This window comes from Pseudoalteromonas sp. Xi13, from assembly GCF_003952205.1.
Lineage (GTDB): Bacteria > Pseudomonadota > Gammaproteobacteria > Enterobacterales > Alteromonadaceae > Pseudoalteromonas > Pseudoalteromonas atlantica.
In genome coordinates this window covers 95,172-1,017,917 of sequence record NZ_CP034439.1, presented here as the reverse complement: position 1 = coordinate 1,017,917, position 922,746 = coordinate 95,172, and the positions used below count along the sequence as shown (strand labels likewise).

792 protein-coding genes, 20 tRNA genes, 7 rRNA genes, 1 other RNA gene, 2 pseudogenes and 4 riboswitches (2 of these 826 running past the window's edge) are annotated in these 922,746 nt (G+C 41.2%); of the genes and pseudogenes, 278 read left to right on the top strand and 544 right to left on the bottom strand.

Annotation, left to right across the window (positions count from 1 at the left end):
• From EJ103_RS04565 to EJ103_RS04555, 3 genes are all read left to right on the top strand, one after another.
• Nucleotides 1-616, top strand: the 3' end of a protein-coding gene (locus tag EJ103_RS04565; RefSeq protein ID WP_126006278.1) for a deoxyribodipyrimidine photo-lyase. Its footprint begins 887 nt before the window's first position; 616 of the gene's 1,503 nt are visible here — the last part of the coding sequence; its start codon lies off the left edge, out of view; its stop codon occupies nt 614-616.
• A gap of 1 nt (nt 617) precedes the next feature.
• Nucleotides 618-755 carry a DUF2256 domain-containing protein gene (locus EJ103_RS04560; RefSeq protein WP_126006276.1) on the top strand — a complete coding sequence of 46 codons (138 nt, stop codon included), beginning with the start codon at nt 618-620 and terminating at the stop codon, nt 753-755.
• A gap of 147 nt (nt 756-902) precedes the next feature.
• Nucleotides 903-1,340 (top strand): OsmC family protein, encoded by a 438-nt coding sequence (locus tag EJ103_RS04555; RefSeq protein WP_126008718.1) that lies wholly within the window; start codon nt 903-905, stop codon nt 1,338-1,340.
• Nucleotides 1,341-1,398: 58 nt separating this feature from the next.
• On the opposite strand, the gene EJ103_RS04550 is transcribed toward EJ103_RS04555, so the two are convergent.
• Nucleotides 1,399-1,587: a 2TM domain-containing protein gene (locus EJ103_RS04550; RefSeq protein WP_126006274.1), complete on the bottom strand. Its 189-nt coding sequence runs from the start codon at nt 1,585-1,587 to the stop codon at nt 1,399-1,401.
• A 238-nt stretch (nt 1,588-1,825) separates the two neighbouring features.
• On the opposite strand from EJ103_RS04550, the gene EJ103_RS04545 reads away from it, so the two are divergent.
• Nucleotides 1,826-2,611, top strand: coding sequence for a putative porin (locus EJ103_RS04545; protein WP_126006272.1), 786 nt, complete (start codon nt 1,826-1,828; stop codon nt 2,609-2,611).
• Nucleotides 2,612-2,685: 74 nt separating this feature from the next.
• Here the strand turns inward: EJ103_RS04545 and EJ103_RS04540 are convergent, their stop codons facing one another.
• Nucleotides 2,686-4,173: a dipeptidase gene (locus EJ103_RS04540; protein WP_126006270.1), complete on the bottom strand. Its 1,488-nt coding sequence runs from the start codon at nt 4,171-4,173 to the stop codon at nt 2,686-2,688.
• A gap of 215 nt (nt 4,174-4,388) precedes the next feature.
• Here EJ103_RS04540 and EJ103_RS04535 point away from each other — a divergent pair, with 215 nt between their 5' ends.
• Nucleotides 4,389-4,562, top strand: coding sequence for a DUF2986 domain-containing protein (locus tag EJ103_RS04535; protein ID WP_004587415.1), 174 nt, complete (start codon nt 4,389-4,391; stop codon nt 4,560-4,562).
• Nucleotides 4,563-4,604: 42 nt separating this feature from the next.
• Here the strand turns inward: EJ103_RS04535 and EJ103_RS04530 are convergent, their stop codons facing one another.
• Together EJ103_RS04530 and EJ103_RS20325 are read right to left on the bottom strand one after the other, a co-directional pair.
• Complete coding sequence (locus EJ103_RS04530; RefSeq protein WP_126006268.1) at nt 4,605-6,734, bottom strand: TonB-dependent receptor; 2,130 nt, start codon at nt 6,732-6,734, stop codon at nt 4,605-4,607.
• Between the two features lie 98 nt (nt 6,735-6,832).
• Nucleotides 6,833-8,134, bottom strand: coding sequence for a PAS domain-containing methyl-accepting chemotaxis protein (locus EJ103_RS20325; protein WP_126006266.1), 1,302 nt, complete (start codon nt 8,132-8,134; stop codon nt 6,833-6,835).
• Between the two features lie 370 nt (nt 8,135-8,504).
• Here EJ103_RS20325 and EJ103_RS04520 point away from each other — a divergent pair, with 370 nt between their 5' ends.
• Nucleotides 8,505-9,707, top strand: a complete 1,203-nt coding sequence (locus EJ103_RS04520) for an MFS transporter (RefSeq protein ID WP_004587418.1) — start codon at nt 8,505-8,507, stop codon at nt 9,705-9,707.
• Nucleotides 9,708-9,776: 69 nt separating this feature from the next.
• Here EJ103_RS04520 and EJ103_RS04515 read toward each other — a convergent pair whose 3' ends face one another.
• From EJ103_RS04515 to EJ103_RS04480, 8 genes are all read right to left on the bottom strand, one after another.
• Complete coding sequence (locus EJ103_RS04515) at nt 9,777-10,826, bottom strand: NAD(P)-dependent alcohol dehydrogenase (RefSeq protein WP_004587419.1); 1,050 nt, start codon at nt 10,824-10,826, stop codon at nt 9,777-9,779.
• 203 nt (nt 10,827-11,029) lie between these two features.
• Complete coding sequence (locus tag EJ103_RS04510; protein WP_126006264.1) at nt 11,030-11,743, bottom strand: DUF1499 domain-containing protein; 714 nt, start codon at nt 11,741-11,743, stop codon at nt 11,030-11,032.
• 256 nt (nt 11,744-11,999) lie between these two features.
• Nucleotides 12,000-13,340, bottom strand: a complete 1,341-nt coding sequence (locus EJ103_RS04505) for a DUF1501 domain-containing protein (RefSeq protein ID WP_126006262.1) — start codon at nt 13,338-13,340, stop codon at nt 12,000-12,002.
• A gap of 9 nt (nt 13,341-13,349) precedes the next feature.
• Nucleotides 13,350-15,257, bottom strand: a complete 1,908-nt coding sequence (locus tag EJ103_RS04500) for a DUF1800 domain-containing protein (protein WP_126006260.1) — start codon at nt 15,255-15,257, stop codon at nt 13,350-13,352.
• Between the two features lie 110 nt (nt 15,258-15,367).
• On the bottom strand, nt 15,368-16,408 hold the full coding sequence (locus EJ103_RS04495; RefSeq protein WP_126006258.1) for a sterol desaturase family protein: 1,041 nt from the start codon (nt 16,406-16,408) through the stop codon (nt 15,368-15,370).
• 10 nt (nt 16,409-16,418) lie between these two features.
• Nucleotides 16,419-18,653: a TonB-dependent receptor gene (locus EJ103_RS04490; RefSeq protein WP_126006256.1), complete on the bottom strand. Its 2,235-nt coding sequence runs from the start codon at nt 18,651-18,653 to the stop codon at nt 16,419-16,421.
• A gap of 8 nt (nt 18,654-18,661) precedes the next feature.
• Entirely contained in the window at nt 18,662-19,936 is a 1,275-nt protein-coding gene (locus EJ103_RS04485; protein ID WP_126006253.1) for an imelysin family protein, read from the bottom strand.
• 85 nt (nt 19,937-20,021) lie between these two features.
• The gene (locus tag EJ103_RS04480; RefSeq protein WP_126006251.1) at nt 20,022-21,749 is read right to left on the bottom strand and encodes a DUF4856 domain-containing protein; all 1,728 of its coding nucleotides are present in this window, start codon (nt 21,747-21,749) and stop codon (nt 20,022-20,024) included.
• A gap of 874 nt (nt 21,750-22,623) precedes the next feature.
• Here EJ103_RS04480 and EJ103_RS04475 point away from each other — a divergent pair.
• On the top strand, nt 22,624-22,839 hold the full coding sequence (locus tag EJ103_RS04475; RefSeq protein ID WP_004587424.1) for a hypothetical protein: 216 nt from the start codon (nt 22,624-22,626) through the stop codon (nt 22,837-22,839).
• An 82-nt stretch (nt 22,840-22,921) separates the two neighbouring features.
• Here the strand turns inward: EJ103_RS04475 and EJ103_RS04470 are convergent, their stop codons facing one another.
• Both EJ103_RS04470 and hrpB read right to left on the bottom strand, forming a co-directional pair.
• Nucleotides 22,922-23,386: a nuclear transport factor 2 family protein gene (locus EJ103_RS04470; RefSeq protein WP_126006249.1), complete on the bottom strand. Its 465-nt coding sequence runs from the start codon at nt 23,384-23,386 to the stop codon at nt 22,922-22,924.
• Between the two features lie 94 nt (nt 23,387-23,480).
• The gene (gene hrpB / locus EJ103_RS04465) at nt 23,481-25,907 is read right to left on the bottom strand and encodes an ATP-dependent helicase HrpB (protein ID WP_126006247.1); all 2,427 of its coding nucleotides are present in this window, start codon (nt 25,905-25,907) and stop codon (nt 23,481-23,483) included.
• Between the two features lie 272 nt (nt 25,908-26,179).
• Here hrpB and EJ103_RS04460 point away from each other — a divergent pair, with 272 nt between their 5' ends.
• Nucleotides 26,180-26,377 carry a CsbD family protein gene (locus EJ103_RS04460; RefSeq protein ID WP_002958133.1) on the top strand — a complete coding sequence of 66 codons (198 nt, stop codon included), beginning with the start codon at nt 26,180-26,182 and terminating at the stop codon, nt 26,375-26,377.
• Nucleotides 26,378-26,446: 69 nt separating this feature from the next.
• On the opposite strand, the gene EJ103_RS04455 is transcribed toward EJ103_RS04460, so the two are convergent.
• The 6 genes from EJ103_RS04455 to metA form a co-directional block, all read right to left on the bottom strand.
• Nucleotides 26,447-28,708, bottom strand: coding sequence for a molybdopterin cofactor-binding domain-containing protein (locus EJ103_RS04455; RefSeq protein WP_126006245.1), 2,262 nt, complete (start codon nt 28,706-28,708; stop codon nt 26,447-26,449).
• Complete coding sequence (locus EJ103_RS04450) at nt 28,705-29,202, bottom strand: (2Fe-2S)-binding protein (RefSeq protein ID WP_024034278.1); 498 nt, start codon at nt 29,200-29,202, stop codon at nt 28,705-28,707. The genes EJ103_RS04455 and EJ103_RS04450 overlap by 4 nt, the downstream gene beginning before the upstream one ends.
• 185 nt (nt 29,203-29,387) lie before the next feature.
• Nucleotides 29,388-30,143 (bottom strand): hypothetical protein, encoded by a 756-nt coding sequence (locus EJ103_RS04445; RefSeq protein ID WP_126006243.1) that lies wholly within the window; start codon nt 30,141-30,143, stop codon nt 29,388-29,390.
• Between the two features lie 520 nt (nt 30,144-30,663).
• The gene (gene metH / locus EJ103_RS04440) at nt 30,664-33,294 is read right to left on the bottom strand and encodes a methionine synthase (protein ID WP_126006241.1); all 2,631 of its coding nucleotides are present in this window, start codon (nt 33,292-33,294) and stop codon (nt 30,664-30,666) included.
• 8 nt (nt 33,295-33,302) lie between these two features.
• Nucleotides 33,303-34,376, bottom strand: a complete 1,074-nt coding sequence (locus EJ103_RS04435) for a homocysteine S-methyltransferase family protein (protein WP_126006239.1) — start codon at nt 34,374-34,376, stop codon at nt 33,303-33,305.
• Entirely contained in the window at nt 34,366-35,313 is a 948-nt protein-coding gene (gene metA, locus EJ103_RS04430) for a homoserine O-succinyltransferase (protein WP_004587433.1), read from the bottom strand. Before metA ends, EJ103_RS04435 begins: the two co-directional genes overlap by 11 nt.
• A 234-nt stretch (nt 35,314-35,547) precedes the next feature.
• On the opposite strand from metA, the gene ettA reads away from it, so the two are divergent.
• The 3 genes from ettA to EJ103_RS04415 all read left to right on the top strand — a co-directional run bounded on the left by ettA (nt 35,548) and on the right by EJ103_RS04415 (nt 38,668).
• Nucleotides 35,548-37,221: an energy-dependent translational throttle protein EttA gene (ettA, locus tag EJ103_RS04425; protein WP_029773845.1), complete on the top strand. Its 1,674-nt coding sequence runs from the start codon at nt 35,548-35,550 to the stop codon at nt 37,219-37,221.
• Nucleotides 37,222-37,340: 119 nt separating this feature from the next.
• On the top strand, nt 37,341-37,697 hold the full coding sequence (locus tag EJ103_RS04420) for a PilZ domain-containing protein (RefSeq protein ID WP_029773844.1): 357 nt from the start codon (nt 37,341-37,343) through the stop codon (nt 37,695-37,697).
• 62 nt (nt 37,698-37,759) lie between these two features.
• Nucleotides 37,760-38,668: a histone deacetylase gene (locus EJ103_RS04415; protein WP_054983213.1), complete on the top strand. Its 909-nt coding sequence runs from the start codon at nt 37,760-37,762 to the stop codon at nt 38,666-38,668.
• 22 nt (nt 38,669-38,690) lie between these two features.
• Here EJ103_RS04415 and EJ103_RS04410 read toward each other — a convergent pair whose 3' ends face one another.
• A complete protein-coding gene (locus EJ103_RS04410) occupies nt 38,691-39,689 on the bottom strand; it encodes an AraC family transcriptional regulator (RefSeq protein ID WP_126006237.1) in 999 nt (332 codons plus the stop codon).
• A complete protein-coding gene (locus EJ103_RS04405) occupies nt 39,673-40,536 on the bottom strand; it encodes a GGDEF domain-containing protein (protein ID WP_241232295.1) in 864 nt (287 codons plus the stop codon). Before EJ103_RS04405 ends, EJ103_RS04410 begins: the two co-directional genes overlap by 17 nt.
• Before the next feature lie 339 nt (nt 40,537-40,875).
• Here EJ103_RS04405 and EJ103_RS04400 point away from each other — a divergent pair, with 339 nt between their 5' ends.
• From EJ103_RS04400 to EJ103_RS04385, 4 genes are all read left to right on the top strand, one after another.
• Complete coding sequence (locus tag EJ103_RS04400) at nt 40,876-43,170, top strand: TonB-dependent receptor (protein WP_126006233.1); 2,295 nt, start codon at nt 40,876-40,878, stop codon at nt 43,168-43,170.
• Between the two features lie 64 nt (nt 43,171-43,234).
• Nucleotides 43,235-44,209 carry a metallophosphoesterase gene (locus tag EJ103_RS04395; RefSeq protein ID WP_126006231.1) on the top strand — a complete coding sequence of 325 codons (975 nt, stop codon included), beginning with the start codon at nt 43,235-43,237 and terminating at the stop codon, nt 44,207-44,209.
• An 11-nt stretch (nt 44,210-44,220) separates the two neighbouring features.
• Nucleotides 44,221-46,188 carry a phytase gene (locus tag EJ103_RS04390; protein WP_126006229.1) on the top strand — a complete coding sequence of 656 codons (1,968 nt, stop codon included), beginning with the start codon at nt 44,221-44,223 and terminating at the stop codon, nt 46,186-46,188.
• A 133-nt stretch (nt 46,189-46,321) separates the two neighbouring features.
• Nucleotides 46,322-46,987: a hypothetical protein gene (locus EJ103_RS04385; protein ID WP_126006228.1), complete on the top strand. Its 666-nt coding sequence runs from the start codon at nt 46,322-46,324 to the stop codon at nt 46,985-46,987.
• 67 nt (nt 46,988-47,054) lie between these two features.
• On the opposite strand, the gene cyoE is transcribed toward EJ103_RS04385, so the two are convergent.
• The 17 genes from cyoE to EJ103_RS04300 form a co-directional block, all read right to left on the bottom strand.
• Nucleotides 47,055-47,939 carry a heme o synthase gene (cyoE, locus tag EJ103_RS04380; protein ID WP_055016849.1) on the bottom strand — a complete coding sequence of 295 codons (885 nt, stop codon included), beginning with the start codon at nt 47,937-47,939 and terminating at the stop codon, nt 47,055-47,057.
• 9 nt (nt 47,940-47,948) lie between these two features.
• Nucleotides 47,949-48,305 (bottom strand): cytochrome o ubiquinol oxidase subunit IV, encoded by a 357-nt coding sequence (gene cyoD, locus EJ103_RS04375; protein ID WP_004587444.1) that lies wholly within the window; start codon nt 48,303-48,305, stop codon nt 47,949-47,951.
• Entirely contained in the window at nt 48,305-48,940 is a 636-nt protein-coding gene (cyoC, locus tag EJ103_RS04370) for a cytochrome o ubiquinol oxidase subunit III (protein WP_126006226.1), read from the bottom strand. Before cyoC ends, cyoD begins: the two co-directional genes overlap by 1 nt.
• Nucleotides 48,937-50,925, bottom strand: a complete 1,989-nt coding sequence (gene cyoB / locus EJ103_RS04365; RefSeq protein ID WP_004587446.1) for a cytochrome o ubiquinol oxidase subunit I — start codon at nt 50,923-50,925, stop codon at nt 48,937-48,939. Before cyoB ends, cyoC begins: the two co-directional genes overlap by 4 nt.
• Nucleotides 50,926-50,927: 2 nt before the next feature.
• On the bottom strand, nt 50,928-51,881 hold the full coding sequence (cyoA, locus tag EJ103_RS04360; protein WP_054983207.1) for a ubiquinol oxidase subunit II: 954 nt from the start codon (nt 51,879-51,881) through the stop codon (nt 50,928-50,930).
• A 310-nt stretch (nt 51,882-52,191) separates the two neighbouring features.
• Complete coding sequence (locus EJ103_RS04355; protein WP_004587448.1) at nt 52,192-52,611, bottom strand: hypothetical protein; 420 nt, start codon at nt 52,609-52,611, stop codon at nt 52,192-52,194.
• A 1,159-nt stretch (nt 52,612-53,770) separates the two neighbouring features.
• Nucleotides 53,771-53,983, bottom strand: a complete 213-nt coding sequence (gene nqrM / locus EJ103_RS04350) for a (Na+)-NQR maturation NqrM (protein ID WP_004587136.1) — start codon at nt 53,981-53,983, stop codon at nt 53,771-53,773.
• A 162-nt stretch (nt 53,984-54,145) separates the two neighbouring features.
• The gene (locus EJ103_RS04345) at nt 54,146-55,177 is read right to left on the bottom strand and encodes an FAD:protein FMN transferase (protein WP_126006224.1); all 1,032 of its coding nucleotides are present in this window, start codon (nt 55,175-55,177) and stop codon (nt 54,146-54,148) included.
• Between the two features lie 98 nt (nt 55,178-55,275).
• Nucleotides 55,276-56,505: an NADH:ubiquinone reductase (Na(+)-transporting) subunit F gene (gene nqrF / locus EJ103_RS04340; protein WP_004587138.1), complete on the bottom strand. Its 1,230-nt coding sequence runs from the start codon at nt 56,503-56,505 to the stop codon at nt 55,276-55,278.
• Nucleotides 56,506-56,523: 18 nt separating this feature from the next.
• The gene (nqrE, locus tag EJ103_RS04335; RefSeq protein ID WP_004587139.1) at nt 56,524-57,132 is read right to left on the bottom strand and encodes an NADH:ubiquinone reductase (Na(+)-transporting) subunit E; all 609 of its coding nucleotides are present in this window, start codon (nt 57,130-57,132) and stop codon (nt 56,524-56,526) included.
• 10 nt (nt 57,133-57,142) lie between these two features.
• The gene (locus EJ103_RS04330) at nt 57,143-57,775 is read right to left on the bottom strand and encodes an NADH:ubiquinone reductase (Na(+)-transporting) subunit D (RefSeq protein WP_004587140.1); all 633 of its coding nucleotides are present in this window, start codon (nt 57,773-57,775) and stop codon (nt 57,143-57,145) included.
• On the bottom strand, nt 57,775-58,527 hold the full coding sequence (locus EJ103_RS04325) for a Na(+)-translocating NADH-quinone reductase subunit C (RefSeq protein ID WP_004587141.1): 753 nt from the start codon (nt 58,525-58,527) through the stop codon (nt 57,775-57,777). The genes EJ103_RS04330 and EJ103_RS04325 overlap by 1 nt, the downstream gene beginning before the upstream one ends.
• Nucleotides 58,520-59,722, bottom strand: coding sequence for an NADH:ubiquinone reductase (Na(+)-transporting) subunit B (locus EJ103_RS04320; RefSeq protein ID WP_004587142.1), 1,203 nt, complete (start codon nt 59,720-59,722; stop codon nt 58,520-58,522). The genes EJ103_RS04325 and EJ103_RS04320 overlap by 8 nt, the downstream gene beginning before the upstream one ends.
• A gap of 3 nt (nt 59,723-59,725) precedes the next feature.
• Nucleotides 59,726-61,069 carry a Na(+)-translocating NADH-quinone reductase subunit A gene (locus EJ103_RS04315; protein WP_004587143.1) on the bottom strand — a complete coding sequence of 448 codons (1,344 nt, stop codon included), beginning with the start codon at nt 61,067-61,069 and terminating at the stop codon, nt 59,726-59,728.
• Nucleotides 61,070-61,423: 354 nt separating this feature from the next.
• Nucleotides 61,424-62,617, bottom strand: a complete 1,194-nt coding sequence (gene fabV / locus EJ103_RS04310) for an enoyl-ACP reductase FabV (protein WP_024034299.1) — start codon at nt 62,615-62,617, stop codon at nt 61,424-61,426.
• Nucleotides 62,618-62,741: 124 nt separating this feature from the next.
• Entirely contained in the window at nt 62,742-63,053 is a 312-nt protein-coding gene (locus EJ103_RS04305; RefSeq protein WP_004587145.1) for a BolA/IbaG family iron-sulfur metabolism protein, read from the bottom strand.
• A gap of 55 nt (nt 63,054-63,108) precedes the next feature.
• A complete protein-coding gene (locus EJ103_RS04300; RefSeq protein ID WP_126006222.1) occupies nt 63,109-63,720 on the bottom strand; it encodes an alpha-ketoglutarate-dependent dioxygenase AlkB in 612 nt (203 codons plus the stop codon).
• Nucleotides 63,721-63,762: 42 nt separating this feature from the next.
• On the opposite strand from EJ103_RS04300, the gene EJ103_RS04295 reads away from it, so the two are divergent.
• Genes EJ103_RS04295 through EJ103_RS04280 form a run of 4 tightly spaced genes read left to right on the top strand, consistent with a single transcriptional unit; the run spans nt 63,763 to nt 67,513 of the window.
• Entirely contained in the window at nt 63,763-64,905 is a 1,143-nt protein-coding gene (locus EJ103_RS04295; protein WP_024034301.1) for a methyltransferase, read from the top strand.
• Nucleotide 64,906: 1 nt separating this feature from the next.
• The gene (locus tag EJ103_RS04290; RefSeq protein WP_096042114.1) at nt 64,907-65,467 is read left to right on the top strand and encodes a YajG family lipoprotein; all 561 of its coding nucleotides are present in this window, start codon (nt 64,907-64,909) and stop codon (nt 65,465-65,467) included.
• 2 nt (nt 65,468-65,469) lie between these two features.
• Nucleotides 65,470-66,087: a peptidylprolyl isomerase gene (locus EJ103_RS04285; protein WP_004587149.1), complete on the top strand. Its 618-nt coding sequence runs from the start codon at nt 65,470-65,472 to the stop codon at nt 66,085-66,087.
• A gap of 46 nt (nt 66,088-66,133) precedes the next feature.
• The gene (locus tag EJ103_RS04280; protein WP_004587150.1) at nt 66,134-67,513 is read left to right on the top strand and encodes an MFS transporter; all 1,380 of its coding nucleotides are present in this window, start codon (nt 66,134-66,136) and stop codon (nt 67,511-67,513) included.
• A gap of 71 nt (nt 67,514-67,584) precedes the next feature.
• Here the strand turns inward: EJ103_RS04280 and EJ103_RS04275 are convergent, their stop codons facing one another.
• On the bottom strand, nt 67,585-67,824 hold the full coding sequence (locus EJ103_RS04275) for a helix-turn-helix transcriptional regulator (protein ID WP_004587151.1): 240 nt from the start codon (nt 67,822-67,824) through the stop codon (nt 67,585-67,587).
• A 499-nt stretch (nt 67,825-68,323) separates the two neighbouring features.
• Between EJ103_RS04275 and EJ103_RS04270 the strand changes: the two genes are divergently transcribed.
• The gene (locus EJ103_RS04270) at nt 68,324-68,512 is read left to right on the top strand and encodes a hypothetical protein (protein WP_004587152.1); all 189 of its coding nucleotides are present in this window, start codon (nt 68,324-68,326) and stop codon (nt 68,510-68,512) included.
• Nucleotides 68,513-68,560: 48 nt separating this feature from the next.
• Here the strand turns inward: EJ103_RS04270 and erpA are convergent, their stop codons facing one another.
• The gene (gene erpA / locus EJ103_RS04265; protein WP_002958911.1) at nt 68,561-68,899 is read right to left on the bottom strand and encodes an iron-sulfur cluster insertion protein ErpA; all 339 of its coding nucleotides are present in this window, start codon (nt 68,897-68,899) and stop codon (nt 68,561-68,563) included.
• Nucleotides 68,900-69,147: 248 nt separating this feature from the next.
• Here erpA and EJ103_RS04260 point away from each other — a divergent pair, with 248 nt between their 5' ends.
• The 5 genes from EJ103_RS04260 to EJ103_RS04240 all read left to right on the top strand — a co-directional run bounded on the left by EJ103_RS04260 (nt 69,148) and on the right by EJ103_RS04240 (nt 75,720).
• Nucleotides 69,148-70,830, top strand: coding sequence for a chloride channel protein (locus EJ103_RS04260; RefSeq protein ID WP_055252948.1), 1,683 nt, complete (start codon nt 69,148-69,150; stop codon nt 70,828-70,830).
• A 7-nt stretch (nt 70,831-70,837) separates the two neighbouring features.
• Complete coding sequence (locus tag EJ103_RS04255; RefSeq protein WP_024034304.1) at nt 70,838-71,272, top strand: CopD family protein; 435 nt, start codon at nt 70,838-70,840, stop codon at nt 71,270-71,272.
• 116 nt (nt 71,273-71,388) lie between these two features.
• Complete coding sequence (locus tag EJ103_RS04250) at nt 71,389-72,405, top strand: aspartate carbamoyltransferase (protein ID WP_004587156.1); 1,017 nt, start codon at nt 71,389-71,391, stop codon at nt 72,403-72,405.
• A gap of 35 nt (nt 72,406-72,440) precedes the next feature.
• A complete protein-coding gene (gene hemL, locus EJ103_RS04245; protein WP_126006220.1) occupies nt 72,441-73,721 on the top strand; it encodes a glutamate-1-semialdehyde 2,1-aminomutase in 1,281 nt (426 codons plus the stop codon).
• A gap of 157 nt (nt 73,722-73,878) precedes the next feature.
• Nucleotides 73,879-75,720 carry a methyl-accepting chemotaxis protein gene (locus EJ103_RS04240; protein ID WP_126006218.1) on the top strand — a complete coding sequence of 614 codons (1,842 nt, stop codon included), beginning with the start codon at nt 73,879-73,881 and terminating at the stop codon, nt 75,718-75,720.
• Nucleotides 75,721-75,782: 62 nt separating this feature from the next.
• On the opposite strand, the gene mrcB is transcribed toward EJ103_RS04240, so the two are convergent.
• The 4 genes from mrcB to EJ103_RS04220 all read right to left on the bottom strand — a co-directional run bounded on the left by mrcB (nt 75,783) and on the right by EJ103_RS04220 (nt 81,297).
• Nucleotides 75,783-78,125 (bottom strand): penicillin-binding protein 1B, encoded by a 2,343-nt coding sequence (mrcB, locus tag EJ103_RS04235; protein WP_004587160.1) that lies wholly within the window; start codon nt 78,123-78,125, stop codon nt 75,783-75,785.
• A gap of 149 nt (nt 78,126-78,274) precedes the next feature.
• On the bottom strand, nt 78,275-79,504 hold the full coding sequence (locus tag EJ103_RS04230) for an ammonium transporter (protein WP_004587161.1): 1,230 nt from the start codon (nt 79,502-79,504) through the stop codon (nt 78,275-78,277).
• 12 nt (nt 79,505-79,516) lie between these two features.
• Nucleotides 79,517-79,855, bottom strand: coding sequence for a P-II family nitrogen regulator (locus EJ103_RS04225; protein ID WP_004587162.1), 339 nt, complete (start codon nt 79,853-79,855; stop codon nt 79,517-79,519).
• A 221-nt stretch (nt 79,856-80,076) separates the two neighbouring features.
• Complete coding sequence (locus EJ103_RS04220; RefSeq protein WP_096042119.1) at nt 80,077-81,297, bottom strand: response regulator; 1,221 nt, start codon at nt 81,295-81,297, stop codon at nt 80,077-80,079.
• Nucleotides 81,298-81,634: 337 nt separating this feature from the next.
• Between EJ103_RS04220 and EJ103_RS04215 the strand changes: the two genes are divergently transcribed.
• Nucleotides 81,635-83,152 (top strand): carboxypeptidase, encoded by a 1,518-nt coding sequence (locus EJ103_RS04215; protein ID WP_126006216.1) that lies wholly within the window; start codon nt 81,635-81,637, stop codon nt 83,150-83,152.
• 24 nt (nt 83,153-83,176) lie between these two features.
• On the opposite strand, the gene EJ103_RS04210 is transcribed toward EJ103_RS04215, so the two are convergent.
• The 3 genes from EJ103_RS04210 to EJ103_RS04200 all read right to left on the bottom strand — a co-directional run bounded on the left by EJ103_RS04210 (nt 83,177) and on the right by EJ103_RS04200 (nt 87,903).
• On the bottom strand, nt 83,177-85,423 hold the full coding sequence (locus tag EJ103_RS04210) for an ATP-binding protein (protein WP_126006214.1): 2,247 nt from the start codon (nt 85,421-85,423) through the stop codon (nt 83,177-83,179).
• Nucleotides 85,410-86,180, bottom strand: coding sequence for a phosphate/phosphite/phosphonate ABC transporter substrate-binding protein (locus EJ103_RS04205; RefSeq protein WP_241232294.1), 771 nt, complete (start codon nt 86,178-86,180; stop codon nt 85,410-85,412). The genes EJ103_RS04210 and EJ103_RS04205 overlap by 14 nt, the downstream gene beginning before the upstream one ends.
• A gap of 202 nt (nt 86,181-86,382) precedes the next feature.
• Nucleotides 86,383-87,903 carry a CYTH and CHAD domain-containing protein gene (locus EJ103_RS04200; protein WP_024034312.1) on the bottom strand — a complete coding sequence of 507 codons (1,521 nt, stop codon included), beginning with the start codon at nt 87,901-87,903 and terminating at the stop codon, nt 86,383-86,385.
• Between the two features lie 215 nt (nt 87,904-88,118).
• On the opposite strand from EJ103_RS04200, the gene EJ103_RS04195 reads away from it, so the two are divergent.
• Entirely contained in the window at nt 88,119-88,724 is a 606-nt protein-coding gene (locus tag EJ103_RS04195) for a TIGR04211 family SH3 domain-containing protein (RefSeq protein WP_024034313.1), read from the top strand.
• A 112-nt stretch (nt 88,725-88,836) separates the two neighbouring features.
• Here the strand turns inward: EJ103_RS04195 and EJ103_RS04190 are convergent, their stop codons facing one another.
• Complete coding sequence (locus EJ103_RS04190) at nt 88,837-89,319, bottom strand: winged helix-turn-helix transcriptional regulator (protein WP_004587169.1); 483 nt, start codon at nt 89,317-89,319, stop codon at nt 88,837-88,839.
• Between the two features lie 207 nt (nt 89,320-89,526).
• On the opposite strand from EJ103_RS04190, the gene putA reads away from it, so the two are divergent.
• Both putA and EJ103_RS04180 read left to right on the top strand, forming a co-directional pair.
• The gene (putA, locus tag EJ103_RS04185; RefSeq protein ID WP_126006210.1) at nt 89,527-93,330 is read left to right on the top strand and encodes a bifunctional proline dehydrogenase/L-glutamate gamma-semialdehyde dehydrogenase PutA; all 3,804 of its coding nucleotides are present in this window, start codon (nt 89,527-89,529) and stop codon (nt 93,328-93,330) included.
• A 119-nt stretch (nt 93,331-93,449) separates the two neighbouring features.
• Nucleotides 93,450-94,643, top strand: a complete 1,194-nt coding sequence (locus EJ103_RS04180) for an HD-GYP domain-containing protein (RefSeq protein WP_126006208.1) — start codon at nt 93,450-93,452, stop codon at nt 94,641-94,643.
• 49 nt (nt 94,644-94,692) lie between these two features.
• Here EJ103_RS04180 and EJ103_RS04175 read toward each other — a convergent pair whose 3' ends face one another.
• The 6 genes from EJ103_RS04175 to EJ103_RS04150 form a co-directional block, all read right to left on the bottom strand.
• A complete protein-coding gene (locus EJ103_RS04175; protein WP_126006205.1) occupies nt 94,693-95,775 on the bottom strand; it encodes a general secretion pathway protein GspB in 1,083 nt (360 codons plus the stop codon).
• A gap of 11 nt (nt 95,776-95,786) precedes the next feature.
• The gene (locus EJ103_RS04170; protein ID WP_024034318.1) at nt 95,787-96,704 is read right to left on the bottom strand and encodes an AAA family ATPase; all 918 of its coding nucleotides are present in this window, start codon (nt 96,702-96,704) and stop codon (nt 95,787-95,789) included.
• A 175-nt stretch (nt 96,705-96,879) separates the two neighbouring features.
• Nucleotides 96,880-97,398 carry a DUF1566 domain-containing protein gene (locus EJ103_RS04165; RefSeq protein ID WP_054983192.1) on the bottom strand — a complete coding sequence of 173 codons (519 nt, stop codon included), beginning with the start codon at nt 97,396-97,398 and terminating at the stop codon, nt 96,880-96,882.
• A gap of 9 nt (nt 97,399-97,407) precedes the next feature.
• Nucleotides 97,408-99,063, bottom strand: coding sequence for a DUF1566 domain-containing protein (locus EJ103_RS04160; RefSeq protein ID WP_126006203.1), 1,656 nt, complete (start codon nt 99,061-99,063; stop codon nt 97,408-97,410).
• A 151-nt stretch (nt 99,064-99,214) separates the two neighbouring features.
• Nucleotides 99,215-99,547 (bottom strand): hypothetical protein, encoded by a 333-nt coding sequence (locus tag EJ103_RS04155; protein ID WP_024034321.1) that lies wholly within the window; start codon nt 99,545-99,547, stop codon nt 99,215-99,217.
• 20 nt (nt 99,548-99,567) lie between these two features.
• Complete coding sequence (locus EJ103_RS04150; protein ID WP_004587177.1) at nt 99,568-100,272, bottom strand: DUF2982 domain-containing protein; 705 nt, start codon at nt 100,270-100,272, stop codon at nt 99,568-99,570.
• Between the two features lie 246 nt (nt 100,273-100,518).
• Here EJ103_RS04150 and EJ103_RS04145 point away from each other — a divergent pair, with 246 nt between their 5' ends.
• The 3 genes from EJ103_RS04145 to msrA all read left to right on the top strand — a co-directional run bounded on the left by EJ103_RS04145 (nt 100,519) and on the right by msrA (nt 105,308).
• Nucleotides 100,519-101,571: an efflux RND transporter periplasmic adaptor subunit gene (locus tag EJ103_RS04145; protein WP_126006201.1), complete on the top strand. Its 1,053-nt coding sequence runs from the start codon at nt 100,519-100,521 to the stop codon at nt 101,569-101,571.
• Nucleotides 101,572-101,574: 3 nt separating this feature from the next.
• Nucleotides 101,575-104,682, top strand: coding sequence for an efflux RND transporter permease subunit (locus EJ103_RS04140; protein ID WP_004587179.1), 3,108 nt, complete (start codon nt 101,575-101,577; stop codon nt 104,680-104,682).
• A gap of 89 nt (nt 104,683-104,771) precedes the next feature.
• Nucleotides 104,772-105,308, top strand: a complete 537-nt coding sequence (msrA, locus tag EJ103_RS04135; RefSeq protein WP_126006199.1) for a peptide-methionine (S)-S-oxide reductase MsrA — start codon at nt 104,772-104,774, stop codon at nt 105,306-105,308.
• A gap of 244 nt (nt 105,309-105,552) precedes the next feature.
• On the opposite strand, the gene EJ103_RS04125 is transcribed toward msrA, so the two are convergent.
• The 3 genes from EJ103_RS04125 to EJ103_RS04110 all read right to left on the bottom strand — a co-directional run bounded on the left by EJ103_RS04125 (nt 105,553) and on the right by EJ103_RS04110 (nt 109,201).
• A complete protein-coding gene (locus EJ103_RS04125) occupies nt 105,553-107,382 on the bottom strand; it encodes a TonB-dependent receptor (RefSeq protein ID WP_126006195.1) in 1,830 nt (609 codons plus the stop codon).
• 36 nt (nt 107,383-107,418) lie between these two features.
• A riboswitch (cobalamin riboswitch) is annotated at nt 107,419-107,582 on the bottom strand.
• An 86-nt stretch (nt 107,583-107,668) separates the two neighbouring features.
• Nucleotides 107,669-108,451 (bottom strand): ABC transporter substrate-binding protein, encoded by a 783-nt coding sequence (locus tag EJ103_RS04115; RefSeq protein ID WP_126006193.1) that lies wholly within the window; start codon nt 108,449-108,451, stop codon nt 107,669-107,671.
• 267 nt (nt 108,452-108,718) lie between these two features.
• Nucleotides 108,719-109,201 carry a YajQ family cyclic di-GMP-binding protein gene (locus EJ103_RS04110; RefSeq protein WP_004588518.1) on the bottom strand — a complete coding sequence of 161 codons (483 nt, stop codon included), beginning with the start codon at nt 109,199-109,201 and terminating at the stop codon, nt 108,719-108,721.
• A gap of 150 nt (nt 109,202-109,351) precedes the next feature.
• Here EJ103_RS04110 and EJ103_RS04105 point away from each other — a divergent pair, with 150 nt between their 5' ends.
• Nucleotides 109,352-109,705, top strand: a complete 354-nt coding sequence (locus tag EJ103_RS04105) for a VanZ family protein (RefSeq protein ID WP_004588519.1) — start codon at nt 109,352-109,354, stop codon at nt 109,703-109,705.
• Entirely contained in the window at nt 109,698-110,600 is a 903-nt protein-coding gene (locus EJ103_RS04100; protein WP_126006191.1) for a ketopantoate reductase family protein, read from the top strand. The genes EJ103_RS04105 and EJ103_RS04100 overlap by 8 nt, the downstream gene beginning before the upstream one ends.
• Before the next feature lie 26 nt (nt 110,601-110,626).
• Here EJ103_RS04100 and thiI read toward each other — a convergent pair whose 3' ends face one another.
• Both thiI and EJ103_RS04090 read right to left on the bottom strand, forming a co-directional pair.
• Nucleotides 110,627-112,084 carry a tRNA uracil 4-sulfurtransferase ThiI gene (gene thiI, locus EJ103_RS04095; RefSeq protein WP_126006189.1) on the bottom strand — a complete coding sequence of 486 codons (1,458 nt, stop codon included), beginning with the start codon at nt 112,082-112,084 and terminating at the stop codon, nt 110,627-110,629.
• 97 nt (nt 112,085-112,181) lie between these two features.
• The gene (locus EJ103_RS04090; RefSeq protein ID WP_004588522.1) at nt 112,182-112,835 is read right to left on the bottom strand and encodes a TetR/AcrR family transcriptional regulator; all 654 of its coding nucleotides are present in this window, start codon (nt 112,833-112,835) and stop codon (nt 112,182-112,184) included.
• Between the two features lie 325 nt (nt 112,836-113,160).
• On the opposite strand from EJ103_RS04090, the gene coaD reads away from it, so the two are divergent.
• A complete protein-coding gene (gene coaD / locus EJ103_RS04085; protein ID WP_126006187.1) occupies nt 113,161-113,652 on the top strand; it encodes a pantetheine-phosphate adenylyltransferase in 492 nt (163 codons plus the stop codon).
• A gap of 42 nt (nt 113,653-113,694) precedes the next feature.
• On the opposite strand, the gene EJ103_RS04080 is transcribed toward coaD, so the two are convergent.
• The 13 genes from EJ103_RS04080 to argC all read right to left on the bottom strand — a co-directional run bounded on the left by EJ103_RS04080 (nt 113,695) and on the right by argC (nt 123,826).
• Nucleotides 113,695-114,237 (bottom strand): hypothetical protein, encoded by a 543-nt coding sequence (locus EJ103_RS04080; protein ID WP_126006185.1) that lies wholly within the window; start codon nt 114,235-114,237, stop codon nt 113,695-113,697.
• Nucleotides 114,237-114,749 (bottom strand): hypothetical protein, encoded by a 513-nt coding sequence (locus tag EJ103_RS04075; protein ID WP_096042134.1) that lies wholly within the window; start codon nt 114,747-114,749, stop codon nt 114,237-114,239. The genes EJ103_RS04080 and EJ103_RS04075 overlap by 1 nt, the downstream gene beginning before the upstream one ends.
• Nucleotides 114,742-115,263: a hypothetical protein gene (locus EJ103_RS04070; protein WP_126006183.1), complete on the bottom strand. Its 522-nt coding sequence runs from the start codon at nt 115,261-115,263 to the stop codon at nt 114,742-114,744. Before EJ103_RS04070 ends, EJ103_RS04075 begins: the two co-directional genes overlap by 8 nt.
• A complete protein-coding gene (locus tag EJ103_RS04065) occupies nt 115,256-115,768 on the bottom strand; it encodes a hypothetical protein (RefSeq protein ID WP_206435491.1) in 513 nt (170 codons plus the stop codon). The genes EJ103_RS04070 and EJ103_RS04065 overlap by 8 nt, the downstream gene beginning before the upstream one ends.
• Nucleotides 115,768-116,211, bottom strand: a complete 444-nt coding sequence (locus tag EJ103_RS04060) for a hypothetical protein (RefSeq protein ID WP_126006181.1) — start codon at nt 116,209-116,211, stop codon at nt 115,768-115,770. The genes EJ103_RS04065 and EJ103_RS04060 overlap by 1 nt, the downstream gene beginning before the upstream one ends.
• A gap of 204 nt (nt 116,212-116,415) precedes the next feature.
• Entirely contained in the window at nt 116,416-116,847 is a 432-nt protein-coding gene (locus EJ103_RS04055; protein ID WP_096042579.1) for a hypothetical protein, read from the bottom strand.
• Between the two features lie 112 nt (nt 116,848-116,959).
• Nucleotides 116,960-117,484, bottom strand: a complete 525-nt coding sequence (locus EJ103_RS04050) for a hypothetical protein (RefSeq protein ID WP_126006179.1) — start codon at nt 117,482-117,484, stop codon at nt 116,960-116,962.
• A 17-nt stretch (nt 117,485-117,501) separates the two neighbouring features.
• Nucleotides 117,502-117,702 (bottom strand): hypothetical protein, encoded by a 201-nt coding sequence (locus tag EJ103_RS04045; RefSeq protein ID WP_126006177.1) that lies wholly within the window; start codon nt 117,700-117,702, stop codon nt 117,502-117,504.
• Between the two features lie 290 nt (nt 117,703-117,992).
• Complete coding sequence (argH, locus tag EJ103_RS04040; protein ID WP_126006175.1) at nt 117,993-119,858, bottom strand: argininosuccinate lyase; 1,866 nt, start codon at nt 119,856-119,858, stop codon at nt 117,993-117,995.
• 51 nt (nt 119,859-119,909) lie between these two features.
• Nucleotides 119,910-121,112 (bottom strand): argininosuccinate synthase, encoded by a 1,203-nt coding sequence (locus EJ103_RS04035; RefSeq protein WP_004588532.1) that lies wholly within the window; start codon nt 121,110-121,112, stop codon nt 119,910-119,912.
• Complete coding sequence (locus tag EJ103_RS04030) at nt 121,109-122,041, bottom strand: ornithine carbamoyltransferase (RefSeq protein ID WP_126006173.1); 933 nt, start codon at nt 122,039-122,041, stop codon at nt 121,109-121,111. Before EJ103_RS04030 ends, EJ103_RS04035 begins: the two co-directional genes overlap by 4 nt.
• 7 nt (nt 122,042-122,048) lie before the next feature.
• Entirely contained in the window at nt 122,049-122,816 is a 768-nt protein-coding gene (argB, locus tag EJ103_RS04025) for an acetylglutamate kinase (RefSeq protein ID WP_126006171.1), read from the bottom strand.
• Nucleotides 122,816-123,826 (bottom strand): N-acetyl-gamma-glutamyl-phosphate reductase, encoded by a 1,011-nt coding sequence (gene argC / locus EJ103_RS04020; RefSeq protein ID WP_126006169.1) that lies wholly within the window; start codon nt 123,824-123,826, stop codon nt 122,816-122,818. Before argC ends, argB begins: the two co-directional genes overlap by 1 nt.
• A gap of 218 nt (nt 123,827-124,044) precedes the next feature.
• Here argC and argE point away from each other — a divergent pair, with 218 nt between their 5' ends.
• Nucleotides 124,045-125,196 (top strand): acetylornithine deacetylase, encoded by a 1,152-nt coding sequence (gene argE / locus EJ103_RS04015; protein WP_126006167.1) that lies wholly within the window; start codon nt 124,045-124,047, stop codon nt 125,194-125,196.
• 96 nt (nt 125,197-125,292) lie between these two features.
• Here the strand turns inward: argE and panP are convergent, their stop codons facing one another.
• Nucleotides 125,293-126,921: a pyridoxal-dependent aspartate 1-decarboxylase PanP gene (panP, locus tag EJ103_RS04010; RefSeq protein ID WP_004588537.1), complete on the bottom strand. Its 1,629-nt coding sequence runs from the start codon at nt 126,919-126,921 to the stop codon at nt 125,293-125,295.
• Nucleotides 126,922-127,197: 276 nt separating this feature from the next.
• Here panP and EJ103_RS04005 point away from each other — a divergent pair.
• Nucleotides 127,198-129,073, top strand: a pseudogene (locus EJ103_RS04005) (GGDEF domain-containing protein); the annotation flags it as partial.
• Here EJ103_RS04005 and EJ103_RS04000 read toward each other — a convergent pair.
• The 8 genes from EJ103_RS04000 to folB form a co-directional block, all read right to left on the bottom strand.
• Entirely contained in the window at nt 129,073-129,738 is a 666-nt protein-coding gene (locus EJ103_RS04000; protein WP_126006165.1) for an SAM-dependent methyltransferase, read from the bottom strand. The pseudogene EJ103_RS04005 and the gene EJ103_RS04000 sit on opposite strands and share 1 nt — an antisense overlap.
• Nucleotides 129,738-130,505, bottom strand: a complete 768-nt coding sequence (locus EJ103_RS03995) for an ABC transporter permease (RefSeq protein WP_004588540.1) — start codon at nt 130,503-130,505, stop codon at nt 129,738-129,740. The genes EJ103_RS04000 and EJ103_RS03995 overlap by 1 nt, the downstream gene beginning before the upstream one ends.
• Complete coding sequence (locus tag EJ103_RS03990) at nt 130,506-131,435, bottom strand: ABC transporter ATP-binding protein (RefSeq protein WP_004588541.1); 930 nt, start codon at nt 131,433-131,435, stop codon at nt 130,506-130,508. It lies immediately after the preceding gene.
• Nucleotides 131,435-132,055: a flavin prenyltransferase UbiX gene (locus EJ103_RS03985; RefSeq protein WP_004588542.1), complete on the bottom strand. Its 621-nt coding sequence runs from the start codon at nt 132,053-132,055 to the stop codon at nt 131,435-131,437. The genes EJ103_RS03990 and EJ103_RS03985 overlap by 1 nt, the downstream gene beginning before the upstream one ends.
• A 1-nt stretch (nt 132,056) precedes the next feature.
• Nucleotides 132,057-133,412 carry a UDP-N-acetylmuramate:L-alanyl-gamma-D-glutamyl-meso-diaminopimelate ligase gene (mpl, locus tag EJ103_RS03980; RefSeq protein WP_126006163.1) on the bottom strand — a complete coding sequence of 452 codons (1,356 nt, stop codon included), beginning with the start codon at nt 133,410-133,412 and terminating at the stop codon, nt 132,057-132,059.
• A gap of 174 nt (nt 133,413-133,586) precedes the next feature.
• Nucleotides 133,587-134,387 (bottom strand): undecaprenyl-diphosphate phosphatase, encoded by an 801-nt coding sequence (locus EJ103_RS03975; protein WP_004588544.1) that lies wholly within the window; start codon nt 134,385-134,387, stop codon nt 133,587-133,589.
• Nucleotides 134,384-134,872 carry a 2-amino-4-hydroxy-6-hydroxymethyldihydropteridine diphosphokinase gene (gene folK / locus EJ103_RS03970; protein WP_121637082.1) on the bottom strand — a complete coding sequence of 163 codons (489 nt, stop codon included), beginning with the start codon at nt 134,870-134,872 and terminating at the stop codon, nt 134,384-134,386. The genes EJ103_RS03975 and folK overlap by 4 nt, the downstream gene beginning before the upstream one ends.
• A complete protein-coding gene (gene folB, locus EJ103_RS03965; protein WP_004588546.1) occupies nt 134,873-135,232 on the bottom strand; it encodes a dihydroneopterin aldolase in 360 nt (119 codons plus the stop codon). It lies immediately after the preceding gene.
• Nucleotides 135,233-135,462: 230 nt separating this feature from the next.
• On the opposite strand from folB, the gene plsY reads away from it, so the two are divergent.
• Nucleotides 135,463-136,071 (top strand): glycerol-3-phosphate 1-O-acyltransferase PlsY, encoded by a 609-nt coding sequence (gene plsY / locus EJ103_RS03960; RefSeq protein WP_024034349.1) that lies wholly within the window; start codon nt 135,463-135,465, stop codon nt 136,069-136,071.
• 9 nt (nt 136,072-136,080) lie between these two features.
• On the opposite strand, the gene tsaD is transcribed toward plsY, so the two are convergent.
• The 3 genes from tsaD to EJ103_RS03945 all read right to left on the bottom strand — a co-directional run bounded on the left by tsaD (nt 136,081) and on the right by EJ103_RS03945 (nt 138,199).
• Nucleotides 136,081-137,094 (bottom strand): tRNA (adenosine(37)-N6)-threonylcarbamoyltransferase complex transferase subunit TsaD, encoded by a 1,014-nt coding sequence (gene tsaD, locus EJ103_RS03955; protein ID WP_054983164.1) that lies wholly within the window; start codon nt 137,092-137,094, stop codon nt 136,081-136,083.
• A 171-nt stretch (nt 137,095-137,265) separates the two neighbouring features.
• On the bottom strand, nt 137,266-137,856 hold the full coding sequence (locus EJ103_RS03950; RefSeq protein ID WP_004588549.1) for a YjaG family protein: 591 nt from the start codon (nt 137,854-137,856) through the stop codon (nt 137,266-137,268).
• Complete coding sequence (locus EJ103_RS03945; RefSeq protein WP_024034351.1) at nt 137,840-138,199, bottom strand: DUF2007 domain-containing protein; 360 nt, start codon at nt 138,197-138,199, stop codon at nt 137,840-137,842. The genes EJ103_RS03950 and EJ103_RS03945 overlap by 17 nt, the downstream gene beginning before the upstream one ends.
• Before the next feature lie 83 nt (nt 138,200-138,282).
• Between EJ103_RS03945 and EJ103_RS03940 the strand changes: the two genes are divergently transcribed.
• From EJ103_RS03940 to EJ103_RS03930, 3 genes are all read left to right on the top strand, one after another.
• The gene (locus tag EJ103_RS03940) at nt 138,283-138,720 is read left to right on the top strand and encodes a DUF2721 domain-containing protein (RefSeq protein WP_029773572.1); all 438 of its coding nucleotides are present in this window, start codon (nt 138,283-138,285) and stop codon (nt 138,718-138,720) included.
• A 446-nt stretch (nt 138,721-139,166) separates the two neighbouring features.
• On the top strand, nt 139,167-140,051 hold the full coding sequence (locus EJ103_RS03935) for a LysR family transcriptional regulator (RefSeq protein WP_121637081.1): 885 nt from the start codon (nt 139,167-139,169) through the stop codon (nt 140,049-140,051).
• 244 nt (nt 140,052-140,295) lie between these two features.
• Complete coding sequence (locus EJ103_RS03930; RefSeq protein WP_126006161.1) at nt 140,296-140,916, top strand: 2OG-Fe(II) oxygenase; 621 nt, start codon at nt 140,296-140,298, stop codon at nt 140,914-140,916.
• Nucleotides 140,917-140,979: 63 nt separating this feature from the next.
• On the opposite strand, the gene ubiA is transcribed toward EJ103_RS03930, so the two are convergent.
• Both ubiA and EJ103_RS03920 read right to left on the bottom strand, forming a co-directional pair.
• Nucleotides 140,980-141,858, bottom strand: coding sequence for a 4-hydroxybenzoate octaprenyltransferase (gene ubiA, locus EJ103_RS03925; protein ID WP_126006159.1), 879 nt, complete (start codon nt 141,856-141,858; stop codon nt 140,980-140,982).
• Nucleotides 141,855-142,394: a chorismate lyase gene (locus EJ103_RS03920; protein WP_029773569.1), complete on the bottom strand. Its 540-nt coding sequence runs from the start codon at nt 142,392-142,394 to the stop codon at nt 141,855-141,857. Before EJ103_RS03920 ends, ubiA begins: the two co-directional genes overlap by 4 nt.
• A 154-nt stretch (nt 142,395-142,548) precedes the next feature.
• Between EJ103_RS03920 and EJ103_RS03915 the strand changes: the two genes are divergently transcribed.
• The gene (locus EJ103_RS03915; protein ID WP_024034357.1) at nt 142,549-142,947 is read left to right on the top strand and encodes a flagellar basal body-associated protein FliL; all 399 of its coding nucleotides are present in this window, start codon (nt 142,549-142,551) and stop codon (nt 142,945-142,947) included.
• Between the two features lie 2 nt (nt 142,948-142,949).
• On the opposite strand, the gene glpG is transcribed toward EJ103_RS03915, so the two are convergent.
• The 6 genes from glpG to EJ103_RS03885 all read right to left on the bottom strand — a co-directional run bounded on the left by glpG (nt 142,950) and on the right by EJ103_RS03885 (nt 148,211).
• Entirely contained in the window at nt 142,950-143,771 is an 822-nt protein-coding gene (glpG, locus tag EJ103_RS03910) for a rhomboid family intramembrane serine protease GlpG (RefSeq protein ID WP_126006156.1), read from the bottom strand.
• The gene (gene glpE / locus EJ103_RS03905) at nt 143,768-144,085 is read right to left on the bottom strand and encodes a thiosulfate sulfurtransferase GlpE (RefSeq protein ID WP_004588558.1); all 318 of its coding nucleotides are present in this window, start codon (nt 144,083-144,085) and stop codon (nt 143,768-143,770) included. The genes glpG and glpE overlap by 4 nt, the downstream gene beginning before the upstream one ends.
• Before the next feature lie 64 nt (nt 144,086-144,149).
• Nucleotides 144,150-145,175: an L-threonine 3-dehydrogenase gene (tdh, locus tag EJ103_RS03900; protein WP_004588559.1), complete on the bottom strand. Its 1,026-nt coding sequence runs from the start codon at nt 145,173-145,175 to the stop codon at nt 144,150-144,152.
• Nucleotides 145,176-145,224: 49 nt separating this feature from the next.
• Nucleotides 145,225-146,421, bottom strand: a complete 1,197-nt coding sequence (locus EJ103_RS03895; protein ID WP_126006154.1) for a glycine C-acetyltransferase — start codon at nt 146,419-146,421, stop codon at nt 145,225-145,227.
• 168 nt (nt 146,422-146,589) lie between these two features.
• On the bottom strand, nt 146,590-147,153 hold the full coding sequence (gene gmhB / locus EJ103_RS03890; RefSeq protein WP_126006152.1) for a D-glycero-beta-D-manno-heptose 1,7-bisphosphate 7-phosphatase: 564 nt from the start codon (nt 147,151-147,153) through the stop codon (nt 146,590-146,592).
• Complete coding sequence (locus EJ103_RS03885) at nt 147,150-148,211, bottom strand: glycosyltransferase family 9 protein (RefSeq protein WP_126006150.1); 1,062 nt, start codon at nt 148,209-148,211, stop codon at nt 147,150-147,152. Before EJ103_RS03885 ends, gmhB begins: the two co-directional genes overlap by 4 nt.
• A 124-nt stretch (nt 148,212-148,335) precedes the next feature.
• On the opposite strand from EJ103_RS03885, the gene EJ103_RS03880 reads away from it, so the two are divergent.
• On the top strand, nt 148,336-149,064 hold the full coding sequence (locus tag EJ103_RS03880; protein ID WP_126006148.1) for a 3-deoxy-D-manno-octulosonic acid kinase: 729 nt from the start codon (nt 148,336-148,338) through the stop codon (nt 149,062-149,064).
• Here the strand turns inward: EJ103_RS03880 and EJ103_RS03875 are convergent.
• Together EJ103_RS03875 and EJ103_RS03870 are read right to left on the bottom strand one after the other, a co-directional pair.
• The gene (locus EJ103_RS03875) at nt 149,047-150,129 is read right to left on the bottom strand and encodes a glycosyltransferase (protein ID WP_126006146.1); all 1,083 of its coding nucleotides are present in this window, start codon (nt 150,127-150,129) and stop codon (nt 149,047-149,049) included. The two genes, EJ103_RS03880 and EJ103_RS03875, sit on opposite strands and share 18 nt — an antisense overlap.
• Nucleotides 150,126-151,199 carry a glycosyltransferase family 1 protein gene (locus EJ103_RS03870; protein WP_126006144.1) on the bottom strand — a complete coding sequence of 358 codons (1,074 nt, stop codon included), beginning with the start codon at nt 151,197-151,199 and terminating at the stop codon, nt 150,126-150,128. Before EJ103_RS03870 ends, EJ103_RS03875 begins: the two co-directional genes overlap by 4 nt.
• A gap of 211 nt (nt 151,200-151,410) precedes the next feature.
• Between EJ103_RS03870 and EJ103_RS03865 the strand changes: the two genes are divergently transcribed.
• Nucleotides 151,411-152,916 carry a capsule assembly Wzi family protein gene (locus EJ103_RS03865; protein ID WP_126008714.1) on the top strand — a complete coding sequence of 502 codons (1,506 nt, stop codon included), beginning with the start codon at nt 151,411-151,413 and terminating at the stop codon, nt 152,914-152,916.
• A gap of 97 nt (nt 152,917-153,013) precedes the next feature.
• Here EJ103_RS03865 and hldE read toward each other — a convergent pair whose 3' ends face one another.
• Nucleotides 153,014-154,453, bottom strand: a complete 1,440-nt coding sequence (gene hldE / locus EJ103_RS03860; RefSeq protein ID WP_029773562.1) for a bifunctional D-glycero-beta-D-manno-heptose-7-phosphate kinase/D-glycero-beta-D-manno-heptose 1-phosphate adenylyltransferase HldE — start codon at nt 154,451-154,453, stop codon at nt 153,014-153,016.
• Nucleotides 154,453-155,043, bottom strand: a complete 591-nt coding sequence (locus EJ103_RS03855) for an SIS domain-containing protein (protein ID WP_004588568.1) — start codon at nt 155,041-155,043, stop codon at nt 154,453-154,455. Before EJ103_RS03855 ends, hldE begins: the two co-directional genes overlap by 1 nt.
• Nucleotides 155,044-155,225: 182 nt before the next feature.
• Here EJ103_RS03855 and waaA point away from each other — a divergent pair, with 182 nt between their 5' ends.
• Nucleotides 155,226-156,509, top strand: coding sequence for a lipid IV(A) 3-deoxy-D-manno-octulosonic acid transferase (waaA, locus tag EJ103_RS03850; protein WP_126006142.1), 1,284 nt, complete (start codon nt 155,226-155,228; stop codon nt 156,507-156,509).
• Complete coding sequence (locus EJ103_RS03845; RefSeq protein WP_126006140.1) at nt 156,506-157,054, top strand: DUF1415 domain-containing protein; 549 nt, start codon at nt 156,506-156,508, stop codon at nt 157,052-157,054. Before waaA ends, EJ103_RS03845 begins: the two co-directional genes overlap by 4 nt.
• A gap of 37 nt (nt 157,055-157,091) precedes the next feature.
• Here EJ103_RS03845 and EJ103_RS03840 read toward each other — a convergent pair whose 3' ends face one another.
• The 4 genes from EJ103_RS03840 to purL all read right to left on the bottom strand — a co-directional run bounded on the left by EJ103_RS03840 (nt 157,092) and on the right by purL (nt 164,112).
• Nucleotides 157,092-157,421 (bottom strand): YdbL family protein, encoded by a 330-nt coding sequence (locus EJ103_RS03840; RefSeq protein WP_126008712.1) that lies wholly within the window; start codon nt 157,419-157,421, stop codon nt 157,092-157,094.
• Nucleotides 157,422-157,431: 10 nt separating this feature from the next.
• Nucleotides 157,432-157,629 carry a YnbE family lipoprotein gene (locus EJ103_RS03835; protein ID WP_004588572.1) on the bottom strand — a complete coding sequence of 66 codons (198 nt, stop codon included), beginning with the start codon at nt 157,627-157,629 and terminating at the stop codon, nt 157,432-157,434.
• Between the two features lie 2 nt (nt 157,630-157,631).
• Nucleotides 157,632-160,088 carry a YdbH domain-containing protein gene (locus EJ103_RS03830; RefSeq protein ID WP_126006138.1) on the bottom strand — a complete coding sequence of 819 codons (2,457 nt, stop codon included), beginning with the start codon at nt 160,086-160,088 and terminating at the stop codon, nt 157,632-157,634.
• Between the two features lie 133 nt (nt 160,089-160,221).
• On the bottom strand, nt 160,222-164,112 hold the full coding sequence (gene purL, locus EJ103_RS03825; RefSeq protein ID WP_126006136.1) for a phosphoribosylformylglycinamidine synthase: 3,891 nt from the start codon (nt 164,110-164,112) through the stop codon (nt 160,222-160,224).
• Nucleotides 164,113-164,323: 211 nt separating this feature from the next.
• On the opposite strand from purL, the gene mltF reads away from it, so the two are divergent.
• Together mltF and EJ103_RS20135 are read left to right on the top strand one after the other, a co-directional pair.
• Complete coding sequence (gene mltF / locus EJ103_RS03820; protein WP_126006134.1) at nt 164,324-165,829, top strand: membrane-bound lytic murein transglycosylase MltF; 1,506 nt, start codon at nt 164,324-164,326, stop codon at nt 165,827-165,829.
• A 246-nt stretch (nt 165,830-166,075) separates the two neighbouring features.
• Nucleotides 166,076-166,240 carry a hypothetical protein gene (locus EJ103_RS20135; RefSeq protein ID WP_004588576.1) on the top strand — a complete coding sequence of 55 codons (165 nt, stop codon included), beginning with the start codon at nt 166,076-166,078 and terminating at the stop codon, nt 166,238-166,240.
• Here the strand turns inward: EJ103_RS20135 and tadA are convergent.
• A complete protein-coding gene (gene tadA, locus EJ103_RS03815) occupies nt 166,237-166,740 on the bottom strand; it encodes a tRNA adenosine(34) deaminase TadA (RefSeq protein WP_126006132.1) in 504 nt (167 codons plus the stop codon). The two genes, EJ103_RS20135 and tadA, sit on opposite strands and share 4 nt — an antisense overlap.
• 178 nt (nt 166,741-166,918) lie before the next feature.
• Here tadA and EJ103_RS03810 point away from each other — a divergent pair, with 178 nt between their 5' ends.
• Nucleotides 166,919-168,223, top strand: coding sequence for an inosine/guanosine kinase (locus EJ103_RS03810; protein ID WP_004588578.1), 1,305 nt, complete (start codon nt 166,919-166,921; stop codon nt 168,221-168,223).
• A 34-nt stretch (nt 168,224-168,257) separates the two neighbouring features.
• On the opposite strand, the gene glsB is transcribed toward EJ103_RS03810, so the two are convergent.
• From glsB to EJ103_RS03780, 6 genes are all read right to left on the bottom strand, one after another.
• The gene (glsB, locus tag EJ103_RS03805; RefSeq protein ID WP_004588579.1) at nt 168,258-169,181 is read right to left on the bottom strand and encodes a glutaminase B; all 924 of its coding nucleotides are present in this window, start codon (nt 169,179-169,181) and stop codon (nt 168,258-168,260) included.
• A 583-nt stretch (nt 169,182-169,764) separates the two neighbouring features.
• Nucleotides 169,765-169,879: ribosomal RNA gene (gene rrf / locus EJ103_RS03800) — 5S ribosomal RNA — on the bottom strand.
• Between the two features lie 63 nt (nt 169,880-169,942).
• A 5S ribosomal RNA gene (gene rrf / locus EJ103_RS03795) occupies nt 169,943-170,057 on the bottom strand.
• A gap of 139 nt (nt 170,058-170,196) precedes the next feature.
• A 23S ribosomal RNA gene (locus EJ103_RS03790) occupies nt 170,197-173,083 on the bottom strand.
• Between the two features lie 289 nt (nt 173,084-173,372).
• Nucleotides 173,373-174,908, bottom strand: a 16S ribosomal RNA gene (locus EJ103_RS03785).
• The 16S, 23S and 5S rRNA genes sit together here, the layout of an rRNA operon.
• A gap of 628 nt (nt 174,909-175,536) precedes the next feature.
• Nucleotides 175,537-176,394 (bottom strand): tetratricopeptide repeat protein, encoded by an 858-nt coding sequence (locus tag EJ103_RS03780; protein ID WP_126006130.1) that lies wholly within the window; start codon nt 176,392-176,394, stop codon nt 175,537-175,539.
• A gap of 94 nt (nt 176,395-176,488) precedes the next feature.
• On the opposite strand from EJ103_RS03780, the gene EJ103_RS03775 reads away from it, so the two are divergent.
• Entirely contained in the window at nt 176,489-177,802 is a 1,314-nt protein-coding gene (locus tag EJ103_RS03775) for an amidohydrolase (RefSeq protein WP_126006129.1), read from the top strand.
• Between the two features lie 21 nt (nt 177,803-177,823).
• Here the strand turns inward: EJ103_RS03775 and EJ103_RS03770 are convergent, their stop codons facing one another.
• The 4 genes from EJ103_RS03770 to pomA all read right to left on the bottom strand — a co-directional run bounded on the left by EJ103_RS03770 (nt 177,824) and on the right by pomA (nt 182,218).
• A complete protein-coding gene (locus EJ103_RS03770) occupies nt 177,824-179,764 on the bottom strand; it encodes a DNA topoisomerase III (protein WP_126006127.1) in 1,941 nt (646 codons plus the stop codon).
• A gap of 45 nt (nt 179,765-179,809) precedes the next feature.
• On the bottom strand, nt 179,810-180,316 hold the full coding sequence (locus EJ103_RS03765; protein WP_126006125.1) for a hypothetical protein: 507 nt from the start codon (nt 180,314-180,316) through the stop codon (nt 179,810-179,812).
• Nucleotides 180,317-180,527: 211 nt separating this feature from the next.
• Nucleotides 180,528-181,448 (bottom strand): flagellar motor protein MotB, encoded by a 921-nt coding sequence (locus EJ103_RS03760; RefSeq protein WP_004586875.1) that lies wholly within the window; start codon nt 181,446-181,448, stop codon nt 180,528-180,530.
• 2 nt (nt 181,449-181,450) lie between these two features.
• The gene (gene pomA, locus EJ103_RS03755) at nt 181,451-182,218 is read right to left on the bottom strand and encodes a flagellar motor protein PomA (RefSeq protein ID WP_126006123.1); all 768 of its coding nucleotides are present in this window, start codon (nt 182,216-182,218) and stop codon (nt 181,451-181,453) included.
• 315 nt (nt 182,219-182,533) lie between these two features.
• Between pomA and EJ103_RS03750 the strand changes: the two genes are divergently transcribed.
• From EJ103_RS03750 to EJ103_RS03735, 4 genes are all read left to right on the top strand, one after another.
• Nucleotides 182,534-182,776, top strand: coding sequence for an exodeoxyribonuclease VII small subunit (locus tag EJ103_RS03750; RefSeq protein ID WP_004586873.1), 243 nt, complete (start codon nt 182,534-182,536; stop codon nt 182,774-182,776).
• A 2-nt stretch (nt 182,777-182,778) separates the two neighbouring features.
• Nucleotides 182,779-183,666, top strand: coding sequence for a (2E,6E)-farnesyl diphosphate synthase (gene ispA, locus EJ103_RS03745; protein ID WP_126006121.1), 888 nt, complete (start codon nt 182,779-182,781; stop codon nt 183,664-183,666).
• Between the two features lie 102 nt (nt 183,667-183,768).
• Complete coding sequence (gene dxs / locus EJ103_RS03740) at nt 183,769-185,631, top strand: 1-deoxy-D-xylulose-5-phosphate synthase (RefSeq protein ID WP_029773765.1); 1,863 nt, start codon at nt 183,769-183,771, stop codon at nt 185,629-185,631.
• A gap of 192 nt (nt 185,632-185,823) precedes the next feature.
• Nucleotides 185,824-187,935 carry a hypothetical protein gene (locus tag EJ103_RS03735; protein WP_126008710.1) on the top strand — a complete coding sequence of 704 codons (2,112 nt, stop codon included), beginning with the start codon at nt 185,824-185,826 and terminating at the stop codon, nt 187,933-187,935.
• 50 nt (nt 187,936-187,985) lie between these two features.
• Here EJ103_RS03735 and EJ103_RS03730 read toward each other — a convergent pair whose 3' ends face one another.
• From EJ103_RS03730 to EJ103_RS03665, 14 genes are all read right to left on the bottom strand, one after another.
• Nucleotides 187,986-191,072, bottom strand: coding sequence for a ligand-binding sensor domain-containing diguanylate cyclase (locus tag EJ103_RS03730; RefSeq protein ID WP_126006119.1), 3,087 nt, complete (start codon nt 191,070-191,072; stop codon nt 187,986-187,988).
• Nucleotides 191,073-191,109: 37 nt separating this feature from the next.
• Entirely contained in the window at nt 191,110-191,595 is a 486-nt protein-coding gene (locus EJ103_RS03725) for a phosphatidylglycerophosphatase A (protein WP_024031690.1), read from the bottom strand.
• Nucleotides 191,592-192,566: a thiamine-phosphate kinase gene (gene thiL, locus EJ103_RS03720; RefSeq protein WP_054983488.1), complete on the bottom strand. Its 975-nt coding sequence runs from the start codon at nt 192,564-192,566 to the stop codon at nt 191,592-191,594. Before thiL ends, EJ103_RS03725 begins: the two co-directional genes overlap by 4 nt.
• Nucleotides 192,567-192,660: 94 nt before the next feature.
• Nucleotides 192,661-193,071 (bottom strand): transcription antitermination factor NusB, encoded by a 411-nt coding sequence (nusB, locus tag EJ103_RS03715; protein WP_004586866.1) that lies wholly within the window; start codon nt 193,069-193,071, stop codon nt 192,661-192,663.
• Between the two features lie 15 nt (nt 193,072-193,086).
• Nucleotides 193,087-193,551 (bottom strand): 6,7-dimethyl-8-ribityllumazine synthase, encoded by a 465-nt coding sequence (ribE, locus tag EJ103_RS03710; RefSeq protein WP_004586865.1) that lies wholly within the window; start codon nt 193,549-193,551, stop codon nt 193,087-193,089.
• A 101-nt stretch (nt 193,552-193,652) separates the two neighbouring features.
• Nucleotides 193,653-194,765, bottom strand: a complete 1,113-nt coding sequence (ribBA, locus tag EJ103_RS03705) for a bifunctional 3,4-dihydroxy-2-butanone-4-phosphate synthase/GTP cyclohydrolase II (RefSeq protein WP_004586864.1) — start codon at nt 194,763-194,765, stop codon at nt 193,653-193,655.
• 29 nt (nt 194,766-194,794) lie between these two features.
• Nucleotides 194,795-195,448 (bottom strand): riboflavin synthase, encoded by a 654-nt coding sequence (locus EJ103_RS03700; RefSeq protein WP_054983490.1) that lies wholly within the window; start codon nt 195,446-195,448, stop codon nt 194,795-194,797.
• A gap of 16 nt (nt 195,449-195,464) precedes the next feature.
• Nucleotides 195,465-196,598: a bifunctional diaminohydroxyphosphoribosylaminopyrimidine deaminase/5-amino-6-(5-phosphoribosylamino)uracil reductase RibD gene (gene ribD / locus EJ103_RS03695; RefSeq protein ID WP_126006117.1), complete on the bottom strand. Its 1,134-nt coding sequence runs from the start codon at nt 196,596-196,598 to the stop codon at nt 195,465-195,467.
• A 2-nt stretch (nt 196,599-196,600) separates the two neighbouring features.
• Nucleotides 196,601-197,050 carry a transcriptional regulator NrdR gene (nrdR, locus tag EJ103_RS03690; RefSeq protein WP_004586861.1) on the bottom strand — a complete coding sequence of 150 codons (450 nt, stop codon included), beginning with the start codon at nt 197,048-197,050 and terminating at the stop codon, nt 196,601-196,603.
• Between the two features lie 365 nt (nt 197,051-197,415).
• Nucleotides 197,416-198,672, bottom strand: coding sequence for a serine hydroxymethyltransferase (gene glyA / locus EJ103_RS03685; protein ID WP_024031685.1), 1,257 nt, complete (start codon nt 198,670-198,672; stop codon nt 197,416-197,418).
• A 270-nt stretch (nt 198,673-198,942) separates the two neighbouring features.
• Entirely contained in the window at nt 198,943-200,226 is a 1,284-nt protein-coding gene (gene thrC / locus EJ103_RS03680) for a threonine synthase (protein ID WP_126006115.1), read from the bottom strand.
• Nucleotides 200,227-200,237: 11 nt separating this feature from the next.
• On the bottom strand, nt 200,238-201,173 hold the full coding sequence (gene thrB, locus EJ103_RS03675; protein ID WP_126006113.1) for a homoserine kinase: 936 nt from the start codon (nt 201,171-201,173) through the stop codon (nt 200,238-200,240).
• 9 nt (nt 201,174-201,182) lie between these two features.
• Nucleotides 201,183-203,600 (bottom strand): bifunctional aspartate kinase/homoserine dehydrogenase I, encoded by a 2,418-nt coding sequence (gene thrA / locus EJ103_RS03670; RefSeq protein ID WP_055254712.1) that lies wholly within the window; start codon nt 203,598-203,600, stop codon nt 201,183-201,185.
• Nucleotides 203,601-203,829: 229 nt separating this feature from the next.
• A complete protein-coding gene (locus EJ103_RS03665) occupies nt 203,830-204,198 on the bottom strand; it encodes a response regulator (protein WP_024031682.1) in 369 nt (122 codons plus the stop codon).
• Nucleotides 204,199-204,570: 372 nt separating this feature from the next.
• On the opposite strand from EJ103_RS03665, the gene EJ103_RS03660 reads away from it, so the two are divergent.
• Nucleotides 204,571-206,328 (top strand): ATP-binding protein, encoded by a 1,758-nt coding sequence (locus EJ103_RS03660; RefSeq protein ID WP_126006111.1) that lies wholly within the window; start codon nt 204,571-204,573, stop codon nt 206,326-206,328.
• Nucleotides 206,329-206,411: 83 nt separating this feature from the next.
• Nucleotides 206,412-207,320 carry a recombination-associated protein RdgC gene (gene rdgC, locus EJ103_RS03655; RefSeq protein WP_004586854.1) on the top strand — a complete coding sequence of 303 codons (909 nt, stop codon included), beginning with the start codon at nt 206,412-206,414 and terminating at the stop codon, nt 207,318-207,320.
• Nucleotides 207,321-207,402: 82 nt separating this feature from the next.
• Here the strand turns inward: rdgC and EJ103_RS03650 are convergent, their stop codons facing one another.
• On the bottom strand, nt 207,403-208,242 hold the full coding sequence (locus tag EJ103_RS03650) for an HDOD domain-containing protein (RefSeq protein ID WP_054983495.1): 840 nt from the start codon (nt 208,240-208,242) through the stop codon (nt 207,403-207,405).
• Nucleotides 208,243-208,517: 275 nt separating this feature from the next.
• Between EJ103_RS03650 and EJ103_RS03645 the strand changes: the two genes are divergently transcribed.
• A complete protein-coding gene (locus tag EJ103_RS03645) occupies nt 208,518-210,218 on the top strand; it encodes a Zn-dependent hydrolase (protein WP_126006109.1) in 1,701 nt (566 codons plus the stop codon).
• Between the two features lie 44 nt (nt 210,219-210,262).
• On the opposite strand, the gene EJ103_RS03640 is transcribed toward EJ103_RS03645, so the two are convergent.
• The gene (locus tag EJ103_RS03640) at nt 210,263-210,667 is read right to left on the bottom strand and encodes an HIT family protein (RefSeq protein WP_004586851.1); all 405 of its coding nucleotides are present in this window, start codon (nt 210,665-210,667) and stop codon (nt 210,263-210,265) included.
• A 112-nt stretch (nt 210,668-210,779) separates the two neighbouring features.
• On the opposite strand from EJ103_RS03640, the gene EJ103_RS03635 reads away from it, so the two are divergent.
• Together EJ103_RS03635 and EJ103_RS03630 are read left to right on the top strand one after the other, a co-directional pair.
• Nucleotides 210,780-213,005 carry a S9 family peptidase gene (locus tag EJ103_RS03635; RefSeq protein ID WP_004586850.1) on the top strand — a complete coding sequence of 742 codons (2,226 nt, stop codon included), beginning with the start codon at nt 210,780-210,782 and terminating at the stop codon, nt 213,003-213,005.
• A gap of 143 nt (nt 213,006-213,148) precedes the next feature.
• Nucleotides 213,149-214,786 (top strand): methyl-accepting chemotaxis protein, encoded by a 1,638-nt coding sequence (locus tag EJ103_RS03630; RefSeq protein ID WP_126006107.1) that lies wholly within the window; start codon nt 213,149-213,151, stop codon nt 214,784-214,786.
• 215 nt (nt 214,787-215,001) lie between these two features.
• On the opposite strand, the gene EJ103_RS03625 is transcribed toward EJ103_RS03630, so the two are convergent.
• Together EJ103_RS03625 and dinB are read right to left on the bottom strand one after the other, a co-directional pair.
• Nucleotides 215,002-216,537, bottom strand: a complete 1,536-nt coding sequence (locus EJ103_RS03625) for a leucyl aminopeptidase family protein (protein WP_004588515.1) — start codon at nt 216,535-216,537, stop codon at nt 215,002-215,004.
• Nucleotides 216,538-216,776: 239 nt separating this feature from the next.
• Nucleotides 216,777-217,829 carry a DNA polymerase IV gene (gene dinB / locus EJ103_RS03620; RefSeq protein WP_024031675.1) on the bottom strand — a complete coding sequence of 351 codons (1,053 nt, stop codon included), beginning with the start codon at nt 217,827-217,829 and terminating at the stop codon, nt 216,777-216,779.
• A gap of 475 nt (nt 217,830-218,304) precedes the next feature.
• Here dinB and EJ103_RS03615 point away from each other — a divergent pair, with 475 nt between their 5' ends.
• The 3 genes from EJ103_RS03615 (at nt 218,305) to EJ103_RS03605 (ending at nt 220,878) form a co-directional block, all read left to right on the top strand.
• Nucleotides 218,305-218,727, top strand: a complete 423-nt coding sequence (locus EJ103_RS03615) for a thioesterase family protein (protein WP_004588512.1) — start codon at nt 218,305-218,307, stop codon at nt 218,725-218,727.
• Between the two features lie 66 nt (nt 218,728-218,793).
• Nucleotides 218,794-219,846: an aldo/keto reductase gene (locus EJ103_RS03610; RefSeq protein ID WP_126006105.1), complete on the top strand. Its 1,053-nt coding sequence runs from the start codon at nt 218,794-218,796 to the stop codon at nt 219,844-219,846.
• A gap of 153 nt (nt 219,847-219,999) precedes the next feature.
• Nucleotides 220,000-220,878, top strand: coding sequence for a hypothetical protein (locus EJ103_RS03605; RefSeq protein WP_054983502.1), 879 nt, complete (start codon nt 220,000-220,002; stop codon nt 220,876-220,878).
• Here the strand turns inward: EJ103_RS03605 and EJ103_RS03600 are convergent.
• From EJ103_RS03600 to EJ103_RS03575, 6 genes are all read right to left on the bottom strand, one after another.
• Nucleotides 220,835-221,449, bottom strand: a complete 615-nt coding sequence (locus tag EJ103_RS03600; RefSeq protein ID WP_126006103.1) for a fumarylacetoacetate hydrolase family protein — start codon at nt 221,447-221,449, stop codon at nt 220,835-220,837. The two genes, EJ103_RS03605 and EJ103_RS03600, sit on opposite strands and share 44 nt — an antisense overlap.
• Before the next feature lie 15 nt (nt 221,450-221,464).
• A complete protein-coding gene (locus tag EJ103_RS03595) occupies nt 221,465-223,435 on the bottom strand; it encodes a hybrid sensor histidine kinase/response regulator (protein ID WP_126008708.1) in 1,971 nt (656 codons plus the stop codon).
• 61 nt (nt 223,436-223,496) lie between these two features.
• Nucleotides 223,497-223,958, bottom strand: a complete 462-nt coding sequence (locus tag EJ103_RS03590) for a response regulator (RefSeq protein ID WP_024031669.1) — start codon at nt 223,956-223,958, stop codon at nt 223,497-223,499.
• Entirely contained in the window at nt 223,959-225,443 is a 1,485-nt protein-coding gene (locus tag EJ103_RS03585; protein ID WP_126006102.1) for a sensor histidine kinase, read from the bottom strand.
• Between the two features lie 27 nt (nt 225,444-225,470).
• The gene (locus tag EJ103_RS03580) at nt 225,471-225,686 is read right to left on the bottom strand and encodes a hypothetical protein (protein ID WP_004588505.1); all 216 of its coding nucleotides are present in this window, start codon (nt 225,684-225,686) and stop codon (nt 225,471-225,473) included.
• Nucleotides 225,687-225,898: 212 nt separating this feature from the next.
• A complete protein-coding gene (locus EJ103_RS03575) occupies nt 225,899-227,239 on the bottom strand; it encodes a sigma-54 dependent transcriptional regulator (protein WP_126006100.1) in 1,341 nt (446 codons plus the stop codon).
• Nucleotides 227,240-227,477: 238 nt separating this feature from the next.
• Here EJ103_RS03575 and EJ103_RS03570 point away from each other — a divergent pair, with 238 nt between their 5' ends.
• Nucleotides 227,478-227,996: an NUDIX hydrolase gene (locus tag EJ103_RS03570; RefSeq protein WP_126006098.1), complete on the top strand. Its 519-nt coding sequence runs from the start codon at nt 227,478-227,480 to the stop codon at nt 227,994-227,996.
• A gap of 182 nt (nt 227,997-228,178) precedes the next feature.
• A complete protein-coding gene (locus EJ103_RS03565) occupies nt 228,179-229,555 on the top strand; it encodes an NAD-dependent succinate-semialdehyde dehydrogenase (protein ID WP_004588502.1) in 1,377 nt (458 codons plus the stop codon).
• Nucleotides 229,556-229,917: 362 nt separating this feature from the next.
• Here EJ103_RS03565 and EJ103_RS03560 read toward each other — a convergent pair whose 3' ends face one another.
• The 5 genes from EJ103_RS03560 to EJ103_RS03540 form a co-directional block, all read right to left on the bottom strand.
• Nucleotides 229,918-230,388 (bottom strand): hypothetical protein, encoded by a 471-nt coding sequence (locus EJ103_RS03560; protein WP_126006096.1) that lies wholly within the window; start codon nt 230,386-230,388, stop codon nt 229,918-229,920.
• A gap of 161 nt (nt 230,389-230,549) precedes the next feature.
• Nucleotides 230,550-230,963, bottom strand: coding sequence for a helix-turn-helix transcriptional regulator (locus EJ103_RS03555; RefSeq protein WP_126006094.1), 414 nt, complete (start codon nt 230,961-230,963; stop codon nt 230,550-230,552).
• Nucleotides 230,964-231,472: 509 nt separating this feature from the next.
• Entirely contained in the window at nt 231,473-232,555 is a 1,083-nt protein-coding gene (locus tag EJ103_RS03550; RefSeq protein ID WP_126006092.1) for an endonuclease/exonuclease/phosphatase family protein, read from the bottom strand.
• 23 nt (nt 232,556-232,578) lie between these two features.
• Nucleotides 232,579-232,941: a hypothetical protein gene (locus tag EJ103_RS03545; protein WP_126006090.1), complete on the bottom strand. Its 363-nt coding sequence runs from the start codon at nt 232,939-232,941 to the stop codon at nt 232,579-232,581.
• 76 nt (nt 232,942-233,017) lie between these two features.
• Nucleotides 233,018-233,266, bottom strand: coding sequence for a TIGR03643 family protein (locus EJ103_RS03540; protein ID WP_126006088.1), 249 nt, complete (start codon nt 233,264-233,266; stop codon nt 233,018-233,020).
• A gap of 118 nt (nt 233,267-233,384) precedes the next feature.
• Here EJ103_RS03540 and EJ103_RS03535 point away from each other — a divergent pair, with 118 nt between their 5' ends.
• The 3 genes from EJ103_RS03535 (at nt 233,385) to EJ103_RS03525 (ending at nt 236,868) form a co-directional block, all read left to right on the top strand.
• A complete protein-coding gene (locus tag EJ103_RS03535) occupies nt 233,385-234,077 on the top strand; it encodes a transporter substrate-binding domain-containing protein (RefSeq protein ID WP_126006085.1) in 693 nt (230 codons plus the stop codon).
• 62 nt (nt 234,078-234,139) lie between these two features.
• The gene (locus EJ103_RS03530; RefSeq protein WP_241232306.1) at nt 234,140-234,733 is read left to right on the top strand and encodes a YoaK family protein; all 594 of its coding nucleotides are present in this window, start codon (nt 234,140-234,142) and stop codon (nt 234,731-234,733) included.
• 74 nt (nt 234,734-234,807) lie between these two features.
• Complete coding sequence (locus EJ103_RS03525; protein ID WP_126006083.1) at nt 234,808-236,868, top strand: TonB-dependent receptor; 2,061 nt, start codon at nt 234,808-234,810, stop codon at nt 236,866-236,868.
• Nucleotides 236,869-236,883: 15 nt separating this feature from the next.
• On the opposite strand, the gene EJ103_RS03520 is transcribed toward EJ103_RS03525, so the two are convergent.
• Nucleotides 236,884-237,666, bottom strand: coding sequence for a helix-turn-helix transcriptional regulator (locus EJ103_RS03520; RefSeq protein ID WP_126006081.1), 783 nt, complete (start codon nt 237,664-237,666; stop codon nt 236,884-236,886).
• A 101-nt stretch (nt 237,667-237,767) separates the two neighbouring features.
• Here EJ103_RS03520 and EJ103_RS03515 point away from each other — a divergent pair, with 101 nt between their 5' ends.
• A complete protein-coding gene (locus tag EJ103_RS03515) occupies nt 237,768-238,970 on the top strand; it encodes an MFS transporter (protein ID WP_241232293.1) in 1,203 nt (400 codons plus the stop codon).
• Here the strand turns inward: EJ103_RS03515 and EJ103_RS03510 are convergent.
• The 10 genes from EJ103_RS03510 to EJ103_RS03470 all read right to left on the bottom strand — a co-directional run bounded on the left by EJ103_RS03510 (nt 238,967) and on the right by EJ103_RS03470 (nt 246,883).
• Nucleotides 238,967-239,191: a hypothetical protein gene (locus EJ103_RS03510; RefSeq protein ID WP_126006079.1), complete on the bottom strand. Its 225-nt coding sequence runs from the start codon at nt 239,189-239,191 to the stop codon at nt 238,967-238,969. The genes EJ103_RS03515 and EJ103_RS03510 overlap by 4 nt on opposite strands.
• Nucleotides 239,192-239,308: 117 nt before the next feature.
• A complete protein-coding gene (locus tag EJ103_RS03505; RefSeq protein WP_164521609.1) occupies nt 239,309-240,151 on the bottom strand; it encodes a galactosyltransferase-related protein in 843 nt (280 codons plus the stop codon).
• A complete protein-coding gene (locus EJ103_RS03500) occupies nt 240,141-241,211 on the bottom strand; it encodes a glycosyltransferase (protein ID WP_164521608.1) in 1,071 nt (356 codons plus the stop codon). The genes EJ103_RS03505 and EJ103_RS03500 overlap by 11 nt, the downstream gene beginning before the upstream one ends.
• Nucleotides 241,195-242,229: a glycosyltransferase gene (locus EJ103_RS03495; protein ID WP_126006073.1), complete on the bottom strand. Its 1,035-nt coding sequence runs from the start codon at nt 242,227-242,229 to the stop codon at nt 241,195-241,197. Before EJ103_RS03495 ends, EJ103_RS03500 begins: the two co-directional genes overlap by 17 nt.
• Nucleotides 242,226-243,245 carry a glycosyltransferase gene (locus EJ103_RS03490; protein ID WP_126006071.1) on the bottom strand — a complete coding sequence of 340 codons (1,020 nt, stop codon included), beginning with the start codon at nt 243,243-243,245 and terminating at the stop codon, nt 242,226-242,228. The genes EJ103_RS03495 and EJ103_RS03490 overlap by 4 nt, the downstream gene beginning before the upstream one ends.
• Nucleotides 243,242-243,826, bottom strand: coding sequence for a glycosyltransferase (locus EJ103_RS03485; protein ID WP_126006069.1), 585 nt, complete (start codon nt 243,824-243,826; stop codon nt 243,242-243,244). The genes EJ103_RS03490 and EJ103_RS03485 overlap by 4 nt, the downstream gene beginning before the upstream one ends.
• 85 nt (nt 243,827-243,911) lie before the next feature.
• Nucleotides 243,912-244,064 carry a hypothetical protein gene (locus tag EJ103_RS20130; protein WP_024031649.1) on the bottom strand — a complete coding sequence of 51 codons (153 nt, stop codon included), beginning with the start codon at nt 244,062-244,064 and terminating at the stop codon, nt 243,912-243,914.
• Between the two features lie 370 nt (nt 244,065-244,434).
• Nucleotides 244,435-244,848: a GFA family protein gene (locus tag EJ103_RS03480; RefSeq protein ID WP_004588484.1), complete on the bottom strand. Its 414-nt coding sequence runs from the start codon at nt 244,846-244,848 to the stop codon at nt 244,435-244,437.
• A 30-nt stretch (nt 244,849-244,878) separates the two neighbouring features.
• Nucleotides 244,879-245,520, bottom strand: coding sequence for a TetR/AcrR family transcriptional regulator (locus EJ103_RS03475; protein WP_126006067.1), 642 nt, complete (start codon nt 245,518-245,520; stop codon nt 244,879-244,881).
• A 73-nt stretch (nt 245,521-245,593) separates the two neighbouring features.
• Nucleotides 245,594-246,883, bottom strand: a complete 1,290-nt coding sequence (locus EJ103_RS03470) for a M20 family metallopeptidase (protein ID WP_054983526.1) — start codon at nt 246,881-246,883, stop codon at nt 245,594-245,596.
• 259 nt (nt 246,884-247,142) lie between these two features.
• Between EJ103_RS03470 and EJ103_RS03465 the strand changes: the two genes are divergently transcribed.
• The 7 genes from EJ103_RS03465 to EJ103_RS03435 all read left to right on the top strand — a co-directional run bounded on the left by EJ103_RS03465 (nt 247,143) and on the right by EJ103_RS03435 (nt 255,003).
• The gene (locus EJ103_RS03465; RefSeq protein WP_126006065.1) at nt 247,143-249,212 is read left to right on the top strand and encodes a bifunctional 2',3'-cyclic-nucleotide 2'-phosphodiesterase/3'-nucleotidase; all 2,070 of its coding nucleotides are present in this window, start codon (nt 247,143-247,145) and stop codon (nt 249,210-249,212) included.
• 161 nt (nt 249,213-249,373) lie between these two features.
• Entirely contained in the window at nt 249,374-250,288 is a 915-nt protein-coding gene (locus EJ103_RS03460; RefSeq protein WP_024031645.1) for a LysR family transcriptional regulator, read from the top strand.
• Between the two features lie 108 nt (nt 250,289-250,396).
• On the top strand, nt 250,397-252,352 hold the full coding sequence (locus EJ103_RS03455; protein ID WP_055254759.1) for a TonB-dependent receptor: 1,956 nt from the start codon (nt 250,397-250,399) through the stop codon (nt 252,350-252,352).
• A gap of 322 nt (nt 252,353-252,674) precedes the next feature.
• The gene (locus tag EJ103_RS03450) at nt 252,675-253,142 is read left to right on the top strand and encodes a DUF4405 domain-containing protein (protein WP_126006063.1); all 468 of its coding nucleotides are present in this window, start codon (nt 252,675-252,677) and stop codon (nt 253,140-253,142) included.
• A complete protein-coding gene (locus EJ103_RS03445) occupies nt 253,142-253,435 on the top strand; it encodes a hypothetical protein (RefSeq protein ID WP_126006061.1) in 294 nt (97 codons plus the stop codon). Before EJ103_RS03450 ends, EJ103_RS03445 begins: the two co-directional genes overlap by 1 nt.
• Before the next feature lie 78 nt (nt 253,436-253,513).
• Complete coding sequence (locus EJ103_RS03440) at nt 253,514-254,230, top strand: GDSL-type esterase/lipase family protein (RefSeq protein ID WP_126006059.1); 717 nt, start codon at nt 253,514-253,516, stop codon at nt 254,228-254,230.
• Entirely contained in the window at nt 254,230-255,003 is a 774-nt protein-coding gene (locus EJ103_RS03435) for a polysaccharide deacetylase family protein (RefSeq protein WP_126006057.1), read from the top strand. Before EJ103_RS03440 ends, EJ103_RS03435 begins: the two co-directional genes overlap by 1 nt.
• Nucleotides 255,004-255,083: 80 nt before the next feature.
• Here EJ103_RS03435 and EJ103_RS03430 read toward each other — a convergent pair whose 3' ends face one another.
• Nucleotides 255,084-255,446 (bottom strand): hypothetical protein, encoded by a 363-nt coding sequence (locus EJ103_RS03430; RefSeq protein ID WP_126006055.1) that lies wholly within the window; start codon nt 255,444-255,446, stop codon nt 255,084-255,086.
• Nucleotides 255,447-255,604: 158 nt separating this feature from the next.
• A tRNA-Leu gene (locus EJ103_RS03425) sits at nt 255,605-255,689 on the bottom strand.
• Between the two features lie 306 nt (nt 255,690-255,995).
• Here EJ103_RS03425 and EJ103_RS03420 point away from each other — a divergent pair.
• Nucleotides 255,996-256,496 (top strand): RDD family protein, encoded by a 501-nt coding sequence (locus EJ103_RS03420; RefSeq protein ID WP_126006053.1) that lies wholly within the window; start codon nt 255,996-255,998, stop codon nt 256,494-256,496.
• Between the two features lie 298 nt (nt 256,497-256,794).
• Here EJ103_RS03420 and lptG read toward each other — a convergent pair whose 3' ends face one another.
• The gene (gene lptG, locus EJ103_RS03415; RefSeq protein WP_031289389.1) at nt 256,795-257,862 is read right to left on the bottom strand and encodes an LPS export ABC transporter permease LptG; all 1,068 of its coding nucleotides are present in this window, start codon (nt 257,860-257,862) and stop codon (nt 256,795-256,797) included.
• Nucleotides 257,859-258,971, bottom strand: a complete 1,113-nt coding sequence (gene lptF / locus EJ103_RS03410) for an LPS export ABC transporter permease LptF (protein WP_024031637.1) — start codon at nt 258,969-258,971, stop codon at nt 257,859-257,861. Before lptF ends, lptG begins: the two co-directional genes overlap by 4 nt.
• A 308-nt stretch (nt 258,972-259,279) precedes the next feature.
• On the opposite strand from lptF, the gene pepA reads away from it, so the two are divergent.
• The 3 genes from pepA to EJ103_RS03395 all read left to right on the top strand — a co-directional run bounded on the left by pepA (nt 259,280) and on the right by EJ103_RS03395 (nt 264,415).
• Nucleotides 259,280-260,791, top strand: a complete 1,512-nt coding sequence (pepA, locus tag EJ103_RS03405) for a leucyl aminopeptidase (RefSeq protein WP_029772475.1) — start codon at nt 259,280-259,282, stop codon at nt 260,789-260,791.
• 269 nt (nt 260,792-261,060) lie between these two features.
• Entirely contained in the window at nt 261,061-261,507 is a 447-nt protein-coding gene (locus EJ103_RS03400; RefSeq protein ID WP_004588472.1) for a DNA polymerase III subunit chi, read from the top strand.
• 55 nt (nt 261,508-261,562) lie between these two features.
• On the top strand, nt 261,563-264,415 hold the full coding sequence (locus EJ103_RS03395) for a valine--tRNA ligase (RefSeq protein ID WP_126006051.1): 2,853 nt from the start codon (nt 261,563-261,565) through the stop codon (nt 264,413-264,415).
• A 105-nt stretch (nt 264,416-264,520) separates the two neighbouring features.
• On the opposite strand, the gene EJ103_RS03390 is transcribed toward EJ103_RS03395, so the two are convergent.
• On the bottom strand, nt 264,521-265,789 hold the full coding sequence (locus EJ103_RS03390) for an outer membrane protein transport protein (RefSeq protein WP_126006049.1): 1,269 nt from the start codon (nt 265,787-265,789) through the stop codon (nt 264,521-264,523).
• 281 nt (nt 265,790-266,070) lie between these two features.
• Here EJ103_RS03390 and EJ103_RS03385 point away from each other — a divergent pair, with 281 nt between their 5' ends.
• Complete coding sequence (locus EJ103_RS03385; RefSeq protein WP_029772472.1) at nt 266,071-266,394, top strand: hypothetical protein; 324 nt, start codon at nt 266,071-266,073, stop codon at nt 266,392-266,394.
• Here the strand turns inward: EJ103_RS03385 and EJ103_RS03380 are convergent.
• The 6 genes from EJ103_RS03380 to EJ103_RS03355 form a co-directional block, all read right to left on the bottom strand.
• Nucleotides 266,354-267,580, bottom strand: coding sequence for an HD domain-containing phosphohydrolase (locus EJ103_RS03380; protein WP_126006047.1), 1,227 nt, complete (start codon nt 267,578-267,580; stop codon nt 266,354-266,356). The two genes, EJ103_RS03385 and EJ103_RS03380, sit on opposite strands and share 41 nt — an antisense overlap.
• Before the next feature lie 140 nt (nt 267,581-267,720).
• The gene (locus EJ103_RS03375; RefSeq protein ID WP_126006045.1) at nt 267,721-270,327 is read right to left on the bottom strand and encodes an EAL domain-containing protein; all 2,607 of its coding nucleotides are present in this window, start codon (nt 270,325-270,327) and stop codon (nt 267,721-267,723) included.
• Between the two features lie 19 nt (nt 270,328-270,346).
• A complete protein-coding gene (locus EJ103_RS03370; RefSeq protein WP_126006043.1) occupies nt 270,347-271,981 on the bottom strand; it encodes a HAMP domain-containing methyl-accepting chemotaxis protein in 1,635 nt (544 codons plus the stop codon).
• Between the two features lie 166 nt (nt 271,982-272,147).
• Nucleotides 272,148-272,753 carry a response regulator gene (locus tag EJ103_RS03365; protein WP_206435490.1) on the bottom strand — a complete coding sequence of 202 codons (606 nt, stop codon included), beginning with the start codon at nt 272,751-272,753 and terminating at the stop codon, nt 272,148-272,150.
• Nucleotides 272,746-274,206: an ATP-binding protein gene (locus EJ103_RS03360; protein ID WP_126006039.1), complete on the bottom strand. Its 1,461-nt coding sequence runs from the start codon at nt 274,204-274,206 to the stop codon at nt 272,746-272,748. Before EJ103_RS03360 ends, EJ103_RS03365 begins: the two co-directional genes overlap by 8 nt.
• A gap of 264 nt (nt 274,207-274,470) precedes the next feature.
• Nucleotides 274,471-274,547, bottom strand: a tRNA-Arg gene (locus EJ103_RS03355).
• 386 nt (nt 274,548-274,933) lie between these two features.
• Here EJ103_RS03355 and EJ103_RS03350 point away from each other — a divergent pair.
• Nucleotides 274,934-275,116 carry a hypothetical protein gene (locus tag EJ103_RS03350; protein ID WP_024031630.1) on the top strand — a complete coding sequence of 61 codons (183 nt, stop codon included), beginning with the start codon at nt 274,934-274,936 and terminating at the stop codon, nt 275,114-275,116.
• On the opposite strand, the gene EJ103_RS03345 is transcribed toward EJ103_RS03350, so the two are convergent.
• Genes EJ103_RS03345 through EJ103_RS03335 form a run of 3 tightly spaced genes read right to left on the bottom strand, consistent with a single transcriptional unit; the run spans nt 275,113 to nt 276,833 of the window.
• On the bottom strand, nt 275,113-275,919 hold the full coding sequence (locus tag EJ103_RS03345) for a phosphotransferase (RefSeq protein WP_126006037.1): 807 nt from the start codon (nt 275,917-275,919) through the stop codon (nt 275,113-275,115). The two genes, EJ103_RS03350 and EJ103_RS03345, sit on opposite strands and share 4 nt — an antisense overlap.
• 3 nt (nt 275,920-275,922) lie before the next feature.
• Nucleotides 275,923-276,540 (bottom strand): nicotinamide riboside transporter PnuC, encoded by a 618-nt coding sequence (gene pnuC, locus EJ103_RS03340; RefSeq protein ID WP_004588465.1) that lies wholly within the window; start codon nt 276,538-276,540, stop codon nt 275,923-275,925.
• A gap of 41 nt (nt 276,541-276,581) precedes the next feature.
• Nucleotides 276,582-276,833 carry a hypothetical protein gene (locus tag EJ103_RS03335; RefSeq protein WP_004588464.1) on the bottom strand — a complete coding sequence of 84 codons (252 nt, stop codon included), beginning with the start codon at nt 276,831-276,833 and terminating at the stop codon, nt 276,582-276,584.
• A gap of 98 nt (nt 276,834-276,931) precedes the next feature.
• Here EJ103_RS03335 and EJ103_RS03330 point away from each other — a divergent pair, with 98 nt between their 5' ends.
• On the top strand, nt 276,932-277,171 hold the full coding sequence (locus EJ103_RS03330) for a DUF2960 domain-containing protein (protein ID WP_004588463.1): 240 nt from the start codon (nt 276,932-276,934) through the stop codon (nt 277,169-277,171).
• Nucleotides 277,172-277,185: 14 nt separating this feature from the next.
• Here the strand turns inward: EJ103_RS03330 and alr are convergent, their stop codons facing one another.
• From alr to rpsF, 9 genes are all read right to left on the bottom strand, one after another.
• The gene (gene alr, locus EJ103_RS03325) at nt 277,186-278,265 is read right to left on the bottom strand and encodes an alanine racemase (RefSeq protein ID WP_126006035.1); all 1,080 of its coding nucleotides are present in this window, start codon (nt 278,263-278,265) and stop codon (nt 277,186-277,188) included.
• On the bottom strand, nt 278,265-279,644 hold the full coding sequence (dnaB, locus tag EJ103_RS03320) for a replicative DNA helicase (protein ID WP_126006033.1): 1,380 nt from the start codon (nt 279,642-279,644) through the stop codon (nt 278,265-278,267). The genes alr and dnaB overlap by 1 nt, the downstream gene beginning before the upstream one ends.
• A gap of 113 nt (nt 279,645-279,757) precedes the next feature.
• A complete protein-coding gene (locus EJ103_RS03315) occupies nt 279,758-280,696 on the bottom strand; it encodes a DUF4097 family beta strand repeat-containing protein (protein ID WP_126006031.1) in 939 nt (312 codons plus the stop codon).
• A gap of 9 nt (nt 280,697-280,705) precedes the next feature.
• Nucleotides 280,706-281,182 carry a hypothetical protein gene (locus EJ103_RS03310; RefSeq protein ID WP_126006029.1) on the bottom strand — a complete coding sequence of 159 codons (477 nt, stop codon included), beginning with the start codon at nt 281,180-281,182 and terminating at the stop codon, nt 280,706-280,708.
• Nucleotides 281,175-281,723 carry an RNA polymerase sigma factor gene (locus tag EJ103_RS03305; RefSeq protein ID WP_004588458.1) on the bottom strand — a complete coding sequence of 183 codons (549 nt, stop codon included), beginning with the start codon at nt 281,721-281,723 and terminating at the stop codon, nt 281,175-281,177. The genes EJ103_RS03310 and EJ103_RS03305 overlap by 8 nt, the downstream gene beginning before the upstream one ends.
• A gap of 210 nt (nt 281,724-281,933) precedes the next feature.
• A complete protein-coding gene (gene rplI, locus EJ103_RS03300; protein ID WP_004588457.1) occupies nt 281,934-282,386 on the bottom strand; it encodes a 50S ribosomal protein L9 in 453 nt (150 codons plus the stop codon).
• A gap of 35 nt (nt 282,387-282,421) precedes the next feature.
• Entirely contained in the window at nt 282,422-282,649 is a 228-nt protein-coding gene (rpsR, locus tag EJ103_RS03295) for a 30S ribosomal protein S18 (RefSeq protein ID WP_002962753.1), read from the bottom strand.
• A 12-nt stretch (nt 282,650-282,661) separates the two neighbouring features.
• Entirely contained in the window at nt 282,662-282,979 is a 318-nt protein-coding gene (gene priB / locus EJ103_RS03290) for a primosomal replication protein N (protein ID WP_004588456.1), read from the bottom strand.
• Nucleotides 282,980-283,022: 43 nt separating this feature from the next.
• The gene (gene rpsF / locus EJ103_RS03285; RefSeq protein WP_004588455.1) at nt 283,023-283,364 is read right to left on the bottom strand and encodes a 30S ribosomal protein S6; all 342 of its coding nucleotides are present in this window, start codon (nt 283,362-283,364) and stop codon (nt 283,023-283,025) included.
• Nucleotides 283,365-283,730: 366 nt separating this feature from the next.
• Between rpsF and EJ103_RS03280 the strand changes: the two genes are divergently transcribed.
• On the top strand, nt 283,731-284,930 hold the full coding sequence (locus EJ103_RS03280; RefSeq protein ID WP_126006027.1) for an alpha/beta hydrolase-fold protein: 1,200 nt from the start codon (nt 283,731-283,733) through the stop codon (nt 284,928-284,930).
• Between the two features lie 303 nt (nt 284,931-285,233).
• Here the strand turns inward: EJ103_RS03280 and EJ103_RS03275 are convergent, their stop codons facing one another.
• From EJ103_RS03275 to EJ103_RS03260, 4 genes are read right to left on the bottom strand one after another with little or no spacing between them, the layout of a single operon-like run.
• Nucleotides 285,234-286,400 (bottom strand): FAD-dependent monooxygenase, encoded by a 1,167-nt coding sequence (locus EJ103_RS03275; protein ID WP_126006025.1) that lies wholly within the window; start codon nt 286,398-286,400, stop codon nt 285,234-285,236.
• Nucleotides 286,397-287,584, bottom strand: a complete 1,188-nt coding sequence (ubiH, locus tag EJ103_RS03270) for a 2-octaprenyl-6-methoxyphenyl hydroxylase (RefSeq protein WP_126006023.1) — start codon at nt 287,582-287,584, stop codon at nt 286,397-286,399. Before ubiH ends, EJ103_RS03275 begins: the two co-directional genes overlap by 4 nt.
• Before the next feature lie 15 nt (nt 287,585-287,599).
• Nucleotides 287,600-288,922, bottom strand: coding sequence for a Xaa-Pro aminopeptidase (gene pepP, locus EJ103_RS03265; protein WP_004589600.1), 1,323 nt, complete (start codon nt 288,920-288,922; stop codon nt 287,600-287,602).
• Between the two features lie 25 nt (nt 288,923-288,947).
• The gene (locus EJ103_RS03260; RefSeq protein ID WP_004589599.1) at nt 288,948-289,502 is read right to left on the bottom strand and encodes a UPF0149 family protein; all 555 of its coding nucleotides are present in this window, start codon (nt 289,500-289,502) and stop codon (nt 288,948-288,950) included.
• Between the two features lie 193 nt (nt 289,503-289,695).
• On the opposite strand from EJ103_RS03260, the gene ssrS reads away from it, so the two are divergent.
• A non-coding RNA gene (gene ssrS, locus EJ103_RS03255) (6S RNA) lies at nt 289,696-289,879 on the top strand.
• 141 nt (nt 289,880-290,020) lie between these two features.
• Here the strand turns inward: ssrS and EJ103_RS03250 are convergent.
• The 9 genes from EJ103_RS03250 to EJ103_RS03210 form a co-directional block, all read right to left on the bottom strand.
• Nucleotides 290,021-293,104: an efflux RND transporter permease subunit gene (locus tag EJ103_RS03250; RefSeq protein ID WP_004589597.1), complete on the bottom strand. Its 3,084-nt coding sequence runs from the start codon at nt 293,102-293,104 to the stop codon at nt 290,021-290,023.
• On the bottom strand, nt 293,101-294,417 hold the full coding sequence (locus EJ103_RS03245; protein WP_126006021.1) for an efflux RND transporter periplasmic adaptor subunit: 1,317 nt from the start codon (nt 294,415-294,417) through the stop codon (nt 293,101-293,103). Before EJ103_RS03245 ends, EJ103_RS03250 begins: the two co-directional genes overlap by 4 nt.
• Complete coding sequence (locus EJ103_RS03240; RefSeq protein ID WP_126006019.1) at nt 294,407-295,822, bottom strand: TolC family protein; 1,416 nt, start codon at nt 295,820-295,822, stop codon at nt 294,407-294,409. The genes EJ103_RS03245 and EJ103_RS03240 overlap by 11 nt, the downstream gene beginning before the upstream one ends.
• A 222-nt stretch (nt 295,823-296,044) precedes the next feature.
• Nucleotides 296,045-296,677: an antibiotic biosynthesis monooxygenase gene (locus EJ103_RS03235; RefSeq protein WP_055254966.1), complete on the bottom strand. Its 633-nt coding sequence runs from the start codon at nt 296,675-296,677 to the stop codon at nt 296,045-296,047.
• A gap of 412 nt (nt 296,678-297,089) precedes the next feature.
• Nucleotides 297,090-297,165: transfer RNA gene (locus EJ103_RS03230), tRNA-Phe, on the bottom strand.
• Between the two features lie 46 nt (nt 297,166-297,211).
• Nucleotides 297,212-297,287, bottom strand: a tRNA-Thr gene (locus EJ103_RS03225).
• 57 nt (nt 297,288-297,344) lie between these two features.
• A tRNA-Phe gene (locus EJ103_RS03220) sits at nt 297,345-297,420 on the bottom strand.
• A gap of 124 nt (nt 297,421-297,544) precedes the next feature.
• A tRNA-Thr gene (locus EJ103_RS03215) sits at nt 297,545-297,620 on the bottom strand.
• A 71-nt stretch (nt 297,621-297,691) separates the two neighbouring features.
• Nucleotides 297,692-297,767: transfer RNA gene (locus EJ103_RS03210), tRNA-Phe, on the bottom strand.
• A gap of 338 nt (nt 297,768-298,105) precedes the next feature.
• On the opposite strand from EJ103_RS03210, the gene EJ103_RS03205 reads away from it, so the two are divergent.
• Nucleotides 298,106-300,880: a hybrid sensor histidine kinase/response regulator gene (locus EJ103_RS03205; protein WP_126006017.1), complete on the top strand. Its 2,775-nt coding sequence runs from the start codon at nt 298,106-298,108 to the stop codon at nt 300,878-300,880.
• Nucleotides 300,881-300,930: 50 nt separating this feature from the next.
• On the opposite strand, the gene EJ103_RS03200 is transcribed toward EJ103_RS03205, so the two are convergent.
• Together EJ103_RS03200 and mutY are read right to left on the bottom strand one after the other, a co-directional pair.
• Nucleotides 300,931-301,203, bottom strand: a complete 273-nt coding sequence (locus EJ103_RS03200) for an oxidative damage protection protein (RefSeq protein ID WP_004587535.1) — start codon at nt 301,201-301,203, stop codon at nt 300,931-300,933.
• 33 nt (nt 301,204-301,236) lie between these two features.
• The gene (gene mutY, locus EJ103_RS03195; protein WP_031289382.1) at nt 301,237-302,298 is read right to left on the bottom strand and encodes an A/G-specific adenine glycosylase; all 1,062 of its coding nucleotides are present in this window, start codon (nt 302,296-302,298) and stop codon (nt 301,237-301,239) included.
• A 161-nt stretch (nt 302,299-302,459) separates the two neighbouring features.
• Between mutY and trmB the strand changes: the two genes are divergently transcribed.
• The 4 genes from trmB (at nt 302,460) to arcA (ending at nt 307,221) form a co-directional block, all read left to right on the top strand.
• Entirely contained in the window at nt 302,460-303,185 is a 726-nt protein-coding gene (trmB, locus tag EJ103_RS03190) for a tRNA (guanosine(46)-N7)-methyltransferase TrmB (protein ID WP_126006015.1), read from the top strand.
• 44 nt (nt 303,186-303,229) lie between these two features.
• On the top strand, nt 303,230-304,255 hold the full coding sequence (locus EJ103_RS03185) for a methyltransferase (protein ID WP_126006013.1): 1,026 nt from the start codon (nt 303,230-303,232) through the stop codon (nt 304,253-304,255).
• 154 nt (nt 304,256-304,409) lie between these two features.
• Nucleotides 304,410-306,014 carry a HAMP domain-containing sensor histidine kinase gene (locus EJ103_RS03180; RefSeq protein WP_126006011.1) on the top strand — a complete coding sequence of 535 codons (1,605 nt, stop codon included), beginning with the start codon at nt 304,410-304,412 and terminating at the stop codon, nt 306,012-306,014.
• 490 nt (nt 306,015-306,504) lie between these two features.
• Nucleotides 306,505-307,221, top strand: a complete 717-nt coding sequence (arcA, locus tag EJ103_RS03175; RefSeq protein ID WP_004587530.1) for a two-component system response regulator ArcA — start codon at nt 306,505-306,507, stop codon at nt 307,219-307,221.
• Nucleotides 307,222-307,235: 14 nt separating this feature from the next.
• Here arcA and arcB read toward each other — a convergent pair whose 3' ends face one another.
• Complete coding sequence (gene arcB / locus EJ103_RS03170) at nt 307,236-309,554, bottom strand: aerobic respiration two-component sensor histidine kinase ArcB (RefSeq protein WP_126006009.1); 2,319 nt, start codon at nt 309,552-309,554, stop codon at nt 307,236-307,238.
• A gap of 226 nt (nt 309,555-309,780) precedes the next feature.
• Between arcB and folE2 the strand changes: the two genes are divergently transcribed.
• From folE2 to ampE, 4 genes are all read left to right on the top strand, one after another.
• Nucleotides 309,781-310,701 carry a GTP cyclohydrolase FolE2 gene (gene folE2 / locus EJ103_RS03165; protein WP_126006007.1) on the top strand — a complete coding sequence of 307 codons (921 nt, stop codon included), beginning with the start codon at nt 309,781-309,783 and terminating at the stop codon, nt 310,699-310,701.
• Nucleotides 310,702-310,815: 114 nt separating this feature from the next.
• Nucleotides 310,816-311,412: a DUF2726 domain-containing protein gene (locus EJ103_RS03160; RefSeq protein WP_024031608.1), complete on the top strand. Its 597-nt coding sequence runs from the start codon at nt 310,816-310,818 to the stop codon at nt 311,410-311,412.
• A gap of 119 nt (nt 311,413-311,531) precedes the next feature.
• Nucleotides 311,532-312,239 (top strand): 5'-methylthioadenosine/S-adenosylhomocysteine nucleosidase, encoded by a 708-nt coding sequence (gene mtnN / locus EJ103_RS03155; protein WP_004587526.1) that lies wholly within the window; start codon nt 311,532-311,534, stop codon nt 312,237-312,239.
• A complete protein-coding gene (gene ampE, locus EJ103_RS03150; RefSeq protein WP_126006005.1) occupies nt 312,240-313,184 on the top strand; it encodes a regulatory signaling modulator protein AmpE in 945 nt (314 codons plus the stop codon).
• 70 nt (nt 313,185-313,254) lie between these two features.
• Here ampE and tyrS read toward each other — a convergent pair whose 3' ends face one another.
• Complete coding sequence (tyrS, locus tag EJ103_RS03145; RefSeq protein ID WP_126006003.1) at nt 313,255-314,454, bottom strand: tyrosine--tRNA ligase; 1,200 nt, start codon at nt 314,452-314,454, stop codon at nt 313,255-313,257.
• Nucleotides 314,455-314,833: 379 nt separating this feature from the next.
• Between tyrS and EJ103_RS03140 the strand changes: the two genes are divergently transcribed.
• A complete protein-coding gene (locus EJ103_RS03140) occupies nt 314,834-316,147 on the top strand; it encodes a peptidoglycan DD-metalloendopeptidase family protein (RefSeq protein WP_126006001.1) in 1,314 nt (437 codons plus the stop codon).
• 341 nt (nt 316,148-316,488) lie between these two features.
• Here the strand turns inward: EJ103_RS03140 and EJ103_RS20125 are convergent, their stop codons facing one another.
• The 5 genes from EJ103_RS20125 to EJ103_RS03120 form a co-directional block, all read right to left on the bottom strand.
• Nucleotides 316,489-316,665, bottom strand: a complete 177-nt coding sequence (locus EJ103_RS20125; RefSeq protein ID WP_004587522.1) for a hypothetical protein — start codon at nt 316,663-316,665, stop codon at nt 316,489-316,491.
• Nucleotides 316,666-316,678: 13 nt separating this feature from the next.
• The gene (locus tag EJ103_RS03135) at nt 316,679-317,650 is read right to left on the bottom strand and encodes an aldo/keto reductase (RefSeq protein ID WP_126005999.1); all 972 of its coding nucleotides are present in this window, start codon (nt 317,648-317,650) and stop codon (nt 316,679-316,681) included.
• Between the two features lie 138 nt (nt 317,651-317,788).
• A complete protein-coding gene (locus tag EJ103_RS03130) occupies nt 317,789-318,919 on the bottom strand; it encodes a sodium ion-translocating decarboxylase subunit beta (RefSeq protein WP_004587520.1) in 1,131 nt (376 codons plus the stop codon).
• An 11-nt stretch (nt 318,920-318,930) separates the two neighbouring features.
• Nucleotides 318,931-320,709, bottom strand: coding sequence for a sodium-extruding oxaloacetate decarboxylase subunit alpha (gene oadA, locus EJ103_RS03125; RefSeq protein WP_126005997.1), 1,779 nt, complete (start codon nt 320,707-320,709; stop codon nt 318,931-318,933).
• A 9-nt stretch (nt 320,710-320,718) separates the two neighbouring features.
• On the bottom strand, nt 320,719-320,964 hold the full coding sequence (locus tag EJ103_RS03120; RefSeq protein ID WP_024031602.1) for an OadG family transporter subunit: 246 nt from the start codon (nt 320,962-320,964) through the stop codon (nt 320,719-320,721).
• 528 nt (nt 320,965-321,492) lie between these two features.
• Between EJ103_RS03120 and EJ103_RS03115 the strand changes: the two genes are divergently transcribed.
• The 3 genes from EJ103_RS03115 (at nt 321,493) to EJ103_RS03105 (ending at nt 322,534) form a co-directional block, all read left to right on the top strand.
• On the top strand, nt 321,493-321,666 hold the full coding sequence (locus EJ103_RS03115) for a DUF1328 family protein (RefSeq protein WP_002961939.1): 174 nt from the start codon (nt 321,493-321,495) through the stop codon (nt 321,664-321,666).
• A gap of 52 nt (nt 321,667-321,718) precedes the next feature.
• A complete protein-coding gene (locus tag EJ103_RS03110) occupies nt 321,719-321,910 on the top strand; it encodes a hypothetical protein (protein ID WP_004587517.1) in 192 nt (63 codons plus the stop codon).
• Between the two features lie 156 nt (nt 321,911-322,066).
• Nucleotides 322,067-322,534 carry a YcxB family protein gene (locus EJ103_RS03105; protein ID WP_126005995.1) on the top strand — a complete coding sequence of 156 codons (468 nt, stop codon included), beginning with the start codon at nt 322,067-322,069 and terminating at the stop codon, nt 322,532-322,534.
• Between the two features lie 50 nt (nt 322,535-322,584).
• Here EJ103_RS03105 and csrA read toward each other — a convergent pair whose 3' ends face one another.
• The 6 genes from csrA to ribA all read right to left on the bottom strand — a co-directional run bounded on the left by csrA (nt 322,585) and on the right by ribA (nt 328,654).
• On the bottom strand, nt 322,585-322,776 hold the full coding sequence (gene csrA / locus EJ103_RS03100) for a carbon storage regulator CsrA (protein ID WP_004587515.1): 192 nt from the start codon (nt 322,774-322,776) through the stop codon (nt 322,585-322,587).
• Nucleotides 322,777-322,865: 89 nt separating this feature from the next.
• Nucleotides 322,866-324,083, bottom strand: coding sequence for an aspartate kinase (locus EJ103_RS03095; RefSeq protein WP_024031600.1), 1,218 nt, complete (start codon nt 324,081-324,083; stop codon nt 322,866-322,868).
• Between the two features lie 6 nt (nt 324,084-324,089).
• A complete protein-coding gene (alaS, locus tag EJ103_RS03090) occupies nt 324,090-326,690 on the bottom strand; it encodes an alanine--tRNA ligase (RefSeq protein WP_055254821.1) in 2,601 nt (866 codons plus the stop codon).
• A 19-nt stretch (nt 326,691-326,709) separates the two neighbouring features.
• Nucleotides 326,710-327,162 (bottom strand): regulatory protein RecX, encoded by a 453-nt coding sequence (locus EJ103_RS03085; protein ID WP_126005993.1) that lies wholly within the window; start codon nt 327,160-327,162, stop codon nt 326,710-326,712.
• Nucleotides 327,162-327,950, bottom strand: coding sequence for a BPSS1780 family membrane protein (locus tag EJ103_RS03080; protein ID WP_004587511.1), 789 nt, complete (start codon nt 327,948-327,950; stop codon nt 327,162-327,164). Before EJ103_RS03080 ends, EJ103_RS03085 begins: the two co-directional genes overlap by 1 nt.
• Before the next feature lie 80 nt (nt 327,951-328,030).
• Entirely contained in the window at nt 328,031-328,654 is a 624-nt protein-coding gene (gene ribA / locus EJ103_RS03075; RefSeq protein WP_024031598.1) for a GTP cyclohydrolase II, read from the bottom strand.
• A 456-nt stretch (nt 328,655-329,110) separates the two neighbouring features.
• Between ribA and EJ103_RS03070 the strand changes: the two genes are divergently transcribed.
• Complete coding sequence (locus EJ103_RS03070) at nt 329,111-330,223, top strand: energy transducer TonB (RefSeq protein ID WP_126005991.1); 1,113 nt, start codon at nt 329,111-329,113, stop codon at nt 330,221-330,223.
• Nucleotides 330,224-330,267: 44 nt separating this feature from the next.
• On the opposite strand, the gene EJ103_RS03065 is transcribed toward EJ103_RS03070, so the two are convergent.
• Together EJ103_RS03065 and EJ103_RS03060 are read right to left on the bottom strand one after the other, a co-directional pair.
• Nucleotides 330,268-330,717 carry a low molecular weight protein-tyrosine-phosphatase gene (locus tag EJ103_RS03065; RefSeq protein ID WP_126005989.1) on the bottom strand — a complete coding sequence of 150 codons (450 nt, stop codon included), beginning with the start codon at nt 330,715-330,717 and terminating at the stop codon, nt 330,268-330,270.
• A gap of 34 nt (nt 330,718-330,751) precedes the next feature.
• Nucleotides 330,752-331,258, bottom strand: a complete 507-nt coding sequence (locus tag EJ103_RS03060; RefSeq protein ID WP_004587507.1) for a DUF3087 domain-containing protein — start codon at nt 331,256-331,258, stop codon at nt 330,752-330,754.
• A 145-nt stretch (nt 331,259-331,403) separates the two neighbouring features.
• Here EJ103_RS03060 and EJ103_RS03055 point away from each other — a divergent pair, with 145 nt between their 5' ends.
• The 3 genes from EJ103_RS03055 to EJ103_RS03045 are packed head-to-tail and all read left to right on the top strand — an operon-like array spanning nt 331,404 to nt 333,236.
• Nucleotides 331,404-332,039 carry an energy transducer TonB gene (locus EJ103_RS03055; protein ID WP_126005987.1) on the top strand — a complete coding sequence of 212 codons (636 nt, stop codon included), beginning with the start codon at nt 331,404-331,406 and terminating at the stop codon, nt 332,037-332,039.
• Between the two features lie 14 nt (nt 332,040-332,053).
• The gene (locus EJ103_RS03050) at nt 332,054-332,626 is read left to right on the top strand and encodes a sigma-70 family RNA polymerase sigma factor (protein WP_126005985.1); all 573 of its coding nucleotides are present in this window, start codon (nt 332,054-332,056) and stop codon (nt 332,624-332,626) included.
• On the top strand, nt 332,613-333,236 hold the full coding sequence (locus tag EJ103_RS03045; RefSeq protein ID WP_126005983.1) for a hypothetical protein: 624 nt from the start codon (nt 332,613-332,615) through the stop codon (nt 333,234-333,236). Before EJ103_RS03050 ends, EJ103_RS03045 begins: the two co-directional genes overlap by 14 nt.
• Nucleotides 333,237-333,328: 92 nt before the next feature.
• On the opposite strand, the gene EJ103_RS03040 is transcribed toward EJ103_RS03045, so the two are convergent.
• From EJ103_RS03040 to xerD, 16 genes are all read right to left on the bottom strand, one after another.
• The gene (locus EJ103_RS03040; RefSeq protein ID WP_126005981.1) at nt 333,329-334,990 is read right to left on the bottom strand and encodes a P-loop NTPase fold protein; all 1,662 of its coding nucleotides are present in this window, start codon (nt 334,988-334,990) and stop codon (nt 333,329-333,331) included.
• 215 nt (nt 334,991-335,205) lie between these two features.
• Nucleotides 335,206-336,948: a potassium/proton antiporter gene (locus EJ103_RS03035; RefSeq protein WP_126005979.1), complete on the bottom strand. Its 1,743-nt coding sequence runs from the start codon at nt 336,946-336,948 to the stop codon at nt 335,206-335,208.
• Between the two features lie 174 nt (nt 336,949-337,122).
• Nucleotides 337,123-338,499: a Na+/H+ antiporter NhaC family protein gene (locus tag EJ103_RS03030; RefSeq protein ID WP_126005977.1), complete on the bottom strand. Its 1,377-nt coding sequence runs from the start codon at nt 338,497-338,499 to the stop codon at nt 337,123-337,125.
• 187 nt (nt 338,500-338,686) lie between these two features.
• Entirely contained in the window at nt 338,687-340,351 is a 1,665-nt protein-coding gene (gene pbp4b, locus EJ103_RS03025) for a penicillin binding protein PBP4B (RefSeq protein ID WP_126005975.1), read from the bottom strand.
• 9 nt (nt 340,352-340,360) lie between these two features.
• A complete protein-coding gene (locus tag EJ103_RS03020; protein ID WP_126005973.1) occupies nt 340,361-341,539 on the bottom strand; it encodes a DUF1343 domain-containing protein in 1,179 nt (392 codons plus the stop codon).
• Between the two features lie 538 nt (nt 341,540-342,077).
• A tRNA-Arg gene (locus EJ103_RS03015) sits at nt 342,078-342,154 on the bottom strand.
• A gap of 138 nt (nt 342,155-342,292) precedes the next feature.
• A tRNA-Arg gene (locus EJ103_RS03010) sits at nt 342,293-342,369 on the bottom strand.
• Nucleotides 342,370-342,516: 147 nt separating this feature from the next.
• Nucleotides 342,517-342,593, bottom strand: a tRNA-Arg gene (locus EJ103_RS03005).
• 149 nt (nt 342,594-342,742) lie between these two features.
• Nucleotides 342,743-342,819: transfer RNA gene (locus EJ103_RS03000), tRNA-Arg, on the bottom strand.
• Between the two features lie 34 nt (nt 342,820-342,853).
• Nucleotides 342,854-342,946 (bottom strand) — tRNA-Ser (locus EJ103_RS02995).
• 128 nt (nt 342,947-343,074) lie between these two features.
• Complete coding sequence (locus EJ103_RS02990; protein WP_024031585.1) at nt 343,075-343,257, bottom strand: hypothetical protein; 183 nt, start codon at nt 343,255-343,257, stop codon at nt 343,075-343,077.
• Between the two features lie 396 nt (nt 343,258-343,653).
• Nucleotides 343,654-345,189, bottom strand: coding sequence for a lysine--tRNA ligase (lysS, locus tag EJ103_RS02985; RefSeq protein ID WP_004588007.1), 1,536 nt, complete (start codon nt 345,187-345,189; stop codon nt 343,654-343,656).
• A gap of 26 nt (nt 345,190-345,215) precedes the next feature.
• Nucleotides 345,216-346,314, bottom strand: a protein-coding gene (gene prfB / locus EJ103_RS02980) for a peptide chain release factor 2 (protein ID WP_096041210.1) whose coding sequence is annotated in 2 segments (ribosomal slippage) — nt 345,216-346,238 and nt 346,240-346,314 — 1,098 coding nt in all. Because the reading frame shifts where the segments join, the coding sequence is not laid out codon by codon here.
• Between the two features lie 144 nt (nt 346,315-346,458).
• Nucleotides 346,459-348,180: a single-stranded-DNA-specific exonuclease RecJ gene (recJ, locus tag EJ103_RS02975; protein WP_054983767.1), complete on the bottom strand. Its 1,722-nt coding sequence runs from the start codon at nt 348,178-348,180 to the stop codon at nt 346,459-346,461.
• Between the two features lie 291 nt (nt 348,181-348,471).
• Nucleotides 348,472-349,200, bottom strand: coding sequence for a bifunctional protein-disulfide isomerase/oxidoreductase DsbC (dsbC, locus tag EJ103_RS02970; protein WP_004588004.1), 729 nt, complete (start codon nt 349,198-349,200; stop codon nt 348,472-348,474).
• A 60-nt stretch (nt 349,201-349,260) separates the two neighbouring features.
• Nucleotides 349,261-350,187: a site-specific tyrosine recombinase XerD gene (gene xerD / locus EJ103_RS02965; RefSeq protein ID WP_126005971.1), complete on the bottom strand. Its 927-nt coding sequence runs from the start codon at nt 350,185-350,187 to the stop codon at nt 349,261-349,263.
• A gap of 106 nt (nt 350,188-350,293) precedes the next feature.
• Here xerD and fldB point away from each other — a divergent pair, with 106 nt between their 5' ends.
• Entirely contained in the window at nt 350,294-350,815 is a 522-nt protein-coding gene (gene fldB, locus EJ103_RS02960) for a flavodoxin FldB (RefSeq protein ID WP_004588002.1), read from the top strand.
• 34 nt (nt 350,816-350,849) lie between these two features.
• Here the strand turns inward: fldB and EJ103_RS02955 are convergent, their stop codons facing one another.
• A complete protein-coding gene (locus EJ103_RS02955; protein ID WP_126005969.1) occupies nt 350,850-351,797 on the bottom strand; it encodes a DMT family transporter in 948 nt (315 codons plus the stop codon).
• A 192-nt stretch (nt 351,798-351,989) separates the two neighbouring features.
• Here EJ103_RS02955 and EJ103_RS02950 point away from each other — a divergent pair, with 192 nt between their 5' ends.
• The gene (locus EJ103_RS02950; protein WP_054983746.1) at nt 351,990-352,904 is read left to right on the top strand and encodes a LysR substrate-binding domain-containing protein; all 915 of its coding nucleotides are present in this window, start codon (nt 351,990-351,992) and stop codon (nt 352,902-352,904) included.
• Nucleotides 352,905-352,906: 2 nt separating this feature from the next.
• Here EJ103_RS02950 and EJ103_RS02945 read toward each other — a convergent pair whose 3' ends face one another.
• From EJ103_RS02945 to EJ103_RS02935, 3 genes are all read right to left on the bottom strand, one after another.
• Complete coding sequence (locus tag EJ103_RS02945) at nt 352,907-353,353, bottom strand: DUF2147 domain-containing protein (protein WP_055254841.1); 447 nt, start codon at nt 353,351-353,353, stop codon at nt 352,907-352,909.
• 178 nt (nt 353,354-353,531) lie between these two features.
• Complete coding sequence (locus tag EJ103_RS02940; protein ID WP_126005967.1) at nt 353,532-355,538, bottom strand: alpha-amylase family protein; 2,007 nt, start codon at nt 355,536-355,538, stop codon at nt 353,532-353,534.
• Nucleotides 355,539-355,693: 155 nt separating this feature from the next.
• Nucleotides 355,694-356,392, bottom strand: coding sequence for a methyltransferase (locus EJ103_RS02935; protein ID WP_126005965.1), 699 nt, complete (start codon nt 356,390-356,392; stop codon nt 355,694-355,696).
• A 76-nt stretch (nt 356,393-356,468) separates the two neighbouring features.
• Here EJ103_RS02935 and srmB point away from each other — a divergent pair, with 76 nt between their 5' ends.
• The 3 genes from srmB (at nt 356,469) to EJ103_RS20120 (ending at nt 358,859) form a co-directional block, all read left to right on the top strand.
• Nucleotides 356,469-357,698, top strand: coding sequence for an ATP-dependent RNA helicase SrmB (gene srmB / locus EJ103_RS02930; protein WP_004587997.1), 1,230 nt, complete (start codon nt 356,469-356,471; stop codon nt 357,696-357,698).
• Nucleotides 357,699-357,927: 229 nt separating this feature from the next.
• Nucleotides 357,928-358,248 carry a BON domain-containing protein gene (locus tag EJ103_RS02925; protein ID WP_004587996.1) on the top strand — a complete coding sequence of 107 codons (321 nt, stop codon included), beginning with the start codon at nt 357,928-357,930 and terminating at the stop codon, nt 358,246-358,248.
• Between the two features lie 437 nt (nt 358,249-358,685).
• Nucleotides 358,686-358,859 carry a hypothetical protein gene (locus tag EJ103_RS20120; protein ID WP_164521607.1) on the top strand — a complete coding sequence of 58 codons (174 nt, stop codon included), beginning with the start codon at nt 358,686-358,688 and terminating at the stop codon, nt 358,857-358,859.
• A gap of 195 nt (nt 358,860-359,054) precedes the next feature.
• Here the strand turns inward: EJ103_RS20120 and EJ103_RS02920 are convergent, their stop codons facing one another.
• Both EJ103_RS02920 and yaaA read right to left on the bottom strand, forming a co-directional pair.
• Complete coding sequence (locus EJ103_RS02920) at nt 359,055-360,011, bottom strand: mechanosensitive ion channel family protein (RefSeq protein WP_126005963.1); 957 nt, start codon at nt 360,009-360,011, stop codon at nt 359,055-359,057.
• Between the two features lie 122 nt (nt 360,012-360,133).
• Nucleotides 360,134-360,913 (bottom strand): peroxide stress protein YaaA, encoded by a 780-nt coding sequence (yaaA, locus tag EJ103_RS02915; protein WP_004587994.1) that lies wholly within the window; start codon nt 360,911-360,913, stop codon nt 360,134-360,136.
• A gap of 254 nt (nt 360,914-361,167) precedes the next feature.
• Between yaaA and tal the strand changes: the two genes are divergently transcribed.
• Both tal and EJ103_RS02905 read left to right on the top strand, forming a co-directional pair.
• Complete coding sequence (gene tal, locus EJ103_RS02910; RefSeq protein ID WP_004587993.1) at nt 361,168-362,118, top strand: transaldolase; 951 nt, start codon at nt 361,168-361,170, stop codon at nt 362,116-362,118.
• Between the two features lie 303 nt (nt 362,119-362,421).
• Nucleotides 362,422-362,610: a DUF3545 family protein gene (locus tag EJ103_RS02905; RefSeq protein ID WP_004587992.1), complete on the top strand. Its 189-nt coding sequence runs from the start codon at nt 362,422-362,424 to the stop codon at nt 362,608-362,610.
• Nucleotides 362,611-362,790: 180 nt separating this feature from the next.
• Here the strand turns inward: EJ103_RS02905 and ung are convergent, their stop codons facing one another.
• From ung to EJ103_RS02865, 8 genes are all read right to left on the bottom strand, one after another.
• Entirely contained in the window at nt 362,791-363,453 is a 663-nt protein-coding gene (gene ung, locus EJ103_RS02900) for a uracil-DNA glycosylase (RefSeq protein ID WP_126005961.1), read from the bottom strand.
• Nucleotides 363,450-364,310, bottom strand: a complete 861-nt coding sequence (locus tag EJ103_RS02895) for a cobalamin-binding protein (RefSeq protein ID WP_126005960.1) — start codon at nt 364,308-364,310, stop codon at nt 363,450-363,452. Before EJ103_RS02895 ends, ung begins: the two co-directional genes overlap by 4 nt.
• Nucleotides 364,310-364,909 carry a cob(I)yrinic acid a,c-diamide adenosyltransferase gene (gene cobO / locus EJ103_RS02890; RefSeq protein WP_126005958.1) on the bottom strand — a complete coding sequence of 200 codons (600 nt, stop codon included), beginning with the start codon at nt 364,907-364,909 and terminating at the stop codon, nt 364,310-364,312. Before cobO ends, EJ103_RS02895 begins: the two co-directional genes overlap by 1 nt.
• Complete coding sequence (locus EJ103_RS02885; RefSeq protein WP_126005956.1) at nt 364,893-366,383, bottom strand: cobyric acid synthase; 1,491 nt, start codon at nt 366,381-366,383, stop codon at nt 364,893-364,895. The genes cobO and EJ103_RS02885 overlap by 17 nt, the downstream gene beginning before the upstream one ends.
• A 5-nt stretch (nt 366,384-366,388) precedes the next feature.
• Nucleotides 366,389-367,393 carry an iron ABC transporter permease gene (locus EJ103_RS02880; RefSeq protein WP_126005954.1) on the bottom strand — a complete coding sequence of 335 codons (1,005 nt, stop codon included), beginning with the start codon at nt 367,391-367,393 and terminating at the stop codon, nt 366,389-366,391.
• A gap of 4 nt (nt 367,394-367,397) precedes the next feature.
• Nucleotides 367,398-368,207 carry an ABC transporter ATP-binding protein gene (locus tag EJ103_RS02875; protein WP_126005952.1) on the bottom strand — a complete coding sequence of 270 codons (810 nt, stop codon included), beginning with the start codon at nt 368,205-368,207 and terminating at the stop codon, nt 367,398-367,400.
• A 134-nt stretch (nt 368,208-368,341) separates the two neighbouring features.
• A riboswitch (cobalamin riboswitch) is annotated at nt 368,342-368,407 on the bottom strand.
• A 98-nt stretch (nt 368,408-368,505) separates the two neighbouring features.
• The gene (locus EJ103_RS02870; protein WP_126005950.1) at nt 368,506-369,438 is read right to left on the bottom strand and encodes a porin; all 933 of its coding nucleotides are present in this window, start codon (nt 369,436-369,438) and stop codon (nt 368,506-368,508) included.
• A 198-nt stretch (nt 369,439-369,636) separates the two neighbouring features.
• A complete protein-coding gene (locus EJ103_RS02865; protein WP_004587984.1) occupies nt 369,637-370,506 on the bottom strand; it encodes a LysR family transcriptional regulator in 870 nt (289 codons plus the stop codon).
• Between the two features lie 90 nt (nt 370,507-370,596).
• On the opposite strand from EJ103_RS02865, the gene EJ103_RS02860 reads away from it, so the two are divergent.
• Nucleotides 370,597-370,971, top strand: coding sequence for a DUF413 domain-containing protein (locus EJ103_RS02860; protein ID WP_004587983.1), 375 nt, complete (start codon nt 370,597-370,599; stop codon nt 370,969-370,971).
• An 87-nt stretch (nt 370,972-371,058) separates the two neighbouring features.
• Nucleotides 371,059-372,294: a response regulator gene (locus EJ103_RS02855; RefSeq protein WP_126005948.1), complete on the top strand. Its 1,236-nt coding sequence runs from the start codon at nt 371,059-371,061 to the stop codon at nt 372,292-372,294.
• A 52-nt stretch (nt 372,295-372,346) separates the two neighbouring features.
• On the opposite strand, the gene rarD is transcribed toward EJ103_RS02855, so the two are convergent.
• Nucleotides 372,347-373,264, bottom strand: coding sequence for an EamA family transporter RarD (gene rarD / locus EJ103_RS02850; RefSeq protein ID WP_126005946.1), 918 nt, complete (start codon nt 373,262-373,264; stop codon nt 372,347-372,349).
• A gap of 130 nt (nt 373,265-373,394) precedes the next feature.
• Entirely contained in the window at nt 373,395-373,850 is a 456-nt protein-coding gene (locus EJ103_RS02845; protein WP_004587980.1) for a thioesterase family protein, read from the bottom strand.
• Nucleotides 373,851-373,984: 134 nt separating this feature from the next.
• Between EJ103_RS02845 and recQ the strand changes: the two genes are divergently transcribed.
• The 4 genes from recQ (at nt 373,985) to EJ103_RS02825 (ending at nt 378,599) form a co-directional block, all read left to right on the top strand.
• The gene (recQ, locus tag EJ103_RS02840; protein WP_004587979.1) at nt 373,985-375,808 is read left to right on the top strand and encodes a DNA helicase RecQ; all 1,824 of its coding nucleotides are present in this window, start codon (nt 373,985-373,987) and stop codon (nt 375,806-375,808) included.
• 7 nt (nt 375,809-375,815) lie between these two features.
• On the top strand, nt 375,816-376,100 hold the full coding sequence (locus tag EJ103_RS02835; RefSeq protein WP_126005944.1) for a DUF3630 family protein: 285 nt from the start codon (nt 375,816-375,818) through the stop codon (nt 376,098-376,100).
• A gap of 146 nt (nt 376,101-376,246) precedes the next feature.
• Nucleotides 376,247-377,956, top strand: coding sequence for a POTRA domain-containing protein (locus EJ103_RS02830; protein WP_126005942.1), 1,710 nt, complete (start codon nt 376,247-376,249; stop codon nt 377,954-377,956).
• Between the two features lie 70 nt (nt 377,957-378,026).
• Nucleotides 378,027-378,599 (top strand): mechanosensitive ion channel domain-containing protein, encoded by a 573-nt coding sequence (locus tag EJ103_RS02825; RefSeq protein ID WP_029772372.1) that lies wholly within the window; start codon nt 378,027-378,029, stop codon nt 378,597-378,599.
• A gap of 74 nt (nt 378,600-378,673) precedes the next feature.
• On the opposite strand, the gene EJ103_RS02820 is transcribed toward EJ103_RS02825, so the two are convergent.
• The 3 genes from EJ103_RS02820 to EJ103_RS02810 are packed head-to-tail and all read right to left on the bottom strand — an operon-like array spanning nt 378,674 to nt 381,063.
• Nucleotides 378,674-379,732: a succinylglutamate desuccinylase/aspartoacylase family protein gene (locus tag EJ103_RS02820; RefSeq protein WP_024031557.1), complete on the bottom strand. Its 1,059-nt coding sequence runs from the start codon at nt 379,730-379,732 to the stop codon at nt 378,674-378,676.
• Nucleotides 379,719-380,624: a 30S ribosomal protein S6--L-glutamate ligase gene (gene rimK / locus EJ103_RS02815; RefSeq protein ID WP_004587974.1), complete on the bottom strand. Its 906-nt coding sequence runs from the start codon at nt 380,622-380,624 to the stop codon at nt 379,719-379,721. The genes EJ103_RS02820 and rimK overlap by 14 nt, the downstream gene beginning before the upstream one ends.
• A 10-nt stretch (nt 380,625-380,634) precedes the next feature.
• Nucleotides 380,635-381,063 (bottom strand): ATP-dependent zinc protease, encoded by a 429-nt coding sequence (locus tag EJ103_RS02810; RefSeq protein ID WP_024031556.1) that lies wholly within the window; start codon nt 381,061-381,063, stop codon nt 380,635-380,637.
• A 278-nt stretch (nt 381,064-381,341) separates the two neighbouring features.
• Here EJ103_RS02810 and EJ103_RS02805 point away from each other — a divergent pair, with 278 nt between their 5' ends.
• Nucleotides 381,342-382,313, top strand: a complete 972-nt coding sequence (locus EJ103_RS02805; protein ID WP_029772374.1) for a zinc transporter ZntB — start codon at nt 381,342-381,344, stop codon at nt 382,311-382,313.
• Nucleotides 382,314-382,367: 54 nt separating this feature from the next.
• Here EJ103_RS02805 and EJ103_RS02800 read toward each other — a convergent pair whose 3' ends face one another.
• The 10 genes from EJ103_RS02800 to EJ103_RS02755 form a co-directional block, all read right to left on the bottom strand.
• A complete protein-coding gene (locus EJ103_RS02800; RefSeq protein WP_126005940.1) occupies nt 382,368-383,543 on the bottom strand; it encodes a polysaccharide lyase family 7 protein in 1,176 nt (391 codons plus the stop codon).
• A gap of 681 nt (nt 383,544-384,224) precedes the next feature.
• The gene (gene rraB / locus EJ103_RS02795; protein ID WP_004587970.1) at nt 384,225-384,560 is read right to left on the bottom strand and encodes a ribonuclease E inhibitor RraB; all 336 of its coding nucleotides are present in this window, start codon (nt 384,558-384,560) and stop codon (nt 384,225-384,227) included.
• A complete protein-coding gene (locus EJ103_RS02790) occupies nt 384,560-385,273 on the bottom strand; it encodes a 1-acylglycerol-3-phosphate O-acyltransferase (protein ID WP_096739122.1) in 714 nt (237 codons plus the stop codon). The genes rraB and EJ103_RS02790 overlap by 1 nt, the downstream gene beginning before the upstream one ends.
• 169 nt (nt 385,274-385,442) lie before the next feature.
• A complete protein-coding gene (gene parC / locus EJ103_RS02785; protein ID WP_126005938.1) occupies nt 385,443-387,737 on the bottom strand; it encodes a DNA topoisomerase IV subunit A in 2,295 nt (764 codons plus the stop codon).
• A 10-nt stretch (nt 387,738-387,747) separates the two neighbouring features.
• Nucleotides 387,748-388,842 (bottom strand): PQQ-dependent sugar dehydrogenase, encoded by a 1,095-nt coding sequence (locus tag EJ103_RS02780; RefSeq protein WP_004587967.1) that lies wholly within the window; start codon nt 388,840-388,842, stop codon nt 387,748-387,750.
• A gap of 30 nt (nt 388,843-388,872) precedes the next feature.
• Nucleotides 388,873-390,762: a DNA topoisomerase IV subunit B gene (parE, locus tag EJ103_RS02775; RefSeq protein WP_055254871.1), complete on the bottom strand. Its 1,890-nt coding sequence runs from the start codon at nt 390,760-390,762 to the stop codon at nt 388,873-388,875.
• A gap of 26 nt (nt 390,763-390,788) precedes the next feature.
• Nucleotides 390,789-391,358 carry a YqiA/YcfP family alpha/beta fold hydrolase gene (locus EJ103_RS02770; protein WP_004587965.1) on the bottom strand — a complete coding sequence of 190 codons (570 nt, stop codon included), beginning with the start codon at nt 391,356-391,358 and terminating at the stop codon, nt 390,789-390,791.
• Nucleotides 391,343-392,128 (bottom strand): metallophosphoesterase, encoded by a 786-nt coding sequence (locus EJ103_RS02765; protein WP_126005936.1) that lies wholly within the window; start codon nt 392,126-392,128, stop codon nt 391,343-391,345. The genes EJ103_RS02770 and EJ103_RS02765 overlap by 16 nt, the downstream gene beginning before the upstream one ends.
• The gene (locus EJ103_RS02760; protein ID WP_024031550.1) at nt 392,115-392,573 is read right to left on the bottom strand and encodes a DUF1249 domain-containing protein; all 459 of its coding nucleotides are present in this window, start codon (nt 392,571-392,573) and stop codon (nt 392,115-392,117) included. The genes EJ103_RS02765 and EJ103_RS02760 overlap by 14 nt, the downstream gene beginning before the upstream one ends.
• 20 nt (nt 392,574-392,593) lie before the next feature.
• A complete protein-coding gene (locus EJ103_RS02755) occupies nt 392,594-393,226 on the bottom strand; it encodes an NUDIX domain-containing protein (RefSeq protein ID WP_126005934.1) in 633 nt (210 codons plus the stop codon).
• Between the two features lie 150 nt (nt 393,227-393,376).
• Between EJ103_RS02755 and tolC the strand changes: the two genes are divergently transcribed.
• The 3 genes from tolC to EJ103_RS02740 all read left to right on the top strand — a co-directional run bounded on the left by tolC (nt 393,377) and on the right by EJ103_RS02740 (nt 396,370).
• Nucleotides 393,377-394,732: an outer membrane channel protein TolC gene (gene tolC / locus EJ103_RS02750; RefSeq protein ID WP_029772380.1), complete on the top strand. Its 1,356-nt coding sequence runs from the start codon at nt 393,377-393,379 to the stop codon at nt 394,730-394,732.
• 97 nt (nt 394,733-394,829) lie between these two features.
• The gene (lpxL, locus tag EJ103_RS02745) at nt 394,830-395,759 is read left to right on the top strand and encodes an LpxL/LpxP family Kdo(2)-lipid IV(A) lauroyl/palmitoleoyl acyltransferase (protein ID WP_054983765.1); all 930 of its coding nucleotides are present in this window, start codon (nt 394,830-394,832) and stop codon (nt 395,757-395,759) included.
• Nucleotides 395,760-395,797: 38 nt separating this feature from the next.
• Complete coding sequence (locus EJ103_RS02740) at nt 395,798-396,370, top strand: toxin co-regulated pilus biosynthesis Q family protein (RefSeq protein ID WP_024031547.1); 573 nt, start codon at nt 395,798-395,800, stop codon at nt 396,368-396,370.
• A 63-nt stretch (nt 396,371-396,433) separates the two neighbouring features.
• Here the strand turns inward: EJ103_RS02740 and glnE are convergent, their stop codons facing one another.
• Nucleotides 396,434-399,232, bottom strand: a complete 2,799-nt coding sequence (gene glnE, locus EJ103_RS02735; protein ID WP_126005932.1) for a bifunctional [glutamate--ammonia ligase]-adenylyl-L-tyrosine phosphorylase/[glutamate--ammonia-ligase] adenylyltransferase — start codon at nt 399,230-399,232, stop codon at nt 396,434-396,436.
• Between the two features lie 78 nt (nt 399,233-399,310).
• Between glnE and EJ103_RS02730 the strand changes: the two genes are divergently transcribed.
• The 6 genes from EJ103_RS02730 to ruvX all read left to right on the top strand — a co-directional run bounded on the left by EJ103_RS02730 (nt 399,311) and on the right by ruvX (nt 403,736).
• Nucleotides 399,311-400,204 carry a hypothetical protein gene (locus EJ103_RS02730; RefSeq protein WP_024031545.1) on the top strand — a complete coding sequence of 298 codons (894 nt, stop codon included), beginning with the start codon at nt 399,311-399,313 and terminating at the stop codon, nt 400,202-400,204.
• Between the two features lie 81 nt (nt 400,205-400,285).
• On the top strand, nt 400,286-400,762 hold the full coding sequence (locus EJ103_RS02725; protein WP_126005930.1) for a hypothetical protein: 477 nt from the start codon (nt 400,286-400,288) through the stop codon (nt 400,760-400,762).
• 72 nt (nt 400,763-400,834) lie between these two features.
• The gene (gene rsmE / locus EJ103_RS02720; RefSeq protein ID WP_126005928.1) at nt 400,835-401,569 is read left to right on the top strand and encodes a 16S rRNA (uracil(1498)-N(3))-methyltransferase; all 735 of its coding nucleotides are present in this window, start codon (nt 400,835-400,837) and stop codon (nt 401,567-401,569) included.
• 75 nt (nt 401,570-401,644) lie between these two features.
• Nucleotides 401,645-402,595, top strand: coding sequence for a glutathione synthase (gene gshB, locus EJ103_RS02715; RefSeq protein ID WP_126005926.1), 951 nt, complete (start codon nt 401,645-401,647; stop codon nt 402,593-402,595).
• A gap of 124 nt (nt 402,596-402,719) precedes the next feature.
• Nucleotides 402,720-403,277 carry a YqgE/AlgH family protein gene (locus EJ103_RS02710; RefSeq protein WP_004586843.1) on the top strand — a complete coding sequence of 186 codons (558 nt, stop codon included), beginning with the start codon at nt 402,720-402,722 and terminating at the stop codon, nt 403,275-403,277.
• 9 nt (nt 403,278-403,286) lie between these two features.
• Nucleotides 403,287-403,736, top strand: coding sequence for a Holliday junction resolvase RuvX (gene ruvX / locus EJ103_RS02705; RefSeq protein ID WP_004586842.1), 450 nt, complete (start codon nt 403,287-403,289; stop codon nt 403,734-403,736).
• A 133-nt stretch (nt 403,737-403,869) separates the two neighbouring features.
• On the opposite strand, the gene EJ103_RS02700 is transcribed toward ruvX, so the two are convergent.
• Together EJ103_RS02700 and EJ103_RS02695 are read right to left on the bottom strand one after the other, a co-directional pair.
• Nucleotides 403,870-405,003 (bottom strand): PilT/PilU family type 4a pilus ATPase, encoded by a 1,134-nt coding sequence (locus EJ103_RS02700; RefSeq protein WP_126005924.1) that lies wholly within the window; start codon nt 405,001-405,003, stop codon nt 403,870-403,872.
• A 9-nt stretch (nt 405,004-405,012) separates the two neighbouring features.
• Nucleotides 405,013-406,053, bottom strand: a complete 1,041-nt coding sequence (locus EJ103_RS02695; protein WP_004586840.1) for a type IV pilus twitching motility protein PilT — start codon at nt 406,051-406,053, stop codon at nt 405,013-405,015.
• 2 nt (nt 406,054-406,055) lie between these two features.
• On the opposite strand from EJ103_RS02695, the gene EJ103_RS02690 reads away from it, so the two are divergent.
• From EJ103_RS02690 to EJ103_RS02655, 8 genes are all read left to right on the top strand, one after another.
• Nucleotides 406,056-406,769, top strand: a complete 714-nt coding sequence (locus EJ103_RS02690; RefSeq protein ID WP_126005922.1) for a YggS family pyridoxal phosphate-dependent enzyme — start codon at nt 406,056-406,058, stop codon at nt 406,767-406,769.
• 17 nt (nt 406,770-406,786) lie between these two features.
• Nucleotides 406,787-407,608 carry a pyrroline-5-carboxylate reductase gene (gene proC / locus EJ103_RS02685; RefSeq protein WP_004586838.1) on the top strand — a complete coding sequence of 274 codons (822 nt, stop codon included), beginning with the start codon at nt 406,787-406,789 and terminating at the stop codon, nt 407,606-407,608.
• A gap of 26 nt (nt 407,609-407,634) precedes the next feature.
• A complete protein-coding gene (locus EJ103_RS02680; RefSeq protein ID WP_126005920.1) occupies nt 407,635-408,168 on the top strand; it encodes a YggT family protein in 534 nt (177 codons plus the stop codon).
• Nucleotides 408,169-408,225: 57 nt separating this feature from the next.
• Nucleotides 408,226-408,669 carry a DUF4426 domain-containing protein gene (locus EJ103_RS02675; RefSeq protein WP_126005918.1) on the top strand — a complete coding sequence of 148 codons (444 nt, stop codon included), beginning with the start codon at nt 408,226-408,228 and terminating at the stop codon, nt 408,667-408,669.
• Between the two features lie 4 nt (nt 408,670-408,673).
• Nucleotides 408,674-409,273: an XTP/dITP diphosphatase gene (locus tag EJ103_RS02670; RefSeq protein WP_126005916.1), complete on the top strand. Its 600-nt coding sequence runs from the start codon at nt 408,674-408,676 to the stop codon at nt 409,271-409,273.
• The gene (gene hemW / locus EJ103_RS02665) at nt 409,270-410,406 is read left to right on the top strand and encodes a radical SAM family heme chaperone HemW (RefSeq protein ID WP_126005914.1); all 1,137 of its coding nucleotides are present in this window, start codon (nt 409,270-409,272) and stop codon (nt 410,404-410,406) included. Before EJ103_RS02670 ends, hemW begins: the two co-directional genes overlap by 4 nt.
• Nucleotides 410,407-410,492: 86 nt before the next feature.
• A complete protein-coding gene (locus EJ103_RS02660; RefSeq protein WP_126005912.1) occupies nt 410,493-412,325 on the top strand; it encodes a DUF885 domain-containing protein in 1,833 nt (610 codons plus the stop codon).
• Nucleotides 412,326-412,408: 83 nt separating this feature from the next.
• Nucleotides 412,409-413,077: a hypothetical protein gene (locus EJ103_RS02655; protein WP_126005910.1), complete on the top strand. Its 669-nt coding sequence runs from the start codon at nt 412,409-412,411 to the stop codon at nt 413,075-413,077.
• Here EJ103_RS02655 and EJ103_RS02650 read toward each other — a convergent pair.
• Complete coding sequence (locus EJ103_RS02650) at nt 413,074-413,790, bottom strand: SIMPL domain-containing protein (RefSeq protein WP_126005908.1); 717 nt, start codon at nt 413,788-413,790, stop codon at nt 413,074-413,076. The two genes, EJ103_RS02655 and EJ103_RS02650, sit on opposite strands and share 4 nt — an antisense overlap.
• 114 nt (nt 413,791-413,904) lie before the next feature.
• Between EJ103_RS02650 and EJ103_RS02645 the strand changes: the two genes are divergently transcribed.
• Entirely contained in the window at nt 413,905-416,577 is a 2,673-nt protein-coding gene (locus EJ103_RS02645) for a bifunctional acetate--CoA ligase family protein/GNAT family N-acetyltransferase (protein ID WP_126005906.1), read from the top strand.
• The gene (locus EJ103_RS02640; RefSeq protein ID WP_004586829.1) at nt 416,574-417,521 is read left to right on the top strand and encodes an ion transporter; all 948 of its coding nucleotides are present in this window, start codon (nt 416,574-416,576) and stop codon (nt 417,519-417,521) included. The genes EJ103_RS02645 and EJ103_RS02640 overlap by 4 nt, the downstream gene beginning before the upstream one ends.
• A gap of 8 nt (nt 417,522-417,529) precedes the next feature.
• Here EJ103_RS02640 and EJ103_RS02635 read toward each other — a convergent pair whose 3' ends face one another.
• The 3 genes from EJ103_RS02635 to EJ103_RS02625 are packed head-to-tail and all read right to left on the bottom strand — an operon-like array spanning nt 417,530 to nt 422,664.
• A complete protein-coding gene (locus EJ103_RS02635) occupies nt 417,530-422,035 on the bottom strand; it encodes an EAL domain-containing protein (RefSeq protein WP_126005904.1) in 4,506 nt (1,501 codons plus the stop codon).
• A gap of 20 nt (nt 422,036-422,055) precedes the next feature.
• Nucleotides 422,056-422,457, bottom strand: coding sequence for a GNAT family N-acetyltransferase (locus EJ103_RS02630; protein WP_004586827.1), 402 nt, complete (start codon nt 422,455-422,457; stop codon nt 422,056-422,058).
• A gap of 3 nt (nt 422,458-422,460) precedes the next feature.
• Nucleotides 422,461-422,664 (bottom strand): DUF3283 family protein, encoded by a 204-nt coding sequence (locus tag EJ103_RS02625; RefSeq protein WP_004586826.1) that lies wholly within the window; start codon nt 422,662-422,664, stop codon nt 422,461-422,463.
• Nucleotides 422,665-422,820: 156 nt separating this feature from the next.
• Between EJ103_RS02625 and EJ103_RS02620 the strand changes: the two genes are divergently transcribed.
• On the top strand, nt 422,821-423,519 hold the full coding sequence (locus EJ103_RS02620) for a transporter substrate-binding domain-containing protein (RefSeq protein ID WP_024031530.1): 699 nt from the start codon (nt 422,821-422,823) through the stop codon (nt 423,517-423,519).
• A gap of 15 nt (nt 423,520-423,534) precedes the next feature.
• On the opposite strand, the gene EJ103_RS02615 is transcribed toward EJ103_RS02620, so the two are convergent.
• Together EJ103_RS02615 and EJ103_RS02610 are read right to left on the bottom strand one after the other, a co-directional pair.
• Nucleotides 423,535-423,780, bottom strand: a complete 246-nt coding sequence (locus EJ103_RS02615; protein WP_004586824.1) for a DUF1289 domain-containing protein — start codon at nt 423,778-423,780, stop codon at nt 423,535-423,537.
• Nucleotides 423,781-423,888: 108 nt separating this feature from the next.
• Entirely contained in the window at nt 423,889-425,028 is a 1,140-nt protein-coding gene (locus tag EJ103_RS02610; RefSeq protein WP_029774392.1) for a 1-acyl-sn-glycerol-3-phosphate acyltransferase, read from the bottom strand.
• Between the two features lie 430 nt (nt 425,029-425,458).
• Between EJ103_RS02610 and EJ103_RS02605 the strand changes: the two genes are divergently transcribed.
• On the top strand, nt 425,459-426,403 hold the full coding sequence (locus tag EJ103_RS02605; RefSeq protein WP_024031528.1) for a D-2-hydroxyacid dehydrogenase: 945 nt from the start codon (nt 425,459-425,461) through the stop codon (nt 426,401-426,403).
• 295 nt (nt 426,404-426,698) lie between these two features.
• Nucleotides 426,699-427,079, top strand: a complete 381-nt coding sequence (locus EJ103_RS02600) for a DUF3192 domain-containing protein (protein WP_004585870.1) — start codon at nt 426,699-426,701, stop codon at nt 427,077-427,079.
• A gap of 92 nt (nt 427,080-427,171) precedes the next feature.
• Here EJ103_RS02600 and EJ103_RS02595 read toward each other — a convergent pair whose 3' ends face one another.
• The 3 genes from EJ103_RS02595 to EJ103_RS02585 form a co-directional block, all read right to left on the bottom strand.
• The gene (locus EJ103_RS02595) at nt 427,172-428,077 is read right to left on the bottom strand and encodes a diguanylate cyclase (RefSeq protein ID WP_024031527.1); all 906 of its coding nucleotides are present in this window, start codon (nt 428,075-428,077) and stop codon (nt 427,172-427,174) included.
• The gene (locus tag EJ103_RS02590) at nt 428,061-431,852 is read right to left on the bottom strand and encodes an ATP-binding protein (protein WP_126005902.1); all 3,792 of its coding nucleotides are present in this window, start codon (nt 431,850-431,852) and stop codon (nt 428,061-428,063) included. Before EJ103_RS02590 ends, EJ103_RS02595 begins: the two co-directional genes overlap by 17 nt.
• Before the next feature lie 66 nt (nt 431,853-431,918).
• Nucleotides 431,919-433,316, bottom strand: coding sequence for a PhoH family protein (locus EJ103_RS02585; protein ID WP_004585867.1), 1,398 nt, complete (start codon nt 433,314-433,316; stop codon nt 431,919-431,921).
• Between the two features lie 306 nt (nt 433,317-433,622).
• Between EJ103_RS02585 and rapA the strand changes: the two genes are divergently transcribed.
• The 3 genes from rapA to EJ103_RS02565 all read left to right on the top strand — a co-directional run bounded on the left by rapA (nt 433,623) and on the right by EJ103_RS02565 (nt 438,743).
• Nucleotides 433,623-436,517 carry an RNA polymerase-associated protein RapA gene (gene rapA, locus EJ103_RS02580; RefSeq protein WP_126005900.1) on the top strand — a complete coding sequence of 965 codons (2,895 nt, stop codon included), beginning with the start codon at nt 433,623-433,625 and terminating at the stop codon, nt 436,515-436,517.
• A gap of 534 nt (nt 436,518-437,051) precedes the next feature.
• Nucleotides 437,052-437,705 (top strand): bifunctional tRNA pseudouridine(32) synthase/23S rRNA pseudouridine(746) synthase RluA, encoded by a 654-nt coding sequence (rluA, locus tag EJ103_RS02570; protein ID WP_024031523.1) that lies wholly within the window; start codon nt 437,052-437,054, stop codon nt 437,703-437,705.
• Nucleotides 437,706-437,786: 81 nt separating this feature from the next.
• Entirely contained in the window at nt 437,787-438,743 is a 957-nt protein-coding gene (locus EJ103_RS02565; RefSeq protein ID WP_126005898.1) for a DUF3530 family protein, read from the top strand.
• Here the strand turns inward: EJ103_RS02565 and djlA are convergent.
• Genes djlA through EJ103_RS02550 form a run of 3 tightly spaced genes read right to left on the bottom strand, consistent with a single transcriptional unit; the run spans nt 438,726 to nt 441,264 of the window.
• Nucleotides 438,726-439,586 carry a co-chaperone DjlA gene (gene djlA / locus EJ103_RS02560; RefSeq protein WP_029773301.1) on the bottom strand — a complete coding sequence of 287 codons (861 nt, stop codon included), beginning with the start codon at nt 439,584-439,586 and terminating at the stop codon, nt 438,726-438,728. The two genes, EJ103_RS02565 and djlA, sit on opposite strands and share 18 nt — an antisense overlap.
• 17 nt (nt 439,587-439,603) lie before the next feature.
• Nucleotides 439,604-440,266 carry an N-acetylmuramate alpha-1-phosphate uridylyltransferase MurU gene (gene murU, locus EJ103_RS02555; protein ID WP_004585861.1) on the bottom strand — a complete coding sequence of 221 codons (663 nt, stop codon included), beginning with the start codon at nt 440,264-440,266 and terminating at the stop codon, nt 439,604-439,606.
• The gene (locus tag EJ103_RS02550) at nt 440,263-441,264 is read right to left on the bottom strand and encodes a phosphotransferase (RefSeq protein ID WP_126005896.1); all 1,002 of its coding nucleotides are present in this window, start codon (nt 441,262-441,264) and stop codon (nt 440,263-440,265) included. Before EJ103_RS02550 ends, murU begins: the two co-directional genes overlap by 4 nt.
• Before the next feature lie 101 nt (nt 441,265-441,365).
• Between EJ103_RS02550 and lptD the strand changes: the two genes are divergently transcribed.
• The 7 genes from lptD to EJ103_RS02515 all read left to right on the top strand — a co-directional run bounded on the left by lptD (nt 441,366) and on the right by EJ103_RS02515 (nt 450,135).
• Complete coding sequence (lptD, locus tag EJ103_RS02545) at nt 441,366-443,618, top strand: LPS assembly protein LptD (protein ID WP_055254919.1); 2,253 nt, start codon at nt 441,366-441,368, stop codon at nt 443,616-443,618.
• Between the two features lie 92 nt (nt 443,619-443,710).
• The gene (gene surA, locus EJ103_RS02540) at nt 443,711-445,006 is read left to right on the top strand and encodes a peptidylprolyl isomerase SurA (RefSeq protein WP_126005894.1); all 1,296 of its coding nucleotides are present in this window, start codon (nt 443,711-443,713) and stop codon (nt 445,004-445,006) included.
• A gap of 2 nt (nt 445,007-445,008) precedes the next feature.
• Nucleotides 445,009-446,001, top strand: coding sequence for a 4-hydroxythreonine-4-phosphate dehydrogenase PdxA (gene pdxA, locus EJ103_RS02535; RefSeq protein ID WP_024031517.1), 993 nt, complete (start codon nt 445,009-445,011; stop codon nt 445,999-446,001).
• Nucleotides 445,998-446,804: a 16S rRNA (adenine(1518)-N(6)/adenine(1519)-N(6))-dimethyltransferase RsmA gene (gene rsmA / locus EJ103_RS02530; RefSeq protein WP_004585856.1), complete on the top strand. Its 807-nt coding sequence runs from the start codon at nt 445,998-446,000 to the stop codon at nt 446,802-446,804. The genes pdxA and rsmA overlap by 4 nt, the downstream gene beginning before the upstream one ends.
• The gene (apaG, locus tag EJ103_RS02525; protein WP_004585855.1) at nt 446,788-447,177 is read left to right on the top strand and encodes a Co2+/Mg2+ efflux protein ApaG; all 390 of its coding nucleotides are present in this window, start codon (nt 446,788-446,790) and stop codon (nt 447,175-447,177) included. The genes rsmA and apaG overlap by 17 nt, the downstream gene beginning before the upstream one ends.
• Before the next feature lie 11 nt (nt 447,178-447,188).
• Nucleotides 447,189-448,007, top strand: a complete 819-nt coding sequence (locus EJ103_RS02520) for a symmetrical bis(5'-nucleosyl)-tetraphosphatase (protein WP_054983554.1) — start codon at nt 447,189-447,191, stop codon at nt 448,005-448,007.
• Nucleotides 448,008-448,119: 112 nt separating this feature from the next.
• On the top strand, nt 448,120-450,135 hold the full coding sequence (locus EJ103_RS02515) for a methyl-accepting chemotaxis protein (protein ID WP_126005891.1): 2,016 nt from the start codon (nt 448,120-448,122) through the stop codon (nt 450,133-450,135).
• Between the two features lie 86 nt (nt 450,136-450,221).
• Here the strand turns inward: EJ103_RS02515 and EJ103_RS02510 are convergent, their stop codons facing one another.
• Together EJ103_RS02510 and EJ103_RS02505 are read right to left on the bottom strand one after the other, a co-directional pair.
• Nucleotides 450,222-452,408: a YgiQ family radical SAM protein gene (locus EJ103_RS02510; RefSeq protein ID WP_024031514.1), complete on the bottom strand. Its 2,187-nt coding sequence runs from the start codon at nt 452,406-452,408 to the stop codon at nt 450,222-450,224.
• A gap of 105 nt (nt 452,409-452,513) precedes the next feature.
• A complete protein-coding gene (locus tag EJ103_RS02505; RefSeq protein ID WP_126005889.1) occupies nt 452,514-454,715 on the bottom strand; it encodes an EAL domain-containing protein in 2,202 nt (733 codons plus the stop codon).
• A gap of 141 nt (nt 454,716-454,856) precedes the next feature.
• On the opposite strand from EJ103_RS02505, the gene EJ103_RS02500 reads away from it, so the two are divergent.
• Both EJ103_RS02500 and EJ103_RS02495 read left to right on the top strand, forming a co-directional pair.
• On the top strand, nt 454,857-455,438 hold the full coding sequence (locus tag EJ103_RS02500) for an SRPBCC family protein (protein WP_126005887.1): 582 nt from the start codon (nt 454,857-454,859) through the stop codon (nt 455,436-455,438).
• A complete protein-coding gene (locus EJ103_RS02495; protein WP_126005885.1) occupies nt 455,407-456,294 on the top strand; it encodes a TIGR03899 family protein in 888 nt (295 codons plus the stop codon). Before EJ103_RS02500 ends, EJ103_RS02495 begins: the two co-directional genes overlap by 32 nt.
• 24 nt (nt 456,295-456,318) lie before the next feature.
• Here the strand turns inward: EJ103_RS02495 and EJ103_RS02490 are convergent, their stop codons facing one another.
• The 8 genes from EJ103_RS02490 to EJ103_RS02455 form a co-directional block, all read right to left on the bottom strand.
• Nucleotides 456,319-457,089: a TIGR04219 family outer membrane beta-barrel protein gene (locus EJ103_RS02490; RefSeq protein WP_126005883.1), complete on the bottom strand. Its 771-nt coding sequence runs from the start codon at nt 457,087-457,089 to the stop codon at nt 456,319-456,321.
• A gap of 3 nt (nt 457,090-457,092) precedes the next feature.
• Nucleotides 457,093-458,079, bottom strand: coding sequence for a DUF2333 family protein (locus EJ103_RS02485; RefSeq protein WP_004585847.1), 987 nt, complete (start codon nt 458,077-458,079; stop codon nt 457,093-457,095).
• An 8-nt stretch (nt 458,080-458,087) separates the two neighbouring features.
• On the bottom strand, nt 458,088-458,600 hold the full coding sequence (locus EJ103_RS02480) for a copper chaperone PCu(A)C (protein ID WP_029773289.1): 513 nt from the start codon (nt 458,598-458,600) through the stop codon (nt 458,088-458,090).
• Between the two features lie 79 nt (nt 458,601-458,679).
• Complete coding sequence (locus EJ103_RS02475) at nt 458,680-459,006, bottom strand: hypothetical protein (protein ID WP_024031509.1); 327 nt, start codon at nt 459,004-459,006, stop codon at nt 458,680-458,682.
• 9 nt (nt 459,007-459,015) lie between these two features.
• Nucleotides 459,016-459,222: a PspC domain-containing protein gene (locus EJ103_RS02470; protein ID WP_024031508.1), complete on the bottom strand. Its 207-nt coding sequence runs from the start codon at nt 459,220-459,222 to the stop codon at nt 459,016-459,018.
• A 10-nt stretch (nt 459,223-459,232) separates the two neighbouring features.
• Nucleotides 459,233-459,925, bottom strand: a complete 693-nt coding sequence (locus tag EJ103_RS02465; protein ID WP_126005881.1) for a PspA/IM30 family protein — start codon at nt 459,923-459,925, stop codon at nt 459,233-459,235.
• Between the two features lie 240 nt (nt 459,926-460,165).
• A complete protein-coding gene (gene dusA, locus EJ103_RS02460; RefSeq protein ID WP_054983627.1) occupies nt 460,166-461,098 on the bottom strand; it encodes a tRNA dihydrouridine(20/20a) synthase DusA in 933 nt (310 codons plus the stop codon).
• Between the two features lie 138 nt (nt 461,099-461,236).
• Nucleotides 461,237-461,857 carry a MarC family protein gene (locus tag EJ103_RS02455; RefSeq protein ID WP_004589061.1) on the bottom strand — a complete coding sequence of 207 codons (621 nt, stop codon included), beginning with the start codon at nt 461,855-461,857 and terminating at the stop codon, nt 461,237-461,239.
• A 94-nt stretch (nt 461,858-461,951) separates the two neighbouring features.
• On the opposite strand from EJ103_RS02455, the gene EJ103_RS02450 reads away from it, so the two are divergent.
• The 3 genes from EJ103_RS02450 (at nt 461,952) to EJ103_RS02440 (ending at nt 463,351) form a co-directional block, all read left to right on the top strand.
• A complete protein-coding gene (locus tag EJ103_RS02450) occupies nt 461,952-462,386 on the top strand; it encodes a transcriptional repressor (protein WP_029773280.1) in 435 nt (144 codons plus the stop codon).
• 72 nt (nt 462,387-462,458) lie between these two features.
• Nucleotides 462,459-462,926 carry a chemotaxis protein CheX gene (locus tag EJ103_RS02445; protein ID WP_029773279.1) on the top strand — a complete coding sequence of 156 codons (468 nt, stop codon included), beginning with the start codon at nt 462,459-462,461 and terminating at the stop codon, nt 462,924-462,926.
• Nucleotides 462,923-463,351: a secondary thiamine-phosphate synthase enzyme YjbQ gene (locus EJ103_RS02440; RefSeq protein ID WP_126005876.1), complete on the top strand. Its 429-nt coding sequence runs from the start codon at nt 462,923-462,925 to the stop codon at nt 463,349-463,351. Before EJ103_RS02445 ends, EJ103_RS02440 begins: the two co-directional genes overlap by 4 nt.
• 183 nt (nt 463,352-463,534) lie before the next feature.
• Here the strand turns inward: EJ103_RS02440 and EJ103_RS02435 are convergent.
• The 4 genes from EJ103_RS02435 to orn all read right to left on the bottom strand — a co-directional run bounded on the left by EJ103_RS02435 (nt 463,535) and on the right by orn (nt 465,034).
• Nucleotides 463,535-463,610: transfer RNA gene (locus EJ103_RS02435), tRNA-Gly, on the bottom strand.
• A gap of 273 nt (nt 463,611-463,883) precedes the next feature.
• Nucleotides 463,884-463,959, bottom strand: a tRNA-Gly gene (locus tag EJ103_RS02430).
• Nucleotides 463,960-464,077: 118 nt separating this feature from the next.
• Nucleotides 464,078-464,153, bottom strand: a tRNA-Gly gene (locus EJ103_RS02425).
• A gap of 335 nt (nt 464,154-464,488) precedes the next feature.
• Entirely contained in the window at nt 464,489-465,034 is a 546-nt protein-coding gene (orn, locus tag EJ103_RS02420) for an oligoribonuclease (protein WP_004589057.1), read from the bottom strand.
• Nucleotides 465,035-465,159: 125 nt separating this feature from the next.
• Between orn and rsgA the strand changes: the two genes are divergently transcribed.
• Both rsgA and asd read left to right on the top strand, forming a co-directional pair.
• A complete protein-coding gene (gene rsgA / locus EJ103_RS02415; RefSeq protein ID WP_126005874.1) occupies nt 465,160-466,218 on the top strand; it encodes a small ribosomal subunit biogenesis GTPase RsgA in 1,059 nt (352 codons plus the stop codon).
• Between the two features lie 15 nt (nt 466,219-466,233).
• Nucleotides 466,234-467,112, top strand: coding sequence for an archaetidylserine decarboxylase (gene asd, locus EJ103_RS02410; RefSeq protein ID WP_004589055.1), 879 nt, complete (start codon nt 466,234-466,236; stop codon nt 467,110-467,112).
• A gap of 270 nt (nt 467,113-467,382) precedes the next feature.
• Here the strand turns inward: asd and EJ103_RS02405 are convergent, their stop codons facing one another.
• The 8 genes from EJ103_RS02405 to EJ103_RS02370 all read right to left on the bottom strand — a co-directional run bounded on the left by EJ103_RS02405 (nt 467,383) and on the right by EJ103_RS02370 (nt 475,129).
• Complete coding sequence (locus EJ103_RS02405; protein ID WP_126005872.1) at nt 467,383-468,132, bottom strand: HesA/MoeB/ThiF family protein; 750 nt, start codon at nt 468,130-468,132, stop codon at nt 467,383-467,385.
• Nucleotides 468,125-469,651 (bottom strand): thiamine phosphate synthase, encoded by a 1,527-nt coding sequence (gene thiE / locus EJ103_RS02400; RefSeq protein WP_126005870.1) that lies wholly within the window; start codon nt 469,649-469,651, stop codon nt 468,125-468,127. Before thiE ends, EJ103_RS02405 begins: the two co-directional genes overlap by 8 nt.
• Before the next feature lie 13 nt (nt 469,652-469,664).
• Nucleotides 469,665-470,456, bottom strand: a complete 792-nt coding sequence (locus EJ103_RS02395; RefSeq protein WP_126005868.1) for a thiazole synthase — start codon at nt 470,454-470,456, stop codon at nt 469,665-469,667.
• A 4-nt stretch (nt 470,457-470,460) separates the two neighbouring features.
• Nucleotides 470,461-470,655 (bottom strand): sulfur carrier protein ThiS, encoded by a 195-nt coding sequence (thiS, locus tag EJ103_RS02390; RefSeq protein WP_126005866.1) that lies wholly within the window; start codon nt 470,653-470,655, stop codon nt 470,461-470,463.
• Between the two features lie 7 nt (nt 470,656-470,662).
• Complete coding sequence (locus EJ103_RS02385; protein WP_126005864.1) at nt 470,663-471,664, bottom strand: FAD-dependent oxidoreductase; 1,002 nt, start codon at nt 471,662-471,664, stop codon at nt 470,663-470,665.
• Nucleotides 471,665-471,719: 55 nt separating this feature from the next.
• The gene (gene thiC, locus EJ103_RS02380) at nt 471,720-473,672 is read right to left on the bottom strand and encodes a phosphomethylpyrimidine synthase ThiC (RefSeq protein ID WP_126005862.1); all 1,953 of its coding nucleotides are present in this window, start codon (nt 473,670-473,672) and stop codon (nt 471,720-471,722) included.
• A 142-nt stretch (nt 473,673-473,814) separates the two neighbouring features.
• A riboswitch (TPP riboswitch) is annotated at nt 473,815-473,920 on the bottom strand.
• Between the two features lie 94 nt (nt 473,921-474,014).
• The gene (locus tag EJ103_RS02375; protein ID WP_004589048.1) at nt 474,015-474,413 is read right to left on the bottom strand and encodes an META domain-containing protein; all 399 of its coding nucleotides are present in this window, start codon (nt 474,411-474,413) and stop codon (nt 474,015-474,017) included.
• A 311-nt stretch (nt 474,414-474,724) separates the two neighbouring features.
• On the bottom strand, nt 474,725-475,129 hold the full coding sequence (locus EJ103_RS02370) for an acyl-CoA thioesterase (RefSeq protein WP_126005860.1): 405 nt from the start codon (nt 475,127-475,129) through the stop codon (nt 474,725-474,727).
• A gap of 83 nt (nt 475,130-475,212) precedes the next feature.
• Between EJ103_RS02370 and EJ103_RS02365 the strand changes: the two genes are divergently transcribed.
• Nucleotides 475,213-477,330 (top strand): TonB-dependent receptor, encoded by a 2,118-nt coding sequence (locus tag EJ103_RS02365; protein ID WP_171038594.1) that lies wholly within the window; start codon nt 475,213-475,215, stop codon nt 477,328-477,330.
• 172 nt (nt 477,331-477,502) lie between these two features.
• Here EJ103_RS02365 and epmA read toward each other — a convergent pair whose 3' ends face one another.
• Together epmA and efp are read right to left on the bottom strand one after the other, a co-directional pair.
• Nucleotides 477,503-478,477: an elongation factor P--(R)-beta-lysine ligase gene (gene epmA, locus EJ103_RS02360; protein ID WP_126005858.1), complete on the bottom strand. Its 975-nt coding sequence runs from the start codon at nt 478,475-478,477 to the stop codon at nt 477,503-477,505.
• Between the two features lie 56 nt (nt 478,478-478,533).
• Nucleotides 478,534-479,100 carry an elongation factor P gene (gene efp, locus EJ103_RS02355; protein WP_004587956.1) on the bottom strand — a complete coding sequence of 189 codons (567 nt, stop codon included), beginning with the start codon at nt 479,098-479,100 and terminating at the stop codon, nt 478,534-478,536.
• Between the two features lie 41 nt (nt 479,101-479,141).
• On the opposite strand from efp, the gene epmB reads away from it, so the two are divergent.
• Complete coding sequence (gene epmB, locus EJ103_RS02350; protein WP_126005856.1) at nt 479,142-480,167, top strand: EF-P beta-lysylation protein EpmB; 1,026 nt, start codon at nt 479,142-479,144, stop codon at nt 480,165-480,167.
• Between the two features lie 297 nt (nt 480,168-480,464).
• On the opposite strand, the gene EJ103_RS02345 is transcribed toward epmB, so the two are convergent.
• The gene (locus EJ103_RS02345) at nt 480,465-480,674 is read right to left on the bottom strand and encodes a hypothetical protein (RefSeq protein ID WP_024031488.1); all 210 of its coding nucleotides are present in this window, start codon (nt 480,672-480,674) and stop codon (nt 480,465-480,467) included.
• A gap of 82 nt (nt 480,675-480,756) precedes the next feature.
• Between EJ103_RS02345 and EJ103_RS02340 the strand changes: the two genes are divergently transcribed.
• Nucleotides 480,757-481,047 carry a hypothetical protein gene (locus EJ103_RS02340; RefSeq protein WP_004587953.1) on the top strand — a complete coding sequence of 97 codons (291 nt, stop codon included), beginning with the start codon at nt 480,757-480,759 and terminating at the stop codon, nt 481,045-481,047.
• Between the two features lie 89 nt (nt 481,048-481,136).
• Here the strand turns inward: EJ103_RS02340 and EJ103_RS02335 are convergent, their stop codons facing one another.
• Together EJ103_RS02335 and EJ103_RS02330 are read right to left on the bottom strand one after the other, a co-directional pair.
• Complete coding sequence (locus EJ103_RS02335; protein WP_126005854.1) at nt 481,137-481,628, bottom strand: DUF3016 domain-containing protein; 492 nt, start codon at nt 481,626-481,628, stop codon at nt 481,137-481,139.
• Between the two features lie 394 nt (nt 481,629-482,022).
• The gene (locus EJ103_RS02330; RefSeq protein ID WP_004587951.1) at nt 482,023-482,514 is read right to left on the bottom strand and encodes a DUF3016 domain-containing protein; all 492 of its coding nucleotides are present in this window, start codon (nt 482,512-482,514) and stop codon (nt 482,023-482,025) included.
• A 188-nt stretch (nt 482,515-482,702) separates the two neighbouring features.
• Here EJ103_RS02330 and galE (EJ103_RS02325) point away from each other — a divergent pair, with 188 nt between their 5' ends.
• Nucleotides 482,703-483,719 carry a UDP-glucose 4-epimerase GalE gene (gene galE / locus EJ103_RS02325; RefSeq protein ID WP_126005852.1) on the top strand — a complete coding sequence of 339 codons (1,017 nt, stop codon included), beginning with the start codon at nt 482,703-482,705 and terminating at the stop codon, nt 483,717-483,719.
• A 324-nt stretch (nt 483,720-484,043) separates the two neighbouring features.
• On the opposite strand, the gene zapE is transcribed toward galE (EJ103_RS02325), so the two are convergent.
• Nucleotides 484,044-485,153, bottom strand: coding sequence for a cell division protein ZapE (gene zapE, locus EJ103_RS02320; protein WP_126005850.1), 1,110 nt, complete (start codon nt 485,151-485,153; stop codon nt 484,044-484,046).
• Between the two features lie 59 nt (nt 485,154-485,212).
• Between zapE and rsuA the strand changes: the two genes are divergently transcribed.
• Nucleotides 485,213-485,911, top strand: coding sequence for a 16S rRNA pseudouridine(516) synthase RsuA (rsuA, locus tag EJ103_RS02315; protein ID WP_126005848.1), 699 nt, complete (start codon nt 485,213-485,215; stop codon nt 485,909-485,911).
• A 127-nt stretch (nt 485,912-486,038) separates the two neighbouring features.
• The gene (locus tag EJ103_RS02310) at nt 486,039-486,383 is read left to right on the top strand and encodes a four helix bundle protein (RefSeq protein WP_126005846.1); all 345 of its coding nucleotides are present in this window, start codon (nt 486,039-486,041) and stop codon (nt 486,381-486,383) included.
• Nucleotides 486,384-486,454: 71 nt separating this feature from the next.
• Here EJ103_RS02310 and EJ103_RS02305 read toward each other — a convergent pair whose 3' ends face one another.
• Complete coding sequence (locus EJ103_RS02305) at nt 486,455-487,228, bottom strand: YggN family protein (RefSeq protein ID WP_064386118.1); 774 nt, start codon at nt 487,226-487,228, stop codon at nt 486,455-486,457.
• Nucleotides 487,229-488,415: 1,187 nt separating this feature from the next.
• On the opposite strand from EJ103_RS02305, the gene EJ103_RS02300 reads away from it, so the two are divergent.
• Entirely contained in the window at nt 488,416-489,867 is a 1,452-nt protein-coding gene (locus EJ103_RS02300; RefSeq protein ID WP_126005844.1) for a capsule assembly Wzi family protein, read from the top strand.
• Nucleotides 489,868-489,924: 57 nt separating this feature from the next.
• Here the strand turns inward: EJ103_RS02300 and EJ103_RS02295 are convergent, their stop codons facing one another.
• The 38 genes from EJ103_RS02295 to wecA form a co-directional block, all read right to left on the bottom strand.
• A complete protein-coding gene (locus tag EJ103_RS02295) occupies nt 489,925-491,091 on the bottom strand; it encodes a nucleotide sugar dehydrogenase (RefSeq protein WP_064386122.1) in 1,167 nt (388 codons plus the stop codon).
• A 253-nt stretch (nt 491,092-491,344) separates the two neighbouring features.
• Nucleotides 491,345-492,265 carry a UTP--glucose-1-phosphate uridylyltransferase GalU gene (galU, locus tag EJ103_RS02290; protein WP_126005842.1) on the bottom strand — a complete coding sequence of 307 codons (921 nt, stop codon included), beginning with the start codon at nt 492,263-492,265 and terminating at the stop codon, nt 491,345-491,347.
• 560 nt (nt 492,266-492,825) lie between these two features.
• Nucleotides 492,826-493,782, bottom strand: a complete 957-nt coding sequence (locus tag EJ103_RS02285) for a DHHA1 domain-containing protein (protein WP_126005840.1) — start codon at nt 493,780-493,782, stop codon at nt 492,826-492,828.
• Between the two features lie 102 nt (nt 493,783-493,884).
• Nucleotides 493,885-494,496 carry an adenylyl-sulfate kinase gene (cysC, locus tag EJ103_RS02280; protein ID WP_029773235.1) on the bottom strand — a complete coding sequence of 204 codons (612 nt, stop codon included), beginning with the start codon at nt 494,494-494,496 and terminating at the stop codon, nt 493,885-493,887.
• Between the two features lie 896 nt (nt 494,497-495,392).
• Entirely contained in the window at nt 495,393-497,129 is a 1,737-nt protein-coding gene (locus tag EJ103_RS02275; RefSeq protein ID WP_126005838.1) for an SLC13 family permease, read from the bottom strand.
• Between the two features lie 265 nt (nt 497,130-497,394).
• The gene (cysN, locus tag EJ103_RS02270) at nt 497,395-498,807 is read right to left on the bottom strand and encodes a sulfate adenylyltransferase subunit CysN (RefSeq protein ID WP_126005836.1); all 1,413 of its coding nucleotides are present in this window, start codon (nt 498,805-498,807) and stop codon (nt 497,395-497,397) included.
• 117 nt (nt 498,808-498,924) lie between these two features.
• Nucleotides 498,925-499,269 (bottom strand): four helix bundle protein, encoded by a 345-nt coding sequence (locus EJ103_RS02265; RefSeq protein WP_126005834.1) that lies wholly within the window; start codon nt 499,267-499,269, stop codon nt 498,925-498,927.
• Between the two features lie 96 nt (nt 499,270-499,365).
• Entirely contained in the window at nt 499,366-500,274 is a 909-nt protein-coding gene (gene cysD, locus EJ103_RS02260; RefSeq protein ID WP_029773230.1) for a sulfate adenylyltransferase subunit CysD, read from the bottom strand.
• A 1,407-nt stretch (nt 500,275-501,681) separates the two neighbouring features.
• A complete protein-coding gene (locus EJ103_RS02255; protein ID WP_064386129.1) occupies nt 501,682-502,551 on the bottom strand; it encodes a glycosyltransferase family 2 protein in 870 nt (289 codons plus the stop codon).
• A 2-nt stretch (nt 502,552-502,553) separates the two neighbouring features.
• On the bottom strand, nt 502,554-503,459 hold the full coding sequence (locus EJ103_RS02250; RefSeq protein ID WP_064386131.1) for a glycosyltransferase: 906 nt from the start codon (nt 503,457-503,459) through the stop codon (nt 502,554-502,556).
• A gap of 128 nt (nt 503,460-503,587) precedes the next feature.
• Entirely contained in the window at nt 503,588-505,360 is a 1,773-nt protein-coding gene (locus EJ103_RS02245) for a glycosyltransferase (RefSeq protein ID WP_126005832.1), read from the bottom strand.
• A gap of 5 nt (nt 505,361-505,365) precedes the next feature.
• The gene (locus EJ103_RS02240; protein ID WP_241232292.1) at nt 505,366-506,613 is read right to left on the bottom strand and encodes a hypothetical protein; all 1,248 of its coding nucleotides are present in this window, start codon (nt 506,611-506,613) and stop codon (nt 505,366-505,368) included.
• Between the two features lie 134 nt (nt 506,614-506,747).
• Nucleotides 506,748-507,833 carry a glycosyltransferase family 2 protein gene (locus EJ103_RS02235; protein WP_126005827.1) on the bottom strand — a complete coding sequence of 362 codons (1,086 nt, stop codon included), beginning with the start codon at nt 507,831-507,833 and terminating at the stop codon, nt 506,748-506,750.
• Between the two features lie 15 nt (nt 507,834-507,848).
• Nucleotides 507,849-508,733 (bottom strand): hypothetical protein, encoded by an 885-nt coding sequence (locus EJ103_RS02230; RefSeq protein WP_126005825.1) that lies wholly within the window; start codon nt 508,731-508,733, stop codon nt 507,849-507,851.
• Nucleotides 508,734-508,738: 5 nt separating this feature from the next.
• Nucleotides 508,739-510,757 (bottom strand): rhamnan synthesis F family protein, encoded by a 2,019-nt coding sequence (locus EJ103_RS02225; protein ID WP_126005823.1) that lies wholly within the window; start codon nt 510,755-510,757, stop codon nt 508,739-508,741.
• Nucleotides 510,754-511,725, bottom strand: coding sequence for an HAD family hydrolase (locus EJ103_RS02220; RefSeq protein ID WP_241232291.1), 972 nt, complete (start codon nt 511,723-511,725; stop codon nt 510,754-510,756). The genes EJ103_RS02225 and EJ103_RS02220 overlap by 4 nt, the downstream gene beginning before the upstream one ends.
• Nucleotides 511,726-511,850: 125 nt before the next feature.
• Entirely contained in the window at nt 511,851-513,683 is a 1,833-nt protein-coding gene (locus EJ103_RS02215) for a hypothetical protein (RefSeq protein WP_126005819.1), read from the bottom strand.
• Nucleotides 513,684-513,783: 100 nt separating this feature from the next.
• On the bottom strand, nt 513,784-515,085 hold the full coding sequence (locus EJ103_RS02210; RefSeq protein WP_126005817.1) for a tetratricopeptide repeat protein: 1,302 nt from the start codon (nt 515,083-515,085) through the stop codon (nt 513,784-513,786).
• Between the two features lie 22 nt (nt 515,086-515,107).
• Nucleotides 515,108-516,025: an alpha/beta hydrolase-fold protein gene (locus EJ103_RS02205; RefSeq protein WP_126005815.1), complete on the bottom strand. Its 918-nt coding sequence runs from the start codon at nt 516,023-516,025 to the stop codon at nt 515,108-515,110.
• Nucleotides 516,026-516,038: 13 nt separating this feature from the next.
• Entirely contained in the window at nt 516,039-517,169 is a 1,131-nt protein-coding gene (locus EJ103_RS02200; RefSeq protein WP_126005813.1) for a hypothetical protein, read from the bottom strand.
• A 60-nt stretch (nt 517,170-517,229) separates the two neighbouring features.
• Nucleotides 517,230-517,970, bottom strand: coding sequence for a sulfotransferase (locus EJ103_RS02195; protein ID WP_126005811.1), 741 nt, complete (start codon nt 517,968-517,970; stop codon nt 517,230-517,232).
• Nucleotides 517,971-517,978: 8 nt separating this feature from the next.
• Nucleotides 517,979-519,037, bottom strand: a complete 1,059-nt coding sequence (locus EJ103_RS02190) for a glycosyltransferase (RefSeq protein ID WP_004585816.1) — start codon at nt 519,035-519,037, stop codon at nt 517,979-517,981.
• A gap of 14 nt (nt 519,038-519,051) precedes the next feature.
• Nucleotides 519,052-521,535 (bottom strand): glycosyltransferase family 2 protein, encoded by a 2,484-nt coding sequence (locus EJ103_RS02185; RefSeq protein WP_126005809.1) that lies wholly within the window; start codon nt 521,533-521,535, stop codon nt 519,052-519,054.
• A 102-nt stretch (nt 521,536-521,637) separates the two neighbouring features.
• Nucleotides 521,638-521,958 (bottom strand): hypothetical protein, encoded by a 321-nt coding sequence (locus EJ103_RS02180; protein ID WP_126005807.1) that lies wholly within the window; start codon nt 521,956-521,958, stop codon nt 521,638-521,640.
• Nucleotides 521,959-522,047: 89 nt separating this feature from the next.
• Complete coding sequence (locus tag EJ103_RS02175) at nt 522,048-522,755, bottom strand: hypothetical protein (RefSeq protein ID WP_126005805.1); 708 nt, start codon at nt 522,753-522,755, stop codon at nt 522,048-522,050.
• Entirely contained in the window at nt 522,752-523,906 is a 1,155-nt protein-coding gene (locus EJ103_RS02170) for a glycosyltransferase family 2 protein (RefSeq protein WP_126005803.1), read from the bottom strand. The genes EJ103_RS02175 and EJ103_RS02170 overlap by 4 nt, the downstream gene beginning before the upstream one ends.
• A gap of 15 nt (nt 523,907-523,921) precedes the next feature.
• Nucleotides 523,922-524,992 (bottom strand): hypothetical protein, encoded by a 1,071-nt coding sequence (locus EJ103_RS02165; protein WP_126005801.1) that lies wholly within the window; start codon nt 524,990-524,992, stop codon nt 523,922-523,924.
• The gene (locus tag EJ103_RS02160) at nt 524,985-527,804 is read right to left on the bottom strand and encodes a glycosyltransferase family 2 protein (RefSeq protein WP_126005799.1); all 2,820 of its coding nucleotides are present in this window, start codon (nt 527,802-527,804) and stop codon (nt 524,985-524,987) included. Before EJ103_RS02160 ends, EJ103_RS02165 begins: the two co-directional genes overlap by 8 nt.
• Before the next feature lie 9 nt (nt 527,805-527,813).
• Nucleotides 527,814-528,899, bottom strand: a complete 1,086-nt coding sequence (gene rfbB, locus EJ103_RS02155) for a dTDP-glucose 4,6-dehydratase (protein ID WP_126005797.1) — start codon at nt 528,897-528,899, stop codon at nt 527,814-527,816.
• A 292-nt stretch (nt 528,900-529,191) separates the two neighbouring features.
• Nucleotides 529,192-530,088: a dTDP-4-dehydrorhamnose reductase gene (gene rfbD, locus EJ103_RS02150; protein WP_126005795.1), complete on the bottom strand. Its 897-nt coding sequence runs from the start codon at nt 530,086-530,088 to the stop codon at nt 529,192-529,194.
• Nucleotides 530,089-530,111: 23 nt separating this feature from the next.
• Nucleotides 530,112-530,657: a dTDP-4-dehydrorhamnose 3,5-epimerase gene (gene rfbC, locus EJ103_RS02145; protein WP_126005793.1), complete on the bottom strand. Its 546-nt coding sequence runs from the start codon at nt 530,655-530,657 to the stop codon at nt 530,112-530,114.
• Nucleotides 530,658-530,669: 12 nt separating this feature from the next.
• The gene (gene rfbA, locus EJ103_RS02140; protein WP_126005791.1) at nt 530,670-531,581 is read right to left on the bottom strand and encodes a glucose-1-phosphate thymidylyltransferase RfbA; all 912 of its coding nucleotides are present in this window, start codon (nt 531,579-531,581) and stop codon (nt 530,670-530,672) included.
• 54 nt (nt 531,582-531,635) lie between these two features.
• On the bottom strand, nt 531,636-533,069 hold the full coding sequence (locus tag EJ103_RS02135; protein WP_126005789.1) for a lipopolysaccharide biosynthesis protein: 1,434 nt from the start codon (nt 533,067-533,069) through the stop codon (nt 531,636-531,638).
• Between the two features lie 2 nt (nt 533,070-533,071).
• The gene (locus tag EJ103_RS02130; RefSeq protein ID WP_126005787.1) at nt 533,072-533,722 is read right to left on the bottom strand and encodes an ABC transporter ATP-binding protein; all 651 of its coding nucleotides are present in this window, start codon (nt 533,720-533,722) and stop codon (nt 533,072-533,074) included.
• Nucleotides 533,723-533,743: 21 nt separating this feature from the next.
• A complete protein-coding gene (locus EJ103_RS02125) occupies nt 533,744-534,529 on the bottom strand; it encodes an ABC transporter permease (RefSeq protein WP_126005785.1) in 786 nt (261 codons plus the stop codon).
• The gene (locus tag EJ103_RS02120; RefSeq protein ID WP_126005783.1) at nt 534,530-536,257 is read right to left on the bottom strand and encodes a polysaccharide biosynthesis/export family protein; all 1,728 of its coding nucleotides are present in this window, start codon (nt 536,255-536,257) and stop codon (nt 534,530-534,532) included.
• Nucleotides 536,258-536,265: 8 nt separating this feature from the next.
• On the bottom strand, nt 536,266-536,655 hold the full coding sequence (locus EJ103_RS02115) for a DVU3141 family protein (RefSeq protein WP_126005781.1): 390 nt from the start codon (nt 536,653-536,655) through the stop codon (nt 536,266-536,268).
• A 47-nt stretch (nt 536,656-536,702) separates the two neighbouring features.
• Nucleotides 536,703-537,740, bottom strand: coding sequence for a UDP-N-acetylglucosamine--undecaprenyl-phosphate N-acetylglucosaminephosphotransferase (gene wecA / locus EJ103_RS02110; protein WP_126005779.1), 1,038 nt, complete (start codon nt 537,738-537,740; stop codon nt 536,703-536,705).
• 324 nt (nt 537,741-538,064) lie between these two features.
• Between wecA and EJ103_RS02105 the strand changes: the two genes are divergently transcribed.
• Nucleotides 538,065-539,441 (top strand): MBL fold metallo-hydrolase, encoded by a 1,377-nt coding sequence (locus EJ103_RS02105; protein ID WP_126005777.1) that lies wholly within the window; start codon nt 538,065-538,067, stop codon nt 539,439-539,441.
• A gap of 284 nt (nt 539,442-539,725) precedes the next feature.
• Nucleotides 539,726-540,178, top strand: coding sequence for a transposase (locus tag EJ103_RS02100; RefSeq protein ID WP_126005775.1), 453 nt, complete (start codon nt 539,726-539,728; stop codon nt 540,176-540,178).
• 205 nt (nt 540,179-540,383) lie between these two features.
• On the opposite strand, the gene EJ103_RS02095 is transcribed toward EJ103_RS02100, so the two are convergent.
• The 19 genes and pseudogenes from EJ103_RS02095 to EJ103_RS02005 all read right to left on the bottom strand — a co-directional run bounded on the left by EJ103_RS02095 (nt 540,384) and on the right by EJ103_RS02005 (nt 562,453).
• A complete protein-coding gene (locus EJ103_RS02095; RefSeq protein ID WP_126005773.1) occupies nt 540,384-541,313 on the bottom strand; it encodes a KpsF/GutQ family sugar-phosphate isomerase in 930 nt (309 codons plus the stop codon).
• A 2-nt stretch (nt 541,314-541,315) separates the two neighbouring features.
• Complete coding sequence (kdsB, locus tag EJ103_RS02090) at nt 541,316-542,068, bottom strand: 3-deoxy-manno-octulosonate cytidylyltransferase (RefSeq protein ID WP_126005771.1); 753 nt, start codon at nt 542,066-542,068, stop codon at nt 541,316-541,318.
• Between the two features lies 1 nt (nt 542,069).
• Nucleotides 542,070-542,612 carry an HAD-IIIA family hydrolase gene (locus tag EJ103_RS02085; protein WP_126005769.1) on the bottom strand — a complete coding sequence of 181 codons (543 nt, stop codon included), beginning with the start codon at nt 542,610-542,612 and terminating at the stop codon, nt 542,070-542,072.
• A 53-nt stretch (nt 542,613-542,665) separates the two neighbouring features.
• The gene (locus EJ103_RS02080; protein WP_126005767.1) at nt 542,666-543,568 is read right to left on the bottom strand and encodes a glycosyl transferase; all 903 of its coding nucleotides are present in this window, start codon (nt 543,566-543,568) and stop codon (nt 542,666-542,668) included.
• Nucleotides 543,569-543,613: 45 nt separating this feature from the next.
• Nucleotides 543,614-544,750, bottom strand: coding sequence for a polysaccharide pyruvyl transferase family protein (locus EJ103_RS02075; RefSeq protein WP_126005765.1), 1,137 nt, complete (start codon nt 544,748-544,750; stop codon nt 543,614-543,616).
• A complete protein-coding gene (locus EJ103_RS02070) occupies nt 544,750-546,150 on the bottom strand; it encodes a Coenzyme F420 hydrogenase/dehydrogenase, beta subunit C-terminal domain (RefSeq protein WP_126005763.1) in 1,401 nt (466 codons plus the stop codon). Before EJ103_RS02070 ends, EJ103_RS02075 begins: the two co-directional genes overlap by 1 nt.
• Before the next feature lie 64 nt (nt 546,151-546,214).
• On the bottom strand, nt 546,215-547,756 hold the full coding sequence (locus EJ103_RS02065) for a lipopolysaccharide biosynthesis protein (RefSeq protein WP_126005761.1): 1,542 nt from the start codon (nt 547,754-547,756) through the stop codon (nt 546,215-546,217).
• A 63-nt stretch (nt 547,757-547,819) separates the two neighbouring features.
• Nucleotides 547,820-548,665, bottom strand: coding sequence for a glycosyltransferase (locus EJ103_RS02060; RefSeq protein WP_164521606.1), 846 nt, complete (start codon nt 548,663-548,665; stop codon nt 547,820-547,822).
• A 328-nt stretch (nt 548,666-548,993) separates the two neighbouring features.
• Nucleotides 548,994-550,928, bottom strand: coding sequence for a nucleoside-diphosphate sugar epimerase/dehydratase (locus EJ103_RS02055; RefSeq protein ID WP_126005757.1), 1,935 nt, complete (start codon nt 550,926-550,928; stop codon nt 548,994-548,996).
• Between the two features lie 163 nt (nt 550,929-551,091).
• Complete coding sequence (locus EJ103_RS02050) at nt 551,092-551,640, bottom strand: sugar transferase (RefSeq protein WP_126005755.1); 549 nt, start codon at nt 551,638-551,640, stop codon at nt 551,092-551,094.
• On the bottom strand, nt 551,633-552,544 hold the full coding sequence (locus tag EJ103_RS02045; protein ID WP_126005753.1) for an NAD-dependent epimerase/dehydratase family protein: 912 nt from the start codon (nt 552,542-552,544) through the stop codon (nt 551,633-551,635). The genes EJ103_RS02050 and EJ103_RS02045 overlap by 8 nt, the downstream gene beginning before the upstream one ends.
• A gap of 31 nt (nt 552,545-552,575) precedes the next feature.
• Nucleotides 552,576-553,391, bottom strand: a complete 816-nt coding sequence (locus tag EJ103_RS02040; protein ID WP_126005751.1) for a glycosyltransferase — start codon at nt 553,389-553,391, stop codon at nt 552,576-552,578.
• A gap of 56 nt (nt 553,392-553,447) precedes the next feature.
• A complete protein-coding gene (locus EJ103_RS02035) occupies nt 553,448-554,656 on the bottom strand; it encodes a hypothetical protein (RefSeq protein ID WP_126005749.1) in 1,209 nt (402 codons plus the stop codon).
• Nucleotides 554,657-554,667: 11 nt separating this feature from the next.
• Complete coding sequence (locus tag EJ103_RS02030) at nt 554,668-555,750, bottom strand: hypothetical protein (protein WP_126005747.1); 1,083 nt, start codon at nt 555,748-555,750, stop codon at nt 554,668-554,670.
• A 159-nt stretch (nt 555,751-555,909) separates the two neighbouring features.
• The gene (locus EJ103_RS02025; RefSeq protein WP_164521605.1) at nt 555,910-556,761 is read right to left on the bottom strand and encodes a glycosyltransferase family 2 protein; all 852 of its coding nucleotides are present in this window, start codon (nt 556,759-556,761) and stop codon (nt 555,910-555,912) included.
• Between the two features lie 81 nt (nt 556,762-556,842).
• Nucleotides 556,843-557,796: a Wzz/FepE/Etk N-terminal domain-containing protein gene (locus EJ103_RS02020; RefSeq protein ID WP_126005743.1), complete on the bottom strand. Its 954-nt coding sequence runs from the start codon at nt 557,794-557,796 to the stop codon at nt 556,843-556,845.
• Nucleotides 557,797-557,853: 57 nt separating this feature from the next.
• Entirely contained in the window at nt 557,854-560,475 is a 2,622-nt protein-coding gene (locus tag EJ103_RS02015) for an SLBB domain-containing protein (protein WP_241232290.1), read from the bottom strand.
• A gap of 178 nt (nt 560,476-560,653) precedes the next feature.
• Nucleotides 560,654-561,444 (bottom strand): annotated as a pseudogene (locus EJ103_RS02010) (DUF481 domain-containing protein).
• 190 nt (nt 561,445-561,634) lie between these two features.
• Complete coding sequence (locus tag EJ103_RS02005) at nt 561,635-562,453, bottom strand: mechanosensitive ion channel domain-containing protein (RefSeq protein ID WP_024032471.1); 819 nt, start codon at nt 562,451-562,453, stop codon at nt 561,635-561,637.
• A gap of 265 nt (nt 562,454-562,718) precedes the next feature.
• Here EJ103_RS02005 and EJ103_RS02000 point away from each other — a divergent pair.
• The 8 genes from EJ103_RS02000 (at nt 562,719) to EJ103_RS01965 (ending at nt 578,367) form a co-directional block, all read left to right on the top strand.
• A tRNA-His gene (locus EJ103_RS02000) sits at nt 562,719-562,794 on the top strand.
• A gap of 234 nt (nt 562,795-563,028) precedes the next feature.
• On the top strand, nt 563,029-564,357 hold the full coding sequence (locus EJ103_RS01995) for a hypothetical protein (protein ID WP_126005739.1): 1,329 nt from the start codon (nt 563,029-563,031) through the stop codon (nt 564,355-564,357).
• 11 nt (nt 564,358-564,368) lie between these two features.
• Entirely contained in the window at nt 564,369-565,499 is a 1,131-nt protein-coding gene (locus EJ103_RS01990) for a FecR family protein (RefSeq protein ID WP_126005737.1), read from the top strand.
• 86 nt (nt 565,500-565,585) lie between these two features.
• Nucleotides 565,586-573,115: an Ig-like domain-containing protein gene (locus EJ103_RS01985; RefSeq protein WP_126005735.1), complete on the top strand. Its 7,530-nt coding sequence runs from the start codon at nt 565,586-565,588 to the stop codon at nt 573,113-573,115.
• A gap of 2 nt (nt 573,116-573,117) precedes the next feature.
• Complete coding sequence (locus EJ103_RS01980) at nt 573,118-573,654, top strand: hypothetical protein (protein WP_126005733.1); 537 nt, start codon at nt 573,118-573,120, stop codon at nt 573,652-573,654.
• 3 nt (nt 573,655-573,657) lie between these two features.
• Complete coding sequence (locus EJ103_RS01975; RefSeq protein ID WP_126005731.1) at nt 573,658-574,506, top strand: MBL fold metallo-hydrolase; 849 nt, start codon at nt 573,658-573,660, stop codon at nt 574,504-574,506.
• An 80-nt stretch (nt 574,507-574,586) separates the two neighbouring features.
• The gene (locus tag EJ103_RS01970) at nt 574,587-576,734 is read left to right on the top strand and encodes an adenylate/guanylate cyclase domain-containing protein (RefSeq protein ID WP_241232289.1); all 2,148 of its coding nucleotides are present in this window, start codon (nt 574,587-574,589) and stop codon (nt 576,732-576,734) included.
• Nucleotides 576,706-578,367, top strand: a complete 1,662-nt coding sequence (locus EJ103_RS01965) for an HD family phosphohydrolase (RefSeq protein WP_126005727.1) — start codon at nt 576,706-576,708, stop codon at nt 578,365-578,367. Before EJ103_RS01970 ends, EJ103_RS01965 begins: the two co-directional genes overlap by 29 nt.
• A gap of 447 nt (nt 578,368-578,814) precedes the next feature.
• On the opposite strand, the gene EJ103_RS01960 is transcribed toward EJ103_RS01965, so the two are convergent.
• From EJ103_RS01960 to prlC, 12 genes are all read right to left on the bottom strand, one after another.
• Entirely contained in the window at nt 578,815-580,242 is a 1,428-nt protein-coding gene (locus EJ103_RS01960; protein WP_126005725.1) for an NAD-dependent succinate-semialdehyde dehydrogenase, read from the bottom strand.
• A 313-nt stretch (nt 580,243-580,555) separates the two neighbouring features.
• Nucleotides 580,556-580,894: an ISC system 2Fe-2S type ferredoxin gene (gene fdx, locus EJ103_RS01955; protein WP_004585776.1), complete on the bottom strand. Its 339-nt coding sequence runs from the start codon at nt 580,892-580,894 to the stop codon at nt 580,556-580,558.
• A gap of 10 nt (nt 580,895-580,904) precedes the next feature.
• Nucleotides 580,905-582,767 carry a Fe-S protein assembly chaperone HscA gene (gene hscA / locus EJ103_RS01950; RefSeq protein ID WP_126005723.1) on the bottom strand — a complete coding sequence of 621 codons (1,863 nt, stop codon included), beginning with the start codon at nt 582,765-582,767 and terminating at the stop codon, nt 580,905-580,907.
• 41 nt (nt 582,768-582,808) lie between these two features.
• On the bottom strand, nt 582,809-583,336 hold the full coding sequence (hscB, locus tag EJ103_RS01945; RefSeq protein WP_004585774.1) for a co-chaperone HscB: 528 nt from the start codon (nt 583,334-583,336) through the stop codon (nt 582,809-582,811).
• A 96-nt stretch (nt 583,337-583,432) separates the two neighbouring features.
• Nucleotides 583,433-583,756, bottom strand: a complete 324-nt coding sequence (gene iscA / locus EJ103_RS01940; RefSeq protein ID WP_004585773.1) for an iron-sulfur cluster assembly protein IscA — start codon at nt 583,754-583,756, stop codon at nt 583,433-583,435.
• A gap of 9 nt (nt 583,757-583,765) precedes the next feature.
• A complete protein-coding gene (gene iscU, locus EJ103_RS01935) occupies nt 583,766-584,149 on the bottom strand; it encodes a Fe-S cluster assembly scaffold IscU (protein WP_004585772.1) in 384 nt (127 codons plus the stop codon).
• Between the two features lie 42 nt (nt 584,150-584,191).
• The gene (locus tag EJ103_RS01930) at nt 584,192-585,409 is read right to left on the bottom strand and encodes an IscS subfamily cysteine desulfurase (RefSeq protein ID WP_004585771.1); all 1,218 of its coding nucleotides are present in this window, start codon (nt 585,407-585,409) and stop codon (nt 584,192-584,194) included.
• Nucleotides 585,410-585,434: 25 nt separating this feature from the next.
• Nucleotides 585,435-585,926, bottom strand: a complete 492-nt coding sequence (iscR, locus tag EJ103_RS01925) for a Fe-S cluster assembly transcriptional regulator IscR (protein ID WP_004585770.1) — start codon at nt 585,924-585,926, stop codon at nt 585,435-585,437.
• A gap of 220 nt (nt 585,927-586,146) precedes the next feature.
• Complete coding sequence (gene trmJ / locus EJ103_RS01920; RefSeq protein ID WP_054982876.1) at nt 586,147-586,875, bottom strand: tRNA (cytosine(32)/uridine(32)-2'-O)-methyltransferase TrmJ; 729 nt, start codon at nt 586,873-586,875, stop codon at nt 586,147-586,149.
• Nucleotides 586,876-586,974: 99 nt separating this feature from the next.
• Complete coding sequence (locus EJ103_RS01915) at nt 586,975-587,730, bottom strand: class I SAM-dependent methyltransferase (RefSeq protein ID WP_126005721.1); 756 nt, start codon at nt 587,728-587,730, stop codon at nt 586,975-586,977.
• A gap of 50 nt (nt 587,731-587,780) precedes the next feature.
• Nucleotides 587,781-588,962 carry a response regulator gene (locus EJ103_RS01910; protein WP_126005719.1) on the bottom strand — a complete coding sequence of 394 codons (1,182 nt, stop codon included), beginning with the start codon at nt 588,960-588,962 and terminating at the stop codon, nt 587,781-587,783.
• Between the two features lie 131 nt (nt 588,963-589,093).
• Nucleotides 589,094-591,145 (bottom strand): oligopeptidase A, encoded by a 2,052-nt coding sequence (prlC, locus tag EJ103_RS01905; protein WP_126005717.1) that lies wholly within the window; start codon nt 591,143-591,145, stop codon nt 589,094-589,096.
• A 226-nt stretch (nt 591,146-591,371) separates the two neighbouring features.
• Between prlC and gorA the strand changes: the two genes are divergently transcribed.
• The 3 genes from gorA (at nt 591,372) to EJ103_RS01890 (ending at nt 594,677) form a co-directional block, all read left to right on the top strand.
• Entirely contained in the window at nt 591,372-592,733 is a 1,362-nt protein-coding gene (gorA, locus tag EJ103_RS01900; protein ID WP_055254577.1) for a glutathione-disulfide reductase, read from the top strand.
• Nucleotides 592,734-593,046: 313 nt separating this feature from the next.
• Complete coding sequence (locus EJ103_RS01895; protein WP_241232288.1) at nt 593,047-593,631, top strand: hypothetical protein; 585 nt, start codon at nt 593,047-593,049, stop codon at nt 593,629-593,631.
• 209 nt (nt 593,632-593,840) lie between these two features.
• Nucleotides 593,841-594,677 carry a mechanosensitive ion channel family protein gene (locus EJ103_RS01890; RefSeq protein WP_055254579.1) on the top strand — a complete coding sequence of 279 codons (837 nt, stop codon included), beginning with the start codon at nt 593,841-593,843 and terminating at the stop codon, nt 594,675-594,677.
• Nucleotides 594,678-594,727: 50 nt separating this feature from the next.
• Here EJ103_RS01890 and tldD read toward each other — a convergent pair whose 3' ends face one another.
• The 25 genes from tldD to EJ103_RS01765 all read right to left on the bottom strand — a co-directional run bounded on the left by tldD (nt 594,728) and on the right by EJ103_RS01765 (nt 623,987).
• Nucleotides 594,728-596,167 carry a metalloprotease TldD gene (tldD, locus tag EJ103_RS01885; protein ID WP_024032486.1) on the bottom strand — a complete coding sequence of 480 codons (1,440 nt, stop codon included), beginning with the start codon at nt 596,165-596,167 and terminating at the stop codon, nt 594,728-594,730.
• Nucleotides 596,164-596,991, bottom strand: a complete 828-nt coding sequence (locus EJ103_RS01880) for a carbon-nitrogen hydrolase family protein (protein WP_126005713.1) — start codon at nt 596,989-596,991, stop codon at nt 596,164-596,166. Before EJ103_RS01880 ends, tldD begins: the two co-directional genes overlap by 4 nt.
• Nucleotides 596,988-600,845, bottom strand: coding sequence for a YhdP family protein (locus EJ103_RS01875; protein ID WP_126005711.1), 3,858 nt, complete (start codon nt 600,843-600,845; stop codon nt 596,988-596,990). The genes EJ103_RS01880 and EJ103_RS01875 overlap by 4 nt, the downstream gene beginning before the upstream one ends.
• Nucleotides 600,845-602,317 carry a ribonuclease G gene (gene rng / locus EJ103_RS01870; RefSeq protein ID WP_004585759.1) on the bottom strand — a complete coding sequence of 491 codons (1,473 nt, stop codon included), beginning with the start codon at nt 602,315-602,317 and terminating at the stop codon, nt 600,845-600,847. Before rng ends, EJ103_RS01875 begins: the two co-directional genes overlap by 1 nt.
• A gap of 1 nt (nt 602,318) precedes the next feature.
• Nucleotides 602,319-602,888: a Maf family protein gene (locus EJ103_RS01865; protein WP_126005710.1), complete on the bottom strand. Its 570-nt coding sequence runs from the start codon at nt 602,886-602,888 to the stop codon at nt 602,319-602,321.
• Complete coding sequence (mreD, locus tag EJ103_RS01860; RefSeq protein ID WP_004585757.1) at nt 602,888-603,367, bottom strand: rod shape-determining protein MreD; 480 nt, start codon at nt 603,365-603,367, stop codon at nt 602,888-602,890. Before mreD ends, EJ103_RS01865 begins: the two co-directional genes overlap by 1 nt.
• Nucleotides 603,360-604,202 carry a rod shape-determining protein MreC gene (gene mreC, locus EJ103_RS01855; protein WP_024032490.1) on the bottom strand — a complete coding sequence of 281 codons (843 nt, stop codon included), beginning with the start codon at nt 604,200-604,202 and terminating at the stop codon, nt 603,360-603,362. Before mreC ends, mreD begins: the two co-directional genes overlap by 8 nt.
• On the bottom strand, nt 604,202-605,245 hold the full coding sequence (locus EJ103_RS01850; RefSeq protein WP_002958401.1) for a rod shape-determining protein: 1,044 nt from the start codon (nt 605,243-605,245) through the stop codon (nt 604,202-604,204). Before EJ103_RS01850 ends, mreC begins: the two co-directional genes overlap by 1 nt.
• A gap of 136 nt (nt 605,246-605,381) precedes the next feature.
• On the bottom strand, nt 605,382-607,421 hold the full coding sequence (locus tag EJ103_RS01845) for a formylglycine-generating enzyme family protein (RefSeq protein WP_004585755.1): 2,040 nt from the start codon (nt 607,419-607,421) through the stop codon (nt 605,382-605,384).
• A 176-nt stretch (nt 607,422-607,597) separates the two neighbouring features.
• Entirely contained in the window at nt 607,598-611,278 is a 3,681-nt protein-coding gene (locus EJ103_RS01840; protein ID WP_241232287.1) for an H-type lectin domain-containing protein, read from the bottom strand.
• A 56-nt stretch (nt 611,279-611,334) separates the two neighbouring features.
• A complete protein-coding gene (locus tag EJ103_RS01835) occupies nt 611,335-611,820 on the bottom strand; it encodes an agglutinin biogenesis protein MshP (RefSeq protein WP_126005706.1) in 486 nt (161 codons plus the stop codon).
• Nucleotides 611,810-612,649: a type II secretion system protein gene (locus tag EJ103_RS01830; RefSeq protein WP_126005704.1), complete on the bottom strand. Its 840-nt coding sequence runs from the start codon at nt 612,647-612,649 to the stop codon at nt 611,810-611,812. Before EJ103_RS01830 ends, EJ103_RS01835 begins: the two co-directional genes overlap by 11 nt.
• Entirely contained in the window at nt 612,649-613,191 is a 543-nt protein-coding gene (locus EJ103_RS01825) for a prepilin-type N-terminal cleavage/methylation domain-containing protein (protein ID WP_126005702.1), read from the bottom strand. The genes EJ103_RS01830 and EJ103_RS01825 overlap by 1 nt, the downstream gene beginning before the upstream one ends.
• Nucleotides 613,178-613,669 carry a prepilin-type N-terminal cleavage/methylation domain-containing protein gene (locus EJ103_RS01820; RefSeq protein ID WP_121636902.1) on the bottom strand — a complete coding sequence of 164 codons (492 nt, stop codon included), beginning with the start codon at nt 613,667-613,669 and terminating at the stop codon, nt 613,178-613,180. The genes EJ103_RS01825 and EJ103_RS01820 overlap by 14 nt, the downstream gene beginning before the upstream one ends.
• 9 nt (nt 613,670-613,678) lie before the next feature.
• A complete protein-coding gene (locus EJ103_RS01815) occupies nt 613,679-614,206 on the bottom strand; it encodes a prepilin-type N-terminal cleavage/methylation domain-containing protein (RefSeq protein ID WP_126005700.1) in 528 nt (175 codons plus the stop codon).
• A 22-nt stretch (nt 614,207-614,228) separates the two neighbouring features.
• Nucleotides 614,229-614,813 carry an agglutinin biogenesis protein MshB gene (locus tag EJ103_RS01810; RefSeq protein WP_126005698.1) on the bottom strand — a complete coding sequence of 195 codons (585 nt, stop codon included), beginning with the start codon at nt 614,811-614,813 and terminating at the stop codon, nt 614,229-614,231.
• A gap of 5 nt (nt 614,814-614,818) precedes the next feature.
• Entirely contained in the window at nt 614,819-616,036 is a 1,218-nt protein-coding gene (locus tag EJ103_RS01805; protein ID WP_126005696.1) for a type II secretion system F family protein, read from the bottom strand.
• Nucleotides 616,023-617,750, bottom strand: a complete 1,728-nt coding sequence (locus EJ103_RS01800) for a GspE/PulE family protein (RefSeq protein ID WP_096738997.1) — start codon at nt 617,748-617,750, stop codon at nt 616,023-616,025. Before EJ103_RS01800 ends, EJ103_RS01805 begins: the two co-directional genes overlap by 14 nt.
• The gene (locus EJ103_RS01795) at nt 617,747-618,937 is read right to left on the bottom strand and encodes a tetratricopeptide repeat protein (RefSeq protein ID WP_126005694.1); all 1,191 of its coding nucleotides are present in this window, start codon (nt 618,935-618,937) and stop codon (nt 617,747-617,749) included. The genes EJ103_RS01800 and EJ103_RS01795 overlap by 4 nt, the downstream gene beginning before the upstream one ends.
• A complete protein-coding gene (locus EJ103_RS01790; protein WP_126005692.1) occupies nt 618,934-619,836 on the bottom strand; it encodes an AAA family ATPase in 903 nt (300 codons plus the stop codon). The genes EJ103_RS01795 and EJ103_RS01790 overlap by 4 nt, the downstream gene beginning before the upstream one ends.
• 2 nt (nt 619,837-619,838) lie before the next feature.
• Nucleotides 619,839-621,497, bottom strand: a complete 1,659-nt coding sequence (gene mshL / locus EJ103_RS01785) for a pilus (MSHA type) biogenesis protein MshL (RefSeq protein WP_126005690.1) — start codon at nt 621,495-621,497, stop codon at nt 619,839-619,841.
• A complete protein-coding gene (locus tag EJ103_RS01780; RefSeq protein ID WP_064386227.1) occupies nt 621,481-621,804 on the bottom strand; it encodes a hypothetical protein in 324 nt (107 codons plus the stop codon). Before EJ103_RS01780 ends, mshL begins: the two co-directional genes overlap by 17 nt.
• On the bottom strand, nt 621,782-622,462 hold the full coding sequence (locus EJ103_RS01775) for an agglutinin biogenesis protein MshJ (protein ID WP_126005688.1): 681 nt from the start codon (nt 622,460-622,462) through the stop codon (nt 621,782-621,784). The genes EJ103_RS01780 and EJ103_RS01775 overlap by 23 nt, the downstream gene beginning before the upstream one ends.
• Nucleotides 622,459-623,058 carry a PilN domain-containing protein gene (locus EJ103_RS01770; protein WP_126005686.1) on the bottom strand — a complete coding sequence of 200 codons (600 nt, stop codon included), beginning with the start codon at nt 623,056-623,058 and terminating at the stop codon, nt 622,459-622,461. Before EJ103_RS01770 ends, EJ103_RS01775 begins: the two co-directional genes overlap by 4 nt.
• Nucleotides 623,055-623,987: a hypothetical protein gene (locus tag EJ103_RS01765; RefSeq protein WP_054982911.1), complete on the bottom strand. Its 933-nt coding sequence runs from the start codon at nt 623,985-623,987 to the stop codon at nt 623,055-623,057. The genes EJ103_RS01770 and EJ103_RS01765 overlap by 4 nt, the downstream gene beginning before the upstream one ends.
• A 77-nt stretch (nt 623,988-624,064) precedes the next feature.
• Here EJ103_RS01765 and EJ103_RS01760 point away from each other — a divergent pair, with 77 nt between their 5' ends.
• Nucleotides 624,065-624,973 (top strand): pyridoxal-phosphate dependent enzyme, encoded by a 909-nt coding sequence (locus EJ103_RS01760; RefSeq protein ID WP_126005684.1) that lies wholly within the window; start codon nt 624,065-624,067, stop codon nt 624,971-624,973.
• 138 nt (nt 624,974-625,111) lie between these two features.
• Here the strand turns inward: EJ103_RS01760 and EJ103_RS01755 are convergent, their stop codons facing one another.
• The 6 genes from EJ103_RS01755 to EJ103_RS01730 all read right to left on the bottom strand — a co-directional run bounded on the left by EJ103_RS01755 (nt 625,112) and on the right by EJ103_RS01730 (nt 633,085).
• Nucleotides 625,112-626,785, bottom strand: a complete 1,674-nt coding sequence (locus tag EJ103_RS01755) for an EAL domain-containing protein (RefSeq protein ID WP_126005682.1) — start codon at nt 626,783-626,785, stop codon at nt 625,112-625,114.
• A gap of 145 nt (nt 626,786-626,930) precedes the next feature.
• Nucleotides 626,931-627,347, bottom strand: coding sequence for an arsenate reductase (glutaredoxin) (arsC, locus tag EJ103_RS01750; protein ID WP_126005680.1), 417 nt, complete (start codon nt 627,345-627,347; stop codon nt 626,931-626,933).
• Nucleotides 627,348-627,356: 9 nt separating this feature from the next.
• Nucleotides 627,357-628,373, bottom strand: coding sequence for an ACR3 family arsenite efflux transporter (gene arsB, locus EJ103_RS01745; RefSeq protein WP_029773089.1), 1,017 nt, complete (start codon nt 628,371-628,373; stop codon nt 627,357-627,359).
• 9 nt (nt 628,374-628,382) lie between these two features.
• Complete coding sequence (arsH, locus tag EJ103_RS01740; protein ID WP_126005678.1) at nt 628,383-629,105, bottom strand: arsenical resistance protein ArsH; 723 nt, start codon at nt 629,103-629,105, stop codon at nt 628,383-628,385.
• 171 nt (nt 629,106-629,276) lie between these two features.
• Nucleotides 629,277-632,003, bottom strand: a complete 2,727-nt coding sequence (locus EJ103_RS01735; protein WP_126005676.1) for a response regulator — start codon at nt 632,001-632,003, stop codon at nt 629,277-629,279.
• Between the two features lie 170 nt (nt 632,004-632,173).
• Nucleotides 632,174-633,085: a LysR family transcriptional regulator gene (locus tag EJ103_RS01730; protein ID WP_126005674.1), complete on the bottom strand. Its 912-nt coding sequence runs from the start codon at nt 633,083-633,085 to the stop codon at nt 632,174-632,176.
• 138 nt (nt 633,086-633,223) lie between these two features.
• Between EJ103_RS01730 and EJ103_RS01725 the strand changes: the two genes are divergently transcribed.
• From EJ103_RS01725 to EJ103_RS01710, 4 genes are all read left to right on the top strand, one after another.
• On the top strand, nt 633,224-634,396 hold the full coding sequence (locus tag EJ103_RS01725; RefSeq protein ID WP_126005673.1) for an MFS transporter: 1,173 nt from the start codon (nt 633,224-633,226) through the stop codon (nt 634,394-634,396).
• Between the two features lie 69 nt (nt 634,397-634,465).
• Nucleotides 634,466-635,605 carry an MFS transporter gene (locus tag EJ103_RS01720; RefSeq protein ID WP_126005671.1) on the top strand — a complete coding sequence of 380 codons (1,140 nt, stop codon included), beginning with the start codon at nt 634,466-634,468 and terminating at the stop codon, nt 635,603-635,605.
• An 11-nt stretch (nt 635,606-635,616) separates the two neighbouring features.
• Nucleotides 635,617-636,015, top strand: a complete 399-nt coding sequence (locus tag EJ103_RS01715) for a redoxin domain-containing protein (RefSeq protein ID WP_346773399.1) — start codon at nt 635,617-635,619, stop codon at nt 636,013-636,015.
• Between the two features lie 197 nt (nt 636,016-636,212).
• Nucleotides 636,213-636,623 carry a hypothetical protein gene (locus EJ103_RS01710; protein WP_126005669.1) on the top strand — a complete coding sequence of 137 codons (411 nt, stop codon included), beginning with the start codon at nt 636,213-636,215 and terminating at the stop codon, nt 636,621-636,623.
• A 121-nt stretch (nt 636,624-636,744) separates the two neighbouring features.
• On the opposite strand, the gene ssb is transcribed toward EJ103_RS01710, so the two are convergent.
• On the bottom strand, nt 636,745-637,449 hold the full coding sequence (gene ssb / locus EJ103_RS01705; RefSeq protein ID WP_024032519.1) for a single-stranded DNA-binding protein: 705 nt from the start codon (nt 637,447-637,449) through the stop codon (nt 636,745-636,747).
• Nucleotides 637,450-637,469: 20 nt separating this feature from the next.
• The gene (locus tag EJ103_RS01700; protein WP_126005667.1) at nt 637,470-638,837 is read right to left on the bottom strand and encodes an MFS transporter; all 1,368 of its coding nucleotides are present in this window, start codon (nt 638,835-638,837) and stop codon (nt 637,470-637,472) included.
• A 163-nt stretch (nt 638,838-639,000) separates the two neighbouring features.
• On the opposite strand from EJ103_RS01700, the gene uvrA reads away from it, so the two are divergent.
• A complete protein-coding gene (uvrA, locus tag EJ103_RS01695) occupies nt 639,001-641,820 on the top strand; it encodes an excinuclease ABC subunit UvrA (RefSeq protein ID WP_126008706.1) in 2,820 nt (939 codons plus the stop codon).
• Nucleotides 641,821-641,907: 87 nt separating this feature from the next.
• Here the strand turns inward: uvrA and trpS are convergent, their stop codons facing one another.
• Genes trpS through rpe form a run of 3 tightly spaced genes read right to left on the bottom strand, consistent with a single transcriptional unit; the run spans nt 641,908 to nt 644,294 of the window.
• On the bottom strand, nt 641,908-642,912 hold the full coding sequence (gene trpS, locus EJ103_RS01690; RefSeq protein WP_029771853.1) for a tryptophan--tRNA ligase: 1,005 nt from the start codon (nt 642,910-642,912) through the stop codon (nt 641,908-641,910).
• A 33-nt stretch (nt 642,913-642,945) separates the two neighbouring features.
• Entirely contained in the window at nt 642,946-643,611 is a 666-nt protein-coding gene (locus tag EJ103_RS01685) for a phosphoglycolate phosphatase (RefSeq protein WP_055254629.1), read from the bottom strand.
• Complete coding sequence (gene rpe, locus EJ103_RS01680; protein WP_029771856.1) at nt 643,611-644,294, bottom strand: ribulose-phosphate 3-epimerase; 684 nt, start codon at nt 644,292-644,294, stop codon at nt 643,611-643,613. The genes EJ103_RS01685 and rpe overlap by 1 nt, the downstream gene beginning before the upstream one ends.
• Nucleotides 644,295-644,720: 426 nt before the next feature.
• On the opposite strand from rpe, the gene EJ103_RS01675 reads away from it, so the two are divergent.
• Complete coding sequence (locus tag EJ103_RS01675; protein WP_029771857.1) at nt 644,721-645,017, top strand: hypothetical protein; 297 nt, start codon at nt 644,721-644,723, stop codon at nt 645,015-645,017.
• A gap of 3 nt (nt 645,018-645,020) precedes the next feature.
• A complete protein-coding gene (locus EJ103_RS01670; protein WP_024032525.1) occupies nt 645,021-645,206 on the top strand; it encodes a DUF2970 domain-containing protein in 186 nt (61 codons plus the stop codon).
• Here the strand turns inward: EJ103_RS01670 and EJ103_RS01665 are convergent.
• From EJ103_RS01665 to EJ103_RS01625, 9 genes are all read right to left on the bottom strand, one after another.
• Nucleotides 645,154-646,020, bottom strand: a complete 867-nt coding sequence (locus tag EJ103_RS01665) for a Dam family site-specific DNA-(adenine-N6)-methyltransferase (RefSeq protein ID WP_004589353.1) — start codon at nt 646,018-646,020, stop codon at nt 645,154-645,156. The two genes, EJ103_RS01670 and EJ103_RS01665, sit on opposite strands and share 53 nt — an antisense overlap.
• Nucleotides 646,021-646,073: 53 nt before the next feature.
• Complete coding sequence (locus EJ103_RS01660; protein ID WP_126005665.1) at nt 646,074-647,453, bottom strand: AAA family ATPase; 1,380 nt, start codon at nt 647,451-647,453, stop codon at nt 646,074-646,076.
• Nucleotides 647,453-648,523, bottom strand: a complete 1,071-nt coding sequence (gene aroB / locus EJ103_RS01655; RefSeq protein ID WP_126005663.1) for a 3-dehydroquinate synthase — start codon at nt 648,521-648,523, stop codon at nt 647,453-647,455. The genes EJ103_RS01660 and aroB overlap by 1 nt, the downstream gene beginning before the upstream one ends.
• A gap of 28 nt (nt 648,524-648,551) precedes the next feature.
• Nucleotides 648,552-649,070 (bottom strand): shikimate kinase AroK, encoded by a 519-nt coding sequence (gene aroK, locus EJ103_RS01650; RefSeq protein ID WP_004589350.1) that lies wholly within the window; start codon nt 649,068-649,070, stop codon nt 648,552-648,554.
• A gap of 184 nt (nt 649,071-649,254) precedes the next feature.
• Nucleotides 649,255-651,345: a type IV pilus secretin PilQ family protein gene (locus EJ103_RS01645; RefSeq protein WP_126005661.1), complete on the bottom strand. Its 2,091-nt coding sequence runs from the start codon at nt 651,343-651,345 to the stop codon at nt 649,255-649,257.
• Nucleotides 651,332-651,868, bottom strand: coding sequence for a pilus assembly protein PilP (locus tag EJ103_RS01640; protein WP_024032530.1), 537 nt, complete (start codon nt 651,866-651,868; stop codon nt 651,332-651,334). The genes EJ103_RS01645 and EJ103_RS01640 overlap by 14 nt, the downstream gene beginning before the upstream one ends.
• Nucleotides 651,865-652,470, bottom strand: coding sequence for a type 4a pilus biogenesis protein PilO (locus EJ103_RS01635; protein WP_004589347.1), 606 nt, complete (start codon nt 652,468-652,470; stop codon nt 651,865-651,867). The genes EJ103_RS01640 and EJ103_RS01635 overlap by 4 nt, the downstream gene beginning before the upstream one ends.
• Nucleotides 652,460-653,032 (bottom strand): PilN domain-containing protein, encoded by a 573-nt coding sequence (locus tag EJ103_RS01630; RefSeq protein ID WP_024032531.1) that lies wholly within the window; start codon nt 653,030-653,032, stop codon nt 652,460-652,462. Before EJ103_RS01630 ends, EJ103_RS01635 begins: the two co-directional genes overlap by 11 nt.
• Nucleotides 653,020-654,099, bottom strand: a complete 1,080-nt coding sequence (locus EJ103_RS01625) for a pilus assembly protein PilM (RefSeq protein ID WP_004589345.1) — start codon at nt 654,097-654,099, stop codon at nt 653,020-653,022. The genes EJ103_RS01630 and EJ103_RS01625 overlap by 13 nt, the downstream gene beginning before the upstream one ends.
• Nucleotides 654,100-654,230: 131 nt before the next feature.
• On the opposite strand from EJ103_RS01625, the gene EJ103_RS01620 reads away from it, so the two are divergent.
• A complete protein-coding gene (locus EJ103_RS01620; RefSeq protein WP_126005659.1) occupies nt 654,231-656,747 on the top strand; it encodes a PBP1A family penicillin-binding protein in 2,517 nt (838 codons plus the stop codon).
• Nucleotides 656,748-656,801: 54 nt separating this feature from the next.
• Here the strand turns inward: EJ103_RS01620 and metL are convergent, their stop codons facing one another.
• Nucleotides 656,802-659,147 carry a bifunctional aspartate kinase/homoserine dehydrogenase II gene (gene metL / locus EJ103_RS01615; protein WP_126005657.1) on the bottom strand — a complete coding sequence of 782 codons (2,346 nt, stop codon included), beginning with the start codon at nt 659,145-659,147 and terminating at the stop codon, nt 656,802-656,804.
• Between the two features lie 6 nt (nt 659,148-659,153).
• The gene (gene metB, locus EJ103_RS01610; RefSeq protein WP_126005655.1) at nt 659,154-660,401 is read right to left on the bottom strand and encodes a cystathionine gamma-synthase; all 1,248 of its coding nucleotides are present in this window, start codon (nt 660,399-660,401) and stop codon (nt 659,154-659,156) included.
• 268 nt (nt 660,402-660,669) lie between these two features.
• Here metB and metJ point away from each other — a divergent pair, with 268 nt between their 5' ends.
• The gene (metJ, locus tag EJ103_RS01605; protein WP_004589341.1) at nt 660,670-660,990 is read left to right on the top strand and encodes a met regulon transcriptional regulator MetJ; all 321 of its coding nucleotides are present in this window, start codon (nt 660,670-660,672) and stop codon (nt 660,988-660,990) included.
• Nucleotides 660,991-661,051: 61 nt separating this feature from the next.
• On the opposite strand, the gene EJ103_RS01600 is transcribed toward metJ, so the two are convergent.
• Both EJ103_RS01600 and rpmE read right to left on the bottom strand, forming a co-directional pair.
• Nucleotides 661,052-662,293: a malic enzyme-like NAD(P)-binding protein gene (locus tag EJ103_RS01600; protein WP_029771819.1), complete on the bottom strand. Its 1,242-nt coding sequence runs from the start codon at nt 662,291-662,293 to the stop codon at nt 661,052-661,054.
• A 520-nt stretch (nt 662,294-662,813) separates the two neighbouring features.
• The gene (gene rpmE / locus EJ103_RS01595) at nt 662,814-663,029 is read right to left on the bottom strand and encodes a 50S ribosomal protein L31 (protein ID WP_004589339.1); all 216 of its coding nucleotides are present in this window, start codon (nt 663,027-663,029) and stop codon (nt 662,814-662,816) included.
• Nucleotides 663,030-663,261: 232 nt separating this feature from the next.
• On the opposite strand from rpmE, the gene priA reads away from it, so the two are divergent.
• From priA to EJ103_RS01570, 5 genes are all read left to right on the top strand, one after another.
• Complete coding sequence (gene priA, locus EJ103_RS01590; RefSeq protein ID WP_126005653.1) at nt 663,262-665,448, top strand: primosomal protein N'; 2,187 nt, start codon at nt 663,262-663,264, stop codon at nt 665,446-665,448.
• 11 nt (nt 665,449-665,459) lie between these two features.
• On the top strand, nt 665,460-665,987 hold the full coding sequence (locus tag EJ103_RS01585; RefSeq protein ID WP_004589337.1) for an SPOR domain-containing protein: 528 nt from the start codon (nt 665,460-665,462) through the stop codon (nt 665,985-665,987).
• A 79-nt stretch (nt 665,988-666,066) separates the two neighbouring features.
• Nucleotides 666,067-666,585 (top strand): ATP-dependent protease subunit HslV, encoded by a 519-nt coding sequence (gene hslV, locus EJ103_RS01580; RefSeq protein WP_004589336.1) that lies wholly within the window; start codon nt 666,067-666,069, stop codon nt 666,583-666,585.
• Between the two features lie 11 nt (nt 666,586-666,596).
• The gene (hslU, locus tag EJ103_RS01575; protein ID WP_004589335.1) at nt 666,597-667,925 is read left to right on the top strand and encodes an HslU--HslV peptidase ATPase subunit; all 1,329 of its coding nucleotides are present in this window, start codon (nt 666,597-666,599) and stop codon (nt 667,923-667,925) included.
• A gap of 62 nt (nt 667,926-667,987) precedes the next feature.
• Complete coding sequence (locus EJ103_RS01570; RefSeq protein ID WP_126005651.1) at nt 667,988-668,362, top strand: gamma-butyrobetaine hydroxylase-like domain-containing protein; 375 nt, start codon at nt 667,988-667,990, stop codon at nt 668,360-668,362.
• A 31-nt stretch (nt 668,363-668,393) separates the two neighbouring features.
• On the opposite strand, the gene EJ103_RS01565 is transcribed toward EJ103_RS01570, so the two are convergent.
• From EJ103_RS01565 to EJ103_RS01555, 3 genes are all read right to left on the bottom strand, one after another.
• A complete protein-coding gene (locus EJ103_RS01565; protein ID WP_126005650.1) occupies nt 668,394-670,274 on the bottom strand; it encodes a methyl-accepting chemotaxis protein in 1,881 nt (626 codons plus the stop codon).
• Between the two features lie 89 nt (nt 670,275-670,363).
• The gene (locus tag EJ103_RS01560; protein ID WP_126005648.1) at nt 670,364-671,401 is read right to left on the bottom strand and encodes an MJ1255/VC2487 family glycosyltransferase; all 1,038 of its coding nucleotides are present in this window, start codon (nt 671,399-671,401) and stop codon (nt 670,364-670,366) included.
• Nucleotides 671,398-671,937 carry a phosphatase PAP2 family protein gene (locus tag EJ103_RS01555; RefSeq protein ID WP_024031314.1) on the bottom strand — a complete coding sequence of 180 codons (540 nt, stop codon included), beginning with the start codon at nt 671,935-671,937 and terminating at the stop codon, nt 671,398-671,400. Before EJ103_RS01555 ends, EJ103_RS01560 begins: the two co-directional genes overlap by 4 nt.
• Before the next feature lie 202 nt (nt 671,938-672,139).
• On the opposite strand from EJ103_RS01555, the gene rraA reads away from it, so the two are divergent.
• On the top strand, nt 672,140-672,637 hold the full coding sequence (rraA, locus tag EJ103_RS01550; RefSeq protein ID WP_004589330.1) for a ribonuclease E activity regulator RraA: 498 nt from the start codon (nt 672,140-672,142) through the stop codon (nt 672,635-672,637).
• Nucleotides 672,638-672,713: 76 nt separating this feature from the next.
• The gene (locus EJ103_RS01545; protein WP_126005645.1) at nt 672,714-673,760 is read left to right on the top strand and encodes a formimidoylglutamase; all 1,047 of its coding nucleotides are present in this window, start codon (nt 672,714-672,716) and stop codon (nt 673,758-673,760) included.
• A 202-nt stretch (nt 673,761-673,962) separates the two neighbouring features.
• Here EJ103_RS01545 and EJ103_RS01540 read toward each other — a convergent pair whose 3' ends face one another.
• Both EJ103_RS01540 and hutI read right to left on the bottom strand, forming a co-directional pair.
• On the bottom strand, nt 673,963-675,627 hold the full coding sequence (locus EJ103_RS01540; protein WP_126008704.1) for a GGDEF domain-containing phosphodiesterase: 1,665 nt from the start codon (nt 675,625-675,627) through the stop codon (nt 673,963-673,965).
• A gap of 122 nt (nt 675,628-675,749) precedes the next feature.
• Entirely contained in the window at nt 675,750-676,997 is a 1,248-nt protein-coding gene (gene hutI / locus EJ103_RS01535) for an imidazolonepropionase (protein ID WP_126005643.1), read from the bottom strand.
• A gap of 111 nt (nt 676,998-677,108) precedes the next feature.
• Between hutI and hutC the strand changes: the two genes are divergently transcribed.
• The 3 genes from hutC (at nt 677,109) to hutH (ending at nt 681,113) form a co-directional block, all read left to right on the top strand.
• Nucleotides 677,109-677,816 carry a histidine utilization repressor gene (gene hutC / locus EJ103_RS01530; RefSeq protein WP_054982938.1) on the top strand — a complete coding sequence of 236 codons (708 nt, stop codon included), beginning with the start codon at nt 677,109-677,111 and terminating at the stop codon, nt 677,814-677,816.
• 67 nt (nt 677,817-677,883) lie between these two features.
• The gene (gene hutU, locus EJ103_RS01525; protein ID WP_126005641.1) at nt 677,884-679,557 is read left to right on the top strand and encodes a urocanate hydratase; all 1,674 of its coding nucleotides are present in this window, start codon (nt 677,884-677,886) and stop codon (nt 679,555-679,557) included.
• A 2-nt stretch (nt 679,558-679,559) separates the two neighbouring features.
• Entirely contained in the window at nt 679,560-681,113 is a 1,554-nt protein-coding gene (hutH, locus tag EJ103_RS01520) for a histidine ammonia-lyase (RefSeq protein ID WP_126005639.1), read from the top strand.
• On the opposite strand, the gene EJ103_RS01515 is transcribed toward hutH, so the two are convergent.
• Entirely contained in the window at nt 681,091-681,861 is a 771-nt protein-coding gene (locus EJ103_RS01515; protein WP_126005638.1) for an NADP-binding protein, read from the bottom strand. The two genes, hutH and EJ103_RS01515, sit on opposite strands and share 23 nt — an antisense overlap.
• Nucleotides 681,862-681,977: 116 nt before the next feature.
• Here EJ103_RS01515 and EJ103_RS01510 point away from each other — a divergent pair, with 116 nt between their 5' ends.
• From EJ103_RS01510 to EJ103_RS01495, 4 genes are all read left to right on the top strand, one after another.
• Complete coding sequence (locus EJ103_RS01510; protein ID WP_126005635.1) at nt 681,978-684,005, top strand: methyl-accepting chemotaxis protein; 2,028 nt, start codon at nt 681,978-681,980, stop codon at nt 684,003-684,005.
• 431 nt (nt 684,006-684,436) lie between these two features.
• Nucleotides 684,437-687,145, top strand: coding sequence for a preprotein translocase subunit SecA (gene secA / locus EJ103_RS01505; RefSeq protein WP_064386276.1), 2,709 nt, complete (start codon nt 684,437-684,439; stop codon nt 687,143-687,145).
• A 60-nt stretch (nt 687,146-687,205) separates the two neighbouring features.
• The gene (mutT, locus tag EJ103_RS01500; protein ID WP_126005633.1) at nt 687,206-687,604 is read left to right on the top strand and encodes an 8-oxo-dGTP diphosphatase MutT; all 399 of its coding nucleotides are present in this window, start codon (nt 687,206-687,208) and stop codon (nt 687,602-687,604) included.
• A gap of 5 nt (nt 687,605-687,609) precedes the next feature.
• Nucleotides 687,610-688,677 carry a phosphotransferase gene (locus EJ103_RS01495; RefSeq protein WP_126005632.1) on the top strand — a complete coding sequence of 356 codons (1,068 nt, stop codon included), beginning with the start codon at nt 687,610-687,612 and terminating at the stop codon, nt 688,675-688,677.
• A gap of 154 nt (nt 688,678-688,831) precedes the next feature.
• Here the strand turns inward: EJ103_RS01495 and EJ103_RS01490 are convergent, their stop codons facing one another.
• The 3 genes from EJ103_RS01490 to pmbA all read right to left on the bottom strand — a co-directional run bounded on the left by EJ103_RS01490 (nt 688,832) and on the right by pmbA (nt 693,107).
• Nucleotides 688,832-690,907, bottom strand: a complete 2,076-nt coding sequence (locus EJ103_RS01490) for a M13-type metalloendopeptidase (protein ID WP_126005630.1) — start codon at nt 690,905-690,907, stop codon at nt 688,832-688,834.
• 250 nt (nt 690,908-691,157) lie between these two features.
• Nucleotides 691,158-691,640, bottom strand: coding sequence for a DUF721 domain-containing protein (locus EJ103_RS01485; protein ID WP_126005628.1), 483 nt, complete (start codon nt 691,638-691,640; stop codon nt 691,158-691,160).
• 117 nt (nt 691,641-691,757) lie between these two features.
• Nucleotides 691,758-693,107, bottom strand: a complete 1,350-nt coding sequence (gene pmbA, locus EJ103_RS01480; RefSeq protein WP_126005626.1) for a metalloprotease PmbA — start codon at nt 693,105-693,107, stop codon at nt 691,758-691,760.
• Nucleotides 693,108-693,251: 144 nt separating this feature from the next.
• On the opposite strand from pmbA, the gene yjgA reads away from it, so the two are divergent.
• Together yjgA and hemN are read left to right on the top strand one after the other, a co-directional pair.
• Nucleotides 693,252-693,785: a ribosome biogenesis factor YjgA gene (yjgA, locus tag EJ103_RS01475; protein ID WP_004589315.1), complete on the top strand. Its 534-nt coding sequence runs from the start codon at nt 693,252-693,254 to the stop codon at nt 693,783-693,785.
• A gap of 112 nt (nt 693,786-693,897) precedes the next feature.
• A complete protein-coding gene (gene hemN, locus EJ103_RS01470; protein WP_126005624.1) occupies nt 693,898-695,271 on the top strand; it encodes an oxygen-independent coproporphyrinogen III oxidase in 1,374 nt (457 codons plus the stop codon).
• Nucleotides 695,272-695,379: 108 nt separating this feature from the next.
• On the opposite strand, the gene EJ103_RS01465 is transcribed toward hemN, so the two are convergent.
• The 3 genes from EJ103_RS01465 to EJ103_RS01455 all read right to left on the bottom strand — a co-directional run bounded on the left by EJ103_RS01465 (nt 695,380) and on the right by EJ103_RS01455 (nt 697,871).
• Complete coding sequence (locus EJ103_RS01465; RefSeq protein ID WP_004589313.1) at nt 695,380-695,895, bottom strand: DUF2489 domain-containing protein; 516 nt, start codon at nt 695,893-695,895, stop codon at nt 695,380-695,382.
• A gap of 12 nt (nt 695,896-695,907) precedes the next feature.
• The gene (gene yihI / locus EJ103_RS01460) at nt 695,908-696,507 is read right to left on the bottom strand and encodes a Der GTPase-activating protein YihI (RefSeq protein ID WP_004589312.1); all 600 of its coding nucleotides are present in this window, start codon (nt 696,505-696,507) and stop codon (nt 695,908-695,910) included.
• A 731-nt stretch (nt 696,508-697,238) separates the two neighbouring features.
• A complete protein-coding gene (locus EJ103_RS01455; RefSeq protein ID WP_004589311.1) occupies nt 697,239-697,871 on the bottom strand; it encodes a c-type cytochrome in 633 nt (210 codons plus the stop codon).
• Between the two features lie 280 nt (nt 697,872-698,151).
• Here EJ103_RS01455 and yihA point away from each other — a divergent pair, with 280 nt between their 5' ends.
• Nucleotides 698,152-698,808, top strand: a complete 657-nt coding sequence (gene yihA / locus EJ103_RS01450; protein WP_054982948.1) for a ribosome biogenesis GTP-binding protein YihA/YsxC — start codon at nt 698,152-698,154, stop codon at nt 698,806-698,808.
• Between the two features lie 10 nt (nt 698,809-698,818).
• On the opposite strand, the gene EJ103_RS01445 is transcribed toward yihA, so the two are convergent.
• The 3 genes from EJ103_RS01445 to polA all read right to left on the bottom strand — a co-directional run bounded on the left by EJ103_RS01445 (nt 698,819) and on the right by polA (nt 703,359).
• Entirely contained in the window at nt 698,819-699,337 is a 519-nt protein-coding gene (locus EJ103_RS01445; RefSeq protein WP_024032162.1) for a DUF1285 domain-containing protein, read from the bottom strand.
• Nucleotides 699,334-699,921, bottom strand: a complete 588-nt coding sequence (locus EJ103_RS01440; protein ID WP_126005622.1) for a YceI family protein — start codon at nt 699,919-699,921, stop codon at nt 699,334-699,336. The genes EJ103_RS01445 and EJ103_RS01440 overlap by 4 nt, the downstream gene beginning before the upstream one ends.
• Nucleotides 699,922-700,629: 708 nt before the next feature.
• A complete protein-coding gene (gene polA, locus EJ103_RS01435) occupies nt 700,630-703,359 on the bottom strand; it encodes a DNA polymerase I (protein WP_126005620.1) in 2,730 nt (909 codons plus the stop codon).
• Nucleotides 703,360-703,883: 524 nt separating this feature from the next.
• Here polA and elbB point away from each other — a divergent pair.
• The 3 genes from elbB (at nt 703,884) to EJ103_RS01420 (ending at nt 707,886) form a co-directional block, all read left to right on the top strand.
• Nucleotides 703,884-704,531, top strand: a complete 648-nt coding sequence (gene elbB, locus EJ103_RS01430; RefSeq protein WP_126005618.1) for an isoprenoid biosynthesis glyoxalase ElbB — start codon at nt 703,884-703,886, stop codon at nt 704,529-704,531.
• A 203-nt stretch (nt 704,532-704,734) separates the two neighbouring features.
• A complete protein-coding gene (locus EJ103_RS01425; protein WP_126005616.1) occupies nt 704,735-705,130 on the top strand; it encodes a cytochrome c5 family protein in 396 nt (131 codons plus the stop codon).
• Between the two features lie 182 nt (nt 705,131-705,312).
• On the top strand, nt 705,313-707,886 hold the full coding sequence (locus EJ103_RS01420) for a diguanylate cyclase (RefSeq protein ID WP_126005614.1): 2,574 nt from the start codon (nt 705,313-705,315) through the stop codon (nt 707,884-707,886).
• On the opposite strand, the gene rep is transcribed toward EJ103_RS01420, so the two are convergent.
• Nucleotides 707,879-709,897 carry a DNA helicase Rep gene (gene rep / locus EJ103_RS01415; protein WP_004589303.1) on the bottom strand — a complete coding sequence of 673 codons (2,019 nt, stop codon included), beginning with the start codon at nt 709,895-709,897 and terminating at the stop codon, nt 707,879-707,881. The two genes, EJ103_RS01420 and rep, sit on opposite strands and share 8 nt — an antisense overlap.
• Before the next feature lie 161 nt (nt 709,898-710,058).
• Between rep and EJ103_RS01410 the strand changes: the two genes are divergently transcribed.
• Nucleotides 710,059-710,322, top strand: coding sequence for an accessory factor UbiK family protein (locus EJ103_RS01410; RefSeq protein WP_004589302.1), 264 nt, complete (start codon nt 710,059-710,061; stop codon nt 710,320-710,322).
• Between the two features lie 81 nt (nt 710,323-710,403).
• Here the strand turns inward: EJ103_RS01410 and EJ103_RS01405 are convergent, their stop codons facing one another.
• The 8 genes from EJ103_RS01405 to ilvG form a co-directional block, all read right to left on the bottom strand.
• The gene (locus EJ103_RS01405; protein WP_126005612.1) at nt 710,404-711,051 is read right to left on the bottom strand and encodes an NAD(P)H-binding protein; all 648 of its coding nucleotides are present in this window, start codon (nt 711,049-711,051) and stop codon (nt 710,404-710,406) included.
• Nucleotides 711,052-711,059: 8 nt separating this feature from the next.
• Nucleotides 711,060-711,719, bottom strand: a complete 660-nt coding sequence (gene can, locus EJ103_RS01400) for a carbonate dehydratase (RefSeq protein WP_126005610.1) — start codon at nt 711,717-711,719, stop codon at nt 711,060-711,062.
• A gap of 64 nt (nt 711,720-711,783) precedes the next feature.
• Complete coding sequence (locus EJ103_RS01395; protein ID WP_126005609.1) at nt 711,784-712,959, bottom strand: methyltransferase; 1,176 nt, start codon at nt 712,957-712,959, stop codon at nt 711,784-711,786.
• A 62-nt stretch (nt 712,960-713,021) separates the two neighbouring features.
• Entirely contained in the window at nt 713,022-714,008 is a 987-nt protein-coding gene (locus tag EJ103_RS01390; protein WP_126005607.1) for an ABC transporter substrate-binding protein, read from the bottom strand.
• A 144-nt stretch (nt 714,009-714,152) separates the two neighbouring features.
• Nucleotides 714,153-715,706, bottom strand: coding sequence for a threonine ammonia-lyase, biosynthetic (ilvA, locus tag EJ103_RS01385; RefSeq protein ID WP_126005605.1), 1,554 nt, complete (start codon nt 715,704-715,706; stop codon nt 714,153-714,155).
• 2 nt (nt 715,707-715,708) lie between these two features.
• Nucleotides 715,709-717,565, bottom strand: coding sequence for a dihydroxy-acid dehydratase (ilvD, locus tag EJ103_RS01380; protein ID WP_024032149.1), 1,857 nt, complete (start codon nt 717,563-717,565; stop codon nt 715,709-715,711).
• A gap of 105 nt (nt 717,566-717,670) precedes the next feature.
• A complete protein-coding gene (gene ilvM / locus EJ103_RS01375) occupies nt 717,671-717,913 on the bottom strand; it encodes an acetolactate synthase 2 small subunit (protein WP_004589295.1) in 243 nt (80 codons plus the stop codon).
• Nucleotides 717,910-719,559, bottom strand: coding sequence for an acetolactate synthase 2 catalytic subunit (gene ilvG, locus EJ103_RS01370; protein ID WP_126005603.1), 1,650 nt, complete (start codon nt 719,557-719,559; stop codon nt 717,910-717,912). The genes ilvM and ilvG overlap by 4 nt, the downstream gene beginning before the upstream one ends.
• 702 nt (nt 719,560-720,261) lie before the next feature.
• Between ilvG and EJ103_RS01365 the strand changes: the two genes are divergently transcribed.
• Nucleotides 720,262-721,140: a TraB/GumN family protein gene (locus EJ103_RS01365; RefSeq protein WP_126005601.1), complete on the top strand. Its 879-nt coding sequence runs from the start codon at nt 720,262-720,264 to the stop codon at nt 721,138-721,140.
• A 36-nt stretch (nt 721,141-721,176) separates the two neighbouring features.
• On the opposite strand, the gene EJ103_RS01360 is transcribed toward EJ103_RS01365, so the two are convergent.
• The 19 genes from EJ103_RS01360 to deoC all read right to left on the bottom strand — a co-directional run bounded on the left by EJ103_RS01360 (nt 721,177) and on the right by deoC (nt 746,309).
• On the bottom strand, nt 721,177-722,589 hold the full coding sequence (locus tag EJ103_RS01360) for an ATP-binding cassette domain-containing protein (RefSeq protein ID WP_126005599.1): 1,413 nt from the start codon (nt 722,587-722,589) through the stop codon (nt 721,177-721,179).
• A 77-nt stretch (nt 722,590-722,666) separates the two neighbouring features.
• The gene (locus tag EJ103_RS01355; RefSeq protein ID WP_126005597.1) at nt 722,667-724,391 is read right to left on the bottom strand and encodes a response regulator; all 1,725 of its coding nucleotides are present in this window, start codon (nt 724,389-724,391) and stop codon (nt 722,667-722,669) included.
• 158 nt (nt 724,392-724,549) lie between these two features.
• Nucleotides 724,550-726,883 (bottom strand): fatty acid cis/trans isomerase, encoded by a 2,334-nt coding sequence (locus EJ103_RS01350; protein ID WP_126005595.1) that lies wholly within the window; start codon nt 726,881-726,883, stop codon nt 724,550-724,552.
• Complete coding sequence (locus EJ103_RS01345; RefSeq protein WP_029774302.1) at nt 726,880-727,245, bottom strand: hypothetical protein; 366 nt, start codon at nt 727,243-727,245, stop codon at nt 726,880-726,882. The genes EJ103_RS01350 and EJ103_RS01345 overlap by 4 nt, the downstream gene beginning before the upstream one ends.
• Before the next feature lie 118 nt (nt 727,246-727,363).
• Nucleotides 727,364-728,161, bottom strand: a complete 798-nt coding sequence (locus EJ103_RS01340) for a VOC family protein (protein ID WP_126005593.1) — start codon at nt 728,159-728,161, stop codon at nt 727,364-727,366.
• A gap of 400 nt (nt 728,162-728,561) precedes the next feature.
• Nucleotides 728,562-729,746, bottom strand: a complete 1,185-nt coding sequence (tuf, locus tag EJ103_RS01335; protein ID WP_004589660.1) for an elongation factor Tu — start codon at nt 729,744-729,746, stop codon at nt 728,562-728,564.
• A gap of 62 nt (nt 729,747-729,808) precedes the next feature.
• The gene (gene fusA / locus EJ103_RS01330; protein WP_126005591.1) at nt 729,809-731,923 is read right to left on the bottom strand and encodes an elongation factor G; all 2,115 of its coding nucleotides are present in this window, start codon (nt 731,921-731,923) and stop codon (nt 729,809-729,811) included.
• 27 nt (nt 731,924-731,950) lie between these two features.
• The gene (rpsG, locus tag EJ103_RS01325) at nt 731,951-732,421 is read right to left on the bottom strand and encodes a 30S ribosomal protein S7 (protein ID WP_004588211.1); all 471 of its coding nucleotides are present in this window, start codon (nt 732,419-732,421) and stop codon (nt 731,951-731,953) included.
• 97 nt (nt 732,422-732,518) lie between these two features.
• Nucleotides 732,519-732,893, bottom strand: a complete 375-nt coding sequence (gene rpsL / locus EJ103_RS01320; protein ID WP_002958885.1) for a 30S ribosomal protein S12 — start codon at nt 732,891-732,893, stop codon at nt 732,519-732,521.
• 193 nt (nt 732,894-733,086) lie between these two features.
• Nucleotides 733,087-737,259, bottom strand: a complete 4,173-nt coding sequence (gene rpoC, locus EJ103_RS01315; protein ID WP_004588210.1) for a DNA-directed RNA polymerase subunit beta' — start codon at nt 737,257-737,259, stop codon at nt 733,087-733,089.
• Between the two features lie 104 nt (nt 737,260-737,363).
• Entirely contained in the window at nt 737,364-741,389 is a 4,026-nt protein-coding gene (gene rpoB / locus EJ103_RS01310) for a DNA-directed RNA polymerase subunit beta (protein ID WP_004588209.1), read from the bottom strand.
• A 272-nt stretch (nt 741,390-741,661) separates the two neighbouring features.
• Nucleotides 741,662-742,024 carry a 50S ribosomal protein L7/L12 gene (gene rplL / locus EJ103_RS01305; RefSeq protein WP_004588208.1) on the bottom strand — a complete coding sequence of 121 codons (363 nt, stop codon included), beginning with the start codon at nt 742,022-742,024 and terminating at the stop codon, nt 741,662-741,664.
• A gap of 75 nt (nt 742,025-742,099) precedes the next feature.
• Complete coding sequence (gene rplJ, locus EJ103_RS01300) at nt 742,100-742,594, bottom strand: 50S ribosomal protein L10 (RefSeq protein ID WP_004588207.1); 495 nt, start codon at nt 742,592-742,594, stop codon at nt 742,100-742,102.
• Between the two features lie 323 nt (nt 742,595-742,917).
• Nucleotides 742,918-743,622: a 50S ribosomal protein L1 gene (rplA, locus tag EJ103_RS01295; RefSeq protein WP_004588206.1), complete on the bottom strand. Its 705-nt coding sequence runs from the start codon at nt 743,620-743,622 to the stop codon at nt 742,918-742,920.
• Nucleotides 743,623-743,625: 3 nt separating this feature from the next.
• Nucleotides 743,626-744,054 (bottom strand): 50S ribosomal protein L11, encoded by a 429-nt coding sequence (gene rplK, locus EJ103_RS01290; protein ID WP_004588205.1) that lies wholly within the window; start codon nt 744,052-744,054, stop codon nt 743,626-743,628.
• Nucleotides 744,055-744,267: 213 nt separating this feature from the next.
• Nucleotides 744,268-744,825 carry a transcription termination/antitermination protein NusG gene (nusG, locus tag EJ103_RS01285; RefSeq protein ID WP_024032045.1) on the bottom strand — a complete coding sequence of 186 codons (558 nt, stop codon included), beginning with the start codon at nt 744,823-744,825 and terminating at the stop codon, nt 744,268-744,270.
• A gap of 4 nt (nt 744,826-744,829) precedes the next feature.
• Complete coding sequence (gene secE, locus EJ103_RS01280) at nt 744,830-745,207, bottom strand: preprotein translocase subunit SecE (protein ID WP_004588203.1); 378 nt, start codon at nt 745,205-745,207, stop codon at nt 744,830-744,832.
• A 132-nt stretch (nt 745,208-745,339) separates the two neighbouring features.
• Nucleotides 745,340-745,416 (bottom strand) — tRNA-Trp (locus EJ103_RS01275).
• A 149-nt stretch (nt 745,417-745,565) separates the two neighbouring features.
• Entirely contained in the window at nt 745,566-746,309 is a 744-nt protein-coding gene (gene deoC / locus EJ103_RS01270; protein ID WP_126005589.1) for a deoxyribose-phosphate aldolase, read from the bottom strand.
• A 281-nt stretch (nt 746,310-746,590) separates the two neighbouring features.
• Between deoC and cysG the strand changes: the two genes are divergently transcribed.
• From cysG to EJ103_RS01235, 7 genes are all read left to right on the top strand, one after another.
• Nucleotides 746,591-748,018 (top strand): siroheme synthase CysG, encoded by a 1,428-nt coding sequence (gene cysG / locus EJ103_RS01265; protein ID WP_126005587.1) that lies wholly within the window; start codon nt 746,591-746,593, stop codon nt 748,016-748,018.
• 48 nt (nt 748,019-748,066) lie between these two features.
• A complete protein-coding gene (gene cysD / locus EJ103_RS01260; protein WP_004588199.1) occupies nt 748,067-748,966 on the top strand; it encodes a sulfate adenylyltransferase subunit CysD in 900 nt (299 codons plus the stop codon).
• The gene (gene cysN / locus EJ103_RS01255; RefSeq protein WP_024032042.1) at nt 748,966-750,390 is read left to right on the top strand and encodes a sulfate adenylyltransferase subunit CysN; all 1,425 of its coding nucleotides are present in this window, start codon (nt 748,966-748,968) and stop codon (nt 750,388-750,390) included. The genes cysD (EJ103_RS01260) and cysN (EJ103_RS01255) overlap by 1 nt, the downstream gene beginning before the upstream one ends.
• A gap of 31 nt (nt 750,391-750,421) precedes the next feature.
• Nucleotides 750,422-752,146 carry an SLC13 family permease gene (locus tag EJ103_RS01250; RefSeq protein WP_004588197.1) on the top strand — a complete coding sequence of 575 codons (1,725 nt, stop codon included), beginning with the start codon at nt 750,422-750,424 and terminating at the stop codon, nt 752,144-752,146.
• Nucleotides 752,147-752,179: 33 nt separating this feature from the next.
• On the top strand, nt 752,180-752,776 hold the full coding sequence (gene cysC / locus EJ103_RS01245; protein ID WP_024032040.1) for an adenylyl-sulfate kinase: 597 nt from the start codon (nt 752,180-752,182) through the stop codon (nt 752,774-752,776).
• 5 nt (nt 752,777-752,781) lie between these two features.
• A complete protein-coding gene (gene cysQ, locus EJ103_RS01240) occupies nt 752,782-753,552 on the top strand; it encodes a 3'(2'),5'-bisphosphate nucleotidase CysQ (protein WP_126005585.1) in 771 nt (256 codons plus the stop codon).
• A gap of 156 nt (nt 753,553-753,708) precedes the next feature.
• Complete coding sequence (locus EJ103_RS01235) at nt 753,709-753,990, top strand: hypothetical protein (protein WP_029774141.1); 282 nt, start codon at nt 753,709-753,711, stop codon at nt 753,988-753,990.
• A gap of 199 nt (nt 753,991-754,189) precedes the next feature.
• Here the strand turns inward: EJ103_RS01235 and EJ103_RS01230 are convergent, their stop codons facing one another.
• A complete protein-coding gene (locus EJ103_RS01230; protein ID WP_126005583.1) occupies nt 754,190-754,675 on the bottom strand; it encodes a hypothetical protein in 486 nt (161 codons plus the stop codon).
• Nucleotides 754,676-755,150: 475 nt separating this feature from the next.
• Here EJ103_RS01230 and EJ103_RS01225 point away from each other — a divergent pair, with 475 nt between their 5' ends.
• Complete coding sequence (locus EJ103_RS01225) at nt 755,151-756,422, top strand: aromatic amino acid transport family protein (protein WP_126005581.1); 1,272 nt, start codon at nt 755,151-755,153, stop codon at nt 756,420-756,422.
• Nucleotides 756,423-756,504: 82 nt separating this feature from the next.
• Here the strand turns inward: EJ103_RS01225 and speD are convergent, their stop codons facing one another.
• The 10 genes from speD to EJ103_RS01175 all read right to left on the bottom strand — a co-directional run bounded on the left by speD (nt 756,505) and on the right by EJ103_RS01175 (nt 768,208).
• Entirely contained in the window at nt 756,505-757,317 is an 813-nt protein-coding gene (gene speD, locus EJ103_RS01220) for an adenosylmethionine decarboxylase (protein WP_004588193.1), read from the bottom strand.
• Nucleotides 757,318-757,405: 88 nt separating this feature from the next.
• Complete coding sequence (locus EJ103_RS01215) at nt 757,406-757,819, bottom strand: OsmC family protein (RefSeq protein WP_004588192.1); 414 nt, start codon at nt 757,817-757,819, stop codon at nt 757,406-757,408.
• A gap of 151 nt (nt 757,820-757,970) precedes the next feature.
• Nucleotides 757,971-758,318: a DUF3802 family protein gene (locus tag EJ103_RS01210; protein ID WP_004588191.1), complete on the bottom strand. Its 348-nt coding sequence runs from the start codon at nt 758,316-758,318 to the stop codon at nt 757,971-757,973.
• A gap of 140 nt (nt 758,319-758,458) precedes the next feature.
• Nucleotides 758,459-759,928 carry a succinylglutamate-semialdehyde dehydrogenase gene (gene astD, locus EJ103_RS01205; protein ID WP_126005579.1) on the bottom strand — a complete coding sequence of 490 codons (1,470 nt, stop codon included), beginning with the start codon at nt 759,926-759,928 and terminating at the stop codon, nt 758,459-758,461.
• Between the two features lie 16 nt (nt 759,929-759,944).
• A complete protein-coding gene (gene astA / locus EJ103_RS01200) occupies nt 759,945-760,961 on the bottom strand; it encodes an arginine N-succinyltransferase (protein WP_126005577.1) in 1,017 nt (338 codons plus the stop codon).
• Nucleotides 760,962-761,045: 84 nt separating this feature from the next.
• Nucleotides 761,046-762,251 (bottom strand): aspartate aminotransferase family protein, encoded by a 1,206-nt coding sequence (locus EJ103_RS01195; RefSeq protein ID WP_004588188.1) that lies wholly within the window; start codon nt 762,249-762,251, stop codon nt 761,046-761,048.
• 444 nt (nt 762,252-762,695) lie between these two features.
• A complete protein-coding gene (locus tag EJ103_RS01190) occupies nt 762,696-763,856 on the bottom strand; it encodes an HDOD domain-containing protein (RefSeq protein ID WP_126005575.1) in 1,161 nt (386 codons plus the stop codon).
• Nucleotides 763,857-763,902: 46 nt separating this feature from the next.
• Nucleotides 763,903-764,484, bottom strand: a complete 582-nt coding sequence (locus EJ103_RS01185; protein WP_126005573.1) for an aminodeoxychorismate/anthranilate synthase component II — start codon at nt 764,482-764,484, stop codon at nt 763,903-763,905.
• A gap of 128 nt (nt 764,485-764,612) precedes the next feature.
• Complete coding sequence (locus EJ103_RS01180; protein WP_126005571.1) at nt 764,613-766,886, bottom strand: bifunctional diguanylate cyclase/phosphodiesterase; 2,274 nt, start codon at nt 766,884-766,886, stop codon at nt 764,613-764,615.
• A 332-nt stretch (nt 766,887-767,218) separates the two neighbouring features.
• Nucleotides 767,219-768,208 carry a zinc-dependent alcohol dehydrogenase family protein gene (locus EJ103_RS01175; protein WP_054983394.1) on the bottom strand — a complete coding sequence of 330 codons (990 nt, stop codon included), beginning with the start codon at nt 768,206-768,208 and terminating at the stop codon, nt 767,219-767,221.
• Nucleotides 768,209-768,508: 300 nt separating this feature from the next.
• Here EJ103_RS01175 and EJ103_RS01170 point away from each other — a divergent pair, with 300 nt between their 5' ends.
• On the top strand, nt 768,509-768,748 hold the full coding sequence (locus tag EJ103_RS01170; protein ID WP_004588182.1) for a YdcH family protein: 240 nt from the start codon (nt 768,509-768,511) through the stop codon (nt 768,746-768,748).
• Nucleotides 768,749-768,893: 145 nt separating this feature from the next.
• Here the strand turns inward: EJ103_RS01170 and EJ103_RS01165 are convergent, their stop codons facing one another.
• The gene (locus EJ103_RS01165; RefSeq protein WP_064386552.1) at nt 768,894-769,721 is read right to left on the bottom strand and encodes an SDR family NAD(P)-dependent oxidoreductase; all 828 of its coding nucleotides are present in this window, start codon (nt 769,719-769,721) and stop codon (nt 768,894-768,896) included.
• A gap of 306 nt (nt 769,722-770,027) precedes the next feature.
• Between EJ103_RS01165 and galE (EJ103_RS01160) the strand changes: the two genes are divergently transcribed.
• The 7 genes from galE (EJ103_RS01160) (at nt 770,028) to glpD (ending at nt 779,041) form a co-directional block, all read left to right on the top strand.
• Nucleotides 770,028-771,041: a UDP-glucose 4-epimerase GalE gene (gene galE, locus EJ103_RS01160; protein ID WP_126005569.1), complete on the top strand. Its 1,014-nt coding sequence runs from the start codon at nt 770,028-770,030 to the stop codon at nt 771,039-771,041.
• A gap of 1 nt (nt 771,042) precedes the next feature.
• Entirely contained in the window at nt 771,043-772,107 is a 1,065-nt protein-coding gene (locus EJ103_RS01155) for a UDP-glucose--hexose-1-phosphate uridylyltransferase (protein WP_126005567.1), read from the top strand.
• On the top strand, nt 772,097-773,245 hold the full coding sequence (galK, locus tag EJ103_RS01150; protein WP_024032028.1) for a galactokinase: 1,149 nt from the start codon (nt 772,097-772,099) through the stop codon (nt 773,243-773,245). The genes EJ103_RS01155 and galK overlap by 11 nt, the downstream gene beginning before the upstream one ends.
• Before the next feature lie 19 nt (nt 773,246-773,264).
• Nucleotides 773,265-774,266 carry a Gfo/Idh/MocA family oxidoreductase gene (locus tag EJ103_RS01145; RefSeq protein ID WP_126005565.1) on the top strand — a complete coding sequence of 334 codons (1,002 nt, stop codon included), beginning with the start codon at nt 773,265-773,267 and terminating at the stop codon, nt 774,264-774,266.
• Nucleotides 774,267-774,297: 31 nt separating this feature from the next.
• Nucleotides 774,298-775,626, top strand: a complete 1,329-nt coding sequence (locus EJ103_RS01140; protein WP_126005563.1) for a dienelactone hydrolase family protein — start codon at nt 774,298-774,300, stop codon at nt 775,624-775,626.
• Between the two features lie 205 nt (nt 775,627-775,831).
• The gene (glpK, locus tag EJ103_RS01135; protein WP_126005561.1) at nt 775,832-777,334 is read left to right on the top strand and encodes a glycerol kinase GlpK; all 1,503 of its coding nucleotides are present in this window, start codon (nt 775,832-775,834) and stop codon (nt 777,332-777,334) included.
• A 201-nt stretch (nt 777,335-777,535) separates the two neighbouring features.
• Nucleotides 777,536-779,041: a glycerol-3-phosphate dehydrogenase gene (gene glpD / locus EJ103_RS01130; RefSeq protein WP_096041020.1), complete on the top strand. Its 1,506-nt coding sequence runs from the start codon at nt 777,536-777,538 to the stop codon at nt 779,039-779,041.
• Between the two features lie 76 nt (nt 779,042-779,117).
• On the opposite strand, the gene EJ103_RS01125 is transcribed toward glpD, so the two are convergent.
• Together EJ103_RS01125 and EJ103_RS01120 are read right to left on the bottom strand one after the other, a co-directional pair.
• On the bottom strand, nt 779,118-780,068 hold the full coding sequence (locus EJ103_RS01125) for a 2-dehydro-3-deoxygalactonokinase (RefSeq protein WP_126005559.1): 951 nt from the start codon (nt 780,066-780,068) through the stop codon (nt 779,118-779,120).
• Nucleotide 780,069: 1 nt separating this feature from the next.
• Nucleotides 780,070-780,828 (bottom strand): SDR family NAD(P)-dependent oxidoreductase, encoded by a 759-nt coding sequence (locus EJ103_RS01120; RefSeq protein ID WP_054983386.1) that lies wholly within the window; start codon nt 780,826-780,828, stop codon nt 780,070-780,072.
• A gap of 178 nt (nt 780,829-781,006) precedes the next feature.
• Here EJ103_RS01120 and EJ103_RS01115 point away from each other — a divergent pair, with 178 nt between their 5' ends.
• Nucleotides 781,007-781,708, top strand: a complete 702-nt coding sequence (locus EJ103_RS01115) for a FadR/GntR family transcriptional regulator (RefSeq protein WP_126005557.1) — start codon at nt 781,007-781,009, stop codon at nt 781,706-781,708.
• 63 nt (nt 781,709-781,771) lie between these two features.
• Here the strand turns inward: EJ103_RS01115 and EJ103_RS01110 are convergent, their stop codons facing one another.
• The 7 genes from EJ103_RS01110 to EJ103_RS01080 form a co-directional block, all read right to left on the bottom strand.
• Entirely contained in the window at nt 781,772-783,904 is a 2,133-nt protein-coding gene (locus tag EJ103_RS01110) for an alpha-galactosidase (protein WP_126005555.1), read from the bottom strand.
• 443 nt (nt 783,905-784,347) lie between these two features.
• On the bottom strand, nt 784,348-785,826 hold the full coding sequence (locus EJ103_RS01105; RefSeq protein WP_024032020.1) for an SLC5 family protein: 1,479 nt from the start codon (nt 785,824-785,826) through the stop codon (nt 784,348-784,350).
• Between the two features lie 81 nt (nt 785,827-785,907).
• On the bottom strand, nt 785,908-786,669 hold the full coding sequence (locus EJ103_RS01100) for a SapC family protein (RefSeq protein ID WP_029774126.1): 762 nt from the start codon (nt 786,667-786,669) through the stop codon (nt 785,908-785,910).
• Between the two features lie 12 nt (nt 786,670-786,681).
• On the bottom strand, nt 786,682-788,208 hold the full coding sequence (locus EJ103_RS01095; protein ID WP_126005553.1) for a tryptophan halogenase family protein: 1,527 nt from the start codon (nt 788,206-788,208) through the stop codon (nt 786,682-786,684).
• A gap of 173 nt (nt 788,209-788,381) precedes the next feature.
• Entirely contained in the window at nt 788,382-791,129 is a 2,748-nt protein-coding gene (locus EJ103_RS01090) for a TonB-dependent receptor (RefSeq protein ID WP_024032017.1), read from the bottom strand.
• Between the two features lie 186 nt (nt 791,130-791,315).
• Nucleotides 791,316-792,296, bottom strand: coding sequence for an aldose epimerase family protein (locus EJ103_RS01085; protein ID WP_126005551.1), 981 nt, complete (start codon nt 792,294-792,296; stop codon nt 791,316-791,318).
• Nucleotides 792,297-792,477: 181 nt separating this feature from the next.
• Nucleotides 792,478-792,867 carry a thioesterase family protein gene (locus EJ103_RS01080; protein WP_004588166.1) on the bottom strand — a complete coding sequence of 130 codons (390 nt, stop codon included), beginning with the start codon at nt 792,865-792,867 and terminating at the stop codon, nt 792,478-792,480.
• 36 nt (nt 792,868-792,903) lie between these two features.
• Between EJ103_RS01080 and EJ103_RS01075 the strand changes: the two genes are divergently transcribed.
• Nucleotides 792,904-793,608 (top strand): 2OG-Fe(II) oxygenase, encoded by a 705-nt coding sequence (locus EJ103_RS01075; RefSeq protein WP_004588165.1) that lies wholly within the window; start codon nt 792,904-792,906, stop codon nt 793,606-793,608.
• A gap of 103 nt (nt 793,609-793,711) precedes the next feature.
• Here the strand turns inward: EJ103_RS01075 and EJ103_RS01070 are convergent, their stop codons facing one another.
• From EJ103_RS01070 to EJ103_RS01045, 6 genes are all read right to left on the bottom strand, one after another.
• Nucleotides 793,712-794,944, bottom strand: coding sequence for a cysteine desulfurase-like protein (locus tag EJ103_RS01070; RefSeq protein WP_126005549.1), 1,233 nt, complete (start codon nt 794,942-794,944; stop codon nt 793,712-793,714).
• A gap of 9 nt (nt 794,945-794,953) precedes the next feature.
• Entirely contained in the window at nt 794,954-795,586 is a 633-nt protein-coding gene (locus EJ103_RS01065; protein WP_004588163.1) for a 2OG-Fe dioxygenase family protein, read from the bottom strand.
• Between the two features lie 198 nt (nt 795,587-795,784).
• Nucleotides 795,785-798,382, bottom strand: coding sequence for a bifunctional aconitate hydratase 2/2-methylisocitrate dehydratase (acnB, locus tag EJ103_RS01060; RefSeq protein WP_126005547.1), 2,598 nt, complete (start codon nt 798,380-798,382; stop codon nt 795,785-795,787).
• A 308-nt stretch (nt 798,383-798,690) separates the two neighbouring features.
• Entirely contained in the window at nt 798,691-799,749 is a 1,059-nt protein-coding gene (locus EJ103_RS01055; protein ID WP_004588161.1) for an OmpA family protein, read from the bottom strand.
• Between the two features lie 334 nt (nt 799,750-800,083).
• A complete protein-coding gene (locus EJ103_RS01050) occupies nt 800,084-801,490 on the bottom strand; it encodes a protein adenylyltransferase SelO family protein (RefSeq protein WP_126005545.1) in 1,407 nt (468 codons plus the stop codon).
• A gap of 2 nt (nt 801,491-801,492) precedes the next feature.
• Nucleotides 801,493-802,197 carry a DNA-3-methyladenine glycosylase I gene (locus tag EJ103_RS01045; RefSeq protein ID WP_126005543.1) on the bottom strand — a complete coding sequence of 235 codons (705 nt, stop codon included), beginning with the start codon at nt 802,195-802,197 and terminating at the stop codon, nt 801,493-801,495.
• Between the two features lie 194 nt (nt 802,198-802,391).
• Nucleotides 802,392-802,588, top strand: a riboswitch (Lysine riboswitch).
• Between the two features lie 128 nt (nt 802,589-802,716).
• Here EJ103_RS01045 and dapA point away from each other — a divergent pair.
• The 5 genes from dapA to EJ103_RS01020 all read left to right on the top strand — a co-directional run bounded on the left by dapA (nt 802,717) and on the right by EJ103_RS01020 (nt 807,933).
• Nucleotides 802,717-803,601, top strand: a complete 885-nt coding sequence (dapA, locus tag EJ103_RS01040; RefSeq protein WP_029773500.1) for a 4-hydroxy-tetrahydrodipicolinate synthase — start codon at nt 802,717-802,719, stop codon at nt 803,599-803,601.
• A 15-nt stretch (nt 803,602-803,616) separates the two neighbouring features.
• Nucleotides 803,617-804,357 (top strand): 2,3,4,5-tetrahydropyridine-2,6-dicarboxylate N-succinyltransferase, encoded by a 741-nt coding sequence (locus EJ103_RS01035; RefSeq protein ID WP_029773501.1) that lies wholly within the window; start codon nt 803,617-803,619, stop codon nt 804,355-804,357.
• Entirely contained in the window at nt 804,357-805,562 is a 1,206-nt protein-coding gene (locus EJ103_RS01030; protein WP_126005541.1) for a PLP-dependent decarboxylase, read from the top strand. Before EJ103_RS01035 ends, EJ103_RS01030 begins: the two co-directional genes overlap by 1 nt.
• Nucleotides 805,563-805,567: 5 nt before the next feature.
• Entirely contained in the window at nt 805,568-806,689 is a 1,122-nt protein-coding gene (locus tag EJ103_RS01025) for a succinylglutamate desuccinylase/aspartoacylase family protein (protein WP_126005539.1), read from the top strand.
• Nucleotides 806,690-806,898: 209 nt separating this feature from the next.
• Nucleotides 806,899-807,933 carry a phospholipase A gene (locus EJ103_RS01020; protein WP_004588421.1) on the top strand — a complete coding sequence of 345 codons (1,035 nt, stop codon included), beginning with the start codon at nt 806,899-806,901 and terminating at the stop codon, nt 807,931-807,933.
• A 72-nt stretch (nt 807,934-808,005) separates the two neighbouring features.
• On the opposite strand, the gene EJ103_RS01015 is transcribed toward EJ103_RS01020, so the two are convergent.
• Entirely contained in the window at nt 808,006-808,899 is an 894-nt protein-coding gene (locus EJ103_RS01015; protein WP_024032005.1) for a bifunctional GNAT family N-acetyltransferase/hotdog fold thioesterase, read from the bottom strand.
• A gap of 431 nt (nt 808,900-809,330) precedes the next feature.
• Here EJ103_RS01015 and EJ103_RS01010 point away from each other — a divergent pair, with 431 nt between their 5' ends.
• On the top strand, nt 809,331-810,032 hold the full coding sequence (locus tag EJ103_RS01010) for a fused MFS/spermidine synthase (RefSeq protein ID WP_126005538.1): 702 nt from the start codon (nt 809,331-809,333) through the stop codon (nt 810,030-810,032).
• Here EJ103_RS01010 and dtd read toward each other — a convergent pair.
• Nucleotides 810,029-810,466 (bottom strand): D-aminoacyl-tRNA deacylase, encoded by a 438-nt coding sequence (gene dtd, locus EJ103_RS01005; RefSeq protein WP_054983371.1) that lies wholly within the window; start codon nt 810,464-810,466, stop codon nt 810,029-810,031. The genes EJ103_RS01010 and dtd overlap by 4 nt on opposite strands.
• Nucleotides 810,467-811,369 carry a virulence factor BrkB family protein gene (locus EJ103_RS01000; protein ID WP_024032002.1) on the bottom strand — a complete coding sequence of 301 codons (903 nt, stop codon included), beginning with the start codon at nt 811,367-811,369 and terminating at the stop codon, nt 810,467-810,469.
• Between the two features lie 85 nt (nt 811,370-811,454).
• Here EJ103_RS01000 and EJ103_RS00995 point away from each other — a divergent pair, with 85 nt between their 5' ends.
• The 3 genes from EJ103_RS00995 to EJ103_RS00985 all read left to right on the top strand — a co-directional run bounded on the left by EJ103_RS00995 (nt 811,455) and on the right by EJ103_RS00985 (nt 814,131).
• Nucleotides 811,455-812,111, top strand: a complete 657-nt coding sequence (locus EJ103_RS00995; RefSeq protein ID WP_126005536.1) for a DUF2959 domain-containing protein — start codon at nt 811,455-811,457, stop codon at nt 812,109-812,111.
• Between the two features lie 130 nt (nt 812,112-812,241).
• A complete protein-coding gene (locus tag EJ103_RS00990) occupies nt 812,242-813,333 on the top strand; it encodes an MBL fold metallo-hydrolase (RefSeq protein ID WP_126005534.1) in 1,092 nt (363 codons plus the stop codon).
• Nucleotides 813,334-813,396: 63 nt separating this feature from the next.
• Nucleotides 813,397-814,131 (top strand): CBM9 family sugar-binding protein, encoded by a 735-nt coding sequence (locus EJ103_RS00985; RefSeq protein WP_126005532.1) that lies wholly within the window; start codon nt 813,397-813,399, stop codon nt 814,129-814,131.
• Nucleotides 814,132-814,658: 527 nt separating this feature from the next.
• On the opposite strand, the gene typA is transcribed toward EJ103_RS00985, so the two are convergent.
• Entirely contained in the window at nt 814,659-816,482 is a 1,824-nt protein-coding gene (gene typA, locus EJ103_RS00980) for a translational GTPase TypA (RefSeq protein WP_004589455.1), read from the bottom strand.
• Between the two features lie 507 nt (nt 816,483-816,989).
• On the opposite strand from typA, the gene glnA reads away from it, so the two are divergent.
• From glnA to EJ103_RS00955, 5 genes are all read left to right on the top strand, one after another.
• Complete coding sequence (glnA, locus tag EJ103_RS00975) at nt 816,990-818,396, top strand: glutamate--ammonia ligase (protein WP_024031998.1); 1,407 nt, start codon at nt 816,990-816,992, stop codon at nt 818,394-818,396.
• Between the two features lie 132 nt (nt 818,397-818,528).
• Nucleotides 818,529-819,041, top strand: a complete 513-nt coding sequence (locus tag EJ103_RS00970; protein WP_126005530.1) for a DUF4124 domain-containing protein — start codon at nt 818,529-818,531, stop codon at nt 819,039-819,041.
• An 89-nt stretch (nt 819,042-819,130) separates the two neighbouring features.
• Entirely contained in the window at nt 819,131-820,201 is a 1,071-nt protein-coding gene (glnL, locus tag EJ103_RS00965) for a nitrogen regulation protein NR(II) (protein WP_004589452.1), read from the top strand.
• A 15-nt stretch (nt 820,202-820,216) separates the two neighbouring features.
• The gene (gene glnG / locus EJ103_RS00960; RefSeq protein ID WP_126005528.1) at nt 820,217-821,602 is read left to right on the top strand and encodes a nitrogen regulation protein NR(I); all 1,386 of its coding nucleotides are present in this window, start codon (nt 820,217-820,219) and stop codon (nt 821,600-821,602) included.
• Between the two features lie 28 nt (nt 821,603-821,630).
• On the top strand, nt 821,631-822,089 hold the full coding sequence (locus EJ103_RS00955) for a cyclic nucleotide-binding domain-containing protein (RefSeq protein ID WP_004589450.1): 459 nt from the start codon (nt 821,631-821,633) through the stop codon (nt 822,087-822,089).
• Nucleotides 822,090-822,098: 9 nt separating this feature from the next.
• On the opposite strand, the gene EJ103_RS00950 is transcribed toward EJ103_RS00955, so the two are convergent.
• Together EJ103_RS00950 and EJ103_RS00945 are read right to left on the bottom strand one after the other, a co-directional pair.
• Nucleotides 822,099-822,764, bottom strand: a complete 666-nt coding sequence (locus tag EJ103_RS00950; RefSeq protein WP_126005526.1) for a hypothetical protein — start codon at nt 822,762-822,764, stop codon at nt 822,099-822,101.
• 81 nt (nt 822,765-822,845) lie between these two features.
• Nucleotides 822,846-823,148, bottom strand: a complete 303-nt coding sequence (locus tag EJ103_RS00945) for a hypothetical protein (RefSeq protein ID WP_126005524.1) — start codon at nt 823,146-823,148, stop codon at nt 822,846-822,848.
• Between the two features lie 270 nt (nt 823,149-823,418).
• Between EJ103_RS00945 and EJ103_RS00940 the strand changes: the two genes are divergently transcribed.
• The 3 genes from EJ103_RS00940 to acnA all read left to right on the top strand — a co-directional run bounded on the left by EJ103_RS00940 (nt 823,419) and on the right by acnA (nt 827,298).
• Nucleotides 823,419-823,802, top strand: coding sequence for an RNA-binding S4 domain-containing protein (locus EJ103_RS00940; protein ID WP_055255192.1), 384 nt, complete (start codon nt 823,419-823,421; stop codon nt 823,800-823,802).
• Nucleotides 823,803-823,909: 107 nt separating this feature from the next.
• On the top strand, nt 823,910-824,338 hold the full coding sequence (locus tag EJ103_RS00935; RefSeq protein ID WP_126005522.1) for a hypothetical protein: 429 nt from the start codon (nt 823,910-823,912) through the stop codon (nt 824,336-824,338).
• A 218-nt stretch (nt 824,339-824,556) separates the two neighbouring features.
• Nucleotides 824,557-827,298, top strand: coding sequence for an aconitate hydratase AcnA (gene acnA / locus EJ103_RS00930; RefSeq protein ID WP_024031992.1), 2,742 nt, complete (start codon nt 824,557-824,559; stop codon nt 827,296-827,298).
• Between the two features lie 208 nt (nt 827,299-827,506).
• On the opposite strand, the gene EJ103_RS00925 is transcribed toward acnA, so the two are convergent.
• From EJ103_RS00925 to EJ103_RS00910, 4 genes are all read right to left on the bottom strand, one after another.
• On the bottom strand, nt 827,507-828,049 hold the full coding sequence (locus tag EJ103_RS00925; RefSeq protein WP_126005520.1) for a DUF4124 domain-containing protein: 543 nt from the start codon (nt 828,047-828,049) through the stop codon (nt 827,507-827,509).
• Between the two features lie 127 nt (nt 828,050-828,176).
• Nucleotides 828,177-828,917, bottom strand: a complete 741-nt coding sequence (locus EJ103_RS00920) for a phosphoadenylyl-sulfate reductase (protein ID WP_004589442.1) — start codon at nt 828,915-828,917, stop codon at nt 828,177-828,179.
• A 42-nt stretch (nt 828,918-828,959) separates the two neighbouring features.
• Nucleotides 828,960-830,657 (bottom strand): assimilatory sulfite reductase (NADPH) hemoprotein subunit, encoded by a 1,698-nt coding sequence (cysI, locus tag EJ103_RS00915; protein ID WP_024031990.1) that lies wholly within the window; start codon nt 830,655-830,657, stop codon nt 828,960-828,962.
• Nucleotides 830,658-830,717: 60 nt separating this feature from the next.
• Nucleotides 830,718-832,529 carry an assimilatory sulfite reductase (NADPH) flavoprotein subunit gene (locus EJ103_RS00910; protein ID WP_126005518.1) on the bottom strand — a complete coding sequence of 604 codons (1,812 nt, stop codon included), beginning with the start codon at nt 832,527-832,529 and terminating at the stop codon, nt 830,718-830,720.
• Nucleotides 832,530-832,835: 306 nt separating this feature from the next.
• Here EJ103_RS00910 and EJ103_RS00905 point away from each other — a divergent pair, with 306 nt between their 5' ends.
• On the top strand, nt 832,836-834,467 hold the full coding sequence (locus tag EJ103_RS00905; RefSeq protein ID WP_126005516.1) for an endonuclease: 1,632 nt from the start codon (nt 832,836-832,838) through the stop codon (nt 834,465-834,467).
• A 30-nt stretch (nt 834,468-834,497) separates the two neighbouring features.
• On the opposite strand, the gene EJ103_RS00900 is transcribed toward EJ103_RS00905, so the two are convergent.
• Nucleotides 834,498-835,094, bottom strand: a complete 597-nt coding sequence (locus tag EJ103_RS00900; protein ID WP_126005514.1) for a hypothetical protein — start codon at nt 835,092-835,094, stop codon at nt 834,498-834,500.
• 113 nt (nt 835,095-835,207) lie between these two features.
• Nucleotides 835,208-835,681: a hypothetical protein gene (locus EJ103_RS00895; protein WP_126005512.1), complete on the bottom strand. Its 474-nt coding sequence runs from the start codon at nt 835,679-835,681 to the stop codon at nt 835,208-835,210.
• Nucleotides 835,682-835,862: 181 nt separating this feature from the next.
• Between EJ103_RS00895 and EJ103_RS00890 the strand changes: the two genes are divergently transcribed.
• Entirely contained in the window at nt 835,863-836,399 is a 537-nt protein-coding gene (locus EJ103_RS00890) for a helix-turn-helix transcriptional regulator (protein ID WP_096738922.1), read from the top strand.
• Between the two features lie 328 nt (nt 836,400-836,727).
• Here EJ103_RS00890 and rpsQ read toward each other — a convergent pair whose 3' ends face one another.
• From rpsQ to rpsJ, 11 genes are read right to left on the bottom strand one after another with little or no spacing between them, the layout of a single operon-like run.
• Complete coding sequence (gene rpsQ / locus EJ103_RS00885) at nt 836,728-836,985, bottom strand: 30S ribosomal protein S17 (protein WP_004588693.1); 258 nt, start codon at nt 836,983-836,985, stop codon at nt 836,728-836,730.
• Nucleotides 836,985-837,176: a 50S ribosomal protein L29 gene (rpmC, locus tag EJ103_RS00880; protein ID WP_004588692.1), complete on the bottom strand. Its 192-nt coding sequence runs from the start codon at nt 837,174-837,176 to the stop codon at nt 836,985-836,987. Before rpmC ends, rpsQ begins: the two co-directional genes overlap by 1 nt.
• Entirely contained in the window at nt 837,176-837,589 is a 414-nt protein-coding gene (gene rplP / locus EJ103_RS00875) for a 50S ribosomal protein L16 (protein ID WP_002957890.1), read from the bottom strand. Before rplP ends, rpmC begins: the two co-directional genes overlap by 1 nt.
• A gap of 12 nt (nt 837,590-837,601) precedes the next feature.
• Nucleotides 837,602-838,303 carry a 30S ribosomal protein S3 gene (gene rpsC, locus EJ103_RS00870; RefSeq protein ID WP_004588691.1) on the bottom strand — a complete coding sequence of 234 codons (702 nt, stop codon included), beginning with the start codon at nt 838,301-838,303 and terminating at the stop codon, nt 837,602-837,604.
• Nucleotides 838,304-838,314: 11 nt separating this feature from the next.
• Nucleotides 838,315-838,647, bottom strand: a complete 333-nt coding sequence (gene rplV, locus EJ103_RS00865; protein ID WP_004588690.1) for a 50S ribosomal protein L22 — start codon at nt 838,645-838,647, stop codon at nt 838,315-838,317.
• A 14-nt stretch (nt 838,648-838,661) separates the two neighbouring features.
• The gene (rpsS, locus tag EJ103_RS00860) at nt 838,662-838,940 is read right to left on the bottom strand and encodes a 30S ribosomal protein S19 (protein WP_004588689.1); all 279 of its coding nucleotides are present in this window, start codon (nt 838,938-838,940) and stop codon (nt 838,662-838,664) included.
• A gap of 15 nt (nt 838,941-838,955) precedes the next feature.
• Nucleotides 838,956-839,780: a 50S ribosomal protein L2 gene (gene rplB / locus EJ103_RS00855; RefSeq protein ID WP_004588688.1), complete on the bottom strand. Its 825-nt coding sequence runs from the start codon at nt 839,778-839,780 to the stop codon at nt 838,956-838,958.
• Between the two features lie 17 nt (nt 839,781-839,797).
• The gene (rplW, locus tag EJ103_RS00850; RefSeq protein ID WP_004588687.1) at nt 839,798-840,100 is read right to left on the bottom strand and encodes a 50S ribosomal protein L23; all 303 of its coding nucleotides are present in this window, start codon (nt 840,098-840,100) and stop codon (nt 839,798-839,800) included.
• Complete coding sequence (rplD, locus tag EJ103_RS00845; RefSeq protein ID WP_004588686.1) at nt 840,097-840,702, bottom strand: 50S ribosomal protein L4; 606 nt, start codon at nt 840,700-840,702, stop codon at nt 840,097-840,099. Before rplD ends, rplW begins: the two co-directional genes overlap by 4 nt.
• A 17-nt stretch (nt 840,703-840,719) precedes the next feature.
• The gene (gene rplC, locus EJ103_RS00840; RefSeq protein ID WP_004588685.1) at nt 840,720-841,355 is read right to left on the bottom strand and encodes a 50S ribosomal protein L3; all 636 of its coding nucleotides are present in this window, start codon (nt 841,353-841,355) and stop codon (nt 840,720-840,722) included.
• A gap of 27 nt (nt 841,356-841,382) precedes the next feature.
• Nucleotides 841,383-841,694, bottom strand: coding sequence for a 30S ribosomal protein S10 (gene rpsJ / locus EJ103_RS00835; RefSeq protein ID WP_002957900.1), 312 nt, complete (start codon nt 841,692-841,694; stop codon nt 841,383-841,385).
• Between the two features lie 413 nt (nt 841,695-842,107).
• On the opposite strand from rpsJ, the gene plsB reads away from it, so the two are divergent.
• Entirely contained in the window at nt 842,108-844,546 is a 2,439-nt protein-coding gene (gene plsB, locus EJ103_RS00830) for a glycerol-3-phosphate 1-O-acyltransferase PlsB (protein WP_029773518.1), read from the top strand.
• A 195-nt stretch (nt 844,547-844,741) separates the two neighbouring features.
• On the opposite strand, the gene tesB is transcribed toward plsB, so the two are convergent.
• A complete protein-coding gene (gene tesB / locus EJ103_RS00825) occupies nt 844,742-845,599 on the bottom strand; it encodes an acyl-CoA thioesterase II (protein ID WP_004588683.1) in 858 nt (285 codons plus the stop codon).
• Between the two features lie 79 nt (nt 845,600-845,678).
• On the opposite strand from tesB, the gene EJ103_RS00820 reads away from it, so the two are divergent.
• Both EJ103_RS00820 and EJ103_RS00815 read left to right on the top strand, forming a co-directional pair.
• A complete protein-coding gene (locus EJ103_RS00820) occupies nt 845,679-846,137 on the top strand; it encodes an EVE domain-containing protein (protein WP_064386703.1) in 459 nt (152 codons plus the stop codon).
• A gap of 122 nt (nt 846,138-846,259) precedes the next feature.
• On the top strand, nt 846,260-847,291 hold the full coding sequence (locus EJ103_RS00815) for a hypothetical protein (RefSeq protein ID WP_004588681.1): 1,032 nt from the start codon (nt 846,260-846,262) through the stop codon (nt 847,289-847,291).
• A 41-nt stretch (nt 847,292-847,332) separates the two neighbouring features.
• On the opposite strand, the gene EJ103_RS00810 is transcribed toward EJ103_RS00815, so the two are convergent.
• Genes EJ103_RS00810 through EJ103_RS00800 form a run of 3 tightly spaced genes read right to left on the bottom strand, consistent with a single transcriptional unit; the run spans nt 847,333 to nt 849,230 of the window.
• Nucleotides 847,333-847,941: a hypothetical protein gene (locus EJ103_RS00810; RefSeq protein WP_126005510.1), complete on the bottom strand. Its 609-nt coding sequence runs from the start codon at nt 847,939-847,941 to the stop codon at nt 847,333-847,335.
• Nucleotides 847,942-847,945: 4 nt separating this feature from the next.
• Nucleotides 847,946-848,143, bottom strand: coding sequence for a hypothetical protein (locus EJ103_RS00805; RefSeq protein WP_126005508.1), 198 nt, complete (start codon nt 848,141-848,143; stop codon nt 847,946-847,948).
• A gap of 19 nt (nt 848,144-848,162) precedes the next feature.
• Entirely contained in the window at nt 848,163-849,230 is a 1,068-nt protein-coding gene (locus tag EJ103_RS00800; RefSeq protein WP_126005506.1) for a potassium channel family protein, read from the bottom strand.
• A gap of 225 nt (nt 849,231-849,455) precedes the next feature.
• Between EJ103_RS00800 and EJ103_RS00795 the strand changes: the two genes are divergently transcribed.
• Nucleotides 849,456-850,766, top strand: a complete 1,311-nt coding sequence (locus EJ103_RS00795; RefSeq protein ID WP_126005504.1) for a TIGR00366 family protein — start codon at nt 849,456-849,458, stop codon at nt 850,764-850,766.
• 44 nt (nt 850,767-850,810) lie between these two features.
• Here EJ103_RS00795 and EJ103_RS00790 read toward each other — a convergent pair whose 3' ends face one another.
• Nucleotides 850,811-851,827, bottom strand: coding sequence for a site-2 protease family protein (locus EJ103_RS00790; protein WP_126005502.1), 1,017 nt, complete (start codon nt 851,825-851,827; stop codon nt 850,811-850,813).
• A gap of 182 nt (nt 851,828-852,009) precedes the next feature.
• Here EJ103_RS00790 and EJ103_RS00785 point away from each other — a divergent pair, with 182 nt between their 5' ends.
• Nucleotides 852,010-853,227: an EAL domain-containing response regulator gene (locus EJ103_RS00785; RefSeq protein WP_004588676.1), complete on the top strand. Its 1,218-nt coding sequence runs from the start codon at nt 852,010-852,012 to the stop codon at nt 853,225-853,227.
• An 18-nt stretch (nt 853,228-853,245) separates the two neighbouring features.
• Here EJ103_RS00785 and EJ103_RS00780 read toward each other — a convergent pair whose 3' ends face one another.
• Entirely contained in the window at nt 853,246-854,322 is a 1,077-nt protein-coding gene (locus EJ103_RS00780) for a hemolysin family protein (RefSeq protein ID WP_004588675.1), read from the bottom strand.
• 84 nt (nt 854,323-854,406) lie between these two features.
• Between EJ103_RS00780 and EJ103_RS00775 the strand changes: the two genes are divergently transcribed.
• Together EJ103_RS00775 and EJ103_RS00770 are read left to right on the top strand one after the other, a co-directional pair.
• The gene (locus tag EJ103_RS00775) at nt 854,407-856,902 is read left to right on the top strand and encodes a S9 family peptidase (RefSeq protein ID WP_126005500.1); all 2,496 of its coding nucleotides are present in this window, start codon (nt 854,407-854,409) and stop codon (nt 856,900-856,902) included.
• Between the two features lie 179 nt (nt 856,903-857,081).
• Nucleotides 857,082-857,786: a response regulator transcription factor gene (locus tag EJ103_RS00770; protein WP_004588673.1), complete on the top strand. Its 705-nt coding sequence runs from the start codon at nt 857,082-857,084 to the stop codon at nt 857,784-857,786.
• A 105-nt stretch (nt 857,787-857,891) separates the two neighbouring features.
• On the opposite strand, the gene EJ103_RS00765 is transcribed toward EJ103_RS00770, so the two are convergent.
• The 7 genes from EJ103_RS00765 to nudE all read right to left on the bottom strand — a co-directional run bounded on the left by EJ103_RS00765 (nt 857,892) and on the right by nudE (nt 862,513).
• Nucleotides 857,892-859,400: a YifB family Mg chelatase-like AAA ATPase gene (locus tag EJ103_RS00765; RefSeq protein WP_004588672.1), complete on the bottom strand. Its 1,509-nt coding sequence runs from the start codon at nt 859,398-859,400 to the stop codon at nt 857,892-857,894.
• 33 nt (nt 859,401-859,433) lie between these two features.
• On the bottom strand, nt 859,434-860,048 hold the full coding sequence (locus tag EJ103_RS00760; RefSeq protein ID WP_126005498.1) for a trimeric intracellular cation channel family protein: 615 nt from the start codon (nt 860,046-860,048) through the stop codon (nt 859,434-859,436).
• Nucleotides 860,049-860,402: 354 nt separating this feature from the next.
• A tRNA-Met gene (locus EJ103_RS00755) sits at nt 860,403-860,479 on the bottom strand.
• Between the two features lie 296 nt (nt 860,480-860,775).
• Nucleotides 860,776-860,852: transfer RNA gene (locus tag EJ103_RS00750), tRNA-Met, on the bottom strand.
• Nucleotides 860,853-860,931: 79 nt separating this feature from the next.
• Nucleotides 860,932-861,008 (bottom strand) — tRNA-Met (locus EJ103_RS00745).
• Between the two features lie 148 nt (nt 861,009-861,156).
• On the bottom strand, nt 861,157-861,948 hold the full coding sequence (gene cysQ / locus EJ103_RS00740; protein ID WP_004588670.1) for a 3'(2'),5'-bisphosphate nucleotidase CysQ: 792 nt from the start codon (nt 861,946-861,948) through the stop codon (nt 861,157-861,159).
• The gene (gene nudE / locus EJ103_RS00735) at nt 861,941-862,513 is read right to left on the bottom strand and encodes an ADP compounds hydrolase NudE (RefSeq protein ID WP_029772216.1); all 573 of its coding nucleotides are present in this window, start codon (nt 862,511-862,513) and stop codon (nt 861,941-861,943) included. The genes cysQ (EJ103_RS00740) and nudE overlap by 8 nt, the downstream gene beginning before the upstream one ends.
• Before the next feature lie 62 nt (nt 862,514-862,575).
• On the opposite strand from nudE, the gene yrfG reads away from it, so the two are divergent.
• Nucleotides 862,576-863,223, top strand: coding sequence for a GMP/IMP nucleotidase (yrfG, locus tag EJ103_RS00730; protein WP_004588668.1), 648 nt, complete (start codon nt 862,576-862,578; stop codon nt 863,221-863,223).
• An 8-nt stretch (nt 863,224-863,231) separates the two neighbouring features.
• Here the strand turns inward: yrfG and EJ103_RS00725 are convergent, their stop codons facing one another.
• Nucleotides 863,232-863,855, bottom strand: a complete 624-nt coding sequence (locus EJ103_RS00725; protein WP_004588667.1) for a dUTP diphosphatase — start codon at nt 863,853-863,855, stop codon at nt 863,232-863,234.
• Nucleotides 863,856-863,960: 105 nt separating this feature from the next.
• On the opposite strand from EJ103_RS00725, the gene EJ103_RS00720 reads away from it, so the two are divergent.
• Nucleotides 863,961-864,605 carry a peroxiredoxin-like family protein gene (locus tag EJ103_RS00720; protein WP_241232286.1) on the top strand — a complete coding sequence of 215 codons (645 nt, stop codon included), beginning with the start codon at nt 863,961-863,963 and terminating at the stop codon, nt 864,603-864,605.
• A gap of 128 nt (nt 864,606-864,733) precedes the next feature.
• Here the strand turns inward: EJ103_RS00720 and EJ103_RS00715 are convergent, their stop codons facing one another.
• Nucleotides 864,734-865,102 (bottom strand): YacL family protein, encoded by a 369-nt coding sequence (locus tag EJ103_RS00715; RefSeq protein ID WP_126005497.1) that lies wholly within the window; start codon nt 865,100-865,102, stop codon nt 864,734-864,736.
• 113 nt (nt 865,103-865,215) lie between these two features.
• Nucleotides 865,216-865,440 (bottom strand): hypothetical protein, encoded by a 225-nt coding sequence (locus EJ103_RS00710; RefSeq protein WP_004588664.1) that lies wholly within the window; start codon nt 865,438-865,440, stop codon nt 865,216-865,218.
• A gap of 311 nt (nt 865,441-865,751) precedes the next feature.
• Between EJ103_RS00710 and uvrD the strand changes: the two genes are divergently transcribed.
• The 3 genes from uvrD to EJ103_RS00695 are packed head-to-tail and all read left to right on the top strand — an operon-like array spanning nt 865,752 to nt 870,862.
• Nucleotides 865,752-867,917 carry a DNA helicase II gene (uvrD, locus tag EJ103_RS00705; RefSeq protein ID WP_054983970.1) on the top strand — a complete coding sequence of 722 codons (2,166 nt, stop codon included), beginning with the start codon at nt 865,752-865,754 and terminating at the stop codon, nt 867,915-867,917.
• Nucleotides 867,895-869,955 (top strand): GNAT family N-acetyltransferase, encoded by a 2,061-nt coding sequence (locus tag EJ103_RS00700; protein ID WP_126005495.1) that lies wholly within the window; start codon nt 867,895-867,897, stop codon nt 869,953-869,955. Before uvrD ends, EJ103_RS00700 begins: the two co-directional genes overlap by 23 nt.
• Before the next feature lie 58 nt (nt 869,956-870,013).
• Entirely contained in the window at nt 870,014-870,862 is an 849-nt protein-coding gene (locus EJ103_RS00695; protein WP_126005493.1) for a chemotaxis protein, read from the top strand.
• Between the two features lie 49 nt (nt 870,863-870,911).
• Here the strand turns inward: EJ103_RS00695 and EJ103_RS00690 are convergent, their stop codons facing one another.
• The 6 genes from EJ103_RS00690 to rhlB all read right to left on the bottom strand — a co-directional run bounded on the left by EJ103_RS00690 (nt 870,912) and on the right by rhlB (nt 880,351).
• A complete protein-coding gene (locus EJ103_RS00690) occupies nt 870,912-871,568 on the bottom strand; it encodes an NAD(P)H-dependent oxidoreductase (protein WP_126005491.1) in 657 nt (218 codons plus the stop codon).
• A gap of 392 nt (nt 871,569-871,960) precedes the next feature.
• Nucleotides 871,961-872,075 (bottom strand): 5S ribosomal RNA (gene rrf, locus EJ103_RS00680).
• 203 nt (nt 872,076-872,278) lie between these two features.
• Nucleotides 872,279-875,165, bottom strand: a 23S ribosomal RNA gene (locus EJ103_RS00675).
• A 288-nt stretch (nt 875,166-875,453) separates the two neighbouring features.
• Nucleotides 875,454-876,989: ribosomal RNA gene (locus EJ103_RS00670) — 16S ribosomal RNA — on the bottom strand.
• Between the two features lie 546 nt (nt 876,990-877,535).
• A complete protein-coding gene (gppA, locus tag EJ103_RS00665) occupies nt 877,536-879,029 on the bottom strand; it encodes a guanosine-5'-triphosphate,3'-diphosphate diphosphatase (RefSeq protein WP_126005489.1) in 1,494 nt (497 codons plus the stop codon).
• Nucleotides 879,030-879,073: 44 nt separating this feature from the next.
• On the bottom strand, nt 879,074-880,351 hold the full coding sequence (gene rhlB / locus EJ103_RS00660; RefSeq protein ID WP_024032051.1) for an ATP-dependent RNA helicase RhlB: 1,278 nt from the start codon (nt 880,349-880,351) through the stop codon (nt 879,074-879,076).
• Nucleotides 880,352-880,442: 91 nt separating this feature from the next.
• Here rhlB and trxA point away from each other — a divergent pair, with 91 nt between their 5' ends.
• Nucleotides 880,443-880,769: a thioredoxin TrxA gene (gene trxA / locus EJ103_RS00655; RefSeq protein ID WP_004588957.1), complete on the top strand. Its 327-nt coding sequence runs from the start codon at nt 880,443-880,445 to the stop codon at nt 880,767-880,769.
• A 182-nt stretch (nt 880,770-880,951) separates the two neighbouring features.
• Nucleotides 880,952-882,211 (top strand): transcription termination factor Rho, encoded by a 1,260-nt coding sequence (gene rho, locus EJ103_RS00650; protein WP_004588958.1) that lies wholly within the window; start codon nt 880,952-880,954, stop codon nt 882,209-882,211.
• A 223-nt stretch (nt 882,212-882,434) separates the two neighbouring features.
• Here the strand turns inward: rho and EJ103_RS00645 are convergent, their stop codons facing one another.
• The gene (locus EJ103_RS00645; protein ID WP_126005487.1) at nt 882,435-885,248 is read right to left on the bottom strand and encodes a tetratricopeptide repeat protein; all 2,814 of its coding nucleotides are present in this window, start codon (nt 885,246-885,248) and stop codon (nt 882,435-882,437) included.
• 75 nt (nt 885,249-885,323) lie between these two features.
• Here EJ103_RS00645 and EJ103_RS00640 point away from each other — a divergent pair, with 75 nt between their 5' ends.
• Entirely contained in the window at nt 885,324-885,887 is a 564-nt protein-coding gene (locus tag EJ103_RS00640) for a DNA-J related domain-containing protein (protein ID WP_126005485.1), read from the top strand.
• Here the strand turns inward: EJ103_RS00640 and dbpA are convergent, their stop codons facing one another.
• A complete protein-coding gene (dbpA, locus tag EJ103_RS00635; RefSeq protein ID WP_055019977.1) occupies nt 885,888-887,276 on the bottom strand; it encodes an ATP-dependent RNA helicase DbpA in 1,389 nt (462 codons plus the stop codon).
• 206 nt (nt 887,277-887,482) lie between these two features.
• Between dbpA and EJ103_RS00630 the strand changes: the two genes are divergently transcribed.
• The 3 genes from EJ103_RS00630 (at nt 887,483) to EJ103_RS00620 (ending at nt 892,148) form a co-directional block, all read left to right on the top strand.
• Complete coding sequence (locus tag EJ103_RS00630) at nt 887,483-889,561, top strand: TonB-dependent receptor (RefSeq protein ID WP_126005484.1); 2,079 nt, start codon at nt 887,483-887,485, stop codon at nt 889,559-889,561.
• A gap of 151 nt (nt 889,562-889,712) precedes the next feature.
• Nucleotides 889,713-891,113 carry a M20/M25/M40 family metallo-hydrolase gene (locus tag EJ103_RS00625; RefSeq protein ID WP_126005482.1) on the top strand — a complete coding sequence of 467 codons (1,401 nt, stop codon included), beginning with the start codon at nt 889,713-889,715 and terminating at the stop codon, nt 891,111-891,113.
• A 93-nt stretch (nt 891,114-891,206) separates the two neighbouring features.
• A complete protein-coding gene (locus tag EJ103_RS00620; protein WP_126005481.1) occupies nt 891,207-892,148 on the top strand; it encodes a tetratricopeptide repeat protein in 942 nt (313 codons plus the stop codon).
• 49 nt (nt 892,149-892,197) lie between these two features.
• On the opposite strand, the gene EJ103_RS00615 is transcribed toward EJ103_RS00620, so the two are convergent.
• Together EJ103_RS00615 and EJ103_RS00610 are read right to left on the bottom strand one after the other, a co-directional pair.
• Nucleotides 892,198-894,156, bottom strand: a complete 1,959-nt coding sequence (locus tag EJ103_RS00615; RefSeq protein WP_126005479.1) for a S9 family peptidase — start codon at nt 894,154-894,156, stop codon at nt 892,198-892,200.
• Nucleotides 894,157-894,270: 114 nt separating this feature from the next.
• Nucleotides 894,271-895,182, bottom strand: coding sequence for a DUF808 domain-containing protein (locus EJ103_RS00610; protein ID WP_024032059.1), 912 nt, complete (start codon nt 895,180-895,182; stop codon nt 894,271-894,273).
• Nucleotides 895,183-895,315: 133 nt separating this feature from the next.
• Between EJ103_RS00610 and EJ103_RS00605 the strand changes: the two genes are divergently transcribed.
• From EJ103_RS00605 to EJ103_RS00590, 4 genes are all read left to right on the top strand, one after another.
• Complete coding sequence (locus tag EJ103_RS00605; protein ID WP_024032060.1) at nt 895,316-895,609, top strand: MliC family protein; 294 nt, start codon at nt 895,316-895,318, stop codon at nt 895,607-895,609.
• Between the two features lie 145 nt (nt 895,610-895,754).
• On the top strand, nt 895,755-897,221 hold the full coding sequence (ubiD, locus tag EJ103_RS00600; protein ID WP_024032061.1) for a 4-hydroxy-3-polyprenylbenzoate decarboxylase: 1,467 nt from the start codon (nt 895,755-895,757) through the stop codon (nt 897,219-897,221).
• Between the two features lie 103 nt (nt 897,222-897,324).
• On the top strand, nt 897,325-898,038 hold the full coding sequence (fre, locus tag EJ103_RS00595; protein ID WP_004588968.1) for an NAD(P)H-flavin reductase: 714 nt from the start codon (nt 897,325-897,327) through the stop codon (nt 898,036-898,038).
• Nucleotides 898,039-898,200: 162 nt separating this feature from the next.
• A complete protein-coding gene (locus EJ103_RS00590; protein ID WP_004588969.1) occupies nt 898,201-898,617 on the top strand; it encodes a CBS domain-containing protein in 417 nt (138 codons plus the stop codon).
• A 46-nt stretch (nt 898,618-898,663) separates the two neighbouring features.
• On the opposite strand, the gene add is transcribed toward EJ103_RS00590, so the two are convergent.
• From add to cyaY, 8 genes are all read right to left on the bottom strand, one after another.
• Nucleotides 898,664-899,665 (bottom strand): adenosine deaminase, encoded by a 1,002-nt coding sequence (add, locus tag EJ103_RS00585; RefSeq protein ID WP_096040964.1) that lies wholly within the window; start codon nt 899,663-899,665, stop codon nt 898,664-898,666.
• 138 nt (nt 899,666-899,803) lie between these two features.
• Nucleotides 899,804-902,494 carry a CHASE domain-containing protein gene (locus EJ103_RS00580; protein WP_126005477.1) on the bottom strand — a complete coding sequence of 897 codons (2,691 nt, stop codon included), beginning with the start codon at nt 902,492-902,494 and terminating at the stop codon, nt 899,804-899,806.
• A 46-nt stretch (nt 902,495-902,540) separates the two neighbouring features.
• Nucleotides 902,541-903,650, bottom strand: a complete 1,110-nt coding sequence (locus EJ103_RS00575) for a heme biosynthesis HemY N-terminal domain-containing protein (protein WP_126005475.1) — start codon at nt 903,648-903,650, stop codon at nt 902,541-902,543.
• Nucleotides 903,647-905,479: a uroporphyrinogen-III synthase gene (locus EJ103_RS00570; protein WP_126005473.1), complete on the bottom strand. Its 1,833-nt coding sequence runs from the start codon at nt 905,477-905,479 to the stop codon at nt 903,647-903,649. The genes EJ103_RS00575 and EJ103_RS00570 overlap by 4 nt, the downstream gene beginning before the upstream one ends.
• A complete protein-coding gene (gene hemC, locus EJ103_RS00565; RefSeq protein ID WP_029773745.1) occupies nt 905,480-906,418 on the bottom strand; it encodes a hydroxymethylbilane synthase in 939 nt (312 codons plus the stop codon).
• A 35-nt stretch (nt 906,419-906,453) separates the two neighbouring features.
• Entirely contained in the window at nt 906,454-907,389 is a 936-nt protein-coding gene (locus EJ103_RS00560; protein WP_126005471.1) for a DUF2914 domain-containing protein, read from the bottom strand.
• A gap of 21 nt (nt 907,390-907,410) precedes the next feature.
• On the bottom strand, nt 907,411-908,067 hold the full coding sequence (locus EJ103_RS00555) for an alpha/beta fold hydrolase (RefSeq protein WP_004588976.1): 657 nt from the start codon (nt 908,065-908,067) through the stop codon (nt 907,411-907,413).
• Nucleotides 908,064-908,387 carry an iron donor protein CyaY gene (gene cyaY, locus EJ103_RS00550; RefSeq protein WP_004588977.1) on the bottom strand — a complete coding sequence of 108 codons (324 nt, stop codon included), beginning with the start codon at nt 908,385-908,387 and terminating at the stop codon, nt 908,064-908,066. The genes EJ103_RS00555 and cyaY overlap by 4 nt, the downstream gene beginning before the upstream one ends.
• A gap of 148 nt (nt 908,388-908,535) precedes the next feature.
• On the opposite strand from cyaY, the gene EJ103_RS00545 reads away from it, so the two are divergent.
• From EJ103_RS00545 to EJ103_RS00505, 9 genes are all read left to right on the top strand, one after another.
• Nucleotides 908,536-908,727, top strand: a complete 192-nt coding sequence (locus tag EJ103_RS00545) for a lipoprotein (RefSeq protein ID WP_004588978.1) — start codon at nt 908,536-908,538, stop codon at nt 908,725-908,727.
• Nucleotides 908,728-909,981, top strand: coding sequence for a diaminopimelate decarboxylase (gene lysA, locus EJ103_RS00540; RefSeq protein WP_029773748.1), 1,254 nt, complete (start codon nt 908,728-908,730; stop codon nt 909,979-909,981).
• A gap of 64 nt (nt 909,982-910,045) precedes the next feature.
• Complete coding sequence (gene dapF / locus EJ103_RS00535; RefSeq protein ID WP_004588980.1) at nt 910,046-910,876, top strand: diaminopimelate epimerase; 831 nt, start codon at nt 910,046-910,048, stop codon at nt 910,874-910,876.
• Entirely contained in the window at nt 910,873-911,484 is a 612-nt protein-coding gene (locus EJ103_RS00530; protein WP_024032071.1) for a DUF484 family protein, read from the top strand. Before dapF ends, EJ103_RS00530 begins: the two co-directional genes overlap by 4 nt.
• Entirely contained in the window at nt 911,481-912,425 is a 945-nt protein-coding gene (locus EJ103_RS00525) for a tyrosine recombinase XerC (protein WP_126005469.1), read from the top strand. Before EJ103_RS00530 ends, EJ103_RS00525 begins: the two co-directional genes overlap by 4 nt.
• Before the next feature lie 10 nt (nt 912,426-912,435).
• Entirely contained in the window at nt 912,436-913,143 is a 708-nt protein-coding gene (locus tag EJ103_RS00520) for an HAD-IA family hydrolase (RefSeq protein ID WP_126005467.1), read from the top strand.
• Nucleotides 913,144-913,167: 24 nt separating this feature from the next.
• Nucleotides 913,168-914,268, top strand: a complete 1,101-nt coding sequence (locus EJ103_RS00515; protein WP_126005465.1) for a retroviral-like aspartic protease family protein — start codon at nt 913,168-913,170, stop codon at nt 914,266-914,268.
• A 24-nt stretch (nt 914,269-914,292) separates the two neighbouring features.
• On the top strand, nt 914,293-915,594 hold the full coding sequence (locus EJ103_RS00510; RefSeq protein ID WP_126005463.1) for a hypothetical protein: 1,302 nt from the start codon (nt 914,293-914,295) through the stop codon (nt 915,592-915,594).
• A gap of 37 nt (nt 915,595-915,631) precedes the next feature.
• Nucleotides 915,632-915,988 (top strand): HopJ type III effector protein, encoded by a 357-nt coding sequence (locus EJ103_RS00505; protein WP_126005461.1) that lies wholly within the window; start codon nt 915,632-915,634, stop codon nt 915,986-915,988.
• Nucleotides 915,989-916,003: 15 nt separating this feature from the next.
• On the opposite strand, the gene EJ103_RS00500 is transcribed toward EJ103_RS00505, so the two are convergent.
• Nucleotides 916,004-916,411 carry a GNAT family N-acetyltransferase gene (locus tag EJ103_RS00500; protein WP_126005459.1) on the bottom strand — a complete coding sequence of 136 codons (408 nt, stop codon included), beginning with the start codon at nt 916,409-916,411 and terminating at the stop codon, nt 916,004-916,006.
• 41 nt (nt 916,412-916,452) lie between these two features.
• Entirely contained in the window at nt 916,453-916,758 is a 306-nt protein-coding gene (locus EJ103_RS00495) for a DUF6482 family protein (RefSeq protein ID WP_004588987.1), read from the bottom strand.
• A gap of 90 nt (nt 916,759-916,848) precedes the next feature.
• Here EJ103_RS00495 and EJ103_RS00490 point away from each other — a divergent pair, with 90 nt between their 5' ends.
• The 3 genes from EJ103_RS00490 to EJ103_RS00480 all read left to right on the top strand — a co-directional run bounded on the left by EJ103_RS00490 (nt 916,849) and on the right by EJ103_RS00480 (nt 919,239).
• Complete coding sequence (locus tag EJ103_RS00490) at nt 916,849-917,541, top strand: pseudouridine synthase (RefSeq protein WP_126005457.1); 693 nt, start codon at nt 916,849-916,851, stop codon at nt 917,539-917,541.
• Between the two features lie 102 nt (nt 917,542-917,643).
• Nucleotides 917,644-918,018, top strand: a complete 375-nt coding sequence (locus EJ103_RS00485; RefSeq protein ID WP_004588989.1) for a BlaI/MecI/CopY family transcriptional regulator — start codon at nt 917,644-917,646, stop codon at nt 918,016-918,018.
• A gap of 9 nt (nt 918,019-918,027) precedes the next feature.
• Nucleotides 918,028-919,239 (top strand): M56 family metallopeptidase, encoded by a 1,212-nt coding sequence (locus tag EJ103_RS00480; protein WP_126005455.1) that lies wholly within the window; start codon nt 918,028-918,030, stop codon nt 919,237-919,239.
• 73 nt (nt 919,240-919,312) lie between these two features.
• Here EJ103_RS00480 and EJ103_RS00475 read toward each other — a convergent pair whose 3' ends face one another.
• Complete coding sequence (locus EJ103_RS00475; RefSeq protein ID WP_121636797.1) at nt 919,313-919,696, bottom strand: MAPEG family protein; 384 nt, start codon at nt 919,694-919,696, stop codon at nt 919,313-919,315.
• Nucleotides 919,697-919,950: 254 nt separating this feature from the next.
• Here EJ103_RS00475 and EJ103_RS00470 point away from each other — a divergent pair, with 254 nt between their 5' ends.
• Complete coding sequence (locus tag EJ103_RS00470; protein ID WP_206435488.1) at nt 919,951-920,829, top strand: DMT family transporter; 879 nt, start codon at nt 919,951-919,953, stop codon at nt 920,827-920,829.
• Nucleotides 920,830-920,910: 81 nt separating this feature from the next.
• Here the strand turns inward: EJ103_RS00470 and EJ103_RS00465 are convergent, their stop codons facing one another.
• Together EJ103_RS00465 and EJ103_RS00460 are read right to left on the bottom strand one after the other, a co-directional pair.
• Nucleotides 920,911-921,228, bottom strand: a complete 318-nt coding sequence (locus EJ103_RS00465) for a multidrug efflux SMR transporter (RefSeq protein ID WP_004588993.1) — start codon at nt 921,226-921,228, stop codon at nt 920,911-920,913.
• A protein-coding gene (locus EJ103_RS00460; protein WP_029773759.1) for a bifunctional GNAT family N-acetyltransferase/carbon-nitrogen hydrolase family protein crosses the window boundary here: on the bottom strand, nt 921,228-922,746 show its 3' portion. Its footprint extends 14 nt past the window's final position; the window shows 1,519 of its 1,533 coding nt (coding positions 15-1,533); its start codon lies beyond the right edge, outside the window; it ends in the stop codon at nt 921,228-921,230. The genes EJ103_RS00465 and EJ103_RS00460 overlap by 1 nt, the downstream gene beginning before the upstream one ends.

The window sequence follows — 922,746 nt, the reverse complement described above, 5'->3', positions numbered from 1 at the left end:
TCATCAGTTCCCATATAGAAACGATGACAACGTACAACACGATATTGAGCGCTGGGCACAAGGCCAAACGGGTATACCTATTATTGATGCCTGTATGCGCTGCTTAAAAACCACGGGCTATATTAATTTTAGAATGCGCGCTATGTTGGTTAGCTTTGTAACGCATCATTTAAATATAAGCTGGCAGCAGGCAAGCTTACCTTTGGCAAATTACTTTTTAGACTTTGAACCTGGCATTCATTACCCACAAATACAAATGCAGGCCTCAGTTACGGGTATTAACACCATTAGGCATTACAACCCAATTAAGCAATCTGAAGATCAAGACCCAACCGGCGCCTTTATTAAAAAATGGTGCCCCGAACTTGAAAAGCTGCCGACAGAATATTTACACGAGCCTTGGCAACAAACACCAATGGAAGCGCTGTTTAACGACTTTAAACTTGGTGAAGACTACCCCGAGCCCATGCTTGATTTAACTCAAGCCTCCAAACAAGCGCGCGAACGTTTATGGCAATACCGCGAGCGCGCCGATGTTAAACGTGCAATTCCTAACATATTAAAAAAGCATGTAGGGCTTACTCGCACACAAAAAAACACCACAAAAAGTAATTAATATGCCACATAAAAAAAGCCACTTACCACAAAAAATGTGCCCTGTTTGCAACAAGCCTTTTGCGTGGCGTAAAAAGTGGCAGCGCGATTGGGATAACGTTATTTACTGCTCAGAGCGCTGTAAACGTAATAAAAAGTAAAAGGTATTAATCCTTTATGCTATGCGTGAGCTGGCGTCTATTTTGCAATGGTATGAATAACTCGGCTTTTAAGGCTGTATTTAGGTGTTTTATGTAAATAGCACTTACTCAGCCTGAAAAGCTTACATGCAACGCAAGGAGAAGATGATGACGATTAAAAAAACGGCAAACTCAACCTGGTCAGGCGATATTAAAACAGGTAAAGGCAGTATTTCTACACAAAGCGGCGCACTTGATAAACAACCATTTGGTTTTAATACTCGCTTTGAAGACGAGCCTGGTTCTAACCCAGAAGAATTAGTGGGAGCTGCGCACAGTGCCTGCTTTAGTATGGCGCTTTCACTTGCACTTGGCGATGCCGGTTTTAAAGCCGATAAAATTGATACTAAAGCCACTGTAAGCCTTGATGAGGTTGATGACGGCTTTGCAGTCACCCATATAGCGCTTGAAGTAAACGCACGTATTAAAGATATTGCTAACGAGCAATTTCAAGCATTGTGTGAGCAAACTAAAAAAGGCTGCCCTATTTCAAAGCTACTTAATACCGAAATCTCCCTAAAAGCAACGCTCGACTCAACCGCATAAAACGTAATTTTTAAACCTTACGGTTTTTCGCGTTAAGCCAGGTAACCTGTTACTTGGCTTAACACTCATCCCTAACCCTTTTTGAGTTATTTGAGTTTAACAACTCATTTAGCAATGCAATGCCCATCCCTAAAGCAGGCCATACTACCCATAAATAATTTGGCGATGTAATTAAGTTTATCGCGGTCAAAAATACCAAAGCCACAAAGTAACGTTTTAAATTATCAAAAAATGTTGGTGTATTCATGTTTGCTCTCCTCTTAAAATGTAAGGTTATTATTGCCTTAATTTTTAAGCCTGAAAGGTGCTATTTGTCATCAGTTAATATGACATTAGTCATAAATTTATAGCGACCCCTTCAAGCGCATCTCTACAAATACTTATACAAACATACAGTTACTTACAATTATTTAAATGTATTCTAAAGAGTATTTAATATAATACCTTTTCTAGATACACCTATTTAATTATAAGAAAGGATACTTATGCGCTACTTAATACCACTCTCTTTGCTTGCACTTAGCTGTGCAGCGTCAGTAAACGCTGAACAATCAGCATCAAAGCAATGGTTTAATACAATCAACTACGCAAAAATAGATTCACGCTATTACAGCGATAATGTGTACGGATTATCTACGCATTATTACTTTGAAGAGCAACAAAGCTCGGGAGTGTGGGATGATTATGGCTACCTAGATACAGATAGTAATATAGGCTTAAATTACTTTAATTCAGATGGTTATAGTGGAAAAGGGATTTTTGGAGAAGGCTTTTACGGTAATGCTTTTGCAACCATAGAGCTGCCTAATATTGGCGATACTGATACCTATTCACTTGGCATAGGTTACTTATTTGCTGATTCGCTAAAAGTATCTGCACGTATGGTAGATTACGAATATGGCGATACAGTTTATTTATTTAAAGCCCAATATAATCACCAAATTAATGACACCGACTACATTGGTTTTACTGTTGAGACGGATGATGAAATAGAGTCGTGGGACTTATCATCTCGTTACTTTGCTCACCTTTACGATGAACGCTACTTTACTATAAATGCTGACTATCTCGATGCTGGCGATGATTCAATTTTTAATGTGTTGGCAAATTATTACTTTAATAAGCATGTTGCAGTTGGCGTTGGTTTATACGACTCAGATTTAGTTGTTGAAGGTAAATACTTTATTAACGATAACTACTATTTTACAGCTAATTACACCGATAACGATGACTACGATATATACAATCTCAGTTTTGTAGCTCAGTTTTAGTAAATACAAAAAAGCCGCCTTGCTGGAGTCACTTCAGCTAAATAAGGCGGCTTTTATATTAAAACAGCTATAACTTACATATTACCTAGCTCTATCATCATTGCGGTATACATACGTAAATTAAGCGCTAATTGCTCAAGCGTAATAAATTCATGCTCTGAGTGGCCGGTATAACGTTTGCCTGGCATTGAAGGGCCAAACGATACTGCATTATCAAATAATTTTGCGTTAGTGCCTCCGCCAATTGATACAAAGTCAGCTTGTTCGTCACCTGTAAAATGTTTAAAAATATCAAGCAGCTTTTGTGCGTGCGGCGCGTTATCTAACAGCATGGGTGTACCAATAATGGTCTCGACTTTAGTAAGCGTTACGTTATTTGCAGTTTCCCATTCCTTAATCGCACTGTTTATTTGCGCTTTAAGTAGGTTTTCATCTTTACCAACTGGGCGGCGCGCGTTAATGGCTAACGTTAGTGCACTACCATCGCGTTCAATTACGGTAGGGGCTACGCTCATTGGGCCCATGAATTCATGCTCGTAGGCAATATTACCAAATTGCTTACCATGAATATCTAAACCAATTAATTGATTTACAAATTTTATAAGCTGGCCATCGCTATTATTTTCAAGTGCTACGTCTTTAAATAGCTCGCTCAGGTGAGCAATAGCATTAACGCCCGACTCTGGCTCTGATGAGTGCGCTGACACCCCTTTTACAGTTATTTTTAAGCCTTCAGCTTGCTCTTCAAAGTTAAACTCAACTTCACTAAGTGTTTTAGCTTTAGCTTTTAATGAGTTAATAACTGCAGCGCTTGCGTTATGCAGCACTAAGCTTGCATCTTCTGGTATTTGGCTTTTAAACGCGCCACCCGCTAAATCACTCACATACATACCGGTTTGTTTTGAGGTAGCATCAAAAGTAGGAGCAATTAAGCTCCAGCCTTTCTCGGCTACTACAACTGGGTATGATGCATCAATGGTTACGGCGTATTTGGGCTGCTCGTAGGTTTTCATAAATTCTGTAAGCGGGCCCCAGTCAGATTCCTCGGCTAGGTAAATCATCAGCTCTATGCGGTTATTAAGCTCTATGCCTTTATCTTTAATCGCTTTCATGGCGTATAGTGCGGTGGCTATTGCGCCTTTGTCGTCTTCTGTGCCTCGCCCAACTAATTTGCCAGGCTCTGAGGTATCAATAATAAATGGGCTTTGTTTCCACTTACTGGCATTGGCAGGTTGTACGTCTCCGTGGGTTACAACGGTAACCTTTTCGTTTTGATCTCCCATGCCTATAAGCACGGTGTAGCCTAGGTCTTGGTAATCAAACCCAAGCTCTGCAGCTTTCATTTTTAATACAGATTTGAAATTAATAAAGTCAGGATTTTGTGGCGCGGGTATCGACTCTTTATTTACCGTAGGAAAAGCCACTAAATTAGTTAACGTGTGAATTTGTGATTGTTGATAAGTATTAACAGCGTAATCGGCAACACTATCAATATTTGTATGTAATTGTGCATGTGCGCTAAAAGCAAATAAAGCACTGCAAAGCAAAGCTAACTTTTTCAAAACGTATCCTTTTGTATGAATCATTACTACCAATGCGCAATAATAAATCGCTTAAATAATTAAATTGGTATTAAAGCTAAATTATACCGCCAAGCAATAGTATTAAATAGACCTTTGCGGCAGGGTTACAACAATCGCGCTTTAAATTTAGATAGCGGCTTACATTGCATTGGTTGTATAATGCGCGACCTTAATTAATCAGAGTATTAGTACTAATGAACCGCCGCAAAAAAATTGTCACCAAATTTCAGAAAAAAGATAAACGTGCTAATGCTAAATTGCATAAAAGTAATAAACCGGCGTATGTATCAAAAGCAGAGCGTGAAAAACTAGCTTTAGAGGCGCAGCAAACAACCAACGCCGAGCAAGTTACGCCAACATCTGATTAAACTAAAGCGCCAAGCAACCTATTCTCAACGCTTTATATGGGTTTAAAATGCGTAACTGGCACTTATATTAAATGAGCGCCCTTGCCCAGCTAATTGAGTAAACCCCGTGCTGCTACCTTGCTTAAGCGCTGCAATACTTACCCCGCCTAGGGGTAATTGATAAAACGTATCAAATAAGTTTACCACCTCAATACCCAGCGTAAGCGCATCAAAAGTAGCTTTAGAGCTTATATTAACTAAGCTGTAACTAACGGTTTGGTTTTCTAAGCGGTTAACATCAACGCGTGATTTTGTATCCACCCAGTGCCACAACAGTGCATTTTCAAATACCCCTATTTGCTGGCTTAATGAGAGCGCTGTATGTAACGGCTTAATTTGATAAAGCGGTTGGTTAGTGTCGCGGCGCTTACCACGAGTGCTCGTTATGTTTGCTTTTAATTGCCATTCGCCAAACTGTGTTGATTGATAAAGTGACTTACTTATATCAAGCTTTGCGCCATAAAGTGTGGCGTCAACATTAGTAAAGCTTAAAATGTTACGTGTTGTATTTGCTAATCCATAACTATTAAAACTACGTACAATATCTGCATCAATGTAGTCCGTTACATCGGTGTACCACACATTAGCACTTACCCGCCACGCATCATTTTTTGCTGTTTTTGAATACGTTGCACTGATGGTATGGGCGGTTTCAGCTTTGAGGTTTGGGTTACCAATATAACCATTAGCGTCGCCGTACCAGCCAATCATAGTGCTTGCCATATTACTTACACCCCAACTGTAACGCTCATATAAATTAGGGGCTCGGCTTTTACGGGCAAGGCCTAATTGCAGCTCGTCATATAGTGTAACTTGGTAATTAGCTAACACATTTACATCAACTAAGGTGTCGGTTATGTCTCTATCGGCATTGTTAAAGTTATTGGCAGCTAGCGCATTATTGGCAGTTGTCATTGCGCTCATACTGCCCATATTCATCATGCCATCGTTATAGGCTTGTACTTCATCAACCTGTGTATTAACACCCTCAACCCTTAAACCCGTATTTAACCAGAGCTTGTTATTGATTTGGCTTTCATATTCTACAAATAAGGCAATACGCTCACGCTTACCGCTATTAATATTTATATAATCATTTGGCCCCATCATAGTTGAGCCTTCAATCGCCGGCCACCAATCATCAATGCGGTAATTATAATATTCTTGTCCAAGTAGTAATGAGCTATTTTGATCAAGTGTAAGGCGCCATTTAAGCCGTGTACTTATGTCTTTTGCATCTGTTTTCATGGGCATCATGCCGGTTTTTTCTTTACTAAAAAAACCCATTTCGTGTTTAACGCTGTGCCAATTAACTTGCCCTTGTAGCTCGCTGTTTTCAAAACTGCGCTTATATTGGGCAATAGCGCCATAACTGGTGTTATCAGTCATATCCATGTACTGGTTAGCAAAACCCTGATACGGTATTTTTTGATGCGTAAGCTTTATCACAACTTGCTGTTTATCGTCACGTATCGCGCCAGTTAGGCTGTGGTTTTGAGCCCGATATAATGTATCTAGTACCACATTCCCCTTTCCATCTTTGTAGCTGTTGGCATCACTAAACGACCCTTGGTAATTAAGGCTCACAGTATCGCTTGCTAAACGTGCTCCCAAACCTAGTTTTTGGCCGTTATCAACACTGCTGTACTTAGCCGAGACATAGCCTGAGTGCCATGCTAACTCACTACTTTCGCTATATTGTGGTGAAATTGAGTTAACGCTTATTACACCTGCAATGTTATCGCCACCAGCACTCACTGGCGAAACACCAGCAACTACTTTGTAAGCCATTACTTGATTAGCTGATACGTAAGAAAGAGGTGGGTTCATCTGATTAGCGCACGCTGCAGTAACCTCTGCGCCATCAATCAGTACTTTTACTCTATCGCCCATTAAACCATTTAAAATAGGTAAGTTAGACACCCCGCCCGCAGCCGAAAAATCAACACCTAAATTGCTAAGCATTGCCTCTGACGAACCAAGCGATAAGTGCTTATTGTGTACCTGTCCATGCACTTCAATAATTTCTAAAGTGTTATCATCTGCAAATACTGCAGGAGAAAAAAGGCCAGTTAATAAAAGTGCTAAAGGAGAGAATAAATAAGAATGTTGGATATGTTGAATATGAGCCATTTATAATTTATGCCACTGTTATATATGGCATAAATTATACAATGTAGTTACAAGTTTAGAGCGCGACAAAATGTCGCACTTTGAGAACTTACTGCCACTTAACTCGCGTTAAGCTTAGACACTGTTGCAGAAACAGCATCTGCGCCGCGTTCTATTTCTTGAATTACTTCTGAGACTTTCGCTATTAGCTCTCGGCCTTGCTCTGAGGAATCAGAGACGGAGGTGATTTGCTTTGAAATATCGTTAGTCAGCTCTTGGTTGTTTTTAACTACGGTTGCAATTTCGTTGGTTGAACTGCTGGTGCTTGCTGCAAGCTGCCTAACTTCATCGGCTACCACGGCAAAGCCGCGCCCGTACTCGCCCGCTCGGGCGGCTTCAATGGCTGCATTTAACGCCAATAAATTAGTTTGATCGGCAATACTGCTTATGGTCGACACAATAGAGCCGATAACTGCTGACTGCTCATTCAGGTTTTTAATTAAATCAACCGATTTAAGTACTTGGCTTACAATTGCATCTGAGTTTGCAATTGCATCATGTAATATATCTGAGCCCGTTTTTGCCGTTTGCGCACTCGACACCGCCGATTCATACGCAATTTGTGCGGCCTCACTAACGGCTTCGTTGTCTTTTATGCGATCGGTAATATTAGAGGCAAACTTCACTATTTTTATCACTTTGCCTTTATTATCTAAAATGGGGTTATAAGTTGCCTCTAGCCATATTTGCGAGCCATCAGAGGTTATGCGTTTAAACTTACCCGACTTAAACTGTCCATCGCTTAGCTCTTCCCAAAACCGAGGGTTATTTTGATAAAAAGAATCAGTACAAAACATTTTGTGATGCTTGCCAACTATTTCTGCAAGTGAATAACCCACCGTAGATAAAAAGTTTTGATTTGCTTTAATTATAGTGCCATCGGGGTTAAATTCTATTGTAGCCAGCGCCTTATCAAGCGCTTCGGTGAGCGCTTCTTGAGATTTTCGCTGTACATAATTTTTTGTAATATCCGACGCTATTTTAATAACCTTAGTAACCACCCCGTTTACTTCAACAGGAAAATAAGTAGCCTCTAGCCATAGCTTTTCGCCATTAGCGTTAAATCGCATAAAGGTACCGCTTGTTGAGTTTGCCCCTTGTAGTGCTTGCCAAAATTGGCTGTACTCACTCGACTTAGCGTAGTCTGAATCGCAAAAAATCCGGTGGTGCTTGCCTATTACCTCTTCTCTTTTGTAGCCTACGGTATCTAAAAAAAGCTCATTAGCGTCTAAAATTTTTCCCTCGGGTGTAAATTCAATATACGCTACATGGTTATAAATAGCGGATAGTACTGATTTACTTTCATTGAGTTGACGTTCCAATTCTTCAACTTTGGCGTTATCTTTTCGTAGACCAAACATGTGTTAAACCTTTAGGGAATAATAATAGGATGACAATAACAAACAAATATAAAAATAATATGTAAGCTAGCAATAAATGTAATAACTTTGTAAATATAGGTGTTTTTTAGTTTTTCTGCGAGCAATTAAAAACTTGCTAGTGAGCTGCTTTTTAAAAACTTTTTATAAATTAACCCAATAAGTCACACTTTATAGCAATTAACAAAAGTAAAACAAGCCAAAAATACTATTTTTTATACATGACGCAGTACACTTTTTAACTTAAAATAGCCATCTCACTGACACACTCCACACCTAATATATGTTTACTCTCCACGCAATTAATGTGTGGCTATTCACTATTTTTAAAATCAAAGTTAAAGGATCTTCTATGAGTGCAGATGTTGCGTCGGCATCTAATCAGTTAAATAAAGCTGCTATTTTATTAGTGTTAGCACTAGGTACGTTTATTTTAGGATTATCAGAATTTTCAATGATGCCTATGCTGCCGCTGATCAGTGAAACGTTTGGCTCAACCCCTTCGCAAAGTGGCTATGCAATTAGCGCCTATGCTATTGGTGTTGTGGTAGGCGCGCCGGTATTAATGCTTACAACGGCCAATATGCGAAAACGCAAAGCTTTGCTGATTTTTTTAAGCCTAATGTGTATTTCTAATGGTTTGAGTGCATTAGCAACCTCATTAGAGCAGCTCGTTATTTTTCGCTTTTTAAGCGGCTTACCTCACGGCGCTTACTTTGGTGCCGCTATTTTGCTTGCCTCCGATATTGCCCCTTCGGGTAAACGCGCAAGCTTTATGTCAAAAGTATTTATGGGCTTAACCATTGCAACCATCGTTGGCGTGCCTATTGTTACCTTGGTGGGGCAAAATCTAAGCTGGCGTTATTGTTTAGGTGGCGCTGCGGTTTTAGCGTTTATTGCGTTTATATTTGTATACAAAGTAGTGCCAAATATCGATAACGCTAAGCCATCTAACTTACTTAACGAGTTTGGCGTACTTAAAAATAAACTGGTGTGGTCTATTTTAGGTATTGTTATTATTGGCTTTGGCGGCGTGTTTTGTATTTACACTTACATTGCCGATACAATTTTAGATGTAACTAAAACAGCCCCTTACACAATTTCTATCGCTATGGTGATGTTTGGTATTGGGTGTACGTTAGGTAATTACATATTAGGTAAAGCGGCCGATAAATCTGCCATTAAAACCACAGGCCTTGCACTGGTGTGCACCATCGTATTTGCAATTGCCTACGTTAGCGCAAGTTACAATATTTGGATGCTGTATGCGGTTATATTTTTTATTGGTTGCAGTGTAGGTTTGGCAACGCTTATTCAATCTTTATTAATGGATGTAGCCCCAGAGGGCCATGCAATGATTGGTGCATTAGTACAATGCGCATTTAACACCGCAAATGCTATCGGCCCTTGGGTTGGCGGGGCTGTTATTGCACAAGGTGCAGCGCCTAACCAAACAGGTTATGTCGCAGCGGCGTTGTTTTTAGGTGGCTTAGTAATGTGGTTTTTAAGCTACTTGCAACTTAATAAACAACAACCCGCAGCACAAACGTGTTAAGCATATAAAAAGAGCGGCTAATACAATTAGCCGCTCTTTTACTTTAATAAGGGTATTTAATCACCCACCTTACTGGGCCTCTAACGACGCCATATCAATAACAAAACGATAGCGTACGTCTGATTTTTCCATTCGCTCATACGCGGTGTTTATTTGGTCAATATTAATCATTTCGCACTCTGGCAATACGTTATTTTTGCCGCAGAAATCTAGCATCTGCTGGGTTTCTTCTATCCCACCAATCAGTGATCCTGCGATGCGGCGGCGACCCATTAAAAGAGGCACAGTGTTTAGCTCTTCTACGGGGCCAACTTGCCCAACAATAACTAGCGTCCCATCTATGTCTAATAAGGGTGTGTAAATAGACAAATCGTGCTTAACAGGTACGGTGTCAATAATAATATCAAAAGCCGACTGCGACGCTTTCATTGCATCTTCGTCAGTCGACACTAAATAATGCTGCGCGCCAAGTTTTACTGCGTCATCTTTTTTAGACTCACTTCGCCCAACCACTGTTACACTCGCGCCCATGGCTACGGCATTTTTAACAGCCATGTGACCTAAGCCACCAAGCCCTACAACGGCAACACGGCTGCCTTTTGTAACGCCCCACTTATGTAATGGAGAGTAAGTAGTGATACCTGCACATAATAAAGGGGCAACGCGCGAAAGCTCTAGATTTTCAGGGACTGATAGTACAAATTCTTCACGAACAACAATATGTTTAGAATAGCCACCTTGGGTCATCTCGCCGGTTTCTCTATCTTTACCTGCGTATGTGCCTACCATGCCTTCTTGGCAGAATTGCTCTTCGCCGTTATCACACTGTTTGCAGCTTTGGCATGAATCAACCATGCAGCCTACCGCTACCGTGTCACCTTTTTCATAGTTTTTAACAGCGCTGCCAATGGCTTTTACTTTACCTACAATTTCGTGCCCAGGGACTAACGGGTAACGGCTGCCTCCCCAGTCATTGCGCACTGCATGTAAATCAGAGTGGCATACGCCACAATATAAAATTTCAATTTCTACATCGTTATCGCGTAAATCGCGGCGCTCAAAAGTATATTCACCTAGTTGCGCACCTTCGCTTTTTGCTGCATATCCTACTGTTTTCATAACAACTCCATAGTCTGTAAAAATTTAAGTCGTCTACCTTTTCGCTTATTTAAGTGCTTTATTTTAAAACCAATCCCATAAGGGCTGCCTCTAAAAATAATACCGGTATGCACTTTGATGTGGTTCACCCTAACGCCGGCGCAGTGAATGCACCCTGACCAAAAAAGCCCAACAAGGTTGGGCTTTTTTAACTTAAATGTTGGTTACTTATCCAGTAACGTATTTATCTCATCAATGAGTGAATGTATACGTTCAGCATTTTTTCCTAAATCGCTGCGCCCCACGCGTGACTTACTGCGTATATCGACAAAGCGCTGGCTGCCTTCATCATTGATACGCACAACTACATCGTCTTTAAAACCAAACCATGTGGTGGTATCCGTTGCTTCTACAATGCCCGTAGCCGCATTAACATTAACAAGCTCAAACCCTAAATTTTTAACCGCTTGCTCGGTAGCAGCCAATAAGTCTGCTTTTGATTGTGCATAATTTAGTGTTTTTAGCTCAGGGTAAGCTTTGCGTTGCTGCGTGGCTGTTTCTTCTCCTGCGTATTCAGCTGGGTTTTTAGCATCCGCTCGCAGCGGTACAATTGCCACAAATTTTGGCGGGTTAATTAAATCTGTCGAAATATCATGGATCGCGGGTACGCTTTTAGCCTTGCTCATCATGCTCAGTGGCATTGCAATCGCGATGGCTGCAAACACCAACGACATTAAAGTGCTGCCCATGCTAAGCGTTTTACGCATAAAAATAACCTGTATAACAAGCAGCACTAATGCAGCGCCACCCACATACACAGCAAATCTAAACCCTGCAAACGCAGTACTTAGTTCAACAACCCCATACTTATATAAAGGCCCTGGCAGTAAAACGAGTAAAAAAGCGATTAAACTTACTAAGCTCACTAAAATTTTCATTATTATGATTCCTTTATCATGTGTGATCTTTAATTTTAAGTATTTGAAACCAGTACATTATACTGCCAAGCACTGGGTTTAGATTACAATTAACAGCCAACGCCACTTTATAGTGATACTTAAGTGCTTTAAATAATAAATTTTGTTCAAAAACCTTAAAATAAGCTAATTAAAACAACTAAATAACGAATTTTTATTATCAAGCAGCGGCGCTTTAACCTTAAACTAACGAACCTAGGCTGGCGTGTCAGTATCATTACACAAAAAAGTCTAAGGTCGCGCTGTTAAAGTTACTTAAATTTGGAAAAATATCAACCAGCTCCGAAACAGGCACGCCAAACCACTGCGCTAACGTTGCAAAGTATTGCTCGTTAGCCACTTGCGGAATTAACCGCCCGCCACCGGTATCGTATTCGCCCTCTAATTGCTGAGTAAGTAACTGGCCATAAATAGAACGTCCTTTTACCGCGCCGCCCATTACTATTTGATTACCCGCCCAGCCATGGTCGGTGCCATCGCCGTTTGAGGTGAGCGTGCGGCCAAAGTCCGACATAGTAAACGTGGTGACTTTATCATTCATGTTTAGCTCTTTCATGGCACTGTTAAACTCGCTGAGTCCTTGAGCTAGCGTATTTAATAACGCAGGGTGCGCAGTAAGCTGATCATCGTGGGTGTCAAACCCCCCCATAGAGACAAAAAATACTTGGCGCTGAGTACTTAACGACGACTGCACACTAATTGCTTTGGCCACCGCGGCTAATTGCTCACTCAAGCTAGTATCGCTAAAGGTGGTAGTAAGCGCTGGGGCTTGTTCAAGCGCACTGTTCATCGTTTGCGTGTTGGTAATTGCGCTATTTAAGCCATTTGCATATTCACGCCCTAGTACATGGCTTGCATTGCCTAACAAGCGATTCATTATGTTAGTAACGTGCTCAGTGCGGGGCTGATAACCTCCAAAGGCGTTAATTGTGCTTATGCCACTTTTGTTGAGCGCAAAGGCACTGGTATTTGTGCCTGTTTGCCATAAATTAGTGCCATCGAGAGAGATATTTGCCGCAAACTGATCCTCTACAGCTAATCGCTCTAGCATACGTGCGCCCCACCCACTGTTTAAAGAGGCTTTTTCTCGGCCGTACATCCATGACGCTTGCTGATCGTTATGCGAAAATAAATGCTTAGGTAAAGGCACCGCGTTATTTTTGTAATCTGTTAATGTGGTGGGAGTAAGTAAAGTGCCTACGCCACCAACAAAGGCTAAATCATCCGACTCAAACACGCTCTGTAAAGGCGCAAGTGAGGGATGAATTCCCACGCCACCTGCAAACTGCTGAGAAACACTTAACGCTAGCGGATTGTCTACTGCGAGGTTTTGCCGGCTTTGCTCGTATAAACTACGCTGCTCTCCCTCAAGGGGTAGCAACATATTAAGTGAGTCGTTTCCGCCGTATAAAAATACACACACTAGGGCTTTATAATCACCGAGTTCTATTGCATTAGTTGCCCCCGTTAACGCTTGTAGCTGCAAACTGGTTAAAGCGGCTGCCGATACCCCGCCTTTTAAACATAATGACAAAAAGTCTCTTCTATTTAGGCTCATTATGCGCTCCTAATACTGCACGTTAAATTCAGGTGAAATAGCAATCATGTATAACAAGTACGAAACCCTCACACGGTACTGATCCTCGTCAAAGTAGGCATCTAAATCGAGTAAAGCTTGTGTAGTGTCAGCGCTCATATTGCCGGCAAAATACAGGGTATTATATTGCTCTATCAGTGCGCTAATGCCATTTTGCGCCAAGTAATCCATATCGCTTTGAACATAAACATAAATTCCTGCAGGGTTTAACTCGGTATGCGCTTCGGCTGTACTCCAAACCAAACTTGCAAATAAGGCATTCATTGTGCCTATTAAAGTCGCATCGTTGGCTATTTGTAATTCAGGCGCTACCAAACCTTGGGTGCGTAACGCCGCACTTTGGTAATCGGGTCTAAAAAAGTTAAATACAGAGCCCGACTGCATGGGGCCTTGCCCATAGCTATCGACTAAGTTCCACGTTTTATAATAACCTTGCTGCGACTTCGCATTAAGGTTTCGCCAAAACTGCACAGTTTTTAAAAGTGGTTCTTTAATTTTACCTTGATAGCTAAGTACACTGCCAAAATGGCGTGCTTCGTCATCTAAATAAATAGCTTTAACAACTGCGGCTAAATCGCCTCGTACACCGCTTCCATTATCGTTAAATACACGTGCAACGCGCTCTACATATTGCGCAGTAGGGTTTGAGGTAATTAACCGCTGAATAAGCTGCTTAGAAATAAACGGTGCTACGTTGTCGTGATTAAATAAATTATCGAGGGCTATTTTTAGCGACTCCTCTGGGCCATAACCAGGCGGTATAACCTCATTATTTAATAGTACTTTTTCTTTGCTCGAATGGTATTCGCTGTAAGCTTGCATAGGGTTTATATAATCGCGGCTTTTGCGTTTAAAGGTTTCGCTGCCGTCAAATGTCCAGCCTGTAAATACACGCGCAAACCCCTGTATTTGAGCCTGTCCGTAAGTTGCTATGCTATTACCGTTTGCATCTAGCTTAGCGGAGCCATCAAGGTTTAACTCATCTAGGCCAATGGTAAATAATTGCATAACCTCACGGGCGTAATTTTCATCTGGGCGAATATTAAGTGCTTCATCAGCTTTTTCGTTCCCTAAATGGCTTAGGTACGTGCCCATAATTGGCGAAAGCGTTACCTCTTCAAGTAACTCTCTAAAATTGCCAAACGCATGTTTGAGCAATAAATCGTAGTAAGTGATCATGCCCTCTGGTTGTGCACGTAAATCGCTATTTTCATCCGATACGACCAATATTTCACTCAGTGCAAATGCAACGCGTTGGCGTAGTTGGTCGTCACTTTGTAGCACCGCTTTCCACCATGCATCTATTCGGCTTATATATTTAAAGTCTTCGTCATCTTCAAGTTTTACCAAGTAGTTTCGATGGTACCTAACTGGCAGTGCTATTTGGTTATCGAGCCATTGTTGCTCACTTAAACCTTGAGCACTGTTTATTTCAGCAAGCGTTGGGCCCATGCTAGCTTGGTGTAATAACCTAGCGGCGCTGTGTATGTCCATGCTGTTTTTGGCTACAAATGTAACGGTTTGAGTGTTTGTTGCCCCTTCATTATCGGTGGCTGTTACGCTAAATGAGTACGTTATAGGCTCATAACTTTGCGCAGCGGGTATAGTAAGGCGGGTACTTAACGCATCTAATGGTTCATTCAATAACGTGGTGCCCGCAGTTTGTTGCCAAACCACACTGCTTATTGTGCCGTCTTCATCGCTTGCTGTTGCAATTAGCTCAATGGTTTGGCCTTTAGTTAATTCGCTGGGTATGTCGGCAACCGACAAGGTAGGAATTTTATTTGAATTGACGGTGGGCGTGTCATCGCCGCCTGAGCCACCACAGGCGCTTAGCAATAAAGCACAACTTGCTAATAAAACTGATTTGTAATGCATGTTAAATCATCATCGTAAATTAAAGAAGGTACGCGTGTATGTACCGAGTTTGATACGATTATTGAAACACAAAATTTACAATTTAACCTTTTATTTTTTGTAACCGAGCGCTATTTAACTGTTTTGTCGTTAATATTAACCTCAATAATGGGCTTTTTTTTATTAAAAACATTCACCTTATTAGCGGCTTTAGCCACACGTTGCCAAGGCGTTTGTAGGTTCTCGTAAATTGGCCGCCAATACGCATCCATTACACTGTTGTGCCCCCGGTCGTTATTGCCAACCCCTACGGTAATTTTACCTACTTGATGCGCTTTTATCAGCGTGCCACAGGCTCTATCCCAAATGGCTAACGCTGAGCCTAGGTTACGGTCAAAATGTTTTGGGTTATCGCTGTGATGAACTTGGTGCTGAGCTGGGCTAATTAACCAATTTTCTATTTTTTTACCAAAGCTCCACCATACATGTGAGTGGCGTAAATTAGCGCCTAAAGCATTAAAGGCAAATACAAATACATTAGCCCCCAAAATATCTAACATTGATAAATTTCGGCCAAAGCAATACACACAAACGCCCACCACAAAACCTTGGGCTAACGCCATTCGACAGGCATATAAATAGCTTTCAAACGGGTGGCTGCGATAAATGGTCATTGGGGTGAGCACTAACGCGCTATGATGTACCTTATGAAAATGCCACAAAAACGGCACTTTATGCAGTGCTAAATGTAATAAAAACCGTGTTAAATCATCAAATATAAACAATAAAACGGTAAAAATAACTAACACCACAGTACTTGGCAGCTGCCATACTGCGCGCTCACCAAAAAGCCATTGCAGGGCATCACTTACGCCAATTGCAACAGGCACCATAGTTAACACTATAGGCACCCACAGCGCGGCTTTAAGTAAGCGGTTTATAATTAATAATTGGTAGTCGAGCTTGGCACTTTTACTCAGCCAAATACGCTTACTAAATAAATAGCGCCCCAGCCCACGCCACGTGCGCTTTTTTTGCTGGGCACGGCCCGAGAAATACAGCAACATTGCAATCACTAACGCCGCAATGCTATAGCCAATAAAAATACGTTTATTGGCATCAAACAAATAATTTGGCGTTTGAAGAAGCGTTTGCCATATAGTCTCGAGCATAACTTACCTCTTAAAATTGATATTTGTAACCCACGGCTACGCTACGCGGTTTACCCGGGCGCGCGCCATATGGGCGACGACTAACAATGTTATCTTGGTCAAACAGATTATCTACCTTAGCGTAAATATGCCCATATTGCTCAAGCTCGTAGCGCGCAGCAATATCTAGTACTGTTGTAGCGGGTACATCGACACCTGCCAACGGTAATGAAAAATCATTCCCTGTGGTGTTGCCAAGCTCGCCAGCGGTATAAGCTACGCCAGCGGCCTCTGGCATTTCTGAGGTGTATTTTATTAATACATCAACCGACCAATCGTTATGTGCAAGGCCTAAGCTCAGCGCAGCTTGATGGTTAGGCAAGTACGGTAAATGATCGCCCGGGCGAATATGCCCCCACTGCGTAAATTCGCTAAATAGCTCTTCTTTAAACTCACTTTGCGTGTAGGTATAAGTTAAGCGTACCGGCACATCAATGTGCTTATTTAATACATAAGTGTGTGAAAATTGAGACTCAACGCCCCATACATCCACTTCCCCACCACTAAATTCGCGGTCAATTTCGTTTTCGATTCCACAATTTGACTGGCCACAGCTTTCTACTAAGTTTGAATAATCATTAAAAAAGCTCACTACTTCCACTTGGCTGTTACCGTTGTTGTAACGGCCACCAAATTCATAGTTTACGCTTTTTTCAAACTCTTCATCTCCTTCACGAACAGGGCTAGATGGGCTCGAGGGCACAAACCCTTGGTGTACACCAAAAAGTAACCCTGCATTGGCCGATAATTGGTAAAAGCCACTTAAACCAGGTAACCAAATACGGCTCGATTTATCTTGCCAATCGTTTTCTTGGCCAGGGGCGTCATTTTGATACGACATATCCATTAACTCGCCGCGCACGCCCAAACCAAGAGTTAGCTTATCAAAGGTTACTTTATCTTCAATATATAACGACCACGCATCGGTAGATTCGGTATTTTGTGTGGTAAATACACTCGCGGTGTCTGTACGGGTGTTAACCGCGTTAACCATGGCGTATGTGTCTTCAAAATGATCGCGCTCTATTTCATCTTGATGAAAACGCACCCCGAATGAGAGTGAGTGCTCTAGCCCAAACGCAGCGACTTGCCAATCACCATCAAACTGTATGCCTTGTGAGAAAAAGGCTCTGTCGTTAGTTCCCATGGTTAAAAACACATTGCTTTCACCACTTTGAACCGAATCGGCTTGGCCACTAATAACGCTGTATTCACGCTCAAAGCGTGTTGGGTCTGCCAAAATATCCGACAAACTACCACTGCTGTTAGTAACCGCGTTGAGTTTAAGCCATGCACGTTCAAAATCGTTGCTGTAGGCGCGGGTTGTAAGGGCAAAATTGTCGCTGCTAAGTTGGTGGGTAAACATCACTTGCGTATGCTTAGTGTCCATATTTGCAGGGCCACTGGCGGCATAACGGCGATACGGTGTTTGCTGGTAATCTTCTTCGGTTAACCCAAGGTAGGTTTCGTTAGAAAGCTCATCTGAATAGGCCAGCTTTAACTCAAAGCGTTGCTTAAACTGCTCGCTATTGAGTGTGTAATCTAATTTAACTAATAGATCGTCTTTTTCAAAGCCTGTGTCTTGCCCGCCATCAAGCTCTTTAAAACCGTCACTTTCTAGGTGAACGCCTTCAACTAAAAAGCCAAACTGTCCTTCGCGATTACCATAATACGCGTGCGCTTTTTTATAGCCATCGGAGCCTGCTGAAATATCAAGCATACCGCTGGCATCATCAGGCACTTGGCGCGACACTAAATTAAGCGTACCCGCCACCGTTTGCGGGCCATAATGTATGGCTGCTGGGCCTTTAAACACTTCAACTGCGGTCATGCGTGTAGTAAGCGGAAAATAATAAGCCGCCGGTGCCGAATACGGCGCAGGGCCAATTAAAACACCGTCTTCTAAAATGGTTATTTTTTTACTACGTTCAGGGGTTACGCCCCTAAAACCAATGTTAGGCCTTAGCCCAAAGCCATCTTCTTCGCGTATGTTTACCCCAGGCACCTGCGATAAAATACGATGAATATCATCAAACTCAAATTGTTCAAGTTGCGCTTCGCCAATTAAAGTAGCCGAGCCTGCTTCGGTGCGCAATTTATCGTTATGGCTAATAATTTGAATATGTTCTAATTCGTTTTTTTGCTCTGCCACTGCTTGGCAACTTACGGCCATAAGCAATGCAATTGTAAGTTTATTGTATTTCATTGTCGCCCTTAGTCGTTATCGCCTGCAGAGGTGGTAGGTAGCTCAAGTGCTAGCTCATTAATAAAGTCATTTTTTAGCTCATCGGTTAGCACTTTCACTTGCCCATGTACATCACGTACCTGTTGCTCGTTATCAATTAGTAAATCGGCCAGCGAGCTATCTATGCTATTTAAAGTGGCTTTAAGGGCTGCTATTCCTTCAACTAAACGTGTTTTAGTAGCCTGTGCTTGCTCTGCATCTAAAAAGTCATCAAAGCCAGTGCCTGCTTGCTCAGCGTCTAAATTACCCATAATTAACGCTTCAAACGCCACTAAGTTGTTACGAATATTATCTAAAGAGCTTTTCGCATCTAGGCTTTCTACATCTTCAGGGCACGCCGATGCGCCACACGAATTTGAAAAAATACCAATCGGCTCTGCTAATTTTTTATCTTTTACTATTGTGTCGATATAAAACAGTGCATCGCTAATATGATTAAGCGCTTCATGAGTTGTGCTAAAGCGAGAGCCACTTTGGCCGGTATTTTTTAATTCGTTAGCAAAACCGCTATCCCCTTGCCAAGCTTGTAATAACTGCGCTGACGAACTTAAAACATCTTCACTTGCCACCACAGCAAACTCACAACGAGCCTGACGACGCGCTAAATCTGTACGGTTATTCCAATCTGCAAGGGCGTCATTTGCCACACTACAGTGATGTGCTAATTGCTCGTTAAACAACACATGCCCAATTGCAAATAAGCCGCGGCGTGTTGCTGTTCTTTCGCTAATGGCATACGGGCGGTTTTGATCTTGGTTAATAACACCATCTTGGTTATACACCACGTCTTGGTCTATCCCACAGCGGCTAAAAGTAGGCCATGAATATATTTGGTTACGTAACTGCCCTGCGTTATCAAGAAGCGGCCCCATTTGCATCATTTCGGCTTGTTGCCAACCCGCCATGGTATCTAGCCAGGCTTGTTGTGCTTGAGCACGCAGCGCAATGGCCTCTTCAGAGCTTTCTTGTACGCTTTGTATTTCAGCTTGGCAGTAATTTGCAACGGCCTGTGTTTGTGTTCGTGCTTGTTGATTAAACAAAACAAACGTCGGTGTTATTACATTATCGACTAAGTTAGCAACGAGTTGTGCTTCATCAAACTCTGTAACCGCAGGCGTAGTAGTTTGCCCGCTATCACTACTTTGAAAATCACTACCTGTGCTACTTGAGCTACTTTCACCACACCCACTAAGGGTTAATACAGTAGCTGCAACCACAACCCCTTTTTTTGCATAATTGATCATTATTTCAACCCTAAAAACTTTGAAAATTAAACGGCAAAAGGCCAGCCCGTGGGCTGACCTTCCTTGGTGCTAAAACGGGTGGTTATTACCAGCTTTCAACGTTTTGAGCATCAAAGCCGTAAACTTCCTGCATCAAATCACGTGCCTCTACTAACTGCGCTTTGTATGCATCTGTTAGCAGTGGCGCTTCACCGAGTAATGTATGTAGCTCGGCAAATTTACCTGCGTTATCGTCGCTGTAAAAAGGTGAAAATGGGTTAAATTGAAAGTTCAGTGCAAAGCCTTTCATTTCACTAAAGTGCTTAGCTAAGTTAGCAAAATCATCAGCACTTGCCTGTGTACCTTGTACTGTATCAATGTCGGCTAATGTGTCGTTGATGTAGTGTACAACGGTGGCTGCAATTGCGTTTTCCCAATTGGCTACAGCAATATCACGCTGTGCTAATAACTGCGTTTTTTGATCATCAGTTAATGCACTTGGTGCAGCATCGTTAATAATTTTACGACCCGCAATAAACGCCGTCATTGCTGCGCTGCTAAAGTCAGTTGCTACTACCGCGCCTTTATCACGTTTAGCTGCATTGGTAGAGTTACCCCAATTGTATTCACTCGCTAAGTCAATTTTGCCATCGCCATCAATATCGGCGCTTGCGCTACCATCCGAAATAGCCTCGTCGCTAAATTCTAAATAATGACGTGCTGCGCCAAAGTAACCAAAACCTTCATCGTATTGATGCTCTAAAGTACTGTAAGTACCATCGGCTGCTGCATCGGTGTTATCTTCATCAAGCCCTTCGTCTAGGTAATCGTCAGTGCCTTGCGAGAACATTAACGCACCTAGCGTGTGCTTTTGAATAAGCTGGTTTAAATCAAGGCCACTTGTTGTGATGTATGCCGCAGTAATGTCATTACCGTTTACATCCTCAGACTGCGTACCGCTTGCAATTGCATCTACATTAGCAGCAAGTAAATCAAAGTAATGAAAAATAAGCCCTTCTGGCGTTTTTGCTTGAGTGCCGAAGTCGCTCCAACCTTCAAATGTGCCTTCTGTTAGCCAGTCTTCTTCCATTTTAGACGCATCGTTACCGGCAATTTTACCTGTTAAGGTTTTGCCTGAACTCGAAATTTCTGCAAACGACTGTTGCAATGTAGTTGTGCCATCAATAAACAAAAAGCTGTTATCTTTTACGGCTTCGTAATCGCTCCAATAAGCCATTAACTGCGCTTTAACGGCATCGCCCGTTAAGCCTTCGCTTTCAATGTAATCAACACTTAATAAGCTTATGTAAGCTTTAATTTGCGCCGAAAGTGCATGACGAGCCACTTGGCCTGTGTAACTTACCGCAGAATTACTAGCATTAACTGTTGAGGCAAATTCGTAAACGTTTACGCCATCTTGCGCTTCAATATCAGTTACAGATACGCTCAGTGTTTGTGTAAAACTTAAATCGCCAGCATCGGTTGCAGTTACTGTTACATCAACTGTTTCTACTTGCTCAGCATTAAGCGCTAATGTGCTTTTAAGCGTTAGCTCATTACTGTCATTAATTTCAAAATACTGTTCATCATCAGAAAGTGTAAATACCATGCCTGTTGCATCGTCATCGGTTGCACTTAAAGTACCGACTACTGCGCCTACTACATCTTCTGTTACAGCCGCTGTTGATAAGCTAATAGCGGTAGGTGCCGAATTAGTCACTGTTGGAGTAGTTGGTGTTTCGGTGCTATCGCTAGAGCTTGAGCCGCCACACGCAGTTAAACCCATAGTTGCAGTAATTACTGCACTAGCAAGGAGAGATTTACGCAAATTCATGTTGAATCCTAATATTGTATGTGAATCATTCTTATTTGTAATAGCGACTATTCTAATTACAAATACCTAACAATCAACCTAAATGTTGCTTTTTTGTTTTATTTTTAAAATAGTTTTAGTTTTTAAAACAAAGGGAGATCGGCAAAAATACTATTTAACATAGCTAAACAACACGTAAATCCCTTAGCAAAACATTCGCTGCATAAAGAAAATATACTCATTAAAGTAACTTACTATCAAAAACTTATAACAATGCTTGGTTTGTACTAGATAAGTATTTTTAGAAAGGAACACTGCGCCTTAAAGCAAAGTGCGAACATTACGTAAAAATAAAATCACATTAACTTTTTAGATATAAAAGCTATTTGTAATAATTATTATTTATTTTAAAAACGCACCACTTATAGCGTTTAAGTGTGGTTTTTTGCTTCACTTACTGTTTTAGAGGCTTATATCAGTGTATTGATTAAAGGTATACTAGGGCGTGTTGACCTTGGCGGATAGAAATTTGTTCAATCTAGGGGCGATTAAATCGCGGCGCGTGGTTTGTAACTTAGTAGGCTCGATAACGGCTTCTGCGTTATTTTAATGACTTACATCCATGTAAGAATGAGTAAAACCAATAAATAAGAGTTTATCACCCTAGAAAGAACCCAACGGGCAGCCCATGTTTGGCTCTTATGCTGCGTTATCGCCTATTTATGGGGAATAACCAAGCTTCATAAGCTCTGCCTTGCCCAAAAACCAAACATACGGCCGCAAATTCAACCACAAAAATCAACACACCCAAGAGATTATGAGGGGAGGTAATGCATTAAATAGTGTAATTTTACTACTCACTTTTAGCTAAGCCATACAATAACAGAGCCTTTTTATGAAAACAGAAATTCGCTACCGCTTTGAAACCTCGCAAGTTGCTAACCGCTTTGTGCATGTACTAAAAGATTGGCCCGTAAACCAAGTTAAAACTCGCCTATTTAATGGCGGCGACAGTGTAAAAGTCACTTACGAGTATGATGAAAGCGGGTTTGATTACACCTCTGCCGAGCTAGATGATTTAGCAGAGCAACACGGTGGTAAAGAAGTTTAAACACATAACAACAAAAAGCTATTACAGCCCAATTAGCCATTAACTTTGCTTTAATGGCTAGCGCGTTTTATCACTTTACGTTTTATTCGTGATATTTACGGATCATCGCCACTTTACCGTTTTCAACTTCTATTACTTCCATCATTACTGATGTGTACTCGATTGGCTGCTTACTTTGCGGATGGATGCCCTTAGCGTGGTTTTTATAACGAATCGCAAAGCCGCTATCGTTAAATACAAAGGTATTAAGCAGCTCGCTTTCGTATAAGGTGTGCGCGCCTAAATAAAAACGCATGCCCTTACGCATTAGTTTTTTACCCTCTGCAGTGCGAGAGTCATCTACTTGATACGGTATGTGCTGGCTGCCTACATCGTCTGTTAATAAATTAAGGTAAGCTTCAAGCTCTTTTTCACTTGCGTTAGGCGCTTGCGTGGCGGTCATTGTGTTGTAGTAATGCTGTGCAAATTTGTTTAAGTCCAGTGCCTTTTCAGCATTAACCGAAAAGGCACTCACTAATAGCAAAGCTAATGTAAATAGTCGTTTCATCACTTCTTCCTTGTAATTAAAAGTATTGATTTATTTATAGGTACACTATATTCACATGTTCAAAAATAAAACAAATATTTTTAAGTTAATAAACCTACATTTTGCTTTTTACTCTATTGGTTGCCACGCTGTTGGCTGGATCTTCGGGCCAAAAATGCTTGGGATAACGTCCTTTCATTTCTTTTTGTACATCGCGATAACTACTAGCCCAAAAGTGCGCAAGATCTTGCGTAAGCTGTAATGAACGCTTACCTGGTGAGAGTAATTCCATAAGCAGTGGCAGCTTGCCATTTGCAAGCATTGGCGTACTTGTTAAACCATACACTTCTTGCATGCGCACGCTAAGTTTTGCGGGGCCATCTAGCTGGTAATTAATTTTTATATTTGAGCCACTCGGTACCGTTAACCTAAGCGGTAACAGTGTTTTTAGGGCTGTTTGCTGTGTCCAGTCAAAACAATTTTGCAGTGCTTCAAAGTAGTTAAACTTTTTAAGCTGCTCCAGCGTTTTTATATCCTGTAAATATACGCCTAACCAATCATCAGCTGTTTCGATAAGTTGCTGCTCGCTTATTGCCGGGAACGTATCTGGCATAAACTGACTGGCTAAACTCATGCGTATTAATAATTGCTGCGCATCGGGTTGTTCATTAAATAATGCAAAACCATGCTTGGTAAATAAATTAAGCCACGCTTTGGCGCGCTCGGTTTTATCAAGCTTTTGCTTACTTGGTTGGCTTCTAAGGGTAATGGCGCCGAGCTTTACTTCGTCTTGATGGATAAAGCGCGCGGTTTTTTCATCAAACTCACAGCGGGTAAGCGTAGTAAACAAATGCGGTAAGTAATCTTGTAGCTCAAATGGGCTAAGTGCGGTGGCTGCAAAAATACGCGTGCCTTTATGGCCGCCCATGCTTGCAATAGCAAGGTAGTCATCGTTATGCCAGTAATCGGTGTTTAAATCAGCGCCCGCACCATTGGCAAGTAAGTAGCCATTGCCGCGTTTTTTTGCAATGCGATCGGGGTAAGCTAATGCCACCAGGAAACCTAAATACTCGGTGTTTAGCTCGCTGTTACTGTCGGTTACTTTTAAACGGCTTTGCCAGTATTTTAACTGCTGCTTAAATACTGGGTGTGGCCTTTGTTGTTGGCTATGTAGCGCCAAGCTTAGCTCGTTGGCGCTGTTTATTCGGCTCTCAAGCAGCGCCACTAAATAAAGTGCTAAACGGTAAATACCAGGGAGTTCTGCCTCAAGCGCTTGCGCTTTTAAAAGCATATGCGCTAAGCGAATATCCGCCCCAAAACCCAGCATGTTGCTGCCCAATTTAGTGAGCTTACCTTTGGAGTCGATTGCTTCAAGCATGGTTAGTAAGTTTGCCGCTTGCGTACATTGCTGCGCTGTTGGCGTATCAAGTAAGGTGAGTTCGCTAATACTTGCGCCCCACTGTTTTGCCTCCAGCATAAGTTGGCTTATGTCTGAGGTGAGTATTTCTGGGCTATCGTGGCTATTACGTCGCTCAAATGTTTGCTTTGAGCCAAGCCTGTAAACAACCCCTGGCTCTATTCGCCCTGCACGCCCTGCTCGCTGCACAGCAGAGGAGCGCGATATACTTTGTGTTGTAAGCTCAGTTACGCCTGTTTTCAAGTTATAGCTCGCCGCGCGGCGTTTGCCGCTATCAATAACAATGCGAATGCCTTCAATGGTTAAACTAGTTTCGGCTACATTGGTGGTAAGCACAACTTTGCGCATACCTTTAGGCGCAGGGGCAATCGCCGCTTGCTGATTGGCTTTATCTTGCTCGCCAAACAATGTGGCAACTAAGCAATTACTTGGCAAATCATTAAGGGCCTGCTGCACACGTACTATTTCAAACTGCCCAGGCAAAAACACCAACGCACTACCGCTTTGCTCGTTTAGTGCTTGTTTTATTAAAGAGGGAATAGCATCTAACCAGCGGCTCTCATCTTTTATTGGTATGTACACTTCGTCAATGGGGTAACTACGCCCGCTTGATTGTATAACCGGGCAATCAAAAAATTGCGTATAGCGCTCGGTATCAAGGGTGGCCGACATAAGTAGTATGGTTAAATCGTCGCGCAGCGCACTTTGGGTCTCTAAAGCAAAGGCCAGTGAAGTGTCGGCTGCAATTGAGCGCTCATGAAATTCATCAAATATCAGTAAATCTATATCGCTTAATTCGGGGTCGTTTTGTAGCATGCGGGTAAGCATGCCCTCGGTGACTATTTCAAGGCGCGTATGGCTACTTACTTTGCTTTCACCACGTACTCGCAAACCAACACTCTGCCCCACTTTTTCGTTTTGGCACTGTGCTAAGTAATTGGCAATATTACGTGCAGCTAAGCGGCGCGGCTCAAGCATTACAATACGTTTAAAATGGCCGTCGCGCATAAGCTGTAGCGGCAACCAGGTTGATTTACCCGCACCAGGCGGTGCTTGTAATAACGTTATGGGGTTACTTTGTAATGTAGTTAGAAGTTGTTGATATATGTTTTGAACCGGCAGCACTGCTATTTACCCAAAATTGCTTTGTGTGCATTGTAACAAAAACCAAAAATAAACGCGCCGCAAAAGCAGATGAGTTTACGCGTATCCATAATCAGAAATAATTACAGACCGCTCTGTACATTTTTTAAGAACATACGCGCTGCAATAAAAGTAACGCCTCGCTTAAATATATAAATTAATGATTATAAAAACAAAATAAAAATTTGACTGGTTGGTACACGCTTTGCTCCTTTTATACTGAACGTTATTTAAAACTAAGTAAGGAGATACTTATGAACAGCGATCGTATGAAAGGTAATTGGAACGAACTTAAAGGTAAGGCGCAACAAAAATGGGGCGATCTTACTGACGACGATTTAGACAAAATTGAAGGTAGCCGTACAGAGCTAGTGGGTAAAATCCAGCAACAGTACGGTAAATCTAAAGAAGAAGCAGAGCGTGAAGTAGATGAGTTTGAAAAAACTCACTAATCGCTAACTTCTAAAAAAACCGCCATTTGGCGGTTTTTTTGTTTAACGGCTTAAATAAAAGTACGTTATTTACGCTTTTAATTGATTACCTATAGGCAGTTGCCTAATGCGTTTACCACAAGCGGCAAAAATAGCGTTACACAATGCAGGGGCGTAAACCGGTGTTGCGGGCTCGCCTACACCTGCTGGTGGTGCATCGCTTTGTATTATTTCTACTTCTACGTCTAGTGGTGAGTCGCTCATACGCGGTACGCGATAATCATGAAAGTTACTTTGCTGTACTCGGCCTTTATCAAAAGTAATACCGTCGCTAATTGCGGTTGTAATACCGTAAATAGAGCCACCTTGCGTTTGATTTTTAACGGTATCGGTGTTTACAACCGTACCCGCATCAATAGCGACCCACGATTTAATCACGTTTAAATCACCAGCATCCGATACCTCTACCTCAACCACAGTAGCCACATACGTTAAAAAGCTGCGGTGCGCAGCAATGCCTAACCCGCGACCTTTTGGCAGCTTTCGGCCCCATTTACTTATCTCAGCCACTTTTTCAATAACATGGCGTAATTTACCAATATCTAATGGATAAACGTCTTTATCGGCGCCATAGTTATCGTACGAGGCATTTTGCTCGGTTACATCTAAAATGCGATCAGGGCCTATGGTTTCAAGTAAATAGTCTTTTTGGTCGCGCCCTGCTTTGTGCGCCGCTTCAGCAATAAATGACTGAATAGCAAAAGCATGAAAAATATTTGATACCGAGCGCATCCAGCCCACTCTTGTTTTAGCGGGTGCTTCGCCGTTTTCTAGCTTTAAGTTAGGTGAGTTTATAGGGTTATCGGTAAAGCCTAAGCGCAGCTCAAAACCTGCAGGCGACGTTGCCCCTTCTTTAAACGTTGACATAATTGGCGAAAACGCCGTACGATGTAAGTAAGCCTCGATATTACCTTTTTCATTGAGTGACGCTTCAATATGTTGAGCCGATACCGCATGATAAAAACTGTGCTGAATATCATCCTCTCGCGTCCATTGTACGCGAATAGGTTGCCCTACTTTCATTGAAATGTAGGCGGCCTCTGCTGAAAAATCAGGTTTTGATTTACGCCCAAACCCGCCACCTAACATGGTGACATGCACGTTAATTTGGCTCTCTTCCATACCAAGTAACGCAGCTACGGTTTTCATATCAGCTTGCGGGTTTTGCGTTGCAGCCCATATATCAACGCGGTCTTTATGATACATCGCTGTAGCACAAGGTGGTTCCATTGGTGCTTGAGCTAGGTGCGGCGCGTAGTAATCGGCTACAAGTTTATTGCTCGATTTAGCCAATACGCTTGCTGCATCGCCTTTTTCGCGCACATGAGCTTGCGGCTCATTAACGGTTTGTAATAACGACTTTTTAAAGCTCTCTGAATTATAATCGCCGTTTTTACCATCATCCCACACCACTTTTAGTGCTTTACGCGCCTGCCATGCTGCCCAGGTATTTTTAGCAACAATAGCAATGCCGCCTTTTGGCTGAAATTGCGGCGCACCTTTTGGTACAGGCATTTCAATAACATCAACTACGCCATTAATTGCTTTAGCGGCGCTGGCATCAAACGATTTAACCACACCACCTACTACCGGCGGGCGCTCAATCATAGCCACCAGCGCTTTTGGCTCGCGAACATCAGCAGCAAATGTGGCTTTACCGTTTACTAAATCGGTTAAATCTATGTGCGCCATACCGGTATTTATATAACGCCATTCTTTACGTGTTTTAAGTGTTAACTTGTCAGGCTCTGGCGGGGTAATACCAAGTGCGAGGTCGATTAAGTCTTTATAGGCAACCGTTTTACCCGAGCTGTGGGTAACCACGTGCTGATTAGCTGTACAGGTTTGCGGCTCAACGTTCCAATATTTAGCAGCTGCGTGCTGCATCATATAACGTACGCTTGCCCCCATTTCGCGTAGGCGTTGCATGTTGTAGCGAATACTGCGCGAGCCATCGGTATTTTGATCCCCATATTTAGGGTCGCCCTTACCTTGAATAACAACCACTTTATCCCACGCGGCTTCCATTTCGTCTGCCACAATTTGGGCAATGGCGGTACGAATTTGTTGGCCCATTTCAGAGCGGTGACAGGTTATTTCAACCATGCCATCGGGGCGTAGCGCTATAAATAAGTTGGCACGTTTTGCTTGCTCAGACGGTTGTTCTAACACGCCTGCAAACGCTTTTGGTGCACTGCCTACAAAATAAGTGCCTAATACTAATGCGCCTATTGCGCTGGTTTTTAAAAATTGGCGGCGGTTTAGGTCAAAGTATGTATTGTCGTTTTTCATACCTCTTCCCCTTGTTCATTTGGGTCAAAATACTCAACGCCCGCAATGGTTTTAGCCGCCGACTTAATCGCTTTATGAATACGCGGATACGTGCCACAACGGCAAATATTGCCCGACATATTACTCACTATTTCATCATCAGTGGGGTTGGGGTTAGCGGCTAATAAGCTTGCCGCTTGCATTATTTGCCCGCACTGACAAAACCCGCACTGCGGCACTTTATGCTCAACCCAGGCTTTTTGTACGGGGTGGTCGCCTTGCTCGCTTAACCCTTCAATAGAGGTAATAGCACGCCCTGCCACAGCCGATACCGGTAATATGCACGAGCGCTGCGCTACGCCATCAATGTGTATGGTGCACGCACCACACTGCGCCATACCACAGCCAAATTTAGGCCCGGTTAAATTTAATTCATCTCGAAGATACCAAAGCACCGGCGTTGACGGATCGCCTGTAAACTCATGTTTATTACCATTAACGGTAAGCGTGATCATATTTAACTCCTTGGCAAAGCGCTTTAAAGGAATGCCTTGTTGCGCGAGAACGGTTTGAATACTTGCTACTTTTTTAGCCTACCACTTAGGATTGGTTTATTGAAATTTTTATCGACGAACCGCCAACTTATAGCTGTTATTAAGTGGCAGATTTATTGGATAGAGATAAGAAGGGTTTACTGATTCTACTTAGCACTTATAACTGATTCTTTTAATAACTGCTCATCATTTTTATATACTTCAAGCCAACCAGGTGGCGATGTATCGCAGCCAATAATAGTAACGTGTAATATGTAACTATAGCGTCCGTTTTTAAACGTATAATGATGATTCCCGCCGCTACCCTCAAAGGTAATATCACCGTTTAATAAAACCAGTTCAGGCTTGTCCTTTGGCCTTTTATCACTACTCCACACTGCATAACGGTAATTTCTATCACCTAAATCATCAACGCGAATATGGTAGCTAGCCGTTTTCCAATCAAGCACTGGCTCTTCAAATGTATTAATACTTGAATGAAGTGATTGCTTGTCTTGTTCAATTAAGCGTTTAGCAAATGCCTGCTCTTTAGCTGTGTGGCTATTTATACCGATAATTTTACCGTCAGTATTAACCCATACCACGCCGTTATTTAGCATAATGCCACGCCAACCAACTTTATCCCAATCGGTATTAATATTAGAGCTGCCAATAACGGCAACTAGCTCATCGTCAAACACTTCATCAAAGCGGTTAACAAACTCAGCTTCATTTTTAATGTCAGGCAATGGATATTGCCTTTTTAGAGGGTAGCGAATATGCGCAGCAATCGCAGTTTTATCCTGCGTTTTAAAAGCAGCAATAACAGGTAAAACACTCTCGTGATACTTTTGCTCAAGCGCAAATGTGTTCGATGTGAAAAATAGGGATAGGCAAAGCAATATGTAATTTAGATACTTCATTAATAGTCCTTAAGTTTAAAGTACCTGTACAACTTTATGAGAGTTAATATTAGTGAAAAGCCGCTTTAAAACATTCTAAAAATAACTACTCAAGCAAAAAACAATTTAAAAGTAGTTTATTTCAGTTTTTTTAAAAAAAATAATCTTTTCCTCCAGTAATTCCCAGCATAATACCCAAAGAACCCAGTATAATAAAAACGCCTACCAGATGAAAAATTAAATACAACAGAAACAACAACTTATAAAATTTGACCAATTGAATTTCTGAACATACTATTAACTCAACAATAACTGAGGAGAAGTATTATGCGTGAGTTTACAGAATTATTTTTACTACTTACTATCACTCTTGAAAGGGTAATTAGAGTTATCAAACTATTAAAAAGCAATGGTAAATAACTGACATTAATCGAACCTTACAATTTTATACTATTAATTAATAAGCTAATAAAAAACGAGCCAAATTAGGCTCGTTTTTCTTTTACTGATAGCTGACAGCTAAAAACTGACCGCTGCTCTTTTACTCTGGCTCATACCCCAAATTAGGCGATAGCCACCTTTCAGCCTCTTCGAGCGTCATATTAGTTCGCTTGGCGTAATCTTCTACCTGATCCTTTTGCACAGCGGCTACGGCGTAATATTTTGCCTCTGGGTGTGAGAAATACCAGCCCGAAACCGCAGCCCCTGGCCACATGGCGTATGAGCTGGTGAGCTGCATGCCAATGCGTTTTTCGGTATCGAGCAACTGCCAAATTTTCTTTTTCTCGGTGTGCTCTGGGCACGCTGGGTAACCTGGCGCTGGGCGAATACCTTGGTAGTTTTCGCGAATTAGCTCATCGTTACTTAAGTTTTCATCGGCTGCGTAACCCCAATACTCTTTGCGCACTTGTTCGTGCAAGTATTCTGCAAACGCCTCGGCAAGCCTGTCGGCAACCGCTTTTACCATTATTTTATTGTAGTCGTCTTGCTGTGCGTCGAACGCGTCGGCTAGGTCGTCTTCTTCTAAACCGCCCGTTACTGCAAACGCGCCAAAGTAATCTGGTGTGCCTTTTGGCGCAATGTAGTCGGCTAAACAATAGTTAGCAAAGTCGGTTTTTTCGGTTTGCTGGCGTAAATGGCATGAGGTAGTTAACAGCTCTTTGCGGGTTTCGTCGGTGTAAATTTCTATGTCATCACCCACGCGGTTTGCAGGGAATAAACCAATTACACCTAAAGGTTGCAAAGCACCTGACTTTTCAAGGTCGTCGAGCATGTCGTTAGCGTCTTTAAATAAGCTACGTGCTTGCTCACCAACGACTTCGTCATCCATTATGCGCGGGTATTTACCAGCGATTGACCACGTCATAAAGTACGGGGTCCAATCTATGTATTTACGTAAAGTCGCAATTGATACATTTTTAAATTCGGTCACGCCCAGCTTTTTAGGCACCGGTGGCGTGTAGTTATCCCAATCAAGCTTGGCTGCGTTATCGCGGGCACGCTGTATGGTAACTGGTTTTGAACGTGGCTTTTTGCGCGCTTGTTGCTCGCGTACTTTTTCGTACTCGGCTTTAGTTTTTTCTAAAAAGGCCGGTTTTAGCTCTTTAGATAATAAGCTTGATACCACGCCCACCGCACGGCTGGCGTTATTTACATACACTACGCCTTTGTCGTACTGCGGCTCAATTTTAACGGCAGTATGCGCTTTAGAGGTCGTAGCGCCGCCAATCATAAGTGGTAATTCAAAACCTCGGCGGGTCATTTCTTTGGCTACGTGTACCATTTCATCAAGCGATGGGGTAATTAAACCCGAAAGGCCGATTATGTCGGCTTTTTCGTCAATCGCGGTTTGCAGTATTTTTTCGGCAGGTACCATTACGCCTAAGTCGATTACTTCGTAGTTATTACATTGCAGTACTACGCCTACAATGTTTTTACCTATGTCGTGCACGTCGCCTTTTACGGTGGCCATAACCACTTTACCGTTAGTGGCACCTTCTTCTTTTTCAGCTTCTATGTATGGGTCTAGGTAGGCCACTGCGCGTTTCATTACACGGGCCGATTTAACAACTTGCGGTAAAAACATTTTACCTGCGCCAAATAAATCCCCTACCACGTTCATGCCATCCATTAATGGCCCTTCAATTACGTGAATAGGTTTATCGGCAGCTGCGCGGCATTCTTCGGTATCTTCATCTATAAATGTGGTAATGCCTTTAACAAGGGCGTGCTCTAGGCGTTTTTCAACAGGCCATGTGCGCCATTCTAAATCTTCTACGCGTTCGGCTTGTGCCATACCCGAAAACTTAGGGGCTATTTCTACAAGGCGCTCACCTGCACCGGGGTCGGTGTTAAGGATTACATCTTCTACGGCTTTACGAAGTTCCTCGGGGATGTCGTCGTAAACCGCAAGTTGCCCTGCGTTTACAATACCCATATCCATACCCGCTTTTATCGCATGGTATAAAAACACTGAGTGAATGGCTTCGCGTACGGGGTTATTACCTCTAAACGAAAACGAGACATTAGACACCCCGCCCGACACTTTACAGTGCGGTAAGTTTTGCTTAATGCGGCGTGTGCCTTCAATAAATTCTACGGCGTAGTTGTCGTGCTCTTCTATACCGGTGGCTACGGCAAATATATTGGGGTCGAATATTATATCTTCCGGCGGAAAACCAATCTCTTCGACTAATATTTTGTAGCTGCGCTCACAGATTTCGTATTTGCGGTCTGCGGTGTCGGCTTGGCCGTCGGTATCAAACGCCATTACAACAGCGGCAGCGCCGAAACGTTTAATAATTTTAGCTTGGCGTTTAAACGGCTCCTCCCCTTCTTTAAGCGATATTGAATTAACAATAGCCTTGCCTTGAATACATTTAAGGCCTGCTTCTATTACTTCCCATTTAGAGGAGTCAACCATAATGGGCACTTTAGAAATATCAGGCTCTGAGGCAATTAAGTTTAAAAACTTAACCATTGCCGCTTTTGAGTCCAACATGGCTTCGTCCATGTTTATATCAATAACTTGGGCGCCGTTTTCTACTTGCTCGCGGGCAACATTCAGGGCGGTCTCGTAATCTTCTTCCATGATTAAGCGTTTAAACATGGCAGAGCCGGTTACGTTGGTACGCTCGCCAACATTGGTAAATACTGCAATTTGCTGGGTCATGTTGGCTCCTAGTTTAAGTTACAGGCTTCAAGGCCTGATAAACGCATGCGAACATCAAGCTCTGGCAACGCGCGAGGTTTAACGCCTTCAAGCCCATTGGCAAACGCACGAATATGCGCAGGCGTGGTGCCGCAGCAACCACCAACAATATTTATGAAGCCCGATTTGCCCCAGTCTATAATCTCTTTCGCCATGTCCTCTGCTTCTAGGTCGTACTCACCAAACTCATTCGGTAAACCTGCATTTGGGTGTACTGAGGTAAATGTTTCGCATACGCGCGAAAGTTCCTCTACGTATTGGCGAAGTAAATCTGGCCCTAGAGCGCAGTTAAGGCCTATAGAAAGCGGCTTAATATGGCGAATAGAGTTATAAAATGCTTCGGTGGTTTGCCCCGAAAGCGTACGCCCAGAGGCATCGGTAATTGTGCCTGAGATCATTACAGGTAATGTGCGCCCTGCTTGCTCAAACGCTTCTTCTACTGCGAATGAGGCCGCTTTTGCATTTAGCGTGTCGAAAATGGTTTCGATAAGTATTAAATCGGCGCCGCCTTCCATTAATGCAAGGGTAGACTCAACATACGCAGTAACCAGCTTATCAAAGGTAATATTACGATAGCCTGGGTCGTTTACATCTGGCGAAATTGAGCAGGTTTTAGAGGTTGGCCCTAACACACCGGCTACGTAGCGTGGTTTTTCTGGGTTTTTAGCGGTGAACTCGTCACATATTGCGCGTGCGAGTTTTGCCGACTCTAGGTTTACTTCACGGCTTATGCTTGCCATGTCGTAATCTTCCATCGAAATGGTGGTTGAGTTAAAGGTATTGGTTTCAATAATGTCTGCACCGGCGGCTAAAAAGCTGCGGTGTATATCGGCAATTAACTCAGGTTTTGTAAGGCTTAATAAATCGTTATTGCCTTTAATTAGTACGTGCCAGTCTTTAAAGCGCTCGCCTCGGTAGTCTTCTTCTTCAAGCTTGTGAGTTTGGATCATGGTGCCCATGGCGCCATCTAAAATTAAAATACGCTCTTTTAATGCAGCGCTTAATTCGCTGTGTTTATTATTGTTTTGCACGTTATTCGGCATAGTTGTTAGTCCTCACATCTTGGCTAACTAAATTAATATCATAAGGGGTCGTTTGGTACACGTAGTAATTTAACCAGTTCGAAAACAGCAAAAAGGCATGGCTTTGCCACGTTTTTGACGGCTTTTTGCTTGCGTCGTTATCTGGAAAATAGTTTTCGGGTTTTGGCGCATCAGGGCTTTTTTGTAAGTCTCGCTCGTACTCTGCTTTTAGTGTGTCGGCATCGTATTCTGGGTGGCCGGTTATAAACACTTGGCTGCCCGACTTATTTTTCATTAAGTAAGCGCCTACTTTTTCTGAGCCAGCCAGCACGACTATATCGTCGCAGGCATTTATTTTATTTATATCTATGTGGCCATAACGTGAGTGCGGCACTAAAAAGGTGTCGTCAAAGCCACGAGTAAGTGCCCCGTGATCAAAGTAACACTGGTGAGTAAACACACCACAAAGTTTATCTTCTTTTAAATCGCGTTTTAAATTGTAACGGTGATACAGCGCCGCATGCGCCGCCCAGCACGAAAACAGCGTAGAGGTAACGTGCTGCTCTGCCCAATCAATAATCACTTTTAGCTCATCCCAGTACGCAACATCGTCGTATTCAAGGTGTGCGAGTGGCGCGCCGGTAACAATTAGCGCATCGTAGTTATTGTCTTTCACTTCTGAAAAATAACGGTAAAAGGTATCTAGGTGCTCTTCTGAGTTGCTACTGCTGCGGTGCGTATCTAGGCGCAATAACTCTACATTTACTTGCAAAGGAGAATTGGCAAGCAAACGAATAAACTGCACTTCGGTTTCTACTTTATTAGGCATTAAATTTAAAATAGCCAAACGCATAGGACGAATTTCTTGCGTTTTTGCGCGACTTTTTGGCATTACAAACACGTTTTCTTCACGTAAACGGGCAATAGCCGGTAGCTCGTCTTTCACTGTAATTGGCATATTTTTTACTCCTACTCATAAAAACCGAGAATTTATACGCTCTCATTATGAACAGTATGCTAAAAATATCAACCTCTAGATGTATAGATGTCTAAATGAAATTTATTCATGATTTTATACTTTATCAACCTGCAGCCATTAGCGCTTTAAAACCCGCCATTCGTTGACTGTTTCACCCGTGAGCCACTACAATACAACATTGAAATTTTTATTATTATTTGAAGGCTTTCCTCCATGGTTTTACCTGATAAGTTTATATTCTCGATGAGTCGAGTATCTAAAGTTGTGCCACCTAAGCGCACAATTTTAAAAGATATTTCGTTGCACTTTTTCCCTGGCGCTAAAATTGGTGTGCTAGGTTTAAATGGTGCTGGTAAATCTACATTACTTCGCATTATGGCCGGTGTTGATCAAGACTTTGAAGGTGAAGCTCGCCCTCAACCTGGTACTAAAATTGGTTACTTACCGCAAGAGCCAGTACTGGATGAAAGCAAAACAGTACGCGAAATAGTTGAAGAAGCTGTTGGCGAAGTAAAACATGCCCTTAATCGCCTTGACGAAGTGTACAACGAGTACGCAATGGAAGACGCTGACTTTGACGCCCTAGCAAAAGAGCAAGGCGAGCTTGAAGCAATCATTCAAGCGCACGATGGTCACAACATCGATAACGTTTTAGAACGCGCTGCTGATGCACTTCGTTTACCTGAGTGGGATGCTAAAATTGAGCACCTTTCAGGTGGTGAGCGCCGCCGTGTTGCTATTTGTCGTTTATTACTCGAAAAGCCAGATATGCTTATTCTCGATGAGCCTACTAACCACTTAGATGCTGAGTCGGTTGCTTGGCTTGAGCGCTTCTTACATGATTACGAAGGCACTGTTGTGGCGGTAACGCATGACCGTTACTTCCTTGATAATGTAGCTGGCTGGATACTAGAGCTTGACCGTGGTGAAGGTATTCCGTGGGAAGGTAACTACTCTTCTTGGCTTGAGCAAAAAGATGCGCGCTTACAACAAGAGCAAAAATCTGAAAAAGCACGTCAAAAATCAATTGCTCAAGAACTTGAGTGGGTACGTTCAAACCCTAAAGGTCGCCAAGCTAAGTCTAAAGCGCGTATGGCGCAGTTTAGTGAGCTACAGCAGTCTGATTACCAAAAGCGTAACGAAACTAACGAGCTATTTATTCCACCTGGCCCGCGTTTAGGCGACCAAGTACTTGAAGTTAATAACTTACGTAAGAGTTTTGGCGACCGCGTTTTAATCGACGATTTAAGCTTTAGTATGCCAAAAGGCGCGATTGTGGGCATTATTGGTGCCAATGGCGCGGGTAAATCAACCCTATTTAAAATGCTAAGCGGCGAAGAGCAACCAGATAGCGGCAGCATTAGCGTAGGTGAAACTGTAGAGCTTGCAACGGTTGATCAGTTCCGTGGCAACATGGACGAAAGCAAAACTGTATTCCAAGAAATATCTGACGGACAAGACGTACTAAAAATTGGTAACTTTGAGTTCCCAAGCCGTGCATACGTTAGCCGCTTTAACTTTAAAGGTAACGATCAGCAAAAGTTTGTAAAAGACTTATCAGGTGGTGAGCGCAACCGTTTACACCTTGCTAAGCTTTTAAAAGCGGGTGGTAACGTAGTACTACTGGATGAGCCAACCAATGACCTTGATGTTGAAACACTTCGCGCCCTTGAGAACGCTATTTTAGAGTTCCCAGGCTGTGTAATGTGTATATCGCATGACCGTTGGTTCCTCGACCGTATTGCAACACACATTTTAGATTACCGCGACGAAGGCCAAATTAACTTCTTTGATGGTAACTACACTGAATACGAAGAGTGGCTTAAAAAGACCTTAGGCGCAGAAGCTGCACAACCTAAGCGTATTAAGTATAAAAAAATTGGTTAATTGTTAACTGATATAACAAACCCTGCATTTATGCGGGGTTTTTTTATGCCATTTTTTATCGCTATGGGCTATTTCCCGCTATGCTTGATTTAAATATTACAATAAAGGCAACTCGTTTTATGGAAAATCGACGTCAGTTCTCGCGTATTCTTTTTTCAACCGCGGCCCAATTAGAATTTGCAGGAGAGAGCTACCCATGCAAATTACTCGATGTATCTTTACATGGCGCACTCATTACTAAATGCGCGGCGTTTAGTGGCACAAAAAATAGCGAAGCCACCTTGCGCTTTACCTTGCCACAAAGCGATATAGAAATAAAAATGGAGGTGTTTATTTGCCACATAGAAGATAAACACATCGGCCTTAATTGCCACCATATAGATATAAACAGCATTACCTATTTAAAACGGTTAGTTGAACTTAATTTAGCCGATGAACAATTACTTCATCGCGAGCTTGCCTCATTGATTGAATAGCGGCAATAGACTCCCTTAGCTAAGTTTATTACCATAGCGCAAACTTTATTATTGATACGGTTATGCGCCTAAACCCTCACTTACCTTTGGTCTATCACAGTAATTATTCGTTTAGCTTTGACCCTAAGCACCGATTTGTAATGAGTAAATTTGCTCATTTATATGAGCAGGTTAAAGGTTTAGGCATTGCAGGTAATAATTTAGTAGAGCCTATTTTGGGCTCCCCTGAACCACTTGAACTGGTACACTGCGAAAACTACATTCACGATTTATGGCATAACCGTCTAGACGAAAAAGCCATGCGCCGCATTGGCTTACCTTGGTCGCAACCGCTAATGGACCGCACATTCACCGCCCCACAAGGCACGTTACAAACTGCACGCTTAGCATTAAAGCATGGCTTAGCCTGTCATTTAGCAGGTGGTACGCACCATGCACACACTGATTTTGGCTCAGGTTTTTGTATGGTGAACGACTTAGCCTTTACCGCGCAAACATTAATACAAAGCGGTGAAGTGACCAACGTGCTCATTTTTGATTTAGACGTACACCAAGGCGATGGCACAGCTGCAATGCTTGCGCATCAACCGTATGCGTATACATGCTCTATACACTGCGAAAAAAACTTCCCGTTTAGAAAATCCCCCAGCGATTTAGACATAGGCCTTGCTAACAATATGCAAGACGCAGAATACTTAGGCGTTGTGGATGATACGCTGCAGTTTTTACTAAAAGAACTCAACCCCGATTTAGTCTTATACGATGCCGGTGTAGATATTTGGCAAGACGATGGCTTAGGCAAACTAGATATAAGCTGGGACGGCATTAAACAGCGTGACCATTTAGTGTTTAAGCGCTGCCTTGAACATAACACCGCTATTGCCAGTGTTATTGGTGGCGGCTACGACAGAGACCATACGCGTTTAGCGCAGCGCCATGCAATAGTAATTGAGCAGGCTGCGGGTTTTTAAAAGAAGTATTAACCTGTGCGCTTTATACTTTTAACTGGCTTGGGGTTAGCCCTGTCCAACGTTTAAATGCCCGCCTAAAGTTAGGAATATCGTAAAATGCCAAACGCTCAGCAACATGCTCATTGCACTTAGCGCGCAAGGTAAGTAAATAAATGGCTTTATGTTTATTTTGCTCATCAACTAAGCTCGAAAAGCGCATATTATGGCATTTTAGTTTTCGTTTAAACGTGGCTGGGCTCATGGCAAAATACTGGGCGGTTTGCTCTAAACTTGCCTCGTTATAAGTGTGTAAATAGCGCCAAACAGCCTCTATAAAGGTGTATTTTTCGTGTGATTTTACAGCCAATTGAGCGCGTGCTTGCATAAAGCGTAATTCGCTGGCGTACGGGTTAGCTTGGCGAAGTAATGTTTTGCTAATTACCCAACGAGTTGTTGGCTGCTCAAAACGCAGCTTTAAACCTAAATGTTGCTCGTACTGATGAATATGACGCGGTCGCTTAAAGCTAAAGTCGAACTCACATTGCGGATAGTGCGGGCTTAAACGCTTTAATAAACTATAAAACGCAGCACTGTAAATTTCTAAAATGTAGTTATGTAGATCGTCATCAAGCCCTGTAGCAGCATTTAAAAACATATAAAATTGCTGATTACTTACATAGTGCTGACTAAAAAACAAAGGGCAAAGCTGTAAATGCGCTCGCTGTATTTGTAACAGTGCCGCTCCTAGTTTAGCGCTGTACAATACACTTTGTGCTGCGCTACTTGAATCGTTAACTAATTGACTCCCTAGTAAAAAACCGCTGTCGGGGGTGTTCATTAGGCGTTTAAATTGACTTAGTAATTTAACTTGCTGCTCTAAACTAAAGCAATGCTCAACGCTGAGTAAATCTTGCTCAAAAATCCCGGTGCCGCGTAACAACTTATGTAGGGCAACCCCCCTACTTTGCGCAAGCTCTACAACGGCAGTTATAAGCCCCTGTGCAGTTAAATACTTGTCACTTAAGCTAACATAACTGTTCACTGCTGGTGGCTCTTTGTTGTTTTTGTAGTTGTAGGCCGCTGCGCAATTGTTGCATTAGCATGTGAGCTGTATCACTTTTTTGCGCTTGTATGATGTGGGTAGTCACGCACTGAAACTTAGCAAGCCCAGAGCCTTCTACTTTAAAAGCACAATGTTTTAATGCGGCTGTTATTTGCCTAAGAAGCTCTTGGCCTTGCTGCTTTGATGTGGCTGGCATTAGTACCATAAAACAGTCTCCCGCATAACGACATACCACATCGCTTAACCGACAGTTCATTAGTATAAGCTCGCTTATTTCGCGTAGCAGTCGATCCCCTTCGCTAAAACCAAACTCATTATTAAAACTAGCGAAGTCGCGTATATCAATAGCGGCTAATAAAACTGGCTGCGGCGCCTTAAGCTGCGTGTTTAAAACGCTTTGTAAGTATTCGGCTGTATAAACGCCGGTAACGGGGCATACTTTGTCGTGCTCACGTAAATGAGCTTCACGGCGCCTTAGCTGTTTATTTAAAACATATTGTTCTTGGTGCCAATGGTATAAACCTAAACTGGTTAGCAGCATCCCAACGGGGGCTGGCAGTGACTCTATCCAGCTTAGCCACTGCTGCGCAGGTTGCATTAACCATTCATCGAGCAAATCGAGCGTGGCCGAGAACATAAATAAACCAAGCCCAAGCACCAAATAACGAGTAACTTTGCCCGGCGGGCGCGAAATAAGTAAGGCAACAATCCAAGTTAGGGTCATAATCACTATGCCGCCCTCACCAATAATATCGAGCCATTGTATGTGTTGCAGCTCTTTGAGTTCCCCTAAATAGGCACATAAAAATATGGCTAATAACGCCATAGCTATAATACTGTTTGTTAAAAGCCGATGGCTAATAAAGGGATTAAATCGCATAGTTTGTCTTATTTAAATTGCGTATCTATTTATGCTACCCGAAGTGCATTTTTTGTAGCAGGGTCATATTAGCTCAATGATGTGACAGCTAAATGATATGCACTTACTTATAAGCTGCACATGGCCCATTAACGCTATATTGCTTGGGAGTGCGATTAGCTCACACGCCTAGGTAAAACGTTTAAAACCTTAATAACCTGCTGATCTAAATAGGGTGTTGTCACATTTGCGTCATTTAATTTAATTAGTTTGCTTTCAAACCAAGCAGCAACAGGAGCAAATTACATGGCACACTTTAAACTTAAAGCACTGGTAACAGCGCTATCACTTTGCAATTTAGCAGTACATGCAGCACAAGAAGAACACACAACTGATGTAAAAGTATCTGAAGAGTTAGTAGTTTATGGCGAAATAGGCTATCGCAACCGCTCACAAGAACTTGCGCCAACACTTGAGTATTCACAAGAGTACTTTCAGCGTTTTGAACCACTCACCGCAGGTGATGCACTAAAGCGTGTACCGAGTGTGACGTTTTTATCAGATGTGCTTGAATCTGACGGCGCACGTATGCGCGGTTTGAGCCCTGCTTACACAAAAGTACTGATCAATGGCGAAGAAGTTCCAGGCGCTGGCGCTGATCGCTCATTTTTTGTTGACCGTATTCCAGCAGAATTAATCGAGCGTGTAGAAATAATTCGTTCATCAAGTGCCAACCGCTCTGCCGATGCAATTGCGGGCACCCTTAACATTGTACTTCGCGATGGCTACAGCTTAGATGGCGGTTACATTCGCGCAGGAGGCTTACGCTATGATGATGGTGAACTAAAAGAAAGCTTTGCGGGCGTTTACGGTACTGAGTTTGCAGGTGGACGTTTACTACTAGGGGCTAATTTTCAAGGTCGTTATAACCCAAAACAAAAATCAAGCATACGTTATGGTGATAGCCCTGAAAATAACCCTAATTATGCAACTGATGATTTTGATAACCGTGAAGATCAATCTGATACTCGTGATGGCGATGACACATCATTAAATGCCAGCTTTGAAAAGGTATTTGATAACGGTGGCAAGTTTGATATTAGCGCCATGTGGGTTGATACAGACCGTACCGAAGACGAGCGCTCTTTTGAATATGATGATGCATCTGCAACCTCAGGCTCTATTGTTGAAGGCGGTAATTTACTCTCGGATAACGCAAACGTTTCCTACATTGATCAAACCAACTACAACATAAATTCTGGCTATGAATTATCACTACTCGGCGGTACCAGCAAGTTTAAAGTAGGCTATGCCAGCTTTGAAGAGTCAGTTTACGAGCAAGAAGTTGAACTTGATACATCTGAGCTCCCAATGGTTTTTGAGGAAGCAGAAGAAACTGTTGAGATTGACGATAAAGAATGGTCATTACAATGGCAACATAGCTTACTGCTAGGTGACTCAAAAGAAGTTCAGTTTGGTGCTTTTGTTCAAGGAAAAGAGCGCGACACAGCAATTTTTGAATCTGAAGATGAAAGTGAGCAAACACTTACTGGCTGGGATCAATTTAGCCAGACGCCAATGTCGTTAGCGCAATTTAACAATGAATTTGAAGCAGTAGACGGAGGCGTTAATACGCTTGAAGAAGACCGTTTTGACTTATTTGCATTAATCAAACACGAAGCCGATGTGTTCTCATGGGAGATGGGTGTGCGCTGGGAGTCAACTGACTCAAACATTACCGATACCAATGAAGGCGTTACTGCAAAAAATGACTATGACTTTTTCTTACCGTCGGCTCACTTTCGTTACAGTGTAAGTGATAACGGTCGAGTAAGCGCCTCTATTGCACGTAGCTTACGTCGCCCTGACTTTGACTACATGACACCCGCCCTACTTGAAGAAGAGCTCGCTGATAATGACTTTTTAGGTAACCCAAACCTTAAGCCAGAATCTTCTTGGGGTATCGATTTAGGTTACGAATACCGTTTAGGTAAAAGTGGCGTTGTCGGTGTAAACGTATTTTACCGTGACGTTAGCGATTTAATTGAAATTGCCAGCACAGGTGTTGAAGGCTCAGAAGGCGAAGGTACATTTGTACTGCAACCACAAAATACTGGCGATGGCACAGTACAAGGTATTGAGTTTGATTTATCAACGCCACTGAGCGCAATCAACATGCCAAATACTGGTATTTTCTTAAACTACTCTTGGCTTGACAGTGAAGTTGAAGACAGCTTTGGTAAACGTAAGTTTAATGACCAATCAGATTATGTTTATAACATTGGCTTTATCCAAGATTTACCAATACTGCGTGCATCATTTGGTGCAACTTACCGTAACCAAGGTGATGCATACGGACGCTTTGTAGGTGAAGAAGTTACCACCTCTTACGGTGCTGATTTAGAGCTTTTCGTTGAAAAGCGCTGGGATGACGTAACCCTTCGCCTAGTGGGTTCAAACCTACTTGATGCCAGTAAAGATGAAGTTTTTAACAAATTTGACTCACTTGATGATCAAAACAGCCGTGACTTTGATGAATATGAGCTTGAGTCTGAAGAAGCAGGTCCTGTGGTTCAACTAATGTTGCGCTACGCATTTTAATCACGGGTATTGTCATTTTAAGTACGTATTGGCAAGCCATTACGTGCTTTTTTGGAGTTAGAACATGTTTAAATTGTCTTTCATAATGGCCGCCCTACTGAGCTCATCAGCGCTCAGTGCAGTCGAGCCTGTTATTTATAAAGATGAGCTTTATCAACAGCAAAAAATAGCTAAGTTAAATACGCTACCTGATAGCCTTAACTTTATGGTAATTGGCGACTGGGGACATAACGGCCACTTTTATCAAAAAGAAGTCGCACACCAATTAGAAATTGCCATGTACCAAACCGATGCTGATTTTATCGTCTCGACTGGCGATAACTTTTACCCAAATGGTGTGGCAAGCGTTAACGATCCGCTTTGGCAATCAGCCTTTGAGAACATATATCATGGCCCGCATACTTTTGAAGACTGGTATGTTGTGTTAGGTAATCACGATTACTTGGGTAATGCTCAAGCACAAATTGACTACACAGAAAAAAGCCAGCGTTGGCAGTTACCTGCAAGGTACTACAGTAAAACATTTGCGCTTGAAAACAACGAGCAAGTGTTAATGGTTTTTTTAGATACCAACCCGATTCAGCCGCAATACAAAGGTCGTGATAAATACCGTTCTACCCAAGGGCAAGGCTATAAAACCCAGCTTACTTGGCTTGAAACCCAACTTGCAGGCAGTAAAGCAAAGTGGAAAATTGTGGTAGGCCATCACCCACTTTACTCAAGTGGTAAACGCTTTGGCCGTAACCAAGGGCTTCGCGACATTTTAGAACCTATTTTGGAGCGTCATAACGTGCAAGCTTATATCGCTGGGCACGAGCACGACTTGCAATACAACCAACCAAAAAGTAGCAAAGTGGCTCACTTTGTCTCAGGTGGAGGCAGTGAAGCACGGTTTGTAAAACAACGTGAATTTACCCGCTACGCAGAAGCAACACCTGGTTTTTTAAGTATCTCTATCAATGGCGAAACACTCAGTGTAAGTGCGATTAATCACCTTGGTGAAGTACTTTTTAGCACTGAAAAGCACATAGATAAGTAAAGGATAAAATAATGAACTTTAAACTAAATACAATTTCAGCGGTGCTTGGCAGTGCACTTCTAATAACTGCAATAAGCGGTTGTACAAGTAATGACGATACGCAAAATAATAAAGCGATTGCAAAGCCATATATTAAAAAAACAGGTATTAAAACTAAATTATTCGGCCCACAACAAAACATGCAAGGCTCACAAGCCGCTGCACTTGGTATTAATCAATGGCTTATTGCCAGTGAAAGCCAAGGTTTATTAATTGCCGACAATGAGAAAAGCAGTGTACTGCTCGCCGATAACTTTGAGTCAATTTCACTAAGACAACTATCAGCGCAGCAATTTTTACTCGCAAGCATTGATAAAAGCCAAGACAATGTAGTCATCTTTGAGCTTGAAAAAAATGGTCAAACTTGGCAGCTAACTGAGCTTACACGTATCAGTCCACCACAAGCACAACCAGATGCTGTGTGTTTATTTAAAAACGATAATAATGCAACTGTATCAGCGTTTGTGCCGGATGTTCGAGGTTTGATCAGTGAAACCATTGTTTTTGACTTAGCGAGCAAGCAAGCAAAAAACATCGCTGTTCGTGAATTTTCAGCCGTTACTGAAGCCTCCGGTTGCGCAGTTAATGACGAAACAAAAACCTTGTATGTGGGCGAAGCTGAACTCGGCGTTTGGGCTATCAATGCTGATGCTGAATCCGATGCCAATAAACAGCCAGTGGCATTAGTTGAGCCTTACGGTGAATTAAACAGTGAAATCGGGGCATTATCAGTATCACAAGATGGTACTTTATGGCTTACTGCCACTGATGGCAATATGATCTATGCTTACCACGAAAATACTGAAAAACTAAGTCAGTGGTCACTTTCTGGCGATCACACTATTGAATCTGTTGCAGCGAGTTTGCTCAATAACAATCAAGCGCAGCTAGTTTTAATTGATGATGAAACAGGTGCCTACATTCAAGCAAATGTTAACTACACTGCGCAAACAGTTACTTCACAAAACAAAGTCGCTATGACTCACATTTATGCCAGCGCACAAACAAAGCCAGTTGCAGCATTTGGTGATGCAGCAGATGACCCAGCAATTTGGATAAACGAACACGACGCTAAAAGCAGCTTAATTTTAGGCACAGATAAACGCCGCGGCTTGATGGTTTATGATCTTGCTGGCAACAAAGTACAATCGCTTAATGTTGGGCGTTTAAATAATGTTGATGTACGCCAGCATCAGGCTATAAACAACGAAACCCAGACTTGGATCACAGCCAGCAACCGCACGCTTAACAGTATTAGCGTGTTTACTGTCGATAGCCAGAACAAAGTAAACCATGTAACAGAAGTAGCGACTAACCTGACTGAGATTTACGGTATGTGTATGTATTCGTCGGAATCTGGTCAATACGTATTTGTTAATGATAAATCAGGTTTGTTCCAGCAATATAAACTCACCGGTGAGCAAGGTAACTTAAGCGGTGAACTGGTTAGAGAGTTTACCCTGCCAAGCCAGCCTGAAGGCTGTAGTGCTGATGATAAGCGCGGCCAATTATTTGCAGGTGAAGAAGATGCAGGCATTTGGTATATCGGTGCAGAGCCAACTTCTGGCAACAAAGCGGTCATGCTACAAGGTATAAATGAGCAACTTGTTGCTGATGTTGAAGGCATGGAAATCTATCATGCTGATGATGCTCGTTATTTAGTAGTATCAAGCCAAGGCGATAATAGCTATGTACTTTATAAAATATCAGATAATACACAGCCTAGCCTAAGCTTTGCAGGTAAATTTAATGTGATTGCTAATCTAGATAAAGGCATTGACGGCGCAGGTGAAACGGACGGCTTAACCGTTACAGCAAAAGCTTTACCAGGCTATCCTGAAGGCATGCTTATAGTGCAAGACGGCTACAACCGTATGCCACTTCAACCACAAAATTTTAAAATTATTGACTGGCGTGAAGTTAAAAAAGCGATTAAGTAAAAACCTACCATATTTAAACGCAATAAGGCTCTTACGAGCCTTTTTACTATGTGTATTTAAAATAAACCTAGTAAATTTAGAGTTATTAAAGCTATATATTACACTTTAAGCTCATAAATTAATTGAGATTATTATGCGTTTACTTCTTACTTTGTTGATCATTACTATAAGCGGATACGCTTTTGCTGAGGAAGAGGCAGCTGAATTGCCCCCGCTCAACCCCAAATACAAGGCTGAGCATGCAATAGCACTGGTGAATAAAGGTTCAGGAATTTATGCGTTTAACTTACCCAGCTATAAATTACCGCACGATGTACAAGTGGTGTATAGGATTAAAAACCCCGATGTGGCTTTTTTAGATGTTGTGCGCAACGCTGAGCTTATAACACTAAAGCCCAAACCATTTAATATTCAACGCTTAATGCGCGGTGAAGAAATAACCATTACCGCAGATGTGTACAAAGGCAATTACAAAAAAGCAGGCAGCCTAATTTACACAAACAGAACAATAGAAATGAGTAAGCAGCTATATGCTCGCCAATTAAAAGATTTAGCTAAAGCTAGCCAGTGGCAAGAATACGACATGATAGACCTAGGTAGCACAGAGCGAATTTACATACATAAAATTAGCCAAGCACCTAGTTTCAGCCACCTAATTTTTGTAGATTTGGTAAATGCCTGTATGCAAAAGTTTAGAACCTCAACCCTCCTTCCTAGCCAGAATGAGTTAACGTATAAATTTATAAACTGCGGCACCCTAAAACCTTTGTTTTACGAAGCAGAAAGTTTAAAAAAATAGTTTCAAACATGAAAAAAGGCCCTTTCGAGCCTTTGGATTAACTTTGGAAATATAAAGTTTTAAAAAATTATATCAGTGTAAGCAGTTGTGGCGCTGCGCTGTGGTAGTCAACGGCCATAGCTATACTGAGTGCTGTAATATTTATAATAGAAAAAGCAAACACTTGGCGTGCCCAGCTCGTTAAATTAATATTACGGCGATAGCCACGCAGTGCCATAAGTAACCACCAAAAACTGGTAATACACGCCACAGCCATAAAGGCGGCGCCAGTGTAGCCACTTATTGGTAATAGCATGACGACTAAAGCGTACACAGCAATATAAAGTACAATATGGCGCTTCGCTTTATCAATACCTTGCGCTACGGGTAATACGGGAATACCTGCGGCTTGGTAATCTTTAAAGCGAAAAATAGCAATGGCATATGAATGCGGCATTTGCCACAGACTAAACATTACTAATAGTATTAATGCACCTATATCGAACTGCCCGGTTACAGCGCAGTAACCTACAACAGGAGGCACTGCGCCAGAAAGGCTACCTACAAACGTGCCATAAACAGAATTGCGCTTCATGTAAAGGCTATAAACCCCAACATAAATGACATAGCCAAACGCTGCAAAAAATACCGCGGCTTGTGTGGTGTAAGCAATGAGTAAACCAAAACCTACAACCCCCAATAAAACCCCGTGACTCAGTGCAGCAAAGGCCGACATTTCGCCTGTTACTGTAACCCGCGTACGAGTACGTGCCATGGCTACATCTATGTCTCTATCAATTACATTGTTGATAGCACAGCCCGATGCAACCACAAGTGACAAGCCAATAAGCGTAACAACCATTAGCCATGGGTCTATATCCCCGCGCGAGGCAAGTAAAAAACCGCCTGCAACGCTGATAAGGTTGCCCATAATAATGCCTGGCTTAGTCACTGATAAATAACGACGAAACATCTTCAACTCCTAGTACATCATCATTGCGTTAGATTCGTAAATTATCCAAACCGATAACCCAACAACCATGACGATAATTAGGGCGCTGAATAAAAATGAGAAGGTACTTGCACGGCCATCTTCTGTCGTAAAATTAAGGTGTAAAAAGTATTTTAAGTGCACCCAAATTTGTACAATAGCTAAAGTAACAATGCTCCAAAGCGTAGTTACTTTTGAAAAGTCGCCTTCCATTACCATGTAAAACGGTATGGCGGTTAAAATTATTGATAGCACAAAGCCTATTAAGTACGTTTTAACACTGCCATGAGACTCATCATGGTGCTCGTTTTGCATTTGCTTTAACGCGTGCGCTTCGCTGTGGCTCATTACATTGCTCCCATTAAATAAACAACGGTAAATACACAAATCCAAACAATGTCTAAGAAGTGCCAAAATAGGCTTAGGCAGCTTATGCGTGTCACTGTTTGTTTACCTAAGCCGCGTTTAGCCACTTCTATCATCATAATACTCATCCAAATTAGACCCGCAGTTACGTGCAAACCATGTAAGCCTACTAACGAGAAGAATGAGGTTAAAAAGGCACTTTGTTGTGGGCCATTACCATGCACAATTAGGTGATGAAATTCGTAAATTTCCATGCCTATAAACACAGCACCTAAACAAAAGGTAATAAACAACCAGGTGAGTGTTAGTGCCTTTTTTTGCCCTTGTGCGGCAATCATGGCAAAGCCAAAAGTAATACTACTAATGAGTAGCGCAGCGGTTTCTACTGCAACGAAGTCGAGTTCAAAAATGTCTTTACCTGATACACCACCGGCTGTGTTCATAAACAGCACGGCGTAAGTGGCAAAAAACGAGGCAAATAATAGACAATCGGTCATTAGGTATAACCAAAAGCCAAAGATTGTATCGCCAGAGGTATCGTGATGCTCATGTGCATGATCATCGTGCGAAACTGAGTCTAAATGGGCAGTTTCTACATTCGCAGATAGTGTACTCACGCGCTTAGCTCCTTATTTCCACTAGAATTATACGCAGCTTCAATACGTGCAATTTCATCAGGTTGTATATAGTAATCAACATCGCTGGTGTAACAACGCTTGATAAATAAGGCAATTGCGCCAACAAAACCAACGGCAGCTAACCACCAGATATGCCAGATCATGGCAAAGCTAAATACAGTTAAGCTTGCTGCAATTAACACCCCAGATGCTGTGTTTTTAGGCATATGAATTGGGCTGTAGCTTGCTTTTGTTTGATACGCTTGGCCTTTTTCTTTCGCTTCGGTCCAGGCATCAATGTCATCAACGTGAGGAATAGTGGCAAAGTTATACACTTGTGGAGGTGAGCTAGTTGCCCACTCTAGTGTATGACCGTTCCACGGGTCGCCGGTTGTATCGTCAAGTGCTTCGCGGTCTCTAAAGCTAACAAAGAGCTGCACGACTTGGAAAATAATACCAAACATAATAATGACAGCACCGCCTGCTGCAATGTATAACCACATGTTCCAATCTGGGTTATTAGTGTGGTTTAAGCGACGTGTCATACCTAAAAAACCAAGTACATACAACGGCATAAACGCCACGAAGAAACCAACTATCCAACACCAGAAAGACGCTTTACCCCATTTTTCGCTAAGCTTAAAGCCCATTGCTTTAGGGAACCAAAATACAAAACCTGCAAGGTAGCCAAATACAGCGCCACCAATGATTGTGTTATGGAAATGCGCAATTAAGAATAAACTGTTATGCAACACGTAATCGGCACCCGGAATAGCCAGTAGTACGCCGGTCATACCGCCTACTGTAAAGGTAACCATAAAGCCTAATGTCCAAAGTACAGGAACGCTAATACGTAAACGGCCGCGGTAAATGGTAAACAACCAGTTGAATAGCTTAACGCCAGTTGGGACGGCAATAACCATGGTCATTACCCCAAAGAACGCATTAACGTTGGCGCTCGACCCCATGGTGAAAAAGTGGTGTAGCCAAACAATAAAACCTAAAATAGAGATTGCACCGCTGGCATACACCATCGATTTGTAACCAAATAAACGTTTACCGGCAAAGGTTGAGATAATTTCAGAAAAAATACCAAAAGCAGGCAGTACTAAAATATAAACCTCAGGGTGACCCCACGCCCAAAACAGGTTGATGTACATCATGGCGTTGCCGCCCGCTGCATTGGTAAAAAAGTGAAAATCAAGGTAACGGTCAAGCGTTAGCATGCCCAGCACAGCAGTTAAAATAGGGAAAGATGCTGCAATTAAAATATTTGCCCATGTACATGCCCATGTAAAAATTGGCATTTTCATTAGGGTCATACCTGGGGCACGCATTTTAAACACAGTCGCTAAAAAGTTTACTGCAGTTAAAAGCGTACCGAGCCCGGATATTTGCAAGGCCCATATATAATAATCGACCCCCACCCCAGGGCTAAAGGTCAGCTCCGAAAGCGGCGGATACGCCACCCAACCTGTTTTTGCAAACTCACCAAATACAAGCGACAAGTTAATTAAAATGGCTCCGCTGGCAGTAAACCAAAAACTTAGGTTATTTAAAAATGGAAAAGCGACATCGCGTGCGCCAATTTGTAGTGGCAATACAATGTTCATTAGGCCAATCATAAATGGCATAGCCATAAATATGATCATGATAACGCCGTGCGCTGTAAATATTTGGTCGTAATGCTCAGGAGGCAAATAACCAGGTGCACCGCTGGTAGCAAGTGCTAACTGCGCACGCATCATAATGGCATCAGAAAAACCACGAAACAGCATTATTAATGCTAAAAAGATGTACATTACGCCTAAGCGTTTATGATCAACAGAGGTGATCCAGTCGTGCCAAAGCACGCCCCACTTTTTATATTTAGTAATAAGCCCGGCAATAATAAGCCCGGCAATCGCTATCACCGTCATGGTAACCATTATAATTGGCTCATGAAACGGAATTGCGTCGAGTGAAAGTTTACCTAAAAACGACATTATTATTCCTCGCCCTGGCTGTGAGATGAAGGCATTGCGTGTTCATTCATTTCATGGTGCTTTTTGCTCATTTGCCCATGTTCGCTCATTGCTTGATGTTTTTTGTTCATATCGCCATGTGCCTGCATATACTTCATCACAATGGTATGAAATAGGCCGTCGTCGACCTTGCCATAATAGGCAACAGGATTGTTTTCACTGGCTTTTGCAAGCTCAACATAATTGGCATGAGTGAGGTTATTAGCATTGGCTTTAACGCTTGTTACCCACGTGTCAAAATCAGCTTGTGTTGGGGTGGCAATGGCATTGAACTTCATACCTGTAAAACCTGCGCCACTGTAATTAGCAGAAAAGCCTTTAAATGTGCCCGGCTCGTTTGCGATTAAATGAAGCTTGGTTTCCATGCCTGCCATAGAATAAATTTGACTACCTAGCTGAGGAATAAAAAACGAGTTCATTGTGCTTTCTGAAGTGATTTTGTATTCCACCGGCACATTTGCCGGAAATACCAATTCATTTACCGTTGCAATACCTTGCTCTGGGTAAATAAATAGCCACTTCCAGTTTAATGAAACCACCTCTACAGTGAGGTGCTCGCCTTTACCTTCAATAGGTTTATAGGGGTCTAAGTCTTGGGTAGACTGCCAGGTAATAACACCTAAAATAATAACGATAACAATAGGAACAGCCCAAACAACGGCTTCAATCTTATTTGAATGAGCCCATTTTGGTGCATAAATTTCATGATCTTGTGTGTCTCGGTATTTCCATGCGAAATACAAAGTCATCACAATAACGGGGATTACTACGAGCAGCATAAGGACAGTAGCAATGATGATTAAGTTCTTCTCATCAATACCTATTTGGCCTTTTGGATCGAGTATCCCGCCTTTACAGCCTGACAACGCCAGCACCGTACTAGCTAAAGCAATATTACAAAGGTTACGAATTAACAAGGGAGTATCCTACAAACCTAGAGTTTTAATTTGCTGCTTTGAATAAAAATTAAGCAACGATTTTTCAATAAAAACCCAAGTTAACTAGAACTAAATTATAAAAATAAAGGGGACTGAACCCGCTGCAAGTGGATGCAAAAAATACCTAGCAACAAACCCAGCTTCTAAACGCATTTATATAACGTAATAAAAGTTAACTTGGGTGAGTGTTGGTTGGCTGACGTGTTTAAAACACGCGGCTACATTGCTAATGCAAACTTTAATTATTTACAGCAAGAAAAAATAATTAAAACCAGCAACAAGTGAAGCCTTACAGACAACCTGTAAAGCTAGGTGGAGCACGACAACCATGTGCAGCGGACACAGGTTGGTGTACTTTTGCCTCGCGAAAAGCGAAAGCGGCTTTACGAAGGATAATTCCAGCACGACGCGCCGGAAAAATATGGAACAATAACCAGCAAAGGCCAATGAGTAACTGACTAGATATGATCGGATGAGCTAAAAATTGCGTAATGTGCAGCAAAACAGGCTCAACAATAGAGCCATTGCTAAACAACGCTTCAAGCTGAAAGGCATCCTCTAATGCACCACTTAGCAGCATTACCGTATTAAACACTAATAATGTTATAGCGACACACACGCCCTTGCCCGCTTTATTCAAGCGCTCACACGTGTGCGGTTTGCTAGAAGCAAAAGCCGTATTTGTATGATGCAAAGAAAGTGTGTTCAAAGACATTAACCTACTAAATGACTAATAACAAAATTAGAGTAATAAAGCGCGCAATGGAAAAATTAAAAAACATTGCTGCTGTAAGCCCTAAAACGAGGTGCTAAATACAATCAAACCGGCTAGCACACATTTACCTAGTGAGAATTGATCCGTATCAAACAAACTTTCAAAACTTACTGAAAGTTCGATGCTGAGTATAACAAAGACAGTTTTCGGTTCAACAAAAAATATAAAGTTTTGCGTTAAGCTTTCGCAGCTATTTTGTTAATAAAAAATAACATAATAAAAATAAAGACTTAGTTTATAAATATTTTATATTTAGGAAGCGTGAGGAGTAGAGATAAGGGGGATTAATGAAGTTAATAATAAAGCCGCACAAACAAAAACAGCCCAAATTCAGTCACCACCGAACTTGAGCCGCCTTTCACACTGACAACATCTTCACACACATATAAAGATTCTTGGTTTACACTGCGTGGCAATTGTAGGGAATAAAAACAACTCAAAACCGGTCACCACCGACCTTGAGTTGCCTTTCACACTGACAACATCTTCACACACAATATAAAGATTTTTGGTTTACACTGCGTGGCAATTGTAGGGAATAAAAACAACTCAAGCTAAGTCACCACCGAACTTGAGTTGCCTTTCACACTGACAACATCTTCACACACAATATAAAGATTCTTGGTTTACACTGCGCGGCATTTGTAGGGAATAAAAACAACTCAAGCTAAGTCACCACCGAACTTGAGTCGCCTTTCACACTGACAACATCTTCACACACAATATAAAGATTCTTGGTTTACACTGCGCGGCAGTTGTAGGGAATAAAAACAACTCAAGCTAAGTCACCACCGAACTTGAGTTGCCTTTCACACTGACAACATCTTCACACACAATATAAAGATTCTTTTAAGCGAGGCTAACTTATGCCTCAAGCTTATGACTTGAGCCTTGCTCTGTGTCTATGGTTAAACTTTAGAGTGTTAGCTCCAATTTGACAAACGAGAAAAATAAACCTAATAGGTGAAAAAAACTAAACTATAGACCTTGGTCTAATACATTAAGGTTGTGTTTAATTAAAAGAAGGTATGAGTACTAAATATACAGGTACAAAAAAAGCGCCATATGGCGCTTTTTGTCATTAAGCTACTGCTTAAATAATTTGGTTTTCTTTCCAGGCTTGCTCTTTAGCCATACGCTTTTTACGCTTATCACATGGATCGTCACAATCACAGGCTTTATCAATACCTACCGAGCCTAATCCACCGCAACTACTTGCCATAGATTTTCTTTGCACGATCATACCAACAGCCATAGCTATCACGATTAAAATTAATAAACCAAATGTAAGAAGAAAAAGTGACATTGCTTAGCCCCTATTGATCAGCAATAAATTATGCTCAAACATTGTTGAGCGACCGCTAAATTATACACCCAAAACCCACATAGATGCGAGAGAAGTCTATTTCAAAAAATCGGTTGTAATATGCGTTTAGCACGAATAAAGTTTTAGCTAAACGCTATTATATTACAAATAAGGCTTAAATGCAGTGCTCGCGTAAGTCACAATGCCTTTGTCTGATTTAGACATTAAGTACACAGGTAAATCGTGCTTTTCAGCGTATGCTTTAGCATCGTCCATTCCCATAACCGTTAATGCGGTTGCTAAGCCATCTGCGGTCATTGCACTAGGATGTAATACAGTAACCGACACTAAGTCATGTTTGATTGGCATGCCTGTTACTGGGTCTATTAAATGAGTGTAGGTTTCGCCAGCCATTTTATAAAAAATACGGTAGTCACCTGATGTTGCAATGCCATTCGTACCGGGCGCTAATACACGGTGAACTTTTCGCTCGCCTGGTGGCGCATCTGGCTGCTCTATCGCGATTTTCCAATCTTGGTTATTTGGCTTTTCACCGCCAATGCGCAGCTCCCCACCTATTTCTACCATGTAGTTACTAATATTTTGGCTTTCAAGTAATTGCGCTACTTTATCAATGCCATACCCTTTCGCTGTGGCCGAAAACGACAGCTCTAAACCATCAACTGTTTTAGCAAGGCCCTGCTCAGTAAGATTAAGTTTATCTACACCAATTTTTTCAATCATTGCAGCAAGTGCTTCATCACTTGGGCGCTTAGTTGGTTTTTTATCAGGTCCAAAGCCCCATAAATCTATTAACGGACCCATCGTAACATCGAGCGTTTTGGTCGACTTACCTAAACGAATCGATTCACTCACCACAGCCCTAAAGTCTTCACTAATTGGCATAACTTGGTTGGCGGGTAATTTATTAAATGTGTTAATTTCAGAATCGGGGATATACGTAGACATAGACTGATTAACCGCTTTCAATTGCGTATCTATTTGCTGCTGTAATTTAGTGGCATCGACGCTTTTATCGTCGGCAAAGTATTTAATATGATAGGTGGTGCCCATCGTTTTGCCTTCTAAAAATACCTCCTGAGGTGTTTTATCAGCCCCACAGCCAGAGATAAATAGCATTATAGTTAATAAAAAAATACTGATAGCGCCTTGAGAACTGCTTACTCTGTTCATTAAATTAGCCCATGTAAAATAAAATAAAAAAAGCCCCGTTGCACAAAGTGCGACGAGGCCCGTATTTTAACCAAAACTAAGCTGTTTTGATATGGGTGTTAGCCACCGAAGTCATCTAGTAAGATGTTTTCGTCTTCTACACCTAGGTCTTTAAGCATGCCGATAACAGCCGCGTTCATCATTGGAGGACCACACATGTAGAACTCACAATCTTCTGGCGCTTCATGATCTTTCAAGTAGTTTTCATAAAGTACGTTATGGATAAAGCCTGTATAACCTTCCCAGTTATCTTCTGGTTGTGGGTCAGACAATGCGGTATGCCATACAAAGTTATCGTTTTCAGCTGCTAAGCCGTCGAAATCTTCAACATAGAACATTTCACGCTCAGAACGCGCACCATACCAGAAACTAATCTTACGCTTAGAGTTTAAACGCTTAAGTTGGTCAAAGATATGTGAACGCATTGGTGCCATACCTGCACCACCACCTACGAATACCATTTCAGCGTCGGTGTCTTTAGCGAAGAACTCACCAAATGGACCTGAAATAGTTACCTTGTCGCCTGCTTTAAGTGACCAAATGTACGATGACATTTTACCACATGGTAGGCTTAGGTTTCTTGGCGGCGGCGTAGCAATACGCACGTTAAGCATGATAATGCCTTCTTCTTCTGGGTAGTTAGCCATTGAGTATGCACGAATTGTTTCGTCGTCTACTTTTGACTCCAGGTCGAAGAAACCAAAGTGATTCCAGTCGCCACGATACTCTTCAGGAATATCGAAATCTGCGTATTTAACATGGTGAGCAGGCGCTTCGATTTGGATGTAACCACCCGCACGGAAAGGCACTGATTCGCCATCTGGAATTTGTAACTTAAGCTCTTTAATGAACGTTGCTTTGTTATCGTTAGAGATAACTTCACAATCCCATTTTTTAACACCGAAAATTGACTCTTCAAGTTCAATTTCCATGTCGTTTTTAACATTTACCTGACACGCTAAACGACAGCCTTCACGCGCTTCACCTTTAGAAATGTGATCAAGTTCTGTTGGTAAGATATCGCCACCACCTTCTTTAATGTGTACACGACACTGACCACAAGAGCCACCGCCACCACATGCAGATGATACGAAAATACCTGATTCAGATAGCGCGCCTAAAAGCTTGCTACCTGCTGATGTTTTAATGGCTTTGTCTGGATCGCCATTAATACCGATGATGATGTCACCGCTTGCAACTAACTTAGATTTAGCACCAATGATAACTAAAACTAGTAGTACAACGATAGCGATGAAAACACCAACGCCTAAGAAAATCTCATAACTCATGATTTATCCTCGCTACCTTTACAGTGAAATACCAGAGAATGACATAAAGCCAAGACCCATTAAACCAACAGTGATGAAGGTAATACCTAAACCACGTAGGCCATCTGGCACGTCTGAATATTTCATTTTCTCACGGATACCTGCAAGTAATGTAATTGCAAGCGCCCAACCAACACCAGCGCCAACACCATAAACAACAGACTCGCCGAAGTTATAGTTACGCTCAACCATGAATGATACCGCACCAAAAATCGCACAGTTAACTGTGATTAGTGGTAAGAAGATACCTAATGCGTTGTAAAGTGCAGGGAAAAACTTATCTAATGCCATTTCCAAAATTTGCACGAGTGCTGCAATAACACCAATGAACGTTAAGAAACGTAAAAAGCTAAGGTCTGCTTCAGGGTAACCAAGCCACTCTAATGCACCCGGTGCAAGTACGGCATGGTAAACCAAGTTATTTACTGGTACAGAAATACCCAGTACCACAATAACGGCTACACCTAGGCCAATTGATGTAGTTACTTTTTTAGATACTGCTAAGAAAGTACACATACCTAGGAAGAAAGCTAAAGCTAAGTTTTCAATAAAAACCGCTTTTACAAATAAACTAATATAATGTTCCACTGCTTGCCCCTTACGCTTTAGCTTCTACTTGGTCTTTCTTATAAGTACGAAGTACCCATATGAATAAACCAATGATGAAGAATGCACTCGGTGGTAAAATCAATAGACCCATAGGTTGATACCAACCACCATCTTGTACTAATGGGATAATATCAACACCGAATAGTGTTCCCTTACCAAATAGCTCACGAATGAAACCAACAGTAAGTAATACCACTGAGTAGCCTAAGCCATTACCGATACCATCTAAAAATGACATAAGTGGTGGCGACTTCATTGCGTACGCTTCAGCACGACCCATTACAATACAGTTAGTAATGATTAGGCCAACGAATACAGAAAGCTCTTTCGCCGTAGCGTAAGAGAATGCTTGTAACACTTGGTCTACAACAATTACTAGTGAAGCAATGATCGTCATCTGTACGATAATACGTACTGATGAAGGTATGTGGTTACGAATGCTTGAAATGAACAAGCTAGAAAACGCCGTTACTAATGTCAAAGCAATTGACATGATTAAGGCATTTTTTAAGCTAGACGTTACCGCCAGAGCAGAACAAATACCAAGTACTTGTAATGCGATTGGGTTGTTAGCTAAAACCGGACCAAATAGGACCGACTTCATTTCTTTAGTATCAGCCATTATTTCAACGCTCCTTCACGTACCTTCGCAAGGAAAGGACCAAAGCCGTTTTCACCAGTCCAAAAGTCAACTGTGTGATCAACACCATTAGAAGTTAATGTAGCACCTGATAAACCATCAATTTGATGTTCGTTGCTAGCACCGCTTTTCATAATGTTAATAGGTAACTCTTTACCTTGCCATTTAGCTGTCCATTGTGGGTTTTGAATTTCGCCACCCAGGCCTGGTGTTTCGCTATGCTTGTAAAAGTTGATGTTTTTAACTGTTTCGCCATCGCTTTCAAGCGCTAAGAAACCATACATTACACCCCAAAGGCCGTAACCTTGGATAGGTAAAATGATTGCATCTGTAGAGCCATCTTCTTTTTTAGAGATGTAAACAGGCGAGTTTTTAGTCATACGCTGAATACCAGCGATGTCCTTAATCCCTTCTGCTTTAAGTGCAAAACTTCTTTGTTGGTCGAATTTCGATTTTTCGAAATCAAATGAGTTTGGATCAGCATCTTCAACAAATTCGCCAGTGTCCATATCAACAACACGTGCTTCGATTTTGCCATCGAATGTGTCAGATACAGAGTTTGCGATTTCAATATCAGCTGCTGCTAAGATATTACGTTGAATATCTTGAGTTTTATTAGCTTGCTGTAAAGGACGAAGCTGTACAGAAGCAAACGATACAATAATTGCACACACTAAACATAGTGCTACAACAACCGTTAACGTTTTGCCGATTGATTCGTTATTACTAGACATTACGTGCCAACCTCCGCTTGATATTAGCTTGCACTACAAAGTGATCGAACAGTGGAGCAAATAAGTTAGCAAATAAGATTGCTAGCATCATGCCTTCTGGGAAAGCAGGGTTTACTACACGGATCATAACTACCATAAAGCCAATAAGCGCGCCGTATGCGAACTTACCTTTATCGGTAAATGCAGCTGATACAGGGTCAGTAGCCATAAAGAACATACCAAACGCAAAACCACCCAGTACTAAATGCCAATGCCAAGGCATTGCAAATACAGGGTTGCTCTCAGAGCCAACCGCATTTAATAAGAATGCAGTTGCCACCATACCTAGGAATACACCTAGTACAATGCGCCAAGAAGCGATGCGAACGTAAATTAAGAATAAGCCACCAATAAGCACAGCAAGCGTAGATGTCTCACCTACAGAACCTTGAATGAAACCGTAAAACGCATTCCACCATAGCTCCATGTTGCTGTAATCAAGAGTGCCTACAAACGCTTGACCTAGCATAGTTGCACCAGAGAACGAGTCTACTGCAGTCCATACTGTGTCACCTGAAATTTGTGCAGGGTATGCGAAGAATAAAAACGCACGGCCCGCTAATGCAGGGTTTAAGAAGTTACGGCCTGTACCACCAAAGATTTCTTTAGCAATAACTACACCAAACGTAATACCTAGCGCCACTTGCCATAAAGGAATAGTCGCAGGCAAAATAAGTGCAAATAATACAGAGGTTACGAAGAAACCTTCGTTAACTTCATGCTTACGCACAGAAGCAAATAGTACTTCCCAAAAACCACCTACTGCAAAAGTAACGGCGTATATTGGTAAGAAGAAACATGCCCCGTAGAACATTTTAGCGCCCCAGCCCGACTCAGCGGTTAATTCACCACCAAATAACTGGAACAAGCCAACCTGCCAAGAGTTTGCTAGTTCAAAACCTTGTGCTAAAGCACCTGCGGCCTGATGACCGATGTTGAACATACCAAAAAACATAGCTGGGAACGTCGCCATCCACACTAAAATCATCATGCGTTTTAGGTCGATATTATCGCGAACGTGAGTTGCGCCTTTATTTACATAACCTGGCGTGTAAAAAATAGTCGCGGCTGCTTCATACAGGGCGTACCATTTTTCGTGTTTACCACCTGGTTCAAAATGCGGCTCAATGTCTTCTAAAAATTTCTTTAAACCCATCTCTTAGCCTTCCTTCTCGATCGTTGTTAAGCAATCGCGTAGGATAGAACCATACTCGTATTTGCCCGGACAAACGAAGGTACATAACGCTAAATCTTCTTCATCAAGTTCAAGCGCGCCTAATGAAATTGCACTGTCTAAGTCACGTGAAATTAAGTCACGTAATAATAGGGTTGGCAAAATATCTAGCGGCATTACGCGCTCGTAGCTACCAATTGGTACCATGGCACGTTTTGAACCACCTGTAGACGTTGTCATTTTAAATAAACGACTCGGTGCAAGGTGAGAAAGGAATGTACGCGTTACAGAGAATTTATCACTACCTGGTGCAATCCAACCAAACAGCTCTTTTTCGCGACCTTCAAGTAAAACAGATACTTGAACGTGGTAGCGGCCTAAGAATGCATGAGGACCTGAAGAAATAGCGCCAGATAAAACAGAACCAGAAATAACACGGTTATCACCGTCTTCTAATTCGCCTGCCACTAAATCATCTAATGAAGCACCTAGTTGTGTTTTCACTAAACGAGGGTTTTTAACGCGAGGACCTGCAAGCGAAATAACACGGTCTGTGTTGATTTCACCAGTAAGGAATAAGTGACCATACGCGATAACGTCTTGGTAACCAATATGCCAAACTTGTTTATTAACAGATACTGCATCAAGGTGATGAATATGAGTACCAACTAAGCCTGCTGGATGCACGCCACCGAACTCATGTACTTCTACTTGAGCGATAGACGAGCTAGGAACTTGACTGCCAGCTTGCTTACATACAAATACTTTGCCATCGGTCAAACGCGAAACAACAGCAAGACCCGCTTCAAATGCAGCTGCATTTTCGGCAATAATTACTGCAGGATCTGCAGCAAGAGGGTTTGTGTCGATAGCGGTTACAAATATAGAGCTAGGATTTGCATCCAACGCAGCTATTTTGCTAAATGGGCGAGCACGAAGTGCTGTCCATTGACCTGACTGAACAAGTACTTCTTTGGCTTTTTCACGCGATAAGCTTGCAAGCTCATCTGCATTGAAAGAGTCAAAGGTGATTTGCTCACTGCCGTTTACTTCAATAACAACAGATTGCAGCACACGTTTAGCACCACGATTAATTTCTTTTACTGTACCAGAAGCTGGTGCAGTAAATAGGACGCCTGGGTTCTTTTTGTCTTCAAAAAGTACCTGGCCTTTTTTGACTTGGTCATCCACACGAACATGCATGGTTGGACGCATACCGATAAACTCTTCACCTAGCACAGCTACACGTTTGATGGCAGAACCATCATGAATAACTTGCTGAGGCGCGCCCTCTATGGGTAAATCCAGACCTTTTTTTATGTTGATCATACGCACTTGCATTAATTAACGGAAAGAAACTGAAAAATCGTATCAACCACGTCGCCACTTGAGTTATCCAAGATATATCAAGGTACAAAAGAACAACTTGCTAGGAATATCAAACAAGCAACGCAGTAAAACTCCTCACATATTGCTTCGATTTTAACATCATTATGTACGACTATGCGAGTGTATTTATGAAAATTATACGACAGAAACGCTTATTTAGTTTTGTTAAGTGTTTTAAATAAAAATCAAGGTAGACCAAAGTGGTAGCCTAAGCACCTAACTGCCACAAAATATCTAAAACACTAAAAGCAAAAAAGCCGCAATAAGCGACTTTTTATAATTACAAAGTATGATTTAGTCAATCATGTTTGCAATTGGCTTCACTGCATCTACATCTTGCTCATAGTCAACAGCGTCAATGCCAAAACCAAATAAACGTAAAAATTCGTTATGGTAGCCTACATAATCGGTTAGCTCATCAATTGAGCTCGTATCTACTTTATCCCAAACAGCTTGCACACGTGCTTGTACATCGTCTTCTAGCTCTTTGTAGTTTTGGAATAAGTGGCCGCCCTCGTCAAAGCGTGGGTTTTCACCGTATAGGTTTTCGCTAAATAAAGCATGAATTTGCTCAATGGTGCCTTCATAAGTGCCATCGGCTTTCATTACTTTAAATAAAGCAGAGATATATAGCGGCATAATAGGAATAGCAGAGCTTGCCTGAGTAACAACAGCATTTAAAGACGACACATAGGCTTGACCATTTAAATCTTTTGTCGATTCTTTAATTGCGGCAGTTGCACGGTCTAAATCTTCTTTTGCTTTACCTATTGTTGCGTGCCCGTAAATTGGCCACGTTAACTCTTTACCTATATAAGTATAAGCCGTGGTTTTAAAGTTATCGGCTAGTACATCTGCTTCTTTTAATGCATCAATCCACATTTCCCAATCTTCACCGCCCATCACTTTAATGGTGTTGTCGATGTCATCTTGGCTTGCGGCTTCTACTGTTACTTCGTCAATTTCGCGCTTTGACGTATTTAAATTTTTTGTGGTTACAGCACTGCCAATAGGTTTAAGTGTAGATGAATACACCTCACCTGTATTTGGATCGGTACGACGAGGCGATGCTAAGCTGTAAATAATACAGTCTACTTTGCCTAAATCTGCTTTGATTGTCTCGATTGCTTTTTGCTTAATTTCGTTAGAAAACGCATCGCCATTAATATTTTTTGACCAAAGCCCAGCTTCATCTGCAGCGTCTTGAAATGCTGCTGTATTGTACCAACCAGCAGAACCTGTTTTACGCTCTGTACCTTCTTTTTCAAAGAAAATACCCAGTGTTTTAGCCCCACCGCCAAATGCCGCCGTAATACGAGACGCTAAGCCGTAGCCAGTAGATGCACCGATTACGAGTACATTTTTAGGCGCATCTTTTAATTCGCCTTGTTGTTTTACATAGTTAATTTGCTCTTGAACATGCTCTGCACAACCTACAGGGTGTGCGTTAGTACAAATAAATCCACGAATTTTAGGCTTAATGACCATTGATCATCCTATATCTTTTACAATAAAAATTAGCGCTAGTTTAAAGGCTAATACTAAAAACACTGATCTGATCAGTTAAACCTGATCAAATACCCCTATTTATATTGGCTAACCTACAGTGTGGTTAATTTAGCTTTGAGCCGCCCATACAATTTGGAGAGTCAGGTGCTTCGCCACCTTGTTCTGAAAATTCATCTGGCGTGTACGTATGAATCGCTAAGGCATGAATATGATTTGCTAGCTCATCTTTTAGTACTTCGTTAATTTGGCGGTGGCGCTGTAGTAATCGTTTACCCGCAAATTCTTCGCTTACCACAATTACTTTAAAATGCGACTCAGTACCGGCGCTGTGCATATGGCTTTCGTTAATTACGTTTAAATGCTTACAGGCAATCGCGCTACTAAGCTTGTCTTGAATTTGTTGTTGCATTGACATTAAAACACCATATTTAGTCACTGAATTGTGCAGCTACTATAACAAGTTAATTTAACTAACTAAATTGCTTTTGTTTAATGTGCTCAATAAAGCGGTACGTTAAGCTGATCCGTGGGTGAGCAAGCGTTGTTTGTTTGGGGATTGCGTGCTGGTAGTCGCGCTGACTATGCCCACTCATCACTAAGCAACTACCGCTTTGTAATTTTAAGTCGGTGACTTTATTCGTGGCTTTTTGTTTTAATTTGAGTACGCGCTCAGCACCAAGCGATATACATACAATGGTAGGCTCAGGACCTAGCTCTATTTCATCATCACTGTGCCAGCCCATGGTGTCGTTACCATCACGGTAATAATTGACTAATAACGAATTAAGCGGCTTATTTAAATATCGCTCTAAACGTTTTCGCATTGCTAAAAGCACCTTATCCCACGGCTCTACTATTTGTTTACTGTGTGAGTAACCATATTCAATATTTAAGTCGCTCATAAAACATTGCAAACGTGGAATGGGCCCTGTTCTGCCATACACAGTGACATTAGGCTGCTGCCAATTAAGATTTTTTTGTAAATAATAAAATAAATCGAGGCTTTTTTGCGCACTAAGCGCCTTACTTTGATAAGAAAAGCCGTTTGGTAACTGTTGGGGGTTGGCGTTTTGCCGTTGCATGTTAGAATTTACCTACATTAGATTACTGATCAACAAACCATTATGACGACGCAAGCCCAGCTAGGCGATAAAACATTTACTCTTGAACGTTTCCCTTTGGATCAAAAAAACCGCAGTTTACAAGCGTGGGATTCGGCCGACGAGTACCTTATCAATTATGTTAACGAACATCACCCTGATTGTCGCTCATTACTAATTTTAAACGACGCGTTTGGTGCCCTGGCCTGTTATTTTAGTGAATTAACGGTTTGTTCAGTTAACGATTCTTATATTAGCCACCAAGCTGCAGCCTATAATTTAAAAGAAAATAAACTATCAACAGCCCAATTTACACAGTTAGATAGCTTATCTGCGCTGCCTGAAGAGGTTGATTTAGTACTTATAAAAATACCGCGTAACGTCGGGTTTTTACAGTTTCAATTAAGCGAGTTGAGTGAAGTACTTGCCCCAGGCACACCGGTTATTGCCGCGGGTAAAACAAAGGAAATTCATAACTCAACTATAAAAGCGTTTGAGCAATTTATTGGCGAAACCAAAACAAGTTTGGCTGTTAAAAAGTCGCGTTTAATATTAAGTACAGCAAAAGGCGGTTATAAAGAAGCTAACTTCCCGGTAAGTTGGCAGCTTGAAGGCACTGATTTTAATATAACGAACCATGCCAATGTGTTTTCGCGCGATTCGTTAGATATAGGTGCACGGTTCTTTTTTAATTACTTGCCGCAAACCTCAAAAGCAAAAAGTATTATCGACTTAGGTTGTGGTAATGGTGTGGTGGGTTTAATGACGTTATCACGCTGTCCAAATGCGTCGGTAACCTTTGTTGATGAGTCGTACATGGCGGTCGAATCTGCACGTTTAAATGTAGAACTTAACCAAGCAAATAAATTTGATGATTGCCAATTTATAGAAAACGATTGTTTAACCGGCTTTGCAAGAGACAGTGTGGATATGGTGTTGTGTAACCCTCCATTTCACCAAGCCCAAGCTGTTACCGACCACATTGCGTGGCAAATGTTTAAACAAGCAAAAGATACATTAAAAGAAGGTGGCGAGCTGCGTATTATTGGTAATCGTCATTTAGATTATCACGATAAATTAAATCGTATGTTTGGTAACTGTAAGCTATTAGGTTCAAACAAAAAGTTTGTAGTGCTCAGCGCAACTAAAAATAGTGGGATGCTATAAAATGAAATTAACTAAATTTATTTTAGCCTGTTGCTCCATGCTGGTGTTTAGCGCATGCAGTAACCAACCAAACCAAGTGATACTAAACCCGGTTTATAAAAGTGGCCAAATTAGCGTTATTTCAGCCAGTTTAAGTACCAGCGTTATTGATTTACGTGGTGATAGCGCCACCCTTAAGCTTGTTGAGTCGGACAAAACCAAGACCTTTGCCAGCCAAGATATTGTAACCTCTGTTAAAAGCGTATTAGATAGCGCGCTAAACCGTAACGGGGCAAGTATTTCAAACCTAGCAACAACCCGCTTTGAACTAGACATTCATGCCTTACAAGCACAGGTGACTGAAAAGCTCATGAGCCATACCAGCGAAGCGCACATTGAGCTAGGCGTACGGGTCATTCGCTCTACCAGCAATTTTAGTAAAGTGTATCGTGGCAGTGCTAATTTAGAAGGGCCGCTGAGCCACGATCGCGCCAAAATTGAAGGTCAACTCAATAAGTTGACGGAACAAATTATAACCCGCATTGTATCGGACCCAGAATTAATTGAATTTTTAGAAGGTTAACAATGAAACGATTTTTAATCTGCTTAAGCCTACTATTTAGTGTAAGCACCTTTGCCGCGCAAGAAGGCCGTTTTGTTCAAAAAGACAATATTTTCCCGCGTGTAGAAATAGTCACGTCATTGGGTAGCATTGTGGTTGAGCTAGACCGCTCAAAAGCCCCTATTACGGTAAATAACTTTTTAACCTACGTAATGGATAAAAGTTACCAAGGCAGTATATTCCACCGTGTAGAACGTGATGTTGAAAACGACCGTGACTTTGTAATACAAGGCGGTGGCTACGATAAAGACCTTGATGGCTTACACGAAAACGACCCTATATTTAACGAAAGTGGCAACGGTTTAAAAAATGATATGTACAGCATCGCTATGGCGTATCAAGACCGTGAACCGCATTCAGGAACTCGCCAGTTCTTTTTTAATATGGATGATAACGATCATTTAAACCCAGGTAGAGATTGGGGCTTTGCCGTGTTTGGCAATGTAATGGATGGTTACGACACACTAGATAAAATTATGGCTGTAGAAACCGGCTTTAATGAAAAAATTGGCTACGACTTTGTACCAAAAACGCCCGTTGTTATTTTAAATATTAAAGTACTTGAGCAAACCCCATTATAAATCACTGAGGTGCTACTAAGTTGCACCCAACGCCAATGAAGGCCCTATGAGCAAAACCCTCTCAGTAAGCGAATATTTCTCGTATTTTAAAGATAAACGTTTAATCAATATTTTTATATTTGGTATGAGCAGTGGTTTTCCATGGGTACTGATTGGCTCTGTGATGTCGGCTTGGCTAAAAGATGAAGGCCTAAGCCGCAGTATGATTGGCTTATTTGGTATTGTATTTGGCGCATACAGCATTAACTTTATGTGGTCGCCGCTTATTGATAGAACCAAACTGCCGTTATTGTACAAATGGTTTGGGCAACGTCGCAGCTGGATTTTATTTTGCCAAAGCTTTATGTTTATTGGCACCCTGCTTTTAGCGGGGCTTGATTTAAAAGCAAACTTAGCGATTGCCGCCGGCTTGTGTTTACTCATCGCAGTCGCCTCTGCCACACAAGACATAGCAATTGATGCTTTTAGAATAGACACGTTAAGCGAAAACGAATCTCATAAAGCCACTGCAGCTGCTGCTATGGCCACATCGGGTTGGTGGACAGGTTACGCATTACTGGGGGCTATTCCTTTTTACATGGCCGATATCCCCTCTTTAGATTGGCCACAAGTGTATTACTTTTTAGCCGCTGTTATGTTGATACTAATGAGCGGCGTGTTGTTTGCCAAAGAGCCTAAATCAAACCGAGAAGCTGTTCACGCAGAGCTTGAGCGCGTATACCTTGAAAAACTAGCCAGCATTAAGCAAACGCCCTTTACTAAAGTGATTGCTTGGCTTGGCGTTACAGTGGTTGATCCCTTTAAAACCTTTTTTGCTAAAAATGGGGTTAAAACAGCCCTTGCCTTATTAGCATTTATTTTCTTATTTAAAATAGGCGAAGCTTTTTTAGGGCGTATGTCGATTGTTTTTTATAAAGAAATAGGCTTTAGCAACAGCGATATAGCCACTTTTTCAAAAGTAGGCACTGCAGTACTCACCATTGCTTTTACCTTTGTGGGCAGCTTGTTCAATCAAAAGTACGGCATTGTAAAAGGGCTATTTATAAGTGGTGTTGCTATGGCGGGGTCTAATTTAGCATTTTCGGCTATTGCGCTGGTTGGCCCTAATTTGGGCTTATACGCTTTTGCTATTGTAATTGACGGCTTTACTCAGGCTTGGTCGTTAGTGGCTATGGTGGCATTTATATCGATGTTATGTGACCGGGCATTTAGTGCAACACATTATGCATTACTGGCTTCGCTTGGTAATTTAGGGCGTACATTGCTTTCAAGTTACAGTGGTGTGGTTATTGATGATTGGCTAATGGGAAATTGGGCATTATTTTTTGTGTTAACGGCATTAATGGTAATACCTTCGCTGGTGTTTTTATATTTGATTAGGCATAAGCTCTATCAGTTAGAGCAAAATTACCATAAAAATATGTAATGCATCCCTGCATTAACGTGATTTGCTTAGGCCGTTCAAGTGCCCCTTATAACACCCTAAGCAAAACAATATTAATCCGCTTTAATTAAGCCTAGCGCTTCATGCGGATCAACTTCAAGTGCATTACAGTAACGTACAAACTCAATAACATCTAAGCGGCGTTCTTGATTTTCAATCTTACCGATAAATGAGTGAGGTGTTCCTAGCACTTGTGCCAGGCTACGCATTGTATGACCCTTTTCATGGCGTTTTGTTTTAAGCCATTTAGTTAGCTTTTCGTTTTCTTCAGAAGAAACAGTCTTGCCCATCATTTTACATCTCCTACTAGATGATATGACATACCCGTCAAAGCAGTAGTCACACAATGATTGGAGGCATATAAGCAGATACCCACTACATTATTCAATAGCAAGCTATTGCTTAAATAAGCAAAGGTATTGCTACTTATTCAACCTACCAATCTATTCAGTGCTAACCCGCAAAAATAGGATATAGGTTTATTTTTATTAAGAGTGAAATTTTGCCCGTCTCACTCTTGGATACATTATATACTATTAACAGTTCGGTTAAATAATTAATTACATAGTTTGCATAAATTCACCCAACCACTAACCTTTACTTATGCTGAATATTTAAGTTAACGTACCAAAAATATTAAGTTTTTTCCTAAAAAATTAATTGTAAGATAAAAGCACTTTGTTACAAATTAACGTGCGAATAACCTTGCTGTATTGATGTTTAAACAACAGTAAGGGTAAAAAAGTTCCCATAAATAACGTTTTTCCCTAACTAAGGGACTAAAGAGGAAGTATGTTTAGAGTCTTATTTTTGTTGCCTATTTTACTATGCTTTTTATGGTTTTTGTTTTTACGTCACTACGGTGTACCCATTAAACAAGGTAAAAAAGGCTTTTTATACATACTTGCCTTTTCTGCTTTTGTATTAGGCTTTTTTGTATTAATAATGCAGTTTACCCATTACAGCCCAATTGAATTTTAGGCATTAAAAAAGCCGCTAACGCGGCTTTAATAGCTAAGCGTAAATTGCTTAAACGCTAAAACTTGCACCACACCCACAGGTAGTCGTTGCATTAGGATTAGATACAAAAAAGCGTGCGCCTTCTAACCCTTCGGTGTAATCCACTTCGCCATCAACTAAGTACTGAATACTCATTGGGTCAATAACCAGGGTTACACCATTTTTAACTATTTCTAAATCGCCAGGATTTGCTTTTTCATCAAAAGTAAAACCATATTGAAAACCAGAACAACCACCACCTGTTACGTAAACACGCAGTTTTAAATCTGGATTTTCTTCTTCGTCGATTAACTGTTTAACACGAACAGCAGCTGCATCGCTGAACTTTATTGGTAATTCTTCAGACATTTTAAAACCCTCAATATCGCAATGGCGTGATTATCTAATACCCGAGTGTTTTAATCAAGTATAGTCAAACATCTCTTGTGCTATCTTAGGCTTTTAACTATTGCTTTAACCGATACGATAGCAAAATGTGTTTTCAGTGATTGCTGTAATATTTGTTAATATAAGTGTTTAAAATTGCAAAATCACAAGGACTTACCTGCACACTTTTGTTAAACTGCTCGCTGAAAAAATGTGGCGGAGAATACAGCATGTGGCTTGAGCAACTCAGGCGTCGATTAGCAAAACCAAAAACCTCTGTGCAATTATGCTTATTAGGCGTAAGTGCTGGTTTAATTGCTGCATTTTTTATTATTTTATTTCGCTTAACGATTCTGTTTTTTCAAAGCTTATTTTTAGACACTCCCGATAATTTTACGACTATCCCCACTCTTGAACGGGTTTTAATGCCGTTAATTGCTGCACTACTGATTGCTACATTTGCTGCATTTACTGGCTTTAAGCACTACCGATTAGGCATTCCTTTTGTTATTCATCGCATTAAACGCCACTACGGGCAAATGCCGCTTTACAACACCGTAAACCAATTTGTTGGTGGTGCACTGGCACTTATTAGTGGTTTTTCGGTGGGCCGCGAAGGGCCATCTGTTCATATGGGCGCCACTGGCGCAAGTATATTAGCCGATAAACTTCATTTACCGCATAACGCCATGCGTACATTAAGTGGCTGTGGCGTCGCCGCTGGTATTGCGGCCTCGTTTAATACCCCACTGGCTGCGGTTATTTTTGTAATGGAAGTGGTGCTACGTGAGTACAAAGTGCATATTTTTGTGCCAATTATGCTTGCCGCACTAACTGGTGCATTAGCAACCCAATTTGTGTTTGGTGAAGGCTCAGAGCTTGCACTTATTAGCATTACGCCATTGAGTGGTTGGCATTACCCATATTTAATTTTATGTGGCATGGCCTTAGGGGCAATTGCCTATAGCTTTAATCAAAATTTAATGCTGATCATAAAAACATTTAAACCTTTAAGCATGTTTCCTCGTTTACTCATTGCAGGTTGTATTGCGAGTATTATTGCCTATGCAGTGCCCCAAGCGATGGGTTCGGGTATGAGTGCGATTACTATTGCGGTTGAATCGCCTGAAAACGCGCAGCTACTTACCACTATTTTAATAGCTAAACTGCTAGCGACCTTGTTTGCCATTGGCCTAGGAATACCGGGTGGCTTAATAGGCCCCGTTATTGGGCTAGGTGTATTAACAGGTACTTTAATGGCCTTTTTTGCCCAATTTATAAGCCCAGGTGCTGACATTGCAGGCACATACGGCGTATTAGGAATGGCAGGATTACTCGCAGCTACATTACATGCGCCGTTAGCAGCATTAACAACTGTGATGGAGCTTACGTCCTCGCCAGAGATTATTGTACCGGCCATGTTAGTGATAACGACCGCCTATGTAACGGCGCTGCAAGTATTTGGCAATCGGTCTATATTTTTGCAACAGCTTGATTTTCAGGGGCTACCTTATCATGTATCGCCCGCAACGGAGGCGCTACAAAAAGTGGGTATAATGGATGATATGGATGAGGACTTTAAACTGCTTTATTCAGACGATAAAGAGCAAATTAAAAACACCTTAGACGCCATGGACAGCCAAACCCCTTTAATAGTTTACGATGAAGAAAACGGCTATCGCCTAGCAGAGTACGACCTTACCCTGATGTCGGGCGAAAACATAAATATAAACTACATTAGTTTACAAGGCATTAGCAGCCAGTCGACCTTAGCTGATGCCTTTGATATTTTAAAAGATAAACGCAGCGGCGCCCTGTATGTATACAACTTGCTAGATGATCAGCAAATAATGGGGCTATTACGCTGGGATCAAATAAATAATATTTTAACTATTCGTAACAGCCTACTTTAGGATTCTTATGAGCGCTTTACTAATTTATAAAACACTGCACATTTTTTTTATGATTGCCTGGTTTGCCGGTATTTTTTATTTACCTCGGTTATTTGTATACCACGCAATGAGCGAAGAAAAAGCCTGTAACTCAATGCTTAAAGTGATGGAACGCCGGCTACTCTTTTTTGTTACCCCGTTTGCTATTTTAACGGCCGTTTTTGGTGTACTGACTATTGTAGAATATGGCCGTGAGTGGTTTAGATACAGCATGTGGCTGCACTACAAACTGGTACTGGTCATTATTTTATATCTATACCACGGCTACTGCTTTAAATTACTGAGCGACTTTAAACACGACAGAAATACCAAAACGGACCGTTTTTATCGTATTTTTAATGAGCTCCCAGTTATTGCGCTGCTAATTATTGTAGCGCTTGCGGTAATAAAACCTAATTTATAAGCTGTGTAGCGCATGTTAAACTGCGCTGCAATTTACAATACTTGCTATAACACACGCGATTGCGTGCCCCATTTTTATGGATTATCGCGCCCCTTTGATTGATTAGGAACAACCCCATGTTAAGTTTCCAAGGTGAACATATACTGTCGGTAAATCAACTCGACAGAGATTGCATTGAGCGTATTTTTGCAGTAGCGAAAAAAATGGAGCCTTATGCTAAAAAACAAAAGCAAACAACAGTGCTAGAAGGCGCTATTTTAGCTAATTTGTTTTTTGAACCAAGCACGCGTACGCGTGTAAGCTTTGGTACTGCCTTTAATTTACTAGGCGGTGGCGTGCGCGAAACAACCGGTATGCAAAGCTCAGCACTTGCTAAAGGCGAATCGCTTTACGACACTGCGCGTGTTATTTCGGCTTACGCTGATGCTGTCGCTATGCGCCACCCTGATGCAGGCTCGGTAAGCGAATTTGCAGACGGTTGTACCGTACCGGTAATTAACGGTGGCGATGGCCCAAACGAGCACCCTACTCAAGCACTACTTGACTTGCTTACTATTGAGCGCGAACTCAACCGATTTGATCAAAACATTGATGGCATGCATATCGCCTTAGTTGGCGATTTAAAATATGGCCGCACAGTACATTCATTATCTAAATTATTGTGCCATTACAAAAACGTAAAATTTTCGATGGTAGCGCCCGATGGCCTACAAATGCCAACGAGTATTTTAGATGCGGTAGAAAATGCAGGCCATAAAATACAATTAGTAAACAAAATGGAAGGGAACTTAGCAGCCGATATTGTGTACCAAACACGTATTCAAGAAGAGCGCTTCCCTTCACAAGAAGAAGCCAATAAATACCGTGGCGGCTTTAGAATTAGCCAATCAATTTATAACGCGCACTGTAAGCCAAATTCCGTGCTTATGCACCCGCTCCCACGCGATAGCCGTTTAGAAGCTAATGAGCTTGATAACGACTTAAACAGTAACGACAATTTAGCTATATTCCGCCAAGTACAAAATGGCGTGTTAATTCGTATGGCACTGTTTGCTTTAACCCTCGGCGTAGAAAACAAAGTCGAGCAATATGAAGTAGACGTACCTTGGTTTAGCCGCAAACGCGACAGCTAAACACTTTTACCAAGCGACAACTAATAGGATTTTTCATGACAATTAGCCAAGATTTATTTAATCGTGCACAAACTTCAATTCCTGGTGGCGTAAATTCACCTGTACGTGCATTTAACGGTGTTGGTGGTACGCCACTATTTATTACCAAAGCCGAGGGTGCGTTTACCTTTGACGCTGATGGCAACCGTTATATTGATTACGTAGGTTCGTGGGGCCCGATGATCATGGGCCATAACCACCCAGCTATAAAGCAAGCTGTTCACGAAGCGGTAGAAAACGGTTTAAGTTATGGGGCGCCCACTGAAGCTGAAATTTTAATGGCCGAAAAAGTAAAAGCGCTTGTTCCCTCAATCGAAAAAGTACGCATGGTAAGCTCAGGAACAGAAGCAACAATGAGCGCCATTCGCTTAGCTCGTGGCTATACAGGGCGTGATAAAATCCTTAAGTTTGAAGGTTGTTACCACGGCCATGCCGACTCATTATTAGTAAAAGCAGGCTCTGGCGCATTAACCATGGGTGTGCCAAATTCACCTGGTATCCCTGAGGATTTTGCAAAGCACACACTTACCGTATCGTTTAATAACCTTGATGAAGTAAAAGCGGTATTTGAAAAATACGCAGACGACATTGCCTGTATCATCGTTGAGCCAGTAGCGGGTAACATGAACTGTATTCCTCCTGTAGAAGGCTTTTTAGAAGGCTTGCGTGCAGTATGTGATGAGTACAAATCGGTGCTTATTTTTGACGAAGTAATGACCGGATTTCGTGTTGCATTAGGTGGCGCTCAGGCGTATTACAACATCAAACCTGACTTAACATGTTTAGGTAAAGTCATTGGCGGCGGCATGCCTGTTGGTGCCTTTGGCGGCAAAACCGAAATTATGGATTACATTGCGCCAGTAGGTCCGGTTTACCAAGCCGGTACTCTTTCTGGTAACCCTATTGCAATGGCTGCGGGTTTAAAATCGCTTGAGCTATTAAGTGAGCCAGGTTTGCACGATAAGTTAGAAGCTATTTCTAAAGCTATTTGTGAAGGCTTTGAAGCAGGCGCTAAAAAAGCAGGCATTCCTTTAACCACTAACTACGCTGGCGGTATGTATGGCTTTTTCTTCACTGATGCTGAAAAAGTAACCACTTATAAACAAGCTACAGAATGTGATTTAGAACGTTTTAAACGCTTTTTTCACCTAATGCTTGAAGAAGGCGTTTACCTAGCACCTTCTGCATTTGAAGCAGGCTTTGTGTGTGCAGCGCATACAGAGCAAGAAGTACAAGCGACTATTGAAGCTGCAGAGCGCGCCTTCGCTAAGCTATAAGCATCCAATACATGTGTTAATAATGTGCGTTATTAACTCTGTAGTTAAAAAAAGCCCTTACGGGCTTTTTTTATTTGTGCGTATTGATAATTGAATGGTTTTTAGCCTTTATACGGTCTCACTTTTTAGACTCACTTTTACCCCACAAGAGAAACGTATGACGAGCTTAAGGCACTTAGCAGCACCTGCTATATCATTAATGGGCAACTTAAAATATAAAACTAAAATTGGTTTAGTTTTTGGTATTTTATTATTACCCCTTGCGCTTAGTTTGTTTTTTTTAGTCTCTTTATTAAGCGAGAGTATAAGCGTCTCTCAAATGCAAAAACAAGGTTTACTGAGCTACAGAGACATTCTTGCAAATCAAATGCAGGGTGAAACCTATAAAAATGTAAAAGTAGCTAAAGCACGTGGTTTTAATGTAAAAGATGAGCAAATGAATGACGTACTTGAGCTGGTTTCAATACAGTCTAATTTGGCCTTAGATAACCAACTTGCGAGTGCTTATGTTAATCGCGCATTAGTTACGCCTATACCTGCGCTTATTATGCAGATAAATGCGACAGCGCAAAGCGCTAATACTGTTCTTACTAATCAGCGTTTTACACCAGAGACTTTTATTGCGCTTTCAAACTTAAGTAAGTCGCTACCTTTGTACCAGCAGCAACTCGATAAAATACTTACAATTGCCACCACGGCCGATGCATCTGTAAATAAAGCACTGACGCCCTCTCTCACTAATTTACATAACGCCATAGCCGCTTTTAAAACAGCCATTGATAAAAAGCTGCTTGAACCAGATGATATACAGCTTACACAAAACGAATTTGCAGGGCTTACCAGCCAAGTGCTTAGTCGTATTAGCCAACTAATTGATAAAAGCATCCCTACCCTTGAATCGCTAATAAATGAAAAACTGAACACGCAACGCTTGACAAGAAACACTGTATTAGCTGCATCATTAATTAGTTTATTGATTGCATTTTACTTAATGGTTGGTTTTTATTTTGCGGTAGTTGATACCATTAATCGCTTTACCGAAGCTGCGCAAAGAGCAGCAAATGGCGATTTAAATGCGGTTATCAACTCAAGTACTAATGATGAAATGGATATTATTGCAGCGCGATATAATGCACTTCTTAATGCCTTTTCAAAACTTTTAGAGAATGTAAAAGCAAGTACTGTGGAGCTATGCGGCGCCACTAAATCGCTTTCACAGGCAAGCAGCCAAACGAGTAACGATGTTGAAAAACAGCAAATACGGGTAAACGCTATTCATGATGCACTAAGTAATATGGAGCAAAGTGCAGTGAGTGTAGAAGAGTCCGCTAATCAAGCGATGTTAACAGCACAAGATGCCGCGCAGCATGTAAAGCAAGGCTATAACAACACCATGGAACTAGCCAAATACATGCAAGACCTTCAGGTTGAATTTACCGAAAGCCAACAAGCCTTAGATAGACTCGCTCAAGATAGCCAAGAAATTAGTAAAGTAAGTAAAGGCATTAGCGAAATAGCCGATCAAACTAACTTACTTGCACTTAATGCCGCCATTGAGGCAGCACGAGCCGGTGAACATGGCCGTGGTTTTGCCGTGGTAGCTGATGAAGTAAGAACCCTTGCACAGCGTACACAAACTCAAACCCAAGAAATTCACCAAATTATTAGCTCACTCCAGCAAGCTTCTGACGATACACAACAAAAAATGCGCTCAAGTGTCCAGAAGATGGAACAATCGGTAAACGCCGCCACCGAAACAAACGATATTTTACAAAGTGCAGAGCAAAGCATGGGCGATATAAAACACCAAGGCGAAGAGATAGCACTGCGGGTTAAAGAGCAATCTAACGCAACCACTCAAGCATTAAGTGATTCGCAAGAAGTAAGTAACTTAGCAGATCAAACTCTTCTCTCTGCACAATCTACACGGCAAGACGCACAGCAACTTAGTCAGCTCTCTGATGACTTAACTAAATCAATGCAATTTTTTAAATCTTAATAGCTAAGCTAAATATAATAAAACCGCTGAGTTAGCGGTTTTATTATTAAGGTTTTATTTTATTAGCGTATACACTGCGGTCTAGGTTCAAACTCACTGGCTCTTAGTGGTAACTGAATGACTTTTCCACATCCGGGCGGTGCTTGTAAACCCGTTCTTTCATTGACGAAAGCCCATCTTATTGATGGCGGGCGTGTATCTGCTATTGCTTCAGGGTTGAGCGGTTTTAAGTAACGAATATAAGCTTCTAAGGCGCCCACACTCCCTGTTAAACCGGTGCTTCTATTATCGTCTCTACCAAGCCATGCAACGGTCACTGTGTTTTGATCAAACCCTGCAAACCAGCTATCACGTAAATCATTACTAGTGCCTGTTTTCCCGGCAAGCTGAATTGATGGAAAGTGTAAGTTTAGACGCTTAGCGGTGCCGTCCTTTGTTACTCGCTTCATGGCATATTTAGTCATATATACAGCGTCTTTTGCAAAGCGCGGCTCAGACTTAACTTTATGCTTATACAAAACGTTACCTACCGAGTCTGTTAGCGCAGATACAGAGGTAAGCTCTCTATACTCGCCATCTGCTGCGATAGTGGTATAAAGCTGGGCAACCTCAAAGCTCGACATTTCTACAGCACCAAGTAACAGCGAGGGGTATTCATCTATATTACCTTTTGCGCCTAATCCTTTGAGCGTATTTGCTACTTTATCAACACCTACATCTAGGCCTAAATTTACCGCAGGAATATTAATACTGTTACTAAAGGCTTTATAAAGTGGTAATGCACCTCGGTATTGGTGATCAAAGTTCTCAGGTTGCCACACTTTACCTTGCTCATTTGTTACCTGCACAGGGGAGTCATCAAGTAATGTGGCTAAGTTATAATGTGGTAACTGCAGGGCTGTTAAGTACACCGCGGGTTTAACTAAAGAGCCAATATTTCGTTTTGTATCGAGCACTCGGTTGAAACCTGAGTAGCGAACATCGCGCCCCGACACTAATGCCGACACACCGCCTTTTTCTACATTAACTGAGATCATGGCTGCTTCGAGTTTATCGGTGTTAGGGCGTTTTTCTAAATACGGTAAACTTTTTTGAATGGACTCTTCCATTGCCGTTTGTTTTTGCAAATCAAAGTAAGTAAATACACGCACACCGGCATCTAGTGTTTTTTGATCAGGTAATAACTGCTTAAGCTCACGGTTTACAAGTTCTAAAAAGCCAGGGTATGACTTTTGTAAACTTGCTTTCATAGGCGCTATATCAATTGGGCGTTTAAGTGATGCACGGTATTCTTTTGTAGTTAGTAGCTTGTTTTCAACCATTAAGCGCAGTACTAGGTCGCGACGCTCCATAGTGCGTTCTTTATAGCGACGAGGATTGTAATACGAAGGCCCTTTGACCATCGCCACCAGCAGCGCTATTTGGTCATATTCCAGCTCATCAACAGGCTTTGAAAAATAAAACTCAGAGGCTAAGCCCATGCCATGCACGCCTTGGTTGTAAGACTGACCTAGGTAAACTTCATTTAAATAAGCTTCTAAAATCTGATCTTTTGAATAACGGTAATCTAAAATAAGCGCAATAAATGCTTCATTTATTTTACGCACTAAAGAACGCTCACGCGTTAGGTATATATTTTTTGCAAGCTGCTGCGTTAAGGTGCTACCACCTTGCACGGTACGCCCTGCTTTAATGTTTGAATATAGCGCGCGCAAAATAGAAAATACCGACACACCATGGTGCTGATAAAAATCCCGATCTTCTACCACTAATAACGTGTCTTTCAACATAGGCGGAAACTTATCAAGCGGTACAAACTCTCTATCTTGCTTTGAATCATTTCCAATACGGGCTATTTGCACAGGCTCTAGGCGAGCGCTGTTTAGGCGCCTGCCAAATTTATCTTTAATGGTTGCTACCTTTTGCCCGGCAAAACGCAGCTCAATAATGTGCGATTCTTCAAGGCCATCATAGAACTCAAAGTCGCGTCGGTAAATTTTTATGCTATCGGCTGTTTTTACAAACTGCCCCGTGCGGCTTAGCCTATTAACTGATGAATAATTTAGGCGCTCAAGCTCCCACACAACCTCTTGACTAGATAAAAACTGCCCTGGGTAAAACTCCATTGAGCGTGCGTATACTTGGGCAGGTAACTGCCATTTATTACCTTCAAATATACGTGTTGTTTTTGAATCTAAATAAATAAGATACATGGCCATAGCAATAAAAACAGCTAAGCTCAATTTCCAAAAAACAGACCATGTTTTTCGCATAAATGTGCGTTTAACAACAGTGTTTGACGTTTTTTTAGTCGTTTTTGATTTAGCTTTACGTGGCGAGCTGGTTGCTTTAGGTGCACGCTTAGGAGTGGTTTTACTACTGGGTGTTTTTTTGTTGTCAGCCATTTAAGTGTAATTTATTCCAAGGTTTATTCACGAGTGTGAGCTTAGCATATTGGGTATAGCCTAACACCTGAAAAGTTAACCTTCCCTGAAACGAAAAAAAGCCCTACCAAGGTAGGGCTTTGTGAACACAATGATTAATCTATTTAATATTAGTTACTGCGAACAGATACAAACTCAGGATAAGCATCAACACCGCAATCGTGTTGGTCCATACCGCTTAGCTCTTCTTCTTCGGTTACGCGAATACCCATAGTTTGCTTTAAAATAGCCCACACAATAAATGAAGCTACAAAAACAAAGGCTAAAATAGTCACTAAACCAATAAGCTGTGTTACAAAGTTTGCATCGCCGTTAGATACAGGCACTAACATAATACCTAACGCGCCACATACACCGTGAACAGAGATAGCACCAACTGGGTCATCAATCTTCGCTTTATCTAGAGCTACAATGCTAAATACAACCAGTGAGCCACCTAAAATACCTAGTAAACACGCCATTAATGGAGATGGTGAAAGTGGGTCTGCTGTAATAACCACTAAACCTGCTAATGCACCGTTTAGTACCATAGTTAAATCAGCTTTACCCCACAACACTTTACATACAAACAGTGCAGCAATTGCACCCATTGCCGCTGCGGCATTGGTGTTAAGTAAAATTTGACCTACAGCTGTTGCATTTTCTTTATCTGAAAGAAGTAATTGCGAACCACCGTTAAAACCAAACCAACCCATCCATAAAATAAACGTACCTAATGTAGCAAGTGGTAGGTTAGAACCTGGAATTGGGTAAATTTCACCATTTTTACCGTATTTACCTTTACGAGCGCCAAGTAAAATTACACCTGCTAAAGCAGCTGCAGCACCAGCACCGTGAACAATGGCAGAGCCTGCAAAATCTACAAAGCCCATTTCTGATAAGAAACCGCCGCCCCATGTCCAGTAACCTTCCATTGGGTAAATAAAGCCAGTTAAAACAACTGCAAATGCTAAGAAAGCAAATAACTTCATACGTTCAGCCACGGCACCCGATACAATCGACATAGCCGTTGCAACAAATACTACTTGGAAGAAAAAGTCAGATTCTAAAGAGTGGTCAGCATCGGCCGCTTGCGTGCCAATTAATGCGCCAATTGAAGGGATGATGCCGCCTTCAGCGTTGTCTACATACATGATGTTGTAGCCAACCAATAAAAACATGGTACATGCGATAGAATACAGCGCCACGTTTTTAGTTAAAATTTCAGTGGTGTTTTTAGAGCGAACTAAACCCGCTTCTAACATGGCAAAACCTGCTGCCATCCACATTACTAATATACCCGACACCAGAAAATAAAAGGTGTCGAGTGAAAATTTGAGTTCTACAATTGTGTTTTCCATTAATCAGCCCCCTTAAATTGCTTCTTCATCAAGTTCGCCCGTACGAATACGCACAATTTGATCTAAGTCGTACACGAAAATTTTACCGTCACCAATTTTGCCTGTTGATGCAATTTTGGTAATTGCTTCAACTACGCGTTGGCAATTTTCAGTACGAGTAGCAATTTCAAGTTTGATCTTTGGAATAAAATCTACCTGATACTCTGCTCCACGATACAGCTCTGTATGGCCTCGTTGACGTCCAAAACCTTTAACATCAACTACGGTCATCCCTTCAATACCTAAATCAGCGAGCGCTTCACGCACATCATCTAATTTAAATGGTTTTATGATTGCACTAATCATTTTCATAGTGGCCCCCTCGGACGCTTTATTGTTATCCTGTTGGCTTACATAATCCAACCTTTGTGCCACTATTAAAAAACATTTAATATCAATAAGATAATCATGAATAGTAAATTAAAAACAAAAAAAACGCACCATCAAGGTGCGCTTTTTTAACAACTTAGCTACATTGGTGCATCTCCAAAAGTGACGCCCTACTAGCTTGTAATTAATGTTATTTTTTATATCTACACAACACAGTTTCGGCCATTGTTTTTGGCTTCATAAAGGGCAGCATCAGCGATGCGCATGGCTTGTGTTAAATCAGTACTTTGAAAATCAGCCACACCAATACTAATGGTGATAGAAAACGGTTTTTCATCGATTAAAAACTCATGCTTAGCGAGTTTTTTTCTAAAGCCTTCTAAGTACTCTCGCCCACGCGCCGTGTCTATATCATCTAATATAATGGCAAACTCTTCGCCGCCCACCCGCGCAACAATAAACTTAGAAAACGTAGTTTTAATTAATGTGGCTACCTGCTTTAGTGCCTGATCGCCCGCTTCGTGGCCTAAGGTGTCATTAATGTTTTTAAAAAAATCTATATCGAGTAATGCAAGCGTGTTTTGCTGTTGTTTTTTTAATAGTTGCTCTGCATATTGGTAAAAATAACGGCGGTTATACATACCTGTTAAATAGTCTCTGTAAGCACTTTCTTTAATATCCGCAATCAGTGACAACTGCTCCATTGTTTGCATAACACGACAATGAAACTCTTCATTCATAAATGGCTTTGTTAAAAAGTCGTTGGCACCGTATTTAATAAACCGAGCCGATAACCCATGTTTACCTGCCCCCGAAAGCCCGATAATGGCCAAATCATCGCGACCTCTAAAATTACGCACCGCTTTAACCAGTTCAAAGCCATCCATTAATGGCATCGCATAATCGGTCATGAGCAATTTTATATTAGGGTTACTTTTTATTATTTCGAGTGCTTGCTGACCATCTTGCGCATCGGTTACATCAAATAATTGCTTTTCTAACATTTGCTTCATTAAGGAGCGGCTTAGCATTGAATCATCAGCAACCAACGCCTTACAGCCTTGATTTCTCAGAAGCTGAGCTACTAACTTGATAGCGTAATGGTATGAATCGCGATTGTCTTTTATTACGTAATCAATAACACCAAGCTCTAGCATTTGTTGGCGCTTATATTCATCAATTTTTGAGGTAAGTACCACAGTAGGAATGGCGTGTGAAAGTGTGAATTTAGCGACCTCGCCATTAGGTGCATCGGGCAAAGTTAAATCAACTAAAGCCAGCGAGTATTTATGTTTCTCAATATAGTCTTGGCATTCATTTAATGACCAGGCAAAATCGACAGCGACATCTAAATATTGAGCCGATAAGTGGCGTAGCACCTGCTGCACTACTTTACTGTCTTCAACCACTAATACTCTTTGCATAAACTTCTCTTTAATCTTGTTATTTTACGTACTTAAACTTGCACTAAAGCGACAAGTTATGAAAAACATCCAATAAAGTTCTGTTTATGTAGCCAGTAAGTAGGCTAAGTCCATTAATCTAAGCGCAAGGCGTGTATTTAATTTAAATACAAAGTCGACCAAATATACTTGATTTTTTAGCTAAGCTAAACACGCTAAGATAAATTATCCCTAAATAAACAATGTCGGCGTGTATAAGCTTAGGCTTAACCAGTATTATCGACCATTAATCTCAATACTTTTGTTATTTGTGTGTTTTTTATTTTAAATAGCACCTAAACAAAAATAAGGAACGACAATGAAGCTTGTCCAATTAACTCGTTACACCTTAGCGCTTGCCATCGTATTGCTTAGCAGTACTGCAACAGCAGAAAACCAACGAAAAATAGACATTGATAGCCACGTAGTCACTAAGCATAAAGCTAAAATTAATGGTGAACGCTTTAGCTACACAGTTAAAACAGGCACTCAGCCGGTGTGGAATGATAATGGCGATGCCATTGCCACATTACAATATACCTATTACACACGAGATAAAGTCGATAACACCGCAGCTCGCCCATTACTGATATCGTTTAATGGCGGGCCTGGCTCTGCATCTGTATGGATGCACTTAGCTTATACTGGCCCACGCGTATTAAAAATTGATGACGAAGGCTACCCCATTCAGCCTTATGGCGTAAAAGATAACCCCTACTCAGTATTAGATGTAGCAGATATTGTTTATGTAAATCCGGTAAATACAGGTTATTCACGCGTAGTAGAAAACGCCAAAGGTGAAATGCTTTCGAAAGAGCAACAAAAAGAGCACTTTTTTGGTGTGAATGCCGACATAAAATACTTAGCTGAATGGCTAAATACCTTTGTTAACCGAAACGAGCGCTGGCGCTCACCTAAGTTTTTAATTGGAGAAAGCTACGGCACTACTCGTGTATCAGGCCTTGCCCATGAACTACAAAACAGTCAATGGATGTACATTAATGGGGTGGTATTAGTATCGCCGACCGATATTGGTATAAAACGCGACGGCCCTATAAAAGCGGCTAATCGCTTACCTTATTTTGCTGCAACTGCGTGGTATCACAAAGCACTGAATAAAAACTTGCAAGAAAAAGATCTCAATGAACTTTTACCCGAAGTAGAACAGTTCACTATTAATGAGCTTATTCCTGCCCTCGCTAAAGGTGGCTTTATCGATGCCGATAAAAAACGCCAAATAATAAAGAAAATGGCCGAATATGCAGGCCTTTCAGAGCAGTTTGTAGCGCAAAACAACTTAGATATTCCCACTCGATTTTTTTGGAAAGAACTTTTACGTGAGCGCGGACAAACTGTCGGACGTCTAGATTCGCGCTATTTAGGTATTGATAAACGCGATGCTGGCGAATCACCTGATTACTGGGCTGAGCTTACCTCTTGGCTGCACTCATTTACGCCTGCAATTAACTATTACCTGCGTGAAGAGCTCAACTATAAAACGGATGTTAAATACAACTTATTTGGCAATGTTCACCCATGGGATCGCAGTAAAAATAATACCGGCGAAAACTTACGTTTAGCGATGGCGCAAAACCCGTATTTAAACGTCATGATTCAAGCGGGTTACTACGATGGCGCAACAAATTACTTTGATGCTAAATACACGTTATGGCAGCTTGACCCAAGTGGAAAAATGAAAGACAGGTTAAGCTTTAAAGGGTACCGCAGCGGCCATATGATGTACCTACGACATGAAGATCTTAAGCTTTCAAATAACGATTTACGCGACTTCATTTTAAGCTCCCTACCCGCTAAAGGGCAGGCCGCTAAATATTAATTAAAAGGGCCATTACATGAGGCATTAAGAAGATGCCTCATGTTTATTACAGTACACTTTTAACTGTGTAACCACTTCATTAAATCCTGTTTGTAGTGCAAATAATAACGCTTCATCGACCTTATTTTGCGCGGCTAAGCTTTCTATCTGCTGGCAGGTATCACTTAACTTTAACGCTGCAACCGATTTAGCAGATGACTTTAAACCATGCGCCTGAAAAGATAAATCGGCATAATTTAAACTATGTGTATATGCTTCAATTAATTTAACTTGCTCATAAGCGGTCTGTAAAAACGCCTGAAAGACTAAACAATGTACATGCGTATCTTTTCCTAACATCGAAAACAATAAAGGCATATCTAATTGACTGTACATAGAGCTTGCTTGCGCTGTTATTTGCAGCGGCTGTGTATGCGAAGGAACAATGCCTTGCGAGTGTTTCATTAACAGTGCTTTTAGGCTTTCAAGCTCTATCGGTTTAGTTAAAAAACCGTTCATCCCAGCGCTGTAACAATCCTGTATGTTTTTTTCCATTATATTGGCAGTAACAGCAATAATTATTAGCTCATTGAACTGTGTGTTTTTTCGGATTTTTTTAGCCAATTCAAGGCCATTTAACAACGGCATTTGAATATCGGTAAGTAGCATATCAAAACACTTATCTTGGAGCATTTGCCAGGCCTGTTCACCATTATTTGCAAACGTTGAATTAACGCCAAGCATGGTCAGTTGCTGCTTTAAAACCTGCTGATTAGTCAGTTGATCTTCTGCCACCAGCACATTTAATACTGGGAGTTTACCTGTGGCTGAGTTTGCGGGCTCACTGCTGGGGTGATTTATCGGTTCATCAGCTTGTATAGTCGTTAAAGCGCTTTCTTTAAAACTATTAAAGCTAATGGTAAAACACGCGCCTTTATTTATTTGGCTATTTACTTGTAGCTGCCCTTGCATACGCTCTACAAGCTCTTTAGTAATAACTAAACCTATGCCTGTACCATGTGTTTTACTGGTCTCTGCCCCTAGTCTATCAAAGGGTTTAAAAAGCCTTAAAATATCATCTTCTGAAAAACCGCACCCTGTATCTTCAATATCAATATTACAGCGGCTTGAATCAGCAATCTCGCAGCGTATATCTATTTTACCTCGCACTTTGTTATATTTTATTGCGTTGGAAAGTAAATTAAGCAGTACCTGTTTAAAACGGCGCTTATCTACATATAAGTAAATACCTTCAAGGGAGTCAATATTGTGAGTATTTATAGTAACAAGCTCAACTCTGGCAAGTTCGCTCACCATTTCAATACTATGCTGTAGCATGTCTTTCACGGGGGCATATTTAAAATTAAACTGCATATTCCCCGATTCAATAGAAGTTAAATCTAGCACGTCGTTTATTAGTAAAAGTAAATGCTCACCAGCTTGGTAAATACTTTGCGCATTGTCTTTGTGTACCTCGGTTGCTTTACTGTCATATTGATAAAGCTGAGCTAACCCTAAAATAGCATTTAACGGCGTTCTAAGCTCATGGCTCATACTCGCCATAAAGTCAGACTTAGCCTTACTGGCCGACTCGGCTTGAATTCTCAGCGCGTTTACTTTTTGATGATTAGTAGCAACCTCACCGGCCATTTTATTAAATGCATTTATGACGCTGCCAATCTCATTTTTTTGCTGAACGCTAACGTGGCAATCAAAGTTCCCTTTAGCCAGTTTAGAAAAGGCGACTTCGAGCGCCCGTAAAGGGCTGGTAATTCTATAATCGACCAACCAAGCTAAGCCAATAAAAAACACCACAAGTATAAAAAACTGTATATAAATTAATGTGTAATGTAGCTTGGCCGCTTCGTTTATTTCGTCTTCAAAATTAACGACTAACGTTGTTTCAGCCAAAGGTTTATCTAAAAAAGTAATATGCTCATTTAACGTAACATTGCCCTGCTGCGCTAACAGCTGCCACTCATCTAATGGATATAACTGATTACCTGTAGTCGGCTCTACTACCCTAATTGCTTTCCAATTAGGGTTTGTATTAAGTTGCGCGTCTATTTGCTCATACAGCTGTGCGTATTGACGCGTTAATAAAGGGGTTTTTATTGATGTGGATAGTTGCTGTAAAGAGCGCTGCGCTGCGCTAGAAAGGCCATCGTTTACCCACCTAGCTTGCTCTGGCAAAGCGTAAAAAATAAATAAGCATATTAATAAAAAGCCAAATGCCATTACCGCAATAAAGCTTTGAACCCTTAGGCTGCGCCACCAGTTAATTTTCAACATAAAACGAGCGTAAACCCCATTGCGTTAATTGTTTATAATCGTCAATGCTTGCTTTACTTGGGTTAATAATAGGAATACCCGCTAGTAAGTGTTTTTGTTTAGGGTCGCTCCCTATTTCTATAATTGCTTGTTGAACTTGCGCTTGTACCTGATTATTTACTCTAGGGTGAACCACAATGGGGTGGCGGCTAACCTTCCGCGTTTTGTAAATAACTTTTAGCTTTTGCTTCAAATTTTGAGGCTGTTGCTTTAATGTGCCCATTACCCCGCCGCCGGCAGGCGTTGCGTTAAGTGCCACGTTTAAATAAACAGATGAGTGCGTTTGTACATACACAGGCTCTATTGTTAAGCCATACAATAGGGCAAGCTCCGCCCGCATTAATAAAGAAGCGCCTAATGCATTAGGCGCAGGAAAAGCAATTTCGGCGCCTTCAAGCTGCTTAACGGATTCAATATTACTGTTTTTATTGACCACTAATACGCCTTGCAAATGGCGCGCAGCATCTTTCACTATCGGTAAATAGCCTTGCTTATCGTAAGCAATCACACTATGCCATGGGTTCATATAAGCAAAATCGTAATCGCCATCTGCAAACCCTTGCTCAAAAACCGGGATTGATTCCACGGTAACAAGCTTTAGTTGCACGCCTGTTTTTTCGGTTACTTTATTAAGAAAGGGCTGCCATATTGCAGTGAGTTTTTGAGGCTCATATTGCGGAACTACACCAAAAGTAAAGGTTTGAGCATAGACACCCATACTATTGAATAAAAAAAGCAAAACAACACTACACTTCATATTAGTCTTACCGCTGCAGGTTTATGACTATAAGCATAGTTAACGAGTGACTAACGCACCATTTTTATTACGTAGAAATTAAGAGGTTATTTAATTTAGGAGGTTTAAGAACGTTTCAACAAAAAGATTAAAGCAGGTGCCCATACACACCTGCTTAAATATATTACTGCCAGTATGGCTCTATATCAAAAGACGCTAAACGGCTTTGCTCCATTGCACTGACTAAGTAATCTGACTTTTGATCTAGCCACTGTTGAATTTTAGCCAACTGCTCGTCTTCTTGCCCGCCACAAAGCTGCTTTAAATATTCCAGCGTGCTGAGCTCGTACATACCATGAGAAATATCCAGCCACGGCAGTCTAAATTCTAAGCGCTCTTCTTTGTCAAACAATGACCCTAAGCAATTACCGCTTAATAAGCTGTTTTCTAATTGGGTGCGTAAGCTTAAATAATCTTGTGCTGTAAGCGTTTGCTCTTTAGGAAGTAGCTTATCTAAATTTTGCCAATCTTTATTAAATAAACGTTTAGCAATTTTAGCTACTGGCTGCTCTGCCGCTTGTAGCTGAGTTTGCCCCCAAAACTTACGCCATTGTTTATCTACCAACCAGGTAGTTAACGACAGCAATAAACGGTTGTATCGCGCGCTTTGAAACAAAGCATTAATATCATCAATGCTTGGCTGTAGCTCTTTTAAATCGTTAATAACTTGCGCTAATGCAGGCGCTGCATTTATTTTTTTATAAAATGCATGGCGTTTAGATGTATAAGTTTTTAGCTGAATTGCATTTTCAACCCAGGCTAATTCACTTAACAGCCACTTTAACTCTGTTCTTAATTGCTCAGTACTGTCTTTACTTACAATATCGTCAAACAACCAAAAATTATGCCTAATTAAGCTAATGCCATCAGTCACACGTTTGAGCGTTTTTAAACTTGGTTTGTCAAAGTAACACTGCTCATGCTTTTGCACAAAACGAATACCAAAGTTCATGGCCTCTATTAGTGCTTGCTCTTGAGTTGCTTGTTTTTTTAATTTTACAAACCCAATAGACTTACTTGGTTTAAGCGGTGTTTCATCGGCTAGTCGGTAGCCTCTAGCTGCTTTTGAATAAAGCCCTAAACGAATACAGTTTTGGCTAACAAGTTTATCTGCCAAAGCAAATAGCTCGTCTCTGTTGCCCTCAACAAGCTCTATTTCTAGCTCGCTAATAATATCAACCTTACCTGATGCAGCTATTTCGCCTTTATCTAGCACGACTTCAATTTTTGCGCCATTTGGGGTTTCTATTAACCAAGTACGACGAATAAAGTTAGTGCTAAAAATAGGATATAAATTATCGCTAATAGCATTTACTTGCATACCATGAGGCCAAATAGCATTATTAAATGCTAATAAATCAGGACGGCTTGATTCAATGGGTAAGTTGTATTCAGGACGTTGGTGTAGCCCACCCACAACTTCGCCAGCAAGCTTTATTGTTTGTTCGCATTTACTGTCGGCACAGCGGGTTCTAAAACCTATATCAAGGGCTCTTAGCTCTCTACTTGGGGTATCGTAATAGGCATTTTGCAAACTACGTGAAGGTTTATTAATAACCGTTTTAGCAAATTGTGTGATTAGCGAGGGGATCAGTGGAACAACGGCATCTGATACCAAAAACTTCAGTTCTATCTCAGTATCCATTAGGCTTGAGGATTACCTTTAAAATAAATAAGTGCTCAAAATAAACAAAGCCACCTCATTTTGCAAATTTTTTAACCTTTTTGGCTGAGCAACACCCGCACTGGGTTACAATATCAACCTTGCTATTAACGCGTTTAATCCATACTATCTCACTACTTATGTGAAAATCTCAATCACAACCACAACGGACACGGATAGACTAACAAGGTAGATAAATGCTAAAACACTGTTTACTAGGGCTACTTTTAACAGCCACCTCGTTTATAAGCCAAGCACAAGAAGCTCAAACAGCCAATTCATCAGATGCAAATTCAGCTTATATAATCGATAATCTATATACCTTTATGCGCTCTGGCGCAGGTAAAAACTACCGCTTACTTGGCTCTGTAGATGCGGGTACTAAATTAACCGTGCTATCAAAAGAAGAAAACGGCTTTATAAAAATAAAAGACGATAAAGACCGTGAAGGTTGGGTTGAGTCTAAATTTATATCGCAAACGCCAGGGCTTCATCAGCAGTATCAAACACTCAGTAGCGAGATGAGCACAGTGCAAAACAAACTACGCCAAGCACAAGTTGAGCTACCTCAGTTACAAGAACATAATCAAAGCTTAACTAATCAAAACAAATTGCTTAATCAACAAATTACTGAGCTGCAAACAACACTTGAGCAAGAACGTGCTCAAAAACAAGCAGCCACTGCAAAAGAAAAACGCCAATTACTTACTTATGGTGGCGCTATTGCTTTTATAGGTTTGTTTTTAGGTATTATACTTACCGTTGTACTTTCGCGCCGTAAGCGCTACGAAGGGTGGGCTTAATTAACCTAAACCTTGGTTAACTAAGTTTAATAGCCGCTGGCTAATCATTAAAAAAGCACCCTTAGGTGCTTTTTTAATGTGTGTGTAATGTATTGCAATAAGCATTTGGTTTTTAAACATCCAAACGTAAACCAGGATCCTGCTTAATTTTTTCTATTACCATGTAAGTATGGTGAGTACCTACGCCCGGAATATCGACCAAGTCTCCTAGCACCTGTCGATACTCATCCATATCCGAGACCCTAATTTTTAGCAGGTAGTCGTACCCTCCCGCTACCATATCGCACTCTACAACTTGCTCAATTTTAAGTATATGCTCTTTAAATACTTTAAAAACAGCCGTGTTAGATGTCACCAGCGATACTTGCACATGCGCTACTAAGCTCTGATTCAGCTTTTGTTCGCTAAGCTTTGCAAAGTACCCTTCTATATAGCCTTCTTGCTCTAAACGTTTTACACGGTCAAGGCATGGACTAGGACTTAAATTAACCTGTTTTGCTAGGTTAACATTAGAAATTCTGCCGTTCTTTTGAAGAACGTCTAATATTGCTAAATCGATACGATCAAGCAGGCGTAATCTATTTGGACTTGTCATACAGAATTTTATACGGATAAGTTGAAAATATGCCCTGTAAATTATCGTAAATCGTGAAATTTAACCAGCATATTCTGCTGAAATTTAATTAGAATGCACGCATTACATCACTGGTAATTTATTGGTAGCAAAGTTGCTTTAGCTCAACAGCCCAAGCACATAAGTTTTGTTCTACTATTTACATATTAACATTCCTAAGGGTTGCTTATGTTATTCAATGGCGATTTGACAACAACCTGTCCTACAAGACAGAAAATTCGTGATTTTTACCGCATTGATGAAAATGCTGTTATTGATCATATTTTACCACTTGCAGAAGTGGGTGTTAAAGCACGAAGCCGTGCATGGGAAAGAGCTCGCCAGATTGTTTTAAACATTCGAAAAGATCAAGACGGTCAAAGCGGTGTAGACGCACTTTTAAATGAATTCTCACTCTCTAGTGAGGAAGGTGTAGTGTTAATGTGTTTGGCCGAAGCCCTACTTCGCGTACCAGACAAAGCCACGCAAGATACGTTAATTCGTGACAAGCTTGCTAAAGGTGATTGGAGTTCTCATTTAGGAAGCAGCGATTCTTTATTCGTTAATGCTTCTTCGTGGGGATTATTAGTAACCGGTAAAATGGTTAACTACACAGATAAAACCAAAGAACAGCAATTTGGCATGCTTAAAAAGACCATAGGTCGTTTAGGCGAGCCTGTGATTCGCAAGTCTGTAAACTTTGCCATGAAAATTATGGGTAAGCAGTTCGTTATGGGTCGCACCATTGACGAAGCCATTGAACGCGCTGCTGAAAAAGAGCAAAAAGGCTACGTTTACTCATACGACATGCTAGGCGAAGGCGCGCGCACAATGAAAGATGCCAAGCGTTACTTCGACAGCTACATGAACGCAATCCATGCAATTGGTAAAGCGGCAAATGGCCGTGGCCCAGTTAAAAGCCCTGGTATTTCAGTTAAACTTTCTGCTATTCATCCACGTTATGAATTCACGCATAAAGACCGCGTAATGGCCGAAATTGTACCTAAACTGAAAGAGCTCGCGCTTGCTGCTAAAAAATACGACATTGGCTTTACAGTTGATGCAGAAGAAGCTGACCGCTTAGATATTTCGTTAGATGTTATAGAAGCGGTATTTAGCGATGAAGATTTAGGTAACTGGCAAGGTTTTGGTTTAGCCGTACAAGCATACCAAAAGCGCGCTATTTTTGTTATTGAATGGGTAACTGAACTTGCTACTCGTGTAGGCCGCAAAATGATGGTTCGCCTTGTAAAAGGTGCCTACTGGGATACAGAAATTAAAACCACGCAACAAGGTGGTTTAGAGCACTACCCAGTATTTACGCGTAAAGCAACTACCGATGTATCTTACAAAGCCTGTGCGATTAGAATGCTAGAAGCACGCGATGTACTGTACCCGCAATTTGCAACACACAACGCTTACACTGCTGCCACTATTTTAGAAGTTGCTAAAGGCGATAACACCGGATTTGAATTCCAGCGTTTACACGGTATGGGCGAATCTTTATTTGACCAAATCGTAAATGAAGAAAAAATTCAATGCCGTGTTTATGCACCCGTTGGCCAGCACGAAGACCTACTTGCCTACTTAGTACGTCGTTTACTTGAAAATGGCGCTAACTCATCGTTTGTAAACGCCATTGTAGATACCACTAAACCAGTTGAGTCGCTATTACCTGATCCAGTAGAAACACTGCAAGGTTTACGTAATAAGTACAATACGCAAATTAAAATGCCAATCGACTTATACGGCGACGAACGTGCTAACTCTAAAGGCATGGACTTAACCGATATTAATGTAATTACGCCATTCAAAGAAAACCTTGAAAGCTGGTTTAACGAGCATTTAATTGATCAAAGCCAAGTACCTGAAGGCGCATTAGCGATTAAAAACCCAGCTAATCACAACGAAATCATCGGCCACGTTAAACTGCAATCTGGCGATGAGATGAAAGACATTTTGGCCAATGCAGAAGCGGCGTTTGAGTCATGGTCACAAACATCTGTAAAAGAGCGTGCTAATTTATTACGCCGCGTGGCAGATATTTTAGAGCGTCACCACGATGAGCTCGTCGCTATTTGTATTAAAGAAGCCGGTAAAATTGCGCAAGATGGTATTGACGAAGTACGTGAAGCCGTTGATTTTTGTCGTTACTACGCGGCACGTGCAGAAGAACTTGCAAGCGATGAGCGCTTTGAAGCACGCGGTGTAATTTTATGTATTAGCCCGTGGAACTTCCCGCTTGCTATTTTCTTAGGTCAGGTGGCCGCTGCCATTGTGACTGGTAATACTGTTATTGCAAAACCTGCAGAGCAAACAAGCTTAATTGCACTTCGCGCTATTGAGCTAATGCTTTCGGTTGGCTTACCAGAGCATGTAGTACAGCCGGTGATTGCCCGCGGTTCTGAGGTAGGTAAAACAATTGTACCTGATGAGCGTATTCAGGCTGTTATGTTTACCGGTTCTACAGAAACAGGCACACTGATTTCACAAACACTGGCTGCGCGTAACGATATTCAAGTACCGCTAATTGCAGAAACCGGTGGCCAAAACTGTATGATTGTGGACTCAACAGCGCTGCCAGAGCAAGTTGTTGATGATGTAATAAGCTCAGGTTTCCAAAGTGCAGGTCAGCGTTGTTCAGCACTGCGTGTATTATTTATACAAGAAGATGTAGCCGATGGCATTATAGAAATGCTTAAAGGCGCACTCGCCGAGCTGCATATTGGCGACCCGTCATTACTTTCTACCGATGTAGGCCCAGTAATTGATGAAAAAGCCCTTAAAACGCTAAATGATCATGTTGAATACTTAAAAGGTAATGCAACACTTCATTACGAATGTAAGATCCCTGATAACACCGAAAATGGCGCCTACTTTTTTGCCCCTCGTTTATACGAAATCGAAGATTTATCAGTACTTAAACGTGAAGTATTTGGTCCATGTGTGCACATTGTTCGCTTTAAAGCGAATGATATCGACAACGTGATTGACCAAATTAACAACACAGGTTACGGCTTAACAATGGGTGTTCATTCACGTATTGAAGAGCGTTGTGAGTACCTAGCTAAAATGTCGCGTGCGGGTAACGTATATATAAACCGCAACATGATTGGTGCCATTGTAGGTGTGCAACCGTTTGGTGGCCGTGGTTTATCTGGTACTGGCCCTAAAGCCGGTGGCCCTAACTACCTGCAGCGTTTAGTAAAAGAGAAAGCATCACCTGATAACGTGCAAATGACTAACCTAACGCCAGATGAGCTTGATTTACACCATTACAGCGGTGCAAACGAGCAAGTTGAAAAGCTGATGGCTAACTCAATGCGCGATGAGAAAATTTGGCGTGCAACACCGCTAAATGACCGTGTATCGGCTGTTCGTCAGTTGCTTGCTAAAGTAGCAACGGTCGAAATTATTGATGACCTAGCGGACGATTTGGCATTAACGCTTTCAGAAGCGCGTGCACAACTTAACCGTTTAGAAAAACACATGCGTAAGTTTACCACTTTGCCTGGGCCTACTGGTGAATCAAACACCTTGCACCTTGAAGCACGTGGTTGTGTAGTATGTTATGCAGATAAAAGCACGTCATTTAACTTTTGGGCGCTTTCAATCATCACAGCACTTGCTGCAGGTAATACAGTAATTACGGTCGCATCAGAGCTATTTTACGATGAAGCGGTAGCCTTTAAAGATAAGTTTATTGCCACAGGCGTTGCTGAGGGCGTGTTCCAGGTTGCAAAACCTAATCAGCTACAAGCTATTTTGGCTCACCCTCACTTAGCGGGTGCGGTGGTTGCTGCACGTTCATCTCGTTTAGGTTACTTCAGCCAACAACTTGCACAGCGTAAAGGCGCTATTTTGCCAGTAATTACTTCAGAGTATTACGATACGTTAATTAAGCGCTTAATTACTGAAAAAACGATCAGTATAGATACTACCGCATCTGGTGGTAATACTTCACTGATGACCCTAGTAGAAGATGACGAATAGCCCATCTAGTACTAATTAACTAAAAATGTAAAAAAAAGGCACTTAAAAGTGCCTTTTTTTTATATTGAAACGTATAATGATGCTAATTTAAACAAAGACCCATTACAGAAGCAAAAAAATTGAAAGTTATCTCTATTTCGCAATTACAGCTTGGCATGTTTGTTCAAAGTGTTACAAAACAAACTGGGCGCATTAAAATTAAAAACCAAGGCTGGGTTAAAACTCAGGCGAGTATCGATAAGCTTAAAAAAGCGGGCATTTTAGAAATAGAGATAGATCCAGATAAAACATTAACTACACCCGAGCCCGACACCCAAGCCCCAGCGCCTAAGACTGAGATTAAAAAACGCGACCCTTGGCTTAAAGTTCATAGTAGCGAACAAGAAATGGGCAAAGCTAAAAAGCTCTACGACGAAGCTAAAACACTTCAACAAAAGGCCTTTGGCGATATAAAAGCGGGTAGAGATATAGACATAGCGCCTTTTAAAGAACTTGCCAGTGGCTTTATGGACTCTATTTTTAGAAACCAAGATGCCCTAGCCTGCTTAACGCAAATGCGCCAAAAAGATGCTTACTTATTAGAGCACTCTATCAACGTTTCTATTTTAATGGGTATTTTTGCAAAGCACTTAGGCATAGAGCGCGACATTATTGTAGAGCTCACTACAGGTGCTTTGTTACATGACATAGGAAAAATTAAAATTCCTGATAAAGTGCTCAATAAACCGGGTCGCTTTAGTGATGACGAATTTAAAATTATGCAAAACCATGCTCTGTATTCTAAGCAAATTTTAGAAGAAGCGGGGTTAACGGGCATTGCTGTAGATATTGCTGGCCTACACCATGAGCGCTTAGACGGAAAAGGCTATCCGTTTGCCAAAAAAGGCGATGAGATAAGCCAATACGTACGTATGGCGTCAATTGTAGATGTATATGATGCACTCACGGCAGAGCGGGTATATAAAGCAGGTATGGAGCCTATAAAAGCGTTTAAAATTTTAAAAGATGGTTGCCCTGATAGCTTTGATGGTGAGCTACTTACTAAGTTTATCCAATGTATTGGCATTCACCCAGTAGGCACCTTAGTGCGCTTATCTAGCCAAAAAGTAGGCTTAGTTACACAGAGTAACCCTGAAACGCCTTTAAAGCCGGTGGTTAAAACATTTTATAGTGCTAAACACGGTCGCTACACGGAAATGCAAGATATAAACTTGGCAAATAAAAAAACAGCTGACAAGCTCGAATCAACTGTTAAGCCGACCGACTACAACATTGATTTAGAGCGCTTTTACAAAAACGCTATTTTACCTTGAGTTAAAAAGTAAAGCCTCAGTTTTGCGGCTTTACTTTATTAGCTGCGCTTTATTGCGGCCAATCCTGCAAAGCTTTAATACTGAATTCATAACCATCAAAATCAAGTACACTTTGCTCTGGGGTAATTTCGCGCACTGTTAGTGCCCCTATGCTCTCCCCTTCGTGTAGCTCTCTCCCATTAAGCTTTATCCAGCGTTTATCTGCACTTGAAGAGTATATATGTGCTTGGTATTTAATGCTTGGCAGCATGGCTTGTAAGCCATCTGGTAATAGCTCAACCGGTTTAACTCGAGATGAACTGCGTGAGGCCTGGGTTACTTCGTAATCTTGTTCTTGCTCCGAGTCTTTTATCGCTTGCGCAAAGGCATCTTTTAATTTACTCGGTACAGCATCAAGCTCCGGACTACTTTGCGGCGCTTGCGTGCTTGGGGTATTTTCACCATTCAGTGGTTTTCCAAGCACTTTATACTTGCTCATATCTAAACCTGCTGAGCTTGTATTTTGTGTTTGTGGCTGCATAAAGTGCGTGTTTTGGCCGTGTGCATTATAAGCAAGTGGATTATAGCTTTGCGTATTAGGTAGCTGTGCATTGTAAGTTTGCTGATTAAACGCATTTTGATTATACCCGTTAGCATTTATAGGGGGTTGCACATTGTAACCTGGTTGCTGCTGCGCCAGATTATCATTAATAGGGATATACTGCCCCTGTGGGGTAAGCAACATTTTTTGTACCCCGGTAGGTGTTTGTACATACACCAACTGCCCTTCAATCGTTGCTTTATTACTATTTTTTTCAGCCTCTGAAGAAGGTGATGTTACAGGCTTTTCGGCTTTATTTTGCGCTGTAGTTGGCTCATCTGTTACTGCTTGTTTTTGCTTTTTGCTATCAGTGCTAACAACATCAACCGTCTGGGTTGCGTTTAATAGTGCGCTGCTTTGAAACCACTTACCTGCTGTAAAGCCACCCGCTATAGCAATAAATGCTGCAATTGCGCCGCCAAGTAGCCACACCATTTTTTTATAGCGCGTAAGTGCTTGCTGCTGTTTTAACTGCGCTGACTGCAAATCATATTGCTCGGCGCTCATATCTGCTTGTTGAGATTGCTTTAATGCATCTAATAAATAAGACATAAATTACCTAACTATATAATAAACGACATGCCAACACCTACTGCGAACAAAGCAGCAAATGCTAAGTAATAATAAACACGGCCAGTGGATTTAGGTGCATTATTCTGCGCAGCCACAAAGTCCATAGGCAGTGATTCTTGGGCTGATTGTTTTATAATATCACTATCAACAATAAGCTGCTGCTTAGAAAAAGCCCCGACTAACGCGCGCTCACAGACTAAATTCATTAAGCGTGGAATGCCGCCAGTTAACTGATGTACAGCTTGCATCGCATCGAGCGAAAACACGCCTTTATCACACCCGGCAATATGTAAACGATGCTTTATATACGCAACTGTTTGCCCTTGGGTGAGCGGTAATAAATGATACCGTGCTGTAATTCGCTGAGCTAACTGCCTAAGCTCAGTACGTTTTAATAATGCCTGAAGCTCTGGTTGGCCCACTAAGACTATTTGTAACAGTTTTTTATGATCAGTTTCTATGTTAGTTAATAGTCGTAATTGCTCAAGCACATCGGGGGCAAGGAGCTGCGCTTCATCAATAATTAAAATTGTGTGCCCGCCCGCTTTGTTATTAGCCTCTAAGTGCTGCTTAATAATGTCGGTTAAACTTTTAAGGGTGGCATTTTGGGCATCGTAAGTAATGTTTAGCTCATCACAAATACTGGCCAAAAGCTCAAGCTCCGACAGCGCCGGATTATGGATCATTGCAACTTGAGTGTTCTCTGGCAGTTGCTCTAACATACTGCGGGTAATGGTGGTTTTGCCTGTTCCCACTTCGCCGGTTAGCAATACAAACCCGCCATCTTCGCCTAATCCATAGGTTAAGTGGGCAAGTGCCTCTTTGTGGCGTTCGCTTAAAAATAAATAATGGGGGTTGGGCGAGATCGAAAATGGCTTTTCGCTCAAGCCAAAGTAGCTTAAATACACCGCAATGTTCCTTCGTCATTAAAACTCGGCCTATAATGGCAAAAAAAACGACAAAGTAACAACGTTGTATGCGCTTTATTATTGAAATAACGTAAATTTATGTAAAACAAAAAAGCGCCGCTAAATTTAGCGGCGCTTTTGTATTAAAGCTAAGTGCTTGGCTATTTTATTTTACTTAGTTTTCGTAACGCACTAAACGTAAATACACGTCACTGGTTTTAGCATGTAAGCTATTAAGCCCGCTATCAAACTGGTAAACCCATGCTGAGCTCATCGTGCTTACCCCTGAGGTATTACTCCAGTAGTTTTGCAATTTAGTGCCTAAAAACACCTCTTCGTTAATACTTGGCTCGGTGCAGCTGTGCTCTAAAATACTGGCAAGCTCTTTAATATTAGGCACCTGCCAATCGTCGTAATCGGCAGTGGTGTCGTTTTCTGCGCCTCTAAGTGCTTCTTGCCAATTAAGTGACGGAGAAGAGCCTGTACATGTTTCAGTGTCGCTATCGTAAACTTGTCCGTAGCTACAACGTTGCCACATTAGGCCTGTTTCTGTATCTAACACTGTGCCATCGTCATTAAGGGTGAAGCGTGTGGTTGGTGTTGTTGTATCCGCCCCGTCGTAACACGTTTGCGCTGCGGCTAGTTGAAAGCTTGCGCTAAATACAGCCATTGAAAATAGTAAGCATGTTTTCATGATTTTCTCCTATCGGCTTCTGACTAAACGTACATACGCGTACTTTTCTTTCGGGTAGGCTAAGTCATTCCCGTTGCTCATATCAATAATGTACGCTTGCGATAAGCTGGTACCATCGGCTGCAGTTTGCGATGTCCAGTACGGTAAATTCACATCATCTATAGCGCCTGCTTCTGGCATATTTGGAAAAAACGCTTCATCAATTAATACGTTTTCGCCCTGCTTGCCATAATCTATTAAGCTCAACAGCTCAGTGTAAGTTGGTAAGCGCCAATTGGTACCGCCGCAAAAATCTAAGTCGTTCACTTCATTTATATAGGTTTGCACACCACAGCTTGTATCATCTGGGCAGGTGGTATTAGCGGTACTGGTATCGGTAAAGGTTGTCGTGCCTAAATCCCAAAAGTAATGATTTTGGCCATCGCGTAAGGTGGTATTAGGTAATGTACCTGATTCTACACTTTTCACTTCCCATACAAGCCCCGTTACGTTGTCGCGTATACAAGTAAAGTCGTCACTATCATCAGCTACTTCATCAGCAAACTGATTTAGCTTAGTGTAGTCAAACGCAAGGTTACCTTGGCCTGCTTTATCGAGTTGGTTGGCAAAGCTGTCTCGTCCAAGCTCTGCATCTTGACCCGGAAAGTCACTACTTTGGCAATTGATACGCTGCGTATTGTTATAACACTCGCCTAGGCCACTGTCGTTAATTAACCCTAATGCTTTTGGTGATACGTCAATAAATACGGTATCGGTGTCAGTGCGCCCTTTAGAATCAGTAACAGTGACTTCAAAGCTCAATGTGGTATCTAAATCAACGTCGGAGGCAAAAAATGTCGTGGTACATTGGCTAGTATTTGCCAGCGTTTCGGCATTGCCCGTTAATTGTTGCCAGCTACATGAAAACGTATCTGTTAGGGTGTCACTTTCACTTGCATCTAAGGTCACTTCCTCAAATTCTTCAACGTTTTGGTCATCTCCGGCATTGGCCACAACCAGCTCGTCTGTTTTATTTAATGTCATACTGTATTCAGTACTTGCCTCGCCGCCCTCGTCGTCGGTAACGCTTAATTGCCATATTAAATTAGTATTTGATTCAAGCAGCGGGTGGCTAAAACTTACCGTAGAGTTGTCAAAGTCGGTTACATCTAAATCAGGGCCTGAAATTAATTGCCACTGATAGCTATTAATTTGGCCATTTTCATCAGGGTCGCTCGACTCTTCAGCACTTAACGTTACGGTGTCGTTATAGGTTGAAGGTAGTGTTTCTGGGGCTGTTTGACTAACAACAGCAAGCGGTAATTGATTACTTGAGGTAATAAATATGCTCACGTTGTCACTAACTAAGCTGCCATTATCTGTTTGATAGCTTACAGATAGTACAAGTTCACTATCGGCTTTAACATCGGGCGCAGTAATTGTTTGCTCTGCACCTTCAAGCGGGAAGCCGTCCACAGATGGCCCGCTAACGCGCTGCCAAGTAAAGGTACCGTCGGCTGGTGAGCCTTGTGCGGTGATTGTAAACTCTGTTTTTTCTACAACCTGAAGATCGGTTCCGGCATTAACCGAGGTTTCAACAGCAGAGTCATCACTACCGCTGCCTCCACCGCCACAGGCAGCCAATAAAAAACAAGATATAAGGGGAGTAAAAGCAAACGCTTTCATAAAACGCACCTATAATGTCAAATAATTACTATAGTGTAATCACTAGCAATAAAGGTGCCATTTAGAGTTATACCAATTCGCTTAATTAAGTGAACCATTTTGAGGCTGGAAAACGTGTCGCAAAATGATTAAGCATTATTGCGGATTGGTATTACATATACGTATCTTGATGAATACGCACAAACAGCTTAGTGCCTATTTTTGAGTAATCTACTTTGTATTCACGCCCATCAAGCGCCTGAATAAACAACAGCTGTTTTTCTTCGCCAAAAATATCAGCGCTACTTACATTAACAATTTCAAGGTAACGCTCTTTGGCATCACGCCGGTTTTTAGGTAGGTCCTCTTTAAATGGCTCCAAACCATTTTGAGTTACCTTTATACGTGGGTGCTGCTCTGCATTTACAATGACTAGATCAAGCTTTTTATCTTTATGGATGATGGTATTGCGACCACTCTTTATAAAAGATCTTTCTTGGCTCATTATTTTTCCTACTATCGCATTTAGTGTCCAACTTGCGATGCTATAAACCGTTCAGGTGCGCGTTTCCATTTATTTAAATCGGCACTGAACGACCAAATGTCTGTCTCTAATACACTTGCGGGTAACAGTAAATTATATCCCGTTAACAACTCAAGGTGCTTGGCTCTGTTAGCAAACATAGCTATAAGTCCAGTATAGCTAAATCCTTTAGGTGAGGTGTATTGTGTCTCTTCTATTAACCATTCTGATGGGCAATTGCCATTTTTGCAATGTTTTTGAACAGCTTGCATAAATAAATTACGCTGCTCTATCAGTAGTTTTCCGGCAATGCGTGGGTGTATAGCGCTTAAAAATTCGTCCATATCATTGAGTTTTAAACCTACTGCGTTTAATTCAAGGTGTTCAAGGCCGTCAGCCACCTTAGGAATACCGCTGTGATGTAAGTTACTAACATGTAATTGCCACTGGCCATACTTATGCTGATACACAAGTAAGGACTCACTAAGCACTAAACTGTAATAAGGTTCCTGTGTTTTTAAAAAACCAATAAAAATAGCAGCTATGCACATGCTTACTAAAAAAATTTCTATTAAGCTAATTTCACCCGGGCGCAGTAAATTAAACAGCATAATAAATACCAAACCTACGCTGCCTACAGTAAGTACTTCAATGCCATTGCGCGCCCCTTGCGCCCTGTATTTTATTATTGAACTTGGCTTACCCATATTGGTAAAAAGCCATATAAAATAAAAACATAACAATACCCCAAAGTATTATTTTTCTCATTGTTAAACAGGTTTTACACTGCGGTGGTTGCTTCATCGTTTTATCATAATTTTAGTGTTAAATGGGAACAAGTAATTAGTCTCATAAATTTTTACGCCTAACGCACAAATTTATGAGACACATAACCGCCTTTTCACGGTCTTATTTCGTACAATACTTACAATTTATTTTCAGGTATGAAAACGATGTATTCAAAACAGTCAGGTAAAGCTCTTTTTCCATTTTTAATTACGCTTCTTGTTATTTTAAGTGTGTACTTATATTTGCCATCTAGCCATGGTGAACAATCTAATTCAAGTGATACACCCACACAGGTAATGGCTCATACGGTATCATCTCAAGAAAACACCGTTATGATTGAAGCCATAGGCAGTGCACGCGCAAACCAAGCAATTTATATAAAAAGCGCACAAAGCGATTATGTTACACACATATATTTTGAAGATGGCGACTTAGTAAGTAAAGGCCAACGCCTTGTGCAGCTGCAAAATCAGCAAGAACAATACGCTGTAAAAGAGCTAGGCATTAATTTAAAAGAAGAAAAACGTCAGTTAAGCCGCCTTACTGAGCTTTCTCGTACGCAATCTACCGCTAAATCATTATTAGAAGAGCAGCTTTCTCGCGTAGATGCCACGCAAGCCCAACTAGAAAGCGCTAAAACCAAACTTGATGAAATGCTAATTACCGCGCCGTTTTCTGGCTTATTAGGCAAACGAGAAGTGTCGGTTGGTGCTTATGTAAGTAGCGATACAATTATTACAACGCTTGATGATATTAGTATTATAAAAGTTGACTTTAAAGTCCCTGAAAAATATTTATCTCAACTTAACCTAGGCATGAAAGTACATACTCAAAACGATGCCTACCCAGGGCGCACTTTTACCGGCAAAGTGACCCATATTAGTTCTCGTATCGACTCGATTACTCGCAGTGTAGAAGTAACCGCAAGCTTTGCTAATAAATCCGGGTTATTACGCCCTGGTATGCTTTTAAACACCGCTTTGGAGCTTAGTAGTAATCAGGCGCTTATGGTGCCAGAAAAAGCCGTGATCCCACTGCAAGATAAACATTTTGTATACCAAGTTAAAGATGGTATTGCCAACAAGGTAGAAGTGCATGTTGCTGGCAGAAATAACGGCTGGGTAGCGATTGATGAAGGCCTTAGCGATGGCGAGCAAGTGATTACCGAAGGCATTATTAAAATTCGCCCTGGTAGCAAAGTAAGTGTTGAGGGTTAATCGGTGAAAATTACAGATACGAGTGTTAAACGCCCTGTTTTTGCCATAGTAATTAACTTACTACTGCTAACATTTGGCTTGGTGGCTTTTTCGATGCTACCACTTAGAGAATACCCTGATATTGAAACCCCTATTGTCAGTATTAGTACTGACTACACTGGTGCTTCGGCAGAAATAGTCGAGACAAAAATAACGCAAATATTAGAAAACCGGATATCGGGTATTGAAGGCATTAAAAGTATTAATTCTTCAAGCAGAAATGGGCGCTCTAATATCGTTATTGAGTTTGATATAAGCCGTGATATTGACGCAGCCTCAAACGATGTACGAGAGCGAGTTGCTCGCGCACTAGACAACCTACCAGAGCAAGTGCGCCCACCAGAGGTGTCTAAGTCAAACAGCGACGAGAGTCCTATTGCTTGGTTTGTACTTAACAGTGAAACCATGAACTCGCTGCAATTGAGCGATTATGCACAGCGCTTTATTGTCGACCGATTAGCCGTTGTAGATGGCGTTTCAAATGTACGTATTGGTGGTGAGCGCCAATACGCCATGAAAATTTGGCTAAACCGCCAAGCCATGGCTGCTCGTGGGATCACTTCAAGTGATATCGAAAACACCCTACGCAGTGAAAACGTAGAGCTACCAGCAGGTGAAATTGAATCTATCGACCGCGATTTTACCGTACGTACAGCGCGTAGCTATAAAGACCAACGTGATTTTCAAAACTTAGTTATTAAACGCGGTGAAGACGGCTACCTTGTACGTTTAGGTGAAGTTGCCGATGTACATTTAGAAGCCGCCGACGATGAAAGCCTGTTCCGTGGTAACGGCCGTAACATGATTGGCCTTGGCATAGTAAAGCAAGCTAAAGCAAACACCTTAACAGTGGTAGACAACGCCCGCAGTGAACTTGAAAAAATAAAACGTAATTTGCCAGAGGGCACCACTATTCAAGACAGCTACGATTCGTCTATTTTTATTAAAGAGTCAATCAACGAAGTATATAGCACGCTTGCCATTTCTATGGGATTAGTGGTGTTAATAATATTTATCTTTTTAGGTAATATTCGCGCTACGCTTATCCCCGCCGTTACTGTGCCTGTAGCACTTGTTGGCAGCTTTATGTTTTTACTTGCCATGGGTTATTCAATCAACTTATTAACCTTACTTGCGCTGGTATTAGCGATTGGTTTGGTCGTAGATGACGCCATTGTAATGCTTGAAAATATTCACCGTCGGATTGAGCTTGGCGAGCCACCTTTATTAGCGGCCTTTAGAGGTGCCCGCGAAGTAGGCTTTGCAATTATTGCGACAACGCTTGTGCTAATTTCGGTGTTTGTACCTTTAGTATTTATGGATGGACGAATTGGCGCTTTGTTTACAGAGTTTGCAATGGCTGTAAGTGCCGCGGTGTTTTTCTCTAGTATTACTGCCCTTACCCTCTCGCCGGCGCTGTGCTCTAAAGTTTTAAAAGCGTCAGAAAAAGAAAGTAAATTTAGCCAATGGATGGATCGCGTTTTTAGCAAAGTTGAAAACAGTTACCGCCAATCGCTTACCTCAAATATGACCAAAAAATGGGGCTTAATGATAAGCCTAGTACTTGCTGGTTTTGTTAGCTACTCGTTGTTTTTACAAGTGCCCTCTGAGCTTACGCCAAAAGAAGACCGCGGTACCTTTTTTATTATGATGAGCGGCCCTGAAGGCGCAAGTTATGAAAATAACGCAGCCAACATGGCCAAAATAGAAGAGCGCCTGCTTCCTTACTCAGAAGCTGGCGAATTAAGCCGTGTTTTAGTACGCGTACCGGGCTGGGGCGGCAGTGGCGGTGTTGCTATCGTTGGCATGGCCGATTGGGATAAGCGCAAGCGCTCTACCTGGGAAGTTATGGACGAAATAAGCGCCAAAATGACCGAAGTAACAGACGTACGTGCCTTTGCTATTATGCGCCGTGGTATTGGCGGTGGTGGCTCTTCTCGCCCCATTGAGTTTGTACTACAAGGTAACGATTACGAGCAACTTGCTGATTGGCGCGACCGCATTATAGAGCGCGCAGAAAAAAATCCAGGCTTGGTAAGAATCGATCACGACTATAAAGAAACCTTTCCACAATTTTTAGTCAGCATAGATAAAAACAAAGCCGCCGATTTAGGTGTGTCAGTATCAGATGTAGGCACCACGCTAGAAACCATGTTAGGACAGCGCCGTGTTACCACCTTTATTGACCGTGGTGAAGAATACGATGTAATTTTAAAAGGCACTAAACAAGACTTTACAAACCCTACTGATATTTCAAATATTTACCTTAAATCACGCAGTGGTGAACTGGTCCCGCTAGATAGCCTTATAAGCTTAAAAGAAGAGGCCACAGCATCGCGCTTAAACCGTTATAACCGAATGCGCGCCATCACACTAAGCGCTAATCTTGCGGACGGTTATACACTTGAACAAGCACTTAACTTTTTAAACAAAGTAGCTGCAGAAGAAAACGACATTGACGGCGCTGTAGATTATAAAGGTGAATCACAATTATATTACGAAGGCGCATCGGCCATGACCTATGTATTTGTGCTTGCCCTAACTGTGACCTTTTTAGTTTTAGCTGCGCAATTTGAAAGCTTTATGCACCCGTTTGTCATTATGCTAACAGTACCACTTGGCCTAATGGGCGCTATGTTTGGCCTATGGGCAACGGGCTTAACGCTTAATATTTATAGCCAAATTGGTATTGTAATGCTGATAGGTTTAAGCGCTAAAAATGGTATTTTAATAGTCGAATTTACCAACCAACTGCGTGATAAAGGCGTAGAATTTAGCGAGGCTATTTTGCAAGCGGCCACTCAGCGCCTGCGCCCAATAATAATGACCTCTCTGACTACGGTAATGAGCGCAGTGCCTTTAGTATTGGCATCAGGCCCAGGCGCAGAGAGCCGCATGGTAATTGGTGTGGTGGTATTTACAGGGGTTATTGTATCAACATTGCTAACGCTTTATGTTGTGCCTGCGGCGTATTATGCCCTAGCCCGCAACACACAGTCGCCAGAGTTTTTACAGCAAAAATTAAATAAGCAAGCCGACTCTCACCCGCTAAAAGACAGCGAAGAAATTTAACTGAGCTTACACTGCGCCGTAACTTGCTGTTACGGCGTATTCAATTTATGCTCGCCTTAATAATGTAACAGACATAATTAGGACAACTTATGAGCACATCAACACAACTAGCAACATTTGGTGGAGGCTGTTTTTGGTGTATAGACGCTGCATTCAGACGAGTAAAAGGTGTACTAAACGTAAGCTCAGGTTACACCGGCGGCCATACCGACAACCCCACGTATAAATCAATCTGCTCTGGTACAACAGGCCATGCTGAGGTTGTGCAACTGGAATTTGACAGCGCTGTAGTGAGTTTTGAAACACTGCTTAGCATGTTTTTTACGTTACACGATGCCACGCAATTAAATCGCCAAGGTAACGATATTGGCACACAGTATAGAAGTGTTGTTTATTACCACAACGATGCACAATTAAGTCAAACCAATGAGCTGATAGCTCAGCTACAAAACCATATTAGCGAGCCAATAGTGACAGAGGTTAGCCCTGCTACCACATATTACCCAGCGGAGCATTATCATCAAGATTACTACAACGAAAACCCACAGCAGGGTTACTGTAGTATTTTAATTGCGCCTAAGTTACACAAGTTTGAAACTGTATTTAAAGAATTTTTAGCTGACTAGCTAATTTGCGTTGTTAAAACAATTCTAATACCAATCCGCATAATTAAGTGATCTATTTTGAGGATGGATAAACGTGTTGATAGCAAGGCAAAAAATTCGCTATTTAGTTGTTCTAAATGAGAATTTTTTAACGCAGATAGCGACACGTTTAGCCCCTGAAAATGATTAAGTATTAATGCGAATTGGTATAAATACACATTAAAAAGCCCGATATAAATCGGGCTTTTGTATATTAAAAACGCTATTAAAACTGATAGCTTGCACCTGCAAAAAAGCGGCGCTCTGGGGTGTTGTAGTAATATACGTCACCGCTTGTAAAGTCAGCTCTTGAGTCAACCACATTGTAATCTCTGTCAAATAGGTTCTCTACACGAAGCGACAGCTCAATATTATCGTTTACATGATAGTTACCCGCTAGGTTCCAAAGTGTATACGATCCTAGGCGCGTTACTGCCCCCTCGCGATCACTGCGGTATTCCATATCAATGCGAGCATCAAAATCACCAAATTGCTTTGCGAGCTCCCAATTAACAGTGCGCTTGGCAACATTGCGTAGCTCATCGCCAGTTTCTTTGTTTTCGGCACTTAAATATGCAAAATTAAAGTGGCTATCAAACCCTAAAATTTGTTGTGTAAGGCTAAACTCAACCCCTTCATAGCGAGCTTCGTTTATATTAGCTAACGCAAAGTTTTCATCGTAATCAATTTTATCTTCGATGTCGTTTCTAAAAATTGCAAAATCGACTTGTGCACTGTCAAAATTAACATTTACACCAAGCTCGCGGTTTATTGATTTTTCAGGTTGGAGATCTGGATTACCAAAATTTGGGTAGTATAAATCGTTAAATGTTGGCGCTTTAAAACCTGTGCTTTGACTAATTCTAAATGTTGAGTTTTCAGATAAATGATAACCAGCCGCCGCAGTATAGGTTGTTTCATCACCAAACTGTTCATCGTCGTCTTGGCGAAGAGTTAAATTGGCAAGCACAGTGTCGGTGTCGTAATAAGCTCCAACAAACACTGCTAATACATCGCGGCTATCCTCATCAAATGCTTGCGAGCTGTGCGATACATCATCGTTATACCAATTAACGCCGCCGCTAATATTAAGCGCATTTGTTAAGCGGTATTGGCCGCTGTAATCTACTTGCGAGCGTTTAGTAATAAATGTACTGGTTATTGGCCCGCCGGTATAAAAGTCCACATATGTGCTGTCAGAATCATCGGTTGCAAAAGCAACATCTATAGCGTGAGATTGGTTAGTGTAGTTTTTGCTCCACTGCGCCGACAGTTGATAGTTTTTAAAGTCCCCTCTTTCAACCGTGCTCGTTGCAGGGCTAAAGCTGCTATCGTAATCCGCGTAACCTTCGCTGTACTGGCCTAGTAGCTTAAAGTTACCGTAGTGTGCATCTGCATAGTTTAATTTAAAGCCTACGTTTTTATTTTCATAGCTGTCGTCATCGGACGCTATACCTTGTAATGCATCAAAACCATCGGTTTTTTCAAAGCCTGCATTAAATGCGCTAACCACTTCATTTGATTTTACTGAACCTGCAAGCTGATAGTTTTGATAAGCGTTAGAGCCAAATGTGGCATCAAGTGATACATTGCTCGCTTCACGCGTTATTATATTAATAACCCCAGCTAATGCATCTGAGCCATACACAGCTGCACGCGAGCCTTTTATGATCTCGATTCTCTCAATACTATTTAGCGGCACGTTACTTAATGCTTTTTGTCCTAGCGTGGCTGAGCCCGTGCGTACACCATCAATTAAAATTAGCGTATCGCCAGAACCTGTACCACGCAAAGATACGCCCGACGTTTGGCCAAAGCCACCATTAGGATTAATTTGAAAACCCACTTGAGTGCTTAATAAGGTTGGTAAATCGCGTACATTGCTTGCATCTATTTCGGCGCGTTCAATTACATTAACGCTCGCTAATACATTATTTATTGATTGTTCAAATTTATTAGCGGTAACAGTGATTTTTTCAATTGGGCTTTGTGCAGCAGATACAGAAAAAGACAGCGCAGCCGAGATAGCAACGCCAAGAGTTGTTTTATTTAGCATGATGTTCCCTATCTTTGCCCACCGCAAAGATTTAAGTAAGTAAGATTACTTCAAGGCCGGTCTCCGGACTCAGTAAACACATAAATGCGTTAATACTTTACCGTTGCGGGGGCAGTGTTGGGATTGCTTTTATCATAAAGGCGCACCAACTTCCCGATTATCTCGCTGTTAGTTTTAATACTTTAAACCCTGTATTTAGCAACCAGCAAGCACCTTGAAAATAGGCGGTTATTGTGAGCAGTTTGTTTACAAATGTCAACGGACGTCTATATAGCTAAAGGTTAAATTATTTATTTTCAGTAAAGCTGGATGTTACGCCGTATGAACTTAAAAGCGCTGTGATTTTAGGTTTTATTTCAGACGAATTTAAAAGCTTATCCATTTGTTTTACCGTAATTTTACTGCGCGCAGGGTTAACTAAAAAATGAGTATCGTATATAGCATCTGGGGTATTATTCTTATAAAGCAGGTTCATATTAAAAATGTTGTTCTTTTTAAAGTATTGATAAGCTATGTTATTTAACACCCCTACATCGGCACGCTTTAATAGCAGCATTTTAACAACGTTAAACTCATCGATTGTTAAACTAACTTGGTGTTCTTCACTTAAATACTGTGCATCGGTTTTAAAATCAGCAAAACGATAGGAATACCCCAATACTCCCGCTTTTGTTAAAGCATGTAAGTCATCGAAATAGCTTTGCTTTTGGGCATTTTGTGCCAGCGTATACAACTCATTTTTAGCAATAACATAAAAGCTCGTTTCCTGTAAGGCACTTCTTGCTACCTCAGGCACCCATTGCATAGCCATTAAAAACAACATGTCGAATTCACCCCATTCGACCCACTTTTTGAGCCTTTTTACAGGCAAAGAGTTAAGAGTAAATTTATATTCGCTTTGAGAGTCATTGAGTATTTTTACAAACTCAGGCGCTAACCCTTGCTCTTTTTCGGCATTAATAATAATTGGAAAGTAACCGTCTTCTACCAACACATCTACATTTATTGGCTTGGCAAAACTAAACTTACTGCATGCAATAATAATTATAAAAACAAGAAACTTAAGCATTTAAAGCCTTTAACAGTCGCTATTAAGTAATATTGATATTAAGAATAGCCTAATATACGCAACTGCGTGATAAGCAGGTTTAATAATGCATTTAAATAACGTTAAAAGAGTATGGAATAACAGTGGACTAATTTTACGCAGGTAAAAGGGGTTTAGGCTTGAGAGTAAGTAAAGGCTGTAATTAGGGAGGGGTAAAATGTGTGGCTAATATATTTAATAACCACACATTTAAATCTTCACTTTAAAATACTAAAGACACTTAGCTAATTAATCGCGAAAGTTTTTAAACTGAAAAGGCTGACCTAAATCTGCAGTGCGAACGACTTGCATAGCAGCTTGTAAATCGTCACGTTTTTTACCCGTTACACGTACCTCTTCACCTTGAATAGCAGCTTGTACTTTTACTTTTGAGTCTTTAATGGCTTTAACTACTTTTTTAGCCATGTCTTTCTCAATGCCTTGTTTAAGTGCAACATTACGAAACACGTTTTTACCAGCACGAGTGATGTCTTGCAGCTCCAAGCTTGCTACGTCCATACCACGCTTAGAAATTTTACCTGCTAAAATATCAAACAATTGCATAACTTGTGAGTCAGCTTCAGCTTTTAGTTTAATTGTTTTGTCGTTTAGCTCAATTGATGCGTCAACACCTCTAAAGTCAAAGCGCGTTTCTAGCTCACGGTTTGCGTTATCTACTGCATTTTTAGCTTCGTTCATTTCTACTTCTGATACGATATCAAATGAAGGCATTGGGTTCTCCTAACTATTAAATCTAAATTTATGCGCCGATTATAACGCTAAAATTATAAATCTTTACATTTTTCTGCCACTTGTTCAGGTGCGATACTAATTTAGTTTGATATACTGCAGCCTCTTTTTTAAGCGGTTTTAGGATTTATCGTGACAAGGCGTGTTTACCAAGCAGTTTTTTTGATTAGTATTGTGGTGTTTACCCTCTTATTTGCCAAAGAAATAAAAGGCGGCGTTACGAACTTATTTCCACATGTTGATAAAGTTGCCCACTTTGGGATATTTTTTATACTTGCCATCATTATGGATAAAGCCTTTAAGTTACCGCTGTACACGCAAGTACTCTTGCTTGCGGGCTACGGTGCAGCAATAGAAATAATGCAAGATGCGCTTCCCTACAGGCAGGCCTCGTTAGGTGATTTTGTTGCTGATTTTGCCGGTGCAGCCACGTACTTTTTACTAAGAACCATTTTTACTCCTCGAAAAAAGAACCCTTATGGCTAATATTCTTATTATTGGCGATGGCGCTATTGGTTTATTGCTAAGCCATTTTTTATCTAAAGCTCACTCTGTTCATGTGTTAACACGCAAAGCCACTGCAAATACACGCTTTTATTGCAAAGCAAAACAGCCTTCGCAAAAAATTAATGCGCGGTTTATTACGCTTAAGCAAATTAATGAACAGCCCGCGTTTGATATTGTTATTTTTGCAGTAAAGGCTTTTCAGGTGCAATCGGCCTTTACGCAAGTTAAACCCTTTTTATCGCCAAGTAGTGTACTTATTGTATCGCACAACGGAATGGGTAATGTTGAAACGCTCAATGAGCAACTCGATAAGCAACAAGCGTTGTACTTTTTAACCACCAGCATGGCTGGCTTTAAAACAAACGACTTTATAGTACAGCACACCGGTGAAGGTAAAAGCGTATTAGGTGCCTGCAACCCTTGCGCGCACAGTTATCGACAAGCAATGTGTGAGCAACTGCAAAACGTGCCGCAGCTAAGCTACTGTACTAATATTGAGCAGCTACGTTTTGAAAAACTATTAGTAAATATTGCCATTAACCCATTAAGCGCACTGTATGATATTAAAAATGGTCAGTTACGTGCCCCTTATTTTAATAGCATTATTTTTAACTTATTAACTGAGGCATGCCAAATAGCCCAGGCTTTAAAGCTTGATATTAAACTTGCTGATGCACTTAACAACGCTTACAACGTAATGATGCTAACCGCTGAAAACTACTCATCAATGCATCAAGACGTAGCGCATAACCGACAAACCGAAATAGACGCCATTTGTGGCTATATTAGCCAACAAGGTAAGCGATTAAATATCAGCACCCCGCTAAACGATGCCCTACTTGCTAAAATTAAGGCAAAAAAAAGCGTGGTATAAACCACGCTCTAAATTACGGTTAACCTTTACGGGCGATAAACTTTTACACCCGTAAAGCCTGCTTCATGAAGAATAAGCGCCTGTAACTGGCTCATAACCCCTCTTTCACAATACAGGTAGTAATCCTTATCTTTTGGCAGATCACCAAATTTAGTCGCTAAGCGGAAAAACGGTAAATGCACTACATCTATACCGTCAATCTCAAGCGGCGCGGCATCCTCTTCCTCTGGTGAGCGAATATCAACAACCACTGCACCCGCTGGTAAATCAACTACCGACTCAGCTTCTTTAAGTTCTTGCTTAGCTTCTACGTCTATATCACGCACATCCATAATGCGAGCGTTTTCAACAACAGTATTAAGCACATCAAAGTCGAACTTTTCTTCTTCGGCTTTAATAACGTCAAGTTTAGCTTTAACCGTTGGCTTTTTAGATATTACGCCACAGTACTCAGGCATGGTTTCGGCCATTTCTGCGGTGCCAATTTTACGTGCAATATTTATAATTTCTTGTTTGTCGTGCTGAATAAGTGGGCGCAAAATCAGGGTTTCTGTTACGCGGTCAATTACACTTAAATTAGCTAAGGTTTGGCTAGAAACCTGACCTATACTCTCACCAGTTACCAAGGCTTGAATATTTAATTTTTCGGCTACTTGGCTGCCAGCACGCATCATCATACGTTTTAGCACAACACCCATTTGGCTGTTTTCAACGTTCTCTAAAATTTCGGCTACAACAGGTTCAAAATCAACCGTGATAAATTTAACTTTATGAGTAGAGCTAAATTTTTTCCATAAGTAGTAGCTGGCTTGTTTAACACCAATTTCGTGTGCTGCGCCACCTAAATTAAAGAATAAAAAGTGCGTGCGAGCGCCTTTACGGATCATCTGATAACTTGCTACACCTGAGTCAAAGCCGCCTGACATTAACGAAAGCACGTCTTCTTGTGTTGGCAGTGGAAAGCCTGCCATACCTAGGTGAGTTTGCGTAACTATGTAGGCTTTATCGTCTTTTACTTCTAAGCGAATAGTTACTTCAGGGCGGCTTAACTTAACGCGCGCGCCTTCAACGTGCTGGTTTAAACCACCCCCCACGTAACGCTCTAAATCGGTAGAAGTAAAGTCGTGTTGACCAATACGCTTTGCGCGTACACAAAACGTTTTACCAACAATAGTGTGCCCTACTAGGTCTATGGTTTTTTTATAGATATCGTCAAGCGTTGTGAAGTCAGTTTCGGTCACTTCAATAAATTGCACAATACCAGGAATGCGCTGCAAGCTATCGATAAAATCTAGGCGTGTTTGTACATCATCAAGCTTAGTTACAACAGAAATATTATCCCAGTTGTTTCTTACTTGTACTTTTTCGTCAACACGGCGCAATACAATTTTAATGTTATTTTCTAACACTTTAGTAAAGCGTTTACGTACCGAACGGCTTTTAATGGCAATTTCAGGATGTAGTTTGACGATAAATTTAAGCATAGTTCACTCTTAGACTGCGGGAATTCGCGCTCCCAGGCATTGGGCGCGCGATTATAGCAAAAATTTTTGCGTCTAGGAACTAACCAACCAACAGCAGTTAGGCAAGCGCTGGCGCTTGCTCTGCAAGTTGGGTGTATTTTTCACGTAACTGATTCATTTTAAGTATGCTTTTTTCGGTGCTGTAAGCCCTAAATAATGCTAATACTTTTAAAATGCCATGATAAATATCTTGCTCAGCTAAATTACCACTGAGCCTACGCGCTTTAATATACGGAGTCCAAAAACTAACGGTTAGCTTAAGAGTATGGGCAAGTTCAAGCGCATCTTGCTCTTCTATGGCAATCATTTCGTTATCGCGCAGGCCTAAAATAACTTGGCGAACCTGCTCTAATAAAGTTGACTGAAAACCAATGTAGGCTTGTTTTAAGCTTTCATCTCTGGAGAGGATGTCGCCTAAGTTGTCGTAAAAAAAATGATAGCGCCACATTAGCTCAAATAATGAATCTAAATAAGCAGTTAAATGATCAAACGCATCATCGTTTGCTTCAATGGGTTTAAAATGAGTATGTAAATGCTCACTGTAAAGCGCAAAAATATGTCGGATAATGTCTTCTTTATTTTTAAAATGATAGTAAAGATTACCCGGGCTCATCCCTAAATGTGATGCAATATGATTGGTTGATATTGCACGCTCACCATGTTCATTAAATAACGAAATACTGGTGTGTATTATTTTATCCTTAGTATTCATATGCGACGACTCAAATTAACTTATAAACTACATTACACTAAATATCAGCCTTGCAGTATAAACAAATCAGGTTGGTTTAAATACCATCATAATTTACTATTTTAAAAACGAGGTCTGATTATGCTCCACGCAGGCATTTGTATTAATGTGGTGCTGTTAACTAAAGTAAAGCCTAAGCAGCGTAATTACACTTTAAAAAATAGTAACGCTTTTAAAGCACTTTCACTGATTAAATATCAAACATAAAAGCTCAACCTGATCTCCTAGGCTGATTTGTAGAACAAACACTGATAGACTACTTAAAAAATAATAGTTAGTGAAATCTATGAACGTTACGGCAATTTATCCTGGTACCTTCGACCCGTTAACCAACGGCCACACCGACCTAATTCAGCGCGCAGCTAAAATGTTTAGCACGGTTATTGTTGCTATTGCTCATAACCCTTCTAAAAAGCCGTGCTTTAGTCTTGATGAGCGAGTTGATTTAGCCAACACTATTTTAGGGCATTTAAGTAATGTAAAAGTGATTGGCTTTTCAGGCTTACTAGCCGATTTAGCTTTTGATCATAAAGCTGATGTGCTTATTCGCGGTATTAGAGCGGTATCTGATTTTGATTACGAATTTCAGCTCGCAAATATGAACCGCCGCCTAAATCCAGATTTAGAAAGCGTATTTTTAACACCTTCTGAGCGCAATTCGTTTATATCATCAACCTTGGTAAAAGAAGTTGCCCGCCATAATGGCGATGTGAGCGAATTTGTAAGCCCACTTGTAGTTGATGCTTTAAAACTAAGGTTAGGCTGCGACGCAAGCTAAATAAACACAATTAGCGCACTTTAGGTGCGCTAATATACCTAACTACTTTTTAGCCATAACTTGTAATTCATTGCGGTTAAATAAAGCGCGTTTAAGCTTTACCAAGCCTAAAATATCTTTGTTTATAATTAATACTATTGCCATTATTAAGTCACTCGAAAACTGGCCAACCCCATAGACCCCCCATAACCACCAATAGTCATAACTAACCAACACCACATAATCGTAATGCATAGCCATGTGTAATGTTGCATTAAACGTTAAACCACAAAGAAGATAATAATAGGCTGTGGCGTTAGCATGTTTATAATTATAGGAGAGGCAAGCAAGCGTGAAAATGGTAAGTAAATCTGCAATTACTAAATCTAAATATATTGAGCCTGTAAGGATAAATGATGCTTTGAACATAAATAGGCTGAGCGTATAAGAGAGCATCATCACCAAAGAAATGTACATAATATGCTTATTGCGGCAGTTTATTGTACAAGCAAAATTATAAAGAAATGGAACTACAAAAGCCCATGTAATAAAAATACTTAGGTAGTCATTTACTGTGCTCAATGCCATAAATACATGTTGGAGCATTAATAAGCACCCATTTTTTTAACGAGATATTTTTTGACTTTTATTAACCCTAAAATATCTTTATTTATAAATAAAACCAATGCCATTACTAAGTCACTTGTAAGCTGCCCAATACCATAAAGCCCCCAAAACCACCAATACTCTATATTCCCAACAACGATACTATCGTAATGCATACCGTAAAATACAAACGCATTAAAACTTAGCCCCACGATTAAATAATAAAAAGCGATCGGTTTAGCTTTCGATAAAAAAATCATCCATATCATCAAAGCGATTATGGTAACTGCATCAAATAAGAACAGTTTTAAGTGAGGTGTGGCTGTTTGCGGGTCCATAACCATACTTGATGTATATGAAGCCATCATAATAAATGATATTTGGGCTAAACTTTTATCTGACTTATTTATGCTTGTAGATAAGCAATATAAAAATGCAAAAACAAACAGCCATGTAATTAAAATGGTTATGTAATCATAAAGATCAGCCATCGCCCATAACAGGTTATGCATATCGGAAACGCTTCAACTTTGTAGTTAAATAATTACTTAGCTTTACTAAACCTAAGATATCTTTATTAACAACTAAAACCACCGGCATTAATAAATCAGTAAAATACATGCCAAACACATAAACATTCCAAAACCACCAATAATACAATGTGCCACGCACTTCGATATCGTAATGCATACCTAAAAATAAGCAGGCATTAAAGCTTAGCCCTACAATTAAATAATAAAAGGGCGTAGGTATAGTTTGTTTGGTGAAATTACGCCACAGAAGTAAAACCAGGATAGTTACAGCATCATGATAAAAATAGTTTAAGTGCGGCGTTGCAATAAGTGGGTCCATAAACAAACTAGCTGTGTAGGATACCATCATAAGAAATGAAAGCTGTGCTCTGCTCTTATCTAACTTATTAATACTTGCCGATAAGTTATACAAAAAGGCAAGAATAAAAAACCACGTAAACAAAACGCCTACGTTGTACCCTAAATCGACCAGTCCCCAAAGAATATCAGCCACTTTGCTTCAATCTCATAACACCGCTCACCCACTTATCAGTAGCATGCACTAACATTAAAAAATCCTTTTTAATGAACAAAATACTAACCATGATGATATCCATAATATTAATCACAACCGTATAAAAAGACCAAAACCACCACGGTTCGTAATTACCACGTACAAACACATCTATGTGCATAGCTAAAAATAATAACGAATTAATGCTCAAGCCAAATAATAAGTAAGTAGATATGCGCTTTTCAGGTAAGTAATACCGCAGAAAAAAAATAAAAAACAAAGTGACTACGTCATAGCAAAATAATTCTATGTAGGTAATATCATAAATATCAATAAAGAAACTAAAGCAATAAGATATAGCCATAACTAAAGATAGCCATACAGCCTGTTTTATTGGATTGTTAATGCTAGTTGTTAGTGAATATAAAAAGGCCATTAAAAACCCCCACTGCACTAACACACCGATATAAACTGACACTTCAGGAGGGATTAGAACATTATTCACTATTGCGGTTTCTTAGCAAAGAACGAGTAAATAAGGTTTTTTAAATAAATAATTTTTAAAAAATCTCTATTGATAAACAGCACTAAAATCATACTCAGATCAGAAATGGCCACCACTGATGAATACAACCCCCAAAACCACCAATAGGTGTAATTATGTAAAATATAAGAGTCTAAATACATACCTAGAGCAAAGCACATGTTGATACTCAGCCCAAGCATAAGATACATAAATGCAACCGTTTTCTCTTTAATATAAAAGTATTGGGCAATAATTAAAACCACAATGGTGATAGCATCTAAAATAGCGAGATCAAGGTAAGTAATGGTTTGGTAATTGAACAAAACACCTGGAAAATACGAAATAGCCATAATCGATGAAAGTATAACTAACGCTTTAAAGCGTGAATTGATAGATGAGACTAAAGAATATAAAAATGCCATGAGGAACCCCCATTGCAATACCACACCGATTATATGGGCAATTCTCACATCTAATAAAAAAGAGATGATATCCATCTTAAAAGTAAACGCTAATAATAAGCACCTCAAAAATAATAAACAACACCATTAACTGAGCACCTAGCTTAGTATTTTACTTATCTAAACTATAACTTTCATCGCCATAAACGTATCGATACTTCGTCTTTAAAATGCTAGCTGCAAAAGCCACCTTTTAAGCTTAATTAAGCCTAAAAAGTCTCTATTGATAATTAGTACGGCAATCATACACAAATCAGAAAGCATAACAGCCGATGAATAAAAGCGCCAAAACCACCAGTAGGTGTAATTATATAGAATATTGGTATCTAGATACATGCATAGGGCTAAAAAGGTGTTAACGCTAAGGCCGATGATTAAGTAGACATAAGCTGTCGTTTTCTCTTTAATAAAATAACGCTGAGTTACATACACAGCAACTAAAATAGCGATATCTAAAAGGGCAAAATCTAAATAAGTAACCGTCTGAAAGTTTGTGAATATCCAAGGCAAATAACCTATTGCCATAATACTCGAAAGTACAACAAAGCCTTTAAAGGGGTTATTTATTGAGGATACTAATGAGTATAAAAAGGCCATGAGAAACCCCCACTGCACAATAGCGCTTAATATATAAGCGAAATCGAAGTTAGAGATTAAGATAAATATACCCAATGATGTGAAGTTTTTAAATTTAAATATTATTAGCTTATTAAAGCTTTGAACTTTTCATAAAAAGCTGGCTTGTGAATTTCTTAAGTTTATGAATACCTAAGAAATCTCTATCTACTATCAGGGCAATTACCATAGTTAGATCAATTAAGTTTACAGTGAATGTATAAACATCCCAAAAAAACCAAGGAGTTTGGTTTTTATATATATACATATCTAGATACATGCCTAGAAAAAAAATTGAGTTTATTGATAAGCCTAATATTAAGTAAAAAAAAGATGGTGTTGTATTTTTTATACATATATATGCAAATAGAAGTGCTGAAATTGTTGCAAAATCATACAGAGCCCAGTCTAAATATAAAGTATTTTGAATAGAGAGCCATGTAAAAAAATAATCCGATAGAGTGTAAGAAACCATCATGATAAACGAACTGAGTAATAAGGTCGTTCTTCTTTTGACATCTAATGTATAAACAAAAACATTAAAAAAAAACGCCATCAAAAATCCCCACATCAGAAAAGCTGATAAGGAAAACAACCCAAAAAACTCAGTTAAAAACATTAAAAACCTATAATTTATTACTTTGGTCTTACAGGAACTACAATAGCACCACCACGTTTAAGGTTATCGGCACTCGCAGCACTCATCGCCTCTTGAGAGAAACTTACTGTATCAGATTGTAGGGTTTTAGGGCTAGCAGTTTGTTCCGTTGCAGGCTGTAATTGTTGTGTTTTGTTGTATGCTTGCATTTGTAATTGGCTATTAGCTGAAACGTGCATGTGATTGATCCTTGTATAAGTTTTAATATTATTTGGCGCAACCTTTAATCACACCATCATGTAGGTAATTGCATTACCTGTTTTAAGCAGTGATAGCTATTTTGCTATCTGACTTATACAAAGCAACCAATGTGCCAACATTTTTTGACATATTAAAAACACATGCTACCTACAGCTATTTATTAAAACTAAATCTAAAACCCTAGCTGACACCTCACTCATCTGACCAGCGCATTATACACATAAAAAAACGTACAGGGGTAACCGTACGTTTTTTATATCCAGGGAATTTAAGCCACGTATTTACACGGGATCTCCGCACGTGTACTTGGCTTTAAAATATATTCCATTGCTACTTCGTCACAATTTTCTTTACGAAGGCAAAGTTCGCAATCTTTCATTACCTTCTCTGGTAACGATTCTTTACTACAAAAAGTAAAACGTTGCTGTTCAAAAAAGTCTGGCACACGGGTTAGTACAATAACGCGATTAAGCGCCAATTTTTTGGCTTTTGCTAATAAGTGCTCTACAAGCTGCCTACCCTGCCCAGTTACCGCGCTTTGTGGATCAATGCCTAAAGAGCGTATTTCAGCAAGTCCCGTATCGTAAATGTATAACGATGCACATCCCGACACTTTGCCGTCTATTTCTGTTACTGCAAATTCGTTAATTGAATGCACCATGTCGCTTTTAGCACGCGGCAAGTTTTCACCTACAGTGGCCCAGTGCTGTATCAGCCTAGCAATATCTTCAACATCATCTAAATTTGCATCACGAACCGTTATTTGCTGTTTTTTTTTGGCTTCTTTAACCGCTTTACTAACTTGTTCAATAGATGTACCGCCAAGCGCTTGACGTGCTTTAATACAGGCATCTATTTCAAGTACTGGGTAAACGTCATCTTCAAATACGTCATTAACCGATTTGTACTGCTCAAGCGAAAGCTCTTCAAGAGTTTTACCTTCGCTTATAGCAAGCTGCACAAGTACACCCACAATGTGATGGCCTTCTCTAAATGGCACACCTTTAGCTACTAAGTAGTCTGCAAGCTCTGTTGCATTAGCATGGCCGCCTTTTGCCGCTGCGAGTGTTTTATCGCCGTTTACTTTTACGCCTTTAATACACGCTTGCGCCATGTGAATACAGGCAAGCCAAGTTGGCATGGCGTCAAAAAGGCCTTCTTTGTCTTCTTGCATATCTTTATTGTACGCAAGAGGGAGTGCTTTTAAGGTCATCATCATGGCACTAAACGCGCCAAATACACGGCCCGTTTTACCACGAATAAGCTCTAGTGCATCAGGGTTCTTTTTCTGCGGCATTAACGATGAGCCAGAGGTAACATTATCAGCAAGCTCTATAAACCCGGCTTCACCAGAATTATAAAATATTAAATCTTCAGCCATACGCGATAAATGAATCATAGAAATAGAGGCACAGCTTAAAAGCTCTACTACAAAATCACGGTCAGATACGCCATCAAGGCTGTTTTTAGTTGCGCCAGTAAAGCCTAGGCCTTGCGCCAAAGCTTGGCGATCAATTGGGTAGGCAGTACCTGCTAGTGCGCCACTGCCTAGAGGGCAAAAATTAAAACGCGCTTTGGCATCTTGCAAGCGGCTTTCATCACGCTCTAGCATTTCTACATAAGCCATACACCAATGGCTAAATAGTACAGGTTGAGCACGTTGTAAATGAGTGTAGCCTGGCAATATAGTGCCCAGCTCGCGCTCAGCTAACGCCACAAACTCAGCTTTTAGTGCAGCAATTGCACCGAGTAAATGATCGGCAGTATCGCGGCACCATAATCTAAAGTCAGTGGCTACTTGGTCATTACGGCTTCGGCCTGTGTGTAGCTTTTTAGCTAAATCACCTACTTTTTCGATTAGTGCAGCTTCTACGTGCGAGTGAATGTCTTCTGCGCCTGAGGTTGCCACTGCTTGTGGATCTGCTTTTACTTCTTCAAGCAGTTCATTTAGTGCTGCAACCAACTTAGTGTGCTCATCGCTTGTAAGTACATTTACTTGCTCAAGCGCACCTGCCCATGCCACAGAGCCAATAATATCTTGCTCTGCTAACTGATAATCGAACGGAAGTGAGTCGTTAAACTGTTTAAACGCCTCATCTGGACCCGTAGAAAAACGTCCGCCCCATAATGCCATGAAATCTCTCCAAACCCTGTAATGCCCCTAATACAAGGGGCTATAAATAATTTACTTTTTAGCCATTGCTGAAATTCTGCTCGAAAGCGAGAATAAACGAATAAAGCCTTCAGCATGTGACTGGTCATATACGTCGTCTTCACCAAATGTAGCAAAGTCTTCGCTGTATAAGCTATTAGGTGATTTTTTCTGAACGGCTGTCACTTGGCCTTTGTAAAGCTTAAGTACAACTTCACCTGTAGCAAGTGTAGAAAGCGCTTCTGCACCCGCTAAAATAGAATCTTTAAGAGGTGTAAACCAACGACCATCATAAACTAAGTGCGAAAATTCACCGCCCAGTACTTCTTTCCACTTACGGCTTGATTTATCAAGCACTAGCTCGTCAATGGCTTGCAGTGCCGCCATAATAACGGTACCGCCTGGTGTTTCGTAACAGCCGCGCGATTTCATGCCTACTAAACGGTTTTCTACAATATCTACACGGCCAACACCATGTGGCGCAGCAATGTCGTTTAATTTAACTAAACAGTCGTAAGGCTTAAGCTGCTCGCCATTTACGGCAACCACTTCACCCTCAATAACCGTAAGCGTTACATGCTCAGCTTTATCGGGTGCTTGCTCTGGTGAATTAGTCCAGGTCCAAACTTGGTCACTAGGCTCACACCATGGATCTTCAAGCTCGCCACCTTCGTGCGAAATATGCCATGCGTTAGCATCACGGCTGTAAATTTTTGTTGCTGAGGCAGAACACGGAATATCACGCTCAGCCAAGTAATCTAATAATGATTCACGGCTTGATAAATCCCACTCGCGCCATGGTGCAATTACTTTTAAATCGGGTGCAAGCGCTGCGAAACATGATTCAAAACGTACTTGGTCATTACCTTTACCAGTACAACCATGCGAAAGTGCATCGGCACCTACTTTACGTGCAATTTCAACTTGCGCTTTAGCAATAATAGGACGCGCCATAGACGTACCTAATAAATAAGTACCTTCGTAAATAGAACCCGTTTTAAGCGTTGGGTAAATGTATTCACTTACCATTTCATCTTTTAAGTCAACTACGTAACACTCAGATGCGCCTGATGCGATTGCTTTTTCTTCAACGCCTTCAAGCTCTTCAGCGCCTTGGCCTACATCGGCAACAAAGGCAATTACTTCACAACCGTAGTTTTCTTTTAACCATGGCACGATAGCTGAAGTATCAAGACCACCTGAATAGGCTAAAACGACTTTTTTAATTGAACTCATAGGTGTTCCTTAACAAAATTTGGATTTAGTAATGTAACTAGCAGAGCATTTTGCGCATGCATGCGATTTTCTGCTTGTTGAATAATTTTTGATGCTGGGCCATCCATTACCTCAGAGGTAATTTCAAACTCACGGTGAGCCGGTTGGCAATGTAATACCGTAGTCGCACCTGTTTGTTCTAGCAATGCTTGGTTTAGCTGATAAGGCATGTATTTTTCTTTAACTTGCTCAAGAGGCGTATCATCGCCCATAGACACCCACGTATCTGCATATACAACATTAGCGCCTACAGCGGCTTCTACACGGTCGCTTACCATTACTGATGCGCCGTTCATTGCAGCAATTTGCTCTGCCTTTTTAAGAATTTGCGAATCAGGCGAGCTGCCTTTTGGTGTAACAGCAACAAAATCTGTACCTAGCGTTGCCGCTAATAACATAAGTGAATGAGTAACGTTGTTACCTTCACCTAAGTAAGCCACTTTTAGCTCGCTTACATCGCCGTGTACTTCTTGTAGCGTTAAAAAATCAGCCAATGCCTGGCACGGGTGATATAAATCACACAAGCTATTCACGACAGGTACACTAGAGTATTCACCTAAGGTGGTTAACGTGCTGTGCTGGTTTACGCGCGCTACAATACCATCAGCCCACGTAGAAATATTAAGTGCAAAGTCTTTTACAGATTCACGTGCACCCATAGCGCCGTTTTGCTGATCTAAATACACAGCGTGGCCGCCTAAACGGTTAATACCAATATCAAACGATAAACGCGTACGTAAACTTTGCTTTTCAAATAAGGTAACAATTGACTTACCCGCTAATACTTGGCTGTACTTTTCTGGCTTTGCTTTTAAATCACGCGCTAGTTTTAGTAATTTTAGTGCGCCTTCTTGGTCTAATTCTAGACCCGTTAAAAAATTCTCTAACATGATAACCCTATGGTGTAATTTTTGTTCCGACATGCTCGCCCTGTAGCAAAGCAGTTAAATTGTCTGGCTTTTGCCAGCTGGAAATATACACACCGCGTCGTAAATGTTGGGCAGCGTGCAGGCTGGTCTTAACTTTGACCTCCATTCCGCCCAAAATTACCCCTTCATCAATTAAAGTATCAATGTGTTTTGTGTCAAGTTGATGTAACGGCTGCTTGTTTGCATCAAGTACTGCTTCTACATCTGTCATAAAAATAAGTTCTGCATTTAAGTTGCTAGCAATCGCTGCGGCAGCTTCATCAGCATTAACATTGTACCAATTACCTTGCTCATCAAACCCAATAGAGCTCACGATAGGTAACCGACCAAGCTTAAGTAAATCGTTAACAATTGAATCATCATTACTTTCGCACTTACCTACTTGTCCAAGCGCTTTTAGCTTTTGAGACGCCATAACTCCGGCTTCATACAAACAAAGGCCAACAGGTTTATGGCCTGCATTAATAGCTTGGCTTACCAGCTGCTTATTTGCACAGCCAGCCAGCGCCCCCACTATGTAAGGCATTTGCTCACTTGGGCTAATACGCAGTCCTTGGTGCTTTGCACTAGCAAAGCCTGCTTGTTTTAGCCAAGAGTCAACTAACGAGCCACCACCATGAACAATAACAAACTGATTATTTTGATCAGCGCTTAATACATCAAACAAAGCTTTTGCCGCGTTTTCAGTATTAAGTACAGCACCACCTAATTTAATTACCCACGTTTTAGTGCTCATTAAAAGGCTCCTTTTAAGCCAGTGGTGTGATCTAAATTCATTGATAAGTTAATACATTGCAAGGCTTGGCCCGCAGCGCCTTTTAATAGATTATCTATCGCTGCTATAACAATCAGTTGAGAGCCTTGCTGCTGCCAACCAATATCAACATAGGGTTGTTTTACCACGCTTTTAATAGATGGCACTTTATCAGCTAACAAACGAATCAACGGTTCGTTTTTAAGTACTTGATAAGCATCAGATACGTTTTCCTTGGTAACGCCTGGCTTAAGCTGTACATAAATAGTTTCTAAAATTCCACGCGGAAAGTTACCTAAGTGCGGTGTAAATAACACCTTGTGGCCAAGGTGTTGTTCAATTTCAGGCCCATGACGATGGTTAAATAAACCATACGGGGCAAGCGATACTTCACAAAAGTGAGTACCTACGCTGGCTTTACGCCCTGCGCCAGTAACACCTGAAACAGCATTAATAATCACTTTTTCATCACTCAACAAGCCTGCCTGTTGCAACGGCTTTAACGCATTAAGCGCAGCGGTTGGGTAACAGCCGGCTACAGCCACAAGATTTGCTTTGGCAATTGCACTGCTATTCCACTCAGCTAACCCGTAGGCTGCTTCGTTTAACAACTCAGGATGTTGGTGCTCAAAACCATAGTAAGTAACATAGTCGTCGTTGCTAGCAAGGCGGTAACCACCTGATAGGTCAAATACTTTTTTACCCATAGCTAAAAACTGCGGGGCTAAATCAACACTTACTTTGTGATCAGTACATAAGCAGATGTAATCGGCACTCGAATTTATGTCATCAAACGCTGATTCGCTCAGTGGTAGTAGAGGAATATCAAGAAGATTTCTATGCTCTGGGTATAAATCACTTAATAATTTATGTTTATCTAAACTTCCCTCAGAGACATAACAGCCCGATAACGTTAAATTAGGGTGCTTAGCAACTAAGCTTGCTAATTCTGCGCCGCTATAACCGCTTGCGCCAATAATCGCTACATTCATTTTTTACTCGTTTATAAATTTACTACTAAATAGGTGTGGTGTTCGCTTACACTAGCTTAGATGCTAGCTAATACTTTTCTCAATGAATTGTTGATTATCGTCGCATTATCTTCATGGCTATACTTAATATATTTATGCTTAAAAAGTGAATTGATATTCATCATAAATACTTTTATATTGTTATGCAATTAAATTGAATAATTATTTTGGATTTTTTTATGTATTTGCCGTCATTTATCTCTATGTACCAACAACTCATTGCAGCCCCCTCTATTAGTGCAATAGAAGATGAACTTTGTATGAGTAATAAAGGGGTAATAGAGTTGCTAGCACGTTGGTGCGAAAGTTTAGGTTTTACTTGCGAAATTATAGAGTTAGAAGGTGGGAAAGGCCGATACAATCTACTTGCAAAGCGGGGGCAAGGCGATGGCGGCTTAATGCTTGCAGGCCATACAGACACCGTACCGTTTGACGATAGCCGCTGGAGCCACGACCCGTTTAAACTCACTGAACATAACAATAACTTATATGGGTTAGGTAGTATTGATATGAAAGGCTTTTTTGCTTTTGTATTACAAGCTATTAGTGAGCTTGATATAAAACAGCAAACACAACCTATTTTAATACTCGCCACTGCCGATGAAGAAACCACCATGGCGGGAGCGCAGCAAATTTGTAAGCACCCTAATTTAAAACCTGCGCGTTGTATTATTGGTGAACCTACTGATATGACTCCTGTATTTACTCACAAAGGACATATGAGCACGGCTATAAGAGTGATTGGCCGTTCAGGTCATAGTTCCGATCCCGAACGTGGTCTTAACGCCATCGAAGTCATGCATAAAGTGATTACAAAATTGCTGATCTTAAAAGAGCAGTTAAAGAATAAATATTCAGTTGAACATTTTGAAATACCTTACCCTACCTTAAATTTAGGTAATATTCATGGTGGCGACAACGCAAATCGAATTTGTGGCTGCTGCGAAATGCACATAGACATGCGTCCGCTACCCGGGTTAAGCATTAAAGACTTACAAGCTTTACTTATTGATGCCACCAGCGATATAAACGCGCAATACCCAAGCGCAGTGAGCGTAATTGATTTACACGAGCCCATTCCAGCTTTTAGTGGCAGCATTGATAGCGCACTCGTTAAAATGGCAGAAAAAATTGCAGGAGAAAAAGCCGTTGCAGTAAATTATTGCACAGAAGCTCCGTTTATTCAGCAACTTGGCTGTGAAACAATAGTCATGGGGCCAGGCTCAATTAATCAAGCCCACCAACCTGATGAATTTTTAGCAATGGAGAAAATAAACCCATCGCAAAAAATTATAACTGACATTATTAGGGCAAACTGCTTTAACGCTTAAACGCTTAAACGCTTAAAAAGAAGACTGTATTAAAAACTCACAGCAAAAATAACAAAGGCGCCCATTGGCGCCTTTATTTTAGTTTATACCTAGGCGTTACTGCATATACTTACTTAAGTACTTTTTAAATACAGGGTCTGTTTTAGCAAGCTCTTTTTGCTCAGCTAAAATCTCTTTTAATATAACACCCGATGTGAGCGGATTAGCCAATACCACTCTAAATACCACCGTCGGCTGATTATCGTACTTTGAAGGGGTTAAGCGAGTACGCGATACAAACGAGCGCCCTGATTCACGTTGGCGTTTTTGCATACTGGCAGTAAAGCGATTGAGCGACGCGAAAATTTCTAACCGTGTTGCGGCATCTGCTTGGGCTATGGCTTGTTTAATTTGTTTAGGCACATAGCGGTATGTAAGCAAACACAGCTCAGGCTCTGAAATCAGCTCAAAGTCTTCATCCGCTTTAATTAAATCAGCAAAGTAATGTGCTTTTTTGATACTACGATCAATAAGCATTTCGTAGCCTTTGCGGCCAATAACGCGTAAGCAAGCATGTACTAACATAGCCATACCTGGGCGGCTGCCTTCGAGTGTATGGCTTCCTAAATCTTTTGAACCTTTACGTAATATGTACTCTGCATGGTGCTCTATTGCATCCGTAGCAGTTGGGTCTTTAAATAACACCAAGCCTGCGCCCATTGGCACATACATTTGTTTGTGTGCATCAATGGTAATTGAATCTGCGCGCTCAATTCCTTTTAATAATGGGCGATGCGTTTGCGATAAAAGCGTTGCCCCACCCCACGCTGCATCAACGTGAAAATGACAGTTTATTTGCTGTGCTAAATCGGCCATATCATCAAGAGGGTCTATATTACCGGTCTCGGTTGTGCCAGCAACCCCTACAATTGCCATAACTTTTATGCCTTGCGATTCAAGCTCTAAGGCTTTTTCGCGCATGGCATTCACATCAACCTTATTATTTTCGCAGGTTTTTACACCAATTAAATTTTCACGGCCGATGCCTAGTAAGTCAATTGATTTACCTAAAGAATAATGCCCTCGCTCCGACACTAAAACGGCCAGCCCTTTGTAGCCATAATGCAGCATACCGGCAACGAGCCCTTGAGCGGCAATACCTTTAAAGCTGCCGTCAGGTTTTAATAAGCGGTTACGCGCAATCCACAGTGCCGTTATGTTTGCAACTGTACCACCGGAACAAAAAGCACCGAGTGATGTTTTAGCACTGTGCATCCATTTTGAATAAAACGACTCATCTTGCGAGTAAGCTAAATGATGCATCATGCCAAGCACTTGGCGCTCTAGGGGCGTAAATGCTTTTGAGGTTTCTATTTTTACTAGGTTTTGATTAAGCCCCACCATCAATTTTGAAAGCGGTAGTAAAAAATGCGGAAGAGCCGATGTCATATGCCCAATAAAGCTAGGCGCAGCCGTGTGTACCGAATGGGCAACTAGCTGCTCCATAATATCTTGGGCGTAAGCAGATACAAACGTTGGGTTTTCTGGGATCACCGCAGCCTGAAAATCTTTTTCAATTTCGTGTAATGGTTTTTCAATTGCCGCTATATTTTCGTTTAAAAACCCTGCTAAATTACTCGAAATTTCAAGCTCAATTTTGCTTAAAGTTGAGTCTGGCGCTTCAGGTACAGTAAATATACGCTTAAGGCTTTCTTTAGAGGCGACGGCACAACGCTTTTGATCCATCTTTATACCTAGTGTGTGTGTAGCTAAAACACGCGTTTAACAGTTAAAAATGCCAAACTATGGCGCTATTATAAGCAGCGTGCTTCTTTTAAAAATTGCGCTAACTTTACTGCAATATAAGTAAAATGTCTTCCTTTAAGCCATAAAAGCGACTAAACGGATGACAAATATTGTAAAAAATTTTCAATAATGGGATTTTATTAAAAAGTCACATTTTAGTTTTGGGCAAATTGCATTTATGCGTATACTTAATATGTGTAACAATAAGGGACAAGTATGCTCACAGGGAAATTAAAAGGGAAGTGGTTTATAGCTGGCTTTACATTGTTTTTGGTCAGTTTATTAGTCTATGTTTATTACACCTATAGCTCAGCGCGTAGCGAAATAATGCACGCTGTCGATGAGCGCCTTCTAAATGCCGCCACCAGCGTAAAACATATTTTAGGGCAAAGTTACCACGATAGAATTAGCCAAGGTTACGATATTGGTTTTTCGGTTTACCAAACTAAAAGCAAACAACTCTCAGAGCTTGCACAAGCGCTTGATATAGCTTACGTCTATTCGATGATCATGCGCGATAACAAAGTTTATTTTACCTCATCCAGCTACACTAAAGACGATCAAGAAAATGCGCGGGTTACGCAATTTCTTGATTTATACCCAGAGGCCACCGACATTAACAGGGGCGCGTTTTATTCTACCGAGCCTGTTTTTGAGCAATCTAGCGACCAATGGGGTGATTTTAAAACTGTTTTTATTCCCTTTGTAGATAAATATGGTACTACCTACATTACGGGTGCCGACATAACCTTAGATGATTTAAATAAAAAGCTTCAATACAGCGTCACTAAAGCCATAATAACGGCGTGTTTTTTCTTTTTTATTGCGGTACTGGTTGCAGCTATTTATATATTTGTTAAAGCGTACCCTAGCAACAGATGCCAGTACGGGCTTTGCCAATCATATTGCGCTTGAGTACTTTATCAAAAAGAGTAATTCACACCACATGCAGCTTGCCATTATTTGGGTGAACGAAATTGAAGATATTAATAGCTTTTATGGCACTCAAGTTGGCGACAACGTAATGAAAAACTTGCTCAGTCATTATCAAAGTCGCAGCCCGCAAAGCTGTAAGGTGTATCGCCTTGCTACCAATAAAATTGCCGTGCTTACCCCTAAAAGCTTTAAAAGCAGCGAACTGAGCGATTTAGTTGAGTCGTATAACGCAAACAGCCCGGTATTAACAAACCCATTTATTTATATAACTTACTGTGCAGGTATCGCCAGTGGTAATAAATCACTACTGATTGAAAACGCGCACATTGCAACGCTTCAGGCTAAACATGGCCGCGGTAAGGTTGTTAGCTACTCAAAAGTAATGAGCGATGTAAAAAACCAATATCAATACAATGTAAGCCTTGCCAAAGAGGTTCAAGAAGCATTTGATAACAACCGCATAGTGCCTTATTTTCAGGCTATGTTTCACACCACTAATAATGAAGTAGTACATTACGAATGCTTAGCCAGAATGGTAACTAAAAATGGCGAAATTTTAAAACCCGACTCATTTTTAAATGTAGTGAGCCGCTCAAGAATGGGCGGACTATTAACGCGCACGCTATTTAGCCAATGTATAGAGCGGTTTAGAAAAACAGATATATGCTGGAGCTTAAATATCAGCGATAAAGATATACTCGACCCTAGTTTGAGTGAATACATTGCTAACGAGCTTAAGCGCTACCCGCACCCAGAAAACATAACGCTTGGCCTTTTAGAATCACACGCTATTACTAATTTTTTAGAGGTTAAAACGTTTATTTCTATGGTAAAAACCAAAGGGGTGAATGTCATTATTACTGGTTTTGGTAGTGGTTATTCAAATATTTCGAATGCGCTAAAGCTTGAAGTAAACGGTATAAAACTCGACGGCGCATTAGTAAAACAAGCAGTAAGTGATGAAAATATAGCCTTATTTATTGAGCATACAGTTCATGCTGCAAAGCAACTTGGTTTAACGCTCATGGCAGAGTCGGTAGAAAATGTAAGTATTGAAAATGCGCTTAAAAATGTAGATGTGGCACTGATGCAAGGCAATTACTTTGCTTACCCAGCGCCACATGTTAACTCATCAAGCCAAGAGGAAGTGACCGTTTAAAGGTCTATCACTAAACGATGGCTTTGTTGGCCGCTGGCCCAGTATTTACGCTCAAACGGAGTAATCGCTTCGTTTGACTCATACAGCGTTACCTCACAAGGATAACCCGTTAGCTCAAGCGCTCTGGCAAACTCTTTTACATAAATATCCCAGTTACTGCGCACCTCTAAGCGACCACCTAGCTTAACAATAAACGGAAAAATAGCCGCGCCGTGCCACCTACGCTGGATATGCTTAGATTTAGGCCATGGGTTAGGATAAAGCAAATAATGATGAGTAGGCTGCCAATTAGCAGCCACAGCTAAACGCCAAAAGTCATTTAAGTCAGCTTGGGCCAAAATGTACTGGCCGCTGTCTGTTTGTTTATATTCAACATCGTGCTTATCTAAGCGGTGCGACGATTTATCAATACCAATAATTAATGCATCTGGGTGGCGCTTAGCTAAATTAGCCGAGCTCTCCCCTACTCCACAACATGAGTCTATAATAAGCGGTCCATTAAAAGCTTGAACCTGCTCATTGACTTCATCAAACGCTTGTTGAGTGTGCTCAGCAATAGGCTTTTTAAACTCTGCGTTTAAATGCTTGTTAACGATTTCATCAAGCTTTTCGTGTATACCCGCCTGATTAGATACAATACTGCGTGAATTTGCATCGCTCATTAATGTCTAAGCCCCACACCTTTTTTAATTAACGTTAGCGCTAAAGTAAATAGCACCGTAATAAATACTAATATAACGCCAAGCGCGACACTTAAATCAACATCCGACACGCCTAAAAAGCCATAACGAAACGCATTAACCATATAAATAATTGGGTTTATTTGCGATACATTTTGCCAAAACTCTGGCAGTAGCGTAATTGAATAAAATACGCCGCCTAAGTATGTTAGTGGCGTTAAAATAAAGGTTGGGATAATACTAATATCGTCAAAACTATTGGCGTAAATAGCGTTAATTAAACCACCGAGTGCAAACACCGCTGAGGTTAAAATTACCGTCGCCATAATTACAAATATATTGTGTATTTGAATATCCACAAACAACAGCGATACACAGGTAACAATAAAGCCCACCATCATGCCGCGGGTCATACCGCCACCCATATAACCAAGTACAATTATGTAATTAGGCACAGGCGCAACCAATAGCTCTTCAATGCTTTTTTGAAACTTGGTTGAATAAAAACTAGAAGCAACATTAGAATATGAGTTGGTAATAACCGACATCATTATTAGCCCCGGAACAATAAATTCCATGTAGCTAAATCCACCCATTTCACCAATACGCGAGCCAATTAAATTACCAAAAATAACAAAGTATAAACTCATCGTAATCGCCGGCGGTACTAAGGTTTGCACCCAAATACGTAAAAAACGAATACACTCTTTAATCCATAAACTTTTTAAGGCTACGCCATATTTAAACATTTATTCGCCCCGCCCTTGCTCTAGTAACCCTACAAATAACTCTTCTAATCTGTTTGCTTTATTACGCATACTCAAAACAGTGTTACCTTGCTCGGTTAGCGCACTGAAAACTGCATTTAACCCTTGAGATTTAGCCACTTCAACTTCTATGGTGTGCTCATCAGGCATGCTAAACGAGTACCCCTCAAGGGTGACTGGCTGTGCTGGCTGTTTTAAATCAAGCACAAAGGTTTCTTTATCAAGCTTAGCTAGTAATGCTTTTATAGTGGTGTTTTCAACAATACGGCCAGTATCAATAATGGCGATGTTTTTACATAACAGCTCGGCTTCTTCAAGGTAATGCGTGGTTAAAATTATCGTTACGCCTTGCTCATTAATTTGGCGTAAAAAGTCCCACATTGAGCGGCGCAGCTCTATATCAACCCCTGCTGTGGGTTCATCTAATATTAGTAGCTTTGGCTCATGCATTAATGCGCGGGCAATCATTAAACGGCGTTTCATACCCCCGGAAAGCGTACGTGCTTGCTTGTCTTTTTTTTCTAATAAGCCAAGCTGAGTTAAATATTTATCGGCACGCTTATGCGCTTCTGCGCGGGTAACACCGTAGTAGCCTGCTTGATTTACCAATATTTGGCCAAGCGTTTCAAACTGACTAAAGTTAAACTCTTGTGGCACAAGGCCTAAATGCGCTTTAGCAGCTTCAAGGTCGGTATCGATGTTGTGACCAAACACTTCCACCTTACCTTGTGTTTTATTTACCAAGGACGATATAACACCAATAGTGGTCGACTTACCGGCGCCATTTGGGCCAAGTAAGGCAAAAAAGTCGCCTTCAAAAACTTGTAAATCAACACCTTTCACGGCCTCTACACCGTTTTTATAAACCTTGGTCAGGCCTTCTATATTTAAAGCAACATTTTGCTTATTCATTATTTACCCTCACCATAACCCCAACGTTTAGTTAGGTTATGTTCAATGTTTAAATGATCTAAAATTCGCGCCACCATAAAATCAACTAAGTCTTCAATACGTTGTGGCTTGTGATAAAAACCAGGCGCAGCGGGCATAATAGTGACCCCTAAACGCGCAAGCTTTAACATATTCTCAAGGTGAATTTCGCTAAAGGGCGTTTCGCGTGGCACTAAAATTAATTGCCCTCGCTCTTTAATAACTACATCGGCTGCACGCTCGAGTAAGTTATCTGACGCTCCGAGCGCAATAGCAGATACAGACCCTGCACTGCACGGGCATACTACCATTTTTTTAGGGGCCGCAGAGCCTGAAGCTACAGGGCTAAACCAGTTATCTTTACCAAATACTTTTAACTGCTCTGGCTTGGCATTAAATAAAGCACTTAACTGCTCGGTTGCTTTATCTTCATTAGCTGAGAGTTTAATGTTTGACTCTGTATCAAGCACCACGCGCGCAGCACTTGATATAAGTACATACACTTGAAATTGCTGCGCGAGTAATACTTCAAGCAATCTTAAACCGTAAGGCGCGCCTGAAGCACCACTAAACGCCAGTGTAATTTTATCTTTAAACTGCACATTATTCTCCGCTGTATTTTTTAGCTAAACCATCAACTAAGTGTTGATGTAAGCCATTAAAACCGCCATTGCTCATAATTAATATGTGCTGATTTGGCATGATATTTTCAAGCACAGTGTCAATAATCATTTGCGTACTATTAAAACACTGCATACCGGCATTATCGGCTTGCGCTTTAAGAGACCAATTTAGGTTATCGGGCTCAAATAACAGCACGTCATCGGCATCACTTAACGAAGCAAGTAGCGTATGTTGGTGCACACCCATCTTCATGGTGTTTGAGCGAGGCTCTAAAATAGCAATAATTTTTTCATCACCCACTTTTGCACGTAACCCCGCAAGCGTGGTTTTTATTGCTGTTGGGTGGTGCGCAAAATCGTCGTACACTTTAATGTTATTTATATCGGCTTTAAGCTCCATACGCCGTTTAGGGCTAATAAACTCTTCAAGCGCTGCAATGCTATGTTCAACTGCTATACCTACGTGGCGCGCTGCCGCGATAGCCATAATGGCATTTTTAACATTATGCTCGCCTATTGCTTGCCAATTAACCGTACCTTGAAGCTCATTGTTTAAAAGCACATTAAATTGGCTACCATCAGCGCTTAGCAAGTCATAATGCCAATCACCATTTAGGGTTTCGCTTTCGCTCCAGAGCCCTTGCTTAATAACATCATCAAGTGCTAAATCGTCTTTTGGCCAAATTACCTTGCCAGTATGAGGTAATGTACGCATTAAGTGATGAAATTGTTTTTTTATTGCGTTTAAATCGTCAAAAATATCGGCGTGGTCAAACTCAAGGTTATTTAAAATGAGCGTACGTGGTAAGTAATGCACAAATTTACTGCGCTTATCAAAAAAAGCGGTATCGTATTCATCCGCTTCTATTACAAAAAACGGGGTTTCGCCCACTTTGGCTGACACACCAAAGTTTTGAACTATGCCACCAATTAAAAACCCGGGTTTTAAACCTGCATACTCTAAAATCCACGCCAGCATACTTGCTGTGGTGGTTTTGCCATGTGTGCCTGCCACCGCAAGCACCCAAGCATTTTGCAATAGGTTATGTTTAAGCCACTCTGGCCCCGATGTATACGGCAAGCCCTTATCTAACACATATTCTACACAGGGGTTACCTCGGCTCATGGCATTACCAATAACCACCATATCTGGCTTTGGCTCTAACTGTTTTACGTCGTAACCTTGGGTTAGCTCAATGCCCAGCTGCTCAAGTTGAGTGCTCATCGGCGGGTAAACATTTTGATCAGAGCCAGTCACTTTATGGCCAAGCGATTTAGCAATAGCCGCTATACCGCCCATAAAGGTGCCGCAAATGCCTAATATATGAATATGCATAACTTTTAAATCCTTTCGTACTTCGCACGTCTGTGAAGTTTAATGGCGCTATAATGCCAAATTTTAGGCTTCGTGACTATGCACGTCTCGTCAATTCACTGATGCTAAAACAGCGTTAATAAAATAAAAAAGCCCTCTTATTTAAATAAGAGGGCTTGCTGGTAATAAGCTAAATTACAGCGTTAAAAATACAATTAAGCCTACGCCAAGTAAAAGTCTGTAAATTACAAACGGCAGCATGCCCATTCGTTCTATCACTTTTAAAAACATGAAAATACAGGCGTACGCCGATAAAAACGAAAGGACTACACCTAAAATTAATGTGCTCCAATCAACCACATGATCGCCTAAAGCCAGCTCTATCGTGTAGTAAAGGCCCATCATAGAAATAATAGGTATAGCGAGTAAAAACGAAAAACGCGCTGCGCTTTGTTTGTTCATGCCCAGCAATAAACCCGCTGTCATGGTAATGCCAGAGCGAGAGGTACCAGGGATCATAGCCACCGCTTGAGCAAAGCCAATAAGCAGCGCTGTTTTCCAGTTAAGCTGATAAATTGTTTTCATTTGCTTACCTTTGGCATCGGCGTACCAAAGTAATAAACCAAAAATAATAGTCGTAGCTGCTATAACCCACGCACTGCGCAGGTACAGCTCAACAACGTCTTTTAGCAATAAGCCTAATAACGCAGCAGGTACAGTGCCCAATATAATCCACCAGCCAAGTTTACTGTCGTCGGTGGTGCCTTGGGCGCCAAACGATTTAAACCAGGCGCTGAGAATATCAGCCACTTCTTTACGAAAATATATAACAACCGCTATTAACGTACCAACATGCACAGCCACATCAAAAGCAAGGCCTTGGTCTTCCCATCCCAAAATTTGCGAAGGTAAAATTAAGTGAGCTGAGCTCGAAATAGGTAAAAACTCAGTAAATCCTTGTATCAGGGCTAAAATAATTATTTCTAAAATACTCATGGGTTAGAAAACTCCACCTTCCATAGTTTTTGTTGAGGGTTGTTATACGCACTCCATAGCGCAGCAATGGTTTGCTTAGCAACGGGGTGATAAAAATTGGGGGCGACTTCACAAAGAGGCTGAAGTACAAAAGCGTTTTTGGTAATTTCATCGCGAGGTAATTGTGCAGGCGAATCGCAAACAACGTCATCGTAAAAGAGCAGATCTAAATCTAATGTACGGGGGCTAAATTTTTTATCATCCGCTTTACGCCCGTTATCACGCTCTATTTGTTTTAATAACTTACATACACGCTCAAGCGGCATTGATGTGGTAGCAGCCACCACCGAGTTATAAAAGTTATTTCCTTTAAACCCTACGGCTTCGCTTTCAAAAACAGATGAATGCACAATATTTGTAAAGTGTTGCTCAAGTGCATCAAGCGCACAGCGAATATAATGCGCTTTATTTATATTTGAGCCTAAGCTGATATAAATTTGCGCCATTTAGCTCATAGCCTTTGTGCGTGTTATTTCTACACCTACGGTGTTTGCTTGCGCTACAGCGGCCGGTTTGCTCACTCTAATTGTTACTTGTGGTGTATTAAATTCGGTTAATATAATAGTTGCTAGTTGCTCTACTAAGGTTTCAAGTAACTCAACCGGCTTAGCCGTAGTGTGCTCAATCACTCGCTCGCTTACTTTTGCATAATCGAGTGCTAAATTAATGTCATCATTTGCTGCTGCAGGCTTTATATCGCTGAGCATTTCAATATCAAAATAAAGGCTTTGTTTACTTTCTTTTTCAAAGTCGTACACTCCAATAATTGTGTCGACGTGTAGTTGAGATATAAAAACCTTATCCATTGATACTCCAAATAACTATAAACACTCTCTAAGCATACAATGCATTGATAAAATTAATACTGTATATGCTTTAAGCAGTGTTTAAATATGTAAAAATTACTTCTACAATAGCCAAATAGCTAGATTAACTGCAAAATACAGCAGTTAATAATTTTCACGATAAATTGTGCCGCCAATAATAGCGTAAAAGTGCTATCGATGGGTATAGCAATTAAAAAATAAGGGACTTTGTGTTAGCCATTTTACTGTTTGTTTTAGCCTACTTATTAGGGTCGATTTCATCGGCTATATTAGTGTCTCGGCTATTCAAACTGCCAGACCCTCGCAGCAGCGGTTCAAATAACCCAGGTGCCACCAATGTGTATCGTTTAGGTGGAGCCTTTCCTGCGTGCTTAGTATTAGTGTTTGATATTTTAAAAGGCACCATCCCCGTATGGGGGGCTTATTTTTTAGACCTAACGCCTTTAGCACTTGGTTTGGTCGCCGTTGCCGCGTGCTTAGGGCATATGTACCCACTATTTTTTAGTTTTAAAGGCGGAAAAGCAGTAGCCACTGCATTTGGCTCTTTATTGCCGATTGGTTTATCGTTGGCGGGGCTATTAATAAGTACCTGGATTATTGTGGTTGCTATTACGCGCTTTTCTTCATTAGGCGCTTTGGTCACGGTGTCACTTGCTCCACTGTATACGTGGTTGATTAAACCGCTTTACACCCTACCGGTAACCTTTATTACCGTGCTAATTATATTTCGTCATCGCACTAATATTATTCGCCTTTTTAAAGGTGAAGAACCAAAAGTGGGCGCTAAAAAAGCACCCACTAATGAAAAAAATCAATAATTATTGATGCTAAATGGCTTCTAAGCTGTCTATTGGCCAACGCGGTTTAGTTTTCATGTCGAGTGTGGCAAACTGGCCTGCTTTTAAGCGCTGCATACCAGCGTAGGCAATCATTGCGCCATTATCAGTACAAAACTCAGTACGTGGGTAGTAAACCTGTCCTTTCATCCCTTGCATAACACGCTCAAGCTGTAAGCGCAGCTGTGTATTTGCACTTACTCCGCCGGCAATCACTAAACGTTTTATCCCAGTTTGTTTTAGAGCACGCTTACACTTAATAACCAATGTATCAATCACTGCTGTTTGAAACGCATGGGCGATATCTGCTTTGGTTTGTGCGTCATCATCATTTTCGCGAATCGCTATAGAAGCTGCTGTTTTTAAGCCACTAAAGCTAAAATCAAGGCCTGGCTTATCCGTCATAGGGCGTGGAAAAACAAACCGTTTTGCAACACCTTGCTCAGCCATTTTAGCTAGTCGAGGGCCGCCTGGGTAATCAAGCCCTAGCAGTTTAGCTGTTTTATCAAATGCTTCACCTGCGGCATCATCAACAGATTCACCCAATACTTCGTACTGGCCTATACCGGCTACTTTTACCATCATGGTATGGCCGCCCGACACGAGCAAAGCAATAAAGGGAAACTCAGGCACGTTTTCTTCAAGCATAGGAGCAAGTAAATGCCCTTCCATATGATGCACGGCAACAGCTGGAATATCCCAACCATAGGCTAAAGAGCGGCCAATAGAGGTACCTACCAATAACGCCCCTACTAAACCAGGGCCTGCGGTGTATGCAATGCCATCTAAATCTTCAGGGCCACAACCGGCTTGAGCAAACGCAGCGTCAATAAGTGGCAGGGTTTTACGAACGTGATCGCGCGATGCAAGCTCAGGTACAACACCGCCATAATCTGCATGTACTTTTACTTGGCTGTATAACTGGTGAGCCAATAAGCCTTTTTCATCATCGTAAATTGCAATACCGGTTTCATCACACGATGACTCAATGCCTAAAATTCGCACTTTACTTCTCCTGCCTTTATTTACTGCTTAACCGCACTGTGGTTAAGAGATTTACACACATATTTAAAACTATTTAATTTTATCATTCTCTAGCTAAGGTTTTTACTAAGTTCAACGTAATAAACGCTAAAAATTGCTAGAGAGCAATTAACCACAGTTAATTAATTACAACTATAACGCCAAACCAATATTGGTTTGTCCATCTGCAACGGCCTGCTTTTTAAGTGCCTTAACGTTTTCAGAAGTCACGCGGCCCATATTTTCTACAAAGTCGATTAGCTCACTCAACACTTCAATTTCGTATTGCATTAATGGGTGTTCTCGTACGGCTTTATTGTCGGCTACTTCACCTTCAACCGTCATTTGGTATTCAATAAAACGCGCCACCGTTGCTTGCGATATTTTACTAACGCTTATAAATTCTTGCTCGTCTTGCCCCATCAAGCCGTGCATTAGGCTCAAAAGCGAGGTTGCAGCGTCTATTGCGGGGTAAGTGCCAAACATATCAAAGTCGGCAAGTTCAGGTACATTTGGCTCAATTTTTTCTACTTGTTTTTCGAGATCTATTTTACTTTTTGGTAGTAATATTTTTTCCCAGCAAACATTTAACGCACTGCGTAATAAGGCTTCATCACCAAAACCGGTGGCTTCACTAAATAAACCATAATTAGGTAACATACGCTCAATTAAAGCACTTGCTAACACCGCTTTTTGTAAGTAGTTTAGCTCTCTAATACGTTGAAAGTTATTCGCTTTTGTCATTTCTTAACGTCTCACATGACCAACAAAAATCAAATGTTGATCCATTATGCTCATTACAGTTAGGGCATACCCAATCTGGAGCGGATTGTTTTACTTGTTGGTAGTTTACCAATATTTCGCGCGCGTGGCGCTCTTTTATCGAATAAACCTGCACACTTACTTGGGTTTGTTCAAAGGGGATTTCGCCTAAGGCGCCTTGAAGCATTTCACCTTGAATTTGGCACTCAATTCCCGCGCTTAATAACAGCCCTTTGATTATATTTGCCTCTAATGTGTTATCTGCTTTGTAGAGCGTTACCCACTGAAAAGCTTGCTGAGTACTATGAGTATTAATATTTTGCAATTATCACCTCAATTATTTTGTGTTTACAATATCCTACGATACTCTACTAAAGTGTATAGCAGGTAACTTTTTAGGATAAAACAATGACACTTACTACCCCAGGTTTACTTTTTCCAGCAATCTCACTGTTGCTGCTTGCCTACACAAACCGCTTTTTAGTACTAGCGCAATTAATCCGAGAATTAAATTCACGAGAAGGTGAGTCTATTCGCCCCGTTGTTGTGGCTCAAATAACAAACTTAAGAAAGCGCATTAAACTAATACGCACCATGCAAGTGTATGGTGTGGCGTCTTTTTTATTGTGTACGCTATCAATGTTTGCCTTATTTATAGAATTTAACACCACAGGCATTATTTTGTTTGGGGTGAGTTTAGCGTGCTTAAGCCTTTCGTTATTAACATCGTTATTTGAAATTCATATTTCGTGCGATGCCATAGAAATAGAGCTACAAAGTATTGAAGACAAACCCCTAAGTAACCGCATTACTAAAAACTTTACTAACAAAAGTAGTAAGCCTTAGCGGCTTATTTTTCTAAATTCTTAAACAAGAATAAAGCGATGGCATAACCTAAAACTATAAGCGTTTATGCCTCACTTCATTACGAATCACTACGTAGGATTTTCCTATAGCCTTTTTTCTGGCATACTTTTTCATTAATTAATGCTAAATTATGTCTAAAGTATTACTTTTAAAAGCATCAAAGCGCCTAAGTCATTGTATTTAGTCTTACTTGCTAACATAGCTTAGTTTTAAATAGAGTAATAAATCACTATAAATAAGCCTAATTGGTAATACTTTTAAACGCGTCTTCTCTTTAAATAATACTAAAAGAGGGATATGCTGAGGCAAATATGTCATAAATTTGCAAACACAGTTACATATTAGGCTTCGCTTTTTGAAAGCTCGAATCTAATATTATTGATGTTCGCGGCACACGCGACTTACTTATAAAAAGGGACTATAAAGTGAGATTTGAACAGTTAGAACAATTTGTAGCGCTTGGTGTGTTACGCCACTTCAGACAAGCAGCCGAACAAACTCAAATTAGCACATCAGCGCTAACGCGCAGCATTCAAACCCTAGAAGACGAAATGGGGTACGAACTGGTGAAACGCTCAACACGTTCAGTAAAGTTAACACCCGAAGGCGAGCTATTTCTTGATTACGCCAAAAACACCCTTGCCGAACTTGAGCATACAAAAAAACGAATTTCTCAATCGGTTAACGGCAATACTGACGAAAAGTTAGTCATTGGCTATACCAACAAAGCCAGCAGTGTAGTGCCTATCTCATGCGGGCAATTTTTAGCACAATACCCCCATGTTAAAATAGAAATGCAATTGCAAGAGCAGCACGAACTTGCACGCAAACTGCAAGAGGGCGAGATTGATATCAGTGTTTATTCGCAGGCAATTAACAGCATCGGCAGCGACATACACCTGCCAGACCAACTGGTATTATTTGTTTCTAAACACCATCCGTTAGCAAATAAAAGCGATATCAGCAAACACGATTTAGATAGCTACCCTATGTACGGCTGTTTTTCTCAGTCTAAACAAGTACAAAGCATGCTTAACGAAGCCATCGATATGCTCAATAAATCGGCTAGCATTAAGGTAGGCAGCATTGAGCAAGTAATGTCAGGGTTGGTTAAATCAGATCACTTTGCTATTGCTAGTATTGAACACGCGAGCACTCTTGCAGAGCACACAGAGCTTGTACAGCTAAAAACAAATAAAGACTTAAGTCACGAACAACTTGTTATACAAACAAGCCAACAAGCAGCAGTTGGCGAACACATTGACCATTTATTATCTCTTATCAAAAAAGCATCTACGACTATTAATTAAGCCAATATAAAAAAGCATACCGCATTGCCCTTAAACCTTTTAAGGGCAACCAATTTAGATAGCCCTTACTGATTTACTCTTCTTGTTACCAAAACCTGCAGCACAGCTGCTTAACCTAAAAAGCCCTTTTAGTTTTTATGCTTACGCGTTAGGTTTTTATTTGCTTAAGTAGCGGAGCACAAACCACTAGCTATTAAATTTTTTTAGGCTATACTGTCGCACCTTTTTTAATCAACAGACATAAATGAACGCACTTTTTAGTTCTGATGTTTATTTAGATGCAATAGAAACCCATGGTTATGTTGTTATTCCTAACGCACTTATTAGCGAGCTAGTAGAGAGTTTAATCACCGATTGCCACCGTATTAACCCGCATTTTAGCGCTGCAGGTATTGGCCGTTTAAATGACTTACAAATAGATAAAACCATTCGTAAAGATAAAACCTATTGGTTTGATGGCAGCTCACTAGCACAGCTAACTTATCAAGCAACAATGGAAAGTATAAAAACCACACTTAATCGACAGTTTTTTATGGGCTTATTTGATTATGAGTGCCACTACGCTAAATACACCCAAGGCGACTTTTATAAAAAGCATTTTGATGCATTTAAAGGGCGATCTAACCGCGTATTTACAACAATCCTTTATTTAAATACGCCCGAGAAAGGCGGCGAGCTTGTTATATACAAGCCAAAAAGTAAGCAAGTAGAGATAATAATTAAACCCACCGCGGGGACACTCGTTATGTTTGAAAGCGAGCGTTTTGCACACGAGGTATTACCGGCCATTAATGAGCGCTACTCTATTGCTGGCTGGTTTAGAAAGAACGCCTCAATAAGTGGAGTAATTGACCCGCCACGATAAAACCGACATAGCCACAACAACTAGTGGCTATAGTGAAGTTAAATTAATAGCGTTGAGATGAAATTAACGCGCAAATACAAATGACAAGAACAAGCCAAAAAAAATAGCTAATCCAACATAGTGATTATTTAAAAACGCTTTAAAACATGCATCACGCGCACGTTTATGTATAAGCACTTGTTGATAAATAAGTAACCCAGCGGCAGTACATAAACCTGCAACAAACGCTAAGCCTAGCTGGTTAATTAAGCCAATAAGCGCCAACAACGCTATAAAATTAGCGTTTAATAAAAATATAATATGGCGGTCGTATTTACCAAATAAAATAGCAGTAGATTTAACCCCTATTTTTAAATCGTCATCTCTGTCGACCATGGCATACATTGTGTCGTACGCTACCGTCCAACAAATATTTGCAACAAATAACAGCCACGCCTGCAGCGGTAATGAGTCAATTGATGCCATATATGCCATAGGTATCGCCCAACCAAATGCAGCGCCTAAGACTACCTGCGGAAGATGTGTATAGCGTTTCATAAACGGGTAGCAAAATGCCAGTGCCAACGCCCCAAATGACAATAAAATAGTGTTGATGCTAAGTAGCAATACCAATACAAAAGCAATGGCTATCAGTAATATAAATAAACTCAGTGCTTCACCTGCACTTACTTGTCCGGTGGCCAAAGGCCGCCCTGCTGTACGCTTAACTGAGCCGTCTATTTTTCTATCTGCAAAATCATTAATAACGCAGCCAGCACTGCGCATAACAATTACGCCTAAGGTAAATACAATAAAGTTAACTAGGCTTGGCATACCAGCGTTTGCAAGCCATAGAGCCCAATAAGTAGGCCACAGTAATAGTAATGTACCGATAGGTTTGTCAATGCGCATGAGCTGAATATAAAAAGGGCTATGCTGTAATTGCAAAGGGGCTAATTTCATGAGTACAAATAGGCTCCGGGTAAAAATACTTCGCACACTAAAAAGTGATAATCATTAATAGAAAACACACTACGACGACCTAATAAAGGGTGCGTAGTTAAATTCAACTCTTTAACAAGTGATTGCAGCGCATGCTCTGAGTCAAAGCGCCCTACTTCAATATTACTTCGGGTAAGTTCAGGGTGCTGAAAAATAACATCACCTAAAGGGCGCGCGCCCATATTATGCAGTGTTGTTTGCGTTTGTGTACTGGGCAGCCAACTTTGGGCATACACCATGGGTGTATTGTCACACAATAAAAGCACCTCACGATTAAGCGCTTTATTTGTATTTGAGCCAAGTAGTTGTTGCTGTGCATCGCTTAGGGTAAAAGTTTGCTCATTAAGCACTTTTACACTAAAACTTTGTGCATTACTTTTTAATTTAGCGGTTAATGAATGTGGCTCAAATAGCCACTCTTGCTCTAACGCAGATAAGTTATTTACCAAAGAAGCACATTGCCAATTGGCAGATATAGAAAGCGGAAATGTAATCACAATAGCTCAATAAAATAAAAACCGAGACGATGATAACATTGCCAAAGCATTTGAAAAAGTGATGTTTTACTGCCGATAAATAATTGCAGGAGCTGTTTATTAGGCGCTATTAAGTATAAACTATTTGTATTAAGAAAATGGAAACACACTAAAGATGAAAAAAATAGTATACGCAGGTTTTTTAGCACTGATCCTAAACTGTTTTAGCTTTTCGGCAAAAGCGGAATCGACAGTGGGCTATTTTGGTTTTGAGCCAGACATAATTACCAATTACATAGGCGCTTCAAGTAAAAAAATGGGCTATGTACGCGTGACTATAGATTTAATGCTTAGCAATAATGCAGATATTGCTATTGTAGAACACCATACCCCGCTTTTGCGCGATGCGTTAGTAGAAATACTATCTAAAGAACCTGAAGAAAAAATAAAGTCGCTTACTGGGCGTGAAGAAATTAGAGCAAAGTGTGCCGAAAAATTAAAAAGCCTGTTAAAAGAAGAAACAGGCCAAGAGATTATTCGTGAAGTATTATTTACTAAGTATTTATACCACTAAGCTTACGCTTTTTTAGCATTAAATAAATTAGCGGTTACGGCATAAGCCATGCCGCTTAAAAGCCCACCTAAATGCGCCCAATTAGCCATACCAACAAACAACACATCAGCAAAACCGAGTACCAGCCAAATTAACATAAAGCCAATAATGGCAGTGCTGACTAGCGCCGGTTGCTTAGGATTTAAATAGCTGTGAATCCAACAAAAACCCAATAAACCATACACAACGCCACTTAAGCCACCAAAGTTAGGCCCCACAATAAAAAACTGAGCCCAGTTACTAATAAGTGCAGTAACCACAAATAGCCCAACTAAACTCAGCTTGCCGCATTGCTTTTCAATATTATCACCTAACGACATCCACCAAATTAGGTTAAATACAATGTGCATTGCGCTAAAATGAACAAGTGCCGGCGTTAACCAGTTCAGTGGTTGGGTCGGGTTAAACTGCAAAGCAGTATAAATTTGCTCAAAGCCACCCAATAAAAATGCAAAGTAAATAGCAACGCTTACAATACTTACGGTTTTATTTAGCCAGCTTAGTGCTTTAAAGCGCGCCACTAAATTAAGCGACTGTCCTTGATACGTTAAGCCAGATTGTGTACTGCCCACATCCCAAGAGGCTTGTTGATAACGCTCATGATTGGGGTTTTGTACAAATTCAGCCCACAAAGGTTGCACTTGATGAAAGTGCTCACCCGCAACACAAATAATAACATTACTGCCATCAGCACTGCGCAGTTGCCCTTCTAAGCCTTGGCTTTTTAAATAATCTATAAAGCCCTGTGCGGCACGAGGATTATTTAAACTACCTAGCTCAATCATCGTTCCACTTTCTCGCTGTAAGCCGCTTCCCAGGCGGTAAAGCCACCATCCATGCTATATACATCTTCAAAGCCCTGCTCTACTAAATAACTAGCCGCACCTTGTGAGCTCATGCCGTGGTAGCAAACAATAATAATGGGCTGATCGAACTCTTTTTCCATCATAAACTGAGCTATATTGGCATTTGAAAGCGCTTCAGAGCCAGGAATATGCCCTGCTTGGTACGAATTAGGATCGCGTATATCTGCGATCACTACATCTTCTTTATCAAGCAATTCGTGCGTTTGTGCTATAGATATATGTTTAAATGCCATTGAAATCTCTTTTAAAAATATAATAAAAAGGCGGCTTAAGCCGCCTCTGTATGCAAACTTTAAACTATTCCCAGTTTAAAATTACTTTACCAGATTGACCTGAAATCATCATATCAAAGCCAGCTTGGAAGTCATCTACCGAATATTGATGCGTAATGATAGGGTCTAAATTAAGGCCTGATTGAATCAAGCTTGCCATTTTGTACCACGTTTCGAACATCTCGCGACCATATATACCTTTGATCACTAAGCCTTTAAATATAACTTTATTCCAATCTACGGCCATATCTGATGGCGGAATACCCAGCATGGCAATTTTGCCACCATGGTTCATGTTATTTAACATAGAATTAAAGGCGCTTGGCACACCTGACATTTCGAGGCCAATATCAAAGCCTTCAGTCATACCTAGCTCATTCATTACATCTTCAAGCTTATCATTCGCAACGTTTACGGCACGTGTAGCGCCCATTTTACGCGCAAGCTCTAAACGGTATTCGTTAACATCGGTAATCACAACATGGCGAGCACCCACATGCTTAGCAACGGCCGCCGCCATAATACCAATTGGCCCAGCCCCTGTAATAAGCACATCTTCGCCCACTAAATCAAACGATAAAGCGGTGTGCACAGCATTACCAAACGGGTCAAAAATAGACGCAAGTTCGTCAGATATATTGTCAGGAATTTTAAACGCATTAAAGGCCGGAATAACTAAATATTCAGCAAATGCGCCTTCGCGGTTAACGCCTACACCCGTTGTATTTCGGCACAAATGCACACGACCAGCACGACAGTTACGACAATGCCCACACGTAATATGCCCCTCGCCAGATACGCGATCACCTACTGCAAAGCCACGTACTTCTTGCCCCATATCAACCACTTCACCCACGTACTCATGGCCTACAACCATAGGGGTCGGAATGGTTTTTTGTGACCACTCATCCCATTTATAAATATGAACGTCGGTGCCACAAATCGCAGTTTTACGAATTTTAATAAGTAGATCGTTATGCCCTACTTCAGGCTTGGGTACGTCGGTCATCCAGATGCCGGTTTCGGCTTTTAATTTTGATAAAGCTTTCATAGTTAACACTCAACTAAAAAACCGAAGCAATACTTCGGTTTATAAAAAATTAAATAACGCCCATTTCTTTACCAATACGGGTAAAGGCAGCAATTGCGGTGTCTAGTTGTTCAATACTGTGCGCAGCTGAAATTTGTGTACGAATACGCGCTTGGCCTTTTGGCACAACAGGGAACGAAAAGCCGGTTACATAAATGCCTTCAGCGAGTAGTTTGTCTGCCATTAATGAAGCAACTTTAGCATCGCCAAGCATTACAGGGATAATGGCATGATCTTTACCCGCACACGTAAAGCCAGCGGCTTCCATTTGCTCACGGAAATATTTAGCATTTGACCAAAGTTTAGCGCGTAACTCACCACCATTTTCAAGCATTTCGAGTACTTTAATTGACGCAGTTACAATTGAAGGGGCTAATGAATTTGAGAATAAATAAGGGCGTGAACGCTGACGCAGCCATTCAACAATTTCTTTTTTACCTGAGGTATAACCGCCTGATGCACCGCCCAGCGCTTTACCTAGCGTGCCGGTAATAATATCTACACGGTCAAGCACATTACAGTACTCAGGCGTGCCTTTACCGTTTTCGCCAACAAAGCCTACCGCATGTGAGTCATCAACCATCACTAATGCATCATACTTATCAGCAAGGTCACACACAGCTTCAAGGTTACAAATTACGCCATCCATCGAAAACACGCCATCGGTGGCAATTAACTTTGTTTTAGCGCCCGCTTCATCAGCTGCAATAAGTTGCTTTTCAAGATCCTCCATATCGTTATTAGCATAACGAAAACGCTTAGCTTTACATAAGCGTACGCCATCAATAATTGATGCGTGATTTAGAGAGTCAGAAATAATAGCATCTTCAACGCCTAAAATAGTTTCAAATAGGCCCGTGTTAGCATCAAAACAAGACGAGTATAAAATTGTATCTTCGGTTTCTAAAAACGCACTAATTTTTTGCTCAAGTGTTTTATGAATATCCTGCGTGCCACAAATAAAACGTACTGAAGCAACACCAAAGCCATGGTCATCTAAACCACCTTGCGCTGCTTTAATTAGCTCAGGGCTATTTGCTAAGCCTAAGTAATTGTTAGCACAAAAATTAATAACTTTATCGCCAGATGCAACTTCTATTTGAGCTTGTTGCTGCGAGGTAATAATACGCTCACTTTTATACAAACCTTGCGCTTTAACGTCTTCAATTTGCTCTTGTAGTTGGCTAAAAAAAGCAGATGCTCTCATCTGTAGTCTCCAATTAAATGAACGGGTAAACAACAACATTAAAGCCACTGTTTATGTTGGGGTGTATTGTAAAAGTTTAACAAGTAAAATGCACTGTTTGCAGCTCGTCGCTAATACAGGTAATGGCAGCAATACTTAACACTTTAGTTGCGAAAATATAAACGCACTTTATACCAAGTAGTGTGCTGGTAAATCGTTAATAGAGTCAATAACTAAATCGGCGTATTGTTTTGCGCTTTCGTCAAATTTTTGGCCAGAGCGAACTAGCACTCGCGTGCTAATAGCTGCTTTTTGTGCCGCTTGCATATCGCTAAGTTTATCACCCACCATAATACTGCTCGAAGGGTCAATATTATGCTCTTGCATAGCTTGTAACAGCATACCTGGAGCTGGCTTTCTGCACTGGCACTGTTTTAAATATTGCGCCATCGCTTTTTTGGGATGGTGCGGGCAAAAATACACATCTGTAATTTTAATATTGTGCTTACTAAATTGTGTTTTCATCCACTGAGTTACAGTTAAAAAGTCATCTTCAGTGTAGTAACCTCGCCCTATTCCTGATTGATTAGTCACTATAATAATTTTATAACCTGCATCATAAAATGCTTTACAGGTACTAAACACACCGTCTATAAATTCAAATTTTTCACTTTGATAAACATAGCCATGATCAATATTTACCACGCCATCTCGGTCTAAAAAAAGTGCTTTGTTTTTTTCTATTACACTCATTTTATAGACTCTTTTTGTACCACATGATCAAACATAGCTTTAACACTGTCTACGGTTATTTGGCTCATAAGGTCATCTCCCTTAACGCGCGTACCCCAAGGCAATTGTTGAGCTGTTTTACCCGTTTGCTTTAGCAGATTTTGATGATACACCTCAACTACGTAGTCTTGATATAAATAAGGGCCTGTACGTGCAGGATTAGAATGCGCATATAAACCAATAACCGGCGTACCTACCGTTACCGCCATATGTGCAGGACCGGTATCTGGGGCTAAAACTAAATCAGCGCGCTTAAGCACACATAACAGCTCTTTAAGTTTTGTTTTACCTACTAAGTTTAAAATAGTGCAGTGACTGTGTTTTATAATTTGATTAGCTAAATTAATCTCAAGCTCAGTTGGGCCGCCCGTTAGTACCACGTTGAAGCCCTGCTCATGCGCGTAATCAGCAAGGGCAGCATAGCGCTCTGGCAACCAGTTTCGCTGTGCTTTACTGGCCGCAGGCGATATTACCAATAACTTATTTGCCAAATACGCAGGCCCTAATAACGCATCTGCTTTGTTCTCATCCGCTAAGGTATAAGGCATATCCCAGGTAGGTGAATAGTCTTTAACTCCAATGGCGCCCGCAAAGCCTTTAAATCCCTCTAGCACATGCGCTTCTTTTTGTGGAGCTATTCGTTTATTTATAAACAAGCTATGTAATTCTTTTGAACGTGCCCAATCAAAGCCTATTTTTACTTTAGCCGGAATACAACGTGCAACAAAGCCAGCTCTTAATGCGACTTGCATATTAAGCAGCACATCAAACTGCTGCCCTTTAAAAGAATATGTTAACTTTTTAAGTGCATCCTTACCTTGTTTTTTATCAAAAACCACCAGCTCAACCCCAGGTAAATCGGCAAGTAACATGGCTTCTATTTTACCCATTACCCACGTTATTTTTGCATTGGGGTGCGCTTTTTGAATGGCTTGTACAGCACTAACGGCATGACATACATCACCAATGGCAGAGAGTCTTAAAATACAAATTGAGGAGTAATTAGGCACTTGAGTCACGCGTTCCACTTTGGCTTTAAATAATAGACTGCGATCTTAAATTATACTCGCACTAATGCAAGCACTTATGCTGCGCTATAAAACACGTTAATATACACGCATTATTGAATTATTTTAACGAGCTATGTTTAAAACACTAACGCAAGGTAAGCACACTATTTTAAGCCACCCAGATTATTTTAACGAGGTTGATTTAAACTGGTTTGATGCAGATTATTGGCAGCAGCAAAATAAAATAGTCGGTGCTAAAAAAGGCCGCGCCACAGCCTGGTTTTTTAAACACGATAGTTTAACCGCTGTACTTAGGCACTATTGGCGCGGCGGTATAGTTGGCAAGTTGTTAAGCGATCAGTACCTCTACCCTGGGCTTAAAAACACCCGTGTGTATAAAGAGTTCAGCTTAATGATAAGGCTTATTGAGCTTGGCTTAAATGTGCCAAAACCCATTGCCGCTAAGGTAACAACCGCAGGCTTAATTTATCGTGGCGATATAATTACAGAGGCTGTAAAAGGGGCTAAAAGCCTGCTCGATATTTTAATTGAACGCCCACTAACAGAAGATGAGCTCAAGCGAATTGCCAATACTGTTGCGCTATTTCACTCAAAAGGTGTGTACCACGCTGATTTGAATATAAATAATATTTTATTTAATGAAACGGGCGAGGTTTATATTATCGACTTTGATCGCGGCGAAATAAAACCATTAAATAAGCAATGGCAACAAAGTAATATGGCACGTTTAGAGCGCTCATTTTTAAAAGAGCAAGGACGTAACAACGCTTTTTATTGGCAAAGTAATGACTGGCAAACTTTATTGGCTATTTATAAAGGGCAATTAACCACACAAAGCTAAGTATTGCTTAGCAACTTGTTCGGCCGTTACCTTTTGTAAAATATCGGCATTATCTACATTAGGCTTAGTGTTTAAAACCAGCTCAATTTTAGCCGCTAGCTCATCGCTATGCCCTACAGGCGCTAAATATTTAGCCAAGTCGTTTGTTAAAATTTCGCTCGGTCCAAACGTACAGTTAGTACTTACTACAGGCGTGCCAACAGCTAATGCTTCAATTAACACTGTAGGGAGCCCTTCAAAATCAGAGCTTAATACCAATGCCTCGGCCTGCTTAATCCAGTTATACGGATTTTGTTCAAACCCTGGCACTATAAGTTGTCCCTCAATACCATACGCTTTTGCAAGCTTAAATGCTTTGCTAGGCTTATTGCATAAAAGGACTAATTTGTATTTTTTATCAAGCTTTGCAAATGCCGCAAATAAAATATCGTGGCGCTTTTGTTTAGCTAACCGCCCTACATGAATAACATACGGTGATTGTGGAATTTGCGTATTAACCTCATTTGAGAGGCGCTTTATATCCACTAAATTAAAGGGATTATAAATAGTTGTGATGGCGGTTGGGCTAATTAAACGCCCTTGGGTAATTTCTTGCTCTACCCCTTTAGACACGCACACCAAGGATTTTCCATTTAAGTTTTGCTTTGACTTTTTAAGATAGTGATAAGAAAACGGGCCTAGCTTTTTTTGCCTCGCTAGCTCTGCATTAACAGAGTTATGCATAACAAAGTGAACATTTTTAATCTGGCTTTTAGCCAATAAGTTATTGCTTCTATCTAAATTGCTAAGCACTAAATCTATGGGGCCAGTTTGTTTTTGTTTGTTGTTAAACCACGCCTCTAGTTTTGCTACACTTTTGTTTATTTTCCAAAAACGATCCACTTTAGTGGCTTTATCACTGAATAAACTTTCAACCTTTATGTTCGCAGGGATCGTGTACTCATATTTATTAGCCAACGATAAAATAGTAACGCTATGCGTTTTTACTAGCTGCTGAGCAAGGGTTAGCATCACTTTTTCGGCGCCGCCACCCGCTAACGAGTCTATTACAATCACTATATTCATCTATCGGCAACCATCAGCATGCTTTTAACCCCTTGCGTTATTTCTTCATAGCTATGGGCGCTTTCAAGCAAAGAATATTTTTCTAGTAGCTGGTTAAAATGCGGCTCTATTAGTAAAGCGCTGGCTTTATTTACTATGTCTTCAATCTCAAAGTTTGCTTTAATTACCACGCCAGTTGTGGCGCAACTTGCTAGGCGCTGTGTTTGATCTTTTGATATAGCGCATGCCACAGCAGGCGTTTTAACAGCAACCGCTTGCAATAGGGTGTCGCCAGCACTTAACAATGCAAATTTAGCTTGCTCCATAAGCGACAAAAACTCACTATTTTCTAACGTATCCAAATTTATAACCGTATTTGATACTGGCAACGCTTTATTATAATTAGGGCCAAATACCACCACCGCCTTTAACCCTGTTTGCAATGAAATTTGCTCTGCAGCGGCAAAAAAAACATCTGCACAGTTTTGATTATTTAGCACATGACCGCCAGAGCCTGCACTCACAATAAAGTAGCTTTGTTCATCAAGCTGATATTTTTTTAACACCTGTTTGGTATCGCACGCTGATGAAAATGCTATGTAAGGGCCCACATTTTTAGGCATAGCCAAAGAAAACATATCTATTTTAGCTTTTTCAGCCCAGCTAAGCGGTTCAATGCAGTAATCAGGCTGTACCACCCAATGGCTATCAATTAGGTTGATACGGTTAAGTTTTAAGCCCTTCGCTCGCTTTTTCGCATGCTGAGAAATAAACACCACTTTGGCACCCACTTTTTTTGCAGCTTTCATGTGAGCAGCGCGCCCTGCACAATCAAATATTACAATGTCAGGTTTAAAATCGGCTATAACTTCACACACTTTATCGCGCTCTTTAGTCGCAGAGCGCTCAAGCAAGGTGGTATCATATGGGCAGTTTTTAGCGTAGTTCGTGTGTTTATTTAAAACAAAGTGGATAGTAAGTGAACCTAGACATTCACTTTCAAGGCTTTGGGCTAGCAACAACGAGCGCATGTATTCACCTATTCCTTGTGGCGATGATACGGGTATAAATAAAAGTCGTTTGTTGCTCATTGCATTCTCTATTTCCTATTTGCGCAGCAGTATATCAATCCCATTGTTTTTACGATAGCTAGGTTACATTTTTATACACAAATTTAACGCCCTAAAATAGATTATTTACTGCAATAGCCATGCTAGATTGGTAAACTTAGCCGCAATCTTAATCACAAGGATCTGAACTTTGCGAAACAGAATCTTTCTACTTTCTTCTCTTTTTTGCGCTATGAGCGCATCAGTAACAGCAGAGCCCTGGGTAAAGCCAGACGATTACGGTCTACGAGCTGACATTCAACAACTGGCTGATGCCGGTGTTATTTTAGCGCCTGTAACCACCTATCCGCTAATGTGGAAAAGCTTTATTGGCGAGCTAGAATCGAGCAAGCTTGAACTTTTATCTCCCAGCCTGCAAGATGCACTGCTTCGTGTAAAACATCGTTATAAGTCAGAAAATAGTAGCTCGCACAGTGTGCAACTCTCAGCGTTTGCCGCATCAGACCCAATTATAGCCACCAGCTTTGGGGCAACCAACACACAAGAATCTGAGCTTTCTGCGGCCTACGCCTACCTTGGCGATAACTTTGCGGCGAAGGTAGCCATTAATTACCGTAACGATGGTAAGCAATGCTTAGTTGATGGCAAAACAACCGATGATATAGCCACTAACGAACAAGCACTTGAAGATTGTAACGATACCTCATTTGACGATAGCTACTTAGCCTACCGCTTGGGCAATTGGATTTTTAGAGCCGGTGCCGTAGAGCAGTTTTGGGGCCCAGGTGTTGATAACAGTTTAATTATGTCGGGTAATGCAAAGCCACTGCCGGCACTAAGTGTAACCCGTGAGCAAAGCACAGCGTTTGAAACGCCTTGGTTAAGTTGGCTTGGGCAATGGAGCTTTACCGCGCAAATGGCAAAGTTAGAATCGACCCGTGTTATTCCTGATGCGCTGCTTTGGAGCAGCCGTGTTAACTTTCGCCCGATGCAACAGCTTGAAATTGCTTTAAGTTGGTCTGCGCAGTGGGCCGGTGAAGGCCAACCAAGCTCAGCAGGTGATTTTATTGATGTTATTACTGGGCAAACTAATTGTATTGATGGCAATGAAAATTGTGATAGCTCACTAGAGACTAAAATTGGTAATCAGCTTGCTGGCATAGATGTGCGTTGGTCTGACACTTTATTTAGTCACCCGTATGCAATCTACGCAAGTACAATTGGCGAAGATGCCAGCTCGCAATTCAAACCAGCCGACAGAGCGTACTTATTTGGCGTACAAACTACGCAGCGCATTTACAATCAAAATGTGCTCGTTAACGTTGAATACATAGACACAGGTGTATCGTGCTCGGCCGAATCAACCAGTGAAAACTGCTACTACGAACACTCCGATTATAAATCGGGCTATCGTTACCACGGCCGCACTATTGGCTCTACCTTTGATAATGATGCGCAGTCAGTGGTATTAACACTTTTAGGTCAGCTTTCAAATGGTGATGACTGGCAAGTAAAACTACGTAGTGTGGATTACAACAGCGATAATCGCGACCGTTACCCTAGTAACCCCGATTTAGGTAATACAATTACCAAAACCGGTTATAACTCAAAACAAGTTGAGCTACGCTACAGGCAGCTGGCTATGGGTGGGCGCTTAACGCTCGGCGCTTTTGCATCAAACAACGATGGCGCAGAAAACGACACATCAGCGTTTGCTAAGTACGAATATAATTTTTAGACCGTATATTTAAAAATAGCATTTTAAAGCCAGCTATTTATAACAAAAAAGGGTTGAAAACTGCGTTTTCAACCCTTTTTTATTTAATCAGTAAATGTTACTGCTTTATTTTGCTAATCACTTTAGAGGTTGAACAACCATCTAAAAATGTCAGCACTTCTACTTTGCCACCATGGCGTAGCACATGATCGGCGCCAGCTATTTGCTCTACGGTGTAATCACCACCTTTAACTAAAATATCGGGGCTTATTTGCTCGATTAATTTAGCCGGTGTGTCGTTTTCGTCCGCGCTGCCAAAGGGAATTACCCAATCTACAGAGGCGAGTGCACTTAATACCATTGCGCGCTCATCAAGTGGATTTATAGGGCGCTCAGGGCCTTTTAAACGCGTAATTGAATCATCATTATTTAAACCAACAACGAGTCTATCTCCACGCGCTTTGGCTTGGGCTAAATAGCGTACGTGGCCTGCGTGTAAAATATCAAAACAGCCATTGGTAAACACTATCGTTTCGCCATTTTGCTTAGCAAACTCAATGTGTTGCAATACATCGTCAAACGGAGTTTGGTAGTGCTCGCCATTGGTGTGTAAGTATTGGCCAAGCTTTTGGCTAAGCTCTTCTGGTGAAACCGTTGCCGCACCCAATTTACTTACTACAATGCCTGCGGCTAAATTAGCAATTTCTACCGCATCTTTAGGCTCCATACCTGCCCCTAGCATCACCGCAAGCGTGGCTATAACAGTATCGCCTGCGCCAGTTACATCGCTTACTTCTAGCTGCTGCGCTGCAAAGTCGTGTTTTTCATCAGCGTTAATTAATGACATACCTTGCTCAGAGCGTGTAAGTAGCATGGCTTTAATACCATTTTTACTAATTAGCTCACGCGCGCTTTGTGCTAATATTTCTTCAGAGCCTGTTTTACCCCCAGCCAAATTAAATTCATGTAAATTAGGGGTAATGTAGTCTGCGCCTTCGTATAAGTGTAAGTCGGGCGATTTAGGATCTATAAGCACGGTTTTACCCGCCGCTTTAGCAACGCTAACCATTTCTTTAATTAAGCTCAGCGAGCCTTTGCTGTAATCAGAAAATACCACAAAGTCGTAATCATCAAGCACCAGCTCTAAACGGTTTAATAACAACTGGCTATGCTGCTCGCTAAAGGTTTCTTCTAAATCTAGGCGCACAAGTTGTTGATGGCGGCTAATTACACGCATTTTAGAAATAGTGGGCAAATCGCATACACTAACAAGCTGTGAATGTATTTTTTCACCTTTTAAAATAGTTTCTAAGATTTGCCCGCTTTCATCTTCACCAATTAAACCAAGTAAGCCCACTTTGGCATCAAGTCGCGCAATGTTTTTTGCAACATTTGCAGCACCACCCGCTTTATCTTCAAACTTGCTTACTTTAACAACGGGTACTGGAGCCTCTGGCGAAATACGCCCTGTATCGCCATACCAGTAACGGTCTAGCATGACATCGCCGACAACTAAAATACGCGCTTTAGATAAGTTTTTTAATAGCGATAAATCCATTACTGCTGCTCCGCAACAACCATATCGATAGCTTCACATAACCAATGGCCAATAAACATATGTGCCTCTTGGATACGGGCTGTTTCATCATTTTTTATAATAATGGGCAATTTAGCAATGTCTTTTACTTTACCGCCCTCGCGACCGGTTAAGGCAACCGTAAACGCGCCAATTTTATTAGCTGCTTCCAGTGCTAAATTAATATTGGCGCTGGTACCTGAGGTTGTTAAACCAATCACTAAATCTTCTGGTTTACATAAAGCCTGAACTTGGCGTTCAAATACCGTATCAAAGTGGTAGTCGTTACTGTGCGCAGTTAATATTGAGGTATCTGTGGTCAGCGCCATTGAGGCAAGTGGGCCACGCTCTAACTTATAACGCACAACAAATTCGGCAGCTAAATGCTGTGCATCGGCAGCACTGCCGCCGTTGCCAAACCAAATAACCTTACCACCAGCTTGCAATGCACTGTGGCACGCTTCTAATAATTGCATAGACTCTTGATGATAAGCCTCCATCGTTTCAAATAAGGCTTGATGACGGTTTAAACTTTCAACGTAGCTTGTTGCCACAGAATCGATAATTGACATGAAAAATTCCTCTAGGAACTGAAATGGCAGGAAAAAATTAAATCCATTATTCCATAGTTTTATTTAGTTGTGTGTATTTTATGGGAATATAGCTGAACTGAATTATAATTTAGTGCTTCACATGTTCAGAAATTATCACTTTCGCGTTAAACTAGCGCCACTTACCTTAATAAAAGTTCAGTATGGCACGCATTTTTTACTCACTCGCTTTAATTTTAATTAGCCCACTGATTGTATTTTACTTGTATGTACTAAGAGGTAAAAAAAATAAAGGCTACCGCGCGCACTTTAAAGAGCGCTTTGGTTTTATTAGCAAACATTTATTTAATAATAGCGCTAAACCGGTTGTGTTCCACTGCGCTTCAGTAGGTGAGGTCCTTGCTGCAGCGCCACTGATTAAAGCTCTGCAAAAACAACACCCGCAGCTTAATATACTTATTACCTGCAATACTCCTACCGGGCGTGCGCAAATTAGTGAACAATTTAAAAATACCGTGGCGTGTTGTTATTTACCTATAGACTTTGCTGGTTCGAGCGCTCGATTTTTAAAGCGCGTAAATCCACAAGCACTGTGTATTTTAGAAACTGAGCTGTGGCCTAATTTAATGGCAATAAGCCATAAAAAGACTATTCCGGTATTAGTGCTTAATGCTCGCCTAAGCGAAAAATCGCAACAAGGGTATCAAAAGGTGGCAGGGTTAACCCATATAATTATGCGTTCAATTTCAGTGCTTGCAAGTCATAATAAAAATGATGCTAAGCGCTTTGTTGAACTTGGTTTACCCTCTTCAAAAAGCCATGTTACAGGCTCAATAAAGTTCGACATTACGCCAAGCAATGAGCAACTAACTAAAGTTGCAAATCTTAAAGCCGAATATAAAACCAAAGAACGTTTTGTATGGGTGGCAGGCTCTACTCACCCGCTTGAACACGAAATGATATTAAACGCCCATCAGCAGCTATTAAAAAAACACCCTAATGCACTTTTAGTTATAGCACCGCGCCACCCTGAGCAATTTGATAAAGTAGCCGATACGTTAACTCAAAGCCCACTTAGCTTTAGTCGTCGCAGCAACAATAACTATCAAAACGAGCAGGTACTATTAGCTGATACACTGGGCGAACTTCAGTGTTTATATGGCGCAGCGAATGTAAGTTACATAGGCGGTAGTTTAATTCGCCGAGGTGGGCACAACCCACTAGAAGCTGCTGCTTTTTCGGTTGGTGTTATTACAGGCCCACATACGTATAATTTTGATCATATCTACCCTGAGCTAATTAAACTTAAAGGGGCTGTCGTTGTTGAAAATACCGATGAGCTTGCTAAACAATTAATTAATTTAAGCCAAAACACCAAAGCGTGCCAAAGCTTGGGTATTAAAGCGCAGCAATGTGTAGTAAAAAACCAAGGCGCCATTGAAAAAACATTAACCATTATAAATCAGTATTTAGAGCCAAAAGCATGACTCATCAAGCAATTGCCCAAACCCGCGAGTGGGTGTCATCTGTTATTGTAAAATATAACTTTTGCCCATTTGCCCGTAAAGAAGTAGAAAACAACTGTATTCATTATGTGCTTAGCCATGCAATAAAAATTGATGACGCTGTAATGGACATGCTAGAGCAGTGTGTGCAGCTTGATCAAAATCCAGAGCGCGAAACCACATTAATACTGTTTGATAACGGCTTTAGCGATTTTGAAGACTTTTTAGATTTAGTCGATTTAGCCAATGCCTTACTGGTAGCACAAGGCTTTGAAGGTAAATACCAAATTGCTAATTTTCATCCCGATTACGTATTTGCCGACAGCAATGAAGATGATCCGGCAAATTACACCAACCGAGCACCCTACCCTACACTGCATTTAATTCGCGAACTGAGTATGAGCGAAGCGCTTGATCACTATAACGAGCCTGAATCTATACCAGAGCACAATATAAAGCTTGCAAGGCGCAAAGGATTCGACTTTTGGCAGCAACTTTTAGCAAATATAAAAAAACCGAGCGCCTAAACGCTCGGTTTTTAAGTAATATGTTTAGCTGCTTGTATTACTTTTTAACCCAGTTACCATTCACTTCAATATAGTGGCCACTTTTGGTCTTTTCGATTGTTTTAGCTGCTGCGAGTGCTTCTACTTGTACCAGCGATAAATCGTTCTTTTTAGCCAACTTTAAATACTGTGCTTTACGTTTAGCGTTAATTTCTTCAACCACGGCTTTTGCCTCGCTGTTTTGTACAACAAGCCCTAAGTAACCTGAGCTATCTTCACCCACTAAGCCTTGGTTTTTAGCATCATCTAAACTAATAGCCCACGCCGAAAACGACAAACATACCGCACTTACTAAAGTAGCAATACTTAATTTATTTTTTATAGTCATCATTTAGCTCCTAAAATAATTCACTGTCGTCACTGAATAAGTTATCGAGTTCTTTATCTACTTTTACTCGAATTTCGTGATCTACTTTTACATTTAGATTGATCGTTATCGGCTCTTTCGCTGCCACCTCCACTCTGTGGGTACATGCGCTTAAAGCGCTAATAGCAGCAAGTGCAATAACGGCCTTAATGCTCAACAAATTTTTCATCATTAGTTTCCTTTTTTAGAGTATTGCTGCTCAACTTTTTGCGTTATTTCGTCGCTCAGTCTAAGCGCTCTTAGCAACGTAAACACGTTTTCTTCGTGATTATAATTAAAGTTAACTTGTTGCTGCTCTGGCTCATTAAAGCCTTGTAAGTTAACACCTAAGTTTAACCAGCCATCACTTTTAAGTGCTACTGTACTATTAAGCTTTTGTATATCAAGGTTTTTGAGCAACCCAAGCACAGGTTGTAACTCTTGTTGCTGGCGCATAACAGCGTCAAACGCTTCGTTATTACTAATAATAAGCTTCCCTTGGCCTTGATTGGCTAGGCTGCCACTTTGTACCTCAACCCCTGTGTCATCAAAATAAAACGGCAACGACCCTTTTAGCCTACCTGTTAGGGTAATACCCGACTTATCGTCAAGCGTTATTAATTTACTGGCATCAACATTTTCAAACGTAACATTAGCTGTTTGCTGCTGCTTTAAAAGCGTGTATTTATCTAAAGAAAATTTACCACCAAAAATATCGCCTTCAACATCAAAGGCCTGCGCGCTATTATTAACCACTTTAATATTACCCGTGATACTTTTAACTACAGCGCCTGCACGTAATTCATTAAGATTAAAGGTAGTAGGGGCAACATTAAGCTGCCCTGAATCGTACTGCCCACCTAGCTGCATACTAAATTGATTAGCTAAGTAGTCGTTATACAGTGCACTGGTATCAGTCATCGTTATAGTAAAATTTGCTTTTTGTAAATTCACATCACCACTTATACGCCCACCCAATTTTCCTTGGGTTAGCTGAGCTAACGGTTCAAATTGGCTAACGATTGAATTTAACGAAAGCACACTTTGCTCTGGTATAATCACTTCAAACGGATGCGCTACCTTTGAAACATGGTGATTGGCCACCAACTCAACACCATTTACAAATACATGATGAGACGCGTCAAGCGCGCGACTTTGCAGCCCAGTTGACGTTACGTTTATAGTATTTAAATCGACATTTGGACTAGTGAGTGTATTTATTTGGGTGTTTGCATTTAAGTGAGCAAATAACTCTCCCACACCTAAGTTTGCTCTTGCATTAAGGGTGTTATTAATACCGGTGAGTTTATACTCGTTGTATTGCACGCTTTTAAGCTTACTTTTAAGCGTTACTTTTGCATAGAGCTTTTCATTCATACTTGCTTCAAGGTTACCTGTGTAGCCGTTAAGGGTGCTGCCATAAGCAGCTGCGCTATCAAAGCTTAACTCAATACGTGCGCTACCTTCGGGCTTAAAGTCAATAAGTTGAGTAACTGTAAAATCCCCCTTGGCTTTAATATTATTAGCCTCAGCCGGTAAAAATTTAGGCAAAGAGTTAAGCGCAATATCGTAATTACCGCTTAATTGAGCGTTTTTAAGCTGCGTACTTAGCGTTATAGCGTCTATTTCATCTGTATGTAGCTGTGCCTTTAGCTGTGTGCGGGCGCTTTGTAACGGTGCAGCAGTATTTATAAACGTATCTGTAAACGTTATATCTATATTTTGCTTGGCTTGCTCTGCGCTTTTGAGCGTTATTAACGGTAAGGTTAGGTTGTTATGTGCAAAGTTAATTGGTTTAGCTAAAGCCCATTGCCAATTAAGTGGAAGCTGCTTTACAGCAAATGACTTGTAGGCACTTTCAGGAATAAGAGATTGGCAGTTATTACTAAGTTTTACATTGTTTTTAAGCTTGCTTGGGTCAAGCTCAAGGTTTTGGCTATTTAAATTATAGGTAGCACTTAGCACACCTTTGGAGCTGTTTGTTATATCACAGCTTTGTATTTTATAGTCATACTGGGCTTGTAAATCACCAGTAAGGCTTGCCTCTACCCCGTTAAAGCTAAATGTTTGCGATGTATCAAAGCTAAGTCCACTTAATAACTCATTATCTGTTTTAAGTAGTTGCTTCAATAATCCATCATTAACTTTAAGCTGCCCTTGTACCTTATTATTGTAAAGCGTTGCGCTTGCGTTTAAATCACCATTGACTACAAACTGGTTAAGCGTGGGCTCGGTGATATTTAGCATTAGCGGGCGCTTTAAAAGCGCACTGTGTATAGTTAAATGCTCAACTGTAATTGTTGGCCTTTTTTCAGGAAGCGCTAAATCTAAAATTGTGGCAGCAGTGCTTGTTTTACTACTTTGAGGAAATGGATTTACATTAAGTACTGCGTGTTTAACTTTAACATGCTTAGTATTAGCAGTAATACCTGTAAGAGCAAGCTCTTGATTTTGGTAACTTAAACAGGCTTTTTGCACGCGCACATTTAACTTACTCGTAAGCGAAAAATCTAAGCAGCTTAAGGTAACACCTGCTTTTTCAAGCTCAGGCGCTACAGCCCATTGTAATAGTGGCAAACGAAATACATAGCCAAGCAAAACTATACTTAGCAATACAGCACCCATAATTAAACCAACGCGCTTTAACATACTGTCCTTATAAGCTTTTATTTATACTTTACAAACTATCGTAATTTTAAATCTACGCAATCAAAAAAGGCTGCACAGTGCAGCCTTTTTTATTTTACAGCTAGATTATGAATCTAACTTGTATATGTCGTTTTTAACCTACATTTTTACGTGCGTTGCGGAACATACGCATCCATGGGCTATCCTCTTTCCACTCATCTGGGTGCCACGAGTTAGCAACAGCGCGGAATACACGCTCAGGGTGCGGCATCATTACAGTGGCACGGCCATCAGTAGAGGTAATACCGGTAATACCCTCTGGTGAACCATTTGGGTTAGCCGGGTATTGCGTTGTCGGCTTACCATAGTTATCTACAAATTTAACCGCAACAGTGCCGCTTTCAAGCGCAGCTTTAGTGGCGGCATCGTTTGCAAATTCTGCATGGCCTTCACCATGAGATACAGCAATTGGCATACGCGACCCAGCCATTCCATTAAAGAACACAGACGGGTTTTCTTGTATTTCAACTAAGCTAAAGCGAGCTTCAAAACGCTCTGACTTATTTGTTACAAAACGTGGCCAATGCTCAGTCCCCGGAATTAACTCTTTCAATGTTGATAACATTTGACAACCATTACACACACCTAAGCTAAAGGTGTCTTCACGGTGGAAGAAGTTTTGGAACTGATCGCGTGCCATATCGTTAAACAATATAGACTTAGCCCAACCTTCACCGGCGCCCAATACGTCACCATAAGAGAAACCACCACATGCCACTAAGCCTTTAAATTGCTCAAGGGTTAAACGCCCTTCGAGGATATCGCTCATGTGTACATCAACAGCGGCAAAACCAGCACGGTTAAACGCAGCAGCCATTTCTAAATGCGAGTTAACGCCTTGCTCACGTAAAATAGCCATTTGCGGCTTAGCGCCCGTTGCAATGTACGGTGCGGCTATATCTTCGTTTAAGTCAAAGTTAAGTTTTACGTTTAAGCCTGGATCTTTTGCATCAAACTTGGCATCAAACTCTTGCTTAGCACAATCAGGGTTATCACGACGTGCTTGCATTTGGTACGTTGTTTCGGCCCAAATAGTACGTAATTCAGTACGAGTATGATTAAGTACAGTTTGCTCACCGCGGTTAAATACAATGCTATCGTCGCTATTAAGCGAGCCAATCACGTGGCTAATTGCAGCAACACCGTGTTGCTCAAATACAGCATTTACGGCATCTAAATCGCTGTTAGCAACTTGAATTACCGCGCCTAGCTCTTCGTTATAAAGTGCTTCTAGGTCTGTCCCGGTTAACCCAGCCAAATCAACAGTCACACCGGTGTGCCCAGCAAATGCCATTTCAGTTACAGTAGTAAATAAACCACCGTCTGAGCGGTCATGATAAGCAAGTAGCTTGCTATCAGCGACAAGTGCTTGCATGGCATTGTAAAAGCCTTTCAGTAGCTCAGCGCTGTCAACATCTGGAGTAACATCACCAAGCTGCTTGTAAACCTGTGCAAGGCTTGATGCGCCCAGTCGGTTTTTACCCGCACCTAAGTCAACTAAAATAAGTGATGTATCGCCTTTATCAGTACGTAACTGCGGAGTCACTGTTTTACGCACGTCGTCAACACGGCCAAAGGCAGTAATAATAAGTGATAACGGAGAAGTAACTGATTGCTCAGCACTATCATCCTCGTTTTTCCATGTCGTTTTCATCGACATAGAATCTTTACCTACAGGTATAGTTAAACCAAGCGCAGGACAAAGCTCTTCGCCCACCGCTTTTACAGCTTCGTAAAGGCCGGCATCTTCACCAGGGTGACCGGCTGCAGCCATCCAGTTAGCCGATAGCTTAATGTTCTCTAGGCTTCCAATGTTGGCACAGGCAATATTGGTTAGTGACTCTGCCACGGCTAAGCGCGCCGATGCACCGTAATTTAATAGTGCTGCCGGCGTGCGCTCACCCAGTGACATAGCTTCACCGTGATAAGTGTCGTACGTTGCTGCGGTAACTGCACAGTTAGCCACAGGTACTTGCCAAGGACCCACCATTTGATCCCGTGCTACTAAACCGGTAACCGAGCGATCGCCAATGGTAATTAAGAATGTTTTTTCTGCAATGGTAGGTAAGCGCAGTAAACGCTGAGCAGCCTCGGCTATATCAATCGACTCTGCATCAATTGCCTTACCGGTAACTTGCTTTGAAGTTACATCGCGATGCATTTTAGGTGCTTTACCTAATAATACATCAAGCGGCAAATCAACAGGGCTGTTATCAAAGTGGCTGTCGGCAACAGTTAAGTGGCGCTCTTCTGTGGCTTCACCTATTACTGCGTACTGCGCACGTTCGCGCTTACAAATGGCTTCAAAGCGATCAAAGTCTTCAACAGCAACAGCCAGTACATAACGTTCTTGCGATTCGTTACACCAAATTTCGTGTGGGGCCATGCCCGGCTCATCGTTAGGAATATCACGTAGTTGGAATTTACCACCACGGCCACCATCATCTACAAGCTCAGGAAACGCATTAGATAAACCACCGGCGCCTACATCGTGTATAAACGCAATTGGGTTTTCATCCCCTAGTTGCCAACACTTATCGATCACTTCTTGGCAACGGCGTTCCATTTCTGGGTTTTCACGCTGTACAGAAGCAAAATCTAAATCTTCGTTTGACTGGCCCGATGCCATGCTTGATGCTGCACCGCCGCCTAAACCAATGTTCATCGCAGGGCCACCTAGTGCAATAAGTTTTGCACCGACTGGAATATCCCCTTTTTGAACATGATCAGCACGAATATTACCTAACCCACCGGCAAGCATAATAGGCTTGTGGTAACCACGCACCTCTTCACCATTGTGACTTGTTACTTTTTCTTCGTAGGTACGGAAGTAACCTAATAAGTTAGGACGTCCAAACTCATTATTAAATGCCGCGCCACCTAAAGGGCCGTCCATCATAATATCAAGCGCATTTACGATACGATTAGGTTTACCAAAGTCGCTTTCCCACGGTTGCTCGTAACCCGGAATACGTAAGTTAGAAACAGTAAAACCAACTAAACCCGCTTTTGGCTTAGAGCCGCGGCCTGTTGCGCCTTCATCGCGAATTTCACCACCTGAGCCTGTAGCCGCACCAGAAAATGGTGCTATAGCTGTTGGGTGGTTATGGGTTTCTACCTTCATTAAAATTTCTATGTCTTCTTGATGATACGCATATTCACCTTGCGCATTCGGGAAGAAACGACCCGCTTTTGAGCCCTTCATTACTGCTGCGTTATCTTTGTACGCCGACAGCACATTTTCAGGATTGTGCTCAAATGTATTTTTGATCATTTTAAACAGCGATTTAGGCTGCTCAATACCATCAATTGTCCAATCAGCATTAAATATTTTATGACGACAATGCTCAGAGTTTGCTTGCGCAAACATAAATAACTCTATGTCGTTAGGGTTACGGCCTAACTTTTTAAAGTTTTCTACTAAGTAGTCTATCTCGTCATCAGCAAGCGCAAAACCTTGTTCAACGTTTGCTGCAGCCAATGCTTCGCGCCCGCCACCTAAAATGTCAACTGATGACATTTCGCGAGGCGAGTCATTGCGGAATAACTGCGCTGCAGAAGCAAGTTCACTATGCGTTGCCTCAGTCATACGGTCGTGTAATAACGCCGTTACTTGAGCAAGCTGCTCTGCACTTAGTTCACCTTCTACGTAATAAGCAATACCACGCTCAACACGGTGAACCTGTTTAAGGCCACAGTTATGCGCTATGTCGGTTGCTTTAGATGCCCATGGTGAAATGGTGCCAGGGCGAGGGGTAACTAAAATAAGTGTGCCAGCTGGGGTATGCTCGGCAATAGTTGGACCGTAAGTAAGTAGTTTTTCAAGCTTAGTTTGCTCATCAACACTCAAAGGCGAGGTTAAATCGGCAAAATGTGCATACTCGGCATATACATTGGTGACTGGAAGTTGCGATAGTTTGCAACGCGCTAAAATTTTATTAACTCTGAACTCTGAAAGTGCTGGTGCACCACGAAGGATCAACATAGATAATTTCATCCGGGGTTAGGGATTGAACGATATTTTAGGCGGGCATTATAGTCTATGTAGCACCGAGTTTTAACTCCAAATTGCGCTTTTCAGAAAATTAACTTTTTATTTATATAAACAGTAGCAAAATTACCAATAAAAGCTAAACGCTAAGTGACGCCATAGTGAAGTTTTGGTATAACGGGGTATGAGCTTTATGGGGCGGTTAATGTTGAAAGAAAAGCTAATAATTATCATCACTTTAGTTATGTTGTTGTGTGCGTGTAATATGCAGGAGCAACAAACTCAACTTGCCCAAATTAAAGCACAAAATAAAATACGTGTAGGTACCCTTGCCAGTGCCAGCAACTACTACCAAGCCGTGCAAGGCGAGCAAGGTTTTGAATACGAGCTATCTCAAGCTTTTGCCGACTACCTAGGTGTTGAACTAGAAATAGTACCGTTTTTTAATTTATCCGATATGTTTGAGCGCCTTGAAAGCGGCGATTTAGACTTAATAGCCTCAGGACTTACCTACAACAAAGTGCGTGCACAGCAATACCGCTATGGCCCCACTTACAGAACAATTAGCCAAAAGTTGGTTTATAAACAAGGTCGAGTTCGCCCACGTGAATTTGACGACCTTGATGGAAACTTTACAGTTATAGCCAAAAGCAGCCACTCTTTAACCTTACAAAAAATAAAAAAGAGTAACCCAGATTTAACTTGGCAAGAAACCGAAGAACTGGATGAAGAGGAGCTTTTACAAGCCGTTATCGATGGCGAAATAGATTACACCCTCGCCGACTCACACACGCTTTCGCTGTTTAGACGCTACCACCCAAATTTAAGTATCGGCTTTTCAGTTACCCGAAATGACCCCATAGCTTGGATCCTTAATAAATCAAAAGATGATTCGCTTTATGCACTGCTAGTGCCCTTTTTTGGTGACGTAAAACAAAGTAACCAGCTGTATGTGCTCGAAGAAAAGTACTTTGGGCACGTACGTCAGTTTAACTACGTTAATACGCTTGCATACATAGAAGCTATAAAAGAAACGCTACCCACTTATAGGCCTTGGTTTGAGCAATATGCAGGTAGCCTTGACTGGCGCTTACTTGCTGCGCTTAGCTACCAAGAATCTATGTGGAACCCTCGCGCTAAATCGCCTACAGGTGTGAGAGGCATTATGATGCTGACACGCAGTACCGCTAAACAAGTGGGCGTAACAAATAGGTTAGAGCCAGAGCAAAACATCCGTGGCGGAGCTAAATACTTAGCTAAGCTCGTTAAACGCATCCCCGATAGAATCCCGCAGCCCGATAGAACTTGGCTTGCCCTGGCAGCCTATAATGTAGGTTGGGGGCACGTTAACGACGCGCGCATTATTACCGAACAACAAGGGGCGAGCCCTGATAAATGGGCCGATGTTAAAAAGCGCTTACCACTTTTAATCAAAAAACGTTATTACCGTAAAACCCGTTACGGCTATGCGCGTGGCGATGTTGCGGTAAAATATGTTGATAACATTCGCAGGTATTACGATGCACTTGTATGGCTTGATGAAAATAATGCCCTCGCGCCAGAACCTGAATCAGAACCTGAAGTTGAAGTTGAAAAAGCAGCTCAACCAAGCAAAAAGCCTGTAAACAACGATAAAACCGAACCTACCCCTTCGCTTTCACCTGAAGAAAAAAGTAAGCAAGGTGAAAATAACACGCAGCAGTCTCAGTAAAGCGTTTATATTTACGTTATTAAATGGGCTGTTCAGGCCTGTGAAACATTAAAATGTGGGCATTAAACGATTCTTTCCTCGTTTTAGCAGGCGCTAATTTCCCCTTCAGGCCTAACCACTCTAGTAACTAAATTAAAAATCTGTTTACTTGTCATGAAATGATCACTAATGTGTGTTTATAGTATATTTACCTGATTTTTAATATATATCTTGTGCCTTTCTCACTCTCACGCATTAGGAGAACACATGCTAAAACGTAGACGCACGCAAAAACTAAAACGCAATATTATTCATTCAACAGCCACCAGACGTCGTATTATGCTACGTAACTTACATAAAAAAATTATTTGGCGTCGTCGCATGTTTGCGATGCAGCAAATGATAGAAGTAGATTCAGATAAGGCTAACTAGTCACTAATTTGACGAGCTACTTTTTTAGCCGCTTTAATTTGTTCTCGGCGTTGTTTAAAAAACGCCGAAATAGTACTACCACAGGTTTGACCAAGCACCCCACCTAACACCTCTACCTGATGGTTCAGCCTCGGCTCTTGCAATAAGTTCATAATCGACCCAGCCGAGCCTGTTTTAGCATCAGGCGCACCGTACACAAGGCGCTTTATTCTGCTATGCACTAACAGCCCGGCACACATAGAGCATGGCTCTAACGTAACGTACAAAGTGCAATCAATTAAACGGTAATTATTTAAAGCTCTCCCTCCTTCACGCACTGCAATCATTTCGGCGTGCGCAGAGGGGTCGTTATCAGTAATTGAACGATTATAACCCGCTGCAATAAGCGTATTATCTTTAACAAGGACAGCTCCTACCGGAATTTCGCCCAATTGCTGCGCCTTATTGGCATAAACTAATGCCTGCTCCATCCAATACTCATCGCTTTTTAGATCGTTCATAGTGCTTACTTTAAATAAATTTTCTTTTGGTATTATATCAACTTGCCTGTTTAAAATGCGTAATTGATTAAATTATTGCAAAAATAAAACAAAATAATGTGGTTTATCGTGGCTCATAGAGTGTGATTTACGCTATAATCTCACGCTTTTTTTATTTAGCTCACAACACAGGTAGCAAATGAAATTTCCTGGACGCCGCAGACATAAACATTATTTTCCAGTGGAAGCTAAAGATCCACTTACTAATCAGCTAAACGCAACTGAGCGATTACAACGTAGTTACATTACGGGTATCGATCAGATCGTTGTTGATATTGAAGCCAAAGTCGATCAGGCTTTTTTAGACGAGTTTCAACTTCGCCGAGGAATGTCGCAAGTTATTGATAGCGATATTACTAACGCACTTTACGACCGTTTAAAACTAAACGACATGGTTGATTACGAATTTGCCGGTGGCACCATTGGTAACACAATGCATAACTACTCTGTACTAGCAGATGACCGTTCAGTATTGCTCGGTGTTATGAGTGAAAACATAAAAATTGGCAGCTATGCCTACCGCTTTTTATGTAACACATCAAGCCGCGTTGATTTAGACTATTTACAACCTGTCGATGGCCCTATTGGCCGTTGTTTTACCTTAATTGATGAAACAGGCGAGCGTACATTCGCAATTAGCGCCGGTTTAATGAATCACTTAAAGCCTGAGTCTATCGATAAACACTTAATTGAGCAGTCATCAGCACTTGTGATCAGCGCCTACCTAATGCGTACACAGGGTGATGAGACAATGACTGAAGCAACCATGCAAGCAGTTAAATACGCTAACGATGCAGGTGTACCGGTAGTTTTAACACTCGGCACTAAGTTTTTAATTGAGCAAGATCCAACCTGGTGGGCTAACTTTGTAAACGAGCATGTCGATATACTTGCCATGAACGAAGAAGAAGGGCTAGCAATTACTGGCTTTGAAGACCCGTTATTAGCCGCAGACAAAGCACTTGACTGGGTAGACTTAGTTATTTGTACCGCTGGCGAAAAAGGCTTATTTATGGCCGGTTACGTTGATGAGAGCTTTAAACGTGCAACCGAGTACCCACTATTACCAGGTGCCATTGCCGATTTTAATCGCTATGAGTTTTCTCGTGCAATGAAAAAATCAGATTGCGAAAACCCGATAAAAGCGTATAGCCATACGGCGCCATTCATGGGTGGGCCTGATTCAATCAAAAACACCAATGGTGCTGGCGATTGTGCGTTGGCTGCCGTGTTACACGATTTATCAGCAAACGTTTATCATAAGTTAAATGTCGCTAACTCAGCAAAACACGAACAAAAGGCAATAACCTACTCCTCTCTTGCACAAATTAGTAAGTACGCTAACCGCGCAAGTTACGAGGTATTAGTACAGCACTCTCCACGTTTATCACGTGGGTTACCAGAGCGCGAAGACTGCCTAGAGCAAGTGTACTGGGATCAATAAATAGGGAGCTGTGCGTGCTCCCTATTGCGGTATTTTAGAAAATCGAAATATCGAGCTTTTTAGATAGCAGCTCTAATGCTGCTATCCCCGCCACCGAGTTACCAAATTCATTAAGCCCTGGTGAATATACTGCCACTGTAAACTTACCCGGTAATACCGCTAGTATAGTGCCTGACACACCCGATTTACCCGGCATACCCACTCTGTAGCCAAAGTCTCCTGCCGCATCATATAAGCCGCTGGTGAATAAAATCGAATTTAATTGTTTATTCTGGCGACTACTCAAAACGCGCTTACCCGAGCTGTAATCAACCCCTTTATTCGCTAAAAAGTTATACGCTCTAGCTAGCTCAATACAGTTAAGCTCAATCGCACAAAAATTGAAGTAAGACCAAAGTACATCATCGACGTCATTCTCAAAATTACCAAACGACTTCATTAAATGCGCCATTGCCGCATTTCTATGCCTAAACTCATACTCAGAATTGGCCACTTTTTTATCAATCACTATTGCACTATTACCTGCAAGTAACCTAAACGTTTCAAGCATTGAGTGGCGAGGTGCGGATAATCGACTGTACAAAGCATCGCACGTCACAATCGCGCCAGCATTAATGAAAGGATTACGTGGTACGCCTTTTTCGAACTCTAACTGCGTAAGGGAATTAAACGCGGTTCCTGAGGGCTCTTTTCCTACCCGATGCCATAGTTCATCGCCATAGCGCTGTAGCGCCATTGTAAGCGTCATTACTTTAGAAACTGACTGAATAGTAAAACGTTTTGAGCAATCCCCCGCACAAATGGTTTCGCCATCGGTGGTATAAATAGCAATAGAAAACTGCTCGCTAGAAACCTCAGCAAGTGCAGGTATATAATCCGCAACTTTACCTTGTGATAACAAAGGGCGCACTTCGTGTGCTATTTCATCTAGTACAGTTTGGTAGTCAGCAGTGGGCAATTGACACCTCTATTTTGGCATTTATAAAAATTTGATTTTAACACGCACAACTTCTGTACGCCTAGCTATGTTACATGAATAAAATAGCAGATAAGCATGAACTTAATGTTTATTTTCAAAGTGATATTTTCTATATCAAAGCAATACTAATCCGCAATAAGCCTTAATCATTTTGCGAGGCTATAAAAAACTGATTACACTGAGCACGATGTGAGCCGTGACTTTGCCTCAGGAACTTAGCGTTATATAGGGGTATGAATGTTGTGGCTCAAAGGATTTACAAGGGCGGGCATTACAGAGACTGAGTTAGCATGAGATCTTGGCTTTTTATTAAGCCCCAGACAGCAAAAACCCGTTACATCGCTGTAACGGGTTTCTTTAATTTGAATCCTGGCAATGTCGTAGTAACCACAGCGGTGGAGAGTCAAATAGCAAATGGAATATTATCATTGCGTCGGGAGTCGCTACGCTCGCCCGACCTACATTCTAGAAGTAGATTAGTGTGTATTAATTGTACGTATTTAACTTTTCTTCAGACGTAAAAAAGCCCGGCTCTTTCGAGTCGGGCTTTCTCGTATTTGAATCCTGGCAATGTCCTACTTTCACATAGCAAATGCTACACTATCATCGGCGCTGTTTCGTTTCACTACTGAGTTCGGCATGGGGTCAGGTGGGTCCAAAACGCTATGGTTACCAAGAAAATTCTGTTCAATTTTCTTATTTTTATTTATTAAGCTTTAAGTCCTTCGACTGAATTTGGAGCCTGGCAATGTCCTACTTTCACATAGCAAATGCTACACTATCATCGGCGCTGTTTCGTTTCACTACTGAGTTCGGCATGGGGTCAGGTGGGTCCAAAACGCTATGGTTACCAAGCAAATTAGGGTGTCAGTCCGTTTTCACGTACCAACTAAATTTGGAAAACTCTGATAATATTTTTTAAGTCTAAGTATCTATCTACTTTAGCTATTAACTTCTGTCGCTTGTTTCTGTCACAAAACGCGTTTGGCGTTGTATGGTTAAGCCTCACGGGTAATTAGTACAAGTTAGCTTAATGGCTCACACCACTTCCACATCTTGCCTATCAACGTTGTAGTCTTCAACGGCCCTTCAGAGACTTTAAAAGTCTAGTGAGAAATCATCTCGAGGCCTGCTTCGCGCTTAGATGCTTTCAGCGCTTATCAGTTCCGAACGTAGCTACCGGGCAATGCCATTGGCATGACAACCCGAACACCAGCGGTTCGTTCACTCCGGTCCTCTCGTACTAGGAGCAACCCCTCTCAATTCTCAAACGCCCACGGCAGATAGGGACCGAACTGTCTCACGACGTTCTAAACCCAGCTCGCGTACCACTTTAAATGGCGAACAGCCATACCCTTGGGACCGACTTCAGCCCCAGGATGTGATGAGCCGACATCGAGGTGCCAAACACCGCCGTCGATATGAACTCTTGGGCGGTATCAGCCTGTTATCCCCGGAGTACCTTTTATCCGTTGAGCGATGGCCCTTCCATTCAGAACCACCGGATCACTATGACCTACTTTCGTACCTGCTCGACGTGTCTGTCTCGCAGTTAAGCTGGCTTCTACCATTACACTAACCGTACGATGTCCGACCGTACTTAGCCAACCTTCGTGCTCCTCCGTTACTCTTTGGGAGGAGACCGCCCCAGTCAAACTACCCACCAGGCACTGTCCGTAACCCCGATTCAGGGGCCAACGTTAGAACATCAAAACTACAAGGGTGGTATTTCAAGGACGACTCCACAACAACTAGCGTCGCTGCTTCAAAGTCTCCCACCTATCCTACACATGTAGGTTCAATGTTCAGTGCCAAGCTGTAGTAAAGGTTCACGGGGTCTTTCCGTCTAGCCGCGGGTACACAGCATCTTCACTGCGATTTCAATTTCACTGAGTCTCGGGTGGAGACAGCGTGGCCATGGTTACACCATTCGTGCAGGTCGGAACTTACCCGACAAGGAATTTCGCTACCTTAGGACCGTTATAGTTACGGCCGCCGTTTACCGGGGCTTCGATCAAGAGCTTCGTCCGAAAACTAACCCCATCAATTAACCTTCCGGCACCGGGCAGGTGTCACACCGTATACGTCATCTTGCGATTTTGCACAGTGCTGTGTTTTTAATAAACAGTCCCAGCCACCTGGTCACTGCGGCTCCCGTCCGCTTAGAGAGCAAGTCTCATCACAGATAGGAGCGTACCTTCTCCCGAAGTTACGGTACGATTTTGCCTAGTTCCTTCACCCGAGTTCTCTCAAGCGCCTTAGTATTCTCTACCTGACCACCTGTGTCGGTTTGGGGTACGATTCGGTATAATCTGAAGCTTAGAGGCTTTTCCTGGAAGTATGGCATCAGCAACTTCACACCCTTGGGTGCTCGTCTCGTGTCTCAGCCTAACAGCAACCCGGATTTACCTAAGTCACTAGCCTACTCACTTTCACATGGACAACCATCGCCATGCTTGCTTAGCCTTCTCCGTCCCCCCATCGCAATTATACCAAGTACGGAAATATTAATCCGTTTCCCATCGACTACGCCTTTCGGCCTCGCCTTAGGGGTCGACTTACCCTACCCTGATTAACATGGGATAGGAACCCTTGGTCTTCCGGCGTGCGGGTTTTTCACCCGCATTATCGTTACTCATGTCAGCATTCGCACTTCTGATACGTCCAGCATACCTCCCGGTACACCTTCAACCGCTTACAGAACGCTCCCCTACCACTCATCCTAAGATGAATCCGCAGCTTCGGTGCATAGTTTAGCCCCGTTACATCTTCCGCGCAGACCGACTCGACCAGTGAGCTATTACGCTTTCTTTAAAGGATGGCTGCTTCTAAGCCAACCTCCTGGCTGTCTGGGCCTTTCCACATCGTTTCCCACTTAACTATGACTTTGGGACCTTAGCTGGCGGTCTGGGTTGTTTCCCTCTTCACGACGGACGTTAGCACCCGCCGTGTGTCTCCCGGATATTACTTTACGGTATTCGGAGTTTGCAAAGGGTTGGTAAGTCGGGATGACCCCCTAGCCTTAACAGTGCTCTACCCCCGTAAGTATTCGTCCGAGGCTCTACCTAAATAGATTTCGGGGAGAACCAGCTATCTCCCGGTTTGATTAGCCTTTCACTCCTAGCCACAGGTCATCCCCTAACTTTTCAACGTTAGTGGGTTCGGTCCTCCAGTTGATGTTACTCAACCTTCAACCTGCCCATGGCTAGATCACCGGGTTTCGGGTCTATACCTTGCAACTATTCGCCCAGTTAAGACTCGGTTTCCCTACGGCTACCCTAATCGGTTAACCTCGCTACAAAATATAAGTCGCTGACCCATTATACAAAAGGTACGCAGTCACCTAACAAGTAGGCTCCTACTGCTTGTACGTACACGGTTTCAGGTTCTATTTCACTCCCCTCACAGGGGTTCTTTTCGCCTTTCCCTCACGGTACTGGTTCACTATCGGTCAGTTGGGAGTATTTAGCCTTAGATGATGGTCCACCTATATTCAGTCAAAGTTTCACGTGCTCCGACCTACTCGATTTCACTTAAAATGTCTTTTCATGTACGGGACTATCACCCTGTATCGTGGCACTTTCCAGAGCCTTCCATTAACACATAATAAGCTTAAGGGCTGTTCCGATTTCGCTCGCCGCTACTATCGGAATCTCGGTTGATTTCTTTTCCTACGGGTACTTAGATGTTTCAGTTCTCCGCGTTCGCCTCGTTAACCTATGTATTCAGTTAACGATACCTGCAAGCAGGTGGGTTTCCCCATTCGGAAATCCTAGTCTCAAGCGCTTTTTACTAGCTTGACTAGGCTTATCGCAAGTTAATACGTCCTTCATCGCCTCCAACTGCCAAGGCATCCACCGTGTACGCTTAGTCACTTAACCATACAACCCAAACGGGTCTTTGTTAGTGACAGTTTAACTTCGCCAGAAGTTAATATTGAATACTAAAGTAGACACCAATTAATCACGAATGATTAAATTGGCACTGAATGATACTGCTATCATTCTTTTTTACTTTTGAAAACTCTTGATAAATACAAAGTATCTATCAGAATTTTATTATCAGCTTTTCCAAATTTTTAAAGAGCATATTAATCAGTTAAACCCAAAGGGTAAAACTAACTAACAATCATCTGTGTGGACACTACGAACAAATAAGTTCTAAATCGTATAAGGAGGTGATCCAGCCCCAGGTTCCCCTAGGGCTACCTTGTTACGACTTCACCCCAGTCATGAATCACTCCGTGGTAAACGTCCTCCCGAGGGTTAGACTATCTACTTCTGGAGCAACCCACTCCCATGGTGTGACGGGCGGTGTGTACAAGGCCCGGGAACGTATTCACCGCGTCATTCTGATACGCGATTACTAGCGATTCCGACTTCATGGAGTCGAGTTGCAGACTCCAATCCGGACTACGACGCACTTTAAGTGATTCGCTTACTCTCGCGAGTTCGCAGCACTCTGTATGCGCCATTGTAGCACGTGTGTAGCCCTACACGTAAGGGCCATGATGACTTGACGTCGTCCCCACCTTCCTCCGGTTTATCACCGGCAGTCTCCTTAGAGTTCTCAGCATTACCTGCTAGCAACTAAGGATAGGGGTTGCGCTCGTTGCGGGACTTAACCCAACATCTCACAACACGAGCTGACGACAGCCATGCAGCACCTGTATCAGAGTTCCCGAAGGCACCAAACCATCTCTGGTAAGTTCTCTGTATGTCAAGTGTAGGTAAGGTTCTTCGCGTTGCATCGAATTAAACCACATGCTCCACCGCTTGTGCGGGCCCCCGTCAATTCATTTGAGTTTTAACCTTGCGGCCGTACTCCCCAGGCGGTCTACTTAATGCGTTAGCTTTGAAAAACAGAGCCGAGGCTCCGAGCTTCTAGTAGACATCGTTTACGGCGTGGACTACCAGGGTATCTAATCCTGTTTGCTCCCCACGCTTTCGTACATGAGCGTCAGTGTTGACCCAGGTGGCTGCCTTCGCCATCGGTATTCCTTCAGATCTCTACGCATTTCACCGCTACACCTGAAATTCTACCACCCTCTATCACACTCTAGTTTGCCAGTTCGAAATGCAGTTCCCAGGTTGAGCCCGGGGCTTTCACATCTCGCTTAACAAACCGCCTGCGTACGCTTTACGCCCAGTAATTCCGATTAACGCTCGCACCCTCCGTATTACCGCGGCTGCTGGCACGGAGTTAGCCGGTGCTTCTTCTGTCAGTAACGTCACAGCTAGCAGGTATTAACTACTAACCTTTCCTCCTGACTGAAAGTGCTTTACAACCCGAAGGCCTTCTTCACACACGCGGCATGGCTGCATCAGGCTTGCGCCCATTGTGCAATATTCCCCACTGCTGCCTCCCGTAGGAGTCTGGGCCGTGTCTCAGTCCCAGTGTGGCTGATCATCCTCTCAAACCAGCTAGGGATCGTCGCCTTGGTGAGCCATTACCTCACCAACTAGCTAATCCCACTTGGGCCAATCTAAAGGCGAGAGCCGAAGCCCCCTTTGGTCCGTAGACATTATGCGGTATTAGCAGTCGTTTCCAACTGTTGTCCCCCACCTCAAGGCATGTTCCCAAGCATTACTCACCCGTCCGCCGCTCGTCAGCAAAGTAGCAAGCTACTTTCTGTTACCGCTCGACTTGCATGTGTTAGGCCTGCCGCCAGCGTTCAATCTGAGCCATGATCAAACTCTTCAATTAAAAAGTTTTTTGTCTTTCGACAGCTCAATGAATTCTGAATTTATTTAATATCTTTCGATATTGAATTGACTGTGCCGAATAATTATCGAAATAACTATTCTGTTGGTCACTCAGTTTTCAATTGAGACTCTAATTTGTTTGCCTCGTCACTTGCTCAATAAAGAACGAAGTAGCTTGGCTGTTAGAACTCAATCTGTACGAGTGCCCACACAGATGATTGCTTTATATTGTTAAAGAACGTTGCGATTAAAGCGTTAAACTTTATCTCGCTAGGGCTGCGCATCTTACGCTTTCCTATTTTTTTGTCAACACTTAATTTTGTTAAACTTGAAAGTTTTTAAAACTAAGTTTTACTCAACTCACTGAGTAGCTCGTGCCTCGCTATGCGTTGCGCTCTGCCGTCTCAGTGGGGTCGCATTATAGGGAGAACGGATTTTTACGCAAGCGTTTTTTAATAAAAACTATAAATAAAAGCTCTTTCGTGTATTTTTCACTCTAACGAGCCAAAAACAGTACAAAAAACAAACTAAACCTATATGTAAAGCCCAGTTTGTTTTAAATATAACGATGTATAAAACGCAAAAAGCACCTATAAGGTGCTTTTAAGTTAATTTATTAACTGCGCGTATTAATACAAAATACTATAAAGCTTTCTTCTGTATTTTGCTGCAAGTGCATCTCCATCTGGTAGAGAAGCGATAATTGCTAAAAAGCTTGCTTTAGCGTCATTAAAGTTAAGATCCTTTTTAAGTACGCTGAAGAGTGTTTCGAGTGCTTCTTCTTTTCGTCCTGCATCATTTAGCAATTGGCTTAGCTCTATTTTCAGGTCTAAATCATTTGGGTACTTTTCTACTTGAGATTGCTTTTCTTTTATCTCTGGCGAGTCGGTAGCTTCTAGAGCCGCTTCGCATTTAGCTTTTATATTATGAAAATAAGCATCTTGCTCTTGGGCGTCAATTGTATCAATGAGTGCTTGCGCATCATCTAACTTGTGTATTTGAATGCATATATCGGCTAACACAAGCTTTATACGTGCGTTTGCACTGTCTATTTCATACGCTTGCTTTGCGTAATTAAATGCAGCATTTAGATCCGACTTTAATAATGCTTGTTTTGCTTGTTCAAGAAGTAGGTCCTGTTGCGCTGGTAAATGCTTACTCAGGGCTTCGCGAATTTGCGTGTCTGTTTGTGCACCCGCTAATAAATCTACTGGAGCTGAATCTTTTAACAACACAAGTGTAGGTAAGGTTTGCAAGCCAACCTGCTGCGCTAATTGCGAGGCGAGTGCTTGTTCTGCGTCACAATCAAGATTAGCCACTACAATATGGTCTTTATATTGCGTAGCTAAATTTTCTAATATACCGATTTGGCTAATACACTCAGGACTTTGTGGTGAGTGGAAGTTAAGCAGCACCAACTTTTGTTGTGATGTTTCACCGAGTACTTGCTGAAGGTTTTGTGCGTTGATACTAACTATGTTGCTCATTGAATTAATTGCCATATTCATTTATTTAGGTTTTTATATGGAGACGAACATAATAAATACAAGTATTAAATACTTTCAAATAATGAGGGAAAACATGAAAATCACCTATCTAGCTGCAGCATTAATGATAGCAAGCCCACTTACTTTCGCTAAGTCACTAAGCTTAGATTTAACTAAGAGTATGCCAGCTATTGAAAAGTTTTACCTCGACTTACATCAATCTCCAGAGCTTTCATATCACGAACAAGAAACTGGCCAAAAAATAGCAGCGCAATTAACAAACCTTGGGTTTGACGTAACAGATAATGTGGGCGGCTATGGTGTGGTAGGGATTTATAAAAATGGCACCGGCCCTACAATAATGATTCGTACTGATACCGATGGCCTACCAATCACAGAGCAAACCGGTAAACCTTATGCATCTAAAGTACAAGTGACCAATGAGCATGGGAATAAAGTAGGTGTAATGCATGGCTGTGGCCACGATATACATATGAGCTCGTTTATTGGTACTGCTGAGCAACTTATTGCCCATAAAGATAAGTGGCAAGGAACGTTAATGATGGTTGCGCAACCTGCAGAAGAAGTTGGCGGTGGAGCAAAAGCCATGTTAAGTGAAGGCTTATTTAGTAAATATGCTAAGCCTGATCATGTTATTGCGCTGCATGTTAGTGCCAGCGTGCCTGCGGGTAAGGTATCAATGAAAAACGAATACACCATGGCAAGTGTTGATTCAGTAGATATAACTATAAAAGGTAAAGGCGGACACGGCGCCTACCCGCACACAACCGTAGACCCTGTTGTTATTGCGGCGCGTACGGTATTAGCATTACAAACAATCACAAGCCGCGAGCTTTCTCCACTTGAGCCTTCCGTTGTGACTGTGGGCTCTATTCATGGTGGCTCAAAGCATAATGTGATTTCCGATGAAGTAAAACTACAGCTTACGCTTAGAAGCTACAACCCAGAGGTACGTACGGCGCAAATAGCAGCAATAAAACGTATAACAGCGGGTATTGCTCAAAGTGCTGGCCTTACTGAGTCACACTACCCTGTTGTTCACGTTCATGAAGATGAATCTATTCCATCTACTTACAATAACCCTCAGCAAACTAATATTGTTAGGAGTGCTATTGCTGATGCAATTGGCGAAACTAATGTACTTGAGACAAAAGCGGTTATGGCTGGTGAAGATTTTGGACTGTACGGTAGAACTGATGAAAACATTCCTATTACGTTATTTTGGTTAGGTGGAGTAAACCAGCAGCAATATAAAAATGCGATGAAAAGTAACCGAACACTTCCCTCATTACACTCAAGTAAATTTGCGCCAGATTATAAAGTAGCATTACCGACCGGTATAAAAGCCATGAGTAACGCTGCAGTCGCGTTATTTAATAAAAAATAAGCGTATTTGAGAGCTCAGCGATTAAGTGGTTGCTGAGCTCTTTTTATAATTTGATTTTTTAAATGGTGCTTTTTTACCACCCTTAGCAAAGCGCTTTTTAGGTGGCGTTTTAGGTAGCTTTGAAAATACATGGCTATCACAACTAGCTGCTTGCTGTACAAAACCTTCAAGCTCCACCAGCAGTGGTTGTAAAAATTGCTGGTAGCTCATTGCTTGTTGAGCAATGTTGCCTAAACTCGCCTCCCATTTAGCGGTCAAATCGGGGCTAGCTAAGCCCTCTGGTAAAACACTAATAAGTGCCAAGCCTGTTTGTGTTGCTTTAATTGATTTACCTTCGCGCTTTAAAAAACGACGCCTAAATAATAATTCAATAATGCCTGCGCGGGTTGCCTCTGTTCCTAGCCCATCGGTCTCTTTGAGTATTTTTTTAATTTGTGAATCTTTTACATAACGACTAATGCCGGTCATGGCACTTAGCAATGTTGCATCAGTAAAATGAGACGGTGGCGTAGTGTGTTTTTCTACCACTTCACCTTTAGTGCAGTTAAGCGCCATGCCTTTTGTTAAATGAGGCAAGGTTGCTTCATCTTTTAGCTCGGCTTTGCCCATTAATACCTTAAACCCTAAGCTTACATCTTGCTTTGCATTGGCTTTAAATAAACCTCCCGCAATTGTTACCTCTACTTTAGTTTCGTTATAAATATAATCGGGGTAAAACTGAATTAAGTAATGCCTACTAATAAGTTGATATGCTTTTGCTTCATCAGCCGCCAAAGTCACTGTTTTTAGTTGTTTGGCGGTAGGTACAATTGCATGGTGCGCAGCCACTTTTGCATCGTTAAAACATTTGCTGCGTTTTTTAGCGTCTGCCCCATTCACAAACTCAGTATTTTGACCGCCATTAGCTGCAATTGCTTTTAAAATTGCAGGCGCATCTAAATGATGCTCTTTAGGCAAATAACGATTATCAGAACGAGGGTAAGTAATTAACTTATGACGCTCATAAAGCGTTTGGCAAATATCGAGTACTTGCTGAGCTGCCATACCAAATGCCTTTGCAGCATCTATCTGCAGTGCCGATAAATTATAAGGCAGCGGCGCGCTTTGTTTTTTTTGTTTTTGTTCGAGCGCAGTGACTTCAGCTGGTTGATTGGCTATTCGCGAGGCGACGTTTTCGGCTAATGCATTATTTAAAACGCGGCCCTCTTCATCTTGGTACGGCTCGCAGGCTTTGCTTGGTACCCACTTGGCCACAAAGCTTTGCTGCTCAGGGGTTATTAAATGCGCCAACACTTCATAAAATGGTTTTGACACAAAGTTAGCTATTTCGTTATCCCGGTTAACCACTAAACCTAAAATTGGGGTTTGTACGCGACCCACCGACAACACATTGCCAAAGCCTGCTTTTTGACCCGCCAGCGTATAAGCACGCGTAAGGTTCATACCAAATAGCCAATCTGCACGTGAACGCGCAAGCGCCGACACACTAAGCGGAATAAATTCACGATTTGAACGCATAGTCGTAAGCGCTTTTTTTACCGCCGCTAAATTTAAATCACTTATAAGTAAACGCTGAATGCTTTGCTTTTTGGTTTTACTTATTTTGGCTTGCTCTATGACTTCATCAACCAACAATTGGCCTTCGCGATCGGGATCGCCCGCATGCACGAGTACTGATGCCTGCTTAATTAGCTTTTTTAAAATAGTTAATTGTTTACGCGTTTTCGTTTTTGCCTTGAGCTGCCATTGTTCTGGCACTATGGGGAGGTGTTCAAATTGCCACTTTTTAAAACGCGCATCATAATCATCAGGTTCAGCTTGCTCTAGTAAGTGCCCTATACACCACGAGACACAGTCACCATTAGCCACTTCTATATAACCATCGTGTTTTTTATGTGGTTTTGGCAATGCATCAGCAATAGCTCTGCCAAGTGATGGCTTTTCTGCGATATAGAGTTTCATGGGAGTTGCTCATTAACTGTTTATATGAACAGTAGTTTAGCACAGCTATTTAGAAGGTGGAGCGCTTTCTATTTTTGAGGGGGTATTACTTTTTTTAGCGAAAAGCATAATTAAAGGTAAATAACACACTATGACGGTGCCAATGTTGATAAAGGGCATTAACGTTTTGTAAATAATGGTGCTGTACGCCAAATCCCAAAGGTGACGGTCAACTAATCTGAATAATTGTAATATAGGTGCGCCAATAACCACTAACTGACCAATAACGCATTGCCATAAATAAACTTTATCTTTTATTCCCCAATAAGCTATTAACGCCATCCATATAATATCGGTAGCCGCCCATACTAAATAACGATAGATATAAATATCGTCAAACTCTCTCAAGCTAGAGGCTGTTATCCCCCCAAAGAAGAAAAAAGCGACGGTCAGTAATGCAAACCTAAAGGCTAAGTAATCTTTAAATATAAAAAATATTAAAAGAGCCGGGCTTAGCATAAAGACCCAGCTTTTACTTAAAATACTAACGAAATACAAAAACCAATCAGGCAAAATGTTTTACCTTATTTTTCTTTTGTATCGTCGTCGGTACCATCACCATTACCTGGCATATCACAATATTTAATTATAACTTTCACAGCACATCCATTACATATGTTAAGGAAATGTACTTTAAGCTAAAATAATGAACTTGCCAAGATACTTAGGCGATTAAGTACCTTAAAAAGAAACTTAATTAGAGAAATTAGCGCCCGCTACTAGCCTAGCGCACATCAATAGGGTCTGACTCTTTAGCCTTACCTTGTAAGATTGATATTTCTACTCGGCGATTTCGGCGTCTATCTTCGTTTGAATCATTCGGCACAAGTGGACGAGTATCAGCACGCCCTACTACCATCATACGGTTTTTATCAAACCCTTGTACCGTTTGTAATTCGCTTGCTACTGCTACAGCACGCTTTGACGATAAGTCCCAGTTATTAATATATAACTCGTTAGAAACCTGAAAATCATCGGTGTGACCCGATACCGTAATTTCACCAGGTACATCTTTTAATAACTCACCAATATCTTGAATTATGGGCTTAAACTTAGGTTGTAAAAAAGCACTGCCAGAGGGAAATGAGCCATTTTCACGGATACGAATAATGATTTGCTGCCCTAAAGATTCAAGCTCGATTGCACCGTCGATAATTTGTTTTTCGAGCTGTTGCGCTATTTTTTTCACTAACTCGTTAGTTTGTTCTTGATCGGCGGCTGAAGTTGCTTGCTCTGAAGATTGCTGCTGCGATGTACTACGTGACTCGCCACCACGTTTATCGCCACGTTGCTCTTGTCTACCACCAGCAGAGCTTTCATCACCCGCTTGAAACTCTAACATTTGCTGGGTCATTTCAACCGTTTGTTGCTGAATGGTTTCTATCGGGGTAGGTTCAGGCTTACCAGGGGTAAATTCCATAGCAATAACCGAGGTCCCTTTAGGGATATCTTTTACTTCTATTTTGTTTTGCACACCAAATGCAAACTTCATCGAGCCTGCTATTTGCTTAAATTTAAGTACATCCATTTCTGAAAACGCGAGCAAAAGTACAAAAAAGCACATTAAAAGCGACATTAAGTCGGCAAATGTTCCCATCCAAGCAGGCAAACCTGGGGGTGGGCATTTGCACTCTTGATCAGACATGGTTACTCCTCGGTATCTACTTTGCGCTTAGACTCAGCAAGGTAGTTTTTCAAAATACCTTCAATTACTTTCGGGTTTTGGCCATCTTGAATACCTAAAATAGCATCCAGTATTAGACGCTGGTTCATGGCCTCTTCGTCTTTACGAAGCTCAAGTTTAACCTGAATAGGAATAGCCACTACATTTGCTAAAAATGCACCATATAAAGTAGTTAATAATGCCACCGCCATTGCGGGGCCAATGGCTTTAGGGTCATCCATGTTAGATAACATAGCAACTAAGCCTATTAACGTTCCTATCATACCCATTGCTGGGGCTATATCGGCAAGTGACTTAAATAAACCGGCGCCCAGTTCGTGACGAGTTGTGGTTAAAGAAATGTCTTTTTGAAGCGTGGCACGAACTACATCAGCATCGTGGCCATCAACGAGCATATCTACACCTTTGCGCATAAAAGGGTTTGGTATTTCGGCTTCTTCGAGGGCTAAAAACCCCCCTTTACGGGCTGAATCAGCAAGTTCAACTGCTTTTTCAATCAGCTCTTCTGGCGATTCGATTTTAAACACAAATGCTTTACCAACAACTTTACCTATGCCCAAAAACTGCGACAAGGTAAAGTTTGATAACACAATAAATAGTGAGCCACCAAATACAATTACACTAGAAGGCGCATCGGCAAACATCCCCATTTCACCGCTACTACTCATAAACATGGACATGACAATTAAACCAATTGCGCCAAGGATCCCAATTATGGTTGCTAAATCCACATTTCCTCCAAAGTATTATACTTTGTTATTCAAACTTTTATTATTAACTGCTTATCGGCAAGATACTGAAATACTTAAGCCATTTTTGAAAAAAGTGTAAAACACTGTGTTTGGCCTAATTTTAGATCAAGATACCCTACTCGCCTAGCGACTGATTAATTTTATTGTACACAGTGAGCACTAATACGCATCTTATACATGGTAAAAATACGATTTAAACTGATATAACTCAAAAAACAACGATCATCCTTTGACCTAGTTTAGCATTCCCCCTAAAATTGGCTCCTAAATTTATCATGCTGGCTGAAATTAAACATGGCGACTAAAAAACCTGAAAACCTAAGTTTTGAACAAGCACTCGAAGAACTATCAACCATTGTCGGTGAAATGGAACAAGGTGATTTATCGCTTGAGCAGTCGTTAAAGCAATTTGAGCGTGGTATAGCCTTAGCTAACGCCTCAACGGGTAAGTTACAACAAGCAGAACAAAAAGTGTCTATTTTGATGGGTAATGACGAAAAAGCAGCGCTTACTTCATTTAACAACGATATGGAATAACCGTGAGCATACAAGAAAAAATAGAATGTGCTCAACAAGATGTCGTAAAGACCCTGCAACAGTACTTTGATCAACCCCTTGATACCGCACACACAGTAAAAGAAGCTACGCAGTACGGCTTATTTAACGGTGGCAAGCGTTTACGCCCCTTTTTAGTCTACGCAAGTGGTGAAATGCTCGGAGCTAATAAGCAAGATTTAGATATTCTTGCTGCTGCTATTGAGTGTATTCATAGCTACTCGTTGGTACACGATGATTTACCAGCCATGGATGATGACGACCTTCGCCGTGGACGCCCAACTTGCCATATAGAGTTTGACGATGCGCATGCAATTTTAGCAGGCGATGCACTACAAACATTAGCCTTTGAGCTTATCTCGGCTCACAATTTTACCTGCAGCGCATCAACACAAGTAAAAATGATCAGCGCACTGGCTAAAGCATCGGGGCTTGAAGGCATGGTAGGCGGGCAAGGGCTAGATATTGCAGCCACAGATAAAGTGATTACAGTACAACAGCTTGAACGAATTCATAAATTAAAAACGGGTGCCTTAATCAACTGTGCCATTACATTGGGTGCATTATGTAGCGAAAAAGCAGACAAACAAACCTTAGAAAACTTACGTGTTTTTGGGTATGCTATAGGGCTGGCATTTCAAGTGCACGACGACATTTTAGATGTTGAAGGTGACACATTTACTTTAGGTAAGCCACAAGGCTCTGATTTAGCTGCTAATAAAGCAACTTATCCGGCCCTATTAGGTATGCAAGGTGCCAAGCAAATGGCGCAAAATTTAATAGAGCAAGCGCATCAAGCATTAAACAAAATAGATGCTGATACCTCTACTCTAGCGGCGCTGGCAAACTACCTGATTAAACGTGACCATTGAGTGTTACATATACGTATTGCCATTTAGCACTGACATTATTACTCAACAGCGGTAACAACTAATAAGTTAGCACCGGTGTTAGCGAAGGATAAAATAAATACCATGACACTTGATAGTAGCAAGTATCCATTACTTAACTTGGTTGACGAACCAGCCCACTTACGCGATATAGCGCAAGATAAACTTCCTGCGTTTAGCAACGAGTTACGAGACTATTTACTCAACTCTGTTTCGCAAAGTAGCGGCCATTTAGCGTCTGGTTTAGGAACTGTTGAGCTTACCGTTGCTCTACATTATGTGTATAACACACCAGAAGATCGCCTTGTATGGGATGTAGGCCATCAAGCGTACCCGCACAAAATTTTAACGGGACGACGCGATTTAATGCATACAATTCGTCAAAAAGACGGATTGCATCCATTCCCTTTTCGTGAAGAAAGCCAATACGATACCTTTAGCGTAGGCCATTCAAGTACCTCTATTTCGGCAGCACTTGGTATGTCTATTGCGGCTCAAAAAGAAGGTAAAGGCCGCAAAACTGTTGCCGTTATAGGCGATGGCGCCATTACAGCAGGTATGGCATTTGAAGCCATGAACCACTTGGGCGATGTAAAATCTGACATGTTAATCATTTTAAATGATAACGAAATGTCGATTTCTGAAAACGTCGGTGCGTTAACTAATCACTTTGCGCGTATTTTATCTGGCAGCTTTTACACAAATATTCGCGAAGGCAGTAAAAAGTTACTCTCTGGCGTGCCTCCTGTTAAAGAGCTTGCCAGTAAAGTAGAAGAGCACCTAAAAGGAATGGTTATTCCAGGTACCTTTTTTGAAGAACTAGGTCTTAATTACATTGGCCCAATTGATGGCCACGATGTAAATATGCTCGTAGATACACTGCGTAATATGCGTAATTTAAAAGGGCCTCAGCTTTTACATATAAAAACCCAAAAAGGAAAAGGCTATAAACCCGCAGAAGCTGATCCTATTGGCTATCACGGTGTGCCAAAGTTTGACCCTAATACATCAAGCTTACCTAAATCTAAACCTGGTGCCGCCACTTTCTCTAAGGTGTTTGGTGATTGGTTGTGTGATATGGCCGAGCAAGATAAAAAATTAATGGCTATTACCCCGGCAATGCGTGAAGGCTCAGGTATGGTGCGCTTTTCAAAAGAGCACCCAGAGCAGTATTTCGATGTAGCCATAGCAGAGCAGCACGCTGTCACATTGGCCGCCGGTTTTGCCTGTGAAGGGTTAAAACCCGTTGTAGCTATTTACTCGAGCTTTTTACAACGTGCGTATGATCAACTTATCCATGATGTTGCACTGCAAAACTTACCTGTGCTTTTTGCTATAGACCGCGCTGGTATTGTAGGCGCCGACGGCGAAACACACCAAGGTGCGTACGACTTAAGCTTTATGCGCTGTATTCCAAACATGGTTATTATGGCCCCAAGTGATACTAACGAGTGCCGCCATATGCTTTATACCGGTTATAAGGCTAATTGCCCTGTAGCAGTTCGCTACCCTCGTGGTAGTGCCGGTACTGCCGATATTCAAAGCGAAATGACGCTACTAGAAATAGGCAAAGCCAATACCATTAAGCAAGGTGCTAAAATTGCTATTTTATCCTTTGGTACTTTGCTTGAAAACGCGCAACTTGCTGCAAATGAGCTAGGGGCAACGCTAGTTAATATGCGCTTTATTAAGCCACTTGATACAAGTTTATTAGATGAGCTTAGCCAAACTCATGATGTAATAGTAACGCTTGAAGACAACGCTATTTGTGGTGGCGCAGGCTCAGCGGTTAATGAATATTTAGCAGCGCAAAAAGCCAATCTAAAAGTGCTTAACTTAGGTATTCCTGATGAATTTATTAAGCACGGCACACAAGCGCAAATGCACGATGAAATGGGCTTAGGTGAACAAGGCATTTTAAATTCAATAAAATCGTTTATCGCTTAATTATTTTTGCTAGCTAGTTTTTAAAGGGAGCCCGATGGCTCCTTTTTTGTTTTTTATTTTTAAATATTTGCATCCAATGTGTATTTCTACGCGTTATCCCTATGAGGTTAACACAGTAAATAGTACGTACTGAGGAGTATAAACAGGCACGTTATTTACTTTCATTTGATGGAATATTAAAAGGTAAAAATGATGAAAAAAGCTAATTTAACTCACCTTCATACACAAAACAGTTCACTTAAACGCCCCCTTTGTTTTTCAGCATTAGCGCTTGGGATAGTACTTGGTATTTCAGGGTGTAGCGGTGATGATGGAGAAAACGGTTTAGCCGGTACGCCGGGAGTAGATGGTCAAGATGGAAGCGATGGCACAAACGGTAACCCCGGCTTTAGTGCTGCCACGTTTATTTTAGCTAATAACGGTGAGCAAAACGCAGGCACTGTTGATTTAATAAACCAGAACGCTGCCAAATTAAAAACCTTTAATACCACTGCAAATGAAGGCGTAGCCTTTGATAGCCTCGGTAATTTAATACAAGCAAGCGACAGCGAAAATGGTAGCATTAAAACTATATGCCAACTTGCCAATCGCGATGATGGTGCAAGCTTTAGCACTAATCAAGACCGTGAAATTACAGGCCCTGCCACTACACTGGTTAATCCTAAGGGCATAGCGATTGCAAAAAATAGCGGGCTGATATTTATAGCTGATTTTGGTGCCATGCAAATTACCACATTTGGCAGTGCTGCAGCGGGAGATGCCGCGCCGCTTGCTACCACTGTTACCGAAGCCGCCCCGTGGGATGTTGATTATGACCACGTAAACGACCGACTTTATGTAGCACTTACCAACGGTGATGTCGCGGTTTATGATAATTTTGTAAGCGGTGAATTTACCGCTATGCCAAGTCGTACTATTACACCAAGCGATGCCGATGGTGTGCAAATATCGGTAAATATTCACGGTATTGTTTATGATGAAACCACCAATAAACTTATTTTATCGGATGTTGGTAGCGCATCAGATGCTACCGATGGCGCGCTTTTTGTTATAAATAATGCCTCAACTGCGCAAGGTAATACATCTGTTGCACGCAGTATTTCAGGCCCTGCGACTATGTTAGGCAACCCTGTAGATATTACCCTTGAGGGTAGCGATTTACGTGTGGCCGAAAAATCAAACGATGCAATTTTAGTGTTTAGTAATATATTTGCCGGTGAAAGTGGCGATATAGCGCCCGATTTAAGTACTGCGTCTACTAAGCCAGAGTCAATTACTAACACGCTAACTCAAAGCTCAATGGCTGATATATCAGATAGTACTGAGCCTAATATGGTGCTATTAGGCGTAGCCGTATCCAGTAATCCAAGCTCTGCGGGTGATACAACAGGCCAAATTAGCCGTTTAAATACAACATTAAGTAGCGAACTTGCAAGCTATAATGCAAGCCAAACAATAGAAAGCGTTAGCTTTGATAAAGCAGGTAATAGCTACGCAACATTCGATAATGCCAGTACAGGAATGGGCGGAATCGTCATCTCTACTAAAGTGGCTTATAACCGTGATGGCGAAACATTTAACGCCAGCCAAGATAGACTGATTTCAGGAAGCAATACAGGCCTTATTTCACCTAAAGGATTAGATATTGCCTCCGATAGTGGAATGATTTTGGTGGCTGAAAATAATGAAACCACGCCGAGCATTGCTATATTTTCAAGCTGTGCCACCGGCGATGTATCGCCTCTTATGACCTTAACTTTTGCCAATAATGCACGCCCGTGGGATGTTGATTACGACAGTAACACTGACCGCGCTTTTGTTGCGCTAACTAATGGCACTGTAGCGGTATTTGATCAAGTTAAAAATAAGCTACTAAGTGGCGAGACCACAATAAGTACAGAAGATAGATTAATTACACCTGCCAATAATTCACAAGCACTAGCAGGACCTACCAATATTCATGGAATAGATTACGACTCATTAAGTGGTGCGTTAATACTTTCTGATGTAGGCAGCGCAGCCGTTGCTGACGATGGCAAAATTTATGTATTAAATAATACCGCAAATGCCTCGGGGTTAGTTAATATAAGCGCGACGATTAGCGGGCCCAATACATTATTAGGAAACCCTGTTGATATTATGTATAGCGGAACCGATTTATACGTTGCCGAAAAGTCTAACAACGTAGTTATGCGCTTTAATAATATTTTAAGTACCGCAGGGGGAGATATAAGTGCCGATGCAAGTATGGCATTTAGTGCTCCTGAGTCAGTGGCTATTTTACCAGCGTGGCTAAACCAGTAATTAAATAGCGTTACCCTCACCATGCCTAGCCTACTTTTGTAGGTTGGGCATTATCGCATCCACACTTTAATATCTGCTAAGCCATTACTTTGTAAAATACCCAGCTGCTGATCTACATTCGAATTTTGCTCAAACTCAAACGCATCTAACTGTTTATCAAACGTAATATTTGCCACACCGTCACCACCGCGTTTTTTAACCTGATGAAGCGCTATATCGGCTAAGTTTATCGACGTTTCCCAGCTTATTACTTGCCCACCTAAAAGTGGCAGCGGGTAAAAAGACCACCCCAATGAAGCCGTAATATTGGTTGTTTTACCGTTTGGTAATTGAAACGAATTTAATGCGATTGCTTGGCATAAATCAGAGGCATAGCTGTCAATCATGTTGCACTTAAAATCGCGCAGCAATAATAAAAACTCATCCCCACTCCAGCGTGCTACATAGTCAGAGCCTTGGGTACGTGAATTAAGTAGTGCTGCCATTTGTTGTAAGCAGCTATCGCCTGCTATTGGGCCATACGCATCGTTTATACGGCTAAAGTTATCAAAGTTGATAATAAGCAGTACAAGTGACTTACCTTGCGCTTGTAAAGACTGCGCATTACGTTGGAAATGCTCAATATCTTTAGGGAGCTGATCAAACAAAAAGCGGCGGCTACGTAGCCCTGTAAGCTCATCTGAGTGACTAACTAGTTTAAGCTGTGAGTTTACTTGGCCTAATTTATCGTTAGCTTGGCGCAGCTCTAATGTACGCTCTGTAACCAGGGCTTCGAGTACTTCTTGCTTACGGCGCTCTTGCGCTCTAAATACCCAAAAAATAAAGTAAAACAGTAAAATAAACCCACTAACAATTAGCAATCTAAAGTAAATAGTTTCGTCAAAGCGCTGCGGTACTACAAATGCATACTCGGCAGTTTGCGCTCTGTCCCAATCTTCGCCTTGGCGTTTTGCCTCAAGCTCAAATAAAAATGACCCCGCCGGTAAATTTGTATAAATGGCTTCTCGGCGTGCATTAGCATAGCGCCAATCACTATCTAACCCACTTAACTTATATCTAAACTCAATACTATTTGGCGCATAATAATCGATGGCGGTGTACTTTAACGTTATGTCGCGCTCATCAGTATCTAGTAAAGGCTTTTCGCCCAATGCTGCGGTAGTTAATGCACGCAGAGGTGTGGTTAGTGTTTCTACTTTAGGCTTTAATACATTTAGGCCAAATAGCTCGGTATTTTTAGGTATTTCTACAATGCCTTGTAAGCTTGGGTACCAAATTGAATAATCGGTCATGGCAACGGCATCGTGTCCTAAACCGTTACAACACTGGCTTGCTTTACCATCGAGCTGCCTATCAAAAGAAGAAATAACCTCTTCCACTTTTAAGCTCGACACCTCTGATTTAAATTGCGCTACTGGCATACGGTAAACACCTTTCATGGTACTTACCCATACACGCTTATAAGTTTCGTCATACTCTAGGCTAAAAATAGAGCCATAGGGTAAGCCGTTGGCTGCATCTAACTGTCGCCAATGCCCTTGTAAGCTTCTGTAAAATAAGCCGTCATTAAGCGAGCCAATTAAAATACCTACACCATCTATGTGTAATACGCTGGTGATGTATGCACTTTCGAGCGAGGTTTGGTCACCTATTTTTTCAATGCCACGGTCAGTAAAGTAATACGCCCCTTTACTGGTCCCGATTACACCAAAGTTTGCTTTATCGAGCACATACGTTATAAATTTACTGCCTAAAAAGGCGTTGTATGCAAAGGGTGTTAACCCGCCATAACTCAGCCTATACAAGCCACGCCCTGTACCTATCCAAAAACCGCCTTTGCTTGATGGGCTAATAGCAAATACTGGATTGTCGCGCAGCGCTCTGCCAGGAAAACTGTATAGTTTATCTTGCTCGTAAAAAAACAGCCCTCGTCCGGTCGCTATATATAAACGCGAGCCATCAAACTGTAAGTCGTGTACTGTTGCACGGCCAAATTGCGCGCTGGGTATTTTATTGACAAAGTTTTTATTTAAATCGAAATAACCAATACCACTTTTATTTGCCACCCATAAATTACCATCGGGCGCTTGGCTGATTGCCATAACGGCCTCAGTCATTTGCGATAAAGCAGAGTGGCGTTCTATACGCCCTTCGTGTGCAAGCCATAAGCCTTCGCTAAAACTTGCAAGCCAAATATTATTTTGGCTATCGCGGTAAATATCGGCAAACCAAATACTTTGATCAAGCTGACTTGGCTCAACCCATTGCCACTCACCCGACTTAGCTCTAAAAAGCAGTCGTCCATACGTAGAAACCCATAAGCCACCATTGGTGTCGCTCATAAATTTATACACAGCTGAGTTATTCGCATTCGGCAGCGGAAAAGGTCTTAGCTCATCATCTAAATCTAAAAAGTAGGCACCCAGTTCAGAGGCTAAATATAAATTACCATTTAAAAAAGACAGATCATGAACAATGGTTTGTGCTAACCGCTCAGGCAATGACACCTTAGCTGTTAACTCCAACCTGAGTTTTGAAAAATCAGAGGCGCTTTTAGTTAAGCGTAGTAAATGACGGTCGTTGACAAGCCAAATTCCCTCTGGAGAAAGCGCCATTTGACTAACCGACCCCACTATTTGGGTGATCACAGTAGCATTTACAATAGGAACGAGTTCGTTCGCTTTATCACGTAAATCAACTTGGTTGCGGTCTACATAATAAAGCCCATTAGCTGCAATCCAAATGCTGCCCTTGGCATCTTCTAATATGTCTCTAACTGGGCCTTTAATATTAAATTCTTGTGCGGCAAGCGTTTGCGGGTTTATGACCACCAAGCCACTTTTAGTGCCCACCCACAGATAGCCATTGCTATCTATGAGCAGTTTATTAATACCATTGCTTGGCAAAAAAGGACTATTTTGTGTGTTGTAATTAGTGAACGTTGTGCCGTCAAAGCGGCTAAGGCCAAATTGCGTTCCGACCCACATATAGCCTTGCTGATCTTGCACAACACTTTTTAGCGATTGCGAAGGCAAGCCATCTTTGATATTCCATTGCTTAACAACGTAATCAGTAATAGAAGCCCAACTTGGCATGGCACACAACATAAGTACACATACCAGTAAAAATCGCATCATTTCGCTGCCACCTAGTTAAACAAATAAAACACAAAAATTAAAAGGGTAGTAAACCTGCTTTTATTAACGCTTGCAAACAAATAAGCGAAAAAATACCGGCAAGTACATCATCTGCCATTATACCCACGCCACCGTCCATTCGCTTATCGAGCGTTTTGATCGGGCCAGGTTTGGCAATATCAAAAAATCTAAATAATAAAAAGCCTACAAGTAGGGTTTGCCAACTAAGCGCTGCGCCAATCATCGTAATGTAATAACCCGCAACTTCATCCCACACTATGGCTGGATGGTCGTGCACACCTAAATCATCGGCGGTTTTGCCACACGCCCAAATACCAAAAATACTAATAACCACGGCAAACACGATTTGTAGCCAAAGCGGAAAATACATGGTCATAAAAATAAATGGTAAAGCAGCAAATGTACCAAAGGTGCCTGGCGCAACAGGCGCAAGGCCAGTGCCAAACCCTAGGCCAAATAACTGGTGCGGGCGCTTTAAATTAAACTGTTTTTTGCTAGTCAAACCTGCTCCTTGGCAAAGTGCTCAAAGCCCTGTTGCTCAAAATTAAATTTTTCACCGTGGTGTAAAAGCTCAATGTGCCCTTCGCCACTTTTTATTTGCCCTATGCACGTTGCTTCTACGCCGTATTGACGTAATTTAAGCTCCAACATGCTTTTATTATCTTCAGAGACAGTAAAAAGTAATTCGTAGTCATCGCCATAGCCTAAAATATACGGCAATTGCGCCTCAAAGCTCAGGCTTGAACGCATAGCGTCTGAGGTTGGGATGTTTTCAATATTTATACTGGCGCTGACTTGTGACATATCAAGTATGTGGCTTAAATCCGCCATAAGGCCATCAGACACATCAATAGCTGATGAAGCAAGGCCACGTAATACTTGCCCTGCAGCCACCCGTGGAGTGGGGTAATCAAAGCGGCTATTTATGTACTTTAAGTGCTCGGGCTCAATACTTAGGCCACGCTTGCGAGATTCAATAGCCAAGCCTGCATCACCTAGCGTGCCGGTTACACATACCCAGTCGCCCACTTTAGCACCTGCACGGCGTAAAGCTTTGCCCTCTGGCACAGTGCCTTTAGCGCATATAGTAACTGTTAAAGGGCCCTGCGTAGTATCGCCACCAATTATTTGTACATTAAAGTACTCAGCAATTTCGTGCATTCCCTCAGTAAATTCTTCAATCCACTGCTGGTTAATATTTGGTAGGGTTAGTGCCACCGACACCCAAGTTGGCTCAGCCCCCATGGCTGCTAAATCACTTAGATTTACGGCCAGTGCTCGGTGTCCTAATGCTCGGGGAGAAATGTCATCAAAAAAATGAACACCCGATACAAGCGTATCAGTTGTTACTGCAAGTTGGCAGTTTTGCGGAACGGTAACTAATGCACAGTCGTCCCCTATTCCTAGGCTTACATCACGACGAGTTATACCACGACCTTTAAAGTAGCGGTTTATTAATTCAAATTCCTTCATACACAAAAAAGCCGACCTATGCCGGCTCTCCTTTTTAACGTGTACTAACTGTTAAAGCTAAGCTCTTTAGCAGAGCGCTTTAGCAAGGTTAGTATTACTTGCGTAAATGCTTAACAGCTTTATCAAGTACACCGTTTACAAATTTATGGCTGTCTTCAGCGCCAAATATTTTAGCAAGCTCAATGCCTTCATTGATTGCTACTTTGTATGGCACATCTTCACGGAATTTAAGCTCATACGCGCTTAAACGTAAAATTGCACGCTCTACCATATCTAAATCATCAAATGGACGTGTTAAATGCGGAGATACAGCTTCATCTAGTTGCTTATAATTAACGGCAACGCCACGCGCTAAATCTTTAAAGTATTCAACATCAATTTTAGTCACGTCGTTTTCGATCAACATTTGTTGTTCGATATCGGCAATTAAATTGCCACTTAATTGCCAAGAATAAACGGCTTGGAGTGCTAAGATACGTGCTTTACGTCTTGCTGCTGGTTTCACAAAAATTCCTTAAACTTAAATTTTATCTAACACATTAACCATTTCAAGCGCGCCTAATGCCGCTTCGCCGCCTTTGTTACCCATTTTGGTACCAGCGCGTTCAATTGCTTGTTCAATGCTTTCTGTGGTTAATACGCCAAATGCAACCGGGATATCATACTCAAGCGATACATTTGCAAGGCCTTTGTTAGATTCGCCAGCAACGAGGTCAAAGTGTGGTGTACCACCTCTGATCACTACGCCTAATGCGATGATTGCATCATACTCTTTTTTTGCCGCAATGCGTTTTGCCGCTAAAGGTAACTCTACTGCACCGGGTACATACACAACGGTAATGTCATCATCGGCTACGCCACCAGTACGCTTTAGCTCATCAACAGCACCTTCTAGTAGGCTGCTACCAATAAAATCGTTAAAACGAGAAATAACAATAGCGAATTTTTTGCCTGGAGCGTACTTATTACCTTCAATAATTTTCATTTGATAACCCTAAAAATATGTTCAAGCGGTTGCGATTGCGCAAAAATTGCTGCGCATCATACCATAAAAATAAAAAAATAGACTAGTTAAAAGCTGAGCCCTTATTGTGGCTCAACGTAATCAACCACTTCTAAATGAAAGCCCGAAAGTGCATGGTACTTTTTAGGGCGACTCATTAAGCGCATTTGCTTAATACCTAAATCAGCCAGTATTTGCGAGCCCACACCAACGGTACGCGATGTACCTTTAAATTTACGCGGCGTAACATTTTCGCCAGCATCGGCAGCAGCAAATGCTTTTACTGTGGCCTCTAGCTCTTCGGTGCTTTCTTGTTTACCTAAAATAACCAGTGCACCGTTATTTTTTGCAATGTAAGCCATTGCATCAGAAAGCCCCCAACTACGGTCCGCACTTCTGTCTGAAAGCAAAATGTCGTTAAAGGTACTTTGTAAGTGCACGCGCACAAGCGTTGGTTCTTGCTCTTTAATTTCGCCTTTTAGCAATACGTAGTGCAGTTGGCCGTCAATCGTATCTTTGTAGGTTACTAAATCAAACTCACCGTGCTCAGTGGGTAATTTACACTTAGCCACTTGCTCTATGGTGGTTTCGTTAAGGTTTCGGTACTCAATTAAATCTGCAATTGTGCCAATTTTAATACCGTGCTCTTTAGCAAATATTTCTAAATCAGGGCGGCGCGCCATAGTGCCATCGGCATTGAGAATTTCTACAATAACTGATGAGGCTTCAAGGCCGGCTAAACGTGCTAAATCACACCCAGCTTCGGTGTGGCCTGCGCGCGTTAACACGCCACCTGGTTGTGCCATAATAGGAAAAATATGCCCAGGTTGCACGATATCGCTTGGTACAGCACCCTTTGCAATTGCCGCTTGAACTGTACGCGCTCTATCGGCTGCTGATATACCTGTTGTTACACCTTTAGATGCTTCAATCGACATAGTAAAGTTAGTAGAAAACGCTGCGCCATTGTTTTTAACCATTAACGGTAAATCAAGCTGCTCACAACGCTCTTGTGTCATAGTTAAACAAATTAAGCCACGACCATGAGTGGCCATAAAGTTAATTGCTTCGGCGCTAATGTGCTCTGCTGCAATGATTAAATCACCTTCGTTTTCTCTGTCTTCGTCATCCATTAAAATAACCATTTTACCGGCTTTAATGTCGTCGATGATTTCTTGTGCGCTGTGTAAATTCATAAATTTGCTCGTGTAAGTTATCAGTGTCGTTATTTAACAAAACCAGCTTTAGCTAGTAAGCTCATTGAAATATCTGAGCCAGTCGGCTGCTCAGCCCCTTTAATAAGGCGCTCTAAATAACGTGCAATTTGGTCGACTTCTAAATTAACGCGTGTGCCCACTTTAAAATCAGCAATGGTGGTTTGCTCGCTTGTGTGCGGCACTATGGTTAATTTAAATGTATTACCTTGTACAGCGTTTACTGTCAGGCTTATACCATCTATACATACAGACCCTTTGTAAGGAATGTACTTCATTAAGTTTTCATCGGTGCTTAGCCAATATTCTGTGGCACGCGCATTACTAGTAATGGCTGTAATGGTTGCAATGCCATCAACATGACCTGACACTAAATGCCCGCCTAAACGTGAAACCGGCTGCATGGCTTTTTCAAGGTTAACTGTTTGGCCAATATTATAATTTGCAAACCCAGTTAAGCTGATAGTTTCGTTTGATAAGTCGGCACTAAAGCCATCAATGTGCTTATCAACTACCGTTAAACATACGCCATTAGTGGCAATGCTATCGCCAAGCTTTACATCGCTCATATCAAGATTAGCGCTTTGAATGCGAATGGCTAAATCGCCTTGTTTTTTTTGTAATAGCGCAATTTTGCCTGTGGCTTCAATTATTCCAGTAAACATAGCCCTACTCTTTTAATTAAGTGGTTGGAATGTGTTTTGTGGCGGTTATACGTAAATCATCGCCTATTTTCACACACTCTTTAAACGTCAAATTAACGGTGTTTTGCATATCTGTTAGCGGTGCAAAATTAACTAAGCTTTTTGCATCGCACCCCATTAGTTTAGGCGCTAGATAAAATATATATTCGTCTATTAAATTAAGCTCTGTCATTTTACCGGCAAGTGTAGCACCCGCTTCTAAATAAACATGATTAAATTGCAGCTTAGCAAGGTGTGCTAAAACAGACGTTAAATTAACTTTGTTATTTTGCTGTGGCACTTCTATATGCCTTACAAAATGCGGCCACTGCGTTGATTTATCAACCTTGGTAGTAAAAATTATTATTTCACTTTCAATATTAAATACTGCCAGCTCTGGTGTAAGCCTATTTTGTGAGTCAATTATAACACGCACCGGTTGGCGTAGGGGTAATTCAGTAGGTAAAGCCTGTGGCAACTCGCTTAACCTCACATTGAGCTTAGCATCATCCGTAATAACCGTATCGGCGCCCGTTAAAATAGCGCAGCTTTGTGCTCGATGTAGTTGTACATCTTGTCGCGCAGCGCTGCCGGTGATCCACTTACTTTGGCCATTTTTTAGCGCGGTTTTACCATCAATGCTGGCCGCCATTTTACACGTAACATACGGAAGCCCCTGCTCCATACGCTTAAAAAAACCTAAATTAAGTGCGCGCGCTTGCTGCTCTAAAAGCCCAAATGCAACCTCTATACCTGCATCGCTGAGTATTTTAAGCCCTTTACCTGCTACTTGTGGGTTGGTGTCGACCATAGCCGCAATAACTTTTACTACACCTGCGGCTTTTAAACCCTCTGCACACGGCGGAGTGCGTCCGTAATGGCTACACGGTTCAAGCGTAACATACGCAGTCGCGCCTTTTGCGTTTTCACCTGCTACAGCAAGGGCATTAACCTCAGCATGTCCCTGCCCAGCTAATTGATGAAACCCTTCACCAATTATGTGGTTATCTTTAACTAAAACACACCCTACATTAGGATTGGGGGTGGTTGTAAATCGCCCTTTTTTTGCAAGCTCGATGGCACGTGCCATGTACATTTCATCTTGCGCGGTAAAGGTTGTTTGGTTTTGCATTATTACTCCCCTAAACGGGCAATTTCTTCACCAAATTCGCGTATATCTTCAAACGAGCGATACACAGAGGCAAACCGCACATAGGCTACTTTATCCAGCTTTTTAAGCGCCTCCATTATGCACTCACCCACTAGGTGACTTGATATTTCTCGCTCGCCGGTAGCACGCAACTGCGATTTAATAATATTAACCACTTCATCCACTTGCTCTGTACTAACAGGGCGTTTTTCTAGGGCACGATTAAGGCCATTGAGTAGTTTATCTTCATTAAAGGGCTCTCGGCTGCCATCTTGTTTAATTACACGTGGCATAACTAACTCGGCGCCTTCAAAGGTAGTAAATCGCTCGTGACACTCGTTACATTCACGACGACGGCGAACTTGGTGGCCTCCGCCGACTAGGCGAGAATCAATAACTTTAGTATCTTTTGCGGTACAAAATGGGCAATGCATAACTCGGTACTTCCGTTTTAAAACAAAAAAGGCCGCTATTTAGCGGCCTTTTATCTTAGCAAAAAAATAGGGCCTGTTGGCCTTTCAGGATTAAATTTGTTCTATCTAGGGGTGATTTGATCGCGGCGCGAGGTTTGTAACCTAGTGGGCTAAGTAAAAACCGAGCAACAAAGAGTAAATCGCCCCTAGGACGAACCCGAGGGCAGTGCATGTTTGGCATTTATGCTGCGTTATCGCCTATTTGTGTGGAGTAACCACACTACATAGACTCTGCCTTGCCTAAAAACCAAACATACTACTGCAAATTAAACCTCGAAAGGTAAACAGGCCCCTTGTTGTGATCTAAATTACTGCTGCTTATGCAATTAAGCGTATACAGGTAGTTTTGCACAAATTGCTTTAACTTTTTCTTTAACTTGCGCTTGTACTGACTCATCATTGATGTTGTCTAATACGTCACAAATCCAGCCAGCAAGTTCTTTCGATTCAGCTTCTTTAAAGCCACGACGTGTAATTGCAGGTGAACCAATACGTAAACCAGAAGTAACAAACGGTGAGCGAGGATCGTTTGGTACAGAGTTTTTGTTCACAGTAATGTTTGCATTGCCAAGCGCTGCGTCTGCATCTTTACCTGTGATATCTTTATCGATTAAATCAAGTAAGAATAAGTGGTTTTCTGTTTTATCAGATACGATTTTGTAACCGCGCTCTTGCATAACAGCAACCATAGCTTGAGCATTTTTAACTACTTGTGCTTGGTATGTTTTAAATTCTGGTTGTAGAGCTTCTTTAAATGCCACTGCTTTTGCAGCAATAATGTGACATAAAGGACCACCTTGGCCACCTGGGAACACAGCGCTGTTAAGCTTTTTGTAAATTGCTTCGTCGCCACAAGCAGAAATAATTAAACCACCACGAGGGCCTGCTAATGTTTTGTGTGTTGTTGTTGTTACAACATGCGCGTGAGGTACTGGGCTTGGGTAAACACCCGCTGCAATTAAACCTGCAACGTGAGCCATATCAACAAATAAGTAAGCACCTACTTTATCAGCAATCTCACGGAATTTAGCCCAATCAACAATACCTGAGTACGCAGAAAAACCACCAATAATCATTTTTGGTTTGTGTTCAAGTGCTAGCGCTTCTACCTGTGCGTAGTCAATTTCGCCAGTTGCTTCGTCTAGCCCGTACTGGATTGCGTTGTATAGCTTACCTGAGAAGCTTACGTGTGAACCGTGCGTTAAGTGACCACCATGAGCTAAGCTCATACCAAGTACAGTGTCGCCCGCTTCTAATAATGCTAAGAAAACAGCTGCATTTGCTTGAGAACCCGCATGTGGCTGAACGTTTGCATAGTCAGAACCAAATAGCTCGTTAGCACGATCAATTGCAAGTTGTTCAACAACGTCTACGTGCTCACAACCGCCATAGTAACGTTTGCCCGGGTAACCTTCTGCGTATTTGTTTGTAAGCTGTGAACCCTGTGCTTCTAGTACGCGTGGGCTACAGTAGTTTTCTGATGCGATTAATTCAATGTGCTCTTCTTGGCGAGCAGTTTCTTTGTTTATCGCGTCAAATAACTCTGGATCAAAATCCGAAATATTCATGCTACGTTCTAACATTGGGGTCTCCTAGGGCAACGTGTATGGTGTTTTTTAGAGGCTTTATTGTACGCTTTAAACGACTCTTTGCCTACGCTCTTAAGTTGAGGATATTTAAACAGGGATTGAATCTATTTCACAGCGTTTTTAAGATGATATTTTTTTATAAATGCATTAATAATTTAAATGATTTTTATTTTTTACATTTAATTAGTTAATGATAAATACTTTATTTAGCGCGTTCAAAATACAAAAAAAGCGGCCAAAGCCGCTTTTTTAACGCTAAGTTAGTTAGCCTAACTTAGCGAGTATTTCAGTGCGTAACGCTTCATAATCAGGGTTAATGTCGCTTGCTAAACAAGGTTTAGCAAGTGCGTCGCTAAGTGGTTTTGGCATATCAAGTTCAATATTTAGGATCTCTTCTACGCTTTCTTTAAACTTAGCAGGGTGAGCAGTTGCTAAAAAGATACCTGCTGCGCCGGGTGCTTTATTCTCTACAAGACCTTGGTATGCAATGGCGGTATGCGGCTCTGCAACATAACCCGTTTGTTGAATATTTTTCATCACTGCTTGCGTATTTTCTTCGCTCACGCTGGTTGAGTAAAAATTATCGTAGCTAAACCAGTTATTATCTAACATTGTTTGCACACGTGGCCAGTTATTTGGCTTGCTCACATCCATCGCATTTGAAAGCGACTCAAGTGTTGCATTTGGCGCCCAATTTTTATCAAGCATGTAACGTGGCACGGTGTCGTTTTGATTTGTAGTCGCACTTAATTTACCCACCGGCAAACCAATTACAGCACCAATCATGGCGGCACATACATTACCAAAGTTACCACTAGGGACTGAAATATGCGCTGTAGCACGCTTTTCTTTTGGTAGCTGAGCAATGGCTTCAAAGTAATAACATACTTGTGCCACTAGGCGGCTAATGTTGATTGAGTTAGCTGAATTAAGGCCAAGTGTAGATTTAACTTCGTCATCTAAAAACGACTTTTTAACCAGCTCTTGGCAATCATCAAAACTGCCATCAACCGCGTAACAATGAATATTGTTCCCAAGCGTAGTAAATAGCTTTTGCTGAGCAAGCGAAATTTTGCCTTTAGGGTATAGAATAACCACATCTATGTTTGGCTTGTTGTAAAACGCATGTGCAACAGCAGCGCCAGTATCGCCAGAGGTTGCCGTTAAAATCGTGACTTTTTCGCCTTGATTAAACTGTGCTAAACACTCAGCCATAAAGCGCCCGCCAAAGTCTTTAAACGCAAGCGTAGGGCCATGAAAAAGCTCTAAACAATAGTTATTGTCTTCAACCTCTACCAATTTTACGGGGAAGTTAAATGCATTTTTAACCATTTGAGCAACGGTATCAGCGGGTAATTCATCACCAATAAGGTGTGATAAAATTTTGCTACTGCGGGTAACAAAGTTCATATCTAATAACGCATCTACATCGGCGAGTGGCGCTAAGCTTTCAGGGAAAAATACCCCCTGATTACGCCCAAGCCCTGTTTTTACCGCTTCAACAAACGACACTTTTTGAGAATTTTCTTTTAAATTATGTAATTGCATAAATGCCTATCCTATAAAACTGTTAATTGACGCGTGCCGTCGTTATCTAATTTACAAATGTGGCAAAAGCCCTGCTCATTTATATAGTTTTGCGCTAACCACTGCGCACATTTTTCAGCAGCTTCTAATGTTTTACACACTGTAAATAACGTAGGGCCTGCACCTGAAATACTGACAATTTCTGCACCAAGCGCTGGCAAATTTGCTTTCGCTTCGCTAAACCCTGTTATTAATGGCGCTCGGTAAGGCTCTGCTATATCGTCTTGCATAATGCTCAGTGCATCATCAAAACGCTGCGTTAATAACAAACTGCTAAATGCCGATAAACGCTGTGCAAACTCAACCCCTGCGTGCATGCTTAGCTCTTTAGGTAATACCGAGCGTGCCTTTGCGGTATTAAGCGAAAACCCAGGAAACGCCGCTACGTAGTACCAGTTTTCATCAACTGGTAGCGCAATTGACTTATCAGGAATTAAATCGCCTGTAAGCTGTAAGCCCCCTAAATAACACGGGGTGATGTTGTCATAATGACGCCCGCCACTGACTATCGCTTCAAAATCAGCCATTAATTCAATCAGCTCAACTTGGCTTAAATTGGTTTGAGCAAACTTATCAAGCGCAGCAAAGGTTGCTACCACCGAGCACGCACTCGAACCTAGCCCTGAGCCAATTGGTAAATTCTTTTTAAGCTCTAATTTTACACTTGGCATATCTGGCGCAACGTGCGCTCTAAAATGTACTAAACATTGATATGCTAGGTTTTCGCTCGCATCGCTTGGTAACTTATGCGCATATTCGCCAGAGCAAACAAACTCATCACTTGCTGCGGGGCTTACTACGGCTACATCACCTAATAAGCTGCCATCAATAGGCGCAAGCGCTGCGCCAAGTGCATCAAAGCCCACTGCAAAATTACCAATAGACGCCGGAGCATATACTTCTATCATAATGCTCTCCTAGCGCGATAATGTTTTTAATACGTCGGCAAATACGCCTGCAGCGGTTACTGCAGAGCCTGCACCGTAACCACGAATTACAAACGGGCGTGGTTGATAATACTGGCTTAAAATAGCTAATGCGTTTTCACCATCACGAATAACATTTAATGCATGCGATGAATCGACCGCTTCAATACCTACTTTACAGTGACCTTCTTTAATTGTACCTACATAACGCAGTACCTTGCCCTCTGCTGCCGCACTTTGAATACGGTCGTTAAACTCGGCGTCTAAACTTGGCAGTTTAGCCATAAATTCATCTACGCTGTCGCCTTGTGCAAAACCTTGTGGTAATACCGACTCAACTTCAATATCGCTAAGCTCTAATTTCATGCCGGCTTCGCGAGCAATAATAAGTAATTTACGTGCTACATCGGTACCCGATAAATCATCCCGTGGGTCTGGCTCTGTAAAACCGCTTTCTTTTGCTTTAATTGTTGCCTCAGAAAGTGATAAACCATCTTCTAGTGCACCAAACATGTACGACAGTGAGCCTGATAAAATACCGCTAAACTCAAGTAACTCATCACCTGCACCAAATAACGACTGTAGGTTATCGATTACCGGCAAGCCTGCACCTACGTTTGTTTCGTATAAAAACTTGCGATTATTTTTTTGTGTTGCTGCAATTAAGTCTTGGTAATAATCATACGAGCTGGTTGTTGCTTTTTTATTAGCGGCAACCACATGGAAGCCCGCATTTAAAAAATCCACATACTGAGCTGCTAGCGCATCAGAAGACGTACAATCTACAAGCACGGGGTTTACTAAGTGATTTTGTTTTACAAACTGCTCAACTAAATTTAAATCAAACGCTTGCTCTGATGCTGCAAGCTTTTGCTGCCAGTCATCAAATGCAATACCTTCGCTGTCTAAATGCAATTGACGAGAATTAGCAACACCATATAGGTTTAACTTAATATTACGTTTTTCAAGCCACGCTTGCTGGCGCTCTAACTGAGAAATAAGCTCTTGGCCTACTAAGCCACAGCCAAGTAAAAATACGTCAATTGAAGGGACGTGCGTAAAAAAGTTTTCATGGCATATTTTCACTGCATCGTTACACAGCTCACCATCAATAACCGCCGAAATAGCACTTTCTGTAGAATCCTGCGCAATGGCTACAATGTTTACTTGGGCCTGTGCAAGAGAAGCAAAAAACTGTGCTGCTAAACCTTTGTGTGCGCGCATGTTATCGCCCACTAAAGTGACAATGGCAAGGTTACGTTGTACTTGTACCGGCTCAATTAAGCCTGCTTGTAATTCAAGTTCAAATGCACTTTGCAAGGCTTCTAGCGCGAGCGCTAAATCGCTTTCGTGCACACAAAAGCTAATGCTAAATTCACACGATGATTGAGTAATTAATACTATCGATACGTTATCGTGCGCAAGGGCATTAAATACCTTAGAGGCCATGCCCACTTTACCTTTCATGCCAGGGCCTGACACGGTAAGCATTGCTAAGTCTTGCAAGCTAGAAAGCGCTTTTACTGGCTCATCAGATGAATAGTCGTTACCAATTAATGACCCCTGAGCATCTGGGTTATGGGTATTTTTAATTTCGCACGGTACGCCCGCTTTCGCGCACGGTAAAATGGTTTTAGGATGAAGTACTTTAGCGCCAAAGTAAGAAAGCTCCATCGCTTCTTTATAAGATAAGAAATCAACTTTAGTCGCTTTTTTGATGTAGCGCGGATCAGCACTGTACACACCATCAACATCAGTCCAAATTTGGCAAATTTCAGCATCTAAACATGCCGCTGCAATAGCTGCTGAGTAATCAGAGCCATTACGACCAAGTGTAGTAAGTTCGCCTTGCTCGTTGCTTGCTGTAAAGCCTGGCATAATGTAAATGGTGGCTGGGTTTTCTTTAAGTACTGCTTGAAAGCGTGCTTTACTCGTTACTAAGTCGGCCTCAGCATCAATGTAGCCACCAGTAGAGGCAACACAACGCGTTGCTTCAAGGTATTGTGCATTGTGCGAGCTTAATAAACTTTGCATTAGCGATACGCTAACACGCTCACCAAAACTAATTACAAAAGCACGAATTTGATCTGGGCAGCACTTAATAAGCGCCACACCATCTAGCTTATTTTTAAGCTCATTAAAATCTGGCCAGTTTGTTACTTCGCCACTGCTTTTTTCTACTTCTGCTTTTAATGTCTCGCATCGGCTTAGTAAAGCTTGCCATTGCTGAGAAAAATCTTGACCTTGCTCAGCGGCACTTGCCAGCGCAACTAATGAATCAGTCATACCACCGGGTGCAGAAAGTACCAGTAACATTTCATCTTTTAACTGTGCTTTTACCAGCAAAGCTACTTGTTGCAAACAGGCAAAGTCGGCAAGCGAAGAGCCTCCAAATTTTAAAACGCGCATTATTTATGTTCCTCATCCCATAAAACGAAAAAAGGCCTGTGTTCTTAGTGAACACAGGCCTTTAAATTTGTTGCACCGACCTATGCCACTATCCAGTAAGAATGGTGGTTGTAATAATAATGGTCAGTGCGCGATTAATTGTTTTCATAGAGCTAAGACTGCCTTAACAAAGGCTATGCTGTCAACCCCAAATTAAAAGATAAAACAGCCTTTTTTAACATGAAAAAACCTAATGAATGCCAAATTTATGCAAAACTTCACTTAAAGCCGATTTATTAATAGGTTTATTTATAAAGTCGATAGCACCAAGCTGCGCGACTTTTTGCTTCATTTGTTGTTGTATATCAGCGGAGATCACCAGTACAAAACACTCAATTTTTTCTGCCTTAATGCGCTCCAGCACTTGTACGCCGTCAACTTCTGGCATGGTTAAGTCTAAACACAAAAGATCAAATTGCTGCAAGCGTAAAAGCGCCAACGCATCGGCCCCGTTTGCGGCTTGTTGAATGTCGGCACTCACGCACTCATTTAAACAACGCACAACTTGTTTGCGTGCAACAGTGGAGTCATCACACACTAATATAGAAAATTTCATCATGTTAACTACTAAAATAACCTTCTAAAAATTATAAAAACGAGCCGTCCGTTGGTTTTTGCTATTCTAACACGTTCCTAAAACTCTAACACTTTGCTTGTTCGCATAATGTAATACTGTAACCTTACAATAAAACGTTAAATATTATTAATAATTGCTCTAGCTGCCTATTAAAAATCATCGTTTTTGAAATCTCAGTAGCCATTAAAATTAATTTAAATCAGTTTAGTGCACTATTATTAAAACAAAACGACTCAATAGCTGGGCTATCTCTTTAAAATATAAATTTTTTATTTATTTTTAAGGTTTTATTGACTAACTTTTAAGTTAGAAATTGCAACTTAGATATAATTACACCGGATGAGTAAATCCCATATGTTACAAAAAAGCCTTTCTAAGAAATTGTTAACTAATGTTTTATCAGTGTATTTTTTGCTTACCTTTGTGGTGACATGTGGACAGGTGCTTGCAGAATTTGTAAATACTAAAGACTACATTCGTGATGAGCTAAGTACGCTGCAAAAAACCTTTAGCCGAAGCTTAACACGCGCAATTTGGGAACTAAACACAAAGCAAACAATTACAACCGCAGAAGGCTTACTTGCTATACCTATGGTGGAGGGCATTATAGTGCGCGACGACAGCGGTGAAATTATTTCGCAGCTGGGGCGCTCTTTGGATATACACAAACTTTATAACCAACAACTCGTACAAGAGGAAGTCATCATAGAGGACACCAAATCGGGTCTCTTTGGTTATACCTTTCCCCTAATTTTTGAATTTTCGGGGCGCGCTACTCAAGTAGGTGATGTGACCTTGTTTTCTAGCCGCGATGTGGTATTTAGCCGAATAATGGTATCTATTTACTTTTTAATTGGTAACGCCATGATCAAAACCACCTTTTTGATCATTCTGTTTTTAATGGCATTTAGAAAGCTGCTCACCGACCCTTTAAACGAGTTAACCGATCAAATAGAAAACTTAGAGCTTGATGACTTAGAAGGTCAACACATAGACATTGAGACCGAAGAGCATAACGAGCTAAACGTTATGGAGCAGTCTTTTAATAACTTAATTGATAAAGTAGTTCAATACAGAAAAGAGCTTGAGCATACCCAACGTGAGTTGATTGTTAGTAACGAAAAGCTCGACCAGCACAATATACAGCTTGAACAAGATGTTGCCCGTAAAACGTCAAACTTAAGCCAAGCTATGATGGATTTACAACAGCAAAAGTACGAACTAGAAAAACAAAAGCTGGTACTAACCGAAGAAGTTGATTTACGCAGACACACCGAAGAAGAATTATTAACTAAACAAAAAGAGCTTGAACGCTACCTTGACGAGCTAAGCCTTGCTCAAGAGCGCTTAGTAGGCACCGAAAAAATGGCTGCACTAGGCGGATTAGTCGCCGGTATTACACACGACATAAATACACCTATTGGGATTGGTGTAACTGCTATATCGTTTTTACAAGAGCGTTTAAACACGTTAGAAAATGCCTACAAAGAAAAAACCTTATCGCCCAAAGCATTAGAAGAGTTTATAAACGAAGCCAAGCAAAGCACGACCTTGCTTACAACCAACCTTGATAGAGCCTCTGAGCTTATTGCCAGCTTTAAACAAATAGCGGTAGACCAAGCCAGTGAAGCTGTAAGAACAATTAACTTTAAAGATTATTTAAACGAAGTAATTTTATCGCTCCACCCTAAACTTAAAAAAACCAAGCACACCATAAATTTACAGTGTCCGGATGATTTAGTTCTTAATCTGCCTGCAGGGGCAATTAGCCAAATTTTTACCAACTTAATTATGAACTCAATTATTCATGGTTTTGATAATATTGCGCAGGGCAATATTGATATAAATATTAACGCCGATGACACACTCCTTATTATTGACTACACCGATAACGGTAATGGCGTAACGAAAGAGCAATTAGCCAAATTGTTTGACCCATTTTTTACTACAAAACGCGACCAAGGCGGCAGTGGGTTAGGCACACACATAACCTTTAACCTAGTTAAGCAAACACTGAGCGGCTCAATAGAGGCAAGCAGTGAGCCTGGCAAAGGGCTTCATTACCATATTGAGTTTCCTAAAAACATGCCAAAGCCATTATTTAATCAATAACGGCTTTGCTTAAAATCAGCCATTTCGAGAACCCCATTTTATTGCTATGATTGAGCAAATTTAAAAGATGGAAAAGTTACCTTATGTGGTTTAGTAACCTGATTTGTTATCGCTTTAAGCAAGATGTTTCGTACACTCAAGAAGAGTTTGAAAAAGCGTTAGAACAAGATGTATTTCGCCCTTGTGGCTCTCAAGACCTTTCTACATTTGGTTGGACAAAAGCATTTGGTAAGCATGGTGACTCGCTCGCGCATTTTTCACAAAAAAGCATTTTAGTGTGTGCCAAACGTGAAGAAAAAGTGCTGCCTGCATCTGTTGTTAATGAAATGGTTGCCGAAAAAGTAGATCAAATAGAAGCGGAAGAAAACCGCCCTGTTAAAAAGAAAGAAAAAGACGAGTTAAAAGAAAACATTTTAACTACCTTATTACCTCAAGCGTTTAAAAAATCGAGCCTACAGTTTGCTTTTATTGACCAAGAAAACGGCTGGGTTGTAGTTAACAGCGGCAGTTTTAATAAAGCAGAAGAGCTACTTGCATTGCTGCGTAAGTCTCTGGGCACATTACCGGTAGTACCTGCTTTTGCAAACTACGACCTAGATGTATTTTTAACTGATTGGTTAACTAACTTCAGCACCCCTGAAAACTTTGCTATAGGTTTTGATGCTGAGCTAGAAGAAGCCGACGACAGTGGCGCACAAGTTAAACTAAAAGGTCATGATTTATCGTGTGATGAAGTTAAATCGCACCTAGAAAATGGTAAACGCGTGACCAAACTTGCACTTGATTGGCAAGAACGCCTGAAGTTTATGCTGCAAAACGATGGCTCTATCAAGCGTTTAAGCTACTCAGAAACTTTAAAAGAAGAAAACGCCGATATTCCTAAAGAAGATATGGCAGTTAAATTAGATGCTGACTTTATTTTAGCCTCAGAAGAAATCAAGCTACTGCTTGAAGAGCTGACGGCCGGTTTAGGTGATGCAGAAGATTTATAAAACGCTAAAATTATAAGCGCTATTAAAATCAAAAAAAGCACGACTTAGTCGTGCTTTTTGCTTTTACCTTTATAACTGCTAATTAGCTAAATGTGTCTTTTACATTTTCAAGCATGTCGTTGTATTCGTCACTTGAAAATAGCTGCATAGAAGGAATAACGCCTTTATCTATGTAGGTTTGTAAAGCCGCTGATTTATCAGAAACCTGTAAAGTCCCCTCTAAAATAGCGCCAATACGAATAAAATCAACATACCCAATCTCTTCAGGGCGATACGTAGGGTCGGCCCAATGCCTAGCAACATTTACAAATTCAGGTGGAAACTCCCACGCTCCCATAATTGAGCCACCAATTTTACCACTGAGCTTTTGAATTGCATGTGCTAAAAAGCTTGGGTTAGCAAACACCTCTGGGTGGCGCTCAGCTTCGGTTAAAATAGGCAATACACCAATGTTATATACCAACGACGCCAACGTAATAGAGTCACTATTTAACGATGTACGTTTATTATTTTGTAAATAAAACGCCATAAGCGTTATTGAGTGCCCCGCCACATTTAGCGTTTTTTGCCACGCTTTACTCATGTAGCCTTTTATTAGCTCATTATTAGAAACAAACAGCTGCTCCATTGCCATTGCGGTTGCTATATTTTTAATTTGGCGTAAACCAATGCGCGTAACCGCTTGCTGTAAGTTAGACACCTTAACCACTCGGCCCATAATTGCACTGTTAGCCACTTTAATCATACGCGCTGAAAGAGCCGGGTCTTGCCCAATCACGTCTGACATTTGCATTAGGTTTACATCAGGGTTATCGGCCGCTTGGCGCACTTTAATTGCAACTTCAGGTAACGTAGGTAAAACCAAAGTGTCGTTATTGATTCTATCAACCAAAATCGTTAATAGTGCATTTTCTGTAGACATAGAACTGTCATCCTTTTGTTTCTGGGCCGCAATGCAACTGCTAACCTCGGATAAAATGAGTAATACAATGAGTATTATCTAACTTACCGATAAAGTTAAGAAAATTATATAAATTAATTGTTATTATCGCCTGTAGGCGCGGTACACCGCCAAACACTTGCTATTTACCATTTAGTTTTGCTTTAATGCAGTCACTATAAGGAAACGTTTGTACGCGCTAGCAATTAAATTTAAGCGTACAAATAATTAAACTTACTTTTTTAACAGGCAATCAAATGATCTTAAACAAAATTAGCCAAGCAATTTTACTCTCAGGCGTCGTTTTTCTTAGTGCATGCTCAGAGCAAGCCCCCTCTTCGACCGAAGCCACAGGTGTAGAACTTGCTCAAAAAAGTGCCGCGCAAGCTGGCCCAGATTTAATTAATATTGATAAACAACGTTTAGAAATTTACACCGACTTTAGCCTAGAAGCCGACCTATCTCATTTAAGTGAGAATCAAAAAGCCATGGTTGCTAAGCTTATCGATGCCTCTAAAATTATGGACGAGCTATTTTGGAAGCAGGCTTTTGGCGATAATAAAGACGCTTTTTTAGCAAAGCTAAGTGATGAAAAAGTACGTAAATTTGCTGATATTAACTACGGCCCTTGGGATCGTTTAAATGGTGACGAACCGTTTTTATCAGGCTACAAAGAAAAAGCCCTTGGCGCACAATTCTACCCAGCCGACATAACAAAAGAAGAGCTAAATAACGCCGACGTAGAAGATAAAAAAGGCCTTTACTCATTAATTAAACGTGATGAGCAAGGTAACCTTTACAGCGTGCCTTACTCAAAAGAATACGCTGAGGAGTTAGCTAAAGCAGCAGATTTATTACGTGAAGCCAGTAAGCTTGCCGATGATAAAGAATTTGCCAATTACTTAAACCTACGTGCTGATGCACTACAAAAAGATGATTTTCAGGGTTCTGATTTTGCCTGGATGGACATGAAAAATAACCCCGTTGATGTGGTTATTGGCCCAATTGAAACCTACGAAGATCAACTCTTTGGCTACCGCTCTGCTTATGAGTCGTATGTACTAATTAAAGATTTAAAATGGAGCGAGCGCCTAGCTAAATTTGCGGCCTTTTTACCAGAGCTTCAAAAAGGTTTACCGGTAGATGCTAAATATAAGCAAGAAGTGCCGGGCTCAGACGCTGACTTAAATGCTTACGATGTGGTTTACTATGCAGGTCACTCAAATGCGGGCAGCAAAACGATTGCCATTAACTTACCAAACGATGAGCAAGTACAGCTTGAAAAAGGCACTCGTCGCCTGCAGCTTAAAAACGCAATGCGTGCAAAATTTGATAAAATTTTAGTGCCAATTGCTGAGCAATTAATTGTACCTGAGCAACGTAAGCATATTACCTTTAACGCCTTTTTTGCCAATACCATGTTTCACGAAGTGGCTCATGGCCTAGGTATTAAAAACACCATTACAAATAAAGGCACTGTGCGCCAATCATTACAAGAGCACGCAAGTGCACTTGAAGAAGGTAAAGCCGATATTTTAGGTTTATACATGGTTGAGCAGTTACTTAAAAAAGGCGAAATTACCGAAGGCACATTAGAAGATTACTACACCACCTTTATGGCGGGTATTTTCCGCTCAGTACGTTTTGGTGCATCAAGCGCACATGGTAAAGCCAACATGATCCGCTTTAACTTTTTTGCACAAGAAGGCGCTTTTTCTAAAAATGAAGAGGGCTTATACCGTGTAAATATGGAAAAAATGGGCGTGGCTATGGCTAAGCTGTCGCGCTTAATTTTAACATTACAAGGTGACGGCGATTACGAAAAAGTAGATCAACTAATTGCCACTCATGGCGATATTAAAGAAGAGCTGGCTAAAGACTTAGAAAAACTAAGCCAAGCAAATATTCCGGTTGATGTAACCTTTAAACAAGGCAAAGACGTGTTAGGCCTTAACTAACCCAACACGTAATACTTTGTAATAGTTTAATAAAGCGCTGTAGTTTATAACTGCAGCGCTTTTTTTAGCGCTATTATTTGCTCATCTGTGTATGGTTTTGCAGGAAACTTACCCCACACCGGTGCAGGCCACGCAGCATCAGTTGTAAAACGTGCAATATGATGAATATGTAATTGCGGCACCATATTACCCAAAGCGGCCACGTTTAATTTATCAGGGCTAAACACTTGCATAATAAGCTTGCTGAGTTTGGCCGACTCTTTTAAATATACAATTTGATCGGCATCAGATAAATCGATGATCTCTTTTAAATTAGGTTTTCTAGGTACCAATACAAACCAAGGGTATTGGCTGTCGTTAAGTAATAGCACCTTACATAAAGGCCAATCTGCCAGTTCTATACAATCGCGCTTAAGCTCTGGGGCGAGTTCAAAAGTGTGGTTCGTCATCGTCACATCCTAGTTAGTCTTTAATAATGGCCACTTTATAGCATTTATTTGCAGTTGCACACGCTTAGCTTTACCATTTAATACAATATTTATAATAAGCTAAGGCAACCTTGTGCTAAAAAAAATAAAACACTTAACCCTCGCACTACCGCTAGCTGTTGGCGCACTAAGCGTACAAGCAAAACCATTATCGCTAGAGCGTATTTTTGATGATCCGAGCTTGTCGGGTAAAGCTCCCGTACAACTTAAGTTTTCACCAGACGGTAGCCGCGTAACTTACCTGCAAGGTAAAACCGATGACTACAACCGTTATGATTTATGGGAATACAACTTAAAAGATAACACCAACAGAATACTGGTTGATTCTGCAAAGCTATTTTCAGGCCCAGAAAACCTCTCTGATGAGGAAAAAGCACGCCGCGAACGCCAACGTATTTTTGGTAAAGGTATTTTAGAGTATAAATGGTCTAAAGACGGCAAAGCCCTGTTATTTCCACTCAATGGTGACCTGTATTATTACGAGCTTGCATCTGGTAAAAGTAAAAAACTTACCAATACAGAAGCGTTTGAAACCGATGCCCGTTTTTCTCCTAAAGGTAACTATGTATCGTTTATTCGCGAGCAAAACCTTTACGCTTTAGCACTTGATTCAGGTAAAGAAATACAACTGAGCAAAGATGGCGGTGGCGTTATTAAAAACGGCATGGCCGAATTTGTAGCACAAGAAGAAATGAGCCGGATGACTGGCTACTGGTGGGCTGGCGATGAATCTAAAATTGCATTCACTCGCGTAGATGAAACCCCAGTAAAAGAAGCCATCCGTAACGAAATTTATGCAGACGAAGTAAAGCTATTTAATCAACGTTACCCATTTACAGGCACCGACAACGTTGAAATACAACTGGGCGTTGTGTCTTTAAATAATCAAAACGTTGACTGGGTTGATTTAGGCGACGATAAAGATATTTACATTGCACGTGCTAAGTGGCTAAAAGACAGCACTACACTTTCGTATCAATGGCAAAATCGCTCACAACATAAGTTAGAACTACGCTTTTACAATAGCGATACTAAAACGCAAAAAGTAGCGTTAACAGAAAACAGCGATACGTGGATCAATTTAAACTTTGATCTGCATTTCTTAAAAGACAAAAAGCATTTTGTATGGGCTTCTGAGCGCGATGGTTTTAAACACCTTTATTTGTACCGCACTAACGGCCAGCTAATTCGACAAATCACCTCAGGAGACTGGGTTGTTGATAGCTTAAAAGGCGTAGATGAGAAAAAAGGCATAGTGTATTTTGCAGGACGTAAAGACACCCCGCTTGAAAGCCATTTATACAGCGCACCACTGTTTAAAAAAGGCAATATTAAGCGCATCACCGAACAAGGCCAATACCACAAAGTGGTAATGGCTAAAGACAGCAAAACGTTTATTGATAATAGCTCATCGGTAAACAAGCCTAACTCGGCGGCACTACGTAAAGTAAATGGCGAATTTATCACATGGCTTGAACAAAATAAGCTTGATGATAGCCACCCATTAACACCTTATTTAAGTGATTTAGCAACTCCAGAGTACGGCACAATTAAAGCTGAAGATGGCCAAGTAATGCATTACCGCTTGTTTAAACCAAGTAATATTGCAGACGGTAAAAAGCACCCAGTAATTGTTAATGTATACGGCGGCCCGCATGCACAACGCGTAACAAATAGCTGGCGCAGCAAAAACTTGTACTTTCAATACATGGCGCAACAAGGCTATGTTATTTTTCAGCTCGATAACCGAGGCTCATACAACCGTGGTAAAAAGTTTGAAGACGCTATTTACAAACACTTAGGTGTTGTAGAAGTAGCTGATCAAATTAAAGGCGTTGAGTTTTTACGCACGCTTGATTACGTAGACCCACAACGCATTGGTATTTATGGCCACAGTTATGGCGGATACATGGCCCTGATGACCATGTTTAAAGCGGGCGATTACTTTCAAGCCGGTGTATCGGGTGCACCAGTTACCGACTGGGCACTTTACGACACCCATTACACTGAGCGCTACCTTGGTCATCCAAAAACCAATGCCAAAGGCTACGAAGACAGCGCCGTATTCCCATACGCTGATGGCTTAAAAGGCCCGTTAATGATTTACCATGGCATGGCCGATGACAACGTGTTATTTACCCACGCCACTAAATTATTTAAACAACTACAAGATAACGAAAAACAGTTTGAAATGATGACCTACCCAGGCTCAAAACACAGCTTACGCGGTAAACAGGTGCAAACACATTTACACCAAACCATTACAAACTTCTTTAATCGACATTTTGATGTTAAATAATCATATGACGACTAAATAGACTAAAGGCTGATTGAAAAATCAGCCTTTTTTTTGTCTTAATAAGTTAGTGAGCCTAGATTAAACGCTTTTTTTAGCTACGCTTATTCTATGCGCTAAGGCGTACACTAATTGAGGACAAATTAATGCTTAACCTACGTAGTTTCAGTATTTTTCAACGTTTTTTACTGTTAATAGCCATTGTTGTATTTGGCCTAATAGTACTTAGTATATCTAGCCTAACTCATCAATATAGCTCACTCAAAAACGAGCAATATCTAAAAACCCAAAATGTAGTAGAAACGGCATACAGTGTTATTGAGCATTACCACCAGCTTGAACAAAACAATACACTCACACAAGCGCAGGCTCAATCACAAGCACTGGCCGCTATAAAAGCGCTGCGCTATGACAAAACAAATTACTTTTGGGTAAACAACTACCAGCCCAAAATGGTAATGCACCCAATAAAGCCTGCGCTTAACGGTAAAGACTTAAGTAATAATAAAGACCCCGATGGCAAAGCACTTTTTGTAGAAATGGTGAACATTGTAAAACAACAAAAAGAAGGTTTTATACCTTATAAATGGCCAAAACCAGGAAAAGATCAGCCGGTAGATAAAGTCGCATTTGTAAAAGGCTTTAGCCCGTGGCAATGGATTATTGGCTCAGGCGTATACCTAGATTCAATAGATGAAGCGTTTAGCGAGCAGCGTAACCTCATCATAATTAGCGCCCTAGTTATGATTATTGCTGTCATTTTATTAAGTTACTTTATTGGTAAAAGTATACTCACGCCTACTCGTCTTGCCGCAGATATGATGAAAAACATATCGCAAGGTGAAGGTGACTTAACACGTACGCTAAGCGAATCGGGCAATGATGAAATATCAGAGCTGTCACGCTCTTTTAATTTATTTGTTTTAAAAATGCGCGAGTCGTTAGTACATGTATCGCACAGTGCTGATGATGTAAGCAAACACGCTCATACGGTGGATGAGTCAAGTAAAACAAGCCACTCCTTCATTGAACTACAAAACGACAGTTCCACACAAGTAGCCGCCGCCATGGAGCAAATGACGCACCAAATTCATGATGTGAGTCGCAATGCCGAAGCCGCTGAACAAGCAGCCAATGATGCAGCGCACAATGCCTCAACCGGTAAAAACGTGGTAGCGAATACCATTACCGCCATAGAAACACTCTCAAGTAATATAGAGACAGTGAGCCAAGTAACTGAAGATTTAGCAAACGAAAGTAACAATATAGGCTCTGTGCTTGATGTGATCAGAAGTATATCGGAGCAAACAAACTTACTTGCACTCAACGCTGCTATAGAAGCGGCTCGTGCAGGCGAGCACGGCAGAGGGTTTGCAGTTGTTGCCGATGAAGTGCGCACATTAGCCAGCAGAACCGGGCAAAGCACAGATGAAATTCAAGCCATGATCACTAAATTACAAGAAGGCGCTAAAGCGGCTGTAGAGGCGGTAAAATCAAGCCAAGCACTGTCGGTGACGACGGTAGAGCAGGTTTCATCTGCCGATACATCGCTCAATGAAATAGAAAGGCTGGTATCTATAATTACCGACATGAACAGCCAAATAGCCCGTGCCACCGAGCAGCAAACACGAGCTGCTGACGAGGTTAATTTACGTATTAACGAGCTATCTCAATCAACCGAGCAATCACTAAATAATACAAAGCAACTTACCGATGCCAGCGATAACCTTAAACAAAGTAGCCAAGGGCTTTCGAGCGTGGTTAATCGCTTTAAATTAAAATAATTAAAAAAAGCCCTGAATTAACAGGGCTTTTTATTACATAAGCGTTTTTAGCTTATACCATTTCGCATAATTAAGTGATCTATTTTTAGGATGGAAAAACGTGTTGATGGCTAGGCAAAAAATTTGCTATTTAGTTGTTCTAAATGAGAATTTTTTAACACAGATAGCGACACGTTTAGCCCCGAAAAATGATTAAGTATTATTGCGGATTGGTATTACATACAGTAGCGTGCAAATAAGCTGGTTACTGATGCTGCGGTTGGCTTACCGTGCTGCCAATCACCGCCTTCAACACCACTACCAGCAATGTCCATATGTACATAAGGAAGCGGCTGCTCAGAGTCGTTACCGTGTTTATCAAGCCCACCAACAACGGCTAAAAACGCCATAGGGAATTGATGCCCACGGGCTGTAACAGCAGAGGCCGCATTATTGCTTGATAAAACATCATCAGCGAGGGTACGCGGTTTGATAAAGTCGTAATCTTCACGGCGAGAGCGAGAAACCTCAGCTGCATCTGCCCATAAATCACCACAATCCGCTATTTGACGAGAGGTATTAGCGCTACGTGCAGGTCCGTTTTCAACATACGCTCCGTAAGGGCCCATAGCACGTGCCGCATGGCCTGTAAGGGTTGCTACGGTGAATAATGTTGGATTAACTTCGCCTTTAGCTACATCTTTCATTTCGCTAAGTAGGTCACCCATAGCTAAACGCCCTTCTGCATCGGTGTTACCAATGCGTACACGTACGCCTTCACGGCTAGTGATAATTTCATCTGGTACAAAACAATCAGAGCCAATTGAATTACGAACCACAGCTAGGTAAGAAATAACTTTAACGCCTTTAGGTTGGTAATCTGCCACGGCTTTCATAAAGCCCGCAACGGATGCAGCCCCGCCTTTATCGCGGCTCATACCTGCCATGTAACCGCCTACTTTTAAATCGGCGCCGCCGGTATCGTAAACTAATCCTTTACCAACAAACATTAGCGTGCGCGTTACTTCACCTTCTGGCACGTATTCTAGCTTAACAACACGTGGGTGGTGGCGCTCAACCGCATAAGATGCGCGAGCAACGGTGCTAAGCATAGGGTAGTTTTTATCTATCGTGTTAATATCGTCAATCACATCAACCGCTACTTTAGAGCCTTTAAAAAGCTCAACACAGTAATCGGCAAAGCGTGGTGGCGCCATACGTTCAGGCTCAGTACCGCATAAATCACGTGCCGCATATTGCCCTGCTGCAATTGCATTTACAGCTTTAACTGTTTGCTCATTTGCATCTATTAAACCTATTTGCGTAATAGGCTCAATGCTTTCGCCGTGGTATTCGCGCGCCTCTAAAGGTTGCCATAATGCTTGGCATGCGCCTAAATACGCCACTTCTAATGCATGCTGGTAACGCGCATCTGTATGTAATTTTGGTAAGTAAATAGCAGGGTTTACACTGCCCGCGGCTTTTGCTTCGTTAATCGCTAGTTTAGCGGCATCAAAATAGCGTCTTACATCATCGTAATCGCGGTTAAGCGGCCCCGTAGGCGCTAAAACAACGCGTACATTATCAACCACTAAAAACGTAACTTGTTTACCAATACGAGAATCTACTTTAGCGTGTGATTCGATAGCATCACTTAATGAGTTATTGGCTAATTGAGAAAAGTCATCACTAATTATAATAAGTGCATCGTGAGAAAATGAGTCAAAGCTTGCACTAAGTGATTGTGCAGCTATCGCTTGAGGATATGCCATAAGTAAAACTCCTGTTAGAAAACATAAGGAGCTATTATCGTTGATATAAAAACACAAAACCAGCCAACTGCGATCAGCTCATTTTAATCTGGCAACTTGGTTTTACAGCAAACTAAAGTGACTCCATGTTTTAAGAAGAAATTAACAACCACTATATAGTTTTTAGTAAAGGCAGCCCCTGCTTACTCTATGTTTAAATTACTTTGCTAAAGCACTCTAAATTGCAAAAAAGCGTGTAGTTAATCAAGAATACTCAGTTGCAGATTTAAATTAGGTTCATTTTTAACACCTACCCCAATACCTAATAAGCGAACCGGTTGCTGCATACCCCGTTGATACGCCTTAGAGAGTAATTCAGTAAAAATAGCAGTATTTAATTGATGATGAGCTTGATCCGCTGAGGTAACAACAAAGTTTGCAAACTTCACTTTTACGCTTAGCTTATTAATACGGTTTTGTAGCTGTTGCTTATTAAGACGCGCTGTTAGCTCTTCCAGTAATTTAGGTAACTGATCTAAACATTCTTGTAAGCTATTTTTATTGTATTCATAGGTGTGTTCAACACTAAGGGATTTACGCACTCGCTCAGTGGTTACTTTACCAATATATTCGCCAGCACATTTTTGATAAAGCGATACACCAAAATTCCCCACATGCTGCTGCATCCAATTAACGCCTTTCTCGCGAACGTCTTTACCTGTGTATAACCCCTTTAAATTAAGCTTTTCGAGGGTTACTTTGCCCACACCAGGGATTTTACCCAGCGGTAAATTATTTAAAAACGCATCAACTTCATCCGGCAAAACCACAAATTGGCCATTGGGTTTATTTTCGTCACTGGCTATTTTGGCAATAAACTTAATGGGGGCAACTCCGGCAGAGGCAGTAAGGCCGGTATCGTTATAAATATCTGCTCTAATTTGCTGAGCAATAAGCGTTGCGCTGCCTTTGCATGCGGTGCTGTTGGTTACATCGAGGTAAGCTTCATCAAGCGACAGCGGCTCTATTTGGTCGGTGTAGCGTTTAAATACAGCGCGTATTTGGTTAGAAATTTCTTTATAAACCGCCATGCGCCCAGGCACAATAACTAAATCGGGGCATAATTGCTTAGCGTGGTAGTTAGACATAGCCGAGCGAACACCATATTCGCGCGCTATATAATTTGCTGTAGAGAGCACACCACGACGGCTATTGCCACCAATCGCTAAAGGCACACTGGCAAGTTTGGGGTTATCGCGCATTTCAACCGCTGCATAAAAGCAGTCCATGTCGATATGAATAAACTTTTTCATTACCACATAATAACTGTTTATTTATACAGCCATTATTAAGGATTCACTTTCATTAAGCAAGTCCATTAAAGCCTGTTTAGCTTGCTAAAGTTAAAGCGCGACTAGGTGTAGCGCGTTAAACCGCGCAAGCTTTAAACCGCTTTTTTAAAACGGCTGCTTAAAGCGCTTTGATTTTTTAAAGCAATGTAGCCAAAAAACAAACTCCAATAAAAACCCCGCAGCTAAAAGCATTATGCCGCCGGAGGCATTACCCATTGCATAGCAAGCAAAAGACGCTATAAAAACTAAACTGGCTAAAGCCCAATTAATTATATTTTGCATGTGTGTTCTCGTGTGTGTGTTGTCTGTGTTATTTAACTGTAGTCCTAAAAATAAATAGGTACAATCATCTTATAAAAAAACATGGCATTTATTGTCTTGAGCTACAAACACCATATTGATAACCTCATTCATTTAAAACTAAGAGTACACATACATGCAAAGGTTCAAAGATCAGCACCCTATTCATACCGATATCACCGTAGCATGGGCCGATATGGACGCCCTACAACATGTTAACAACGTGGTGTACTTGCGTTATTTTGAAATTGCGCGTATCGATTTTCTAAATAAAATAAATCAGTTTGATACGATAAAACCAGGTGGAATAGGCCCGGTCATTAGTGAAAACAATATTCGCTATAAACGTCCAGTGACCTTCCCAGATACCTTAACCGTAGGTATTACTATTTCAGATATAAAAAGCGACCGTTTTATGATGAATTACTCTGTATTTAGCCATGCTCAGCAAGCTATTACTACCACAGGCTATTCTCAAGTTGTTATGTTTGACTTTAAAACAGGACAAAAAGCGGCTATTTCAGAGCCATTACTATCGGCACTACATCAATTCGCTTAAGTAGGTTTATTGCGAATTGGTATTAATTATCCACTCTCAAGATCTTACATAATTTAAGGATTTTAAATGCAATACAGTCCGTTAGGCAGCAGCGGTGTTGATGTTTCTAGAGTATGCTTAGGCAGCATGACTTGGGGTAAACAAAATACCCAACAAGACGCCGATGAGCAAATAGCTTATGCCTTGGCACAAGGCGTTAATTTTATAGATACTGCCGAAATGTATGCCGTTCCTCCTTCACCAGAGACCTACGGTAAAACAGAGCAAATTATAGGTAACTGGCTAAGTCGCAATGCGCAAAAGCGCAGTGATATTGTATTGGCGAGTAAAATTGCAGGCAATGGCTTGTCGTGGGTACGAGATGGCGGCGATATAACACGCAGCGCTGTCATTGAGGCCGTAGATAACTCGCTTAAACGCCTACAAACCGACTACATAGATTTATACCAATTGCATTGGCCTAATCGCTCTACCCCACACTTTGGCAGGCAGTGGCCAGGTAAACTCACTTTTAGTGACGTAGATACTGAGCAACAACAAGCGGGTATGCTTGATATTTTAGAGGGCCTTAATGAGTGTGTTAAAGCCGGAAAAATAAAATATTGTGGCCTTTCAGATGACACCCCATGGGGCATTAGCCAATTTTTAAATTTAGCAAAAGCGCATAACTTACCGCGTATGGTGTCTATTCAGAACGAGTTTAGCCTAGCGCACGCTAAAGATTGGCCCTATTTAATTGAGCAGTGTATCCATGAAGACATTGCTTATTTACCTTGGTCGCCGCTTGCTGCTGGCCTGCTAACGGGTAAATACCTAAACGGCGCACGCCCAGCGGGCTCGCGTTGGACATTTATGCAGCGCAATGGCATTTTTAGAGATACCCCTAACGCGCAAAAAGCCACGCAGCGTTATGTAGAGCTTGCACATGCAAGCGGCATAACCCCAGCCCAATTGGCTCTTGCTTGGTGTAATCAAGTCGATGGCGTTACCTCGTCAATTATTGGTGCGACCAGCATGGCCCAATTAAAAGAAGACATTGACGCTTTTAGCATAACTTTAAGCGACGACACTCTAACTGAAATTGGCACTATTTTTAAAGATTACCCGCAGCCATATTAAACCAAAATAATAGGCAGTTTTTTTACTGCCTTTTTCTCTCTTACATTTGAACATATACAAAGTAAAACTATACTAAAGTTAACTTAAATGGATTATTTTTAGTGAGTTATGCTTAGAAATGTAATTTTATTCTTTGGTGTCCTAGGTGGTTTAATGCGTTACGGGTACGCTGACAATACTCACCCAATTAAAGAAATTGTATGGCTACAAAGTTACACGCCCCCCTTTCATATGGATAAAGATTCGCATGCGCCGCAAGGTGGTATTTGCGACAACCTCACCGAGCAACTAATTAACAGCATTGATGATGTAAAACATACACGACTAATCGTGCCGCAAGAGCGAATTAATAAGCACTTAAATGAAGGCGATAATGTATGCTTTCCGTGTGTTATTCATAAAAAAACGGCCAATGGGGTGTTACAGTTTTCTACCCCCACCACGGTTTACCCGCCTTTTTCGGTTTTAACCACTCAAAAACTTGCTCCAGAAATACACGCTAAGTATGGCAGCCCTATTAAACTTATTCATTTATTGTCAGACGAGCAATATGTGTATGGTCAAGCCGCGGCGCGCAAGTTTACTTCAAAAATTAATAAAATAATCGAAAACACCACGGTGTATCATAAAGCATCGCTAAGCTGGAGCAGCGAGAATGAAAGCCAAGCTGTTATTGCTCGCTTAAGTCGCGGCTTTTTAGATTACACAATAGACTACCCGTTTATGAGGGATTATTTTGTCAACCACAGTAAGTTTAAAAATATAGTCAGTTTACCAATTGAAGAAGACCCTAGAGAGTTTGTTTTAGGGGCTATAGGGTGTGCAGTAAGAGCACCGAATGATTTTGCTACCAAGGCGCTTAATAAAATAAATAAAGCGCTACATAAGCAGGTATTGCAATCGCCTGCTTATATAAATAGTCAGCGCTTTTGGTTAGAGCAAAGTTTTCCGCAGTTTACTAAGCATTACCAACAGCAAATACTTAATCCTATTGTGCCTGCCAACTTTGCGATAACAAGCAGGTCGAATTAGCATACAAGCTTACTGTAAATACGCTGTTTGCAGGCACTTCCCCTACGCCTGCAGGCGTTCCTGTCATTATTACATCGCCATTTTCTAAGTGCATAAACTCATTAATTTCACTTAAAATATCTTTAGGCTTGTGTATCATAAATTGCGTATCGCCTTGTTGAATAACGTTATCGTTAATTTTAAGCTCAAACGTAAACGCCTGCTCAGCATCCGCTATAGCGACAAAGGGCGTTAATAATACCGAGCCGTTAAACGTCTTGGCGCGCTCCCACGGTAACCCTTTATTTTTAAGCTTACTTTGCACGGTACGTTTAGTTAAATCCAACCCTAAACCTACGCCTGCCAACTCATTATTTTTAATAACAAAACACAGCTCGGTTTCATAATGCAGTGTGTCGTTATTGTGCGTAGCAAATAAGGTAGACGAAAGCGCACTGTTCGGTTTATTAAACAATACCATTTGATCTGGTAGCTCATTATTAAGCTCGGCAATATGCGCGGTGTAATTACGCCCAACGCATACTACTTTAGAGGGCGTTAATAACTCACTTTCTAATTTTATCGACTGCATAAAATAACTTCTAAATTACGAGCTGATCAAGGTTTCTAATAAGCTCAGATTAATCGGTTTCAAAAGTACATGATTAATATTTAAATCTTTGATCTGCTTAGGATCGGGCTCTGCACCACTAACAATCACCAAGCTTAAGTCTGGGTAACGTTCGTTAATTTGCTTACCTAAATCTACACCACGCCCGTCAGGTAAGTGCATATCGAGCAATACCTTATTAAATTGTTGGTCATGATTGAGGGTTTGTAAACACTGTGCACACGTTGAGGTAATAACGGTTTCTACCCCTAAACTTTCTAGCAGCAACTGCGTAATTTGCGCTGCATCTTGGTCGTCCTCAACCAATAAAAAGCGCTGTTTTTTCTCTATTACAGCTTTGTCGCTGTGAATGTTTTTAGCTTGAGGCGCATGCTCTGGCGATACTAAGTAATCTTGTAAGCATTGATACAAAGAAGAGCTATCAACGGGCTTTGGTATTACATCGTTAAAGCCAAGGGCGGCCAGTTCTTCATGTATGCCTTTCATAGTGGCGGCAGTAAGCGCAATAATTGGGCCTGTGTAGCCCATTTTTCTAAGCTCTATTGTCGCTTCTTTACCACCCATTACAGGCATATGTATATCAATAAAAATAATATCATAAGGCGAGCGATACGCTTGTGCAATTCTTACTTTTTCAAGCGCTTGCTGGCCATGCTCGGCGTAGTCTACGCGCGCACCACATGTGCTAATCATATGGCCAACTAACATGCGTAAGTCGCGTAAATCATCAACCACTAATACGCGGCCGGTCACTTTGCATGGCGCTGATTTTGTCTGTAATTGCGAGCCACTACTAAAGTTTAATACTTGGCGTTCTACTTCACTTATATCACCTGGGTACACCGAAATAGTAAAGGTAGAGCCTTCTCCCATTCTAGAGGTTAAATCAATACTGCCGTGCATACGCGTTAATAGCTCGGCACAAATAGCAAGGCCTAAGCCTGCTCCGCCAACAGAGCGCGATTCTACATCGGCTATTTGCTCAAAGGGTTTAAAAATTAATGCTTGTTTTTCAGGGGCAATCCCCATGCCTGAGTCTTTAATACTAAAAAATAGCATTTCTTGGCCTTCAACCCACTCGGTCCAGGCACTAACCACTATTTCGCCCTTTTCGGTAAATTTAACCGCATTATTGATTAAGTTAATGAGTATTTGGCGTACGCGGGTGGCATCTACTCTAACAATAAGAGGTAAAGGCTGTAGAGACTCAAAGCGAAGCTTTAAACCTTTATCAAGCACAGATACACGCATTAAGGTGTAAACATCAGCCAGCATGCTATCTAAGTTTACTTCACTTAAGGTGAGCTCTAATTTGTCGGCAGCAATTTTAGATAAATCGAGCACGTCGTTTAACAAGCTCAGCAAGTGCTTACCGTTTCGGTAAATAACCCCTAGTTCGTTTTCGGCCTGTTTGCTAAAGTCGCTTTGTAGCAGTAACTCTGTGTAACCTAATATAGATGAAAGCGGGGTACGTAATTCGTGGCTTAAGTGGGCTAAAAATCTGTCTTTTGAGCGGTTCTCTGCCTCGGCTTTTAAACGCTCTACTCGCTCGCCTTCAACATCTTTACGCGCTAAAGCATAACGTATAGCGCGAGCAAACCGGCTCGAACTCATTTCTGTTTTTATAAGGTAATCTACCGCGCCGGCATCAAGTGCTGCAGAGTCTAATTCATCATTAGATTGCCCTGTAAGCATAATAATTGGCCCGCTAAACCCATTAGCAATGGCCTTTTTTAATACACTTAGCCCATTTGAGGCGCCTAATCGATAATCAAGCAAACAAATATCGTGATCGTTTTTACTTAAAATGCTTATTGCTTGCTCAGGAGAGCTTATCCATTCTATGTCAAATGTATGTGAATCTAACTGTTCTAAGTAGTCGCAAGTGAGAATGTAATCATCTTCATCGTCTTCTACTAAAAGTAAGCGAGTCACTTTATCTAACATACTACCTCCTTTTAATTGCATTTAATAAGCCCCTAATTAGGGGCTTAATGTTGCTACTTATTTAGTCGTTAAAAGTTGTTGGCAGCTCTACAAATTCTACCCAGTATTTTCCTAGGGTTTTCATTAAATCAACCAAGCCATCAAATGTTACCGGTTTAGTAATATAAGAGGCCGCTCCTAAGTTATAACCTTTAACCATGTCTTCTTCTTGCTTAGAGGTGGTTAAAATAACAACCGGTATGCCTTTAAGGTTTGGGTTTGCCTTAATGGCCTCAAGTGCTTCACGGCCATCCATACGTGGCATATTTAAATCAAGCAAAATCAACCCTGGGCGTGGCGATGAATTTTTATCTTCAAACTTACCTTTGCGCTCTAAGTACTCTAATAATTCAACCCCATCTTCCACAAAATGCAGCTCGTTTAATACACGGCTTTCGGCTAGCGCATCTTGCGTGAGTAGGCGATCATCCTCGTCATCATCTGCCATTAATATTGTAATAGGTTTCACTTTTGAATACGGCATCTAAGCCTCTCCTTGAAGTGTGAAAAGCGTTGTTTCCACAGGTAATTTTATTATGAAGGTTGCCCCTTCACCGTCTTTACTATGAGCGGTAATTATCCCACCATGCCGCTCAACTATACGCCTACAAACTGAAAGCCCAATCCCTGTGCCTTTATATTCCGAACGCCCATGCAGGCGCTGAAATGGTACAAATATTTTATCAGCATACTCTTGTGAGAAACCAATACCATTATCTTTTATGGTAATAATTTGCCAACCCACTTTCTCGTTGTGCTCTTCACTAAACTCGTCCTTGTGCTCGTACATTACGCTTATGTGTGGCTCAATACCTGGTTTTCTAAACTTAACAGCATTAGACAGTAAGTTTAAAAACAACTGCTGCATTTGGCTTTTATCGGCTTGTATAACCGGTAGTTCGCCCACCTCTACGTGCGCATTGCTTTCTTTAATGGCAACTTCTAAATCACTTAAAATGTCGTTAACTACGCCTTTTAAGTCAGTGTCATCAAAGTCTTTACCTCGCGTTGTTACCCGCGAAAATTCTAGCAAGTCGTTAATAAGGTTAGACATACGTTGCGCTGCATTTTTCATACGGCCTATGTAATCTATGCCTTTTTCGCCCAGCTCATCCTTAAACATGGTTTCTAGGCGGTCACTAAATGCTTGAATTTTTCGTAGTGGTTCTTGTAAGTCATGGCTGGCAACAAACGCAAACTCTTCAAGCTCACGGTTTGAGCGGCTAAGCTCATCTGAATATAAGGTCAGCTCTTGCGTGCGCTCAGACACTTTTGTTGCAAGCGTTTCGTTTTGTATTTCAAGCTCCTCACGGTATTTAGCCGCGTTTCTTAAATTTAGCCGGGTTAATAAAAACATACCTATTATTAAAAGCGCACTGGTAACCGCTGTAATAGCAAAGGTGATTTTTGCTTCATTTTTTATTTGTGCCAGCTTAGAAAAATGGCTCACCTTAAACAGTAATTCTCGGTCTTGAATATCATTAACTTTAACACGAATATCTTTGTATAGCTCTCGCCCTCTGTGCGTATTTAATACATATAACGCACGGCGCTCTTTGTCATTCGTAGCCAGCTTAACCGTTTGTTTAAGCTCTTTAATTTTAGCTTCTGTTAACACTAATAACTCAGCAATTCGCTCAGCTTGGCCATCAATTTCAGAGTGTAGAGACTTTACATGCTCCATTTGCGATTCTATTTGCCCTATCGCATCGTAATAAGGCATTAAGTAGTCTTCTTCTTCGGTGAGTAAGTAGCCGCGCTGGCCAGACTCTGCCTGCACAATTGATAAGTGAAGACGCTCAATACCATCGGCTAATAAGCTGGTGTTATCCAAGCTTTTTTGGGTTTGCGTTAATCCCTGAATAGTACTTAATGCCAAAACTGCATTGCCAACAACAATACACAGTACTATTGCGATAAAAGCGGCCCACGTTATATTCGTTTTACCCTGCTGCTTTTGCTTACTCATTATGTGTAAATACCTAATTTTAAATGACTACTTGTTATTAAAATCAGTAATGTTTTGCAAGCTTTCGCTACATTGCTGACAGTTTGAAATTATTTTATCGAGTGCTGCTAACGCTTTGTCTTTTGGCATATCGTTTTCTAATACCAGTTTAATGAGCTCTGCATTCATAGAAATTCTATTCAGTGGAGCTCTCGCATCATGTACCAATTTATTTAGCGTATTAACTTCTTTTTCATCACTCATATTACTTCCTATACTTATTCAACCTGAACTCTGATTAAGAGAGCCACTAAAATATTAAATTATAGTGATAACCAAATTCTTTTCTCTAGCCAGAGATTTTCAATGAAAATAAGGCGAATTTACGCATCAATAGCTGGCCTATTGCAAGCAAATTTAACGCAGTTAACGTTGAAAATAGCTGCTAGAGATAGGTTTATTATTCAGAGTTCAGGTTATTTATATTCTCCAATTCCGCCGTATGCGTTTAATCGGTTATACAATGTTTTTGTACTGATCCCTAGCATTTGCGCAGCTAGCGTTTTATTACCTTGCACCTTATCTAGCGTGGCGTGGATTAACTCTTTTTCGACTTCTTCAATGGTTTGCCCTGCCGAAACATGGTTGTCGGCCACTTGCGTATTTACACGCGAAAACGGCGACTCTAAGTTATCCGGAAGTATAATTTCGCTCGATTGTGGGTCGCTCATAATAAAGGCGCGATGGATAGCGTGGCGAAGTTCACGCACATTGCCTGGCCACTCATATTGCTGTAGTTCTTTTAGCTGCTCGTTGTGCCAATAAAACGAAGTGCCATTTTCATCGTTAAGTTGCTCTAAAAAGGCTTTCGCAAGCAGTGGAATATCTTCTTTTCGCTCTCGCAGCGCAGGTATATCAATGGGGAAAACCGCAAGTCTAAAGTAAATATCTTCACGAATAATATTATTTTGCGCTAAGTCGGTCAGCGAACGGTTAGTCGCAGAAATAACGCGGCAGTTTATAGGCAGTTCACGATTGCCGCCTACACGTGTTACTTTTTTAGTTTCAAGCACACGCAGTAAGTTTGGCTGCATATCTATAGGCATTTCGGTTACTTCATCTAAAAATAACGTACCGCCGTCTGCTTGCTCAAACACCCCTTCTTTACGGGCAATTGCACCTGTAAAAGCCCCTTTTTCATGGCCAAATAACTCACTACCTATTAATTCTTTAGACAAAGCACCACAGTTGCTCGCCACTAAAGGGCCTTCGCATTGGCTTGCGTTATGAATTGCTTGGGCGACCACTTCTTTACCTGCACCGCTTTCCCCCATTAGCATCACGTTCGCATTGGTTTTAGCTACGCGCTCTATCATGGTGTAAAGCTTTTGCATTGGCTCTGATTCACCAATTAAGCTATTAAAATGGCGAGTAATAGCCGGAGCTTTAGCTTTTTTAGCTGTTTTTTTAGGGCCATTTAATACCAGCTCTAGGTCTTCGCGTTGCAGCGGCTTTAATAAATGCCCAACATCTTGCTCACACATGTCTGCCAAAATCCCTTTTACTGAAGGGTGGCCAGAAATAAGCGTCACTTTTGGAGACTGCCCAATCATTTTTAAATGATCGAGTAAATGAAGACCACTGCCATCTGGCAGCATAAAATCGAGCAACACGTGATCAAAGGTATTATTTTCAAACCATTGATGTGCTTCTTTTAAGCTAGTTGCAGTACAAATGTTGTGCCCGAGGAATTCGACAATGTGGCAAACAACGTCACTAAATTCAACGTCATCATCGACTAAAAGTATGTTTAACATGATAAATCCCTATGCTTTTCTTCTTATTCTACGCACCCTATTTTGCAAATAAAAGGGGCTACTAGAATCTCTTAAAAATGATTAAACTATTGAGTCATTTAACGTTTAATTTTAACAACCGAGTATGTACGTAAACTTAAGCCATACCGATCATAATTTTTAAAAATAATTAGAATTATTTTTACTACTCGCCTAAGTATACCAGCTGATATAATTTTGCTTTTAAAAAGGAGACAAAATGCAATTATTAAAAACAATGGTCCACCCTGGCATAAATTTAAACCAAGGCACTCAATTTACCCGCCGCACAGGCCGCGCCATTGTGATTAAAGATGCACACATTTTATTAATGTATACCAATCGCTACGAAGACTACAGTTTACCCGGCGGCGGTGTGGATGAAGGTGAAACCCTAGAGCAAGGGTTAATAAGAGAGCTTAGCGAGGAAACTGGCGCGCAAAATATACAGGTTATTAAACCCTTTGGGTTATACGAAGAGTACCGCCCTTGGTACAAAGACGACTTTGATATTATACATATACAGTCGTATTGCTATTTATGCGATACAGACAAAGAGCTTGGCAAAGCACAGCTTGAACATTACGAGCAACAAAATGGTATGACGCCTAAATGGGTCAATATATACGACGCCATTGCACACAACGAGCGCACAATGAGCCTTAGCAAAAAACAAGGGCTGTCTATCATTCGTGAAACTTACCTACTAAAACAAATAGCACAGCAACTGTTTAACTAAGGCTGTAAAATTTGCATAAAGCAGTATTTTTTACTGCTTGCTCATCACTCGCTTTTTATTTACATCCCACAATTAAATTTAAAGCGACCACTATTCAATAACTTAAGCTCTATTTTACTTTATAAAACAAACTGGCGTTGTGTTTGCACCCTTACTGATAACTAATTTGTAAGGAGATAAAAATGAGTAACACAGTTAAAACAATCAACCCCGCAACTGAACAAACCATTGATACCTACACGCTGCTTTCTCAAGAGGAAGCTGAGCAGGTAGTAGAAAAATCTCACGAAACATATTTAAAATGGCGCCAAACCTCATTTACCGAGCGTGCTAAGTATTTAAATAAACTAGCCTCTTTATTCGAAGAGCAAAAAGAAGCCATTGCTAAGCTAATGACCGAAGAAATGGGTAAAGTGTACGAGCAAGGTTTTCAAGAAATTGAACTGTGCGCAGGTATTTGTCGTTATACAGCCGAAAACGGCCCACAAGTACTTGGCGATGAAGAGCGCGATATGGATGGCGGCCGCGCTATTGTTAGCTACCAACCAACGGGCGTTTTATTAGGTATTCAGCCTTGGAACTTTCCGTTATACCAAGTAATTCGTTACAGTGCTGCTAACATTATGGCCGGTAACACCACCGTACTTAAACATGCCGGTAATGTATTTGGTATGGCAGAGAAAATCGATACCCTGTTTAAACAAGCGGGCTTCCCTGAATATTGCTTTAGCAACTTACTTATTGATGGCAAAACTGCCAGCGCGCTTATTTCACACAAAGCAATCAGCGGCGTAACATTTACAGGCAGTGACGCTACCGGTAAAAAAGTAGCTGAAGAAGCAGGTAAATACGTTAAAAAAACAGTGCTTGAGCTTGGCAGTAACGATGCCTACTTAGTACTTGATGATGCAGATTTAGACCTTGCTGTTGAAACCTGTGTTACAGGGCGCATGATCAACAACGGCGAAACCTGTGTATCGGCAAAACGCTTTGTGGTTGTAGAGTCATTATATGATGACTTTAAAGAAAAAATTAAAGCGCAATTTGAAGCATTAAAAATGGGCGACCCAATGGCCGAAGATACCGATCTAGGCCCAATGGCTCGTGAAGATTTACGTGATAAAATTCACGACCAAGTAATGCAATCTGTTGAAGCCGGTGCAAATGTAGTAACAGGCGGTGAAGTACCATCGCAAACAGGTTACTACTACCCACCGACTATTCTTGATAATTTATCGCCGGGCATGCCAGCATACGATGACGAATTATTTGGCCCTGTAGCCTCGCTCATTAAAGCAAAAGACAACGACGATGCAATGCGCATCGCCAACGACTCTCGCTATGGTTTAGGCGGTGGGATTTTCTCTAAAGATGAGAAAAAAGCCATTGAACTGGCTAAAAAGCACTTTGATACCGGTATGATCAATATTAACGGTTACGGCCTTGCCCAACCCAACCTACCGTTTGGTGGTGTTAAAGAAAGTGGTTACGGCCGAGAGCACGGCGGCTTTGGTATGCGCGAATTTGTGAATATCAAATGTATTATGATCAATAGCTAATATAGCTACACCTGAGATACACGTATTTAAAGAATATTTATACGTATTTTAAAAAATATTATTAAGCCTAAAGGTGAGCAATCACTTTTAGGCTTTTTTTATGGACGAATCTGCATGGTTTTATGCACGAATAGATCTATCCAACAAGTGTATTTAAAACCGTAAACACTGTAAGAGAAATTAAAAACAAAGCTGTCAATTGACTAATACTGAGCATAGAATTTAGACAACCTGGCTTAGCTAGGCAGGTAAGAGTGGTGAGCAAACGGTCAGTAAACTCGTTTTTGGACAAAAACGAGTTAGAGCCGAAGGTCGGCTCTGTGCCATGAGCGGACTGTCGTAACCTTAGACTCTTGCTAGGCTTAAAGTTTGACACCAAACTGATTTTTAAAACCATCATTTGTTACAAAAGGCTCAAGGCCTAATGATTCTAACTGCTCCCAGAGATTTAAAAAAAGTTTATCTTTAATTGTTTCTCTCACAAACTGACGATATGTCTTGTGCCATTCAGAGTTAAATCCTAATAATGTTGGATCTCCTGAGAGGAGTTCACTTGTATTAAGTGCCGCACCATCAAAATCAACAGAACCTAGAAAGTAAGGTGATTTAACCCATTTGAAATTGTCCAGGATGATATATGAGTGATCATCTCTTTTCGCAGCATTTAAAATACCAGATTTAATTTCGTCGATTCTATTTATGGTTTCAGTAATTATACTATGAAATTCAAGTTGTTCTTCTTGTAACTCTTTTTGTTTATCAACATGCCTTTGTTTTACAGACTCTTTAAAAGTCTCACTTCTTGCTTCGTTGATTTCATTAATAAAACTCATTTTAATTCCTTTTAAATATTAAATTATCACAGGTAATTGATTTTTAAGCCTAGCTTTTCAATAACGGGCGCAGACACGTAGGGCATAATAGCGAAGCCGCCCTGCGTGTATGCGTCCCGGCGAACGAAGTGAGTGCGTTTATTGAGTTGTTATATCGCTACTCACCAATATTTCTTCGTATCAATATAGTGCTTCATGTTAGAAAAGATGTAAGCTAGAAGAAAAAATGCCGGCGTCGCAATTACATCGGGTTTTATGAACCAAGTTAATAGGCCCATGAGCACCGTTATAATTTCTAACATAACAATTTGCTTTCTTGCTTTTACTCCCCAAAACGAAAACCTGACCCATATTGGCTCTTTGTTCCATTCTTTAGATGTTTTGTCTATCACGATAATTTCCTCTTGAAGTTTAGAAATGTCAATTTCAAACACAGAGGCAAGGGCTTTAAGAGATTCTATGCTGGCCTTGTTTCCACTTTCTATTCGTTGAATAGTTCTAGTACTCAAGCCGCTTAACGTGGCAAGTTGTTCTTGCGACCAGTTTCGTTTTTCTCTAAGACGTTTGACTATCATTTGGGCTCCTTACCAATGTGAGAGGAAACTATCCATGTTTTAATCGATTGTCGGTTACGAAATTCACACGACAGTGGGGCGACAGGCGATGTTTACAGCGATATAACAATTAATAGTGCGCTCATCACACATATTTCTGCCGACTTAACGCTCATTTATCTACTTTATATAGTTTTAACAAATAACCTAAGGTATTACTATAACTATGTTTTCTAAAGTTTTTAGGTAAAGTTAAATAGAACAATATGCGCTTATCGCTCATTTTCATGAATATATGCGCAAAAAGCAGTTTTACCAATCTATTAATGACGATATTTGGCCAGTATCAATGACCGCTTATCGCTCTTTTGAGGCATTCGCCTAAACACGTTTTGGGGCAGAAATGAGTTAAATCTGGAAGGTAGCTTCACGCCATGAGGCACTCAACAACATAAATATTGATTATAATTGGCAAGGTATTTTACTGTGTCGGATGGCGCTTCGCTTATCCGACCTACACAAGCTAATAGCTACGACTCTTTTTCAAACCTTGGTACTTTGCGCTTATCGGCTTTGCTCATAGCAAGTTCTTGAATTTCTTCTTGCTTTAGCTCGTCTGATTTATCTTCTAATGAATGCTGCTTGGCGTTTTCATACACCAGCTCGGTAAGTAGTGCAAAATGATCAGAGCCGTATTTTGCAAGGCGCTTAATACGCTTTACTTTAAACCCTGGGCTGTGAAATAAATGATCGAGCGGCCAGCGCATAAAAAAGTAACTTGCGTGAAAGGTGTTATAAAAACCACGGCCTTTACGTGGGTCTAAAAAACCACTTATTTGCATAAATAAACGGGTGCTGCGCGACCATGCCACATCGTTTAAATCACCGGCTACAATGGTCGGGCGTGTTGGCTTTTTAAGTGCTTTAGCGACCATTATTAGCTCTGAGTCGCGTGGGCGCGATGAGTCTTCCTCAGTGGGGCTTGGTGGCGCGGGGTGTATAAAGTGCCCTTGCATTTCAAGGCCTTCATTGTTTTCGAACAGGATATGAATTGAAGGAATATCATCTTCAATGAGCTCACATATTTGCGCATCAAGAATTTTAAATTTACTGTATAAATGCATGCCATAGCGGTTGTCTTTAGGGCATTCAATATAATAGGGGTAGTTTTTTTTAAGAACAGCTAATTTGTTTTCCCACCAGCTGTCGCTTTCAAGGGTAATTAATAAATCGGGCTGGTGTTTATCAACCAGTGAGATTAGTTGCTCACTATTGTGGTTTGACATAAGCACATTAGCCGACATGATTCTAACACTGTGATCTTCGCTCACTGAGGCCGTTTTAACTTCTTTTTTAGCAAGCCAAGTGTAAGGAAATATCCACTTACCTTGTAATGCCATGGTTAGTAATGCGGTTAAAGCAGTATACAAATACCCGCTATTGCCGCTTTGCCACAGTAAATAAAACGATATAATTGCAACAGCGCTGGCTATATAAAATACCTGTAGTCGAACGAAGTCGCAGCTGCGCACTAAGTAGTGCTGACTGTACGACATAGGTAACAAGGTCACTAATAAAAAAAAGCCAATGATTATAGCCAGTGCAATGAGCATTTAAATATCCTTATAAATTGTACTTAACGAGTTAAAATTGAAAGTATTTCTCGGGTATCGTGCACCATGTGTATAACTGTACTGTCTATTTTTATACTTACTGTACCATTATCTCTAGAACGTTCAATAACGCGGCCTTGTTTATATACATTGCGGTCTAGGTAGTCGCCTCTATGGTAACGCTTATTTAACCCTGGTGGCGTCCACCCAGCACGCACTAACTTTTTTTGCTGCTTTTTAGATAGTTTCTTACTGCTTTTATAGTTGTGCTGCTGATGTTTATTGTGGCCATTTTTATGGCCGTGATTGTCTTTGTCGGGCTTTGCCTGTGCATTAACGCTAACCAAGGCACCCGCAAAAAAAACAGTATATAAAAACGCTTTCATAAATAATCTCTAATAATGTTAATAGCTAAAGATTATCAAACACGCCTGAACATCATATGAAACTGTAAGCAGCGATTTATCTCGGCTTGTACTGTGTTTTGCAATGGCTGCGCATTATGGCTGGGTCTCGCAGTTTTAAATGCTTGGTTTTACGCCCTGCGTGGCGTTTGCGCCACGCTTTAAAACTCCCCTTTGAAATATGCTCTCGCATAAACAATACCAGCTGTGAATAATTAAGCCCGTATAACTGCTCTATAGCCTCAAAGGGGGTTCTGTCTTCCCACGCCATTTCTATAATTCGCGATTGCTGCTCTGCGTTAAACATGGTTATCTCTTAAAATTTAAACTTATACGAGAAGAAAAAATACATAGATCATCACCTCAAAACCGAATATCGCTGTATAATAAACACACTAACATAAGAAAAAATCGGATTTACATGTATGCGCACATTATTGCTGCTTTTAGCTTTTAGTTTTTCTTCGCTATTATTAGCCGCGCCTAATAAAACGCTGCGCTGTGCAACTACCCATTACCCGCCTTTTACAATTTATGACGATAAAACACATACCTTTACGGGCATAGACATAGACTATTTAGCTTTTATAGAGCGTAATTTAAATTTAAACATTGAGGTGGTTCATTTACCGTGGGCACGCATTAAAAAAGAAATGACGTTAGGTTACTACGATTGTTACTTTGCGTTGGCTAATAATACCGAGCGTGCGCAATATTTAGAATTTACCACTGAGCCGCTACACACCACTCAATTTGGTTTATTTAGCACACAAAAAGCGAACCTTAATAATGACTTATCAAATTCACGTATTGCTATGCTAAGAGGCGTTAAATTACCCAGTGTACTGGCAAAAGAATATAATATTAAACAAAGCAACTTTATGCATTCACTCTCCACTAAAGCCACGTTTGATTTGCTTAATAAACAGCGTGTTGACTACGCAATAACTAATTATCAAGCCGGTTTATGGTACTCAAAAGGCTATAAAAACATTCATGCTAAGCAGCTTGAAGGCTACGCCCTACCTGTTTATATTGCTTTTAAGCACGGCATGGTCGACACCGCACTAGTTGATGAGCAAATAAAGCGCTATAAAGCACAATTCGGTGTGCATTAATAAGGTAGGCAATGTTAACTAAATTACCAAAATGGGTTGAGTACGACGCGCTATAATAGGGCATTGTTAACGCTATTGGGTTATTAGGGTTTGAGCATCAGGCTATTTCGCACCTTTCGGGCAGTGTAACGCTACTTGGCATTAGCTTAATGAGTAACGTCTCTAGCGCACTATTGCTATTGGCTGTAGTGCTGAGCTTTATGCTTGGCTCTGCCCTTTCTGGTTTTTTACTTACCGGCGGCTCGCTAAAGCTGGGACGCCATTACGAGACCTTATTATTTATTGAAGGCCTATTACTGCTTTTAAGCGCCTATTTACTCAGCCGCGCCCATGTTTACGGCATTACGCTTGCCTCTGCTGCCTGTGGTTTACAAAACGTCCTTGCCACTAACTACAGCGGCGCAGTAGTGCGCACCACTCATTTAACCGGTATTTTTACCTACCTAGGTTTAATGATAAGCAAGGCGCTAAAAGGTGAACCCTTTGATACCCGCAAAGGCGTCATATTTATACTTATTATTGCCGGCTTTTTACTAGGTGGAGTGTGCGGGTTTATGCTTTATGAGCACTTAGCCCTACTTGCTTTAACCGTGCCCGCTGCGGCTTGCTTTATATTATCGCTAACTTATCGGGTATATAGAATACGCGCACTTTAACGCAAGCGGTTTAAAAACCGTTTAAAACACCTTACCATGGCGTTAATAAAGCGTTACTCACCTTAAAGGAATGTATGAAACCTTATATTTTGCTGCTGTTACTGCCTCTCAGCCACGTTGCACTTGCTGATAATAAAAACGATGATGCAATAGAAACCATAACAACCACCGCATCACGTACAGAAGCACTGGCTACCCCCTATCCGCTTACTATTAGTACCTTATCTGAGGCGCAATTAAATAGCATTGCGCCTACTCATGTTGAAGAGTCGTTACAACGTATTGCAGGTGCTAACGTACAGCGCGGAAATGGGCAAGAATACCTACCGGCACTTCGCTCGCCGGTGCTTTCGGGCGCAGCAGCCTGTGGCGGCATACTAACCCTTGAAGATGGCATTGCACTGCGTGCTGCAGGCTTTTGTAATATTAACGAGCTTTTTGAAGCGCATAGTGAAATGGCGCAGCGCATAGAAGTACTCAAAGGCCCCGGCTCTGCACTTTATGGCTCAAATGCTGTGCATGGTGTTATTAATGTAATAACGCCCGATACCACGCAAGGCGGTGGATTAGTCGGGCTTGATTATGGCTCATACGGATATGCCCGTTATAAGCTTCGCGCTGGGCAAGACTACGGCAACAGTGGTATTGGCATAAACGCCAGTGTTACCGACGATACCGGTTACCGTGATGATGAAAGCGTTAAACAGCAAAAAATAAATATTCGCCACCGCTTTGAGCACTCAAACCTATTGCTTACCTCTGGCCTTACATACACAAATTTAGATCAGCACACTGCGGGCTTTATTACGGGTTTTGAAAGCTATAAAAACGAAGACATAGCACAGCAAAACTTTGACCCCGATGCATTTAGAAAAGCCCGCTCATTTAGAGCGTGGAGCAACGCGCAGTGGCAATTAAAAAACGGCAATGTGCTTTCTATTACGCCTTATGTGCGCGACCAAAGCATGGACTTTTTTAAGCATTTTTTACCTGGCACCCCGCTTGAAACCAACAGTCAAACAGGCATAGGTGTGCAATCGCTTTATCAACATAACTTGCAAAGTAATGTAAAAGTAAACCTAGGGCTTGATGGCGAATACACCCGCAGCGACTTTACTCAAAGTCAAAACGAGCCAACTCAAGGCTCTGCATTTTTAGTAGCCACAGTACCGCAAGGCAAACACTACGATTACGACGTAAACGCAACCCTGTATGCGCCGTTTGCATCAGTTGAGTGGCAATTAAATAAATGGTTTATTAGCGCCGGCCTCAGGTATGAGCATATGCAGTACGATTACACTAATAATATGCTCACAGGGCGCACAACAGAAGACGGCACAGAATGTGGTTTTGGCGGTTGCCGTTATAGTCGCCCAGCCAGTGGTAAAAATAGCTTTAGCAATACCTCACCTAAATTTGGCGTGAGCTACAAGCTCAACAATAACAATACGCTATACGCTAACTTTTCGCGTGGCTACCGAGCGCCGCAAGCGGCAGAGCTTTACCAATTACAACGCGAGCAAACGACCGCCGATTTAACCCCCGAAATAGCCAATAATGCCGAGCTTGGTTTAAAAGGATATTACAGCAATGTAAGTTACGCATTGGCTGTGTATGCTATGAGCAAACACAATACTATTTATCGCGATAGCGACTTCTTTAACGTTAATGATGGCAGTTCACGTCACAGAGGTATTGAGCTTGAAGTAGATTATGCATTAAGCAAAACGCTTAACTTACAATTTGCAGGTACGCATGCAAAGCACACGTATACCAATAATCAGTTAATTAATGGGCTAAATATAAACGGTAACAACGTAGACACCGCGCCTCGCAATGTGGCTAACCTTGATTTAACCTGGCAAGCCTTTAATAACCTAGCGCTTGCACTGCAATGGCATAGCGTAAGTAGTTACTATACCGACCCAGAAAACCTACATAGCTACGAGGGGCATGATATTTTAAGCTTGCGTGCAAAGTGGCAAGTTACCAATAATTTAGAAGTGCTTGCACGTATAATTAACCTTACCGACGAAGCTTATGCTGAGCGTGCTGATTACACCAGCTTTACTGGCGATAGGTACTTCCCGGGTAAACCGCGTAACGCCATGCTTTCGGCTACGTACACGTGGTAAAACCATGTATAAAGGTTAATTTAAATCGCCCATATATTTAGTGGGCGATTTTCCCATTACCTTTTTAAACATAGTTATAAACGCACTTACAGATTCGTACCCCAATAATGCCGACACTTGCTGTACACTTTGCCCATCTGATAGTGCCTGCAGCGCTGTAATTATATGTAATTGCATTCGCCACTTACCAAAGGTCATACCGGTTTGCTTTTTTATAAGCCGTGCCATCGTCCGCTCGGTTAAAGCAAAATCGTGTGCCCATTGTGCAAGGGTTTTACGATTATTTGGCTGTGCGAGTAACTGCTGCCCCATTGCTTGAATAACCGCATGCTTAGATAACACAAAGTCGAGCGGCTGGGCGGGCATTTCAATTAATAAATCAAACAGTACCTGAGCTAAACGTGCTGTTTTAGAGTCTTCATTATAGGCTTGGTGTTCGCTCGCTAGTTTTAGCATTAAACTTTTTACCAGTCCCGTTATTGCTAATGTACAGGTATGCTGTGGCATGCCGTGCTTATCGGCATCAATAAATACAAAACATAATTTGGCGTTATCAGATGCACGATTGCTGTGTAAGGTGTTTGCAGGTACCCAAATAGCGCTGTGCGTTGGCACCATCCACATTTTGTTAGCCGCTTCGCAGGTAACATAACCATCAAGCGCTAAAATTAGCTGCCCCTTAGGGTGAGTGTGTAACGGGTATTCTTTACTGCCTTGTGCGGTATCTACTTTAGCAATTATAGGCTGTACCATGTGCTCGTAGTTTTGTAGGTACCCCCACCCTTTAGGCTCAAACATATTTTGTCAGTTTTTAGTTATTTAATGTCAGTATAGCTAAATTATAATACTGCTGATTTGTTTATACTAGCGCCAATAATTAGCTAATTTATTTTGTAATAATGACTCATAAACCTCACAGTAATGCTGGTATGTCGCGCTTTTCAAGCGTATTACTTGTAATAGGTATTTTACTTATTGCAGCCAATTTACGTGCACCTTTTACAGGGGTTGCCCCTGTGCTTGAACAAATAATTGCGCATTTTAATTTAACCGCTTCGCAGGCGGGGTTTATTACCACGTTACCGCTAATTGCCTTTGCCATTATATCGCCTATGGCTGCAAGCCTGGCTAAACGCCAAGGGCTTGAGCGCACATTGTTTTTTGCTGTATTTTTAATATTACTGGGTATTGCCGCACGGGTGGTTAATTCATCCATTATGCTATTTGTAGGCACAGCCATAATAGGTGCAGGTATTGCCATAGCTAACGTATTGCTACCAAGTATAATAAAACGCGACTTTGCGGCAAAAGTAGCGGTAATGACCTCTGCTTATGTACTCACTATGGGCATTGCCTCGGGTGGCTTTTCAGCATTAGTTTATCCGCTTAGCCAATATGAAGGGTTAGGCTGGCAGTTTGCATTAGGAGCTAGTGCACTCATTACAATTACCACTTTAATTGTGTGGATGGCGCAATTAAATAAACACACAAAACCGGCACAAACAGCACAGGCCTCAACACTTAATAAAAGCGTATGGCGCTACCTACTTGCTTGGCAAATTACACTATTGCTAGGTTTAAATTCGTTTTTAAATTACATCATTATTACTTGGCTGCCTAGCATACTCACCGAAGCGGGCCAAAGCGCAACGCAAGCAGGCGCGTATCATGGTGCTTTTCAAATTGCGACCGCCATACCTGGGCTTGTGCTTATACCTTTGCTAGGAAAATTAAAAGATCAAAGTGCGCTTAGCTTTATACTCGCATCACTGAGTGCGTGCTGTGCGCTAGGACTACTTTATATGCCAAGCTTTGCATTAGTGTGGACGCTACTACTTGGCTTTAGCTCGGGGGCGTGTTTTATTTTAGGGCTGTCGTTTATTAGCTTACGTACTGATAACTCCACGCAAGCGGCTTCGCTTTCGGGTATGTCACAAAGTATTGGCTATTTGTTGGCGGCTATTGGCCCTATGGTAGCTGGGGCGCTACATACAAGTACCGGCAGCTGGAGTGCGCCGCTTTGGTTATGTGCAGGTGCAGGTGTGTTATGTGCTACATGTGGATGGTTTAGCGGCAAAAACACCACGCTTAATAATAGTTAACTTACTAGCTGCTGTAACCATGAAAACAAGCCCGTTGCTGGCTTTTTTGCGGGGCGATGCTTTTGCTCAAAGCGTTTATTAGCAGCTTGTCGTTGCTCGCGGCGCAGCTGTGCTAAATTAGCTTTTGCAGCAAAACATAAACGCTGCTCTTGGGTTAGTTCGTCATTAAAGTTAATGGCTGACTTTTTGACTGCTCGGCTACTTTTCGGTGAACTACACATATTTTTCTCCAAATGACTGTCTTATAAATAGACAGTCATTTGGTTAAAAAAATTTCAATTAATAATATTTGCTTATCATTTTATGCTGTTTAGCTTTTAGCATGCAGCACACCTCATTTAATACGGCGAGGTAGAGCGGCATGCTTCTATCTCATCGCGGGTCGGCTTTTTTAAAAATTTAACGCTGTGGCTCTTTTCGTCAATTTTAACTATATCCATAACGGCCATTTTTTTTAGCCAACCAAACATAGGTAAAAACTGCCATTTTTTTGCAAAGGTGTTGGCGTTATTACAAATATCTTCAGCGTAGTTTATAGGTGGCGTAAACTTGTCGTGGTATTGGTGCAGTACCCAATCATCAATGTAATTAAGCTTTATGTTGTTAACTTTACACTGCATAGCAAAGTCGGTGTCTTCAGCGCCGTAACCAATAAATTGCTCATCAAAGCCATTCACTTTATTAAAGTCACGTTTATTAATCGCAAAAATTAAAGACCAAAAAGTTAAAAAATCTACATTTTCGTTTATAGGCAGGTTTTTGCGTTTTGGATGATCAACAGCCTCCTCTACTAATAGCTCGTAGTTACCATTACAAGGCACATACGGTAAATACTTTGCCTTGGCACTTACCACTAATTTATGGGTTAATTTAGTCAGTAAGTTTTCAAAAAGTGTGGGAGAGCAAATACAGTCTACGTCTATAAATATAACGTTATTTTGCTGAGCATTTTCAACCCCAGTATTACGCGCTTTAGCGAGGGGTAAACCTGTGCTTTGCATATATACATTTTTGGTTAAAAAAGACGTGCTTGGGGTAACATTGTGGCTGTTTTTTTCATCCATCCACACCACCACCATATCGGTTGGGCGCAGCGTACTATTTTCTATACTATGAATAAGGTTAGCAAGTTGCTGGTGACGCCCTTTTACAATAGTAACGACTGAAAATTTATGGCTCAATTGCAACCTCCTCAACTAACGTAATAAATTCGCTAATAAACTGTTCTGTATCACTTATTATTTGTGCTTTACTCATTTTGGTTTTTCTTGCATCAATTAATGCGGCCTCTATTAGGGCATTGTTTTGCTGTAAAAACGCTGAAAAAGGTAAATGCACGGCAAGATTATTTTTAGCTAACATACGCGCTTTTTCATCTTGCTCTTGGTAGGGTCTGTTTTCGGGTATAACAATCAGCTTTTTTCCCAGTGCTAACAACTGTGATACTGCATTATTGCCACCACTTGTAACTACAACGCTTGCAGTAATCGCTTGGCTTATATTAGCCACCATCCCTTTATAGGTTACTCCTTTAATAGGCTCGCCGTGGCAGCCAATAACCTCAACGTGATCTGTGTAATTAGTAAGTACACGTGCAATTAATGCCGCTCTTTGGGCATCTGTTATTAGCAAAGTAATATGATTGCCAAAATCTGTTTTTGAGGCGCTTTCACAACCTGTGTATTTTGATATAAACCCCAAATAATGGGTTTTATTAAAATAGCCGTAGTGAGGTATTTCTAACTGCTTTGGGTACGGGGCGTATAATTTAGTCGCGCATTCATAGGCAAACACTTGAGTAGGGTCGCCACTAATATCACCCGAATGGCGCTGCATTAAAACAGGTAAACCAATACTTCTGGCCATAATAGTGAGTTCGGCCGATACATCACTTATAAATAATACCGGTTTGTATTGCTGCGCTAATAAGTTAAAAGTTATAGAGCGCTCAAGTGGCGCTTCGCTAAATTCTATTCCTTCAAACGCTGCGTTATAGCTCCTATGCACTGAGCTTTGCCCTGCCCATTTTGAAGGCAGCTTTTCGAAAACGCTCCGCTTACACACTTTATTTAAAGCCATTTTGACTTTTATATCGCCATAGAGCACCACTACGTTATAGCTATTTTGAAGCTTATTTATAAGTAACTCAGCGCGTGTAATGTGGCCCGCGCCATGATGATGAACATAAAAAAATACAGTCGGTAAATTTGGCTCATAATTTGGCTCATATAAGTGCTGCATATTCGGCCTCATAATTTGAAACAGTAACGTTAAAGTCGAAGTTTTTAGCGAATGATTGGCACGCTTGCGGCGTTATTTTGCCCAGTTTTTTAATGGCTGATACAGCTTCATCCACATTGTTTAGTGCGGTGCACACATTAGAAAATCGCAATTCTTCGGGTATGGCTGTTTTAAAGCCTATAACCGGTATGCCATGAGCAAGCGCTTCAATGGTTGTTAGGCCAAAAGGTTCGTGCCACTTAGAGGTGGCTAAAAATAAGCGAGATTTAGCAAGTTCTGCAAATAACTCATCATGTTTTAAATGCCCTAAATAACAAACGGAGTCTGTAAGTAAGGGTTCGACTTTAGCTTTAAAATATTCTTCATCTTCAATGGGGCCAGCTATAGATAAATTGCGCTGTAACTTTTGCGCTATTTGAATCGCCGATACTAGGTCTTTTTCGGCGTTAATACGCCCCATCCAAAACAAATCATGGGTTTTATTTTCCTCTAGTACACATTCCCTTTTGGGCATAGTAACGCCATTTGAAATCACTTTAATTGCGCTACCAAGCTGAGACTCCCACTCTTTACACAACCGGTTAGACACGGCTATATAACGATGATCGCTACGCGCTTTATGCAGCTTATGTATTAAGCCAAGCTTTGGTGATACAGGGGCATGTAAAGTAATCATGCTTTTTATATTGTGCAGTAATGCAACATCATATATCGCATGATAATAACTGTGGTAATGCACCACGTCGTAATACGAATTATCTATTAGCGCAAACTGGGCGGCCTGATACAGTTTTTGGCCTTCTTCTTCTGTGGTTATGTTGTCTTTCATACGCAGGGGGGATTCATCTAACTGTAAAATGTTAAACTCGTTTTCTTCATCAGCGTCTTTACACAACACATCAACAGTGTGCCCTTTTTTACAAAGTGCGTTAGCTAAATTAGCAACAAAGGCCTCTGTCCCCCCCTTAAAAGGTTGTCGCAAAGAAACTATAGGACTGGCGACCATTAGTATTCTCATGCAATTATCCCTAATATGTTACTGTATTCGCTGCACATTTTAGCTATAGGGAAATTACGCGCGCTTTTAATTACATCATTTTTATTTAACGAAAAAGAAGCTTCAAGCGCGGCGGCTAAACTGTTTACGTTATTACCTTTAGCCAGTACGCCTGCCCCTTCACTGACTATTTCAGCAAACGCACCGCGATTAAACGACACCACTGGCGTACCTGTTGCCATAGCTTCTAAAGTAGAAAGCCCAAATGGCTCATCCCAGCGGGTACCAAATACAGCAGCTTTGGCATTTGCCAATTGGAGTTTAATACTGTGGTGATCAAGATGCCCTAAATAGCTATCGCAGGGTCTTAGCAAAGGCCGTACTACATCATCCATATAGTGTTTATCTGCGATGGGGCCGGCAAATTTTATAGCAATACCCATTTGTTGCGCTGTAGATATTGCTATATCAATGCCCTTACTCGGTAATATTCGGCCATAAGTAAACACATAATCTTGAGGGTTCTTTGTTACCTGCCAACGTTTAAGGTCTATGCCATTGTAAGTAACTTCTACTTTGTCGTTTATAAAGGGCTTCCACGCCTCAGCTAAAGAATGCGACACTGCGGTGAAGTGTATAAACGGCGAGTAAGAAGCCAGCCCCACAACCGCTTTAAGTTTTGAATAAGGCGGCGTATGCAATGTGGTTAACATGGGAATGTTATGTTTACTGGCCCACAATATGGGGATGGGATTAAGAGAGTTATTATGTACTACGTCAAACTGCTCTTTAGTTATATCGGCCATTACCTTAAGCATAAAATCGTTTTCAACTATATCGGGATATTGTTGATATTGGCTGTTATCTATCTGAAACGATTTTAAATTACAGTTAACCTCGCTGTCTGGGTGAGCATATAAAGTAACCTCATACACTGATTGGTAGTATTCAACCAGTGCACCAGTAAAGGCTTCTAGCCCACCAGCATAGGGCGATTTAATAGGAAATCGAGGGTGAGCTATAATCGCAAGTTTCATACTGCAAGCTCCTCGCGTCCGTGCGGCTTTTTATACAAAAGAACCCATGGCGCTTCCTTTTTGCTTTTTGCAGTAAACATTTTTTTCATTAACTGCCAATCACTGCTTGGCGCTGTTTCAAAGGGTAAAAACTCTAATAAAGAATCTTTTTTAAATATTATGCTTTCCAGCGGTCTTTGATAGGTGCGATCTACTTTCTTTGTGTTATCAAAGTAATAAGGAGTAAAAACAAAGTCCTCTTCAAAGCCTTCGTTTATTAATTTAAAAGTGTGCTTTTCATCAAATACGTCGTCATCTGTACGAAAAACCACAAAGTCACTCAACGTAGCTTGCAGCCCCACGTTATAAGCCGCAAACCGACAGTTTAGCTGGTGATCAATATAAATGATGTTTGGGTCAATCGCCTTTAACCTTAGGCGTAAGTTATACCTTTGTTTATACTTTTGCGTTGAATTATCAACAATGGTTATGATGCAGTTACTGGCGTATTTTTGTATTTCTTTAACCCGATCTATAACACCTTCATTGCAGTGGTAAGTTACTAACACAATGGCAGTTTTACAGTATCTTTTGCTTTTCATTATTCTTCCTTAGCCACATTCTTATTTAAAACCGCTTTAAACAAGGGCATTAATTTCCGTATCTCTTACGCTAATAAATTAAGCGCTAACTTTTGTAATCGTTAAAATATGCACTTAATTGCTTTAAGCGCAGCTCTAAGGCTAATTTTTCAGAGAGTTTCCAGTGTGGTAGTTTTTTTAAACGTGATTTGGCCGCTTCTAATTCAGCCCCCACTTCGCTTGTAGATAAAATTCTCATTTTTTTCACCTCATAATAAATATGCAGTCCATAAGAATTTATCAGCAAATAACAAGCCAAATAGGTACAGCTAAAAATTAAATATATATCTATAAATATCAAAAACTTACATTTTAAAAAAGTGGAAATGTGTTTTTATAAAGGGGGGCATAGGCATATATTTCAATAAAATATGAAAATAATTCACAAGCGCTTTAGCTCATAAATACTTAATCACTCGCGTTAAAAAAACGCTCTAAGGCAACAATAAACAGATTTAAATATAAAGAAGAATACAAAAGGAAGGGTAATTAAAATAGCTGCTAGTGAGACTCTCCCACTAGCAAGGCATGGCTAATAAGTTGTTTTATTTACTCAGCGCCCATTACGCTTATGATTGAGGCGTAGTTTCAAAAGCCGGCACTTGGTGTAAATCGTTTAGCCATGTAAGCGTTGATTGCGACCAAATTTGCGCAGCTGGGGTAAATTCATCACGCTGATCAACTGCCCCTATGCGCAGGCCGTACACTCTATCGGCTTTTGCTTCGTTCGTTGCGTAAAGTGTAGTGCCGCACGTACCACAAAAACCTTGTGCGCGTTTATTACCGCTTTGTGCTGTTTTAACATACTCTTTTGGCTCGCCTTTAGTAAATACCACCGAGTTTGGCTCAGCCATAATTACCGCTCTAAATGGCCCACTCGACATGCGTTGGCAATCGCTACAATGACATACAAGTACGTTATTATTTTGCGACTGAGCTTGGTATTTAATTTCACCACAATAGCAGCTTCCAGTAATTTTCATTTTACTCTCCTTGAGCATGTTTAAAGGTGCTTAACCTAAATAAGCTAAAATAATTTTAGGTAGTTCTTGCGCGTATTGCTGCGCCGATAAATCACAGGCTATCGCAGGGGTTAAATCGTGATACAGCACTTTATCAAGCAATGAACTGACAATTAAAAATACCGCCGTACCTGCCGCTGCTTCGCTCACTTTGGTATCTGTTTGGCTAATTAATTGCGCTAACCGCTGATAAATTACTCGCCTGTTTATGTGTTTATCACTGCCTAATAACTCGCTGTGTAAACGCGAATTTAAATGCAGGGTTCTAAATACCCCCTGCTGTGATGATAAAAACACATAGGTTTTATGGCATAAAGTGTTAACTACATCGTCTAAGTTTTTATAATGCTGCGCCTCAAGCTCACTTACCCAGTTATCTAATGCAATACCAAAGTCTTGATACAACATGGGCAGCAGCGACTCTTTATTTTTAAAGCGACGGTAAAACGTACCTACCGACACCTCGGCGTAATCGGCCAGCTCTTTTATACTTATGTGCTCAAAAAACTTACTTTTTAAACTGTGATGCAGCGCTTTTACTAGTTTTTCTTGGGTTTGTTGGCTGCGTTGTTGCTTAGGCGCCAAAAAAGGGGTTTCAGACATAAATTCAAACATGTTGAGTTGTAAGCGCACGTACTGTACAGCTTGTAAATTTAAACAGTAAAACCCAGCCAGCAATTACATTACTCGCTGGGTAGTTATGTCGTTATTTTTGGCTATTTAAATAATCTACCGCTAATTGGCTAAGCGCTTTGGTACCCACTTTAAACGATGACTCATCGGCGTAAAAATAAGGTGAGTGGTTACTTGCTACCGTTTTTAAGTCTTGATCGTCAGGCGTACCACCTAAAAATACAAATACACTCGGTATTTCTAGGGCATAAAACGAAAAGTCTTCTGCGCCGGTTATTTTACCCATTTCTTGCACGTTTTGTTTACCGGCTGCTTTTTCAAGGCTAGGTAACATTTGCGCAGTAAGTTCAGGGTTATTAACCGTTACCGGGTAACCTTCGTGAATATGCACATCGGCCGTTGCCCCCGATGATTTAGCAATATGTGTAGCGGTTGTTTTAATATTTTCAAAGATTTGCGCACGATTATCCATATCAAAATTACGAATAGTGCCAACCATTTCAACTTCTTCAGGAATAATATTATTACGCACACCACCCGCTATTTTACCAAACGACACAATGGCAGGCTCTTTGGTTATATTTACTTGGCGGCTAACAATATGGTTAACGCCCGTTACAATTTGCGCAGCGGCAGCAATAGGGTCAACGCCTGTCCACGGTGCTGAGCCATGGGCTTGGCGACCGTGTACAGTTATTTCAAAGCGATCGGCACTGGCCATAAACGGCCCACTTCGATAGCCAATTTTCCCCGTATGTAGGCTCGATGTAATATGTAGACCAAAGGCTACGTCAGGTTTATATTTTTTAAATATACCTTCTTTAAGCATTAGTTCTGCACCGCCCTCTTCGCCTAAAGGTGCGCCCTCTTCAGCAGGCTGAAACACAAACATGATGTTGCCATGCAATTCATCTTTCATATTTGCTAATACTTCGGCTGCGCCCATTAGCATAGCTACGTGCGTGTCGTGGCCACAAGCATGCATTATGCCTACATCAACGCCACGGAAATTTGTGGTTTTGGTTGATTTAAATGGCACATCTGTTTTTTCTGTTACCGGTAGCGCATCCATATCGGCGCGTAGCATTACTGTAGGGCCAGGCTTTGCGCCTTTTAAAATACCAACAACACCAGTGTAAGCAATATCGGTTTGTACTTGCATACCTAACGACTTTAAATGTTTAGCCACAATGCCTGCGGTACGTGTTTCGCGATTACCAAGTTCTGGGTTTTGGTGAAAGTCGCGTCGCCATTCAATTACCTGTTGCTCTACATTTTTAACGTGTTGATCAAGGTTCGCCTGTGCGTTAAACGCACCAAGTGCAGCAAAACCTAATGCCACTGAAAGTAGTGATTTTTTCATCCTGATTTCCTTTATTATTTTAATGAAGCCCAACAACCGATTTAGTGTTATCGAAAAGTGCTGTTAAGTTATAGCCTACACCATTTTTAAATTTATTTTTTTACTACGAGCGCTAAGGCGTACAAGTTTGAAAGTAATACTAAAACACTGTTTACTGTAATAGCACCATCTAAAAATGTAAATATGGATTCACATTTTGATTCATCATACTTTAATAAATCTTTTTTACTGTACTCTTTTTAAATTACACGGAATGACCATGAAAAATCGAATCGCTAAAAAGCACGTTTTAAAATCAACATTGGCACTGACTATTGCACTCGCATTGAGTGGCTGCGACATTGATGATGACGATAATAACGACCCTGTCGTTGTAGAAACACCAGAGCCTGCACCGGTTACTTTGCGCGTAATGGAAACAACCGACATACACATGTATTTATCTAACTACGATTACTTTGCACAAGCCCCCTCAGAAACCTTAGGGTTTGTTAACACCGCCACCCTTATAAAAGAAGCCCGCAATGAAGTGCAAAACAGTGTACTTGTTGATAATGGTGATTTAATTCAAAACAGCCCGCTTGGCGATTACGAAGCGATTGTACGTAAAGACGATATTTTAAATGGCGCAACCCATGTGGCCTTTAAAGCAATGAACTTGCTTGATTACGATGTTGCTAACTTAGGAAACCATGAATTTAACTTTGGCTTAGAGTTTTTAGATGCCACATTAAGTGGTGCCGACTTCCCGTATATTAATGCCAATGTATACGTTGATGATGGTGATGATGACGACAGCAACGATGAAAACCGTTACACACCGTACTACCTTCAAGATAAAACCGTATTTGATATAAACGGCAACGAACAAACAATTAAAATTGGTTACTTAGGCCTTACCCCACCGCAAATTATGCAATGGGATAGCGCGCACTTACAAGGTAAGGTCATTGCTAAAGATATTGTTGCTACTGCTGAAAAGTTCATTCCACAAATGAAAGCACAAGGTGCCGATATTATTATTGCCATTCCGCACTCTGGGTTAACAGCCAGCGCCCAAGAAGACCTCGCTGAAAATACGGCCCTTTACCTGTCTAAAGTAGATGACGTAGATGCCATATTGTTTGGTCATAACCACCATTTGTTTCCGGGTGATTCGTCGTACGATGGCTATGAATCGGCGGGTATTGATAACGTAAACGGTAAACTTAATGGCGTACCGGCTGTTATGCCTGGCTTTTTTGGCAATAACTTAGGGGTTATTGATTTAATTGTTGAGCCAAACGATGAAGGCGGCTGGGAAGTAACCAGCTCAAAAGTAGAAACCCGCGCCATTAGTGGTACAGATGAAAACGGCGACTTTGTTGATTTAGCTGCTGTAGATACCGATGTAGCTGCCGCAATTGAGCTTGAACACCAAGCAACGATTGATTGGGTGAGCGAACCATTTGCTGAAATTTCAAATCCAATTTATAGCTTTTTTGCTTTGGTGCAAGACGACCCGTCAATTCAAATAGTATCAGATGCACAAATAGCGTGGGGTAAAGCATTTATTCAAGGCACTGAGCTTGATGGCTTACCTGTGCTTTCGGCAGCAGCCCCTTTTAGAGCTGGCCGCAATGGTATTGAAGATTATACCAATGTAAAAGCAGGCGATATTACCTTACTAGATACCGTTAGTTTGTATGTGTTTCCAAACACTATTCGTATGGTAAAAGTAACAGGTAGCGATGTTAAAGAGTGGCTTGAACGCTCTGCGGGTCAGTTTAATCAGATTGATGTAAACAGCAGCGCTGAGCAAAACCTACTCGATACCACTTTTCCTACTTTTAACTTTGATATTATTGACGGCGTTACCTTTGAAATTGACGTCACTCAGCCAAAACGATACGACAACGATGGCGTATTAATAAGTGAAAACAATTCGCGCATTACTAACTTGCAATACCAAGGTGAAGCGATAGATTTAGAAGCAGAGTTTTTAATTGTAACTAATAACTATCGTGCATCGGGCGGCGGTAATTTCCCCGCGATTGATGGTACAAGCCGTGAAACATTTGAAGGCCCAGATGAAAACCGCGGTGTGCTGCGTAGCTACATTATTAGCGAAGCCGCTAAAAGTAGCACAGGCAGTATTGACCCTTCGGCCGATAATAACTGGCGCTTTAGCACCGTGACCACCAGCACAGAGCTAAACGTTGTGTTTAGAACATCACCGCTTGATGAAGTAGCTACTATTGCACAAACACTCCCTGCAGTTGCGCCTACCTCACCACTTAAAACAGACGAAAATGGTTTTGCGCTATACACCATAGATTTAAAAAACTAATCGCACATAACCTACAAAAACCAGCTTAATTGCTGGTTTTTGTTTTTAACGGCGGTGTATTTTGATGTGCTGGCTTATTTTTATTAAAAACACATTTACGCCAAGCTCTGTTTAAGTGCTAGGATAATGGCTTGAAATACTGATAACTTGCAAACCTAACTATGAATTTAAATCAGCTCGATCTAAACCTTCTTATTATTTTAAAGCAGCTTTTAAACGAAAAACATATTAGCAATACCGCCTTAACTTTAGGCATGAGCCAACCTTCTATAAGCCGCTCGTTAAGTAAATTGCGCTCCTTGTTTGACGATCAATTATTAATAAGAATGGCTGGAGGGTATGAGCTAACACCAAAAGCGCAATCAATTCAGCAAGACCTAAATTCTATTTTAAATATGGTAGAAACACTGGTTAACAAGCAAACCTTCGACCCTAAAACCAGCACTGCCACCATAAAACTGTTTGGCCTACCGCCGCAAATGCATTTATTTATAAAAACAATAATTAAAGACGTTCGCGAGCAAGCGCCTAATATCACCCTTGAAATAGACACCCTGCCTAAGCCGCAGTTTTCTGATTTGCTTAAAGGCGATACGCACTTTGTGATTACTGGCCACAAGCCCGCTAATTCAGAGGGTAAATTATATCAACAACCGTTGTTTGAGCGCGAGTTTAAATTAGTAATGGCTCGCTCCCACAGGCTGGCTAAACAAGAATTAAGCGTTGATTTATTGCGTGATTGTAATTTTGGACAAATATCAATTCAGGGCGAAAAAGCATTAACTATTGCACAAAATTTTGCCGCGCTAGGCATTGATAATATAGCGACGCCAATACGCTTAAAAAACTTTTACAGTATTGGCAGCATTGCTGAAAACACTGATTTAATATTTTATGTGCCCAATCATTTTGCTGCAGATGTGTGCCAACAGCATGACGTAGTTGCCAGAACCCCGCCCCCAGAGCTTAGCTCAGAGTATGCACAAGTGGCTTTATACTGGCATCAACGCCACCATAATGACCCTGTATGTCAATGGTTTAGAGAGCTTGTAAAAAATAAAGTATTTGAAGTTTAAATAACTGTTATTCATGTAGGGTATGTATTTTAAATTGCCATTTAAGGCGGTGAGCGGTTTAATACGAATCATTCTTAATAATATTAAAATTAGATAAACATACTCACCATGAAAAACACGCTCCCATTTAATAAGCACGCGCTTAACGTTGTTATTGGTACTTTGTGTACTGGTATGTCATTCATAAGCTTAGCGGAACAAGCTCCCGATACCTCAGAAACCATTGAAGTATGGGGCACAACAATTACTAATGACTCGCTATTACAAGACGATATTGAAAGAAAACAAGCCAACCATTTAAGTGATTTACTCCGTGACCAAGCTGGTATTGACGTAGGTGGCTCGCACTCTATTGTACAAGGTATTAATATTCGTGGTGTTGACGATTTAGACCTCAACATTACTGTTGATGGTATTAGCCAAAACAATAATATGTTCCACCACTCAGGAAACTTACTTATTAATGCTGATATTTTAAAAGCAGTAGATATAAAAGTAGGGACTAACTCGGTGCTAACTGGCGGCCTTTCTGGTGGTGTAGCCTTTGAAACCAAAGATGCTAAAGATTTACTAGAGCCAGGTGAAGATTTTGGGGCACGCTTATACACAAACTTAGGTACCAATGATTACGCAGGTGGCTCTGCTGCGGTATATGGTCAGCTAACCGACAACATAGACGCCCTTGCCTACTACACCTACACCGACAGAAATAACTTTGAAAACGGCAATGGTAAAGAAGTTACAGGTAACGAAGGCCGCACGGTAGATGGCATCTTCAAGCTCGGCTGGGATGTAAACGAGAGTAACCGTTTAGTGTTCTCATACGACAGATATAACGATGAAGGCGATTACTACGTAAAAACCAACTTTGGTGCAGGCTTTGCTGAAGATTCAGACGCGCAAACAGAAGATATTGACTACACACGTACCAGCACTTCACTTGCCTACGAGCTAGATAAAGGCGATGCCATTACCCTACGCGCTAGCGTTTATCGCAACGAGCTAAGCTATATTGCACTAGGAACTGAGGGCAACTCTGAGCATACGGGCTACACTGCCCTTGCAACATCTAAAATTGCACTTGCTGGTTTTAACCATACATTACGCTACGGCGGCGAAGGGTATGAGCAAGTTTCAAAACGTATCGAAAACCACGTACAAACCAATAAAGACACTGCCGACTCTCACGCTATTTATATTGAAGACGAAATCGCTGTAACCGATCAGTTATTTGTAACCCCTGGCGTGCGTTACAACTACTTTAAAGTAGATATGTACTCAGCCGGTACTAACGATTCGTTAGATAAATCGTGGAACGAGTTAACGTTTGGTTTAGCGGCTAAATACCTAATTAACGATAACTGGAGTGTTAACGCAAGCTCTACAGAGCTGTTTCAAGGTCCTGGCCTGCGCGAAAGCTACGTTGATTACAGTACTAACTTTGATAAAGACCTAAAAGCAGAAACCGGTGTAAATAACGCCATTGGTTTTGCCTTTAAAGATCAAAACATTATGGGCTTAGACTCATTTGGTTTTTCATTAAACCTGTTTAAAACCCGTATTGAAGATTACATAGACAACTGGGCAATTGGTAAAGGTCGCCCAATTGGTACCTATGAAAACTCGGGTGATTACGATATAGATGGTTTTGAATCAACGCTTTCACTGCGTAAAGCGCTATTTAGTGCGCGTTTAAGTTACTCTAAGTCAGACTCTGAACAACTAGAGACAGGCGAGCAACTGCGTTATGAAGTAGGTGATAGCATTTCACTAAACCTTGGCTACGAAGTACCAAAATACGACTTGAAATTTAACTGGACCAGCCTAGTTAACAGAACTGATGACTCAGTATCAAGCGGTGCTGATATTCATAAAGTGGGTTATCAGGTTCATAACATCAGCATGCAGTGGCTACCAAGCCAGCTTGAAGCACTAAGCATGACCTTAGGTGTTGAGAATATTTTTGATAAAACGTATTACTCTCACGCTTCATACTCAAGCGACACAGTGCAAGATTACGAAGCGGGTCGTAATGTTAAATTAAGCGCGTCTTACGTTTTTTAATTTAATAATTTGCGCATGATTTAAGGCTCAATATTTTATTGAGCCTTTTGCTGTTTAAGGGGGGCGTACCTTAAATAGCGTCAACCATACCAATCCGCAATAATACTTAATCATTTTTAGGGGCTAAACGTGTCGCAATCTGCGTTAAAAAACTCTCATTTACGACTGTATGGATGCAGAAGATAGAGCAATGCAGGAGCAATTGCCGAGAACAACTAAATAGCGAATTTTTTGCCTTGCTATCAACACGTTTTTCCATCCTCAAAATAGTTCACTTAATTATGCGGATGGGTATTATAAATAAATTATTTCAGGGTCAATAATGTCTGATTGGAAACAAAACTTACAAAAGTTCCGTTATGTAATGGACACCTTACTGCTTATTAGCTTTATGCTAGTAAGTGCACCTCAAGCCACTGGCATCCCTTTACACGAGTGGTTTAGCCTATTTTTTATTATCCCTTTTGTTATACATTTATTGCTACATTGGGATTGGGTAACACGCAGTTTTGGCCGTTTATTTGCCAATATAACAGCACGTGAGCGCTTTAATATAGTGTGGGATTACCTACTTTATTTAATGATGTTATTAGTGTTTGTAAGCGGCTTTTTAGTGTCGGTGGCTCTACTACCCGCACTTAATATTAGTTTAAACATTCAAGACTTTTGGTCGAAAATACATCACGATTCAGCCACCTTCATTATGCCCATGCTAGGTGTGCATTTAGCGCTTAATTTTTCTTGGATAGTAAAATTGACTAAACGCATGTTTGCCAAGGAGGCTAAATAATGAAGCACCTAAAACAACAGTGGAAAATCCGCACCAGCATTGTGTTAGTTGTATCTGTTTTAGTGAGCCTTTTGCTGGTTAGTTTAGAGCTCACCAACTGGGCCGCACAAATAAATCAGCAGGGATACTCCCACGGTGCAGCTGAGGGTGAAAAGCCGAAAATAGCCCCTATTTTGATGTACATTTTACCCTTTGTAAAAGAGCTTATTTTAATAGGCGTACCTATGCTACTTACTTTAGGGATTGCTAAACTCTTAGGCTTAATAAAAAGGGTGGTTAAAAACAAAGTCTGAATACGAATGCAACACGTATCAAAAACCGGCGTTTATAGATACATTGCTAAGTTAGTATGTCTATAAGCGCAGGTTTTTATGAGTTATAAACCAAGTAATTACACACTCCAACACATCACTTTTCTACTTGGCACATTAATTATAGGTGCTGTATTAATAAGCTTTAAAGCTAATGCCGAAAAGGCAATTCCTTTTCAATCGCAATGGCTAAATAACCACTATGCTGAGCGTATAGCCCATTTTAAGCTACAACCTTTACGCAAAGGCGATATTGTATTTATTGGCGATAGCATTACAGAGCAAGGGCTAAATTGGAGCATTCGGTTTAACGACCTACGCGTAAGAAACCGCGGTATTAGTGGCGATATGACCTACGGTGTTTTAGCGCGTTTAAACGAATTAAAAGCAGCCCCGCCTAAAGCTATATTTTTAAAAATTGGCGTTAACGATATTTTTAATTACCATTATATAAAGCAAGTTAAAGACTTAGCGTCGGTGAGTGAAAATATCGAAAAAATAGTGACTCAGCTCAATGACTCACTCCCAAATACACAAATTTATGTACAAAGTATTTTGCCCGATCATCGCAATTTTATAACGCAAATGGTGCAAACGGTTAACCAACAAATTAAAGCAATTGAGCACGCAAACTTTACCTATATAGACTTGCACACCGCATTTTTAGGCCCTCAAGGCACGCTTAAAAAATCGCTCACGACCGATGGCACCCATTTGAATCAAGCAGGCTACGCCCTTTGGGCTGAGCAATTAACTCCCATAATGAAGACTTTATAATGAAGAGTTTATTAATTGCTATATTAATGGCGGCAAGCTTTACGTGTGCAGCCAGTAAAGCGCCTGTAAAAAGCTACCCTAACGGCGCCACTAAAGCTGTTATTTTTAGCTACGACGATGGCGTTATACAAGACAGAAAGCTCGTGGAACTATTTAATAAGTACCAGGTTGTTGGCACATTTAATTTAAACTCAGGATTATTTGCTAAAAAGCTACCGTGGATGAAAGCCTTTACCGGTAAAGAGGGCGAATATATAAAGCAAAGTGAAGTAAAAACACTTTATAAAGGCCATGAAATAGCAAGCCACAGTTACTCACATCCGGGCTTTGCGGGCTTAGATACTGCTGAGTTAAAATTACAATTAGCCCGCGATAAGCACATTTTATCGCCCATAAAAGGCAGCCCCTTGCAGTCTTTTGCATACCCTTTAGGCTCTTACGATAAAACCGCGATGACATTAGTAAAGCAAGCAGGCTTTACTAATGCCCGAACAGTAAACGACACCCTTAATTTTGAGCTCCCTACCAACTACATGGCATGGAACCCAACCGTTCACCACTCAAAAGCAATGCCATTAATAGAGCACTATATTGCGCTTAAAAGCAATAAGCTCACTGTAATGATGATTTGGGGCCATTCGTGGGAATTTGATAAAAACACTAAAAATAATAACTGGGATTACGCCGAGCAGCTTATTCATACAATCTCAAATAAAGATGATATTTGGTATGTATCGGCTGGAGAGTTCATCGCGTTTTTAGAGAATAAGTAAGGTTTATTAGTCGAAATTTATTGCTCTCTAAATAAAAATGCCATGATAAATTATCATGGCATATAAAATTTATTTAGCTATCAATTAGCCTTTTCTTCTTTTACTTCGTAAATTGGGTTCCCTTCAATCTCGTAATATCTTTGTCCGTAAATAAGTGGTATGTACCAATCAATAATTTTTACTGTTACATTTGAAAGACCAACTGCTGCAGGTGCTTTTTCAATGGCGTTATCCATAGCTTCTTTCATATTGCTTCTGCCTGTAGGGAAAATCAATACTGTATGTTTAACATCCTTTCCTGTTACTCGCTCGTTGTAATCAACTCTATGATTACTATTTGTGTGATTCATATTTTTTGTTGAAGCAACGGTAAAATCTCCAATGCGGTGAGTACAACCAGAGAGCGCCATTGTTGCAACTAATAAACCAACTACCTTTTTCATTACTTTTCCTTTTTTCCATTTAATGCCCATTTCTTGGGCTACAACTAAATGCCGTAACTTACTATCTGATAATTAAGAACAAATACACATAAAACAAAAATAAAAATTAATTTCAGACATAAAAAAACCCTAACCAATTTGGTTAGGGTCATAAAAAGTGGTACCAGCGGCCGGGCTCGAACCGGCACGCCTTTCGGCAGGGGATTTTGAATCCCCCATGTATACCAATTTCATCACGCTGGCGTCATTTTTCTTTAACCTTCTAAACACGAGAAGATAAAGAAAAACCACTTTAGAGCTAAGGATTATTTATGTGCCTTCGTCTCTATGCCAAGCATTATACAAACAATAGGGGTGGCAGCAAGCGTTTTATGACATTGGCCTGATCAACCGCTTAACATTTAGACAGCCTGTGCAAAATGTCGTTTACTGGTTGAAGTATTAAATACAGCTAATAATAACGCCAAGGTATATCACTGAACTATAGCGCTTAGTATTTGTGAGCTTTTTTGCTAAACTAGCGCGCATATTAACAGTGAGAGTGTATTTATGTCGGGTGAGTTTCCACAAGCTGGTTTTTGGCGTCGTTTTGCGTCGTTAGTTTATGATACGTTAGCTATTATTGCGTTTGCTATGTTAACGGTTGTGCTCTATTTGTTTGCCGTACAAGGGCTTATTTCACTTGATGTTATTAGTTTAAATGGTGCTGAAGATGTATCGGCACTTATTCAAGAGTCACTGCTGCTGTCGAGTATTCGAAGCGCCCTACTTGTTATTGTTACCTTAGTATTTTTTGGCTATTTTTGGACTAAAAGCGGGCAAACTATTGGCATGCGCGCATGGCGTTTAAAAGTACAAACTAGTGAAGGAAGCTTAATTAGTTGGCCGCAGTCTATTGTTCGCAGCCTAAGTGCCCTGCTTGGTTTAGGTAATCTTGTGGTATTAATTGATTTTAAAAACAAAAAAGCGCTGCAAGACTATGTCTCAAAAACTGAGGTAATTACTCTTACAAAAGAAGAAAACAAACGTATTTACCGCGAGCTAGATTAATACCTATTTATACCAATGCGCAATAATACTTAATCATTTTGCGGGGCTAACTTGTCGCTACCTGCGTTAAAAATTCTCATTTACGACTGCATGGATGCAGAAGGTAGAGCAATGCAGGAGCAACTGCCGAGAGCAACTAAATAGCGATTTTTTTGCCTAGCTATCAAGATGTTTTTCCAGCCTCAAAATTGATCACTTAATTAAGCTGACTGCTAATAGTTTTTGAATAACGCGTTATAAAAACAAAAAAGGTGACCATAGGTCACCTTTTTTAGTATTAAATAAGCGCTTATAACGGCTATACCCGCTTATTCATCATGTACGTAGCAAAGCCTATAAATAGTATACTTGGCAGTACCGCGCCTATAATAGCGGGTATTTGATAAACCATTACCACAGGGCCAAATATCTCATTTATTAAGTGAAATACAATTCCCGTTACTACACCCATAATGATACGCGCACCCATAGTAACGGTACGTAACGGGCCAAATATAAACGACAGTGCAACCAGTAGCATTACGGCAACAGACACTGGCTGCATTAGCTTACGCCACAAGGCCAGCTCATAGGTGCTGGTATCTTGCTCATTTTGCTGTAAATACCCTAAGTACGACCAAAGCCCTGTAAAGGAAAGCGACTCAGGCTTTACCGATACAACACCAAGCTTTTCGCCCGTTAATTGCGAAGGGTAAAACTCTTCATCAATGTGTTCACTGCTTATTTGCTCATCACTAATATGAACCTTGTTTACATCGCGTAATAACCAACCTTCATCACGACCAATGGCCACTTTAGCTTTGGTTATTTGAGTTAAATCGAGTGACTTATCAAATTGATACATGTGCACACCGTTTAAACGGCCGTTTTGATCTACATCTTCAATATTAATAAAGTTGTTGCCATCTTTAGCCCATACGCCTTTTTGTGCATTGAATACATCGCCGCCATAAATTGCCTGATTACGCATTTCTTTGGCGTGTTGTTGCGCCTCTGGTGCGCCCCACTCACCAAGAGCCATCATACACACAGCCATAAACACGGCGGTTTTCATTACCGAGCCTATAATTTGCAAGCGCGACATACCCGCAGCTTGCATTACCACCAGCTCACTGTTTGAAGCCAGTGCACCTAAGCCTGTTAAGCCACCAATAAGCGCGGCCATCGGGAAGAATATAACTAAATCGCCCGGCATACTGTAAAAAGTGTAAAGCGTTGCGGTCATTAAATCGTAACTGCCACGACCAACCGACTTTAGCTGATCAATAAACTTAATTAATGTACTAATCCCTACTAGCACCAACAAAGCAAATCCGGTGGTTTGTAAAATGCTGCGGCCTAAGTACCAATCGAGTGTTTTCATCATGCGCTTAACTCCCGTTTTGTTACAACGGCTTTAAGCCAAGCGCCCAATGGGCGACCTTTTATAATTAATAAACTACCTATAAATAAAGCGCTTAAGTGAATCCACCACAAACCAATTGAAGGCGGTATTTTGCCATCTTCTACGGCAAATTTTGCAGCGTTGAGTAAGATAAAATAACCTAAGTACAAGCTAATGGCTGGCACTAATTTAGCAAACTTACCTTGGCGCGGATTAACCACACTTAGCGGTACTGCTATTAACGTTAGTAACGGAATAGAAAGCGGTATTGCAATACGCCACTGCCACTGGGCTATAGATTCAGAGGTATTGAGTGGCAATAGTTGATTAGTAGGTATTGCTTCTAATTTACGGCGCTGATGCTCTATTTCTTGCTCGCGTATTTGTACGCTGTAGCCATCAAACTGCGTTAAATTAAGAGCCGGTGTTTTGCCATCGGTTTCGTAGCGTTTGCCATCGGTTAGCACTAATTGTTGCTCGCCGTTTATTGCCTCTACCACCACACCTTGTTCGGCATACACTAAACGTGCAAGGTCATCTTTTTCGGTATCTGGCAGCTGCGCTACAAATACTTTGTTTAGCTCTTTACCGCCGTTTTCAATGTTATGAATAAACACCACGGCTTTTTCATTACCGGTTTGTTGAAACCGCCCAGCCCTTAACGCAGATAAACCCGCATCGGCTTTGGCTTGCTCTTTTAATTGGTACTCTTGCTCACTCGCCCACGGCGCAAGGTACATGGTGAGAGAGGCGGCTAATATAGCCAAACCCACACTCGAAATTAAAGTAACGCGTACCACATACCATTCACTCACCCCGCAGGCTTTAAGAACGGTCATTTCGCTGTCGGCGTAAATACGGCTGTAGGCTAAAATAATGCCCAAAAATATACTCAATGGCAGGATCAGCGAAGCTAATTGCGGCAGTTTAAGCGCAATCATCGATAATACTAATTTGGCAGGAATACTCCCTTCAGAAGCATCTCCTAAAATAACCACAAACTTTTGTGACACAAAAATGGTCATTAAAGTTAAAAATACGGCGACCTGCGATTTTAAAACCTCAGCGGTCAAATAACGAAAAATAAGCAATGCTCGCCCCTGTTAAACATAGAATTTCACTACAATAGTGATAATTTGATAATAAAGTAGCTATTTTACCCAGTTTTATCTGGTAAATAAGTCGTTATTATAAGCTAACAAAATTAATTATCCTACCTAAGTGCACGATATATTGTTGCATTAGTAGCCCTTAAACATATAAAGTTCAATTACACAGTAAGAGTCAGAAAAAATCAGCTAAAATTAAGATTATCCCTACATAAGTTACGTAGCGAAGACTAGATTTTATTTTTTTAGCCCCAATTAATAACGTATATGACTCACAACCAGGAGTAACAATGGAATTTAACGTAAAAAGTGGTAGCCCAGAAAAACAACGCAGCGCGTGTATTGTCGTTGGCGTTTACGAACCACGTAGGTTATCCCCCATTGGTGAACAACTCGATAAAATCAGCGATGGTTATATCTCAAATTTACTACGCCGTGGCGACCTAGAAGGTAAGCCGGGGCAAGTGTTATTATTGCATCATGTACCTAACGTTTTAAGCGAGCGCGTATTGCTTGTTGGCTGTGGTAAAGAGCGTGAGCTTGATGATAAGCAATATAAGCAAATAATTTCTAAAACAATTAATACCTTAAACGAAACCGGCTCAATGGAAGCGGTGTGCTTTTTAACAGAGCAACACGTTAAAGGTCGTGATACCTACTGGAAAGTTCGCCAAGCGGTAGAAACAACACAAGATTGCCTATACACATTTAACCAGCTAAAAAGCAAAAAAGTAGACCCTCGTCGTCCACTTCGTAAAATTGTGTTTAACGTACCAACACGTCGCGAGCTGACCATTGGTGAAAGCGCCATTGAGCATGGCTTAGCCATTGCCGCAGGTAGTAAGCTATGTAAAGACGTAGCCAACATGCCACCTAATATTTGTAACCCTGCTTATTTAGGCGAACAAGCGCAAGAGCTGGCTAGCAATTTTGACAACATTACCGTTGATATTATTGGCGAAGAAAAAATGGCCGAACTAGGTATGAACTCGTACTTAGCAGTTGGTCGCGGAAGTGATAACGAATCGGTTATGTCGGTTATTAACTACAAAGGTGCAAGCGATGAGCAAGCGCCTATTGTGCTAGTAGGTAAAGGTTTAACGTTTGACTCAGGCGGTATTTCAATTAAGCCAGGCGAAGCCATGGATGAAATGAAATACGACATGGGCGGCGCAGCCGGTGTAATTGGCGCTATGCGCGCACTGGCACAAATGCAGCTACCTATTAACGTAATTGGTGTTTTAGCCGGCTGTGAAAACATGCCTAGCTCTAACGCGTATCGCCCTGGCGATATTTTAACAACAATGTCGGGGCAAACCGTAGAAGTGCTTAATACTGATGCTGAAGGCCGATTAGTATTATGTGATGCGTTAACTTACGTTGAGCGTTTTGACCCAGATACAGTAATTGACGTAGCAACACTAACAGGCGCATGTATTGTTGCCCTTGGTGCACACGCAACAGGTTTACTGTCAAACCACAACCCACTTGCGCATGATTTATTAAAAGCGTCGGAGCAAAGTGGCGACCGTGCATGGCAGTTACCACTGTGGGATGACTATCAAGATCAACTCGATAGCCCATTTGCCGATTTTACAAACTTAGGTGGGCGCTCTGCTGGTACTATTACCGCAGCGTGTTTCTTATCTAAGTTTACTAAAAAGTATAACTGGGCTCACTTAGACGTAGCCGGTACCGCGTGGCGCAGTGGCGCTAAAAAAGGCGCAACGGGTCGCCCTGTTCCTATGCTTACTCAGTATTTATTAAACCGAGCGGGTGTAAGCGAAGCTACGCACGACTAATAATCTAATTAACCTGAGCCTTATTTAGAAAAGCCACTCAGCAGGTATTTTTAGCGCTAACAGCATTAAATTTATTTGCCATAAGGCAAAAATATTTTAACCAGAGCTTAGGTTATTTAACTTGTATTAAGGCGCCATTTGGCGCCTTTTTTATTGCTGTAATTATCTGTGTATTAATTGAAGCAAACCCCGTTATATGGCAAAATCTGCCTCTTAATTTATGTGTATCAACTATGTGCACATTCAATGTCATGGGAAACCCCGATACAATGAACATGAATGCTCAATTTTTCGTTCTAAAGCAACAAGATGAATCTAAAGCGCAGGCTGATGATCATTTTGCTTTAGCAGCTCAAATTGCCGCAGAGCAGTATCGATTAGGGCATCGTGTATTTATTTTTGTAGATAACGAACACACCGCCTATGCCATTGACGAAACCATTTGGGCATTTGATCCCGACAGTTTTGTGCCGCATAACCTGCAAGGCGAAGGCCCTAAAGCCGGCGCACCAGTAGAAATAGGCACCACGCCTCCTGTTGGCAAACGTAACGTTTTAATTAACTTAGCTACTAACCTGCCTGATTTTATTAGGCGTTTTAGCCAAGTTTTTGATTTTGTACCAGTAGAGTCTGTAGCTAAACAAGCCGCTCGTGAGCGCTTTAAAAAGCTGCGCCAACTTGGTGCCAATATCAGCACGCAAGAGATTAATAGCTAGCCGTTTAGGATAAAGCTAACCAACTAATTTAAGTACTTATTTAAGGTTCTGTGTAATGGATAAAACCTACAATCCGCAAGATATTGAACAGTCGCTATACCAAGACTGGGAACAAAAAGGCTACTTTAAGCCATCTGGCCAAGGCGTACCGTATTCGATCATGATCCCGCCGCCAAATGTCACCGGTAGCTTGCACATGGGCCATGCCTTCCAAGATACAATAATGGATACCCTTACGCGTTTTAAGCGTATGCAAGGTAACAACACATTATGGCAAGTAGGTACTGACCACGCGGGTATTGCAACGCAAATGTTGGTTGAGCGTAAACTACACGCTGAAGAAGGTAAAACACGTCACGATTTAGGCCGCGAAGATTTTATTAATAAAATTTGGGAATGGAAAAACGAATCTGGCGGTACTATCACTAAACAGCTTCGTCGTCTTGGCGCATCGGTTGATTGGGACCGTGAACGCTTTACGATGGACGATGGCTTATCTGAAGCGGTTAAAGAAGTCTTTGTACGTCTTCACAAAGAAAACCTAATTTACCGCGGTAAGCGCCTAGTAAACTGGGATCCAAAATTACACACCGCTATTTCAGACCTTGAAGTTGAAAACAAAGACAAACAAGGCCACATGTGGAATCTGCGCTACCCACTTGCTGATGGCGTTAAAACACAAGACGGCAAAGACTACATTGTCGTAGCAACAACACGTCCAGAAACCATGCTAGGTGACTCAGGTGTGGCGGTTAACCCAGATGACGAGCGCTACACAGATTTAATTGGTAAAGAGATTTTACTGCCAATCGTAAATCGTCGTATCACAATTGTTGCAGATGAACACGCTGATAAAGACAAAGGCACGGGTTGTGTAAAAATCACCCCTGCACACGACTTTAACGATAACGAAGTTGGCAAGCGTCATAAAATGCCAATGATCAATATTTTCGATAAAAACGCAGCTATTCTAAGCCAAGGTGAAACATACACCTTTGACGGTAAAGAACTTGAGTTTGATGCGCCAATTCCTGAGCGCTTACACGGCCTAGACCGTTTTGCTGCGCGTAAAGCGATTATCGCAGAATTTGAAGAACTTGGTTTACTCGAAAAAATCGAAGACCATGCGTTAACTGTACCTTACGGCGACCGCTCTGGTGTGGTCATTGAGCCACTACTTACCGACCAATGGTATGTACGTGTTGCGCCACTTGCAGAACCTGCAAAAGATGCTGTTAAAAATGGCGACATTCAGTTTGTGCCTAAACAGTACGAGAACATGTACTTCTCGTGGATGAACGACGTACAAGATTGGTGTATTTCACGCCAGCTTTGGTGGGGTCACCGTATTCCGGCTTGGTACGACAGCGAAGGCAACGTTTACGTTGGCCGTGATGAAGCTGAAGTACGCCGCGACAACAACATTGCCGATGATATTACGCTAAGCCAAGACGAAGACGTACTTGATACCTGGTTCTCATCTGCGCTTTGGACGTTCTCAACGCAAGGTTGGCCAGAGAACACGGATGATTTAAAAACCTTCCACCCGTCTGACGTGTTAGTAACGGGCTTTGATATTATTTTCTTCTGGGTTGCGCGTATGATCATGATGACGCTGCATTTTATAAAAGATGAAAATGGTAAGCCGCAAGTGCCGTTTAAAACAGTGTATGTTACTGGCCTAATACGTGATGACAACGGCGATAAAATGTCTAAGTCAAAAGGTAACGTACTTGACCCACTAGATATGATTGACGGCATCGAGCTTGAAGATTTAGTACAAAAGCGTACTGGCAACATGATGCAGCCTAAACTTGCCGCTAAAATCGAAAAAGACACGCGCAAAGTATTTGCAAATGGTATTGAGGCACACGGTACCGATGCGCTTCGCTTTACCCTTGCAGCAATGGCATCAACCGGTCGTGATATCAACTGGGATATGAACCGCCTAGAAGGTTACCGTAACTTCTGTAATAAACTATGGAACGCAAGCCGTTACGTATTAATGAACACAGAAGAGCAAGATTGTGGCTTCAACGATGCACAAAAAGAGTTCTCATTAGCAGATCGTTGGATATTAGGTCAATTTGAAGCAACGGTTAAAACCTACACTGAGCACCTTGATAACTACCGCTTTGATTTAGCCGCTAATACACTTTACGAATTCACTTGGAACCAGTTCTGTGATTGGTACTTAGAGCTGACTAAGCCGGTATTATTTAAAGGCAATGAAGCACAGCAACGTGGTACACGTAATACACTCATTACGGTACTAGAAAGCCTACTGCGCTTAATGCACCCAATGATGCCATACATTACCGAAACTATTTGGCAGCGCGTTGCACCACTTGCAGGGCTTGAAACAGCAGGTACCAGCATCATGGTACAGGGCTTCCCTGTTTATAATGAAGCAAACGTTGATGCCCAAGCTATGGACGACTTAGAGTGGGTTAAACAGTTTATTTTAGCAATTCGTGTTATTCGTGGTGAGATGGACATTAGCCCAAGTAAGCCACTTAACGTATTACTAGCTAACGCATCAAGCGATGATGTGCGCCGCATTAACGAGAACGAGTCATTTATTGCCTCGCTTGCTAAACTTGAATCGTTCACCCTGCTTGAAAACAAAGACGATGCACCAGCGTGTGCAACATCATATGTTGGCAACCTTGAAATTATGATCCCCATGGCGGGCTTAATTGATGTTGAAGCAGAGCTTGCACGTATAAACAAGCAACTCGAAAAAGCAGAAAAAGGCCTAGCCCAAGTGCAAAACAAGCTGGCTAACGAAAAGTTTGTAAATAACGCACCAGAAGCCGTACTTGCAAAAGAGAACGCGAAGCTTGCTGAATTCACTGATGCTAAAACCAAGCTACTTGAGCAAAAAACTAAAATAGAAAGCTTATAATTTTAGTTGCCTGCTAAAGCAATTTAACAGGCATTAAAAAAGCCGCTCACTGTTAAAGTGAGCGGCTTTTTTGTGCCCTGCGATTAACCACAAGGCACAACTACATTAAAATTTGTAGTTGTACTGAGCGCCAATTACAACAGCATGGCCTTTTGACTCAAAGCCCCATTGGCTGCCTGAATCATCAGTTTCAGTAAAGTTCTGTGTTTTACCACGAACAACACTTACACCTAAATCAACATTTGATTGTGTATCGATTGCGTAGTTACCACCAAACGAGAACCAAAAACGGTCAGTATCTGGAATAGAGATAGACAGGTGAGTTTGTGATACTGGCGACTCATCAAACGCTACACCTGCACGAAGAAGTAAGTCTTCGTTGTATTGGTAATCAGCACCGATAGAGTAACGGAATGCATCGTCAAACTGCTCTTGCTTTTCAAAAGCAACAAACTTGTCGCCTGTTGGTGCAGTTACTTGTGCTTCTAGTGACTCAAAGCTACTCCAACCTGTCCATAATACGCTGTAGTGTAAGCCTAGTTTTTCATCTAACTGGTGAGAGCCAGAAAACTCAGCAATAGCAGGTAACGTTAGCTCTACAGAACCTGGTAGTTGTGCACCACCGGTGCCGCCTGCTGCTACTGGTAGGTCGTTTGAGAAATCACCTTCAAATGTGATGTCTGTTTCGCTGCGGTAGTTAAAACCAAAACGGCTATTTTCGTCTAGTTGGTACATTAAGCCAACGTTTAAACCTAGGCCTGTGTCGTCACCTTGAAGGTTTACTGCATCAGCACCAAAATCAAAGCCGCTTGTATTAGCGCCTACTTTACGAATTACCGTTGCATCTGCATAAATGTAGTTTAAGCCAATACCAAAACTAAATTGCTCTGTTACTTTGTATGCAACGCTTGCATTAAAGTTAACGGTCAAAATTTCTGTCTCGCCTGCAATTTGGCCCGCTACGTAGTCATCGTTAAATTCTGTAGATAAACCAAAATTAGAAAACGCACCAAAACCTACTGATACTTTATCGTTATACGGCATAGTAAAGTAAGCGGCAGGTACCACTGCGCTTGGCGCAATGCTATCGTCATCTAACGCACTTGGGTCTATACCGTTGTTAGTAGACTCACCTTCAATGCTTACATCTGGTACTACACCGATTGCTGCAACACTTAATTGCTTATCTTTAAATAAAGTCATTAATGCTGGGTTGCGAGCAACAACAGACGCATCATCTGCAATAGATGCTTCACCGGCGTATGCGCGGCCAAGGCCTGATGCGTTTTGCTCAGCTAACTGAAACGCAGCAGCAAATGTATCTGCAGATACTAACGCAAGCGAAGCTGCGATTAGAGTTTTAGAAAATTTCATTGTTGTGTCCTTAACCAAACAAGCGTTTGGGTATCTATGTGTTGTTATTAGGATTTTAAACTTGGCTACACTACCTTAATTTCTTATAAAAAACTGTAACAAAGCGACAAAAAACACCAAAAAACACGTTTTTTAACTACATTTTAACAACTATTTAAAACTCATCGGAGCAGAAATGTGTTATTAGAGCTTATACTCTAATTGTAATTAATTATCATTTAGATTTACTTGTAATTCCCTGCATTTTAAACTCATTACAAAATCACAAAGGAAGCAAATAGGTGATCATTTTACTTATTATTGCAGGGCTCATTTTTTGTGGCGCCAGTGTGTTTTGTTTTTATAAAGCAAACTATTGTGCCTGCACACAAGCCGGCCAATGCGATAACCCCGTAAACCATTACTGGTTAGGGGCCATGCTAAATGCATTAGTGTCGTTAGCTTTTTGCTGTATTGCACTGCATGTACAGCAAGGAACATTATTATGGCTAACGTTAATGGCAAGTTGTTTTTTAGGCGCTTATATTTCTGCTAAGCGCGAAAAGCTTAAGCGCTGTAAAAAAGCTAATTCAACAAGTGCTCTTTTAACAAACGAGCCAAATTAATTTGATAGTCGAGTGGCTTGATACTCGACACTATTTTAATACTTTGATCAGGTTCATTTAAGTCTAAGTCTTTAGGGGTGACGTGGTGCCCATGCTTAGCATTATAAAATAGCTTAACTTTAGGCTTGATGGGATTTGATTTATTGCCCTCGAGCACGAGAGCTAATCGCTCATTGGTTAATTTAACAATAGTGCCTACTGGGTGCACACCTAAACATTTAATAAAGTGCTGTACTAGCTCTGCATCAAATAGCTCTTTGTTAGCCAACAAATAACGCAGCGCATTAATGGGTTCATCCCCTTCTTGATGTGGTCTATCGGCTGTTAGCGCATCGTACACATCAACAATTGCCATCATGCGCGCTGGGCGACTAAGCTTTTCAGCTGTAATACCACGCGGATAGCCTGAGCCATCTAATCGCTCATGGTGGTTAACTATCATGTCGAGTATTAGGGGAGTAATGCCTTTTTCACCTTTAACCAAACCTAAACCTTGAGCCACATGGCGTTTAATAATATCCATTTCGCTGCTAGTGAGTTTACTTGGCCTAGAAATAATCCCCTGCGGGAGTTTAGCTTGGCCTAAATCGTGAAGTAACGCGCCCATAGCAAGCTGCTGCACGGCTTCTTCTTTATATCCTAAATATTTAGCAAACACGGCGGTGAAAATAGCGCAGTTAATCATGTGGCGCCAATTGTAACTATGTTTGTCTTTTATGCGGGTTAAAATGGTCATTGCACTGGTATTTCTAAATACCGAGCTGACTATATCGTTAGCCATTTCATCAATCACCTTTAAATTAACCGACAGCCCTGTGGTTACATCACCATACAAAGCTTGCAGCTTGCGATTATGCTGCTCAAAGTTGATGCTAGCTTTGGCAAATTCTTGCTCAAGGGTAATCGCAGGTTTTACAGCGGGTGGCTTTGTTTTACTGCTTGAAGTCGTGCTCTTTTGTGAGGGCGCACTCTTAGGTTTGTACTTATCGGGTATGGCGGCATCGCCTTTGGTAAAGTCGATAAGCAGCTCTAAAACGCCTTCGGTTATTAAGCGTTTTATAATTGCCTGGTTTCGCACTAAGCCACTGGTTTTTATTTTTATACTGTTGAGCCCTTCATGCTGTTTGGTAACACTGTCAACAAACATACCTGGGGTGAGCTCTGAAATGGGTAACGCGATGAGCATGGCAGAAGCGTTTTCTACAATTGAATATGCCTACTAAATAGCATTGTTTAACCCTAAAAGTCTACTTTTTGAGATTTAGCAAATAATAAATAACTAGAACCATACTAAAAAGTACAAACCTAGTTATTTTATATTAAGTATTAAGCATTACATTGTGTTGCCAACATACTATGTATTGAATCGCTCGATATAGGCTTTGACAATAAAAACCCTTGTACTTGGTTGCAGCCATTATCTTGTAAAGTTTTGAGTTCGCTTTCCATTTCAACGCCCTCTGCAATCGCTATTAAATTAAAATTATGAGCAAGCGTTATAATGGCCTCTAAGATAGAAACATCACTTTTACTATCAAGTTTAGAGATAAACGAACGATCAATTTTTAATTTGTCAGCGGCAAATTGCTTTAAGTAAGCCATATTAGAGTAACCGGTACCAAAGTCATCTATCGCAAATTTAACACCAAGCTCTTTTAGAGCGGAAATAATAGTTGTTACTTTTTCTGATGATTCTAATAATGCCGATTCGGTCACTTCAAGCTCGAGTAGTTCAGGGCTTAACCCCGACTCAGACAACGCACTCTTTACATCACTTACAAGGCAGCCCTGTGTAAAGTGATGCGCAGAGCAGTTAATAGCTAATACAATTTTTTGACTATATTGCGCTTCCCACTTTGCGGCTTGCTCGCATGTTTGGTTTAAAATCCACTGCGTAATAGGAATAATCAAGCCACTTCGCTCTGCTGCCGGTATAAATTCAGCAGGTGAAACTTGCCCAAGCTCTGCATGCTTCCAGCGTAATAAGGCTTCCACACCAACAACCTTACGACTATTTATATCAAACTGCGGTTGATAGTCTAAATACAGATCTTGCTGCTCAAATGCTTGCCTTAATTGTGTTTGCACATAAAGCTTACGAACCCCTTCTTCACCCATATGCGGTGCGTAAAAACTATATGCATTTTTACCACTGTCTTTTGCATCATAAAGCGCAACATCAGCCGCTTTTAGCATTTCTTCAAAGCTTGTTCCATGCTCAGGATAACGCGCAACGCCAATAGAAGGCGTAATAACAACTTGGTAGTCGTCAATTACAAATGCGGTATTAAACAAAAATAGCATTTCTTTTAATAAAATATTTAGCTGAGCAAGCCCTTGAGTATTGGCTAATAGTAAAAATTCATCTCCCCCTAAACGCGATATAAAATGGCTTTCATTATTAAATTGCTGCAAACGTTTTGCCACTTCAACTAACACTAAATCGCCTGCGCCATGCCCTAATGAGTCGTTAATCGCTTTAAAGTTGTCTAAATCAAGTAAAATGAGCACAACTTCCTGGTGCGTGTAACTTGCCTTAGCAACAGCTTTATCAAACTCTTCTGTTAACTTCCAGCGGTTAATTAAACCTGTTAATGGGTCATGCATCGCCATATAAGCTAGTTTTTCGGCTGCGGCTTTCTTTTCAGATATATCGTGAACACTAATAAATGCGCCAAGCAGCTTTTGCTCTTGTAAGTTTGGATACGCTCTAATTTCTAACGAAAAGGTATGGCCGTGATCATTCGTGTACTCTAATAGCTCAGCTGAGAACTCTTTTGCACTATTTATGTTATCGAGCAAGCTAGGTATAAATGTCGCGTTATGACCAAACAACTCGTTTAGGGTGTAATTTGCATCAACCACATCTTGAGCTATAGCCGTGAGTTTATAAGCCGCTTTATTTAAATAGCGACACCCCCCGTCTAAATTCACAATAATAATTGGTTGGCCTATGCTATCGAGCAATAACTTGGTTTGTATCTCGTGTAGTTTTAAACTTTCTAGTGCGGTGTATTCACGCTTTACCGATAACCCTAACTTGTTATTAAACCAATAAACTAAAAACAACATAGCACCACTTAGGCCAATGGCTATGTATACATAAATAATCCACTCAGCTAAGTAATCTTTTACTGCTAAGCCGGTGACTAGGTAAAGGGCGGTGTCGCCTATGCGCTTATAGTTATATAAACGGTTCTTTTTATCGTAGTAATCAGCACTTTTTAAGGTGCCTGAGTTTGACGTACTCACCATGCTATCTAATAGCTTAGGGTAGTTTTGCTCAGAGCTAGGTAAAAGGCGTGGGTAATGGATTAAATCACTATAAGTATTATCTAAACGTATAGCTAATATGCCATGCTTACCCACATCTATAGAGGCAAAAAGTGCAGTAATTGCATCCAGTGGCATTTGTGTAGAGACCCAGCCCGACAACTCGCCACTTCTTTGTGTAGGAATAATAATATGCAGAGAGTTATTGCCTTGATCTGCGTATAACGTTTCACGCAAAGGCGGTTTTGCTTTAATAAAGCTTTCAAGCTCTACGTGCTCTGCCCCAAGGACAATATCGCCTAACGCGTTGTATACGTTTATATTTGCCAGAGAGTATTGCAGCGACTGGTTATAAGCGAACACTTCTTGCTTTTGTAAAATCACCTGCTGATTTATAAACTGATCTATTTTTCTTAGCGAGCTTAAACGCGGAAAAATAAGACCATCATAAATACGTGACTCTAATGCTAAATTAAGATTGTACTGTTGCGCTATGGTGTGCTTTTGAATTTGCGTATAACTCATGTACAAAAAGCAGCAAAGTAATAGTAATGTCCCGCCCCAAAAGCTTGCCCACTTAAAGGTTTTATTAACTAAAAACGACTTTATATTTAGCTTAGGTTTAGTTTTATCTAGCTCAACACCAATAATGCTATTCATGTATTTATAACCTTAACAGTTAAATTTTAAAGCTCATCACAGCATCATTAAGATCTGCCGCTAAATTATTAAGTTCCTGCGTAGCAACAAATGTCTGATTTGCGCCACTGGCCGTAGAGGTAGATAACTCTTTTACATTGTCTATATTTCGGTTGAGCTCTTTCGTTGCCATAGCTTGTTGTTCTGTGGCTGTAGCAATCACAATATTTTTACCGTTTATCTCACTAATTGCCCGCGTTACTTTCTCAAGTGAGGTGCTTACTTGCTCAGATTGAGTGAGGGTATAGCCTGCTTTTTGCGAGCTCTCTTTTAAAGACTCCACGGTGTTTTTGGTATGGTGTTGAATGTTACTAATTAACGACTCAATCTCTTTAGTAGACTCTTGCGTACGATGAGCAAGCGATCTCACTTCTTCTGCAACAACAGAAAAACCGCGGCCATAGTCTCCTGCACGAGCAGCTTCAATAGCGGCATTAAGTGCAAGTAAGTTGGTTTGATCGGCAATACTTTGAATAACGACCAAAACACTGGCTATTTCATCTGTGCTTTTTTCGAGTGAGCTGGTGCTGCTAGATACGGCTAATACTTCATTTACTAACTCAGAAATTGCGCGCATTGACTCATCTAAATTAGCCTTTGCTTGCTGCGCATCTTGATCGGATGATTGCGATAACGCAGAGGTGACACTGGCATTATGCGAAACTTCGTCAATCGCAATATTCATTTGCGAAATTGATTCTGAAGACTGATCTATTTGCTCACTTTGCGAGCGTAAATCATTATTACTTTGCGCCATCACTTCATTAATTTGAAATGCAGCTGAGGACAGGTTTTGTGAGCTTAAAGTAATTTTTTCAACCATGCTTGATAAGTTATGCTGCATAGCGCGCATGCTATGAAAAAGCAGACTGGTTTCGTCATTATGTGCTTCGTTAATTTCAATTTGGTTGTTTAAATTGCCCTGTGAAATGCTATTTAACAGTATTACAGCCTGATTTAGTGGAGTAACAATACTGCGAATAAATAACATTCCCAGCAATATATTAATTATCACAGCGGCTAAAATAACAGCAACAAGAATTATGATTGCGTTATTAAATGTTTGATCCGCAGAGCGAGTTGCTTTGCTCACGCCCACTTCATTATATTTAATAAGCGCGCCTAAGTGGCGGTATAGCTCACTGCCTTTAACAGCCAGCTCTTTATTGAGCTCTATTGAGCGCTGCTGGCTTAGCGAGTTGTTTTCTATTTTGCCAATAAGCTCATTTAGGCTTTGAAAATAAGTATTAACCGCAGTACTGAGCTGATTAGCTATTGCGGTTTTTTCTGGATCATTATGTGCATTTTTTAAAGAAAATAAGGTGGTTGTAATATTTGCTTCGTTTTGCACAATAATTTGTTTACTCGTGGCAATCACTGAAGAGAGCTCTGTGGCACGAATGCGCTGACCTTCTAAGCGAATACTCGCAATATCATTACTTAGCTCTTGCGCTTGTATAAGGCCTGGCACCCAATACTCATTAATGGTGTTCGTTATAGAGTTAACTTTAGATAAAACAAAAAAAGCACCGCTACCAATTAGGCATGATACTAATGTTAAAAATGCGCAAAATAATACAGCTCGTTTTGCGATGCTTACTTTTCTAATATCCATTATATTTCACAGTAGTTTAAATTGTGCGCAATGCTACGCTGTAAACTTTATAATGAAAATTGTACTCAAATGTTACTGTATCTGTACGTGCGTATGTACTGCCTATACCTTGGTATAGGGTGATTGATCCTAAAGTTAATGAGGTGTTTTATTAGGCATTTATTCATTAACCATTCATCGAAGAAAGTAACATTTCGTTCATTCTTACTAATTCGGCAAATGAACTGGCTTGCATTTTTTTAGAGGCATTCGCACGGTGAATTTTTACTGTTATTAGGCTTAAATTAAGCTCAGATGCAATTTGTTTATTAAGTAAACCACTTACAGCCATACTCATTACTTCTCGTTCTCGCATACTTAACTGCTTATATTTTTGTTGTAATTGCAGTAGCTTTAGATGCGATTGGCTTTTTTGTAGGCCTTGCATTATTGCATCAAGTAAATCTTGCTCTCTAAAAGGCTTAGTTAAAAAGTCGATAGCACCAGCTTTCATTGCCTTAACCGACATAGCAATATCGCCATAACCCGTTATAAAAATAATGGGGATTTGTAAGCCTAATTGCTTTAAGTTATTTTGAAAATCTAGCCCATTATCCAAATTAACTCTCACATCTAAAATTAGGCAACTAGGGCGAGTTTGATCTACAGTGGCATTAAATTCGTGAATAGAGCCATAGCCGCAAAAGTCCAATCCTACAGAGCGCACAAGGCTGCCTATAGCCTCACGAATTGCTTGTTCATCATCAATCACGATTACTAAAGGCTTATTCATATACTTCTCCCCCATCACATTGAGCCTTTAGGCTTAATATGACACATGCTCCCCCTGTTGGATTGTTACTAATTTTAATGCTCCCGTTATGATCTTTAATAATAGTGCTGCAGATAGTAAGCCCCATTCCCATGCCATTTTTTTTGGTTGTGTAAAACGCATTAAAAAATTTTGACGCACTATCACTTTTAAAACCAGGCCCATTATCTTTCATTGTTATCTCTATATTTGGGCCATTTATTTGTACCGTAATACTAATTTTTTTATCTGCTTGATCATGTTTAAACGCCTGAATACTATTAAGTAAGAGGTTAATTATCACTTGCTGAAGAGCCACTTTATTAGCAAATAAAGTGCAATCAGCCGAGTTCCCTTGATAATCAATTGCCACATCTGTTTTATTAATTAACCCATCCATAAGGGCAAATGATTCGCTAAATATACTATTAATTGGCACTAAGGTTTTATCGATAGGTGATTTTTTAGCAAGTGCATAAATGCACTGAATAATGTCACTGGCCTTTTGAGCCCCTTTATTAATTCCAAGTAAATTTTGTTTTATTTCGTGCGTGTTTATCGGGCTTTGCGCAAGCCAGCGCCCTGCAGCTTCGCTATTTATAGTAATTGCTGAGAGCGGCTGATTAATATCATGGGCGAGCGTAGTCGTCAGCTCTCCAAGCACACTTACACGGTTTGCATGAGCCAGATCAGACTGGGCTTTGGTTTTAGCAAATTCATTTAACTTAAACTTTGTAATATCTTGAATTGCGCCAATGTATACAGCCCTTGTATCGCCAAGGGGTACCCTTTTTAACAGCATACAAACATATTTAATTTTATGATTTGAAAGCATTAGCCTAAATTGCACAGAAACAAGGGATGATTCATCACTAAATTCAGTTAACGCTTCTTTTAAATTAACTATATCTGCACGATGTACTCGTCGATAAATACATGCCAACGTTGGCTGTTTAGTTAAATCATAATCAAAAATACGGGCCGTTTCATGTGACCAAGTAACTTGTTTTGTTGGGGAATCGAAGCGAATACTGCCTGTTTTGCTCAGCTCTTGAGTTTGCGTTAAAAGCTCTTCGCTGTAGCGTAGCTTTTCACTTTTTAATTTGTTTTTTCTGATCAAAAAGGTGGTGCTAATAATAGCAACTAGGTTGACAAAGCAGTGGGCAAATTCGATAGACCATATGTTGTTATAATGGCCAAGTAAGAAGGCTAAAACGGTTAGCAGCATACAGGCTGCACTTAAGCCATATACTCGCTGTAGCGATTCTTTATTAGAGTAAAAAATTATAACAACAATATAAAAGACAGGAATAGAGATATTAATTGAGCAAAATGTATCGACAAAAAATATTGCCAAAATAACAGCAATCAATACTGAGGCTGTAATTACAGGTTTTACAGAGTTAATCCAATAAATATTAAAAATTGTATACACGAATAGGCCGCCAAAACATAGGTTAATAAATGAATAAAAAATATCCCTATGATTCAAAAGCTAATGAGCATCACTTTAGAATAAAACACAGCCAAAACGTTATGAGTTTTAGTCTAACATCCAAGAGTAAATTACATTTGTTACAAGTATATGAATAATTATTATATATTAATACAAAAATATGCATTTAAGCGCATATTTCCTCAAGGGGGCTTTTTTGGTGTAAGGTATGGAAGATAAATAATATTGAAGTGATTTGTAAAATGGCCCGCCCGAGAGGATTCGAACCTCTGGCCTCACCCTCCGGAGGGGTGCGCTCTATCCAGCTGAGCTACGGGCGGCCAATAATCATAACTACTAATGAGTTAGAGGATAATTACCTTAAGTTGTAATGTGAACTTACAAAAATGCATTATAAGCTCACTATTACTGCGCTTGTTTTATATAGCTCACCACAAGGTGGACCACGTGATATCCATTTCACCACAAAAGCACATTTGTTGCCAAAACACTAACTCGCGATATCAATGCTTTAGCACTGGCAATAATAAAGAGATCTTTAAATAAATACCAGCATCATTGAGTTATATGCCTATAAATCAAACTGTTTTTGATAAAACACTTCACAACTTGCCAAAAACAAGCTATTTATTGGTATTCGATAAAAAAATAGTAACCGTTTGGCAACATGTTCTGAATGCTTACGGATTATATAGAGGATGTAATTATGAGTTTAATGTCGACTGAGCAAGTGGCTGAGTTTTTAGGTGTAAAAGCCGAGCGGGTAAAACGCCTTGCTCGTGAGAGCTTGCTTATTGCCAAGTCTGAAGATGAAAACGGTGAACCCCAATTTGATGCTGACGAAGTAGCAAAGTACAAAGAGCTTGCCGCGCGTTTTGGCGGGCTTTAATCTTTTATCTCGTTTAATAACTTATTTAGCTGCGCGCGTAATGTGCTTGCCTTATTATTTATGTCGCGCTGCTCATACCACCCTATACACAACACCAAAAACACCACTTTAAAGTAACGTAGCTTGTCATAAGCGCAATAAAACTCACTGGGTATTGCTTGCTGGGCGCTATATTGCTCAAGCAAAGTGTGCTCTGCGTGCGCATTTAGCTCTAAGCTAACCGCAAGTGCCGCTAAATCAAAATACACGTCGTTTGTTTGCGCATATTCAAAGTCAATCAAATACATGCCACTTGAATTTACTATTAGGTTATCTTTAACTAAATCGTTATGACAAAAGCCACTGTTGTAGGGCATGTCATTAATGGCGCTTAGCGTATCTTCAATTAAGCGGCTGTGCTGTTGATATATGTTGCTATTAGCGTAATACACAAGCTCTTTTGCAATATCCATTGGCTGTGTAGCTAGAGGGTAACTATGAACGCGTGCCAACTTCTCAACTAGGTCAATACTGTAATTATTAGTAGCAATATCACCACAAATATAGCGAAATGCAGCTCGCCTGTTAGCCTTATCGAGCCAAATGGGTTTAGGGCAAACGTTATGTTGGCTAAGTGCAGTTTGGGCTTGTAGCCCTATTTTAGGCCAATGTGATTTGTAGCATTTTAATAAGTAGTTTTGCTGTGCGGTTTTTATTAGGTAATTGTCGTTACTTAAACCATTCACTAATTTAGTGGTTTGTAGCACGTGTTCAGGTGCCACAAACTCACTACATAACGCGGCAATATTTGGATTACGATGCATGCGTTATAATTGCGCTAATGGCTTAGCTTGGCTTTGCTCGTACTCTTCGTACCAGGTTTTAAATCCCCACGCGGCCATAATAGTGTAAAAAATAAATAGCGCGAGCGTTGGGTAATAGCCTTTTTCGTAATACAAATACATAGAGGCCGCATCAATAACAATCCAATACAGCCAGTTTTCGAGTACTTTTTTAGCAACCAAATACGTGGTTACCACCGCAAAACAGGTTGTAAAGCTATCTAGGTAGGCAAAATCGGCGTGGGTGTAGTTTTGCATTACATAGCCAATAATAATGGCCGCTAAGCTCGTAGCGCCTATAAGAATGGCGTGGCGTTGTGTAGACCATGAGGTAATACTAATATTATCTGCTTTGCCTTTGCGCCATACCATCCAGCCAAATACAGCCATGTACATGTAATAAAAATTGAGTAGCGACTCCATAAGCAGCGCGCCATTCCAGTACATTATGGTATAAATAAGCGTGCTAAAAAAAGCGGCAGGCCAGCACCATAAGCTCTCTTTTATTGCCAGTAACAAATAAGCAATAGACAACCCTACCGCAATATATTCCCAATGCGACATTGCTGTAAAACCACTTAAGGTTTGTGTTAAAAAATCCATGTGTGCGGTTACCGTTTTTAATACACGTTAAATAAAGGCGATTACTCTGGAGATAAATCGCCAGATAAAAACTTACAAACAAAAATAGCCTTACCAAACTCTTCGTACGAGCGTTTAATTTCGGTGTTTAGCACTTGCATTACTAAATCGTAATCGCCAAAAATTTGCGTAGAAAGCGTGTTGGTGATCACTTTTAAGTTGTCGTATTCGTTTAAACGGTCAATAAAGCCCTTAATAAACGGGATGTAATCTTGATGAAGTGGGTATTTACTGATCTCTACTGATAATTTCATTTTAAACTCTACTTTTAATTATTTGATTTCAACAAATCGTTCAATGCCAGTTCAATACAGTGTAAAATTACACTTACACTCAATTAGCTGAGCTTATTATGGCACGCAGAATAACCTATACATTTAAAAACCAACCGCGCGAAATTAACTTCGCAAAAGACAAATACCACGACATGTATCAAGCTATTGCCGCTGCCGAAGGTATTGATTTAACTAACTACTTAAACATGGTACGCCAAATAGAAATGACCTCAAAAGGCTCTTCGGCTGTACGTAACTTTCGTGACCAAGAATTTGCCCGTATGGGCTTTAGTGATATTTACTTTATTAAAGAATAAATATCACTTATTAACTATCGCTGGTACTCGTAACTTACGCGCGGTGTAATATTACACAGTAATTCGTAAGGGATAGTATCGGCGCAGTGGGCTATTTCTTCAACCGGAAGCTCCGGCCCCCACATTGTAACGCTGTCGCCTACTTTAACATTGTGCTCGTTTTCGCCTATATCAATGCTTATCATATCCATAGACACACTGCCTACAATACCGTAACGCTGCCCTGCAATCATAACCGGTGTGCCTTCTTTGGCATGACGCGGATAGCCATCGCCATAACCCATAGCCACTACGGCTAATTGGGTCGGTTTATCACTTTGCCAACGGCCTCCGTACCCTACACGCTCGTGTGCGGCAACATCACGCACTGCAATCACCTTTGTGGTTAAACGCATGACCGGCTTTAAATTGTGTTCTTGCCCTGTGCAGTTTGTCATTGGCGACACCCCGTAAAGCATAAGTCCTGGGCGTATCCAATCACCGTGTCCTGCTGGCCAAGCTATAATACCGGCCGAGTTTGATAAACAATGTGCTTGGTCTATGCCCTTTACAAGCGTATCAAATAAGCTAATTTGCTGTGCCGTTTTAGTATTGTGCGTATCATCGGCACACGAAAAATGGGTCATCAAGTTAATGGTGCTTTTAGCATTGGGTGTGCGCTGCAAGCGGCTATAAAATGCGTCAAACTGCTCCGGTGCTATGCCTAATCGATGCATGCCGGTGTTTATTTTTAGCCAGCAAGTAATTGGCGCATCTAAGGTGGCATTTTCTATTGCTGCAAGCTGGTTTTCGTCGTGCACAATAGTTTGAAAATTATTAGCCAATAAAATAGGTAAGTCGGCTTTATTAAAAAAACCTTCAAGCAGTACTATTGGCTTTGTTAAACCACCGGCGCGCAGTGCGAGGGCTTCATCAATTCGGGCAACAGCAAATGCATCAGCACTATTTAAGTGCTGGGCAATTTTTACTAAACCATGCCCATACGCATTGGCTTTTAATACCGCCATTATTTTGCTATTTGGCGCAAAACGTTTTACCTGCGATAAATTATGCGCAAGGGCGGTTAGGTTAATTTCGGCAGTGGCTAGGCGCATTAGTATTCATCATCAACTGCTGGCCCCGCGTAATTATCAAAGCGAGAAAATTGCCCTTGGAAGGTTAAGCGCACTTTACCAATTGGGCCGTTACGCTGTTTACCTATGATAATTTCGGCGATGCCTTTTTCTGTACTGTCTTCGTTGTATACCTCATCACGGTATATAAACATGATTAAATCGGCATCTTGCTCTATCGAACCCGACTCACGTAAATCTGAGTTAATTGGGCGTTTATCGGCACGTTGCTCTAGCGTACGGTTTAGCTGCGAAAGCGCAATAACCGGGCACTGTAACTCTTTAGCGAGCGCTTTTAATGAACGCGATATTTCGGCAATCTCTAAAGTACGATTATCTGATAAACTAGGTACGCGCATTAACTGAAGGTAATCGACCATGATCATACTAATACCACCGTGGTCTCGCGCTATACGTCTTGCACGTGAACGCACATCGGTAGGTGTAAGCCCCGATGCATCATCAACATACATTTTGCCTTTTTCCATCAACAGCCCCATAGTTGATGAAAGGCGTGCCCAATCGTCATCATCTAGCTGGCCAGTACGTACCTTAGTTTGGTTAATACGACCAAGTGATGCCAACATCCTCATCATAATTTGTTCAGAGGGCATCTCTAATGAGTAAATAAGCACAGGCTTGTCTTGCGTCATTGCGGCGTGCTCAGCAAGGTTCATCGCAAAGGTGGTTTTACCCATTGAAGGACGTGCTGCAACAATAATTAAATCAGAAGGCTGCATACCTGCTGTCATTTTATCTAAATCAGCATACCCAGTGCTTACACCGGTTACACCGTCTTGCGGCGACTGGTATAGCTCTTCGATTTTATCGACGGTTTTTTCAAGAATGTTATGAATGCTTTGCGGGCCTTCGGTACTTTTTGTACGTTGCTCAGCAATTTTAAATACCTTACTCTCGGCAAAGTCTAATAAGTCGTGGCTGGTGCGCCCTTCTGGGTTAAAACCAGCTTCGGCTATTTCATTAGCTACGCCAATCATTTCGCGTACTACCGCGCGCTCACGCACAATATTGGCGTATGCATCGATATTGGCAGCACTTGGGGTGTTTTTAGCTATTTCAGCTAAGTAAGCAAAACCACCAATACCAGCAAGTTGATTATTTTTTTCAAGGCTTTCTGAAATTGTAATTAAATCTATCGGATCGCCAATTTCAGCAAGCGCGGTCATGGCTTCAAAAATAAGCTTATGGGTGCGGGTATAAAAGTCCTGCGCAACAACCAGCTCTGCTACGCGGTCAAACGCTTGGTTATCAAGCATTAAGCCACCTAAAACAGATTGTTCAGCTTCTATTGAATGGGGAGGAACTTTAAGGGTATCGACTTGCTTATCTGGTTTGGCCATAACTTCACAGTACTAAAATTGAATGGCTCTATTCTATCGACTTGGCGGGGCTGTGCAAATAGCAAAGCAGGAAATCTTTTCCTGCTTTTTGTAATCATACACGCTAATTAGCGTTATTTAGTTCGCAGCTCAATGCGCCCGCTTATAGTATCCATTTCAACACTTGCGCTGCCACCATTTGCGCTAAACTCTAAATCACTAGAAGGGCCGTATTTAGCTTTAGTCACTTTATCGCGGGTTACTTTATTAATAATTTTACCGTTGGCGTGCGCTTTAATCTCAAACTGAGCCGACACGCTTTGCGGGAAGTAAAAATCAGCATCACCACTTACCGACTCATAGCGAACATCAGCCCCTTTTAGCAGTTCGCTGATGTGTATTTCAGCTTCGCCGTTTACAGTATTAATACGTAAGCTTTTTATGCTCGATAATGTAAAATCGATATCGCCATTTACGTTTTCTAATCGTACGTCGTTTGCGGTTGTGCTTGATTTAATATCGCCATTTACGGCACTAAAACGCAGCTCTCCGCTTGATTGCTTATCGTTTATTTCACCGTTTACGGTTTCAAATTGAATATTGCCGCTTAAGTTCTGTGCGTTTACATCGCCATTTACGGTGCTTAATTTAACAGTACCGCTAATGTCATTTACCGTAATTTCACCATTAACAACATCAACCTCAGCGCCTTTTTTAAGTGTTTTTGCAGTCACTGACACATTTACGCCAGCAAATTCTAAGCGACTACTTTTTGGCATAAATACCGTTAAGTTAGAGCCATCTCCATTGTTACCCCATCCCAAATTGCGTGGCATTTTTACTATAAATTCGGTTTTATCGCCTGTCGTTTTAAGCTCAAACCCTTCGGCCTTGTCATCCAGCTCGCCGGAGACTTTAAATTCGTTTTTATCCCAGCCGGTTATGTTTACATCGCCACGTTGGTTTTCAATAAAAATAGTGCCGCCGCTTGGTACCTCTATTTGCTTATCTATTTTTTCGCCCGCTAAAACGCTCAGTGGTAATAGGCTTAGCCCAAGTAAAATTGCTTTCATGTTATTCCCCTATATTTGCTGCCAACGCGGTGCATGCACCTTGTTAATTAAGTCGAGTTGTTGCTGGTAAACTTGCGCCAACATGGTCAGTAATGCCTGATTTTGTGGCTCGTTTTCAAGTGCCTGTTTAATTGCTTGCTCTGCTTCTTCAAGCTCTTGTAACTGTGCTTGCCAGTTATTGGTAAGTGCATCCTGGTTTTTGTACTGCACTAATAAACTTTGCTTTTGCGCTTTAAAATAATCGCTCATAGCAGCCACATGGCTTGGCTCGTTATTGCTCATAAATATATTTATTGCTAATAACGCCGCTGCACTGCACGCAGCAATAGCGCTCAATTTAGGCCATAATGGCGCTTTAACAGCAGGTGGCTTAGCTGTAACTATGGCGTGCTCAATGCCCTGCCAAAGTGCTTTATTGGGCGCTATGTCTTTATTTAAATTGTTTAAAGACTCGTTTAAGTAGTCATCAAAATTTTGTTTACTCATACTCGTACCACTCTTGTAATAACTGCCTTGCACGATGATATTGCGACTTACTCGACCCAACTGCCATTCCCAATTGCTGGGCTATTTCTTCGTGGCGGTAGCCTTCAATAGCATATAAAACAAACACCATGCGGGCGCGCTCTGGTAGGCGAACAATTAATTTATCTAACCCGTTTAATCCCTTACAGCTTTGCGCGCTTTGCTCATCCATACCGCTTTGTTCTATGCTCACAACTTTGTTTAACCAGCTTTTATGCTTGCGTACATAACTAATCGCAATGTTGCTTGCTACGCTATATAGCCAAGTAGAAAATTGTGAGCGCCCGTCAAACTGCGCTATTTTATGCCAAACTTGCACAAATACCTCTTGGGCGGCATCTTCAGCGTGCGCTTCATCGGCCAGTAAGCGCAAACATAAACCGTAAACACGCTTTATATGCAGCTCATATAATGCTTTATAAGCATTTTGATCCCCCGCTTTAACACGCTCAATGAGTGCAAGGTCGCATAGGGGCGTGTGCTCGGGTTTTGTGTGTAACATCCGTGATGTCGCCTTTTAATTATTTTTATTTAAAAACGTGTATTAATGAGTGTATTGATTACTAAGACGCAAAGACAGACAAGAAAGGTTTAAACTAATAATAAAAATAGTTTAATAATTTTATATAGAGCTATTAGATGGGTATTAAAGAGGAATTTTAGATACAAAAAAGCCGCGCTAAAAGCACGGCTTTTTGGGCTTAATTAAAAATTAAGCTTCAGCAATAACGATTACTTTAATAGTAGCTGTTACGTCTGAGTGTACTGCGATTGCAACGTCGAATTCGCCAGTTTCACGGATAGTACCGTGAGGTAAACGAACTTCTGATTTAGCAACTTCAACACCAACAGCTGAGATAGCGTCAGCGATGTCACGAGTACCGATTGAACCGAATAGCTTACCTTCGTCACCAGCTTTAGATACTAAAGTAACTTCTGCTAATGCTTCTAGTTTGTCAGCGCGTGCTTGTGCTGCAGTTAACTGTTCAGCGATTTTCGCTTCTAAGTCTGCGCGACGAGCATCAAACGTTTCAATGTTTGCTTTAGTTGCAGGAACTGCCTTACCTTGCGGGAAAAGGAAGTTACGTGCGAAGCCAGATTTAACAACAACCTGGTCACCTAGGCCACCTAGGTTAGCGATCTTATCTAGTAGAATAACTTGCATGTTTCTACACCTTTTAAAAACTGTTAATCCGCTGCTTACTTATGTAAGTCAGTGTATGGAAGAAGGGCTAAGTAGCGAGCACGCTTAATAGCAGTTGCTAGCTGGCGCTGGTATTTAGCGCTAGTACCTGTAATACGGCTAGGTACGATTTTGCCACTTTCTGTAACATAGTTTCTAAGAGTAGCTAGATCTTTGTAATCGATTTGTTGTACGCCTTCCGCTTTAAAGCGGCAGAACTTACGACGTCTGAAATAACGTGCCATGAGATTAATTCCTCAAATAATTCTTTCTATATGCTGAGCATGCAAAACCAATTGGCTAAGGCCGTTACGACCTTCGTGGCGATTTAAAAAACCACTCACTTGCAATGCCTGCCCAACGTGCAAATGTTGAGTCTGTTGTTGCATTTGCTTACCACTGGCAACAACCTGAAGCCTAACGTAACTATTACGGTTAAGATCTGCTTCGGTTTGCATCGATTTATGTTCTACAACAAAAATACAATGCGGTATGCCTGCAGGGCTTTGGCTAAACTTGGGTGTTTTACAAACAACCCCCGATATAACCAGCTGATTCATATATGGGCTAACCATTACACTAACTGCTGACTACGTGCCATGCTAGGACTCAAAACAATTAAGCAGCTGGTGCTTCTTTCTTCTCTTCTCTTGCAAGAGGAGACGCTTCAGTTACTGCATTTTTAGTACGCATAACTAAGTTACGAAGCACTGCATCGTTGTAGCGGAAAGTAGTTTCTAGCTCGCTGATTACTTCAGTAGGTGCTTCAACGTTCATAAGAACATAATGAGCTTTGTGAAGCTTGTTGATTGGGTAAGCCAGTTGACGACGGCCCCAGTCTTCAAGACGGTGGATAGTACCACCAGCTTCAGTGATAGAACCAGTATAACGTTCGATCATACCAGATACTTGCTCACTCTGATCAGGGTGAACCATGAATACGATTTCGTAATGACGCATGGATATTCCTTACGGTTAATAGAGCCTTCTACCGTTTCGGCCGGTCGGTTTAAGGCAAGGAATTAATAGTGTAAAAGCCGAAATGAGCGCGCATTTTACGCTTAGATGGATAATTAAGCAAGCAGGTTTTTTAAGCTTTGATAGATAAGTGTTAAAGCTATCAGAGTGATATTAATATGCGTTCACTTTATATCAACAAGCAGAATTACGATAAGTGCGTTGGGTTTGTGTAGACGCAAAGCTTGCTTGCGTAAAAAGCGCAGCTTTTAATTACTTACCCCCTCCATTTGCGCCTAAAATATAAACATTTACTCAAACCTAAAGCCGTGCAATTATTAAGCAACACATTATTTAATAAGGATATTTATGAAGCTCTTACTATCACTTGTATTTACACTTGCTTTTAGTACCTCTTTTTTAAGCCACGCAGACACTGCTACAACCGACATAACCGTTGGTAAAAAAATCATTTTACAATCAAAAATACTTAACGAAGACAGGCCTATCAGAATTTTCATACCTGACACTGTAAAAGACGATCAGCCGCTTTATGTTATTTATTTACTTGATGGTGTAGAGCACTTTCATACGGCGTCAGGTGTTATAAAATCCTTAGTTGATTACGAACAAATACCTAATGCCATGCTTGTTGGTATTGATACAACTAACCGCGTGCGTGATTACTTACCTAAAGTAGATGGCGAGCCGAAAACTGAGTTTCAAACCTTTGTAAAAAATAAATGGCCTGATGCTGGGCAAACCGACAGCTTTTTAAAATTTGTGTCTGACGAGCTCATGCCCTACATAAATAGCAATTACTCAACTAACGGCTACAACACCTTAATTGGTCACTCTAATGCTGGTACATTAGCGCTTTACACTTTAGTTAATCAGCCTGAATTATTTAACAACTACATAGCTATAAGCCCAAATAGTTGGTGGAGTGACGAAGAGTTAAAAAATAATATTATTAAATACACTAAAAACTCTAAAGGCACTCAAGAGTTATTTATTAGTGTAGCGAGTGAAGGCGCACGTTTTTATACAGGCGCATTAAATACGTTAGTAAATTTAGAACAACAAATGCCCACACAGCTAAAATGGGAATATAAGCATTACCCTACTTTTACTCATATGGGCACTATACTGCCAGCCCTTAGCGATAGCCTAATTCACTTATTTAGTGACCTAATTTTTAACGTAACTGACGAGCACGGAAAATTTGCCGATGTATCACTTATCACAGGTTACTACCAAGCACTGAGTGATAAGTACGGATTTGAGCTTAAAATTCCACAAGATGTGTACGTAGAGTTTGCCCACAGCCAGCAAAAGTTTGATAACACTAAAAAAGCGATAACTACACTTAAACACTTTACTCGTGATTACCCTAATGCTGCTTACTCCCACATGCGGTTATCGCAAGGGTACACGGCTGACGAACAGTTTAAAGAGGCTGTTACTAGCATGAAGCATGCACTAAAACTTGCTAAACAAAACTCGCGCGACCCACTGTTAATTGATGCACTACAAGATATGGTGAATGAAGCGCAAGCCAATTTGTAACTAATTTAACGCAAAGCGCTTTTTAACTAACGATAGTAATTACGCGCTACGCTCGTCGCGTCAGCAAGCTAAATGCCTACAGGTAAAATTAAGCTCAGTGTTAAACTTTGCATGTAGACGCAAAGCTTGCTCGCGTGAAAAGCGCAGTTTTTAATCTGTTTAAAGCCACTTAAAAACAAAAAACCGATGTTTAAACTAAACATCGGTTTTTCTTTGCTGGAAGTTAACAGCTGAAAGCTGATAGCTAAAAACTAACTACTTTACTTTATACGTTGGGTTTCGCTTCGCTCTTCCCAACCTACGTTATTTGCCTATCGCTTCTTTGGCGAATAGGTGTTTTATTGGGCCTAGGTTATCAACGAGTGATAGCCCGACTCCACGTATCAGCTTTTTAACCGGGTTGGCCCCTTCAAATAATTCTTTAAGCCCCTGCATCATGGCTATGTGCTTTTGCGCGTCGAGCTTACGGGTGCGCTCATAATCGCGAAGCGTGCGGGTACTCGCAAACTCTTTACTATCACTGGTCAGTAGCTCAATTAAATACGCGGCGTCTTTTAGGCCTAGGTTCATACCAAGCCCTGCAAGTGGGTGAATGGTGTGAGCTGCATCGCCCATTAATACCACTTTGCCGCTCACCCATTGCTGGGCGTAGCGCATTTTAAGTGGAAATGCTGCGCGTTTACTTTGCACTTCACACAGCCCACATTGGCCATCTATGGCTGCCATTACAGCTTTATTAAAAGTAGCGTCGTCCATTGCTAGCAATTCATCGCAATGATTAGGGCTGGTAGACCACACAATAGAATGGGTGTTGTCATCGCTAAGGGGTAAAAAAGCCAGTGGCCCAGTTGGTAAAAACACTTGGCGTGCGGTGTTTGCGTGTGGCTCTTTGGTTTTAACCGTAGCAACCAATGCATGATGGTCGTAATCTTTAAAGCTTAGCGCCATATTAAATTGTTTACGAATAGCCGAATTTGCGCCATCGGCCGCCACCAGCAGCTTAGCAATAATAGGCTCACCGCTTTTAAGGGTTATAAATACATCAGACTCACTTTGGTGTATTTGTTGATACTCAGTATCAAACATCAACGTGGCACTTGGTTGTTGCTCTAGCTCTTTTATAAGTGCAAAACGAATAATATCGTTTTCAACTATATGGCCTAAGTGATCAAGCTCAAGTTGCTCATTATTAAAGGTTATTTTACCAAAGCTGTCGGCATCGCGTACGTCCATATGCGTATATGCGCACGCTCGCTCTGCCATTATGTGTGGCCACACGTTTAATTGCTCAAACAGGTTTTGGCTTGCAATACTCAGCGCACTTACGCGCAAGGCGTATTCATCACTTGGCGGTAATTGCTTTGGCGCGGCGTCTAACACCACAACACTTACATTGGCTTTAGCGAGTCCTAACGCGAGGGTTAAGCCTACGCAGCCACCACCCACTATACAAACCTGTGCTTGCTTCATAAACGTGTACCTTGTTTAACTTGCCCCATTAGCTGCTTGGCCAACGGTGCTTTTAATACGGGAAATAAATCCATTGAGAAAAGCCCAATGCTGCGCCCAAGCGCTAATACCCGTGACGAGTTTGAAAAAAGCCTAACCAGTGCATCGGTTAAACTCATTACGGTATTTATATCGCTGCTACGCTTTAGTGAATACTCACGGGTAAACGCATAACAGCCTAACTCGTTTTTACTTGTTGCAATTAAATTACTAAGTACTTGTACATCACGCAGGCCTAAATTAAAGCCCTGCCCTGCAATAGGGTGAATAGCATGCGCAGCGTTACCAATGACTACTGTACGATGCGCCGTTAATGATTCAGCTTGGCCATAAACCAGCGGGTAGCTTGTGCGTGTGCCCACTTTTGTAAATTGCCCTGCTCGGTAACCAAATGCACTTTGTAGCGCATTTAAAAAGTCGCTTTCACTTAAAACGGTATGCTGCTCAACGTGCTGTTGTTTCATGCACCACACTAATGAGTAACGGTTATTGCTCATTGGTAAAAGTGCCATCGGGCCGTGCTCGGTAAAGCGCTCATACGCATGGTTGTTATGCCCGCCTGCTACTTCAACATTGGCTATAATAGCGCCTTGCTCATAGGGCTGAGTATTAAAGCCTAAACCAAGTAAGTTACGGGTTGGAGATTGCGCACCATCAGCAATAACCAGTAGTTTAGTATTGAGTTGCTCGCCGCTTTGTAAAGTAACCTCATTACTGTTTATGCTTTGCTTAATAGCGCTTACGCTATCGGGGCAATAAAGTGCAATACTCGCTTGCGTTAAACGCTGATAAAGTGCGCGGCCAAACGGGTTTACCTCAACCACGTAACCTAATGACGGTTTAGCAAACTCGTCGCAACTAATATGTGCTTTACCAAAGTGACCACGATCCGACACGCTTACTTTTTTTATTGCTGCTGTGTATGGCGCACTTGGCTCAAATAAATTTAACTGCTGTAAATACTCAACCGACTGCTGTGCAAGAGCAATACTTCTGTCGTCAAAACTTGGGTGGTAATCGCCCGTTACTTGGTTTGCTTCTACTACAGCAATAGTGAGTGAAGGGTTTGTTTTAGCAATGCTTAGCGCACAACTTGCCCCTGCAAGCCCGCCCCCAATAACAACGACATCAAACTGCTTAGCCACTTTATTTCTCCAAGCTTATGCGCTTTTTGCACTTTGCATAAGTGCTTCTATATCGTTTATGGTTTTAGGCACACTCAGGGTGAGGTTTTCATGCCCTGACTCGGTAATAAGTAAATTATCTTCGATACGAATACCAATGCCTTTATATTGCTGCGGTGCGTTTGAATCTTCACTAATGTAAAGCCCAGGCTCTATGGTTAAAACCATGCCTGGCTCAAATGCGCGCTCAACATTGTTTTGTTTGTAATCGCCTACATCGTGAACATCAAGGCCTAACCAGTGGCCAAGGCCGTGCATGTAATATTCTTTACAGGCACCTTTTGCCATTAACTCATCAAAGTCGCCGGTTAAAATACCTAAATCAAGTAAACCTTGAGTCATTACTTCCATTGCACGTTTATTGGCATGCGACATAAACCCGCCGGGTTTAACTTCTTCAAAAGCCACTTCTTGGGCTTTAAGTACAATGTTATAAAGCGCGGCTTGAGGTTCGCTAAACTTGCCATTAACCGGAAAGGTACGCGTAATATCGGCAGCGTAGCCTTGTAGCTCACACCCTGAGTCAATTAATACTAGGTCGCCATCTTTTAACACATCGCTATTTTGCGTGTAATGCAAAATATTAGCGTTATCGCCACTACCAACAATGGTGCCGTACGCTGGGTGCGGTGCTCCGTTCATTGCATAATGATGATGCAGCTCTGCCTCTAGCTGAAACTCTGTAGCACCAGGGTGCGAATAACGCATTGCACGCATATGCCCACGGGCACTTATTTCGCAGCCTTCACGCATAATGTTTACTTCGCTTGGCGATTTAAACAAGCGCATTTCGTGAATAAGACCACGCACATCTTTTATCGTACTCGGTGCCTGATAGCCTTTTTTAGGCGCGCTGCGAAGTGTGTTTAACAAGGTAAATACTTTGGTATCAAAACTTGGGTAAGCGCCTTGTGCATAAAATAAAATCTGCTGACCGTTAACCAAATCTAATAATTGTTCAGTTAGCTCACTTAATGCGTAAGTTTCGTCGAATAAGTACTCATTTTTAGCTTTTTCGAAGCCAATTCTGCGGCCGTGCCAAATTTCGGCCAGCTTATCTTTATCAAGACAAAATAACGTACTTGGCGTATCGCTGTTATTACACAGCACTAAAACGGCATCGGGTTCGTTAAAGCCGGTTAAGTAAAAAAAGTCGCTGTCTTGTCTAAATGCATATTCCGTATCGCGGCTACGCGTTACTTCACTGGCCGCAGGAATAATGGCCACACTATTTGCATCCATTTTCGCAAGTAAACGCTCACGGCGTGCTTTAAATTCTGACTTTTGTATTTCAACCATGCTTTAACAACCCGTTTTATTTAGATTAATGTAGTGTTTTTTTAGGTGCTTTTTCTTTGCCAAGCTCGGCAAAACAAAGCAATGCCGATACACGTACATATTCAATCACTTCATGCAGGGCTTGGCTGTCTTCTTCGGTTTCGTCAAACATGGTATCCAGGCGTGTAATTTCGCTAAAATCGCTAATAACTTCTTTTACATCTGCCGATAACTTACCGTAATCTTTTTGCTTTAAACCAAATCCAAGCATAAACCCTGCAACCCATGATACGAGACCATTGGCTTGATCGATGAGTGTTTCATCATCGCTTGGTAAAAATAAATCGAACGCAAAAGCTTCATCGTTAAAACTTGCTACCACTTGCTTATAAATGGTGCCAAAAAACTGCTTTAGGTCGTTGCTAAACGCTTGGCCATCATTAAATACATCACTTAATAGGCCTAAGTATTCTTTGTCATCAATACTTAAACCACACGCTAGTAATCCACTAATTACGCCGTGCGCTTCTGCCGGTGAGACAAAAATTTCGTTTTTTTCTAAAAGCAGCTGGGCTTTTTGGTAATCTGGTAAGTCGCTCATGTTTATATCTTCGCTTTGCTAGTTAAGGCAATGCTACCACTCGATAAAAAGCAACTCCAATTAATTGTATGATCCTGCTCAAAAAGTAGCATGATAAGTAAATAGCGAGTTACCAGCGGGCGAAAAATGCTCGAACGGTTCAATTTTTTACGTTTGGGGTTTAAGGAATGGATTATGTCTTATATACTGAACTTGTTCCCTGGGGTGCCGGAGTTTGGTTAAGTCCCTGAGCCGATAAATTTTATACCAGGATTTCTGTTCGTCTACTATTGTGCAAGCTCGGCATGTACCGAGAAGCCTACGGTAGACCGCAGCTTTCCGCCCTGAAACCTTCTGGTTTCAGGACTGACGCCGGACACCGCACGCTTGGGGAACACTTTTCTTATTTTTCTGTTTTTGCATTTTTTGCTACTCCCCTGTTTTTAAATACTCTTTATTACCTTTATAAATTTTTAGCAAAAAAAAGCTGCAATTGATATTAATCAACCACAGCTTAGTCCTAGAACACATTTCGTTATTTATCTAAACCAGCTTTGAAAACGCTCCATCAGCATATAGTTTACTGGCACTAATATAAGCGTAATAAACGTAGCAAACACAATACCAAAGCCAAGGCTTACTGCCATTGGAATTAAAAACTGTGCTTGAGTCGCCTTTTCAAATAGTAGCGGCATTAAACCAATAAAGGTGGTTAAACTTGTGAGCATTACTGGGCGAAAACGTGCAGCCCCTGCAAGTTTAACCGCATCAATAATTTTGCCGCCTTCACTGCGTTTTTTATTAATAAAGTCGACCAACACAAGTGAGTCGTTAACCACCACACCAATAAGTGCCAACATACCAAGTAAGCTCATAATGGTTAACTCCATCCCCATAACCCAGTGCCCTATTACAGCGCCTATCATGCCAAACGGAATAACGCTCATTACAATAATTGGCTGCATGTACGATTTAAGCGGTATAGCTAATAGTGAGTAAATAATAAAAAATACAAATAACAATGCCCAAGCAAGCGAGCCAAACGACTCTCTTTGCTCTTTAGCTTCACCTTCTAGCTTGTAATCAACACCTGGGTATTGCTGCATTAATTCATCTAAATACTCAGTTAGGTCGGCTTGCAGCGCGGTCATGTTGGTATTGCTTTTTTCTATGTCGGCAGTCACGTTAAGTGTGCGGTAGCGGTCTATTCGGTTAATAGTAGAAGGGCTTTGCCCTGCAATTAATGTAGCTACATGCGAAAGTGGCACCGAGCCGCCCGTAGGCGTAGTAATAAGTATATTTTGTAAGTCGGCTACAGAGCGGCGCTCTTCAATAGGTAGGCGTACCATAACGCGCACGTCGTCACGCCCGCGTTGAATACGCTGCACCTGCGAGCCAAAAAACGAGTTACGTACTTGGTTTGCTACATCAACTCGGTTTAAGCCCAAAGCAAAGCCTTGCTCGGTAAGCTCTATTTGCAACTCTTCTTTACCATCAGACATGCTATCGGCAATATCAAATACGGTTGGGTAAGTACTTAAGCGCGCTTTAACGCTTTCGGCAATTTTTTGTAACGTATCGAGCGATGTACCACTTAGCTGCACATCTATAGGGTCTGAGCTGCGTCCTATTTCAGCCCTAAAGGTTACGCTTTCGGCGCCAGGAATAATCCCTATTAAATCGCGCCACTCACTTACCAGCTCGCGTGAGCCAATGTCTGAGTCGCGGCTCTCTGCAGGAGTTATTTCAAAGCGCACACTGCCTGAGTTAGACACGCCACCACGGCCACCGGTTGAGGCTAAAATATTTAATATAACGCTTTCGCCGGTATCTTCATCGCGGTATTTGTCTTGCAATAACTGCGCTTTTTGCGACATATCCATTACATACTTATTGGTAACTTCAAACGGCGTGCCTGTGGGCAAGGTTAATGTTACTCGTACGGTTTCGCTTGGGATACGCGGAAAAAATACAAACTTAGTCCAACCACTGGTTATTAAAGTTAAAATTATAAAAAACACACCAACAAACAAACTCACCGTCGCTAATTTATAGCGCAATGCTTTAGCTAAAATAGGCTGATAGTATTTTAAAATAGCGCTTTCAAATCCGTCTGCAAAACGCTGCTGAAGTACTTCAAGCTTTGATGATTTTGTTTTTTGATTACGTAGTTTTATGTACTTTAAATGAGCTGGCAGCACAAATTTAGACTCAATTAACGAGAACAGTAATACCGGAATAACCACCACCGGAATTTGTGCAAACAAGGCACCCCGCGCGCCTTCAATAAATGCTAAAGGTAAAAAAGCCGCTACGGTTGTTAGTACCCCAAAGGTAACTGGTGTTGCTACTTCTTGCGTGCCTAAAATGGCAGCTTGTTCGCCCGACTCTGCGGTTTTTAAATGAGTATAAACGTTCTCCCCCGTTACTATGGCGTCATCCACCACAATACCCAGTACTAAAATAAAGCCAAATAAGCTCATTATATTAAGGGTTACACCAAAAATAGGCATCGCAATAAATGCGCCCATAAACGAAACAGGAATACCAATAAACACCCAAAATGCGATGGCTGGGCGTAAAAATAGGGTTAGCAAAGCCAGTACTAAAATGCCCCCTTGAAGGGCACTGCTGGTTAGCGTAGCAATACGGCTTTTTACAACTTGAGAGTCGTCATCCCAGTAACTTAATTCAAAACCTTGTGGTAAGGAGCTTTGCTTAGACTCTATGTAGTTTTTTACATCATCTGCGACATCTATCGCACTTTGCGGCCCTATACGGTATACATCTATAAAGGCGGCCTGTTTACCATTAAAGCGTGTGCGTACTGGGGTCTCTTCAAAGTCATCATTAATGTTTGCTATATCACCTAAGCGTATTACTGTACCGTCGCTTTGATTTTTAACTACAATGTTTGCAAATTCATCTTTTCGGTAAGCTTGCCCTTTTGAGCTTATAAGTACATCGCCCCCTTCTGTTTTTAAATTACCAGCCGAAATATCAGAGCTCGACTTAGCCACAGCAGTGGATATTTGCGCAAGGGTTAAATTATATTGGCGAAGTGTATCTTGGCTTACTTCTATGGCGAGCTCGTAATCGCGTACACCACTTAGCTCAACCTGCGTTACATTCGGAAGGCGTAAAATATCGTCGCGAACTTGCTCGGCGTATTCTAAGGTTTCTTTTTCACCGTAATCGCTCGCTACGGTAACAGCTATTACTTCGCGTTTTCGCTCGGCAAGCGCCACAATGGGCTTTTCAGCATCGGCCGGAAAAGTGTTTATAGCATCTACACGGCTTTTTATATCGGCTAATAACTCGCGCGGGTCGTAGCCACTTTCTACTTCTATGGTTACCGACGCAGAGCCCTCAGATGAGCGGCTAGAAATTTGCTCTATACCTTCTAAATCTTGAACGGCTTCTTCTATTCGAATGGTAACCCCTTGCTCTACATCCTCTGGGGTTGAGCCGCGCAAAGTAACGCTTACACTTATGCGATCTGTTTCAAACGATGGAAACACCTCAAGCGGTATTTGACTCGATAAACTAAATAAACCCGATAGCAGTAACGTAATAAGCAATAAATTGGCTGCTACATGGTTTTTTGTAAACCAAGCAATCATGGCTTATCTCCTTGTGCAGCGCGGCGTTTTTGTATTAGCTCTTCAACACTAATTCCCATTTCTTGCGCTTTTTTTTCTAGCTGCTCACGCGATGGACGCTTACCTTTACCTGCGCCATTTGGGCCTTTTGCTCGCATATTTTGCGTATCGGTTTGGCCTAAAATGCTTACTGCTGTGCCTGAACTTACTTGCCCAAGCGGTGTAATTACTAACTTATCGCCTGCATTAAGGCCTGTTTTTACCATAGCTTGTGTAGCATTTTGCCATGCAAGCGTAATGTTTTTACGCTTTAACAGCTCCTCTTCAACCACATACACGTAGCTGCCTTGGTAAATAGTACTATTAGGGATTATTAACGCATCAGGCACTGTTTTACCGCTAATTTGCGCTGTGATGTATTGCCCAATTTTAATTGGGTATTGGTTATTAGCCGTGGCTTTGTAAGGGTCATTTATTTGCGCAACAATATACAATTGCTGCGCACCTTCATCGATAGCGCCTTCAGTGCGTATTATTTGCCCTTGCCATGTTTGCTCGCCCACTAAGTCAGATTTAAACTTAACGAGTGAGCCGGCTTGGTTTTTACTGCCATCTCTGTATTGCTCTGGCAAACTAATATACGAGAGGTCTTTATTTTTAATTGGTAAGCGCACTTCAACGCTGTCTATGGCATAAATAGTTGCAAGTTCTGTGTTTTCGCTTACCACTTGGCCAAGGTCTACATTACGACTAAGCACACGCCCAGCGTAAGGCGCAGTAATTTGGGTGCGCTCTAAATCAAGCTGTGCTTTTTCAAGTGCGGCTTGTGCTGAAAGTACTTGGGCTTGTGCAGCCGCTAGTTGGGGCTCGCGAAGTACTAAGCTGCTCGCTTGCGATGATCCACCTAAACGCTTCCAATCAGTAATTGCTTGTTGGCCGCGGGCTTTTTCTTCTAACAAACTTTGCTCTGCAGTAAGTAATGCTGCCTGCGCCGATTTGACCTCAGCCTGATGATCTCTATCATCTAGCTGTAGCAGTACATCGCCTTTTTCAAAAAAACCACCCTCTCTAAAATCATCACTTACTTTATTAATTTGCCCAGATGCTTGAGCAACTAACAAACTTTGAGTACGCGGCTTCACCGTGCCATAGCTATCAATAAAAATTAAGTAGTCTTGTGGTTCAATCTTTTTTACCGATACGCTCACCGTAGCTTTAGGAGGTGAGCCAAAACGTTTTGCTTCAGGTGGGTTACCCTTAATAAACATAACAATTAAAATGGTGGCCACCACCACTACGGCTGGGATTAAAAGTTTTGCTGATTTAGTTTTCATCGTTATTGCTCTTAGGTTCGCTTGTTGGGGCGTTAAAATCGCCGCCAAGGGCAACGTATAGGTTTATCCGGTTAGCAATTAGCTGGTTTTTTGTTTCAATGAGTGAGCTCTGCGCATCAAAAGAGCGCGACTGGGCATCAAGCACAGTAGTGTAAGTTACTAAGCCGCTTTGGTACTGCTCAAACGACAATTGCTCTGCTGCAAGGGCGTTTTCTTGCGCCTCTAACGTGCTTTTATAACTGGCTTGCAAGGATTGCTGCTGAGTAATTGCGTTTTCAACATCGCTGAATGCATCGTACAAGGTATCTAAATATACTTGCTCTTGTTTTTGTGCATTTAAGCGTGCTACTTCTTCATTTGCTTTTAGCTGGCCACCATTAAATATTGGCGCAGAAATACTGCCTAATAAAGACCACGCTAAGCTTGATGGCGAGAATAAATCGCTCACTCTATCGGTGCTATCACTCACGCTTGCTGATAAGTTTAAACTAGGGAAACGCTGTTTATGTGCATAGGCTAGGCCTGCATCGCTTGCTAATAACTGGTACCAGCTTGCGCGCAATTGAGGCTTGCGTGTAATTAGCTCAGAGGGAATACCGGTATTAATCGGCGAAAGAAAAACAGGCAGTTCAACCTCTGCTGATATATCGCCTTTGGGGTAGCCGCCTAATAAGCGCTCTAAAGAACGCGACGCGCTTACAAGCGTGGCTTGTTGATTAGCAATACGCGTACGCTCGTTATTAAGCTCATTACGGGCTAAATATACATCGAGTGCTTCATTAATACCTTGGCGGTAGCCTGATTCAATAATATCTAAGTTTTGCTGTGCGTTTTCTTCTCGGCGTTTATATAAATCGAGTAACTGCTGGGCGGTTACTAAATCAAACCAGCCGGTGACAACATCGGCCACCAATTGCTGCTTAGCTTGCTCAAAACTAGCTTGTTGCGCTAAGTAGTTTAGGTTGGCTTGGCGTTTAGCATCAGATAACTTACCCCACACATCTACTTCATAGCTTAGCTCTAGCGTGACAGAGCTGGCATTATCATAACTTACAGGTCTATTGTCTTTACTGCGCCTAGTTTGCGCAGATAAATCAAGATCGGGCCAAAGCGCAGAGCCTGAAATTATTAATTGCTGCTTTTGTATTTGTACATCGTAGGCACTTTGCAGCAAAGCCTGATTATTATTTAGTGCTTTATTAACAAGGTTTTCAATATAAGGGTTTTCTAACGTTTGCAGCCATTGCTGATCTACTGCAAGTGCATTTTGTGCTAAACCATGTTGCCATGTCGCTGCAATGTCGCTGGGTGCTTGCTCGCGCTGCTGAGGGTTTAGCGTACCCGCACAGCCGCTCAACAATACCAAGCTAAGAGCCAATAAAGTTGGCTTAGTTTGCCAAATCATAGTTAACCTAAATTACTGCCATTTATGAATGTAATTCAAGCACTTTGGCAAATTTTGCTCAACTTACTTTACATAACATTACATACGTTGCGATGAATTAACATAATAGTCAGTTATTATAAAAACCGGCAGGGAATTTGGAGGGTATTTATACAAAAAAGCAAATAGCGTGTAATACACTATTTGCTAAACGGGATAAGTAATATTGTTAAACACAAGCCTTTAAATTTCTTTAACGAAGCTCATATATTGCTGCATATCGCCAACAACTGCTTGCGCTAATAATTCGCTTGTTTTTACTGCGTACGGCTGCTTAAAGTGAATATCCCACAACGCAGATTCACTGCGCCAATGTTCATAAACAACTAATGTATCGTCGTTATTTTCAATACTATACAAATCAAACACTAAGTTACCAGGCTCTTGGCTGCGCGTTTGCGTTACATGAGTTGCGAAACGCTCAATGACTTTATTTTTAAAACTTGGCTTAATCTTAAAAATAAAAAACACAATACATATATCATCTTCAGGGTTAACAACTTTTGTATTACGCTCATGCAGCGGAGCTGGCACTGTATTTTCTAATAACATGACCTGTGGCGCCGATTGGCTGATTTCAGGCAACGCATTTAATAACGTTTGTGTGTAATCTTGTGCGCCATGGTAATCAACTGCATTTTGATCTTCAAAACGCTCATAAGCAAAAAAGACGCCTGGCTCGTTTTTATCCTGATATAAACGCATCTCTATAAGACCTGTTTCGGCTTTAGCGCCTTGCTTGTCTTCTTCTAGTAGCGCTTTAAATTGTGCGATGTGCTCGTCTTTAATTTCAAACTTAACAATTTGCGTGATCATAATTAGCTCCAGCTTTAAATTACTTATACCAATACGCTTAATTAAGTGATCTATTTTGAGGCTTGAAAAACGTGTTGATAGCTAGGCAAAAAAAATTCGCTATTTAGTTGTTCTAAATGAGAATTTTTTAGCGTCAGTAGCGACACGTTTAGCCCCGCAAAATGATTAAGTATTATTACGGATTGGCATTATTAGTGCTAAAGGTACCCTGCACTTTATTACTTAAATCAATCATATTGAGTGAGTAAATGGAGTGAGTAATAACAGCACCTAACCTTTTGATGAGGTAATTATGCGCATGCAAACAAGGGAGAAAAAGAGAGGATATACCCAATTAATATGGACTGTTGTGTCCATAATAAATTTAAAGCAAAAAAAAGCCCTGCATGTGTATGCAGGGCTTTAATATAAATGGTGCCTCGACCCGGAATCGAACCAGGGACACGAGGATTTTCAATCCTCTGCTCTACCAACTGAGCTATCGAGGCACTTAAACAGTGCAATTAAATGTTTAAAACATTTAATTTAAATAAATGGTGCCGACTAACCGAGTCGAACGGTTGACCTACTGATTACAAGTCAGTTGCTCTACCAGCTGAGCTAAGTCGGCACACTAAACTGTGTGCTAAGGCACGTTCAATTTTAAAGATTGAGAACTTAAAGTAAATGGTGCCTCGACCCGGAATCGAACCAGGGACACGAGGATTTTCAATCCTCTGCTCTACCAACTGAGCTATCGAGGCACAAAAACTGTGCAATTAAATATTTAAAACATTTAATTTGAATAAATGGTGCCGACTAACCGAGTCGACGAGTAACTTGAACAGACTACTGATTACAGTATTCTTTTCAAATTACTAAAATAAATGGTGCCGACTAACCGAGTCGAACGGTTGACCTACTGATTACAAGTCAGTTGCTCTACCAGCTGAGCTAAGTCGGCACACTAAACTGTGTGCTAAGGCACGCGTAATGACCTTTAAACTATTGATTAAACACCACTACTTTAATAAATGGTGCCTCGACCCGGAATCGAACCAGGGACACGAGGATTTTCAATCCTCTGCTCTACCAACTGAGCTATCGAGGCACTTTAACAGTGCTAATTAAAAATCATAAATGATTTTTAATGCAATTCCCACTCAGCGCTATCGACTGAGCCATCTGGGCGTGCGGCGTATTAAACGAGTTTTGCCCTTACAAGTCAACTTTTTTTTTACTCTTTATAACTGTTTGAACGGTTTTCACACAACAAAGCGAGTTTTTATAGACTAATGTTTATTTATCCAACAAAAGCTCACAAAAAACCTTAATTTAATCAATTAAACCAGACTAAAAACGTAGTGAATTATTTTACGTAAATGATACGATTACTGTGAAAATACGATAAGGGCTTATCGTACAAACAAATACCAATGGGAACAATCAATGCAGAGTAAATTCTCTTCGCCGGTGAAAGGCTTACTGCCGCTTTTTTTAATAATTAATATTGCAGTAACAGCGCTTGCTATTGTTGCCTTTGCGTTTTACTCGCAAAACACACAACCTGCACCAGCAGCCAAACAAAAAGTAAGTATTACGCAGCTAGCACAACAACTTGATTTACCAATGGTAGATGCACTTACTATGTATGGGCAAGGCAAGGTTCGCCAGCTACTTGAGCTTACTTCAGTATTAGATGATGAGTTTGAATATACGCTCTATCGCTTTAATGCCACCTCAGAAACCCAACTTGTATATAGCAGCACTAAACCCGCTATCGAGTCTAAAAAAGTAAATGAGCATTTAACTGAGCAAGGTGTATTGCACCATATATTGCTTTTGAACGACCAGCCTATTGGTGAGCTAATAATAAAACAGCAGTTACCAGCACCGCCTTTAACGCAGCAAGACTCGCAAGTAATAGCCTATATTATTGCAATTGTAAGCGTGTTTGCCTTATTTGCATTAGCTCTACTATTTAATACCTATATAAATACTCGCTTACGTAAAAGTAGCCATTTGTTAAATGAAGAACTTCAAGCGATTACCGAAAATGGCAATTACGACAGTAAAGTAAGTGAAAAACTAGAATTAGGCTTATCTGGCGTGGCTAAAAACATAAACTTGCTACTAGATAAAGTTAACTCGGTAATGTCTGAAAAAGAGGCTGCGCAAAAAGAGCTTCAAAAATTACAAACTGGCCTTGAGAGCGAAGTACAACAAAGAACAATTGCATTAGAGCAAGCGACATTAAAAGCACAACGCGCTAGCGAAACTAAAACGACCTTTTTAGCCACTATGAGCCATGAAATTCGCACGCCTATGAACGGCGTTATTGGCACTATAGATTTATTAAGACAAACAGAGCTTGATGGCGCGCAGCATCGTTTAAGTACTATTATCCGTGAGTCAGCGTTTTCACTATTAAGTATTTTGGATGATATTTTAGACTTCTCTAAAATTGAAGCGGGTAAGCTAAATATTGACCCTACGCCTTTTTCAGTTACTGATACGATTGAAGAAGTGGCTCGCGTGCTTTCATCTGTTGCTAAAAAGCGCAAATTAGATTTAGAGCTTTCTATTGCGCCAGATATTCCAACTAATTTAACGGGCGATACAATACGGGTTCGCCAAGTACTGTATAACCTTTGTAGTAATGCAATTAAGTTCACCAGTACTGATGACAAACGCCAAGGGCACGTAAAAATATCGGTAGAAGTGGCCCATAATACGGCGGATCATTTTACGCTGCGTTTTTGCGTAACCGATAATGGCAAGGGCATGACCCAAGCGCAACTGCGAGAAATATTTAACCCGTTTGTGCAAGCTGAAAACTCAATTACCCGTGAATACGGCGGCACTGGTTTAGGGCTTTCTATTTGTAAAAGTTTAACCGAGCTTATGCTCGGTACTATTAATGTAACTAGCCATGCAGGCATTGGTAGCGAATTTACCGTTGAGCTTCCATTTGGTACCTCAGGAAAAATTAAGTACGCACATAAAAATGCGCTCAATGGCAAACATGTAGTGGTAGTGAGTAATCATTTAGAGCGCGAAAAAGCAATGTACCGCTATTTATCATTTATGGGCGCTAAAATTACCTACGTGCACAACCAGCAAGAAATAGAAGCTCAACAAGAGCAGCACGACATTATCTGGGTTGTCGATGGCATAGATGATATGGAAAAAGTTAACTCTTTACTGCGTCGTCTTATTTACTCACTTGAAGATAATAATCAACAAGTAGTGGTATTAAGTAAGCTTGATGAAGCCGCCATAAACCATAAAAATGTATTTTATATTAATGCCTCACCGCTGTGTAAATCTAACTTTATGATGTCGATATTGGTAGCTGCAGGCTTGCATCAACCTAAACAAATTAAAAAAACAAAAACTCTCAACAATTATTTAAATGTTGAACAAGCACGCGATGCAAATAAACTCATTTTATTAGTAGAAGATAACCTACTAAACCAGCAAGTTTTAACCGACCAACTGCATATACTTGGCTATGGCGTTGAAGTGGCAAATAACGGTGAAGAAGGTTTAGATATGTGGCGTCAAAACAATTACTCGCTCATATTAACCGACTTACATATGCCAAAAATGTCAGGTTACGATATGGTTGAAAAAATTCGTGATGAAGCCGAGTTGTTAGATTCTATAGACGCTCAGCCTTATATTATTGCGGTTACTGCCAATGCGCTCAAAGGTGAAAAAGAGCGTTGCCTGGCGGTAGGTATTAATGACTTTATTACTAAGCCTATAGAGCTTAATGCCTTAGAAGATACCTTAAAGCGTTGGTATGATAAGCATAATAAAGACCAAACTGTTGTTATTCATCAAAAGCCTGCCATGCCTATTAATATGGACGCGGTATCGACTTATGTAAACGGCGACGAAGCCAAACAATTACGCTTTTTCAAAATGTTTTTAGAGCAAAGCCAAAGCCTAATTAAAAGTATTAATTCCGGCGTTATGGTTAATGACAGAGACGAGATCAGCAGTGCTTGTCATCAGCTAAAGGCTATCTCTAAAACTATTGGTGCTGAGGCCGTTGCGCAATGTGCAGAAGAGTTTGAAGAGAAGTGTCGAAATGCAGAGCTTGATACTGATGAGCTAATAGCGCAAAGAGATACCCTTGAAATTGAATACTCTAAAGCCGCACAGTTTTTAAAAGAGCAAGTGCGCTCAGCGAATACTGATGAAGAAACGCTATAAAATATAGCTATAAAAAAAGGGCTATACAGCCCTTTTTTTATGCCTAAAAATTACTTTTCAGGAGGTCGATAACCTTCAATTTCTACGTCTTTGTCTTCAAACAAAAAGCCAACCATTTGCTCTTCTAAAAACGTACGGTGCTCTGGGTCCATCATATTTAAATGCTTTTCGTTAATTAGCATAGTTTGCTTATGCTGCCACTGGCCCCATGCTTCTTTAGAAATATTATTAAAAATTTTCTCGCCTAGTTCACCAGGGTATAACTGAAATCCAAGCCCTTCGGCTTCTTTTTGTAACTTTTGACAAAATACTGTACGTGCCATAATTGACTCTCTTAAGCGCTAAATGCTAATAGTTTAACCTATTGGGCTCATTTGTTTAACCAACTTTTTAGTCGGTGCAGCTAAACCCACCTCTATAGATTGATCGAGTGGGTACCACACAAGTTGTTTATCGTTTACTACATCCGGTACGTTATTAATATTAAGCACATGTGGATTTATCGTCAGCTCAAAATGCGAAAACACATGAGTAAAAGGCGTTAACTCTTCCAGCTCGGTTTTTAAGCCTTGCTGATTTAAAAATAACACCATTTCGCTGTATTCGTTAAACTCAAAAAAGCCAAACAGACCGCCCCAAATACCGCTACTTGGGCGCTTTTCCATTAAAACTTTCTCGTCATGCTGAATAATTAATTGATGACAACTCTTTTTAGGAACCACTTTTTTAGGTTTAGAATGAGGAAACTCTTTTACTTTACCGGCATTAAATGCACCGCAATCGCTATTAAGTGGGCACGCTTGGCAGTCAAAGCGACTGCGAGAGCAAAGGCTGGCGCCCAAGTCCATCATGGCTTGGTTAAACTCAGTCACATTGTTTTTAGGGGTTAACTGGGTAGACAAATGCCAAAGTTGGTTTTCTACTTTTTTTACCCCATACCATCCTTCAACCATAAAATAACGGGCAAGCACTCGCTTAACATTACCATCTAAAATAGGGTGGTGCTGGCCAAGCGACAGCGATAATACCGCACCTGCCGTAGAGCGCCCTATTCCGGGTAAATCCATGACCTCTTCAAGTGTAGTTGGAAATTTACCTTGGTATTTATCTCGCACTATTTTGGCCGTTTTATGTAAGTTACGTGCCCGTGCGTAGTAACCTAAGCCAGTCCAATGATGCAGCACTAAATCTTCATCTGCATTTGCTAAAGCAATGATATCTGGGAAGCTTGCCATAAACTTTTCAAAGTATGGAATAACCGTAACAACTTGCGTTTGCTGTAACATTACTTCTGACACCCACACTTTATACGGTGTTTTACCTAGTTGCCAAGGCAGTGTTTTACGCCCATGAAGGTGATACCACTGAACCACTTGGTTAGCAAATTTGTCTGACTGCTGTTTATTTAAATCCAACATATACTACTTTTACTCATGCTCAATAGCGGCTCAGTCTATTGCAGTTAATAAAAAGATCAAGGTATGAAGGGGCTATAACACGCTAATACTTGTGATTAGCTGCGTGGTCAGGGATAATACGCAACCATTTTTAAACACATTGTTTTTGTCAGGCCAATAATATGAGTGAATCAAGTAACAACAACCTTGAGCAAGCTAAGCAAGAAGGTAAGTATATCCGCACAATTCGCAGTTTTGTAAAACGCGAAGGCCGCTTAACTAAAGGCCAAGCTGCCGCAATTGAAAAATGCTGGTCAACTATGGGGCTTGAGCACAAAAACGGCCTACTCGACTTAGCCCAAGTATTTGGCAATAACAATGATGTAGTATTAGAAATTGGTTTTGGTATGGGCAAGTCATTAGTTGAAATGGCAAAAAATGCACCGCACCTAAACTTTATTGGTATTGAAGTACATCGCCCAGGCGTTGGTGCATGTTTAATGGATGCAGATGAAGCCGGTGTTACTAATTTACGTGTATTTGAACACGATGCGGTAGAAGTACTCGCTGACTGCCTTGCAGATGAAAGCTTAACAACGCTGCAGTTATTCTTCCCTGATCCATGGCATAAAAAGCGTCATCATAAACGCCGTATAGTGCAAACAGAATTTGCTGAAAAACTGCGTAGCAAATTAAAAATTGGCGGTGTTTTTCATATGGCTACTGACTGGGAAAACTACGCCGAGCACATGCTAGAAGTTATGCAAGCAGCGCCAGGCTATAAAAATCAGTCATCTACCAACGACTACGTACCTCGCCCTGATTCGCGCCCACTAACTAAGTTTGAACAGCGCGGCCACCGTTTAGGTCACGGCGTATGGGACTTAATGTTTGAGCGCACAAAATAATTACACTAATTTACTAATCAATAATTTGTAAGGCAAAGCCATTTATGAGCGTATTAACCAACCCAAGTTTACTGTTACTTCGTAATAGCGAAGAACTAGTGGGAAAATCTATCTTGGTGGTCAACTTTGTTCAAGATGGCTTTTTAGCAGAGCTAAAGCAGCTAAATCCTCAAAGTGCCATCACCGCATTTAGTTATAACCATGCTAATGGGGAATTTGCTAAAAAAATAAATGGCATAAACGTGTGTGTTAACCATGAAATGGCCGCCAACGATTACGATTTAGTCATTCTTTACTACCCAAAATCAAAGCCTGAAGTATTAATGGCACTTGATAATATTCGCGCCGTGATTAACGAAAAAGCACAGCTCCTTGTGGTAGGCGAAAATAAAAGTGGCGTTAAGTCGATAGAAAAACAGCTCGCGGGCAAAGCGCAGTACAGTAATAAAATTGACTCAGCTAAGCATTGTATTTTGTTCTCATTTGAGCAACTAGAGAACAACCCAACCTTTGAGATTAGCCGCTACCATAAAACGTTTAGAGTAAATGTAGCAGGATTAGAGTTTGATGCTATCAGTGTTCCGGGAGTATTTAACCACGGCGCTTTAGATGCTGGCACAAAAATGCTACTAGAAAATGCCCCGACCACTAAACAAGGTAATGTACTAGATTTTGGCTGTGGCGCAGGCTTAATAGCCACTTTTTTAGGTATTAAAAACCCAGCACTGACTTTTACTTGCAGCGATGTGAGCGCACTTGCAACTTATGCTACTGAGCAAACATTAAAGCTTAATAATATTAAAGGCGGCACTATTTTAAGTGATGGCTTAAAAAATATTAGCGGCAAGTTTGATTTAATAGTTAGTAACCCGCCTTTTCATACTGGCATAGCGACCGACTACACAATTGCAGAAGCATTTTTATCAAATGCTAAGCAGCACTTAACCAAGGTAGGAAAGCTAAGCATAGTGGCTAATAGCTTTTTAAAATACCCGCCAATTTTAGAGGCGCAATTTGGTAGCTTCCACACTGTGTACAAAAATAACAAATTTGCCGTTTACAGTAGCTAACTAATTATACTTAGTTAGGCTAAGTGTAATTAATACTTAGCCTAACTTTCGAATAAATATCAGAATTAATTTCACTATTTCCCTTCACTTTCTATGGTTTTTGCTAAACTAAAGTTCTAAATATAAATATTCATGCTTAGGCGATGCAGCAATAATGCCAAAAAAAGTACATCAAAAAAGTATTCGAAAAGCGCTGATCAACACCATCATGCTTATCACTGCTATTTGTTTAACTTTATCGGTTTCAATTTCCACTTATATGAGTGTAAAAGAACAAAAGGAACTGATCATAAACAAGCTCGTGATCCTTTCCGATATTGTTGCTTTCGACGCCGCTGATTCATTGGTAAAAGACGACAGAAAAACAGAAGAAAAACGCCTAAAGTCGTTTGAAAAAATCCCCCTTGTTAAAAACATTCATATTTACGCAATAGAAAAAACATCGAGTAAACCTGTATTTTTTATTAGCTTTAATGCTAAAAAAACCCCACCTGTTCCGCTGCGCGTAGACAGCATTAAAGAGCTTAACGAGCCAAGAGTGACCAACAACTACATTGAGCTAATAACACCTGTGCTTAATAACGAGCAGGTGGTGGGTTACGTTTATATGCGTGGCAGCTTAGAAAGCCTAGATGAATTTATAAAACAAAAAATTATTATAGATATTTTCCTTACCCTGTTTATTTTGTTTTTTGTGTACTTTATAGCGATAAAAACACAAAAAAGTATCGCTAACCCTATTGAACACTTAAGTGTATTGCTACAAGACGTATCAAAAAATCATAATTATGACGTACGCGCACCAAGCACCAGCGTAAAAGAGGTTACAGCCTTATCAAACAGCTTAAATATCATGCTTACTCGCACCCGTAAGCAAATAGAACGTCATGAAAAAGACAAACTAGAGATCAAACAGCTCAACCAGAGCTTAGAAGAAAAGGTAAGCCAAAGAACAATAGCCCTGCGCGAAGCAAACCAAGAACTGCTTTCTACCCTTGAGCGAATGCATCAATACCAAGAACAAATAGTAGAAAACGAAAAAATGGCATCTTTAGGGCAAATGGTAGCCGGCGTAGCCCATGAGGTTAACACCCCAATTGGCCTAGGTATTACTGGCTCAACCTTGCTGCGCGATAAACTTGCCGATATTCAGCTTAGTTTTGATAATAAGTCTCTTACTTCTAACCAATTAAAACGCTTTATTGACGAAGGTATCGAAAACCTTGATTTAATTTATAGAAACCTAAACCGTGCGGCCGACCTTATCTCTAACTTTAAAAAGGTAGCTGTAATTCAAGATGATGGGATTAAAACCCATGTAAACATCCATAGGTTAATATCTGATGTGTTAATGTCGATTCAATCAGAGTTAATAAAGTCAAAGCCTAACGTTGTGATCAATTGTCCGAGTGATTTAACCATTGAAAGTAAATCTGAGCCACTACAACAAATTTTCCAACAGCTTATTTTAAACTCTGCCATTCATGGTTTTAGCAATAGCAAAAATAACGAAATTAAGTTTGATATAGAAATAACAGGCCCACAAATAAAAATAATCTACACAGATAACGGCCAAGGCGTTGATAAAAATGTCAAAAACAGGATATTTGACCCATTTGTAACCTCTAAGCGGGGCCAAGGGGCTAGTGGTTTAGGCATGCACTTAGTGTACAACTTGGTAACCCAAGCGCTGGGTGGGCATATACTGTATGACCTAGATGCAAAACCCGGCGTACGCTTTGTTATTACAATTCCATAAAAAGTGTTTAAAAAAAGAGTATTTATTTACGCTTTTTACTTGAATTACCATTTAATGACCTTATAGAGAGAGCATGTGATATTTCATGTTTAATTATTTAACTTGATCTAATAATTAAGCGATACAATTTCTGAACTTTATTGCTTTTGCAGTATCACATACATTGATGAAAGGTTATAAAATGATATAATTCCGTTTTGAATTTGCGCGATTATTTTTAGTACCTTTAAGCGATTGGTGGATGTATCAATTGTTAAAGGAAATGGCTTCGTTTTCATAATTCAAAAAGCTGCATCCGTTATATATCATTAAACAGTAGTTTTTGCACAATGCCTTTTGGTTAGTTTGGAACACCCCTACTGTTTTATTTTTATCCAACTTGTTTTTTCTTGTTAACATTTGGGTATAATCCTATAATCTCTAGTAATCGAATTATTTAGTTAAGATTCGATTTTTTGTAAATAAAATATTCCAAAAAGGTTAATTAATAATGCAAACGCCAGTCATTCTAATCGTAGAGGATGAAGACGTAACTCGACTAAACCTCGTGAGTTTATTTGAAGCTGAAGGTTACAAAGTTATTGAAGCCATTGATGGCGATGATATGCATGACAAGCTTACAAATAATGATGACGTCAATCTTGTAGTTATGGACATCAACCTACCGGGTAAAAACGGGCTGATTTTAGCACGTGAATTACGCCAAAAACGTAAAGTCGGTTTAATCTTTTTAACCGGCCGTGATAACGATGTAGACCGTATTTTAGGTTTAGAAATTGGTGCTGATGATTACATCACTAAACCTTTTAACCCTCGTGAATTGACTATACGCGCTCGCAACTTAATTACCCGTACAGCGCTAGGCGGCGAAGAGTCAGTGCTAGAAACCAACGGTGTAATTACATTTAACGGTTGGGAACTTGACGAAAACAGCCGTTGTTTAACGTCACCAAATGGTGATGCTAAGCGTTTACCTAAAGGTGAATACAGAGCGCTACGTTTAATGCTTGATTCTCCAGGGCGTATTTTTAGCCGTGAGCAACTTATTAAGCATATGACTGGCCGTGAGCTTCGCGCTAATGACCGTACAGTAGATGTAACGATTCGTCGTATTCGTAAGCACTTCGAAAGTGATAATTCTACTTCTGAGCTAATTAGCACCATCCATGGTGAAGGTTACCGCTTTATTGGTAAAATCGACGCTTAATTAGAGTAAACCGCTTACTCTAATAATTGTAAAAACGAATGAAGGGCAATTTGTCCTTCATTTATTTTATCTGCCAATATATCTAACCATTCTTTTAGTACTTCATCTGATTCATCAAGCGCACCGTGTTCCATCTTTTTAGCATGTAACTGTACGTCATTTAATCCTACAGAGCCCGCAGCACCTTTAAGCTTATGCGCCACCGATTTGTACTCTTCCCTGTCGTTTTCATTTAAAGCGCTTTGCAGCTCTTGCTGATATTGCGGGTTTAGTTTTTCAAACAAACCACTGCTGCGCTTAAATACTTCAAGCCCCATAGAGTTTACAAAGTCTTCAATGGTTTCAACATCAAGCACACCTGCATTAATGCCCTCAAGCGCTTCTTTACTTACCGTTAGCAGCGGTTTGTCTGATTCACTTTGTTGAATATCAAACAAATCAGCCAGCATTTTATCAAGCTTTATTGTATTAATGGGTTTAGCAAGCGCCCCTTGCACCGAAATACCTTCTAAGTCTTCTTCGGCGCTACGTACATTCGCTGTAAGCGCAACGATAGGTAATTTATCAAAATGGCTATCGGCACGTATTTGTCTTGCCACCTCATCACCATTTATATCGGGCAGTTGCATATCAAGTAGTACTAAATCTAGCTCGTCTTCGGTTTCTACAAACGAGAGTGCATCTTCACCTGTTTCGGCCCAAATCACTTCATGGCCGCGCTGCTCTAACAGGTTAGTCGCAATTTCAGCATTTAATGGCACATCCTCTACAAGTAAAATATATAAACCTCTACCTGCATAGCTTTGTTCGGTAGGCGCTACACATAAGCTAAGCGGTATGTGCACTGTAAAGCAGCTGCCTTCACCTTCTGTACTGGTTACCGAAATAGTGCCTTTCATTGCACTGACCAACGCTTTGGTTACGGCTAAACCAATGCCTGAGCCAATCGCGTTTTTACCGCTTAAATCTGGGGCTTTGTAGTACATATCAAATATGCGCGAGAGTTGATCCTCTGGGATCCCCTGCCCTGTGTCTGATATTTTAAGTTCAAGCCACGGTCCATCGTTACGCTCTTCTCGGCTACATGTGAGTTTTACCTCGCCATGCTGGGTAAACTTAACGGCATTATTAATTAAGTTCCATACCACTTGGCGCAAACGCGTTGGGTCTAGGAGTGCATAAACATCTAATGTGCCATTTCGCTCAATTGAAAATTCAAGCTCTTTTTGTTCAGCAATTAAACCTGCAAAGTTCACTACATCGTTAATAAAGTCTGAAACGTTAATAGAGTCGGTTGCTATATCTAACTGCTCTCGGTCTATTTTATCTAAATCTATAATATCGTTAAAAATATTACCTAAGGTTTCAGCGCTCGAAAACACCGTATTACACCAACTGCGTTGCTGCTTATTAAGCTCTGTATCAAGCAGCATGCGGGTTAAACCTACAATGCCATTTAATGGCGTGCGCAGCTCATGACTAAGCGTTGCTATAAACTTACCTTTATCCTTATAGGCTGTTTCAAGCGCTTGTGCTGCTTCTTTACGGCTGGTTATATCACGGCCAAATGCAAGCAAACCTATGTAGTCACCTTGATCGTTTATAAACGGTAATTTACGCAGCTCAAACCAACGGTTTTCGCCATTAACCATATATTCAACATCAATTGTCAGCGCTTGATGCGTTTGCTCGACTTGTTTATCGGTTCTGAGTACTTCTGCTAAAAAGTAGCTAGGGAAAATCTGTTCCACTGTTTTACCAATTAGTTCAGCACTGGTTTTGCCCATAACCTCTTCAAACATTTTATTACAGCCGGCAAACACGCCGTTGTTATCTCGGTAATAAAATAAATCGGGGGAAGAGTCGACAATAGAGCGAAGAAGCATGCCTTGCTGAGCTAGTTCTTGTTGTGTTTTTTTACGCTCTGCTATTTCGCGGCGAAGCTCTTCAATGGCGCGATGCTTGGCATGAAAAGCCATTTTTCGCTCATCTATTTCAATGTTGAGGCGGTTAATATTATCTTTTAATGTTTGATTAAACAGCTTTTCTTGTTTTGTGGCGCTGTCTAAATAAGCGTATGAGGCATCTAATTGTCTAATCGAGTTGAGTAAAATACTGATCATAAACGGAGATACAACCGCGGTAAAAAATACCACAGCTAAAATATCAACTAAATTAACCTCACCCAGTGCCACATAATAAAACATACTCGACAATATAAGCGACACGCCTAATAAAAGCGCGTAGCACATTGCCGCGGTTTTTAACTCACCAAAGCGAGTTATTAAACTAGAAAGTACTCGAGCCCAAGGGCTCAAAGAAGAATCGGTCATAGGTCAGTGTATCTCGTTACTAGGCATAAATAAAAAGTGCCTATTAATAGTCAAACGCATTTTGCAGCAGATTTTAGCATTTTTCTATTAGCTATATTCATGTTGTGCGACAAAAACAGAAAATTTTCATGTTTACTTTTGCCTACTTGTTAAACTCATCATTTCAGCAATAAATTATTTAGTGTAAAATGCTGCGCTTTATTATGACCAATAACGAGTAGCGCACATGCAAACCAACATGCCCGATATAGCTGATACGGCTCCCGCCTTACAAACAGGTAAGTTAGACTGGGTTGGTATGGGCGAAATAGAACTGCCATTTATTTTTGAATCGAAAGATTTAGCACCCGTTACCGTTAACGCAAAAGCGCGTGCCTTTGTTAATTTGTATAAAGAAGACGCTAAAGGCATTCATATGTCGCGTTTATTTTTAGCGCTTGATTTACTCTCTACAGAGCAACAAGTTAACCCACAAACTTTAGCTCAAGCACTCGATACCTTTATCACCAGCCACGAAGGATTAAGTGACAAAGCCCAAATAGAGTTTAAATTTGAGTTACCGCTGCGTCGTAAATCGTTATTAAGCGGTAAAGCAGGTTGGAAAAGCTACCCAATCACCCTAACCAGCACTATTGAAAATAGCGTAATTAGCTACGAGCTAAGCGTTGATGTTACTTATTCATCAACCTGTCCATGCTCTGCAGCACTTGCTCGCCAACTTATTCAAAATGCTTTTAGCGAAAAGTTTAATCAAGAAACACTTAATCAAAAAGATGTTTTAGCATGGCTAGGTACAACGCAGGGTATTGTGGCAACGCCTCACTCACAGCGCTCAATTGCAAACGTTAAAGTAAAGCTAGACAACACAATTAGTGAATTTGACGTTGTAAATTTAATTGATACATTAGAAGCTGAACTAAAAACCCCCGTACAAGCGGCAGTAAAACGTGAAGATGAGCAAGAATTTGCCCGCCTTAACGGTCAAAATTTAATGTTTTGTGAAGATGCTGCACGTAAAATTAAAGCGGTTCTTGAAAACGATAACTTTAGTGATTACTGGCTACAAATCAATCATTACGAATCGCTCCATGCGCATGATGCAGTCGCTATTGCCGTTAAAGGAATTGAGGGCGGTTACAAAGCCTAACAGCCCTGCTGCATTAATAATAAATACATACGGTAATTAGCCATAACAACCAATTTTTAGGCACGTAAATTGCTTTACTTGAGCAGTGTCAATTTGTTGTTATGGAGTTACCGTATGGAATTCGCTTTATTATCAATTTTAGTATTAGTGGTTGGGGCCTCTGTGGTTGCGTCAAAATTTAGTGATGATGGCGGCAATCCCTATCCTTTTACCCGCAAACAAACCGTGTTTACACAGGTTGAGGGTGCATTTTTAAATCTTTTAGAGCGTGCGGTAGGCGATCAATACAAAATTGTGAGCCGCGTCAAACTCATCGATGTAATCGACTGCAAGCAAGGCCTCTCAGCTAAATCAAAACGTGCAGCTTTAGCTAAAGCTAAAAATAAGCAACTCGATTTTGTGCTGGTAGATAAAGAGAAAATGACGATAGTGGCTGCGGTCGATTTGGTTAACAACGCCAATAAAGATGGCCACAAAGCGCAGCGCGACTGGTTTGTAAACGGCGCTTTAGAATCCGCTGGCATTCCACATATTCGTATGAAAGTAAAATCAGGCTACCGCCCTTCTGAGGTGCGCGATGCAATTATGTTTAAATTAGGCAAACCTGCAGCGGTGCAATCGGCTCGTCCAACACGTAATCGTGTAAGTAAACCTGCGGTATTGTCACCTTCTCAGGCTAAAGCGCAAACCACTGCGTTAGCCGAAATTTAAAATAGAATTAAATACTCTCCTAAAAGTATTTAAAGCGAGCCGTAAAACAGCTCGCTTTTTTGTTTTTTATTGCTAACTTCACGTATAATCTACGTATTCAAACTCAGGAATCAAACACTATGAATGTTGGTATTATTGGCGCAATGGAGCCAGAAGTTAAAATTTTACGTGAAGCAATGCAAAACCCACAAGTGCTAACTAAAGCAGGGTTTACCTTTTACACAGGCGAATTAGCAGGTAATACTGTAACACTTGTGCAATCGGGTATTGGTAAAGTGGCATCAACGATTGCAACCACGTTATTAATTGATAACTTTAATCCTGATTGTGTTATTAACACAGGTTCTGCCGGTGGCTTTGATCCCTCTCTAAGTGTTGGCGATGTTGTTATCTCTTCAGAAGTACGTCATCACGATGTAGATGTAACCGCTTTTGGCTACGAAATTGGCCAAGTTCCACAAATGCCAGCAGGCTTTGCCGCACACCCAAAACTAGTTGAAGCTGCCGAGCAAACCATTGCGCAAATTAGCGAAGTAAAAACCTTAGTCGGCTTAATTTGTACGGGTGATTCATTTATGTGTGATCCAGTACGAATTGATAAAGCACGCAGCGACTTTCCTACAATGCTTGCAGTAGAAATGGAAGGCGCATCTATTGCACAAACGTGTTTTGCGCTTAATACGCCATTTGTGGTTATTCGCTCTATGTCTGACATTGCCGGTAAAGAGTCGCCGCAATCGTTTGAAGAATACCTAGAGACTGCATCAATCAATTCATCAAAAATGGTTGTTGCACTATTGGAAAAACTAACAAAAGTTACGCTGTAAATGCTAAGCAATATTGTTCAAAACCATTTGGACTTTATTGCCTTTTTTGTGGCGCTCATTGCTGAGCGCTTTTTCCCGTTAAAAAGCTGGTATCACCCTAATACAGTATTAACCGCTGTATTTAGTGCTATAGGAAAACGGGTTTATAAACCAAGTGAGCCTAAAAATTACCTTTATTTAGCCTCCACTCTTGCCTGTGCGCTAGTTTTAAGCGTTATTCTTATTATTATTGTGTTACTGCTTGAATTTGCCTTTTATCCTGAGCTGCTAGCGGGCCTCATTTTATATTTGTGCCTAGAAAGCAAAGCGATTGAAAAAAAAGCCCTGCGTGTTGCAAAGTTAGTAAAACAAAACCAAAAATCTACCGCGCGTGAACTCGTAAAGCCACTGCTTGCCCGAGAGGTCAATAAGCTCTCAGCGCCAGGTATTATTAAAGCCTTAATTGAAAGCTTAATTTTACGAACTGCCCGTAATTACTTTACCGTTATATTTATATTTTTATTACTTGGGCCAATTGCCGCTTTAGCGTATCGGCTACTGACTTTAATGCAGCATGCTTGGCGCACCGATATTTCACCTAATAGCCACTTTTTAAAACCGCTTAAAATACTTTTGTTTATAATCGAATTTATCCCCGTACGCTTACTTGCATTAACCATTGCCGCAAGCAAAGCCAGTAAACAAAGTATGCATTACATAAAGCACTATGGCAGACACTTTTACCAAACAAATACAGGGTGGATTTTAAGTGTGTTCTCCGCCTCTATTGGCGTACAGCTAGGCGGCCCTGCGGTTTATTTTGGTAAGCGTTTTAATAAAATGCGAATTGGAACCGAGCGACTCCCAAAAGCCGAAGACGTGCCTGTGATCATAAATAGATTAAACCAAGCGCGTGCATTTTGGCTGTTAGTTATTATCAGTATTGAGATATTAAAGCTGATTTAGTGGTTTTTTAGCAGCCAAAATACGCGCACAAAAAAACCAGCCTAAGCTGGTTTTTTAGTTTTAACTGCGCTTACGCTACAGTAATGTTGGCAAACTTACGTTTACCTACTTGGTAAATAGCGGTCGTGCCTTTTGCTACTTCAAGTTTTGTATCAGTGATTTTATCTTCACCGTTAAGTTTTACTGCACCTTGCTTAATCATGCGCATTGCTTCAGAAGTACTGGCTACTAAATTAGCTTCTTTAAGTAAGTTAGCAATTAAAATAACTTCTTCTGCAATCGTAATTGTCAGCTCAGGGATTTCATCAGGTAGCGCTTTTTTCTGAAAACGTTTGATAAAGTCATCGTGTGCTGCTTGCGCAGCTTCTTCATTGTGAAAACGTGCAATTAACTCTTTCGCCAGCTCAATCTTAATATCACGCGGGTTAGTGCCCTGCTCTACGCGTTGTTTTTGCGCTGCAATTTCTTCGATTGATAAGCTACTTAGTAAGTCGTAGTAGCGCCACATAAGTACGTCGCTAATCGACATTACTTTACCAAACATATCGTTTGGCGCATCAGTAATACCAATGTAATTACCAAGCGACTTAGACATTTTTTGAACGCCGTCAGTACCTTCAAGCAATGGCATCATTAATACTGTTTGAGGCTTTTGACCTTCTACTTTTTGAAGCTCGCGACCCATTAAAAGGTTAAAGCGCTGATCAGTACCACCAAGCTCTACGTCTGACTCAAGTGCAACCGAATCCCAACCTTGTACGAGTGGGTATAAAAATTCGTGAATTGCAATGGGTTGGCCGCTGCCGTAACGCTTTTTAAAGTCGTCACGCTCTAGCATACGCGCTACAGTTTGATTAGCTGCAAGTTTGATCATACCTGCGGCACCGAGGTTTTCCATCCACGAAGAGTTAAAGGCTACGGTGGTTTTAGCTGGGTCTAGAATCTTAAAAACCTGCTCTTTATAAGTCTCAGCATTGGCAAGTACATCTTCACGGGTCAGTGGTTTACGTGTTACATTTTTGCCTGTTGGATCGCCAATCATGCCGGTAAAGTCACCAATTAAGAAAATAACCTCATGACCTAAATCTTGAAAGGTTTTCATTTTATTAATTAGTACAGTGTGACCTAAATGTAAGTCTGGCGCGGTAGGATCGAAACCGGCTTTAATTTTTAACTTTTTGCCCGACTTTAGTTTTTCAACTAATTCGTCTTCAATTAATATCTCTTCTGCACCGCGTTTTATCTCTGCTAGAGCGGTTTGTAAATCCACTGTGTATTACTCCAAAATTCTGCCAACGAAGGGGCAACTAGATGACTTGCTACATAAGGGTTTAAAACAGATTTAAACCAAAAGCACTTATGTTGCTAACATAACAAATTTCTACCTAATTAAAACAATTTTTTATGCGAATAATGCAACTAAACTCAATAAGCTTAGTCTCACTGTGTTAGGCAATTAGAAATGGTGTTTAAACGCCGATTTTAGCGCACTTTAGAAACAGTTTAAATCGATAAACTTAAACAACTATAAATTGTCATTTTACTAACATTTGCGGGGCTTTTAGCTTTATTTACTAGTATTCGTACCTTATTACGTATATCCTGCATTAATATATATTTTATTTTCACGACAGCAGAAAAGGCACGTTATGGTTCACGTGGTTAACACGCTTCCCAAAAAACACAAATTGCTTATTCTAGGTTTGGTTTCTGCTATTGTTGGCTTAGCCTTTCTTCCTTCAGAAAAAGCGACTGCATCCAAAGACAATAGTGCAAATGCACTAGAAATTGGTAAGCGTTACGAGTTACAAGTTAAAGTTGAAGACAACGAAAAATTAACTGAATTAAATTCGCCAGAAGCAGCAGAAAAGCTGCCAGAATACGACTTAGTCGATCACCAAGTTAAAAACGGCGATAACTTAGCAATTATCTTCAAGCGTGCTGGCTTTTCAGCGCAAACGCTTCACAAGCTAATTAACACCAATGCTGAAACACGCAAACTAACTAAAATTCACCCAGGTGAAATACTTAGTTTTGCAACAGCAGAAAACGGTGATTTAGCTCAACTTCGTTATGTTATTTCAAAAACAGATACTTTGTTTGTTACCTTAAATGACGAAGGTAATTACGACACATCAATAGATAGCAAAGAAATTGAAACACTGAGCAAAACAGCCGGTGGCGAAATTTCTAGCAGCTTTTGGACCTCAGCAATTGCTGCAGGCTTAAGCGAGCGCCAAATAATGAACTTTGCTGATATATTTGGTTGGGATGTGGATTTTGCCAACGATATTCGTAAGGGCGATCAGTTTGGGCTAATTTACGAGTCGCATTATGTTGATGGCGAGTTTATTGGCACTGGTAAAATTATTGCGGCAGAATTTATAAACCAGGGCCAGCGTTATGCGGCTATTCGCCATACCGACGGCAGTTTTTATACGCCTGAAGGGCGCAGCATGAAAAAAGCATTTTTACGTGCGCCGGTAAACTTTAAATATATTAGCTCGAGCTTTAACCCACGTCGCTTACACCCGGTAACAGGGCAAGTAAGAGCGCACCGTGGTATTGATTACGCAGCACGTACAGGCACTCCGGTTGTAGCCTCGGGTAACGGTAAAGTAATTAAAGCAGGTTACAGTAAGTACAATGGTAACTACGTATTTATAAGCCATGGCACACAGTACGTAACTAAGTACTTACACCTTAACAAAAAGCTTGTTAAAACAGGCCAAAAGGTTAAACAAGGTGACAAAATTGGTACCGTGGGTTCTACCGGCCGTGTAACAGGCGCGCACCTACACTACGAATTTTTAGTAAATGGTGTACACCGTAATCCTAAAACCGTTAAGTTACCTAAGTCTGAGCCATTACCACGCTCTGAACTTGCTAAGTTTAAACCTATTGCCGAAAACTTTATTGCACAGCTTGAACGCAATCGCGAACTACAGCTAGCATTTAAGTAACGTATAAGTTATAGATACTAAAAAAGCCTTTGCAGGGTTAACCTGCAAAGGCTTTTTTGTGTTTTTATTAATTTATTAGGGCGTGTTGACCTTTGCGGATTGAAATTTGTTCAATCTAGGGGCGATTAAATCGCGGCGCGAGGTTTGTAACCTAGTGGGCTAAGTAAAAACCGAGTAACAAAGAGTTTATCGCCCCTAGGCAGAACCCGAAGGGCAGCGCATGTTTGGCATTTATGCTGCGTTATCGCCTATTTATGGGGAATAACCACACTTCATAGGCTCTGCCTTGCCTAAAAACCAAACACACTGCTGCAAATTCAACCATCAAAGTTCAACACGCCCTAATTCATTAATACATAAATTAGCTGTACGACTAAAGAAACCATAACCAGCGGCCAAATATATTTGCTGTATTTGGTTGCGCCATCCAACCCCATTTTACCTTGGTACTTTTCAAGCAAAGGTATCAGCACCGCTAGAGCGACAAACAAGCAAATTAAAATAACAAATATATTCATTCCTAAACCTTAATTATGGTAATTCATGGCCTTTGGCGCTTACATACAATGCATACCAATGTTCGCGACTTAACGTAACATTTAGCGCACCGCATGACGCTACAATACGCTCAACGTTCGTTGTGCCAATAATTGGCTGTATTAATGCAGGGTGGCGTAATAACCAAGCTAAAACAATTGCCTCAGGCGTTGTATCGTAAAGTGCAGCAAGCTTATTTACGAGTATGCTGGTATTTATATCGGCTTGCGATGCATTTGTGAAATCGCCCCCTGTGTATAGCCCTTGGCATAAACTCCCCCAGCTTTGTATTTGAATATCAAAGTGGCGGCAATACTCTACACTGCCCGGTGTAAAGTTCAGATCTTTTCCATCTGCATTACCTGCATAAACACCTTCATCAACAAATTGGTGTTTTTGTAAACTTGCTTCAATTTGGTTAGCAACAATTGGCATATCTAGGGCGTGTTGTAAAAAGTTCATTTGGTGCTGCTGCATGTTCGATACGGCAAAATTACGTACTTTGCCGCTTTCTTGAAGACAGCTAAATACTTGTGCAATTTCTTCTACTTCCATTAACGGATCAGGGCGATGAAGCATAAGCACATCAAGGTAATCGGTGTTTAAACGTTTAAGTGAACCTTCAACTGACTCTTCAATCCACTTGGCCGAAAAGTCGTAACGCTTAGGGCCTTTATCATCTTCAAAGCGTATACCGCATTTAGATTGAATATACATGTGCTCGCGCAGCTCTGGTCGCTCAGCTAGTGCTTGGCCAAATACCTGCTCGGCTTTGCCAAAGGTATAAATATCGGCGTGATCAAAAAAGTTAATGCCGCCAGCTATGGCTGCATCAATACACTCGTGAGTTTGCTTTAAGTGAGCCTTAGTAATGGCGTCTTTATTCCAACCGCCGCCTAGGCCCATACAGCCAAAAACGAGTCTACTAACATGAGGTAAATATTTTGCCAAAGGGGTGTGAAGCATGATGACTATCCTTATTAGTGTGCATAGCCCTCACTGTAAACAAAAACACGTCTGCAAACAAACTTTAATACGTGCAGTTTTATAGGCATAAAAAAAGCGCAGTAAACTGCGCTAATCGGTTGGATTAAATCCTAAATACTAGCCAACAAGCGCCAGTAATATACCTGCGGCTACGGCACTTCCTAGCACTCCAGCTACGTTTGGCCCCATAGCATGCATAAGTAAAAAGTTATGTGGATTATTCTCAAGCCCAACTTTATTAACTACACGCGCCGCCATCGGTACTGCCGATACACCCGCAGCACCAATTAAAGGGTTAATAGGTGTTTTAGAAAGCTTGTTAAGGCCTTTTGCCATAAACACACCCGACGCTGTACCAATAGCAAATGCCAGCGCACCGAGCACCAAAATACCAATGGTTTCTACAGTTAAAAACTGATCAGCCGCTAGTTTAGAGCCCACTGCCAAACCTAAAAATATCGTGGTTATATTAATAATTTCGTTTTGGGCACTGTTACTAAGCCTATCCACAACACCAGACTCACGCATTAAATTACCTAAACAGAACATACCTACTAAGGGAATAGCCGCTGGTAAAAACATAGCGGTTAAGCTCAGTACCATTAAAGGAAATACTATTTTCTCTTTTTTAGATACTTTGCGCAGCTCTGGCATTTTAATAGCACGCTCATCAGGTGTAGTTAATGCGCGCATAATAGGCGGCTGAATAATTGGCACTAACGCCATGTAAGAATAAGCAGCAACCGCAATGGCACCTAGTAAATCAGGGGCAAGCTTAGATGCTAAAAATATAGCTGTAGGGCCATCGGCACCACCAATAATGGCAATGGCTGAGGCATCTTGTAAGCTAAATTCAAAGCCAGGTACATAGTTTAATAAAATTGCCCCAAACAAGGTGGCAAAAATACCAAACTGCGCGGCTGCACCCAGTAATAACATACGCGGGTTGGCAATAAGCGCACTAAAATCAGTCAGCGCCCCTACTCCCATAAAAATTAATAAAGGGAAAATCCCCGTATCAATACCTACGTAGTACACGTAATAAAGCAAACCACCTGGGTCAGAAAGCCCAGCAACCGGAATATTAGTCAGTATTGCGCCAAAGCCAATCGGCAGCAGTAATAGGGGTTCAAAGTTTTTAGCAATGGCTAAAAACAACAACAAACACCCTACCGCAATCATTATTAAGCCAGGAAACGTAAAGTTAGCAATGCCGGTAGCATGCCAAAGGTTTAAAAGACCTTCCATTAAAGCTACTCCTACGCCATCGCTATAATTGCATCGCCCGTTGTCACAGCATCACCTTCAGACACTAAGACCTCAGCCACAGTACCTGAGTGCATTGCACGAACCTCGGTTTCCATTTTCATCGCTTCCATAATAACAACCACATCGCCTTCGTTTACGGCTTGGCCTGCTTTTACTTTTACTTTAAAAATATTACCTGCCAGTGGCGCATTCAGTGTTTCACCTGATGCAACAGATGCTGATTGTGGTAAGTGCTCTGAATCTTTTAGCGTTACCTCTTTAAGCTCGCCACCTTGCGCAACCACTACATCGTAAACTTTACCGTCAACTTTAACGCTGTATTGCTCAGCGCTAACACCTTTGTTGCTTGCAGGTTTTGATGCAGGCTTAGCGTTTGCATCATCAGCACTTGGCACTGCTTCAAAGGCATCTGGGTTGTTACGGTTTTTAATAAATTTAAGGCCAACCTGTGGGAATAATGCATAGGTAAGCACGTCATCTATTTGCTCATCAGCAAGTGTTAAACCTTGTTCTTGCGCTTCTTTTTGCAGCTCTGCTTCAAGCGATGCAAGCTCTGGAGCTATATTATCTGCAGGGCGACACGTAATAACCTCGCTGCCATCAAGCACTCGCTCTTGCAGCTCTTTGTTCATAGGTGCAGGTGTTAAACCATACTCGCCTTTTAAAACACCGGCGGTTTCTTTGGTAATTGTTTTATAACGCTCACCCGTAAGCACATTTAGTACTGCTTGTGTGCCTACAATTTGCGATGTTGGAGTAACTAGCGGAATAAAACCTAAATCTTCACGCACGCGTGGGATCTCAAGTAATACTTCATTTAGCTTATCTGCTGCGCCTTGCTCTTTAAGTTGGTTTTCCATGTTGGTTAACATGCCACCAGGCACTTGCGCGAGTAAAATACGGCCATCAACACCTTTAAGGCTCCCCTCAAAGGCAGCGTACTTTTTACGTACATCTCTAAAGTAAGCCGCTATTTCTTCTAGCTGGTTTAAATCTAATTCGGTATCGCGGGGCGTTCCTTCAACAATTGCTACAATGGTTTCTGTAGCTGAATGACCGTAAGTCATACTCATTGAAGAAATTGCGGTATCAAGCATATCAATGCCTGCATCAATGGCTTTTTGATACGTAGCTGTACTTAAACCTGTGGTTGCATGGCACTGCATAGCAATAGGGATAGAAACGGTTTCTTTTAGCCCTTTAATAAGTTGCTCTGCATCGTATGGTTTTAATAAGCCTGCCATATCTTTAATACAAATAGAGTGACAACCTAAATCCTCTAGCTGTTTTGCAAGGGTTAACCACATATCTAGGGTATGCACTGGGCTTACAGTATAAGAGATAGTACCTTGCGCGTGGGCACCTACTTTTACAGCCGCTTTAATTGCCGTTTCTAAGTTACGTACATCGTTCATGGCGTCAAAAATACGAAATACATCTACACCATTTTTGTGGGCACGCTCAACAAACTTTTCTACCACGTCATCGGCATAGTGGCGGTAACCCAATAAATTTTGCCCACGTAATAGCATTTGCTGTTTAGTATTCGGCATTGCTTTTTTAAGGGCACGAATACGCTCCCACGGATCTTCACCTAAATAACGAATACACGAGTCAAACGTAGCGCCGCCCCACGACTCAATAGACCAATAACCGGCATCATCAAGTTTGCTAGCAATAGGGAGCATGTCATCTAAGCGCATACGGGTTGCAAGTAAAGACTGATGAGCATCGCGTAAAACAAGTTCTGTTAATTTTAATTTAGCCATGTGTGCCTCTTATTTATTATTTGATTTGTACTGAGCAATGGCAGCACTAATAGCAGCGATGTGCTCGTTTGGCACACCTTGAGATTTTAAAGATGGTGATTTAACCGGTATTGCAACTTCAGCCTCGTCAAAACGAGCAACCAAGTTAGACATGAGTGACACAGCACCAATCAATATTGAAAGAAATACAAACACGCCCACCATGCCCGTAAGCATCAAGCTACCTGCGGTTGTGAGTACAGCTCCTATATCCATTTTTCTCCCCCTGCACTATATAGCGATATAAAAAACCGCTTTATTTAAATAATTATTCACCGAATGATAACAAAACTTTTAACTTTGTCCACCACCTGTCAATTGGTAAAACCAATTAAAATTAAACTAACATACAGTCACAATAGTTAACATAGCTAATATAGGGTTAAATTAGCTTAGATATAGATGATAAAAATAACCGTTATAGGCAAAGGTTATATGGTTAAACCCAAAAAAACTTAAAAACTATAAAAAATAGTAAGTTAAACGGCAGGTAAAAAATCAGTTTGGGCTAAAATGTAAATTGGTCTTACCAAGATTAGTGAAACAGCGCGCAAAAAATATTTATTTTTTTACTCTCTTTACAATAGTGTGAATAAGTTACATCGTTAAACGTAAAACTTACCAATCCTAAATTTACAATCTTCGCTCAAAAAACCATAACATATTGAAAATTAATAAAATTAAACTCTGGCACGCAACTGGCATTATTACTTTCGAACGAATTTGATAACCAAGGAGAAAACAATGTTACGCTGGACAATTACATTTTTAGTTATTGCTTTAATCGCTGCAGTGTTAGGTTTTGGTGGTATCGCAGGTGCCGCAGCTGGTATAGCAAAAATTATATTCTTTATCTTTTTAGTACTTTTAGTGATTTCTTTAGTTTCAGGTGCGCTGCGCGGTAAATCGCCCAGGTAGCTACTAACATACTTAAAACACTAAACAATCAACATATACAAGGAATTACATTATGAACTCAACAACTTTAAAAGCAGCACTAATCGCCGTATTTGCAGGTTTCTTTATGATGGGTTGTGAAGACAACCACGCAGAAGAAGCAGGTGAGCGTATTGATGAAGCAGTAACTGACGTGCAAAACTCTGTTGAAGATGCATGTGAAAATGTAAAAGAAGGCGTTAACGCAGAAGAAACTAACTGTTAATCTGTTTGGTAACGTAAAAAACGGCTTTTAATAAGCCGTTTTTTTGTGCGCTAATAAAAAGCGGCTTCTAACTCTTAAAATGCATAGCCTACATTAACGGGTGTGATTTTTACGCTAGCTTGTTAAAATAGCGAAAACTATTACTTATTAGCAATTATGGCACTGAGCACCACTTACACACTCGATAAACCCTACTACTACGAATGCTTTGACGAGTCCCACTCTTATAGTAAAGCAGCCAAGCCAAAGTATTTTTTGCTGGCATTACTGGTGTGCTTAGGTTTAATTAGTATTTACGCTATGGACGATCATTACCTAGGTACATTTTTAATAATGCTGGGTGTATTAGAATGCGTTGCCTTTTATTACCGCAGGCCTTGGTGGGTTACGCGCCAAATGTTTAGTCGTGCTTCGGGCTCAACGGTTACTCTTTCGTTTACCGATGACGCTATTAGCACCGAAAACCACTATAAAAGCCATACATTTAAGTGGGCAGAAATAACCCATATTATTAAAACCAACCACGGCTACTTAGTGCACCATAATAAAGGTATGCAATATATTTCTAGCAGTGTATTAACCGATGAAATGCGCGATTTTATAAACAAAAAAGCCACTCAATGAGTGGCTTTTGGTATAGCTAAGTGCATTACTCAGCTAAGTATACGTGTTGATTAAGCATTGCCCGGATTAGGGTTAGACTTTTCAGCTTGTATACGCATGTAAATCTCTTCACGATGCACTGAAACGTCTTTAGGTGCGTTAACACCAATTCGAACTTGATTTCCTTTAACACCTAATACAGTAACAGTTACTTCGTCACCAATCATTAGGGTTTCACCTACTCTACGAGTTAGTATTAGCATTCTCTTGCTCCCATGTTCCAATAAATTATAAGATTCCGCTTGACCATTTTAATGAAAAATTGATTGAAAAGTAAGTAAAAACTCCCAAACTATCCATTTTCTGTTAAAAATTCTGAGTGTAACGCTCTTACTGCTAGTTCTAAATACTTCTCGTCAATTAAAACCGATACCTTGATTTCAGACGTCGATACTAAAACTATGTGTATGCCTTCTTGCGCCAATGCATCAAAAAATTGATGCGCTACACCACTGTGAGACTTCATTCCTATGCCAACAGCCGACACTTTTGCAACTGTTGTATCACTAGAAATGCTATCAGCCTGCAGATTTACCTGTTGTTGAGTTAGTAAATCGTGTGCTTGCAAATAGTCATTTGAATGCACAGTAAAAGCATAGTCTATTTTTTCAAAGTTATGATTAACTTGACTAATCATATCTATTTCGATGCCATTTTCTGCAAAAAGTTTCAAAATTTTTGTAAGAGAATGAACACAGTATGGTACGCCATGTACCTTTATCAAGCATTCGTCACGATTAAACGCAATCCCCGACACAACCTTAGTTGGCATATCGCTCTCCTCAAAACTTATTAGCGTTCCTTCATCGGGCTCAAAACTCGAAAGCACCCTTAGCGGCATTTTATGATTACCAGCCGACTCAACAGCACGAATATGCAATACTTTTGCGCCTAAGCTTGCCAGCTCTAGCATTTCGGCAAACGTTACATGGCGCATTCGCTGTGCGTTTGGTTCTACACGAGGATCAGTAGTGTATACGCCATCAACGTCGGTATAGATCTGACATTCATCGGCTTTTATTGCCGCGGCTATTTCTACCGCAGAGGTATCGGTGCCGCCACGTCCAAGGGTTGTAATATTGCCCTCTACATCGCGCCCCTGAAAACCGGCAATAATCGCAACCCGATTATGCTCAAGTTCATGCTTTAAACGCGTCGCAGCAACCTCTTCAATACGGGCTTTACCAAACATGTTATCGGTTTGAATATTAACCTGATCGGCTAGTAGGCTTACAGCCGAATGGCCACGTTTTATAATAGCCATAGCAAGGAGCGAAACAGAAACCTGTTCTCCAGTGCTAATAAGTACGTCTAATTCTCGGCTACTCGGGCGAGTATCTATTTGCTTGGCGAGGTTAATTAAGCGGTTGGTTTCTCCCGACATGGCCGAAAGAACCACAACCACTTGATGACCTTGTTGCTTAGTTTTAACAACAAGGTCGGCGACCGCTTCTATTCGCTCAATAGAGCCAACCGAAGTGCCGCCAAACTTTTGGACAATAAGTGCCACGTAAGCTTAAACTTTCTCGCTTACCCAGGCTGTCACGCTTTCAAGCGCGGCGTTTAGGTTTTCAGGCTGTGAACCACCCGCTTGTGCCATATCAGGGCGACCGCCCCCTTTACCGCCTACTTGGCCTGCCATGTGGTTTACAAGCTCACCGGCTTTAACTTTACCGGTTAAATCTTTCGTTACACCGGCAATTAGGCTTACTTTTTCGCCGCTGGCAACACCCAGTGCAATAACACCTGAGCCAATCTTGTTTTTAAGATCGTCAACCATACCACGAAGCGCTTTAGATTCAGTTCCTTCAACGTTTGCCACTAATAGCTTAACGCCATTAATTTCAACAATCGAATCAAGTAAAGACGCACCCGCTGCACTGGCTAGCTTATCGTTAAGCTGTGCAATTTGCTTTTCAAGGCCTTTAGACTTTTCAAGAAGCGCAGTTACTTTTTCAAGTACCGATGCGCTATCACCTTTTACCAGCGCCGCTACATCGTTTAGCTGTTTTTCTTGCTCGCTTACATACGCCACTGCATCTGCGCCTGTTACTGCTTCAATACGGCGCACGCCTGCAGCAATACCGCTTTCAGATACAATTTTAAATAAGCCAATATCACCCGCGCGCTCTACGTGCGTACCGCCACACAGTTCAATTGAGTAATCACCAATGGTTACTACGCGTACTTCATCGTCGTACTTTTCGCCAAACAGCGCCATTGCCCCTTTTGCTTTAGCGTCATCAATCGCCATAAGCTCAGTGTTTAGGGCAAAGTTACGACGAATTTCATCGTTAACTACACGCTCAATTTCACGTAGTTCGTCTTTAGTAACCGCTTCAAAGTGTGAGAAGTCAAAACGTAAACGCTCAGGCTCAACCAGCGAGCCTTTTTGGCTTACGTGTTCACCTAATAATTGGCGCAGTGCTTCGTGTAAAATATGCGTAGCTGTGTGATTTTTCTTAATGCGTTCACGGCGTGCATCATCAATAGTTGCATCTACTTTATCGTTAACCGCAATGCGCCCTTGTACGCTACCGTGGTGCGCAAACGCATTACCCAGCTTAGTAGTGTTAGTCACTGTAAACTCGCCACCTGCAACAGTAATGGTACCGGTATCGCCTGTTTGACCACCAGATTCTGCATAAAATGGCGTATGGTTAAGTACCACAATGCCTTGTTGGCCGTCTTCTAAAATAGAAACCGACTCACCATTTGCAAACACTTCTACTACTGTAGCGCTATGATGTGTGCTGTCGTAGCCTTTAAACTCAGTGTGTTTTTCTGACTTTAATTGCTCGTTATAATCGGCACCAAATTTACCAGCTTGCTGCGCTGTTTTACGCTGTACAGCCATGCACTCTTCAAAGCCTGCATGGTCTATTGTCATTTGGCGTTCACGGGCTACATCGGCCGTTAAATCAGCGGGGAAACCATAGGTGTCGTATAATTTAAATACTAAATCACCAGGAATAACATCGCCTTTAAGCTCGCTTAGGCTTTCTTCTAAAATAGCTAAGCCACGCTCAAGGGTTTTACCAAATTGTTCTTCTTCAATGCGCAGTACTTTTTCGATAATTTCTTGCTGCTTTGCAAGCTCTGGGTAAGCCTGGCCCATTTGTTCAATAAGCGCTGCAACCAGTTTATAGAAAAACGCACCTTGTGCACCAAGCTTGTTACCATGGCGTACTGCACGACGAATAATACGACGCAATACATAACCACGGCCTTCGTTTGATGGCATAACACCATCAGAAATTAAAAACGCACACGAACGAATATGATCCGCCACTACGCGTAGCGATTTATCGTTTAAATCTTGTGCGTTAGTTACACTTGCCGCAGCTGCAATTAAGCCTTGGAATAAGTCGATTTCGTAGTTTGAATGCACGCCTTGTAAAATGGCAGCTATACGCTCAAGGCCCATACCTGTATCAACAGATTGTTTAGGCAGCGGCTCCATAGTACCGTCGCTTTGACGGTTGTACTGCATAAATACAAGGTTCCAAATTTCGATAAAGCGGTCGCCATCTTCTTCAGGCGAGCCCGGAGGACCACCCCAAATGTGCTCACCGTGATCGTAAAATATTTCAGAACACGGGCCACACGGGCCAGTATCGCCCATTGACCAAAAGTTATCTGAGGTAGCAATACGAATAATACGATCTTCGCTTAGGCCAATATCATTGTGCCAAAAGCCAAATGCATCTTCATCGTCGTGATAAATAGTAACAAGTAGTTTTTCTTGTGGTAATTTAACAACCTCAGTTAAAAACTCCCACGCAAACTTAATAGCGTCTTGTTTAAAGTAATCGCCAAAACTAAAGTTACCTAGCATTTCAAAAAATGTATGGTGACGCGCTGTGTAACCTACGTTTTCTAAATCGTTATGTTTACCACCAGCACGCACACAACGCTGTGCACTTGTAGCACGCGTGTAAGGGCGAGTTTCGGCGCCTAAAAACACATCCTTAAAAGGAACCATGCCGGCATTGTTAAATAACAACGTGGCATCGTTACCCGGAATAAGTGAAGCCGATTGGACAATTTGGTGCTGTTTGCTGGCAAAAAAGTCTAAAAACTGTTGCCTAAGTTGTGCCGTAGTCATGTGCTGCATGTGAAAATCTCACCTGTATTTACTGTGCTTGCATTGCAAAATCAATTTGTTCGTAGCTAAATCCTCGGTACATTAAGTAGCGCACGCGCTTAGCTTTATCTTTGTACTCGAGGTTGGCCGGTGTAGTTGAATACTTTTTGTTGTACGCTTCCTGCGCAAGCTCAAACCAGTCTATTTCAAGCTCTTCAACCACTCTTTCAAGTAGTGAACGGTCAATCCCTTTGCCTATGGCTTCGCTTTGAATGCGCTTTAAGCCATGGCCTTTAAAAATGTGTTTTCTGACAAACCCTTCGCAATAGCGTTGCTCGTTAATAAAATTGTGCTCTTCGCACCAATTAAGCAGGGTTTCTATAAACTCGTCGCTGGCTTCTTTTTGCTGAAGCTTAAGGGTTAACTCGCGGCGCGAATACTCTTGGCGCCCAAGTAACCACAGTACATAGTTTTTAAGCTTTTGTTTTAACTTATCATCCATTAAGCGTCAAAGCGCCCGCTTTGTTCACTGCTAAGTGGTTTAACATTACTATCGTCACTTGGCGGTACAACTGGCATAAAAATAGCCTGATAAGATACAAAGAAACTAATGTAGCAAATTGGCATTAAAATCAACAGCGGTAAGAACGATAAGAACATAGAAAGCGCCATAAATAACACACAAATAATGCCAAAAACACTCAATGCAAACAGGTTATGATAAAAAACCAATAGCGAATTTTTAAGCGCCGTTAAAATGCGTTTTTCTTTACTAAAATAAATAAGCGGTACCGCGTAAGCAAACGCCATTAAATACACCGCCATTGCCACTAAAAATAGCACCACACTGGCGCCCGAAATACTATTTAAGGTTTGCTCAAGCGCAATGTTAGGATCAAGACCCTCTTGGCTCATAATAGCCACCGCATCGGCAAATAGGCCATTAGCTAATAAGGCCATTAAAATACCCGCCCCCATTTGGTAAAGCGCTAAACGTAGTAGTCCTAAACGGTTACCTTTTGCGCTAAAGGGTTTGAGTATGTCGGCCAGCATAATTTTACCGCCCTGCTGCTTGCTCAGTACCGCTTGGTAAAAACCAGCGGTTAAAAAAGGCGTAGCAAGTGCCGCAACAACTTGCAGCAAAGGTAAAAATAACGACAGTATGCCCACTATGCCTATTAATAAGTGCATAACTACAAAGGTAAATGGCTGGGTTTTAAAAATATGCCAACCGGCTTTAAACCACTTTAGCCCGGCATCGGCTTTAAAAATTCGTAATTCGTTAGACATACTGGCTCTTAAATTAAACAAAACACGCCAAGTATAACTTGGCGTGAGGGGGGATTAACAGACACTACATGATTAAATAGTTAAGGTTTTTTAATTTTTTTAATATCTAACATATGTGCGCCGTGTTTTATTTTGGTTTCTAGGTAAGCTTTGTTACCTGTAAGGCCTGCTTTAATATGCGCATGGGTACCAATAACGGTGTCTACTTCAATGCCGGCATCTTTTAATGCATTAAGCTTTTTAGGGTTATTGGTCATTAATTTAACGTGGCTTAAATTAAGTGCGTTGAGCATTAATACCGCGTCTGAAAAATCACGCAAGTCGTCAGCAAAGCCTAAGTGGTTATTAGCCTCGTAAGTGTTCATACCTTGAGATTGCAGCACGTAAGCATCAATTTTATTATATAAACCAATACCTCGGCCCTCTTGGCGTAAATACAATAACACCCCGCCTTGCTCGTGCATCATTTCAATACACTCATTTAACTGCTCGCCACAATCGCAGCGCGATGAATGAAACACATCACCGGTTAAACACTCAGAGTGCATGCGAATAAGCGGCACATTTTGATTTACATCAGCATTGTTAAATACAAACGCAACGTGTTCTTGGCCGTCTTTTAAGCCACTAAAAGACACTATTTCTGCGGGAATATCACTATTTTTGCCAACATTAAGCTGGGCTCTTGCTCTTACTTGCGCCACGACAAATCCAAATAATTAAATAACTACGACACCATAAGGTGATAATATCACAAATGTTTAAAGTTAGATCGTAGTACACTAGGTTTATGGCAAATATATGGCGATTACACAGCCTATTTTCAATCTTAATATGCAATAAACTCCCACTACCTAGGGCTATTTCCCCAAAACAATGACAAACTTGAACGCATTTGCTATTTTAATTTTATTACTTTTACCACGCTGCTTATACATTAAGTTAATACACCGCACCTATAAAAAGCTAAAACGGTGTTACCTAGTTACCTCAGCAGGCACTTTTAGCACAGTTTAATGACGAAAATTAGTTACAGCTTAGTGCACATTGGTAGTTAGGTAATTAGTTAGTTTTATAAGCAAGCGCCTACACAAAAGATAATGAAAACCATTATCACTTGTGGTATTTTGTTTCTAGATTGAACACTAATAGGGATTATTATGAAAGCACAACGCCTCGCCTTAGTTATCGGATTAACCTTTACAGCTTTTGCAAGCCAGGCCAATGCAAGCCAAGTAAGCGATGATAAAGCCGCCTTTTCTGATGCATACCAACGTTATTTAACGGCTGTTAAAAAAGACGAAAACATAGAGCAAGCGGCTAAACATGCCTATACGACAGGCTTTGCGCTTTATGGTGATAAAAGTAATAACACCGCAAGCCTTGCTATTAATTACGCCAAAGCAATTACAGCGCCGCGCTCTATCAACGACAAAAAAAATGTATCAGAGCAACGCTTCGAACTTTACTCGCAAGCCTATACAATACTGGCAAATAACCACGGTAAAAATGCAATAGAAACAATCGATGCCCTAATAGGCAAGGCTGAAAACACCAGCTCGGCCTATCAAGCCGATAACGATTACGACCGTATAATTGAAATAGCTAAAACACAAAACAACCCTAAATTTGTTGCCGACATGCAGTTTGAAGCAGCCTCGCTGTTAGCCAAAAAATTTGCTCATAAAAAGTACCATAAAGCTAAAACGCTGCTTAACCAAGCCGATGACTACTACCGTAATAACCTAGACGACAATACCGTAGAGCGCATTAAAGCCGACTTTTTAATGGCGTCGTTTGCTCAAGGTAAGAAAAAATACAATGAAGCCATTGAACGACTAAACCATGTTGTATCGGTATTTGATAACAACTTAAGCTTTGATCACAGCGCTGAGCTTACTGCGCACTCAAAGCTTGTTAACCTTTACGAAAAAACAGGCCAAAGCGAACAAGCCACTAAGCATTGTTTAGCAATTGCTAAAATGGTGCCGTGGAAAAAAACACAAGAGCAAACACCTATATACCGCAAAAACCCTGAGTACCCACAAAACAAAGCACGCCAAATGCGAGATGGTATTGTCGTTGTTGAATTTGACGTAGATACCGCAGGCTTTGTTAAAAACCCAGAGGTAGTTAGCTCACAAGGGGGTAAAGAGTTTGAAAGGTCGGCACTTACAGCACTTAAAAAGTGGCGTTATGCACCAAAATTTGAAGACGGCCAACCCGTTGTTGCAAGTACGCAAGTACAACTCGACTTTAAAATAGCCAGATAACACGCAAGGTATTAACTAGCGTTTTTTTGTTCAGGTAGTTTTACTCAAAGCTTTGCGAGTATTTTATCGCTTGCGGCTTCAATTAAATCGAGCACATTTTCAAAGCCATCATCGCCGCCGTAGTATGGGTCGGGTATGGCGCTTTGGCTTTGCTCGCCGTATTCTAAAAACAATGCCAGCTTGTAATGTAAATGGGTGGGGCATTGCGCTTTTAAGTCAGCTAAGTTTTGTGTGTCGGCCGCTAAAATTAAATCAAACTCAGTAAAATCGCTGCTGCGAACTGGGCGCGAAAATATACCTTTAAAGCTATAACCGCGTTTTTCGCCTGCAGCCATTGAGCGGCTATCTGGCGTTTTACCTTCGTGGTAGCCAATAGTCCCTGCCGAGTCTACCTTAACCTCAACACCTAATTTTTTAGCTCGCGCTTTTAACACCGCCTCTGCTGTGGGCGAGCGGCAAATATTACCTAAACACATTATCAGTACTTTTTTCATTAAGGCTCCTTTAACTAATTTAACCACCTTGGCTTTAAAACTGTTTTAATATAGCCTCGTTATAGTCATCGGCATTTAAAGTCAGGTTATACTTGGCCGCCACACTATCAAGCTCCGCTTGTTTTATAGCTAACTCGTCCATAGTAATGGTGTTATCGTCAAGCTGCCATAAAAGCCGTGAGCCCGCATAACTATAATGAATCGCTAATAATGCATCGGCATTACCCTCGCGCCCTGCCGCTTTTAGCTTTGGCATTTTGCGGGTTATTTTATTAAGCGCTTGTTTAAGCTCCCACACATATACCACTTCGGTCATAAAACTATGGGTACGGTATTTATTTAACAGCCAGCCAATGGCCAAACTTGTTATAACAACACCGGTTAAATTCCAATGAAAATGGCTCCCGCTTTCATCAGGAAACAACGCAATTAACGTTTGCGATATAGCCAAGCTGCCAACAGCTAAACCCGCCGCACACCCAGCAATTACCCTATTTAAATGTTTGCGGTAACGTGCTTTATCTATTTGTATGAGTTGCATAACAGCCTAAAAAATTAATAAGTAAAAATATAGCGAACGCTATTGTAACTAAACCCCGCAATTTTTATAAAATTATTTAACCCCTTTTTGATTTGCCCCCCGTTATAGCTTTTAAACAACCCAATAAGTTTACTCGGAGCGGCTTATGCACACACTTGAAGTACCCAATAATTCAGCATTTATTAAAACATCAACCGCCGTTATTGGCGGCGCAGTAATGACCTTTGTCGCCTTTGCATTTATGCAATACTTAATTAGTGGCGAGCAGCGCGCACCTATAAAACTCGGCGACGATATTATTGTAGAGATTTTTCAGGCACCAGAGGATTCACAAGTAAGGCATATACAAAAAATACAGCCACCACCGCCTGTGCCAAAAACGCCGCCTAAAGCGCCACCAATAGATACCTCAAACGACCCTGTAATAGCGATTAACGAATTAACACCAATCACTATTGATGATTTTGGAGATGATATAAATAGCACGATTAACCGCCCAACAGGCGATGCAACCCCCATAGTGCGCATAAATCCAAAATACCCAACATCTGCTGCGCGCAATGGCATAGAAGGCTGGGTACAACTGAGCTTTAGTATTTCGCCCACCGGCGAAGTAATAAACCCAGTGGTAATAAACGCCGAGCCCAAACGCACCTTTGACCGCGAAGCAATAAGAGCCATAAAACGCTGGAAATATCGCCCCAAAGTAATAGAAGGTGTGGCACAATTACAAACAGATCAAACCGTACAGCTCGATTTTAAATTAGATAACTCTATTTAACGGACTAAACGCCTATGCTACTCAGTATTAAGTCATGGTTATTTGAAACGCCAAGCAAGGATTGCATGGCAAGTTACGCAAAAAGTGGCGACAACCGCTACTTAGAGCAGCTTATTTCCCTATACAGTAACGATTTATATCACTACCTAGTGACGCAATCTAATACGCATTTAGCATACGACGTAAGCCAACAAACCTGGCTAAAAGTAATCGAAAAACGCCACCTTTACCAAGCGCAAACCACGCCAAAAGCGTGGTTATTTAAACTCGCGCGCAACACATTAGTAGACGAATACCGCAAACAGCAGCGCTTTGTAGAGCTTGACGAAAACACCCACCTACCCGCGCAGCAAAATGAGCAAGGTAATAACAATAGTATTAGCAATATAAATTACCAAGCGTTCGATAGCGCACTCAAGCAACTGAGCTTTGTACAGCGCGAAGCCATTACCTTACAACAAGAAGGCTTTAGCCTTGCCGACATAGAGCTTATAACGCAAAGCAACCATGAGAGCGTAAAAACAAGGCTGCGCTATGCCAAGCAAAACCTTAAACGTTTATTAGGAGCAAACAATGAACAAGCCTGATGAGCAGTTTGATCAAAAGCTCACTCAACACTACAAAGAGCGAAAAGCACGCACTACACTCAGCGCTTCCCAACAAAAAGCGTTACTTAATAATGCCAGCCATAAAAAGCCCTCAAGGCTTAGTTTTACGCTACAGTTAACCAGCCTTGCCTGCGCACTGGGCGTATTCGCATTTATTGTGTTTGATAGTAACGAGGGCATTAACCACGCACCTAAAACGGTGCTTAACAGCTCATTTAAAACTATAGACATTCACGACTACTCAATTATTAAAACCCACGAAATAACCCCATCGGGCAGTTACACAAGCGCCATTACCGAGCAAAAACACGCACTCGATACTCAACACGCTAATAGCTTGCGCTTACACCAACAACGCCACATAGAATACGGCACGCTCGTAAAGGTAGATAACGACTGGTTCATAGCCAGCTGTAATGACGAGGTACTGGTGCAAATTAAGCAGTCACTGCTCAGTGATTTAAAGGGTAAACATGCGGTAGAAAGTGGTCTAAATACGGGCGATATGCTCGCTATGGCGCATAACGGTAAAGGGCAGATTGTAGCGCTTAAACATGCGGGAGTTGGAGTTAGGCAGTGTGGGGCTTAGGTGGTTTAGCTCAGTTAAGGTTGGTGGTAGTGGTAATTTAGATATATATTACCACCGAGAACACAGAGGCGCTTCGCGCTGCACAGAGGTAGTTAACTATCGCCCATATAATCTAATGGTGAGGAAAGCTCTATAAAATCACGATATTGCTCTTTGGTAATTTTGTTGTATTCATCTTTGATATAGATATAGTTAAGCCATAATAAAGTAACTTCTGGAGAAATTCGTATTGAATGATGAGCTAGGTTCTTTTCTGCGTTTTGCAACTCAGTTAAACCGTCATCGCTATCAGGAATCCAAACATCATAAGGGTTTAATTCTGAGACAAAAACACGAAAAAAAATATTCTTAATAAATTTTGATAGTGAAATAGGATAATTCCCCGTGGAATAGCTATTTTCTTTTGGACCAAAATTGTCATTATAAAATGTACTTATATATCTCTGTGGCTCAATAAAATAGATTATCTCGGCTGATAAATACTCTTTTGATATATCCTTTTGTAAGAAGTCAGCTAGGCTAATATCTATGATCTTATTTTCATCACCTCGTTCTGTTCTTTTGAACCTACCATTTATTATCTCCTCATAAAGTGGGTGGTCTTTTTCATGGATACAAAACAAAATAGCGAGCACAAGAACATCTACTTTTTTGCCACTTGGTAAATTAATAATAATGGCTGTAATACGTTCAGTAATTTGAATAGCTGTTCTTGCTGATACCTGAAAGGCATCTAATACAACTGAGATATTAGCTAAAGTGGTTTCGGACGTTTTGGTACGAGGGAGCAGCTCAATTTTTTTACTTTCTAAATACGCAGTTTCAAATTTAGTTGTATCGCTATGTACTGATAAAAAGTCTTTTAAAACAGGACGCTTTAAACTGTAACGACTATTAAAAAAACGGCCTAAATAAACCTTAGCGTCAAACCCTTCACCGTATATTGATTTTATTGTATGTTGTAGCTGCTCGCTATCCGTAGCCACAACAAACACGATACCTTTTACATCAAAAATATGTTTAATTGTCTCAAGCATTTCTACTGCATAACTTGGGCGACAACGGTCTAATTCATCAATAAAAATAAATATGGGTAACGTTTTACCTTCCTGCTCTTCAAACTTACAGACCCAATCAGCTAACTTAGATTTTATTACTTCAATACTTTTGTTTTTAGCTTCATGATCTTTAATTAAGTTTTGTGCAAGCGCCTTTACTGCGGGCGAAAAGTCGCTGCCAGTTAACTTGTTAGAATTTTGCTTTTGATCATCTTCAATTTCTTCATCAGAGAATAGTAATGTGTGTAACTCATCTAAATCTATGCCTGATATTTTTTTAGTTAAGCCTTGTGCAATAGCAGGTGCAACGGCCTTAAACATAGAAACTGCACTCTTAGGAATAGTTATATTAAACTTAGCCTGACGTTGAAGCTGCTTGATGATACCTGCAATTACAGTTAAAAATGGGTCGTCTGAATAGTCTTGCTGCCATGCATCAATATATACAACAGGAAAATCTACTATTAATTCTCGTGACCAACGCTTAAGAAAATAGGTTTTACCTGCCCCCCATTCAGCATTGAGATTTAATACATAGTTTTTCTTTTGCTCATCATCAGGCCTACTTTCGTCATAACCTTCTTGAGCCAATAGCCTTGATAAGAAAGTGGCGTAGCGAGCTCTATCTAATTTATCTGCAGGAAAATATTCCTCTAATGGTGGCTTAGTTGCTTCACTCCAATTAAATTCTTTCATTTAATTCCTTTTAAGTAGTCTTTTTTCATAGTGCGATATAAAACGATCGCCGCTGAGTTCTCCGAGCTAATGCCCGACGCGCCAGCAAGCTGTACGCCTACAACAAACACTACATATAACTAACTTTAGTGCGCTCATTGCATTGGTGATACGTTGGGTTTCGTGTCACTCAACCCAACCTACTTCGCTAATATCTTATAAATCATTGGTAATGGCTATTGCTTTAAAAGTCGTTGTTCTGGATTGTGTAAGTATTTTAAGCCGATGGTCACTATACGTGTATGTACCATTGTTATAACGCGTAGTTGAACATTACCAATAACCACAATTGAGCCTTTACTGATTTCGCCTGAGAGCTTTTGGTTGATCACTTCTTCCAAGCTTATGCCCTCTGGCGCGTCTATTTTCATGTGATATGAGTAAAATATATCGCCTACTAGCGTAACCCCTTTCACTTTAAGTTCGTTACGCGCTAAGTGGCTGTCTTGGTGGTTTGTTTTATCGGTTGCTGTAAAAACTAAATCAACAAAAGGTCTGTTAGCAGGTTTTAAAACAACAAATAAATGATCGTTTGGTTTTAATTTAGTAGAGCCGCGTGGCGGTATGATTGATGGCCCTCGTGTGATCATGGCTACAACTACACTTTCTGGCAGTGCAGCATGAGACAAACTGCGCCCAGAAACGCGAGAAACATCACTTAACGTGTACTCTACAATTTCTATATCAATATCATTTAGGGCGGTAATTTCGAGCGTTGCAGCTGCTAAATCGGGTGGCGGCTCTATTAAACTTAACTTTTTAGCCATCCAAGGCATAGTTGAGCCTTGCAACGTGGCCGAGATTAACACCACGAAAAAAACCACATTAAAAATAAGCTCCGCCCCTGAAAGGCCAAACAACAGTGGGAATATAGCTAAAATAATCGGCACTGAGCCTCTTAGCCCCACCCAAGATACAAATAAAGTTTCGCGATTATTAAAGCCAAATAATTTTAAAATTGGCGCTACCGCTAGTGGGCGAGCAACAAAAATAAGTGCCAGTGCAATTAACAACCCTTCTAGCCATACATCAACCAAAGACGAGGGGTTAATTAAAAGCCCTAACACAACAAACATGGTTATTTGCCCAAGCCACGCTAAACCATCGTGAAAAAGAAAAATGCCGCGTTTATATACAAATTTACTGTTACCTAAAATAACGCCTGTTATAAATACAGCTAAAAAGCCACTGCCGCCAAGCGTTGCAGAAAGGCCAAAAGAAAGCAGCCCAAATGCGGTTACCATTACTAAATACAAACCTGATGCATTTAATTTTATTCGATTAATAAACCACACCGACACCTTACCAATTAAAAACCCACAAACGGCGCCTACGCCCATTTGCTGGGCAAATAACTGCAGTAAACCCAGCCCTATTGGCATGTCGTTCACTAGCATTTCGAGCAAACCAACCGTTAAAAAAATAGCCATTGGGTCGTTCGAGGCACTTTCTATTTCAAGGGTTGATTTAAGCTTTTTATTTAGGTGAATACCGGCGCTTCGTAAAAGTGCAAATACGGCTGCGGCATCTGTAGAGCCCACAATAGCGCCCAGCAAAACGCCTTGTAATACAGGTAAGTCTAAAATATAAGTGGCGACAAGGCCGGTAATTACAGCTGTTAATAGCACCCCAACCGTTGCTAAAGCCGAAGCAGGTTTCCACACTTGTTTAATAGAGCTGGTTGGCGTTTGTAGCCCACCATCAAATAGAATAATAGCCAGTGCTAACGTGCCCAGAGCATGCGCCGCCTCTGCGTTATCGAATGATATGCCGGCAATACCGTCTTCACCTGCCAGCATGCCCACCAGTAAAAATAGTACTAGCACGGGTAAGCCAACGCGCGCAGATAGCTTGCTCGAGATAACCCCTAGTAAAATTAAAATGGCACTAACAAGAATGATATTATCTATTACAAACATAGTGTGGGTTTACAGCCTTGTATAAGTTAAAAAGTAAGAATTTATAGCTATTAAAAAGCTTAAAGCTCATGCCATACAATAACCTAAAAAATATAAATACGGGTACTTAACTGCATATTTAAAACAAAAAAGCCTGCGATTAAGCAGGCTTTTGAGTATTTAAACGAGCAAATTTTATAACACTATTATGCTTGTTACTAAGTACGCTATAAACGTCAGTGCGCCGCCAAATAACGCATACGGTAGCTGCGTTTTAACGTGGGTGAGTAAGTCACACCCCGAGGCGAGTGCCGATACGGCGCTGGTGTCGGATATAGGGGAGCAGTGATCGCCAAATATACCGCCGCCTAAAATAGCGCCTACCACCAGTGAAGGTGGCAAACCGAGCGCTTGAATAAGCGGTACACCAATAGGAATAAGTATGGCAAATGTGCCCCACGAAGTACCTGTAGTAAACGACATAACCGCGCCGGTTAAAAACAGCACTGGTACAATTAAGTAAATAGGTAGGTAATCGCCCACTAGCGATGCAACAAATACGCCCGTGCCTAGCTCTTTTAAGCTGGCGCCCAGTGTAAGTGAAAGCAATACAATGCTCACCAGCGGTAATAACTCGCCCATGCCTTTAAAGCCGGTATCGACTAATTGATGGTGAGTAAATTGGCGCGAGCTAATCATTAAAACATATGCAACCACAATGGCTAATACCGTTGCGTATAAAACCGATTTAGAGCCGCTGCCTTCTGCAAGTACGCCGTTGCCGGTGTAAAACATAAAGCCTACCATGCTCACAATTAGGGTAAGTAATGGCACGAGCATGTAACGCGCTTTAGAGCCTTTTACTTCTTCTTTTAGATCGGTTTTTTGCAGCTCTAGCTTTTGCTCGGCTTCTTTCATTGGGCCATGTACTTTATCAAACGCGATAGTGTAAAACACAATGACTAGCGTGATAATGGCGTAAAAGTTGTACCCTACGCTGCCCCATAAAATAGAAACTGCCGATTCGCTTAGCTCGTAATTGCCAAGTAAACCCAGTACAAATGCGCCCCAGCCGTTAAGTAATATTAAAATACACACCGGTGCACTGGTACTATCAATAATATAAGCAAGGCGCGCTCGGCTCATTTTAAATTTGTCGAACAAGCCGCGCGATACAATACCTGAGGTTAATACGCTGAGGTTTGACTCTATAAATACCGCGATGCCGGTAAACATGGTTAAAAAGCCAACTTGGCGCTTACTTTTTGCAATGCCTTTATTCATAAGCATATTAACGGTGGCTGCTACGCCGCCTGATTCGCGTATGTAGGCAAGCAAGGCACCAATCATAATACTGAATATTAAAATGCGAGTGTTACCCGGCGAGCTTGCTACCGATATTATGCGCTCAATGGTATTTAAAAATGTAGCAAATAAGGTATTACCCTCGCCTTGTATAGCGAGTAATAATTCTGACGAAGCAACGGCCACCAAAAGTGCCATTATTACTTCTTTTCGCCAAAATACGATAGCGATAGCAATTAGCGGCGGTAATATAGAATACCAAGACATAAATTAACCTTTATTAATAGCGAAGTGCGTTCGCTTTATTCACGTTGAAACGCTTATTTTACAGGCCGTTTTAAAAATGAGGCCTGAATTTGTAAACCGCTTAGCTTAATGGATTGGCTTAGTTAAGTCACCTGCAAATAAATCACTTAAGGCACTGCACTTAGGCCGTTTTAGCCTAAACGATAATTTATTGATTTAGTAGTGCTTCGTAAATAAGCGATACCACCGAGCCATATTGCGCGGTCTCGTATTGTTTGCCCAAAAACCGGTAGTGTTTTTGCCCGCCTTTTATTTTTGTGTGCCGCGCATTGGTCAATAAAATAATGGCTAAATCGTAGGTTGGATCAATAACCGTTACTGTGCCCGTCCAGCCAGTGTGCCCATACGCTTGTGCGCTTGCGTAAGGGCCAAAATGCCAACGCCTGGCTTGGTTGTTACCTGCAAGCCTAAAGCCTAGGCCATAGGTTTCGTTGTTTAATTGTGGCGTTACAAACTGCGCTAAGGTTGATGCGCTAAATAACTGGGTATTGCCAAAACCACCTTGGTTTAATAGTACTTGGCAAAGCACAGCTAAATCGGGTGCATTACTAAATAAACCGGCATGCCCTGCTACGCCATTAAACGAATAAAATGCTCGCTCGTCGTGCACTTCGCCTTGCAAAACATTGGTACGAATATTTTCAAAGGCAATACGGCCATCACGGGTATTGCCGCTAAGCTCGGTTGCTGCAAATTCAGCGCGTTTAAAGCCCTTTTTAAGTGGGTTAAATACCGTATTGGTCAGTTTAAGTGGGGCGTAAATGTGTTGCTCTAGGTAGTCATCAAGTGGTTGCCCGGTTATTCGCTCAACTATCACGCCTAAAATCATGTAATCAATATCGGAGTAAACGGCTTGTGCGGGGTATTTATTACTCAGCGGCACTTGCGTAAGTAACAGCTGCTTTGTGGTTTGGCTATTTTGCGAAAAATACGCATCGCCATTTTTAGTTTCTTTACGATGAAAATCAAACACAGGCGGGTACCCCGCTGTATGCGTAAGTAAATTTTTAACTGTGCGCAGCTCGCGGCCATCACCTTTGTATTCGGGTAAGTAACTTTGTACGGAGTTATTTATATTTAAAAGCCCTTCACTTACAAGTTTCATAAGGGCAAAATTAGTGGCAAATATTTTGGTGTTAGAGGCTAAATCAAAAAGAGTATGTGTTTGCATTGGCTCTGGGCGTAGTAGCATTAAATCACTTTGTTGGTACTGTTTGGCATCGCCATAGGCGCTAAGCTTTATGAGTTCGCCACTTTTAATAACGGCTAATACTGCCCCAGGAAAACCAGCTTGTATGTCTTTTTCAATAAGGGCATCGACCTGGCTAAAGTCTATATTACTTTGCGCAGCGGTATTTAAGGTCGGAAACTCAAAGCGCAAGGTAAGGCTTGCGCCTTTAGGTTTAATATTTTCAACCTTAAACGTATTTACCCCGTTGTGGGTGCGCCTTGCTAGCGAATACTCATATAAAGTATTAGCGGCTAATTGGTTGGTAATATTAAGCTTTTGGTTATTTATAAAAATATCGGCGCTTATCGCGTTATTATTTTGAATTAATAACTGCCCTCGCCCTTTATACGCTTTGAATGTGCCACGGTTATTTACGTACTCACGGCTACTTGGGTTAGCCTCAGGAAAAGTGACAATAACTTGGGCGTTTGGAAGCGTTACTAATTTGCTTTGCTTAAGCTCACTTGCTGTAAACTCATTTGGCTTATTTGCCGTACTGCACGCTACAAGAGTAACACTAACAAGCGCCAGTAAAGCCGTTTTAAAACAGCTGCTTAATTTTTTATTTATTACTAAAGCCATTTGCACCCCTTACTTGTACAGCAAATACGGCGCTCGTTGCTTTTTAAATGCTGCAAGCCCTTGCTGCCAACTTTGTTTTATTTGCCGCTCTGATTGCCCTGCTTCAATAGCTAACCGTAGTTTGTTGGTACCAGCCAATTTATCCATAAAATCAGCGCGTTCAAAAAAGGTAATATTGTTTTTAGATAATTTATTATAAGCCGTAATTAAATAACTTAAATCAAGCCCACGCGTGTTTGCTGTGCGTAGATCGAGCCCTTTTACAGGAGTATTTTTAAATTTAGGGTTTGCTGCCGCCCCTTTAATAGAGCGCGGTGTAAAACTAAAATCCCCAAGCGCAACGGGCGAGTAGCCAATTACTTGAAACGCAAAGTCGGTGCCTCTGCCAATACTTACAGGGGTTGCCTCAAAAAAGCAAAGCGACGGATACAGCGCAATTGATTGATCGTTCGGTAAATTAGGGCTGGGTTTTACAGGTAAATTGTAGGATGTTGAGCGCGTGTAATGATCAACTGGGATCACAGTAAGCTTTAAATCAGCCGCTTTATTGATCCAGCTTTCGCCTTTGATCATTTTTGCAAGCTCGCCTACCGTCATGCCGTGCAGCACGGGTATTGGGTGCATACCTACAAACGATTTAAATTGGCGCTCAAGTATTGGCCCATCAACGTAGGCAATATTGGGGTTTGGCCTATCAAGCACAATAAACTCAATACCTTGCTCGGCTGCGGCTTCCATCATGTAATGCATAGAGCTTATGTAGGTATAAAAGCGCACGCCCACATCTTGTATATCAAAAATAATAACATCTACATTGCTAAGAGCTTCGGCGCTTGGTTTTTTGTTTTTGCCATAAATAGAAATAAGCGGGATACCGGTTTTACTATCAACCGCATTTTTAACATGGGCTCCAGCGTCGTGATCGCCTCTAAAGCCATGCTCAGGTGCAAAAATTTTGGTTATGGTTATATTTTTAGTGAGTAAGGCATCTACTAAATGAGTATTTTCAACAAGCGATGTTTGATTTACCACAAGCCCAACACGCTTATTTTGTAGCTGCGGCAAATAATGTTTGTATTGAGCAGCGCCAACAATTGGCGTTATTTGAGCTGTGTGAGCGTGCGCGCCCACATTAAAAATAGTGATAATAAATAGTAAAACAAAGGTGATGAATACAGCTTTAAACATACAGCAAGTTCCTTTTAAACAAGGTGTTTAAAATACCACAGCTTAAGTTAAAGAGCAGTGAATGGTTTTGAGCTGTACATAAGTAACTAGAAGCTGCGCTTCTAACGTGATCACGCTCTACGTCCACGACAATTAAACTCAGGGTTTAAAGTTTTCCCGTAGGCGCTAAGCTTGCTAGCGCGACGAGCATAGCTCGTAAATGGGTTAAATACTAATGTTGGTTTTGAGCTTCTCATTTATTCCTCTTTCACTTCTCTTTGTAATGTTTCTTAAAACAAATTATTCACAAAGAGGTTAAGAGGCGCTGCGCTTTTAGAGAAGTGACTGAATAGAAGATTTGGCACTATGTAAAATTGGATTTTACTAATACCTGATAGCTGAAAGCTTTCTCAAATTTCAGACACAAAAAAACCGACTTAATGTCGGCATATGTATGAAAGTGGTGGGCGCAGGACGTATCTTCTAAGAGTGAACCTCCGACCGCTTGGCTTAAAGCCAACACTTTACTTATTTATACTCTAAGCAGAGTCTATGAAAGTGGTGGGCGCAGGAGGATTCGAACCTCCGACCGCCTGGTTCGTAGCCAGGTACTCTATCCAGCTGAGCTATGCGCCCACTTTCATTTTTTCTTATTTATACTCTAAGCGGAGTTTCTGAAACAATAAATATAAGTATACATCGTAAAATATGCGCTTAACTTATATGTTATTTCAGACACAAAAAAACCGACTTTTGTCGGCTTATTTATGAAAGTGGTGGGCGCAGGAGGATTCGAACCTCCGACCGCCTGGTTCGTAGCCAGGTACTCTATCCAGCTGAGCTATGCGCCCACTTTCATTAGTTACTTGTTTATACTCTAAGTTAGAGTGTGTAAAAGTGGTGGGCGTAGGACGTAACTTTTAAGAGTGAACCTCCGACTGCTTGGCTTTAGCCAACACTTTCTACTTGTTTATACTCTAAGCAGAGTGTTGTAAAAGTGGTGGGCGCAGGAGGATTCGAACCTCCGACCGCCTGGTTCGTAGCCAGGTACTCTATCCAGCTGAGCTATGCGCCCACTTTTACTGTTTGCTTATTTATACTCTAAGCAGAGTGTGTAAAAAGTGCTGGAAGCAGGACGTATCTTGTAAGAATGAACCTCCGACCGATTTGGTTTTAAACCAAACACTTTAACTTATTTATACTCTAAGCAGAGTGTGTAAAGAGTGGTGGGCGCAGGAGGATTCGAACCTCCGACCGCCTGGTTCGTAGCCAGGTACTCTATCCAGCTGAGCTATGCGCCCAATCTTTACTTTACAAGACTGCCATTAAAAGAAATGGTGGAGAAGGAGGGATTCGAACCCTCGATAGAGCTACAAACTCTATACTCCCTTAGCAGGGGAGCTCCTTCGGCCACTCGGACACCTCTCCGTCTTGTGGGGCGTATAATAAAGATTTCAGAAAATATGTCAAACACTTTTATGCCAAAAATGACTATCTGGTTACAGAACGCACATAAGTCAGCTTTAATTGTATAATTGGTTTGAAAAGTAAACGATTTAAATATTTTTGTCTTGTGGATTAACGCCCATTAAAGGCACTAAATCATCTTTGAGCTGCGCTAAATATTGCTCTTGGTAACCTAATTGCTGAAATTCAGCAATACAGGCTCGGTAATAAGCTTGTCGCTTTTGCTCTGTGGTGTCAGTTTCTGGCGATTCTTCAACTCGGTTGTCTTTCATATTATATTCTAAGTCCATTTGAGAATTCATATTTAGAGTGCTATTTTAACCCAGCTCAAAATTTTGGCGTATTTTAGCTAAGTTTTTTACATAAATACAACATAATGTTTAAAAAACAGTCATAAAATTACGTTATAGCACCGTTATTAAGGTTATTTAAAACAAGGCTACATTAAATAACCCAATCTGAATTAACTATTAATAAGTACTAATAACTAGCTTTAAAATTTAGTTTAGTACTAATTAATTAAAAAGCGAACAATCTTATCCTCTCTTTCGTCTGTTTTTATAAAGCAATTTACTCTCCAACTTTTTCTGCATTGGCGCTTATTTTTATACTCACACAAAAACGCCGCTAAAATTTAGCGGCGTTTATCGCATTTATTTTGTTAAAGCTTAGTCAGCTTGTGGGCGCATATGCGGGAACAAAATAACATCTTTAATGGTTGGTGAATCAGTAAATAACATTACTAAGCGGTCAATACCAATACCTTCACCGGCAGTAGGCGGTAAGCCGTACTCTAGTGCGCGTATGTAGTCTTCATCGTAATGCATTGCTTCATCATCACCGGCGTCTTTTTCTTCAACTTGGCGAGTAAAGCGCTCTGCTTGATCTTGTGCATCGTTAAGCTCCGAGAAGCCATTTGCAAGCTCACGTCCGCCAACAAAAAACTCAAAGCGGTCGGTAACAAATGGGTTTTCGTCGTTACGGCGCGCAAGTGGCGATACTTCCCACGGGTAGCCTGTAATAAATGTAGGTTGGATAAGCATGTGCTCAGCCGTCTCTTCAAATATTTCACATAAAAACTTACCAGGGCCCCATACACAATTTTCAGGAATTTTAACGTGCACTTGTTTAGCGTACGCTTTTAGTTCTTCAAAGTGGTTTTCTGGGTCATTAAATACCGCAGCATCAAACTCAGGGTTATATTTTAAGATAGCATCAGCCATGCTTAGGCGCTCAAACGGTTGGCCAAAGTCGTACTCTACTGAGTCGATAACTTCGCCGTTTTCATCTTTAGTGGTATTAACTACAATTGGGCTACCTAAAACGTTAGTTGCAACTGTACGTAGCATGTCTTCGGTAATGTTCATCAGATCGATGTAATCAGCGTAGGCTTGGTAAAATTCAATCATAGTGAATTCTGGGTTGTGGCGCGTTGATAACCCTTCGTTACGGAAGTTACGGTTAATTTCAAATACGCGGTCAAAACCACCTACTACTAAACGCTTAAGGTAAAGCTCAGGTGCTATACGTAAGTACATGTCTATATCAAGTGCGTTATGGTGAGTCACAAATGGACGCGCAGACGCACCGCCAGGAATAACCTGTAGCATTGGCGTTTCTACTTCCATAAAGTCGCGCTCTGCTAAAAAGCGACGAATACCTTCAACTACTTGTGAGCGAATGCGGAATGTTTCGCGCGTTGCTTCGTTAGTAATTAAATCAACATAACGTTGACGGTACTTGGTTTCTTGATCTGATAAACCATGAAACTTCTCTGGTAATGGGCGTAGTGACTTAGTAAGTAGTTCGTACTCGGTCATTTCTACGTATAAATCGCCTTTACCTGATTTATTAAGCGCACCTTTAACACCAATAATATCGCCAATATCTAGTTGGCCATATTTTGCTTTTAAGTCTTTTTGCACATCTTTAGATGCGTAAGCTTGTACACGGCCTTTCATGTCTTGAATGGCCATAAAAGGACCACGCTTAGCTAAAATACGGCCAGCAATTGATACAACGTGCTTAAGCTCTACTAATTCTTCTTTACTTTTATCACCAAACTCAGCCTGTAAATCAGCCGTGTAATGTTCACGACGGAACTGATTAGGATGACCGTTGGCTGGGCAATTTTCGCGAATAGCGTCTAATTTGCCGCGACGCTCAGCGATTAACTTATTTTCGTCTTGGATTTGATCAGTCATTTTTTAGCTCTTTTTTAGCTTGGTGGTTATAGGCCAGATTTTAGGCTGGCTTCAATAAATTTGTCTAGGTTGCCGTCAAGTACCGATTGCGTATTACGGTTTTCAACGCCAGTTCGTAAATCTTTAATACGTGCATCATCAAGTACGTAAGAACGAATTTGACTTCCCCAGCCAATATCCGACTTTGCGTCTTCTTGCGATTGCTTTTCAGCATTTTGCTGCTGAAGTTCAAGCTCAAATAATTTTGCTTTTAACTGCTTCATTGCTTGGGCTTTATTTTTGTGTTGAGAACGCTCGTTTTGACACTGAACAACCGTGTTGGTAGGTACGTGAGTAATACGTACTGCCGATTCGGTGGTATTAACGTGCTGACCACCCGCGCCCGATGCACGGTAAACGTCTATACGTAAGTCAGCCGGATTAATATCAATTTCAATATTGTCATCTACTTCTGGGTAAACAAACGCAGAGGCAAACGAGGTATGACGACGACCACTTGAATCAAATGGGCTTTTACGTACTAAACGGTGTACGCCTGTTTCTGTGCGCAGCCAACCATATGCGTATTCGCCTACAAAGCGCACTGTTGCACCTTTAATACCGGCTACATCGCCATCGGTTGCTTCTACTAGCTCAACTTTAAAGCCTTTCGCTTCGCCCCAGCGTAAATACATGCGTAATAACATGTTACACCAGTCTTGTGCTTCAGTACCGCCAGACCCAGACTGTAAATCAAGGTAAGCATCGTTTGCATCGTGAGAGCCCGAAAACATACGGCGAAACTCTAAACCCTCAAGCTGTTTATTTAAGCCTTCAAGTTCAGTTTGCGCTTCAACAAACGTGTCTTCGTCTTCGGCTTCTACTGCAAGCTCTAATAAACCTTCTACGTCGTCAGCACCTGCTACTAAGTTGTCGATTGTTTCAACAACGGCTTCTAAGGCTGATTTTTCACGGCCAAGTGCTTGTGCGCGCTCAGGTTCATTCCATACGGCTGAATCTTCAAGTTCGGCGTTTACTTCTTCTAGGCGCTCTTGTTTGTGAGCGTAGTCAAAGGTACCCCCGAAGCAGTTCAGTACGTTCGCGAATTTCCTTGATTTGATTAATCACAGGATTCACTTCAAACATGTACATTACTCCAAAATGGCTAGATTATTGCGCGCTAAAATTAGCACTAAACGCAATAAATTATCGTCAAATGATAAAAACGCCCGATTTTAACAAAAAACCGCGCGCTTTATTAGCCTTTTATGCATGCATTGTGCATATTTTTTAATGCACTTTTTCAAGCTCGCGAACAATTAATTGCAGGCTAAACTTGCCTCTAAATTCGTTTATGTCGAGCTGATAAGCCACTTTGACATAACGGGCCTCGGTGTCGGGCCATGCTTTTACATCTATTCCAAATGCAATGGCGTCAACTAAGCGCCCAGATTGATGTTTAAGCACCAGTTTTAAGTGTTTTTCGCCTACTATACGCTGCTGAATAACTTCAAAGGTGTGCTCAAATACCGGCTCAGGAAATTGCTGCCCCCATGGGCCTGATTGCTTTAATAGCTGAGCAAAGTCCATTGTAAAGCACTCGTTTGGCAGCTCGCCATCGGTAAATACAATGCAGCGTTTACTCTCTTCGCTTAACTGCGCGCTTACAGCAGCATCAAACGCGTTTTTAAAGTCATTAAAATTTTGCTCATCAATACTTAGCCCTGCCGCCATGGCATGGCCGCCAAATTTATTAATTAAGTGCGGGTCGGCGGTATTTAGCCCTTCGAGTAAATCGCGCATGTGTAGCCCTTCAATAGAGCGGCACGAGCCTTTTATTTCACCGTTTTCGCCACCGGCAAAAATAACGGTTGGGCGGTGGTATTTTTCTTTTAAGCGACCCGCCAAAATACCAATAACACCTTGGTGCCAATCTTCTTGGTATAAACAAATGGCATCGGGAATGTTGTCGTCACTAAACGCGAGCCTATCAAGCACAGCTTGCGCCTCGGCTTGCATGCCCTGCTCTATTTCGCGCCGTGCATGGTTTAAGCTATCTAACTCGCTGGCAATGCGCCTTGCTTGGTTTATATCGGTACTTAATAAGCACGCTATGCCCAAACTCATGTCATCTAGTCGCCCTGCTGCGTTTAAACGCGGGGCCAACGAAAAACCAAAGTCACTGGCGCTTAAACGCGCTGCATTACGATTAGCCACTTCAATAAGCGCAGTAATACCTGGGCGTGTTTTACCGCTGCGAATACGCGCTAACCCTTGATGTACTAAAGTGCGGTTATTTGCATCAAGCGCGACTACATCGGCCACGGTGCCTAGGGCAACTATATCAAGCAAGTCGGCCAAATTTGGCATAGCATGGCGTTCAAAATAACCTTGCTCTCGTAACGTGCTTCTAAGAGCTATAAGCAAGTAAAAGGCAACGCCGACACCCGCAATTGATTTTGAAGGAAAACGGCAATCATGACGGTTTGGGTTAACAATTGCATCGGCATTAGGGAGCTGCTCCCCTTGCAAGTGGTGATCAGTAACCAGTACTTTAATGCCCACTTTTTTTAGTATGTCTATGCCTGCAATACATGAAATACCGTTATCTACCGTAATAACCAGCTCTGGTTTTATATCAACAATTTGCTCAGCAAGCGCTGGGCTTAAACCATAGCCTAAGCTAAACCTGTCCGGTACAAGGTAGTCTAAGTTATTAAAACCAAACATTGCCAAGCCTTGCATTAAGGTGGCTGTACTGGTTGCGCCATCGGCATCGAAGTCGCCAACAATTAAAATGCGGCTTTGCGCATTCAGCGCATCAATTAATAGCTCGGTGGCTTTATCGATGTCTTTAAACAGTTTAAAGTCGATTAGCGTGGCTGCACTATTATTTAGCTCGTGTGCATTTTGCACGTTACGCGTGGCATAAATTTGCTTAATAACAGGGTGCAGATCGCTTGGCAGGTAAGAATCGTCTACATTTTCGCGCGCAATGATCAGTTTTTTCATGCTGGTTTTTAACTTATGGTGTTCATAATAAAAAGACAAAAAAAGGCCGTAAAGGCCTTTTTAAACCAATTCGCTTAATTAAGTGATCTATTTTGAGGCTGAAAAAACGTGTTGATAGCTAGGCAATAAATTCGCTATTTAGTTGTTCTCGGCAATAGCTCCTGCATTGCTCTACCTTCTGCATCCATGCAGTCGTAAATAAGTTTTTTAACGCCGGTAAAAAACGTTTAGCCCCGCAAAATGATTAAGTATTATCGCGGATTGGTATTAAACAGTTACTCAGATTTTTAATTAACCTGCTTTGTTCGCCTCAAGCGCTGCACTTAATGCCGCGGCTGGCTGGTAGCCAGGGATCATTGTACCGTCTTCTAAAATAATGGCTGGCGTGCCACTAATACCAAAGCTTTGGCCTAGCTGGTAATGCTCAGCTACTGGTGCGCTACAACCGGCAACTACTTTAGTGTCTTCGCCTGATTTAGCTTCTGTTAGTGCCTCTTGTTGGTCGCGTGCACACCATACATTCATTAAATCGGCGTAGCCCGAACCTTGCAGTCCACCACGCGGAAACGCTAAATAACGAACAGTAATGCCTGCATCAAGCAAGTCGTCTAGTTCGCGGTGTAATTTACGACAATAGCCACAACTAATATCGGTAAATACCGTAATTTGGTGTTTTTCGTTAGGCGCTTTATAAACAATCATTGAATCTTGGTATTCTTTAATACCTTCAACACGGACACCATTTAACGCTTGCTCGGTTAAGTTGCTGCGGTTGTTTAAATCAATTAGCGTGCCTTGCATTAAAAACTGGCCGTCTGGGCTGGCGTAAAGTACACCTTTATTTGTAATAAGCTCTTTTAAACCGGCAACAGGGCTTGGGTTTATTTGCTTAACTGTTACACCTAACGTGGCAAATTTAGTAACAATAGGATCATTAGCATCTGGCGTTGTGGCTACGCCATTTGCAAATGCACTAATACTTGTGCACAACATTGCACCTGCTAACATTAATTTTTTCATAATTTTCTCTATCTAATAATACGTACTAAATTGACCGCTAAGCTGATATTAAATTTCATATTACGCGCGCGGATGATGCTCTGAGTGTACCGATTTTAATCGCTCATTGGCAACATGGGTATAAATTTGTGTAGTCGATAAGTCGCTGTGCCCTAACATCATCTGCACCACTCTTAAGTCGGCACCATGATTAAGTAAATGTGTTGCAAAGGCATGACGCAACGTATGCGGCGATAAATCAGACTCAATAGACGCCAAAATAGCATAGTGTTTAATACGATGCCAAAAGGTTTGTCGGGTCATACCTACACCGCGTTTAGAAGGAAACACAAAATCGGTGGCGTGTTTTATCATTTGTGCACGCCCCCCTTTTAAAAACTGCTCAAGCCAGTACATGGCTTCTTCGCCTAAAGGTACTAAGCGCTCTTTGTTGCCTTTACCTTTTACAAACACAACCGACTGGCGCAAGTTAATTTGCTCCATACGCAGCCCTACAAGCTCGGTTACACGCAAGCCCGTAGCATAAAGTAGCTCTAGCATGGCTTTATCGCGCAGCCCCATTGGCTCTTCAATATTGGGGGCACTTAATAATGCCTCTACCTCAGCTTCTGAGAGCGTTTTAGGTAACGATTGACCCGCTTTTGGTTGCGCAATGTTTTCAAGCGGTGAGCTTGTGATACGTTTTTCACGTACAAAATACTGATAAAACCGCTTTAACGCACTTATGCTGCGTGCCGTGCTACGTGGTTTTAACCCTAAATCTACGCGATACGCTAGATAGCTTTCTATATCTAAGCTGGTTACCGTCATTAAGCTTTCGCCTTTTAAAAACTGACAAAACTTATCTAGGTCACTGCGATACGCGCTAAGGGTGTTTTCGCTTACACCTTGCTCTAAGTACAAGCTATCTAAAAAGGTTTCTAGAAAGTCGCTGTTGCTGTTTAGCTCGGTATTTGGTTCAGGTAAATCGTCAGGTAGCGTTGTCACGTTGTGATCTCATGTTGGTAATACCCACGGTAGAAGGTATCAATTAAAAATACCTTACGGTAAACTGCGCCCTATCATAACAGGCAATTACACAGTGATAAATACGATGCAGATTGGTTTATTTTTTGGCTCTACTACATGCTACACAGAGATGGCAGCAGAAAAAATTCGCGACCTTATTGGCGCCGATGTAGTGACCTTACACAATATTAAAGACGAACCACTTAAAAATGCAGAGCAGTACGACTTTATCATCTTTGGTATTTCAACATGGGATTTTGGAGAAATACAAGAAGACTGGGAGTCTAAGTGGGACGACATTAAAGATGTAAACCTAAATGGTAAAACCATTGCTTTATTTGGCATGGGCGACCAACAAGGTTACGGACAATGGTTTCAAGACGCCCTTGGTATGCTTCACGATGAAATAAATACCCAGTCGTTTACGCAACTTGGTTTTTGGCCAAACGATGAAAACTACGAGTTTGAAGCGTCAAAAGCACTTACCCCCGATGGCAAACACTTTGTTGGCCTAGCGCTTGATGAAGACAGCCAATACGAGCTAAGCGATGAGCGCATAGCCAGCTGGGTTGAACAAATAATGACAGAGTATAGCGAAACGCTATAACGAGTTTGGCCTAAACCATGTTTAGGCCAATACATTACAAATAACTAAGTTTTTTAGCGCACTTTTTTTCACGTATTTTTGCTTGCCTTTGCAATAGCCAATTAGGCGCAAAGGTATCAATAATACATGCCAGTACAATAAGCGCAGAGCCTATTACTTGCGATAAACTTAATGTTGTATCGTAAAAAATTAGCTGAAATAACAACGCAAATAATAAGTTAGAATAAATAAGCGGCGCTAGCTGCGAGTTAGAACTGGCTAATCGGTACGCCTTTCCTCTAAAAAACTGCGTTGCAGCAGTCGAAAACCCAATTAATGCCACCATCAGTAATAAACTATAATTGCTTATATCGATTGCAAAACCTTGGTAAAAGCGCTCACCTTCGCTGGTAAACATTAATACTGGCACCATAAAAATGGCAGCCAGCGTAAAACTCCAACCGTTAATAACCATCATCGGAAGCTTAATTTTACTGGCTCTAAACAAGGTGATTTGCGAGCAGGCATTAAAAATACCAGCCCCTAAACCAATTAATAAGCTCCAGCGCCATTGTATGCCATCGCTATGAATATTTTGAATAATCACACCCGCAAACATCAGCGCCATTGTAGGTAGCAATAACCAATTTAATTTAGTTTTAAAAAGCACCCGTTCTATTAGCGGTATAAATAATGGCCCAGTGCTAAATAAAATAACCGCCTCCACCAGCGTTAAAGTATTTAGCGCCACTAAAAAGCAGTTTTGGCACAGCACTATAAAAATTGCGCGAATAGCAAAGGTTCGCCATGCTGATTTATTAGGTAGCTGCCATTTAATACCTGCCGCCAATGCCAGCATAATAATCGCGGGTAAAAACACCCGTAAAAAAACCACTTCGCTGGTGCTAAAGTAATCGGTAAGCAACTTGGCTATAAAGCTATTTAACGCCAAGGTAAATGTAGAGAGCAGCATAAACACACTAGCACGAGAATTTAACGTCACCGCAGTTATCCTTTGAATAAAAAATGAATGTAAAAAGCAAAATTAAAGGCTTAATTTTTTTAATCTATTTATTATTTTTCAAAAAATTGGCATTGGCTTTTATGGCGCTAATTTTACGTGTACTTTATAAATTTAAAAGCGAATAATATTAAACTAACCTGTAAGTAAAACTTAACTGTTAATAAATAACCTATGATCAAATCTGCGCCGTTAAAATCTCTCTATACGTTTATAGCTGTTGCCGAAACTGGCAGCATGGTGCTCGCGGCTGAGCAGCTAAGTATTAGTCACTCGGCGGTAAGTCAGTCTATTAAAGCGTTAGAGTTACAACTTAATACACCGCTTTTTAATCGCATTGGTCGCCGCGTTGAGCTCAACCCTGTGGGTGAGCGCTATTACAAACGCATAGCCCCGGCCATGGCTGAAATTTTAGCAGCCAGCCAAGAGGCAAGTAACACAGCGAATGAGCCAACTTATTTAACACTCAATATGGTTAACTCACTAGCACTGCACTGGTGGATCCCTAGGGTGGCTGATTTTCAGCGCATTTCGCCAAACAGCGACATTCGTATTTCTAACTTGGTGGGAGAATTTGATTTAGAGCGTGAAGGGATTGATGCAGCGATTATTCATGGCCAGCCCGATAAGTGGCAAAAATATCACTGTGAAAAACTAGCCGACGATCAGTTAATTTTAGTCTGTAACCCACAGCTTTTAGTTGGCTTAAATAAAGATGAGTTAACCGCGCAAAATTTGCTGCAGCGTTTTAAAGCAATCTACGTTACCAACCCACGTAGGCAAAACGATTGGCAAACGTGGTGCGAGGCTAATAATTTAGCGCAGCCTAAGCAGCATAATAACTTAACCTTTAATATTTCAGTGCAAGCAACGCAAGCCGCGATGCGCCAGCTTGGCGTTTTGGTCACCCACAAACAATTTGTACGCGACGATATAAAGCACGGCATGCTCACGCAAATTGGCCAAAGCATTGTAAATCCGCATCAGCAGTTTTATTTTGCAACGAGCCACGCCATGCTTAATCACCCACAGGTAAGCGCATTACGAGCATGGCTTAAACGCGAGTTTTTAAAAACAGCAAACGAGTAGTGCTATTCCACACGTTGCCAATATTGGTTACGGTAAAAAAAGCCTATATAGCCACGTACTTCTAATGTTTTACCGTCGTTTTGTGGCGTTAGTTGCACGGTATAAGTTTTACCATTTGTAGGGTCAAGTATTTCACCATCGCCCCACACGCCATCATCTTCTGGTTTTACATCAGTGATTATGGTCATTCCTAAAATAGGCTGATTTTTTAATGCCCCATCACACTCTTTACAAATACCGGTTTGTTTAGCTGGGTCTAAAATAGTCTCAACTTTACCACTGAGCACCTTATCGTTTTGAGTAATGCGTACATACGATTTAGCCTCGTTGGTGTCTTCATCTATGGTTTTCCAAAGCCCAACAGGAGTCATGTTTGCAAGCGCACCTTGGCTTATAAATAAAGCCGCAGCGAGTGTTGTTAGTAACGGTAATTTGTTTAACTTTTTCATTGTGTTGCCTAAATTAAAAATGGCGAATAAAACGATAATACCAGCTGATTTATAAACGCACTATTAAATTAAACTGCTATTTAGGTACATATAAAAGTAAAAAACCAAGTGCGCGTTAACCCACTTGGTTTTTAAATTGGCTGATAGTTTTTTAACGTACGCGTTTTAAAGTACGTATTTAAAAGTCACGTACCTCTACACTTGAGCGGTTAAATTCAAACATATTAATTTTGCCGCACTGTGCCATATGGTTAGTACTTGTATAGGGGGTATTTGCTTGGCTTATATCGCCTTCCCACTCTTGGCCATTTTTTATAAATGCTTTTAATTCAAACCATCCGTTAACGGCTTTACTGCAATCCATATCAACATCAAGCATCCAATAGTGTTCGCCCCATATATTAAGGGGTGTAACACCAAAGCCATCTACTGCTACCGATTTTTGGGCGCCATATTCACTTGGCCAAACATTTGTAGTCCAATCCATGGCAGTACCTTGCGCTTCACTGCTTTGGCCTTGTTCAATTCCATACCAATCTAGGTAGTTATCGTTTGCTTTCCAAGGCGTTGTGGTATTGTTTTTTAGATTGTTATGGCGAATTGGCATAGCACATTCAACATTTGTTGTTTGGCAGTTTCTAGCAAGGTTTGTATTTGCATAGGTGTGATCTATACCACCGCGTACAAACATGTCTTGTCCGCTTTGTGTTTGAGCATTAATAAAAATAACGGTTCTTTGCCAGTCGCTATTATTAGGCACTGCCTCTTGGGTTAATTTAGCATTTTTATGAATTGCTATTGCATCCCATGGCGCTACATTTAAATTGATGGTGCCGTTGCTATTAACTGTTATTACTTCACCGCTACAGCTAGTAGCATTACCCAAAAGCTCGCCTTTTAACACATTGCAGTACTGTCCAGGCGCCATATCTGTTTGAATTGTTGCATTAAGCGTTGAGTCTTCTTTATTAATTGCCATATGACCTGAGCTACCACGTCCAAATGCAATCTGGTTATGGGTGTTATCCCACCAATTTGTTACTACCCAGTTGTCGGCTGTGTTATTTCTAAAATCGACACCACCCGCAATATAAGACCAACGATGCTCACACTTCCAGTTACTTGCAAAACATTCTAAATTACCATTATTGTGCACCGGTACACTTGGCCCACCCGCATCTGTATCGCCGTGAAAATCATAACTCGACATTACTTTTGGATACCCATACGGGTATGCCAACATAAATACGTTGGCTAGGTCGTATAAACGGCCATCTTCAAAGGTGATTACATTACCTGCACCACCATGGCCGCGCTGATTGTCGTGGTTATCTACAAATACCACAGCTGATGAACTTGGCATAAAGCCCCAGCCTTCACCAAAATTACTTAACCATGCAAGCGAGCCATTTCTAAAGGTATTACCAAGCTGCGTACTGTATTTAAACTCGGTAACTAGCCCTGTACTTAAATACTCTGAGGCTGCAACCGCTTCAGTACCTTGATCTATCACCTCATGAAACACCACTGGCGAGCCATTTATTTTTGCCATTAAACTTTGAATATCACTTGCAGCAACATGTTTAGCAGCATCAAACCTAAAACCTTTAACACCCATAGCTTGAAGATCATTAATATATGCCGCTAATATATTTTGCACATAATTTGAAGAAGTGTTTAAATCGGCCAGCCCTACTAGCTCACAGTTTTGCACGCGATAACGGTTATTACCGTAATCTTCTGGGTTAATAGAGCAACTTTCGTGAAAATCTTGTGGGCTATAAATAGGGTATTGTTTATTACCAAAAGTGTTACCAGCAGTGCCCGTACCACTGCCGGCTGCCATATGGTTTATTAATGTATCAACATATATATCGACGCCTGCGGCGTTACAGCGATTAACCATATCTATAAATTGCGAACGGTTACCGCCTCGGCTTTGTAGTTGGTAGCTCACAGGTTGATAGCGAGTCCACCATTGGCTACCTGTAATATGCTCGTTAGGCGGAGACACCTGTACAGCAGCGTACCCTTTTGGTCCTAAAAACTGCTCACATTCTTGGGCTACATCTTGCCAATTCCATTCAAATAAATGCACAAATGTTGTAGGCGCAGCCGATACTAAACTTGGTAAGGTTAAACCTAAGCTAAGACCTGCAGTGGTGATCATTTTATTCAGTTTCATAGTGTGTGTTTCCAGTGTTGGGCGAGTTAAACAACATACTCGACGTTATTTACAAGTGGTTAACACTAGTTTGAGAGTTGCTCAAATAAAAACTGAATACGTATGCATAATGGGTAAACTATCCTTTATTACTAGATAATTACCAGCCTTAAAAATTACATCTTCAAGTAAAACGCTTTACATAACGCAATATAATCATCGCTGTAGCGGTTGTTTTCATCTTTTATGCATAGGGAGGTAAGCTCAGGTAAAGTGTTTACTAAGCTAAAACGCATCAAACTACGGCTAAATGCTTTACTTGGTGTGGTTTTTACTTGGCAATGCGCGTTTAAATAAAGCCCGCTTTGTTTTGCCAATTCAACGAATAAGCCCGCCTCTGTGGTGGGTAAAATTACGTTAAAGCACGAATACTTATGGCTTAAACGCATATAGGCATGTATTAGCTCGTCAAAACTTAAACCATCGGTATGGCGTGCGGTATTACGGGCATCGCTTAGCCCTTTTAAACTGCGGTTAAAATAAGGGGGGTTAGATATCACGACATCAAATGGCGCCGCCTGTTTAAACGCTTGTATAGTGGTGTGCTTTACTGTGATATTTGGCCACGGGCTAGAGGCTATATTTTGCTGCGCTTGCTTGTAAGCAGCTTCATCAATTTCAACAGCGGTTATGCTAAGTGCTGGTTGGCGCTGTTTACACATAAGCGCAAGTAAACCGGTGCCTGTGCCTATATCGAGTAATGTGTTGGCGCCTTTTAAATACGCCCATGCGCCAAGTAAAATGCCGTCGGTTGAGACCTTCATAGCACAGCTATCGTGCTCAACCTTAAATTGTTTAAACGTAAACCCTGACATTTTTTCACCTTTTCATTCACCAACTGGCGTATAGCGCGTATAATTGCAGGTAATTGTCCCTTATTTTAGACACTCTATGCAATTTTCTGAATTTGATCTTGATACTAAACTACTCAACGCCATTGATAAAATGGGCTACGAGACACCAACCAGCATTCAACAACAAGCTATTCCTGAAGCGCTGCAAGGTCGCGATATTTTAGCATCAGCACCTACTGGCACAGGTAAAACGGCGGCATTTTTAATTCCGGCTATTCAATACTTAATGGATTTTCCGCGTCGCGACCCAGGTTTTGCACGTGTGTTAATAATGACCCCAACCCGTGAACTGGCTTATCAAATTCATGAGCAATGTGAACTGCTTGCTAAAGGCACCCACCTTAAAATTGGTGTAGTAACAGGTGGTATAAACTACGGCACCCATAAAGAAATTTTTGAAAACAATAACGATATTTTAATCGCCACACCAGGGCGTTTAATGGAATACCTTGAAACCGAAAATTTCCATGCTGAAAACGTAGAAATGCTTATTCTTGATGAAGCCGACCGCATGTTAGACATGGGCTTTAGAAAAGAAATGCTGCGCATATGTGACGAAGCTAAAAACCGTCGTCAGTGCTTTTTATTCTCTGCGACGTTAGAAGGCGATAGCGTTGAGTTATTTGCAGAGCGTATTTTAAACGACCCAGCTTTACTTGAAGCCGAATCGTCACGCAAAGAAAAAGCAAAAATTCATCAATGGGTTCACCTTGCTGATGATTACCACCACAAGCTTGAGCTGTTGGTTAATACCCTAAACGGCCCAGATGTAAGTAAAGCCATTGTGTTTGTAAAAACCCGTGAGCGCCTAGAAACGCTAATTGGTGAGCTAACTAACAATGGCGTAAAAGCCGCGTGGCTGCGTGGCGAAATGCCGCAAGATAAGCGCATGAAAGCGATGGAAAATTTCCACAGTGGCAAAACGCGCATATTAATAGCAACCGATGTTGCGGCTCGCGGTATTGATGTTTCTGACATTAGCCACGTAATTAACTTTGATATGCCGCGCACTGCCGATGTCTATGTTCACCGTATTGGCCGTACTGGCCGTGCAGGTAAAAAAGGGATTGCTATATCATTAGTTGAAGCGCACGACATTGGCATTTTATACAAGGTTGAGCGATACACAGAGCAAAAACTTAAGCGCCGCATAATTAAAGGGCTTGAGCCACAGCATAAAGAAGCTAAGCCACCCGCTAAAAAGCGTAAAGATCCGGTAAAAATGAAAGCTAAGAAAAAAGCCAAAGCTAAAATTAAAAAGAAATAGCACACCATAAATAAAAAAGCCGGCAGTTGCCGGCTTTTTTGTACCCGTTACAAATGTAACCCAAGCATGTAACTCATTCCCATTAAAATGTAATTATTGCCCACCTGAATTCCCACTTAATAAAATAACCTTATATTTCAACAAATTAAAATTGGCATCGAAATTGTAACTGAGAAAGTAACTCAGCTAAGAATAGCTGCACGATTAACCGTAATGTAAGGATGAAGTTATGAACCGCTTTAAGTTAACTATCGCTTTAGTATCATTTTGTTGTTTATTTTTATTAGCTTGCGCTACAAAAGTAAGTGCAGCAACTAACTTAGCCGTAGTAAGCAGTGTGGCTACTCAACCTAACTTACAACAAACAATCACCAATACGTTACGCACTAACCCAAACTTAGCATTAAGCGATATTCGCGTGCAGGTTGAAGACGGTGAAGTTGACCTATACGGTGAAGCGCAAACAGGTTTTCAGCGTGCACTTGCGCAAAAGTTTTTAGAAAATATGGATGGCGTTAAAATTATCCGTAATAAAATTAGTGTTATCTGATACCGCATTACAATATTTGTTTATATAACTTATTCCTCTGCGTGGCTTGTTTCTCCAACACAAGCCGCGCTTTTTTATGCTTAATAGCACACTTTAGTATCTAAACTTCTAGCTTTAGCTCCCCTATTAAAAATAGAGCAAACACTTAGCCGCCCTTTCCCACTCTTTTAAATTAGTGACTTACTACAGCTTTGATAAAAGAATGCTATAACAAGGCTGTAAAGTTCATATAATCAGCGCATTTTTAATACCGTTGGCAACCTACAAGTGTTTGCTAATCAACCTCACCATGAATAGCAGTTAATAATATATGGCTTAACGCATGCAAATGCCCCATCACTTACACAAGGAAGCTAATACATGAAACGATTTATTCACTACTGCTAATCCCTCTTATTAGCCATGCAGAAGAAGGTATTTTTGGGTTTGTTGCAAATGTGTCTGTATCCGGCTTTTTTAGCCCAGAAATTAGTGAACTAGATATTATAAAAGTCTTTGCTGATTTGGCAGGATTAAAAGTAGGCGACAAGGTAATAGAGTTAGATGGCTGCGCTATTCCAGCCTGCTCTGCTGAGGTTACAAAAAAAATCGATGACAAAAAGCAGTGGTGAAACGCTTTTACTACTAATCAAAAATTCGATGGCAGCGAAAAGCAAATAAGTATTAACTTAAAATAAATTTATTAAAAGTATAGTTAAATTTAACCCGACTTAGCGCTTTGAAATTACTAGCAGCGCACTTTTTATGTAAAAATGCGCTGCTAGTGGGTAACTATTACTGGGCTAGTTTAAACCAGTATTAGTCGCTCATTCGCTTTGATTTGAACCCGTATTACTCCCGCCTTGTTGTTTAGGTGACTGTTGGTTTATTTTATCGCTTATCATGGCATCGAGCTTTTCACCGCCTTTAATGCCAAAATCTAACGTACGTATTGGGAATGGAATACTTATATCTGCAGCATCAAGCGCTTGTTTAACAGCGACTACGCCTTTATGGCGTACTGTCATAAAGTCTGGCTCGCCTGGGTATTTTATCCAAAACCACACCAGTAAATTAATACTACTGTCGCCAAAACCTTCTGCGTACACAGCGGTTTCTTCTTTACGTATTACAAAGTCAAACTCGTTAATTTTATCAACGATAACTTCTTTGGCTTTTTCAATGTCGTCGCCGTATGAAATACCCACCGGTACCTCTATGCGCCTAACGCCTAACGTGGTGTAATTTTTTAACACATTTCTAAATAATACCTTGTTAGGTACCAGTATTAACTGCCCGTAAAAGCTCTCTATTAGCGTGTTACGCAGGTTTATAGAATGTACCGAGCCAAATACATCGTCGGTTTCAATTACATCACCCGCTTTAAATGGCTTGCGTATTCCCATAGCAATACCGGCAATTAAGTTCTCGGTCATGTCTTGAAAAGCAAAGCCAATGGCTAAACCCACAATACCCGCACCCGCTAGTAACGATGTGACTGTGCCTTTTAACCCCATAAAATCTAAAGCGATAAATAGGCCTACACATAACACAATAACCTTAAAAATAGACGCCATTAAATCAGCAATTTGCTTAGAGTCGAGTGAGCGCCTTAATAGGTTTTTCATTAGCTGGCCGGCAAAGCGCGCTATTATTGAAAATACAATGGCTATTACCACTGCCACAATAAAGTTTGGGATGTGGCTTATTACTACATCAAACCACCCTCCGAGTTTTTCTTCGATGAGTTTTTCAGCTTCGGCTACTGAAGGTATGCTGATCATATTTTTACACCTATCTATTTTTTATCTCATTAATAGTAGGTGAAGTTAGCAAGTTTAGCGCCAGCATAAAAAAACCATGCAATGCATGGCTTTTTAACTCATTGTTTGCTGAGTACAAACGCTTAGTTTTGCTCGTCGCGCATAAATACAGGCTCAAGATCTTTAGTGGTTGCTTCAGGGCTAAAGTAATAACCCGCCACAGTAAACTCTTTTAATTGGCTAAGCTGTGTTACCTGGTTTTCTATAATGTAACGGGCCATCATGCCGCGCGCTTTTTTAGCGTAAAAGCTAATTACCTTATATTGACCATTTTTGCAGTCTTTAAAATGCGGGGTAATAATTTGCGCATTGAGTGCTTTTTTATCTACTGCTTTAAAGTACTCGTTTGAAGCAAGGTTAACGAGGTATTGTGCGTCTTGCGCTTTTAATTCCTCGTTTAATTTATTAGCAATAATGCTACCCCAAAATTCATACAAATTTTTCCCGCGAGGGTTATCAAGCTTAGTACCCATTTCTAGGCGGTAGGCTTGCATTAAATCAAGCGGTTTTAGCAAGCCGTATAAACCCGAAAGTATACGTAAATGGCTTTGCGCATAATCGAGGTTAGCTGCAGTGAGTGTTGCGGCATCTAAACCGCCGTACACATCGCCGTTAAAGGCTAGTACCGCTTGTTTAGCATTACTTTGTGTAAATGGTTGCGACCATTCGCTAAAGCGCGCAGCGTTAAGCCCTGCAAGCTTATCGCTAATTTTCATTAGGCTGCCAATTTGCGCTGGAGTTAGTTCACGGCATACTTTCATGAGCTCTTCGCTGTGCTCTAGCAATTCAGGTTGAGTGAACTTATCTGTTGCGGGTGGCGTTTCGTAATCAAGATTTTTTGCTGGTGAAATAACAGTGATCATAGTTAGCTATTGACTTGTAATTTATTTAATGTCAATTTCAACATTAAATGAGACGAAAAGCACGTTTTGTTTATAAAATACCATTGAAAATTAATCGCAATGGCCTAAATCCTACCTTAATAAATCATGCTTCGTCGTTTTTCTATTGATAAGGACATAAGACCTATCAAGCATTGTCACACTGTTGCAGTATTGAATACTTATATTAAGGTAGTTTAGATTTTCTTTTAACTTGCTTGGAATGAGGAAGGCAAATGACTAGCGCTCTACAAAGGCTAAAACAACATTCATCTATCGTAGCCGACACTGGCGATATTGAAGCGATCAAAAAGCATCAACCAGAAGATGCAACCACAAACCCGTCGCTTTTATTAAAAGCGAGCGAGATTGAAGCTTACAAGCCTTATTTAGATAAAGCTTGGAGCTATGCAAAAGAAACAGAGCAAGATGCAGCTAAGCAGCTTGAACTTGCATGTGACTACTTTGCCGTATTACTTGGTAAAGAAATTAGCGAAATTGTACCTGGTTATATTTCTACTGAAGTAGATGCTCGTTTATCATTCGACACCCAAGCAACTATTGATAAAGCACATACCCTGCTTAGCCTTTATGAAAAAGAAGGTGTAAGCAAAGACAAAATTTTAATCAAAGTTGCGTCTACATGGGAAGGCATTAAAGCGGCCGAACAGCTAGAAAAAGAAGGGACTAAATGTAACCTAACTTTATTATTTAGCGATGCTCAAGCACGTGCGTGTGCTGATGCAAATGTATTTTTGATCTCGCCATTTGTTGGCCGTATTTTAGATTGGCACGTAGCAAATGGTATGGAAAAACCAACCGATCCGCTACAAGATCCAGGTGTTCAATCTGTACGTAGCATTTTTGAGTTTTATAAACGCCATGATTACAAAACCGTTGTTATGGGCGCAAGCTTCCGTAACACTGGCGAAATTATTGCGCTTACAGGTTGTGACAAGCTAACAATTAGCCCTAACCTACTAGAAGACTTAGGCAATTTAGAAGGCGCAGAAGAATACTTACTACAAAGTGATATTCCTAAAGAGCCAAAGCCTGCCCCTCTTACTGAGTCACAGTTCCGTTGGTTACATAACCAAGATGCAATGGCCACTGAAAAACTAGCTGAAGGTATCCGCTCATTCGCAGATGCACAAGAGCAGCTAGAAGCACGTTTTAAAGCAATGTAATACGCGCTAATTATGTATTAAACGCCGCACCTGCGGCGTTTTTTATGCCCTTAATATAATCCGCACTGATTTATACTAACCTGCCACAGCATGTACCATTGCCTACACAGCTAAATAGCTCACTTTTAGTATTTTTTATTTATTTTTTCTATCTAAAAATAACGCGCTTAATAAAGTTAGTTAGTATTAAACTTCATCAACGCATCACATACCTGTAACAAATTCGTCACTTTTTTATTCTATTTTAGCTAGGCCTGTGGTATAGGTATTCTCGAGGTTCACTAAAATCAATAGGAGATAGTCATGGATAGCCTAAACGATATATTAGAGATATTAGAAGGTCCTGATACAACAAGAAAAACCTCTCAAAAGAATAAAAAAAGAAAGTGGCGCGAGATTGAGGCCATAAAAGACAAACAACGGTTACGTAAAGAACTACAGGAGTTAGACTTTTTTACAGACAGCATTGAAATTGATGAGCTAGATTTTTAATTTCAAACTCATTGCGCTCTATTAGGCAATATATTTTGCGGCAGGAAAACCGTATCGATAGTAAAGCTAACGCCAGGTTTTACCCCTTCAAAATAATTGATAATTATTGCGCATGGGCATGTATACACAATAACTAAGCAAAAGGCTTTCATAATACGAAAGCCTTTTTTAATATATCAATTAAACCTGCCAGTTAATGGGGATATCGCCTTGGGCTTGTAACAATTCATTTGTGTGTGAAAAGTGCTTACAGCCAAAAAAACCACGATGCGCAGAAAGCGGCGATGGGTGCGGCCCTTTTAAAATATGATGGCGAGCGCTGTTAATATTTTTACCTTTTTTTTGCGCATGAGCGCCCCATAAAATAAACACCACTCCTTTGCAGTGTGCATTTATATGAGCTATCACGTTATCGGTAAATTGCTCCCACCCTAAATGTTTATGTGAGTGCGCTTGGCCTTGCTCAACCGTGAGTACCGTATTGAGTAAAAACACGCCCTGCTCTGCCCAGCTTTGTAAGTAGCCATGGTCTGGTATTTCAAAACCGGGAATATCCGTTGCCAATTCTTTGTACATATTTTTTAGCGACGGCGGTAACTTTTTAACCTCTGGCAACACAGAAAAACATAAGCCATGGGCTTGGCCTTCTCCGTGATATGGGTCTTGGCCTAAAATAACCACGCGAATATTGTTAAGGGCTGTCGCTTCAAAGGCGCTAAATACTTGCTCTTTGGGTGGGTACACAGCAACACCTTCGACACGGCGTTTTGCTACATAATCTAATGTTTGCTGCATATAAGGTTGCTGTAATTCATATTCTAAAAAGGCTGGCCAATCGCTCATTGTATACTCTTAATTTGTTTGCGTGATGCATCTATTTTATCACACATATTTGCCAGTCCATCTAGCATGCGCGGTGTAAAACGATGTAATAAATCGGCATTTACACGTATAAATTGGTTATGTTTTACAGCGGGGACTTCTGGCCATTTTTGCCAATTAATTTTAGGTTGTGGCTTATCGGCTTGTTCATCAGGAATAATAATAATCTGTGGTTTTTTAATCACCACGTTTTCAATACTTATTTGTGGGTAGTCGGTTGGGCTGTGTGCAAATACATTGCTTACATGACATGTTTCTATAAGCTGGTTTATCCATGTATTTTCACTTACCGTCATCATTGGCTCTGGCCATAATTGATAAAAACCAGTTAATATTTTTTTGCTTTGCTGCTGCTTTTTAATATTTTTGAGCTTTGTAATAAATGCGTTTGCTACTTGCTTGCTTTGCTCAATACGTCCTGTAAATTTTCCAAAAGCAATCAGCTCGTTTGCAACTTCTTCTATTTTTTTGGGATCACTTAAATGTACTTTTATACCAAGGCGTTTAATTTGTTCTAAATCTTCACTTTGGTTACCGCTTTTCCAACCAATCACTAAATCGGGTTTTAGCGCTAATAATTTTTCAAGAGAAATACCATAGTAACCACCAATGCGCTCAATATTTTTAGCTTCACTTGGGTAATCGGCGTAATCAACAGTGCCAACAATATTGCTCCCCGCACCTATAGCAAACAGGTTTTCTACTATATGCGGTGCAAGTGCTACAACGCGTAGTTTATCTGGCGCAGCTGTATCACTGGCCACGGCACTGCCCCCAGAACACAATAACAGCAGTGCAGCAAAAAACGCTTTATACATTAGTAATCAAACCCTTCTAGTGCTTTTATACCCGAGTCGAAGGCGTGTTTAACATTGCGCACTTCGCTCACTGTATCGGCAAGGTCTGTTAACGTGCGGTGCGCTGCGCGACCTGTAATAATAACCGACTGCATGGGAGGGCGATTATTTAGCGCGTTTACTACCTCATCTAAATCAATATAACCGTAAGTCACCATGTAGGTAAGCTCATCAAGTAATACTAAATCAATACTGCTATCAGCAAGCATACGCTTTGACTCTTGCCATGTTGCTTGCGCGGCTGCGGTGTCGGCTTCTTTGTTTTGCGTATCCCATGTAAAACCGGTATTCATAACGGCAAATTCAACCCCTGCGCCTTGTAATAAGTTACGCTCTCCACACTCCCATGTGCCTTTAATGAACTGACAAACAGCGGCTTTTTTACCATGCCCTACGCAGCGAGCAACCACACCAAAGCCTGAGGTAGATTTACCTTTACCATTACCCGTAATTACCTGAAATACCCCTTTAACATCTTGCGCAGCAGCCACGCGTGCATCTACCTGCTCTTTTACTTTTTGTTGGCGCTGCTGGTGCTTATCGTTATTGGTATCCGTCATTATTATCTCCTTCATAAATCGATATAATGTGTTGCATGTTCAAATGCGCCTCGCACATAGTGGCCAAGCGCTCTAGTTGTTGCTCGCGGTGCGATACAATACTCACAGGTTGTATGGTTGCATCGCTTTTTACCCACTTTAAAATTTGCAGTGTGGCAGCGGGTTCATCAAACAAGCCGTGTAAATAAGTACCAGCAATGGCATTGTCGTCACTAATAAAGCCATCGTTTTCAAACCCATGAGGGTGCGCGTTAAACGTTAAAAATGGCTTATTAAGTGCTGCTCCTTCACTAATGCCGGCATGAATCTCGTAGCCGCTACACGGTGTTTGCAAATCATTTAACTGCATAGCCGCCGTTACTTTAGTGAGTACTTTTTGCGTGCTAAGAGTGGTTTCAAAATCGCATAGGGCAAGCCCCGTTACTTGCTTTAATGACGACTCGACTCCGTTGGGATCATTTATGGTATACCCCAACATTTGCATACCACCACACACCCCCAATACTTTGCCACCATAACGTATGTGGCGCTTTATTTGCGTATCCCAGCCTTCATTTTTTACAAAACTTAAATCGCCCAGCACGTTTTTACTGCCAGGAATAATAATCAGATCAACCGGTGGGATCGCGTGTGTGTGGCGTACATAATTTATATTAATATTTGGGTGCAGTCGCAATGCATCAAAATCGGTATGGTTACTAATATGCGGCAATAAAAGCACGGCTATATTAATGGTGGCAGTCGTCACCGTGTTATCTATTGCTACAGCATCTTCGGCATCAAGTGCTAAATCATGCAAATAAGGCAGCACTCCAAGCACTGGTTTTTTTGTGTAGCGCTCAAGCCAATCTAGCCCACTTTGTAGCAAGCTTATATCGCCTCTAAAGCGGTTTATAACAAAGCCTTTTACGCGCGCTTGCTCGGATTCGCTTAATAACGCAAGTGTGCCCACTAAATGCGCAAACACACCGCCTTTGTCTATATCGGCAATAATAATGACAGGGCAATCTACCGCTTCTGCGTAACCCATATTGGCAATGTCGTTCTCGCGTAGGTTTATTTCTGCGGGGCTGCCTGCGCCCTCAACCAATAATAAATCAAACTGCTTTGCTAGGCGTTTATGCGAGGCAAGCACTGCATCCATCGCAACCTGTTTATAGTTATGATACGCCCCTGCCTCCATATTACTAATGGCTTTTCCATGTATAATGACTTGTGCCCCCGTATCACTATTGGGTTTTAGCAATATGGGGTTAAAGTCGTTTTGAGGCTCTACTTTAGCGGCTACGGCTTGCAAAGCTTGCGCACGGCCTATTTCGCCGCCTTCTTTTGTAACCGCGCTATTAAGCGCCATATTTTGCGGTTTAAAAGGCGCGACCTTTACACCTCGCTTTACAAACACTCTGCAAAGCGCAGCGACTAAGGTGCTTTTTCCGGCATCTGACGTAGTGCCTTGAATCATTAAGGTTTTCATCAGCACTATGCCTTTGTTTTTCTAAAAAAGAGTAAGCTTAAGAAAAATACGCTACCCATAGCTGCTGTAATTACCCCTACAGGGAGCTCTTGGTTTTTAAGTAATGAGCGCGAAAGCACGTCAACCCACACCATAAACGTGCCGCCCACTAAGCTGGTAATTAGTAAGCCAGCAGTACTGCCCTGAGATATAAAAAAGCGCACTATGTGCGGCACCATTAAACCTACAAAACCAATACCGCCACATAGGGCCACCAGCACGGCCGTTATTAACGAGCTCAATACCAACATTAAAATTCTAAAACGGTGCACACGAACCCCAAGCGTTATCGCGCTTTCATCGCCAAGAAGCAGCGCATTTAACTGCCTTTTAAAGCTCAGCATAAAGCTAATACACACCACTATAACCACGCATGGCAACCATAACGTGGCCCATTGTGCGCGGGCAAAGCTGCCTAACGTCCAAAATAAAATACCAGCCACTGCTTGCGGGTCACTCCAATACAGCAATAAACTTGTAAATGCGCTAAATAAAAATGACAGTGCCACTCCCGCTAGTAACATAGACTCTACTTGCGACCTTTTTTGCCGCCCAGCAATAAGTATCAATAAGCCCATTGCTAAAAAGCTCCCTAATAAGGCAGCAGCCGATAACATAAACCCTGCACTAATACCCGCAACAGCCATAAGCAGTACGACCCCAAACGATGCGCCTGACGATATGCCAAATAAATACGGATCAGCGAGCGGGTTACGGGTAACCGTTTGTAAAATAAGCCCTGCAATAGCCAAACCTGCCCCCGCCATAAAGGCAAGTAAGGTACGAGGTAACCTAAGCTCATAAATAATACGCGCGTTAAACGAGCCCTCCCCTGCTGATAAAATCCCTGTGAACACATCACTTAACGGCGTATCTGCGGCGCCAAAACTCAGTGCGCTAAAAAGGCTACCCAGTGCAATTAACACGGCTGCTATAAATATTGTCCACTGGTTTATTTTTGTTATATCCATTTAATTAATAGCCATAAAAGTAAGTAATATGAGGAATAGTTTGGCCATTTTCTGTGCGCTGAGGGTGGCTAGTTACGCGCGCACATACCCCAAAAACATCCGCTAACATGTCCTCACTAAGTACCTGCGCAGGCGAACCTGTATGTGTTATTTTACCTTTATTAATAACCACCAGCTCATCGCACATAGCGGCTGCTAAATTTAAATCATGAAATGAGGCAAACACAGTAACCCCTAGCGATTTTGCTAGTTCCATCACTTGTATTTGGTATTTAACATCTAAATGGCTGGTTGGCTCATCCATGATGAGTAATTGCGGTTGCTGCACTATAGCGCGGGCAATCAATGCACGTTGCTTTTCGCCCCCCGAAAGCGATTCAAAATTTTGCTTACACTGTTGATCAAGCCCTACGGTTTTTATTGCCTGTGTAATTTTTTGTTTGTCGCTGTGGGTGGTGGCGCTAAATAATGATTTATGAGGTGTAAGCCCAAGGGCAACCACATCAAATAATGTTAGGTTAAATTGCGCAGGCGTTTCTTGTAGAACTACAGCAACATATTTTGCGTAGTCTTCACTTTTAAGCTGCCAAATATCCTGCTGATTAAAGGTAACGTTACCAGCGGTCGGTTTATTAAAGCGATACAAACAGCGCAGTAAGCTCGACTTACCCGCCCCATTTGGGCCAATTAACCCAATAAACTTACCCTTAGCTATGTGTAAATTAATATTGTTTAAAATGGCGTGATCATCGACTTCCCACGACACATTTTGAACGTTTAATAAGGGTGTATTTGGCGCTAATGTAGTTTGCAAAAGTGAGTCCTTGGAAAGCGTGCACTCACTAACACACAGCTAAAAGACTAGTGCATCAATAAAAATGAGTTTACCCGCTCGTTAAAAAAGTATACCAATCTAGAACTTCTCATGCTGATTGATATGTCTCATTTGTATCTGACTTAAAGCGTGGTGCTAATTACAGTTACGGGAATAGTTGAGGAATTTCACCTCATTCCAAATGAGGGTCTATTATGGGCGGGTAAGTAAATAATTTAAAGCAAAAAAAACCGCGCTCATTAGAGCGCGGCCAATAAAGGGAGTGTTTAAGCAACGCTTAAAACTTGTATTCCATACCTAGACCAACGTAGTCTTGGTCAACATTGTTGTCCATATCAAAGCTTGAGTAAAAACCAAATACTTTAATGTTTTTATTAAACTTATGATCAACACCTACAGAAACTGCCGTTTTGTCGTCGCTGTCATCAAAGTCCATTGCTTGGTATTGCACTTTAAACGTGTTTTTACCCATGCTGTAGGCTGCGTTTAATAAATAGCCGTCTGCTTCTGCGCTACCGTCTACTTTTTCTTGAGTTTGGTACATAGCGCCTAATTTAAAGCTCTCTACTTTACCTTGAATTGATGCACGCACTACATCGTAGCCATTTACTTCGCTATCGGCTGCAACCGAGGCGTATACCGCACTCTTTTTAAGTGCAGAGTCACCGTAGGTAACCGCCATTGAATAACCGTTATCTGCATCTACGTCATCTTCGGCAACAAATGTAGCAAGTACTTTAAAGCCTTCGTAGCTTTTAGATGTATAAGTGATTGAATCACCTAAGCGGTTTTCACCTTTAAAGACATTTTTAATATCGCCTTCAAGGTCATTAAATAAATCTAACTTACCTTGCGATTGTTTAAGCGCTGTATCGTTACGACCCACAACAACTTGACCATATACACCTTTTAAACCTACGTACTGGTTACGTGCAGAAATATTGTCGTCGTTATCACCTTTAGAGTCAGCATCAGATACATCAACTTGAAACTCAAACTTATAAACCGCTTCTAATCCATCAGTAATCTTTTCAGACCCTTTTAGTCCAAAGCGAGATGCATTACTTTTAATTTCAGTGAAAGACCCTTCGCCATCATCAGACGATTGCACAGTAACATTCGCTTTACCGTATACATCAACGTCTGCAAACGCGCTAAAAGATAAACCACTTACTAGAGCAACACATAAGCTCGATTTTACAAAATTCATGTTATTTCCTCGATAATCACAAGACTAATTTTTAAAACAGCTGCAGTTTGTCACCGTTAAATGACAGATATATTACAAAGGAAACATTTTTGTCTTTTTATTTTAATAAAAGTGTCTAAATTCTGAAAACAAAACGACATGAATATTTAATAAACAAAATTGTACCTATTCAACCTCATTAAAAATCATAGTCGGTATTTAGTGTTCATCAACAGGCTGATAAGCATTTATTTTAGGTAATAAGTTAATCAGGGTTTCTATTAACTCTTTTTGTTCGTTGTCTCTGTGGTAGGCCACAAAAATATCACGCGAAGTATGTTCTACGTCTTTTACATGAAACAGCTCACCCTTTTCTAGGTGAGACTCAACAAGTACCTCGGGGATAAACGCACTGCCACCACACTGAAGAATTAAATCAAGGGCAATACGTCCCGTACTGGTTCTAAAATAAGGCGGCGTTTTACCGGTAAATTGGCGCGCATGCCATAGTGAAAACGTAGTACCCCAATCAACATATACATATTGATTATCAAAAAAATTCTCGTTAGTGGCCGTGTCATAGCCACTAACCGGAATAATTGGCAGCTCGCAAATTCGCTCTACCACAAGCTCGTCTACTTTAGGAGGGTCAAATAAAATGGCTAAATCAAGCGTACGCTCTAATAATAACCGCGTGCTTTCTTGTTGGGCTTTAACCTCTGCGACCAACGATACCCCTGGCATAGCCGACACAATATTAGTAATGCCAAATTGTAAAAACGCATCCCATATATTAGGCGTACCCGCTAAACTTATTTGCTTGTGCATGTTATCGGCAAGTGCCACATCCACTTTGGCACGCTGCATGCCGGTGATGATCATTTTAGCGTGCGGAAGCAATCGCTCTCCTGGCGCCGTTAATTGAATATTGTTACGCTGGCGAATAAACAAGTTTACACCCAACCCCTGCTCTAACTGGCGAATTCGAAAGCTTACTGCCGATTGAGTGATATACAGGTTTTCAGCCGCTTTACCAAAGTGACGCGTGCGCACAACCTCTACAAATGTTTTTAATAAATCTATATCCAATTTTTTATCCTCACGATAAAAATAACTTGTTTAATAAATTGTCAAACTTGCATCATACTCCAGCAATAAACAGGGTATGAGGATACAGTTATGAGCAACGATATTTCACTACTTCGCCAAGCGTTTGTTAGCCAACGTCAATTTTATGATGATCAAAACTTTCCTCGCGGGTTTAGCCGCAGCGGAAACTTCACCTTATTAGAAGCCAGCATATTAGAGCAACACGGCGTTGTACTAAAAGGGCTTTATAATAAAACTTTAGCACCCCAAAATACGCTACAAGAGCAATTTGTTGACGTAGTTTGTGGCAGTAAAGAACCTACAAACCCAATCGAAAAAGCCTGGGTTAAATATTTAAAACTAACAACCTGTAAAACCAAGTTTCATACACTTTTTGGCCGTTCAAAAATGTCAGGGCCGGTACCAATAAGCCAAGACGATTATAGCGAATCAGATAGCGTATAAGCCCCTAAGATATTTGCTTTTTTGCGTTTTAACAGTTACAACTTGTATAAGCAAATACTTTTGCAAAATATCAAACAAGGTTGTTACGTGACGCGAAAAATACTCATAGTTGAAGATACGCCTACTATAGCGCGTGTGCAAAAGCATATCGCGCTTAAAGCAGGTTACGAAGTAGATATAGCCGAGTCTTTAGCGGCAACAAAAGAGCTAATAAAACACAATAGCTACTTTTGCGCTGTTGTTGATTTTATTCTTCCCGATGCTCCTGCGGGTGAGGCGGTTCCGTATACTATTAATGCCGACATTCCCACCATAGTAATGACAGGCAATATAGATAAACAAACTCGCGACACGGTAGAAAAATACCCAATAATTGATTACATAATCAAAGAAAACAAACAAGCTTACCAATACCTAGAAAAACAACTAAGCCGTTTACCACGTAACGAGAACGTAAAAGTACTGATCGTCGACGACTCAACCTCTACCCGTAGATACATTTGCAGTTTACTAAAGCGCCATAAGTATCAAATACTCGAAGCAAAGGACGGCAAAGACGCGCTAGAAGTACTTGAAAGCCAAAAAGATGTGTCTGTTATTATTACCGATAACGAAATGCCAAACATGAATGGTGATGAGCTATGCGCCGAAATTCGCCGGCTTTACAGTAATGATGAAAAAGCCATTATCGGTATTTCGGGTGCTGACTCGTCAGCATTATCGAGCCTATTTTTAAAAAATGGTGCCAACGACTACCTCCATAAACCCTTTAACAGCGAAGAGTTTTACTGCCGACTAAGTCAAAACGTCGACATGCTTGAGCAAATAGCAACAATTAAACGCCAAGCAAATACTGACTACTTAACTAACCTGCCTAATCGTCGCTACTTTTTTGAAGAGTCGAGCAAATCACTCAAGTATTTAAAAAAATCGAATCAAGATGGCGCACTCGCCATGCTTGATATAGACCATTTTAAATCGATTAACGATACATACGGTCACGATTCAGGCGATGAGGTTCTTAAAGGGTTGGCGGTGTGTTTTAAAAAGTACTTCGAAAAGCAGCTAGTCGCTCGCTTAGGCGGTGAAGAATTTGCCGTTTACTTTACTGATGCAACCACAGCGCAAGCGCTAAAACGCCTTGAAGGGTTTAGGCAATTTATAGAGCTTAATAGCCAAGAGTTTAGCCAAGAAAAAATTAAATTTACAATTTCTATTGGTTTTGCAAGCGGCCCTATTTACCAAATAGATGAATTACTTAAACAGGCCGATTTAAAGCTGTATGATGCAAAAGAAACCGGCCGTAATAAAGTAATAAGCTAAACCTTAACGCTGCTTTATAGCAACTTGCTTAAACTATTATTGCGCATAGGTATTAAACTTCGGCGGCGGTAACAGCCGCTTTTTTACGCTTACGCGATTGATGATAAGAGTCCCAGGTAAATATAGCCAGCGCACTCCAAATACAGGCAAACGTAATCACCCGCTCTGCATCAAATACTTCATCGTAAAACACCACAGCAAGCATAAACATTAAACTTGGCCCTATGTACTGAAAAAAGCCCAATGTTGTGTACTGCAAACGCTTGGCCGCTCCGGTAAAGCAAAGCAGCGGCAACGTAGTAATAATACCGGCACTAATTAACAGCGCATTGGTATGCCAATCGTTTAGGGCTAAGTCGGAAGTAGGTGTTGGTGCCATTACCCACCAGTAAATTAATGCAACCGGAAGTAAAATTAGGGCTTCGAGTAAAATGCCTGGCAGCGCTTCAACTGGTAACTTTTTACGCAGTAAGCCATAAATAGCAAAAGACGTGGCAAGCGAAAACGCCACCACCGGAAACGAGCCAAAACTTACCAATTGCAATACTACGCCCGCAAAGGCTAAAAACACTGCAAACCCTTGTAACTTTCGCAGCCGCTCGCCTAAAAATAGCATGCCCAACAGCACATTAAGTAATGGGTTTATGTAATACCCTAAACTGGCATCGAGCATTTGGTTATTATTAACCGCCCAAATAAACAACCCCCAATTAAAGCCCAATATAGAAGAAGTAAGTACTAACATTAAAATAATTTTTGGCTGGGCAACTATGCGCTTAACCTTATCCCAGTATTTAAGCACACTGACCACAAGCACTAAAAAAACCACAGACCAGACAACACGGTGAGTTAAAATTTCAAAAGCAGAAACATGCTGTATTTGTTTGAAATAAATAGGCGCTAAGCCCCACATTAAAAAAGCTAAACAGGCAAAAATACCGCCTTTACGCTGCTCGTTTGCAATCGACATACATACTACTTATTCATACTAAAAGGCCGACAGTTTATACCAATTTGTGCTATTAAGTGATTTATTTTGCGGTAACTAAAGCTCAGCGAAAGGCTAAGATTTTTATTTTAGCCGTACGTAATTAGCAGCTTTAACCTACTAAATACGTACCTGTACCAAAGGCGATTTGGATTGCCTTTTCATTGTGTAGCTCCATTCTACATACACACACTTTATTACCAGAGCGGATCAAAGTAGCACTGGCTGTAAATGTCTCCCCTTTGCCAGGGCGCAAATAATCTGTGCGCAAGTCAATGGTGCCTAAGGTAGCCAGCTTTTGCTGTACGCTAGGGATATCGAGCTCGGTTAATTTATCAATAACACTGGCTGCTGCAAGCATGCCGCCCACATTATCGAGCACCGCCGATATAATACCGCCGTGAAGAATTTTTTGCGCAGGATTGCCTATAAATACATCCTGCCAGGGAAAGGTAATTTTAGCTTGCTCAGGGCTGAGCGACTCTACCGAGATATTTAAAAACTGATTAAATGGCATGCCATTTACAAACAGTGCGCCAACTTGTTCAATTAACATTTCTTTATTCATTATTATTCTCTATGTTTAAATTAACGCTGGTACGATGAGTTAAGCATACCTGAAGCAAAACCACGAGGCACTAATTAAATCATTTACCTCTAAGCTAAAGACATCCTATAAAAAAACCACTAAAATAGCCGCCGATGAATACTCTAACCCCTACACCTAGCACATTGGTCCGCAAGCCCGACACGGTTCTTAAACAAGTGTTTGGCTACAGCGAGTTTCGTGATGGCCAAAAAGCGGTGATCGACGCGGCCATTAATGGCCAAGACTCTTTGGTACTACTGCCTACAGGCGGCGGTAAATCAGTGTGTTACCAAGTACCAGCGTTAGTGCTCGAAGGGGTTACTGTGGTAATTTCACCGCTTATCTCGCTCATGCAAGACCAAGTAACGCAACTGCAAGCATTAGGTGTTAAAGCCGCTTACATTAATAATAGCCTGGCTCGCGAAGAGCAACAATTAGTGTACCAACAATTGCACCAAGGGCTAATAAAATTACTGTATGTTGCCCCTGAAAAAGTGCTTCAGCATGAATTTACTGAGCGACTCAGCCACTTAAATATCAGCTTATTTGCAATTGACGAAGCACATTGTGTATCGCATTGGGGGCATGACTTTAGACCTCATTACTTTAGATTAAATGAGCTTAAGCAGCGCTTTCCCCATGTACCTATGATGGCACTGACCGCCACGGCCGATAAAGCGACCCGCTTTGATATAGTTGAGCAATTAAAATTACAACAGCCCTATATACATACCGGCAGCTTCGACAGACCGAATATTCGTTACACCATCGAAGAAAAGTTCAAGCCAATGGCGCAACTACTGCGCTATTTAAAAGAGCAAAAAAATCAAAGTGGCATTATTTACTGCACTAGCCGTAAACGCGTTGATGACATTGCCGAAAAACTCGCTGATGCAGGTTTAAATGCCGCCGCGTACCATGCCGGCATGAGCAACGAGCAACGCCAATTTGTGCAAACCGGATTTGCCCGCGATGATATTCAAATAGTCGTTGCGACCGTTGCCTTTGGTATGGGCATAAATAAACCAAATGTGCGTTTTGTTCTGCATTACGATATTCCAAAAAGTATTGAAGCCTACTATCAAGAAACTGGCCGCGCTGGGCGTGATGGTTTAGCCGCAGAAGCCATTATGTATTTTGATCCCGCCGATATAGGCCGCGTTAGGCGCTTTTTTGAAGACATAGACGATGAACAACGCCGCCGCGTAGAAGAGCAGCGTTTTAATGCCATGGCCAGTTTTGCCGAGGCGCAAACATGCCGTCGCCAAATACTATTAAACTACTTTAGCGAGTATAAACGCGAGCAATGTGGCAACTGCGATATTTGCATTAACCCACCAAAAAGCTTTGATGGCACATTAGTAGCGCAACAAGCGCTTTCGTGTGTGTATCGAGCTGGGCAGCGTTTTGGCTTAGGCTATATTGTAGAACTATTACGTGGTGCTAATACCAGCCGCATACGCGACAACAACCACCACGAACTCAGCACCTATGGCATAGGCAAAGACAAAAGCAGTGAATTTTGGCTCAGTATATTACGCCAACTTATACACCAAGGCTTGTTAAGCCAAGATATTACCCAAGGTGCCTCGCTGCGCTTAACCGAAGCAGCACGCGCAGTGCTTAAAAGTGAATACGCTCTACAGCTTGCCGAGCCGCGCTTACAAGCTAAACACGTATACCAAGATAAACTGGCGCAGTTTAACTACGACAAAAAACTATTTGCCCGCTTACGGGCTCTGCGTAAAGAACTCGCTGATGCCGACGATGTACCGCCGTACGTTGTATTTAACGATAAAACCTTAGCCGAAATGGCGCAATTAATGCCTACCAACGACAGCGAATTTTTAAAGGTGTCGGGCGTTGGCTTTACCAAACTCAATAAATATGGCGGCGAATTTTTAACGGCCATTCGTAATTACCTTGCTAGCAATTAAGTAAACTATGACCCAAATTGAATACAATCACGCCCATAAATGCATTGTTATAAGCCCGGTAGAAGCCCCACACGATGAAGACTTTGAGCTGTGGAGCACACTGTTTTTACACGCCGATGAAATAACAATTATTGACTACGCGGGGGGTGCTGACCGTCATCAATTGCGCTTTAGCTATCAACAACAAACCTTTAATTTAAATTTTGAACATTACAGCGAAAGTATTTGGATTAATGGCGAAGGCCAAGAAGCCGAGCATTTATTAGCAGCCCTTGCTTTTTACTTAGGCTAAAACGCCTCGCATATGCACTAATTAACAAAGGTGCATAACGGTAACAATTAATTAGTTTTAAAATCCATACCTTTTACTTACATTGTAATAACAATGATGTAAGCTGATATTACGACTCATATTTGCAGTAGTATTGAAGAGGTTGAATGGTGAATAGAAAATGGATTGCACACTGTTGTATAAGCTTAGCCCTTGTAAGCTTTAGTGCGCCTAAGGCCTTTGCACAACAACCGCCCAATAAAACTAACGCCTGCTCCGCTGTGCAAACTCACTCAGACAAAAGCAATAATTTACGCCGTGAGGTTGAAGATAAAACCACACTGATTAATAGTCGCAGCGACGCCCAAATAACTTCAATTACCCTTAAACAACTTAACGTTTTTAATACCGAGTTGGAGGAGGAAAATAACGCGCTTTTTCGTTTTGCCAACCGCGCGCATATTCAAACCGAGCCAGACGTTATTAGTAATATTCTGTTATTTAAACAAGGCGATAATTACAATGCCAGAAAACTCGCTGAGTCAGAGCGTTTATTACGCCAACAAAACTATTTATATGATGCGCAAATAAGCGCGGTTGAAAACTGCGACGGCAACGTAGATGTAACGGTGGTAACTCGCGATTTATGGACCTTACTACCTGAAATAAGCTTTAGCCGCAGCGGTGGCGAAAATAAATCGAGCATTGGCTTTCGCGAGTCCAATTTACTGGGTTGGGGCAAGCGTTTATCGTTTTCACGCACCACCGACAGCGATCGTAATGGTTATTTATTTGTTTATGACGATCCTAATATATTATCTAGCCGGTATCGCGGGCGCTTAGAGTATGCCGACAACAGTGACGGTAAGCGCCACTTATTAGAGCTAACCTATCCGTTTTACGCCATAGATACACCTTATAGCTATGGTATTAAAAGCTTTTCTGAACAGCGAGAAGAGTCGTTGTATCGCCGTGGTGATGAATACAGCGAGTTTGATCAAACAACCGATTTTTTTAGCGCTTTTTTAGGCCACTCTAAAGCATTATCTGATAGCTGGACACAGCGCTTAACGCTTGGCTATGTAAACCAAGAAGACAGCTTTGCAGAAATAGAAACAACTTTTGCTCCCTTGGCCAAAAACAGACAGCTAAGTTACCCCTATGTGAGTGGTCATTGGTTTGAAGACAGTTATATAAAAGTGCGTAATTTTGACAGTATTTCGCGCACCGAAGATTTAAATTTAGGGTGGAATATTAAAGCCCTATTAGGCTACTCAGATGAATCACTAAGTAATGATGACAGCAGAGCCGTGTATTCATTAAAAGCTAAAAAAGCGCACTTTACTACCGACAGAACGCTGTGGCGTTTTAGTGCTCAAGTAGATGGTTATTGGAATAAAGAGCAAAAACAACTAGAAAACTTTTTAGCCACCAGCGAAGTGCAGTACTACTTAAATACCAGCGAAAACCAATCTTGGTTTGTTAAAGCCCGTGCCCAGTATGCTAAAAACCTAACCGCCGATAAGCAGCTAACACTTGGCGGCGAAACGGGCCTTCGTGGCTATCCTATGGATTACCAGCATGGCGACCGAAGCTTTTTAGTCAGCCTAGAAAAACGCTATTACTGGGAGTACGATTTACTGCAGCTATTTAAAGTCGGTGCAGCGGGCTTTGTTGATGTTGGCCGCGCTTGGTTTAACGATGAAGACAACGGCGAGAACGACCATGTTTTAAAAAATGTTGGGGTGGGTTTGCGTTTAGCACCTAGCAGAGCAAACTCTGGCACCATGATCCACCTTGATATTGCCGCCCCGCTTGATAGCTACGACGATGTTGATTCGGTGCAGTGGCTCGTAAGTGTTAAAAACACCTTTTAAATAGCGAGCAATAAACGAAAGCGTTACACTAGCGCTTTAAATTTTCCTAAAAACAGTACGGGATCACACTTTGGAATTGTTTGCGCTTTTAGAGCTAATGGGTACGCAATATAAATTGATTGTTACCCTTATGGCCATTTTACTTTTTCCTCTCTTATTAAAAGTCACTAAAAAGTTGCTCGAAAAAGCCATAAAAGGAAAAGTAGATGTTCATCGTAAATTTAGAGCTGAGCTGTTATTAAAAATAATACTCGCGTTTGTAGTGCTGTGCTTAGTGCTTATATTTTGGGGTATAGAGCTGCGCGGGCTATTAGTTTTGGGCTCATCATTATTTGCCATGCTCGGGGTCGCTTTGTTTGCCGCTTGGTCGCTGCTTAGTAACCTTACCGCTTTTTTACTCATGTTTATTCAAAATGGTTTTCATGTGGGAAATTGGGTGCGTATTGTTGATGGCGCAAACCATATAGAAGGGCGCATTGTCGAATTAGGTTTAATGAACGTGCTACTTGAGCATGTGGATGGGCACCGAGTTGTTTACCCTAACAACCTGTTTGTGACACGCCCGGTTATGGTATTAAATAAAGAACCTAAGCCTACAAAGGCACCGGTAATAAAACGGATTATTGGCCCTAAAAAGACATAGTTTAAAAAGTCATATCCGCAAAAAAGCCGCAGTAAGGCAAACCTCACTGCGGCTTTTTAGTAGCTAACATAGTGCTAATTATTTAGCTCAGCTGTTTTAAGCTCTTCATCTAAATCATTTATTTCGTCAATAAAATGCTCTAATTGCTGCTCTACTAAGCTGTTATCATTTGCAAAGTAAGCAAGGTGGAATACCGCATCCCCTTCATTTACTAATGGCATAGTTTGCTGGCCTATCACAATACCGCCCTTAGGCGCTAAAAGCTCAAGCTCGGCATCACCTAATGGGCTACTTATGTACGCCAGCACTTGGCCTTTTTCTACGTGTTCACCTAGCGATACTTGCGCACGTACAATGCCATCTACCTCAGCGCGTATCCAACTTGTAGACCCTGCAATAATAGGATCGGGCAGTTTTTTAGGACGCTTGCCGCGGATCATTTTTAAATGCCGCATCACATAATCCACACCCTGCACACCTGCTGCAATGGCAATAGGGTCAAAGCGTAAGGCTTCACCGGCTTCGTAAGTAATAACCGGTATACCTAAATTAGCGGCTTCACTACGTAATGAGCCATTACGAAGGGATGCATTTATAACCGCTGGCGTACCGAATGCTTTAGCCATATCAGCGGTTGCTTCATCATCTAAGTTAGCGCGTATTTGCGGTAAGTTAGTTCGGTGAATAGCCCCCGTATGTAAATCAATAATGTGGGTACAATGTACCGCCACCTGATTAAAAAACATATGTGCCATACGCCCCGCTAGCGATCCACGCTCAGAGCCCGGAAAGCTGCGGTTCATATCACGTCTATCGGGTAAATAACGTGATTTATGAATAAAGCCAAACACATTAACAATCGGCACAGCAATTATGGTTCCGCGCAGTTGGCTTGCATCTATTTTAGAGAGCAGCTGGCGTACAACTTCTACACCATTTAGCTCATCCCCATGAATAGCGGCACACACCATCAGCACTGGGCCTTCCATTACACCATTAACCACTTCAATAGGAATATTGAGCGGTGAATGGGTGTAAAGTTTAGCTGCCTCTAAGGCAAGGGTTTTACGCTCGCCCACGCCAACACTTTCACCTAATAAGGTAAAAGGACGATTAATTTTAACCTTTGCCACGGGTTGCGGTTCCTTTAATAGCAGCATTTTTTTCGATGAAATCAATCACCATACCGGCAATATCTTTGCCTGTTGCCACTTCAATCCCTTCAAGACCTGGAGAAGAGTTTACTTCCATTACCAAAGGCCCACGAGATGAGCGAAGTAAATCAACGCCCGCTACATTTAAGCCCATTGCTTTTGCTGCAGCAACGGCGGTTTTACGCTCTTCTGGGGTAATGCGTACTAATGTAGCGCTACCACCACGGTGAAGGTTTGAGCGGAACTCGCCTTCTTGCGCTTGGCGCTTCATGGCCGCTATTACTTTATCACCAAGTACAAAACAACGAATATCGGCTCCGCCGGCTTCTTTAATGTATTCTTGAACCATAATATTGGCTTTTAAACCCATAAACGCTTCAATAACACTTTCAGCCGCTTTACGTGTTTCAGCAAGTACAACACCAATGCCTTGTGTGCCTTCAAGTAATTTAATAACCACCGGAGCACCGCCTACCATTTCTAGTAAGTCTTTAACGTCATCTGGTTTGCTGGCAAAACCGGTTACCGGCATGCCTACCCCTTTACGTGATAACAGCTGAAGTGAGCGTAATTTATCGCGCGAACGAGAAATAGCCACCGATTCGTTAACAGGATAAACCCCCATCATTTCGAACTGACGTAAAACAGAGCAACCATAAAACGTCACCGATGCACCAATACGTGGAACAATGGCGTCAAAATCTTTTAAATTTTCACCACGGTAGTGAATTTCTGGCTGTTCTGAGTTTATATTCATATAGCAACGAAGCGCATCAATCACCTTTACCTCGTGACCGCGTGCCTCTGCCGCTTCAATTAAGCGACGCGTTGAATACAAATTTCTGTTGCGAGATAAAATACCAATTTTCATAGTTAAAACCTTAACTATCTAATAAATGAGATAAAGCCGGATCAACGACTATACGATTTTCCATGGCTGTACGCCCTAATAACATTCTAAACTTCATGGTTGCCCGACTCGTTAAAGTAACTTCTATTGGCCAGCTGTGCTGCCCTGCATGCAATGTTGTTTCTATAAAGTAGCGTAACTCTTTTTGCCCACTTGAGCTGGTTACCGCCTTAATTTTTTTAACCTTTGCAGTGCAAGCAACCTGAGTGTGTTCGTCATCTTGCAATGGTTGGACTATAAATTTTACCCACTTTTCTTCGCCTTCTTTGTACTCTTCAATGTTAATTGCATGAATACATGAAGTGCGGGCGCCAGTATCAACTTTTGCTTTTATCTTTTCGATGCCAAGCTCGGGTAAACTTAACCACTCACGCCAACCAACAGTTAACTTTGCTGTCATAAATGTGCCCTTAATAAAAAAGTGACTTATACGCTACGGCGCAAAAAACACCAGCGAAATAAATTTATCTAGTCGATGAGTAAATTAAATTGATCTTTTATAGGAACTAATCACACAATGCGCGCCTTGCTGTTTAGTGCCTTATTTAGCAATTAAAGCCTGCATATAGGTTTTACCTTAACGCTAACTTATTAAAAGTTAAAGTAAGTTTGTAAAGCACTATGCAGATACACTATAGTTAACTGTATTAAAAATACACTATTATATGAGTTTAAAATATGATTAATGGTTTACTGCATGCACTGGTGCTTGATGAAAAAGGCGGCGCGCACGCCATAGAAAACACCCGCGATTTAAATAACTGGCACCCTAGCCAAGGTAAACTGTGGATACATATGGACTACAGCCAAAGCGAGGCAGTAACGTGGCTTAAAAGCCAGGCTCACCTTACCGACTTTGAGCTTGATTCGCTTATTGCTGATGAAACTCGCCCTCGCTTAACACCTAGTACCAATGGCCATATGCTGTTTTTACGTGGTGTAAATTTAAACCCAGCGCAAAGCCCTGAGGACATGGTGTCAATTCGTTTATTTATTAGCGAATCTGTGGTTATCACAACGCGCAAACGTCGCTTACTTTCGATTCAAGATATATTAGCAGAGCTTAATGCTGGCCACGGCCCATGCTCAATATCAGAGTTGGTCGGCTCTATTACGCAAAAACTGACATCACGCATGCAAAGTGTCATTGATACGCTTGATGAAACCCTGGATGAATTTGAAGAAGAAATAGACGAGCCAAGTAAAAAGTTTGATAACCAAGGTTTATCTCAACTGCGCCGTCAAACTATTGCCTTAAAGCGTTACTTAAAACCGCAAAAGGAAGCATTAAGTTTAATGGTAAATAACCATTACCCCTGGCTTTTAGATGAAGATAAAGCAAAGCTAAACGAAACCACTAACTTACTTATTCGTTATTTAGAAGAGCTAGATAGCGCCATAGAGCGTGCGCAAATTATTCAACAAACCATTACTAACCAAGTGTCTGAGCAATTAAATCAACGCATGTATGTAATGTCGGTTGTGGCTGCGCTTTTTTTACCACTGGGCTTTTTAACGGGCCTTTTAGGGGTAAATGTAGGTGGCATACCTGGTACCGAAAACCCTTATGCATTTAGTGCATTTGTGATTTTTTTAATTGTGCTTACTGGCGGTATTGGCGTGTACTTTAAAAATAAAAAATGGTTATAAGATAAAGTTTTTTTATTATGGCCACTCAATTGAGTGGCCATAATAAGTCACTAATTAATTAGTTTCGCGCGTATAACTCACATTGGTCATCGTCACTTTTGACTCTGTAATGCCTAAATCCTCAAAACAGTTTTTAAACGAGTTAGAGTTTCCGGCCTCACCACATTTGTCTAATGTGTATGGGTCTTGCGATTGCAGGTAGTTACCAAACTTAAAGTATGACTGCGAATCATCCTCTACCGGTATACCGAACGAGTTACCGAATGCCGTAACCTCTACATCGCCGTAGTTATTAACCACCCGCAAGTTAAATGTCTCACCGCTGGTCATTGTACCCAAAGCAAATTTTTCTTCATTACCGCTGGTATTACGTAAACGTACGTACACATCAAAAATCCCGTTGTTCGCTACGCTATCATTAAAGCCCGATTCATCAGTATCCGACACATACACTTTAGATATAGTGCCGGTATCACTAGCATGGTGCTGCGATATAATTGTTTTTCCGCCATCAGACATCTCAACTTTTACCGTAGCTTCGAATACTTCATAGGTTTGAGTCATAGCAACGCGTAAGCTTTCTTTAACCTTATACTCATGACGCCAGCCATTACCATTAGGCGTAATATGTTGTGCCTCTAACGGCACAAACACTAAGGTGCTATCGTCAACGAGAGGATTTGGGTTATCCCCTTCTAAATCAAAAATGCTACCACTGGTTATGCTGCTAGGTATTGTTGAACCATTTGAGTTATCGCTGCCGCCATCTAAGCCACCATCATTACTGCCGCTGCCCTCAACCAAGGCAAAATTATCAAACCTTACATCGCTGCTGTTGTTGTAATGTTTAGCAAAAACCTGAAGTGAATTGGTGTTTGCTGAGGTAAATGTTTTTGTTACTTTAGTCCACGAAGAAACATTAAAGGTTTGGTTTTTAAATAAACCATTTAAATCGTTTACACCAATTTGCCCTTTCCCCAGCACATAAGCACTTAGGGTGTATTCAGTGTTAGGCTGTATATCTACCACTTGATAAACCCGTGCTGGACTGCCCTGAATTTTTAACGATTTTGAGCCACTGTAAGCATCTGAAGAAATAGCGGCTGGGTCGGTTTCGTTCCAATTACTAAAGCCACTTTCAAAGCCTGCATTATTAATTGTTGCAGCATGAGATAGCGCTGAACTTGTCGCAATTGCGCTGTAAAAAAACAGTTTTTTATGGTTAATCATTATCTTTATTCCTTTAAACCTGAATATAAAAATAACCTAACTACCTAGTTTTGTGTCAGTCACTAAAACTTAGATCACCCAGTGTAAACAGGTTTCTATTTTTGTGTATGAATAGATTTGGCAAGAACACCCGAGTTACAAAAATCAATCTAAAACCCTTAAATTGGCCTTACCAATATTAATGCCATATGGCCAGCTAAAGGCTATATTCTTTGTTACCAATATGTCAACAGAGGATGTAATAGCAAATAAGTATTAGTTTTATTAAATGTTGCATTTACAACTTGTAAATAGTTATAACTATTCAACAGGTTACATATTAGGGACAGGTTAGCAATAAATAAAAATATTTTTTCAATTTAATAAATAAGTAGTACGTCGAAACAAGCTCTATTACCAATAGGAATATGAACAAGCTTAACTTTTAATGAATAAATTAAGGAGAATTAAGTTTTTATATGAAATATAATAATTGGTTATAACAAAAATAAAATTGGTAACACGAAAAGTGTTAAATTTTTGCCGTTAAATAAGGCAAAATAAAGGGGGGTATTAATACGCCATTACACTAAAAATGAATTAATATCTGAAAATAGGCTGCGGTTTAAAGAGTCATGTTTACTCTGTGCACAAAAAAAGCGAGCATATATAAATGCTCGCCTTTATCAACTAGCTAACGCCTTACTCTTGAAAGTAAGTGCCCCAACCGTCGTATTCAACGTCACACTCAACAGCTAGCGCTGCAAGTTTATCAACGTCTTCCATTATAACTTCAACGTCTAGCTCAGCTTCGACTACAATATCAAAGCTCCAAATTTTGCTGCCATCTTCTAGCTCAAGCTCTGCCGGTTCTTCAACATCGTAGCCTAATTTAAAGGCAGCCAGTGCCGCTTGCTCTAATTTGCTAAAATCTTCGCATACAAAATGATGCTCAACTTCATAAAGTATTTCAGGATCAGAGCCATCTTCAAGTAGTGAACTTACGATGTCTTCACTTATTTCACGCCAGTTTTCCATTATTTATCTCTCGCTTGAGCATCTAATTCAGTTATTTTAGCAGCCATAATACTATGCACTTGGGTGGCCTGTTCACGGGCACTCACTTTTTTATCAAGTGATATAGGCGCTAACATTTCAATGTAAATTGTACCATTATCCCAGCGGTTTAGCTTAATAGTTTTATCAGTTGTGCTCATACATACCGGCACTATGGGTACATCTGCGCTTAAAGCGGTGTGAAATGCACCGGTTTTAAATGGCAGTAAACCTCGGCCATAGCTTCTTGTGCCTTCGGGAAATACCCAAATAGATAGGCCTTTTTGTTTAATTTTTTCAGCGGCTTTTGAAATTGTACCTGCCGCTTTTGAGCGATTAGCTCTATCAATCAATATGTTGCCCGACAACCAGTAAAGTTGTCCAAAAAATGGGATCCACTTTAAGCTTTTTTTGCCTAAGCTAACGCAGTTTTCAGGCACCATAGCCGATACAGTAAATAAATCGTAATTGTTTTGATGGTTTGATAGGTAAACCGCAGGGCCAGTATTGAGCGCATCAGGGTGGCGTTTAAGGACAAGTTTAACCCCTAACATTTTAGCCATTGAGCCAAACCAGCCGGCTATCACATGCACATTATTAGGGTGAAACGGTCTCACAATCGACAATAACAACCCAAACACGCAGCTGAAAAATATAAACAGCACCATAATTAAAATACGTATAACAGCTAACAAACTTCTCTCCAAAATGTGTGTGCAATGCGCTATAAGCCACGCATATTTCACTATTATAACGTGATTTTATGACGATCACGAGACAATAGCGAACAGCTGTAAGCTGAAAAATACAGCATAAACAAAAACGGCCTGCAAAAGCAGGCCGTTAGAGGTGTATATTTCGGGTTTATTCTTCGACTAATGTGTCATCATTTTGCTCATCTGCCGGCGTAAACTCCACCACTGCTTCATCAACACGCTGCAGGCCTCGCGGTAACTTATTACCTCTACGCCCGCGCTCACCATGATAATGCTCCAGGTCACTCGGTTTAAGCGTTAGCTTTCGTTTACCAGCATGAAGGGTAACGCTACTGCCTTGTGGTACCACCGCCAGCACTTTGACAAACTCTTCACGTGCTTGCACTTTAGCCCCTGGTATAGAGATAATTTTATTGCCTTTACCTTTACCCAGTTTTGGTAAGTCGCGCAGTGGGAACAACAGCATGCGTCCTTCGTTCGAAATGGCCATGCAGTAATCGGTTGCTACATCGTTTACTCTGATTGGTGAGAGTAAAATTCCGCCCTTAGGCACGCTCACCAAGGCTTTACCGTTTTTATTTTTACTTACTAGGTCTTTAAAGTCAGTAATAAAACCATAACCCGCGTCAGAGGCCATAAGTAGCACTTGATTATCTTCACCCATTACCACGTGCTCAAAATTAGCTCCAGTGGTGAGGTTAAAGCGCCCTGTCATTGGCTCGCCTTGGCTACGTGCCGATGGCAAGCTGTGTGCATCGGTTGCAAATGCACGCCCTGCTGAGTCTAAAAATACCGCAGGCTGATTACTCTTACCCTTAGCGGAGGCTTTGTATTCATCGCCAGCACGGTAATTAAGCCCTTCTACATCAATGTCATGGCCTTTACCAACACGTGCCCAGCCTTTATCAGAAAGCACGACTGTTACTGACTCTGAAGGAATTAAATCTTTTTCACTCAGTGCTTTAGCTTCTACGCGCTCAATAACAGGTGAGCGGCGATCGTCGCCATACATATCGGCCGCTTCTTGAATTTCTTTTTTAAGAAGCGTTGACATACGACGATCTGAGCCAAGCGTTTGCTCTAACTTGTCACGTTCTTTGGCCAGCTCATCTTGCTCGCCACGTATTTTAAATTCTTCTAGTTTTGCTAAATGACGAAGTTTTAATTCTAAAATGGCTTCGGCTTGAGTATCGGTTAAATCAAAGCGCTCCATCAACACAGGTTTTGGTTTATCTTCTGTGCGAATAATTTCAATCACTTCATCAATATTTAAAAAGGCAGCAAGTAAACCTTCTAAAATATGCAATCGTGCCAGTACTTTATCTAAACGGTGCTGTAAGCGCCTACGTACTGTTTCGCGTCTAAACGTTAGCCACTCAGATAAAATACTGCGTAGGTCTTTTACTTGCGGGCGGCCATCAAGGCCTAGCATGTTTAAGTTTACACGGTAGTTTTTTTCAAGGTCGGTGGTGGCAAATAGGTGCGCCATTAACGGCTCAGCTTTAATGCGGTTTGAACGCGGTACAATCACAATACGGGTTGGATTTTCGTGATCAGACTCATCTCGTAAATCAGCGACCATTGGCAGCTTTTTAGCATTCATTTGCGCTGCTATTTGCTCAAGCACTTTAGCCCCTGAACACTGATGCGGTAGCGCCGTAATAACAATATCGCCATGCTCTTCAGTATACACCGCGCGCATTTTAATTGAGCCTCGGCCGGTTTTGTATATTTTATGAATATCGGCTTTTGGGGTAATTATTTCAGCGTCGGTTGGATAATCAGGTGCGTGCACAAGCTCAAGTAACTCATCAAGCTCGGTTTTAGGCTTATCAAGTAATAAACAACAGGCACTGGCTACTTCACGCACATTATGTGGTGGAATATCGGTTGCCATACCTACTGCAATACCCGTTACGCCATTTAACAAAATATGCGGTAAGCGCGCCGGTAACACTAATGGCTCGTCCATAGTGCCGTCAAAGTTTGGCGTCCAATCAACGGTGCCTTGCCCTAGCTCTTTAAGTAATACCTCAGAGAACTTTGATAAGCGTGCTTCGGTATAACGCATTGCCGCAAACGATTTAGGGTCATCTGCTGCCCCCCAGTTACCTTGCCCATCGACTAATGGGTAACGGTAAGAAAACGGCTGCGCCATTAATACCATAGCCTCGTAACAGGCACTGTCGCCATGCGGGTGGTATTTACCTAATACATCACCTACCGTACGAGCCGATTTTTTATATTTAGCAGCGGCCGATAAACCCAGCTCACTCATAGCATAAATAATACGACGTTGAACCGGTTTTAAACCATCACCAACATGCGGTAATGCACGGTCCATAATTACGTACATAGAGTAATTTAAGTAGGCGTCTTCAGTAAAACGCCCCATTGTTTGTTGTTCAATTCCTTGCATTAGCAAGGTATCTGTCTCACTCATTAAAGCTTACCTAGTTTTTCTTATAGCTTACGCGGTAGATCACATTTGCGTAATCGTCGCTTATTAGCAGACTGCCGTCATTTAATTGTGCAAATGCAACTGGGCGTCCAAAGGTTGTTTCGTTATGCATAAAGCCGGTAATAAATGGCGTGTATTTAGTAATACGCCCTTGCTCTACATTGGCTACAGCCACTTTATAACCTGATTTTTTAGTACGATTCCACGAGCCATGTTCAGCAACAAATAGCTGCTCTTTGTAAGAGCCCGGGAACTGTTTACCGGTATAAAAATGAATGCCAAGTGGCGCAACGTGAGCACCTAGCGCAAGCGCTGGCGGGCTGTAGTCGCTAATGTTTTTACCTTTACCAAACTCAGGATCTACAATGGCACCGGCGTGAACGTAAGGAAAACCAAAGTGCTCGTTTTCTTTACTTACGCGATTAATTTCATCAGGTGGAATATCATCACCCATCATGTCGCGGCCGTTATCGCTAAACCATAATGCTTGCGTGCTTGGATGAAAGTCAAACCCCACTGAGTTGCGTACCCCTTGGGCTATTGTTTTAATTTGTTTGGTTTCTACATCAAGTGCAAAAATACGCCCGTAACGCTCATCTTCGGCGCATATATTACACGGAACACCAACCGGAATAATAAGCTCGCCAGTGGGTGCAAAGCGTAAAAACTTCCACCCGTGGTGACGATCCGATGGCAACGCGTTGTAAACCACGTCAAATTTAGGGTCTTTTAACTGCGTGTCTACGTTTTTAAAGCGAATAATACGGTGTACTTCACCTACGTATAAGTCGCCATCTTTAATTGCTAAACCAGAGGGCATGTTTAGCCCCTCAGCAATCACCATTTTTTTATCTGCTACGCCATCACTGTTATGATCGATTAACGCATACACATTTCCTGCTTTGCGCGAACCTGCGTAAACAATGCCTTTTTTTGATACTGCTATTTGGCGTGCATTTTCAACATCATCAGCAAATAAGCTTACCTCAAACCCAGGTGCTACGGTGAGTTTGTCTAGTATGTCTTTTGCCATTGCTGGGGCTGTTGTTAAGCCAAGCAATAATAAACTTCCTAGTATTTTATTCATTTGCCTCTCCAAGTGTTAAACACAAGCCTATTATACCTGTGCTTTATTACCGTGATCTTCTAGCCACTGGCGTCTGTCTGACGAGCGCTTTTTAGCAAGTAGCATATCCATCATTTCTAATGTTTGCTCTTCTTCATCTAGCGTGAGTTGCACTAAGCGGCGAGTATTTGGGTCCATTGTCGTTTCGCGCAGCTGCAGCGGGTTCATTTCGCCCAGCCCTTTAAATCGTTGCACGTTTACTTTACCGCGTTTTTTCTCTGCTTCTATGCGGGCCAAAATACCTGTTTTTTCATCTTCATCGAGGGCGTAATACACCTCTTTACCAATGTCGATTCTAAACAGCGGTGGCATCGCTACGTATACATGTCCTGTTTTAACCAGTTGCGGAAAATGACGCACAAACAAAGCACACAATAAGGTGGCAATGTGTAGTCCATCCGAGTCAGCATCGGCCAATATACAAATTTTATTATAACGCAGGCCGGTTAAATCAGTTGAGTCAGGGTCAATACCCAGCGCCACCGAAATATCATGCACCTCTTGCGAGGCTAATATTTGCCCTGATTCAACTTCCCACGTATTCAAAATTTTACCGCGCAGTGGCATTATTGCCTGAAACTCACGATCGCGTGCCTGCTTAGCCGAGCCACCTGCTGAGTCACCCTCTACCAAAAATAGTTCGGTACGGTCGTTATCGGCGGCACTACAGTCGGTTAGTTTACCGGGTAACGCAGGGCCTGAGGTAACGCGTTTGCGCACTACTTTTTTAGCCGCTCGCAATCGGCGCTGTGCATTTGAAATACACAGTTCTGCAAGCAATTCTGCAGTGTCTGTGTGCTCGTTTAACCATAAGCTAAATGAGTCTTTAACCACACCCGATACAAACGCTGCACATGAGCGAGAAGAAAGCTTTTCTTTGGTTTGGCCGGCAAATTGTGGGTCTTGCATTTTTACCGATAACACATAGCTACAGCGCTCCCAAATATCATCTGGGGTAAGCTTTACGCCACGCGGTAATAAGTTTCTAAATTCACAAAATTCGCGCATTGCTTCAAGTAAGCCTTGGCGCAAACCATTTACGTGTGTACCACCTTGTGCGGTAGGAATAAGGTTTACATAGCTCTCAGCAATCGATTCGCCGCCTTCAGGTTGCCATACAACAGCCCAATCAGCCCCTTCAATCGAGCTTGAAAACTCGCCTACAAATGGGTCTTTTGGCAGTACTTCAAAGCCTTTAACAGCTTCAATTAAGTAATCCTTTAAGCCTGTTTCGTAAAACCATTCTTGAGTTTCTTTAGTCTGCTTATTAACAAACTTAATGCGCAAGCCTGGGCATAAAACCGCTTTAGCTTTTAATAGGTGGTTTAATTTAGTAATTGAAAAGTTAGCAGAGTCAAAGTAACTCGCATCGGGCCAAAATCGAACGGTTGTACCGGTGTTGCGCTTACCAACAGTGCCAATGACATTTAAGTCTTCAACTTTATCACCGTTTTCAAAGGCCATTCTAAATTGTTGAGCGTCGCGCCTTACCGTTACTTCAACACGGTGCGATAACGCATTTACAACCGAAATACCTACCCCGTGTAAACCGCCCGAAAACTGATAGTTTTTGTTAGAGAATTTACCACCTGCATGCAGCTTGGTAAAAATCAGCTCCACCCCAGGAATACCTTCCTCAGGGTGAATATCTATAGGCATACCACGGCCATCGTCTATAACTTCAAGAGAGTTATCTTCGTGTAAGATCACATCAATTTTAGTGGCATGGCCCGCCATGGCTTCATCGACACTGTTATCGATAACCTCTTGGCCTAAATGGTTTGGACGTACCGTGTCGGTATACATACCAGGGCGGCGTTTTACCGGCTCTAATCCATTGAGAACCTCAATGGCTTCGGCGTTATAATTTTGCTGACTCATAATTTTTATCTTTATATGCGCTTAGGCTAATTTGTTTTAGGTAATTTAAGAAACTCTACAATACTATCTAAGGTGCGTTCAAAACCAACAAAGCTGTGATCGCCACCAAACTCAACTAACTGTTTGCATTGTGAAAAATAATTTACTGCGTGTTGATAATTTAACACTTCATCTCCCGTTTGCTGCAACAAATAGAGCAGTTCGGGGGATGTTAATTTAGGCACATACAATGCTTTTAAAGCATCCATGTGGCTGGTATTTAACTCATAATGATAATCTTGATACGGATTATAATTGTGGCCAATAAGCGGCGCTAATAAGTTAAACGGTGCTACTGCTGGGTTTATTAATGCTGCTCGCAGGTTATAACGCTGCGACAAGTAGGTGGCATAAAACCCACCTAGTGAGCTCCCAAGTAACGCGGTATCTGGCGTTAATAAATGCTCAAGCTGTAAAATAGCTTGTAAGGGCTCGTGATTTAAACGCGGTACGCAATAGTCAACGTCATAGTTTGCCATAAGCTCGCCAAAGCGCACAGCTTTATATGATTTTTCAGAACTATTAAAGCCATGAATATAAATTACGCGTTTAACCATACAACATCCGTTTTAACTGTTAAAGCATTGTCCTGTGTAGTTAAATGCAACATTCGATAAGCGGGGCCGTGGTCTTCTTGCTGCCATTGCGGGCAATTTTTTGTAAATTGCACCGAACTGGCGGGCGTTGCATAAATACTCAGCTCTCTAAAAGTTTGCGTATAGTGATTATGCACATGACCGTGCAGCAACGCCGCTACATTAGCACTATTAACTAACACGTTTAATAATTGCGGGCCGTTTTCAAGCATGTGTTTATCAAGGTAGCCATTAATAGCTAGCGGGTTGTGATGACAAAACACCACATGCTGCGATTGCGAACTTGCTAAACAATCCGCGATTTCATTTAAGTGCTCGCTAGACACCCACCCTGCTGGTGTAGGGCCTTTTGAATTTATAAGTAGCAGCTCAAATCCTTGTGCGATAATGCGTTTAGCTGACACTATTTGCCCACTACTGATGCGATTAAGCATGGCAATCTCATCATGATTGCCTGGTACCCAAAATACTGGGCAGGTCAAATCAGCGTTATTAATAAGCTCAGCAAATAATAAATAAGATTCAAAACTATGATCTTGTGTTAAATCACCACCAAATATAACCGCATCTAATGACTGCGTGGCCATGTGCGCTAATGCTTGTACAAAATGCGCGGCGGTGTTTACGTTAAAGTACTCTGCGTTAGGGTCGGCAAATAAATGGCTATCGGTTATATGCGCAACACGCAGCGATGAGCGGTTAAAGTGATAATGCTCATCAAACCAAGCCATTGTTTATATCCCAGTTTAGTACTGCTCGGCCATGCTCTACACAGGCTACTAACCAGTCATATAAAAATGCATTAAGTTGATACTTTTCATCTTTTTGGTGCATTTTAGGATTTGGATAACCATAAGATGGCTTTATCCGTTGATGATAATCGTGGTGAATAATTTCAGCCACTTTTGCATCTTGATAAAGCCTGACTGTTAAATACAAAGGAGAAACGCCCTTAACCATCCCTGTTAGCTGTTTGATAGAAATATCCAGTGTGTACTTAGCACTATCGTCAATGATAATGGCAAATTCACTATGACCTAATTTAACTTTACGCACACTATTAGCGCTGCGCTCTTTAGGTAATAGTTTTGAAAGACGTACGTAATTATGCTCGCAAAGCGTCATGTACTTTGGGAGGCTCTGAATATATCGTTGGGTTGCTAAAAGTGCTGTCAAAGTACCGCCGTATTAAAAAGTTAAAATGATGTCCACTTACTGCTTATTTTTTCACGATTTAACGCCAACCACTGTAAACAGATTACCGTTGCCGCGTTATCTATTTCACCGTTATTGAGGCGCGAAAGCGCATCATCAAGGCTTAAAATATGAGTTTTAATGTCTTCACCTTCGCTTTCAAGGCCATATACACCACTTTGTACTTGGCTTAAATCTGCCCGTGCTAGGTATAAATGTAAGCGCTCAGTGGTACCGCCCGGACTTGAAAGGTAAGAGAGCATAAATTCAAGGTCAGTAAGCTCAAGTCCAGCCTCTTCATAGGCTTCTTTTTTTACCACCCCTTCGTAATCGGTACTGCCATCGGTCATACCGGCAATACATTCTAGCAGCCAGGGCGAGTGTTTGCTGTTAATAGCGCCAATACGTATTTGCTCTATTAAAAGTACACTTTGCGTAGTTACATCATAAGGTAGAACAGCGATTGCATCACCCCGCTCTAGTATTTCGCGCTTTATAAGCTGCGATGTACCACCATTAAACAGGCTATGCTCAAACTCATACATATCCACCTTAAAAAAGCCATTATACAGACTTTTAACTGCTTTTAAGCTCACATCTTTATGTGTAAATTGAACCAAGCTTTTATCTGCCATATTATACATCCCGCTTATTTAAACGATTAAAGTTTGTTAATATATTCTGTTACATTTGAACATACAGTTTTACTAATTTCTTTTTTAGTTATTAAGCAAAACACGTTACCATGCTTTTAGTACAAAATTTGTCTAAGGACTGAACCTAACATGAAAAAGAACATCCTTGCAGCGCTCGTTAGTTTGTCGTGCGCATTAGGCACAACCACAGCAAGTGCTGAAGATTTAATGCAAGTTTTTGAAATTGCTACTGCTAATGATCCCACTGTTTTAAAAGCAAAAGCCCAAGCAGATGCGCAATCTTACGAGAGCGATTTAGCAATGAGTGCATTACTGCCGCAAATTGGCGTAAGCATGGGCTATGAAAAAAGCGATTCTACCTCTTTTCAAAGCGTCGGTGATTTAGCTGACCAAGTTAAAATAAACAGCGATACCGACCAATTCACGCGTGGTGTTAGTTTAAGCCAAACCTTATTCGACTTAGGCGCATGGAATACACTCGATATTGCCGAAAAACAAGCGCTGCAAGCCAATGCGCAATACGATAACGCAAAACAAAACTTAATTGTGCGCGTTGCTGAAGGCTATTTTAACGTATTAAGCGCCATTGATAACCTTGAATTTGTGCAAGCCGAAAAGCGTGCCATTGAACGCCAGTTAGAGCAAACAAAACAGCGCTACGCAGTTGGCCTTACAGCAATTACAGATGTTCACGAAGCGCAAGCACAATACGATAACTCAGTAGCACAAGAAATTATTGCCAGTAATGCCGTTGAAACCGCACGCGAGCAACTGCGTGAAATAACCGGTAAGTACCACGCAAAACTAGATTTTTTAAACACCGAAACATTTTCAACAGTAAAACCGGTTAAAAAATCGACTGACTTTGTAAAAGTAGCTGAGAACAATAATATCAGCTTACAAGTGGCTAAAGTCACGGTTGATATTGCTAAAGATCAGATCACGCTTGCTAAAGCTGGCCACTACCCAAAGCTAACACTTGATGCCAGCTACGGTGATTCTTTAACTGACCAAAATATAAATGGTTTAAGCTTTAACGACCAACCACGCGCCGACTCAACATCGGTTGCCGTTAATTTAAGTGTTCCTCTGTACACAGGCGGCGCAACCGTAGCTGCAACTAAACAAGCCCGTGCGTTTTATGTTTCAGCCAGCCAAGATTACGAAACAAATTACCGCGCCGTAACGCGTACCGTTATTACCTCATACAACCAAGTTGTATCAGACATCGCGACTTACAAAGCTCTAGAGCAAGCTGTGGTATCAGCGCAAAGTGCGCTTAAAGCAACAGAAGCTGGTTTTGAAGTAGGCACGCGTACTATTGTTGATGTGCTTGTAAGCACGCAAAACCTGTATGATGCAAAACGTAACCTAGCTGATGTACGCTATCGTTACGTGTTATCTACGCTTCGCTTAAAGCAAGCTGCAGGTACACTAACAAGTGCCGATTTACTGGGTATTAACCAAGGCTTAAAAAAAGCCTAATAAGTTAAAAAGTAACGTTTAAAGCCAGCCATTGCTGGCTTTTTGTATTTTATAACACTAAGCGTTAAACTAGCGTTTTTATTTTAGAGAGTATTTTGTGGTCACCTCATCTCCTTTTAAAGCCTCGTTTTTAGGCCCTCGTTATTGGCTAACGTGGATTGGCGTTTTCTTTTTGTATTTGATTTCGTGGTTGCCACAAAAAATTCAGCTTAGCTTAGGTAAGTTATTGGGGCGCTTAGTACATAAATTTATGAAACGTCGTCGCCATATTGCCGAGGTTAATATAAAGCTGTGTTTTCCTGATATGAGCGAAGCTGAGCAACAACAGCTTGTGCTAAAAAATATGGAAAATACCGGTATTGCCATGGTTGAAACTGGCATGGCCTGGTGGTGGCCGCAGTGGCGCGTTAAAAAAGCGTATGGCTCTATTAAAGGATTGGAGCACTTTGAGCGCGTGCAGGCTCAAGGTAAAGGCGTATTGCTATTGGTGCCGCATATTTTACATTTAGAAATGGCGAGTCGTGTTATGGGCACCAAATGCCAAGGGCTGGGGTTTTACCGCCCACATAACAATGCACTCATGGAATACTTTACAACCAATGGCCGCCTTCGTTCTAACGAGTATTTAATTGGACGAAAAGACGTAAAAGGCTTGTTAAAGTCACTAAAAAATAAAAAGGTGTGTTATTACCTACCCGACCAAGACTACGGCCGTAACCGCTGTGAATTTGTGCCTTTTTACGCAGTGCCAGATACAGCCACAACCACAGGTACATTACTGTTTGCAGCAAGTAAACACTGCGAAACCATGAGCCTAATTAGTCGTCGTGATGAGCACGGTAAATACCATTTAGAAATAGTACCTGAGCTTGAAAATTTCCCAAGCGGCGATGATAAAGCAGATGTAACACGTGTAAATCAGCGCGTTGAGCAATCAATTAACGCTGCGCCTGAGCAATACATGTGGCTGCACCGCCGTTTTAAAACACGCCCTGATAAAAATACCCCTTCTTTTTATAAAAAGTAGTGGTATAAATAAATAATGATAATAAATGAGCATGAGTTATGTGGTTTTGGGTTAAGCATTTAATACTAGCAGTTGCATTAATCTTACTAGCTACCTATGTGTTAGTTGGTACGGGTCCATTGTTTGACATAAAAGAGAGTAAAAACGCAGCTGCCGAGGGGCTTTCACGCTTTTATTCGTCTATCCGTAACCAAGTTAAATCCGATAGGGAGCGCGATAAGTTTGTACTACAACTTAAAAAGCCCGAGCAAACACTTGATCGTGTTTTAGCAGAGCGCGGCAGAGCCGTTGACCCTATGCCTGCTAGCTGGACAGGAACAAGTGCACCAAGACGCTTTGAAAACGGCTCAACGTTAAAAGACGTACTTAACCAATACGCTAAAAGCGAAGGTATTCAATTATATTGGTATTTGAGTAAAGACTACGTTGTAAAAGATCATTTTAGGGTTGATAGCAGTTTTACCTCAGCGCTTTATCAAGTTGGCCGCGCAATTAATGATGACTTTGAATACGAAGTGTATACCTACCTTTGCCACAAACAGCGCGCAGCGGTGATCACTGAGCTACCTTCTGAATTTGTGCGCAGCAATTGTTTAAAGCTTAATACTTAGCAGCGTAAATAAACCAAACCCATACATAATAAAAACCCAAGCCTGTGCTTGGGTTTTTAGTGTTTATGTTTCTAGTTCAAATATTGCATTCCAGCATGCCGTTACACTTTCTATATCGGTTTGATACTCCTTACGCGACACCAAGCGAGCTTGCTGATTTAGGCTTAATACGTGATAACGTGAGCGATAATCAATATACGCCTGGATTAACTGCTGCTTTTGGGTTTTAGTGATACAACCAATCGCAGCAGCGTCTGTAAGTATTCTTACATTATCGGAAAACACCGTTAGCTGGCTAAACTGATTTGCGTTTTTGAGCACTAGGTATTGAGTTATAAATTCAATGTCGGTCATGGCGCCTACATCTTGTTTTAAATCAAATTGCTCAGAGTTTCCCTTAGCTAAGTGCGTGCGCATTTTTTCGCGCATTTTAAGCACATCCTGCTTAAGTGTATCTACATCGCGTGGGGCACATAATATCTCTTTACGAATTTGTGCAAAACGCGCTCTTAGCTCATCTTGGCCTAATATAACGCGGGCGCGCACAAGCGCTTGGTGCTCCCAAGTCCATGCTTGGGTTTGCTGATAATGATTAAAGCTCTCTAAGTTAATAGCCAATAAACCAGAGGCGCCTTCAGGGCGCAGGCGTGTATCAAGCTCATACAATATGCCCGAGGCGGTACGGGTATTAAATAAATGCATTAAGCGCTGTGCAAGTTTTAAATAAAACTGTCGTGAGGTAATCGATTTATCGCCATTGGTGCTGCTATTACCGTCGTGATTATGCACAAACACAAGGTCTAAGTCGGAGTCGTAGCCTACTTCAAAGCCGCCCGTTTTACCGTACGCAATAACGGCAAAGCCTTTGTGTTCATCATCTGTATTTGGTGGCATGCCAAAGCGCTTAACCGTGTTATACCACGCTATATTAACGGCCTGGTCTACCACAGCCTCGGCAAGAGCCGTTAAGTGATCGCTTACTTTCATAACATCAATCACACCGGTTGCATCGGCAGCCGCAATACGTAATTGATGTGTTTGCTTAAACTGCCTAAGCGCTTCCATTTGTAGCTCTAGGTCGTCGTGTTCTATACGCAAAAAATATTGCCGTATTTCATCTTTATAGGCGCTCAACGTCGTAGGTTTGTAAAGGGCAGCAGGGTCTATTAGCTCATCAAGCAAAATAGGATAACGGGAAATATGCTCCCCTATCCATTTACTATGGCAACATAATAAAACAAGCTGCTTTAGCGCACCTTGGTTTTCGTAAAGCAATTCAAGGTAAGCAGTACGCGATACAATTTTATTTAAAATTTGGCATACCAAGGTAAATGTTTCACCGCTGGCATTAAAGTCACTAAGCTGTTTGAGCAATAAAGGCATTAGTTTGTCGAGAATATCTCGCCCACGATTCCCTATATTTACCTTACTCAAACGTTGTTTAAAATCATGAAGTGGCACTTGCCATTGCTCTTTTATATCGTTTAAAAAGCTAACATCACCATGATCCCAAGCACTTATAAACGCACCTTCGCAGGTATCAAGGGGAACAGTTTCCTCCCCTATCACCAATAAAAATTCATCGTGAATTTTGGCCATGACCTGCTCAATCTCGCTCATGGTATGGTCAAAGCTTTCAGACTCGAGTAAGTAATTTAAGCGCTCTTGATTGAGGTCATCATCGGGCAGGGTTTGTGTTTGTTGATCGTCAAACATTTGCAAGTATTGCTCTACTTTACGTAAGTGTAAGTAGTTGCGCTTTAGCTCATTCGCTTCTTGCTCATCCATCGCTTGGTTTAACGTTAACTGCTCTAAGGCGTACAGTAACGATTGGGTTTGTAAGTTAGCTTCTCGCCCACCACGCACCATTTGCAAAGCTTGTACAATAAATTCAACCTCGCGAATGCCACCAGCACCTAGTTTTATATTGTTGGTCAGGCGTTTTCGGCGAACCTCTTGGGCTATCATAAGCTTCATTTTTCTCAGCGATTCAATCACCGAAAAATCAATATAACGACGATAAACAAAGGGCTTTAAAAGCTGTATAAACTCATCCCAATATTGATTGGGTGTGCCAATTAGCCGCCCTTTTAACATGGCGTAACGCTCCCAATCGCGCCCTTGCTCCTGGTAGTAATCTTCTATGGCGTGAAAGCTCATCACTAAAGGCCCACTTTCACCAAATGGGCGCAAGCGCATATCAACCCTAAATACTTGCCCATCACCGGTTACTTGATTAAGTGCATTAATCAGTTTTTGCGCTACTTTGGTGTAAAACACTTGGGCTTCAATACGTTTACGCCCACCTTGGGTCGGTACATTGCGCGGGTAGGCAAAAATCAAATCTATATCTGATGAATAATTAAGCTCGTGGCCGCCCAATTTACCCATGCCTAAAACCATTAAAGGCAAAGAGTTACCTTGCTCATCTAATGGCTCCCCTGCTGTTTTTGCCGTTTGCGCATGGGCCCATCTATTTGCGCTATTAATAAGCATATCAGCTAATAGGCTTATGTATTTTATGCTGTCACTGATTGGGTTATCGCAACACAAATCGAGGTACGCTACTTTTAACCAGTATTTTTCTCGGTACTGTCTTAAAATCCTATTGCACTGGTTTTCATCTACCTGCTGTAAGTCAAGGCCGTCGAATGGCGCGGGAACATCTCGGCTAAATTGCTCATCGGGGTTTATTAACCAGTCTTTTAGTTGAGGTTGCGACTCTAAACTGCGAAAAGCAAAGTCGCTCAAAGCACATAATTTTACAACTTCTTCTTGTATAGGTTGCTGCGGATACAGCTGTGCAAAGCGTGTTGAGCCAAGTTTTTGTAATTGAATAGGAAGTTGCATTTTGTTACTCATCAATCCTCTCTTTTATATATGCGCTAACCATACTAGAATAACTAAAACCAAGAAAGGTTATCTCTACTTAGGATCAGCATGTCATATTTATCATTATCTAACACTAGTTTAGTTGCGATTGCCATTAGTTTTGCGGTTATATGCATTACTATTTTTAGTCTTAGAATTGTCGCTCAAATAAAAGCAAAACAGGCACTTAAAGATGAACTAGCGCAGCATGATAATTTTGCAATGGGGATTAGTTTCGCCTCAGAAATTACCGTGGTTATTGCCACTATGGCGTTTTTATTTGATGAAATAAGTATGAGTACGGCACAACATAATCCATTAAAAGTGGTTATTTTAATTGTTCTATTATTTACATTTATTAAAGCCGGGCATTTAATTCATAGAAAATGGATATTACATAGATTTAATGAAGAAGCTGCTATATTAAAGCAAAATGTATGCGCTGCATTGGTCGATTCTGGTATGTTATTAGCCAACTGCATTATTGCACTTGGCTTGTATACCTGGACTCATGCACAAGGGTTTAGTAACTTACTTATTGCTTTTGTTAGCTTTTTTACACTACAAGGGATGTTTGCACTAGATAGTAAAATCCGTGAATACCGCTTCGCTAAAGCAAACCAAGGTGCCTCACTGCAAAGTAACTTTAACCTTGAAAACACCTCTATTGGCATTAGATACGCAGGAAAATCAATAGGTTTAGCCCTAGCCGTGTATGCAGGATTATCTAGTGCGGCCTTTCAAAATGGAAAAATGGTCGAAAATATATTTACACTGGTAATGCATTGCGGTGTAATGTGGGTGTTACTATATTGTTTAAGTTTTGTAATAAAAGCCATTTCATTACCCAATATTGATGCCGCTTTAGAGGTCGACCATCAGGACAATATAGGCATAGCATGCATTGAGTTTGCTGTTTTTTGTGCTATAGGCTATTTACTTATTAGCATGTTTTCACTTTAACGCCACGCTATTAAATAAGTCGCCAAGCGCCCCGTATTTAGTTAACTGGCATAACACATTTGCATAAAGCAACGGGGCCCTATGTCATTTGAAGTAACTAACTATTTGTTAATTGATATAGATAACGAATTTAGTCGTACATTTGCCGAGTATTATTTTAAGCACGCGGCACCCGATACACCCAGCACCTTAATAGTTGCAGGCAGTAACACCCGTAAGCTGGTAAAAATGATGTTTGACGAACTCATTAAAGACTATTGCTATTGCGACCTAGAAAACGAAATTAGCGTATCTGAACTGGCCACTTACCTGCACGAGCACCACGATATTCAGGGCGTATTATTTAATAACACCGACTATCTACTTGCCGACGAAAAACAACGTTTTATATATAACTCCCTGCATGAAAAACGCTACGTAGTTAGCTTTGACGACAACGGCTATACATTTAATCGTATTACTGACGAAGGCTTTAAAAATCACTTATCGTGCGATACCGATATTGCCGAAACACCTAAAGATTTAATCGCACTTGCCAAGTCACTTAAACAAAAATAAATAATTGCGTACAACGCCCTGCTTACTTACCATAGCGCTATACACCTTTACGCTATAAAATAAGTGACCCCCATGCGAGTACCTCATATTTATCAGGCATCGAGTATTGCCTTAAACACCCCGGTTTCTTTAAACGACGATGCAGCGGGCCATATTGGCCGCGTATTGCGCATGAAAGTAGGCGAACATGTGTCTATTTTTAATGGCGAAGGCGGTGAATACTTCAGTGAAATTATTGAGGTAACTAAAAAATCAGTTGTTGTTATGCCACAACGTTTTGATGAGCATGATGTCGAATCGCCGCTTAAAATTCATTTAGGGCAATGCGTATCACGTGGCGACAAAATGGACTTTACCATCCAAAAATCTGTTGAGCTTGGTATTAGCGAAATCACCCCTGTTTTTAGTCAGCGCTGTGGCGTTAAACTCAGTGGCGACCGGTTAGAAAAAAAACACCAACAATGGCAAAAAATTGCAATTTCAGCCGCCGAACAATCGGGGCGTAACTTTGTGCCAGTTGTTCACACACCGGTTGATTTAAAGCAATGGCTTGAACAACAAACAGACGCCATTAAGCTCACTTTGCACCCTCGTGCCGAGCACAGCATTAAAACAATAACCGTTCCAAGCGCCGGTGTACGCTTTTTAGTAGGCCCTGAAGGCGGCTTTACCGATGAAGAAATGCTGCAAACTAAAGATCAGCACTTTGTTGATATTCGCTTAGGACCGCGCGTTTTACGAACAGAAACGGCCGCTTTAACGGTCTTAAGCGCATTACAATTACAATTTGGCGATTTAGCTAATTGAAATAGCTCAATGGCACCCTCATATTAAAACTATTAGCACTCTAGTAGTCATTATAATTAGATTAAGGCACAGCGCATGGCGATAAAGTTAGGTATTATTTCTGATCCTATTAGTGGATTTAACATCAAAAAAGACACCGGTTTTGCAATGATGATGCAAGCTCAAAAACGTGGCTACGAAATTTACTACATGGAGATGGATGACTTATCGCTTCGCCAAGGTAAATCGTATGCAACCGCAGCAAAAGCGCAGGTATTTAACAACACCGAAAAGTGGTACGAACTTGAAGAAAAAGCCACAATCGCGCTTGCCGACCTAGACGTTATTTTAATGCGAAAAGATCCGCCGTTCGATACGGAGTACATCTACGCAACTTATATCTTAGAGCGTGCAGAGCAAGAAGGTACATTAATTATTAATAAACCACAAAGCCTGCGCGATGCTAACGAAAAGCTATTTACAGCGTGGTTTAGCGAACATACGCCAGATACGCTAGTAACACGCAGCCAAGCTCAAATACGCGCGTTTTTAGCTGAGCATAAAGACATTATTTTAAAACCACTTGATGGCATGGGCGGCGCATCTATTTTTCGTATTAAAGAAGATGATGCAAACATTGGCGTTATTTGCGAAACCTTAACTGAGCATGGTAGTCGCTTTGCCATGGTGCAAAATTACATTCCAGAGATCAAACAAGGTGATAAACGCGTATTGGTTGTTGATGGTGAAGTTATTCCGTATTGTTTAGCACGTATTCCACAAAATGGTGAAACCCGCGGTAACTTAGCTGCGGGCGGCCGTGGTGAAGCCCGCCCCCTTAGCGAGTCAGACCTTAAAATAGCTCAAGCAGTTGCCCCTACGCTTAAAGAAAAAGGGTTAGTGTTTGTAGGGTTAGATATTATTGGCGACAAGCTCACCGAAATTAACGTAACAGCACCAACCTGCGTACGTGAAATTGAAGCCGCTTACGATATATCTATTACCGGTATTTTGTTTGACGCAATTGAGCGTAAGCTCGCTAAATAAACACCATTTATAAGTCCATTAATTTAAGTATTTCATACAATTAATGGACTTTTTATACGCTACGTATATATCTATGCCATACTCGAGGTTCAATAAGTATTCATAAACTAAAAGGGTGAAATCTATGCAATCATTAGAAAATCATTTTTTAATCGCTATGCCGTCGATGCAAGACCCTTTTTTTAAACGTGCCGTTACCTATATTTGTGAGCACAATGAAGATGGGGCTATGGGATTGGTGATCAACCAGCCTATTGATGTGACCGTTGGTGAGCTTTTAGATAAAATAGAAATAGACAACGACAAAACCCAACAAGCCGCGCAAGTCTCTGTGTTTGCAGGTGGTCCGGTTAAAACCGACCGAGGTTTTGTACTTCATTCACCCCAGCCAGGCTACTCTGCAAGCCAAAAACTTAGCAGTGATATAATGATCACCACATCAAAAGACGTACTTGCCAACCTAACCACCGCCCACGCACCTGAGCAATTTATTATTACGCTTGGTTATTCGGGCTGGGAGCAAGGACAACTTGAGAAAGAGCTTTTAGATAACAGTTGGTTGATCATTAAAGCCGATCCGAAGATCATTTTTGATACGCCGGTAGAAAAACGCTGGGAAAAAGCAGTTTCGATGCTGGGCTTTGATGTTAGCCAACTTTGCAGCGAAGCTGGACACGCTTAAAGAACGATAATGACGAAAAAAAACCTTAAGCCGCAAGGCCAGCGCACCGTAATGGGCTTTGACTTTGGCACCAAAAGCATTGGTATTGCCATAGGACAAGAACTAACAGGCAGTGCGTCTAGCCTAAAAGCGGTAAAAGCCCAAGATGGTATTCCTAATTGGGATCATATTGCGGTTCAAGTTAAAGAGTGGCAACCCGACTTAATGGTCGTCGGGTTACCCCTTAATATGGATGGTACTTCGCAAGAGGTAACCTTTAAGGCTAAAAAGTTTGCTAACCGCTTGCACAATCATTACGGCATACCGGTGCAAACACAAGATGAGCGACTCACAACCGCCGATGCAAAAGCGCGCTTATTTGAGCACGGTGGTTATAAAAATTTAGGGAAAGGAAATGTCGATAATATGTCGGCAGTGATTATTTTAGAGAGTTTTTTTGAAGCCAGTTATGGTGAATAAGTAATACCGCCTCCTCTAATTACGTAATCTATTTTAAAGGTAGAAAAACACCGCAGTGGTATAAAACGTTATAAGTAATTTTATCCATAAAAAAAGCGCCCAGCGGCGCTTTTTTTATGGATAAAATACAGTGTTAATTGCTGTTTTTATCATCTAGTCCATCTATGGTTACACCTTGTAAAAATCCTGCACCTTGTTGCTCGTTATTACGCAGCTTAATCATTAAGCGTAAATCGTTTGGCGAATCAGCATGATGCAATGCATCGGCGTAATTAATACGTTGCTGTTTGTATAGCTCAAATAAGGCTTGGTCAAAGGTTTGCATACCCATTTCTTTAGACTTAGACATGGCCTCTTTTATGCCACCAATATCCCCATTTTTAATTAGCTCTGCCACCATGGGTGAGTTTAATAATATTTCAATCGCAGCTACACGCCCTTCCCCATCAGAAGTGGGAATAAGCTGCTGGGCAACAATGGCGCGTAAATTTAGCGCTAAGTCGTACTTAAGCTTGTCGTGTTTTTCTTTAGGCACTAAGTGCATAATACGGTCAATGGCTTGGTTGGCATTATTAGCATGCAATGTAGCCACACATAAGTGACCCGTTTCGGCAAAGCTCAGAGCGTATTCCATGGTTTCTTGCGAGCGTATTTCACCAATTAAAATAACATCGGGAGCTTGGCGTAAAGAGCTTTTAAGTGCCGACTCAAAGCTGTCGGTATCAAGCCCTACTTCGCGCTGAGTAATAATACTTTTACGGTGCTCGTGTACAAACTCAATCGGATCTTCAATGGTGAGTATATGGCCACGCTGATGACGATTTCTGTAGCCAATTAAGGCAGCCAGTGAAGTTGATTTACCCGTGCCAGTACCACCAACAAACAGCACTAACCCGCGTTTTGACATAATCACATCGGTAAGGGTAGAGGGCAGCCCTAAATCACTTATATCAGGTATTTGCGTTACAATGCGGCGAATAACCATACCCGCTCTATCGCGCTGCCAAAAAGCCGATATACGAAAACGCCCTTCGTCTGTGGCTATCGCAAAGTTACACTCTTTAGTGGTATGAAATTCGTTTTTTTGTTTATCGCTCATTGCTGACTCTACAAGCGCAAGCGATTGCTCATCACTTAACTTATCGTCGCTAAGAGCGATAAGCTCACCATTAATTTTTGCACTGACTGGTAATTGGCTAGAGACAAATAAATCCGAGCCTTTTTTATCAATCATTATGTTTAAAAAGTGATTTAAAGATAAATTCATAATATGTCCTTAGCCACCAAACTGGGTTTTATCTTGGGCTTTTTCTTTTGCGGCTGCGGTTGTCACAATACCGTGATTAACTAAATTATTTAAACATTGATCCATGGTTTGCATGCCGTGTGATGCACCCGTTTGAATAGACGAATACATTTGTGCAATTTTATCTTCACGAATTAAGTTACGAATCGCCGGTACACCAATCATAATTTCGTGCGCGGCCACGCGTCCACCGCCAATTTTTTTAAGTAGTGTTTGCGAAATAACGGCACGCAGTGACTCAGAAAGCATTGAGCGCACCATATCTTTTTCTTCACCTGGGAATACATCAATAATACGGTCAATCGTTTTTGGTGCCGAGGTGGTATGTAGCGTACCAAACACTAAGTGGCCAGTTTCTGCGGCGGTCATCGCAAGGCGAATAGTTTCTAAGTCACGTAGCTCACCAACAAGTATTACATCCGGGTCTTCACGCAGCGCGCTGCGCAGTGCATTAGAGAAGCTGTGCGTATCTCGGTGTACTTCACGTTGGTTAATAAGACTGAGTTTATTATCGTGTACAAATTCGATAGGATCTTCAATGGTGAGGATATGGTGATGTTTTGTTTGATTTATATAATCGACCATAGCCGCAAGCGTTGTTGATTTACCCGAACCAGTAGGGCCGGTAACTAATACTAAACCACGCGGGTTATCTGATATTGTTTTAAAAATATCTGGCGCACCTAAATCCTCAAGCGTCAGTACATCGCTAGGGATGGTACGAAACACCGCTGCAGGGCCGCGGTTTGAGTTAAATGCGTTAACACGAAATCGTGCAAGGTTAGGCACTTCAAACGAAAAATCCACTTCTAGATTTTGTTCGTAGTCCTTGCGCTGATTATCGTTCATAATGTCGTAAACAAGGCTGTTTACATCTTTGTCTGCAAGTGCAGGTATATTAATGCGGCGAACATCACCATCTACGCGTATCATAGGTGAAACACCTGACGATAAGTGTAAATCAGATGCTTTGTGTTGCACACTAAACGCTAATAATTCGGTAATATCCATTTATGACTCCACAACTAACTGATAAATATATGGTTACAATAGCAGAACGACTCACATCCGCCTACGCTAGAATTGCCAGCGCGGCTAAAAATGCTAAGCGTAGTAGCGATACTATTACGCTGCTAGCAGTATCAAAAACAAAACCAAGCGACGATATTATTGCTGCCTACGAGCATGGCCAGCGCCAATTTGGTGAGTCTTATGTTCAAGAGGCTGTAGATAAAATAGCTCAACTACACACATTTAGCGACATCATTTGGCATTTCATTGGCCCTATTCAGTCAAATAAAAGCGCCCTTGTTGCTGCACATTTTGATTGGGTACAAAGCGTAGATAGAATAAAAATAGCTAAGCGTTTAAACAGTCAACGTCCAGAAAACCTAGCCCCTTTAAATGTGCTTATTCAAGTAAATATAAGCGCCGAGGAGGCAAAGTCGGGCTGTAGCGTGGAGCAAATCCCCGAACTAGCTGAGTTTATTGACCAATGTGAGCAACTCACTTTGCGTGGTTTAATGGCTATTCCGGCTAAAAGCGACGATCCGAGTGAGCAAAGTCAATCTTTTGAGCAATTACAAACTTGCTTTGATAAACTAAAGGCCCAATATCCTCATATAGATACGTTGTCGATGGGGATGAGCAATGATGTTGAAGCCGCCATTAGCGCAGGTTCAACCATGGTGAGGATCGGCACAGATATTTTTGGAACTCGAACTTAAAAGGTGATAACAGACATATGTCAGATAAAACAATCGCATTTATAGGCACAGGTAACATGAGCTACGCTATTATTGGTGGCATGGTAAAAAACGGTTTTAATGCAAACAACATCATTGCTACAAACCGCAACCAAGAAAAGCTTGCCAAGGTAGCAGACGATTTCAAGGTGAAAACCACCAGCGACAATAACGAAGCCTTACGCGATGCTGATGTCATTGTATTGTCTGTTAAACCACAAATGATGGGCGATTTATGTAAATCGTTTCAAGAATCGGGTATCGACTTTAGTGATAAACTGTTTATTTCGGTAGCGGCTGGCTTAACCGTTAAGCGTTTACGCGAAATGCTTGGCCAAAACGTTAAGATGGTACGTTGTATGCCAAACACGCCATCGCTACTAGGACGTGGTGTATCGGGTTTATTTGGCGCAGATGAAACAGCCGAAGAGCACGACTTTGTACAACAAGTATTTGAGTGCACAGGTATTGTTGTGTGGGTAGAGCAAGAGTCACAAATTAACGATGTCATTGCTGTGACAGGTTCATCGCCCGCTTACTTTTTCTTATTTATGGAAGCCATTGAAGAAAAAGCGAAAGCACTAGGCTTTAACGATGAAGATGCGCGTCGCTTAGTACAGCAAACTGCGCTAGGTGCAGCCGAAATGGCATTGAGCCAACCAGAGATAAGCATTTCGCAATTACGCGCTAATGTAACTTCTAAAGGCGGCACCACCCATGCTGCGGTTGAGCATTTAAAAGGCGAAGGCCTAGTGCAAACAGTTAGCGATGCAATGGATGCGTGTATTGCGCGTGCAATGCAAATGGAAAAAGAACTTTAAAATTACTTTTTATTGAAGGTTACACTATGAATGCCATGCAATTTTTGATCAGTACCCTGTTTGATTTGTTTTTAATGGTGGTACTACTGCGTTTTTGGCTACAGTGGGCAAAAGCCGACTTTTACAACCCAATGAGCCAATTTGTGGTTAAAGCAACGTCGTTTGCAGTTAACCCGTTACGTAAAATTATACCTGGACTAGGTGGGCTTGATTTAGCCTCTCTATTGCTGGCATTTATTGTAGCCGTTGCCAAAATTAGTACTTTAATGCTGGTGATATACGGCGCATGGGCTGCGCAACCTGTGCTTATACAAGCACTTATTACCGTACTTAAAGAAGGCTTAAACCTTGTATTTTGGGTATTGATTATTCGCGCTATTTTAAGCTGGGTAAGTCAAGGTTATAACCCAATAGAAGCGGTTTTCCATCAGCTTACTGAGCCAATGCTCAAGCCACTTCGTAAAATTATTCCACCAATGGGTGGCTTAGATTTATCGGTGCTTGTACTAATTATTGGTATTCAGTTTTTACAAATGCTGCTAATGGACTTTTTAGCCTAAATTTTTTGTTATAAGCAAAAGAGGCCCTTTGGCCTCTTTTTTATATAGGACATCATAATGAACCGTTTAATTAAGTTTTGCTTTATTAGTTTTTTAGCCTTTGCTTTTAATGCCCACAGTGAAGACATGCAAGGCGCACAGTACAAAGAGCTGGGCCCTTGGCAAGTGCATTACATTGCTTTTCCATCTACCTTTATTCAGCCGCAAATAGCTAAAACATATGGCCTTGAGCGTAGTGGTTATAAAGGCATTGTTAATATTTCAGTACTGAAAAACAATAGCGATAAAACCGCGCAAACCGCTAAGCTCAGCGGCACCGCAAAAAACCTACTCGGCAATAAGCAAGCCCTTACTTTTAAAGAAGTAAAAGAAGGTGAATCAATTTATTACCTTGCGCAAGTAGACTACACCAACGAAGAGATTTTACGTTTTGAGATAAACATCCAGCAAGGTAGTCAGTCTCAAAAACTCACGTTTCAGCAAAAATTTTACGTAGATTAAAAACATGACCAAAACATTAGTGCTTGCCACAGGCAACCCTGGCAAAGTTAACGAGCTGGCCAATATGCTTAGCCCGCTTAATATAAATGTGCTTCCGCAAAGCGATTTTAACGTAGACGAAGTGGCCGAAACCGGCACCACCTTTGTAGAGAACGCGATAATTAAAGCCCGCCATGCTGCTAAAATTACCGGCATGCCAGCCATTGCAGATGACTCAGGCTTAGAGGTAGATGGCTTAAATGGTGCGCCGGGTGTTTACTCAGCTCGTTTTGCCGGTGAAAGCGCCAGCGATCAAGACAACATAGATAAACTACTTAACGAATTAGCCGATAACCCAAATCGTAAAGCCCGCTTTTGGTGTGTGCTGGTATTAATGCGCCACGCCGATGACCCTACCCCACTTATTTGCAGCGCAAGTTGGGAGGGCGAAATTACGCAAATCCAAAATGGCGAAGGCGGCTTTGGTTACGATCCAGTATTTTTTGTAGCAGAGCAAAACTGTACCAGCGCCGAGCTCACCAAAGAGCAAAAAAATGCGGTGAGTCATCGCGGCCAAGCACTTAAAAAGTTATTACTAGAGCTACAAAGCAAAGGCGGCCTGTGAACCTTCCACCACTGAGCTTATATGTGCACGTACCTTGGTGCGTGCAAAAATGCCCCTATTGCGACTTTAATAGCCACGGGCAAAAAGGCGACATTCCTGAAGCTGAATATGTTCAGCATTTAATTGACGACTTAAAAGCCGATTTGCACTTGGTGCAAGGGCGTAAAATTCACAGTATTTTTATTGGCGGCGGTACACCAAGCTTATTAACTGGCGATGCATATACCCGCTTATTAAGCGAAGTCGATAACCTAATTGGCCTAAGCGACAACTGCGAAATAACCCTTGAGGCAAATCCTGGTACCGTAGAAACCGGGCGCTTTAAAGAGTACGTTAAAGCGGGTATTAACCGTATTTCTATTGGCGTGCAAAGCATGCAAAACGACAAGTTAAAAGCACTTGGCCGTATTCATGGTGCCAATGAAGCGCACTACGCTGCAGAGCAAGCTAAGCAAGCCGGGTTAAATAGCTTTAACCTTGATTTAATGCATGGCTTACCGGGGCAAAGCCTTGACGATGCACTGAGCGATTTAAAAAAAATAATTGCTTTAAACCCGCCACATATTTCCTGGTATCAGCTCACTATTGAGCCTAATACACAATTTGCATCCAAGCCGCCCACTTTGCCACAAGATGAAACCCTATGGGATATTCAAGAGCAAGGCCAAGCACTACTTGCTCAAGCCGGTTACATACAATACGAAATATCGGGCTATGCAAAGCCAGGCTTTCAATGCCAACATAACTTGAATTATTGGCGTTTTGGCGATTATCTCGGTATTGGCTGTGGCGCTCATGGTAAGGTGACTGATGCAAAAACCGGCATTATTACCCGTACTGAAAAAATCAAGCATCCGCGCGGTTACATGGATATGCTTAAGCCGTACTTGTATAAAAGCTGGCAAGTAGAGCAAGACGATTTAGCCTTTGAATTTTTTATGAATCGCTTTCGCTTAGTCGAGCCTTGCCCTATTGATGATTACAGTGCGCTGACTAATCAGCCATTACAAAGCCAACAAGCAGCGTTAACTAAAGCAATAAATGCAGGTTTGTTAATACAAGAAAATGGCCACTGGCAAGTTAGCCTCAAAGGGCATCGTTTTTTAAATGACCTGCTAGAATTGTTCGTGTAGTGGTTTTAACCACGCGCGATAAACATAAAATACAAGCAAATAAATATAATACACCCTAATGGGTTTCTAACAACAAAGGGAAAACAATGCGTAAACTTACCTTTATTGCAGCAGCCGTGAGCGTTGCTATTTTAGCCGGCTGCCAGCAGGCACCACAACAAACAACCCCGGCGCCTGCAGTTCAAGCGCAACCTGTGCAAAGCGAAATCGACAAAGCGAATGCGTTTTTTGAAGATACCTTTAACCGCGATGTGATGAGCAGCCCGGTTTATCAAACTTACATGGGTATTAAAAAAGATTACGATAAATGGGATGACGGCAGCGAAGAGCAAAAACTAAAAGACCTTGCGCAAGCAAAAGAAGACTTAGTTACTTTAAATGCTATCAACCGCGACCTGCTTGATGATGCCACTAAAGTAAGTTACGACTTAAAAAAACAAGACCTAGAAAGCTCGATTGCTGATTTTAAATGGCGTTACCATAACTACCCAGTTAACCAAATGTTTGGTACTCACTCTATGGTGCCTGCGTTTTTAATTAACCAACATTCAATTAGTAATGTTAAAGAAGCTAAAGATTATATTGCGCGTTTAAACGGTGTACCGACTGTATTTGATCAGCTAATTACTGATTTAGAAACCCGTGCTGATAAAGGCATTATTGCGCCTAAATTTGTGTTCCCACATGTTATAGATTCGAGCAAAAACATCATTCATGGTGCGCCGTTTGAAAAAGGTGAAGACTCAACACTATTAGCCGACTTTAAACGTAAAGTAAGCGCTCTTGAAATTAGCCAAGATGAAAAAGATGCCTTAATTAGCGAGGCAACTGATGCATTAAAATCAGCCGTTAAGCCTTCTTACTCTAAGTTAATTAATTACTTAGCACAGCTAGAAAAACGTGCAGATAACCGCGATGGCGCATGGAAACTGCCTGACGGCGAAGCGTTTTACAATAACGCACTTAAGCGCACCACAACAACTGACTTAACCGCTAAAGAAATTCATGCCATTGGCCTTGCTGAAGTAAAACGTATTCATGATGAAATGCGTGAAATTAAAGACAAAGTAGGCTTTAAAGGCGATTTAAAAGCGTTTATGCAGTTTATGAAAACGGATAAACAATTTTATTATGCCAATGACGAGCAAGGTAAACAGCGTTATTTAGATGAAGCCACTGGCCTAATCAACACCATGAAAACTCGTCTAGATGAGTTATTTATTGTTAAGCCAAAGGCTGATCTTAAAGTTAAAGCCGTTGAAGCATTCCGCGAAAAAGCAGCAGGTAAAGCATTTTACCAACAACCTGCGCCAGATGGCTCACGCCCTGGTATTTACTACGCAAATCTTTACGACATGGAAGCGATGCCAACGTACCAAATGGAAGCATTAGCGTACCATGAGGGTATTCCGGGTCACCACATGCAAATTGCCATTTCACAAGAGCTTGAAGGTGTACCTAAGTTTCGTAAGTTTGGTGGCTACACCGCTTATATTGAAGGTTGGGGCTTATACTCAGAGTACATTCCTAAAGAAATGGGCCTTTACTCAGACCCATACTCAGACTTTGGTCGCCTTTCAATGGAATTATGGCGTGCGTGTCGCTTAGTCGTTGATACCGGTATTCACGCAATGAAATGGACTCGCCAAGAAGGTATTGATTACTACGTAAATAATACGCCTAACGCCACATCTGACGGTGTTAAAATGGTTGAGCGTCACATTGTAATGCCATCGCAAGCGACAGCTTATAAAGTGGGTATGCTTAAAATTTTAGAGCTGCGTGAAGAGGCTAAAAAGCAACTAGGCGATAAGTTTGATATTCGTCAGTTCCACGACGTTATACTTAAAAATGGCCCTGTACCACTTAACGTACTAGAGAACTTTGTAAACGAGTGGGTAGCAAGTAAAAAAGCTTAATACTTGGTTATAAATAGAAAAAGGTCGCTGATGCGGCCTTTTTTGTTTTATAGTAATAAAAACGCTCAGAGGTAGAGTTAATAATGGATTTAAGCATACAATTACTTAATGCGCGCATTGCTAAGCATCAGCTAGACGAGCTCGATAACGACTTTAAACAGTTAAGCCCTGCTCAGCAAACATTACAGCTAAACCACCTTTACGAAAGTGCTTTGCGGATGAGTATTAAATACGACTTTATGCAAAATGTGGCAACACGTATTTTAACAACCAACACCCCACCAGCACCTTTTATCAACCAATTAACAACGTCTGATGCTTTAACGTTTTTTACACCTGCATTAAAAGAAAATAACGGCTTTTTAGCACAAGACGGCCAAGGAAATAATGTACTGCACAATGTATTTAAACACGCCAATGCTCAAAAGCTGGCGTTTAACTATGTGCGCTCATTAATGCTATTTGAATCTAACGATAATTTAGTAAAAGCCCTTGCACAAACAAATGCTCGCGGCCTTACCCCTGTTGCCTGTTATATCGCCTATGCTGATAAACCTAGCACACCAATAAAGCATGAATTTTCAGCATTATTAGCGCTTATGGAAATAGAGCAAAAACAAAATCCAACCGCTAAACAGCAACTGGCAAATATATTAAAAGGCGCTGATATAAACGAAACTAGCATTTTACTTAGCGCTGCTTACCTACAGCGCTCAACCGCGCAAATTGCCCACTTAGTTAGAGCAATTTAGTCACTTAAGTAATATTCAACACTGGTGACCACCCTCACCTTTTTGATATGTGGCGTATTTGAATCGCGATTGCTAATGCTAAATTGCCCTTGGCGAGCGGATTTTATTTTACCCAGCGTTGAGTTCGAATCTTTAGCAAATTTGTTGGCAACTTCACGGGCTTTTTCTGTAGCCTCTTGCACCATTGCAGGCTTTATATCGTTAAGGCCGGTAAATAAATACTCAACTTTGGTTTCGTAACTATTTTGCACAATGGCAATGCCCTGTTTAGCTAATTGACTCACTTTACTCAGCGCATTTTGTACTTTGTCGGGCGCGTTCGAATACACAATAATATTAACGCGTACCAAGTAACGAAACTTTTGATTATCGTTAGCGTATTCACGGGCTTGCTTATCAATAATCGACTGGCTACCCGTGCTTATTTCGTCATCATCAAAGCCATGTAGCTTTAAAAATGCAATAACAGCATCGTTTTTTTGCTCAACTCGACTAACCAGTTTTTCTAAGTCGTTGTCTGCGTCACTGTATTGCAGCGGCCAAATTACCGTATCGGCGCTAACTTCACGCTCTGCTAACCCTTTAACCTGCACACTACGTTCCATGCTTTTTACATCTACTGCGGCACTTTTAATAATAAAGCCTAATAAAATTAAGCCTATACTTAGGCAAATTGCGGCTATAACTGTGTAAAAACCGGGTGTTTTATTCACAAAAAACTCCTTGATTGATATCAATAATAAGTATCTATGCGCTCGAAATAACACAGCAAACAGGGTACATTGAGACTATAAATAACGCAAAATATAATCAGCCAAGGATATGCCATGAGCTTAAAGCGCATCAGCCAATTTTTTAATCCGGCCTCGGTAGCCGTTATTGGCGCCTCGAATACCCCCACACGCGCGGGGTTTGTGGTTATGCGCAATTTATTACAAGGTGGGTTTAAAGGGCCAATCATGCCCGTAACCCCTACCCATAGTGCGGTACACGGCGTGCTTGCCTACCCTGATATTGCCGCGCTGCCCAAAGTGCCCGACTTAGCCGTTATTTGTACAAATAAAAATACCTTACTGAGCATTATCGAGCAGCTAGGTGAACTTGGCTGTAAAAGTGCAATTGTGATTGCTGATGGGCTCTCATTGAGCCAAAAAACAGCCTTAAAGCGCGCTGCAAATGCACATCACGTTACTTTGCTTGGGCCTAATTGTTTAGGGCTGCTTATTCCGCATATTGGCCTTAATGCCAGCTTTTCTCACACAGTTGCAGCACCAGGGAAACTGGCATTTATATCGCAATCCGCAGCGGTGTGTTCCACTATTTTAGATTGGGCTAAAAATAAAGAGATTGGCTTTTCGTATTTTGTTTCGGTCGGTGATTGCCTAGATATCGATTTTGACGAGCTGCTCGATTTTTTAGGCCGCGATGCTAAAACCAAAGCGATTTTGCTCTACATAGATAATATTGAGGATATTCGAGGGTTTATATCGGCAGCACGGGCAGCAGCCTTTAGTAAACCGGTTATTGCCATTAAAACGGGCAAAACCGGAGCAGGCGCACTGGCTGCTGAAATTCATACCGGTGGCAAGCAAAGTTCAGATGCAGTGTACGATGCGCTTTTTCAACGCGCCGGTATGCTGCGTGTTAGTGATTTGCGCGAACTTTTTGCAGCCACGCAAACACTTGCCATCCACCCTAAATTACTAAAAGTCGAGCAATTAACCATTTTAACCAACGGCGGCGGCCCGGGGGTTATGGCGGTCGATGAGCTTATTTTAAATTCGGGCAAACTTACCCAGCTTAGTGAGCAAACGCGCTCCGCACTCAATAAAGTTATTCCGCAGTCGGATACTACATCTAACCCTGTCGATATTTTTGGCGACTCTGCTCCGGCGCGTTACAAGCAAGCATTAGAAATTTTACTTCGCGCCGAAGAAGTTAAAAACTTACTTATTATTCATACCCCTTCGGCACTGGCACCAAGTGAAGACTATGCCGATATGATAGTGCAAACCTTACAAAAAATACCAAAGATGGCACGCCCTTATGTAATGACCAACTTTATGGGTGAAGATGCGGCTTATGCCGCGAGGCGTGTATGCTCTAACCACACTATTCCAACCTATCGTACGCCTGAGGGTGCGGTTGGCGCATTTATGCATTTAGTTAGCTACCGTCGTAACCAAAAACATTTAACGCAAACACCCGAATCAAATACCGATGATGCAAAAATAAATAAATCAGCGGCCACTACGCTCATTAACGAATTTTTAGAAGAAGAGCAAAGCTACTTACCCACTCATCAAGCAAGCCAAATTCTTAGTCATTATGGTGTTGAGTGTATTCAAACAGAAGTAGCCTACACGCCCACAGAGGCGCGTGAGCAAGCAATTGAACTAGGTTTTCCGGTAGCGTTAAAGTTGATTAGCCCAAGTATTGCCTCAAAATCAGAAGTAGGGGGCGTGGTTCTTAACTTAAACGATGCAAACGAGGTTGAACAAACCGCCTTTGCCATGCTGATACGAATTAAAAACACCTATCCAGATGCTGTTATTGAAGGGTTTTCATTGCAAAAAATGGCGCCGCGCGCCGGCGCTAATGAACTGCGAATTGCCATTAAAACTGAGCCTAATTTTGGCCCTGTTATATTACTTGGTGAAGCGGGTAATGGGTTAGAGTATGCCCAAGCAGCCGTTGCTTTGCCGCCGCTTAATATGAACTTAGCTAAATACCTCATTGCAGCAGCAAACGATAAAGGCGTATTAAAAGATCGCATTTTGCCAGAAAAAGTTGATAAATATCGGTTGTGCGCCCTGCTCACACGTATATCTCAACTTGTTGTCGATCAGCCCGATATAAGTGCCATGGAACTTAATCCTATTTTAGCCAGCAATGGGCAATTTTTAGTACTTGATGCCACTATTAGTGTTAATCGCTATCAGGCACAAAGCGATCGTAAACGTTTGTGTATTCGCCCTTACCCTATTGATCTTGTAGAAGAAGTAACCCTTAAAAATAATACGCGAGCTACATTAAGGCCTATTCGTCCAGAGGATGAAAAAGCCCATCAAGAGTTTGATCAATCACTCAATAAAGAAGATCGTTACAAACGCTTTTTTGGTGAGCTGCCCCAGTTTAACCACGACCAGCTCGCAAAAATGACGCAAATAGATTACGACCGAGAAATGGCCTTTATTGTATGCCAGCGCTTTGAAGGTAAAAGCCGCACACTAGGTGTAGCACGCGTTATTATGGACCCTGATAATTTACATGCTGAGTTTGCAACTGTGGTTCGCTCTGACTACCAAGGCTTAGGTCTTGGCAGGCTGCTTATGAGCGCTGCAATAAATCATTGTAAGCGCCAAGGCGTAGAAGTAATTGAAGGCATAACACTGCCTGAGAACACCGGCATGATTGAGCTTGCCCGTAAGTTAGGTTTTACAATTAGCCGTGATTTTGAAGAAGGCAGTATTAATATGCTGTTAAAGCTAAACACATGAGCAGCACAGCAAGACAAACGTTAGCGCAGGTATTTGAAGGGACTGGCGATTACCGCAAAGCGGGCCATATACTCGACACCGCGCTGATTGCTTTAATTATGCTTAACGTTATTGCTATTGTGTTGGAATCAGTACCGAGTATAAACAAAGTATATTACCCGCAGTTTTTACTTTTAGAGGTTATTTCGGTGGCTATTTTTAGCCTTGAATACCTTGCAAGGCTTTGGGCCTGTGTCGATAAGAGCAAATACGCAGCTATAAAAGGTTCAAACGCAAAACGCCGGCTGCATTACTTTTTATCACCTTTGGCTCTCATCGATTTAATAGCCATTTTACCCAGCTTGCTAATGTTTGTGTTTCCTCTGGATTTGCGTTTTTTACGTGTATTAAGGCTTTTAAGAGTATTTAAACTTACTCGTTATTCACGTGCAATGCAGTTGTTATTACAAGCATTTAAAGACGAAGCGAGCTCATTACTGGCCGCGTTTTTTATTATGTCGGTACTGCTAATACTTGCCTCCTGCGGTATTTATTTATTAGAGCACGATATTCAGCCAGATAAATTTGGCTCTATTCCTGCGGCTATGTGGTGGGCTATGGCGACCCTCACTACGGTTGGGTATGGTGATGTTGTACCGCTAACGCCACTTGGTAAACTATTTGGTGGCGTAGTTACTTTGGTGAGCATGGGAATGGTGGCAATTCCTACAGGCTTGCTTGCCTCAAGTTTTTCGGAGCAAATACGTAAACGCCGGCAATTTTTTGAAGATGCCGTACATGAGCAAATTCACCAAGGCAGTTTAGATGACTCACAGCGTTTGCACTTAGAGGAGCTGCGCTACAAACTAGGTTTAAGTAAGCTTGAGGCCAATAAAGCAATTAAAACGCAGCTTAATCAACGCAACAGTCATTTATTTTGCCGCCACTGTGGTAAACGCCAATAAGCTTATTTTTACTGGTTAAATATGTTGCCCCAATCTTGTTTGATCAGTGCGGGAACAGCTTCTTTAGGTACTGGCTTACTAAATAAATAGCCCTGAAAATGCTTACACCCTAACTGCTTTAAAAACTGCAGCTGTTGTTTGTTTTCAATGCCCTCAGCCACACACTCTTTACCTAAGCTATGAGCTAAGGTAAGCGTTGATTGAATAATGGCTTCATCATCCGAGTCCACGCCAATATCTTGCACAAAGCTTCTATCTATTTTTAGTACATCGATAGGGAAACGCTTTAAATACGTTAATGAGGCATAGCCTGTTCCAAAGTCATCCATGTAGAGTTTACAGCCAAGCTTTTTCAGCATTTCCATACTGTGCAGCGCATGTTTAGAGTCGCGCATTAAAATAGACTCGGTGATTTCAAACACTATGGCTTCTGAGGGTACATTAGCGTGGCTCAACGCTTTATGTATGTCGGTTACAAGCTCTTCGTATTCAAAATCAAGTGCAGAGAGGTTTATCGACAAGTACAGCTGAGGTGAAATCTCACGCCATTGTTTAAGCGCTTGCAACGCACGGGCAAAGGTTTGCAGCATAATTTTTGTAATTAACCCTATGCTCTCAGCCGCTAAAGAAAACTCTTGCGTGGGCACTAAAGTGTTTTCTGGCCAGCGTAACAACACTTCAAAACCTTCGGTTTTTTGAGTGTGCGCATTCACTATAGGCTGGTAGTAATTGCAAAACTCTTGCTCCTGATACGCTTTAGTTAGCAAAGACTCTAAATGCAGGGCTTTTTGTACATGCTGGTTCATCTCCTGCTTGTAAAACTTATAACTGCTTTCGAGCGACTCTTTTGCATGGTACAAAGCTATACTGGCAGCTTTTAACAGCGCAGCATGATCTGCGGCGTCATCAGGCGCTATTGCTACCCCGATACTTAAATTAACATTTACCACCTGGCCATTAAATTCCATATTTTGGCTTACAGAGTCTATTAATTTAGAGCAAATAAGTAATACTTCTTCAATTTGCTGCACATCTTCCACCAGCACCACAAATTCATCGCCACCAAAGCGAGCAACACTTGCAGAAGGACGCAAGGAGCGCTTAATACGCTTAGCCACTTGCTTTATTAGCTCATCAGCCGCTTCACGTCCAAATGAGTCGTTAAAGTATTTAAACCGCTTAATGTTTATGTGCAGCATAGCTACTTTACATTGATGATTTAGCGCTTGCTCAATCGCATGCTCAACCCTGTCGTTAAACAGCATACGGTTAGGCAAACCGGTTAATGAGTCATAATTGGCTAAAATATGAAGCTCATTTTCAGCCAATTTTTGCGCATGAATATCGGTTAAAATAATAACGTAGCTGCTTAAACGGTGTTCAGTGTCGGCCACTGCACTTATTTTTACTAACACATGGCGCTGCTCACCACTGGCAAGGGTGACTAAGTCTTCACAGGAAAAATGCTCACCCACATTTAGCTTTTGCATTATCCGTAAGTAGTCAAAGCGATTACTTCGTGATATGCCTAAATTAAGGGCGCGGCTAGAGCGTGGCTCACTAGGAAAGTTAAAGGCCGTTTGCAACGATTTGTTAGAGGCGCGAACCGTAAAGTTTTTATCAAGAATAAATACCCAATCACGGGTTTGCTCAAACGCAGCGGTAAATAAACGGGCATGCTCTTCAAACACCATTTCGCGGGTCATATTGGTGTAAGTACCCGCAACTTTTTTAGGAAGTTGTCCGCTCCATTCCACCACTTTGCCAAAGTCTTTATACCAACGCCAATAGCCTTTAGCGTGGCGTAAACGATAAGTGCAATTAAAGTAGCCTTTATCGGTTGATAAAAATTCTAACCATTCTAATCTGAAAAGCGCTTTATCTTGCGGGTGAATTTTAGCTAGGTAATCATCCAGGCTCACGCTTTCTTGATCATATCCAAGTTCATTACATAAGCGCGGCTGGTAAATACTACTCGATGTAGACTGCCAATCCCACATGCCCGACTCACTACCCTCTAAGGCTAGTTTTAATCGCGCTTCACTTTCTTTACTTTCTTTATTAGCGGCCAGTAATATGCGCTGAATTTTGTTGCGGCGCATTACCCAAAAAGCAATAAATGCGATAAACAAAACGCCATAAAGCACCATAAAATATGGCGCTCGCCACAGAGGATACTTAACACGAATTTTTAGCACTGCAGGCGGCGTGTACTCGCCGGTTAACGGATCTTTAGCCCATACTTTGAGCTGGTAATTACCTGGATTTAATTTAGGGAATAACACCCGATTATTATTACGGGTGTAGGTTTTTTGGCCGTTATCGAGCTGGTACTCATAAATTATGCGCTCTTGATAGCTAAAGGCCATCGCCGAAAACGCCACCTCTAAACCGATATCATCATGGTTGAGGACTATTTCATTTAATGGCTGTTTTAAATCGATAGATAAGTCGCGCGACATTAAATCAACTCGCGTTATATTTACATGATCAATTAATGAGTGGTAATTTTGATTTTCCATCGGATGAAAATATGTAATGCCCTTTAAGCTGCCATAGGCAATGCGCCCATCGCTTAAATGCGCCATGGCACTGCTGTTAAACTCAGCAGAAAGCAGCCCCTCAGATGTAGTAAACTGCTGAAAATGAAGTGTTTCTGGGTTTAGTCGCCATATGCCTTTATGGCTACTCATCCAAATCATGCCATTATCATCAAGCACCATGTCATAAAGTAAGGTACCTAACTTATTTTTTTCTAAGTCAATCGTGTGTACCAATTTGTAACTGGCTGCATCAAGCCCAATCAGGCCAAAATTAGATAGTGAAATCCATAAAATATTGTTGTTATCGACCACGTAAGAAAGCACATTAATAGCCACGTTATCGTGCTGTTTTGGCACTTTATAAATGGTGTTTAATGCTAATGTGGTTGGGTTTACCTGATATAAAATACCCGCATTAAAAAACAGGGGCATATCAGGCTTGGTTGCCAGCGCTGGCGAAAAACCATGCGCCAAAAACGGCTCTATGTTGCTAAAGGCCCCTTCTAACCGGGTGATCTGCTGAGTATCAATATTATATACAAACATACCGTGATCTGAGTGCACATAGTACAAATCACCGTTAGGCATTAAGGTTACGCCGTGTACCCAGCCTTCTATGTAGGCTCTATTGTTGGGGTTTGTTATTGTTGGCTCGTTAATTTGATGCGTTATGGGGTCAAACTCAAACAGCCCACGGTTTGTATGTAACCAAAGCTTTTGCTTATAAGGAATAATTTCATACACGCTAAATTCGGTAGTCAGTAAGTCTACTTTGTGGTTTTTTAAGTAAACTTGGCTGGTGTTAGTGGCTAAATCAATTTCGGTTAAGCCATTATGCGTTGCCAGCCATAGGCTGTTGCCATACTCCGTAATGCCCCAAACCGAAGGATGAGAAAGGCCATCGCCACCCAGTTTACTACCATCTATATTGCTAAAGTGGTAGGTATTATTAGACAGATAAAATGCACCATCGGTTTTAGTAGCGAGCCAATACCCTCCTGATTTATCTTTTACCATGTCTATCATACTGGTATCAGATAGGCTGTATTTACTTTGCGTAATACGTGTGTTTTTTACCAACTCTTTGCTATTTAAATCAAATTTAAAGAGCCCTTTATTAGTCGCCAGATCTAGCTTTTCGCCTTCGTTGATGATGCGCCATACATTTAAATCGGCAATAACGGCTTGGTTTTTAAATGCTATGTCGGGGCGTTCAAACATGCCTGGCAAGTCGCTAATATCAACTTGATACAAGCCTTTAACGGTGCCTACTAACAACTGATTATTTTCAATAACCGAAAACGACTTAACGTTGTTTTGATAAATATGCTCGGCTTTGCTTTTTAAATGCTGCAGCGGCCTAATTTGCTCAGAGGCGATATCAAATACAAACGCCCCATGGCTTGTGCCTATAAAAATATACCCATTGTAATGAAAAAGCTCTCTGACTAAGGTGTTTTCGTATTCTTTAGGCAGCTCAAATAGGCTGGTTATTTTACCTGTTTCAATATCTAATTTAGCAAAGTCGCGACCACGCCCAATCCATAAGGTTTTGTCATCAACCGCTGCCATACTAAATACCGACTGGCTTAAAATTTGTTTTTCGCTGGTAGGTTGAGAAATAAATTGCTGGTAGGTGTCGGTACTTGGGTCGTATTTAAATAAGCCGGCAAGTAACGAGGCTATCCAAATATTGCCTGCGGGGTCTTGGTAAATACAATCAATTATGGCTTCTTCAAGCTCGCCATTAGGGCCATTAATTGAAACAACTTGGTAACCATCATAACGGTTTAACCCCCCTTCGGTAGAGAGCCATAGGTAACCGTTATCATCAAGCAGCATAGTGTTCACATAGCTTTGCGACAGGCCTTCACTGGGGGATAAACGTTTAACCTGTGCGCCAACATGGCAACTAAATATAGCGATTAAAGCTATACAGCAACTAATGATCCAATGAACGCCTTTACTCATGGCTTGATCCGTTGTTTTTGTTATAGGTATTCGAGTGCGACTATATTTCGATGCGTATAAATATCAAAAAGTGCTTTTAAACCAGGAGTATATGTTAATACTTGGTTAAAACCAAGACTCGTATATAAAGCTGTAATATTTTTATAAGCAAAGGTATAAAGCGGCATACTTTGCTGTTTTATAGCGGCGCATACAAGTTGCTTTGCCAGCCCTTTTGCACGGTGCTGCGGGGCAACAAATACGGTCGATAAAAATAAAAAGTCGTGTTTATTTTGTATCCGACACGCCGCAACTATCTGCATTTCACTGTAAACAACCCAAACCTGATCTTGCTTATTAGCACGTCCTCTTACGCTATACAGTGCATAAAACTTATTAACTAATGGAATCTTAAGTGTGTCTAACTTTTGTACTGTGTACATATATTAGCTTAGCATTAACGCCAAATACTGCTCAAACTGTTGCTTTAAAAACGTTTGCTCTGCCACTGGGCGGCTATGAATCGTGTTATAAACTTGCTCACGTGTTTTTTTATTACGTTTAATTTGATAAGCCCAAAATGAGGCTTCGTAATCTAATTGAATCTGATATTTTTGCTCTCGGGGTAAAGCACATAAATTAAAACTCACAACCACTCCTAAGTACGGTTAGTTATCCGCATTTATTATACGTATATTTGAACCCATTTACTGTTTAAAAAGCAACAAACATGGGCAAAAACCAAACTATTTTGGTATTATTCGCTGCGTTCATTTGCCCTCTCCTTATTTTAAACGGAAGTAACCTTGCAGATACAGCTCAATGCTTTGTTTTTATTAGTCGTTTTATTTTTTAGTAAAATTACACTCGCCAATCACAATAGCGTTATATTTAACCGCCCGGCCGACTCAGCTCAAGCAAGCTATGCGCTCGCTTTACTCACATTAGCCTATAAAGAACTTAATTATGAAGTACACATAATTGATTTCAATCGCCAAAATGCCTTATTAGCAGCCAATAATGGGGTGTTAGATGGCCAACTTGGCCGCGATATAAGTATAGAGGCGGACAATAAAAACCTGATCAGAATTAACTACCCACTGTTTGACTATAAGCTTTTACTGTTTAAAAACTGCCAACCCAATACACTCGATAAGCTCGATAGTATTGCGGTTTTATCAGGCTATCCAGTTCAGCACCATTACTTAAATGAGCATAAGTTTAACGGCAATATTATTGAAGTAAAAAATATTACGACCCAACTTAACCTACTAGCCCAGCATAAAGTTGATGGGGCAATTATGCTCGACTTTGTGCTTAAAGCCGATAACTTTTCCCTGCCAGAGACGTGTATGCAAACCCAGCTGCTAAGTACGTTTTCGCTCTATCATTATGTACATAAAAAGCACGCGGCTTTGGTAAGTAAATTATTGAATGCTTTAAATAAGCTACACGATAACGGCACTAGCCGCGCGTTGCGCGCAAAATACAATTTAAAACTCTAGCATGTACAGCAAGGTTTAAAATTCAAAGCCTTGTTGCTTATCTAAAGTGGCTTGTGATTGCGCAGCTTGGCGCTTTTGTAAATACCGTTTGTAACGTTGCTGGCACAAGCTAAGTACTTTCTTTTTTTGCGCATTGCTTAACGCATTCCAATTAAAGCGCTCATCCCGGCTTCGGTAGCAGCCTTTGCAATAACCTCGGTTGTTTACTTGGCAAATACTTTTACAGGGGCTTGGAATATCAAATATTTCAATTTGTTGCATCGCGCCCCCTAAGTAGATTAATTGCTTTGTATGAGTATAGCGTTATTTATGCACAAAAAAAAAGCAGCGTTTACGCTGCTTTATTACGCTATTTGCCAACGCAGATGCCTAATGGCTTTGCTCACATACTTTGTTTGTGATTTCAGTTTTGCGTTGAAATGGCTTTGCATACATAGCTAAAACAAGTGGCTTTAGCTCTTCTGGCACTAAGGCTAAACGCTGTTCAAAAGTGGCGGTATCTGGCTCATCAATAACTGCTTGCTTGCACCCACCGGCAATGTAATTTCCTGGGTGTAAGTAAAAAGACTCAACAATGTGCTTATCGATTGTTTGCGCCAGCTCATCAGCATCATCGCAACCGCTTTCAACCGGTTGCCCAAATGCTAAGTGCACATGCCCTTTAGCAGAGCTAAACCCTTCAACAATACTTGCTATGTCTTCGCCCGCTGATTTTACGTATTCACCGTGCTGCTGTTTATGATAAAGCTCTTTTGCTTTAGAAATTGCACAAGGCTCATACTGATAAGAAATAGACACAGGAACAATTTTTAACTCTTTAATATACTCGCCAAATTCTTTCTTTTGTTTACGACCATTAAGTTGCAGCATTTTTAAAAGCGCCGGATCTGTTTGATCAAAGCCGTCTTTTGCACGCCCTTCTTTTTGCGCAATCCAAATAGAATTTCCTGCTGTTAACGAGTCATAAATATACGATGACAACTGCGTAAGCGCCTTAAGCATCTCTTTAGGTGCTTTGGCTGAGCGCTTAACGATAAAGCTTTTATTTAAACGCATCAGCTCGGTTATATACGGTATTTGCAATAAGTTATCACCTATTGCTATACGCACCGTCTTCATTTTATGTTGATACAAACCCCAATTAACAAGTGCAGGGTCCAGCACTATGTCGCGGTGGTTTGATATAAATAAATACGCCTGCTGCGGGTCTAATTTGTCTAATCCAGAAAAGGTGACTTTTGAGGTAGTGCGTTTTATAAGTTTATCTAAATACTTTGCAACTTCGTTTTGTACATCTTCAACGCTCGTAAATTTACCCCATTTTTTTCGTAACTGGCTTCTCACCAGTGTGCGAGCAATAAAAGGCATAGCGGATATAAAGCGCGGTAAGTTGTACTTTGCTATTACATCTATAAACGCATTATCGTTAATTAAACGCGCTAGCGAGGCCGCAACTTCATCGTCGTTGTAAGGTCTTATGTCTGCGTACTTATCTTCTAATTCACTCATTACTGCATCTACAATGTTAAAAAAACGGCACGTAAAACGTACCGTTTATATATAATTTTGATTATAACTCAGCCACTCTTAAATAAGAAATAGCCATTTGGTTATGCTTATTTGCGAGCCATTTCAGTCTATGACCACACAAAAAGGGGTTGGTGCATTGTTTTTTAGTTTTATCAACGTTAATAAGGCTTGTTGACCTTTCACAGGAAAGTGAGTTCAACCTCAAAAAATAAACAGGCCCCAGCGATATAGCCCGCTAAAATATCATGTTATTTATATTTGAGTGGGCAGACCAGCCAATTTAAACTTTTATAAGCAACCTGACTTTTTGTACTAAGCATTTGGTAGTAATAGCATTAACAAAGGTGTGTATTCGTAGTACCTTAAACGCTCTTGCCATTTTACAGTACGCATTTAGATAGGACACACAATGAAAATCACCATTCTCGATAACGCTACTTTAGCTAAAACCTCGTTAACTTGCATTGAAGAACTAGGTGAGCTAACTACTTACGAACTTACGTCACCTGAGCAAGTTGTTGCTCACAGCCAAGGCGCGGACGTCCTTATTACCAACAAGGTTGTGCTAAATCGCGATACGATAAGCCAACTTAAAACGCTTAAGCTTATTTGCGTAAGTGCAACAGGCACTAATAATGTTGATTTAAACGCCGCTGAAGAATTTGGTATTGCCGTTACCAACGTAGCAGGCTACTCAACCCCTTCGGTTGTACAGCACACGTTTTCGTTAGTGACTAATTTATTAGGTAATACACACCGCTACCAGCGCGACTGCCAGCAAGGCGCTTGGCAAAAAAGCGAGATGTTTTGCAGATTAGATTACAGCTTTAATGATTTACAAGGTAAAACATTTGCCATTATAGGCGGCGGAACGCTAGGTAAAGGTGTGGCGACAGTAGCGCAAGCTTTTGGAGCCAATGTAGTGGTTGCAGAGCGTAAAGGCGCCTCTTGTAGAGAAGGCCGTACACCTTTTGAAGAAGTATTAGAAACCGCTGATATAATTAGCGTGCACTGCCCGCTTACTGATGAAACACGCGATTTAATTTCGTTAGATGAGCTAAAAATGATGAAACCCAGCAGTATTATTATCAATACCGCCCGTGGTGGCATTATAAATGAAGCCGACTTAGCCACAGCCCTAGAGCAAAATTTAATTGCCGGTGCGGGAGTTGATGTACTTACTAAAGAGCCAGCAGAGCCTTCTAACCCGCTAGCTAATTACACAGGCGAAAACTTGCTTCTTACACCTCACATTGCATGGGCCAGCACAGAGTCAATCGTACGCTTAATTAATGAGGTAAGCCTAAATATTGCAGCCTTTACTAACGGCGAGTCTCGTAACCGCTTGGTATAATAACAATTTGCAATAATAATTAGCCGCATTGAGGCTAGGTTTTACCTGCCTCAAAGTGCCTTATTCTATTTAGTAAATAGCTGTAACGTGTTTTCGCTAGGCTAAATAAACGCAGGCTAGCTCAATCGTTAAAAAACCTAAAAAGTGGCTGTTTTTGCTAATGATTTTTATAATTAATCACTTAAAAACAGCCACCATAATTTAACCCTATGAATTTTATAACTTTGTTATATTGGCCTATTACTTGCTCCTGATAAGTAAATAATTAAATTAAAACTCATCAAGGACTATAACAATGAAAAAATCACTTTTAGCTGCTGCACTTATTGCTCCGTTTTTAACAGGCTGTGTTATTGCCGTATCAGATGGCGAAGCAGAAACGCACTGGGCAGGTAACGACTCATCAAGCTGGCAACATCAGCATAAAAAAAACCGCGAAGCGATTGCGGATTTAACAATGGATAGCAGCTATCAATCTGTTTTAGCGCAATTAAAAACGCCAAACTTTACCGAGCTATTGAAAAAAGACGATGATGTGTATCAGGTACTGTTTTACGTGACTAACAGCATTCACTCTGATGGCAAAACAACAAAAGATGAATGCACGCCATTGGTATTTAAAAATGATAAATTGGTAGGTATTGGTGAAAGCGCGTTGGGCATGATCACAAAATAACAACGCGTTAGTAGCGTAAAGTCGCCCCGCTAAGTAATAAGATTAACGTGTGGGGCCGATTTAAATAACGTTTTAATATAAACACAACCACATTATAAGTTAAGCGCAACCACCTGATCGCGCCCTGCATCTTTTGCGGCATATAGCCCTAGGTCAGCTTGTTCAAGTAAGGCTTGTTCGGCACTTGCATTGCCGTTTTCCATACTAGCAATGCCAATACTGATTGTTATGTGATCTGCATTTAACGAAGCTTTGTGCTCTATATTGAGGCTGTTTACCGCTTTTCTTAACTTTTGGGCAAATGCTAATGCCTGTTGTTTATTAACATCGGGTAATACCGCAGCAAACTCTTCCCCCCCGTAGCGGGCAATAAAGTCAGTACTTCGCTCGCATTGCGCTGCTAACGCCTGGGCAACCTGCTTTAAACACTCATCTCCCGCTCGGTGGCCATAGCAATCGTTGTAACGCTTAAAGTGATCTATATCCATTAATAAAACAGACAAGCACGAGCCATTGCGTTTACTTCTGCGCCATTCACGAGACAGGTTTTCATCTAAATAACGCCTGTTGGGTATTTCCGTTAAACCGTCTATTGAGGCAAGCATTTCTAGCAAATCATTTTTTTGCTTGATCAGTAATTGGTTGCGTACCCGCACTTTGACTATAGACGCATTAAAGGGTTTAGTGATGTAATCCATTGCACCTAATTCAAGGCCTTTTGCTTCATCGGTGTGGCTATTATTAGCCGATATAAACACAATAGGAATAGACTGAGTAATAGGGTTTTCTTTAAGCTGTACAAGCACTTCATAACCATCAATGCCTGGCATCACCACATCTAAAATAATTAAATCGACCTGATTAGATTTAATAAAGGTGAGCGCTTTTTCGCCGCTTTCGACTAAAAATACGTCATGCTCCGTGCCCAGTGTTTTTTCAAGCACCAGCCGGTTAAGGGGATCATCATCCACAATCAGTATTTTAGCTTTTTTCGACATCCCGTCCCCCTAAGGTTTCAATAAATATAATCACTTGCTTTAGCTGAATGATTAGCTCTTTTAAAGTGTGCTGAAGCGGCTCGTTAGTGGTTTTAAGGTGCGTTTCACATTGTTTTGCACACAATGAAAGCCTAATAAAACCTAAGTTACCCGCCACGCCTTTAATGCTATGCACTAAGCGTACCACTTCATCTCGCTGGGTGTTTTCTTCAATTTGTTCTAACTGCGTTTCACACAACTTCGCAAACTTTCCGACCATGGTTGCCAATAAATTTTCATCAAAATTAAACTGGGTGAGCGCAAAGCTTTGGTCATAAAACTTAGGTTTTATAAAGTCTACGTCTCTAATTGCATCTAACAGCACAGCTGCAACCACAGGTTTAGTCAAATGCTTATTCATGCCGCTACTAAGTGAGCGCTCAACATCTGCAGGTTCACAATGTGCTGTTAAAGCAAAAATAGGCAGCTGGCGCGCGTCAAACTGTTGGCGAATCAATTGCGTTGCTTGGCAACCATCGATATGCGGCATTTGCACGTCCATCAAAATTAAATCTGGTTTTAATATTTGTAGCAGCTCTATTGCATCTGGCGCATTGGTAACCGTTATTACATTTATATGGGCCTGTTTTAGCACACTGCTAATAATGTCTAAATTAAGCGGGTTATCATCAACCGCCATAATAAGTAGACCCGATATATCTTTTTTTACTTCTTCATTATTTTCAGCGGCTTTAGGTGGCTCCGCCCCCGCATTAGCATTTAAGCTAATCAAGCGCTGAGCTAACGCCGTAGCTTTAACATGTTGTGCGTTAATTTGCGTAGTACAAGGCAATGCTAAAGTGTGTTCGTGATTCACCACAACCACAGGGTATGAGTTGCCACTGAGCGTTTCGTGTATAGATTCAACCTTTAATAAATCGTTCAATGTGGTTTCATCAATAATCAGTTGCTGTGCATCAGCAAGCTTTATTGGGTAGCGAAGCGCCTCTTCTAAATCAATAGCTACCACTTGTGAGTAGGCATTAACCACTTCGTTTAGCTGTACAGTGTCATCGCTGACAATGGCTAATGTATTAGGTATAAATACACTATTTTTAGCCGTATCTATCGCAAGCGCTAGAGTAAAGAAAAACTCACATCCACGGCCTTTGTCACTATTAATTGCAATTTCGCCGCCCATTAAGGCTACACCATGTTTAACTATAGCAAGTCCAAGCCCGACCCCTTGGTGAATACGCGTAGAAGATTCATCGCCTTGAGTAAAAGCATCAAACAGTCGTCGTTGGTCAGCTTTAGCAATACCTACACCACTGTCTATTACGTGAAAACAAATACGTTGCTGATCTAAAACGTCATTTTCTTCAAGCACCATTTTTAAAGTAATACTGCCTTTATTAGTAAACTTAACGGCATTGGTAAGTAAGTTACCTAATATTTGTTGCAAACGTATTGAATCTCCCACCAGCGCGGGGTTAATGAGTGGATCTATTTCAATATTAAAGCTTAACCCTTTGTTTTGGCACAATGGCGCTGTTAAGCTCTCGCAAATATCAATCAGTTCAACTAAGCAAAAAGGCACCGGTTTAATTTGCGCTTGCGCACTTTCTACTCGGGCAAAATCGAGCATTCTGTTTAGCATCAGCAATAAGCTTTGAGCTGCGTTTTTAGCCTGCTTAGTTTGTTGCAGCTGCTTATTTTTTAAGCCTTGCTCTACTATCATATCTAACAGCCCTAACACAGCGTTAAGAGGGGTGCGGATCTCATGGCTTAGATTAGCAATAAAGCGGCTTTTAGCTATTGTTGCGCGTTCTGCGTCATGCTTAGCTTTAGTCAGCGCACTTACATCTTGAATATGAATAACATAATAAGAGGGATCACGGTTTTCATCCCACACCAGCGACACACTCAGCTGCAGCCAACTTGTTAGTTTTCCTTGTGAGAGCGTTAGGTGATAAACCCGTTTTTTATCATCTAATAAGTGGCAAAGCGCATTTTTTATTTCTTGCCACTGCGCCTCATCAAACAGCATTTTTAGTGGCTCACCAGTTAAAATATCTTGCTGTGAAAATAACTTGCGAGCCGCTTTGTTAACTTGCAATATGGTGTGCTCAAGCGAAAGTAACACCACACTGTTTGCTGCAAACTCTATTGCACTTCTAAATTTAGATTCTGACGCTTTTAACGCCGATAGAGTTTGCTGCTGCTCAGTAATGTCTCGCCCAATTCCCATAGTGCCTAATAAGTGCTGGTGCTCGTTATAAAATGGGGCAATCGTTAATTGATACGATTTGTCTGTGCTATCTATACGTTGCTCAATGCTACTTTTGGTTTGTAAAACTTGCTTTTCTAGTAGGCTTAACTGCAAATCGTCGCTGTCTAAATCTTCAATACGCTTACCGACTAGGATGGCTTGCTCTTTGCCTACATAGGCTTCAAATGCTTTATTACAACCTAAAAAAGAGCCATCAATATTTTTAAAGTAAATAAGATCAGGCACACTATTTAGCATGGTATTTAATAGCGCTAGGTGTCGCTCTTTTGCTTCGTAGCTGCGTTTTAGCTTTTGAGATTGCAGCTGTAACTGCTCATCGAGTTCTTTATTAGCCTCTTGGAGCGACTCAACTAACTGTGCATTTTTATCAAATACATATTTAACGCGAGAAAACCAAGGCTGCCAATTTAAAGGGATGGGGTAATTAGAAAGCGCAGCTTTAGGGGCATCATTTTGTTCAAAATATTGCATTAAATGAGTCATAGGTCTAACAAAAATACGTTGGCTTAACCAAAAAAATACCGCAAACATTGAGCTTAAAAATAACGTTAGAAACGCAAACTCCAAAAGAACTTCATACCTAATTGGCGTGATCACTTTTATTTGCGGCTCATAAAAGGCGGCATGAATGGGCAGGTTCCCCATTGCTTGCATAAAAAACTGCGCATTTGTGTTATTAACTAAGTTTATTTTTTCATTGTCATGGGCTAATTCAGGCCAATAATCTTTTAAGGCTGTTGCTTCATTTAACCGCTTAACAGAGCTGGCTATCACTTGATGCGACTGGTTCATAAACACATATTCGCCTTCGCTTGGTGCCACCTTTTTAAGCCAGCTAGACATGGCCTCTAAATCGTATATTAAAATGATGTAGTCTGACGAATTAGGTTGTTTTTTACGGCCAATAGCAAAATAAGCGCTATCGCGTATTTTAACAATGGCGCTTGAGGTAAGCTGGCCAGGTATAAATGTGGGCTTAAAATTACCATTTAAAATTTTATTAAGCATAGTGCTTTGGCTTTTATTACGCCTTACCACATAGGCAAACCCCAAATCATCAACATAGGCAACAGCCGACAACGATTGCATAAGCGATAACGCGGTATTAAACGTTGGACTTAGGGTTGTAGCTTGCTGCCATTGGATCAACGCACGGTTAGAAAAAGCAAACTGCCCTTTACCGACTATTTCGCCTTGGCGCTCGCTAAAGTGGCGGTAGTAGTAATTGTCGTATTGATTAATACCTTCTAGTAAGTTGCGATTGAACTGCTCAACACTAGGCTGCTGATACGATATAAAGGCATTGTCAAAAAAGTCGTTTACCGAGCTCATTATATGGCTAACTTGAGCCGACACTTGTTCAAAATCGGCTTGACGTTTTTCTATGGCGCGCTCAACTTTTATATTATACAAGTGCAAACACAGTAAAAATGCCACAAATAAGGGAACAAATAATGCTACAAATAAAGAGCGGTAATAGTCTTTTAGAGGTAAAAATTTCAACGTTTTGCCTAAGTTTTGGCCCGATAGTCAGCCACTAGACTATCGAGCCAAATTGTTCTGCGCAAGTTATAAATTTTCTTCTGCAAAGGAGGCTAAACGGCTGCGCACTACCCCGTTTAAATTAACTGTTGCACTGCCTTCAAAGTCTTTAAAACGCTCAACAATATAAGTAAGACCGGAAGTAACGGGGGTTAAGTAGTTACTATCTATTTGCGCTAAATTACCGCTACAAATTAGTTTTGTTCCCTCGCCACAACGGGTAATAATAGTTTTAAGCTGAGATGCCGTTAAGTTTTGGCTCTCATCCAAAATTACCACTGCATTTTGAATACTACGCCCACGCATAAAGTTCACCGACTTAAACTGTACATTGGCTTTTTCCATTATGTAATTGCGACTCGAAATTGGGTTCTCGTCTCCTTTGTGTAGTACCTCTAAGGTGTCGGTAATTGCAGCTAGCCACGGCGCCATTTTTTCTTCTTCGGTACCGGGTAAAAAACCGATAGACTCGGCTATTTCGGGAGTATTACGCGTTACAATGACCTTGTCGTAAATACCGCGCTCAATCACCATTTCAAGCGCGCTGGCCAGTGCCAGTAATGTTTTACCGCACCCAGCTGGGCCGGTTAAAATAACCAGCTCAATACTAGGGTCAAGCAAAGCGTCGAGAGCCATACCTTGGTAAATATTTTTAGGTTTTACGCCCCACGCTTGCTGGTGCATTAAACGCTCAACACTAATATCTTTTAATTTAATACGCTCGTTATCGTAAGATTTGACCCGCGCAGCAAAGTGCTCGCTGCCATCAAGTATGTACTCATTGCAAAACACATCTGGAATTAAGTTTTTAGCCACATAATGAAACGTATCACGGCCGTGCTGCTGTGTTTCGCATTGCCCTACGTGCTGCCAAAAATCGCCCTCTATTTTTTTATAGCCGCTAGTTAATAAAGCAATATCATCGATTAATTGGTCGGTACGGTAATCTTCAACATATTTAAGGCCTGCACCTTTTGCTTTAAGGCGCATGTTTATATCTTTTGTCACTAATACAATTTTTGAATCGCTGTGCTGTTTTTGTAAATACACGGCGCAGTTAATAATGCGGTGGTCGTTTTCATCCCCCGGTAAACCAGAAATAGAATCTGCAAAAAGATGGTCATTAACAATAATGAGCGTACCGGTTGAATTGGCATTTGCCTTTTTATTGCTAGGCAATGCAACACCCTGCAACATTTGCTCTGGAGTTGCGTCTTTTAGTACCTCATCTAAGCCGCGAATAGCCACTCGTGCATCACGGCTTACGTCGTGTTTTCTATCTTTAATGTGGTCAAGCTCTTCTAAAACAGTCATGGGAATGACAACGTTATGTTCTTGGAAAGACAAATAAGCGAGGGGTTCGTGGAGTAATACATTGGTGTCTAGCACATACATTTTACTTTCAAGGTTCGAAGCTTTTTCCATAGCACTTTCCTTACGTTTTATGATTTTTATGCTATACCAAAATAACTAAGTAAAACGGGCCTAAATTCAAACCTGCAATACTTAATTGCTAAGGCATAATCTAAGTTTAGTCTATTTGTCATAAAAGTCCGTTTTATTACAAACACGATATAGTTTTTATTTACCTAAAAAAGAGCCATTTGTTAGCACTGTTAATGGGATTAATTCGCACTTATAAAATTAATTAAAAGTGAGTCAAATAGCGCCTTGCAGTGGTGTTATGTAACAGGTAACATAGCCGCCTTTTTCTTCATAGACGAGACATACATGAATTTTTCCTTAGGTCAGCGTTGGATCAGTGATACAGAGTCAGATTTAGGATTAGGCACCGTAGTTGCCATTGAAGGCCGCCAGGTCAGCATTTTATTTCCTGCCAGTGGTGAAAACCGTGTTTATTCTAGTGCAGAAGCACCGGTTACCCGTGTGGCATTTAATCCAGGCGATGTGATCAAAAGCGTTGAAGAATGGGAATTAGAAGTAGAGTCTATTGAAGTGCAAGGTGAACTACTTTGCTACGTAGGTACTCGCGTTGATACCGGCGAAGAAGCAAAGCTAAAAGAAACCTTTTTAGATCATTTTATTAAGTTTAATAAACCGCAAGATCGTTTATTTGCAGGCCAAGTAGATCGCTTTGATCGCTACACCTTACGTTACCAAACATGGCAACACCAATTTGAGCGCCAGCAATCGCCTATTAAAGGCTTAATTGGCCAGCGCGCTAACCTTATTCCGCATCAGCTTTATATTGCACAAGAAGTAGGTAAACGTTTTGCCCCACGGGTACTGCTCTCAGATGAAGTAGGCCTTGGTAAAACCATTGAAGCCGGCATGATATTACATCAACAAATCATTAGTGGCCGTGCTAGCCGTGTACTTATTGTGGTGCCAGAAAACCTGCAGCACCAATGGTTAGTAGAAATGCTACGACGCTTTAATTTACGTTTTTCTATTTTTGATGAAGAGCGCTGCGACGAAGCCTTTGCAGACTCGCCAAACGTATTTGATACCGAGCAGCTAGTGCTTACCAGCCTTGAGTTTTTAACCAAGAAAAAACGCTGGTTTGAACAAGCAACACTTGCTGATTGGGATTTATTAGTTGTTGATGAAGCGCACCACCTAAGCATTAACAATGGTAAGCCGAGCACCGAATATCAACGCATGGCTGAGCTTAGCCAAGATATTCCGGGCCTTATTCTATTAACAGCAACGCCTGATCAACTTGGTCACCGTAGCCACTTTGCCCGCTTACAATTGCTCGACCCAGATAGATTTTACGACTACGACGTATTCAAAGAAGAAGAAGCTAATTACAAAGACGTTGCCGAAGCGGCAAATCAGCTACTGCAAGCACAAGCCCTTGATGATACAGCCAAAGCCACACTCATTGAGTTATTAAAAGAAACCGATATTACTGATGTGCTTGAAAAAGCTCAGCAAGGTGATTTACCTGCCCGTAAAGAAATACTTAACATGCTGCTTGATCGCCACGGTACAGGTCGTATTTTGTTTAGAAACAGTCGCAGCGGAATTGATGGCTACCCTAGCCGTAAATTACATGCTTACCCAATGGCACTGCCAAAGCAATATAAAACAGCAATGTCAGTACTTGGCAGCATGAGCGGTATACAAAGTGCAGAGCTAAGCGCACAACGCGCTCTGTTTCCAGAAAAAATCTTTCAAGAGTTTGAAGGTGAAAGTGCCAGCTGGGGCGCATTTGATCCACGTGTAGATTGGTTAATCGAAACACTTAAAACCCTAAAGCACGAAAAAGTACTGCTTATTTGTGCCAAAGCCGAAACCGCTATTAGCCTTGAGCAAATTTTGCGTGAGCGTGAAGCAATAAAAGCATCTGTGTTCCACGAGGGCATGTCGATTATAGAGCGCGACCGCGCAGCAGCCTTTTTTGCCGATGAATACGACAATGCACAAATACTGTTGTGTTCAGAGATTGGCTCAGAAGGACGTAACTTCCAGTTCTCGCATCACTTAGTGTTATTTGATTTACCACTAAACCCTGACTTACTTGAACAACGTATCGGCCGATTAGACCGTATTGGGCAAACAAAAGATGTTAATATTCATGTGCCGTATTTTGAAAATACAGCGCAAGAAGTATTACTGCGCTGGTACAACGAAGGCCTTGATGCATTTGAAAGCACATCAACCACTGGCCAGCTATTGTATAAAGAATTTAGTGAAGACCTACTTGATTACATTGCTGCCCATAATTGTGATGAAGAAGAGCTCGACCCTCTACTTGAGCAAGTAGCCAAGCAAAATGCCGTGCTACGCAAACAAATGGAAAGTGGCCGTGACCGTTTATTAGAGCTGCATTCATCTGGCCAAGGCGCTGCCGATTCATTGGTTGAAGAAATTGAAGCACTTGATAACCAATTTGAGTTACCAAGTTACATGATCAACGTATTCGACACGTTTGGAGTAAGCCAAGAAGACAAAGGCGAAAACACCATTATTTTAAAGCCAACAGAGCATATGCTAAGTGCATCGTTCCCTAGCTTAAAAGAAGATGGCATGACGGTTACATTTGACCGCGATACCGCCCTTTCTCAAGAAGACGTACATTTTATTAGCTGGGATCATCCTATGGTGCAAGGCACGATGGACATGATTTGTGATGATGACTTTGGTAGTGCTTCTGTAGCTTTGCTTAAAAACAAAAAATTACCACCAGGTACCTTTTTTGTTGAGCTAATATTTGTAGCCGAAGCTATGGCACCAAAAGCCCTGCAAGTAGGTCGCTTTTTACCGCCAACGCCTATTCGCATATTACTTGATAAAGCCAGTAATAACCTCGGCGAAAACGTGGCATTTGATAGCTTTAACCAACAGCTTTCAGCCGTTGGTCGTCAAACTGCAAGTAAATTAGCAGGCGCTTTACAAGGTGCGGTTCACCCAATGATCAACACCGCAAAAGAGATGGCTCAGCAACAGCTTGAGGTTATTCGCAGTGCGTCACTTGAAAAAATGCAAAGCACCTTAGGTGAAGAACAAGCTCGCCTTGAAGCGCTTAAGCAAATTAACCCAAATATTCGCCAAGAAGAAATTACCTTCTTCGATAAGCAGCGCAGCGAGCTGGCAACGCATATCGAAAAAGCCCAGTTAAAACTTGATGCGATACGCTTAATCGTAGTTTCACACTAAAGGTTTTTGAGCGTTTAGTTTATAGCTATCAGCCGTTAGTTAGATCAAGATATAACTAAACTACACTTCAAAAAGCACGGTTTACAGGCCGTGCTTTTTACATTCACCTCTACAATTCCTCATCAGTATCTTGGCCACCTAATAAAGCCATTATTTCAATACCTATTTCTGTAACTCTGTAATAAATGCTGTCTGAGCCACAAACGGCACGCCGATTGATCACTAAAACCGCTTTTTTCTGAGTTAGCAAGCTTACCATTTATTGCTTCTGCTCTTCTTGCACGGCGAATTAAATCATTCACCAATTCACTTTTATTTGTGTAATCCCCCCACGTTTTCAACGTGATTACGAAGCCATAAATCATTCTGTTCAGTAAATGAAATACTTTGCCTTGCCATAATGTGTTCCTACAACTTTAAGCTGGTGCAATTTCACACCAGCATGAAAAATACGCAATTAAACTTTTATCTTTTCCTTGAGCCTTTGCTCTCGCTCCCCTAAAATAGCGCCCTGAAAAATTACTGAGGTCGGCCGTGTTAGTTAATTACAATCCCCCAATGAGTCCGTATTTAACAATACTGCACCAAGATGACGACTTGCTCATCGTTAATAAACCCAGCGAACTTTTAACCGTCCCGGGTAAAGATCCAAAACATGCCGATAGCTTAATTAATCGCGTTAACCGTGTTTTTCCTACAGCTAAAATAGTGCACCGCCTAGATATGGCAACCTCGGGAATACTTTGCCTTGCTATGAATAAGGCAGCTCATAGGCATTTAAGTATGCAGTTTCAAGAACGTGAAACTGCAAAACGCTATATTGCACGTGTTTACGGCCAACTTGAGCAAGATACCGGATCGGTTGATTTGCCACTTATCTGTGATTGGCCTAATCGCCCTAAGCAAATGGTTGATTATGAAAACGGTAAGCCCTCGCTAACCCACTTTAAAATACTTGCACGAGAAGCGGGCGCAACACGTGTAGAGCTCACGCCAATTACGGGTCGCTCGCACCAATTACGCGTGCACATGCTAAGCCTTGGCCACCCAATATTGGGCGATAGACTTTATGCCCATAAAGAGGCCCTTGCCGCGGCGCCACGTTTACAACTACATGCGCAAATGTTGCAACTAAAACACCCCGTGACCGAGCAAGTACTGACCTTTGAGGTAGAGCCCGACTTTTAATAGGTAAAGCCCACAAAGTTAGTACTAAACTTTTACCTTAGCGCGCCGATACTTAGTTATTACTCACGTTTTGGGCTTACTATGATATTTGCGCAGCTAATCAAAAAAACGCTACAAAGTGTATGTTGTTGCTCTGCGTTATGCTTAAGCGCATATGCCAGTGCTGCAGAGCATATAGCCCCACCTTCTTTATCAAGTATCGAAAATAGCGATATAAAACGTCTACTACCCAATGATGAAGTTAAACCCATACTTGCTGGTGATACAGAATTTTTAAGTTTGTATAGCGAATACATGAGCCGAGATTTTAGAGGTATTGTATTACTCATCCCTGATTGGAATTCCACCCCCACCAGCAATGCTAGCATGAGTTACCTGCGAAAAGAGCTTACTAATTTAGGTTACACAACCTACGCCATGACAGTACCCGATATAGATTGGCAAGCAAGTAACATGGCTTCACAAGCAGATACCCAATCAAGCACGCAATCAAGTACGCAAGCGCAAAATGAAGAGCCAACAAAAACGGCGCAAAGTAACAGCGACGGTGCTGTTACAACGGCTCAAGAGCCACACTTTGTTAATGCCATTGATTTGGTGAGTAACGAGGTACTAAGTCATTATAAAACTAATTTAATAATGCGTTATGAGGCGCTCTATCAAAACGCAATGAGTGAGCCAAATAATATTGTCGTCATAGCACAAGGTACCAGTGCGGGGGTACTCCTAGAATACTATGCAGATTTTCCAGACTCGCGAATAGATGCGTTTATAAGCTTAAGTAGTTATTTACCTAATACACAGCGCAATAAAGGTTTAGCGCAAACCACATCGCTGGTGACCCCCGCCTTGCTTGATATTTACTATGCAAATGACAATACCGATATACTTATGAGCCTTAAAAACCGCCAGCGCTGGGTAAATCGAAATGCTAAATTTGATTACCGCCAGCGCCAACTCTTTGGCCTGCGCGATGCGCCAGAGCAGCATGCACGGTTAACTAAAGTGATAGACGGTTTTTTACGCCGCCTTTTTTAAATACTCGTAAGCCGCTTGAATATCTTGGCTTTTTTTAACTGCTACTTCCATCATGTGTTTAGGCAGCCCTTGAGATACTAATTTATCAGGGTGATGCTGCGCCATTAATTTACGATACGCTACTTTAATATCTCGTTGCGTCGCGTCACTACTTAACCCTAATAAAGCCAAGGCCTGTGAGCGGTTCATGCTGTTATTAGGGGGCACATGATGACCAGAGCCTTCACGGTAACTGCTACTTTGACCTTGCTGCTGTTGTCTATACTGTTGTTGCTGCTGTCTAAAACTAAATTCAGCTTGGTAACGCTTAAGAATAAAAGCAAAATGAGTTTTAGAAATACCTAATTGCTTACTTACCTCTTGTAACAGCTGTTTTTCTTGCTCTGCGAGCACGCCATCAGAAAACGCCATTTGAATTTGAATTTCTAAAAACAGTTGCAGTAAGTCGTAACGTTTTGCAAAGCGCTCTTTAAAGTCGTGTACTGTTTCTTTAATCGAAAAGTCGCTGTCTTTACCTGATTGAAATGCATGCTGAGCTTCGCGGCGCTCATCGCCCTTTAGCCCCATTTCATCCATAAACATACTTGCCGCTTTTATATGCACCTCGCTTACGCGACCGTTCGACTTTGCAATATGCCCCATAACCGCAAAGCAGCTCGAAAAAAACAACGCTTGGCGCTCGTTTACATCATCACCTTTAAACAAACCTGAAAAGCCGCCGGCTTTATCAAAATCGTTTTTTAAGCTTTTATCAAATAAATGGCCGAGGTATAAACCTAAAATGGCACCAAAAATTTTGCCAAACATAAAGCCAAAACAAAAACCGAGTATTTTTCCCCACATCTAATTAACTGCCTCTATTAAAGTGTGTTTTGTATGCGCTCGTTGAGCTGCGCGAGTCGCTGTGGTGTGCCGATATCGTCCCACTGACCAATATAAAGCTCAGTTGAGATAACCTGTTGGGCGAGCTTTTCTCGCAATATTGGCCCAAGCGGGCGTATGCCAGGCTCTAAACCTTTAAAAAAATTAGCGTGGTAACGGCTAATTCCCGAAAATGTATACTTTTGACTCTCAGCCGATAAGTGACTTAACGCAAAATCCCCTTTTTCGTTATGAGGTGGGTTTTCTACTAACACTATGTGAGCCTCGCCGTCTTGCAGGTGCAACTGTGTAAGCGCACTTACATCGTAATCTGTGAATACATCGCCATTAATTACAATAAATTGCTCACCTAGTAATGGCAGCGCCTGAATAATTCCGCCAGCGGTTTCAAGGCCGCCCTCAGCCTCTTGGCTATATTCAATGCGCACACCAAACTCAGCACCATTTTTAAAATAGCTTTTTATTTTATCCCCTTGCCAAGCTAGGTTTATAACAATGTTAGTAATGCCAGCGGCTTTAAGGTTATTAATATGGTGCTCAATCAGCGGTTTCCCCGCCACTTTTAGCATAGGTTTAGGCATAGCTTGTGTAAGCGGCATCATTCGCTGGCCGCGCCCGGCAGCTAAAATCATGGCTTTCATGTGCGCTCCTTAGCTAATTTTAGTGTTGCCTGCGGTATTACAATGCTACTTACCCACTCACTTAACGCTGCAAGCTCTGGATAGGTTTTAGCAACATCAACAATGTAATCCAACGTCGGTAAAATATTATCAAGGTAGCCGGTTTTACCATCGCGTAAATAGAGCCGGCAAAATATTCCCGCTGCCTTTAAATGGCGCTGAATACCCGTTAAATCAAACCACTGTTTAAACTGCTCAAAAGAAATATCTGTTATTAATTTTTGCGCTGTAAATTCTTCATACCCGTACTCAAGCAGCTGATTAAGCTGTGCTTGTGGCAACTTAAAGTAGCAATCGCGTAGCAGCGACACTAAGTCATAACACAGCGGCCCGCGCACGGCATCTTGGTAATCTATAATTGCCCACTGCTCATTGCTATACATAATATTACGGCTGTGATAATCACGATGAACCGTGACCGTAGGCTGCGCTAGCATAGCGTTCGTTAACAGCTCACAGCTTTGTTGCCAAAGCGTTTGTTGCTCAGTATTTAATGTTAAGCCAATAAAATCAGTAACCAGCCATTGGCTAAAAATATTCAGCTCAAGATGAATAAATTTTTTATTATAATTTTGCATAGCTGCTGATTCAGGTGTTTTGGCCCAGCTTGCCGCTAAACGGATTAATTGCTTGTAATATTCATCTCTATTTGGCTCATCGAGCTTATCGGCTAAGTGTGTATTTCCTAAGTCACTTAACACAAAAAAGCCCTGTTCTTCATCGCTTGCAATTATTTCAGGCAATAAAAAGCCGTTGTCGGTGAATACTTTATTAAGAGAGATATACGGAGCGTTATTTACTTTTTGTGGGTCGGAGTCCATCACAATAAACGCTTTTCCGGCACAGCTTAAACGGTAATAACGGCGAAAGCTGGCATCCCCAGTAATGGCTACTAAAGAGTGTGGTTTAGCATCAAAGTGCGTATTTATAAATAGTTGTAAATTATCAAAGCGTGTCATTATATAAGATGTCTATTTTTATAGGTCAATTACTGTATTTGCCATTGTTTTCCTTTATTATGTCTAGCTTATAATAAACCAAAGAGCATTAAGGTCGATAAATGAGCAAAACCTGGGGCATATTGATGCTAGGCGTAATTAGCGCACCATCGCTTGCCGAAACTGAACTGGCACACAATTTATGTGGCATTTCAATGCAAACCAGAGCTTGGCAACCTCTACCAAACTTAGCGGTAGGATCGGTTGATATACAAGCTGACGATGTAGAGCTCCTAGGCACACAAAGCGCTGAATTTACCGGCAATGTTGATATTAACACCCTTGATATGAGTTTGTCCGCACAAACTGCGCTTATAGATAAACAGCGCGGTTTACTTAATGCAACAGGCCCTATTACTTATCAAGACCGTGTAAGCCAAGTAAACAGCTCAGGTTTAAATGCCGATTTAAATAATTCAGAAATAAGCCTACTAGGTGCCGATTACAGCTTAACAGCGCAACAAGGTAAAGGTGGCGCCGAAAAACTCACTGTCAACGAGTCTGGCTTATTGTTAATGAATGCAAGCTTTACTACTTGCCCAAGCGATACACCCGTGTGGGAAATAGAAGCCGACGAAATTAACCTCTCTCGTGAAGAAGGCTGGGGCGAAACCTATAATGCCGTTTTACGTATTCTTGATACCCCCGTTTTATATTTACCTTATTTCACGTTTCCACTGGATGAGCGACGCAAGTCGGGCTTATTAACACCAAGCATTTCAAGCTCCGACCGTTACGGCCTTGAAACTGTTACGCCTTATTATTGGAATATTGCGCCTAATTTTGACGCCACTATTACACCACGTTATATGTCGCGCAAAGGCTTACAATTGCAAACTGAGTTTAGATACCTCACGGAGCAACATGAAGGCTTAGTCGGTATTGAGTATTTAGATAGCGATGATTCGGAGCCAAGCCTTGATGAGCGCTATATGTTTCATTGGCAGCAACAAAGCTATTTAAGTGAAGACTGGCGCGCCAATATTGATGTAACTAACGTCAGTGATGACAACTACATCACCGATTTAAGCTCTAATTACGCAAATAAAACCGATACCCAACTTTATCGTACCGGCTCTGTGACTCACCTTGGTGACACATGGCGTACCGATATTAAATTTCAAAACTTTGAAGTACTGGGCGATCACTTAGAGTCGTATGCCGCGGTTCCACAAATTAGCTTTACACAAACCGCACCATGGCGTTTTGATAACTTTGACTTTAGTTTGTCGGGTGAAGTAAGCCACTTTACCAACGACTCTTCAGAAATAGCCATAGACAGTGCTACCCGTGTACACGTAGAGCCAAAAGCGCGCTTTAACTACGCAACACATGCGTGGTCGTTTCTCTCAGAAGTGAGCTTATTACAAACTAACTACAAACAAAGTGGTAATTTAACGGGCACTCAATATAGCGATAGCGTTTCGCGTACCTTGCCAAAAGTACGTTTGTACTCGCAGCTTAACTTTGAACGTGACACCTCGACCTTTTTTGAAGATGGCATTCAAACTCTTGAGCCACAAATACAGTATTTATATACCCCTAATAAGGATCAATCTGAGATAGGCCTGTTTGACACCACTCGCCTACAGGATGACTTTTTTGGCCTATTTAGAGATACGCGCTTTTCGGGTGTAGACCGTATAGCCGCAGCTAACCAATTTACGTTAGGTGCAACAACACGCTTATTTGATAATAAACACGAAGAAGTGTTTAACTTTAGCGCGGGTCAAATTTTTTACCTAAACGACTCGGCTAAACCTACCGAGCAAGATTTAGACTCAGAGACAAACTACAACGCCCTTTTTGCAGCGCAAACAATGCTACATTGGCACCGCCGTTGGTACCTCTCAGCGGGTATGCAATACGACACGGATGGTAAGCAAATGATCCAGTCAAATGTCACCCTCGATTACAAAGGTGACAATAATGAGCTAGTTCAATTGAACCATCGCTATGCAAATGATGTCTCAGGAAATACAATCGAGCAAACGGGTGTATTTACAAGTATCCCTATTAGTGATCAGTGGCAATTTATTGCAAGCTACCACCGGGACCTTGAAAATAATCGAAGCATCGAATTTTTAAGCGGATTACAGTATGAGTCATGCTGTTGGGCAATCCAAATTACTGGTCACCGTCAGATTGAAACCGATTTAAATCAGTCTATCGGGCAGCAACAAGCCACTTTTGATTCAGGTATTAGTTTAAACTTTGTATTAAAAGGACTTGGCAGTAAGAGCCGTTACGATGCACAAAAATTATTACAACAAGGTATTTTTGGCTACCGTAGACCGTATTTTCTTAATAATTAAGGCAAACGAGCAATTAAGGTGATACTTTAAAGCCCTAAAATGCAGTACGCCCTGTTTTAAAGCAGTACTATTAGAAGAGTAGTAAAAAGAATATGAATTTAAAAAAACTATTATCAACAGCTATTTTAAGCTTAAGCTTATGCCATGGCGCATTTGCCGCCCCACAGGAAATCGACAAAGTAATTGGTGTTGTAAACCAAGGCGTAATTTTAAAAAGTGAAGTAGACACCATAATTAATCGTGTTAAAAAGCAAGCCGCAGAGCAAGGCCAACAACTTCCTAAAGACGAAACGCTTCGCGTACAAGCCGTTGAGCGTTTAGTTAACCAAACGCTTATGATGCAAATGGCTGAACGTATGGGCCTTGAAATTTCAGACAGCCAGTTAGACCAAACACTCGCGAATATGGCAAAAGATCAAGGCGGCAGCATTGCCGATCTTCGTCGTACCATTGAAGCCGCTGGCGAGAGCTTTCAAGCCTACCGCGAAGAAATTCGTAAAGAGATCACCACCCAACAAGTTACCCGTGCCAATGTAGATCGTCGAATCTATATTAGCCAACAAGAGGTAGATAACCTGTTAAAAATAATGGAAAGCCAAGGTCAAAACTCTGAAGAGTATGATATTGGCCACATCCTTATAGATATTCCTAACGATGCAACAGCAGATGAAATCACCAGTGCTAAAACCCGTGCTGACAAAGTTATTGAGCTATTAAACGATGGCCAAGAGTTTAAACGCATCGCTATTTCATCATCAGGTGGTTCAAAAGCGCTTGAAGGCGGACAACTCGGTTATATGGGTATCAACGAAATGCCTTCGTTATTTGCCGAAGCTGTAAAAGGTCAAAAGAAAGATGCTATTGTTGGCCCGCTTCGCTCGGGTGCTGGCTTTCATATAATTAAGGTGCAAGATGTACGTGGTCGCCAATTAGTAGAAACCACAGAAGTACGCTCACGCCATATTCTTATTAAACCTTCAATTATTTTAAGTGAAGAAAAAGCACGTAGCATGCTAGCAGGATTTGCCAAAGATTTACGCGCAGGAAAAGCAGACTTTGCTGAGCTTGCTAAAGAATACTCAGAAGATCCAGGCTCAGCCCTTAAAGGCGGTGAGTATGATTGGACTGACCCTACAACGTATGTACCGGCGTTTAAAGATACTTTGTTATCACTTGATAAAAATCAAATTAGTGAACCATTTAGAACACAATTTGGTTGGCACATAGTACAACTTTTAGATAAACGTGTAGCAGATAAAACCGAGCTAGCTAAACGTAACCGTGCGCACGGCATGTTGTTTAATCGTAAATTTAAAGAAGAAAGTTTTAACTGGCAGCAAGAAATGCGCGAACAAGCCCATGTTGAAATTTTCCCTATAGACGAGTAATTATGACATTACGAATTGCAATTACCCCGGGTGAACCCGCGGGGATTGGACCTGACTTGCTGCTGCAATTAGCGCAGCAACCATGGCAAGCTCAACTGGTCGCTATCGCCGACAAACAGTTATTAAAAGAACGCGCTCAACACTTGGGCCTTAATATTGAGCTAATTGATTTTGATGAAAATGCCCCTGCAGCTATAGCGCCTGCAGGTAGCATTTATATTCACCAAGTAGATTTAGGCACTGACGTTAAGCTAGGTGAACTAGACGACTTAAACGGCCAATACGTGCTTGATACCTTACGTATTGCCAGCGAAAAAAATATGGACGGTACCTTTGATGCCGTTGTCACAGGCCCTGTTCACAAAGGGATTATTAATAAAGCCGGTATTTCCTTTAGTGGCCACACGGAGTACTTTGCTCAGCAATCGGGCACCTCTGATGTAGTAATGATGCTAGCAACTGAAGGCTTGCGTGTTGCCCTAGTAACAACGCATATACCACTGGCTTATGTATCACGTGCAATTACACAAGAGCGCTTAACTAAAGTTATTAGTATTTTAAACCACGACTTACAAACTAAGTTTGGTATTGAGCAACCGAAAATTTTAGTGTGTGGATTAAACCCCCATGCCGGCGAAGACGGTCATTTAGGCACTGAAGAAATAGAAACAATTTCACCTACGCTTGAGCTCTTAAACAGCCAAGGCATGAATTTAATTGGTCCGCTTCCTGCCGATACCCTATTTCAGGATAAATACCTCTCTCAAGCCGATGCCGTGCTTGCTATGTATCACGATCAGGGTTTACCTGTGCTAAAATACAAGGGATTTGGTAACTCGGTAAATATAACCTTAGGTTTACCATTTATCCGCACTTCGGTTGATCACGGTACTGCGCTTGATTTAGCAGGCACCGGTGACGCTGAAGTTGGCAGTTTTGAATTAGCGATCCGCGAAGCAATTAAGCTCGCCCATGAAAAAGCACAGAATCAATGACCGATAAAGTACATTTAGGACACCGCGCCCGTAAACGTTTTGGGCAAAACTTTTTATTTGATGAATCTATCATTGATAAAATAGTGACTGCAATCGATCCTAAACCACAAGACAACCTAGTAGAGATTGGCCCTGGTTTAGGCGCAATTACCGAGCCTGTTGCCGATTTAAGCGGCCAACTTACTGTTGTTGAGCTAGATAAAGACTTAGCTCAGCGTTTAATTGAGCACCCTTTTTTAGGTCCTAAATTAAACGTAAACCAAGGCGATGCAATGAAGTTTGACTTTGCAAGCCTTGTACGCGATGACAAAAAATTAAAAGTGTTTGGTAACCTGCCTTACAATATTTCTACGCCATTACTGTTCCATCTTTTTGAGTTTGCTGATCATATTGAGCACATGCACTTTATGCTGCAAAAAGAAGTAGTAAAACGTATGGTTGCAGGCCCAGGCAGCAAAACCTTTGGCCGTTTAAGTGTGATGACGCAATACTACTGCCACGCAATGCCCGTGGTTGAAGTACCGCCAGAGTGTTTTAAACCAGCACCTAAAGTAGACTCTGCGGTTATTCGTCTGATCCCTAAAAAAGCCGAGCAACGTACCGCTAAAAGCGTGAAAATTTTAAACACCGTGTGTTTAGAAGCCTTTAATCAACGCCGTAAAACATTGCGTAACAGCTTAGGCAACTTACTCACCGCAGATGAGCTTACTAGCATTGGTATTGATATTACTTTGCGTGCTGAAAGCCTAACGTTACAACAATTTATTGATATAGCTAATTGGATTTATGACAACAAGCAGTAATATTGGCTCTCCTGTAAAAGTCTCTGTAGAGACTTTTTATGTTGAAGGGCAATCTCAGCCTGAGCTAGAAAAGTACGTTTTTGCCTACTCAGTGACAATTAAAAACCACAGTCTTTGCAGCGCTACACTTTTAAGCCGTTATTGGTTGATCACCGATGCCAATGGTAAAGAAGTTGAAGTAGAGGGCGAAGGCGTTGTGGGCGAAACCCCCGTTATAGGCCCAGGCGAAACTTACAAATACACCAGTGGCGCAATATTAGACACCCCTGTTGGCACCATGCAGGGACACTACACACTGCGCAATGAGTTTGGCTCTGAGTTTGAAGCACCTATAAGCGTATTTCGTTTAGCGTGCCCTAACATTTTACATTAGTAAAAAGCGCCATGGCTGATTACGCAATTGGTGATTTACAAGGCTGCTTTAAAGAGTTTAGCCGCTTGCTCAAACGGGTTGACTTTAACCCAAGCAAAGATCACCTTTATTTAGTGGGCGATATCGTCGCACGTGGGCCGGACTCTCTGGCCTGCCTAGATTATATTTATCGCCATCAAGACAGCATGACTGTTACTTTAGGCAATCATGATTTACACATGGTTGCCTGTCACTATCTTAATAAGCCAATAAACCCCAAAGATAAACTCGGTGCTATTTTTGATAGTAAAAAGCTTCCTCACTATATCGCCTATTTGCAAACTCAGCCGCTTGCTATTTATTTAGCACAGCACCGTAGCTTTATATCGCATGCAGGGCTTAACCCTAATTGGTCTATAGAAAGCGCACTTAAACACGCACAGTTTGCTCAGCGTTGTTATCAATCGGCAAATGCTAAGCACTTTTTTGAAAAAATGTATCAGCCCCACCCCGCTATATGGCATGACGATTTAAACGAATTTGATAAGTTTAGATACATTGTTAACTACTTTACCCGCATGCGCTTTTTAACTAGCAACAACACGTTAGAGCTTAGTGCGAAAGGCGCAATTAACGATAATAAAACGTTAACAGCCTGGTTTACTCACCCTAATATAAAAGCATTAGAAAACAACCTTATATTTGGCCATTGGGCCGCTCTTGAAGGGGTTACTCAGCTCAATCACATACATGCGCTCGATACCGGATGCGTATGGGGCGGTGCTTTAACGATGATGGATTTGCAAACTAAGCAAAAAATAGTAGAAAAGCCGACGCTTTTATCTAAATAAACTGTAAAACCCCAGCACATATGTTAAATTTAAATTAATAGATATTAATTGCTTAACTTATTGGTTAAAAAGCCGATAAGATGTGATTGAAGTACTTTAATTGGAAATCCATATGAATCTGACAGTAAGCCAACGAATTTGGTGTGGTTTTATATTTATCACCTTATTACTCATAATCATTGGTGGTAACTCTTTAATAAAAATTGCGAGCATTGACCGCTCTACCCAGCAGGTAAACCAGTTATCACTGCCCGCGCTTAATAAAAGCTCAGAACTACAAGCTGAATTTATTTTAATGAGTAAAGCAGCCCAAGCTAGTTTTTATACCACCTCAAGCGCACAGCTCACCCCTATAAAACAAAAAGTACTTGAGCAAAAAGACAAATTCAACTCGCTGCACGCCGACCTTCAACGTGTAGTAAAAAACGATGCATCACTGAGTCAAAAAAGCCAAGCAGTAGAAAAAACCTACTTAAGCTTTTTAGGTACGGTCGAAAACCTATTAGCTGATAAAGATAAACAACTGGCACTTAATAAAACCCTCACAGCACAGCTTGAAACAATTGAGATTGCAGCTGAAGATGCCAACTCAGTCGTGCTTGATATCACAGATATTACTAACTTTGAGCAAAACCACCCACGCGCTTACCAAGCTGCCAATAACTTAGAAAACAACTTTATGTCGGTGGTGAGTAACAGTACCGATATGCTCACGGTTAAAACGACAAACACCTTAGATATCGTAAAAAATGAGCAAGCTTATTACCTTGACGAAGTTATTCGTACTTTAGCGTTAATAAAGCCAGCTATAGAACAAGATAACAACGACTTATACAGTGATTTACAAGCATACGTTGATACACTAATAGAAAATATTAGCGGCAATAATAGCCTAGCGGCCAATAAGCAGCGCCTTATTGACGCTATCGCACTTACCGAAAAAGAACTTGCCCAATCAGAGCAAGCAACCACTATGGCACTGTCGCAAATTGATGATTTAGTAACACAAGCAAGTACTGTGGCTTACAAATTACAAGAAGGTGTTCGCGAGGATGTAGATTCAGCGACGCTCTGGACATGGGCAGGTATGATCATCGCAACGTTAATTGCAATTGCAATTGCGATCCTTACTGTTAATAGAATCACTAAGCCACTGGCTGAGGTTAATCGGATTTTAGATATTGTTGCCAGCGGTGATATGACCCAACGCTTAGATGACTCTGCAAAAGATGAATTTGGCGAGCTATCAAAAAGCTGTAACACCCTTATAGATAGCCTACGTAGCTTAATTAAGGGCATTATTTCACGCTCAACTCAATTAGCAGCGGCGTCTGAGCAAACATCGGCCATTACCGGTGAGTCAAGCCAAGCTATTCGTAACCAACAAGCACAAGTAGAGCAAGCGGCAACAGCCACAACCGAAATGAGCAGCACGTCGCAAACAGTAAGCAACAGCGCACAGCAGGCACTTAACGAAATTAAAAATGCCGATAAAGAAGCTGAACGTGTAAAAGGTATTTCTCATCAAAATAAAGCCACTATTGAGCAACTTGCTCGCGAGGTGGACGATGCATCAGGTGTTATTAATAAGCTTCATCAAGACAGCGCATCTATAGGCAGTATTTTAGATGTAATACGCGGCATTGCAGAGCAAACCAACCTATTAGCACTTAACGCTGCAATTGAAGCAGCACGTGCCGGTGAATATGGCCGAGGTTTTGCGGTAGTAGCTGATGAAGTACGCTCACTGGCAAGCAAAACGCAAGAGTCGACCCAAGAGATACAATCTATGATTGAATCGCTTCAAAGTGGCGCAGAAGCGGCTGTAACAGCAATGGATAAAGGTAAACAGCAAGCAGAGTCATGTGTTGAACAAAGCGACTTAGCAAGCAGCGCATTAGACTCAATTACACTTGCCGTATCGCAAGCACACGATGTAAGTGAAGAAATCTCTACCGCAGCTCAAGAGCAACAACAAGTATCACAAGAAATTAGTGAACGTTTAGAATCTATTGTAGCCATAGCCGAGCAAACTGCTGAGGGTGCAAATCAAACAAACATTTCAAGCTCAGAAGTAGCCAAACTCGCTGAAGAGCTAAGAATATCGGTAGAAAACTTTAAGGTGTAATGCACTCCTAACAGCAGTAAATTTACGCAATAAAAAACCCGATACTGTTACTCAGTATCGGGTTTTTTGTTTACTTGTTTTAACGCTTAGCGAGAAGCACGCTGGCGATTGCCGCCTACTTTAGGTTTAGTGTTAGCCTTTTTAAATTGGCTAAACCCAGTATGGCGCGTTAAGGCTGGGCGCCCTCCTTTACCTTTACCAGCGCCTTTATGTGCTTTTTCATCGCGGCCTTCTTCTGGCACTAAGCAATTTGGGCCTTTACCAATTAAATTGGCTTTCCCCATACTGCGCAGTGCATCGCGGATCATTGGCCAACCCGATGGATCGTGATAACGCAATATTGCTTTGTGTAAGCGACGTTGGCGTGCTCCTTTTGGCACGGGCACTTGCTCTTTGTTGTTTTTAATATTACGCAACGAGTTCATTTCTGTATGGTAAATGGTGGTTGCATTGGCCATAGGCGACGGGTAAAAGTTTTGTACTTGGTCTAACTTAAAGTCGTTAGATTTAAGCCACAATGCCATATTAACCATGTCTTCGTCTTTGGTACCCGGGTGCGCTGAAATAAAGTACGGTATTAAATACTGCTTTTTACCCGCTTCTTTTGAGTACTTATCAAATAGTTCTTTAAATTGATCGTAAGCACCCATGCCCGGCTTCATCATTTTAGACAAAGGGCCATCTTCTGTGTGCTCAGGGGCAATTTTTAAATAGCCACCCACATGATGTGTAACCAGCTCTTTTACATAGCGAGGGTCTTGTACGGCTAGATCGTAACGAACGCCGGAGGCGATCAAAATCTTTTTAATGCCTTTCACTTCACGGGCTTTTTTGTATAAATCGATAGTAGGTGTATGGTCTGTATCCATGTGCTTACATATATCAGGGTAAACACATGAGAGTCGTCTACAGGTACTTTCTGCTTTTTTGCTCGTACAGCGCAATTTATACATGTTGGCCGTTGGGCCACCTAAATCAGAAATAACACCGGTAAAACCAGGTACTTTATCTCTAATTTGTTCTATTTCGTCAATAATCGACTCTTGCGAGCGACTTTGAATAATACGTCCTTCATGCTCGGTAATAGAGCAGAACGAACAGCCACCAAAACAGCCACGCATAATATTAACCGACGTTTTAATCATATCGTAGGCTGGTATTTTTGCATCACCATAACTTGGGTGCGGTATACGCTGATAAGGCAAACCAAATACATCATCCATCTCATGGGTTTCGAGCGGGAATGCCGGCGGGTTAACCCAAATAGAGCGATCTCCATGGCGCTGAAATAACGCACGAGCACAGCCTGGGTTGGTCTCTTGGTGCAAAATGCGCGAGGCATGAGCATAAAGCGGTTTATTAACGCTTACTTGCTCAAATGCAGGCAGTTTAACGTATGTTTTTTCCCACGGTTTAGGGCGCGCAGGCTGAATAGTTATTGGTTTAGCGGCCTCTGCTTTTAAATCTATTCCGGCTTGCTTAAACTCTGATTTACTACACCCAACATCATCAGCCCCATAGGGGTTTGGGATAGGATCAATTTTGCCTATTTTATCAATCGCTGTTGAATCACTTCCGCGCCAGCCCGGTATTGGCTCTTTACGAATAACCGCTGTACCACGAATATCCTGAATTGTATCCATAGTTTCGCCAGCGGCTATACGGTGGGCTACTTCCACCAGCGGGCGCTCTGCATTACCATAAATAAGGATGTCGGCTTTGGCATCAAATAAAATACTACGGCGTACTTTTTCTTGCCAGTAGTCGTAATGAGCAATACGGCGCAAGCTTGCTTCAATACCACCAATAACAATAGGCACACCTTTGTAGGCTTCGCGTAAGCGCTGAGAGTAAATCATCACCGCACGGTCAGGGCGCTTGCCGCCCACATTACCTGGTGTATAGGCATCGTCATGGCGCATTCGTTTTTCTGCCGTGTAGCGGTTGATCATCGAATCCATGTTGCCGGCTGTAACACCAAAAAATAAGTTTGGTTTACCAAGCCCCATAAAGGCATCTTTTGATTGCCAATCTGGCTGAGCAATTATACCCACTCTAAAGCCTTGCGCTTCAAGTACACGGCCAATAACCGCCATACCAAAACTAGGGTGATCTACATAGGCATCGCCGCTAATAATTATAATGTCGCAGCTATCCCAGCCAAGAGCGTCCATTTCTTCGCGAGTGGTAGGTAAAAATGGGGCGGTGCCATAACATTCTGCCCAATATTTGGGGTATGAAAATAGCGCGCGTTCAGCTTTAAGGGAGCTCATAGTTTTGGCCGTAGAATAACAAAAGGCGCGAATTATATCCTAATACATTGCTTATTTATACAACATTACCTAGAGATATCGCGCCTACTGTAAAGTCTGTTTATATTAAGTTTTTTTATTTCGCTCTTTAATAAACTCTAAAAGTTCGTGCTCAGGCATTGGCTTAGCGTACATAAAACCTTGTACTTCATCACACCCTAAGTTTTTCAAAAACTCTGCCTGCTGCTGTGTTTCTACACCTTCAGCAATTGTTTTTAGTCCTAGTTTAGCGCCAAGCGACACCACCAAAGCAGCAATAGCACCGGTGTCGTTATCGGGTAAATCTTTTACAAATGCGCGGTCTATTTTAAGCCTATCAAGCGGTAAACTTTGTAAGTAACTTAACGAAGAAAAGCCCGTTCCAAAATCATCTATCGCTACTTCTACGCCTAATTCTTTTAACTCTTTTAGGGTATTGATCACGGTTTCTAATTCATCCATTACCACGCTTTCAGTCACTTCTAACTCTATATTACAGGGTTTAACATCGTACTTTTGTAAGGTGTTTTTTACTGTTGAAGCGTAGCCTTTAACCTTAAATTGCGGCACAGATACATTTACAGCAATGCAAATTTCTTCACCGAGTGCCTCTAAGCGTTTTTGCTGTTGGCAAGCTTGTTCTAAAACCCATTGGCCAATATCAACAATTAAACCGGCATCCTCAGCTAAAGGCACAAACACCGCAGGAGATATAAACGAGCCATCTTCTGATGGCCAGCGCAGCAATGCTTCACAGCCAATCAAAGATAAATTATCAAGTGAAAGCTGAGGTTGATACCACACTTGGAGCTTTTGCCGAGCAAAGTCATGACGTAACTGCCTAATGATACCTAAGCGCCAAGCCATTTTGTCTTGCATATCAATATCGTAGTAAATACCCTCTTTGCATTTAAGCTTTTTAGCTTGGTTTAATGCAATATAGGCAACTTTGAGTGTATCTAACCCAGTACTTTGAAAGTCTTGCTGCTGACATAAACCAATTCTAAAATCGACAGGCAAAATATGCTCGCCAGCACTAAAAGGCACACTTAGCACGTCGTTAAATTGTTCAAGGTCAAACTCCGTTTGGCGAATAATAAAGCCAAATACATCTGCGCCAATACGCGACAATAACTTTGCGTCTGGGTAAGCATCTTTAAGTCGCTTTACAATCTCAATTAACAAATGATTGCCAATTTCTTGTCCTAAGCCATTGTTAATATCTGCAAAACCAATCACATCAATTAATACAAAAACGTAGTCATTAACGTGTGGCTTTTGATAACGCACCACCCGCTCAATAAAATTAGTACGATTAGAAATACCGGTTAGTACATCTTTGTAAGCCGCATCTCTTAGTTTTACAAACAGCCTTACGTTATCAAGGGCTACACTCACATTAGTAAGAAAAATCTCTGCAAATTGCAGCTGCGCATCACTCGGTTTATGCTCGCACTCTAAATAAATAGCAGCCTGGCGGTGCTTACTTTTAACAATAAAAGTTACGCTCGAATCAGTTTGGCAATGCTGGGCCGACTCAAAACACTGTTCTACTTGTTCAAGCGCAACGCTATCAACATTAGCAAGCTTTTCACCAAAGTAGCTCTCATAATGGCCACTGCCACCTAATACTTGAATAAAGTTATCGCCATCTAGCTTACTGCATACCAACCCAACTTGTTGGCACTCTAAAATAATACCCAAGTGTTTAATAATCTCTTTGCACAACACTTTAATATCGGTAAGCCCTAAAATAGACTTTGAAGCCGAAACAATGGTGTTCATTGCATCACTTTGATACTCAAGTTGGCACACTTGCTCGTACGAGCGAATAGCGGTAATTAAAGAAGTTACTAATTTAGAACGAGTTAACTCTGTTTTTGTTTTATAATCGTTAATGTCATATTCGCGAATTACTTTTTCTTCTGGGGTGTTGCCCGCTTGGCCGGTACGTAAAATAATTCGCACATGCTGATTATTTAGCTCTTCGCGTACGCGTTTTACAACTTGCAAACCCGCATCATCAGATTCCATCACTACATCTAAAAAAATAACGGATATTGTATTATTGTTTTTGAGTATTTCGATGGCTTCGCTGCCAGAGTACGCATCGTGAAAACGTAGCCCTGCTCCCCAAAACTCTACGCCCGACAATGCAAGCTTAGTCACTGAATGTATTTCAGGATCGTCATCAACGATCAAAACATCCCAAAAATCAGTTAATTCTTGGGTTATTTCTTCTTCGCTGTCTGGCGCTAAAAATAAAAAATCGCTTTGCTCTGACGACATTATCTACCCTTTATCAGTTTTAATACTTATATAAGCTCATACCTATGTGCTAAAAATATATTTTTGGTTTATAGGCTAATTCATACTATAGTCGATTAATAAAAAGTTGTTATATTTCAAACTAAAAAACTCGTAAAAGGTGTGCCTATTAAATTTTTTAAAATCCTTATAAAAACGCTCTTATTGTTAGTTTTAGTGGCTATTTTGATTGGTTTAACCCTGCCGCAAAATTACAGCGTAAATAAAAACATACAAATAAATGCCAATGTAGCGACCGTTAAATCGCTGGTGTCTGACTTTAGCCTTTGGCATACATGGTCGCCCTGGGGCAAAGTAGCTCCGTCTATCACTTTTACTTTAGGCGAACCTAGTCGCGGTATAGGCGCGCATCAATCGTGGCAAAGCGACTGGGGGTATGGAGAAATGACTATTACTTCGCTTTCGCAAAATAAAATGACCTTTAATGCGCTTTTAAAAAATGAGCATATTATTGAAGGTGAAATTACATTTACCGAAGTAGAAGGTGTGGTAAATGTAACGTGTAATATTAATGGCCAAACCAATACCCCGCTAATTTCGGGTTATCTATCAATTTTTAGTGAGTATGTATTAAGCAATACAGTGTCACTTGGCTTAAATAACTTACAAACAGTGGCGCAATTACGCGACCAAAAAACACAGCTGGATAACGATGACAGTAAAATCAGCCCAAGCGAGAATTAACCTCGCCAATATAATTGAGTCTTTACTTGGCTACCCCGTAAAAAAAATAACCACAAATACTGGGCAACCAAGTACAGATCAAAGTTACGGTTCTAAAGGCAATCTAAACCCGCTTTATCACATAAATAGCGATAACCCTATTTTAGCGCGCGCCCAAAAGCGCCAAGATTTACTGCTTATAAAACAGCAGCAAAATATAGAAACCATTTTAGCTAAAGCAATGGAATTTTGCCCCGATGTGGCAAGTAATAAGCAGCCAGATGCCGACTGGATAGAACGCTTTATTGCCTTATGTGAAGACACCTCAAATGAATCGATGCAAACACTGTGGGCTAAAATTTTAACTGGCGAGACGCTCAACCCCGGTACATTTTCTATAAAAAGCTTACAAACACTCAAGCATATGACCCAACGCGAAGCAGATGCATTACAAAAGTGTGTATCGCTGAGCAGCTACAACGCAAAAGACGACAGCCACTTTATTTTATTAGGGTTTTATAAAAAGCCTTCGCTTTTCGACTTACTACGAAAAGGCAATAAGGTATCGCTTAATTTAGGAAAAACGGGGATCAGCTTTCCTGATATTTTAACGCTAATGGATCTTAATTTACTCTACAGAAAAGAAATAGAATCGGCGGTATTAAAAGCAGGCCAAGAACTCACCCTGTCGTTTTTATCGCAAAAAGTGACGTTAAGAGCTAAAAGTAGTGACTTAGTATTAAGCTATTACAAGTTTACCCAAACAGGCGATGAGCTTTCCAAGCTTATTAATTACCCTGTAAATAAGGTGTATAAGCAATTAATTAATAATGCATTGGAGGGAGAATTTGATTTAACGTGGCATGTTAATAAATAACACACCACGCTGTAAACTCACTAATTAAAAGTGAACTTGAATACCCGCAAATGGGCCTGATGCGTCAATATCGGTGTTAATATCATCAACATCATCTAGCTCTAACGTCATAGAACGGTAACCTGCTTTAATAGCTACATCTACCGCTAGGTTATCAATAAGTTCATACGCTACGCCTACTTGGTAGTCTTGCACTTTACTATCGTCGATAGCTAAAAAGCTGCCTTCAAAAAACACACTTAAACCCGTAAATGGTAAGCCTGCTTCAGCACGGCCATACGCAAGTGGCACAAAGCCCGAAAAATCTTTAGTCTCAGAGAAGTTAGTGCCACCTTGTTGAGTGGTACCAGTTACAATAATGTCACCGTCAAACTGCTTTGCGTTTAAACCTAAATCAATTGAAATTAAATCGTTATCAAAAATTTCGTAATAAAGAATGTAATCAATGTGAGTTAAGTCACTTAATGTATTTGCAGTTGTACCAACCACGTAATCTGAGCCATTAAAGCTAAACGTATCAGTAAGGGTAGCTGAGCCATTAAGTTCAAGCTCAGTGTATTTAAGCTTTAGGTTAGGAACTAATGGCACTGGGTGCTCTAGTGCCGCGTAGTAGCTAATAAAGGTTTCGTCTTCAAAATTAAAATCTTGTGGTGCGTTATCTTTGTAAGAAAACTGGCCGTCGTTATCTGACTGCCAGCCATCAACACCTACATATAAACCTAATAGAGTGTCTGCCTGTGCTGCAGGGGCTAAACATGCCATTGAAAGGGCAGCTGCTAAACAATACTTTTTCATTTTTTATCCTTGAGCTAGTAGTTCGCTAAGTTCGATTAAAGCCGCATTGGCTCTTGAAATATAATTTGCCATAACTAAAGAATGATTTGCCACAAAGCCAAAACCATTCCCGTTTAATATAATTGGGCTCCACACGGTTTCTTGTGTTGCCTCAAGCTCACGTATAATTTGCTGTAAGCTTACACGTGCATTTTTCTTTTCTAATACATCAGCAAAGTCATACTCAACCGCTTGTAAAAAGTGTAATAACGCCCACGTTGCACCGCGCGACTCGTAAAACACGTCGTCTATTTCCCACCACGACGTTCTTACTTGTTGCTGAAGTGGTGTATAGGTCGCTTGCGTGTTTGAAGAATTACCGGCTAAATCGGTATTTACTTTGTCTTGGCCAACACTTGCACTTAAACGCTGACTTAAACTGCCTAAACGCTTTTCGGCTTCTTTTAACCAGCTACGTAGATTATCTGCACGTGAATAAAATTGGCTATCGCGCTCATGTTCGTTAGCAATTTGTGAGCGGTACACAAGAAGGTAGTCTATTCCCTTTTGGTACTCTCCCTCGGCACTTGGCCATGCCCATGCTTCAGAGCTAATATTAAATTGCGGCTGCGCTTTTTTAAGGGCTTCATGTTCGGTAGATTGCGACTGTGAACGGCTAAAATCTTTACGCATTGATAACGCTAAATCACGCACCATTTCAAGCGCGCCATATTCCCACGCTGGCATGTCATCCATTATCACACTTGGCGGCATCACATCGTTTGATAAATACCCACCTTGCTTATCAAGTAATGTGCTAGCAACGGTAATAAGCGTTGAGGTGGTTGTATAGCCTGTTACCATTTTTTCGTTGCGTGCTTGCGCGGTTTCTTTTGCATTAGTTACTACGTTAAAACGTGCCGGCTCAATGCTCCAATAAACTGCAATAGCGTAAAAAATAATAAGTAGTACCACCAAGGCACCAGCTATTTTTCCTTTATGTTGCGACATTTATCCTCCTAGTGATGAGCGTGTTGTTTTTTAGATGGCTTTGAATGCGCAGCCTGCGCTTCAAGCGAAACCACTTGAGCATTAGTAAACAAGCGGTTACCGTCACTAAAATATAGCGTGAGTTTACGTTCTTGCCCTACTTTTAGTGGTTCTTGTGGATCAAATACCATTAAATGGTAACCACCAGGCTCAAAGCTTAGGCTTTCATGGCCCTTAATGGTGACAGCTTTAACCTGTTGCATTTTCATCATGCCGTTGACATGTTTGTGCTCATGTATTTCTACACGGCCTAAACCTTCGATGGTCGCTTTAGTTAATTTAGCAACACCACCACCGTGGTTAGAAATTGTTAAATAGCCAACACTCGACTTACTACCAGGCAAAAATGCCCTTACTTGTGCATGGCTTACTTCAAGCTTAGCTTCGTCTGTATCGTGGCTGTGCCCAGCATGTGCAGCAACCGATGACGAAAACACATTAATCATTAACGCCGAGGCCATAAAAAAGCACTGCTTCATCATCGCTTTATTCCTTGTGAAAGCATAAAATTTCACTTTAAATTTAACATAGTTAACTAATAATAGTCAGTTAAATTAAGGCTTAAGAGGTTACTTTTTTGTTATCGAGCACCAACCAGCACAGTACAGCTACAAATAATAATGGCCAGGCTATCATCACTGAACCAAATAACAGTGCCAAAATGGTGCCAACCAGCGCGACAATCCCTGCGCCTATTAACCCCATGGTCACTAAAGCCATTACGGCTACCACTGCAATAATAGCGACTAATACACCAGCCAGCTCAAGCCCCACCCAGCTCATATCTGCAATCCACAGTGGAAACTGCCATGAATCAAAATGTATTAGTGACACTGTATCAGTAAAAAGTAACACATATACGACAACACATATTGCTAAGGTTTTCATATCCCTCTCCTAATACGCACGCTCTTCAAGACAGCAGTGAGCAATCAAATAACCAAGCGCCACTGCAAACGGAAAACTTATAAATAATAAAATAGTTACTAAGCGTGTTGACCACACTGGAAAATCAAGGCGACGCGCTAACCCACTGCATACGCCCGATATTTTTTTATTCAGTGAATCTTTGTACCAACCACGCTGTGTTTTAAAGTTATTCATACTTTACTCCTTAAGCGCTTGGCGCAGTTGTACTGGTATTACTTTGCTTAACACTGGCTTTTAAACGAGCCAGCTCTGCATCTATTTTTTCATTTTTAACTAAAGTCTCAATTTGCTCAGCGGTTGATTGCGCTGTATTTGTAAGTTCATAAGCATCAACCTGTGCTTCTATGCCTTCCACTTTTTGCTCTATCATTTCAAAGCGAGACAAAGCATTTGCGACCTTGTCACTGTGTAATTGCATGTTCACTTTTTCACGTGCAGCAACAATATCGTGGCGTTTTATTAATTGAGCTTGTTTGCTTTTAGCTTGCGCCATTTTTTGCTGTAAACGCTCACAATCTGCCGTAATTTTCTCTATCGACTCTTTTAGAGTATTTAGCTGAGTGTTTTTTGCTACAATTTGCTCATCTACTCGCTGTTTTTCTACTAACGCAGACTTGGCTAAATCGTCACGGTTTTTAGCAACTGCCAGCTCAGCTTTTGTTTGCCACAAAGTTAAGTCTTTTTGTTTTTGTGCAATTTGGCGTTTAAGCGTTTTTTCTTCGCACAGCAAGGCTGCGGCTGTGCTTCTACATTCGTTAAGCGCTTCTTGCATTTCACTTAGCATAAGGTTGAGGAGTTTTTCTGGGTCTTCTGCTTTATCCAGCATGGCAGCAATATTGGATTGGATAACATCATTTACGCGATTAAATATACTCATTGTTTTGTCCTGTTGTTTTAATTGATAACAACAGGATTCCAAGAGTTATGCCAATTAACAAAATTTATTTATAAGCCTTTATATTCAGACAGTTAGATAACTAACACGTTATTTTAAACTGACTAAAAACTGAATGCTAATAAGCTAAAATCACTAATTTATTTATCTTTTGACTAAATTTTAGTTATAAAAAAACCACTTTATAAAGTGGTTTTTTTATAACTGGTCAACGCTTTAGTATTACTCAGGCACAAAACTTAATGCTTTATCCATTACCGACAAATCAGCCTGTTTACCGTGACCGTTTTCTGAAAGGTGACGTCTAAATCCGCGCGCCCCTGGCTGCCCCTGAAAAATCCCCAGCATATGGCGTGCTATATGCCAAAAGTTAGCACCTAAACGCATTTCTTCTTCTATGTAATCATACATAGCGCGCACCACATCGTGACGAGTCTGAGTATTAGCCACCTCACCGTAAATCTTTTCATCCACCTCATTAAGCATAAATGGATTACTATATGCTTCACGACCAATCATAACGCCGTCTATATGCGCTAAATGCGCTAGGCTTTCTTCAATTGTTTTAACACCGCCATTAATGCTTAAATCGAGCTGTGGGTAGTCTTTTTTTAATTGGTAAACGCGTGGGTAATCAAGAGGCGGTACTTCACGATTTTCTTTAGGGCTCAAACCATTTAACCACGCTTTACGGGCATGAATAATAAAGTCATCACAGCCAACTTTATGGCTGGCTTCAATTAATGCGCATAAAAACTCATACGAGTCTTGCTCATCAATACCGATGCGTGTTTTTACCGTAACAGGAATACTAACTTCGCTTTTCATTGCCGCAACACACTGTGCAACCAGCTCAGGCTCGGCCATTAGGCATGCACCAAAGCGCCCGTTTTGTACTCTATCTGAAGGGCAGCCTACATTTAAGTTAATCTCATCGTAACCGCGCTCACCCGCAAGCTTTGCACACTTTGCTAGCGCCTCAGGATCAGAACCCCCCAGCTGCAAAGCAACCGGCCCCTCGTGCTGATTAAAGTGTAGATAATCGCCGCGACCAAATAAAATCGCCCCCGTGGTGATCATCTCAGTGTATAAAACAGCGTGCTTAGTCATCTTACGATGAAAAGTGCGACAATGACGATCAGTCCAATCAAGCATGGGTGCAACAGAAAAACGTCTGTTTAACGTTGGATTATCTAATGTGCGTTTTTGCAATGTAAAAGCCTCGGGGATTATAAGTAAATGCGCCCATAAAAAGGCGCTGTATTTTACACAAAAGCCTAATTAGCATCAATGTTAGCTGTATATTTGTAAACCAAAATAATGCGCGATACCGTTGAGTATATTTGTAACTGCCACAGAGCTTAAAATTAACCCCATGATTCTACTTATAATACTTGCGCCACTGTCGCCTATTAATTTATGCACATGATTTGCGAGTAACAACAGCACAAGCACAACAACTAATACAACCAACATCATCGACGATGTAGTAACTTGCTCAACCCACGTGTATTCTTCGTTACGGGTCATCAGTACTGCGCCAAGCATGGCGCCTGGGCTTGCTATAGAGGGAATGGCTAGCGGAAAAATAGCGGTTTCTGTGCTGTCGCGCACACTTTTAATCTCAGACTCGGGCTTACTTTCACCAAAAATCATTGAAAGCGCAAAAATAAGCAGGACTATGCCCCCAGCTATTTGAAACGCCGACAGCGGTATTTCAATTGCATTTAATAGCTGCTCACCGGCAATAACAAAAAAGAGTAAAACCACAGCGGATACACCCACGGCTTTAAAAACAACTTTTCGTTTAAACTTTTCATCTTCCCCACGTGTCACAGCAATAAATACAGGCACTGTACCTATAGGGTCTATCACCGCAAAAAAGAAAATAAATATAGCTACCAGTTCATGCATTAATGGGGTTCCTAGATAAAAAGTGTTTAATAAAAACGCTGCAAGTACAACACAGTATGTTAGTATATCACGGTAGCGTAAGGATAAGAGAATGATGAATATAGAATCACTCGTAAGTAAAGCAAAACAAGTTTGTGACAACCGTGGTGCGCGTTTTACGCCTATCCGCGAAAAAGTATTTCGCCTATTAGCTAGCGCCCAAGGCGGCGTTGGGGCGTACGATTTACTTGAGCAATTAAAAGTAACAGAAACAGGCGCAAAACCTGCAACAATTTACCGTGCGCTAGACTTTTTATCAGAGCTGGGCTTTATTCACAAAATAGAAAGCACCAATGCATTTATGCTTTGCCATCACTTTGATCATATTCATCCTGTGCAGCTATTAATCTGTGACAGTTGTGGTTTTGTAAAAGAGCTGCACTCTACGGTTATTTCTCACGAGCTAAACAACTTAGCAGCAGAAAGCGGCTTTGTTGTATCAGGGCAAACTATTGAAGCACACGGTAAGTGTGAGTCTTGTAGAAGCTAAACCCAAAGTTTGTTTTAAAGCTATACTCATATTTAGATAGCCACTTTAGCACCAATTTTAAGAGTACCTAACATGAATGTTGAGTTCATTAATCCATTTTTATCTTCTTTGATCAATGTGTTATCTACAATGGCACAAACCGAGTTAAAACCAGGTAAGCCGCGTATAAAAACAGACGAAGTCGCCTGTGGCGATGTATCTGGTTTAATTGGCATGGTGGGCGCGCAAACTCGTGGCTCATTTTCAATTACCTTTGATGAAAACTTAGCTCTGACCATCATGGAGCGCATGCTTGGTGAGCGCCCTGACAACATAGACGATGAAGTAACTGATATGGTTGGGGAAATTACTAATATGGTTACCGGTGGAGCTAAAAACTTACTCGGCGAAAAAGGCTATGACTTTGATATGGCTACGCCAATTGTAGTTGCAGGTAAAGGCCACACCATCACACATAAAAGTAAGGGCAAAAAAATAATCATGCCATTTAGCTGTGATGCAGGCGATGCAAATATAGAAGTTAGCTTTGATAAGTTATGAGCTGGCAACAAACTCAAATAACCTTAAAACCGCGTGCTCGAGGATTTCATTTAATTGATGATGAAATACTCGCGCAGCTGAGCGAGCTGGCTAATTATAAAGTTGGCCTATTACATTTGTTTATTCAGCACACATCGGCAAGTTTAACCATAAACGAAAACGCCGATCCAACAGTGCGCATGGATATGGAAAGCCACTTTAACCATTTCGTTCCCGAGCGCCAACCTTACTATCGTCACGATTACGAAGGTGATGATGATATGCCAGCCCATATAAAAACCAGTACGTTAGGGTGTGAATTAAGTATTCCTATAAGCAATGGGCGCTTAGCGCTAGGTACATGGCAAGGTATTTACTTAGGCGAGCATCGCGACGCTGGCGGTGCAAGACGTATTATAGCGACCTTGCAAGGCGAAAGCTTTTAACCTTGTATTGACCTCCCCTCCCTAGCTTTTACCACGTCACTTCGCATTATTTAAAACCCTTTATATCGCGCGGTGGCATGCGGCCACTCGTGCGTTTAATATTTATAAATAATTTTCGTAGGTATAAATCAGATCAAAATATTGTTTTAGAGGTGTTTATTTTAGTGGGATATTTAGAGAGATTGGAGCGGCACACGAGGCTCGAACTCGTGACCTCGACCTTGGCAAGGTCGCGCTCTACCAACTGAGCTAGTGCCGCTTTATAGATTGTCAGTAATTTGTCCGTTGGTGCGCGACAGGTCGCGTCCTACATTCTGGCAACTGAGCTAGTGCCGCTTTATAGATTGTCAGTAATTTGTCCGTTGGTGCGCGACAGGTCGCGTCCTACATTCTGGCAACTGAACTAGTGCCGCTTTATAGATTGTCAGTAATTTGTCCGTTGGTGCGCGACGGGTCGCGTCCTACATTCTGGCAACTGAGCTAGTGCCGCTTTATATTTTATTCAATACTTCAATTTCTTTTGGTGAGAAATTGGAGCGGCACACGAGGCTCGAACTCGTGACCTCGACCTTGGCAAGGTCGCGCTCTACCAACTGAGCTAGTGCCGCTTTATAGATTGTCAGTAATTTGTCCGTTGGTGCGCGACAGGTCGCGTCCTACATTCTGGCAACTGAGCTAGTGCCGCTTTATATTTTATTCGATACTTCAATTTCTTTGGTGAGAAATTGGAGCGGCACACGAGGCTCGAACTCGTGACCTCGACCTTGGCAAGGTCGCGCTCTACCAACTGAGCTAGTGCCGCTTCATATTTAGTCAGTAATTTGTCCGTTGGTGCGCGACAGGTCGCGTCCTACATTCTGGCAACTGAGCTAGTGCCGCTTTAAATATTGTCAGTAATTTGTCCGTTGGTACGCGACAGGTCGCGTCCTACGTTCTGGCAACTGAGCTAGTGCCGCTTAAATATTGTCAGTAACTTGTCCGTTGGTGCGCGACAGGTCGCGTCCTACGTTCTGGCAACTAAGCTAGTGCCGAACTTACTGATGGTATTTAAACCACTCAAACACACCAACCCCGCGAGGGTTATCGTCTTGAGCGGGGCAGGATTCTACAATAATCTAATGTGTTTGCAAGTGTTTTTTACAAATTAAAGAATTTTTCTCTATACACCTTTAATTCCATAATAGAATCTTTAATGTCATCGAGAGCTAAATGAGAGCCTTTTTTATTTACCTGTTCTAGTACCTCAGGCTTCCAACGTCGGGCAAGCTCTTTAATTGTGCTTACATCTAAATTTCGATAATGAAAAAAGTCTTCAAGCTCGCGCATATACTTATTCATAAAGCGTCTGTCTTGACCTATTGAGTTACCACACATCGGTGATTTACCCGCAGGAACCCACTGCTTTAAAAAATTAAGCGTTTGTTCAACCGCATAAGCTTCATCATATGTACTGGCTTTACAACGAGCAGTCAGACCTGATTTCCCATGCTGTGTAGTACACCATTCGTCCATGCCATCTAACAGCTCATCACTTTGGTGAATCGCTATAGTAGGCCCTTCCGCGAGTATATTTAAATCGGCATCAGTTACTACTGTTGCAATTTCGAGTATTTTATCTGTGGCCGGCTCAAGTCCAGTCATTTCTAGATCAAGCCAAATTAAATTAGATTCATTAATAGTCATAGTAACCTTAAACAGTGCTTTTCTTTAGATCCAACGCATTTCGATATATCATATTAGCATCAACCGTCGAGCTAAAGCTTTTTTATACGCAAAGCCGACATTTAAACCAAGGTTATAGGCCAAAAGTGGCAAAACAGAAAAAATTAAGTAAAGGCCAATCTCGCAGGATCAAGGCTAATCATCAAAAGCGCTTAAATAATGCCGATACAAAATTGGCAAAAGGTGGCGCACAAGAGTGGCAAACAGATAATCTGGGCGCAACCGAAAACGCCATCGTGATAAGCCGTTTTGGCCAACACGCCGATGTAGAAACACAAGAAGGTGACGTATTACGCTGTAATATTCGCCGTACCGTTACTAACTTAGTGTGTGGTGATGAAGTACTATTTCGCCGCGCAAAAGTAAGTGAAGGCGACTTAGCGGGCGTTATTGAAGCAACACAAGAACGCCGCTCACAGCTTACGCGTCCCGACTTTTACGATGGCGTAAAAGTAATCGCTGCAAATATTGACCAAATTTTAATGGTCTCAGCGGTACTACCAGAGTTTACGCCCAGTATTATCGACCGTTACTTAATTGCCTGTGAAGACATGGGTATAGAACCTATTTTAGTACTTAATAAAATCGATTTAATCGACGACGAAGGCCTAAATGAAATTCAAAAAGTACTCGATATTTATCGAGGCCTTGGTTATCAGGTACTGCTTGTAAGTAGTGTAACCGGCGAAGGCATAGATGATTTAAAAAACGTACTGGTTGATAAAAATAATATTTTTGTTGGTCAAAGTGGCGTAGGTAAATCAACCTTAGTTAACACTGTGCTTCCTGATGCCGAAATATTAACTAAAGAAGTATCAGAAAACAGTGGCTTAGGGCAACATACCACCACTGTATCGCGCTTACATCACCTACCAAGTGGTGGTAACCTAATTGACTCACCGGGAATACGTGAGTTTGGTTTATGGCACTTAGATGTTGAACGGGTAACCTGGTGCTTTAAAGAATTTAGAGAGTTTATAGGTGGATGTCGTTTTAGAGACTGTAAGCATTTAAACGACCCAGGCTGTATAATTCAACAAGCGGTAGCCGATGGCGATATTTCGCAATTGCGATTCGACAGCTACCACCGTATTTTAGAAACAATGGCCGATGGCCGTGCTGGTGCACGCGCACCTCGCGTTTAATTTAGGAAACAATCTGTGAGTTTAGACAAATTTAAAATTGCAATGCAGTATGCAATGCCAAAGCACTTTATTTCACGCGTAGTAGGTAAATTAGCTGCAGCAAAAGCAGGTGCTTTAACTACAACGCTCATTAAACTATTTATTAAACAATATAAAGTAGACATGAACGAGGCTTTGTATGAAGACCCAGCGCACTACAAAACGTTTAATGAATTTTTTACTCGCCCATTAAAAGATGGTGTGCGTCCAATGGCGCAAGGCGAGAACGTAATTACTCACCCTGTTGATGGTGCTATTAGCCAACTGGGCGACATTGTTGATGGGCAGCTAATACAAGCAAAAGGTCATGACTACAGTCTACAAGCACTATTAGGTGGCTCTGAAGATGATACAACACCATTTTTAGGCGGAAAATTTGCTACCATTTATTTAGCGCCAAAAGACTACCACCGTATTCATATGCCTATAGACGGCACACTAAGTAAAATGATTTACGTACCGGGCGACTTATTTTCGGTAAACCCGCTTACAGCGCGCAATGTCCCTAATTTATTTGCTCGTAACGAACGTGTAGTGGCTATTTTTGAAACCGAAATTGGCCCACTTGCTATGGTACTAGTAGGCGCAACCATTGTAGCCAGCATAGAAACCGTTTGGGCAGGCACAGTAACGCCACCCGCCGGTAGCGACGTGTTTAGCTGGAACTACCCTACTAAAGGCGAAAACGCCATTACCCTTAAAAAAGGTGAAGAAATGGGCCGCTTTAAACTAGGCTCAACAGTGGTACTAGCATGGGGTGCAGATAAAGCAGACATTTTAGACGACCAACTGCCTGAAACAGTAACGCGTTTAAACACCGCATTTGCAACAATTAAAGAAAGTGAAGAGCTGTAAGCTGTAAGCTGTAAGCTGTAAGCAAAAATAAATATTAAGCACCGCGTTTACCAAAAACGCGGTGCTTTTTTATTGGTAGGCGTGAAGCTTGCTCACGCAAAAAAGAAAAAGCGTAAATAGATTTTATATCAACGCGCCAGCAAGCAAGGCGCCTATAGATTAATTAAACTACGATGCTAATTTTAGCTGTAGACATAGAGCTTGCTTACGTTAGAAGCGCAGCTTCTCATGGTTTAACCCCTAGTTTAGCCCCGCGAATTACCTCATACTTTATTCACCGCACTCTTTACAGTTTATATCTTTAATCATTTTAAATTGCTGTTGCTTTAAGCTCAGCGCATCAAAGCTGATAAACACACTACCTTCAACATGCCCTAACAGCATATTAAGCGTAAGCTGTGCCTGCATAGAGCCTATAATTCCTAACAGTGGGCTTATTACACCTGCATTACTACAATTTACAGCGGGTGCGGCGTCACTTTTTGCAAAAACACAGCCATAACACGGGCTATTATTTTGCCTAAAATCAAACCCCATTAACTGCCCTTTCGTTGCCAGTGCTGCACCTGCAATTAAAGGCAACTTATGAGTAAAGCAATAACGGTTAACACTGTAACGTGCGGCAAAATTATCAGAGCAATCAAGTACTATGTCGGCATTTTTTAAAAGCTCCCCTGCGTTGTTATCATCGAGCTTTTTACAATGCGTCACTATTTCTATTTGATTATTAAGGCTTGTTAATACTTTGCCAGCAGCGGTGACCTTGTTTTGCCCTAAGTGATTAACTTTATAAAGCACTTGGCGCTGCAAGTTAGAAAGCTCAACCGCATCATCATCTATTAAAATAAGTTTACCAATACCTGCCGCAGCTAAATACAAAAGTGCAGGACTACCTAGCCCGCCAACTCCCACTACTGCAACGGTGGCTGCTTTAAGTGCTAACTGCCCTTCTAGGCCCACTTCTTTTAATAATAAGTGGCGACTATAGCGCAGGGTTTCTTTATCGCTAAGCTTATTCATTAGGCTGATTTATAGCACTTTTTAGCGCACTAATTGCTGCAATATAATCATTCGCTTCACTAATCGCGCGTACTACCGCAACACTGCCTACTCCTGTACTTGTAACCTCGCTTGCGCGGGTTAAATCTATGCCGCCAATGGCAACAGTTGGGTAGCTTTGCATTAATGGCACACACTTTTTAAGTTTATCGAGACCTTGTATTTGCCCTGTCATATCTTTGGTTGTGGTTGGGTAAATAGCACCAAATGCCATATAACTTGGTCGGTAGTTGTGCGCACGTAACATTTCGTAAAAACCATGGGTAGAAAGCCCAAGCCTTAAACCTGCTTCTTTAATCGCGGCTAAATTAGCGGTTTCTAAATCTTCTTGGCCTAAGTGTACGCCGTAGGCACCGTGCTTAATTGCCAACTGCCAATAGTCGTTTATAAATACGTGAGCGCGGTACTTATTACCCAGCTCTACGGCCTGCTTAATTAACTCATCAAGCTCAAGGTCGGTTTTATTTTTAACGCGAAGCTGCGCCGTAGTAATACCTTGCTGCAAACATTTATCTAGCCAATCTAGGCTATCGACCACAGCATATAGGCCCAACTTTTTGCTCTCACAAGGTGCAAAATCAGCCGCCATATTAAATTCCAGCGGCACATCAAAATCAAGCTCATCACCAAGCCAGCTGCCAGGCTCTATTACTTGCGGGTAGTCATCTAACTGTGTAGGAAAAGCAGTATGTGCAACAGGGCCTATTCCTTCGCCGTATCTAACCGACTGCTTTAAGCCCTGATTTATATAAGCTTTAGCTAAAATAAAAGCATCTTTTAGTGGGTAGTCTTTTGCTAAACACGCGGCAATAACCGAGGCCATGCTACAACCTGTACCATGACTATGAGGGCTTTGAATTTTTTTATTCCCAAGCCAATACTCTTCGCCGTTTTGTGTGCAGTAATCAATACAATAACCAGTTGGGTAATCCCAGTGCCCGCCTTTAATAACAACCGCTTTTGCGCCCCAACTTAATAGCTTTTTAGCTGCGTCTTTCACGGCGCTTGGGCCAATTAAATATACGCCTGTTAATAATTGCGTTTCGTGCGTGTTAGGTGTTATTACATCCACCAGCGGCATTAAGCATTCTTTAATGGCACTTACGGTATCTTCCTCTGTTAATACATCACCACTTGAAGCAATTGCAACGGGGTCGTATACAATCACAGGCGGTACAGGCCATTTAGCTTTATAATGCGCTATATGCTCACTTATTAATTGAATTTGCTGCACATTAGCCAGCATGCCAATTTTAATTACTTTGGCTTTCATATCGCTTTCGAGTGCTAGTAATTGCGATTCAATAATATCGGTAGATACCGCGTTAATGGCCTCTACACCTAAGCTATTTTGCGCCGTAAGCGCGGTAATAGCAGTACAGCCATGCACGCCAAAACTTTGCATTGCTTTTATATCGGCTTGAATGCCTGCGCCACCACCTGAGTCTGAGCCTGCAATTGTCCACACTAAATTATTCATACTCTTTATTTCCTTACTGCTGATGCCAAAACGGCATACCCATTGTAGGGGTTGAGGGGGCTGCTAAGTCTTTTTCAGGCATTGCTTTGGCATTATACGCAAAGCGCCCTGCCTCTACCGCGGCTTTAAATGCACGGCTCATCGTAATTGGGCAGCCAGCCCCTGCTATCGCTGAATTTAATAATACCGCATCATACCCTAATTCAAGCGCTTGGCAGGCATGCGAAGGCAAACCAAGCCCTGCATCTACAATTAATGTTGTGTTTGGTAAGCGCTCACGAATTGTTTTTAAATTATAACTATTTAAAAGCCCCTTACCGGTGCCAATAGGCGCGCCCCAAGGCATAAGCACTTCACACCCTAGCTCGTTTAAACGCTGGCAAAGCACTAAATCATCGGTGCAGTAGGGTAATACTTTAAAGCCATCATCAATTAATATTTTTGTGGCTTCTAACAATGCGAATGGGTCGGGTTGTAAGTTGTAATCATCACCTATTAGTTCAAGCTTAATCCAATCGGTTGCAAATACTTCACGGCACATTTTAGCAAGTGTTACGGCTTCTTTTACACTGTGGCACCCTGCGGTATTAGGCAGTATTTTAAGGCCTGTGTTTTTTATAAGCTGCCAAAAGTCATTCCCTGCGGCAGCGCTTTGCTGGCGCCTTAATGATACCGTTACTATTTGCGCGCCAGAGGCTTTTATAGACTCTTCCATCACCGCTGGAGAGGGATAAAGCGCCGAGCCTATTAATAAACGGCTATTTAGTTGCTCGCCATAAATAGTTAAGCAATCATTACCTTGCATAATGCTACCCACCTTGAATAGGCGATAACAATTCGATGCTATCACCTTCGTTAATTGCGGTGCTGGCATGCAGACTTTGTGGAATAAATTCGCCATTTAGTGCCACCGCGAATGGCGGCTTTGCACCAAAATTTTGTAATACATCAACAAGCACTGCACTTTTAATAGTTAGCAGCTCACCATTAATTGTTATAGTCATTTATTACTCACCCTATTTGAGATAACGCATCAGCCACTAAGGCGGGCCCTAACATATAGCCATGACGATATAAGCCATTAATGCTAATTACGTTACCTGTTTTTAAAACCGCAGGGCGGTTATCGCTAAAGGCGGGGCGTAACCCGCTTTGAATATTTAACAGCCGCGCTTCGGCAAACCCGCTGTGCACAGTGTAGGCCGCCGAAAGTAGCTCAAGCGTAGAGCGCACCGTTGCAGGGCCGCTATCATCAGACTCTATTTCAGTTGCACCAATTACATACTCATTATTAGGTTTTGGCGCTATATAAATTGGGTAGCGCGGGTGCATTAAACGCACCGGCCGCGTTAAATTAACCTCAGGTGCATGTAACCTGGCCACCTCACCGCGAACCCCTCTAAGGAGTTTATCGCCTTTAGCGCCTAAGCCACGACAGTCAATAATGTAATCAAACCCGCGGTTATTCACCTCGCCGTTTTGAATGCTAACGCGTTGGTTAAAAACAAACTTAACCTTACGTTTATTAAGCATGGTGAAGCTTGCTTTATAAAAGGCCTGGTTATCTATTTGCCCTTCGCAGGGTAAAAACACACCTTGGTTAAAACGATTAGCTAATTCGGGTTCTAACTGCGTTATTTGCTGAGCATTTAACGCCTGCGCGCTGTGCCCTGCTATTGGCTTAATACGCTGGCTAAAGCTTTGTAAGTCACCTTTATCTTGCTGGTGCGCCACGACCAGCGTGCCTTTTTGCTGATAAAAAACCTCGCCTTCAAGCTCGCTCACTATCTCTGGCCAGCGCTTGAGTGAATTTAGCCCCATGATGGCTAAATCCGTTTCACACAATACCGACTCAGCAAGCGGAGCAAGCATTGCCGCAGCCACTTTACCGGCACTATTTTGAGTGTGTTCGTCACTGGCTTCAAACACGGTTACATGATGCGACTTACTAAGCTCGAGGGCAGCTAAGCGCCCTGCTAAACCAAACCCCACAACAGCAATGTTGTAAAACATAAAACCTCCTTTTAATAAAAGGCTAGCAGCCATAAGCCGCTAACCTGTTATTGGCTTATATTGCTTTGTGGTAAATTTCTGAGCCCGTTTGTTTAAACTCTTCAGATTTCGCTTTCATTTGCGCTTCTACATCCACCATTTTGATCTCAATTGCATCGCCAACATTGTTAGGATCGATCCCGCGTGATTCGAGATCTTTGGCATAATCGCGTACCTCTTGGGTAATTTTCATTGAACAAAATTTAGGGCCGCACATAGAGCAAAAGTGCGCTACTTTGCCAGACTCTTGCGGTAGGGTTTCGTCGTGATATTCACGGGCACGTTCTGGGTCTAAACCAATGTTAAATTGGTCGTGCCATCTAAATTCAAAGCGCGCTTTTGATAATGCGTTATCGCGCTCTTGCGCGCCGGGGTGGCCTTTGGCTAAATCGGCCGCATGTGCTGCAATTTTGTAGGTAATTAAGCCCTCTTTTACATCTTCTTTATTGGGCAAACCTAAATGCTCTTTTGGTGTTACATAACACAGCATGGCACAGCCGTACCACGCTATTTGTGCAGCGCCTATACCCGATGTTATATGGTCGTACCCTGGTGCTATATCGGTCGTTAATGGGCCTAATGTGTAAAAAGGCGCTTCGCCACAATGCTCTAATTGTTCATCCATATTGGCTTTAATCATATGCATTGGCACATGGCCTGGGCCTTCAATAAATACTTGTACATCGTGTTTCCACGCAACTTTTGTAAGCTCCCCTAACGTACGTAACTCACTAAATTGCGCTTCGTCGTTGGCATCGGCAATCGAACCTGGACGAAGGCCATCCCCAAGCGAAAAACACACATCGTATTGTTTTAAAATTTCGCAAATATCTTCAAAGTGCGTATATAAAAAGTTTTCTTTATGGTGCGCTAAACACCACTTAGCCATAATTGAGCCACCACGCGATACAATGCCGGTTACACGCTTTGCCGTCATTGGCACATAACGCAGCAATACACCGGCATGAATAGTAAAGTAATCAACGCCCTGCTCGGCTTGTTCAATTAACGTATCGCGAAATATCTCCCAGGTTAAATCCTCGGCCACTCCGTTTACTTTTTCAAGCGCCTGATAAATTGGTACGGTGCCAATGGGCACCGGCGAATTACGTACTACCCATTCACGGGTTTCGTGAATGTAACGCCCGGTTGATAAATCCATTACGGTATCGGCACCCCATCGGGTAGACCACACCATTTTTTCTACTTCTTCTTCGATTGATGAGCTTACCGATGAATTACCAATATTCGCGTTAACTTTAACTAAAAAGTTACGGCCAACTATCATGGGCTCGGTTTCGGGGTGGTTAATATTATTAGGTAAAATAGCGCGGCCGCGGGCTATTTCGTCGCGAACAAATTCAGGGGTAATAAAATCGGGAATACTCGCCCCAAACGACTCGCCTTTATGCTGTGCTGCTAGCAGCTCTTCTCTAATTTGTGCACGGCCCATGTTTTCGCGTATGGCTACGTATTCCATTTCAGGGGTAATAATGCCTTGGCGAGCATAATGCATTTGCGTCACGTTTTTGCCCGCTTTACCACGGCGAATTTTAGGTAAATGATCAAAGCGAATATGATCAAGGCCGTCATCGGCCATACGTTGCTGAGCAAATTGCGAAGTGACCGAGTCGAGCACTTCGGTGTCGTTGCGCTCTTTTATCCACTGCTCACGAAATTTAGGTAACCCCTTACGTACGTCTAATTCAAAGTTAGGGTCGGTATACGGGCCTGATGTATCGTAAACACGCAGTGGATCGTTTGGCTCATACACAGGGTTTTGCTCATCGCCACCAATAAACGTATCGCTTAATGTAATTTCGCGCATACCCACGCGTACACCGCTTTGGCTGCCCTCAACATACACTTTTTGTGAGCTTGGAAATGGCTGACCCGTTAAATTATAAATGTAATCTGACGCAGCAGCGCGCGTTTCTCGACGTGTAGACTTATTTGTAGTGTTTGACATGACTTACCTCATTGCTAAAGGGTTGTCTTGTCAGATATTCCATAAGGAATAGAGAAAGATCGTAAAGCAGTGGTTACGCTGCTTTGCGGCCTAAAATGGCTAGTTATTTTGTTGTGCGCATAAAAAAGACGCACAAGCGTCCCATTTTAGGCAGCTTGTTCCCTACGCAGGTTTTAACCTGATCAGGTTCACGGATCCCGCTTTCGCGATCTCAGCCTTAATTATTTAAGGCACTCCGACAAGTAAAATTATGTTCGTTGATTTGCTATTTTCATCAAATCAGCGTTGAGTGTACGCCAGTTAAAAATTGCCTGCAAGGGGCAGTTTTAAATACTCATGCCACTACTTTGCTATAAACAAAAAAGTTTGATCGCCCTGCATAACTAACTGTGAGCCTTGCATGGTAAGCGTTGCACCTTCTCTTAGCGCTTGTAAAAACTGTTGCTCTAGCTCATCAACGTCTGCTCCGCACGACTTACGCGTCATGCCAAGTTTATTAACGCTAATACTGCTGTCTTTAAGCTCGCCTTCACCAAAAAACTTATTACATCCTGCAAACCCGTTTACTTGCAACGCTTCAATAAAGCTCATTGATGCACTGTAAGAGGCCGGCACAGCTAAACCATCAACCTTTGATAGTTGCCATTGTGTATACTTTAGCTGCTCAGTGGTCACCGTCCCTGTGGCTGTACAACCAATACATAAACCGATTAAAAGCATCGGTAGTGCTGCTAATTTCATGCTATTTCTAACTAAATATTTAATTACCGTAATAGTAACAATTTTTATGCGGTTTATCCGTTAAAAATGCATGTTTTAAATGTAAATTTTTGTTCTATGATAGTTTAGAGAGTGTTGAACTTTGCAGATTAAAACATGTACACATTATGGGCGCTTTAATCGCTTTGCTTGGTTTGTAACTTAGTGGGTTCGATAACAGCACCTACGCTACCCGCTATTTACGATAAACAACTCCACTACCTAGGCGCTGCTATAAAACAAACTAGGTTAAATTTAACCCCAAAGGTCACAGCCCCTAAAAATTATACGCGCTAATCTTGGGTGTAATTTTTAAATAAATCATCTATTTCGGGAGGTAAAAAAGGGCGCCCTTTTTCATTAACCGAGGTGCCTATAACCTTGGCTTGTAGCATTACTTTGTTGTCGTGTTTACGTACTAAGGTTTGCTTAAACGCAAACTTTATACGGCTTATACGCTCAGGTTCAACTGCTATATAAAATTCATCATCTGGTACAAGCGAATGTTTATAATCAACCTCACTGCGTATCACTACTAAGTTAACTTTTTGCTTTGCTAGTAGTGCAAAATCAACCCCATTTGCAAATAAAAACTCATGGCGAGCATGCTCTAAATAATTAAAGTACACACTGTTATTTACAATTCCTTGTAGGTCACATTCGTAATGGCGCACTTTAAAATCAACTTTAAAGGTCATATTAGTAATCCTGATTATTTAACGTATAATCGCTGCGTTATAACACAAGTATTAAAATAATTGCTACCATACGAGTCCCCAAAATGGAGTTAAGTAACCTAATGAACTTACGTTTGTCTTTAATTACTGCGGCGTTATTACCGCTAATTAGTACACCACTTATAGCAAACGCTGATGACAGCGACCTAGAACGAATTGTTGTTACAGGCGACTTTCAACGTGAAAGCATTCAAACATTAAGCGCTAGCGCTAGCCTATTTAGCAAAGATGAAATTAATCAACGTGGTGCAAGTTACTTAGACGAAATGCTAGGTAGTACAGCCAACGTAAACTTTACATCTGGTGCGTCTCGTGGTCGTTATATTCAAATTCGTGGAGTGGGACTTCGTTCACAATTTGTAGATCCAATTAACCCATCGGTTGGCTTAGTTATTGACGGAATTAACTACTCGGGTTTAGGTGGCAGCTCATTATTATTTGATATAGACCAGGTAGAAATTTACCGCGGTCCACAAGGCACTCGCTTTGGTGCAGACGGCATGGCCGGTATGATCCAAATGGAATCAGCTCAGGCAACTGCCGATCCGAGCTTAAAATTACAAGTGGGTATGGGTACTTATAACTCGCGCGAAGCAGGCCTTGCAGCAAGTACTGGATTAACCGACGACACAAGTGCACGCGTAAGCTACTTTCGCAGAAAGTCAGATGGCTACGTAGATAACCTATATTTAAACGACGAAACTCAACAACAAGATGAGCAAGTAGCCCGCTTTAAATTAAACAGCCAACTTACTGAGCATTTAAACACAGAGTTAAACCTGCACTACATAGATATAAACAACGGCTACGATGCGTTCACGCTTGATAACAGCCGTAATAGTGTAGCCGACGAGCCAGGCCAAGATAATCAACAAAGCTACGCCATTGGTATTAATAATACCTACACAGGTTTTGATGCCTTTGATGTAAGCTTAAACCTTTCAGCCATTGATACAGAGCTACTTTACAGCTTTGATGAAGACTGGGTATGTAACGATGCAAGCGAGCCACAATTATGTGCAGCTGGCTTACACCCTTGGGGTTATAGCTCAACCGATGTGTACACGCGTGATCGCGATGATCAGTCGGCTAATTTACAGTTTAATTCTAAAACAGGTAACTGGGTTGCCGGTGTTTACTATCAAAACCGCGATGTAGATTTAGAGCGCGAATATACTTGGCTTGCAAGCCCATTTGCATCAACCTACGAAACCAGTAACGTAGCAGTTTACGGTCAAGTAGCCACACCTATCGGCCCTAAAACCACACTCATTACCGGTTTACGTGTAGAGCAATACCAAGGGGATTACACCGACAGCAACGGCTTTATTGAAGAGACTGACGACGTAATGGTTGGCGGTAAAATAGCACTTGAATACCAAGTGATTGACCGTACTATGATCTACACCAGTATTACCCGTGGTTATAAAGCTGGCGGTATTAATTCAGAAGCATTAGCAAAAGCTAAAGATGAAGGCTTAAACCTAGATGCTGATTTTTTCCAGCAGCATACAAGCTTTGACCCAGAATACCTTTGGAGCGGCGAGTTTGGCGTTAAGGGTTCATCGCTTGATGATAAATTTACCCTGCGTTTAGCAGCATTTTATATGCACCGCGACAACATACAGCTAAAAGCTTGGCAAGTAGAAGGTCAGCAATTTACAGGCTACGTTGATAACGCAAGCTCTGGTAGCAACTACGGGCTAGAAGTTGAAGGTAGTTACCAACTTACCGAAGACTTATTCTTAACAGGTAGTGCGGGTTACTTAAACACAGAAATTGACGACTTTGTAACGCAATCTGGCTTAAATCAAGACGGTCGTGAGCAAGCGCAATCACCTAAATACCAATACGCATTTAGCGCACGTTACAACTTTACTAATGAGCTGTACGGTATGATTGGTGTTGAAGGTAAGGACGATTACTACTTCTCAGATAGCCATAATTCAAAAGCACCCAGCAGCAATTTAGTAAACCTAAGTTTAGGCTACGAAGCCGACATGTGGGCAGTGCGCGCATGGGCACGTAACGTATTTGACGAAGAAGTACCAACCCGCGGCTTTGAGTTTGGTAACGACCCACTTGATGGTTACGCTACACACACCTACGTGCAATTAGGTGAGCCAAGAGTAGCGGGTATAACGTTTACGTTAGAGCTGTAAGCTGTAAGCTGTAAGCTGTAAGCTGTAAGAAAAAATAAATATTAAACACCGCGTTTATAATAAACGCGGTGCTTTTTTATTGGTAGGCGTGAAGCTTGCTCACGCAAAAAGAAAAAGCGTAAATAGATTTTATATCAACGCGCCAGTAAGCATGGCGCCTACAGGACAAGCATCACGCCCTATCTACATCAAACGCGATGACTTCTTTTATTGTATCTTTAGCGGTGGCTAGCATAACTAACCTGTCTATACCCATCGCAACACCTGCGCATTGCGGTAAGCCGTGCTCGAGTGCGGCGATTAAGCGGGTATCCATAGGCACGTGGTTTAACCCATTGGCGGCGCGATAAGCGTTATCTTCATCAAAGCGCTTTGCCTGCTCTTTAGCATTAGTTAGCTCATTAAAGCCGTTCGCTAATTCCATATTTTTATAATAAAGCTCAAAGCGCCCTGCTACGCGGTTATCATGCTCACAAATCTGTGCCAGTGCCGCTTGCGATGCCGGAAAGTGATACACAAAACACGGTTTAGTTTGCCCAATAGTTGGCTCTACTTTCATACAAAATAACAGCTGCAGTAAGGTATCTTTATTGGTTTCGTTTTTGGCTATATCGGCAAAGCCGTGATCGCTGGCAAGCGTTTGCAATTGTCTAAGCGTAGCTGTTAATGGGTCAAGCGCTAACACTTGCTCAAACGCTTGTTGGTAAGTAAGACGCTCTGCAGGCTCTACATTTAAAATGAGCTGCATTAGCTCATCCATTTCATCCATTAATGCAAACTCATCAAACCCAGGGCGATACCACTCAAGCATGGTAAATTCGGGGTTATGATGGCGTCCCGCTTCTTCATTTCTAAATGCCTTACAAAGCTGAAATATGGGCCCTGAGCCTGCTGCTAGCAAACGTTTCATTGCAAATTCAGGCGATGTTTGTAAATAAAGCGGCAAGCCACCAGCGTGGCCTGGGCCTACAAACTGCGTATTAAAACTTGCTAAATGCACATCGGTTACACTGGCACTGCTTAAGCTAGGGGTTTCTACTTCCATTACATTACGCGTATAAAAAAACTCACGAATGGTTCGCAGTATGGCTGCACGCTGCTTAAGGGTGTTTATGCTTGCACTAGGTGCCCAAGGTGTTGCTGACATATTTTCTCCAAAAAAAATCCCAGCTTAAGCCGGGATTTTATAAACCGTACTCAAGCTTACTTAACACGGCCTACGTATTCACCGCTACGGGTGTCTACTTTAATTACTTCACCAATTTGTACGAATAATGGAACGCGTACTACTGCACCAGTGCTAAGCGTTGCAGGTTTACCGCCTGTGCCCGCTGTATCGCCTTTAAGACCAGGATCAGTTTCAGTGATCTCAAGCTCAACAAAGTTAGGTGGAGTAACCGCGATTGGGCTACCGTTCCATAATGTAATAGTACATACATCGTTTTCAACTAACCATTTAACGGCATCGCCAAGTGCTTTTTCGTCAGCGGCAATTTGTTCAAATGTTTCGTTGTTCATGAAATGCCAAAACTCACCGTCTGTGTATAGGTACGCTAAGTCGGTATCCATTACATCGGCGCCTTCAACTGATTCACCCGATTTAAAGGTTTTTTCAAGCACCTTACCAGAGATAAGTTTGCGGATACGAACACGGTTAAACGCTTGGCCTTTACCAGGTTTTACCATTTCATTTTCTAAAATACTGCAAGGTTCGCCGTCCATCATAATTTTTAGGCCGCCCTTGAACTCGTTGGTGCTATAATTCGCCATCGTTTCCTCTATTTAATTTTTTTCGAGTAATCTACGTGCCAATGATACAAAGAAATGAAGCAAATTTGCATAAAAACTGGCAAAAAGAATTAGCAAATGTAGTTACCTGCCCAAAAACCTTGCTTGAAATGGTCGGTTTATCGAGCCAAGCCCATGAAAACGACCTAAAAGCCCGCAGTTTATTTCCGGTACGCGTGCCAGTCCCTTTTATAAAAAAAATACGCAAGGGCGATGCAAACGACCCCTTATTGCTACAAGTTATGCCACGCCATCAAGAGTTTTTAACCAAAACAGGTTTTAATAAAGACCCTTTACTAGAGCAAGACAACGAACAGCCTGGGCTTTTACATAAATATAAATCCCGTGTTTTAATTATGTTTAAAACTGGCTGTGCAGTAAATTGCCGTTACTGCTTTAGACGCCACTTCCCGTATCAAGAAAACCAGCTTAATAAAAAAAGCCTGCTTGATGCGCTGAGCTATATAAAATCAGATACCAACATAAACGAAGTGATTTTAAGTGGTGGCGACCCACTTATGGCCAAAGACGATGCCATTAGCTGGTTTTTAGATGAGCTTGAACAGTTACCTCAAATTAAACGCATGCGAATACACAGCCGTTTGCCTGTTGTTATACCTGCGCGTATTACCGATGAGCTGTGCGCGAGGCTAAAGCAATCACCGCTAAAAATTATATTTATTAACCATATAAATCACGCCAACGAAATAGATGACGAGTTTAAAGCCGCCATGCAAAAGCTAAAGCAAGCAGGCGTAACGTTATTAAACCAGGCGGTTATTTTAAAAGAGGTGAACGACACCGTTGAGGCACAAATAAATTTAAGTGAGGCGTTATTTGATGCAGACGTACTGCCTTACTATTTATATTTGCTAGATAAGGTTGAAGGCGCAAGCCACTTTGATATTAACGAAGAGCAAGCAATAGAAATAATGGCAGAACTATTAAAAGCCCTGCCTGGATTTTTAGTGCCTAAATTAGTAAGAGAAATAGGCGGTCAAAAAAGCAAAACACCTATCGACCTTAAGTTAGGGCGTGTTAACCTTTGATGGTTGAATTTGCAGCAGTATGTTTGGCTTTTAGGCAAGGCTGAGCCTGTGTAGTGTGGTTATTCCCCATAAATAGGCGATAACGCAGCATAAATGCCAAACATGCGCTGCCCTTCGGGTTCTTCCTAGGGGCGATAAGCTCTTTGTTGCCTACATGGATGTAGGTAAGGGGCGTGAGCAGGACGCGGAAGCTTTACTCGGTTTTTACTTAGCCCACTAGGTTACAAACCTCGCGCCGCGATTTAATCGCCCCTAGATTGAACAAATTGCAATCCGCAAAGATCAACACGCCCTAGTTTAAACGTATATATTTACATTGTTACCCAGTGTTGCTGTAACCGACTGAGCCGGTGATTGCGCACTTGTTGGTTGGGCAGCACCTTCAATTAGTGCAAGTGCTGCTGCGCCATCTGCTAATTGCTGCTTTTTAGACAAAGCAGCGGTATATACTTCACCACCTTGGCCAGAGCTAGACATAGCGGGTAGATTTCCACCTGATATATTCATCGTTATAAGCCTTAATCAACCTGACATTTAAATGTAATCCAAGTACTATATCGGCAATGCAGTACAAAGCTTTAGGAAAACCATGGATTCTATAATTGAACAACTCAACGCTAACTTAAAAATTGTTTATCGCCAAGCACTTGATGCCGACAAAAAACTAGATGAGCTACAGCAACAAGGCCACGGTAAATTTAAAGCCTTGTTCCCAGCTGATGCCGGATTTAGTTTTGAAGCTAAACGCTTTAAGCCATACGTACTTGATGTAGCAGCCGATGTAGAAAGCTTAAGCACAGATGGTTTTGATGAAGAAAAGCTTAAAACAACGGTTATTAAGCTACAACAGTTACTTACCCTGCTCGCTACGTTTAAGTAGCTAAAAATTAAAGTTTAATTTAGTAAACATCAAATACAAAAAATGCCGATAATGTTTATCGGCATTTTTTATTTATCCTGTAGCTGTATTTAACTTATATTAGATAAAACTTTTGAATGAAACCAGTTAGTTACTAAGCGTTTTTCATAATAAAATGATCTAGAGGTTGAGCGCTTAATTTTATCTAAATAGCCTCTATCTTTTAATAACACTTCTGTGGCGTGGTTCACAACTTCACCCTGCGGATTAGTTACCGTGTAAGACAGCTTAATTTGTGGGTAATGAAATGGTTGAATTACTCTTATTTTTTTAGCGCCAGAAAACTCAATTGCACCTGCTAAATCAAGATCTGCAACCTCTACATTTAATTTATATCCACTGGGTAATTTTTCAGCTAACTTCGCAAGATGCTTTTCAAAGTTAATAGTAATTTGCTTTTCAAAAGAAGTTGGTGATTGATTTGCTGCACGCACATCGCGGTAATTGTCAAAATCTTGCCATCTAACTGCAGACTCACCAGCTTGTGCAATACCAATAGAACTTAAACCCATTACTAACGTTAGTAATTTTAAACTTTTCATAATCTTCTCCATGTGAACTATCAAAAGTCAACGCAAGTACAGCACATTCAATTTAAAACAATAAACCAGAACACTTACACTGATGACATTAGTTTAAATTAGCAGCAAAAATTTTTAATGTAAAGTTAGGTACATCCCTATATTGATAAAACACAATCAAAAAGTAATTTAATCACTTAATTGCCAGCTTGAAATGCAAAAGCTAATAACTCTTTTTGTACGCATAATCAAAATGATAAAAAGCCTACTTATATTTGAGCTCTGCTTGATAAAACTAATTTTAATAAGGAGGACTATAAATCGCTATTTTTAGTCTGCAATAGTTGCTTACTTTAGCCGCTACCTTTAAGTCATTTTGATTTTGTAACTTGCCATTGTTAGTGGCAAGTTTAATTTAATCAATACTTGCTAAAATTTGCTCACCAAACCATTCGGTTATTAAGCGTTTTTCATAAAAAAACGGCTCGTCGCGACCCATTTTAATTTTATCCATAAAGCCCATGTCTTTAAGCTCTACATCGTCCTCTTCACTCACTACGCTCCCTTTATTATCGCTTAGCGAGTAATTGAGCTTAATGCGCGGAAAATAAATAGGCTTTACTACGCGTATTTCATCCATACCGCCATAGCGTACGTCCCCTGCTAAATCGATATCGGTTATTTCTAAATTTAGCTTGTAGCCTTTTGGCAATTGCTCGGCAAGTTTAGAAAAATGTTTTTCGAACTGAGTAGCAATTTGTTTGTGGTACGACGCTTTACCCTGGCTAGAAGCGCGCACATCGCGGTAGTCTTTAAAATCTTGCCACTTAACTACAGATTCTCCAGCGTGTGCAAATGCAGGTAATGTAATACACATTGCCATAGCGATTGTTTTAACTGAATTCATAGCATTCTCCAAAGGGGCAGTACTAATTATTTAGACTTAGCCCAGTAATAGACCATACAAGTTTAACACTAGTTTATTAACCATTACTTAATTAACCTATTTTAATACGCTTTTAAAATAAAGCATGTAAATAGTAAGAATATATGATGAAATTAAGATAATTGAAAAAAGGTATCCACGGAGCATTCATGGCAATTTTAGTAACAGGCGGCGCAGGCTACATAGGCTCACACACCGTTTTAGAACTTTTACAGCAAGGCAGCGAAGTTGTTGTTGTTGATAATTTAAGTAACGCATCAAAAGAGTCGCTTGCACGCGTAAAGCAAATCACAGGCAAAGAAGCCACGTTTTACCAAGGCGACATTCTTGATAAAGTGTTTTTAGATGCCATTTTTACAAGGCATACCATAGAGAGCGTTATTCATTTTGCAGGCTTAAAGTCAGTGGGTGAGTCGGTAGTTAAACCTGTTGAGTACTATCAAACAAACGTACAAGGTACGCTTACACTTGTAGATGCCATGCGTGATGCAGGCGTATTTAAATTAGTATTTAGCTCATCAGCCACAGTTTACGGCGACCCTGCAAGCTTACCAATTAAAGAAGACTTCCCGGTAGGTGGCACAACTAACCCATACGGCACATCAAAACTGATGGTTGAGATGATGCTGCAAGATATTGCTAAATCAGATGAGCGTTTTGCATTTGCTATTTTACGCTACTTTAACCCAGTGGGCGCACATGAGTCAGGCTTAATTGGCGAAGATCCAAATGGTATTCCTAATAACTTATTACCATTTATTGCCCAAGTTGCAGTAGGTAAATTAAAGCAGCTTGCTGTATTTGGTGATGACTACGACACCGTTGATGGCACTGGTGTGCGCGACTATATTCACGTTGTAGATTTAGCGATGGGGCACTTAAAAGCGCTTGATAAAATTGCCAACAATACCGGCGCACTTGTATATAATCTTGGCACAGGCAATGGTTACTCTGTACTGCAAATGGTTAACGCCTTTATAAAAGCCAGCGGCCAAGACGTTCCTTATCAAGTATCGCCTCGTCGCCCTGGCGATATTGCTGCATGTTACGCCGCGCCAGAAAAAGCACTTAATGAGCTAGGCTGGGAAGCGGTGCGTGGAATAGATGCCATGATGGAAGACACATGGCGTTGGCAGTCAAATAACCCTAATGGTTATAAAAGTTAATTAAAAAATACTTTATAGATTTTGCCTGTTTCACAAGCAGGCAAATCACCTGTAAACAATTTTGCTACCGCGCTAATTTTTTAATCTAGACGTAGAGCTTGCTCACGTAGAAGCGAAGCTTCTCATAGCTTTATCAAAGGGGTTTAACACAACGTAAAAGCGCTGCTTTTAAACGCCAGCAAGCTGCGCGCCTACAAGAGCCACTGCACCTGTGTTATTTTAGTCGTAGGCGTGAAGCTTGCCCACGCACAAAGTTGAAATACCAGTATTTTTATACCAACGCGCAAGCAAAGCGCCTATAAATAAACTTAGCGTCAGCGCTAATTACCAATTTTGCATTTCGATAATACGCGACTGCGTTCGCGCATATTCAAAGCTCAGCTTTTGCCCCTGATACAAAGACTCAACGTGCGCGTGGGCGTTTATAACTAATAACTTGTGGCAATCGTAAAACTCGTCCACCAATGCAATAAAGCGCCGCGCTTCGTCATCTAAATAATGCTCATTTAGGGTTTGTTTTTCGCGTTGATAACTGTCTTCAATACCATGCACTATTACTTTACCTGTTGCGCCTACACCCATTTTTGGCACATTTTCTATATATAAAATATCAAACTGCTTGGCTAAAAACATATAATCGTAAGCGCTACGCGCTCCTGAGCAAAGCGCCATAAAATCGATCATTATTGCATTATCTGCGGTTAATAAACACGGTAAGCTGCGGGAGTGTACCTGTAAAACTTGGTTTTCCTTTGCTTGTGGATACTGAGATAAAAACTGCTTTTTAAACTCGCTTATAGGTAAATTAATAAAATAGTGGCGGCTATTTTTACCATACCTAAAGCGATGGTCATCCTGCCCTTCAACACTAATAACATGGCAATAACGGTTAATTAAATCGATTGTGGGTAAAAACCGCGCGCGCTGTAGGCCATTGCGATAAAGCTGCTCAGGTTTTGCGTTAGAAGTTGCCACCAGCACTACCCCACTATCAAACAAGGCATTAAATAATCTTGCCATAATCATTGCATCGCCAATATCGCTAACAAAAAACTCATCAAAACACAGCACTTTTATATCTTTCGCCCATTGTTTAGCAATTAACGTGAGGGGGTTTTTATGCCCTTGCAGCTGGGCAAGTTGCGTGTGTATTTGCGCCATAAAGTGATGGAAATGCAGCCGCTGCTTACGCTCAGTGGGTAAATTTTTATAAAATAAATCCATTAGCATGGATTTACCCCGCCCCACCGGCCCATGCAAATAAACCCCTTTAATTAACGGCGCTTTTTTCCACCAAGGTATTTTTGTGTGTAACTGTATACTTAGGTTATTTAACGCATTTACTGCATTTTGCTGAGCGCTATCAACACACAGTTCACCCGCATCTATTTTTGCTTGGTAAAGCCTTAAAATTTGTGGGTAGTTTACTGACATGGGGTTTCACTATCGGCTATAATCGCCGCCATTGTAGCCGACTAAAAATGTGAACCAAAATGAAATTCCCTTGCCGCTTAGATAAATTTATTAGCCACCTAGCCGAGCTACCACGCTCAAAAGCTCGCGCGGGTATTAAACGCCAAGAAGTGCAAGTAAATGGGGAAGTTGTTAGCGCGTTCGATTTTCAAGTAAACCAGCAAGATGAAGTAACATTTGCTGGTGAGCCTATGGTATTTTTAGGTAAACGCTACTTTATGCTACACAAACCTGTAGGCTACGTGTGTGCCAATGTAGATGAACTACACCCCACTGTATTTGATTTACTCGATGAGCCAAATATGGCCGACTTTCATGTAGCGGGTCGCCTTGATATAGACACCACCGGCTTAGTACTTATTACTAACGATGGCGATTGGTCGCACCGTATAACCTCGCCAAAACACAACAAATTAAAAACCTACTTAGTAGAAACACAAGAGCCTATAACCGAAGAAGCATTAGAGCAACTACGCGACGGCGTACAACTTCACAACGAAAAAGATCTTACCCGTCCAGCTAAAGCAGAAGCACTTGCCACCTACAGCTTACGTTTATCAATCAGCGAAGGTAAATACCACCAAGTTAAACGCATGTTAGCCGCGGTAGGTAACAAAGTGGTAGAGCTACACCGCGAGCAAATAGGTAATATTATACTGGACGAAAACTTAGCAAGTGGAGAGTATAGGGAGTTAAAAGAGGGAGAGGCTATTCTTTAAAGCTTTTAGCTTTTAGCTTTTAGCTTTTAGCTTTTAGCTTTTAGCTTTTAGCTTTTAGCAAAGTTAACACTCTTGCTTAGTTGTACTACCCTTTCTTTATTAGAATTGATAATAAATAGAGGGTGAAATGAATTTTGAAAATTTAGAAGTATGGAAACGTTCTGCACGATTAAGCGCAGATATTTATAAGGCAACTGCAACCCTCAAGGACTATGGTTTTAGGGATCAGCTAACACGCTCGGGCCTCTCCGTGCCAAGCAATATAGCAGAAGGAATGTCCAGAGAGAGTAATAAAGAGAAAAGGCGTTTTCTAGATATTGCAAGAGCTTCCTTGGCCGAAGCAAGAACACAAATATATATTGGCATTGATATTAAATATATAAATAACATCGACGGCAAGGAGTGGCTTAAAGAAACAAACGAACTATCAGCCATGATCCAATGCCTCAAGCTAAAAATCCCACAGAACTAACACTTATAGCTAATAACTAACAGCTTATAGCTTATAGCTTATAGCTTATAGCTAATAACTCCCCACTTTCCTTACGATTTTATCTGCACTAAATCAAAGTCAGCCATGCCTGGGACAATCGCTTGCAAGCGTGATTCGGTCACATCGAGTGCGTTTAAACATTCACAGTATTCAGAGGCTTTAAGCTCAAGTTGCTGAGCCTTTTTTTGCAGGGATTTATCTATTTCTTTAGAGATAATATCCATACGTTGGCCCATGTCGTTAATACGGTCTTCAATATTACCTTCGCGTGATTTAAACGCATCACCAAGCGACATTAAAATAGCCCCTAACGAACCATGTACGGCAGAGTGTATTTGCTGGCTAATTTCTTTAGTGAAAAAATCATCTATTTGCGAGAGCGACTGTGGCGCGATAAAAAAGAAGTCATCACCGCGCTTAAATTTGTCCATAAGCGCACGCTCTACGTACTGGAGCTGGGTTTTTAGCACCTCTGGCTCTTTGTCAGACATCCCCTCGACTACATGTTCAATGGCGCTTAAACCTAAGTTAACGCCATCGGTAGCCAAATTAACAAGCTCCGGTACCGTATGGCGAATACCATGGCTAAATTGCTCAAGCACTTTGCTTTCTTCAGTGCTTAAATCAACCCAGTAACCTCGAATAAAAAGCTGGCTATTATTATTAATTTGTACGCGCGTTTGGCCTTTATCAAGAATACGTATAACGTCGTCGGTAATTATTAAGCCATGACTAAGCTCAACATCACACTGTGACTGAGCTAAAACTGCAGAGCTTGAAAGTGCTAAACACAACGCCAATATCGAACGAGATAACAACGCCATATACACCTCAACAAGCTAAAAAAGGAAGGCAAGTAGGTTAACAAAAAACCAACTTTATGCAAGAAAAATAGCTGTAAGCTGTAAGCTGTAAGCTGTAAGCTGTAAGCCAAAATAAATTATTAAGCACTGTGTTTACAATAAACGCAGTGCTTTTTTATTAGTAGGCGTGAAGCTTGCTCACGCAAAAAAATAAAACACCTCTATTTTAACCAAGCGCCAGCAAGCAAGGCGCCTACAACACTCCCCTCTAGAGCGCAGCGTCTCTTAACCTCTTTGTGAATAAATTACTTAATATTTTACACAAGAGAAGTAAGTGAGAAGCAAATGAGAAGCAAATGAGAAAACATACAAGTAGCAGCGAGTTTACCTCGCGTCTGGACTTATTGTTTTAACTTGGCATAAAGCCTACGTCCGCCAGCAAGCACGGCACCTATAACACTCCCCTCTAAAGCGCAGCGTCTCTTAACCTCTTTGTGAATTAGTATTTTTATTTTTTCACCAAGAGAAGCAAAAGAGGAGTAAATAAGAAAACATACAAGTAGCAGCGAGTTTACCTCGCGTCAGACATTTTGCATTAATAAATATACATAGAATAATTACAAAACGCGCCAGCAAGCAAGGCGCCTACAACCTACCCTCTAAAGCGCAGCGTCTCTTAACCTCTTTGTGAATTAGTATTTTTATTTTTTCACCAAGAGAAGCAAAAGAGGAGTAAATAAGAAAACATACAAGTAGCAGCGAGTTTACCTCGCGTCAGACATTTTGCATTAATAAATATACGCATAATAATTACAAAACGCGCCAGCAAGCAAGGCGCCTACAACGTTACCCTCTAAAGCGCAGCGTCTCTTAACCTCTTTGTGAATAAATTACTTAATATTTTGCACAAAGAGAAGCAAAAGAGGAAAAAATGAGAAAACATACAAGTAGCAGCGAGTTTACCTCGCGTCAGACATTTTGCATTAATAAATATACATAGAATAATTACAAAACGCGCCAGCAAGCTGGGCGCCTGCAAAATAAAACTTAACCTCAAAGCTCATTTGGGCTAAAAATGTAGATCTTACCCATACTAAATGCCGACTAATCTACGCGGGTTTGAGTCTTTTTCTTTCTTACTTAGTTATTTATTGCTAACCTCGCATTAACGTTTTTTACTTAAACAATTTTTTGCTAACGGAATAATTATGCTAAAAAAAATAACGCTACTTGTCGGGATGGCAATCAGTGCAAACGTAATGGCTAAAAGCGGAGTTTCACCTTATTTACCTTTAAATCAAGTTCCCGAACTTGAGCATAATATTCAACGCCTTTTAGCTGTAAGTAAAAACACCCACTTAATGAGTAAGCCCTATAAAGCTCACGATATTTACAACGTACTGCAAAAAATTAGATTCACACACCCTAATCTATACCACACACTTACTTACCAAATAAATCCGTACATTCAAACAGGGGCTCTTACTTTTGTTAAAGGCACAGCATCTGTAGGAACAAACAATAAAAACTTGCCTAATCAACGAGGGCAGACCACAAAAACAAATTTAATTATCGAAGGTGGCGCTAATTTAAGTTTGGGCGACTACTTCGGTGCAAGCGCCGTAGGGATTATAAATGAAGATGGAATTATCCCAACCCAAAGCATTGTTTATATGGGGTTTAAATACGCTCAGCTAGATATTGGCTACCGCGAACACTGGTACTCTCCTTTTAACAGTAGCGCTATGTTACTAAGCACCCAAGCCGAAACAACCCCATCTATAACTTTAAGTAATGTCGAGCCAATTACAGATTTTAAGATACGCTACGACATGTTCATTAGCCAAATGACAGAGCAAAGAGGGATTTTAAAAAACCAAAGGGTCGAAAATCCCGAGGACCGAGAGTACGAGCCTGGTAAACCTTACTTATTTGGCTTACACACCAGCTTTTCTGTCACAGACAATTTAACGATAAGTTTAAGCCGCCTAATGCAGTTTGGCGGAGGCCCGCGAAGCGTAACTTTAAAAGATTTCGCCGAGGGTTTTTTCAGCCCTGGTAGTAAAGATAATGTAGGCGAAGACGATACTGACGACGCTAACTTTGAATTAGGTGACCAATTGGGTGCAGTCGCTTTTAGCTATTCAAATACATTAAATAACCTAGCCTACGAACTTTATGCAGAGGTAGCCCTTGAAGATACTTTAGGTGGCGGTGGCGGCGGCAGAAATAACGCTTACAGCTTCGGCCTATTTATTCCATTTATTAATAAAAATCATAGCATTCGATTTGAGCATAGTAATTGGCAAGCGCTTTGGTACGCAAATGGTATATACCTAGATGGCAATAGAAATCATGGGAATGTAATAGGCCATTGGGCTGGAGATGAACATGAATACGAAGATTACGTAGCAGCAAAAGCAATAAGCTTAGATTGGAATTGGCAATTAAATCGAAAAGAGTATTTACAAACTACCTTTCGCGGCTTAAAAAACGCAGGCGACAACTACAAAACAAGTTATGAAATGCAAATTTCTTATAATAGTAAGCTAAACAGGCCTATGTGGGGCGCTAAAAGCTGGGGTGTTGAATTATATACTGGTAAAGATGTATATGGGGACGCATTTTCAAAATTAGCATTTACGGCTAGCTTTAACTAATTAAAAAGCCTACACCGTTTTTAAACGCTGTAGGCGACGCTTTTTAAACGTTACTTATTAATCACTACCAAATAAGTCACGTGTATACACTTTATCTGCAATGTCGCTAAGCTCCTCAACCATACGGTTAGAAACCACTACATCAGATATCTGCTTAAACTCGTTTAAGTCTTTTATTACGCGTGAGTGGTAAAACTCATTTTCTTCAAGCACAGGTTCAAATACAACAACCTCAATACCTTTGGCTTTAATACGCTTCATAATGCCTTGAATAGCAGAGGCTCTAAAGTTATCAGACCCTGTTTTCATTACTAAACGGTAAACACCTACAATTTTAGGGCTACGTTTAATAATTGAGTCGGCAATAAAGTCTTTACGTGTTGTATTGGCATCTACAATTGCGCCAATAATATTGTTTGGCACATTTTGGTAATTAGCACGTAGCTGCTTGGTATCTTTTGGTAAACAGTAGCCACCGTAACCAAACGATGGGTTGTTGTAATGGTTACCAATACGAGGGTCTAACCCTACACCTTGTATAATTTGCTTAGAGTTTAAGCCATGTGCTTCTGCGTAACTATCAAGCTCATTAAAATAAGCAACTCGCATAGCAAGGTAAGTGTTAGAAAATAACTTAATAGCTTCAGCTTCTGTTGAGTCAGTGAATAGCACTTCAACATCTTGCTTAATTGCACCTTGCTTAAGTAAGTTAGCAAAAATAGTTGCGCGCTCGCTTTGCTCACCTACAACAATACGTGACGGGTGTAAGTTATCGTAAAGCGCTTTGCCTTCACGTAAAAATTCAGGAGAGAATATTAAGTTTTCAGCATTAAGTTGCTGCTTAATATCAGCCGTAAAGCCTACCGGAATAGTCGACTTAATCACCATAACCGCATTAGGGTTATGCGCCATTGTGTCTTTAATTACGGCTTCAACAGAGCTAGTATTAAAGTAGTTGTTTTCAACATCGTAGTCAGTGGGTGTAGCTATAATTACGTAATCAGCGTCTTTATAAGCGGCTACCTTGTCAGTAGTGGCTGTAAAATTTAAGTCATCACGCGTTAAAAACTCACTAATTTCTGTATCAACAATTGGTGACTGCTTATCGTTTAAAAGAGCTATTTTTTTCTCGTCAATATCAAGTGCAACCACTTCGTTATGTTGCGACAAAAGCATAGCGTTTGAAAGGCCTACATAGCCTGTACCTACCACGGCAATTTTCATGTTATTCCCTTAATGTTTTCATTGGTAATTAATAAGTATAATTTTATCAGAATTGCACAATATCAGCTATTAAAACGATACAAGGTTAGCGGCAAAAGTAAAGCATCAAACACTTATAGCCAATAAACAAATTCACAATAAATGCATTTTCATGTACTTCATTTGTATAACAAATAAAAAACGCGGCATTAAGCCGCGTTCGTTTAATTTTTACAATGCAATTAATTCAAGTTGAACCAATAAGCATTATTACTTATAAGTTTACAACATTGTCAGATTGCAAATTCGACTCATCGTTAACCAGTGTAGTTAAGTACTGTCCAAAATCGTCGCCAAGCTTAGTATCACGCATGCCGTATTCAACAATCGCTTTTAAGTAACCTAGCTTATCGCCACAGTCGTGCGAGCGGCCACTCATATGAAATGCTTCAACGGTTTCTTGAGTCATTAACGCATCAATAGAGTCTGTTAACTGTATTTCACCACCAGCGCCTACTGGCGTTTTGGCAAGTAGCGGCCAAATATTCTTACTCAGTACATAACGGCCAACAACAGCAAGGTTTGATGGTGCTTTATCTGCATCAGGTTTTTCAACCATTGTTTTAATTGCCGCACTGTTACCTGGCGTTAACTGCACGCCGTTAATATCAGCAATACCGTATTTGCTTACATCATCTTGTGCTACTGGTTCTAGCATAATTTGGCTTGCTTTAGTCTCGTTAAAGCGTTTGATCATCGCGGCTAGGTTTTCAGTTTTTTGATCGGCCGTATAAGCATCAAGTATTACATCAGGGAGTAATACTATAAAGTCGTCATCACCTACAATTGGCTTTGCACACAAAATAGCGTGCCCTAGGCCTTTAGCTTCACCTTGGCGTACACTCATTACCGTTACATCAGCAGGGCAAATAGAGCGTACTTCTTCAAGTAAAGCACGCTTAACACGCTTTTCTAAAGTAGCTTCTAGCTCGTAGCTGGTATCAAAGTGGTTTTCTATGGCGTTTTTAGAGCTATGCGTTACAAGTACAATGTCTTTAATACCGGCAGCTACACACTCACTCACTATGTATTGAATGAGTGGTTTATCTACAATCGGTAGCATTTCTTTAGGAATTGCTTTAGTCATAGGTAACATGCGAGTGCCAAGGCCGGCAACAGGAATAACAGCTTTCATGGGTAGTCCTTTAATTTGAAATAAAAATTTATACGTTGATCTTAACTTAGCAACTTTTAAGTAGATACAACCTGAATATATTTAATAATGCGCTAATTTTGACTGCAGACGTAGAGCTTGCTTACGTAAATTTTAAAAACTAAGTGCCATTAAAAATACACACTCACAAAAAACGCGGCATAAAGCCGCTGCTACAACACCCCGTTTTAGTTAACAAATCACTTAATATTTTGCACAAACAGAAGTGAAATAAGAGTAAATGAAAAGACATAAAACAAGCCCTTATTTTAAGCTTATTGCTTCTTCTAAAGCGCAGCGCCCTCTTGGCCTCTTTGTGAAGTAAATGAGATAAAAAATAATTTATAAGTTTAACTTGTGCCGCCAACAAGCAAACTCAACCATCGAGCCAATCTTCAGCTGAAGACGTAGAGCTTGCTCACGTTAGGAGCAAAGCTTCTCGCGTTTTTAAAATGTATTAACCACTGTAAAAGCGCGGCTTTTAAAAGCCAGTAAGCTGCACGTCTACAATAAAACTTAATATAGTTCAGCTCTTGGCCTAACTATATGTAATATTCTACTAACTCTTTGATAAAGTGTTCTACTTGCGCTTTAGGTAACTCATTAATGCCAGCAGCGGCAGCACGACCACCGCCCGTATCAAACTTACTACATATATCAACAGCGCCTTGCTTGTTAGTTAGGGGGGCTCTAACGCTCACTAAGTAACTGCCTTTGTTATTAAACGTAAATACTGCATGGGCTTTATTTGGTGACTGATTAGCAAGGTCATTACCTAAAACGCCGCTTACTCGGCGAGCCCAAGCGGCATCCTCTAATAAAATTACTTTAGCTGTATCGCAATCATGAAGTATTTGCGCATTAGCGGCTTTTTCCATATCAGCTTTATAAGCTTGCTCAAGAGTATAATAAACTGAGCTTTTATCGTTAATTGCATCAAAAGGCGACTTATACTGCAAAAGCAGCTCGAATAAATCTTCTGGTGCAAAGTGTAAATCAGCCACTTCACTACCGTAGCCGTTATAATTTATGTAAGTACCAAATGCTTTCAACTGTGACTTTTGAAGTTCGGTTAATCCAAGCTTATCGGCCTCGCTATCAGCCTTTGCAAATAAGTTATCACCATAGGCAGCAGTAATTGCCCATAAATGGAATTGTTTATCTATTAAATCACTGACAATTAAACTGGTACACATATTCGCATCTAAATCTATGTGTGCAAATAAATTAGCATGATTAGGTATATCGCCAGCTTTATGGTGATCTACATACATAACACGCGCCCCAACACACAAAGCATCGTGAAGAGCCGGCATATTTTTTTCCATCGAAATATCCAATACCCTAATACAGTCCCCTTCTTGCGGAGTGATTTTTTGCATTAATTGAATATCGCGTTTAACACCCGTTACCTTTATGGTATCTGTCGGGTTTGCTAATTGCAGCTGTAATAAGGCAATAATGCCGTCGGCATCACCATTAAAAATGTCGTATTTCATAATATTCTCAAATACATAAACAAAAAAGATGCCAATATAACTAAAGGGCACGTAAAAACCGCAGCTTATTGCCACTAACTCGCTTTCCTTAGTTGGTAACTTTTAGCTATTAGCATTTACAATCTTGTTATTAATTAAATAATCTACAATTTGATCAGCGCACTGCTCAATGGTTTGCTCGGCCGTTTTAACATGTATATCAGGGTTTTCAGGCACATCAAATGCTGAACTAATCCCTGTAAAGTTTGGTATTTCGCCTGCGCGCGCTTTTTTATATAGGCCCTTTGGATCGCGGCTTTCGCAAACAGCAAGCGGTGTATCTATGAACACTTCTACAAATTCACCTTCATTTACTATACTTCGAGCCTGAGCGCGATCAGCTTTAAATGGCGAAATAAACGCAGTAGATACAATAAGGCCCGCATCAACAAATAGCTTAGCAACTTCACTTATGCGGCGAATATTTTCAATACGGTCTTCGTCACTAAATGTGAGCCCTTTGTTCAAACCCATTCGCACGTTATCGCCATCAAGCAAATAAGTATGGCAGCCTAACGAAAATAGCTTTGCTTCAACAGCATTTGCCACTGTAGATTTTCCTGAACCACTTAAGCCAGTATACCAAAGTAATACAGGCTTATGACCTTTGTGTTGCTGCTTTTTATCTCGCGACACGGTTTGTGCGTGCCATACTATGTTTTCATCTTGGCTCATTAAAGCACCTTTATTTTAAATTATTTAAAGCCTGAAACTTATAACGCTCTATATTATATTGTTTAGGGCTTGCTCACGTTAGAAGCAAAGCTTCTCATGGCTTTAAAATGTAATAACCAATGTAAAAGCGCTGCTTTTAAACGCCAGCAAGCTGCGCGTCTACAAGTAAATTTAACCACCGCGCCAATTTTCGCCGTAGGCGTGAAGCTTGCTCACGCAAGAAATTGAATCATCTGCACTTTTATATCAACGCGCCAGCAAGCAAGGCGCCTACAAGTAATTTAACACCGTGCCGCCCGTTGCCCGCGGCCCATCGCTATCACCCGTAGGCGTGAAGCTTGCTCACGCAAGAAATCGAAACATCTACACTTTTATACCAACGCGCCAGCAAGCAAGGCGCCTACAAGTAAATTTAACCATCACGCCAATTTTCGCCGTAGGCGTGAAGCTTGCTCACGCAATAAATCGAAACATCTACACTTTTATATCAACGCGCCAGCAAGCAAGGCGCCTACAAGTAAATTTAACCATCACGCCAATTTTCGCCGTAGGCGTGAAGCTTGCTCACGCAAGAAATTGAAACATCTGCACTTTTATACCAACGCGCCAGCAAGCAAGGCGCCTACAAGTAAATTTAACCATCACGCCAATTTTCGCCGTAGGCGTGAAGCTTGCTCACGCAATAAATCGAAACATCTGCACTTTTATACCAACGCGCCAGCAAGCAAGGCGCCTACAAGTAAATTTAACCATCACGCCTATTTTCAACGTAGGCGTGAAGCTTGCTCACGCAAGAAATTGAAACATCTGCACTTTTATACCAACGCGCCAGCAAGCTGCGCGTCTACAAAACCCTAACCTATAACACAGGCGCTAAGCTCTTAACTCAATGTTTTTCAGCTAGTACTAAACGGAAAAAACACAGGCACAAACACCAGCACAACAAGTGCATACACTATGCTAATAGGTAAGCCTATTTTCACAAAGTCGTTTAACCTGTAATTACCAGCATTAAATACCATCAAGTTAGTTTGATAACCATAAGGGCTAATAAAACTTCCGCTTGCCGCAAAGGCTACTGCCATTACGAAAGGCAATACATCTACACCAAACCCTAAAGCCACGGTATAGCCTATAGGAAACATCAACGCCGCAGCAGCGTTATTCGTTACAAACTCGGTCATTAACCAAGTTACTACGTAAACTAATACAAATGCAGTGTACACATACCTAGGGTCATCAAATTGACCTATAAATCCACCTAACGATTCAACCACGCCAGAGTTAACCAGCGCGTTCGAAAGTAAAATAGCTGACGAAACCACCAGCCATATATCAATGGGGAATCGCCTTACCAGCTCATTGGTGGTTAAGCTACGAGTAAATAAAAGGCCCCCGAGCAATAACACCAGACCCTCTAACAAATCTAACACGCCAACAGCCGCCAACGCTATTGTGGTTATAAAGCCACCTATAGAAAACCATGCTCGCCAGCCATTAATTCTACTTTCAGGCTCTACACCGGATAAGGTTAAAAAGTTTTTATTTATATTTGTTCTAGATTTATAATCATCACCCACGGCTAATACTAAAAAGTCACCAGAGCGAATAACCACATCACCTAACTTACCCGAAACCTGCTCGCCGTCACGCCTTATTGCCACTACAGCAGCATCAAACAATGCCCTAAACCCCGTAGTTTTAAGCGTACGCCCTACTATTATACTTTCCTGCCTAACAACTACTTCTGTAAGGTTGCTATTTAAAGTGCCATTTTTTTCAGCAAAAATTTCTAACCCTGAAAACTGCCCAAGCTGCAATAATTTAGTTATGTCTCCGCAAAATATTAACCTATCAGCTGGATGTATTACCTCTGACGGAGAAACAGGGCTAATTAGCCTCCCCTCCCGGACTATTTCAACTAAAAATAAAGACTCTAAATGCCTAAGCCCATTAACCTCAACAGAACGCCCTACAAGCTCAGAATCTGCAGATACCTTCGCGTCTATAAAGTAGCCTTCAGATGTCACTTTATTTTGTTCTATACTCGGTAACATTCGGGTACAAAAAAACATCGTCAAGCCGCAGCAAAGTACCAAAATAGCACCCACAGCAGTAAATGAAAAAAACGATAACGACTTACCCGACGCCTCAATATACATTGAGTTAACGATTAAATTAGTAGAGGTACCTATTAGCGTAAGCGTTCCACCTAAAATAGAGGCATACGACAAAGGTAATAATAACTTACTGGCAAAATGATGGGGGTTATTACGAATAGGCGAAAGCAGTGTAGCTACAACCGCGGTATTATTTAAAATAGACGAAAAAAAGGTCGTTACACCAAACAACCTAAGCCATGTAGAATGATAACTATCTACAATTGTTTTAGACGCTATAACTCTTAATAAACGCGTTTTTTCAAGCGCTAACGAGCACAACACTAATAAAATTAACGTCACTAGTCCTGGGTTAGCAATGCTCGTTAAAAACTGGTCTTTACTCACTAAATCGCAAGCGATTAAAGCAATAAGTGTTGCACCAAAAACAGCAACTGGTCGCGTTTGTAAAACAATTAAACCTAAAATTGTTAGAGCAAAAATACAAAGCGTTAGATATGCATCTAATGGCATGATTTAAGTAGCCATCCTTAGTTAACCTGAACCCTGGATAATAAACCTATCTCTAGCAGCTATTTTCAGTGCTAACTGCGTTAAACTTACTTGCAATAGGCCAGCTATTGACGCGTAAATTCGCCTTGTTTTCATTGAAAATCTCTGGCTAGAGATAATAAATTTAAATATCACTATAATTCAATATGTTTGTAAGTCTCTTAAACAGAGTTCAGGTTAGTTAATAAAATGCGGGCTTATAAAAGCCCGCTATATCTTGAGTAATCTAACGGATTACTTTTGCATCCCAATGCGGAAAGTGTTTACGAACTAACGCATTAAACTCAACTTCAAACGCAGAGTACTCGCTTTTAGGCTTGTTGCCTTTTCCATCTAATGGCTTACGTATCATACCCGCACCAACCGTAACGTTAGTTAATCGGTCAATCACAATAAACGCACCAGTATGTTTATTTACATCATACGCATCAAATTGAACAGGCGCTGTTAATGCAAATTGGCAATTACCAATTTCGTTTAGATTTAATTGTGATGCCTCTTGTTGCTCTAGCGTGTTTACATCAACCTTATAGTTAATAACCTCAGCGTATCCATACACCGATTTACTCCCTACTTTAATTTCGTACTCACGGTCTACATGTAAGGCTTCTTCGGTCATCCATACTACGTCTGCTTCAAAGTTATCAGCTGAGTGTGGCTTTTGATGCGGACGTACCAGCATATCACCACGGCTTACATCTATTTCATCTTCAAGCGTTAGTGTAATAGCCATACCTGCAGATGCTTTTTCAAGGTCGCCATCAAAAGTAACAATTGATTTAACCTTACTCTCTTTACCTGAAGGTAGTGAAGCAACCGTATCGCCAACTCTAATATCACCCGCAGCCACAGTACCGCTAAAGCCTCTAAAGTCTAAGTTAGGGCGATTAACATATTGAACTTGCAATCTAAACTCATCATTTTTTGCGTGTTTAACTTGCACAGTATTAAGCAGCTTCATTAACGTTGAACCAGGATACCAGCTCATAGCTTCGCTTTCGTTTACCACATTATCGCCACGTAGCGCCGAAATTGGCACAAAACGTACATCATCAAACGAAAGATCCTGCGCAAACTCGCGGTAATCTTTTTTAATGTTTTGATAAACCGACTGCTCGTAACCTACCGCATCCATTTTATTAATAGCGACAACTACATTTTTAATACCTAATAAAGAGCAAATATAGCTATGGCGACGTGTTTGCACCTGCACACCGTGGCGCGCATCAATTAAAATAATAGCTAAATCACACGTAGAAGCACCCGTTGCCATATTACGCGTGTACTGCTCATGCCCAGGCGTGTCGGCAATAATAAATTTACGCTGATCTGTTGCAAAATAACGGTACGCAACATCAATCGTAATACCTTGCTCGCGCTCAGATTGCAGGCCATCCACTAAAAGAGATAAGTCAAAATCGTTATCAGTGGTATTAAAGCGTTTTGAATCCTTTTCAATGGCAGCCATCTGATCTTCAAAAATCATTTTGCTATCATAAAGCAAGCGGCCAATTAATGTAGATTTACCATCATCCACGCTACCACATGTTAAAATACGTAGCATGTCTTTGTTTTCGTGTACTTTTAAATAAGCTTCAATATCTGTAGCAAGTAAGTTTGGTTGTGTTTGTTCGGTCATTTTAAGTCCTTTATAAGCTATAAGCTATAAGCTATAAGCTATAAGCTATAAGCTATAAGCTATAAGCTATAAGCTATAAGCTATAAGCTATAAGCTATAAGCTATAAGCTATAAGCATTATTCTGTTGCTATTGAGTTTTTTAGGCTATTGATCATAGCGTGTAACTCTTTGGATTCTATAACCCATTCACGGCCAGTATCGTTATTTATATAACCAATTTCTATGCCGATATAAATCTGGGTTCGGGCTTCTGAAAGAGATGAACGTGCAATATCTAAAAAGCGGCACTTTTCTTTATTACTGTCTCTTGTCATCCCTTCTGCTATATTGCTCGGTACAGATAGTCCTGCACGTGTGAGTTGATCTCTAAAGCCATAATCACGTAAGTCTGCTGTTATTTTATAAATTTGTGCGGATAACCTTGCTGAACGTTTCCATACTTCTAGCTTTTCAAAGTTCATAATAATCCTTTTAATAAAGTCATCAGATCTAAGATTTAAAATCTATATAGCACTTGTTTTACTTACAACTTACGGCTTTAAACTTATAGCTTTGTTTTAGAAGTAACCTTCCATTTTTTTCTTCTCCATAGAACCTGCAGAGTCGTTATCAATTACTCGCCCTTGACGCTCAGACGTAGTACAAAGCAGCATCTCTTGAATTATTTCAGGAAGGGTTTGTGCTACAGACTCAACAGCACCCGTTAGCGGGTAGCAACCAAGCGTTCTAAAACGAACCATTTTATTTTGTACTTGTTCGCCCTCTTCAAGCTCCATACGCTCATCATCAACCATAATAAGCGTGCCATCGCGCTCAACTACAGGGCGCTCTTTAGCAAAGTATAATGATGGAATTTCAATACCTTCAAGGTAAATGTACTGCCAAATGTCTAGCTCGGTCCAGTTACTAAGCGGGAACACACGAATGCTCTCACCTTTATCTACTTTACTGTTATAAACATTCCACAGCTCTGGACGTTGATTTTTAGGATCCCAGCGGTGATTTTTATCACGGAAAGAATAAACACGTTCTTTAGCACGCGATTTTTCTTCGTCGCGGCGAGCACCACCAAATGCAGCATCAAAGTTATTCATATCAAGCGCCTGCTTAAGGCCTTGAGTTTTCATAACATCTGTATGCTTTGCACTGCCGTGTACAAATGGGCTCATGCCCATTGCTATACCTTCTGGGTTTTTATGAACAATTAGGTCAAAGTCATACTTTTCGGCCATTTGATCTCTAAACTGGATCATTTCTTTAAATTTCCAGTTAGTATCAACATGCATAAGCGGAAAAGGAATTTTACCCGGGTAAAATGCTTTGCGTGCTAAGTGCAATAAAACCGACGAATCTTTACCTACAGAGTAAAGCATTACCGGGTTATCAAACTCAGCAGCAACCTCACGCATAATATGAATAGATTCGGCTTCAAGCGCCTTTAAATGAGTTAACTTTTCTTCATTCATAATGTTTGTTTATATCCTAATTTGTCAAAATCCATTCTAGCCAATGCTACCGATTCTTTTATTGACCGTTTTAAAACTGCGATGCGCTTATAGTCTAAGTTTAATTATCAACGCATGCAATATGTATACATTTCACGTAACTCACAAGGGTACAGCTAACGTTACCTGCGTGTGTTACGCTAACAAATTTGCCGTTTACAAAAAATTTAACCACCGCGTTGCGCGTTGCGCATCGCTATCCCCCGTATGCGTGAAGCTTGCTCGCGCAAAAAATTAAAACATCAACACTTTTATACAACGCGCCAGCAAGCAAGGCGCCTACAAGTAATTTAACACCGTGCCGCCCGTTGCCCGCGGCCCATCGCTATCACCCGTAGGCGTGAAGCTTGCTCACGCAAGAAATTAAAACATCAACACTTTTATACAACGCGCCAGCAAGCAAGGCGCCTACAAGTAATTTAACACCGTGCCGCCCGTTGCCCGCGGCCCATCGCTATCACCCGTAGGCGTGAAGCTTGCTCACGCAAGAAATTAAAACATCTATACTTTTAAACCAACGCGCCAGCAAGCAAGGCGCCTACAAGTAATTTAACACCGTGTTGCCCATTGCCCGTTGCCCACCTCTATCACCCGTAGGCGTGAAGCTTGCTCGCGCAAAAAATTAAAACATCAACACTTTTATACAACGCGCCAGCAAGCAAGGCGCCTACAAAAAATTTAACCACCGCGTTGCCCGCGGCCCATCGCTATCACCCGTATGCGTGAAGCTTGCTCGCTCAAAAAATTAAAACATCAACACTTTTATACAACGCGCCAGCAAGCAAGGCGCCTACAAGTAATTTCACACCGTGCCGCCCGTTGCCCGCGGCCCATCTCTATCAACCGTATGCGTGAAGCTTGCTCGCGCAAGAAATTAAAACATCTATACTTTAATACCAACGCGCCAGCAAGCAAGGCGCCTACAAGTAATTTAACACCGTGTTGCCCGTTGCCCACCTCTATCACCCGTAGGCGTGAAGCTTGCTCGCGCAAAAAATTAAAACATCAACACTTTTATACAACGCGCCAGCAAGCAAGGCGCCTACAAGTAATTTAACACCGTGTTGCCCATTGCCCGTTGCCCACCTCTATCACCCGTAGGCGTGAAGCTTGCTCGCGCAAAAAATTAAAACATCTATACTTTTATACAACGCGCCAGCAAGCAAGGCGCCTACAAAAAATTTAACCACCGCGTTGCCCGCGGCCCATCGCTATCACCCGTAGGCGTGAAGCTTGCACACGTTAGAAGCTAAGCTTCTCATGGTTTTAAATGTAATAACCAATGTAAAAGCGCTGCTTTTTAAACGCCAGCAAGCTGCGCGTCTACAAACACAAATTTATTTGCTATCTAAACCTATAATCTTTCACTCACTTCCAATGTGACTTATACGGGCCTTTGCGGCCAAGCACGCCATCAACAATGCCTTGAAGCATAAACCCTAAGCGCTTAAGCCTGTTTTTTTGCATAACAGAATTTAAAAAAAGCCTTATAGGCATAAAAAACAAACACCTAACTTTCCAATATGTTGGAACATATGGCCTGCGGCTTAAAAGTAAAATATTTCTAAATTGATAATAAAGCCTAATTGGTGCGCCTACTTTATAAGTAACGCCAATAAATTTACTACGTGAGTCGCCAAGCCTATGCACCATTTCTACATTTTTAGCTTTGGCTATATCAAACCCCATACTGCGAGCGCGCCAGCACCACTCATGGTCTACTCCATCAATAAACAACGACTCGTCTTTTAAACCTATTTGGTCAAGTGCACTTAAATCTATCATCATGCCCGAGGCTATAATTTGCGTAACTCCCACTAGGTCGTCGTACTCAAATACCTCTTTTTGTATTTTAGGGTTAACTTTTTTATCTGAAAAACTACATCTAATGCGCGGGCCAATGGCTACAACGTTTTGTTTAATTTTGTTAGATGCTTTAAGCAAACTACTTAAATTAAACACCATATCGCTGGGGATTAAGCTGTCTTGGTCGAGTAAAATCGCATACTCGCACCCTGCCTTTAATAAATACAGTAAGCCGGCATTATGCGCATGCGCTATGCCAGAGTTATCAGCAAGGTGAATATAATGGTAATGCTTAATTACCTTAGTAAAATCATGCGGGGTTGGGCTATTGTCAACAATAACCACTTCTTCGGTTTGCCCGTATAAACGAGTGAGTAGGCGTTCTGTTAACGCTAAATCGGGCTTATAAACAACTAAAACTGCACCAATCATAATTAATTGTGTTTATTTAAGCCTAATATAAAACGGTCGGCTTTATATGCAACTTTTATAATCCATGAAGGCATCATTCGTAAAATTAATACAAACAACGCATAACAATAATTTTGTAAAGACTTTTGCTTAAGCGAATCCATAGCTAAAAGTCTCGCTTTAAATTCATTTACCGATTTCCCCCTACCCCGGCGCTTATAAAAACCGTTAATGCGCCTAAAGTGAAGTAATGGCTCTTTTACGTTAGCAAACTTACAGCCATCTTCAGCCAGTGCAATCCATAAAAAATAATCTTGTGTGTTACGCATGTTAGGCAAATACCTATGGCCACGTGCAAATACACTATACCTAATTGCCACCGTAGGATGATTAATAGGGCAACGACGCGAAAACGCATACAGCAATTTAGAATGAGTAAGGGGTAACCTGCGAATTCCCGCCCTATTACCTTGCTCATCTACCTCCCAAAGGGCAGAGCCAAGCACGTCAACATCATCATGCTTATCAAGTAACGTCGCTTGTTTTTCAAAACGGTGAGGCACACAAATGTCGTCGGCATCCATTCTAAAAAAGTACCGAGGATTTAATGGTAGGGTCGAGTCAATAATGTAGTTCATACACGCACTTAAACCCTTGTTTGTTGTGCCATGTACAAGCGCTAAGTTGGAGTTTTCTTTTTCTACTTGGGTTAAATAAATAGCTATATCGTCAGCTACTTCACCATCAAGTACAATCATAAATAAATCTGCTGGTAAGGTCTGATTTAAAACGCTTTCAACCGCTTGCTTTACCCATTCTAGTCGGTCGTTAATATAGACAGACATACCACATACTATGCTTACACTACTTGCAATAGGGTAAGTAGATTGCAATATAAACTGATTATTAGTTGCCGATATTGGGATCATACTCTCTCTATAAAAAGATAAAACAACCAAAAAACAGTTATCTACATAGTAAATACAGTGTAGCGTAATTTAATAATTGATTCAAAAAACGTATATTCAATAATAGCGTTGGTTTACACTTTTATTAACTACCTAAAAGACTTAATTGCAAAATTTTCTCTTTTTAGCGTTAAGTTAGGGTTATACGCAGGGTCGGCCGCTATTACATCCGCCCATGTAGTTTGCAAATAAGCAAGTTCAGCGTTAAAGCGCTTAACTTTTTCGGGGGTATCCTCATGCCCGCGTGAAACCGACTCATGATGATACAATACCGCCTCTGCGCAATATAAATTACGCTTACCTAGCTCTCTTACTTTTAAACATAAATCTACGTCATTAAACGCAATAGCCAGCTTTTTTGCGTTAAGGCCACCAACAGCCCAAAAATCTTTGGCTTTAATAAGCAAACAAGCTGCCGTAACCGCACTGTAATTTTGTGTAGCAATCAGGCGATTCATATAACCAAAGTGATCACTAGGAAAATACTTATGGCCATGCCCTGCACCGCCACCATAACCCATAACCACACCTGCATGCTGAATACGATTATCAGAATATAAAAGCTTAGCTCCTACGCAACCTATATCGTCTCGCATAACATGGCTAACCATATTTGTAAGCCAGTTAGGTTCAATAACCTCAATATCGTTATTTACAAGTGCCAGCACTTCGCCGGTGGCATTTTTAGCTGCAAAATTATTTATAGCTGAATAATTAAATTCGCCCGCGTAATTAAGCACCTTTATTTTTGAATGCTTGCTTAATTGGTTAAAGTATTTAAGGCATTCAGGGTCATCAGAGCCATTATCAATGAGTAATATTTCATAGTTACTGTAAGTTGTTTTATTTAAAATAGATTCAATACAGCCTTTTACCAACGCCAAACCATTTCGGGTAGGAATAATAATTGAAACCAATGGCTGTGTATTTAAATGCCAACGTAAGTAAACACTAGGTAAAGCCGACTCCATAACACTAGCAAACGGGGCATATAAAGCGCTTAATTGCTTTTTAGCATTACTAAACTTGGGTAAGTTAGATGGGCGAGAAAGTAATACTTGAGATATATGCTCAACTCTTACCTTAGGGTTACTAATATAACGCGTACACATAAATACACTTAACATAAATGTGTTGAGGGGGAGCTTTGCAGCGCTAAAGTCACCTACGTTTTTAACCCAAATGCCTGAGCTAATATAGCCATTTGTTAGCTGCAAATCGGGGTTCCAACCAGGTTTAAAGTCGGCAAACTCTCTTTGTAGGCTTTTTTCGTTTAAAAAATCGGTATCAACATAGGCAAGCTTAGATGAGCTTGATAACTCAGTAGCTAACACAAACCCCAAATACGGATGCAATACATCACCAGCGAATACAAAAAAGCACGGGCTATTAACTACCTTAGGGGGTAAGCATTCTGTATTTAAGCTAGTAACTACCTTAAAACTTAAAGCACTGTGTAACGATAAAAATTCATTTATTTTAACTGTATTGTTTGCCGAGCAATAAATAACTACATTTGAAAAAGCAGCATGTTGCTCTTTAATACTTTTAAGCGTAGCCAGCAAACTATTAGCGCTGTAATCAGTAACGCACACAATTAACGAGCAATCAGTTTTGCACGTCTCGCCAAAGTGTGTAATTTGCTCAGCAAGGTAGCCGTTATGCTCGTTAATATAATCAGCGTAAGAGCGCTTAAGCTCATCAAGCGTTTGTAGTTGATATAGCAAACCACTTTTATGCAAATTACGACTATACGCAGCAACCAGCCTAGGGTTTTGCTTTACTTTATCCACAAGGCTCTGAGGCAATATACTTAAAAGCGCTTTGACTATTTTTACTGATACTTTTCTAAAAAATTTCAATTACTTCACGCCTTTAAGCTAAGTAGTAACAAGCGTACCTTTAAATAAGCAACTAAGCTAAATCGCTTTCTAAGAAGCCTATTAACACTAACTCTAAATTTACGGTTGCCCTGCGTGTAATTTAAATCATCAAAGCTCTCTATTTTGTAACTATAGCTATTTACAAACGCACGCTTAGTGTATTGCAATAAGTTTGGCACTGCAGCTCTTGGGGGCACAAGCTGAAATAAAACATCCGTAAAAGGAGGTTTATCTTCAACGTTGGGCTGAGCATAAACGCAAAGCGCCAAATTAGTTAGCAAAGCAATATTCTCTTTAGCAATATACCTAAGTACAGAGTCGCATTGCTGCATACTTATTTCTTGTTTATAAAAATTTTGATGTGCTTGATCATGTACAGCTTTTATTAATTTATCGCCATTTGCAAAAGGAGCTTGTTCATTTAACTGCCTTAACCACTTTAAAGATTGTCGCTTATAATCATTAAACTGGTGCTTACCAACAAAAGTAAAACGCGTAACGCCATTACTATATGACTGCAAAATACGGTCTAAAAGGTTTGAATTACTCCCTAACTCATATCTATTAAACCAACGTTTAACCTCTAAAGCCTCAAGCGTATAGCTAGTATTAATACGTTTAGTACAGCTTATATTAGCCACTTCTTCTGCCGGCAAATTTATAGCCGTTAAAAAATCATTAACAATACTATTATTTAAAAATAAATCTTCATGATAAGCGCGTAAAATAAGCCTATCACCAAGTTTACTAGCATAATCACCTAATACTTTTAAAGCGTTCATAGGTAACGAATCTGCTCGTCTTATGGTGGCCACATTACCATGTCTTTTAACGGACTGGTTATAATGAGATTCATGCAATTCTGCAGGGTTTCTTACATAAGCAATACAGCGCACATTGGGCAGATTATTTACTAAAGGCAATAAACGATGGAAAAAAAACTCCGAGCTCAATAATAATGTATGACAGTTATTTGCAGCCGTTTTATTTTTAAGCTCTTCTATACGCTTTAGGTTTAACTTGTAATCACCTTTAAGAGGGTCAAATACAGATAAAAAATTGCCAGAACTAATACCGTTGCTATCTTCTTTGTGCTGCGGGTAAAAAATTCCATGCGTTCTTAAAAAGTCAGTATTATCTTTTAACCACTTTTGTATAGCCGATGTACCTGTTTTTGGCGGGCCAATATGTATAATTAAATTAACCGTGTTTATAAAGACCTCCAAACACATAGTTGCAAGAGTAGCGCAATATACGAAGCTTTTATATTTTAAGTCTATGACTTAACTTAAACCTATAAATTCATTACCGCAGCAGCCAACTCTAGCCAAATCTTAAATAACTAAGCCTAATGTACACCGCAATTTTAAAACTTAATGCACTTTAAAATGCGGTTTTTCAAGCCCCAAGGTTTAGCAGCGTGAGTAGCTTTACTGACCTGACTTTGTTTGTAATGAACACTTAAAATTTTATTTATTTTTTCGTCTTTTAAGTTACCTAGCACTTTGGCCACAGCCTGTGGTTTTTTAGCAAGTAAATTAGGCAGCATTAACTTTAATTGCTCTGCTTTTTTTTCAACTGTATTCTGTGCGTCCAAAATATATTTATCAATATTACATTCTTTTAAAAACTGCTTTTTATTTTCAATATATTCTGCGTAAAGTTGCTGTTCAAAACTATAGCTTTGAAGATTTTCATTATTAATGTAGCCATACCCATTTCGGTTTAATTTAATAGGAAAATCCCCCTCAGGGTTACCACGATACAACGCAGCTAAGTACTCCACCTCAGATCTAAACATTCTATGAAAAATAAACGTATGCTTAAATGAATTAATATTAACCGCTACATGCTGAGGTAGATTTGGCTGGCACTTAAACGCCTCCCCATCTACTAACGTAACCTTACTTAACTCATTCATTATCGGCACATGTAAACGTATTTGTTTTATATTTTTAATCGCAGAAACGTTAATAATACTTTTACCTAAAGCATGTACCTTACCCGTTAATCTTTGTGGCAATGCTAAAAATGGTGTAGTTACAGCTCCTTCGTTAAGCCATTCAAATACAATTAAATCTTGGCCTTTATCGCAGCTAATTAAAAAGTCATTTATACAAGTGTAACGCTGCGACACCCAATACTCGTCAACATCTAAAAATAGTAAATGCGTTATATCAGGCTCAATAGAGCTAAGTGCTTGCATATAACATATATGCTGCAGGTTTTTTTTTGATGGCGGTGGGAGCTGATCAATCCAATCAGCATGGCTAAAAGTAACATTTTCATGTAATTGACTAATGCTATTTAAAACCTTAGCAGAGTCATCACTTGTTCGGTTTATATAAACATGTATTTCAGCAAAGCCAAAAAACAAGTGATGCTGAATCCAATCAGCTAAATATGCAGACTCATCTTTTGCTACCGCAACTAGCTTAACTTTATGGTGCATATTAATTTAAAAGCCCTAGTAAGCAGGAATATCTTTGTATACTTTATCAGTAAACAATTCATCTTGAGATAGAAATTCCCTTGCAACACGCTTGTTTGGCCCATTAAAGTTATTATCAATTGCCCTAAGCTCACCGGCAGTTAAAAACACTCGCTTTGGTTTATCATCAACCGCTTTATTGCCTATTTCACTTATAAGGTTATCGCGTATATGAGTATACTGAGGTACGTCGTTTATCTGTACAGTTCGCTCTTGCATTAGCATTAATGCGCTTGTTGGCAGTGAGGGATTAACAACAACGTTATCATGTGAACTTTTAAGGCTTAAATTAAATAGCGCTAAAAAGTCATCAACAACAGTATCGCTATAAGGCACAACTAAAATATTCTCCTTACCTACTTTAGGCACCCACCTGTTAAGTTGCTGAAAGTAATTTAACTTAGGAAAATTATTTAACGCCATTTGAAAAAAGCGCCCTTTAAACCTAACGTTAGGATCTTTTACTAGCTGGTTAAATAGTGAGAGTAGTAAATCAGACTGGCGCCTTACAGTGCCAATCACCACCACTTTTTTAAACTTTTTAACCCATTCCTGAAAACGGGGGTTATTAAAATAAAAAGGCGAAAGTTCGCTCGAAACCAGTGCAGAATGGCAACCTTCACTTAGCATTTCCTGTTCAAGCATTTCAAGCACTTCTGGTATTTTGTATTTAGCAGGGTAACCGTGTATTGGCGCAAATGCTAACGCAAAATGATGATGCGCTTGGTCGTTCATTTGCAAAGTTTTAGAATATAAAACCCCTTGCGCTTTTAGTTCGCTTTGCTGTAAATCAAGCTGGTATTGAATTGCAGACGTACCCGTTTTAGACCAGCCAATATGCAAATATAAAGTTTCAAACATTAATACTACTCACCTAAAAATCCAAATCGGCCAAAGTCGCTTATCAGCGGGCCCCATTTTAATATTTGTGCCTCATTTAAACCTTGTTCACCTACAAATGGGTTAACAAAGCCACCGGCCTGCCATTTATCAAGCGGGTTTAAAATATGCAAATTCTGTAACCCAAAATCACCGGGTATTTGTGCATCAGCCACGGCGTTATCGCCAACATGTATAAAACGTTGCCCTTCGGGTAAGTTCTCTTTTATATGCTGCCATAGTGTTCCACTATCTTTGCGTTTACCTAAATCGCTAGATACAAGTAAATCAAACCCCACACTAATGCCCACTTTAGCCAGCATAAGTGTAACCTGATCTTTTGTGTAATAGGTATCTGATGCAACCGTTACTTGTTTACCGGCTAAAATAAGCTCGTTAAAAATATCGACCATTTCATCTTTTGGTAAAATCATTTGTAAGTCGTAAGCAAACTCTTGCTCCGCAAGGTTATGAGCTTGCTCGTTGCTCCACCCCAGTTGCTTAGCTAAATAGTCGTAGGTTTCAAAAATAATTACATCACCAACAAAGTTTTTAGCTTTACGTACCTCAAACTCAGCGGTGTTACGCATTTTAACAAATTCATGGGCATTACTTACCAGCCCTTTTTGCACTAATGATTTACCTAAAAGTAATTTAGCATAATCGGGCACATAGTATTCACGCCTTACTAAAGTATCAAATACGTCAAAACTTATATGCTCAAAATTATTAAGCTGATTTTTAAGCCCCTCGGCAGTATTAACATACTGCGCCAAAATATAGCTTGTATCGTGTGTAAATTGGCCAGTTTTAGGGTAGTAAAAAAGCTGCTTGTAGCCATTTTTTTCAACAAGTAGTCCAAGCATACGCTCAAGGGCATGTAGCTCAGAGCCATCGTTAGGTAAAGGCTCACCTGGGAAGTCATCGTAATTATATTCTTTATTTAAAAGCTGCTTTAGCGCCTCCGGCCTTGCCCAAAACATACCACCAGCAGGGTAAGCTAAAAAGTCATCAGTTAATTCTATGTCCCACTCTTTAGCAAACCTTTGTGCCACGGGTTTATTTTTAAGCCAATGGTTTACCCAATCGGGCATCATCCAAAACGAAGTAGGGTAATACATACCGCTTTTGGGATTATCGTTAAAATGATTAAGCACTTGCTTAATAACGTGCTGGTCGTTTAAAAGGTACTCACCCAAGTAATCAGCCCACTGGGTTTGCGCACGTCCCGAATATAACGACTTTTTAGAGTGCATATGGCAAAACAAATCATAGTTTTGCAACTCGCTTGCAAACTCAACAAGCATAGGAGCAAAGTTTCGGCCGTGGTTAGGCACTACCTTTACTACAACCTTGTTTACCTTTGAACACGCTTTAAAATCGTGTATTGCTTTTTTAGCAAGCTCGTCACTAGCAACACTTACAAATACATCAACCGATTGCGAAAACTTAGCTAACGCTTTGCAGTAATAATCTATAAATTCACCATAAAACACATGAAAACACATCGCTAATTTAAGTGATGTTGGCTCACCGTTGGCACTACTTGCTATCGCTTTCGGGTGCCACTTAGCTTTGGCTGGCAAAGCTAAACGACCTTCATCTTTACCGTGCGCCAAATAATGCACTAATGCGTGTTCACCGCTTAAATAAATATCGGTGTTACATTTGTAGTAAAGCTCGGTATCAAAGTTTTTACTTGGGTTTACGCAGCTAAAAATACCTTTGTGTAAATAATCTTCAAATGCTTCTTGCTCACAGCTAAATGTTCGGCTCTGTTGTGCGGAGTAATATTTTGCATCAAACAGCTTCAACAACTTAGCTTTTCTAAGGAGCTTGCTCGCTTTTTTAGAAGAGTAAGCCGTTTTCTTTGAACGAAAAGCAAAATACCTAAGCTTAATTAGACGGTGCTCTAATGCTTTAGTAGCTCTAAATAAAATCGGGGTGTTTTTAAAAAAGCTAAATACCCTAGGAAATGTGCGCTTTATATATTTTTTTATTGTCACTTATTTAAACCAAAAAACTGTAATGCGTTAACCGTACCGTTGCCGGTTACATCGTCATCAATATCAAAAATATGTGCTAGGGAGTGCGGTATCATGTGGGGTTTGCTTAAATAGCTATTTAATAGCATTTCGAGCTCGCTTTTTGTAAACGTAATATTGTGCTTTGCTGCGTGCTCAACATAATCAAGGGCTCCTGCCATTACTTGCTCTAAAATATAGAAATACTTTTGGGATGCCACCTTACGCCCGTAATAAAAATCAAATTGCTTTAAATTATTACCACTCTTATTAAAGGTGTTAAAGCGTATATCTCTAAACTGGCCATTGGGCGCAGTTAATAGCGACTCTAAAAACATAGAGCGATCAAGTGGTAAGTAACCTTCGCCTATTTTTACCCCTTCTTTCAAGTAGCCTTTCATTGTAGCTGTACAGCCCTCAATGGAATGAACCCCAGGGTTAGACGCTATCAAATAATGTCCATACGTATTTTTATTAAGGAGTATACCTAGCAAACTTTGAATAGTACCTGAGTAACCTAAATCAACTATATGTAGGGTTTGTTGCTTAGTAACACCAAGCTGCTCCAAATACGCTAAGTAAGCTTTTTTAGTCGGTGCAAGTAATGTTTTTAGTTCAGCTTTGTGGGCATTAAATATATCAATTACACTTTGCTTATCGGTTTCTAAGTCAATAATTTTAGCTAAAAGTGCTGGCGAAAAAGTACGGGTTATTTCATCGTGGTTTAAAATAAAACGGCTTTGTAATAATTCGCTAAAAGTGCCTTTAAAGCCACTTTTAAGCGAATACGAAAAGCTACGTTCATCATCAAGTAAAAGCTTAAATAAAAAAGCACGCGACGCTAATAAATACTCACTTTGTGCATTTATGGCAGCACCAGTACAGAAACGTTTGAAAGCACGCTCGAGCCAATAGCCCTCACGGGCTAGAAAATATAAGGGCGAATCCATACTGCAGCTATTAGATAAAGATAACTGAAAAAAACTACACACTGGTCCTAAAAAAGATATATGCGTACTCTCATGCGTAAAATAAAAACCTTTGTTTAACATTCAGCTCTCAAAATAATCTCAGATTAATTCATAACATCAGGTAATTTGAATTTATTCTCAACTTCAATAATTTCAAAGTCCCCTTTTTTAGGAAATTTAAATAGCTCCCCAAATTTCCAATGCTCTAGCTGAAGCAAAACCTCATTCATAAACTCAACTTTATGGGCATTGGATGAATTACTTAATTTTGACTTAAAATTATCCGCACGAATAAAATTCATATGGTGCATAACTAATGTATGCTCCTCAAATAACTTAAAATTACCTTCTTTGTTAATAACCCTTCTTGTAGGATCAACATTATCAACCGGAAAGTACCCACCCCTTTTAAACTCAGTATTGCTATCTAGCCGACAAATAAAGCTGACATTAGTCTTGTCTTTTCGCAGAGAACGATAAGTTGGCTTCTTTAAATAAAAATAACTTGGGCATGCAGAATATGAAATATCATGTTTCAAAATATATCGTTTGGCAGCATTAAACTCCTTACGATCATAAAATTCGTCAGTGTCCATTATCAAAAAGTGAGTGCAACTATTATTTCGTGCTAACCTTTCTCCTAACTTTCTCTTTTTGAATTCATTCTCACTGGGTGAAAGAGAGAGATCAGGAGTGTACAAGCTTACATCATCAACTAAACCGTTTTGAATAATTTTGTTCAAAATGCTTTTTGCCCTTAAAGACATTGCATTACCATGGTTAGATATATCTTGATATACAATTGAGATGTGCTCAGCCACTTTCCTCATATTAAATACAGTTTGATAGAAATATTCCTCACCATTAAAAAAATTAAATGAGATAGAAAGTTTCATTTCATTTTTTTTACTATTATCAAACGTACTTTTATAATTCAGTTTATCAGTAAGACTTTTAACTTTATCGCTAAGCATTTTATTTTTTAGTAACAGCTTCTCGTATATTGCGGCATCTTGAAAAAAGTTAAATGCGCACTCTGAATTATAATTTTCTATATCTTCAACTCTACTTAAAAGCTGATTTAAGTTTTTATTTAAAGAATATTTATTTTTTGCTAATTCTTTAAAAAACTCTATATCGTATTGCTTAAAACCATTTTTTATTTCCTTTACTATTTCATCTGCAGTTGGCTGACGTCGACTTGCACGACCAGAGTAATTAAATCTCTCTTCCGCTAAATAGTTGTCTTTATTTAAAAATCCGCCCCCCCCAAACTTATCATACAAAAAAACAGGCACCCCTAAAGCCATACAATGTTGTACTGTTCTCCCCATAGTAACTACTACATCAAAACCTAATAAAAGCTGAGGAGTAATCAACCTAGAATTACCAAATTCTGTACGCCCCAAAAAAGTCACGCTAATCTCATTTAAACTTAAAAGCTTTTTAAGCTCTGTGTGCAATGAACTCGAATGGTTCGTTATTATTGCAACTTTACTAACTTTAGTAGGTAAAGCCTTAGTAGGTACATCACAAAAAAAACTGTCGGCTACTGAGTTAGGGAAGACCAAACTGTCATCCTTACAGACATAACCATGGTTAAAATAGTGCTCAAAAGTCTCTTGTGAGTTAAAGCAGCCCAGTCCAAAAATCCCCTTATTTATAACTGGTGGTGTCTCAAACGGTTCCGAAGGGCCAAGAGAAAAGTAAATCAACTTTTTTGGTTTAAAGCCATTCTTTAGCAAAGCTTTGATTGTAAAAGGATGAAACGCTATAGCTAAATCAATCGTTTCATAAAGTTCATGCGGTAAGCTCCCTACAAATACTTTTACATCTAACCCACTAAAGCAGCTCTGTATAGGATAAGAGTACTCTCTAGTTACGATAACTATTTCGTGACTTTGTTTTATTAGCTCTTGAGTAAAATCAAGTACCATACATTCCGATCCGGAGAACCTTACTAAGCTATAACAAGATAAAAGAACTTTCAAAGCAACTCTCTTAAGCTAATGATAATATTATTGAGTAACATAGCCATTAGCTAGTATACAAATAATTATATAGGCTTTCAGCATCATTAACTTCGTCAAGCATAACTACTTGAGCCTTACTACCGTACAACTCGCTTATAGTTTTTTTCAATTTGGAGATATCATCAAGAAAATAAAACTCATTATCTATCTGCATGTATTTATAGTTTTGTGTATTACCAATGACAAACAAAATTCGCTCTGCCTTATTACATAATGTCATCATACGCTTTATTCTTTTAGTTAATACAGCATTTACTTCAGATAAATTAGTATTCACATCATAAATACCTTTGGATTTTTCTACACTTGCTTTTCTATGCCAATTATAATGCGCAAGTACAAACCCATTTTCATTATCTAAAGTATAATATCCATAAGTACTATCTAAATACCGACCCAGATTATTTCCTTGTTCAACAGCTTTATTAATTTCATTATAGTTAGACACAGCGAACTTAATACCTTGCCCATATTTAGTACTTAAATACTTTTCATCCTTTATGCATACATTGTGGCTTTTAACGTTTAAATTAACTTTACCTTTGATTAAAACATTAGCTACTGAATCAGGCGGGAAAAAACCACTATCAAAAGGCATGCTTGGCTGGCTAAACTTTAGTCTTTTATATAAAATACCCTTTGTATAACATCTAAAACCAGCAGGTATAAGCGCAAGCTCTCCGGAGAATAATGCAGACCGAATTAACACTTCTTTCTCTGAGAAGTTAAATTTGCAATTATCTTCATCTAAAAGTACGTGCTTTATTCTTAACGCATTATTTGCGTCGCCTAGTTTTATATATAGCTCACTAAGCTGAAAAAAATACATAGAATTGTCGTTATCAATATTGATAGCAACTACGATATGATGTATTGCTTTATCAATTAAACCTTGAACTTCAAATAACTTGCTTAACCTAAAATTACATCTATGTGAAGTATTATCAATTTTTAAGCTAAATTTATATTCTTCTTCAGCTTTATCATAGCGCTTGTCTCTAAAGTAAAAATTACCTAATAACTCGTGATACTTAGGATTTTGTGAGTCAGACTTTAGAGCACTATTAATACAATCAAGACTCTCTTTAAGCTTCCTTTCTTTGTTTAACAATAAAGCAAGACGATAATATGCCTCCCCATACTTTGGAGAAATAGAGATGGCCTTATGAAAATACTTAATAGCTTCACTATCAATTTTCTCCTTTTGATATATGACGCCTAGCTGGAAATAGGTTTTACCTAGGTTTTTGCTACACTTTATGTCTTCTTCTAATTTTTTTACTTTTAGTAAAGCATCTTCATTCATGGGTAACGAACCTTAGTAAAACTCAACAAAATTGCATTAATTTGACAAGTAATGCTTCATTTAGAGCCTTATTATTCTCGACTATCTTTGGAATAGACTCTTTAAACTCAACCGGATATTTTCTATTGTTTAGATTTGCTAAGATATTTCTTATAGTAATTTGGCTCACTTTATAATCTGATGCAATTAATTTATATTGAAATTTCTCATAATCATTTAGAGAAAGGTATTCCAAGCTTTCAACCCAAACTCTATCTACCTCTTTTAGGATACAATCCATAGGTACATGTTCTATGCAAAGCTTGTTAAAAAAATGTTTTATTCCATATATAGTATTAAATGCAGAAATACTTCCATGTCCAGAATACTTCAAATCACATGGAATAAGAGATGTATTTTCGAGAATCACTTTTGCATGCTTACCATCTATATGGTCACTATCAAAAAAGATAATACCGGCTTGATTTTGCAAGTCACCTTTTAAAATCTCACTTTTAAAAGGTAAAAGAAGTTTCGACTCAACCTGCCAACGCTTGTCGTTAATCTGGCTCATAAAACAAGTGTCTAAAGACGCTTGAGGTGAAAAAGAAAATGCATAAGAAGCATTCAAATGATTTGCAAAATTTAAAGCTGCAAACCCTCCCATAGAGGAGCCATACGTGAAGACTAAACCTTTCATGCGTTTTAAAACTACATTTAGACTTGTAATGGCTAACCTGCTCACACCTTGATACCAATCATTTTTATTACTTACAAAAGATATATAATTAAAATCTAACTTCTGAAAAGCATTTTTTCCAAATTCTCGATTAAAATTTCGTACAGTGCTATATGATTCTTCTCTATTAGAAAAAGCCACAAGCGTTGGGAAGTTAATATTTTTATTATAAAGTTTAATGCAATAGTTATTATCTTTAAATACTTCTTCGTACTCTTCCATACATCAGTTGCCTTTAAGAATTTAAGATCATATTGTACTGCTTCGCTATAGTGTAAATTGAATTATGATGCTTCAAAGCATTTGTTAGCTCCAAAGCATGCAACAGACACTCCTGCCCCATGACTTCATCCTCTAATTTCAAATACCCCTCACCTAAAAGGAGATAAGCATTAAAATCTTCAGGCCAAACATTAACTACATTATGTAGGCACTGTATAGCTTCATTTATACACCCCTTGTCTAACTTATTTCTAGCGGCAGTAATTAGCTCCTCTCTCTTCCCTCCTTTAATTTTAGAAGATAGCCTTTTATCTACTAAAAAACTTGCTGCGACTCGGTGCAATCTTTTTTCTTCTTGTTTAGCTACTGCTTCGATCACCATTAATAAGGCTCTATACTCAAAGCTAAAATAAAAAAAGATATCTCTGAACTTTTTATGTTCAATTAGCTTTAAAAATCTATCTTTATAACGATTAACACCCCAGTTAAAAGTATCACCAATAAGATATTCATCTCCTCTATTTACACTATACCTACCAACTGAATCACGATTTAAAGAAATATGAATGCCACACAACGGTCTATGCCTAAAGTGAGTAGGTACCATATAACCTTTACGTGTCATTATTTCATAAAGTACATTTTCATCGTTTCTTGCATTTAGGTTAATATCTTCTAAATCAGGTAGAGGATACATTTTTTCAAATGGGCAAAAGTGTAATCCGGTTAAGCGAGGAAATTGCGTACTCTCAGTACCTTTTCGTATAATGTTACTAAATGGAAGGTTATGTTCATCCATAAACCCTTTGTGTAATTCCAAAATATCCTCAAAGATTAGGACATCAATGTCGCCTATATACACGTAATCAGATTCTGTAACAGGCTCCTCAATGAAACGTACAACATGTGGTTTACATTTCACTTTATTTTTAACAGTTAACGATTGTCTAAACACTACTTGTCCTGGAAAAATCTCTTCGAGAGCCTTAATTCCATCACCGTATTCATCTATAAATAGCTTTAAGTCTTCTAGAATTATTTCTACTCTAGAATTCGGGTTTGCATTTAAGGCAAAAAAAGCGTAAGGAAGAGCAAATAAGCTATATGCATTATTTGCATATGTAAAAAAAAGTAATCTAGGCATACTATTCTCATTTTAAAGGCGGTTGATATAAACGCATTAAATACAGGGTGTTTGAAAACGCTATAAACCAAATAGCTCAAAGTATAGTGATTTATTAGCTTTTTCTTTAATATACTGCTCTTGTCCTTCAAAAATAAGTTTGCTTTTATTTTTAATATGACTTACGTACTTTTCTTGTAACTTTTTATGCTCAAGTATCAGCTCTTCATTATCAGATAAATCTAAATATCTAATGATCTTTAGCATTTCCTCATCACATGCATAGGACTCGGAGTCAAAAAGCTTGCTATAACTAACTATACAAATATTTTTGTTTTCACTTTTCGCTTTTGCAGCAATTAATAAAGATTGATTCCATATTTCTACCGCTTTTTTATAATTATTCTCTTCTGGCCACTTATCCTTTGGATTACTCGCCCTAACATTAAATGATGATGCCACATCCTCTATATCCCTCATTATAAATAGAAACCGACCGTCCTCACCAAAGTTTTCAAAAAGTGATGGCCAAAATTTATATAGTTGAGGATATTTATCGCCAACAATGGAGCTACCATCAAATTTATTTGATAACTTTTGATAAAAATCGACATACTTGCCGTTTTTATCATCTATATTAGTTTGAGTGGAATCAAATCTAAAAAAATTATCTTTGGTAAACATTTCTTTTGTTACAGACTTTTTACTATAACAAAATTTAAACCTTTCCATCCCTATTGCTACTCGTTCATGTGTTGAAAGTAGCTCTGTGAGAGCAGAAGTTCCTGAGCGAGGGGCACCACCGATAAACAAATATTTCATAACTAACCTTATATAGAACTAAACAATTTAACTTCTGAAATTGCAGCTTTTCTAACCGAAAAATTTTGTGAACGATCTATAGCTTGTTGCTGTAATTCAACTTTTTGGTCTACTGGTAAATCGATAAACTTGGAAATGGTATTATAAATTTCCACTTCATCTCGTGGGTCCACAGCAAAGCCATTTTCATTATGCTTTATGTACTCATCAGTACCACCAAAAACGGGAACTAATGATACACAGCCACACGCCATGGCTTCTAGGCCGGTACGCCCAAATGCCTGATAGTCAGATAAATCTATGAATAAATGACTTTTTCGTAGCAAGCCCGACACTTGGTTTCTTGTTAGTACACCATGATTGTAATATTCAAAGTCACTTGTAAGGTTATTATCAAAAATAGCCTCGTCGGTACAGCCAAATACATTAATGTTTACTTGATGACCGAATTGCTCTTTGATATTTTTTAAAATACGCATAGTTCGCTCTGGTGCACGGCGCGGTGTACTAGGGCGTACCATTGCTGAAATCCATATTTGTGATTCTGATTTATTTAAGCCTGGGTAATACACATCATGGTCTATGCTTGGCGCTACTTTTTTTACTTCTATGCCATGGTTTTCAGTTATAACATTACGTATCCAGTCTGTTTTGGCAAATACTGTCATATTTGGCAACATTGTATAACTTGCATGGGCCTCGGCCCACAATGGGTTCTCTGGCAACACAAATAAGGGCTCGTAATCTTGTGCGTAATAGGCTACACGCGGTTTGTTTTTAACTTTTTCTAGCGCATTTTTTACTAAGCGGACAGAAGTAAAAATAGTACATATTACAGTTGTTGCATTTGCTATATGGTCGGCGAGGCTCTGCTCGTCAAAAAACTCAACAACATTACGGCTAACATTTGGCATATCGCTGTAACAGGTTAAAAAGCTAGGGTAGTTTTCACGATTAACCGCAATTTTAGTTTCAACTCCCATTTTATTTAATTCGTTTACTTCTTGTGCTACTGAGTGCGCCCCACCACCACCACCTTTAACAGGTAGTACGTATAATAATTTCATAGTTTTCTCCTGATTTACTCTGCTAATGACACTGCAAGCTGCTTACGTAGCTCTACTAAGCTTGGATGCTCAAAAATACGCTTAGTTACATCCCCCCAGTCAACATCTGGGTGCTTTTTCTTTAGGGCTGCACTGCCTTGTTTAGCTAATTCTTTACGTTTGCTGTGACCAAAACTTTTTGATTTTGCATGAAATACGTATGTATCATCTGCTATTAATAATGTGTAACCGGCTTTTACAGCCCTAGCACACATATCGTTTTCTTCCCCATAACCTATAGGAAAAGCTACATCGTCGAGTAAACCAATATTATCAAGCATTCGGGTATTTATTAGTTGGCAAAAACCATTTATTACGCCAACTTCTGGGTAATCACGCTGCGAAAGTTGAGCTATTTTGTTGGCTACATCATCAATTGTCATATGTTCAGGTAGCGGGTTTAAATGCCAATCACCACTAGCATCATGCACTTTAGGAACAGACTGCCAGCTTGCAGCATTACTTAGAGCGCCAACCATACCAACATTATCTTGACTCAGCGCGCAATTCATTAACTTGCCTAGCCACCCTTCACTAACAATAGTGTCGCTATTAAGCACAACCACCCAGTCAGCATTAGAGTGCCCAATACCTTTATTAACCGAGCGGGTATAGCCAATATTTTCAGGGTTTGTAATCACCTCTAAATGATTATAACTACTATTAAAAGCGTCAAGCATAATTGCTGTTCTTTCGTCTTGGCCATCGTTAATTACTATTACCCTATGCAGTAAATCTGTTTTTTCTATTAATGAGGATAAGCAAAGTAATACATCGTCACATGCATTATAAACAGGCACTATAATATCTACGAATGGAAACTCTCTTGATGGTCTTGTTAATTTATGAGGTGTTAAAGCGCTAATATGGGCGACAAACTCATTATTACTTTGAAGTGTAGTTTCATTATCGTGTTTTATTAGACTTTGTTTATTTTCAGGTTTAATTGCTTTTTCCGATGACCAAGCATCCAATCCTTTTAATACACTTAACTGTGCTGTGATACTCGTATCTTCAAAACGTAAGCTACTATGAGTTATTGACTCAGTTTCTACAAGCTGAGGCTTTTCATTATTAGACTTAGCGACTAAAGAAACGCCATATACACTAATATCGTTATCATTGGGTAAATCGATTGCTAAAGTTAAAGAAGGCAGCTCAAGAGAGCTATTGAGTATTTTATTTATCTCTATAGCATCAATATTTAAGCTAATTTTTTCTCGGTTGCTAACTACTCTTTTGCGGACAATGTTATATATCACTGCATCATTATGTGCATCGCGTGCAATTATATATATTCTGGGTAAAGTCACCTTTTTCCCTAAACCTGTTGCTTCAACATCCAGTTCAAATTGGTAGTTAATCTCATTTAAACTTTGTTTCGCAAATGGAATAATTAACCTTGCGTATCCATCAAGCTCTTTAGAACGGACTCTCAGCCCAAATTGAGATGTAATTGTGGCACCTAAAGGATCATTTTGACTATTATCACTAATAGCAGCAACCGCAACCTTATCCTGGTTAGCTTTATTCATTTCTATAAACCAGTTTTCGGCTAATTCTTGTGAACGCTTCAGTGAGTTAAAAATAATTCCATTAGGCCAACTTTTTAAATCTCCATTTTTTATAACATTAGTTGTAGTAAAATCTGCTTCTTCAGAAGCTTTGGCTTGTTCAATTGGATCTAACAACTGCTCAGATAACTGAATCATGGCTATATCTATAAACCTACGGCCATGATGCTTTATTGTAAAAGATAAATCTAATTCTGCACTTAATAACCCTTCGGCGTACTCTTCTTCTAATTCGACCACCAAGTGTTGCCATTTAGGAGATAAAAGAACCGGCTCATTAAGGACCCGTTGACCGCTTTTATCTGTAAGAACAAGGTGTAAATGACTATCATGCGAAGCCTTACCAACTACAGCTAGTTTGAGCGTTTTAGCTTGGCAGTTCTCAAAGTTTAATGAAGGCGTTAAAAATAATTGATGGCGCGTATTGTTAATGTCACCGAATGAAAAGCGCGTATAGTAACCGTTAGCGTGTTTTATTCCTTTAGGTGCAATAAAACTGGTTAAAGAAAGGCCAACCCGATGATTAGTTGCAATACTCCAATCTGTAATCGAATTTTGATCTTGGAGTGCGAGGTAGTCATTTTTTATAATATTAACTTTGCTAGGAATATAAGCCTCATATGAAGCTATTATTAAGTCTCCCTGGACTAACCTTAGCGTAATACTACCCTCTTTAGAGTTTAAAAACTCAGTTACATCAATACTAAAACCTGCATTCTTTTCTGTAATTCCTAAATCTAAAATATCTTGTCTTAAAAACAGTTCATTAATATCAGCTACAGTATCACCATCAATGACAATACTTACAGGCTGCTCGTTATCAGTTACAAGCCAACCATTTACGATTCCATTGGAATAAGAATCAATACATCCTTTGATATGCATATTATTTTTCTCTTATAATTAACGTACTTTACAGCGGTGTGTAAAACAAAGTTTTTATTATCAATATTGTGAAGCTGAACCTAATAATTAGGCAATCGTATATTAACCTACAATATTTAGCTTATCTTTATACTCAGTCAACTTACGTTTAATTACTGGGCCATGCGGCCTTAGGGTATAAGCCCTTTTCATTAAATAGTAGGCCATTGTAAGGTCTTCCTTTTCGAGACTAATTGCTTCATCACGTAACTTATTAACGTATTCACTTTCTGTCGTCTTTTGTGCCTCTTTTATTCCATTAAAAATAGAGGTAATAGCTTTATTTGCAGTTAACTCATCCCATGTATTATTACCCTGTTCTGGGTAGTCATCAAAATCATCTTTAAACAAACCGCCTTGAGTAATTTCAAACTCATTATTCAATTTTTGATTACTAACAACGAACTGCTTGTAAAAGTTTTCCGCCGCTGATTTAGAAGGTAGTAACTTACCTTCGCTGGAAAGGTTCTCTCTTATTTTTTTACTAAATTATCATCGTTTAAATTGCTTAAATTGATTAATTGGCCAACTTTTGTAGCCTCAAAGCCTAAAGATTCATTTACTCGAACAGAGTTAACACCCGATAAACCTACTAAATTACAAAAATCGGCGACCACATCCTTTTTTACTAACTTTTCAGGTTCGAAAATCCGAACTTTTATGTTCTGTTTACCAAACGCTTCTGCCCAAACCATACTTCGCTGGTAGTAATTTAAATACTCGCTATTTTTTATATCGAAAGGACAAATAGCAGCGCCGTAATATGCTGTTGAGGGTTTGTTTTTGCCTTTAGAGCCCTCTTGGTGATAAGAAACCATTTGCTTATCTTGTCGCCTGATATAGGTTATGACATCTACATCAAACCCCTTTAGAGCTCGCGCAACGCTCTCAACAGCTTCTTGTGTGTAAAACCATGCAAGAGCTTCTATTGAAATTATTATTTTATCTTGCTGTACCTTTTTTAAAAGTTGGTTAAATTTAACTTCATCTTTAATTGCTGGGCTGTTAAAGCCCTTTAAATCAATCCACTTTTGAGGTAACGGCCTATCAACCCCATCAAAGTCTTGACAAAAGTAGAAAAAACCCTGTTCTACTATTTTATCTTTTGCATCAAAAAGTGATTGCTGGATAGAAGAAGAGCCTGTTTTATGAATGCCGATATGGAGATAGACTTTTTTCATTTATTTAACTCTTTTAAATATTGCGCTATTTTTCTTTTTATTGTTTGCCCCTCAGGGCGTAATACCTCAGCAGCCTTCATTAACTTAAGGCTTAACTCTAAGTTAATTTTTTCTAAGCTAATAGCCGTATCTCTTAAAGCACTATAAGAGGTACACTCATAGCTGTATATATGTATAACCTCTGGTAAAAGAGCTGTTCCTTTCAATACTTGTATGTATTTACTGATATGTTCAACAATAATTTTTTTATCAGCTTTAAGGATTTTTTGCGCATTATTTAGAGCTTCACTTTTGGCCAATTCAATATAAGCTTCAACTGGCTTTCTATGTTTTTCTAAGTAATCAAAGTAGCTTTTGATTTTAATAGAATCAAGCTCAATTATTTGCTGATAATCTTTGTGAAAACCCCAGCGATTATCCTTAATTGGGAGGGTACTTGATGGTCTCTGCCTTGTAAGTAGAGCTAAATACTCTTGCTCTGAACGTAACATACGATGAAGAATCAATGAAGATTGCGAACTTGTGTTTATTTTAATTCTTTGTGTTTTATCATCTATACGCTGTGCTACTTCCCCATTAGCATCTAAGTGAATTACATTACTCTTATTAATCTCTGGTATATGTAATAAATATTTCCCGATATTTTCGACCGCACTTCGAGAAAGAATACTTTTAACATTTTCTTTTACAGTAATATTAATATTCTTAAACGGGAGTTCGAAGGGCTTATCATCACCTGACTGTGCTGCCCAGGGGACTGATAGTATGTCAAAGCTGCCTTTGGAACTAAGATACTCATTTATGGTTTCACCAAAATTATACGAGAACCAAAATTCATCCGCATCTAAAGGAAAAAAGTGGGTTATCTTTTCATTATAACTAGCTTCATTTAATAAAAAGCAGAATGAATAATACTGTAAATACATATTGATCCCATCTTTATTTGGGAACATATCTAACCACGTTGTATCAAATACTTTTATATTTTTATTATTAACAGAAAGTGCCTTTACAACCTTTTTAGTATCATCGCATGAACGATTAATAGCTATATATACTTCACTAAACCCCATAAAAAAGCAGTGATTAATCCAGTCTGTAATATATGGCGCTTCATCTTTTATAACTGTTAATGCTGCTACATTTACCATAATAACTTCTCTTGTTTATCTTCTATTTATTAAATGTTGATAAATTTCTAAATCTTTATCAATCAAAGGGTATAAACTTTTTTTAATATCATCCCTACTAGGATCAAGCCCAAATTTAGTATTTAGAACATTATCACGGCTATTTTCGCTTTTAACTTTAAAGCCATAAAAGTCTACAAGTTGATTGAGAAAGCCATCTATATCATCATCAAGTCCTACAAAGCGGAAATTTTTTAAGTTATGAATGGCATCAACAATATCTTCAACATCAACTTTAGGCTTTTGAATATTTTTGCGTATATATCGAGTTTGCGTATTATCGAACAGTAAAAATTCAGGTCCCTCAAAAGAGCTAATTAACTTACTAAGGCTATTTGCGCAACTGAAATCGCAATGGCTAAGTTTCTGGCTTAGGTTTTGTATATATTCTGGGTGATTTAAAAAGCGCTCGCGATTTTCAGGTAAAGCTAACGCTTTAACCCACGCTAAATGTGAAATAACATGGGAGTAAGGCTCTCTGAAGGTAATTGCTTTCTCAAAATGCTTTAATAAGTTAACTTTATTAAACTGTGTAAGTGGAATATGTCCGGAAATGTAATTTAAATCTAGTGCTTCAACTTTACTCCCCCAATCAGCTACAGATTCAACGTGCACTAAACTATACTCAGCACCAAATGCATTAGTTAAAAAGTTATTTACTGTAGAACCTGCCGTTTTTGCGATATGCACAAACAGTAGCGGGCTGTAGGACATAATTGCGGCTACTGGATAGAGCTTATTATTAAGCTCAATACAAAGCTTATACTTAAATGGCTTCTCCATATCTAAGTCGATAGGGATTTCAAATCCACAATTATTAGCGTTCTTTACATTAGGATAAAGGCTTGGCAGGTTTGGTCTTAAATGATCGCATGTAATAGCATGCTGCTCGTTAGTGGATGTATCAATAAATAATAATTTACAAGGTAAATTACTTTTATTGATAACCCAACCCTTTATCTTAGAGCTATTAACTTGGTACTCATCAAGATGAAAGTGAAACTCATCACTATTCCATTTTGTTGTATCATAAATATATTTAAGCATTTATAGAAAAGTCTTCTCTTGCCAGTGTTAAATTAGGACTATAGCTAGGATCTGTACTTTGGTCGGTCCCCCATGTAGCTTTCATATATTCTACTTCTTTATTAAAGCGCGCTACTTTTTCAGGATTATCTTCAGCACCACGGCTTATTGATTCATAATGGTATAGTTCTGCATAAGGAGTCCATAAATTACGGTAGCCTGCGGCTTGTACTTTTAAGCAAAAGTCTACATCGTTAAAAGCAACGGTTAAGTCTTCTTCATTTAAGCCATTAACCTCATCAAACACAGCTTTACGTACAAGTAAGCATGCAGCTGTCACTGCAGATAAGTTTTGTACAACATTTAATCGGCTAAAGTGCCCATGTTCGTTTTTTTTATAATGCTTATGCGAGTGCCCTGCCACCCCTCCGATCCCTATAATCACACCTGCATGTTGAATAGTGTCATTATGAAAATATAACTTAGCTCCTACACACCCTATATCTTCACGCAGAGAGTGTGAAACCATTTCAGTTAACCATTCAGGGTTTATAACTTCTACATCATTATTTATTAAGCCAATTACCTCACCTTTAGCGTGTGTGGCAGCAAAGTTATTAATAGCTGAATAATTAAATGGGTAAGGGTAGCGTAAAACAGTTACTTTTTTGTGCTTGTCCAGTTCTTTAAAATACTCTAAGGCTGTAGGGTCGTTTGAGTTGTTATCAACCAATAAAATTTCATAATTTTGATAGGTGGTTTTATCCAAAATTGAATCTATGGCTTGTTTGGTAATTTCGTAGCCATTATAGGTAGGTATAATTAATGACACTAATGGCTCATCACCATTTGTATTAATGGCAGGCCAATTTACTTTATATATATTTGCATGCTTACCTTGCTCAACAGTGACCGGTTTATCGAGTGCTTTGAAGTGATCTTCAAGTGCTTTTATGCCAGCCTCTGTAGTATATGATTTTTCACCATGCCCTAAAGCAGTTGAGCCTTCCACAATTCGCCAGTGGTAAAGTACTTTAGGTATATGCACAATTTTTTTATGGTCTATTTCACGCGAGTAACGTAATAGTAAGTCATAATCTTGGCTGCCTTCGTAGCCTTTTCTAAAACCACCAATTTTATTTACTATATCTGTTTTATAGACACCTAAGTGCGATACATAATTTTGGCTATATAGTAAATCTAGATTCCAGCTTGATTTAAAGTGAGGGTCGCATCGATTGCCCTGTTCATTAATTTTATCTTCATCGCTGTAGATAAATGATGTTTCAGGGTTTTCGTTTAGTACCTTTATAACTTCATACAATGCATGCTGACTTAACTCGTCATCGTGATCGAGTAATGCAACCCATTCACCGGTTGCTACTTCAAGCGCACTATTACTTGCCTCAGAAATATGACCATTTTGCTCTCTAAACACGACCCTAATTTTTGGTTCTAAGTTTTGATAGTGCTCTAAAACCTCTTTTACATGCTTTTGCGGTGAGCAGTCATCTGCTAAACACAGTTGCCAGTTTATATACGACTGCTTACGTACTGATTCTATACATTTAATAAGTAACTCTTTATCAGGGTTATAAACAGGTACAACTATCGAAATAGTTGGCTGATGTTTAAACTGCGCTAAGTTACTTTGAATTTCTAAAAAATTATCTTTTTCATTGTTCAAGCGCCAGGCTTGATAAGGATCGGCATTAGATTGATCTGCTTTAGGCTGTACATATTCATTGTAAATACGCCCTTCTCTAAGCCCTGTAAATAACAAATGAGATAATAAAGGACCACTCCACTCAGTTAGATCGGGGTTCTGTTCCAAATATAATGATGGGTTAAAATACGGAGAAGGTTTACGCCCCTCCTGCTCGCCATATTTCAAATAATGGTAAAAGGGATTAATACCTGTTGTGGCAATATCGTGATTGTTAGCTAAATAATAGCTTGAGTCAAAGTGTGGGTTTGGACTCTTTCTTTTAGCTGCTCCTTTTATAATATAGTCAGCAATCAAACTTGTGTGAGTTAGCTCATCGCTTTCTAATTGCCCTAAGTAGTAACCTTCATCCCATAAGCTAGAATCGGCTATAACCTTTTCAACATCCTCAAGTAATACCCCATCAACTAAGCCAATAGATTCAAGTAAGTCTTGGCTACTAATTTCTAACATATCTTCTTGAACAATTTTCCCTTTATCATCTTTGGTTATAACTTTTAACGTCAAAGTATTCACTGAAAACCAATGAGGCTGCAAGTCTCGAATATCAAGTAAATACTGAAACCCACAATTAGTATTGTTTACAATTTCTTGTAAATCATCTCTAGGTATATTACAGGTGGAACTCGTTATTTTAACGTTATTGATATAAATATCGGCCTTACTTGCCCCTTCACACCAGCCTGAAATTGAGTTTTCAACTAAGCCATCAAAGCAACATGCAGTCTGCCTCTTTAGTAATTTAAAGTTTAATTCTTTGCTCAATTGTTCCATGCTTAAGGGACATAGAGCCTCGTCTTCAATGCTTTTCTTATAGACAAACTGCACCTTCATAGTAATTGAAGTTAGAGCGCACCATTCTTGCTTAATTTCGGATGCTTTTAATTTATAACTAAAACTAGCATTAGCGTTATCTAATACACCTTGTAGGTCACTTCTGTGTTCATTACAAGGTACTTCAGCTATCTTAACATCACCTAACCATATGATGGCTTTATCTGCACGTTGAGACCAACCACGTAAATAGCCTTCAACACATCCGTCTAAAAAAAATTTTGGCAAACTTGTATTTAGCGGCACTTCTGTTTTTTTATATCGTTTAAACATGGCGTTCCTTTATTTAGCTAAAAGCGGCGTCCACCAAGCTTCATTATCTAAATACCAGTTTAGTGTTTTAGCAAAACCTGTTTCAAAGCTCTCTGCTGGTACATAACCTAGCTCGTTATTTGTTTTTGTAGCATCAATCGCATAGCGACGGTCGTGCCCTGCACGGTCTTCAACATAAGTAATTAGTTGCTCAACGTTATTTTCTATAGCCGATTTTGCATTACGGAAGCGCTTTGCAAGTTCGGGGTTGTTTGCAAACTTTTCGCCCATTACTTTACATACCAATTTAACTATATCTATGTTGGCCCATTCGTTATTGCCACCAATGTTATAGTTTTCACCTATACGGCCTTTTTTAAGTACTAGCTCTATACCACGGGCGTGATCTTCTACGTATAACCAGTCACGAATTTGCTGGCCATCGCCATACACTGGCAGTGGTTTATCGTTTAAAATATTAGTAACTATTAAAGGTATTAACTTTTCAGGAAAGTGGTAAGGCCCATAGTTGTTTGAGCAGTTTGAAGTAGTTACCTCAAGCCCATAAGTATGGTGATACGCGCGTACTAAATGATCGCTCGCCGCTTTTGATGCAGAATATGGTGAGTTTGGCGCATAGGCGGTGTCTTCGGTAAAAGCAGGGTCTGTCGCGCTAAGCGTGCCGTAAACCTCGTCGGTACTTACATGATGAAAACGATGCGCTAAAGGCTCGTTACCATTAGCTTTTGGCTCGTCTATCCACTTTTTTTTAGCTGCTTTTAATAAGCTGTAAGTACCAAGTATATTTGTTTCTATAAAGGCATCTGGCCCTGTTATTGAGCGGTCAACATGTGACTCGGCAGCAAAATGCACTATGGTATTTAACTGGTGCGTGTCTATTAGCTGCTCTATTAATGCAGTATCGCAAATATCGCCGTGCACAAAGGTCATGTTTGGGTTGTTTGCTACTAGGTCTAGGTTGGCTTTATTACCTGCATAGGTTAGTGCATCTAGTACGATTACTTTGTCTTGCGGGTTTTGAGCTAACCAATAATGTACAAAATTGGCACCTATAAACCCTGCTCCACCGGTTACTAATAGATTTTTTACTGACATTTTTTATTCCATTTACAAATTTTGTTAAAGCTAAGAGCTGCGGGCTACGAGCTTCGAGCTATGAGCTATGAGCTGCGAGCTATGAGCTTCGAGCTGTGAGCTTCGAGCTACGAGCTATGAGCTATGAGCTATGAGCTATGAGCTAAGAGCCATGAGCTATGAGCTAAGAGCCATGAGCTATGAGCTATGAGCTAAGAGCCATGAGCTATGAGCTAAGAGCCATGAGCTATGAGCTATGAGCTAAGAGCTATGAGCTAAGAGCTATGAGCTGCAAGCTAAGAGCTATGAGCTGCTAGTTATTAGGTAACTCATTTAGCATTGTTTTTAATTGTGTGCGCCAATGTATTGTTTTAACGCCAGTTAGCTCTTCTGCCTGTGCTTTATTTAACACACTAAACGCAGGGCGTTTAGCTGGCGTTGGGTAACTCGCTGCCGGTATTGCACTGATTGGGATTGCTTTACTTAATAGGCCTTGTTCTATTGCTAGCTCTTGTATTGCTACTGCAAAGTCGTACCACGATGCCACCCCTGCGTCGGTCCAATTTAAAATAGTGGCTGTATTTGCATTATTAACCTGTAGCGCATAATTATTTTTGTTCACTAATGCCCATAGCATATTGGCAAGGCCTGCGGCCCACGTAGGCGTGCCTACTTGGTCGCCTACTATACCTAATTGTTCTTTATCGTTCATTAGGCGCAACATAGTTTTTACAAAATTATTACCAAATACCGAGTACACCCAAGCGGTTCGTACTATGGTTGCATGCCCCCCTAATATATTGCTAATTTGCTGCTCACCAGCAAGTTTTGATGCACCATAAACTCCTAATGGGTTAGTGGCATCGCTGGCGGTATAGGGCATAGTACTTGTGCCATCAAACACAAAATCGGTCGATACATGTATTAATTTAGCGTTTATGTGCTTGCATACAGTAGCTAAATTAGCTGGGCCTTGCTCGTTTACAGCATAAGCTTGCTTAGTATCAGTTTCGGCTTTATCTACTGCGGTATACGCTGCTGCGTTAATAACTATATCGGGGGAGTGGCTAATTAAAAGCTCGTTTACTTGCTCTGCATTGGCTATATCGAGTTCTTGGCTACCAAAGCATATTAGCTCTATATTACTTGGGCAGCTTTTTTGTAGCTCAGAGCCTAACTGGCCGTTTTTACCTGTTACTAATACTTTCATAATGACTACTTTAACTGGTTAACTTAAAACGTTGGTGCATTTGTAAATGCAAGGCCTGCTTCGTCTTTTGCCGAAAGCTGCGGTAGTTTACCCTCAACTAACGGCCACTCTATATTAAGTGTTGGGTCGTCCCACTTAATTGATACCTCAGCATTTGGGTTATATATATCGGTACATTTATAAACAAACTCGGCGCTATCGGTGGTTACATAAAACCCATGGGCAAAGCCTTCTGGTACCCATAATTGGCGTTTGTTTTCAGCCGACAATAACACCCCAACCCACTGCCCGTAAGTAGGCGAATCTTTGCGCATATCTACGGCTACGTCAAACACTTCGCCTTGGGTAACACGTACTAATTTACCTTGGGTATTTTGTGTTTGGTAATGTAAGCCTCGTAGTATGCCATGGGCCGACTTACTATGGTTTTCTTGTACAAAGGTGCGCTCGCCACAGTGTTGGTTAAATAGCTCAGTGCGAAAGGTTTCCATAAAAAAACCGCGCTCGTCGCCAAAAACTTGTGGCTCTATTATTTTTACATCGGGTATTTTTGTTTGTGTAAACTTCATTATTAATGCCTTTTAAAATACGGTTTGATCTAACAACGCAAGTAAGTATTTACCATAGCCTGACTTTTTAAGCGGTTTGGCTAATTGTTTAAGTTGCTCTGCGTTTATGTAACCCATACGGTAGGCTATTTCTTCTGGGCAGTTAATTTTTAAGCCTTGGCGTTTTTCTATTGCACGAATAAAATTAGCAGCATCAAGTAGGTCATCTAATGTACCTGTATCTAACCATGCTGTACCGCGGCCCATTATTTCTACGTTGAGCTCTTTATTTGCGAGGTATTGATCTATTACATCGGTTATTTCTAGCTCGCCACGCGCTGATGGCTTAACATTTTTTGCAAATTCAACCACACGGCTATCAAAAAAGTATAAACCTGGTACGGCGTAGTTAGATTTAGGTTTGTCGGGTTTTTCTTCTATTGATATGGCTTTGCCGTTTTGGTCAAACTCTACCACTCCGTACGATTTAGGGTTAGCAACGTGGTAGCCAAATACCGTTGCACCTTGCTCGCATGTAGTTGCATTTTGTAGCGATATTGATAAGTCGTGGCCGTAAAAAAGGTTATCGCCCAATACTAAGGCTGCACACTGCCCTTGTAAAAAGTCTTCGGCTAACAAAAAAGCTTGCGCTAGGCCGTCGGGGCTGGGTTGCTCTTTGTATTCAAAGCTAATACCCCATGCACTGCCATCGCCTAGTAACTCTTTAAAGCGCGGTAGCTCTGTTGGGGTAGATATAATTAAAATTTCGGTTATGCCCGCCATCATTAATGTCGACACGGGGTAAAAAATCATGGGTTTGTCGTACACAGGCATTAATTGCTTACTTACCACTTTTGTAAGCGGGTATAAACGTGTACCCGAGCCGCCCGCTAATATAATGCCCTTACGGGCCGACTTGTGCTGTGGCTTTGTTAATGAATGCATATAGATTCCTGTCTATCTAATTATTTAATTATTATTTGCGCGCTAAGTACTGTGCTACCTTAGCTCTTTTACCGTTGCTAAAATTATTTTACCTATGCCAAATAGCATTAGCTGCAGCACTGCAAATAGTAAAATATTGTATAGCGTGTTTGGGTATTGGTGGTCTTGCGGTAGCGTTGCCGTCTCCACCACTACTAAATATTTAAGCTGCCTATAGGCCTCTATTCTGGCTTTATCTAGCGATACCTCCGATGCGGTGTACCCTTTTAAGGCAAGCTCTAGCTCTATTTTTAAATCAGAAAACTGCGCTAACACTTGGCTTACCGCTCTGTTATTAGCTGTTGTACTTGTGGGCTCCGAACCTTGCTGCGAAAGCCTTTCGCGCTCAAGCTCTAGCTGAGTTTTTAATGCATTTAGCTCGGCCTCAAGCATTACTACTTGCGGGGCTCTGTCGGTCATGGTTGAGCGCAGGCCTTTTAGCTGCGCACTTTTAGTGGCTATTTGCCCCTCTAACCCGTAAGTTATTTGCTGTAGCGCTAGGCCTTCAGCTTCTGGGTCTAGTAGGTTGTTTTTTTGCTGAAAGGCAAGTATGTTTTTTTGCGCATCGCGCAGGCGCTGCTCTACCTTTGCGTGCTCTAAGCGTATAAATTGTAATTGCGCCTCAGCTAATTGATGGCCAATAGAATTTATATACCACTCTGCTCTGCTCACTATTATTTTGGTTAAGTTATTAGCAAACTCTGGGGTAAAACCTTGGGCTAATATTTTTAATACACCTGAGCCTTCGTCAATTTCAATCTTGGTGTGATCAATGTAGTAATTTAGCAGGTCTTCGCTGCTGGCATCGCTACTTAGCCCTGTAAAAATATCACCATGGTGTTGGTAATGCGCTTTTAAATTACTATGCTGTTGCAGGTAGTTAAGCATGTCTTGCGAATGAATATAAGCTTTTGCTATTTCGCTATCGGCTGTTGAGCTACCGCCCACTCCTAAACCGCTTAAAAGCGCCATAGATGGGTCCATTGTGCTCATGCCATCGGGTTGCTGAATTATTAACTGTGCTCGGCTTTCATACCTTGGGGCTGCTAAAACAAGTTGGTAAAAAGCAAATAATACAAAAGGCACAACCAACAGCACAAACCACGGTTTGGTTAATAAATGCAGCCCACGTTTGTTGTTTAATTTAGCAATAGCAGATTGCTTTATATTTGGTTTTACATGTTGCTCGGTAGATGTACTTGTTTGAGTTTGCTTTGCCTTGCTGTTTATTTTGTTAGTAAGCCTAGCTAGCTCTTTATTTATTTGCTCATTTTTAGGTTTTAAATTACGTGCGCGTTGCATAACACGCCTTGCTAGGTATACATCGTTTTGCTCAACTTGTTGCGCAAGCCCAATAAGCTTTTCGCCATTATCCCAAATAGCTTTATCGGTTTTTAGCCCTAGCTCTGTAAAGCGTTGTTCTATTTTTTCTACCGCTTGTTGACTCATAATTATAATGCCTGGTAATGAGCAATTCCTTGCTCTAAATCGTTGTAAAAAGTGAGTTCGCCTTTATGCAATACAATAGCACTATCGCAAAAATGGCGCAGTTCGTCCATTTCGTGGCTAACCATAATAACATTGGCATTTTTACTTTTTTGTGTAAGTGCTTGGCGGGTTTTTTTTCTAAAGTTTGCATCGCCCACCGAGGTAACTTCATCTATTAGGTATACGTCAAAGTCTATACCTATTGAGCACGCAAACGCTAGGCGAGGTTTCATACCGCTTGAGTAGGTATTTACTGGCAAATCAAACTTTGGGCCTAGCTCTGCAAATTGGCGAACACGGCGCACATATAAATCTAGGTCGGCTACGCCGTTTATCATGCCTATAAAGCGGGCGTTTTCGGCGCCACTCATTTGTGGGTGAATCCCTGTTGCTAGGGCTACCGGCCACGATAAATGCAGGTCGGTAATAATTTTGCCTTTGTTGGGGTATTCACTCCCCGCTAGCATTTTAAATAACGTAGATTTACCAGCCCCGTTTGAGCCTAAAATAGCAATATTATGGCCACTGGGTATTTCAAAGCTTACATTTTTAAAAACGTACTGCTTGCCTATAGCCGAGGGGTAATATTTAGTAATATTTTGCAGCTTAATCATATTATTTCCTGCTTCATAACATTACCTACTCACGGCCTGTTTCCAAGTAGCTTGGTAAACACACAAAGAAAAAAACAAACAAGTAAAAGCGCTTGAGAATAAATAAAATTCGCTAACCCCTTCATTCCCATAAGTGGGGTAAGCTGCATAGCGTGTTAACTCTATGGCATGTAAAATAGGGTTCCAATCTAAATATGGCCAATATTCTTTAGGCACGTCTTGCAACGAAAAGAATACTCCTGATATAAAAAATAAAGGTCTTGTTAATATGCCTTGAACCTTCGAAAACTCAGGTATGTAACATTGTACAATCGCAAATAGTAACCCAAATGACATTGAAAATACCCATAATGCAAATATATTAAGGATCATAAAAAGAGGATCGCTTAGCTTTACTTCCAAGCCTATAAAATACATAAATATGAAAATACATACGAATACAGATATCTTAACTAAAAAATTAAAAAAGCCTGTAGCTAAAACACTACTAATAGGCTGCACCTGTCTAAAGGCAAACAGTGATTTATTCTTTTTGATGGAAGAGGAGCAACTAGAGAGCGTTCCTAAAAACAACTGAATTAGTAGTAAACCATACATCATAAAATCAAATGTCGGGACAGTGTGCGTTTCGCCACCATCCATCCGCCCACGTATATAAGAAAGCATAATAATAAAACTTAACGGCTGTACAACCGCCCAAGCAAGCCCTAATTTATCGTTAAAGCCTGTGCGGATTTCGCGTACAAATAGGGCAAATATAACGTCGCGCCATATTGCCCAGTTATTTCGTTTTAGTACGGTGGTCATTTAGGTGGCCACATTTGCCGCAATAGCAATTTGATAAATTATTTGCGTTATGTCTTTAACCGATTGCAAAAATTTGGTGTCTACTTTTGGAAGTACCAAAATTTGATCGCCTGGCTTTAAGGTGCCGTAAGCGTCAAGATCTATCATGCCGTTAGGGTGTATAACCATTATTTGGTCGTAATTGGCGCGCTCGCTATAGCCACCCGCCCATGCTATGTAGTCGTCTATTGTAGCATTGGGGTTATAAACCAATGCCTGCGGCATGAGTACTTCGCCCCCAATGTGTATTAGGTCTGTTTTAGCGGGTATGTGTATTATGTCGCCTTGTTCTAACCTAATATTGGCAACTTGCCCTTGGTCGGCAATTACCACTTTACCTAACGGTGTTATTTTACGTGCGCGCTCGGTAAATTCTAAAATCATTTTACCTTCTTCTGCGCGAATTTTTGCTTCGCCGTCTGATGAGGCTGGCGCTGTAAATACGCTACGCTCTAAGCGCTCTAGCGATTGGTCTATCATTTCTTTTTGTTTTTTAGCTACGCTTTTACGTTGTATGTAAATAGATTGGTAGTCGGCTAACGATTTATCTATTTGAATATGCGCAAGTAGGTCGTGCAAACGCGTGTTTTTATTAACAGCAAAGTACGAAGGCCCTAAGTAGCTACCATCTACTTGTATATCGATAACTTGGGCTCGCATGTCGTCGTTAAAAATTAGGCGGTCGCCATCTTTAAGCTCAAAGTTTTTAAATTCGTTATAGGGTAAATAAACCGAAAATGGGCCGTCGGCTCTGTCGCCAACTACGCCTACATGGCTAACTTTAGCCAGTGGTAATGCAAACTTGGCGAGCTGCTCGCCTGTTGCGTGGCTTTGTAAAAATTCGAACCTAAAAGGCGCGCGTACACTCCCTGACACAACCACAGTGGCTTTTTGGCGCTCTACTAATATTACGTCGTTATCTTTAAAGTTAAACTTAGGTAGGTAACCCGTTAGTATAAAGTCGTACAGGTCTATATTTTGAATTACTTTGTTATTACGCAACACTTTTATTGAACGATAGCTGCCTCGCTCTGAGTCTATTCCGCCTGCGCGTTTTAAGTAATATAAAATACTGTCGGATGCGATACCAGCGTATTGCCCGGGACGAATTACGCTACCACTAATGTAAACGCTCACTGGTGTTGCTGTAAGCAGGTTTACATAAATTTGTACGCTTTTTTTGTATACCTCTTTTATTTTATTGCTTACGTAGGTATTTAACTGACTTGCTTTTACATCGGCCACATAAACCGGGCCAACATTGGTAATAAACAGGTTGCCTTGGTTATCTACGGTTACCACTTCAGATTGGTTAATTGCGCCCCATAACCATATTGATACTTTGTCGCCTGGGGCTACTGTGTAGTCGTCGTTTAAACCATCTAGGCGCTCGCTTTCGTATCCGCCGGCAAATAAATTAGCACCATACGGAGGGGGTAAGCCTTGCTCTGAGCTAGGTAAAAGTTCTGCTGCTGACATTTCGCCTGGTAACAATGTGCCCGAACGCCCTTGCTTGCTAAATGTGCCATTTTGTAGCTCTGCATTAGGTAATTGCGTTTGCGTTGTGCCTGCGTTTTCAAGCTGTGTTAGCGACATTTGCTCAGCAGCGCTTAGATTTAGCGATACAATAATGCTGGCGCCAATAATTAAATTAAAAATTAGCTTAAAGCTTTGGTTAAAGGTATTCATAAATTGGCTCAAGCTCCAAAACTTATAGTATTATTTTTGTTTTTAATGACTTGTGGTGCCATTACCCACTGATCAGTTTGGCTGTTTTTACACATGGCTTGGCGAGTTTGAGCAGAGCTTTGCCCTTGCTGATTTAAAAATAACTCGCGGCATTGTTCACCCAGTGCAGAGGTGTATTTTTTTCCTAGGGTAAACTCAATATTTTTATAGCTACCTTGGTAACCAACAGGTTTACTTTGAATTAGTTGTGTAAATGCTAATGGAATTACATTTTGATTAGTGTGTACTACAGGCTCGTTTATAAGTGCGCGGGTAGCATGAAGAACTGGGGGAGATGATGTACAACCAAGTAAAAATAAAATTGGCATTAGTGACGTAAGAGCTAAGTTTATTTTCATAATTTTTTTAGTCTGCTTTTATATAACACGTAAATATTCCTTTAATATTACTGGCTTTTAGCGCTAATTTTTTTCCATTCATGCTCTGTAAATGCAGCATAACTAAAAAATAAAACTAGAAAGACCAATAACATAAGCCATTCTGCTATTGAGTAAACCTCGGCTATGCAGCCTACCATTGCTAGTATACTTGCAGCAATTGAAATAACAATAAGTGCTTGCTTGGTACTATACCCCTTTACTTCTAAAAGGTGATGTAGGTGTTGCCTATCGGCTAAAAAGGGGGATTTTTTTGCTTTAACCCTTCTAATTATAACGGCTGCCATATCAATTAATGGCACTGCTATTATGTAAAGGGCCGTAACTGGCTTTAATGCGGGTGTACTTAATTGCGTGCCAATAACCATAAGCCAAATAAGCGTTAAACCGATAAGCATGTTACCTGAGTCGCCCATAAATATTTTTGACACTGAGCTGTGTAGTTTTAAATTAAAGATTAAGTAGCCTAATAATGAGGCAATAAACAGTACGGGCAACAAGTACCATGCATTAGTTACCCTACTTAATAAAAAACCCAACGCTGTAAAAGCAATTAAACTAAGCAAACCGGCTAGTCCGTCCATCCCGTCAATCATATTTATTGCGTTGATCCCTGCAATTATGGCTATAACGGTTACAACTATGCCCAGCACACCTAACTTAAGCTCTATATTACCTAATAAAAAACCTAGGCTTGTTAGGTATATTTCGGTGCCAAATATAATTAGTGATGCAACCAGCACTTGCGCAACTAAGCGGACTCTAACAGATAGCCTATAACGGTCATCAAGCGCACCCAAAAATAGCACTAATGCTGAGGCAACTAGGTATAAATTAAGGTTTCTACTGTGGTCAATAAATAAAACAGAGGCGATTAAAACTGATAGGTAAATGGCTATGCCGCCTACAAGAGGGATATTTCCGTCGTGTACTTTGCGATCGCACGGAAAGTCAACTAATCCTGTTTTTATTGCTATTGGATTTATTACTTTTATTGCTACAAGCGAAACAATAAATGTAATAACCAACGGGAACCAAAAGTCCATTAATTACCTCTTGAATAAAGGTTATGGTTTTCACTCATAGAGACTACTTCACTTATTAACTACATAAAAAGGCTAAACAATTTATAGACCATAAACTATGTAAAGTCATTTTAAGCATGCGTTTAGGCAGATTTATTTATAATTTAATCTGTTTTTACTGCTTAAACCACTGGTAGTTTAAGAGCTAATTAGCTCATACAATAATGTTTACAGGAGTTAAGTTACCATTTTATGACTTTAGCAACAACAAACCGCTAAGTACTTTATAACCAGCCATTTTAGTTCTACATTATTAATATGAGATTAACAAAACAATGAGCCACTATGAAAATACTTCACCACGGAGCGGTAAATGGCGTGACTGGCTCATGCCACGAATTAGTTATAAATAGTATAAACAGCGTGCTAGTAGATTGCGGGCTTTTTCAGGGAGAAGACGCAAAAGATGATTTATCAATAGAATTTGATATTGCGCACATTAGCGCGCTTATTGTTACCCATTGCCACATTGACCATGTGGGGCGCATTCCTTATTTATTAGCAGCCGGTTTTAAGGGGCCCATTTATACTACGCCGGCCTCCGCTAGCTTGCTGCCACTAGTGATTGAAGATGCGTTAAAGGTAGGTGTTACCCGCGATATAAAAATTATAAATGCCTGCCTAAGCTTGCTAAATAAGCAGATAGTAGCGGTTAATTTTAATACTTGGTTTGAGCTGCCTTGTGCCAACAAGCAAATAGCTAAAGCGCGGTTTCAGCGTGCTGGGCATATATTAGGTTCAGCCTATGTAGAAATAGATGTTGGCATTAATACAAAGAATAATAAAAGCCATAGAGTTGTGTTTTCGGGCGATTTAGGTGCCCCCTACACGCCGCTATTACCGGCTCCAAAACCTCCTTATAAGGCCGACACATTAGTTATAGAGTCAACCTACGGTAATAAAAATCATCAAGGCCGAAAAGAGCGCACCCAAACACTAAAAAATGTAATTGAACGCGCAGTAGCAGATAACGGCGTAGTGTTAGTGCCGGCATTTAGTATTGGCCGCACACAAGAGCTACTTTACGAGCTAGAACAGCTAATACATCAATCAGCTAAAGGTTCGCCTTGGCGAAGTATTCATGTAATTTTAGACTCCCCCATGGCTGCCAATTTTACCGAGCAATATATTAAGTTTAAACACTTATGGGATGCAGAGGCTAAGCGCAAAGTAGCCAAAGGCCGCCACCCGCTGGATTTTGAAAACCTAACCACGGTTGATACGCATAGCGAGCATATCGCCATTATTAATTATTTAGCCTCGCGCCAAACACCTGCCATTATTTTAGCTGCCAGTGGTATGTGCAGTGGCGGGCGAATAGTAAATTACCTAGAGCGCTTTTTACCTGACAAAACAACCGATGTATTGTTTGTTGGCTACCAAGGCCGCGGCACTTTGGGCCGCGATATACAAAAATATGGCCCCCGCAATGGCTATGTTTTTATAAACGATACGCGTATTACAATTAACGCACAGGTGCACACCATTAGCGGTTACAGCGCACATGCGGACCAAAACGGATTAGTTAAATTTGTAACCGGCATGCGTAAAAAGCCAAGCCATATAAAAATTGTGCACGGCGATGAAGATGCAAAGCGGGCATTAGCAAGTAAGTATAAAGAGGTGTTAGGTAGTGAAGTTAAAATAGAAATAGGAACTTAGTAGGCGTGAAGCTTGCTCACGCAATGTGGGTAATACGTAAAAGCAGTGCTTTTAATATGACAGTAAGTAAGACGCCTACAATACAATATACACCGAGTATAAGAACCCACGTAGGCGTGAAGCTTGCTCACGCAATTTGATAAATATGTAAAAGCGTTGCTTTTAGTGCGCCAGCAAGCAAGGCACCTACGTGGAGTTAAACCTTTATATAAGTGGTGGGTTTAGGATTTTGTTGTAGGCGTGAAGCTTGCTCACGCGAAAAGCACTTTAAAAGGAATAAAACTATGGCTAACACACATAAACGATTAAAAGGTAGACGCCCTACAATTAATGCCTTTTACTCCATAACTTTATGTTGCGACTTCCGTAAGCCATTATTTGCTAACTATTTAAATGCACGGTTGATAGCTAGAGAGCTTACTGTGTTTTCCAAAAGTAATTCTCTTAACACTATTTGCTTTGTAATTATGCCTGATCATATACATTGGCTTTTACAACTAAATCGTAGCCCAGAACTATCAAGCCTAGTTAGAAAGTTTAAGAACATTACAACTTATAGATTTAATAAATATAACGGTACAGACGGAAAGATATGGCAATCAAATTATTATGACCACAAAATAAGAGATGATGAAGATTTAATAGCTCAAGCTAGGTATATAGTAGCAAACCCTTTACGTGCGGGATTAGTAAACAACATAAGCAAATATCCGTATTGGGATTGTGTTTATTTGTAAAAGCTTTTAGTGCGCCAGCAAGCAAGGCGCCTACAACACAATTTACACCGAGTATAAAGTCCACGTAGGCGTGAAGCTTGCTCACGCAATTTGGTAAATATGTAAAAGCGTTGCTTTTAATGCGCCAGCAAGCAAGACGCCTACAACCCAATATACACCGAGTATAAAGTCCACGTGGGCGTTATGAATCTTACCTATACATACATTATTTTTTTAAAATACCTATAACCTTTTTGTTATCGCAAACTATTAGACTATTTATTTTGTTGTTTTGCATTTTCTCGTAAGCCATCGCTATTGAAGTATCAGGAGTGACTGCAACCGGATTACTATTAGCGATATGCTTAGCATTTAAATCAAACAAATCTTTACCGTACCTTTCAATAGCTCTACGTAGATCACCATCTGTTATTAATGCTTTGGCTTCATCATTTTTAACAACTAAGGTAAGGCCTAAAGAACCTTTTGACATCACATTTATAACATCGGTTAATGGAGTATTTTCATTTACTAAAGGTAGGTTTTGCGTCACCATTTCATCACTAACTTTACTAAGTAGCTTACGCCCCAAACTGCCTCCAGGGTGAAAACGAGCAAAGTTTTCAGGCTGAAATGAGCGTGACTCCATTAGTGCGACAGTCAATGCATCGCCCATTACTAACGTAGCTGTTGTGGAAGATGTTGGTGCTAACTGTAATGGACATGCTTCCTCAGGCACAGCTATATTTAAATGATAGTGCGCATGACTTGCAAGAGTTGAGTTAGGGTTGCCGGTTATAGCTATAATTTTATTATTATTATCTTTTAGAAATGGTAGTAGTTTTAAAACTTCTAGTGTTTCACCAGAGTTGGATATTGCAATAAAAACATCTTCAGGTGTGACCATACCTAAATCACCATGAAACGCTTCACCAGGATGCATAAAAAAGCTAGGTGTACCTGTACTCGCAAAAGAAGCCGCTATTTTTTTTCCTATAATCCCCGATTTACCCATGCCACAAATAATTGTTCTGCCACTGGTATTTAATATAAGTTGTATCGCACTATTAAACTGTTCGTCTAATTGCTTCTCCAATGCTTTTAACGCTTCAATTTCAATATTAATTACGCGTTTAGCTACATCATAACTGCTCATATTCATTCCATTATAGCTTTTACGTTTAAATAATCTTTTTCAGTATCAATACCATGTGGAATATCGCCACCATAACTCATAACACCAATAGTTACACCGTTGCTCAAAGCTCTTAATTGCTCAAGCTTTTCAGCGCTTTCAAGTGCTGATTCACTTAATCCACATAGCTGTTGTAATATTTTGACACTGTATAAGTAAATACCAATATGACGGTTAGCATTCGTTAAATCATATGGATTATCTCTATTTACGGGTGCTGCACTTCGGCTAAAGTAAAGGGCTTGATTGTTTTCTGTAACTATTGCTTTAACAACGTTAGGGTTAATGAAATCTTCATATTTTGATATGTTCACAGAAGCAGTAAACATATCAAAGTGAGCGTTATGCTGGCTAAAACTCATTAACTTTTTAATTAGTGCGGGGGGGATTAAAGGTTCGTCTCCTTGAACATTTAATACCAAAGTATTCTCATGCCAATTTAACTGGTTTGCAACTTCATTCACTCGATCAGTGCCACTTACGTGAGTGCTTTTAGTCATTGCTACAGGCAGTTTTAACTCAATGGCTTTTGCTTCTATGCGTTGATCATCTGTGGCTATGACGATATCACTTATATTTACACCCGCTTCTAATACCCGGTGAGCAACATGCCAAAATATAGGCTTGTTATTAATTTCAAGTAAAGGCTTTGCCGGTAACCTAGTTGAACCATATCTAGCGGGTATAACAACCTTAAAGCTATTGGGGGTACTCATTTTACTGTTCCATATTTTTTACGTCATCCGATATTATTTTATCTAATAATACGTCATATATAACATCTAAAGTTTCAAACCGTGCTAATAAAACTTTATCGGCGACTTCCCTAACTACACCGCCACCACCTGGGGCATTCGTTATATATTGCGCATAATTTAGCACTAATTCGTGCGCGTCACTTGGTGCAAAGCTAGCACCACACTTCTGCATAACAGGCAGGTCGAGTACGTCATCACCTACAAATGCAACTTTATCTAAACCTATATTTAGCTCTGTACAAATGTCATGAACGCGAGGGAGCTTGTTTTTGCAACCTGTGACGATAAAATCAAAGCCAAGCTTTTCGCTTCTAAGCGTTAAGGCTTTACTTGCTTTACCTGATACCACACCCGTTTTTATATTATGGCTACGTAAAAGCTCTATTGCTAAGCCATCTTTTACATTAAACTTTTTAAATGATTCGCCATTTTTATCAATATAAATACTGCCATCAGTCATAACACCATCAACGTCAAACAATATTAGCTCTATATTTTTCATAATGTTGTGAGGTCCGTTTTATGGAGGACAGGAGCTACCTGAGTAAAGTACATTTATTGCTCTAATTTGTTATATAGATCGTACTTTTTAAAAACAGCTTTAATTTTAATATCGTTACCATTCTGAATTTTATTTTCATGAAATAAGGCAATATCTTGCGATAAATCGATCAATAAAAACCTCTTCCAGAACTCCCTAGTATCATCAACTTTTTTACTCTTCACACCGTTCAAAATAGCCATCGAACTGAACCAAACATCATCAGCATTAGGGCAAAGGTTTAAAAAAGTATCACTATCGAATACTGTTTTTGAAAAGCATTTAGCGGGAAATAGGGTACCGCCACCTGTAGTAATAAATGTAGAGAAAGAAGGAATACTATAGGTCGATTCATGCTCCCACTGATTATACGAAAGTAACTTGCTTTCTTTATCAAACTTCATGAGATGGGCTCTATGCCCTATTATACAACGAGGGAAAATTTTACTTTCGCGCACGAGTATTTCGACCATATCGTGTGGATAAATAATATCATCATCAATAGTAATTATCGATGCATCAGGAAATAACTCCAAGGTTGGTATCAATTTTTTATAAGATTTATAATCTGGACAAAACCGAACCTCCAAGCCGCGTTCAATTTGCTTCTTTAGTATTAGCGGGATTGTTTCTAGATTAAACTCCTCTTCATCTAGCCAAAGAATGATTCTATTAGGCTTTAAAGTTTGGTGTGCAATAGACTCTATGATTAGATGAACATCATGAATTCTTTTGCTGTAAGTTGTTAAGCTTACAATTAATTCCTTATTATTGACTTCACTCGAAATAATTGATTCATTTGAGGTAAGTGCTGAATTTAAAAGATAATTTGTTCTATTAGAGACCTCTAGTTTGCTCTCAAACGTTTCTGTAACTTTTTTAATATTTTTTAAAAAGTTTATAGTTTTCTTCAGCACTATTTTTCCTAAATTATTTTTTAATAGTATAGATAAGGTTTGGTTTTAATTACTTAAATTCTTTTTTAAAAAGTTAGATGCATAGGTTTGCTCTTTAGACAATAAATCATTTACTAAGCTATAGTTAATTACTTCATCTAAAATTGAATCATTTAAATCACTAGCATTTATTAATAAACGACTTTCAAGATCAAACTTTTTCAATATAGAAGTAAAACGCGCTATTCCACGACTTTTGTTACCGATTGCAATGAATTGCTTATTAAATAGAATTGAAAAAGCAACACCGTGGAAAGAGTCAGTAACAATGTATTCTGCGTCCATAAAGCCGCGTAACCATTTTGTTACAGGTGGATATATACCGGTTTCATCTGAAGGCATTACTGTAAAAGGAGTTAGATTTTTAGTTTTAGCAACCTTATCTATCATCTCCACTTTTTCTGGTGACTGGTCTAAAACATAGACCATCATATTACCGTCACTTTTAGCTATTTTATCTTTTTTCACCAATTCAATATAGTCCTCTTTTGCTAGTAGCATTGTAGGATCTAATACTTGTTCCACTGATACATCAAAATGTTTGTTACAAAGCTCCACTGCCGAGTCTTCTCTAACACTTATACCGTTAAATTTCTTAAGTAAACTACTAAATTCTATTAGCTCAGTTGGCGAATATTCATCACAGTTATCAGTACCAAAAGATGCGGCATAAGAAAGTCGTTTGGTTTTTTTATCATCTTTTAAAAAATCTAGGAAAAAAGCTGGTAAACCAGGTGAGTACCTTGGCCTCCAAACCTGATCACTACCAACAACATAAGCATCGAATTTATATGAGTCTAAATATTTTAATTGCTCTATTGATGTTAACTTTTGTGTTGTTCGAATATTTTCCGCAACAAAACGACTTGTTTCTTTACCAATATTTGCTTTGACCTCGTCAGATACAGGAAATATAGACTTTATATTTCGTCTTAGAATATATTTGCGAATATAATAGTAAATAATATTTTTCACTTCGCTTGTGCGCGATTTTTTATTTACAGTTGCACCAATATTGTCGGTAGTAAAATCTATAGTAAGTACATCATGACCTTGGTTTTTTAAATAGTACTGTAAAGCAAACGCCTGTAACAGGCCGCCATAATTATTGTGAAGGTGCTGAGTTAATATACCTATCTTCATTATTTTAATACCTTATTTACTTTTCGCATTACTAAAGCTTTTATAGCACCTGATTCAGAATATCTTTTTTGATATTGATTTAACTTCGTCAGTTTTTTTAATACATTTAAACTAAATCTCATTTCTTTATCAAATTGTTCTGCATTTTTGGTTCTTTTCCAAACTACTAGACTTTTTTTTCTAACTTTCATTCTCATTAGATGAATTAGCTTTAACAAAAAAGTTAGATTATCGTCTTCAAAACGCTTTGGAGGAACGCTTAAACCTTTCGAACGTCTTTTATTAATTCGAAAACCGAGGCCATTATGCCTGTGGTTAAACCCCCCTCTTTGAGATTCAATAAACCTATCGACAGGTAGCTCTTCGATAGTTAGCTTATTAGTCTCAATCCCTTTACATATAATATCTTCAGCCAACTGAGAACGAGTTACAATCACGTTAGTTCCCAGGCCTTCGGATCTATAAGGTTCAATCCATGCATCACCTAATGATATATCTGCTAGTTCGACAGACACATCATCACAAAAATCACAGGCATTTGATTTAAATAGTCCCGTGCCCCACATATCGCCAACCATCTTCATTTTTATTGTATTTTGTTGGCTATTTTTATCCAAACAACCAAATGAATAATCACTTGCGCTGCTGTTTTCATCCTTTATTCGAAATTCTGGCTTACTATATTCAGATACTGATACACCAGTTTTGCTAGCTAAGTATTCTGTAAAAAAAGTGCTTTTAACACCACCACATATAATACCTACTAAAAATTTGATTTTGCTTTTTAAAATAGGCTCTACCTTTTGCGCTAAACGAATACTCTTTATGAAGCATGGTACGCCTACAATTGCGAAATTCCCCTCAAGCTCTTTAACTTTATCAAACACGCCTGCGAGTGTTACTGGGTAATATCGAGTTTTTGCTCCTTGTAAAAGCTCCTGCTCAGTGCTGCTAATAGCATATTCATAATGAGCATTTTGCGAAGCCCCCTCTTTAACTGAGATAACGTAATCTATTTCTTTACGTTTAAGTAACTCGATTAATGTAAATGTTGCGATACCACCTGAGGAGGAATTAGCTCTGTGCTCGTTTGAAAAACCTGCATAAGTATTAATATATTTACCTATAGAGTCACTCTGCTTTTTGGAATCGTTTAAAAATGTGTTAGCGAGTTCTGTCTCAGTTCTAACATCATCATCCGGTTCGGGGTTAAATGGGCAAACAGATAGGCAATTCCCTTTACAGCTAGAACCGCATGAATTAACATGCCTGGGCTCCAAAAAGCCGTGATCGCTCAACTCCATTTTTAAAGTATCATTACCACATGCAGATACACATAGACCACAGCCAATACAAAGACCCTTATCAACTACTTGCTCTATTACTTTACACGAACTCATTCATCACCAATTTATTTAAAACATACACAATAACTTTCGAACAAAACACTATAGAACAAATAAATTAAGAGCTAGATTTACCCTTCAACTTACTATGAAAAGCGCTTAATTTATTTAAAATAAATTTGCGCTCCGCGTGCTCTAAACCTAAAAGCCAAATAGTACATATTACTACAAAAGCAGACGTAAAACTCTCCACAATTAGATATAAAAATGTACTTCCCATTAAGCTGTCCAAATACCACATAATCGAACAACTGAGCAGGGTCACTAAGAAAACTCTACTTAAAACTACTTTGCCATATACTCTGATAGATAAACCAATCATTCTACGAACAAATAACAAACGAATTGAAAGTGCTATTGTAGAAATTAATACCATTAATGCCATTGCTGCTTCTGGCTTTGCTCCATATAAAAACAATAAATAAGACAGGGGAAGATTGAGAAGCAATACACCTCCTGTAACAATTTGATAAACTTTAATATTGCCATTTGCCTGTGCACCAGCAATCAATGTTCCTGACAAACTAATTACTAGAGAGTCAACTAAAGCCAATTGACAAAAAATAATAATTTTGTCAGGTAACTGACCAAGCCACAGGCTTAAAATTTGTTCTGTCTGTAGTAAGACTGGTAAGGTAAGCAACAATAGAAGGAAGAAAGAGTACTTCGACCCCTTTAAAATTAAAGACTGCATATATTCATGCTCACCAGAAGCATATGACTTGGTGATCAGGGGATTCATGGACATTTGTAAATTTGATGAAAAACCCCGAATAGCCATATTGACTTGATTAGAAATGGCTCTAGATGCATTAATAGTGGGACCAAAAAATATATTTAGTAGTACATTTAAGCCTTGATTCATAGTCACAACAGCTATATTGCCTATTAGATTCCAACCTGTAAAACCTAGTAATTTTTTAAATAATTCAGTGTCCCAAAATAACGCATATTTTGTATCTTTTATTTTATATTTACAAAATAAGAAATATAAAGACCAAATAAAGACAGATGAGAACACTAATAATACTGAATATAAAATCAGGTTGTCGCCTAAGCTTAGATAAAGCATAAAAGCTACAATTAGCTTTAAAGAAACCTCTAAAACACCTATATAAGCGAAAGCCCCCATTTTTTCATTAGATACAATTGATGCAATGTACGGTATGCCCATAACCGAGAAGCCAAAAGAAATAAGCGCACACTGGTAGGCCCAATTAGCAGCATGAAGTCGCTCAGCAGGAATGTTTAGTTTATTATTTAAAAACCAAAGTCCGATAGTTTCCATCAAGACGACAACCAATATAAAAATGATTGCATGTATATTTACACTCATCTTGAATATATCTTTGACTCTATTTGTTACACTCCCATGCTCGTATGACAGGAATCGCTGTGTAGATGCAGACATTGCGCCCGTCATAAATGACATCATCGTCACTATACCTGCAACAACATTATAAATACCGTAATCTTCTATACCCAATGCATCAAGGACCAAGCGTGATGTATAAAGACTTATACCTAAAACCAATATCATTCTAATATACAAAAATAATGTATTTTTTATTACTCTTTTATTTTTTTCACTATTTTGCATTTAAGCTTATTCTCTTAATTTAATATTGAAGTAGTCTGCAGCTATAAGCTTAGGAAGGAGTTACTATTGAACTTTTTTATCTAGAATTTTATTTATTAAGAAGCTAATTCTATTGTCCCAGCAATTGTTCTCTGCATATTGTATTCTTTGAATATTTTTAGATGAGGTATTTTCAGCTAGCTGACTTTTTATTGACTCAATAAACTCATCATGAGTCTTTGCAATACCCATAAATTCTTTTGCCTTCTCATCAATATCACAATCAACAGAAACAACAGGTAAGCCGTAAGAGTAATATTCAGTAATTTTTAATGGATTTCTAAACTTATTAAAGGAATTATTCTTATATGGGCATATGCCTATAGAAAATTTTTTTATCTCTCCACCCAAAAGCTCATATTTCATGTAACCTAAAAGCTCAATATTCGCACACTCATTTAATGCTTCAAAAGCATCTTTGGAATAACCACCGATGAGTCTAATAGAATAGTCTTCAAAAGCTTTAGATATTTTTTTGACTAACTCAACATCAAAACTGTTATCTAATTGCCCAATAAACCCAATGACCTTACTGACATTTGGTTTCTTTAGTTTATCAACATCACTAGGAATTAATTGTCTTGAAATTGCATTGGGATAGTAATGAACACTATTTGGCTTAACGCATTTGTAAACTTCAAAAAGCCTGGAGCTGGACACCAAAGTTAAGAAACTGTTTTTAATGCAGTTATTTAATACCTCATCAAAGTGTTTGTTCGCACTGTATGTGTAACTTTTATCGTCTTTGTAATTATCATAATGTAAATAAATATAGGGGGCTAAATTTTTCAAATAGAGGTATTGGTTTGGCTTATAAAACCAGCTTAATACTTTTGAACTACCAAAATAACGACGCTGCGAAATACTCACCTGTAAACTTATAGGCAAAGTTACAAATAAGTACATGAGCAATTTAGACTTTAAAGCCCATTTCATTGGTATAAATATGTATAAATTAAGTATGTGAAGTTTGCTATTTACTGCTGTGCTGCTCCTTTTTCGAGAAAATAGCCTGCGAAACCCATTCAAAAAAGATTCTGGTGGCCTATAATATATAACACTTCCCTTTCCAGTATTTACTACTGATTCAATCTCTCTTCTTCTATGAAAAGATTCAAAATCACTTGCTATCGAAAATATAATAAAATTAAAAATTTTTGTTCCACCCTAAAAACAGTTTTAAATAATAACACTATTACTAGTTACCATTTACACTTGGTAACACGCTCACATTATTACTACTGCCGCTTATAGCTCTCCAATTTAGATCACATATGCCATCTGTTGGACTAAACGCTGTAGGAGCTTGTAAGAGCAACTTACGAATTAATGGGTGGTCAGAGTCGTCACAAGCTATTTTAAGCTTTCCTAAAAACGGCTCAAGCTCTTGCCATGGCATTTTAATCTCATGAGCACTCAATATTCTTGGATGTTCTGTACCAGTTACATTATCCCCAATGAGTAACTCTTCAAACAGTTTTTCTCCTGGGCGAAGCCCTGTACACTTAATCTCAATATCCCCGTTAGGACGTTTCTTGTGTTTAACTTCTAGGCCTGAAAGATGAACCATTTTTATTGCTAAATCCTTTATTTTAACTGGTTCGCCCATGTCTAGTACAAATACGTCGCCTCCCACTCCCATAGCTCCTGCTTGTATTACTAGCTGTGCAGCTTCAGGAATAGTCATAAAATAACGCGTGATATCTTGGTGGGTTAACGTGATTGGTCCACCTGCTTTAATTTGCTTTCTAAAAAGTGGTACTACGGAGCCTGAAGAACCTAAAACATTACCAAAACGAACCATTGTAAAACGCGTACTGCTTTGCTCATCGGAAAGTGCTTGCAGTACTAATTCGGCCATTCGTTTTGTAGTGCCCATAATATTGGTTGGGCGCACTGCTTTATCGGTTGAGATAAGAACAAACGTGTCTACCTTTGCATTTATTGCTGCAGTAGCAACGTTGTAAGTACCGTAAATATTATTGCGAACACCTTCAACCACATTATGTTCTACTAACGGCACATGTTTATATGCTGCTGCATGATAAACGGTTTGAACGTTAAAGGTTGAGAATGTTGATTGAACCAACTTTTTATTTTGTATCGAGCCTAGAATAGGCAGTACTTCTATACTTAAGTTATTAGAATTACAGTACTCAGATAGCTCTTTTTCTATTGCATATAAAGCAAATTCGGATAGTTCAAAGAGCACTATTTTTGTAGGATTGTTTTTAATTATTTGCCTACATAGCTCCGATCCTATAGATCCCCCTGCCCCTGTAACCATAACAGCTTTATTAGTAATATTTGCTGACATCAGATCACCTCTAGGCATCACGGAATCACGTCCTAGCAAGTCATCAATTTCTACGTCTTTTACTTCGTCAAGGTTATTTGTACCCGATACAATGTCTGCCATACCCGGGATTGTCATAACTTGTAGTTTAAACTTTTCAATTGCATTTAATATTTCTTTTCGACGGCTACGAGAAACGCTGGGCAAAGCAAGTAGAATTTTATTAGCTGACTTTTGCTCTGCGATATCGGCAATTTGTGAAGGGGCATGCACACACACACCCTGAATTAATGCTAAATGCTTTTTAGGATCGTCATCAATAAACGCAACAGGTGAGTACTCAGGACCATTAGCTAAGGCAGTCGCAAGTTGGCGGCCAGCTGAACCCGCTCCATATATTATCACCCCTTCTTTACGACGCATTGTTATTTGCCCAACAACTGCACGAACAGTAAGTCTTGCTCCGCCTACAAATAAAATACAAAAGCTAGCGTATATAAAGGGAACTGTACGAGGAACAGGTGCACTCAAAAAGAAAGACAAAATGGTCAAGTAAACGGTAGAAAGTACAACACCAGCAATAATGGCCCACATAGCTTGAGTGTTCATGTAACGAAGCACAGCCCTATACAGTCCAAGTTTTACAAAGCTAAGTAAGCTTAGCGGTAGTACTGTTGCCAGCAGTATCCATGTGTGTGTATTTTTCAAAACAGCGGTGCTATCAAGCCTAAGTAAAAAGGCAAGCCAAAAAGCAACAATAATAAAAATGCTATCTACAACAAGTGATACAACTCTTTTCTGGGGGCGAGGCAAGTTAACTAAAAATTTTAAAAACACAATACATTTCCCTGAAGCTAGCAGCGGTACTGCTATTCTATTGGTTACAATTTTACTACAAGATGAACAGCTATTGCACTTAATAGTTAAAGACTATAAGTAAAATATTATATAGTCTTTATGTATTTGGTTACTTTTTGTAAATTTGTGTATGAGAGTTTAGCTATTTTACTCTATCGCCACTGCCGCTACCTGCGACGGTTTGTAGTATATAAGTAAAGTAACCTTTTAGGTTAAGTGTGGCGATCATTCTAGCATCGGTTTCAGCTAGCAGCTGTGGAGTAGACATGTCTATTTCATTGACTTGTGCCAACCCTGTGATACCAGGGCGAACATCGTAGATACCTTTAGCATCGCGAGCTTGAGTCAGCTCTTCTTGGTTAAATAACCCTGGGCGTGGACCAACTAAGCTCATTTCACCTTTGAGTACGTTCCAAAGCTGTGGTAGCTCATCTAATTTTGTTTTACGTAAAAAGCCACCAAATGGTGTGATAGATGCTGTACTTGCTAAATGGCTTGCTACCGAGGCTGTATCTACGCTCATTGTTCTGAACTTTACTAAGGTAAACGGTTTTTTATTTCGACCCACACGCTCTTGCATAAACAAAGGTGAGCCGGTATCAAAGAGCCCTATTAAATACAATATAATTAAAAAAGGCATTGTAATAATTAAGCCAAAAAGCGCTAAAAATAAGTCAAGTATCCTAATCATGTTTTTCTCTAGTTAATTGGCGCATTGCTGCATCCATTGTAAATACGGGCTCCCAACCTAGTAATTCATGCATATTACTCGAATCGACTTCTAGATTCTCAAACAACTGCTTATTTAAAGATTGTTTTCCTAATAGCTTAAATGCAAATTTCATTAAGAAAATAGGGATAGGTAACTGAAATATAGTTTTATTTAATCCAGCAGCAATAGAGTTTGTAAACTCTTTCGTTGAGACCTGCTGATTATCGGAAGCTAAAAATATTTGCCCTGGCGCATTTTCATGTTTTAAACATAAAAATATAAAGTCGACCAAGTTATGTACAGCTATAAAACTGCGTTTATTTTTTACTAATCCAAAAGGTAATATAGCAAATTTCATGATTGTTTTTAACAGTAACTTAAAGCTACCAGGGGCCTCTTTGCCATACACCATTACAGGTCTAATAATCACGACTTCCAAGCCTGTATTAGACGCTATTTTTTGCAATTCTATTTCAGCGTTATACTTCGATATAGCATAATCATTATGCGGGTTTACTTGATCATAAGGCTTGAAAGCCGCCTCATTAGAGGTAACACCATTAACACCTATAGTGCTAACAAAAATAAAACGTTTTATATTTGCTTTAACAGCTTCATTGGCTAGATAAGACACAAGTTTAGTATTGTATAAAGTATATGATTCTGGAGTTGTATCGCTTGAATGAGCTACACCAGCTAAATGAACAAACGACTCACACCCAACTAAGTCCTCAGCTTTAACGTTAAATAAGTCATCATATTTAATGTAATTACTTAATTTTATGCTTTTTCTGGTTAATGCCAACAGTTCAATGTCACTTGGGCATCCTGTAAGCAGTTCTTTACCAATAAAGCCAGTTGCGCCTGTAATTGCTACTTTCATATTAAATCTCTATTTTTAATAACTTTATTCGCTAGTTTGCTCTGCGAGAAAAAAGATATACTAAGTAAAGTAATTTTTGCGGTAATAAACGAGGTAATGATCTGACTATAAAATAAAAATACGATTTTAATGCATACTGGGGAAATAACCTCGCTTTCTGCTTAGCAAGCTTAGCCTCGTAGGTTATATATTTAAAGCCAGTGCGACGAGACATCATTTCCTTGCCTGCGCGTGCCTTTACTAGTGTCTGCTGTATGTTATAACCTTCGTAACCACTACTAAGTAGGCGTAGCCATAAGTACCAATCTTCCATTGACATCATATGTTTATAACTACCTACAGACATAACTGCACTTTTTTTAAACATCACACTTATATGGTTAAATGGGTTTCGTGAAATGCAGTTTTTAATAATATCATCATTGAACTCCTTTACATTACGAGTCGCTATATAGTTTGTGCTTTCACACTCAATTTCATCAATAAATGATCCACAAAATGTAATTGATGGCTTGTCTTTAAATATAGCTAGTTGCTTCTCAAAACGTTCTGGTAAACATAAGTCATCAGTGTCCATTCTGGCCACAAGTTCGTATGAGCATGCCTTCAATCCCTCGTTTAAAGCATTCCCAAGACCTACATTTACTTGCAGAGGCACTAATACCATATTAAGTAAAGGCTGCCATTTATTTATGACTTCCATTAAGCTTTCCTTAATAGGGCCATCGAGGACAAGTACTACCTCAGACGCCTTCATGGTTTGGCTATATAAGCTTTCAAAGCATGCATGTAAATATGTAGGGTTTTCTTTATCGTATATCGACATTAAAACCGAAAAATCATTCATTCATCTATCCTATAAACACACAGTTACCTAAATTCACAATGGCCTTTCTGAGGGTTTTACTTACTTGCTAATAAAAGCAGTTTATTAAATTCTTTTTCACTTATTAATTCATCTGAAAAATAGTCAAAATCTATCAAGTAGTTATGTATATAGCTAAGTACTCTCGAAAAATTGAAATCGCTATAAATTGCTCGTCCGTAAACTTTTAACTCTTTATTATAAATAAGTGCTTCTAGGCCAATGGTAGAGTTTATAGTCACAACTACTTTTGCATTTTTTATTAGCTCTGTCGTATTAGAGTTAACTATTAAAAAGTTATATTTATTCTTAAGCGATATATAATCTTTTAAGATTTCTGGATCTGTTTCCGCAGGATGAATTTTCACATATAGCTTATAGTCACGCTCTTTGGCTAATAACACTGCTTTTTCTATAGCTTGCTGATTATTTATATCGCTGTTTAGAATCAGCTGAGAGTCGTACCTCACTTGAGTAGGAAAGAATATATAATCGGCACTCAACTCTCCTGTGTCATAGACAAGATCAGCACTTGATTTAGATTTAAATAATTTCAGTACAGTCGAAATTTTTTTAAATAGCGAAACCTGATCTTCTTCTCTTATGCCTTTGCCAAGTAAACTACTAAAGTAGTCTAATACATAAGCCTTAATAAATTTAGGTTCTAACTTTCCTTGCGGAATAGGATTATTTTTGTACTCTTCATAAACATTTACCCATTGGCGGTGCTTATCAGGGTTGATTGGAGGAAACGCATCCAATTTTTCCGCATTAAAAAATAAGCTTGATTTCGCATTTACACCTAACCTATCAAATATAACTTTTCCTGGTAGATTACTAATTTCACAAAATAATGTTTTTACATTTTCTTTGGAAAAATGCTCTATAAATGCTTTTTGTGACGCTGAATTACCATTAAATACAATAGCCACTTCGATATCATTATAATTAAATTGAGTATGCTCCAGTTGAGCAGTAATCATTTGGTAAACAGATTTTGCATGCTCTAAAGATTGGCTGCCTCGATAAACAAAGGTCAGATTTGAGAAATCACTTTCATCTAATACATTAGGATCATTTAGGTATTTCGAGTGAGTATGAAATAATACAACTTCAAAGTCTCTCTTTAAAAATTGGTAAACCGAATATTTGGTAGTAAAAAAGAGAAAGCGTTTATTATTTACTCCCTTAGCTAACCGATAAAAAAAAGTAGCTCTGTCAAAGTTATCAATATAAACAACTATCATTTTAGATCCTATTATAACCTTCCAACTGGAGGTGGGGCTTTATCATATTCTTCATATAACAGTTCATACATATTGTTCGAAAGCGATTCTTGCGTTGTTGATTTAAGAGCAAGCACACCAAATACAATGATATTTTGTGGCAATAAAAATATTATAAAAACCATTGAGTATATAAAAAAACGATTGATGAAGATTTTTAAATTTTCTGTAGCCAGTATCACTACTGGTAAAAAGAAAAACATACCAAAGTAAATATACCGTTCAGCTAATGTTCTAGAAAATATTGCTAAAAGTATAATTGGAAACATATACAGACTTACATTGTATAGCATTTTTATTGCATATTCTTTTTTATCATTCAGCTTAGCTGTACCATACACGAACTTAAATTTTTTGATATAAACCTGTCTAATTCTATAAATAGAAAAAGCGAATACGATTAATTTAATTAATGCAATTAAAATAAATTCGAAATCACGCCGTTCTATATACTCGCTCCATGGACCAGTAAGAAAGGTGATTAGCTTTCTTTGTATATGATCTAAAAAAGGTAAAACCCCAGCCAAAGGTATAAATAAGAAGCCAATAATCCCTAATAGAAGTAAAATAGTAAACATTGTTTTATATTTATAAAAGTGGTTTTTAAACAAAAACACTGGTATGTACATTATCGAGTAAAGCACTGCAGCAGGGTGTATTAAAGGAGCCATGATTACAAAAATAAAAGCAGCCTTATTTCTTTGAGTACACAATAAGTATAAAGCTATGTAAGAAAATGAAAAAGAGAGCATTGACTCAAAATTACCAATTGCGGTACTCGGTAAACTTATAAATGTAATTAAAAAAAAGAATAACAATTTCTTGCTGCTAGTAAATGAAAACAAAATAGCAAATTTCAAGCTAACAACAAGTACTATAAAGTAGTTTAAACACAGTGAAAGCCCCGTATAAAATTGAGGTCCCATTTCGAAAAACTTCAATATATTAAATATACTATAACGATATAGCTTCCCTGTTGCGAGGATGTGTATATCGGGTTTATAAAATGATAAATAGTAACGTGAATAATCACCTATATATGAAACAGGATCCATCGCCATTCCAAAAAAGATAAAAAATAGTGAAAACAAAAAAACTATCAAAGTATAGTTTTTTTATTTAAAAAAAACGGCACTACGCATGAAAGTAATATAAATGAAAATACTGGATAAAAAAAACTACTAACTAAAAAAAGTAGATATAATAAAAAGCTTTTAGTATTTAAATTTAACATATATGCCTGCAATGAAAAGCAAGATACTTTCGTACCACGTATATGAAATATTATTTTTGATTAAGTCCTTTTTTTTACACTTACTCAAAAGGTAAACTTTATTTTTCATTAAATATAAACACTCTGAATACGAAAGATTATATTTACTATTTATATACTCTTCTAACAAATAAAAAGCTTTTAACCCTTTAATATGTTGCTTTACACTTTTTAAATCTGTTATCTGTCCTTCTCCGTGATCTTTATTCCACAAAGCTACAGTATGCTCATAATATTTAGTTTTTTTAGTTTTTATAAGCTCCATATGTAGCTGAGTATCTTGATACTTAGGGAGAGTCTCTAAAAACATGATATCGTCGAAAGCTTTTTTCTGAATTAATGAGCCGTTGGTATGTAGTCCTCCAATAGCATGAAAACTTTCGATGTATGTATTGTCCACAAGGTGTTTAGGCTTATTACCACTACCTTCAACATGTCCAAACACAGCAACTAAATTAGGCTGTGCTAATAATTTAGCAAGTAAGAATTCGATTTTATCTGCAAGGTAGTGATCATCATCATCAAGAAATGCAATATATTGACCTTTAGCTAATTTAGCACCTTTATTCCGAGAAGCTCCTCCTCCTAATCTTTTTTCATTTCTGGAAATATGTATAGGGGTTTTGGAAGCTAGATTGTCTAATTTAACAGGGGCGTCTGAGCAGTCATCTATTACTATAATTTCAATGTTTTTATATGTTTGCTGACATACTGAATCGATAGCGCGTGTAAGCATTGTAGTTCTGTTTAACGTTGGGATTACTACACTTACTAATGGTTCATTGGTACTCATCATCATGCCTTTGAGTTACATATAAAAAGAGCTAGAACTTAAAAAAGCTCTAACTCGTATGAAGCTTAAAACTTTTTAGGCTTATTTTTGTTTGAGAAAAAAACGTATTATTAAAAAGAAAAAACTTAGGATAAACCCCAACAAAGTACCAGCGATACAAATTATTGCTCTTCTAGGTTTAAACTTTTCTTCAGGGATAACCGCAGGATCTATCGTTTTAAATGCATATTCATCACGTACGTTAGCAAACATAATTGTCTTTGTTTGTTCTTCTACTAACTTGTATAAAACACTTCGAATATCTGAAACTCTTGTTTTTTCTAATTGCTCTGTTAGAAATTCAGTACTTTTAACCGCTTCTGTAACATCTCGCTGTTTAACCTCAGAGTTTATATCTTCAACTAACCAATTGACCCACTGTTGAGCTACAAATGGGGAGATGTGCTCTACTGAGAGCGTAATAGTCCCACTCTCTGGATCTGAGTTTGTACTGACTATTTTAGAAAAAACTTTATAAGCTTCCTGCATCGAGGGCTCTGCATTTCTAGGGGCTTTAACTTTTCTTAACCACTTATTTTCGGAAACAGCATAAATTTCTTCATTATATGACAGCTCACCACTGTCAACACTCCAGCTTTTAGCCGCCATCAAATCGGGTAATATTGAATGCTTCTCTATAAAGCTACTTGTAAACTTTCGCGATTGTAGAATTTCAAGCGCGAGTTGAGTTTTATCAGCTCCGCCACTGCCAAGGTCAACACCTGCTATCCCAGCTAAACCACCAAACTGACTTGCTAAGCCAGCTAAACCATTTGACTGTTTAGACTCAGCAGGAATAAGTACAGCCTCTGCTTTATAAATATTTGGTAAATTAATAGCGTAAAAAACAGACAACACTGCAAAAATACTCGATACAATAATTATAAGTAACTTTCCACGCCATATGCTGGCGATTAAATCACGAATATCTAATTCATCATCTTGGTTATATGAAACTCCTGTTTCATATTCACCCTTTATATTATGTTTAGTCATTACTTAATTTTCACTTAAATTATTCAAATTAGATAAACAGATTTAAAACACCATTTCCTATATGCTGCTGATTGCGGCTACTGCTACACCTAATTGGTATAGTATTTGAGTTGCAGTACTCCATAAAGTCAGCTTGTCCATATGATCTGCGTTCATAGGTATGACGATTGTATCACCAGCCTCTAACTGTTCTGAATTATTAGCAGCAAACCAGCCGCCTGTGTTTGGTATTTTTACTGAGCCATTTGCTTTAATTATGTAAATACTGTCTTCATCAGCGCGATCTTTAAGACCACCACTTAAATCAATGTATTCATCAACACTTATACCTGCTTTGTATAAATGAGAGGTAGAGTAATTAACTTCACCTATTACGCTAATCGAGTCACGCTTGCTTGGCACATATAAAACATCTCCGTCTTGAAGCACTAAGTTTTGTTTGTTTTCAACAATAAGTGGTAAGTCGATAACTAAACGCCCTACCGCTTCAACACTCGCTAAGTCATTTAATAACTTATTCATTTCGTCATAAGAAAGTGAATTACTACTTACTGAGTTTTGAAAGCTCTTTGATGCAATATCACGACGTAACTCGGTTGATAAGCGAGCTAGCTGTTGTTGTTCTTGTTCTTTAATTGAGGCACGGGTGAATACAGCTGCTTTTTGTTCTGCAAACTCAGAGAAGCCGCCTGCACGCTCAAGTAACTCAGTTAGTGTTTCGCCGCGGCGAATTGTGTATGTACCAGGGAACCTTAGCTCACCTTTAAGCTCTACTTTTACGTTTTCTTGCCAATTTGGGATAGCGAATACGTTAATGCTGTCTTTACTTTGCAATGTAATGTTGCTTTGTAAATCACCACGCATTGCACTTTCAAGGTCTAAACGTAAGTGTTCTATTTTAGACGCGTCACTTGCAACAATACGCGTAATCTCAGCTTGTTTTACGTAGGCAGATTCTAGCAAGCCACCTGCTGCGGTTACTAAATCACGTACATCACCGCCTACCATTAACGGGTAAACACCTGGGAATGTAACGTTGCCGCTAATTTCTACTAGCTGCATAGCCTGCTCAACTGAGGCTTGCTGCTTAAATTTGGCAATAATGGGGGCTAAAAGGTTATGGCGGCTAAATAAAGCGTAATCTTCAGGCTTTAACTCAAGCTCGGCTTCTTCTTTTGCTTTACGTTTTGAAATTTCGGCTATTGTGAGGGCTTTATTTTCTTCAAAAATAAACTCTTCTACTTCTTGGTTTATACCGATGTATTTTTCAAACTCTTTTTGCTGATATGTATGCCATTGCTCAGCTTTAAGCTGTTGTTCTTGTTGCTCTTGGCTCAACGCCATATTAGCAAGTGCTGATTTTTCAGCTTCTTTTTCTTCAAAACGGCTAAATACTATGATTTTGTCATTAGCTTTTAATGCTAAATTGTTTTCAGGGTTTTTAATAATGGCTTGTGCTACATCAAATTGGTGCGCTTCTATATCACCATTTATGTTAATTTCGCGAATAACTAGGCCGTAGCTTAAATCTGCTTGTGGCAACAAATCGCCACGTACTGATTTTAAAACATCTGAAATACGTTTACCTTGATACCATTGATAATTCCCTGGTCGCGCTACAGCACCAATTAAGCTAATAGAGTTTTGGTATTGTGAGCTTACAGAATTAAAGCGTACACGGTCGCCATCTTGCGGGATGTAGTTAATTTGTGGCTTAGTAAAGTCTACTGATAGCACTTCTTTGCGATCAAAATTGAAACGCTCTACCACTGCATTTTTAGCATAAGCACCCGGTTTTAGGCCCCCTGCCATAGTGAGTAACTGCTTAGCTGTTTCGCCTTTTTTAAGTTCAAATATTGCAGGGCGTTTAACTAAGCCATCTACAGTAACTTGGGCACCTACTGGTGGTACAAAAACGACATCGCCAGGCTTTAGTACTATATCGTTGCTGCTATCGCCATTGATTAGTAAATCGTAAAGGTCGAAATTAGCTACTGTTTTACCAGCGCGTTTTACTTGTATGTTACGCAGTGAAGCAATTTCAGACACACCACCACTTACAAACAAAGCATGTGATACGGTTGTTAAAGACGATACGCTGTAGCTGCCTGGTTTGTAGGCCTCACCTAATACAAGTATGCGCATACTTCGCAGTTGGCCCAGTGAAACAAAGGCTTTTACACCGATTACTTCTTGCTCAACTTTTACTTTTATTAGCTCTTTAATTTCGGCAAATGTTAAGCCTGCTACTTCTACAGGGCTTAAATCGGGAATGCTAATACGCCCTTCACGGTCAATAGTTACATCAAAACTATCGCTTTCTTTACCGTAAAAGTTAATTTTTAGTTGATCCCCTGGACCTACTATATAAGTGTCAGGTACGGCTGCATTTTCACTTGGCATAAATGTGGTGGGTTCACCGGCAAAAAGCTCGTAGCCGTAAGGCTTTAATTCTTCTGTTTTTGGCTTAAAACGCTCTTCGTCAGTTAAGTCTTCTTGTTCTTTTTCTGGGCGTTCGCCGATAGTTGACTGCTGCTCATTTGAGTTTTCGTCATTTGATTGATTAGCGCCGGTGATCGTAGAAATATCTACACCGTATTGTTTTGCTAGGGCTTCTTGCTGGGCTTTTGGCAATTTTTTAAATTGCTCAATTTGTGAGGCCGTTGGCGTAAAAGCCATGGTACTAAAACTACAAAGTAGAATAAAAGCACTAAAAAATTGTGTAAAAACTTTCACGAGTAGGTATATCCCTAGGTCTACAACCAAAATTGGTGGCTATAATACATTAAATCTAAACAAATAAAAAAGGGACTTTCGTCCCTTTTGTCACTTAAATGTCATTAAATACGGTTTTTGGTTAAAAACTGTAAACTAACGTTAATGACGTTTCTGTATCTGTGCTTTCTTCGTCATCAGCAACATCTGAGTTGTTGGTAACATTAAAAGCGACTTTCATTTGCAGCGAGCCATTTATTTTTGCTAGCAATGCAGTTTCTGAACGCGTTTTGGTGTTTGAGTCACCGTACTCAACTGATACAAGTTGAGTAAAACGTGCACTGTCTGAAATCTGCCAGTTGTAATCAAGTTTACCTAAAGCAATTACTTCACTGTCGCTTTCGCCTGCAAGTAGGTTACCGTCGTCATCAACTTGCGTGCTGTCGTCTGAGTATTCAAAAAATTTGTAACCCGGACTAAACTCTGCATTTAACCACATATCTGGTTGGTCAATTAAACGTAAGCCGTAACCAGCAGAAATTACAGATTCAGTTCTATACGCGCCAAAGTAGTCTGAAACGTGTGAACCATAAATGAATAAATGAATAAATGAGAATTCTTTTCATTTAATTTGTAATTACCTTGCGCAGATGCAGAGTACTTTTCGTTCGTACGCTGCTTGTCTTTGTCGCCGTTGTCATCCTCTACTTCATCTTCTTTATAGATGCCGTCGATTTTGTACTCGTTATTCCAGTTTTCTAGGTGATGTAATTCCTTTAAACCGCCTTTTAACGTTGTAGTTTCAGTGTTACCACTAGTGACAATAGCACCTAGCTCGCTTGTTACTTCCCACGTTTTTTTCTCTGCGTCTTCAGCGAATGCGTTAGTTGCAGCAGATGCTGCAACTAACAGTGTTAAAAGCTTTAATTTCATTAAAAATAACCTATTTAATCCTAAAAATTATACTAATTCGCTTAATTAAGTAATCTATTTTGAGGCTGGAAAAACGTGTTGATAGCCAGGCAAAAAATTCGCTATTTAGTTGTTCTAAATGAGAATTTTTTAACGCAGCTAGCGACACGTTTAACCCCGCAAAATGATTAAGTATTATTGCGGATTTGTATTAGTCTTGCTTGTGTAAATGTACATCCATTTGTGGAAATGGGATTGTAATGTCTGCATCATCTAATGCAATTTTAATGTTCTCTAATAATGCCCAGTACGTTGGCCAGTAATCACCAGAGTTTACCCAAGGACGCACAATAAAGTTTACGCTTGAGTCTGCAAGTTCAGAAACTGCAACAGTGTATGCTGGATCTTTAAGTAAACGAGTCTCTGCGTCAAGTACTGACTGTAATACTTCTTTTGTTTTACGTAAGTCAGCATCGTAACCTACACCAATTACTAAATCGATACGGCGAGTAGACTCACGCGAGAAGTTAGTAATAGCACCAGACATAATTTGTGAATTTGGTACGATAATTACTTTGTTATCTGGGGTGCGAAGCTCTGTAGAGAATATTTCAATTTTTTTAACTGTGCCCATTTTACCGCCAGCTTCAACAAACTCACCTGATTTAAATGGACGAAGTAATATAATAAGTACGCCAGATGCAAAGTTAGACAGCGAACCTTGCAGCGCTAAACCAACAGCTAGGCCAGCCGCACCTAAAATAGCAATAAACGAGGTTGTTTCTATACCGATTTGCGAAAGTGCCATTAAAATAGTGGCAGCAAATACGATGGCATAAACTATACTCGATACAAATGAGCCTACAGCTTTATCAACTTTCTTTTTATCGAATGTTTTTTCTGTTAAACCTGCACAAAACTTGGCAATACGGCTACCAAGTAAAAAGATAACAAGCGCAATAACTGCTTGAATACCGTAGTGTAAAATTAGGCCTGAGTTTTCGTTTAGCCAAGTAAGTATTGAATCCATAGTAACTCCAAATAGTTTTTATTAAGCAATTTCCCGCAAGTGAGTATACATTAATTTACATTTTATTCTCATTAAATAGTAAATTATCACTACAAAATAGTTTTTATTGTCAGCGCTATTACGTTACACACTCTTTATGAACCTTTACTGATTAGTGGGCAATTTTATGAAATATTTATTTTTTTTTGATTTTTTTTAATTTTAGGCTTCACAACAATTATAATATTATGTATTATGCGCGCCACACCAAACGAGGTGTGTAGTGGCGGTTGTAGCTCAGTTGGTAGAGCCCCGGATTGTGATTCCGGTTGTCGCGGGTTCAAGCCCCGTCAATCGCCCCATTCTTTTCCTTTTGTTCCTGTTTTATCCTCCGTTCGTTTTTTCAATCTAAATTTACTCATCTATCTAATTTACCGAATATCTTACTTGATCAGATACTAATTAGTTTGCTGTTTACAATCGCACAATAATGCACCAATATACTTTACATATAAACAGAAAGTGCTACCTTATTAACGTTTAATAGCATTTAGTATTAGCAAACCACCACTTCTTCTTGGGATATTCTAACGAGCATGATCAAACACGCTATTTTTATTTTATTACTTGGTTACCTTTCTTTTGCTAGTTTGAATGCAAAAGCTCAAAATAATATTTCCTATGTAAAGCTACTTGGTGAACTGCAATATTTAATTTCGCAAAAGCAATTTGATGAAGCATACAAAAGCAGTCAAAAACACTATAAATATTTGGGCGAACCTGACTTTGACTATTTGCTTGGGGTTTCAGCACTAAATTCTGGTCTTTCTGCTCCGGCGGTATTTGCTTTTGAGCGAGTAATAGAAGCAAAACCACAGTGGTATGAAGCACGTTTATATTTAGTAAAATCTTATATTGCTGCCAATAATTTACCTGCAGCTAACGCTCAAGCGACTTTATTAATTAATACTGATACTTCACCAGAGGGTGTAAAAAAAGCGGCTCGTTCTTTATTAGCAACATCACAGCACAAGCAGCGCTTAACAGAGCGTACATATGATCAGAGCATTGAGCTTGCATATGGTGTAGATGGTAACGTTAATGCAGGCACCTCTGAGGATACAATTTTAATCCCTAATTTGGGTGAGTTTTTACTATCACCAGAAAGTAAAAGCACCGACGATAATTATATAAAGCTAAATTATAAAGGGCGGTACTTTCACCCCATTGACCAGCGAAGCTCTTTTGCTTTAGGTGTAAATACCGATTGGTATAAATTTAATGAGCTATCTGAATACGACCGTATTAATACCAATATATCAGGTCGATACCAACAAAAGATAAATGATAATACCCTGTGGTATTTGCAAGCTGGTATTACGCCTTTACTGTTAGATGGCGAGCTATACAGAACCGAGACATCATTAACAAGTGGCGCTAGTTACCAGTTTGATAAACAATTAAGTGTATTTGGAGCGCTATCAATTGGCCTTATGAATAATACATTTGATGAGAAACTAGATAACTCCTTTTACACTCTTAATATAGGTGCAAGTTATCTGTCTCAAAAATGGTACCAAAGCGTTAGCGCAAACTTTAAAAATGAAAGCGCTAACATTGACCAAGGTGAGTTTAATGCAAGAAGCATTAGCGGAATTTATTACCAAATAAATGCATTACTTAGCCAACAATGGCAAGTCTCTGCACAAACAGGGTATCAATGGATTGAATATCAGGATGAGCACCCGCTATTTCTTCAAGAGCGAAGCGATAACCTATTGATACTTTCTAGCTCGTTACGCTACTTAGTTAATAAAAGTTTAGCGTTGCAATTAGCATTGAACTACCAAGACAAAACCAGTGATATTTCTTTGTTCGAATACGATCGCTTTGATACCAATATAAGCGCAAGTTACTCATTCTAATTAAGGTACTTATGAAACATTTAATTCCGGTATTAACCACCTTACTTTGTGTGAGTTTTTATTCTCAAGCGAGCACAACTGTTGCAGGAAAAACTATTTTAGCCCGGGGCGCTGTACTTGCTACAGATGCCGAATCCGCTCAACAACGAACACTTAAGCGACGCGACACGGTATATGGCGTTGATAAAATAACGACTGGCGAAAAAAGCAAAGCGCAATTTTCAATGTCTGATGGCGGCTTAATAGCATTAAAAGAAAACTCTGAGCTAAATATTGCTAACTATGAGTTTAATACAATGACTCAGCAAGGCTCTGCCTCTATTGAGCTAATAAAGGGCGGGCTGCGTTCTATTTCGGGTGTTATTAAAAAAAATGGTGGCGCGTTCAGTGTTAAAACACCGGTTGGATCAATTGGTATTCGCGGTACCCATTTTGAACTACAGCTTATAGATGGTGATATGTATGTAGCTGTTTGGGATGGCGCAATAGATTTAACACTAGAAGATCAAAGCGTTGTATCCCTTGGTAGTAATGAGCCTTTTTCTTTTGCGCAGGTTACCTCATTAGGACGCGTGATTAAAACAACTCAGGCACCTGCTGTTTTTACCCAAACCATAGCGACTATTAGTGATGACACAAGTGCTGAGCAACCAACAGAACAGCAATCAATAGTACAAAACAATACTTCAGAAAAAACGACAGATGCCGATATATCAATAACTGATGTTTATGCTCAGCAGCAATTTCAGGCGGTAAATGATGCAACCTTAATTGACCAAATCGCGCAGCGCCAAGGTGTTTTTAATTACCAAGCAACCAGTTTTGATGTGTCGTCGAGCCTAGGAGTAGTCAGTGATTTTTCTATGTCTATGTCGGTAGATTTTGATAACGGCACAGTTCCCGATGGTGAAATTAGCTTTAATGATGCTGGCGGCAACTGGTACGCAGCTTACAGCGGCTTAATTGATTTAACCAAACTAGATTTAGCCGTTACATTTGCTTCTCATAACAACAATAAAGCAACTGGCCAAATTGATGCTGTGTTTTTAAATGACATAGATACCATCACGGGTGATTTTAGCCTTAGTGAAATTAATAACCCTGCTGTAAATGCCGGTGGCGACTTTAGATTAGAACCTTAAGTAACCTGCACTGTGGGTAATAATTTTCTTAACTAGTATTCAGGTTAAGTAACTTGAATATAAAGCTTTTTATTGGAGTATGTAGAATGACAGCAAAGAACCTTTTTTTGCTCGGTTCAATGGTTTTTTTGCTTAGTGCATGTGGAGGCTCCGATGAGACAGCTCAACAAGACTCAGAACAGCTACCAGTAGAACAAGTTACACCCACCCCTTCTGCTACACCGATAAACCTTACAGGTATAACGGGTAACTCTGTTGTTACTAAAACACAGGTGTCGGGTGCTGTGGCCTCTAGCAGAGGGGTTGTAGGCACAACGGTTGCAAACTCTCAAGCTACAATAACTCTTTCGCAAATTAATGAAGTGATACAAGGCAATATCACTTTTTTACTTAGCGTATCTGATCCCGATGGCATTAGCGCAGTAAATTTAGTACTGCCGAGTGTAAATAAAAGCCTAGCACTTTGCACACAAGCATGTGGAACAGATTTTGAGCAGTCGGTTATAGGGTTGAGCCCTTACTTTTATGGCGTTGATCCTGGTGATCTACGTTTAGAGATATGGATTACCGATAGCCTTAACAACCAGGTACTTGCAGACGCAGTGACGGCTAATTGGCAACCCTACCAAATAGAAGGCACAACTGCACAGCGAGACGGACAAACGATTAATTTAGCGTGGCAAGAAAGCGAAAACTTAAACCGCTACAATATTTACTTAGCAACCGAAGCTGGCATTACCACCAGCAATATAAATACGCTAGAAAATGGCCAGCAGTTTTTGAGCGTATCTGGCTCTAGCTTTAGTATAGACAACCTATTAGCTGATAAAAGCTATCAAGTTTTAATAACTGGTGTAGATGGCAGTGGTGAAAGTGGCTTTGCTGAGTTAATTAACGTAGCACCGCAAGGAGGAGAGCTAAACTTTGCGCCAAAAGCGGTAAACGATCAATTTTTAGTTAATGAAGATCAAGCCTTACAAGGCAACGTTTTAACTAACGACACTGATGAGTACCATGGGGAGCTATATATAAACACAACCCCTTTAGTTACCCCTCAGCATGGCAGTATTTCACTCAGCGAAAGCGGTGATTTTACTTATACGCCACGAGCTAACTTTAACGGCATTGATGCATTTAGTTACCAAGTAATTAATGAACTTGGGATGACAGATACCGGTATTGTAGAAATAACGATTAATGCTGTAAACGATGCCCCCATAGCCCTTAATAACACATACAATATAAGTGCTGACGGAACGTTATTAGTTGGCGCCCCCGGCTTATTAAATAACGACAGCGATATAGACCAAGATCTGCTCACTCTAGATACAACGCCTGTTAGCCTACCGAGTAAGGGTACTCTCACACTTGTTGCTGATGGCAGCTTTGAATATGTAGGTAGTGCAAATATGCAAGGCACTGATAGTTTTCAGTACCGTATTTTTGATGCTCAAGGTGCTGAGGCTATTGCAAGTGTTACAATTAATGCACTGGATCAAAATAGCCCGCCTACTGCTGCAAACGATAGCTATAGTGTAGATGAAGATACCACACTTTTAGTTGATGCAAACCAGGGTTTACTTGCTAACGACACAGACCCTAATAATGATACTTTCATCATTGATGATACTTATATTGTTTCACCTGCCCATGGGCAATTGCAATTGGCTACCGATGGTAGTTTTTCATATATTCCTGATGCTAACTACTACGGTATCGATGAATTTCAATACCAAGTGATCGACAATTTCGGTGCCACGGCCACTGCAACGGCAACACTCACAATAAATAGCACGCCTGATACCCCTAATGCTCAAAATGATGAATACCAATTTCAGTATAATCAAACATTGGTTATTTCAGCTGAAAATGGCTTACTTAAAAACGATGTAAACATAGAGCCAGGTAATCTCACCGTTAACACCACTCCCGTAGTTAACGTACAAAGCGGTACTTTAGCACTTAACGTTAATGGGTCATTTTCCTATCAACCCGATTCAGATGCATTAGATGTTGATAGTTTTACTTATTCAGTTTCAAATGAACAAGGGCTAACATCCACAGCACAAGTTGTGTTAAGTAAAACAGGGTCTAACTCCCCTGCTGAAGCTAATGATGATGAATATACGATATTAGAAGACAGCCCAGCTACTTTGTTAAACGTATTAGAAAACGATACAGATGCCAACGGCGATACACTTACCCTTACTAATGTTACAAATACAATCGGCAGCGCACGCATTGTAAACAATAAAATTGAGTATACACCTGAGCCCAATTACTTTGGTGAAGTAACCCTAAACTATACGATTTCTGATGGCATTGCCGATGGCACGCCAGCTCAAAGTAGCGCAATAGCCACCCTCATTATTATACCGATTAACGATGCCCCCATTGCGGTGGCTGATAGCGCCGCAATGCAAGAAGATGCATCGCCAATTTTAGTTGATGTGCTTGCCAACGATACTGATATAGACAGTAACAATTTAACTATAACAAGTGTTGGCACCGAATTTGGTTCAGCCAGCATTGTTGATAATAAAATTCAGTATAGCTCTGCACCTAACACTCATGGCGTGGCAATTGTAACGTACAGTGTATCCGATAATAACGGCGCAGAAGCAACGGCTAATTTACAAGTAACCATTTCGCCAGTTAATGATGCACCCATAGCAAATGCCGATAGCATTACCATTACAGAAGACGCTACTGCTACCTTAATAAATGTATTAAGTAACGACACAGACATAGATGGTGATACCTTAACTCTTAGCTCTGCTAGCAGTGATATTGGCAGTGTCTCAATTGTAAATTCTCAAATTCAATATACCCCTACAGAAAACGATAATGGCACTGCAACAGTCGGCTATACAATAACCGACGGTACGCAAAGTGCTTCTGGGGTACTTACAGTAACAATTACCTCTGTTAATGATACGCCGGTAGCAAACCCTGATACCGCAACCATTTTAGAAGATGCTGCGCCAACGAGTATTAACGTAATAGCTAACGACACAGATGTAGACAACGACCCCCTTGCTATTAGCACAGCAAGTGCAAGCACCGGCTCAGTATCGGTGTCTGGCAGTAACCTAGTTTACACACCTGAGGCAAACTTTAACGGCCAAGCCGTTGTAAATTACACACTTACTGACGGCACGACTACCGCCGCAGGTGTGCTTACGGTAACGGTAACAGCAGTTAACGATGCACCTGTTGCTAACCCCGACTCAGCGACTATTTTAGAAGATGCTGCAGCAACAAATATTAACGTACTTGGCAATGATACAGATGAAGAAAACGACGCTCTTTCTATTAGTGCGCTAACGACCACATCAGGTGCAGTTACAAGTACAGGTAATGATGTAATCTTCACGTCTGAGGCCAATTTTAATGGCCAAGTAACGGTAAATTATACCCTAAGTGATGGTACTGATACGGCTATGGGCGTACTAACAATAACAGTAACGCCCGTTAACGATGCCCCAATTGCAAACCCTGATTCTGCCACCATTTTAGAAGATGCCGTAACAACAAACATTAATGTATTAAGTAACGACACAGACCCTGAAAATGACTCGCTCACGATAAGCGATGCAAGTACCAATACTGGTAGCGTTTCGGTAGCCGGTAGCAACCTTGCTTATACTCCAGAAGCCGATTTTAACGGTCAAGCAGTTATAAATTACACCCTAAGTGATGGCACCGATACAGCCTCTGGGGTACTTAATATTACGGTTACACCGGTAAACGATGCGCCAGTTGCCAACCCTGATACAGCCACAATAAATGAAGACAGCTCGACTACTGTAAATGTAGTGGCTAATGATACTGACACTGAGGGCGACTCACTCACTATTACCACGGTTTCTGCTGACTCAGGAAGCGCAACCATTGTGGCTAATCAAATACAATATACACCGCAAGCTGATTATAACGGCACTGCAGTTGTTACCTATACAATTAGTGATGGCGAGGCGGCTACATCAGCTACACTTAATATCACAATCAATTCAGTGAACGATGCGCCGGTAGCAACCCCAGATACTGCCACTATTTTAGAAGATGCCGCAGCAACAAATATTAATGTGTTGGGCAACGACACTGATGTAGAAAACGATACACTTTCTATTAGTGCTGTAACTGCCACATCGGGCACGGTAACAAGCTCTGCAAGTGATGTAATTTATACTCCAGATGCAAACTTTAATGGTCAAGCCACTATAAATTACACCCTAACTGATGGCACTGATACAGCCAATGGCGTGTTAACTATTACGGTTACCCCAGTGAACGATGCGCCAGTTGCAAACCCTGATACAGCTACTATTTTAGAAGATGCCGCAGCAACAAATATTAATGTGTTGGGCAACGACACCGATGTAGAAAACGATACACTTTCTATTAGTGCTGTAACTGCCACATCGGGCACGGTGACAAGCTCTGCAGGTGATGTAATTTATACCCCAGATGCAAACTTTAGCGGTCAGGCTAGTGTAACTTACACCCTAAGTGATGGCACCGATACAGCCAATGGCGTGTTAACTATTACGGTAACCCCAGTGAACGATGCACCAGTTGCCAACCCAGATACTGCCACTATTTTAGAAGATGCCTCAGCAACTAGTATAAATGTATTGAGCAACGATACAGATGTAGAAAACGATACACTTTCTATTAGTGCTGTAACTGCCACATCGGGCACGGTGACAAGCTCTGCAGGTGATGTAATTTATACCCCAGATGCAAACTTTAGCGGTCAGGCTAGTGTAACTTACACCCTAAGTGATGGCACCGATACAGCCAATGGCGTGTTAACTATTACGGTAACCCCAGTGAACGATGCACCAGTTGCCAACCCAGATACTGCCACTATTTTAGAAGATGCCGCAGCAACAAATATAAATGTGCTGAGCAACGATACAGATATAGAAAACGATACTCTTTCTATTACTTCGGTAAATGCTGATGTTGGCGCCATTTCTAGCTCTGGTGCTAATGTTATTTACACGCCAGAAGCTAACTTTAATGGCCAAGTAATCGTAAATTATATCCTAAGCGATGGTACAGACACTGCTGCGGGAACATTAACCATTAATGTAACCCCTGTAAATGATGCGCCTGTAGCGCAACCTGATACAGCAACTATCAATGAAGATGCTCCCGAAACAACCATTGACGTTATAAGCAACGACACCGATGCAGATGCAACCGATACCCTAGCTATAACAGCCGTTACAGCAGATATTGGTACAGCGAGCGTTGAAAATAATGAGATTAAATATACCCCCGCCTTAAACAACGAAAGTACAGCAACACTCACCTACACGTTAAGTGATGGTACTGATGAGGTGCAAGGTAATTTAACTATTACAATTGTAGCAATTAACGATGCTCCAACGGCAGTAAATCAAACTTTTGCTATTGGTGAAAATGCCACTGATGGAGAAACAATTGGTACTATAACAGCGTCTGATATTGAAAATGACACCCTCACATTTAGCCTAAGCGGTGGCGAAACCTCTTTATTTAATATTGATAGCAATAGCGGGTTGTTAACCGTAAATAGCAACAGTGCCTTTAATTTTGAAATAGCTACACAGCACACAGTTAATATTGATATTACCGATAACGGCTCTCCAAATGAAACCACTACAATAACCATTAATGTGAATATTACGGATGAAGAAGACCCATTAATTCCTGTAGAAGATGATACATTTGGACGAGCGATTAGCGAACAGTTAGATCTTTCGAGCGTTTTTTCAAACGGTGAATTTAACGATAGCATTGAGCTTAACACTAACCTTTATTTTGTAGGTTACAATAACAACACAGATACAGATATCGTTGTTGTTTCTTATACCAATACGGGCGATTTAAACACTGCATTTAATAGCAGCGGCTTTAAAACGATAGATTTTGGTGAAGATGAAACAGGCACGGCTATTATCTCTGGTAATGGCGAGTTATTTATAGGTTATTCAAGCTTTAATGGCTCAGAAACTGAAGCATGTTTATTAAAAATGAGTGCTGCAGGCGTTATAAGTACTAACTCTGGCGACGCTAACAGCGGTACTAAATGTACAACACTGGCTAGTGAATCTGTAATAAACGACCTTGAGTTCACCGACAATAAAATACAAGGCGTTGGCTACTCGGTAAATGGTTCAGACAAAGACAGTTTATTCCTTAAATTTGATGTATCGACCCTCGCTTATGAATCAGGCAGCCCAGGTATAGTAGATGTAAGTGGCCAAAACCTGGATGATGAATCGCACGCTATTAAAAACTTTGGTAACTCTAATTTACTTGTAGTGGGAAGCAGCATAGGTGAAGAAGGTGATTTAGATGCAACCATCAGATACCTTATTCCTGATGGCAACAATAACGGAAGTTTTAACTCTGGCGATGCGCTTATATTAGATTTATCGGACGAAGAAGGTGACGATGAGCTACTTGCAGTTGGCGGAGTAGACGCAGTTAACTTTAATGCCTTTTTAGGGGGATATATTACTCGCTCTTCAGGTGAGAAAGAGGCTGTAATGATCTCAATTGATAACAATGGCAATATTGATGAAAATATAGGGGATGAAGGAATCGCCGTATACAATATTGATGAAAACTCGGGTTCTGCTAATGGCGGCGCACAAATAACGGGTGTGCAATACGCCCCTATGAGTAATCAAATAATCCTCTCAGGTACTACTGGTGTGGAAGCCTCTGATGATACTCAAAACGAGCAACTATTTTCGGCGCGAGTATCTATATCTGATGGCGCGCTTGACACTAGCTACGGCAATGCAGGCATAAACATCGTCTCTAACGTTATCAGTCATCAATCTGCTAATGCATCAACTATTGATGAAAATGACACTCTGTGGCTATCGGGCAAATTTAACGATTCATCTAATGAGCCTTTTGTAACGTCAATAACGAGTGATGCAAATTTAAACACCGACTTTGCAATAAATGGCTATACAAGTATAAATGACTTAAGTGTTAGCTCAGACGACTTATCGATGAATGTATTGCAGCTACAAAACGGCGTGCAAGCCAATAAGTTTTTAAGTGCCTCTATTGCACAACTTAATACTAATAATAAGCTAGTGCTCACTCGCTATAGCAGTGCAGGCATTATTGATACCAGCTTTAGCCTTGATGGTAGTAAAGCCCTAAATATTGATGTTGCGTTTAAAACCATTACTTTAAAAGAGCTTAGCGATGGCAGCATCATTATTGCGGGTACACTCATAAACGGTTTAAACGAAGAAGGCTTTATAGCAAAAGTAGACCAGGACGGTTACCTAGATGAAAGCTTTGCCAGCGAAGGTATTTATACCACTGTAGATATATTAAATATCAATATTAACTTTGCAGATGTTGCAGTAGATAGCAGCGGCTATATTGTTGCTGTAGGATCTTCGACTAATGCTTTAAGCGTAACAAGATCGTTTGCAACGATGTTAAAAAGCGATGGTAATTTAGAAAATAGCTTTGCTACAAGCGGTGCTTACTACGGCAGCGTAAATGAGTTTTTTGAAACACTCTATATCGATGCAAATAAAGATATATATATTGCAGCAAGCAAGTATCTGGCAGTGACTCGCAATTAATAATGTTGAAAATAGACGATGATGCTAACGCGCTATTTAGCTATACAGATAGCCGCTCTTCGACAGATATTAGTGATAGAGCAGCAAAAATACTCGCCGATAGTGCGGCAAATCTCTATTTAGTTGCTAATGAAGGCACTACGCCAAACCAAGCGGTGATTATCAAGTTACAACCAGATGGTAGCGAAGATACAAGCTTTGCCACTAGTGGTGTTGGGCAATATCAATTAGCATCAAGTTCTGATACTAAAGTTACCGATGCGGCGATTGATACTACAGGTAATATAATTTTATCAGGCATGAGTGATTCTAAAGGGATGATTGCCCGCATATTAGCTAATGGCACTATCGACACCTTATTTGGAGAAAATACGCTTGGTTATTATCAGGCTAATCAATGCGATGGCACACATCAGTTTACATCAATGCTTTTACAAACAGATACCCAAGTGGTACTTAGCAGTACATGCTTTGATAATGCCTCTAATAATGTCAGTTTATCTAAGTTTAACTTTTACCCTGATGGAGTTAAGCCCTAAATTATGAAAGTTAAATTTTATGGCGTAAGAGGCTCAATGCCATCTCCGGGTGAACATACGCACCAATTTGGTGGTAACACCTCATGTGTGTATGTTGAGCAAACAAATGGCAAAGGCCTGATACTCGACTCAGGTACGGGCATTGCACAGTTAGGTGAAAAGCTCATAGAGCACACGACCCCCATTGCAATTTTATTAACGCATAATCATTGGGATCATATTCAAGGCTTTCCTTTTTTTAAGCCTATTTACCAAGCCGATCGTGATATAACCATTGTTGTAGGTGATGTTGAAGACGAGCAAACTAAAAATGCGATTTTAATGCAAATGTCTGGCTCTTTTTTTCCGGTTAGCTACCAACACTTACCTGCAAACATTACATTAAACACTCAGCTTGCTACTCAAAAAAACTTTACTCTAAATAGTTTTAACGTATTTACCGCGCCGTTAAATCACCCAGGCGGTGGTACAGCGTATTGTGTACATGCTGAAGGCAAAAAAATTGCTTATATAACAGATAACGAATTGGCCCCACCCGGTGTTGTTAAAACCACAGTTACCCAGTGGGCTGATTTTATTAAAGATGCTGACTTATTAATTCATGATGCACAATTTACTACCGAAGAGCTCACGCTTAAGCACGGTTGGGGGCATAGTACATTTAAGCAAGTAGCTGAATTAGCAATGCAAGCGTGTATTAAAAATTTAGCGATTATAAGCCACGACCCAGCAAGAACCGATGACGAGCTACTCGCAATAGAAACACATTTACAGGCAAATTATGGCGAGCATATTAATATTGAATGTGCCAGAGAAGGCCGAACTTTTGAGTTTACGCCAAGTAAGGATTAATAGTTATTTCTCGCGTTTATATTCCTAAAATTTACCGCCACCTATTTGTAGGCTTAACCATTACGCTGCTTATAGCTGCTGTGGAATTATTCTCTAGTGGCGCATTAGCCAAGCTGCTCAATAGGGTCGAAGGTATTATTTACGACTCTAGGCTATTGCTAACTTTACCCGATACTCCCCGTCAGCTCGACGAAACCGTTGTTATTATCGACATAGATGAAAAAACGATGCAAGAGCAAGGGCGTTTCCCGTGGAGCCGGGCAAAAATGGCAGACCTGGTAAATAAACTCACAGAGGCCGGTGTTGTAGTTATTGCATTTGATATATTTTTTTCTGAACCGGAAACAAACCCTGTTAACCAAATTCAATCTAGAGCCCCTGATTTATTAAGTGCATACAAAGTAGCGTTAAATGATATTAAACATCAGGTAGATGCTGATACCACCTTTGCTAAAGCACTCAATAGTAACGATACCGTATTGGGTTTTTTATTAAACAACGATACCTACAAACAGCGTAACCCGTTGCCAGAAACAAGCGTACTATGGCCAAAGAGCGAGCAAAGTAACTCCCAAGTAACCCAGTTTTTAGGCGCTACTGTTAATATACCTATGCTGCAAAATAGTGCCACGGGCAACGGATTTATAAATGCTCACAGCGAAAACGACGGATTTATTCGTAAAGCGGCACTGGTTAATAGAGTCGGTGATAAGCTCTATCCTTCTTTGGCACTTGAGGCAGCACGTTTATATACCTTAGCGGACAGTGTTGAAACACGCGCGAGTGCCCAAGGCGACCTGACTTTTTTTGAAGGGGTTAAATTTCATGAGCATTGGATTCAAACAGATGAGTACGGCCAAATTTATATCCCGTACAAAGGCCGTGCTAAAAGTTTTCAGTATTACTCTGCCACAGATGTATTAACCAAAAAAGTTACCGAGCAGCAATTAGAAGGCAGCGTAGCATTTATTGGTACATCCGCAATTGGTTTAGCTGATTTAAGAGCAACACCAGTGGGTTTACAATACCCAGGGGTAGAAGTGCATGCCAATATTTTTGAAGGGCTACTCCATCCAGAAATTTTACCTTCTCAACCCACATGGGCTTTAGGGACAACATTATTAATAATTACCTTTGTGGGCTGTTGCTTATCGTTTTTAAGTTTTCGTAAAAGCGCCCGCTTTATTGTCACACTTTCAGTGAGTATGGCTGGGCTAGTTATATTGCTTAATTTTTATTTATGGTCAGTACAAAAAATTAGTCTGCCGCTATTTATGCCGCTGTTACTTATTTCCCTATTAGCAGCCTACTTTGTTTTTATTGGCTCTATAGCAGAAATGAAGCACAGCCGAAAAATTAAATCGATGTTTAATCAGTATGTACCGCCTGACCATATTGAGCAGTTAATTCGCCAACGTAAACAGCTTACTCAGCAAAGTATAAAACGAAATATGACCGTATTATTTGCTGATATAAGAAGTTTTACTGCGCTGTCGGAAGGAATGAGCGCAAATCAATTAAGTGATTATTTAAATCAGTACTTATCGGCGACTACAAAAGTTATTTTTGATCACAGCGGCACAATAGACAAATACGTAGGCGATATGATTATGGCCTTTTGGAATGCCCCACTTGAAGATAGCGACCACGCAAAACACGGTGTTGAAGCAGCAATGGCAATGGTAGCAGGCCTTACAAGCCTTAATAAAGCATTTGCCAAGCAGCAGCTTCCTCCCATTAGCATTGGTGTGGGTATAAGCACTGGCGAAATGAATGTTGGCGATATGGGCTCGGTGTACAGAAAAGCCTATACAGTACTTGGAGATGCAGTTAATTTAGGCTCAAGAGTAGAAAGCTTGACCAAATTTTACGGGGTAGCTATTCTGGTTACAGAAGAGACAATGCTTGCTTGTCCACATATTGCATTTCGCTTAATTGATAAAGTACAGGTAGTGGGTAAAGTAAATGCAACTGAGCTATATGAGCCTGTCAACTTTATAGCTGATATAAGCGAAAGCCAGCTATTTGAAATTAAAAAGTCGTTCACTGCTATGCAGCATTACAATAATAAAAATTGGCAACTCGCTCTATCGTTATTTGAAGAGCTAAGTGAAACTGCCTTATTGAGTGATCACGTTTACCACATTTTTATTAACCGAATTAAAAATACCGATTTGCAAACTTTAGCACAGGATTGGAATGGCGCCTTTATCCACAAAACAAAGTAGTAATAATATGTCTGAGTACATTAAAGATAGAACAAATCTTCATCACTTTATTGATATTAGTATTAGGCTAACAACAGAAAAGGATGCGAGTAAACTTCTTGAAGAAATTCTACAAGTTGTTATGTCTATTTCTAACTCTGACGCGGGGACTATTTACTCTATTACAGATGACAAGCAGCTAAAGTTTGAAACGGTTATTAATAAATCTTTAGACCTCTATTTAGGGGGAGCTTCAGGGAAGCCCGTTGACTTTCCTAATATAGATTTGTTTATAGATGGAAAAGAAAACGAAACAGCTATTGTCGCTCATGCGGTTAACTCTGGTGAGATTATTAATATTCCGGATGTCTACGCGGCCCTGCCCTTTGATATGAGCGCTGCGCGTAATATGGATGCGCGTACGGGGTATCGTACTCAATCTATGTTAACGATTCCGCTAAAAGATCATACCGATGATATTATTGGTGTGATCCAACTGATCAACGTAAAAGATCAACACGACAATATAATCACTTATAGTGACGAACTTGTCACATTGATACGATCATTTGCATCGTTAGGCGCTATATCACTGACAAACTCTACCCTTATTAAGGGAATGGAAGAGCTATTTTCTAAATTTGTAGAAACCATTGCTATGGCCATCGACGAAAAGTCCCCTCATACAGGCGGACACTGTAAGCGAGTTCCTGCGCTTACTTTAATGCTTGCTGATGCTGTGCATAAAATTGACCGTGGTCCCTTGGCTAACTTTTTAATGAGTGATGCAGACCGCCATGAGCTAGATATAGCAGGCTGGCTTCATGATTGCGGCAAAATAGCGACCCCCGATCACATCATGGAAAAGTCGACCAAGTTAGAGACTATTTTTGATCGTATTGAACACATTGAAGCTAAATTTGAAGTTATTAAACGTGATTTAGAAATAAGCTATCAAAAACAAATTATCTCTGCAATGAAGCTCAATAGGCCAATTGAGGTTTTACAATTTGAGCGCTTACTCGATACCGAATTAAAACAACTTTCTTTAGACCGCGCGTTTTTGCAAAGAGTTAATGTGGGTGGCGAATTTTTATCAGATGAAGATGTTGCGAATATTGACCGCATTGCATCTCACTATCATTTAACTATAAACGGCAAAGATACCCCGTTACTAAACGCAGATGAAGTAGAGAATTTACAAATACGCAGGGGCACACTAACGCTCGGCGAGCGCGACGTTATGAAGCGCCATATGGATGTGACTAAAAATATTTTAGACACACTGCCATTCCCTAAACATTTAAGTAATGTGTCTGAATATGCATTGGGCCACCACGAAAAACTAGATGGTACAGGCTACCCGCAAGGATTAACTAAAGAGCAAATGTCGATTCCGGCAAGGCTAATGGCCATTGCAGACATTTTTGAAGCCTTATCAGCAGTAGATAGGCCTTATAAAAAAGCAAAGCCTGTGAGTGAGTGTTTAGCTATTTTAGGAAAAATGGTAGAGAACAACCATTTAGACGCCGATATATTCGCGGTATTTGTAGAGAGTGAAGTGTATAAGCACTACATAAATGAGTACGCAATTGCAGAGCAATTAGACTTTGTTGATTTAACCACCCTACCGGGCTATTCACCTATAAAATAAGCCAGCTAAACTTACTCAAGCTATAAAAAATGCCACCTTGCGGTGGCATTTACACACGGGTTATTTCTACAAGTAGAAATTCTTTTTATTTTTGATTATTTTTAAACAAAAATTATGCCGTAAATGTAGCACTTAGGCCTATATCTAGCAATAAAAAGGTAACCTGTAGTTATAAACCTGTACCAATTCCGCAATAATATTTAATCATTTTATGGGGCTAAACGTGCCGCTACCGGCGTTAAAAAATGCTCATTTACGACTGCATGGATGCACAAGGTAGAGCAATGCAGGCGCAATTGCCAAGAACAACTAAATAGCGAATTTTTTGCCTAGCTATCAACACGTTTTGCCATCCCCAAATTGATCACTTAATTAAGCAAATTGGTATTAATAACCTAAGCCGTGCTGGATAAACCAAATTTGCCATAGCTTAAGTTGTCATCGTTTTTAAACTTTGATACACACGTATTTTTCTTCAAGGTATTCATCAAGCCCTTGATGGCCGCCTTCTCGGCCTAAGCCTGATTGCTTAACTCCACCAAACGGTGCCACAGGGTTAGATATAACCCCTTCGTTAACACCAACCATGCCAAACTCGAGCCCTTCGCTAATACGATAGATCTGCTTGATATTTTGACTATAAAAATAAGCCGCTAAGCCATATGGAACATCGTTAGCAAGGGCTAGTACTTCGCTTTCCTCATCAAAAGGAATAACCGTTAATACCGGGCCAAATACTTCTTCGTGGTATATATCCATTTCGGTCGTTACGTTAGTAACAATAAGCGGGTTTTGAAAGCTGCCGCCTAAGTCGCCGTTATCCCCTATTAGATCTGCGCCTTTATCAAGTGCATCTTGCACAAGCTGCTGCACTTTTTCTTTCGCTTTTGGGTAAATAAGGGGGCCAATGTCTACGTCCTCTTCAAACCCATTGGCTACTTTTAATGCGGCTACTTTAGGCGTAATTTTACTCAGCACTTCATCTAAAATACTGCGCTGAATAAAAATGCGGTTTGCGGCTACACATGCTTGGCCACTGTTTCTAAACTTAGCCGCCATAAGGCCTTCGATTGCTTCGTCTATATCGGCGTTATCAAAAATAATAAAGGGGGCGTTTCCGCCAAGTTCCATGGAGGTACGTTTAATCGTACCCGCACACTGAGAAAGTAACTGCTTGCCTACGCCTGTTGAACCTGTAAAAGTAAATTTGCGCACCACTTCTGAGTCTGTAAGTATTTGTCCGACTGTTTTTGCGTCTTGCGAAATCAGTACGTTAAAAGCTCCTTTTACAAACCCGGCTTGATCGGCAAGGTATGCCAACGCCAAAGCACATAAAGGTGTATATTCAGAAGGTTTTAGCACAAAGCTACAGCCTGCAGCGTATGCTGGCGCCACTTTACGTGTCACCATAGCAACCGGAAAGTTCCAAGGAGTAATGCCAGCCACAACGCCTACAGGTTGTTTAAAGCTCGTTAATCTATGTGTATCGTCGGTTGGTGGGATCACATCGCCGTAACTGCGTTTAGCTTCTTCTGCAAACCATTTTATAAACCCAGCGCCATAGTCTATTTCACCTAACGACTCTTTAAGCGGTTTACCTTGCTCTTTTGTCATTAGCTCAGCAAGCGTTTGCTTGTGTTTTATTATCAGCTCATACCAGCGCATTAGCGTATTACTTCGCTCAGTGGCATTGGTTGATTTTAACTTAACAAACGCACCTTGCGCTGCCTTTATTGCGCTATTAACGCCTTGCTCGTCTATATCACTTACTTCAACAATACTTTTTTCGGTCGCGGGGTCGTCAACGCTAAAACGTTTATTGGTTTTATAAAATTCACCATTAATAAACGAGTCACAAAAAATTAGATTACTCAAAATAGACCTCCGAAATAGTTTTATGGGTTAGGTAAAACGCGTAGCAGCGGGTTTAGCCAAAAGCGATAATTCCTTGACTGTAATTCGACCTGTAAAACGTGATCACTTTAGATCTAGGCCTATTTTAAAAACGCGACATAAAGTCGCTGCTACGGTGTAAGATGTAGCAGCGGGTTTACCCCGCGATTATGATTACGTGATCATTCATTTAAAAACGCGACATAAAGTCGCTGCTACGTGCTTATACAATCTCTTAAACAAAAAAGCCGCTGTAAAAAACAGCGGCTTTTAAAAAATTCTCGTTAATTAAAAACTAGTGCTCTTCATTAACGATATTGAGATTGTACTTAGGTATTTCAACCACTAAGTCTTCATCTCTAATAACTGCTTGGCATCCTAAGCGAGATTCTGACTCTAAGCCCCATGCTTTATCTAGCATGTCGTCTTCTAGCTCATCGCTTTCGTCTAGTGAGTCAAAGCCTTCGCGGATCACTAAATGGCATGTAGTACATGCACACGATTTTTCACATGCGTGTGGAATGCTAATGCCGTTTTTAAGGGCCACATCAAGGACTGTTTCGCCCGCAGGCGCTTCAAGTGCTGCACCGTCAGGACATAATTCCGGATGGGGAAGAAAAATAATTTGTGGCATTCTAACCTCTTTAAACGTTGTCTACTGACTGCCCTGTAAGGGCCTTTTTAATTGATGCATCCATTCTGCGCGAGGCAAAATCGCTGCTAGCGTTATCTACTTTTTCAATTGCGGCTTTAATATCACCTGGTTGCTGTGCGGTTTCGCGCACTTTAGCAAGCTCGCTTATTTCAGCTTTTAAATTAGCAAGTTGAATATCGTCGAGCAAGTCACCGTCGCTAGCAAGTGACGCCTCTAGTGCTTCTATAACACGTAGTGCTTCTACTTGTTGCTCTTTAAGCATACGTGCTTGCATGTCATCTTTAGCGTTACTCATTGACTCTTTAAGCATGTTAGCTACTTGGTCATCAGATAAGCCAAACGATGGTTTAACTTGGATTTCAGCTTGCACACCCGTTGATTTTTCCATTGCTGATACACTTAACAAGCCATCGGCATCCACTTTAAAGGTAACACGAATATGTGCAGCACCTGCTGCCATAGCCGGTATGCCTTTTAAGCTAAATTTAGCCAGCGAGCGGCAATCGTCAACTAGTTCGCGTTCACCTTGTAGCACATGTAAAGACATTGCCGTTTGGCCGTCTTTAAAGGTAGTAAATTCTTGTGCACGAGCAACAGGAATAGTGGTATTACGCGGAATTATTTTTTCAACTAACCCACCCATCGTTTCAAGGCCAAGTGACAGTGGCAATACATCAAGTAATAGCATGTCAGAATCGGGCTTATTACCTACTAATACATCAGCTTGTAATGCAGCACCTAGTGCAACAACACGATCTGGGTCGATTGATGTTAGCGGCTCTTTTTCAAAAAAACCTTCAACCTGGCTGCGAACCAGTGGCATGCGAGTTGAACCACCTACCATTACAACTTGCAGCACTTCTTCGTTTTCGATGCCGGCATCTTTTACTGCACGACGACACGAACGAAGTGTTTTTTTAACAAGTGGCATAGCCAGCTCGTCAAAGGTTTCGCGTGTCACTTCTACGGTGTGTTTTTGCTCGTCAAATTCAAGCACTACATTTACTTTTGCGTACTGGCTTAGCGCTTCTTTACACGCTTTTGCTTTATTGATGAATAAACGTAAAACTGAGGGTGATAATGATGACACACCTGTTTGCTGCTTAAAGTAATCGACTAATAGCGAATCGAAATCATCGCCACCTAAGCTTGAATCACCGCCAGTTGCCATTACTTCAAACACACCTTGGTGTAAGCGAAGTATTGAAATATCAAAGGTGCCGCCGCCTAAATCGTAAACAGCAATGATACCTTCTTGGCCCGAGTCTAACCCGTAAGCGACTGCCGCAGCGGTTGGCTCGTTTAATAAACGTAATACGTTAATGCCAGCAAGCTCGGCTGCATCTTTAGTGCTTTGGCGCTGTGCGTCATCAAAGTACGCAGGCACAGTAATTACTGCACCTAAAATCTCTTGATTACCAAAGCTTTGCTCTGCTCGCGCTTTAAGTGCCGCTAAAATATGGCTAGAGGCTTTAACAGGGCTGATTTTTCCAGCATCGGTTTGAATGGCAAGCGAGCCGTTATCTTCACAAAACTGGTACGGTAATTGGCCGTAGCTTTGCTCTATTTCGGCTTGGGTTTTACCTAAAAAACGCTTAACCGAAATAAGGGTATTGGCTGGGTCTTGTGTTGCAGCTTGTGCAGCATCGGTACCTACCGTGATGCCGCCAGCTTGGTAACGCACAACCGATGGCAACATCGCTGCACCAAGGTCATCTGTTAATGTGCGGGCTTCGCCACTTTGTACCGTTGCAACCAATGAATTAGTGGTACCTAGGTCAATACCTATTGCTAATTTGTGTTCATGTGGTGCCGCGCTCTGCCCCGGCTCAGCAATTTGCAATAATGCCATAATGCTCTTTAAACTCGTGTTGCTCGCTTTACAGCAAGTAATTAATCGTCAAATAAACTGTCTTCAATGCGCTCAAGTTCGTCTTCTAATTTATATACAAACTTTAATTTGCGAATGTTGTCAGCAGCTTGTTGATATTGCGCCTCGTCGTTACTTGCAAGTTGCTCGGCAAGTTCATTACTGTATTGGATTTTTAATTGCTTTATTTGTGATTCAAAATTGGCGATAGCGGCCTCAGGATTACTTGCTGAAGCGAGCTCTTCAAGCTCTTCACGCAGTTCCATTTGCTGCATTAAGAACATTGGATCTTGCAGTGTTTGTTGCTCAGCTCGAATATCAACACCTAGTTCGCTGAGCATATATTCAGCTCGTTTTACTGGGTGTTTTAGCGTTTGTAGCGCATCGTTAATTTCAGCGGTACTTTGTACGGCCATTAACTTATCACGGCTGCTCGCATTAGCGTGGCGATCGGGATGCACTGCGCGCTGCAGCTCTAGGTAATGCTTATTTATTGTTGCCAAGTCAATGTTGTAATCAACTGGTATTGCAAATAACTCAAAGTAACGCATAGCTTCAACCAATAAAATTTAGAAATACAAATTTCACAAATAACAAAGCCCTACAATTACTGGCAGGGCTTAAAAATACTACAAAGGTAGCTGAGCTTAAACAGTAAAGCTTTCGCCACAACCACACTCGTCGGCTTGGTTAGGGTTATTAAATTTAAACCCTTCATTTAAGCCTTCTTTGGTGTAGTCAAGCTCAGTGCCGTCAATGTAAACCAAGCTTTTAGCGTCAACAATTAAGGTAACACCTTTAGCTTTAAAGGTTTCATCGTCTTCGTTAAGCTCATCAACAAACTCGAGTACATAAGCAAGACCTGAACAGCCCGTCGTTTTAATGCCAACGCGCAGGCCTAAACCTTTACCGCGGTTTGCTAAAAATGATTGTACGCGGTTTGCTGCCGCATCTGTCAATGTCACTGCCATGAATTTCTCTTACTTCGCTTGTTTGCTTTTGTAATCAGCAATTGCTGCTTGAATTGCATCTTCAGCTAAAATTGAACAGTGAATTTTCACTGGTGGTAATTCAAGCTCTGCACTGATATCAGTGTTTTTAATAGTTGATGCTTCGTCTAGTGTTTTGCCTTTCACCCACTCTGTTACAAGTGATGATGAAGCAATTGCACTGCCGCAACCGTATGTTTTAAATTTTGCATCTTCAATAACGCCTTCAGACGATACTTTAATTTGCAATTTCATTACGTCACCACATGCTGGTGCGCCAACCATACCCGTTGCCACTGACGGATCATTTTTGTCTAAAACACCAACGTTACGTGGGTTTTCTACGTGGTCGATTACTTTATCACTATAAGCCATAATTCTATCCTCATTACCTGCTACGGTAGGTGCTCACTCGTATTAGTGGTGAGCCCATTCAACTGAATCTAAATCAACACCTTCTTGATGCATTTCCCATAAAGGAGACATCTCGCGTAGGCGACCGATAGAGTTTTTCATTAATTCAACGGTGTAATCAATTTCTTCTTCGGTAGTAAAACGGCCAATACTAAAACGAATTGAGCTGTGTGCTAGTTCGTCGTTACGGCCAAGTGCGCGTAGTACATATGAAGGCTCTAAGCTTGCTGATGTACACGCAGACCCTGATGATACCGCTATGTCTTTTACTGCCATAAGTAACGACTCACCTTCAACAAAGTTGAAGCTGATGTTTACAATACCTGGTACTGATTGGTCTTGTGCGCCGTTAAAGTATACTTCGTCCATATCAGCCATAATGCCGTCAATTAGGCGTTTACGTAATGCGCTGATGTGTGCGTGATCTTTTTCAAAATCTTGCTTAGCAATTCTAAATGCTGCACCCATACCTACTAGCTGATGAGTTGCAAGTGTACCTGAACGCATACCACGTTCATGGCCGCCACCGTGCATTTGCGCTTCTAGGCGAGCACGTGGTTTACGACGAACGTAAAGTGCGCCAACACCTTTAGGGCCATATACTTTGTGGCCTGAGAACGACATAAAATCAACTTTAAGCTGTTGTACGTCGATTAATACTTTACCTGCGCTTTGTGCTGCATCTACGTGGAACATAATTTTACGTTCGCGACACATTTCGCCAATAGTATTGATATCTTGAATTACACCTAGCTCGTTATTAACGTGCATAATGCTGACAAGAATAGTGTCGTCACGCATAGTTTCTTCAAGCTTTTTAAGATCTAACAGGCCGTTTTCTTCAACGTCCATGTAGGTTACTTCAAAGCCTTGGCGCTCAAGTTCACGACACGTATCGATTACTGCTTTGTGCTCAGTTTTAGCGGTAATAACGTGCTTACCTTTCTTTTTGTAAAACTGCGCTGCACCTTTAATTGCAAGGTTATTTGATTCTGTTGCGCCCGATGTGAAAACAATTTCACGCGGGTCGGCATTAATTAAATCGGCAATGTCTGTACGCGCTTGGTCAACTACTTCTTCAGCTTGCCAACCAAAACGGTGCGAACGTGACGCAGGATTACCAAAATTACCGTCCATTGTCAGGCATTGCATCATTTCTTTTGCAACACGCTCGTCAACAGGCGTGGTCGCTGCGTAATCTAAATAAATCGGTAACTTCATTTCTCTCTCCGCTGCAGGTCAACTTTTATAGTTGACAGCTTACTTGAATGTTTTCCAACTGCTTAATTGCATTATTGATGCTGTTATCTTGGCGAGATGCGATTTCTTTCACATCTGATTTTTCCACCAATTCAGCTAAGGTAATATTATTTAAAAACTCTTCGATACGTGCGCTTAAATCAGACCATAGGTTATGAGTTAAACAACGCATACCGCTTTGACACCCAGTATCGGCACCTTGGCAACGTGTTGCATCTACCGATTCGTCTACGGCGCTAATTACATCGCCAACAGAGATAACCGCGGCTTCTCTGCCTAGCAAATAACCGCCGCCAGGACCACGAACCGAGCTCACTAAGCCATTTTTACGTAAACGGGCAAATAATTGCTCAAGGTAAGACAAAGAAATTTCTTGTCTTTGTGAAATATCAGCAAGGGCAACAGGACCTACACTCGCATGTAGTGCAACATCCAGCATAGCTGTTACGGCATATCTGCCTTTTGATGTTAACTTCATAACGCCCCCCGCACAAAAGAGTGCAAATTTTAATTACCAGAGTAAAATAGTCAAGTATTATCACTTGATAAAAATTTGATTAAAGAACACTGTTCTATTAACAAATTTTTAATACCTGACCTTTTTGGTCAAGTATTAGGTGTATTGTAATTACTTGAGTGTTTTAGTCAAGTATTAGCTCGTTATTTACCCGCAGGTTTTTATAACCAATCGCTATACCTTACTTAGGAATAGATTTATTAATTGAGGTAAGAATGCCACGCAGTATGTTCAGCTCTGCCTCTTCTGGGCGTGCACGGTTAAACAAACGGCGTAGCTTGGTCATTACTAAACCTGGATGCTGCTTAATAATAAAACCGGTGTTATCGAGCGTCTCTTCTAAATGCTCGTAAAATAACTCTGTTTGTTTTGAGCTTGGGTAAGCAGTCTCATCGTCTGCTTGCTCAGCCTTTGGCTGCTGATTTAAAAACGCCATACGCGTTTCGTAGCTTAGCGTTTGCACCGCCATAGCTAAATTAAGCGAGCTGTACTGTGGATTTGCAGGAATACATACATGGTAATTACACAGCTGTAGTTCTTCGTTAGTTAATCCGCTGTTTTCACGGCCAAATACAAGCGCTACAGGGCCGTTTACAGCCTCAGCAACTAGCTTTTCACCGCACTCACGTGGCTCAACCATAGGCCAAGACAGCGTGCGTGAACGAGCACTCGTACCAATAGTTAATGCACAATCGGCAATGGCATCAGCCACAGTGTCAACAATAACCGCATTGCCTAAAACATCAGTTGCACCGGCTGCTAAGGCGCTTGCATGGCTGTCTACTTCACAAGCAGGGTCCACTAAATACAGTTTTGATAAACCCATGGTTTTCATGGCGCGAGCCGCCGAACCAATGTTGCCAGAGTGTGAGGTATTAACTAAAACGATGCGAATATCATCTAAGATCATTGCTGTGCTACTTTACTATGCCAAAAAATTGTGCGAATTCTAACATAAAAGCGCGCTAAGATCCTAGATCCTTAAAACCGATCAACACGCTAAATACCGTTAAACCATGGCCGCTTTAACATACACATCAAAACGATTCTTTTTTGTTTTAATTTGCATGCTGGGGGTTTGGTTGTTTAAAAATGGGGCGTAATCGGGGCGTTTAACTACCACACGCTTACTGGCAAGTGGATAGGCAAATTCAAGTAAGTCATCGGCGTCGGTATCTGCGCCTACCAATGCCTGAAATACGCGCATTTCTTTTTTAACTAACGCTGATTTTTCTCGGTGTGGAAACATAGGATCTAAATACACTACATCAGGCATGCTCTCGCACTGCTCTAACAACGTGTGGCTTGAGCCAAACACTAAGCTCATATTTTGCTGCATCCACGAGCCAATCTCTGCATCTTCGTAAGCGCGTTTTAAGCCATCAAATAATAAAGCCGCTACCACAGGGTGGCGCTCATGCAGTATAACCTTACAGCCAAGTGACGCTAGCAAAAAGCCATCTCGGCCAAGCCCGGCAGTGGCATCAAGTACAACAGGGGTTGCGCCTTTATTTAACCCTACCGCTTTTGCGATTGATTGGCCTTTGCCGCCGCCAAACTTACGCCTATGAGCAACAGCACCTGTTACAAAATCTACGTTTATTGCGCCAAGTTTAGGCTCATCGCTTTTTAAAAGGCTAAGGCCTTTATCGTCGTAATGCAGAGTAAAACCGCTACTACTTTGCGCCCATTGGGCTAAGTTAAAACGCGTTTCTAGCTCATTTAAATATGGGCGACACTCTTTAAAAGCACACTGAATAACCACTACACACTCCGACGAAAAATTTCAGCTGCAGTATAACAAGCGTTAAAGCACTAAAATAGCTCTATATCGCTTTGATGCGCAAGACTATGTGAGCTGGCCTCATCTACTTTAGAGCGTAAGCTGCACAATAATTCGTTGCGGCTCTCGGTCACTTGTTTAAGCTGGTACTTTATAAACGCTAAATCACTATTTGCGGTTACTAGCAGTTGCATAGTTTCGTCTAATTGCGACATGTATAAAGTTAAATCGGCAGGATTGGCGTGTGCTTGTGTTTGCTTAATTGCACAGTTAAGTTCATGAAGCTGCTCTATAAACTGCCTTGTGTAGTCGTTTTGTACAACATTTTGGCTAGTAAGCTGCTTTACTATATCTTGCAAAGCAGTGCTAATTTGGGTGGCTTGTTCAAAGCTATTTTCGTTTCTTTCCATAGCAACGACCTTTTCGTTTGTCACTTCGAGTATGTGCGGGAATAAGTCTTTATAACGGCCGTATAAAGCACGATTATCAGCCGGCATATTCTTAATTAATAAAGATATTTTGGGGTAGTTAATAATGGTGCTGTTACCAATATCCACAAATCGACTGGCATTACGGTGCTGCTCTAAAAGCTCCTGCTCGAGCGGGCATACACCACTTTCTAAACTATAAAAATAGCTCCCCCCCTGATACCAAAACACAATAACCACGTCTAAATTAAACGGGCTAAAAAAGGCAAGTAAGTGCTCGCTTAACGACTGAAAGTTATGACAGTGATAGCTTTGCCCCACAAACCTAACAATACGCCCCATATCTCCCGACTCCGCCAAGGCCATTGCGGCGGTATCTTGCGCTTTAGCTACATCAAATTTTAGCTTTTCACACTGCTGCCGGTACTCATAAAGCACTTTAATGCGTGCCATTAGCTCTTCGGTGTTGAAGGGTTTTATTATGTAGTCAGATGCGCCTACGCTGTAGCCTTTTACTCTATCGTTAAGCTCCACCTTAGAGGACAAAAACATAACGGGTATATCGTGTGTTGACTCATCTTCTTTTAATGCTTGGCATACTTGGTAGCCGGACTTACCGGGCATTTCTATATCAAGTAAAATTATGTCGGGCGTGTGCTTTTTGGCTAGCTTAAGTCCTTGTTCGCCATCTTTGGCGTGAATAAGCTTACAAAAGCCCGCTAAAGCCTCTTCAATAATTCGATGAACATACAAATCGTCATCAATCGTTAGTACCAACTTTGCCATGCCCTAGTCCATTTTGCTGCGTATACACAAAGCATAGTACGGGAGGTTAAAATTACTAAAAACAATTGGCCAATATATTAAAAAACATAAAAAAAGCGCCATATAGGCGCTTTATAAGGTTAAGTAGTTGTTTATGCAGCTATACCACTGTGACGCAGTAGCGCATCAACATTTGGCTCGCGACCACGGAACTTTTTAAATAACTCCATAGGTTCTTCACTGCCGCCTTTTTCTAAAATATTTTCTAAGAAGGCTTTACCTGTTTCGGCGTTAAAAATACCGTCTTCTTCAAATTTAGAAAATGCATCGGCAGAGAGTACCTCAGCCCATTTGTACGAGTAGTAACCGGCGCTGTAGCCACCTGCAAAAATATGACTAAAGCCATGTTGAAAACGATTAAACTCAGGCGGGTTAACCACCGACGTGCGGCTACGTACATCGTTTAAAATCGCTTGAATTTGGCACTCTTGGTTTGCCTGGTAGTCGTGGTGGATTCTAAAATCGAACAACGAAAACTCAATCTGACGCAGCATTTGCATGCCAGAATTATAGTTTTTGGCAGCCAGTAGCTTATCAAGTAGCTCTTTTGGTAATGGCTCACCACTTTCAAAGTGGCCTGAAATAAAGCTCAGCGCTTCTTCATCGTAACACCAGTTTTCTAAAAATTGGCTTGGTAGTTCTACGGCATCCCATGCAACGCCGTTAATACCAGCAACAGGAGCAGCATCGACTTGGGTAAGCATGTGGTGTATACCATGGCCAAATTCGTGGAAAAGCGTGGTTACTTCGTCATGTGTAAATAGCGCCGGTTTGTCGCCTACCGCTTTATTAAAGTTACACACTAAGTATGCCACGGGTGTTTGCAATTCGCCGCTGGCGCGCACTTTACGACCCATACAGTCATCCATCCACGCGCCGCCACGTTTGCGTTCGCGTGCATATAAATCAAGATAAAAACGACCGCGCAATGTGTTACTGCTATCAAAAATTTCAAAAAAGCGAACATCGCTGTGGTAGCTATCAAAGTCGCTTACTTCTTTTACCTTAATACCAAAAAGGCGGTTAACGGTTTCAAATAAACCGCTAAGTACTTTATCAGCAGGGAAATAAGGGCGCAGTACTTCATCTGAAATTGCGTATTTTTCTTGCTTGAGCTTTTCGCTGTAGTAACCAAAATCCCATGCTTGAAGCTCAGTAATACCATGGTGTTGCTCAGCATAGGCTTTTAGCTCTGCCACTTCTTGCTCTGCTTGAGGCTTAGACTTAGCGGCTAAATCTTCTAAAAATGAGAAAACTTGCGCTGGCGACTCGGCCATTTTAGTTGCTAATGATTTTTCAGCGTAGTTATTAAACCCTAATAGCTGCGATAGCTCATGGCGTAGTGCAAGCTCTTCTTTCATAATGGCTGAGTTATCAAACTCACCCGCATTAGGGCCTTGATCTGAAGCGCGCGTACAAAATGCTGTGTAGGTTTCTTTGCGCAGTTCGCGGTTATCTGCATAGGTCATTACCGGTAAGTAAGACGGAAAATCAAGCGTAAATACCCAGCCGTCTAAACCTTTGCTTTTAGCTGTTTCGCTAGCAAGCGCTAATGCCGACTCTGGCAAGCCTGCCAATTGGCTTTCATCGGTAATGTGTTTATGCCATGCAAGCGTTGCATCCATTACGTTGTTGCCAAATTTAGAGGCAAGTTCAGATAAACGCGTGCTAATTTCGCCGTAGCGCTTTTGATCTTCTGCTGATAATGCAATGCCTGAAAGTTTAAAATCACGTAGGGCGTTGGTGATGGTTTTTTGCTGCGCAGTGCTGAGTGTTTTAAATTCATCGCTGTTATAAAGCGCATTATACGCTTCGTACAGGCCTTGATGCTGCCCGACAAATGTTGAGTACTCAGATATAAGTGGTAAACATTGCTCGTAGGCTTCACGCAGCTCGTCGTTATTCATGACTGAGTTAAGGTGCGATACTGGTGAAAACATACGCGAGAGTTTATCGTCGGCTTCTTCAAGGGGTAATACTAAATCGTTCCATGTAAACGAGCCTTTTTCTAACACGTCATCTATGGCTTTACGACATTGCTCTATACCGTGCTTTAGTGCCGGTACTACGTACTCTGGCTTTATTTTTGAAAATGGGGGTAAGCCTTCTAGGCCAATGAGTGGATTTATTTGTGCTTCGCTCATGAATTTTCTCAATTTAATTGACTATGAATTTGAAGTTGGGGCAAAACGGTGAAATACAAGCCTCCATTAATGGGTCTAATATAGCTTAGGATGAAACTGATCGGCATAATAAACAATTTCGTTTGTTGTATTTATCAGCTTTTTAGCGCGCCGCGCTGGGTGACTTGCACTTAGCATATGCTATCATCGGCACATTATAGTTAAATATATTTTTTGAGGATAAAACATGGCTCAGCATTTTGATTACATTGCGATTGGAGGTGGTAGTGGCGGTATTGCCTCTGCTAACCGTGCGGCAATGCGTGGCGCTAAAGTAGCGCTTATCGAAGCAAAACACATGGGCGGCACCTGTGTTAATGTAGGCTGTGTGCCTAAAAAAGTAATGTGGCATGGCGCACAAGTTGCTGAAGCAATTAACTTATATGCACCTGATTACGGCTTTAACGTAGAAGTAAAAGACTTTAACTGGAGCAAACTCGTTGAGAGCCGCGAAGCGTACATTGGTCGCATTCACAAAGGATACGACAACGGTTTAGCTAACAATGGCGTAACCGTAATTAATGGTTTTGCTAAATTTGTTGATAGCAAAACCGTAGAAGTAAACGGCGAGCATTACACGGCTGACCATATTTTGATTGCAGTAGGTGGACGTCCGCATACTCCTAATATCCCAGGTGCTGAGTACGGTATAGACTCAAATGGCTTTTTTGAATTAACAGAGCAGCCAAAGCGAGTAGCGGTAATTGGCGCAGGCTACATTGCTGTAGAACTTGCCGGTGTACTGCATGGTTTAGGCACAGAAACTCATTTATTTGTACGCAGACACGCGCCGCTTCGTAATTTTGATACGCTACTGGTTGAAACCCTGGTAGAGATCATGAAAAAAGAAGGCCCAACACTGCATACCGAATGCTCGCCTAAAGAAATTGTTAAAGAAAGCGATGGTAGCTTAACCATTCATTTTGAAAATGGTTACAGCCAAAATGTTGACCAAGTAATTTGGGCTATTGGCCGCGAGCCAAGCACCGATGTAATTAACATTGCAGCAGCAGGGGTTGAACTAAATAGCTCTGGTTATGTAAAAGTAGATGAATATCAAAATACAAACGTACCTGGTATTTATGCTGTAGGCGATATTATTGAGCACGGTATAGAACTTACGCCTGTCGCTGTTAAAGCCGGCCGCACCCTATCAGAGCGTTTATTTAATAAAGACCTACCTGATGATTTAAAAATGGATTACAGTCTTGTACCTACCGTGGTATTTAGCCACCCACCTATTGGTACTATTGGTGAAACCGAGCAAGAAGCTATTGCTCGCCACGGTGAAGAAAACGTAAAAGTGTACAAGTCGGGCTTTGCCGCTATGTACACAGCCGTTACACAACACCGCCAACCGTGTGCAATGAAGCTTGTATGCGTAGGCCCTGAAGAAAAAGTAGTTGGCTTACACGGTATTGGTTTTGCCGTTGATGAAATGATTCAAGGCTTTGCGGTTGCTATGAAAATGGGCGCAACTAAAGCTGATTTTGATGCTGTTGTTGCACTGCACCCTACAGGCTCAGAAGAGTTTGTGACGATGCGCTAAGCAAATTCTGCTTATAACGTTAAAAGCCCTTACTATGTTTTAGTAAGGGCTTTTTTATGCTTAACGCATTTAACCCTATGCAGCACAACTAATTAACTCAACTTATTACAAAAAACACATCATAAATACATAAAATAAAAACATAACCCATTAATTTAACAGCAAAAAAATTAGACCGATAAATTTATAAAAAGTTTCTATAATGTTTTGGCTTTTAGCTATTTTTATAATTAAACTGCCGCGCATTGTTTTCTATTTGAGCTTTTATATGTTTTTACTGCGATCTTTTATTTACTTATTATGCTTAGCAGGTGTGGCTTTTTTAATTCAGCTTGAAGGTTTTGATTTACAGCAAAATGCACTTTACAGTGAAGAAACACTAACCGAACACATGCAAGATATTTTAACCTTTTTAAGTTGTATGCTGTTTTTTTACGCCTCACGTATTCACTCTGATCTTAAAATAGCCGCGCTGTTACTGGCTGCTTTGTCGGCTGCTATGTTTGTTAGAGAATTTGACACCTACCTAGATATGTATGTGTTTGATGGCGCATGGCAAGCAATTGTATATACGCTGTTAGGGAGCGTACTACTTTACTTAAAAGCCCAACGAGGCTTTATCTACAGCTCGTTAAAAGCCTATGCGCAAACACCGAGTTATGGTATTTGTCTATCTGGCTTAGTGACCTTACTCGCTTTTTCGAGAATGATGGGCAAGGGCGAGTTTTGGCACTCAGTTATGGGAGAACAATACGTTCGGGTCGTTAAAAATATTATTGAGGAAGGCATAGAAACCTTGGGTTACACGCTTATTTTTATCGCTGCTATTGAGCTTGTATTGTTTTGCCAAAAACACGCTAAACACACGCAAGCCTCTATTACAGAGCAAACAGCCTAGCTGCTAAGTAATACCGGTTTAATTAAGTAGTAGCCATTCTAGCGTGCAAAATAAAGCGCTAATAGGGTTTTAACGCTATTCACCTATTACTATAAATGGCTCATGTCTTAACACAATTGGTATAAGTGATTTTGTGTAGCTTAAATTTGCTAATTGGTTTGATTACTCAATATACTTAGCGTGCCTATTGCTACTCGTATTTGGAAGTTATGATTAAAGACATACTCATGCACCCTTTTTTAGTTTCTGTGCTCGTGCTTGCCATTGCATTTGTGCTTAAAGTACTGGTTGATAAACTAGCAAGAAACCGCGCAGAAAAAAAAGAAAAAGACATTCGTTACATCACTCATAACATTAAGCACTTTATTAATTTTGTTATGGTGTTGTCGCTGCTATTTGTGTGGTCGACCGAAATACAAAATTTTGCGCTGTCTATTGCTGCGTTTGCAGTGGCTATAGTGCTTGCAACTCGCGAGTTTATACAATGCGTTATTGGCTTTTTTTATCTAGTTACCACCCGCCCGTTTAGAGTAGGTGATTGGATACAAGTAGGTGACTATTTTGGCGAAGTAGCCGAAACAGACTGGGTAAAAACCACCATGCATGAAATAGACATGCACACTTATCAGTTTTCGCGCAAAACAATTTATATTCCAAATAATAAGCTGATCACCAGCTCAATTAAAAACCTTAATTATGTAAAACGCTTTGTTACTCATCATTTTACTATTGTACGCAGGGAGAGCTTTAACCCTTATGTTATTCATGACGAATTAGTCAATCAGGCAAAACTGTACTGCGAAGAGTTTCACGATGTAGCAACACGTTATAATTCGATGATAGAGCGTAAACTCGATGCCAAAATTTCAGGTCCGGCACCGGTTATTCACTTTGGCACTACAGAGCTTGGTGAGTTTAAAGCAAGCTTTACGCTATTTTGCCCAACCAACAAAGCGCTTGAAATAGAGCATAAATTAACTGAGTGTTTTATGGCTTTGTGGTACGAACAGGCGAAGAAGAACAAAGAAGAGCAAAGCGAGGCGTAAACCTCGCATTGGTAACCTATAAAGCGCCAATTGCTTCGCGCTTTATTGTTTTATGCGGTGCCACCTACTGTAAGTTGGTCTATTTTAAGACTTGGTTGACCTACCCCTACAGGAACGCTTTGGCCATCTTTACCGCAGACACCTACGCCTTTATCAAGGGCTAAATCGTTGCCTACCATAGAGATATGCTGCATCACCTCTGGGCCATTGCCAATCAGTGTTGCACCTTTAATTGGCTGGGTAATTTTACCGTTTTCAATTAAATACGCCTCTGATGCGCTAAATACAAACTTACCTGAAGTAATATCTACTTGGCCGCCACCAAAGTTTGGTGCAAATACCCCTTTTTTAACTGAGCTTATAATATCAGCTTGGCTATGCTCGCCCCCTAACATGTAGGTGTTGGTCATACGCGGCATAGGTAAATGCGCATACGACTCACGACGTGCATTACCCGTTGGGTTTACACCCATTAAACGCGCATTGAGCTTATCTTGCATGTAACCTTTTAAAATACCGTTTTCGATAAGTACGTTATAAGCTGCAGGTGTGCCTTCATCGTCAACGTTAAGTGAACCACGGCGATCGGCCATGGTGCCATCATCAACTACTGTACACAGCTCAGACGCTACTTTTTGTCCCACTTTACCGCTAAATGCCGAAGCCCCTTTACGGTTAAAGTCGCCTTCAAGGCCATGGCCTACCGCTTCGTGTAGCAACACGCCAGGCCAGCCATTGCCTAACACAACTTCCATTGTGCCAGCCGGGGCATCAATTGCCTCTAGGTTTACTTTAGCTTGGCGTACTGCTTCTTCGGCAAAGCCCATCCAGCGCGGCTTGCCTTCAACTAGCTCTTTAAAGTAACCATAATCTAAGCGTGCGCCGCCCCCTGCACCACCGCGCTCACGGCGGCCATTTTTTTCAAGTAAAACGGAGCAGTTTAAACGAATAAGCGGGCGTATATCGGTAGCAAACGTGCCATCGCTGGCAGCAATTAATACCTCTTCGTATACAGCCGACATTGAACTAATTACTTGCTCAGCATCAGGGGCGAGTTCGCGTATGTAGTTTTCAAGCTCACGCAATAAACTCACTTTATCGCTGTCACTCATGCTTGATATTGGCTGATGCGGGGCAAATTGCTCTTTTGCTTTTACATCGCTAAATACTTTAATGGTTTTATCTTCGCCTGCATCGGCAATGCTACGAGCCGCCGTTGCGGCTTTGTTTAACGCTTCAAGGTTAATGGCATCAGAGTAAGAAAACCCTGTTTTTTCACCACTAACGGCACGTACACCTACTCCGCGCTCAACATTGTAAGAGCCTTCTTTTACTAAGCCGTCTTCAAGCACCCATGACTCATGATGGCTTGATTGAAAGTATAAATCGGCGTAATCCACTTTATGCTGATGAATATACCCAAGCGTTTTTTCGAGTTCTTCTCGATTTAGCTGGCTGTCGTGTAATAAATGCTGTTCAACCGAATTCATAATAAATGCTCTCTAAATCGTTGATGAGATTGCACGGGCATATCTCTTCTAATTTTATTTAACTGGTTTAGGTCGGCGTAACCGCTTATAAACCCTACCCCACTTTCAAGCGTTGCTATTTGCTCGCCCCATGGTGAAATAATAATACTGTGGCCGTATGTTTGGCGGCCATTTTGATGTGTTCCATACTGCGCAGCTGCAATAACGTAACACTGCGTTTCTATTGCGCGTGCTTTTAATAAGGGTTGCCAATGTGCTTGCCCTGTAGGGACTGTAAAAGCACTGGGCACTAAAATTATTTCAGCCCCTTGGCGCGTAAGTGCGCTAAATAATCCGCTAAAGCGCAAATCATAACATACTGTTAAGCCAATTTTACCAAACGGTGTAGCAACAACCACCACATCATCGCCTGCTTGAGTAAAGTCTGACTCTCGATAGCTAGCGGTTTTATCGGCCACATCAACATCAAATAAATGCATTTTATTGTACGTGGCTACGCATTCACCTTGGCTATTAAATAAGTGCGAGGCCGCAAAGTATTTATTATTTTTATGTGGCTCAGGGATAGTGCCCGCATTTAGCCAAATATTATGCTTTTTACACAATGCACTTAATTGCAGCTTGTAGTGAGTAATACGTTTAGCAACCGCTAGCGTATCATGGCCACTTTTACTAAATACTAAAAACGCCTCGGGTAAACATACAAGCACTGGCCTGGCTGCGGGGAGTTTATTTAACGCCTCGCCAAGGGTTGCCATGTTGTCGTCGGGGTTGGTGCCTGAGCACATTTGCAAAGCAATTATATTGGCGTTTAGCGTATTCATTGTGTTGCTGTTACCGCGGCATCTTTAAGTGTGAGTGTACTGGCCGCTTGCGGCTGATTTTGCGCAGCTTGCGGTAAGGTAACTTCCTTACTTTTACGCTCAAGCTCTTGTACCACAGGGTCATTCATTTTGCCGGTTACTTTAAAGTTAATTTCGGAGATCACCCTTGCTGAGTGAATAACCTTATCAAGCGCTAAAGCGGCAAGCCCTGTGACGGGATTAACCATCCAAGCCACAATAACCGGAATACTAGATGTTACTTGTGGTGCCACAGCTAAATCGTAATCTATTTCAAGGGTGTTTAAATTAGCATAGCCGTTAATCGTTAAATCGGCTGGCACGCCATCCATTTTGGTATTTTTTGTGTAGGCTATACCTTTATCTAGCTGCATAGAGCCTTTTAAGCTGTTGTAAAAAAAGCCTTTTGAAAATACATCTCTAAAATCGAGTTTTAATTTACGCACTAGCGAGTCAAGGCTAAGTAACGAAAATACACGTGCCCCACCATCACTTATTTCAGCAATGTGGCCTTCGCCTAAATCCCACTTAACTTCACCGCCCAAACTAGGTATATCAAAGTTATACGGGGCGCCTTGCCAAGCAAGGTTGTAGTTAATATCGGCTTTTGAGTCTTTTATAGCGGTGGTGATATCAAATTCATCAAATAGCGCGCCTATATCGTCACTTTTAAGTTCACCATTAAATTGCGTAAAGCCACCTTGCCATTGCCCTTTGGTACGTAAAATATGGTCGCCCTTATCAACCACAAGCTCAGAAATACTGAGCTTGTCGCCTTCCCCGACCAGCGAAGCGCTCACTTTATCAAGCTGATAACTTGCCACTTTACAATCTGCACATTCAAATTCAATGGCTGGTACTGTGTTAAGCCACGCTAGGTTTTGCTCTGGCAGTACATCGGTGATCTCAAGATCTTCTTCTACTTTAGGTGCAAAGTTAAGTCTTAAGTAATCACTATTTATACGTATCGGCTGGCTTAGCTGAGAGCTAGGAATAAACACGTCAGCACGCAGTTCTTTGGCATTAAGCTTTAAATATAAGTCGTTTTGCTGGGGCGCTAAGCGCATTTCAAAATCGTTAAAAATAATGTCGCTAGCATTAACCTTATCAATATGCGCAACCACTTCATTTAATGGCGGCATAATACCCTCAGACTGCTGGTCTGGCTTAGCTTGAGCGGCTTTAATTATTTGGTCTATTAATTCAAACCATGCTTCTAGTTGCGTTTGTTCAAGGTTAATATTAACGCTTAAATCTTTTTGATTTAGCCCTAAATCTTGCTCACCAAGTACAATATGCATATTACTAAATTGCGGCTGACCGTTTTCTAAAATCGCGTTAAAATATAGCTGCTGATTAGCATTAGCCGTAATAAGGTTTGAAATATCATCGCCTTGCACTATGCCCGTTAACGGCCAAACCTGTTCACTTGTTTTGCCATAGGGCGCTGGTAGTGTGCTCGTTAACCCTAGTAGCTCTGAGCTAACCTGAGCGCGGTAATTAAAGCCTTGCTCGGTAAAATTAAGTGCAAGGCCTATATCAACTTCACTTTGCCCACTCAGGTACCCTTTCAGTACACCTTGCGCCTGGGTTGTTAGGGTATCTGCATTTAGTAACGCCGTTATATCAATATTAGCGGTGTACTGCTGTGCTTCGCTTGCACTATTATAGTTAATGCTAAGCGGCATACCCAACCATGTAGCGCTGGCATTTTGCATGCTAATTGTATCGTTTTCAAAGCTGAGCTCGCCGCTTAGTTTTTCAAGCGCAATGCCTGGGGCTGCAATATAAACAGGCAAATCGTTTAGTTTTACTTTGCCGCTGACACTGGCTCCACCTTTAAATTTAGAGCCAATCAAAAGAGTTACGCTTGCATCGGCTTGACCTTTACCTTGCACCACTTCAAAAATATTGGCCAGTGGGTTTGAAATCGGGGTGGCTGCAAAAAAGTCATGCAGTTTTTCCATTTGCGCGCGTTTATCTATTTGTACAATGAGTTCATCAGCGTGCATTAAATCGGCAATACTCACTTGCACGCTATCGCCTACTTCTAAATTAACTAACTGGCCTTGCTGGCTGTAAATATCCATTCGCTCGTTGGCAAAGTGCAACTGCACATTGGCGTTAGTTACTGCCGGCCAATTGGGGTCAAACGCGTATGTTGCATTATCTATTTGCGCGAGTACATCAAATTGGCCGCTGCCATCGGTGAAAGGAAAACCTGAAAGCGGGCCTGCAAATAATACTTGCGCCTTAGCTACTTCGCCCCCTTTTATTGCACCGTTTAAGTAGCTTACAAGTTGAGGGCTCATTGCCTTTAACGGAAAGTAGTGCCCAGCTACTGTGGCATCCTCTGCATAGGCTTCTGCGTATAGATCTAACCGAGGATCGTCGCTAAGGCTTACATTTAGCTCAGCCGCTAAGGTAACTTCGTTATTATCAAACCAAATATTATTACTGCTTACATTCCAGTAATTATCTGTTTTTGCTAAATCCAGATCGATATTAATTTGGTTGTAATCAATATTTTTACTAAAGCTGTCGCCGGTTATTAAAGTCCCGTTTTCGCCAAATAGCTGCACTCGCCCGCGCTGCTGATTTATAAGCCCCGAGACTCTAAGCGCCTGCGCTGCAGGGATACCAGACACTTCTTGCCAGCCAATATTATTAGCTGAAAACCATAACTGCCATTGCTCATCTGGATTAAGTTCTAGGTAGGCTTGATCGATAAAACCACTTGGTTTGCGGTTTAAAAGTGGCTGTAATGCTTCAAAATTAGTTAACGACGCCAAGTTACTCAGTAAAGAAAGATCAACCTGCTGCAGCCACACTTTATTGTGCTTACCTAAGTTTGCCTCAAATTCTAGACTTGGCCAGGTTGTGTCGTTATTACTAAATGTCAGGCCCGTGCTTTTTAAGTGCCAAGCGTCTGCCTCAGGAAATAAATGAAATCCCCCTTCGCTTAAGCTTACTTGTTTAGCTTGTTGGTTGTTTTGCCAGTGCACAAAGCTAGGTAACCACTGCATTTTTACGTCGCTGATAAAACCATTTTCGAGCTTAAGCCAAGACTTTAAGTTTATGTCTGTGTAAAGCTGTTGTTTTTCAGTATTAATATATTGCGCCAGCCAATTAGACACATCTACGCTATTTGCTTGTACGTAAATATCACCCGCAATTTGCTCTATAGTTTTGCCACTAAGCGCGATACGTGCGTCAAAGCTACCCACACTAATGCCGGGCAAGGCGAGGCTGCCGCTTCCTAAATGTTGTTCATCTTGGTTTTGCCATACTATGTTTTCGAGTAATAGTTTGCGCTCTCTACCGTCTTCTAAAATAAAATTAATACTCGAATTTTCAATAGCAAAATGCCCTGTATCTCCTAAAAACAGCTCTTCAATTAACTCTTTTTGTTCAAACGAGACATCATCGTTATTGGTGTTGTTAAATAAATTTTGTATATTTACACTGGTATGAAAGCCATTAATAACAAAGTAATTAGACTTTAACTGAAAGGCTTTAATGCTCTCCCATAGGTTAAGCTCTAGGCTTGTTTTGGCAATAGTGAGCGATATAGGCGCAGTTTCGTTATCCTTAAAAGAGAGATCTTCTAATACCAAGGCTGGGCCGGCGCCATGCCAACTGGCAGAGATTGCGCCTATAGAAAGACTAATGGCAAATTTATCGTGCAGGTAGGTTTCTATATCGCCTTTGTAGTCGTTTGCATAAGGTAAGGTGTACTTTAAAATAGAAACAATCACGGCCAGTAATACTAAAATTATGGCGCAGGTTTGCCATAACTTTCTAAAACAAAAAAAACAGACCGCTTTCGTTTTCATTACATCATTACCACATCAAACTGCTCTTGGCTGTATAGGCTCTCTGTTTGAATATTGACCTGTTTTCCAATAAATAGTTCAAGTTCGGCAAGGTTATGATACTCATCATTGAGTAAGGCTTCACTTACAGCAGGTGCCGCATACACCATGAATTTATCGGCATCGTAGGCACGATTAACGCGCACTATTTCGCGCAGTATTTCATAGCATACGGTTTCGACTGTTTTTTGTGAGCCGCGTCCAGAGCAAGCCGGACATACATCACACAAAATATGCTCAAGGCTTTCGCGGGTGCGCTTACGGGTCATTTCTACTAAGCCTAATGCGCTTAAGCCGTTTATGTTGGCTTTTGCACGGTCTTTAGATAGTGCTGACTCTAGTGAATGTAATACTCTGCGTTTATGATCTTCGCTGATCATATCGATAAAATCGATAATAATAATACCGCCTAAGTTACGCAGGCGTAGCTGCCTAGCAATGGCTGATGTGGCTTCCACATTGGTATTAAAAATGGTTTCTTCTAAATTACGATGCCCTACAAATGCACCTGTATTCACATCAACTGTGGTCATCGCTTCGGTTTGGTCGATAATTAAATAACCGCCCGACTTAAGCGTGACTTTACGATGCAATGCTTTTTGAATTTCGGTTTCAACGTCAAATAAGTCAAAAATTGGGCGCTCACCTGGGTAGTACTCAAGTGCCTGCGAAAGCAAAGGCACAAACTCCTCAGTAAACAGCTTTAGTTCTTGATAGGTTAGCTTAGAGTCAACTCTAATGCGCTCCATATCTTCACCTACGTAGTCGCGCAGGGTTCTAAATGCAAGCGTTAAGTCTTCGTGTAATATACTGGCTTTATTGGTTTTTTTACGACGTGATACAATTTTTTGCCACAGTTTTCGTAAAAATTCAGCATCGTGTCTTAGCTCCGCTTCGCTAGCGCCCTCTGCCGCTGTACGAACAATAAAACTGCCATTATCGTCGCCGTATTCTGCCACTATTTTTTTAAGTCGCGCACGCTCTTCTTCGGTTTCAATACGCTGACTAACACCTACATGCGTAGCGTCTGGCATAAACACTAAATAGCGCGAAGGTATAGTGATATCGGTAGTAAGCCTTGCTCCTTTAGTGCCTAGTGGGTCTTTAACCACTTGCACCATAATGTATTGCCCTTGGCGTACTAGCTCACGTATGTCTTGTACTTTTTTTATTGGCTCGTCGTCTACACCCTCAACTATTGAGGCACTATTGACTATGTCTGATGCATGTAAAAAAGCGGCTTTTTCTAGGCCTATATCAACAAAAGCAGCTTGCATGCCTGGCAGTACGCGGCTTATTTTTCCTAAATAAATATTGCCTACAATACCTAGGTTGCCTATACGCTCTAGTTGAATTTCTTGTAATACACCGTTTTCGATTAGGGCAACACGGCTTTCACTTGGCGTGACATTTATTAGTAATTCTGTACTCATGTTACCTTCTTAAGAATGCTTGTAATAATTGTTCGGTCTCGTATAAAGGTAAGCCTACAACAGCAAAATAGCTACCCGCAATGTGTGTAACAAAGCGACCACCTAAGCCTTGAATGCCATAACCACCGGCTTTATCTTGTGGCTCGTTTGACTCCCAATAGCTATTTATTTCTTCATCGCTGAGGGTTTTAAAGGTCACATCGGTACTCACTACACAACTTAGTACATCTGTTTGTGTAGCAAAAGCAACGGCAGTAAGCACTTGATGTGTATTACCAGATAAACGTTTAAGTGTTGTCATGAATTCGTTTTTATCGCGTGGTTTACCCAATGATTCGTTATCAATAACAACCACAGTATCGCTACCAAGCACTGGACGGTCTGTGTAACCAAGCGCTACGCCTGTTTGCGCTTTTAAGCGAGCTAAGCGCTCAACCAATGCATGAGGCTGCTCGTTTGCAAGTGGGGTTTCATCTGCATCTACACTAAATTGTTCAAACTCAATGCCTAACTGACTCAATAACTCTTTACGTCGCGGGGAGGCTGATGCCAAATATACTGCGGTTGTCATTACCTGATCCTAAAATGTCTACGGTATTTGCGAAGAAGTAAAAAGACCCAAAACCAGCTGACCATACCGGTCGCCACTGGCCACAGGTATTGTGGATTAAAATAAACACCTAATAAAAAGTGATTTAACCAAAATTGCATTAAGTGATACAAGGTTAAAAATAAGCCCACTAATAAGCTTTGCTGCCAAAGCGAAAAGTTACGTATTTTTTGAAAGTTACTTGCGGTCACAAATATACAAATAGAATACGTGAGTGAGTTAACCCCTAATGGCGAGCCTAAGGCTAAGTCCATGAGTAGGCCAACAACCCACGCGGTACCAATATTTAATCTATGCGGCACTGCCAGCGACCAGTACATTAATACCAGTAATACCCAATCAGGTCTGAAAGGCTCAAACGAAAAAGGCAGTGGCATTAATGCCATAATTAAAGCAAAAAAGATGCTTAGGGCAATTAACAATGAATAACGATTAATCATCGCTGATTTGCTCCTGTTGATTGCGCCATAAAATAACCAACAAACGAATACGGTCTAGCTGTGCAATAGGCTCTGCAAATACTTGAGCAAATGGGCGCCCTTCATCGCGGTTTATTTCGGTGACAACGGCCACCGGATAACCTTCAGGAAACGTACCGCCAAGCCCCGAGGTCACGAGTACATCACCAATGCGCACATCAAGGCTATGAGGTACATGCGAAAGCTTAACAACGTTAATTTTACCTATGCCTTCAACTACCGTGCGTACGTCGTTACGTAGTATACGTACCGGCGTAGCATGGGTTGTGTCGGTCATTAGTAGCACGCGCGATGTGGTAGAGCCTACTTTTGTTAATTGGCCAACAACCCCCATTTCATCAATTACGGCTTGGCCTTCGCTTAGGCCGTCGGTGGTACCGCGGTTAATAACCACTTGATGACTATAAGGGTTTGAATGTACAGAAAGTACTTGGGCTATTTTTTTACGATTAGATTGCTTAGCCGATGAGCCAAGTAAAGCGCGTAGCTTTTGGTTTTCGCGGGCTAAAAATTGGTATTGCTGCAATTGCTCGCTTTGTAGCATTTGCTTTTTTTTCAGCGCTTCGTTTTCGCTCAGTAACTGATCGCGGGTATGCAGGCTTTTAGCACCTAAGCTAAATATTTCGTAAGGTAGGTTGGCAACGTAAATTAATGGGCTGACAAGTGTATTGAGGCTTGTACGTACAACCGTACCGCCTTGTGTAAACTTATCGCCCGCAATGAGCACTATGCTCAAAAGCACTGCGACAAAAAGTCGCAGTTGCAAAGAGATGGTTTGTCCAAACAGTAATTTCATTAATCGTAGCTAAAAACGTCACCACCATGAACATCAATCATTTCAAGTGCTTTACCGCCGCCACGTGCTACACACGTAAGTGGATCATCGGCAACAACCACAGGAATGCCTGTTTCTTCCATTAATAAACGATCTAAATCTTTTAATAGTGCACCACCGCCAGTCAGCACCATACCGTGAGCTGAAATATCTGATGCAAGCTCCGGTGGAGACTGCTCAAGTGCAACCATTACCGCACTTACAATGCCCATTAGCGGCTCTTGGAGTGCTTCTAAAATTTCGTGCGAGTTAAGTGTAAATGAGCGAGGAACACCTTCGGCTAAGTTACGACCGCGTACTTCAATTTCAATTGGTTCGTCAGTTTTAAAAGCAGAGCCAATTTGATGTTTAATATTTTCAGCCGTTGCTTCACCAATTAGGCTACCAAAGTTACGGCGTACATAATTAATAATGGCTTCATCAAATTTATCGCCACCAATACGCACAGACGATGAGTAAACAACACCGTTTAGTGAAATAATAGCAACTTCGGTAGTACCACCACCAATATCAACAACCATAGAACCGGTAGCTTCTGATACTGGTAGCCCAGCACCAATTGCTGCGGCCATTGGCTCTTCAATTAGGTACACTTCGCGCGCGCCGGCACCCATTGCTGATTCGCGGATTGCACGCTTTTCTACTTGGGTTGCACCACACGGTACACAAATAAGTACACGCGGGCTTGGGCGCATAAAGTTATTGTTGTGCACTTGTTTTATAAAGTGTTGTAACATTTTTTCGGTTACATAAAAGTCGGCTATTACGCCATCTTTCATTGGGCGAATCGCTTTAATATTACCCGGTGTACGCCCTAGCATTTGTTTTGCTTCTGTACCCACAGAAGCAACACTTTTAGGTCCACCAGCGCGTTCTTGACGAATAGCTACAACTGAAGGTTCGTTAAGTACAATACCTTCTTCTTTTACATAAATAAGGGTATTGGCTGTACCCAAGTCGATCGATAGATCGTTTGAAAAAATACCACGGAGTTTTTTAAACATGAGGCTGGATGACCTTTGAAATACGTTCTTATGTTAGCTGCACTCACTTTAACATGCCTAATTAGATGAGCAATATAAAGCGCAACTACCTTTGTTAATTTGTGAAAAAAGGAAGCTAGGCTTCCTTGGTTAAATGCTATCGTTCGCGGACTAAGCGAAAGCCAATGTAGTTAGATCTAAAATCTGGCGCTAAAATTAATCGTGTTGAAGCACGTGCAAGGCTTGGTGCAAAGTTCCACGCCCCGCCTCTTACTGCAACATCAGATTCGCCCGACTCTTTAGCTGTCCATTCCCACACATTGCCTACGGTGTCGTATAATCCAAATGCGTTAGGAGAAAAAGAACCCACCGGTGCTGCACGTTTGTTTGACCATTCGCTACCACACCAACCACAGTTAGCTAAATTTTTACCTATTTCGTTACCCCAAGGGTATTCTGTTTCTGTACCTGCGCGAGCGGCGTATTCCCATTCAACTTCATTAGGTAAACGGTACTGCTGCCCGGTTTCGCCAGAGAGCCATTCGGCGTACGCTTTCGCGTCGTTAAATGTTAAACACACAGCAGGAAAATCGCTGCTTTGTTCAAAACCTGGGTTACGCCAGTTTAAATTAGCTTCCCATACGGGTTCGCCATTTAAATAATAAGCACACCCTTTGCTTTGCTCTGCTTGTGTTTTATACCCAGTACTTGCTACAAACGCTTCGTAGGCACCTACGGTAACCTCTTTGGTTTGCATTGCAAATGAGCTGGCTATCACTTTTTCAATAACCGGGCGTTCATTTGCTAAACCATTGCCGTTAATATCGCCCATCTTAAATTTACCGGCGGGCACAACTACAACATTATTTTGTACATCAGCAGAGCGATTAGTGCTTGCTGTACGACTTACAGGTTTTGGTTGCTCGCGAGTGTAAGCCGGTGCAGCAATCGACTCAGACTTTTTTACTAAGTTAGCATGAATAGTCTGTGCTTTAGTTAAATCAACTCTTACTTTGTAAGGCTTATAACCTAATTTACGTATTTCTACGTTATGCACACCACGCGGTAAACGCGTAACTAAACGCGTAGAACCAAAGCTCACCCCATCAATAAACACTTCATCATCGTAAACATTTGAACGTAAAGTCAGCTCAACCTGCTGATTTTTCTCTTTATTTATAATTGATGGATAGTTTTTTTTTGTAGGTGCAGCTTTCACTGAGTAATCGCGCACTGGCTGATTGTTCATTCGCGATACAGACACAGTGTCGGTATTATCCGCGGCGTTGCTGAATGTTAACTGACTATCAGAGTAGGTTGTACCGTAACCAGGCTGATACGCTGTCGCGAGTGGCGAGCCATATTCAGAACAATAACGGTTATCTACGTTTAATAAGTTACATAGGCGGCTGCTGTTTACTTCGCCGCGCATGGTTACGCTTAAGTTAACGTTGTAATTGCCTTGTCCGCTAAATGCACTGTTAACTACATGGCTACTTAAAATTTGTACTTGCGCGCCTGCCATGTTGCGTTTTGGTTCAACAATTCGCTCTTCTGTTAAATTAGCAAATATTTGATCAACAAAGCGCTTAGTGGCTTTTTGTAAACCCATTTGCTGGCCGCGTTGCTCACAGGCTGCGAGCGTTTCGGTACGCTTACAGTTAATTGTGTGGTTTACTTCCAGTGTACCTTCGCGGGTAAACTCATTACGTAAACGCTCGACTCGGGCTGTAGTTAATTGCTCTTTTAAGCTTTCTAAGGTGTTTAAAAGCGTATGTTTTGCAACACGAATTTGCTCTATATCTTTACGATGAGATGCAATTGCCGCCAACTGCATTGAGATGTCGTCTTTATTTTGCTTATGATCAACCACGGCTTTTTGATAGCGCGATTGGGCAGCACTAATATCAAGCGTAGGATCGTCAATTAAGCGGCGATACATTTCGTTCATCGCATCAAGTGCTTGGTTTTTCTCTTTATCTAGCTCTGTAGAGCGAGAACGAAGTAGTTCAAGTTGGTTTTGTAACTGACTTTCTTCTTTTAAGTGTTTTTCAAGTATTTGTGTCGAGTTATCGTATTCTGTTTGTTTAATACTAATCTCTGATTCAATTCCGGTTACTGTTGCTGTGTCTTGTGCAAATGCACTACTAGCTAACAAACTAGCGGAAATTAACAGAGATAAAGGAGCAATTCGCATATATTCCAGTCCCAAAAAGCGGCAATTATTTGGTCGTTATTATTGTTTATTAGAGTGTACTCACTTTTGAAAGCTGAACATTTTTCAACCATCAAAAATCAATACACCCAATGCCTTATGCTATGTACTTGAAGCACAAAACACAAGCTTTGTTCAATTATTATCTTAGTTTACAACTATTCTCTTGTTTCACGCCAGTAAATAACCCGATCATTTCCTCTAAAGCGACCAAATTGCAAAATAGCATGAGGATCTTGCTGTGAATTATCACCAAGCCAATCCCACTTTAACCAATTTTCTGTTTCGTATTCTAATGTAAATGTACCACTGCCATTTGGTGTTGCATAAATAGCATTGTTTGTAGGGTAGCTGCCTGCCTCTAATGAACCCGCTGCACCTGCACCATACTCATAGCTTAATATTGGCGTTGATGGCGATATTTGGGATAACTGCGGATGCTCAAATACACTGCAGTTATCTTCGGTATTTAATACAAAGCCTGTTCCATTAAAGTACTGAGCCTGCATAGGCACACGTAATGAGTCTAAATCTGAGCCCGCATTGTTCCCTAGCACTAAGCGTCCAAAGCGAAAGTCTATTGGCACATCATTTAAACGCACGCTATTGCAATCAGTGCTGCAGCTTGCTTGCGTACTCGGCTCATCGTTAGCATCAATTAACGTAGCGCCTTCTGTATTAGTGACGGTGGCCATAAGGTTAACCATAGTAAATGGGCCGTCGGGGTTATTTATAGCCAAGCGCGTTAACATGGCAGTGCTGTCGCTCATTTGCCATTGTCCATCGGCTAGGGTGTTCCAACTATTGCTGCTTATATTGGCTAACCTGCTGGTTAGCGTGGTTGCTGGTACATAATTACCAGCTTGATTGTTTTCGGCATTTATTTGTACTTGGGCTTTTTCAAAGCCTTGTTTGTAATTAGCCATTAGCTGGTTGTTATGATTAAGTGCTTGTACCGTAAAACCAAGCTCAAAGGGCTGATCTAAATAGGTTAAATTACTGCCTAACTGTGTACATTGCGCAGCAGCTTGAACACCTAATACTTGATAGTGCGATGGAGCAAATCGCCCTACGTTGTTTAGCTGCCCTTTTACATCGCCCACACCAAAATAATCGCCATCTTGTAAACCCGCAAATACGTTTATAATACCCACTTGGTCATAAGCGTACTGCGATATGGATTCACTCAAGCTTCCCGTATCAGTAAAGGCAAGGGTACTTAGCGCTTCAATTTGCCCCTCATTACCAGAGCTGGGTAATACTAAGCTATGTGTTACTAAAGGAGACTCGCTAATGAAGTGTTTTGCAATGGGATTACTATGAATAGCGCTATAGTTATCAGGTATCCCATCGTTGTTATTGTCTTGCCCTGCGCGCCACTGTACTGCATTCATTTTTAAATCAAATGACTCACCCGTTAATCTAAATAAACTATCGTTTGCTGTTTGGGCATAGCCGTCACTTGCAACTTGCATCGCTAACCCAAAGGGCTTAACTACATATTCGTTAGAGCTGCCGGTTAAGCTTACTGATAAATTAGTTACTGGGTCTAATACAATTGTTGCCCGTGCATTTAAACTTAATTTAGCGGCATCAGGGTAGTTAATAGCAATAGGGGCTTTTGAGTCTTGATCAAAGGTGAGCGAAAAAGTTTGATATGCTTGCTGCACGCTATACGTATTCGCATTATTACTAAGTTGTATTGGATCTGAACACGTAGCGCCGGTACTGCAGGTATAAGCTAAATCTAAATCAACTTGACCACCGGCAGGGAATGCGGCTTCGCATACGCCTGTTGTGGTATTTGTTTTAACCGCTTGAATGGATAGCTCGGCAGCATTAAAACCCTCGCTAGAGGGTTTACCAGATAATTGAGTGGGGATACTCGCTGTATTGGCGGTGTCGTTGTTAAAAATAAACCCTGCATCAGAAAAAACCACTTTGCACCCTCCCAGCCCTACGTTATTACCATTAATATAACAACGCAGCGGTGCAGATGGGTCGGCGGTATTATAACCAAGTGTAACGGTGCCTGTGGTACGCTTTGCAAGCGCTACGGTGGCAGAGCCTGTAAAGGTAATATTTTCACCGTTTACCCAGCTTTGCTGGCCACTGTTATCTGGAGACAGGTCAAGTGCGGAGGGCTCATCGTACAGTAAATCACATGCATCGTTTGCACAGGCGGTTAATGTCATTTCTTTTGCTTGGCAGGTTAAGCCTTGGTTATCACTTAATGATATGCGGTAGTGATCAAGCAAAACCGGCGTAAAAATACCGCAAAATCCAGGAATACTCTCTGGCACTGTTAACGCATCAAACGTAGAGCTGCCCTCGGTTATTACTTGTGTTGCAGCGGTTATAGAGCCCTGGTATGTGACATTTTGAGCAATTCTTACCTCCCCCGTTGCGACAATGTATGCAGCAATATTTGCATCAGCCGCAATGGCAACATCACCATCGACGTATATAGCTAAATACGCTCCTTCCTCAACCGCAATATTCGTTTTGCCTATGTTCAAAAATGCGCTAGAAATTAGCGACGATGTATCTTTTAAAAAGATACGGGTGGGCGCTGTTACCTTGTACTCATCTTCCAATAAGTTAAGTGCTAGTTCGTCATAAAAATAATCACCAGCTAACGATACAGGCACATCTCCGGTGGAGCTTCCATCGTTTGTGACCGTGGGTACTTGCGCAGCTTGATTTGGCTCAAGGGAGTTATACCCAGTGGCCACACAGCCTTGGCCATTACACAAAGGCGGGTTGGTGAGTGCCGTTGATATTAAATTAGTGGTGGTAATAAATTGTGCATTGCTATCGGTTATTTCCACACCTTGAACAAGCTGCACTTGTCCATCATTGTAGGTAGAAATAGCGCCAGGAAATAAAGTATCGCAATCTAAAATATCGCCATTAAATACAAACGTACTGGTCATAGCTAATATAGAGGCTTCTTCTTTTACGTGGTTACGCTCTCTGTCGCCATCACGGTCTTCATCAACCACCAGCCCTAACCGATCCGCTCTTAAATTACAGCTGCGCAGCCACCCACCGTCTTCTTCAAGTCGGGAATTTTTACTTGCCACCACCAGCGGTGCCTCACTAAAGTTATTGTTAAAATTAAAGTAGTTACACCCATCATTCCAACCATCAACTTCGAATCCTGTAAAAAAGGTCTCCCACGACACTTCTACCCCATTGTCATCGGTAAAGGTGCGATTACTGCCAGGCTCTACAGCCATGTAGGCCACCGTTTCAGTTTGAATAACACCTAATGCGGTTTCTGAGGCCTCTAACGCTATATTTACCCCGCTTGTAGATAAGGAACCACTTTGCACTGCAATGGTTAAAAAAGGCACAAGCGCTTGAGACGGCGGGTTACTATCTAAACTATTTAGTGTTTGTAACGAATGAAAAAAATTAGGCCTTACGGCAAACGGTTTATTAAAAGTCAGTGATTTGTAACCTTTAGGCGTGATGGGGGCAAACCCCGACTTATCACCGTATTGTAGCTCAAGGCGTAAGTCGGTGTTTCCCACTTCCATAATGGTCCCATCAGGAAATTCATGCACTCCATATTCTACCGCTAAATAGTGCGCGCCCATGGTTATATGCTCACCATCTTCTCCTGATGGCTCAAGTGGCAATGCCTCAAACCCTGTGGTTGTTACATTGCGTATTCTCACTATAGCGGGGTTACCGCCTTGATTAGTGGACAACATAAATACCGCAGGAGGGGTTATGTATTGCTGCTGAAAATTTATTTTTGTCCATATGGGTGAAGTGTACGTGTCTTGTAGCTCTATAAATCGCCCTTCAATTTTAGGCGGTACAGCCATAGCGCATCGGCTTAGTAGCAAACTTATTAAACATAAAATACAGAGGGTATATTTGTTCATGGTAATGTTTTAGCCTCCACACTTAGAGTACGTTGGGTTTGCCAATATTCCTTTTGACATGCTGCACCGGCAGCACAATCATTGGCAGCGCACGTTGCAGAGCTTTGTAAGTAGTAAATATTAACAGTGCCAGAGCGGGTGCTGCTATCGGGTAAGGCTATGTATTCACTACAGCTCAGTTCAACCTCACAATTAGCTAGATAGAGGGTGCTAAAATTCCTACTGGTGGTTACTGCACTGCAAGTTTGCGCAGTGCTATTTAGTGCAAAAATTTCGCTTAAGCCGATTTCTAATCCGCTTTGGGCTGCCATGTAAGCGCGCGCGCCGTAATACTCAATGGTATTTTGCTGCGCCGCACCCGATAACACTTTAGAAAGCGCCAGCCCTAGTGCCAGCAAAGTGACAATGATCACCAACGTAATTATGAGCAAATTACCCTGCTGCTTTTTAGCAAAACTGATGTTGTTTATATTAGGGGACATTAGGCACATGCACCTCATGGCTAATACTTATTTGTTCGGTGTCGTTAAACCCCATTTGCGCAAACACATTAACAACCGCGCTGCGCTGTAGCGAAATCTCACTTAACGTAAAAAAGGCTCTGCTCGTTAAGTCATTGGCAATATAATTACTCATTAAATCGCGTTTAACGCCCGAGCTAACCTGTAAGCTGGCGGCGTTTAATTGGTTTGTAGTAAAGCCATAGTGGCTATAGCGATACAGTGAATTACCTTCTACACAAAAGCTAACGGGCTGATCTAATAAATAAAGGCGCTTACTCGGTGACTCTTGAGCAAATGCTTTGCTAAATTGCCATGTATCTAGCTCACTTGTAACGGCGCTGTAGCCGCTAACTTGTAGGCGCTTGTTTTGACTTTCATCGTATATATCGCTGCTATTTAATGGATAAATACTTGCCCAATCGTTTATTTGTGGCTCAGTTAAATTATTAAGCGCAAAATTCACGGCGGTAATCTCAAAAGGGGCGCTAGTGGGTAAGTAATCGGTATAGTGAGTGGCAGATAAAAACGGCGTAAATTCTAAACATTGCTGCGTGCTACACGCTCCATTGCTGGCGTTATCACAATTTAAGCGCAGTGAGTTAGGGGTTGCATGGCGAAGCTCTTTACTTAATCGGGTTAAAACAAAGCGACTTTGCGCCACCGCTTCTTGGCGTTTCACACCTTGGCTGTAAATATTAAATCCAGCGCTAATAAACGAAAATGACGCTACGGCTAAAATGCCAATAATTACCATAACAAGTAATAGCTCAACTAAGGTAAAGCCACGCTTTTGCTTTGCTCTATTCATTAGTAATTACCTTTATATGCACTAAAGCCGTACACTTGCCCCAAGGGTGAGGTTACTTCAATGGTAATTCGTTTAAAGGCAACGCCATCGTTATTGGTTGCCTCGTTTAGGTCGCTGTCGTATTGCACGTTTACAGCCAGTGAAAAGTCGCTGTATTGCGCTAATGTATTCCCTAAACTATCACTAATAGGCTGCCCTGTGAGCGCAATATAATCATCAACATCGTTAAAATTAGCCCGTGCTTCACCGCTATCAGCACCAAGCTCAGAATGAGTACTACAAGGCTGGGCACCTAAGCTTGTTTCGGAGCAGCGCCTAAATGGTGGCGTGCGCTCGCTATGTTCATCAAATGATTTAGCTAATATTTCGTTCATTAATGCTTGCCCAAGCTCTGAGGCCCTGAGTGCGACAATAGGCTTGGCACTTTGCTTTGCTTGAGGTGCTATAAGCGCTGTAATAATACTTAGCGCAATAGCAAACATTACAATGCCAATAATCAGCTCAATTAAGGTAAAACCTGATTGTATTTTAGGGGCAGGCATAAATAAGCCCTTCACCGCTAATGCACACCGCGGCTAGACCCAGGTCAATTTTACATTGTACTGTGCAATTTTGATCTGCTCGCCCAAGTGGGTCAAAGTTAATTTGCGTAAACACATTAGCATTGCTATCTAAGGCATTAAATCGTACGTCGCTGCGCTCGGTATTGATAGCAACAACTAAATACTCGCTATTATTGGTACTTGGGCCGCCAGTACAGGTTTCTGGCTCTGGCCCCGCAACCAAGGTAGGTGAAATATACAGTTTATGGCAGCTGCTTGTTGCAGTATTTTGCATCGCGCGTAATTGTACTGTGCGTAGGGCGTTTAATACCCTATCTCTGTATGAGTATGCTTGCTCTGTTGAACTTCCTAGCAACTTGGGCACTGCCGTTACCGACAGTATGCCCAAAATAACTAAAGTAATAATTAATTCAACCAGTGTGAAGCCACGCAATCGTTGATTACTACTGCTATTCATTTATGTAAATTAACACCCACTCGTAATAAGCGTAACAGTAGGAGGCGTTACAGACACAGGCGGTGTGCCGTCGTTTGCATCTGCTGCTTGTGTATACTCAATACGGCAATCATCAGTTTGCACGTAGCTATTAGGGAAAATAATTGCTTTTTCATCAGCAGCAACTGCTACAAGGTTAAAATCTGCAGAATCATCAGATGCAAATTCTACATCTAAAAAAGCTTCAAAAGCTGCTTCTGTCGCTGCAGGGTAGCCATACACTGTAGATACTGCATCGCCGGTATCAACAGTAACCGTTGCACTCGCTTTTTTGTGGTCACTTGCGATAATAGATTTACCATTTACGATATTCATACCACTGCGAATTGAGCCTTGTAAACCTTCGAGTGTAGAAGCGTTAGCATCACCCTGCAGGTTTAAAAAACGAGGGGCAGCGGTCACCGCTAAAATACCTAAAATTACAATTACAATTATTAGTTCAACAAGCGTAAAACCTGCTTGCTTATTCATTGGTTGTTTTAATGACTGCGTTTTCATAAGTAAGCCTCTTTATAATTACTTAGTTTTTAAAAATTTGCACTTTGCCTGTTGTTGGAAAGTACGAAAACCCTACTTTTTTAGCCATAACGGCGCCATCGGTAGGTAGGTTATTGGTGTTTAAATTATGAGTTAAATAATAAATACACTGGTTGTTTTTAGTGTTATAACGCACTAAATAACTCACCTTGGTTATTATAGAAACCTCGGTACTTAATGTGCTTGTAGGCGCATCTTGTAAAATTACACTTAATACTTTTTGGCATTGCAGTGCAGTCATTGCGCTGGCCCGCGTATCAGTATTAGTCGTTTTATCACCCGTTGGTGTGCCTCTCTCTCCATCGACACCAACAATGACACCTCCGTAATTAATATGTGTTGTATTATTAACGCCCTTTGGACGCCCCGATAATTCCCACTGACCTTTGACCATCAACACCGCAGAGGCAAACCCACCAGCCACCACATCCACACTCGCATTGTGTGCCTGATTTTTAATGCCTATGTACTGAGGTATAGCAAAAGCCATAATAACTGCCAGTAAAACAACTACTAAAACGAGCTCAAATAACGAAAAACCTGTTGCACGAACACGACAGTTAGTCACAATGGCTACCCTTTAATAGCCGACATCATGTTCCACATCGGCATAAAAATACCGAGTGCTAAAATAAGCACCATAATGGCAACAAACACCGTCAAAATGGGCTCTATTTTTGCGGTTAAACTGCGTAAATCGTAATCGACTTCTCGTTCATAAAAATCAGCCGCTTCTTGTAATAACTCATCTAAGCGACCAGTTTCTTCACCCACTGCTACCATTTGCAGTACCAACTGTGAAAATAGCTCGCTACTTCGCGAAGCCCGCAACAAGCTGTCACCTTTTTCGATATCTTGACGCATGGTGATGATGGCTTTTTCCATGTAGCTGTTATCAACTGCATGGGCCGTTAACGACAGCCCTGTCGTCATAGGGACGCCCGAGCGCAGCACCATGGCTAAACTTTGGCTATAACGGCCAAGTAAGGTGCGTTTTAAAATATCGCCTACAAATGGAATTTTGAGTTTGTGGTGATCCCACTTAAAGCGCCCAGCCGCCGTATTTAAATACCGACGCCATGCAACGACTCCCCCCACTAACATTAGCGCTAGCAGCCACCAATAATTGACAAAAAAGTTACTGGTGCCAATGAGGATCTGGGTCATTAAAGGCAGCTCTGCATCAAACTTTTCGAACATGCTGGCAAAGGTTGGGATCACAAAAATATTTAATATGATCATCGCAACTAAAAGCGCCAAAATAACAAAAGTGGGGTAACGCATAGCGGCTTTTATGCGCTTACGAGTCTCTTGCTCTTTTTCAAAATAAATAGCCAGCTGATAAAATGCATCTTCTAATCGTCCCGACCCTTCTCCGACTTTAACCATAGAGATAGTTAAGCGGCTAAACACCTTGTTGTGTATAGCTAACGCACTAGATAGTTCACGGCCTTGTTCGAGCTGGCGTGTTACCTCAAGCAATACACTTTTAAACTCTTTATTTTGCGTGGTATCAGCAAGCCCTATCATTGCCCTAATAATGGGGATACCGGCTTTAAGTAAAGAATACATTTGCCGTGAAAACATGATCATGTCATCAAGGGTTATTTTTTCGCTAAATAGGTTATCGAATAACTTTATATTGTTTTTTGTTTCAACTAACGAAATTGAAATAGGTATGTACTGGCGCTTTAATAAGCTATCGGCAACACCGGCCTCATTATTTGCCTCAACACGCCCTTTAACCAGCGCACCTTTTGCGTCTTTGGCTTTGTAACTATAAAGCTGCATCGTCATCACCTACCACTTCAGGTACATATTCAGCCACTTTAAATACCTCATCTAACGAGGTAATGCCTTGCTTTGCATACGTTAAAGCCATATAAGAAAGTGGTGCAAAATTAGCGCTATTTTTAGCCGCCTCACCAAAACGCTGCGTGTCGTTAATACGCAGGGCATCCATCATAGCGTCGTTCATTTCTAACAGCTCAAAAATCCCCACCCTGCCTTTGTAGCCGCTATGGCTACATGCTGTGCAGCCTTGGCCTCGCCAAAACTGTGTGCTGCTAACATCTTCGCCTAAATAGGTAAGCCAGCTTTGTTCTTGTTTATCTGGGTGATACGGTGTTTTACATTCATTGCAAATACGCCTAACTAAACGTTGAGCAATAATAGCGCGTAGTGAGCTTGCAACTAGATAAGCGGGTGCTCCCATATCAATTAAGCGCATTGCGCTTGATATGGCATCGTTGGTATGTAACGTAGAAAGTACTAAATGGCCTGTTAATGCAGCCCTTAGGCCTATATCAACGGTTTCTTGGTCACGCATTTCGCCAACCATAATAATATCGGGGTCTTGGCGTAACGTGGTTCTTAATACACTGGCAAAACTTAAGCCTATTTTGTTGTTTATTTGCACCTGGTTTACCCGTCCAATGCGGTATTCAACCGGATCTTCTACGGTAATAATTTTACTTTCTTGTTGATTAAGCTCACTTAAAGCGCCATACAAGGTGGTCGTTTTTCCTGAACCGGTAGGCCCAGTCACTAACACCATGCCATGAGGGCGTTTTATAATGCTGCGCAGGCGTTTTAAAATATGCACCGGCATGCCCGTTTCATCTAACGATAAAAGCCCTGCAGATTGGTCGAGCAACCGCATCACAACTGACTCGCCATATTGCACTGGCATTGTCGATAAACGTACATCAATGCTGTGCGCGTGCACTTTTATATTAAAACGGCCGTCTTGCGGTAAACGCTTCTCCGATATATCTAACCCCGACATAAGTTTTAGCCTAAGTACTAAAGCAGAGGCTATTTTTACTTGGTTTAATGTGTGCTCTTGCAATACACCATCAACTCGTTGGCGAATGCGTAATAGCCTTTCATCGGGTTCTATGTGGATATCTGAGGCACGTACTTGTACTGCATCTTCAAATATAGATTGCAGTAGTTTTACTACGGTGGCGTCAGAGGTTTCATCTGCTAAGGAATTAAGGTCAAACTCTTCTACGTCTTCGTATTCTTCGTGTAGCTTTTCAGCAAAGTTAGTAATCTCTTCTGTTCGGCGGTACACATTATCAAACGCTGCCATAAGCTGGCTTTCTTGCACAACAGCAAGCTCAATTCGCTTAGGGGCTAGCATTGGCGCTAACTGATCCAACGCTCTCAAATCAGCGGGGTCACTCATTCCGACTAACACAGAATCCCCGTTATCTTCTATTACTAATGCTCGGTAGCGTCTGGCATAAACCTCTGAAAGTAATTTAGATACATCTGAAGATATTTTGCGCTGCGAAATATCTAAAAACGGTATTTGTAATTGTTGGGCTAAAAAGCGCAATAATTGCGGCTCACTTATAAACTCAAGCGCAATTAATGTAGCCCCTAGCTTTCGCCCTGACGCAGCTTGCACATTAAGTGCTTCACTTAGCTGTGCTTCGGTGATCATTTGCTCATGAACGAGTAAGTCCCCTAAACGCATTTTTAAACTGGGTCTCATACAGCCTCCTTCAATGCGACTAAGCGCTGTAGTGCATGTTGCGTCATTGCGGCATTTAAACCGCCTAAATCTAGGGCAACTTTATAAAGGTGCTTTGCATCAGCAAACTCCCCTAACGCATCTTTTGAAGTAGCTAACGCCAGCCACCATTTAGCCTGCTGAGGCTGAAGCTGTGTAAGCTGTGTAAAACTCGCAAGCGCTATTTGATGTTGCTGCGCATTTTGTGCTGCAGTGCCTTTTAATACCCAAAACTCCAAGTTTGCTTGCGGCTCAAGTTCGGCTATAAGCAGTTTAAGCACGCCTTCGTACTCTTGTTGCATAATTAAAATTTTACTGAGCATTACACGCCACTGCACAACCTCAGGGTTTATTTTTATGCCAGCAACTAATAACTGCTGAGCCATAAGTACATCTTGTTGCTGAAAATACGTTGCCGCGAGTAAATTACGCGCTTCTATATGCTCAGGTTGTGTTTGTAAAATAGCGGTTAAATCGTTAATCGCATCATCATATAAAGCAAATTCCAACGCTTGTTTAGCACGCTTTAATTGCACTGCTATACGCTGGGCTTTGGTTTGCTTAACACTGGCAGTTTTTACTAATTTATTTTCAGCGGGCGGCTGCTCAGCCTGTGTAATGCTTTTTACTGGTGCACTGCTTTTTGCTTCAACTGGGGCATTTATTTCTGTGCTAGTGGCTACTTTAGCGTTTGCTTCTGTGGGGCTTGCTTTTTTACTCAGTAGCGCGGCTTTGTCTGCAGCGTGTTGCTGTATTACTTCGTCTTTTACCTGATCAGGCAATGCGTTATTGCTTTGTACCTGCCCCAGCTCTTTTTGCGTATCTGCATTAATATGAGCTGCTTTAGCGCCAGTGTTTTCTTCGCTTAATTGTTTTAAGGGCTTAATTACAGGGGTAATTTTAGCTTGGGCAATTTCAATCGGCTGGCTGTTATTATTAACCGCATATGCTTTTTCAGCCGTGTCGCTACTCGCTTGTGGTGCCTGTGCAAAAGGTAAATAAAGGTAGGCTGTAAAAATTAGTACAATCGCTAATAAAACACTCAGCACTTTAAATAATACATCGTGGTAGTCGCGTACAGGGGGAATAGCGACCCCGCCACTTTGCTGATTACGCTGTGCAGTTTGGCGCTGGTCGATATTTTTTAGCATGTTATTAATAACACTCATAACCATTGCCTCCATACCCACATAATTGCAATAACAAAAACACTAATAGCTAATAAGCTGTAAGCCCAGTAATGGTTAGCATGGTGCTTTTTGCAATCTTCGGTGTCTGCAATGGCAAGATGTATATGGCGCGGTGTTACTTTATTAAGGCCTTCACCGTATGCCTGCAGTAAAACTTTATGGCATAAAATATTGACCAAACGGGGAATTCCTCGACTCGCACGCGCTATTTTTAACCCTAAACGATTCGTAAATAGTGGTGGCTGATTAAAGCCTGCCACCTGTAAACGGTGATTAATATAATAAATAACTTCACCGGCGGTCATTGCACGCAATGAGTAGGAAAAGCTGATACGCTGGCGTAGTTGCCTCACTTTACTATTAGCAAGTTTTTCATCTAATTCAGGTTGGCCAAATAGCACCACCTGAATAAGCTTTTCGGTTTCGGTTTCTAGGTTTGTAAATAACCGAAGCGCTTCAAGAGTATCCCAACTCAGGCACTGCGCTTCATCTATCAGTAGTACAACCCGTTCGTTATCTTCTTGCAGCTCTAGTAAGTAATGGTTTATTTGCTGACTTAACGATTGCTGATCTAGGCTTTTATCTACCTCCATGCCAAGTTCTACAGCAATAGCCCAACGTAATTCTTCAGGGCTTAAATAAGAATTAGGTAAATAAGCCACAAAGTAGTCTTCTTCAATTTGATTTAAAAGTTTTCTGCATAGTAAGGTTTTGCCTGTCCCTACTTCTCCTGTTACTTTTATAAATCCCTCCCCCATTTCTAGCGCTGTGGTAAGTACTTGCATCGCTTCGTGGTGCGGCTCAAGTGCACAAAAAAACTCGGTGTTTGGGGTTAAGGTGAAAGGCATTTCACTTAAATTAAAAAAGCTCAAATACATAGTTAGTTCTCATACCATGTATTTAACAACGCGCGGCTATGGGCCTGTTGCTTTTTCCAGGTGTCGGGCATCACCACCGTTGGCTTGATTAAAATAACGAGCTCTTTTTTCTCTTGGCGCTTACTAATACTTTTAAATAAATTACCTAATATTGGCACATCGCCCAAAATAGGTGTTTTCGATTCTTCATCTTCTGTGGTGGTTTGCATTAACCCACCAATTACGACTATTTCACCACTTTGAGCGCGGATCACCGTATCAGATTCACGAATATTGCTTTGTGCAAGCGGCAACTCAAAACGCTGATCATCTAATGTAATCACCTTGAGCTGCTCTTCTGTTTCAGTTACCGATGGGTGAACGTGCAAAATAACTGAGCCATATTTATCGATTTGTGGTGTGACATCTAAGGCAATTCCCGAAAAAAACGGAGTTAAATCTATTTCTGGTGACGTAGTCGTTGAAGTGCCCGTTACTGTTGTGCTCGAAACGTTAGTAACAAAGTACTCATCTTGCCCCACTTTAATCACGGCTTTTTGATTGTTTGTTGCAGTTACACGCGGGTTAGAAAGCATTTGCAGGTCGCCCTGCGTTTCAAGCAAACTAATTACGCCACTAAAGTCGCCTTTTTCAATCGTTAACGAGGAGACTCCTCCTAAAGTAGCTGAAATAGAATTACCTATGCTGCCTGCTGTTGTTGCAAACGACACCCCGCCTTCTAACCCTCTAGAAATCCGCTCCCAGTTAACCCCTTGTTGGTATTCATCTTTTAAGGTTATTTCGACAATTTTAGCCTCAAGAATAACTTGTCGCTGAAGATTTTCTTGGCTTTGACGTAAAAAGTCTTTTAACTGGTTTATTTCACTTGGTAATGCATTAACCGTAACCAAGCTTGCCTGTGGGCTGGCAACCACATAACGACCATCGTTTGAACCAATAAGCGATTTAAGAGCAACTTCAAGCTCCTTCCAAAAGTCGTTTTGGTTAATTGTTTGGATGCGAGAGCCATTTAGCTCGGTATTTTGATTATCGCTGCCAAACTGATTATTTTGGCTCGAATTATTACTACTGTTTGAGCTTGAATTTGAACTTGAGTTGTTTTGTGAAAACTGGCTCACTCCACCAGCAACTACACTTACCGTTGATTGCCCATGGCGCTGCATCATTAAATAATTAACCGGTATAGTTTCTGTGCGCATGACCGCAGGTAACACCTGCACAATACGACCTTCTTGGACAATATCTAACGGGTACATGCGTTTAATAACAGCTATAACTTCTTCAAACGTGACGTTTTTTAAATTTAAAGAAATAACTCCGCTCACCTTTGGGTGTACTGCCACGCTGTATGGAGTATCAGCAGTTAATCCATTAAAAAATGAGCTTATTTCTACCTCTTTTGCGGCTACATCAAAACGCTTTACAGCTAACTCATTTGTTAAACTTTGCTCGCTATTAAGTGATGAAAGTAAGCTTTGTGTAAGCGCGCTACTCACCTCTACTGGGGCAACACTTTTAGCATTATTGCTTATAGGAGCAAGCTCTTGTGCTATGTGTGGCTGAATCTCTTTTCCGGGCTTAAAACTATGGCACGCCGTTAAAAAAGGCGGTATTAAAATAAGCGCAAGCCATGGCTTTGTTATATTATTTTTTAATTTCATAGTCGTATAATTCTAATTTTATTTGCTTATCATCATTCGCTAACAGCACTGAATTGGCGTTTATTGTTAGCACCCGAAATTCACCTATTACATCTCCTGGCTTATACACCTGCTTAGAAATAATCGCTTTGTATTGCTTTTCGGTTTTAATAATTGACTGTAACGACAGCGCTGTATTGCTAACTGCAGCGCCTTTTAGTATTGGTGCATTGCTTGGCTGAGTGGGGTCGCGCAGTATTTCAGCTGAACTAACAGAGAAAAAACACACGCAACACACACACAAACTATAAAGCGATAAATTTTTCATTGGCACTCACCGTTGCTATTTGTAATGTTAACTCTGCATTAGGGTATGTTTGCACCTGATAGTTAAACTGCTGTATTAACAACTTTTGTTGGCTAGCTTTAAGGCCTTCTAAATACTGCTGTAAGCTAAAATAACGCCCCTGCAAAGTAACCACCATTTGGTGTTCGAAAAACAAGGTTTGCGTATCGTGCTCACCGAGCTTTTCTACATCAATTGCCTTTGCTGGGTTTACTCTAAAGCCAACCACTTGCACATCGGGGGTATTTACTAATAAATCCTTTAATACAGCAGGTACTTTGTTTGCTGAAATAAAGCCTTGGCTAAACGTGCTTAACTTATTATTTATATCTTCTAGCTCGCGCTGGGTTTGCCCTACCTGATTTCTGAGTACTTTAGTGTAGTCATGCTCTAATGCCTGAGTAAGCATAGAGAGCTGTGCTTCATTTTGATTAAGTTTTTGCCACAATATATTTTGTTCCACGCGTAAACTATTTACTGCATCTTGCTGTGGAAACACCACAAACCATAAACCTAAATAAACAATAAGAAATAAGCCAACAAACAGTACAGAATACTTTTCCCGCTGCTGTAACGCCGCAAATTGTGCTTGGTATTTAACGAATAATGGCCAGCCTTTATTTTCATTTTGCTCATTCATTGTGTTACCTCACTTGAACTAAGTTCTGTAGCCACATTAAACTCGCTCACACCATCACTGCTCGACAGCTCCAGCACTGAAAACTCCTTCCCTTTAAAAAAGCTCGATTGCTTGAGATTAGCAAGCCAAATAGGTAAAAATTTAGCTTGCTGAGTACGCCCTTTGAGCATTACTTTTTGGCCTTCAAATTTTATCCGATCAAGCCAAATTTGCGGTTCGTGGTACGCTGCCAAATCGCGCATCACATCGGCATAATCCGTTTTCGTGTGCATGGATGTGTTTTCTAAATAATCAAACACCTGCTGTTTATGCAAAATTTCTTGTTGCAGTACTTTTAGCTCATCTATCAAATGCGATTTATTTTGTTTATCAGCTAATCGCTGCTTTACCACGTTTAATTGCTGCTGCGTTTGCTTTAGATAAGCTTTGCTTTGTGTAAGTAATTGCTGGCTATTGTGCTCTTCGTATAAATAAAACAACCAAGTTAATGCAACCACTAGCAATGTACCTAGCCACAGCAACAGCATTCCTTTAAAGGGCACGGGGTCGCGCCTAACTCTAATGGCTTTTTGGTAAAAATTAATCCGTGTTTTCATAGCACTGAGTCCGGATCAGTTAATTGGTACGCTGCGCCTAATGCGTAATAAAAGCTGGGTTCGAGATCCTGTGCTAAATCTATATTAGGTTTAAAATCAACAACCTTTACTTGCAAAAATTCTGCAAGACCTGCCCTTAACGTCAAAGACGATAAATCATCGCAATGCAGCTGAATGCTTCTGATAGGAGGCTGTTTTAGTTGACTTTCAAAAAAATCCATTGATCGTTGGATCTCAAGCCCTAAGGCTTCAACCAAACCGTGTGTGCGCTCTTTATCTGAAATGCCTAAAAACCCGTTTAAACGCCTAGCTAATAAAAGCTGACCATCACGAATAATTAAAATACGCGGCTCATGCCCTGCATGTTGCACTATAAGCATGTGCGCGCTTTTATCTTCGCCAAACAAGGTCACTAAAATCATTTCTTCCGAGGTCATTGCTCTGAGCACAGGCTTTATTTTTGAAAAGCTATCAATAAAAGGCAGTAACTGTAGTTTATTAGTAATAAACACATTCATTTTACTGCTTTGCATAGGCTGAATAATGGGGTAATCGATAAAGTCGGCAACAATGTTCTCTGGTGGAATATCAACTAAGTCTTTTGTTGTCCATGGTAGGGATTGAATGATCTCTTCGTCACTCAGCATGGGTTTATCCATTTGCACTATTTGATAAAAATAATGAGGAACCACTAAATTTACAGGGCACACCTCAGCGCAAACTTCATTTGTGCAAGTTGCAATAGCGACTGTATAATCCGTTTGGTCCTCTACATTCACACTGTGTGAGTTATGTACGTACCACTGCCCTTGATTTTTTTTTAAACACACCGCGTTTACTGTATCTGCATAAGTAGCAATACCAATCGCTGTGCTTGAGTCTAAACTGCGATTTAACCAAGATAACAACGAAAACAGCTTTTTTTTCATATAGCTACTATTGTTAATAAGAGATTAATTAAGTGTCGTACAAGATTGTTAGTTTGCAAGTTTAAACGCGAGAAATAATGCTTAACTTATTTAATATTGAAAAAGAAAGTCCAATAAAACAAATAGATAGCGACTGTCTAAAAAAGAGAAACATACGGTTAAGTATAAAAAGAGATGACTTACTTCACCCGCTAATAAGTGGTAATAAATGGCGTAAGCTAAAATATAATTTACAGCAAATGCAAGCCCTTAATAAAACACAACTACTCACCTTTGGGGGGGCTTTTTCTAATCATGTTCACGCCTGTGCAGGGGCGGGTAAACTATTTAATATAAAAACCCACGCCATAATTAGAGGGCCACACTTAGATACTCAAAACCCCACCCTGCAATTTGCTAAACAGTGTGCTATGGATTTACATGCGGTTACTCGTATTGAATATAAGCAGCGCCATGACCCAGATTATTTAGCCCATTTGCAAGCACGCTTTACACAAGCCTATATAATTCCAGAAGGTGGAAGTAATACATACGCCCTGCCTGGGTGTGCTGAGCTTGCTAAAAGCTTACCAAAGCATGATTACTTAGTATGCCCCACCGGGAGTGGAGGAACACTTGCAGGCTTAATTGAAGGTAGCTATGAGGCCACACAGCTGTTAGGAATTGCGGTATTAAAACAAGCCGAGTACTTGAACAAAGAAATTACAGCACTCAGTAAAAAAGCAGCTCAGCAATCCAATTGGCAGCTACTTACTGAGTTTCATGATGGCGGTTATGGCAAATTTAGTAATGACTTATGGCAGTTTTGCCAACGCATGCAACAGCAACATAACTTACCTCTTGAACCTATATACAGCGGTAAAATGATGTATGCACTATGGCAACTTATCGAGCAAGATTACTTTGCTGCTGGTAGTCATATAATGGCGATTCATACAGGCGGTTTACAGGGGCTCAATGGGCTAAAATATCGAGGCCTGATCTAAGGCTATTAACCTCTGGGTATTAAAACATGCTTACTTAGGGCCAGTTTAACCACGGTGCAATGTGTAACCTAGTGAGCTCTACAACCGCTGCTAGAGTGGCCCTTTTGGCTGTACTTAGCTTAAAAGGATTAACTACCCTTAGTAAAACGTGACATGTGTGTATTCCTGCAAGGGCTCAGAAAAGTAAAAACCTTGTGCGGCAACTACGCCTAGTTTAGCCAACATAAGTAACTCTTTTTGGGTTTCTACACCCACCGCGTATACAGGTATATTGAGCAACTTGCTTTGCGCCACAATGTTTTTAACTTGTTTTTGTTGTTGTGTTTTTTCATCCACATTATGAACAAGCGGATAACCCAGTTTTATACCGCTAACTAATTTTTGAGAAGCAATTTGGTTAATGTGCTCCACATTCTGTACATTATCAATCACCAGCAAACTTTGTAGGGCTGTCAGTTTTTCAAAGGCGCCTGCTAGTTGCGCTTGGTACTTAATAAAGTCTGCTTCGCTAATTTCAAACTGTAACTTTCGCTTTGTCGTAAAATCTTTCATATTAGTGACAAACCAGCTCCAAAACTGCTCGTTAAACCAATTACTTATATGCAAATTAACGCTCACCGTTAGAGCACTGGGCTCAGCTAAAATAAGCTTTTTAACTTGAAGTAGCACCGCTTTATCTAACTCAAATGCTTGGTGATTGTTAAAGTCTTGATTAATAAAGTAACGCGCAGCTAATAAACCGTGCGGTTGCTGCCTAATTCTTATTAGCACTTCATGTTGTACAATATCGCCGCTGGTGATCATAAATAACGGTTGAAAGAATAAGATAAATTTATTCTTTTTAATATTTTCAATAACCTGCTTACTTGAAATTAAGTTCCCTTGCTCGTGCTGTAACGCGAGCCTATGCCAGTGCTGAATTAAGCTTTTTTCTGAAAATACTAAGGCCGACTTAGCGAGTTTAAAAATAACGGGTTGCTCAGTCGCATATCGATAATCGCACAGTCCAACCTTTATGTTTTTACGCGTTACTGTGCTTCGATAACGCTTACAAATTTGATAAACGCATTCGTGTAGGCTTTCACTGTATGTATCTAGCTTTGCTACAGGGATATTATTTAAAGTAATAGCAAGGTTGTTAGCATCAAATACATTAACTGATACTGCAGGAAGCTCTTTAAAATATTTTGCTATCAATACCTTAAAGCTTGCTTGGGTATCGGTATGTTCATCAAACACACAATCACATTTCACTATGGCAAATAAGCTATGCCGCGCTGCACTAACACCGTACATAGACTTTACTTCGCAGTTTAATGTGGTGATTTGCGTAGAAAGTTTTTTTGCAGCTTTAGTTTTGCTGTAAGGCAATGGCAGGTTCGCTGCCGGTTTTTTTACTAATACTTTCCACCATCTAACCCACCAGCTAGTGGCACCTAATATAATGATATTTAATAGTAAAAATAAGTAAGCTTGCTCCACCCAGGCAGGCCAGTGGTATAAACTTATGCTGAGCGTTTTATAGCTAAATACATCGTGCTGTATATCAACTAAGTATTTGAAGTGTTCGGCATTTGAGTGTGCAGCCAGCATAAAGCCCTTACTTTGCACCAATGCCTGCACTATTTCTTTATCGGCATTGGCATTAATTTGCAGCTCAAAAATTTGCTGCGTTAACTGCTGACCATTTTTATGAATTTTTTTATGGAGCGTATCATTTAAAAGCACATTAAAAATAATTACCACCAGCGTGAAACTGGTTAAGTAAATTATTTTTTTTTGCTCAGCAATTTTTATTAAGGCTTTATGCATAGTGCTCTCTGTGGCAACGCGACTATTTAAAGTGTTGTTCAAAATAGTCATTAGCACAAGCAGGCAAAGCAAGTTTAAATGTTTATAATTTTGCTAAACAAAAAAACCCCGTGTAAACGGGGTTTTGGCAAATAGTTTATTACTTTTAGGGTTGCTCGCCCTGCCCGTTTAATATCATTTCGCCGTCTTCTTTGTATAGCTCGCCTTTAGGCCATTGCGCTAATAGCGTTAAAACTTGCTCACTAGGGCGACATAGCTTAACCCCTTTTTCGGTGCACACTATAGGTCTATTAACCAGTATAGGGTGCTCAAGCATGGCCTCTAAAATAGCTTCGTCTGTTACATTTTCATTTAACAAGCCTAGCTCTTCAGCAGGCGATTTACTCACTCTCAACGCTGTTTTTGGTGTTAAGTTTGCTGCGGCAAATAACGCTAACAATTGAGGTTTTGTCCAGCCCTCTTTAAGGTATTCAATAACCGTGGGGTTATAGCCAGCGGCTTTAATAATCTGCAATACATTGCGCGATGTACCACAATCAGGGTTATGATGAATAACGACCATGACACTCTCCTAGTTAAACCAATGACGCGTTTTATTAGCAAAATAAACTAAGCTAAGCATAACAGGTACTTCAACAAGAACGCCCACAACGGTGGCAAGCGCAGCACCAGAGTGTAAACCAAATAATGAAATGGCTACGGCAACAGCAAGTTCAAAAAAGTTAGAAGTTGCAATCATGCAAGCTGGAGCTGCAATATTATGGGCTAGGCCCATTTTTTTTGCGGCTATATAGGCTATTGCAAAAATACCGTACGTTTGAATAAGCAGCGGAATAGCAATCAATACAATGGCTTCTGGGTTATCTATTAATGTTTGAGACTGAAAACCAAATAAAAGTGCCACCGTTGCCAGTAAGCCAATTATAGAATACGGTTTCATTACCTTTAAAAAGTGATTTAACCGTGTGTGATCTTCACCCTTATCTAACTTTTTGCGGGTAATAGCGCCTGCTATTAATGGAATAAGTACATACAAAACCACCGAGAGTAATAACGTGTCCCACGGTACCGTTATGTCTGTTACCCCTAGTAATAAACCTGCGATGGGCGCAAAGGCAAAAATCATAATAATATCGTTGATAGATACCTGCACTAACGTGTAATTAGCATCGCCTTTTGTTAATTGACTCCACACAAACACCATTGCAGTACATGGTGCTACTCCTAATAAAATCATACCGGCTATGTATTCTGTTGCCGTTTGTGGGTCGACAAAGTCTGCAAAAATGCCTTTAAAAAATAACCACCCTAGCAAGGCCATGGTAAAGGGCTTTATGAGCCAGTTGATAACGACTGTCAGTACTAAGCCTTTAGGCTTTTTGCCTACATCTTTAATAGAAGAGAAGTCAATTTGCACCATCATTGGATAAATCATAAACCAAATGAGTACAGCGATGACAATATTAACATGTGCATATTCTAGGCTTGCAACAACACTAAATACATCGGGTACGGTGTAACCGGCGACAATCCCTACCGCGATTGCCAGCGCAACCCACACCGATAAAAAGCGTTCAAATAACCCCACAGTAACCTCCTAAATGTCTTTTTGATTTACGCGTTTACTGAGCTGCTCTGATGTTTCTACTCGCTCAGAGTATCTATCAACAAAGTAATCTTTTTGGTCGCGCATTAATAAGGTAAATTTTACGAGCTCTTCCATTACATCCACAATTCGATTGTAAAAAGCGGAAGGCTTCATTCGGCCATTCTCTTCAAATTCTAAAAACGCTTTAGGCACCGATGACTGATTAGGTATTGTTAACATGCGCATCCAGCGTCCTAATACGCGTAACTGATTAACCACATTAAATGACTGCGAACCACCACAAACCTGCAGCACAGCCAGCGTTTTTCCTTGTGTAGGTCTTACGCCACCCAGGTTTAATGGGACCCAATCAATCTGGTTTTTAAACACACTCGTCATAGCACCGTGTCGCTCCGGCGAGCACCATACTTGCCCTTCAGACCAGAGCATTAAATCACGTAGCTCTTGCACCTTAGGGTGCGTCTCATCTTCACTATCTGTTATGGGTAAACCTTCAGGGTTAAATATTTTAACCTCAGCTCCAAAGTGGGTTAGCAAGCGTGCACTTTCTTCTATAACTAACTTGCTATATGAGCGAGCTCTTAGCGATCCGTATAACAATAAGATTTTAGGTTTATGAGATGAAAACGTTAGCGTGAAATCCTTAACGGTAGGCGGAGTGCTTTGTGAAAGTTCTAAATTAGGTAGCTCGTGTTCAATTGATTTACTCATAATCCTTAACCTTGTAGTTCTATAGCGAACTAAACATATATGAAAAAACGAATATATGAAATTTCACATATTAAAAGGTGTGAGTCAAACCCTATTTATATAAATTTTACGTTTGGTTTTTTAACGTTGCGGGCGTTAAAGCCTGCTATTAAAGGTAGGTAATTGATAAATTTATTTATTTAAGCAATTAAGTATTGTATCGCGTAATGTTTTAGCTTTTATTGGTTTAGCAACATGTGCATTCATACCAATAGATAGGTAGTGAGTAATATCATCTTTCATTACGTTTGCAGTTAACGCAATGATAGGCATAGAGGCAAGCGCAGTATTGCTATCACTGCGTATTACTTTAGTCGCTTCTACACCATCCATAATGGGCATATGAATATCCATTAAAATAATATCAAACGTTTCTAATTTTACGGTTTGTATGCATTCTAAGCCATTTTCTACTACGTGCACTTGCGCCCCACTGGCGGCTAATATATCGGATACAATTAACCTGTTTATGGCGTTATCTTCCACAACGAGTATTTTTACCCCTTGCAGTGGCTTTTCGGTGGCAGGTTTATGGGTATTACTTGTAGAAGGGCTAACCACTTTGCTTTTCATCGCTTCAAATAACACGCTGGTAAGCACAGGCTTATGCAAAATAGTTTTAATGTTTATTTTTTTAGCTATGTCGTAAATTGCGTCGTTTTTGCTTGCTGTAAGTACAATAATATTGTTGCAAAGTTGTGGGTTTACGTTGTAAATGCGGGTAAAAAACGTTTCACTGCTCATGGTCGGCATTTCACAATCAACAATAATAATTTTATAAGTGTTTATATTTTTTTTAATTATCTCTATTGCATCACTTGCCTGCGTGCAAGGTGTACAACGCAGCCCCATTGCACTAAGCTGACTTTTAATTAAGCTTAAATCATCTTCGTTATCATCTATTAGTAATACATCAAATGGTTCAGCAAATGATAACTGTGGGCTGTCTTCTATTAATGCTTGGGTGTTTACCTCAACGTTTATGGTAGCAATAAACTCACTGCCTTCACCTTGCGTGCTGCTTACAGAAATATCGCCACCCATTGCTTGGCATAAACGTTTACTAATGGCTAAGCCTAACCCAGTTCCCCCGTATTTTCGGGTTGTAGAGCTGTCGGCCTGAGTAAATGATTCAAACAAGTTAGGTAAGCTTTTTGCATCAATACCAATGCCGGTGTCTTTAACACTAAAGCGTAAAACAGTACTTTTGGTGTCATGGGGGGCTTCTTCTGCGTCTATTTGCACCGAAACAGCTCCATTAGAGGTAAACTTAATCGCGTTAGAGCACAAGTTAATTAATACTTGGTTTATACGCACCACATCGCCAACTAAGTTATGTTTCACGTTATCGCTAATATTAATCTCAAACGCAATACCTTTACTCCGCGCCCTATTTTCAAATGTGGTCGTTATATAATCGACAACCGCGTTTAACGAAAATGCAAAGGCCTCGAGTTTGATATTTCCTGACTCGATTTTTGAAAAATCTAAAATGTCATTAATAACCACAAGCAATTGATCTGACGAGTACTTTATTTTTTCTAAATATTGTTTATCTTCTTCAGGTAAGTTTTTGCCCAATAAAATATTTGTCAGCCCTATAATGCCACTCATTGGGGTTCTGATCTCGTGACTCATATTGGCTAAAAATTCAGATTTTGACGAGGTAAGTTGCTCTGCTTCTTCTTTAGCTTGTAATAGCTCTTTAGTGCGTTGCTCTACACGCGATTCAAGTCGTAGCTTTTCTTCATCAAGCGCGTTTACAAGCTGAATGCGGCGGCGGTTTAACCGTAATACAAACACTAAAAAAGCGCTCAATACAAAAATAGTAATGGCGGCGCTGTAAATTAACACTTTATTTTGTTCAAAGTAACTCGGCTTGTAATAAGCAATAATCGATTTTTCTGGCAGGCTTTGCGGGGCAACATTATATTTTTTTAGCTGTCGCCAATCGTATTTATGAACACTTAATTTTTCATCGCTTATAGTAGGTAACACGTTATTTTCACTGTAAGAAATAATAGCTTCACCCACGCGTTTACCTATTTTCTCACCTGATAAAACATAACCACCCACTACACCTGAGCCCAACAAAACTTCCCAGTAGCTAAAAATGGGGGCGTTACTGTGCTGAGCGAGTATGCTGACGAGCTGATACGGGCTAATCGACTTATTTTCGTAATTTCTAAATATAGGGGTAAATAAAATAATAGCGTCTGAAGGCGCATTTTTTACTTTTGTCATCAGTTCAGCAGCCGGAAGATCAAACCATTGCTCAACTTCTAAATACGAAAAATCTTGGCTGATAATATTAAACAGCCCTGTATAAAAGTTTATACCTATTTCATTTTTAGTATCTAAGATGACTATGAGCTTTTTAGGTTTCATTAAATTAACCGCGCTGGCGGTTGCTTGCTTGTAGTCTAACTTAGCCTGCATTGAGGCATTATTAGTGTTTGCCGGTAGCCTAAACTGTTCGCCAGGTTCTAAATAAATTTTTGGTGTGCTAGTAAAAAAATCATTCAATTGCGATATTAACGTGGCAGCTGAGGGGGATTGCGTGACAATTATATCTATGCGCTTATTTTTATATTTTTGCTTAAGGTAGTCGCTCATTAATTGCGTTTGAGTGGCCTCATCAAAGCGCCCTACATCAATGTTTTCAACAAAAAGCTCATAGTCAAAAGTCCGTGTTGATAGCTCGCTATTTAAGCCCTCTTCAACACTTTTATGCCAAGGCATATGTTGGTTGGTAGAATTGATAAATAAGACATTGGTAATTTTAGAATCCGGTTGAGCGCTTACCGGCAAACTGGCAAATTGAAAAACAAGAAATAAAAATAAAATAATGGCTTTCATGTTTCTCATAGTTGCTTGAAGTGATTAGTACCACTAGAGTAGATGTTAATTAGTTACAAATCAATTAAATGAGATGTAAATTACAAAGGTGTATTTGCGTTTTTTCGCATTTACGCCTCGCTAATTATTGCGGCGCATAAGTTAGCTAAAAGCGCTTTTATAAAGCCAACTCAATTACGCATGCTAAGCTGAATTTCTGCTTGGGCATTAAGTGCCATTTCTACAAACGCTTGCGTGGTAGCACTGCTGTTAATTTGCTTGTATTGCAGCTGCAAATAAATTTGTGTGTCGACCTTTTCTAACTCTATAAAATGGCACCCCTCGCTATATAATTTACTTACACAATAAGGCGCTATAGCTAACCCTAAACCAGCGGCAACCTCTGTTACTAAGGTTTGCATATGCCTTGGCTGACTAATAATGTTAGGTGAAAAGCCAGCGCGCTTGCAACGAGTAATAATTTCATCAAACAACCCTAAGGCTTCGTCGCGATTAAAAAGAATAAACGGCTCATTTTTAAGGGTTTTCAAATCAATAGTTTGCGCCGATGCAAAGGGATGATTTTTGTTGACCACCGCTACGAGGCGGTCAACGTACATAGTTTCACTTATAAACTCATCGGCTATGGTGCTTGGTAACGGCCGAGAAAACGCGACATCTACCCGTTCGTTTTTAAGGGCCTCTATTTGCTCGGTCGCGGTCATTTCTAGCAAGGTAACGTGAACATTAGGAAACTGCGACTTATACGTTCGGATTAATTTGGCCAAAAATGTTAAACACGCAGAGCTTAAATACGCAATACTCAGCGAGCCTAACTGCCCGCTATCGACCAGTTTAACCTTATTTTTAGCCCGCTCTGTAAGCGCTAAAATTGCCGTGGCATCTTTAACTAACTGCTCTCCCGCTTGCGTGATCGACACTTCCCGAGAGTTACGGATAAACAAGCTAACACCTAGCTGCTCTTCTAACGAAGAAATATGGCGACTTATAGCGGGTTGAACAGTATGTAGCTCTTGAGCCGCTTCGGAAAAGCTCAAGTGCTTAGCCACTGCAATAAAACTTTTTAATATTTTTATATCCATGTACTACTCAAATTTGCTCTGTATGAGAGGTATAACAACAGCTATACGTTATTTGTATAGATTCCATCAAATTTAAACATTTCTAACATCAAGCATCTCCCTCTATCATTCGCCTACCTTTTAATGTTGGAGAGCAAAATGTCCCAGGTAACGCAGAGTGCCTCGTTAAGTCGCTTTATTTTATTGTTAATGACAACCGCCATTGCAGCAACCGCTGCAAACCTATATTACAGCCAGTCAATTTTACCCCTGATTGGTAACGAGTTTAATTTAACGGATTCACAACTTGGTAGCATTCCCGCATTTACTCAATTTGGTTACGCTTTTGCCCTATTGTTTATTTCGCCGCTGGGGGATTCTATTGCGCGTCGTCGCTTAATAAGCATTTTATCGGGCTTACTGGTTATTGCATGTAGTTTTACCGTATTTACACCTAACTTACCGCTGTTATTAATGTCGGTATTTTTAATAGGGGTAAGTGCCAACATTACCCAGCAATTAATCCCTTTTGCGGCATCACTTGTATCTGCTGAAAATAAAGGGGCGACATTGGGCACCTTAATGATGGGTCTAACCATTGGTATTTTACTTTCACGCACGTTAAGCGGTTTTGTAGGAGAACACTTTGGTTGGCGTGGCGTATTTGTTATGTCTGCAATATTAGCTGCGCTATTTGGTGTACTACTTAGGCTCTTTTTACCCCTAAATAAACCACACACTAGCTTACGTTACTGGCCGCTACTTAAAAGTACAGTGGCGTTATTTAAACTGCACAAACCACTACAAGTGTTTACTTTAACTGGCGCGCTTTGGTTTGCTGCTTTTAATGTACTATGGGCTACTTTAGCTATTTATGTCAGTGATGCACCTTTTAACTACAATGCCCAAGAGGCCGGATTATTTGGCATCATCGCATTAGCTGGCGTAATAGGGGCTAAGTCTTCGGGTAAGTGGGTCAATGCGCTGGGCTCTAAAAAATTAGTCATGATAGTACTCACACTTGCCGCAATTGGTTTTGCTATTACAGGCGTTTTTTTAGGAAACCTAATAGCCCTAATTATCGGTATTATTTTAATCGACTTCGCTATTTTTAGCGCACAAGTAGCCAATCAAGTCCGCGTATTTAGCATAGACCCAAGCGCACAAAGCCGTATTAATGGTGTTTACATGCTCGGCTACTACTTAGGCGGCGCCTTTGGCTCAATTATTGGTGTGAAAGCCTTTGCTTTGTACCAGTGGCCTGGCGTAGTCGTCCTTAGTGTAGTGTTAATTACCATCAGCGCTGCTTTTAACTCTCTCGCAAAAAAATAACCGCCATTAACTCCTTGCAACTAAGCGTAAGTACCCCTTAGTTGCCCCATTTAATAACAGAGAATACTTATGAATAAACTCAATAACGCAGGAAGCTACACTTTGCTGTGTATAGCTTGCTTAACAATCATGGTGGGTGCATTGGTTGCACCTGGTTTAATCAGTATATCAACAGCCCTAAATGTTGCTGACAGTGCGGTATTTTTAGTGACCTTACCGGCTTTAGGGGCTGTTATATTTGCGCCTATTGCAGGTAAATTAATTGATAAATATGGCGCTTACCGTTCATTAATTATTGGCTTATTTTTATACGGCTTTTTAGGTGCAAGCGTGTATTGGTTACAAGGGCCGCTGTTGGTTTTTGCTAACCGTATTTTACTTGGCGGTGTTACCTCAATTGTTATGGCCGGATGTACCGTTTTAATATCACAGTGGTACTTTGGTAAAGCGCGCCTAGGCATGCTTGCTAAGCAAGGCATGGCAATAGAGCTAGGTGGCGTTATATTTCTATTTATAGGTGGCTTACTTGCTGTGCAGCATTGGGCTTTACCATTATCGTTGTACCTTATTTCTTGGGTATTTTTAGCCATGTTGCTACTTTTTGTGCCGCGTAATCACCCTCAAGCACAAGAGGCACAAGCAACACGAGAGCACGTAATATCAAATAATGGCTTGTCTCTTAAGCATGTGTATTCGCTGGCTGTGCTTGCAATGGTCACGTTTTTTAGCGCAATTGTTTTACTACCCAGCACAATGCATGCGCAAAATTATAATGAAGAACAAGTAGGGTTTTTACTCTCTTTCATTTCGTTAGTGGCTGTTGTTGGGGCACATTTTATGCCTCAGTTAACTAAAAAAATGGGCGAGCAAAAAGTACTTGCGCTGGCATTTATAGGCTATGGGGCATCATTTGCTTTCTTTTTACAAACGGGTACAGCGTTATTGGTAATAGGCGCTGTGTTTAGCGGTATTGGCTTTGGTTTTAGCATCCCACTATTAAACCATATGACCGTAGAGCGTAGCGCAGCCTCTGTTCGCGGTCGTAACCTCTCTTATTTCACAATGGCTGTTTTTTCTGGGCAATTTTTAACATCGTTTGTTGAATATATCCCCGGAGGCACTCGCAATATTTTTATTAGCTGTATCAGCTTATGTGCACTCACTGCGCTGTACTTATTTGTTAAAAAAAATCATTCACAATCAGTATAAAAGAGGTTTTTATGTCAGAGTCATTTAAATTAATAGCCGGTAATTTTTTTCCAACAGTTACTGCACACTTGCTCGATGGGACAACCGCAGATCTATGTAAGCCGCACGGTGGCGCCGAGTGGCAAATGCTCGTGGTATACAGAGGCAAGCACTGCCCGCTTTGTATGCGTTACTTAAATTTACTAGAAGCGCAATTACCCGCATTAAAGGAACTTGGCGTAAGCGTTTGTGCTGTTTCTGCAGATAACCGCGCACAGCTAACACAAAGCATGAACACGCTCGCGGTTAGCTTTCCTATTGCGTATGGTTTAACACAGCAGCAAATGAAACAACTTGGCTGTATATTTCCTCACCTCGCTCTGAGCAAGAAACCGACCACAACTTTGCAGAGCCCGCTATTTTTGTCGTAAATGAGCAAGGGATATTGCAAGCAGTAAATATTTCTAATGCCCCGTATTTACGCCCTGAGTTAGACGTGGTTGTAAGAGGCCTAAAGTTTATTAAAGAGCAAAATAACTACCCTATTCGCGGCACTGTTGTGTAACCATTTAAATTGCAGACGTGGCGTTTATTACCTTACGGCTGCTTTATTAAGGCATAAGCTTTCATGAAGAATTTATTTAGTAAACTTTTAAATTTAGCCAGCGCGCTTTTTATGTTTCAGTTTGCCCTGCCAAAATTATTAGCAGCGCAAGTAAGCGTTAAAACCTTTAGCTACTTTGCGCAGGTACTGCCCGTTAACGCTAAAATTTATATGTATAGCGTGGGTTTACTGGAGTTGGTAGTGGGTTTAATGATGCTTGCTCTTTTGTTTATTAAAAATGAAAAGCAAAAAGCACTGTTTACCTATGTTGCGTATGTTTTATTGGCGGGTACGTTAATTGGGGCGCTGTTACATGAATATTTTGTTCGCCCCGATCCAGTTGCTCAGTTAGTCACTTACTCAGGCTGCTTTTTAGTTATATGTGCCATTCAATTTTTAGCCTATAAAAAGGCGCTAATAGCGCGTTTTGAGTGACCTTAAAGTATTAAAAGGTAGGTAGAAACAGCGCCTTTTATACTAAAACGTGTAGTTACAAAAAAGCCGCTAAATAGCGGCTTTTAATATTATTTTTCAACATTTCTGCTTTATACGTTTCCTAGAACGGAATGTCGTCATCAAAATCTATTGTTGGTTCCATAGGATTTGATGCACCGCCCTGAGGGGCGTTTTGCGGCTTAGGTGCAAAACCACCTTGCTGCTGTGGCGCATTACTTTGCCCAGGAGCAAAGCCACTGTTGTTTGATTGTTGGTATTGGTTATTTTGCTGTGGAGCAGGTGCTGCAGCTGGGCGTTGTGCTGGTGCAGCTTGTTGCTGTGGTGCATAACCACCTTGCTGGCTGTTTTGAGCTTGGTTGTTTTGACCATAGCCACCGCCTTGTTGATTATTTTGGTAACCGCCACCTTGTTGGCCGCCTTGATTACCTTGATAACCACCACCTTGCTGATCGCCACCGCGAGCGCCTAGCATTTGCATTTGACCCGTAAAGCCATCAACAACGATTTCTGTTGTGTATTTTTCTTGGCCTTGTTGGTCGGTCCATTTACGTGTTTGAAGTTTACCTTCAACGTAAATTTGCGAGCCTTTACGGCAGTACTCACCAACAATTTCAGCTAGCTTGCCAAAAAATACTACACGGTGCCATTCAGTTTTATCAACCATTTGGCCAGTGTTTTTGTCTTTATAGCTGTCTGACGTTGCTAAGGTAATATTTGCTACACCATTGCCATTAGGCATGTAACGAACTTCAGGATCTTGTCCTAAATTACCAACCAAAATTACTTTGTTCACACCGCGTGCCATGGAACCTTCTCCTATAAACGTTAGATTAAACCAGCTACTTTACGTGCTTGGTCTAGGTCAAATTCTTTATCATTAATCTTTAAATAGCTGCGGCTTTCGTCGCGTACTACTGTTGCTTCTATTACGCCAGGTAAAGCAACTAGCTGAGAAGCAAGTGCTTGAGCTTGCTCTTCAGAACTTAAATTGGTCATTAAACTAATAACTTTACTTTTCGGTGGGACTTGCATTTTCCACGCAATAATAAGCCATATTAACCCAACAAGTGCCGCTGCCGCAAACACAGCTTGCGTACTTGTAGTTTGGGCAACATAACCCCCTAAAATACCACCTAAAAAAGCCCCCAAAAACTGGCTAGACGAATACCCACCCATTGCCGAACCTTTTTGGCTAGCGGGCGCAATACGCGATACAAGCGCAGGCATAGTGGCTTCTAAAAAATTAAATGCTACAAAATAAAGCAACATACAAATGGCAATGCCAACCACGCTATTCACCCAAATAGACATAGCAAACATACTAATAGAAAGCAGTGCTACCGAGCCAATAAACGCTTGTTTTTCTTTTTCTTTTTTAATGGCAATAATCATAATAGGGACCATTAAAATAAACGCTAACAGCAATACCGGAATATATAAATACCAATGGTGGTTTGCCACTAAGCCATCTTTTATTAGTTGGCTGGGTAGTACCACAAAAATAGTGGTTAGCGTTAAATGTAGCAGTAATACGCCTGCATTTAAGCGCGATAATTGCGGATGCTTAATAAGCTTTTTAATATCACTAAAGCTTGCCAAGGTATCGCCTTTGGGCGCTTTGTTTACTGCGTTTGGCACTAAAAATAAAATAATACCAATACCGAACACGGCAAGTATTGCTGTTAACCAGAATACGCCTGCTACACCCCACGACGCGGCAACAATAGGCCCAAGTAACATAGCAAAAGCAAAGCTCATGCCTATACTCATACCAATTACGGCCATTACTTTAGGGCGCTGTTCGTCGCGGCTTAGGTCGCTGGCAAAAGCAAGCAGCGCACTGGCTATAGCGCCCATACCTTGTAGTGCACGGCCCACTGTAACCATTTGAATAGATTCAGCAACGGCTGCAATAACAGAGCCCAACGCAAACACAACTAAGCCACCAACAATGACTTTTTTACGGCCTATTTTATCTGACAAACGCCCCATAGGAATTTGCAGTACCGCTTGCGTTAAGCCATACGCGCCAATAGCAAATCCTATCCACATAGGCGAAAAACCATCAAGCGATTGGCCATAAATAGCCAATACAGGCATCAGCATAAACAAGCCGAGCATTCTAAATGCAAACACACTCGCCAGCGATACAGCGGCGCGCTTTTCTCGTGAATTAAGTGAAGATGCGGTCATTATCTGCGTATTCTTACGATATGAAAAATTTAGGCTGGGATTCTACCACAAGCTTGGCAATAATTAATCGCCTATAAGTAAGGATTTTTTCGTTGATCATTGATTAATAATGTTTCGTATTATGCGATACTGGACAAATAATTTTGGTAATAAACGAGATAGCATGGAAAACATTGAAGTCCGAGGCGCCCGTACGCACAATTTAAAAGACATCAGCCTAACCATCCCACGTGATAAATTAATTGTTATCACAGGCCTATCTGGTTCGGGAAAGTCATCACTGGCATTTGATACTTTATATGCAGAAGGACAGCGTCGTTATGTTGAGTCACTTTCTGCCTACGCAAGGCAATTTTTATCGTTAATGGAAAAGCCTGACGTTGATCATATTGAAGGCCTCTCTCCCGCCATTTCTATTGAGCAAAAATCTACATCGCACAATCCTCGCTCAACAGTGGGTACCATTACCGAAATATACGATTACTTGCGTTTAATGTTTGCCCGCGTGGGCGAACCACGATGCCCAACCCACGACTTACCACTTGCAGCACAAACAATTAGCCAAATGGTTGATACCGTTTTAGCACTGCCAGAGGGCACTAAGCTGATGCTTTTAGCGCCAGTGGTTAAAGATCGTAAAGGTGAGCACGTTAAATTACTTGAGCAACTTGCAAGCCAAGGCTACATTCGCGCTCGTATAGACGGCGAAGTATGCGACTTATCAGATCCGCCAACACTTGAGCTTCATAAAAAACACACTATTGAAGTGGTTGTTGACCGCTTTAAAGTAAAAGATGGCCAACAGCAGCGTTTAGCAGAGTCGTTCGAAACCGCACTAGAGATGTCTGGCGGTGTGGCAAATGTAGCCTACATGGACGACAGCACGATAGAAGAAATGCTGTTCTCGGCAAATTTTGCCTGCCCTACCTGTGGCTACGCAATGACCGAATTAGAACCGCGTTTATTTTCGTTTAATAACCCTGCCGGTGCGTGTCAAAGCTGTGATGGTTTAGGCGTACGCCAATACTTTGATCCTAACCGTGTGGTGCATAACCCAGAGCTCAGCCTTGCCGGTGGTGCTATTAAAGGATGGGATAAACGCAGCTTTTATTATTTTCAAATGCTACAGGCGGTCGCCGAGCACTATAACTTTGATTTAGATGTGCCATTTGAAAAGCTGGCTAAAGAATCGCAAAAAATTATTTTAGAGGGCTCAGGGCAAACAAAAATAGCCTTTAACTACCGTAACGACAGAGGCGATTTAATAACACGCAACCACGAGTTTGAAGGCGTGTTAAACAACATGAACCGTCGCTATCGCGAAACTGAGTCAAACTCAGTGCGTGAAGAGCTCGCTAAATATCAAACTAGCCAAGCGTGCCCTAGTTGTCATGGCTCGCGTTTACGCCAAGAAGCACGCCACGTATTTATAGGTCAAACAAACCTACCTGCTATTACAACTATGAGTATTGGCGAAGCGATGGACTTTTTTGAAGGGCTATCACTAACAGGCCAAAAAGCCCAAATAGCTGAAAAAATCCTGAAAGAAATTCGCGACCGCTTATCGTTTTTAATTAATGTAGGGCTTAATTACTTATCGCTTGAGCGCAGTGCCGATACCCTCTCCGGTGGTGAAGCCCAGCGTATTCGTTTAGCCAGCCAAATAGGTGCAGGCCTTGTAGGCGTAATGTACGTACTGGATGAACCATCAATTGGTTTACACCAGCGCGATAACGACCGTTTATTACAAACATTGGTGCATTTACGCGACTTAGGTAATACCGTTATTGTTGTTGAGCATGATGAAGATGCCATTCGCGCAGCCGATCATATTATTGATATTGGCCCAGGTGCGGGTGTACACGGCGGCCATATTATTGCACAAGGTACACGTGACGATATTTTAGCCACTAAAGACTCGGTAACGGGCCAGTTTTTATCAGGCGTGCGCAAAATAGAAGTGCCACAAGAGCGTAACCCAACCAGCGAAAAATGGCTTGAGCTATTTGGTGCCACAGGGAATAACCTAAAAAATGTAGACTTAAAAATTCCATTTGGCTTATTAACCTGTATTACAGGGGTATCAGGCTCAGGTAAATCAACGCTCATTAACGATACACTCTTTAAGCTTGCGCATACCGAGCTTAACGGCGCGACCACAGCAGAAGCCGCGCCTTACAAGTCAATTAGTGGCCTTGATCATTTTGACAAAGTGATTGATATTGACCAAAGCCCAATTGGTCGTACACCGCGCTCAAATCCTGCAACCTACACAGGTATTTTTACCGGTATTCGTGAGTTATTTGCAGGGACACAAGAAGCCCGCTCTCGCGGCTATAAAGTAGGTCGCTTTAGCTTTAACGTTAAAGGTGGACGCTGTGAAGCCTGTCAAGGGGATGGTGTAATTAAAGTAGAAATGCACTTTTTACCTGATGTATATGTACCGTGTGATGTATGTAAGGGCGCGCGCTATAACCGCGAAACCTTAGAAGTACAATACAAAGGTAAAAACATTCACCAAGTGCTCGAAATGACCGTTGAAGACGCGCACGACTACTTTGATAAAATACCTGCAATAGCGCGTAAACTTAAAACGCTAATGGACGTTGGTTTATCGTATATTCGCCTAGGGCAAGCTGCTACCACGCTCTCTGGTGGTGAAGCACAACGTGTAAAACTGGCTCGTGAGCTTTCTAAACGCGATACAGGTAAAACATTGTATATACTTGATGAGCCAACAACCGGCCTTCACTTTGCCGATATTGAACAACTACTTGTGGTATTACATCGCCTGCGCGATCATGGTAATACCATTGTGGTAATTGAGCATAACTTAGATGTGGTTAAAACCGCAGACTGGGTGGTTGATTTAGGCCCTGAAGGGGGCGCTGGGGGCGGTGAAATACTCATTGCAGGCACGCCTGAAGAAGTAGCCGAATGTGAACGCTCGCATACTGGGCATTACCTAAAGCCATTGCTTTAAGATAGATAATAAAAAGTATTCATTAAAAGTTACAAAAATGCCGCTAAATTTAGCGGCATTTTTATTTGCTTATACTAGTAAAGCAATTTATGTACGAGGAATAAACCCTAGTGCATCGTAAACCGATTTAAGAGTTTTTTCTGCACGTACACTGGCTTTTTCTGCGCCTGATTTCATGATGCTATCAAGTAGGTTTTGATCTTCTCTGATCTCTTTAAAACGTGCTTGGATTGGCTCAATCATGCTAACAACTGCATCGGCTGTGTCTTTTTTCAGGTGACCATACATTTTATCTTCATACTCTGGCACTAAGTCTTCAATTGAGCGCTTAGTGGCTACGCTTAATAAAGTAAGTAAATTAGAAACGCCTGGCTTTTCAGTACGGTCAAAGTAAATACGCGCTTGCTCGTCTGAATCGGTTACTGCTTTTTTAAGCTTTTTCTCAATCTTTTTAGGCTCATCTAATAGCATGATGTAGCCATTAGGGTTTTCATCAGACTTAGACATTTTTTTGAGCGGATCTTGAAGGCTCATTACGCGTGCGCCAAATTCTGGAATATATGGCTCAGGTAACTTAAATACGTCACCGTATAAATTATTAAAGCGTGTCGCTATATCACGCGTTAACTCTAAGTGCTGCTTTTGGTCATCCCCTACTGGTACTTGGTCAGCTTGATATAATAAAATATCCGCTGCTTGCAATACTGGGTAAGAAAATAAACCGACGTTTACATTGTTAGCATGCTTAGATGACTTGTCTTTAAACTGAGTCATGCGGTTAAGCTCGCCCATTTGTGCGTAACAATTTAGCACCCATGCTAACTGCGCGTGTTCTGGCACTTGCGACTGTACAAATAAGGCCGATTTTTCAGGGTCTATGCCACATGCCGCGTATAACGCTATACCATCTAATACACGAGAGCGAAGAAGTTCAGGCTCTTGGCGAACAGTAATCGCGTGTAAATCAACAAGCATAAAGAAACTTTCGTGGTCTTCCTGTAGCTTTAGCCACTGGTTAATAGCGCCAACATAGTTGCCTATTGTCATACCACCGGTTGGCTGAATGCCACTTAAAACTACTGGTTTACTCATGATTTTCCTTTACTGTTTAGTTAATTAAAAATTTTAACGCTGTGTTAGTGTTGGTATTATATCTAAGAAGTTATCGCATAGGTACTGTGGATTATAATCCTCAAGATTTTCGCCTTGGTTATAACCATAATCCACCGCTATTACATCAATTTTAGCGGCATGTGCTGCCAATATATCGCTTTTTGAATCGCCAATCATAATAGCCTTACTCGGCTCAACATTCAGCTTGTTACATGCATACAATAAAGGCGCTGGTGAAGGCTTTTTAGCCATATCGTCTCCACACACTATCACTTCAAAGTGACTGGTAAGGGAAAGCTTATCAAGTAGTAGCTCGGTAAATAGACGCGCCTTATTAGTAACAAGTGCTTTTGGCATGCCCCGCAAAGCACTGAGCCCTGTTTCTACATGCTGATACAACACACTATACTTGCCCACTAGCTGCTCATAATGTTGGTAAAATAAGGCAATGGCTTTTGCACTAAGCGCTTCATCTAAGTGTTCGCTAATTTGCATATCGCCACTGAGTGCACGCTTGACTAGGGTTTCAATACCGTTGCCTATCCAGCTTTCAACCAAGCTTTGGCTAACAATAGGAAACGCTAAATCACTCAGTGTTAAGTTTACTGCTAGGTATAAATCGTAAACGCTATCAACAAGTGTGCCGTCAAGGTCGAACAAAGCTACATCATATTTCATTACTTTACGTTTCCTAACTGCTCACGCATTTGATCAATAACAACTTTGTAATCAGGCTCATTAAAAATAGCAGACCCTGCTACAAACATATCGGCACCTGCTTGCGCTGCTGCGGCTATGTTATCAACCTTAATACCACCATCTACTTCTAGGCGAATATCACGACCCGACGCAACTATACGCTGCTTAGCTTGAGCTAGTTTTTCAAGGGTGTGGGGAATAAAGCTTTGGCCGCCAAAGCCTGGGTTTACCGACATTAATAAAATAGTATCTAGCTTATCAATAACGTGATCGAGGTAGCTAAGGCTAGTGGCAGGGTTGAATACTAAGCCCGCTTTACAACCATGGTCTTTAATGAGCTGTATGGTGCGGTCTATATGCTCGCTGGCCTCAGGGTGAAAAGTAATTATTGATGCGCCGGCCTCTGCAAACAAAGGAATTATACTATCGACTGGTTTTACCATTAGGTGCACATCTATAGGCGCTGTTACACCGTAATCTCTAAGCGCTTTACACACCATAGGCCCAATAGTGAGATTAGGCACATAGTGATTGTCCATGACATCAAAATGTACTACATCAGCGCCTGCAGCGAGTACTTTATCCACATCTTCGCCTAATTTTGCAAAATCGGCTGACAAAATAGAAGGCGCAATTAAGTATTTTTGTTCAGGGTTTAACATAGTAATCCGTCAATCAGTAAAATATGCCTTAATGTACCGTAAATGCTAAGGTTTCCCAAGTAATACACTGTAAATTAGGCATAACTAAAAATATCGATTTAAATATATAAGTATTTATTTATAAAAAGCTTTAGGACGTGTTGAGCTTTAATGGTTGAGTTTTAGGCAGCATGTTTAATTTTTGGTAAGGCCGTGAGTAGGATGCACAAGCTTTGCTTACATGATACAAGTTATTAGTTTACGCAAGAGCAGTTATTGTGGCCACTCGATTACAAACTTCGGGGCGCGATTTAAAAACTCTTAGCATGAGAACACACTTTAACTCGCAAGTTTTAACAGGCCTTAGCTATTACAGGTAAATATTAGTTTGTTATTTATACAGCTTTTGTTATTATTAAAGGAGTAACTTAATTTTAGGCTAATATTATGCGTGCATTTAAAACAGGGATCTTAATTGCGTCGGCATTGTTATTTATTGGGGCATTTAGTTTTGCGCCAAGTTCTGAGCAAGATTTAAGCTTAGTTAGCAATTGTCAGCATCAGGCAAGTAGTAAAAACGCTTCAAACACCTTAACGTGTGCGAAAGTAGAAGAAGACTCATCGTGGTTTTCGTGGCTAACAGGCGATAGCCGCAGTGCGCAGTTTCATTATTTAGATTTATTAGAGCTATTAACTAGCTCAGAAGACGCTAAGAATACGCCTTCAATAAAACCTCTATTTTAAATAATGCTGCACTTTATTAGCGCGTTGCAAAGTGTGCTAGCAGCATTTTTTGGTGTGCAATCAGAGCACAAACGCCAAGCCGACTTCCAACAACACTCCCCTCTTTTTATTATTGCTTTAGCTGTGCTGTTTTTTGTTATTTTTGTAGTGACAATTTACGCAGTGGTTGCTTGGGTGCTAAATACATAGCCATTAACTCGTCGACCTTGTTGCGTGATCCACCTTTAGGGCTGATAGTACGTTTTACCTGAATTTTACCAAGTGTAGCTTGGCTATAAATTTTTCGCGTCCATACGGTATCGTGGTTAGATATAAGCACTGGGGTATTGTTTTCAAACGCGGCTTGCTCGGCTAAGTTTGCCAAGTTTGCTTGATCGTCTAAATTAAACCCGCCTTTAGCATAAGAGGTAAACGACGCTGTTTTACTTAGCGGCACATAAGGCGGATCGCAATAAATAACCGCATTGTTTGGCACAAGCTTAAATACATCATCGTAGCTTAGGCAGGTAAATGTGGCTTTTTGTGCTTTTTCGGCAAAAAAGTACATTTCTTTTTCTGGAAAATAAGGCTTTTTATATTTACCAAATGGCACGTTAAAAATGCCTTTGAGATTATACCTACACAGCCCATTGTAACCATGGCGATTCATGTATAAAAAGAGCATTGCGCGCTCATATACATCATTGCTTTTATTAAACTGTACACGGTATTCGTAGTAAGCGTCTGGGTGGTTATTTAAATCAACAAATAGTTTTTTAGAGTCACTTATAAACTCATCAGGCGAGCGCTTGAGCTCTTTGTATAAGTTAATTAAATCAGCATTGATGTCGTTGAGTAAATAGTGTTTAAAATTACTATTTAAAAATACCGAGCCTGCACCTACAAAAGGTTCTACCAAGGTTTCAGCGTGTTTGCTGGCTTGAGATAAACGTGCATTAATATCTTCAACTAGGCTGTATTTACCGCCAGCCCATTTAAGGAAGGCTCTACTCTTTTGTTGCATTGGTTCTTAACTTCAATCTGCTGTAGCGCGATTTTACACTAAAGTGAGTCAGTTTACTGATCAAGTCGTGCAATTTCTTGTTTTATTTTGCTGATTTTTTTATAAAAAGGCTTGTTCTTTCTAAGCGCACTCGACAAGGCAGACAACGCACTTTTAGCATCAGCGAGTGATGCATAACTGCCAATAGTAACCACCCACCACACTTTATTATTTCGCTTAGTTTGATATACCTTAGCGCGTTGGCTTAAATTATGTTCAATAATAAACTCACGGGTGATTTTTTCCTGTGTAACGGCTAGCAGCTGCACACTTGTATTATTATCTGGCTGAGCTAAATACCAAGCGTTATCTGATACGTTATTTGAGGTTTTAGGCTGCGGGTTTTCTTTATTGTCACTTTCAATTGGCTCAATAGTCTCAGGAGTGTTTAAGCTTTGTGGTAACGACTCGCTTTGTTCACTTTGCTCACTCTGAGCGCTTAGTTGAGCTTGGTGCGTTAGGCTTTGCATTATCGCCGGCACATCGTTTTTATGAGGCGCTACATTACCTTGTGATTTATCGCTGACCGGCTCTAACGGCAAATCCGCTTTTGAAATATCAGAATTAGCATTACTGACTTCTTTATACGCGCTTGGAATAGCGGTAATTTTAGAAGCAGGAATAGCGGTATCTATGTCCTGGCTTTGTTGATTTTGATAGTACGTTTGCCACCACTGGGTCATGTCATTTTTATACAGCAAACCAATGATAAGTAGCATAATTATAATTAACAACGAGATTAAGTGTACTCGCCACGACACTTTATCTTTTTTTACAATATCAGCCACATGCTCGGTTGGTTGCCATGCTAATAATAAGCTGGGGTTGCCTTTCGCTTCATTTAAAAATGCACTAAATACGGGGTCTTCATCGTACGGTAAATTAGGAAAATACCAGCTCATTAGCTGTTTAGATTCATGTGCAGATAAAGGCTCTAAGTAAATTTCAACGGCATTATTAATAGCTAGCTTTGATTGCGAAGCTAACATGATATAAAGCGTTATAGGGCTATTTTTGGCAAGTAACTCTAACTCCTGTAATAGCTCTTCAGATAGGTGCCTTGCATTATCGAGCACCCACAAACAGGCCTCACACGGCTGCTGCTGCAACAATTGGTAAAAGTTTTCACTTAACGATAAATCGTGGTCAATCAGCGGAGAGTTAAAGCTTTGCTCTAATATATCACTCATCAGTGATACATCATTTACATTGGCACTTACTTGTACAAATGCTTTATTAAAACTGTTGTATTTGTCGGTGATGAAGGTTTCGAGCATATAACTTTTGCCTAGGCCAGAGGTGCCTAGTAATACAATTAAGTTTTGCCCGTATTCAAATTGCAGAGCGATTCTATCCACCAACGCCGCACGGCTTGGTAAAATTTGCGCCTGCATTATTGCTCGAGTAACGCTCTAACTTGGTCGTCTGATACGTCATCTACCAATGCGCATTGACCAAATTGAGTAGGTAAAATAAAGCGGATAGTGCCTTTTTTATTTTTTTTGTCTTTACGCATATGCATTAAAAACTGCTCAGCAGTCATTTCACTTGGGATCTCAGTCGGTAAATTATAAAGCTTGAGTAGCGTTACAATTCTATCTACCTCAGTTTGCGATAAATCACCGCGTGTATGCGCTAATTTAGCAGCAAGTACCATTCCGGTAGCAACAGCCTCGCCATGTAGCCATACACCGTATCCCATTTGCGCTTCAATTGCATGCGCAAAGGTATGCCCTAAGTTGAGTAATGCACGAAGGCCATTTTCTTTTTCATCTTGTGCCACGATAAGCGCTTTAATTTCACAACATCTATAAATAATATGCTGCAAACTTGCTTCATCTAGTTGCTGTAGCTTTTCTACATTTTGCTCAATAAAAGCAAATAGCTCGGTATCGTAAATCAGACCATACTTAATAACTTCGGCCATACCCGCTGCAAATTCGCGCGCCGGTAAAGTGTGAAGTGAATTAGTATCAATAAAAACCGCTTGCGGCTGATAAAACGCCCCAATCATGTTTTTACCCAGTGGGTGATTTACCGCTGTTTTGCCCCCTACAGAGGAGTCAACTTGTGATAGTACCGTGGTCGGAATTTGAATAAACGGTACACCGCGCTGATAACATGCAGCAACAAAGCCTGTTAAATCGCCAATAACGCCGCCACCTAGTGCAATTAAGCATGTGTCTCGGCCGCAATTATTTTGCAATAAAAAAGCAGATATTTTCTCAAACCATTCAAGTGACTTGTATTGCTCACCATCGGGAATGACAAAAGAAAGAGGGTTTAGATCAGCTAACGAATCAAGCAGTCCTTGTAAATATAAAGGCGCAACTGTGTCGTTAGTGATAATGATAGGCCGACAATCACCAATGTGGTGAACAAGGCGGCCATTATCTTGAAGTGCAGATTGACCAATAAAAATAGGATAACTTCGCTCGTCCAAATTAACAGTTAATTCAAGCATGCTTTGTTATTTCCTTAATTATTGGTTTTTAAAAATCTAATTTCTCGATGATTTGGTTAGCAACAACTTTAGCGCTTTGCTCATCGGTGCGTACAACAAAATCGGCAACTTCTTTGTATAGTGGCTCGCGTTCTTCTGCTAAGCGCTCTAGTACATTACGAGGTGCTTCTTCAGTTTGCAGTAATGGGCGACGCTTGTCGCGTTGCGTGCGTGCAACTTGCTTTTCTATAGGTGTCTCTAGGTATACAACGATACCACGAGCCGAAAGCTTGTTTCGAACTTCTTTACTCATTACTGAACCACCACCGGTTGCAAGTACAATACCTTGCATTTCGGTTAAGTCGCCAATAACAGATTCTTCACGAAGTCTAAAGCCTTCTTCACCCTCAAGATCAAACACCCAGGCAATATCTGCACCGGTACGGCGTTCGATTTCTTGATCAGAATCGACAAATTCAAGGTGTAATTGGTCAGCGATGTGACGACCAATCGTGCTTTTGCCAGCCCCCATGGGGCCAACTAGAAATATATTACGTTTCTCAGCCATATCTTTTAGTACAAACGAACTCTAAAATTTGAAATAAAACCCCGCCTAACGACCTGGCCCCAAAATTAAGGAGGGGATTATCTCAGTAATTGGCCGGGTATTTCAAGTCTATTACAATAAAAAGCCATATAACGAGCAATTATTATCAATAAACACTCGTTGACGAACATAAAACCACTAAATTTTAGTCTATTTGTATTTTCGGTGTCACGAAAATAAGTAATTCACGTTTCTCATTAAACTCGCTGGTGCTCTTAAATAAGCGTCCAACATATGGAATATCACCAAGTACAGGTACTTTATTTGTGGTATTAATTATTTGCTGCTGAAAAATACCACCCAGCACAACGGTTTGGCCGTTATCAACCAGCACTTGTGTTTCAATTTGTTGAGTGTCTATCGAAACCGCTTCACCTGTTCCAGTTTGAACCGTTTCGCCACGAGTATCTTGTGTAATAACTAAGTCTAAAATAACTTTGTTATCAGGCGTAATATGCGGTGTAACCTCAAGGCTCAATACCGCTTTTTTAAAGCTTACAGTAGTAGCACCACTTGAGGCTGATTCGGTATAGGGGATTTCAGTACCTTGCTCAATACGTGCTTTTTGCTGATTAGCTGCAGTAATCCGCGGACTTGCGATAATCTCAGCCTTATTTTCTTCCTCTAAAGCACTTAGCTCTAAATCAATTAAAGTGCCATTAGCCAACTTAGCTATGTGTAAACCAATACTTGCCGCAGGGTTAGTAATAGGTAGGTTTACATTAAGACGGTCTGATAAATCAGGAATAATGCCATTTGAGATAGACTCAGCTCCTTCAAGCGAGCCAGAGATACCATCACTATCTTGTTGATCACTAAATCCCCAACGCACGCCTAAATCTTCTGTGACGTTATCGCGCACCGTTACCATACGTGATTCAATAATAACCTGTTGCACTGGGATATCGAGTGTTTCAATCATACGGCGAATGCTCTCAATGCTCTTCGCTGAATCTTTAATAAGTAATGTATTGGTACGCTGGTCAACCGATACACTGCCTCGGGCAGAAATGATGCTGTTAGTGTCGGTTTTCAGTAAATCCGCAAAATCTTCAGCTTTAGCGTAGTTTAAACGAATATACTCACTGTAAAGCGGCTCTAAATCCTCGACCTTTTGTTTTGCTAGTAAATCTTTAGCTTCACGAGCGGCGAGCTCTTCAGCTGGCGCAACCATCAATATAGAGCCATCCATACGCTTATCAAGGCCTTTAATACGCAGTACAACATCTAAAGCCTGATCCCATGGAACGCCATCTAAACGAAGTGTAATATTGCCAGTTACGGAGTCACTCGTTACTAAGTTAAACTCGTTATAACCCGCTATAATTTGCAGTACAGCTCTAACCGAAATATCTTGGAAGTTTAAGGTCATTGGACGACCTTGATATTCTTTGCCGCCATCTAAATAGGCATTTTGCGTTTCATCTTTTTCAATCGTTAACGTTAAAATGTTATCTATTTGCTGGTAGGTAAAGGTAAAAGCAGCATTAGGCTCAATAACTACACGGCTTAAGCTATCTTCTTTAAAGGTTTCAATGCTACTTACTACAGTACCAAAATCTAGCACATCTAATTCATACAGTAGGTCGTCTAAAATATCTGTGTGATGAAACTCTGCAATTATTTTTCCGCCACTTTCATGTACTTCTATTGCAGCTTGCGTGTCTTGTAAAAATACTAAAACTTTTGCTTCGCCTTTTTCACCACGGCGAAAATCAATAGATTGAATCCGATTAATATAAGCGCTTGAGGCATCATAACCATTGCTGCTTTCATCAGAAGCTTGCTCAGTAAGCGGGTTATCAGATACGCGCAACGACACTAAGTTATTATTAACTTGTGTTTCGTATATTTTTAAACGCTCTAAATTTACCGTAACTTTTAAGCCTTGCTCTGTCAGTACGCTGCTTACACTGTTAATACCTGCGTGATCGACCGGCACATTTTCAAGACCCTGTTCTAGTTCTGCACCATCAAATAGCATTTCTATGCGCGCTGGTGTGTTGTGTACTTGAATTTTAGGTTGTTGTGTTAGCTCTTCGTCAAATACAAGTTGTAACTCTGTCTCGCCTTTTAGCAAGGGGTTATAACGTACATCATAAAGTAGCGGCGCTGCACTGGCTGTTTTTGCAACAAAAAGAGCCAATATGACAAATAACACCGTTTGAAAACGATGATGCCAAAGTACATCCTTATGCATGTGTGTTTTACCTTTTTTATTATTAATTTGCGCCATTATTTGCCGCCTCTAACATTTCCAATTTAGTCAGCCGCTCTTTCCAACAACCCGACCCATCAGGGATTAATTCAACTAGTTCTACATAATCACTACTTACAGACTTAACTTTACCGTCATACGTCCCTAAGTAATTATTTACCGTTACCCTATGCAGCGTTTCATCCGCTGCGGTGATCAGTGCCCACATTTGCCCGTTAGAGCCTAATGTACCTTTCATTGATAGGTTATCGAGCGGATACTTTTCTAGTGGCTCTCTCACTCTATCAGGGTCAGGGTGTAAACAATTTTTAATTTGCGTTAGCTTATTTTGAATAATTTCAGGCTGCGGAGCCACAAAAGGACTACGTAACTGCGATGCATTATATTCAAAATGTTCAAACTGCGTTAATTCAGGTATTTCCTCAACTTTAGGCGTGGTGCTGGCCTTAACTTGGTCAATAAATTCTTTTTGCTCCGACGTATCGTCGTTACAACCTGCCAACAATAAAACAGACAATGATAATAAAGGGACTAATCTCACTTTTTAACCCCTTCTTCATAACGATATGTTTTTGCTACCACACTGAATGTTAGTTGCTTTTCGCCAGATGATACAATCGAAAAGTCATGTAAACTTACAATTCGTGGTAATTGGGCTACTTTTCCTACAAATTCTCCAAATTCATGGTAAGTGCCTATTACTTCAATTTTAATTGGCAGCTCAGTATAAAACTCTTTTTCGACTTCAGGTAACCAGCCAATTTTCAAAAATGTTAAACCGCTAGTAGTACCTACATAAGATAAATCGTCTAACAGGCCTGGGGTTTCATTTGAGGTAGGTAATCGCTTTAGTAGTTGTGAAAACTTATCTTCCATTTCAACCATTTGCTGGCGGTATATATCAAGCTTACTGGCTACGGCATACTTTGTTCTGTAGGTACTGCGCAGCTCTACTTCTTTAGCTACCGCGCTGTGATAGCTGTCTATTTCATCAGATACCAATAGGCTGTAACTAAAAAACAACACTAAACCGGCTATAAATAAGCAACAAATTGCTTTTACCGCAACGGGCCACTCGCCAATATTGTCGAGCTCAATTTCATTCCAATCTATTTCATTTAAGGCTTTTAAATCAAGGTTCATCACTTACCTCACCAATTTCATCAAATGGTTTTACGTAAAACTCCATATTAAAATCACTGAGTAACCGTGATGTTTGATCGCCTGCCACAATGCCTTGCATGGTAGGTCTTTCTAATAAATATGAGCCTTGCACCTGACGCAGCATAGTAGATAAACGATTGTTTGATTCACTGCGCCCTAGCACATGTATTTGACTGCCGCGGCGCTCAAGCTTAGTTAAATACACGCCTTGAGGAACAATTTTAGCTACTTCATCCATAATTTGAGTACCTAAATTACGGCTGCTTTGTAGCTCTTCAATTAATCGCATACGTTGTTGTAAATTTTCTTTTCGCTTATCAAGATTTCTAATTTCACTGATTTTTTTATCAAGCATGCTTATTTCTGAGCTTAAATAATTATTTTTTAAATTTTGGCCATCTTTTAAACCCGCGTAAAAAGAGCTAAGTAAGTACATACTTGCAAAACAGCCTATAACAACCGCAACTAAAATTGTTATAAATTTCTTTTTTGATTCTTCACGCTGTAGCTCTCGCCACGGCAGTAGATTTATATGTGGCATGATGAAAAGCTCCTTAATGCCAAACCAGTAGCAATTGCAAACTGCGTTCTATTTCGCTGCATTACATTTCTGTCTACTTTTGGCGAAACTTCCATATTTGCAAATGGTTCAGCAACCACAGCATGAATACCGAGCTCTTCAATTAACAACCTATCTAAACCGTCAATCATCGATGTACCGCCAGTTAGCACAATATAATCTACTTGATCTTTACCTGTGGTTGTTAAAAACATTTGTACCGCACGGCGCACTTGTTGCAATAATGATGTTTGAAACGGTGCCAGCACTTCAAAAGTATAATTAGGGGGTAAGTCACCCGTTGTTTTGCCTATTTCAGCCTCATCAAAGCCTTTGTTATAGTAAGACACAATGCTGTTAGTGTATTGGTCGCCACCAAACACTTGGTCACGGGTATAAATTGTTTCACCTGCTTGAACAACACTAACCAACATTAAAACAGCGCCAATATCTACCACCGCAACACACTTATTAAAGGCGTCGCTTGGCAATTGCTGATAATACACATCCATTGCTCTACTTAACGCATAGCTTTCAACATCAACCACTTTAGCGGTTAAGTTTGCCGCCTCAAGTGCGCCCACACGGGCTTCAACACTTTCTGTACGTGCAGCAGATAACAACACATTCATTTTACTCGGGTCGGCTTCGTTGGTAGAGAGCTTTTCAAAATCTAAGCTCACTTCATCAAGGGGGTAAGGTATTAAGCTGTCAGCTTCTATTTCAATTTGCGACTCTAATTCAGCGTCACTTAATGAAACATCCATAAAAATAACTTTAGTGATAACGGTTTGCCCTGATACAGCCACTGCCGCTGATTTTAAAGATTTTGGTAGTTTTCTTTTTAATTTTGTAATTATGTTACCAATTGCTTCAATATCCTGAATAGAGCGCTCGCTCATTGCCCCTTTTGGCATAGGTTCAATTGCAAGTGCTTCTAGTCGAAATCCCGTTTCAATTTCACTTAAAAGCACTGCTTTGATAGAGTGCGATCCGATATCAATTCCGACCATCGCAGTGGATGGCTTTTGAAATAGTTGACTTAGCATGTTTGCAACTTGACCTTTGTTTTAATAATAAACAAGTTATAATTTTTTTAGTAAAAAATATTATTCATTTTTTAATCAATATATACTAGCAGTCTAAACTCGCAATTGGGAGTCCATTTAGGGAAATATAAGTGATTTTATTAAAACGAACATTACAATTTTTTATCATTTGCACGTTATTTGGTCTGATCACTTTAATCAGCCTTTATTATTACGTTAAACCTGATATCCCCAGTGTGCAAGTTTTAAAAGACGTGCAATTACAAACCCCTATGCAAGTCTTTACAAAAGATGGACTCTTAATTAATCAATTTGGTGAAAAACGCCGCATCCCCGTCACTATAGACGAAATTCCCCAGCCTTTAATTGATGCTTTTTTAGCAACAGAAGACAACCGTTTTTATGACCATATTGGTATAGACCCTATTGGTATTGTCCGCTCTGCTATTGTGTTAATTTCAACAGGTGAGAAAAAACAGGGCGCGAGTACCATTACTATGCAGCTTGCTCGTAACTTCTTTTTAACACGAGAAAAAGCGTATATTCGTAAAGTTAAAGAGATTTTTATAGCCCTACATATTGAAAGTGTATTAACAAAAGACGAAATTCTTGAGCTGTATCTTAATAAAATAGAACTAGGTAATCGTGCATTTGGTATTGGTGCTGCTGCTCAAGTTTACTATGGCAAAGAGCTAAAAGACCTCACTCTTGCACAAATGGCAATGATTGCCGGTTTACCTAAAGCCCCTTCGGCGCTTAACCCGATTCGTAACCCAATTAGAGCTAAAGCACGCCGTAATGTAGTGCTTGGTCGCTTACTTACTGAAAACTATATTACGCAACAGCAATACAACGAGGCGGCTAACCAGCCTATCACTGCTTATTTTCACGGTGCTGAGATAGACCTTTACGCCCCTTATATCGCTGAGATGGTTCGTGCTGAGATGGTTGAGCGCTACGGTGTAGAAAAAGCATATAACTCTGGATTTAAAATATTTACCTCTGTGGAGTCTAAAGTTCAAAAGGCTGCGCAAACAGCTTTAGTTAATAATTTACATAACTACGATATGCGTCATGGCTTTCGTGGGCCTGTAGACGTGTTATGGGATCCAGAAACACAGCCTGCCTTAAGTGAGCAGCAAATTATAGAAAAGCTAAAACCTGTTAAAGAAATAGCTGATTTGCATGCTGGCGTGGTGTTAAATGTGACAGAGAAAACCGCTGACGTTATTTTAAAAAATGGCCAGCGCACCACACTTGATTGGGATAATTTAAAATGGGCGCGCAAATACATTACTCGCTACCGCCAAAGTTTTGCCCCTAAAGCCGCTACTGACATTCTTACCCCTGGCATGCAAATATGGCTGCGTAAAAATAACGACAGCAGTTACCTACTAAGCCAAATACCAGAAGCTGCCAGTGCACTTGTTTCACTCGACCCACAAGATGGCCGTATTAAAGCTATAGTAGGCGGTTACAGTTTTGAGCAAAGCCAATACAACCGAGCGGTACAAGCTAAACGCCAAGTTGGCTCTAATATTAAACCCTTTATATATTCTGCTGCGCTCGAAAATGGCTATACATTAGCCTCTATTTTAAACGACGCGCCAATAAACCAGTGGGATAAAAGTTTAGGTGTAGCGTGGCGACCAAAAAACAGCCCAGCAGTTTATAATGGCCCTATACGTATTCGCCGTGCACTTGCACAATCTAAAAACGTTATTTCTGTGCGCTTACTTCGCGGTGTAGGGTTACAACGCACCGCCGATCACTTGCTTAAGTTTGGTTTTAAAGATGCTGATATTAACCGCAGTGAATCGTTAGCATTAGGGAGTGCATCAATCACGCCATTAGAGCTTGCTCGCGGCATGAGCGCATTTGCTAATGGCGGTCACTTAATTGAACCTTACTTTATATCTGAAATTCAAGATGCCTATGGCAATGTACTATTCAAAGCAAACCCAGCTCTTGCCTGCGATGAAGACGAGCTATTACCCGTCTCTCAAGCAATGGATAGCTTTGCCAACAATAACCTAGATACCGACACAACAGATGATACAGCCACGCAGCCACGTTGTGCACCGCGTGTTATTTCAAAGCAAAATGCTTTTTTAATTGCTGAAGCAATGCACAGCGCAGTTTGGGGTGGCGGTAGCTGGACCCATAAAACAGGCTGGAGCGGGACAGGTTGGCGTGCGCAAGCATTAGATAGACGCGATCTATCGGGTAAAACAGGCACAACCAATGACTCTGTTGATACTTGGTTTAGCGGCTTTAACCGCAATGTAGTAACGTCTGTATGGGTTGGTTTTGACAACCCAGGTAACTCGTTAGGACGCTCCACCTATAATAACAACCTAGATAGCAGTCAAATCTCTGGTGCTGAATCGGGCGCCAAAACGGCACAGCCTGCTTGGGTTGATTTTATGAAAGTGGCGCTTGAGGGCACACCAGAAGCGCCAATAGAGCCTCCTGAAGGGCTAGTTTCAATTCGTATCGATTTAAAAACAGGTTTGTTAAGTCATAAAAACGACTACACCAGTCGTTTTGAATATTTTGAAAAAGGCACTGCGCCTACAAAATATTTGCTGTCTCAGCCAACTGATATTTTTGAAGAAGATACAAAAACAGAAGAAGAGCTATTCTAAAAACAAAAACGGCAGCTTACACAAGCTGCCGTTTTACTATTAATATTTGCTGCGCTATTTTAGGTTTTTAACTAACCAATATAAATCAGAGTGCACTCCCGCGGCGGTCACTTCTTTGCCTGCCCCAGGGCCTTGTATTACTAAGGCGTTTTCGTTGTACCACTGGCTATTAATAACAAAGATATTATCGCCTGGAGTTAAGTTAGCTAAGGCGTCCCCTTTAGGCGCGTAAGTTATACCTACCTTCGCCGATACTTTACCCTGCTCTAATGCCAATAAACCGGTATACCTAAGTACAGCATCTTGCGCATTTGCCGCATCGGCATGGTGTTTAATAAAGGCATTTAGCTTATCTTTATTCGCTAAAAAGTCATCCCATGAACCTTGGGCTAGCTCATCAGGCATTAATGCTTGTAAGCTTATATCATTTAAATCTAATTCAATGCCAAGCTCGCGCGCAAGTATTAGCAATTTACGTTGCATATCGCGGCCCGATAAATCCTCGCGAGGATCAGGCTCTGTAAAGCCCATTTTTTGCGCTTCAAGAACAAGGTCAGAAAATGCCACACTGCCATCGTACTTACTGCATAGCCACGAGAGTGTGCCCGAGAAAACACCTTCAATACGGGTAATTTTATCGCCACTATTTTGTAAATCGGCCAACGCAAAGTTAATTGGCAATCCTGCCCCAACACTGGTGTTGTAGCGCCAATGCAAGTTACGCTCGCTAATACTTTGGCGCAGCGCGTTATACCAATTAGATGCAGCAGTGCCTGCGTACTTGTTAGCACTTATTAAATGGCAGTCTCGCTCTACAAAGTCGGTGTATAATTGGCTAAATTGCTCGCTTGCCGTTATATCAACAACAACTTTGTGCTCGTAATCAAGTTCGTTTAATGCACTTAATAAATCCGCCTGCTCATAAGCAACGGCATTATGCTGCCATTGTTTTTTCCACTGTCCGAGTGTAATACCCGAGGCATTAAATAGCATATATTGCGAGCGAATTAACCCAACTAGCTTAATACTATAATCGCCCGACAAACGCTTAAATTGAGCATCTAGCTGGCTTAAAAATTCATCGCCTACATTACCTAAGCCAGCCACAACCAGAGCAACTTCTTGACCTTTATTAATTAATTTTTCGTGCAATAAACTAAGTACATCGCTTTCTATTAACTGATCTGTTAACAGCAATGTATAGCCTGTATCTTGATGAATAAAACGAGGGTGAATACTTTGCTGATTTAAAACCTCAGCCGCTAATGTACTTAATGTGTAAACATCTTGCGTAGGCGCAACCACCGCGCAGCCATTTAAATTAGACTCGCTTATATTTGCTCGCCCAGCGAAATAACTCACTACTTGATGCGTTGCACCCGCGGGCACAACTAAGTATGTATCGCCGTTGTGTATAAAATGATGAAGGCTGTGCTGAATAAGCTGGCTAACATGCGCCACTTCTCCCGCGTTAAGGCCTTCAACGAGCAGTAAATCAACGTTTTGTAATGTAGTAATAAAACGTTTTTGCTTAGCTTTGCCTTGTTTTACAATATCGGTAGGGGCAGTTTGCACATCAAAACTACTACGTACAGCCAGTTTAATATTACTGTTTTTTAAAGGCGAAAGCGTTTTAGCATGTAAAACCGGGTTACCCAATCGAGCTAATAAGTTAGCTTGTTCACGGCACACCTTGTTGTACTTAATCGCCTTTTCAACTTTACGTGGGTCGGCACTAAATACCCCTGGCGTATCAGTCCAAATACATACATTTTGTGCGTCGCAATAATTGGCTAATAAGGTGGCGCTGTAATCACTGCCATTGCGCCCAAGCGTAACTGTTTTACCATCAGCACTTGCTGCGATAAACCCTGTTACTACGTTAATTTTATTTGCATCAATAACTTGGCTGCATTGCTGTTTGTTTTGCGCATGCAAAAGCTCCCCGCTTGTTACACTAAACAGCGCTCTAGCATCATGAGCACACGCTTGAATGTTTAATTGCGTTAAATAGGCTGCCAATAATCGCGCAGACCACAGCTCACCATGAGCCAGTAAGGCCGCCTCTTGTAACTGCTGCTTGCTGGCTTGCTCCGCTACATCACTTAGCTCTTGCGCTAACACAGCTAAAGCCGTGTGTTTAGCATCGGCTTTTAATAACTCTTCAATTAATGCTGTTTGGTGATTACTCAATTGCAGCAAAATATCAGCAACGGCTTGCTTATCTTGTTGTTGATAACTTTGCCACAGCGAAACCAATGTATCGGTGGTTTTACCCGCAGCAGATACAACCACGCAATCGCCAGGCTGTGTGTGGCCAATAATTATTTTTGCCACACTTTGATAGCGCTCGCCCGAGCTTAAGCTCGAGCCGCCAAATTTATGTACACTTTTTACCATACTCAATCACCACAAAGCTGGATGAGCAGCCTGCTGCTTTACATCACCATTGGCATTGCCTGCAGCTTTACCAACACGCCCTACATTTTTATTTTGACCAGGTTTAACTAAGTTAAATACACGTTCAAAATCAGCCAGTAGGTCTTCTACATCTTCAATACCGACCGAAATACGAATTAGCGTATCGCCCACACCCGCCTCTAAACGTGCTTGAGCTTCCATACCTGCGTGAGTCATGGTCGCAGGATGACAAATTAAACTCTCAACCCCACCTAACGATTCTGCTAAGCTAAATTCTTTAAGGCTCGTTAAAAACGCCGCTGCATCATCTACATCGCCTTTAATATCAAAACTAACCATACCACCAAACCCAAGCTGTTGGGCTTTAGCAAGCGCATGTTGAGGATGCGATTCAAGGCCTGGGTAGTAAACTTGGCTAACATACTCAGAGCTTTCTAAGTATTTAGCAATTGCCAGGGCATTTTCTTGGTGCTGTTTTAAACGCACATTTAAAGTACGTAAACCACGTAACGTTAAATAGCTATCAAATGGTGCGCCGGTAATACCAATGTTATTGGCCCACCAAGCAAGCTCATCACCAAGCTCTTGTGTTGCAGCAACAACTGCACCGCCTACAACATCAGAATGGCCGTTTATATATTTAGTGGTTGAGTGCACAACAATATCTACGCCAAACTTAATTGGGTTTTGTAATGCCGGTGATAAAAAGGTGTTATCGGCGGCCACTAATGCACCGCACTGTTTTGCTATATCCGTCACGGCTTTAATATCCGTTAGGCGCAGCACAGGGTTACTTGGTGTTTCTATCCAAATTAATTTAGGTTTAATGGTTAAAATTTGTTCTAGGCTTTCTGGTTTAGTTAAATCAAGTACTTTAAGTTTAAGCAAGCCGCGCTTTTCTAACGACGTAAATAAACGGTAGCTGCCGCCATAACAATCGTGAGGAATAACCAATGTATCATCGTTATTTAATAGCTGTGTGGCTAAGTGCACTGCTGCCATGCCCGTAGCAGTAATAATTCCGCGTGCGCCACCTTCAAGTTCTGCTAAAGTTTCAGCTAAAATATCGCGATTAGGATTACCACTGCGTCCATAGTCGTATGCGCGCTTAGTATCAAAATCGGCAAACGAATAAGTCGTCGATAAATAAATTGGCGGTACAACGGCGCCATGATGTTTATCGGCATCAACCCCATTTCGTACAGCAATGGTTGCTTTGTTTTTTTCGCTCATATTCGTCACCTGATTAATTTGGATGTTTAGACGTCTAAAAGAGTAAGTTATCCATTATAATAAGTCAAAGCATTTAAAGCTCTAGATGGCTAAAAATAACAGACGCGTAAAACTTCAAGAAAGCTGTATTTACTATTACAGCTAGCTTATTAAGATAGATTGCTATCTATTATTTGACTATCTTTTTTAAAACGATAGAATTTCACGCATATTTACACGCTTTTTACGCCGTGTGAGAAATTAATAATCTGAGGCAACGATACATCTTATGGCTAAATGGAATGGTGAGTATATTCACCCATACGCAGAACACGGGAAAAAATCAGAGCAAGTTAAAAAGATCACCGTTTCGATCCCGCTAAATGTATTAAAAGTATTAACTGATGAGCGTACACGTCGTCAAATAAACAACCTGCGTCATGCAACAAACAGCGAGTTACTATGCGAAGCGTTTTTGCATGCCTTTACAGGCCAGCCATTACCTAATGATGATGACCTACGTAAAGATAACGCAGAAAAAGTACCTGAAGAAGTTAAAAAAATAATGCAAGAAATGGGTTTAGAAGTGCCTATTTTAGACGAAGAATAAAACGTCTTTTTAAACAAAAAAACCTCAGCATGCTGAGGTTTTTTTGTTTAAGCGCTATAGATTACGCCATATAATTTTCCGGTAAGTCAATTTGTGCCACGCCCGATTCAACAGCAGCAATAGCAACCGCCTTGGCTATACGTGGTAATAAACGCGGGTCCATCGGTTTAGGAATAATGTAGTCTGCACCAAATTCGAGCTTTTCTACACCCGCTGCTTTTAATACTTGCTCAGGCACTGGCTCTTTAGCAATACTACGAATAGCTTCAACAGCGGCTATTTTCATTTCATCGTTAATTGCGCTTGCACGTACATCAAGTGCACCACGGAAAATAAACGGGAAACATAAAACATTATTAACTTGGTTAGGGAAATCAGAACGCCCCGTTGCCATAATTAAGTCTTTACGAGCACTATGCGCAAGCTCAGGTGCAATTTCAGGATCTGGGTTTGAACATGCAAACACCACTGGCTTATCAGCCATTAGTTTTAGATCTTCAGGTGCAAGTAAGTTAGGACCCGATACACCTACAAACACATCAGCATCAGCAATTACATCTTGTAGAGTACGTTTATCTGTATTGTTAGCAAAAAGCTGTTTGTATTCGTTTAAGTCATCGCGGCGAGTATGAATAACCCCTTTGCGGTCTAGCATATAAATATGTTCGCGCAGTGCACCACACTTAATTAACAGCTCCATGCAAGCAACCGCTGCAGCGCCTGCACCTAAACATACAATAATTGCATCTTCTATTGATTTGCCCTGCACTTCTAAGGCGTTAAGCATACCTGCTGCAGTTACAATAGCGGTACCGTGTTGGTCATCATGAAAAACCGGAATACTGCAACGCTCAATAAGTGCTTTTTCAATTTCAAAACACTCTGGCGCTTTAATATCTTCTAAGTTAATACCACCAAACGTATCGGCAATATTAGCCACTGTATTTATAAAGTCTTCGGTGGTGCGATGCTTAACTTCAATATCAATAGAATCTAGGCCAGCAAAACGTTTAAATAAAAGCGCCTTACCTTCCATAACAGGTTTAGAGGCTAATGGCCCTAAATTACCCAAACCTAAAATTGCCGTACCATTACTGATCACCGCAACCATATTACCTTTACCGGTATATTTATATGCATTGGCTGGGTCTGCTGCAATTTCGCGCACAGGCTCTGCAACACCGGGGCTGTATGCTAATGCTAAATCTTGCACCGTTTCGGCTGGTTTTGTTAGCTCAATGCTGATTTTGCCTGGAACGGGGTGAGAGTGGTAGTGTAATGCTTGTTCACGAAAATCTGACATAACGCGATGGTATCCTGCAATTTAAGTTAAGTGAGAGGGAGTATGGGGCTAAGATACTCTTATTATTTTTAAATTCCAAGCAATATCAGGTCTATCCTGTTATATGCTATATCCGTTAATTTTAAGTGATTTATCAGCAACTTCGCTAAAAGTTATCAATATTAAACAAATAAAAATTCATTCAAAAAGTGCTTTTTGAGGTTCATTTTGCCCTGCCAATATTTTTCTAAAATAGCAGAATATTAAAATAGTAAAATGCACCAATATGGCGCGTTTATCACCGTTAAAAACAAATATCGCCACGATAAGCACTTTTAGCAGCTTGGTTAAAAATTAACGTATAAAAAATATAGAGAAGAATTGTGAGTTTGTCTGCAAAGGTTTATGCATATTCAGAATAAGAACAGGAAATAGTTATGCACACGTAGTACGGCAATAATCGGTGGTTTTTCAGTAAAAATGATGAATTTTAGGCACAAAAAAAGCACCCGAAGGTGCTTTTTTTACTAAACAGCAATAATTACTTCTTGCTGCTAAGTGCACCGAAGCGCTTGTTGAAGCGATCAACACGGCCGCCAGTGTCTAAAATCTTTTGCTTACCAGTGTAAAACGGGTGACACGCAGAACATACGTCTAGGTGAATGTCTTTACAAAGAGTAGAACGAGTTTCGAATTTGTTTCCGCATGAACATGTTGCAGAAATTGCTTCGTACTTAGGGTGAATACCTTCTTTCATAGGAACCTCTAGTTAAGGCCGCATCGCTCTCCAAACCCGAAGTCTGGCACCATACGTCGTTAAAACAAATTTATAGGCCGCGGATTTTATCCAACTAGCTTGCCCCGCACAAGCTTTAATTACGCTTTTTGCCAAAAAAGTAACCAACCAGCGCTACCGCATCCATTTGTATGTAGGTTTTTAGCCTTATTTTTAGTACATTAAGCTATTACCCTTTATCACATGAGTTGTTATGCGTTTTGTTGAAGTTGCTATTAAAGTTCCGTTACCACGCACCTTTGATTATAAAATAGATGAACAACTCATCTCGCCCTCGGCGCCTATTATGCCTGGGATGCGTGTTTTAGTGCCTTTTGGCAATCAAAAGAAAGTAGCGGTTGTTCTTGCTCTTAAAACGCATACCGACGTGCCAGAGAACAAAATTAAAGCGGTTACTGAGGTTATTGACCAAACTCCTATTTTATCATCACAGCATTTAGAACTGCTTAGCTTTACTGCACGCTATTATTGCTATCCGCTCGGCGAAACCATACACATTGCGCTGCCAGGTGCGCTTCGCCAAGGTGAAAACCCAGATAAAACCAGTATTAACATGATTAGCCTTACCGAAAAAGGCGCAAAGGTTCCATCATTAAAAGCGAAAACTCAGTTAAATTTATTAAAGCAACTCGCACAATCGGGTAAGTCGTCGGTAACCGAGCTAAAAGCGCTCGGCTTTAGTAAAAAAACAATAGATGCCTTAATAGATAAAGAGCTTATAACCCAAAGCATTGAGCATGATAATCAATGGCAAAGCGTTGCGCCCAAAGTCGGCACCAAGCCAGTACTTAATAAAGAGCAAGCCGTAGCGTGCACTACAATAAATCAAAGTGTTGGCTTTAAAAGCTTTTTATTAGAAGGTGTGACAGGCAGTGGTAAAACCGAAGTATATTTACAATGCCTAGAAGAAGTCCTTAAACGTGGCGAGCAAGCCTTAGTATTGGTGCCTGAAATAGGCTTAACGCCACAAACTGTTAACCGATTTCGTCGTCGCTTTCCCGATACGCCAATTATGCTATGGCACTCTGCCCTAACCGATAACGAACGCTTGCAAACATGGCGTTTTTGCGAAAAAGGCAGCTGCGCAATTGTAATAGGTACCCGTTCGAGTATTTTTCTACCTTTTTTAAAGTTAGGAATGATAGTGGTTGATGAAGAGCATGACTCTTCATTTAAACAGCAGGATACCTTACGCTACCACGCACGCGATTTAGCCGCTTATCGGGCATTTCAGCACAAAATACCGCTTATTTTAGGCAGTGCCACCCCTGCGCTCGAAACACTGCACAAAGCTATAAACAACAAATACCAACTTTTAAGCCTTACAGAGCGCGCTCAAACTGCGACCGATAATCAGTTTATGTTGCTCGATATGAAAGGCCAGCCCGACCAAGCGGGTATTGCACACGCAAGCCTTGCCACTATGCGCCAACATTTAAACCGTGGTAAGCAAGTTATGGTGTTTTTAAATCGTCGGGGCTTTTCTCCTACGCTAATTTGTCACGAATGCGGTTGGCTGAGTGAGTGTAATCGCTGCAGCACCAGCGCAACTTTTCATAAAGCCATTGGCCAAATGATTTGCCACCACTGTGGAGAGCAACACCCAGTACCTCACCAGTGTCCTGATTGCGGTAGCACACAAATTTTTCCAAACGGTAAAGGCACCGAACAAATTGAAGAATTTTTATCGAGTGAATTCCCCGATACACCCGTAACCCGCATCGACCGCGATTCAACCCGCCGTAAAGGGAGCTTAGAAAAAGCCTTAGAGGAGATAAACCAAGGCGGGGCGCGTATTTTAGTGGGCACACAAATGTTGGCTAAAGGTCATCATTTTGCCGATGTTAGCTTAGTGCTTATATTAGATGTAGATAGCGGCTTGTACTCGTGCGATTTTAGAGCCACAGAGCATTTAGCCCAGCTGGTAACTCAAGTTGCTGGGCGCGCGGGTCGCTCTGGTGAGCCAGGCCAAGTATTACTGCAAACCCACTTTCCTGAACACCCTTTATTGCAAGACTTAGTAAATAATGGCTACCAAGATTTTGCCCGTTTTGCTTTAAGTGAGCGTGATGATGCCGACCTTCCACCCATTACCAATATGGCTATAGTTAGAGCACAAGGGCACAGTATTAAGCTCGTTGTCGATTTTTTGACGGATTTGGTTCCTGTTAACGGTGTATCTGGTATACAATTGCTCGGTCCAATCCCTGCCCCACTAGAAAGAGTGGCGGGTATGTACCGGTTTCAATTGCATATTCAAGCGCAAGACCGCAAAGTATTGCATCAGTATCTTGCGCAAATGGTCGACTATTTAAGTACCAGCAAACTTGCACAAAAAGTGCGCTGGAGCCTTGATGTTGACCCTATAGACATGATTTAGGTTAAAGCCAAATGGCACAGCACGATTATATTAATAAAAAACCAGCGGGTAGAAAAAACACCAAGCAAGCCCCTGCTAAAAAACCATTTCCTATACTTTTAGTTGTTATTACTGTTTTGCTTGTAGGCGGCTTTGCTTACGGCTTATGGTTTATTAAAAATAACGCCGACCCTGAGCTTGTTGAGCAGCAGGCGCACCCTAAAACAGCTGAAAAAGTAGAAATAGCTAAACCTCGCGCCCCTAAGTTCATTGAAGAAATTAAAGAGCACGAGATCCAAGTTGAAGTAAGAGAAATTGAGCAAAAAGGCCCCTATGTTATGCAGTGTGGGTCGTTTAGAACACACGCACAAGCCGAAACCCTCAAAGCTAAAATTGCCTTTGCGGGCTTAATTTCTGAAATTAAAAAGACCACAGGTACTAATGGTGTTTGGTATAAAGTGCGTTTAGGCCCTTATAAAACAAAGCGCCAAGCCGAAAGCGACAAAAACAAACTCAAGCGAGTGCATGTTGTTAGCTGCGGAATTTGGGGCTGGACTTGAAATTAGTCCATTCACCCATATAACCTCATCATAATCGTTTTTTACAAGCTGCCCCCGCAGCTTGATGATGAGGAATAACATGACCACTATCGTAAGTGTACGCCGCGACAATAAAGTAGTAATTGGTGGCGACGGCCAAGTTTCACTTGGTAATACCGTAATGAAGGGCAACGCCCGTAAAGTTCGACGCCTTTATAATGGCAAAGTAATTGCTGGTTTTGCCGGCGGTACTGCTGATGCCTTTACCCTTTTCGAACGCTTTGAAAGCAAACTAGAAATGCACCAAGGTAACCTCACTAAAGCCGCTGTAGAAATGGCCAAAGACTGGCGTAGCGACAGAGCCTTACGCAAGCTTGAGGCACTCCTTGCGGTTGCAGATGAAACTGCTTCACTAATTATCACCGGCAATGGTGATGTAGTGCAGCCAGAAAACGATTTAATTGCCATTGGTAGCGGTGGTAACTTTGCTCAATCAGCAGCCACTGCCCTATTAGAAAACACCGATTTAAGCGCTCGCGATATCGTAGAAAAAAGCCTGACCATTGCTGGCAACATCTGTGTATTTACCAACAACTTCCAAACAATCGAAGAATTATAATAGGACCCATTATGTCTGCTATGACCCCAAGAGAAATTGTACACGAGTTAGATCAGCATATTATTGGTCAAGCTAATGCTAAAAAAGCCGTGGCTATTGCCCTGCGTAATCGCTGGCGCCGTATGCAACTAAACGATGACTTACGCAGCGAAGTAACCCCTAAAAACATTTTAATGATTGGCCCGACCGGTGTCGGTAAAACTGAAATTGCCCGCCGTTTAGCTAAACTCGCTAATGCGCCTTTTATTAAAGTAGAGGCGACTAAATTTACTGAAGTGGGTTATGTTGGTAAAGAAGTAGAGACTATCATTCGCGATTTAGTTGATGTATCAATTAAAATGACCCGCGAGCAACAAACTAAAAAGTTTAAACACCGCGCAGAAGAAGCAGCAGAAGAGCGTATTTTAGATGCACTTTTACCACCGGCTAAAGATCAATACGGTGAAACGCAGCGCGATGACAACTCATCTACTCGTCAAACATTCCGTAAAAAATTACGCGAAGGTCAGCTTGATGATAAAGAAATAGAAATAGATCTAGCACAAGCACAGCCAAATGTAGAGATTATGGCGCCTCCTGGTATGGAAGATATGACCAACCAGTTGCAAAGCATGTTCCAAAACATGGGTGGCGACAAACGTACTAAGCGTAAGTTAAAAATTAAAGAAGCCTTTAAGTTATTAACCGAAGAAGAAGCCGCTAAATTAGTTAACCCTGAAGAGCTAAAAGAGCAGGCTATTTTTGCAGTAGAGCAAAACGGCATTGTGTTTATTGATGAAATAGACAAAATTTGTAAGCGTGGCGATTCGTCAGGCCCAGATGTTAGCCGTGAAGGTGTACAACGCGACCTACTACCATTAATTGAAGGCTCAACCGTTAATACAAAGCACGGTATGGTGAAAACAGACCACATGCTATTTATTGCATCAGGTGCGTTCCAAATGGCTAAACCATCAGACATGATCCCTGAGCTACAAGGTCGTTTACCTATTCGTGTAGAGCTTGAAGCACTAAGTGCTAATGACTTTAAACGAATTCTTACCGAGCCACATGCTTCACTTACTGAGCAGCAACGTGAATTGCTTAAAACTGAGCAAGTAAATGTTGAGTTTAACGATGATGCAATAGAGCGCATTGCTAAAGCCGCTTGGCAAGTAAACGAGAAAACCGAAAACATTGGTGCTCGTCGCTTACATACGGTAATGGAAAAGCTAATGGAAGAAATTTCATACGATGCATCTGAACAAGCAGGCTCTACCCTTACTATTGATGCCGCTTATGTAGAAAAACATTTAGGCGCATTAGTTGAAGATGAAGATTTAAGCCGCTTTATTTTATAAGGTAGGCAAAAATACTATACTAAGAGCCTCCATATTGGGGGCTTTTTAATGGGATATATAAAATGAAACACGTAACAAAAGTGCATTATCATAGCGTGAGTAAAAACCTAGATGTTTACTTTGATGATGACAGTATGGCTGTATTTAGCTGCGAGTTTTTACGCGTTCACTCTCCCTCGGCCGAAGTACAAGGGCATGGGGCAGAGCCAATGAAGTTGGTACTTAATAAACAACATGTTGGTATAAAAAAGATTGTACCGGTGGGGCATTACGCACTTAGATTAGACTTTGATGATGGTCATAACAGCGGACTATTTAGCTGGAGCTACTTTGAAACACTACAAGCGCAGCACGAAACCTTGCGGGATAAATACCAAGCGCGTCTTGGCGAGCACGAACAAAACAAAGATAGCGTACCAATAAAGTTTGTTCCCTAAACCTTATTGGCTTTTTAAACGCTACACTGTATTACACTTTAAACTTATCAATAGCCGCAAATAACACGCGCGCTTGTTCAGAGACTTCTTCACTGGTTTGCGCATTATTAACTGCATGCTCAGAGGCATCTTGGGCAATGTCTCTAATGCGTACTACATTTTTGTTCACCTCTGATGCCACCTGACTTTGCTCATCAATAGCAACGGCAATTTGTGTGCTCATTTCCATTATGGTTTGCACATCTTCGGTAATAGCACCCAGTAAATCACCCGCTTTAATAGCTTGTGAAGCACTTTCATCACCTTGCGAGCGACATTGATGCATAATACTTACTACCTCTTGCGTGCGCTGCTGAAGCGTATTAATAATGCCTTCAATTTCACTGGTAGACTCTTGTGTACGTTGCGCAAGCGAGCGTACTTCATCCGCCACAACAGCAAAGCCTCGCCCTTGCTCACCAGCACGAGCGGCTTCTATCGCGGCATTCAATGCAAGTAAATTAGTTTGCTCTGCAATGCCTCTGATTACATCGAGCACAGAACCTATGGTTTCACCGTCTTTTTCAAGTTGCGATACCACACTTGATGCGTTACCTAACGACGAAGATAAATCGCGTATGTGCTTAACCGTAGAGTCTACTTCATTACGCCCTTGCTGCGCGCTTAAATTGGTTGACTCTGCTTTTTTAGCAGCAGCTTCGGTATTATGAGAAATATCTTGAATCGTTGCCTGCATTTGCGTAGCCGCAGTGGCAACCATATCCGCTTCGTGTAACTGCTCTTGCATGCCTGAACTTGTTGCAGAGGTACTTTCAGATAAGTGCTCTGTTGCCACATTTAACGTATTAAGCGCGGTATTCACTTCGTTTATGAGGCTTTTAAAATCGCCTATTAAACTATTAAAGTCCGAGGTCATAATGGTAACTTCATCATTACCTGTTTGCTCTATCATTACGCTTAAATCGTTATTACGGCGTATGTCGTTTATGGTGTGATACACCCGCTCAATAGGCACAATAATTGAGTGGCTAGTAAAGTACACCAACGCCAACACTATAATGCCCGAAATAACAAATACAACGATGGCAATAAACTGCGCTTGGTCAACGCTTTTCTCAACTTCCAGCTTAGTTGACTCAACAATTTGACCAACAACCTGATCGCTTTTTTCTACGTTAATACGCATAACACCTAGTGCACCAGAGTCTAAATCTAGCCCTAACTGCGTTTGTGCCTTTACAAGATTTTGAAAAGCACTTTGATACGTATCTATTAAAGGGCTTATTTGCGACTTATAACTACTTTGTAAATCAGCTTGGGTAATTTTTTGTTTAAACGTACTAATAAGTTCGTTAAAGCGAGTTAAGTATTTTGCATCAAAGCGCAGCATAAAATCTTTCTCAGCGCGTCGCAGCTGTAGCATTGCCGATAAAAGCTCAAAGTTATCTTGCTCTTTTAATAGCACCTCAACTTCGTGCACTGCATTTCTGAGCTTGCCATATAACCCATCTTTAGGGTTTAAACCTATCTGTTGCTGTAACCTAACAACCTCTGAAAAATTGTTGTTGTAGTTAGTAATAAGCGTATGAAAATGTTCAATTTGCGCTGTGGTAATGCCCTGCTGTTGCATTACCTCCTGCAGCTTTTTGATTTTAGTGCTTAGCTGTTTAAAATCCTTATCAAATGATGTAAGTGCTTCCTGCTGCTTGTAAAAAAGAAAGTTTTTTTCATGCTTTCTAAGCTCTAGTGCATGTACGTTGAGCTCTTCTGCAAGCTGAATTGTTTTATTCAGATTGAGTGTTACGCGTGACTCATAAATTATCACACACAACAAAATGACCATTGCCAGACCGACTACCACTGCATTAAGTTGCAAACGCCTTTTAATGGTTAAGTTTTGTAAAAAATTCATTGAAAACACCTATATTTAATATGCACTAATAGTGTAGTACGTTCTGGCGCTTTATATTGAACTTTTTATTAACTTTTTATACATATAACTCATGCTTTTAGATTAACATTACCCCATAAATCTTTATGCAATGAGTGAGTGTCATGCCACTGTTTATTAAGTAGCCATTTAACCAAAGGGGCAGGATCACTGGGAAAATTAATTTGTTTGTTTTGCGGGGCACTATTCCAATCATCCAGCGCTTGCGGGTTTAAATAGTTCATTACATGGGCCATTTTCATCGCCCGCAATGTTTGTGCATTTGCATCTTGTTCAAACTGACCATCGAGAGGTTTAAGTAATAATTTTTTCCCAAGCTTTAAGGCCTCACTTGCCAGCTCAAAGCCTGCATTACCAATTACGCCACTGGTATTTGCTAAGTCGTTTAAAAACCCCGCTCGTGAAGGAGTGCGCAAATGAATATGCCCGAGGGATTTATCCTGCGCATGCGGGTGGTAACAGTAAAACTCTTTTTCTGGGAAGTCCTTTAGATAATCAATAATGTTGTCGAGGTTCTCAAAGGGCAAATACACCAGCACTTTATTCATAACGGCGACAGGATTGCCATGGTCATGGTTTGCAATAAAGGGCGGTATAATATTATCTGCAAAGGGCTGCCAATGTACGCCTAAATAGGTGCTTGCTGGCGCGTAGTGCTTAATAAGAGACTTTCTAAATAAACCACGACCAAACATAGGCACGCTATTAGATAAAAAAGCCGCCTGGTGACTAATACCGACTACAGGCACGCCTGCGCGCTTTGCAGCCCAAGCTGAAATAGGCTCAAAGTCATTTAAGACAAAATCGTATTTTTTTACATTAAATGATTTTATATCGTTAACTAACTTACACACTCGGGCATTTTTTAATGTTTGATAGCTTTTTACTTGGCCGTTTTTAGTGCTAAACGATAAACCCCGAAACGTTTTGTAATCAGCAAAGTCCTGCATATCAAAGTAGTCTTTTTCAGGGCGTCCTGAAAAAACGTAATCTACATCTATACCTAACTCTTTAAAACAACTTGCCATAACACGGGCGCGCGTAATGTGGCCATTACCTGTGCCTTGTATGCCGTATAATATCTTCATACAGGCACCACCAAAGCTAGCGCAAATAAACCGCATGAACTGCCAATAACGGCGCCTATTATTATATCTGCCGGAAAATGTACGCCCAATACTACGCGAGAAACCGCCACCCCCGATGCCCAACTAAACCAAAGCCACGCATACTCTGCAAAAAAGTGACTCAATATTACCGCAACTAAAAATGCTGCTGCACTGTGTCCCGAAGGCAAACTAAATTTGTCACTAGGCACAATATACGCATTACTGACTAAGCAATCGCAGGGGCGGATTCGGCCAAAGCTACGTTTTGCTAAAAAATAAATAGGCCTTTCAATTGCAAACCCCAGTAACACTGATATTGGCAATAACTGATGCTGCTCATTGGTACTTAGCCACCAAATGGCGCCACACATAAGTAAATATAAACCACCATTACCACTTTTAGATAAACCAAGCGCAGCCGTTTTCAGCCATTTGGGTGAATTATAATTAAACAGAGTTAAAAAGAGTTGTTCATCCATTTGAGCCATTTTTTTAAGCACGTTATTGTCGTTCATTATTTACCCTTAGCTGCACAATATCTAACCATAGTTAAAGCTTAGTGGCAGAAAATAACAATTGAGTGACGCTTTTAAGACACTATTGTTGCCATTTCTAATTTCGGCATTTTTTGAATAAATTTACTGCTATTAAGTCGTTGTTATTGCATATAAGGAGGGTATACTGAGGGTAACTTATGTACCCTTTGAGGATAAAATAATGGATTACAGCACTTCTGACTTATGTGACTTTTTTGCCGATGTGGTTGACGTGCTTGAACCGATGTTCATCAACTTTGGTGGTCGACACACGTTTGGCGGCCGAATTAAAACGGTTAAATGTTTTGAAAATAATGAACTGATCCGTGAAATACTCTCACAAGACGGTACTGATCAAGTACTACTTATCGATGGTGGTGGCTCAACACGACGCGCCCTTATCGACATTGAACTTGCAGAGCTTGCGCTTGATAACAACTGGAACGGCATTATTGTATTTGGTGCTGTGCGTCATGTAGATGAGTTAGAAGAAATTGATTTAGGTATTCAAGCGATTGCATCAATTCCTGTTGCCGCCGACAGCGAAGGCGCTGGTGAAGATGGCATTGGCGTTAACTTTGCTGGTGTGTCGTTTTTTGATGACGATTTTATCTATGCAGATAGTACTGGCATTGTATTATCAGCAGAAGAACTTGAACTAGAAGTTATCGAAGAATAAAGTAACAAGCAGTGCTCAACAGAGCACTGCTTACGCCATCAGAATAATTTTTACTGCTCAATACGGATTCAACACAGTGCACCCTACCTTAAAAGTGTATGATGAAAACGCCGTTAAACCCTATTGCTCCACACGCGTTAACGAAACAAAAACTTGGCAGTCTGTTGCCCTATTAGACACCCATGTAAATGTACAACAAGCCCTTAACGATGCAGCGCAATTTGGTATTCGCTACGTATTAATTGGTATATGTGAAGATATAGGCCCTCGCGCTAATTTAGGCAATGGCGGCTCACATCAAGCTTGGCCCGCTTTTTTACAATACTTTTTGAACCAACCAGTTAACCAGTTTAACGCGACCCAGCAGGTATTGCTGTTAGGCGAAATTGACGTTGATGATGTAATGGCGCAAGCGCAAGACTTAAATAGCCAGCATGCTGAAGAGCTGGCTCAACTACGTAAACTATGCGCAACAATAGATGAGCGAGTAGAGGCGGTATTAACGCTTATATTTAATGCGGGCCTTGAGCCTATTATTATCGGCGGTGGGCACAATAATAGCTTTGGCATACTCAGTGCTTTAAGCAAACATAGTGGGGCTTCAGTTAACGCTATAAATTTTGATCCCCATGCAGATTTACGGCCCTGCGAAGGTCGCCACAGCGGCAATGGCTTTAGCTATGCCTTGAAGAAAAATGCATTGCAGCAATATCATATTATTGGCCTGCATGAGCAAAAAAATAACCAAGCCATTTTTGACTTAATCGCACAAAATCAATGTAGTTTTCACAGCTATCAAGCTATTAATGTACGCAGAGAAATATCACTAACCGACGCCGTACAGCACGCCTTAGCAGCATTTAATAAAGCGCCACTTGGTATTGAACTCGACTTAGACAGCATTTCATTTTTACCGGCCAGCGCGTATACATGCTGCGGCTTTAGCGTTAGTGATGCTGAGCATTATGTGTATTTAACAGCAAAACACAGCACTGCCCGCTACCTACATTTGTGTGAAGCTGCACCGCTAAATCACCCCGCTGGGTTAACAGCAGGTATGCAAAGCTGTGGGCAAATTATTAGTGCATTAGTTAATGCCTACTTACATGCAAAAACGCGTTAATTGTAATTAGCTTAATTAACCGCTGTATTTTTAAGGCCGCCAGATTGCCTTACTGACTTAGCTAAAAATGGTGAGTTAATTGAGCTTACTATTGGCAGGTGTATAACTCACTTTTGCACGCTATACGCTTATAAGTGAGTAATTCTATCGCAGCGAATTGCTGAATTTCCCTTACAAAATAATTATTGCAGCTTGGCATAACTTATTGTGTCTGGTGAGCCTGCCACTGCTTTAGCCAACTCATTAAGCCAATGCTGCTTAACGGGTGGCCAAAATAATAACCTTGTGCTGCGTGCGCTTTTAAACTTTTTACAAATTTTAATTGGTCTAAGGTTTCAACGCCCTCAAAAATAACCTTGGTATTTTGTTGGTTATGCATTTCAACCATACCGCCTACTAGGCTGCGAATATTATTTTGATTGCTAAAATCTGCAGTAAGCGATGGTGCCACCTTAATGTATTCAACAGCTAGATTTGGCAGCTTAGAAAGAACAATGGGATTATCGCCTAGCCCATCAACGCATATCTTTAAACCTATATTATTTAATCGGGCAATCATCGCACGGCCCTTATTATCTAAATCTGTGAATATATGCAGCGGGCATTCAACAATTAAATCTCCGTGTTGTAAGTTGTGCTCACTCACCACGCTATCTACAAACTCAACAAACTCTTCGTTAAGCATTTCGGGGCCAAATAAGTTAATGCTCAGCGGTATAGCAATCCCCTCTATGCGAAGTGCCATGGCAAGCTCTGCGGCCCGCTCTATAACAAACTTAGCCAGTGGGTAAGCTAAACCCGCAATATGAATATCATCAATAAACCGGTGGGCAGATAAGATACCTTGTTGAGGGTGCTGCCAACGCAACAGAAGTTCTAAAAACTCAATTTGGCCGTCGTCATTGCGAATAATAGGCTGAAAATAAAGTTCAAGCTCGCTTACAAAATCAATATTAGCCAGCTCTTTTAAACGGGCTTGCTGCTCAAGTTGCTCAACCATCATTTGTTGATGGTACACAACCACTGCTTTTTTAGGCTGACTATCAAGGGCTAAGTATGCACACGATACTAAGTTATCAAAGTTAGCGTCTTGCTCATCGCAATTAACGTAACTCGCCCTTGCTTTTACCTCTACGGTACAATTAGCGACGTTAAACGGTTTAAGTGTTGCGCCAATAATTTGCTCAATGATGTGTTCATGGCTATGTTTGTGCACAGCTAAGCTGCAAATAAAGGCAAAGTTAAGCCCGCCTAAATGCGCCAATTTTTCTTGGCCACCTAAATCAATCACATTGTCGTTATTTAGTAAGTCTTTTATTCTGTTGGCCGATTGTGCCAACAACAAATCACCAAAATCTCTGCCTATGTGCTGATTAACTTGCTCAAACCCTTCTAGACGAACAATCACCAGTGCTGCTTCTAGCTGTTTTTCTTTACTCCAGCTGTAATAACCCTGGCGTAACTGCTGTTTATCTGCAAATGCAGCAAGAGGAGAGTCATCTTGGTACGGCTCAGGCTCATTAATGTTATGCGAATCTTCAACTTTGGGCTCTTCTTCCTCGCTCATTAGCCCTACAACCGCTAGCAGAATAATAGCCACCACCACCCAAAATAGAGGCACGTCCATGAGTAAATGCGCTGAAAACAACACCACAAATAGCAACCCTGAAACGGCGCTTGTGATAATCATGCTCCAACTATTACGCTCAAACGCTTGCCATAAATGAAAGCAAAAACCAAAAGCGAGCAATATTGCTAACCAAGCAGCACCGCTGCTTAAAATGGCTAAACCGACAGCGCCTGTACATAAGTAACTAAATTTAATACTGGTATTTTTAACCGCAAATAACGTAGCGACCATCGCCATTAACAGCGCGCCGCTAAAAAATATTGGAAAGTTACTGTCAGTCAAAATACTCAAGCTTACGCCACTCCATTAGCAATAAAATTTAATAAAAGCATGTTAAATATGGACAAAAATAATACAAACTAATTAATTCTACCCAAAATCCATAGATTTAACAGTTTATTTACGCCAAATTGGTAACTTAATTGTGCAGGGTGACTTATTTGCCAGTGCGCAATATCAGCCCTTGCTCCAACCTTTAGCACGCCTCTGTCTTTTAAACCTAGTGCCTGCGCTGCATTGCGGGTTACTCCCGCAAGGGCCTGCTCAGGGGGGAGTCTAAATAAAGTACATGCCATGTTCATCATTAAATGCACAGAACATAAAGGCGAGGTGCCTGGGTTAAAGTCACTGGCAATAGCAATAGGCACATTGTATTTTTGCAGCAAATCGATGGGAGGAAGCTGTGTTTCTCGTAAAAAATAAAAAGCCCCAGGTAATAAAACAGCCACAGTGCCAACCTCTGCCATGGCTTTTACGCCGTTTTCATCAAGGTACTCAATATGATCAGCTGAAAGGCCTTTATACTCAGCCACCAGCTGTGCGCCCTGCTGATTAGAAAGCTGCTCAGCATGGCATTTTACCGGCAAGTTATGTTTTGTAGCTGCATCAAACACTTGTTTTGTTTGTGCAAGACTAAAGCCTACATTTTCACAAAAAACATCCACAGCATCGGCAAGGTTATTAGCCACTACCTGCTCAAGCATCTGCGTACATACTAAATCTATGTATTCATCTGCACGGCCTTTGTATTCAGGGGGTAGCGCATGTGCACCTAAAAACGTGGTTTTAATATCAATAGGATGATGCTCATTAAGCAAACGCGCCACTTCTAAAATTTTTATTTCGTTTTCAACATCAAGCCCGTATCCCGACTTTATCTCAGCAGTCGTTACGCCCTCGGCAAGTAAAGTGTTTAAGCGATCTTTTGCATCAACAAATAACTGCTCATGATCTGCCGCGCGAGTGGCCTTAACGGTACTGGCTATACCGCCACCTTGTGCGGCTATTTGTTCGTAGCTTACACCTTGTAAGCGCTGCTCAAATTCCTCAGCTCGGGAGCCTGCAAATATTAAATGTGTATGGCAATCAATAAGCCCAGGCGTTAACCATTGCCCTTTAATACTTAATGTAGGGGTAGCAAAGGCATCAAAACTGGGTAAGTTTGATTGCTCACCTAACCATACAATTTCGCCGTTTTTAATCGCCAGTGCCGCATTTTCTATAGCCCCATAAGGTGCATCAATTGTGCTATCCATGGTTGCTATGTTGGCATCAGTCAATAATAAGTCGAGATCTTCCAAGGCGTAACCCGTTGTTTTATTTTGCATACTTAGCTCCCTAACGTGCTTAAAATACAGTCTAACAATACATCTTGTATATACAAGATAATTATGCCATCTTTATTAAATAGTTTATTTTAAGTACAGCTAATAATAGTAATGACCACTCCTAAATTTGCACAAATTAAACAATTTATTGTCGATAAAATAAAAAATGGCGCATGGCAAGAAAACCAACGTGTCCCTTCAGAAAACGAGCTTAGCAGCCAATTTTCTGTAAGCCGTATGACCGCACGACGTGCACTGAGCGAATTAACAGATGCCGGCATTTTAACGCGCAGCCAAGGGTTAGGTACGTTTGTAGCAAGTTTTAAATCGCAGTCGTCACTACTTGAAATTAAAAACATAGCCGATGAAGTAAAAGAACGTAACGGGCAATACAGCTGTAGTGTGCAGGTGCTTGAATCAATCAATGCGGTAGCCCCCATAGCTATTGCGCTTGGCGTTGAAGTAGATAGCCTGGTGTATCGCAGTGTGCTTGTACACAATGAGAACGACAAACCACTGCAAGTTGAAGAGCGATTTGTAAACCCAGCTTTAGCCGCGGGTTATTTACAACAAGACTTTAGCGCCCTCACCCCGCATGAATACTTATCGAGCGTAGCGCCGCTCACACAAGCGCGCCACACAGTGGAAGCGGTTATGCCCAACTCGCAAATGTGCCAATGGCTTAACCTGTATAACGAAGAGCCCTGCTTACAGGTTATTCGTCGTACTTGGTCTACAAAAGGCATAGTAAGCTTTGCTCGCTTAGTATCACCGGGCAGTAAATACCGTTTGGGCGGGCACTTAACATTTAAAAAATAATAACAACGTAACGCTCAAGGGCGTTTTTTTGTAGCTGACCATCTTGTATATACAACAGGAGAAATTCATGAACAACCGGCTCGACACACACCGAGAAATCCGCGCGCCTCATGGCGATAAAATTAGCGCTAAAAGTTGGCAAACCGAAGCCGCTAAACGCATGTTAATGAACAATTTAGACCCTGATGTGGCAGAGCACCCTCACGCGTTAGTGGTATATGGCGGTATTGGCCGTGCAGCAAGAGACTGGCCAAGCTTTGATAAAATAATTGAAACCCTTGATAGGCTCGAAAACGACGAAACGCTGCTTGTGCAATCGGGTAAGCCCGTGGGCGTATTTAAAACCCACGAAAACGCGCCGCGCGTTCTCATTGCTAATTCTAACCTGGTGCCACATTGGGCAAATTGGGAGCACTTTAATGAGCTCGATAAAAAAGGCTTAATGATGTATGGGCAAATGACCGCGGGCTCTTGGATTTATATTGGCTCACAAGGCATAGTGCAAGGCACTTACGAAACCTTTGTAGCAATGGCAAAACAACACTTTGGCGGTAATGCAAAAGGTAAATGGGTTTTAACAGCAGGCCTTGGCGGTATGGGAGGTGCCCAACCACTCGCCGCGACGATGGCAGGTTTTAGCGCATTAGTTGTGGAATGCGACGAAACCCGTATCGATTTTCGAATTAAAACCGGCTACGTTGATGTAAAAGCCACGACACTTGAGCACGCGCTTGAGCTAGTTACCGATGCTTGCATTAAAGGCAAGGCGTTATCGGTAGGCTTATTAGGTAATGCTGCCGATATTTTTACTGCACTGGCAAACAGTAATATTACCCCTGATATAGTGACCGACCAAACCTCAGCGCACGACCCACTCAACGGCTACCTACCGCAAGGTTGGAACATGCAACACGCAGCAAAAATGCGTGAACAAAACCCACAGGCAGTGGTTAAAGCCGCTAAGCAATCTATGGCAGTGCAAGTAAACGCCATGCTAGCACTTCAAAAAGCCGGTGCTGCCACTACCGACTATGGCAATAACATCCGCCAAATGGCATTTGAAGAAGGCGTTACTAACGCGTTTGATTTTCCGGGCTTTGTGCCTGCTTATATCCGTCCGTTATTTTGTGAAGGAATTGGCCCATTTAGATGGGTTGCGCTTTCAGGCGACCCCGAAGACATTTATAAAACCGATGCAAAAGTGAAAGAGCTTATCGCAGAAGATACCCACTTACATAACTGGCTTGATATGGCGCGTGAGCGCATTCAATTTCAGGGTTTGCCAGCGCGTATATGCTGGGTAGGTTTAAAAAACCGGGCTCGCCTTGCACTGGCCTTTAACGACATGGTTAAAAATGGCGAGCTTAAAGCGCCTGTTGTAATTGGTCGTGATCATCTCGACTCTGGCTCTGTAGCAAGCCCCAACCGTGAAACCGAAAGTATGCAAGATGGCTCAGACGCCGTTTCTGATTGGCCGTTACTTAATGCTTTGCTTAATACTGCGGGTGGCGCAACGTGGGTGTCGCTGCACCATGGCGGCGGAGTGGGCATGGGCTTTAGCCAGCACGCAGGCGTGGTTATTGTTGCAGATGGTAGTGAACAAGCCGCGCAACGCATCGCTCGTGTGCTTTGGAACGACCCTGCTACCGGCGTTATGCGCCATGCTGATGCAGGCTACGACATCGCTAAAAATTGCGCGCAAGAGCACCACCTAGATCTCCCTATGCTAAACAAGGAATAGTCATGATTTCACACACTCTCACACCAGGGCAGTTAGATTTAAGCACCCTAAGAAAAATTAATGACTCTGCTGTCACACTTAACTTAGTCGATGGCGCCAGTACACAAATAGCGGCCAGTGCACAAACTGTTCAAAACGTAATAAACAAACGCCAAACGGTGTACGGTATTAACACCGGCTTTGGGTTATTAGCCAATACAAAAATAGCAGATGACGAGCTTGAGCTACTGCAGCGCAGTATTGTACTTTCGCATGCTGCCGGTATTGGGGAGTTCATGGACGACAGCACTGTAAGACTAATGATGACCTTAAAAGTAAACTCTTTGTCTCGGGGCTACTCAGGGATACGCCTAGAGGTGATCGCATTTTTTATGCAGCTACTGTGCAGTGAAGTGTACCCGTGCGTACCACAAAAAGGGTCTGTGGGTGCTTCGGGCGATTTAGCGCCTCTTGCTCATATGTGCCTTCCACTATTAGGTGAAGGCAAAATGCGCCACAAAGGTGAAATTATAAGTGCTGCTCAAGGACTGAAAATTGCCAATCTTTCACCTCTTACATTAGGAGCAAAAGAAGGACTGGCACTGTTAAATGGTACACAAGCCTCTACCGCGTTTGCGTTACAAGGGCTTTTCAAAGCAGAAGATTTATATGCACAAAGCTGTGTCATAGGCTCTATTAGCATAGAAGCCGCAATGGGTAGCCGTTCGCCCTTTGATGCACGCATTCATGAAATACGGGGGCAACGTGGGCAAATTGATACGGCCAGTGTATTTAGAGAGCTACTTAGTACTGAATCACAAATTAGCCAATCTCACGTAAACTGCGAAAAAGTGCAAGACCCTTACTGCCTTCGCTGCCAACCTCAGGTACTCGGCGCGTGTTTAACACAAATACGCCACGCCGCAGAAGTGTTGTTATGTGAATCAAACGGCGTTACCGACAACCCGCTGGTATTTGCCGATGTGGGCGATATTATATCCGGTGGTAACTTTCATGCAGAGCCCGTTGCCATGGCCGCCGATAACTTAGCCATTGCGATTGCCGAAATAGGCGCGCTGGCAGAGCGAAGAATCGCGCTACTTATTGATTCAAACCTCTCTACACTGCCACCTTTTTTAGTTGAAAACGGCGGAGTTAACTCAGGTTTTATGATTGCCCAAGTAACCGCGGCTGCGCTTGCCTCCGAGAACAAATCGCTTGCGCATCCCGCCTCGGTAGACAGCCTGCCAACATCAGCAAATCAAGAAGATCATGTCTCTATGGCAACCTTTGCAGCAAGGCGCTTAAAGGAAATGGCCAATAACACCCGCGGGGTATTAGCAATTGAATGGCTTGGAGCTGCTCAAGGGCTTGAGTTTAGAGCCCCACTTAAACCTTCACCGCAAGTAGAAAAAGCAAAAGCTCTGCTGCGCGAGCATGTAAGTTACTACGATAAAGACCGCTACTTTGCCCCCGATATAGAGGCAACCAATACGCTTTTAGCACAAGGGGCATTGTGCGACTTTATTCACCACAACCCACTACCATCGCATTTTAAATTCCATGCTGATAGCTAAAACCTAACGCCTCAATTGCTGAGCCAAGTACTTTGCGCTCAGCACTTTCATTACTGGTAAAGGTTGGCATTTCGCCGCCATGCTCTGCACACTTTTGTGCATAATAATTCGCTTTAGTTGGGTGCGATGGATTTACCACGTTATAAATATTTTGCCCCGAATTATAGTTTTCTATTACCGCAAAAATGGCGTTTATCACATCTTGTTGATGCACCATATTAACCACCTGCTGGCTCGATGAATTTAATTCTTTCCCAGCAACAAAGCGCCCTGGCTCGCGGTTAGGCCCTAATAACCCTGCTAAACGCAGTACTTTACCATCTTGCTCAAGCACCATTTCTTCGCTATCGTACAGTTTTATTTGTCGCTCATCGGTACAACTTATTTCACTGCTTTCAGTGTAAATACCTGGCTCTTGGTCGTACACACCGGTAGATGAGCACAAAATAAAGCCCTTTGCATTTAATTGTTTAGAAAGTGAAAGTGCAGCGCTTAGTGTTTCTGGGTAGTTACTTTCGCTGTGTCTGCTTCGTGGAGGGATTGCACACACCCAGTAAGCATCGTGTAAATCTATTTGATGTATTAGTTGCCCATCAATCAATACAAATTGACGCTGAAAATCGTCTGTGTGCTCATCACTTCTATGCGTACCTTGTACCTGCCAACCCGCCTGTTTAGCTTGTAGGCACAAAGTATGACCCAACCAGCCTGCGCCTAATACTACTAATTTATTAGCTTTTGTTTCCATTTTTGCATAACCCTTCATTTTAAACGCATAATTAGTGCTTTTTATCTAACTTCATAGAGATTTAAAGTAAGATATGATTAGATACAACCTACTAAAAAACAATAATACGTGCACTTATGCTAAATAATTTATCATTACGGAAGAAAATATTATTATTGATTGGTGGCACCATCACCATTTTGCTAATTATTGCTTCAACATTTTTTGTAAATCACATCGCTAACCTTTCCAGAGTAAACATTGAGCGCGAAGCTCAAAGCTACCTACAAAGCGAACAACTTTCAATGCAAAGCTACTTTGCAAAGTATGGCAAGCTGGTTTCTACGTTTGTTAATAACCCGCATTTAGTTAATTTTTTTGAAAATTGGGATACTCGCGACCAGCCGATTAAAAATGCCCCCGGCTACAACGAAGTTAATCAAGACTTTGTACGCATTAGCTCAAATGACGAAAATGTACTGTCGGCGTTTTTCGCATCAGCAACCACCGGTGAATACTTTAAAGAAAACGAGCGTACCAGCCATTACAATGGCCAACCTTACTACGCCTATAAACGTGGTTGGTGGCAAGAAGCCCTGCAAATTAATAAACTTTACGTAGGCCCTATATCGGTCGATTTAACCACTGGGGTTGCCTCAGCAGTTGTACAACAGCCGGTATACAACGCACAGCGTAAACTTATTGGTATGGGCGGCGTTGATTTACAGCTTAATAAAATCAACGATATGGTTGAAGGTATTCGCTTTAACGGACAAGGCTATGGCTTTTTACTCGATGGCAATCAAAAGGTTGTACACTTTTCAAATGCTACCGGCCATAAGCTGTCTAACACCGACGAAGGCCCTAAAGGTAAAGAAGGGCTAGATGGCCTTGAAAGCCAGTTTAATAATACTTCAGGCTTTACAGAGCTTAATGCACAAATGCGTAATAAGCTCGAAGGCAGCCAATTGGTGACCTTAAAAGGAGAAGAGTATTATGTGGTGTACCATCGCTTACAACTAGAGCAACCTTATCTAGATTGGTATGTAGGTATACTGATCCCAACCAGCATGATTGAAGCCCCCGTTAATGAGGCGGTTACCACCACAACCACCGCAGTGGTGATTATTTTAGTGATAATTTTAGCGATGATATTATGGGCAACCCACATGATCTCGCAGCCTATTACCACCTTAACTAACATAATGCGTGATATTGCATCGGGCGAAGGCGATTTAACCCAAAAGATTAATATTACCAGCCAGGATGAGGTCGGCCAGCTTGCCAATCACATGAATACATTCATCGATAAGCTGCGCGCCATGATGTTAGAAACAGCCGCACAAGCTGAGCAGTTGACCAATGCCGCAGCGCAACTTAAAAACGTGTCTGCTCAAACCAACACCGAAATACAGCAAGAAAAACAACAAGTAGACAGCGTTAGTGCCGCCGTGACCGAAATGGCCAGCACTGTACTTGAAATATCGCGTAACGCACAGCATACCAACAGCGCCGCCGAAGAAGTACAAGCTATTACTGCCGAAGGTGCTGACCGCTCAACTCAAGCACAACGTGTGATGACCGAACTTGCGCTACACATAGGTGAAGCGTCTAAAGTGGTAGCAGGGCTTGAGCAAGAAAGTAATAATATTGGTGCATTGGTGGATGTAATTAACTCCATTGCCGATCAAACCAACTTACTTGCTCTTAATGCCGCCATTGAAGCTGCGCGTGCAGGTGAGCATGGCCGTGGTTTTGCGGTAGTTGCTGATGAAGTACGTTCACTGGCAAGCCGTACGCAAGAATCAACAGACGATATTCGTAATATGATTTCTCGCTTACAGCAAATTGCCCAACAAGCGTCGGTAATGATGCTACAAGGACAAGAGCAAACTGAAGGCTCAGTATCGCAAACAAAAGAAGTGCTAAGTTCATTACAAAACATTGCTCAGTCGGTAACTAAAGTACAAGACCAAAGCCACCAAATTGCCACTTCAACTGAGCAACAAACCGTTGTCGCAGAGGACATTAATACCAGCCTTGCAGCAATTAATGGCTTAGTAAACAGCACCGCTGATCACGCACACATTTTAGCAGATGAAGCACGCGATTTAAGCGACCTTGCTGTTGCCTTAAACAAAACGGTTAATCAGTTTAAACTTTAAAAAGCACAGCGTAATAAGGTGGGTAACTAAGTATAAATTAACCCACCTAGGGTGTGTTGAGCTTTGTGGATTGAATGAATTTCAATCACCCAAGGCCCGCATGCCCTAGCACTCTTGTTTTTAAATTTTTTAACACCATATCTTCACAACTTGCTGCTATTTTTTAGCGTAATTAAATCAGTTAAAGTGGTTTTTACGCATCAGATCAAATTTTTCTGTTTTTAATACACATCTTTTAGTTGAGATAGTTTGTTGTTTGGCAGAGTCTGGTATAGTAGCACACGTATTAAACAGTGCTTTGAGGCTCTTTAATACAAAATTGCTAATTAATATGTTCTACAGGTTATGTAAAAGTACATATTAATTACCAATTGTAAAAAATGGGTTAGCCGACACTCGGTTAACAAAGAATACATTGTAACGGTTTTATCATGATATCTAATTTATTTACCAAGATTTTTGGTAGTCGCAATGACCGCACTATTAAAAACCTAAGAAAGACGGTCGCGCTAATTAATGCGCTAGAAACGCAATTAGAAGCGCTTTCTGATGAAGATTTAAGAGCTAAGACAGCTGAGTTTAGAGAACGTTACGATAACGGACAAAGCCTTGACGACATTCTACCAGAAGCATTTGCTGTGGTACGCGAAGCGTCAAAGCGTGTAAATGGCATGCGTCACTTTGACGTACAGCTATTAGGCGGCATGGTTTTACATCAAGGTCGTATTGCAGAAATGCGTACCGGTGAAGGTAAAACCCTAACAGCCACACTTCCAGCCTACTTAAATGGTTTAACAGGCAAAGGCGTGCACGTAATTACCGTGAACGACTACCTTGCTAAACGTGATGCTGAAACAAACCGCGAGTTATTTGAGTTCTTAGGCCTAACTGTGGGCTGTAACGTACCAGGCATGATGCCACAACAGAAAAAACAAGCTTACAGTGCCGATATTACTTACGGTACTAATAACGAGTTTGGTTTTGACTACCTACGTGACAACATGGCATTTAGCATTGATGAGCGTGTACAACGCCCACTGTTTTATGCGGTAGTGGATGAAGTGGATTCAATCTTAATTGATGAAGCGCGTACACCACTTATTATCTCAGGCCCAGCTGAAGATAGCTCTGAGCTATACATCGAAATCAATAAAATTGTACCGCTTTTAGAACTTCAAGAAAAAGAAGACGAAGAAGGCATTGAAGGTGATGGCGATTACACAATCGACGAAAAGTCTAAGCAAGTTCATTTAACTGAGCGCGGTCAAATTAAAGTAGAAGACCTACTTACTGAACGTGGCTTGATTGAAGAAGGCGACTCGCTTTACTCAGCCGGTAGCATTACCTTACTGAGCCATGTGTATGCCGCACTTCGTGCCCACAAGCTTTATCAAAAAGATGTTGATTACGTTGTTAAAGAAAACGAAGTCATTATTATCGATGAGCACACAGGACGCTCAATGGAAGGTCGTCGTTGGTCTGAAGGTTTACACCAAGCTGTTGAAGCTAAAGAAGGTGTAAAAATTCAAAACGAAAACCAAACACTGGCTTCAATCACGTTCCAAAACTACTTCCGTTTATACGAAACCTTAGCCGGTATGACAGGTACAGCCGATACTGAGGCATTTGAGTTTCAATCTATTTACGGCCTAGACACGGTTGTTATGCCAACTAATAAGCCGATGATCCGTGATGATCGCGCCGATTTAGTTTACCTAACACAAGAAGAAAAATACGAAGCTATTTTAGCCGATATTAAAGATTGCCAAGAGCGCGGACAGCCTGTGCTTGTAGGTACTATTTCGATTGAAAGCTCTGAGTATTTATCGCAGTTTTTACGCAAAGAAAAAATTAAGCACAACGTACTTAATGCTAAATTCCACGCGCAAGAAGCTGACATCGTATCGGATGCTGGTTTACCAGGTACTGTAACAATTGCAACCAACATGGCCGGTCGCGGTACCGATATTGTGCTTGGTGGTAACTGGAACAGCGAAGTTGAAAAACTAGAAAACCCAACAGATGAGCAAATTGCTGAAATTAAAGCGGCGTGGAAAATTCGTCACGATGCAGTAATTGACGCTGGCGGTTTACACATTATTGGTACTGAGCGTCATGAATCGCGCCGTATAGATAACCAATTACGTGGCCGTGCTGGTCGTCAGGGTGATGCCGGCTCTAGCCGTTTTTACTTATCGATGGATGATGCGCTAATGCGTATATTTGCCGGCGAGCGCATGACTAACATGATGCGTAAACTAGGCATGCAACGCGGCGAAGCCATTGAGCACCCTTGGGTTAACCGTGCAATTGAAAACGCTCAGCGTAAAGTAGAAGCACGTAACTTTGATGTACGTAAGCAATTACTTGAGTACGATGATGTAGCAAACGATCAACGCCGCGTTGTTTACTCTCAACGTAACGAGCTGCTTGAAGAAGGCGATATTTCAGAAACCATTACAGCAATCCGTGGTGACGTACTTGCCGGTGTTATTGATCAATACATTGCACCACAAAGCCTTGCTGAAATGTGGGATATACCAGGCCTTGAAGAGCGCTTAAAACAGGACTTCCTGATTGAGCTGCCTATCACGCAGTGGTTAGCAGATGACAATAAACTATACGAAGAAAAACTTCGTGAGCGCATTGAGCAAGCTGTTGAGCAAGCTTACAAGCAAAAAGAAGAGCAGGTTGGCGACTCTGTACTGCGTCAGTTTGAAAAAGCGATTATGCTTCAAAGTCTTGATCAGCACTGGAAAGATCACCTTGCTGCAATGGATCATTTACGCCAAGGTATTCACTTACGTGGCTATGCACAAAAGAATCCTAAGCAAGAATACAAGCGCGAGTCGTTTGAGCTATTCACCGAAATGCTTGAAAACTTAAAAGTTGATGTAGTGGGCATTTTAAGTAAAGTACAAGTTCGTGCCGAAGAAGATGTTGAAAAAGTAGAAGAGCAACACCGTAAAAGTGAAAATGCCCCTCGCGAGTACCAACACGAAGAAGCTGAACATGTAGGCGGTGAAGCACCTCAAAGCGCAACTGTAATGGCAAGAACAGCGCCTAAAGTTGGCCGTAACGATCCGTGTCCGTGTGGCTCAGGACAAAAGTTTAAGCAATGTTGTGGTAAATTAAAGTAACGACGCATTGTATGTAATTAAAAAGCGACGCTAGCGTCGCTTTTTTTATGGAGAAAAAACATGACAACAAAAATTGTAAATGTTGCGGTAGGCGTAATAAAAAAAAATAACGCCATCTTTATCTGCAAGCGTGCTGATGAGCAACATCAAGGTGGCTTATGGGAATTTCCAGGCGGGAAAGTAGAAGCTGGCGAGAGCGTATTTGCTGCACTTAAGCGTGAGCTAAGTGAAGAAGTTGGCATTACCATTCACAGCTCTAGCCAACTTATGGTGATTGAACATGACTATGGCGATAAATGTGTAAAACTTGATATTCACGTTGTGAGTAACTTTAGCGGTGAAGCACATGGCGCCGAAGGGCAACCAAGTGAATGGGTCGCTATTAATGAGCTTAGTAACTATGATTTCCCTGCTGCTAACGCCGAGATTATCGAAAAAATACAAGCGCGATACGCCTAAAGCACATGAATACAGCAATACAAAATAAATTAAGTGAGCTATTAGCGCTAAACCCTGAGCTTACTCAGGTGAGCTCTTTAGGCAGCGGACATATAAACACCACGTGGCTGTTAACTAATGCTGCGCAGCAATTTGTTGTTCAAAAGCTCAATACTCATGTATTTAAAAACCCAGCACAACTGGTCAATAACGCCCAGTTAATTGAGCAGCACCTAAGCGCTAAACAACAAGCAAATACTTACCCGCTCGACATTGTTAAGCATATAAGTACTTGCCAAGGTGAATACCTTATTACAATTAACAACGCGTACTACCGCGTGCTTAATTTTATTAGCCAAAGTGCTTGTGAAGATGTGGTTACAGAGCCCCATCACGCACAGCAAGCCGCATTTGCATTTGGCACCTTTACACATGCCTTGCTCGATTTTGACGCATCAAGTCTCTACCCTGTTATTACTGACTTCCATAACTTAGCCATGCGCTTTGAGCAGCTTAATACAGCTATTAGCGCCGCCACTAAAGAGCGGCTGCAGCAGTGTAAAAACGACATTGACTACTGCAGTGCACAACAGCATTTAGTAAAAGAACTCGCTGACGTAACAGCCGATTTGCCCACCCGGGTGTGCCACAACGACACTAAAATAAATAATATGCTGTATTGCAGCAATACATATAAAGCTAAAGCAGTTATCGATTTAGATACGTGTATGGCAGGCTTTTTATTGTATGACTTTGGAGACATGGTGCGCACTTTTTGCTGCGCTGAGCCAGAAGATTCCATTAATCTTAAGAAAGTGGTTATTCGCAAAGAGGTATTTACAGCGCTTGTTAAAGGCTACCTTGCCCCCCTTAAATCGTCTATTAGCAACAAAGAACAAGCAAGTTTGCTACTTGGCGCTAAAGTTATGCCGCTAATGCTCAGTGTGCGGTTTTTAACTGATTACTTAAATAACGACGTGTACTTTAAAACCACCCATGCAGAACATAATTTAGAACGTGCGCAAAACCAGCTGGCTTTGTATAAAAATATTTTAAGCAATCAAAGCTGGATGCATAAAACACTCATGCAGTAACCCTAAATTAAGTATTATTGCGCATTGGTATTAGTACTCAGTATTTAAATATAAAAAAGCCAGCAAGCTAAACACTTACTGGCTTTTATTTACTAACCTAAAAGCTGGGTAATTTATCTCTTAACCAGATTCAAGTTAACTAACAGGCTATCAATTACCAAATTTTTACGCGGTCTTCTGGTTTGATATACATTTTGTCGCCTTCTTTTACGTCAAACGCTTGGTAAAATTCAGGCATGTTCGACAAGATACCGATAACACGGTAGTGACTTGGTGAATGTGGGTCTGTCATTAAGCGGTTACGTAGCTCTTCATCGCGGTACTTACGACGCCAAATTTGTGACCAACCCATAAAGAAACGCTGATCGCCGGTGTAGCCATCAATAACAGGCGCTTTGTTCTCACCTAACGATAATTGATACGCCTTATAAGCCACCGTTAAACCACCTAGGTCGCCAATGTTTTCGCCAAGCGTAAGCTCGCCGTTAACACCCGCATCTTCAAACGGTTTATATTCGTTGTATTGCGCTACTAACGCGCCGGTACGCTCTTCAAACTGTTTAAGGTCAGACTCACTCCACCAATTACGTAAGTTACCGTCACCATCGTATTTAGCTCCTTGGTCGTCAAAACCGTGGCCTAGCTCATGTCCAATTACTGCGCCAATTGCACCGTAGTTTACAGCGTCATCGGCTTCTAAATTAAAGAACGGTGGCTGTAAAATAGCAGCTGGGAATACAATTTCGTTATTTACTGGATTGTAGTAAGCATTCACTGTTTGCGGCGTCATATGCCACTCAGAGCGGTCCACTGGCTTGCCTAATTTAGCAATCATGTCGCTATAAGCCCACTGACTGTAACGTATGTAGTTACCCACTAATTCATCAGGGTTAATGCTCAGCTGTGAGTAGTCTTTCCACTTATCTGGGTAGCCAATTTTTGGGGTAAATTTGTTTAGCTTTTCTTGGGCTGCAAGCTTGGTTTCAGGGCTCATCCACTCAAGGTTTTCAATAGCAACGCCGTAACCTTTAATAACGTTATCTACCAGCTCTTCCATGCGTGCTTTTGCTTCTGGCGGGAAGTTATCTTTTACGTATACTTTACCTAAAATTTCGCCAAGTACGCTGTTAGATGCATCAACCGCTTTTTTCCAAAGTGGCGCTTGCTCTTTTACGCCGCGTAATGTGGTGCTGTAAAAATCAAATTTAAGATCAACTAAGTCAGTGCTCAGTAACTGCGCGTAACCACTTACAAAATGAAACTTTAAGTAGTTTTTCCACGTTGCTAAATCTGTTTCTTTGTACACATCAGCAAACCCTTCTAAGTAGCTTGGCTGACGTACAATAATGTCTGAGGTATCTACCCCAGCACTTTTGAAAAATGCAGCTAAATCAAAGTCGCCTGTTAGCTTATTTGCCTCAGCTACGGTCATTTTATTGTATGACTTAGTTGCATCACGGCTTTGTACTCGGCTCCATTGTGCCTCAGCTAAAGCGCTTTCAAATGCGATAACGTTTTTCGCGGCATCAGCGGCATTTTCAACGCCTGATTTAGCTAAAATATCGGTTATGTATTGCTCATAAGATGCGCGAATTTTAGTAAATTTTTCATCATCTTTTAAGTAATAGTCACGATCAGGTAAGCCAAGTCCAGATTGCGATAAGTACAGCGCGTATTCACTTGAATTTTTAGCATCGTTATTTACAAACCAGCCAAATGGTAAGCTAGCGCCTTGCTGCTGAATTTTAGCCATTAAAGGAGTAAGATCAGCTTTTGAATCAAGGCTATCAATGGTATTAAGTGAAGGTTGTAAAGGTGTAATACCTAACTCATCACGTGTATCTTTATCCATGTAGCTTTTGTAAAAAGCGCCAATTTTGTACTCATCGCTGCCTTTTTTAGCACTGCTATTATTAGCGGCACTTTCAAGCGCTGTTTTCATCGCTTTTTGCGACTCGTCGTATAACTGTGTAAACGAGCCGTAGTTCGACTTATCGCCAGGGATCTCTGTTTTAGCAAGCCACTGTCCATTCACATGGTAATAAAAGTCATCTTGTGCACGAACCGACTCATCCATATTGGCAAGGTTTACACCTAGCTCAAGCGTTTTTTCTGCAGGTGCTGTAACAGCAGCGGTCTCGGCCACTTGCGTTTCTTGTTGTTTTTCACCGCAACCTACTAGGCCCAGTGCAAGTGCGATACTTGCAGCGGTAATAGTTACTTTTTTCATAATTATTCCGTTTGTTAGTAAAGAATAAAATATCTATTTCATTAAACTATTGCATGCCAGAGAAAAAATAAAAGCGCCCTGCGATGCTTTCACTTAATGAAATTAATATTTAGGCGGTTAAAACAACACGCCGAATTTGTATGATAAACCCCATTAAAGAAACAATAAAATAGAATATGTAACAAAGTATTTTCTATGAGACGAGGTAACAAAATAGCCCTACCAACAACCATAATCGCGCTTTTGCGAGTTATTTTTTACCATGGCGAGCAAGGCGCTCTAGCTTTTCTTTCAGCGAAGGTGGGGCTGATGCGGCAATGGCATTAAGGTAATCTGAAGTTTGCTGGCTCATTTTTCTTGAATTGCCAGGTACTTTACCTGCGGGGCCGGGTTTATCTGTTGTTGGGCTTAAGCGCGCTGTTGCTTGAGGGTTTGCAACAATTTTAATTTGTCCGAGCTCTGCCATGCCCGCCGCTCTAAAATGCGACTGCATATCCATTTTCAAATAATTAAGTTTAAGGGCAATTGCCGCCGATACAGCTTCAATCATCAACGTGCCATCGCGGTAATTACTCACACGGCATTTTTCAGCAAGCTTTGGGCCTAAAAACTCTTTGAGCAACACCTGTTGCTTATCAAGCGCTTGGCTTTTACCTGCATAGGCCGATAAGCGATTATTAAGGCCTGCCATAATGTCAGTCAGGGGTTTTGGTGCGTACCTATCTTTAGCCATTCAACACCTCAAAAATTTAAATAAAGCACGTTTAAGCCAAGCGTTTAAATGCTCGGCTTAAATATGTGCTTTTATATTATACCAATTCGCTTAATTAAGTATTATTGCTAATTGCTATTAAGCGCCTGCTATTTGCATTTGCTCTATAAGTACTGAGCCGGTTTGAATGCCGCCTCTGCGCTCAATATCGCCCCCTATGGCCGAAATACCTTTAAACATGTCTTTTAAATTTCCGGCAATGGTAATTTCACTAACAGGGTACTGAATTTCACCGTTTTCTACCCAAAAACCAGCTGCTCCACGCGAGTAGTCACCCGTAACGGTGTTTACGCCTTGCCCCATCAGCTCGGTAACTAATAAGCCTGTTCCCATGGTTTTTAATAAAGCCGATAAATCGTTGTGCGTTTGCTCAACTAACCAGTTATGAATACCGCCTGCATGGCCTGTTGGAGCCATATTTAGTTTACGCGCTGCATAACTTGCTAATAAGTACGTTTGCAGCTCACCGCCTTGAATAATTTCACGGTCAATCGTTTTTACCCCTTCGCTATCAAAAGGCGACGACGCTAATCCTTTTAATATGTGAGGACGCTCAGAAATATTAACGTTCTTACTAAATACCTGGGTGCCTAGGCTGTCGAGTAAAAAGCTCGATTTACGATAAAGCGCCCCGCCGCCAATTGCCGACACTAAATGGCCAAACAATGAGTTGGCAATATCGGCTCTAAAAATAACAGGGACTTTCATAGTACCCAGCTTTTGGCTATTTAGTTTAGCCAGTGTTTCGGTGGCGGCTTCTAGGCCTACCGCAGCGGCGTCGTTAAGTCCGCCCTGATCGCGCGCAACAGTATAAGCAGAGTCGCGCTGCATGTGCTCGCCTTCTTTGCCTATTACCATCGTGCTAATGCTGTGGCGCGTACGTGGAAAACCAGCAATTAAACCATGGCTATTGCCATACACACGTAAGCCTTGGTGCGATGAAAAACTTGCACCATCTGAATTAACAATACGCTCATCAGCATTTAAAGCGGCTTGCTCTGCAGCGTGACATAGCTCAATACCTTGCTCAGGGCTTACATCCCACGGGTGATATAAATCAAGGTCCTTAGGGGCAAACTCGAGTAATTCTTTATCGGCAATACCATTAAAAGGGTCGTCTGAGGTAAATTTGGCAATATCAATGGCTTTTTCTACTACCGTGCGCAGTGTTTTTGGGTTTAGATCAGCAGTAGACGCCGAGCCCTTATTATTCCCTACATAAACACTGATACCTAAACCACCATCTTGGTTAAACTCTATGGTTTCTACTTCACCCATGCGTGTGCTTACCGATAAACCCGATGTACTAGACATAGCAGCTTCTGCGGCAGTGGCACCCAATTTTTTAGCATGCTCGAGCACTTCAGCTACGGCATCTTTTACTTGAGAGATTTGAGAATAAATTGGATCGTGTTGTTGGCTTTTCATAAATTAAGTCCTGAGCCTTAAGGCAATATTGCACGCATTTCTTATCTTTAAATGCTAACACACTCACTGCACCACATCAGCTAATATTAATCACTAAAAGAATCGCGTATAATGGCAAAAGTTATTTTTACTTAAGAGCACCCCATGGCGAAGAAAAAAGGCAAGCCTGCTGAAATTGAAGAAGAAATTATTTACGTATCAAAAAGTGAACTAAAGCGCGACGCGCAAGAGTTTCATCAGTTAGGTTCTGAAATTGCTAAAATGGGGAAAAAGCAACGCGAACGCTTACCACTCAATGACGATTTGAAAGCAGCCATGGTAGTTGCTGATAAAATCAGTAATAAAAGCGATGCGTACCGCCGCCACTTAAATTACATTGCTAAAACGCTACGCACAGTAGAAAACGTTGAAGAAATTAAAGCCATTATTGACGTAATGCTTAATAAAAATAACCAAGCTGAGGTTTTAATTAAAAAAATTGAGCAATTACGTACTGACTTAATTGAGCAAGGCGATGATTTAATTAACGAAACTATTGAGCAATACCCAACCCTTGAGCGCCAAAAAATGCGCCAATTGGTACGCAACGCCGCTAAAGAAGTTAAAGCTGAAAAGCCAGGCAAAGGCTATAAAGAATTGTTTCAATACTTAAAAGATGCCCACAACATAACGTATTAACAAAAAATACTCTTTTAAAAAGGTGCTTAGGCACCTTTTTTGTTGTAGATCAAAACCCCTCCCTTAAAAGCTTTTTATACTCAACACCTCATTAATACATAAGGTGCGCGTGATGATAAAGTTTCCGAAATGGGATCAAACTCTTATAAATAAGTATAACGTGTCAGGGCCACGCTATACCTCCTACCCCACCGCTTTATCTTTAAGCGAGGGGTATCAGCAACAAGACCTTGTTAGCGCTATAAAATCATCATCTAGTCGCTCACTTTCTTTATATATTCATATCCCATTTTGCAGTGAGCTTTGCTATTACTGCGGATGTAACAAGGTGATCACACGCCATCAGTCTAAAGCCGATGTATATTTAGATTACTTAACAAAAGAAATAGCAGCGCATGCCCCTTTATTTAAACACTACACAGTGGAACAATTGCATTTAGGGGGTGGTACGCCAACCTTTTTAACTGTAAAGCAAATGACGCGCTTAATTAACTTATTAGAGCAGCACTTTCACTTTACCCGCAACACTGAGCGAGGCATTGAAATAGACCCACGCTCCCTTGCTAAAGATATGCTTATACACTTACGGGTTTTAGGCTTTAACCGCGTATCCTTTGGTATTCAAGATTTTAACGATGAAGTACAACAAGCGGTTAACCGCACACAGCAAGTCGATACCGTTAAAGCACTGATAACTCAAGCCCGGGAGCTTGGCTTTAAGTCTATAAATGCAGATATGATTTATGGCCTACCTAAACAAACACCCCAAAGCTTTGAAAAAACAATAGCGCAATTAATTGCCTTAAGCCCAGATAGAGTCTCTGTATTTAATTACGCACATTTACCAGAGCGCTTTGCAGCGCAACGTAAAATAAAAGAGGCTGACTTACCCAGTGCCCACGACAAGCTAACCATGTTTAAAAACACCTTGGCGCAAATGACCTTTGCAGGCTATCAGTTTATTGGTATGGATCATTTTGCAAAAGCCGACAACGAACTTGCAGTCGCGCAAAATAAAGGGCAGTTACATCGCAACTTTCAGGGCTATACCACCCACGGTAATTGCGACTTATTAGGTTTAGGGGTCTCGTCTATTTCGCAAATTGGCACCGCCATTTTACAAAACCAAAAAGTGCTTAAGCATTATTATCACGAAATAGAAACGCAAGCCGGCAGTGCTATACATAAAGGAATGCATTTAACGCACGATGATGTAATACGCGCAGAAGCTATTAAATCACTTATTTGCCAGTTTGAATTAGATACACACGCATTTGCGAAAAAGCATTCTATACATTTTATTGAGTATTTTGCGGATGCGCTGTTGGCGCTAAAGCCTTTAATAGAGGATGACATGGTGCATATAAACGATAAGGTAATACGCGTCACGCCTCGCGGAAATCTATTTATTCGTATTATATGTATGTGCTTTGATGCTCACTTACAAAAGCAAATAAGTAAAACCCGTTTCTCACGAGTGATTTAATTAGTGCTATACCAATTTGCTTATCACGTTTGAGGTGGTAAAAACGTGTCGATAAGCAGGCATAAAAAAAAGCAGACCTGAGTCTGCTTTTTGTATTTTCTATTGGGTTTAATTAAACACGATATTTTCGCTGCCCGGCGCAGCTTTAAACTCAACAATGATTTTGTCGCAATCGGCTTTAATCTCATCACTAAAGTTTTCTTCAGCTCGCCAACGTGCTGTATCTTGCTTAAAAATCTCTTTTTTAGAGTATTTTTTGCGTGCATCGTGGGTCGGCATTTCTTTCACAACGTTATACATTTTATAAATGCCTGGGTACGCTAGCGTTAAATCTCGCTCATCTTCAAAAGCGTACTGAGACATTAAAACCCAAATCCGTAAACAGCCTTCAGAGTACTCACATTGCTCTTCAGCCATTGCACGAGCAATTAGATGAATGCTATCTGCAAGTTTAGCGTTACGCTTTAAGCGCGACTGCTTAAGCTTTTGCTGTTGCTCAGCTTGCTTTTGCGCAATTAACTTTTTTTGCGCGTTAAGCTTATAGAGCAACTGACCTGCATAAAATGCTAAGCCAGCAATAATAACAGCACCTACAAACAAGGCTACAATCACTGCGGTACTCATTAAGCGCCCTTACTATTTGTCGTCATCATCATCTAGCCACTCATTGGCTAAATCATCTGAAAGGTACTTATCGAAATCTGAGTTACCGTCGCTTTCGAAGTTATCTTCAAAATCATCTTCAAACTCGTCTTCGTCTTCATCTTCGATACCTAGTAACTTACAAAGTACTTGGTGGCGAGCAATACGGCTATTAAAGTACTTCGCATCTTTACCCGTCAGCATTTCACCTTGCTCATGGCGCTCAACGAGCTTAAGTAAACGCTCATCGTTTTCAAGCGCTTCTAGCTCTTGCTCCGGCGTAAGCTCTGGCTCTGTCACCTTTTTAAGCTCAACTGTTGGCTTTAAGTTACGCTTCATTTCTACTTGCGGCTGTGGTGCACTAGCCACTAAAGGCACGGCTTTTTTACTGCCGACGCGCTTATCTTTTGGCGCTGAGTTTGCTTTTTTAGTATCGCTATCTAATAGCTCAGGTGCATTACGAGAACCAGGCTTAGCGCCCTTTGGTTTTTTAACTCGTTGCTCTTTTAACGCACGCATTTCTTTAAGCTTATCTTGGCTTAAACGAACAGGGCCGTTTGAAGGAATTTTGCGTGATTTTTTCTTTCTACTCATATCTTGATCATCTCACTTAAGAGGTTTTGAGCGAGGCACATAACATGAGCATCGCAGTGCTGGCCTAGCCAGAAGAATTCGATTTGCGCATTAAAGCTTGGGTTGCTCGTTGAATTAGCGCATTAGCTTATTGCTAAACGGTGGGTATTGTAACAGGACAAATAAAAAGGCGGTAGAGAAAACATCTCTACCGCCTACTAATCTGAGCGCCATTATCTGGACACTTCTCCCTTCGACTTTTTTTAGTCTTTATTATTTTTATTATTATCAGTCCGTATTGTTATTATTTTAACCTTCCTTGTTACATTCCATTTTGTTTTTATTATTAAACTTCCTTGAGATTTTATTATTTACGGTCATCCTGACGCTTTCTTGTTATTTCCTTTTGTAGCACCTTCAATGTGCTATTCAGTCGTGTCGCGCCATTTTCCTTTAGCATAATCCATGTTGTTATTGTTGTTTTGCGACAGTGGTTAATTTACCCGTTAATATTTTTGTTACAACTGGTTTATATAATTTTTCTTACATAGAGCACATATAAAAAACAAAAAAATTATAATAAACATGCATTTAACTGTAAAAGTTTTTTTAAAATAAGCCATTTCTTACAAAACAGCATGGCAAATGTCTCACAAACTAAAGGGTGATATCGTTAAAATGTGGACACAAAAAAAGCAGCGTAAGCTGCTTTTTAATCATATTACACTAGCTAATACTAGATAAATACGACTTTAGTGTAAGCCACCTAAGTATTGAGATAGTACTTCAATATCTTTATCAGTTAGCTTTTTCGCTATATCTTGCATCATACCGTTATGGTCGTTTTTACGGGTTCCATCACGAAACTTCTCTAGCTGAGCTTTAATGTACTCTGGGTGCTGAAAAGAAATTTTAGGAAACTTAGCAAGAGACGAACCATTGCCTCGCGGACCATGACACGCCGCACAAGCCGGAATACCACGTTCAGCATCGCCTGCTTTGTAAAGCATTTGACCAACTTCAACCACGTCTTTAGGGGTGGCGCCTTCAGTCATGTTCAATGAAGAAAAATAAGCAGATAGGTCTTTCATGTCTTGTTCGCTAAGTGGCATAGCCATCGCGCTCATTACAGGATCCATACGGCCTTCTTTACCGCCTGAAGTCATACCTAATTTTAAATCCTTAAGTTGTTTAAGGATGTAATCTGGGTGCTGGCCTGCAAGTTTAGGGTAAATATTAACCGGTGCATTACCGTCTGGGCCGTGACAAGCCGCACACGTTGCTGATTTTTCTTTACCTGCGTTTACATCGCCATCAAATGCTGTTGCGTTGCTTGCTGACAACGCACCAAGCAATATTGTTAAAGATAGTGCTATTTTTTTCATGGTGAATTCTCTGTTTCCGACCCTGTATCATCTACAATATGGATGTTGTAATTCATGTATTCTACACGATAAAAAATTCTCTGGCACGTTTTCTACTCATATTAAGCTTATAATTTATAGGGTTTTGACCTAGATTAACCTTTAAGCAGCTTTAATAGTGCCATTTATAGAGTTTTTAGGTGTTTAAATACGCTTTTTAATACATCCTTTATAGTATAAAATACGCGCCCTGAGTGAATTTAGCTCAATAAGATTAACTTTTACGTTTTTAGGAGAGCCTGTGCTCAAATCTCGTATCAAATATAATACTGCGTCTTTTGTAACAAGCGCGCCAGACATCACTAAATTACCTGCTGATACGGGAATTGAAGTCGCGTTTGCAGGTCGCTCTAATGCAGGTAAGTCAAGTGCTCTTAATGCACTGACAGATCAAAAACTTGCTCGTACCAGTAAAACGCCAGGTCGTACGCAGTTAATCAACACCTTTGAGTTAGGTGAAGTAGACGATATGCGCTTAATCGACTTACCCGGTTATGGTTTTGCTAAAGTACCTATTGAAATGAAAAAGAAGTGGCAAAAGTCACTAGGTGAGTACCTACAAAAACGTCAAAGTTTAAAAGGTATTGTTATATTAATGGATATTCGCCACCCATTAAAAGATTTAGACAAAGATCTAATTAACTGGGCTATTGGCAGCGAAATCCCGGTATTGGCGCTTTTAACTAAAGCCGATAAGCTCAAGCAAGGTGCGCGTAAAGCACAAGTACTGCAAGTACGCCGCGAATTAAGTGAACTAGACGGTGACATCACTGTACACGCTTTTTCATCACTTAAGGGAACAGGTTTACCAGAAGTCGCTAAAAAGCTAGATGAGTGGTATTTAGGGCCAATTGTGGCTGTTGCACCGCAAAGTGATGAAGACAGCTCAGACGCTTAAAAATAAGCACCTACGAAAGATAAAATTTTCCCCCTGCTGATTTTATAAAATAGCCGCGCTCATCTGCGTCGGCTATTTCAGCCCACTGATAAAACACACTTCGTGATACCCGCGCGCTACACCCATAAGGTAATTGCAAATATGGCACCGCTGCATTTTTATAGTTTTTTATATAAAGAGGCTGCTCAGCACTGATTAACCATTGCCGTGCTAAATTATCTACACAACACATAACCTGCCCTTGCGCTGTGCTTTCAATATGCCAGCTTACGATAACGAAAGGCGCATCTTGCACCTCTATCGCTATTTTTTCGATGGGTGTTTTTAAATAAAACTGCTCACCTTCTTTGCATAAAACACTGGCAAACAGTTTTACCATCGCGGGGCGAGTAATTTCGCTGCCATCGTAAAACCACTGCCCATGCTCGTTAATCATAATCGGCAGCTCACCACACTGGGTAGGCTGCCAACTATCAAACGGTTTGCTAGGCTCGCTTAATTGCTTACTAAGCGCCGTTAACGAGATCACTGTTTTTTAAGTGTTAGCGCAAAAGTAACTGGTACGGCTGTAGCAACGGCAGGTAAACCAGCTAATTGCTGTAGCTTTTTAACGCCTTCGGTCACACCAAAGTCTTGGCTATTTACAATCACAGGCGTAAACGACGACACGCTTAAATCGCCATTTTCGGCACTGCTAACAAGTACATTTATTTTTAATGGCTTTTTATTACCATGAAAATCAAGCTGTGCATCAACCTCTTTTAATACATGCTGGCCCGGCTTTTTAATATTACTTAATTGCTTTTTTATATCCGCGGTTAAAACTGCATGAGGAAACTTAGCCGCTTCAAATACAAATTGAGTTAAACGTTCATTGCGAATAGGGATCAGTGTTTCTGCAGAGGTTAAGTCTATATTTACGCTAAAAGCACCACTGTCTGAAAGTGTTCCTTCTAGGTTAGTAAAATGATGTGCCTCAGCAATCGAGTCTTTTTTGATAGAAACAAAACTTAATTGGCTCTTGTCATTGACTAGCTGCCAATCTGCATGAGCGGCATTAGACAAAGCAACACTTGATAACGATAAACCGATAATGGCTAACGTTTTAAACATAACGCACTCCTAAAATAAAATGAGAATAATAACGCTTTCGATACTATCACCTGAAATAGGGGCAAACCACCTCAAATTAAAGACGGCGCTAAATTACTTAGCCCGTAATGTTATTAAAAAATTAATAACGATATAGCAGCCTATAACTGATGCTTTTTTGGGGCATAGCGCAACATCCACGCTAATAATTGCGTGAGATAGCTTTACTTACCTACGTTTTTATAACTGCTTTATACAGATACCCGTTTGAGGGCGCGCAAGGTATGGCACAAAAAAATAATAAGTATAAATGAGCATAAAGTGTGAATAGTAAAAAAGCGCTTTGAGGTGCTATTTAGCTTTAAAGGGCAATCTAATGAGGAAGAAAAAGCAGCCTGCTTAAAACAAGCAGGCCGATATAGCAAACTGGGGAGAAGCTATCAATTTGTTGCACCTTTTCAGATGCATCATCAACAGGATGTCCTACAGGATGAGGACGCGCGCACTTTAGCAAAAGCGCGCATAAAAATACAATGATATTCCGCCAAAACAGTTCGAATTGACGAACATATAACTATTTAATACAAATAGTTGCTTAAATTAACCTACTTTTAACTAAACTTTGTTTACGCGTATAAATACTTATATCGATTCTCTTAATTGAGTGAGTTGTTTAGAGGCAATAAAAAAGCGCCTTGCGGCGCTTTTGAAATGTAAGCATGTTTTAGGTTAGTGGGCTTGTTCCCAGTTTTCACCTTCGTCAGCTTCTACAATTAAAGGGACATCTAAGCTAGCTGCTTGCGACATTAGCTCACAAATCTGCTTTGTGTATGCTTGCGCACAATCGGTTTTAATCTCAAACACCAATTCATCGTGTACTTGCATAAGTAACTTAATGGTATTGGGAGCTTGTTGATTAACCCAGCTATGCACGCTCAACATTGCTTTTTTAATAATATCAGCGGCTGTACCTTGCATCGGTGCATTGATTGCTGCGCGTTCGGCGCCTTTACGGCGCGCTCCATTACGTGCATTAATTTCGGGTAAGTGTAATCGACGCCCAAAAATAGTTTCTACGTACCCGTTCTCGGCCGCTTTTTCGCGGGTTGTTTCCATGTACTCAAGTACCCCAGGGAAACGCTCAAAGTATTTATCTATGTAGTGCTGCGCTTCGTGGCGTGGCACATCAAGCTGACGCGCTAAACCAAAGGCTGACATACCGTAAATTAATCCAAAGTTTACTGCTTTAGCTTTACGACGCATATCTGTGGTTACATCCTCTAGCTCAACCCCAAATACCTCAGCAGCGGTTGCACTGTGTACATCTAACCCATTAGCAAAGGCATTTAGTAGCCCTTTGTCTTGCGATAAATGCGCCATAATACGCAGCTCAATTTGACTGTAATCGGCAGCCACAATTTTATAGCCTTTTGCCGCTACAAATGCCTCACGTATACGACGTCCTTCTTCAGAACGAATAGGGATATTTTGTAAGTTAGGATCGGTAGAACTCAAACGCCCTGTGGCCGTAACAGCTTGATGATAAGAAGTATGCACGCGCTGTGTTTTCTCATTAACCATCAATGGTAATTTATCAGTGTAGGTTGATTTAAGCTTAGATAAACCACGGTGCTCAATAATCACCTTAGGTAATGGGTAGTCATGGGCAAGTTCTTGTAGCACTTCTTCAGCCGTTGAAGGCGCGCCCTTAGGTGTTTTTTTAATGACTGGCAGCTCAAGTTTTTCAAATAAAAGTACTTGCAGCTGCTTTGGCGAGCTTAGGTTAAATGGTTCGCCAGCTATCTCAAACGCTTCTTTTTCAAGCTCAAGTAAACGCTCGCCTAAACGCTGGCTGTGTGCCGCCAGCATATTGCTATCAATTGCTACGCCGGTACGCTCAATATCAGAAATAACATTCACTAATGGCATTTCTATTGTTTCAAATACTGACTTTAACTTCTCATCAGCTTCTAATTTTGGCCAAAGTACTTGGTGTAAACGCAGTGTAATATCGGCATCTTCTGCTGCATAAGGCGCAGCTTGCTCAAGCTCAATTTGATTAAAGGTAAGCTGCTTTTTCCCTTTGCCGGCTATATCTTCAAAGCTAATGTTTTTATGGCCTAAGTATTTAAGCGCTAATGAATCCATGTCATGGCGAGTGCCCACGCTATTAAATACGTACGACTCAAGCATAGTATCAAACTTAATGCCATTGAGCTCATAGCCTGCATTAGCCAGTACGCTCTTGTCGTATTTTAGGTTTTGCCCTACTTTAGCTTTGTTAGCATCGGCGAGGATTGGCCCAAGCTTTTGCATTACATATTCAAGGCTTAATTGCTCTGGTGCACCCGGGTAGTCGTGTGCAATTGGTAAGTAAGCAGCTTCGCCTGCTTTTACAGCAAAGCTCATACCTACTAACTGCGCTTGCATGTAATCAAGGCTGGTTGTTTCAGTATCAAAGGCAAATAACTCAGCGCTATTTAGCTGCTCAATAAGCGTATCAAATTGTGATTCGGTTAAGATAGTTTCGTAATGTGCATCTTCTACTTTTGGCAGTTCATTTGCCTCAGTAGGGAGCGCTTTTTCTGCATCTTTTGGGTTATCAAGCAGCTCAGCTAACCAACGGCGGAACTCACACTCACCATACAGTGCAATAAGCTCATCTTTATTTGGCTCTTGTACTTTAAAGGTATCTAGGTCTGACTCTACCTCAACATCACATTTAATGGTGGCAAGCTCATAACTAAGTGGTAAATGATCAAGGGCATTTGCAAGCTTCTCACCAATCTTGCCTTTAATGTCGCCGGCATTATCAATTACACCTTGAAGCGATCCATATTTTTGTAGCCATTTAACAGCTGTTTTAGGTCCACAGCCTTCAACACCTGGGATGTTGTCAACCTTATCACCCATTAGCGCTAAATAGTCGATGATTAGCTCAGGACCCACACCAAATTTTTCAACAACGGTTTGAGGATCTGAAATGCTGTCGGTCATGGTATTTATTAGCGTAACATGCTCATTAACTAGCTGAGCCATGTCTTTATCGCCTGTAGAAACCAATACATGGCGCTTTTGCTCAGTCGCTATTCGTGAAAACGTACCAATAACATCATCGGCTTCAACCCCTTCAATACTAATTAGCGGAAAGCCCATCGCTTTAATAATACTGTGCAGTGGCGCTATTTGCGTTCGTAAATCGTCAGGCATAGGCGGACGGTTAGCTTTATACTCGCTATACATGTCGTTTCTGAACGTTTTGCCTTTGGCATCAAACACCACCACCATGTGGCTCGGATCATATTGTTTGATCAAACTTTTAAGCATGTTTACCACGCCATAAATAGCGCCAGTTGCTTCACCTTTAGAGTTGGTTAAATGCGGTGGAGAATGATAAGCACGAAATAAATATGAAGAGCCATCAACTAAAATTAGCGGGTTTTCGGGGATCTGAGCCATGGTGAATTTGGATCCTAAATACAAAAAAGTAATATTATTACAAGCATGCCATAAGGTTGTGAATAAAACGACAGTGAATTACGCTTAGTAGCCATAATTATTGCGGAGCAACCTGTGGATAACTTTGTAGATAACAGCCACGAGCTATTCCTCCAATGCATAATAAAATGCTTAGAAAAATAAATAACTGCTTGTTTTGTTTAAAAAAGATAATACGAGGTTCTTTTTTTATTATTTTAAAACCAATGTGGAAAAAGGTTTTCTAACTGATACATCCGCTGTTAGTCACTTTAGTTATTTGTATCCATTTAAATAACCGGAGGAGTATTCTAGCATAATGGATCAAAGATCATAGCGATCCTTTATAATTTTTTTTACAAGCGCACTGGCAAAAATGGCATAAACCGCAATACAACTTGCACTGCGAATACTTTTTAAACTAAAAAATTATTTTAGTGTGTGTTTTGGCCCGTGTTAAACTTCACCCAAACGACTTATTTAAAATACTTAAGGAGCACAAAAGCATGAAAAAGATAGCTGTAATATTAGCCGGCTGTGGTGTGTACGATGGCAGTGAAATAAACGAAGCAGTATTAACACTGCTGCACATAGCTAAAAACGGTGCTGCATATCAATGTTTTGCTCCTGATATAGAACAACTTCACACTATTAATCACCTTACCGGTGAAGAAATGCCAAGCAACCGTAATGTACTCACTGAGGCAGCACGCATTTCCCGTGGTGATATAAAATCATTAAGCGAATTAAAGGCATCTGAATTTGATGCGTTAATAGTACCAGGGGGATTTGGCGCCGCTAAAAACTTATGTGATTTTGCCGTTAAAGGCGCTGATGCGCAGATAAACGACCTAGTATTAGAGGCCTGTAAACAATTTGCTAATGCACAAAAAGCCGCTGGCTACATGTGTATTGCGCCGGCTTTAATTCCGTTTATATATCCCAATGCTACTTTAACCATAGGTAATGATGAACAGACCGCAAGCGCTTTAACCCAGCTAGGCTCTACTCACACAGCCTGTGCGGTTGATGATATTGTGATTGATGAGGACAATAAACTCGTTACCACCCCTGCTTATATGCTGGCGCAGTCTATTTTAGATGCCGATGCGGGGATCGAAAAATTTGTTAAAAGCGTACTAGCATTAGCTTAAATAGTGATTTACTAAGCCACCGATTATAAATGTTTGTTAACTGAAACATGCAATTTTATTGCGTTAACGCAAAAATTAGCCAGTTTTATCGATAAAAACACCAGTGGGCGTTTTATAAATTGTTACACAAAGGTATAATCGGTTTAATTTCCGTCATCTATAATCGTGATTGATCACGTTCAAATCGAAGTGAGCAAGGCAAAATGAAAAAACTATCAGCTGCAGCATTATTAATGCTAGCAACCACCGCATACGCACAGCCATATGATAACTCTATGACTGAAGATGCGATTAAAAAACGTTTAGCACCAGTTGGCGCTGTTTATCTTGAAGGCGAGAAAGCTGCTGCAGCCGCAGCTCCTACTGGCCCTCGCTCTGGTGAGCAAGTGTACCAAGGCGCATGTTTTGCCTGTCACGGTACTGGCGCACTAGGTGCACCTAAATCAGCTGATGACTGGGCACCGCGTATCGCTAAAGGTAAAGATGTACTGCTTGATCACGCTATCAACGGTTTTAATGCGATGCCGCCAAAAGGAACATGTATGGATTGTTCTGATGATGAGATTAGCGCAGCTATTGATTTCATGACTTCTAAATAATTTAATTAAACCCCTGATAACTAGGGTGATTAATTTAAAAAGGCCTATTTTTATAATAGGCCTTTTTTTATTCCTAAAATAATCTTTTTAGTTGCTGTTTTAGGGCATTAGTTACTTGACGATCGCAACTAAAAGTGAAATTATACGTTTAATAAACATACAATAATAAAATAATATGATTCATGTCATCGGAAGATAAGCCCGCGGCACCGAGTAAACTAGCGCACCAAAATAAACGTCTTAAAGCGCTATTAGAAAAGTATAAGCAATCTCATCACTTACAAAATGCCCTGATCCAGCTATCAGAGCAAGCAAGCTCTGTTGCCGAATTAACCTTACTTTACCCCGCTATCCATGACATTTTACAAGCATACCTACCTAGTAAAAGCTTTTACGTGGTGCTTGCTAATCAATATACTCATGCCCTGGAACTTTCTTATTTTTGTGATGAAAAAGATGGTATATCAGTCGCCCTCAATCAAGATAATAGTTTTGAAGAAGGCGCTACAGGCTACGTTTATAAGCTTGGCAAAACCACCTGCTTTACCAAACAAGAGATGCAAAGCGCTGCACAAAACGGCTTATTTAAAGCACTAGGCTCACCTGCTGAGTACTGGGTTGGTGTCCCTATTTATCAAGAGCAAAACATTATTGGCGTACTTGCTGCGCAAAGTTACGATAAACACCAAGATTACAGCAACCAGCAAGTGCATTTACTCGAAGTAATGTCTTTATACTTAGCCACAGCCATAGAGCGAGTTAAAAAAAGAGAGCTGCTCGAATCTGAAGTAAAAATTCGTACCCGCGCGCTCACACAAAGTAATGATGCGCTAAACCTAGAAATTGAACAACGGAAACGCGCACTACAACGCCAACAAATTTTGTTTAAAATATCGGAGTTGGCAACGCAAGCGCAAAACTTAGATGATGCCTATGTAAAAATTCATCAAATAATAAAAACCATTACATACGCAGAAAACTTATACATTGCACTTTATAACAAAGAGACTGGTTGGATTAGCTTCCCGTACTGTGTGGATGAATTTAAAGACAACACCGAGCCAAGGCCGTTTGCAAAAGGTTATAGCGAACTGGTTATTAGCAGCGAGCAGACCCAACTTATTCACCCCAGTAGAGCCAAAGAGCTATTAGAAAGTGGTGATGTACAACGAAATAAGCCAGTACCAGAGGAGCAAATGGCCACCAGCTGGCTAGGTGCACCGCTTAAAACATCGCAGGGAGTTATCGGCTTAATTGCATGCCAAGCGTATAATAACAATCATATTTTTAGCAAAGACGACTGCGAGCTTATTACATTTGTATCACACCAAATTGCCACGGTTTTACAAACAAAGTTAGCCACTCAAGCACTTAAATCTAGCCACCAAGAGTTAGAGTATCGAGTTAACGAAAAAACAAAGGCGCTGCAACAAGCTAACCTACATTTACAAATGCAAATTGATGAGCGTAAAAAAGTAGAGCAACAGCTTTATCATGATGCGCATCACGACTCACTAACGGGCCTCCCTAATCGCAGCTTGTTTTTAACCCAGTTAGAAAAAACACTGCAGCATTACCATCGTTTTCCTGAACATCACTTTGCTGTGTTATTTATTGATTTAGATAAGTTTAAAGATATAAACGATCAACTAGGTCACCATGCCGGCGATCAATTTTTAATAAGTGTGGCTGATTTATTTTCGCATTGTATTCGCGAACACGATTTACTCGCTCGCCTTGGTGGTGATGAATTTGTAATTTTGCTTACCCACTTAACAGAGCTACAACAAGCAGAAGATGTAGCTGATCGCATTATTAATATAATGAAAAAGCCATTTTGCAGTAAAGGTACCTGCATTCAAAGTGGTGCAAGTATTGGTATAACGTACTCAAATTCAAGTTATCAGCATACCGATGAAATTATTCGCGATGCCGATGCTGCTATGTATTATGCTAAAAATGCGGGCCGCGACCGCTATGAGCTGTTCCACCCGTTATTAACGCAAACACTAACAAGTGCAGAATCTCCAGCACAGCACCATCTTGATTCACTCCCGATGAGTTTTAGAAGTGCAGATATTATAAACCTTGATGAACAACAGCAATCAGAGTCACTGTTTGAAGCCTTTGGTGAACACCCTGTATTAGGCTATACCAGTTTTGAAGTGCTGAAAAAGTTTGCAACCGATAAAGAGCAGCACCTACAAGTTGAATTAGAACTATTACAACACGCCTATGCCCATGCCTTAGCGGCAAATGTAGCCATGGTATTATTGCCATGCTCAGGGTTACTGTTAGAAGCGCTTGAATTCAATTTATTTACTGAGGTATTAAGTAAGCTGCAAGGGCAAAGCCAACTGTGTTTATTGTTTGACGACCAAGAAATACGTTACGCCTGTGCAACTCAACTAGAAAACCTTAAAAAGCTCTCGCAGCTTGGCTACAGCATTGGCTTAAATAACTTTGCAAAAGACCGCTGTGAGCTAAATGCACTGACCGACATTACCTTCGATTACGTACTACTTAGCTCAACCTTTAGTAAACGTGTACTGCAACAAGAAAGCTTTAACTTGCAATTACAAGGTGTACTGGCAATCACTCAGCTAAAAGGCATAAAAGTTATTGCCAAAGGCCCTTCTATACTCAACTTTAGAGCCTTGCTAGATAAATACGGACTAAACTTATTTGTTGCAAAGCAGCAAGGCTTATCGGAGCCAGTAGCGGCTAATAACAACGCCGCACAGTCTATTAACTAGGTTTTTTCAGCATCGCCCTTAAGTTAGCGACCCGTGCTTGGCCTTTTTCCATGCGCTCAGCTTGCGAGCTTGGGGCTTTTTTGTTTTCAAACGCTAGGTCATCTTGCGGTAACTCTTGCACAAAGCGACTTAGCTCTGTCTGTGAGGTTTCGCCAAACTGACGACGTATTTTTGCATACGTTAGTGTCAGCTCTTGCTGGGCCCGTGTGATCCCTACATATGCTAAACGGCGCTCTTCATCTACGTTTTCTTCATCAATACTTACCTGGTGTGGCAATAAACCCTCTTCCATACCAACCATAAATACGTACGGGTATTCTAAGCCTTTAGATGCATGCAAAGTAAGTAACTGTACCGCATCAGATTCATCTTCTTCCTCGTTACGCTCTAGCATATCGCGAAGCGTTAATTTGCTGACCACTTCAGGTAAGGTCATCGGTTCGTTATCGGCATCTCCGGTGAGCATATCGGTGATCCAACGATACAGCTCAGAGACGTTTTTCATGCGCATTTCTGCCGCTTTGGCACTTGGCGATGACTCATATAAATACGCTTCGTAGTTAATATTACGTACCAAGTCTTTTACCGCTTCGAGTGTATCGCTACGCACTGCATTATCTGAAAGCTCAACAACCCAACGTGCAAACCCCGAAAGCGCATTTAAGCCACGCCCTTTAAGGCGGTAGCCTAGGTCGTTATCAAAACAGGTGGCAAATAAGCTTTGGTGCTTTTCGTTTGCAAGTGTGCCTAGCTTTTCAAGTGTAACGGTGCCTATTTCACGGCGCGGCGTATTAACAATGCGTAAAAAAGCGTTATCGTCGTCTTGGTTAACCAACAAGCGTAAATACGCCATAATATCTTTAATTTCTGAACGCGAAAAAAACGACATTCCGCCACTAATTTTATAGGGAATGCGGTTACTCATTAATGATTTTTCAAAACCGCGTGCCTGGTGATTACCACGATACAAAATAGCGTAATCTTTATAGCTGGTGCGCTTCATAAATTTATGAGAAATTATTTCAGCAACAACTCGCTCGCACTCATGCTCTTCATCTCTACAGCCAATCACTTTAATCGGCTCACCGTAACCAAGCTCACTAAATAGCTTTTTTTCGATATCGTGCGGGTTATTGGCAATTAAAATATTTGCAGCTTTTAGAATGCGCTGGGCACTACGGTAGTTTTGCTCAAGCTTTATGAGCCTAAGGCCGGGGTAATCTTTACTTAACAGTACCAAGTTTTGGGGGCGGGCTCCGCGCCATGAATAAATAGATTGGTCATCATCCCCTACCACAGTAAAACGCGCTCGCTCGCCTACTAATAACTTAACAAGCTGGTACTGGCTGGTATTGGTATCTTGATATTCATCCACCAGCAAATACCTAAATCGTTGCTGCCAACGCTCTCGTGAGGTGGCATTACTACTCAGTAATAAGGTGGGGATCATTATTAAATCGTCAAAATCCAGTGCGTTATATGCTCGCAGCTGATTTTGATAACGCGCGTAAAGCTGCGCAAATAACGCCTTTTGCGCATCACGTGCTTCGCGTATAGCTTGCTCTGGTAAAATTAATTCGTTTTTCCAGCTGCCTATTTGCATTTTTAATAGATTAAGAAGGTCTTTGTCTTTTTTAAGTTCGTCTTCGGTTAAATCACCTAACAGCTGGTTAGTATCTTGGTCATCAAACAGCGAAAAACCTTCTTTAAAGCCAAGCGTTTTGAGCTCTTTTTTAATTATTTCAAGCCCTAGGGTATGAAAGGTTGATACCCACAGCCCTTTCGCTTCTTGCTTATTAAGCGTTTGTAATACACGCTCGCGCATCTCTTTGGCCGCTTTATTCGTAAACGTTACCGCAGCAATATTACGTGCTTTGTACTCGCACTTTTGCACCAAATAAGCAATTTTGTTAGTGATTACGCGCGTTTTACCTGAGCCTGCACCCGCGAGTACTAAACACGGACCACTAATATATTTTACTGCTTCATCTTGTTTTGGATTGAGTTTCATAACGACCATGGAGTTTTAAAAGGCAGCTAATTTTACCGTAACCACAGATACAGGCATAGCCATTAGATTAATTAATTCCATTGTGGTGATCATGTATTAAATACCTTAGGTATAAGGTAATATTAGTCATTATCATTTTAGGGCAACAGCAAGGGACGATTATGATCAATCCAGCAAAACTTGAAGAAATTGCTAAGCAAATCACCAACAACATGCCGCAAGGTGTAAAAAACCTAGCAGATACACTGGAAGGTAAAACCAAACAAGTTTTACAAAATAAGCTGGCTGAAATGGACTTTGTTAGCCGCGAAGAATTTGATGTGCAAAGCCAAGTACTTATTCGTACTCGTGAAAAACTCACTGAGCTTGAAGCAAAAGTTGTGTTACTAGAGCAACAACTAAATGCTAAAAATAACGCCGAGTAGCACGTACTACATCTGTATACTCAGCCACAAAAAAAGCAGCTAAGGCTGCTTTTTTTGCTTTTAGTTTTAACTAAAAGCCCACTATGTATCAAAAAGTGCCTCTAATACATAGTATTGCAGTGATTGTTGCTGCGCTAAACTTACAGCGCACATTTTTAGCGCCACTTGCTTACCCGTAATGGGTTTATAACGTTTTAAAAAAGGAAGTTGAGTAATAACAGGTAACACAAATGCGCCTATTTGCTCAGCTATTCGTGTATCGTTTCGCTCACCCATTAATAAAGACGGCTGGAATATACTTACTTTTGCAAAGCCCAGCGTTTTTATGTGCTGCTCAAGCTCGCCTTTCATTTTTAAGTAAGGGCTGATGCTGTGCGCATTAGCGCCGCTTGATGAAACCAAGCAATAATGGCTCACTGCATTGTTAGCCGCCATTTGCGCCGCAATAAACTGATAATCAAAATCAACTTTACGCTGCGCCGCGGTTGAGCCAGCCTGCTTTTTAGTAGCGCCCAAACACGAAAAAAACACATCCCCTTTAAATAACGCGCAGTAGTTGGTTAAACAATCAAAATCAATAACCTGATTAGTGAGCTTAGTATGTTCAACGTCCAGCTTACGGCGAGTTATAGCAATCACATGGCCAAACGCAGGGCTTTGCAGTAAAAGCGTTAATAGCTCACTCCCCACAACCCCTGTTGCCCCTATGATTATCGCCGTTTTAGTCATTGTTTAAATTACTCGCAACCGGCTTTAGCGAGTACATGTGCAACGGCTTTTTTATACACATCGCCTTCTTCTTCGGCGCAGGTTACAACCGATGATAAGTCGTGCAAGTGGCCGTTCTCTAATCCATATACCCAACCATGAATTGTGAGCTCTTGGCCTTTATCCCACGCATCTTGAACTATATTTGTTCTGCACACGTTACGTACTTGCTCAATAACGTTTAGCTCAATTAAGCGGCTTAAACGCTGTTGCTCATCCATTGCATTAAGCTGCTCTAAGTGTTTTTCTTTTACGTCGCCAACATGGCGTAACCAATTATCAATAAAACCAAATTTGGCGTTATTTAATACCGCTTGTACACCGCCACAGCCATAGTGGCCAACCACCATAATATGTTTTACTTTAAGCACCTCTACCGCATATTGCATTACCGATAAACAGTTATGGTCAGTATGTACCACCACATTAGCTACATTACGGTGTACAAATAATTCACCCGGCAGTAAATCAACAATTTGGTTGGCAGGAACACGCGAGTCTGAGCAGCCAATCCACAAGTACTCTGGGTTTTGTTGCATTGATAATATTTTAAAAAACTCAGGGTTGGCTTCGGTTGTACGTGCAGCCCAACGTTTGTTGTTTTCGAATAAATTTTTTAGCTTTCTCATTGCATCTCTTATTTAGGACGGGATAGAAATTACACCCCAGAAAAGACAAATAATGAGCGCCTTTTTAGTTGGTGTTTGCAAGAATTAAAATATTGCGAGGAGTTAATTGTTTCTCACAAAAGGTAGTAACTGAAACGTGATAACCTTGCTGTTGCAAATATAAAGCACGATCGAGCACAAGCCAAACTTCTATTGCTCTTCTAAACACATGTCGAACCAGTTCGATTCGCTCTGTTACTTTTTTACGCGCCTTACCAATTAATAAAAACTTATCGTAATCAGTGTCTTGAGGGATAATTATAGACTTTTTATCCCCCGCCCAAGCGCAAAACTGTGCAAACGTATCAGAAAACACGGCTTTGTTAACTGAAGGCACACTCACGTAATATTGTTCATGAGTGAGTGACTTTCGAAGTGCGTCAAACCCTAAGCGCCATTCCACCTCAGTTTTTCGTATTTTAGCTACACGTGAAGGGGCTGTAACTGTTTCTTGCAGCGCCAGTTTTAGATCGCGGTGCGTTAAATTAAGCTTACTAGCAAGGGCAAGCTCACTCATTGCCTGATAACGACTATCGGTAAATAAGTGATAACAGCACGGCGAAAAACTAATACGTTTTACCCTAGCGGCGCTGGCGTGTTGCATAAATGTTTGGTGCAGTGCGCCACATGCATGCAGTGCCACCGCATGTGTGTCGGTATTAAAAAAATGGCGTGTTTCATCTTCAAGTACATTAGCTTGGCTAAATTTCATCGCTAAACCTTGCTTGCGTGCACTGTGCTCTCCTTGCTCGCAAAGATGCCCTTGTAGCTCAACACTGTGCACGCTTTGCGCGCCGTTATAAGCAAGCATTCGGCCTAAATGCCCTTTACCTGCGCACCATTCAAGTACAGGCTGTGTGTTACTCGTTAATGCTGAAACAAAGTCTTGCAGTTGCTCAAACTTACGCCCTTTAATACCGTTACTTATCCAAAACGGGTATTCACCGCGTTGCTGCTCGCTTTTTGGTAAATTGCACAGCTCAGGTAGCTGCTCTACCCCGGCAATAAACGGGCTAAAAAATTGATAAAGCTGTTGCTGATCGTTATCAAGCCTTGCGACATCTTCATCTGATAAGTTATTTAACGCCGCTTGTAGCTCAGGCCACGGTAATTCATCAAAATCAAATGCTGTACATTGCCAATATTCGCGGGTATTCATTAGCACTGCATCGAGTGCTGCAAACTGCTCAGCTAGGTTCATAACAACTTAAAATAGTAAAAAGACGTTTAATTATACCAGTTGCGCAGAGCAGCATTAAGCGGTTATTTTTTTCCAAGTATTAAACGCAAATAAAGGGGGATCGAAATAATACTCACAAGAAAGGCGGCTATTAGCATCCACGACAGTTGTAATCGCTCTGGCTCTTGGTATTTATAAACAAAGCCAGCTTTGTGCTCGTCAAATTGCGTTTGCTTAATGCCATAATAATCTGCAATTAAGCGCCACTTGGCCATCGACATATTCCCTAAATGGGTCGTAGGCGGCATTATGTAGTCTTTCAATACTTCGGCTTCATAAGCTAGCTGATGAAAACTTTTGTTTGGCGCATACACTTGCTGAGTAATTGCAATGGCTTCATCCATATTCATCATCGCATAGCGCCAACCTTTTAAGCTCGCTTGGTAAAACTTTTCGACCGTTTGCGGGTGCTTTTTAAGCATTGATTCGCTGGTAAATAGCACATCACCATACACATCCATACCATAGCGCTGTGGGCATATAAGGCGGTGCGATACCCCTTGCTGAGTCATAAAGTAAGGCTGAGTGGTGACATACACTTGCATTGCATCAAGTTTGTTTTCTTGCCACGCTTTTAGCGCAGGCTCATCGCCTTCGTATACCTCTAAAGTAGCAATATCAATACCGCTGCGTTTAAGCATAACTAGCAGCTCGGTACTGTCTTTTTTACTCACTTCGGTAATACGTTTAGCGGTAAAATCGCGGGGGTGAAAAATATCAGAGCTGTCTTTTACCATCCAACAGTATGGGGAAAACTGCAAAATAGCCGCCATTGCTACAAACGGTTGGCCGTTTACTCTTTGTTGTAAAATACCCGAATGCGCTACGCCAAACTGGGCTTCTCCACTTGCTACAGGCGTGAAAGTGTCAGGCATTTTAGGATTGGCTTCGCGTATGGTTACATCAAGTCCGGCGTCTTTGTAGTAGCCTTTTTGCTGAGCCATATAATAGCCGGCGAACTGAAACTGGTGGGTCCATTTTAGTTGTAAGGTGACTGATTCTTGAGCCATTAGTTGGCTGCAAAAAAGCAAAATTACAAATATTAATCCTTTAATAAGCAACTGGGTGTTCCAAATAGTAGTCATTAGCTGTAACTATATTTAAAACACACGATAAAGCAAGCATGCAAACGTGCATACTTGCTTATAAAAACCCTAAGCTGAGGCTAGATTGTCAACGTTTGGGCTTTGTGGCTGAGAGGTTAAAAACTGCGTAAAACACGGGTTATGTGTTTCATCTTGTACACTGTAACCTAAGCGATTTAAGTGCTCGTTAAAGATATCGAATTGGCTTGGCTCAATAGCAAAGCCCGCCAGTACATTTCCGATAGACCCCCCATGATTGCGATAATGAAATAAAGTAATATTCCAATTGCTACCTAAGGTATCTAAAAAGCGCGCAAGGGCTCCTGGGTATTCCGGAAATTCAAACCGTAATAACCTTTCGTGTAACTGCTCCGGTGCTTTACCCCCTACCATATAACGTACGTGTAATTTAGCGAGTTCGTTATCTGATAAATCGCAAAATTGGTAGTCGTTGTTAATTAGGTCTTGTTTTAGCTCGTTGAGTTCTTGCTCACCCTGGCGCAGGGCAATACCTACAAATATTTGCGCTTCACCGGGGCCTGCATAGCGGTAGTTAAACTCAGTAATAGCCCGACCACCTAAAGAGGTGCAAAACTGCTTAAAGCTGCCTTTTTCTTCTTTAATGGTCACCGCAAGTAGTGCTTCGTTTTTTTCACCTAGCGCAGTACGCTCAGCCACATAACGTAAGCGGTCAAAATTTAAGTTAGCACCCGAAAGCACCGCTGCTAAATGCAGCCCTTTTAAGCCCGATTGCTGGCTCCACTTTTTCAGCCCTGCGGTTGCAAGGGCACCTGAGGGCTCTGAAATCGCGCGAGTAGAGACAAAAATATCTTGCATGGCGGCACAAATTTCATCGCCACTGACAGTTACAACTTCATCGCAAAATTTTTGCGCTAAGCGAAATGTTTCACTGCCAATAATTTTAACCGCTACGCCATCGGCAAAACTGCCAACACGGTCAAGTTCAACAGGCTCGCCCGCTTTAAGCGCGGCTTGTAAACATGCACTTTCGTCAGCTTCTACGCCAATGACTTTTATATCGGGGCGTAATGATTTGATATAAACCGCCATACCAGCAAGTAAGCCACCACCGCCAACAGGGATAAATACCGCATCAAGCTCGTTGAGTTGCTGCATAAGCTCGCGAGCCACTGTGCCTTGCCCCACTATTACGTCAGGGTCATCAAAAGGCGGTACAAATACGCCATTGCGTTGCTCTGTTAGTTCAAGTGCATGTGCTTTTGCAGCATCAAAATGATGGCCATGTAAAACCACTTCACCGCCCAGCGCACGTACCGCACTTACTTTTATTTCAGGCGTGGTAACTGGCATAACAATAGTGGCTTTATGGCCAAGGTGTGAAGCACTAAGCGCCACACCTTGTGCATGGTTACCCGCAGATGCCGTAATAACAACAGACCCTTTTGGTAACTTGTTTAATTTATTATAAGCACCGCGTAACTTAAACGAATACACGGGCTGTTGATCTTCACGCTTTAACCAAACATGGTTGCCTAATTTATCACTGAGGTCGCGCATTTCGCTGACCTCAGTCACTTTAGCTAGCGGTTCCATATTGGCCTGAATAATAGCGCGAAAATAATCGAGCTCTTGAGAAACCATAATTAGCTAAGCTCCTCCAGTTTGGCTAAATCACGTACTGCGCCTTTATCGGCACTGGTTGCAAGTAATGCATACGCTTTTAATGCCGACGATACATAGCGGTCACGATCAAGCGGCTTATACGCTTGCTTACCACGCGCTAATTGCTTTTGTTTACGTGCTTCTAGCTCTTCATCACTTAATGCAAGGGTGATTTCACGTGTTGCGATATCAATGATAATTTTGTCGCCATTTTCAACATACGCAATAGCACCGCCACTTGCCGCCTCTGGCGATACGTGGCCAATTGATAAACCAGAAGTGCCGCCCGAGAAACGACCATCGGTGATCAAGGCACATTTTTCAGCAAGGCCTTTTGATTTTAAGTAGCTCGTTGGGTAAAGCATTTCTTGCATACCTGGGCCGCCTTTAGGGCCTTCGTAGCGAATAACCACAACATCACCGGCTTTTACTTCGTCGTTTAAAATGCCTTCTACTGAATCATCTTGTGATTCGTACACCACGGCAGTGCCTTCAAAATGCAGCATTTCGTCAACTACACCTGCACTTTTAACAATACAGCCATCAACCGCTAAATTACCTGAAAGCACAGCTAAGCCACCATCTTGTCTAAAGGCATGCTCAACACTACGGATACAACCATGCTCTCGGTCGTTATCGCCTTCATCCCAACGGCACTCTTGGCTCATTGCTTTTGTAGTACGAATACCGGCAGGGCCTGCGCGGTAAAACTTTTGTGCTGCTTCGTTTGTAGGATCAGTCGCATCCCACTTTTTAACAAGCTCACCCATCGTCATACCCGCTACGTGGTTTACCGATAAATCAACTAAACCTGCTTTACCTAGCTCACGTACAATTGCCATCATGCCACCAGCGCGATGCACATCTTCTATATGGTACTCAGGTGTAGCTGGGGCTACTTTACATAAAAATGGGGTTTTACGAGAAAGCTCATCAATGTGCGACATATCAAAATCTACACCGGCTTCTTGTGCTGCTGCTAATAAATGCAATACGGTATTAGATGAACCACCCATGGCAATATCAACCACCATAGAGTTCATAAAGGCTGTTTTGTTTGCAATTGCACGCGGTAACACGTCGTGGTTGTCTTTTTGGTAGTACTCGCGACACAAGTCAACAATGCGAGCGCCGGCTTCTACATACAGTTGCTTACGATCTTTATGCGTTGCAAGCGTTGTGCCGTTACCCGGTAGTGCAAGGCCAATAGCCTCTAATAAACAGTTCATTGAGTTGGCAGTAAACATACCCGAACACGAGCCACAGGTAGGACACGCAGAGCGCTCTACTTGCTCTGAATCAGCATCACTTACTGTTTCATCAGCGCCTTTTACCATGGCATCAACTAAATCTAGTTTAATATCGATGTTAGCAAGTTTGGTTTTACCCGCTTCCATTGGCCCGCCCGATACAAAAATAACCGGTATATTTAAACGTAGCGCTGCAAGCATCATCCCTGGGGTGATTTTGTCACAGTTAGAAATACAGATCATCGCATCGGCGCAGTGGCCGTTAACCATATACTCAACAGAGTCTGCAATTAAGTCGCGAGAAGGCAGTGAGTAAAGCATACCACCGTGGCCCATTGCGATGCCGTCATCAATTGCGATGGTATTAAATTCTTTTGGAACGCCGCCCGCTTGCGTGATTGTTTCAGCCATTAGCTCACTAAGCTGATTAAGGTGTACATGCCCTGGTACAAATTGCGTAAACGAGTTAACTACAGCAATAATAGGTTTACCAAAGTCGGTGTCGGTCATGCCTGTTGCGCGCCATAATGCACGTGCGCCTGCGCGTTTACGTCCTTCAGTTGTTGTTGCACTTCTTAATTTAGCCATAGTTACCTCTGTTTTGCCGCTGTGTAAGCGGGCATTCCTCATTCTAAAAATTGTTGAGTTACTGATGGTTATATTCAGTAACGCGTAAATGTGTTTCGTTAGCAGTTACACTGCTTGTTGCTGTAAGTTTTCTAAGCTGATTTCTTTCACGTCTACCAACTTATTTAGCTGGCTGGTTAATAGATGAATAGGCTTATCGCTATCGACCGTCATTGCTATCGTATATTGAGCTTCATCGGTATTAAGCTGAAAATGCGTAAGGTCAAAACCACGGTGACGCACAACACGTAAAAAGCGCTCCACCGCAATACTTTGGTTTTTCAATGCAATAGTTAAGCTGTGTTTCATTGTGCTTTCTCCGTAATCATTTCGTCATTTGCAGCCCCTGGTGGTACAAGCGGCCATACGTTTTCTTTATCATCTATACAGGCATGTAAAATATACGGCCCTTCGCTGTTTACCAGTGCAGTGATTGCATCGTCTACTTCGTTGGCTTTAGTAATAGTTTGCCCAGGAATACCAAATACCGCCGCTAACTGAACAAAGTCAGGGTTATCTGAAAGATTGGTTTCAGAGTAACGCCCTTCAAAAAACAGTTCCTGCCATTGACGAACCATACCTAAGCGTTGGTTATCTAATATTAGTATTTTTACTGGTAAATTGTTACGACGTATAGTGGCAAGCTCTTGAATGTTCATCATGATTGAGCCATCACCCGACACCGTTATTACAAAATTGTCTGGGCGTGCTACTTGCGCGCCAATAGCCGCGGGTAAACCAAAGCCCATAGTGCCTGCGCCACCACTACTTAAGTGATTACTTGGGTGGTTAAATTTCATATGTTGCGCCACCCACATTTGGTGCTGGCCTACATCGCAGCACACTACGCCTGTTTTTGGCATACGCTGGCTTAACTGGTTCAATAAATACGGAGCAAATACTTTTTCGCCTGGGTAGTCATAACGCCACGCGTGTTTTTCGCTCATGAGCTTATTTGTATCGCACCATGCTTTAGGTGTTACAACACACTCAAGTGCGGGTAATGAGGTTTTTAGATCAGCAATTAAGGACGCTTTAGCAGGTTTGCGTTTACCTACTTCGGCCGCGTCAATGTCTAAGTGAATTACTTTTGCTTTGGCTGCAAATTTGGCTAAGTTACCCGTTACGCGGTCATCAAAGCGCGCGCCTATACATACAAGTACATCACACTCTTGTACTGCTATGTTAGCCGCTTGTGTGCCGTGCATGCCTAGCATTCCTAAGTAGTGCTCGTAATCTGGTAACACACTGCCTAGCGCTTTTAATGTTGATACCGCTGGCATTTGTGTTTTGTTTAAAAACTGCATTAACTCATTTTGCGCATCGGCGGCTTGAACGCCACCACCTACATACGCTACTGGCTGCTTTGCTTCAGTTAATAACTGGTTTGCAATGGCCACTTGGTTTAAATCAAGCTGTGGTAAATATTCATCAGCAGCTAACCAAGGTTTAAAAGGCACTTGCGCCATTTGAATATCTTTTGGAATATCTACAAGCACTGGGCCTGGGCGACCACTTTGAGCTAAATGCATGGCTTCTTGTAATATTTCAGCTAAGTCTTCTGGGCGCTCTACCATGTAGCTATGTTTAGTACACGACAGTGACATACCTAGTACATCGACTTCTTGAAATGCATCTGAGCCAATAGCGGCTGTCGGTACTTGGCCTGTAATTGCTAATAATGGCACTGAGTCCATCATTGCATCGGCAAGTGCTGTTATTAAGTTAGTAGCGCCTGGGCCTGAGGTAGCAAAACAAACGCCTAATTTGCCTGTGCTGCGAGCATAACCCACTGCGGCAAAGCCAGCACCTTGCTCATGGCGAGTAAGGTAATGCTTTACAGGCGCGCCATAGAGCGCATCGTAAATGGGCATAATAGCTCCGCCAGGGTAGCCAAATACTTCATTTACGCCGTGCTTGGCTAATAAATCGATTGTTAGTTCTGCGCCTGTCATTAATTAATCCTCATTCCTCAGTGACAACCCAATTACCTACTTACTTAAAAAACTTATAGCTAAAATCTTTAAAACTTTGTGCTTAAAACTAAAAAGCCCTCCGAACGGTTAGGTGCGGAGGGCTTTTTAATGCTTAAGTTTATAGCACTACGAAGCCCTCGCGGGAATAATCACCACGATAATAATCAGGACTAGGTTAAGTGCATTTGTAAGCATGTAATTAATACCAAAATGTGTTCATTTGTTACGAAGTAATACTCTTCGCTCTGTATATGTATTTGTACCGCGCTGAGGCGAGTAAGTCAACACCAAACTTAATTCAACAAAAGAGCAAAAAGCGACTTTAAACGGATTTTAAATTCACAACAAAAGGCTTAAATGAAAAATTTATACCTTAATTTGCATCAAGTAAATTCACTAGCCCCATAATAGCCATATAGGGCTTGATTAATTTTTGATACATTGTAGTACAAATAACAGCGCAGCACGGTAAATAACTTAAAACTTTGCTAATTAGGCAGGTTTACTCCGCAAGCCCTATTACGCACCACTCAATTACATTCACCCTATTTAAATAAGGTGCCCTAGTGCAACTAAACTCATAAGCGCATTTAAAAGTGTTTAATATAACCAAATAGGTTTATTAAAGCGCTTTAATTTAAGCTAGTATTTAGGCAACTCAATTAGATTTAAGGACAAACCATGCAAGCCCTCTCTCGAATTAGTCAGTTCTTTATACTGGCACTTTTTATAGCAACTAGTTTTAATAGTGTCGCAGCGCCGGCATTATTTAAAGTAGAAAAAAACGGTACTAGCTCTTACTTGTTTGGCACGGTTCACGTAGGCGATGCCAGCATGAAAGGCTTACCAGAAAAAGTAACTACGGCTATAGATCAAAGCGAGCAAGTTGTTGTTGAAGTAGATATTAGTAAACTCACGCCTTTGCAAATGCAGCAGCGTTCAATGCCCTTTATGATGCTTAAAGATGGCAAAACATTACAAACAGAACTCTCAAAACAAAACTACAATAAGCTTAAAGACTACTTTGCTAAAAAATCGATTGATATAGCTATGTTTAATGGCCTCAAACCTTGGGCTGTAATGGTAACCATGATGCAAATTGAATTTCAAAATGCAGGGTTTTCTGACCAAACAGGCATAGACAAGCAAGTACTTGCTTACGCTAAAAAGCAAAATATCACGATTGGAGAGTTAGAAACGCTAGAGCAGCAACTGCAAATGTTTGATGGCATGGCTTTGCTCAGTAATGAAATGATTGAAGAAACGTTTGAACAGCTTGCCGATATTAATACTTATTTTATTAAGTTAGTAAACGCCTGGAAAAATGGTGATATGAATACGCTGACTGAATACTACAACATGAGTTTTGACGAGAGTAACTACGGTGAAATAAGCGAGCAAGTTATGCTAGTTAATCGTAATAATAAATGGGTGGAGCAATTAGTGCCTCGCTTAACTAACGAAAAACTATTTATTGCTGTAGGCGCGCTGCACTTACCAGAGCAGCATGGTTTAATTAAACAGTTAACTGATGCAGGCTTTACCATTACTCGCCTATAACGTGGCGTTAAAGGTTGGGCATATTCAGCCCAGCCTTTAATTAAAATCTTCCATTTTTAAGTAATGCTCAATCCCTTTAATTTTGTCTGCCGCATGGTGATTTACATAAATAACGGTGCTGGTATTTGCGGCACAAATTTTCTCTATTAATATTAGTACTCGCTGTCTATTTGCTTCATCAAGCCCCAAACAAGGTTCATCTAAAATAAGTAACGTGGGGTGTTTTACCATAGCACGCACTATTAATAGCATGCGCTGATCGCCGTATGAAAGCTGCGTAAATGAGCTATTTTGTTTATCGCTTAACCCAATCAGCGCTAACCATTGCTTAGCTGTATTTACCTGTGACTCTGTTGGCTTTTGATATAAGCCAATGCTGTCGTAAAACCCAGAAATAACCGTATTCAATGCCGATATACTTACTCGATAATCCATATGCAGTGCATTTGATATATAGCCAATATGCTGTTTTATATCCCAAATACTTTCACCACTTCCGCGCTTAAAACCAAATACCTGAATATCATTGCTGTAGCATTGAGGGTTATCGCCAGTTATTAAATTTAATAAGCAGGTTTTACCTGAGCCATTTTTACCACTCAATTGCCAATGTTGATGTTTATTAATTTGCCAATTGAGATTTTTAAATACATCAACCCCAGCGTAGCTAACCTTTGTATTACTAAGCTTAACCAATGTATCGGCGGTATACTCTGCACGGCCTTGGGAGTCATCCGGTTGAGGTATTTCTAAAGCGGTATGGGTTAAATGCAGTAGTTTAAGCAAGTCAGCACGTTGCTCTGCGTTTGGATTATTAAGTACATGCTGCAACTGCCCCTGATTTACATAAGCGTAATGAGTAATAAACGGCGGGATTTCATCAAGCCTATTTAACACAAACACAAAGTTAATTGTTGAGCTAAGCGTTTCTAATAAAGTGTTTAGCACCTCACACGAATGTTTATCTAAGCCATCATATGGCTCATCTAGTACCACTAAATCAGCATGACTACTTAGCGCATTTATAAGTAGAAGTTTACGGGTTTCGCCGGTAGAAAGATCTCTAAAATGCCTCTCTAAAGGGGCGCTGTAATTAAAGGCATCTATTAGTTTTGTACGTAGCTTATGGTTGTAGCTACTATTTTGAGGGAAAATAAAATCTTTTACTAAGCTGTGATGTTCATGCTCGATTTCGTTTTTGATTAACTGCTTTTGCACATCAGATGACACAAGCTGCGTGCTATTAAAGGTACTTTTAAAAGTACCACTTTGCTGCTTAGCTTCACCCGTTAATGCGGCGCTCAATGCCGATTTACCTGCGCCATTAGCGCCTAATAATAGCCAGTGCTCACCAGCATTCACTTGCCAACTTAAGTCATTAATTGTGTAACGGCTTTTACCTTGCCCTTTTAAATAACCACTAAATTGTTCAAATACAATACTTTGCACAATACTGCCTTCACCATAAGCTAAATAAACAACTTAACGTATAGTAAATTGCTTTAGCAAGCGTATTTAATTGCGTATTAATTTATTTCATTAGCTATGCATACATTTACCAATGCATCAGCGACTGCCTGTTTACTTATGGGTTTATGAATATGCTCACTCGCGCCATATTCATAAATTAAGTCCATGTCTTCGGCTGAGGTATTTGCTGTAACAACGATTATGGGCATGGTTTTATTTAGCTCTTTGCGTATTTTTTTAGTCGCTTCAAAGCCATCCATGACCGGCATATTTAAATCCATAAACACCACATCATAGTCAGCCTTACCTACCTTTTCGCAGGCTTCTAGGCCATTTACAACGCATTCATAGTCCACACCTAACGTTGCCAAAATACGTGTGAGTAACAAGGTGTTTAATTCGTTGTCTTCAACCACAAGGCAAAAAAGCTTTTTTTCGACTTCTCTTTCTGTTTGCTGGTTAGTAATCTCAATCGGCAAGTTAAGCGTAACATGAGCGCCACTCGCTGCGTTGTTTTTAAATGAAAGCGAACCATGCAGCGCTTTAACAACATACTGCGCCCGTGTTAATCCCGTTCTTAAGCCTTGAAAGTGGTTAGTTTGTTTAAATGAGTCAAACTCTAGTTCTGTTATTTCGCTAGAAAAACCACACCCACTATCATTAACGGTTAATTGTAATTGCGAGTTTTGCATGTTTGCAGCAACTTCAACCTCGCCCTTGTCGGTAAACTTTATTGCATTGCTAATTAGCTCGGTTAATACATGCTGTAAGCGCTGATGATCTAACTTACAAAAACAATTAAGAGACTCATCAAAATGAGTGATTAATGTTAGCCCTTTTTGCTGCGCTGCATACTCATACGCCAACACCACTTTGTTTATGGATTCTAAAAGGTTTTCGTTTTTAAGAATTGGCGCCCACTTTCCTGTGCTTAGTGCTTGTAGGTCTTGTAGCTCATCAAGCATAGATAGAAGTCTAAGGGCGCAGTAGCTTGCTTGCGTTTTAATATTTTGCTGCTCGGCATTGATGGATAGCTCATCAATCGACGTAATTAATCCCTGTAACGGTGTTCTAAATTCGTGGCTTGCTCTGGCAATAAAGTGCTCTTTGTTTTGGCTCATTTGCGCTACAAAGTCCTTTTGTTTTTGAAGTGCTGTTAAGGTGCGTTCCACCTCTTTTTCCATCGGCATAAACACAAATCTTAGCTCAACGAGCAATAACACCATGGCGACTAACCAGCACAGCAATTCTAAATTAGACACGCGGTTAACTTTTTTCACTGCATGTTGCTCAAATAAAGTAACCGCGCGGTCAAGCTTAGCTAGCAGGTTTTCTACATGTGCTACGTTGAGCACCTGTGTGTCTACCTCGCCTTTTTGGTACAGCAGCCAACTAGCTTGGGCAATAAATTCATTCACTTCGCTATCTAGATTAGCTGGCTCAGCAAAGTATAACTTTACTAATTCTGGCGTTAAATAACGGTAACTACTACCTTGCTTGGTAAGTAATATCTCATGAGCTGTTTTAAATTGTGCGAGAGAGTGTTCGAGGGAATTGGTATGGGTAGCAACATCGATTCGTGATGAAAGAAGTGCATTGCTATGCCAAGCAATTTTTTGCGAGAGCATGCGCTGCTTACCTGCCATATTAATAATTTTGGCATCGTACTTTTGTACAGAAAAGCCATACTGCAGCAACAATGCTGAGCCACTTATTAACAGAGCAATAGCAATAAGCGCCCATCGGTAACGCTGTCTTACATTGGCAATAATTTTAAACATACAAGGCCGCTTTTTTATTTTAAGTGTAGCCTATATATAGAAAACTCAACATCAGCTTTAGTAATTATATAAATAAAAAGCCCAGTAACATGACTGGGCTAAATGTATTAAGTGTGAGGCAAAAAGGGCAATACTTGCGACACTTTTGTAATTACCAGTTAGCGATTTTCTAATCGGTTGTAATCAAACATACCAAATTCAACACCGCGATACTCTTTAGCTACTTGGTGCATTAGGTCGCTGTATTTCCAAAACTCTGGATGTGAGCGACGAATACCAAATTTTACTTTTAATGCAGCATAATCTGCTTCAATTTGCATCATAGGTAATAGCTGTGCAAATTCACCCATTTCATTTTGATCATTTAAGTACCAAATAGCCGCAGGGTAATCACCAATAAAGCCTGGCACTAGGGTGGCGGTATCTTCATCATAAGCGCGCTGCCCATCTTCATTTAATAAGCTGGAAATATTGTAATGCGCGTTGTGATGAATAAGCGTATAAGCTTTATGTGAAGCATCGTCTTGCTTAACCAAAATATACGATAACTGCGGTAATAAATTTATAGCTTTAGCTGGCATATTGTTTAGTGCATTTAATGGCGTGGGTACTTTTGTGTAGTCGTAGTGCTCACTCAGTACTGGCGCTAAAGTTTGCTTAATTAGCCCATACAGCTCGTGTTGTGGATCATCCGTTTTATATTCAATACCGCTAGGTTGGCTAAACTCTCGGTTGTTTTTAAAAAACTTAGATAAGCTTGGCGGAGACTTTCTATACCAGCTTTTTTTAATTTGATGGCGCTTCGTTTCAGGTAATAAAGCCAAAAAGTTTTGCTCACCCTCTAAACGTAAAAAGTCCATGTATAGGCGGGTCACTAATTGGTGGCCGATATTTCCGTATACATCAAAGCCTGCAACAAGTAAGTAATGAATACGCTCAAATAGCGCATAATCTAACACCCACATAGTTTTAGGCTCTTGACCAATAAAGCCTTTCACTACCGTGGCACTATCAAAATGGCGAAATATTGTAAGCGCTGCATTTTTGTTATGCCCTTCACCTTTCCACAATAGGTCGGTGGTTAAATGCTCTCCGTTTTTAAACATCTCGTTAGCCAGCTTAACTTTGGCTTGTAAGTATTTTTTCTCACGCACTGAGTATTTAACCCAGCTAGAGATAGGCAATGCATTGCTTTCTTCTGCTGCAGGTAATTCAAGGGCTTCTTCGTGCTGAAGTAACATATCTTCCACTGCTGGAGTCGCGACTTTTTCAGGGTCTGCAAAGGCAACCCAAAAATGATCGTTAATCACATTAAGTGCAATTTGGCCGCGGCATACAGGGCCCTTAATAAAGCCCATAATAATTAGCTCAGCTTCATCAAGCATAAATTGATACTTAGAATTAATAGGAATTACTTCAAACGTTTTAAAAGGATTAGATGCCGCCTCGCTCTTATAACTTGGCATTTTAGTAACCGTATAATCGGGAGCTATAAATTGCTCATAAATACGTGCAAGCTTTGCATCATCAAGCTTTAGCGGTAAATGTGTTTTTGATAAAACAGTTGAGCGGTCTTGTAGTAAACGGTAATACACACGGCTTACTTTAGGGTCATCGTATGGTCGGCGCGTATTAATTAGCTTAATTTCTTCGCCTGGCGGCGTACTTGAACGAACCAGTTTAAAAAAGCTCTGTGGTTTATCAGAACCAAAATAAATATGGGCTAAAAACCAATGCTCGTAAATATAACGTGCGGCTAATTGGTATTTTAAGCTGTCTTGATTTAAAAACGCTTCCCAGTTTTTAACGTTTGTTAGCTCGGCTTTGGTGGGCGGTTTAATATGCGCCATTTTTCCACCGTCTTTAAGCCACTTTTGTAAATGATAAAATTCCTGGCTAGACACGCCCGGTAAACCGTAAGGCATACCGCCATGAGGCTGCTCTGCAGCTAAACGATCGAATTCTCCCATAGTGGCGCACGTTTGAGAGCGGCTAAGTGAAAAGTCAAATTCATCATCAAGAATTTCATTCTCTGGTAACGGTGCACTTTGCTTAAGCACTAATGAATTAAATAACACCCCACCGGCAAGGTTTGCTTCTGGGTTTTGGTCACGTTCGTTAAGTACCGGAGTAAAGCCCTTTTTACGCCATTGCTCAGTGCTGGTTGCATCAAATAATAACCGGCTTGGTGTAGTGGCTAATAGCCGTGTACCATCATAAACAAGCTCTTTGCTTAGCCCTCTATCTATCCCTTCAGGGGAAGAAAGCTTTAGCTGACAAGGCGCATCATAACAGCCATGGCATACTACACAGCGTGTATCTAGTACAGGCTTTACTTCTTGCAAAAACTCGGCACCAGCACCTGTATCATGCGGTACTATACGCTGCTGCGTTTGTTCATCACCAAATAAGTCGTTGTAGTGAGCATTACCTAAATAAGCACACCCGCTGAGGATAATAAGGACGAATGTGCTGATCAGAATTTTTTTCATTCTTCATCCTCATCACCCAGGTCGAAGGTTGGCATCATATCCATTTGTGGAGAGACAAAAGTCTGGTTGTCGTGGGTATTTAACACCACACTTAACAGTGGGCCGTGGGTCAGCGTTATTTGTGCATCGTGCTCTTGGTTTAATAACGCATTAAATTCGCTGCTATGCGGCGCAAGCTCATACTCTTTTAAACTAATAGCGATACTGCTATCGGGTGCTGGGTTTTGGCATATCTGCGTCAGTAGCTCATCATCAAGAGCAAATGAAATGTCTAAATCGGGCTTTTCTACATCTCGCTCACTAAGCGACTCATTTAAAATAAATAACGGTAAGGTTAATTTACTATCTTGTTCAAATTCCATTGTGCTCTCTTGCTGACTGACGGTGTAATTACCCGCCATTATAGCAAAAAAGCACATAATTACTGCGCCTAAATAACCACACTAAAGTCTAAAATTTAGTCCTACCCCCTGTTAATGACTAAGCTTTAATATCATCCATTGCCGATTCAATAATAGAAAATACAGCCCCTTGAGGGTCGCAAATAACACTAAAACGCCCTACATCAGGAATATCTGTAGCAGGTACACATACTTGCCCTCCAAGAGTCGCCGCTTTTTTTACATAGCTATCGCAGTTATCCACGGCGAAGTAAATCATCCAATGGGGAGGTACGTCTTGTGGCCACTCATCAGTCATTTGTAGCATGCCTGCTACGGGCTTACCTGCAACTAAAAACAAGGTGTAATCCATACCTTCCATAGGTTTTGTTTCACTTTTCCACCCCAGTAGTTCACAGTAAAAATCACGGCTTGTTTCACTATCGCGCGTTGCCATTTCATGCCAATAAGGCGTGTTGAGCTCACAAGGACGCTTACATCCTATATGCTCTTTACCTTGCCACAATGCCACCGTGGCTCCGGCTGGGTCTTTAAGCGTTAACATACGCCCTGCATCCATAACATTGTGAGGGCCTGCTATAATTTGCGCACCGAGTTCTTGCGCCTTAATTGCACATACATCAACATCATCTACGGCAATATAGGTAAGCCAGTAGCTAGGCATAGAGGCCATTTGCTCTTTAGGCATTTGATACATGGCAGCAATATCGTCACCTTGCTTTTGTAGCATAGTGTAATACTCATCATCGCCAATGGGCTGATCGTCATCTCCCCATTCAAACAACGAGGTATAAAAAGCTTTTCCGTCTTGCCAATTATGAGTACACAGTTCAGCCCAGCAAAATATACCTTGCGGATAATTATTTTTATTATTCATCGCCCATTTCCTGTCGTAAATTTAAGCCATTTTTAGCTTAGGCTAATACCCTGTAAGTGTCGATAGTTATTCACTCAATAAACCCCTTACACACCAGTGACCACTTCTACTCGGGCTTTGTAAAGCCAACCCAAACAACATTCTTTACATTAACGCCAAGCAGCTAAAAGCTGATAGCTAAACACTAATCACTTTTCTTCAGGCATTAAAAAACCCGAGGTTAAGCTCGGGTTTTTATAAAATTTATTAACTTAAACGTTAACTATTACTCATTGAACGTTGCTACGTTGCACCTACGCCTAAAGGTAATAGCGCCACCTTCACATGACGTAAATTTCAGGCATTAAAAAACCCGAGGCTAAGCTCGGGTTTTTATAGTATTAATTAGCTAGGCTAATTATTACTCTACGATAGTTGCTACAACACCAGCACCTACAGTACGGCCACCTTCACGGATAGCGAAACGAAGACCTTCGTCCATCGCGATTGGCGCGATTAGAGTTACTGTCATCTTAACGTTATCACCAGGCATTACCATTTCTACGCCTTCTGGTAACTGTACGTCACCTGTTACGTCAGTTGTACGGAAGTAGAACTGTGGACGGTAACCTTTGAAGAAAGGAGTATGACGACCACCTTCATCTTTAGAAAGTACGTATACTTCTGAAGTGAATGTAGTGTGTGGGTTGATTGAACCAGGCTTAGCTAGTACTTGACCACGTTCAACGTCTTCACGCTTAGTACCACGTAAAAGTGCACCAATGTTCTCACCAGCACGACCTTCGTCAAGAAGCTTACGGAACATTTCAACACCAGTACAAGTAGACTTAGTAGTCTCCTTAATACCAACGATTTCAACTTCGTCGTTCACGTTGATGATACCAGCTTCAACACGACCAGTTACTACTGTACCACGGCCTTGGATTGAGAAAACGTCTTCGATAGGCATGATGAATGGCTTATCGATGTCACGCTCTGGCTCTGGGATGTAAGAATCTAGTGCTTCTGCAAGCTCAACGATCTTGTCTTCCCACTGCTTTTCGCCTTCAAGTGCTTTAAGAGCAGAACCTTGAATTAGTGGTAAGTCATCACCTGGGAAGTCGTACTCAGAAAGAAGTTCACGAACTTCCATTTCTACTAGCTCAAGTAGCTCTTCGTCGTCAACCATGTCACATTTGTTCATGAATACAACGATGTAAGGTACGCCAACCTGACGAGAAAGTAGGATGTGCTCACGCGTTTGTGGCATAGGGCCGTCAGTCGCAGCTACTACTAAGATAGCGCCGTCCATTTGAGCAGCACCAGTGATCATGTTTTTAACATAATCGGCGTGTCCAGGACAATCTACGTGTGCGTAGTGACGAGTTGGTGTATCGTACTCAACGTGAGAAGTTGAGATTGTGATACCACGCTCGCGCTCTTCTGGAGCGTTATCGATTGATGCGAAATCTTTAGCAACACCGCCGTATACTTTTGCAAGTACGTTAGTGATTGCTGCAGTTAGTGTAGTTTTACCGTGGTCAACGTGGCCGATTGTACCAACGTTTACGTGCGGTTTTACGCGTTCAAACTTTTCTTTTGCCATCTTAAAAAATTCCTAATTAAGAAATTAAAGCCTGACTCACTATTGAGCCAGACAAGCTAAAATCATATAACAGCGCGAGCTGAAATTATTGTATCTGCAACATTTTTAGAGGCTTCAGCGTACTTCAAAAACTCCATAGAGTAAGAAGCACGGCCCTGTGTTGCAGATCGTAAAGCAGTTGCATAACCAAACATTTCAGAAAGAGGAACCTGAGCATTAACTTGCTTAAGTCCACCTATTGCATCTTCCATGCCTTCGATTATGCCGCGACGACGGTTTAAGTCGCCAACTACATCACCCATGTTTGAGTCAGGAGTGATTACTTCAACCTTCATCATTGGCTCTAAAAGTACAGGGTCAGCTTTAAGCGCCCCAGCTTTCATTGCCATTGAACCTGCAATTTTAAATGCCATTTCATTCGAGTCTACATCATGGAATGAACCATCATATAAAGTCGCTTTAACGCCAAGTAATGGGTAGCCTGCCAGTACACCTTGAGACATTTGCTCTTGGATACCTTTGTCTACCGCAGGGATAAATTCTTTTGGAACCGAACCACCTACAGTTTCGTTAACGAACTCATAAATTGGTGCTTCATCATCCGAAATATCCATCGGTTCAAGTTTAACCCAGACGTGACCATATTGACCACGACCACCTGATTGACGTACAAACTTCCCTTCAACTTCAACAGTTGAACGAATAGCTTCTCGGTATGCAACCTGCGGCTTACCAACGTTACATTCAACACTGAATTCACGTTTCATACGGTCGACAATGATATCAAGGTGAAGTTCACCCATACCAGAGATTATAGTCTGGCCTGATTCTTCGTCAGTTTGTACACGAAAAGACGGATCTTCTGCGGCTAGTTTACCTAGTGCAACACCCATCTTATCTTGGTCAGCGATTGTGCGAGGCTCAACCGCAACAGAGATAACTGGCTCTGGGAACTCCATACGCTCTAGCGTAATGATAGAGTTCGGATCACACAGTGTCTCACCTGTTGTTACGTCTTTAAGACCAATAGCTGCCGCAATATCGCCTGCGTAAACTTCTTTGATCTCTTCACGTGAGTTTGAATGCATCTGTACGATACGACCAAATCGCTCACGCTTACTTTTAACTGGGTTATAAACCGCGTCACCCTGTTTAACAGTACCAGAGTAAACACGGAAAAAGGTTAAAGTGCCAACAAACGGGTCTGTTGCAATTTTAAATGCAAGTGCAGCAAACGGCGCTTTATCATCAGCTGGACGTTCTTCCTCAGTTCCATTTTCTAGGATACCTTGGATTTGTTTCACTTGTGTTGGTGCAGGCATGTATTCAACAACGCCATCAAGCACAGCTTGAACGCCTTTGTTTTTAAATGCACTACCACACGTAATGGGAACAATTTCGTTCGCTAATGTGCGTTGACGTAAGGCAGATTTAATCTCTGCTTCACTTAACTCTTCACCTTCTAAGTACTTATCCATTAGTTCTTCAGAGGCTTCAGCTGCACTTTCAACTAAATGAGAGTGCCATTCTTGAGCGAGCTCTTGAAGTTCTGCCGGTATTGCCTCATAAGAGAAAGTCATACCCTGGTCCGCTTCGTTCCAGTTAATGGCTTTCATTTTTATAAGGTCAATAACACCTTTAAAGTCGTCTTCAGCGCCAATTGGCAACTGGATTGGAACAGGCGTTGCTCCAAGACGAGATTTCACCTGGTCTACAACCGTTAAGAAGTCAGCGCCGGTGCGATCCATTTTATTTACGAAGATCATTCTTGGAACTTCGTATTTGTTCGCTTGGCGCCAAACTGTCTCAGTTTGCGGCTGTACACCTGATGAAGCACAAAGAACAACTACCGCACCATCAAGTACACGTAAAGAACGCTCTACTTCGATAGTGAAATCTACGTGTCCTGGAGTATCAATAATATTGATACGATGGTCGTCAAATTGCGCGTCCATCCCTTTCCAGAAACACGTTGTTGCAGCAGAAGTGATTGTGATACCACGCTCTTGTTCCTGCTCCATCCAATCCATAGTTGCGGCGCCATCATGTACTTCACCGATCTTATGAGAAAGACCTGTGTAGAACAGAACACGTTCTGTTGTGGTGGTTTTGCCTGCATCTACGTGAGCTACTATGCCGATATTACGGTAGCGCTCAAGTGGAGTTGTACGTGCCATATGATCCTCTTAAAGGTTAAGGACAGATTACCAACGGTAATGTGCGAATGCTTTATTCGCTTCAGCCATACGGTGAACGTCTTCACGTTTCTTAACCGCAGTGCCTTTGTTGTCAGCAGCGTCAACGATTTCTTGAGCTAAACGTAAGCCCATAGATTTTTCGCCACGCTTACGTGCAGCGTCTACTAACCAACGCATACCTAATGCGTTGCGACGTACTGGACGTACTTCAACTGGAACTTGATAAGTTGAACCACCAACACGGCGAGATTTAACCTCTACCTGTGGACGGATGTTATCAAGTGCAGATTCAAAGATTTCTAGGTGCGACTTGCCTGATTTCTCAGCAGCCACGTCTAGCGCACCATAAACAATTTTTTCAGCAGTAGATTTCTTGCCGTCTAACATTACGATGTTAACGAATTTAGCAAGAAGTTCCGATCCGAACTTAGGATCTGGAAGAATTTTACGTTGACCTATTACGCGTCTTCTAGGCATTTTGTATCTCCGGTTTATTCAGGTTTGTCCTTTTGGAACAATCACCCAAAACAATAATTAATAATATTTAGTGCTTGGCCTTACTAACGGAAAACAATTAGCCTTTAGGGCGTTTTGCACCGTATTTAGAACGAGCTTGACGACGGTCGCTAACGCCTGCACAGTCAAGTGCACCACGTACAGTGTGAAAACGCACACCTGGTAAATCTTTAACACGACCACCACGGATTAGGATTACACTGTGCTCTTGAAGGTTATGACCTTCACCACCGATGTATGATGTTACTTCGAAACCGTTAGTTAAACGTACACGAGCTACTTTACGTAACGCTGAGTTTGGTTTCTTAGGTGTAGTTGTATATACGCGAGTACATACACCACGCTTTTGCGGACACGCTTTAAGCGCAGCTGAGTTACTTTTAGTAACCTTGCTACGACGTGGCTTACGCACTAGCTGGTTAATAGTTGCCATTTAAATAGCTCCTGAAATTAAAATTACTACTGAAAAAAATAAAAAAATCCGCCCTTTTTACAAGCTTGTAACATACATGCAAGTAAATGGGTGGCGGAATTTTAATGAGCAAAGTTTAACCTGTCAACCTAAACTCATCGTAAGACAGTAGATAACTGTCTTACGATTTATTAATCTGTTGATTAATAAGAGTTTATTGATTTCCAGATAAATCTGCGTTCAGAGCATCTGTTAGTGCTTGAGTTGCCTCTTCTGCACTTACTGTTTGCTCTTCAACAACTTCACCCTGCTTGCGGCGAGCCATACGGTCTTGGTGATACGCAAAGCCAGTACCGGCTGGGATCAGACGACCCACAATTACGTTTTCTTTCAGACCACGAAGCTCATCGCTCTTACCATTCACTGCGGCATCTGTAAGAACACGTGTTGTTTCTTGGAAAGACGCTGCCGAGATGAAAGATTCGGTTGCTAGTGATGCTTTCGTGATACCCATAAGTTGTATTTCAAACTTCGCTGGGATTTTACCTTGTTTTTCAAGGTCACGATTAGCGATATTTACGCGAGCTACTTCAATTTGCTCACCCGCTAAGAACTCAGTATCACCGCCGTCAAGGATGGTACATTTACGTAGCATCTGACGAATAATTGTTTCAATGTGCTTATCATTGATCTTAACGCCCTGCAAACGGTAAACCTCTTGCACTTCGTTAACAATGTAGTTAGCAACATGAGTCACACCACGTAGGCGTAAGATGTCATGTGGTGATTCAGGACCATCGGCGATAACTTCACCTTTAGACACTTGCTCACCTTCAAACACGTTAAGTTGACGCCACTTAGGAATCATCTCTTCGTAATGATCGCCTTCAGCTGGTGTAATAACTAAACGTTTCTTACCTTTAGTCTCTTTACCGAAGCTAATAGTACCTGTGATTTCAGCTAAGATAGCTGGATCTTTTGGCTTACGTGCTTCAAATAAGTCGGCTACGCGTGGTAGACCACCCGTGATATCACGAGTTTTCGAACCTTCTTGCGGAATACGTGCAAGTACGTCACCTGGGTTTGCTGTAACGCCATCAGTCACTTCAATCGTAGTGAATGAAGGTAGACGTGTTTCTTGCAAGCCGCGCTCTTCACTTTCGATGATAAGCTTAGGCTCTTTCGCATTTACTTTAGCAAGGTCTTTAACAACTACACGGGTTAAGCCGGTTAGTTCATCAGTTTGTGCTTCAGTATTTGAGTCATCAATATCGCTGAACGAGATTTTTGACTTATGCTCAAGAACGATTGGGTGACTATGCGGGTCCCAAGTAGCAACGATGTCGTTACCTTGAACTTCTGCATTGTCTTGTACTGTTAGTACCGCACCGTAAGGTACTTTATAACGCTCTTTTTCACGACCGAAGCTATCAATGATAGTGATTTCAGTTGAACGTGAAGTAATTACAATCTTACCGTCGGTATTAAGTACATACTTAGCGTTATGTAGTTTTAACGTACCGTCAGTTTTAACTTGTACATTATTTTCAGCTGACGCTCTTGATGCCGCACCACCGATGTGGAATGTACGCATCGTAAGCTGTGTACCCGGCTCACCGATTGATTGTGCCGCGATAACACCTACTGATTCACCCGCGTTGATGATATGACCACGTGCAAGGTCACGACCATAACACTTAGCACATACACCAAAGTCGTTATCACAAGTGATAACAGAACGTACGCGAACTTCATCTACTGAGTGCTCTTCTAAAAGGTCACACAGTTTTTCATCAAGCATGATATTACGTTCTACTAATACAGTATCTGTATTAGGGATAACCACAGGCTCAGCTACAACACGACCTAGTACACGTTCGCGAAGTGCTTCTACAACGTCACCACCTTCAATAAGTGGTTTCATTGTTAAGCCATCTTCTGTGCCACAGTCGTCTTCATTGATTACCAAATCTTGTGCAACGTCTACTAGACGACGCGTTAGGTAACCTGAGTTAGCTGTTTTAAGTGCTGTATCGGCAAGACCTTTACGCGCACCGTGCGTTGAGATGAAGTACTGTAGTACGTTTAGACCTTCACGGAAGTTAGCCGTGATTGGCGTCTCGATGATTGAACCATCTGGACGTGCCATTAGACCACGCATACCTGCTAGCTGACGGATCTGAGCGGCACTACCACGAGCACCTGAGTCAGCCATCATAAACACTGAGTTAAATGACGGTTGCTCTTCTTCTTCACCTTTGGCATTGATAACCGTGTCTTTAGACAAGTTGGCCATCATTTCACGTGATAAGTTTTCATTTACACGTGACCAGATATCGATAACTTTATTGTACTTTTCACCAGCCGTTACAAGACCTGATTGGAATTGTTGGTTGATTTCAGTTACTTCAGCTTCAGCTGATTCAATGATTGATGCTTTAACTGGTGGGATAACTAAGTCATCGATACCAATTGAAACACCTGACTTCATTGCGTAGTGGAAACCGGTGTACATAACTTGGTCAGCAAACACAACAGTGTCTTTAAGACCTAGACGACGGTAACACTCGTTTAATAAGCCAGAAATCTGCTTTTTACCTAATGCTTGGTTGATTGACTCAAACGGCATACCTTTAGGTAAAATTAGAGACAGAATTGCACGACCAACAGTAGTGTCGATAAGCGTTACAGTGTCTTCAACAACACCTGCTTCGTTAGTGATTGACTGACTAATACGCACTTTAACGCGCGCGTGAAGTTCTGCGTTACCACTACGGTATGCTTTTTCTGCTTCTTTAGGATCTTTAAATACAATGCCTTCGCCTTTCGCATTAATGCGATCGCGCGTCATGTAGTAAAGACCTAATACAACATCCTGTGAAGGAACGATGATTGGCTCACCATTCGCTGGAGATAGAATGTTGTTAGTAGACATCATTAGTGCACGAGCTTCTAACTGAGCTTCAAGCGTTAACGGTACGTGTACCGCCATTTGGTCACCATCGAAGTCGGCGTTGTAAGCCGCACATACTAATGGGTGTAAATGGATTGCTTTACCTTCAATTAGTACAGGTTCGAACGCTTGGATACCTAAACGGTGAAGTGTAGGTGCACGGTTAAGTAATACTGGATGTTCACGAATTACTTCGTCTAGTACATCCCATACTTCCGCTACTTCGCGCTCTACCATTTTCTTAGCAGCTTTGATTGTCGTAGCCATGCCGCGACGCTCTAATTTGCCATAGATGAATGGTTTGAATAGCTCAAGTGCCATCTTCTTAGGAAGACCACATTGGTGAAGCTTAAGTGTAGGACCAACCGTGATTACAGAACGGCCAGAGTAATCTACACGCTTACCAAGTAAGTTCTGACGGAAACGACCTTGCTTACCCTTGATCATATCAGCAAGAGATTTAAGCGGACGCTTGTTAGAACCTGTAATTGCACGACCACGACGACCGTTATCAAGTAGCGCATCTACCGCTTCTTGTAACATACGTTTTTCGTTGCGTACGATAATATCTGGTGCAGCTAAATCTAATAGACGCTTAAGACGGTTATTACGGTTAATAACACGACGGTAAAGGTCGTTTAGATCAGATGTCGCAAAACGACCACCATCTAGCGGTACTAATGGACGTAAGTCAGGTGGCAATACTGGAAGTACTGTCATGATCATCCACTCAGGGTTATTACCTGATTGGTGGAACGATTCCATTAACTTAAGACGCTTAGTGATCTTTTTACGCTTCGTTTCAGAGTTAATTGTTGGTAACTCTTCACGCATTTCTGCAATTAATTGGCCAAGATCAAGTTCACGAAGCAAGTCTAATACTGCTTCTGCACCCATCTTAGCTTCAAACTCATCACCGTGCTCTTCAAGTGCATCTAGGTATTCTTCTTCACCTAATAGTTGACCACGCTCAAGCGTTGTCATACCAGGCTCAGTTACTACGAATGATTCGAAGTAAAGAACACGTTCGATATCACGAAGTGTCATATCAAGCATTAAGCCAATACGAGACGGTAATGATTTTAAAAACCATATATGTGCTACTGGGCTCGCAAGGTCGATATGACCCATACGATCACGACGCACTTTTGTAAGTGTAACTTCAACGCCACACTTCTCACAGATCACACCACGGTGTTTAAGGCGTTTATATTTACCACATAAACACTCATAATCTTTCACTGGGCCGAAAATACGGGCACAGAATAAGCCATCGCGCTCAGGCTTGAAAGTACGGTAGTTAATAGTCTCAGGTTTCTTTACTTCACCGTATGACCATGAACGAACCATGTCTGGTGAAGCAAGACCAATGCGAATTGCATCGAATTCTTCGGTCTTATTTTGTTGCTTCAGAAACTTAAGTAAGTCTTTCACCTTAGCTCTCCTGTCGGAGTTAATCTTGAGGGCGGATAATCTCGCCCCTACATTCTATTCAGCCGTAACAGATGCTGCAGGATTAACTGCAGCATCTAATTGGCTTAATTTTCTTCCAACTCGATGTTGATACCCAGTGAGCGGATTTCTTTCAACAATACGTTGAACGATTCTGGCATACCTGGTTCCATTTTATGGTTACCATCAACGATGTTTTTATACATCTTAGTACGACCGTTCACGTCATCCGATTTCACTGTTAGCATTTCTTGTAGAGTGTAAGCAGCACCGTAAGCTTCAAGTGCCCATACTTCCATCTCACCAAAACGCTGGCCACCGAACTGTGCTTTACCACCCAGCGGCTGCTGAGTAACAAGGCTGTAAGAACCAGTAGAACGTGCGTGCATCTTATCGTCAACCAAGTGGTTAAGTTTAAGCATGTACATGTAACCAACAGTTACTTGACGTTCAAACTGATCGCCAGTACGGCCATCATAGAGTGTAACCTGACCACTTCTTGGGTATCCACCAAGCTCTAGCATGTCTTTGATTTCGTCTTCTTTAGCGCCATCAAATGCAGGAGTAGCGATTGGTAAACCACCTTTTAAGTTATCAGCTAAACGACGAATTTCATCATCAGAGAAGCTAGCAATATCTACTTCTTGACGAGATTCACCGATTTCGTAAGCTTGCTTGATGAATTCACGTAGCTCATGTAGCTCACGTTGTTCCTTCATCATTTCCTCTAAGCGCTCACCAATACCACGTGCAGCTAGACCCATATGTGTTTCAAGGATCTGACCGATGTTCATTCGTGATGGTACACCTAGTGGATTTAGTACGATATCTACCGTACGACCTTTATCATCGTATGGCATATCTTCTACTGGTACGATAGTCGAGATAACACCTTTGTTACCGTGACGACCCGCCATTTTATCACCCGGTTGGATACGACGTTTAACAGCTAGGTATACTTTAACAATCTTAAGTACGCCTGGTGCTAAGTCATCACCTTGAGTAATTTTACGACGTTTGTTTTCAAACTTCTTATCGTATTCAGCTTTAAGCTCATCGTACTGTGCAGCTAGTTGCTCAAGTTCAGCTTGCTTGTCTTCTTGTGCAAGGCTTTGAGTAAGTAGCTTTTCAGCATTTAGTGACGCTAAGTTGTCTTCATCGAAGCCTGCTGCAGCAAGTAGCTTGCGAGCACGGTCTAATACACCGGCTTCTAGAATACGGAACTCTTCGTTGAAGTCTTTCTTCGCTTCGCGAAGCTGCATGTCTTCAACTTCTAACGCACGCTTATCTTTTTCAACACCATCACGGGTGAAAACTTGTACGTCAATTACAGTACCAGTTACAGAGTTTGGTACACGTAAAGAGCTGTCTTTAACGTCAGACGCTTTTTCGCCGAAGATAGCACGCAGTAGCTTCTCTTCAGGTGTTAATTGCGTCTCGCCTTTCGGAGTCACTTTACCTACTAGGATATCGCCGCCTTTAACTTCAGCACCAATATAAACAACGCCTGATTCATCAAGCTTGCCTAGCGCAGACTCACCCACATTCGGGATATCTGCAGTGATCTCTTCAGGACCTAATTTAGTATCACGGGCAACACACTGTAGTTCTTGAATGTGGATAGTCGTTAGACGATCTTCTTCAACTACGCGCTCTGATAGTAAGATTGAATCCTCGAAGTTATAACCGTTCCATGGCATGAATGCCACGCGAAGGTTTTGACCAAGGGCTAAGTCACCTAAGTCAGTCGAAGGACCATCTGCTAACACGTCACCACGAGTAACCGGTTCACCAACCATGCACGTTGGTTTTTGGTTAATACATGTATTTTGGTTAGAACGTGTGTATTTAGTAAGGTTGTAAATGTCGATGCCCGCTTCACCAGGAATACGCTCATCGTCATGTACGTTTACAACGATGCGGCTAGCATCGGCGTACATTACTTCACCACCACGTTTAGCAACAATTGTTACACCAGAATCTTTCGCTAGTGTTAACTCAATACCTGTACCTACTAACGGCTTATCCGCTTTCAATGTTGGTACTGCTTGACGTTGCATGTTTGAACCCATCAATGCACGGTTAGCATCATCGTGTTCTAGGAACGGGATAAGTGCTGCCGCTACAGAGATCACCTGTTGTGGTGATACATCCATATATTGCTGGTCCATGCGACCCATAAAGGTAGATTCACCTTTGTGACGACACGGAATAAGTTCATCAACAAACTCATTGGTTTCGGTTAAGTTTGAGTTCGCCTGTGCGATAACAAACTGACCTTCTTCAATGGCTGATAAATAATCAACTTCATCAGTTACCACACCATCTACCACTTTACGGTAAGGTGTTTCTAAGAAACCGTAATCATTTGTACGTGCGTACGTAGATAACGAGTTAATTAGACCGATGTTTGGACCCTCAGGAGTCTCGATTGGACATACGCGACCATAGTGAGTTACGTGAACGTCACGTACTTCAAAGCCAGCGCGCTCACGCGTTAGACCGCCCGGACCTAATGCAGAAATACGACGCTTATGCGTTACTTCTGATAGCGGGTTATTTTGGTCCATAAACTGTGATAACTGAGATGAGCCGAAGAACTCTTTAACCGCTGCCGAAATAGGCTTAGCGTTAATAAGATCTTGTGGCATTATCGCGTCAAGGTCACCTAAGCTTAAACGCTCACGTACAGCACGTTCTACACGTACTAGACCAACACGGAATTGGTTCTCAGCCATTTCGCCAACACTACGTATACGACGGTTGCCTAAGTGGTCAATATCATCAACATCGCCTTGACCGTTACGAATAGCAATTAATACTTTCATAACAGACACGATGTCTTCTTTGCTTAATGTGCCAGGGCCTGTGTCTGTATCGTAACCAACACGGCTATTGAACTTCATACGACCTACTGTAGATAAGTCATAACGTTCTTCAGAGAAGAATAAGTTCTCGAATAAGGCTTCAGCCGCGTCTTTCGTCGGTGGCTCGCCTGGGCGCATCATGCGGTAAATTTCTACTAATGCTTCTAAACGGTTGCTAGACGAGTCAATATTTAATGTATTTGACATGTAAGCGCCGCTGTCCACTTCATTGATGTATAACGTCTCAATTTTAGTGTGACCTGCTTTAACCAATTCAGCCATCAACTCTAGTGATAGCTCGTCATTAGCGTTTGCAATAACTTCACCTGTTGACTCATCAACATAGTTTTTAGCTACAATACGGCCAATGATGTACTCATGTGGTACTTCTAATTGATTAATGCCTTTTTTCTCGATGCTCTTGATGTGGCGAGCCGTAATACGACGACCGCTTTCAACAAGTACTTCACCGTCTTCGCCTTTGATATCAAAAGCGGCAGTTTCACCACGTAAACGTGAAGGCACAAGTTCCATAAGAACTTTACCGTCAGTTACTTCAAACGCGGTAGTATCGAAGAACATATCTAAGATTTCTTCGCTAGAGTACTCAAGTGCACGTAAAATAATAGACGCCGGTAATTTACGACGACGGTCTATACGTACATATAAGTTATCTTTTGCATCAAATTCGAAGTCTAACCATGAACCACGGTAAGGTATAACGCGTGCGTTATATAATACTTTACCCGATGAATGGGTTTTACCGCGGTCGTTATCAAAGAATACACCAGGGCTACGGTGTAGCTGAGAAACGATAACACGCTCTGTACCATTGATTACAAAAGTACCGGTATCAGTCATGAGCGGAATTTCGCCCATGTAAACTTCTTGCTCTTTAATGTCTTTAACTGTGCCTGGAGCTTCTTTGTCCATAACTACAAGACGCAGTTTCACGCGAAGTGGAGCAGAATAAGTCACACCGCGAATTTGACATTCTTTTACATCGAATACTGGCTCACCAATACGATAACTTACGTATTGAAGCTCAGAATTTCCCGAGTAGCTTTTAATAGGGAACACAGAACGGAAGGCTGCTTCCAAACCATGATCGCCATCAGCGTCTGGGACTAAGAATTTTTTAAACGATTCTAACTGTGTCGACAGTAAGAAAGGTATATCCAAAACTTGTGGACGTTTACCAAAATCCTTACGGATACGTTTCTTTTCAGAATAAGAGTAAGCCATGGGGTTCCTCAGCTTGCTGATCTTTGACCCGACCTGTTCTTGTAAGAACAGACTTAACTGGCATCTATGCCAAGATTTACAACATTTAATTGTTGTTCTAATTAACTCCGCCTTAGCAACACTAGCAAACTATAAAGCGTTGAAAGTAAAGAGAAAATCAGATTTTATTTGAGCTACAGGAATACATAACTCTATAGCGCAAAAAGGCCGGTGATTAAATAATCACCAGCCCTTGCCTGATTACTCAGGCAGCGAACCTAGCGTGAGCTAGATTACTTAACCTCAACTTCAGCACCAGCTTCAGTAAGGTCTTTTTGAAGTGCTTCAGCTTCTTCTTTAGATACACCTTCTTTGATAGGTGCAGGAGCAGCTTCAACAAGAGCTTTCGCTTCTTTAAGGCCTAGGCCTGTTGCGCTACGTACAGCTTTGATTGCCGCAACCTTGTTAGCGCCAGCGCCAGTAAGGATTACGTCAAATTCAGTTTTCTCTTCAGCAGCTTCAGCAGCAGGACCTGCTACCATAGCAGCTGCAGCAGTTACGCCGAATTTTTCTTCCATTGCTTCAACAAGAGCAACAACGTCCATTACTGACATTTCAGCAATTGCGTCAAGGATTTGGTCTTTAGTTACAGACATTACAAATTTCCTAATAATTAACGGACTCTAGGTCCAAATAAATTTACACCGAAAGAGAGGTTAAACAGCTTAAAATTAAGCAGCTTGCTCTTCTTTCTGTACACGTACTGCTTCAATTGTTTTACACAATTTGCCAGCAGACGCTTCTTTCATAGCGCTCATTAAGCGTGCAACAGCTTCATCGTATGTAGGTAATGTAGCAAGCATTGCTGCGTCTACGATGTTACCTTCAAAAGCGGCCGTTTTAAGCTCAAATTTCTCATTCTTTTTCGCGAAATCTGAAAAGATACGCGCAGCAGCACCTGGGTGCTCTGATGAGAAAGCGATTAAGCTTGGACCAACTAACGAATCAGATAGACATTCAAATTCAGTACCTTCAACAGCACGTTTTGCTAGAGTGTTACGAACAACTTTCATCCATACACCAGCTTCACGAGCTTCTTTACGAAGGGCTGTAATTGCGCCTACTGCTACACCACGAGAATCTGCAACAACTGCAGAAAGAGCACCATTGGCTGCTTCGTTGACTTCAGCAACAATTGCTTTTTTGCCTTGAAGATTTAAAGCCATGGGTGTTACTCCTGGTTTAATGGGTCACCGACACTCGGCTTCCCTGTTTTACTCTTCCCTATCAACAAACTTGATAGAGATGCTTTTTACGGCGAGAGCCAGAAGAGATTAGGAAAAATCTATCTGGGGATTCACACCGTCTACGTAGGTAATATTAAGGCCGAAGCCGCCTACGGTCTTGGACGGAAGCCCAATTTATCGCATCACTCAAGAGCTTAGCGAAATTATGGACTTCAACCCGAATTCTTTACTTGTTAAATAATAAATTATTCAACAAAATGGCGCAAAATTATAGTACAAATTTCACGCCATGTAAACACCTATTAAGCTACAGAAGTGCTTAAAGTGTTTTGGTCAACAGCAACACCTGCGCCCATTGTTGTAGAGATGGTTACTTTCTTAACGTAAACACCTTTAGCTTGAGAAGGTTTAGCCTTCTTAAGCGCAACGATTAGAGCTTCAAGGTTTTGTTGAAGTTGCTCAGCAGTGAAATCAACCTTACCGATAGTAGTATGGATGATACCATTTTTGTCATTACGGTAACGTACTTGACCTGCTTTCGCATTTTTAACTGCTTCTGCAACGTTAGGCGTTACAGTACCAGTTTTAGGGTTAGGCATAAGACCACGTGGACCTAAGATTTGACCTAGTTGACCAACAACACGCATAGCGTCTGGTGATGCAACAACAACGTCAAAATCCATCTCGCCTTTCTTAACTAGTTCAGCAAGATCTTCCATGCCTACTAATTCAGCACCGGCTTCTTTTGCAGCTTCTGCATTAGCGCCTTGAGTGAATACAGCAACACGAACATCACGGCCAGTACCGTTAGGTAGTACAGTTGCACCACGAACGTTCTGGTCAGATTTACGAGCGTCAATACCAAGGTTAACAGCAACGTCAACACTTTCTACGAATTTAGCTGTCGCTAACTCTTTTAAAAGAGCAACTGCTTCATTGATTTCGTAATCTTTAGTTACTTCCACTTTTTCGCGGATAGTACGCATACGTTTAGTTAATTTAGCCATTTCTTAGTCCTCTACGTTCAAGCCCATCGCACGCGCAGAACCTGCGATAGTGCGAACCGCAGCGTCCATATCAGCCGCTGTAAGGTCAGCTCGTTTTGTCTCAACGATCTCTTCAAGTTGAGCACGAGTTACTGTGCCTACTTTTTCAGTGTTAGGACGGCCTGAGCCTGATTTGATACCAGCAGCTTTCTTAAGTAAGTAAGCAGCAGGTGGCGTTTTCATATCGAACGTAAATGAACGGTCACCGTAAACAGAGATCACTACAGGAACTGGAGCGCCTTTTTCGATAGACTCTGTACGCGCGTTAAACGCTTTACAGAATTCCATGATGTTTACACCGTGTTGACCTAGTGCAGGACCTACTGGAGGACTAGGATTAGCCATACCAGCGGCAACTTGTAGCTTGATTAAAGCTTCAACTTTTTTAGCCATTATAAATACCTCATTTGGTGGGTCTTAGCCTTGTGCGCGCGAGGACGCGTACTCTAACGGCTTCCCAGTTTAAAAATTGGTTTCGTACTTTTTGCGAGCAAAAATAAATTTTTGCCTTAATACAAAAAGGCCGCTGATTATAAGTTAATCAGCGGCCTTTTTCAAGCTTCGTGCCAAAATTTAAGTAAATAATGGCGAAGCTTTTTTAATCAATTACTTATCTTGTTCAACTTGACCAAATTCAAGTTCAACCGGTGTAGAACGACCAAAAATAAGTACCGACACTTTCACGCGGCTCTTTTCGTAGTCAACTTCTTCAACAACACCGCTAAAGTCAGCAAATGGACCATCAGTAACACGCACAACTTCACCTGGCTCAAATAATGTAGCTGGTTTAGGTGCTTCAGCGTTTTCTTGAAGACGGTTAAGAATGCGCTCTGCTTCTTTAGAACTAATAGGCGCTGGGCGGTCAGAAGTACCACCAATAAAGCCCATTACACGTTCAGTGCTGTTCACTAAGTGCCAGCTTGCATCGTTCATATCCATTTGTACTAGTACGTAACCTGGGAAGAATTTACGCTCAGATTTACGCTTTTGACCAGCGCGCATCTCAACAACTTCTTCTGTTGGTACTAATATCTCACCAAAGCTCTCTTCAAGACCTTCAATTTTGATGTGCTCTGATAACGTTTGCGCTACACGCTTTTCGTAACCAGAGAATGCTTGTACAACGTACCAGCGTAATTTAATTTCTTTGTTCTCATCCGACATGGGATCAGATCTCCAATCCAGTTAAAAAGCCTACAGCGCGGAATAAAATGCCATCTAATCCCCAAAGGATAAGCGCCATAATCACTGTTGCAACCATTACGATTAATGTCGTGTGGGTAGTTTCTTGACGCGTTGGCCAAACAACTTTACGTACTTCGATGCGTGCTTCTTTAGCAAATGCTAAAAAGTCACGGCCTTTAGCGGTTTGCGAGGCAATACCTAAACCTGCTGCTATAGCAACCACAACGCCAATTGCACGTAGTAATACAGACTGATCTGCAAACATGTGATTACCAACAACTGCGCCTGCAAGTAGCGCGATTGCTACTAACCACTTTACCGACTCCATCGCACTTGATGGTGTTTCTACATTCGTGCTCATAATATTATTACCTTAACTACAGACACAACAACCCTACACAACGGCAGGGTTAATCCATTAAAATCTAAACTTAAAAACAGACTTATTTAAACCGATTTTTAACCCCAGACTTACTCAACTTATGAGTAAAAATGGCAGGGGCGGAGAGATTCGAACTCCCAACCGTCGGTTTTGGAGACCGCTGTTCTACCAATTGGAACTACGCCCCTGCAAAGTGGATGCCTATTATACTTACGCAAATCATTAACACAAGCCTAAAAGATACCCACATAGGAAAATCTAATTAATTAATTCCATTATTGTTTCGCCTGCCAATCATTTACTCTCTTATATAAAGGCGTAGTGCTTAATTTAATGGTTATTTTTCTAATACTTTATATACATCACTTAGTAAGCTTGATGCGCCAAACCTAAATGTAGCGGACTGTAAGTAGTCATCGCCCATAATTGAGCGTGTCAGTGCTAAATACTCCTTTGCATCAGTAACGGTTTTAACTCCGCCTGCGGCTTTAAAACCAACAACCTTACCCGATTGTTTAATAGCGCTGAGCATCACGTTTGTTGCGTCAAGCGTTGCATTTACAGCCACTTTACCTGTGCTGGTTTTTACAAAATCAGCCCCGCCTTGAATAGCCAAGTTTGTAGCTTTAGTGATTAGCTCTGCAGTTTTAAGTTCGCCACTTTCTATAATTACTTTTAATTGCGCTTTTGTACCACAGGCTTTTTTGCTTTGAGTTACATACTCAAGCACTTTGCTGTGCTCGCCAGCAATAAGTGCTTTATACGGGATCACTAAATCTATTTCATCCGCGCCGCGCTCAATTGCTATCAGTGTTTCGTTTATCACATCGCTCAGTGGCGCATCACCACTAGGAAAATTTGTAACCGTTGCTACTTTTACATGGTTAAGCTCACGCGCAGCCAATGCTATTTTTGCATCATCTACAAAATCACTGTAAACGCATACTGCAGCAGGCGTGCCCAATTTAGGGTTAATACTATTTACAAGCTGCTGAATATCACTGGCCGTGTCTGAGGTGTTTAGGCTTGTTAAATCCATAAGCGACACAGCTAAGTGTGCATCGTTTTGTTGTTCAGTCATACGTAATCCCTTTAAGTAGGCGATAAATTAGGTTTAGCGCCATAGTAACAAATTAACGTAATCTCGCTATAGCTCATAACCAAACACTATAAGCACATTATTTTGCGTGTAATACGCGTTAATCCCCTATAGATTAAGGCTTAAACCTAAAACAACCACCCATTATAACTTTTGGTTATATAAACTTGGTTTTAATTATTTTTTACTTACTAGTGCGCGCTATATTCTGCCCCCTGCTCAATAGCGTTTTATTTTAGATTTTACTTAGAGGTGTTAACCACGTGCAGTATTTACCTATCTTTACCAAACTCGACAACAAACCTGTGCTGGTTGTTGGCGGTGGAGAGGTCGCATTACGCAAATGTCGCGCGTTTTTAAAAGCCCGCGCAAATGTAACCTTAGTGGCACCTTGGTTTTGTGATGAACTAAAAGAACATGCACAAAACAATGAAGTAACGCTTATTGATGCCTATTTTGATGAGTCGCACCTTGATGGCAAAATGCTGGTTATAGCAGCCACAGACTTAGACGAAGTAAACAACAATGTATTTGAGCTAGCTAACGCACGCAATGTATTTGTAAATGTGGTTGATGACCAACCTAAATGTACGTTTATATTCCCATCAATTGTAGATCGTGACCCAATAACCATTGCTATTTCAAGTGCAGGCACCGCGCCAGTACTTGCTCGGCGACTACGTGAAAAGCTCGAAACGTTAATCCCACAACACATTGGCCCACTGGCTACTTTAGTTGGCAGTTTTAGAGACAAAGTAAAACAGCGCTTTAAGCACTTTGCTGATCGCCGCCAGTTTTGGGAAGGCGTGTTTGATTCATCAGTCGTAAGCAAAGTGCAAACGGGTAATACCGATGCAGCACAAGCACAACTAGAGCAAATGCTTGATGCCAAAGCCGAGCCAGAAGGCGAAGTGTATGTAGTGGGTGCAGGCCCAGGCGACCCTGAGCTTTTAACACTTAAAGCATTGCAGTTAATGCAGCAAGCCGATGTCGTTGTATACGACTATTTAGTGTCTGATGAAATTATGGAATTAGTACGCCGTGATGCCGATTTAGTTTGCGTAGGCAAGCGTATGGGCGATCACAGTGTAGCGCAAGAAGATACCAACCAAATGCTGGTTGATTTTGCCAAGCAAGGCAAAAAAGTATGCCGCATTAAAGGCGGCGACCCATTTATTTACGGTCGTGGTGGCGAAGAAGTACAAGTACTAGCTGCCAATAACGTTAATTATCAAATAGTACCGGGTATAACTGCCGCCGCTGGTTGTAGCGCGTATGCGGGTATTCCGCTTACTCACCGCGACCACGCACAAGCCATCCAGTTTGTAACAGGGCATTGTAAAAAAGATGGCCAAGAACTCGATTGGCAATCACTTGCTAAAGCGCATCAAACTTTAGCTATTTATATGGGCGTGATTAAATCGCCACATATACAGGCTCAGCTTTTAAAACATGGCCGCAGCGCTAATACGCCAGTTGCCATAATCGAAAACGGCACGCGTAAAAACCAGCGTGTTGTTACGGGGCAATTAGGTGAGCTTGCAGATTTAATAGAGCGCAACAGTGTGGTATCGCCAGCATTACTTATTATTGGCGAAGTAGCCGCCCTGCACTCGCAGCTTGCATGGTTTGGCCAAAGCGAGCAAACCAGTAGCTTTGCTCAGCCGCTAACCGGCGTATCAAATACATAATTATATTTTACTTAATCACTTTTAATCATTTTAGTAGGACGACTAACAATGGCTTTAACTCACCTTCAGCAACTTGAAGCTGAAAGTATCAAAATCATGCGCGAAGTCGCCGCTGAGTTTGAGAACCCAGTAATGCTTTACTCTATTGGTAAAGATTCATCGGTACTTTTGCACTTAGCGCGTAAAGCATTTTACCCTGCAAAAATTCCGTTTCCGTTATTACACGTAGACACCAACTGGAAGTTTCGTGAAATGATTGAGTTTCGCGATCGCCTTGCAAAAGAATACGGTTTTGACCTGCTGGTACACAAAAACCCAGAAGGCATGGCAATGGGTATTAGCCCGTTTGAGCATGGCTCGGGTAAACATACCGACATAATGAAAACCCAAGGCTTAAAGCAAGCGCTAGATAAATACGGCTTTGATGCTGCATTTGGTGGCGCACGCCGCGATGAAGAAAAGTCTCGCGCTAAAGAGCGTGTTTACTCGTTCCGCGATAAACACCACCGTTGGGACCCTAAAAACCAACGTCCAGAGCTTTGGAATACTTACAACAGCCAAGTTAACCCAGGTGAGAGCATTCGTGTATTCCCTCTGTCTAACTGGACTGAACTTGATATTTGGCAATACATTTATCAAGAAAACATTGAAATGGTTCCGCTTTATTTAGCGAAAGAGCGCCCAGTAGTAGAGCGCGACGGCACCTTAATTATGGTCGACGATGAGCGCATGCCACTTGCTGAGGGTGAAGTGCCACAAATGAAGTCGGTACGTTTTCGTACTTTAGGCTGTTACCCACTTACCGGTGCAGTTGAATCTACAGCCAGTAACCTAACAGAAATTATTGAAGAAATGCTGCTATCTACGTCATCTGAACGTGAAGGCCGTGTAATAGATCACGACTCAGCAGGCTCAATGGAGAAGAAAAAACGTGAGGGGTATTTCTAATGTCTACCAATACTAACGACACCATTAACGAAGTAAAAGAGATTGGCATAGACGCCTACCTAGCACGCCAACAAGATAAAAGCTTATTGCGTATGCTTACCTGTGGCAGCGTAGATGACGGTAAATCAACACTGATTGGCCGCCTACTGCACGACAGCCACCAAATTTATGAAGATCAGCTAGCAGCTCTTCATAAAGATAACGAAAAAGTAGGTAACGCAGGCGAAGAGCTAGACTTAGCGCTACTAGTAGATGGCCTACAAGCTGAGCGCGAGCAAGGCATTACTATTGATGTAGCGTACCGTTATTTTTCAACGGCTAAGCGTAAATTTATTATTGCCGACACCCCAGGGCACGAGCAATACACACGCAACATGGTAACAGGCGCATCAACAAGCGATGTAGCCATTATTTTGGTTGATGCTCGCTACGGTGTGCAAGTACAAACTAAGCGTCATAGCTTTATTTGTGACTCACTAGGTATTAAACAATTTGTGGTAGCGATTAATAAAATGGATATCGTTGATTTTGACGAAACCGTTTATGAAAAAATTAAAGCCGACTACCTTAAATTTGCTGAGCAACTTAACGTATCAAACATTAAGTTTGTGCCTATGTCGGCACTTAAAGGCGACAACGTAGTAACACGCTCTGCTCATACGCCTTATTACACCGACAAGCCATTGCTTGAGCTTTTAGAAGACTCACCAGCGGCAGAAACCGATACCGGCTTTGAAGCTCGCTTACCTGTGCAATATGTAGTGCGCCCTAACTTAAACTTCCGTGGTTTTCAGGGCACATTGGCATCAGGTAAATTACAAGTTGGCGATGCAATAAAAGTATTACCATCGGGTAAAACATCAAGTATTAAAGAAATTGTGACCTTTAATGGCAACCTAGATCACGCAGAGGCCGGCCAAGCAATTACCGTTACCCTCAATAGCGAAATTGATATTAGCCGCGGCGATGTTATTGTGCCGCAAAGCTCAAGTGCAACAGTTACTAACCTTATACAAGCTAAACTTGTGTGGATGCACGAAGAGCCGCTGGTACTAGGTAAAAGCTACAACATTAAACTAGGTAGTAAAAATACATCAGCCGTGGTTAAAAAGATTGACCACACCATTGATGTAAACACTTTAGAGCACGGCACAGCCGATTCACTTCAGCTAAACGAAATTGCCATTGTCACGCTTGAACTAAGCGAAACAATATTAGCTGATGAGTATCACAACAACCACGAAACTGGCTCATTTATCCTTATCGACCGTTTATCTAACTTAACGGTTGCCGCAGGTATGATTGAGCAAGTACTAAAAAGCGAAAAACAAAACAGCGATTTCAGCGACTTTGAAATTGAGTTTAATAGCTTAGTACGCAAGCACTTCCCACATTGGCAAGCGCTTGATATTTCAAAACTGTAAGTATAAAAATGTCTGTTAGGAATATAAAAGCATGGTAGAGCAGCTCGTTTTAACAGGCATTATGCTTACCTTAGTTGGGTGCCTTTTTGGCACCCGCATTAATCCAGCATGGTTATTTGTAAGTGCAATTGGTACGGGTTATTTAACAGGCCTGATTGACCTTGAAAGCATGTTAGTAAACTACGCAAACCCATCGCTCATTACCCTAGTATTATTAGTGCTTGTTTCAATCGCTATTGAAAAAACCACACTCATACAACAGCTTTCCCAATCGTTATCTAAAGGGAGTTTAGTAAAGTCGGTAACAAAGCTTGGTTTATCAACCGCGTTTTTATCGTCATTTACTAACAATACCGCGGTTGTGGCATCGCTTATCACCGCCATAAAAGACAACCCAAATCATTCACCCTCAAAGCTACTATTACCGCTGTCGTACACTGCTATATTAGGCGGCACCATTACACTTATTGGTACATCAACCAATTTAATAGTGAACGGTTTTGCCGTAGATGCAGGCATGGCGCCACTGGGCTTTTTTGATTTTACCTTAGTGGGCATTGGCGCATTAAGTGTGGGCCTCATTACTATTTTAGTGATGCTCAAATACCTGCCCGACAACGGCAAAAACACACAAGAGGTTATTCCCTTTTACTTAGAGGGAAAAGTGCAGGCAGGCTCTAAGCTTATTGGCCGCACCGTAGAAGAAAACGGCCTACGCGATTTAAAAGATTTATTCCTCGCCGAAATTATTCGTGGCGATGAGCGTATATACGCAGTAACACCTCAGCAAATTATTAGACAAAACGACGTACTGCTGTTTGTTGGCGATATTAAATCGGTCCCCTTATTAAGACGCTTTGACGGATTAAAAGTGGTGCACGACAACCACGAAAAAGACATAGAACACTTAGTTGAAGTGGTTGTGAGCCAATCATCAAAGTTTATTGGCAAAACCGTAAAAGAGGCCCGTTTTAGAGAGCAGTTTCATGCCGCTGTTATTGCCATTCGCCGAGGGCACGATCGCTTACAAGGCGGCCTTGGGCAAGTGCAATTGCAAGCCGGCGACTCCTTAATACTCGCCCCAGGTAAAAACTTTTACTCTTTACCTAATTTAAACCGCGAATTTGTGTATATATCGGGATTTGACTTACAAACACACCTAAAACCTAAACAATCTAATATTGTATTGGCAGGCTTTGCCGCCGTGTTAGGGTTAAGCATTGTAGGTATAGTTCCTTTAGTAAAAGGCCTGCTGGTGTTACTCATTGGCTTATTGCTTAGCGGTACAGTTAAACTGAGCGAAGTAAAACGTCGCTTTCCCATTGAGCTACTCGCCGTTGTAGGCAGTGCCATAGGGCTTGCTAAATTAATGATAGAAACCGGGCTTGCCGGGCAAATATCAGATGCCCTATTTATGGTACTAGGTGATTTTGGCCCTTATGGCGCGTTTATCGCCATATTTTTAATGACCGTATTATTCACCGAGCTTATTACTAATAATGCCGCAGCAGCGCTTTCATTCCCGGTGGCTTACTCGCTAGCAGTGGGTTTTAATGTAGACCCTCTGCCCTTTATTATGGCGGTAGCGTTTGGTGCATCAGCCAGTTTTATATCGCCGTTTGGGTATCAAACAAACCTTATGGTTTACAGCGCGGGTAACTACCGCTTAAAAGATTACATAACAATGGGCTTGCCCCTTTCTATTATTTATTCAATCACGGTATTAACCTTGATCCCGCTCGTATTTCCTTTTTAATACGGGCGCTTACAGTACAAGAGACACACCACTATGGATGAAAATATTGTTTGGCATAACTACGCAACCACAAAAGCACAGCGTAGTGAGCAAAAAAAGCATAAACCGGCCATTTTATGGTTTACCGGTTTTTCTGGTTCTGGCAAAAGCACCGTAGCCAACGCATTAGAAGCGGCGCTTAATCAGCAAGGTGCGCACACTTACCTGCTTGATGGCGACAACGTACGTCACGGCTTATGTAAAGACCTTGGCTTTAGCGACGAAGACCGCATCGAAAACATACGCCGCGTTGGCGAAACCGCAAAACTAATGACCGATGCCGGCCTATTAGTGCTTACCGCGTTTATCTCGCCATTTAGAGCAGAGCGCGACATGGTGCGCAGCCTAGTCGATGACGGCGAGTTTATTGAAGTATTTATAGATACCCCGCTTGATGTATGCGAAAGCCGTGACCCTAAAGGCTTATACAAAAAAGCCCGTGCAGGTGAGATTAAACACTTTACCGGTATCGACTCAAGCTACGAAGTACCCAACAACCCAGAAATAATTTTAGATACCAGTAAAAACACCCTAGACCAATCGGTTACACAACTGATAACGTATCTAAAACAAAAGCATATTATAGGTTAACCCCAATGAACCAAACCGAGCTACTAGAAGAAACCCTCATCCTTGCCCGCAAAGCAGGCCAAGCCATAATGGGGATTTACGAAAAGGACTTTAACGTTGAATACAAAGCCGATGAAAGCCCAGTAACCGACGCCGACTTAGCAGCTCATAAAGTCATTGTGACAGGGCTAAAACAGCTCACGCCCGACACACCTATACTTAGCGAAGAAAGCGCTGATATAAGCTGGAACATTCGTCAAACATGGAAAAGCTACTGGTTAGTAGACCCAATCGACGGCACTAAAGAGTTTATTAAAAAGAACGGCGAATTTACCGTAAATATAGCCCTAATCGAAAACGGCAAACCTGTGCTTGCTGTCGTTGATGCGCCCGCACTTGGCGTATCGTACTTAGCCAGTAACGACATTGGCGCGTTTAAAGACAAAGGCGATGAGCGTATTGAGCTTAAAGTAACCACTAAACCTAACAAAGGGTTAATCCGCGTGGTTGGCAGTCGCTCGCACCCATCACCTGATTTAGCCGAGTTTGTAAAACGCTTTGACGACGTTGAAATGGTCTCAAAAGGCAGCTCACTAAAACTGTGTTTAGTAGCCGAAGGCAGTGCTGATATTTACCCACGCTTAGGCCCAACCTGTGAGTGGGATACGGGAGCTGGCCATGCTATTGCTGAAATAGCCGGCGCTAAAGTCACTAAGCTCGATGGCAGCCCGCTTATTTATAACACCAAAGATGAGTATTTGAATCCGTATTTTATTGTTTCGGCTTTAGAGGGATAAGAGCAGTTTTGAGTGTTTAGCTATCAGTTGTCAGCAAGATAAGTGATAGCTTTAGCTCTGTATATTATCAATAGATGACCACTCCTAATCTGTTAACTAAAACGCCTTTTAAGGTTTATAAATAAAGAACTTAAAGAAAAAATAAAGGCAGTCAGTATGGATAAAAAGAAGGTTATTGTTTTATTGTTTGGCATTTTATGGTTTGTGTTAGGAGCTACTTTTTTCATAGGTTTTGAGTCAGTAGAAAAGCTGTTGTTCTGCGTGTTAGTATTTTTCTTCTGTTATAGATATATCTATGCATTTATATTAAAAATAAGTATTTATACACCGTATACCGGTGAGGAAATTCCTCCTACTGAAGGTAATTTAATAAAGCGGCTCTTTATGCTGATTATAGGCATCGGTGCGTGCACCTATTTTACTTTCTTTATTTCTTAAAAAGCATATTAGCCCAAAAGCCTGAACAACCCCTAAAAGAAAAGGTTATATTATCACTTGGTATGTTTATAACGTTGCTGTGTTTCAGTACGCTTTATCAATTGGTAGACAAGTTTTTTAGTGCGAAATAGCGAAGATGGTTAACGGGTACTACACATCGAGGAGACCATTGCCTAGTATAAAGCGCTTGTTGTATGCTTTAGTTAGCAGGCTTATTTCTGTATCTACGCAACTTTCTTAATAAGTGTTCAGGATCTTCGTCTGAGCCTTTAGCTCTCAAATATTCTTCGGCTACTTCATATTGCGAACGTTTTTTCTTTTTATTACTAATAGCTTCCATAGATAACGTCATCTCTAAAAATTTAACGTCTTGCTTTTTTGCTTCTCGCCCAGAAAAGTTTCCAATGCCTTTAATAGGCTTTCCATAAAATGATTCTTCAAGATCAACTTTACCAGCTTGTAGCATATACACTTCATAAATCTCTGATATTTTGAGAAGTAATTCAGGTGGTGGGTAAATCCCAAGCTCCATGAAATATGCAAGTTTACCAAGTGGATCTTCCGACTCTAAAGGGCGGTCTCTTTCTAAATTTAACTCACTATAAAAGTGCTTATTAAGATACTCCCACGCCTCCTCTAATTCATTAATGGTTTGCTCATTAATATCTAGGTATTTACTCTTCATAACAGCCCCTTAAAATATTACGGTAAAAATAAGCGCAGCAATTATGCTACCTAAAATATTTAAAGCTAATATACCACTTGGTTTCTTGTGCCACTTTATAGAATTATTGCTCATACTATTACCCCTTAATTAGTTAGGAAGTAATTATTAACGAAGTCATTACAATAAGTAAGGACACTCAAGCTTTTAGATATCCGTTGCCACATCTACTCACTAAAATCTAAAACACTATAACTAAAATAAAGTAAGAATTTAGAGGAGCAATGGCGTGTTGGGTTTCGCTTCGCTCTACCCAACCTACAACTGTGCTGGTTCGGGTATTTGTTTATTTTTACAGCGCTGTTTCGTATTCATGACACTTTTGGTGCAACGGCGTCTAATTAATTAGTCTACAAAACCCCTCAAAACATGAAACTTTTAGCTAAAAACTATATTCTTGCGCGCGATTATTATTAAATAATGGATGAACACACACATGACACCATCACAAGATGCAACGCTTTCAAATGCATCAACAACAGGTGAACACACACCTACTTCTAAATGGAACCTGCACGATACGCAGTGGACGTTAAGCCTTTTTGGTACCGCTGTTGGCGCAGGCATTTTATTTTTACCTATTAACATTGGTATAGGTGGTTTTTGGCCGCTTATTATTATGGCGTGTTTAGCCTTTCCAATGACCTTTTTAGCACACCGTGGCTTAGCCCGCTTTGTGTTGTCGTCTAAAAGCAAAGATTCAGATTTTACTGATGTTGTTGAAGAGCACTTTGGTGTAACGGCGGGCAGGTTAATCTCTTTATTATACTTTTTATCTATATTCCCCATTTTGCTTATTTACGGCGTAGGCTTAACCAATACCGTTGACAGCTTTATGGTTAACCAAATGGGCCTTGAGTCACCTTCTCGCGTGTTACTTTCGGGTGTATTGGTTGCCGGTATGATTAGCCTAATGATGGGCGGCGAGCGCTTAATGCTGCGCGCCTTTGCTATTTTGGTGTATCCGCTTGTAGGTATTTTATTTTGCTTATCGCTCTATTTAATCCCTAGCTGGCAAATGCCTGATATGAGCCTACCTGAGGCGGGCAGCTTTACTAAAACACTGTGGTTATCTATTCCTATTATTGTGTTTTCGTTTAGCCATGCGGCGGCTATTTCAAGCTTTGTGAACGTGCAGCGTGGGCATTATGGCAATCAGGCCACTAATAAGGCTGAGGCTATTTTAAAGCGCACTAGCTTACTGCTTATTGTATTTGTACTGCTGTTTGTGTTTTCTTGCGTGCTTTCGCTTACTAGCGAGCAAATGGCTGCTGCTAAAGCGGCTAACGTATCGATTTTATCTTACCTTGCTAATATCACCAGTAACTCGTATATCGCGACCCTTGGGCCGCTGGTTGCCTTTATTGCGATTACGTCATCGTTTTTAGGGCACTTTTTAGGTGCACGCGAAAGCTTTACCGGTTTGGTGACTAAGCAAACCAGCTTAAGTGCTAAAGTAGCCGACAAAATTGGCGTACTCATTATGTTTTTTGCTATTTGGTTTTGCGCGGTTAAAAACCCAAGCATTTTAGACATGATGGATCAGCTCTCTGGCCCTATCATTGCGATGATTTTATTTATTATGCCAATGATTGCCGTATACAAAGTGCCTGCGCTGAGTAAATACCGCAACCGCGTAAGCACATTGTTTGTTCTAGCTGTGGGCTCACTGGCCGTATGTGCGCTTATTTACAGCATGCTTAATTAAGCGAATTGCTATAAATACCCCCATAAAAAATGGCGCTCACTGAGCGCCATTTTTAATACAACTAAATTGCTTTTAAACTAATTTATTCTGCGTCTGGTAGGTTACGACCGTAGAATATTTCCTGCATTTCGCGGGTAAGTTTAGAGCGAATTTCTTCTTCTTCCTCATCCGACAGCTCATCAGTAGATAGGCCGAACAGGTAAGTGTTTAAGTCGGTTTCTTTTAACATCATTTTGGTGTGGAACAGGTTTTCTTGATACACGTTCACGTCCATCATTTGGTACGCTTCTTTGGTATCTTCTGTCATGAAGTTTTGAATCGAGTTAATTGCATGGTCAATGTAGTGTTTAACACCGTTTACGTCGCGGGTAAAACCACGTACGCGGTAGTCAATGGTTACTACGTCTGACTCAAGGCTATGAATTAAGAAGTTTAACGCTTTAAGTGGCGAAATAATTCCACAGGTAGATACTTCAATATCAGCACGGAATGTACAAATACCATCATCAGGGTGCGCTTCTGGGTAGGTATGTACACAAATGTGGCTTTTATCTAGGTGCGCAACAACAGAATCTGGTAATGGACCTGGCGCTTCGTCAGCATCGTAATTTTGCTGCTCTTCTACCGGCTCTTCCGAAACCAAAATAGTCACACTTGCGCCTTGTGGTTCATAATCTTGGCGCGCCACATTTAAAATGTTAGCACCAATAATATCAACAACATCACCTAGTATGTCAGTTAGTCTATCTGCACTGTACTGCTCGTCGATATATTCAATATATTCTTTACGTTGTTGCTCGGTCTTTGCGTAGCAAATGTCGTAAATACTAAAGCTTAAACTTTTGGTTAAATTATTAAAGCCATGAAGTTTAAGTTTATCGAAGGGTTTGTTCATGATAAACCAACCTATAAATTAGTGAAATCTGCACCTGCAGAATGAAAAGTTCGCGGATTTTATACGAATTTTCCTCACGGAAAAAGCGTTATTTTACCTGTTCTTGCACAACTTCGTGGCTGTGGGTAATTTCTACTGTTTTATCAAGCATTAAAGCAACAGAACAATACTTTTCAGCAGAGAGCGAAACCGCACGCGCTAGGTGTTTTTCCGAGACATTATTGCCTGTAACAACAAAGTGTAAATTAATTTTAGTAAATACACGAGGCGCTGTTTCGGCGCGCTCTGAGCTTAGTTGTACTTGCACATCAGAAAAATCTTGTTTGGCTTTTTTTAAAATACTTACAACATCTACCGACGAGCAACAACCTACCGACATAAGTACCATTTCCATCGGACTTGGTGCAGCGCTGTCGCTGCCAGCATCAAAAACCACATTGTGATTAGAATTAGAACGGCCAATAAAGGTGTCGCCTTCAACCCATTTTACATTTGCTTGCATGTGTTTATCTCTAAAAAAATTTTGTTGATTGTATAACAATCTGCAACGATACGTGAGCGCTGAGATTAAATTTAGTGGTGTTATTATAACAAGGCGAGAAGTAATAGGAGCGCAGTTATTAGGTCATACTGCGCTGTGTTAACGGGTAACGTTAAGAGGTTTGTGTTACCGCGTTATCAAATAAGTTTTTAATAAGCCCAGCAAACTCATCTATAAATGCGTGTTGTTCAACCGTAACGGGTTGTGAGGTTATGCTGCTTAGCACTTCTTGTAAGTCGTAAACAATACCGTCTACCTCGCGCACTATTTGGCTACGTTGTTCGGTATTAAGATTGGTATGTTGTTCACAAATTAGCATAACGTTATGCGCTATTACGTCTTCTATGAGTTCCATAACGGTAGGGGCACCGGGTTTGATTTCGCCTGGCTTCTCAAATAACGCTAAATTTTGAGTTAGATACATGATCAAGTCATCGTACCCTTGCCTGTCTAAAACCATTGTGATTTTCACCTTTGAATAACTAATTGCATAGATTTAAGCAGAAAGCGCCACTAATTACTAGCTTTGCGCGATACCAATACAAAAAAAGCAGCCTAAGCTGCTTTTCTCATTCTTTATAACTACAAATAGAACAGTAATTAATCTATTTTTAAGCCTGGGCTTAGTGTTGCTGGCATCGTTACTTTTTCAAGTTCTACCGATGCTACAGGGTATGCACAGTAGTCGGCTGCATAATATGCGCTTGCTCTGTGATTTCCTGATGCGCCAATACCACCAAATGGAGCTGCACTTGATGCACCTGTAATTGGGCGGTTCCAGTTAACAATACCGGCCCGAATACGACGTAAAAAGTGATTGTAGTCGGCTTCGCTGTCGCTTAATAAACCTGCTGATAAACCAAAGCTGGTATCGTTTGCTTTATCAATTGCGTGGTCAAAGTCATCAAAGCGGAACACTTTTAATAATGGGCCAAAGTGCTCTTCATCTGGGAAGTCGCTAATTGCTGAACACTCAATAATACCCGGTGTTACAAAACCAGTATTGGCTGTGTGCTCAAGCTCTACTAGTACTTCACCGCCAAGCTCAACCAGCTCGTTTTGTGCTTTTACCATGCCAGCTGCAGCCGCAGATGAGATCATAGAGCCCATAAATGGCTGATCTTCATCATCGTAGTTGCCTACTTTAATGGCTTTCGTTGCAGTGATAAGGCGCGCTAAAATGTCATCGCCTTGCTGGCCTTTAGGTAAAAATACTTTACGTGCACAAGTACAACGTTGGCCGCTTGAAATAAACGCCGATTGAATAATATCGTGTACCGCGGCTTTAGTATCTGCCACATCTTTAATAATCAGTGGGTTATTGCCACCCATTTCAAGCGCTAAAATTTTACCCGGTTGACCCGCAAACTGCTCATGTAAAATATGTCCAGTGCGCGAAGAACCTGTAAAGAATAAACCATCTATGCCTTTATGCGCAGCAAGGGCTTTACCTGTTTCTACTTCACCTTGAACAAGGTTAATTACACCGGCAGGTAAACCGGCTTTTTCCCATAGTTTAAGCGTAAGCTCTGCCACCATTGGCGTAAGCTCTGATGGCTTAAATACCACGGTGTTACCAGCTAAAAGCGCTGGCACAATGTGGCCATTAGGTAAGTGCCCAGGGAAGTTATATGGGCCAAATACGGCAACTACACCATGTGGTTTATGACGGATCATCGCACGCCCTACTGGCATAGCGTTTTCAACGTCGCCAGTGCGCTCTAAAAATGCTTTTTCAGAAATGGCAATTTTACCTACCATAGCGCCCGCTTCTGTACGCGTTTCCCACAGTGGTTTACCGGTTTCTTGGGCAATCGCTACAGCAAGTTCTTCGCTGTGCTCTTTAAGTGTTGCAGCAAAGGTTTTAACTATCTCTAGACGCTCGTTAAAGCTTTTATCTGCCCAGCTGTAAAATGCTTCGCGCGCCGAATTTACCGCGCTATCTACTTGCTCTGCAGTCGCTGAAGATGCCTGCCAAATAACGTCGTTATTTGCAGGGTTTACTGAATTAAATGCGTTGCCTTGGCCTTGTGACCAGTGACCATTAATAAATTGTGCAGGATGAGTCATTATACTTTCTCCTTAATTAAACTGGGGTTGCGCTTACGGTGTCGCCCGATTTTAGCTGTAGGGCATCGGCTATTTGTTGCGATAAAATAAGGCTGCTTGCACGCTCATCAAAGCTAAGCGCTGCAACCGTTGCACGGTAATCTTCTAACTTGCCGTTAGCAAGCAGTACCATGGTGTCGCCCGATGCTTCGCCTATTTCTACTTTAAAGTCTTTCGCATTACGAATAGTGGCAATGTTATCTACTTTTGCTTCTACTGTTGGGCCCGCATCAAAAATATCGACGTAACCGTTGAAGGTAAATCCTTCATTTTTTAATAGCTCAATAGCTGGGCGTGTGTTGTCGTGTACTTTACCAATCACCGCTTGAGCGTCTTTGCTAAGCAAGTTTACGTAAATTGGGTACTTTGGCATTAGTTCAGCAATAAACACTTTTTGGCCTATACCTGTTAGGTAATCGGCGGTAGGAAAGTCCATTGAGAAAAAGTGCTCTTCTAGCCATTGCCAAAACGGGCTGCTGCCGTTCTCGTCAGACACGCCGCGCATTTCTGCTATTACTGTTTGTGCAAAACGCTGCTCATGTTGTTTTATAAACATAAAGCGCGCTTTTGAAAGAAGTTTACCGTTACAGTTTTTACGATAGCCATCTTTCAAAAATAAGGTACATAGTTCTGTCGCGCCGGTGTAGTCGTTACATAGGGTTAAAATATCAACCGCTTTGTATACATCTAACGTGCGTGATGAGTGAATTACTTTACTTAAGTGGTAATGATAAAACGCATCATCAAGCCCTACTGCAGCTTCAATAGCTGAAGTACCGACTACTTCACCGGTTTCGGTATCTTCAAGAACAAACAGGTAGCCTTCGTCACCAGGTTGTGACGTTTGTTTAGCAAATGAACTTACAGAATGGTCAATTTTCTTTTGCAGTAACTCTTCGTTTAACGGCAAAGATGTAAAACCATGGCCCGATTCGTGGGCAATTTTTAATAACGCTGCGTAATCATTTTGCTGGATTGGGCGAAGGATCATCATGAGTCCGCTTGCTCCCTTATCAATAACGGTAAATAGAATATGCAGGGCAAGCAGGCTTGCCCTTAACAAGGTGGTTTAACGCGCTTAAGCGTTTACTACGCTTGCTACTGCTTTTTCAAAACGCGCCATACCTTCGCGAATATCCGCTTCGGTGATTACTAACGATGGCGTAAAGCGTACTACATCAGCACCCGCTACAAGCGACATAAGCCCTTGCTCGGTAGCTGCTACTAAAAACTCTTTAGCACGGCCTTTGTATTGCTCGTTAACGGCTGCACCAATTAATAAGCCTTGGCCACGAATTTCGCTAAACACGTTGTATTTTTCGTTTACCGCGTTAAGAAGCTCGTTAAATAATGCTGCTTTTTCTTTTACGCCCGCCAGTACTTCAGGGGTATTTACAGTATCAAATGCAGCTTCAGCTACTGCACACGCCAGTGGGTTACCACCGTAAGTAGAACCATGAGTCCCTACTTTTAAGTGCTGTGCGATCTCAGTAGTAGTTAGCATAGCGCCAATAGGGAAACCGCCGCCAAGTGCTTTAGCTGACGTTAAAATATCAGGCACTACGTTTAAACCTTGGTATGCGTATAGCTCACCAGTACGGCCTACACCTGTTTGTACTTCATCAAAAATAAGCAGTGCATTATGTTTAGTACATAGCTCACGAACGCCTTGTGCAAATTCGTCAGTTGGCGAAATAATACCGCCCTCACCTTGCAGTGGCTCCATCATTACGGCACATGTTTTGTCGCTAATTAGCGCTTCAAATGCAGCTAGGTCATTGTAATCACAATGTACGATGTCGCCTGGCTTAGGACCAAAACCATCTGAGTATGCCGCCTGCCCGCCTACCGTTACGGTAAAGAACGTACGACCGTGAAAGCCTTTGTTAAATGAGATAATTTGTGATTTTTCAGCACCAAATTTATCAAGTGCAAAACGACGAGCTAATTTAAGTGCAGCTTCGTTTGCTTCTGCGCCTGAGTTTGCAAAGTAAACTTTTTCAGCAAAGGTCGCATCGACCATTTTTTTAGCTAAACGCAGCGCAGGCTCGTTAGTCATTACGTTTGATAGGTGCCAAATTTTTTCGCCTTGCTCTTTTAATGCACCTACTAATGCAGGATGGCAATGGCCAAGACAGTTAACAGCAATACCACCGGCAAAGTCGATAAATTCTTTACCTTGTTGATCCCATACGCGAGAGCCTTCGCCTCGAACAGGAATAACGCTTGAAGGCGCGTAGTTAGGAACCATTACGTGATCAAATAATTCGCGATTGACTGTCATTTTTTTTCCTCTTAATTGTGAGCAACACAAAACATCAAAATAGGTGTTTGGTTATAAATGTAACCAAGATATTTACGCACTAAATAGCAAAAGGTTGAGCGTAAAACTGCCTTGTGGTTCAATTTTCAGGCGCTCATTATTTCAGATATTTGTGGTGCTGTCTCGTTAAAAACTTTCATGCAGGCCTTTAAAATAAAGGCCTTGGGATATTATTTCATAGATAGTGAATAACTATCTGCATAGAAAATAAATGCCATTTTTTAATACTTATGCGCCTGCGCAGTGAGTCGCGCCTTACATTAAGTGCTTAAAGCGAGGTGTGCTTGGGGAGATGTTAATGAATGAATAGTCGCAAAAAAATTAACAAAAAATTCAATAGTTAATGAAAATTTGCCGCCACCAGCGGCAAATTACCGATATAAGGACCAGCGAGTAAGCTGCTTTTTAGTCAATTTGAATAGCAAGGTTGGTAAAATTGCTTGTTTCGAGGGCTTTTAGCTCATTTTTAGTGAATTGATGATACGAAAACCATGCCTGCATTTCATCTTGTTCAATAAGTTGGTGCTGTTTTAGATTTAAATACTGCGAATAGCATCGCGCTTTAAGCATGACTTCACTCATAGGGAAAACATCACTACTTTGCTCAATGCCGTGAACAAGTTGCGCCATAACATGATTAAACGGCAAAAACTTAAAAGCCATTTTTCGAATAACTTTAGCACTTAACTCAAGCGACTTATTACTTAACAACGTGGTTAAAAATAAGGGATCTGGCTTTAGCTCCATCAATGCCGTGTGTAAATTTTTTTGCTGTGCTTCGCGTGCTATTTGCACTTTGCGTTGCCATACCTGTTCAAAGGTTTTTAAGTACAAACGCACTAAGGCAATACGCCCAACATCTATAAGCATGCCCAGTGTAAACGCATGTACGGGGTTTACATCGTTAAGCTCTGCAATTTTTTGCGCCGCAATTGCATTGGCCATGGCGGCATCGCGCAAGCGGCGTTTTAATAATGGAAATGGCTCTGTGCTGTGTGGCATCCAATGGCGCATAGCAAAAGTAGGAATTACCAATTGTAAGTTATCAAGGCCAATATAGCGCAGTGCAAGTGCGGGGCTGTCTACTTTAACTGAGGTACTTTTGCTGCGCTGCTTTCGGTAGTAAGGCAGGTTTACCAATGACACTAATTCGCGGCCAAGCCAACTAGAATCATTTACCAATGGCTCTAAACGCCCAACACTTGCCGACTTAACCGCCAGTATATCTAGCATGGTAGCAACGTTATCTTCTATGCCTATGGTGTTTTGAATAACAGCATCCATATCTTCTAATTGCTTAAATATGGCTGTTTCTATTACTTTATGAAGTTGTTTGCTCGCTTGTGCTCGGTACTTATGATGCGCGGTGCTACTTTGCTGGCGTTTATGCTGTGCGGCAACTTCTACTTCTAATAACGTGCGTTGCTTCATTGGTTCGCCATAATCAATTTCCAGCGTATGAATAAAGCCAATTTGTTGATGTGCAAAACTATGGCCAAGCAGCAAGTCGTGAGCACGCTGGTCAAGCATTGAGGCTATTCGCTTTTGCGACGCAAGTTCAGTCATAAAGTCCATTCAGTATAAGTATTACCATTCGGTGGTTACTGTAAGGTTAGAAGCGAGATAAAAAGTTAGCAAGCAATTCGAGCCCTTGAGTTGTTAAAATAGCCTCGGGATGAAATTGCACGCCTTCAAGAGCAAACTCTGTGTGAAGTAGCCCCATAATTTCGTCAAACTCACCTTGCTCGGTTTGGCTCCATGCGGTAATGGCTAATTCACTCGGTAAACTGTGTTTTTCGACCACCAGCGAGTGATAACGACACACAGTAAGCGGGTTTTCTAAACCGGTAAATACCCCCTTATTATTATGAACAATAGGTGAGGTTTTACCATGCATGACTTGCTTAGCACGTATAACCTTGCCCCCTAGCGCTTGCGCTATGGTTTGATGCCCTAAGCAAATACCCAAAATAGGGTAAATGCCTTTTAGCTGCTCAACGACATTGAGTGACACACCCGCTTCGTTTGGCGTACAAGGCCCCGGAGAAATAACAATATGCTTGGGGTTAAGTTGCTTAATTTGCGCAACAGATATTTCGTCATTACGCTTTACCAGCACCTCTTGGTTTAAGCGCTGAAAGTATTGTACTAGGTTATAAGTAAACGAATCGTAGTTGTCGATCATCAACAGCATTACACAACGACCTTATTTAATAATGTAGTGCTCTTTGCTCACATGTGTGGCTTGTAAAATGAGCGATAGAAGCTTTTATAGGGCCATTCTATCACTAATAATTACCCAACATACATTAGCAAAACGCCTTAAAAACTTACGCCTTTAGCTAAAAATGCTTCAAATTCGTTTGCTGGTATTGGCCGGCTTAACAAGTACCCTTGAATTAGGTCGCAGTTATACTCTTTTAGTTTTTCAAGTTGGGCATGCTCTTCTACGCCTTCGGCGATAATATCGAGCCCTAAGTTTTTAGCTAATTGGCAAATACTCAATACTAAAGCCTGATCGCGTGTGTCTGTGGCCATATTGCGCACAAACGACTGATCTATTTTTAATTTATTAACCGGAAAACGCTGTAAGTAACCCAGCGACGAATAGCCCGTACCAAAGTCATCGATTGATAAGCTAATACCCAGTGCACTCAGCGCCTGCAGTACTGAAATACCAAACTCTTCATCGTCCATAATGGCGGTTTCGGTAATTTCTAGCTCAATTAAATGCGCGGGCACATTAAAGTGCGCCAACCGCTGTTTTATGCTTTGCACAAAGTCTTGCTGTGTAAATTGCCTTGCCGATATATTAATAGCCAAGCGGATATTTAAGTTTTGCTGATGCCATTTTTTAGCTTGGGCAAAGGCACTATCGAGTATCCATTCGCCTAATGGCAATATAAACCCGCTGTGCTCGGCAATAGGAATAAACTGCGCAGGAGAGACAAACTTCCCATCATCAAACCACCTAATTAAACATTCGCAGCTGTTTATGGTTTGCGATTTAAGGTGCATTTTAGGCTGAAAATAAAGCTCAAACTGCTGCTTTTCAATCGCGGTATCAAGGCGCCGAGCAATATGTAGCTGCTGGGCGTGCTTAACTCCGCTTTCGGTATCAAAATAAGCGTAGGGAATATTACGTTTTACCGCCTCTTCTAAGGCAATATTGGCGTGCAGTAGAAGCGTTTTATAGTCATTACTAGTTGGGTAGCGTGTTACACCGCAGTTAAAGCTCATGCGCATTTCACCGTACGGTGTGCTAATAGCTTGGCTTAAACGGCTTTGTACACCTTTGAGTAAGTCATCTAGGGTTGTTGAGCAATCTTGCTCGGTATAAATAACCACAAAGTTTGCATCGGCAATGTGGTAGAAGGTCAGTTTGTTTTTGCTTTTTAATTGCTGAGAAAATTTATTAGCGCTGTGCGATAAGTGCATAGCAAAGGCATTTATACACTCGTTAGCGCCCGATAAACCATATTGCTCAAGCAATAGCTTAAAGTGGCTTACATCAATCAGCATTAAACTAAAAGGCTGCTCAAGCGAGATTAGCTCATTGGTGTATGTTTCTAAACTGGCTTGGTTAGGCAACTTTGAATACGGGTGATGAAAGGCTAAATACTCTAATGAGCGCTCTGCCTCAAATTGCTCTGTTACATCGCGTATGTGTATATCAAAGGCATCTATTTCTTGCAGCCAATGTATTTGGTAAGTGAGGTAATGGTTATCTAGCTGTGTATAAAAACGCTCAACATGACTAGCCGACTGCTTAGTGTCTATTAGTTGCTGCTTTATATTAGGGCTTAGTAATGCAATGGGCGTGCTGTGTTTATCGCTTACATACGCTTTATGCATAGCAATAGCGGCAGGGTTACAGTAGTTAAGCTCAAGGTTGGCGCTTAAACTCACAATTGGGTTAGGGTTGCGCGTTGGAAATAGCGCTAAACGTTCGTTACGGGCACTAAGCTTTATAAATTTAGATGCGTAACGCCCTGTATAAATGCTTACCAGCACTATGGCAAACGTAAACAGAAACACAATATTGACTGTGGTGTGCAGGTTGCTTTCGGTGTCTTTGTAGCCGCTATCAACCGCATTTGAAATAACCGTTTCTGCATTTGTTAAGTGCCCCATCACTTGGGCTTGCAGTTCAGTGAGTTGCTCTAGTTGTGCTCTGGCTAAATCCCAACTAGTGCGGCTGCTTGATAGGTTTTCGTGTAATTTAAGTGCTAAGTCTAAACCACTTTTAAACTCATCACTTAAGCTGCTTTCTAGCGCTAATGTGCTGTGGTTTTGATCTAGGTTTTTTATTAGCGCAAGTATACGTACATGGTTTTCTAAAAAGCCGATTAAATAAAGTTCACGCTTACTCGTTGCGTAATACTCATATAATAAGCGCTCTTGCTTTACTAGGTAGGTTTCGATTAAACGAATATCGCGCAGCGCCGGAATTTGTTGTTCCATTAAGGTCGATGAGGTGCGCTTAATGGTTTCTGCCTGATAATAAACCATCGCAGACAGTACACAGCCTACCAGCACAATACCGATATAAAACTGCTTAGCTTTACTGGCAAATTTATTAGTGAATATTTTCATATAAACGCTTGCTCTGACCCTAAAATATTAACAACTCATTTTAAAACGTAATTATATACGATTAATAAAAGCACTATTGTTTATATTTGGTTATAAAAAAGGGTGTGCAAACGTTAATCAGGCGGGCATAAAAAAGAAAGAGGCCGGCGAGGATGCCGAGCGTAATGATACCAATCCGCAATAATACTTAATCATTTTTAGGGGCTAAACGTGTCGCTATCTACGTTAAAAAATTCTCATTTAGATCAACTAAGTAGCGAATTTTTTGCCTTGCTATCAACACGCTTTTCCATCCTCAAAATAGATCACTTAATTATGCGGATTGGTATAATTTATTGTACAGAAATAACAACTTTACCCATAGCTTGGCCACTTGCTAAGCGGTCATGCGCTTTAGCTGCTTCTTCTAAACTAAAGTCTTGCTCATCAAGTACTGGGCGCATACCGCCTGCTTCAACAATTTGTGCCAGTTTAGTCAGTTTGTCGCCGTGGTCTTGACGGTTAAAGTCGTGGATCATTGGAATAAGCATAAAGATTACGTTTAACGATAAGCCTTTAAAGTGTACTGGGCTTAAGTCTACTTCTAATAAAGAAAGCGTTGTCGATACCTGTGCATTTAGCTTTGCTGCAGCAAATGAGTTAGTCAGGTTACCACCACCCACAGTGTCAAATACCATGTCAAAACCAACGTTGCTTGTGTGTTTTTCAACGTACTGCTCTACGGTTTCGTCTTTAAAGTTTATGCCTGTAGCGCCAAAGCTTTCTATTAGTGCTAGTTGCTCTGCGTTACCGCCAGTTGAGTAAACATCAGCGCCAAAATGCTTAGCTAGTTGAACTGCTAAATGGCCTACACCACCTGCGCCGCCGTGTACTAATACTTTTTGGCCTGCACTTACACTTGCACGTGTTAAGCCTTCAAGTGCTGTAATACCTACAAGTGGAATAGCGGCTGCTTCTTTCATGCTTAGGTTTTTAGGTTTGTGAGCGATTAAGCGCTTATCAGCAAGAATAAACTCAGCAAGTGCACCTGGTAAATCGCCTAAGCCACCAGCACAACCATATACTTCATCACCTACTGCAAAGTCTGTTACGCCTTCACCAACAGCTTCAACGGTGCCTGCAAAGTCCATCCCTAAAATGCCCGGTAGTTTTGGAGCAAAGGGTAAGTCAGCACCCATTTGACGAATCATCATATCAATTGTATTTACGCTTGTTGCGGCAATACGAACTAACACATTACCTGCTGTTACTTGTGGTTTTGCAACCTCAGCTGCTACAAACTCTTCAGTGCCACCAAAATTATTAATTGTCATTGCTTTCATGGGTATTGCCTCTGTTATCTGTTGATAAGTAATTATGTAATGAAGCTTCATTGTAGACACACCCTTTACAAATGATAATAAGGCTAAACATACAATCAGTTTCAAAATAATATTTATAATAGAGTTTAAAAATCACCCATCACTGTTTAAAAGTAGGCATTAAACAAAATTCTACCCAATCGCTGCGCTATATCAATTTAAGCTAGCTATGGTTGATTTATTATTGTCTAAGCCCCAGAGTAATATATGAAAAGGTAGTAATTCACTTAAGTAACTCATTTATCCTACTAAGGAGCGAATATGTTAGGCGAAGACCACTCACTTACCAATGACTTTCCACAGTACCTAAATACCATTGCAGAGCTAAATAAAAGCGACACAGAATTTGCCAAAAAGGCAGATAAATACGACAAGCTAGATAAAGAGATTCGTGTTTTAGAGCTTAAAGATGCGCCCATTAGCGATGAGCAAATGAATCAACTAAAACATGAGCGTTCAGAATTAAAAGATTGGTTGTACGAGCGTTTACAACAAGAGTAATGTTGCACACAAAAAAAAGAGTTCACCGTTAGGTGAACTCTTTGACGATCAACAAAGGGTAAAACATTTAAAGCACATATCGGCTTTATAAAAAACAACTAGGCCTTATAAGGCATGAGTAAAATCTTTTCGCGTTAAATTGCTACTAGCTATCAGCATTTAGCTGAGCAAGCAGGCTATCTAACGTATCAACTAACTGCTGATTTTTAGCAGGGTTGAGCGCATCTGGATGTGGCGGTGCAAAGCGCTCTGCATCGTTATCGAAATAAAGGCCAGTGGCATCTTTAAATTCGTCACTTAATGCGGCGCGGCAAAAAATATCAGCGCCTAGTTTTAAGTCGCCACCAGCAAGCCCGTAGGCATCTTTTACCATTTTACTACCTAGTAACGACTTAGGGTTTACCGCAACAACTAACGGCCCGTTACCTTTAAGTGCTAAACCTAAATGACGCGACCACATAGTAATAGCCAATTTGCTTTGCGCGTAGGCTGCGCTATCTGATAGTGGCTTGTTGCCCACTAACGAGTCAAAGTTAACGCTGGTTTGTGCAGCCGATGACACGTTAACCACACGTGATTGCGTGTTCATTACAGGCAGTAACGCTTTAGTAAGTAAATAAGGCGCTAACGTATTAACTGCAAACCGTGCATCTAGCCCATCTACAGTAGTGATATTTGCCAATTTATAAACACCGGCGTTATTAATAACTACATCAAGTATTTTATTCGCGTTTTGTAAGTCGGCTAACACTGACTGAGCCAAGGTGTTTACTTGCGCCATATCGCTTAAATCGGCAATGTAGGTGGCTGTGCTTGCTTGCGGGTAATCAGCGTTTAAGCTTGCTTGTACGGTATTTAACTTGTCTTGGTTGCGCCCGTGTAATAATACAGTATGCCCTTGCGCTAACAACATTTTAGCGGTCTCTAGGCCAATACCGTCGGTGGCACCGGTTAATAAAATTGTTTTTTTCATGTTGAACGTTCCTTTTTATATTAAGACTGTGGCCATTGCAATAACGACAAATTACACACGCATTAGCTCACTGCTATTTATTAATAATACCACCACTTTTAGCGACTAATAATTAGTGGCTCAGTAGAATCAGTTTATAGAATTAATTGATAAACCTATGCGTCCTTATTAAGTAGGTATAGCCATTGTGCCTTTGCTTGGGTAAATTTTAAGCGTTTATTTGAAATAACGGGCAATCATAACTATTGTTTTTAAATTACCTTAATAGTAGTATTTATCATATAAATACACTTTTCGAGAAAACACATGAAAGTTTTAGTTACAGGCGGTATGGGTTATATAGGTAGCCACACATGTATTGCCCTTCATGAGGCAGGCATTACCCCAGTTATTTACGACAACTTATCTAACGCAAGCCCCCGTGTGCTTGATCAACTCGAAAAAATTACCGGCACCCGTTTTGAGTTTATTTTAGGTGACATTCAAGACGAGCAGCAGTTTAAACTTGCCCTTAAACTCAGCCAAGCTGAGGCTGTATTTCACTTTGCAGCACTTAAAGCCGTAGGTGAATCAACCGAGCAACCACTGCGTTATTACCAAAACAATGTGTCGGGCACATTAAGCATGCTACAAAACATGCAAGAGGTAGGCGTTAACCATATTATATTTAGCTCATCGGCCACTGTGTACGGCGAGCCAGACTACCTACCTATTGATGAAAAACACCCTATACGCGCTACTAACCCTTACGGTTGGACCAAAGTTATGGTTGAACAAGCCATGCAAGACGTATGTAATGCCAACAGCCAATTTATGGGCATTGCTCTTCGCTACTTTAACCCAGTTGGTGCACACCCAAGCGGCTTATTAGGCGAAAGCCCAAATGGTATCCCAAATAACTTAATGCCCTTTATTGCTCAAACTGCGGTAGGTAAACGCGAAGTGGTTAATATTTTTGGTGACGACTACGACACCAAAGATGGCACCGGCGTGCGCGACTATATTCACGTTTTAGATTTAGCTAAAGGCCATGTAGCGGCCTTTATGCAACATAAAACCGATACCGCCTTTCATGCATACAACCTAGGCACAGGCCAAGGTTATTCAGTGCTTGATATGATCAAAGCGTTTAGCGCATCAGCCAATAAAGATATTCCGTATAAAAGTGCACCGCGCCGAGCAGGCGATATTGCCTGCAATTACGCCGATGCCACAAAAGCGCAAACTACCCTTAACTGGCACGCAGAACTAACACTGAGCGACATGACCAACGACACATGGCGCTGGCAAACTAATTACCCAAGTGGGTTGGAGAGTTAACATGGCTTTATTAGAAAGTACTCACAGACGTAAAAACCCGCTAACGGGGCGCTGGGTATTAGTATCACCGCATCGTAATAACCGCCCGTGGTTAGGTGCTACAGAAGCAGTAAACGAAAGCGTACTACCAAAACACGATGAAAGCTGCCCACTTTGCCCAGGCAACACCCGTGCAAATGGCGACAGCAACCCAGATTACAAATACACCCATGTATTTAGAAATGACTTTGGCGCACTTACCCCTAATGAGAGCGAGCAATCACAAAGCTTAGAGTCAGACAGCGATTTATTTATTGCTGATGAAGCAAGCGGCGAATGCCGTGTGATTTGTTTTTCGCCAGAGCATAACAAAACACTGCCAGAGCTTGAGCACGATGCCCTACACGAAGTAGTAAAAACCTGGAAAGATAACTACACAGAACTTGCACAACACTATGAGTGTGTTCAGGTGTTTGAAAATAAAGGCGAGATCATGGGTTGCTCGCAACCTCATCCACACGGCCAAGTATGGGCGCATTCGCATTTATCAACCGAAATAGAAGCCGAAGATACGCAGCAGCTTGCCTATTTTAAAAAGCATGGCAGCGCGATGCTTGCCGATTACGTGCAAAAAGAGCAAACAGATAAAACCCGCGTCGTATTTGAAAACGAGCACTGGCTTGTGGTGGTGCCATTTTGGGCTGCATGGCCGTTTGAAACACTGCTTGTAACTAAAGATAACATTCAAAACTTTAGCCAGCTAAACGATGCGCAAACAGACGCCCTAGCACAAGCGCTTAAAGTATTAACCACTAAATACGACAACGTATTTAATTGTAGCTTCCCGTATTCTATGGGATGGCACAATGCACCGGCTAATCGTGGCTCAGATGAGCAACATTGGCGCTTACATGCCCATTTTTACCCGCCGCTACTTCGCTCTGCCACCGTTAAAAAACACATGGTTGGCTACGAAATGTTAGGCGAAAGCCAGCGCGATTTAAGCGCAGAAACAGCTGCCTCTATTTTACAAGCAGCCAGTACCACACACTACAAAAAAACAGCAGGACACACCGATGACGCTTAACGATTTTCAACAACAATTTTTATCACTGTACGGTGCGCCTGCTCAAGGTATTGCTGCAGCACCTGGGCGTGTAAACCTAATTGGCGAATTTACCGATTACAACGACGGCTTTGTATTCCCGTGCTCGTTAGAGTTTCGTACTCAAGTTATGTTTAAAGAGCGCGACGACAACATCATTACTGTGCATTCGTTAAATTACCCAGGCGAAAAAGACAGCTTTAGTGTTGATGAAGACATCAGCGAAGGGCAATCGCAATGGGGTAACTATATCCGTGCCGTGTCATTTGTTTTAAAGCGCGCGGGCCATACTTTGCGCGGCGCCGATTTACTTATTGATAGTAACTTACCGCAAGGCAGTGGCTTATCGTCATCGGCGGCATTAGAAGTGGCCATTGGTGGTATGTTTAACCATATTGCACAGCTAGGTTTAAGCGAAGAAAAAATAGCCTTACTTGGCCAAGAAGCCGAAAACGACTTTATGCATTGCCAATCGGGCATTATGGATCAGCTTATTTCGGCAAAAGGTGAAAACGGCCATGCCCTTTTAATTGACTGTGAAAACTTAGCGACTGAATCAGTAAAAGTACCCGATGATTTAAACATTGTTATTGTTAACTCTAACTACCCACGTAAATTGGTAGATAGCGAGTACAACCAACGTCGTGTTGACTGTGAGCAAGCAGCTGCAAAAATGAATGTAGCCACGCTTCGTAAAGCCACCATGGACACGCTTGAAGCAACTAAAGATGCACTAAGCGAAAACGAATACAAACGTGCACACCATGTAATTAGCGAAAACGAGCGTGTAATTGCAGCAACTAAAGCGCTGCAAAATAACGACATTGATACGCTGCGCGAGCTCATGGCGGCATCGCACCAATCGCTTAAGCATTACTTTGAAGTAACCGTACCAGCAACCGACGGCCTAGTAGAAATTTGTAAAGAAGCGATGGGCGAACGCGGTGCAGTACGTATGACCGGCGGCGGTTTTGGCGGTGCGATTGTGTGTTTATGCCGTGATGCAGAAGTACCACTTATCAAAGCAGCGGTTGAGCAGCACTACTTTGAGCGTTTTAATTTAAATGCCGACATTTACGTATGTTCAGCAGGTTCAGGATTACAAATTACGTCTTTTTAAACATCATTAAGGAATAAGCATGGCAAAGGTTAATTGGGGTATTATTGGGTGTGGCAATATTGCTCACACCTTTGCTAAAAGCATTGCGCATTGCGCTAATGCACAGCTTATTGGCGCTGCATCGACCAGCGAGCAACGCGCAAAAGAATTTGCCACACACTATTTAGTTAAAGGCTATGAGAGCTACCAGGCCCTTATGCAATGCCCACACATTGACGCCATATATATTGCTAATACCCACGAGCAACACTTTAAAACTATTGCGCAATGCTTAGTGCACGATAAGCATGTACTCAGCGAAAAGCCCATTACTGTTAATGCACAGCAACTCACAACCCTTAGCCAGTTAGCCGAGCAACAAAACTGCTTTTTAATGGAAGGTGTATGGATGCGCTTTTTACCTGCCATAGTAAAACTGCAGCAGTTATTAAGCGAGGGCGTAATAGGCAAAGTACACAGTGTGAATGCCAACTTTAGCCTAGCGGGCAACTTTGCTAACTCACACCGTTTAATGAACCCAGCGACAGCAGGTGGCGCATTGCTTGATTTAGGTATTTACCCTATATCAATTGCCGATGTGGTATTTAATAAAGCCCCTGAACAAATTAAATCATTAGTACACAAAAGCACGACCGGCGTAGATGAGCGCAGTGTAACCCTTATAAATTACGGCCAAGGGCAATTTGCGCAGCTTAGTAGCGCGTTACAACAAAATGGCCCTACCGAAGCCTGTATTTTAGGGGAGCACGGGTATATTCGCATTGCTGAATTTGTTGGTGCACAGTCGCTAGAGCTTCATTTAAACGCACAACAATTGCAGCAGTTTGATTTTAGCTTTAATGGCGATGAAAACTTTAAATTTGAAATTGCTCACGCTAGCGAATGTATTTTACAACAACAAACACAAAGCAATGTATTACCGCTCAGCACAAGCCTGCGGGTAATGCACATAATGGATACGCTTCGGGCGCAGTGGCAGCTTAAATACAGCGATAGCGTTGAAGCCCATCAGCTAGATTAATAATAAAAAATACACACAACAAGGATACACAATGACAACCACACACACGTTAAAGGCGCTTTCAAAAGCCTTGCTGCTAGCAACGGGCTGCTTAACAGCAAGTACTGTTTTTGCAGATCAAAAAACGCCTGAGCAACTCTACCCACCTTTAACCAGCGAAGTACTTCCTGAGCTTGCTGCTAAAGGTAGTTACAGCGTTGGCGTACAAACGCTTGATTTAATAAATCCCGCGCAGTTTGACCCTGCAACCCAAGGGGAAAAAGATCGCCCTTTAAAAGTAGAAGTGTGGTACCCAGCAGCAGACAGTGCAAACGCACCCTTAACCAGCTACAGCGACATAACCCGTACAGGTAAAACGTTTACCTTACAAGCCGATGCCATGCGCGATGTAGCCATTAATAACAAAGAGCACTACCCTGTTATTGTGCTCTCACACGGTTATACCGGCTATCGTACAATTATGTATTACTTGGGTGAACATTTAGCATCGCACGGGTACATTGTGGCAGCCATAGATCATACCGACTCAACCAATGCAGATGTTGATTTTAAAAATGCGCCGTTTTCGGGCTTTTTTAGTACCCTTATTAACCGCTCACGCGATCAACAATTTGTACTTAACTACTTTAACGAACAAAACAACTTTGCCAGCAAGCAAGTAGATAACAAAAAAGCAGGCGTAATTGGTTACTCTATGGGTGGTTTTGGCGCGGTTAATACAATTGGTGGCTGTTATGACTTTAACGAGCAAACCACTGCAATGTTTACCGGTATGAAAGACCCTGCACAAATTAAACAAGTGCAGCAATTACTCAATAGCTGTGCAGGTGGGCAATATAAAAACCCACAAGTCGATTCGCGTATTAAAGCTATGGTGGCCTTTGCGCCTTGGGGCGGGCAACATAACTTATTTAATGCCAGTGCTATGCAAAACATTAAAGTGCCTTCGCTTTATATCGCGGGTAGCTTAGATGATATATCCGGTTATGAAGGCATTAAAAACCTATATAACCAAACGGGCAGCACCGACAAGTACCTGCTTACTTACAAAAATGCGCGCCATAATATTGCGCCGCACCCTGCTCCTGCTATTGCCAAACGTAGCAGCGAATTAGATATAGGCCATTACTACGAGCCATCGTGGTCAATGCGCACCCTAAACGAGACCAACAAACACTTTGTACTTGCTATGATGGACTGCCACGTAAAAGGCATTACCAGTCAATGTGAATACCTAGACTTACCACAAAATGGCGACCAAGCTGTGGTTAATGGTAAGCCACTGCCAGCATGGCATGGGTTTGATAATCGTTTTTCTACTGGTATGGATTGGCAACAAGCTAAACCGCGCACCAAGTAACACAAACTTTGGCGGCTATTTTTATATTTAGCCGCATACGCACTTAAAATAATGCTGCTATAAAACACCTGTTATTTAAAAGAGTTAGCAAATAAAAACAGCGTGCTTATTTTTTAAACGGCTATTTTAAGAAAAAATCATTGCCATTAATGTAAGTTAAAGGCAATCTAGTCATATATAAGATAAGATAAATAACACAAATATCATGTCAAAATACATACTCTCAATTGATCAAGGAACCACAAGCTCTCGGGCCATCTTGTTTACAAAAGATGCAGACGTTTTTGGCTCAGCACAACAAGAATTTTCGCAGCATTTTCCGCAAAATGGTTGGGTAGAACACGACCCTAACGATATTTGGCAAACCGTGCTAAGTACCAGCCGCGAAGTATTAGCAGATAAAAACGTTAAGCCTGAAGAAATTATTGCCATTGGTATCACCAACCAACGTGAAACCACTTTAGTGTGGAACAAAAAAACCGGCAAACCTATTTATAACGCCATTGTGTGGCAAGACCGCCGCACCAGCGATTACTGCGAAAGCCTAAGCACTGACGAGCTTTGCCAAACCATAAGCGATAAAACCGGCTTACTGCTAGACCCGTATTTTTCGGCCACTAAAGTACGCTGGATTTTAGACAACGTTGAAGGCGCACGCGAACAAGCCCTTGCAGGTGAACTGGCGTTTGGTACCGTTGATACCTATTTACTATGGCAGTTAACCGGTGGTAAAGAGCACCGCACCGACGCCACCAATGCATCACGCACTATGTTATTTAATATTCATACTCAGCAATGGGATCAAGAACTACTCGATTTATTCGAAATTCCTGAATCTATGCTGCCCCAAGTGATGGACTCAGCCGACGAATTTGGCTCAACCAGCGACGATATTTTTGGTGCACCAATACGCGTATGTGGTATTGCCGGCGACCAGCAAGCAGCCCTTGTTGGCCACGCATGTTTTGAGCAAGGTATGGCAAAAAGTACTTACGGTACGGGCTGTTTTTTAATGCTGAATACCGGTGAAAAAGCGCTTACCTCTGAAAACCGCTTATTAACCACGGTGGCTTATAGGCTAAATGGCAAACCAACATATGCCATTGAAGGCAGCATTTTTATGGCAGGCGCCACGATGCAGTGGATTGTTGAAGGCTTAAAACTATTAAGCCATGCCGGAGAGAGCGAATCGTTAGTAAAAGATGTACCGCTTGATCATGGGGTATTTTTAGTGCCTTCGTTTACAGGTTTAGGCGCGCCCTACTGGGACCCAAATGCACGTGGCGCTATTTTAGGTTTAACCCGCGACTCGGGCATTAGCACCATTGTTGCTGCTGCGCTGCAATCGGTTGGGTATCAAACCAAAGACTTACAAAAAGCAATGGAACGTGATGGCTTACGCCCAAGCGTGTTACGGGTAGATGGCGGTATGGTTAAAAATAACTGGGTACTGACCTTTTTATCAAACATTTTAGGCGCAACGGTAGAGCGCCCAACAGTGACCGAAACCACCTCTTTAGGCGTAGCATACTTAGCAGGCTTACAATCCGGTGTGTATGAGTCAACTGAGCAATTAGCAAAAATGTGGACCTGCGACCGTCGCTTTGAACCAACAATGAGCGCTGACGAACGTAACGATTTATACGCAAAGTGGCAGCACTGTGTAGCGCAAGTTTGTCTCTCTAGTGACGATAGCAAACAAGCGTAATACGCCCAGCCGCTAATTAAAATTAGCGGCTTACAAAACACCGGCAACAGCGCTTAAATGGCGCGTTGTACGCTGTATGTTTTAAAAAGATCAGGATTAAAAATTAACAAGCAAAAAGCGCGGTTATCTATTGTCAAATAAGAGCCGCAGCTTTATGATGCTATATGTCTTATTTATATTACAAATAAAAAGGTTAGCTCGGTGGAATTAGCAGATAACGAATACGACTTACTCGTCGTCGGTGGCGGTGTAAACGGCACTGGAATAGCAGCTGATGCAGCAGGCAGAGGATTAAAAGTTCTATTGTGTGAACAATCAGACCTTGCCAGTGCAACGTCTTCAAATAGTTCTAAGCTGATCCACGGCGGTTTACGCTACCTTGAACATTACGAATTTAGATTAGTAAAAGAAGCCTTGGCTGAGCGCGAAGTGCTGCTTAAAAATGCCCCACATATTATGTGGCCGCTTACCTTTAGGCTACCGCACCAATCGCACCTACGCCCAGCATGGATGATCCGTATTGGCTTATTTATGTACGACAACCTAGCTAAGCGCGAAACACTTGCTGGCTCGCGTGGCATCAAGTTTGGTGAAAACAGCGTATTAGAACCTTCAATTACAAAAGGGTTTGAATACTCAGATGGCTGGGTTGATGATTCACGTTTGGTAATTTTAAACGCCTTAGCTGCCCAAAACAAAGGCGCGACCATTGCTACGCAAACCAAGTGCGTAAGTGCAAAACGCATCGATAACCAATGGCAGGTAACGCTTGAGCAACAACAAACTAAGGCGCAACAGACTATTAAAGCCAAAGGTATTGTTAATGCAGCAGGCCCGTGGGTTGCAAAATTATTTGACGAAGCACTGATAGAAAAATCGCCACAAAATATTCGCCTTGTTAAAGGCAGCCATATTGTGGTGCCGCGTATTCACGATGAAAAACAAGCCTACATTTTACAAAATAAAGATCAGCGCATTGTGTTTGTTATACCGTTTGAAGATGACTACTCGCTAGTAGGCACCACCGATGTTGAACACAAAGGCGCAGCGCAAGATGTAAAAATTAGTGATGAAGAAATCGATTACTTAATCGATATTACTAACAGCTACTTTAAAAACCACATTAAACGCGAAGACATAGTACATACCTTTTCAGGTGTGCGCCCACTGCTTGATGACGAATCAGTGAATGCACAAAAAGTAACGCGTGATTACAAGTTAGAGCTTTCAAGTGAAGGCAAACACACACCACTGTTAAGTGTGTTTGGTGGCAAAATTACCACCTACCGTAAACTTGCCGAAGCTGCAGTGAATAAGCTTGAAGAATTTTACCCGCAAATGAGTGAAGCGTGGACCAAACACAGCGCCTTACCTGGTGGCGATTTTAGCTCGGTAGAAGCGCTGACCAATGAGCTTAAAGCGGCTTATAGTTGGTTACCAGAAATCACTCTTAAACGCTTTGTACGTACCTACGGGACTCGTGCAAAACTAATTTTAGGCAGTGCAACCCAGCTCAGTGATTTAGGCCAAGATTTTGGTCATGGCTTATTTGCAGCAGAAGTCGATTACTTACTAAATGAAGAATGGGCGGGTAACGCTTACAATATTTTATGGCGCAGAAGTAAACTAGGGCTGCGCTTTAATGAAGCACAAGTGGCAACGCTTAATCATTATATTACGCAAAGCCAAGCGGCTAAAACAGCTTAACAGCAGCTTTAATCCTTACTTAATTTAAGAACTAGCCCCCAATAATTGCACAATCAATATTGGGGGCTTTTTTATATTATTTGGTTTTATTACTATTAAATAAGTAGTTAAAACCACTTAACGTAGCCTCTTTCACGTCAAACTCTAAACATTGCACACCAATGCAATTTAACGCATGAGTAAAGCAGGCATTTAGTTGCTCTGTGCCAATAACGACCACTTTAGAATTATTCACCAATTGCCATTCACTGGCATGGCGTGCAGCGCGTACATCACTACCAATAAGCACGCCCGACAAGTATGCCTTGGCTTGCACTGGTGTTAACTCTTTTGAAAGTTGGCGCGTACGGACACTAAAAATACCGTGTGCCAAATTACCGCTGTCACTGCCTAACGTGAGTTCACAGCCCTGCTCAAATGCATGCCAATCAAACTCCCCCGCTTCACAGTCGTTAGGAATAAGTACACTTTGATGACATAGCAAGTCGTATAATTCGCCGGTCATTGCGGTTTTAAAACAGATGATTTGGCCATCTTTTAACAGCACCCATTTAGTATGGGTACCGGGTAAACAAATGAGTACGTTGCCGTGCTGATAGGCCGGATTTTGCTTTAAAAAACCTAAAATTTGCAGCTCTTCGCCGCGCATTACATCAAATAAATTGTTTTGTAATGTGCATTTTGTACCAGGCAAAGCACTGACTTTGTTACCTGCACAATCAAAATTAATTGCGCCACTAAGCAGGCTTTCGGGGTTTATGGGGCACGCTAAATAAGGGGTTTCTTTCCAGCCAATACTTGAGGTGATTTGCCCTGCCATATAAATAGGTAAAACGCCGTATTCGCTGGTCCATGGTGCAACGACACCAATTAAAGTATGTTCAAAGTTTTGTTTATCTCTAATCACACCTGGGCCGTCGCGCTGAGCAATTAAAGTTAATTGCCCTGTGGTATTTACGCTGCATAAATAGGCGCGCAAATGACTCGTGCCCCAATCTACGGCTATAAAAAGGTTTAAGTGCTGCAACTTAGAGCCTCCCACCGTCAATTTTAATACCTTGGCCGGTGATCATACTGCTTTCGTCGGCAGCTAAAAAAAGTGCCAAATTAGCTACATCTTCAGGGGTTACTAACTTTTTAAGAGCCATGGCTTCCATCCACTTCACTTGCTCTTGCTCGGTAAACCAACTGGCTAATTGGCGGTCGGTGGCAACCCAACCCGGTAAAATAGCATTCACCCGAATCCCAAATTCACCATAATCGCGTGCCAGTGCTTTAGTCATGCCGATTAAACCGGCCTTTGCCGTTACGTAACCCGCCATTTGTGGCTGCCCCATGATGGCATTGATAGAGCTAAAATTAATAATGCTCCCCGCGCCTTCGCCCTTCATAAAAGACATAGCGACTTGCGAGGCAAAAAATGCCGGATTTAAGTTAATTTGTAGGCATTGATCCCAATCTTGTACTGTAACGTCTTCACTGGCTTGGCGGCGGTCATTGGCTACATTGTTTACCAGTACATTAATAGCGCCTAGTTCAGCACATGCATCTACCAAAGATTGCTGTAAAGCATTTGAGTCAGTTACATCAACCTGTCTAAACCACAATTTAGCATTAGGCAGTGAGGCTATAAGAGATTGAGCAGCCTCGTTATTAATATCTATAAAGGCAATTTTGGCAGCTTGAGCGGCAAACGCTTTTACCATTGCACGGCCAATGCCTGAAGCGCCCCCGGTAATAAAAACAACTTTGCCAGAAATACTGGGGTAGTGAGCGTGATTATTCAAATGCGTTTCTCCATAATACAGACTGCCCCTCTCAATATTTATAATTATTTGCTAAAGAGGATTACTGTTACAGCTGTGTTAAAATACTTGCCTTTAACAAAGTTTATAACATATCCTTTCGTACATTAATATGATATATGATATATAATAAAGCAATAACTCATTCGGATAACGCTCAATGAAAAGCCAACCTCGTCAAAATTTAACACAACAATTAACCCATGATTTAGGCTTTGCAATTGTGCGTGGCGTTTACCCAGTTAACGAAGGTCTGCCCTCAGAAGCTGACCTATGCGTAAAATACGATGTGAGCCGCAGTGCAACACGCGAAGCTGTAAAAATGCTCTCTGCTAAGGGCTTAATATCTTCTCGCCCTAAGCAAGGGATCCGCGTACTGCCAGAAAGCAGCTGGAATATGTTTGACACAGATGTACTGCGCTGGATTTTAAGCAGTAAACCGTCGCTTTCTTTATTAAAAGAGTTTACGCAAGTACGTGTCGCACTTGAGCCACAAGCCGCTGCCCTAGCAGCTGAAAATGCCAGCGCCGAACAACTTGATGAAATAGACAACGCACTTGCCCGCATGGCCGATGCAGACCAAGGCTTAGACGATCCGCTTGAAGCCGATATTGCCTTTCATACCAGTATTTTAGTAGCTAGTAATAACCGCTTTTTTGTACAGCTCACTGAATTTATTAGCACCGCGCTGCGCGTAAGTATTCGTTACACCAACCACATTAAAGGTGTGCCCGGGGCCGACGTTGCAAAGCATGCTGATATTTTAGATACGATTAAATCGCGCAATCCAGAGCGCGCTAAAAAAGCAGTAGAAACCATTTTAGAAGAAGCGCTTGAGTTGATTGAGTCTAAACTCGACTAATAGCCTAAAAAACATTATTAAAAAAGGGAGCTAATTAGCTCCCTTTTTACTGCTTGCTATATTTTAAGCTTTGTTAAGCTCAAAAATAAGTGATGTTTGCGGGAATGAAATTGGCATTTGCAGGCCAAATTCCATCAACGCTTCACCCGTAAAAGTTTGCCCGTTAACAGCGGCAATAGACGAAGGTCGGTATTCTTCAAATTTAACCGGCCATACTAAATTAAGTGTGTACTGCGTATCTGCATCTAATCCAACAAAACGAAGCTTATTAGGCGCAGTACGCGGTGTTTCGCGTACACTGTTATACGCAAATAACGCTTTTGATTTTTGCTCGTCGATTAAACCAAAGTTAATTGATAAATCGTCGCTATCGAGGCGGTACAAATCGGCAGCATGAATAAATTCACGGTGCTCTTTGTGCAGCGTAATAGCCGCTTTAAGCGCATTGTATTCGTGATCTGTCAGCTCACGTGGGTCCATTTCAATACCCATGTGACCAAACATAGATACCGCAGCACGCATTTCAATACTGACATTACGACCTGTGATATGACAATCACGAGGGCCTACGTGTGCACCCATAACCGACGATGGGAAGAAGAACGAACAGCCGCGTTGAATTTCAAGACGGTCAAGTGCATCGTTAGAATCTGACGTCCATACACGGTCTGTGTGTGCAAGCACACCATAATCTACACGGGCACCACCTGACGAACAGCTTTCTATTTCAAGGCCAGGATGCGCCGCTTTAATACGGTCGATTAAGCGATACAGTGCCAGTGTTTGCTGATGCACCGCAGGCTTGCCTGAGAAGTTACCCGCGTGGTTTATATCGCGGTTCATATCCCATTTAATGTACTTAATTGTTGGGTATTCAACTAAAATGTCATCAATCGCTTTGTATAGGTATTCAACAACCTCAGTGCGCGTTAAATCAAGCACTAGCTGGTTTCTAAAGCTAAGTTGCTCGTTATTTTCTGAGCCTAATACCCAATCAGGATGAGCGCGGTATAAGTCACTATCTGGGTTTACCATTTCAGGTTCAAACCAAATACCAAACTCCATGCCTAAGCTGTTTACATGGTCAATCACTGGCGATAGGCCGTCTGGGTATATTTCGTAATCTACGGTCCAATCACCTAGGCCTGCATAATCACCACGGCGACCTTTAAACCAACCGTCGTCCAGTACAAAACGCTCAATACCTAATGGCGCTACTTTATCGGCTAGCTGCTTTAGCGTGTCTACATCGTGATCGAAGTAAATGCCTTCCCACGTGTTGTAATGCACTGGGCGTGTTTTTTCGCGCTGCGCCTGGCTAAGTAAGTTAGCTTTAACAAAACGATGAAAATTACGCGACAGCGCACTAAAGCCATCGCTCGAAAACGAGCCATAAATACTTGGGCTTTGATACGTTTGGCCTTTAGCAAGAGTTAGCTCGCCCGGTAATAATAACTCACCCATTTGCACATAGCGGCGCCCTTCTGGTAATAGCTCAGCGCGTAGCTTGTTGTTACCGCTCCAACCTAAATGAAAGCCATAACACTCACCTTGTTGCTCGCCTGCCCCTTCGCTATGAACTAATAAACCAGGGAATACGTCGTGCGATGTTTTACCTTTGCGGTTTTCGCGAACAAAGCTGCCTAATACTAAATCAACCGATTGGCGTTGAAATTCGTTAGACCAACGTCCTTCAAAGCTCACTAGTTTGTTCATGCTATCGGGTAGTTGGAACGTAGGTGCGGCGCAAAAACTAACGCTTAGCGGTGCATCACTTAAATTGGTTAATACGGTATGCGCACTTAGCACATCGGTGTTGCTATCAAGTGTGATGCTGTGCACTACTTCAATACCACGCAGCTCATCAACACTTACAAACTCTAAGCTAGAAGGGGTTGGCTGACGAACACCTTGAAGAGCAGGGCCAACTGACCAAGCTATGGTGTCGTTTGACAGCTCTAGCCCTGGCGCGCCTGTAAAGCCTTCACCTAATAGTGGAGAAAGAGAAATAGGTGCTTCTTCAACCACGGCACATTTTACTTCCTGACGAGTCGCAAGCTGAGTTAGCATTGTTTCAGTTGTTTGCTCAGATAAGCGCTTACCAAAATAAAGTAACGCTGGGGTTTTGCTCTGGCAGTCGAAAATAACGGTGCTGTTTGCGCTGTCTAATCGAAAGAATGGTTTAATATCAGCCATGATTCTCCTGTCCTCTTTAATGAAGATGAGTTTAATACGCGAGTACATTATATGTGTGCTTACTCGCCGCTTACTGCATCAAATTGCAGTCAGTGATTTTAAAATAATAGTATATATCATACAAATTACTTTTAGATAGTGTTTACGGTGTAATTTAGCCAATATTATTACTGGCTATACCAGTCATTAACTTAAACAGCGGTTAAAAAATTTAATACCACCTTGAGCAATATTATATTTAGTGGGCTTTTAGCCTGGGGTCGCCTGTAAAACCCCGCAGATAGTCACACGTTTAGCCCCGCAAAATGATTAAGTATTATTGCCATAGGTGTTATCTACAGTGTAGGTTAATTGAATAAATAAAAATCGGCCTAAGTTACCTTAGGCCGATTTAGTAATGTGTTAACTGGCTAATAAAAAGTGACTTAACTTTTTACTGCTGGTTATTTTGGTGCGTGCACTGGTGGCGTATCTTCAATAGCAGGTGTTTTGCCTGCCCACTGTGCATTTAAACCAAACACTACTTTATTAACGATTAACGCAAAGGCTACACATACAATAAGTGTAATTGGCATTAAGTGAATATAGTGTAGTTCAGTATGTAGCGGCGAATTTTCAAACGTCAGCATGCCATACATAACCACGCCTAAAATTACCGCGGCAATACCTGCACGTGCATCCACATTTTTAAACAATAAGCCCACTACAAAAATTGAGAATATAGGCATACTTAACAAGCCGTTTAACTGTTGTAGTAAGTTAATAATGCTGTCAGCTTGCTGATAAATTGGCACAAGCACAAGCGTTAAACTAGTAAGTAACAACGTAACGTAGCCACTTAGCTTTACTACACTTGGCTCTTTATTAAAGTAAGCTTCGTGAATATCACACACGTAAAGTGCCGTAGCCGAGTTTAATAAGCTGTTATAAGTAGAAAGCACTGCTGCCGCCATTGCTGCGGCAAACACACCCGTTAACCATGCAGGCATTACATCACCTACAATTCGGCCATAAGCTGCATCGCCAATGTCGCCATACAGTTTGTACGAAATAATACCCGGTAGCACCACAATCGCCGGTACAATTAAAAAGCGAATACCCGCTGCTGCAAATATCCCTTTTTGCGCTTCTTTAACGTTTGGCGCAGCCATTGCACGCTGGGTAATGGTTTGGTTAGTACCCCAGTAATACATTTGAATAAAGATCATACCGGTTAAAAGCGTAGGCCAAGGGATTGGCGAGTCAGCATCACCAATTAATGTTAAGCGCTCTTGTGGAATACCGCTAAAGTCGTAATCAATCGCGTTAAGCGCTAAAAATACGACCAGTATTGCCATACCTAACACTAATAAACCATTGTAGGTATCGGATACGGCAACCGCACGTAAGCCACCAAAAAATGCATAAATAGCCCCTACTAAAGCGAATGCGGTCGCTATGTACATTAGCGGAATATCAACCTTAAACATGGTTTGCATAAATAGCGCACCAGAATAAATAACCGCAGGCATGTAAATTAGCGCATTACCTAAAAAGAATAAGCCACCAATAACAGCGCGAATATGCTTGTTGTTGTAGCGTTTTTCTAACAGCTCCGTGGTGGTTGTACAGTTGTACTTGTAATAAACAGGAATAAATACTTTGGCTAAAATAATAAGCCCTAAAATAGCTGCCAATTCCCACCACACAAGCAAGGCCATTTGATTGCCATTCATGCCCACCAGCTGGTCGGTACTTAAATTTGTGAGCGTAATTGAGCCTGCTACAAACATCCAAGTAAGGCCACCGCCCGCTAAAAAATACTCTTTTGTTTGATTATCACCACTATTACGGTTTTGGCCTCGGCACTTCCAATATGTAAGTCCACCAATTAAAGCGGTTACAAAGAAAAAAACCACCAACTGCAAAATGTTGTCTGACATGTGTGTGTCTCCAGCGCGTTAAACGCAATGTCTGTCTATGTGAACGTATTAACCTGTAAAGGCTAATTAATAAATTGCACCTTACAGTGCGTGTGCATCTCGACTTAGTTCTAACTTAATTTGCTTTAATGGCATAAGTTCAGGATGCTGGTTGTGACGCTTTACTAACGCATTTAACTGAAACAACGAAATAAGCATGCTGTTAAGCACGCTCAGGTAACCTTGTTTGTGTAAATTGGCAATGGTATCGCTGTCTAAAGTTTGCAGTTTATCTTCATCAACAGTGCTCAAACCTTGAATAGTTTGCGCCTCGCCTTGTTCAAACTGCAAAACAATATCTATGTTTTTAATAAGCCCTAAGCGGGCAATTTCTTGGGTAAATTGGTACGTTTGGTAATCATTTTTTAAATCGCTTTCTAGTAGCTTTTGCTGCGCACTTAAATACAGGCTTGGGTTGCCTTTGGCATCAAATAACGGCTCGCCTTGCTGGGTATTAACGGCTGAGCTTTGCTCATCAATAGCAATAAAGTAATCACTGCTATTTGCCTCACGAGTGAGTAAATAAAGCGGCTGGGTTTGCATGCACACAGGCGTGTACAGCGCTTGCCATTGATTGTTACTCACAAATAAACTTTGCTGAGCACTAAAGCTGGTTAAGCCGGAAATGGTGTAGCTGCCGTTGTGTGCGTTACGCGCTAAAAAAATAGGTAAATCGCAGGCTGCTTTTGCTACTTCGTTTGCACGTAGATTAACTAAATGCTGTGTTTTTGCGTATTCAACACCCGCATTAGGGTTAATTTTTATTGCTTGGTGTTGAGTATTTGATAGTTCACTAATTGCCATAGTTACACATCCTTAAACTGGGTTAGCCGCAAGCCACTGCTCAATATAAGCACGGTGAGGCGGCAACGTTTGCAACATCTGCTGTGTAAGCTGGCTGTTACGTTCAATTATTTGATTTGCTTGCGCATCGTTTGAGTACAAATACGCTTGCTTAGTAAAGTCGGGCTTAAAGCCCATACCGTATAAAACATACTGGTAACTGGCGGCAGGAAATAGCTCTAATGCGCCATGAAAATCTTGAATAAGTGGGCCACGCGTCCCCCAAAGCAGTAAGTCTTCTTGTAAACTTTGCGGAATGCTTTGCGGTTGTATGTGCGCTTGCCAGTAAGGCTCTGGGCGCTTAGTTAACATGTAATGTAGTTTTAAAAAATCGATAATACGCTGCCAGCGATAATCCATTTGCTCATTAAAGCGCTTTGCAACAATGTGCATTACTTGGGTATCGGCTGGCATGTGCTCTGCAACAAAGCGAGACGAAATTTCAACCAACATAATGGCGGTTGCTTCAAGGGGCTCTACAAAACCTGCCGACATTCCCACTGCAACACAGTTTTTGTGCCAAAATTTTTCGCGATAGCCTGACTCAAAACTTATTTTTCGGGCAGTTAAGCCTTTAGCGGCATCACCTAAATAGTTACGTAAGTTTTGCTCGGCTTCTTCATCTGATAAAAACTTGCTTGAATATACATGCCCTACACCACGGCGATGCGTTAGGCCTATATCCCAAATCCACCCAGCATTTTGTGCGGTGGCAATGGTATGACTGGCCAGTGACTCATCACCTTCTTCGTAGGGGACTTGCATAGCTAGGGCGCTGTCGTTAAATAATACGTGGTCCATTTTTTTAAATGGCACGTTAAGGGCTTGGCCTAATAACAGCGATGAAAAACCCGTACAGTCTATGTATAAATCAGCGTTTATGGTGCGGGTTTGATCAGTTAAGGTAAGCGTGTCTATAGCCCCGCTTTCATCAAGCTTTACCTGATCAACGGTGCCAATAATGTGCTCAATGCCTAGTTTGCTCTTACAATGTTGCTTTAATAGCTCGGCAAAGGCACCGGCATCTAAATGGTATGCGTAATTACAATTTGCTTGATACTCGCCTTGCGCAATGCCTCTCGGTGCTAGGTTTGCTTCGCAAATATCGTGCTGAAAATTAGTTTGCTGAGCAAAGTTTTCAACATTATCTAAATAGGGGGCTAAATCTATACGGCCGTAACCTAGCGGTACCGTAAAGGGATGGTAGTAAAAATCGTTGTTGCCATGCGTCCAGTTTACAAATTTACCGCCTTGTTTAAAGGTGGCATTACAGGCTTTAAATACATCCACTTCTCGCAAACCAATTTGCTGAAGCGTGTTTTTCATAGTGGGCCAGGTACCTTCACCTACACCAATTGTTGGAATATCAGATGATTCTACCAACATCACTTTTAAGCCATCACCCTTATTACCTTGGTGATACGAAGCGATAATTGCAGCGCTCAGCCATCCTGCTGTGCCGCCACCAATTACGGCGATTGTTTTTATTGCTTTATTCATAACGGACTACTCTTTGAGTACTTTATTGATAACCGGTTAGACAACAAATGCCCTTTCGGGCATTTGTTTAAATTAGTATCATTTTGTGCAAATTAGCTACTAACTTTATTAGTAACAGCACTTATAATGCACTGCAATGAAAACTAAGAGGCAATCGCTGCCTCTGCTATCAATTAAAACGTACCGCGAATACCAAACGCGTAACGTGAGCCATTATCTTCTACAGAGTAGATTTGATTAGCAAAACGGCCCGTTTGCACTAGCTCTTCTTCAGTAATGTTGATGCCTTCGGCAAAAATAGTGAAGTTTTCGTTGATATCGTAGCTTGCACTAATATCCCATTGACCGTACGTTTCTACGTTCACTGGTTCGCCGTTAAAGCCGTTATCAACTAAGCGTAAAAAGCCCTCACGGTTGTTAAATGCAACACGTGCCTGCCAGTTATCTTGCTCGTAAAACAGCACTAAGTTTTGTGAATCACCTAACCCTTCAAGCGCAAATGTTTGGCTTGTATCGCCATCAACACTAATATCGCTATCTACTACCGTGGCATTAGCAATAAAACCAAAGCCGTTTTCAAACATATGAGTTACACCGATTTCGTAACCCGTTACCGTTGCAGACTCGCCATTTTGCGGGCGGCTTACAGTGTAAACTTCTGAGCTACCGTTAAGTTCGGCATCGGTTTGGTCAGTACAGGTTGTACACGCAAAATCAGGGCCTGTACGGTCAGTCATGTCGTATGTTTCGTCGCCGGTTAGGGTAACAATAAAGTCATCCACTTCTTTACTAAATACGGCAAAGCTAAATAAGTTAGCGTCGTTGTAGTACCACTCGTAAGAGATATCCCAGTTTTCAGATTGGAACGGCTTAAGTGCAGGGTTACCACCACTTGCTGTTAAGTTTTGACGACGAGGCTCGTTAAACGTGGTCGCAGGTGATAACTGTGACATAGTAGGACGAGTAATACTGTCGTACGCTGCAAAGCGTAAAATCATGTTGTCTTGCAGTTCAAGCTTAACGTTAAAAGAAGGAAGTAAGTTTGAGTAGCTCGTCCCTTCTTGAATGTCTGTTGCCGGGCCAAATACGTTTTGGAATAAAGTGGCATCAGAGGTAGGAATAACATCGCTGATAAAGCTTTGTACAGCAGCTACTTCAATATCAGTTTCTGAGTAACGTGCACCCATGTTAACCGTTACTGGCATATCAGCTAGGTCAAAACCAATGGTAAAGTCCATGTAAAGGCTAGTGATATCTTCGTTAATTGTGTAACGGTTATTTTGTAGTGTTGGCTCTACAGGGAAACCTTGGTCAGCAAGGTAATCAAGCATTTTATCGCCGTCGTAGCTATAAAATGTATCGATTAAACCTGGGAAGTAGTTACTTGCTGAGTAAGCTTCAAAATCAATTTCATCAAGTGGTGCTTCAGTGCCGTAACCACAAAATTGACATTGGCTACCAAAAATTTGGAAGCTTGATTTTTCACGTTCTTGACGATAAGCACCAAAGTTAATGCGATCAACTGGGCCTTTATCTGGTACGTATTCAAAATCGGCTTTGATTTCGGTAATTTCATCTTCATCTGTAAACTGGTTACCAATTTCGTTGTAGTGAAGACGCGCAAGGCTTGCATCTGGCAGCGAGCCATTTTCAAAACCATCATGCTGTACGGTAGGAACGCTACCGGTGCCGTCAAAGCTGTAGCTGTTAATAATACCCACTACGTTAAAGCGGTCATTACCAGCACGGTCGTTTTCAGCTGTTGAGCGAGATACGTCAAATTTTGCTTTTAATGACTCGTTTACTTGCCAGTCAACGTTAATACCAAATGCTTTGTTAGTTACATCACGCGAGTTACGTGTGTGTGATACAAAGTCGGTTGCAGGGTTGCCACTGGCGTTACCTAAACCTACTTCTTGCGTAAAGGTAAGTAAGGTGCCCGTTTCAGGATCGATTGTTGCGCTACCTACGCGGTCTGGTTCAAACCAAGAAGCTAAATCGCGTACTGATGAGTCCACTTCAAATTTTGAAATTAAACCATCTACAGTAATAGTAATATCGTCAGACGGTGCATATTGTAATACTAAGCTTGCATTAGTACGTTCACGGTCTTGCTCATCTACAACTTGATCCCAGTTACGTGGGATGTATGCATTGTCGTACAGTACGCCGTCTTGTGGATTTGAAATAGTTTGTCCACCGCGCCAACCCGCCGTTAAAATTTGGTTATTTTGCAGCTTACGTTGTTGGTTAGTGATGGCAAAAAGCACACCGAGCTTGTCGTCGTTAAACGTATTACTTACTAAAAATGAAGCCGATGGCGATACTTCTTCAGAAAGGCTTTCGTACATGCCTTTCACTGAACCAATCACATGTAAGCCACCAAAATCGAATGGACGAGCTGTGGTTACGTTAACCGTACCACCAATGCCGCCTTCTTGAAGCGTTGCACTGTTACTTTTATAAATATCAGCACCGGTGATTTGGTCTGCCGCTAATACATCAAAATTAAATTCACGCCCTGCACTGTCAGTCGCAATTTGACGACCATTTACAAGTACCGTGTTAAATTGTGGGCCAAAACCACGAATTGTTACTGCTTGCCCTTCACCGCCACTACGGTCAATGGCTACACCTGTAATACGTTGCAGAGACTCTGCTACGTTTAAATCAGGAAATTTACCAAGATCTTCTGCTTTAATCCCATCGGTTACAACATTAGATGCTTTTTTATCTAACATTGATGAACGTAAGCTGCTGCGAATACCCGTTACTGCGATAACCTCAACATCTTTATCTACTACTGTCGGTGTGTCGCCTTCAGCGCCTTGAGCTGCAACGTGGCCGCTTGCCAATATGCCTGTAATAGCAATACTGAGTGCGGTTTTCTTGTTGAACGATAACTTATTGTTAATTATCATTTTTTAAAAACTCCTGATTGTGTGTAGTCATTTTGTCGTTGTGTGGTGTGTATAGCTTCAAATACTATTTATAATATAAATACTTTAAATTGAGCAAAAGTGCAACCTTTTCCTTAATTATGGCTATCTTTTTGTTACGTGTATTTTTCTTTTTGTTTTCTTTAATTTAACAGTGGAATTAGTATGTTATTGCGAAAACGCAAAAATTATTTGCTGATTATATTCTTCATTTGGCAATAAATTAGCTTTTGGATAATCGCTTCTATTTGCTGCATTGGGCCAGTTTTGAGCTTCTAAACACACCGCTTGGCGTGCATTAAAAGGAGAACCTACAAAATTTGCCGTATAAAGCTGCATACCAGGCTGGGTACTTTTAAGGGTTAAATTAACGCCCGTGTGTGGCGAGGTTAATGTAGCCATTGTTTTTAAACGATTGTCATCACTAAAAATATAGCAATGATCAAAGCCACTACCGGCATCAAGTTGCGCATGCTGTGCGCACAGTGCATCGCCAATGGGCTTAGGGTGAGTAAAATCAAAGCAGCTGCCCGAGCCATCTTCATGATGGGCAAGCGGTATACTGTTACTATCGATAGGTAAATACGTTGCGGTATTTATTTGCAGCAGGTGATTATTAATGCTTTCACTGCCTTCAAGATTAAAATAGCAGTGGTTGGTAAAGTTAACGAGGGTTTCTTTATCGGTAATGGCTTTGTAACTGAGGATTAGCTCGCCATTGCGTGCAGTAATTGTTTGCCAAACTTGTAACTGCCCAGGAAAGCCTTCTTCTCCATCTGCCGAGCAGTAATAGAGCTCCACTTCATTATTGCTTTGCTTAGTGACTTGCCACAGTACTTTATTAAAGCCTTTTTCGCCGCCGTGTAAGCTATTTGGGCCATTATTTGCTTTAAGTTGGTATTCTGTGCCTGACAATACAAAACGTCCGTTTTCAATACGATTTGCGTAGCGCCCGACTGTTGCCCCTAAATAAAATGGGTTTTCTAAATAATAAGCAGGTTCGTTAACGCACAGTGTCATCTCTTGGTTATTAAACTTTATGCTTTTGATAATAGCGCCAAATGGCAATATTTCTGCAGTTAAGCTTTTACCATCGCTAAGCGTTATTACCTCTAACGATTTATTGCCAGTTGTAGATGCCACATTCATTCTCCATAAACTACCAGCTCAACAGTACCTGTCATAGCGGTGCAACAATATATAATATAAATAGTATATAAGTGAGAAGCGTAACTCAATCAAAATGCGTTAAAATAACGCTATAAAAATTCACAGCTGTCGCTTGTGGTTTACATCACCGCTCCTCGTTGCGTGGAGTAAATGCACCTAGTTAAACTAGGTGATCGCTGAGTGCTGCGACTTCTGCTTCGCTTAAATTTTGTTTAGCTTTGTTTTTAAAGTTATAACGCACTAATACAGTTTTACCCACAACACAGCATTTACCTTGCTGCCACGCCTCTTGCTTAATGGTAAAAGAGCTATTTCCTACATGCTCAACGGCTGTTTTAATCGTCACTTCGTGAGCATAAAATAATTCCCCTACAAACGATGCTTCTATTTTAGCGATGATCAGTTTCCAGTCGTGTGGGTTTAGATCGGGGGTAAAAAATTTAAAAATAGGGACGCGTGCGGCTTCAAACCACACAGGTAGTACGGTATTGTTGATGTGTCCGAGTGCATCTGTTTCGCTAAAGCGCGGCATCACTTTTTCAATAAACATAAAAATCCAAATAATAACTAAATAAAAAGGTAAATCATGACGGACTTTATCCACGTTATTGATAACGCGTTAAGCGATGATTTTTGCGATAACTTTATTACCACATTCTCTAACAGCCCGCATGTAAAACAAGGTGTAACCTCTGGTGGTGTGGACTTAAAAAAGAAAGACAGCCACGACCTGCAATTAAACAGTTACCCAGAATACGCCCAACAATTAAAGCATATTCAGCAAACCACTGCACAGCATGTTTTTAACTATGTAGAAGCACACTTTTTTATGCTAATTGGCGCATTTGGCTTAAAAGTTTATCACCCAAAAACGGGCGATGTGGTGGATTTAACACAGGATAACTTTGACGAAGTAGGCAAACCACAGCTCTCTGTGTTGGTGCAACAAATATTTAGACTTGGGAACATTCAGGCGCAAAAGTACGAGGTAAATAAAGGCGGCTACCCTTACTGGCATAGTGAAGTGTATCCACAGCTACAACACAATGAAGCGCTGCACCGTGTATTATTATTTATGTTTTATTTAAACGATGTAGAGGAAGGTGGCGAAACAGAGTTTTATTATCAAAAACGTAAAATTGCGCCTAAAAAAGGCACTATGGTCATTGCCCCAGGCTACTTTACGCATACCCATCGAGGTAATAAGCCGGTATCGAACGATAAATATATATTAACTTCATGGGTGCTATTTAATCGCGCAGAGCACATATACGGCACACCTAAAAGCTAAAACAGTCAGCGGGCAAAAACTAACTAACCGCTGACTACTTTAATGCATTTGAGCTTTAATAAGAGTTATTCAAAAGCGCAGATTTGTATTAAATCTGTCAGTTTCAAAGAATTTGATCAAACAAATCAAATAACTTATCTAGCTCTTCGGTGGTGTTGTAATGCATACAACCAATGCGTACTACACCGCCTTTATCAAGTACGCCTAACTGCTCACATAAGCCTTGTGCATAAAAATTACCATCCCATACACAAATATGCTGTTTGCCTAAAAACTCAGACACCTCACGCGGCTCTAGCCCTTCAAAGGTTAAAGCAAATGTAGGCGTACGCTCGTTTAAGCGCTCAAGGTCATCAATACCAAATAGCTTAATGCGCGGGTAATTAACTAAACGCGTTAAAAAGTACTCACTAAGCGCCATTTCGTGCTGCTTTGTTTTAGCAAAAGCCGCAGCTAACTTTTCGCGGCGCGTGTGGCCTTCATCAAGCCCGCTAATTGCAGCAATGTAATCAACAGCGGCAATAAAACCTGCTAAGGCTTCGAAGCTTTGCGTGCCTGTTTCCCATCGACCTGGTGCTACATCTTTAGCGGGTTCTACTTTGTAAGGCGTAAAACCTTCAAGATGCTTTGTTTTACCGTACACCATGCCTAAGTGAGGACCAAAAAACTTATATGCAGAACAGGCCAAAAAGTCGCTATCAAGGGCCTGAACATCAACAAGCTCGTGCGGTGCATAATGCACGGCATCAACGTACACTAATGCGCCTACAGCATGGGCAAGCTCTATAATACGTTTTATATCGTTAATAGAACCCGTAGTATTTGAAGCGTAAGTCACCGCAACCAGTTTAGTATTGCTGTTTAATAAGCTTTCAAACTGCGCCATATCTAAGCTGCAATCAGCCTCGTTAATTAAAGCGGTTTGAACTTTAACGCCTTTATCTTGCGCTGCTTGCTGCCACGACGATACATTTGAGAAATGATCAGCGTTAGTCACAATAATCTCATCGCCGGCTTGCCAATCGCGTGAAATAGCACGGCTAAAGCTAAAGGTAAGGCTGGTCATATTAGGGCCAAACACTATATTTTGTGCACTTGGCGCATTAAGCAAATCGGCTGCTGCTTGGCGCGCATTTGCCATTAACTCAACGGTTTTATCACTTGAAAAAAACGCACCGCCTAAGTTTGAGTTGTAGTGCCCTAAATAAGCAGTCATTGCATTTAGTACAGACTGCGGCACTTGAGAGCCACCGGGGCCATCTAAAAATATTGGCGATTTACCATCAACGGTTTGTATTAATGCAGGAAACTGCTCACGTAGTTGCGCTATGTTCATGAGCATTCCTTAAGAGGTAAGTACAAAACAATCCAGGTAACCTGGCTTGTTTGTATCTACTTTGTTCATTGGCGTGGCATTGTGCCAAACTTGACGGTCGTTTATTAGTGCAAACATTCCGTCTTTAATTTCCATTTTAAAACACGGTTCTGCTTGCTTGTTTTCGTATACTAGCAGCTCGCCGCCTTCTAAGTTTTCGTGAGAAACACCACATACACAAACATGGTCAAACCCATCTTGATGCACACCTTCAGGTGCTGCGGGCGTATCGCTATCAATGGCAAGCATTCTAAATTGGTGAATTTCAATATCACGGCCTTCATCAATACCGGTAAGCTCACAAAACTCACTTACAATGCTTTTCATCCCTTCTGACTCAAGTAAGCTTTGCTCTAAGTTTTCATAAGTACGCTCAACATTACCCTGAAAGGTATTAATAGAATCGTCTTGAACAAACGCTTTGGCAGCTTGTAGTTTTAGCTCACCATTTTGAAATTTAATTACCGAGTAACGACGCTTACGAAATTCACCATCTGCATACGGATTAGCAGGTAGGTTATCAAAAGAAGGCTTAACCAAATCAATATTTGCTTGGTTAATAAAACGAAGTTGCAGTAAATTCTGGTTGTTTAATGCAGTCATAAAATCTCGCTTAAAATAATGAGAATATTAAAAGAGATTTTAATGCATGTAGAAAGGAATATTTGCTTTATTATTTATATAAAAAGTGGGTAATGGTTATATTTAATTCAAATAAAACTTATTACAGCATGAAATATTCAATTTTATTTTAGCCAATAAAAAACCCGCCTAAGCGGGTTTTTTTAAAACAGCTTTAAATTATACAGCTTGCTGAATAATTACGTTGTCTGCTTTTTTAGTGTACTGAGGCATGCGGTGGAAGTTCAAGTAACGGTATGTATCTGCAGCCGTTGCATTGATTTTCTCTGCGTATTCTTGGTACTCAGCTGGTGTAGGTAATTTACCTAAAATTGCCGCTACTGCAGCAAGCTCAGCTGATGCTAAGAATACATTTGCGCCTGTACCTAAACGGTTAGGGAAGTTACGTGTTGAAGTAGAAACAACCGTTGCTTTATCAGCAACACGTGCTTGGTTACCCATACACAGTGAACACCCTGGCGTTTCGATACGTGCACCAACACGACCAAAGATACCGTAGTACCCTTCGTCAGTTAGTTGGTCTTTATCCATCTTCGTTGGTGGAGCTACCCAAAGTTGAGTTGGGATACGACCAGTAAAGCCATCTAGTAATTTACCCGCAGCACGGAAGTGACCAATGTTAGTCATACAAGAACCGATGAATACTTCGTCGATTTTCTCGCCAGTAACATCAGAAAGTAAACGCGCGTCATCTGGGTCATTTGGAGCACAAAGGATTGGCTCTTTAATTTCTGCTAGGTCGATTTCTACAACGTGCTTGTACTCTGCATCAGCATCAGCTTCCATAAGTTCTGGGTTTGCTAACCATTCTTGCATTGCTGTAATACGACGCTCGATTGTACGTACATCGCCATAACCTTCAGAGATCATCCACTTAAGCATAACAATGTTAGACTCAAGGTATTCGCTGATAGACTCTTTAGAAAGCTTAACAGTACAACCTGCTGCTGAACGCTCTGCTGATGCATCTGATAATTCAAACGCTTGCTCAACAGTTAAGTGCTCAACACCTTCAATTTCTAGTACGCGACCAGAGAATTCGTTGATTTTACCTTTTTTCTCTACTGTTAATAAGCCTTGCTTAATACCGTAGTAAGGGATTGCGTGTACTAGGTCACGTAAAGTGATACCTGGTTGCATTTCACCTTTAAAGCGAACCAAAATAGACTCAGGCATATCAAGTGGCATAACACCTGTTGCTGCTGCGAACGCTACTGCACCTGAACCCGCAGGGAACGAAATACCTAATGGGAAACGTGTATGTGAATCACCACCAGTACCTACAGTATCTGGTAATAACATACGGTTTAACCAAGAGTGAATTACACCATCACCTGGGCGAAGTGAAACACCGCCACGGTTCATGATGAAATCAGGAAGCGTATGGTGAGTGTTTACGTCAATTGGTTTAGGGTAAGCAGAGGTATGACAGAATGACTGCATTGTTAAATCTGCAGAGAAACCTAAACATGCTAAGTCTTTAAGCTCATCACGTGTCATAGGACCTGTAGTATCTTGCGAACCTACAGTCGTCATTTTTGGCTCACAGTATTGGCCTGGGCGAATACCTGCTACGTTACATGCTTTACCAACCATTTTTTGCGCTAGTGTAAAGCCTTTATCAGACACTTCTGTTACTGCTGGTACTTTAAATACGTCAGTAGCACCTAAACCTAAAGAGGTACGTGCTTTGTCTGTTAAACCACGACCAATGATTAGAGGAATACGGCCGCCGGCACGTACTTCATCTAAAATTACGTCTGATTTAAGCTCAAAAGTAGAGATAACGTCATCAGTACCGTGGCGCTTAACTACACCTTCGTATGGGTAAATATCAATTTGATCACCCATGTTGAACTCATCAACATTTAACTCGATTGGTAACGCACCTGAATCTTCCATTGTGTTGAAGAAGATAGGCGCAATTTTGTTACCTAAACATACACCACCAACGCGCTTATTAGGTACGTATGGGATATCATCACCCATAAACCAAAGCACAGAGTTAGTTGCAGATTTACGAGAAGAACCAGTACCTACAACGTCACCTACGTATGCAAGTGGTAAACCTTGTGTTTTTAATTCTTCAAGTTTAGTGATTGGACCTACTTCACCCGCTTTGTCAGGAGTGATACCGTCGCGCTCATTTTTTAGCATTGCTAAAGCATGAAGCGGGATATCTGGACGTGACCATGCATCTGGTGCAGGTGATAAATCATCAGTGTTTGTCTCGCCGGTTACTTTAAATACAGTAACAGAGATTTTTTCAGCAACAGCTGGCTTGTTAGTAAACCATTCAGCGTCTGCCCAAGATTGAATAATCTTTTTAGCGTGCTCGTTGCCTGCTTTTGCTTTTTCTTCTACGTCGTAAAATGCATCAAACATTAATAATGTGTTTGATAGGCCTTTTACAGCGATAGGCGCAAGTGTTTCGTCATCAAGTAGCTCAATCATTGGGGCGATGTTGTAACCACCTAACATTGTACCTAATAATTCTGCTGCTTTTTCTTTAGATACTAATGGAGATTGTGCTTCGCCTTTAGCAACTGCCGCTAAAAAGCCTGCTTTGATGTATGCTGCATCATCAACGCCCGGTGGTACGCGGTTGATTAGTAAATCTAAGATGAACTCTTCTTCACCCGCTGGTGGGTTTTTAATTAGTTCAATAAGATCAGCCGTTTGCTGAGCATCTAATGGCGCTGGTACGATACCTAACGCGGCACGTTCTTCTACGTGTTTACGATATTCTTGTAGCACAATATTGCCCTCTTGGTGACGTGAAAGTATTCGGTAGCGCCTCATGCGCAAAAAAAGTAACCCAATACTTATAGTATTCTAACGCGGGATTATAAAGCTTTTATGTATAGATGAAAATCCATCCAGCTAAGCAACTGATTATACCGACTATAAATATTATGAATAGTGGTAAGCATAAATTCTATTTTCGTGAATGTTTATTAAGTAATAATCATTCTTGTTTAATCAGGCTAATACTGCATATGCTGTTTTAAAGGCATAAAAAAACCCAGCACTAAGCTGGGTTTTTAAAATAAAGTAAGTAACTATTAACGCTTAACTTTTACACGTTCAATAGATTTTACATGTGCTTCTACACGACGGTTTTCAGCGTGAGCTTCTTTCGTGTTAGCTGTGTTTTTAAGACGTTCTTCACCTAGGCCAACAGTTGTAATGCGATCTTCAGCAATGCCATCTTTAATTAGCTCTTGTGCTACATCATCAGCACGCTTTTTAGAAAGCATCTTGTTGTAGTTTGCGTTACCTACCGCTGACGCGTGGCCTTCAAGTAGTACAGTTGTATCTTCGTGCTCTTTTAAGAACTCAGATACTGATGCAATGTCGTCAAAGTAACGTTGACCAACTTGTGCAGAATCATGTGGGAAAGTAACTAATAAGCTTGTTGTTACTTCACGGTCTTCGTATAAAGTACAGCCATCGCCATCCACAGCGTCTGTCATTGGCGTGTTAGGACATTTATCATCTTTATCTAGGATGTTGTCGTTGTCGCTGTCTTTAGGTTCTACAGGTACTTCTACTACTGCTGTAGGCGCTGGCTCTACAGGCTGTGCAGGCATAGAGTTTTGGCCAAATAAGTAGTTAATACCAATTTTAGCACCTACATCTGTGTAACCTTTATCAAGACCTTGGTATACCGCAGTTTCAGCGTTTACGAAAAAGCCATCAGTAATAAAGTGTTGGTAACCAACACCTGCGTTTAAGAATGTGTTGTCATCTACTACGTCCATTTCTTTAATACCGAATAGACCGTAGAAAGGGCCGCCGTCAAGGTGGTAAAGCGCATCAATACCGTAACGCTCGCCGTCGATATTATTACGATTGCCCGCAGCTTTATCGAACGCGTTAAAGTCCATATCTGCATACTCAAGGCGTGCGCTCCAGTAATCGCTGAAACGGTAACCTGCTTCTACACCCCAACCAGTTGACTCGTTTACGTCAAGGCCAGCTTGAGCGCGCATGTTTTCCCATGACGCATCATAGTAGTCACCAAATGCACCAATGTAGAAACCTTCTTCTTTATCGGCAGCGAATGTAGACGCGCTAGTTGCAGCTAACGCAATTGCAATTGTAAGTGATTTTAATTTCATTGTTTTCTTCCCATTTTAACAACTTAGAAAATTGTAGCTAATCAATACTAGCTCAACCAGTTTTGTACACACTACCCGAGCTTTTGTTAATCGATACTTAACGAAAAATAAAGTTTATAAATTTTTTCAACGATCTACAGGCATTCCAACCACCAATTGTAGGTTAAGTAAAAATTTTTACCTAATCTGCAATTAATAAATTATGGTAATTTATAAATAGTTACTTTTTATGAATGCGCACAATAACACCGAGTGTGTAACTGCTCAATCATTGTACACTGCATTATTTAAAAATGACTATTTATAATCAAAAACTTACAATTAATTACAATACTTAAGTACCGCAAAAAGTTTGATAGCCCTTGTCATCTTTACCTGTCTCTTGAAAGCGGGCTAAATTAGCTGTTTTATCATATGGGTTACTCATCACCGCTAAGAAGTCGCTTAACAGCTCGCTCTCGCCGTGTTGATTATATTGCGCAAGTATTTCTTCGACGATGTGATTACGCGGTATAACCCTTGGGTTAGCCGCTCTCATTAGGTTATAGCTGTTTTCATCACATCTTTTTTGCCATAACATGGCCCATTGCGTTAATTCATCTGGCACTTTGCCACCCTTTAGTGACTCGGTTAAGGCATCAAAGGTATTGGTGTAATCGAGCTTATGCTCTTGGAATAACAATAATAACTTACTTACAAGCTCTACATCGTCTTCGTTATAACCTGCTAAGCCTAATTTTTGTGCCCACATTTGATTATATTGCTCGTTAAATAACGTAGAAAACTGATTAATTAGCGGCGTCATTAAACTTACAGCTTGTTCATCATCTTCATCTATTAGCGGGATTAGGCTCTCAGCTAAACGCGCGCAGTTCCAACTTACAATATTTGGCTGATTACCATAGGCATAACGACCTTGCTTATCAATTGAGCTAAATACGGTATCAAAATCAAAGGTATTCATCATTGCACACGGGCCGTAGTCGATAGTTTCGCCACTTATCAAGGTATTATCAGTATTCATAACGCCATGAATAAAGCCCACTCGCATCCAGCTAATAACCAGCGCTAGCTGACTATTTATAACGGCTGCTAAAAAGTCTAAATAGCGCTGAGCCCCTGCTGATTGAATACTTGGGTAATGGCGTTCAATGGCTACATCTGCTAATTTTTTTAATCCCTCTACATCACCTTGAGTTGCTAAATACTGAAACGAGCCAACGCGAATATGGCTACTTGCTAAGCGGGTAACAATTGCGCCAGGTTGCGGCGGATTACGATAAACAGCTTCGCCTGTGCCGACAACAGCCAAACACCGCGTGGTTTTAATCCCTAAGCCATGCATAGCTTCGCTCATAATATACTCGCGAATAGCGGGGCCTAGTGCACATCGCCCATCGCCTCCTCTTGAAAAAGGCGTGGCGCCTGAGCCTTTTAACTGAATATCCCACAGCTGATTTTTATCATCGCTGATAGCACCCAGTAAGTGCGCTCGCCCATCACCCAAGCGCGGCGAAAAGTGCCCAAACTGATGCCCAGAATAGCCAAGCGCTACAGCATTTACCGGTTGTGGCTCGTTACCAGCAAAAGTACTGGCGCGCAGCGCAGGCTCAACATCTATATTAAACTGCTGTGCTAACGCTTCGTTCCACAAAAGTAATTGCGCAGCTGCAACGCTTGAAGGACTATCCTCTATTGCGAAGTTATCTGCTATGTCTGTGTATCTTGGCACTAGTTTCATGGTTAATCCTCTGTTTGTTGGCTTATGCCTACGCGATTGTCGCCCACGCTGTAAGCCACAATTAAGCTAAGTTCTTGCAGGCTCAAACCACTTTGCTTTTGCATTTCGTTAAAAAACGCCTCTGCGGCAGTGAGTGATTTTTTAGTCTGCAGGCCGCCATCGATAATTTTGTGCGCTCTTAGGTAACTTTCTACATCTCGCGAAAGTAAAAAAGTATCTTTACCAAGCGCTCTTAAGGCATACGGGCCTGTATTGCCGCCCAAACGGGCGCCGTGTTTTTTTAAATATGCCCATAAACCAATAATGTCATCGCTTGGCCAGTTAGCTACAAACTTGCTAAAACTGCCATGTTCCTGAGCTATTTCGTGGATCATGTAGGCATTTTCAGGAATTGTTTTTACCTTTTTATAATTACGAATAATGCGCTCATCAGTTGCTTTTTGCTCGAGCATATCGGGCGGCATCATAAGTAATTTATCAACACTAAACTGCCAAAAAACCTCTCTAAAACCTGGCCATTTACTGTTTATTACCGACCAGTAAAACCCGCTTTGAAATACTTTACGGGTAAACTCTTCAAGCCAATCGTCGTCACTTAATGCGCTTAATGCTTTTTTAGATAAGGGTTTTGCGAGTAATAACTTAAGCATTTTTTCAGAACCTTTTCGCTCTACTGCTCGCTTATAAATATCGCTAAATTTTTCCATACTTATTAAATACCTCATCACTGCTCATAGGGTTAGTTTACGAGAAAAGCAGCCAATACGTAACCACCCACATTTTCGATGAACTAATCTGTATCCTGCAACTTGACACCTAGACGGCTAAAATGTTTTAATCGCCGCAATTACCCTATTTAAATTGTATTTTGTTAAACCTTTAGCGGTTAAATAAAATACAAAGGGCTAGAAGAGGTGCGTTATTCAGGTAGCGTATGTTAGGAGCGCAAACTCCAGTGAGCATATGTGAGGGGAATACCGCCGAGAGGTAAACGCTTTTGCGAAGCAATTACTTCGGGCGACTAGGTTGAATCCTAGCGACTGTCACCAATAGCTGTTTTAAAACAGCTTATTAGTTTGGTGGAGAGCTTCTGGTCTTAAATAATAAGGCCGTGCGCCCTATTATTTTAAGCCCATTCGCTCTTCGAATACTGTTCGAACGACGTTAATGCGGCTCACATCATACAGCCTCCTTAATATCTCGAACACCTTATAGGTTCGTAAGAGATGATTCACAACTTCAATTTAGACGACTACGCACTGTGGACAGCGCTTGTTACGCCGTTTGATCAACAAGGTAATGTTGACTACGACACGCTCACAACACTTGTTAGCGAACAAGAAGCGGCACACAACGGTATTTTACTGCTCGGTAGCACAGGTGAAGGCTTAGCCCTTACGCTTAAAGAGCAGCAAGGCATTGTTGAGCACGTGTGCCAATTAAAACCCAGTGTACCGCTTATGGTTGCTGTTGGTGGTAGTAATTTGGCCCAACAAAAAGAATGGGTTAGCTACTGTAACCAATTACCTATTCACAGCTACTTATTAGGCTCGCCTCTTTATGCAAAACCAGGGGCTGTAGGTCAAACACATTGGTACGAAAGCTTATTAAACGAAAGCGCGCATCCGTGTATGTTGTACAACGTACCTGGGCGCAGCGGTGTAAGCATTCCTATCGAGACCATTGAAAACTTAAAAGCGCACCCAAAACTGTGGGCTTTAAAAGAAGCCAGTGGCAACATCACCCAATTTGAAGCATACCGACAAGCCGCGCCTAATTTAGCGCTATACAGTGGCGACGATGCACTTATGCCCTACTTTGCCCAAGCAGGTGCAAAAGGCTTAGTTTCGGTTGCGGCCAATGCATGGCCTTTGCAAACACATGAATTTGTAAAGCGCAGCCTAAGCGGTCAACACCCCAATTTATTTGCTCAGTGGACTCGGGCTATTAATAGCCTATTTGCTGTAGCAAACCCTATTCCCGTAAAAGTGCTAATGCACCAGCAAGGGCGTTTAAATAGCCCACTGTTGCGTCCACCTTTAACGCATCTTGAGTTAACGCAAACCGATTGCATTACCACTGCAAACGACACCATTTTATCTTGGCATTAAACACAGGTTTTTATAATGAGCTGGTTAGAACTACTAAATAATTTAGAATCGGGCGCAGTACGCGCAGCATCACAAAACGAAAGCGGCCAATGGGAAGCTAACGTAGAAGTAAAACAAGGCATTTTAGAAGCCTTTAAAAATGGCACTAACACCGAGTTTGCAGGCGGGTTTGTTGATAAGCACAACCTTGCACCGCAAGAATTTAGCACTGACGATGGCGTGCGTATGGTACCAGGTGGCACCAGTGTTCGCCGCGGAGCCTACGTAGCTAAAGGCACTATTATTATGCCACCAGCGTACGTAAATATTGGCGCATACATCGACGAAGGTACTATGGTTGATAGCCACGCATTAGTGGGTTCGTGTGCACAAGTTGGTAAAAATGTACATTTAAGCGCAGCTGTTCAACTTGGTGGTGTACTTGAGCCAATTGGGGCAAGCCCAGTCGTGGTTGAAGACGATGCGTTTATTGGCGCAGGTTGTGTTATTGTTGAAGGCGTAGTGGTTAAAAAAGGCGCGGTACTTGCGCCAGGTGTGCGTTTATCTGCCACTATTCCGGTTTACGACTGTGTTAACGAGCGCCAGCTAGATAAAGGCGAGCCAATTCCAGAGTACGCTATTGTAATACCAGGCTCTCGCCCTGCGTCTAACGAATGGGCTCGTGAGCAAGGCTTAAGCATGTCGTGTGCACTCATTGTTAAATACCGCGACGAGCAAAGCGATGCATCGTTATTGCTAGAAGAGGTTTTACGATAATGAGCTTTTTGAGCACGCCTATCAAGGCCGCCGTAAATACACTTACTCAGCAACTTGATACACCTTTTTTTGTTTACGACTTAGACAAACTAAACGCACACCTTACCCGTTTAGTTGCGCAATCCGATGTAAAGCTTTGGTATGCGGTAAAAGCCAATCCGCTTTCTAAGGTTATTCAATGCCTAGACAGCGCCGGATTTAACTTTGACGTAGCAAGTAAAGGTGAGCTTGAACAAGTCCTTGCACAAGGTATTAGTTCACAGCGCGTGCTCAACACAGGGCCTGCAAAGAGCCCTAAACAAATTAAACACTTTATTGAGCGCGGCGTGCGTATTTTTGTTGCCGAAAGCCTCAATCAAGTACGTTGGTTAAACCAGCAAGCGCAGCTGCAAAATACGCAGCTGCAAGTATTACTGCGTGTGCAGTTACGCTGGCCAGAAGGTGAAAAAAACCCATTAGGGGGTGACAGCCTTACTCCGTTTGGGCTTGGTTGCGATGAATGGCAAGCGCTCAATTCTGGCGATTACCCAGCACTTAATTTTGATGGTCTGCATATTTTTCAGTGGGGCAACATGCTTAGCACGCAAAAGCTAAGCGAGCTGTGGTCGCAAATGATTGCACCGCTTACCACCTTGGCTAATAACTTAAATATAAACCTTAAAATTTTAGACTTAGGCGGCGGTTTAGGTATTCCTTACACACCAAACGATGCAACACTTGAGTGGGATGGATTAATCACCGCGCTGGCAAAAATTAAAAAAGATGCGGGTGTAGACGAGCTTTGGATGGAGCTTGGCCGTTACGCTGTAGGCGAATGCGGTCATTACGCGAACCCCGTCGTTGAGTGCAAACAAAACTACGGGCAACAGCAAGTTATTTTAACCGGTGGTATTAACCACTTATTGCGCCCTGCTGTTACAAGCCAAGATTTTCCTGCGGCGTTACTGCGCGAATCAACAGCGCCAGAACAAGCAATGAGCTTATATGGCCCATTATGTACTGCCCTTGATTGCTTAGGCGAGCATACCCTACCAAGCGATTTAAACGAGCAAGACTGGCTGGTGTTTAGCCAATGTGGCGCCTATGGTTTTACCGAAAGCATGCCCTATTTTTTATGCCATGAACTAGCTGCAGAATACGTGTTACAAAATGGCGAGCTCACGTGTGTGCGCCAAGCAGAAGATGCCAGTCACTACTTAAGGTAATAAACATGAGCATAACAACACCCATTAGCCAAGAAAACATTATAGTAGGGGAAGTAGCAAACGGCTTACCCCTAACTATTCCGGTGTATCGCTTAAAAGGCGATGGCAGCGGGCCAAGCGTGTATATTCAAGCCAATATGCATGGCGCCGAGGTACAAGGTAACGCGGTTATTTTTCAGCTGCTAGAGCAGTTAAAACAGCTCAATTTAAAAGGCGACATTACCTTAGTACCTTATGCTAACCCTATTGGTTGTAATCAAAAATCAGGGGAATTTACCCTTGGCCGATTCGACCCTATTACTGGCACTAACTGGAACCGTATGTATCACTACAATAGTGATTTAGTCACCCAGTTTGCACACGAGCATAGCCAGTACGACGATGCAGCTTTAAAAAGTAATTTTAAAAAAGCCCTGCTTGATGAAATAGATGCCAAACTTAACGGCCCAGCTTACTTGCTCAATACCGGTAAACGCATTGCGCTTAACCTGCAAAAGCTTGCGCATCAAGCCGATCTCGTGCTCGACTTACATACGGGGCCTATTTCAAGTAAGCATCTGTACTGTCCAACGTATGCCAGCGACAGCGCACGTTATTTTAATATTGAACACGTACTGCTAATTCCAAGCGACTTTGATGGCGCAATGGATGAAGCTAGCTTTTGCCCATGGTGGCATCTAAGTGATGCACTTAGTGCGCAAGGCAGGGACTTCAATGTACAGGTTGAGGCCTTTACAGTAGAGCTAGGCAGCCAAGAAAAAATAGATTTAGCAGCCGCCTTTGATGATGCAAACAGCATTTTAAGCTATTTGAACCATAAAAATGTATTAGTAGATGCAGCGCATCAACCTAAGCAGATGACCCGTTATGCGTGCCATTTAGATGACTACTTTGCTTATTATGCGCCGATTGGCGGCATGGTTGAATATGTTGCTCCGTTAGGCGCACACATAAAGGCAGGTGAGCCAATAGCCCATATATTACGCATGGAGCGCTATTTAACTGAGCAGCCCCTACAAACATTAAGCCTTGATTGCGATGCAATTGCTATTTTGCATTTTGCCTCAGCAAGCGTAAACCAAGGCACTGAACTATATAAGTTTTTTACTAACGTATTTGAGTTATAACGGACCGCGCTATAACTCCCCCTTCTCATTGCGTGAGAGTAAGTTAACTAACTTACAATATAAGCGGCTATATGCCGCTTTTTTTGATCTGTGATAACGGTGTAAACGTAAGGTAATCAAATAAGTGTAAATTCAGTGAAAGTTCACCGTTACAAATGTAAAAACACGTTATAATTTATAAATCTACCTTACTCTCAAAGGAATAAACAATGAGCTGGCGTTATTGGATTGCAGTTACGGCTTTACTAAGCACACCCTCTTTTGCCCAACAAGAGGTTAAAAAAAATGAACAAGACAACGACATAGAGCTAGTTAAGCAATGTATTTTAAATGAAGTAATTGGTGGCGATGGTAAGCAAACCCTAGACGAGCTGCGCACAAAATGCTCCGCCCTTGAAGAAAACAAACAACTTACCGCACTTGATAAACGCAAGGCTCGCGAAGAGGTAAGCAAAAAAAATCGTAACGTAATTACGCCGCATAAACGTAACTACATTTTACCTTTATCGTATGTCTCGCACCCTAACGATCGCCCGTTTGATGGCTTTGACGAGCTAACAGATGAAGAAAATGGCGAACCCCTTGATAACCTAGAGGCTAAATACCAGCTTTCTATTAAAGTGCCACTGTACGATGATTTTGCAGATGACGACCAAGCCATCTTTTTTGGCTTTACTTTGCAGTCGTATTGGCAAATTTATAATTCAGAGATTTCTTCTCCGTTTCGTGAAACCAACTACGAACCAGAAATATTTTGGGTAAACTACCTAGACCAAGAAAACGTACTTTGGGGCGACGAAATGGCCATAGCGCTGGGTATTTCGCACCAATCTAATGGCCGCAGCCAGCCAAACTCTCGTTCATGGAACCGAATTTACGCCGATTTTATATGGGAAAAGAGCGGTTTTGTATTTAGCTTTAAACCTTGGTATCGCATTGCTGAGGATGAAAAAGACAATATATTAGAAGCCGATGGCGACGACAATCCAGATATTTACAAATACATGGGTTACTTTGAATTTGGCGGGGCGTATCGTTATCACGATCACGAGTTTAGCTTTATGACTCGTAACAATTTAAATTCAGATAACCGTGGTGCACTTCAACTAGATTGGTCATTCCCGCTTTGGGGTCGTTTACGTGGCTACGCGCAATACTTTAACGGTTACGGTGAGAGCCTAATTGATTATAACGCTGATGTAGAGCGTATTGGTGTAGGTATATTACTTACCGATTTACTCTAATTTATTAATACACCATAAAAAAAGCCAAGCCCTTTTATAAAGTGCTTGGCTTTTTTATTAAAGCGTTACTCGTTATTTTTTAACGGCAAACACCCCTTCAAACTCTGCAACAACATCGCTGCCATCAAATATAGTAACAGGTACTACATAACTTGCTTTGCCTGTTGTTTCTAGCTCACTGAGTTTACCTTTACAGGTTTGCACATCAACACAACCGCGTGGGTCGGTATTAAGTGGTTTTAAGTATTTTATAGTGGCATCGGCTAATACAATATTGCCCTCAAGCCCTGCCTCTTTAAGCGCTAAGTACGTTGCGCCCCAACCGGTTAAGGTTGCTAAGCTGTATATAGAGCCTGCAAACATAGTGTTGTGTAAGTTTAAGTTAGCGTCTAAATCTGCACGCGTTGTAAACTGCCAATCTGTGTAGCTTTCTACTTTTATACCCATTGCATCACTAATTGGGATTGATTCACGCCAAATATTTTGCAGTACTTGCGTCCAATCAGGGTGGCGAAACCAACCCGGCTCACTAGGCTTTTGCTTAATCATTTTGAAATGTTGTACATCGCCATACGCTAAGTGGGCTTTTTCTTTTAGCTCGTAGCCATGGCGCTTATAAAACTCAAGCGCACGCTCGCGAGCAAATAACACTAATTCGCCTGCATTTTGCGTCCATGCTATTTTTTCAAGCTCGTGTAATAAACGGCTACCAATATGCTGGTTACGGTTACCTTCGGCTACGGCCATGTAACGTACTTGCGCTTGCTCATGGTTGTTAAAGTGTAAACGGGCCACACCAAGCACATCACCGTTGTTATTTTTTATAAAGCGATGCTCTGAGTCTTGTTCCATATCATCTTGTTCAGAGCCACGAGGCTCATTCCAAGGCGCACGTAGTACTTCCCAACGTAATTGATAGTACGCTTGCCAGTCTTCGCTGCTCTGCGGTGTAGTTACTTGAAACATATATACTCCTGTTGTTTTGCCGTAAATAAAAAATAAAGGCTACGGCATGTAATCCAACTTAATAACTCTTTAACCTGCACATTGGTTTTTACATTAGAAAATTAAAGATTAAGTTGGTTGGAATTATTATGGCAAATACCATACTCCATCTTTTAAACACTGCCAATACGACTTTGGTAAGCAAGCGAAAAAATAACTGTTTTACCCATCGCATCAGCTAGTTTATGCTGGGCCTTTAGAGATTGAACATGCACTGAGCGAAGGGTTCTGCCTAGGGGAAATTTACTCTTTGTTGCCTACATGGGTGTAAGCCAGTAGAGTAACGCAGGAGCAGTTACCTAGCCCACCAGGTTACAAATCTCGCGCCGCGATTAAATCGCCCCTAGATTGAACAAACTTTAATCCTGAAAGGTCAACAGGCCCTTAATGTTATGAGCGATTTTATAAACCCTTCAACGGGTGTAGTGAGTAGCCACTTTATTAGCCACAGCCAAGATATTGGGCAACTAGTTTACTGGCATAAATATGCAGGCGATCACATACAGGTTCGCCAATCCGGGCAGCTTCGCTGGCTGCTAATTAACGATACATTGCAATCGGTGATAGAGCTTAACAATCCACAGCGTTTACTATTTCCACATTTAACCTATTTAGCTAAGCAGTGGCAAACCTTAGCACCGCCAAATCATGTGTTAGAACTTGGCCTTGGCGGTGGCGCTATACGTAATTACTTACAATACACTTACCCGCAGGCACACGTAACATCAGTTGAAAAAAATGCAGATATAATTGCCTGCTATACAGATTTTTTCGCTCTTAAAAACCAAAGTGACGTGCAGTGTGATGACGCGCAAAATGTACTTAGCAAGGCACATAACCATGACTGGATTATTCTTGATTTATTTAGCCAGATAGATGCACCTCGATTTTTGTTTGAACGCGCTTTTTATCAAAAAATATACGATGCGCTAAACGCAGGTGGCACGCTATTTATAAACTTTTTGTCGCAACATGAGTCGCAGTTAATTCAGTTACAGCAGTTACTATTTAATGTGTTTGGCGTAAAAGTAAGCCCGCATAAAATTGCGGGCTTTGTGAATCATATTATTATTGTTACTAAAGCTGGTAATTAAACCGATAAGTTAAACGTAACAGGCCCATCGTTACACAAGCTCACTTGCATATCGGCGCCAAACTCTCCCGTTGCCACGCTAATACCCTGCGCTTTAGCTTGAGTTACAAAGTACTCGTAAAGCGCGTTAGCTTGGCTAGGTGTGGCTGCTGATGAAAAGCTTGGGCGCATGCCTTTTTTAGTATCAGCCGCTAATGTAAATTGCGACACCACGAGTAACTCACCGCCTATATCTTTTAGACTTAAGTTCATTTTGTCGTTTTCATCAGTAAATATTCGGTAATTACTTACCTTATGCAACAGCTTGTCGGCGGCTTGCTCATCATCTGGTTTTTCAACACCGAGTAACAATAATATACCTTGGCCAATTTCACCTATAACTTGGTTATCAACTTCTACTTTGGCACTTTTTACACGTTGTATTAAGCCTTGCATTTAACTGCGTTCCTCTGTTTTTAGTTCTTCATCAATGTCTATTTCTGGTGTTTGTGGTACATGATTAGGGCTTATACAGGCGGTAAATTCGGCCCCTAATAACACCACCACCCACGACAAATACACCCACACAAATAAAATAGGAATGGTCGCAACAGCGCCATAAATTACTTCGTACGATGGAAAGTGGCTAATATAAAGCGCAAAGCCTTTTTTAGTCAGCTCAAATAATACTGCCGCAAAAAGAGCCCCCGGTAGCGCAGCCCTAATAGATACAGGCGTGTTAGGCACTAAAGTGTATAACATTAAAAAGCCAATCATCGAAAAGCCATAAGGCACCAGCTTTAACAAAAAGCCACTAAACCCAGGAATGCCCTGATCGGCAAACGACACTAACGAAACAATATACGATGTAACACCAATACTTGCGCCCAGCAGTACGGGGCCTAAGCTCAATACCATCCAATAAACCGCAAAAGAGATCATCATGGGGCGTTTTTTCTTAATACGCCAAATGCGATTAAGCGTGGCATCAACATTACGTATAAGCAGCAATGCAATCGCCGCTAAAAAGCCAATACCCACCGCGGTCATTTGGTTCGCATTGCCAGCAAAGGAGCTTATATGCTCTTTAATCACATCAGATGAGGTAGGTACAAAGTTAGTAAACAAAAAGCTTTCTATGGCTATGCGGGTCGACTCAAACCCCGGGAAGGCCGAAAATATTGCCACGCCTACCGCTATCAAAGGCACTAAAGAAAGCAAAGTAACATAGGCAAGGTAGCCTGCATTTACCGTAATTTGATCGTCTATACAGCGGTTAACGTATTGCATCCACCAGCTTGGCTGCTGCTTCAAAAAGGAGATAGCTTGCTGTTTATAAAGGGAGAGCTTATCATTCATACAATTGACTTGTGCTAATCGAATTTTGATTATGATAGCAATCAGCACCATAATTTACAGCACTTACTGGTAAATAGGGATCCAAATGAAAAAACAAACATTACTTAGCGCCTCGGTACTGGCCATTACGCTTACTTTATCGGGCTGTCAGTCGGCCTATTATTCTGCAATGGAAAAAGTAGGTGTACATAAGCGCGACATTCTTATTGACCGCGTAGAAGAGACCAAAGATTCACAAGAAGAATCGCAAGAAGAATTTCAATCAGCACTTGAGCGCCTAACAACTTTAATTAATTTTGATGGCGGCGAGTTACAAGATGCCTACAATCAACTTAACGATGATTATGAGTCGAGCTTAGCAGCCGCTAATGAAGTGTCGAGCAATATTAATAAAGTTGAAGATGTAGCAGAAGCTTTATTTGATGAATGGAGCGATGAGCTTGAGCAATACAAAAGCGCGTCGCTTAAACGCGAAAGCAGTAAAAAGCTAGCGGCTACACAACGCCAATTTAACCAGTTACTACGCTCTATGCGCAGTGCAGAAAGCAAAATGGAACCAGTACTATCGTCTTTACAAGATAACGTACTGTACTTAAAGCATAACTTAAACGCACAAGCGGTTGCCGCTATTAAGGGCGAATTCACTAATTTAAAGCGTGATATTCAAGTGCTGATGAACGACATGAATAAATCAATTGCCGATTCAAACAAGTTTATAGAGCAAATGAATAGCGCTGGCTAATCAATTAAAATCTGCCTAACAAAGCCTGCATATTGCAGGCTTTTTTGTTGTTACGTTTTGTTACCTTTGAACTATTTGTTAATCTTTTGATGTTGTTATACTTTTATAAAAATATTAATAGATAACAACAATGAAACTAAAAACCACCAGCCTTGTATTTATTTGTGGATTGCTTAGCGCTTGCGAAACTGCTAATCGCATTGAGGTGATTGCAGGGGAAAACACGCTTACCCCGCAGCATCAAACAGGGGAGCGAAAAGGACGCTTTTATAACCTCTACCCTGGCAAAAAAACCTACCCCACCACCTGCGAAACCGACTGCTACCCGCCAAGCCCTAAATTACAATGCAAACAAGACGCTGAAGATTGCCAATTTATTGCTGAGCAAAAGCCAATTAATTTAAATACGGGCTTTACCGTGCGCTGGTTAGGGCACGCTGGGTTTATGATCCGCACACCTAACGGACAACATGTGCTATTTGATCCTGTAAAAGAGCAGTTCGACTCACCTGTTGATTTAGCCTTTAGGTTAGCCTCAGGGTTTTACAGGCAACCCGGCGATTGGCTTACACAAAACGAGCTTAAAAACTTAAGTGCAGTGATGTACTCGCATATTCATTACGATCACTTTAATAAAGCCGATATAGAAGAGCTTGGTAATAAACCTCGCTACTTAACGCCATTAGGTATGGCCGACAACTTCCCTACTGGTGGCTATAACATTAGCGAAATGGCCTGGTATGCAAAAACACAGCTTGATGATTTAACGATTCATGCCCTACCAGCGCACCACTTTAGTAGCCGTGTATTGGTACCCTTTATTTACGAAGATAACGATAAAGATCTATGGAATGGCTGGTTACTTGAGCAAAACGGCAGTACCGTTTTTTTTGCAGGCGATACCGGCTACTCAAAACACTTTAAAGACATTCAACAAAAGTATGGCGATATAGACATATGCCTACTGCCCATAGCCTCGTATTACAGTGAAGACAGCCCTACTTGGTATCGTTATGTACACACCACACCAGAGGATGCTGTAAATGCAGCTAGTGACCTTAACTGTAAAGTAATGATACCGTGGGGCTATGGTAACTCAAGCTGGAAAATGGGCGACCGGACAAGCCATTCAGCACTGCTAAGGTTGCTACATATGCACAATAAAATGGCTTCAACCACACCTTTATATATTTTAAACGAAGGCGAAAGTATTTCACTGTAACTCATTGCTGAACTGTTTTAGGATGATTGTTATATCTAAATACATATTAACATTGAGAAATTAATGAAAAAACACGCATTAGCTTTAAGCTGTTTATTAAGCGCCCCAGTAATGGCCATTGATGTAGCGCACACATCGACCCCTATTACTATCGATGGCGTATCTGAAAGCGCATGGGATAAAGCAACGTGGCATGATATGCCGCATTTAATGGATGGCACCTTGCCCTCATCAGATGCCGACTTTAAAGGCCGCTACCGCCTGCTGTGGGATAAAAACTACCTGTATTTACAAGCGGATATAACTGGCGATGTACTTATTGATGCGCATCCAGACCCGACCGTAAAATATTGGGATGACGATGCTCTGGAAATTTTTATCGATAGCGACGCCTCAGGTGGTATTCACCAATTTAACCATACCGCGTTGGCATATCATATTGGCCTTGATAACCAAGCCGCCGATTACGGCCCCGATAAAAAAGCCCATCTATACACCGACCACTTAACGAGTAACTGGAAGCGTAATACCCAAGCCCCTTATAACATCACCTGGGAAGTCGCTATAAAGCTCTACCCTAACGATTACCAAGAAGGCGCTGTAAACACGCCCATTACGCTTAATGAAAAACAAGTCATTGGTTTTATGCTCGCGTATTGCGATAACGATGGCAGCGAAGTACGCGAGCACTTTATGGGCTCTCACGAAGTACAGCCAGTCAATGGCGACAGAAACCGCGGTTTTATAGACGCAGATGTCTTTGGCAAAATTACCCTGCTGCCAAAAAGTAACCACTAATAAATAGTTGAGAAGTAGGTTGGGTTGAGCGTAGCGAAACCCAACGAAAAAATACCCTACCAACAATGACAGATGCTTTGCGTTATCGATTGATTAAGCTTTGACTCTTTTACTTCTCTTTGTGCAAATATTTTTTAAGTGAATTATTCACAAAGAGGATAAGAGGCGCTGCGCTTTTAGAGATAAATACACTGTGGCAGTTTCACTATAGAACGAACTATAAACACTGAGATATTTGGAAAAAATCACGCTACTGCCAAAAAGTAACTACTAATAAATAGTTGAGAAGTAGGTTGGGTTGAGCGCAGCGAAACCCAACGAAAAAACACTCTACCAATACGCACTACCACTATGCATTGTTGCAGGTTTATATAGCCTACTGACTTTCAGCTTAAACCAGCCTATTTAGCTGCGCCGTTCTATACACCGCTGATAACTTATAGCTGAAAACTCTTGTTTTAACCCACAAAAAAGCCGCTGTATTTTGCAATACAGCGGCTTTTAAACCATTACTCTAAATTAATAGATTATGATTTTGGAGCACGACCCGCACGCTTACGCTCACTTTCAGTTAAGTGACGCTTACGAATACGAATGTTCTCAGGTGTTACTTCTACTAACTCGTCATCATCGATGAACTCAAGCGCTTGCTCAAGTGTGTAGTTCAATGGTGGCGTCAATGTTTGTGCTTCATCTGTACCAGATGCACGAACGTTAGTAAGTTGCTTACCTTTAAGGGCGTTAACTGTAAGGTCGTTATCGCGGCTATGAATACCGATAACCATACCTTCGTAAACTTCAACACCGTGACCGATGAATAATTTACCACGCTCTTGTAAGTTAAATAATGCGTTAGTAAGTGCTTTACCTGTAGCATTTGCAATCATTACGCCGTTCTTACGAACACCTAGCTCGCCACCTTTGTGCGGACCGTAGTGATCGAATGTATGGTAAAGTAAACCAGAACCTGAAGTTAACGTCATGAACTCAGTTTGGAAACCGATTAAGCCACGGCTTGGGATCATAAAGTCTAAACGCATACGGCCCTTACCATCTGGTGCCATATCAGTAAGTTCACCTTTACGAAGACCAATTTGCTCCATGATAGAACCTTGATGCTCTTCTTCACAGTCAATTGTTAGTGTTTCGTACGGTTCTTCTAATACGCCATCAACAGTGCGTAAGATTACTTCTGGACGAGATACAGCTAGCTCATAACCTTCACGACGCATGTTTTCGATTAAGATACCAAGGTGTAATTCACCACGGCCCGATACGCGGAAGCTATCTGGGTTGTCAGTATCTGCAACACGAAGTGCAACGTTATGTACTAATTCTTTGTCTAAACGCTCACGAATATTACGTGATGTTACAAACTTACCTTCTTTACCACAGAAAGGAGAGTTATTTACAGAGAACGTCATTGTTACTGTTGGCTCATCAACACTTAGTGGTGGTAATGCTTCAACGTTGTTAGGGCAACAAACAGTATCTGAAATCTTAAGCTCGCCAAGACCTGTTACCGTTACAATGTTACCAGCGTAAGCTTTATCTGTTTCGATACGCTCAAGACCTAGGTAGCTTTGTACTGAACCAATTTTGCCGTTACGCGTAGAGCCATCAGCACTAACAATCGTTACTTGCTGGTTAGGCACAACAGAACCACGTTTGATACGGCCAATACCGATTACACCTTTATAAGAGTTGTAATCAAGCTGAGAAATCTGCATTTGGAAGTCACCTTCAGGATCTGCATCCGGTGGTGATACTTCGTCAACGATCATTTGGAACATAGGTTCCATGTTGTCAGACGGCTCGTCTAAATCTAGTGTAGCCCAACCGTTGATTGCTGAAGCGTAGATTACTTTAAAGTCTAGCTGTTCGTCAGTTGCACCAAGGTTGTCGAATAAATCAAAGATTTGATCCATAACCCAATCAGGACGTGCACCTGGCTTGTCGATTTTGTTGATAACAACAATTGGCTTTAAGCCTTGCGCGAATGCTTTTTGCGTTACGAAACGCGTTTGCGGCATTGGACCTTCTTGAGCATCAACAAGTAATAATACTGAGTCAGCCATCGAAAGTACGCGTTCAACTTCACCACCAAAATCGGCGTGTCCCGGGGTATCTACGATATTGATATGGTAGTCTTTCCAAGAAATGGCTGTGTTTTTAGCCAAAATGGTAATACCACGTTCTTTCTCAATGTCGTTTGAGTCCATCACACGCTCTTCGTTACCGCCGCGTGTTTCTAATGTACCTGATTGCTCAAGTAGTTTGTCAACCAATGTCGTTTTACCGTGGTCAACGTGCGCGATAATCGCTATATTTCTTAACTGTTCGATGCTCATATTTTTACTCAGAGAAGTTTATTCTCATTGATCCTGCAAGATCTACGCACTCATCTGCGTTTTCACCAGATGTCCCAGCATAGGATTTAAAAGGGCGCATATTATCCCTCATTAATGACATGGATGAAAGTTTATCCAATACAATTTTAAAAACTTTCTTAATACTTTTACTAAGTATCTGTTTTTTATATGACAATTATATGAAATAAATTTCGACAAATTACATAAATTGTCGTTTTTTAGCTAATTTGTTGATTGCTTTGGCACTATTTACTATTTAAGTTAAGCTGATTTAGGTGATTAAAATACGTGCAGAATCGAGCGTGAAATTTTTGCACCAATGTGGATATTTTACGCACCACAAAAGTGCAAAGCGCGTGACCACTTTTGTGCAACCATAATTTTTAACTTAATAAACAGCAAGTTAAAATAATGGCATAAAATCGGCTTACTAAAAAACCAAAGCATTTAATGCAGCAATAATAAAACCCAACAGTTGGAGGACACATGTCACAATCGGTTTTAGATTTTATTAAAGAAAATGACGTTAAGTTCATTGATTTACGCTTTACTGATACTAGAGGTAAAGAACAACATGTTTCTATTCCTCATCACCAAGTAGATGAAGATTTTTTTGAAGACGGCAAAATGTTCGACGGCTCTTCAATTGCAGGTTGGAAAGGCATTAACGAATCAGACATGGTACTTATGCCTGTAGCTGATTCAGTAAAATTAGACCCATTCACAGAAGAAGCTACGCTAATCGTACGTTGTGATGTTGTAGAGCCATCTACACTACAAGGTTACGAGCGTGACCCTCGTTCAGTTGCTAAACGCGCTGAAGAGTACATGAAATCTACCGGTATCGCTGATACAGTTTTATTTGGCCCTGAGCCAGAATTCTTCCTATTTGATGATGTTAAATACAAGTCAGATATGTCAGGTTCTATGTACAAAATTGATGCTGTTGAAGCAGCATGGAACTCAGATAAAGACTACGAAGGTGGTAACACAGGTCATCGCCCAGGTGTTAAAGGTGGTTACTTCCCATGTTCACCAGTTGACTCTTCACAAGATTGGCGTTCAGCTACTTGTTTAGTACTTGAAGAACTAGGCCAAGTAGTAGAAGCGCATCACCACGAAGTTGCAACAGCGGGTCAAAACGAAATCGCAACTCGCTTTAATACAATGGTATTAAAAGCGGATGAAATCCAAGAGATGAAATATGTTATTCATAACATGGCTCACCTTTACGGAAAAACGGCCACATTTATGCCTAAGCCTGTTGTAGGCGATAACGGTTCTGGTATGCACTGTCACCAATCTTTAGCAAAAGACGGTGTTAACCTTTTTGCTGGTGATAAGTATGGTGGTCTTTCTGAAGATGCACTTTACTACATTGGCGGTATTATTAAGCACGCTAAAGCAATCAATGCGTTTGCAAATGCCTCAACTAACTCGTACAAACGTTTAGTACCAGGTTTTGAAGCACCGGTAATGCTTGCATACTCTGCACGTAACCGTTCTGCATCAATCCGTATTCCAGTAGTACCATCTGAAAAAGGTCGTCGTATCGAAGTACGCTTCCCAGATCCAACTGCTAACCCATACCTTGCTTTCTCTGCAATGCTTATGGCTGGCCTTGACGGTATCAAAAACAAGATCCACCCTGGCGATGCTATGGACAAGGATTTATACGACCTACCAGCAGAAGAAGCAGCAGAAATTCCACAAGTTGCATCTTCACTAGATGAAGCGCTAGAAGCACTTAGTGCTGACCGTGAATTTTTAACGCAAGGTGGCGTATTCACTGATGATTTAATCGATGCTTACATTGCACTTAAATCTCAAGAAGTTGAAAAACTTAACATGACAACTCACCCAGTTGAGTTTGAAATGTACTACAGCGTTTAATACGCCGTAGACAAAATTATCGATAAGATAATAAATGTGTGTTCTCAAGCCCGCTTAGCGGGCTTTTTTTTATGGTAAATTAGGGTTATCTCCACTAAAGTTATGTAATTACAAAATATGCAGGGTAGCAATGTGAATTACAGGATATTATTACTATTTTTTGCTTTAGGATTAAGCATTTATAGTTATGCAGGCAATAAGAAAATTTATGCTTGGAAAGATAAAAATGGTGTTTTAGTGTTCTCAGATACACCACGTAGTGGCGCGCACGAAATAAAACTAAGCAGCCAAGATCTTACCCTGTCTGAGACCGATAAACACACCCCTGGTTCACCACAGCAAACGCACCCTAACCGTTTTCAAATTATGATATCGTCGCCTACACATAACCAAACCGTACGCGAAAACACCGGCTCGGTGTACGTAACAAGCCGCATAACACCGCGTTTTGAAGCTGGCTTTACCATACAGCTATTTTTAAACGGTAACGCTTATGGGCCCGCAAGCGATTTATCAACGTTTGCCATACGGGATGTAGAAAACGGAGCTCATACTTTGTATCTCAAACTTTATAATAAACAAAATCAAGCCATTGCTATCAGTCAGCCCAGTACCTTTGTGATGCAAAGAAAGGCTGTAAACTAAGTACAATGTCTCATGAAGCAAAATTAGCGCAGCAGTATTTACTGATTAAAACTTGCTTGCAAATATTAACGCACTAAAGTGGTGCAAAGATGTCAAACGAACAAAATTTTAGCCCTGAACTTCTCAATGCCATTTGGCAAAATCAAACTACATCGGTCATGTTACTTGATAAAAGTTTTACCCTTGTTTATGCCAACACCAGCACCAGCGAACTACTCGGCTTGGGTAAAAAGCGCATTATTGGGCAAACCTTTAACAGCTTATTTAATTACCATTCTGTGGATTTAGAGCGCATAGCCCAGTACTCACTTGTTGATGGTGTAGATTGCAGCCAGCACAGAGCTGACGTGGTCTTTATAGATTCTCGCCATGCAAAAATAGCCATTACATCGCGCCAAGTTAAGTTTAAAAACGAACGCTATATTTTACTTGAGTGCCGTAAAACCGATGAAGAAATAAAACACGACAAAGCCTCTAACCAAATGCATCAATATCAAGCTGCACGAAATTTAATTAGAGGGCTTGCTCACGAAATTAAAAATCCTTTAGGGGGAATACGCGGAGCGGCGCAGTTATTGCAGTATGAGGTAGATCAACAAGAAAGGGACGAGTGCGCTGAGCTTATAATTGAGCAAGCCGACCGATTACGCGAATTAGTTGATAGGCTACTTGGGCCAAATCAGCTTCCGCAAAAGTCGTATGGCAATATTCACCAAACACTTGAGTCGGTTGTTAAATTAAGCACATTAGATAATTGTAAAAATATTAGTCTAGTTAAAGATTACGACCCAAGTATCCCTGATGTGTTTATTGACCAAGGCAAGGTTCAGCAAGTTGTACTTAATATTGTACGCAATGCTCAACAGGCATTAGTTGATGGCGGTGAAATAAAAATAAAAACCCGCATTAATCATCAGTATCGCCGCCCCGGAAAAGCCCCTAAAAAAGCCTTGTTGATCCAGGTTTCTGATAATGGACCAGGCATAGACCCTAGCGTTCGCGAAACATTGTTTTACCCGATGATCACCAACAAAGAAGGTGGCTCAGGGCTAGGGCTTTCAATCGCACAAACGCTCATAGATCAGCACGACGGTTATATAGACTGCGATAGCTGGCCTGGCCATACTGAATTTAATATCTATCTGCCTTTTGCAGATTAATGTTTTGGAGTTGGCATGAAAACAGTTTGGCTTGTAGATGATGACGCATCAATTCGCTTTGTATTAGAAAAAGCGCTGACACGCGCAGGGTTTGAAGCAGAAAGCTTTGCAAATGCGCAAGACGTGTTAAGCGCGCTAAAATTTAGCCAGCCAACCGTGTTGGTATCTGACGTACGGATGCCAGGCATGGACGGCATGGCATTGCTTGAACTCATAGCAGAGCAAAACCCAGGGCTGCCGGTTATTATAATGACCGCCCACTCAGATTTAGACTCAGCGGTTAACGCATTTCAAAAAGGCGCGTTTGAGTACTTAGCCAAGCCATTTGATTTAAACGAAGCCGTGGCATTAATCGAAAGTGCCTGTAGAGCAAACTCAACTAAAAAAACTAAGCGTAAACAAGTTCCACCTAAAAGCGCGCACATTATTGGCGAAGCCCCTGCGATGCAGGAAGTGTTTAGAGCGATAGGTAAACTGTCGGCTTCAAGTATGAGCGTACTAATTAATGGTGAGTCAGGCACAGGTAAAGAGCTTGTTGCCAGCGCTTTACACAACCACAGCCCACGTAAAGAAAACCAGTTTATTGCATTAAACATGGCCGCTATTCCAAAAGAGCTTGTGGAGTCTGAGTTATTTGGCCACGAAAAAGGCGCATTTACTGGTGCCGATAGCGTTCGTAAAGGCCGCTTTGAACAAGCCAATGGCGGCACACTGTTTTTAGATGAAATTGGCGATATGCCACTGGATGTGCAAACACGTTTATTACGTGTACTCGCCGATGGTGAGTTTTACCGTGTGGGCGGGCACCAGAGTATTAAAGTAGATGTACGCATTATTGCTGCAACGCATCAAAATTTAGAAGATTTAGTAAAACAGGGTAAATTTAGGGACGATTTATTTCATCGTTTAAACGTTGTGCGCCTTCGTTTACCGGCTCTTAGAGAAAGAACTGAAGACATTGAACGCCTAGCGCAGCACTTTTTACACAAAAGCGCAAAAGACCTACAAGTAGAAAGTAAAGTACTAAGCCCAAAAGCCACAGAGCAGCTTAGGCTATTTAGCTGGCCTGGTAATGTTCGCCAACTCGAAAACACCTGTCGCTGGTTGACCGTTATGGCCCCTGGTGAATTAGTAAGTGAGCAAGACCTACCACCAGAGATCATTGATGCAGCGCCTGTTCAACAAGAAGGTGATTGGCTCGATGCGTTTCAGCAATGGCTCAATCAAGAGCTTAAGCAAGGTAAAGAAAACATTTGGCCCGATATTCAAGCTCAGCTTGAAACTCGCCTTATAAAAACAGCACTGGCTAATTGCTCTGGCCATAAACAAGATGCAGCCATAAAAATTGGTTGGGGGCGCAACACGTTGACCCGCAAATTAAAAGAGCGCAATATTAACTAGTTTCTAACCGTTACTCGTTGGCCCTAGGATGAAATTAATAGAACACATTCCATTGTTTAAACAAATGGAAATAGTGAATAGATTGCACTTTTTTAAAGACTTCACCCTTGCTGAACGCCAAGTGTTATTAGAGTCGTTTGGGTTATTGTATTTAGTTAACCAGCATCAGTTTTTATTTAAACAATACGATAACGACAAACGCTTATACATTGTATTAAGCGGTGCGTTACTTGTTTTTAAACATAACCACTTGCTGGAGCTTGGCACTATAGAGCCCGGTGAGTTTATCGGTGAAGGCGCATTTATTAATAACCGCGAGCGCAGTACGAGCGCTCGCGCTAAAACCGACACCATAGTACTTGCCATTACCCCAGAGGCACTTACTCGCTTGCCTAATGTAATACGCGAAAAAATTAAAGATAGAATCATAGAAGGTATGAGCCTGCGCATTGCAAAGCTTAGTGAGCACATAGAAACCCACGGTTAACTCTACCCCTCAGTCCATATAAACAATTTGTAATGAGCAATTAAGCCAGCTGGGGTGGTTAACATGCGCCGTAAATGTATACGTATCGGATGGCTTGGCGCCAAAGGGCGTATTTATAAGTGGTTGTGAGTGGCTGTATGTTTGCGAATAATTTTTGTAATAAATAACAACGTAACCATATAAAAACTCCCAACCTAACCTTACAACAGCGCCACTGGGTAAGGTAAAGTCAGCATATTTATCTGTAAATGTGACGAGTAAATCATTGTACTTGTCTTCGCTGCATTGAGTTGTTCGTAACTTTTTAGGCATAACAAAAGTTGACCCCGCCACTGCATTTTTTAGATAAAAGCCTATATTGCCATCGCCATAAAAATGATTTGATCGTGTCGTGTAGTTAATTTCGGGCTGATAACCTAGCTCTTGCATAATAATAGCTAACTGCTCAGTTTCTTTTGGGTAAATTTTATCGCTTGATAAAAGCAACGTGGCCTCACCAAAGGTAGATGGGATTTCTAGCTCAACATATTCATAAGGGAGATTTTGTGCTTTTAGCGCAGCATCGAGCTGCTTGCGCTGCTCATCTTGCAAGTTTTCACTAAAAACATAAACGGTAGGTTGTTGGCACGCAGTTAATAATAGTGCCCACATACAGATTAAAATGCGATTTTTCATAGCGACCCCCAATGATTACAACTGTAGTCTATTGGAGGTAACTATCTATAGCAACTTAATACTCATGTGCTTAATTAAGTATTATTGTACGTTGGTATAATTTGTTTGGCTGTCTAACCAGGCATCTACACTTTGGCGTGTATATAAAACTTCATTAAATAAGCGATGACGTTCAAATTCCAGTTTTGATTTTTTAAGTGTATCGCCACTAATTAGCCGACTGTGCGTATCGTTAAACTTAGAAATAACCGAAAAGCCGCGTTCATCTTGCTCTTTTTGTGTTTTTACCGAGTTAGCTAAGTGAGCTCTTACATCATCTGCTGTCAGCATATCTGAATTATCTAAGCCCATTAGCTCTTTTTTCATTGCTAATCTTATGCCCATTTACTGCTCCAATTATATGCAGACCTAAACAATTAAAACGGTGAAATAATTACCATGTTTTAGGTACGATTTTTTATTTGCCAAAGCAATAGCAAATAGCACACCAAATTTTTTGCTAGAGCATACGCATCAAATGCTGCAGTTTTTTTAAAGTTGAAAAAAGTTTTATATTTATCACTCTTTTTTATCCCACTCGGGCGAGCTTGCTAGGTGCAAAAAACAGTGCAAGCCTTTATACTTGCTGCTTATGCGCCACCAACAGGGATAACCATGTCAGAAGAATACATTGAAATTGAACTTGAAGAAGAACCTATAGAGCTTTGTAAATTACTAAAAGTACTCGATTTAGTAGAAGGTGGCGGCCAAGCTAAAAACCTAATAGCGCAAGGCTATGTTGGGGTTAACCATGAAATATGTACAATAAAACGGAAAAAATTATACAGTGGCGATGTACTTGAATTTGATGGCGAGCTTTTTCAACTCACTTTAAGTGAAGATGCGACTCCTGTAGAGCGCCCAGTGGTAACAACCCAGCCACAGCCAGAAAAAACACCTAATGAAACAGCTCAAAAGCCGGCAAAAAATAAAAGAAAGCGCACTAAAAAGCCAAAGGTTGATGAAAATACAGGGCGTCGCCCTATCTCATTTGGCTAGCCCTTAGCGCTTTGTGTCGTTTTTATTATATGTATAGGCTGGCTTGAACAGTTAGCCTTTTTGCTCTTTAATTACCTCGTAAAATACAATAAAAACAAGGTAATAATATGACAACCTCAGCTACACCCAATTGGTTTAAACCCGCCCTGTGGGCAGCACTTATCTGGAATTTATTAGGTGTGTTTGCATTTATAATGCACCTTATGATGACCCCCGAGATGATAAGTAAACTTCCGTTAGATCAACAAGCTGCATATTCAAACGTGCCTTTATGGTCTACCATTGCATTTGCTGTAGCGGTATTTGGTGGCACCCTTGGCTGCATACTACTATTGGTCAAAAATGCATTTGCAACGCCTACCTTTGCGCTATCGTTGGTAGCGATATTTATTCAGCAATTTTATAATTTCATTGTGATAAATAGCATTAAAATGCTGGGGGTAAGCGCGGTGTTTATGCCTATTTTAGTGATTGTTATTGCGTTTTTGCTTTTATATTTAAGCATAAAAAGCAAACAACAAGGTTGGTTGAACTAACCTCCCCCCCTTTTGTAAACTCATTATTTTGCTACTTGAAAAAACAATTTTAGGTAGCACTTCTATACTTATTACTGTCTAAAAAACATGCATTGCGCTACCTGCTTTTTAGCCTGATTTGTCATATTTATTATCTCTGGTATGCACTTTGCAAACTATTGGCAAATAAACACGTTATTTTATCAAGGACATAATCCTAACTATCAAAGGGGCAAAAAATGAATAGTTTCGACACCCAACAACAATTAACGATTAATGGCGAGCAATACCATATTCACTCACTTAAAGGATTAGGCGATAAAGCAAAGCGATTGCCCTTTTCTCTCAAAGTATTACTAGAAAACCTATTACGCAATGAAGATGGCGTAAATATTAAAGAACAAGACATTCAAGCCCTTCTTGATTGGGACCCTAAAGCAAAGCCCTCAGCTGAGGTGGCCTTTACGCCGGCACGTGTTGTAATGCAAGACTTTACAGGTGTTCCCGCCATTGTTGATTTAGCTGCCATGCGTGATGCAATGGAAAAGCTAGGTGGCGACCCTGCAAAAATAAACCCGCTTTCTCCTGCTGAACTTGTAATTGACCACTCAGTGCAAGTAGATGGCTACGGTGACGACGGTGCGTTTGATTTAAACGCCAAGCTAGAATACGAACGAAATAAAGAACGCTACGAATTTTTACGCTGGGGGCAAACTGCTTTTGATAATTTAAAAGTAGTGCCACCAGCTACAGGTATTGTGCACCAAGTAAACTTAGAGTTTTTAGCGCGTGTTGTTTTTAACGACAGTGAAAACGGAAAATCAATAGCCTACCCAGACACCCTTGTAGGGACTGATTCGCACACTACCATGATTAATGGTTTAGGTGTGTTAGGCTGGGGCGTAGGTGGTATTGAAGCCGAAGCAGCCATGCTTGGGCAACCAATTAGCTTGCTTATTCCTCAAGTAGTGGGCTTTAAATTAAATGGCCGCTTACCCGAGGGCACCACAGCTACCGATTTAGTGCTCACCGTTACCGAAATGCTACGTAATCACGGCGTAGTGGGTAAATTTGTTGAGTTTTATGGTGACGGCCTAGCTGATTTACCGCTAGCCGATAGAGCAACCATTGCCAACATGGCGCCAGAGTACGGTGCAACATGTGGTATTTTCCCCATTGATGATGAAACAATTAACTACCTGCGTTTAACGAACCGCGATGAAGATCACCTCAAACTGATTGAAGACTACGCTAAACACCAGGGCTTATGGCGCCATGAAGGCGACGAAGCGCATTACACAGACACCCTTGAGCTTAAATTAGACGATGTAGTACCTAGCCTTGCTGGCCCTAAACGCCCACAAGACAGAATTACACTTGATAAAGCCGGTGATGTGATAGGCCAGCACCTAAAAGGTTTCCAAGATGAGCGTATGGCTCGTCGTGATAAAAGCGATATTGAAGAAGCGCGCATTGAAAGTGAAGGCCCAACAACCAACCCTGATGAACCGGTAGACGAAGCGCAGTTTATGGGTGCAGCCAAAGTGAAGTTTAAAGGCCAAGAATTTGAACTAAACGATGGCGCCTGTGTTATTGCCGCTATTACAAGCTGTACAAATACCTCTAACCCCAGTGTTATTTTAGCCGCAGGCTTAGTGGCTCAAAAAGCCAAACAGCTGGGTATTAATGTAAAACCGTGGGTTAAAACATCGCTTGCACCCGGTTCGCAAGTGGTAACCGACTACCTTGAAAAAGCAGGCCTAATGGATGACCTAGAAAGCTTAGGCTTTAACTTGGTCGGTTATGGTTGTACCACGTGTATAGGTAATTCAGGCCCGCTTGCAGATGAAATTAGCGAAGCTATTCAAAAGCACAAGCTAGTTGTAAGCTCTATTTTATCGGGTAACCGTAATTTTGAAGGGCGTATACACCAAGACGTTAAAATGAACTTTTTAGCCTCGCCTCCACTTGTGGTAGCGTATGCCATTGCAGGGCGTACAGACATAGATGTATACAACGAGCCATTAGCGCAAGATGAAAACGGTAACGATATTTACCTGAAAAATATTTGGCCAAGCGTGAGCGAAGTCAGCGAACTAGTACAAAAAACGGTAACCAGAGAAATGTTCGAAAAAAGCTATGCCAACGTATACGAAGGCGACAGCCGTTGGCAAAAAATCCAAATTCCTGATGGTAAGCTCTACGATTGGGATGATGGGTCAACTTACATTAAAAAAGCACCATTCTTTGAGGGCATGAGCGTTGAACCACCAGGCGTGCCAACAATTGAAGGGGCGCGTTGTTTAGCTAAACTTGGCGACTCAGTAACCACTGACCATATTTCTCCTGCGGGAGCCATTAAAGCTGAAGCGCCAGCCGGTATTTACTTACAGGAAAAAGGCGTAGAAAAAGCGCAGTTTAACTCGTATGGTTCACGCCGTGGTAACCACGAAGTGATGATGCGAGGCACATTTGCTAACGTTAGGCTTAAAAACTTACTCGCACCAGGTACAGAAGGTGGCGTTACTCGGACCCAACCTGATGACAAGCTTGCCAGCATTTACGATGCCGCAATGGAATATGAAAAGAGTAACACACCATTAATTGTGTTAGCTGGTAAAGAATACGGTACCGGTTCATCACGCGATTGGGCAGCAAAAGGCTCACTTTTATTAGGTGTAAAAGCGGTGGTTGCACAAAGTTATGAGCGTATTCACCGCTCTAACCTTATTGGTATGGGTGTGCTGCCTTTACAGTTTAAAGAAGGTGAGAGCCACGAATCATTAAATTTAACTGGCCAAGAGCAGTTTGATATTGAAGGTTTGTACGACAAAACGAATGAAGTGAGCATTATTGCCACTAATGCTGAGGGCAAAAAAGTCAGCTTTAGCGCCGATGTACGTATAGATACCCCTAAAGAGTGGGATTACTACAAGCACGGCGGTATTCTACAATACGTTTTACGTAACATGCTTGACTAATCATATACTTAAAACTAAAAAGCCTAGCAGTCGCTAGGCTTTTTTATGCGCTAAATAATTAACGAGTATTGCAACTTGGTATTGCTTTTAACGGGCTGTAAGCCCTTAGCGTAACTAAGGCGCTGTAACTCAGCTCACAAATTACAAACCCCGCACGATTAAAACCCCTCATATTGAGTAAGTTTTAATGCTAAGCGCACAATAAAATTTAGTACCCACCTATACTTTGCATCTCTTTACTGCGCTGCTCTAATTTTTGCTTTGCCTTTTCGGCATCTTCAAACAGTTTTTGAATAGATTCAGCGTTGTAAACGGTAGGTGTAGGTGGTTGAATACTCTTTTTTGAGGTACTTGCACTGCTACTCAAAATTGAGGTGTCTTCTGCGGCTACAACAGTGACATCGCGGGCATCAAGTTTTACCTCAATACTTTTGCCATCTGCATTAGGCGTATCTGAAAAATGCCATTGGCCGTTTTTATCTTGCCACTTATAAATTTTGCTACCGGGTTTAATTGTCGCCGCATCATTGTTTACACTCTGCCCAATTTTATCGCCCGCTTGTTTTGCGCCTTGCACTGCCTGATTAAGCGTATTGGTAGATAACGCGACCATTTTTTCTTTAATTTTGTGAGATTCAGCACTAATAGATGAACTAGAAAGCCATGTTTGGCCATCTGGCTTTTTTAGGTAAAACAAAGAGATAACAGCAATGATCATGACTGATATTGCCAAGTAGGTGAAGTATTTCATAGCGTTCCTGCTTAAAAATGAATCCTTGAAAGGCAAGTCTAATAAAAAATACTTAATCAGGCAATTTTTTTGCAATAAAAAACGCAACCTAAGTTGCGTTTAAATAGTTGTTTAGCATTCGCTTTTTTTAAATACCATCGCCGTCAATATGCAGCCCGCATTCGCGGTTTAAACCAAAAAAGCGCGTTTCTTCTTCGCTCATACCTGGCTCAAGTTTACGCGTAGTATGCACATCACCCATCGACACATAACCTTGCTCCCATAATGGGTGGTAAGGTAAGTCATGCTTGGTAAGGTATTGATATACATCGCGGTTTGACCACTCAATAATCGGGTACACTTTTACCGTACCTCGGCTTATCTCAACAAACTGTTTATCTGCACGGGTCGATGATTGGTCACGGCGCAGGCCACTAAACCAGGTACCGGCACCTATTTCTTTTAATGCGCGGGTCATGGGCTCTACTTTATTAAGCTGATTATATTGCTTAATACCGTCCTCGCCTTGTTCCCATAATTTACCGTATTTAGCTTCTTGCCATGCAGGGCTTAGCTCAGCTTTATACACCTGTAAATTAAGTGATAGGCGCGCTGTCATTTGCTCAATAAACTGATACGTTTCTGGAAATAAATAACCCGTATCGGTTAATACCACAGGAATATCAGGGCGCTGAGATGTTACTAAATGCAGCATGACCGCCGCTTGAATACCAAAGCTTGATGATAAAAAAGCTGTATCGGGTAAGTTCTCTAGTGCCCATGCAACACGCTGCTCCGCACTCATTGGTGCAAGTATGCCGTTTGCATCTGCAAGCAATGCCGCTTGGCTTTGCTTATCAAGCTGTAATATGTTTTTAAATTCACTCATGGTCAATTTTAAACCTCACCCACGCTCCGCGTGGGTATTTAATTAAGCGTGAAAATCGGTTACTGATACTTTTACTTCAGCAACAATGCCTTTGCGAATTACAAAGTCACCAAAACATTCACCGTCGTTTCGCTCACTTGCCCACTGGCCAATTAGCTTATCAAACGCGTCTAGGTAAACATCTTCACCTACGTTTTCTAGGTACAGTTTAGGAATGCGTGTACCTTCTAAATTACCGCCTAGGTAAACGTTGTATTTACCAGGGCCTTTACCTACTAAACCAGCTTCTGCAAGCATTGCGCGGCCACAACCGTTAGGACAACCTACAACACGCATAATAATGCTGTCATCAGGTATGCCATGCTTAGCAAGTAGTGCTTCGGTTTTTTCAATTAAGCTTGGTAAGTAACGCTCAGCTTCGGCCATAGCAAGCGGACACGTTGGCAATGCTACACACGCCATTGAGTTTTTACGTTGCTCAGTGTCTTTGTCATCAATTAGGCCGTGGTTACGGGCAATTTCTTCAATGACTGCTTTTTGATCGGCAGGCACACCAGCAATAATTAAGTTTTGGTTAGCCGTCATGCGCATATCGCCTTGGTGCACTTCTGCAATTTTACGACAGCCTGTTTTTAATGGCTTACCTGGGTAGTCTAAAATACGGCCGCTTTGTATAAATAGCGTAAGGTGGTGCTTGCCATCAATGCCTTCTACCCAACCGATACGATCGCCACGGTGAGTAAACTCATAAGGGCGGCTTGGTGCAAAGCTTACACCGGCACGTTTTTCTACTTCCGCTTTAAATACGTCAGACCCAACACGGTCTAGTGTGTATTTAGTTTTTGCATTTTTACGGTTAGAACGGTTACCCCAATCGCGCTGCACTGATACAACGTGCTCAGCAATTTTTAAGGTGTCTTCTAGAGCAATAAAACCAAAGTCGTCAGCTTTGCGCGGATACGTAGCCGTATCACCGTGGGTCATAGCTAGGCCACCACCTACAAGTACGTTAAAGCCAACAAGCTTGCCATCTTCAGCAATAGCAACAAAGTTTAAGTCATTCGCATGCACATCAACTTCGTTGTTAGGCGGAATAGTAACCGTGGTTTTAAACTTACGCGGTAAGTAGTTAGAACCTAAAATTGGCTCTTCTGTGGTTTCTGCTTTTTCGCCATTTAACCAAATTTCAGCGTATGCTTTCGTTTTTGGAAGTAAATGCTCAGAAATTTTTGCAGCCCACTCATACGCTTCTTGATGTAACTCTGACTCAACAGGGTTAGTCGTACATAGTACGTTACGGTTTACATCGCCTGCGGTGGCAATAGAGTCAATGCCAACGCTATTAAGCATTTGGTGCATGCCTTTAATATTTGGCTTTAATACACCATGAAATTGAAACGTTTGACGTGTTGTTAAACGAATACTGCCGTAGCTTGTTTTTTCATCGGCAAATTTATCAATTGCTAGCCATTGCTCGGGCTTGATAATACCGCCAGGCATACGTGCACGTAGCATTACATTGTGCAGCGGCTCTAGCTTTTGCTTTGCACGCTCAGGGCGTATATCGCGGTCATCTTGCTGGTACATACCGTGAAAACGTATAAGTTGGAAGTTATCGGCTGTAAAACCACCGGTAATTTCATCTTTTAAATCTTGCTCTATGGTGCCACGTAAAAAGTTACTTTCTCTTTTCAAACGTTCGTTATCAGAAAGTTTTACGTTTTTATCTTGTTCGCTCATTTTAAATCCTAAATTTGTTACAGTGACGGCTGCTAGCTGTTAATAAAATAAGAAACGTGATTAATACACGTCTTTCTGATAGCGGTTAGCGCTACGTAAGTCTTTTAAATATTGCTCTGCGTCTTCGTAGCTTTTACCGGTGTTTTCGCTGATGATATCAACTAAGGCGTTGTGTACATCTTTTGCCATGCGGTTTGCATCACCACACACATAAAAATGCGCACCTGCTTCTAGCCACTCAAAAATTTCTTTTGAGTTTTTGCGTAGTTTGTCTTGTACGTATACTTTTTCGGCTTGGTCACGGCTAAATGCAACGTCAACTTTGCTTAATAGGCCTGATTTTAAATAACCCTGAATTTCTACTTGATACAAGAAGTCTTGAGTAAAGTGTGGGTTACCGAAAAACAGCCAATTTTTGCCTTGTGCTTCTCGCGAGTCACGCTCTTGTAAAAATGCACGGAATGGCGCAATACCGGTACCTGGGCCAACCATAATAATGGGGGTATTATCATCGCTAGGTAAACGGAAGTTGTCGTTGTGCTCACTAAATACTTTAACTTTACACCCTTCTTCAGCACGGCGTGCTAAATAACCAGAGCAGCCACCTAAATGTTCGCTGCCAAAGGCGTCAAACTCAACTAAACCTACCGTTAAGTGCACTTCCTCTTCAACCTCGCTTTGGCTTGAAGCGATTGAGTATAAGCGCGCTTGTAGTTTACGTAGGCAATCTACTAAGGTTTGTGCATCTATTTTTGCAGGATTTTGTGCCACTACATCAAAAATTTGACGAGGCTCGATGTACTCACGCATAGCGGCTTTATCTTCTACAAGCTTTAGTAGCTCTGGCGTGCCCGTTGCAACTGCGTATTTTTCTACAAAGCCTGGGTACGACTGAGTAAGCTCTAATTTTTCGATTAATGCATCGCGAATAGGCAATGACTCTTCGCCCACTTTTACAAGTGTGCTTGAATCGATTTGCGTGTGTATTAGTAGCTCATCTACGCGGGCTTCATCATTTAAAAAGTACACGCCTAATGAATCACCAGGTAAGTAGGTGATGTCTGAGCCTTCAAGCGAAATCTCAACATGGCGTACATCTTTAGTCGAATCGCGCCCTGTAATTTTTTGTACGGTAACAAGCTCTGCCGCAAATGGGTTTTGCTTAGTGTATTGACTTGCTGCCGCTGTTGGCGCGCCAAATGGCATTGATACAACTTGGCCGCCCGCAGCATCTTGCTGCGCTTTTAAATCAGGTTCGAATGCATCAAGTGCACCGGTGATCCAAGTGGCTGCTTCATCATCGTAATCAACATCTAGGTCGGCACGTTGGAAAATAGTTTCTGCGCCAAGTTTGTTTAAACGCTCTTCAAAGTCTTTTGCTGTTTGGCAGAAAAACTCATAGCTAGAGTCACCTAAACCCAGTACCGCGACTTTAACGCCATCTAACTTAGGAGCTTTTTTGGTAGTTAAAAATTCATACAGTGTTTCAGCATCTTCAGGTGGTTCACCCTCTCCGTAAGTAGATACAACAACGGTTAAAAACTTTTCTTTTTTCAGGGCTGTAGGTTTGTAGTCAGACATGCTCACAAGTTTTACAGCTAAACCGCGCGACTCTGCTTGCTCTTTAAGCTTAGTCGCCACACCTTTTGCATTACCTGTTTGCGAACCATACAAAATAGTAAGTGGCGCAGCATCGCTTGCAGCCGCTGTAGGCGCCTGCCCACCAAGAGCTGCAGAATTAGCATTTGCAGCTAAGTAACCACTTACCCACGCTTGCTGAATTGGATTAAGTTCTGCTACTAAGCCTTGCAGCTTTTGTACTTGCTCTTGCGATAGCGGGCTTGCCGCTGCGTTAAGTTGACCTAACAACATGAATTTGTTCCCCATAACCCTGAAAATTACATACAGCCCACATAATGCGCTGTTCAAAATGAGTTTTACCTCACCCAGAGTAACTCTGCTGAGGTTTTATTAGTGTGCAGGATAGCGGGCTATGCGGTGAGAAAAAAAGAATAGAATCTGCTTTGTTATTCCATTTAGTTATTAATTTATATAAAGACCTTCAAAAACAGCTTAAAGGCTGATTATTGCTATTTTATTAATTTTGTATTTAACAAATTTGTAACCTTGTGCAGATAGTGTATGTTATTTACTCAACTATAAAAAATAGGAACAATCATGTCACACGGGACATACCAAAATAAGTTACTTAGCACGGCATTACTGATTGCCGCCACTCCAGCAATGGCCAATGTCGCAAATGGCGGATTTGAGCAGTGGACAGGCAATACGCCTGACGCGTGGACCACAATTGATAGCGGTATTAATGTATCGCGCTCAACCAATATCGTAAATAACGCAAGCAGCGCGGCGGCTATTAATGTGACCACCGGCTCGCAAAGCAATACCGACTTATTACAACAAGTCAGTGTGGAGGCTGGCAAAACATATGATTTCTCAGTGGATGTATATCACACTGAAGGAGGCATAAGGGCCCGCCTGTATGTAGATGGCTACCAAGGGTACTCTAACCAAGCGCAAACTAACCAGTGGCAAACAATTAGCCACAGTTATACGCCTAGCAGTAATAAAACCATTAATGTTGGTTTACGTTTTTACGATATGAGCGGCTTTGATGGCAATGAAACCGTTTATGTAGATAATTTTTTGCCTAATACAGACGGCGGCGCTTCAGGCAGCTGTAACGGCCATAGCCTTACTTTAACACTTAATACCGATAACTACGGCAGCGAAACCAGCTGGGTGGTTAACAACAGCCAAGGTAGCAGCGTAGCCAGTGGTAGTGGTTATGCCTCTAACACACAATATAATGAGCAACTCTGTTTAACTGATGGCGCATACACCCTAGTTATAAGTGACAGCTATGGCGACGGTATGTGCTGTAACGTAGGTAATGGTAATTATGCGCTCACTCAGGGCAGCACCACACTTGCCAGTGGCGCAAGTTTTAATAACACAGATAGTACAACTTTTGAATTAGGCGATAGCTCTGGGGGTGATACTGGCGGCGGCACAAACCCAACACCAACAGGTTATTACGTAACAACTCAGGGTTTATCTGGCTATGCATTAAAAACTGAGCTTTATAACATTATCAAAAATCACAGCTCGCAAGGTTACTCGGCTATTTGGAACTTTTACGATTCTTCAGCACGCGATAAATACTTTGAAAACGATAACAGTATTTTAGATATGTATAGCGAAAAGCCAAATGGTAGCGACAGCTATACTTACACCGCGGTGAGCGATCAGTGCGGTACTTATAACAGTGAAGCAGATTGCTATAACCGCGAGCATTCGTTCCCTAAAAGCTGGTTTGGCGGCACAAATGAGCCAATGAATTCAGACGTGCACCACATTTATGCAACCGACGGTTATGTAAACTCAAAACGTAGTAACTACCCATTTGGTGAAGTGGCTAGCGCATCATTTACATCAACAAACGGTAGTAAAGTCGGTTCAGCAGCAAGCTCTATTAATTACTCAGGTACGGTGTTTGAGCCAATTGATGAGTTTAAAGGTGACTTTGCCCGCGCTTATTTTTACATGGCAACCCGCTACGAGAATGTAATAGGCTCGTGGCAAAATAACACAACTGCCAGTAATGCAGTCCTTAATGGCACAAGCAATCAAGTATTCGAAAACTGGGTGGTAGCTATGCTACTTAACTGGCATAACGCCGACCCTGTTAGCCAAATGGAACTTGACCGTAACCAAGCAGCTTATGAGTTTCAAGGTAATCGTAACCCGTATATCGATCACCCTGAATTTGTTGAGATGATTTGGTAATAGCTTGGTTATAACTTTTTAGCCCCAGCATTAACTGGGGCTTTTTAATAACTGTACTTTTTGTTTGGCAATAAGTGACGCTACATACTGCTTTTCTAAATCCCACGGATGACGCTTCCAGCCCTTAAAACCAAAACCGATAATATACACCTGTGCTTGCTGCTTTAAAAAGTGCTCAATGGCTAACATTCCCGAACTGGGTGTTTTAGCTTTAAAAGCAGGTTTGCCAAACGTATATAAGTGTTTTAATAATACTGTTTTATCGTGCTGGGCGATTCGACTCACGTTTGCATGCGGGCTATATTTACGTATTATTTCACCGCCATGGTCAATACAGCCCCTGCGGTTAATTAGCTTATAAAAAGGTTGAGTAAATAAGTTAGGTTTTGGGTCAGTGATCATGACATTTTTCAGCTGCGTTATATCTATATCTGGAAACGCTGCGCAAAGCATTGCGCCTTGCTTACCTCTTCCTACTAGCCATAAATCAGTACATTTACGGCCTAAGTATGCAGGCATGTTTGCACACATATTAAAGCGCACCACTCTATCAAAGCTGTTTAGGGCTTTACTTATATCCTTTTCGACGGGGCCATTACCTATAATTAACACTGTTTGCTTAGCCATACTACGCTCCTTGTACCTTTATTAGCGCATACTAACGTGCTCGCCACTCTTTACCAGAAAACTTATATTAAACTTTTTTTGCAGCCACTCACTGTGCGGTAAATTAACAGGCATTACTTTGGGTTTAAGGCCTGCTCTGCACGATCTATTGATTCGTAGCGTTTGCCTGTAATTTTTATCAGCCATACTTTATCTGTAAAGGTGCGGCTTAAATACACTGTTTGGCCATTTGGGATTTGCGGCATAAAGGAAGAAATAGATTCCCACTTGCCATCAACTTGCTCTTTTAACTTCAAGCTGGCGTTAAAGTGCGACCCCTCTGCGTTAGGCTTTACTTCAAGCGCCGTCATTTGCGTATCATCACCAATTTCTATCATTGCGCTTTTATTTAATAGCGTGAGTAGCTGAGGTTGATGCGTAGGGCTTAGATTTTTTAAAGCCTGCTCTATTTTACTATCTACGGTAATCTCATTCTGTAATTTATAAATACTGGCCTTAATTGCAAAAACAGGCTCTGCGTAACTGGGGTTTATAAAAAACAGTAAACTGATAAGCACTAAAATAGCGCTAGTAAATTTATTCGACATATTATATCTCCTTATTAAAATCGAATTGAGCATACCTTATATTTTATTAAATTTAATATAAGCCATTAATATTCATAATATTCTTTATATTAATAAGCATGAATATACGCTTTTAGACTATTTATAAATACTAATTTTAGCGATAATAAAACGCTTAACTAATCAAATAAGAGCAGAGGGTATGCAAGCGTTAGGAATGGAGTTAAAACGCCTTAGAGCAAATAAAAAGTGGACTCAGGCTTATGCAGCGCGTGAAATTGGAATTCAACAGTCGTACCTTTCAAAGCTTGAAAATGGACAGTTTATCCCCTCAACTGAGGTAATTGAAAAGCTTAAACTTTGCTATGGCGAAGGCTGTATTGATAAATGCCTACCTATAAGTTCAGCGATAGATAAGCCCTCAAACATCACTTTAATTATGAGCCTGACTTTATTTATATGTGGGCTGATAGCGTGGTTGTGTGCAACATATGAAATTTTTTATCCACAAACCTACTTTACCTATCAAGCAAAGCTAGGTGACTTTTTAGCCTTTAACGTCACTCAGCAATACCAAGGCGAACGCTTTATTGAGGGGGATGTGACCTATCAAATTGTAGGAGAAAGGCAAGTCAGTCGAATCGAGAACCGCTTCCTAGTGGTAGGCTCTGCCGTGTGCATATTAATATCTATTGTTGCAGCTTTACTCTCGCAAAGGCATAGGTTTGGTAAATTATAGAGCTGTTATTTAGTTGTTCTTGTAAATTACTTCGGTATTACTCTACCTCAAACATCTATACAGTCGTACATCAGAAATTTTTATCTGTCGCTATAAATGCCTCATCACTTAACACGATTGGTATTATTTTCGATTAGTATTAGGGCTATTACGTATTCGTGGTGTGCTTTTTTCTCAAGTGTTCTAGTCTCAAACCAAGCTGCGGCGCTTCACTTCACTGCGAGCAGCTAACGACTGAAAGCTTCAAACTTACAGCTTTTTTTAAACGCAAACAAAAAGCCCCGGCTAATGCCAGGGCTTTTTTTACAAAACTTACTTAATTTAAAAATTAAGCTTGTTTTGGACTAGAAACAACGTCTACTAAAGTCCAAGATTTATTCTTAGAAATTGGTGCGCATTCACGGATAGTAACTACGTCACCCGCTTTTGCTGTGTTGTTTTCGTCATGTACGTGTAGCTTAGTAGTACGTTTGATGAATTTCCCATAGATTGGGTGCTTCACGTAACGTGCGATAGCAACAGTGAAAGATTTTTCCATCTTGTCGCTTACTACACGGCCTTGAAGAGTACGAATTTTATCGCTCATTATTGACCTGCCTTCTGGTTAATAATTGTTTTTACACGCGCGATATCGCGACGTACTGTTCTTAGCGTGTGTGTCTGAGCTAACTGACCAGTGCTTGCTTGCATGCGCAGGTTAAACTGCTCACGAAGAAGTCCTAGAAGTTCAGCATTTAGCTCTTCTACGCTTTTGTCTTTTAGTTCGCTTGCTTTCATCACATTACCGTCCGAGTTACGAAAGTTGTTTTGAATGGCAGTTTACGAGCTGCAAGGTCAAACGCTTCACGAGCAAGCTCTTCAGAAACACCTTCCATTTCGTAAAGTACTTTACCAGGCTGAATTTCAGCAACCCAATATTCAACAGAACCTTTACCTTTACCCATACGAACTTCAAGAGGCTTTTCTGTGATCGGCTTGTCAGGGAAGACACGGATCCAGATTTTACCTTGACGTTTCACGTGACGCGTCATAGCACGACGAGCTGCTTCGATTTGACGAGCAGTCATGCGGCCACGACCAGTAGCTTTCAAACCGAAAGTACCGAAGCTTACTTTGTTACCGTTTTGCGCTAAACCGCGGTTGCGGCCTTTGTGCATTTTACGGAATTTTGTACGTTTTGGCTGTAACATTACTCGCTACCTCTACTTAGCACTTTTCTTGGCTTTCTTTGGTGCGCGTTTAGCTGGCTTCTCTTGCTCTTGTACTAGTGGTAAACCACCAATAACTTCGCCTTTGAAGATCCAAACTTTAACACCAATGATACCATAAGTGGTTAAGGCTTCAGAAGTTGCGTAGTCGATATCAGCACGAAGAGTATGTAGAGGTACACGACCTTCACGATACCATTCTGAACGTGCGATTTCTGCGCCGCCAAGACGACCGCTAACTTCAACTTTGATCCCTTTAGAACCGATGCGCATTGCATTTTGTACCGAACGCTTCATAGCGCGACGGAACATAACACGACGCTCTAGCTGAGAGGCAATGCCGTCTGCTACTAGTTGTGCATCTAACTCTGGTTTACGTACTTCAGAAATATTAATCTGAGCAGGTACACCTGCGATCTTAGTTACCGCTTGACGTAGCTTTTCAACGTCTTCGCCTTTTTTACCGATAACAACACCCGGACGAGCCGTGTGAATTGTTACGCGGATCGATTTTGCTGGACGCTCAATAACGATTTTAGACACAGAAGCCGCTTTTAATTCCTTTGTAAGGAAAGTACGTACTTTGTGATCGCCAAAAAGCTGATCAGAGAAATCTTTAGAACTCGCGTACCAGGTAGAAACCCAAGGTTTAGATATACCTAGGCGAATACCAGTAGGATGAACTTTTTGTCCCATTACTTATACTCCTAGCTATCTGAAACCACAACAGTGATGTGGCTTGTACGCTTAAGGATGCGGTCTGCGCGTCCTTTAGCACGTGGCATAATACGTTTCATTGTAGGACCATCGTCCACAAAAATCGTAGTTACACGAAGCTCATCAATGTCAGCACCTTCGTTATGCTCTGCGTTAGCAATAGCAGACTCAAGTACTTTTTTAACTAATACAGCCGCTTTTTTCGGGCTGTACGCCAGGATTTCTAGAGCGCGATCGACAGGTAGTCCGCGGATCTGATCTGCAACTAGACGAGCTTTTTGCGCCGAACCAGAGGCGAATTTATGTTTAGCTAATGCTTGCATTTATCATTCCCCTCTTAGCGTTTCTTCGCTTTCTTATCCGCAGCATGGCCACGGTAAGTGCGAGTTGGTGCAAATTCACCTAGTTTGTGACCGATCATTTCGTCAGAAACGAAAACTGGTACATGCTGGCGACCATTATGGACAGCAATGGTCAATCCGATCATGTTAGGTATGATCATTGAACGACGGCTCCAAGTTTTAATTGGCTTCTTTTCACCGCTTTCCAAAGCTTTCTCTACCTTCTTCAGCAAGTGTAGGTCTATAAAAGGACCCTTCTTGAGAGAGCGTGGCATGGCTATTCCTCAATATTACTTAGTACGACGACGTACTATAAATTTATCCGTACGCTTGTTCTTACGCGTCTTAGCACCTTTAGTAGGCTTACCCCATGGAGACACAGGATGACGACCACCAGATGTACGACCTTCACCACCACCGTGTGGGTGATCTACCGGGTTCATGGCAACACCACGAACTGTCGGACGAATACCACGCCAGCGATTTGCACCTGCTTTACCAAGTGAACGAAGCATATGCTCAGCATTGCCTACTTCACCTAGCGTTGCACGACAATCAGATTGTACTTTACGTACTTCGCCAGAACGAAGACGTAATGTTACGTATTGACCATCACGCGCAAGGATTTGAACGTATGCACCAGCAGAACGTGCGATTTGAGCACCTTTACCTGGTTTTAATTCTACGTTGTGAACAGTCGAACCTACAGGCATGTTACGCATAGGTAATGCATTACCAGGCTTGATTGGTGCATCAACACCAGACTGGATTGCATCGCCAGCTTTTAAGCCTTTAGGTGCGATAATGTAACGACGCTCACCGTCTGCATATAATACAAGAGCGATGTTTGCGCTACGGTTTGGATCATATTCCAAACGCTCAACAGTGGCTGGAATGCCATCTTTAGTACGTTTAAAATCGATTAAACGGTAATGATGCTTATGACCACCACCGATATGACGAACCGTAATACGACCATTGTTATTACGACCACCTGATTTAGAGTTTTTCTCTAATAGTGGTGCGTAAGGTTTACCCTTATGTAAATCTGGGTTAACCACTTTAACTAGGTGACGACGACCCGCAGAAGTTGGTTTACACTTTTGAAGTGCCATAATTCTAACTCCCCTTATTACTCGGCGCCGCCGACAAAGTCTAGCTCGCTACCTTCTTTAAGAGTAACGTAAGCTTTCTTCCAGTCGCTACGACGACCGAAACGCATGCCAGTACGTTTTGTTTTACCCTTAACGTTAAGTGTGCGAACACCCGTTACTTCTACTTCAAAAAGCTTCTCAACTGCTGCTTTAATTTCAGCTTTAGTTGCATCATTTGTTACTTTAAAAACAATAGTATTGTTTTCTTCAGCAGCAATTGTGCTTTTTTCAGAGATATGTGGAGCAAGGATCACTTTTAAAAGACGTTCTTCACGGATCATGCTAGCGCCTCCTCAAGTTGCTTAACAGCAGCAGCTGTAATAAGTACCTTGTCGAAAGCAATTAAGCTTACAGGATCGATACCAGCTACATCACGCGTGTCAACCTTGTACAGGTTACGTGCCGATAAGAAAAGATTTTCATCTACTTCTTCAGTCACGATAAGAACATCTTTAAGCTCAAGTTCTTTAAGCTTAGAAACTAGTTCTTTAGTTTTTGGTGCTTCAAGACCAAAGCTTTCAACAACGATTAAACGCTCTTGACGAACTAATTCAGATAAGATGCTTTTGATCGCACCGCGGTACATTTTACGGTTTACTTTTTGGCTGTGGTCTTGTGGTTTAGCTGCGAAGCTAACGCCACCTGAACGCCAAATTGGACTACGGATTGTACCAGCACGTGCACGGCCAGTACCTTTTTGAGCCCATGGTTTTTTACCACCACCGCTTACTTCAGAACGTGTCTTCTGAGCACGAGTACCTTGACGAGCACCTGCTGCGTATGCAACAACTACTTGGTGTACTAATGCTTCGTTAAACTCACGTCCAAAAGTAGCTTCAGAAACTTCAAGAGCGCCAGAAGCGTCTTTAATTGCTAATTCCATCACTAAATCTCCAGGACTTATGCTTTAACAGCTGGTTTAACGATAACGTCACCGCCGATAGCGCCAGGTACTGCACCTTTAACTAAAAGCAAGTTACGCTCAGCGTCAACGCGAACTAGTTCTAAGTTTTGAGTCGTTACACGCTCAGCACCCATATGACCGGCCATTTTCTTACCTTTAAACACCTTACCAGGTGATTGGTTTTGACCGATTGAACCAGGAGCACGGTGAGATAGAGAGTTACCGTGAGTAGCGTCTTGCATGCTGAAATTCCAGCGCTTAACACCACCTTGGAAACCTTTACCTTTAGAAGTACCGGTTACGTCAACTTTGTTGATTTCGTTGAATAATTCAACAGTAAGCTCAGCGCCTACTTCAAAATCGCCTTCACCACCATTTAGGCGGAATTCCCACAGACCGCGACCCGCTTCAACACCAGCTTTAGCGAAATGACCCGCTGCTGCTTTGTTTACACGGCTTGCTTTTTTAGTGCCTGCGGTTACTTGAAGCGCGTTATAACCGTCTGTTGCGTCAGATTTGATCTGAGCAATGCGGTTAGGAGTCGCTTCGATAACTGTCACAGGGATAGATACACCATCTTCAGTGAAGATACGTGTCATACCCACTTTACGACCGACTAGACCTAATGCCATTTTCCTATAACCTCTCTAATCTTTCGATTAACCCAGGCTGATTTGAACATCAACACCAGCAGCAAGATCTAAACGCATTAATGCGTCAACAGTCTTGTCAGTTGGTTCTACGATGTCGATCAGACGTTTATGGGTGCGGATCTCGTACTGATCACGCGCATCTTTGTTTACGTGCGGTGAAGTTAGTACAGTAAAACGTTCAAAGCGTGTAGGTAGTGGGATTGGACCACGTACTTGTGCGCCTGTGCGTTTCGCAGTTTCCACGATTTCCGCCGTTGATTGGTCAATCAAACGGTGGTCAAAAGCTTTTAGGCGAATACGAATGCGTTGATTTGACATTCTTAAACCTCAATATAAAGAGCATTTAAAGAGCATAAAAAAACGACCGAAACAATCTTAATAATTAAGATGCCGGTTGTTGATTTATATCTACGATGAGTTCCAAATCGGAACTCCTGTTTATTAGCTTGAAATCCAAGCTTAATTTATCCCTTCAAGTTCCAGAGGAATCTTGAAAGCCTGCGTATTATAGTGATATTGGTGATAAATGCAACAACTAATTGCAAATTAATTACGGGTGTAAGGCTGCCCAAATAACCGCCACTGGTTATTTATAGCTATAATTGAACTGCTCAGCGCCAAATTAGTCTTATGTTTATAATTTAACCGATTACGCAAATTACAGGATTTTATAGATATTATGGTATCCTATGCGCTAATTTTGCTTTTAATACTCTCAATATGGTGAGTCGATGCGTTTATTAAATTATTGTTTGAATTTTCTTACTAGCTGCGTAAGCCGTGTTTTGGTAAAAAGTAAGGTCCTTCCCCAAAGCCCAATAGAACAATATGACCTTAATCCTGAACACCCTACTTTTTATATAGTACGTTTAAATTCGCGTTTCGATTTAGCCGCGCTTACTAATGTATGTAAAAAGCATGGTTTGCCTAACCCATGCGAATATCAAACGTTAGGAAACCAAGAGCTGGCACGCTTTATTGGTATTAAAAATCCGCCACCTTTATTTGGCGATACCGCGAAACCAACCGCCGCTTTATCGCAGGGTAAGCAAATAGTTGAACATTTATTAAATAGCGGGCAAAAAAATGTACAAGTGGTGCCGGTAACTATTTTATGGGGGCGCGACCCAGGAAAAGAAAAGCCAGGCATTCGTACCTTAATTACCCACTCTCTTACACCAAGTTGGTTTAGAAAATTTTTCGTTGTGCTTTTTTCTGGGCGCGATAACTTTATTCGCTTTAGCCAGCCACTCGATTTATCACTTATCGTGAACGAAAAAGCCGACGTAAATGAGCTACCACAAAAACTATTGCGTGTTGCTCGGGTGCACTTTAAACGTCAAAAACTGGCCGCTACGGGCCCTAAAATGCCCTCGCGCGAGCAACTATTTAACTCGCTTTTGGCTTCGCCTACAATAAAAAAAGCGATTCAAGATGAAGCCAAGTCAAAAGGAATAAGCCAAACAGAAGCCCGTCAAAACGCGTTAAAACTACTAGATGAAATTGCCGCTAATTACTCTGAGGCAATGATACGTGTAGGCGACAGAATTTTAACCTGGCTGTGGACTAAGCTTTATAACGGTATAGATATAAAATACACCGAGCAGATTCATGAGCTAACAAATAAAGGTCACGAGATAATCTATATGCCGTGTCATCGCAGCCACATGGATTACTTGTTACTTACCTATGCTATATACCATCAAGGTTTGGTGCCGCCGCATATTGCCGCGGGCATTAATCTTAACTTTTTCCCTGCCGGTGGTATTTTTCGCCGCTCAGGGGCGTTTTTTATCCGCCGCTCGTTTGCCGGTAATAAACTTTACTCAGCCGTATTTAAAGAGTATTTAAGCCAGCTATTTATTAAAGGTTACTCAGTTAAGTTTTACACTGAAGGCGGACGCAGCCGCACAGGCCGATTACTACCGCCAAAAACCGGTATGCTCGCCATGACATTGCAAGCAATGCTACGTGGCATAGACCGCCCGGTTTCTATTGTGCCGGTATACATTGGCTATGAACATGTAATGGAAATCAATACCTATTTAAAAGAGCTTGCCGGTAAAGATAAAAAAGGCGAGTCCATTTTTGGTATTTTTAAAGCCATTAAAAACCTTAAAAATTACGGCCGTGGTTACTTAAACTTTGGCGACCCTATTTCTATAAACCAATACTTAAACGACAACCAACCTGATTGGCGCGATGCAATACACCCTACCGATGTGCAAAAGCCGCAATGGCTAGGCCCTCAAGTAGCCGCATTAGCCGACCAAGTAATGGTAAAAATTAATAATGCAGCAGCACTTAACGCTGTGAATTTACTGGCTATGATTTTGCTAGTTAACGACAAGCACGCGTTAAGTAAGCCTAAGCTATTAGCGCAACTAGATTTTTACTTACGCCTACAACGCGATGCAAGCTATAGCGATAAAGTCACTGCCCCCGATGAAACACCAGAGCAACTATTAACACACGCCATTAAGCTTAATAAGTTTGATGTTATTAGCGATGAATTTGGCGAAATTATTGCAATTAACGATAAAGAAAAAACCCTGTTTAACTATTACCGTAATAATATTTTGCACTTATTTGCTGTGCCAAGCCTTATTGCTTTGCACTTATTTAAGCAACACAGTAGTACGGTAGAGCAATGCCAAAAGCTTGTTTCGGCTTTTTACCCTCTGTTTGCAAAAGAATGGTATTTACAGCCGCTAGATGAAAACTACATAAGCCGTATTTTGGCTAACTTTAGCGATCAAAACTTAATTGAGCTTGATGGCGATACCATTCATGTCACTAACACGAATGATTCGTTAGCCAAACTTGAAATGCTAGGAAGGTCGCTTAGCTTTACGTTGCAACGTTATGCTATTGTTGTGGGCTTTATTCAAACCAGTAACGGAATTGAAAAAGCCGAACTAGAGCGTGAAAGCCAAGTACTGGCAAACCGTTTAGGCACCTTACACGGCATTAAAACCCCGGAGTTTTTTGATAAAAAAGTACTGGTAAGCTTTATTGATAATTTACGCGGTGAGCTGCTAATTACTGAAGGTGAAAATGGTATTCACGGTAGTACACAACTGTGTGAAATATACATGTACTTAAAAACCTTATTACCTGCGCGTATATGGCAATCGGTTAGCGACATAGTGCAAGATCAATGTAATTAGCGAGTTGCTGTAATTTAAGCTCTAATTAAACACCATTAAAAAAGCCTCAACATTTAACATGTTGAGGCTTTTTTGTACGTTTAGTTATTAAACAGCAACGCTACATAGAGACGCTTATCTCTTGGCAAAACCTTTAGCGAAAGCACTGCTAATTTGCGCTTAACGGCCTGTCTATTGCCAGTAAACCTAATCAAATTAACGCTGGCGCATCACCCCTTCTTGAATCGTTGATGCGACTAAATTACCTTGGCGGTCAAAAAACTGGCCTCTTACCAAGCCTCGCCCAGAACTAGCACTTGGGCTGTCTATGGTATATAAAATCCAATCGTCCATTCTAAATGGGCGGTGGAACCACATAGCATGGTCAATCGTTGCCACTTGCATATTTGGCTGCATAAACGATACGCCATGAGGCTGTAATGCTGTAGGTAAAAACTCAAAGTCAGAGGCATACGCTAATAAGTAATTATGAATGCGTTGATCGTCGGGCATATCGCCATTGGCTTTAATCCAAATGTGCTTTACGGGCTCAATAACCTCTGGCTTAAACGGGTTATGAAAAGTAACCGGGCGCATTTCAATAGGCATTTCGCGTATAAACTTATTACGGATCACCTCGGGTATGTGGTGGGCGTTTTCTTGATAAAACTCAAGCGACGAGCGAAGCTCCTCTGGTGGCGGTACATTAGGCATGGTTGCTTGATGCGATAAGCCTTCTTCTTCACCCTGAAACGACGCAGTCATATAAAAAATAGGTTTACCGTATTGAATAGCGCTTACTCGGCGGGTGCTAAAGCTTTTACCATCGCGGATGGTTTCTACGTCGTAAACAATCGGTTTTGCGGCGTCGCCGGGGCGTAAAAAGTAAGAGTGTAATGAATGAACAACACGTCCTTTTGGTAGCGTTTCTTTTGCAGCAGACAATGCCTGCCCCATTACTTGACCACCAAATACCGCTCTAAACCCTAAATCTTGGCTTTGCCCACGATATAAACCTTGTTCAATTTCTTCAAGTGACAATAACGATAATAAATCATCTAATACTTGGCTCATTTGCTGTTCTCTCAATCCCCAGATAAGCTAATGATACTATACAATGCAGCTATGTAAATCTAACTAAATGAGTAACGCTATGAATTATTGGCTATTTAAAACTGAGCCCGATGCTTTTTCGATTGATGATTTAAAAACAGCGCCGCAACAAACCACTCTGTGGGAAGGCGTGCGTAATTATCAGGCACGTAACTTTATGCGTGACGATATAAAATTGGGTGACTTAGTATTTATTTACCACTCTAGCTGCAAACAAGTAGGCGTTGTGGGTATAGCCACTGTTACTAAAGAAGCCTACCCCGACCCAACCCAGTTTGATTTAAATAGTGACTATTACGATGCGAAAGCGACGCCCGACAAGCCACGCTGGTTTGTAGTTGATGTAACCTATAAAAGCCATTTAAACAAACGCGTAAGCTTAAAAGACATTAAAGCAAACGAGGCTATTACCGAGTTAGCCCTTAAAAAAGCAGGCCGCCTTTCGGTAATGCCAGTCACACAAAACGACTGGGAGCAAATAATAGCCATGAGCAATTAAGCTCAGTAAGTAAATATCAAGCTGTATTAGTAGCTAACCATTAACGGGCTAAAGCTTGGCTATGTTTGACCTCATTTGGCCGTGTTTGATACGATCCCCCGCGAGTTATAATTGGGGGATTAATGAAACTACTGTATTGGTTAGATGAATGGTTAACGCTTTGCCGTGATGAACAACAAACTAAGCTGCCTATGTGTGGCGGCGACCTACTCGGCGATGTGTATGTAAAATACGACTTTGTTGATTTAAATAAGCCCCTGCTTTTTACTTTTTCCCCCGCGGGGACCAACGTCCAAGAACACGACCTAACCGATGACTTTGCCCCTTGGGGCTATCACTTAGCGCAAAAACAAAATGTTAACGTTATTTCGTTCCAACATTTAGGCAAAAGCAATTGGTTTAGAAGCCGTAATTTAATCTTCTTTTTGGAGCAGTTATCAAGCTTACTTACACCGTTTAAGTGCCGCTTAGGCTATGGCCTTAGTCGCGGTGGTTTTGCTGTTGGCGCGTTTGCAAAATTACTTAAATTAGATCAGGTTTTATTTTTTCATCCTGTTAGCACCAAAAATACCGAAACAGTTCCGTGGGACACCCGCTCCAGCACAGAGCTTGCGCAGCAATTTGATTGGCAAAGTGAGTATAACGACCTCGATTTAGGCCATGCTAAGGGGTATATAATTTATGACCCCACCAATAAAATAGACCGCCTACATGCTAAGCGGTACCCGCAACTGACTCATTTAAGAGTGTTTGGCATGGGCCACGGTACCCACGCAAGTTACCTCACTAAGTTTGGCTTTTACAAACAAGTGGCTGTTGATTTTATACGCCACCAGCAAATTGATATAGCGCAGTTTCGTTTGCAAACCAAAACCTTGCGCTTAAAAGAAGAATATTATCAAAGCCTAAATAAGGCAAATGCGAGTTCGCCTCACCGCTTGGCACTATTAAGTACAGCACATCAAATTTTAGCAGATGAAAAAGAAGTACATGTGCAAGAACATCAGGCCAAAATAGATATTCAGCCGTTAATAGATGTCGCACTTAAACATCAAGATGAACACCCAAATGATGCTATTCAGTTATTAGAAGTTGCCCAACAAATAGTGCCAGATGACCCGCTGGTTGAGCACAAACTCAAGCAGCTAGAATAATCGAAGTTGTAGGACTTCCGATAGGAGTCAATGGATTAGAATTAATCATTTAAGGAATCTTTTATATAATTTCTAAAGGCTGCAGATACTTTATTATTTCTATTACCCAAATCGTAAGCAAGCTTACTTAATTGAGCAATACAAGCTTTATCTCGGGGAGTTTCATATGGAAGAATAAATTTTATATATTGATTAACATTCGAGATAACATTATTTTTTAGTGTATGTACTTTTTTATCCTTAGTTATTGTTTCTAGCATCCTAGATTTAACTAAAAATTCCACATTTAATAATCTTAGATTCTCAACTCTCTGGCTGTAAGACTCTTTAAATTGATTATAATTTAAGTTTCTTCGTTCCGTGTCTGAGTCGATAAACAAAAAGCCATAAATACTCTCGCCAGAGGCACTTAAACTTGCACAGACAGAATGTACCTTTTCAAGTGCTTCCAGAGCTTCAAGCTTTTTATTATAGTGGATTTGTTTTTTCCAAATAAACAAAGCGTAGAGCGCGCAACCGCCACCAATTATACCGCTCAGACCTGACAAAGAATTCAATAATCCCAAAAGAGGCAAGCTTAAAATGTCTTTAGCTATTACACCGACTGAGATTAATAAGATTGTGATTATAAAATATTGTTTATAGCTCAAAAGCTTATTTCACCTTTTTTTTCTTGTGTCTACTTTTAGGCACAATCGTAAAATACATAAAAAGCCCCAGCCACGAAAAAATAATTACGCCTAATAACCAGCCGTTTTTTTCGTGGCCTTGGGTGCGCTTACTATTAACCACTATCACCACGGGTAATATATAAGCGCTTAAAATAATTATTAAAAATACTACTTCATTCATTATTTAACCTAAGCCTTGGTTATTTGGCCAAGCTTTGCCAATCTACTTCACTTGTTAGCACACGCTCAAGGGCAATGTAGTGCAGGATATCGCCCGCATTTACCTTGTAATCGAGTGGCGGATTTAAATCCATATTTTGTGCACTTAAGTTATGCGCCACCCCTAACAAAATAGCATTATAGTCATGCTTAAAATGATGAAATAAAGTGCCAAACTCCATCTCTTCGCATTCACTTGGAATAGCTAGGCTAAACTGCGTGTCGCCGTGCAATGTAGATAATAGCTCTTCTTGTACTCGACTCGAGCCTGGGTCTTGCATTGAGCGTACTAAAATCTCAGCCGACTTAGCGCTACTACACTCCACATTTTGGCAATGCTCAAGCAACATATCGACCTTGGTTTCATCTAAAAAGTGCGCGCTAATATGGCACTCATCTTTAACTAAACGGCTAATACGCAGTGCCGTTGTAAATGTTTGGTCGTCATCTTGCCCATCAATAATAACTTTGTCGGCACGGCTTATAGCTACACGCTCAAGCTCCTCTAAATCGGTAAAACTTGTTAGGCGGGCAAAGTCGACATTTTCGTTAGTTAAAAATGGGTGATCCATTTGCTCGGTCACCGCCAACAAAATACGGCGGTCGGTACGTTTGGTATCGGCAAGGATATAATCAATCATCTTTTTTGTTCGGGTATCGTGCCAACCAAAAATAATAATGTGGTTGTTACTGTGAGCAAAGTTTTTATCACCAGTCATAGCGCGCCTAATTAAGTAAGTCACTGTTTGCCCTGTTTTTCCTAACAGAACGCCAAATAAAGCTAAACCAAACGGAATTTGTATTAAAGCCACAACCCAACGCCCCAGCTCGGTGGTTGGGCTAAAATCGCCGTAACCCACTGTTGAGGTAGTTACTGTGTAGTAGTAAAAAAAGGTCGTAAACGAGGTAAGCGCTTGCTCATTTGCAATAAATAGCAGCCCCCAAGTCACTAACATATGAGCAAGTATTGCAAGCACCACGGCTTGCCAGCTCAGCTGATCGATATGAGCACGAACAAGTAGCGCTAGCCTCTTAAATATTACCGGCATGATACAAAATCTTTGTTAGTAAATTATCTATAAACAGTACGTTACTGTAAGCCATGCTTTTAAGCAACGTTTAAGCCTTTAAGTAAGGCCTGTTACCCTTTTAGGATTAAATTTTGTTCAACCTATAAGATACTCAGACCCTAAAATATAAGACTAAATGCGGGTTTGCTAATGTGCTAAGAGCATGATTAATTATAATAAGACTAAAAAACACACAGACACATTATGCTTAATAAAATTGCCACACCGTTTACCAAATTAGTAGAGCGCTACTTACCTGACCCTTTTATATTTGTCATATTGCTGAGCTTAATTACTTTACTCTCTGCCAGTATTTTTACCCCCGCAACACATATTGAAGTTATTAACGCATGGGGGAGTGGTTTTTGGAACCTGCTTAGCTTTGCCATGCAAATGCTGTTAGTGCTGATTACAGGTTATATGCTAGCAAGCACGCCCATAATCAATTCGTTATTAAACAAACTGGCAGCGCTTGCTAATTCAGCGCCAAAAGCGATTATTTTAGTCACGCTTATTTCGCTATTAGCCAGCTGGCTTAATTGGGGGTTTGGCTTAGTTATTGGGGCTTTATTTGCCAAAGCAATTGCAAGGCAAACACAGGTCGATTACCGCCTATTAGTTGCCAGTGCTTATTCTGGCTTTGTGGTGTGGCATGGCGGCTTAGCAGGCTCAATTCCGCTTACGATTGCTACCGAAGGGCACTTTTCACAAAATAGCATTGGCATAATTAGTACCGAGCAAACCCTATTTGCTGGTTTTAACATAGCCATATTAATTGGCTTATTTATTATTATGCCGTTGGTTAACCGCTACATGCTACCCAGTGATAAAAACAGCGTGTATGTAGACCCAGCACTTATAAAAGAGCCCCCGCCCGCACATGAAAAAATTACTCGCCCTGCTCAGCATTTAGAACACACAAAGCTGCTTGGCATTTCGATTGGTTTACTTGGCCTTTGCTATTTAGGGTATTACTTTATATTTTCAGGCGGTAGCCTAAACCTAAACAGCATTATTGCTGTGTTTTTGTTTTTAGCCATTACCTTGCACCAAACACCCCATAACTTGCTTAATAGCTTGCAACAAGCAATTCCTAGCGGCGCAGGTATTGTCATTCAATTTCCGTTTTACGCAGGTATTATGGCTGTGATGGTCGACAGCGGTTTAGCGCAGCAAATATCGCGTGGTTTTATAGCTGTTGCTGATGCCGATAGCTTGCCATTTTTTAGCTTTATAAGTGCAGGACTCGTTAATATGTTTGTACCTTCTGGCGGCGGCCAATGGGCAGTACAAGCACCTATTGTTATACCCGCAGCGCAAGAGCTGGGCGCCGATATATCACGCGTTGCTATGGCTGTTGCGTGGGGCGATGCGTGGACCAATTTAATTCAACCCTTTTGGGCTTTACCTGTACTGGCAATAGCAGGGTTAAAAGCGAAAGACATTATGGGGTTTTGTGTAGTGCAGTTATTTGTAACGGGGGTATTTATATCGCTAGTGCTGAGCTTTTACTAACCCTTAATAACGCGCAGTATTTAGGTATACTGCGCGTATAGCGATTAGCTCGATAAAATCGTCATCGGCAGGCTAAGTATTGGGTTTTCTGAATCTGCAAAGTGCATCATTACTGCCACATGGCCTGCAACTACAATAGCGTACATAGCGGCTGAAAAACCTTGGCCGTATTTATCAAGCGGCAATAAATGCGAGTAATGTCGACCGCGCCATTCAAATACAATTTCCAGTGCGCCCACAAACAAAAAGAACACCAGCAACATTAAGCCAAATGTATAACTAAGCCATAATCCAAATAGCACGCCCAATAAGCACACACTTAAACCGACCCAAGATCGCATTGAAAAACTGATACTTTTTAACACATGTCCGCCATCAAGCGGTAAAATAGGCAAAAGGTTAAACAAATTCAATAAGGCACTGAGTACTGCAACGCCGGCAAATATGTCCATTTCGGTGGCGTAATATAAAACCACACCCAGCACTGAGGTAAATAAACCAAACGCTGGCCCCATGAGGGATATAACTACATCTTGCCAGCGCGTTGTTATTTTATCGTCACTAACAGCTAACCCACCTACAAAGGGGATTAAGTAAATACCTTTGGTTTTTATGCCAAAGTATTTCATGGCCCTAACGTGCCCGTACTCATGTACCACTAAACAGGCAATAAGCATAAGTGCAAATTCAATACTAAATAACCAGGCATAGCCAGCAACCGATGCACCTGCCAGCGCCACCTTAATTACTTTTGCACTTTTAAATAATTTAAAGCCCAATGCCGCTAGCCCTAAAAAGCCTTTTTTGGGCTGGCTATTTACCGGCGCAGGCAAAGCTAGTTCAGTAGCAAACACACCATCAACAAATAACGATAAAGACTGCTCATGAACATGTGAGCTATCAATCCCTATTTGCTTATTATCTAAAGTAAATTCGGCGTAATGCTCTTTGGGTGTTGTAAAGCTTATGGCCTGTTGATTATGAAATATTTGTACTATTTTATGCCCAGATACCATTAGCGTTAATGGTTGCTCTGCAAGCATGAGATCGATTTTTATCATGACTAAAACCAGTTAAAACAATGGCGCTAGTATACCGATGAATTTAAAAAACACGAATTGCCTTAAACCATAAGCGCAAAAGCACTTCGAAGATAAAAAATAATATAAAACTAGGCTGACAAAAGGCTGATCAGGCGCTATTTTTACAGTACTAATATATTAAGCAGTTACAAGGATAGAGCATGTCGATTTCGGTACCCAATATTTTAGTTGTGGATGACTCAAAGGCGATTTTAATTGTTATGGAGGCCATTTTAAATGAGCTAGGAGTCTCGAATAAAGTTACAAAATGCCTGAGTGCTCAGCAAGCGCTAACTCATGTAACCGACGATATAAACTTTTACGATATTGTATTTACAGACTTAAACATGCCTGAAATGGATGGTATGGAGTTTATAAGAAAGCTAGGCGAGCTTAATTTTACAGGCGCAGTAGTTATAATTTCGGAGATGGATCATAAGGTTATTAACCTAGCTGCCAATTTAGCGCGTCATAGCAATATTCATTTAGTCGCAAATTTAGCTAAACCCGTGCAACTTAGCCAAGTAAAAACCGTTTTACAAAAAGCAAAGCATTTAGCAGTACATAACGACCTTTCTCATGCCTCTATTTCAGAAAAGGCATTGCATGAGGCAATCAATTTAAACGAGATAATCCCTTACTATCAGCCAAAAATAAATTCTCAAACCAGTGAAATAGAAAGTATTGAGGTGCTAGCGCGCATCGTTAAAACGCACACTGGCGAAATTATCTCGCCCAATCGGTTTATTTCGTTATCGGAGCAATCGGGATTAATTAATCAAATTACCTTTAGCTTATTTGAGCAAGCCACCAGCGATTTAAAAGCTATACGTACAAACATTGCTGCGCATCTAAAACTGGCTTTTAACCTATCTCCCACACAATTAGATGATTTAAGCTGCCCCAACAAGCTGATGCTTATACTACAGCTCAATGAGCTATCACCGAGTGATATAATTTTAGAGATTACCGAGCAACATGCGCTGTCTAGCCTTTCTCAGCTAGAAACCTTAAACAGATTAAGAATGCATGGCTTTGGCATATCATTGGATGACTTTGGGGTTGGCTTTACCAACATGAACCAGATTAAGCGCCTGCCTTTTACTGAAATAAAAATTGACCGTACACTTATTAGTAATATTGAAACAGATCAGTTTTCGCAAGTGGTGGTCAGCTCACTGGTTGATATTGCCAGCCAAGAGCAACTAGCCCTTGTGGCCGAAGGCGTAGAGCGCGCCGAAGAATCACTCTACTTAAAAAACTACCGCACTAATTTAGCCATGCAAGGATTTTTGTTTACCTGCCCTAAAGCCAAAGACGATTTTATAGAGTGGGCACTAAACTGGGTAAATACGACGGGGGGCACAATTAAACGCTAACCTTCAACCCCGTCGTAATTATTTATTATCTCGGGGCGTGTCGTCATCTTCACTAACTATGTGCTCGCTGCTTGCTAAACGCTGGCGCCAGCGCTGCTTGGCAACCATGCGCATATTGGTCGATTGGTCGCGCTCATCAACAATTTCAAGCCCCATTAGGGCTTCTATCATATCCTCTAGGGTTACAATGCCTTGAACATCACCGTATTCATCAACAATTAAACATATGTGAGTGCGCTGTTTAAGTAAGGTTTGTAGTAGCGAGGACACATTATGCCCTTCGGGTACCGTATGAATAGGCTTAACTAATTTGCTAATTTTATAATCGGTACCTAAGCGGTGATAAGCCAACATAATGTCGTTTTTATGTACAAAGCCAATTATGTCATCGGCGTCTTTATCAAATACTAACACGCGCGAAAATGAAGACGAGCCGTGCTCGCTCATGTATTGATCGACCGTTAACCCTTTATGTACTTTATACAGTACAGTGCGCGGCGTCATTAAGTCGGTTAATTTCGCATGCCTAAAATGTAAAAGGTTGCGGATTATTTCTGACTCATCGGCATGGATTGCCCCTGTTTCGGTGCCTATATCTGCCATGGCTTCTATTTCTTGGCGAATATAAAAAGCCTCATCGTGCTTGGCCCCCATTAAATTAGTAAGCTTTTGAGCAAGCCACACAAATGGTTTTAGCGATATCACTAAAAAGCGTAAAGAATAGGTCACGCTAGGGGTTAAGGCACGCCAATAATTGGCCCCTAAGGTTTTTGGAATAATCTCTGAAAGTACTAATACTAAAAGTGTCATTATGGCAGAGGCAATTCCTACTGCCGCATCTGAAAAAACCACAGCGGCTTGTGCACCCACACCTGCAGCACCTGCAGTATGGGCCACTGTGTTAAGCGTTAGTATTGCAGCAAGCGGTTGATCTACATTATTTTTTAGTTTTTCGAGCTGCTTTGCAAGTTCAGGCTGTTTTTTGCGTAATAGCGCCACATAGCTGGGCGAAATACTTAACAGTACAGCTTCCATTACAGAGCATAAAAAAGAAATAACGATGGCAGCAACCATGTACACAATCAGTAAAGTCACTTTTTCTCCGATGAGTTGAACATATGGGCATGGTAACAATACATGCTATATTTGGCCAAATAACTATCAATAATAGGCACAAATATGAGAATTAGCTCACCTTGGACCACAAAAAATAAATTACTAAAACAAGCAGCTACCTTTTTTGCTCTTGGCAGCTTGAGCTTGACAGCAATAGCAGCCCCGCTTGATAAATCAAATATCGAGTTTATTGGCCCTTTAGGCGAAAACATGCAAGTTAAGCCATTTCAAACACCACACGGCCAAGTCATTATTAATAACTTATTAGAGCAGTTGCAACGTAATACGCAAAGTGTGTCTGTATTTGGTAAAAAGCATAGCTGGCAGCCGTTTAATAAAGTAAACGCACTTACTTTAGGTGGCCTACAAGCGCTTAAGTTCAATATTGAAACAACCCGCTATAGCCAAGGCACATTAACTATAAAAGGGATAGAAAACGCTCAGTTGTTTATTGATGCCAAGCTTCAAAAAGGCGATAACCACACATACTCTTTATCGTTAACTAATGGCTCTCATAGTGTGATTGTAGTGGCGCAACAAGTGGCTAACTGGAACAACGTTTCTCTCGATTTTGAACCCAAGGCCGACACTGACAACATTACAATTAACACCTCTACAACTAAGCGACTTTCAGCCGAGCAGCTTTTTGATGCCCCCACCATTAATGGACTTTCTTTAGCGCCCGATGCTAAACAATACGTTACCAGCACGCGCAGCTATTCAAATAAAACAGCTAACCAAGCAAACGTGGTAACTGAGCTTAAGAATAGCCAAAATCAAACCTTGTATCGCTTTGAAGGCCAGCAACCAAGCAATATGGTATGGAGCCCCAATAATCAATTTTTAGTTTATATGTTAGGGAGTGAACTAAAACAGCTAAACCGTAAAAACTTCAGCATTAAAACATTGGCCAGAGAGCTTGAAGGCGCGAGTAACTTTAATTTTTATAATAATAACAGCCTTATTTTTAGCTGGTCTAAAACCCCCGAAGACAACAACAGCTTAACTAAGCACTACAAAGGCCTTCAAGATAGATGGTCATACGCACGCAACGTAAGTCAGCTCTATATGTTAGACACCAACAGCGGCTTAACCAAAGCGCTTAGCCAAGGGCCTATTTCGCACAGCTTTGAAGATGCAAACACTAATCGTGGCAAAGTATTAATGAGCCGCCAAGTTATGGTTATGCAAGCCACCACCCACCCAGAAACTGAACTGGTGGAACTTGACTTACAATCGAATAAAATAACGTCTTTTGGTAAATTTAAAACCTTTAACCATGCAAAGTACGCCAACAAAGATGTGTACGTTGTTGCTGGCCCAGATTTTAAAAATGGCGCAGGCCGTGCCCTTCCAAAAGGGATGTTAGCTAATAATTACGACGGCCAATTATACTTACTTAGCGATAACGGTAAGAATGTAAAAGCGCTTAGTAAGCAGTTTGACCCCGCTATAGGTGAATTACATGTGCTTGATAATGGCGATGCGCTTATAAAAGTAACAGAGCAAGATACCCAACCTTTGTATCTATATGACTTGAGCAAACAGCGCTTTAAAAAACTGAATACGGGTTTAGATATCGTTGAGCAATTTAGCTACTCGCACGAGAGGAACCCGCAAGTGCTACTAAGCGGTACCACAGCATCCACCCCTCAGCAGCTTAAACGCTTAAATATAAGTAAAAATAAAACAGACCTAATCTGGGACTCTAAGCCGCTTGCCTACGCTAATACACAAATACCGACTCTGGAAGAGTTTAACTTTACAAATAAAGACGGCGTAGAAATTACAGGGCGTGTGTACATACCTACCAACTTAGATAAAACTAAAAAACACCCTGCACTTGTCTATTACTACGGTGGCACCTCACCGGTTACCCGTGGTTTTACAGGGCGCTACCCATTTAACTTGTGGGCAGCAAATGGCTATGTTGTTTATGTATTACAGCCAACAGGGGCAACTGGTTTTGGGCAAAGATTTTCTGCTCAGCACGTTAACGCCTGGGGCGATTATACCGCTAGCGATATAATGCAAGGTACGCAGGCCTTTTTAAAAAAATACGATTTTGTTGATAGCAAAAAAGTGGGTAATTTAGGCGCCTCATACGGAGGCTTCATGACCATGCTACTTGCCACCAAAACAGACATGTTTAGTGCATCTATTGCGCATGCGGGTATATCAAACTTAACCTCGTATTGGGGCGAAGGTTGGTGGGGGTATTTATACTCAGGCGAAGCATCAAAAAATAGCTTTCCGTGGAATAACGCTTCGCTTTATAGCGATCACAGCCCTGTATTTCATGCCGATAAAGTTACGACCCCTTTACTACTGTTACACGGCGATAGCGATACCAATGTACCTGTTGGCGAAAGCTTAACCATGTATACCGCCTTAAAGCTTTTAAATAAAGACGTAGAGCTTATTGAATATAAAGGCGCCGACCATCAAATTTTTGCTCGTGATAAACGCTTTGATTGGTGGAACACCATGCTTGCTTATTTTGATAAACAACTTAAAGGCGAACCACAGTGGTGGGACGCAATGTATTCAAATAAGTAACACAGCACTCAGCACATTTTTAGCTAAATGTGCTGAGCTTACTCACATAAACAGCAACCTTAGGTAAGCCGCCTTTTATATCTGAAACATAAAGTTACCGAAAAGTTACACCGCCCCCTTCTCAGCATTTAACGATTGGTGCTACCATACAGAGCTATAAATATACAAAAATAAGTCCTATGGCAATTAACGTTTTATTGGTTGAAGACGACGAGCTACTCGTTAAGCGCATCCAAAATCACTTTACAGACACCGAATTTTCGATAGAAATAGACCCCACAGGTGCCGATGCCCTAAACATAGTTAGGCAACGCGTAAACCTGCGCAGTGCTATTTCTCTTGCCATTATTGATATTGTATTACCCAAGCGTGATGGGTTGCAGCTTGCCAAAGAGCTCAACACTTTGACCGATATTGGCGTGATTGTTTTATCTAGCCGCGACTCTCAAGCCGATCGTATTGCAGGGCTTGCACAAGGTGCTGATGACTATATTTGTAAGCCTGTTGATTTATTAGAACTTGAGCTGCGCATGCGCGCACTTTATAAACGTATTGCAATTAATCAAGACGATGATGAAAGCGAAGAGTTTATAGAATACGCCGACTTTAAGCTCCACCCCGATAACCGCACATTAATTACCTCATCAGGTATTGAATCGCGCTTAACCGAAGCCGAGCACAAAGTGCTAATTTGTTTAATTAGCAACGCAGGCAAAGCAACCTCGCGAGAAAAAATATCAGAAGAAATAGGCCAACCAGATTGGAGCCCGAATGACCGCACTGTGGATGTTTTAATTGGCCGTTTGCGTAAAAAACTATACGATGAAAAAGACCAAAAACGCATTGTAACCGTGCGCGGCAAAGGTTACATGCTCTCAATTTAGCGCATTAAAATTTTAAACGCAGAAAAACGCAGCAAGCACCGAGCTTAGCACCTTAAAATAATTAAACATTATTGCGGTTCGGTATTATTTCCAGCAGCGTTTAGTTTATTTAGTTAACTGCGCTAGTAACCGCTCAAAAGCGCGATAGTTTAGCGCCTCTTTTAGCTCTTCTAAACTAATATGCTCTGCACCTTTTAAATCACTAATAGTACGCGCCACTTTAATGACCCTATGGTACGAGCGTGGCGATAACGACAGCTTTTCGCTAGCGCGTGCTAAAAACTGCAACTCAGCAGGGGCTAAAGTGCAATGGATATTCATTTCTTTATTATTTAATCGTGCATTAACCTTACCTTGGCGCTTTAGCTGTGCACTGTAGGCTGCCTCTACTCGGGCTCTTACTTGGGCGCTGGTTTCTTCAGGCTCGGTACTTTGTAGCTCAACACTTGTTAGTCGCGGCAGCTCTATTTGTAAATCGATACGGTCTATAAACGGGCCTGATACGCGCGATAAATAGCGCATCACTTGGTCAGGTGTTGCTCGCTTATCATTATGACACCCTGTAGGGCTTGGGTTTAGTGCGGCTATAAGCTGAAACTGCGCCGGAAACTCCATTTGCCTTGCTGCCCGCGAAATAACCACCGAGCCGGTTTCCATGGGTTCACGCAGCGAATCAAGTACCTTACGTTCAAATTCCGGAAGCTCGTCCAAAAATAACACCCCGTTATGCGCAAGTGAAATTTCACCCGGTTTAGGGTTTGAAGAGCCACCAACTAAAGCGACTGCCGAGCAAGTGTGGTGTGGGTTTCGAAAAGGCCGTTGGCGCCAATTATTTAGATCAATGGATTGGCCAATAATAGAATACAGTGCAGCCGTTGATATTGCCTCATCGTCAGACATGGTTGGCATTATCGTCGCCATACGCTGCGCTAGCATAGATTTACCCGTACCAGGTGGGCCTAAAAAAAGTAGGTTATGGCCTCCAGCGGCGGCTATTTCTAGCACTCGCTTAGCACCGGGTTGGCCTTTAACATCACTTAAATCGAGTAAAAAGTCGGGAGACTGGGCGCAATCTGGGTATTCAATATTTAAAGGTAGTGGCTGCTGATTTAATAAATCCCCCCATACTTCTTGTAATGAGTTAACCGCTTTACGCTTAACGCCGTTCACCAAACTTGCGAGGCTATCATTGGTAAAAGGTAAAAAGCAGCAACGGTTTTGCTCTTTTGCAGCAAGTACAGAAGGCAAAATGGCATTAACTCCCCGCACTTCACCATTAAGGGCAAGCTCACCGTAAAATTCATATTTATGTATATCTGGACACACTACCTGCCCCGAGGCCACTAAAATACCTACGGCAATGGCTAAGTCGAAACGCCCGCCATCTTTAGGTAAATCGGCAGGGGCTAAATTTACAGTAATACGTTGATCAGGAAAACCAAATTGAGAGTTTTCTAGGGCGCTACGCACCCTGTCTTTTGATTCTTTAACTGAGGCCTCTGGCAGCCCAACAATATTAAATGCCGGTAAACCATTACCTAGGTGTACTTCTACAATAACCTCGGGGGCGTTTATACCCACTTGGGCACGAGAATAAATGCGAGCTAGCGACATTCCTTATCCTAATTAATGGTTTAATTAATTAGTTTAGTCAGAATATTTAAAAACGTGTACTGTGATTTGCCATTTAATAGCCGCAATACGAAGCAATAAGGTGCTTAGCATTGCCATTACCATGGCAAGTTCGGTCGCGAACGCAAAGTGAATTCCCAGCGTGTAAACTACACCGCCAGCAATACAGGTAATAGCATATAACTCGCCTTTTAGCAGCATAGGAATTTCGCGAGCAAGCACATCACGGAGCATGCCCCCAAAGCAACCTGTAATTACACCCATAATAATCGCGGTCATATTTGGCATGCCGGCTAGTAAGGCTTTTTGGGTGCCCATTACCGCAAAAAATGCTAAACCAAATGCATCGGCAATTTGTAATGTGTAGTGCGGAATCGACTTTTGCTTGTTAATAAGCCGCGTGGTAATAAATACCGCGGCTAAAATAGCATAAAAAAAACTTTGATCGTGTAGCCAAAATACCGGAACATCTAATATGAGATCGCGAACCGTACCGCCCCCAATCGCTGTTACCGCTGCTAATACTACAACACCAAAACCATCCATTTTCTTTTCGTGTGCGACCAAAGTACCTGTAACAGCAAACACAGCAATGCCGATTAAATCAAACCAGTGACAAAGTTCAGTCATGTGTAACAACCCAAAATTATTTGTGCCGTTTTAACATAAACTATACAAAGTTTTAAGTAATAACGTATTTTTAGAGAAGTTTATAATATTTATAGATATTACTTGGAGGTATAAATCTAAGAGTGCTTTATAGGGAAATAAATATAAATTTCAGGCATAAAAAAACACGCTTTTGGCGTGTCGATTTAATATAACTTATTATTTCAGTGGTTGCGGGAGCCAGAGCTTATGAAAGGTGAACCGACGACCTTTGCTGGCTTATGCAGAGCTGAGACCGACGAGCTATCCATTTCACTGTATTTTAGGCATAAAAAAACACGCTTTAAGCGTGTCGTTTCATTTTATGTATTTCAGTGGTTGCGGGAGCCGGATTTGAACCGACGACCTTCGGGTTATGAGCCCGACGAGCTACCAGGCTGCTCCATCCCGCGCCTGAAATATGTATACTTATTTAGCGTTGCTTACATTACAACGTGGCTGCCAACTCCCTAAAGGAAATTGGTTGCGGGAGCCGGATTTAAAACGACTACCTTTGCTGGCTAATGAAGAGCTGAGACCGACAAGCTTTTCTTTAACTAACATTTTACAGTAACCTCAAACCCCTAAAGGAAATTGGTTGCGGGAGCCGGATTTAAAACGACTACCTTTGCTGGCTAATGAAGAGCTGAGACCGACAAGCTTTTCTTTAACTAACATTTTACAGTAACCTCCAACCCCTAAAGGAAATTGGTTGCGGGAGCCGGATTTGAACCGACGACCTTCGGGTTATGAGCCCGACGAGCTACCAGGCTGCTCCATCCCGCGCCTGTATATTTTAAGTCAATCGACTACTTAATTTAATCTCTTAAGTTAGAGTTTACAGTAACCAAGCTTTTAAAAAAATTGGTTGCGGGAGCCGGATTTGAACCGACGACCTTCGGGTTATGAGCCCGACGAGCTACCAGGCTGCTCCATCCCGCGCCTGTAATTTCTTTGAAATAGTTTCGTGTTAATAACGAGCCTGTTTCGAAGAGAGCGCTATAATATAGGAATAAACTTATATTGCAAGGCTTTAACTAGTTAATTGTGTTCAACCGAACAAAAAGCAATCAACAAGCCCTATAAATAGCTATCTCTGGTGTGGGCTTATCATTTTTTGAAACTCCCAATCTGGGTGCCCCATTACAATAAAGTCAGGATTTTCAGTGCTCTCACGCTGGTTATAAGTAAGCGGATTAAATTCTGCATCGGTTATACACCCGCCCGCCTCTTCTACAATAACTTGTGACGCGCCGGTGTCCCACTCGCCTGTAGGACCAATTCGTAAAAAGCAGTCGGCTTTGCCCTCGGCAACTATACATGCTTTTAGCGAGCACGAGCCTACTGCAATAGTGGCAAACTGCGTATTTAAATACTGACTGACCGCTTCAATTTTTTGTCTACGGCTTACTGCCAACGTTAGGTTATCGGGTGTTGCTACCGACATTTTTGTGTCGCTACCATTTTCTCGTTTAAATGCACCCTGATTAGCAGTAGCAAAGTAAGTGATCCCTTTTGCTGGCCAATGAATCACACCTAAAACGGGGTGGTTATTTTCAATAAGTGCAATATTAACGGCAAAGTCACCACTTTCTAAAATAAACTCGCCAGTGCCATCCATCGGATCTAATAACCAATATCGCTGCCAGTTCTTTCTTTGGGCAAGTGCCGGAATAGGCGTTTCTTCCGACATGATAGGGATGTCGGGCGCAAGCGCTTTTAAACCAGCAACAAGCACATCGTTAGACGCTAAGTCTGCTTTTGTAACAGGCGTAGAGTCTGATTTTTCTTGCTGGCCAATATCGTCTTTTTTATAAATAGCCATAATGGCATCGCCTGCACTTTGTGCAAGTTCAATACAAGGCTCTAGTAATTTATTCATTTGCAGCTCCAGACGCTAAATACTTATTTAATAATAGCAAAGCGGCAACACTGCGAGCTTCGGTAAAATCGTCTTGCTCTAATAATGACTGCCAATCTGTTAATGGCCACTTAACAACCACTAAAGGTTCGGGCTCATCACCTTCTAACGTTTGCGGATATAGTTGCTTAGCAAATAAAATATGCATGGTCGCGTTAAAGTAACTTGGCGCCATTGATACTACTTTTAGCGGCTCAAAAAATTCAGCACCAAAACCCACTTCTTCTTTAAGCTCTCTGTTTGCTGCTTGCTGTGGTGTTTCGCCTGGGTCTATCAAGCCTTTAGGAAAGCCTAATTGGTAGTCGTTTGTGCCCGCGCAATACTCACGTACCAGTAGCATTTCGTTATCTGCAGTTATTGGTACAATCATTACAGCCCCGCGGCCACCGCCACGTATGCGCTCATACTGGCGCTCTTCGTCATTAGAAAACTTAAGCTCTAACGATTCAACAGTAAATAAACGGCTTTTAGCAACTACATTGTTACTAATAATTTGAGGCGGAGTTGGGTGCTTTTTCTGTGTCATTGGCGTTATTTTGCTATCATGGCAGTTGTGCTTAATCATAAACTTTTCACAAGGAAAAGCCCATGCTAAATTGGTCAAAAATCGATACCGTTTTACTCGATATGGACGGAACATTACTCGATTTACATTTCGATAGTCACTTTTGGCTTAACGTTGTACCAGAGCAACTTGCGCTCACTCGCAATATTACCCTTGATGAAGCAAAAGCCGATATGCACAAACGCTATCAAGCGGTAAGTGGTCAAATACAGTGGTATTGCTTAGATTATTGGCAAGAGCAACTCAATTTACCGATAATGGAATTAAAACGCCAAACCCAGCACTTAATAAAAGTACGCGAAGATGTACCCCACTTTTTAACTGAGCTAAAAAAAGCAGGTAAAGAGCTAATTCTTTTAACTAACGCCCACCCAGAAAACGTCATGCTTAAATTTGAACATACCGCGATAGATAATTATTTAGATGGCGTGGTGTCTACTCATCAATACGGAGTGAGTAAAGAGCAGCAAAGTTTATGGCATCAAGTACAAAAAGACTTAGGGTTTAATAAGCAGCGCACTTTGTTTGTTGATGATAGTGTGCCAGTTTTAAATGCTGCCCGAGAATACGGCATTGAACATTTACTTGCGGTGGCCAACCCAGATAGCCAGCAACCACATAATGTAATAGCCGATTACTTAAACGTAACCGACTACAGAAACATAATCTAGCAGCTAGATTATTGTTGCGGGTAACGCGCCACTAGGCCTTGATATACTAACTTTGCAAAGTCGGCATGTTCGGTATCAAGGCTTTTAACGACTTCGACTAAATGCTCGTTATCTTCTTGGCCATTCCATACTTTGATGTAGCTGCCATCTTTGTAGCCATGATCTTGGCGGAAAAAGTTTAACGTGTTTTTACCTACGTAACCGCGGTATAAATCGTCAATATCCATCCCTATTTGCGCCATACACCCTGCAAACGCGGCCGCGTTAAAGGTTTTATTTGCAACTGCTGAAGCTGCTAATATTTCAAGAGTTTGTTTAAAGTCATCTGCGGCCTGTGGTGCGCTAAGTTCTTGTTCTAGCTGCTTAGCTAACTCTTCGTAAGAGGTTGTTCCGTCAATTCTTAACGACAAACCAAAATGAAATATATCAACCAATTCTAGAATTACTTGCTCGGTGTCTGGGGTTTGTTTTTTCCACCACTTCCAACCGTAATGATCTAGCATTTCTGCACACTCAACCCAAATGGCTCTGTACCACTCAAAGCCTTGGCTAAACCATTGATCATGAACTTTAGTGTTCATGGCATTTTGCATTTCTAGCATTACTACTAGCTTATTTAAGTTGGCTGACATATCGTTTCCACTTGAGCTTTTAAATTACGCTTATGATACAGGCAAATAATAAAAAGTGCATTTTTGATCTATTATAAACAGCACATAAAAACAGGGCAGGAAATAATGATGAGTAAAGTGTTACTGCACACCTTGGCGACTATTGTAATGACTGCTTTTTTAGTAACGAATGCGCAAGCAAGTACAGAAGGGATTGCTGCAGCCCCTGAGCAAGTATCACCATTATTACCGGGCTTAAGCGTGCCTAATATAACGCTCAAAGATCAACATGGTAATAATGTAGAGTTACAAAAGCGCTTTGCTGAAAAAACAACGGTGCTTATTATTTACCGCGGAGGTTGGTGTCCTTATTGCTCAAAGCAACTGGCTAATATACAAAAAATTGAGCAGCAACTCGCTAATTTAAACGCGCAAATTATTGCAGTATCGCCAGATAGTCCAGAAAAACTAGCCCAAAGTAAAATAAGTTCACCAAATTATTTACTGCTTTCAGATGATAGCTTAACCCTAACAAAAGCCTTAGGTTTAGCTTATTTTTTAGATGATAAAACAGCCGCTATCTATCGCAATAAGCGCGGTGTTAACTTTGTTGATGCCCAAGGCAAGGTAAACGTCGCTTTACCTGTACCGGCTGTATTTGTAATTGATAAAAGTAGCGTTGTGTATTTTCAATACGCAAACCCTAATTACAAAGTACGTTTAACAGAGGAGCTATTATTAGCTGGCGTTAAATCAATAGAAAATCAATAATCTGTAGTTATACCAATCGACTTAAATATTTAATCATTCTAGGGTGCTAAATAGAGCGCTATAAATGTCTAATAACTTTACACCATTGATATTACAAAAAAGGCCAACTAGGTTGGCCTTTTAAACGTTTAACGCGAGCCACTAAACTCAGCCCACGACTCTATTAAATCTATAAAATCTTCAAAGCCACAACCACTCACTAGGCCATTTTCTTCAAGCATTAAGTCATCATCTTGATAGGCGACTAAATCTTCGCTGTCTTGGTGTAGAGCATGGGCTTCAAATAAGGCTTCGTCTTTAGAGAGTATTAAGTCTATCTCTTGGCCTTTTAACGTTATTGGCTCGTAACTTATTTTTACCGAGCTAATAAGTGCTTGTACCATCGCGACTTTTTCTTTGCCAATTTCTTCGTTTAACCAGCGGCCAATTAGGGCATGCTCGCTGCTTATTTTAATGCGCAGCCCACTAATAGGGTCACGTATAAATTGATATTCCATAATTTTTACTTTTAAAACGCTAATACGCTAATTATACCCATAAATAGCCTTAAACACCGACCCTAAAACGCAAAATAGCGCCAATGGGCGCTATTAAATAGGTGACATAAAAGCTAACTTCGCGATCTAAAACGTGCAGCATCTATAATCGACCATAAATAAATAATAGGCACGAGTACGAAGCCTACTAATACATAAATAAGTGCGTAACTAATTATAATAGCTAGCGCAAAAAAGATAGCGGCTAAAATTCGCCCTTGTACCAATTGCCCTAAACCAGGAAAAAATATATTACACAACGCTGCAATAACATTACCGCCAGAACCTTGATCAGCCATACTCACCTCTGTAGTTAATTAATTTTAAGTTTTAGTTATTTACTTACTATCACACTTTATGCCAATTTATTAAAGCTTAAAAATCAAATAGTTAAATTACTACTAAATAACTGCTTTAGTATTTTTTACTAAATATAGGTCAATTTGATTATTTTTATTATTAATTATCGTTACTTAAGAGTACAAAAAAGCGACTAAGCGATTAGTTTTACAAGTATTTTTAGAATAGCTGTTCATAAAAACAGTATTTTATTTAGCCTAACAAAAACACCTGTTATACTGCCCTCATTATTGATTGAAAAGGCGTAACGATGGACGTTTCTGAATTACTCGATGGCTTAAATGACAAACAACGCGATGCCGTTGCAGCCCCACTACAAAACATGCTGGTATTAGCAGGTGCTGGTTCGGGTAAAACACGTGTTTTAGTTCATCGTATCGCGTGGTTAATGCAGGTTGAGCAAGCATCGCCTTATAGTATTTTTGCGGTTACCTTTACTAATAAAGCCGCTAAAGAAATGCGCACCCGTGTTGAAGAAACCCTAAAAGCCCCTGTCGGTGGCATGTGGATTGGTACATTCCATGGTCTATCACACCGTATTTTGCGCGCTCACCATCGAGAAGCAAACCTACCAGAAGCCTTTCAAATTTTAGACTCTGACGATCAACTTAGAATGATCAAGCGCTTATTAAAATCAATGAATATTGATGACAAAAAATGGCCCGCCAAACAATTTGGCTGGTACATCAGCGCTAAAAAAGATGAAGCCCTGCGTCCTAAAGATATTCAAGCCTACGATATAAACGAGCAAATGATGCTACGTGTATATGCCGCGTATCAAGAAGCGTGTGACCGTGCTGGTTTAGTTGATTTTGCAGAAATACTGCTACGTAGCTACGAAGTACTTAAAAATAATCCTACGCTACTTCGCCATTACCAGCAGCGCTTTGCCCACATGCTGGTAGACGAGTTCCAAGATACCAATACCATTCAATACGCATGGCTAAAGCTACTTGCTGGTGATACACAAAGCATTATGATTGTAGGCGACGATGACCAGAGTATTTACGGTTGGCGTGGCGCTAAAATAGAAAACATTAAACGCTTTCTAACTGATTTTGACGCCGAAACTATTCGCCTTGAGCAAAACTACCGCTCAACCGCGACCATTCTAAAAGCATCTAATGCGCTAATTAAAAATAATTCAGAGCGCATGGGTAAAAGCCTTTGGACCGATGGCAACGAAGGCGAACCTATATCAATTTATGCCGCCTTTAACGAGCTAGACGAAGCCCGCTTTGTAAGCAGCAAGCTACGCAGCTGGTTAAATGCTGGTAATGCGTTGCAAGACGCCGCTATTTTATACCGTAGTAACGCGCAATCTCGTGTACTCGAGGAAGCCATGCTTCAAGAAGGCTTAAAATACCGTATTTACGGTGGTATGCGATTCTTCGAGCGCCAAGAAATTAAAGATGCGCTATCGTACTTACGATTGGTAGGAAACCGCCAAGACGACGCCGCATTTGAGCGTGTAATTAACACCCCAGCGCGCGGTATTGGCGATAAAACACTTAGCCATATACGCGACTGTGCGCGTGCTGAGTCGCTGCCTCTTTGGTACGCCGCTAAAGCAATTGTTGAACAACAACATTTATCGGGTCGTGCGGCAAGCGCTGTTACAAAATTTGTAGAGTTGGTAGAGCACATAGAAGATAAAATTAGCGACCTTACACTGCAAGAGCAAGCCAAATACGCTATTCAAACCTCTGGCCTTATGGCTATGTATCAAGCTGAAAAAGGCGAAAAAGGCCGAGCTCGCGTAGAAAACTTAGAAGAGCTTATCAGTGCCTGCGATCAGTATGAACTCCCCGAGGAAGAAGAGTTTAGCTCACCATTACAAGGCTTTTTAGCCTACACCTCACTTGAATCTGGTGAAGGCCAAGCCGATGAACACGAAGATGCTGTGCAAATGATGACTCTTCACTCTGCTAAGGGCTTAGAGTTTCCACTTGTGTTTATGGTGGGCGTTGAAGAAGGCATGTTCCCATCGCAGCAAAGTAATGAAGAATCAGGGCGCTTAGAAGAAGAACGCCGCCTTTGTTACGTGGGCATGACCCGTGCCATGGACAAACTTTACATAAGCCATGCCGAAAGCCGTCGTTTATACGGCCAAGAAAAGTACCATAGCCCATCGCGATTTTTACGCGAAATACCCGAAGATTGCGTAGAAGAGATTCGTATTAAAACACAGGTATCACGACCGCCTGCTGCGGGGCGTTTTAGCGCATCAGTAAGCCATGCTGTATTTGAAGAAAGTGGTTTTAACTTAGGCCAACGTGTACTGCACGCTAAATTTGGTATTGGCACTGTGCTTAATTACGAAGGCAGCGGCGCGCAATCGCGTGTGCAAGTAAACTTTGATGACCTTGGTAGCAAATGGTTAGTAACCGCATATGCACGACTTCAAGCTGTATAAGCACTGTGTTGAGCAATTAACGCAGCAACTAACTGGCGCAAAGCATCGTCAGTTAGTGCTGATTACAGGCCAGCCAACTTGGTGCTATGAGCTATTAAGCGCATTAACCCGTTCGGATGATGTAAAGTTACTTTCAAGCAGCCTTGCCAATGCCAGTTGGCCTGAGCATACTCATCAACTACTTGGGCAAGAGTTTCCTCATGCCGTTTATGATGGCTTTAGTGGCATTTACCCCGATAAACTCGCTGCATTAGCCGGCACCGTAAAAGCCGGCGGGCTTTTATTTTTATTACTGCCTGATTTACAACGCCTAGCCTCATGGCAAGACCCTGCGCTGCAAAGCGTGCAGTCTTATGGGTGTAGTAATCAGCAAAGCTATTTTAATTTACGTTTTTCTCGCCTTTTACAAACCCTACCCGCCATACACTTTGATGAACACACTGTCTTTAAAGAGCCGCAGCTCAAAAGCAATGTAACAAATAAAATTGAGTATCAGGCGCAGCAACACTGCGTTGAGCAAATAATTAAGGTGGCCACAGGGCGTGCGAACAGACCTTTAATTATTAATGCCGACAGAGGGCGAGGAAAATCAGCAGCGCTAGGTCTTGCAGCCGCAGCATTACATGATAAAAAAATCATTGTATGCGCAACACAATTTAGGGCCACCCATAGCTGTTTTAAGCATTTAGCTAAAACCTTACAGGTGGAATACAAGGCTCAGCAAAAACATTTAGCTAATTTACAATACATGGCGCCCGATGCACTGCTTAATCAGTTGCCGCAATGTGATTTATTACTGGTCGATGAAGCCGCCGCAATACCTGTCCCACTACTGTTAACCATGTTAAAGCACTACCCGCGTATAGTCTTTGCGAGCACCTTGGTAGGTTACGAGGGTAATGGCCGAGGCTATACCATTCGCTTTACGCAACATATTAAAGCAAATTACAAAGCGGCAAAAATTGTAAACTTAGAAGAGCCTTTACGCTTTGCCAAGGGCGACCCTCTTGAGCAACATGTACGCACACTCTTTGCTTTAGATGCACAATATAACGAATACCCACCCGCTTTAAATAGCATTGAGCACGTTGAAGTCACTCAACAGCAACTCGTTGACAATGAGCCTTTACTGCAGCAAATAGTTGCACTGCTAGCACTTGCCCATTACCAAAGCAGTGTTAACGATTTACGCCAATTACTTGATGCCCCAGCGCAAAGGCTGTTTATTAGTAGATGCGACATGCATGTTGTGGGTGTGTGTTTAATAGCAGTTGAAGGCGGTATGGATGCAGAGCTAGCTAAGCAAGTAATCAGTGGTGAGCGCCGCCCACAAGGGCATTTAATGGCACAATCGCTCGCGCAATTAAGCGCACAGCCAAGCTATTTAACAAAACAAAGCGCACGCGTTATTCGTATCGCTGTTGCACCTAACCTGCACCAACAAGGCGTAGGTAAAGCATTGCTAGCGCATTGCCAGCATCAGCTAACCCCCACCTGTAGTTATATAGGTGCAAGTTTTGGGGCTACAGCAGGGCTTTTACATTTTTGGCAATCTCAGGGCTTTAGTGCTGTAAAGCTAGGTTATCAGCGAGATAAAAGCACGGGTGAGCACTCAGCCCTCGTTATTAAAGCATTAGACACATCCACGCAGGGCTTACATACCCTAGCTCAGCAATTTAAAAGTGATTTGTTTTATGGTTTATTAACGCACTTTAGCCAACTCGACAGTGAGTTAGTCAGTGAGGTAATAAGTAAATTTATCGATGAATCTAGCTCGCCCAACCCACCTATAAACACTGCAATTAGTACAATAAATCGCTTTAATACCGCGCCAAAACTATGGTATTTATTTAACCACTCCCCATCCAGCCTAATGGCAACTAAAAGTGAAGATCGCCACTTGCTGATACAAATGGTATTACAAAACCACAGTAATGAGCAGCTAATCAAGCAACATTGCTTAAGTGGAAAAAAAGCCTTAGAGCAACAATTTAAACTCGCTGTTAAATCACTAATTAAAAAACCACACAACCTTTAAGCTATTTATCTATTTTGTTCTATCCTTAAAGCATTACAAGGCAATTAAAGATAAAGGTATGGAATTCATAAACTTTCAAGTGGGCTGTAAAACCATTTCACTTAAAATTCTCGATATTTTACTCACCGAGCGGTTTGATAATAACCTCACTACATTGCCAAATAACAATAAGAGCTTTATTGGTGTAAAAGACTACATGGAAACACCCACGCCGGTGTTCGACCTAGGTGTTATTTTAAATGGCAGCTCTACAGAGCAAAGTAATAAAAAAGCACTTAATGAGCTAAGAACCTGGCAAGCCTCGCTTAATGATTGGTTTAGCCAATTTGAAAAAAGCATCGCGCAACAGAGCCACGTAATAACAAACGATAAAACTCAGCTGCACAACATCGCCCTATTTTATAAAGAGTTTAAAACTGACAACAGTGACCTAAAATCTATCATAGAAAAACTTGATGAGCCTTTTCAAGCGCTAGTAACAGCTACAGATCGCGCAGTTAGTACTCATAACGAGCAAGACTATAAACAAGCCAGTAAATATTTAGCGAGTATAAAGCGCAACAGCTTTATGCAATTACAACGACTGTTTGATGCGGCAAAAGAGCAAATAACACTCGATTATAAACCTATTATTGTTTTTACTACTAAAGATGGGCTCAACCCGCATATCGGATTACTAGTAGATAAAGTAGAGGACAATATAGATTATAAAAAAGAAGACATTAAGCCACTCGATAAATTAACCGAAATAGGCTTTGATATAGACCCGCAAACCAGAGGCATGATGCGAGGGCTAATAAAGTTAGCCGAAAAACACAGTGTTTTAATAGACCCTAGCGCAATATTTAGACCTGATCATTTAGCACAACAGGAAGACGAAGAAACACAAGCGTATGGTTTATTCTAAAAATAAAAAAGCCGAGAAGGCTCTCGGCTAATTAACTTATAGCAACACGTTATACAGTAGTTATAATATCTTCAACTGGTAAACGCGCTTTAGGTTTGCCAAAGTTCCAATCTTCTTCTTCAACTGGGTAACCCATTGCAAGTGCCACTTCACAAATATGACCATCAAGCTCTTCGCTAAACTTCTCACCGATTAACTCTGGGTCAACACCTTCCATAGGCGTAGATGCAATATTTAAACGCGCCAGTGTATGCATAATGTTACCCAGTGCTAGGTAAACTTGTGCTTTAGTCCAGCTGCCATTGTAGCCATTTTCATCCGTATTCATTTCAGCAAAAGCGTAGGCACCCATAAAGCTTTCACGCAGTTGCGCTGGTAAGTGACCAGAGCTCACTTCAACGTCCACACGTTTAACAAACTTCTCTTTAGTAAACTTAGGATCGTAAGCTAATAACAGCGTATGCGATGCTTCTTTAGCGTGTAATTGATTAAACTGGTGCTTGTTAGCAAATGTATCGTGCAAACGCTGCTTAGCTTCATCACTTTCTACCAATACAAACTTCCAAGGTTGAGAGTTGATTGAAGAAGCAGACAAGCGAATAGCTTCTTTAATTACGTCAAGATCCGCCGATGAAATACGTTTGCTCGTATCGTATTTTTTAGCCGTGTAACGGTTATGTAAGTCTTTAATAATTTGATGAGACATGCTCTTCTCCCCTTTGGTAAGGTATGTAAATACAAGATGGGGCAAGTTTATAGACTTTGCTATCAATTGATAATTAGCAAAATACTTAAAAGACTTTCTAAAAAAATTTGATAATAGATCAAGCCCATACCTTTTGGGGTTACAGCTTTATTGTTGCGAGATCGGTCGTTACGAAACATATAGAGGCGGATACTGTTGCTGCTGGTAATCCAGCTCGTGAGATAAGAACACTATATTTACCATACAAAGATGTGCGGCGAGCCTTATCCGCGGGTTTCGTGATACTCAACCCACGCTACGGAGGTGGTGCTATTACGTAAAGACATGTATTTCACTTTTCTACGGACGTAAAAAAACCGCTTCATTTCTGAAGCGGCTTTCTCGTATTTGGAGCCTGGCAATGTCCTACTTTCACATAGCAAATGCTACACTATCATCGGCGCTGTTTCGTTTCACTACTGAGTTCGGCATGGGGTCAGGTGGGTCCAAAACGCTATGGTTACCAAGCAAATTAGGTGCAAAGGATTAATGACAAGCACGTAGTGCTTCTTTTTCCTTTGCGCAAGGTGCCTCAATGTTAACGCTACGCGCTAAGAGTCACCTCATAAATTTGGAAAATATCTGATAATATTTTTTAAGTCTAAGTATCTATCTACTTTAGCTATTAACTTCTGTCGCTTGTTTCTGTCACAAAACGCGTTTGGCGTTGTATGGTTAAGCCTCACGGGTAATTAGTACAAGTTAGCTTAATGGCTCACACCACTTCCACATCTTGCCTATCAACGTTGTAGTCTTCAACGGCCCTTCAGAGACTTTAAAAGTCTAGTGAGAAATCATCTCGAGGCCTGCTTCGCGCTTAGATGCTTTCAGCGCTTATCAGTTCCGAACGTAGCTACCGGGCAATGCCATTGGCATGACAACCCGAACACCAGCGGTTCGTTCACTCCGGTCCTCTCGTACTAGGAGCAACCCCTCTCAATTCTCAAACGCCCACGGCAGATAGGGACCGAACTGTCTCACGACGTTCTAAACCCAGCTCGCGTACCACTTTAAATGGCGAACAGCCATACCCTTGGGACCGACTTCAGCCCCAGGATGTGATGAGCCGACATCGAGGTGCCAAACACCGCCGTCGATATGAACTCTTGGGCGGTATCAGCCTGTTATCCCCGGAGTACCTTTTATCCGTTGAGCGATGGCCCTTCCATTCAGAACCACCGGATCACTATGACCTACTTTCGTACCTGCTCGACGTGTCTGTCTCGCAGTTAAGCTGGCTTCTACCATTACACTAACCGTACGATGTCCGACCGTACTTAGCCAACCTTCGTGCTCCTCCGTTACTCTTTGGGAGGAGACCGCCCCAGTCAAACTACCCACCAGGCACTGTCCGTAACCCCGATTCAGGGGCCAACGTTAGAACATCAAAACTACAAGGGTGGTATTTCAAGGACGACTCCACAACAACTAGCGTCGCTGCTTCAAAGTCTCCCACCTATCCTACACATGTAGGTTCAATGTTCAGTGCCAAGCTGTAGTAAAGGTTCACGGGGTCTTTCCGTCTAGCCGCGGGTACACAGCATCTTCACTGCGATTTCAATTTCACTGAGTCTCGGGTGGAGACAGCGTGGCCATGGTTACACCATTCGTGCAGGTCGGAACTTACCCGACAAGGAATTTCGCTACCTTAGGACCGTTATAGTTACGGCCGCCGTTTACCGGGGCTTCGATCAAGAGCTTCGTCCGAAAACTAACCCCATCAATTAACCTTCCGGCACCGGGCAGGTGTCACACCGTATACGTCATCTTGCGATTTTGCACAGTGCTGTGTTTTTAATAAACAGTCCCAGCCACCTGGTCACTGCGGCTCCCGTCCGCTTAGAGAGCAAGTCTCATCACAGATAGGAGCGTACCTTCTCCCGAAGTTACGGTACGATTTTGCCTAGTTCCTTCACCCGAGTTCTCTCAAGCGCCTTAGTATTCTCTACCTGACCACCTGTGTCGGTTTGGGGTACGATTCGGTATAATCTGAAGCTTAGAGGCTTTTCCTGGAAGTATGGCATCAGCAACTTCACACCCTTGGGTGCTCGTCTCGTGTCTCAGCCTAACAGCAACCCGGATTTACCTAAGTCGCTAGCCTACTCACTTTCACATGGACAACCATCGCCATGCTTGCTTAGCCTTCTCCGTCCCCCCATCGCAATTATACCAAGTACGGAAATATTAATCCGTTTCCCATCGACTACGCCTTTCGGCCTCGCCTTAGGGGTCGACTTACCCTACCCTGATTAACATGGGATAGGAACCCTTGGTCTTCCGGCGTGCGGGTTTTTCACCCGCATTATCGTTACTCATGTCAGCATTCGCACTTCTGATACGTCCAGCATACCTCCCGGTACACCTTCAACCGCTTACAGAACGCTCCCCTACCACTCATCCTAAGATGAATCCGCAGCTTCGGTGCATAGTTTAGCCCCGTTACATCTTCCGCGCAGACCGACTCGACCAGTGAGCTATTACGCTTTCTTTAAAGGATGGCTGCTTCTAAGCCAACCTCCTGGCTGTCTGGGCCTTTCCACATCGTTTCCCACTTAACTATGACTTTGGGACCTTAGCTGGCGGTCTGGGTTGTTTCCCTCTTCACGACGGACGTTAGCACCCGCCGTGTGTCTCCCGGATATTACTTTACGGTATTCGGAGTTTGCAAAGGGTTGGTAAGTCGGGATGACCCCCTAGCCTTAACAGTGCTCTACCCCCGTAAGTATTCGTCCGAGGCTCTACCTAAATAGATTTCGGGGAGAACCAGCTATCTCCCGGTTTGATTAGCCTTTCACTCCTAGCCACAGGTCATCCCCTAACTTTTCAACGTTAGTGGGTTCGGTCCTCCAGTTGATGTTACTCAACCTTCAACCTGCCCATGGCTAGATCACCGGGTTTCGGGTCTATACCTTGCAACTATTCGCCCAGTTAAGACTCGGTTTCCCTACGGCTACCCTAATCGGTTAACCTCGCTACAAAATATAAGTCGCTGACCCATTATACAAAAGGTACGCAGTCACCTAACAAGTAGGCTCCTACTGCTTGTACGTACACGGTTTCAGGTTCTATTTCACTCCCCTCACAGGGGTTCTTTTCGCCTTTCCCTCACGGTACTGGTTCACTATCGGTCAGTTGGGAGTATTTAGCCTTAGATGATGGTCCACCTATATTCAGTCAAAGTTTCACGTGCTCCGACCTACTCGATTTCACTTAAAATGTCTTTTCATGTACGGGACTATCACCCTGTATCGTGGTACTTTCCAGAGCCTTCCATTAACACATAATAAGCTTAAGGGCTGTTCCGATTTCGCTCGCCGCTACTATCGGAATCTCGGTTGATTTCTTTTCCTACGGGTACTTAGATGTTTCAGTTCTCCGCGTTCGCCTCGTTAACCTATGTATTCAGTTAACGATACCTGCAAGCAGGTGGGTTTCCCCATTCGGAAATCCTAGTCTCAAGCGCTTTTTACTAGCTTGACTAGGCTTATCGCAAGTTAATACGTCCTTCATCGCCTCCAACTGCCAAGGCATCCACCGTGTACGCTTAGTCACTTAACCATACAACCCAAACGGGTCTTTGTTAGTGACAGTTTAACTTCGCCAGAAGTTAATATTGAATACTAAAGTAGATACCAATTAATCATAAATGATTAAATTGGCACTGAATGATACTGCTATCATTCTTTTTTACTTTTGAAAACTCTTGATAAATACGAATATCTATCAGAATTTTATTATCAGCTTTTCCAAATTTTTAAAGAGCATATTAATCAGTTAAACCCAAAGGGTAAAACTAACTAACAATCATCTGTGTGGACACTACGAACAAATAAGTTCTAAATCGTATAAGGAGGTGATCCAGCCCCAGGTTCCCCTAGGGCTACCTTGTTACGACTTCACCCCAGTCATGAATCACTCCGTGGTAAACGTCCTCCCGAGGGTTAGACTATCTACTTCTGGAGCAACCCACTCCCATGGTGTGACGGGCGGTGTGTACAAGGCCCGGGAACGTATTCACCGCATCATTCTGATATGCGATTACTAGCGATTCCGACTTCATGGAGTCGAGTTGCAGACTCCAATCCGGACTACGACGCACTTTAAGTGATTCGCTTACTCTCGCGAGTTCGCAGCACTCTGTATGCGCCATTGTAGCACGTGTGTAGCCCTACACGTAAGGGCCATGATGACTTGACGTCGTCCCCACCTTCCTCCGGTTTATCACCGGCAGTCTCCTTAGAGTTCTCAGCATTACCTGCTAGCAACTAAGGATAGGGGTTGCGCTCGTTGCGGGACTTAACCCAACATCTCACAACACGAGCTGACGACAGCCATGCAGCACCTGTATCAGAGTTCCCGAAGGCACCAAACCATCTCTGGTAAGTTCTCTGTATGTCAAGTGTAGGTAAGGTTCTTCGCGTTGCATCGAATTAAACCACATGCTCCACCGCTTGTGCGGGCCCCCGTCAATTCATTTGAGTTTTAACCTTGCGGCCGTACTCCCCAGGCGGTCTACTTAATGCGTTAGCTTTGAAAAACAGAGCCGAGGCTCCGAGCTTCTAGTAGACATCGTTTACGGCGTGGACTACCAGGGTATCTAATCCTGTTTGCTCCCCACGCTTTCGTACATGAGCGTCAGTGTTGACCCAGGTGGCTGCCTTCGCCATCGGTATTCCTTCAGATCTCTACGCATTTCACCGCTACACCTGAAATTCTACCACCCTCTATCACACTCTAGTTTGCCAGTTCGAAATGCAGTTCCCAGGTTGAGCCCGGGGCTTTCACATCTCGCTTAACAAACCGCCTGCGTACGCTTTACGCCCAGTAATTCCGATTAACGCTCGCACCCTCCGTATTACCGCGGCTGCTGGCACGGAGTTAGCCGGTGCTTCTTCTGTCAGTAACGTCACAGCTAGCAGGTATTAACTACTAACCTTTCCTCCTGACTGAAAGTGCTTTACAACCCGAAGGCCTTCTTCACACACGCGGCATGGCTGCATCAGGCTTGCGCCCATTGTGCAATATTCCCCACTGCTGCCTCCCGTAGGAGTCTGGGCCGTGTCTCAGTCCCAGTGTGGCTGATCATCCTCTCAAACCAGCTAGGGATCGTCGCCTTGGTGAGCCATTACCTCACCAACTAGCTAATCCCACTTGGGCCAATCTAAAGGCGAGAGCCGAAGCCCCCTTTGGTCCGTAGACATTATGCGGTATTAGCAGTCGTTTCCAACTGTTGTCCCCCACCTCAAGGCATGTTCCCAAGCATTACTCACCCGTCCGCCGCTCGTCAGCAAAGTAGCAAGCTACTTTCTGTTACCGCTCGACTTGCATGTGTTAGGCCTGCCGCCAGCGTTCAATCTGAGCCATGATCAAACTCTTCAATTAAAAAGTTTTGTGTCTTTCGACAGCTCAATGAATTCTGAATTTATTTAATATCTTTCGATATTGAATTGACTGTGCTGCAATTCTTTCCTTAAGTAAAACCTAAGTAAGTTATTGCTGTTGGTCACTCAGTTTCAATTGAGACTCTAAATTTGTTTGCCTCACTACCTAAGTAGCTTGGCTGTTAGAACTCAATCTGTACGAGTGCCCACACAGATGATTGCTTTATATTGTTAAAGAACGTTGCGATTAAAGCGTTAAACTTTATCTCGCTAGGGCTGCGCATCTTACGCTTTCCTACTTTTTTGTCAACACTTAATTTTTTAAACTTGAAAGTTTTTAAAACTAAGTTTTACTCGACTCACTGATTGGTTTGCTTGCCTCGCTAAGCGTTGCCTGCTCTGCCGTCTCAGTGGGGTCGCATTATAGGGGGATCCGAAAACAGATCAACCCTTTTTTGAAGAAAACTTGAAATAAATGACTGTTCGCGTGAAATTGAAGCAAAGTGGTTACTTTAAACACTAAAAAGGCCCTTACGGGCCTTTTATATTAGTTTACGATGAGTTTCCAACCGAGTTTACTTTGCAATTTAGACTCTTGTTGTAGCTCACTAGCCATAAGAGGGTGTTCTTTTAACCAGTTATTGGCAAACTTTAAGTCTAAGGTGTCTTTTTCTACAGATAACTCTATTTTAGGAAGTACGTCGTCTTGTCGGCGCATCGATAATATTACGGCAATTCTTAATAACCTAACTAAGTATTGGGTAAGTGTACTATGTGCACCTAAAACGTCGAAGCAGCCTTTTTGAATATCGGAGCGATGCGCATTGGCAACAGCAGCAATCACTTTATGTTCAGATTGTGAAAAACCTGGCATATCGGTGTTTTCTATAATGTAGGCTGTGTGCTTGTGATATTGCTTGTACTCTATTAATAAACCAATTTCGTGTAGTTGTGCTGCGGCTTTTAAAAGCGGCAACGCATTTTCACTAACAAGCGGCCAGCTTTCACCTACTTGTTCTGCCAGTTGAATAACTAAGCTCGATACCCGATTAGCTTGCTTTTGATCAACATGGTAACGGTCCATAAACCCATCAACAGTGCGTTTACGAATGTCGTTGTTATGAAGCTCGGGCACCATACTGTAAAGCACACCTTCGCGTAGTGCACCGCCAGCTAATCCCATTTTTTCAATTTCAAGCGATTCAAATAGCGCAATTAAGATAGCTAGACCAGATACAAAAACTAATCTGCGCTCTTCGCTTAGACCTGGTAAGTCTAGTGCAGCGATAGTGCTAAACGTTATTGATTGCTCTTTTATTTTATTTAGCTTTTCTAGGGTGAGTAGTTCATCTAAGTGTTGCGCAACCATTATTTCTTGAATGGCTTGCACCGTGCCAGAAGCACCCGATGCAATTTGCCAACCTGCTTGTTTATACTCAGGGGCAATTTCATCAATAACTTCGTGGGCAGCTTTGATGGCAGCGTTAAAGTTTGCTTCACTTAATTGGCAATCTTTAAAATAGCGTTCTAAATAAGTAACACACCCCATATTTAAGCTTTTATAGTGCAGTGCCTCAAAGCCCTTACCTATAACGACTTCGGTACTTGCACCACCAATATCAATAACTAGCTGCTTGCCAGTGCATGATGAAGTGTGTGCTACGCCTTTATAAATAGTACGTGCTTCGAGCTCACCACTTATTACATTAATAGTATGGCCTAAGATTTTTTCTGCTTGTGCTTTGAAAACATCGGCATTCGTCGCAAGACGTAATGTGGCCGTTGCTACTATGGTGATATTTTGTTTTGGAATGTCTTGTAGGCGCTCAGCAAAAAGTGCAAGGCACTCCCAGCCTCGCTGCATTGCCTCAGTGCTTAATACGTTATCTTTATCAAGCCCTGCGGCTAATCTTACTTTGCGTTTAACGCGGCCTATAGTTTGTAGGCCGCCAGCAATTGATTTAGCAATTAGCATATGAAAGCTATTTGAGCCTAAATCAATGACTGCATACACATTTTTTTGCGGTTTAAATTGCCCCACCGTTCAAAAACCTCTAGTTACTACTACGTACAGTAACGGCCGAGTTACGACCGTCCTTTTTGGTAACTATTATTTGGGCGACGTCCGTTATTATTACTACGATTACGTGGGCCTGTAGAATAGTTGCGCTTTCTTTGAATAGTAGGCTTTGTTAAATCATCTAGCAATGCGGTTTTATCATAATGTGATAAAGGAATGCTGTGCTCTATATACTCTTCTATTTCATGCAGGTTATAAGCGTACTGCTCACATGCAAAGCTAATTGCATGACCTGATGCGCCCGCACGACCTGTACGGCCTATACGGTGAACGTAATCTTCACAATCATCTGGCAGGTCAAAGTTAAATACATGACTTACCTCAGGGATATGTAGCCCACGTGCTGCCACATCGGTTGCAACTAAAAAGTCTAATTCGCCTTTGGTGAATTGCGCTAATATAGATTGGCGTTTTTTCTGGTTTACATCGCCAGTAAGCATACCTACCCGGTGGCCATCGGCTTTTAACCAGGCATACACTGTTTCACAGCTATGCTTTGTATTGGCAAACACAATGGCTTTCTCTGGCCATTCTTCCTCAATTAAAGTTAATAGCAGCTTAATTTTATCTTCTTGAGAAGGATGAAATAGCTCTTCTTTAATTCGCTTACCTGTTTTAACGTCTGGCTCGATTTGAACGTGCTCAGGGTTGGTCATATGTTCAAAGGCAAGTTCTTGCACGCGATAAGAAAGCGTGGCAGAAAATAATAGGTTTAATCTATCTGCTGTATCTGGCATACGACGGAACATGTAACGAATGTCTTTTATAAAGCCTAAATCGAACATACGATCGGCTTCATCAAGCACAACTACCTCAATTTCATTAAGGGTGTAACAGCCTTGCTTGTACAAATCGATTAGGCGACCTGTAGTACCAATTAAAATATCAACGCCTTTTTCTAATTGTGCACGTTGTTTTTCGTAATCTTCGCCACCATATACTAAACCTAAGTTAAGATTACAGTGCGGCGCTAAAATTTTAGCATCTTTGTGTATCTGAATCGCAAGCTCCCGAGTCGGGGCCATGATCAGGGCTCTTGGGTGTTTACTAGGTGCTTTGCTAGATTGTAATAACCGATGGCACGTGGCAGTTAAAAACGCCAACGTTTTGCCCGTACCCGTTTGTGCTTGGCCCGCGATATCGCGTCCGTCACAAATAAAAGGTAGGCATTTTGCTTGAATGGGTGTGCAATATTCAAACCCACTTTCGGTTAAACCGGCAACCACTTCCGGTGCGATAGCAAAGTCTGAAAACTTTTTATCGGTCAAATGTGTCTTAGTCATAGCGTTTAAGCATAACGTTTAAACTTGCAATAAGAAACAAGAGTGTTTAAATACGCACTAAATATTTCGCCTAACTAAATCGGAGAGCGCAATGAGCGAGAAAATAATCCAAATTACTGACGATAGCTTTGAAGCTGACGTATTACAATCAGACAAGCCTGTACTAGTAGATTTTTGGGCTGAGTGGTGCGGACCTTGTAAAATGATCGCCCCTATCCTTAATGAAGTAGCTGATGAATACGAAAGCCGTGTAACAGTTGCTAAATTAAACATCGACCAAAACGCGGGTACACCGCCTAAATTTGGTATTCGTGGTATTCCTACTCTGCTTCTTTTTAAAGACGGCCAAGTAGCTGCAACGAAAGTTGGTGCGCTTTCTAAAACTCAACTTATTGAGTTCTTAGAAAACAATATCTAAGTAATAATTAAAAAAAAGGGCGTTTTTGCCCTTTTTTTGTGTTTATTTTGTATAAAGACTGGACGCTATGCCAGTGAACTGCTAGTTTATAAAGCCAACTAATCCTTAGTTATATTCAACAAACCTCACTCAACTATCAAAGCGATTTTGAGTATGACAATTGTAATAAAGAACCCACCAATATGCATTTACGCGAATTAAAAGACAAGTCTATAAAAGAACTTGTAAACTTAGCTGAGTCCATGGGGCTCGAAAACGTAGCCCGCTTAAGAAAGCAAGATATCATTTTTGCTATTCTTAAAGCACACGCCAAAGGCGGAGAGAACATCTTCGGTGGCGGTGTACTAGAGATTTTACAAGATGGTTTTGGTTTTTTAAGATCATCAGAAGCATCTTACTTAGCTGGCCCAGATGATATTTATGTATCTCCAAGCCAAATTCGCCGTTTCAGCATGCGTACTGGCGATTCTATTTCAGGGCTTATTCGTCCACCTAAAGATGGCGAACGCTACTTTGCTTTATTAAAAGTAAATGAAGTTAACTTCGATAAACCTGAAAACTCTCGCACTAAAATTCTTTTTGAAAACCTTACCCCGCTACATGCAAACGAACGTTTTCGTATGGAACGCGGTAACGGCAGTAAAGAAGACATTACCGCTCGTGTACTTGATTTAGCATCTCCAATTGGCCGCGGCCAACGTGGTTTGTTAGTAGCACCGCCTAAAGCGGGTAAAACAATGCTACTGCAAAACATTGCACAATCAATTACTCACAATCACCCAGATGTTACATTAATGGTTTTACTTATTGATGAGCGTCCGGAGGAAGTAACCGAGATGCAACGCCTCGTTAAAGGTGAAGTTATTGCATCAACGTTTGATGAGCCAGCTTCTCGCCACGTACAAGTTGCAGAAATGGTTATTGAAAAAGCAAAACGTTTAGTTGAGCACAAAAAAGATGTGGTTATCTTACTTGATTCAATCACCCGTTTAGCGCGTGCTTACAACACTGTTATTCCTTCATCAGGTAAAGTACTTACCGGTGGTGTTGATGCTAACGCACTGCACAAGCCTAAGCGCTTCTTTGGTGCTGCACGTAATGTTGAAGAAGGCGGTAGCTTAACAATTATAGCTACAGCACTTATCGACACGGGCTCTAAAATGGATGAAGTTATCTACGAAGAGTTTAAAGGTACCGGTAACATGGAACTACACTTAAATCGTAAGATTGCTGAAAAGCGTGTATTCCCTGCCATCGACTTTAATCGCTCTGGTACGCGTCGTGAAGAACTACTTACTAAGCCAGATGAGCTACAAAAGCTGTGGATTTTACGTAAGATTGTTCATGAAATGTCAGAGATTGATGCAATGGAATTCTTAATTGATAAGCTTTCTATGAGCAAAACGAACGATGAATTCTTCGATTCGATGAAACGCCAATAAGCGCGTTTTCGTTACATAAAAAAAGCGCCTAGGGCGCTTTTTTTATGTGTAAACGACTAATACCAATCGGCTTAGATATTTAGCCTTTCTAGCATACTAAATAAAGCGTTAATGGCGTTATAAATTTCTTATGTAGAACAACTAGGTGTCAAAATTCATGCCTTATGACCACTCTATTTATCTGTCGCTATAAATGTCTAATAACCTAACACGATTGGTATAATTAACTCTCGTTATATTTTTTAAGTACACGCTGTAATTCATCTACAAGCTTTTGAATGTGTTCTTTACTTTGGCTTTGTTTATTGAGTAAAGCCATATCGAGATTTTTAGCAGCCTTGGCAATATCGTCTAACGCAAACATTTGCGCAGCACCTAAAATACGATGGCTGTCTTTTTGTAGTGCCTCTAGGTCATTACTATTATGGTGCTGACTTATGGTTTCGCTTTCAAACGTGAAGCTTTGCTTAAAACTTGTTACTAAGTCGCTCATGTCTATCTTAGCTGTATAGGCTGCCTCTTGTTTTGCTTCACCTAAATGCTGGGCAAGGGTGTTATAAAACGCGTTTTTATCTAGTGGCTTACCTAAATACCCTGTAAACCCTAGCGCAAGATAATCATCAACTTCATGGCTCATTGCATTGGCCGTCAAAGCAAAAATAGGCGCTTGAAAGCCGCACTGTTGCAACAACGAAAACGCAGCACGCCCGTCCATAATAGGCATTTGTATATCAAGTAGCACGAGGTCTGGGTATATTTGTAGGCACTTCTCAACCGCTTGCTCGCCATTTTCTACCGCAATAACTTCAAGCCCCATAGAACGTAAATAGCGACTTATGAGTCTGCGATTGTCGGGATGATCCTCAGCCAAAACTACGCGCCCGGTTAACTGCTTCATCTGTTTAGCGGCGCTTACATGTTCGTACTCATCTGGCTCTTTTTCAACTTCTATACAGGGTAAAAACAGCGAAAACTGACTTCCGCGTTTAAACTCACTTTGTACGCTAATGTAGCCGCCCATCATAGAGGCTAGCTGTTGAGACAAACTAAGCCCTAACCCGGTGCCACCAAAGCGGCGGCTAATACTGTTATCGGCTTGGCTAAAGCATTCAAATATTTGTTTTAGCTGTGATGAATTCATGCCAATACCGGTGTCTTTAACTATAAAAACAAGTCCTTGCTCGGTTTTGTTTAAAGACACAACAACCTGTCCCGCCAGAGTAAACTTAACGGCATTAGCACATAAATTAATGAGTATTTGCTTCACCCGCATTAAATCAAGCTTGGTATAAAACGCATTGCCTACATGGTTATCAAAACGGATTTGTAAATGCTTTGCCTTAGCCTGCGTAATAAACATGGCATGTACATCGCTAACTAACTGCACTATGTCAAAGCACGAAATATTAAGCTCTAATCTGTTTGCTTCTATTTTACTTAAATCGAGTACGTCATTAATTAAACTTTTTAAGTGATCGCTATGTCGTTGAATTATTTTTAATTCGTCTTGTAGGTTTTCAGGCTCGTACAAACCATTAATTAAATCATCTGTTTGACCTAAAATAGCGGTAAGAGGGGTTCTAATTTCATGGCTAATATTTGCCAAAAACTGGCTTTTAACATCATTTGCTTCTCGTAGCTCTTGGGCAATAGCTTGTAGCTCTGCTGTACGCTGCGCAACTTGTTCTTTTAATAACTGCTTGGCACGCTTTTCGGCGCCCCGACGATAAAGCGCGGTGCCCGTTACAATTACTAAAAATAATAAAACAAAAATAAAAACTGTAAGCTGCGAACGTTGGCTCATTTTTAACTTTTGTACTTTTCGTTCTTGCTTAAGCTTTTGAATTTCTTGATTTAACTGAGTAGCTTTAAACTGATTTTGTAATACAGCTAAGGCGCTGGTAATTGTTTCGCTATTTATACCGCGCTGCTCTGCTACAAACTTTTCGTGCAGAGTTAATGCCTCAGCGTAGTTGCCTTTGCTTGCCTCTAGGAGCGAACGCGTACCAAAAGCATCTCGCTTTATACGCACACTATTATATTGTGTGGCCAAATCGGTTGCTTTATCTAAGCTTTTTTGCGAATCAGCAAGCTCGCCTCTCACAAATTGTATTTTAGCCAGTGCATGTAAGGCGTTAAGCTCTAAACTGTGATTAGCAATTTTAAGGGCATTTTGCATCCCCAATTTAGCTTGCTCGTAGGCAACATCCACGTTATTAAGAATTAAATTGATGTTTGCTAAATTAGTATATTGGGTAGATAACTTATTATAATCATTGGTATAAATATAATAGCGCAGTGCCATTTGGTAATAATGCAGCGCTAAATCAAATTGCGAACTTTCGTAGTAAGCAACCCCTAAATTATTGTTAACTTGCGCTATACCGCTGGTATCAGCTAATTTTTGATAAACTTTAAGTACTTCTTTATAAAATAAAATGGCGCTTTCGTAACGTGATAACCTAATGTACACCCCTGCTATATTTAGCAAAATATCAGCTTGGTCTTGAGCACTGCCCTTTTTCTCATAAATCTCCTTTGCTTTTAAATAATATTCGAGCGTTAGCTCCATATTATTCATTTCGAAGTACGCTAAACCAATATTACTAAGCAGGTTTGCAAGCTCTACTTGCTTATTGTTTTTTTCAACAATCACCATGGCGCGGCTATATTCAACAATAGCTTGCTGAAAATATCCCTGAAAATAAAACACAACGCCTTGCATTTTAATGGCTCTAAAGTGCATATCTGGTAGGTAGTTTAAGGAAGTGTGCTGTTCTAATTTTTTAAAATACAGCAGGGCATTTTCAAAATCATCTGAGGAGAAGGCTAAATCGGCAAGTTCAGAATACACAATGACCTTTTGGGATTCTGTAATATTTTTTGCTTCAAGCAGTGCATTACCGAGCGTGAGTTTTACATCCCACTGCTGCTCTTTTTTAAATTCATCAAATAAAGATACACTATTTTGAGCAAAGCTTGGCAGTATGAACACACAACATAAAACAAATAAAAGGCACTTCAATTTGCCTTGCATAATATTATTCCTTCAAACTTTAGCTTTAGTCAGTGTAATCTTTATTGAAGATACACAACAAAACGAGTGCAAACAATGCTTAACCCCCTGATTGATGAGATTTTTGAGCTACTTTTAACTCAGCGTGTTTGGAAAGTTCATACCTTAGCTGCAACACTCGCTCAACAAGGGGTGTTACCACCTTTAGATGCAAACCCTGAGCAAAATTTATTTAAAAAGAATTTTTTAATTATGAATGCTTTATTTGAGCTGCAAACACAGCTATTACCCAAGCACTTAATTATATCGTCATTACATATTGAACTTGTAGAGCCAAGTAGCAATGTAGCAACGCAATCCCATTTAAAAAGTTACTATTTAAACTGGGAAAACTACGACACCAATGCCAAAGACATAGAGGCATTATTAGATAGTTTTTGGCAGCAATTTAGCCCACTAATAAAGCAACCAGTTGGGCATATTGAGTCATTACTTAAGGCTTGGCAATTACCGCCAAACTTTAGCCTGGCTATGCTACAAAAGCGCTGGCGGCAATTGGCATTAAAACATCATCCCGATAAGCAAACTGGGAGTGCATGTAAATTTAGACAAATAAGAGCCGAGTATGAGCAGCTAAAGCTAGCTGCTCAAAACAGGTAATTAACGGGTAAGGCGACGGGCACGAATTTTACGCCCTTTAATATTGCCCTCGGTTAATTTACGTAGCGCAGGTTTTGATGCATTGCGCTCAACGGCTACAAAGGCGACGTTATCGAGTACATTTATTTTACCTACTTGGCGTCCTGCAACACCATCTTTGCCAGTAAGTGCACCTAAAATATCACCAGCGCGCACTTTTTGCTTTTTGCCCGAGTCGATCATTAGGGTAACCATTTCAGGCTTGTAAGGCGGCTTTTCTAATAAACTAAAAGCAGGCATTGGCTCTGGCAAAAAGTCTCGTTCGTAATGGTCGCCTATTTGCGCCACTTTAAACTGCTCAGCTTCACCGTAAATAGAGCACGCAATGCCTTTTTTACCCGCTCGGCCTGTACGCCCTACACGGTGCACATGGGTTTGTGGGTCGTGTGCTAAGTGGTAATTTATTACCATATCCATGTCGTCAATATCTAAGCCTCGCGCGGCAACATCGGTAGCAACTAATATTGAGGCACTTTTATTAGCAAAATGAATTAACGTACGTTCGCGATCACGCTGCTCTAAATCACCGTGCAACGCCACTGCGCTAAAGCCTTCACTTGCTAAATCATCACAAACTTGTTGTGTTTCTACCTTGGTATTACAAAAAACAACACAGCTTTGTGGTGTAAATTTAAGTAGTAATAATTTAAGTGTTGAGTAACGCTGTTTGTTGTTATCCATTTTGTAAAAGTATTGCTTTATTGTGCTTTTTTCTTGCTCTTCTTCTACTTTTATCATCTCTGGATTTTTTAATACGCGCTTTGCAATAGCTTCAATTGCACGCGGAAAGGTTGCACTAAATAACAACGTTTGACGATTTTGCGGTATGCGCTCAATAATGGCATCAAGGGTATCTTGAAAACCCATATCAAGCATTTGATCTGCCTCATCAAGTACCAGCGTTTCAACATCGTCTAAACGCAGTGTGCCTTTACGAATATGATCGTCCACTCGCCCAGGTGTACCCACAATAATGTGCGCGCCATGCTCAAGCGAGCCTATTTGTGGGCCAATAGAAACCCCGCCACACAAGGTTAAAATTTTAATATTGTGAATACCACGAGCAAGTTTACGCATTTCTACCGCCACTTGCTCAGCCAGCTCGCGCGTAGGACAAAGTACAAGCGATTGAATACGAAAACGTTTTACATTTAATTTAGCTAACACACCTAAACTAAAAGCAGCTGTTTTACCTGAACCCGTTTTTGCTTGCGCAATGATATCTTTACCTGCCAAAACCGGCGGTAAGCTTTGCGCTTGTACAGGCGTCATTTGCGAGTAGCCAAGTGTTGATAAATTATCAACTAAACCAGCAGGTAAAGCCAAAGATGAAAATGCAGTAGAAGTCACAATTAATTCCAAAATAATAAAAACAACACAGGGCTTAGCCCCAAAATATGAGCTGTATAATAGCAGAATTCAGATAAGGCAACCATTAATACCCGATGACCATTATTTTACGATGTGTTAAATCTTGTTAATAAAAGAGTTGAAAATGATACTAGTTTTCATTAAGATCTCCAAAAATTTTAACACCCTAACACTGGATGTAATTGATGAAACTAAACTCACTGTACGTAGCACTTGTTGGTGCCATTAGCACAAGCGCCTTTGCCGCCCCTACTGACTTAGAGCGAATTGAAGTTAAAGGCAGCTATTTCAACGACTACAAAGTCGACAACGCCAACGGAGCAATGAGAACATCAGCGTCATTGTTAGAAACAGCGCAATCAGTAACGGTTATTAGCGATACAATAATTAGCGAGCAATTAGCAACCACTCTTGGCGAAGTGCTTACTAACGATGCAAGTTTAACTGCCGGCTCTCAACAACGTAACCGTGAAGTATTTAACTTACGCGGCTTTGAACTTAGCTCATCGACAGGCTACTTACGTGACGGACACCAACATTGGTCTCACTACCAGCAACCGATTGAAATTCTACAACAAGTAGAAGTTATTAAAGGCCCATCAAGTATTTTATACGGACAATCAGGCCCTGGTGGCTTGATAAACATGGTGACAAAAAAGCCTACGGCAACCACATTATTTAACGCCAGCGCAGATGTAGACCAACACGGCTCTACCCGCTTTATGCTAGACGCGGCTGGTGCACTTACCGACGCTGAAGATTTACGTGCACGCGGTATTTTAGTAAAACAAGATGTTGATTACTGGCGCGAATACCAAAACGGCGAAAACCGTGAACGCGACCGTTTTTTAGGTGCTGTAATTGTTGATTACGATTTAAGCGACAACGCATTAGTACGTGTACATTACGACCGCACAGATGACGAAGCAGGCCTTGATACAGGTGCTTGGATAGTTGACAACGCTAATGTGATTGGCGATGACAAAACCATTCGCGATATGTCTTGGGCGTTTACCGACATAACGGTAGAAAACTTAGGCGTAGATTTTGAAGTGTACTTAAACGATCACTGGCAAGTTAAGCTTGGTTACAACGAGCAAACATTTGAGCGCCAGCGTTTTGAGTCTGCACCTCGTAAGCCAAGCACATTCGTAGAAGGCGATAGCTATGAGTCACGCCCTTACGACCGTTTTGACGATTGGCAGTTTAAAACCGCATTTATTGATTTTGTTGGCGAATTTAAAACCGGTAGTTTACAACATCAGTTTTTAATTGGTGCAAACTCGCTAGATTACTATTACGGGCAACGCCGTACATCAGCAGAGTATTTTGATTTTGCCGCTGGTCAAAACGAGCCAAGCCGCCCAACAGTAAGCTATAAATCAGATGATACTATTAGCGAAACTGAATACGACTACTACGGTATTTACGTTCAAGACTTAATTACTTTCTCGCCACAGTGGCAAGTATCATTAGGTGGCCGTTACGATGAGCAAAATAGAGAAGGCGCAGATAACGAGTCGTTCGTACCAAAAGTAGGTGTGCTTTATCACCCTAACCCTTCTGCGACTATTTATGCTAGCTACTCAGAAGGTTTTGAGCCACAAGGTAGCGATACATTAGTAAGCGAAACTGACATCAACAACGGTATGAAGCTTGATGCTGTTACCTCTGAGCAAAAAGAGATTGGTGTTAAATGGCAACTATTTGATGACCGCCTAATGTTAAGCGGTGCTGTATTTGATATTAGCAAAAAAGGCACCTTAGTAACCGAAGCACTTGAAGTGCCAGTGGGCGAATTTACCTCTGAAACAAACCAAGTAGGCGAGCAACGCCATAAAGGGCTTGAGCTAAGCGCGCAAGGTGCAGCTACCGATCGCTTATTTGTTATGGCATCAACTATGTACTTAGATGCAAATTTTGAGCGTGACGAAGACCTACAAGGTAAACGCCCTACTGATGCTCCTAAATGGTCTGCATCACTTTGGACACGCTATGAGTTAAACGACACCATTGCATTTAATGCCGGTGCATTTTATGAAGGTGAGCGCTTTGCCGATAGTGCAAACACAGTAGTAAAAGATGCTTACACACGAGTAGATTTAGGTGCAACTTACAAACTTAAAGTAAGCAAAACCGATGTAAACCTTCGTTTAAACATTGAAAACCTATTAGACGAAAACTACTTAGGCGGCGGTGGCTTAAACAACGTTACCGTGGGCGAAGGCACAAATGTACGCCTAGCAGCTCAATTTAGCTTTTAAGTTATAAAACTTATACTTATAAAGCCCGCACAATAATAATTGTGCGGGCTTTTTACTGCCTATTAAAAACACCACTGCATTCATCTCATCTATTTTTTAAAGCCTTTAAAAAGTGCTCTAATACACTTAATTATAAAAAGGCTTACTCTATATGAAAAAAATTATTACAGCGCTACTAATGACTAGCAGCCTCAGCGTTAGCGCAAACAATGCAGAATTCACCACAATGCAATTACAACAGGTTGATGAGGTGCGCACTGCTGCACTTAAAAGCCATTTAAGCTACGAGCTACTCGAGTCACTCACAACTGAAGTTGGCCCTCGCTTACCCGGCACTGAAAACGATAAAAAAGCAGTAGCATGGGCTAAAGCAAAATTTAACGAACTTGGTTTTGATAAAGTATGGCTTGAAGAAGCAACATTTCCAAAATGGCGCCGTTATAGCGAAAGCGGAAAAATACTCACCCCAAGTGAGCAACCTCTGCATTTAACTGCGCTGGGAAATAGTGTGAGCACACCCGATGATGGCATTAGTGCACCGGTTGTGTTGTTTGAAACATTGGATGAGCTAATTGCAGCACCAGCAAATAGCTTGGAAGGTAAAATTGCCTATATTAATTACCGCATGAACCGCGACATAGACGGCAACGGTTACGGCCCTGCAGTAAAAGCACGTGCCACAGGCGCAATTGAAGCTGCAAAAAAAGGCGCGGTTGCTTACATGATGCGCTCAGTGAGCACAGCTCACCATCGCTTTGCTCACACTGGCGGTAGTTACTATAAAGAAGGGGTTAAAAAAATACCTAACGTAACTATTGCCAACCCTGATGCGGATCAAATAGCGCGCTTAGTGGCTTTAAACAAAAAGGTAACGGTTAATATAAATGTACAAACACAAAGCCTAGGAGAAGGCACAAGCTATAACGTTATAGGCCAATTTAATGGCACCGAAAATCCAGAACAATATGTGTTAATTGGCGGCCACCTAGACTCGTGGGATTTAGGCACTGGCGCATTAGATGATGGTGCCGGTGTTGCGCTAACAATGGCTGCGGCTAAACACATTAGCGATGTTAAACGCCCTAAACGTAGTATTCGTGTTGTACTGTTTGCAGCAGAAGAGCTTGGACTTTGGGGTGCAAAAGCTTACTTTGCACAACACAAAAGTGACTTACACAATATAGTTGCAGCTGCTGAGTCGGACTTTGGCGCCGATGTAGTATATGGTTTTGAGTCAAATGTTAATGCGGCTTCTCTGCCAGTAGTGCGTGCCATAGCAAAAGAGCTGACTGCGTTAAACATTGAGTACATTGGTAAAAACCAGGCTAACGGCGGGCCGGATTTAATCCCATTAAAAAAAGCGGTGTCGGCACCTATATTTGAGTTGGCCCAAGATGGCACTGATTACTTTGATTACCATCACACAGCTGATGACACACTCGATAAAGTAACGCCTGCTAAACTGCGCCAAAATACCGCTGCGTATGCTGTATTTGCGTTAATGGCAGCAGATGCCAAAACAACAATTCGACCGAAAACGCAGACTAACTAATAACTGACATACTTACTTACAGTTTGTCGCTTTAATAAACGCACTCCTTGTTTTACCTTTATATAAATTAAATAAAACAAGGAGTGTGCGGGCATGTTGCTTTTCAATACGAGTCAGTCGTTTCCTCATTTTGCACAAACACAGTGCTGCCCTAACTGCCATAGCCGCGCCTATCATTTAATAAACCAAAGCCGTTTTTTACGCTTTACGGTTATTCCTGTTCTACCTTTAGCACTAAACTATAAATACGAATGCTATCAATGCGGCCATAATGCGCCTGTAAAATTAAAGCAGTTACCGATATTTGAAATTTTCACTCTACCTAAATACTTTATAGGGGTACTTTTAGCGTTATGGGTGGGGTTATTTTTTTACCAACAACACGCTGCAGCGCAAGCGCAAAAGCAAAGCTACTTAACTAACCCTAAAGCCTACGATACGTATTTAGTACACGCTGATAAATTTACTCATGAGCCATGGGCACTCACCAACTTAAAAGTTGCGCAAGTTTTAAGTTTTGACGAGCAGTTTATAACGTTTCAAGTAAGTAACTACAGCTATAAGCGCAACAAAGGCATTACTACTGCAATGCGTACCAGCTTATTAGTACAAAGAGGTTACTTCTCAGATGACAAAATTACTTTACCTCGTAGCGAAGTAAAAAGACTTTACAACGACGGGGTGATTTACGACGTACTGCGCCCCTCAGCAAACAGTTTATATGGTGGGTTTGTTATGTTTCCGCCAAAACCAAAACCGCTATATAAAGGCTTAAAGCTCGACAAAAATAACCAACAGGGCATTACGTATTTTAAAAACGGACAGTATAGCGATGCGCTTGAGAGTTTTACTCTAGCCGCAAATGCCGGCTCGCAATGGGGGCAGCTCAATCTTGCGCAAATGTACCGAGATGGACAAGGCGTAACTCAAAATGTACAAACAGCAAAACATTGGTATGAGCAGGCAATAGCGCAAGGTAATAGCAAAGCGAAAATAGAATTAGAGGAAATGTGCGATAAAGCAAACTGCAAATAAAAAATGGCCAGTTTAACTGGCCATTTTCAATCTTCGTGCATACTTATAATTAGAAAGTCATATGCTCATCTAAAAAGTTAAGTACCTGCTTGTAGTAGCGCGTTCTGTGCTCTGCTTTATAAAAGCCATGCCCTTCATCTTCAAGTAACTCGTATATATAAGGATGGTTTTCTTTTTTTAGCGCTGCAACTAAAGACTCAGCTTGCTCAATTGGTGCTCTTTCATCCTGCCCACCGTGTACAATTAAAACTGGCGCTTTAAGCTTGTCTATGTTGTAGCTAGGTGAAAAACGCTTTAACAGTGCCTCATCAGTACCAAGCGCGCTTTTAAGATAGCGCTGTCCACGGTCACGTTCAGAGATATCGCCTTCTTCAAACATTAGCGGTAAATCGTACACCCCAACTACACCAATAGCACACTGAAACATATCAGGTTCTAAAATTGCACTTTGTAATGCCGAATAACCACCAAAACTTGCGCCCATTATACAAATATTATCTTTATTTACAGTGCCTTGCTCTATTAAGTATTTTACACCGTCAATAATGTCGTATTGTATTTCAGCACCCCATTTTTTATGTCCGGCATGTTCAAAGTTGCGGCCAAAGCCACCAGAGCCTCTAAAGTTAACTTTTAGTACTGCAATGCCTCTACTGGCTAATAGCTGAGCTTCGCTCTCATAGCCCCACCAATCTCTTGGTCCATGAGGACCACCGTGAGGCATAACAACTAAAGGTAAGTTTTTCTCATCAGTATTATTAGGGATGGTTAAATATCCGTATATTGTTAAGCCATCACGCGCTTTATAATTTACAGGTTTGGTTATAGCCATTTCACTTGGCTTGATCCAGCTTTTAGTCGCAAACAAAAAGCGTAAGCTATTCTTTTTGGCATCGAACAAGTAGTAGCTGCCAGGGTTAGTATCGCTTGACGCAAAGATAATACTCTTCTCACCATCTTCTGTACTACTAACAAGCTGAACTTGCTGCCCTTGAAGGGATTGTATTAATGCCTTTAAGCGCTCACTTTTATGTGAATTATTTATAAAGGAATAGGCAGGATAGCCAAGTTCATTTTCAATTGCGAATAATTCTTTAGAAACTTCATCTACCCACACTTTTTTTGGAGAGACCTGTGGTTCTTTATGCAAAAGCTCAAACTTTTTACTCTCTAAATTTAGTTTATAAAGCCCCTTTGCTTCGCCATTTTCTGACGCTGTAACATAAACAGAAGCACCCGTACTATCAAACGCATGAAGGCTAATATCAGTGTATTTTAACTCTCCTAAATCAAGCTGTTGCCATTCACCACCTGACTTCTCACGGGTATAAATTTTTTGATTAATATAATCATCGTTTGAAACAGCAACACGCACATTACCATCATGATCTGTTAAAAAGCCTGCCATTCTTGATGGTGAGCGAGTGACTCTTTTTCGCTTTCCGCTGTAAATATCAACTTCATAAACTATTGTATGCGGCTCATTTGAAGCGCTCCATGGGTAGGTCAGGATCAGCATTTTACGCCTATCATGAATAAGCGGGTCTAGTACATAAGAAGTACCTAGTATGGGTGTCGCTTTTTTTATACGGGTTCCTGTTTGCATTTCACCTTGGTAACCCACTAAATATTTGCCTCGGCTACCATCAGCATTTACACCAAAAAGCTCACCATGAAATTCGGGATGATCTTTCCAGCCTTTAATGTACTCTTTAGCCAGTACAATTCTTTCATTGTTAACCCAATAATAATTGCCAACCTGGGCATCATTAGGAAACTTAATTGCATGACTTACTTTAAATGTATCAGTGCTTAGCACCATTAATACATTTTTTCCTTCAGGGCGAGTAATTACAGCTAAGTATTTTCCATCAGGTGAAATTTTCACACCTGCAAACTCTATATCTTTACTAAAGCTTTCTATCGGTACCAAGTCGTTACTTGCTGTAGTATGAGAGCTAAAAATACTGGCCAGCAATAAAGGCAGACAAGCCAAAAACTTATTCATTAAAGTTCCTTTTATTTATTTTTGATTGAGCTTTATGTTACATACTTTTAACAAAAACATACACCATACTTCTTCCCTTTATGTAAACAGGCGTAAATTAATAGGGTTATTAATCTAATGCTTAGGGTTAGTAAGCTTACTCCAAACTAAATGCAGAATAACAATGCATAGCCCCGCTACTACCCCTAGTAATCCGTCAAATATAAGGGGGGCTAGTGTTTCGCCGGTGCCATTTAATAACGACTTGCCTATGGCTATTACTTCTAATTGCCAATGATGTAGTAGCTCAATACCGTGGGATAAAATGCCGCCACCGACTAAAAACATGGCCACCGTGCCGGCAAAGGCTAAAAATTGCATAAGCCTTGGTGCTGCAGCTAATAACCCCTTACCAAGCATCTCTTTAAATTTATTAGCCGACACCTTTGATTGATTAAGCAAATACAACCCCGCGTCATCAAGCTTCACAATACCGGCTACAAGGCCGTATACACCTATGGTCATTAATACGGCTATAACACACAGTACAAGCGCCTGATTTACAAGTGTGGCACCTGCAACCGTTCCTAAGGTGATCACTATAATTTCGGCTGAGAGAATAAAGTCGGTGCGTATGGCTCCTTTTACTTTTTGCTTTTCATACTCAGCTGGGTCTAATTGCTGCGACTCATCAGCCTCTTTTTCGGGGTGAGGTAAAAACCCAGCAAATACTTTCTCAGCGCCTTCAAAACATAAAAATAAGCCACCGATTATTAGCAGCGGGGTTATTAACCAAGGCAGCCATACACTTATGAGCAATGCACCAGGGACCAAAATGGCTTTATTTAAAAATGAGCCCTTTGCCACAGCCCAAACTACAGGTAATTCGCGGTCGGCTGTAACGCCTGTAACTTGCTGAGCATTAAGTGCTAAGTCGTCACCAAGTACACCGGCTGTTTTTTTAGTGGCGACTTTACTCATTGTGGCAATGTCATCAAGTAAAGTGGTTATATCATCAAGTAATGTTAAAAGGTTAATGCCTGCCATGTTGCTTCCTAGCTAAAAAATAATGCTATCAACATAGCGTAATCCGTAATTTTCACCAACGGTTAATTTTGCTTTGTTATGCTGATTAAACGCACTGATTTTTATTAATGGCAAACTTACTTAGGGGATATAAATGAAAGCATTGGTGGTTATTTTTACAAGCATGCTGGTTTTATCAGCCTGTAGTAATGAGTCTAAAAGTACCCACTACTTATGCAACGAGCGCGTAGTAGAATTAGCCCACCAAGGAGCGGGGGCAACACTTACTTTAAATGAGCAAACATATACGCTTAATAAAGAGCCGAGCGCATCAGGGGTAAAGTATATTAATGAGCGAGTGCTATTTTGGTCTAAAGCCGATGAAGCCATGCTGATTGTTTCAGGTAATAAATACCACTGCCAACTTCAACAAGCCGACGCCTTATAATTTTGTCTTTCGCGATTTAAACTTTTTCTTTTTTCTCATCGTAATAAATAGCCTGTTTTTACGTTATCACTGACTTACAACTGCACATGCATTTGTTGTTTAGTTGGGTATAATACTTTTACTTTTTGCTTAGTAGCGGCCTACCATGAAATATAAAGATTTACGTGATTTTATCGATTTGCTTGAAAAAAAAGGCGAACTTAAACGTATTACTCAAGAAATCGACCCGTATCTTGAAATGACCGAAATAGCCGACCGTACATTACGTGCTAAAGGCCCCGCATTATTGTTCGAAAACCCAAAAGGTCACAGTATGCCTGTGCTTGCAAACTTATTTGGTACACCTAAGCGCGTTGCTATGGGCATGGGCCAAGAAGATGTAAGCGAGCTGCGTGAAGTTGGCAAGCTACTCGCTTTTTTAAAAGAGCCCGAGCCACCAAAAGGGATTAAAGAAGCACTAGGGCAAATTCCGGTATTTAAACAAGTACTCAATATGCCGGCTAAAGAAGTTAAAAAAGCACCGTGCCAACAGGTTGTTCTAGAAGGTGACGAGGTAGATTTAACTAAGTTACCAATACAGCATTGTTGGCCTGGAGATGCCGCTCCCCTTATTACTTGGGGTTTAACCGTTACCAAAGGGCCTTATAAAAAGCGCCAAAATTTGGGTATTTACCGCCAGCAGCTATTAGGTAAAAATAAAATAATTATGCGTTGGTTATCGCATCGCGGTGGCGCACTCGACTTTCAAGAATGGTGTAAAGAAAACCCCGGTGAGCCTTACCCAGTTTCGGTTGCATTAGGAGCTGATCCTGCCACTATTTTAGGTGCGGTGACACCTGTGCCAGACACGTTAAGCGAATATGCCTTTGCTGGCTTACTGCGCGGTAGTAAAACAGAAGTGGTTAAGTCAATTTCAAATGACTTACAGGTCCCTGCCAGTGCCGAAATAGTACTTGAAGGCTACATTATGCCTGGCGAAATGGCTCCCGAGGGGCCATATGGCGACCACACTGGTTATTACAATGAAGTTGATGATTTTCCTGTGATGACAGTGACCCATTTAACACACCGTAAAAACCCAATTTACCATAGTACATTTACCGGCCGTCCACCTGATGAGCCAGCTATTTTAGGTGTGGCCTTAAACGAAGTGTTTGTGCCTATATTGCAAAAGCAGTTTCCAGAAATCGTCGACTTTTACTTGCCACCCGAAGGCTGCTCTTACCGTATGGCCGTGGTAACCATGAAAAAACAATACCCAGGCCATGCTAAGCGCGTAATGATGGGCGTATGGTCGTTTTTACGTCAGTTTATGTACACTAAGTTTGTTATTGTTTGCGATGATGATGTAAATGCCCGTGACTGGAACGATGTTATTTGGGCCATCACTACCCGTATGGACCCTGCGCGCGACACTACATTAATTGAAAACACGCCAATAGATTACCTCGATTTTGCATCGCCGGTATCTGGGCTTGGCTCAAAAATGGGCATGGATGCAACAAATAAGTGGCCAGGTGAAACCGACCGCGAATGGGGCGAGCCAATTGTCATGGATAAAGCGACAAAAGATCGTGTTGACGAAATTTGGCAAAGCCTCGATATACTTTAAGCACGCTTAGTGAATATAAACAGGCTATAAAATAACCCCGCAGATATGTTAATATTGCTCCACTTAACTGCATATCTGCGTAAACGCTGCTAAAAGGTAAAAAATGCAAACATTAAAAGCTGAAGTTGTTGCCATCAGCCCACTTACAGAATTTGTTCATAAAGTAATTTTAAAGCCTCAACAACCTGTTACGTTTGAAGCTGGCCAATACATGCAACTTGTACTTGGCGAAAAAGACAAGCGCGCATTTTCGATTGCAAGTCGTCCATCGCAATGTGATGAAATAGAGCTTCATATTGGCGCATCTAAAGCCGATTCATACGCAATGCAATCGCTTGAGCATTTGCGTAATGCGCATCAAAATAATACACCGGTAGATATAGAAGCCGGCCTTGGTGTATCGCAACTACGCCTACAATGCGAGCGCCCTATTATTTTATTAGCTGGCGGCACTGGTTTTTCTTATGCAAAATCAATGGCTGATCACTTAGCTGAAATTAACTGCGACCGCCCGGTACTATTTTACTGGGGTGTTAAAGAAGAGTCTGCATTGTATGCTCACAGCGAAATGCAAGCATGGGCAGAGAGTAACGAGCACTTTAAATTTATTCCTGTTGTAGAAAACCCATCTGCTAATTGGCAAGGCCACACCGGGTTTGTACACAAAGCAGTCATGCAAGATATTGTGTCGTTAGAACCTTACGACATTTATATGGCTGGTCGCTTTGACATGATTGGCATTGTCCGTGATGACTTTATTGCTCACGGTGCTGTTCGCGAAAACATGTACGCTGACGCATTTGCGTTTATAAAATAAATTTTTATTTATAATACAAAGGCGCCCCATGGCGCCTTTATTATTTCTATCAATTTTAAGCTATTAATTGGTATAACCTATTGCTTTAATCAGTATAAACAATTTCCTAAATTCCTATCTATAAACCATACTTTGTATAGAACATCAGCGGGAGAGACCCAAATGTTAAATACAAAAGTAAAAGATTTTATGCAACGTAAGTTGCCACACATTACCCCAAATACCGAAATGACCACCGCCATTAGTGAGCTGCAAAAGTTTAACTTATTAGGTGCACCAGTATTTGATGACAATAAATCGCTGGTTGGTTTTATATCTGAGCAAGAGCTGTTAAAACCATTAATGCGAAGCAGCTATTTTTGCGATGGCGTTGTAAAAGTTTCGCAGCTTATGCAAACCGAGGTTGTAACCGTTAATGCCGATACCAACATTATCGAGCTTGCAGAGCAAATGAAAACAGGAAAGCCAAAAAACTACCCCGTTGTTGAGGGTGACACCGTGATAGGGCTGATTGGCCGAAGCGATGTATTAAAAGCACTGTTTGATAATTACGTGAGCTGCCAAACAAAAGTAAGCTAACATAAAAAATGCCGCTAATAAGCGGCATTTTTTGTATTAAGTGTGTTTAACGTGCTGCAGCAAGCGCAGTTAATGCGCTTTTATCGCTGTCGCTTAAAAATGCAATCTCTAAGGCATTAGCTTGTGCCTTATGCATATCGGCTTGTGTTAAACCGGCCTTTGGCGCAGCCACTAGGTATTCATGCTCAATTTCAATACCCTCTACTGCCGGATCGTCGGTATTAATACACGCTAAAATACCGTGATCTAAAAACTGTTTAAGGGGGTGTTTAGCTAAATCGTTTACGGTACTGGTTTGAATATTACTGGTTAAGCACGACTCAATACCAATGCGGTTATCGCGCAGGTAGTCCATTAGTTTAGGGTCTTCAATTGCTTTTACCCCATGGCCAATACGGCTTGCACCTAATTCATTAATGGCTTGCCAAATACTCGCTGCGCCCAGCGCTTCACCGGCATGAATGGTAGCGGCCAAGTAAGCGTCTCTTACTTGCTTAAATTGTTCGACAAAAAGCTCTCCCGGAAAACCAATTTCATCTCCGGCTAAATCAATCGCCACTAAATCATTTTTAAAGGCAAGTAATGCGTCAAGCTCCTGCTGGCAGGTTTTAACACCGTAAGTACGCGACATAATACCAATTAAGTTTGCTTTAATATTGGCGCCTTGAGTAGCCGATTTAATACCATCAACCACGGCCTCAACCACCCCTTGCGGGTGTAAGCCTTGGCTTTGTGCCATATAATACGGGCTAAAGCGAAGCTCTACATAATCAAGTCCCTGCGCTTGAGCATCTTCTATGTTTTCAACTGCAATGCGTCTACAGGCGTCGTAATCGCCCAGTACCGTTACACCCCAGTCGAGCTTTTGCAAAAATGCCATTAAATCAGGCTCAGGATCAATAACTTGCACATGAGGGATAAGCGCCTCTACGTTATCAGCAGGTAGCGTAATATTAAACTGTCGACCAAGCTCTAGTATGGTTTGCGCACGTACATTGCCATCTAAATGGCGATGAATATCTAGCAGAGGTAATTTTTTATTTATCATAATAGCGACTCGGTTAGGTTAAAATTGCGCGCATGATACGCAGGTACAGTTATTTTTCAAGTGTAGAGCAGTTAAAGTAAATATTAGCGGTCATATGTCTGCTTTTTACTCAAAAAGTGAACAAAATTAGGTTTTTGTTCACTTATTTTGATGAGCTAAGTGATGCCAGAGTGTTTTAAATAAGGTATTTGCTTCAATGGGTTTAGTAATATAATTATCCATACCGCTGGCAACTGCTTTTTTAACATCGTCATCGTGGGCATTAGCAGATAAGCCAATAATAGGTAGGTCAAACAAACCAAGTTCATTACGAATAACTCGCGTGGCTTCAAGGCCATCCATTTTTGGCATTTGTATATCCATAAGCACAATGTCGTAGGTATGCTCTGTCAGCTTTTCAATCGCCTCAAAACCATCATTAGCAATATCAGCAACGCACCCTTTGGTTTTTAAAATAGCGCTCGCGACGTGTTGATTTAATGGATTATCTTCAACAAGTAATAATTTATAATCTGCAAAAGAAAGCGCACTAACATCTATCTCATCATATTGTTGCTTTATTTGCTCAGCCTTTGGTAGCGGCGAATAAATTGGCAGGCTAAAAGTAAACGTAGAACCGTGCCCTTCGTGGCTTATTAAATCAATTTCTCCACCCATCAACTCTACAAGCTTTTTGCATATACTTAAACCTAAGCCCGTGCCGCCATATTGACGCGAGGTAGAGCTATCTGCTTGTGCAAACGGTTTAAAGAGCTGTTTTTGCGCCTCTTTACTAATACCAATACCGGTATCGTTAACGCTAAAGTAAGTCATTTTTTTAGATTGCCACACTTTAAGTGTGATGCTGCCTTTGGCTGTAAACTTAATGGCATTATTGATTAGGTTTAGCAAAACTTGTTTTAAGCGTATTGGGTCGGTGTTAATAACCAAGTTACTTGATTTATCGTAATCAAGCATAAATTCTAGCGACTTTGCTTCTATATCAAACTGCAGTAAATTAGCCACTTCTTCACTGAGTGTGCCTACATCAATTGGCTCTTGAATTAAATCAAGTTTGCCTGCTTCCATTTTAGAAAAATCGAGCACATCATTTAATACTCTTAGCAATACGCCCAGAGCCCCATCCGCTTGCTCAATATAGCTGCGAGCTTGCTGCCAATCGTTTTGCTGTAGGGCTAAATAATGCAGCCCTTTAATACCATTAATAGGCGTGCGAACTTCGTGGCTCATATTTGCTAAAAACTGGCTTTTTATTTCATTGGCTTCATCGGCCTTTTGCTTTTCTAAGCGTAAAATTTTTGTTTGTTTTGCTACCTGCTCACGTATACGAATATTGGTACCCGTTACCGATATTAAAAAGGTAATAAGCAGCCAAACAAATAACATGCCGGCTATTTGTGCAAGCCAGTAAACTAACCATGACTCTCGTTGCATTGGCTGATGCAGCTCCACCTGCCACACCCGCTTACCTACCAATAACTTATAGTCTTTTAACGGCAATAGTTGCTGGTGATCGGCAATAAAAATAGGTTGTGCATTATTCTCTGTTGTGGTGTCTGTAAAGCTCACTGCAACGCCGTTGTTTTGATCAAATAACACCGCGTTTGATAGTCTTTCTAAACTTACAACGGCTACCACAAAACCTTTAAAATCGTCTTCGGTAATATTGTTGCCAAACACCGGATGAAAAAACAACACGCCGCGCTCAGCTTCGTTTTGTACTAAATTTATTGGCTCACTGATCACCAACTCATTTAACACTTTTGCTTTTATTAATGCAGATCGCCTTACCTCATTTGAGGCAAGATCAAAGCCAATTACATCTTCATTTCCCGACAAAGGATGTGCGTATTGTACGGGGTAGTAAAAATCTCGTGGGGGCGCGGCTTGCCAACTGCCATCTTTTGCTCTTTCTTTTAAGCTATATTTAGCCAGCTCGGTGTTGTTATTAGCCTCTATATACTGAGCTAGGTTTTCACTTGGTAAGTAGGGCACCCACTCAAATGCTAAAATTTCTTCGCTGTAACTAAGCTGCTTAGAAGTAAACTGCTTAAATTCAGTAAAGCTCACATCGTCACTACTAGAAAAAAAGGTCGCCAGTAAGGCGAGGTGTGCTGTTATTTCGTTAATTTTATTGTTGATAGCATCTTGAGTGGCTAATATTTTCAGCTCTTCTTTTTGAATGTTTTTTTCTTTTTTTACACTGGCCGCGCCATAAAAGCTAATACTTATAACCATATAAATTAACAGTGAGGGCAGTATAACTTGTAGGCGATAATTTACCTGTGAATAATTAAATGCCGCCAGCATAAGCGGAGTAAAAACAAGCACCCCAATACTGTCGCCTATCCACCACGCTATAAACGTATCCCAACCGGCTTGAGACACAATAACGCCATTAAAAATTAATAAGCTGGTGCCTACACCTGCAGCTATAACACAGCACAATGGGCCGGCAACAACGAGGCTTTGAATACAGTGCTTTAAAGAAGATAAGTCGAGTGGTGCTTTAATCACTTTAGTGACCAATTGGCTACCTACCCATGCTTGTAAAGTAGCAGCAAAGGTAACAGCCGCAGCATGCATAAACACACTTAATTGAAATATCGCTGAGGCGCTTTCTAAATGAATAAGGTTAGTAAAAAAAGCCCCTAAAACAATACCTAGTAAGCTCTTTCTGCCCCAAATTAAAAAGCCAGCAAGCGCAATTCCCGAAGGCGGCCACACAGCCACTGCGTAGCCATCTATCGCTAATAGTAAATTACTAAAATATCCGGTAAAAAAGTAAGCGCACGCTAAACTTACAGTGACAATGAAAAAGTGTTTCAACCCAATGCTCCCGAATATCAAAGCTGCAAAAGTATAAGTGTAGCCTTTATTGATACAAAACGAGTGCTTTATCGGCTTGTGCGGTATTTTTATAGCTAAGCGCTGCTTGCTGAGCAAATTGCTTTTTGTTTTCGATATTCAAGGCTTTATCAAAAACCTTTGCGGCTAACTCATAATCGCCTTGAGCATTAGCTAAACACGCAAGCGAGAGTAATAATGCGTTGTTTGCATCATCTTTTTTCAGGCGCTCTTGAATACTACTTTGAAGCTTTACAGCCTCTGCCGAGGTGGCGTTACTTAATATATTAGCCAGCTGAGCATGTTGCTCGTCGTGCTTCACCATTTTAATTAAGTCACTTTCAATCGTACTTAACTGGCCCACTTTAGCCATTTGCATTAAGTAAGCTGTATTAGCATGAGCTTGTAGCTTTTTAGGAAGTTGTTTATATTTTTCAGTGATTTTATCGCTAGCTTGTGCATTAAAATAGGCATTAAACAGCTGTGTCCACTGCGCATCGTTGAGGACTTTTTTGCGAAGTAAACGCGGTAAAAAGTCTTCAAGTGCACTAAAGTGCTGTTGCTGTACAAGTATTTCGGCGTATAGCTTAAGCTCAAGTGGTGTCGCTTTTTTTGAATCGCTGTTAGCACGCATTTGTGATTCTATTGCGCTACTATCGCCACTGGCTATCCAAAGTTTAGCAACGTTAAGTTGCTGCTCTGGGCTAATTTCAAATAAACGCTCTAGTGCTTTGTCGGTTTGGTTATTAGCAAGCGCTGCTTTTGCTAATAGCGCTAAGCGTATATCTTCAAACTTACTGGGTACACTATTACCTGATAACGTTTGCTCAACAAGCTCGTAATCATCGTTTATCGCACTCCATAAGGCTTGCTCTATAGCTGCTTGCTTTCGCTCTTCGCTACGCGCAAAAAAACCATGTTTAGTATTATGATAAATCGACAATAAATAGCGCACTAATTTGTAAGTTAAAAACAAAATTGTTGCACTAATTACCGCCATAATACAAAACGATACAATCGTGCCTTCAATCGTGGTGTTGTTAAACGAGATCAGCACATAGCCTTTTTCATCCAGTACAAATGGCGTAATCGCTAAAACTAAAACAATCGCAACAATTAATACTATAAGCCCTATCATTGCGCCCACTCCTTAACCTGCTGTGTACTTTGTAGGTTTACTTCAGGGTTAAAGTTTAATGGCTCTTTTTCTAGGCTAGTTAGTGCATTTATAACCACTTTTGTCGCCTCGTCATCTTGTTTAAAGTACTCATTAACAAGACGCTTTGCCTCACTTATGGCACTAAAATAAATGCTCGCTTGTTTGCTCATTAATGCATCTTGAGCTTGCGTCACATTTAATTTAATACGTTGATTAATTAAGTGGCGCTCCTGATCGGTTAGCAGTGGCTCTATAGCAACCCCTTCGTGCTGGCGAATAGTAATAAAGCTATCAACTAGCTTGTTCCAGCTATTACTTAGGTTTTGCTGCCAATCGCTTACATCTTCACTCAAGGCATTTTTTTCAATTTCTGCTGTTTCTTGCGGTATGTTAACGGCATTAAATGCAAGGTTATCTATGCTTGATAACACGCTATTAAGTTTTAAGTAAATGGCTTCTGTTGGGATAGGTTTTAAGCTATCTAGTGTTTGAATGTCTTGTGTTATTGCTTGGCGAACTGCAACAGTACCTGGGTGTTCACTCAATAAGGCATCTAAGCGTTTAAGTACAGCGCTGGCACCTTGGTAATCTTTTTCAGCCCACAGTTTAAACTCAGCCATACGTTGTAAGCTGGTTACTTCTTGCGGGTTTAGTGAAGCGCCTTGCTGCTGAGCTTGTTGCAATGCAGCTTTTAATTGTTGCTGGTTGTTCTCTGCACTTTCATTAAGCGCAGCCGCCACTTTTTGTTCACTATTGAACAATGCTTGCTGAAGATTAGATTGCGCAGACTTGAGCGCCTGTAACTCTTGTGACAATAACGCGTTTTCTTCTTTTAGTTCATTAACAGCTACATTTTGGGCTTTACCTGCATTGAGTTTTTGGTAAAACTCATACCCCACACCACAGGCAACAATAAGCGAAATGATCAGCGCTAATACCGCTAATTTACTTATTTTTTGCTTATCGTTATGTGGTTTACTGTGTGCTTTAGCTGCCTCTTTTTTTTGTGCAGAGGCCGCTGCCTTAGTGGTTGGTGTGTTATCTGCCGTTACTGGCTTTGACTGTTCGCTCATTTTGCTACCTTGCTGTTTTATGCAGGAAAACATAGCGGTATCGCTTGCCCCTGCGGCAATGTGTATATTAGCCGAGCTTACCTGTTGCTGTTGTAAATAAGCGGCTATACGCTCGCTAGCAACATAAAATCGGCACTGTTGTAACCACTGTAACTGTTGTTCAGTCAGGTTATTAAATATTGCATCAACTGCTGCATTACTGGTTATGACTATACCTTGTACTTTCAGGCTTTGCCAGTGGTCTGTCCAGTTGGCTTTTTCAGCGCTTATTGGCTCGCGCTTGTATACCACACAGTTATTTAAAAATGCCCCACGCGCCTTTAAGGTTTTGGCAATATCTGGACGCCCCGCTTGGCCTTTTACTAATACAATATTGCTACCATCAACCTCAGCTAACGAGTTTAGCGCCAATAACCCTTCAGAATCATGCAGTTTAGGCACTGCTGCGCGCACGCCAAATAACACATAAATAGTATCTGCAGTTTGCTGACCTACTGCGTAAAATTGCGCTTTGGTATTTATTGTTGGCTTTAATTGCGCAAGGGCAGTAACGGCATCTTGAGAGATAAAAATAATTTTATCGGCATTAATTAGCGGGCTTAGCTCGGTAGTAGAAGGCATAAGGTAGGATATTTTTAAAACAGGAAATAATGACGCCTGATAACCCGCTTGCTCAAGTTGCTGAGCAAGGGCTGCGCCTTTTCCTTCGGGCCGAGTTATCAGGATATGTGTCATTTATGCGTCTCTATATACTTCTGCTAATATTTTGTCGGCGCCTTGCGCTAATAACTTTTTAGCTAGCTGCACACCGATAGCTTCTGCATCATTTATATGACCGGTTACTTCGTCATGTAAAATTTCACTACCATCTACTGCGCCCACGAGGCCACGTAAATGCACTTGCTCGCCATCAACTAATGCGTAGGCACCAATTGGTACTTGGCAGCCACCTTCTAAATGACGATTCATAGCACGCTCTGCATTTACACGAATACGTGTTTGGGTATGCTCAAGCGGGGCCAGTAAGGCTTTTGTTACTTCATCGTCAATACGACATTCAATGCCGACAGCACCTTGTCCGTTAGCAGGTAGAGATACCTCTGGCTCAATATAATCAGCAATACGCTCGTCCATTTTTAAACGTAGCAATCCGGCTGCAGCTAAAATAATCGCATCGTACTGGCCATCATCTAGCTTAGCTAAACGAGTATTAACATTACCACGTAAGTCTTTAATGACTAAATCAGGGCGCAAAGCTCTAATTTGGCACTGACGGCGAAGGCTAGAAGTACCAACTACAGCGCCTTGTGGTAATTCGCTTAAATTGGCAAAGTTATTTGATACAAACGCGTCGCGCGGGTCTTCACGCTCACAGATTGTGTGCAGTGCTAAGCCTTCTGGAAATTCTACGGGTACATCTTTCATTGAATGCACTGCTATATCCGCGCGGCCATCTAACATTGCTTGCTCAAGCTCTTTAACAAACAAGCCTTTACCACCAATTTTAGCAAGCGGTGTATCTAAAATAATATCCCCTTGAGTAGACATAGGGACTAATTCTACGCGCACATCAGCATGAAAATGCTCAAGCTGTGCTTTTACAAATTCAGCCTGCCAAAGCGCTAAAGCACTTTTACGGGTTGCAATGCGTACTAACTTTGTTTTTTCTGTCATAGGGGTATCCAAATAGTTACAGCTAATAGCCAAGCTTAATTAGCTAAAATTCTAAATTCTTTTTGAGCAATTAAATTACCTTGCTCATCAACAACATCTACACGCCAGTGGCCTGTTTGTGTATTCATAATATTTTTGGTTGAGTACGTTCTGTAGCGCGGCGAGGTAACATTAAGTGAAATCTCAGCCATGGTTTCACCCTCATAAGACCATACATGCTTTACTTGTTGGCCTTGTAGGTTTTTAAGCTCACTAAAAAACGAAAGTGCCTCTTCAAACTGATTTAAGCGGATATCTGCAGCAAATACATTCGTGGGCTCGCGCTTACTTACTTTGCGAGTAAGCACTGCACGGCTAATTTTACCTGTATCAATTTGTGCGCCTAACGCAACACTGGCAATGTTCGCATTAGATGAAAAGCCTTCACTGCTAGTTAGCGAACCGTCGTCGTTTTCAATATCTGGGAGCTGTCCATTGGATGATGCGCTTAACTGCGTGCTTGTAAGCGGCTGATTAGCGATAGGCTCAGCGAGTTCAGTATCTGATTGCTTAATAACAGAAACTTGATTGCTTTGAACGTTAGCAATTGGTTCTATATCCGTTTGCTCATTATTGCTTTGCGCTAACGAAGTATTATTAACGCTTTCATCTTCAAGCACCGCTGGCGCCACATCTGCTATATCATTTATAAGCTCATTTGGGCGCGTTTGCTCGTCATTTATACTCACCGTGGGCTCAACATTATCTGCTGTGTTGTCGCTTAAAGGTGAATACGGCGATTGCTCATTAGATTGCTCGCCCTGCTCGGCATTTACCGAGCTAGTTAAGCCATACACAACCGCTGCCGAGGTCATTGCTACTAACATAGAAACACTCGCAATACGACGCCAATGCCACTCGTAGCTTACATTAGGTATACTATTTTGTGGTTCGCGTTTTACATTTGCTTTAATAACTATTTTTTGACTCATATTGACCTCAGCGGCTCCAAATTAGCTTAAACGGGCAATTAACCATTGGCGAATAGCTTGCAGTTCTTCTGCGCAAACCTGATGAGCCATAGGGTATTCTTGCCAGCTTACATCCATGTTATGTGCTGTTAATACTTCAAACGCACTTCTACCCGCGCTATGCGGCACTACATTATCTTGGCTACCATGAGCCATAAATACATTTAAATCAGTATGCTTTGCTTCTTGCGCTAGCTTTTCAGGCACGCACATATAAGTAGACAGCGCCATAACACCTGCAAGTTTGTGCTCAAATCGCGGCGCTAAATGTAAAGACACCACGCCCCCTTGCGAAAAGCCCGCCAAAATAATTTTATTGGCAGGTATACCATTTTCAATTTCTTGATTGATAAGGGCTTGCACTTTTTCGGCTGAATCTCTCACGCCTTGTTCATCGGCGCGTTTGTCTAATTCTATAGATTTAATGTCGTACCACGAGCGCATTTCCATGCCACCATTTATGGTGACCGGTTGAATAGGCGCATGCGGAAAAATAAATCGTATACCAAGCTCACTGGGTAAGTTAAGTTGCGGTGCAACCGGAGCAAAGCCATCGCCAGAGTCGCCTAAACCATGTAACCAAATAACAGTGGCTTTATGCTCACCTTGCGCTGGGTATTGTGCAAACTCTAAACTCATAAGCTTGATTGCCACTTAATTTCTTGGCCAGCTTGGCGAGTAGACGCTTGGTTCATAAACTCCCAAAACTCTGCGCCAGAGCGGTTATCAATCCACTGGCCGTCACGCATTTCAAAATGGTGGCCATTAAATTTAGTCGCAACCCACACTTGATGCAAAGGCGCTTGTTTGTTAATTACAATTTTACTTTTATCAGGGAAAATTATTTCTAAAATACCCTCTGCCGATTCGTAGTCTAAATCTGCTTCGCAATCATCAACTTGCTCTTCAATTGTGAACATAAGAGCTTCGGCTAATTGGTGATATTCGTGTTCAGTCATTGTAATTTTCCTTTGCAGGCGAGCTGCCTAATATTGGGTACGGTTTATATACAGCTAGTGTAACAGGAATAAAATCATCCGCGAATAGCTGCATTTTTTAGATATTCTGTTACTCTGCGATTATAAAGCCAGCAACCGTATTAATCTAATGAAAGCGACACATACCTTACAATTAAAACGACTATATATAAGTACTTTACTGCTAAGTGCATTAGCTGGCTGCGGCCAAAGCGGGCCTTTGTATTTACCAGAGCAACAGGCTGAGCAAAACACACCCCCTAATACGGCACAGCCAACGCCCGTAAAAAAAACCAACACAGAGCAAGTGCAGGAGCAATAAATGGATTATTTTAACTATCAAAACAATCAATTATTTGCCGAAGATGTCAGCATTGCCACAATTGCTCAGCACTATGGTACGCCGTGTTATGTGTACTCGCGTGCTACTTTTGAGCGCCATTATTTAGCCTTTGCAAATGCCACTAAAAATCATAAAAGCTTGGTGTGCTACGCAGTTAAAGCTAATTCTAATATTGCAGTATTAAATATATTAGCGCGTTTAGGCTCAGGGTTTGACATAGTGTCTAAAGGTGAGCTGGCGCGTGTAATAAAAGCCGGCGGTGATGCCAGTAAAGTGGTGTTTTCAGGTGTGGCTAAAACCGCCGACGAAATTGCTTATGCACTAAAGTTAGGCATTAAATGCTTTAACGTTGAATCGGCCTCAGAGCTTGAGCGTATTTCTGAGGTAGCGTGCGAGTTAAATTTAGAAGCCCCTATTTCTATTCGTGTAAACCCTGATATAGATGCCAAAACACACCCGTATATTTCTACCGGTTTAAAAGAAAACAAATTTGGTATCGATATTCAAACGGCTGTGAGCGTTTATCAGCATGCGGCGTCTTTACCAGGTCTAAAAGTAACAGGTGTAGATTGCCACATAGGCTCGCAATTAACTGAGGTTAAACCTTTTTTAGAAGCGCTTGATAAGCTAATGGCATTAATAGATGAGCTTAAAGCAAATGGTATTGAGCTTACTCATTTAGATATTGGCGGCGGGTTAGGCGTTCCTTATAATGATGAACAGCCTCCTCACCCAAGTGAATATGCTGCGCAAGTTACCGAGCGCTTAGCCAATTACAAACACCTTGAGCTTATTTTTGAGCCAGGACGCGCTATAGCCGCTAATGCTGGAATTTTAGTAACGCAGGTTGAGTTTATTAAGCAAAACCAAGATAAATTTTTTGCCATTGTCGATGCGGGTATGAACGACATGCTTCGCCCTTCGCTTTATCAGGCATGGCAAAAAATCATTCCTGTATCGGTGCGCGATGACGACACCCCAACACATAACTTTGATATTGTGGGCCCAGTGTGCGAAACCGGCGACTTTTTAGGAAAAGACCGCGAGCTAGCCCTTAAACAAGGCGACTTATTGGCGCAGCGAAGTGCTGGTGCCTATGGTTTTACAATGAGTTCAAACTACAACTCTCGCCCACGCGTGGCCGAAATAATGGTAGATGGTGAGCAACACCACCTTATTCGCCAACGCGAAACCATCGAGAGCCTTTATCAAGGTGAGAAAATTTTACCATAAACGTTTTTGTTAAGGCGCTGCTCTGTGGCATGATTAGCGCAGAGCAAACCCGAATTAGAGCGCTATGTTAGTTAATTTTTCCAAAATGCACGGCTTAGGCAACGACTTTGTTGTAATTGATAACATTACACAAAATGTATTTTTGTCTCGCGATCAAATCAAAAAACTGGCTGATCGCCACTTTGGTATTGGCTTTGACCAATTACTTATGGTTGAAGCCCCTTACTCCCCTGATCTCGACTTCCATTACCGTATATTTAATGCCGATGGCAATGAAGTAGAACAATGCGGAAATGGCGCACGCTGTTTTGCCCGCTTTGTGCGCATGAAAGGCTTAACTAACAAGCACAAAATTAGTGTCTCGACTAAGTCGGGCAACCTCACGCTATACATAGAAAAAGACGGGCAAGTGACGGTAAACATGGGCCATCCTAATTTTGAGCCTGCTAAAATCCCGCTTAAAGCCAGCAAGCGAGAACTAACTTATATAATAAGAGCTCAAGAGCACACTGTATTTAGTGGCGCTGTGTCTATGGGTAATCCGCATTGCGTGTTAGAAGTTGACGATATAGCTACCGCCCAAGTTGAGGTGCTTGGTCCGCTGCTTGAAAACCACGAACGTTTTCCAAATCGAGCCAATATTGGCTTTATGCAGGTGGTCTCGCAAGATCATATTAAACTTAGGGTGTGGGAGCGCGGCGTTAGTGAAACCCTAGCGTGTGGCACGGGTGCCTGCGCAGCAATGGTAATTGGCCACATTCAAAGCAAACTTAACACCACGGTACAAGTTGATTTACCCGGCGGCACATTACAAGTACGTTGGAGCGGCGAAGGTCACCCTGTCCGCATGACAGGCCCAGCCGAGCATGTATTTGATGGGCAAGTTGCCTTATGAGCGAGCTAACAAAAGAGCAAGTCGCTGAGTATTTAGCGCGCCACCCTGATTTTTTAATAGAGCAGCCAGAGCTACTTGCACAACTTGAGTTACACCACAAAACGCAAGGCGCCACCTCGCTTGTGCACATACAACAGCGCCAATTGCGCGAGCACAATACTCAGTTAAAAAATCAAATACACAGTATGAGCGAACACGCTACGCAAAATGAGCTAGTGTATCGCTTGTTTAGCCAATGCCATCGCCAACTGTGGACAAACTACGACTTTAATACGCTTGCCGCAAATTTGCGCAATATTATTTGTACCAGCCCACACATTAGCGAGTGTAGGTTGGTTAAATACAACAACACTTTAGATGGGCTTATTGAGCACCGCCTTAGCCAATTTGGGCACTACCTAGGACGCGTTAATCAGCAAGAGCGTGAGCTATTATTTTGCGAAAACACGCAGTCTTCTGCTATTTATCTTATTGGTTGCGCTGAAAAACCCGTCGCTATATTGGCCTTTGGCAGCCATGATGAAAACCATTTTGAACCCGCACAAGATAACCTATTCGTGCTTGATTTTGTTCATGCATTGCAACTTAGGCTGTTGGAATTGGCATGAGCGACGAGACGCCTAACACTGAGCAATTAAGTGAGCATTGGCGTACACCCATTCATTTATTTAGTGACTATTTAAAGTACGAAAGACAGTACTCAGAGCACACTGTAAATCAGTATGTTAGCCAACTAAACTTTGCCGCCCTGTATTTTAGTAAATTATGTGATGACTGGTTTGGCGTACAAGGCGAGCATATTCGCCGCTACAGCATGGCGCTTCGTTCAAAGCAATTAAGTGGGCGCACCATTAGTTTAAAATTAAGCTGCATTCGTAGTTTGTATAAATTTTTAAAAGCCAAAAACATTGCTCAGCACGCGCATTATCATAACCCAGCACAAGGCATTAAAGGGCCTAAATTTTCTAAGCCTTTACCTAAAAATCTCGATGTAGATCAAATGGCAAGCCTACTGGAGATTAACGATGACGACCCATTAGCCATACGAGACAAAGCTATGATGGAGCTTATGTATTCATCCGGGCTACGCATTAGCGAGTTAGTTGGCACCAACTTACGAGATATAAACGCTGCAAACGGCGAAATATTAGTCAAAGGTAAAGGTAACAAAGAGCGCCTCCTTCCCGTGGGTCGCAAAGCGCTCACAGCGTTAAAAAACTGGCTCAACATACGGGGGCAATTTGCAAAGCCTGACGAAATGGCGGTGTTTTTAAGCAGTAAAAAAAATCGTATTTCGGTTCGCCAAGTTCGCTTACGCATGCAAGAGTGGGGAATAAAACAAGGCATTAGCTCACAAGTGCACCCACATAAACTTCGCCACTCGTTTGCCTCTCATATTTTAGAATCATCTGGCGATTTACGCGCTGTGCAAGAATTATTAGGGCACAGTAGTTTATCGGCTACGCAAGTATATACGCATTTAGATTTTCAGCATTTAGCAAAGGTGTACGACAACACTCATCCGCGCGCTAAAAAACAAACCGATTAGGAATGTAATTATGATCCGATTTAATCGTGCTCCTCGCCCTTTTTCAGTTATGAGCTTTGATTTAGACGACACCCTGTATAACAACCACCCTATAATAAAAGCCGCGGTTAAAGCCCAGCAAGATTATTTAAACGCTCTACCCAGCTACTTACAAAAAGGCCCAAAATACTGGCAACAATGCCGCAACGAGGCTGTATTACAGTTACCAGAGCTTGCTGATAATGTAACTAAATGGCGCCAACATACGCTACGCTTAGCCCTTTCAAAGCTAGATTTAAATGAGCAAGAGGTAGAGCATCATGCCGATGCTGCCTATAACGCCTTTGCCGATGCGCGCAGTAAAATAGTGGTAACCGACGACGTACTAAAGCTGCTAGATAACTTAGCCCAGCACTTTACGCTGGTTGCAATAACCAATGGCAATGTTGAAATTGAGCGCTTTAACTTACGCGATAAATTTGAGCTGGTATTGCAAGCTGGTATGCACGGTAAAGCCAAGCCCCACGGTACACTGTTTGATAAAGCCGCCGCACACTTAAACGTGGCTAAAAGTGAAATTTTACATATTGGCGATAGCCTAGATACCGACGTACAAGGCGCTAATAATGCAGGCTGCCAATCGGTTTGGTTAAACGACCAAGGCGCGGCTTATCACTACAAAGGCCTTGCCGATGTTGAAATTGCGAATATTCATGCCTTAGCGCACTTTATCAAATAGCCTAAATAGAACGAAGAGGTTGCAATGAGCCATTATACCAAGCTAATTACCTTGCTATTAATAGGCTCGCTTAGCCTAAACGCTTACTTATTGTGGCCACAAAAACAACCTGTGGTTGGCACACAAAAAATCCACAGCGGCGAGAGCATCAAAGCGCCAAAAAGTAACCTGCTCAGCCAAGCTCAACAGCAATTTACACAACACAAATTTGATGATGCTCTAAATACATATCAGCAACTAAATCTAAGCGCTCCAAAAAAAGCACATACTTTATACGCTTCGTGGATAGCACAACTAAAGCAATGGCTAAACACAAACTTACTGCTTAGCCAGTCATTGTTAAATGCACTTTTAAATAAAGACCCTTACAATACCGAGTTACTCACTTTACACGTAGATTACCTAGTAAAAAGCGGGCAACGGCAAAACGCAATTATTGCGCTATTTGAGCTCTCCCCATTATTAAACAAGCACCAACAAGGCCCTGTAGATAGGCGCCTTGTGCATTTAACGACTAACGAACTGCATAGTTTGAGTGAGCAGCAAAATTGGCAAACAATTATTGAACAAACTCAAATTTGGCTCGACTATCAAAACGACAATAGCCATTTTTTATACGCACTCGCGCATGCTTATTATCAACTAGAGGACTTTATTAGCGCCTTAACAACTATTGAGCGCATGCCATCAAATCACCCACTACAAGCCGAAGTAACTGCCTTACACGCAATGATAGAGAAAGCTCAATCCCAAGATGACTTTATTGCACTTACCCCCTACGGCGCACATTACTTAATTAGCACCGAGCTAAATAGCTCAATTAAAACAGAGCTAATGATAGATACCGGCGCAAGTATTACTTCTCTTTCGAGTGACGTGCTTAACCAACTTTCACCCAGACCACTGTATTTAGGCGATGTAACCGTAAACACGGCGAATGGGCAAATTAGAGTAAAACGCTACCAAATTGAGTCGTTTAAAGTAGGGATGCAAACTATTTACGGTTTTGAAGTGCTCAGTATTGAAAACACCCGCGGCCAAGGTTTGTTAGGAATGAACTTTTTATCTAGATTTAAATTTAATATAAATCAACAAACAGATGAGTTAGAGTTGAGTGCTAAATAAACAAAAAATAATAAAAGGAAGTTTATGCGTACTCTACTATTTACACTACTTTGTTTTTGGCAATGTACTGCTCAGGCAACAAATTATTTTGTAAAAGACAAAAGTTGTGAGGCTATTTCACCCGAAATAGAAATAAGCCTTAGCGCTACACTGAGAGATTTAGATAACCATCAAAGAAAAAGACAAAACCTTAGACAAAAAGCGCTGAATAAGTATAGCGAACAGTACAATCAACAGCATGAGCAACTATATGTAGAGGAACGCTTTACTACAAATAGCAGCCACGCTGCTGAAACTCCTACAATAAGCAGAGCCCAAAAAAAATTACACTACCTTATTAAGCTCACCCCCTCAAAAAACTGCAATCAACAAGTCGCTATGACTAGCGAGCTATTTATTTCTGGAATGCACAAGCACAGCCTCTCAAATACCATTGAGGGGAATGCAATTGATGTCACTTTAGACATAAACAATTCCCCTAAGTTTACTCAATTTAACAACCCCCTCATCACCCCCACTAACTTTTTTGGACTCCAATTTGGCAGTAGCTATGAGCAGGTATTAGCGTCTCTCGGACTTGCTAGTTTATCGCTAAGCGATAACAATAACGCAATACTTGTATATGGAAGAAATCATGCTTTTCACTTTAAAAACAATGTATTTATAGGTTATCAGTTCCATGAAACGCTACTACCTATGGTGATAAATAATGAGCTTTCTTTGGCAAATGAAAAATTACAAATAAGCACCGGTACAGATCAGGCTATTTTCTTAGATACAGATTTAACCCAACCAGCAATTAATAAATTAAAAAACAGTTTTGATGAAGTGGAAACCGCATCTTATAAAGTATCTATTAACAAGTCAGAGCAAAGAGTTGTTGGTATATCGCACGGTGAATTAGTTGAACATATAAAGAGCAACACTCAATGCTATAACGGCACAATATTGGCCGATGAATACTTAAAAAAACACAAAAATAGTAAAACGCTTAAAGTAGTTAATGAAAATCATGACAATATAATCATTACTCCTTGTTATGAGTTTATATATGAAGGCAACGGCTACATTTCTAAATTAAAGCTTGTGGAGCCCTTTTCAACCGCTAAAATTAAGCTCGCTGCATTAGCTGGCTATATTAACCAAAGTACACAGTGGAACTTATCAGGCGTAAAATACAACGACCCTGTTGCAAGCCTTGCTAAGTTAGGCGATTACGACGAGTTCTTTGACTCAGCAGAATTTACTTCTCAACACTGGGATGGTTATTTTTATATTTATGACGGAAAGCTTTTAAGTGCAGAGCTTACAAGCAACGACTATTAATTTTTCTCTTTGAATCTTCTGTTAGAAAAGGACAAACATGTTACTAAACGATTTTTTGCAGCAACTTGCAGACAACCCTAAAAGCATACAATTTAGCGATACCATGGCGGTAATAGAAGCTAATTACGATTTTACCGCGTGTGGATTTAATAACCACGGCTTACTTAGCTCTGCAAGCGAGAACAATGGCTCGTGTAAAATTTTTGCGTTTGCTAAATTAAACGATTTAAGCAAGCAAAATACATTGGATTGCTTTGGTAAGTTTTACCGCGAAGACGTACTAGAAAACCCTAAAGGCGATGATCACATGAACATTCGCACGTTTATGTTAGCGCCAGAAGCGACTCCATTTTTAGGCCTGAGCTTTGATGGTGAGCCACTAAAAGAGAAATAACACTAAGCTACTAAATTAAAGCGTTTTTTCCATAAAGTAACGCGTACCAGAGCGCGGATAGTTGTTAAGCTGATACTTAACCACGTATCCGCGCTTTTCATAAAAAGGCTTGGCCTGAAAATCGAGTGTATCAAGTTGAGCGGTCGTTGCACCTAGTTTAGCAGCTGATTGTTCAAGTGCCGTTAGTAACTTATCTGCAAGCCCTTGACCTCGCGCTACATCGCTACACCAAAGCCAACTAATCATCAGCCAATTTCCAAACACACACCCACTAATACCTGCAACAAGCTCACCTTGCTCATCAACAAATTTATAGCCTAATGGCACTCTTTGCGCATCAAAATGCTGCGCGTTAAATTCAACTATTTTAGTGCGAAGCGCTGAGTTTAACGCATCGGTATTATCTGCTTTTAATTGATACATGTACCGCCCTTAAAGAAGCAGATACTAGCAAACAAACTTAATTAAAAAAGGTTATTTTTTCCATAAGGTACTTCTAGCAAATTGCTGCTTGTTTTTTCGGGTTGGCCGCACATTTCATCGTAAGCGCTAGTGTGTCGCAGTACCATTTCGGCGTAGGCTATTTTTTCAAAACGTTTTTGAATATGCAGCGGGCTGAGCGCTTTTACAAACTCGCCATTTTCTTCAGTAACGTAATACTCTACGTTATTTATAATGACAGACACTTGATATAGCGCCATTTCAAGGGAGTGCGCGACCACTTTTTGTAATGGTTCGTGCTTTTTTAACTCAGAAAATTTCATACCCATAACAATCGCCTTTTAATAAAAAGTAACTTTATAGATACGCACCTTTGCTATAATCGCGATCAAATTATTACATCACTGCCTTTTAAGCTTATGAGCAATAAAATTCGACTCGCTAAATATATCGCTCACGCTGGTGTGTGCTCACGAAAACAGGCATCGCGTTTAATTGATGAAGGTGTGGTGACTGTAAATAATCGCCCTGCTAATCATATTGATCACGTTAATGAGCAAGACGACGTAATAGTTAATGGCCAAGCAGTAAAAGGGGCTGCCGATTTAGTTTATTTTGCGTACCACAAGCCTGTAGGCATTGACTGCAAATTAAATGAAAGTGACCCCGCCAGTCTTATTCACCATTTGCCTACCCTCACTCGGGTTTACCCCATTGGCCGATTAGATAAAGACTCTCGGGGCTTACTTATTTTGACCAACGACGGAGATTTTTGTAATCAACTTATTCACCCTGACTTCCACCAGCCGAAACATTATTTAGTCACGGTAGATAAACCTATTAATAACGCGTTTTGCGAAAAAATGGCCGTAGGAATCCCCGTCGATAAACAAGTAACCTTACCGTGTGAAGTAACAAAAATAGCTGACAACCAGTTTAGTATTATTTTAAAGCAAGGGCTTAACAGACAAATACGTAAAATGGCGCATTACTGCGGCTTTAAAGTAATTGATTTATTTAGAGTGCAATTTAGCGAACTTGCCCTCTCAAACCTAAACCTACCTGAAAACCACTATATACAAATTAATAAAACAGATATTTCAAAAACCTAATACCAAGTCGCTTAATTACATCATAAAAAGTTAAAAAATAACCTTGCAAAAATAGATTACAGGTGTAGTCTTAACTTAAAGATTACATTTGTAGGCAATAAAATGATTGAGTTATCAAAAGCAGAATTCGACGTGCTTGATGCGCTTTGGATTAATTACCCAGCAACCGCCAGCCAAATTATTGAGCGCTTAAGCGATGATAAACAATGGCACGAAAAAACCATTAAAACCCTACTGGGTCGATTAGTTAAAAAAGGCGCACTGACCTTTGAAAAAGACGGCCGCCAATATATTTATACTCCTTGTATGGAGCGCGCCGACTACACATTAAAAGAAAGCAAAAACTTTATTGAGCGCTTTTTTAGTGGCCGCATAGCGCCGCTGGTAAGCGGGTTTGCTAAATCAGAGCAGCTTTCGCAACAAGATATAAACGAGTTAAAAAAGGTCATTGATGACTGGGAAAAAAACCAAAAGTAAGGAGTGGCTATGGATATTCAAACCCTGTTCAACTGGTTACTAGAGCAGCAATTATTACTCAGCATAATGCTTGGCGGGTTTATTATATGTGAGCGTTTTAGTTTAAGGCTGCTTGGCCCAGGCTTTGTGTATAAATTAGTATGCCTAATCCCCGTATCGTTACTGGTTGCAAACTTACCAAGTAACATTAAGCCACTGCAAAATAGCGCCATTAGCCATTATTTAATAACGCCTAACCAACCCCTTATTAATAACTTAGGCCTAAATTGGGCCGTGCTTTATGTAGTGGTTAGCCTAGTGCTGTTTAGCATAGCGTTTGTTGTGCATATTCGCTTTATAAAAAACCTGCAGCTCAATTATTTAATTAATAGCGAACACACTCTAACCTCACACATTAAAACCCATACCAGTAATCATATTGCATCGCCAATGGTGGTGGGTATTGTACAAAGTAAGCTCATACTGCCTAGTAATTACAAAACCCAGTTTGATAAAGCCACTTTGGCACTTATTTTAGAGCATGAGGCTGTGCACATAAAACGCAAAGATAACCTAATAAATGCCCTGCTGTTACTGACTACTATTTTAATGTGGTTTAACCCGCTCGCCTGGATGGCTTACGCAAGCTTTAGACGCTTGCAGGAGCTAACTTGTGATCAGCAGGTACTTGCCAATAAAACCACACACCAACACATTTTATACAGCAAAGCCTTAGTTAACTGCGCGGCAGCAACGCCCGCAGGCCTAATGGCTTATTCACACTACGGAGATAAAAAAACCATGTTACAACGACTTACCAATATAAAGCACAGTGGCAATCACTCTCGCCTTGCCAAAGGTGGCTTACTGCTAATAGCAACAAGCATGCTTAGCGGTTTAGCCATTGCAAAACAGCCCCAAACTGAAATAACGAAAGAGGAGCATATTTCACCAACAATACGCATTGAACCTGTCTACCCAGCCCAAGCCGCTAAGCAAGGCATTAGCGGCTCGGTTGTATTAAAGTACGATATAGCCGCCAATGGCAGAACAAAAAACATTAGTGTCATTCAATCTAAGCCGTCAGACGTTTTTGATAAATCAGCTAAAGAAGCGCTGGCAAAGTGGGAGTATAAAATCTCTGAGGCAGGCTTTAATGATGTACTTGTACAGCTCGATTTTGCTATAAACAGCGAGGTTGCTAATACCGATTTAATAGAGCGAATTAAAGTATCGCATTAAGGCTAATGAGTAATGCAAGAGCACAAAGCAAGCGCCCTTTTAGGCCGCTTGCTTTGTGGTTTTAACAATAAAATTAAATACTCACTACAATCATGGCAATGGCAGTGCCTAAGCCAATAAACCATACAAGCGAACGGATAATATCTAAGTTCAACCAATAAAAAATGCAATACAAAGTGCGCGAAACTATATGAGTAACCGCCAAGGTTTCGGTTACTGCATTTACCGAGTTAGTTCCCAATACCACCGCAATAGCAACGGCAAACACTGCTAGTGATTCAAAACAATTTTGATGAGCAGCGAGCGTTCGCGCACCAAAGCCCGTTAATTTTGCTTGTTGAGAGCGCGGGTGTTTATTGTCGTATTGGCCAAGCTTTGCCATCGCAATGGCCACTGGTATTTTTGCAAAATAAGGCATTAATACAGCAAGTAATGCGCATACTACTAATGTTGTCATAATTTATTCTCTTATTTTAAAACCTAGTTATTTAACCAATACATATAACACACATACACAAAAAAGCCGCCAACACGTTTTATGACATACGCAGGCGGCTAAACAATAACATCATACTTACTATAGCTAAGTTTACCTATAAAGCAGTGCGGCATAATGTCGCAGGTGATGAATATTCACTATCACCCTTAATGCATCGCATTAATAACTAAAGATTGTTAACTTATAGACCTTATTTTTTACCGACGACCCCTATGACTTGGATCTTTTTCACTTTTTTAGCCGCCTTTATGCAAGCATGGCGAAATGCCCTACAAAGTAAATTAAGCGCACATACAAGTGTGGCTGGCGTAACCCTCTCGCGCTTTATTTTAGCCGGCCCTATTGCTGCAGTGTATTTGTATGGTCTTTATCAATATAAAGACACAGCCATGCCTACGTTTAATAATGCCTTTTGGGGGTTTGTTATTGGCGCAAGTGTTATGCAAATACTCGCCACCGGCTTAATGGTAAAACTGTTTAAAATGAATAATTACGCCATAGGTGCAGGGCTTGCTAAAAGTGAGGCATTAGTAGCGGCTATTTTAGGGGTATTGTTTTTTGGTTCTGCGCTCAGCCTTCTTGGTTGGCTGGGTGTATTTTTAGGCGCTATTGCGGTGCTTTTACTTAGCGGCATAACCAGCGTAAAACATTTTGATTCTAAAACAGCGTTACTTGGCCTTGCCTGTGGTACCAGCTTTGCCCTTACATCGCTGTGGGTGCGTGAAGCGAGCTTAAATTCAGGGTTATTGTTTCCGTACTCAGCTGCATGGGTTTTACTGTTTGTAATAAGCCTACAAACGCTTATATTACTTGGCTATTTACTACTAAAAGAGCCACACACTCTTGGCAAACTTTGGCAATATAAAGGCACCACTGCCGCAATTAGTACTTTTAGCTGTGTAGGCTCTATTGGCTGGTTTAGCGCAATGAGTTTACAGCACGTAGCGTATGTTAAAACGCTTGGTCAGGTAGAGGTATTTTTTACCATGCTAATTGCTGTACTTTGGCTCAAACAGCCACTTAAAAAGCAAGATACCGCGGGCTTAATACTCATAGCCATTGCCGCTGTTTTAGTAATGCTGCCCAATTGAGAACATAAAAAAGCGCAGGCTTTTAAACCTGCGCTACTATAGGCTGCTTATAACGTTTAAAGCGGGTATTAAGCGCTCTTCTTAAGAGCTAATTTTTAGCGTTATCACACCGCAAATAATCATGAGTACACCAGCAATACGGCCAAACGTGGCTGCATCACCGTAAAGTAATATACCCACTAAAAACGTACCCGCAGCACCTATTCCGGTCCATACGGCGTAAGAAGTCCCCATTGATATTTGCTTTTGTGCAAGCCACAACATAAAACCACTGGCTGTTAAAAATGCAATGGCCATTACTATACCCTGCCAGCGTGTGTCGGGATTTTGTGAAATTTTTAAACCAATTGGCCAGCCTATTTCAAGCAAGCCGGCAATGACTAAATAAACCCATGCCATTAAACATCTCTCTTTTTCAAAATTACGTCGTATAAATCTTCGCGGCGATCTTTTAAATTGCGCACCGTACCTTCGCTATGAAGAATTTTTAGCTTATCCATATCAAGGTCGCTGAATAGTAACATTTCGGTATTAGGTGTGGCTTCATTTAATGTTGCATCGTGCGGAAACGAAAAGTCAGACGGGGTCAACACTGCCGATTGCGAGTACTGTACGTCTAGGCTTTCTACCTCAGGTAAGTTACCCACTGAACCTGCAATAACCACATAACATTCGTTTTCGATTGCGCGCGCTTGCGCACAATGGCGAACCCGTAAATAACTATTTTTAGTATCGGTCCAAAACGGCACAAAGAGTATATCAAGCCCCTGCTTGGCTAATATGCGCGAAAGCTCAGGGAACTCTACATCGTAACAAATTTGAATACCTACACGCCCAGCATCGGTGTCAAACACGGCAATTTTGTCGCCGCCTTGAATCACCCAATCATTTTGTTCATGCGGGGTTATGTGTATTTTGCGCTGCTCGTCTATTTTACCGCTACGGTGGCATAAGTAACTTACGTTATAAATTTTATCGTCTTCGGCAAGCGGCATAGAGCCGGTAATAATATTGGCGTTATATTCTATTGCCATACGCGACATCGCGTTTTTAAATGTTTCGGTATATTCGGCTAAATAGCGGATAGCTTCGGTTTGATTATTCTGATCGCCTAAACCCATAAGTGGCGCGTTAAAAAATTCCGGAAATAATATAAAATCGCTTTTGTAGTCAGATACCGTATCTACAAAGTATTCTACCTGCTTTAGCATTTCGTCAACCGACTCTACACAGCGCATTTGCCATTGCACCGCACCTATACGCACTATCGATTTAGTTGATTCGAGCACGGTATCGGTTGGCTCGTACATTATGTTATTCCACTCAAGCAAGGTGGCGTAACCTACAGACTCTTGATCCTCCGGCAGGTACTTTTTAAGTAACCGTTTTACCTGAAAGTCGTTAGAAAGCTGAAAACTTAAAATTGGGTCGTAAAGCTCTTTTTGGTCAACCTTTTCAATGTATTCCATTGGCGTCATTTCACTGCTGTGATTGTAATAACGCGGAATACGGCCACCGGCTAAAATAGCGCGTAAGTTATATTGGCGGCACAACTCCTTACGGGCATCATAAAGACGGCGCCCTAAGCGCATGCCTCGGTGGGTTTCGCTAATTGCTACATCTAAACCGTATAGCGCATCGCCGTCGGAGTCACTAAATACACGGTCGTGCCCATCGGCTATGTCTTCGTATGTGTGAGGATTTGAAAAACGCGCGTAGTCTACTTGCACACTTAGTGCTAAGCCCACCAGCACGCCATCATCTACAATGCCTATTTGCCCTTCAGGGAACTGATCTATCAATCTAAAAATAGTATGGCTTGGCCACGCGCCACCTAAATCGGGATAAGCCTGATCCATTAAGGTTTTAATTTGCGGATACTGCTCTTTTGTTAAGTTACAAATTTCTAGGTGGGTT

Coding starts and splice junctions, on each gene's coding strand:
- yrfG (WP_004588668.1), top strand. CDS start 862,576: ATGCTAAATTGGTCAAAAATCGATACCGTTTTACTCGATATGGACGGA.
- EJ103_RS02395 (WP_126005868.1), bottom strand. CDS start 470,456: ATGCAAGGTAATGATTGCTTAACTATTTATGGCGAGCAACTAAATAGC.
- EJ103_RS01800 (WP_096738997.1), bottom strand. CDS start 617,750: ATGAGACCCAGTTTAAAAATGCGTTTAGGGGACTTACTCGTTCATGAG.
- EJ103_RS04240 (WP_126006218.1), top strand. CDS start 73,879: ATGACGAGCTTAAGGCACTTAGCAGCACCTGCTATATCATTAATGGGC.
- EJ103_RS00470 (WP_206435488.1), top strand. CDS start 919,951: ATGACTTGGATCTTTTTCACTTTTTTAGCCGCCTTTATGCAAGCATGG.
- EJ103_RS04080 (WP_126006185.1), bottom strand. CDS start 114,237: ATGCTCCAACATGTATTTATGGCATTGAGCACAGTAAATGACTACCTA.
- EJ103_RS02800 (WP_126005940.1), bottom strand. CDS start 383,543: ATGATTAACCATAAAAAACTGTTTTTTTACAGCGCAATTGCGACAAGT.
- metL (WP_126005657.1), bottom strand. CDS start 659,147: ATGGTAAAAAGTGTACATAAATTTGGCGGCTCGAGCTTAAGCTCGGGC.
- pdxA (WP_024031517.1), top strand. CDS start 445,009: ATGACATTACGAATTGCAATTACCCCGGGTGAACCCGCGGGGATTGGA.
- EJ103_RS03645 (WP_126006109.1), top strand. CDS start 208,518: ATGATCTTAAACAAAATTAGCCAAGCAATTTTACTCTCAGGCGTCGTT.
- EJ103_RS01825 (WP_126005702.1), bottom strand. CDS start 613,191: ATGCCTGCCCCTAAAATACAATCAGGTTTTACCTTAATTGAGCTGATT.
- EJ103_RS04555 (WP_126008718.1), top strand. CDS start 903: ATGACGATTAAAAAAACGGCAAACTCAACCTGGTCAGGCGATATTAAA.
- EJ103_RS00925 (WP_126005520.1), bottom strand. CDS start 828,049: ATGAAATACTTCACCTACTTGGCAATATCAGTCATGATCATTGCTGTT.
- EJ103_RS03600 (WP_126006103.1), bottom strand. CDS start 221,449: ATGCAGTCGATAAAATTAGAAAGTGAGTTATTAACGCCCTCTAAAGTA.
- EJ103_RS04125 (WP_126006195.1), bottom strand. CDS start 107,382: ATGCTAAATAAAACAACTCTTGGCGTTGCTATCTCGGCTGCGCTGTCT.
- EJ103_RS01455 (WP_004589311.1), bottom strand. CDS start 697,871: ATGAAAAAAATAGCACTATCTTTAACAATATTGCTTGGTGCGTTGTCA.
- EJ103_RS00640 (WP_126005485.1), top strand. CDS start 885,324: ATGCTTAACCCCCTGATTGATGAGATTTTTGAGCTACTTTTAACTCAG.
- EJ103_RS01725 (WP_126005673.1), top strand. CDS start 633,224: ATGTCCCAGGTAACGCAGAGTGCCTCGTTAAGTCGCTTTATTTTATTG.
- thrC (WP_126006115.1), bottom strand. CDS start 200,226: ATGCAATTACATAATTTAAAAGAAAATTCTCAAAAAGTGTCGTTTGTT.
- EJ103_RS04215 (WP_126006216.1), top strand. CDS start 81,635: ATGAAGCTTGTCCAATTAACTCGTTACACCTTAGCGCTTGCCATCGTA.
- thiI (WP_126006189.1), bottom strand. CDS start 112,084: ATGCTTAAATTTATCGTCAAACTACATCCTGAAATTGCCATTAAAAGC.
- EJ103_RS02510 (WP_024031514.1), bottom strand. CDS start 452,408: ATGAGCTCCCTTAAAGCTGAACGCGCGCTATTTTCATACCCCAAATAT.
- EJ103_RS03055 (WP_126005987.1), top strand. CDS start 331,404: ATGCACACACTTGAAGTACCCAATAATTCAGCATTTATTAAAACATCA.
- EJ103_RS02490 (WP_126005883.1), bottom strand. CDS start 457,089: ATGAAAAAGTATTGTTTAGCAGCTGCCCTTTCAATGGCATGTTTAGCC.
- EJ103_RS02310 (WP_126005846.1), top strand. CDS start 486,039: ATGAATTTTGAAAATTTAGAAGTATGGAAACGTTCTGCACGATTAAGC.
- EJ103_RS04305 (WP_004587145.1), bottom strand. CDS start 63,053: ATGTCAATGCAACAACAAATTCAAGACAAGCTTAGTAGCGCGATTGCC.
- EJ103_RS01165 (WP_064386552.1), bottom strand. CDS start 769,721: ATGAAAAAAACAATTTTATTAACCGGTGCCACCGACGGTATTGGCCTA.
- EJ103_RS01100 (WP_029774126.1), bottom strand. CDS start 786,669: ATGGCAATTAGTGAACTATCAAATACTCAACACCAAGCAATAAAAATT.
- nqrF (WP_004587138.1), bottom strand. CDS start 56,505: ATGAGTTATGAGATTTTCTTAGGCGTTGGTGTTTTCATCGCTATCGTT.
- EJ103_RS01685 (WP_055254629.1), bottom strand. CDS start 643,611: ATGAAATATGATGTAGCTTTGTTCGACCTTGACGGCACACTTGTTGAT.
- EJ103_RS02070 (WP_126005763.1), bottom strand. CDS start 546,150: ATGAGTTCGTGTAAAGTAATAGAGCAAGTAGTTGATAAGGGTCTTTGT.
- EJ103_RS03865 (WP_126008714.1), top strand. CDS start 151,411: ATGAGCGCATCAGTAACAGCAGAGCCCTGGGTAAAGCCAGACGATTAC.
- EJ103_RS02255 (WP_064386129.1), bottom strand. CDS start 502,551: ATGATTGGTGCAGTTTTAGTTGTTTATAAGCCCGATTTAGCGTTAACA.
- EJ103_RS03335 (WP_004588464.1), bottom strand. CDS start 276,833: ATGAAATTATCAGTAGAGATCAGTAAATACCCACTTCATCAAGATTAC.
- iscU (WP_004585772.1), bottom strand. CDS start 584,149: ATGGCTTATAGTGATAAAGTAATCGACCACGTAGAAAACCCACGTAAC.
- EJ103_RS01390 (WP_126005607.1), bottom strand. CDS start 714,008: ATGGCTCAAGAATCAGTCACCTTACAACTAAAATGGACCCACCAGTTT.
- EJ103_RS02215 (WP_126005819.1), bottom strand. CDS start 513,683: ATGGTACTTGATTTTACTCAAGAGCTAATAAAACAAAGTCACGAAATA.
- EJ103_RS03880 (WP_126006148.1), top strand. CDS start 148,336: ATGTTTAAAACACTAACGCAAGGTAAGCACACTATTTTAAGCCACCCA.
- elbB (WP_126005618.1), top strand. CDS start 703,884: ATGAAAAAGATAGCTGTAATATTAGCCGGCTGTGGTGTGTACGATGGC.
- EJ103_RS03130 (WP_004587520.1), bottom strand. CDS start 318,919: ATGGAAGGTCTTTTAAACCTTTGGCATGCTACCGGCATTGCTAACTTT.
- EJ103_RS01010 (WP_126005538.1), top strand. CDS start 809,331: ATGAGCGATTTTATAAACCCTTCAACGGGTGTAGTGAGTAGCCACTTT.
- parC (WP_126005938.1), bottom strand. CDS start 387,737: ATGAGTGAGACAGATACCTTGCTAATGCAAGGAATTGAACAACAAACA.
- rplA (WP_004588206.1), bottom strand. CDS start 743,622: ATGGCTAAATTAACTAAACGTATGCGTACTATCCGCGAAAAAGTGGAA.
- EJ103_RS03605 (WP_054983502.1), top strand. CDS start 220,000: ATGCGTTACGGGTACGCTGACAATACTCACCCAATTAAAGAAATTGTA.
- rpsF (WP_004588455.1), bottom strand. CDS start 283,364: ATGCGTCATTACGAAATCGTATTCATGGTTCACCCTGATCAGAGTGAG.
- kdsB (WP_126005771.1), bottom strand. CDS start 542,068: ATGAGTACCCCCAATAGCTTTAAGGTTGTTATACCCGCTAGATATGGT.
- EJ103_RS01665 (WP_004589353.1), bottom strand. CDS start 646,020: ATGCAACAAAAGAGTAGAGCCTTCCTTAAATGGGCTGGCGGTAAATAC.
- EJ103_RS01350 (WP_126005595.1), bottom strand. CDS start 726,883: ATGAAAAAAATTCTGATCAGCACATTCGTCCTTATTATCCTCAGCGGG.
- ribBA (WP_004586864.1), bottom strand. CDS start 194,765: ATGAATTTACACAGCGCACAAGAAATCATCGACGACATTAAAGCCGGT.
- EJ103_RS00795 (WP_126005504.1), top strand. CDS start 849,456: ATGCTTAATAAAATTGCCACACCGTTTACCAAATTAGTAGAGCGCTAC.
- EJ103_RS03330 (WP_004588463.1), top strand. CDS start 276,932: ATGGCACGCAGAATAACCTATACATTTAAAAACCAACCGCGCGAAATT.
- EJ103_RS04385 (WP_126006228.1), top strand. CDS start 46,322: ATGCGTTTACTTCTTACTTTGTTGATCATTACTATAAGCGGATACGCT.
- glnE (WP_126005932.1), bottom strand. CDS start 399,232: ATGAGTAACAAAATGCAACTTCCTATTCAATTACAAAAACTTGGCTCA.
- waaA (WP_126006142.1), top strand. CDS start 155,226: ATGGCACGCATTTTTTACTCACTCGCTTTAATTTTAATTAGCCCACTG.
- EJ103_RS00605 (WP_024032060.1), top strand. CDS start 895,316: ATGAAAGCATTGGTGGTTATTTTTACAAGCATGCTGGTTTTATCAGCC.
- EJ103_RS04320 (WP_004587142.1), bottom strand. CDS start 59,722: ATGGGTTTAAAGAAATTTTTAGAAGACATTGAGCCGCATTTTGAACCA.
- EJ103_RS02095 (WP_126005773.1), bottom strand. CDS start 541,313: ATGAGCAGTTATGATGTAGCTAAACGCGTAATTAATATTGAAATTGAA.
- EJ103_RS02230 (WP_126005825.1), bottom strand. CDS start 508,733: ATGTTTGAAACTTTATATTTGCATATTGGCTGGTCTAAAACGGGTACG.
- EJ103_RS02600 (WP_004585870.1), top strand. CDS start 426,699: ATGAAAAAATCACTTTTAGCTGCTGCACTTATTGCTCCGTTTTTAACA.
- thrA (WP_055254712.1), bottom strand. CDS start 203,600: ATGCGCGTTTTAAAATTTGGAGGCTCTTCGCTTGCCGACTTTGCCTGT.
- EJ103_RS01250 (WP_004588197.1), top strand. CDS start 750,422: ATGGTAGAGCAGCTCGTTTTAACAGGCATTATGCTTACCTTAGTTGGG.
- EJ103_RS04460 (WP_002958133.1), top strand. CDS start 26,180: ATGAACAGCGATCGTATGAAAGGTAATTGGAACGAACTTAAAGGTAAG.
- EJ103_RS00500 (WP_126005459.1), bottom strand. CDS start 916,411: ATGTATCAATTAAAAGCAGATAATACCGATGCGTTAAACTCAGCGCTT.
- EJ103_RS02455 (WP_004589061.1), bottom strand. CDS start 461,857: ATGCATGAACTGGTAGCTATATTTATTTTCTTTTTTGCGGTGATAGAC.
- EJ103_RS00955 (WP_004589450.1), top strand. CDS start 821,631: ATGAAATTAATAGAACACATTCCATTGTTTAAACAAATGGAAATAGTG.
- EJ103_RS01515 (WP_126005638.1), bottom strand. CDS start 681,861: ATGGAAACAAAAGCTAATAAATTAGTAGTATTAGGCGCAGGCTGGTTG.
- EJ103_RS01085 (WP_126005551.1), bottom strand. CDS start 792,296: ATGAATGTGGCATCTACAACTGGCAATAAATCGTTAGAGGTAATAACG.
- galU (WP_126005842.1), bottom strand. CDS start 492,265: ATGAAAGCTGTTATTCCTGTTGCCGGCCTTGGCACTCGCATGTTACCT.
- EJ103_RS03610 (WP_126006105.1), top strand. CDS start 218,794: ATGCAATACAGTCCGTTAGGCAGCAGCGGTGTTGATGTTTCTAGAGTA.
- ettA (WP_029773845.1), top strand. CDS start 35,548: ATGGTTTTACCTGATAAGTTTATATTCTCGATGAGTCGAGTATCTAAA.
- EJ103_RS01190 (WP_126005575.1), bottom strand. CDS start 763,856: ATGACTGAACTTGCGTCGCAAAAGCGAATAGCCTCAATGCTTGACCAG.
- EJ103_RS01075 (WP_004588165.1), top strand. CDS start 792,904: ATGACGGACTTTATCCACGTTATTGATAACGCGTTAAGCGATGATTTT.
- EJ103_RS00490 (WP_126005457.1), top strand. CDS start 916,849: ATGAGCAATAAAATTCGACTCGCTAAATATATCGCTCACGCTGGTGTG.
- EJ103_RS04300 (WP_126006222.1), bottom strand. CDS start 63,720: ATGCAACGGCAAAACGCCAACCCCCAACAGTTACCAAACGGCTTTTCT.
- rimK (WP_004587974.1), bottom strand. CDS start 380,624: ATGAAAATTGGTATTTTATCTCGCAACAGAAATTTGTATTCAACGCGT.
- EJ103_RS01215 (WP_004588192.1), bottom strand. CDS start 757,819: ATGCAAGCAAATGTAAAATGGGTTGAAGGCGACACCTTTATTGGCCGT.
- putA (WP_126006210.1), top strand. CDS start 89,527: ATGTTATTCAATGGCGATTTGACAACAACCTGTCCTACAAGACAGAAA.
- EJ103_RS04190 (WP_004587169.1), bottom strand. CDS start 89,319: ATGACAAGTCCAAATAGATTACGCCTGCTTGATCGTATCGATTTAGCA.
- ruvX (WP_004586842.1), top strand. CDS start 403,287: ATGACGAAAAAAAACCTTAAGCCGCAAGGCCAGCGCACCGTAATGGGC.
- arcA (WP_004587530.1), top strand. CDS start 306,505: ATGCAAACGCCAGTCATTCTAATCGTAGAGGATGAAGACGTAACTCGA.
- plsB (WP_029773518.1), top strand. CDS start 842,108: ATGCGTTTATTAAATTATTGTTTGAATTTTCTTACTAGCTGCGTAAGC.
- pepP (WP_004589600.1), bottom strand. CDS start 288,922: ATGGTTGAAATACAAAAGTCAGAATTTAAAGCACGCCGTGAGCGTTTA.
- EJ103_RS00630 (WP_126005484.1), top strand. CDS start 887,483: ATGAAACTAAACTCACTGTACGTAGCACTTGTTGGTGCCATTAGCACA.
- EJ103_RS04000 (WP_126006165.1), bottom strand. CDS start 129,738: ATGAGCGATGCAAATTCACGCAGTATTGTATCTAATCAGGCGGGTATA.
- EJ103_RS04330 (WP_004587140.1), bottom strand. CDS start 57,775: ATGGCTGATACTAAAGAAATGAAGTCGGTCCTATTTGGTCCGGTTTTA.
- ilvM (WP_004589295.1), bottom strand. CDS start 717,913: ATGAAACACAGCTTAACTATTGCATTGAAAAACCAAAGTATTGCGGTG.
- EJ103_RS03460 (WP_024031645.1), top strand. CDS start 249,374: ATGAATTTAAATCAGCTCGATCTAAACCTTCTTATTATTTTAAAGCAG.
- gmhB (WP_126006152.1), bottom strand. CDS start 147,153: ATGAGTGTAATAGAAAAAAACAAAGCACTTTTTTTAGACCGAGATGGC.
- rarD (WP_126005946.1), bottom strand. CDS start 373,264: ATGTCGATTGCAAACGAGCAGCGTAAAGGCGGTATTTTTGCCTGTTTA.
- metA (WP_004587433.1), bottom strand. CDS start 35,313: ATGCCAATTACAGTGAAAGACGAGCTACCGGCTATTGCCCGTTTACGT.
- EJ103_RS03200 (WP_004587535.1), bottom strand. CDS start 301,203: ATGGCACGTACAGTATTTTGTCAAAAGTTACAAAAAGAAGCCGAAGGG.
- surA (WP_126005894.1), top strand. CDS start 443,711: ATGAATTTAAAAAAACTATTATCAACAGCTATTTTAAGCTTAAGCTTA.
- dxs (WP_029773765.1), top strand. CDS start 183,769: ATGACACTTGATAGTAGCAAGTATCCATTACTTAACTTGGTTGACGAA.
- EJ103_RS02065 (WP_126005761.1), bottom strand. CDS start 547,756: ATGCAAAATAGTGAAAAAAATAAAAGAGTAATAAAAAATACATTATTT.
- erpA (WP_002958911.1), bottom strand. CDS start 68,899: ATGTCTGAAGAATTACCAATAAAGTTCAGCGATGCAGCTGCTGTTCGT.
- EJ103_RS03480 (WP_004588484.1), bottom strand. CDS start 244,848: ATGAAAATTACTGGAAGCTGCTATTGTGGTGAAATTAAATACCAAGCT.
- EJ103_RS03490 (WP_126006071.1), bottom strand. CDS start 243,245: ATGAAACTTGCGATTATAGCTCACCCTCGATTTCCTATTAAATCGCCC.
- EJ103_RS02170 (WP_126005803.1), bottom strand. CDS start 523,906: ATGGTAAATGTAGCAGCATTAACAGTTATAAAAGATGAAGCGCCATAT.
- rpsQ (WP_004588693.1), bottom strand. CDS start 836,985: ATGAGCGATAAAATTCGTACTCTTCAAGGCCGTGTAGTAAGCGACAAG.
- EJ103_RS03775 (WP_126006129.1), top strand. CDS start 176,489: ATGAAAATCACCTATCTAGCTGCAGCATTAATGATAGCAAGCCCACTT.
- EJ103_RS04420 (WP_029773844.1), top strand. CDS start 37,341: ATGGAAAATCGACGTCAGTTCTCGCGTATTCTTTTTTCAACCGCGGCC.
- EJ103_RS03730 (WP_126006119.1), bottom strand. CDS start 191,072: ATGATGCGATTTTTACTGGTATGTGTACTTATGTTGTGTGCCATGCCA.
- EJ103_RS02495 (WP_126005885.1), top strand. CDS start 455,407: ATGACAGTAAAATCAGCCCAAGCGAGAATTAACCTCGCCAATATAATT.
- EJ103_RS01835 (WP_126005706.1), bottom strand. CDS start 611,820: ATGTCCCCTAATATAAACAACATCAGTTTTGCTAAAAAGCAGCAGGGT.
- EJ103_RS03065 (WP_126005989.1), bottom strand. CDS start 330,717: ATGAAAAAAGTACTGATAATGTGTTTAGGTAATATTTGCCGCTCGCCC.
- csrA (WP_004587515.1), bottom strand. CDS start 322,776: ATGCTAATACTAACTCGTAGAGTAGGTGAAACCCTAATGATTGGTGAC.
- EJ103_RS00620 (WP_126005481.1), top strand. CDS start 891,207: ATGTTGCTTTTCAATACGAGTCAGTCGTTTCCTCATTTTGCACAAACA.
- EJ103_RS03040 (WP_126005981.1), bottom strand. CDS start 334,990: ATGAAAGAATTTAATTGGAGTGAAGCAACTAAGCCACCATTAGAGGAA.
- EJ103_RS01815 (WP_126005700.1), bottom strand. CDS start 614,206: ATGAAAACGCAGTCATTAAAACAACCAATGAATAAGCAAGCAGGTTTT.
- EJ103_RS03500 (WP_164521608.1), bottom strand. CDS start 241,211: ATGCAGCACTTATATGAGCCAAATTATGAGCCAAATTTACCGACTGTA.
- EJ103_RS20135 (WP_004588576.1), top strand. CDS start 166,076: ATGCTAAAACGTAGACGCACGCAAAAACTAAAACGCAATATTATTCAT.
- EJ103_RS04450 (WP_024034278.1), bottom strand. CDS start 29,202: ATGATCACGCTTACCGTTAATGGTAATAAACATGAGTTTACAGGCGAT.
- EJ103_RS00995 (WP_126005536.1), top strand. CDS start 811,455: ATGAAAAAACAAACATTACTTAGCGCCTCGGTACTGGCCATTACGCTT.
- EJ103_RS04115 (WP_126006193.1), bottom strand. CDS start 108,451: ATGCTTAAGTTTCTTGTTTTTATAATTATTATTGCATGCAGTAAGTTT.
- EJ103_RS02240 (WP_241232292.1), bottom strand. CDS start 506,613: ATGTGTTTGGAGGTCTTTATAAACACGGTTAATTTAATTATACATATT.
- EJ103_RS01225 (WP_126005581.1), top strand. CDS start 755,151: ATGACACCATCACAAGATGCAACGCTTTCAAATGCATCAACAACAGGT.
- EJ103_RS01600 (WP_029771819.1), bottom strand. CDS start 662,293: ATGTCAGATTTTCGTGAACAAGCATTACACTACCACTCTCACCCCGTT.
- EJ103_RS20325 (WP_126006266.1), bottom strand. CDS start 8,134: ATGTTTGGTCTACGAAAAGATAACGCCAAAGTTGAAGAATTGGAACGT.
- EJ103_RS02700 (WP_126005924.1), bottom strand. CDS start 405,003: ATGAATTTATCTTTAAATCACTTTTTAAACATAATGATTGATAAAAAA.
- rpoB (WP_004588209.1), bottom strand. CDS start 741,389: ATGGCTTACTCTTATTCTGAAAAGAAACGTATCCGTAAGGATTTTGGT.
- EJ103_RS02115 (WP_126005781.1), bottom strand. CDS start 536,655: ATGAAAATAAACTTAGCTCTTACGTCACTAATGCCAATTTTATTTTTA.
- parE (WP_055254871.1), bottom strand. CDS start 390,762: ATGAGTCAGCAAAATTATAACGCCGAAGCCATTGAGGTTCTCAATGGA.
- EJ103_RS03085 (WP_126005993.1), bottom strand. CDS start 327,162: ATGGATGATAAGTTAAAACAAAAGCTTAAAAACTATGTACTGTGGTTA.
- EJ103_RS02345 (WP_024031488.1), bottom strand. CDS start 480,674: ATGAATATATCAGGTGGAAATCTACCCGCTATGTCTAGCTCTGGCCAA.
- EJ103_RS02445 (WP_029773279.1), top strand. CDS start 462,459: ATGAATGTTGAGTTCATTAATCCATTTTTATCTTCTTTGATCAATGTG.
- EJ103_RS00475 (WP_121636797.1), bottom strand. CDS start 919,696: ATGACAACATTAGTAGTATGCGCATTACTTGCTGTATTAATGCCTTAT.
- EJ103_RS03545 (WP_126006090.1), bottom strand. CDS start 232,941: ATGAAAGCGTTTTTATATACTGTTTTTTTTGCGGGTGCCTTGGTTAGC.
- EJ103_RS02690 (WP_126005922.1), top strand. CDS start 406,056: ATGACTCCACAACTAACTGATAAATATATGGTTACAATAGCAGAACGA.
- EJ103_RS03835 (WP_004588572.1), bottom strand. CDS start 157,629: ATGAAAAATTTGTTGAGCATTAAGGCCGTTATTGCACTTGCTGCTATT.
- lptG (WP_031289389.1), bottom strand. CDS start 257,862: ATGATGAAAACACTCGATTGGTACTTAGGCCGCAGCATTTTACAAACC.
- EJ103_RS02945 (WP_055254841.1), bottom strand. CDS start 353,353: ATGAAAAAGTTAAACAAATTACCGTTACTAACAACACTCGCTGCGGCT.
- EJ103_RS04035 (WP_004588532.1), bottom strand. CDS start 121,112: ATGAGTTCAATTAAAAAAGTCGTTTTAGCCTATTCAGGTGGTCTTGAT.
- EJ103_RS00645 (WP_126005487.1), bottom strand. CDS start 885,248: ATGCAAGGCAAATTGAAGTGCCTTTTATTTGTTTTATGTTGTGTGTTC.
- EJ103_RS02615 (WP_004586824.1), bottom strand. CDS start 423,780: ATGCAACAAATTGAAATATTTGATATTCCAAGCCCCTGTAAAAGTATT.
- EJ103_RS01180 (WP_126005571.1), bottom strand. CDS start 766,886: ATGAAAATATTCACTAATAAATTTGCCAGTAAAGCTAAGCAGTTTTAT.
- EJ103_RS01980 (WP_126005733.1), top strand. CDS start 573,118: ATGTTGAAAATAGACGATGATGCTAACGCGCTATTTAGCTATACAGAT.
- EJ103_RS04485 (WP_126006253.1), bottom strand. CDS start 19,936: ATGATCAATTATGCAAAAAAAGGGGTTGTGGTTGCAGCTACTGTATTA.
- EJ103_RS04220 (WP_096042119.1), bottom strand. CDS start 81,297: ATGCAAAGAGTATTAGTGGTTGAAGACAGTAAAGTAGTGCAGCAGGTG.
- iscR (WP_004585770.1), bottom strand. CDS start 585,926: ATGAAGTTAACATCAAAAGGCAGATATGCCGTAACAGCTATGCTGGAT.
- gshB (WP_126005926.1), top strand. CDS start 401,645: ATGGCGATAAAGTTAGGTATTATTTCTGATCCTATTAGTGGATTTAAC.
- EJ103_RS01170 (WP_004588182.1), top strand. CDS start 768,509: ATGTTAGGCGAAGACCACTCACTTACCAATGACTTTCCACAGTACCTA.
- cyoE (WP_055016849.1), bottom strand. CDS start 47,939: ATGTTTCGTCGTTATTTATCAGTGACTAAGCCAGGCATTATTATGGGC.
- galK (WP_024032028.1), top strand. CDS start 772,097: ATGACGCTTAACGATTTTCAACAACAATTTTTATCACTGTACGGTGCG.
- dinB (WP_024031675.1), bottom strand. CDS start 217,829: ATGAAAAAGTTTATTCATATCGACATGGACTGCTTTTATGCAGCGGTT.
- trmB (WP_126006015.1), top strand. CDS start 302,460: ATGAGTGAATCAAGTAACAACAACCTTGAGCAAGCTAAGCAAGAAGGT.
- EJ103_RS02335 (WP_126005854.1), bottom strand. CDS start 481,628: ATGAAAAGTTTAAAATTACTAACGTTAGTAATGGGTTTAAGTTCTATT.
- EJ103_RS04050 (WP_126006179.1), bottom strand. CDS start 117,484: ATGTTTTTAACTGAGTTTTTTGGGTTGTTTTCCTTATCAGCTTTTCTG.
- rpsC (WP_004588691.1), bottom strand. CDS start 838,303: ATGGGACAAAAAGTTCATCCTACTGGTATTCGCCTAGGTATATCTAAA.
- nqrM (WP_004587136.1), bottom strand. CDS start 53,983: ATGTCACTTTTTCTTCTTACATTTGGTTTATTAATTTTAATCGTGATA.
- EJ103_RS03855 (WP_004588568.1), bottom strand. CDS start 155,043: ATGTCAATTATCGATTCTGTGGCAACAAGCTACGTTGAAAGTTTAAAC.
- EJ103_RS01730 (WP_126005674.1), bottom strand. CDS start 633,085: ATGGATATAAAAATATTAAAAAGTTTTATTGCAGTGGCTAAGCACTTG.
- EJ103_RS03020 (WP_126005973.1), bottom strand. CDS start 341,539: ATGTTTAAAGCTGTATTCATCACCTTTGTTTTACTATTTATTATCACT.
- EJ103_RS04290 (WP_096042114.1), top strand. CDS start 64,907: ATGAAATTAACTAAATTTATTTTAGCCTGTTGCTCCATGCTGGTGTTT.
- uvrA (WP_126008706.1), top strand. CDS start 639,001: ATGGAAAACATTGAAGTCCGAGGCGCCCGTACGCACAATTTAAAAGAC.
- EJ103_RS01510 (WP_126005635.1), top strand. CDS start 681,978: ATGCTAAATAATTTATCATTACGGAAGAAAATATTATTATTGATTGGT.
- rpmC (WP_004588692.1), bottom strand. CDS start 837,176: ATGAAAGCAAGCGAACTAAAAGACAAAAGCGTAGAAGAGCTAAATGCT.
- EJ103_RS02105 (WP_126005777.1), top strand. CDS start 538,065: ATGAAAATACTTCACCACGGAGCGGTAAATGGCGTGACTGGCTCATGC.
- EJ103_RS04345 (WP_126006224.1), bottom strand. CDS start 55,177: ATGAACAGAGTAAGCAGTTCTCAAGGCGCTATCAGTATTTTTTTATTA.
- EJ103_RS01910 (WP_126005719.1), bottom strand. CDS start 588,962: ATGGCAAAGTTGGTACTAACGATTGATGACGATTTGTATGTTCATCGA.
- EJ103_RS03660 (WP_126006111.1), top strand. CDS start 204,571: ATGTTACAAAAAAGCCTTTCTAAGAAATTGTTAACTAATGTTTTATCA.
- ssb (WP_024032519.1), bottom strand. CDS start 637,449: ATGGCACGCGGTGTGAACAAAGTAATTTTGGTTGGTAATTTAGGACAA.
- EJ103_RS01975 (WP_126005731.1), top strand. CDS start 573,658: ATGAAAGTTAAATTTTATGGCGTAAGAGGCTCAATGCCATCTCCGGGT.
- EJ103_RS04155 (WP_024034321.1), bottom strand. CDS start 99,547: ATGAGCCAAGAAAGATCTTTTATAAAGAGTGGTCGCAATACCATCATC.
- mpl (WP_126006163.1), bottom strand. CDS start 133,412: ATGCATATTCATATATTAGGCATTTGCGGCACCTTTATGGGCGGTATA.
- EJ103_RS04075 (WP_096042134.1), bottom strand. CDS start 114,749: ATGCATAACCTGTTATGGGCGATGGCTGATCTTTATGATTACATAACC.
- EJ103_RS03830 (WP_126006138.1), bottom strand. CDS start 160,088: ATGTTAAAGCGCGTTGGTTTAATTATGGGTGCTGTATTGCTAAGTATA.
- epmB (WP_126005856.1), top strand. CDS start 479,142: ATGATACAAAGAAATGAAGCAAATTTGCATAAAAACTGGCAAAAAGAA.
- gorA (WP_055254577.1), top strand. CDS start 591,372: ATGGCTCAGCATTTTGATTACATTGCGATTGGAGGTGGTAGTGGCGGT.
- EJ103_RS00895 (WP_126005512.1), bottom strand. CDS start 835,681: ATGTCGAATAAATTTACTAGCGCTATTTTAGTGCTTATCAGTTTACTG.
- EJ103_RS04255 (WP_024034304.1), top strand. CDS start 70,838: ATGAGCGCTTTACTAATTTATAAAACACTGCACATTTTTTTTATGATT.
- folE2 (WP_126006007.1), top strand. CDS start 309,781: ATGCAAACCAACATGCCCGATATAGCTGATACGGCTCCCGCCTTACAA.
- rpsG (WP_004588211.1), bottom strand. CDS start 732,421: ATGCCTAGAAGACGCGTAATAGGTCAACGTAAAATTCTTCCAGATCCT.
- fusA (WP_126005591.1), bottom strand. CDS start 731,923: ATGGCACGTACAACTCCACTTGAGCGCTACCGTAATATCGGCATAGTA.
- yihI (WP_004589312.1), bottom strand. CDS start 696,507: ATGAGTAGAAAGAAAAAATCACGCAAAATTCCTTCAAACGGCCCTGTT.
- EJ103_RS01095 (WP_126005553.1), bottom strand. CDS start 788,208: ATGAATAAAGCAATAAAAACAATCGCCGTAATTGGTGGCGGCACAGCA.
- mutT (WP_126005633.1), top strand. CDS start 687,206: ATGACAACAAAAATTGTAAATGTTGCGGTAGGCGTAATAAAAAAAAAT.
- pnuC (WP_004588465.1), bottom strand. CDS start 276,540: ATGGATTTTTTAACACAAACCTTAAGTGGTTTTACAGCAATGTCGCAT.
- ribD (WP_126006117.1), bottom strand. CDS start 196,598: ATGCAAAACCAAACAACCTTTACCGCGCAAGATGAAATGTACATGGCA.
- EJ103_RS04230 (WP_004587161.1), bottom strand. CDS start 79,504: ATGGAAAACACAATTGTAGAACTCAAATTTTCACTCGACACCTTTTAT.
- EJ103_RS00485 (WP_004588989.1), top strand. CDS start 917,644: ATGATTGAGTTATCAAAAGCAGAATTCGACGTGCTTGATGCGCTTTGG.
- EJ103_RS02950 (WP_054983746.1), top strand. CDS start 351,990: ATGATCAAATCTGCGCCGTTAAAATCTCTCTATACGTTTATAGCTGTT.
- EJ103_RS04530 (WP_126006268.1), bottom strand. CDS start 6,734: ATGGCTCATATTCAACATATCCAACATTCTTATTTATTCTCTCCTTTA.
- EJ103_RS01030 (WP_126005541.1), top strand. CDS start 804,357: ATGAGCTTTTTGAGCACGCCTATCAAGGCCGCCGTAAATACACTTACT.
- EJ103_RS01155 (WP_126005567.1), top strand. CDS start 771,043: ATGGCTTTATTAGAAAGTACTCACAGACGTAAAAACCCGCTAACGGGG.
- EJ103_RS02465 (WP_126005881.1), bottom strand. CDS start 459,925: ATGAGTATATTTAATCGCGTAAATGATGTTATCCAATCCAATATTGCT.
- EJ103_RS03560 (WP_126006096.1), bottom strand. CDS start 230,388: ATGAGTTTTATTAATGAAATCAACGAAGCAAGAAGTGAGACTTTTAAA.
- EJ103_RS03120 (WP_024031602.1), bottom strand. CDS start 320,964: ATGGATATAGGAGCTGTACTCACAACCGCAGGTAGCTTGATGCTTACG.
- EJ103_RS00805 (WP_126005508.1), bottom strand. CDS start 848,143: ATGAATGAAGTAGTATTTTTAATAATTATTTTAAGCGCTTATATATTA.
- yaaA (WP_004587994.1), bottom strand. CDS start 360,913: ATGATCACTGTTATTTCACCAGCAAAAAATCTTGATTACGAAACGCCA.
- EJ103_RS03975 (WP_004588544.1), bottom strand. CDS start 134,387: ATGAGTATTTTAGAAATAATTATTTTAGCCCTGATACAAGGATTTACT.
- EJ103_RS02440 (WP_126005876.1), top strand. CDS start 462,923: ATGAGCTGGCAACAAACTCAAATAACCTTAAAACCGCGTGCTCGAGGA.
- EJ103_RS01555 (WP_024031314.1), bottom strand. CDS start 671,937: ATGAACGACAATAACGTGCTTAAAAAAATGGCTCAAATGGATGAACAA.
- astA (WP_126005577.1), bottom strand. CDS start 760,961: ATGATGATCCTTCGCCCAATCCAGCAAAATGATTACGCAGCGTTATTA.
- typA (WP_004589455.1), bottom strand. CDS start 816,482: ATGAGCATCGAACAGTTAAGAAATATAGCGATTATCGCGCACGTTGAC.
- EJ103_RS03845 (WP_126006140.1), top strand. CDS start 156,506: ATGACTCATCAAGCAATTGCCCAAACCCGCGAGTGGGTGTCATCTGTT.
- EJ103_RS01735 (WP_126005676.1), bottom strand. CDS start 632,003: ATGAAAGCCATTATTTTATTTTTATTTCTTGTTTTTCAATTTGCCAGT.
- argB (WP_126006171.1), bottom strand. CDS start 122,816: ATGAGCACTAAAACGTGGGTAATTAAATTAGGTGGTGCTGTACTTAAT.
- EJ103_RS02780 (WP_004587967.1), bottom strand. CDS start 388,842: ATGAATAAAATACTAGGAAGTTTATTATTGCTTGGCTTAACAACAGCC.
- thiE (WP_126005870.1), bottom strand. CDS start 469,651: ATGAATAATTTAGTGTGGACAATTGCAGGCTCAGACTCAGGTGGTGGC.
- EJ103_RS02160 (WP_126005799.1), bottom strand. CDS start 527,804: ATGTTTAAACGATATAAAAAAACAGAAGTGCCGCTAAATACAAGTTTG.
- EJ103_RS04480 (WP_126006251.1), bottom strand. CDS start 21,749: ATGAATTTGCGTAAATCTCTCCTTGCTAGTGCAGTAATTACTGCAACT.
- EJ103_RS02880 (WP_126005954.1), bottom strand. CDS start 367,393: ATGGATATAACAAAAATAAACCAGTGGACAATATTTATAGCAGCCGTG.
- EJ103_RS03895 (WP_126006154.1), bottom strand. CDS start 146,421: ATGAGAGCATCTGCTTTTTTTAGCCAACTACAAGAGCAAATTGAAGAC.
- EJ103_RS03555 (WP_126006094.1), bottom strand. CDS start 230,963: ATGATAGTCAAACGTCTTAGAGAAAAACGAAACTGGTCGCAAGAACAA.
- EJ103_RS03595 (WP_126008708.1), bottom strand. CDS start 223,435: ATGTTAGATAAAGTGACTCGCTTACTTTTAGTAGAAGACGATGAAGAT.
- EJ103_RS03105 (WP_126005995.1), top strand. CDS start 322,067: ATGGCACTGAGCACCACTTACACACTCGATAAACCCTACTACTACGAA.
- EJ103_RS03365 (WP_206435490.1), bottom strand. CDS start 272,753: ATGAATAAGCCTTTAGTAATCGTGATTGATGATGAACAAGCAATTCGT.
- EJ103_RS02730 (WP_024031545.1), top strand. CDS start 399,311: ATGTCATATTTATCATTATCTAACACTAGTTTAGTTGCGATTGCCATT.
- fdx (WP_004585776.1), bottom strand. CDS start 580,894: ATGCCACAAATTATTTTTCTTCCCCATCCGGAATTATGTCCTGACGGT.
- pbp4b (WP_126005975.1), bottom strand. CDS start 340,351: ATGGCTTTAGTAATAAATAAAAAATTAAGCAGCTGTTTTAAAACGGCT.
- rpsR (WP_002962753.1), bottom strand. CDS start 282,649: ATGGCACGTTATTTCAGACGTCGTAAGTTCTGCCGCTTTAAAGCGGAA.
- EJ103_RS00715 (WP_126005497.1), bottom strand. CDS start 865,102: ATGGAATATCAATTTATACGTGACCCTATTAGTGGGCTGCGCATTAAA.
- EJ103_RS01805 (WP_126005696.1), bottom strand. CDS start 616,036: ATGCAGCTTTATAGTTACAAAGCCAAAGACGCAAAAGGTGCGCTGGTT.
- EJ103_RS02870 (WP_126005950.1), bottom strand. CDS start 369,438: ATGAATTTTGTAAAATCGAGCTTATGTGTTGCTCTAGTAAGTGGTTTA.
- glpK (WP_126005561.1), top strand. CDS start 775,832: ATGTCAAAATACATACTCTCAATTGATCAAGGAACCACAAGCTCTCGG.
- tesB (WP_004588683.1), bottom strand. CDS start 845,599: ATGAGCCAAGTATTAGATGATTTATTATCGTTATTGTCACTTGAAGAA.
- EJ103_RS00950 (WP_126005526.1), bottom strand. CDS start 822,764: ATGAAAAATCGCATTTTAATCTGTATGTGGGCACTATTATTAACTGCG.
- EJ103_RS04165 (WP_054983192.1), bottom strand. CDS start 97,398: ATGAAAACATGCTTACTATTTTCAATGGCTGTATTTAGCGCAAGCTTT.
- EJ103_RS01210 (WP_004588191.1), bottom strand. CDS start 758,318: ATGGTTTTAGACAGGCAAGGGTACGATGACTTGATCATGTATCTAACT.
- hemN (WP_126005624.1), top strand. CDS start 693,898: ATGATAAAGTTTCCGAAATGGGATCAAACTCTTATAAATAAGTATAAC.
- EJ103_RS02680 (WP_126005920.1), top strand. CDS start 407,635: ATGAATGCCATGCAATTTTTGATCAGTACCCTGTTTGATTTGTTTTTA.
- EJ103_RS04560 (WP_126006276.1), top strand. CDS start 618: ATGCCACATAAAAAAAGCCACTTACCACAAAAAATGTGCCCTGTTTGC.
- tdh (WP_004588559.1), bottom strand. CDS start 145,175: ATGAAAGCTTTATCAAAATTAAAAGCCGAAACCGGCATCTGGATGACC.
- folB (WP_004588546.1), bottom strand. CDS start 135,232: ATGGATAAGGTTTTTATATCTCAACTACACGTCGACACAATTATTGGA.
- EJ103_RS01890 (WP_055254579.1), top strand. CDS start 593,841: ATGATTAAAGACATACTCATGCACCCTTTTTTAGTTTCTGTGCTCGTG.
- EJ103_RS02165 (WP_126005801.1), bottom strand. CDS start 524,992: ATGCTTAAATATATTTATGATACAACAAAATGGAATAGTGATGAGTTT.
- EJ103_RS04100 (WP_126006191.1), top strand. CDS start 109,698: ATGGCTAATATTCTTATTATTGGCGATGGCGCTATTGGTTTATTGCTA.
- EJ103_RS01425 (WP_126005616.1), top strand. CDS start 704,735: ATGAAAAAACTATCAGCTGCAGCATTATTAATGCTAGCAACCACCGCA.
- EJ103_RS04545 (WP_126006272.1), top strand. CDS start 1,826: ATGCGCTACTTAATACCACTCTCTTTGCTTGCACTTAGCTGTGCAGCG.
- EJ103_RS02130 (WP_126005787.1), bottom strand. CDS start 533,722: ATGATTAAGCTGCAAAATATTACTAAATATTACCCCTCGGCTATAGGC.
- EJ103_RS02135 (WP_126005789.1), bottom strand. CDS start 533,069: ATGAGTCAACAAGCGGTAGAAAAAATAGAACAACGCTTTACAGAGCTA.
- cobO (WP_126005958.1), bottom strand. CDS start 364,909: ATGACGGATACCAATAACGATAAGCACCAGCAGCGCCAACAAAAAGTA.
- EJ103_RS02295 (WP_064386122.1), bottom strand. CDS start 491,091: ATGAAAATTGCCGTGGTAGGTACAGGCTATGTAGGCCTTTCAAACGCT.
- EJ103_RS03080 (WP_004587511.1), bottom strand. CDS start 327,950: ATGTCTAACGAATTACGAATTTTTAAAGCCGATGCCGGGCTAAAGTGG.
- EJ103_RS03735 (WP_126008710.1), top strand. CDS start 185,824: ATGAAAAAAGCTAATTTAACTCACCTTCATACACAAAACAGTTCACTT.
- mreC (WP_024032490.1), bottom strand. CDS start 604,202: ATGAAATTACTGTTTGGACAAACCATCTCTTTGCAACTGCGACTTTTT.
- EJ103_RS02205 (WP_126005815.1), bottom strand. CDS start 516,025: ATGGAAGAGTACGAAGAAGTATTTAAAGATAATAACTATTGCATTAAA.
- EJ103_RS02120 (WP_126005783.1), bottom strand. CDS start 536,257: ATGAATACCTTTAACCAAAGCTTTAAGCTAATTTTTAATTTAATTATT.
- glyA (WP_024031685.1), bottom strand. CDS start 198,672: ATGTTAGAACGTAGCATGAATATTTCGGATTTTGATCCAGAGTTATTT.
- EJ103_RS02075 (WP_126005765.1), bottom strand. CDS start 544,750: ATGAAGATAGGTATATTAACTCAGCACCTTCACAATAATTATGGCGGC.
- EJ103_RS03070 (WP_126005991.1), top strand. CDS start 329,111: ATGAAAGCACAACGCCTCGCCTTAGTTATCGGATTAACCTTTACAGCT.
- arcB (WP_126006009.1), bottom strand. CDS start 309,554: ATGACCGATTCTTCTTTGAGCCCTTGGGCTCGAGTACTTTCTAGTTTA.
- EJ103_RS02385 (WP_126005864.1), bottom strand. CDS start 471,664: ATGTTTTACAACATTGCTGTTGTGGGGTTTGGTTTAGCAGGGCGCTTA.
- EJ103_RS02045 (WP_126005753.1), bottom strand. CDS start 552,544: ATGAAAGTAGCAATTACAGGCGCAACTGGCTTTATTGGTAAAGAACTG.
- cyoD (WP_004587444.1), bottom strand. CDS start 48,305: ATGAGCCACAGCGAAGCGCACGCGTTAAAGCAAATGCAAAACGAGCAC.
- EJ103_RS03565 (WP_004588502.1), top strand. CDS start 228,179: ATGAGTAACACAGTTAAAACAATCAACCCCGCAACTGAACAAACCATT.
- EJ103_RS03510 (WP_126006079.1), bottom strand. CDS start 239,191: ATGTGTAGTTCACCGAAAAGTAGCCGAGCAGTCAAAAAGTCAGCCATT.
- EJ103_RS04435 (WP_126006239.1), bottom strand. CDS start 34,376: ATGCCGAATAACGTGCAAAACAATAATAAACACAGCGAATTAAGCGCT.
- EJ103_RS02330 (WP_004587951.1), bottom strand. CDS start 482,514: ATGAATTCAGTTAAAACAATCGCTATGGCAATGTGTATTACATTACCT.
- EJ103_RS00700 (WP_126005495.1), top strand. CDS start 867,895: ATGCACGACTTCAAGCTGTATAAGCACTGTGTTGAGCAATTAACGCAG.
- alr (WP_126006035.1), bottom strand. CDS start 278,265: ATGCGCCTAGCCACTGCCGAAATTAACCTAACCGCCCTTGCGCATAAT.
- EJ103_RS02810 (WP_024031556.1), bottom strand. CDS start 381,063: ATGACAGCAAAGTTAACTGTTGGTTGGCGTGAGTGGTTAAGTTTACCC.
- EJ103_RS03370 (WP_126006043.1), bottom strand. CDS start 271,981: ATGGATATTAGAAAAGTAAGCATCGCAAAACGAGCTGTATTATTTTGC.
- EJ103_RS04445 (WP_126006243.1), bottom strand. CDS start 30,143: ATGAAGTATCTAAATTACATATTGCTTTGCCTATCCCTATTTTTCACA.
- EJ103_RS04210 (WP_126006214.1), bottom strand. CDS start 85,423: ATGTTGAAAATTAACTGGTGGCGCAGCCTAAGGGTTCAAAGCTTTATT.
- rplC (WP_004588685.1), bottom strand. CDS start 841,355: ATGGCATTAGGTCTAGTCGGTCGTAAAGTGGGTATGACACGTATCTTC.
- EJ103_RS02370 (WP_126005860.1), bottom strand. CDS start 475,129: ATGACCTTTAAAGTTGATTTTAAAGTGCGCCATTACGAATGTGACCTA.
- dnaB (WP_126006033.1), bottom strand. CDS start 279,644: ATGGCCAAACCAGATAAGCAAGTCGATACCCTTAAAGTTCCTCCCCAT.
- EJ103_RS00615 (WP_126005479.1), bottom strand. CDS start 894,156: ATGAATAAGTTTTTGGCTTGTCTGCCTTTATTGCTGGCCAGTATTTTT.
- EJ103_RS04470 (WP_126006249.1), bottom strand. CDS start 23,386: ATGAAACGACTATTTACATTAGCTTTGCTATTAGTGAGTGCCTTTTCG.
- EJ103_RS01235 (WP_029774141.1), top strand. CDS start 753,709: ATGGATAAAAAGAAGGTTATTGTTTTATTGTTTGGCATTTTATGGTTT.
- EJ103_RS03185 (WP_126006013.1), top strand. CDS start 303,230: ATGAGCGTATTAACCAACCCAAGTTTACTGTTACTTCGTAATAGCGAA.
- cysD (WP_004588199.1), top strand. CDS start 748,067: ATGGCTTTAACTCACCTTCAGCAACTTGAAGCTGAAAGTATCAAAATC.
- secA (WP_064386276.1), top strand. CDS start 684,437: ATGATATCTAATTTATTTACCAAGATTTTTGGTAGTCGCAATGACCGC.
- tldD (WP_024032486.1), bottom strand. CDS start 596,167: ATGAATTCGGTTGAACAGCATTTATTACACGACAGCCAGCTAAATCGA.
- EJ103_RS02305 (WP_064386118.1), bottom strand. CDS start 487,228: ATGGCGTTGTTATCTCGTTCGATATTGGCGTTGTGTTTAGCACTTTCA.
- EJ103_RS01775 (WP_126005688.1), bottom strand. CDS start 622,462: ATGAATGAGCAAAATGAAAATAAAGGCTGGCCATTATTCGTTAAATAC.
- EJ103_RS03810 (WP_004588578.1), top strand. CDS start 166,919: ATGAAATTTCCTGGACGCCGCAGACATAAACATTATTTTCCAGTGGAA.
- orn (WP_004589057.1), bottom strand. CDS start 465,034: ATGACTATTAATGAATCTAATTTAATTTGGCTTGATCTAGAAATGACT.
- EJ103_RS03575 (WP_126006100.1), bottom strand. CDS start 227,239: ATGTTAAACATACTTTTAGTCGATGATGACGTTGAATTTAGTGACGTT.
- trpS (WP_029771853.1), bottom strand. CDS start 642,912: ATGAGTAAACCAGTAGTTTTAAGTGGCATTCAGCCAACCGGTGGTATG.
- EJ103_RS01790 (WP_126005692.1), bottom strand. CDS start 619,836: ATGTATTTGAGCTTTTTTAATTTAAGTGAAATGCCTTTCACCTTAACC.
- aroB (WP_126005663.1), bottom strand. CDS start 648,523: ATGCTTGAATTAACTGTTAATTTGGACGAGCGAAGTTATCCTATTTTT.
- EJ103_RS01090 (WP_024032017.1), bottom strand. CDS start 791,129: ATGATAATTAACAATAAGTTATCGTTCAACAAGAAAACCGCACTCAGT.
- EJ103_RS02300 (WP_126005844.1), top strand. CDS start 488,416: ATGCTAAAAAAAATAACGCTACTTGTCGGGATGGCAATCAGTGCAAAC.
- lysS (WP_004588007.1), bottom strand. CDS start 345,189: ATGACTGATCAAATCCAAGACGAAAATAAGTTAATCGCTGAGCGTCGC.
- cysC (WP_024032040.1), top strand. CDS start 752,180: ATGGATGAAAATATTGTTTGGCATAACTACGCAACCACAAAAGCACAG.
- EJ103_RS04535 (WP_004587415.1), top strand. CDS start 4,389: ATGAACCGCCGCAAAAAAATTGTCACCAAATTTCAGAAAAAAGATAAA.
- EJ103_RS04515 (WP_004587419.1), bottom strand. CDS start 10,826: ATGAAAACAGTAGGATATGCAGCAAAAAGCGAAGGTGCGCAACTAGGT.
- ribE (WP_004586865.1), bottom strand. CDS start 193,551: ATGAAAATTATTGAAGGTAATAAGTACGCTCCAGGCAAAAAATTCGCT.
- EJ103_RS03930 (WP_126006161.1), top strand. CDS start 140,296: ATGAACGCACTTTTTAGTTCTGATGTTTATTTAGATGCAATAGAAACC.
- EJ103_RS04390 (WP_126006229.1), top strand. CDS start 44,221: ATGAACTTTAAACTAAATACAATTTCAGCGGTGCTTGGCAGTGCACTT.
- EJ103_RS03875 (WP_126006146.1), bottom strand. CDS start 150,129: ATGAATATAGTGATTGTAATAGACTCGTTAGCGGGTGGCGGCGCCGAA.
- cyaY (WP_004588977.1), bottom strand. CDS start 908,387: ATGACTGAACACGAATATCACCAATTAGCCGAAGCTCTTATGTTCACA.
- EJ103_RS01850 (WP_002958401.1), bottom strand. CDS start 605,245: ATGTTTAAAAAACTCCGTGGTATTTTTTCAAACGATCTATCGATCGAC.
- tadA (WP_126006132.1), bottom strand. CDS start 166,740: ATGAACGATCTAAAAAGCGATGAGTATTGGATGGAGCAGGCATTAGTT.
- rplI (WP_004588457.1), bottom strand. CDS start 282,386: ATGCAAGTTATTCTACTAGATAAGATCGCTAACCTAGGTGGCCTAGGT.
- EJ103_RS04275 (WP_004587151.1), bottom strand. CDS start 67,824: ATGATGGGCAAGACTGTTTCTTCTGAAGAAAACGAAAAGCTAACTAAA.
- EJ103_RS02220 (WP_241232291.1), bottom strand. CDS start 511,725: ATGGATTCGCCCTTATATTTTCTAGCCCGTGAGGGCTATTGGCTCGAG.
- EJ103_RS00495 (WP_004588987.1), bottom strand. CDS start 916,758: ATGGGTATGAAATTTTCTGAGTTAAAAAAGCACGAACCATTACAAAAA.
- EJ103_RS02640 (WP_004586829.1), top strand. CDS start 416,574: ATGAGCAGCACAGCAAGACAAACGTTAGCGCAGGTATTTGAAGGGACT.
- thiC (WP_126005862.1), bottom strand. CDS start 473,672: ATGTCAAACACTACAAATAAGTCTACACGTCGAGAAACGCGCGCTGCT.
- EJ103_RS01840 (WP_241232287.1), bottom strand. CDS start 611,278: ATGGCTGTACCGCCTAAAATTGAAGGGCGATTTATAGAGCTACAAGAC.
- EJ103_RS00905 (WP_126005516.1), top strand. CDS start 832,836: ATGTCACACGGGACATACCAAAATAAGTTACTTAGCACGGCATTACTG.
- EJ103_RS03515 (WP_241232293.1), top strand. CDS start 237,768: ATGACTCATAAACCTCACAGTAATGCTGGTATGTCGCGCTTTTCAAGC.
- cysI (WP_024031990.1), bottom strand. CDS start 830,657: ATGAGCGAACAAGATAAAAACGTAAAACTTTCTGATAACGAACGTTTG.
- EJ103_RS04030 (WP_126006173.1), bottom strand. CDS start 122,041: ATGTTAGAGAATTTTTTAACGGGTCTAGAATTAGACCAAGAAGGCGCA.
- EJ103_RS02100 (WP_126005775.1), top strand. CDS start 539,726: ATGGCTAACACACATAAACGATTAAAAGGTAGACGCCCTACAATTAAT.
- EJ103_RS02935 (WP_126005965.1), bottom strand. CDS start 356,392: ATGTCAGGGTTTACGTTTAAACAATTTAAGGTTGAGCACGATAGCTGT.
- EJ103_RS03465 (WP_126006065.1), top strand. CDS start 247,143: ATGAAAAATCGAATCGCTAAAAAGCACGTTTTAAAATCAACATTGGCA.
- fldB (WP_004588002.1), top strand. CDS start 350,294: ATGCAGATTGGTTTATTTTTTGGCTCTACTACATGCTACACAGAGATG.
- zapE (WP_126005850.1), bottom strand. CDS start 485,153: ATGTCAGTAAACTACCCACAAATTTTAAGGCTTTACCAAGCAAAAATA.
- mltF (WP_126006134.1), top strand. CDS start 164,324: ATGTTGAAAGAAAAGCTAATAATTATCATCACTTTAGTTATGTTGTTG.
- EJ103_RS04415 (WP_054983213.1), top strand. CDS start 37,760: ATGCGCCTAAACCCTCACTTACCTTTGGTCTATCACAGTAATTATTCG.
- hutU (WP_126005641.1), top strand. CDS start 677,884: ATGAACAACCGGCTCGACACACACCGAGAAATCCGCGCGCCTCATGGC.
- cysC (WP_029773235.1), bottom strand. CDS start 494,496: ATGAGCCAAGATGAAAACATAGTATGGCACGCACAAACCGTGTCGCGA.
- EJ103_RS03455 (WP_055254759.1), top strand. CDS start 250,397: ATGAAAAACACGCTCCCATTTAATAAGCACGCGCTTAACGTTGTTATT.
- djlA (WP_029773301.1), bottom strand. CDS start 439,586: ATGTGGGGAAAAATACTCGGTTTTTGTTTTGGCTTTATGTTTGGCAAA.
- EJ103_RS01585 (WP_004589337.1), top strand. CDS start 665,460: ATGGCACAGCACGATTATATTAATAAAAAACCAGCGGGTAGAAAAAAC.
- EJ103_RS01540 (WP_126008704.1), bottom strand. CDS start 675,627: ATGGCGATGGTCGCTACGTTATTTGCGGTTAAAAATACCAGTATTAAA.
- ung (WP_126005961.1), bottom strand. CDS start 363,453: ATGAGCGATTGGCCAGCCTTTTTAGAATATGAATTACAGCAACCTTAT.
- EJ103_RS01420 (WP_126005614.1), top strand. CDS start 705,313: ATGTCATCGGAAGATAAGCCCGCGGCACCGAGTAAACTAGCGCACCAA.
- EJ103_RS04405 (WP_241232295.1), bottom strand. CDS start 40,536: ATGGCGTTATTAGCCATATTTTTATGTGCCTATTTAGGGGAACTCAAA.
- iscA (WP_004585773.1), bottom strand. CDS start 583,756: ATGGCAGTGACATTGACAGATGCGGCAGCAAACCGCGTACAATCATTT.
- hslU (WP_004589335.1), top strand. CDS start 666,597: ATGTCTGCTATGACCCCAAGAGAAATTGTACACGAGTTAGATCAGCAT.
- deoC (WP_126005589.1), bottom strand. CDS start 746,309: ATGACTGAACAACAAAACGATGCACACTTAGCTGTGTCGCTTATGGAT.
- EJ103_RS04520 (WP_004587418.1), top strand. CDS start 8,505: ATGAGTGCAGATGTTGCGTCGGCATCTAATCAGTTAAATAAAGCTGCT.
- EJ103_RS00590 (WP_004588969.1), top strand. CDS start 898,201: ATGTTAAATACAAAAGTAAAAGATTTTATGCAACGTAAGTTGCCACAC.
- EJ103_RS03390 (WP_126006049.1), bottom strand. CDS start 265,789: ATGAAATTTTCTAAAACTCTAATCGCAGCTTCGCTTGCGTTAGTATCT.
- EJ103_RS01875 (WP_126005711.1), bottom strand. CDS start 600,845: ATGAAAACGAAAGCGGTCTGTTTTTTTTGTTTTAGAAAGTTATGGCAA.
- efp (WP_004587956.1), bottom strand. CDS start 479,100: ATGGCGAATTATAGCACCAACGAGTTCAAGGGCGGCCTAAAAATTATG.
- EJ103_RS01410 (WP_004589302.1), top strand. CDS start 710,059: ATGATCAATCCAGCAAAACTTGAAGAAATTGCTAAGCAAATCACCAAC.
- EJ103_RS03400 (WP_004588472.1), top strand. CDS start 261,061: ATGAACATGAATGCTCAATTTTTCGTTCTAAAGCAACAAGATGAATCT.
- EJ103_RS04270 (WP_004587152.1), top strand. CDS start 68,324: ATGTTTAGAGTCTTATTTTTGTTGCCTATTTTACTATGCTTTTTATGG.
- EJ103_RS02375 (WP_004589048.1), bottom strand. CDS start 474,413: ATGAAATTAGCAGCACTACCGATGCTTTTAATCGGTTTATGTATTGGT.
- EJ103_RS03440 (WP_126006059.1), top strand. CDS start 253,514: ATGAGTTATAAACCAAGTAATTACACACTCCAACACATCACTTTTCTA.
- EJ103_RS04400 (WP_126006233.1), top strand. CDS start 40,876: ATGGCACACTTTAAACTTAAAGCACTGGTAACAGCGCTATCACTTTGC.
- EJ103_RS03345 (WP_126006037.1), bottom strand. CDS start 275,919: ATGCATCGTAATCCAAATATTGCCGCGTTATGTAGTGAGTTTGTGGCA.
- EJ103_RS00525 (WP_126005469.1), top strand. CDS start 911,481: ATGAGCGACGAGACGCCTAACACTGAGCAATTAAGTGAGCATTGGCGT.
- hutH (WP_126005639.1), top strand. CDS start 679,560: ATGATTTCACACACTCTCACACCAGGGCAGTTAGATTTAAGCACCCTA.
- EJ103_RS02450 (WP_029773280.1), top strand. CDS start 461,952: ATGAATATAGAATCACTCGTAAGTAAAGCAAAACAAGTTTGTGACAAC.
- EJ103_RS02755 (WP_126005934.1), bottom strand. CDS start 393,226: ATGGCAGATAAAAGCTTGGTTCAATTTACACATAAAGATGTGAGCTTA.
- EJ103_RS02845 (WP_004587980.1), bottom strand. CDS start 373,850: ATGAATAAAGAAATGTTAATTGAACAAGTTGGCGCACTGTTTGTAAAT.
- epmA (WP_126005858.1), bottom strand. CDS start 478,477: ATGTCAGCAACACCTTGGGCACCTAGTGCAAGCATAAACACCCTTAAG.
- glnA (WP_024031998.1), top strand. CDS start 816,990: ATGTCACAATCGGTTTTAGATTTTATTAAAGAAAATGACGTTAAGTTC.
- EJ103_RS00555 (WP_004588976.1), bottom strand. CDS start 908,067: ATGAGTTTAGAGTTTGCACAATACCCAGCGCAAGGTGAGCATAAAGCC.
- EJ103_RS01230 (WP_126005583.1), bottom strand. CDS start 754,675: ATGAAGAGTAAATACCTAGATATTAATGAGCAAACCATTAATGAATTA.
- hemL (WP_126006220.1), top strand. CDS start 72,441: ATGACAATTAGCCAAGATTTATTTAATCGTGCACAAACTTCAATTCCT.
- EJ103_RS00530 (WP_024032071.1), top strand. CDS start 910,873: ATGAGCGAGCTAACAAAAGAGCAAGTCGCTGAGTATTTAGCGCGCCAC.
- EJ103_RS03045 (WP_126005983.1), top strand. CDS start 332,613: ATGAACAAGCCTGATGAGCAGTTTGATCAAAAGCTCACTCAACACTAC.
- EJ103_RS04150 (WP_004587177.1), bottom strand. CDS start 100,272: ATGGGTAAGCCAAGTTCAATAATAAAATACAGGGCGCAAGGGGCGCGC.
- EJ103_RS00920 (WP_004589442.1), bottom strand. CDS start 828,917: ATGAGTGAATTTAAAAACATATTACAGCTTGATAAGCAAAGCCAAGCG.
- EJ103_RS03275 (WP_126006025.1), bottom strand. CDS start 286,400: ATGAAGCAAGCACAGGTTTGTATAGTGGGTGGTGGCTGCGTAGGCTTA.
- EJ103_RS00465 (WP_004588993.1), bottom strand. CDS start 921,228: ATGGCATGGGTTTATTTAGTCATTGCCGGCTTGCTTGAAATAGGCTGG.
- EJ103_RS02340 (WP_004587953.1), top strand. CDS start 480,757: ATGGATTCTATAATTGAACAACTCAACGCTAACTTAAAAATTGTTTAT.
- cysN (WP_024032042.1), top strand. CDS start 748,966: ATGTCTACCAATACTAACGACACCATTAACGAAGTAAAAGAGATTGGC.
- EJ103_RS01035 (WP_029773501.1), top strand. CDS start 803,617: ATGAGCTGGTTAGAACTACTAAATAATTTAGAATCGGGCGCAGTACGC.
- EJ103_RS02885 (WP_126005956.1), bottom strand. CDS start 366,383: ATGAAAACCTTAATGATTCAAGGCACTACGTCAGATGCCGGAAAAAGC.
- EJ103_RS04505 (WP_126006262.1), bottom strand. CDS start 13,340: ATGAGCCTAAATAGAAGAGACTTTTTGTCATTATGTTTAAAAGGCGGG.
- EJ103_RS01965 (WP_126005727.1), top strand. CDS start 576,706: ATGGCGCCTTTATCCACAAAACAAAGTAGTAATAATATGTCTGAGTAC.
- EJ103_RS01710 (WP_126005669.1), top strand. CDS start 636,213: ATGAAGAATTTATTTAGTAAACTTTTAAATTTAGCCAGCGCGCTTTTT.
- rplB (WP_004588688.1), bottom strand. CDS start 839,780: ATGGCACTTCAAAAGTGTAAACCAACTTCTGCGGGTCGTCGTCACCTA.
- EJ103_RS04500 (WP_126006260.1), bottom strand. CDS start 15,257: ATGCATTACAAATCAGTTTTATTAGCAAGTTGTGCTTTATTGCTAAGC.
- rapA (WP_126005900.1), top strand. CDS start 433,623: ATGAATTTTTCCTTAGGTCAGCGTTGGATCAGTGATACAGAGTCAGAT.
- rplP (WP_002957890.1), bottom strand. CDS start 837,589: ATGTTACAGCCAAAACGTACAAAATTCCGTAAAATGCACAAAGGCCGC.
- EJ103_RS00710 (WP_004588664.1), bottom strand. CDS start 865,440: ATGGCTGATCAAGGTTCTGGCGGTAATGTTATTGCAGCGTTGTGTAAT.
- EJ103_RS00515 (WP_126005465.1), top strand. CDS start 913,168: ATGAGCCATTATACCAAGCTAATTACCTTGCTATTAATAGGCTCGCTT.
- argH (WP_126006175.1), bottom strand. CDS start 119,858: ATGGCATTATGGGGCGGACGTTTTTCTACGGGTCCAGATGAGGCGTTT.
- EJ103_RS01995 (WP_126005739.1), top strand. CDS start 563,029: ATGATCAAACACGCTATTTTTATTTTATTACTTGGTTACCTTTCTTTT.
- galE (WP_126005569.1), top strand. CDS start 770,028: ATGAAAGTTTTAGTTACAGGCGGTATGGGTTATATAGGTAGCCACACA.
- EJ103_RS01645 (WP_126005661.1), bottom strand. CDS start 651,345: ATGGCGCAAATTAATAATAAAAAAGGTAAAACACACATGCATAAGGAT.
- rplL (WP_004588208.1), bottom strand. CDS start 742,024: ATGTCTGTAACTAAAGACCAAATCCTTGACGCAATTGCTGAAATGTCA.
- EJ103_RS02605 (WP_024031528.1), top strand. CDS start 425,459: ATGAAAATCACCATTCTCGATAACGCTACTTTAGCTAAAACCTCGTTA.
- lptD (WP_055254919.1), top strand. CDS start 441,366: ATGAGCAAAACCTGGGGCATATTGATGCTAGGCGTAATTAGCGCACCA.
- EJ103_RS02655 (WP_126005910.1), top strand. CDS start 412,409: ATGGATTTAAGCATACAATTACTTAATGCGCGCATTGCTAAGCATCAG.
- EJ103_RS02765 (WP_126005936.1), bottom strand. CDS start 392,128: ATGGCTTGGTTTGATGAGCATTATCACTTTAACCGCTCATCGCTGCGT.
- EJ103_RS03750 (WP_004586873.1), top strand. CDS start 182,534: ATGGCGACTAAAAAACCTGAAAACCTAAGTTTTGAACAAGCACTCGAA.
- purL (WP_126006136.1), bottom strand. CDS start 164,112: ATGTTGATCCTTCGTGGTGCACCAGCACTTTCAGAGTTCAGAGTTAAT.
- dusA (WP_054983627.1), bottom strand. CDS start 461,098: ATGCTTGATTGGACTGATCGTCATTGTCGCACTTTTCATCGTAAGATG.
- EJ103_RS02830 (WP_126005942.1), top strand. CDS start 376,247: ATGGTGAATAGAAAATGGATTGCACACTGTTGTATAAGCTTAGCCCTT.
- EJ103_RS00720 (WP_241232286.1), top strand. CDS start 863,961: ATGATGAGTAAAGTGTTACTGCACACCTTGGCGACTATTGTAATGACT.
- proC (WP_004586838.1), top strand. CDS start 406,787: ATGTCAGATAAAACAATCGCATTTATAGGCACAGGTAACATGAGCTAC.
- EJ103_RS02365 (WP_171038594.1), top strand. CDS start 475,213: ATGGAGTTAAGTAACCTAATGAACTTACGTTTGTCTTTAATTACTGCG.
- metJ (WP_004589341.1), top strand. CDS start 660,670: ATGGCTAAATGGAATGGTGAGTATATTCACCCATACGCAGAACACGGG.
- EJ103_RS04195 (WP_024034313.1), top strand. CDS start 88,119: ATGCTAAAACACTGTTTACTAGGGCTACTTTTAACAGCCACCTCGTTT.
- EJ103_RS01720 (WP_126005671.1), top strand. CDS start 634,466: ATGAATAAACTCAATAACGCAGGAAGCTACACTTTGCTGTGTATAGCT.
- EJ103_RS03310 (WP_126006029.1), bottom strand. CDS start 281,182: ATGAGTAAACAAAATTTTGATGACTACTTAAACGAGTCTTTAAACAAT.
- EJ103_RS02040 (WP_126005751.1), bottom strand. CDS start 553,391: ATGAATGATTTTTCGGTTTTAATGTCGATATACGATAAAGAAAACCCT.
- hutC (WP_054982938.1), top strand. CDS start 677,109: ATGACCACTCCTAAATTTGCACAAATTAAACAATTTATTGTCGATAAA.
- EJ103_RS04205 (WP_241232294.1), bottom strand. CDS start 86,180: ATGGGTGTCTATGCTCAAACCTTTACTTTTGGTGTAGTTCCGCAATAT.
- EJ103_RS03665 (WP_024031682.1), bottom strand. CDS start 204,198: ATGATGAAATTTTCTATATTAGTGTGTGATGACTCCACTGTTGCACGC.
- EJ103_RS03770 (WP_126006127.1), bottom strand. CDS start 179,764: ATGAAACTCTATATCGCAGAAAAGCCATCACTTGGCAGAGCTATTGCT.
- galE (WP_126005852.1), top strand. CDS start 482,703: ATGGCAATTTTAGTAACAGGCGGCGCAGGCTACATAGGCTCACACACC.
- EJ103_RS02595 (WP_024031527.1), bottom strand. CDS start 428,077: ATGTCGAAAAAAGCTAAAATACTGATTGTGGATGATGATCCCCTTAAC.
- EJ103_RS02480 (WP_029773289.1), bottom strand. CDS start 458,600: ATGATGAAGCAGTGCTTTTTTATGGCCTCGGCGTTAATGATTAATGTG.
- EJ103_RS04160 (WP_126006203.1), bottom strand. CDS start 99,063: ATGAAAGCGTTTGCTTTTACTCCCCTTATATCTTGTTTTTTATTGGCT.
- EJ103_RS04045 (WP_126006177.1), bottom strand. CDS start 117,702: ATGCACGTTTCAGCTAATAGCCAATTACAAATGCAAGCATACAACAAA.
- hldE (WP_029773562.1), bottom strand. CDS start 154,453: ATGGATTTATCGCTATTAAAAAACTTATCTAAAGCGCGTATTTTAGTT.
- rsmE (WP_126005928.1), top strand. CDS start 400,835: ATGCGAGTACCTCATATTTATCAGGCATCGAGTATTGCCTTAAACACC.
- rplW (WP_004588687.1), bottom strand. CDS start 840,100: ATGATCCGTGAAGAACGTCTTTTAAAAGTGATCCTTGCTCCACATATC.
- EJ103_RS00480 (WP_126005455.1), top strand. CDS start 918,028: ATGGATATTCAAACCCTGTTCAACTGGTTACTAGAGCAGCAATTATTA.
- EJ103_RS03035 (WP_126005979.1), bottom strand. CDS start 336,948: ATGTTTGTAATAGATAATATCATTCTTGTTAGTGCCATTTTAATTTTA.
- recJ (WP_054983767.1), bottom strand. CDS start 348,180: ATGAAAAAACTGATCATTGCGCGCGAAAATGTAGACGATTCTTACCTG.
- EJ103_RS03260 (WP_004589599.1), bottom strand. CDS start 289,502: ATGAGCGACTTACCAGATTACCAAAAAGCCCAGCTGCTTTTAGAAAAA.
- EJ103_RS01670 (WP_024032525.1), top strand. CDS start 645,021: ATGCTGCACTTTATTAGCGCGTTGCAAAGTGTGCTAGCAGCATTTTTT.
- rdgC (WP_004586854.1), top strand. CDS start 206,412: ATGTGGTTTAGTAACCTGATTTGTTATCGCTTTAAGCAAGATGTTTCG.
- EJ103_RS02405 (WP_126005872.1), bottom strand. CDS start 468,132: ATGAATAAGCTTAGCGATAAAGAAACCCTGCGCTATAGTCGCCACTTA.
- glpG (WP_126006156.1), bottom strand. CDS start 143,771: ATGATTGAGCTAGGTAGTTTAAATAATCCTCGTGCCGCACAGGGCTTT.
- EJ103_RS03995 (WP_004588540.1), bottom strand. CDS start 130,505: ATGTTTAAATATGGCGTAGCCTTAAAAAGTTTATGGATTAAAGAGTGT.
- EJ103_RS01000 (WP_024032002.1), bottom strand. CDS start 811,369: ATGAATGATAAGCTCTCCCTTTATAAACAGCAAGCTATCTCCTTTTTG.
- EJ103_RS02990 (WP_024031585.1), bottom strand. CDS start 343,257: ATGAAAGACAACCGAGTTGAAGAATCGCCAGAAACTGACACCACAGAG.
- dapA (WP_029773500.1), top strand. CDS start 802,717: ATGATTCACAACTTCAATTTAGACGACTACGCACTGTGGACAGCGCTT.
- EJ103_RS00760 (WP_126005498.1), bottom strand. CDS start 860,048: ATGACTGAACTTTGTCACTGGTTTGATTTAATCGGCATTGCTGTGTTT.
- panP (WP_004588537.1), bottom strand. CDS start 126,921: ATGGATCAAAAGCGTTGTGCCGTCGCCTCTAAAGAAAGCCTTAAGCGT.
- priB (WP_004588456.1), bottom strand. CDS start 282,979: ATGGTTAGCCCATATATGAATCAGCTGGTTATATCGGGGGTTGTTTGT.
- nudE (WP_029772216.1), bottom strand. CDS start 862,513: ATGACACAGAAAAAGCACCCAACTCCGCCTCAAATTATTAGTAACAAT.
- EJ103_RS01080 (WP_004588166.1), bottom strand. CDS start 792,867: ATGTTTATTGAAAAAGTGATGCCGCGCTTTAGCGAAACAGATGCACTC.
- EJ103_RS00945 (WP_126005524.1), bottom strand. CDS start 823,148: ATGGGCATAAGATTAGCAATGAAAAAAGAGCTAATGGGCTTAGATAAT.
- thrB (WP_126006113.1), bottom strand. CDS start 201,173: ATGATAGAAGTATATGCTCCGGCGTCTATTGGTAATTTTGCAGTGGGC.
- alaS (WP_055254821.1), bottom strand. CDS start 326,690: ATGCAGCACATGACTACGGCACAACTTAGGCAACAGTTTTTAGACTTT.
- rfbD (WP_126005795.1), bottom strand. CDS start 530,088: ATGAAAGTATTAGTAACAGGTAAAAACGGCCAGTTAGGCTCTGAGCTA.
- EJ103_RS02175 (WP_126005805.1), bottom strand. CDS start 522,755: ATGAAAAAAGTCTATCTCCATATCGGCATTCATAAAACAGGCTCTTCT.
- EJ103_RS03540 (WP_126006088.1), bottom strand. CDS start 233,266: ATGTTTAACGCAGAGCAGCAATCGCGAATTATAGAAATGGCGTGGGAA.
- hscA (WP_126005723.1), bottom strand. CDS start 582,767: ATGGCATTATTGCAAATTGCTGAGCCGGGGCAGAGCGCGGCACCACAT.
- EJ103_RS04200 (WP_024034312.1), bottom strand. CDS start 87,903: ATGGATACTGAGATAGAACTGAAGTTTTTGGTATCAGATGCCGTTGTT.
- nrdR (WP_004586861.1), bottom strand. CDS start 197,050: ATGCATTGCCCATTTTGTACCGCAAAAGATACTAAAGTTATTGATTCT.
- EJ103_RS00900 (WP_126005514.1), bottom strand. CDS start 835,094: ATGGCTAAGCAAACAGTGTTAATTATAGGTAATGGCCCCGTCGAAAAG.
- EJ103_RS02030 (WP_126005747.1), bottom strand. CDS start 555,750: ATGGATCCTGTTTCATATATAGGTGATTATTCACGTTACTATTTATCA.
- EJ103_RS02185 (WP_126005809.1), bottom strand. CDS start 521,535: ATGCATATCAAAGGATGTATTGATTCTTATTCCAATGGAATCGTAAAT.
- EJ103_RS03520 (WP_126006081.1), bottom strand. CDS start 237,666: ATGTTTGAGCCTAAAGGGTGGGGGTACCTACAAAACTACGAGCACATG.
- recQ (WP_004587979.1), top strand. CDS start 373,985: ATGAATACTCTAACCCCTACACCTAGCACATTGGTCCGCAAGCCCGAC.
- EJ103_RS02265 (WP_126005834.1), bottom strand. CDS start 499,269: ATGAACTTTGAAAAGCTAGAAGTATGGAAACGTTCAGCAAGGTTATCC.
- EJ103_RS01405 (WP_126005612.1), bottom strand. CDS start 711,051: ATGACTAAAACGGCGATAATCATAGGGGCAACAGGGGTTGTGGGGAGT.
- EJ103_RS02895 (WP_126005960.1), bottom strand. CDS start 364,310: ATGTATAAAGCGTTTTTTGCTGCACTGCTGTTATTGTGTTCTGGGGGC.
- EJ103_RS01625 (WP_004589345.1), bottom strand. CDS start 654,099: ATGCTAAGTCAACTATTTCAAAAGCCATCCACTGCGATGGTCGGAATT.
- rplD (WP_004588686.1), bottom strand. CDS start 840,702: ATGGAATTAGCAATTAAAGACGCTTCTGGCGCTCTTGAAGTTTCTGAA.
- EJ103_RS01345 (WP_029774302.1), bottom strand. CDS start 727,245: ATGGAATTTGAACAAGATAGTAAATTAACCTTACCGTTATTTATTTTA.
- EJ103_RS01930 (WP_004585771.1), bottom strand. CDS start 585,409: ATGAAGTTACCGATTTATTTAGATTACGCAGCGACCACGCCTGTTGAC.
- rep (WP_004589303.1), bottom strand. CDS start 709,897: ATGAAACTCAATCCAAAACAAGATGAAGCAGTAAAATATATTAGTGGT.
- EJ103_RS02200 (WP_126005813.1), bottom strand. CDS start 517,169: ATGCCTAGATTACTTTTTTTTACATATGCAAATAATGCATATAGCTTA.
- rng (WP_004585759.1), bottom strand. CDS start 602,317: ATGAGTACAGAATTACTAATAAATGTCACGCCAAGTGAAAGCCGTGTT.
- hemC (WP_029773745.1), bottom strand. CDS start 906,418: ATGACAGAAAAAACAAAGTTAGTACGCATTGCAACCCGTAAAAGTGCT.
- EJ103_RS00890 (WP_096738922.1), top strand. CDS start 835,863: ATGCAAGCGTTAGGAATGGAGTTAAAACGCCTTAGAGCAAATAAAAAG.
- EJ103_RS02250 (WP_064386131.1), bottom strand. CDS start 503,459: ATGATCCCAATATCGGCAACTAATAATCAGTTTATATTGCAATCTACT.
- EJ103_RS01025 (WP_126005539.1), top strand. CDS start 805,568: ATGAGCATAACAACACCCATTAGCCAAGAAAACATTATAGTAGGGGAA.
- EJ103_RS01700 (WP_126005667.1), bottom strand. CDS start 638,837: ATGACCGCATCTTCACTTAATTCACGAGAAAAGCGCGCCGCTGTATCG.
- EJ103_RS04285 (WP_004587149.1), top strand. CDS start 65,470: ATGAAACGATTTTTAATCTGCTTAAGCCTACTATTTAGTGTAAGCACC.
- EJ103_RS00910 (WP_126005518.1), bottom strand. CDS start 832,529: ATGTTGTTAGGTCAACTTAACGCAGCGGCAAGCCCGCTATCGCAAGAG.
- apaG (WP_004585855.1), top strand. CDS start 446,788: ATGACAACAAGCAGTAATATTGGCTCTCCTGTAAAAGTCTCTGTAGAG.
- srmB (WP_004587997.1), top strand. CDS start 356,469: ATGCAATTTTCTGAATTTGATCTTGATACTAAACTACTCAACGCCATT.
- EJ103_RS03375 (WP_126006045.1), bottom strand. CDS start 270,327: ATGAATAGCATTATTGGTGTTGAGCTAGATAAAACTAAACCTAAGCTA.
- EJ103_RS03315 (WP_126006031.1), bottom strand. CDS start 280,696: ATGAAAGCAATTTTACTTGGGCTAAGCCTATTACCACTGAGCGTTTTA.
- EJ103_RS03630 (WP_126006107.1), top strand. CDS start 213,149: ATGCTTAACCTACGTAGTTTCAGTATTTTTCAACGTTTTTTACTGTTA.
- EJ103_RS01565 (WP_126005650.1), bottom strand. CDS start 670,274: ATGAATTTTTTACAAAACTTAACCATTAAAAGGCGTTTGCAACTTAAT.
- EJ103_RS02020 (WP_126005743.1), bottom strand. CDS start 557,796: ATGACTAAACATAATATAAAGGGTGAATATGAAACAGGAGTTTCATAT.
- EJ103_RS04475 (WP_004587424.1), top strand. CDS start 22,624: ATGAAAACAGAAATTCGCTACCGCTTTGAAACCTCGCAAGTTGCTAAC.
- EJ103_RS01395 (WP_126005609.1), bottom strand. CDS start 712,959: ATGAACCTAGCTGAGCAGTTTGCAGCACTCGATGCAGTGCTAATGAAT.
- EJ103_RS00510 (WP_126005463.1), top strand. CDS start 914,293: ATGCGTACTCTACTATTTACACTACTTTGTTTTTGGCAATGTACTGCT.
- EJ103_RS03205 (WP_126006017.1), top strand. CDS start 298,106: ATGCAGAGTAAATTCTCTTCGCCGGTGAAAGGCTTACTGCCGCTTTTT.
- arsC (WP_126005680.1), bottom strand. CDS start 627,347: ATGGTCGTTATTCATCATAACCCTGATTGTGGTACATCGCGCAATGTA.
- EJ103_RS04060 (WP_126006181.1), bottom strand. CDS start 116,211: ATGGCATTTTTATATTCTTTAGTCTCATCTATCAATTCACGCTTTAAA.
- EJ103_RS03585 (WP_126006102.1), bottom strand. CDS start 225,443: ATGAGTAAGCAAAAGCAGCAGGGTAAAACGAATATAACGTGGGCCGCT.
- EJ103_RS02550 (WP_126005896.1), bottom strand. CDS start 441,264: ATGACACGCTTTGATAATTTACAACTATTTATAAATACGCACTTTGAT.
- EJ103_RS01780 (WP_064386227.1), bottom strand. CDS start 621,804: ATGAAAAATTTATCGCTTTATAGTTTGTGTGTGTGTTGCGTGTGTTTT.
- fre (WP_004588968.1), top strand. CDS start 897,325: ATGCAAACATTAAAAGCTGAAGTTGTTGCCATCAGCCCACTTACAGAA.
- oadA (WP_126005997.1), bottom strand. CDS start 320,709: ATGGCTAAATTAAAATTAACAGAACTTGTTTTACGCGATGCTCATCAG.
- rplV (WP_004588690.1), bottom strand. CDS start 838,647: ATGCAAGCATTAGCTAAACATAAATTCGCCTCTGGTTCGGCGCAAAAA.
- dapF (WP_004588980.1), top strand. CDS start 910,046: ATGTTAGTTAATTTTTCCAAAATGCACGGCTTAGGCAACGACTTTGTT.
- EJ103_RS03350 (WP_024031630.1), top strand. CDS start 274,934: ATGAGTTTAATGTCGACTGAGCAAGTGGCTGAGTTTTTAGGTGTAAAA.
- EJ103_RS02940 (WP_126005967.1), bottom strand. CDS start 355,538: ATGAAACTGAATAAAATGATCACCACTGCAGGTCTTAGCTTAGGTTTA.
- cysQ (WP_126005585.1), top strand. CDS start 752,782: ATGAACCAAACCGAGCTACTAGAAGAAACCCTCATCCTTGCCCGCAAA.
- rho (WP_004588958.1), top strand. CDS start 880,952: ATGCATTTACGCGAATTAAAAGACAAGTCTATAAAAGAACTTGTAAAC.
- EJ103_RS01760 (WP_126005684.1), top strand. CDS start 624,065: ATGCTTAACTTATTTAATATTGAAAAAGAAAGTCCAATAAAACAAATA.
- EJ103_RS01485 (WP_126005628.1), bottom strand. CDS start 691,640: ATGGCTAAAGATAGGTACGCACCAAAACCCCTGACTGACATTATGGCA.
- EJ103_RS20130 (WP_024031649.1), bottom strand. CDS start 244,064: ATGAGAATTTTATCTACAAGCGAAGTGGGGGCTGAATTAGAAGCGGCC.
- EJ103_RS00940 (WP_055255192.1), top strand. CDS start 823,419: ATGTCAGAAGAATACATTGAAATTGAACTTGAAGAAGAACCTATAGAG.
- EJ103_RS00820 (WP_064386703.1), top strand. CDS start 845,679: ATGAATTATTGGCTATTTAAAACTGAGCCCGATGCTTTTTCGATTGAT.
- EJ103_RS03640 (WP_004586851.1), bottom strand. CDS start 210,667: ATGACGAACCACACTTTTGAACTCGCCCCAGAGCTTAAGCGCGATTGT.
- EJ103_RS01820 (WP_121636902.1), bottom strand. CDS start 613,669: ATGAATAGCAGTAGTAATCAACGATTGCGTGGCTTCACACTGGTTGAA.
- rfbC (WP_126005793.1), bottom strand. CDS start 530,657: ATGAAGTTTACACAAACAAAAATACCCGATGTAAAAATAATAGAGCCA.
- EJ103_RS03940 (WP_029773572.1), top strand. CDS start 138,283: ATGACACTTACTACCCCAGGTTTACTTTTTCCAGCAATCTCACTGTTG.
- EJ103_RS03445 (WP_126006061.1), top strand. CDS start 253,142: ATGAAGCACCTAAAACAACAGTGGAAAATCCGCACCAGCATTGTGTTA.
- EJ103_RS00790 (WP_126005502.1), bottom strand. CDS start 851,827: ATGATAAAAATCGATCTCATGCTTGCAGAGCAACCATTAACGCTAATG.
- EJ103_RS02585 (WP_004585867.1), bottom strand. CDS start 433,316: ATGGAAAAAGCTTCGAACCTTGAAAGTAAAATGTATGTGCTAGACACC.
- EJ103_RS03180 (WP_126006011.1), top strand. CDS start 304,410: ATGCCAAAAAAAGTACATCAAAAAAGTATTCGAAAAGCGCTGATCAAC.
- secE (WP_004588203.1), bottom strand. CDS start 745,207: ATGAGCACGAATGTAGAAACACCATCAAGTGCGATGGAGTCGGTAAAG.
- EJ103_RS03420 (WP_126006053.1), top strand. CDS start 255,996: ATGTCGGGTGAGTTTCCACAAGCTGGTTTTTGGCGTCGTTTTGCGTCG.
- ilvD (WP_024032149.1), bottom strand. CDS start 717,565: ATGGCTAAATTAAGAAGTGCAACAACAACTGAAGGACGTAAACGCGCA.
- EJ103_RS01070 (WP_126005549.1), bottom strand. CDS start 794,944: ATGAACATAGCGCAACTACGTGAGCAGTTTCCTGCATTAATACAAACC.
- EJ103_RS03870 (WP_126006144.1), bottom strand. CDS start 151,199: ATGAGCAACAAACGACTTTTATTTATACCCGTATCATCGCCACAAGGA.
- EJ103_RS02905 (WP_004587992.1), top strand. CDS start 362,422: ATGGATAGCCTAAACGATATATTAGAGATATTAGAAGGTCCTGATACA.
- tuf (WP_004589660.1), bottom strand. CDS start 729,746: ATGGCAAAAGAAAAGTTTGAACGCGTAAAACCGCACGTAAACGTTGGT.
- arsH (WP_126005678.1), bottom strand. CDS start 629,105: ATGAGTAAATCAATTGAACACGAGCTACCTAATTTAGAACTTTCACAA.
- EJ103_RS02660 (WP_126005912.1), top strand. CDS start 410,493: ATGCGTAAACTTACCTTTATTGCAGCAGCCGTGAGCGTTGCTATTTTA.
- EJ103_RS02025 (WP_164521605.1), bottom strand. CDS start 556,761: ATGAGTACCAATGAACCATTAGTAAGTGTAGTAATCCCAACGTTAAAC.
- EJ103_RS00545 (WP_004588978.1), top strand. CDS start 908,536: ATGAAAGCGACACATACCTTACAATTAAAACGACTATATATAAGTACT.
- EJ103_RS02050 (WP_126005755.1), bottom strand. CDS start 551,640: ATGATTAGGATACTTGACTTATTTTTAGCGCTTTTTGGCTTAATTATT.
- EJ103_RS00990 (WP_126005534.1), top strand. CDS start 812,242: ATGAAACTAAAAACCACCAGCCTTGTATTTATTTGTGGATTGCTTAGC.
- EJ103_RS01115 (WP_126005557.1), top strand. CDS start 781,007: ATGAAAAGCCAACCTCGTCAAAATTTAACACAACAATTAACCCATGAT.
- rpsS (WP_004588689.1), bottom strand. CDS start 838,940: ATGCCACGCTCTCTCAAGAAGGGTCCTTTTATAGACCTACACTTGCTG.
- EJ103_RS03140 (WP_126006001.1), top strand. CDS start 314,834: ATGGTTCACGTGGTTAACACGCTTCCCAAAAAACACAAATTGCTTATT.
- astD (WP_126005579.1), bottom strand. CDS start 759,928: ATGACTCATCCTGCACAATTTATTAATGGTCACTGGTCACAAGGCCAA.
- EJ103_RS03650 (WP_054983495.1), bottom strand. CDS start 208,242: ATGTCTACAGAAAATGCACTATTAACGATTTTGGTTGATAGAATCAAT.
- EJ103_RS00725 (WP_004588667.1), bottom strand. CDS start 863,855: ATGTCAGCCAACTTAAATAAGCTAGTAGTAATGCTAGAAATGCAAAAT.
- EJ103_RS01140 (WP_126005563.1), top strand. CDS start 774,298: ATGACAACCACACACACGTTAAAGGCGCTTTCAAAAGCCTTGCTGCTA.
- EJ103_RS00560 (WP_126005471.1), bottom strand. CDS start 907,389: ATGAGTCAAAAAATAGTTATTAAAGCAAATGTAAAACGCGAACCACAA.
- EJ103_RS01020 (WP_004588421.1), top strand. CDS start 806,899: ATGAGCTGGCGTTATTGGATTGCAGTTACGGCTTTACTAAGCACACCC.
- EJ103_RS01560 (WP_126005648.1), bottom strand. CDS start 671,401: ATGAAGATATTATACGGCATACAAGGCACAGGTAATGGCCACATTACG.
- EJ103_RS00765 (WP_004588672.1), bottom strand. CDS start 859,400: ATGTCGCTAGCTCGCATTTATTCTCGTGCCCAAGTGGGTATAAACGCC.
- EJ103_RS02860 (WP_004587983.1), top strand. CDS start 370,597: ATGAGCAACGATATTTCACTACTTCGCCAAGCGTTTGTTAGCCAACGT.
- EJ103_RS00800 (WP_126005506.1), bottom strand. CDS start 849,230: ATGCCGGTAATATTTAAGAGGCTAGCGCTACTTGTTCGTGCTCATATC.
- tal (WP_004587993.1), top strand. CDS start 361,168: ATGACTAGCGCTCTACAAAGGCTAAAACAACATTCATCTATCGTAGCC.
- EJ103_RS03780 (WP_126006130.1), bottom strand. CDS start 176,394: ATGAGCAACATAGTTAGTATCAACGCACAAAACCTTCAGCAAGTACTC.
- thiS (WP_126005866.1), bottom strand. CDS start 470,655: ATGACTATAACAATTAATGGTGAGCTGCTAACTATTAAAAGTGCAGTG.
- EJ103_RS03380 (WP_126006047.1), bottom strand. CDS start 267,580: ATGCTCATCGCGTTACCCATTTCAGAGCTCACCCCAGGTATGTTTGTT.
- EJ103_RS01175 (WP_054983394.1), bottom strand. CDS start 768,208: ATGAAAGCAATGACAATTAATAATTTTGGTGGCACTGAAGAGTTTGTA.
- EJ103_RS01570 (WP_126005651.1), top strand. CDS start 667,988: ATGAAACACGTAACAAAAGTGCATTATCATAGCGTGAGTAAAAACCTA.
- glpE (WP_004588558.1), bottom strand. CDS start 144,085: ATGGCATTTAAACATATATCTATAGCACAAACGCACGAATTGCTTGAT.
- trmJ (WP_054982876.1), bottom strand. CDS start 586,875: ATGATCTTAGATGATATTCGCATCGTTTTAGTTAATACCTCACACTCT.
- EJ103_RS01355 (WP_126005597.1), bottom strand. CDS start 724,391: ATGTTTAAAATTATTGCCAATGTAAGACAGCGTTACCGATGGGCGCTT.
- rhlB (WP_024032051.1), bottom strand. CDS start 880,351: ATGACTAAGACACATTTGACCGATAAAAAGTTTTCAGACTTTGCTATC.
- EJ103_RS03700 (WP_054983490.1), bottom strand. CDS start 195,448: ATGTTTACTGGAATAATTGAAGCCACAGGCAAAATTGCGCTATTACAA.
- EJ103_RS01770 (WP_126005686.1), bottom strand. CDS start 623,058: ATGAAAACACGGATTAATTTTTACCAAAAAGCCATTAGAGTTAGGCGC.
- rpmE (WP_004589339.1), bottom strand. CDS start 663,029: ATGAAAGAAGGTATTCACCCTAAGTACGAAGCAATTTCTGCAACATGT.
- EJ103_RS02670 (WP_126005916.1), top strand. CDS start 408,674: ATGACCAAAACATTAGTGCTTGCCACAGGCAACCCTGGCAAAGTTAAC.
- rsmA (WP_004585856.1), top strand. CDS start 445,998: ATGACCGATAAAGTACATTTAGGACACCGCGCCCGTAAACGTTTTGGG.
- EJ103_RS04455 (WP_126006245.1), bottom strand. CDS start 28,708: ATGAAAAACGACAATACATACTTTGACCTAAACCGCCGCCAATTTTTA.
- EJ103_RS01195 (WP_004588188.1), bottom strand. CDS start 762,251: ATGACAGTCAATCGCGAATTATTTGATCACGTAATGGTTCCTAACTAC.
- EJ103_RS04550 (WP_126006274.1), bottom strand. CDS start 1,587: ATGAATACACCAACATTTTTTGATAATTTAAAACGTTACTTTGTGGCT.
- EJ103_RS04055 (WP_096042579.1), bottom strand. CDS start 116,847: ATGGCCTTTTTATACTCATTAGTATCCTCAATAAATAACCCCTTTAAA.
- EJ103_RS03950 (WP_004588549.1), bottom strand. CDS start 137,856: ATGACAAAAGCGAATAACTTTCAACGTATTAGAGAGCTAAACTACTTA.
- EJ103_RS03060 (WP_004587507.1), bottom strand. CDS start 331,258: ATGCAACTCATACAAATAGATAAAGCACGTTACCGCAAACATTTAAAT.
- EJ103_RS03990 (WP_004588541.1), bottom strand. CDS start 131,435: ATGAATAAGCAAAATGTTGCTTTAAATATAGAAGGCCTGACCAAGGTT.
- EJ103_RS03760 (WP_004586875.1), bottom strand. CDS start 181,448: ATGTCTGATCAAGAGTGCAAATGCCCACCCCCAGGTTTGCCTGCTTGG.
- EJ103_RS02740 (WP_024031547.1), top strand. CDS start 395,798: ATGTGGTTTTGGGTTAAGCATTTAATACTAGCAGTTGCATTAATCTTA.
- cyoB (WP_004587446.1), bottom strand. CDS start 50,925: ATGTCGTTTTTAGGTAAACTTTCACTCGACGCAATTCCGTTTCATGAG.
- cysN (WP_126005836.1), bottom strand. CDS start 498,807: ATGACCGAACAAACACAACCAAACTTACTTGCTACAGATATTGAAGCT.
- EJ103_RS03840 (WP_126008712.1), bottom strand. CDS start 157,421: ATGACTATAAAAAATAAATTAAGTATTGCTACTTTAGTAAGTGCGGTA.
- EJ103_RS01865 (WP_126005710.1), bottom strand. CDS start 602,888: ATGACAACCGCAGTATATTTGGCATCAGCCTCCCCGCGACGTAAAGAG.
- EJ103_RS02695 (WP_004586840.1), bottom strand. CDS start 406,053: ATGGATATTACCGAATTATTAGCGTTTAGTGTGCAACACAAAGCATCT.
- EJ103_RS00775 (WP_126005500.1), top strand. CDS start 854,407: ATGAGAATTAGCTCACCTTGGACCACAAAAAATAAATTACTAAAACAA.
- EJ103_RS04490 (WP_126006256.1), bottom strand. CDS start 18,653: ATGAAATACAATAAACTTACAATTGCATTGCTTATGGCCGTAAGTTGC.
- pepA (WP_029772475.1), top strand. CDS start 259,280: ATGGAATTTAACGTAAAAAGTGGTAGCCCAGAAAAACAACGCAGCGCG.
- EJ103_RS03535 (WP_126006085.1), top strand. CDS start 233,385: ATGCGCACATTATTGCTGCTTTTAGCTTTTAGTTTTTCTTCGCTATTA.
- EJ103_RS01340 (WP_126005593.1), bottom strand. CDS start 728,161: ATGAATAATAAAAATAATTATCCGCAAGGTATATTTTGCTGGGCTGAA.
- dsbC (WP_004588004.1), bottom strand. CDS start 349,200: ATGAAAAAATTAATGTTAGCAGGTGCAATGTTGTGCACAAGTATTAGT.
- EJ103_RS00935 (WP_126005522.1), top strand. CDS start 823,910: ATGACAACCTCAGCTACACCCAATTGGTTTAAACCCGCCCTGTGGGCA.
- EJ103_RS01635 (WP_004589347.1), bottom strand. CDS start 652,470: ATGAACCTTGATTTAAAAGCCTTAAATGAAATAGATTGGAATGAAATT.
- EJ103_RS01110 (WP_126005555.1), bottom strand. CDS start 783,904: ATGGCTGATATTAAACCATTCTTTCGATTAGACAGCGCAAACAGCACC.
- EJ103_RS04295 (WP_024034301.1), top strand. CDS start 63,763: ATGACGACGCAAGCCCAGCTAGGCGATAAAACATTTACTCTTGAACGT.
- EJ103_RS03570 (WP_126006098.1), top strand. CDS start 227,478: ATGCAATTATTAAAAACAATGGTCCACCCTGGCATAAATTTAAACCAA.
- EJ103_RS02725 (WP_126005930.1), top strand. CDS start 400,286: ATGTCATTTGAAGTAACTAACTATTTGTTAATTGATATAGATAACGAA.
- EJ103_RS03430 (WP_126006055.1), bottom strand. CDS start 255,446: ATGAAAAAGGTAGTTGGTTTATTAGTTGCAACAATGGCGCTCTCTGGT.
- EJ103_RS01045 (WP_126005543.1), bottom strand. CDS start 802,197: ATGGAAAAATTTAGCGATATTTATAAGCGAGCAGTAGAGCGAAAAGGT.
- tolC (WP_029772380.1), top strand. CDS start 393,377: ATGAAAAAGAACATCCTTGCAGCGCTCGTTAGTTTGTCGTGCGCATTA.
- EJ103_RS01630 (WP_024032531.1), bottom strand. CDS start 653,032: ATGCCACATATAAATCTACTGCCGTGGCGAGAGCTACAGCGTGAAGAA.
- rplK (WP_004588205.1), bottom strand. CDS start 744,054: ATGGCTAAAAAAGTTGAAGCTTTAATCAAGCTACAAGTTGCCGCTGGT.
- EJ103_RS02635 (WP_126005904.1), bottom strand. CDS start 422,035: ATGAGTAAAGGCGTTCATTGGATCATTAGTTGCTGTATAGCTTTAATC.
- argC (WP_126006169.1), bottom strand. CDS start 123,826: ATGAATGTAGCGATTATTGGCGCAAGCGGTTATAGCGGCGCAGAATTA.
- uvrD (WP_054983970.1), top strand. CDS start 865,752: ATGGACGTTTCTGAATTACTCGATGGCTTAAATGACAAACAACGCGAT.
- wecA (WP_126005779.1), bottom strand. CDS start 537,740: ATGGACTTTTGGTTCCCGTTGGTTATTACATTTATTGTTTCGCTTGTA.
- EJ103_RS01755 (WP_126005682.1), bottom strand. CDS start 626,785: ATGCATAAAGCCTTAATAAAAATTGCTGAGCAAAAAAAAATAATTTAC.
- acnA (WP_024031992.1), top strand. CDS start 824,557: ATGAATAGTTTCGACACCCAACAACAATTAACGATTAATGGCGAGCAA.
- EJ103_RS02125 (WP_126005785.1), bottom strand. CDS start 534,529: ATGACCACCGTACTAAAACGAAATAACTGGGCAATATGGCGCGACGTT.
- EJ103_RS00770 (WP_004588673.1), top strand. CDS start 857,082: ATGGCAATTAACGTTTTATTGGTTGAAGACGACGAGCTACTCGTTAAG.
- hslV (WP_004589336.1), top strand. CDS start 666,067: ATGACCACTATCGTAAGTGTACGCCGCGACAATAAAGTAGTAATTGGT.
- EJ103_RS00570 (WP_126005473.1), bottom strand. CDS start 905,479: ATGACACATATCCTGATAACTCGGCCCGAAGGAAAAGGCGCAGCCCTT.
- EJ103_RS00695 (WP_126005493.1), top strand. CDS start 870,014: ATGGAATTCATAAACTTTCAAGTGGGCTGTAAAACCATTTCACTTAAA.
- glnG (WP_126005528.1), top strand. CDS start 820,217: ATGAAAACAGTTTGGCTTGTAGATGATGACGCATCAATTCGCTTTGTA.
- EJ103_RS02235 (WP_126005827.1), bottom strand. CDS start 507,833: ATGCACCATAAAGTTAAGCTAGTTGCGGTAGCAAAAGATGAGTCTGCA.
- EJ103_RS01145 (WP_126005565.1), top strand. CDS start 773,265: ATGGCAAAGGTTAATTGGGGTATTATTGGGTGTGGCAATATTGCTCAC.
- ampE (WP_126006005.1), top strand. CDS start 312,240: ATGCTAAGCAATATTGTTCAAAACCATTTGGACTTTATTGCCTTTTTT.
- polA (WP_126005620.1), bottom strand. CDS start 703,359: ATGGCTCAGATCCCCGAAAACCCGCTAATTTTAGTTGATGGCTCTTCA.
- EJ103_RS03485 (WP_126006069.1), bottom strand. CDS start 243,826: ATGAAAAGCAAAAGATACTGTAAAACTGCCATTGTGTTAGTAACTTAC.
- EJ103_RS02770 (WP_004587965.1), bottom strand. CDS start 391,358: ATGGTTAAACGCGTAATTTATATTCATGGCTTTAATAGTTCTGAAAAA.
- ilvG (WP_126005603.1), bottom strand. CDS start 719,559: ATGACAGGCGCAGAACTAACAATCGATTTATTAGCCAAGCACGGCGTA.
- EJ103_RS02710 (WP_004586843.1), top strand. CDS start 402,720: ATGCAATCATTAGAAAATCATTTTTTAATCGCTATGCCGTCGATGCAA.
- EJ103_RS04250 (WP_004587156.1), top strand. CDS start 71,389: ATGTTAAGTTTCCAAGGTGAACATATACTGTCGGTAAATCAACTCGAC.
- EJ103_RS02085 (WP_126005769.1), bottom strand. CDS start 542,612: ATGAAAAATATAGAGCTAATATTGTTTGACGTTGATGGTGTTATGACT.
- hutI (WP_126005643.1), bottom strand. CDS start 676,997: ATGCAAAATAAAACAACGGGTTACGCCTTGGAAGATCTCGACTTATTA.
- pmbA (WP_126005626.1), bottom strand. CDS start 693,107: ATGAAAAGCCAACAACACGATCCAATTTATTCTCAAATCTCTCAAGTA.
- EJ103_RS04260 (WP_055252948.1), top strand. CDS start 69,148: ATGTGGCTTGAGCAACTCAGGCGTCGATTAGCAAAACCAAAAACCTCT.
- rsuA (WP_126005848.1), top strand. CDS start 485,213: ATGAAATTCCCTTGCCGCTTAGATAAATTTATTAGCCACCTAGCCGAG.
- EJ103_RS03030 (WP_126005977.1), bottom strand. CDS start 338,499: ATGTCTTGGTATTCTATATTACCGCCGCTAATTGCTATCGCTATCGTA.
- EJ103_RS01065 (WP_004588163.1), bottom strand. CDS start 795,586: ATGACTGCATTAAACAACCAGAATTTACTGCAACTTCGTTTTATTAAC.
- EJ103_RS02920 (WP_126005963.1), bottom strand. CDS start 360,011: ATGATCAGCATACCTTCAGTAGCCGAAGCTGAAAAACTCATCGAAGAA.
- EJ103_RS01185 (WP_126005573.1), bottom strand. CDS start 764,484: ATGCTGTTGATGATCGACAACTACGATTCGTTTACTTATAACCTAGTA.
- EJ103_RS03615 (WP_004588512.1), top strand. CDS start 218,305: ATGCAAAGGTTCAAAGATCAGCACCCTATTCATACCGATATCACCGTA.
- mshL (WP_126005690.1), bottom strand. CDS start 621,497: ATGAAATTAAAAAATAATATAACAAAGCCATGGCTTGCGCTTATTTTA.
- fabV (WP_024034299.1), bottom strand. CDS start 62,617: ATGGTCATTAAGCCTAAAATTCGTGGATTTATTTGTACTAACGCACAC.
- folK (WP_121637082.1), bottom strand. CDS start 134,872: ATGGCGCAAATTTATATCAGCTTAGGCTCAAATATAAATAAAGCGCAT.
- EJ103_RS03245 (WP_126006021.1), bottom strand. CDS start 294,417: ATGAAAACTAAATCAGCAAAACTTTTAATCCCAGCCGTAGTGGTGGTG.
- EJ103_RS01105 (WP_024032020.1), bottom strand. CDS start 785,826: ATGTCAGACAACATTTTGCAGTTGGTGGTTTTTTTCTTTGTAACCGCT.
- EJ103_RS03580 (WP_004588505.1), bottom strand. CDS start 225,686: ATGAGTGATGAAAAAGAAGTTAATACGCTAAATAAATTGGTACATGAT.
- EJ103_RS01765 (WP_054982911.1), bottom strand. CDS start 623,987: ATGAAAAAAAAGCTGTTTTCGTTGTTATCTTGGTTAAATCGCAGTTTA.
- EJ103_RS01675 (WP_029771857.1), top strand. CDS start 644,721: ATGCGTGCATTTAAAACAGGGATCTTAATTGCGTCGGCATTGTTATTT.
- rpe (WP_029771856.1), bottom strand. CDS start 644,294: ATGTTAAACCCTGAACAAAAATACTTAATTGCGCCTTCTATTTTGTCA.
- metB (WP_126005655.1), bottom strand. CDS start 660,401: ATGAGCGAAAAAAACAAAGCAACCATTGCTGTACGAAATGGGGTTGAT.
- yjgA (WP_004589315.1), top strand. CDS start 693,252: ATGGCGAAGAAAAAAGGCAAGCCTGCTGAAATTGAAGAAGAAATTATT.
- EJ103_RS01990 (WP_126005737.1), top strand. CDS start 564,369: ATGAAACATTTAATTCCGGTATTAACCACCTTACTTTGTGTGAGTTTT.
- EJ103_RS04175 (WP_126006205.1), bottom strand. CDS start 95,775: ATGTCTTATTTATTAGATGCATTAAAGCAATCTCAACAAGCAGATATG.
- EJ103_RS01845 (WP_004585755.1), bottom strand. CDS start 607,421: ATGCGAATTGCTCCTTTATCTCTGTTAATTTCCGCTAGTTTGTTAGCT.
- EJ103_RS00985 (WP_126005532.1), top strand. CDS start 813,397: ATGAAAAAACACGCATTAGCTTTAAGCTGTTTATTAAGCGCCCCAGTA.
- EJ103_RS01440 (WP_126005622.1), bottom strand. CDS start 699,921: ATGTTTAAAACGTTAGCCATTATCGGTTTATCGTTATCAAGTGTTGCT.
- EJ103_RS00785 (WP_004588676.1), top strand. CDS start 852,010: ATGTCGATTTCGGTACCCAATATTTTAGTTGTGGATGACTCAAAGGCG.
- EJ103_RS01365 (WP_126005601.1), top strand. CDS start 720,262: ATGCAAGCCCTCTCTCGAATTAGTCAGTTCTTTATACTGGCACTTTTT.
- EJ103_RS02610 (WP_029774392.1), bottom strand. CDS start 425,028: ATGAGTGAATTAGAAGATAAGTACGCAGACATAAGACCTTACAACGAC.
- EJ103_RS04280 (WP_004587150.1), top strand. CDS start 66,134: ATGAGCAAAACCCTCTCAGTAAGCGAATATTTCTCGTATTTTAAAGAT.
- EJ103_RS03395 (WP_126006051.1), top strand. CDS start 261,563: ATGGATAAAACCTACAATCCGCAAGATATTGAACAGTCGCTATACCAA.
- EJ103_RS02475 (WP_024031509.1), bottom strand. CDS start 459,006: ATGAAAACCTTAGCAATATGTGTTGTCGTATATGTGTTACTTTTTACT.
- prlC (WP_126005717.1), bottom strand. CDS start 591,145: ATGAGCGAAGCACAAATAAATCCACTCATTGGCCTAGAAGGCTTACCC.
- rraB (WP_004587970.1), bottom strand. CDS start 384,560: ATGGAAAACTGGCGTGAAATAAGTGAAGACATCGTAAGTTCACTACTT.
- mutY (WP_031289382.1), bottom strand. CDS start 302,298: ATGTTGGATTTAAATAAACAGCAGTCAGACAAATTTGCTAACCAAGTG.
- EJ103_RS01490 (WP_126005630.1), bottom strand. CDS start 690,907: ATGAAAAAAGTAACTATTACCGCTGCAAGTATCGCACTTGCACTGGGC.
- cysQ (WP_004588670.1), bottom strand. CDS start 861,948: ATGAATAAATTACTAGAGCCTTGTATTGAACTTGCACAAAGTGCAGGC.
- EJ103_RS02015 (WP_241232290.1), bottom strand. CDS start 560,475: ATGGCTTTTACGCCAACGGCCTCACAAATTGAGCAATTTAAAAAATTG.
- EJ103_RS02630 (WP_004586827.1), bottom strand. CDS start 422,457: ATGTACACAGTACAAAAGTTAGACACACTTAAGATTCCATTAGTTAAT.
- rfbB (WP_126005797.1), bottom strand. CDS start 528,899: ATGTCAGTAAAAAATCTATTAGTAACCGGTGGAGCAGGGTTTATAGGT.
- msrA (WP_126006199.1), top strand. CDS start 104,772: ATGAGCACATCAACACAACTAGCAACATTTGGTGGAGGCTGTTTTTGG.
- EJ103_RS04325 (WP_004587141.1), bottom strand. CDS start 58,527: ATGTCTAGTAATAACGAATCAATCGGCAAAACGTTAACGGTTGTTGTA.
- EJ103_RS02035 (WP_126005749.1), bottom strand. CDS start 554,656: ATGATAGTTGTTTATATTGATAACTTTGACAGAGCTACTTTTTTTTAT.
- EJ103_RS04510 (WP_126006264.1), bottom strand. CDS start 11,743: ATGAAAATTTTAGTGAGCTTAGTAAGTTTAATCGCTTTTTTACTCGTT.
- EJ103_RS02565 (WP_126005898.1), top strand. CDS start 437,787: ATGATATTTGCGCAGCTAATCAAAAAAACGCTACAAAGTGTATGTTGT.
- rraA (WP_004589330.1), top strand. CDS start 672,140: ATGGATTACAGCACTTCTGACTTATGTGACTTTTTTGCCGATGTGGTT.
- EJ103_RS02505 (WP_126005889.1), bottom strand. CDS start 454,715: ATGTCGTCAGAGCAAAGCGATTTTTTATTTTTAGCGCCAGACAGCGAA.
- rpsL (WP_002958885.1), bottom strand. CDS start 732,893: ATGGCAACTATTAACCAGCTAGTGCGTAAGCCACGTCGTAGCAAGGTT.
- can (WP_126005610.1), bottom strand. CDS start 711,719: ATGAGAAAGCTAAAAAATTTATTCGAAAACAACAAACGTTGGGCTGCA.
- EJ103_RS01660 (WP_126005665.1), bottom strand. CDS start 647,453: ATGCAGGCGCAAATTTTACCAAGCCGTGCGGCGTTGGTGGATAGAATC.
- EJ103_RS03435 (WP_126006057.1), top strand. CDS start 254,230: ATGAAGAGTTTATTAATTGCTATATTAATGGCGGCAAGCTTTACGTGT.
- EJ103_RS03450 (WP_126006063.1), top strand. CDS start 252,675: ATGTCTGATTGGAAACAAAACTTACAAAAGTTCCGTTATGTAATGGAC.
- EJ103_RS02210 (WP_126005817.1), bottom strand. CDS start 515,085: ATGAATGAAGATGCTTTACTAAAAGTAAAAAAATTAGAAGAAGACATA.
- metH (WP_126006241.1), bottom strand. CDS start 33,294: ATGACCCAGCAAATTGCAGTATTTACCAATGTTGGCGAGCGTACCAAC.
- EJ103_RS02515 (WP_126005891.1), top strand. CDS start 448,120: ATGAATCTGACAGTAAGCCAACGAATTTGGTGTGGTTTTATATTTATC.
- EJ103_RS01015 (WP_024032005.1), bottom strand. CDS start 808,899: ATGTTTCAAGTAACTACACCGCAGAGCAGCGAAGACTGGCAAGCGTAC.
- EJ103_RS02470 (WP_024031508.1), bottom strand. CDS start 459,222: ATGAATAACTTTAAAACACAGCGTGGTTGGTACAAAGATTCACTGAAT.
- EJ103_RS02190 (WP_004585816.1), bottom strand. CDS start 519,037: ATGAAATTATTATACGTACTACCTGTTAAAGGTGGTGGTGGTGGGGCG.
- EJ103_RS03470 (WP_054983526.1), bottom strand. CDS start 246,883: ATGAAAAAATCACTACTTTCAGTGGCATTAGGTTTTGCTGCACTTGGT.
- EJ103_RS20125 (WP_004587522.1), bottom strand. CDS start 316,665: ATGAATATATTTGTTATTTTAATTTGCTTGTTTGTCGCTCTAGCGGTG.
- EJ103_RS02925 (WP_004587996.1), top strand. CDS start 357,928: ATGAACCGCTTTAAGTTAACTATCGCTTTAGTATCATTTTGTTGTTTA.
- EJ103_RS03590 (WP_024031669.1), bottom strand. CDS start 223,958: ATGCCGTATTCAAAAGTGAAACCTATTACAATATTAATGGCAGATGAT.
- EJ103_RS01830 (WP_126005704.1), bottom strand. CDS start 612,649: ATGAATAGAGCAAAGCAAAAGCGTGGCTTTACCTTAGTTGAGCTATTA.
- EJ103_RS02520 (WP_054983554.1), top strand. CDS start 447,189: ATGGCTGATTACGCAATTGGTGATTTACAAGGCTGCTTTAAAGAGTTT.
- EJ103_RS01050 (WP_126005545.1), bottom strand. CDS start 801,490: ATGAAACTAGTGCCAAGATACACAGACATAGCAGATAACTTCGCAATA.
- rpsJ (WP_002957900.1), bottom strand. CDS start 841,694: ATGTCAAATCAACGCATTCGTATTCGCCTAAAAGCTTTTGACCACCGT.
- mreD (WP_004585757.1), bottom strand. CDS start 603,367: ATGATTAATCGTTATTCATTGTTAATTGCCCTAAGCATCTTTTTTGCT.
- add (WP_096040964.1), bottom strand. CDS start 899,665: ATGATAAATAAAAAATTACCTCTGCTAGATATTCATCGCCATTTAGAT.
- EJ103_RS03235 (WP_055254966.1), bottom strand. CDS start 296,677: ATGATCACGCAAATTGTTAAGTTTGAAATTAAAGACGAGCACATCGCA.
- EJ103_RS03280 (WP_126006027.1), top strand. CDS start 283,731: ATGAAGCTCTTACTATCACTTGTATTTACACTTGCTTTTAGTACCTCT.
- EJ103_RS00610 (WP_024032059.1), bottom strand. CDS start 895,182: ATGGCAGGCATTAACCTTTTAACATTACTTGATGATATAACCACTTTA.
- EJ103_RS00625 (WP_126005482.1), top strand. CDS start 889,713: ATGAAAAAAATTATTACAGCGCTACTAATGACTAGCAGCCTCAGCGTT.
- cysD (WP_029773230.1), bottom strand. CDS start 500,274: ATGAATGAAGAAAAGTTAACTCATTTAAAGGCGCTTGAAGCCGAATCT.
- thiL (WP_054983488.1), bottom strand. CDS start 192,566: ATGAAGGAATTTGAATTAATAAACCGCTACTTTAAAGGTCGTGGTATA.
- EJ103_RS00520 (WP_126005467.1), top strand. CDS start 912,436: ATGATCCGATTTAATCGTGCTCCTCGCCCTTTTTCAGTTATGAGCTTT.
- EJ103_RS03915 (WP_024034357.1), top strand. CDS start 142,549: ATGAAAAAAATAGTATACGCAGGTTTTTTAGCACTGATCCTAAACTGT.
- EJ103_RS03625 (WP_004588515.1), bottom strand. CDS start 216,537: ATGGCATATCCTCAAGCGATAGCTGCACAATCACTTAGTGCAAGCTTT.
- EJ103_RS01715 (WP_346773399.1), top strand. CDS start 635,617: ATGTCAGAGTCATTTAAATTAATAGCCGGTAATTTTTTTCCAACAGTT.
- mtnN (WP_004587526.1), top strand. CDS start 311,532: ATGAATGTTGGTATTATTGGCGCAATGGAGCCAGAAGTTAAAATTTTA.
- EJ103_RS03550 (WP_126006092.1), bottom strand. CDS start 232,555: ATGCTCATTGCACTGGCTATAATCATTGGCTTTTTTTTATTAGTGACC.
- EJ103_RS03135 (WP_126005999.1), bottom strand. CDS start 317,650: ATGCTTCACACCCCTTTGGCAAAATATTTACCTCATGTTAGTAGACTC.
- aroK (WP_004589350.1), bottom strand. CDS start 649,070: ATGGCTGAGAAACGTAATATATTTCTAGTTGGCCCCATGGGGGCTGGC.
- EJ103_RS00575 (WP_126005475.1), bottom strand. CDS start 903,650: ATGATAGGGCTTATAGTATTAATTGTTGCGATTGTTTTAGTTTTAGCG.
- EJ103_RS01465 (WP_004589313.1), bottom strand. CDS start 695,895: ATGAGTACCGCAGTGATTGTAGCCTTGTTTGTAGGTGCTGTTATTATT.
- EJ103_RS03160 (WP_024031608.1), top strand. CDS start 310,816: ATGGAATTCGCTTTATTATCAATTTTAGTATTAGTGGTTGGGGCCTCT.
- EJ103_RS04395 (WP_126006231.1), top strand. CDS start 43,235: ATGTTTAAATTGTCTTTCATAATGGCCGCCCTACTGAGCTCATCAGCG.
- hscB (WP_004585774.1), bottom strand. CDS start 583,336: ATGCGTTACTTTGAGTTATTTGCAATACCAGTTGATTACAACATTGAC.
- dtd (WP_054983371.1), bottom strand. CDS start 810,466: ATGCAAGGCTTAATACAACGTGTAAAAAGTGCCAAAGTAGAAGTTGAT.
- EJ103_RS02675 (WP_126005918.1), top strand. CDS start 408,226: ATGAACCGTTTAATTAAGTTTTGCTTTATTAGTTTTTTAGCCTTTGCT.
- lysA (WP_029773748.1), top strand. CDS start 908,728: ATGGATTATTTTAACTATCAAAACAATCAATTATTTGCCGAAGATGTC.
- EJ103_RS01055 (WP_004588161.1), bottom strand. CDS start 799,749: ATGAAATTAAAATCACTTACAATTGCAATTGCGTTAGCTGCAACTAGC.
- EJ103_RS03250 (WP_004589597.1), bottom strand. CDS start 293,104: ATGATTGCTTGGTTTACAAAAAACCATGTAGCAGCCAATTTATTGCTT.
- EJ103_RS02835 (WP_126005944.1), top strand. CDS start 375,816: ATGACCCAAATTGAATACAATCACGCCCATAAATGCATTGTTATAAGC.
- EJ103_RS04110 (WP_004588518.1), bottom strand. CDS start 109,201: ATGCCTTCATTTGATATCGTATCAGAAGTAGAAATGAACGAAGCTAAA.
- EJ103_RS02195 (WP_126005811.1), bottom strand. CDS start 517,970: ATGAAATATTTGTTTATCGGTGGTGCCCCTCGCTCAGGAACTTCTGCT.
- nusG (WP_024032045.1), bottom strand. CDS start 744,825: ATGTCGGATGAGAACAAAGAAATTAAATTACGCTGGTACGTTGTACAA.
- EJ103_RS01795 (WP_126005694.1), bottom strand. CDS start 618,937: ATGAGTGTTATTAATAACATGCTAAAAAATATCGACCAGCGCCAAACT.
- ilvA (WP_126005605.1), bottom strand. CDS start 715,706: ATGGTTTCTCAAGAGCTCGATTATTTTCGCGCTATTATTCAGGCCAAT.
- EJ103_RS00815 (WP_004588681.1), top strand. CDS start 846,260: ATGAAACTACTGTATTGGTTAGATGAATGGTTAACGCTTTGCCGTGAT.
- murU (WP_004585861.1), bottom strand. CDS start 440,266: ATGAAAGCCATGATTTTAGCTGCCGGGCGCGGCCAGCGAATGATGCCG.
- glnL (WP_004589452.1), top strand. CDS start 819,131: ATGTCAAACGAACAAAATTTTAGCCCTGAACTTCTCAATGCCATTTGG.
- priA (WP_126005653.1), top strand. CDS start 663,262: ATGCGTTTTGTTGAAGTTGCTATTAAAGTTCCGTTACCACGCACCTTT.
- EJ103_RS01495 (WP_126005632.1), top strand. CDS start 687,610: ATGAATACAGCAATACAAAATAAATTAAGTGAGCTATTAGCGCTAAAC.
- EJ103_RS01880 (WP_126005713.1), bottom strand. CDS start 596,991: ATGAATACGCTAAACGCCAATATAATTGCTTTGCAAATGTGCTCAGGC.
- argE (WP_126006167.1), top strand. CDS start 124,045: ATGTATTTGCCGTCATTTATCTCTATGTACCAACAACTCATTGCAGCC.
- EJ103_RS02645 (WP_126005906.1), top strand. CDS start 413,905: ATGAGCTTAAAGCGCATCAGCCAATTTTTTAATCCGGCCTCGGTAGCC.
- EJ103_RS04315 (WP_004587143.1), bottom strand. CDS start 61,069: ATGATCAACATAAAAAAAGGTCTGGATTTACCCATAGAGGGCGCGCCT.
- EJ103_RS02005 (WP_024032471.1), bottom strand. CDS start 562,453: ATGGATTCAATACTTACTTGGCTAAACGAAAACTCAGGCCTAATTTTA.
- EJ103_RS02285 (WP_126005840.1), bottom strand. CDS start 493,782: ATGAAATACGACATTTTTAATGGTGATGCCGACGGCATTATTGCCTTA.
- speD (WP_004588193.1), bottom strand. CDS start 757,317: ATGAACAAACCCTTCGATAAACTTAAACTTCATGGCTTTAATAATTTA.
- coaD (WP_126006187.1), top strand. CDS start 113,161: ATGAACGTTACGGCAATTTATCCTGGTACCTTCGACCCGTTAACCAAC.
- rfbA (WP_126005791.1), bottom strand. CDS start 531,581: ATGCATTCATTAACAAAGCCACAGCACAAGTCGGCCCGTAAGGGCATT.
- trxA (WP_004588957.1), top strand. CDS start 880,443: ATGAGCGAGAAAATAATCCAAATTACTGACGATAGCTTTGAAGCTGAC.
- EJ103_RS04145 (WP_126006201.1), top strand. CDS start 100,519: ATGTATTCAAAACAGTCAGGTAAAGCTCTTTTTCCATTTTTAATTACG.
- EJ103_RS04495 (WP_126006258.1), bottom strand. CDS start 16,408: ATGCTCGAGACTATATGGCAAACGCTTCTTCAAACGCCAAATTATTTG.
- EJ103_RS03240 (WP_126006019.1), bottom strand. CDS start 295,822: ATGATTTGGCAAACTAAGCCAACTTTATTGGCTCTTAGCTTGGTATTG.
- EJ103_RS04225 (WP_004587162.1), bottom strand. CDS start 79,855: ATGAAAATGATTAGTGCAATCATAAAACCATTTAAATTAGATGATGTG.
- EJ103_RS03305 (WP_004588458.1), bottom strand. CDS start 281,723: ATGTTACACACAAAACCCGAGCACACGCCCCTATGCGACCTTGCACTC.
- EJ103_RS01985 (WP_126005735.1), top strand. CDS start 565,586: ATGACAGCAAAGAACCTTTTTTTGCTCGGTTCAATGGTTTTTTTGCTT.
- EJ103_RS02485 (WP_004585847.1), bottom strand. CDS start 458,079: ATGTCGCAACATAAAGGAAAAATAGCTGGTGCCTTGGTGGTACTACTT.
- rplJ (WP_004588207.1), bottom strand. CDS start 742,594: ATGGCTTTAAATCTTCAAGGCAAAAAAGCAATTGTTGCTGAAGTCAAC.
- ubiD (WP_024032061.1), top strand. CDS start 895,755: ATGAAATATAAAGATTTACGTGATTTTATCGATTTGCTTGAAAAAAAA.
- EJ103_RS03115 (WP_002961939.1), top strand. CDS start 321,493: ATGTTACGCTGGACAATTACATTTTTAGTTATTGCTTTAATCGCTGCA.
- mrcB (WP_004587160.1), bottom strand. CDS start 78,125: ATGGCTGACAACAAAAAAACACCCAGTAGTAAAACCACTCCTAAGCGT.
- EJ103_RS03050 (WP_126005985.1), top strand. CDS start 332,054: ATGCTACTCAGTATTAAGTCATGGTTATTTGAAACGCCAAGCAAGGAT.
- EJ103_RS04090 (WP_004588522.1), bottom strand. CDS start 112,835: ATGAATACTAAGGATAAAATAATACACACCAGTATTTCGTTATTTAAT.
- EJ103_RS00505 (WP_126005461.1), top strand. CDS start 915,632: ATGTTACTAAACGATTTTTTGCAGCAACTTGCAGACAACCCTAAAAGC.
- EJ103_RS00690 (WP_126005491.1), bottom strand. CDS start 871,568: ATGTCTCATCAAATTATTAAAGACTTACATAACCGTTACACGGCTAAA.
- ubiA (WP_126006159.1), bottom strand. CDS start 141,858: ATGAAATTAGCCCCTTTGCAATTACAGCATAGCCCTTTTTATATTCAG.
- EJ103_RS02805 (WP_029772374.1), top strand. CDS start 381,342: ATGATTAATGGTTTACTGCATGCACTGGTGCTTGATGAAAAAGGCGGC.
- EJ103_RS03495 (WP_126006073.1), bottom strand. CDS start 242,229: ATGAGAATACTAATGGTCGCCAGTCCTATAGTTTCTTTGCGACAACCT.
- EJ103_RS03525 (WP_126006083.1), top strand. CDS start 234,808: ATGAAACCTTATATTTTGCTGCTGTTACTGCCTCTCAGCCACGTTGCA.
- EJ103_RS03110 (WP_004587517.1), top strand. CDS start 321,719: ATGAACTCAACAACTTTAAAAGCAGCACTAATCGCCGTATTTGCAGGT.
- EJ103_RS02275 (WP_126005838.1), bottom strand. CDS start 497,129: ATGCCATTAGATGCATATCTAACGCTTTGTATTTTTGCTCTAACAATT.